Origin of the sequence: Dryocola mayonis (genome assembly GCF_051307045.1) — a bacterium.
Lineage (GTDB): Bacteria > Pseudomonadota > Gammaproteobacteria > Enterobacterales > Enterobacteriaceae > Dryocola.
In genome coordinates this window covers 3,162,578-4,085,323 of sequence record NZ_CP150452.1, presented here as the reverse complement: position 1 = coordinate 4,085,323, position 922,746 = coordinate 3,162,578, and the positions used below count along the sequence as shown (strand labels likewise).

The 922,746-nt window shown below is 56.1% G+C and carries 720 protein-coding genes, 29 tRNA genes, 9 rRNA genes, 5 other RNA genes, 139 pseudogenes, 2 riboswitches and 1 other annotated feature (2 of these 905 only partly in view); of the genes and pseudogenes, 566 read left to right on the top strand and 336 right to left on the bottom strand.

The annotated features are described in order from the left end of the window. Together ilvD and ilvA are read left to right on the top strand one after the other, a co-directional pair. Positions 1 to 1,818, top strand: partial view of a dihydroxy-acid dehydratase gene (gene ilvD / locus WLO32_RS19735; protein WP_435946645.1) — the 3' portion only. 33 nt of this gene lie to the left of the window's left edge; the window shows 1,818 of its 1,851 coding nt (coding positions 34–1,851); its start codon lies off the left edge, out of view; the stop codon is at positions 1,816 to 1,818. 2 nt (positions 1,819 to 1,820) lie between these two features. Beyond that, a complete protein-coding gene (gene ilvA, locus WLO32_RS19730; protein WP_435946644.1) occupies positions 1,821 to 3,365 on the top strand; it encodes a threonine ammonia-lyase, biosynthetic in 1,545 nt (514 codons plus the stop codon). Here ilvA and ilvY read toward each other — a convergent pair. Then, positions 3,362 to 4,256, bottom strand: a pseudogene (gene ilvY / locus WLO32_RS19725) (HTH-type transcriptional activator IlvY). The gene ilvA and the pseudogene ilvY overlap by 4 nt on opposite strands. 164 nt (positions 4,257 to 4,420) lie before the next feature. On the opposite strand from ilvY, the gene ilvC reads away from it, so the two are divergent. Next, complete coding sequence (gene ilvC / locus WLO32_RS19720; RefSeq protein WP_435946643.1) at positions 4,421 to 5,896, top strand: ketol-acid reductoisomerase; 1,476 nt, start codon at positions 4,421 to 4,423, stop codon at positions 5,894 to 5,896. Between the two features lie 47 nt (positions 5,897 to 5,943). Here the strand turns inward: ilvC and ppiC are convergent, their stop codons facing one another. After that, positions 5,944 to 6,225 (bottom strand): peptidylprolyl isomerase PpiC, encoded by a 282-nt coding sequence (ppiC, locus tag WLO32_RS19715; RefSeq protein WP_034461726.1) that lies wholly within the window; start codon positions 6,223 to 6,225, stop codon positions 5,944 to 5,946. Between the two features lie 83 nt (positions 6,226 to 6,308). On the opposite strand from ppiC, the gene rep reads away from it, so the two are divergent. Beyond that, positions 6,309 to 8,330: a DNA helicase Rep gene (gene rep, locus WLO32_RS19710; RefSeq protein WP_435946642.1), complete on the top strand. Its 2,022-nt coding sequence runs from the start codon at positions 6,309 to 6,311 to the stop codon at positions 8,328 to 8,330. A gap of 1 nt (position 8,331) precedes the next feature. Here the strand turns inward: rep and gppA are convergent, their stop codons facing one another. Further along, positions 8,332 to 9,816, bottom strand: coding sequence for a guanosine-5'-triphosphate,3'-diphosphate diphosphatase (gppA, locus tag WLO32_RS19705; protein WP_435946641.1), 1,485 nt, complete (start codon positions 9,814 to 9,816; stop codon positions 8,332 to 8,334). Between the two features lie 6 nt (positions 9,817 to 9,822). Continuing rightward, a complete protein-coding gene (rhlB, locus tag WLO32_RS19700) occupies positions 9,823 to 11,094 on the bottom strand; it encodes an ATP-dependent RNA helicase RhlB (RefSeq protein WP_121266804.1) in 1,272 nt (423 codons plus the stop codon). Between the two features lie 118 nt (positions 11,095 to 11,212). Between rhlB and trxA the strand changes: the two genes are divergently transcribed. From trxA to WLO32_RS19605, 19 genes and pseudogenes are all read left to right on the top strand, one after another. Continuing rightward, the gene (trxA, locus tag WLO32_RS19695; protein WP_006179218.1) at positions 11,213 to 11,542 is read left to right on the top strand and encodes a thioredoxin TrxA; all 330 of its coding nucleotides are present in this window, start codon (positions 11,213 to 11,215) and stop codon (positions 11,540 to 11,542) included. Between the two features lie 358 nt (positions 11,543 to 11,900). After that, positions 11,901 to 13,160 (top strand): transcription termination factor Rho, encoded by a 1,260-nt coding sequence (gene rho, locus WLO32_RS19690; RefSeq protein WP_121266803.1) that lies wholly within the window; start codon positions 11,901 to 11,903, stop codon positions 13,158 to 13,160. A 218-nt stretch (positions 13,161 to 13,378) separates the two neighbouring features. Next, a complete protein-coding gene (gene wecA / locus WLO32_RS19685) occupies positions 13,379 to 14,494 on the top strand; it encodes a UDP-N-acetylglucosamine--undecaprenyl-phosphate N-acetylglucosaminephosphotransferase (RefSeq protein ID WP_435946640.1) in 1,116 nt (371 codons plus the stop codon). A gap of 14 nt (positions 14,495 to 14,508) precedes the next feature. Beyond that, positions 14,509 to 15,558: an ECA polysaccharide chain length modulation protein gene (wzzE, locus tag WLO32_RS19680; protein ID WP_435946639.1), complete on the top strand. Its 1,050-nt coding sequence runs from the start codon at positions 14,509 to 14,511 to the stop codon at positions 15,556 to 15,558. 60 nt (positions 15,559 to 15,618) lie between these two features. Next, the gene (gene wecB, locus WLO32_RS19675) at positions 15,619 to 16,749 is read left to right on the top strand and encodes a non-hydrolyzing UDP-N-acetylglucosamine 2-epimerase (RefSeq protein ID WP_435946638.1); all 1,131 of its coding nucleotides are present in this window, start codon (positions 15,619 to 15,621) and stop codon (positions 16,747 to 16,749) included. Then, positions 16,746 to 18,008 carry a UDP-N-acetyl-D-mannosamine dehydrogenase gene (gene wecC / locus WLO32_RS19670; RefSeq protein WP_435946636.1) on the top strand — a complete coding sequence of 421 codons (1,263 nt, stop codon included), beginning with the start codon at positions 16,746 to 16,748 and terminating at the stop codon, positions 18,006 to 18,008. Before wecB ends, wecC begins: the two co-directional genes overlap by 4 nt. A 21-nt stretch (positions 18,009 to 18,029) precedes the next feature. Then, positions 18,030 to 18,710 carry a dTDP-4-amino-4,6-dideoxy-D-galactose acyltransferase gene (gene rffC / locus WLO32_RS19665; RefSeq protein ID WP_435946634.1) on the top strand — a complete coding sequence of 227 codons (681 nt, stop codon included), beginning with the start codon at positions 18,030 to 18,032 and terminating at the stop codon, positions 18,708 to 18,710. 4 nt (positions 18,711 to 18,714) lie between these two features. Then, complete coding sequence (gene rffA, locus WLO32_RS19660; protein WP_435946633.1) at positions 18,715 to 19,845, top strand: dTDP-4-amino-4,6-dideoxygalactose transaminase; 1,131 nt, start codon at positions 18,715 to 18,717, stop codon at positions 19,843 to 19,845. 1 nt (position 19,846) lies between these two features. Next, the gene (gene wzxE / locus WLO32_RS19655) at positions 19,847 to 21,097 is read left to right on the top strand and encodes a lipid III flippase WzxE (RefSeq protein WP_435946632.1); all 1,251 of its coding nucleotides are present in this window, start codon (positions 19,847 to 19,849) and stop codon (positions 21,095 to 21,097) included. Beyond that, positions 21,094 to 22,173, top strand: coding sequence for a TDP-N-acetylfucosamine:lipid II N-acetylfucosaminyltransferase (locus WLO32_RS19650; RefSeq protein ID WP_435946631.1), 1,080 nt, complete (start codon positions 21,094 to 21,096; stop codon positions 22,171 to 22,173). The genes wzxE and WLO32_RS19650 overlap by 4 nt, the downstream gene beginning before the upstream one ends. Further along, positions 22,170 to 23,525, top strand: a complete 1,356-nt coding sequence (wzyE, locus tag WLO32_RS19645; RefSeq protein WP_435946629.1) for an ECA oligosaccharide polymerase — start codon at positions 22,170 to 22,172, stop codon at positions 23,523 to 23,525. Before WLO32_RS19650 ends, wzyE begins: the two co-directional genes overlap by 4 nt. A gap of 5 nt (positions 23,526 to 23,530) precedes the next feature. Continuing rightward, entirely contained in the window at positions 23,531 to 24,286 is a 756-nt protein-coding gene (wecG, locus tag WLO32_RS19640) for a lipopolysaccharide N-acetylmannosaminouronosyltransferase (RefSeq protein WP_435946628.1), read from the top strand. A gap of 214 nt (positions 24,287 to 24,500) precedes the next feature. After that, a pseudogene (gene thrP, locus WLO32_RS19635) lies at positions 24,501 to 25,869 on the top strand (bifunctional threonine/serine APC transporter ThrP). Positions 25,870 to 25,989: 120 nt separating this feature from the next. Beyond that, a tRNA-Arg gene (locus tag WLO32_RS19630) sits at positions 25,990 to 26,066 on the top strand. Between the two features lie 61 nt (positions 26,067 to 26,127). After that, positions 26,128 to 26,203, top strand: a tRNA-His gene (locus WLO32_RS19625). A 19-nt stretch (positions 26,204 to 26,222) separates the two neighbouring features. Beyond that, positions 26,223 to 26,309 (top strand) — tRNA-Leu (locus WLO32_RS19620). A 42-nt stretch (positions 26,310 to 26,351) separates the two neighbouring features. Beyond that, positions 26,352 to 26,428, top strand: a tRNA-Pro gene (locus tag WLO32_RS19615). Positions 26,429 to 26,460: 32 nt separating this feature from the next. Further along, positions 26,461 to 26,574: non-coding RNA, RtT sRNA (locus WLO32_RS19610), on the top strand. 32 nt (positions 26,575 to 26,606) lie between these two features. Further along, positions 26,607 to 26,721, top strand: a non-coding RNA gene (locus WLO32_RS19605) — RtT sRNA. 692 nt (positions 26,722 to 27,413) lie between these two features. On the opposite strand, the gene hemY is transcribed toward WLO32_RS19605, so the two are convergent. The 4 genes from hemY to hemC are packed head-to-tail and all read right to left on the bottom strand — an operon-like array spanning position 27,414 to position 31,493. Beyond that, positions 27,414 to 28,610 (bottom strand): protoheme IX biogenesis protein HemY, encoded by a 1,197-nt coding sequence (gene hemY / locus WLO32_RS19600; RefSeq protein WP_435946627.1) that lies wholly within the window; start codon positions 28,608 to 28,610, stop codon positions 27,414 to 27,416. A gap of 2 nt (positions 28,611 to 28,612) precedes the next feature. Beyond that, positions 28,613 to 29,791 (bottom strand): uroporphyrinogen-III C-methyltransferase, encoded by a 1,179-nt coding sequence (gene hemX, locus WLO32_RS19595; protein ID WP_435946626.1) that lies wholly within the window; start codon positions 29,789 to 29,791, stop codon positions 28,613 to 28,615. A gap of 23 nt (positions 29,792 to 29,814) precedes the next feature. After that, positions 29,815 to 30,555, bottom strand: coding sequence for a uroporphyrinogen-III synthase (gene hemD, locus WLO32_RS19590; protein ID WP_435946625.1), 741 nt, complete (start codon positions 30,553 to 30,555; stop codon positions 29,815 to 29,817). Then, positions 30,552 to 31,493, bottom strand: coding sequence for a hydroxymethylbilane synthase (gene hemC / locus WLO32_RS19585; protein ID WP_435946624.1), 942 nt, complete (start codon positions 31,491 to 31,493; stop codon positions 30,552 to 30,554). Before hemC ends, hemD begins: the two co-directional genes overlap by 4 nt. Before the next feature lie 285 nt (positions 31,494 to 31,778). Here hemC and cyaA point away from each other — a divergent pair, with 285 nt between their 5' ends. Beyond that, positions 31,779 to 34,325: a class I adenylate cyclase gene (gene cyaA, locus WLO32_RS19580; RefSeq protein ID WP_435946623.1), complete on the top strand. Its 2,547-nt coding sequence runs from the start codon at positions 31,779 to 31,781 to the stop codon at positions 34,323 to 34,325. Here the strand turns inward: cyaA and cyaY are convergent, their stop codons facing one another. Next, a complete protein-coding gene (cyaY, locus tag WLO32_RS19575; protein ID WP_435946622.1) occupies positions 34,326 to 34,646 on the bottom strand; it encodes an iron donor protein CyaY in 321 nt (106 codons plus the stop codon). 128 nt (positions 34,647 to 34,774) lie between these two features. On the opposite strand from cyaY, the gene lptM reads away from it, so the two are divergent. The 8 genes and pseudogenes from lptM (at position 34,775) to corA (ending at position 41,843) form a co-directional block, all read left to right on the top strand. Continuing rightward, a complete protein-coding gene (lptM, locus tag WLO32_RS19570; protein WP_435946621.1) occupies positions 34,775 to 34,984 on the top strand; it encodes an LPS translocon maturation chaperone LptM in 210 nt (69 codons plus the stop codon). A 38-nt stretch (positions 34,985 to 35,022) separates the two neighbouring features. After that, positions 35,023 to 35,848, top strand: a pseudogene (gene dapF / locus WLO32_RS19565) (diaminopimelate epimerase). Next, positions 35,845 to 36,549, top strand: coding sequence for a DUF484 domain-containing protein (locus tag WLO32_RS19560; protein ID WP_435946620.1), 705 nt, complete (start codon positions 35,845 to 35,847; stop codon positions 36,547 to 36,549). Before dapF ends, WLO32_RS19560 begins: the two are co-directional and overlap by 4 nt. Continuing rightward, positions 36,546 to 37,452: pseudogene (xerC, locus tag WLO32_RS19555) on the top strand (tyrosine recombinase XerC). Before WLO32_RS19560 ends, xerC begins: the two are co-directional and overlap by 4 nt. Continuing rightward, a pseudogene (yigB, locus tag WLO32_RS19550) lies at positions 37,452 to 38,169 on the top strand (5-amino-6-(5-phospho-D-ribitylamino)uracil phosphatase YigB). The pseudogenes xerC and yigB overlap by 1 nt, the downstream one beginning before the upstream one ends. 190 nt (positions 38,170 to 38,359) lie before the next feature. Beyond that, positions 38,360 to 40,522 carry a DNA helicase II gene (gene uvrD, locus WLO32_RS19545; protein ID WP_435946619.1) on the top strand — a complete coding sequence of 721 codons (2,163 nt, stop codon included), beginning with the start codon at positions 38,360 to 38,362 and terminating at the stop codon, positions 40,520 to 40,522. Positions 40,523 to 40,672: 150 nt separating this feature from the next. Beyond that, on the top strand, positions 40,673 to 40,729 hold the full coding sequence (gene ysgD, locus WLO32_RS19540; protein ID WP_409049256.1) for a YsgD/CorL family protein: 57 nt from the start codon (positions 40,673 to 40,675) through the stop codon (positions 40,727 to 40,729). 163 nt (positions 40,730 to 40,892) lie between these two features. Next, entirely contained in the window at positions 40,893 to 41,843 is a 951-nt protein-coding gene (gene corA / locus WLO32_RS19535) for a magnesium/cobalt transporter CorA (protein WP_121266780.1), read from the top strand. Between the two features lie 80 nt (positions 41,844 to 41,923). Here corA and rarD read toward each other — a convergent pair whose 3' ends face one another. After that, on the bottom strand, positions 41,924 to 42,820 hold the full coding sequence (gene rarD / locus WLO32_RS19530) for an EamA family transporter RarD (protein WP_435946618.1): 897 nt from the start codon (positions 42,818 to 42,820) through the stop codon (positions 41,924 to 41,926). Between the two features lie 50 nt (positions 42,821 to 42,870). After that, entirely contained in the window at positions 42,871 to 43,341 is a 471-nt protein-coding gene (yigI, locus tag WLO32_RS19525) for an acyl-CoA thioesterase YigI (protein WP_435946616.1), read from the bottom strand. A gap of 175 nt (positions 43,342 to 43,516) precedes the next feature. On the opposite strand from yigI, the gene pldA reads away from it, so the two are divergent. The 3 genes and pseudogenes from pldA to rhtC all read left to right on the top strand — a co-directional run bounded on the left by pldA (position 43,517) and on the right by rhtC (position 46,965). Continuing rightward, positions 43,517 to 44,386: a phospholipase A gene (gene pldA, locus WLO32_RS19520; RefSeq protein ID WP_435946615.1), complete on the top strand. Its 870-nt coding sequence runs from the start codon at positions 43,517 to 43,519 to the stop codon at positions 44,384 to 44,386. Between the two features lie 63 nt (positions 44,387 to 44,449). Beyond that, positions 44,450 to 46,276, top strand: a complete 1,827-nt coding sequence (gene recQ / locus WLO32_RS19515) for an ATP-dependent DNA helicase RecQ (RefSeq protein ID WP_435946613.1) — start codon at positions 44,450 to 44,452, stop codon at positions 46,274 to 46,276. A 67-nt stretch (positions 46,277 to 46,343) separates the two neighbouring features. Next, a pseudogene (gene rhtC / locus WLO32_RS19510) lies at positions 46,344 to 46,965 on the top strand (threonine export protein RhtC). Here the strand turns inward: rhtC and rhtB are convergent. Then, entirely contained in the window at positions 46,966 to 47,586 is a 621-nt protein-coding gene (gene rhtB / locus WLO32_RS19505) for a homoserine/homoserine lactone efflux protein (RefSeq protein ID WP_435946612.1), read from the bottom strand. A 100-nt stretch (positions 47,587 to 47,686) separates the two neighbouring features. On the opposite strand from rhtB, the gene pldB reads away from it, so the two are divergent. The 3 genes from pldB to WLO32_RS19490 all read left to right on the top strand — a co-directional run bounded on the left by pldB (position 47,687) and on the right by WLO32_RS19490 (position 50,525). Continuing rightward, a complete protein-coding gene (gene pldB, locus WLO32_RS19500; RefSeq protein ID WP_435946611.1) occupies positions 47,687 to 48,679 on the top strand; it encodes a lysophospholipase L2 in 993 nt (330 codons plus the stop codon). A gap of 28 nt (positions 48,680 to 48,707) precedes the next feature. Further along, on the top strand, positions 48,708 to 49,514 hold the full coding sequence (gene yigL, locus WLO32_RS19495) for a sugar/pyridoxal phosphate phosphatase YigL (RefSeq protein ID WP_435946610.1): 807 nt from the start codon (positions 48,708 to 48,710) through the stop codon (positions 49,512 to 49,514). Positions 49,515 to 49,625: 111 nt separating this feature from the next. Continuing rightward, the gene (locus tag WLO32_RS19490; protein WP_435946609.1) at positions 49,626 to 50,525 is read left to right on the top strand and encodes a carboxylate/amino acid/amine transporter; all 900 of its coding nucleotides are present in this window, start codon (positions 49,626 to 49,628) and stop codon (positions 50,523 to 50,525) included. Here the strand turns inward: WLO32_RS19490 and metR are convergent. Then, positions 50,413 to 51,366, bottom strand: a complete 954-nt coding sequence (metR, locus tag WLO32_RS19485; RefSeq protein ID WP_121266772.1) for an HTH-type transcriptional regulator MetR — start codon at positions 51,364 to 51,366, stop codon at positions 50,413 to 50,415. The genes WLO32_RS19490 and metR overlap by 113 nt on opposite strands. A 124-nt stretch (positions 51,367 to 51,490) precedes the next feature. On the opposite strand from metR, the pseudogene metE reads away from it, so the two are divergent. Then, positions 51,491 to 53,753 (top strand): annotated as a pseudogene (metE, locus tag WLO32_RS19480) (5-methyltetrahydropteroyltriglutamate--homocysteine S-methyltransferase). Between the two features lie 272 nt (positions 53,754 to 54,025). Here the strand turns inward: metE and WLO32_RS19475 are convergent. Beyond that, positions 54,026 to 54,856: a dienelactone hydrolase family protein gene (locus tag WLO32_RS19475; RefSeq protein WP_435946607.1), complete on the bottom strand. Its 831-nt coding sequence runs from the start codon at positions 54,854 to 54,856 to the stop codon at positions 54,026 to 54,028. 257 nt (positions 54,857 to 55,113) lie between these two features. Here WLO32_RS19475 and udp point away from each other — a divergent pair. The 10 genes and pseudogenes from udp (at position 55,114) to hemB (ending at position 64,070) form a co-directional block, all read left to right on the top strand. Continuing rightward, a pseudogene (udp, locus tag WLO32_RS19470) lies at positions 55,114 to 55,876 on the top strand (uridine phosphorylase). Positions 55,877 to 56,010: 134 nt separating this feature from the next. Continuing rightward, positions 56,011 to 57,450 carry a DNA recombination protein RmuC gene (gene rmuC / locus WLO32_RS19465; protein WP_435946606.1) on the top strand — a complete coding sequence of 480 codons (1,440 nt, stop codon included), beginning with the start codon at positions 56,011 to 56,013 and terminating at the stop codon, positions 57,448 to 57,450. Between the two features lie 85 nt (positions 57,451 to 57,535). Beyond that, complete coding sequence (gene ubiE, locus WLO32_RS19460; RefSeq protein WP_435946605.1) at positions 57,536 to 58,291, top strand: bifunctional demethylmenaquinone methyltransferase/2-methoxy-6-polyprenyl-1,4-benzoquinol methylase UbiE; 756 nt, start codon at positions 57,536 to 57,538, stop codon at positions 58,289 to 58,291. Positions 58,292 to 58,304: 13 nt separating this feature from the next. After that, entirely contained in the window at positions 58,305 to 58,910 is a 606-nt protein-coding gene (gene ubiJ / locus WLO32_RS19455) for a ubiquinone biosynthesis protein UbiJ (RefSeq protein WP_435946604.1), read from the top strand. Continuing rightward, positions 58,907 to 60,548: pseudogene (ubiB, locus tag WLO32_RS19450) on the top strand (ubiquinone biosynthesis regulatory protein kinase UbiB). Before ubiJ ends, ubiB begins: the two are co-directional and overlap by 4 nt. A 78-nt stretch (positions 60,549 to 60,626) precedes the next feature. Beyond that, positions 60,627 to 60,887, top strand: coding sequence for a Sec-independent protein translocase subunit TatA (gene tatA, locus WLO32_RS19445; RefSeq protein WP_435946603.1), 261 nt, complete (start codon positions 60,627 to 60,629; stop codon positions 60,885 to 60,887). Positions 60,888 to 60,890: 3 nt separating this feature from the next. Continuing rightward, positions 60,891 to 61,431 (top strand): annotated as a pseudogene (tatB, locus tag WLO32_RS19440) (Sec-independent protein translocase protein TatB). A gap of 2 nt (positions 61,432 to 61,433) precedes the next feature. After that, positions 61,434 to 62,210: a Sec-independent protein translocase subunit TatC gene (gene tatC, locus WLO32_RS19435; RefSeq protein ID WP_435946602.1), complete on the top strand. Its 777-nt coding sequence runs from the start codon at positions 61,434 to 61,436 to the stop codon at positions 62,208 to 62,210. A 42-nt stretch (positions 62,211 to 62,252) separates the two neighbouring features. Beyond that, complete coding sequence (tatD, locus tag WLO32_RS19430; RefSeq protein WP_435946601.1) at positions 62,253 to 63,032, top strand: 3'-5' ssDNA/RNA exonuclease TatD; 780 nt, start codon at positions 62,253 to 62,255, stop codon at positions 63,030 to 63,032. Between the two features lie 15 nt (positions 63,033 to 63,047). After that, positions 63,048 to 64,070 carry a porphobilinogen synthase gene (gene hemB / locus WLO32_RS19425; protein ID WP_121266762.1) on the top strand — a complete coding sequence of 341 codons (1,023 nt, stop codon included), beginning with the start codon at positions 63,048 to 63,050 and terminating at the stop codon, positions 64,068 to 64,070. Between the two features lie 34 nt (positions 64,071 to 64,104). Here the strand turns inward: hemB and rfaH are convergent, their stop codons facing one another. Then, positions 64,105 to 64,599 carry a transcription/translation regulatory transformer protein RfaH gene (rfaH, locus tag WLO32_RS19420; protein WP_435946599.1) on the bottom strand — a complete coding sequence of 165 codons (495 nt, stop codon included), beginning with the start codon at positions 64,597 to 64,599 and terminating at the stop codon, positions 64,105 to 64,107. A 178-nt stretch (positions 64,600 to 64,777) separates the two neighbouring features. Here rfaH and ubiD point away from each other — a divergent pair. Beyond that, positions 64,778 to 66,272, top strand: a pseudogene (gene ubiD / locus WLO32_RS19415) (4-hydroxy-3-polyprenylbenzoate decarboxylase). A gap of 47 nt (positions 66,273 to 66,319) precedes the next feature. Then, positions 66,320 to 67,022, top strand: a pseudogene (gene fre / locus WLO32_RS19410) (NAD(P)H-flavin reductase). Positions 67,023 to 67,190: 168 nt separating this feature from the next. Here fre and fadA read toward each other — a convergent pair. After that, the gene (fadA, locus tag WLO32_RS19405; protein ID WP_435946597.1) at positions 67,191 to 68,354 is read right to left on the bottom strand and encodes an acetyl-CoA C-acyltransferase FadA; all 1,164 of its coding nucleotides are present in this window, start codon (positions 68,352 to 68,354) and stop codon (positions 67,191 to 67,193) included. A 9-nt stretch (positions 68,355 to 68,363) separates the two neighbouring features. After that, positions 68,364 to 70,553: a fatty acid oxidation complex subunit alpha FadB gene (gene fadB, locus WLO32_RS19400; RefSeq protein WP_435946596.1), complete on the bottom strand. Its 2,190-nt coding sequence runs from the start codon at positions 70,551 to 70,553 to the stop codon at positions 68,364 to 68,366. Positions 70,554 to 70,744: 191 nt separating this feature from the next. Between fadB and pepQ the strand changes: the two are divergent. The 11 genes and pseudogenes from pepQ (at position 70,745) to birA (ending at position 82,451) form a co-directional block, all read left to right on the top strand. Further along, positions 70,745 to 72,077, top strand: a pseudogene (pepQ, locus tag WLO32_RS19395) (Xaa-Pro dipeptidase). Continuing rightward, on the top strand, positions 72,077 to 72,691 hold the full coding sequence (locus WLO32_RS19390) for an IMPACT family protein (protein ID WP_435946595.1): 615 nt from the start codon (positions 72,077 to 72,079) through the stop codon (positions 72,689 to 72,691). Before pepQ ends, WLO32_RS19390 begins: the two are co-directional and overlap by 1 nt. 42 nt (positions 72,692 to 72,733) lie before the next feature. Continuing rightward, a pseudogene (gene trkH, locus WLO32_RS19385) lies at positions 72,734 to 74,186 on the top strand (Trk system potassium transporter TrkH). 12 nt (positions 74,187 to 74,198) lie between these two features. Next, on the top strand, positions 74,199 to 74,732 hold the full coding sequence (hemG, locus tag WLO32_RS19380; protein ID WP_435946594.1) for a menaquinone-dependent protoporphyrinogen IX dehydrogenase: 534 nt from the start codon (positions 74,199 to 74,201) through the stop codon (positions 74,730 to 74,732). Positions 74,733 to 75,127: 395 nt separating this feature from the next. Then, a 16S ribosomal RNA gene (locus tag WLO32_RS19375) occupies positions 75,128 to 76,669 on the top strand. Between the two features lie 68 nt (positions 76,670 to 76,737). Further along, a tRNA-Ile gene (locus WLO32_RS19370) sits at positions 76,738 to 76,815 on the top strand. A gap of 113 nt (positions 76,816 to 76,928) precedes the next feature. Next, positions 76,929 to 77,004, top strand: a tRNA-Ala gene (locus WLO32_RS19365). A gap of 195 nt (positions 77,005 to 77,199) precedes the next feature. Continuing rightward, positions 77,200 to 80,105, top strand: a 23S ribosomal RNA gene (locus WLO32_RS19360). A 106-nt stretch (positions 80,106 to 80,211) separates the two neighbouring features. Continuing rightward, a 5S ribosomal RNA gene (gene rrf, locus WLO32_RS19355) occupies positions 80,212 to 80,327 on the top strand. Together the 16S, 23S and 5S rRNA genes with 2 tRNA genes alongside form the textbook arrangement of a ribosomal RNA operon. Before the next feature lie 134 nt (positions 80,328 to 80,461). Beyond that, a pseudogene (gene murB / locus WLO32_RS19350) lies at positions 80,462 to 81,491 on the top strand (UDP-N-acetylmuramate dehydrogenase). Then, positions 81,488 to 82,451, top strand: a pseudogene (birA, locus tag WLO32_RS19345) (bifunctional biotin--[acetyl-CoA-carboxylase] ligase/biotin operon repressor BirA). The pseudogenes murB and birA overlap by 4 nt, the downstream one beginning before the upstream one ends. Before the next feature lie 31 nt (positions 82,452 to 82,482). Here the strand turns inward: birA and coaA are convergent. Next, entirely contained in the window at positions 82,483 to 83,433 is a 951-nt protein-coding gene (gene coaA / locus WLO32_RS19340; protein WP_435946593.1) for a type I pantothenate kinase, read from the bottom strand. A 203-nt stretch (positions 83,434 to 83,636) separates the two neighbouring features. Then, complete coding sequence (locus WLO32_RS19335) at positions 83,637 to 84,185, bottom strand: N-acetyltransferase family protein (RefSeq protein WP_435948345.1); 549 nt, start codon at positions 84,183 to 84,185, stop codon at positions 83,637 to 83,639. Between the two features lie 336 nt (positions 84,186 to 84,521). Between WLO32_RS19335 and WLO32_RS19330 the strand changes: the two genes are divergently transcribed. The 13 genes and pseudogenes from WLO32_RS19330 (at position 84,522) to rpoC (ending at position 98,597) form a co-directional block, all read left to right on the top strand. Beyond that, a tRNA-Thr gene (locus tag WLO32_RS19330) sits at positions 84,522 to 84,597 on the top strand. Between the two features lie 10 nt (positions 84,598 to 84,607). Then, positions 84,608 to 84,692, top strand: a tRNA-Tyr gene (locus WLO32_RS19325). 118 nt (positions 84,693 to 84,810) lie between these two features. Continuing rightward, positions 84,811 to 84,885: transfer RNA gene (locus WLO32_RS19320), tRNA-Gly, on the top strand. A gap of 5 nt (positions 84,886 to 84,890) precedes the next feature. Then, positions 84,891 to 84,966: transfer RNA gene (locus WLO32_RS19315), tRNA-Thr, on the top strand. 111 nt (positions 84,967 to 85,077) lie between these two features. After that, positions 85,078 to 86,263 (top strand): annotated as a pseudogene (gene tuf, locus WLO32_RS19310) (elongation factor Tu). A gap of 235 nt (positions 86,264 to 86,498) precedes the next feature. After that, positions 86,499 to 86,882, top strand: coding sequence for a preprotein translocase subunit SecE (gene secE / locus WLO32_RS19305; protein WP_435946592.1), 384 nt, complete (start codon positions 86,499 to 86,501; stop codon positions 86,880 to 86,882). Position 86,883: 1 nt separating this feature from the next. Further along, entirely contained in the window at positions 86,884 to 87,429 is a 546-nt protein-coding gene (gene nusG / locus WLO32_RS19300) for a transcription termination/antitermination protein NusG (RefSeq protein ID WP_002438628.1), read from the top strand. 154 nt (positions 87,430 to 87,583) lie between these two features. Further along, positions 87,584 to 88,012 (top strand): 50S ribosomal protein L11, encoded by a 429-nt coding sequence (gene rplK, locus WLO32_RS19295; RefSeq protein ID WP_121268269.1) that lies wholly within the window; start codon positions 87,584 to 87,586, stop codon positions 88,010 to 88,012. A gap of 3 nt (positions 88,013 to 88,015) precedes the next feature. Continuing rightward, positions 88,016 to 88,720 carry a 50S ribosomal protein L1 gene (gene rplA / locus WLO32_RS19290; RefSeq protein ID WP_121268268.1) on the top strand — a complete coding sequence of 235 codons (705 nt, stop codon included), beginning with the start codon at positions 88,016 to 88,018 and terminating at the stop codon, positions 88,718 to 88,720. Between the two features lie 294 nt (positions 88,721 to 89,014). Beyond that, positions 89,015 to 89,512 (top strand): 50S ribosomal protein L10, encoded by a 498-nt coding sequence (gene rplJ / locus WLO32_RS19285; protein ID WP_012882962.1) that lies wholly within the window; start codon positions 89,015 to 89,017, stop codon positions 89,510 to 89,512. A 66-nt stretch (positions 89,513 to 89,578) separates the two neighbouring features. Next, positions 89,579 to 89,945: pseudogene (gene rplL / locus WLO32_RS19280) on the top strand (50S ribosomal protein L7/L12). A gap of 324 nt (positions 89,946 to 90,269) precedes the next feature. Next, positions 90,270 to 94,298: a DNA-directed RNA polymerase subunit beta gene (gene rpoB, locus WLO32_RS19275; protein ID WP_435946590.1), complete on the top strand. Its 4,029-nt coding sequence runs from the start codon at positions 90,270 to 90,272 to the stop codon at positions 94,296 to 94,298. 75 nt (positions 94,299 to 94,373) lie between these two features. Beyond that, positions 94,374 to 98,597 carry a DNA-directed RNA polymerase subunit beta' gene (gene rpoC / locus WLO32_RS19270; RefSeq protein ID WP_435946589.1) on the top strand — a complete coding sequence of 1,408 codons (4,224 nt, stop codon included), beginning with the start codon at positions 94,374 to 94,376 and terminating at the stop codon, positions 98,595 to 98,597. A 76-nt stretch (positions 98,598 to 98,673) separates the two neighbouring features. Here the strand turns inward: rpoC and WLO32_RS19265 are convergent, their stop codons facing one another. From WLO32_RS19265 to rsd, 10 genes and pseudogenes are all read right to left on the bottom strand, one after another. After that, positions 98,674 to 99,099: a GFA family protein gene (locus WLO32_RS19265; RefSeq protein WP_435946588.1), complete on the bottom strand. Its 426-nt coding sequence runs from the start codon at positions 99,097 to 99,099 to the stop codon at positions 98,674 to 98,676. A gap of 169 nt (positions 99,100 to 99,268) precedes the next feature. After that, a pseudogene (locus tag WLO32_RS19260) lies at positions 99,269 to 99,587 on the bottom strand (PTS lactose/cellobiose transporter subunit IIA). 7 nt (positions 99,588 to 99,594) lie between these two features. Further along, a complete protein-coding gene (locus tag WLO32_RS19255) occupies positions 99,595 to 99,900 on the bottom strand; it encodes a PTS sugar transporter subunit IIB (RefSeq protein ID WP_121268262.1) in 306 nt (101 codons plus the stop codon). A gap of 245 nt (positions 99,901 to 100,145) precedes the next feature. Continuing rightward, positions 100,146 to 101,276, bottom strand: coding sequence for a 2-iminoacetate synthase ThiH (thiH, locus tag WLO32_RS19250; RefSeq protein ID WP_435946587.1), 1,131 nt, complete (start codon positions 101,274 to 101,276; stop codon positions 100,146 to 100,148). Continuing rightward, a complete protein-coding gene (gene thiG, locus WLO32_RS19245; protein WP_435946586.1) occupies positions 101,276 to 102,055 on the bottom strand; it encodes a thiazole synthase in 780 nt (259 codons plus the stop codon). Before thiG ends, thiH begins: the two co-directional genes overlap by 1 nt. Before the next feature lies 1 nt (position 102,056). Then, on the bottom strand, positions 102,057 to 102,257 hold the full coding sequence (thiS, locus tag WLO32_RS19240; RefSeq protein WP_435946584.1) for a sulfur carrier protein ThiS: 201 nt from the start codon (positions 102,255 to 102,257) through the stop codon (positions 102,057 to 102,059). Beyond that, the gene (thiF, locus tag WLO32_RS19235) at positions 102,241 to 102,996 is read right to left on the bottom strand and encodes a thiazole biosynthesis adenylyltransferase ThiF (RefSeq protein WP_435946583.1); all 756 of its coding nucleotides are present in this window, start codon (positions 102,994 to 102,996) and stop codon (positions 102,241 to 102,243) included. Before thiF ends, thiS begins: the two co-directional genes overlap by 17 nt. Continuing rightward, positions 102,989 to 103,627, bottom strand: coding sequence for a thiamine phosphate synthase (gene thiE / locus WLO32_RS19230; protein ID WP_435946582.1), 639 nt, complete (start codon positions 103,625 to 103,627; stop codon positions 102,989 to 102,991). The genes thiF and thiE overlap by 8 nt, the downstream gene beginning before the upstream one ends. Beyond that, a complete protein-coding gene (gene thiC, locus WLO32_RS19225; protein ID WP_435946581.1) occupies positions 103,624 to 105,525 on the bottom strand; it encodes a phosphomethylpyrimidine synthase ThiC in 1,902 nt (633 codons plus the stop codon). The genes thiE and thiC overlap by 4 nt, the downstream gene beginning before the upstream one ends. Positions 105,526 to 105,612: 87 nt before the next feature. Continuing rightward, a riboswitch (TPP riboswitch) is annotated at positions 105,613 to 105,722 on the bottom strand. Between the two features lie 10 nt (positions 105,723 to 105,732). Further along, complete coding sequence (gene rsd, locus WLO32_RS19220; RefSeq protein ID WP_435946580.1) at positions 105,733 to 106,278, bottom strand: sigma D regulator; 546 nt, start codon at positions 106,276 to 106,278, stop codon at positions 105,733 to 105,735. Positions 106,279 to 106,375: 97 nt separating this feature from the next. On the opposite strand from rsd, the gene nudC reads away from it, so the two are divergent. From nudC to WLO32_RS19190, 6 genes are all read left to right on the top strand, one after another. Next, complete coding sequence (nudC, locus tag WLO32_RS19215; protein WP_435946579.1) at positions 106,376 to 107,149, top strand: NAD(+) diphosphatase; 774 nt, start codon at positions 106,376 to 106,378, stop codon at positions 107,147 to 107,149. A gap of 41 nt (positions 107,150 to 107,190) precedes the next feature. Then, on the top strand, positions 107,191 to 108,255 hold the full coding sequence (gene hemE, locus WLO32_RS19210) for a uroporphyrinogen decarboxylase (RefSeq protein WP_435946577.1): 1,065 nt from the start codon (positions 107,191 to 107,193) through the stop codon (positions 108,253 to 108,255). A gap of 13 nt (positions 108,256 to 108,268) precedes the next feature. Beyond that, positions 108,269 to 108,940, top strand: a complete 672-nt coding sequence (nfi, locus tag WLO32_RS19205; protein ID WP_435946575.1) for a deoxyribonuclease V — start codon at positions 108,269 to 108,271, stop codon at positions 108,938 to 108,940. A 43-nt stretch (positions 108,941 to 108,983) separates the two neighbouring features. Further along, positions 108,984 to 109,574: a YjaG family protein gene (locus WLO32_RS19200; RefSeq protein ID WP_121268252.1), complete on the top strand. Its 591-nt coding sequence runs from the start codon at positions 108,984 to 108,986 to the stop codon at positions 109,572 to 109,574. Between the two features lie 186 nt (positions 109,575 to 109,760). Next, entirely contained in the window at positions 109,761 to 110,033 is a 273-nt protein-coding gene (gene hupA / locus WLO32_RS19195) for a nucleoid-associated protein HU-alpha (protein WP_002445246.1), read from the top strand. A gap of 13 nt (positions 110,034 to 110,046) precedes the next feature. Next, positions 110,047 to 110,739: a DUF1481 domain-containing protein gene (locus WLO32_RS19190; RefSeq protein WP_435948344.1), complete on the top strand. Its 693-nt coding sequence runs from the start codon at positions 110,047 to 110,049 to the stop codon at positions 110,737 to 110,739. A gap of 46 nt (positions 110,740 to 110,785) precedes the next feature. Here WLO32_RS19190 and purD read toward each other — a convergent pair. Together purD and purH are read right to left on the bottom strand one after the other, a co-directional pair. Further along, positions 110,786 to 112,079 (bottom strand): annotated as a pseudogene (gene purD / locus WLO32_RS19185) (phosphoribosylamine--glycine ligase). Positions 112,080 to 112,095: 16 nt separating this feature from the next. Then, complete coding sequence (gene purH, locus WLO32_RS19180; RefSeq protein ID WP_435946573.1) at positions 112,096 to 113,685, bottom strand: bifunctional phosphoribosylaminoimidazolecarboxamide formyltransferase/IMP cyclohydrolase; 1,590 nt, start codon at positions 113,683 to 113,685, stop codon at positions 112,096 to 112,098. A 602-nt stretch (positions 113,686 to 114,287) separates the two neighbouring features. Between purH and WLO32_RS19175 the strand changes: the two genes are divergently transcribed. From WLO32_RS19175 to aceK, 8 genes and pseudogenes are all read left to right on the top strand, one after another. Beyond that, a 16S ribosomal RNA gene (locus tag WLO32_RS19175) occupies positions 114,288 to 115,829 on the top strand. A gap of 87 nt (positions 115,830 to 115,916) precedes the next feature. Beyond that, positions 115,917 to 115,991 (top strand) — tRNA-Glu (locus WLO32_RS19170). A gap of 211 nt (positions 115,992 to 116,202) precedes the next feature. Further along, positions 116,203 to 119,109, top strand: a 23S ribosomal RNA gene (locus tag WLO32_RS19165). A gap of 106 nt (positions 119,110 to 119,215) precedes the next feature. Beyond that, positions 119,216 to 119,331: ribosomal RNA gene (gene rrf, locus WLO32_RS19160) — 5S ribosomal RNA — on the top strand. A 277-nt stretch (positions 119,332 to 119,608) separates the two neighbouring features. Next, positions 119,609 to 120,538: a homoserine O-succinyltransferase MetA gene (gene metA / locus WLO32_RS19155; RefSeq protein WP_435946571.1), complete on the top strand. Its 930-nt coding sequence runs from the start codon at positions 119,609 to 119,611 to the stop codon at positions 120,536 to 120,538. A gap of 258 nt (positions 120,539 to 120,796) precedes the next feature. Further along, positions 120,797 to 122,396 (top strand): annotated as a pseudogene (gene aceB, locus WLO32_RS19150) (malate synthase A). A gap of 32 nt (positions 122,397 to 122,428) precedes the next feature. Beyond that, positions 122,429 to 123,739, top strand: a complete 1,311-nt coding sequence (gene aceA, locus WLO32_RS19145) for an isocitrate lyase (protein ID WP_435946569.1) — start codon at positions 122,429 to 122,431, stop codon at positions 123,737 to 123,739. Positions 123,740 to 123,804: 65 nt separating this feature from the next. Further along, a pseudogene (gene aceK, locus WLO32_RS19140) lies at positions 123,805 to 125,548 on the top strand (bifunctional isocitrate dehydrogenase kinase/phosphatase). On the opposite strand, the gene iclR reads toward aceK, so the two are convergent. Next, positions 125,545 to 126,378, bottom strand: coding sequence for a glyoxylate bypass operon transcriptional repressor IclR (gene iclR / locus WLO32_RS19135; RefSeq protein ID WP_435946568.1), 834 nt, complete (start codon positions 126,376 to 126,378; stop codon positions 125,545 to 125,547). The pseudogene aceK and the gene iclR overlap by 4 nt on opposite strands. A 194-nt stretch (positions 126,379 to 126,572) precedes the next feature. Here iclR and metH point away from each other — a divergent pair, with 194 nt between their 5' ends. The 4 genes from metH to rluF all read left to right on the top strand — a co-directional run bounded on the left by metH (position 126,573) and on the right by rluF (position 133,606). Then, positions 126,573 to 130,256 (top strand): methionine synthase, encoded by a 3,684-nt coding sequence (gene metH / locus WLO32_RS19130; protein ID WP_435946566.1) that lies wholly within the window; start codon positions 126,573 to 126,575, stop codon positions 130,254 to 130,256. Between the two features lie 121 nt (positions 130,257 to 130,377). After that, complete coding sequence (locus tag WLO32_RS19125; protein ID WP_435946565.1) at positions 130,378 to 132,009, top strand: Na/Pi cotransporter family protein; 1,632 nt, start codon at positions 130,378 to 130,380, stop codon at positions 132,007 to 132,009. Positions 132,010 to 132,072: 63 nt separating this feature from the next. Further along, on the top strand, positions 132,073 to 132,477 hold the full coding sequence (locus WLO32_RS19120; protein WP_435946563.1) for a hypothetical protein: 405 nt from the start codon (positions 132,073 to 132,075) through the stop codon (positions 132,475 to 132,477). 253 nt (positions 132,478 to 132,730) lie between these two features. Further along, a complete protein-coding gene (gene rluF, locus WLO32_RS19115; protein ID WP_435946562.1) occupies positions 132,731 to 133,606 on the top strand; it encodes a 23S rRNA pseudouridine(2604) synthase RluF in 876 nt (291 codons plus the stop codon). Here rluF and WLO32_RS19110 read toward each other — a convergent pair whose 3' ends face one another. The 3 genes and pseudogenes from WLO32_RS19110 to lysC form a co-directional block, all read right to left on the bottom strand. Continuing rightward, complete coding sequence (locus WLO32_RS19110; protein WP_435946561.1) at positions 133,607 to 133,879, bottom strand: DUF3811 domain-containing protein; 273 nt, start codon at positions 133,877 to 133,879, stop codon at positions 133,607 to 133,609. Between the two features lie 119 nt (positions 133,880 to 133,998). After that, positions 133,999 to 134,947, bottom strand: a pseudogene (gene panS, locus WLO32_RS19105) (ketopantoate/pantoate/pantothenate transporter PanS). 95 nt (positions 134,948 to 135,042) lie between these two features. After that, the gene (gene lysC / locus WLO32_RS19100; protein ID WP_435946559.1) at positions 135,043 to 136,392 is read right to left on the bottom strand and encodes a lysine-sensitive aspartokinase 3; all 1,350 of its coding nucleotides are present in this window, start codon (positions 136,390 to 136,392) and stop codon (positions 135,043 to 135,045) included. Between the two features lie 305 nt (positions 136,393 to 136,697). Between lysC and pgi the strand changes: the two are divergent. The 6 genes and pseudogenes from pgi (at position 136,698) to psiE (ending at position 143,058) form a co-directional block, all read left to right on the top strand. After that, a pseudogene (gene pgi, locus WLO32_RS19095) lies at positions 136,698 to 138,348 on the top strand (glucose-6-phosphate isomerase). A gap of 370 nt (positions 138,349 to 138,718) precedes the next feature. Continuing rightward, the gene (gene yjbE / locus WLO32_RS19090) at positions 138,719 to 138,964 is read left to right on the top strand and encodes an exopolysaccharide production protein YjbE (protein WP_121266729.1); all 246 of its coding nucleotides are present in this window, start codon (positions 138,719 to 138,721) and stop codon (positions 138,962 to 138,964) included. 63 nt (positions 138,965 to 139,027) lie between these two features. Beyond that, positions 139,028 to 139,667 (top strand): annotated as a pseudogene (locus tag WLO32_RS19085) (YjbF family lipoprotein). Beyond that, entirely contained in the window at positions 139,664 to 140,398 is a 735-nt protein-coding gene (locus WLO32_RS19080) for a capsule biosynthesis GfcC D2 domain-containing protein (RefSeq protein WP_435946557.1), read from the top strand. The pseudogene WLO32_RS19085 and the gene WLO32_RS19080 overlap by 4 nt, the downstream one beginning before the upstream one ends. Continuing rightward, positions 140,398 to 142,495: pseudogene (locus WLO32_RS19075) on the top strand (YjbH domain-containing protein). The gene WLO32_RS19080 and the pseudogene WLO32_RS19075 overlap by 1 nt, the downstream one beginning before the upstream one ends. A gap of 155 nt (positions 142,496 to 142,650) precedes the next feature. Next, complete coding sequence (gene psiE, locus WLO32_RS19070; protein WP_167614355.1) at positions 142,651 to 143,058, top strand: phosphate-starvation-inducible protein PsiE; 408 nt, start codon at positions 142,651 to 142,653, stop codon at positions 143,056 to 143,058. Between the two features lie 109 nt (positions 143,059 to 143,167). Here psiE and malG read toward each other — a convergent pair whose 3' ends face one another. The 3 genes and pseudogenes from malG to malE all read right to left on the bottom strand — a co-directional run bounded on the left by malG (position 143,168) and on the right by malE (position 146,911). Continuing rightward, the gene (gene malG, locus WLO32_RS19065; protein WP_435946556.1) at positions 143,168 to 144,058 is read right to left on the bottom strand and encodes a maltose ABC transporter permease MalG; all 891 of its coding nucleotides are present in this window, start codon (positions 144,056 to 144,058) and stop codon (positions 143,168 to 143,170) included. An 11-nt stretch (positions 144,059 to 144,069) separates the two neighbouring features. Continuing rightward, positions 144,070 to 145,615, bottom strand: a pseudogene (gene malF, locus WLO32_RS19060) (maltose ABC transporter permease MalF). 105 nt (positions 145,616 to 145,720) lie between these two features. Beyond that, on the bottom strand, positions 145,721 to 146,911 hold the full coding sequence (gene malE / locus WLO32_RS19055) for a maltose/maltodextrin ABC transporter substrate-binding protein MalE (protein WP_435946554.1): 1,191 nt from the start codon (positions 146,909 to 146,911) through the stop codon (positions 145,721 to 145,723). Positions 146,912 to 147,309: 398 nt separating this feature from the next. On the opposite strand from malE, the gene malK reads away from it, so the two are divergent. The 5 genes from malK (at position 147,310) to ubiA (ending at position 152,418) form a co-directional block, all read left to right on the top strand. Then, the gene (gene malK / locus WLO32_RS19050) at positions 147,310 to 148,419 is read left to right on the top strand and encodes a maltose/maltodextrin ABC transporter ATP-binding protein MalK (protein ID WP_435946552.1); all 1,110 of its coding nucleotides are present in this window, start codon (positions 147,310 to 147,312) and stop codon (positions 148,417 to 148,419) included. Positions 148,420 to 148,461: 42 nt separating this feature from the next. Further along, on the top strand, positions 148,462 to 149,781 hold the full coding sequence (locus WLO32_RS19045; RefSeq protein WP_435948343.1) for a maltoporin: 1,320 nt from the start codon (positions 148,462 to 148,464) through the stop codon (positions 149,779 to 149,781). A gap of 142 nt (positions 149,782 to 149,923) precedes the next feature. Next, positions 149,924 to 150,874 carry a maltose operon protein MalM gene (gene malM, locus WLO32_RS19040; RefSeq protein WP_435946551.1) on the top strand — a complete coding sequence of 317 codons (951 nt, stop codon included), beginning with the start codon at positions 149,924 to 149,926 and terminating at the stop codon, positions 150,872 to 150,874. 162 nt (positions 150,875 to 151,036) lie between these two features. Continuing rightward, complete coding sequence (gene ubiC, locus WLO32_RS19035; protein ID WP_435946549.1) at positions 151,037 to 151,546, top strand: chorismate lyase; 510 nt, start codon at positions 151,037 to 151,039, stop codon at positions 151,544 to 151,546. After that, a complete protein-coding gene (ubiA, locus tag WLO32_RS19030; RefSeq protein WP_435946548.1) occupies positions 151,546 to 152,418 on the top strand; it encodes a 4-hydroxybenzoate octaprenyltransferase in 873 nt (290 codons plus the stop codon). Before ubiC ends, ubiA begins: the two co-directional genes overlap by 1 nt. A gap of 41 nt (positions 152,419 to 152,459) precedes the next feature. On the opposite strand, the gene plsB is transcribed toward ubiA, so the two are convergent. After that, positions 152,460 to 154,898, bottom strand: a complete 2,439-nt coding sequence (plsB, locus tag WLO32_RS19025; RefSeq protein ID WP_435946547.1) for a glycerol-3-phosphate 1-O-acyltransferase PlsB — start codon at positions 154,896 to 154,898, stop codon at positions 152,460 to 152,462. A 184-nt stretch (positions 154,899 to 155,082) separates the two neighbouring features. On the opposite strand from plsB, the gene WLO32_RS19020 reads away from it, so the two are divergent. From WLO32_RS19020 to WLO32_RS19005, 4 genes are all read left to right on the top strand, one after another. Next, positions 155,083 to 155,451 (top strand): diacylglycerol kinase, encoded by a 369-nt coding sequence (locus WLO32_RS19020; RefSeq protein WP_435946545.1) that lies wholly within the window; start codon positions 155,083 to 155,085, stop codon positions 155,449 to 155,451. Positions 155,452 to 155,570: 119 nt separating this feature from the next. Further along, on the top strand, positions 155,571 to 156,179 hold the full coding sequence (gene lexA / locus WLO32_RS19015) for a transcriptional repressor LexA (protein ID WP_435946544.1): 609 nt from the start codon (positions 155,571 to 155,573) through the stop codon (positions 156,177 to 156,179). Between the two features lie 94 nt (positions 156,180 to 156,273). Next, positions 156,274 to 157,608 carry an MATE family efflux transporter DinF gene (dinF, locus tag WLO32_RS19010; RefSeq protein ID WP_435946543.1) on the top strand — a complete coding sequence of 445 codons (1,335 nt, stop codon included), beginning with the start codon at positions 156,274 to 156,276 and terminating at the stop codon, positions 157,606 to 157,608. 238 nt (positions 157,609 to 157,846) lie between these two features. After that, entirely contained in the window at positions 157,847 to 158,056 is a 210-nt protein-coding gene (locus WLO32_RS19005; protein WP_271123670.1) for a CsbD family protein, read from the top strand. 70 nt (positions 158,057 to 158,126) lie between these two features. Here the strand turns inward: WLO32_RS19005 and zur are convergent. After that, positions 158,127 to 158,646, bottom strand: a pseudogene (zur, locus tag WLO32_RS19000) (zinc uptake transcriptional repressor Zur). A 111-nt stretch (positions 158,647 to 158,757) separates the two neighbouring features. On the opposite strand from zur, the gene WLO32_RS18995 reads away from it, so the two are divergent. The 5 genes from WLO32_RS18995 (at position 158,758) to dusA (ending at position 163,001) form a co-directional block, all read left to right on the top strand. Continuing rightward, positions 158,758 to 159,261 (top strand): cupin domain-containing protein, encoded by a 504-nt coding sequence (locus tag WLO32_RS18995; RefSeq protein ID WP_435946541.1) that lies wholly within the window; start codon positions 158,758 to 158,760, stop codon positions 159,259 to 159,261. A gap of 172 nt (positions 159,262 to 159,433) precedes the next feature. Further along, on the top strand, positions 159,434 to 160,741 hold the full coding sequence (gene traF / locus WLO32_RS18990) for a conjugal transfer protein TraF (protein ID WP_435946540.1): 1,308 nt from the start codon (positions 159,434 to 159,436) through the stop codon (positions 160,739 to 160,741). A gap of 168 nt (positions 160,742 to 160,909) precedes the next feature. Beyond that, positions 160,910 to 161,428: a type IV secretion protein Rhs gene (locus tag WLO32_RS18985; protein ID WP_435946538.1), complete on the top strand. Its 519-nt coding sequence runs from the start codon at positions 160,910 to 160,912 to the stop codon at positions 161,426 to 161,428. Beyond that, positions 161,425 to 161,778, top strand: coding sequence for a putative T6SS immunity periplasmic lipoprotein (locus tag WLO32_RS18980; RefSeq protein ID WP_435946536.1), 354 nt, complete (start codon positions 161,425 to 161,427; stop codon positions 161,776 to 161,778). Before WLO32_RS18985 ends, WLO32_RS18980 begins: the two co-directional genes overlap by 4 nt. A 224-nt stretch (positions 161,779 to 162,002) precedes the next feature. Then, entirely contained in the window at positions 162,003 to 163,001 is a 999-nt protein-coding gene (gene dusA / locus WLO32_RS18975; protein ID WP_435946534.1) for a tRNA dihydrouridine(20/20a) synthase DusA, read from the top strand. Positions 163,002 to 163,216: 215 nt separating this feature from the next. On the opposite strand, the gene WLO32_RS18970 is transcribed toward dusA, so the two are convergent. Then, on the bottom strand, positions 163,217 to 164,200 hold the full coding sequence (locus WLO32_RS18970; protein WP_435946532.1) for a quinone oxidoreductase: 984 nt from the start codon (positions 164,198 to 164,200) through the stop codon (positions 163,217 to 163,219). 83 nt (positions 164,201 to 164,283) lie between these two features. Between WLO32_RS18970 and dnaB the strand changes: the two genes are divergently transcribed. The 6 genes and pseudogenes from dnaB (at position 164,284) to WLO32_RS18940 (ending at position 169,927) form a co-directional block, all read left to right on the top strand. Then, positions 164,284 to 165,690 (top strand): replicative DNA helicase, encoded by a 1,407-nt coding sequence (gene dnaB, locus WLO32_RS18965; protein ID WP_167614391.1) that lies wholly within the window; start codon positions 164,284 to 164,286, stop codon positions 165,688 to 165,690. 113 nt (positions 165,691 to 165,803) lie between these two features. Then, positions 165,804 to 166,883 carry an alanine racemase gene (alr, locus tag WLO32_RS18960; protein ID WP_435946530.1) on the top strand — a complete coding sequence of 360 codons (1,080 nt, stop codon included), beginning with the start codon at positions 165,804 to 165,806 and terminating at the stop codon, positions 166,881 to 166,883. Between the two features lie 59 nt (positions 166,884 to 166,942). Continuing rightward, positions 166,943 to 168,136, top strand: a complete 1,194-nt coding sequence (tyrB, locus tag WLO32_RS18955) for an aromatic amino acid transaminase (protein WP_435946528.1) — start codon at positions 166,943 to 166,945, stop codon at positions 168,134 to 168,136. A gap of 169 nt (positions 168,137 to 168,305) precedes the next feature. Continuing rightward, positions 168,306 to 169,020 (top strand): annotated as a pseudogene (gene aphA, locus WLO32_RS18950) (acid phosphatase AphA). A gap of 134 nt (positions 169,021 to 169,154) precedes the next feature. Then, positions 169,155 to 169,571, top strand: a complete 417-nt coding sequence (locus WLO32_RS18945) for a secondary thiamine-phosphate synthase enzyme YjbQ (protein ID WP_435946526.1) — start codon at positions 169,155 to 169,157, stop codon at positions 169,569 to 169,571. A 2-nt stretch (positions 169,572 to 169,573) separates the two neighbouring features. Next, positions 169,574 to 169,927, top strand: a complete 354-nt coding sequence (locus tag WLO32_RS18940; protein ID WP_435946525.1) for an MmcQ/YjbR family DNA-binding protein — start codon at positions 169,574 to 169,576, stop codon at positions 169,925 to 169,927. Here the strand turns inward: WLO32_RS18940 and uvrA are convergent. Then, a pseudogene (gene uvrA, locus WLO32_RS18935) lies at positions 169,928 to 172,754 on the bottom strand (excinuclease ABC subunit UvrA). It lies immediately after the preceding gene. 225 nt (positions 172,755 to 172,979) lie between these two features. Here uvrA and ssb1 point away from each other — a divergent pair. From ssb1 to WLO32_RS18920, 3 genes are all read left to right on the top strand, one after another. Then, a complete protein-coding gene (gene ssb1, locus WLO32_RS18930; protein WP_121266678.1) occupies positions 172,980 to 173,522 on the top strand; it encodes a single-stranded DNA-binding protein SSB1 in 543 nt (180 codons plus the stop codon). A 168-nt stretch (positions 173,523 to 173,690) separates the two neighbouring features. Further along, a complete protein-coding gene (locus WLO32_RS18925; protein WP_435948342.1) occupies positions 173,691 to 174,737 on the top strand; it encodes an ABC transporter substrate-binding protein in 1,047 nt (348 codons plus the stop codon). A 123-nt stretch (positions 174,738 to 174,860) separates the two neighbouring features. After that, positions 174,861 to 175,451 carry a substrate-binding domain-containing protein gene (locus WLO32_RS18920; protein ID WP_435946523.1) on the top strand — a complete coding sequence of 197 codons (591 nt, stop codon included), beginning with the start codon at positions 174,861 to 174,863 and terminating at the stop codon, positions 175,449 to 175,451. Between the two features lie 4 nt (positions 175,452 to 175,455). Here WLO32_RS18920 and WLO32_RS18915 read toward each other — a convergent pair whose 3' ends face one another. Further along, positions 175,456 to 175,737, bottom strand: coding sequence for a YjcB family protein (locus tag WLO32_RS18915; protein ID WP_435946521.1), 282 nt, complete (start codon positions 175,735 to 175,737; stop codon positions 175,456 to 175,458). A 552-nt stretch (positions 175,738 to 176,289) separates the two neighbouring features. On the opposite strand from WLO32_RS18915, the gene WLO32_RS18910 reads away from it, so the two are divergent. Next, positions 176,290 to 177,879 (top strand): EAL domain-containing protein, encoded by a 1,590-nt coding sequence (locus WLO32_RS18910; RefSeq protein ID WP_435946520.1) that lies wholly within the window; start codon positions 176,290 to 176,292, stop codon positions 177,877 to 177,879. Between the two features lies 1 nt (position 177,880). On the opposite strand, the gene soxS is transcribed toward WLO32_RS18910, so the two are convergent. Beyond that, on the bottom strand, positions 177,881 to 178,204 hold the full coding sequence (gene soxS / locus WLO32_RS18905) for a superoxide response transcriptional regulator SoxS (RefSeq protein WP_435946519.1): 324 nt from the start codon (positions 178,202 to 178,204) through the stop codon (positions 177,881 to 177,883). Positions 178,205 to 178,290: 86 nt separating this feature from the next. Between soxS and soxR the strand changes: the two genes are divergently transcribed. The 4 genes and pseudogenes from soxR (at position 178,291) to WLO32_RS18885 (ending at position 183,184) form a co-directional block, all read left to right on the top strand. Continuing rightward, positions 178,291 to 178,746, top strand: a complete 456-nt coding sequence (gene soxR, locus WLO32_RS18900; RefSeq protein ID WP_435946518.1) for a redox-sensitive transcriptional activator SoxR — start codon at positions 178,291 to 178,293, stop codon at positions 178,744 to 178,746. A gap of 269 nt (positions 178,747 to 179,015) precedes the next feature. Further along, positions 179,016 to 179,705, top strand: coding sequence for a glutathione S-transferase family protein (locus WLO32_RS18895; protein ID WP_435946517.1), 690 nt, complete (start codon positions 179,016 to 179,018; stop codon positions 179,703 to 179,705). A 330-nt stretch (positions 179,706 to 180,035) separates the two neighbouring features. Beyond that, a pseudogene (locus WLO32_RS18890) lies at positions 180,036 to 181,386 on the top strand (NCS2 family permease). Positions 181,387 to 181,537: 151 nt separating this feature from the next. Beyond that, a complete protein-coding gene (locus WLO32_RS18885; RefSeq protein ID WP_435946516.1) occupies positions 181,538 to 183,184 on the top strand; it encodes a Na+/H+ antiporter in 1,647 nt (548 codons plus the stop codon). 12 nt (positions 183,185 to 183,196) lie between these two features. On the opposite strand, the gene WLO32_RS18880 is transcribed toward WLO32_RS18885, so the two are convergent. Continuing rightward, positions 183,197 to 184,090, bottom strand: coding sequence for a LysR family transcriptional regulator (locus tag WLO32_RS18880; protein ID WP_435946515.1), 894 nt, complete (start codon positions 184,088 to 184,090; stop codon positions 183,197 to 183,199). A 102-nt stretch (positions 184,091 to 184,192) separates the two neighbouring features. Here WLO32_RS18880 and WLO32_RS18875 point away from each other — a divergent pair, with 102 nt between their 5' ends. Continuing rightward, the gene (locus WLO32_RS18875; RefSeq protein WP_435946514.1) at positions 184,193 to 184,618 is read left to right on the top strand and encodes a CidA/LrgA family protein; all 426 of its coding nucleotides are present in this window, start codon (positions 184,193 to 184,195) and stop codon (positions 184,616 to 184,618) included. Then, positions 184,611 to 185,300: an LrgB family protein gene (locus WLO32_RS18870; protein WP_435946513.1), complete on the top strand. Its 690-nt coding sequence runs from the start codon at positions 184,611 to 184,613 to the stop codon at positions 185,298 to 185,300. The genes WLO32_RS18875 and WLO32_RS18870 overlap by 8 nt, the downstream gene beginning before the upstream one ends. Positions 185,301 to 185,340: 40 nt before the next feature. Here the strand turns inward: WLO32_RS18870 and actP are convergent, their stop codons facing one another. From actP to acs, 3 genes are all read right to left on the bottom strand, one after another. Beyond that, entirely contained in the window at positions 185,341 to 187,005 is a 1,665-nt protein-coding gene (actP, locus tag WLO32_RS18865) for a cation/acetate symporter ActP (protein ID WP_435948341.1), read from the bottom strand. Next, positions 187,002 to 187,313 carry a DUF485 domain-containing protein gene (locus tag WLO32_RS18860; protein WP_435946512.1) on the bottom strand — a complete coding sequence of 104 codons (312 nt, stop codon included), beginning with the start codon at positions 187,311 to 187,313 and terminating at the stop codon, positions 187,002 to 187,004. The genes actP and WLO32_RS18860 overlap by 4 nt, the downstream gene beginning before the upstream one ends. 98 nt (positions 187,314 to 187,411) lie before the next feature. Continuing rightward, on the bottom strand, positions 187,412 to 189,370 hold the full coding sequence (gene acs, locus WLO32_RS18855; protein WP_435946511.1) for an acetate--CoA ligase: 1,959 nt from the start codon (positions 189,368 to 189,370) through the stop codon (positions 187,412 to 187,414). A gap of 426 nt (positions 189,371 to 189,796) precedes the next feature. Between acs and gltP the strand changes: the two genes are divergently transcribed. Continuing rightward, on the top strand, positions 189,797 to 191,110 hold the full coding sequence (gene gltP, locus WLO32_RS18850; RefSeq protein WP_435946510.1) for a glutamate/aspartate:proton symporter GltP: 1,314 nt from the start codon (positions 189,797 to 189,799) through the stop codon (positions 191,108 to 191,110). Between the two features lie 230 nt (positions 191,111 to 191,340). Next, complete coding sequence (locus WLO32_RS18845; protein WP_435946509.1) at positions 191,341 to 192,075, top strand: response regulator; 735 nt, start codon at positions 191,341 to 191,343, stop codon at positions 192,073 to 192,075. Positions 192,076 to 192,102: 27 nt separating this feature from the next. On the opposite strand, the gene WLO32_RS18840 is transcribed toward WLO32_RS18845, so the two are convergent. The 6 genes and pseudogenes from WLO32_RS18840 to WLO32_RS18815 all read right to left on the bottom strand — a co-directional run bounded on the left by WLO32_RS18840 (position 192,103) and on the right by WLO32_RS18815 (position 198,300). Beyond that, a complete protein-coding gene (locus WLO32_RS18840) occupies positions 192,103 to 193,110 on the bottom strand; it encodes a carbohydrate kinase family protein (RefSeq protein ID WP_435946508.1) in 1,008 nt (335 codons plus the stop codon). Positions 193,111 to 193,119: 9 nt separating this feature from the next. Continuing rightward, complete coding sequence (locus WLO32_RS18835) at positions 193,120 to 193,980, bottom strand: ketose 1,6-bisphosphate aldolase (protein WP_435946506.1); 861 nt, start codon at positions 193,978 to 193,980, stop codon at positions 193,120 to 193,122. A 39-nt stretch (positions 193,981 to 194,019) separates the two neighbouring features. Next, entirely contained in the window at positions 194,020 to 194,703 is a 684-nt protein-coding gene (locus WLO32_RS18830; protein ID WP_435946505.1) for a D-lyxose/D-mannose isomerase, read from the bottom strand. An 80-nt stretch (positions 194,704 to 194,783) separates the two neighbouring features. Beyond that, positions 194,784 to 195,728 (bottom strand): ABC transporter substrate-binding protein, encoded by a 945-nt coding sequence (locus WLO32_RS18825; protein ID WP_435946504.1) that lies wholly within the window; start codon positions 195,726 to 195,728, stop codon positions 194,784 to 194,786. Between the two features lie 29 nt (positions 195,729 to 195,757). After that, positions 195,758 to 196,682 (bottom strand): annotated as a pseudogene (locus tag WLO32_RS18820) (ABC transporter permease subunit). Between the two features lie 94 nt (positions 196,683 to 196,776). After that, complete coding sequence (locus tag WLO32_RS18815) at positions 196,777 to 198,300, bottom strand: sugar ABC transporter ATP-binding protein (protein ID WP_435946503.1); 1,524 nt, start codon at positions 198,298 to 198,300, stop codon at positions 196,777 to 196,779. Positions 198,301 to 198,561: 261 nt separating this feature from the next. Here WLO32_RS18815 and WLO32_RS18810 point away from each other — a divergent pair, with 261 nt between their 5' ends. The 3 genes from WLO32_RS18810 to WLO32_RS18800 all read left to right on the top strand — a co-directional run bounded on the left by WLO32_RS18810 (position 198,562) and on the right by WLO32_RS18800 (position 202,468). Further along, positions 198,562 to 201,138, top strand: coding sequence for an ATP-binding protein (locus WLO32_RS18810; protein ID WP_435946502.1), 2,577 nt, complete (start codon positions 198,562 to 198,564; stop codon positions 201,136 to 201,138). Between the two features lie 314 nt (positions 201,139 to 201,452). Continuing rightward, complete coding sequence (yjdP, locus tag WLO32_RS18805; protein ID WP_435946501.1) at positions 201,453 to 201,794, top strand: DDRRRQL repeat protein YjdP; 342 nt, start codon at positions 201,453 to 201,455, stop codon at positions 201,792 to 201,794. Between the two features lie 176 nt (positions 201,795 to 201,970). After that, on the top strand, positions 201,971 to 202,468 hold the full coding sequence (locus WLO32_RS18800) for an REP-associated tyrosine transposase (RefSeq protein WP_435946499.1): 498 nt from the start codon (positions 201,971 to 201,973) through the stop codon (positions 202,466 to 202,468). A gap of 86 nt (positions 202,469 to 202,554) precedes the next feature. Here the strand turns inward: WLO32_RS18800 and phnP are convergent. The 14 genes and pseudogenes from phnP to phnC form a co-directional block, all read right to left on the bottom strand. Then, a pseudogene (gene phnP, locus WLO32_RS18795) lies at positions 202,555 to 203,314 on the bottom strand (phosphonate metabolism protein PhnP). Continuing rightward, complete coding sequence (gene phnO, locus WLO32_RS18790) at positions 203,292 to 203,759, bottom strand: aminoalkylphosphonate N-acetyltransferase (RefSeq protein ID WP_435946498.1); 468 nt, start codon at positions 203,757 to 203,759, stop codon at positions 203,292 to 203,294. Before phnO ends, phnP begins: the two are co-directional and overlap by 23 nt. Continuing rightward, complete coding sequence (phnN, locus tag WLO32_RS18785; RefSeq protein ID WP_435946497.1) at positions 203,752 to 204,339, bottom strand: ribose 1,5-bisphosphokinase; 588 nt, start codon at positions 204,337 to 204,339, stop codon at positions 203,752 to 203,754. Before phnN ends, phnO begins: the two co-directional genes overlap by 8 nt. Beyond that, on the bottom strand, positions 204,339 to 205,475 hold the full coding sequence (gene phnM / locus WLO32_RS18780; protein ID WP_435946495.1) for an alpha-D-ribose 1-methylphosphonate 5-triphosphate diphosphatase: 1,137 nt from the start codon (positions 205,473 to 205,475) through the stop codon (positions 204,339 to 204,341). The genes phnN and phnM overlap by 1 nt, the downstream gene beginning before the upstream one ends. After that, entirely contained in the window at positions 205,462 to 206,166 is a 705-nt protein-coding gene (gene phnL, locus WLO32_RS18775) for a phosphonate C-P lyase system protein PhnL (RefSeq protein ID WP_435946494.1), read from the bottom strand. The genes phnM and phnL overlap by 14 nt, the downstream gene beginning before the upstream one ends. Positions 206,167 to 206,174: 8 nt before the next feature. Further along, positions 206,175 to 206,933, bottom strand: coding sequence for a phosphonate C-P lyase system protein PhnK (gene phnK, locus WLO32_RS18770; RefSeq protein WP_435946492.1), 759 nt, complete (start codon positions 206,931 to 206,933; stop codon positions 206,175 to 206,177). Further along, positions 206,930 to 207,775: an alpha-D-ribose 1-methylphosphonate 5-phosphate C-P-lyase PhnJ gene (gene phnJ / locus WLO32_RS18765; protein WP_435946491.1), complete on the bottom strand. Its 846-nt coding sequence runs from the start codon at positions 207,773 to 207,775 to the stop codon at positions 206,930 to 206,932. The genes phnK and phnJ overlap by 4 nt, the downstream gene beginning before the upstream one ends. Continuing rightward, positions 207,768 to 208,832, bottom strand: a complete 1,065-nt coding sequence (locus WLO32_RS18760; RefSeq protein ID WP_435946489.1) for a carbon-phosphorus lyase complex subunit PhnI — start codon at positions 208,830 to 208,832, stop codon at positions 207,768 to 207,770. Before WLO32_RS18760 ends, phnJ begins: the two co-directional genes overlap by 8 nt. Beyond that, positions 208,832 to 209,416 (bottom strand): phosphonate C-P lyase system protein PhnH, encoded by a 585-nt coding sequence (phnH, locus tag WLO32_RS18755; RefSeq protein ID WP_435946488.1) that lies wholly within the window; start codon positions 209,414 to 209,416, stop codon positions 208,832 to 208,834. The genes WLO32_RS18760 and phnH overlap by 1 nt, the downstream gene beginning before the upstream one ends. Then, a complete protein-coding gene (gene phnG / locus WLO32_RS18750; RefSeq protein WP_435946487.1) occupies positions 209,413 to 209,874 on the bottom strand; it encodes a phosphonate C-P lyase system protein PhnG in 462 nt (153 codons plus the stop codon). The genes phnH and phnG overlap by 4 nt, the downstream gene beginning before the upstream one ends. Continuing rightward, a complete protein-coding gene (gene phnF, locus WLO32_RS18745) occupies positions 209,875 to 210,600 on the bottom strand; it encodes a phosphonate metabolism transcriptional regulator PhnF (RefSeq protein ID WP_435946485.1) in 726 nt (241 codons plus the stop codon). 16 nt (positions 210,601 to 210,616) lie between these two features. Then, complete coding sequence (phnE, locus tag WLO32_RS18740; protein WP_435946484.1) at positions 210,617 to 211,399, bottom strand: phosphonate ABC transporter, permease protein PhnE; 783 nt, start codon at positions 211,397 to 211,399, stop codon at positions 210,617 to 210,619. Positions 211,400 to 211,505: 106 nt separating this feature from the next. Beyond that, a pseudogene (phnD, locus tag WLO32_RS18735) lies at positions 211,506 to 212,523 on the bottom strand (phosphonate ABC transporter substrate-binding protein). Positions 212,524 to 212,549: 26 nt separating this feature from the next. Further along, positions 212,550 to 213,332, bottom strand: coding sequence for a phosphonate ABC transporter ATP-binding protein (gene phnC, locus WLO32_RS18730; protein WP_435946483.1), 783 nt, complete (start codon positions 213,330 to 213,332; stop codon positions 212,550 to 212,552). 199 nt (positions 213,333 to 213,531) lie between these two features. On the opposite strand from phnC, the gene WLO32_RS18725 reads away from it, so the two are divergent. Next, positions 213,532 to 214,743, top strand: coding sequence for a phospholipase effector Tle1 domain-containing protein (locus tag WLO32_RS18725; protein ID WP_435946482.1), 1,212 nt, complete (start codon positions 213,532 to 213,534; stop codon positions 214,741 to 214,743). Between the two features lie 3 nt (positions 214,744 to 214,746). On the opposite strand, the gene WLO32_RS18720 is transcribed toward WLO32_RS18725, so the two are convergent. The 4 genes and pseudogenes from WLO32_RS18720 to WLO32_RS18705 all read right to left on the bottom strand — a co-directional run bounded on the left by WLO32_RS18720 (position 214,747) and on the right by WLO32_RS18705 (position 216,759). After that, a complete protein-coding gene (locus tag WLO32_RS18720) occupies positions 214,747 to 215,136 on the bottom strand; it encodes a hypothetical protein (protein ID WP_435946481.1) in 390 nt (129 codons plus the stop codon). 4 nt (positions 215,137 to 215,140) lie between these two features. Next, positions 215,141 to 215,578 (bottom strand): annotated as a pseudogene (locus WLO32_RS18715) (PAS domain-containing protein); the annotation flags it as partial. Between the two features lie 270 nt (positions 215,579 to 215,848). Beyond that, a complete protein-coding gene (gene yjdN, locus WLO32_RS18710) occupies positions 215,849 to 216,289 on the bottom strand; it encodes a VOC family metalloprotein YjdN (protein ID WP_435946480.1) in 441 nt (146 codons plus the stop codon). A gap of 134 nt (positions 216,290 to 216,423) precedes the next feature. After that, positions 216,424 to 216,759: a zinc ribbon domain-containing protein YjdM gene (locus tag WLO32_RS18705; RefSeq protein WP_435946478.1), complete on the bottom strand. Its 336-nt coding sequence runs from the start codon at positions 216,757 to 216,759 to the stop codon at positions 216,424 to 216,426. Between the two features lie 383 nt (positions 216,760 to 217,142). On the opposite strand from WLO32_RS18705, the gene WLO32_RS18700 reads away from it, so the two are divergent. The 11 genes and pseudogenes from WLO32_RS18700 to WLO32_RS18650 all read left to right on the top strand — a co-directional run bounded on the left by WLO32_RS18700 (position 217,143) and on the right by WLO32_RS18650 (position 236,941). Beyond that, on the top strand, positions 217,143 to 217,778 hold the full coding sequence (locus tag WLO32_RS18700) for a WYL domain-containing protein (protein ID WP_435946477.1): 636 nt from the start codon (positions 217,143 to 217,145) through the stop codon (positions 217,776 to 217,778). Positions 217,779 to 217,791: 13 nt separating this feature from the next. Continuing rightward, positions 217,792 to 218,061, top strand: coding sequence for a WYL domain-containing protein (locus tag WLO32_RS18695; RefSeq protein WP_435946476.1), 270 nt, complete (start codon positions 217,792 to 217,794; stop codon positions 218,059 to 218,061). A 101-nt stretch (positions 218,062 to 218,162) separates the two neighbouring features. After that, positions 218,163 to 220,530, top strand: a pseudogene (crfC, locus tag WLO32_RS18690) (clamp-binding protein CrfC). Further along, complete coding sequence (locus WLO32_RS18685) at positions 220,527 to 221,402, top strand: diguanylate cyclase regulator RdcB family protein (protein WP_435946475.1); 876 nt, start codon at positions 220,527 to 220,529, stop codon at positions 221,400 to 221,402. Before crfC ends, WLO32_RS18685 begins: the two are co-directional and overlap by 4 nt. 169 nt (positions 221,403 to 221,571) lie before the next feature. Beyond that, positions 221,572 to 223,249, top strand: a pseudogene (locus WLO32_RS18680) (ShlB/FhaC/HecB family hemolysin secretion/activation protein). 13 nt (positions 223,250 to 223,262) lie between these two features. Further along, positions 223,263 to 234,096: pseudogene (locus WLO32_RS18675) on the top strand (hemagglutinin repeat-containing protein); the annotation flags it as partial. A gap of 129 nt (positions 234,097 to 234,225) precedes the next feature. Continuing rightward, positions 234,226 to 234,507, top strand: a complete 282-nt coding sequence (locus WLO32_RS18670) for an HNH/endonuclease VII fold putative polymorphic toxin (RefSeq protein ID WP_435948340.1) — start codon at positions 234,226 to 234,228, stop codon at positions 234,505 to 234,507. Next, a complete protein-coding gene (locus tag WLO32_RS18665) occupies positions 234,497 to 235,111 on the top strand; it encodes a hypothetical protein (protein WP_435946473.1) in 615 nt (204 codons plus the stop codon). Before WLO32_RS18670 ends, WLO32_RS18665 begins: the two co-directional genes overlap by 11 nt. Before the next feature lie 78 nt (positions 235,112 to 235,189). Beyond that, positions 235,190 to 235,396, top strand: coding sequence for a hypothetical protein (locus WLO32_RS18660; protein WP_435946472.1), 207 nt, complete (start codon positions 235,190 to 235,192; stop codon positions 235,394 to 235,396). After that, on the top strand, positions 235,393 to 236,331 hold the full coding sequence (locus WLO32_RS18655; protein WP_435946470.1) for a hypothetical protein: 939 nt from the start codon (positions 235,393 to 235,395) through the stop codon (positions 236,329 to 236,331). Before WLO32_RS18660 ends, WLO32_RS18655 begins: the two co-directional genes overlap by 4 nt. Then, positions 236,276 to 236,941 (top strand): hypothetical protein, encoded by a 666-nt coding sequence (locus WLO32_RS18650; protein ID WP_435948356.1) that lies wholly within the window; start codon positions 236,276 to 236,278, stop codon positions 236,939 to 236,941. Before WLO32_RS18655 ends, WLO32_RS18650 begins: the two co-directional genes overlap by 56 nt. Positions 236,942 to 237,152: 211 nt before the next feature. On the opposite strand, the gene WLO32_RS18645 is transcribed toward WLO32_RS18650, so the two are convergent. Further along, on the bottom strand, positions 237,153 to 237,599 hold the full coding sequence (locus WLO32_RS18645) for a SymE family type I addiction module toxin (RefSeq protein WP_435946468.1): 447 nt from the start codon (positions 237,597 to 237,599) through the stop codon (positions 237,153 to 237,155). A 275-nt stretch (positions 237,600 to 237,874) separates the two neighbouring features. Here WLO32_RS18645 and WLO32_RS18640 point away from each other — a divergent pair. The 3 genes and pseudogenes from WLO32_RS18640 to WLO32_RS18630 form a co-directional block, all read left to right on the top strand. Then, a pseudogene (locus tag WLO32_RS18640) lies at positions 237,875 to 240,436 on the top strand (hemagglutinin repeat-containing protein); the annotation flags it as partial. Beyond that, positions 240,416 to 241,207: a cytidine deaminase-like fold-containing protein gene (locus WLO32_RS18635; RefSeq protein WP_435948339.1), complete on the top strand. Its 792-nt coding sequence runs from the start codon at positions 240,416 to 240,418 to the stop codon at positions 241,205 to 241,207. The pseudogene WLO32_RS18640 and the gene WLO32_RS18635, both read left to right, overlap by 21 nt. Beyond that, positions 241,207 to 241,611, top strand: a complete 405-nt coding sequence (locus tag WLO32_RS18630; RefSeq protein WP_435946466.1) for a DUF6911 family protein — start codon at positions 241,207 to 241,209, stop codon at positions 241,609 to 241,611. Before WLO32_RS18635 ends, WLO32_RS18630 begins: the two co-directional genes overlap by 1 nt. Before the next feature lie 60 nt (positions 241,612 to 241,671). Here the strand turns inward: WLO32_RS18630 and WLO32_RS18625 are convergent, their stop codons facing one another. Next, positions 241,672 to 241,833 carry a hypothetical protein gene (locus WLO32_RS18625; protein WP_435948355.1) on the bottom strand — a complete coding sequence of 54 codons (162 nt, stop codon included), beginning with the start codon at positions 241,831 to 241,833 and terminating at the stop codon, positions 241,672 to 241,674. A 30-nt stretch (positions 241,834 to 241,863) separates the two neighbouring features. Further along, positions 241,864 to 242,076: pseudogene (locus tag WLO32_RS18620) on the bottom strand (hypothetical protein); the annotation flags it as partial. Positions 242,077 to 242,668: 592 nt separating this feature from the next. On the opposite strand from WLO32_RS18620, the gene WLO32_RS18615 reads away from it, so the two are divergent. Continuing rightward, the gene (locus WLO32_RS18615) at positions 242,669 to 243,295 is read left to right on the top strand and encodes a hypothetical protein (RefSeq protein ID WP_435946465.1); all 627 of its coding nucleotides are present in this window, start codon (positions 242,669 to 242,671) and stop codon (positions 243,293 to 243,295) included. Positions 243,296 to 243,382: 87 nt separating this feature from the next. Here the strand turns inward: WLO32_RS18615 and WLO32_RS18610 are convergent, their stop codons facing one another. After that, on the bottom strand, positions 243,383 to 243,730 hold the full coding sequence (locus tag WLO32_RS18610; protein WP_435946464.1) for a winged helix-turn-helix transcriptional regulator: 348 nt from the start codon (positions 243,728 to 243,730) through the stop codon (positions 243,383 to 243,385). 123 nt (positions 243,731 to 243,853) lie between these two features. On the opposite strand from WLO32_RS18610, the gene WLO32_RS18605 reads away from it, so the two are divergent. From WLO32_RS18605 to WLO32_RS18590, 4 genes and pseudogenes are all read left to right on the top strand, one after another. Next, positions 243,854 to 244,597 carry an SDR family oxidoreductase gene (locus tag WLO32_RS18605; RefSeq protein WP_435946463.1) on the top strand — a complete coding sequence of 248 codons (744 nt, stop codon included), beginning with the start codon at positions 243,854 to 243,856 and terminating at the stop codon, positions 244,595 to 244,597. Between the two features lie 227 nt (positions 244,598 to 244,824). Further along, positions 244,825 to 245,139, top strand: coding sequence for a PTS sugar transporter subunit IIB (locus WLO32_RS18600; protein WP_435946462.1), 315 nt, complete (start codon positions 244,825 to 244,827; stop codon positions 245,137 to 245,139). Between the two features lie 9 nt (positions 245,140 to 245,148). Beyond that, a pseudogene (locus WLO32_RS18595) lies at positions 245,149 to 246,538 on the top strand (glycoside hydrolase family 1 protein). A 1-nt stretch (position 246,539) separates the two neighbouring features. Then, positions 246,540 to 247,862: a PTS sugar transporter subunit IIC gene (locus tag WLO32_RS18590; protein ID WP_435946461.1), complete on the top strand. Its 1,323-nt coding sequence runs from the start codon at positions 246,540 to 246,542 to the stop codon at positions 247,860 to 247,862. A gap of 501 nt (positions 247,863 to 248,363) precedes the next feature. On the opposite strand, the gene WLO32_RS18585 is transcribed toward WLO32_RS18590, so the two are convergent. Continuing rightward, positions 248,364 to 249,584, bottom strand: a complete 1,221-nt coding sequence (locus WLO32_RS18585) for an amino acid deaminase (RefSeq protein WP_435946460.1) — start codon at positions 249,582 to 249,584, stop codon at positions 248,364 to 248,366. Between the two features lie 202 nt (positions 249,585 to 249,786). Between WLO32_RS18585 and WLO32_RS18580 the strand changes: the two genes are divergently transcribed. From WLO32_RS18580 to WLO32_RS18560, 5 genes and pseudogenes are all read left to right on the top strand, one after another. Next, positions 249,787 to 251,217 (top strand): N-acyl-D-amino-acid deacylase family protein, encoded by a 1,431-nt coding sequence (locus WLO32_RS18580; protein ID WP_435946458.1) that lies wholly within the window; start codon positions 249,787 to 249,789, stop codon positions 251,215 to 251,217. Between the two features lie 71 nt (positions 251,218 to 251,288). Further along, positions 251,289 to 251,684, top strand: a complete 396-nt coding sequence (locus WLO32_RS18575) for a RidA family protein (RefSeq protein WP_435946457.1) — start codon at positions 251,289 to 251,291, stop codon at positions 251,682 to 251,684. 156 nt (positions 251,685 to 251,840) lie between these two features. Further along, a pseudogene (locus WLO32_RS18570) lies at positions 251,841 to 253,332 on the top strand (sodium:solute symporter family protein). After that, complete coding sequence (locus tag WLO32_RS18565; RefSeq protein ID WP_435946455.1) at positions 253,329 to 254,183, top strand: 2-dehydro-3-deoxygalactonokinase; 855 nt, start codon at positions 253,329 to 253,331, stop codon at positions 254,181 to 254,183. Before WLO32_RS18570 ends, WLO32_RS18565 begins: the two are co-directional and overlap by 4 nt. Continuing rightward, on the top strand, positions 254,170 to 254,772 hold the full coding sequence (locus WLO32_RS18560; RefSeq protein WP_435946454.1) for a 2-dehydro-3-deoxy-6-phosphogalactonate aldolase: 603 nt from the start codon (positions 254,170 to 254,172) through the stop codon (positions 254,770 to 254,772). Before WLO32_RS18565 ends, WLO32_RS18560 begins: the two co-directional genes overlap by 14 nt. Positions 254,773 to 254,799: 27 nt before the next feature. On the opposite strand, the gene WLO32_RS18555 is transcribed toward WLO32_RS18560, so the two are convergent. Then, positions 254,800 to 255,663 (bottom strand): MurR/RpiR family transcriptional regulator, encoded by an 864-nt coding sequence (locus tag WLO32_RS18555; RefSeq protein WP_121266890.1) that lies wholly within the window; start codon positions 255,661 to 255,663, stop codon positions 254,800 to 254,802. 172 nt (positions 255,664 to 255,835) lie between these two features. On the opposite strand from WLO32_RS18555, the gene yghX reads away from it, so the two are divergent. Beyond that, positions 255,836 to 256,723 (top strand): YghX family hydrolase, encoded by an 888-nt coding sequence (yghX, locus tag WLO32_RS18550; RefSeq protein ID WP_435946453.1) that lies wholly within the window; start codon positions 255,836 to 255,838, stop codon positions 256,721 to 256,723. 14 nt (positions 256,724 to 256,737) lie between these two features. Here yghX and WLO32_RS18545 read toward each other — a convergent pair. The 7 genes and pseudogenes from WLO32_RS18545 to WLO32_RS18515 all read right to left on the bottom strand — a co-directional run bounded on the left by WLO32_RS18545 (position 256,738) and on the right by WLO32_RS18515 (position 262,659). Next, a pseudogene (locus tag WLO32_RS18545) lies at positions 256,738 to 257,707 on the bottom strand (diguanylate cyclase domain-containing protein). A 74-nt stretch (positions 257,708 to 257,781) separates the two neighbouring features. Next, positions 257,782 to 258,633 (bottom strand): metal ABC transporter permease, encoded by an 852-nt coding sequence (locus WLO32_RS18540; protein ID WP_435946452.1) that lies wholly within the window; start codon positions 258,631 to 258,633, stop codon positions 257,782 to 257,784. Next, complete coding sequence (locus WLO32_RS18535; protein WP_435946451.1) at positions 258,630 to 259,487, bottom strand: metal ABC transporter permease; 858 nt, start codon at positions 259,485 to 259,487, stop codon at positions 258,630 to 258,632. Before WLO32_RS18535 ends, WLO32_RS18540 begins: the two co-directional genes overlap by 4 nt. Positions 259,488 to 259,490: 3 nt before the next feature. Further along, positions 259,491 to 260,303 (bottom strand): manganese/iron ABC transporter ATP-binding protein, encoded by an 813-nt coding sequence (locus WLO32_RS18530; protein WP_435946450.1) that lies wholly within the window; start codon positions 260,301 to 260,303, stop codon positions 259,491 to 259,493. Next, on the bottom strand, positions 260,300 to 261,181 hold the full coding sequence (locus tag WLO32_RS18525) for a metal ABC transporter substrate-binding protein (protein WP_435948338.1): 882 nt from the start codon (positions 261,179 to 261,181) through the stop codon (positions 260,300 to 260,302). Before WLO32_RS18525 ends, WLO32_RS18530 begins: the two co-directional genes overlap by 4 nt. Before the next feature lie 194 nt (positions 261,182 to 261,375). Continuing rightward, positions 261,376 to 262,221 carry a glutathione-dependent disulfide-bond oxidoreductase gene (yghU, locus tag WLO32_RS18520; protein WP_435946449.1) on the bottom strand — a complete coding sequence of 282 codons (846 nt, stop codon included), beginning with the start codon at positions 262,219 to 262,221 and terminating at the stop codon, positions 261,376 to 261,378. Between the two features lie 362 nt (positions 262,222 to 262,583). Next, positions 262,584 to 262,659, bottom strand: a tRNA-Phe gene (locus WLO32_RS18515). 182 nt (positions 262,660 to 262,841) lie between these two features. Between WLO32_RS18515 and WLO32_RS18510 the strand changes: the two genes are divergently transcribed. Together WLO32_RS18510 and WLO32_RS18505 are read left to right on the top strand one after the other, a co-directional pair. Continuing rightward, positions 262,842 to 263,681, top strand: coding sequence for an AraC family ligand binding domain-containing protein (locus tag WLO32_RS18510; protein WP_435946447.1), 840 nt, complete (start codon positions 262,842 to 262,844; stop codon positions 263,679 to 263,681). Between the two features lie 48 nt (positions 263,682 to 263,729). Then, a pseudogene (locus WLO32_RS18505) lies at positions 263,730 to 264,334 on the top strand (LysE family translocator). A 2-nt stretch (positions 264,335 to 264,336) separates the two neighbouring features. On the opposite strand, the gene WLO32_RS18500 reads toward WLO32_RS18505, so the two are convergent. The 5 genes from WLO32_RS18500 to aspA form a co-directional block, all read right to left on the bottom strand. Further along, a complete protein-coding gene (locus WLO32_RS18500; protein WP_121266881.1) occupies positions 264,337 to 264,912 on the bottom strand; it encodes a transcriptional regulator in 576 nt (191 codons plus the stop codon). Positions 264,913 to 264,958: 46 nt separating this feature from the next. Further along, positions 264,959 to 266,662, bottom strand: coding sequence for a protein-disulfide reductase DsbD (locus tag WLO32_RS18495; RefSeq protein WP_435946445.1), 1,704 nt, complete (start codon positions 266,660 to 266,662; stop codon positions 264,959 to 264,961). Then, positions 266,638 to 266,961 (bottom strand): divalent cation tolerance protein CutA, encoded by a 324-nt coding sequence (gene cutA, locus WLO32_RS18490; protein WP_435946444.1) that lies wholly within the window; start codon positions 266,959 to 266,961, stop codon positions 266,638 to 266,640. The genes WLO32_RS18495 and cutA overlap by 25 nt, the downstream gene beginning before the upstream one ends. A 97-nt stretch (positions 266,962 to 267,058) precedes the next feature. Beyond that, a complete protein-coding gene (locus tag WLO32_RS18485; protein ID WP_435946443.1) occupies positions 267,059 to 268,360 on the bottom strand; it encodes an anaerobic C4-dicarboxylate transporter in 1,302 nt (433 codons plus the stop codon). A gap of 119 nt (positions 268,361 to 268,479) precedes the next feature. Further along, positions 268,480 to 269,916, bottom strand: coding sequence for an aspartate ammonia-lyase (gene aspA, locus WLO32_RS18480; protein WP_435946441.1), 1,437 nt, complete (start codon positions 269,914 to 269,916; stop codon positions 268,480 to 268,482). A gap of 343 nt (positions 269,917 to 270,259) precedes the next feature. Here aspA and WLO32_RS18475 point away from each other — a divergent pair, with 343 nt between their 5' ends. The 4 genes and pseudogenes from WLO32_RS18475 to WLO32_RS18460 all read left to right on the top strand — a co-directional run bounded on the left by WLO32_RS18475 (position 270,260) and on the right by WLO32_RS18460 (position 273,356). Further along, positions 270,260 to 270,745, top strand: a complete 486-nt coding sequence (locus WLO32_RS18475) for an FxsA family protein (RefSeq protein WP_435946440.1) — start codon at positions 270,260 to 270,262, stop codon at positions 270,743 to 270,745. A 136-nt stretch (positions 270,746 to 270,881) separates the two neighbouring features. Then, positions 270,882 to 271,175, top strand: coding sequence for a co-chaperone GroES (locus tag WLO32_RS18470; protein ID WP_043081801.1), 294 nt, complete (start codon positions 270,882 to 270,884; stop codon positions 271,173 to 271,175). 38 nt (positions 271,176 to 271,213) lie between these two features. Beyond that, positions 271,214 to 272,861: pseudogene (groL, locus tag WLO32_RS18465) on the top strand (chaperonin GroEL). Between the two features lie 140 nt (positions 272,862 to 273,001). Further along, positions 273,002 to 273,356: pseudogene (locus WLO32_RS18460) on the top strand (DUF4156 domain-containing protein). Positions 273,357 to 273,446: 90 nt separating this feature from the next. Here the strand turns inward: WLO32_RS18460 and epmB are convergent. Continuing rightward, on the bottom strand, positions 273,447 to 274,475 hold the full coding sequence (gene epmB / locus WLO32_RS18455; RefSeq protein WP_435946439.1) for an EF-P beta-lysylation protein EpmB: 1,029 nt from the start codon (positions 274,473 to 274,475) through the stop codon (positions 273,447 to 273,449). Between the two features lie 41 nt (positions 274,476 to 274,516). Between epmB and efp the strand changes: the two are divergent. The 3 genes and pseudogenes from efp to ecnB all read left to right on the top strand — a co-directional run bounded on the left by efp (position 274,517) and on the right by ecnB (position 275,534). Continuing rightward, a pseudogene (gene efp / locus WLO32_RS18450) lies at positions 274,517 to 275,084 on the top strand (elongation factor P). Between the two features lie 65 nt (positions 275,085 to 275,149). Beyond that, complete coding sequence (locus WLO32_RS18445) at positions 275,150 to 275,284, top strand: entericidin A/B family lipoprotein (protein ID WP_435946437.1); 135 nt, start codon at positions 275,150 to 275,152, stop codon at positions 275,282 to 275,284. Positions 275,285 to 275,387: 103 nt separating this feature from the next. Beyond that, positions 275,388 to 275,534: a lipoprotein toxin entericidin B gene (ecnB, locus tag WLO32_RS18440; protein WP_435946435.1), complete on the top strand. Its 147-nt coding sequence runs from the start codon at positions 275,388 to 275,390 to the stop codon at positions 275,532 to 275,534. A gap of 37 nt (positions 275,535 to 275,571) precedes the next feature. On the opposite strand, the gene WLO32_RS18435 is transcribed toward ecnB, so the two are convergent. After that, positions 275,572 to 276,168 carry a LuxR C-terminal-related transcriptional regulator gene (locus tag WLO32_RS18435; protein ID WP_435946434.1) on the bottom strand — a complete coding sequence of 199 codons (597 nt, stop codon included), beginning with the start codon at positions 276,166 to 276,168 and terminating at the stop codon, positions 275,572 to 275,574. Positions 276,169 to 276,460: 292 nt separating this feature from the next. Here WLO32_RS18435 and sugE point away from each other — a divergent pair, with 292 nt between their 5' ends. Continuing rightward, on the top strand, positions 276,461 to 276,778 hold the full coding sequence (gene sugE / locus WLO32_RS18430; protein ID WP_435946432.1) for a quaternary ammonium compound efflux SMR transporter SugE: 318 nt from the start codon (positions 276,461 to 276,463) through the stop codon (positions 276,776 to 276,778). Here sugE and WLO32_RS18425 read toward each other — a convergent pair. From WLO32_RS18425 to frdA, 6 genes and pseudogenes are all read right to left on the bottom strand, one after another. Next, positions 276,765 to 277,304, bottom strand: coding sequence for a lipocalin family protein (locus WLO32_RS18425; protein ID WP_435946431.1), 540 nt, complete (start codon positions 277,302 to 277,304; stop codon positions 276,765 to 276,767). The two genes, sugE and WLO32_RS18425, sit on opposite strands and share 14 nt — an antisense overlap. A 101-nt stretch (positions 277,305 to 277,405) precedes the next feature. Beyond that, positions 277,406 to 278,557 carry a CMY2/MIR/ACT/EC family class C beta-lactamase gene (ampC, locus tag WLO32_RS18420; RefSeq protein WP_435946429.1) on the bottom strand — a complete coding sequence of 384 codons (1,152 nt, stop codon included), beginning with the start codon at positions 278,555 to 278,557 and terminating at the stop codon, positions 277,406 to 277,408. Between the two features lie 129 nt (positions 278,558 to 278,686). Further along, on the bottom strand, positions 278,687 to 279,046 hold the full coding sequence (gene frdD, locus WLO32_RS18415; protein WP_435946428.1) for a fumarate reductase subunit FrdD: 360 nt from the start codon (positions 279,044 to 279,046) through the stop codon (positions 278,687 to 278,689). A gap of 10 nt (positions 279,047 to 279,056) precedes the next feature. Continuing rightward, complete coding sequence (gene frdC / locus WLO32_RS18410) at positions 279,057 to 279,452, bottom strand: fumarate reductase subunit FrdC (protein WP_435946427.1); 396 nt, start codon at positions 279,450 to 279,452, stop codon at positions 279,057 to 279,059. Between the two features lie 10 nt (positions 279,453 to 279,462). Continuing rightward, positions 279,463 to 280,200, bottom strand: coding sequence for a succinate dehydrogenase/fumarate reductase iron-sulfur subunit (locus WLO32_RS18405; RefSeq protein ID WP_435946426.1), 738 nt, complete (start codon positions 280,198 to 280,200; stop codon positions 279,463 to 279,465). After that, positions 280,193 to 281,984: pseudogene (gene frdA / locus WLO32_RS18400) on the bottom strand (fumarate reductase (quinol) flavoprotein subunit). The gene WLO32_RS18405 and the pseudogene frdA overlap by 8 nt, the downstream one beginning before the upstream one ends. 327 nt (positions 281,985 to 282,311) lie before the next feature. On the opposite strand from frdA, the gene epmA reads away from it, so the two are divergent. Then, positions 282,312 to 283,289 carry an elongation factor P--(R)-beta-lysine ligase gene (gene epmA / locus WLO32_RS18395; RefSeq protein WP_435946425.1) on the top strand — a complete coding sequence of 326 codons (978 nt, stop codon included), beginning with the start codon at positions 282,312 to 282,314 and terminating at the stop codon, positions 283,287 to 283,289. 84 nt (positions 283,290 to 283,373) lie between these two features. Here epmA and mscM read toward each other — a convergent pair whose 3' ends face one another. The 3 genes and pseudogenes from mscM to rsgA all read right to left on the bottom strand — a co-directional run bounded on the left by mscM (position 283,374) and on the right by rsgA (position 288,872). Then, a complete protein-coding gene (gene mscM, locus WLO32_RS18390; RefSeq protein WP_435948337.1) occupies positions 283,374 to 286,709 on the bottom strand; it encodes a miniconductance mechanosensitive channel MscM in 3,336 nt (1,111 codons plus the stop codon). 59 nt (positions 286,710 to 286,768) lie between these two features. Beyond that, positions 286,769 to 287,735 (bottom strand): annotated as a pseudogene (gene asd, locus WLO32_RS18385) (archaetidylserine decarboxylase). Positions 287,736 to 287,816: 81 nt separating this feature from the next. Then, complete coding sequence (gene rsgA / locus WLO32_RS18380; protein WP_435946424.1) at positions 287,817 to 288,872, bottom strand: small ribosomal subunit biogenesis GTPase RsgA; 1,056 nt, start codon at positions 288,870 to 288,872, stop codon at positions 287,817 to 287,819. 112 nt (positions 288,873 to 288,984) lie between these two features. On the opposite strand from rsgA, the gene orn reads away from it, so the two are divergent. From orn to WLO32_RS18360, 4 genes are all read left to right on the top strand, one after another. Next, entirely contained in the window at positions 288,985 to 289,530 is a 546-nt protein-coding gene (orn, locus tag WLO32_RS18375; protein WP_435946423.1) for an oligoribonuclease, read from the top strand. Positions 289,531 to 289,703: 173 nt separating this feature from the next. Next, positions 289,704 to 289,779, top strand: a tRNA-Gly gene (locus WLO32_RS18370). A 36-nt stretch (positions 289,780 to 289,815) separates the two neighbouring features. Further along, positions 289,816 to 289,891, top strand: a tRNA-Gly gene (locus WLO32_RS18365). 35 nt (positions 289,892 to 289,926) lie between these two features. Then, positions 289,927 to 290,002, top strand: a tRNA-Gly gene (locus tag WLO32_RS18360). A 271-nt stretch (positions 290,003 to 290,273) separates the two neighbouring features. Here WLO32_RS18360 and queG read toward each other — a convergent pair. Continuing rightward, a complete protein-coding gene (gene queG / locus WLO32_RS18355; RefSeq protein ID WP_435946422.1) occupies positions 290,274 to 291,413 on the bottom strand; it encodes a tRNA epoxyqueuosine(34) reductase QueG in 1,140 nt (379 codons plus the stop codon). On the opposite strand from queG, the gene nnr reads away from it, so the two are divergent. From nnr to WLO32_RS18280, 15 genes and pseudogenes are all read left to right on the top strand, one after another. After that, positions 291,412 to 292,959: a bifunctional ADP-dependent NAD(P)H-hydrate dehydratase/NAD(P)H-hydrate epimerase gene (gene nnr, locus WLO32_RS18350; protein WP_435946421.1), complete on the top strand. Its 1,548-nt coding sequence runs from the start codon at positions 291,412 to 291,414 to the stop codon at positions 292,957 to 292,959. The genes queG and nnr overlap by 2 nt on opposite strands. Continuing rightward, the gene (gene tsaE / locus WLO32_RS18345; RefSeq protein WP_435946419.1) at positions 292,931 to 293,392 is read left to right on the top strand and encodes a tRNA (adenosine(37)-N6)-threonylcarbamoyltransferase complex ATPase subunit type 1 TsaE; all 462 of its coding nucleotides are present in this window, start codon (positions 292,931 to 292,933) and stop codon (positions 293,390 to 293,392) included. The genes nnr and tsaE overlap by 29 nt, the downstream gene beginning before the upstream one ends. A gap of 13 nt (positions 293,393 to 293,405) precedes the next feature. Next, positions 293,406 to 294,731 carry an N-acetylmuramoyl-L-alanine amidase AmiB gene (amiB, locus tag WLO32_RS18340; RefSeq protein WP_435946417.1) on the top strand — a complete coding sequence of 442 codons (1,326 nt, stop codon included), beginning with the start codon at positions 293,406 to 293,408 and terminating at the stop codon, positions 294,729 to 294,731. A gap of 8 nt (positions 294,732 to 294,739) precedes the next feature. Beyond that, positions 294,740 to 296,600: pseudogene (gene mutL / locus WLO32_RS18335) on the top strand (DNA mismatch repair endonuclease MutL). After that, positions 296,593 to 297,541, top strand: a pseudogene (miaA, locus tag WLO32_RS18330) (tRNA (adenosine(37)-N6)-dimethylallyltransferase MiaA). The pseudogenes mutL and miaA overlap by 8 nt, the downstream one beginning before the upstream one ends. A 102-nt stretch (positions 297,542 to 297,643) precedes the next feature. After that, a complete protein-coding gene (hfq, locus tag WLO32_RS18325; RefSeq protein WP_121266855.1) occupies positions 297,644 to 297,952 on the top strand; it encodes an RNA chaperone Hfq in 309 nt (102 codons plus the stop codon). A 74-nt stretch (positions 297,953 to 298,026) separates the two neighbouring features. After that, a pseudogene (gene hflX, locus WLO32_RS18320) lies at positions 298,027 to 299,308 on the top strand (ribosome rescue GTPase HflX). A 73-nt stretch (positions 299,309 to 299,381) separates the two neighbouring features. Further along, positions 299,382 to 300,639 (top strand): annotated as a pseudogene (gene hflK / locus WLO32_RS18315) (FtsH protease activity modulator HflK). Positions 300,640 to 300,641: 2 nt separating this feature from the next. Continuing rightward, entirely contained in the window at positions 300,642 to 301,646 is a 1,005-nt protein-coding gene (gene hflC / locus WLO32_RS18310; protein WP_121266852.1) for a protease modulator HflC, read from the top strand. A gap of 67 nt (positions 301,647 to 301,713) precedes the next feature. Next, complete coding sequence (locus WLO32_RS18305; RefSeq protein WP_121266851.1) at positions 301,714 to 301,911, top strand: DUF2065 domain-containing protein; 198 nt, start codon at positions 301,714 to 301,716, stop codon at positions 301,909 to 301,911. Between the two features lie 102 nt (positions 301,912 to 302,013). Next, positions 302,014 to 303,312 carry an adenylosuccinate synthase gene (locus tag WLO32_RS18300; protein WP_121266850.1) on the top strand — a complete coding sequence of 433 codons (1,299 nt, stop codon included), beginning with the start codon at positions 302,014 to 302,016 and terminating at the stop codon, positions 303,310 to 303,312. Positions 303,313 to 303,475: 163 nt separating this feature from the next. Next, positions 303,476 to 303,902, top strand: a pseudogene (gene nsrR, locus WLO32_RS18295) (nitric oxide-sensing transcriptional repressor NsrR). A gap of 38 nt (positions 303,903 to 303,940) precedes the next feature. After that, entirely contained in the window at positions 303,941 to 306,385 is a 2,445-nt protein-coding gene (rnr, locus tag WLO32_RS18290) for a ribonuclease R (protein ID WP_435946415.1), read from the top strand. A 79-nt stretch (positions 306,386 to 306,464) separates the two neighbouring features. After that, positions 306,465 to 307,196, top strand: a complete 732-nt coding sequence (rlmB, locus tag WLO32_RS18285) for a 23S rRNA (guanosine(2251)-2'-O)-methyltransferase RlmB (RefSeq protein WP_435946414.1) — start codon at positions 306,465 to 306,467, stop codon at positions 307,194 to 307,196. Positions 307,197 to 307,305: 109 nt separating this feature from the next. Beyond that, a complete protein-coding gene (locus tag WLO32_RS18280; RefSeq protein ID WP_435946413.1) occupies positions 307,306 to 308,940 on the top strand; it encodes an isovaleryl-CoA dehydrogenase in 1,635 nt (544 codons plus the stop codon). Between the two features lie 7 nt (positions 308,941 to 308,947). Here the strand turns inward: WLO32_RS18280 and WLO32_RS18275 are convergent, their stop codons facing one another. From WLO32_RS18275 to bsmA, 3 genes are all read right to left on the bottom strand, one after another. Then, positions 308,948 to 310,879 (bottom strand): methyl-accepting chemotaxis protein, encoded by a 1,932-nt coding sequence (locus WLO32_RS18275; RefSeq protein ID WP_435946412.1) that lies wholly within the window; start codon positions 310,877 to 310,879, stop codon positions 308,948 to 308,950. A gap of 180 nt (positions 310,880 to 311,059) precedes the next feature. Further along, positions 311,060 to 311,335 carry a DUF1471 domain-containing protein gene (locus tag WLO32_RS18270; protein WP_121266844.1) on the bottom strand — a complete coding sequence of 92 codons (276 nt, stop codon included), beginning with the start codon at positions 311,333 to 311,335 and terminating at the stop codon, positions 311,060 to 311,062. Between the two features lie 155 nt (positions 311,336 to 311,490). Further along, positions 311,491 to 311,793, bottom strand: coding sequence for a biofilm peroxide resistance protein BsmA (gene bsmA / locus WLO32_RS18265; protein WP_435946410.1), 303 nt, complete (start codon positions 311,791 to 311,793; stop codon positions 311,491 to 311,493). A gap of 221 nt (positions 311,794 to 312,014) precedes the next feature. On the opposite strand from bsmA, the gene yjfP reads away from it, so the two are divergent. Then, positions 312,015 to 312,743, top strand: a complete 729-nt coding sequence (gene yjfP / locus WLO32_RS18260) for an esterase (RefSeq protein ID WP_435946409.1) — start codon at positions 312,015 to 312,017, stop codon at positions 312,741 to 312,743. 94 nt (positions 312,744 to 312,837) lie between these two features. Here the strand turns inward: yjfP and yjfY are convergent, their stop codons facing one another. Next, entirely contained in the window at positions 312,838 to 313,113 is a 276-nt protein-coding gene (yjfY, locus tag WLO32_RS18255; RefSeq protein WP_435946408.1) for a DUF1471 family protein YjfY, read from the bottom strand. A 353-nt stretch (positions 313,114 to 313,466) separates the two neighbouring features. On the opposite strand from yjfY, the gene rpsF reads away from it, so the two are divergent. From rpsF to rplI, 4 genes are read left to right on the top strand one after another with little or no spacing between them, the layout of a single operon-like run. Beyond that, positions 313,467 to 313,862, top strand: coding sequence for a 30S ribosomal protein S6 (gene rpsF / locus WLO32_RS18250; RefSeq protein ID WP_121266840.1), 396 nt, complete (start codon positions 313,467 to 313,469; stop codon positions 313,860 to 313,862). A gap of 6 nt (positions 313,863 to 313,868) precedes the next feature. Next, on the top strand, positions 313,869 to 314,186 hold the full coding sequence (gene priB, locus WLO32_RS18245; RefSeq protein ID WP_167609871.1) for a primosomal replication protein N: 318 nt from the start codon (positions 313,869 to 313,871) through the stop codon (positions 314,184 to 314,186). A gap of 4 nt (positions 314,187 to 314,190) precedes the next feature. Beyond that, a complete protein-coding gene (rpsR, locus tag WLO32_RS18240; protein ID WP_000135199.1) occupies positions 314,191 to 314,418 on the top strand; it encodes a 30S ribosomal protein S18 in 228 nt (75 codons plus the stop codon). A 41-nt stretch (positions 314,419 to 314,459) separates the two neighbouring features. Beyond that, on the top strand, positions 314,460 to 314,912 hold the full coding sequence (rplI, locus tag WLO32_RS18235; RefSeq protein WP_435946406.1) for a 50S ribosomal protein L9: 453 nt from the start codon (positions 314,460 to 314,462) through the stop codon (positions 314,910 to 314,912). Positions 314,913 to 314,980: 68 nt separating this feature from the next. Here rplI and WLO32_RS18230 read toward each other — a convergent pair whose 3' ends face one another. Next, positions 314,981 to 315,580, bottom strand: a complete 600-nt coding sequence (locus WLO32_RS18230; RefSeq protein WP_435946405.1) for an OapA family protein — start codon at positions 315,578 to 315,580, stop codon at positions 314,981 to 314,983. Between the two features lie 235 nt (positions 315,581 to 315,815). Here WLO32_RS18230 and fklB point away from each other — a divergent pair, with 235 nt between their 5' ends. Next, positions 315,816 to 316,436: an FKBP-type peptidyl-prolyl cis-trans isomerase gene (gene fklB, locus WLO32_RS18225; protein ID WP_435946404.1), complete on the top strand. Its 621-nt coding sequence runs from the start codon at positions 315,816 to 315,818 to the stop codon at positions 316,434 to 316,436. A 292-nt stretch (positions 316,437 to 316,728) separates the two neighbouring features. Then, a complete protein-coding gene (cycA, locus tag WLO32_RS18220) occupies positions 316,729 to 318,141 on the top strand; it encodes a D-serine/D-alanine/glycine transporter (RefSeq protein ID WP_435946403.1) in 1,413 nt (470 codons plus the stop codon). A gap of 76 nt (positions 318,142 to 318,217) precedes the next feature. Here cycA and ytfE read toward each other — a convergent pair whose 3' ends face one another. The 4 genes and pseudogenes from ytfE to WLO32_RS18200 form a co-directional block, all read right to left on the bottom strand. Further along, complete coding sequence (gene ytfE / locus WLO32_RS18215; protein WP_435946402.1) at positions 318,218 to 318,880, bottom strand: iron-sulfur cluster repair protein YtfE; 663 nt, start codon at positions 318,878 to 318,880, stop codon at positions 318,218 to 318,220. 84 nt (positions 318,881 to 318,964) lie between these two features. Further along, entirely contained in the window at positions 318,965 to 319,939 is a 975-nt protein-coding gene (locus tag WLO32_RS18210; RefSeq protein WP_435946401.1) for a DMT family transporter, read from the bottom strand. A 183-nt stretch (positions 319,940 to 320,122) separates the two neighbouring features. Then, positions 320,123 to 320,287 (bottom strand): annotated as a pseudogene (locus tag WLO32_RS18205) (hypothetical protein); the annotation flags it as partial. Between the two features lie 20 nt (positions 320,288 to 320,307). Beyond that, positions 320,308 to 322,240 (bottom strand): annotated as a pseudogene (locus WLO32_RS18200) (bifunctional 2',3'-cyclic-nucleotide 2'-phosphodiesterase/3'-nucleotidase). Positions 322,241 to 322,443: 203 nt separating this feature from the next. Here WLO32_RS18200 and cysQ point away from each other — a divergent pair. Next, positions 322,444 to 323,190, top strand: a complete 747-nt coding sequence (gene cysQ, locus WLO32_RS18195) for a 3'(2'),5'-bisphosphate nucleotidase CysQ (protein ID WP_435946400.1) — start codon at positions 322,444 to 322,446, stop codon at positions 323,188 to 323,190. Here the strand turns inward: cysQ and WLO32_RS18190 are convergent. Beyond that, complete coding sequence (locus WLO32_RS18190; RefSeq protein ID WP_435946399.1) at positions 323,180 to 323,737, bottom strand: YtfJ family protein; 558 nt, start codon at positions 323,735 to 323,737, stop codon at positions 323,180 to 323,182. The genes cysQ and WLO32_RS18190 overlap by 11 nt on opposite strands. A gap of 337 nt (positions 323,738 to 324,074) precedes the next feature. On the opposite strand from WLO32_RS18190, the gene WLO32_RS18185 reads away from it, so the two are divergent. Continuing rightward, a complete protein-coding gene (locus WLO32_RS18185; RefSeq protein ID WP_121266826.1) occupies positions 324,075 to 324,281 on the top strand; it encodes a DUF1107 domain-containing protein in 207 nt (68 codons plus the stop codon). A 71-nt stretch (positions 324,282 to 324,352) separates the two neighbouring features. Here the strand turns inward: WLO32_RS18185 and WLO32_RS18180 are convergent, their stop codons facing one another. Beyond that, on the bottom strand, positions 324,353 to 325,690 hold the full coding sequence (locus WLO32_RS18180) for a hemolysin family protein (RefSeq protein ID WP_435946397.1): 1,338 nt from the start codon (positions 325,688 to 325,690) through the stop codon (positions 324,353 to 324,355). 269 nt (positions 325,691 to 325,959) lie between these two features. Continuing rightward, the gene (gene msrA / locus WLO32_RS18175) at positions 325,960 to 326,598 is read right to left on the bottom strand and encodes a peptide-methionine (S)-S-oxide reductase MsrA (RefSeq protein WP_435946396.1); all 639 of its coding nucleotides are present in this window, start codon (positions 326,596 to 326,598) and stop codon (positions 325,960 to 325,962) included. Between the two features lie 225 nt (positions 326,599 to 326,823). Here msrA and tamA point away from each other — a divergent pair. From tamA to WLO32_RS18160, 3 genes and pseudogenes are all read left to right on the top strand, one after another. Beyond that, positions 326,824 to 328,558, top strand: a pseudogene (gene tamA / locus WLO32_RS18170) (autotransporter assembly complex protein TamA). Beyond that, positions 328,555 to 332,331, top strand: coding sequence for an autotransporter assembly complex protein TamB (gene tamB, locus WLO32_RS18165; RefSeq protein ID WP_435946394.1), 3,777 nt, complete (start codon positions 328,555 to 328,557; stop codon positions 332,329 to 332,331). The pseudogene tamA and the gene tamB overlap by 4 nt, the downstream one beginning before the upstream one ends. Positions 332,332 to 332,333: 2 nt before the next feature. Beyond that, a complete protein-coding gene (locus WLO32_RS18160) occupies positions 332,334 to 332,678 on the top strand; it encodes a gamma-glutamylcyclotransferase family protein (RefSeq protein WP_435946393.1) in 345 nt (114 codons plus the stop codon). 188 nt (positions 332,679 to 332,866) lie between these two features. Here WLO32_RS18160 and ppa read toward each other — a convergent pair whose 3' ends face one another. Further along, positions 332,867 to 333,397, bottom strand: a complete 531-nt coding sequence (gene ppa, locus WLO32_RS18155; protein WP_435946391.1) for an inorganic diphosphatase — start codon at positions 333,395 to 333,397, stop codon at positions 332,867 to 332,869. A gap of 401 nt (positions 333,398 to 333,798) precedes the next feature. Here ppa and ytfQ point away from each other — a divergent pair, with 401 nt between their 5' ends. From ytfQ to WLO32_RS18130, 5 genes and pseudogenes are all read left to right on the top strand, one after another. Beyond that, a complete protein-coding gene (gene ytfQ, locus WLO32_RS18150; RefSeq protein ID WP_121267753.1) occupies positions 333,799 to 334,755 on the top strand; it encodes a galactofuranose ABC transporter, galactofuranose-binding protein YtfQ in 957 nt (318 codons plus the stop codon). 145 nt (positions 334,756 to 334,900) lie between these two features. Then, complete coding sequence (ytfR, locus tag WLO32_RS18145; RefSeq protein WP_435946389.1) at positions 334,901 to 336,400, top strand: galactofuranose ABC transporter, ATP-binding protein YtfR; 1,500 nt, start codon at positions 334,901 to 334,903, stop codon at positions 336,398 to 336,400. A gap of 10 nt (positions 336,401 to 336,410) precedes the next feature. After that, entirely contained in the window at positions 336,411 to 337,442 is a 1,032-nt protein-coding gene (ytfT, locus tag WLO32_RS18140; protein ID WP_435946388.1) for a galactofuranose ABC transporter, ATP-binding protein YtfT, read from the top strand. Further along, positions 337,429 to 338,431, top strand: a pseudogene (yjfF, locus tag WLO32_RS18135) (galactofuranose ABC transporter, permease protein YjfF). The gene ytfT and the pseudogene yjfF overlap by 14 nt, the downstream one beginning before the upstream one ends. A gap of 96 nt (positions 338,432 to 338,527) precedes the next feature. Further along, entirely contained in the window at positions 338,528 to 340,081 is a 1,554-nt protein-coding gene (locus WLO32_RS18130; RefSeq protein WP_435946387.1) for a methyl-accepting chemotaxis protein, read from the top strand. Positions 340,082 to 340,166: 85 nt separating this feature from the next. Here WLO32_RS18130 and fbp read toward each other — a convergent pair whose 3' ends face one another. Further along, complete coding sequence (gene fbp / locus WLO32_RS18125) at positions 340,167 to 341,165, bottom strand: class 1 fructose-bisphosphatase (RefSeq protein WP_121267750.1); 999 nt, start codon at positions 341,163 to 341,165, stop codon at positions 340,167 to 340,169. A gap of 174 nt (positions 341,166 to 341,339) precedes the next feature. On the opposite strand from fbp, the gene mpl reads away from it, so the two are divergent. Both mpl and WLO32_RS18115 read left to right on the top strand, forming a co-directional pair. Continuing rightward, complete coding sequence (gene mpl, locus WLO32_RS18120; protein WP_435946386.1) at positions 341,340 to 342,707, top strand: UDP-N-acetylmuramate:L-alanyl-gamma-D-glutamyl-meso-diaminopimelate ligase; 1,368 nt, start codon at positions 341,340 to 341,342, stop codon at positions 342,705 to 342,707. 346 nt (positions 342,708 to 343,053) lie between these two features. Next, a complete protein-coding gene (locus WLO32_RS18115) occupies positions 343,054 to 343,428 on the top strand; it encodes a hypothetical protein (RefSeq protein WP_435946385.1) in 375 nt (124 codons plus the stop codon). Positions 343,429 to 343,484: 56 nt separating this feature from the next. Here the strand turns inward: WLO32_RS18115 and yjgA are convergent, their stop codons facing one another. Further along, complete coding sequence (gene yjgA, locus WLO32_RS18110) at positions 343,485 to 344,036, bottom strand: ribosome biogenesis factor YjgA (protein WP_121267748.1); 552 nt, start codon at positions 344,034 to 344,036, stop codon at positions 343,485 to 343,487. 97 nt (positions 344,037 to 344,133) lie between these two features. Between yjgA and pmbA the strand changes: the two genes are divergently transcribed. The 10 genes and pseudogenes from pmbA to mdcH all read left to right on the top strand — a co-directional run bounded on the left by pmbA (position 344,134) and on the right by mdcH (position 353,478). Next, on the top strand, positions 344,134 to 345,486 hold the full coding sequence (gene pmbA / locus WLO32_RS18105) for a metalloprotease PmbA (protein WP_435946383.1): 1,353 nt from the start codon (positions 344,134 to 344,136) through the stop codon (positions 345,484 to 345,486). A 59-nt stretch (positions 345,487 to 345,545) separates the two neighbouring features. After that, complete coding sequence (gene cybC / locus WLO32_RS18100; RefSeq protein WP_435946382.1) at positions 345,546 to 345,932, top strand: cytochrome b562; 387 nt, start codon at positions 345,546 to 345,548, stop codon at positions 345,930 to 345,932. Between the two features lie 383 nt (positions 345,933 to 346,315). Beyond that, entirely contained in the window at positions 346,316 to 347,971 is a 1,656-nt protein-coding gene (mdcA, locus tag WLO32_RS18095; protein ID WP_435946381.1) for a malonate decarboxylase subunit alpha, read from the top strand. Next, on the top strand, positions 347,971 to 348,855 hold the full coding sequence (locus WLO32_RS18090; protein WP_435946379.1) for a triphosphoribosyl-dephospho-CoA synthase: 885 nt from the start codon (positions 347,971 to 347,973) through the stop codon (positions 348,853 to 348,855). Before mdcA ends, WLO32_RS18090 begins: the two co-directional genes overlap by 1 nt. 9 nt (positions 348,856 to 348,864) lie before the next feature. Continuing rightward, positions 348,865 to 349,164 (top strand): malonate decarboxylase acyl carrier protein, encoded by a 300-nt coding sequence (mdcC, locus tag WLO32_RS18085; RefSeq protein ID WP_435946378.1) that lies wholly within the window; start codon positions 348,865 to 348,867, stop codon positions 349,162 to 349,164. Beyond that, entirely contained in the window at positions 349,157 to 349,990 is an 834-nt protein-coding gene (locus WLO32_RS18080) for a biotin-independent malonate decarboxylase subunit beta (protein WP_435946377.1), read from the top strand. Before mdcC ends, WLO32_RS18080 begins: the two co-directional genes overlap by 8 nt. After that, positions 349,987 to 350,787 carry a biotin-independent malonate decarboxylase subunit gamma gene (mdcE, locus tag WLO32_RS18075; protein WP_435946375.1) on the top strand — a complete coding sequence of 267 codons (801 nt, stop codon included), beginning with the start codon at positions 349,987 to 349,989 and terminating at the stop codon, positions 350,785 to 350,787. Before WLO32_RS18080 ends, mdcE begins: the two co-directional genes overlap by 4 nt. A 197-nt stretch (positions 350,788 to 350,984) precedes the next feature. Then, positions 350,985 to 351,944, top strand: a complete 960-nt coding sequence (locus WLO32_RS18070; RefSeq protein WP_435946373.1) for an AEC family transporter — start codon at positions 350,985 to 350,987, stop codon at positions 351,942 to 351,944. A 3-nt stretch (positions 351,945 to 351,947) separates the two neighbouring features. Then, positions 351,948 to 352,560, top strand: a pseudogene (locus WLO32_RS18065) (malonate decarboxylase holo-ACP synthase). A gap of 9 nt (positions 352,561 to 352,569) precedes the next feature. After that, positions 352,570 to 353,478: a malonate decarboxylase subunit epsilon gene (gene mdcH, locus WLO32_RS18060; RefSeq protein ID WP_435946372.1), complete on the top strand. Its 909-nt coding sequence runs from the start codon at positions 352,570 to 352,572 to the stop codon at positions 353,476 to 353,478. On the opposite strand, the gene WLO32_RS18055 is transcribed toward mdcH, so the two are convergent. Continuing rightward, a complete protein-coding gene (locus WLO32_RS18055; RefSeq protein WP_435946371.1) occupies positions 353,462 to 354,400 on the bottom strand; it encodes a LysR family transcriptional regulator in 939 nt (312 codons plus the stop codon). The two genes, mdcH and WLO32_RS18055, sit on opposite strands and share 17 nt — an antisense overlap. Positions 354,401 to 354,892: 492 nt before the next feature. Between WLO32_RS18055 and WLO32_RS18050 the strand changes: the two genes are divergently transcribed. From WLO32_RS18050 to WLO32_RS18005, 10 genes and pseudogenes are all read left to right on the top strand, one after another. Beyond that, positions 354,893 to 355,180: a glycine dehydrogenase gene (locus WLO32_RS18050; RefSeq protein ID WP_435948336.1), complete on the top strand. Its 288-nt coding sequence runs from the start codon at positions 354,893 to 354,895 to the stop codon at positions 355,178 to 355,180. Positions 355,181 to 355,197: 17 nt separating this feature from the next. Then, entirely contained in the window at positions 355,198 to 355,560 is a 363-nt protein-coding gene (locus WLO32_RS18045) for an SFCGS family glycine-rich protein (protein WP_121267746.1), read from the top strand. 2 nt (positions 355,561 to 355,562) lie between these two features. After that, positions 355,563 to 355,859, top strand: coding sequence for a DUF4312 family protein (locus tag WLO32_RS18040; protein WP_121267745.1), 297 nt, complete (start codon positions 355,563 to 355,565; stop codon positions 355,857 to 355,859). 23 nt (positions 355,860 to 355,882) lie between these two features. Further along, positions 355,883 to 356,659 (top strand): DUF4311 domain-containing protein, encoded by a 777-nt coding sequence (locus tag WLO32_RS18035; RefSeq protein ID WP_121267744.1) that lies wholly within the window; start codon positions 355,883 to 355,885, stop codon positions 356,657 to 356,659. Positions 356,660 to 356,670: 11 nt separating this feature from the next. After that, a complete protein-coding gene (locus WLO32_RS18030) occupies positions 356,671 to 357,312 on the top strand; it encodes a DUF4310 family protein (RefSeq protein WP_271123838.1) in 642 nt (213 codons plus the stop codon). 97 nt (positions 357,313 to 357,409) lie between these two features. Further along, positions 357,410 to 358,543 carry an amidohydrolase/deacetylase family metallohydrolase gene (locus WLO32_RS18025; RefSeq protein ID WP_435946369.1) on the top strand — a complete coding sequence of 378 codons (1,134 nt, stop codon included), beginning with the start codon at positions 357,410 to 357,412 and terminating at the stop codon, positions 358,541 to 358,543. Then, positions 358,527 to 359,645, top strand: coding sequence for a DgaE family pyridoxal phosphate-dependent ammonia lyase (locus WLO32_RS18020; protein ID WP_435946368.1), 1,119 nt, complete (start codon positions 358,527 to 358,529; stop codon positions 359,643 to 359,645). The genes WLO32_RS18025 and WLO32_RS18020 overlap by 17 nt, the downstream gene beginning before the upstream one ends. Further along, positions 359,642 to 360,382 (top strand): 2-dehydro-3-deoxy-phosphogluconate aldolase, encoded by a 741-nt coding sequence (gene dagF, locus WLO32_RS18015; RefSeq protein ID WP_435946367.1) that lies wholly within the window; start codon positions 359,642 to 359,644, stop codon positions 360,380 to 360,382. Before WLO32_RS18020 ends, dagF begins: the two co-directional genes overlap by 4 nt. A gap of 75 nt (positions 360,383 to 360,457) precedes the next feature. Further along, complete coding sequence (locus tag WLO32_RS18010; protein WP_435946366.1) at positions 360,458 to 361,609, top strand: lactonase family protein; 1,152 nt, start codon at positions 360,458 to 360,460, stop codon at positions 361,607 to 361,609. A 43-nt stretch (positions 361,610 to 361,652) separates the two neighbouring features. Then, positions 361,653 to 363,564: pseudogene (locus WLO32_RS18005) on the top strand (BglG family transcription antiterminator). 47 nt (positions 363,565 to 363,611) lie between these two features. Here WLO32_RS18005 and dolP read toward each other — a convergent pair. From dolP to WLO32_RS17985, 4 genes and pseudogenes are all read right to left on the bottom strand, one after another. After that, positions 363,612 to 364,188, bottom strand: a pseudogene (gene dolP, locus WLO32_RS18000) (division/outer membrane stress-associated lipid-binding lipoprotein). A 9-nt stretch (positions 364,189 to 364,197) separates the two neighbouring features. Beyond that, a complete protein-coding gene (gene diaA / locus WLO32_RS17995) occupies positions 364,198 to 364,788 on the bottom strand; it encodes a DnaA initiator-associating protein DiaA (protein WP_034492968.1) in 591 nt (196 codons plus the stop codon). Positions 364,789 to 364,807: 19 nt separating this feature from the next. After that, positions 364,808 to 365,203, bottom strand: coding sequence for a YraN family protein (locus tag WLO32_RS17990; RefSeq protein WP_435946365.1), 396 nt, complete (start codon positions 365,201 to 365,203; stop codon positions 364,808 to 364,810). Then, complete coding sequence (locus WLO32_RS17985; protein WP_435946364.1) at positions 365,161 to 367,200, bottom strand: penicillin-binding protein activator; 2,040 nt, start codon at positions 367,198 to 367,200, stop codon at positions 365,161 to 365,163. Before WLO32_RS17985 ends, WLO32_RS17990 begins: the two co-directional genes overlap by 43 nt. 63 nt (positions 367,201 to 367,263) lie before the next feature. Between WLO32_RS17985 and rsmI the strand changes: the two genes are divergently transcribed. Beyond that, entirely contained in the window at positions 367,264 to 368,130 is an 867-nt protein-coding gene (gene rsmI / locus WLO32_RS17980; protein WP_435946363.1) for a 16S rRNA (cytidine(1402)-2'-O)-methyltransferase, read from the top strand. Positions 368,131 to 368,216: 86 nt separating this feature from the next. Here the strand turns inward: rsmI and iraM are convergent, their stop codons facing one another. After that, the gene (iraM, locus tag WLO32_RS17975; RefSeq protein ID WP_435946362.1) at positions 368,217 to 368,567 is read right to left on the bottom strand and encodes an anti-adapter protein IraM; all 351 of its coding nucleotides are present in this window, start codon (positions 368,565 to 368,567) and stop codon (positions 368,217 to 368,219) included. Positions 368,568 to 369,261: 694 nt separating this feature from the next. Between iraM and WLO32_RS17970 the strand changes: the two genes are divergently transcribed. Beyond that, the gene (locus WLO32_RS17970) at positions 369,262 to 369,489 is read left to right on the top strand and encodes a biofilm development regulator YmgB/AriR family protein (protein ID WP_435946361.1); all 228 of its coding nucleotides are present in this window, start codon (positions 369,262 to 369,264) and stop codon (positions 369,487 to 369,489) included. 46 nt (positions 369,490 to 369,535) lie between these two features. Here WLO32_RS17970 and garD read toward each other — a convergent pair whose 3' ends face one another. Next, positions 369,536 to 371,107 (bottom strand): galactarate dehydratase, encoded by a 1,572-nt coding sequence (garD, locus tag WLO32_RS17965; RefSeq protein WP_435946360.1) that lies wholly within the window; start codon positions 371,105 to 371,107, stop codon positions 369,536 to 369,538. Positions 371,108 to 371,638: 531 nt separating this feature from the next. Here garD and garL point away from each other — a divergent pair. From garL to rnpB, 4 genes and pseudogenes are all read left to right on the top strand, one after another. Beyond that, positions 371,639 to 372,409, top strand: a complete 771-nt coding sequence (garL, locus tag WLO32_RS17960; protein WP_435946359.1) for a 2-dehydro-3-deoxyglucarate aldolase — start codon at positions 371,639 to 371,641, stop codon at positions 372,407 to 372,409. A 32-nt stretch (positions 372,410 to 372,441) separates the two neighbouring features. Beyond that, the gene (gene garR / locus WLO32_RS17955) at positions 372,442 to 373,335 is read left to right on the top strand and encodes a 2-hydroxy-3-oxopropionate reductase (RefSeq protein WP_435946358.1); all 894 of its coding nucleotides are present in this window, start codon (positions 372,442 to 372,444) and stop codon (positions 373,333 to 373,335) included. A 42-nt stretch (positions 373,336 to 373,377) separates the two neighbouring features. Further along, positions 373,378 to 374,524: pseudogene (garK, locus tag WLO32_RS17950) on the top strand (glycerate 2-kinase). Between the two features lie 42 nt (positions 374,525 to 374,566). Beyond that, positions 374,567 to 374,945, top strand: an RNA gene (gene rnpB, locus WLO32_RS17945) — RNase P RNA component class A. 175 nt (positions 374,946 to 375,120) lie between these two features. On the opposite strand, the gene sfsB is transcribed toward rnpB, so the two are convergent. Together sfsB and ispB are read right to left on the bottom strand one after the other, a co-directional pair. After that, entirely contained in the window at positions 375,121 to 375,384 is a 264-nt protein-coding gene (gene sfsB, locus WLO32_RS17940; protein WP_435946357.1) for a DNA-binding transcriptional regulator SfsB, read from the bottom strand. A gap of 230 nt (positions 375,385 to 375,614) precedes the next feature. Then, positions 375,615 to 376,587, bottom strand: a pseudogene (ispB, locus tag WLO32_RS17935) (octaprenyl diphosphate synthase). Positions 376,588 to 376,848: 261 nt separating this feature from the next. Between ispB and rplU the strand changes: the two are divergent. The 4 genes and pseudogenes from rplU to cgtA all read left to right on the top strand — a co-directional run bounded on the left by rplU (position 376,849) and on the right by cgtA (position 379,689). Beyond that, positions 376,849 to 377,160 (top strand): 50S ribosomal protein L21, encoded by a 312-nt coding sequence (gene rplU / locus WLO32_RS17930; RefSeq protein ID WP_121267729.1) that lies wholly within the window; start codon positions 376,849 to 376,851, stop codon positions 377,158 to 377,160. A gap of 18 nt (positions 377,161 to 377,178) precedes the next feature. Continuing rightward, complete coding sequence (gene rpmA / locus WLO32_RS17925) at positions 377,179 to 377,436, top strand: 50S ribosomal protein L27 (protein ID WP_121267728.1); 258 nt, start codon at positions 377,179 to 377,181, stop codon at positions 377,434 to 377,436. 100 nt (positions 377,437 to 377,536) lie between these two features. Continuing rightward, positions 377,537 to 378,499 carry a DMT family transporter gene (locus tag WLO32_RS17920; protein ID WP_435946356.1) on the top strand — a complete coding sequence of 321 codons (963 nt, stop codon included), beginning with the start codon at positions 377,537 to 377,539 and terminating at the stop codon, positions 378,497 to 378,499. 16 nt (positions 378,500 to 378,515) lie between these two features. After that, a pseudogene (gene cgtA, locus WLO32_RS17915) lies at positions 378,516 to 379,689 on the top strand (Obg family GTPase CgtA). Between the two features lie 46 nt (positions 379,690 to 379,735). Here the strand turns inward: cgtA and pmrB are convergent. From pmrB to dacB, 3 genes are read right to left on the bottom strand one after another with little or no spacing between them, the layout of a single operon-like run. Further along, positions 379,736 to 380,794: a two-component system sensor histidine kinase PmrB gene (gene pmrB, locus WLO32_RS17910; protein WP_435946355.1), complete on the bottom strand. Its 1,059-nt coding sequence runs from the start codon at positions 380,792 to 380,794 to the stop codon at positions 379,736 to 379,738. Then, positions 380,791 to 381,453: a two-component system response regulator PmrA gene (gene pmrA / locus WLO32_RS17905; RefSeq protein ID WP_435946354.1), complete on the bottom strand. Its 663-nt coding sequence runs from the start codon at positions 381,451 to 381,453 to the stop codon at positions 380,791 to 380,793. Before pmrA ends, pmrB begins: the two co-directional genes overlap by 4 nt. Positions 381,454 to 381,456: 3 nt before the next feature. Continuing rightward, positions 381,457 to 382,890, bottom strand: coding sequence for a serine-type D-Ala-D-Ala carboxypeptidase (gene dacB, locus WLO32_RS17900; RefSeq protein ID WP_435946353.1), 1,434 nt, complete (start codon positions 382,888 to 382,890; stop codon positions 381,457 to 381,459). Positions 382,891 to 383,134: 244 nt separating this feature from the next. On the opposite strand from dacB, the gene greA reads away from it, so the two are divergent. Further along, positions 383,135 to 383,611 (top strand): transcription elongation factor GreA, encoded by a 477-nt coding sequence (gene greA / locus WLO32_RS17895; RefSeq protein WP_121267722.1) that lies wholly within the window; start codon positions 383,135 to 383,137, stop codon positions 383,609 to 383,611. Between the two features lie 106 nt (positions 383,612 to 383,717). Here greA and yhbY read toward each other — a convergent pair whose 3' ends face one another. Continuing rightward, positions 383,718 to 384,011 carry a ribosome assembly RNA-binding protein YhbY gene (gene yhbY / locus WLO32_RS17890; protein WP_121267721.1) on the bottom strand — a complete coding sequence of 98 codons (294 nt, stop codon included), beginning with the start codon at positions 384,009 to 384,011 and terminating at the stop codon, positions 383,718 to 383,720. A 126-nt stretch (positions 384,012 to 384,137) separates the two neighbouring features. Here yhbY and rlmE point away from each other — a divergent pair. The 18 genes and pseudogenes from rlmE to mtr all read left to right on the top strand — a co-directional run bounded on the left by rlmE (position 384,138) and on the right by mtr (position 403,494). Next, positions 384,138 to 384,768, top strand: a pseudogene (gene rlmE, locus WLO32_RS17885) (23S rRNA (uridine(2552)-2'-O)-methyltransferase RlmE). Positions 384,769 to 384,824: 56 nt separating this feature from the next. Next, complete coding sequence (gene ftsH / locus WLO32_RS17880) at positions 384,825 to 386,762, top strand: ATP-dependent zinc metalloprotease FtsH (protein WP_435946351.1); 1,938 nt, start codon at positions 384,825 to 384,827, stop codon at positions 386,760 to 386,762. Between the two features lie 100 nt (positions 386,763 to 386,862). After that, positions 386,863 to 387,711 (top strand): dihydropteroate synthase, encoded by an 849-nt coding sequence (gene folP / locus WLO32_RS17875; protein ID WP_435946350.1) that lies wholly within the window; start codon positions 386,863 to 386,865, stop codon positions 387,709 to 387,711. Next, the gene (gene glmM, locus WLO32_RS17870) at positions 387,704 to 389,041 is read left to right on the top strand and encodes a phosphoglucosamine mutase (protein WP_435946349.1); all 1,338 of its coding nucleotides are present in this window, start codon (positions 387,704 to 387,706) and stop codon (positions 389,039 to 389,041) included. The genes folP and glmM overlap by 8 nt, the downstream gene beginning before the upstream one ends. A gap of 232 nt (positions 389,042 to 389,273) precedes the next feature. Beyond that, positions 389,274 to 389,606 carry a preprotein translocase subunit SecG gene (secG, locus tag WLO32_RS17865; RefSeq protein ID WP_121267716.1) on the top strand — a complete coding sequence of 111 codons (333 nt, stop codon included), beginning with the start codon at positions 389,274 to 389,276 and terminating at the stop codon, positions 389,604 to 389,606. Between the two features lie 45 nt (positions 389,607 to 389,651). Beyond that, a tRNA-Leu gene (locus WLO32_RS17860) sits at positions 389,652 to 389,738 on the top strand. A 59-nt stretch (positions 389,739 to 389,797) separates the two neighbouring features. Beyond that, positions 389,798 to 389,874 (top strand) — tRNA-Met (locus WLO32_RS17855). A gap of 207 nt (positions 389,875 to 390,081) precedes the next feature. Continuing rightward, complete coding sequence (rimP, locus tag WLO32_RS17850) at positions 390,082 to 390,534, top strand: ribosome maturation factor RimP (protein ID WP_435946348.1); 453 nt, start codon at positions 390,082 to 390,084, stop codon at positions 390,532 to 390,534. Positions 390,535 to 390,561: 27 nt separating this feature from the next. After that, positions 390,562 to 392,049, top strand: a complete 1,488-nt coding sequence (gene nusA / locus WLO32_RS17845; protein ID WP_435946347.1) for a transcription termination factor NusA — start codon at positions 390,562 to 390,564, stop codon at positions 392,047 to 392,049. Positions 392,050 to 392,073: 24 nt separating this feature from the next. Further along, positions 392,074 to 394,761: a translation initiation factor IF-2 gene (gene infB, locus WLO32_RS17840; RefSeq protein ID WP_435946346.1), complete on the top strand. Its 2,688-nt coding sequence runs from the start codon at positions 392,074 to 392,076 to the stop codon at positions 394,759 to 394,761. 69 nt (positions 394,762 to 394,830) lie between these two features. Then, positions 394,831 to 395,235, top strand: coding sequence for a 30S ribosome-binding factor RbfA (gene rbfA, locus WLO32_RS17835; RefSeq protein WP_435946344.1), 405 nt, complete (start codon positions 394,831 to 394,833; stop codon positions 395,233 to 395,235). Continuing rightward, entirely contained in the window at positions 395,235 to 396,179 is a 945-nt protein-coding gene (gene truB / locus WLO32_RS17830; RefSeq protein ID WP_435946342.1) for a tRNA pseudouridine(55) synthase TruB, read from the top strand. The genes rbfA and truB overlap by 1 nt, the downstream gene beginning before the upstream one ends. A 153-nt stretch (positions 396,180 to 396,332) precedes the next feature. Continuing rightward, positions 396,333 to 396,602 carry a 30S ribosomal protein S15 gene (rpsO, locus tag WLO32_RS17825; protein WP_002434239.1) on the top strand — a complete coding sequence of 90 codons (270 nt, stop codon included), beginning with the start codon at positions 396,333 to 396,335 and terminating at the stop codon, positions 396,600 to 396,602. A 247-nt stretch (positions 396,603 to 396,849) separates the two neighbouring features. Beyond that, positions 396,850 to 398,983: pseudogene (pnp, locus tag WLO32_RS17820) on the top strand (polyribonucleotide nucleotidyltransferase). Between the two features lie 119 nt (positions 398,984 to 399,102). Beyond that, entirely contained in the window at positions 399,103 to 399,987 is an 885-nt protein-coding gene (gene nlpI, locus WLO32_RS17815) for a lipoprotein NlpI (protein WP_435946340.1), read from the top strand. Positions 399,988 to 400,098: 111 nt separating this feature from the next. Then, entirely contained in the window at positions 400,099 to 400,176 is a 78-nt protein-coding gene (yrbN, locus tag WLO32_RS17810) for a protein YrbN (RefSeq protein ID WP_099458804.1), read from the top strand. Further along, a pseudogene (locus tag WLO32_RS17805) lies at positions 400,169 to 402,089 on the top strand (DEAD/DEAH family ATP-dependent RNA helicase). The gene yrbN and the pseudogene WLO32_RS17805 overlap by 8 nt, the downstream one beginning before the upstream one ends. Positions 402,090 to 402,249: 160 nt before the next feature. Beyond that, positions 402,250 to 403,494 (top strand): tryptophan permease, encoded by a 1,245-nt coding sequence (gene mtr / locus WLO32_RS17800; protein WP_435946339.1) that lies wholly within the window; start codon positions 402,250 to 402,252, stop codon positions 403,492 to 403,494. Positions 403,495 to 403,580: 86 nt separating this feature from the next. On the opposite strand, the pseudogene WLO32_RS17795 reads toward mtr, so the two are convergent. From WLO32_RS17795 to ubiU, 3 genes and pseudogenes are all read right to left on the bottom strand, one after another. Next, a pseudogene (locus tag WLO32_RS17795) lies at positions 403,581 to 404,586 on the bottom strand (luciferase-like monooxygenase). A 103-nt stretch (positions 404,587 to 404,689) separates the two neighbouring features. After that, positions 404,690 to 405,574 (bottom strand): U32 family peptidase, encoded by an 885-nt coding sequence (locus WLO32_RS17790; protein WP_435946338.1) that lies wholly within the window; start codon positions 405,572 to 405,574, stop codon positions 404,690 to 404,692. A gap of 8 nt (positions 405,575 to 405,582) precedes the next feature. Then, positions 405,583 to 406,578: a ubiquinone anaerobic biosynthesis protein UbiU gene (gene ubiU, locus WLO32_RS17785; protein WP_435946337.1), complete on the bottom strand. Its 996-nt coding sequence runs from the start codon at positions 406,576 to 406,578 to the stop codon at positions 405,583 to 405,585. Positions 406,579 to 406,823: 245 nt separating this feature from the next. Here ubiU and ubiT point away from each other — a divergent pair, with 245 nt between their 5' ends. After that, positions 406,824 to 407,348, top strand: a complete 525-nt coding sequence (ubiT, locus tag WLO32_RS17780) for a ubiquinone anaerobic biosynthesis accessory factor UbiT (protein ID WP_435946335.1) — start codon at positions 406,824 to 406,826, stop codon at positions 407,346 to 407,348. Further along, positions 407,342 to 407,848: a GNAT family N-acetyltransferase gene (locus WLO32_RS17775; protein WP_435946334.1), complete on the top strand. Its 507-nt coding sequence runs from the start codon at positions 407,342 to 407,344 to the stop codon at positions 407,846 to 407,848. Before ubiT ends, WLO32_RS17775 begins: the two co-directional genes overlap by 7 nt. On the opposite strand, the gene WLO32_RS17770 is transcribed toward WLO32_RS17775, so the two are convergent. Beyond that, entirely contained in the window at positions 407,845 to 408,138 is a 294-nt protein-coding gene (locus WLO32_RS17770; protein ID WP_435946333.1) for a GIY-YIG nuclease family protein, read from the bottom strand. The two genes, WLO32_RS17775 and WLO32_RS17770, sit on opposite strands and share 4 nt — an antisense overlap. Positions 408,139 to 408,191: 53 nt before the next feature. Between WLO32_RS17770 and WLO32_RS17765 the strand changes: the two genes are divergently transcribed. Continuing rightward, entirely contained in the window at positions 408,192 to 408,623 is a 432-nt protein-coding gene (locus WLO32_RS17765) for a YhbP family protein (protein WP_435946332.1), read from the top strand. Here WLO32_RS17765 and WLO32_RS17760 read toward each other — a convergent pair. Then, positions 408,620 to 409,138 carry a type 1 glutamine amidotransferase domain-containing protein gene (locus WLO32_RS17760; protein ID WP_121267702.1) on the bottom strand — a complete coding sequence of 173 codons (519 nt, stop codon included), beginning with the start codon at positions 409,136 to 409,138 and terminating at the stop codon, positions 408,620 to 408,622. The two genes, WLO32_RS17765 and WLO32_RS17760, sit on opposite strands and share 4 nt — an antisense overlap. Before the next feature lie 102 nt (positions 409,139 to 409,240). On the opposite strand from WLO32_RS17760, the gene WLO32_RS17755 reads away from it, so the two are divergent. Together WLO32_RS17755 and WLO32_RS17750 are read left to right on the top strand one after the other, a co-directional pair. Further along, entirely contained in the window at positions 409,241 to 409,891 is a 651-nt protein-coding gene (locus WLO32_RS17755) for an NAD(P)H-binding protein (protein WP_435946331.1), read from the top strand. Positions 409,892 to 409,974: 83 nt separating this feature from the next. Further along, on the top strand, positions 409,975 to 411,018 hold the full coding sequence (locus WLO32_RS17750) for a permease (RefSeq protein ID WP_435946330.1): 1,044 nt from the start codon (positions 409,975 to 409,977) through the stop codon (positions 411,016 to 411,018). A 20-nt stretch (positions 411,019 to 411,038) separates the two neighbouring features. Here the strand turns inward: WLO32_RS17750 and nrdG are convergent. The 5 genes and pseudogenes from nrdG to treR all read right to left on the bottom strand — a co-directional run bounded on the left by nrdG (position 411,039) and on the right by treR (position 418,208). After that, positions 411,039 to 411,504 (bottom strand): annotated as a pseudogene (gene nrdG, locus WLO32_RS17745) (anaerobic ribonucleoside-triphosphate reductase-activating protein). Next, positions 411,505 to 413,641: pseudogene (nrdD, locus tag WLO32_RS17740) on the bottom strand (anaerobic ribonucleoside-triphosphate reductase). It abuts the pseudogene before it with no gap. Between the two features lie 374 nt (positions 413,642 to 414,015). Next, positions 414,016 to 415,674, bottom strand: coding sequence for an alpha,alpha-phosphotrehalase (treC, locus tag WLO32_RS17735; RefSeq protein ID WP_435946329.1), 1,659 nt, complete (start codon positions 415,672 to 415,674; stop codon positions 414,016 to 414,018). A gap of 46 nt (positions 415,675 to 415,720) precedes the next feature. After that, on the bottom strand, positions 415,721 to 417,139 hold the full coding sequence (treB, locus tag WLO32_RS17730) for a PTS trehalose transporter subunit IIBC (RefSeq protein WP_435946328.1): 1,419 nt from the start codon (positions 417,137 to 417,139) through the stop codon (positions 415,721 to 415,723). Between the two features lie 120 nt (positions 417,140 to 417,259). Further along, positions 417,260 to 418,208: pseudogene (gene treR / locus WLO32_RS17725) on the bottom strand (trehalose operon repressor TreR). Positions 418,209 to 418,599: 391 nt separating this feature from the next. Between treR and mgtA the strand changes: the two are divergent. Next, positions 418,600 to 421,318 (top strand): annotated as a pseudogene (mgtA, locus tag WLO32_RS17720) (magnesium-translocating P-type ATPase). A gap of 114 nt (positions 421,319 to 421,432) precedes the next feature. Continuing rightward, a pseudogene (locus WLO32_RS17715) lies at positions 421,433 to 423,824 on the top strand (beta-N-acetylhexosaminidase). 50 nt (positions 423,825 to 423,874) lie between these two features. Here the strand turns inward: WLO32_RS17715 and ridA are convergent. The 9 genes and pseudogenes from ridA to arcA form a co-directional block, all read right to left on the bottom strand. After that, positions 423,875 to 424,261: a 2-iminobutanoate/2-iminopropanoate deaminase gene (gene ridA, locus WLO32_RS17710; RefSeq protein WP_121267691.1), complete on the bottom strand. Its 387-nt coding sequence runs from the start codon at positions 424,259 to 424,261 to the stop codon at positions 423,875 to 423,877. A gap of 77 nt (positions 424,262 to 424,338) precedes the next feature. Continuing rightward, positions 424,339 to 424,801: pseudogene (gene pyrI / locus WLO32_RS17705) on the bottom strand (aspartate carbamoyltransferase regulatory subunit). A gap of 15 nt (positions 424,802 to 424,816) precedes the next feature. After that, positions 424,817 to 425,749, bottom strand: a complete 933-nt coding sequence (gene pyrB, locus WLO32_RS17700) for an aspartate carbamoyltransferase (RefSeq protein ID WP_435946327.1) — start codon at positions 425,747 to 425,749, stop codon at positions 424,817 to 424,819. Positions 425,750 to 425,790: 41 nt separating this feature from the next. Continuing rightward, a complete protein-coding gene (locus WLO32_RS17695) occupies positions 425,791 to 425,895 on the bottom strand; it encodes a pyrBI operon leader peptide (protein WP_435946325.1) in 105 nt (34 codons plus the stop codon). A gap of 102 nt (positions 425,896 to 425,997) precedes the next feature. Then, on the bottom strand, positions 425,998 to 426,477 hold the full coding sequence (locus WLO32_RS17690) for an arginine repressor (protein WP_435948335.1): 480 nt from the start codon (positions 426,475 to 426,477) through the stop codon (positions 425,998 to 426,000). A 156-nt stretch (positions 426,478 to 426,633) separates the two neighbouring features. Next, on the bottom strand, positions 426,634 to 428,103 hold the full coding sequence (arcD, locus tag WLO32_RS17685) for an arginine-ornithine antiporter (RefSeq protein ID WP_435946324.1): 1,470 nt from the start codon (positions 428,101 to 428,103) through the stop codon (positions 426,634 to 426,636). 75 nt (positions 428,104 to 428,178) lie between these two features. Then, positions 428,179 to 429,184 (bottom strand): annotated as a pseudogene (gene argF, locus WLO32_RS17680) (ornithine carbamoyltransferase). Positions 429,185 to 429,292: 108 nt separating this feature from the next. Continuing rightward, a complete protein-coding gene (locus WLO32_RS17675; RefSeq protein ID WP_435946323.1) occupies positions 429,293 to 430,204 on the bottom strand; it encodes a carbamate kinase in 912 nt (303 codons plus the stop codon). A gap of 16 nt (positions 430,205 to 430,220) precedes the next feature. Next, a complete protein-coding gene (gene arcA / locus WLO32_RS17670; protein WP_435946322.1) occupies positions 430,221 to 431,441 on the bottom strand; it encodes an arginine deiminase in 1,221 nt (406 codons plus the stop codon). Between the two features lie 677 nt (positions 431,442 to 432,118). Here arcA and WLO32_RS17665 point away from each other — a divergent pair. After that, positions 432,119 to 432,571 carry a YhcH/YjgK/YiaL family protein gene (locus tag WLO32_RS17665; protein ID WP_435948334.1) on the top strand — a complete coding sequence of 151 codons (453 nt, stop codon included), beginning with the start codon at positions 432,119 to 432,121 and terminating at the stop codon, positions 432,569 to 432,571. Between the two features lie 53 nt (positions 432,572 to 432,624). Here the strand turns inward: WLO32_RS17665 and argF (WLO32_RS17660) are convergent, their stop codons facing one another. After that, entirely contained in the window at positions 432,625 to 433,629 is a 1,005-nt protein-coding gene (gene argF, locus WLO32_RS17660) for an ornithine carbamoyltransferase (protein ID WP_435946321.1), read from the bottom strand. Then, a complete protein-coding gene (argL, locus tag WLO32_RS17655) occupies positions 433,626 to 433,694 on the bottom strand; it encodes a putative translational regulatory protein ArgL (protein ID WP_435948333.1) in 69 nt (22 codons plus the stop codon). Before argL ends, argF (WLO32_RS17660) begins: the two co-directional genes overlap by 4 nt. Before the next feature lie 99 nt (positions 433,695 to 433,793). Between argL and rraB the strand changes: the two genes are divergently transcribed. From rraB to WLO32_RS17640, 3 genes are read left to right on the top strand one after another with little or no spacing between them, the layout of a single operon-like run. Then, positions 433,794 to 434,219, top strand: a complete 426-nt coding sequence (rraB, locus tag WLO32_RS17650; RefSeq protein WP_271123899.1) for a ribonuclease E inhibitor RraB — start codon at positions 433,794 to 433,796, stop codon at positions 434,217 to 434,219. A 56-nt stretch (positions 434,220 to 434,275) separates the two neighbouring features. Then, complete coding sequence (gene miaE / locus WLO32_RS17645) at positions 434,276 to 435,040, top strand: tRNA isopentenyl-2-thiomethyl-A-37 hydroxylase MiaE (protein WP_435946319.1); 765 nt, start codon at positions 434,276 to 434,278, stop codon at positions 435,038 to 435,040. Positions 435,041 to 435,052: 12 nt separating this feature from the next. After that, complete coding sequence (locus tag WLO32_RS17640; RefSeq protein WP_435946317.1) at positions 435,053 to 435,718, top strand: topoisomerase II; 666 nt, start codon at positions 435,053 to 435,055, stop codon at positions 435,716 to 435,718. 198 nt (positions 435,719 to 435,916) lie between these two features. Here WLO32_RS17640 and WLO32_RS17635 read toward each other — a convergent pair whose 3' ends face one another. The 4 genes and pseudogenes from WLO32_RS17635 to pepA all read right to left on the bottom strand — a co-directional run bounded on the left by WLO32_RS17635 (position 435,917) and on the right by pepA (position 441,497). After that, the gene (locus WLO32_RS17635; RefSeq protein WP_435946316.1) at positions 435,917 to 436,423 is read right to left on the bottom strand and encodes a GNAT family N-acetyltransferase; all 507 of its coding nucleotides are present in this window, start codon (positions 436,421 to 436,423) and stop codon (positions 435,917 to 435,919) included. A 131-nt stretch (positions 436,424 to 436,554) separates the two neighbouring features. Further along, positions 436,555 to 439,412: pseudogene (locus tag WLO32_RS17630) on the bottom strand (valine--tRNA ligase). Positions 439,413 to 439,418: 6 nt separating this feature from the next. Continuing rightward, positions 439,419 to 439,877: a DNA polymerase III subunit chi gene (locus WLO32_RS17625; protein ID WP_435946314.1), complete on the bottom strand. Its 459-nt coding sequence runs from the start codon at positions 439,875 to 439,877 to the stop codon at positions 439,419 to 439,421. 108 nt (positions 439,878 to 439,985) lie between these two features. After that, a complete protein-coding gene (pepA, locus tag WLO32_RS17620) occupies positions 439,986 to 441,497 on the bottom strand; it encodes a leucyl aminopeptidase (protein ID WP_435946312.1) in 1,512 nt (503 codons plus the stop codon). Positions 441,498 to 441,773: 276 nt separating this feature from the next. Here pepA and lptF point away from each other — a divergent pair, with 276 nt between their 5' ends. Together lptF and lptG are read left to right on the top strand one after the other, a co-directional pair. Next, on the top strand, positions 441,774 to 442,874 hold the full coding sequence (lptF, locus tag WLO32_RS17615) for an LPS export ABC transporter permease LptF (protein WP_435946311.1): 1,101 nt from the start codon (positions 441,774 to 441,776) through the stop codon (positions 442,872 to 442,874). Beyond that, a complete protein-coding gene (lptG, locus tag WLO32_RS17610) occupies positions 442,875 to 443,954 on the top strand; it encodes an LPS export ABC transporter permease LptG (protein ID WP_435946309.1) in 1,080 nt (359 codons plus the stop codon). Between the two features lie 93 nt (positions 443,955 to 444,047). Here lptG and lsrK read toward each other — a convergent pair whose 3' ends face one another. Together lsrK and lsrR are read right to left on the bottom strand one after the other, a co-directional pair. Next, positions 444,048 to 445,619, bottom strand: coding sequence for an autoinducer-2 kinase (gene lsrK / locus WLO32_RS17605; RefSeq protein ID WP_435946308.1), 1,572 nt, complete (start codon positions 445,617 to 445,619; stop codon positions 444,048 to 444,050). Positions 445,620 to 445,652: 33 nt separating this feature from the next. After that, positions 445,653 to 446,621 (bottom strand): transcriptional regulator LsrR, encoded by a 969-nt coding sequence (lsrR, locus tag WLO32_RS17600; RefSeq protein WP_435946306.1) that lies wholly within the window; start codon positions 446,619 to 446,621, stop codon positions 445,653 to 445,655. Positions 446,622 to 446,834: 213 nt separating this feature from the next. On the opposite strand from lsrR, the gene lsrA reads away from it, so the two are divergent. The 6 genes from lsrA to lsrG are packed head-to-tail and all read left to right on the top strand — an operon-like array spanning position 446,835 to position 452,581. After that, positions 446,835 to 448,334, top strand: coding sequence for an autoinducer 2 ABC transporter ATP-binding protein LsrA (gene lsrA, locus WLO32_RS17595; RefSeq protein ID WP_435946304.1), 1,500 nt, complete (start codon positions 446,835 to 446,837; stop codon positions 448,332 to 448,334). Beyond that, positions 448,331 to 449,362, top strand: coding sequence for an autoinducer 2 ABC transporter permease LsrC (lsrC, locus tag WLO32_RS17590; RefSeq protein WP_435946303.1), 1,032 nt, complete (start codon positions 448,331 to 448,333; stop codon positions 449,360 to 449,362). The genes lsrA and lsrC overlap by 4 nt, the downstream gene beginning before the upstream one ends. A 3-nt stretch (positions 449,363 to 449,365) precedes the next feature. Continuing rightward, complete coding sequence (gene lsrD / locus WLO32_RS17585) at positions 449,366 to 450,373, top strand: autoinducer 2 ABC transporter permease LsrD (RefSeq protein WP_435948332.1); 1,008 nt, start codon at positions 449,366 to 449,368, stop codon at positions 450,371 to 450,373. Next, positions 450,370 to 451,389, top strand: coding sequence for an autoinducer 2 ABC transporter substrate-binding protein LsrB (lsrB, locus tag WLO32_RS17580; RefSeq protein WP_435946302.1), 1,020 nt, complete (start codon positions 450,370 to 450,372; stop codon positions 451,387 to 451,389). The genes lsrD and lsrB overlap by 4 nt, the downstream gene beginning before the upstream one ends. A gap of 11 nt (positions 451,390 to 451,400) precedes the next feature. Beyond that, positions 451,401 to 452,291: a 3-hydroxy-5-phosphonooxypentane-2,4-dione thiolase gene (gene lsrF / locus WLO32_RS17575; protein ID WP_435946300.1), complete on the top strand. Its 891-nt coding sequence runs from the start codon at positions 451,401 to 451,403 to the stop codon at positions 452,289 to 452,291. Further along, entirely contained in the window at positions 452,288 to 452,581 is a 294-nt protein-coding gene (gene lsrG / locus WLO32_RS17570) for a (4S)-4-hydroxy-5-phosphonooxypentane-2,3-dione isomerase (protein WP_435946299.1), read from the top strand. Before lsrF ends, lsrG begins: the two co-directional genes overlap by 4 nt. A 38-nt stretch (positions 452,582 to 452,619) precedes the next feature. Here lsrG and ygjG read toward each other — a convergent pair whose 3' ends face one another. The 7 genes and pseudogenes from ygjG to proP form a co-directional block, all read right to left on the bottom strand. Beyond that, positions 452,620 to 454,017, bottom strand: coding sequence for a putrescine aminotransferase (ygjG, locus tag WLO32_RS17565; RefSeq protein WP_435946297.1), 1,398 nt, complete (start codon positions 454,015 to 454,017; stop codon positions 452,620 to 452,622). Positions 454,018 to 454,246: 229 nt separating this feature from the next. After that, positions 454,247 to 454,969: an ABC transporter ATP-binding protein gene (locus WLO32_RS17560; protein ID WP_435946296.1), complete on the bottom strand. Its 723-nt coding sequence runs from the start codon at positions 454,967 to 454,969 to the stop codon at positions 454,247 to 454,249. Beyond that, the gene (locus WLO32_RS17555; protein ID WP_435946294.1) at positions 454,956 to 455,792 is read right to left on the bottom strand and encodes an ABC transporter ATP-binding protein; all 837 of its coding nucleotides are present in this window, start codon (positions 455,790 to 455,792) and stop codon (positions 454,956 to 454,958) included. The genes WLO32_RS17560 and WLO32_RS17555 overlap by 14 nt, the downstream gene beginning before the upstream one ends. Further along, complete coding sequence (locus WLO32_RS17550; RefSeq protein WP_435946292.1) at positions 455,785 to 456,618, bottom strand: ABC transporter permease; 834 nt, start codon at positions 456,616 to 456,618, stop codon at positions 455,785 to 455,787. The genes WLO32_RS17555 and WLO32_RS17550 overlap by 8 nt, the downstream gene beginning before the upstream one ends. Beyond that, a pseudogene (locus tag WLO32_RS17545) lies at positions 456,618 to 457,662 on the bottom strand (ABC transporter permease). Before WLO32_RS17545 ends, WLO32_RS17550 begins: the two are co-directional and overlap by 1 nt. A gap of 111 nt (positions 457,663 to 457,773) precedes the next feature. Further along, a pseudogene (locus tag WLO32_RS17540) lies at positions 457,774 to 459,343 on the bottom strand (ABC transporter substrate-binding protein). Between the two features lie 193 nt (positions 459,344 to 459,536). Continuing rightward, positions 459,537 to 461,043, bottom strand: a pseudogene (proP, locus tag WLO32_RS17535) (glycine betaine/L-proline transporter ProP). A 297-nt stretch (positions 461,044 to 461,340) separates the two neighbouring features. On the opposite strand from proP, the gene WLO32_RS17530 reads away from it, so the two are divergent. Next, positions 461,341 to 462,861, top strand: a complete 1,521-nt coding sequence (locus tag WLO32_RS17530) for a methyl-accepting chemotaxis protein (protein WP_435946290.1) — start codon at positions 461,341 to 461,343, stop codon at positions 462,859 to 462,861. Between the two features lie 122 nt (positions 462,862 to 462,983). Next, positions 462,984 to 464,015, top strand: coding sequence for an NADP-dependent oxidoreductase (locus WLO32_RS17525; RefSeq protein ID WP_435946289.1), 1,032 nt, complete (start codon positions 462,984 to 462,986; stop codon positions 464,013 to 464,015). A gap of 23 nt (positions 464,016 to 464,038) precedes the next feature. Here the strand turns inward: WLO32_RS17525 and WLO32_RS17520 are convergent, their stop codons facing one another. Next, positions 464,039 to 465,052, bottom strand: coding sequence for a LacI family DNA-binding transcriptional regulator (locus tag WLO32_RS17520; RefSeq protein WP_435946287.1), 1,014 nt, complete (start codon positions 465,050 to 465,052; stop codon positions 464,039 to 464,041). Between the two features lie 193 nt (positions 465,053 to 465,245). Here WLO32_RS17520 and ascF point away from each other — a divergent pair, with 193 nt between their 5' ends. Continuing rightward, a complete protein-coding gene (gene ascF / locus WLO32_RS17515; protein WP_435946285.1) occupies positions 465,246 to 466,694 on the top strand; it encodes a PTS cellobiose/arbutin/salicin transporter subunit IIBC in 1,449 nt (482 codons plus the stop codon). Between the two features lie 20 nt (positions 466,695 to 466,714). After that, entirely contained in the window at positions 466,715 to 468,145 is a 1,431-nt protein-coding gene (locus WLO32_RS17510) for a 6-phospho-beta-glucosidase (protein ID WP_435946284.1), read from the top strand. Positions 468,146 to 468,203: 58 nt separating this feature from the next. Here WLO32_RS17510 and WLO32_RS17505 read toward each other — a convergent pair whose 3' ends face one another. Then, a complete protein-coding gene (locus tag WLO32_RS17505; protein WP_435946283.1) occupies positions 468,204 to 468,959 on the bottom strand; it encodes an SDR family NAD(P)-dependent oxidoreductase in 756 nt (251 codons plus the stop codon). 144 nt (positions 468,960 to 469,103) lie between these two features. On the opposite strand from WLO32_RS17505, the gene WLO32_RS17500 reads away from it, so the two are divergent. Continuing rightward, complete coding sequence (locus WLO32_RS17500; protein WP_435946282.1) at positions 469,104 to 469,799, top strand: TetR/AcrR family transcriptional regulator; 696 nt, start codon at positions 469,104 to 469,106, stop codon at positions 469,797 to 469,799. On the opposite strand, the gene WLO32_RS17495 is transcribed toward WLO32_RS17500, so the two are convergent. After that, positions 469,750 to 470,616 carry an aldo/keto reductase family oxidoreductase gene (locus WLO32_RS17495; protein ID WP_435946281.1) on the bottom strand — a complete coding sequence of 289 codons (867 nt, stop codon included), beginning with the start codon at positions 470,614 to 470,616 and terminating at the stop codon, positions 469,750 to 469,752. The genes WLO32_RS17500 and WLO32_RS17495 overlap by 50 nt on opposite strands. Before the next feature lie 88 nt (positions 470,617 to 470,704). On the opposite strand from WLO32_RS17495, the gene WLO32_RS17490 reads away from it, so the two are divergent. Continuing rightward, the gene (locus tag WLO32_RS17490) at positions 470,705 to 471,325 is read left to right on the top strand and encodes a TetR/AcrR family transcriptional regulator (protein ID WP_435946280.1); all 621 of its coding nucleotides are present in this window, start codon (positions 470,705 to 470,707) and stop codon (positions 471,323 to 471,325) included. Positions 471,326 to 471,435: 110 nt separating this feature from the next. On the opposite strand, the gene WLO32_RS17485 is transcribed toward WLO32_RS17490, so the two are convergent. The 4 genes from WLO32_RS17485 to WLO32_RS17470 all read right to left on the bottom strand — a co-directional run bounded on the left by WLO32_RS17485 (position 471,436) and on the right by WLO32_RS17470 (position 475,772). Beyond that, entirely contained in the window at positions 471,436 to 472,494 is a 1,059-nt protein-coding gene (locus WLO32_RS17485) for an adenosylhomocysteinase (RefSeq protein WP_435948331.1), read from the bottom strand. A 129-nt stretch (positions 472,495 to 472,623) separates the two neighbouring features. After that, the gene (locus WLO32_RS17480; protein WP_435946279.1) at positions 472,624 to 473,172 is read right to left on the bottom strand and encodes a fimbrial protein; all 549 of its coding nucleotides are present in this window, start codon (positions 473,170 to 473,172) and stop codon (positions 472,624 to 472,626) included. An 854-nt stretch (positions 473,173 to 474,026) separates the two neighbouring features. After that, entirely contained in the window at positions 474,027 to 474,809 is a 783-nt protein-coding gene (locus tag WLO32_RS17475; protein WP_435946278.1) for a CatB-related O-acetyltransferase, read from the bottom strand. A gap of 887 nt (positions 474,810 to 475,696) precedes the next feature. Further along, positions 475,697 to 475,772 (bottom strand) — tRNA-Ile (locus tag WLO32_RS17470). 126 nt (positions 475,773 to 475,898) lie between these two features. Here WLO32_RS17470 and mug point away from each other — a divergent pair. Then, the gene (mug, locus tag WLO32_RS17465) at positions 475,899 to 476,405 is read left to right on the top strand and encodes a G/U mismatch-specific DNA glycosylase (RefSeq protein WP_435946276.1); all 507 of its coding nucleotides are present in this window, start codon (positions 475,899 to 475,901) and stop codon (positions 476,403 to 476,405) included. A 60-nt stretch (positions 476,406 to 476,465) separates the two neighbouring features. On the opposite strand, the pseudogene rpoD reads toward mug, so the two are convergent. The 3 genes and pseudogenes from rpoD to rpsU form a co-directional block, all read right to left on the bottom strand. Next, positions 476,466 to 478,305 (bottom strand): annotated as a pseudogene (rpoD, locus tag WLO32_RS17460) (RNA polymerase sigma factor RpoD). Between the two features lie 154 nt (positions 478,306 to 478,459). Next, positions 478,460 to 480,205, bottom strand: a complete 1,746-nt coding sequence (gene dnaG, locus WLO32_RS17455) for a DNA primase (protein ID WP_435946275.1) — start codon at positions 480,203 to 480,205, stop codon at positions 478,460 to 478,462. A gap of 162 nt (positions 480,206 to 480,367) precedes the next feature. Further along, entirely contained in the window at positions 480,368 to 480,583 is a 216-nt protein-coding gene (gene rpsU, locus WLO32_RS17450) for a 30S ribosomal protein S21 (RefSeq protein ID WP_001144069.1), read from the bottom strand. Between the two features lie 247 nt (positions 480,584 to 480,830). Between rpsU and tsaD the strand changes: the two genes are divergently transcribed. Next, on the top strand, positions 480,831 to 481,844 hold the full coding sequence (gene tsaD, locus WLO32_RS17445; RefSeq protein WP_435946274.1) for a tRNA (adenosine(37)-N6)-threonylcarbamoyltransferase complex transferase subunit TsaD: 1,014 nt from the start codon (positions 480,831 to 480,833) through the stop codon (positions 481,842 to 481,844). Between the two features lie 34 nt (positions 481,845 to 481,878). On the opposite strand, the gene plsY is transcribed toward tsaD, so the two are convergent. Beyond that, entirely contained in the window at positions 481,879 to 482,496 is a 618-nt protein-coding gene (plsY, locus tag WLO32_RS17440; RefSeq protein WP_435946273.1) for a glycerol-3-phosphate 1-O-acyltransferase PlsY, read from the bottom strand. Positions 482,497 to 482,603: 107 nt separating this feature from the next. On the opposite strand from plsY, the gene folB reads away from it, so the two are divergent. Both folB and bacA read left to right on the top strand, forming a co-directional pair. After that, positions 482,604 to 482,972 (top strand): bifunctional dihydroneopterin aldolase/7,8-dihydroneopterin epimerase, encoded by a 369-nt coding sequence (gene folB, locus WLO32_RS17435; protein WP_435946272.1) that lies wholly within the window; start codon positions 482,604 to 482,606, stop codon positions 482,970 to 482,972. A 115-nt stretch (positions 482,973 to 483,087) separates the two neighbouring features. Next, positions 483,088 to 483,906 (top strand): undecaprenyl-diphosphate phosphatase, encoded by an 819-nt coding sequence (bacA, locus tag WLO32_RS17430; RefSeq protein WP_435946270.1) that lies wholly within the window; start codon positions 483,088 to 483,090, stop codon positions 483,904 to 483,906. A gap of 11 nt (positions 483,907 to 483,917) precedes the next feature. On the opposite strand, the gene WLO32_RS17425 is transcribed toward bacA, so the two are convergent. Together WLO32_RS17425 and WLO32_RS17420 are read right to left on the bottom strand one after the other, a co-directional pair. After that, complete coding sequence (locus tag WLO32_RS17425) at positions 483,918 to 485,159, bottom strand: multifunctional CCA addition/repair protein (protein ID WP_435946269.1); 1,242 nt, start codon at positions 485,157 to 485,159, stop codon at positions 483,918 to 483,920. Between the two features lie 66 nt (positions 485,160 to 485,225). Further along, a complete protein-coding gene (locus tag WLO32_RS17420; protein ID WP_121267642.1) occupies positions 485,226 to 485,846 on the bottom strand; it encodes a TIGR04211 family SH3 domain-containing protein in 621 nt (206 codons plus the stop codon). 264 nt (positions 485,847 to 486,110) lie between these two features. On the opposite strand from WLO32_RS17420, the gene WLO32_RS17415 reads away from it, so the two are divergent. Genes WLO32_RS17415 through hldE form a run of 3 tightly spaced genes read left to right on the top strand, consistent with a single transcriptional unit; the run spans position 486,111 to position 491,766 of the window. After that, a complete protein-coding gene (locus WLO32_RS17415) occupies positions 486,111 to 487,409 on the top strand; it encodes an inorganic triphosphatase (protein WP_435946268.1) in 1,299 nt (432 codons plus the stop codon). 21 nt (positions 487,410 to 487,430) lie between these two features. After that, a complete protein-coding gene (gene glnE / locus WLO32_RS17410; protein WP_435946267.1) occupies positions 487,431 to 490,286 on the top strand; it encodes a bifunctional [glutamate--ammonia ligase]-adenylyl-L-tyrosine phosphorylase/[glutamate--ammonia-ligase] adenylyltransferase in 2,856 nt (951 codons plus the stop codon). A gap of 49 nt (positions 490,287 to 490,335) precedes the next feature. Then, a complete protein-coding gene (gene hldE / locus WLO32_RS17405) occupies positions 490,336 to 491,766 on the top strand; it encodes a bifunctional D-glycero-beta-D-manno-heptose-7-phosphate kinase/D-glycero-beta-D-manno-heptose 1-phosphate adenylyltransferase HldE (RefSeq protein WP_435946265.1) in 1,431 nt (476 codons plus the stop codon). 37 nt (positions 491,767 to 491,803) lie between these two features. Here the strand turns inward: hldE and ubiK are convergent, their stop codons facing one another. Then, positions 491,804 to 492,094 carry a ubiquinone biosynthesis accessory factor UbiK gene (gene ubiK / locus WLO32_RS17400; RefSeq protein ID WP_435946264.1) on the bottom strand — a complete coding sequence of 97 codons (291 nt, stop codon included), beginning with the start codon at positions 492,092 to 492,094 and terminating at the stop codon, positions 491,804 to 491,806. A gap of 109 nt (positions 492,095 to 492,203) precedes the next feature. After that, positions 492,204 to 492,351: riboswitch (FMN riboswitch) on the top strand. Positions 492,352 to 492,445: 94 nt separating this feature from the next. On the opposite strand from ubiK, the gene ribB reads away from it, so the two are divergent. Then, complete coding sequence (gene ribB / locus WLO32_RS17395; protein ID WP_435946263.1) at positions 492,446 to 493,099, top strand: 3,4-dihydroxy-2-butanone-4-phosphate synthase; 654 nt, start codon at positions 492,446 to 492,448, stop codon at positions 493,097 to 493,099. A gap of 39 nt (positions 493,100 to 493,138) precedes the next feature. On the opposite strand, the gene zupT is transcribed toward ribB, so the two are convergent. Then, the gene (zupT, locus tag WLO32_RS17390; RefSeq protein ID WP_435946262.1) at positions 493,139 to 493,906 is read right to left on the bottom strand and encodes a zinc transporter ZupT; all 768 of its coding nucleotides are present in this window, start codon (positions 493,904 to 493,906) and stop codon (positions 493,139 to 493,141) included. 123 nt (positions 493,907 to 494,029) lie between these two features. Between zupT and ygiD the strand changes: the two genes are divergently transcribed. Beyond that, positions 494,030 to 494,818 carry a 4,5-DOPA dioxygenase extradiol gene (ygiD, locus tag WLO32_RS17385; RefSeq protein WP_435946261.1) on the top strand — a complete coding sequence of 263 codons (789 nt, stop codon included), beginning with the start codon at positions 494,030 to 494,032 and terminating at the stop codon, positions 494,816 to 494,818. Positions 494,819 to 494,860: 42 nt separating this feature from the next. Here ygiD and WLO32_RS17380 read toward each other — a convergent pair whose 3' ends face one another. From WLO32_RS17380 to tolC, 3 genes are all read right to left on the bottom strand, one after another. After that, a complete protein-coding gene (locus WLO32_RS17380) occupies positions 494,861 to 496,021 on the bottom strand; it encodes a glutathionylspermidine synthase family protein (RefSeq protein WP_435946260.1) in 1,161 nt (386 codons plus the stop codon). Positions 496,022 to 496,026: 5 nt separating this feature from the next. Next, on the bottom strand, positions 496,027 to 496,695 hold the full coding sequence (locus tag WLO32_RS17375) for a DUF1190 family protein (RefSeq protein ID WP_435946259.1): 669 nt from the start codon (positions 496,693 to 496,695) through the stop codon (positions 496,027 to 496,029). Positions 496,696 to 496,906: 211 nt separating this feature from the next. Then, positions 496,907 to 498,409, bottom strand: a complete 1,503-nt coding sequence (tolC, locus tag WLO32_RS17370) for an outer membrane channel protein TolC (protein WP_435946258.1) — start codon at positions 498,407 to 498,409, stop codon at positions 496,907 to 496,909. A 211-nt stretch (positions 498,410 to 498,620) separates the two neighbouring features. Between tolC and nudF the strand changes: the two genes are divergently transcribed. Genes nudF through parE form a run of 5 tightly spaced genes read left to right on the top strand, consistent with a single transcriptional unit; the run spans position 498,621 to position 503,048 of the window. Continuing rightward, the gene (gene nudF / locus WLO32_RS17365) at positions 498,621 to 499,253 is read left to right on the top strand and encodes an ADP-ribose diphosphatase (RefSeq protein WP_435946256.1); all 633 of its coding nucleotides are present in this window, start codon (positions 498,621 to 498,623) and stop codon (positions 499,251 to 499,253) included. Between the two features lie 2 nt (positions 499,254 to 499,255). Further along, positions 499,256 to 499,678, top strand: a complete 423-nt coding sequence (locus tag WLO32_RS17360) for a DUF1249 family protein (RefSeq protein ID WP_121267635.1) — start codon at positions 499,256 to 499,258, stop codon at positions 499,676 to 499,678. 25 nt (positions 499,679 to 499,703) lie between these two features. Next, complete coding sequence (gene cpdA / locus WLO32_RS17355; RefSeq protein ID WP_435946255.1) at positions 499,704 to 500,531, top strand: 3',5'-cyclic-AMP phosphodiesterase; 828 nt, start codon at positions 499,704 to 499,706, stop codon at positions 500,529 to 500,531. Beyond that, positions 500,531 to 501,106 (top strand): esterase YqiA, encoded by a 576-nt coding sequence (yqiA, locus tag WLO32_RS17350; RefSeq protein ID WP_435946254.1) that lies wholly within the window; start codon positions 500,531 to 500,533, stop codon positions 501,104 to 501,106. The genes cpdA and yqiA overlap by 1 nt, the downstream gene beginning before the upstream one ends. 46 nt (positions 501,107 to 501,152) lie before the next feature. Then, the gene (gene parE / locus WLO32_RS17345) at positions 501,153 to 503,048 is read left to right on the top strand and encodes a DNA topoisomerase IV subunit B (RefSeq protein ID WP_435946253.1); all 1,896 of its coding nucleotides are present in this window, start codon (positions 501,153 to 501,155) and stop codon (positions 503,046 to 503,048) included. 74 nt (positions 503,049 to 503,122) lie between these two features. Here the strand turns inward: parE and WLO32_RS17340 are convergent, their stop codons facing one another. From WLO32_RS17340 to qseB, 4 genes are all read right to left on the bottom strand, one after another. Further along, the gene (locus WLO32_RS17340) at positions 503,123 to 503,440 is read right to left on the bottom strand and encodes a putative quinol monooxygenase (RefSeq protein WP_435946252.1); all 318 of its coding nucleotides are present in this window, start codon (positions 503,438 to 503,440) and stop codon (positions 503,123 to 503,125) included. Positions 503,441 to 503,471: 31 nt separating this feature from the next. Further along, the gene (locus tag WLO32_RS17335) at positions 503,472 to 504,053 is read right to left on the bottom strand and encodes an NAD(P)H-dependent oxidoreductase (RefSeq protein ID WP_435946251.1); all 582 of its coding nucleotides are present in this window, start codon (positions 504,051 to 504,053) and stop codon (positions 503,472 to 503,474) included. Positions 504,054 to 504,162: 109 nt separating this feature from the next. Further along, complete coding sequence (gene qseC / locus WLO32_RS17330) at positions 504,163 to 505,518, bottom strand: quorum sensing histidine kinase QseC (RefSeq protein WP_435946250.1); 1,356 nt, start codon at positions 505,516 to 505,518, stop codon at positions 504,163 to 504,165. Continuing rightward, positions 505,515 to 506,174 (bottom strand): quorum sensing response regulator transcription factor QseB, encoded by a 660-nt coding sequence (gene qseB / locus WLO32_RS17325; protein ID WP_435946249.1) that lies wholly within the window; start codon positions 506,172 to 506,174, stop codon positions 505,515 to 505,517. The genes qseC and qseB overlap by 4 nt, the downstream gene beginning before the upstream one ends. A gap of 194 nt (positions 506,175 to 506,368) precedes the next feature. Here qseB and WLO32_RS17320 point away from each other — a divergent pair, with 194 nt between their 5' ends. The 5 genes and pseudogenes from WLO32_RS17320 to WLO32_RS17300 all read left to right on the top strand — a co-directional run bounded on the left by WLO32_RS17320 (position 506,369) and on the right by WLO32_RS17300 (position 513,895). Next, positions 506,369 to 506,773, top strand: coding sequence for a YgiW/YdeI family stress tolerance OB fold protein (locus WLO32_RS17320; protein WP_435946248.1), 405 nt, complete (start codon positions 506,369 to 506,371; stop codon positions 506,771 to 506,773). 168 nt (positions 506,774 to 506,941) lie between these two features. Further along, entirely contained in the window at positions 506,942 to 509,224 is a 2,283-nt protein-coding gene (gene parC / locus WLO32_RS17315; protein WP_435946247.1) for a DNA topoisomerase IV subunit A, read from the top strand. Positions 509,225 to 509,314: 90 nt separating this feature from the next. Further along, positions 509,315 to 510,070, top strand: a complete 756-nt coding sequence (locus WLO32_RS17310) for a 1-acylglycerol-3-phosphate O-acyltransferase (RefSeq protein ID WP_435946246.1) — start codon at positions 509,315 to 509,317, stop codon at positions 510,068 to 510,070. Between the two features lie 79 nt (positions 510,071 to 510,149). Then, positions 510,150 to 511,562, top strand: a complete 1,413-nt coding sequence (gene ftsP / locus WLO32_RS17305; protein ID WP_435946244.1) for a cell division protein FtsP — start codon at positions 510,150 to 510,152, stop codon at positions 511,560 to 511,562. 130 nt (positions 511,563 to 511,692) lie between these two features. After that, positions 511,693 to 513,895, top strand: a pseudogene (locus tag WLO32_RS17300) (YgiQ family radical SAM protein). Positions 513,896 to 513,939: 44 nt separating this feature from the next. On the opposite strand, the gene dkgA reads toward WLO32_RS17300, so the two are convergent. Both dkgA and yqhD read right to left on the bottom strand, forming a co-directional pair. Beyond that, positions 513,940 to 514,767 (bottom strand): 2,5-didehydrogluconate reductase DkgA, encoded by an 828-nt coding sequence (gene dkgA / locus WLO32_RS17295; protein ID WP_435946243.1) that lies wholly within the window; start codon positions 514,765 to 514,767, stop codon positions 513,940 to 513,942. Between the two features lie 105 nt (positions 514,768 to 514,872). Further along, the gene (gene yqhD / locus WLO32_RS17290) at positions 514,873 to 516,036 is read right to left on the bottom strand and encodes an alcohol dehydrogenase (RefSeq protein WP_435946242.1); all 1,164 of its coding nucleotides are present in this window, start codon (positions 516,034 to 516,036) and stop codon (positions 514,873 to 514,875) included. Between the two features lie 194 nt (positions 516,037 to 516,230). Here yqhD and WLO32_RS17285 point away from each other — a divergent pair. Then, a pseudogene (locus WLO32_RS17285) lies at positions 516,231 to 517,122 on the top strand (AraC family transcriptional regulator). Positions 517,123 to 517,152: 30 nt separating this feature from the next. Here WLO32_RS17285 and yghB read toward each other — a convergent pair. Both yghB and metC read right to left on the bottom strand, forming a co-directional pair. Further along, positions 517,153 to 517,812 (bottom strand): DedA family general envelope maintenance protein YghB, encoded by a 660-nt coding sequence (gene yghB, locus WLO32_RS17280; RefSeq protein ID WP_435946241.1) that lies wholly within the window; start codon positions 517,810 to 517,812, stop codon positions 517,153 to 517,155. 162 nt (positions 517,813 to 517,974) lie between these two features. After that, complete coding sequence (metC, locus tag WLO32_RS17275; protein ID WP_435946240.1) at positions 517,975 to 519,162, bottom strand: cystathionine beta-lyase; 1,188 nt, start codon at positions 519,160 to 519,162, stop codon at positions 517,975 to 517,977. Between the two features lie 256 nt (positions 519,163 to 519,418). Here metC and exbB point away from each other — a divergent pair, with 256 nt between their 5' ends. Both exbB and exbD read left to right on the top strand, forming a co-directional pair. Next, on the top strand, positions 519,419 to 520,153 hold the full coding sequence (gene exbB, locus WLO32_RS17270) for a tol-pal system-associated acyl-CoA thioesterase (protein ID WP_435946239.1): 735 nt from the start codon (positions 519,419 to 519,421) through the stop codon (positions 520,151 to 520,153). A gap of 6 nt (positions 520,154 to 520,159) precedes the next feature. Further along, positions 520,160 to 520,585 carry a TonB system transport protein ExbD gene (exbD, locus tag WLO32_RS17265; RefSeq protein ID WP_435946238.1) on the top strand — a complete coding sequence of 142 codons (426 nt, stop codon included), beginning with the start codon at positions 520,160 to 520,162 and terminating at the stop codon, positions 520,583 to 520,585. Between the two features lie 50 nt (positions 520,586 to 520,635). Here the strand turns inward: exbD and WLO32_RS17260 are convergent, their stop codons facing one another. After that, positions 520,636 to 521,532, bottom strand: coding sequence for an SDR family oxidoreductase (locus WLO32_RS17260; RefSeq protein ID WP_435946237.1), 897 nt, complete (start codon positions 521,530 to 521,532; stop codon positions 520,636 to 520,638). A 266-nt stretch (positions 521,533 to 521,798) separates the two neighbouring features. Here WLO32_RS17260 and WLO32_RS17255 point away from each other — a divergent pair, with 266 nt between their 5' ends. From WLO32_RS17255 to fucR, 3 genes and pseudogenes are all read left to right on the top strand, one after another. Continuing rightward, complete coding sequence (locus tag WLO32_RS17255; protein WP_435946236.1) at positions 521,799 to 522,764, top strand: hypothetical protein; 966 nt, start codon at positions 521,799 to 521,801, stop codon at positions 522,762 to 522,764. Continuing rightward, positions 522,676 to 523,251 carry a methyl-accepting chemotaxis protein gene (locus WLO32_RS17250; protein WP_435946235.1) on the top strand — a complete coding sequence of 192 codons (576 nt, stop codon included), beginning with the start codon at positions 522,676 to 522,678 and terminating at the stop codon, positions 523,249 to 523,251. Before WLO32_RS17255 ends, WLO32_RS17250 begins: the two co-directional genes overlap by 89 nt. Positions 523,252 to 523,331: 80 nt before the next feature. Continuing rightward, positions 523,332 to 524,049 (top strand): annotated as a pseudogene (gene fucR / locus WLO32_RS17245) (L-fucose operon activator). Positions 524,050 to 524,071: 22 nt separating this feature from the next. On the opposite strand, the gene WLO32_RS17240 reads toward fucR, so the two are convergent. Then, positions 524,072 to 524,455, bottom strand: a complete 384-nt coding sequence (locus WLO32_RS17240) for a cytoplasmic protein (protein WP_435946234.1) — start codon at positions 524,453 to 524,455, stop codon at positions 524,072 to 524,074. 5 nt (positions 524,456 to 524,460) lie between these two features. Further along, positions 524,461 to 524,862: a hypothetical protein gene (locus WLO32_RS17235; protein ID WP_435946233.1), complete on the bottom strand. Its 402-nt coding sequence runs from the start codon at positions 524,860 to 524,862 to the stop codon at positions 524,461 to 524,463. Positions 524,863 to 524,956: 94 nt separating this feature from the next. On the opposite strand from WLO32_RS17235, the gene WLO32_RS17230 reads away from it, so the two are divergent. Beyond that, a complete protein-coding gene (locus WLO32_RS17230; protein WP_435946232.1) occupies positions 524,957 to 525,460 on the top strand; it encodes an ESA_00282 family adhesion-associated protein in 504 nt (167 codons plus the stop codon). Between the two features lie 34 nt (positions 525,461 to 525,494). Here WLO32_RS17230 and WLO32_RS17225 read toward each other — a convergent pair. Further along, positions 525,495 to 526,536: pseudogene (locus tag WLO32_RS17225) on the bottom strand (aldo/keto reductase). A 331-nt stretch (positions 526,537 to 526,867) separates the two neighbouring features. Between WLO32_RS17225 and WLO32_RS17220 the strand changes: the two are divergent. Both WLO32_RS17220 and WLO32_RS17215 read left to right on the top strand, forming a co-directional pair. Then, positions 526,868 to 527,225, top strand: a pseudogene (locus WLO32_RS17220) (DUF1971 domain-containing protein). A 420-nt stretch (positions 527,226 to 527,645) separates the two neighbouring features. Beyond that, on the top strand, positions 527,646 to 528,044 hold the full coding sequence (locus WLO32_RS17215) for a hypothetical protein (protein WP_435946231.1): 399 nt from the start codon (positions 527,646 to 527,648) through the stop codon (positions 528,042 to 528,044). Between the two features lie 183 nt (positions 528,045 to 528,227). Here WLO32_RS17215 and WLO32_RS17210 read toward each other — a convergent pair whose 3' ends face one another. The 4 genes from WLO32_RS17210 to WLO32_RS17195 form a co-directional block, all read right to left on the bottom strand. Continuing rightward, entirely contained in the window at positions 528,228 to 529,487 is a 1,260-nt protein-coding gene (locus tag WLO32_RS17210) for an autotransporter outer membrane beta-barrel domain-containing protein (protein WP_435946230.1), read from the bottom strand. 4 nt (positions 529,488 to 529,491) lie between these two features. Next, positions 529,492 to 531,129 carry an autotransporter outer membrane beta-barrel domain-containing protein gene (locus WLO32_RS17205; RefSeq protein ID WP_435946229.1) on the bottom strand — a complete coding sequence of 546 codons (1,638 nt, stop codon included), beginning with the start codon at positions 531,127 to 531,129 and terminating at the stop codon, positions 529,492 to 529,494. Positions 531,130 to 531,719: 590 nt separating this feature from the next. Further along, positions 531,720 to 532,232, bottom strand: a complete 513-nt coding sequence (locus WLO32_RS17200) for a methyl-accepting chemotaxis protein (protein ID WP_435946228.1) — start codon at positions 532,230 to 532,232, stop codon at positions 531,720 to 531,722. Then, on the bottom strand, positions 532,207 to 533,301 hold the full coding sequence (locus WLO32_RS17195; RefSeq protein WP_435946227.1) for a methyl-accepting chemotaxis protein: 1,095 nt from the start codon (positions 533,299 to 533,301) through the stop codon (positions 532,207 to 532,209). The genes WLO32_RS17200 and WLO32_RS17195 overlap by 26 nt, the downstream gene beginning before the upstream one ends. Positions 533,302 to 533,685: 384 nt before the next feature. On the opposite strand from WLO32_RS17195, the gene WLO32_RS17190 reads away from it, so the two are divergent. Continuing rightward, on the top strand, positions 533,686 to 534,774 hold the full coding sequence (locus tag WLO32_RS17190) for a HAMP domain-containing protein (RefSeq protein ID WP_435946226.1): 1,089 nt from the start codon (positions 533,686 to 533,688) through the stop codon (positions 534,772 to 534,774). Then, on the top strand, positions 534,683 to 535,360 hold the full coding sequence (locus WLO32_RS17185) for a methyl-accepting chemotaxis protein (protein ID WP_435946225.1): 678 nt from the start codon (positions 534,683 to 534,685) through the stop codon (positions 535,358 to 535,360). The genes WLO32_RS17190 and WLO32_RS17185 overlap by 92 nt, the downstream gene beginning before the upstream one ends. Before the next feature lie 169 nt (positions 535,361 to 535,529). Here the strand turns inward: WLO32_RS17185 and WLO32_RS17180 are convergent. Beyond that, positions 535,530 to 535,605 (bottom strand) — tRNA-Phe (locus WLO32_RS17180). 449 nt (positions 535,606 to 536,054) lie between these two features. Here WLO32_RS17180 and WLO32_RS17175 point away from each other — a divergent pair. Beyond that, positions 536,055 to 538,191 (top strand): annotated as a pseudogene (locus tag WLO32_RS17175) (ornithine decarboxylase). 35 nt (positions 538,192 to 538,226) lie between these two features. Here WLO32_RS17175 and mltC read toward each other — a convergent pair. Genes mltC through mutY form a run of 3 tightly spaced genes read right to left on the bottom strand, consistent with a single transcriptional unit; the run spans position 538,227 to position 540,725 of the window. After that, complete coding sequence (gene mltC, locus WLO32_RS17170; RefSeq protein WP_435948330.1) at positions 538,227 to 539,303, bottom strand: membrane-bound lytic murein transglycosylase MltC; 1,077 nt, start codon at positions 539,301 to 539,303, stop codon at positions 538,227 to 538,229. Between the two features lie 58 nt (positions 539,304 to 539,361). Beyond that, entirely contained in the window at positions 539,362 to 539,634 is a 273-nt protein-coding gene (locus WLO32_RS17165) for an oxidative damage protection protein (protein ID WP_202303249.1), read from the bottom strand. Between the two features lie 2 nt (positions 539,635 to 539,636). After that, entirely contained in the window at positions 539,637 to 540,725 is a 1,089-nt protein-coding gene (gene mutY / locus WLO32_RS17160) for an A/G-specific adenine glycosylase (protein WP_435946224.1), read from the bottom strand. 154 nt (positions 540,726 to 540,879) lie between these two features. Between mutY and trmB the strand changes: the two genes are divergently transcribed. The 3 genes from trmB to WLO32_RS17145 are packed head-to-tail and all read left to right on the top strand — an operon-like array spanning position 540,880 to position 542,693. Then, on the top strand, positions 540,880 to 541,599 hold the full coding sequence (gene trmB, locus WLO32_RS17155) for a tRNA (guanosine(46)-N7)-methyltransferase TrmB (RefSeq protein ID WP_435946222.1): 720 nt from the start codon (positions 540,880 to 540,882) through the stop codon (positions 541,597 to 541,599). After that, on the top strand, positions 541,599 to 541,925 hold the full coding sequence (locus WLO32_RS17150; protein ID WP_435946221.1) for a YggL family protein: 327 nt from the start codon (positions 541,599 to 541,601) through the stop codon (positions 541,923 to 541,925). Before trmB ends, WLO32_RS17150 begins: the two co-directional genes overlap by 1 nt. Positions 541,926 to 541,976: 51 nt before the next feature. Further along, the gene (locus tag WLO32_RS17145; protein ID WP_435946219.1) at positions 541,977 to 542,693 is read left to right on the top strand and encodes a DUF2884 domain-containing protein; all 717 of its coding nucleotides are present in this window, start codon (positions 541,977 to 541,979) and stop codon (positions 542,691 to 542,693) included. Between the two features lie 306 nt (positions 542,694 to 542,999). On the opposite strand, the gene hemW is transcribed toward WLO32_RS17145, so the two are convergent. From hemW to WLO32_RS17120, 5 genes and pseudogenes are all read right to left on the bottom strand, one after another. Beyond that, complete coding sequence (gene hemW, locus WLO32_RS17140) at positions 543,000 to 544,136, bottom strand: radical SAM family heme chaperone HemW (RefSeq protein WP_435946218.1); 1,137 nt, start codon at positions 544,134 to 544,136, stop codon at positions 543,000 to 543,002. Further along, a pseudogene (locus tag WLO32_RS17135) lies at positions 544,129 to 544,723 on the bottom strand (XTP/dITP diphosphatase). The gene hemW and the pseudogene WLO32_RS17135 overlap by 8 nt, the downstream one beginning before the upstream one ends. Before the next feature lie 25 nt (positions 544,724 to 544,748). Then, positions 544,749 to 545,039, bottom strand: a complete 291-nt coding sequence (gene yggU, locus WLO32_RS17130; RefSeq protein ID WP_435946217.1) for a DUF167 family protein YggU — start codon at positions 545,037 to 545,039, stop codon at positions 544,749 to 544,751. Next, positions 545,036 to 545,602: a YggT family protein gene (locus tag WLO32_RS17125; RefSeq protein WP_435946216.1), complete on the bottom strand. Its 567-nt coding sequence runs from the start codon at positions 545,600 to 545,602 to the stop codon at positions 545,036 to 545,038. The genes yggU and WLO32_RS17125 overlap by 4 nt, the downstream gene beginning before the upstream one ends. Positions 545,603 to 545,624: 22 nt before the next feature. After that, complete coding sequence (locus WLO32_RS17120; protein ID WP_435948329.1) at positions 545,625 to 546,329, bottom strand: YggS family pyridoxal phosphate-dependent enzyme; 705 nt, start codon at positions 546,327 to 546,329, stop codon at positions 545,625 to 545,627. 15 nt (positions 546,330 to 546,344) lie between these two features. Here WLO32_RS17120 and WLO32_RS17115 point away from each other — a divergent pair, with 15 nt between their 5' ends. Continuing rightward, on the top strand, positions 546,345 to 547,343 hold the full coding sequence (locus WLO32_RS17115; protein ID WP_435946215.1) for a type IV pilus twitching motility protein PilT: 999 nt from the start codon (positions 546,345 to 546,347) through the stop codon (positions 547,341 to 547,343). Positions 547,344 to 547,455: 112 nt separating this feature from the next. Here the strand turns inward: WLO32_RS17115 and ruvX are convergent, their stop codons facing one another. The 8 genes and pseudogenes from ruvX to metK all read right to left on the bottom strand — a co-directional run bounded on the left by ruvX (position 547,456) and on the right by metK (position 554,726). Continuing rightward, positions 547,456 to 547,875 (bottom strand): Holliday junction resolvase RuvX, encoded by a 420-nt coding sequence (gene ruvX, locus WLO32_RS17110; RefSeq protein ID WP_435946213.1) that lies wholly within the window; start codon positions 547,873 to 547,875, stop codon positions 547,456 to 547,458. Next, a complete protein-coding gene (locus WLO32_RS17105) occupies positions 547,875 to 548,438 on the bottom strand; it encodes a YqgE/AlgH family protein (RefSeq protein ID WP_435946212.1) in 564 nt (187 codons plus the stop codon). The genes ruvX and WLO32_RS17105 overlap by 1 nt, the downstream gene beginning before the upstream one ends. Positions 548,439 to 548,539: 101 nt before the next feature. Next, positions 548,540 to 549,487: a glutathione synthase gene (gene gshB / locus WLO32_RS17100; RefSeq protein ID WP_435946211.1), complete on the bottom strand. Its 948-nt coding sequence runs from the start codon at positions 549,485 to 549,487 to the stop codon at positions 548,540 to 548,542. A gap of 10 nt (positions 549,488 to 549,497) precedes the next feature. Continuing rightward, the gene (gene rsmE / locus WLO32_RS17095) at positions 549,498 to 550,229 is read right to left on the bottom strand and encodes a 16S rRNA (uracil(1498)-N(3))-methyltransferase (RefSeq protein WP_435946210.1); all 732 of its coding nucleotides are present in this window, start codon (positions 550,227 to 550,229) and stop codon (positions 549,498 to 549,500) included. A gap of 152 nt (positions 550,230 to 550,381) precedes the next feature. Further along, positions 550,382 to 551,090 (bottom strand): annotated as a pseudogene (gene endA / locus WLO32_RS17090) (deoxyribonuclease I). An 88-nt stretch (positions 551,091 to 551,178) separates the two neighbouring features. After that, positions 551,179 to 551,697: a SprT family zinc-dependent metalloprotease gene (locus WLO32_RS17085; RefSeq protein ID WP_435946208.1), complete on the bottom strand. Its 519-nt coding sequence runs from the start codon at positions 551,695 to 551,697 to the stop codon at positions 551,179 to 551,181. A 72-nt stretch (positions 551,698 to 551,769) separates the two neighbouring features. Beyond that, the gene (locus WLO32_RS17080; protein WP_435946207.1) at positions 551,770 to 553,167 is read right to left on the bottom strand and encodes a sugar porter family MFS transporter; all 1,398 of its coding nucleotides are present in this window, start codon (positions 553,165 to 553,167) and stop codon (positions 551,770 to 551,772) included. A 404-nt stretch (positions 553,168 to 553,571) separates the two neighbouring features. Then, a complete protein-coding gene (gene metK / locus WLO32_RS17075) occupies positions 553,572 to 554,726 on the bottom strand; it encodes a methionine adenosyltransferase (RefSeq protein WP_121263849.1) in 1,155 nt (384 codons plus the stop codon). A 425-nt stretch (positions 554,727 to 555,151) separates the two neighbouring features. On the opposite strand from metK, the gene WLO32_RS17070 reads away from it, so the two are divergent. The 4 genes from WLO32_RS17070 (at position 555,152) to speB (ending at position 558,518) form a co-directional block, all read left to right on the top strand. Next, the gene (locus tag WLO32_RS17070; protein ID WP_435946206.1) at positions 555,152 to 555,286 is read left to right on the top strand and encodes a hypothetical protein; all 135 of its coding nucleotides are present in this window, start codon (positions 555,152 to 555,154) and stop codon (positions 555,284 to 555,286) included. A 105-nt stretch (positions 555,287 to 555,391) separates the two neighbouring features. After that, complete coding sequence (gene yqgB / locus WLO32_RS17065) at positions 555,392 to 555,538, top strand: acid stress response protein YqgB (protein ID WP_147402920.1); 147 nt, start codon at positions 555,392 to 555,394, stop codon at positions 555,536 to 555,538. Beyond that, on the top strand, positions 555,531 to 557,507 hold the full coding sequence (speA, locus tag WLO32_RS17060; RefSeq protein WP_435946205.1) for a biosynthetic arginine decarboxylase: 1,977 nt from the start codon (positions 555,531 to 555,533) through the stop codon (positions 557,505 to 557,507). The genes yqgB and speA overlap by 8 nt, the downstream gene beginning before the upstream one ends. A 90-nt stretch (positions 557,508 to 557,597) precedes the next feature. Next, positions 557,598 to 558,518 (top strand): agmatinase, encoded by a 921-nt coding sequence (gene speB / locus WLO32_RS17055; RefSeq protein ID WP_435946204.1) that lies wholly within the window; start codon positions 557,598 to 557,600, stop codon positions 558,516 to 558,518. A gap of 86 nt (positions 558,519 to 558,604) precedes the next feature. On the opposite strand, the pseudogene WLO32_RS17050 reads toward speB, so the two are convergent. Beyond that, positions 558,605 to 559,364 (bottom strand): annotated as a pseudogene (locus WLO32_RS17050) (M48 family metallopeptidase). Positions 559,365 to 559,646: 282 nt separating this feature from the next. Here WLO32_RS17050 and tkt point away from each other — a divergent pair. The 7 genes and pseudogenes from tkt to WLO32_RS17015 all read left to right on the top strand — a co-directional run bounded on the left by tkt (position 559,647) and on the right by WLO32_RS17015 (position 568,012). Further along, positions 559,647 to 561,639 (top strand): annotated as a pseudogene (tkt, locus tag WLO32_RS17045) (transketolase). A 302-nt stretch (positions 561,640 to 561,941) separates the two neighbouring features. Beyond that, positions 561,942 to 562,961, top strand: a complete 1,020-nt coding sequence (gene epd, locus WLO32_RS17040; protein ID WP_435946203.1) for an erythrose-4-phosphate dehydrogenase — start codon at positions 561,942 to 561,944, stop codon at positions 562,959 to 562,961. Positions 562,962 to 563,009: 48 nt separating this feature from the next. Then, positions 563,010 to 564,173, top strand: coding sequence for a phosphoglycerate kinase (pgk, locus tag WLO32_RS17035; RefSeq protein WP_435946201.1), 1,164 nt, complete (start codon positions 563,010 to 563,012; stop codon positions 564,171 to 564,173). Between the two features lie 91 nt (positions 564,174 to 564,264). Beyond that, complete coding sequence (fbaA, locus tag WLO32_RS17030) at positions 564,265 to 565,344, top strand: class II fructose-bisphosphate aldolase (protein WP_088221344.1); 1,080 nt, start codon at positions 564,265 to 564,267, stop codon at positions 565,342 to 565,344. A 178-nt stretch (positions 565,345 to 565,522) separates the two neighbouring features. After that, positions 565,523 to 566,401 (top strand): small-conductance mechanosensitive channel MscS, encoded by an 879-nt coding sequence (mscS, locus tag WLO32_RS17025; protein ID WP_435946199.1) that lies wholly within the window; start codon positions 565,523 to 565,525, stop codon positions 566,399 to 566,401. A 134-nt stretch (positions 566,402 to 566,535) separates the two neighbouring features. Further along, the gene (argO, locus tag WLO32_RS17020) at positions 566,536 to 567,171 is read left to right on the top strand and encodes an arginine exporter ArgO (RefSeq protein ID WP_435946197.1); all 636 of its coding nucleotides are present in this window, start codon (positions 566,536 to 566,538) and stop codon (positions 567,169 to 567,171) included. 109 nt (positions 567,172 to 567,280) lie between these two features. Next, complete coding sequence (locus tag WLO32_RS17015) at positions 567,281 to 568,012, top strand: oxidative stress defense protein (protein WP_435946196.1); 732 nt, start codon at positions 567,281 to 567,283, stop codon at positions 568,010 to 568,012. An 80-nt stretch (positions 568,013 to 568,092) separates the two neighbouring features. Here the strand turns inward: WLO32_RS17015 and argP are convergent, their stop codons facing one another. Further along, a complete protein-coding gene (argP, locus tag WLO32_RS17010) occupies positions 568,093 to 568,992 on the bottom strand; it encodes a DNA-binding transcriptional regulator ArgP (protein ID WP_271126048.1) in 900 nt (299 codons plus the stop codon). Positions 568,993 to 569,157: 165 nt separating this feature from the next. Between argP and rpiA the strand changes: the two genes are divergently transcribed. Continuing rightward, entirely contained in the window at positions 569,158 to 569,817 is a 660-nt protein-coding gene (gene rpiA, locus WLO32_RS17005; protein WP_435946194.1) for a ribose-5-phosphate isomerase RpiA, read from the top strand. 282 nt (positions 569,818 to 570,099) lie between these two features. Further along, complete coding sequence (serA, locus tag WLO32_RS17000) at positions 570,100 to 571,338, top strand: phosphoglycerate dehydrogenase (RefSeq protein ID WP_435946193.1); 1,239 nt, start codon at positions 570,100 to 570,102, stop codon at positions 571,336 to 571,338. Between the two features lie 46 nt (positions 571,339 to 571,384). Here the strand turns inward: serA and WLO32_RS16995 are convergent, their stop codons facing one another. The 3 genes from WLO32_RS16995 to zapA all read right to left on the bottom strand — a co-directional run bounded on the left by WLO32_RS16995 (position 571,385) and on the right by zapA (position 572,577). Then, positions 571,385 to 571,999 carry a 5-formyltetrahydrofolate cyclo-ligase gene (locus WLO32_RS16995; RefSeq protein WP_435946191.1) on the bottom strand — a complete coding sequence of 205 codons (615 nt, stop codon included), beginning with the start codon at positions 571,997 to 571,999 and terminating at the stop codon, positions 571,385 to 571,387. Positions 572,000 to 572,022: 23 nt separating this feature from the next. Next, positions 572,023 to 572,206, bottom strand: a non-coding RNA gene (ssrS, locus tag WLO32_RS16990) — 6S RNA. A 41-nt stretch (positions 572,207 to 572,247) separates the two neighbouring features. Further along, complete coding sequence (zapA, locus tag WLO32_RS16985) at positions 572,248 to 572,577, bottom strand: cell division protein ZapA (protein WP_121263887.1); 330 nt, start codon at positions 572,575 to 572,577, stop codon at positions 572,248 to 572,250. Between the two features lie 168 nt (positions 572,578 to 572,745). Here zapA and WLO32_RS16980 point away from each other — a divergent pair. From WLO32_RS16980 to WLO32_RS16935, 10 genes and pseudogenes are all read left to right on the top strand, one after another. Continuing rightward, a pseudogene (locus WLO32_RS16980) lies at positions 572,746 to 573,325 on the top strand (YecA family protein). Between the two features lie 23 nt (positions 573,326 to 573,348). Continuing rightward, positions 573,349 to 574,665, top strand: a complete 1,317-nt coding sequence (gene pepP / locus WLO32_RS16975; RefSeq protein ID WP_435946190.1) for a Xaa-Pro aminopeptidase — start codon at positions 573,349 to 573,351, stop codon at positions 574,663 to 574,665. After that, a complete protein-coding gene (gene ubiH, locus WLO32_RS16970; RefSeq protein ID WP_435946189.1) occupies positions 574,662 to 575,840 on the top strand; it encodes a 2-octaprenyl-6-methoxyphenyl hydroxylase in 1,179 nt (392 codons plus the stop codon). The genes pepP and ubiH overlap by 4 nt, the downstream gene beginning before the upstream one ends. A gap of 12 nt (positions 575,841 to 575,852) precedes the next feature. Next, positions 575,853 to 577,056 (top strand): annotated as a pseudogene (ubiI, locus tag WLO32_RS16965) (FAD-dependent 2-octaprenylphenol hydroxylase). Between the two features lie 434 nt (positions 577,057 to 577,490). Further along, positions 577,491 to 578,589, top strand: a pseudogene (gene gcvT, locus WLO32_RS16960) (glycine cleavage system aminomethyltransferase GcvT). Positions 578,590 to 578,611: 22 nt separating this feature from the next. Further along, positions 578,612 to 579,001, top strand: a complete 390-nt coding sequence (gene gcvH, locus WLO32_RS16955) for a glycine cleavage system protein GcvH (protein ID WP_121263898.1) — start codon at positions 578,612 to 578,614, stop codon at positions 578,999 to 579,001. A gap of 128 nt (positions 579,002 to 579,129) precedes the next feature. After that, a complete protein-coding gene (gcvP, locus tag WLO32_RS16950; RefSeq protein WP_435946187.1) occupies positions 579,130 to 582,003 on the top strand; it encodes an aminomethyl-transferring glycine dehydrogenase in 2,874 nt (957 codons plus the stop codon). Between the two features lie 70 nt (positions 582,004 to 582,073). Then, positions 582,074 to 582,817, top strand: coding sequence for an SDR family oxidoreductase (locus WLO32_RS16945; protein ID WP_435946186.1), 744 nt, complete (start codon positions 582,074 to 582,076; stop codon positions 582,815 to 582,817). An 83-nt stretch (positions 582,818 to 582,900) separates the two neighbouring features. After that, positions 582,901 to 583,614 carry a response regulator transcription factor gene (locus WLO32_RS16940; protein WP_435946184.1) on the top strand — a complete coding sequence of 238 codons (714 nt, stop codon included), beginning with the start codon at positions 582,901 to 582,903 and terminating at the stop codon, positions 583,612 to 583,614. A gap of 3 nt (positions 583,615 to 583,617) precedes the next feature. After that, positions 583,618 to 585,084, top strand: a complete 1,467-nt coding sequence (locus WLO32_RS16935) for an ATP-binding protein (RefSeq protein ID WP_435946183.1) — start codon at positions 583,618 to 583,620, stop codon at positions 585,082 to 585,084. A gap of 40 nt (positions 585,085 to 585,124) precedes the next feature. Here WLO32_RS16935 and WLO32_RS16930 read toward each other — a convergent pair. From WLO32_RS16930 to WLO32_RS16920, 3 genes and pseudogenes are all read right to left on the bottom strand, one after another. Then, positions 585,125 to 586,560 (bottom strand): annotated as a pseudogene (locus tag WLO32_RS16930) (6-phospho-beta-glucosidase). A gap of 165 nt (positions 586,561 to 586,725) precedes the next feature. Beyond that, positions 586,726 to 587,454 (bottom strand): MurR/RpiR family transcriptional regulator, encoded by a 729-nt coding sequence (locus tag WLO32_RS16925; protein ID WP_435946182.1) that lies wholly within the window; start codon positions 587,452 to 587,454, stop codon positions 586,726 to 586,728. 43 nt (positions 587,455 to 587,497) lie between these two features. Further along, positions 587,498 to 588,094: an HD domain-containing protein gene (locus WLO32_RS16920; protein ID WP_435946181.1), complete on the bottom strand. Its 597-nt coding sequence runs from the start codon at positions 588,092 to 588,094 to the stop codon at positions 587,498 to 587,500. A gap of 158 nt (positions 588,095 to 588,252) precedes the next feature. Between WLO32_RS16920 and trhA the strand changes: the two genes are divergently transcribed. After that, positions 588,253 to 588,906: a PAQR family membrane homeostasis protein TrhA gene (trhA, locus tag WLO32_RS16915; RefSeq protein ID WP_435946180.1), complete on the top strand. Its 654-nt coding sequence runs from the start codon at positions 588,253 to 588,255 to the stop codon at positions 588,904 to 588,906. A gap of 40 nt (positions 588,907 to 588,946) precedes the next feature. On the opposite strand, the gene ygfZ is transcribed toward trhA, so the two are convergent. Beyond that, entirely contained in the window at positions 588,947 to 589,933 is a 987-nt protein-coding gene (ygfZ, locus tag WLO32_RS16910; protein WP_435946179.1) for a tRNA-modifying protein YgfZ, read from the bottom strand. A gap of 247 nt (positions 589,934 to 590,180) precedes the next feature. Here ygfZ and sdhE point away from each other — a divergent pair, with 247 nt between their 5' ends. Both sdhE and WLO32_RS16900 read left to right on the top strand, forming a co-directional pair. Next, positions 590,181 to 590,447, top strand: coding sequence for an FAD assembly factor SdhE (gene sdhE / locus WLO32_RS16905; protein ID WP_121263928.1), 267 nt, complete (start codon positions 590,181 to 590,183; stop codon positions 590,445 to 590,447). Continuing rightward, positions 590,428 to 590,850 carry a protein YgfX gene (locus WLO32_RS16900; RefSeq protein WP_435946178.1) on the top strand — a complete coding sequence of 141 codons (423 nt, stop codon included), beginning with the start codon at positions 590,428 to 590,430 and terminating at the stop codon, positions 590,848 to 590,850. Before sdhE ends, WLO32_RS16900 begins: the two co-directional genes overlap by 20 nt. 7 nt (positions 590,851 to 590,857) lie before the next feature. Here WLO32_RS16900 and fldB read toward each other — a convergent pair whose 3' ends face one another. Next, positions 590,858 to 591,379, bottom strand: a complete 522-nt coding sequence (fldB, locus tag WLO32_RS16895) for a flavodoxin FldB (RefSeq protein ID WP_435946177.1) — start codon at positions 591,377 to 591,379, stop codon at positions 590,858 to 590,860. A 100-nt stretch (positions 591,380 to 591,479) separates the two neighbouring features. Between fldB and xerD the strand changes: the two genes are divergently transcribed. From xerD to WLO32_RS16850, 9 genes and pseudogenes are all read left to right on the top strand, one after another. Further along, positions 591,480 to 592,376, top strand: coding sequence for a site-specific tyrosine recombinase XerD (xerD, locus tag WLO32_RS16890; protein WP_435946176.1), 897 nt, complete (start codon positions 591,480 to 591,482; stop codon positions 592,374 to 592,376). 22 nt (positions 592,377 to 592,398) lie between these two features. Beyond that, positions 592,399 to 593,115, top strand: a complete 717-nt coding sequence (gene dsbC, locus WLO32_RS16885; RefSeq protein WP_435946174.1) for a bifunctional protein-disulfide isomerase/oxidoreductase DsbC — start codon at positions 592,399 to 592,401, stop codon at positions 593,113 to 593,115. Between the two features lie 6 nt (positions 593,116 to 593,121). Beyond that, on the top strand, positions 593,122 to 594,855 hold the full coding sequence (gene recJ / locus WLO32_RS16880; RefSeq protein ID WP_435946173.1) for a single-stranded-DNA-specific exonuclease RecJ: 1,734 nt from the start codon (positions 593,122 to 593,124) through the stop codon (positions 594,853 to 594,855). A gap of 94 nt (positions 594,856 to 594,949) precedes the next feature. Then, positions 594,950 to 596,048 (top strand): peptide chain release factor 2 gene (gene prfB / locus WLO32_RS16875; RefSeq protein WP_121263943.1). Its coding sequence is split into 2 segments (ribosomal slippage): positions 594,950 to 595,024 and positions 595,026 to 596,048, totalling 1,098 coding nucleotides; the frame shifts between segments, so codons are not numbered across the junction. Positions 596,049 to 596,057: 9 nt separating this feature from the next. Then, the gene (gene lysS, locus WLO32_RS16870; RefSeq protein ID WP_435946172.1) at positions 596,058 to 597,575 is read left to right on the top strand and encodes a lysine--tRNA ligase; all 1,518 of its coding nucleotides are present in this window, start codon (positions 596,058 to 596,060) and stop codon (positions 597,573 to 597,575) included. Between the two features lie 64 nt (positions 597,576 to 597,639). Further along, positions 597,640 to 598,404: an amidase activator ActS gene (gene actS, locus WLO32_RS16865; RefSeq protein WP_435946171.1), complete on the top strand. Its 765-nt coding sequence runs from the start codon at positions 597,640 to 597,642 to the stop codon at positions 598,402 to 598,404. Between the two features lie 95 nt (positions 598,405 to 598,499). Further along, a tRNA-Gly gene (locus tag WLO32_RS16860) sits at positions 598,500 to 598,573 on the top strand. Between the two features lie 555 nt (positions 598,574 to 599,128). Then, a pseudogene (locus WLO32_RS16855) lies at positions 599,129 to 599,664 on the top strand (type IV secretion protein Rhs). An 11-nt stretch (positions 599,665 to 599,675) separates the two neighbouring features. Then, positions 599,676 to 600,056: a putative T6SS immunity periplasmic lipoprotein gene (locus WLO32_RS16850; protein WP_435948328.1), complete on the top strand. Its 381-nt coding sequence runs from the start codon at positions 599,676 to 599,678 to the stop codon at positions 600,054 to 600,056. Positions 600,057 to 600,417: 361 nt separating this feature from the next. On the opposite strand, the gene WLO32_RS16845 is transcribed toward WLO32_RS16850, so the two are convergent. Next, positions 600,418 to 601,565 (bottom strand): IS3 family transposase gene (locus tag WLO32_RS16845; protein WP_435946170.1). Its coding sequence is split into 2 segments (ribosomal slippage): positions 600,418 to 601,328 and positions 601,328 to 601,565, totalling 1,149 coding nucleotides; the frame shifts between segments, so codons are not numbered across the junction. Between the two features lie 22 nt (positions 601,566 to 601,587). Beyond that, positions 601,588 to 602,217, bottom strand: coding sequence for a DUF6538 domain-containing protein (locus WLO32_RS16840; protein WP_435946169.1), 630 nt, complete (start codon positions 602,215 to 602,217; stop codon positions 601,588 to 601,590). Positions 602,218 to 602,664: 447 nt separating this feature from the next. Here WLO32_RS16840 and WLO32_RS16835 point away from each other — a divergent pair, with 447 nt between their 5' ends. Then, positions 602,665 to 602,811, top strand: a complete 147-nt coding sequence (locus WLO32_RS16835) for a hypothetical protein (protein WP_435946168.1) — start codon at positions 602,665 to 602,667, stop codon at positions 602,809 to 602,811. Between the two features lie 118 nt (positions 602,812 to 602,929). Here WLO32_RS16835 and WLO32_RS16830 read toward each other — a convergent pair whose 3' ends face one another. Further along, positions 602,930 to 603,178: a hypothetical protein gene (locus WLO32_RS16830; protein WP_435946167.1), complete on the bottom strand. Its 249-nt coding sequence runs from the start codon at positions 603,176 to 603,178 to the stop codon at positions 602,930 to 602,932. Next, positions 603,114 to 604,040 carry a nickel/cobalt efflux transporter gene (locus WLO32_RS16825; protein ID WP_435946166.1) on the bottom strand — a complete coding sequence of 309 codons (927 nt, stop codon included), beginning with the start codon at positions 604,038 to 604,040 and terminating at the stop codon, positions 603,114 to 603,116. The genes WLO32_RS16830 and WLO32_RS16825 overlap by 65 nt, the downstream gene beginning before the upstream one ends. 122 nt (positions 604,041 to 604,162) lie before the next feature. Between WLO32_RS16825 and rcnR the strand changes: the two genes are divergently transcribed. Both rcnR and WLO32_RS16815 read left to right on the top strand, forming a co-directional pair. After that, positions 604,163 to 604,435 carry a Ni(II)/Co(II)-binding transcriptional repressor RcnR gene (gene rcnR / locus WLO32_RS16820; protein WP_435946164.1) on the top strand — a complete coding sequence of 91 codons (273 nt, stop codon included), beginning with the start codon at positions 604,163 to 604,165 and terminating at the stop codon, positions 604,433 to 604,435. A gap of 102 nt (positions 604,436 to 604,537) precedes the next feature. Further along, the gene (locus tag WLO32_RS16815) at positions 604,538 to 604,741 is read left to right on the top strand and encodes a hypothetical protein (RefSeq protein WP_435946163.1); all 204 of its coding nucleotides are present in this window, start codon (positions 604,538 to 604,540) and stop codon (positions 604,739 to 604,741) included. Positions 604,742 to 604,869: 128 nt separating this feature from the next. On the opposite strand, the pseudogene WLO32_RS16810 reads toward WLO32_RS16815, so the two are convergent. From WLO32_RS16810 to WLO32_RS16800, 3 genes and pseudogenes are all read right to left on the bottom strand, one after another. Beyond that, positions 604,870 to 605,869, bottom strand: a pseudogene (locus WLO32_RS16810) (methyl-accepting chemotaxis protein); the annotation flags it as partial. Between the two features lie 108 nt (positions 605,870 to 605,977). After that, positions 605,978 to 606,424: pseudogene (locus WLO32_RS16805) on the bottom strand (Tar ligand binding domain-containing protein); the annotation flags it as partial. A 258-nt stretch (positions 606,425 to 606,682) separates the two neighbouring features. Further along, positions 606,683 to 608,617, bottom strand: coding sequence for a methyl-accepting chemotaxis protein (locus WLO32_RS16800; RefSeq protein WP_435946161.1), 1,935 nt, complete (start codon positions 608,615 to 608,617; stop codon positions 606,683 to 606,685). A gap of 508 nt (positions 608,618 to 609,125) precedes the next feature. On the opposite strand from WLO32_RS16800, the gene WLO32_RS16795 reads away from it, so the two are divergent. After that, positions 609,126 to 610,790 (top strand): methyl-accepting chemotaxis protein, encoded by a 1,665-nt coding sequence (locus WLO32_RS16795; RefSeq protein WP_435946159.1) that lies wholly within the window; start codon positions 609,126 to 609,128, stop codon positions 610,788 to 610,790. A 39-nt stretch (positions 610,791 to 610,829) separates the two neighbouring features. On the opposite strand, the gene WLO32_RS16790 is transcribed toward WLO32_RS16795, so the two are convergent. The 8 genes and pseudogenes from WLO32_RS16790 to flgA all read right to left on the bottom strand — a co-directional run bounded on the left by WLO32_RS16790 (position 610,830) and on the right by flgA (position 619,082). Next, entirely contained in the window at positions 610,830 to 612,971 is a 2,142-nt protein-coding gene (locus WLO32_RS16790) for a virulence factor SrfC family protein (RefSeq protein ID WP_435946158.1), read from the bottom strand. Then, positions 612,968 to 615,935: pseudogene (locus WLO32_RS16785) on the bottom strand (virulence factor SrfB). The gene WLO32_RS16790 and the pseudogene WLO32_RS16785 overlap by 4 nt, the downstream one beginning before the upstream one ends. A 2-nt stretch (positions 615,936 to 615,937) precedes the next feature. Continuing rightward, entirely contained in the window at positions 615,938 to 617,011 is a 1,074-nt protein-coding gene (locus tag WLO32_RS16780; protein ID WP_435948327.1) for an SrfA family protein, read from the bottom strand. 22 nt (positions 617,012 to 617,033) lie between these two features. Continuing rightward, on the bottom strand, positions 617,034 to 617,261 hold the full coding sequence (locus WLO32_RS16775; protein WP_435946157.1) for a hypothetical protein: 228 nt from the start codon (positions 617,259 to 617,261) through the stop codon (positions 617,034 to 617,036). A 292-nt stretch (positions 617,262 to 617,553) separates the two neighbouring features. Further along, positions 617,554 to 617,955, bottom strand: coding sequence for a flagella synthesis protein FlgN (locus tag WLO32_RS16770; protein ID WP_435946156.1), 402 nt, complete (start codon positions 617,953 to 617,955; stop codon positions 617,554 to 617,556). A gap of 63 nt (positions 617,956 to 618,018) precedes the next feature. Further along, complete coding sequence (flgM, locus tag WLO32_RS16765; RefSeq protein WP_435946155.1) at positions 618,019 to 618,306, bottom strand: flagellar biosynthesis anti-sigma factor FlgM; 288 nt, start codon at positions 618,304 to 618,306, stop codon at positions 618,019 to 618,021. Positions 618,307 to 618,382: 76 nt separating this feature from the next. Next, a complete protein-coding gene (locus WLO32_RS16760) occupies positions 618,383 to 618,547 on the bottom strand; it encodes a flagella basal body P-ring formation protein FlgA (RefSeq protein WP_435946154.1) in 165 nt (54 codons plus the stop codon). Then, complete coding sequence (flgA, locus tag WLO32_RS16755; protein ID WP_435946153.1) at positions 618,471 to 619,082, bottom strand: flagellar basal body P-ring formation chaperone FlgA; 612 nt, start codon at positions 619,080 to 619,082, stop codon at positions 618,471 to 618,473. Before flgA ends, WLO32_RS16760 begins: the two co-directional genes overlap by 77 nt. Before the next feature lie 265 nt (positions 619,083 to 619,347). On the opposite strand from flgA, the gene flgB reads away from it, so the two are divergent. The 18 genes and pseudogenes from flgB (at position 619,348) to cheW (ending at position 635,991) form a co-directional block, all read left to right on the top strand. Further along, positions 619,348 to 619,761, top strand: coding sequence for a flagellar basal body rod protein FlgB (gene flgB / locus WLO32_RS16750; RefSeq protein WP_435948326.1), 414 nt, complete (start codon positions 619,348 to 619,350; stop codon positions 619,759 to 619,761). An 8-nt stretch (positions 619,762 to 619,769) separates the two neighbouring features. Further along, positions 619,770 to 620,175: pseudogene (gene flgC / locus WLO32_RS16745) on the top strand (flagellar basal body rod protein FlgC). Positions 620,176 to 620,195: 20 nt separating this feature from the next. Further along, entirely contained in the window at positions 620,196 to 620,879 is a 684-nt protein-coding gene (locus WLO32_RS16740; RefSeq protein ID WP_435946152.1) for a flagellar hook assembly protein FlgD, read from the top strand. Between the two features lie 36 nt (positions 620,880 to 620,915). After that, positions 620,916 to 622,142 carry a flagellar hook protein FlgE gene (flgE, locus tag WLO32_RS16735; protein WP_435946151.1) on the top strand — a complete coding sequence of 409 codons (1,227 nt, stop codon included), beginning with the start codon at positions 620,916 to 620,918 and terminating at the stop codon, positions 622,140 to 622,142. 11 nt (positions 622,143 to 622,153) lie between these two features. Next, complete coding sequence (locus WLO32_RS16730; protein ID WP_435946150.1) at positions 622,154 to 622,897, top strand: flagellar basal body rod protein FlgF; 744 nt, start codon at positions 622,154 to 622,156, stop codon at positions 622,895 to 622,897. Between the two features lie 22 nt (positions 622,898 to 622,919). After that, positions 622,920 to 623,702, top strand: coding sequence for a flagellar basal-body rod protein FlgG (gene flgG, locus WLO32_RS16725; RefSeq protein WP_435946149.1), 783 nt, complete (start codon positions 622,920 to 622,922; stop codon positions 623,700 to 623,702). Between the two features lie 128 nt (positions 623,703 to 623,830). Then, positions 623,831 to 624,517 carry a flagellar basal body L-ring protein FlgH gene (locus WLO32_RS16720; protein ID WP_435948325.1) on the top strand — a complete coding sequence of 229 codons (687 nt, stop codon included), beginning with the start codon at positions 623,831 to 623,833 and terminating at the stop codon, positions 624,515 to 624,517. Positions 624,518 to 624,526: 9 nt separating this feature from the next. Next, positions 624,527 to 625,648: a flagellar basal body P-ring protein FlgI gene (locus tag WLO32_RS16715; protein WP_435946148.1), complete on the top strand. Its 1,122-nt coding sequence runs from the start codon at positions 624,527 to 624,529 to the stop codon at positions 625,646 to 625,648. Continuing rightward, the gene (gene flgJ / locus WLO32_RS16710; RefSeq protein ID WP_435946147.1) at positions 625,648 to 626,598 is read left to right on the top strand and encodes a flagellar assembly peptidoglycan hydrolase FlgJ; all 951 of its coding nucleotides are present in this window, start codon (positions 625,648 to 625,650) and stop codon (positions 626,596 to 626,598) included. Before WLO32_RS16715 ends, flgJ begins: the two co-directional genes overlap by 1 nt. A gap of 108 nt (positions 626,599 to 626,706) precedes the next feature. After that, a pseudogene (flgK, locus tag WLO32_RS16705) lies at positions 626,707 to 628,351 on the top strand (flagellar hook-associated protein FlgK). Between the two features lie 49 nt (positions 628,352 to 628,400). Then, positions 628,401 to 629,324: a flagellar hook-associated protein FlgL gene (gene flgL, locus WLO32_RS16700; protein WP_435946146.1), complete on the top strand. Its 924-nt coding sequence runs from the start codon at positions 628,401 to 628,403 to the stop codon at positions 629,322 to 629,324. A gap of 363 nt (positions 629,325 to 629,687) precedes the next feature. Then, on the top strand, positions 629,688 to 630,410 hold the full coding sequence (locus WLO32_RS16695; RefSeq protein WP_435946145.1) for an RNA polymerase sigma factor FliA: 723 nt from the start codon (positions 629,688 to 629,690) through the stop codon (positions 630,408 to 630,410). A 142-nt stretch (positions 630,411 to 630,552) separates the two neighbouring features. Beyond that, positions 630,553 to 630,891, top strand: a complete 339-nt coding sequence (gene flhD, locus WLO32_RS16690; RefSeq protein ID WP_435946144.1) for a flagellar transcriptional regulator FlhD — start codon at positions 630,553 to 630,555, stop codon at positions 630,889 to 630,891. Positions 630,892 to 630,902: 11 nt separating this feature from the next. Further along, the gene (gene flhC, locus WLO32_RS16685) at positions 630,903 to 631,448 is read left to right on the top strand and encodes a flagellar transcriptional regulator FlhC (RefSeq protein ID WP_435946143.1); all 546 of its coding nucleotides are present in this window, start codon (positions 630,903 to 630,905) and stop codon (positions 631,446 to 631,448) included. 141 nt (positions 631,449 to 631,589) lie between these two features. Beyond that, positions 631,590 to 632,484, top strand: a pseudogene (motA, locus tag WLO32_RS16680) (flagellar motor stator protein MotA). Further along, a complete protein-coding gene (gene motB / locus WLO32_RS16675) occupies positions 632,481 to 633,458 on the top strand; it encodes a flagellar motor protein MotB (protein WP_435946142.1) in 978 nt (325 codons plus the stop codon). Before motA ends, motB begins: the two are co-directional and overlap by 4 nt. Further along, a pseudogene (gene cheA, locus WLO32_RS16670) lies at positions 633,445 to 635,488 on the top strand (chemotaxis protein CheA). The gene motB and the pseudogene cheA overlap by 14 nt, the downstream one beginning before the upstream one ends. Continuing rightward, a complete protein-coding gene (gene cheW / locus WLO32_RS16665) occupies positions 635,485 to 635,991 on the top strand; it encodes a chemotaxis protein CheW (RefSeq protein ID WP_435946141.1) in 507 nt (168 codons plus the stop codon). The pseudogene cheA and the gene cheW overlap by 4 nt, the downstream one beginning before the upstream one ends. A gap of 88 nt (positions 635,992 to 636,079) precedes the next feature. Here the strand turns inward: cheW and WLO32_RS16660 are convergent, their stop codons facing one another. Together WLO32_RS16660 and WLO32_RS16655 are read right to left on the bottom strand one after the other, a co-directional pair. Further along, positions 636,080 to 636,904: an EAL domain-containing protein gene (locus WLO32_RS16660; RefSeq protein WP_435946139.1), complete on the bottom strand. Its 825-nt coding sequence runs from the start codon at positions 636,902 to 636,904 to the stop codon at positions 636,080 to 636,082. Between the two features lie 253 nt (positions 636,905 to 637,157). Beyond that, complete coding sequence (locus WLO32_RS16655) at positions 637,158 to 638,297, bottom strand: FliC/FljB family flagellin (RefSeq protein ID WP_435946138.1); 1,140 nt, start codon at positions 638,295 to 638,297, stop codon at positions 637,158 to 637,160. Positions 638,298 to 638,937: 640 nt separating this feature from the next. On the opposite strand from WLO32_RS16655, the gene fliD reads away from it, so the two are divergent. The 3 genes from fliD to WLO32_RS16640 all read left to right on the top strand — a co-directional run bounded on the left by fliD (position 638,938) and on the right by WLO32_RS16640 (position 641,165). Then, positions 638,938 to 640,353: a flagellar filament capping protein FliD gene (fliD, locus tag WLO32_RS16650; protein WP_435946137.1), complete on the top strand. Its 1,416-nt coding sequence runs from the start codon at positions 638,938 to 638,940 to the stop codon at positions 640,351 to 640,353. 73 nt (positions 640,354 to 640,426) lie between these two features. Then, entirely contained in the window at positions 640,427 to 640,834 is a 408-nt protein-coding gene (gene fliS / locus WLO32_RS16645) for a flagellar export chaperone FliS (protein WP_435946136.1), read from the top strand. Continuing rightward, the gene (locus tag WLO32_RS16640) at positions 640,827 to 641,165 is read left to right on the top strand and encodes a flagellar protein FliT (RefSeq protein WP_435946134.1); all 339 of its coding nucleotides are present in this window, start codon (positions 640,827 to 640,829) and stop codon (positions 641,163 to 641,165) included. Before fliS ends, WLO32_RS16640 begins: the two co-directional genes overlap by 8 nt. 89 nt (positions 641,166 to 641,254) lie before the next feature. Here the strand turns inward: WLO32_RS16640 and WLO32_RS16635 are convergent, their stop codons facing one another. From WLO32_RS16635 to fliE, 8 genes and pseudogenes are all read right to left on the bottom strand, one after another. Next, positions 641,255 to 641,644 carry a flagellar protein FlhE gene (locus WLO32_RS16635; RefSeq protein WP_435946132.1) on the bottom strand — a complete coding sequence of 130 codons (390 nt, stop codon included), beginning with the start codon at positions 641,642 to 641,644 and terminating at the stop codon, positions 641,255 to 641,257. A 14-nt stretch (positions 641,645 to 641,658) separates the two neighbouring features. Beyond that, positions 641,659 to 643,764, bottom strand: a complete 2,106-nt coding sequence (gene flhA, locus WLO32_RS16630) for a flagellar biosynthesis protein FlhA (protein WP_435946130.1) — start codon at positions 643,762 to 643,764, stop codon at positions 641,659 to 641,661. Then, positions 643,764 to 644,909, bottom strand: coding sequence for a flagellar biosynthesis protein FlhB (flhB, locus tag WLO32_RS16625; protein WP_435946129.1), 1,146 nt, complete (start codon positions 644,907 to 644,909; stop codon positions 643,764 to 643,766). The genes flhA and flhB overlap by 1 nt, the downstream gene beginning before the upstream one ends. 119 nt (positions 644,910 to 645,028) lie before the next feature. Then, positions 645,029 to 645,658: a protein phosphatase CheZ gene (cheZ, locus tag WLO32_RS16620; protein ID WP_435946128.1), complete on the bottom strand. Its 630-nt coding sequence runs from the start codon at positions 645,656 to 645,658 to the stop codon at positions 645,029 to 645,031. Between the two features lie 3 nt (positions 645,659 to 645,661). Continuing rightward, positions 645,662 to 646,051, bottom strand: a complete 390-nt coding sequence (gene cheY, locus WLO32_RS16615; RefSeq protein WP_435946127.1) for a chemotaxis response regulator CheY — start codon at positions 646,049 to 646,051, stop codon at positions 645,662 to 645,664. Positions 646,052 to 646,110: 59 nt separating this feature from the next. Beyond that, positions 646,111 to 647,154 (bottom strand): protein-glutamate methylesterase/protein-glutamine glutaminase, encoded by a 1,044-nt coding sequence (locus WLO32_RS16610; RefSeq protein WP_435946125.1) that lies wholly within the window; start codon positions 647,152 to 647,154, stop codon positions 646,111 to 646,113. Beyond that, positions 647,154 to 648,015 (bottom strand): annotated as a pseudogene (locus WLO32_RS16605) (CheR family methyltransferase). Before WLO32_RS16605 ends, WLO32_RS16610 begins: the two are co-directional and overlap by 1 nt. A 169-nt stretch (positions 648,016 to 648,184) precedes the next feature. Beyond that, on the bottom strand, positions 648,185 to 648,520 hold the full coding sequence (gene fliE, locus WLO32_RS16600) for a flagellar hook-basal body complex protein FliE (protein WP_435946124.1): 336 nt from the start codon (positions 648,518 to 648,520) through the stop codon (positions 648,185 to 648,187). 283 nt (positions 648,521 to 648,803) lie between these two features. On the opposite strand from fliE, the gene fliF reads away from it, so the two are divergent. From fliF to wzz(fepE), 18 genes are all read left to right on the top strand, one after another. Next, a complete protein-coding gene (gene fliF, locus WLO32_RS16595) occupies positions 648,804 to 650,522 on the top strand; it encodes a flagellar basal-body MS-ring/collar protein FliF (RefSeq protein ID WP_435946123.1) in 1,719 nt (572 codons plus the stop codon). Then, positions 650,519 to 651,505 carry a flagellar motor switch protein FliG gene (fliG, locus tag WLO32_RS16590; RefSeq protein WP_435946122.1) on the top strand — a complete coding sequence of 329 codons (987 nt, stop codon included), beginning with the start codon at positions 650,519 to 650,521 and terminating at the stop codon, positions 651,503 to 651,505. Before fliF ends, fliG begins: the two co-directional genes overlap by 4 nt. Next, on the top strand, positions 651,498 to 652,208 hold the full coding sequence (locus WLO32_RS16585) for a flagellar assembly protein FliH (protein ID WP_435946121.1): 711 nt from the start codon (positions 651,498 to 651,500) through the stop codon (positions 652,206 to 652,208). Before fliG ends, WLO32_RS16585 begins: the two co-directional genes overlap by 8 nt. Continuing rightward, the gene (gene fliI / locus WLO32_RS16580) at positions 652,205 to 653,581 is read left to right on the top strand and encodes a flagellar protein export ATPase FliI (protein ID WP_435946120.1); all 1,377 of its coding nucleotides are present in this window, start codon (positions 652,205 to 652,207) and stop codon (positions 653,579 to 653,581) included. The genes WLO32_RS16585 and fliI overlap by 4 nt, the downstream gene beginning before the upstream one ends. A 15-nt stretch (positions 653,582 to 653,596) precedes the next feature. Further along, complete coding sequence (gene fliJ / locus WLO32_RS16575; RefSeq protein ID WP_435946119.1) at positions 653,597 to 654,046, top strand: flagellar export protein FliJ; 450 nt, start codon at positions 653,597 to 653,599, stop codon at positions 654,044 to 654,046. Then, positions 654,043 to 655,167, top strand: coding sequence for a flagellar hook-length control protein FliK (locus WLO32_RS16570; RefSeq protein WP_435946118.1), 1,125 nt, complete (start codon positions 654,043 to 654,045; stop codon positions 655,165 to 655,167). Before fliJ ends, WLO32_RS16570 begins: the two co-directional genes overlap by 4 nt. A 262-nt stretch (positions 655,168 to 655,429) precedes the next feature. Next, positions 655,430 to 655,930 carry a flagellar basal body-associated protein FliL gene (gene fliL, locus WLO32_RS16565; RefSeq protein WP_435946117.1) on the top strand — a complete coding sequence of 167 codons (501 nt, stop codon included), beginning with the start codon at positions 655,430 to 655,432 and terminating at the stop codon, positions 655,928 to 655,930. A gap of 5 nt (positions 655,931 to 655,935) precedes the next feature. Then, the gene (fliM, locus tag WLO32_RS16560; RefSeq protein WP_435946116.1) at positions 655,936 to 656,934 is read left to right on the top strand and encodes a flagellar motor switch protein FliM; all 999 of its coding nucleotides are present in this window, start codon (positions 655,936 to 655,938) and stop codon (positions 656,932 to 656,934) included. A 6-nt stretch (positions 656,935 to 656,940) separates the two neighbouring features. Continuing rightward, complete coding sequence (gene fliN, locus WLO32_RS16555) at positions 656,941 to 657,345, top strand: flagellar motor switch protein FliN (protein WP_435946115.1); 405 nt, start codon at positions 656,941 to 656,943, stop codon at positions 657,343 to 657,345. Then, on the top strand, positions 657,345 to 657,755 hold the full coding sequence (gene fliO, locus WLO32_RS16550; protein WP_435946114.1) for a flagellar biosynthetic protein FliO: 411 nt from the start codon (positions 657,345 to 657,347) through the stop codon (positions 657,753 to 657,755). The genes fliN and fliO overlap by 1 nt, the downstream gene beginning before the upstream one ends. Next, positions 657,752 to 658,513, top strand: coding sequence for a flagellar type III secretion system pore protein FliP (gene fliP, locus WLO32_RS16545; RefSeq protein WP_435946113.1), 762 nt, complete (start codon positions 657,752 to 657,754; stop codon positions 658,511 to 658,513). The genes fliO and fliP overlap by 4 nt, the downstream gene beginning before the upstream one ends. A gap of 12 nt (positions 658,514 to 658,525) precedes the next feature. After that, positions 658,526 to 658,795 carry a flagellar biosynthesis protein FliQ gene (gene fliQ / locus WLO32_RS16540; protein ID WP_435946112.1) on the top strand — a complete coding sequence of 90 codons (270 nt, stop codon included), beginning with the start codon at positions 658,526 to 658,528 and terminating at the stop codon, positions 658,793 to 658,795. 2 nt (positions 658,796 to 658,797) lie between these two features. Next, positions 658,798 to 659,583, top strand: a complete 786-nt coding sequence (gene fliR / locus WLO32_RS16535) for a flagellar biosynthetic protein FliR (RefSeq protein WP_435946111.1) — start codon at positions 658,798 to 658,800, stop codon at positions 659,581 to 659,583. A 202-nt stretch (positions 659,584 to 659,785) separates the two neighbouring features. Then, entirely contained in the window at positions 659,786 to 660,070 is a 285-nt protein-coding gene (locus WLO32_RS16530) for a Tar ligand binding domain-containing protein (protein ID WP_435946110.1), read from the top strand. A gap of 91 nt (positions 660,071 to 660,161) precedes the next feature. Beyond that, positions 660,162 to 661,436 carry a methyl-accepting chemotaxis protein gene (locus WLO32_RS16525; protein WP_435946109.1) on the top strand — a complete coding sequence of 425 codons (1,275 nt, stop codon included), beginning with the start codon at positions 660,162 to 660,164 and terminating at the stop codon, positions 661,434 to 661,436. A gap of 364 nt (positions 661,437 to 661,800) precedes the next feature. Then, positions 661,801 to 662,982 (top strand): acetyl-CoA C-acetyltransferase, encoded by a 1,182-nt coding sequence (locus WLO32_RS16520; protein ID WP_435946108.1) that lies wholly within the window; start codon positions 661,801 to 661,803, stop codon positions 662,980 to 662,982. Positions 662,983 to 663,345: 363 nt separating this feature from the next. After that, the gene (kduD, locus tag WLO32_RS16515; protein ID WP_435946107.1) at positions 663,346 to 664,107 is read left to right on the top strand and encodes a 2-dehydro-3-deoxy-D-gluconate 5-dehydrogenase KduD; all 762 of its coding nucleotides are present in this window, start codon (positions 663,346 to 663,348) and stop codon (positions 664,105 to 664,107) included. A gap of 533 nt (positions 664,108 to 664,640) precedes the next feature. Further along, on the top strand, positions 664,641 to 665,777 hold the full coding sequence (wzz(fepE), locus tag WLO32_RS16510) for an LPS O-antigen length regulator Wzz(fepE) (protein ID WP_435946106.1): 1,137 nt from the start codon (positions 664,641 to 664,643) through the stop codon (positions 665,775 to 665,777). Positions 665,778 to 665,827: 50 nt separating this feature from the next. Here wzz(fepE) and WLO32_RS16505 read toward each other — a convergent pair whose 3' ends face one another. Further along, the gene (locus tag WLO32_RS16505; protein WP_435946105.1) at positions 665,828 to 666,151 is read right to left on the bottom strand and encodes a cupin domain-containing protein; all 324 of its coding nucleotides are present in this window, start codon (positions 666,149 to 666,151) and stop codon (positions 665,828 to 665,830) included. Between the two features lie 162 nt (positions 666,152 to 666,313). On the opposite strand from WLO32_RS16505, the pseudogene WLO32_RS16500 reads away from it, so the two are divergent. Both WLO32_RS16500 and WLO32_RS16495 read left to right on the top strand, forming a co-directional pair. Then, positions 666,314 to 667,013, top strand: a pseudogene (locus tag WLO32_RS16500) (aspartate/glutamate racemase). A 203-nt stretch (positions 667,014 to 667,216) separates the two neighbouring features. Continuing rightward, positions 667,217 to 668,383 carry an MFS transporter gene (locus tag WLO32_RS16495; RefSeq protein WP_435946103.1) on the top strand — a complete coding sequence of 389 codons (1,167 nt, stop codon included), beginning with the start codon at positions 667,217 to 667,219 and terminating at the stop codon, positions 668,381 to 668,383. A 1-nt stretch (position 668,384) separates the two neighbouring features. On the opposite strand, the gene WLO32_RS16490 is transcribed toward WLO32_RS16495, so the two are convergent. Beyond that, a complete protein-coding gene (locus WLO32_RS16490) occupies positions 668,385 to 669,308 on the bottom strand; it encodes a LysR family transcriptional regulator (RefSeq protein ID WP_435946102.1) in 924 nt (307 codons plus the stop codon). A gap of 146 nt (positions 669,309 to 669,454) precedes the next feature. Here WLO32_RS16490 and lysA point away from each other — a divergent pair, with 146 nt between their 5' ends. Beyond that, complete coding sequence (lysA, locus tag WLO32_RS16485) at positions 669,455 to 670,717, top strand: diaminopimelate decarboxylase (protein ID WP_435946101.1); 1,263 nt, start codon at positions 669,455 to 669,457, stop codon at positions 670,715 to 670,717. Here lysA and WLO32_RS16480 read toward each other — a convergent pair. Together WLO32_RS16480 and galR are read right to left on the bottom strand one after the other, a co-directional pair. Continuing rightward, the gene (locus tag WLO32_RS16480) at positions 670,709 to 671,740 is read right to left on the bottom strand and encodes a LacI family DNA-binding transcriptional regulator (protein WP_435946100.1); all 1,032 of its coding nucleotides are present in this window, start codon (positions 671,738 to 671,740) and stop codon (positions 670,709 to 670,711) included. The two genes, lysA and WLO32_RS16480, sit on opposite strands and share 9 nt — an antisense overlap. A 211-nt stretch (positions 671,741 to 671,951) precedes the next feature. After that, on the bottom strand, positions 671,952 to 672,959 hold the full coding sequence (gene galR, locus WLO32_RS16475; RefSeq protein WP_435946099.1) for an HTH-type transcriptional regulator GalR: 1,008 nt from the start codon (positions 672,957 to 672,959) through the stop codon (positions 671,952 to 671,954). A 682-nt stretch (positions 672,960 to 673,641) separates the two neighbouring features. Between galR and aas the strand changes: the two genes are divergently transcribed. Next, the gene (gene aas / locus WLO32_RS16470; RefSeq protein WP_435946098.1) at positions 673,642 to 675,792 is read left to right on the top strand and encodes a bifunctional acyl-ACP--phospholipid O-acyltransferase/long-chain-fatty-acid--ACP ligase; all 2,151 of its coding nucleotides are present in this window, start codon (positions 673,642 to 673,644) and stop codon (positions 675,790 to 675,792) included. Continuing rightward, positions 675,785 to 676,981 (top strand): lysophospholipid transporter LplT, encoded by a 1,197-nt coding sequence (gene lplT / locus WLO32_RS16465; protein ID WP_435946097.1) that lies wholly within the window; start codon positions 675,785 to 675,787, stop codon positions 676,979 to 676,981. The genes aas and lplT overlap by 8 nt, the downstream gene beginning before the upstream one ends. A gap of 35 nt (positions 676,982 to 677,016) precedes the next feature. On the opposite strand, the gene WLO32_RS16460 is transcribed toward lplT, so the two are convergent. From WLO32_RS16460 to mutH, 4 genes are all read right to left on the bottom strand, one after another. Further along, on the bottom strand, positions 677,017 to 678,057 hold the full coding sequence (locus WLO32_RS16460; RefSeq protein ID WP_435946095.1) for an NADP(H)-dependent aldo-keto reductase: 1,041 nt from the start codon (positions 678,055 to 678,057) through the stop codon (positions 677,017 to 677,019). A gap of 143 nt (positions 678,058 to 678,200) precedes the next feature. Beyond that, the gene (locus tag WLO32_RS16455) at positions 678,201 to 678,419 is read right to left on the bottom strand and encodes a YgdI/YgdR family lipoprotein (RefSeq protein WP_121263997.1); all 219 of its coding nucleotides are present in this window, start codon (positions 678,417 to 678,419) and stop codon (positions 678,201 to 678,203) included. A 128-nt stretch (positions 678,420 to 678,547) separates the two neighbouring features. Then, positions 678,548 to 679,261: a TerC family protein gene (locus tag WLO32_RS16450; protein ID WP_435946094.1), complete on the bottom strand. Its 714-nt coding sequence runs from the start codon at positions 679,259 to 679,261 to the stop codon at positions 678,548 to 678,550. A 72-nt stretch (positions 679,262 to 679,333) separates the two neighbouring features. After that, positions 679,334 to 680,020, bottom strand: coding sequence for a DNA mismatch repair endonuclease MutH (gene mutH, locus WLO32_RS16445; RefSeq protein ID WP_435946092.1), 687 nt, complete (start codon positions 680,018 to 680,020; stop codon positions 679,334 to 679,336). A gap of 686 nt (positions 680,021 to 680,706) precedes the next feature. On the opposite strand from mutH, the gene rppH reads away from it, so the two are divergent. The 12 genes and pseudogenes from rppH to recD all read left to right on the top strand — a co-directional run bounded on the left by rppH (position 680,707) and on the right by recD (position 699,114). Next, entirely contained in the window at positions 680,707 to 681,237 is a 531-nt protein-coding gene (gene rppH / locus WLO32_RS16440; protein WP_034498067.1) for an RNA pyrophosphohydrolase, read from the top strand. A 12-nt stretch (positions 681,238 to 681,249) separates the two neighbouring features. Further along, a pseudogene (gene ptsP / locus WLO32_RS16435) lies at positions 681,250 to 683,497 on the top strand (phosphoenolpyruvate--protein phosphotransferase). A 170-nt stretch (positions 683,498 to 683,667) separates the two neighbouring features. Then, positions 683,668 to 684,544: pseudogene (gene lgt / locus WLO32_RS16430) on the top strand (prolipoprotein diacylglyceryl transferase). A 6-nt stretch (positions 684,545 to 684,550) separates the two neighbouring features. Beyond that, complete coding sequence (gene thyA, locus WLO32_RS16425; protein ID WP_435946091.1) at positions 684,551 to 685,345, top strand: thymidylate synthase; 795 nt, start codon at positions 684,551 to 684,553, stop codon at positions 685,343 to 685,345. A gap of 183 nt (positions 685,346 to 685,528) precedes the next feature. Continuing rightward, positions 685,529 to 686,002 (top strand): prepilin peptidase-dependent protein, encoded by a 474-nt coding sequence (locus tag WLO32_RS16420; protein ID WP_435946090.1) that lies wholly within the window; start codon positions 685,529 to 685,531, stop codon positions 686,000 to 686,002. Beyond that, positions 685,993 to 686,553, top strand: a complete 561-nt coding sequence (locus tag WLO32_RS16415; RefSeq protein WP_435946089.1) for a prepilin peptidase-dependent protein — start codon at positions 685,993 to 685,995, stop codon at positions 686,551 to 686,553. Before WLO32_RS16420 ends, WLO32_RS16415 begins: the two co-directional genes overlap by 10 nt. Continuing rightward, positions 686,550 to 686,981, top strand: coding sequence for a DUF2509 family protein (locus WLO32_RS16410; RefSeq protein ID WP_435946087.1), 432 nt, complete (start codon positions 686,550 to 686,552; stop codon positions 686,979 to 686,981). The genes WLO32_RS16415 and WLO32_RS16410 overlap by 4 nt, the downstream gene beginning before the upstream one ends. Further along, positions 686,978 to 687,304, top strand: coding sequence for a prepilin-type N-terminal cleavage/methylation domain-containing protein (locus WLO32_RS16405; protein WP_435946085.1), 327 nt, complete (start codon positions 686,978 to 686,980; stop codon positions 687,302 to 687,304). Before WLO32_RS16410 ends, WLO32_RS16405 begins: the two co-directional genes overlap by 4 nt. 7 nt (positions 687,305 to 687,311) lie before the next feature. Further along, positions 687,312 to 690,686: an exodeoxyribonuclease V subunit gamma gene (gene recC / locus WLO32_RS16400; protein WP_435946083.1), complete on the top strand. Its 3,375-nt coding sequence runs from the start codon at positions 687,312 to 687,314 to the stop codon at positions 690,684 to 690,686. A 155-nt stretch (positions 690,687 to 690,841) separates the two neighbouring features. Continuing rightward, positions 690,842 to 693,728, top strand: a pseudogene (ptrA, locus tag WLO32_RS16395) (pitrilysin). A gap of 11 nt (positions 693,729 to 693,739) precedes the next feature. Beyond that, positions 693,740 to 697,282 (top strand): exodeoxyribonuclease V subunit beta, encoded by a 3,543-nt coding sequence (recB, locus tag WLO32_RS16390; protein ID WP_435946082.1) that lies wholly within the window; start codon positions 693,740 to 693,742, stop codon positions 697,280 to 697,282. After that, on the top strand, positions 697,279 to 699,114 hold the full coding sequence (gene recD / locus WLO32_RS16385; RefSeq protein WP_435946080.1) for an exodeoxyribonuclease V subunit alpha: 1,836 nt from the start codon (positions 697,279 to 697,281) through the stop codon (positions 699,112 to 699,114). The genes recB and recD overlap by 4 nt, the downstream gene beginning before the upstream one ends. Before the next feature lie 38 nt (positions 699,115 to 699,152). Here the strand turns inward: recD and argA are convergent. Further along, a pseudogene (gene argA / locus WLO32_RS16380) lies at positions 699,153 to 700,485 on the bottom strand (amino-acid N-acetyltransferase). Between the two features lie 235 nt (positions 700,486 to 700,720). Here argA and amiC point away from each other — a divergent pair. Continuing rightward, positions 700,721 to 701,971: an N-acetylmuramoyl-L-alanine amidase AmiC gene (amiC, locus tag WLO32_RS16375; RefSeq protein WP_435946079.1), complete on the top strand. Its 1,251-nt coding sequence runs from the start codon at positions 700,721 to 700,723 to the stop codon at positions 701,969 to 701,971. 69 nt (positions 701,972 to 702,040) lie between these two features. Here amiC and WLO32_RS16370 read toward each other — a convergent pair. The 3 genes from WLO32_RS16370 to WLO32_RS16360 all read right to left on the bottom strand — a co-directional run bounded on the left by WLO32_RS16370 (position 702,041) and on the right by WLO32_RS16360 (position 702,389). Then, a tRNA-Met gene (locus tag WLO32_RS16370) sits at positions 702,041 to 702,117 on the bottom strand. 59 nt (positions 702,118 to 702,176) lie between these two features. Beyond that, positions 702,177 to 702,253, bottom strand: a tRNA-Met gene (locus tag WLO32_RS16365). A 59-nt stretch (positions 702,254 to 702,312) separates the two neighbouring features. Then, positions 702,313 to 702,389: transfer RNA gene (locus WLO32_RS16360), tRNA-Met, on the bottom strand. A gap of 208 nt (positions 702,390 to 702,597) precedes the next feature. Here WLO32_RS16360 and mltA point away from each other — a divergent pair. Both mltA and tcdA read left to right on the top strand, forming a co-directional pair. Next, positions 702,598 to 703,705 (top strand): annotated as a pseudogene (gene mltA, locus WLO32_RS16355) (murein transglycosylase A). Positions 703,706 to 703,777: 72 nt separating this feature from the next. Beyond that, positions 703,778 to 704,584, top strand: coding sequence for a tRNA cyclic N6-threonylcarbamoyladenosine(37) synthase TcdA (gene tcdA, locus WLO32_RS16350; RefSeq protein WP_435946077.1), 807 nt, complete (start codon positions 703,778 to 703,780; stop codon positions 704,582 to 704,584). Here the strand turns inward: tcdA and csdE are convergent, their stop codons facing one another. Both csdE and csdA read right to left on the bottom strand, forming a co-directional pair. Further along, positions 704,585 to 705,031, bottom strand: coding sequence for a cysteine desulfurase sulfur acceptor subunit CsdE (csdE, locus tag WLO32_RS16345; protein ID WP_435946075.1), 447 nt, complete (start codon positions 705,029 to 705,031; stop codon positions 704,585 to 704,587). Continuing rightward, complete coding sequence (gene csdA / locus WLO32_RS16340; RefSeq protein WP_435946073.1) at positions 705,032 to 706,237, bottom strand: cysteine desulfurase CsdA; 1,206 nt, start codon at positions 706,235 to 706,237, stop codon at positions 705,032 to 705,034. Between the two features lie 194 nt (positions 706,238 to 706,431). Here csdA and WLO32_RS16335 point away from each other — a divergent pair, with 194 nt between their 5' ends. The 4 genes and pseudogenes from WLO32_RS16335 to rlmM all read left to right on the top strand — a co-directional run bounded on the left by WLO32_RS16335 (position 706,432) and on the right by rlmM (position 709,461). Beyond that, positions 706,432 to 706,659 (top strand): YgdI/YgdR family lipoprotein, encoded by a 228-nt coding sequence (locus WLO32_RS16335; protein ID WP_435946071.1) that lies wholly within the window; start codon positions 706,432 to 706,434, stop codon positions 706,657 to 706,659. A gap of 342 nt (positions 706,660 to 707,001) precedes the next feature. Continuing rightward, positions 707,002 to 707,920 (top strand): annotated as a pseudogene (gene gcvA / locus WLO32_RS16330) (glycine cleavage system transcriptional regulator GcvA). Between the two features lie 46 nt (positions 707,921 to 707,966). Continuing rightward, positions 707,967 to 708,362, top strand: a complete 396-nt coding sequence (locus WLO32_RS16325) for a DUF423 domain-containing protein (RefSeq protein ID WP_121264050.1) — start codon at positions 707,967 to 707,969, stop codon at positions 708,360 to 708,362. Then, a complete protein-coding gene (gene rlmM / locus WLO32_RS16320; protein WP_435946069.1) occupies positions 708,355 to 709,461 on the top strand; it encodes a 23S rRNA (cytidine(2498)-2'-O)-methyltransferase RlmM in 1,107 nt (368 codons plus the stop codon). Before WLO32_RS16325 ends, rlmM begins: the two co-directional genes overlap by 8 nt. Before the next feature lie 108 nt (positions 709,462 to 709,569). Here rlmM and xni read toward each other — a convergent pair whose 3' ends face one another. Beyond that, positions 709,570 to 710,334: a flap endonuclease Xni gene (gene xni, locus WLO32_RS16315; RefSeq protein ID WP_435946067.1), complete on the bottom strand. Its 765-nt coding sequence runs from the start codon at positions 710,332 to 710,334 to the stop codon at positions 709,570 to 709,572. A gap of 183 nt (positions 710,335 to 710,517) precedes the next feature. On the opposite strand from xni, the gene WLO32_RS16310 reads away from it, so the two are divergent. Beyond that, the gene (locus tag WLO32_RS16310) at positions 710,518 to 711,702 is read left to right on the top strand and encodes a PLP-dependent aminotransferase family protein (protein WP_435946065.1); all 1,185 of its coding nucleotides are present in this window, start codon (positions 710,518 to 710,520) and stop codon (positions 711,700 to 711,702) included. A gap of 41 nt (positions 711,703 to 711,743) precedes the next feature. Here WLO32_RS16310 and kdgT read toward each other — a convergent pair whose 3' ends face one another. Beyond that, the gene (gene kdgT, locus WLO32_RS16305) at positions 711,744 to 712,739 is read right to left on the bottom strand and encodes a 2-keto-3-deoxygluconate transporter (protein ID WP_435946063.1); all 996 of its coding nucleotides are present in this window, start codon (positions 712,737 to 712,739) and stop codon (positions 711,744 to 711,746) included. Positions 712,740 to 713,147: 408 nt separating this feature from the next. Between kdgT and kduI the strand changes: the two genes are divergently transcribed. Further along, positions 713,148 to 713,984 (top strand): 5-dehydro-4-deoxy-D-glucuronate isomerase, encoded by an 837-nt coding sequence (kduI, locus tag WLO32_RS16300; RefSeq protein WP_435946061.1) that lies wholly within the window; start codon positions 713,148 to 713,150, stop codon positions 713,982 to 713,984. A 78-nt stretch (positions 713,985 to 714,062) separates the two neighbouring features. Here kduI and WLO32_RS16295 read toward each other — a convergent pair whose 3' ends face one another. The 4 genes from WLO32_RS16295 to queF all read right to left on the bottom strand — a co-directional run bounded on the left by WLO32_RS16295 (position 714,063) and on the right by queF (position 719,580). Next, positions 714,063 to 715,427 (bottom strand): L-serine ammonia-lyase, encoded by a 1,365-nt coding sequence (locus WLO32_RS16295; protein WP_435946059.1) that lies wholly within the window; start codon positions 715,425 to 715,427, stop codon positions 714,063 to 714,065. 80 nt (positions 715,428 to 715,507) lie between these two features. Further along, positions 715,508 to 716,797, bottom strand: a complete 1,290-nt coding sequence (locus WLO32_RS16290) for an HAAAP family serine/threonine permease (RefSeq protein WP_435946057.1) — start codon at positions 716,795 to 716,797, stop codon at positions 715,508 to 715,510. Between the two features lie 461 nt (positions 716,798 to 717,258). Continuing rightward, the gene (gene ppnN, locus WLO32_RS16285) at positions 717,259 to 718,623 is read right to left on the bottom strand and encodes a nucleotide 5'-monophosphate nucleosidase PpnN (RefSeq protein ID WP_435946055.1); all 1,365 of its coding nucleotides are present in this window, start codon (positions 718,621 to 718,623) and stop codon (positions 717,259 to 717,261) included. Positions 718,624 to 718,737: 114 nt separating this feature from the next. Then, positions 718,738 to 719,580 (bottom strand): NADPH-dependent 7-cyano-7-deazaguanine reductase QueF, encoded by an 843-nt coding sequence (queF, locus tag WLO32_RS16280; RefSeq protein WP_435946053.1) that lies wholly within the window; start codon positions 719,578 to 719,580, stop codon positions 718,738 to 718,740. A 68-nt stretch (positions 719,581 to 719,648) separates the two neighbouring features. Here queF and syd point away from each other — a divergent pair, with 68 nt between their 5' ends. The 8 genes and pseudogenes from syd to WLO32_RS16240 all read left to right on the top strand — a co-directional run bounded on the left by syd (position 719,649) and on the right by WLO32_RS16240 (position 728,065). Continuing rightward, complete coding sequence (syd, locus tag WLO32_RS16275) at positions 719,649 to 720,197, top strand: SecY-interacting protein (RefSeq protein WP_435948324.1); 549 nt, start codon at positions 719,649 to 719,651, stop codon at positions 720,195 to 720,197. A 655-nt stretch (positions 720,198 to 720,852) separates the two neighbouring features. After that, positions 720,853 to 721,182: a YqcC family protein gene (locus WLO32_RS16270; protein ID WP_435946051.1), complete on the top strand. Its 330-nt coding sequence runs from the start codon at positions 720,853 to 720,855 to the stop codon at positions 721,180 to 721,182. Continuing rightward, positions 721,182 to 721,964, top strand: coding sequence for a tRNA pseudouridine(65) synthase TruC (gene truC / locus WLO32_RS16265; protein WP_435946049.1), 783 nt, complete (start codon positions 721,182 to 721,184; stop codon positions 721,962 to 721,964). Before WLO32_RS16270 ends, truC begins: the two co-directional genes overlap by 1 nt. Before the next feature lie 16 nt (positions 721,965 to 721,980). Then, on the top strand, positions 721,981 to 722,430 hold the full coding sequence (locus WLO32_RS16260) for a flavodoxin (RefSeq protein ID WP_435946047.1): 450 nt from the start codon (positions 721,981 to 721,983) through the stop codon (positions 722,428 to 722,430). Positions 722,431 to 722,790: 360 nt separating this feature from the next. Next, a complete protein-coding gene (locus tag WLO32_RS16255; protein ID WP_435946045.1) occupies positions 722,791 to 724,146 on the top strand; it encodes an MFS transporter in 1,356 nt (451 codons plus the stop codon). A 2-nt stretch (positions 724,147 to 724,148) separates the two neighbouring features. After that, positions 724,149 to 725,489, top strand: a complete 1,341-nt coding sequence (locus tag WLO32_RS16250; protein ID WP_435946043.1) for an enolase C-terminal domain-like protein — start codon at positions 724,149 to 724,151, stop codon at positions 725,487 to 725,489. A 24-nt stretch (positions 725,490 to 725,513) separates the two neighbouring features. After that, positions 725,514 to 726,854, top strand: coding sequence for a glucarate dehydratase (gudD, locus tag WLO32_RS16245; protein WP_435946041.1), 1,341 nt, complete (start codon positions 725,514 to 725,516; stop codon positions 726,852 to 726,854). A gap of 61 nt (positions 726,855 to 726,915) precedes the next feature. Then, positions 726,916 to 728,065: pseudogene (locus WLO32_RS16240) on the top strand (glycerate kinase). Positions 728,066 to 728,114: 49 nt separating this feature from the next. Here the strand turns inward: WLO32_RS16240 and WLO32_RS16235 are convergent. Then, positions 728,115 to 728,456 (bottom strand): helix-turn-helix domain-containing protein, encoded by a 342-nt coding sequence (locus WLO32_RS16235; RefSeq protein ID WP_435946039.1) that lies wholly within the window; start codon positions 728,454 to 728,456, stop codon positions 728,115 to 728,117. A 32-nt stretch (positions 728,457 to 728,488) separates the two neighbouring features. After that, complete coding sequence (locus WLO32_RS16230; RefSeq protein ID WP_435946037.1) at positions 728,489 to 729,571, bottom strand: MBL fold metallo-hydrolase; 1,083 nt, start codon at positions 729,569 to 729,571, stop codon at positions 728,489 to 728,491. A 241-nt stretch (positions 729,572 to 729,812) separates the two neighbouring features. Between WLO32_RS16230 and WLO32_RS16225 the strand changes: the two genes are divergently transcribed. After that, a complete protein-coding gene (locus WLO32_RS16225; protein WP_435946035.1) occupies positions 729,813 to 730,385 on the top strand; it encodes a TetR/AcrR family transcriptional regulator in 573 nt (190 codons plus the stop codon). A 40-nt stretch (positions 730,386 to 730,425) separates the two neighbouring features. Here WLO32_RS16225 and barA read toward each other — a convergent pair. Continuing rightward, a pseudogene (barA, locus tag WLO32_RS16220) lies at positions 730,426 to 733,183 on the bottom strand (two-component sensor histidine kinase BarA). A 59-nt stretch (positions 733,184 to 733,242) separates the two neighbouring features. Between barA and rlmD the strand changes: the two are divergent. The 5 genes and pseudogenes from rlmD to eno all read left to right on the top strand — a co-directional run bounded on the left by rlmD (position 733,243) and on the right by eno (position 740,983). Next, positions 733,243 to 734,556 carry a 23S rRNA (uracil(1939)-C(5))-methyltransferase RlmD gene (gene rlmD / locus WLO32_RS16215; protein ID WP_435946033.1) on the top strand — a complete coding sequence of 438 codons (1,314 nt, stop codon included), beginning with the start codon at positions 733,243 to 733,245 and terminating at the stop codon, positions 734,554 to 734,556. A gap of 50 nt (positions 734,557 to 734,606) precedes the next feature. Further along, complete coding sequence (gene relA, locus WLO32_RS16210; protein WP_435946032.1) at positions 734,607 to 736,835, top strand: GTP diphosphokinase; 2,229 nt, start codon at positions 734,607 to 734,609, stop codon at positions 736,833 to 736,835. Positions 736,836 to 736,950: 115 nt separating this feature from the next. Next, a complete protein-coding gene (mazG, locus tag WLO32_RS16205) occupies positions 736,951 to 737,742 on the top strand; it encodes a nucleoside triphosphate pyrophosphohydrolase (RefSeq protein WP_435946030.1) in 792 nt (263 codons plus the stop codon). A 225-nt stretch (positions 737,743 to 737,967) separates the two neighbouring features. Further along, positions 737,968 to 739,605 (top strand): glutamine hydrolyzing CTP synthase, encoded by a 1,638-nt coding sequence (pyrG, locus tag WLO32_RS16200; RefSeq protein ID WP_435946029.1) that lies wholly within the window; start codon positions 737,968 to 737,970, stop codon positions 739,603 to 739,605. Between the two features lie 81 nt (positions 739,606 to 739,686). Next, positions 739,687 to 740,983, top strand: a pseudogene (gene eno / locus WLO32_RS16195) (phosphopyruvate hydratase). 93 nt (positions 740,984 to 741,076) lie between these two features. On the opposite strand, the gene WLO32_RS16190 reads toward eno, so the two are convergent. Then, complete coding sequence (locus WLO32_RS16190) at positions 741,077 to 741,904, bottom strand: MurR/RpiR family transcriptional regulator (RefSeq protein ID WP_435948323.1); 828 nt, start codon at positions 741,902 to 741,904, stop codon at positions 741,077 to 741,079. Between the two features lie 175 nt (positions 741,905 to 742,079). On the opposite strand from WLO32_RS16190, the gene WLO32_RS16185 reads away from it, so the two are divergent. The 3 genes from WLO32_RS16185 to queE all read left to right on the top strand — a co-directional run bounded on the left by WLO32_RS16185 (position 742,080) and on the right by queE (position 745,116). Further along, entirely contained in the window at positions 742,080 to 743,636 is a 1,557-nt protein-coding gene (locus tag WLO32_RS16185; RefSeq protein WP_435946027.1) for a PTS transporter subunit EIIC, read from the top strand. Further along, positions 743,633 to 744,331, top strand: coding sequence for an N-acetylmannosamine-6-phosphate 2-epimerase (locus WLO32_RS16180; protein WP_435946025.1), 699 nt, complete (start codon positions 743,633 to 743,635; stop codon positions 744,329 to 744,331). The genes WLO32_RS16185 and WLO32_RS16180 overlap by 4 nt, the downstream gene beginning before the upstream one ends. A 113-nt stretch (positions 744,332 to 744,444) precedes the next feature. Beyond that, positions 744,445 to 745,116 carry a 7-carboxy-7-deazaguanine synthase QueE gene (gene queE / locus WLO32_RS16175; RefSeq protein ID WP_435946023.1) on the top strand — a complete coding sequence of 224 codons (672 nt, stop codon included), beginning with the start codon at positions 744,445 to 744,447 and terminating at the stop codon, positions 745,114 to 745,116. A gap of 79 nt (positions 745,117 to 745,195) precedes the next feature. Here the strand turns inward: queE and queD are convergent. Beyond that, positions 745,196 to 745,556: pseudogene (gene queD / locus WLO32_RS16170) on the bottom strand (6-carboxytetrahydropterin synthase QueD). 315 nt (positions 745,557 to 745,871) lie between these two features. Here queD and cysJ point away from each other — a divergent pair. The 3 genes from cysJ to cysH all read left to right on the top strand — a co-directional run bounded on the left by cysJ (position 745,872) and on the right by cysH (position 750,217). Next, positions 745,872 to 747,674, top strand: a complete 1,803-nt coding sequence (gene cysJ, locus WLO32_RS16165) for an NADPH-dependent assimilatory sulfite reductase flavoprotein subunit (RefSeq protein ID WP_435946021.1) — start codon at positions 745,872 to 745,874, stop codon at positions 747,672 to 747,674. Further along, a complete protein-coding gene (gene cysI / locus WLO32_RS16160; protein ID WP_435946019.1) occupies positions 747,674 to 749,386 on the top strand; it encodes an assimilatory sulfite reductase (NADPH) hemoprotein subunit in 1,713 nt (570 codons plus the stop codon). Before cysJ ends, cysI begins: the two co-directional genes overlap by 1 nt. 99 nt (positions 749,387 to 749,485) lie before the next feature. Further along, on the top strand, positions 749,486 to 750,217 hold the full coding sequence (cysH, locus tag WLO32_RS16155; protein WP_435946017.1) for a phosphoadenosine phosphosulfate reductase: 732 nt from the start codon (positions 749,486 to 749,488) through the stop codon (positions 750,215 to 750,217). 31 nt (positions 750,218 to 750,248) lie between these two features. On the opposite strand, the gene WLO32_RS16150 is transcribed toward cysH, so the two are convergent. Further along, positions 750,249 to 751,289 (bottom strand): aminopeptidase, encoded by a 1,041-nt coding sequence (locus WLO32_RS16150; protein ID WP_435946016.1) that lies wholly within the window; start codon positions 751,287 to 751,289, stop codon positions 750,249 to 750,251. Positions 751,290 to 751,562: 273 nt separating this feature from the next. Here WLO32_RS16150 and cysD point away from each other — a divergent pair, with 273 nt between their 5' ends. The 12 genes and pseudogenes from cysD (at position 751,563) to rpoS (ending at position 761,311) form a co-directional block, all read left to right on the top strand. Then, positions 751,563 to 752,471, top strand: coding sequence for a sulfate adenylyltransferase subunit CysD (cysD, locus tag WLO32_RS16145; RefSeq protein ID WP_121264132.1), 909 nt, complete (start codon positions 751,563 to 751,565; stop codon positions 752,469 to 752,471). Between the two features lie 10 nt (positions 752,472 to 752,481). Continuing rightward, the gene (gene cysN / locus WLO32_RS16140; RefSeq protein WP_435946013.1) at positions 752,482 to 753,909 is read left to right on the top strand and encodes a sulfate adenylyltransferase subunit CysN; all 1,428 of its coding nucleotides are present in this window, start codon (positions 752,482 to 752,484) and stop codon (positions 753,907 to 753,909) included. Beyond that, the gene (cysC, locus tag WLO32_RS16135; protein ID WP_435946011.1) at positions 753,909 to 754,514 is read left to right on the top strand and encodes an adenylyl-sulfate kinase; all 606 of its coding nucleotides are present in this window, start codon (positions 753,909 to 753,911) and stop codon (positions 754,512 to 754,514) included. Before cysN ends, cysC begins: the two co-directional genes overlap by 1 nt. A 53-nt stretch (positions 754,515 to 754,567) precedes the next feature. Beyond that, a complete protein-coding gene (locus WLO32_RS16130) occupies positions 754,568 to 754,891 on the top strand; it encodes a DUF3561 family protein (RefSeq protein ID WP_121264141.1) in 324 nt (107 codons plus the stop codon). 182 nt (positions 754,892 to 755,073) lie between these two features. Next, a complete protein-coding gene (gene ftsB / locus WLO32_RS16125) occupies positions 755,074 to 755,388 on the top strand; it encodes a cell division protein FtsB (protein WP_121264144.1) in 315 nt (104 codons plus the stop codon). Between the two features lie 20 nt (positions 755,389 to 755,408). After that, the gene (ispD, locus tag WLO32_RS16120) at positions 755,409 to 756,119 is read left to right on the top strand and encodes a 2-C-methyl-D-erythritol 4-phosphate cytidylyltransferase (protein ID WP_435946009.1); all 711 of its coding nucleotides are present in this window, start codon (positions 755,409 to 755,411) and stop codon (positions 756,117 to 756,119) included. Beyond that, positions 756,119 to 756,598, top strand: a complete 480-nt coding sequence (ispF, locus tag WLO32_RS16115) for a 2-C-methyl-D-erythritol 2,4-cyclodiphosphate synthase (RefSeq protein WP_435946008.1) — start codon at positions 756,119 to 756,121, stop codon at positions 756,596 to 756,598. Before ispD ends, ispF begins: the two co-directional genes overlap by 1 nt. Continuing rightward, complete coding sequence (gene truD / locus WLO32_RS16110; protein ID WP_435946006.1) at positions 756,598 to 757,644, top strand: tRNA pseudouridine(13) synthase TruD; 1,047 nt, start codon at positions 756,598 to 756,600, stop codon at positions 757,642 to 757,644. The genes ispF and truD overlap by 1 nt, the downstream gene beginning before the upstream one ends. Further along, the gene (gene surE / locus WLO32_RS16105) at positions 757,625 to 758,386 is read left to right on the top strand and encodes a 5'/3'-nucleotidase SurE (protein ID WP_121264156.1); all 762 of its coding nucleotides are present in this window, start codon (positions 757,625 to 757,627) and stop codon (positions 758,384 to 758,386) included. The genes truD and surE overlap by 20 nt, the downstream gene beginning before the upstream one ends. Then, positions 758,380 to 759,009, top strand: a complete 630-nt coding sequence (locus tag WLO32_RS16100; RefSeq protein ID WP_435946004.1) for a protein-L-isoaspartate(D-aspartate) O-methyltransferase — start codon at positions 758,380 to 758,382, stop codon at positions 759,007 to 759,009. Before surE ends, WLO32_RS16100 begins: the two co-directional genes overlap by 7 nt. Before the next feature lie 105 nt (positions 759,010 to 759,114). Further along, positions 759,115 to 760,258, top strand: a pseudogene (gene nlpD, locus WLO32_RS16095) (murein hydrolase activator NlpD). Between the two features lie 59 nt (positions 760,259 to 760,317). Continuing rightward, positions 760,318 to 761,311 (top strand): annotated as a pseudogene (rpoS, locus tag WLO32_RS16090) (RNA polymerase sigma factor RpoS). A 60-nt stretch (positions 761,312 to 761,371) separates the two neighbouring features. Here the strand turns inward: rpoS and mutS are convergent. Then, positions 761,372 to 763,933, bottom strand: a complete 2,562-nt coding sequence (gene mutS / locus WLO32_RS16085) for a DNA mismatch repair protein MutS (protein WP_435948322.1) — start codon at positions 763,931 to 763,933, stop codon at positions 761,372 to 761,374. Between the two features lie 249 nt (positions 763,934 to 764,182). Here mutS and mltB point away from each other — a divergent pair, with 249 nt between their 5' ends. The 19 genes and pseudogenes from mltB to WLO32_RS15990 all read left to right on the top strand — a co-directional run bounded on the left by mltB (position 764,183) and on the right by WLO32_RS15990 (position 779,232). Further along, positions 764,183 to 765,256, top strand: coding sequence for a lytic murein transglycosylase B (gene mltB, locus WLO32_RS16080; RefSeq protein WP_435946002.1), 1,074 nt, complete (start codon positions 764,183 to 764,185; stop codon positions 765,254 to 765,256). Positions 765,257 to 765,472: 216 nt separating this feature from the next. Continuing rightward, positions 765,473 to 766,201 carry a metal ABC transporter ATP-binding protein gene (locus WLO32_RS16075; protein WP_435946001.1) on the top strand — a complete coding sequence of 243 codons (729 nt, stop codon included), beginning with the start codon at positions 765,473 to 765,475 and terminating at the stop codon, positions 766,199 to 766,201. Beyond that, entirely contained in the window at positions 766,198 to 767,082 is an 885-nt protein-coding gene (locus WLO32_RS16070) for a metal ABC transporter permease (RefSeq protein ID WP_435946000.1), read from the top strand. The genes WLO32_RS16075 and WLO32_RS16070 overlap by 4 nt, the downstream gene beginning before the upstream one ends. Next, positions 767,079 to 767,957 (top strand): metal ABC transporter substrate-binding protein, encoded by an 879-nt coding sequence (locus tag WLO32_RS16065; RefSeq protein ID WP_435945999.1) that lies wholly within the window; start codon positions 767,079 to 767,081, stop codon positions 767,955 to 767,957. The genes WLO32_RS16070 and WLO32_RS16065 overlap by 4 nt, the downstream gene beginning before the upstream one ends. 129 nt (positions 767,958 to 768,086) lie before the next feature. Further along, entirely contained in the window at positions 768,087 to 768,596 is a 510-nt protein-coding gene (gene pncC, locus WLO32_RS16060; protein WP_435945998.1) for a nicotinamide-nucleotide amidase, read from the top strand. Positions 768,597 to 768,680: 84 nt separating this feature from the next. Continuing rightward, positions 768,681 to 769,746, top strand: a pseudogene (recA, locus tag WLO32_RS16055) (recombinase RecA). A gap of 91 nt (positions 769,747 to 769,837) precedes the next feature. After that, positions 769,838 to 770,351, top strand: a pseudogene (gene recX / locus WLO32_RS16050) (recombination regulator RecX). Between the two features lie 139 nt (positions 770,352 to 770,490). Further along, positions 770,491 to 773,118 carry an alanine--tRNA ligase gene (gene alaS / locus WLO32_RS16045; protein ID WP_435945996.1) on the top strand — a complete coding sequence of 876 codons (2,628 nt, stop codon included), beginning with the start codon at positions 770,491 to 770,493 and terminating at the stop codon, positions 773,116 to 773,118. Between the two features lie 247 nt (positions 773,119 to 773,365). Then, the gene (gene csrA / locus WLO32_RS16040) at positions 773,366 to 773,551 is read left to right on the top strand and encodes a carbon storage regulator CsrA (RefSeq protein WP_013574027.1); all 186 of its coding nucleotides are present in this window, start codon (positions 773,366 to 773,368) and stop codon (positions 773,549 to 773,551) included. A 321-nt stretch (positions 773,552 to 773,872) separates the two neighbouring features. Further along, positions 773,873 to 773,965 (top strand) — tRNA-Ser (locus WLO32_RS16035). Positions 773,966 to 773,969: 4 nt separating this feature from the next. Continuing rightward, positions 773,970 to 774,046: transfer RNA gene (locus tag WLO32_RS16030), tRNA-Arg, on the top strand. 196 nt (positions 774,047 to 774,242) lie between these two features. Then, positions 774,243 to 774,319, top strand: a tRNA-Arg gene (locus WLO32_RS16025). Between the two features lie 68 nt (positions 774,320 to 774,387). Beyond that, positions 774,388 to 774,464 (top strand) — tRNA-Arg (locus WLO32_RS16020). 201 nt (positions 774,465 to 774,665) lie between these two features. Then, a tRNA-Arg gene (locus tag WLO32_RS16015) sits at positions 774,666 to 774,742 on the top strand. A gap of 341 nt (positions 774,743 to 775,083) precedes the next feature. Next, positions 775,084 to 775,651: pseudogene (gene yqaB / locus WLO32_RS16010) on the top strand (fructose-1-phosphate/6-phosphogluconate phosphatase). Then, entirely contained in the window at positions 775,648 to 776,076 is a 429-nt protein-coding gene (locus WLO32_RS16005; protein WP_121264214.1) for a YqaA family protein, read from the top strand. Before yqaB ends, WLO32_RS16005 begins: the two are co-directional and overlap by 4 nt. Before the next feature lie 76 nt (positions 776,077 to 776,152). Then, positions 776,153 to 777,712, top strand: a complete 1,560-nt coding sequence (gshA, locus tag WLO32_RS16000) for a glutamate--cysteine ligase (RefSeq protein WP_435948321.1) — start codon at positions 776,153 to 776,155, stop codon at positions 777,710 to 777,712. A gap of 152 nt (positions 777,713 to 777,864) precedes the next feature. After that, the gene (gene luxS, locus WLO32_RS15995; RefSeq protein ID WP_435945994.1) at positions 777,865 to 778,380 is read left to right on the top strand and encodes an S-ribosylhomocysteine lyase; all 516 of its coding nucleotides are present in this window, start codon (positions 777,865 to 777,867) and stop codon (positions 778,378 to 778,380) included. A gap of 87 nt (positions 778,381 to 778,467) precedes the next feature. Continuing rightward, entirely contained in the window at positions 778,468 to 779,232 is a 765-nt protein-coding gene (locus WLO32_RS15990; protein WP_435945993.1) for an AraC family transcriptional regulator, read from the top strand. A 2-nt stretch (positions 779,233 to 779,234) separates the two neighbouring features. Here the strand turns inward: WLO32_RS15990 and leuA are convergent, their stop codons facing one another. The 15 genes and pseudogenes from leuA to WLO32_RS15915 all read right to left on the bottom strand — a co-directional run bounded on the left by leuA (position 779,235) and on the right by WLO32_RS15915 (position 795,101). After that, positions 779,235 to 780,890 carry a 2-isopropylmalate synthase gene (leuA, locus tag WLO32_RS15985; protein ID WP_435945991.1) on the bottom strand — a complete coding sequence of 552 codons (1,656 nt, stop codon included), beginning with the start codon at positions 780,888 to 780,890 and terminating at the stop codon, positions 779,235 to 779,237. A 142-nt stretch (positions 780,891 to 781,032) separates the two neighbouring features. Then, positions 781,033 to 782,571 (bottom strand): multidrug efflux MFS transporter permease subunit EmrB, encoded by a 1,539-nt coding sequence (emrB, locus tag WLO32_RS15980; protein ID WP_435945990.1) that lies wholly within the window; start codon positions 782,569 to 782,571, stop codon positions 781,033 to 781,035. A gap of 12 nt (positions 782,572 to 782,583) precedes the next feature. After that, complete coding sequence (gene emrA / locus WLO32_RS15975; protein ID WP_435945988.1) at positions 782,584 to 783,759, bottom strand: multidrug efflux MFS transporter periplasmic adaptor subunit EmrA; 1,176 nt, start codon at positions 783,757 to 783,759, stop codon at positions 782,584 to 782,586. A 137-nt stretch (positions 783,760 to 783,896) separates the two neighbouring features. Continuing rightward, positions 783,897 to 784,427 carry a transcriptional repressor MprA gene (mprA, locus tag WLO32_RS15970; RefSeq protein ID WP_435945986.1) on the bottom strand — a complete coding sequence of 177 codons (531 nt, stop codon included), beginning with the start codon at positions 784,425 to 784,427 and terminating at the stop codon, positions 783,897 to 783,899. 90 nt (positions 784,428 to 784,517) lie between these two features. Further along, the gene (gene ygaH, locus WLO32_RS15965; RefSeq protein ID WP_435945984.1) at positions 784,518 to 784,853 is read right to left on the bottom strand and encodes an L-valine transporter subunit YgaH; all 336 of its coding nucleotides are present in this window, start codon (positions 784,851 to 784,853) and stop codon (positions 784,518 to 784,520) included. Further along, positions 784,850 to 785,591, bottom strand: a pseudogene (locus WLO32_RS15960) (AzlC family ABC transporter permease). Before WLO32_RS15960 ends, ygaH begins: the two are co-directional and overlap by 4 nt. 121 nt (positions 785,592 to 785,712) lie before the next feature. Beyond that, complete coding sequence (locus WLO32_RS15955) at positions 785,713 to 786,891, bottom strand: MFS transporter (RefSeq protein WP_435945983.1); 1,179 nt, start codon at positions 786,889 to 786,891, stop codon at positions 785,713 to 785,715. A 164-nt stretch (positions 786,892 to 787,055) separates the two neighbouring features. Next, on the bottom strand, positions 787,056 to 788,048 hold the full coding sequence (gene proX / locus WLO32_RS15950) for a glycine betaine/L-proline ABC transporter substrate-binding protein ProX (RefSeq protein ID WP_435945981.1): 993 nt from the start codon (positions 788,046 to 788,048) through the stop codon (positions 787,056 to 787,058). Positions 788,049 to 788,124: 76 nt separating this feature from the next. Further along, complete coding sequence (gene proW / locus WLO32_RS15945; RefSeq protein WP_121264246.1) at positions 788,125 to 789,219, bottom strand: glycine betaine/L-proline ABC transporter permease ProW; 1,095 nt, start codon at positions 789,217 to 789,219, stop codon at positions 788,125 to 788,127. Continuing rightward, positions 789,212 to 790,415: pseudogene (gene proV, locus WLO32_RS15940) on the bottom strand (glycine betaine/L-proline ABC transporter ATP-binding protein ProV). Before proV ends, proW begins: the two are co-directional and overlap by 8 nt. 334 nt (positions 790,416 to 790,749) lie before the next feature. Then, the gene (nrdF, locus tag WLO32_RS15935; protein ID WP_435945979.1) at positions 790,750 to 791,712 is read right to left on the bottom strand and encodes a class 1b ribonucleoside-diphosphate reductase subunit beta; all 963 of its coding nucleotides are present in this window, start codon (positions 791,710 to 791,712) and stop codon (positions 790,750 to 790,752) included. A gap of 10 nt (positions 791,713 to 791,722) precedes the next feature. Continuing rightward, on the bottom strand, positions 791,723 to 793,804 hold the full coding sequence (nrdE, locus tag WLO32_RS15930; RefSeq protein WP_435948320.1) for a class 1b ribonucleoside-diphosphate reductase subunit alpha: 2,082 nt from the start codon (positions 793,802 to 793,804) through the stop codon (positions 791,723 to 791,725). A 38-nt stretch (positions 793,805 to 793,842) separates the two neighbouring features. Beyond that, positions 793,843 to 794,250: a class Ib ribonucleoside-diphosphate reductase assembly flavoprotein NrdI gene (gene nrdI / locus WLO32_RS15925; protein WP_435945977.1), complete on the bottom strand. Its 408-nt coding sequence runs from the start codon at positions 794,248 to 794,250 to the stop codon at positions 793,843 to 793,845. Next, on the bottom strand, positions 794,247 to 794,483 hold the full coding sequence (gene nrdH, locus WLO32_RS15920; protein ID WP_435945976.1) for a glutaredoxin-like protein NrdH: 237 nt from the start codon (positions 794,481 to 794,483) through the stop codon (positions 794,247 to 794,249). Before nrdH ends, nrdI begins: the two co-directional genes overlap by 4 nt. A gap of 186 nt (positions 794,484 to 794,669) precedes the next feature. Then, on the bottom strand, positions 794,670 to 795,101 hold the full coding sequence (locus WLO32_RS15915; RefSeq protein WP_435945974.1) for a carboxymuconolactone decarboxylase family protein: 432 nt from the start codon (positions 795,099 to 795,101) through the stop codon (positions 794,670 to 794,672). Between the two features lie 132 nt (positions 795,102 to 795,233). Here WLO32_RS15915 and WLO32_RS15910 point away from each other — a divergent pair, with 132 nt between their 5' ends. Further along, positions 795,234 to 796,565, top strand: a complete 1,332-nt coding sequence (locus WLO32_RS15910; protein ID WP_435948319.1) for a PLP-dependent aminotransferase family protein — start codon at positions 795,234 to 795,236, stop codon at positions 796,563 to 796,565. 80 nt (positions 796,566 to 796,645) lie between these two features. On the opposite strand, the gene WLO32_RS15905 is transcribed toward WLO32_RS15910, so the two are convergent. After that, positions 796,646 to 796,972, bottom strand: coding sequence for a DUF883 family protein (locus WLO32_RS15905; protein WP_435945972.1), 327 nt, complete (start codon positions 796,970 to 796,972; stop codon positions 796,646 to 796,648). A gap of 159 nt (positions 796,973 to 797,131) precedes the next feature. On the opposite strand from WLO32_RS15905, the gene WLO32_RS15900 reads away from it, so the two are divergent. After that, positions 797,132 to 797,473, top strand: a complete 342-nt coding sequence (locus tag WLO32_RS15900) for a DUF2002 family protein (RefSeq protein WP_435945970.1) — start codon at positions 797,132 to 797,134, stop codon at positions 797,471 to 797,473. A 31-nt stretch (positions 797,474 to 797,504) separates the two neighbouring features. Here the strand turns inward: WLO32_RS15900 and alaE are convergent, their stop codons facing one another. Beyond that, complete coding sequence (gene alaE / locus WLO32_RS15895) at positions 797,505 to 797,960, bottom strand: L-alanine exporter AlaE (RefSeq protein ID WP_435945969.1); 456 nt, start codon at positions 797,958 to 797,960, stop codon at positions 797,505 to 797,507. A gap of 324 nt (positions 797,961 to 798,284) precedes the next feature. On the opposite strand from alaE, the gene WLO32_RS15890 reads away from it, so the two are divergent. Further along, entirely contained in the window at positions 798,285 to 798,572 is a 288-nt protein-coding gene (locus WLO32_RS15890) for a DUF2623 family protein (RefSeq protein ID WP_121264275.1), read from the top strand. 111 nt (positions 798,573 to 798,683) lie between these two features. On the opposite strand, the gene WLO32_RS15885 is transcribed toward WLO32_RS15890, so the two are convergent. After that, positions 798,684 to 798,863, bottom strand: a complete 180-nt coding sequence (locus tag WLO32_RS15885) for a hypothetical protein (protein ID WP_435945967.1) — start codon at positions 798,861 to 798,863, stop codon at positions 798,684 to 798,686. 131 nt (positions 798,864 to 798,994) lie between these two features. Here WLO32_RS15885 and WLO32_RS15880 point away from each other — a divergent pair, with 131 nt between their 5' ends. Next, positions 798,995 to 799,675 (top strand): hypothetical protein, encoded by a 681-nt coding sequence (locus WLO32_RS15880; protein ID WP_435945966.1) that lies wholly within the window; start codon positions 798,995 to 798,997, stop codon positions 799,673 to 799,675. On the opposite strand, the gene WLO32_RS15875 is transcribed toward WLO32_RS15880, so the two are convergent. Beyond that, entirely contained in the window at positions 799,672 to 800,196 is a 525-nt protein-coding gene (locus WLO32_RS15875; RefSeq protein ID WP_435945964.1) for a rhodanese family protein, read from the bottom strand. The genes WLO32_RS15880 and WLO32_RS15875 overlap by 4 nt on opposite strands. Before the next feature lie 46 nt (positions 800,197 to 800,242). After that, positions 800,243 to 801,097 (bottom strand): SIS domain-containing protein, encoded by an 855-nt coding sequence (locus tag WLO32_RS15870; protein ID WP_435945963.1) that lies wholly within the window; start codon positions 801,095 to 801,097, stop codon positions 800,243 to 800,245. Positions 801,098 to 801,329: 232 nt separating this feature from the next. Between WLO32_RS15870 and WLO32_RS15865 the strand changes: the two genes are divergently transcribed. The 4 genes from WLO32_RS15865 to murP are packed head-to-tail and all read left to right on the top strand — an operon-like array spanning position 801,330 to position 805,428. Then, positions 801,330 to 802,409 (top strand): porin, encoded by a 1,080-nt coding sequence (locus tag WLO32_RS15865; RefSeq protein ID WP_435945962.1) that lies wholly within the window; start codon positions 801,330 to 801,332, stop codon positions 802,407 to 802,409. Positions 802,410 to 802,462: 53 nt separating this feature from the next. Next, on the top strand, positions 802,463 to 803,038 hold the full coding sequence (locus WLO32_RS15860) for a DUF2057 family protein (RefSeq protein WP_435945960.1): 576 nt from the start codon (positions 802,463 to 802,465) through the stop codon (positions 803,036 to 803,038). Between the two features lie 36 nt (positions 803,039 to 803,074). Further along, positions 803,075 to 803,983, top strand: coding sequence for an N-acetylmuramic acid 6-phosphate etherase (murQ, locus tag WLO32_RS15855; RefSeq protein ID WP_435948318.1), 909 nt, complete (start codon positions 803,075 to 803,077; stop codon positions 803,981 to 803,983). Positions 803,984 to 803,985: 2 nt separating this feature from the next. Continuing rightward, positions 803,986 to 805,428: a PTS N-acetylmuramic acid transporter subunit IIBC gene (murP, locus tag WLO32_RS15850; RefSeq protein ID WP_435945959.1), complete on the top strand. Its 1,443-nt coding sequence runs from the start codon at positions 803,986 to 803,988 to the stop codon at positions 805,426 to 805,428. 55 nt (positions 805,429 to 805,483) lie between these two features. Here the strand turns inward: murP and WLO32_RS15845 are convergent, their stop codons facing one another. The 4 genes from WLO32_RS15845 to WLO32_RS15830 all read right to left on the bottom strand — a co-directional run bounded on the left by WLO32_RS15845 (position 805,484) and on the right by WLO32_RS15830 (position 807,720). Further along, positions 805,484 to 805,978, bottom strand: a complete 495-nt coding sequence (locus WLO32_RS15845) for a hypothetical protein (RefSeq protein ID WP_435945958.1) — start codon at positions 805,976 to 805,978, stop codon at positions 805,484 to 805,486. After that, positions 805,975 to 806,337, bottom strand: a complete 363-nt coding sequence (locus WLO32_RS15840) for a tlde1 domain-containing protein (RefSeq protein WP_435945956.1) — start codon at positions 806,335 to 806,337, stop codon at positions 805,975 to 805,977. The genes WLO32_RS15845 and WLO32_RS15840 overlap by 4 nt, the downstream gene beginning before the upstream one ends. Before the next feature lie 413 nt (positions 806,338 to 806,750). Then, positions 806,751 to 807,521: a hypothetical protein gene (locus tag WLO32_RS15835; RefSeq protein ID WP_435945954.1), complete on the bottom strand. Its 771-nt coding sequence runs from the start codon at positions 807,519 to 807,521 to the stop codon at positions 806,751 to 806,753. A 1-nt stretch (position 807,522) separates the two neighbouring features. Next, the gene (locus WLO32_RS15830; protein ID WP_435945952.1) at positions 807,523 to 807,720 is read right to left on the bottom strand and encodes a hypothetical protein; all 198 of its coding nucleotides are present in this window, start codon (positions 807,718 to 807,720) and stop codon (positions 807,523 to 807,525) included. Between the two features lie 358 nt (positions 807,721 to 808,078). Between WLO32_RS15830 and WLO32_RS15825 the strand changes: the two genes are divergently transcribed. The 4 genes from WLO32_RS15825 (at position 808,079) to WLO32_RS15810 (ending at position 810,082) form a co-directional block, all read left to right on the top strand. Further along, complete coding sequence (locus tag WLO32_RS15825) at positions 808,079 to 808,222, top strand: hypothetical protein (protein WP_435945950.1); 144 nt, start codon at positions 808,079 to 808,081, stop codon at positions 808,220 to 808,222. A gap of 156 nt (positions 808,223 to 808,378) precedes the next feature. Continuing rightward, on the top strand, positions 808,379 to 808,783 hold the full coding sequence (locus WLO32_RS15820) for a tail fiber assembly protein (RefSeq protein WP_435945948.1): 405 nt from the start codon (positions 808,379 to 808,381) through the stop codon (positions 808,781 to 808,783). Further along, the gene (locus WLO32_RS15815) at positions 808,677 to 808,934 is read left to right on the top strand and encodes a tail fiber assembly protein (protein WP_435945946.1); all 258 of its coding nucleotides are present in this window, start codon (positions 808,677 to 808,679) and stop codon (positions 808,932 to 808,934) included. Before WLO32_RS15820 ends, WLO32_RS15815 begins: the two co-directional genes overlap by 107 nt. 77 nt (positions 808,935 to 809,011) lie before the next feature. After that, positions 809,012 to 810,082 carry a glycosyltransferase family 9 protein gene (locus WLO32_RS15810; protein ID WP_435945945.1) on the top strand — a complete coding sequence of 357 codons (1,071 nt, stop codon included), beginning with the start codon at positions 809,012 to 809,014 and terminating at the stop codon, positions 810,080 to 810,082. A 38-nt stretch (positions 810,083 to 810,120) separates the two neighbouring features. Here WLO32_RS15810 and WLO32_RS15805 read toward each other — a convergent pair whose 3' ends face one another. The 5 genes and pseudogenes from WLO32_RS15805 to smpB form a co-directional block, all read right to left on the bottom strand. Next, positions 810,121 to 810,222: a hypothetical protein gene (locus WLO32_RS15805; protein ID WP_435948317.1), complete on the bottom strand. Its 102-nt coding sequence runs from the start codon at positions 810,220 to 810,222 to the stop codon at positions 810,121 to 810,123. Between the two features lie 57 nt (positions 810,223 to 810,279). Then, positions 810,280 to 811,201, bottom strand: a pseudogene (locus WLO32_RS15800) (IS3 family transposase); the annotation flags it as partial. 56 nt (positions 811,202 to 811,257) lie between these two features. Further along, positions 811,258 to 811,675, bottom strand: a pseudogene (locus WLO32_RS15795) (integrase arm-type DNA-binding domain-containing protein); the annotation flags it as partial. 183 nt (positions 811,676 to 811,858) lie between these two features. Next, positions 811,859 to 812,222: a transfer-messenger RNA gene (gene ssrA, locus WLO32_RS15790) on the bottom strand. Positions 812,223 to 812,300: 78 nt separating this feature from the next. Next, on the bottom strand, positions 812,301 to 812,783 hold the full coding sequence (smpB, locus tag WLO32_RS15785) for an SsrA-binding protein SmpB (protein ID WP_435945943.1): 483 nt from the start codon (positions 812,781 to 812,783) through the stop codon (positions 812,301 to 812,303). Positions 812,784 to 812,936: 153 nt separating this feature from the next. On the opposite strand from smpB, the gene WLO32_RS15780 reads away from it, so the two are divergent. Then, positions 812,937 to 813,374 carry a type II toxin-antitoxin system RatA family toxin gene (locus tag WLO32_RS15780; RefSeq protein WP_435945942.1) on the top strand — a complete coding sequence of 146 codons (438 nt, stop codon included), beginning with the start codon at positions 812,937 to 812,939 and terminating at the stop codon, positions 813,372 to 813,374. Beyond that, positions 813,364 to 813,651, top strand: a complete 288-nt coding sequence (locus tag WLO32_RS15775; RefSeq protein ID WP_435945941.1) for an RnfH family protein — start codon at positions 813,364 to 813,366, stop codon at positions 813,649 to 813,651. Before WLO32_RS15780 ends, WLO32_RS15775 begins: the two co-directional genes overlap by 11 nt. A gap of 42 nt (positions 813,652 to 813,693) precedes the next feature. Here WLO32_RS15775 and bamE read toward each other — a convergent pair whose 3' ends face one another. The 3 genes and pseudogenes from bamE to nadK all read right to left on the bottom strand — a co-directional run bounded on the left by bamE (position 813,694) and on the right by nadK (position 816,901). Continuing rightward, entirely contained in the window at positions 813,694 to 814,038 is a 345-nt protein-coding gene (gene bamE, locus WLO32_RS15770; RefSeq protein ID WP_121264304.1) for an outer membrane protein assembly factor BamE, read from the bottom strand. A 220-nt stretch (positions 814,039 to 814,258) separates the two neighbouring features. Beyond that, a pseudogene (gene recN, locus WLO32_RS15765) lies at positions 814,259 to 815,921 on the bottom strand (DNA repair protein RecN). Between the two features lie 86 nt (positions 815,922 to 816,007). After that, the gene (gene nadK / locus WLO32_RS15760) at positions 816,008 to 816,901 is read right to left on the bottom strand and encodes an NAD(+) kinase (RefSeq protein WP_435945939.1); all 894 of its coding nucleotides are present in this window, start codon (positions 816,899 to 816,901) and stop codon (positions 816,008 to 816,010) included. A gap of 118 nt (positions 816,902 to 817,019) precedes the next feature. On the opposite strand from nadK, the gene grpE reads away from it, so the two are divergent. Beyond that, positions 817,020 to 817,598 carry a nucleotide exchange factor GrpE gene (gene grpE, locus WLO32_RS15755; RefSeq protein ID WP_147402919.1) on the top strand — a complete coding sequence of 193 codons (579 nt, stop codon included), beginning with the start codon at positions 817,020 to 817,022 and terminating at the stop codon, positions 817,596 to 817,598. Between the two features lie 52 nt (positions 817,599 to 817,650). On the opposite strand, the gene WLO32_RS15750 is transcribed toward grpE, so the two are convergent. Both WLO32_RS15750 and WLO32_RS15745 read right to left on the bottom strand, forming a co-directional pair. Continuing rightward, positions 817,651 to 818,937 (bottom strand): HlyC/CorC family transporter, encoded by a 1,287-nt coding sequence (locus tag WLO32_RS15750; RefSeq protein ID WP_435945937.1) that lies wholly within the window; start codon positions 818,935 to 818,937, stop codon positions 817,651 to 817,653. Positions 818,938 to 818,963: 26 nt separating this feature from the next. Further along, complete coding sequence (locus WLO32_RS15745; protein ID WP_435945935.1) at positions 818,964 to 819,752, bottom strand: cytochrome C assembly family protein; 789 nt, start codon at positions 819,750 to 819,752, stop codon at positions 818,964 to 818,966. A 165-nt stretch (positions 819,753 to 819,917) separates the two neighbouring features. Between WLO32_RS15745 and ffh the strand changes: the two genes are divergently transcribed. From ffh to rplS, 5 genes are all read left to right on the top strand, one after another. Continuing rightward, positions 819,918 to 821,279 (top strand): signal recognition particle protein, encoded by a 1,362-nt coding sequence (gene ffh / locus WLO32_RS15740; RefSeq protein ID WP_435945933.1) that lies wholly within the window; start codon positions 819,918 to 819,920, stop codon positions 821,277 to 821,279. A gap of 113 nt (positions 821,280 to 821,392) precedes the next feature. Further along, positions 821,393 to 821,641: a 30S ribosomal protein S16 gene (gene rpsP, locus WLO32_RS15735; protein ID WP_121264325.1), complete on the top strand. Its 249-nt coding sequence runs from the start codon at positions 821,393 to 821,395 to the stop codon at positions 821,639 to 821,641. 18 nt (positions 821,642 to 821,659) lie between these two features. Further along, on the top strand, positions 821,660 to 822,208 hold the full coding sequence (gene rimM, locus WLO32_RS15730; protein WP_121264327.1) for a ribosome maturation factor RimM: 549 nt from the start codon (positions 821,660 to 821,662) through the stop codon (positions 822,206 to 822,208). Positions 822,209 to 822,253: 45 nt separating this feature from the next. Continuing rightward, a complete protein-coding gene (trmD, locus tag WLO32_RS15725) occupies positions 822,254 to 823,021 on the top strand; it encodes a tRNA (guanosine(37)-N1)-methyltransferase TrmD (protein WP_435945931.1) in 768 nt (255 codons plus the stop codon). A gap of 43 nt (positions 823,022 to 823,064) precedes the next feature. Further along, positions 823,065 to 823,412, top strand: coding sequence for a 50S ribosomal protein L19 (gene rplS, locus WLO32_RS15720; protein WP_008458168.1), 348 nt, complete (start codon positions 823,065 to 823,067; stop codon positions 823,410 to 823,412). Between the two features lie 142 nt (positions 823,413 to 823,554). On the opposite strand, the gene WLO32_RS15715 is transcribed toward rplS, so the two are convergent. Then, positions 823,555 to 824,553 (bottom strand): YsnF/AvaK domain-containing protein, encoded by a 999-nt coding sequence (locus WLO32_RS15715; RefSeq protein WP_435945929.1) that lies wholly within the window; start codon positions 824,551 to 824,553, stop codon positions 823,555 to 823,557. 34 nt (positions 824,554 to 824,587) lie between these two features. Next, positions 824,588 to 824,995, bottom strand: coding sequence for a DUF2382 domain-containing protein (locus tag WLO32_RS15710; RefSeq protein ID WP_435945927.1), 408 nt, complete (start codon positions 824,993 to 824,995; stop codon positions 824,588 to 824,590). 566 nt (positions 824,996 to 825,561) lie between these two features. On the opposite strand from WLO32_RS15710, the gene aroF reads away from it, so the two are divergent. From aroF to WLO32_RS15695, 3 genes and pseudogenes are all read left to right on the top strand, one after another. Continuing rightward, entirely contained in the window at positions 825,562 to 826,632 is a 1,071-nt protein-coding gene (aroF, locus tag WLO32_RS15705; protein WP_435945926.1) for a 3-deoxy-7-phosphoheptulonate synthase AroF, read from the top strand. A gap of 11 nt (positions 826,633 to 826,643) precedes the next feature. Beyond that, a pseudogene (gene tyrA, locus WLO32_RS15700) lies at positions 826,644 to 827,766 on the top strand (bifunctional chorismate mutase/prephenate dehydrogenase). A 72-nt stretch (positions 827,767 to 827,838) separates the two neighbouring features. Next, positions 827,839 to 828,714: an SMP-30/gluconolactonase/LRE family protein gene (locus tag WLO32_RS15695; protein WP_435945925.1), complete on the top strand. Its 876-nt coding sequence runs from the start codon at positions 827,839 to 827,841 to the stop codon at positions 828,712 to 828,714. Between the two features lie 32 nt (positions 828,715 to 828,746). Here WLO32_RS15695 and pheA read toward each other — a convergent pair whose 3' ends face one another. From pheA to bamD, 4 genes and pseudogenes are all read right to left on the bottom strand, one after another. Beyond that, a complete protein-coding gene (gene pheA / locus WLO32_RS15690; RefSeq protein WP_435945923.1) occupies positions 828,747 to 829,907 on the bottom strand; it encodes a bifunctional chorismate mutase/prephenate dehydratase in 1,161 nt (386 codons plus the stop codon). 21 nt (positions 829,908 to 829,928) lie between these two features. After that, positions 829,929 to 830,054, bottom strand: a sequence feature (Phe leader region). Then, complete coding sequence (gene pheL, locus WLO32_RS15685; RefSeq protein ID WP_201279432.1) at positions 830,006 to 830,053, bottom strand: pheA operon leader peptide PheL; 48 nt, start codon at positions 830,051 to 830,053, stop codon at positions 830,006 to 830,008. Its footprint overlaps the feature before it by 48 nt. A 107-nt stretch (positions 830,055 to 830,161) precedes the next feature. Beyond that, positions 830,162 to 830,503 carry a ribosome-associated translation inhibitor RaiA gene (gene raiA, locus WLO32_RS15680; RefSeq protein WP_121264348.1) on the bottom strand — a complete coding sequence of 114 codons (342 nt, stop codon included), beginning with the start codon at positions 830,501 to 830,503 and terminating at the stop codon, positions 830,162 to 830,164. 270 nt (positions 830,504 to 830,773) lie between these two features. Beyond that, positions 830,774 to 831,512 (bottom strand): annotated as a pseudogene (bamD, locus tag WLO32_RS15675) (outer membrane protein assembly factor BamD). A 130-nt stretch (positions 831,513 to 831,642) separates the two neighbouring features. On the opposite strand from bamD, the gene rluD reads away from it, so the two are divergent. The 9 genes from rluD (at position 831,643) to WLO32_RS15630 (ending at position 843,659) form a co-directional block, all read left to right on the top strand. After that, positions 831,643 to 832,623 (top strand): 23S rRNA pseudouridine(1911/1915/1917) synthase RluD, encoded by a 981-nt coding sequence (gene rluD / locus WLO32_RS15670; protein ID WP_121264354.1) that lies wholly within the window; start codon positions 831,643 to 831,645, stop codon positions 832,621 to 832,623. Continuing rightward, a complete protein-coding gene (gene yfiH, locus WLO32_RS15665; RefSeq protein ID WP_435945921.1) occupies positions 832,620 to 833,366 on the top strand; it encodes a purine nucleoside phosphorylase YfiH in 747 nt (248 codons plus the stop codon). The genes rluD and yfiH overlap by 4 nt, the downstream gene beginning before the upstream one ends. A 130-nt stretch (positions 833,367 to 833,496) precedes the next feature. Then, positions 833,497 to 836,070 carry an ATP-dependent chaperone ClpB gene (gene clpB, locus WLO32_RS15660; protein ID WP_435945919.1) on the top strand — a complete coding sequence of 858 codons (2,574 nt, stop codon included), beginning with the start codon at positions 833,497 to 833,499 and terminating at the stop codon, positions 836,068 to 836,070. A gap of 465 nt (positions 836,071 to 836,535) precedes the next feature. Beyond that, positions 836,536 to 838,077 (top strand): 16S ribosomal RNA (locus WLO32_RS15655). Between the two features lie 85 nt (positions 838,078 to 838,162). Beyond that, positions 838,163 to 838,238, top strand: a tRNA-Glu gene (locus WLO32_RS15650). 212 nt (positions 838,239 to 838,450) lie between these two features. Continuing rightward, positions 838,451 to 841,356: ribosomal RNA gene (locus WLO32_RS15645) — 23S ribosomal RNA — on the top strand. A 106-nt stretch (positions 841,357 to 841,462) separates the two neighbouring features. Further along, positions 841,463 to 841,578: ribosomal RNA gene (gene rrf / locus WLO32_RS15640) — 5S ribosomal RNA — on the top strand. 152 nt (positions 841,579 to 841,730) lie between these two features. Beyond that, positions 841,731 to 842,186, top strand: a complete 456-nt coding sequence (locus tag WLO32_RS15635; RefSeq protein WP_435945918.1) for a DUF4385 domain-containing protein — start codon at positions 841,731 to 841,733, stop codon at positions 842,184 to 842,186. Positions 842,187 to 842,357: 171 nt separating this feature from the next. After that, on the top strand, positions 842,358 to 843,659 hold the full coding sequence (locus tag WLO32_RS15630) for an MFS transporter (RefSeq protein ID WP_435945916.1): 1,302 nt from the start codon (positions 842,358 to 842,360) through the stop codon (positions 843,657 to 843,659). Here WLO32_RS15630 and WLO32_RS15625 read toward each other — a convergent pair. The 5 genes and pseudogenes from WLO32_RS15625 to trxC all read right to left on the bottom strand — a co-directional run bounded on the left by WLO32_RS15625 (position 843,656) and on the right by trxC (position 849,397). Then, positions 843,656 to 843,980 (bottom strand): annotated as a pseudogene (locus WLO32_RS15625) (YfiM family lipoprotein). The gene WLO32_RS15630 and the pseudogene WLO32_RS15625 sit on opposite strands and share 4 nt — an antisense overlap. A 55-nt stretch (positions 843,981 to 844,035) precedes the next feature. Continuing rightward, positions 844,036 to 845,391: a CDP-diacylglycerol--serine O-phosphatidyltransferase gene (gene pssA / locus WLO32_RS15620; RefSeq protein ID WP_435945915.1), complete on the bottom strand. Its 1,356-nt coding sequence runs from the start codon at positions 845,389 to 845,391 to the stop codon at positions 844,036 to 844,038. Between the two features lie 114 nt (positions 845,392 to 845,505). Then, the gene (locus WLO32_RS15615; protein ID WP_435945914.1) at positions 845,506 to 848,166 is read right to left on the bottom strand and encodes a bifunctional acetate--CoA ligase family protein/GNAT family N-acetyltransferase; all 2,661 of its coding nucleotides are present in this window, start codon (positions 848,164 to 848,166) and stop codon (positions 845,506 to 845,508) included. A gap of 32 nt (positions 848,167 to 848,198) precedes the next feature. Then, positions 848,199 to 848,900, bottom strand: a complete 702-nt coding sequence (locus WLO32_RS15610) for a tRNA-uridine aminocarboxypropyltransferase (RefSeq protein WP_435945912.1) — start codon at positions 848,898 to 848,900, stop codon at positions 848,199 to 848,201. 77 nt (positions 848,901 to 848,977) lie between these two features. Beyond that, positions 848,978 to 849,397 carry a thioredoxin TrxC gene (gene trxC / locus WLO32_RS15605; protein WP_121265835.1) on the bottom strand — a complete coding sequence of 140 codons (420 nt, stop codon included), beginning with the start codon at positions 849,395 to 849,397 and terminating at the stop codon, positions 848,978 to 848,980. A 211-nt stretch (positions 849,398 to 849,608) separates the two neighbouring features. Here trxC and WLO32_RS15600 point away from each other — a divergent pair, with 211 nt between their 5' ends. Then, a complete protein-coding gene (locus tag WLO32_RS15600) occupies positions 849,609 to 850,670 on the top strand; it encodes a tRNA/rRNA methyltransferase (protein WP_435945910.1) in 1,062 nt (353 codons plus the stop codon). A 53-nt stretch (positions 850,671 to 850,723) separates the two neighbouring features. On the opposite strand, the pseudogene ung reads toward WLO32_RS15600, so the two are convergent. Beyond that, positions 850,724 to 851,408: pseudogene (ung, locus tag WLO32_RS15595) on the bottom strand (uracil-DNA glycosylase). A 321-nt stretch (positions 851,409 to 851,729) separates the two neighbouring features. Here ung and grcA point away from each other — a divergent pair. After that, entirely contained in the window at positions 851,730 to 852,113 is a 384-nt protein-coding gene (gene grcA, locus WLO32_RS15590) for an autonomous glycyl radical cofactor GrcA (protein ID WP_435945909.1), read from the top strand. A gap of 146 nt (positions 852,114 to 852,259) precedes the next feature. On the opposite strand, the pseudogene srmB reads toward grcA, so the two are convergent. Further along, positions 852,260 to 853,583, bottom strand: a pseudogene (gene srmB / locus WLO32_RS15585) (ATP-dependent RNA helicase SrmB). Between the two features lie 133 nt (positions 853,584 to 853,716). Here srmB and trmN point away from each other — a divergent pair. Next, positions 853,717 to 854,454, top strand: coding sequence for a tRNA(1)(Val) (adenine(37)-N(6))-methyltransferase TrmN (gene trmN, locus WLO32_RS15580; protein WP_435945908.1), 738 nt, complete (start codon positions 853,717 to 853,719; stop codon positions 854,452 to 854,454). On the opposite strand, the pseudogene nadB reads toward trmN, so the two are convergent. After that, a pseudogene (gene nadB, locus WLO32_RS15575) lies at positions 854,439 to 856,056 on the bottom strand (L-aspartate oxidase). The gene trmN and the pseudogene nadB overlap by 16 nt on opposite strands. Before the next feature lie 374 nt (positions 856,057 to 856,430). Here nadB and rseD point away from each other — a divergent pair. The 12 genes and pseudogenes from rseD to acpS all read left to right on the top strand — a co-directional run. Next, positions 856,431 to 856,484: pseudogene (rseD, locus tag WLO32_RS15570) on the top strand (rpoE leader peptide RseD); the annotation flags it as partial. Beyond that, positions 856,481 to 857,057 (top strand): annotated as a pseudogene (rpoE, locus tag WLO32_RS15565) (RNA polymerase sigma factor RpoE). The pseudogenes rseD and rpoE, both read left to right, overlap by 4 nt. A 31-nt stretch (positions 857,058 to 857,088) precedes the next feature. Further along, positions 857,089 to 857,739 carry an anti-sigma-E factor RseA gene (gene rseA / locus WLO32_RS15560; protein ID WP_435945907.1) on the top strand — a complete coding sequence of 217 codons (651 nt, stop codon included), beginning with the start codon at positions 857,089 to 857,091 and terminating at the stop codon, positions 857,737 to 857,739. Continuing rightward, the gene (gene rseB, locus WLO32_RS15555) at positions 857,739 to 858,695 is read left to right on the top strand and encodes a sigma-E factor regulatory protein RseB (protein WP_435945906.1); all 957 of its coding nucleotides are present in this window, start codon (positions 857,739 to 857,741) and stop codon (positions 858,693 to 858,695) included. Before rseA ends, rseB begins: the two co-directional genes overlap by 1 nt. After that, complete coding sequence (rseC, locus tag WLO32_RS15550) at positions 858,692 to 859,171, top strand: SoxR-reducing system protein RseC (protein WP_435945905.1); 480 nt, start codon at positions 858,692 to 858,694, stop codon at positions 859,169 to 859,171. The genes rseB and rseC overlap by 4 nt, the downstream gene beginning before the upstream one ends. A gap of 206 nt (positions 859,172 to 859,377) precedes the next feature. After that, on the top strand, positions 859,378 to 861,177 hold the full coding sequence (gene lepA, locus WLO32_RS15545; RefSeq protein WP_121265857.1) for a translation elongation factor 4: 1,800 nt from the start codon (positions 859,378 to 859,380) through the stop codon (positions 861,175 to 861,177). Between the two features lie 14 nt (positions 861,178 to 861,191). Continuing rightward, positions 861,192 to 862,166: a signal peptidase I gene (lepB, locus tag WLO32_RS15540; RefSeq protein ID WP_435945903.1), complete on the top strand. Its 975-nt coding sequence runs from the start codon at positions 861,192 to 861,194 to the stop codon at positions 862,164 to 862,166. 172 nt (positions 862,167 to 862,338) lie between these two features. Continuing rightward, entirely contained in the window at positions 862,339 to 863,019 is a 681-nt protein-coding gene (gene rnc, locus WLO32_RS15535; RefSeq protein WP_271122223.1) for a ribonuclease III, read from the top strand. Beyond that, on the top strand, positions 863,016 to 863,918 hold the full coding sequence (era, locus tag WLO32_RS15530) for a GTPase Era (protein ID WP_121265862.1): 903 nt from the start codon (positions 863,016 to 863,018) through the stop codon (positions 863,916 to 863,918). The genes rnc and era overlap by 4 nt, the downstream gene beginning before the upstream one ends. Before the next feature lie 3 nt (positions 863,919 to 863,921). Continuing rightward, positions 863,922 to 864,659 carry a DNA repair protein RecO gene (gene recO / locus WLO32_RS15525; protein WP_435945901.1) on the top strand — a complete coding sequence of 246 codons (738 nt, stop codon included), beginning with the start codon at positions 863,922 to 863,924 and terminating at the stop codon, positions 864,657 to 864,659. A gap of 73 nt (positions 864,660 to 864,732) precedes the next feature. After that, positions 864,733 to 865,464 carry a pyridoxine 5'-phosphate synthase gene (pdxJ, locus tag WLO32_RS15520; RefSeq protein ID WP_435945899.1) on the top strand — a complete coding sequence of 244 codons (732 nt, stop codon included), beginning with the start codon at positions 864,733 to 864,735 and terminating at the stop codon, positions 865,462 to 865,464. Further along, the gene (acpS, locus tag WLO32_RS15515) at positions 865,464 to 865,844 is read left to right on the top strand and encodes a holo-ACP synthase (RefSeq protein ID WP_435945898.1); all 381 of its coding nucleotides are present in this window, start codon (positions 865,464 to 865,466) and stop codon (positions 865,842 to 865,844) included. Before pdxJ ends, acpS begins: the two co-directional genes overlap by 1 nt. On the opposite strand, the gene WLO32_RS15510 is transcribed toward acpS, so the two are convergent. Continuing rightward, positions 865,841 to 866,101, bottom strand: a complete 261-nt coding sequence (locus tag WLO32_RS15510) for a YfhL family 4Fe-4S dicluster ferredoxin (protein ID WP_435945896.1) — start codon at positions 866,099 to 866,101, stop codon at positions 865,841 to 865,843. The two genes, acpS and WLO32_RS15510, sit on opposite strands and share 4 nt — an antisense overlap. A 258-nt stretch (positions 866,102 to 866,359) precedes the next feature. Here WLO32_RS15510 and WLO32_RS15505 point away from each other — a divergent pair, with 258 nt between their 5' ends. The 22 genes and pseudogenes from WLO32_RS15505 (at position 866,360) to WLO32_RS15400 (ending at position 880,473) form a co-directional block, all read left to right on the top strand. Continuing rightward, complete coding sequence (locus tag WLO32_RS15505) at positions 866,360 to 867,109, top strand: LexA family transcriptional regulator (RefSeq protein ID WP_435945894.1); 750 nt, start codon at positions 866,360 to 866,362, stop codon at positions 867,107 to 867,109. Positions 867,110 to 867,378: 269 nt separating this feature from the next. Beyond that, a complete protein-coding gene (locus WLO32_RS15500; RefSeq protein WP_435945892.1) occupies positions 867,379 to 867,714 on the top strand; it encodes an antitermination protein N in 336 nt (111 codons plus the stop codon). Between the two features lie 62 nt (positions 867,715 to 867,776). After that, the gene (locus WLO32_RS15495) at positions 867,777 to 868,076 is read left to right on the top strand and encodes a hypothetical protein (RefSeq protein WP_435945891.1); all 300 of its coding nucleotides are present in this window, start codon (positions 867,777 to 867,779) and stop codon (positions 868,074 to 868,076) included. Positions 868,077 to 868,081: 5 nt separating this feature from the next. After that, entirely contained in the window at positions 868,082 to 868,567 is a 486-nt protein-coding gene (locus tag WLO32_RS15490) for a lysozyme (protein WP_435948316.1), read from the top strand. Then, positions 868,564 to 869,037 carry a lysis protein gene (locus tag WLO32_RS15485; protein WP_435945890.1) on the top strand — a complete coding sequence of 158 codons (474 nt, stop codon included), beginning with the start codon at positions 868,564 to 868,566 and terminating at the stop codon, positions 869,035 to 869,037. The genes WLO32_RS15490 and WLO32_RS15485 overlap by 4 nt, the downstream gene beginning before the upstream one ends. Then, complete coding sequence (locus tag WLO32_RS15480) at positions 869,034 to 869,573, top strand: phage neck terminator protein (protein ID WP_435945888.1); 540 nt, start codon at positions 869,034 to 869,036, stop codon at positions 869,571 to 869,573. The genes WLO32_RS15485 and WLO32_RS15480 overlap by 4 nt, the downstream gene beginning before the upstream one ends. A 3-nt stretch (positions 869,574 to 869,576) precedes the next feature. Then, a complete protein-coding gene (locus WLO32_RS15475) occupies positions 869,577 to 871,058 on the top strand; it encodes a DUF3383 domain-containing protein (RefSeq protein WP_435945887.1) in 1,482 nt (493 codons plus the stop codon). A gap of 10 nt (positions 871,059 to 871,068) precedes the next feature. Next, a pseudogene (locus tag WLO32_RS15470) lies at positions 871,069 to 871,510 on the top strand (phage structural protein). A 3-nt stretch (positions 871,511 to 871,513) separates the two neighbouring features. Then, a complete protein-coding gene (locus WLO32_RS15465; protein WP_435945885.1) occupies positions 871,514 to 871,921 on the top strand; it encodes a phage tail assembly chaperone in 408 nt (135 codons plus the stop codon). Positions 871,922 to 872,034: 113 nt separating this feature from the next. Then, the gene (locus WLO32_RS15460; RefSeq protein WP_435948315.1) at positions 872,035 to 872,109 is read left to right on the top strand and encodes a DUF6889 family protein; all 75 of its coding nucleotides are present in this window, start codon (positions 872,035 to 872,037) and stop codon (positions 872,107 to 872,109) included. Next, on the top strand, positions 872,099 to 873,640 hold the full coding sequence (locus WLO32_RS15455) for a hypothetical protein (RefSeq protein ID WP_435945884.1): 1,542 nt from the start codon (positions 872,099 to 872,101) through the stop codon (positions 873,638 to 873,640). Before WLO32_RS15460 ends, WLO32_RS15455 begins: the two co-directional genes overlap by 11 nt. After that, positions 873,640 to 874,194, top strand: a complete 555-nt coding sequence (locus tag WLO32_RS15450) for a phage baseplate protein (protein WP_435945883.1) — start codon at positions 873,640 to 873,642, stop codon at positions 874,192 to 874,194. The genes WLO32_RS15455 and WLO32_RS15450 overlap by 1 nt, the downstream gene beginning before the upstream one ends. Positions 874,195 to 874,209: 15 nt before the next feature. Next, entirely contained in the window at positions 874,210 to 874,518 is a 309-nt protein-coding gene (locus WLO32_RS15445) for a phage baseplate plug family protein (protein ID WP_435945882.1), read from the top strand. Between the two features lie 30 nt (positions 874,519 to 874,548). After that, positions 874,549 to 875,118 carry a hypothetical protein gene (locus WLO32_RS15440; RefSeq protein WP_435945881.1) on the top strand — a complete coding sequence of 190 codons (570 nt, stop codon included), beginning with the start codon at positions 874,549 to 874,551 and terminating at the stop codon, positions 875,116 to 875,118. Then, positions 875,063 to 875,581 carry a hypothetical protein gene (locus WLO32_RS15435; RefSeq protein ID WP_435945880.1) on the top strand — a complete coding sequence of 173 codons (519 nt, stop codon included), beginning with the start codon at positions 875,063 to 875,065 and terminating at the stop codon, positions 875,579 to 875,581. Before WLO32_RS15440 ends, WLO32_RS15435 begins: the two co-directional genes overlap by 56 nt. 62 nt (positions 875,582 to 875,643) lie before the next feature. Further along, positions 875,644 to 876,393: pseudogene (locus tag WLO32_RS15430) on the top strand (Gp138 family membrane-puncturing spike protein); the annotation flags it as partial. Between the two features lie 3 nt (positions 876,394 to 876,396). After that, complete coding sequence (locus WLO32_RS15425; RefSeq protein ID WP_435948314.1) at positions 876,397 to 876,741, top strand: hypothetical protein; 345 nt, start codon at positions 876,397 to 876,399, stop codon at positions 876,739 to 876,741. Then, positions 876,734 to 877,927, top strand: coding sequence for a baseplate J/gp47 family protein (locus tag WLO32_RS15420; protein WP_435945878.1), 1,194 nt, complete (start codon positions 876,734 to 876,736; stop codon positions 877,925 to 877,927). Before WLO32_RS15425 ends, WLO32_RS15420 begins: the two co-directional genes overlap by 8 nt. Then, the gene (locus WLO32_RS15415) at positions 877,924 to 878,499 is read left to right on the top strand and encodes a DUF2612 domain-containing protein (protein WP_435945877.1); all 576 of its coding nucleotides are present in this window, start codon (positions 877,924 to 877,926) and stop codon (positions 878,497 to 878,499) included. Before WLO32_RS15420 ends, WLO32_RS15415 begins: the two co-directional genes overlap by 4 nt. Before the next feature lie 2 nt (positions 878,500 to 878,501). Then, positions 878,502 to 878,702 (top strand): hypothetical protein, encoded by a 201-nt coding sequence (locus WLO32_RS15410; RefSeq protein ID WP_435945875.1) that lies wholly within the window; start codon positions 878,502 to 878,504, stop codon positions 878,700 to 878,702. Next, the gene (locus tag WLO32_RS15405; protein ID WP_435945874.1) at positions 878,683 to 879,954 is read left to right on the top strand and encodes a pyocin knob domain-containing protein; all 1,272 of its coding nucleotides are present in this window, start codon (positions 878,683 to 878,685) and stop codon (positions 879,952 to 879,954) included. Before WLO32_RS15410 ends, WLO32_RS15405 begins: the two co-directional genes overlap by 20 nt. Positions 879,955 to 879,966: 12 nt before the next feature. Next, positions 879,967 to 880,473: a tail fiber assembly protein gene (locus WLO32_RS15400; RefSeq protein ID WP_435945872.1), complete on the top strand. Its 507-nt coding sequence runs from the start codon at positions 879,967 to 879,969 to the stop codon at positions 880,471 to 880,473. A 322-nt stretch (positions 880,474 to 880,795) separates the two neighbouring features. On the opposite strand, the gene WLO32_RS15395 is transcribed toward WLO32_RS15400, so the two are convergent. Then, on the bottom strand, positions 880,796 to 881,644 hold the full coding sequence (locus tag WLO32_RS15395) for a MurR/RpiR family transcriptional regulator (protein ID WP_435945871.1): 849 nt from the start codon (positions 881,642 to 881,644) through the stop codon (positions 880,796 to 880,798). Between the two features lie 236 nt (positions 881,645 to 881,880). On the opposite strand from WLO32_RS15395, the gene yfhb reads away from it, so the two are divergent. Together yfhb and tadA are read left to right on the top strand one after the other, a co-directional pair. Continuing rightward, a complete protein-coding gene (gene yfhb / locus WLO32_RS15390; protein WP_435945870.1) occupies positions 881,881 to 882,519 on the top strand; it encodes a phosphatidylglycerophosphatase C in 639 nt (212 codons plus the stop codon). Positions 882,520 to 882,583: 64 nt separating this feature from the next. After that, positions 882,584 to 883,087, top strand: a complete 504-nt coding sequence (gene tadA, locus WLO32_RS15385; protein WP_435945869.1) for a tRNA adenosine(34) deaminase TadA — start codon at positions 882,584 to 882,586, stop codon at positions 883,085 to 883,087. Here tadA and mltF read toward each other — a convergent pair. Then, positions 882,978 to 884,528, bottom strand: coding sequence for a membrane-bound lytic murein transglycosylase MltF (gene mltF / locus WLO32_RS15380; RefSeq protein WP_435945867.1), 1,551 nt, complete (start codon positions 884,526 to 884,528; stop codon positions 882,978 to 882,980). The two genes, tadA and mltF, sit on opposite strands and share 110 nt — an antisense overlap. Before the next feature lie 267 nt (positions 884,529 to 884,795). Between mltF and purL the strand changes: the two genes are divergently transcribed. The 5 genes and pseudogenes from purL (at position 884,796) to glnB (ending at position 893,155) form a co-directional block, all read left to right on the top strand. Beyond that, positions 884,796 to 888,683 (top strand): phosphoribosylformylglycinamidine synthase, encoded by a 3,888-nt coding sequence (gene purL, locus WLO32_RS15375; protein ID WP_435945866.1) that lies wholly within the window; start codon positions 884,796 to 884,798, stop codon positions 888,681 to 888,683. Positions 888,684 to 889,208: 525 nt separating this feature from the next. Next, positions 889,209 to 890,645, top strand: coding sequence for a two component system sensor histidine kinase QseE/GlrK (gene qseE / locus WLO32_RS15370; protein ID WP_435945864.1), 1,437 nt, complete (start codon positions 889,209 to 889,211; stop codon positions 890,643 to 890,645). A 3-nt stretch (positions 890,646 to 890,648) separates the two neighbouring features. Next, complete coding sequence (gene qseG, locus WLO32_RS15365; RefSeq protein ID WP_435945863.1) at positions 890,649 to 891,410, top strand: two-component system QseEF-associated lipoprotein QseG; 762 nt, start codon at positions 890,649 to 890,651, stop codon at positions 891,408 to 891,410. Further along, positions 891,407 to 892,745 (top strand): annotated as a pseudogene (glrR, locus tag WLO32_RS15360) (two-component system response regulator GlrR). Before qseG ends, glrR begins: the two are co-directional and overlap by 4 nt. A gap of 71 nt (positions 892,746 to 892,816) precedes the next feature. Next, entirely contained in the window at positions 892,817 to 893,155 is a 339-nt protein-coding gene (gene glnB / locus WLO32_RS15355) for a nitrogen regulatory protein P-II (protein ID WP_002438074.1), read from the top strand. Between the two features lie 36 nt (positions 893,156 to 893,191). Here glnB and hmpA read toward each other — a convergent pair whose 3' ends face one another. Beyond that, positions 893,192 to 894,382, bottom strand: coding sequence for an NO-inducible flavohemoprotein (gene hmpA, locus WLO32_RS15350; protein WP_435945861.1), 1,191 nt, complete (start codon positions 894,380 to 894,382; stop codon positions 893,192 to 893,194). A gap of 332 nt (positions 894,383 to 894,714) precedes the next feature. Here hmpA and glyA point away from each other — a divergent pair, with 332 nt between their 5' ends. After that, positions 894,715 to 895,968 (top strand): serine hydroxymethyltransferase, encoded by a 1,254-nt coding sequence (gene glyA, locus WLO32_RS15345; RefSeq protein ID WP_435945860.1) that lies wholly within the window; start codon positions 894,715 to 894,717, stop codon positions 895,966 to 895,968. 50 nt (positions 895,969 to 896,018) lie between these two features. Here the strand turns inward: glyA and WLO32_RS15340 are convergent, their stop codons facing one another. Next, on the bottom strand, positions 896,019 to 896,441 hold the full coding sequence (locus tag WLO32_RS15340; RefSeq protein WP_435945858.1) for a DoxX family protein: 423 nt from the start codon (positions 896,439 to 896,441) through the stop codon (positions 896,019 to 896,021). Between the two features lie 188 nt (positions 896,442 to 896,629). Between WLO32_RS15340 and WLO32_RS15335 the strand changes: the two are divergent. Then, positions 896,630 to 897,773 (top strand): annotated as a pseudogene (locus WLO32_RS15335) (3-phenylpropionate MFS transporter). Here the strand turns inward: WLO32_RS15335 and csiE are convergent. Further along, entirely contained in the window at positions 897,770 to 899,050 is a 1,281-nt protein-coding gene (csiE, locus tag WLO32_RS15330; RefSeq protein ID WP_435945857.1) for a stationary phase inducible protein CsiE, read from the bottom strand. The pseudogene WLO32_RS15335 and the gene csiE overlap by 4 nt on opposite strands. Positions 899,051 to 899,175: 125 nt before the next feature. Here csiE and WLO32_RS15325 point away from each other — a divergent pair, with 125 nt between their 5' ends. Both WLO32_RS15325 and WLO32_RS15320 read left to right on the top strand, forming a co-directional pair. Next, on the top strand, positions 899,176 to 899,823 hold the full coding sequence (locus WLO32_RS15325) for a DUF1007 family protein (protein ID WP_435945856.1): 648 nt from the start codon (positions 899,176 to 899,178) through the stop codon (positions 899,821 to 899,823). After that, positions 899,814 to 900,797 carry a nickel/cobalt transporter gene (locus WLO32_RS15320; protein ID WP_435945854.1) on the top strand — a complete coding sequence of 328 codons (984 nt, stop codon included), beginning with the start codon at positions 899,814 to 899,816 and terminating at the stop codon, positions 900,795 to 900,797. Before WLO32_RS15325 ends, WLO32_RS15320 begins: the two co-directional genes overlap by 10 nt. Before the next feature lie 89 nt (positions 900,798 to 900,886). Here WLO32_RS15320 and suhB read toward each other — a convergent pair. After that, positions 900,887 to 901,691 (bottom strand): annotated as a pseudogene (gene suhB / locus WLO32_RS15315) (inositol-1-monophosphatase). A gap of 120 nt (positions 901,692 to 901,811) precedes the next feature. Here suhB and trmJ point away from each other — a divergent pair. The 11 genes and pseudogenes from trmJ (at position 901,812) to sseB (ending at position 910,468) form a co-directional block, all read left to right on the top strand. Continuing rightward, a pseudogene (gene trmJ / locus WLO32_RS15310) lies at positions 901,812 to 902,547 on the top strand (tRNA (cytosine(32)/uridine(32)-2'-O)-methyltransferase TrmJ). A 130-nt stretch (positions 902,548 to 902,677) separates the two neighbouring features. Then, entirely contained in the window at positions 902,678 to 903,166 is a 489-nt protein-coding gene (iscR, locus tag WLO32_RS15305) for a Fe-S cluster assembly transcriptional regulator IscR (RefSeq protein ID WP_121265953.1), read from the top strand. Positions 903,167 to 903,290: 124 nt separating this feature from the next. Then, positions 903,291 to 904,505, top strand: a complete 1,215-nt coding sequence (iscS, locus tag WLO32_RS15300) for a cysteine desulfurase (protein WP_435945853.1) — start codon at positions 903,291 to 903,293, stop codon at positions 904,503 to 904,505. Positions 904,506 to 904,548: 43 nt separating this feature from the next. Then, positions 904,549 to 904,935, top strand: coding sequence for a Fe-S cluster assembly scaffold IscU (gene iscU / locus WLO32_RS15295; protein ID WP_312998900.1), 387 nt, complete (start codon positions 904,549 to 904,551; stop codon positions 904,933 to 904,935). Positions 904,936 to 904,955: 20 nt separating this feature from the next. Continuing rightward, on the top strand, positions 904,956 to 905,279 hold the full coding sequence (gene iscA / locus WLO32_RS15290; RefSeq protein WP_121265959.1) for an iron-sulfur cluster assembly protein IscA: 324 nt from the start codon (positions 904,956 to 904,958) through the stop codon (positions 905,277 to 905,279). A 62-nt stretch (positions 905,280 to 905,341) separates the two neighbouring features. Next, the gene (hscB, locus tag WLO32_RS15285) at positions 905,342 to 905,857 is read left to right on the top strand and encodes a co-chaperone HscB (RefSeq protein ID WP_435945852.1); all 516 of its coding nucleotides are present in this window, start codon (positions 905,342 to 905,344) and stop codon (positions 905,855 to 905,857) included. A gap of 13 nt (positions 905,858 to 905,870) precedes the next feature. Continuing rightward, complete coding sequence (hscA, locus tag WLO32_RS15280) at positions 905,871 to 907,721, top strand: Fe-S protein assembly chaperone HscA (RefSeq protein WP_435945851.1); 1,851 nt, start codon at positions 905,871 to 905,873, stop codon at positions 907,719 to 907,721. 1 nt (position 907,722) lies between these two features. Further along, on the top strand, positions 907,723 to 908,058 hold the full coding sequence (gene fdx, locus WLO32_RS15275) for an ISC system 2Fe-2S type ferredoxin (RefSeq protein ID WP_034459208.1): 336 nt from the start codon (positions 907,723 to 907,725) through the stop codon (positions 908,056 to 908,058). Positions 908,059 to 908,070: 12 nt separating this feature from the next. Further along, entirely contained in the window at positions 908,071 to 908,271 is a 201-nt protein-coding gene (gene iscX / locus WLO32_RS15270; protein ID WP_367594209.1) for a Fe-S cluster assembly protein IscX, read from the top strand. Positions 908,272 to 908,344: 73 nt separating this feature from the next. Beyond that, positions 908,345 to 909,631 carry an aminopeptidase PepB gene (gene pepB, locus WLO32_RS15265; protein ID WP_435945849.1) on the top strand — a complete coding sequence of 429 codons (1,287 nt, stop codon included), beginning with the start codon at positions 908,345 to 908,347 and terminating at the stop codon, positions 909,629 to 909,631. 59 nt (positions 909,632 to 909,690) lie between these two features. Then, positions 909,691 to 910,468 (top strand): annotated as a pseudogene (gene sseB / locus WLO32_RS15260) (enhanced serine sensitivity protein SseB). Between the two features lie 43 nt (positions 910,469 to 910,511). Here the strand turns inward: sseB and WLO32_RS15255 are convergent. The 4 genes from WLO32_RS15255 to WLO32_RS15240 all read right to left on the bottom strand — a co-directional run bounded on the left by WLO32_RS15255 (position 910,512) and on the right by WLO32_RS15240 (position 915,161). After that, complete coding sequence (locus tag WLO32_RS15255; protein ID WP_435945848.1) at positions 910,512 to 911,285, bottom strand: MurR/RpiR family transcriptional regulator; 774 nt, start codon at positions 911,283 to 911,285, stop codon at positions 910,512 to 910,514. Further along, positions 911,285 to 912,133, bottom strand: coding sequence for a 3-mercaptopyruvate sulfurtransferase (gene sseA, locus WLO32_RS15250; protein ID WP_435945847.1), 849 nt, complete (start codon positions 912,131 to 912,133; stop codon positions 911,285 to 911,287). Before sseA ends, WLO32_RS15255 begins: the two co-directional genes overlap by 1 nt. A gap of 107 nt (positions 912,134 to 912,240) precedes the next feature. Beyond that, positions 912,241 to 913,605: a 6-phospho-alpha-glucosidase gene (locus tag WLO32_RS15245; RefSeq protein WP_435945845.1), complete on the bottom strand. Its 1,365-nt coding sequence runs from the start codon at positions 913,603 to 913,605 to the stop codon at positions 912,241 to 912,243. Between the two features lie 11 nt (positions 913,606 to 913,616). Continuing rightward, positions 913,617 to 915,161, bottom strand: coding sequence for a PTS transporter subunit EIIC (locus tag WLO32_RS15240; RefSeq protein ID WP_435945844.1), 1,545 nt, complete (start codon positions 915,159 to 915,161; stop codon positions 913,617 to 913,619). A 320-nt stretch (positions 915,162 to 915,481) separates the two neighbouring features. Between WLO32_RS15240 and WLO32_RS15235 the strand changes: the two genes are divergently transcribed. Then, on the top strand, positions 915,482 to 920,446 hold the full coding sequence (locus tag WLO32_RS15235; protein ID WP_435945843.1) for an alpha-2-macroglobulin family protein: 4,965 nt from the start codon (positions 915,482 to 915,484) through the stop codon (positions 920,444 to 920,446). 12 nt (positions 920,447 to 920,458) lie between these two features. Then, positions 920,459 to 922,746: the 5' portion of a peptidoglycan glycosyltransferase PbpC gene (gene pbpC, locus WLO32_RS15230; protein ID WP_435945842.1), read on the top strand. 34 nt of this gene lie beyond the right edge of the window; only the first 2,288 of its 2,322 coding nucleotides appear in the window; it begins with the start codon at positions 920,459 to 920,461; its stop codon lies off the right edge, out of view.

The following is a 922,746-nucleotide window of genomic DNA, read 5'->3' as shown; positions in this document are numbered from 1 at the left end:
GGCCGTAATATGGCTGGTGCCCGCGCTTTGTGGCGCGCAACCGGCATGACCGATGATGATTTCGGCAAGCCGATCATTGCCGTCGTGAACTCCTTTACCCAATTTGTGCCGGGCCACGTTCACCTGCGCGATCTGGGCAAGCTGGTCGCCGAACAAATCGAAGCTTCTGGCGGCGTGGCTAAAGAATTCAATACTATTGCCGTGGATGACGGCATCGCCATGGGCCACGGCGGCATGCTTTATTCTCTGCCGTCCCGCGAACTGATTGCCGACTCCGTGGAATACATGGTTAACGCCCACTGCGCCGACGCCATGGTCTGCATCTCCAACTGCGATAAGATCACCCCGGGAATGCTGATGGCGTCGCTGCGCCTGAACATTCCGGTTATTTTCGTTTCCGGCGGCCCGATGGAGGCCGGGAAAACCAAACTGTCTAACCAGATAATCAAGCTCGACCTGGTGGACGCGATGATTCAGGGCGCCAACCCTAACGTCAGCGATGCGGACAGCGAACAAATCGAACGTTCCGCCTGTCCTACCTGCGGCTCCTGCTCCGGCATGTTCACCGCTAACTCAATGAACTGCCTGACCGAAGCGCTGGGCCTGTCGCAGCCGGGGAACGGCTCGCTGCTGGCGACTCACGCCGACCGTAAAGACCTGTTCCTGAATGCCGGTAAGCGCATCGTTGAGCTGACCAAACGTTATTACGAACAGGACGACGCCAGCGCCTTGCCGCGCAGCATCGCCAGCAAAGCGGCATTCGAAAACGCCATGACGCTTGATATTGCGATGGGCGGCTCGACCAACACCGTTCTGCACCTGCTTGCCGCGGCCCAGGAAGGCGAAATCGAATTCGATATGACGGATATCGACCGCCTGTCGCGCAAGGTGCCGCACCTGTGCAAGGTCGCGCCAAGCACGCAGAAATATCATATGGAAGACGTTCACCGCGCCGGCGGCGTGCTGGCTATTCTGGGCGAGCTGGATCGCGCCGGCCTGCTGCATCGCGACGTAAAAAATATCCTGGGCCTGACGTTATCCCAGACGCTGGACAAGTACGACATCATGCTGACTCAGGACGAGGCGGTGAAAAAAATGTTCCGCGCAGGCCCGGCGGGCATCCGAACCACCCAGGCCTTCTCCCAGGACTGCCGTTGGGACACGCTGGATGACGATCGTGCAGAAGGCTGTATTCGCTCGCTGGAAAACGCGTTCAGTAAAGACGGCGGTCTGGCCGTGCTGTACGGCAATATCGCGCAGGCGGGCAGCATCGTAAAAACCGCAGGCGTGGATAAATCCAACCTGACCTTCCGCGGGCCGGCGAAAGTGTACGAAAGCCAGGACAGCGCGGTTGAAGCCATCCTCGGTGGAAAAGTGGTGGCCGGCGACGTGGTGGTTATTCGCTACGAAGGCCCGAAAGGCGGCCCGGGCATGCAGGAAATGCTGTATCCGACCACCTATCTGAAATCAATGGGGCTGGGTAAAGAGTGCGCGCTGATCACCGACGGCCGTTTCTCCGGCGGCACTTCCGGTTTGTCTATTGGGCATGTTTCTCCGGAAGCGGCGAGCGGCGGCCTGATAGCGCTGGTTGAAGATGGCGACATGATTGATATCGATATTCCAAACCGCAGCATGGTGCTGGACGTTCCTGCCGCCGAGCTGGCCGCGCGTCACGAGGCCGAGCTGGCCCGCGGTGAAAAAGCCTGGACGCCGAAAAATCGTGAACGCGTGGTTTCCTACGCGCTGCGCGCTTACGCAAGCCTCGCCACCAGCGCCGATAAAGGCGCAGTGCGCGATAAAAGCAAGCTGGGAGGCTAATCATGGCCGAGTCACAGCCGCTACCCGACGCCCCTTGCGGGGCGGAATATCTGCGTGCCGTGCTGCGCTCCCCGGTTTACGAGGTGGCGCAGGTCACGCCGTTACAGAAAATGGAAAAACTTTCTTCGCGCCTGGACAATATCATTCTGGTGAAGCGTGAAGACAGGCAGCCGGTACACAGTTTCAAGCTGCGTGGCGCATACGCCATGATTACCGGGCTGAACAGCGAACAGAAAGCCAGCGGTGTGATTACAGCTTCGGCGGGCAACCACGCGCAGGGCGTGGCGCTGTCCTCAACGCGGTTGGGCATTAAATCGCTGATCGTCATGCCGGTAGCCACCGCGGATATCAAAGTGGATGCGGTAAGAGCCTTTGGCGGCGAAGTGCTGCTCCACGGGGCAAACTTTGACGAAGCCAAGGCGCGCGCCATCGAACTTTCGCAGCAGCAGGGTTTCACCTATGTGCCGCCGTTTGACCATCCGGCGGTGATTGCCGGCCAGGGCACGCTGGCGCTGGAGCTGCTGCAGCAGGATGCGCATATCGACCGGGTGTTTGTGCCGGTTGGCGGCGGCGGGCTGGCCGCGGGCGTGGCGGTGCTGATCAAACAGCTGATGCCGCAGATTAAAGTGATCGCGGTCGAGGCCGAAGACTCTGCCTGCCTGAAGGCGGCTCTGGACGCGGGAAAACCTGTCGATCTGGCGCGCGTCGGGCTGTTTGCCGAAGGCGTGGCGGTGAAACGCATCGGCGATGAAACCTTCCGCGTTTGCCAGGAGTACCTTGATGACATCGTTACCGTAGACAGTGATGCCATCTGCGCGGCGATGAAGGATCTGTTCGAGGATGTGCGCGCCGTGGCGGAACCTTCCGGCGCGCTGGCGCTGGCGGGGATGAAGAAATATATCCAGCAGCACCAGATCCGTGGCGAAAGGCTTGCCCATGTGCTGTCCGGCGCGAACGTGAATTTCCACGGCCTGCGTTACGTTTCGGAACGTTGCGAGCTGGGCGAACAGCGCGAAGCGCTGCTGGCCGTGACCATACCGGAGCAAAAAGGCAGCTTCCTGAAATTCTGCCAGCTGCTCGGCGGCCGCGCGGTGACGGAGTTTAACTATCGCTACTCAAGCTCGGCGGACGCCTGCATCTTCGTGGGGGTGCGTCTGACCCGCGGCGTGGAAGAGCGCCACGAAATAATCGCGCTGTTGAATGAAGGCGGCTACGGCGTCGTCGATCTTTCCGATGACGAAATGGCAAAGCTGCACGTGCGTTATATGGTGGGCGGACGTCCTTCAAAACCGCTGCGCGAGCGGCTTTACAGCTTCGAATTCCCCGAGTCGCCGGGCGCGCTGCTGAAGTTCCTGCAAACGCTGGGCACGCACTGGAATATTTCTCTGTTCCACTATCGCAGCCACGGTACGGATTATGGCCGCGTGCTGGCGGCGTTTGAGCTGGGCGACAACGAGCCGGATTTCGAAACCCGCCTCAACGAGCTTGGCTACGATTGCCACGACGAGACGAACAATCCGGCGTTCCGCTTCTTCCTGGCAGGCTAGTGGCCGCCGGGCAGTAGCTTCCAGAAAGCATTCACAAGCGGCTCGTTGAGCCGCTTTTTTTGTGCGCAGACGCCAAGCTCAAACGGCGCGTCTTCATCGCTACGCTCCAGAATCTGCACCCGGTTACGCACGGGCTCAGGGCTGTTTTCCAGCACGATTTCCGGGATGATCGCCACGCCGCAGCCCAGCGCGACCATGGAGACCATCGCCTCATGCCCGGCCACCGTTGCGTAAATAAACGGGTTGCTGATTTTCTGACGGCGAAACCATAGCTCGATACGGCGGCGCACGGGGCCCTGCTCGGCCATGATAAAGGGCACTTTATTCCAGTCCGGCTGCGGGTGACTGACGAGGGCCCCGCACCGGGCACGGCAGAGCCGGGGCAATCAGCACCACGGCTAAGTTTTCCAGCATTGAGAAAGCAATACCCGGCGGCAGGGATTCCGGCTTGCCGGCAATCGCCAGGTCTGCTTCATCGGAATCCACTTTTTCCACCGCATCCGCCGCATCGCCCGTTGTCAGTTTGATTTCGACGTTGGGATGCTCCGCGCGGAATCGATCCAGAATCGGCGGCAAATGGCTGTAGGCCGCGGTGACCGAGCAGAACAGATGCAGCTCGCCGGATAAAGAAGGGCCTTCCTGACCGATGGTATGGCGCATCTGCTGGTACTGCAAAAGCGTGTGCTGGGCGAACTGGCGCAGCTGCTCCCCGGCCTCGGTCAGCGTGACGGTACGGTTATCGCGTAAAAACAACGGCTGTCCCAGATCGTCTTCTAAGCGCTGGATCTGGCGCGAAAGCGTTGAGGGACTGACGTGCATCGCCCGCGCGCTACGGCCGAAATGGCGGCTTTCCGCAAGGTGGAGAAACGTTTTTAAATCGCGTAAATCCATGGTCATCAACCCTTATTTTCATGTTGCGATTATTGCAACGTCACGTTGTTAATATATCAATTTAAGCAACGCATTTCCTGTCATATAGTGGGTTCATTCTCGCAGGCATGACCGGGCCTGCGACCCATACAAGAAACACAACACGACAATCACGGAGTCCTACGATGGCTAATTATTTCAACACCTTGAATCTGCGTCAGCAGCTGGCGCAACTGGGTAAATGTCGCTTCATGGCGCGTAGTGAGTTCGCCGACGAAGCAAGCTACCTCAAAGGCAAAAAAGTCGTCATCGTGGGCTGCGGCGCTCAGGGCCTTAACCAGGGCCTGAACATGCGTGATTCCGGCCTCGATGTGGCCTACGCGCTGCGTGCGGAAGCGATCGCCGAGAAGCGCGCTTCATGGCGCAAAGCGACCGAAAACGGTTTTAAAGTGGGCACCTATGAAGAGCTGATCCCACAGGCCGATCTGGTGGTTAACCTGACTCCGGACAAGCAGCACTCCGCGGTGGTTAAAGCCGTACAGCCAATGATGAAAGACGGCGCGGCGCTGGGCTATTCCCACGGTTTCAACGTGGTGGAAGTCGGCGAGCAAATTCGTAAAGACATTACCGTCGTGATGGTGGCGCCGAAATGTCCGGGCACTGAAGTGCGTGAAGAGTACAAGCGCGGCTTCGGCGTACCAACCCTGATTGCGGTTCACCCGGAAAACGATCCGAAAGGCGAAGGCATGGCGATTGCTAAAGCCTGGGCTGCGGCCACCGGCGGCCACCGTGCGGGCGTGCTGGAATCCTCTTTCGTTGCGGAAGTTAAATCCGACCTGATGGGCGAGCAAACCATTCTGTGCGGCATGCTGCAGGCGGGTTCTCTGCTGTGCTTTGACAAGCTGGTAGAAGAGGGCACCGATCCGGCCTATGCGGAAAAACTGATTCAGTTCGGCTGGGAAACCATCACCGAAGCGCTGAAGCAGGGCGGCATCACGCTGATGATGGACAGGCTCTCCAATCCGGCAAAAATCCGCGCTTACGCGCTGTCTGAACAGCTGAAAACCATTATGGCGCCGCTGTTCCAGAAACATATGGACGACATCATCTCCGGCGAGTTCTCTTCCGGCATGATGGCCGACTGGGCGAACGACGATAAGAAACTGCTGACCTGGCGTGAAGAGACCGGTAAAACCGCGTTCGAAACCGCTCCGCAGTTCGAAGGCAAAATTTCCGAGCAGGAGTACTTCGATAAAGGCGTTCTGATGATCGCCATGGTGAAAGCAGGCGTTGAGCTGGCGTTTGAAACCATGGTCGATGCGGGCATCATCGAAGAGTCTGCTTACTACGAATCGCTGCATGAACTGCCGCTGATTGCGAACACCATCGCACGTAAACGCCTGTACGAAATGAACGTGGTTATCTCCGATACCGCCGAGTACGGCAACTATCTGTTCTCTTACGCTGCGGTGCCGCTGCTAAAAGAGTTTATGACTACGCTGCAGGCGGGCGATTTGGGTAAAGAGATCCCGGCCGCGTCCGTTGACAACGCGCAGCTGCGTGACGTGAACGAGGCTATTCGCAACCACGAAATCGAGAAGGTGGGCCAGAAACTGCGCGGCTACATGACCGATATGAAGCGCATCGCTGTTGCGGGCTAGTTGAATCGCCTGATGTAAAAAGGCCGGGAAATTCCCGGCCTTTTTTATTAGTTGCGGTACAGAACCTTAATCACATGGTAGCCAAACTGCGTGTGCAGCGGGCCAACAGGCTCCAGCAGCGGGCAGGAGAACACCACTTTATCGAAAGCCGGTACCATCTGGCCCTGGCGGAATTCACCTAAGTGGCCGCCTTTTTTGCCTGACGGGCAGGTGGAGTGCTTTTTCGCCAGTTTTTCGAAGTCGCCGCCGTTTTTCAGCTGTTCGAGAATTTCCTGGGCCAGTTTTTCTTCCTTAACAAGGATATGCAATGCTGCCGCGGTTTTTGCCATGATAGTGCCTTGAGTCGTATGGATTACGCTGGCTATACTACCACGCTGTTTTTCTCCCCTCCTGACTTTCATTGAGTGACCTTATGCGTTTAAACCCAGGCCAACAACAAGCCGTCGAATTTGTTACCGGACCCTGCCTGGTCCTGGCGGGCGCAGGCTCGGGTAAAACGCGTGTTATCACCAATAAAATGGCGTATCTGATCCGCGAATGCGGCTATCAGGCACGTCATATCGCCGCGGTGACCTTTACTAACAAGGCCGCGCGCGAGATGAAAGAGCGCGTGGCGCAAACCTTAGGACGTAAAGAGGCGCGCGGCTTACTGATCTCCACCTTCCATACGCTGGGCCTTGAGATTATCAAGCGCGAGTATGTCGCGCTGGGGATGAAATCTAACTTTTCGCTGTTTGACGATACCGATCAGACTGCATTGCTTAAAGAGCTGACCGAAGGGCTGCTCGAAGACGACAAAACCTTACTGCAGCAGCTGATCTCGACGATCTCGAACTGGAAAAACGATCTGCTGACGCCTTCTCAGGCGGCGGCCCGGGCCAAAGGCGAGCGGGACAGGATCTTCGCGCACTGCTACGGCCTGTACGATGCCCATCTGAAATCCTGCAACGTGCTGGATTTTGACGATCTCATTTTGCTGCCTACGCTGCTTTTGCAGCGCAACGAGGAAGTACGCGAGCGCTGGCAAAACCGCATCCGCTATTTGCTGGTGGATGAATATCAGGATACCAACACCAGCCAGTATGAGCTGGTGAAGCTGCTGGTGGGCGCGCGCGCTCGTTTTACCGTGGTAGGCGACGACGACCAGTCGATTTATTCCTGGCGCGGCGCGCGTCCGCAAAACCTGGTGCTGCTAAGCCAGGACTTTCCGGCCCTGCAGGTTATCAAGCTTGAACAAAACTACCGCTCTTCCGGACGTATTCTGAAGGCGGCAAATATCCTGATCGCCAATAACCCGCACGTTTTTGAAAAGCGCCTTTTTTCCGAGCTGGGCTATGGCGCCGAGCTTAAAGTCGTGACCGCTAACAGCGAAGATCATGAGGCGGAGCGTGTCACCGGCGAGCTAATTGCCCATCACTTTATCAACAAGACCAGTTACAAAGATTACGCGATCCTCTACCGTGGCAATTTCCAGTCGCGGGTGTTCGAGAAGATGCTGATGCAAAACCGTATTCCGTATCGCATCTCCGGCGGCACGTCGTTTTTCTCGCGTCCCGAGATCAAAGATCTGCTGGCATATCTGCGCGTGCTGACCAACCAGGACGATGACAGCGCCTTCCTGCGGATTGTGAATACGCCAAAACGCGAGATAGGGCCGGCAACGCTGCAAAAGCTGGGCGAATGGGCGATGCAGCGTAACAAAAGCCTTTTCACCGCCAGCTTCGATTTTGGCCTCGGCCAGACGTTAAGCGGCCGCGGTCTGGAATCCCTGCAGCGCTTTACCCACTGGCTGCGCGACGTCGCAACGCTTGCCGAGCGCGAGCCGGTGGCGGCCGTGCGTGATTTGATTCACGGCATAGACTATGAGTCATGGCTGTATGAAACGTCGCCAAGCCAGAAGGCGGCCGAAATGCGCATGAAGAACGTTAACCAGCTGTTCAGCTGGATGACGGAAATGCTTGAAGGCTCGGATATTGACGAGCCGATGACGTTAACGCAGGTGGTAACCCGCTTTACGCTGCGCGATATGATGGAACGCGGCGAAAACGATGAGGAGGCCGATCAGGTTCAGCTGATGACCCTTCACGCCTCTAAAGGGCTGGAGTTTCCCTATGTCTTTTTAGTCGGCATGGAAGAGGGGCTTTTGCCGCACCAGAGCAGCATTGATGAGGATAATATCGACGAAGAGCGGCGTCTGGCTTACGTAGGGATTACCCGCGCGCAAAAAGAGCTGACTTTCACCTTGTGCAAGGAGCGTCGTCAGTATGGCGAACTGGTGCGCCCGGAACCCAGCCGGTTCCTGCTTGAGCTACCGCAGGATGATTTGCAGTGGGAGCAGGAGCGTAAGGTCATTTCCGCCGAAGAGCGAATGCATAAAGGACAGAGTAACGTCGCCAACATCCGTGAAATGCTGGCAAAAGCGCGGAAAAGCTAGCTTACTTAACGTTCAGAGGCCAGTTAACGTAGCTTTGCCACAGGCTTTCCTGAGCGAGTAATTCAGCGCCAAGCGGATGGCAGATAAGCCAGTTTGCCGGAAGCCGCAGGGTCAGCGCCTCTCCTTCGGCCTCCAGCTCAATCGCGGGCAGAATGTCGTCCCGGCGGCGGCTGGCGAAAATAATGGCTAAACGCAGCAGGCGACAAAGGCGCTCCGCGATGCGCGGCGGCACGGCGTTTTGCTGATGAAGCGACGCGAGATCGACCGGATTGGTCTGATTGAGCAGAAGAGTAGCCAGCAGCTTTTTCTGCGCCGGCGTATAGCCCGGTAAATCCAGATTGCGCACCAGATAGGCCGCATGCAGCGGAGCCTGCTTGAAATCGACGCTTAGCCCGATTTCATGAAGCAGCGCTGCGCTTTGCAGCATCTCTTCGCTTAACGTATCAAGCTCCCACTCCTGCGCGACATGGCTGGCGAAGGCCTGCGCCAGCTGCCGGACACGCTCGGCCTGGGCGATATCGACCATAAAACGCCGCTGCACGTTGCGAAGGGTGCGGGTACGAATTTCCTGGCTGACGCTCAGATGCAGCATGCCGTAAACCAGGCCTTCGCGCAGGGCGCCGCCGGCCAGGGTCATACAGTCAATGCCGAGCTGTTCGAAAATGGCGATTAAAATGGCAAGGCCGCTGGGGAAAACCAGCGCTCGTTCGAGCGTCAGGCCTTCGATTTCCAGCTCTTCAAGACGCCCGCACTGAATGGCGCGTTGTTTTAGCTGCTGCAGCTTCGCGAGGGTGATGCGTTCATCCATGCCCTGCGCCATCATGATTTCCTGCAGGGCCTGTACGGTGCCCGAGGCGCCGACGCAGACCTTCCAGCCATGATGCCTTAATTCATCAATAACCGGCTTTAACACTTCGCCTGCCGCAGCTTCCGCCGCGGCAAAATTCTCTTTTGCCAGATTGCGGTCGCTGAAGAAGCGTTCAAGCCAGGTGACGCAGCCCATTGAAAGGCTGAATAGCGCGGTGGTCTGCGCGCCTGTGCCGGTGACTAATTCCGTGCTGGCCCCGCCGATATCCACCACCAGACGCTGATCCGCGCCGCCGGTGGTGTGCGCAACACCTTGATAGATAAGGCGAGCTTCTTCCTCTCCGCGAATGACCTGTACCGGACATCCCAGAATTTTTTCAGCCTGCTGGATGAATGCTTGCGCGTTGGTGGCAAGACGCAGCGTTGCCGTAGCGACAACGCGAATCTGCGCCTGGGGAATATCCTGTAAGCGTTCCGCGAATAAGCGCAGGCATTGCCACCCGCGCTCCATTGCTTCCGGAGAAAGAGCATTTTCGCTGTTCAGGCCGGCCGCGAGACGGACTTTACGCTTGATGCGGGCCAGGGTTTGTATCGTCCCAGCCACCTCACGTACCACTAACATATGAAAACTGTTAGAACCTAAATCAATAGCTGCATACAGTGAGGTGGAGCTGAGCATAGATAGTTAACCTGTGCGACGACGATTACCACGGGGTGCGCTGCCGCCACGGCGAGGACCGTTACCGGTACGCGGACGGGTGAGTCGTTTCGGTGGCGGAAGCTCGCTTAACAGCGCTTCGGGTTTATATTTGCTGACCGGAATCGAGTGGCCAATGTAGGTTTCGATCGCCGACAGGTTTAACGCGTAGTCTTCACATGCGAGGCTGATAGAATGCCCGCTTGCCCCGGCACGGCCGGTACGGCCAATACGGTGAACATAGTCTTCGCAGTCATCCGGCAGATCGTAGTTAAATACGTGCGTCACGGCCGGAATATGCAGGCCGCGGGCGGCAACGTCTGTCGCTACCAGGATGTCGAGATCGCCGCGGGTAAACTCATCGAGAATACGCAGACGTTTTTTCTGCGCGACATCGCCGGTTAACAGGCCAACGCGGTGTCCATCCGCGGCCAGGTGGCCCCAGATATCCTCACAGCGGTGCTTGGTATTGGCAAAAATAATCGCGCGATCCGGCCATTCTTCTTCAATAAGCGTCTGCAGCAGGCGCATTTTTTCATCGTTTGACGGATAGAACAGCTCTTCTTTAATGCGGTGGCCAGTTTTTTGTTCTGGTTCCACTTCTACATATTCAGCGTTGTTCATCTGCTCGAAAGCCAGTTCACGGACGCGGTAAGAAAGGGTAGCGGAGAACAGCATGTTCAGGCGCTGGGTGACCGGCGGCATACGACGGAACAGCCAACGAATGTCTTTGATAAAGCCCAGATCGTACATGCGATCGGCTTCGTCCAGCACCACGACCTGAATAGCGCCTAAATTAATATGATTTTGCTTGGCGTAGTCGATTAAACGACCGGTTGTGCCAATCAGAATGTCGACGCCGCTTTCCAGCACTTTAAGCTGTTTGTCGTAGCCGTCGCCGCCGTAAGCCAGGCCGAGTTTCAGGCCCGTAGCCTGCGCCAGCGGTTCTGCATCGGAGTGAATCTGGACCGCCAGTTCACGAGTCGGCGCCATAATTAAGGCGCGCGGCTGGTTCACCTGACGGTTCTCCGGAACAGGGTGAGAGAGTAAATAATGGAACGTTGACGTTAAGAACGCCATCGTTTTGCCGGTACCGGTTTGCGCCTGACCTGCAACATCACGATTCGCCAGCGTCAGCGGAAGTGCGAGTGCCTGAATTGGGGTGCAGTTATGGAACCCTTTTGTTTCAAGGGCTTCAATCACCTTAGGGTGCAGGGCGAAGTCGGAAAACTTCTGTTCGGTCAAATGTGTTTTGCTCATAGTGTGGTAGAATATCAGCTAACTATTGCTTTACGAAAGCGTATCCGGTGAAATAAAGTCAACCTTAAGTTGGTTAATGCTACACCAACAAGGTAGACATAATCCTGTGGAGTAGAACATGAGCGATAAAATTATTCACCTGACTGACGACAGTTTCGACACGGATGTACTTAAAGCTGACGGGTTGATCCTCGTTGATTTCTGGGCAGAGTGGTGTGGTCCGTGCAAAATGATCGCCCCGATTCTTGATGAAATCGCTGATGAATATCAGGGCAAATTAACCGTTGCTAAACTGAACATCGACCAGAACCCGGGCACCGCGCCGAAATACGGCATTCGCGGCATCCCAACGCTGCTGCTGTTTAAGAACGGTGAAGTGGCCGCCACCAAAGTCGGTGCGCTGTCCAAAGGCCAGTTAAAAGAGTTCCTGGACGCTAACCTGGCGTAATGGAATCTCAGCCGGCGCGTCTCGGTTCGCAATTTTTTGTGAGCCGCTGGACGCCCGGCGTCAGTCATGCTAAGTTACTTTTACTGCACCTTGAACTTGCCTTAAAGTTTGAATCTTTGTAATACCCAATGCTTCTCATTCGCTATCGCTAAGACGCTAATTTCACAGTGAGCACATGGTTGCATAATCGATTTCGGGCGTATCACCCATTCCGTCGTGTCGTTTCAGTTCTGCGTTTTTCCTATGACCAGGCAGCGATAAGACATGTGGTGCTGGCCATTAAACAGGCATGGATGACCCTGCCATACCATTCACGAAACATGTTCGAGATTTACCCCGAGTTTAAGAACCCACCATTATGAATCTTACCGAATTAAAGAATACGCCGGTTTCTGAGCTGATTACTCTCGGCGAAAATATGGGGCTGGAAAACCAGGCCCGCATGCGCAAGCAGGACATTATTTTCTCCATCCTGAAGCAACATGCTAAGAGTGGCGAAGATATCTTTGGCGACGGTGTGCTGGAGATACTGCAGGACGGATTTGGTTTCCTCCGCTCCGCAGACAGCTCCTACCTCGCCGGTCCCGATGACATCTACGTTTCTCCCAGCCAAATCCGCCGTTTCAACCTCCGCACAGGGGATACCATCTCCGGTAAGATTCGTCCGCCGAAAGAAGGCGAACGTTACTTTGCCCTGCTGAAAGTAAACGAAGTTAACTATGACAAACCGGAAAACGCGCGTAGCAAAATCCTGTTTGAAAACCTGACCCCGCTGCATGCCAACTCTCGTTTGCGCATGGAACGTGGCAACGGTTCTACCGAAGACTTAACCGCACGCGTACTGGATCTGGCTTCGCCAATCGGTCGCGGCCAGCGCGGCCTGATTGTGGCCCCGCCGAAAGCCGGTAAAACCATGCTGCTGCAGAACATTGCGCAGAGCATTGCTTACAACCACCCGGATTGCGTGCTGATGGTACTGCTCATCGATGAGCGTCCGGAAGAAGTGACCGAGATGCAGCGTCTGGTTAAAGGTGAAGTGGTTGCTTCTACCTTTGATGAGCCGGCATCCCGCCACGTTCAGGTGGCTGAAATGGTTATCGAGAAAGCGAAACGTCTGGTTGAGCATAAAAAAGACGTTATCATCCTGCTCGACTCCATTACCCGTCTGGCTCGCGCCTACAACACCGTTGTACCGGCTTCCGGTAAAGTGTTGACCGGTGGTGTGGACGCTAACGCCCTGCATCGTCCTAAACGTTTCTTCGGCGCCGCGCGTAACGTGGAAGAGGGCGGCAGCCTGACCATTATCGCAACCGCGCTGGTCGATACCGGTTCTAAGATGGATGAAGTTATCTACGAAGAATTTAAAGGTACCGGCAACATGGAACTGCATCTGGCGCGTAAAATCGCCGAGAAGCGCGTGTTCCCTGCTATCGACTACAACCGCTCTGGTACGCGTAAGGAAGAGCTCCTTACCACCCAGGAAGAGCTGCAGAAAATGTGGATCCTGCGCAAGATTATTCACCCGATGGGCGAAATCGACGCGATGGAATTCCTCATTAACAAGTTGGCGATGACCAAAACCAACGACGAGTTCTTCGATATGATGAAGCGCTCGTAAGCAGTAAAAAACTCGGGGAACGCCACGCTTAGACGTGGCGTTTTTCTTTGGTGGTATATACGCTGTGTCTGACTAATCAAAAATTGCCGTTTGTGTTATCTTACGCTTGTTAATTTCACTATAAAGACAGTGATTATTACTCCTAAAAATGATAAAGAATAACCAATTGGCATGTTTATTGCTTTGATAACTGCAGGATTTAGCAGAGAGCGTTTATTGTGAACTTACTCAGTCAGAGTACAGACCTCATCATCGTTTTTATTTTCACTCTCGTCTTTTTATTTTTTGCGCGTAAGGTAGCAAAAAAAATAGGCCTGGTGGATAGACCAAATTATCGCAAACGACATCAGGGGCTGATCCCGCTCGTCGGCGGTATTTCTGTTTACGCAGGGATATGCTTCGCCTTTCTTTTTTCCTGGCTTTCCTCCAGATATTATGTCCCTCACGCCCGACTCTATCTTGCCTGTGCCGGGGTTCTGGTCATTGTCGGCGCCCTCGACGATAGGTTTGATATCAGCGTAAAATTCCGCGCTATCGTACAGGCTTGCGTTGCTATAGTGATGATGGCGTACGGAGGTCTCTACCTCGCAAACCTGGGTTATATTTTGGGCTCGTGGGAATTTCTGCTCGGACCTTTCGGTTATATCGTCACCTTGTTTGCCGTATGGGCGGCGATAAATGCTTTTAACATGGTAGATGGTATAGATGGTCTTCTGGGAGGATTAGCCAGCGTTTCATTTGCGGCGCTTGGTCTCCTTCTCTTATTAGAGGGACAAACAAGCCTTGCGATGTGGTGCTTCGCTATGATCGCAGCGATCCTTCCTTATATCCTGCTTAACCTCGGCGTGCTTGGTCGACGCTATAAAGTATTTATGGGAGATGCCGGAAGTACTTTTATAGGATTTACATTGATTTGGATGCTGTTACAGGCTACCCAGGGTCCTGCAAATCCTATTAGCCCGGTGTCTGCTCTATGGATAATCGCCATCCCTTTGATGGATATGATTGCTATCATGTATCGTCGCCTGCGCAAAGGACAAAGCCCATTCTCTGCAGATCGCCAGCATATTCATCATCTTATTATGCGAGCGGGTTTTACTTCCCGGCAGGCTTTTGCTTTGATTACTCTGGCTGCAGCGCTGCTGGCAGCGGTAGGGGTTATTTCAGAATATTCTGAGATTGTCCCGGAGTGGGCCATGTTGGCGCTTTTCTTGCTAGCTTTTATGCTCTATGGATACTGCCTTAAACGCGCTTGGAAAGTCGCGCGTTTTATTAAACGCGTCAAACGTCGTTTGCGTCGAAGCCATAATAAGAAACCAACCCTTACTAAATAGATATTGGGGAAGTGATGAGACAAAACGTGCCAGGAAGTAACCCGGGAATGGTGGACAACGAGTTGGACATTCGTGGTTTGTTCCGGACACTGTGGAGAGGGAAGTACTGGATTGTGGGCATGGCGGCCGCTTTCGCCGTTATCGCATTGGTTTACACTTTCTTTGCCAGACAGGAGTGGAGCGCCAACGCCATCACCGACCGCCCGACGGTCAATATGCTGGGAGGCTACTATTCTCAGCAGCAGTTCCTGCGTAATCTTGATGTCAAAGCCAATATGGCTCCTGTCGATCAGCCTTCCGTTATGGACGAAGCCTATAAAGAGTTCATCATGCAGCTCTCGGCCTACGACACCCGCCGCGATTTCTGGCTGCAGACCGACTACTACAAACAGCGTCAGGTGAAAAACAGCAAAGCCGACGCCGCGCTGCTTGACGAAATGGTGGAAAATATCCAGTTCACCGCCGGCGATATCACCCGCAACCTCAACGACAGCGTCAAGCTGATTGCCGAGACCGCCGCGGATGCGAATAACCTGTTGCGCCAGTACGTCGCTTTTGCCAGCCAGCGTGCGGCAAGCCATCTGAACGAAGAGCTGACGGGCGCATGGGCGGCACGCACCATCCAGATGAAAGCGCAGGTTAAGCGCCAGGAAGCCGTTGCCAAAGCTATTTACGATCGAAAAGTGAAAAGCATTGAACAGGCGCTGAAAATCGCCGAACAGCAAAATATCGCCCGTAGCGAAACGGAAGTGCCGGCGGATGAAGTGCCTGATTCTGAAATGTTCATGCTGGGACGCCCGATGCTTCAGGCGAGGCTTGAAAGCCTGCAGGCGGTAGGGCCGGACTTTGACATCGACTATGACCAAAATCGCGCCATGCTCTCAACGTTAAACGTTGGTCCAACGCTCGATCCACGTTTCCAGACCTATCGTTATTTACGCACCCCCGAAGAGCCCGTTAAGCGCGACAGCCCGCGCCGTGCGTTCTTGTTAATCATGTGGGGTGCGGTTGGGGCCCTGATAGGCGCAGGCGTGGCGTTAGCCCGCCGTCCTGAAGCGTTATAACGCCCTTGCCCGGCGAAGGTCGCTGGACGACCTTCGCCTTTTTAATAAAAGAGAATCGCTGTGAAAGTGTTAACAGTTTTTGGCACGCGACCGGAAGCTATAAAAATGGCGCCGCTGGTCCATGCGTTGGCAAAAGACGCGTTTTTTGACGCGAAGGTGTGCGTAACGGCTCAGCATCGCGAGATGCTCGATCAGGTATTGAATTTATTTTCAATCGAACCGGATTACGATCTCAATATTATGAGTCCGGGGCAGGGACTTACGGAAATCACCTGTCGGATCCTTGAAGGCCTGAAGCCCATTCTTGAGACCTTTAAACCTGATGTGGTACTGGTTCACGGCGATACCACGACGACAGTTGCGACAAGCCTTGCCGCATTTTATCAGCGCATTCCCGTAGGCCACGTTGAGGCGGGCCTGCGTACGGGCGATCTCTATTCGCCATGGCCGGAGGAGGCTAACCGTACGCTGACCGGACACCTTGCGATGTACCATTTTGCCCCGACCGAGAACTCCCGGCAGAACCTGCTACGCGAAAACATCAGCGACAGTAAAATCTTCGTGACGGGCAATACCGTTATTGATGCGCTTATTTCCGTGCGGGACCGCGTACTGGCTGACGACGAGCTGCGTAACAGCCTTGCGCGATACCACCCGTTTTTAGACAGCGCTAAAAAGCTCATCCTGGTAACCGGCCACCGTCGGGAAAGCTTCGGCGATGGATTTGAGCGTATTTGCCATGCGCTGGCCGAAATCGCCCGCGAGAACAGCGACGTGCAGATCGTCTATCCGGTGCATCTCAACCCGAACGTTAGCGAGCCGGTAAAACGTATTCTGGGCGACGTCGAGAACGTGGTGCTTGCCGAGCCCCAGGAATATCTGCCGTTTGTTTATCTGATGAACCACGCTTACCTGATTCTGACCGATTCCGGTGGCATACAGGAAGAAGCGCCGTCGCTTGGTAAGCCGGTGCTTGTTATGCGCGACACCACGGAACGTCCTGAGGCAGTAACGGCGGGAACGGTTCGCCTGGTGGGCACCGATACGCAAACCATTGTTCGTGAAGTTACGCGTTTGCTGCATGATGAAAATGAATATCAAATCATGAGCCGTGCGCACAACCCTTACGGGGACGGCACCGCTTGTGAACGTATTTTGACCGCACTAAAGAACAATCAGGTGAAACTATGAGTTTTTCAACCATCTCCGTTATTGGTCTTGGCTACATTGGTTTACCCACCGCGGCGGCATTTGCTTCCCGGCAGAAAAACGTAGTAGGCATCGATATTAACCAGCATGCGGTGGAAACCATTAACCGCGGTGCCATCCATATCGTTGAGCCGGAGCTGGATAAGGTCGTTAAAACGGCCGTTGAAGCGGGATTTTTGCGTGCCAGCACGCAGCCTGTCGAGGCCGATGCCTACCTGATTGCAGTACCCACGCCTTTCCAGGGCGACCACGAGCCTGATATGGCTTTTGTAAAAGCCGCCGCGGTTTCTATCGCGCCGGTGCTGAAAAAGGGTGCTTTAGTGATTCTGGAGTCTACCTCGCCGGTGGGTTCAACCGAACAGATGGCCGAATGGCTGGCGGCGTTGCGTCCGGATCTTACCTTCCCGCAGCAGGCGGGCGAAGCGGCCGATATCAATGTCGCCTACTGTCCGGAACGCGTGTTGCCAGGCCAGGTCATGGTCGAGCTGATTAAAAACGATCGGGTCATCGGCGGGATGACGCCGGTTTGCTCCGCGCGCGCCAGCGAGCTGTACAAAATATTCCTTGAAGGTGAGTGCGTTGTCACCAACGCCCGCACGGCGGAAATGTGCAAGCTGACTGAAAACAGCTTCCGCGACGTTAACATCGCCTTTGCGAACGAGCTTTCGCTAATCTGCGCCGATCAGGGCATCAACGTATGGGAACTTATACGCCTGGCGAATCGCCACCCGCGCGTAAACATTCTCCAGCCAGGGCCGGGCGTCGGCGGGCACTGTATTGCGGTCGATCCCTGGTTTATCGTTGCGCAGAATCCTCAGCAGGCGCGGTTGATTCGTACCGCTCGCGAAGTGAACGATAGCAAACCGCACTGGGTTATTAATCAGGTGAAAGCGGCCGTTGCGGATTGTCTGGCCGCAAGCGGGAAGCGCGCCAGCGAACTGAAAATCGCCTGTTTTGGCCTGGCGTTTAAGCCGAATATCGACGATCTGCGCGAAAGCCCGGCGATGGAAATCGCCGGCATGATTGCAAACTGGCACCGCGGTGAAACGCTGGTGGTGGAGCCTAATATTCATCAGCTTCCCGCTAAACTCGCAGGACACTGCCAGCTGGCGAGCCTTGCTGCCGCCCTGCAGCAGGCCGATGTGCTGGTCATGCTGGTTGACCATAACGAATTTAAAGCCATCGCAGGTGAGAAAATCCAGCAGCGCTGGGTTGTCGATACCAAAGGCGTGTGGCGTTAACACGCCGGTCCGGAGCCACACATGCACAGTCCGCTTCGCGCTAATCTCGAAAAGCTTGCATGGGAAAATCAGTTCTTTGGCGTTAACAGCGCCATTGTTCGTTTTGCGCAGGATGCTCCCGCCCTCACCGCAGAGCGGCTTGAGGCTTTCGGGCGCGTGCAGGCAAAAGTTCCGGCCCAGCGCACTGATTTGCTCGACGCTTTACAGCGGCTTGGCTTTCAGCTGGTCGAAGGCGAAATCGATCTGCTGCTGACCGTTGGCACGGAAAATGCTGCGGTTTCTGCTATCGCCGCACAAGACGCTGATATTACCGCGCTGCGTGAGATGGCCGCCCGTATTTTTACGCAAAGCCGTTTTCGCACTCCGTGGTATCAGCCCGGCGACAGCGGCCGTTTCTATGCTCAATGGGTAGAGAACGCCGTGCTGGGCACCTTTGACCACGAGTGCCTGCTGTTAAAAAACGAAGAAGAGATACAGGGCTTTGTTAGCCTGCGCCGGCTAAACGAACGTGAAGCGCGTATCGGCCTGCTGGCGGGGCGCGGAGTCGGTGAGCGGTTAATGGACGCCGCGCGTTACTGGTGTCAGCAGCACGGGCTGACAAGGCTGCGTGTAGCTACGCAGATAAGTAATACCGCGGCTTTGCGACGTTATATTCAAAGCGGTGCCACCGTCGATAGCACCGCTTTCTGGTTATACAGGTGAAAAAATGATCCCGTTTAATGCTCCGCCGGTTGTAGGTACGGAAATCGAATACATGCAGGCTGCGATGGGAAGCGGCAAGCTCTGTGGCGACGGTGGTTTTACGCGCCGTTGCCAGCAATGGATGGAACAGCGCTTCGGCAGTAAAAAAGTGCTGCTGACCCCGTCCTGCACGGCCTCGCTGGAAATGGCTGCGCTGCTGCTGGATATCAAGCCTGGCGATGAAGTCATCATGCCGAGCTATACCTTCGTTTCCACCGCCAACGCCTTCGTGCTGCGCGGCGCAAAAATAGTGTTCGTGGACGTGCGCCCGGACACGATGAATATCGACGAAACCCTGATTGAAGCGGCGATCACCGAAAATACTCGCGTTATCGTACCGGTTCACTACGCGGGCGTCGCCTGTGAAATGGATACCATCATGGCGCTGGCGAAGAAACACAGCCTGTTTGTGGTCGAAGACGCCGCCCAGGGCGTGATGTCGACCTACAAAGGCCGCGCGCTGGGCTCTATCGGCCACATCGGCTGTTTCAGCTTCCATGAAACGAAAAACTACACCGCCGGCGGCGAAGGCGGCGCGACGCTTATCAACGATCCTTCGTTAATCGATCGCGCTGAAATCATTCGCGAGAAGGGCACCAACCGCAGCCAGTTCTTCCGCGGACAGGTGGATAAATATACCTGGCGCGACATTGGCTCCAGCTATCTGATGGCCGATCTGCAGGCCGCCTATCTCTGGGCGCAGCTTGAAGCCGCGGACAAAATTAATCGGCAGCGTCTCGGCCTGTGGCAGGCTTATCATGACGCTCTGGCCCCGCTGGCCCGTGCCGGCCGCATTGAACTGCCTTCGGTGCCGCAAGACTGCGTGCAAAACGCGCACATGTTTTACATCAAGCTGCGCGATGTGGAAGACCGTACCGCGCTGATTTCGTATCTTAAAGAAGCCGAAATCATGGCCGTGTTCCACTATATTCCGCTGCACGCCTGCCCGGCCGGTGAGAAATTTGGTTATTTCCACGGCGAAGACCGTTTCACCACTAAAGAGAGCGAACGCCTGGTGCGTTTACCGCTGTTCTATAACCTTTCTGCGGTTAACCAACGTACTGTTATCAATACGTTGTTAAGCTACCTTTCCTGATATGTCGCTGGCTAAAGCTTCAGCGTGGACCGCCGGGTCCACGCTGGTAAAAATCGCGGCCGGTCTGCTGGTGGTAAAACTGCTGGCGGTGGCGTTTGGCCCGAGCGGCGTGGGGCTTGCGGGCAACTTTCGCCAGATGGTCACCGTGCTGGGCGTGCTGGCGGGCGCCGGTATATTCAACGGCGTCACTAAATACGTCGCCCAGTATCATGACGATCCGCACGAGCTTCGCAAAATCCTTGGCACCTCTTCGGCCATGGTGCTGGGGTTCTCGACGCTGCTGGCGATTATTTTTATCGTCGCGGCAAAACCTATAAGCACCGGCCTGTTCGGACACGATCGCTATCAGGATTTGGTGCGCCTGGTGGCGCTGGTTCAGATGGGCATCGCCTGGGCCAACCTGTCGCTGGCTATTATCAAAGGCTTCCGGGATGCGGCCGGTAACGCGCTGGCGCTTATCGGCGGCAGCGTTATCGGCGTGGCCGCTTACTACCTTTGTTACCGCCTGGGCGGTTACCAGGGCGCTCTGCTTGGGCTGGCGCTGGTGCCCGCGCTGGTGCTTATCCCCGCGGGCTTTATGCTGGCACGACGCGAACATGTCCCGCTGGGCTATCTGAAGCCGCAGTGGGATAAGCTGTACGCCAGCAGCCTGGGTAAATTCACCATCATGGCGGTGATTACCTCGATTACGCTGCCTGTCGCTTACGTAATGATGCGTAACCTGCTTGCCGAGCACTACAGCTGGGACGACGTAGGGATTTGGCAGGGCGTCAGCAGCATTTCAGATGCCTATCTCCAGTTTATTACCGCGTCGTTCAGCGTTTACCTGCTGCCGACCTTATCAAGGCTTACGGCAAAGCAGGATATCTCTCGCGAGATAGTCCGCTCGCTGAAGTTCGTGCTGCCGGCGGTAGCCCTTGCCAGCTTTACCGTGTGGCTGCTGCGCGACCTCGCCATCTGGCTGCTGTTCTCGCATAAATTTATCGCCATGCGCGATCTGTTTGCCTGGCAACTGGTGGGCGACGTGCTGAAGGTGGGGGCCTATGTTTTCGGCTATTTGGTTATCGCGAAAGCCTCATTGCGCTTTTATATTTTGACTGAAATCAGCCAGTTTGCTTTATTAACCGGCTTTTCACGCTGGCTGATCCCGGCCCATGGCGCACTGGGCGCCGCTCAGGCCTATATGGCGACGTATATTGTTTACTTCGCGCTCTGCTGTGGCGTGTTTCTTATTTATCGTAGACGAGCATGACGACACTGATTCACGTACTGGGATCGGATATCCCACACCATAACCAGACGGTGCTGCGTTTTTTTAACGACGCTTTAGCCGCCTCGCATCCACACGCCCGCAGGTTTCTGGTGGTCTCAACGGACAGCTCTCTGCCGTCTGGCTTTCCCGAGCTTGCCATCACGCTTTTCCCGAGTAAAAAAGCGCTGGCTCAGGCGGTGGTGGAAAAGGCGCGCGCAGACCGCCAGCAGCATTTTTTCTTCCACGGCCAGTTTAACAGCCCGCTGTGGATTGCCCTGCTGACCGGCGGCCTGAAGCCCGCGCAGGCGAGCTGGCATATCTGGGGCGCAGATTTGTATGAAGCCTCACGCAGCCTCAAGTTCCGCCTCTTTTACCTGTTGCGGCGTATCGCGCAGGGGCGCGTTGGCCGGGTATTCGCTACGCGCGGCGATCTTAACTACTTCCATCAGCGCCATCCGCGAGTAGCCGGCGAGCTTTTGTACTTCCCGACGCGTATGGACCCTGCGCTTAATGCCATGAGCAACGAAGGGAAGTCGGGGACGAAACTCACCGTATTAGTAGGCAATTCCGGCGATCGCAGCAATCAGCATATTGCCGCGCTGCAGGCGATTCACGCGCAGTTTGGCGATAACGTCCGCGTCGTGGTGCCTATGGGCTATCCGGCGAATAACAGCGCTTATATCAATGAAGTGCAGCAGGCGGGCAGCGCCTTGTTCAGCGCGGAAAACCTGCGGGTTCTGACTGAAAAAATCGAATTTAATGATTACCTTGCGCTGCTGCGCCAGTGCGATTTAGGCTATTTCATCTTCGACAGGCAGCAGGGCATCGGCACCCTTTGTTTGCTGATTCAGGCGGGCATTCCCTGCGTGCTGAGCCGCAAAAATCCGTTCTGGCAGGATATGGTTGAACAGCATGTTCCCGTGCTGTTCACCGGCGATCCGCTGGATGAAACCGTAGTGCGTGAAGCCCAGCGGCAGCTACGCTTATTAGATAAACAGCAGATCGCCTTTTTTAATCCCAACTACCTTGAAGGTTGGCGCCGGGCGTTAGCTATCGCATCAGGAGAAACCGCATGAGTTTGCTGCAATTTGGCGGTCTGTTTGTGGTGTGGTTTGTTTCGGTAATGTTTATCGGCCTGCTGACCTGGCAGGAGTTCCGCAAGGTACGCTTTAACTTTAACGTTTTCTTCTCGCTGCTTTATCTGCTGACCTTTTTCTTCGGCTTTCCGTTTACCTGCACGCTGGTTTTCCGGTTTGGGGTGAGCGTCGTTCCGGCGGACGTGTTGCTGCAGGCGCAGCTGGCGGCGACCTGCTTCTATGGCATCTATTACGTCGCCTATAAAACGCGCCTGCGGGCTAAGCGAGCTACGGCCGCCGCGCGCCGTTCGTTATTCACCATGAATCGTATCGAAACGCATCTTACGTGGGTGATGCTGGCGGTCGTTGCGCTGGTGAGCGTGGGCATCTTCTTCATGCATAACGGCTTTTTGCTGTTTAAGCTGCACTCCTATAGCCAGATATTTTCCAGCGAGGTTTCAGGCGTCGCGCTCAAGCGTTTCTTTTACTTCTTTATTCCGGCGATGCTGGTGGTTTACTTCCTCAGGCAGGATGGCCGCGCGTGGATGTTCTTCCTGGTCAGCACCGTAGCTTTTGGTCTGCTGACCTACATGATAGTCGGCGGAACGCGCGCCAATATTATTATCGCCTTCGCCATCTTCTTGTTTATCGGCATTATTCGTGGCTGGATATCGCTGTGGATGCTGGCCGCCGCCGGGGTGTTTGGCATTGTCGGCATGTTCTGGCTGGCGCTGAAACGCTATGGGCTGAACGTCAGCGGCGACGAGGCCTTTTATACCTTCCTGTACCTGACGCGCGATACGTTTTCGCCGTGGGAAAACCTGGCTTTGCTGCTGCAAAACTACGATAAAATCGAGTTCCAGGGGCTGGCTCCCATCGTGCGTGATTTCTACGTGTTCATTCCGACATGGCTATGGCCGGATCGCCCAGGTATCGTGCTGAACAGCGCCAACTACTTCACCTGGGAAATACTTGATAACCACTCGGGGCTGGCGATTTCGCCTACGCTTATCGGCTCGCTGGTGGTGATGGGCGGCGTGTGGTTTATCCCGCTGGGCGCGGTGGCGGTTGGCCTGATTATCAAATGGTTCGACTGGCTTTATGAGCTCGGCAACCGGGAAACCAACCGTTATAAAGCCGCTATCCTGCATAGTTTCTGCTTCGGCGCGATTTTTAACATGATAGTACTGGCCCGCGAAGGCGTGGACTCTTTTGTGTCCCGCGTCGTTTTCTTCCTTATGGTGTTCGGCATCTGCCTTCTGCTCGCTAAGCTTCTGTACTGGCTGTTCGACAGCGCAGGCCTGATACATCAGCGTTTGCGGCGCATGCCGCGCGTGGAAGCCGGAGCCTGAAACCTATGATAAGGAATAACGTGAACGACTCGATTTCCGCCCCTGTATACACCATTCGTGGTTTGGATCTGCTGGGCTGGCGCGATATGCAGCACGCGCTGGACTATCTCTATGCCGGCGGCTCGCTAAGGGCGGGAACGCTGGTGGCCATCAACGCTGAAAAAGTGCTGACGGCGGAGCGCGATAGTGAAGTTCGCGAGCTTATTGAAGCGGCGGAGTACAAATATGCTGACGGTATAAGCGTCGTGCGTTCAATCCGCAAAAAGTATCCTGCCGCACAGGTGTCGCGCGTGCCGGGGGCGGATCTGTGGGAAGCGCTGATGGAGAAAGCCGGACGCGAAGGCACGCCGGTCTTTCTGATCGGCGGGAAACCAGAAATTCTGGCCCAGACCGAAGCTAAGCTGCGCCAGCTGTGGCAGGTAAATATCGTCGGCAGCCAGGACGGATACTTTAAGCCGGAGCAGCGTCAGGCCATGTTTGAACGTATCCGCGACAGCGGAGCGGCCATCATAACCGTGGCGATGGGTTCGCCGCGCCAGGAAATCCTGATGCGCGACTGCCGCAAAGTTTATCCCCAGGCGTTGTATATGGGCGTGGGCGGCACCTACGATGTTTTCACCGGCCACGTGAAACGCGCGCCGAAGATTTGGCAGAAGCTGGGGCTGGAATGGCTCTACCGTCTGCTGTCGCAGCCAAGCCGCCTTGGCCGCCAGCTTAAGCTGCTTCGCTACCTGGCATGGCATTACACCGGCCGCCTGTAACCTTAAAAAACGCGTCCGGCCGGGCGCGTTTTTGCTTTCCTCTCTGGCTATTCTCGCCATCTTTGTTCACGGTTGATTTGTAATTTTGCAAAAAATACGAAACCATTGCGCCCGCCTGTAGTTATGCGAGCGGGTTCACTCGCATAGAAAAGGCTGATTTCACGATAAGAACCGATATAAATCGGACATTTTGCAAAGGCAACTCAGAGGTTATATGGCGGAAAAACAAGCGGAGCTTCAGCGCGGGCTGGAAGCCCGACACATCGAACTTATCGCCCTCGGCGGCACCATCGGCGTCGGTTTATTTATGGGCGCGGCCAGCACGCTTAAATGGGCCGGTCCTTCGGTGCTGCTGGCTTACATTATTGCCGGCCTGTTCGTGTTCTTTATTATGCGTTCCATGGGCGAAATGCTGTTCCTGGAGCCGGTGGCCGGCTCCTTTGCTGTTTACGCGCACCGCTACATGAGCCCCTTTTTCGGCTATCTCACCGCCTGGTCTTACTGGTTTATGTGGATGGCGGTGGGGATATCGGAAATTACCGCCATCGGGCTGTACGTTCAGTACTGGTTCCCGGACTTGCCACAGTGGCTGCCGGCGCTCATCGCCGTCGGGCTTGTGGCGCTGGCGAATCTGGCCGCGGTGCGGCTGTACGGTGAAATCGAATTTTGGTTTGCGATGATCAAGGTCACCACCATTATCGTGATGATTGTGGTTGGGCTGGGGGTGATCTTCTTCGGCTTTGGCAATCAGGGTCAGCCGATTGGCTTTGGCAACCTTACCGCCCACGGTGGCTTTTTTGCCGGCGGCTGGAAAGGTTTCCTGACCGCGCTGTGTATTGTGGTCGCCTCCTATCAGGGTGTGGAGCTGATTGGTATTACCGCAGGTGAAGCTAAAAATCCTCAGGTCACGCTGCGTAGCGCGGTTGGCAAGGTGCTGTGGCGCATTCTGATTTTCTACGTTGGCGCTATTTTCGTGATCGTGACTATCTTCCCCTGGAACCAGATTGGCAGTACGGGCAGCCCGTTTGTGCTGACCTTCGCAAAAATCGGTATTACGGCGGCGGCGGGAATTATCAACTTTGTGGTGCTGACAGCCGCGCTTTCCGGCTGTAACAGCGGCATGTATAGCTGCGGCCGCATGCTGTACGCCCTGGCGAAAAACCGTCAGCTGCCGGCTAAGATGACAAAAGTTTCCCGCAGCGGCGTGCCGGTGGCGGGCGTGGCCGTTTCGATAGTCATTTTGCTGCTGGGTTCGTGCCTGAACTACATCATCCCCAATCCTCAGCGCGTGTTTGTCTACGTTTATAGCGCAAGCGTGTTGCCGGGCATGGTGCCGTGGTTTGTGATCCTGATTAGCCAGCTGCGCTTCCGTAAGGCCCATCGCCAGGCGCTGGCCAGCCATCCGTTTAAGTCGATTATGTTCCCATGGGCCCAACTACCTGACGATGGCATTTCTGGTCTGCGTATTAGTCGGCATGGGTCTTAATGAAGAAACGCGTATGTCGCTGACGGTGGGAGCGGGATTTTTGCTGCTAGTAACGCTGGTTTATAAGGTTTTTGGCCTGCATAAGCCCCTGTCTTAGCAAAATATGAATGGATAAGCAGCAGACTGCACAAAGCGTAACCAAACGCGCATTTTATTGAAATAAGCACTAGACAGCTGAGCATGAAGCCCGTAATATCCGACCCCGCAACGGCGCTACGCGCCCGTAGCTCAGCTGGATAGAGCGCTGCCCTCCGGAGGCAGAGGTCTCAGGTTCGAATCCTGTCGGGCGCACCATTAAAAAAATGGCGCTGGAGCTGCGGTGGTAATAACATACCGCGTGAAAGATTTTACAGTGGTGGCTATAGCTCAGTTGGTAGAGCCCTGGATTGTGATTCCAGTTGTCGTGGGTTCGAGTCCCATTAGCCACCCCATTAATTTAGTGGTTATGATGCGAAGGTGGCGGAATTGGTAGACGCGCTAGCTTCAGGTGTTAGTGTTCTTACGGACGTGAGGGTTCAAGTCCCTCTCTTCGCACCAATCATCTAAGTTAAGTAAGATTGAGAAGTAAAAGCAGTATTTCGGCGAGTAGCGCAGCTTGGTAGCGCAACTGGTTTGGGACCAGTGGGTCGGAGGTTCGAATCCTCTCTCGCCGACCACATTCAAGAAAACCTGCTTCGGCAGGTTTTTTTACGTCTGTAGCTTACAGAGGATGAGAGCCTCCGAAGGAGGTTTGAGCCGAGCGCAGCGAGACAACGTTGCTTCAGCAACGGCCCGCAGGGGAATCATCCTCTCTCGCCGACCACATTCAAGAAAACCTGCTTCGGCAGGTTTTTTTACGTCTGTAGCTTACAGAGGATGAGAGCCTCCGAAGGAGGTTTGAGCCGAGCGCAGCGAGACAACGTTGCTTCAGCAACGGGCCCGCAGGGGAATCATCCTCTCTCGCCGACCATATTCAAGAAAACCTGCTTCGGCAGGTTTTTTTACGTCTGTAGCTTACAGAGGATGAGAACCTCCGAAGGAGGTTTGAGCCGAGCGCAGCGAGACAACGTTGCTCTGCCTGCTGTTCCAGTCCGTTCGTTCCCCGGTCGTTTTTAAAAAAGCCCCGCTTCGACTGGCTTTTTACGCCATAAGCTAAAGCAATAGATGTTGTTAACTGGCAACAATGCCATAAGCGTTGTCTCTTTTTGGAGACATTTAATTAATTGAAAATAAAAGAATATTAATTTTGCGTCTTTAAGTGTCTCCTGCTGGCGACAAGCGAGGCGGCAAGGCAATGGAAAAGCGTCTAAGATTAAAGTCTTATAATAATGCAATAACTACCTGAAATTGTAGGTATTGACCTACCAGCCAAATTCCTGATTCAAACCTGGCACGCTTCGTGCAATAATCTACCTGTAGATGCTCATTCCACTTCTTATGTTTGCTTCGGCTTCATAAACCCAGGAATGACGCAGAGCCGTTTACGGTGCTTATCGTCCACCGACAGATGTCGCCTCAGGCCCTCATCCGACACCATGGACATAACGTTGAGTGAAGCACCACTTAGTTGTCAAAAAGACCTGTTTTAACACCTGCCGATTGGCAGGTGTTTTTTTTTGCGTGGCGCGAAGGGAAAGGGCGAAAGAACTTCGCCCTGAGGGCTTACGGATTAGGATTGTTTTGCAGGGTCAGCAGTAGGCCATCGCGGCGCATCAGCGCAGCTTCTTCCGGCTGGTGCAGTCTGTCCAGCGAGTCGGCAAGCCAGGCATAATCAAAGGCATCAGGACGCTGCTTAATCGCCTCACGGAAAGCTTCGCTCGCCTGCTGCCATTCGCCGCGCTTCATCAATAGCTGGCCGAGCGTGCTGTACAGTAAGGGACGATCGCCCTGGGTTTTGATTTGCTGCCGCAGCGCCTTTTCCAGCTGTTCCGGATTGCCTGACTTCAGGCGCGGCATCAGCAGAATGAGGCGCTCGTCATACTGGCGTTTCAGACCGTCCAGCACGATTTCCTGCGCGGCTTCGTGATCCCCACATTCGATAAGATGCTCCGCCATCGCAACCTGCAGCGTCGTTTCATGACGCGTTTTGCGGCTCTGGTTGCGCCACCAGGTTTTCAGGCCATCGTTGCCCTGATCCGCCATGGCCTGATCCATCATCCCAATCCATGCCTGCTCCTGCACAGCCAGACGATGGGCTTCATCGCCGACCTGTACTTTATCCATAGCGGGCAGGATATCCAGCAAGGAACTCCATGCGCCTGTGCGCACGTATGCCTGTTCTGCAAGACGCAGCACCTCCGGATGACGAGGAGCGATTTCCAGCAGTTTATCCACGCCGTGACGGGCCGCGTGGTTTTCGTTGCGCGCAAGCTGCAGACGAACGCGGGTGATTTCTACCGGCAGCTGGTCGTTATCCGCCAGCTCCGCCGCCCGTTCCAGATGCTGGTTGGCGCGGATTTCATCACCGCGCTGCTGCGCCGCTTCGGCCGCCAGCAGGTAATTCACCACCGGCTGTTCGGCGTGATCGGCATTTTTCGCCATCAGCTTCTCAACCTGCTGATAATCACCTTCCGCCAGCTTCAGCAGCGCGGCTTTAGTTTGTTTACGCGCGCGGCTGCTTTTACGCCCCACGAACCAGCCGCGGGTACGTGCGCCGGTGCGGAAGATACGGCGCAGGATCCATTCGATCGCAAACAATACGATCATCGTCAGGATCAGCACGATCGCAAGGCCCGTGACGCTGGTTTCCACGTTATAGTTATCGGTCTGAATCAGCACGTAGCCCTGATGGCCCGCGAGCATCGGCCCAAGTACGATGCCGGCTATCAGCAACAGGAAAAGCAATAAGACTTTAATCATGCCTATTCTCCCTGACTTGCCGCAGGGGCCTGCGCAGGCGCGGCTTCAGCAGGCGCGGCGCTGGCGGCAGCGGACGGCTGAGCAAGCAAATTGCGCACGCGGGTCTGCATCAGTTTTTCCAGCAGCGGCTGGCTTTGCAGCGTTTGCGGGACGTCCATATTAATGCTTTGCTGGCCCAGCGCTTCTGACTCATCCAGAAACGCTTTGGTGGTGGCATCGTCGGTATCGTAATAAGCGCGAACCCAGGTAGAAACGTTTTCAAGAGACTGCTTGTAGGTTTCATCCTGATGGCGCGGCACGGCCTGAGCGGCGACCAGCAGGCGCGAGCGAATGTTCTCACGCAGATAGATATCCTGATTCGGCGCCAGCAGCGGCACCGCCGACTCATCGCGGCGGCGGATGGTAATGAAACTGTCCATAAAGTTATGCCAGCTTTTCACCAGATTCTGCCGCCACTCATGCACGGTGCTGGAAAGCTCGCTGCCGTCGGAATCCATCGGCGTATCGTCGCTGTCGTTGTCCGCAAGACGAAGGTTATCCACCTGATTGGAAAGCTGGTTTAGCTTCAGAATAATGCCGTCGTAATCCACCTGCGAGACTGCGGAAAGCGAGCTGATATCTTCAGTTAAGGCGCGACGGGCGGCAATCAGGCTTGGATCGTTCATATCCGCAAGGCTTGCGTCAGCGCTTTTTAACAACGCGGCGGCGGTGGTGACGTCCCCATCGCTCCAGAGCTTGCGTCCGGCTAATTTCACCAGGAAATCGGCCTGGGCCAGCAGCCAGGTTTTTGCATCGCTGCCCGAAATAGTGGCCACTTTTTGCTGCACTTCATCAAGCTGACGAGCCAGGTTTGCCTGTTGATGATTAGCCTCTTCAAGGGCGGCGGCCTGCTGCTTTATGGTATTTTCAAGCGCGGCCTTCTGCTGATCCTGCTGTTTTTGCAGCGCAGCGAGTTGGGTAGACAGCGCGTCATTGGTGGCGGTTTGCCTGGAAGCCTGATGTTTGCCGTAGCCGTACAGCCCGGCGCCCAACGCCAGGGCAATCGCGATGGCGATGGCGCCCAGAGCGATCCCTGCCACGCCGCTACGATTCTTCTGTGGGGGCTGTTCTGGTAGCGGTGTGCTTTCCACCGCGGGTTTGGTCTCTTCAACCATGGCGGAGGAAGTATTTTGTTCCGTCATTGTGGCGTCCCATATTGTTAGGTTTATCGTAACGCGCGGAGCAGCGCGTCATTGTCGGCGTTATCGGCGATCCGAATATCCTGCCAGCCCAAATCCCGGGCAAGGATCGCCAAACGCTCACTGACAACAACCAGTTGGCAGTGGAGTAACCAGTTATTGCGATACCACTGCGGAACCAGCGTATAAAGCTGCTGCAGCATTTCTCCGCTGGTTACCACGAGGGTGGTTATTCCCCGTTGGTGCCAGCGAAAAGCTTCTTCCGTTCCGTCATAAATTCTGGCATTGCGTTGATAACATTCGCAAAATTCTACTTTAGCGCCGCGGGCCGTAAGGATTTCGCCTAACAGCTCGCGCCCGCCGTTGCCACGTAGAATCAGCGCACGCTTACCGGTAATATTCTGTAATTCAGGTAATTGTAGCAAGACTTCGCTGGTTTCCCGATCTAACGGATAGCGAACGGGCAAATGGCTGACCGTATGAAATGCCAGCGCCGTCGTGCGTCCGATGGCGAACCAGCTCAGGCGCTTCGGCCAGCCGGCGCCGCTTTTATGAAGCAGCGGATTCGCGTACTGCACGACATGCTGAGATAAAATGAAAACCAGATCGTCGGCGCGGAGATCGGCAAGCAGGCCGGGCAGCTGTGCTAACTGCCTGCCGGGGGAGAATTCGATAAGAGGGAAACTGTACGCCACCTGTCCGAGCGCGCGCAAACGGCTCACTAACTCTTCCCCTGCGGGGGAGGGACGGGTGACAAGGATCGTCATGCGGGAGCGTCCCCATCATAAACGGCGGCCAGGATCTCACGCGCGCCATTATTCAGCAGCTCTTCGGCCAGTGAAACGCCCATCGTTTCCGCTTCCTGTGGTTTTCCACGACGTTCGCCGCGCACCATAAAGGAACCGTCCGGCGCGCCGACCAGCGCTCGTAGCCATAGCTCGCCGTTTTTCAGCTCTGCGTAGCTGCCGATTGGCACCTGACAACCGCCTTCAAGGCGCATATTCATGGCGCGCTCCGCGGCCACGCGAATTGCCGTTTCATCATGATTGAGCGGCGCGAGCAGCGCGCGGGTACGTTGGTCATCTGTGCGGCACTCGATCCCCACCGCGCCCTGGCCTACGGCCGGGAGTGAAATTTCGGCAGGAAGCGCGCAGCGAATGCGGGACTGCAGCCCAAGGCGATTTAACCCCGCTACGGCAAGAATGATGGCATCGTATTCGCCGTTATCAAGCTTGCCAAGGCGCGTGCCGACGTTGCCGCGCAGCGAGCGAATAATCAGATCCGGACGACGTTCGGCTATCTGACACTGGCGACGCAGGCTGGAGGTGCCGACGATGCTGCCCTCGGGCAAATCATCAAGGCTCGCATACTGATTAGAGACGAAGGCATCGCGCGGATCGTCGCGCTCGCAAATGGTCACCAGGCCCAAACCTTGCGGGAATTCGACCGGCACGTCTTTCATCGAATGCACGGCGATATCCGCCCGGCCCTCAAGCAAAGCCAGCTCTAACTCTTTGACAAACAGACCCTTTCCGCCGACCTTAGCCAGCGGCGTATCAAGGATCACATCGCCGCGCGTCACCATCGGCACCAGCTCAACGACGAGCTGCGGATGGTTCGCTTCCAGGCGCTGTTTAACATATTGTGCTTGCCAGAGAGCTAATGGACTTTGGCGAGTGGCAATTCTTAATACTTTGTCTAACATGCTTGTTACCGTAATTGTCGTCTGCGACCCATCCTACCACTCTTCACGGAAGGCTGTCAGTTTCAACGGTTTTTACGCAAAAGAGGGATGTGACTCGTATTATGGAATATAAAGCGGGTTACCGGTGACGAACTTTGTGCGTAGTGCAACTTTCTTTACGGTCAACCAGCAAGGTGTTAAATTGATCACGTTTCCAGCAATTGTTTGCCCGTTCGTTTATAATCATAAAGGCAACAATCAGGAAACGGGTTTTTTCGAAATACTGAAACCATCAGGCGATATGTCTTGTACCTCTATATTGAGACTCTTAAACAGAGACTGGATGCCATCAACCAACTGCGCGTAGATCGCGCGCTTGCTGCCATGGGGCCTGCTTTCCAACAGGTCTACAGTCTTCTGCCAACATTGTTACATTATCATCACCCGCTGATGCCAGGTTACCTTGAAGGTAACGTTCCCCACGGCATCTGCATCTACACGCCTGATGAAACCCAACGCCACTATCTCAACGAACTGGAACTGATGCGCGGCATGCCGCCGCAGGAAACCGCCGCAGGCGAGTTGCCGATCACCGGTTTGTATTCCATGGGCAGCACCTCTTCCGTCGGCCAAAGCTGTTCTTCAGACCTGGATATCTGGGTTTGCCACCAGGCGTGGCTTGATAGCGGCGAACGCCAGCTGTTGCAGCGTAAATGCAGCCTGCTGGAAAGCTGGGCGGCCTCGCTGGGTGTAGAGGTCAGCTTCTTCCTGATCGACGAAAACCGTTTCCGTCATAACGAAAGCGGCAGCCTCGGCGGCGAAGACTGCGGCTCCACTCAGCACATCCTGCTGCTGGACGAATTTTACCGCACCGCCGTGCGCCTGGCGGGTAAACGTATTCTGTGGAATATGGTGCCGGGCGATGAAGAAGAGCACTATGACGACTACGTTATGTCGCTCTATGCGCAGGGCGTGCTGACGCCAAACGAATGGCTGGATCTCGGCGGATTGAGCTCGCTCTCCGCTGAAGAATACTTCGGCGCCAGCCTGTGGCAGCTCTATAAAAGCATCGATTCCCCGTACAAAGCGGTGCTAAAAACCCTGCTGCTGGAAGCCTATTCCTGGGAATATCCGAACGCCCGCCTGCTGGCGAAAGACATCAAACAGCGCCTGCACGACGGCGAGATCGTCTCCTTTGGTCTCGATCCTTACTGCATGATGCTGGAGCGCGTAACCCACTATCTGACGCAAATCGAAGATACCGCACGCCTGGATCTGGTGCGCCGCTGCTTTTACCTGAAAGTGTGCGAAAAACTCTCACGCGAGCGGGCCTGCGTCGGCTGGCGTCGCGAAGTCCTGAGCCAGCTGGTGAAGGACTGGGGCTGGGACGAAGCGCGGCTGGCGATGCTTGATAACCGCGCTAACTGGAAGATCGACCAGGTGCGCGATGCGCACAACGAACTGCTGGATGCGATGATGCAAAGCTATCGCAACCTGATTCGCTTCGCGCGCCGCAATAACCTCAGCGTCAGCGCCAGCCCGCAGGATATCGGGGTGTTGACCCGTAAACTGTATGCGGCCTTCGAAGCGCTGCCGGGTAAAGTCACCCTGGTGAACCCGCAGATTTCGCCGGACCTTTCCGAGTCGAACCTAACCTTTATTCATGTGCCGCCGGGCCGCGCCAACCGTTCTGGCTGGTATCTCTATAACCGCGCGCCGAACATGGATTCCATCGTCAGCCATCAACCGCTGGAATATAACCGTTATCTTAATAAGCTGGTGGCGTGGGCCTACTTTAACGGCCTGCTGACTTCACGCACCCGCCTGTTTATTAAGGGCAACGGTATCTGCGATCTGCCTAAGCTGCAGGAAATGGTGGCGGACGTTTCCCATCACTTCCCGCTGCGCCTGCCTGCGCCGACGCCGAAAGCGCTCTACAGCCCGTGCGAAATTCGCCATCTGGCGATTATCGTCAACCTGGAGTATGACCCGACGGCGGCGTTCCGCAACCAGGTGGTCCATTTCGACTTCCGCAAGCTGGACGTATTCAGCTTCGGGCAGCAGCAGCAGTGCCTGGTCGGCAGCGTCGACCTGCTTTACCGCAACTCGTGGAACGAAGTGCGTACCCTGCATTTCAACGGCGAACAGGCGATGATTGAAGCGCTGAAAACCATCCTTGGCAAAATGCACCAGGACGCGGCGCCGCCGGATAGCGTAGAAGTCTTCTGCTACAGCCAGCATTTACGCGGCCTGATTCGTACCCGCGTGCAGCAGCTGGTTTCCGAATGTATTGAATTCCGCTTATCCAGCACCCGTCAGGAACCCGGACGCTTCAAAGCGCTGCGCGTGTCCGGACAGACGTGGGGACTGTTCTTTGAGCGCCTGAGCGTCTCGGTACAGAAGCTGGAAAATGCGGTGGAGTTTTATGGGGCGATATCCCATAACAAACTGCACGGCCTGTCTGTGCAGGTGGAAACCAATCAGGTGCAGCTGCCGCCGGTGGTGGACGGGTTTGCCAGCGAAGGGATTATTCAATTCTTCTTTGAAGAAACCCACGAAGAGCAGGGCTTCAATATCTATATCCTTGACGAGAGCAACCGGGCAGAGGTGTATCACCACTGCGAAGGCAGCAAAGAGGATCTGGTGCGCGACGTCAGCCGCTTCTACTCGTCATCCCACGACCGTTTCACCTACGGCTCAAGCTTCATCAACTTCAACCTGCCGCAGTTCTATCAGATTGTGAAGGTGGAAGGGCGCATGCAGGTTATACCGTTCCGCAACCAAAGCCTGCTGCCCGCGGCGCCGGCGAATCATGACGATAGCGCGACGCCGCTGCTGCAGCAGTATCAGTAGCTAGCTAAAGCTCACCGGCTCGCCCGCCTGCTGGGTGCAGGCCTCTTCCAGCAGCTGCCAGAACTCAGCGCCGCTGCGATCGCAAATCCACGCATCCCCTTTCAGGTCAAAGTGATATCCGCCGCTTTTGGTCGCCAGCCACACCTGATGCAGCGGCTCCTGACGATTGATAATGATTTTGCTGCCGTTTTCAAAACTCAGCGTCAGCACGCCGCCGTTGATCTCGCAGTCGATATCCGTGTCGCCGTCCCAGCGGTCCAGGCGTTCTTCGATTGTCATCCACAGGCCGTCGGCCAGCTGATGAAATTCACTGTCGTTCATCTCTTCTTCCCGGTTGGTCTTCTTCACGGCAGTATAAAAGCAACCTTCCTCAATAGAAAAGAGTATTGCTTTTCAGGGTTCACCTGCGATGATAGACGACAGAATATTGAATCACAGGCATCGCAATAATGAAGAAAATTTTCTGCCCGCTGGCGGTAACGCTTGCGCTGTTTAGCCTGACAGGCTGCGGCCTGAAAGGGCCACTCTATTTTCCACCCGCTGACGGTAAAACCAAACCGGCAACGCAAAGCACCGCGCCTCAACCGCAGACGCAGTCAACCACGCCGGACCGCAACGATCGCGGCACGGACGATGCGCCGACTCAGGTGATCTACTAGACAATAAGAGATAAGTAACCGCGGAAATGGAGCAGAAGATGCAGTTCTCTAAAATGCATGGCCTCGGTAATGACTTTATGGTCGTCGACGCGGTGACACAGAACGTCTATTTCTCCCCTGAGCTGATCCGCCGTTTATCGGATCGTCATCTCGGCGTGGGTTTCGATCAGCTGCTGGTGGTTGAGCCGCCCTACGATCCCGATCTCGATTTCCACTACCGCATCTTCAATGCCGACGGCAGCGAAGTTTCGCAGTGCGGTAACGGCGCGCGCTGTTTTGCCCGCTTTGTGCGCCTGAAAGGGCTGACCAACAAGCGTGATATCCGCGTAAGCACGGCGAACGGCCGCATGGTGCTCAGCGTAACCGACGATGAGCTGGTGCGTGTGAACATGGGCGAGCCGAATTTCGAACCTTCGGAGGTGCCGTTCCGCGCCAACAAAGCGGAAAAAACCTATATTATGCGCGCGGCCCGAGCAGACGATTATGTGCGGCGTCGTGTCGATGGGAAACCCGCACTGCGTGATTCAGGTGGACGACGTGACCACCGCCGCCGTTGAAACCTTAGGCCCGGTAATGGAAAGCCATGAGCGCTTCCCGGAGCGGGCGAACATCGGCTTTATGCAGGTCGTCAACCGTGAGCACATCCGCCTGCGCGTATTTGAGCGCGGCGCGGGGGAAACACAAGCTTGCGGCAGCGGCGCCTGTGGCGCCGTCGCCGTTGGGATTCAACAGGGTTTACTGGCCGAGCAGGTGCGCGTAGAGCTGCCCGGCGGCCGCCTTGATATCGCCTGGAAAGGGCCGGGAAATCCGCTGTTTATGACCGGTCCGGCGGCCCATGTTTATGATGGATTCATACATCTATGAAGAACGCCGAGGAACAGCAAGAAGCCGTACTGGAGCTGGATGATAACGCCGTGGCGGAGTATCTGCTGCGTCATCCCGACTTCTTTATCCGTAACGCCCAGCACGTAGAGCAGATGCAGGTGCCGCATCCGGTACGCGGCACCGTGTCGCTGGTTGAGTGGCATATGGCCCGCAGCCGCAACCACATCAACCTTCTTGAAGAGAACATGACCCTGCTGATGGAGCAGGCGAGCGCCAACGAGGGGCTGTTCTACCGGCTGCTGAAATTACAAGGCCGCCTTGCTTCTGCCACCAGCCTGCAGGAGATGCTCAATCGCCTGCATCGCTGGGCGCGGGAAATGGGGCTGGCGGGTGCGAACGTACGTCTTTTTGCCGACCGCTGGCGTATCGGCGCCCCTTCTGATTTCACCCACCTTGGGCTTAACCGCCAGGCGTTCGAGCCGCTGCGTATTCAGCGGCTGGGCGATAGCCAGCATTATCTGGGGCCGCTTAACGGACCGGAGCTGCTGGTGGTGCTTCCCCAGGCGAAAGCGATTGGCTCGGTGGCGATGTCGCTGATGGGCAACGATGCCGATCTCGGCGTGCTGCTCTTTAGCAGCCGTGACGCGCAGCATTACCATGAAGGGCAGGGAACGCAGCTGCTGCACGAGCTGGCGCTGATGCTGCCGGATTTGCTGGAGCGCTGGATTGAACGCGTATGACCGCCTCGCCCCTGCGGGCCGTCGGTCGACGGCTTTCTGAGATACCTGAAGGTTGAGCGCCAGCTCAGCCCTTTAACCCTGCTGAACTACGGCCGCCAGCTTGAAACCATCATCCATCTGCTTGATGAGATGGGGTTGAAGGCCTGGCAGCAGTGCGATGCGGCAGGCGTACGTTCTCTGGCGGTTCGTAGCCGCAAAGCAGGGCTTGGGCCTTCAAGCCTCGCGCTGCGCCTTTCCGCGTTACGCAGTTTCTTCGACTGGCAGGTCAGCCAGGGCGAGCTGAAAGCCAATCCCGCAAAAGGAATCTCCGCTCCGAAAGCGGGCCGCCATCTGCCGAAAAATATCGATGTGGACGATGTTAATCGCCTGCTGGATATCGATCTTAACGATCCCCTCGCCGTACGCGATCGCGCTATGCTTGAAGTGATGTATGGCGCAGGCCTGCGTCTTTCGGAGCTGGTGAATCTGGACTGCGGCCATGTGGATCTTTCCACCGGTGAAGTATGGGTGATGGGTAAAGGCAGCAAAGAACGTCGCGTACCTGTGGGTAAATCCGCCGTGGTTTGGGTTGAGCACTGGCTCGACCTGCGCGAGCTTTTTGGGCCGGACGACGACGCGCTGTTTTTGTCGAAGCAGGGCAAGCGTATCTCCGCCCGCAACGTACAAAAGCGCTTTAGCGAGTGGGGCATCAAGCAGGGACTCAACAGCCACGTCCATCCGCATAAACTCCGCCACTCTTTTGCCACGCATATGCTGGAATCGAGCGGCGATCTGCGCGGCGTGCAGGAGCTGCTTGGCCATGCGAACCTGTCCACCACGCAAATCTACACCCACTTAGACTTTCAACATTTAGCCTCGGTGTACGATGCCGCACATCCGCGCGCTAAACGGGGGAAATCGTAATGCATTTTTATCGCCCGCTTGGGCCAGTCGCCGCGCTCACTTTCGATCTCGACGACACGCTGTATGACAACCGCCCGGTAATCGAACGTACCGAGCTGGAATCGCTGAGCTTCGTGCAGAATTACCATCCGAGCCTTAGCGCCATAACAAAACCAGACTTTATGCGCCTGCGCCAGGCGATTCGTCTGGCAGAGCCGGACATTTACCACGACGTCACGGAGTGGCGTCGCCGTGCCGTTGAGCAGGCCATGTTAGAGGCGGGGTTAACCGCAGAAGAGGCTGCGGCGGGCGCCACTGCTTCGATGGCGAATTTCGCCAAATGGCGTAGCCGTATCGACGTGCCGCAGGAAACCCACGATACGCTGGCAAAGCTTGCGCAAAAATGGCCGCTGGTGGCGATCACCAACGGTAACGCGCAGCCGCATCTGTTCGGGCTGGATAAGTATTTTAAATTTGTTCTGCGCGCAGGGCCCCCACGGGCGCTCTAAGCCGTTTAACGACATGTATCACCTGGCGGCAGAAAAGCTCGGCGTACCGCTTGAACACATCCTGCACGTGGGCGACGATCTCACTACCGACGTGGCGGGCGCGGTACGCTGTGGGATGCAGGCATGCTGGATTAACCTGCGCGACGGTGACCTGATGCAGATCGACGATAGCCGCTTATTGCCGCATCTCGAAATTTCGCGGTTGGCATCCCTCACCGCGCTGATATAATCATCAATAACTCTGTATAAAATTCCAGGGGTTTCCCCTGCGGTTGCTGGCAATGTTGGCGTAGGGTGGGTAAACGAAGTGCCACCCACCGCCTGTCGCTCGTGGCGGATGGCGCTGTGCTTATCCGCCCTACGTCTTGTCCTCTAACCCTTGTGTGATACCTCAACCCAATACTTACCCGGCGGTGCCAATGGACGTTTCTTACCTGCTCGATAGCCTCAATGATAAACAGCGCGAAGCCGTCGCGGCCTCGCGCAGCAACATGCTGGTGCTGGCCGGGGCGGGCAGCGGTAAGACGCGCGTGCTGGTGCACCGCATCGCATGGCTGATGAGCGTGGAAAACTGTTCGCCATACTCCATCATGGCGGTGACGTTTACCAACAAAGCGGCGGCCGAAATGCGCCACCGTATTGGCCAGCTGATGGGCACCAGCCAGGGCGGCATGTGGGTCGGCACCTTCCACGGCCTGGCGCACCGCCTGCTGCGCGCGCACCATATGGATGCCCGGCTGCCGCAGGACTTCCAGATCCTGGACAGCGAAGACCAGCTGCGTTTGTTAAAGCGTCTGATTAAGGCGCTGAACCTCGACGAAAAGCAGTGGCCGCCGCGTCAGGCAATGTGGTACATCAACGGCAAAAAAGACGAAGGGCTGCGCCCGCATCATATTGAAAGCTATGGCAATCCCGTAGAGCAAACCTGGCAGAAGGTCTATCAGGCCTATCAGGAAGCCTGCGATCGCGCCGGGCTGGTGGATTTCGCCGAGCTGCTGCTGCGCGCTCACGAACTCTGGCTTAACAAGCCGCATATCCTCAACCACTACCGCGAACGCTTCACCAATATCCTGGTGGACGAATTCCAGGATACCAACAGCATTCAGTATGCCTGGATACGCCTGCTGGCAGGCGACAGCAGCAAGGTGATGATCGTAGGCGATGACGACCAGTCCATCTACGGCTGGCGCGGCGCTCAGGTAGAAAACATTCAGCGTTTCCTCAGCGATTTCCCCGGCGCGCAAACCATTCGTCTGGAGCAAAACTACCGTTCGACGAACAATATCCTGAACGCGGCCAACGCCCTGATCGCTAATAACGCCGGTCGCCTGGGCAAAGAGCTGTGGACAGACGGCAGCGACGGCGAGCCTATCTCTCTCTACTGCGCTTTCAACGAGCTGGATGAGGCGCGCTTTGTCGTCAACCGCATCAAAACCTGGCAGGAGAAGGGCGGTCAGCTTGAGCACTGCGCCATTCTCTACCGCAGCAACGCCCAGTCGCGCGTGCTGGAAGAGGCGCTGCTGCAGGTCGGCATGCCGTACCGTATCTACGGCGGCATGCGCTTCTTCGAACGTCAGGAAATCAAAGACGCGCTCTCCTATCTGCGCCTGATTGCCAACCGTAACGATGACGCCGCCTTTGAACGCGTGGTGAACACGCCGACGCGCGGAATCGGCGATCGCACGCTGGACGTGGTGCGCCAGACCGCCCGCGACAAACAGCTTACGCTCTGGCAGTCCTGCCGCCTCCTGCTGCAGGAGAAAGCGCTGGCCGGACGTGCCGCTTCCGCGCTGCAGCGCTTTATGGAGCTGATTGACGCCATGGCGCACGAAACCATCGATATGCCGCTGCACGTGCAGACCGATCGCGTCATCAAAGACTCCGGCCTGATGATGATGTACGAGCAGGAGAAAGGCGAAAAAGGCCAGACGCGTATCGAAAACCTGGAGGAGCTGGTGACGGCGACGCGCCAGTTCAGCTACCAGGATGAAGACGAAGATCTGATGCCGCTGCAGGCGTTCTTGTCCCATGCCGCGCTGGAGGCGGGCGAAGGGCAGGCGGATACCTGGCAGGATGCGGTTCAGCTGATGACCCTGCACTCCGCGAAAGGGCTGGAGTTCCCGCAGGTATTTATCGTCGGCATGGAAGAGGGCATGTTCCCAAGCCAGATGTCGCTGGATGAGGGCGGCCGTCTGGAAGAGGAGCGCCGCCTGGCCTACGTGGGCGTGACTCGCGCAATGCAAAAGCTGACGCTGACCTATGCGGAAACGCGTCGGTTGTACGGCAAAGAGGTTTATCATCGCCCGTCGCGCTTCGTTGGCGAGCTGCCGGAAAACTGTGTGGAAGAGGTGCGTTTGCGCGCAAGCGTCAGCCGGCCCGTCAGCCATCAGCGGATGGGAACGCCGCTTTCTGAGAATGATTCGGGCTTCAGCCTCGGGCAGCGCGTCCGCCACGCAAAATTCGGTGAAGGCACCATCGTCAACCTGGAAGGCAGCGGCGAACATAGCCGCGTGCAGGTGGCGTTTCCGGGGCAGGGAATTAAGTGGCTGGTGGCCGCTTATGCGCGCCTGGAAACGGTGTAAGTTATAGAAATATCGCGCAATTTTCCCGTGCGCTGCTACCCTTTAAACATCACTGGCAATTATTAGTCTGCGGTGTCCCGTTGCGTGTTGACGCCATATTTCTGGTGGCGTAACATGCGCGCACGATAACGGTTTAAGAGGACACTCGCCTTGGACACACCCAGTAGATACTGGCTCAATTACCTGTCAACCAGGTACAACTTCTAAGGCTATCCTCTTATGCTGATGGCCTTAGTGGTTGTCGGCGACCTCATATCCGTATATCCCGTCGCAATGAGTCAGACTGTTTAATGGTCTGAAACCTGTAATGTTTCTGTCTGTGTGCCAACCGAGCTGTCCCTGATATTTTTTTGCATTGGGAGTCCCGGTCATGCTGAGCGCATTTCAACTGGAAAACAATCGACTGTCCCGCCTCGAGCTGGATGAGGCCGACAACCTGACAAACTCCGTCTGGGTTGATTTGGTCGAACCCGAAGAGAGCGAGCGGCAGCGTGTGCAAACGGAACTTGGCCAGAGCCTGGCAACCCGACCAGAACTGGAAGACATCGAAGCATCCGCGCGTTTTTTTGAAGACGAAGACGGCCTGCACATTCACTCCTTTTTCTTCTTCGAAGATGCGGACGATCACGCCGGCAACAGCACCGTCGCGTTTACCATCCGCGAAGGCCGCCTGTACACGCTGCGCGAACGCGAACTGCCTGCGTTTCGCCTCTACCGCATGCGTGCCCGTAGCCAGAATATGGTGGACGGCAACGCCTATGAGCTGCTGCTTGACCTGTTTGAAACCAAAATCGAACAGCTGGCGGATGAAATCGAAAACATCTACAGCGATCTGGAAAAGCTAAGCCGGGTAATAATGGAAGGGCAGCAGGGCGATGAGTATGACGCCGCGCTCTCGACGCTGGCGGAGCTGGAAGATATCGGCTGGAAGGTTCGCCTGTGCCTGATGGATACCCAGCGCGCGTTAAACTTCCTGGTGCGTAAGGCGCGTCTGCCGGGCGGACAGCTGGAGCAGGCGCGTGAAATCCTGCGGGATATCGAATCCCTGCTGCCGCACAACGAGTCCCTGTTCCAGAAGGTGAACTTCCTGATGCAGGCGGCGATGGGCTTTATCAACATCGAGCAGAACCGCATCATCAAGATCTTCTCGGTGGTATCTGTGGTGTTCCTGCCGCCAACGCTTGTGGCGTCAAGCTACGGGATGAACTTTGAATTTATGCCCGAGCTGAAGCTGAGCTTCGGCTATCCCGCCGCGATTATCCTGATGATCCTCGCCGGGCTTGCGCCGTACCTGTACTTTAAGCGTAAGAACTGGCTGTAAAATGCCAGGCGGCGCTACGCTTATCCGCCCTACGATTTGATGAGTTGCGTAGGGCGGTCAGGCAGCCGCGCCATCTACCGCTAGCCGATTTTGCGCAGCTTATTTTGCGTATAAACCGCGTCCAGAATAAACACCGCCAGCGCCGCCCAGATAAAGCCAAACGTCAGCATCTTATCTTTCCCCACCACCTCGCCATAAAAGGTAACCGCCAGCAGGAACATCAGCGTTGGGCCAAGGTACTGGAAGAAGCCCAGCGTGGAGAGGCGTAAGCGCGTTGCGGCAGCGGTAAAGCACAGCAGCGGAATAGTGGTCACAATGCCCGCGGCGATTAACAGCAGGTTAAGCGACCAGGGATTCTGCCCCATATGGCTGGTGGCGCTGTCGGCAAAGCCAAACAGGTAAATCGCCGCTATCGGCAGCAGCCACAGGGTTTCAACCAGCATGCCGGTTTGCGCATCCACGGCGATTTTCTTACGCACCAGCCCGTAAAAGGCGAAGCTGAACGCCAGACCCAGGGCGATTATCGGCAGCGAACCGAACGTCCACAGCTGTACCAGTACGCCGCAGGCCGCAAGCGCCACCGCGACCCACTGCAGGGTGCGGAAGCGTTCGCCGAGGAAAATCATGCCTAAGACAACGTTAACCAGCGGGTTAATGAAGTAGCCGAGGCTTGCTTCCAGCATGTGATTATTATTCACCGCCCAGATGAAAAGCAGCCAGTTGCCGCCGATCAGCACCGCCGAGAGCGCCATCGCAAAAACCTTGCGGCGATTCTGACAGGCCTTTTTCACCTGCGGCCACTGACGGCTGAGGCTAATCAACGCCACCATAAAAAAGAACGACCAGATCACGCGGTGGGTAAGAATTTCATCCGCCGGGACGTAGTGGATCAGCTTGAAATAGGCAGGCGCAATGCCCCAGATTAAATACGCTGCGAGGGCAAGCAGTACGCCCTGGCGGGTCTGTTTCGCATCCATGAAAAAACTCTTAAAAGAATAGTGCGCAAATAGTAACAGGATTTATCTTCTCACCCCACCATATAGGTCGCCGTGGCGCTGGCGATATGGACCTGCTCTTCGTTATGTAATTCAACCCGCGCGACGGCGACTTTGTTGCCGGCCCGCAGCAGGCTGCTGCTGGCGGTAAAGCGCACCCCACGACCCGGACGCAGATAATCCACGCGCAGATCGATTGTGCCCATCTTTGACAGACGCTGGCGCAGCTCCTCCTCGCTGATGCTTTCATGGCGCGTCAGGGTGCTGCCTACGCAAACCAGACCCGCTGCGACATCCAGCGCGGAGGCAATCACCCCGCCGTGCAGAATGCTCTGCGCCCAGTTGCCGACCATCATCGGTTGATTATTAAAGCCGAGCTGGGCAAAATTTTTTTCATAGCGCTCCAGCTCAAGGCCCAGCGCGCGGTTAAACGGCATGTGATAGACAAAAATTTCGCCAACCAGCTGAAGTGCGGATTCGGGAGTCAGTATGGAGCCGGACATGGATCGTTCCTCGATCGAAAAAACCTGAATAAGTTAACTGAATGTGTATTTTATGCTTCGCTTTTGTTGCTTTCCACTTTAAGAAAGGTTGACCGCGCGGGATGCGAAGGAACTATGTAGAATGTCCGCCAGCTAATAATTCGCTACTAAATTTAAGTTCGGGAGAACATTGTCGATGCGCAAGTTTCTGGGATGCTTGATGGCGGCGTGTTTGCTGCCTGTTACGGCCTACGCACAGGAAGCCACGATTAAAGAGGTTCATGATAAACCCGCCGTGCGCGGCAGCGTCATCGCTAACCTGCTTCAGGAACATGACAATCCGTTCACGCTCTATCCGTATGATACTAACTATTTGATTTATACGGTAACGGACGATCTGAACAAAGAAGCTATTCGCTCTTATAACTGGTCGGATAACGCCCGTAAAGATGAAGTGAAGTTCCAGCTGAGCCTCGCTTTCCCGCTATGGCGCGGTATTCTCGGCTCGAACTCGGTGCTGGGCGCTTCCTATACGCAGAAATCCTGGTGGCAGCTCTCTAACAGCGGCGACTCTTCCCCGTTCCGCGAAACAAACTATGAGCCGCAGCTTTTCCTGGGCTTCGCGACCGACGAGACCTTCGCTGGCTGGACGTTACGCGACGTGGAGTTTGGTTATAACCACGACTCCAACGGGCGCTCCGATCCAACCTCCCGCAGCTGGAACCGCCTGTACGCCCGCCTGATGGCAGAAAACGGCAACTGGCTGGTTGAGGCGAAACCCTGGTACGTGCTTGGCAGCACCGATGACAACCCGGACATCACCAAATATATGGGCTATTACCAGCTGAAGATTGGCTACTCGCTGGGTGATGCGGTGCTGAGCGTGAAAGGGCAGTACAACTGGAACACCGGCTACGGCGGCGCCGAAATGGGCTTTAGCTACCCGGTGACTAAACATGTACGCCTCTATACCCAGCTCTACAGCGGTTACGGCGAGTCGTTAATTGATTACAACTTTAACCAGACGCGCTTCGGCGTTGGCGTTATGCTTAACGATCTGTTCTAAAAAGTTGCAGTTTTTACCTCAGGCGCTGAAAATGGCGCCTGAATTTTGGGTGGTGGAGAAAGCGTGACACAGGCGGAAGTAATTAATCAGGCAGCGCTGGCAAGGCAGGTTTTGCAGGAAACCTTTGGCTACCAGCAGTTCCGTCCGGGCCAGGAAACCATCATCGAAACGGTGCTTGAGGGGCGCGACTGTCTGGTCGTGATGCCTACCGGCGGCGGCAAATCCCTGTGCTATCAGATCCCCGCGCTGGTCTTCGGCGGACTGACGGTGGTGGTTTCGCCGCTGATTTCCCTGATGAAAGACCAGGTCGATCAGCTGCTGGCGAACGGCGTTGCCGCGGCCTGCCTGAACTCCACCCAAAGCCGTGAGCAGCAGCTGGAAGTGTTGGCTGGCTGCCGCAGCGGGCAGGTGCGTTTGCTGTATATCGCCCCTGAACGGCTGATGATGGACAACTTCATCGACCAAACCAGCCACTGGCATCTTTCCATGGTGGCGGTGGATGAGGCGCACTGTATATCCCAGTGGGGGCACGATTTCCGCCCGGAATACGCTGCGCTCGGACAGCTGCGCCAGCGCTTGCCCACCGTACCTTTTATCGCCCTTACCGCCACCGCCGACGATACCACCCGGCTGGATATCGTGCGCCTGCTCGGCCTGCAGGATCCGCTGATTCAAATCAGCAGCTTCGACCGGCCGAATATTCGCTACATGCTGATGGAGAAGTTTAAACCGCTCGATCAGCTGATGCGCTACGTTCAGGAGCAGCGCGGTAAGTCCGGTATTATTTACTGCAACAGCCGCGCAAAAGTGGAAGACACCGCAGCGCGCCTGCAAAGCAAGGGTATCAGCGCCGGGGCCTATCACGCGGGCCTGGAGCATAGCGTGCGTGCCGAGGTGCAGGAGAAGTTCCAGCGCGACGACCTGCAAATCGTGGTGGCTACCGTGGCGTTTGGCATGGGCATCAACAAGCCGAACGTACGCTTTGTGGCGCACTTTGATATCCCGCGCAATATAGAATCCTACTACCAGGAAACGGGGCGCGCCGGACGCGACGGGCTGCCTGCGGAAGCGATGCTTTTCTACGACCCGGCGGATATGGCCTGGCTGCGTAAATGCCTGGAAGAGAAGCCTGCCGGCCAGCTGCAGGATATCGAACGGCATAAACTCAACGCGATGGGCGCTTTTGCCGAAGCGCAGACCTGTCGTCGTCTGGTGCTGCTGAACTACTTCGGCGAAGGCCGGCAGCAGGCCTGCGGCAACTGCGATGTGTGCCTCGATCCGCCGCGTCGTTACGACGGCCTGGTGGATGCGCAAAAAGCGCTTTCCTGTATTTATCGCGTAGGCCAGCGTTTCGGCATGGGCTACGTCGTTGAGGTGCTGCGCGGCGCGAACAACCAGCGTATTCGCGACCTCGGGCACGACAAGCTTAAAATCTATGGTGAAGGCCGCGATCACACCACCGAGCACTGGGTGAGCGTCATTCGCCAGCTCATCCATCTCGGCGTCGTAACGCAAAATATCGCCCAGCACTCTGCTTTGCAGCTTACCGAAGCGGCGCGTCCTTATTTGCGCGCTGAAGTACCGCTAATGCTGGCGGTGCCGCGCGTGGTCGCCATCAAACCGCGGGCAAATCAGAAAGTGTTCGGCGGCAATTACGACCGTAAACTGTTCGCCAAGCTGCGCAAGCTGCGCAAAGCCATCGCCGATGAAGAGAACATCCCGCCGTACGTGGTGTTTAACGACGCCACGCTTATCGAAATGGCCGAGCAGATGCCGATTTCCGCAGGCGAAATGCTCGGCGTCAACGGCGTGGGCACCCGCAAGCTGGAACGTTTTGGCCGCGAGTTTATGTCGCTGATTCGCAGCCACGTCGACGGCGAAGATGAGTAGTAGCCAGTCCTGCCCGAACGTGGCAGGATAATCACTCACTGAATAATTTTCCCGCGAGTTATTTCTTATGCTGATGCTTTTTCTGACCGTAGCGGTGCTGCATATCGTTGCGCTGGTCACGCCCGGCCCCGACTTTTTCTTCGTTTCCCAGACCGCCGTTAGCCGTTCGCGCAAAGAGGCGATGATGGGCGTGCTGGGCATTACCGGCGGCGTTATGGTCTGGTCCGGCGTGGCGCTGCTTGGCCTGAACCTGATCCTTGAAAAAATGGCGTGGCTGCACAGCATTATCATGGTCGGCGGCGGAGTATATTTGTGCTGGATGGGCTACCAGATGCTGCGCGGCGCGCTGAAAAAAGAGACGGTTGCGCAGGAGTCGCCGGCGGTAGAACTGGCGCATGGCGGGCGCAGTTTTCTTAAAGGGCCTGCTCACCAACCTGTCGAATCCGAAAGCCATTATCTACTTCGGCAGCGTGTTTTCGCTGTTCGTGGGCGACAGCGTAGGCAGCGCAGAGCGCTGGGGATTGTTCGTGATGATCGCGCTGGAAACCTTTGCCTGGTTCACCGTGGTTGCCAGCCTGTTTGCCCTACCGAAAATGCGTCGCGGCTATCAGCGCCTCGCCAAATGGATTGACGGCATGGCGGGCGCGTTATTCACCGGTTTCGGCATTCACCTGATTATCTCTCGCTAGTCATCCAGGCCGCGCTCCGGCCAGGAGCGCGCCTACCAGCATAAACAGCGAGCCAAACACCCGGTTTAGCGCCTTCACCTGCTTCGGTCCCTTAATCCAGCCCGCAATCCTTGTCGCCAGCGTCGCATAGCCAATCATCACTACGATATCCACCACTACGGTCGTCACCCCAAGCGTTACGTACTGAATCGCCTGCGGCTGGTGGGGCGCGATAAACTGCGGGAAAAGCGCGGCGAGAAACACGATGCTTTTAGGGTTGGTCAGATTCACAAAGATGGCGCGTTTAAACAGGCGGCTGCGCGGCTGGCTGGCCGCCAGCGTATTGAGATCTATTGCCCCGGCGGCACGCCATTGCTGTATGCCAAGCCAGATCAGGTAGGCGGCGCCCGCCCATTTCAGCACCTCAAACGCCAGCAGCGAGCGTGAAAATAATGCGCCAAGGCCAACGCCGACCAGAACGATATGGATCGCCAGCCCGGTTTGCAAACCGGCAATGGAGGCCGCCGCGCCCCGATAGCCGTGGCTGATGGCGGTGGTCATGGTGTTAATGGCGCCGGATCCGGGCGAGAGGCTCAAAATAAGCGTCGTTAGAAGATAAGTACACCACCATTCGAAAGTCATCTGAATTCCCAGGAAGAACACTTTTGTGCCACAATACGCTATTGTTTATGGGCGTGCTACGGATCACATATATTCAGTCCAGACGGTGCAAAAACAGCTTATGACGCAGCATAAAAATGGATGGTTCGCGCGTGAGGGCGCATTTGCTGCTTTCACCATGGGCCCGTTAACGGACTTCTGGCGCGAGCGTGAAGAACGGGAATTTTTGGGCGTCGACGACGTGCCGGTGCGCTACGTCAGGTTTTGCCGCGAAGGCCATGACCGCGTAATAGTCGTCTGCCCGGGGCGCATCGAAAGCTATGTGAAGTATGCCGAACTTGCCTGGGATTTGTTCCACTGCGGCTTTGACGTCCTGATTATCGATCATCGCGGCCAGGGCCGTTCGGGTCGTCTGCTGTCGGACACCCACCGCGGCCACGTCGTGAAATTCAGCGATTACGTTGATGATTTCGACCGTTTCTACCAGCAGGAAGTCGCGCCGGGTCCGTGGCGAAAACGCTACGTGCTGGCGCACTCCATGGGAGGCGCAATCACCTCTTTATGGCTGGAAAAAAACTCACAGGCGTTTGATGCCGTCGCCCTTTGTGCGCCGATGTTCGGCATCACGCTGCGCTGGCCGGAATGGATGGTGCGCCATCTGCTGGACTGGGCCGAAGGCCATCAGCGTATTCGTGAGGGTTATGCAATAGGAACAGGCCGCTGGCGCGCTTTGCCGTTTAGCGTTAATGTCCTGACCCACAGCCGCGAGCGTTACCGCCGCAACCTGCGTTTTTATGCCGACGAGCCGGCATTACGGGTGGGCGGACCAACCTGGCACTGGGTACGCGAAGGGATACTCGCAGGAGAACAGGTATTAGCGGGAGCCACCGCCATTACCACGCCGATGTTAATACTCCAGGCAGAAGAGGAGCGGGTGGTGGATAACCGCGCGCACCAGCGATTCTGCGAGCTTCGTGCCGCGGCGGGCCATCCCTGTGAGGGGGAAACACCTTACGTCATAAAAGGCGCGTATCATGAGATCCTGTTTGAAAAGGACGATATGCGAGCCGAAGCGTTGCATGCCATCCTCGAGTTTTTCGACCGGCATCGTTAATTTTCTTCACCAGAGGTTTACTAATCCTATGTACCATGTCGTTGCGTCTGATTTAGATGGCACGTTGCTGTCCCCCGATCACCTGCTCTCGCCCTATGCCAAAGAAACGCTAAAACTGCTCACCGCTCAGGGCGTGCATTTCGTCTTCGCCACCGGCCGCCACCACATCGACGTTGCGCAGATCCGCGATAACCTCGAAATCAAAGCCTATATGATCACCTCAAACGGCGCGCGCGTGCACGACACCGACGGCAACCTGGTCTTCACTCACGATCTGGACCGCGATATCGCAGCCGATCTGTTCGGCGTGATGCATACCAGCACGGATATCGTTACCAACGTCTACCGCGGCGACGAATGGTTTATGAACCGCCATCGCCCGGAAGAGATGAAATACTTTAAAGAAGCGGTGTTTAACTATTCGCTGTACGAGCCAGGCCTGCTGGAAACGGACGGCGTGAGCAAGGTGTTCTTCACCTGCGATGAGCATGAAAAACTGCTGCCGCTGGAGCAGGCCATCAACGCCCGCTGGGGCGACCGCGTAAACGTCAGCTTTTCCACGCTCACCTGCCTGGAAGTGATGGCGGGCGGCGTTTCCAAAGGCCACGCGCTGGAGGCCGTATCCAAAGCTATGGGCTATAGCCTGAAAGACTGCATCTCCTTTGGCGACGGCATGAACGACGCTGAAATGCTCTCCATGGCGGGCAAAGGTTGCATCATGGGCAACGCCCACCAGCGCCTGAAGGACCTGTTGCCGGAGCTGGAAGTCATCGGCACCAACGCCGACAACGCCGTGCCGCACTACCTGCGTAAAATGTTCCTCGGCGCGCAGTAAATCCGCCAAACGAGTGGTGTATTTTTCACCACTCGTCAACCAAATACTTCCCCCTCTGCCCACAAGCTTCGCTACAATGGCGAATAAATTGCCTGTTGCAGAGTTCTCATCGTGCCGTTACTTATCATCACCACCATCCTGTGGGCCTTCTCTTTTAGCCTGATTGGCGAACACCTTGCCGGCCATGTCGACAGCTATTTCTCCGTGCTGATGCGCGTGGGGCTGGCGGCGCTGGTATTCCTGCCGTTCCTGCGGTTTAAAGGCTATAGCCTGAAAACGCTGCTGCTGTATATGCTGGTGGGCGCGCTACAGCTGGGCGTTATGTACCTGTTTAGCTTCCAGGCCTATCTTTACCTTACGGTGTCTGAATTCCTGCTGTTTACGGTGCTCACGCCGCTTTACATCACCTTTATCTATGATGTGCTCAGCCGCAGACCGCTGCGCTGGGGCTATGCGCTAAGCGCAGGGCTTGCGGTGGTGGGCGCGGCGATTATTCGCTACGACAAAGTAAGCGATCATTTCTGGACCGGCCTGCTGCTGGTGCAGGCGGCGAATATCTGCTTTGCGATCGGCATGGTGGGCTATAAACGCCTGATGGAAACGCGCCCGATGCCGCAGCACTGCGCCTTTTCCTGGTTTTATCTCGGGGCTTTTGCGGTGGCGACCATCGCCTGGTTTGCGCTGGGTAATCCGCAGAAGCTGCCGACCACCGGCCTGCAGTGGGGCATTCTGGTCTGGCTGGGCGTGGTGGCTTCCGGGCTTGGTTACTTTATGTGGAACTACGGCGCAACCCAGGTGGATGCCGGAACGCTTGGCATCATGAACAACGTGCATGTGCCCGCAGGGCTGCTGGTCAACCTCGCCATCTGGCAGGAACAGCCCCACTGGCCGAGCTTTATCATAGGTGGGACGGTGATAATGGCCTCGCTATGGGTGCATCGCCATTGGGTCGCTCCGCGTTCCGCACAAACGGAAGATGCTCGCAGGCGTGCAGGCGCGTCGAGCGAATAAACGCCTCTGTTACCGGCTGACGCTGCTCGCCGTCGCGCACGGCGGCGTACAGCCGGCTCCACAAACCTTCGCCCAGCGTTTTGGTGACCACCAGGCCCTGGCGTTCAAAACTCTCCACTACCCAATGCGGCAGCGCGGCAATTCCCATGCGCGCCGACACCATCTGAATCAGCAATAAGGTGTTATCGACGCTTTTCAGCGAAGGGCTGACGCCCGCCGGCTGCAGGAAATGCCGCCAGATATCCAGTCGGCTACGCTGCACCGGATAAATCAGCAGGGTTTCGCTGCTCAAATCTTCCGGCTCGATGCGCGCTTTACCGGCCAGCGGATGGTCGGTTGCCAGCACCAGACGCACCTCATAATCAAACATCGGCGAATAGTGCAGGCCGCTGCGCGGCAGAATATCGGAGGTTAAAACGATATCCAGCTCGCTTTGCTGCAGCGCGGGCTGCGGGTCGAAGGTGACGCCGGATTTGAAATCCATCTCCACCTGCGGCCACTGCTTATTGAAGCTTTCCAGCGCCGGCGTCAGCCACTGAATGCAGCTGTGGCATTCAATGGCGATGCGGAGCGTGGTCTGGTGCGGTTCGTTACACGCCTGAAGCGCCCGGCTTATCTGCGGCAGAACCTGCTCGGCAAGCTGCAGCAACACTTCACCCTGCGGCGTGAAGCGCAATGGCTGACTTTTACGAATAAACAGGCGGAACCCAAGCCGCTGCTCCAGATCGCTGAACTGATGGGAGAGGGCCGACTGGGTCTGATGTAACGCGGCGGCGGCGGCGGCCAGAGAGCCGCAGTTTCGTAACGCCTGGAGCGTCCGCAGGTGTTTTATCTCGATCATGAAAGTCCTTCACTTCGCCATGAACAAATTGCGCTTGAGGAATATACAGTACCTGCGGATTATGGATGTGTAAACATCTGGACGTCTAAATGCGTCAAATTTGAATAATGATGAGGAAAGAAAAATGACGATCAAAAATCACACCCTCGGTTTTCCTCGTGTCGGCCTGCGTCGCGAGCTGAAAAAAGCGCAGGAAAGCTACTGGGCGGGCAATATCGCTCAGGAAGAGCTGCTGGCCGTGGGCCGCGAACTGCGCGCTCGCCACTGGGAGCAGCAAAAACAGGCCGGCGTGGAGCTGCTGCCGGTCGGCGATTTCGCATGGTACGACCACGTTCTGACCACCAGCCTGCTGCTTGGCAACGTTCCGGCTCGTCATCAGAACGCGGACGGCGGCGTCGATATCGATACCTTATTCCGCATCGGTCGCGGCCGCGCGCCAACGGGCGAACCTGCCGCCGCCGCGGAAATGACCAAGTGGTTTAACACCAACTATCACTACATGGTGCCGGAATTCACCAAAGGCCAGCAGTTCAGGCTGACCTGGACCCAGCTGCTTGATGAAGTTGACGAAGCGCTGGCGCTGGGCCACAAAGTGAAGCCCGTGCTGCTTGGCCCGCTAACCTACTTATGGCTGGGCAAAGTGAAAGGCGAGCAGTTTGACCGCCTGAGCCTGCTCCAGGACATTCTGCCGGTGTATCAGCAGGTGCTGGCTGAACTGGCAAAACGCGACATTGAGTGGGTGCAGATTGACGAGCCGGCCCTGGTGCTGGAACTGCCGCAGGCGTGGCTGGACGCGTATAAGCCTGCCTATGACGCGCTGGCCGGCAATGTGAAGCTGCTGCTCACCACCTATTTCGAAGGCGTAACGCCAAACCTGAACACGATCACCGCGCTGCCGGTGCAGGGTCTGCACGTCGATTTCGTTCACGGCAAAGACGACGTCAACGCCATCCACCAGCAGCTGCCGGCCGGCTGGCTGCTCTCTGCCGGCGTGATCAACGGCCGTAACGTCTGGCGTGCCGACCTGACCGAAAAATACGCCCGGCTTAAAGAGCTGGTCGGTAAACGCGATCTGTGGGTGGCTTCCTCCTGCTCGCTGCTGCACAGCCCAATCGATCTGAGCGTGGAAACGCGTCTGGATGCGGAAGTGAAGAGCTGGTTTGCCTTCGCCCTGCAAAAATGTGCCGAGCTGGCGCTGCTGACCGAAGCGCTCAACAGCGGCAAAACGGACAAGCTGGCAGAATGGAGCGCCCCGATCCAGGCGCGCCGCCACTCAAGCCGCGTGCATAACGCCGCGGTGGAAAAACGTCTGGCCGCCATTACCGCGCAGGACAGCCAGCGTCGCAGCGACTATGCCGCGCGTGCACAGGCGCAGCGTCAGCGCTTTAATCTGCCCGCCTGGCCGACCACCACCATCGGCTCGTTCCCGCAAACGACTGAAATTCGCGGTCTGCGTCTGGATTTCAAAAAGGGAAATCTGGATGCCGGTAATTACCGCACCGGTATTGCCGAACACATCAAACAGGCGATCGTTGAGCAGGAGCGTTTAGGTCTGGACGTGCTGGTTCACGGCGAAGCCGAACGTAACGACATGGTGGAATACTTCGGGGAGAACCTGGACGGCTTCGTATTTACTCAAAACGGCTGGGTGCAAAGCTACGGTTCCCGCTGCGTGAAGCCGCCGGTAGTGATTGGCGATATCAGCCGTCCGAAGCCTATCACCGTGGAGTGGGCGAAATATGCGCAATCCCTGACCGACAAACCGGTAAAAGGCATGCTGACCGGGCCGGTGACAATTCTTTGCTGGTCGTTCCCGCGTGAAGACGTGAGCCGCGAAACCATCGCGAAGCAAATCGCCCTTGCGCTGCGTGACGAAGTGGCGGATCTGGAAGCGGCGGGCATCGGCATTATCCAGATTGACGAGCCGGCCCCTGCGCGAAGGCCTGCCGCTGCGCCAGTCCGACTGGCAGGCTTATCTGGAGTGGGGCGTCGAGGCCTTCCGCCTGAACGCAGCCGTAGTGCGCGACGACACGCAGATCCACACCCATATGTGTTACTGCGAGTTCAACGACATCATGGATTCCATTGCGGCGCTGGACGCGGATGTGATTACCATCGAAACCTCCCGTTCCGATATGGATCTGCTGGAGGCGTTCAAAGAGTTCGAATACCCGAATGAAATCGGACCGGGCGTGTACGACATTCACTCCCCGAACGTGCCGAGCGTGGAATGGATTGAGGCGTTACTGAAGAAAGCGGCGGAGTCCGTTCCGGCAGAGCGCCTGTGGGTGAACCCGGACTGCGGTCTGAAAACCCGCGGCTGGCCGGAAACCCGCGCCGCGCTGGCGAATATGGTTAAGGCTGCGCAGAATTTGCGTAGCGCCTAGTCGTCAAAACGGAGGCGAAAGCCTCCGTTTCTTTATCTTGCCGCGCTCGCCTGCACCTGTTATGCAGCAGGAAACAGAAAAACAGGTTAACGTCGTTTGTGATAAGGCAAAAGCGCAGCAAAATGCTTTAAGAACCCGGTATCAGCATGAGAAAAATATTCTTGCGGTAGTTAATGGATACGATTTTTAATGCAAAGCCGCCTGATGCGACGGGCAAAGACAAATTGCCCGTCGCATCAGGCGGCGTGCGAGATTAGCTCAGCTTGCTGTTATCAGGCCTTTTTCGCACCGTACTTTTCAAACCACTTCAGCATGCGCTGCCAGCCATCCTTCGCAGACTCTTCATGGTAGCTTGGGCGATAGTCCGCATTAAACGCGTGGCCCGCTTCCGGGTAGACGATAATTTCCGCGTTGGCGTTCGCAGCGCGCAGCGCCTGGCGCATCGTCTCTACGCTCTCTTGTGAAATCCCCGTGTCCTGTGCGCCGTACAGGCCTAAAACGGGCGCGTTCAGCTCGGTGGCGATATCCACCGGGTTGCGAGGAGAGTTCAGCGTTTTTTCGCCCACCAGTTTGCCATACCAGGCGACGGCCGCTTTAAGCTGCGGATTGTGCGCGGCATACAGCCAGGCGATGCGTCCGCCCCAGCAAAAACCGGTAATCATCAAGCGATGCGCGTCACCGCCGTGGCGCGTCGCCCAGTTTGCTACGTGATCGAGATCGGCCAGCACCTGGGCGTCCGGCACTTTGGAGACCAGCCCGCTAAACAGCGTCTGAATATCGGCATAATCGTTAGGATCGCCCTGTCGGAAATAGAGCTCCGGCGCCACGGCCAGATAGCCTTCCAGCGCCAGACGGCGGCAAATATCGCGAATATGTTCATGAACGCCGAAGATTTCCTGTACCACGATCACCACTGGCAGAGGGCCGGTCGCATCTTTCGGTCGCGCGTGCCAGGCGGGCATATTGTCGCCCTGGGAAGGAATGGTCGTTTCGCCAGCCTGAATGAAATCTTCCGGGGTTTGAATAACGGTTGAAGCAAGCGGCGAGGCGGCCGGCGCAAAATTGCCGCCCGGCTTATTGTGTGTTGGTTGCTCTTCTTTCATTGGCATTCTCCGTACCAGCATTAGCGCAGTGTGATAACTATAGCCAGGATTAGTAGCATCTCTGGTTTGCAAAAAGCGCTCTTTGCGCCTGATAAATGAACAAGCTCGGCTTGTTGTGTGATGGTTATCACTATTGAGATTGAAAATGATGTAATTTGTTTCATTCAAAGTGAAATGCATCACGAAATTATCCGCGGGGGTTCTGTAAAGTACCGCTTTGCGGCACAAGCCAACCCTACTCAACAGAGGAGTCTGTTATGTCCAAGTCTGATGTTTTTCACCTCGGCCTCACTAAAAACGACCTGCAAGGGGCAACGCTTGCTATCGTCCCGGGCGACCCGGAGCGAGTTGAAAAAATCGCCGCGTTGATGGATAAGCCGGTCAAACTGGCCGCCCACCGTGAATTCACTACCTGGCGCGCGGAGCTGGACGGCAAGGCCGTTATCGTCTGTTCGACGGGGATTGGCGGGCCTTCCACCTCTATTGCCGTGGAAGAGCTGGCGCAGCTGGGCATCCGCACCTTCCTGCGTATCGGTACTACCGGCGCTATCCAGCCGCATATCAATGTCGGTGACGTGCTGGTGACCACGGCTTCGGTACGTCTTGACGGCGCCAGCCTGCACTTTGCGCCGATGGAATTCCCGGCCGTTGCGGACTTCGCCTGTACTACCGCGCTGGTGGAAGCGGCGAAATCCGTGGGGGCGACCACGCACGTCGGCGTGACGGCTTCTTCCGATACCTTCTACCCGGGCCAGGAGCGCTACGACACCTTCTCAGGCCGCGTAGTGAGCCGCTTTAAAGGCTCTATGGAAGAGTGGCAGCAGATGGGCGTGATGAACTATGAAATGGAATCCGCTACGCTTCTGACCATGTGCGCCAGCCAGGGGCCTGCGCGCCGGTATGGTGGCGGGCGTTATCGTGAACCGCACCCAGCAGGAAATTCCGAACGCCGAAACCATGAAGCAGACTGAAAGCCATGCGGTGAAAATCGTGGTGGAAGCGGCTCGCCGCCTTGTTTAACCTCTTCAAAGCCGGCCCGGGCCGGCTTTATTTTACGCTTTGCGCAATGCCTCGCAGGAAATCCCTTTTAATCTGGACATTTATACAGCAGACTTTTACCTTGCTGGTGTTTGGCGTGGGCTGCAGGAGGCGTGGTGGATATCTCAATATTATTCGGGCTGGGGATTGCTCTGGTTGGCGTGCTGACCGGCTGGCTGCTGGCGAGCGTGCGGGCGGCGCAGCGGCAGGCCTTGCTTCATGAAGAGTACACAGAAGCCTACGGCGAGCTTAGCGCGGCCAGACAGGAGCTGCTGCAACAGCAGCACTGGAAGGAAGAGTGCGAGCAGCTCAACCGTGAATTACGCACCCAGCTTGAAATTAACAGCGCCCGGGAAGCCGATCTGCGTGAGTTAACCACGCTGCTTGAGCAAACCCGCCTGCATGCCGAAGACAAGCATCGGCAGATGATGAACAGCGAGCAGCGCCTGAGCGAGCAGTTTGAAAACCTCGCCAACCGTATTTTCGAGCAAAGCGGCCGCAAAGTTGAAGAGCAGAATCGCCAGAGCCTCAATGGCCTGCTTACGCCGCTGCGTGAACAGCTCGATGGCTTCCGTCGCCAGGTACAGGAAAGTTTTGGTCAGGAAGCTCGCGAACGCCACACCCTCACCCATGAAATCCGTAATCTGCAGCAGCTTAATGCGCAAATGGCGCAGGAAGCCCTTAACCTCACCAAAGCGCTAAAAGGCGATAACAAAACCCAGGGCAACTGGGGCGAAGTGGTGCTGACCCGCGTGCTTGAGGCGTCGGGTTTGAGGGAAGGGCATGAGTACCAGACGCAGGTAAACATCCAGCTCGAAAATAACAGCCGTATGCAGCCCGATGTCATTGTCCGCCTGCCGCAGGGCAAAGACGTGGTCATCGACGCCAAAATGACGCTGGTGGCCTACGAGCGTCACTACAACGGTGATGACGAACTCACCCGCGAAAGCGCGCTCAACGAGCATATCGCCGCTATCCGCAACCATATCCGTATGCTAAGCCGTAAGGACTATCAGCAGCTTCCCGGCCTGCGCTCCCTTGATTATGTGCTGATGTTCATTCCCATCGAACCGGCCTTTCTGCTGGCTATTGACCGCCAGCCGGAGCTAATCAGCGAAGCGCTGAGAAACAACATTATGCTGGTCAGCCCCACCACCCTGCTGGTGGCGCTAAGAACCATCGCCAACTTATGGCGTTATGAACATCAAAGCCGTAATGCCCAACAGATTGCCGAACGAGCAGGCCGCCTGTACGACAAAATGCGGCTGTTCGTTGATGACATGTCAGCTATCGGACAGAGCCTGGATAAAGCCCAGGATAACTACCGGCAGGCGATGAAAAAACTGGCCTCCGGTCGCGGTAATCTCCTCGTGCAGGCCGATGCGTTTCGCGGGCTGGGGGTGGAAGTGAAACGTGAGATTAATCCAGATTTGGTCGAGCAGGCGCGGCAGGAAGATAAGGATAACGCGGCGCGTATAGGGCATGAATTTGATGAAGAAACATACCAGAACAGCCCCTCAGACGATCGGCAAGTAGTGGGCGAGCGGCAGGCTTAGGTTTAGCCAGCAGGCTTGAATCATAGGGCTTTAGCGCCCATTCTGTTACACTTCACGTACCTTTTTTTGATAAGCAGGCATTGAGATGGTTGACGAATCCCAGGAAACAACACACTTTGGCTTCCGCACCGTAGCGAAAGAGCAGAAAGCCGATATGGTGGCTCATGTGTTCCACTCCGTGGCCGCAAAATACGACGTTATGAATGACCTGATGTCGTTTGGCATTCACCGTATCTGGAAGCGTTTTACTATCGACTGCAGCGGCGTGCGTCGCGGGCAGCGAGTGCTGGACCTTGCCGGGGGCACTGGCGATTTGACGGCTAAATTCTCGCGCCTGGTGGGTGAAACGGGCGAAGTTGTGCTGGCGGATATCAACGACTCAATGCTGAAAATGGGGCGTGAGAAACTGCGCAACATCGGCGTTGTCGGCAACGTGAATTACGTTCAGGCCAATGCGGAAGCGCTGCCTTTCCCGGATAACACCTTCGACTGCATCACCATCTCCTTCGGCCTGCGCAACGTTACCGATAAAGAAAAGGCGCTGCGCTCCATGTATCGCGTGCTGAAACCGGGCGGCCGTCTGCTGGTGCTGGAATTCTCCAAGCCCGTCATCGAACCGCTTAGCAAAGCTTACGACGCCTATTCTTTCCATATTCTGCCGCGCATCGGCGAAATGGTGGCGCAGGATGCGGAAAGCTATCGCTACCTGGCAGAATCTATCCGCATGCATCCCGATCAGGACACCCTGAAAGCGATGATGGAAGATGCCGGTTTCGAAAACACTACCTACTACAATCTGACCGCCGGGATTGTTGCCCTGCACCGCGGCTACAAATTCTGACGGGGAGCAGCCGATGCCATTTACACCGCTAGTGACTGCCGGAATCGAAAGCGTACTCAACGCCTTTTTATGGCGTGACCGCGGGCTGAAAGCCGCCCGCCAGCGCCTGCTGGGCAAGGTATTGCGCGTTGAGCTTAAAGAGTTCGCCGCACCTTTAGTGCTGGTCTTTAGCGAACAGCAGCTCGATGTGCTGGGCGAGTGGGAAGGCGAGGCGGACTGCCGCGTGATCACGCGCCTGGCCGTGTTACCAAAATTACGCGACAGGCAGCAGCTCACGGCGCTCATCCGCAGCGGCGATCTTGAAGTGCAGGGCGACTTGCAGGTGGTGCAAAACTGGGTTGCCTTAATGGATCTCGCCGAGTTCGACCCGGCAGAACTTCTCGCGCCTTATATCGGCGACGTGGCGGCGGAAGGCATCAGCAAAGTATTTCGCGGCGGCGGCAGGCTGTTGAAGAAAGGTTTTAATCGCAACCAGCAATATCTTGCCGAGGCTATCACCGAAGAGTGGCGCATGGCGCCAGGCCCACTGGAAGTGGCATGGTTCGCCGAAGAAACGGCGGCCGTTGAACGCGCAGCCGACGCATTGAGCGCGCGGCTGGACAAGCTGGAGGGCAAATGACGCCAGGGGAAATTCGTCGTCTTTATTTCATCATTCGTACTTTTCTCAGCTATGGCCTGGACGAGCTGATCCCCAGAATCCGCATCACGCTGCCGTTACGCCTCTGGCGGCGCATGCTGTTCTGGATGCCAAACCGCCATAAAGACAAGCTGCTGGGCGAACGTTTACGCCTTGCGCTGCAGGAGTTAGGGCCGGTGTGGATCAAATTCGGCCAGATGATGTCCACGCGTCGCGATCTTTTCCCGCCGCTTATCGCCGATCAGCTGGCCATGCTGCAGGATCGCGTCGCGCCCTTTGACGGCGTGCTGGCTAAGAAACAGATCGAGCAGGCGATGGGCGGTATTCCGGTAGAGACCTGGTTTGATGATTTCGACATCCAGCCTCTTGCGTCGGCGTCCATCGCCCAGGTTCACACCGCCCGCCTGAAAGAAAACGGCCGCGAGGTGGTGATCAAGATTATTCGCCCGGACATTCTGCCCGTCATCAGGGCGGACATGAAGCTCATCTATCGCCTGGCGCGCTGGGTGCCTCGACTGCTGCCGGACGGACGGCGTTTGCGCCCGATGGAAGTGGTGCGCGACTACGAGAAGACGCTCATCGACGAGCTGAATCTGCTGCGTGAATCGGCGAACGCTATCCAGCTCCGGCGCAATTTTGAAAATAGCCCGATGCTTTACGTGCCGGAGGTATTCTCGGATTACTGTAGCCAGGAAATGATGGTTATGGAGCGGATTTACGGTATCCCTGTTTCAGATATCGCGACGCTTGAAAGCCACGGCACCAATATGAAGCTGCTGGCCCGAACGCGGAGTGCAGGTCTTCTTCACCCAGGTGTTCCGCGACAGTTTCTTCCACGCCGACATGCACCCGGGCAATATATTTGTCAGCTATGAGCATCCCGAAGACCCGCAGTATATCGGCATCGACTGCGGCATCGTTGGTTCGCTTAACAAAGAAGATAAGCGCTATCTGGCGGAAAACTTCATCGCCTTCTTTAACCGTGACTACCGCAAGGTCGCCGAGCTGCACGTGGATTCAGGCTGGGTTCCGCCGGACACCAACGTTGAAGAGTTTGAGTTTGCTATCCGCACCGTTTGCGAGCCGATTTTTGAGAAGCCGCTGGCGGAGATCTCCTTCGGTCACGTGTTATTAAACCTCTTTAACACGGCGCGTCGTTTCAATATGGAAGTGCAGCCGCAGCTGGTTTTGCTGCAAAAGACGCTTTTATACGTCGAAGGCGTGGGAAGACAGCTTTATCCCCAGCTTGATTTGTGGAAAACCGCCAAGCCATTCCTGGAAGAGTGGATTAAAGAACAGGTTGGTATTCCTGCGCTGATTCGCTCTTTTAAGGAAAAAGCGCCGTTCTGGGTTGAAAAAATGCCCGAGCTGCCGGAACTGGTTTATAACAGTTTGCGCCAGGGCAAGCATTTACAGCAAAGCATTGATAAAATTCAGCACGAACTGCATCAGCATCATGTGCGGCAGGGGCAGTCGCGCTATCTGTTCGGCATCGGGGCTACGCTTATCCTTAGCGGAACCTTGTTGCTGATAAATAAGCCGGAATGGGAGTTTATGCCCGCCTGGCTGATGGCGGGCGGCATCGTGGTCTGGCTAATTGGCTGGCGGCGATCTGCCTGAAATTTCATCGTTATTAGCGGGCAGGTGCCGTATAATAACGGGCGTTATACAAACATCTTCGTGATTTGAGGCAACAATATGGGTGGTATCAGTATCTGGCAGTTAGTGATTATTGCCGTTATCGTCGTTCTTCTGTTCGGCACTAAGAAGCTGGGTTCTATTGGTTCCGATCTGGGCGCTTCTATCAAAGGCTTTAAGAAAGCCATGAGCGATGATGAGCCTAAAGAGAAAGACCGGTCCGCTGAAGACGCTGACTTCACCGCGAAGAACCTGGCGGATAAACAGCCCGGCGACGTGAAAAAAGACGAAGCAAAGAGCAACGATAAAGAGCAGGTATAAACCGTGTTCGATATTGGTTTTAGCGAACTGCTGCTGGTCTTCGTGATTGGCCTTGTTGTGCTGGGGCCCACAGCGTCTGCCGGTGGCCGTCAAAACGGTTGTCGGGTGGATTCGCGCGCTGCGCTCCCTTGCCGCGACGGTGCAAAACGAGCTGGCCCAGGAGCTGAAAATCCAGGAGCTGCAGGACAGCCTGAAAAAGGTTGAGAAAGCGAGCATGGACCACCTGACGCCCGAGCTGAAAGCCTCCATGGATGAGCTGCGCCAGGCGGCGGAGTCCATGAAGCGTTCCTATACGCAGGATCCTGAAAAAGCCAGCGACGATGCGCATACCATTCATAATCCCCTGGTGAAAGACGCTCAGGACAGCCATGAAGGCGTTACGCCGGCGACGGCGGCTCATCAGGCAAGCGCGCCTGACCAGGCTCCCGCAGTGGAAACAACGCAGGCTGCCGAACCTGAGCAAGACCTCGCCCAGCCTCAGGTTAAATCCGCACAATCCGTTACCAACCCGGTTCCTCCTCAACCTTCGAGTGATAAACAGTAAACATGGCCGTTGAAGATACCCAACCGCTCATCACCCATCTGATTGAGCTGCGCAAGCGACTGTTAAACAGCATTCTCGCTGTGCTGGTGATTTTTCTGGCGCTGGTTTATTTCGCTAATGACATCTATCAGATCGTGTCTGCGCCGCTGATAAAACAGATGCCGATAGGGTCGACGATGATTGCCACCGACGTGGCGTCGCCTTTCTTCACGCCCATTAAGCTGACGATTTACGTTTCGGTCTTTCTGTCGGCACCGGTCATTCTTTATCAGATATGGGCGTTTATCGCGCCCGCGCTGTATAAACATGAACGCAGGCTGGTCACGCCGCTGCTGATCTCCAGCTCTTTACTGTTCTATATGGGCATCGCCTTTGCTTATTTTGTCGTTTTCCCGCTGGCATTTGGCTTTCTGACAAAAACCGCGCCGGTAGGCGTGGTAATGTCTACCGACATCAGCAAGTACCTCGATTTTGTCATGACGTTATTTATGGCGTTTGGGGTCGCGTTTGAAGTACCGGTCGCCATTATCCTGCTGTGCTGGATGGGGGTAACCACCCCGGAAGCGCTGAAACAGAAGCGTCCGTATATCTTTGTCGGCGCCTTCGTGGTGGGGATGCTGCTGACGCCGCCCGATGTCTTCTCGCAAACGCTGCTGGCTATACCGATGTACTGTTTGTTTGAGGTCGGCGTGTTCTTCTCCCGTTACTATGTCGGCAAAGGCCGCCGTGATATGGAAGACGCCGAAGAAGATGATGACCACTCTGAAAAAGAGTCATGATTTCAGGCCGCCCGTCAGGGCGGTCGTCGTTTGGAAGGTTATATGTTTGATATCGGCGTCAATCTGACCAGCTCGCAATTTGCCAAAGACCATGCAGAAGTGGTGCTGCGCGCGCATCAAGCAGGGGTCAGCGGCATGCTGCTGACCGGCACCAGTCTTCATGAAAGCCAGCAGGCGCTCGCTATGGCGCAAAAGTATGCCGGCTGCTGGTCTACCGCTGGCGTTCACCCGCACGACGCAAGCCAGTGGCAGGAGGCAACCGCTGAAGCCATTGCTCAGCTTGCCGGCGCTTCTGAAGTGGTAGCTATCGGCGAGTGCGGCCTGGATTTTAACCGCAACTTTTCAACGCCAGCCGAACAGGAGCGCGCTTTCACCGCCCAGCTGGCGCTGGCCGCCGAGTTGATGATGCCGGTATTCCTCCACTGCCGCGAAGCCCATGAGCGTTTTATCGCCCTGCTTGATCCCTGGCTGGATAAGTTGCCCGGCGTTGTGCTGCACTGTTTTACCGGCACGCGTACCGAAGCCCGTGAGTGTCTCGCCCGCGGCCTGTTCCTCGGCGTTACCGGCTGGGTGTGCGATGAACGGCGCGGCCTTGAACTGCGTGAATTATTGCCCGTCATTCCAGCCCGGCAGCTGCTGCTGGAAACCGACGCCCCCTATTTGTTACCGCGGGATCTTAAACCAAAGCCTGCAATCCGGCGGAACGAACCCTGTTACTTGCCCCATATCCTCAATCAGGTTGCCCTGTGGCGCGGAGAAGATCCCGCCTGGCTTGCGCAAGTAACGGATGACAATGCCCGCCGTCTTTTCCGGCTGGCTTAAATCAGGAGAAAGTAAATGAGCTATGCATTTCCCGGTACGTTTCCCGGCCGCCGTATGCGCCGTGTCCGTCGCCACGATTTTAGTCGCCGCCTGGTGGCCGAAAACCAGTTAACGGTTAACGATCTGATTTATCCGGTATTCGTGATGGAAGGTCAGAATCGCCAGGAAGAGGTTGCGTCGATGCCGGGTGTTTATCGCATGACTATCGACCTGCTGCTCAAAGAAGCCGAAGCCGTTGCGAAACTGGGCGTTCCCGTCCTGTCTTTATTCCCGGTGATTGAAAGCGCAGGCAAATCTCTGCATGCCGAAGAAGCTTATAATCCTGATGGCCTGGTGCAGCGCGCCGTGCGCGCGCTGAAAGATGCGGTGCCGGAGTTAGGTTTACTGACTGACGTTGCGCTCGACCCTTATACCACCCATGGTCAGGATGGCGTGATTGACGAAGACGGCTACGTTATCAACGATATCACCCGCGAAATTCTGGTGCGTCAGGCGCTCTCCCATGCGGAAGCCGGGGCAGAAATCATCGCCCCCAGCGATATGATGGATGGCCGCATTGGCGCCATTCGCGACCGTCTGGAAAGCGACGGCTTCGTCAATACGCAGATCATGTCCTATGCCGCCAAATACGCCTCCTGCTATTACGGCCCGTTCCGTGACGCGATTGGCTCCTCCGGCAACCTGAAAGGCGGCAACAAGAAGACCTATCAGATGGACCCTGCCAACGGCGATGAGGCTTTACAGGAAGTCGCTCAGGATCTGCAAGAAGGCGCGGACATGGTGATGGTGAAGCCTGGCATGCCTTATCTGGACGTGGTGCGCCGCGTGAAGGATACCTTTGGCGTGCCGACGTTCGCCTACCAGGTTTCTGGAGAATATGCGATGCATATGGCCGCCATTCAGAACGGCTGGCTGGCAGAAAAACCGGCGATTATGGAGTCGCTGCTGTGCTTCAAGCGCGCGGGCGCGGATGGCGTGTTGACCTATTTCTCTAAGCGTGTCGCGCAGTGGCTGCACGATGAGCAAATGCAGCGCTAGACGCTACTAAAAAGGCCAGCATTGCTGGCCTTGCTTATTTCTGCAGCTTCCTGAAGTCCGTATTCTTCACGCTTTGCCTTACCTGCTTATTTAGCAGGTTAAGCAGCAGCATCGAGCGCGCCTCACCGTCCGGCTCGCTGAATATCGCCTCCAGTCCTTCGAAGGCCCCTTCGGTGATCACTACGCTATCGCCTGGATAAGGCGTTTCCGGATCGGTGACGTTTTCAGGGTGGTAGTTGATTAACCCATCGATAACGTCATCCGGCACGTTGGCAGGCTGGGAGCCAAAGCGGACAAAGTGGCTCACGCCGCGGGTGGAGTTGACCGTGGTGGTGTGGATGTTTTCCGGATCGAACTTGACGAACATATAGTTCGGGAACAAGGGTTCACTGACTGCAGTTCGCTTTCCACGCACCATCTTTTCCAGCGTGATCATCGGAGTAAGGCAGTTGACCGCCTGGCGCTCAAGATGCTCTTGCGCCCGCAGCAGCTGTCCTCTTTTGCAGTACAGAAGATACCAGGATTCCATAATTTCTCATCTCACCTCATTGAGCGCGCAAGAATAACAAAAGGTCGAACTCAGAGATAGCCAGCACAAGTATAACCCGCCGCCATCCGCTTAATGGCCAGGCAGTTACCTGTTTTTAACAAAAATACAGCATGGCGCAGTTGAAGTCCGTATAATGACGGCCATTCTCCGGGCCTGGATTAACTGCATGAAATACCACGACCTACGCGACTTTATTACGCTGCTTGAGCAACGCGGTGAGCTAAAACGTATCGCAATGCCCGTCGATCCGCATCTGGAAATGACCGAAATTGCCGATCGTACCCTGCGGGCAAACGGCCCGGCGCTGCTGTTCGAAAATCCGAAAGGTTACAGCATGCCGGTCTTGTGCAATTTGTTCGGCACGCCGAAGCGAGTGGCGATGGGAATGGGACAGGAAGACGTGTCCGCCCTGCGTGAGGTGGGTAAGCTGCTGGCCTTCCTGAAAGAGCCGGAGCCGCCGAAAGGCTTTCGCGACCTGTTTGATAAACTGCCGCAGTTCAAACAGGTGCTGAATATGCCGACCAAAAGGCTGCGCGGCGCGCCCTGTCAGGAAAAAGTCTGGGAAGGGGAGCAGGTCGATTTAAACCGTATTCCCATTATGCAGTGCTGGCCCGAAGATGCCGCGCCGCTGATCACCTGGGGACTGACCGTTACCCGCGGGCCCGCATAAAGAACGGCAAAATCTCGGCATTTATCGCCAGCAGCTGATCGGCAAGAATAAACTTATCATGCGCTGGCTGTCGCATCGCGGCGGCGCGCTTGATTTCCAGGAGTGGTGCGCAGCGCATCCCGGCGAACGTTTCCCGGTTTCCGTAGCGCTGGGCGCCGACCCGGCGACCATTCTCGGCGCGGTAACCCCCGTCCCTGATACCCTTTCCGAATATGCTTTTGCCGGGCTGCTGCGCGGCACCAAAACCGAAGTCGTAAAATGTCTTTCTAACGATCTCGAAGTGCCTGCCAGCGCGGAAATCGTGCTGGAAGGCTATATCGAGCCGGGGGAAACGGCGCCGGAAGGGCCGTATGGCGACCACACGGGATACTACAATGAAGTAGATAGCTTCCCGGTATTTACCGTCACCCATATTACCCAGCGCGAAGACGCTATTTATCATTCCACCTATACCGGGCGGCCGCCGGATGAACCGGCCGTGCTGGGCGTGGCGCTAAACGAAGTCTTCGTGCCGATATTACAAAAGCAGTTCCCGGAAATTGTTGATTTCTATCTGCCGCCGGAAGGGTGTTCGTATCGCCTTGCGGTCGTGACCATTAAAAAGCAGTACGCCGGCCACGCCAAACGCGTGATGATGGGCGTCTGGTCCTTCCTGCGGCAGTTTATGTACACCAAGTTTGTCATCGTATGCGATGACGATGTTAACGCGCGTGACTGGAACGACGTTATTTGGGCCATCACTACGCGTATGGATCCGGCGCGTGATACCGTACTGGTAGAGAACACGCCGATCGATTACCTGGATTTTGCCTCGCCGGTTTCCGGCCTTGGTTCAAAAATGGGACTGGATGCCACCAATAAATGGCCAGGAGAAACCCAGCGTGAGTGGGGGCGTCCTATCAAAAAAGATGCGGAAGTCTGCGCGCGTATTGACGCAATCTGGGATGAACTGGCTATTTTCGATAACGGTAAAAACGCCTGAGGGGCGATTTTTACAGTTTTGCATTATTGACCCGACAGAGGGAACGCATGACAACCTTAAGCTGTAAAGTGACCTCGGTAGAAGCGATAACGGATACGGTATATCGCGTTCGATTGCTGCCGGAAGCGGATTTCTCCTTTCAGGCCGGACAGTATTTGATGGTGGTGATGGATGAACGCGACAAGCGTCCGTTCTCCATGGCGTCCACGCCGAGCGATCGCGAGTTTATCGAGCTGCACATCGGCGCCTCAGAACTCAACCTGTACGCGATGGCCGTAATGGACCGCATTCTGAAGGAAAAGGAAATCGTTGTGGATATTCCGCACGGCGACGCCTGGCTGCGCGACGATGAAGATCGCCCGTTAATTCTGATTGCCGGCGGCACTGGCTTTTCCTACGTGCGCTCGATTCTGTTGACGGCGCTGGCGCGTAACCCGCAGCGTGAAATCGCTATTTACTGGGGCGGCCCGCGAAGAAAAGCATCTCTACGACCTGGCCGAGCTGGAAGCGCTGTCGGTGCAGCATGAGAATCTGCGGGTGGAAGCGGTGGTCGAACAGCCGGAAGAAGGCTGGCGCGGGCGCAGCGGCACCGTGTTGACGGCGGTGATGCAGGATTACGGCACGCTTGCCGGGCACGATATTTATATCGCCGGACGCTTTGAAATGGCGAAGATCGCACGCGACCTGTTCTGCAACGAGCGCGGCGCAAACGTCGAGCGCATGTTCGGTGATGCCTTCGCTTTTATTTAAGCGCCAATAAAAAACCCGCCCCTGACAGGCGGGAAAAACGGCAACTAAACTCTGCGAAATACCTTGTCTGCTGTCGGTTCCGCAGGGCGGGTAAGCATTAGCGTTATCCGCCGCCTGCGGCTAACAGGGTGGAAGGCGTTTGCGCTTATCCACCCTGTAATCCAACGTTTAATTTCTTTCTATGACCGTTGCTATCCCCTGGCCCAGCCCGATACACATGGTGGCGAGGCCAAACTGCGCGTCGCGACGTTCCATCAGGTTAAGCAGCGTGGTGCTGATACGGGCGCCGGAGCAGCCTAGCGGGTGGCCCAGCGCGATGGCGCCGCCGTTAAGGTTAATCTTCTCGTCGATCTTATCCATCAGTCCCAGATCCTTAATGCACGGCAGGATCTGCGCGGCGAAGGCTTCGTTCATCTCAAACAGGTCGATATCAGCGGCGCTCAGGCCCGCCTTTTTCAACGCCATCTTCGAGGCCGGAACCGGGCCGTAACCCATAATCGACGGATCGCAGCCCACCACCGCCATGGAACGAATGCGGGCGCGGATCTTCAGACCCAGCTCTTTAGCGCGCGATTCGCTCATCAGCAGCATGGCGGCGGCGCCGTCGGACAGCGCCGAAGAGGTGCCTGCGGTGACGGTTCCGTTGACCGGATCGAAGGCCGGTTTCAGCGAGGCGAGGCCTTCGACGGTGGTTTCCGGACGGATAACCTCGTCGTAATCAAAGCGCTTAAGCACGCCGTCAGCATCATGGCCGCTGGTGGCGACGATTTCATTTTTGAAATGGCCGGCCTCGGTTGCGGCCCATGCGCGCTGGTGGGAACGAGCGGCGAACTGGTCCTGCATTTCACGGCTGATGCCGTGCATGCGCGCCAGCATCTCGGCGGTCAGGCCCATCATGCCGGCAGCTTTCGCCACGTTGCGGCTCAGCCCCGGATGGAAATCAACGCCGTGGCTCATTGGCACATGGCCCATATGCTCCACGCCGCCAATCAGGCAGGCATGCGCATCGCCGGTCTGAATCATGCGCGCCGCATCGTGCAGGGCCTGCATCGACGAACCACACAAACGGTTCACGGTGACTGCCGGAACCGAATGCGGGATTTCCGCTAGCAAAGCGGCGTTACGCCCGATGTTGAAACCCTGCTCCAGCGTTTGCTGAACGCAGCCCCAGTAAATATCGTCGAGCGCCGCGGCTTCCAGCGCTGGGTTACGCGACAGAATGCTGCGCATCAGATGGGCGGAAAGATCTTCCGCACGCACGTTGCGATAAGCGCCACCTTTAGAGCGGCCCATCGGGGTGCGGATGGCATCGACAATTACAACCTTTTCCATAATCACTCCTCAGGCGCTTTTCAGGTCACTGGCCGGGCGCGCAGGCGCAACCGGGGGATAGTACGGCTCGTTACGGGAAGCTTTCGCACGCAGGCCATCGGGCGCCTGATAGAGCGGGCCGAGATGCTCGTACCGCTGAGCCATATCGAGGTATTTTGCGCAGCCGAGGGTGTCTAACCAGCGGAAAGCGCCGCCGTGGAACGCAGGGAAGCCCAGGCCGTAAACCAGCGCCATATCGGCTTCCGCCGGGCTGGCGATAATGCCTTCTTCCAGGCAGCGCACCACTTCGTTGACCATCGGGATCATCATGCGGGCGATAATCTCTTCGTCGCTGAAGCTATGGCCTGCCGTGCTGACATCGGCAAGCACAGCGTCGGTGGTTTCGTCCTGCTCTTTGCGCGGCTTGCCTTTGCTGTCTTCTTTATAGCGATAGAAGCCCTGCTGGGTTTTCTGGCCGTAGCGGCCCGCGTCAAACATTGCGTCAATCGCATCGCGATAATCTTTCTGCATGCGCTGCGGGAAACCGGCGGCCATGACGGCCTGCGCGTGGTGTGCGGTATCAATCCCGACGACGTCGAGCAGATAAGCCGGGCCCATCGGCCAGCCAAACTGCTTTTCCATCACTTTGTCTATCTGACGGAAATCCGCGCCGTCGCGCATTAGCTGGCTGAAGCCGGCAAAATAGGGGAACAGCACGCGGTTAACGAAGAAGCCCGGGCAGTCGTTCACCACGACGGGCGTTTTGCCCATCTTGCTGGCCCATGCGACAACTTTTGCGATGGTTTGCTCGGAGGTTTTCTCGCCGCGAATCACCTCCACCAGCGGCATGCGATGCACCGGGTTGAAGAAGTGCATGCCGCAGAAGTTTTCCGGACGCTTAAGGCTGTTTGCCAGCTCGCTAATCGGAATGGTCGAGGTGTTAGAGGCCAGCACCGTATCCGGGCTGACTTTATCCTCCACTTCCGCCAGCACGGCTTTTTTCACCTGCGGATTTTCGACCACCGCTTCAACGACTGCTTCGACACGTTCAAAACCGGCGTAATCCAGCGTTGGATGAATGGTGGCAATCACGCCGGCCAGCTTCATGCCGTCGATTTTGCCGCGCTCGAGCTGTTTGTTAAGTAGCTTGCTGGCCTCGGAAATCCCCAACGCCAGCGACTTCTCGTTAATATCCTTCATTAATACCGGTACGCCTTTCCAGGCCGACTGGTAAGCAATGCCGCCGCCCATGATCCCGGCGCCCAGTACGGCAGCCTGTTTCGGGGCTTCGCTATTTTTGGTCAGCTTTTTCGCCTGACCTTTAACATATTGGTCGTTCAGGAAAATCCCGACCAGCGCACGGGCCTCGTTGGAACGTGCCAGGGGCACGAAGCTTTGGGTCTCAAGTTTTAATGCTTCGTCGCGGCCAAGGCCGGCCGCGGCTTCTATTGTTTTTACCGCCGTCATCGGGGCAGGGTAGTGTTTGCCCGCAATCTGCATCACCATGCCTTTAGCGATGGTAAAGCTCATGGTCGCTTCGATTTTGCTTAAGCGCAGCGGCTCAAGTTTTGGCCGACGTTTTGCCTGCCAGTCCAGATCGCCGTTTATCGCCTGGTGCAGCACCGCCAGCGCGCCTTCACGCAGCTTTTCGGCCTTAACCACGCCGTCGACCAGGCCGATTTTTTGCGCTTCTGCCGCGCTAACGTCTTTGCCGGCGGTGATGATTTCCAGCGCGCTGTCCGCCCCGAGCATGCGCGGCAGGCGAACGGAGCCGCCGAAGCCCGGCATAATGCCCAGCTTGGTTTCCGGCAGGCCAATGCGCGCGTCCGGCGTCGCCAGACGATAATCGGTAGCCAGCACGCATTCGCATCCGCCGCCCAGCGCATAGCCGTTGACCGCAGCGATAGTCGGAACGGGTAAATCTTCCAGCCGGTTAAAGACGCTATTGGCAAATTGTAGCCAGCTGGTCAGCTGCTCCGCGGGCACGAGGAACAGCGAAAGAAATTCGGTAATGTCAGCCCCGACGATAAACGCCGCTTTATTTGAGCTAAGCAGCAGGCCTTTAAGATCGGGCTGCTTTTCCAGCACCTCCAGCGCGTGGCCTAAGCTTGCCACCGTTGCGGTGTCGAGTTTGTTGACCGAGCCTGGCGCATCGAACACCAGTTCGGCAATGCCATCTTCCAGCCAGTCGAGATGTAGGGTTTCGCCTTGGTAGAGCATGTCAGTCTCCTGAATCCAGCAATGGGATCTGGTCGTACCAGATGGAAGGGAGTGTGGAATTGATGTTAATGAAATGCAAACAACTCATTAAATATTTGCAAAGATGATCACAGCCCCCGGAAATAAGTCGGCTATGTTCGCCGTGTGCTAAGATGCGTGGCGTTCAGGTCATATAAATAGAAGGGTAACTTATGGATTCACTGGCCTCGCTTTATAAAGATCATGTGGCTACCTTGCAGGAGCGCACCCGCAATGTACTGGCGCGTTTCAATCTTGATGCACTGCTGATTCACTCCGGAGAGCTGTTTAACGTCTTCCTGGATGACCATCCTTATCCGTTCAAAGTTAATCCCCAGTTCAAAGCCTGGGTGCCGGTAACACAGGTTCCGAACTGCTGGCTGCTGGTGGATGGCGTTAACAAACCGAAGCTGTGGTTCTATCTGCCGGTCGATTACTGGCATAACGTTGAACCGCTGCCGCATTCGTTCTGGACCGAAGAGATCGACGTTATCGCCCTGCCGAAAGCCGAGGGTATCGGCAGCCAGCTCCCGGCCGCGCGTGGCAACATCGGTTATATCGGGCCCGGTGCCGGAACGCGCCCTGCAGCTTGAAATTCAGGCGGCGAACATCAACCCGAAAGGGGTAGTTGATTATCTGCACTACCATCGTGCTTATAAAACCGATTATGAGCTGGCATGCATGCGTCAGGCGCAGAAGACGGCCGTTGTTGGCCATCAGGCTGCGCACGAAGCGTTCCTGTCCGGCATGAGCGAATTCGACATCAACCAGGCCTATCTGACGGCCACCGGCCATCGCGATACCGACGTGCCGTACGGCAATATCGTGGCGTTGAACGAACACGCCGCCGTATTGCACTACACCAAACTGGATCACCAGGCGCCGGCTGAAATGCGCAGTTTCCTGCTGGACGCCGGCGCTGAATACAACGGTTATGCTGCCGATCTGACCCGCACATGGGCCACCAGCAGCGATAACGCCTATGCGCAGCTGATTAAAGACGTTAACGCCGAGCAGCTGGCGTTAATCGGCACCATGAAAGCGGGCGTGCGTTATACCGACTACCACGTTCAGTTCCATCAGCGTATTGCTAAACTGCTGTGCCGCCATCAGCTGGTGAACGATATCAGCGAAGAAGCCATGGTTGAAACGGGCATTACCGGGCCGTTTATGCCGCACGGTATTGGCCACCCGCTTGGTTTGCAGGTGCACGACGTTGCAGGGTTTATGCAGGATGATACCGGCACGCATCTTGCCGCCCCGTCGCAATATCCGTACCTGCGCTGCACGCGTGTGCTTGAGCCGCGTATGGTTCTGACCATCGAACCGGGGATCTACTTTATTGAATCCCTGCTGGCGCCATGGCGTGAAGGGCAGTACAGCAAACATTTCGACTGGCAGCGTATTGACGCGCTTAAACCTTTCGGCGGGATTCGTATCGAGGACAACGTGGTTGTTCATGAAAATACCATCGAAAACATGACGCGCGATCTGAAGCTGGCGTAATGGAGAGCTGGCCGATCCCTGCTGAATCTCTTTGCGTCAGCGAGGAAATCAAGAAAAGCCGCTTTATTACACTGCTTGCCCATACTGATGGGGTAGCGGCGGCTAAAGCTTTCGTGGAGCAGGTTCGTGCGCAGCATCCCGACGCCCGGCACCATTGCTGGGCATGGGTGGCGGGCGCGCCGAACGATTCGCAGCAGCTTGGGTTTTCTGACGACGGAGAGCCTGCCGGGACGGCCGGCAAGCCGATGCTCGCGCAGCTTATGGGGCGCGGCATCGGCGAAATTACCGCTGTGGTGGTGCGCTACTACGGCGGAGTCAAACTGGGTACGGGCGGTCTGGTTAAAGCCTACGGCGGCGGCGTTCAGCTGGCGCTAAATCAACTGCCTACGGTGCTCAAAGTGCCATTAACCGAATATACTTTGCAGTGTGATTATGCTCAGCTTGCGGGCATCGAAGCGCTACTGAAACAAAATGATGGGCTAATCGTGCAAAGTGAATTTCAGGCATCGGTGCTGCTTAAGGTGGCGTTACCACAGACGCAGCTGGCTGAGTTTTCGCTCAGGCTGGCGGATTTTAGCCGTGGTTCATTGCATTTATTGCCGATTGAAGAATAATTCCCTCCTCTTAATTTTTTGATATTTAAGGAAGCGGCTGAAATGCATTTTCGTGCCATAACCCGAATCGTTGGTCTGCTGGTTATCCTGTTCTCCGGGACCATGATACTCCCCGGGCTGGTTGCCTTACTTTACCGCGATGGTGCTGGCCGCGCCTTTACTCAGACTTTCTTCGTCGCGCTGGTGATTGGGTCGTTGCTCTGGTGGCCGAACCGTCGTGAAAAAAGCGAACTGAAACCGCGCGAAGGCTTCCTGATCGTGGTGCTGTTCTGGACGGTGCTGGGGAGCGTGGGTGCGTTACCCTTTATCTTTTCCGAGCGGCCTAACCTGACGATCACCGACGCCTTTTTTGAATCCTTCTCCGGTTTAACCACCACCGGGGGCCACCACGCTTGTGGGGCTGGACACCCTGCCGCACGCCATTTTGTTCTATCGGCAAATGCTGCAATGGTTTGGCGGGATGGGGATCATCGTCCTGGCCGTGGCTATCCTGCCTATCCTGGGCGTAGGCGGCATGCAGCTGTATCGGGCCGAAATGCCAGGGCCGCTAAAAGATAATAAAATGCGCCCGCGTATTGCGGACACCGCGAAAACCCTGTGGCTTATCTATGTGCTGCTAACCGTCGCCTGCGCGGTGGCGCTGTGGTTTGCCGGGATGCCGGCCTTCGACGCGATTGGGCACAGCTTCGCGACCATCTCTATCGGCGGGTTCTCAACCCATGACGCCAGCGTCGGGTACTTCAGCAACCCTACGATTAACACCATCATGGCCGTTTTCCTGCTGATTTCCGGCTGTAACTACGGCCTGCACTTCTCTTTGCTCAGCGGCCGTAATCTGAAGGTTTACTGGCGCGATCCGGAATTCCGCATGTTTATCGGCGTGCAGCTAACGCTGGTCATCATTTGTACGCTGGTGCTGTGGCTGCACAATACTTATGGCTCGGCGCTGCAAACGCTCAACCAGGCGTTCTTCCAGGTGGTATCGATGGCGACGACGGCGGGGTTCACCACCGACAGTATCGCCCGTTGGCCGCTTTTCCTGCCGGTGCTGCTGCTTTGTTCGGCCTTTATCGGCGGCTGCGCCGGCTCTACCGGCGGCGGCCTGAAAGTTATTCGTATCCTGCTGCTGTTCAAGCAGGGGAACCGGGAGCTTAAACGCCTGGTGCACCCAAATGCGGTATACAGCATTAAGCTGGGTAATCGCGCGCTGCCGGAACGTATTCTGGAAGCGGTATGGGGATTCTTCTCGGCGTATGCGCTGGTGTTTATTGTCAGCATGCTTGCGATCATCGCGACGGGAGTGGATGACTTCTCTGCCTTCGCATCAGTGGCGGCCACGCTTAATAACCTGGGGCCGGGCCTGGGCGTGGTGGCGGACAACTTTGCCAGCATGAATCCGGTAGCGAAGTGGATTCTTATCAGCAACATGTTATTTGGCCGTCTCGAAGTATTTACTTTACTAGTATTGTTTACGCCAACCTTCTGGCGAGAGTAACCGGAGCCCGCAGTGAAGACTTTGATTCTGTTTTCGACCCGCGATGGTCAGACTCGTGAAATAGCTTCTTATATAGCTTCCGAGCTAAAAGAGCTGGGCGTAGAAAGCGATGTGGTTAACCTGCATCGTAACGCTGACATCGGATGGGATAACTACGACCGCGTTATTATCGGCGCTTCCATACGCTATGGTCATTTCCATTCATCCGTTGACGCCTTTGTGAAAAAGCATCAGAGGGCGCTGAACTCCATGCCGAGCGCCTTCTTTTCTGTAAACCTCGTTGCGCGTAAAGCAGAAAAACGTACGCCGCAAACCAATTCCTATACGCGCAAGTTCCTGTTGGCTTCGCCCTGGAAGCCCGATCACTGCGCCGTGTTCGCTGGCGCGCTGCGTTATCCGCGTTATGGCTGGCTGGATCGCGTAATGATTCGTTTCATTATGAAAATGACCGGCGGTGAAACCGACGTACGTAAAGAAGTCGTCTATACCGACTGGCAGCAGGTAGCGCGTTTCGCCCATGAAATTGTGCAGTTAGCCGCCAAATAGTCGTGAAAATAGACGGTTTGTCGAAAAAAAATGCGGTCAGTAATTTTTTTGCAATAAACCCTTGTCAGCCTCCGAAAAATCCCTATACTGCGCCTCCACTGACACGGCACAACGGCTTACAAACCGGCCCGTCAGGCGCAGTGAAGCAGGAAATAAATGCTTGACTACGTAGCGGGAAAGCGTAATATGCACAGCCCGCGCCACCGAAGATTGTGGCACTGCTCTTTAACAATTTATCAGACAATCTGTGTGGGCACTCGCAGGATTGATATCTCAGCACCTTAGGGTGCAAAAAAATATCAAGTCTTGAAGAGTGACCAGACAGTAATTCATTAGTGAATTATGTGAATGTAATCTTTGAGCACCGCTTCACTGGTTGAAGCACATCAAGCTTTTAATTGAAGAGTTTGATCATGGCTCAGATTGAACGCTGGCGGCAGGCCTAACACATGCAAGTCGAACGGTAGCGGGAAGAAGCTTGCTTCTTTGCCGACGAGTGGCGGACGGGTGAGTAATGTCTGGGAAACTGCCTGATGGCGGGGGATAACTACTGGAAACGGTAGCTAATACCGCATAACGTCGCAAGACCAAAGAGGGGGACCTTCGGGCCTCTTGCCATCAGATGTGCCCAGATGGGATTAGCTTGTTGGTGGGGTAACGGCTCACCAAGGCGACGATCCCTAGCTGGTCTGAGAGGATGACCAGCCACACTGGAACTGAGACACGGTCCAGACTCCTACGGGAGGCAGCAGTGGGGAATATTGCACAATGGGCGCAAGCCTGATGCAGCCATGCCGCGTGTATGAAGAAGGCCTTCGGGTTGTAAAGTACTTTCAGCGAGGAGGAAGGTGTTGAGGTTAATAACCTCAGCAATTGACGTTACTCGCAGAAGAAGCACCGGCTAACTCCGTGCCAGCAGCCGCGGTAATACGGAGGGTGCAAGCGTTAATCGGAATTACTGGGCGTAAAGCGCACGCAGGCGGTCTGTCAAGTCGGATGTGAAATCCCCGGGCTCAACCTGGGAACTGCATTCGAAACTGGCAGGCTAGAGTCTTGTAGAGGGGGGTAGAATTCCAGGTGTAGCGGTGAAATGCGTAGAGATCTGGAGGAATACCGGTGGCGAAGGCGGCCCCCTGGACAAAGACTGACGCTCAGGTGCGAAAGCGTGGGGAGCAAACAGGATTAGATACCCTGGTAGTCCACGCCGTAAACGATGTCGACTTGGAGGTTGTTCCCTTGAGGAGTGGCTTCCGGAGCTAACGCGTTAAGTCGACCGCCTGGGGAGTACGGCCGCAAGGTTAAAACTCAAATGAATTGACGGGGGCCCGCACAAGCGGTGGAGCATGTGGTTTAATTCGATGCAACGCGAAGAACCTTACCTACTCTTGACATCCAGAGAACTTTCCAGAGATGGATTGGTGCCTTCGGGAACTCTGAGACAGGTGCTGCATGGCTGTCGTCAGCTCGTGTTGTGAAATGTTGGGTTAAGTCCCGCAACGAGCGCAACCCTTATCCTTTGTTGCCAGCGGTTAGGCCGGGAACTCAAAGGAGACTGCCAGTGATAAACTGGAGGAAGGTGGGGATGACGTCAAGTCATCATGGCCCTTACGAGTAGGGCTACACACGTGCTACAATGGCGCATACAAAGAGAAGCGACCTCGCGAGAGCAAGCGGACCTCATAAAGTGCGTCGTAGTCCGGATCGGAGTCTGCAACTCGACTCCGTGAAGTCGGAATCGCTAGTAATCGTGGATCAGAATGCCACGGTGAATACGTTCCCGGGCCTTGTACACACCGCCCGTCACACCATGGGAGTGGGTTGCAAAAGAAGTAGGTAGCTTAACCTTCGGGAGGGCGCTTACCACTTTGTGATTCATGACTGGGGTGAAGTCGTAACAAGGTAACCGTAGGGGAACCTGCGGTTGGATCACCTCCTTACCTTAAAGATACAACCCGCGCAGTGCTCACACAGATTGTCTGATAGAAAACGAGCAGTAAAACCTTATAGGCTTGTAGCTCAGGTGGTTAGAGCGCACCCCTGATAAGGGTGAGGTCGGTGGTTCAAGTCCACTCAGGCCCTACCAGATTCTCCGCTATCCTGCGTTACAGCATCACTCGCATATCAAAATATGCTTCGTGACGCTGCGCCTTGACTAGCGAACAATTTTCGGTAAATCAAAGGTTTTACGAAATCGATGGGGCTATAGCTCAGCTGGGAGAGCGCCTGCCTTGCACGCAGGAGGTCAGCGGTTCGATCCCGCTTAGCTCCACCATCATTTCATGCTCAATGGTATCTCAAAACTGATTCTCAGGAATCACGTTTGAGATATTTGCTCTTTAAAAATCCGGAACAAGCTGAAAATTGAAACGACATGTCGTCTCATTCTTCCGTAATAAAGAATGGGTTTACGATATGTTCGAGTCTCTCAAATTTTCATAATCTGAAGCGAAACATCTTCGGGTTGTGAGGTTAAGCGACTAAGCGTACACGGTGGATGCCCTGGCAGTCAGAGGCGATGAAGGACGTGCTAATCTGCGATAAGCGCCGGTAAGGTGATATGAACCGTTATAACCGGCGATTTCCGAATGGGGAAACCCAGTGCAATCCGTTGCACTATCGTTAAGCCAATACATAACTTAACGAGGCGAACCGGGGGAACTGAAACATCTAAGTACCCCGAGGAAAAGAAATCAACCGAGATTCCCCCAGTAGCGGCGAGCGAACGGGGAGCAGCCCAGAACCAGCATCAGTTTGTGTGTCAGTGGAAGCGTCTGGAAAGTCGCAGGGTACAGGGTGATACTCCCGTACACAAAGGCACACCTTCTGTGAGTTCGACGAGTAGGGCGGGACACGTGGTATCCTGTCTGAATATGGGGGGACCATCCTCCAAGGCTAAATACTCCTGACTGACCGATAGTGAACCAGTACCGTGAGGGAAAGGCGAAAAGAACCCCGGCGAGGGGAGTGAAACAGAACCTGAAACCGTGTACGTACAAGCAGTGGGAGCCTCTTTATGGGGTGACTGCGTACCTTTTGTATAATGGGTCAGCGACTTATATTCTGTAGCAAGGTTAACCGTATAGGGGAGCCGCAGGGAAACCGAGTCTTAACTGGGCGTTAAGTTGCAGGGTATAGACCCGAAACCCGGTGATCTAGCCATGGGCAGGTTGAAGGTTGGGTAACACTAACTGGAGGACCGAACCGACTAATGTTGAAAAATTAGCGGATGACCTGTGGCTGGGGGTGAAAGGCCAATCAAACCGGGAGATAGCTGGTTCTCCCCGAAAGCTATTTAGGTAGCGCCTCGTGAATTCATCTCCGGGGGTAGAGCACTGTTTCGGCTAGGGGGCCATCCCGGCTTACCAACCCGATGCAAACTGCGAATACCGGAGAATGTTATCACGGGAGACACACGGCGGGTGCTAACGTCCGTCGTGAAGAGGGAAACAACCCAGACCGCCAGCTAAGGTCCCAAAGTCATGGTTAAGTGGGAAACGATGTGGGAAGGCACAGACAGCCAGGATGTTGGCTTAGAAGCAGCCATCATTTAAAGAAAGCGTAATAGCTCACTGGTCGAGTCGGCCTGCGCGGAAGATGTAACGGGGCTAAACCATGCACCGAAGCTGCGGCAGCGACACTATGTGTTGTTGGGTAGGGGAGCGTTCTGTAAGCCGTTGAAGGTGGACTGTGAGGTCTGCTGGAGGTATCAGAAGTGCGAATGCTGACATAAGTAACGATAAAGCGGGTGAAAAGCCCGCTCGCCGGAAGACCAAGGGTTCCTGTCCAACGTTAATCGGGGCAGGGTGAGTCGACCCCTAAGGCGAGGCCGAAAGGCGTAGTCGATGGGAAACAGGTTAATATTCCTGTACTCGGTGTTACTGCGAAGGGGGGACGGAGAAGGCTATGTTGGCCGGGCGACGGTTGTCCCGGTTTAAGCGTGCAGGCTTGTGTTCCAGGCAAATCCGGAACACTTTAAGGCTGAGGCGTGATGACGAGGCACTACGGTGCTGAAGTGACAAATGCCCTGCTTCCAGGAAAAGCCTCTAAGCATCAGGTAACACAGAATCGTACCCCAAACCGACACAGGTGGTCAGGTAGAGAATACCAAGGCGCTTGAGAGAACTCGGGTGAAGGAACTAGGCAAAATGGTGCCGTAACTTCGGGAGAAGGCACGCTGGCGCGTAGGTGAAGTCCCTTGCGGATGGAGCTGAAGCCAGTCGAAGATACCAGCTGGCTGCAACTGTTTATTAAAAACACAGCACTGTGCAAACACGAAAGTGGACGTATACGGTGTGACGCCTGCCCGGTGCCGGAAGGTTAATTGATGGGGTCAGCCGCAAGGCGAAGCTCTTGATCGAAGCCCCGGTAAACGGCGGCCGTAACTATAACGGTCCTAAGGTAGCGAAATTCCTTGTCGGGTAAGTTCCGACCTGCACGAATGGCGTAATGATGGCCAGGCTGTCTCCACCCGAGACTCAGTGAAATTGAACTCGCTGTGAAGATGCAGTGTACCCGCGGCAAGACGGAAAGACCCCGTGAACCTTTACTATAGCTTGACACTGAACACTGGTCCTTGATGTGTAGGATAGGTGGGAGGCTTTGAAGCGTGGACGCCAGTCTGCGTGGAGCCAACCTTGAAATACCACCCTTTAATGGCTGGTGTTCTAACGTAGACCCGTAATCCGGGTTGCGGACAGTGTCTGGTGGGTAGTTTGACTGGGGCGGTCTCCTCCTAAAGCGTAACGGAGGAGCACGAAGGTTAGCTAATCACGGTCGGACATCGTGAGGTTAGTGCAAAGGCATAAGCTAGCTTGACTGCGAGAGTGACGGCTCGAGCAGGTGCGAAAGCAGGTCTTAGTGATCCGGTGGTTCTGAATGGAAGGGCCATCGCTCAACGGATAAAAGGTACTCCGGGGATAACAGGCTGATACCGCCCAAGAGTTCATATCGACGGCGGTGTTTGGCACCTCGATGTCGGCTCATCACATCCTGGGGCTGAAGTAGGTCCCAAGGGTATGGCTGTTCGCCATTTAAAGTGGTACGCGAGCTGGGTTTAGAACGTCGTGAGACAGTTCGGTCCCTATCTGCCGTGGGCGCTGGAGAATTGAGGGGGGCTGCTCCTAGTACGAGAGGACCGGAGTGGACGCATCACTGGTGTTCGGGTTGTCATGCCAATGGCACTGCCCGGTAGCTAAATGCGGAAGAGATAAGCGCTGAAAGCATCTAAGCGCGAAACTTGCCCCGAGATGAATTCTCCCTGAGACTTCAAGTCTCCTGAAGGAACGTTGAAGACGACGACGTTGATAGGCTGGGTGTGTAAGTGCAGCGATGCATTGAGCTAACCAGTACTAATGATCCGTGAGGCTTAACCTTACAACACCGAAGGTGTTTTGTGAGAGACAGAATAATTTGATTTTCAGCCTGAACCGAGATTTTAAGCCGGTGGTCATGAGCAGTGACGGCCGGAGAACAGAATATGCCTGGCGGCAACAGCGCGGTGGTCCCACCTGACCCCATGCCGAACTCAGAAGTGAAACGCCGTAGCGCCGATGGTAGTGTGGGGTCTCCCCATGCGAGAGTAGGGAACTGCCAGGCTCCAAACAGACAAAAAGGCCATCCGCAAGGATGGCCTTTTTGTCGTCTGCGTTTTACAACGATTTCCACCGTACAAGCCAAGCTCAGCGAGATAAGGTACACTAACCGGGTTTAAACTCAGGAAAGATATCGACATGAGCTCCTCTCTTAAGCCCTTCAATACTTTCGGTATTCAGGCCAACGCCCTGCGTATTGTTATTGCGCAAACGGTGCAACAACTCAGCGAAGCCTGGAACGAAGCCGTATCACTGCAAAATCCGGTTTTGATCCTGGGCGAGGGAAGTAACGTTCTCTTTCTTGATGATTTTGCCGGAACGGTAATAGTTAACCGCATTGCCGGTATTGAAGTCACGGAAGGGGATGACGCCTGGTATCTGCACGTTGGCGCCGGCGAAAACTGGCATCGCCTTGTTGAATATACCTTACAACAGTCTATGCCAGGACTTGAGAATCTGGCGCTGATCCCGGGCTGTGTCGGATCTTCCCCTATTCAAAATATCGGCGCCTATGGTGTTGAATTAAAAATGGTTTGTTCCTACGTGGACTGCGTTGATTTACGCAGCGGCGAATCGTGTCGTCTTGATAATGCCCAATGCCAGTTTGGCTATCGCGACAGTATTTTCAAGCACGATTACCAGCACAGCTATGCTATTACCGCCGTCGGCCTGCGCCTGCCTAAAATATGGCAGCCGGTACTGACCTACGGCGACCTGACCCGCTTTGATCCCGCTACCGTTACGCCGCAGGAAGTTTTTGACGCCGTATGTCATATGCGAATGACAAAGCTTCCGGATCCCCGCATCCATGGCAACGCCGGCAGCTTCTTTAAAAACCCTGTTATCGCGGCGGCGCAGGGCCGCCGAACTGCTGGCGGAATTCCCGCGTATGCCTCACTATCCGCAGGCTGATGGAGCGACAAAGCTGGCGGCAGGCTGGCTGATCGATCAGTGCGAACTAAAAGGATATCAGCTTGGCGGTGCTGCCGTTCATCGTCAGCAGGCGTTAGTGTTAATCAATGAGGCGCAGGCCTCAGGCCAGGATATCGTCGGCCTGGCGCACTATATCCGCCAGCGCGTGGGGGAAAAATTTAACGTGTGGCTGGAGCCGGAGGTTCGCTTTATCGGCCCGAAAGGTGAAGTCAGTGCCGTGGAGACCATTGCGTGAAAGATAACACAATCCCCCTAACCCTGGTCAGCATCCTTGCCGATGGAGAATTTCATTCTGGCGAGCAGCTGGGCGAAAAGCTTGGGATGAGCCGTGCGGCTATCAATAAACATATTCAAACGCTACGCGACTGGGGTGTCGATGTATTTACCGTCCCGGGAAAGGGATACAGCTTACCCGATCCTATGCAGCTGCTTGATGAATCGCTGATTAAATCGAAGATAGAAAAAGGCACGGTTGCTGTATTGCCCGTTATCGACTCCACTAACCAATATCTGCTTGAGCGTCTTGAGAGCCTGCAGCCCGGAGACGCCTGTATTGCGGAATATCAGCAGGCAGGACGCGGCCGGCGCGGACGGCAGTGGTTTTCTCCATTCGGCGCGAACCTTTATCTCTCAATGTACTGGCGACTGGATCAGGGGGCCTGCCGCGGCGGTGGGACTGAGCCTGGTCATCGGCATCGTCATGGCTGAAGTGCTTCGCGAGCTGGGTGCGAAAGACGTCAGGGTTAAATGGCCTAACGATCTCTATCTCAACGATCGCAAGCTGGCCGGCATACTTGTCGAGCTGACGGGCAAGACCGGTGATGCCGCGCAGATTGTCATTGGCGCTGGTATTAACCTTGCCATGCGTAACGTTGCGTCGGATGTGATTAATCAGGGCTGGATTAATCTTCAGGAAGCCGGAATTAATATCGATCGCAATGCGCTGGCGGTAACTTTAATACACGAGCTACGCGCGGCATTAACCTTATTTGAGCAAGAAAGCCTTACGCCATTCCTTTCTCGTTGGGAAGCGCTGGATAATTACGCTAATCGTCAGGTTAAACTTATTATCGGCGATCGTGAGATATACGGTATCTCGCGGGGAATAAACGAGCAGGGCGCACTGCTGTTAGAGCAGGATGGAGTAATTAAACCTTGGGTCGGCGGTGAAATATCGCTACGCGGGGTAAGCTAAAAAGGAAAGGGGGATCGTATCCCCCTTTTTATTATTTGCGTAGGCGGACACTTTCCACCGCGTGATTTGCGCTTTTAGTCATAATTAAGCTGGCACGTTCGCGGGTTGGAAGTATATTTTCTTTTAAGTTCAGCCAGTTAATCTCTTTCCAGAGCTGCAGGGCAATACTCACCGCCTCGTCCTCCGACAGCCTGGCGTAGCTGTGGAAATAAGAGTCCGGATCGGTAAACGCGCCTTCGCGGAATTTCAGGAAGCGGGTGATATACCAGTCCTGCAGTAACTCCTCTGGCGCATCAACATAAATAGAAAAATCGACGAAGTCCGAGACGAATACATGATGCGGATCGTGTGGGTAATCCATGCCGCTTTGTAAGACATTTAATCCTTCAAGAATTAAAATATCGGGTTGAGTAACGGTTTTATCGCCCTCAGGGATCACATCATAAATAAGATGAGAATAGACGGGCGCGGTGACGTTAGTTGCGCCGGACTTGAGGTCGGAAACAAATTTCACCAGGCGATGCATATCATAGGATTGTGGAAACCCCTTTTTCTTCATCAAATTACGTTCTTTAAGGACTTTATTCGGATGAAGAAAACCATCGGTTGTAATCAGCTCTACCCGACGATGTTCAGGCCAGCGGCTCAGCAACGCCTGCAGTACGCGTGCGGTTGTGCTTTTACCCACCGCGACGCTTCCCGCGATGCTAATAATGTAGGGAATACGCTGGCCGTTAGTGCCGAGAAATTGTTCAAGCACGGCCTGGCGGCGTAAATTTGAACTGATATAGAAGTTCAGCAGGCGCGAAAGGGGCAGATAAATTTCTGCCACCTCTTCAAGTGAAAGATCTTCGTTGATGCCTTTCAACCGAGCGACTTCCCCTTCGGTCAGGGTCATCGGCACTGAATTACGCAAGGCTGCCCATTGGCTTCGGTTGAACTGCATATAAGGAGTCGTCAACATTTGCTCTTTATTACTCATAAGCATGCTTCTGCCTGTAATTCAGGACAAAATGAACGTTAAACGCGGACCGGGGAAGGCAACCAACCCCGGATAATCAACGGCGCGCAACGTATTTTACTTTTTAACAATGGGCAGGAGGGTAACACCAGATGGGGGAGAATAATAAGAAAAAAACGATAACGTGATGCTTACCCGAAGAAGCATCACGTTTTTAGCGCGGCTTAACTCGCGATGGCGCGCATGAATTGATTCACGGCAAATAAGCGCTTGTAGTAGATAACGGCGGGATGATAATAGCCGTCATGGGAACAGACATAATCAGGCAGTTCCCCAAGGCAGCGGTATCCCTGTGAGCGATAAAATGCTTCCGCGGGCGTACCTGCCTGAATATCAAGAAACAGCAGCCCCCGATGATAGTCTGCCGCCGCCTTTTCTAAGGCGGAGATTAACTGCTTACCGATACCTTGCCGGCGGCACCTGCGATGCACTAACAGCGATTTGATCGTCGCGCGGTTCAAACCATCCGGTTCATTACAAAGCTCGAGACGTACCACGCCCGTCAGCCCGTACTCATCACGGGCAATCCACATCTTTATCTCGCCGTTATCGAGCGCGCCGCGTAATCGATAAAAGGTACTTTCCGCTTCTTCACGCGACAGAGTTTGCTGGTAACCCACGGATGCACCGCTTGCAATAGAATCGAGAAGCAGCGCGGCGAGTTCACGGCAGTAAACCGGCAGCGTGGCAGCATTCAAAGGAACAATATTCATCATCTGCTCTCCTCTATGGGTGTGATCCTGTAAAGCAATAAGCGATCCAACTTCTGCCGCGCCATGTTTTCGGGGGTTGTCTAACAAAAATGGGCTTCAGATGCCCAATCCGGGGGCAGTAAAAGCGCAGGATGCACTTTCGCAGTGCGGCAGGGGGGCCCGCTGTGATGTTGATGGAGCAGTGAATGCCTGTCTTTACGCATAAAAACTGACCGCTGGCGGCGGTTTAATCAGCAAATAGTCGACGTGTCGCGCAAAATGTGAGCGGTAGTGCATTTTATGCGATTTTTTTGTTGCATAGCGGCGCCTGTGTTCCTAGAATGCGCGCTACTTGATGCCGACTTAGCTCAGTAGGTAGAGCAACTGACTTGTAATCAGTAGGTCACCAGTTCGATTCCGGTAGTCGGCACCATCAAGTGCCTGGTGGGGTTCCCGAGCGGCCAAAGGGAGCAGACTGTAAATCTGCCGTCATCGACTTCGAAGGTTCGAATCCTTCCCCCACCACCATTTTAAGGCGACGCTTCGCGAAGCCCGAGACGATAAGCTCCAGGCGAGTCGGCTCGAATACTGAGAGGTCTCCTCTCATATTCAAAACAGAATTAAGCAGGTAGCCGAGTTCTAAGATGCGGGCATCGTATAATGGCTATTACCTCAGCCTTCCAAGCTGATGATGTGGGTTCGATTCCCACTGCCCGCTCCAGATGTGCTGATATAGCTCAGTTGGTAGAGCGCACCCTTGGTAAGGGTGAGGTCGGCAGTTCGAATCTGCCTATCAGCACCACTTCTATTCTCCTCCCTGTTTTTCTTCTGTTAATGAATTCAGCAAATTCAGGCATAAGCCTGGTTGATGTGGTGATACCACCGATTTATCCGTGTCTTAGAGGGACAATCGATGTCTAAAGAAAAGTTTGAACGTACAAAACCGCACGTTAACGTCGGTACTATCGGCCACGTTGACCATGGTAAAACAACGCTGACCGCTGCCATCACTACCGTTCTGGCTAAAACCTACGGCGGTGCTGCTCGCGCATTCGATCAGATCGATAACGCGCCGGAAGAAAAAGCTCGTGGTATCACCATCAACACTTCCCACGTTGAGTATGACACCCCGACTCGCCACTACGCGCACGTTGACTGCCCAGGGCACGCCGACTACGTGAAAAACATGATCACCGGTGCGGCTCAGATGGACGGCGCAATCCTGGTTGTTGCTGCGACTGACGGCCCGATGCCGCAGACCCGTGAGCACATCCTGCTGGGTCGTCAGGTAGGCGTTCCTTACATCATCGTGTTCCTGAACAAATGCGACATGGTTGATGACGAAGAGCTGCTGGAACTGGTGGAAATGGAAGTTCGTGAACTTCTGTCCCAGTACGACTTCCCGGGCGACGATACCCCAATCGTTCGCGGTTCCGCTCTGAAAGCGCTGGAAGGCGAAGCTGAGTGGGAAGCGAAAATCATCGAACTGGCAGGCTTCCTGGATTCCTACATCCCTGAGCCAGAGCGTGCTATCGACAAGCCGTTCCTGCTGCCAATCGAAGACGTCTTCTCCATCTCCGGTCGTGGTACCGTTGTTACCGGTCGTGTAGAGCGCGGCATCATCAAGGTTGGTGAAGAAGTTGAAATCGTTGGTATCAAAGATACCGCGAAATCTACCTGTACCGGCGTTGAAATGTTCCGCAAACTGCTGGACGAAGGCCGTGCGGGCGAGAACGTTGGCGTTCTGCTGCGTGGTATCAAACGTGAAGAAATCGAACGTGGTCAGGTTCTGGCTAAGCCAGGCTCCATCAAGCCGCACACTAAGTTCGAATCTGAAGTGTACATTCTGTCCAAAGACGAAGGCGGGCCGTCACACTCCGTTCTTCAAAGGCTACCGTCCACAGTTCTACTTCCGTACAACTGACGTGACCGGTACCATCGAACTGCCGGAAGGCGTTGAGATGGTCATGCCGGGCGACAACATCAAAATGGTTGTTACCCTGATCCACCCAATCGCGATGGACGACGGTCTGCGTTTCGCAATCCGTGAAGGTGGCCGTACCGTTGGTGCCGGCGTTGTTGCTAAAGTTCTCAGCTAATCGCTGATAACATTTGACGCAATGCGCAAGAAAAGGGCATCATTTGATGCCCTTTTTGTACGCTCTCGAACCAGAACCTGGCTCATCAGTGATTTTTTACTCATAATCATTGCTGAGACAGGCTCTGAAGATGGCGTTGATACCGAATAGCGTCTGAAAAGAGCGATTCGGTTTGGTTTTGCCTCGCGCCTGCGGGGCAAAAATGTTTGTCTGATTTATTGTGACAGGTTGGTTTATGAGTGCGAATACCGAAGCTCACGGAAGCGGGCGCGGCCTGGAAACGATGAAATGGCTTGCCGTTGCCGTTCTGCTGATTCTGGCGATCGTGGGTAACTACATTTATCGTGATGTGTCCTTGCCTCTGCGTGCCCTGGCAGTGGTTATTATGATTGCTGCAGCGGGTGGTGTCGCGCTGTTGACGACGAAAGGCAAAGCGACCGTTGCTTTCGCCCGCGAAGCGAGAACCGAAGTACGTAAAGTGATTTGGCCGACTCGCCAGGAAACATTGCACACCACCTTAATCGTGGCCGCCGTTACTGCTGTAATGTCACTGATTTTGTGGGGGCTGGATGGCATTTTAGTCCGTCTGGTTTCTTTTATTACTGGCCTGAGGTTCTGAGATGTCTGAAGCCCCTAAAAAGCGCTGGTACGTCGTTCAGGCGTTTTCCGGTTTTGAAGGCCGCGTAGCGACTTCGCTGCGCGAGCATATCAAATTGCACAACATGGAAGAGTTGTTTGGCGAAGTCATGGTGCCGACCGAAGAAGTGGTCGAAATCCGTGGTGGCCAACGTCGCAAAAGCGAACGTAAATTCTTCCCGGGCTACGTGCTGGTCCAGATGGTAATGAACGATGCGAGCTGGCACCTGGTGCGTAGCGTTCCGCGCGTTATGGGTTTCATTGGCGGCACGTCTGACCGTCCGGCGCCGATTAGCGATAAAGAAGTTGATGCGATCATGAACCGCCTGCAGCAGGTTGGTGATAAGCCGCGTCCTAAAACGCTGTTTGAACCGGGTGAGATGGTCCGTGTTAGCGATGGTCCGTTTGCCGACTTTAACGGTGTAGTGGAAGAAGTGGATTACGAAAAGAGCCGCCTGAAGGTTTCTGTATCTATCTTTGGCCGTGCTACACCCGTCGAACTGGATTTTGCCCAGGTCGAAAAGGCTTAATCGTCAGGTTGTAAAAGCAACGATTATTCGTTGCACAGGGCGCGAGATTGGCATACAATTTCGCGCCTTTTGTTTTTATGTGTCCTGGACACCTAAAACGATTTATTCACGGGGAGCCTCCTTGAGGCGCTATAACCCACTAGAGGAAATTTAGATGGCTAAGAAAGTACAAGCCTACGTCAAGCTGCAGGTTGCAGCTGGTATGGCGAACCCAAGTCCACCGGTTGGTCCAGCTCTGGGTCAGCAGGGTGTTAACATCATGGAATTCTGTAAAGCGTTCAACGCCAAAACTGATTCCATCGAGAAAGGTCTGCCAATTCCGGTTGTTATTACCGTTTACGCTGACCGTTCTTTCACTTTCGTTACTAAAACCCCACCGGCTGCAGTTCTGCTGAAGAAAGCTGCTGGCATCAAATCTGGTTCCGGCAAGCCGAACAAAGATAAAGTGGGTAAAGTGACCCGTGCTCAGGTGCGTGAAATCGCAGAAACCAAAGCTGCGGACATGACTGGTTCTGACGTTGAAGCGATGACTCGCTCCATCGAAGGTACTGCTCGTTCCATGGGCCTGGTAGTGGAGGATTAAGAAATGGCTAAACTGACCAAGCGCATGCGCGTGATCCGTGACAAAGTTGATGCGACCAAACAGTATGACATCAACGAAGCCGTTGCTCTGCTCAAAGAGCTGGCCACTGCTAAATTCGTAGAAAGCGTTGACGTTGCTGTTAACCTCGGCATCGACGCTCGTAAATCTGACCAGAACGTACGTGGTGCAACCGTACTGCCGCACGGTACTGGCCGTTCAGTTCGCGTAGCCGTATTTGCCCAGGGCCCTAACGCTGAAGCAGCTAAAGCTGCTGGCGCTGAGCTGGTAGGTATGGAAGATCTGGCAGACCAGATCAAAAAAGGCGAAATGAACTTTGACGTTGTTATCGCATCTCCAGATGCAATGCGCGTTGTTGGCCAGCTGGGCCAGGTTCTGGGTCCACGTGGCCTGATGCCTAACCCGAAAGTTGGTACTGTAACGCCTAACGTTGCTGACGCGGTTAAGAACGCTAAAGCTGGTCAGGTTCGTTACCGTAACGACAAAAACGGCATCATTCACACCACCATCGGTAAAGTGGATTTTGACGCTGACAAACTGAAAGAAAACCTGGAATCCCTGCTGGTTGCGCTGAAAAAAGCAAAACCTTCTCAGGCGAAAGGCGTTTTCATTAAGAAAGTTAGCCTGTCCACCACCATGGGCGCAGGTGTTGCGATCGACCAGTCTGGTCTGAACGCGGTGGCGAACTAATAATCGCTGCTTTACGCGGGCGTTCGATTAGTCTACAATCTTACGCCCGTTGCCTTGCTTGCAGGGCACACAGAATTTTCGGTTGGAGCCTGGCCTTATCCAGGCCTCCGTCCAAGACCGCAGGCGTCTCGCAAGAGGCTTAATTTCCTGCGTAGACGGTGACAGAACCTGAAGAATATTTTTGATAGTCTTTGGCTTGTTTCTGCTCACCGTATGTCGACGTTCATTATCGTTTTGGTAATGAGTGAAGTGAGTTCCGGGGGTAACCCCGGCTAATATCCAGGAGCAAAGCTAATGGCTTTAAATCTTCAAGACAAACAAGCGATTGTTGCTGAAGTCAGCGAAGTAGCCAAAGGCGCGCTGTCTGCGGTTGTTGCGGATTCCCGTGGCGTTACCGTAGATAAAATGACTGAACTGCGTAAAGCAGGTCGTGAAGCTGGCGTTTACATGCGTGTTGTTCGTAACACCCTGCTGCGCCGCGTCGTTGAAGGTACTCAGTTCGAGTGCCTGAAAGACACGTTTGTTGGTCCAACCTTGATTGCATACTCTATGGAACACCCGGGCGCTGCTGCTCGTCTGTTCAAAGAGTTCGCGAAAGCGAATGCAAAATTCGAGGTTAAAGCTGCAGCCTTTGAAGGTGAGCTGATCCCGGCGGCCCAGATCGATCGCCTGGCAACTCTGCCAACTTACGAAGAAGCAATCGCACGCCTGATGGCAACCATGAAAGAAGCCTCTGCAGGCAAACTGGTTCGCACTCTGGCTGCTGTACGCGATCAGAAAGAAGCTGCTTAATAGCGCTTTCTTTTCTAACGCATTTGCTTACGTATAAACTAATTCTGATTTTCAGGAACAATTGTTATGTCTATCACTAAAGATCAAATCATTGAAGCAGTATCCGCTATGTCCGTAATGGACGTTGTAGAACTGATTTCTGCAATGGAAGAAAAATTCGGTGTTTCCGCTGCTGCCGCTGTAGCTGTTGCTGCAGGCCCCAGCTGAAGCTGCTGAAGAGAAAACCGAGTTCGACGTTATTCTGAAAGCTGCTGGCGCTAACAAAGTTGCCGTTATCAAAGCAGTTCGTGGCGCAACTGGCCTGGGTCTGAAAGAAGCTAAAGACCTGGTTGAGTCTGCACCAGCTGCGCTGAAAGAAGGCGTGAGCAAAGATGACGCTGAAGCTCTGAAAAAATCTCTGGAAGAAGCTGGCGCTGAAGTTGAAGTTAAATAAGCCGACCCTTCCGGTTGCAGCCTGAGAAATCAGGCTGATGGCTGGTGACTTTTTAGTCACCAGCCTTTTTGCGCTGTAGGGTACCAGTAGCGTTTCACACTGTTTGACTACTGGTCTCCATTCAATGCATGTCTCTATCGACGACTTAATATACTGCGACTTTCTACGCCGGGAGTTCCGGGGTAAAGCGTAGCGAAATGGTTTAAGAGTGATAGAAACAGGTATTGCGGGAAGTGTTCCACTTTCCGGTCCACAAAATAGTGTTGCACAAACTGTCCCTCCGTCGGACAGATGGGTCGACTTGTCAGCGAGCTGAGGAACCCTATGGTTTACTCCTATACCGAGAAAAAACGTATTCGTAAGGATTTTGGAAAACGTCCGCAAGTGCTGGACATTCCTTATCTCCTTTCTATCCAGCTTGACTCGTTCCAGAAGTTTATCGAGCAAGATCCTGAAGGGCAGTACGGTCTGGAAGCAGCTTTCCGTTCCGTGTTCCCAATCCAGAGCTACAGCGGCAATTCGGAACTGCAGTACGTCAGCTATCGTCTTGGCGAACCAGTTTTCGATGTCAAAGAGTGTCAGATCCGTGGCGTGACGTATTCTGCTCCGCTGCGCGTAAAACTGCGTCTGGTGATCTACGAGCGTGAAGCGCCAGAAGGCACCGTAAAAGACATTAAAGAACAAGAAGTCTACATGGGTGAAATTCCACTCATGACCGACAACGGTACGTTTGTTATCAACGGGACTGAGCGCGTTATCGTATCTCAGTTGCACCGTAGCCCAGGCGTGTTCTTTGACAGTGATAAGGGTAAAACCCACTCTTCAGGGAAGGTGCTGTATAACGCACGTATCATCCCTTACCGTGGTTCCTGGCTGGATTTCGAATTCGACCCGAAAGACAACCTGTTCGTACGTATCGACCGTCGCCGCAAACTGCCAGCGACCATTATTCTGCGTGCGTTGAACTACACCACCGAGCAGATCCTCGATCTGTTCTTTGAGAAAGTTAATTTCGAAATCCGTGACAACAAGCTGCAGATGGAGCTGGTGCCGGAACGCCTGCGTGGCGAGACCGCATCCTTCGACATCGAAGCTGACGGCAAAGTGTATGTCGAAAAAGGCCGCCGCATCACCGCGCGCCACATTCGCCAGCTGGAAAAAGACGATATCAAGCTTATCGAAGTTCCGGTTGAATACATTGCTGGCAAAGTCGCGGCTAAAGACTACGTTGATGCTTCTACCGGCGAGCTGATTTGCCCGGCGAACATGGAACTGTCTTTGGATCTGCTGGCTAAGCTGAGCCAGTCCGGCCACAAGCGTATTGAAACGCTGTTTACCAACGATCTGGATCATGGCCCGTACATCTCCGAGACCATCCGCGTCGACCCAACCAACGATCGCCTGAGCGCGCTGGTTGAGATCTACCGCATGATGCGTCCTGGCGAGCCGCCAACGCGTGAAGCAGCCGAAAGCCTGTTCGAGAACCTGTTCTTCTCCGAAGACCGCTACGATCTGTCCGCGGTGGGTCGTATGAAGTTCAACCGTTCTCTGCTGCGTGATGAAATCGAAGGTTCAGGCATTCTGAGCAAAGACGACATCATCGAAGTTATGCGCAAGCTTATCGGCATTCGTAACGGCCAGGGCGAAGTGGATGATATCGACCACCTCGGCAACCGTCGTATCCGTTCCGTAGGCGAAATGGCGGAAAACCAGTTCCGCGTAGGCCTGGTACGTGTTGAGCGTGCGGTGAAAGAGCGTCTGTCTTTAGGCGATCTGGATACCCTGATGCCTCAGGATATGATCAACGCCAAGCCTATCTCTGCTGCGGTAAAAGAGTTCTTCGGTTCCAGCCAGCTGTCTCAGTTTATGGACCAGAACAACCCGCTGTCTGAGATTACGCACAAGCGTCGTATCTCCGCACTCGGCCCGGGCGGTTTGACCCGTGAGCGCGCAGGCTTCGAAGTCCGTGACGTACACCCAACCCACTACGGTCGTGTATGTCCTATCGAAACGCCTGAAGGCCCGAACATCGGTCTGATCAACTCCCTGTCTGTTTATGCACAGACCAACGAATACGGCTTCCTGGAAACCCCGTATCGTCGCGTAGTTGATGGCGTGGTAACAGACGAAATTCATTATCTGTCTGCTATCGAAGAAGGTAACTATGTTATCGCCCAGGCGAACACCAACCTGGACGAAGAAGGCCGTTTCGTCGACGACCTGGTTACCTGCCGTAGCAAAGGCGAATCAAGCTTGTTCAGCAACGACCAGGTTGACTACATGGACGTTTCCACCCAGCAGGTGGTTTCCGTCGGGGCAAGCCTGATTCCGTTCCTGGAACACGATGACGCCAACCGTGCATTGATGGGTGCGAACATGCAACGTCAGGCCGTACCAACTCTGCGCGCTGACAAGCCGCTGGTAGGTACCGGTATGGAACGTGCCGTTGCCGTTGACTCCGGCGTAACCGCCGTAGCTAAACGTGGCGGTACCGTTCAGTACGTGGATGCTTCCCGTATCGTTATCAAAGTTAACGAAGACGAGATGCATGCCGGCGAAGCGGGTATCGACATCTATAACCTGACTAAGTACACCCGTTCTAACCAGAACACCTGCATCAACCAGATGCCATGCGTGTCCCTGGGCGAACCTATTGAACGTGGCGACGTGTTGGCAGACGGTCCGTCTACCGACCTCGGCGAGCTGGCGCTTGGCCAGAACATGCGCGTAGCGTTCATGCCGTGGAACGGCTACAACTTCGAAGACTCCATCCTCGTTTCCGAGCGTGTGGTTCAGGAAGATCGTTTCACTACTATTCACATCCAGGAACTGGCGTGCGTGTCTCGCGACACCAAGCTGGGGCCAGAAGAGATCACCGCCGACATCCCTAACGTGGGTGAAGCTGCGCTCTCCAAACTGGATGAATCCGGTATCGTTTATATCGGTGCTGAAGTGACCGGCGGCGACATTCTGGTTGGTAAGGTAACGCCGAAAGGTGAAACCCAGCTGACTCCGGAAGAGAAGCTGCTGCGTGCAATCTTCGGTGAGAAAGCGTCTGACGTTAAAGACTCTTCTCTGCGCGTACCAAACGGCGTTTCCGGTACCGTTATCGATGTGCAGGTCTTCACCCGCGATGGCGTGGAAAAAGACAAGCGCGCGCTGGAAATCGAAGAGATGCAGCTTAAGCAGGCGAAGAAAGACCTGACTGAAGAACTGCAGATCTTTGAAGCTGGTCTGTTTGCCCGTATCCATGCGGTACTGGTTGCCGGCGGCGTTGAAGCTGAGAAGCTCGACAAACTGCCTCGCGACCGCTGGCTGGAACTGGGTCTGACCGACGAAGAGAAGCAAAACCAGCTCGAACAGCTGGCGGAGCAGTACGACGAGCTGAAGCACGAGTTTGAGAAGAAACTAGAAGCCAAGCGCCGCAAAATCACTCAGGGCGATGACCTGGCACCTGGCGTGCTGAAAATCGTGAAAGTGTATCTGGCCGTTAAGCGTCAGATCCAGCCTGGTGACAAGATGGCAGGTCGTCACGGGAACAAAGGTGTTATCTCCAAGATCAACCCGATCGAAGATATGCCTTACGATGAAAACGGCACGCCGGTAGACATCGTACTGAACCCGCTGGGCGTACCGTCTCGTATGAACATCGGTCAGATTCTGGAAACCCACCTGGGTATGGCTGCAAAAGGCATCGGTGAGAAGATCAACGCCATGCTTAAACAGCAGCAGGAAGTCGCCAAACTGCGCGAATTCATCCAGAAAGCGTATGACCTGGGTACAGACGTTCGTCAGAAGGTCGATCTGAATTCCTTCACCGACGAAGAAGTTCTGCGCCTGGCTGAAAACCTGAAAAAAGGTATGCCGATTGCTACTCCGGTATTCGACGGTGCGAAAGAGTCGGAAATCAAAGAACTGCTGCAGCTGGGTGGCCTGCCGACTTCCGGTCAGATTACCCTGTTCGACGGCCGTACCGGTGAGCAGTTTGAGCGTCCTGTAACCGTAGGTTACATGTACATGCTGAAACTGAACCACCTGGTTGATGACAAAATGCACGCGCGTTCTACCGGTTCTTACAGCCTGGTTACCCAGCAGCCGCTGGGTGGTAAGGCTCAGTTCGGTGGTCAGCGCTTCGGTGAGATGGAAGTGTGGGCGCTGGAAGCATACGGCGCTGCCTATACTCTGCAGGAAATGCTGACCGTGAAGTCTGATGACGTGAACGGCCGTACGAAGATGTATAAAAACATCGTGGACGGCAATCATCAGATGGAACCAGGCATGCCGGAATCCTTCAACGTACTGTTGAAAGAGATCCGTTCGCTGGGTATCAACATCGAGCTGGAAGACGAGTAATCGTTGCTCAAAAGGTCCAGGGTGCCCGGCTAACGCCGGGCATCAGAGAGTGCTAACTCCGACGGGAGCAAATCCGTGAAAGACTTATTAAAGTTTCTGAAAGCGCAAACTAAAACCGAAGAGTTTGATGCGATCAAAATTGCTCTGGCCTCGCCAGACATGATCCGTTCATGGTCTTTCGGTGAAGTTAAAAAGCCGGAAACCATTAACTACCGTACGTTCAAACCAGAACGTGACGGCCTGTTCTGCGCTCGTATTTTCGGGCCGGTAAAAGACTATGAGTGCCTGTGCGGTAAGTACAAGCGCTTAAAACACCGTGGCGTTATTTGTGAGAAGTGCGGCGTTGAAGTGACCCAGACCAAAGTGCGTCGTGAGCGCATGGGCCACATCGAACTGGCTTCCCCAACCGCGCACATTTGGTTCCTGAAATCTCTGCCATCCCGTATCGGCCTGCTGTTAGACATGCCGCTACGTGATATCGAGCGCGTACTGTACTTCGAATCTTATGTTGTTATCGAAGGCGGAATGACCAACCTCGAGCGTCGTCAGATCCTGACCGAAGAGCAGTATCTGGACGCGCTGGAAGAGTTCGGCGACGAATTCGACGCGAAGATGGGTGCGGAAGCTATTCAGGCCCTGCTGAAAAGCATGGATCTGGAGCAGGAGTGTGAAACTCTGCGCGAAGAGCTGAACGAAACCAACTCCGAAACCAAGCGTAAAAAGCTGACCAAGCGTATCAAGCTGCTGGAAGCGTTCGTGCAGTCCGGCAACAAGCCGGAGTGGATGATCCTGACCGTTCTGCCGGTTCTGCCGCCGGATCTGCGTCCGCTGGTGCCGCTGGACGGCGGTCGTTTTGCGACTTCTGACCTAAACGATCTGTATCGTCGCGTCATTAACCGTAACAACCGTCTGAAACGTCTGCTGGACCTGGCTGCGCCGGACATCATCGTACGCAACGAAAAACGTATGCTGCAAGAAGCGGTAGACGCCCTGCTGGATAACGGCCGTCGCGGTCGTGCGATCACCGGTTCTAACAAGCGTCCTCTGAAATCTTTGGCCGATATGATCAAAGGTAAGCAGGGTCGTTTCCGTCAGAACCTGCTGGGTAAACGCGTTGACTACTCCGGTCGTTCTGTTATCACCGTAGGTCCATACCTGCGTCTGCATCAGTGCGGCCTGCCGAAGAAAATGGCGCTGGAGCTGTTCAAACCGTTCATCTACGGCAAGCTGGAACTGCGTGGTCTTGCTACCACCATTAAAGCCGCCAAGAAAATGGTTGAGCGCGAAGAAGCCGTCGTCTGGGATATCCTGGACGAAGTTATCCGCGAACACCCGGTACTGCTGAACCGTGCACCAACCCTGCACCGTTTGGGTATCCAGGCATTTGAACCGGTCCTTATCGAAGGTAAAGCTATCCAGCTGCACCCGCTGGTTTGTGCGGCATATAACGCCGACTTCGATGGTGACCAGATGGCCGTACACGTTCCGCTGACGCTTGAAGCCCAGCTGGAAGCGCGTGCGCTGATGATGTCGACCAACAACATCCTGTCACCTGCGAACGGCGAGCCAATCATCGTTCCTTCTCAGGACGTTGTACTGGGTCTGTACTACATGACCCGTGACTGTGTTAACGCCAAAGGCGAAGGCATGGTGCTGACCGGCCCTAAAGAAGCTGAGCGTATCTATCGCGCCGGCCTGGCCTCTTTGCATGCGCGTGTAAAAGTGCGTATCACCGAGTATGAAAAAGATGCAAGCGGCGAGTTCGTTGCGAAAACCAGCCTGATCGACACCACCGTAGGTCGTGCGATTTTGTGGATGATCGTACCGAAAGGTCTGCCTTTCTCCATCGTCAACCAGGCGCTGGGCAAGAAAGCGATCTCCAAAATGCTGAACACCTGTTATCGCATTCTGGGTCTGAAGCCGACCGTAATCTTCGCTGACCAGACGATGTACACCGGCTTTGCTTATGCAGCGCGTTCAGGTGCATCCGTTGGTATCGATGACATGGTCATCCCGGAGAAGAAAACTGAAATCATTTCTGAAGCCGAAGCAGAAGTTGCTGAGATTCAGGAGCAGTTCCAGTCCGGTCTGGTTACGGCGGGCGAGCGTTACAACAAAGTTATCGATATCTGGGCCGCGGCGAACGATCGTGTATCCAAAGCGATGATGGACAACCTGCAAACTGAAACCGTTATTAACCGTAACGGCGAAGAAGAGCAGCAGGTTTCTTTCAACAGCATCTACATGATGGCCGACTCCGGTGCGCGTGGTTCCGCAGCACAGATTCGTCAGCTGGCAGGTATGCGTGGTCTGATGGCGAAACCAGATGGTTCCATCATCGAAACGCCAATCACCGCGAACTTCCGTGAAGGTCTGAACGTACTCCAGTACTTCATCTCCACCCACGGTGCTCGTAAAGGTCTGGCGGATACCGCACTGAAAACGGCGAACTCCGGTTATCTGACTCGTCGTCTGGTTGACGTCGCTCAGGACCTGGTGGTGACCGAAGACGACTGTGGTACTCACGAAGGCATCCTGATGACTCCGGTTATCGAAGGTGGCGACGTTAAAGAACCGCTGCGCGATCGCGTTCTGGGCCGTGTTACGGCTGAAGACGTGCTCAAGCCGGGCACCGCAGATATCCTGGTAACGCGTAACACCCTGCTCAACGAGCAATGGTGTGACCTGTTAGAAGCTAACTCTGTTGACAGCGTAAAAGTACGTTCCGTTGTAGGTTGCGAAACCGACTTCGGCGTGTGTGCGCACTGCTATGGTCGCGACCTGGCACGTGGTCACATCATCAACAAAGGCGAAGCTATCGGGGTTATCGCGGCGCAGTCCATCGGTGAACCTGGTACACAGCTGACGATGCGTACGTTCCACATCGGTGGTGCGGCATCCCGTTCTGCTGCTGAATCCAGCATTCAGGTTAAGAACAAAGGTAGCATCAAGCTCAGCAACGCGAAGTCGGTTGTGAACTCTACCGGCAAGCTGGTGGTGACTTCCCGTAACACCGAGCTGAAGCTTATCGACGAATTCGGTCGTACCAAAGAGAGCTATAAAGTGCCTTACGGTGCGGTTATGGCGAAGGGTGACGGCGAGCAGGTTGCAGCGGGCGAAACCGTCGCGAACTGGGATCCGCACACCATGCCGGTCATCACCGAGGTAAGTGGTTTCATCCGCTTCACCGACATGATCGACGGCCAGACCATTACGCGTCAGACCGACGAGCTGACCGGCCTGTCATCCCTGGTGGTTCTGGATTCTGCAGAACGTACCGCGGGTGGTAAAGACCTGCGTCCGGCGCTGAAAATCGTTGATGCCCAGGGCAACGACGTTCTGATCCCAGGCTCCGATATGCCTGCTCAGTACTTCCTGCCGGGTAAAGCTATCGTTCAGCTGGAAGACGGCATTCAGATCAGTGCGGGTGATACCCTGGCGCGTATTCCACAGGAATCCGGCGGTACCAAGGATATTACCGGTGGTCTGCCACGCGTTGCCGACCTGTTCGAAGCGCGTCGTCCGAAAGAGCCTGCGATCCTTGCTGAAATCAGCGGTATCATCTCGTTTGGTAAAGAAACCAAAGGCAAACGCCGTCTGGTTATCTCCCCAATCGACGGCAGCGATGCTTACGAAGAGATGATTCCGAAATGGCGTCAGCTGAACGTGTTCGAAGGCGAGCGCGTGGAACGCGGCGACGTTGTTTCCGATGGTCCAGAGTCTCCGCACGACATTCTGCGTCTGCGTGGCGTGTATGCTGTTACTCGTTACATCACCAACGAAGTGCAGGACGTTTACCGTCTGCAGGGCGTTAAGATTAACGATAAACACATCGAAGTCATCGTGCGTCAGATGCTGCGTAAAGCAACCATCGTTAACGCCGGCAGCTCCGACTTCCTGGAAGGCGAGCAGGCTGAATACTCCCGCATCAAGATCGCTAACCGCGAACTGGAAGCGAACGGCAAGATCAACGTGTCCTTCGCACGTGACCTGCTGGGTATCACCAAAGCCTCTCTGGCAACCGAGTCCTTCATCTCCGCGGCATCGTTCCAGGAGACCACTCGTGTGCTTACCGAAGCAGCCGTTGCGGGTAAACGTGACGAACTGCGCGGCCTGAAAGAGAACGTTATCGTGGGTCGTCTGATCCCGGCCGGTACCGGTTATGCGTACCACCAGGATCGTATGCGCCGTCGCGCAGCGGGTGAAATCCCTGCCGCGCCTCAGGTTACCGCTGAAGACGCTTCTGCAAGCCTTGCAGAGCTGCTGAACGCCGGCAACCTCGGCGGCAACGACGAGTAATCGTTCGTAAGCCAACGCTAAATAAAAACCCGCTTCGGCGGGTTTTTTTACAGGCTTTTTTCGACAGCAAACAAATTTATTCTTCCGCGATGAAACGCAAAGTACCGGCCCGGCGCTCCGGCTTACCGGTATCGCGGGTATGATTCACTCCATCCATCACCGGCACTTCGGTAAAATCAAACGGGCTCACGCCCTCAAGGCAGGCCACGTTCACCCCATACTGCTGCGGGTTAGAACGCCGCTGGTGATGCGTATAAATTCCGCAACGCGAGCAGAAGAAGTGTTGCGCCGTTCCGGTATTAAACCTGTAGCTGGTCAGCATCTCTTCTCCCTGCACAATAACCACCCCACCCATTTCCGCGGAGGCGACCACCGCGCCACGCATACGGCAATATGAGCAGTTACAGCGGCGTACGGCGTTCAGCCCGTCGCTTAGCGTGGCCTGAAAACGCACGGCTCCGCAGTGGCATTTTCCGGTCATGACAGTCTTATCTTTAACCATCTCTCGTACTCCTGGCGCTTAGTGCGGCCTCATAAAATTAATACTGAAGCATAGAACAATTACGGGTAAGTTTTACGGCGATTGCGGCGGGCGTTTTGTAGTCGAATTTAAGGCAGGAAATAAAAATGCCCGACAAGGCGGGCATTTTTATGTCTGAACAGGAAGGCAATCAGTTGATGAGCGGCAGACGGCGGTACAGTTCAATCATGTCGCCCGCCAGATCCTGAATGACCATCGCGTTCATCAGGTGATCCTGCGAATGAACGGTAATCAGGTTAACAGGCAGCTTGCCGGTGCCTTCGTCCAGCCCGATAAGCTGGGTCTGAATTTTATGCGCGTGCTTTACGAACTCGCGCGACTCTTCCATCGCCTGCTCGGGCCGCTGCAAAATCCCCTTTGCGCGCGAGCTGCAGCGCCGTCAGCGCCTGGCTACGTGCGCTACCGGCGTTGACCAGCAGTTCCATGATAATCGATTCTAAATCTTCCACGTCTTCCTCACTCCATTAGTTTCAAAGCTTTCTCGAGCACCACGTCGCCTTTCATCATGCCGTAATCCATCATATCGATAACGGCGACGGTTTTGCCCATAGGCTCCGCGATAGCCTGCAGCTTGGCGTGCTCGTATTTAACCTGTGGACCGAGAAGCACAACGTCAGCGGTATCAATATTGTCTTTGAATTCTGCGACAGGGACAGCCTTGATAGAAACTTCGATACCCTTCTTCGACGCTGCATCTTTCATTCGTTGAACCAGAATGCTGGTAGACATACCTGCAGCACAACACAAAACGATATTTTTCATAATCTGCTCTCAATGCCCGTTGGATAGACAGATAATTATCCGCGAGGCGGCAGTGCAACAACCGCTTTAGCTTGATTGTGTGTGAGGTATCACAAAAGAAATGGCGAAATCCTGAAACCGGTTACAGTTCTTGTTTCGCCATGGAAAAAAGCGCGTTTATTTTAGGCATAACGGCCAGGCAATGCGGAATCGCAGAACGCCCGTCGGCGCTCTGCGGCTCTTTTACTTATCTGTAGTCTCCAGCGCTACGGCGAGTTTCTTCCCAGGTAGCTGTCCCAGTCTTTCCACACGGGCTGCAGGCCCGAACGCGTCAGGGCCGCGGCGACTTCCGACGGCGTCCGTCCGTCGTGCGGGGCGAACTGTTCAAGCTCAGGATGGTTATCGGCATAGCCGCCCGGCTGGGTTCTGGAAAAGGCGCTCACGTTATTAATGGCCAGCGGAATAACGCGATCGCGAAACCAGGGGGATTCGCGCGTGGACAAAGAAAGCTCTACGTCGGGCGCCAGCAGGCGAAAAGCGCAGATCGCCTGCACCAGCTGGCTTTCGCTCATCACCGAAGCGGGCTCCACACCGCCGGTGCAGGGCCGCAGGCGAGGGAAGGAAACAGAATAACGGCTTTGCCAGTAGCGTTGCTGCAGCCACAGCAGATGCTCCGCCACCATAAAACAGTCGGTGCGCCAGCTGTTGGAAAGGCCAATCAGCGCGCCAAGGCCGATTTTATCTATGCCTGCGCGCCCCAGCCGATCCGGGGTTTCCAGCCGCCAGAAAAAATCCTGCTTGTTGCCGCGCAGATGATGCTGCGCGTATACCGCCTGATGATAGGTTTCCTGGTAAACCATCACGCCGTCCAGGCCGAGCGTTTTTAGCTCCGCATATTCATGCTCATCCAGCGGCTGCACTTCCATCTGCAGCGAGCTGAATTTGCTGCGGATGGCGGGCAGATGCTGACGAAAATAATCCATGCCCACCCTGGTCTGATGCTCGCCGGTGACCAGCAGCAGCTGGTCAAAGCCCAGCTTGCGAATCGCCTCGCACTCCCTTGCGATCTCAGATTCATCCAGCGTTTTGCGTTTGAGCCTGTTGCTCATGGAGAAGCCGCAGTAGGTGCAGTCGTTGGCGCAGAGATTTGAAAGGTACAACGGCACATAAAAGCTGACGGTATTGCCAAAACGCTGGCGGGTTAAGCGCTGAGCCCGCTGGGCGAGCGGTTCGAGAAACCGGCCGGCGGCAGGAGAGAGCAGGGCCATAAGATCGTCGCGGGTGACTTTGCGGGCGCTTAGCGCCCGTTCAACGTCTGCCGCCGTTTTAGCGTTGATCTTAAGAGTGATGTCGTCCCAGTCCAGCTCGCGCCAGCGTTCGGTGAAGGTTGCCGCCATCACGCGTCCTCCTGGCTGAACTGCAGAAACTGCGTCAACGGGCTGGAGGCCTGCGCCTGCTGGTGGCGCATCCCTAAGCCGGATTTCGCCGCCGTGGCGCCGGCTTCTACCGCCAGGCGGAAAGCCCGCGCCATCTGCACCGGGTCCTGAGCTACGGCAATGGCGGTATTGACCAGAACGGCGCTGGCACCCATTTCCAGCGCTTCGGCGGCGTGGCTCGGCGCGCCAATACCCGCATCCACAACCACCGGCACCCGTGCCTGCTCGATAATAATTTCCAGCAGGGCGCGGGTCTGCAGGCCCTGATTTGAGCCAATCGGCGCGCCGAGCGGCATTACCGCCGCGCAGCCTGCTTCTTCCAGCCGTCGGCATAAAACCGGATCCGCGCCGCAGTATGGCAGTACGATAAAGCCCTGCTTGACGAGTATTTCAGCCGCCTTCAGCGTTTCGATGGCGTCGGGCAGCAGGTAGCGGGCGTCCGGATGGATCTCAAGCTTAACCCAGCGCGAGCCAAGCGCTTCGCGGGCCAGCCGCGCCGCAAATACGGCTTCCTCCGCCGTTTTGGCGCCGGAAGTGTTGGGCAACAGCTGTACGCCTGCCGCCAGCAAAGGAGCCAGAATAGCGTCGTTATGATTGCGCAAATCGACGCGTTTCATCGCCATGGTCACCAGCTGCGAGCCGGATGCGCGGATGGCCTCCACCATCACCTCGGGTGAGGCGAATTTTCCGCTGCCGGTAAACAGGCGGGAAGAAAAAGTTTTATCAGCGATCTGCAGCATATCAACCTCCGGCTATGGCCTGAAAAAGCAGGATCTGGTCGCCATCGTGCAGCATCTGGGTTTCCCAGCGCGCCCGTGGCACTATGGTCTGGTTTACGGCCAGCGCAACGCCCGGCTTCAGTAAACGCAGCTGTTCCAGCAGTTTTGCAAGCGTCAGGTTATCGGCGCACTGCATCGGCTCATCGTTAAAGTGGATGCGCATCTTGCCCTCCGCAAACCGGGCAGCCCGCGGCTTTCTGCATGCTGAGCGTGCGCCAGCCGTGCTGACGGGCGTCGAACAGCCTTAAAGAGCCGGTCGCCGGGGCCATGCCGGTCAGCAGTTTGATCGCTTCCAGCGCCTGCAGCGTGCCCATTACGCCGACAACCGGGCCGATGACGCCCGCGGTGCGGCAGTTCCTTTCAGGTTCGTTTTCGTCCGGCCATAAGCAGCGATAGCATCCGTTGTCCCAGGGCGGCGTTAACACCATTAGCTGGCCGCCAAACCCCACGGCGCTGGCGGAAATCAAAGGCTTGCCCTGAGCGACACAGGCCGAGTTGATAGCATGGCGGGTTGCCATGTTATCGCTGCAGTCCAGCACCAGATCGACATTGCTGACGGCCTGGCTAAGAGCCTCTCCGTGCAGGCGTTCGCTTATCGCCCGCAGCTGGATGCCGGGGTTAAGCTGCTGAAGGTGACGCCGGGCCGCCTGTGACTTCGGCTGGTCGATATCCTGCGAGGTGAACAGAATCTGGCGCTGCAGGTTGCTGATATGCACCTTGTCGTCATCCGCCAGAATCAACGTGCCGACGCCCGCGGCGGCAAGGTAAAGCGCGGCCGGAGAGCCCAGTCCGCCCAGCCCGACGATCAGAACGCGGCTGGCGAGCAGCTTTTGCTGCCCTTCCAGCGCCACGTCCTCAAGCAGAAGCTGGCGGCTGTAGCGCATGAAATCTGTATCATTCATCGCCGGCTCCCGCGAGTTCAAGAAGCCGCGCCGTCGCCGCCCGCCAGTCCGGCGCCTGGGTTATCGCGCTGACCACCGCCACGCTTCCCACGCCCGTCGCGAGAACCGCAGGCACGCGGTCAATGCTGATGCCGCCGATCGCCACCGTCGGGTAATCGCCGAGGGTTTTGACATGCGCGGCAAGCTGTGCCAGCCCCTGCGGGGAAGAGGGCATCTGTTTGGTTTGGGTCGGAAAGACATGCCCGAGCGCGATATAAGAAGGGCGCGCCGCAAGGGCGCGATCCATTTCCATATTGTCGTGCGTGGAAAGCCCAAGCCGCAGGCCCGCATCGCGTATCGCATCCAGGTTGGCGACGTCCATATCCTGCTGGCCTAAGTGCACGCCGTAGGCGCGATGTTTGATGGCTAAACGCCAGTAATCGTTAATAAACAGCCGCGCCTCAAAGCGCTGGCCGAGCCTGACGGCGGCGATAATGTCGGCTTCGACCTCTTCGTCGCGCTTGTCTTTGATGCGTAGCTGAAGGGTGCGAACGCCCGCCTCAAGCAGCCGGGCAATCCACTCCACGCTGTCCACGACCGGGTAAAGCCCCAGCCGCTGCGGCACGGCAGGGAAATCGGGTTTAGCCGTCATACTTCCTCCTGACGCAGATAAATTTCCCCGCCTTTCGCCCGGAAGGATTGCGACATATCCTCCATGCCGACTTCAATGGCCTGCTTCGCGGCGAAATCGCGTACCTCCTGGGAAATCTTCATCGAGCAGAATTTCGGCCCGCACATCGAGCAGAAGTGCGCGACCTTGCCGGACTCCTGCGGCAGGGTTTCGTCGTGATAGGCGCGGGCGGTGAAGGGGTCGAGCGCCAGGTTAAACTGGTCTTCCCAGCGGAATTCGAAACGCGCCTTCGACATGGCGTTATCGCGAATTTGGGCGCCGGGATGGCCTTTGGCCAGATCCGCGGCGTGCGCCGCAATTTTGTAGGTAATCAGCCCCTGCTTAACGTCCTCTTTGTTCGGCAGCCCGAGGTGCTCTTTGGGCGTGACGTAGCAAAGCATCGCGCAGCCAAACCAGCCGATCATCGCCGCGCCAATGCCGGAGGTGAAGTGGTCATAGCCCGGGGCGATATCGGTCGTTAACGGCCCCAGGGTGTAGAACGGCGCCTCATGGCAATGCTCCAGCTCTTCGGTCATGTTGCGGCGGATCATCTGCATCGGCACATGCCCCGGCCCTTCAATCATTACCTGCACGTCATACTGCCAGGCGATTTTGGTCAGTTCGCCCAGCGTGTGCAGCTCGGCAAACTGCGCTTCGTCGTTGGCGTCCTGAATGGAGCCGGGGCGCAGGCCGTCGCCCAGCGAAAGCGAGACGTCATAGGCGGCGCAGATTTCACAGATTTCGCGGAAGTGCTCATACAGGAAGTTCTCCTGATGATGGGACAGGCACCACTTCGCCATAATCGAACCGCCGCGCGAGACGATGCCGGTAAGACGCCTGGCGGTCATCGGCACGTAGCGCAACAGCACGCCCGCGTGAATGGTGAAGTAATCCACGCCTTGCTCGGCCTGCTCCAGCAGCGTGTCGCGGAACATCTCCCAGGTGAGGTCTTCGGCGATGCCGTTAACCTTTTCCAGCGCCTGATAGATCGGCACGGTTCCGATCGGCACCGGGCTGTTGCGTAAAATCCACTCGCGGGTTTCGTGAATATAGCGCCCGGTAGAGAGGTCCATAACCGTGTCCGCGCCCCAGCGGGTCGACCAGACCAGCTTTTCCACTTCTTCTTCAATGGAGGACGTCACCGCCGAGTTGCCGATATTGGCATTGACCTTCACCAGGAAGTTGCGCCCGATAATCATCGGCTCGGATTCGGGATGGTTGATATTAGCCGGGATAATCGCCCGGCCGGCGGCAACCTCATCACGCACAAATTCCGCTGTGATATTTTCCGGCAGGCGGGCGCCAAAGCCTTCGCCCGGATGCTGGTGGCGTAAGACAGCGTCGCGAATGCGCTCGCGGCCCATGTTTTCACGTACCGCGATAAACTCCATTTCTGGCGTGACGATGCCTTTGCGGGCGTAGTGCAACTGGGTCACGCATTTCCCGCTTTTAGCGCGGCGCGGCGTGAGGCGCGTTTCAAAACGCAGATCGTCCAGGCCGTCGTCAGCAAGGCGCTCTCTGGTATAAGCGGAACTGCGGCCGGCCAGCGCTTCGCTGTCGCCGCGCTCTTCAATCCAGCCGCTGCGCAACGGCAAAAGCCCGCGCAGCACGTCGATGGCGATCGCCGGATCGCCGTAAGGACCGGAGGTGTCATAAACCGGCACCGCGTCGTTGGGCTCGTACTGCGGGTTGTCCTTGCTGCCGCTCGTCATCGTTGGGCTGAGCTGGATTTCGCGCATGGGAACACGAATGTCCCCCCGCGAACCCGTCAGGTAAATGCGCCTCGAGTTCGGGAAAGCGGTGCCTTCAAGCGTATTGATGAAGTGTTGGGCTGCGGCGCGTTGTTCGCGGCGGGTTGGTTTTTTTTCAGATGCAGACATAGCTCATTCCAGTGTTTTCAGGAGTGGCTTGTCAGAACGACGGATGGAGTAATGAATATGGGTGACCCGCGCAGGGGCGTGCCCAAAAGCAGAATTACTCTTGTTCCCTTCGCAGGTTTTAACCTGATCAGGTTCCGCGGATCCCGAATTAACGGTCTCAGCCGGTGCTTTCGCACTCGGCACTCCGACAAGAAGAAGCCCGTATTGCTACGGACCGTTTTGTAAATTACTCGTTAACAGCGCAGAACTCAAGCCGGGCGTGCAAGGGCCGCTGGCGTCGTTTGCACTGCTATGCAGATTGTTGGCGTAAGCCAGCTCAATGAGCTTATCTTCCAGCGAGAAGCGCGCTTCCAGCGCCTCGCCGATACCAGACAATGCCTGCTGGAACTCAATGCAGTTATCATCGTCGATGGCGTTTTCCAGATTGGTGTCGTAGAACTCCATGATCTGTTGGGTGTTGGCCTGCAGCTGCGGATAAATTTGCGTGGCGGCTAAAAGCGGGCTGGTGCCTTCCATTTCATCAATAATGCGCTCATAAATATTGAAATGTCCGGCGGAAAGGTAATCGACAAGATTATGGCAGAAAGTATCCAGCGCCTTTTCATTAAGCGCAGAATGAGATTCCTTGTTAGGCTTGATCCCGACCATATTGTAATACGCCACCAGCAATTGTTTGCGGGCATATAGCCATTGGTCGACTAACTCATTACTACCACCAACGCGCTCAGTCAGACTCTCTAACCGGTTAAGCATGATTGACTCCGTGAGTTATAAGATTTAACGCAAACGTACCCAAAAAAATCTAACGACTATTGTTTATACCAGTGTCCAGGGGGATGTGCACCAGGTTATGGAACGTGTAATTCAAAAATCAGACCACGGCTGGTTTATCGTCAGCCATGAGCAAAAATTATGGTTGCCGCAAGGCGAGCTGCCTTTCGGCGCGGCCGCGGATTTTCAGCTCGACGGCGCCGACGGCAGGCAGATTGGCGAGTGGGAAGGCGAACCGGTCTGGCTGATTCGGCAGAACCGCCGCCAGGATATGGGCTCGGTGCGGCAGGTTATCGATCGGGACGTGGGCCTTTTCCAGCTGGCAGGACGCGGCGTGCAGCTTGCCGAATTCTATCGTTCCCATAAGTTTTGCGGCTACTGCGGACACGAGATGCACGCAAGCAAAACCGAATGGGCCATGCTGTGCAGCCATTGCCGCGAACGCTATTACCCGCAAATCGCGCCCTGCATTATCGTGGCGATACGTCGGGACGATCATATCCTGCTCGCCCAGCATACCCGCCACCGCAACGGCGTTTATACCGTGCTGGCCGGCTTTGTGGAAGTTGGCGAAACTCTTGAACAGGCCGTTGCGCGTGAGGTGATGGAGGAGAGCAATATACGGGTGAAAAACCTGCGTTATGTAACCTCGCAGCCCTGGCCGTTCCCGCAGTCGCTGATGACGGCGTTTACGGCGGAATACCACAGCGGCGACATTAAAATCGATCCTAAAGAGTTGATAGACGCGCAGTGGTATCGCTACGACCAGTTACCCCTGATCCCGGCGGCGGGCACCGTGGCGCGGCGATTGATTGAGGACACCGTCGCCGCCTGTCGGGCAGAGTACGAATGACGTGGTAAACTGGCCGCATACAGCCAAAGGAAATGCAAAAAATGACTGAACTGAAGAACGATCGTTACCTCCGCGCCCTGCAGCGCCAGCCCGTGGATATCACGCCGGTATGGATGATGAGACAGGCGGGACGCTATCTGCCGGAGTACAAGGCCACCCGCGCGCAGGCCGGCGATTTTATGTCGCTGTGTAAAAACGCCGAGCTGGCCTGCGAAGTCACCCTGCAGCCGCTGCGTCGTTACGCCCTGGATGCGGCGATCCTCTTCTCTGATATCCTCACCGTGCCGGACGCGATGGGGCTTGGCCTCTATTTCGAAGCGGGCGAGGGGCCGCGTTTTACCTCGCCGATCGCCAGCCGTGCCGACGTGGAAAAACTGCCGATTCCCGATCCGGAAGACGAGCTGGGCTACGTGATGAACGCGGTGCGCACCATCCGTAAAAATCTGGCGGGGCAGGTGCCGCTGATAGGCTTCTCCGGTAGCCCATGGACGCTTGCGACCTACATGGTTGAAGGCGGCAGCAGCAAGGCTTTTACCGTTATCAAAAAGATGATGTACGCCGATCCGCAGGCGCTGCATCTGCTGCTTGATAAGCTGGCGCAAAGCGTCACGCTGTACCTGAACGCGCAGATCAAAGCGGGCGCGCAGTCGGTGATGATTTTCGATACCTGGGGCGGCGTGCTGACCGGGCGCGACTATCAGCAGTTCTCTTTGTATTACATGCATAAAATTGTCGACGGCCTGCTGCGTGAAAACGAAGGCCGCCGCGTGCCGGTAACGCTGTTCACCAAAGGCGGCGGACAGTGGCTGGAGGCCATGGCGCAGACCGGCTGCGACGCGCTGGGCCTCGACTGGACAACGGATATCGCCGACGCCCGCCGTCGCGTAGGACACAAAGTCGCGCTGCAGGGAAATATGGACCCGTCTATGCTTTATGCTCCACCTGCCAGAATCGAAGAAGAGGTTGCTGGCATTCTGCAAGGGTTCGGCAAGGGCGAGGGGCACGTCTTTAACCTCGGCCACGGCATTCATCAGGACGTGCCGCCGGAACACGCGGGTGCGTTTGTTGAGGCGGTTCACCGCCTGTCAGCGCCCTATCATCAGTAAAAAAGGAGAGGGAATGGATCTCGCAGCGCTACGTCAGCAACAGATCGAACTGGCTTCAAGTGTGATCCGCGAGGATCGTTTTGACGTCGATCCTCCGGCGTTTATTGCCGGAGCCGATGTCGGGTTTGAACAGGGCGGCGAGGTAACGCGCGCCGCTATCGTGCTGCTGAAATATCCTTCCCTTGAGCTGGTGGAGTACAAGGTGGCGCGTATCGCCACCACTATGCCTTATATCCCCGGCTTCCTGTCATTCCGTGAATACCCGGCGCTGCTGGCTGCCTGGGAGATGCTGTCCCGCAAACCCGATTTACTCTTTGTCGACGGTCACGGCATCTCGCACCCGCGCCGCCTCGGCGTCGCCAGCCATTTTGGGCTGCTGGTGGATGTGCCGACCATCGGCGTCGCCAAAAAGCGGCTGTGCGGGCGCTTTGAGCCGCTGGGCGATGAGGTCGGGGAGAAGCGGCCGCTTATCGATAAGGGCGAGCAGCTGGCCTGGGTCTGGCGCAGCAAAAAACGCTGCAACCCCCTCTTCGTGGCTACCGGACACCGGGTAAGCGTCGACACGGCGCTGCTGTGGGTGCAGCGATGCATGGCGGGTTACCGTTTACCGGAGCCTACACGCTGGGCGGATGCCGTTGCATCGGGCCGTCCTGCTTTCGCGCGCTGGCAAGCAATTCAGGGGTGATTAGGGTAAACTGCCGCTAATTTCCCGTCTTTGAGACATCGTTATGCTACAAAACCCCATTCATTTGCGTCTGGAGAGGCTTGAAAGCTGGCAGCACGTCACCTTCATGGCCTCTTTATGCGAGCGCATGTACCCAAACTACGCCATGTTCTGCCAGCAAACGGGCTTTGGCGATGCCCAGCTTTACCGTCGTATCGTCGATCTCATCTGGGAGACGCTTATCGTAAAAGACGCGAAGGTGAACTTTGACAGCCAGCTTGAAAAGCTCGAAGAGGCGATTCCTTCCGCGGACGACTATGATATTTACGGCGTCTACCCGGCTATCGATGCGTGCGTGGCGCTCAGTGAATTACTTCACTCGCGTCTTTCAGGAGAAACCCTGGAGCACGCCATCGAGGTGAGTAAAACCTCCATCACCACCGTCGCGATGCTCGAAATGACTCAGGCCGGTCGTGAAATGACCGACGAAGAGCTGCGGGCCAACCCGGTTGTGGAAGAGGAATGGGACATTCAGTGGGAAATTTTCCGCCTGCTGGCCGACTGCGAAGAACGCGATATTGAACTGATCAAAGGATTACGCGCGGACCTTCGCGAGGCCGGAAGCAGCAATATCGGTATAAATTTGCAGCAGTAAGACAATAAAACGTGACGTACAGTCTGATTTGTAGGGCCTGAAGGCTTCCAATTAGCCCCCCGTCTGGTCTACATTTGTGGGGCGAAAAAAAGTGGCTATCGGTGCGTGTATGCAGGAGAGTGCTTTTCAGGCATTTCCGTCGCACTCGATGCTTAGCAAGCGATAAACACATTGTAAGGATAACTTATGAACAAGACTCAACTGATTGATGTAATTGCTGACAAGGCTGACCTGTCTAAAGTACAGGCTAAAGCTGCTCTGGAATCCACTCTGGCTGCAATTACTGAGTCTCTGAAAGAAGGTGATGCTGTACAACTGGTTGGTTTCGGTACCTTCAAAGTGAACCACCGTGCTGAGCGCACTGGCCGCAACCCGCAGACCGGTAAAGAAATCAAAATCGCCGCAGCTAACGTGCCGGCATTTGTTTCTGGTAAAGCACTGAAAGACGCGGTTAAGTAAGCTACGCGTGTCGGTGAACAGTTTTAGCAGAGGGGCGTTTTCGCCCCTTTTGTCTGTCTGGCGTCCGCTGGTGGCGTTGACCGGCGCGCTGCTGCTCACCGCCTGTAGCAGTAATAAACTCCCTCCTTTCACCGCCAGCGGCTACGTAGCAGACCAGGGCGTGGTGCGCATCTGGCGTAAAGACAACAGCGATAGCTCGGTACATATGCTGACGGCGTTTAGCCCGTATGGAAACGGGGCGACCACCACGAACGAATACCGCTGGCAGGGCGACAGCCTGGTCTTTATCGAACAGAACATCCAGGGCGAACCGCCCGAACATAGCAAAGTGCGTTTTGACGATAGCGGCGAGCTGAGCTTTATGCAGCGCGAAGTTAACGGCCAGAAACAGCAGCTTTCTAAAGAGCAGATAGCCTTGTATCAGTATCAGGCCGCCCGCACGAGGGAGACCAGCGAAGCGTTGCGTATCGGGAAAGTGGTGCTGCGGCAGGGAAGATGGCACCGTGATGGCACGGTAACGACCTGCGAAGGAGAAACCTTCAGGCCGAAGCTGGATAACCCTTCCCTGAGCCATATAGCGCGTCGCCAGAGCCATTCGTCGCTGGAGGTGAGCATTGCCTGGCTGGAAGCGCCGGAAGGCTCACAGCTCCTGCTGGTGGCGAATCAGGATTTCTGTTCCTGGCAGCCTAGGCCCGCCGAGTTCTGACCATAAAAAAACCGCCACGCGGGCGGTTTGTCGTCAGCGTTCGGCGTTACTTCGCGTTTTCACGCGCAATGGCGCGATAGCCAATGTCCGAACGGCTAAAACTGCCCTCCCAGTGAATATCCTTCATCAGCTCGTAGGCGCGCTGCTGGGCCTGGGCTACGGTATCGCCAAGCGCCGTTACGCACAGCACGCGGCCGCCGCTGGTGGTCACCATATCGTCTTCACGCAGTGTGGTGCCGGCGTGGAAGACTTTGCCATCGGCCACTTCTTCGAGCGGCAGACCGTGGATCACATCACCGGTACGGTAATCCGCCGGATAGCCGCCCGCGGCCATAACCACGCCCAGCGAAGGACGCTCGTCCCACTTTGACGTGACCTTATTGAGCCTGCTATCGCAGGCGGCGAGACATAGCTCAACCAGATCGGAGCGCAGACGCAGCATGATAGGCTGCGTTTCCGGATCGCCGAAGCGGCAGTTAAATTCGATAACTTTAGGATTGCCCTGCTTATCGATCATCAGCCCCGCATACAGAAAGCCGGTATAGGTATTGCCTTCCGCCGCCATGCCGCGCACGGTCGGCCAGATAACCAAATCCATCGCCCGCTGGTGAACTTCATCGGTGACGACCGGCGCCGGGGAGTAAGCGCCCATGCCGCCGGTGTTCGGGCCGGTATCGCCGTCGCCTACGCGTTTGTGATCCTGGCTGGTCGCCATCGGCAGCACATTCTCACCGTCGACCATTACGATAAAGCTGGCTTCCTCGCCGTCGAGAAACTCTTCCACCACGATGCGGTGACCGGCGTCGCCAAACGCGTTGCCGGCCAGCATATCGTTAACGGCGGCTTCGGCCCTCTTCCAGCGTCATCGCCACGATAACGCCTTTGCCCGCGGCCAGGCCGTCCGCCTTGATGACGATCGGCGCGCCTTTTTCACGCACGTAGGCCAGCGCCGGCTCCACTTCGGTAAAGTTCTGGTATTCGGCAGTAGGGATTTTATGGCGGGCTAAGAAATCCTTGGTGAAGGCTTTAGAACCTTCCAGCTGCGCGGCGCCTTTGGTGGGGCCGAAGATCTGCAGGCCGGCGGCACGGAAAGCATCAACCACGCCGATAACCAGCGGCGCTTCCGGACCGACGATCGTCAGGTCGATTTTTTCGTTTTGCGCAAAGCTGAGCAGGGCGGGGATATCCGTCGCGCCGATAGCGACGTTTTGCAAAGCCGGCTCAAGCGCCGTGCCTGCGTTGCCCGGTGCGACAAACACGGTGCTGACCAGCGGCGACTGCGACGCTTTCCAGGCCAGCGCGTGTTCGCGCCCGCCGTTACCAATCACTAAAACTTTCATTCGTTAAGGCTCCGGATTAATGGCGGAAGTGGCGCATGTCGGTGAAGATCATGGCGATCCCATGTTCGTCGGCCGCGGCGATCACTTCGTCATCGCGGATCGAACCGCCAGGCTGGATCACGCAGCTCACGCCGACGGCGGCCGCGGCGTCAATACCATCGCGGAACGGGAAGAAAGCGTCGGACGCCATCGCTGAGCCTTTCACTTCCAGGCCTTCGTCGCCCGCTTTGATACCGGCAATTTTAGCGGAATAAACGCGGCTCATCTGGCCGGCGCCTATGCCAATAGTCATATTCTCACGGGCATAAACGATAGCGTTGGACTTAACAAACTTAGCAACCTTCCAGCAGAACAGCGCGTCGCGCAGCTCCTGCTCGGTTGGCTGGCGCTTGCTGACTACGCGCAGGTCCGCTGCCGCAACCATGCCCAGGTCGCGATCCTGCACCAGCAGGCCGCCGTTTACGCGTTTGAAGTCCAGGCCCGGAACACGCTGCTGCCACCGGCCGCAGGTCAGAACGCGGACGTTTTGTTTCGCCGCGGTAATCTTCAGCGCTTCTTCACTCGCGGAAGGGGCGATAATCACTTCTACGAACTGGCGGGAGATAATAGCCTGGGCGGTTTGCGCGTCCAGCTCGCGGTTAAAGGCGATAATGCCGCCAAACGCCGAGGTAGGATCGGTTTTGTACGCGCGGTCATAGGCATCAAGCAGAGAATCGCTAACCGCCACGCCGCAAGGGTTGGCGTGCTTCACGATGACACAGGCAGGCTCGCTGAACTCTTTCACGCATTCCAGCGCGGCGTCGGTATCGGCGATGTTGTTATAGGAAAGCGCTTTGCCCTGAACCTGGGTGGCGGTGGCGACAGAGGCTTCTTTAATTTCTTCTTCTATATAGAAGGCGGCCTGCTGGTGGCTGTTTTCGCCATAGCGCATATCCTGCTTCTTAATGAAGTTCAGATTCAGCGTGCGCGGGAAGCGGCCAGAGGGCTCTTTGCTTTCGCCGTGATAGGCGGGAACCAGGCTGCCAAAGTAGTTGGCGATCGTGCTGTCGTAAGCGGCGGTGTGCTCGAAGGCTTTAATGGCGAGGTCGAAGCGGGTTTCTAAAGTCAGCGAGCCTTCGTTGGCGTCCAGCTCGGCGATAATCGCCTGATAGTCGCCGCTCTTCACCACGATGGCGACGTCTTTATGGTTCTTCGCCGCGGAGCGCACCATTGTCGGGCCGCCGATATCGATATTCTCAACCGCGTCTTCAAGAGAGCAGCCTTCGCGGGCAACGGTCTGTGCAAACGGGTAGAGGTTAACGACAACCATATCGATTGCGGAGATGGCGTGTTCGGCCATGATGGCATCGTCCTGGCCGCGACGGCCCAGAATGCCGCCGTGTACTTTTGGATGCAAGGTTTTGACGCGTCCGTCCATCATTTCCGGGAAACCGGTGTAGTCAGAGACTTCGGTCACCGGTAGGCCAGCGTCAGCCAGCAGGCGAGCGGTGCCGCCCGTTGAGAGCAGCTCCACGCCGCGTTGGGAGAGTGCCTGGGCGAATTCGACGATACCGGCTTTGTCAGAAACACTGAGCAGAGCGCGGCGTACAGGACGGCGTTGTTGCATGGTTTGATCCCTTAGCTTTGGTTCGCATATAGAAGAGCGTTAGCTGAATTCTCTTTTTTATCGTAAAACTCAGCTAACGCCCCAAAACGGGGCGTCCTTTTATCGCGGCGTATTGTAGCGAAAACGTTTGCGTCACGCTCGCGAAATTTCAGTGCAAAGCACAATTGTGGATAAGTTTGTGCACAACCGGGTATAAGGCGGGGTTTTGCTGTGGAATGCAGCAGTCAGTCAAAATACTGCAAATTTAGTGTTGCAGCCTGAAGAGAACTCCCTATAATGCGCCTCCATCGACACGGAACATGTGAACAACATCACAGAGTAACGGCGGCGATGAGAGTTAAAAATCCTGAATTTCAGGGTTGACTCTGAAAGAGGAAAGCGTAATATACGCCACCTCGCAACAGCAGGCTTCGCCGCTGATTGCACTGCTCTTTAACAATTTATCAGACAATCTGTGTGGGCACTCGCAGGATTGATATCTCAGCACCTCCGGGTGCAAAAAAATATCAAGTCTTGAAGAGTGACCAGACAGTAATTCATTAGTGAATTATGTGAATGTAATCTTTGAGCACCGCTTCACTGGTTGAAGCACATCAAGCTTTTAATTGAAGAGTTTGATCATGGCTCAGATTGAACGCTGGCGGCAGGCCTAACACATGCAAGTCGAACGGTAGCGGGAAGAAGCTTGCTTCTTTGCCGACGAGTGGCGGACGGGTGAGTAATGTCTGGGAAACTGCCTGATGGCGGGGGATAACTACTGGAAACGGTAGCTAATACCGCATAACGTCGCAAGACCAAAGAGGGGGACCTTCGGGCCTCTTGCCATCAGATGTGCCCAGATGGGATTAGCTTGTTGGTGGGGTAACGGCTCACCAAGGCGACGATCCCTAGCTGGTCTGAGAGGATGACCAGCCACACTGGAACTGAGACACGGTCCAGACTCCTACGGGAGGCAGCAGTGGGGAATATTGCACAATGGGCGCAAGCCTGATGCAGCCATGCCGCGTGTATGAAGAAGGCCTTCGGGTTGTAAAGTACTTTCAGCGAGGAGGAAGGTGCTGAGGTTAATAACCTCAGCAATTGACGTTACTCGCAGAAGAAGCACCGGCTAACTCCGTGCCAGCAGCCGCGGTAATACGGAGGGTGCAAGCGTTAATCGGAATTACTGGGCGTAAAGCGCACGCAGGCGGTCTGTCAAGTCGGATGTGAAATCCCCGGGCTCAACCTGGGAACTGCATTCGAAACTGGCAGGCTAGAGTCTTGTAGAGGGGGGTAGAATTCCAGGTGTAGCGGTGAAATGCGTAGAGATCTGGAGGAATACCGGTGGCGAAGGCGGCCCCCTGGACAAAGACTGACGCTCAGGTGCGAAAGCGTGGGGAGCAAACAGGATTAGATACCCTGGTAGTCCACGCCGTAAACGATGTCGACTTGGAGGTTGTTCCCTTGAGGAGTGGCTTCCGGAGCTAACGCGTTAAGTCGACCGCCTGGGGAGTACGGCCGCAAGGTTAAAACTCAAATGAATTGACGGGGGCCCGCACAAGCGGTGGAGCATGTGGTTTAATTCGATGCAACGCGAAGAACCTTACCTACTCTTGACATCCAGAGAACTTTCCAGAGATGGACTGGTGCCTTCGGGAACTCTGAGACAGGTGCTGCATGGCTGTCGTCAGCTCGTGTTGTGAAATGTTGGGTTAAGTCCCGCAACGAGCGCAACCCTTATCCTTTGTTGCCAGCGGTTAGGCCGGGAACTCAAAGGAGACTGCCAGTGATAAACTGGAGGAAGGTGGGGATGACGTCAAGTCATCATGGCCCTTACGAGTAGGGCTACACACGTGCTACAATGGCGCATACAAAGAGAAGCGACCTCGCGAGAGCAAGCGGACCTCATAAAGTGCGTCGTAGTCCGGATCGGAGTCTGCAACTCGACTCCGTGAAGTCGGAATCGCTAGTAATCGTGGATCAGAATGCCACGGTGAATACGTTCCCGGGCCTTGTACACACCGCCCGTCACACCATGGGAGTGGGTTGCAAAAGAAGTAGGTAGCTTAACCTTCGGGAGGGCGCTTACCACTTTGTGATTCATGACTGGGGTGAAGTCGTAACAAGGTAACCGTAGGGGAACCTGCGGTTGGATCACCTCCTTACCTTAAAGATACAACCCGCGCAGTGCCCACACAGATTGTCTGATAGAAGTAAAGAAGCAAGGCGCCTGCGAAGTCGCGACACTCAGTGTCCCCTTCGTCTAGCGGTTAGGACTCCGCCCTTTCACGGCGGCAACAGGGGTTCGAATCCCCTAGGGGACGCCACTTGCTTGGTGACAGGTGAAAGGTGTCGCTAAAAAATATCTTAAAACTGACTGTAACAGTCGGCTTTAAGATATTGCTCTTTAAAAATCCGGAACAAGCTGAAAATTGAAACGACATGTCGTCTCATTCTTCCGTAATAAAGAATGGGTTTACGATATGTTCGAGTCTCTCAAATTTTCATAATCTGAAGTGAAACATCTTCGGGTTGTGAGGTTAAGCGACTAAGCGTACACGGTGGATGCCCTGGCAGTCAGAGGCGATGAAGGACGTGCTAATCTGCGATAAGCGCCGGTAAGGTGATATGAACCGTTATAACCGGCGATTTCCGAATGGGGAAACCCAGTGCAATCCGTTGCACTATCGTTAAGCCAATACATAACTTAACGAAGCGAACCGGGGGAACTGAAACATCTAAGTACCCCGAGGAAAAGAAATCAACCGAGATTCCCCCAGTAGCGGCGAGCGAACGGGGAGCAGCCCAGAACCAGCATCAGTTTGTGTGTCAGTGGAAGCGTCTGGAAAGTCGCAGGGTACAGGGTGATACTCCCGTACACAAAGGCACACCTTCTGTGAGTTCGACGAGTAGGGCGGGACACGTGGTATCCTGTCTGAATATGGGGGGACCATCCTCCAAGGCTAAATACTCCTGACTGACCGATAGTGAACCAGTACCGTGAGGGAAAGGCGAAAAGAACCCCGGCGAGGGGAGTGAAACAGAACCTGAAACCGTGTACGTACAAGCAGTGGGAGCCTCATTTATGGGGTGACTGCGTACCTTTTGTATAATGGGTCAGCGACTTATATTCTGTAGCAAGGTTAACCGTATAGGGGAGCCGCAGGGAAACCGAGTCTTAACTGGGCGTTAAGTTGCAGGGTATAGACCCGAAACCCGGTGATCTAGCCATGGGCAGGTTGAAGGTTGGGTAACACTAACTGGAGGACCGAACCGACTAATGTTGAAAAATTAGCGGATGACCTGTGGCTGGGGGTGAAAGGCCAATCAAACCGGGAGATAGCTGGTTCTCCCCGAAAGCTATTTAGGTAGCGCCTCGTGAATTCATCTCCGGGGGTAGAGCACTGTTTCGGCTAGGGGGCCATCCCGGCTTACCAACCCGATGCAAACTGCGAATACCGGAGAATGTTATCACGGGAGACACACGGCGGGTGCTAACGTCCGTCGTGAAGAGGGAAACAACCCAGACCGCCAGCTAAGGTCCCAAAGTCATGGTTAAGTGGGAAACGATGTGGGAAGGCACAGACAGCCAGGATGTTGGCTTAGAAGCAGCCATCATTTAAAGAAAGCGTAATAGCTCACTGGTCGAGTCGGCCTGCGCGGAAGATGTAACGGGGCTAAACCATGCACCGAAGCTGCGGCAGCGACACTATGTGTTGTTGGGTAGGGGAGCGTTCTGTAAGCCGTTGAAGGTGGACTGTGAGGTCTGCTGGAGGTATCAGAAGTGCGAATGCTGACATAAGTAACGATAAAGCGGGTGAAAAGCCCGCTCGCCGGAAGACCAAGGGTTCCTGTCCAACGTTAATCGGGGCAGGGTGAGTCGACCCCTAAGGCGAGGCCGAAAGGCGTAGTCGATGGGAAACAGGTTAATATTCCTGTACTCGGTGTTACTGCGAAGGGGGGACGGAGAAGGCTATGTTGGCCGGGCGACGGTTGTCCCGGTTTAAGCGTGCAGGCTTGTGTTCCAGGCAAATCCGGAACACTTTAAGGCTGAGGCGTGATGACGAGGCACTACGGTGCTGAAGTGACAAATGCCCTGCTTCCAGGAAAAGCCTCTAAGCATCAGGTAACACAGAATCGTACCCCAAACCGACACAGGTGGTCAGGTAGAGAATACCAAGGCGCTTGAGAGAACTCGGGTGAAGGAACTAGGCAAAATGGTGCCGTAACTTCGGGAGAAGGCACGCTGGCGCGTAGGTGAAGTCCCTTGCGGATGGAGCTGAAGCCAGTCGAAGATACCAGCTGGCTGCAACTGTTTATTAAAAACACAGCACTGTGCAAACACGAAAGTGGACGTATACGGTGTGACGCCTGCCCGGTGCCGGAAGGTTAATTGATGGGGTCAGCCGCAAGGCGAAGCTCTTGATCGAAGCCCCGGTAAACGGCGGCCGTAACTATAACGGTCCTAAGGTAGCGAAATTCCTTGTCGGGTAAGTTCCGACCTGCACGAATGGCGTAATGATGGCCAGGCTGTCTCCACCCGAGACTCAGTGAAATTGAACTCGCTGTGAAGATGCAGTGTACCCGCGGCAAGACGGAAAGACCCCGTGAACCTTTACTATAGCTTGACACTGAACACTGGTCCTTGATGTGTAGGATAGGTGGGAGGCTTTGAAGCGTGGACGCCAGTCTGCGTGGAGCCAACCTTGAAATACCACCCTTTAATGGCTGGTGTTCTAACGTAGACCCGTAATCCGGGTTGCGGACAGTGTCTGGTGGGTAGTTTGACTGGGGCGGTCTCCTCCTAAAGCGTAACGGAGGAGCACGAAGGTTAGCTAATCACGGTCGGACATCGTGAGGTTAGTGCAAAGGCATAAGCTAGCTTGACTGCGAGAGTGACGGCTCGAGCAGGTGCGAAAGCAGGTCTTAGTGATCCGGTGGTTCTGAATGGAAGGGCCATCGCTCAACGGATAAAAGGTACTCCGGGGATAACAGGCTGATACCGCCCAAGAGTTCATATCGACGGCGGTGTTTGGCACCTCGATGTCGGCTCATCACATCCTGGGGCTGAAGTAGGTCCCAAGGGTATGGCTGTTCGCCATTTAAAGTGGTACGCGAGCTGGGTTTAGAACGTCGTGAGACAGTTCGGTCCCTATCTGCCGTGGGCGCTGGAGAATTGAGGGGGGCTGCTCCTAGTACGAGAGGACCGGAGTGGACGCATCACTGGTGTTCGGGTTGTCATGCCAATGGCACTGCCCGGTAGCTAAATGCGGAAGAGATAAGCGCTGAAAGCATCTAAGCGCGAAACTTGCCCCGAGATGAATTCTCCCTGAGACTTCAAGTCTCCTGAAGGAACGTTGAAGACGACGACGTTGATAGGCTGGGTGTGTAAGTGCAGCGATGCATTGAGCTAACCAGTACTAATGATCCGTGAGGCTTAACCTTACAACACCGAAGGTGTTTTGTGAGAGACAGAATAATTTGATTTTCAGCCTGAACCGAGATTTTAAGCCGGTGGTCATGAACAGTGACGGCCGGAGAACAGAATATGCCTGGCGGCAACAGCGCGGTGGTCCCACCTGACCCCATGCCGAACTCAGAAGTGAAACGCCGTAGCGCCGATGGTAGTGTGGGGTCTCCCCATGCGAGAGTAGGGAACTGCCAGGCTCCAAACAGACAGAAAGGCCATCCTCACGGATGGCCTTTTTGCGTTCGTATCTTTCGTATAAGCGCTGCGCCAACCGACAGTTGCTTGCCGAGCAGGCACCCGACAAAAACCTATCTGTCCCGCCCAAAAGCAGTATTTTCCTCTGAACCCAGACCATTGCCTTAAGTGAAACATTTTCAACTATCCTCGCAACGCTCGACATTTGCCAGGCGCCGCGTTATCTTCAGCTGTCTGGATGTCTAAACGTTTAAACGTATGCTGTGAGGATATAAGGTTATGCCGATTCGGGTACAGGATGAGTTACCAGCCGTCAATTTCCTGCGTGAAGAAAATGTCTTTGTTATGACATCCTCACGCGCAAGCAATCAGGAGATCCGTCCGCTAAAGGTGCTCATACTTAATCTGATGCCGAAAAAGATCGAGACGGAGAACCAGTTTTTACGCCTGCTTTCCAACTCCCCTCTACAGGTAGACGTACAGCTATTGCGTATCGATAGCCGCGAATCCCGTAATACGCCGGCTGAGCATCTCAACAACTTCTACTGCAATTTTGAAGATATTCAGCAGGAAAATTTTGATGGCCTTATTGTCACCGGCGCGCCGCTGGGCCTGGTTGAATTCAACGACGTCGCCTACTGGCCGCAGATTGAGCAGGTGCTGCATTGGGCAAAAGATCACGTGACCTCGACGCTGTTTGTCTGCTGGGCCGTGCAGGCGGCGCTGAATATCCTCTACGGCATTCCTAAACAGACGCGGCAGGAGAAGCTGTCCGGCGTTTATGAGCATCACCTCACCTATCCGCATGCTTTGTTGACCCGCGGCTTTGATGATACTTTCCTTGCGCCGCACTCCCGCTATGCCGATTTCCCTGCCTCGCTGATTCGTGACTACACCGATCTGGAAATTCTTGCCGAGTCGGAAGAGGGAGACGCTTATCTCTTTGGCAGCAAAGATAAGCGCATAGCTTTTGTCACCGGCCATCCGGAGTACGATGCCCATACGCTGGCGGGCGAATATTTCCGTGACGTTGAAGCCGGCCTGAATCCGGATGTGCCCTACAACTATTTCCCGGATAACGATCCGCAGAAGAACCCGCGCGCCACGTGGCGCAGCCACGGAAACCTGCTCTTCACCAACTGGCTAAACTACTACGTCTACCAGATCACCCCGTTCGATCTACGCCATATGAACCCAACGCTCGACTAAGCGTTTCAGCATCCCGTTTTCTCTGCACATCAGGCACCTTCGGGTGCCTTTTTTATTTCCTAAAAATAGCTTCCCCTGTTGAGTTATTTTTATTCATTTAATTATCAATCGGTTACTACGTTTTTGTTATTAAAATGGAAATAGTTTTTGATTTTAAAAAATGATGAAGTAGTCTTAATTCTGTTGCACGAAATCTGCACAGCCGTATGGGATCCACTTTTGCGGTATCGACGGGATAAGACGAGGGGGAATAATCTAATGACACAACAGACAGTTAGCGCAGATCTGGCCTTCAGCCAGCCTTTTGGGGAGCAGGAGCAGCAGATCCTTACGCCGGATGCGGTGGAGTTTCTTAGCGAACTCGTCAGCCATTTTACGCCGCAGCGCAACAAGCTGTTGGCGGCCCGCACCCTACAGCAGGCGGCAATCGATGCGGGAGAGCTTCCGGATTTTATTTCGGAAACCGCTTCCATTCGTGAAGGCGACTGGACGATTCGCGGTATCCCGGATGATTTACTCGATCGTCGCGTGGAAATTACCGGACCCGTCGAACGCAAAATGGTGATCAATGCGCTGAATGCGAACGTGAAGGTATTTATGGCGGATTTCGAAGATTCGCTGGCGCCGAGCTGGAGCAAGGTGATCGACGGCCAGATTAACCTGCGCGACGCCGTCAGAGGCACCATCAGCTGGACAAATGAAGCCGGGAAAATCTACCAGCTGAAGCCGGACCCGGCGGTATTAGTCTGCCGCGTCCGCGGTCTGCACCTGCCGGAAAAACACGTCACCTGGCGTGATGAACCCATTCCCGGCAGCCTGTTTGATTTCGGCCTCTACTTCTTCCACAACGCGGATGCTCTGCTGGCAAAAGGCAGCGGCCCCTATTTTTATCTGCCGAAAACCCAGTCATGGCAGGAAGCGGCCTGGTGGAGCGAAGTGTTCAGCTTTACCGAGGATCGTTTCTCCCTGCCGCGCGGCACCATCAAAGCCACGCTGCTGATTGAAACCCTGCCGGCCGTTTTCCAGATGGACGAGATCCTGCACGCGCTAAAAGATCACATCGTCGGCCTGAACTGCGGCCGCTGGGATTACATTTTCAGCTACATCAAAACGCTGAAAAATCATCCGGATCGCGTGCTGCCGGACAGGCAGTCCGTCACCATGGACAAGCCCTTCCTCAACGCCTACTCGCGCTTGCTGATCAAAACATGTCATCGCCGCGGCGCGTTTGCCATGGGCGGGATGGCGGCGTTTATTCCGAGCAAAGACAGCGAACGCAACGAATGGGTGCTTAATAAAGTCAGGGCGGACAAACAGATGGAGGCGAGCAACGGCCACGACGGCACCTGGATTGCTCACCCCGGCCTTGCCGACGCCGTGATGGACGTTTTTGATAGGGCCCCTGGGCGAGCGGCACAATCAGCTTTCCGTTCTGCGTGAAGAAGACGCCCCTGTTAGCGCCGCGCAGCTGCTTGAGCCTTGCCCGGGCGAACGTACCGAAGACGGGATGCGCGCCAATATTCGCGTCGCCGTGCAGTACATCGAGGCGTGGATTTCAGGCAACGGCTGCGTACCTATTTACGGTCTGATGGAAGATGCCGCAACGGCGGAAATCTCCCGTACCTCCATCTGGCAGTGGATCCACCATGAAAAATCGCTGAGCAACGGCCAGACGGTCACTAAAGCGCTGTTCCGCCAGATGCTCGCCGAAGAAATGCTCGTCATTCAGGAGGAGCTTGGCGATCGACGCTTCAGCCAGGGACGCTTTGACGAAGCCGCCCGCCTGATGGAGCAGATCACCACCTCCGACACCCTTATCGACTTCCTGACGCTGCCGGGCTACCGCCTGCTTGCCTGAACCCAACCTCTATAAAAAAAGGAGCATCTGCCATGACCAAAACCTCTCGCACCCAACAGATCCAACAATTACAACAAGAATGGACGCAGCCGCGCTGGGAAGGCATCAGGCGTCCGTACAGCGCTGAAGAAGTGGTGAAGCTGCGCGGTTCGGTGAACCCGGAATGCACGCTGGCGCAAAACGGTGCGGCGAAAATGTGGCGTTTGCTGCACGGCGAATCGAAAAAGGGCTATATCAACAGCCTCGGCGCGCTGACCGGCGGCCAGGCGTTGCAGCAGGCTAAAGCGGGCATTGAGGCCATCTATCTGTCAGGCTGGCAGGTGGCGGCGGATGCCAACCTGGCCTCCAGCATGTATCCGGACCAATCCCTCTATCCGGCGAACTCCGTGCCCGCGGTGGTCGATCGGATCAACAATACTTTCCGCCGTGCGGATCAGATCCAGTGGGCGTCGGATATCGAGCCGGGCGATCCTCGCTATGTTGACTACTACCTGCCGATCGTCGCCGATGCAGAAGCGGGTTTTGGCGGCGTGCTGAACGCGTTCGAGCTGATGAAATCCATGATTCAGGCGGGAGCGGCGGCCGTGCATTTTGAAGACCAGCTCGCATCGGTGAAGAAATGCGGCCATATGGGCGGCAAAGTGCTGGTGCCTACTCAGGAAGCTATTCAGAAGCTGGTGGCCGCGCGCCTGGCGGCGGACGTGATGGGCGTGCCGACTTTGCTGATCGCACGTACCGACGCCGATGCCGCGGATCTGATTACTTCTGACTGCGACGAATATGACCGTGAGTTTATTACCGGTGAGCGCACCCAGGAAGGGTTCTACCGCACCCGCGCGGGCGTTGAGCAGGCGATAAGCCGCGGACTTGCCTATGCGCCCTATGCCGACCTGGTGTGGTGTGAAACTTCAAAGCCGGACCTCGATCAGGCGCGCCGCTTTGCCGAGGCGATTCACGCCCGCTTCCCCGGCAAGCTGCTGGCCTATAACTGTTCGCCTTCCTTTAACTGGAAGAAAAACCTCGACGATAAAACCATCGCCTCCTTCCAGGAAGAGCTGTCGGCGATGGGCTACAAATACCAGTTCATTACCCTCGCCGGCATTCACAGCATGTGGTTCAACATGTTCGACCTTGCCCACTCCTACGCCCAGGGTGAAGGCATGAAGCACTACGTGGAAAAAGTGCAGCAGCCTGAGTTTGCGGCGGCGCCGGAAGGCTACACCTTCGTCTCCCACCAGCAGGAAGTGGGCACCGGGTATTTTGACCGGGTAACGACCATCATCCAGGGCGGGGCTTCTTCAGTAACCGCGCTGACCGGGTCGACGGAAGAAGAGCAGTTCTAGCTTCACGGGTTCCCTCTCCCTTAGGGGAGGGGGCAGGCTGAGGGGAAGTAACGACGGAGGCGCCCATGACGTCCAGGCTGGAACTGTTAGTCGCGCGCACCATCCTGCAGGGATTCGATGCGCAGTACGGGCGTTTTCTGGAGATCACCGCAGGCGCCCAGCAGCGCTTTGAGCAGGCCGACTGGCACGCCGTGCAGCAGGCGATGAAAAGCCGCATCCATCTCTACGATCACCATGTTGGCCTGGTGGTGGAGCAGCTGCGCTGTATTACCGGCGGAGAGAATGCCGACGCCGATTTTTTGCTGCGCGTGAAAGAGCAGTACACCAATTTATTGCCGGATTACCCTCGTTTTGAAATCGCAGAGAGTTTTTTCAACTCCGTTTACTGCCGGTTATTTGACCACCGCTCGCTGTCTCCCGAGCGGCTTTTTATCTTCAGCTCGCAGGCGGAAGGGCGGTTCCGTACCATCCCTCGTCCTTTATCGAAATTATTTTCCCCGACCCATGGCTTGCAGCCGCTGCTGGTTTCCATGCTGGGCGACCTGCCGCTGCGCCTGCCGTGGCAGGATTTAGCGCGCGACGCGGGCTATATCGTCGCCCATCTCAATGAGACCTTTGGCAGCGAAGCGCTGCGGGACGCGCAGCTGGAGGTCGCCAACGAGCTTTTTTATCGCAACAAGGCCGCCTGGCTGGTCGGCAAACTTGTTCTGCCGGGCGGGAAAGCGCCGTTTCTGCTGCCGATTCATCGTAGCGACGAGGGCTATCTTATCGTCGATACCTGCCTTACCAGCACCGCTGAGGCGAGCATCGTCTTTGGCTTCGCCCGCTCGTATTTTATGGTTTACGCGCCGCTCCCGGCCCGCCCTTGTGGAATGGCTTCGCGAGATACTGCCGGGCAAGTCTACCGCCGAGCTTTACATGGCGATTGGCTGCCAGAAGCACGGCAAAACGGAAAGTTACCGCGAATATCTGCATTACATCACCTCTACTGATGAACAGTTTATTGAGGCACCGGGCATTCGGGGAATGGTAATGCTGGTGTTTACGCTGCCCGGCTTCGACCGGGTTTTTAAGGTCATCAAGGATAAATTCGCCCCGCAAAAAGAAGTTAGCGCCGAAAGAGTTCGCGCCTGCTATCAGCTGGTCAAAGAGCATGACCGCGTCGGCCGTATGGCGGACACGCAGGAGTTTGAAAACTTCGTGCTGGATAAAAAACAGATAAGCCCCACGCTGCTGGCGCTGCTGCATGAAGAGGTGCCGGAGAAGCTGACCGATCTTGGCGAGCGCATCGCCATCAGCCATCTCTACATTGAGCGCAGAATGGTGCCGCTTAACCTGTGGCTGGAAAGAGTGGAAGGGCAGCAGCTGCGCGACGCCGTGGAAGAATATGGCAACGCCATTCGCCAGCTTGCGGCGGCGAATATTTTTCCCGGCGACATGCTGTTTAAAAACTTTGGCGTGACGCGCCACGGGCGGGTGGTGTTCTACGATTACGACGAAATCTGCTATATGACCGAAGTTAACTTCCGCGATATTCCTCCGCCGCGCTTTGCGGAAGACGAGCTGTCTGCCGAACCCTGGTACAGCGTGTCGCCGGGCGATGTTTTTCCGGAGGAGTTTCGCCACTACCTGTGCGCCGATCCGCGTATTCGTCCTTTGTTCGACGAAATGCACGGCGACCTGTTTCGGGCTGATTTCTGGCGCGCATTACAAGAAAGGATCCGCAACGGCCACGTGGAGGACGTCTACGCCTACCGCAGACGCCAGCGCTTCAGCCAGCGTTATGCGGATTTAAAGCAGGCGGGTTAACGCCCGCCGCCGTACGCCTGGGTAATTTCTTTCGCCGCTTTAATCACCAGCGCGCCAAGCTCGGTCACGCGGTCATCGGTAATGCGTGAAATCGGCCCGGAAATAGAGATGGCCGCAAACGCCTCATGATGTTCGTCATAGATACAGGCCGCGACGCAGCGCAGGCCCAGCGCGTGCTCCTCATCATCGAAGGAGTAGCCGCGTTTGCGGGTATGGGCTAAATCCTCTTTCAGATGCAGCGGGGAGGTGAGCGTCGCGGGCGTGTAGCTGTGCAGCCCTTTACGGTGCAGCAGGGTCGCTACCTGATCGTCGCTCAGGTTGGCCAGAAAGACCTTGCCCGCGCCGGAGGCGTGCATGGGCAGCTTGCCGCCAATCGGAGCGGACATGCGCATCAGCTGGGTGCACTGCACCTGGTCGATAATAATCGCCTGGTGATCGCTATGGTCCAGCACCGCCAGGTTCACCGTCTCGCCGGAATCTTCCATCAGCTTGCGCAGCATCGGGTGAACGATGGCCAGCAGGTTGCGGCTTTGCAGGAAGCTGCTGCCGACAACAAAGGCGTGCGCGCCGATCGTCCAGTGGCCGAGATCGCCAATCTGGCGTACAAAACCGAGCTGCTGCATGGTGGTCAGCAGGCGGTGGGTGGTGGAATTAGGCAAGCCAGCCTGCTGGGCAAGCTCGGTAAGCGCCACGCTGCCGTGAGATTCGGCAATCCATTCAAGCAGTTTTAAGCCGCGCGTAAGGGACTGTACCTGTCCGGTAGGCTGGGGAGCCGCCGCTGCGGCAGCGCGAGGTTTTTTGCCACGTTTGGCGGGAACGACTGCGACCATACCTGACTCCTTTTTTCATATCGTGGAAATCATTTTCGTTTTATTTGGCGATAATGCAACCTGCATCCGACTCATCGGAGCAGTCAGGTGAACATGTCTCATGTTCGATGTCTTTTACCCTTTGGTAACTTATGCCAGTATGGTCTGCTGGCCTTTTCGCCACTTCGACACGTTTTTGTATCCGGGAGCCTGAGTTGAGCAACAAAGTAGAAAAACTGCATCAGCAGTTGCAAGAACGCATTCTGGTGCTGGATGGTGGTATGGGAACCATGATCCAGAGCTACCGTCTTGAAGAGAGCGATTTTCGAGGGGTTCGCTTTGCAGACTGGCCGTGCGACCTGAAAGGGAACAACGACCTGCTGGTGCTAAGCAAACCGGAAATTATTGCCGCGATTCACTATGCCTACTTTGAAGCGGGCGCCGACATCGTCGAAACCAACACCTTCAACTCCACCACCATCGCCATGGCGGATTACCAGATGGAATCCCTGTCGGCGGAAATTAACTTCGAGGCCGCAAAGCTTGCGCGCGCCTGCGCCGATGAATGGACGGCGAGGACGCCGGAAAAACCGCGCTACGTCGCCGGAGTGCTGGGGCCGACCAACCGCACCGCCTCCATTTCCCCGGACGTTAACGATCCCGCTTTTCGTAACGTCACCTTCGATCAGCTCGTCGAAGCCTACCGCGAGTCCACCCGCGCGCTGGTGGAAGGCGGCGTCGACCTGATAATGATTGAAACGGTGTTCGATACGTTAAACGCCAAAGCGGCCGTTTTCGCGGTAAAAGCAGAATTCGAGGCGCTGGGCGTCGAGCTGCCGATCATGATTTCCGGCACCATTACCGATGCTTCGGGCCGTACTCTTTCCGGACAAACGACGGAAGCCTTCTATAACTCCTTACGCCACGCGGATGCGCTGACCTTTGGCCTGAACTGCGCCCTGGGGCCGGACGAGCTGCGCCAGTACGTCGCCGAGCTTTCACGCATTGCGGAATGCTACGTCACCGCGCACCCGAACGCCGGGCTGCCGAACGCCTTCGGCGAGTATGACCTGGATGCCGATACCATGGCCCGGCAGATTGGCGAATGGGCGCAAGCGGGCTTCCTGAATATCGTCGGCGGCTGCTGCGGCACTACGCCGGAGCATATCGCGGCGATGAGCAAAGCGGTGGCAGGCGTTGCGCCCCGCCGTCTGCCTGAATTACCCGTCGCCTGCCGTCTGGCCGGGCTTGAGCCGCTGAACATCGGCGCGGAAAGTTTGTTTGTGAACGTGGGCGAACGTACCAACGTTACCGGCTCCGCCAAATTTAAGCGCCTGATTAAAGAAGAAAAATATAACGAAGCGCTGGAAGTCGCGCTGCAGCAGGTTGAAAGCGGCGCGCAAATCATCGACATCAACATGGATGAAGGGATGCTGGACGCCGAGGCGGCGATGGTGCGTTTCCTGAACCTGATTGCCGGCGAGCCGGATATCGCCCGCGTGCCGATCATGATCGACTCCTCGAAATGGGAGGTCATCGAAAAAGGGCTGAAGTGCATTCAGGGCAAAGGCATCGTTAACTCCATCTCCATGAAAGAGGGCGTTGAGGCGTTTGTCCACCATGCCAAACTGGTGCGCCGCTACGGCGCCGCGATGGTGGTGATGGCCTTTGACGAAGTGGGCCAGGCCGACACGCGCGAGCGCAAAATCGAAATCTGCCGCCGCGCCTATAAAATTCTTACGGAAGAAGTCGGCTTCCCGCCGGAAGATATCATCTTTGACCCGAACATCTTTGCGGTTGCTACCGGCATTGAAGAACACAACAACTACGCCCAGGACTTTATCGGCGCTTGCGAAGACATCAAACGCGAGCTGCCGCACGCGCTGATTTCCGGCGGCGTCTCAAACGTTTCCTTCTCCTTCCGTGGCAACGACCCGGTGCGCGAAGCGATTCACGCCGTGTTTCTTTACTACGCTATCCGCAACGGTATGGATATGGGCATCGTTAACGCCGGGCAGCTGGCGATTTATGACGATCTCTCAGACGAGCTGCGCGATGCGGTAGAAGACGTGATCCTGAACCGCCGCGAAGACGGCACCGAGCGTCTGCTGGATCTCGCCGAGAAGTATCGCGGCAGCAAAAGCGACGACGCGGCGGCGGCCCAGCAGGCGGAATGGCGCAGCTGGGACGTGGCCAAACGCCTTGAGTACTCGCTGGTGAAGGGCATCACCGAGTTTATTGAGCTGGATACCGAAGAAGCACGCCAGCAGGCCGCGCGCCCGATTGAAGTTATCGAAGGGCCGCTGATGGCGGGAATGAACGTGGTCGGCGATCTGTTCGGCGAAGGGAAAATGTTCCTGCCGCAGGTGGTTAAGTCCGCCCGCGTCATGAAACAGGCGGTTGCCTACCTGGAGCCCTACATCGAGGCCAGCAAAGAAAAAGGCTCGACCAACGGTAAAATCGTGCTTGCTACGGTAAAAGGCGACGTTCACGACATCGGCAAAAACATCGTTGGCGTAGTGCTGCAGTGCAACAACTACGAAATTATCGACCTTGGCGTGATGGTCCCGGGCGAGAAGATTTTAAAAACGGCCCGTGAAGTGGGCGCCGATATTATCGGCCTGTCCGGGCTTATCACCCCGTCGCTGGATGAAATGGTAAACGTCGCCAAAGAGATGGAGCGCCAGGGCTTTACGCTGCCGCTGCTGATTGGCGGCGCGACGACGTCCAAGGCGCATACGGCGGTAAAAATCGAGCAGAACTACAGCGGCCCAACGGTTTATGTGCAGAACGCCTCGCGTACGGTCGGCGTCGTCTCCGCGCTGCTCTCCGCAACGCAGCACGATGAATTTGTAGCGCGCACCCGTAAAGAGTACGAAACCGTGCGTACCCAGCACGGGCGTAAGAAACCGCGCACCCCGCCGGTAACGCTTCAGGCCGCGCGTGAAAACGACCTGGCGTTCGACTGGGCGAGCTATACGCCTCCGGTTGCCCATCGTCTGGGCGTGCAGGAGGTTACCGCCAGCATTGAAACGCTGCGTAACTACATCGACTGGACGCCGTTCTTTATGACCTGGTCGCTGGCCGGGAAGTATCCGCGCATCCTTGAGGACGAGGTGGTGGGCGAGGAAGCGCAGCGCCTGTTTAAAGACGCCAACGACATGCTCGACAGGCTGCACGCGGAAAAATCTCTCAACCCACGCGGCGTGGTCGGCCTGTTCCCGGCAAACCGCGTGGACGACGATATCGAAATCTATCGCGACGAGTCGCGTACGCATGTGAGAACGGTGGCCCATCATCTGCGCCAGCAAACGGAAAAAGTCGGCTTCGCAAACTACTGCCTGGCCGATTTTGTGGCGCCGAAGCACAGCGGCAAAGCGGATTACATCGGCGCCTTCGCCGTGACCGGCGGCATGGAAGAAGACGCGCTGGCGGACGCCTTTGAAGCCCGGCATGATGACTACAATAAAATCATGGTGAAAGCCATCGCCGACCGTCTGGCAGAAGCCTTTGCCGAATATCTGCATGAACGCGTGCGCAAAGTGTACTGGGGCTACGCGCCAACGGAAAACCTGAGCAACGAGGAGCTGATCCGCGAGAACTACCAGGGGATTCGTCCGGCGCCGGGCTATCCGGCCTGTCCGGAACACACCGAGAAGGCGACCATCTGGGAGCTGCTGGACGTTGAGAACGTCATCGGCATGAAGCTTACCGAGTCCTACGCTATGTGGCCGGGCGCGTCGGTTTCCGGCTGGTACTTCAGCCATCCGGACAGCAAATACTACGCCGTGGCGCAAATCCAGCGCGATCAGGTTGAGGATTATGCCCGTCGTAAAGGAATGTCCGTTACCGAAGTCGAGCGCTGGCTGGCGCCGAATCTGGGCTATGACGCGGACTAGCCGTCAATATTAAAGTTTCGTTACACCAGACAGGGCGCTAAACAGGGCGCCCTGGCTATTTACGGCGATTAAAGACGTATACTTGACCTTACAGGGAACCAATAATTTATAAGGAGAAAGTGTGCTTACTTTACTGCATCTGCTTTCTGCGGTAGCGCTGCTGGTATGGGGCACGCACATTGTGCGTACCGGCATCATGCGCGTTTACGGCGCCAATCTCCGTAGCGTGCTCAGCCGCAGCGTTGAAAAGAAACCGCTCGCCTTCTGCGCGGGCATTGGCGTAACCGCGCTCGTTCAGAGCAGCAACGCCACCACCATGCTGGTCACCTCTTTTGTCGCGCAGGACCTGGTGGCGCTCACGCCTGCGCTGGTGATCGTGCTGGGGGCCGACGTCGGTACGGCGCTGATGGCGCGTATCCTGACGTTCGATCTTTCCTGGCTTTCGCCGCTGCTGATTTTTATCGGGGTGATCTTTTTCCTTAGCCGCAAGCAAACGCGCGCCGGGCAGCTTGGCCGCGTCGGCATCGGCCTGGGGCTGATTCTGCAAGCGCTGGAGCTGATCGTCGCCGCCGTCACGCCGATAACCCAGGCCTCGGGCGTACAGGTTATTTTCGCCTCGCTGACCGGCGATATCATGCTCGATGCGCTCATTGGCGCGATGTTCGCCATCATCAGTTATTCCAGCCTTGCCGCCGTGCTGCTGACCGCCACGCTCACCTCGGCCGGCGTTATTTCGTTTGATGTGGCGCTGTGCCTGGTGATTGGCGCAAACCTTGGCTCCGGTCTGCTGGCGATGATTAACAACAGCGCCGCCAACGCCGCCGCGCGGCGGGTGGCCCTCGGCAGCCTGCTGTTTAAGCTGGTGGGCAGCCTTATCGTGCTGCCGTTCGTGCATATTCTCGCCGGCCTGATGCACCGGCTGCCGCTGCCTGAATCCGAGCTGGTTATCTATTTCCACGTTTTCTACAACCTGATCCGCTGCCTGGCGATGGTGCCTTTTGCCGAAACGATGGCGCGATTCTGCCGCCGCGTGATCAGCGAAGCGCCGGAAGTGGACGCGCGCATGAAGCCCAAACACCTCGACCCAACGGCCATAGATACGCCGGCGTTGGGCCTATCTAACGCCGCGCGGGAAACGCTGCGCATGGGGGATTTGCTCGAACAGATGCTGGAAACCTGGAGCAAGGTGATGCACGGCGAGCCGCGGCAGGAGAAGGAGCTACGCAAGCTGGCCGATGACGTGGACGTGCTCTATACCGCCATCAAACTCTATATGGCGCAGATGCAGAAAGAAGAGCTGGCTGAAATTGAATCCCGCCGCTGGGCTGAAATTATCGAGATGTCGCTCAACCTTGAGCAGGCGGCGGATATTCTTGAGCGCATGGGCAGCGAAGTGGCGGATAAGTCCCTCGCCGCGCGCCGGGCGTTCTCGCCGGACGGCCTGACGGAGCTGGATAACCTCCTGCAGCAGCTCAAAAGCAACCTCAAGCTCAGCCTGTCGGTGTTCTTCTCGGCGGATGTGAACAGCGCGCGCCGCCTGCGGCGTAATAAACATCGTTTCCGCATTATGAACCGCCGCTTCTCTCACGCTCACGTTGACCGTCTGCATCAGCAAAACGTGCAGAGCATCGAAACCAGCTCGCTGCACCTTGGCCTGCTGGGGGATATGAAACGCCTGAACTCTTTGTTCTGCGCGGTGGCCTACAGCGTGCTGGAGCAGCAGGATGACGATGACGAAAGGGATGAATATTAATTTTCCCGGCCCGGCCGCCTGATGATAATCTGTTCCGTTAACTCAATAAAACAAATGGAATTTATGATGAAGCTTAAACAGATTTTAGCAGGGATGATTTGTATCGCGGCGCTGGCGGGCTGTTCGGCACTGGAAAGGACGGAGCCGGTCAGGACGCCAAGAACCCTCATCACCCAGCATGTCACGTCAGGGCAGGTTAAGGAGGCGATTATCAACGCCGGGCAAGGAAGAGACTGGATTATGGCTGAGGCGGGGCCCGGAGTAATTAACGCGACGCAGAACGTCCGTAAACACAGCGTGACTATTCGCATTAACTACTCAGAAAAAGAGTACAGCATTAACTACGTCAACAGCGTTAACCTGCTGGCATCGGACGGCGAGATTCATCGCGCGTATAACCATTGGGTGAATAACCTTGATAAGGATATCCAGAAGCGATTAAGCACGCTTGCTGCCTCATCCAGGTAATAGTTGTTAAAGGGCGACGATAATTTTTGTCGCCCGCGTTCCCTTAAATCCAATCTTATTATGGCGTCTTAGCCGCCAGCTCAATCCCCAACGTTATTGGCGCCTGAACAGGAGCGGCAATTTAAATCTGCAAAGCAGGACGCAAGGCCGTTGCCGTTTGTGCGAGACGCCTCGAGAGATACGGACAAAGTAAGTATCCCCTGTTCGCAACGCCCGAAGGGTAAGGTATAGTCCGTTTTTTTACGGAGGAACCATGCTGACCAACTCATCTGTACGTCTGAACAAATACATCAGCGAGAGCGGTATTTGCTCCCGTCGCGACGCCGATCGTTATATCGAACAGGGAAACGTTTTTATTAACGGCAAGCGAGCCGCGATTGGCGATCGGGTATTTGCCGGCGACGTGGTGAAGGTCAACGGTCAGCTAATTGAGCCCCGCAGCGAAGACGACCTCGTGCTTATCGCATTGAACAAGCCCGTGGGCATCGTGAGCACTACCGAAGACGGCGAGAAAGACAACATCGTCGATTTTGTGAATCACAGCAAGCGCGTCTTCCCGATTGGCCGCCTGGACAAAGATTCCCAGGGGCTTATCTTTCTGACCAACCATGGCGATCTGGTGAACAAAATCCTGCGCGCCGGCAACGACCACGAAAAGGAATACGTGGTGACGGTAAATAAACCTGTTACCGACGAGTTTATCCGCGGCATGGGCGCGGGCGTGCCGATGCTGGGCACCGTGACCAAAAAATGCAAGGTGAAGAAAGAAGCGCCCTTTGTGTTTCGTATTACGCTGGTGCAGGGGCTTAACCGCCAGATCCGCCGCATGTGCGAACACTTCGGTTATGAAGTCACAAAGCTTGAGCGTACCCGCATTATGAACGTCAGCATGAAAGGGCTGCCGCCGGGAGAATGGCGAGATTTAACCGACGACGAGCTGGTCGAGCTGTTTAAGCTGATTGAGAATTCTTCTTCCGAGGCGAAGCCTGCCAAAAAGCCGAAGGCGAAGCCCGTCGCGGCGAAAAACCCTTTGGTTGCTAAGGGGCCTAAAAGCGCGGCAAAAACCCCGGCAGAGCTGGCCTCACGCAAACGCTTTGCCCAGCCAGGACGCAAGAAGAAGGGGCGCTAGCTAGCGTTTTCCGCGCGTGTGGGTATTAGCCGACCACGAAAAGGTCGCGGATGGGTCAGGTTTAAAAGCCTTTTGTTTTTTCAGCGCGCGGGCTTTTTTGGCGGCAAGCTCGCGCTCGGCCATCAGCTTGTCGATATATTCTTTTTTGACGTGGTTGGTTTCTGAGTTGGTCAGCGGGCGGCCGTGCGCGATACGCGCGCGGTCGAGCAGCGTTTTCAGTTCGCGTTGCTCACTTTCCGTCATGTCTTGCTGTGTCAGTCTTGCTGTGGACATCGTTGCGACCTCGTAAGGAAAGAGCCCACAGTGTAAAGCAAAGCCCTCCCAAGCTCAGTAAAAATCACCCGCTTCGGGCGGTCTTATAAAAAAGCCCGGTTTCCCGGGCTTTTTCTTCTTCAGGCGCGACGTTTTTTCAAAGGCTTATCTTTTTTCTCATCAACAGGCTTACCGGACCAGTAGCCCGCCAGCAGCGAGCCGGAAAGGTTATGCCAGACCGAGAACAGCGCGCCAGGCAGGGCGGGCCAGCGGTGAGAAATAGATTTTCCCAAGCGTCGCGGCAAGGCCCGAGTTCTGCATGCCCACCTCAATAGCCAGCGTGCGGCAGGTTGACTCGTCGAAGCCAAACAGGCGTCCGCCCCAGTAGCCGCTCAGCAAGCCGATGCCGTTATGCAAAATCACCGCGACGATGACCATCAGGCCCACGGAGGCGATATTGCCTGCGCTGCCCGCCACCACGGCGCTGATAATCGCCAGAATGCAAACCATCGAAAGCGCGGGCAGGTAAGGCTCCACTCGTTTTACCAGGCGCGGGAAAAGGTGATGAACAATCAAACCAAGCCCGATAGGAATCACCACGATTTGCAGGATGCTGACCAGCATGCCCATTACGTCCACTTTAATGTCCGCGTCAACATAAAGCCTTGTCAGCAGCGGCGTGGCAAACACGCCGACCAGCGTGGAAACGGAAGAGATGGTTACCGAAAGCGCGACGTCGCCTTTGGCCAGGTAGATCATCACGTTGGAAGCCGTTCCGCTCGCCACGCTGCCCACCAGCACCATCCCGGCGGAAAGATCGGGCGGCATATGGAACAGCTTCGCCAGCACCCAGGCCGCCAGCGGCATGATCAGATAATGAAGGAACGTGCCTGCCGCTACGGGAGCCGGGCGCGAAAGCACGCGTTTAAAGTCGTCGATACGCAGGTGTACGCCCATGCCGAACATAATCAGCATCAAAAGCGTGCTGACCCAGGGGCCGATGGGGGTGAAGGTATCGGGCGTGTAATAAGCGAGTACGGAGAGCAGCACCGCCCACAGCGGGAAGAGCCGGGTTAATGTCGCGAGCATAACGAGATCCTTGCAGATGTATGTTGTGTTTTTTCTGGTTATAAAAATGCCGGGATCGAGCCCGGCATCTGGTATTCATCGCATGTACTGCGGTTTTATTCAAACAGATTATGATGCAGCTTGCGCACCACCTGCTCCGCGTCGTTGCCGGGCACCAGGAAGCACAGGTTGTAGCTGGATGCGCCGTAGCAAATCATGCGGATATTAAAGGGATCCAGTACGCCAAACACTTCTTTGCCCACGCCGCAGGCCTGGGAGAGCTTGTTGCCGATTATCGCCACCAGCGCGAGGTTTTCTTCCACCTCCACGCGGCACAGGGACGAAAGCTCGGTGAGTAAGGAGGTGGTCAGCAGGCTGTCGCCGGTAGAGGTTGAGCCGGTAGTGTCCAGCGTCAGCGCCACGCTCACTTCTGAGGTGGTTATCAGATCGACTGAAATATTATGCCGCGCCAGGATGCTGAACACCTCGGCCAGGAAGCCGCGTGAGTGCAGCATATTGAGGCTGTGCAGCGTCAGCAGGGTTTGTTTGCGGCGCAGGGCGATGGCGCGGAACAGCGGCGGGCTGTCCGTTTCGTTACACACCAGCGTGCCGCCCGCTTTCGGATCTTTACTGGATCCGACAAACACCGGAATTTCATGGCGTACCGCCGGCAGCAAGGTCGCGGGATGGAGCACCTTCGCGCCGAAGGTCGCCATTTCCGCCGCTTCTTCAAAAGCGATTTTGTCGATGCGTTTGGCGGTCGGCACTACGCGCGGGTCGGTGGTGTAGATGCCCGGCACGTCCGTCCAGATATCCACGCGGCCTGCGTGCAGCGCTTCACCCAGCAGGGCGGCGGTATAGTCGCTGCCGCCGCGGCCAAGGGTAGTCGTACGCCCTTTTTCTTCGCTGCCGATAAAGCCCTGGGTAATCACGATTGACTGCGCCAGACGCGGCTGCAGCTGTTGTTCGGTCAGCTCCGCCAGAGCGGCGATGTCCGGTTCGGCGCGGCCAAAGCGGTCGTTGGTGCGCATGATTTTACGAATATCGAACCACTGCGCATCCACGCTGCGCTCACGCATGATTTCGACAAACAGCAGGGTGGACATCAGTTCGCCGTGGCTAACCAGTTCGTCGGTCAGCGCGTTAGAAGTAGCAAGCGAGGCGGCTTCTGCCAGCGTGGTGATGTTTTCGAGCAGGCGTTCAATTTCCTCGCGAATGATCTGCGGGTTAGCCAGGCGCTCGACGATGTCGTACTGAATCTTACGGATGGCGTCGAGCTTCACGAAACGCTCCGTTGCCTCCAGCCCTTCGGCCAGCGCGACCAGCAGGTTGGTGACGCCCGCGGAAGCGGAAAGAACAACCAGGCGGACGTTCTCATCGGCGAGCACAACGTCGGCGCTGCGGTTCATGGCGTCGAAATCAGCAACGCTGGTACCGCCAAATTTGGCTACTACTGTCTGGGACATAACTTTCTCGGGTCAGGGAATAAAAAATAGCGACCATGGCACAAAGGCAGGATGAACAACCGGACCAGGCGCAACTACCGCCCCCATAAATAAGAGCTGCGCGGGGTGCTGTCAACGCCGGGATTATGCGGATTTTTCATACGCCGCGGGTAAACAGTAACAGGACTTATAATCGCGTCTATTTTTGCCGTTTTTCCAGCAGATTTAGCTCTGTGCGCGACGCCGACACAAAAATCATCACAAATACCGTTTTGTGGATATACAATTGTCCGCAGTCACAGTTCTCAAATCAAAAGGGTAACGCTATGAAAAATATCAACCCAACGCAGACCGCTGCATGGCAGGCCTTACAGGCGCATTTTGACGAAATGAAAGACGTCACCATCGGCGAACTTTTCGCGCAGGATGCCGATCGCTTTAGCAAATTCTCCGCCACGTTCGACGACCTGATGCTGGTGGACTACTCCAAAAACCGCATTACCGCAGACACCCTCGCTAAGCTGCAGGCGCTGGCGAAAGAGACCGATCTGCAGGGCGCCATCAAGTCGATGTTCAACGGTGAGAAAATCAACCGTACCGAAGACCGCGCCGTGCTGCACGTTGCGCTGCGTAACCGTAGCAATACCCCAATCGTGGTTGACGGCAAAGATGTCATGCCGGAAGTGAACGCCGTGCTTGAGAAGATGAAAACCTTCTCTGAAAGCATTATCAGCGGCAGCTGGAAAGGCTACACCGGCAAAGCCATTACCGACGTGGTGAACATCGGTATCGGCGGCTCTGACCTTGGCCCGTTCATGGTGACCGAAGCGCTGCGTCCTTATAAAAACCATCTCAATATGCACTTTGTTTCTAACGTCGACGGCACCCACATCGCCGAAGTGCTGAAAAATGTCGATCCGGAAACCACGCTGTTCCTGGTTGCGTCCAAAACCTTCACCACCCAGGAAACCATGACCAACGCCCACAGCGCGCGCGACTGGTTCCTGGCAACCGCCGGCGACAACAAGCACGTGGCGAAACACTTCGCCGCGCTGTCCACCAACGCGAAGGCGGTCGGCGAGTTCGGCATCGACACCGCAAACATGTTCGAATTCTGGGACTGGGTGGGCGGCCGTTACTCCCTGTGGTCGGCGATTGGGCCTGTCCATCATTCTGTCCGTGGGCTATGACAACTTCGTCGAGCTGCTAAGCGGCGCGCACGCGATGGACAAACACTTCGCTTCTACCCCGGCGGAACAGAACCTGCCGGTGCTGCTGGCGCTTATCGGCATCTGGTATAACAATTTCTTCGGCGCCGAGACCGAAGCGATTCTGCCATACGACCAGTATATGCACCGTTTTGCCGCCTACTTCCAGCAGGGCAACATGGAGTCCAACGGCAAATACGTTGACCGTAACGGCAACGCGGTGGACTACCAGACCGGCCCAATCATCTGGGGCGAGCCGGGCACCAACGGCCAGCACGCGTTCTACCAGCTGATCCACCAGGGCACCAAAATGGTTCCTTGCGACTTCATCGCGCCGGCGACCACGCACAACCCGCTTTCCGACCACCATCCTAAGCTGCTGTCTAACTTCTTCGCGCAGACTGAAGCGCTGGCGTTCGGCAAGTCCCGCGATGTGGTTGAGCAGGAATATGCGGATCAGGGCAAAGATCCAAAAACGCTGGAGCACGTCGTGCCGTTCAAAGTGTTTGAAGGCAACCGCCCGACCAACTCCATTCTGCTGCGTGAAATCACCCCGTTCAGCCTGGGGGCGCTGATTGCGCTGTATGAGCACAAAATCTTCACGCAGGGCGCTATCCTCAATATCTTCACCTTTGACCAGTGGGGCGTTGAGCTGGGCAAACAGCTGGCAAACCGCATTCTGCCGGAGCTGGGCGACGATAAACAAATCAGCAGCCACGACAGCTCGACTAACGGCTTAATTAACCGTTATAAATCCTGGCGTGCGTAATAAGCTAAGCGCCTAAAGAAATAAGCCGGCCAGCGCGCCGGCTTATTTATGAGATTAATCCCCTTGCTGCCCTATATTCGTAATTTACGCCTGCTGAGGTTATTCCTAAAAACGCCCTTACCCCGATAGTTAATCAGGGTTATTTTCAGATTTATTAGATCATAGTTTTTATTTATATTGATCTTAACTTGCTGTTTTTAAATGCTTTGAATTTCATTAAATAATGGCTTGATGGTTATTTTTACCACTTATCTTAAAACTCCCTCTCTATTTCCCCATTGTCCTGATTGTCATCTCTCGTTGTGTATACTCGATCCCGCCTGAAACCCTTTCGGGCAAATCTCCATTCATTCAATGAAGGGAAATTGTTATGAAGAAAGTTATTTATGGCGCTTTAGCCATATTCACGCTGGCAGCGGCCGGCGCGGCGAGTGCCGACCCTGTTGCAGTGGGTGAGGCGGCCGGCGCGCAGGCAACGAGCGTGTCCGCAGGAAGTTCTACTGCGACCAGCGCCAGCACTGTCGGGTCAGCGGTGGGGGTAGCGTTAGCTGCAACCGGTGGTGGCGACGGTTCTAATACCGGGACTACCACGACCACGACGACCAGCACCCAGTAATTTCACCGGTGCTTTAATCCTAACCACACTTCGGTGTGGTTATTTAGCCTTCGGGGACACGTCGTGCAGCGACTCTCAATCCTTCTTGTTTGCCTGTTACTTCAGGCTTGTTCCGCCACCACCAAAAGCCTCGGCTCTTCGCTGTGGCACAGCATCGCGGGCGATGACGGCGTGCAGCTCACCGACGATGACATCCAGAATATGCGCTACGCCAGCCAGTACATGAGCATCAACAACGGCCCGCAGCTGTTTGTGGTGCTGGCCCTATGACGAAAACGGCCAGCAGAAGTGGGTTACCCAGGATCGGGCGACGATCGCCACCCGGAACGGACGCGTGGTGAAGACCGTCGGCCTTGGCGACAACCTCCAGCAGGTCACTAATCTTGCCGATGACCCGCTGGCGAAGGTGAACCAGATTCCCGACGGCGCAGGCTGGACGCGACAGATGGCCTGGACCGAACATCAGCAGGTGCGCATGGCCACCGCGCGGTCCACCTTCAGCTGGGACGGCAGCGACACGCTGAAAGTAGGCAGTAGCGTGACGCCGGTTCGCGTGCTCAACGAAGAGGTCACCGCAGCGGGGAAAAGCTGGAGCAACCGTTATTGGGTGGATAATGAAGGCCATATCCGTCAGTCAAAACAATATCTTGGCCCGGACTACTGGCCGATTACTACGGTTCTGTTGAAGGCGGCAAAAGAATGAAAATAAAAGCCCTCGCGCTGTTATTAACGCTTAGCAGCTCTTTTTTATACGCAGCAGGAAACGTGACCGTTTATTCCGGCAGCCGGCAGCCGCCGGAGAATTTCACCGGCGTCGAGCGCCTGGCGGATTTAGTCTCGCAGCCCTCGCTCAGCCAGGCATGGTGGCCGGGAGCCGTCATCAGCGAGCGGCAGGCTTCTGCGGCGGCTGAGCTGCAGCAGCAGAAATTATTATCAGGCCTGAGCGGCCTTGCCGCCCGGGAAGACGGCGACGATGCGGCGGCTATCAACAGCCTACGCCAGCAGCTGCAGGCCGTTAAAGTGACGGGGCGGCAGTTTGTCGATCTCGATCCTGACTGGGTGCGCGTGCGCCCGCGCGCCAACGTGCCTTTGCAGGGGGAGTACAGCCTGTGGGCCGGCCCACAGCCGACGACCATTACCCTGATGGGGCTGGTGAGTTCGCCGGGGGTAAAACCCTTCGTTGCCGGACGCAGCGTGGATGAATACCTGGAAGGGGTAAATACGCTCAGCGGCGCCGACCGCAGCTTCGCCTGGGTAGTTTATCCCGATGGCAAAACTGAAAAAGCGCCGGTTGCCTGGTGGAATAAGCGCCATGTGGAATTACTGCCGGGCAGCATTATCTTTGTCGGTTTTTCCGACCGCCTTTTCGATTCTGAATTCAATAAACTGAACCAGCAAATCCTTACTTCCCTGAGCCATCGGATACCGGATTGATGAAAAAAAAATATCTCTACAGCCTGCTGGCGCTGGCCGTTGCCTCCGCCTGCCATGCCGAAACTTTTCCGGCGCCCGTTGGCCCGTCGCAGTCTGACTTTGGTGGCGTAGGCCCTGCTGCAAACGCCGACCGCACGCATGGCGCCGACCGGGGAGTTCAGCGCGAACTATCGCGATAACGATCAGTACCGCTTTTACTCCGCCTCGATCCAGCTCTTTCCATGGCTTGAAACAACCCTGCGCTATACCGACGTGCGTACCAAAAAATACAGCCCGGTAGAGGCCTTTTCCGGCGACCAGACCTATAAAGATAAGGCTTTTGACCTGAAGGTGCGCCTGTGGGAAGAGGGCTATTATTTGCCGCAGGTGGCGGTTGGCACGCGGGACCTGGGCGGGACCGGCCTGTTTGACGGCGAGTACGTGGTGGCGAACAAAGCCTGGGGGCCGTTTGATTTCTCCCTCGGCATGGGCTGGGGCTATATGGGCACCAGCGGTAACGTGAAAAACCCGCTTTGCGAAGCCAGCAACAGCTTCTGCTATCGCGACAACAGCTACAGCCAGGCGGGCTCGTTCGACTTTGGCGGCATGTTCCACGGCCCGGCCTCGCTGTTTGGCGGCATCGAATATCAGACGCCATGGCAGCCGCTGCGCCTGAAGCTTGAGTATGAAGGCAATAATTACACCCAGGACTTTGCCGGCAGGCTCGAACAGCGCAGCAACTTTAACGTCGGCGCTATCTATCGCCTGACCGATTGGGCCGACGTTAACGTCAGCTATGAGCGCGGCAACACCTTTATGTTTGGCGTGACGCTACGCACCAACTTTAACGACCTGCGTCCGGGCTACAACGACAATCGTCGCCCGCAATACCAGCCGCATCCGCAGGACGAAATCCTGCAGCACAACGTTGTCGCCAACCAGCTTACGCTGTTGAAATACAACGCCGGCTTTGCGAATCCGAATATTCAGGTGAAAGGCGACACGATGTATGTGACCGGCGAACAGGTGAAATACCGTGATTCCCGTGAAGGCATCGAGCGCGCGAACCGCATCGTGATGAACGACCTGCCGGAGAATATCCGCACCATCCGCATCACCGAAACGCGGCTGAACATGCCGCAGGTCACCACGGAAACAGACGTCTCAAGCCTTCGTCGTCATCTGGAAGGCGAACCGCTGGGACACGAAACGCAGCTGGTGCAAAAGCGCGTTGAGCCGGTGGTGCCCCAGAAAACCGAGCAGGGCTATTACATCGATAAGTCCAGCGTGAACTTCTCCCTTAACCCGGTGCTGAACCAGTCCGTCGGCGGGCCGGAAAGCTTCTACATGTATCAGGTTGGGGTGATGGGGACCGCCGACTGGTGGGTTACCGATCACCTGCTGACCACCGGCAGCGTGTTCGCCAACCTCGCGAACAACTACGACAAGTTCAACTACACCAATCCGCCAAACGACTCGACCCTGCCGCGCGTGCGTACCCACGTTCGTGATTATGTTGAAAACGACGTTTACGTGAACAACCTGCAGGCCAACTACTTCCAGTATCTGGGCAACAGCTGGTACGGGCAGGTTTACGGCGGCTACCTGGAAACCATGTACGGCGGGGCGGGGGCGGAAGTGCTTTACCGTCCGGTGGACAGCAACTGGGCCATCGGGGCCAACGCGAACTACGTCAAACAGCGTGACTGGCGCAGCGCGCAGGACATGATGAAATTTACCGATTACAGCGCGCCAACGGGCCATCTGACGGGCTACTGGACGCCGCCGTTCGCCGATGACGTGCTGGTGAAGCTAAGCGTCGGCCAGTATCTGGCAAAAGATAAGGGCGGCACGCTGGAGATTTCCAAACGCTTCGACAGCGGCATCGTGGTGGGGACCTACGCCACCATTACCAACGTTTCCAAGCAGGAGTACGGGGAAGGGGACTTCACCAAAGGGTTCTACGTGAACGTGCCGCTGGACATTTTCACCTCTTCACCAACCCGCAGCCGCGCGCAGATCGGCTGGACGCCGCTTACGCGTGACGGCGGACAGATGCTGGGCCGCAAGTTCGATCTTTACAGCATGACCAGCGACCGAAGCCTGAATTTCCGCTAGTTCTGTCGGATGGCTCCGACCGGGTAAAGAAACCCGGTTGGAGCCTTCACGCTTAACCCTGCCGCGTGAGCGGCTTATATAAGTAAATAATCTGGATCCAGATCACATTTTCAACGTATAACAGCCTTTCGGGACCCCAACCTGAAGGTGCTGTTATGACGACTATCGCCCGCGTTGAGCTGATCTCCACCGTCTTACAGACGGTGCTGAATCTGGGCCTGCTGACCCTTGGCCTGATCCTCATCATCTTCCTTGGCAAAGAAACCCTGCACCTTGCCAACGTGCTGTTCACCCCCAGCGAGCAGGCCAGCAAATACCTGTTTATCGAGGGGCTGGTGGTTTACTTCCTCTACTTCGAATTTATCGCCCTGATCGTCAAATATTTCCAGTCCGGCTACCACTTCCCGCTGCGTTATTTTATTTACATCGGCATTACCGCCATCGTCCGGCTGATCATCATTGACCACAAGCAGCCGCTGGATGTGCTTATCTATTCCGGCGCGATTTTGCTGCTGGTGATCACCCTGTGGCTGTGCAACAGCAGCCGGCTGAAGCGGGAATAATCTGGGCGAAAAAAATGGCGGCCCGAAGGCCGCCGGAAATGATACGAGGTCAAGTTGAGGGTTGCAGTGGCATTACAGCAATGTGAAGCAAATTTTCAGGGATAAAACGTTAACCTTTTACGCCGCCGGCCGTCAGGCCGCTTACCAGCCAGCGCTGCGCCAGCAGGAAGACCACGGTAATCGGGATGGCGGACAGCACCGCCGCTGCGGCAAAGTCGCCCCACAGGTAGTTTTGCGGGTTGAGGTACTGCTGCATTCCTACGGCCAGGGTATAGCTGTTTACATCGCGCAATAACAGCGAGGCCACCGGCACTTCGGTAATCGCGGCGATAAACGACAGAATAAACACCACCGCCAGAATAGGTACGGAAAGCGGCAGCAGCACCAGACGGAAGGCCTGCCACGGCGTCGCGCCGTCCAGCGCCGCCGCTTCTTCAAGCGAGCCGTCGATGGTTTCGAAATAGCCTTTAATGGTCCACACGTGCAGAGCGATGCCGCCAAGATAGGCGAAGATTACCCCGCCGTGCGTGTTTAAACCGATAAAAGGAACGTACTGGCCGAGACGGTCAAACAACGCGTACAGCGCGACCAGCGACAGCACCGCCGGGAACATCTGGAAAATCAGCATGCCTTTGAGCAGCGTGGCTTTACCCGGGAAGCGCATGCGGGCGAAGGCGTAGGCGCAGGTCGTGGACAGCGCGACGATGCCGATTGCCGTAATCACCGCGATTTTAATTGAGTTCCACAGCCACAGCATGACCGGGAACGGCGGCGGCGTAACGCGCCCGTCGGCGTGTTCGACGCTAAAACCTAACGCCAGCTTCCAGTGCTCCCAGGAAACCTGGTCGGGAATGATGCTGCCGGTAGCGAAGTTGCCCGGACGCAGGGAAATGGCGATAACCATCAGCAGCGGGAACATGATCGCTGCGATAAACAGCAGCAACAGCAGATGCGTAGTAAACAGACGCAGCTTTTGAGATTTGGGTTGAACCATGGCCATGATATCGCTCCTTAATCAAACTTCATGCGGGTGGCTTTCAGGTTAACAATCGCAAGCGCACCGACCAGCAGGAAGATAAGCGTCGCGATAGCCGCGGCTAAGCCAAAGTCCTGGCCGCCGCCGCCTTCAAAGGCGATGCGGTAGGTGTAGCTCACCAGTAAATCCGTATAGCCGGCCGGCGTCGTGGTGCCCAGACGGTCAGGGCCGCCGTTGGTTAACAGCTGGATTAGCACGAAGTTGTTAAAGTTAAAGGCAAAACTTGCAATCATCAGCGGCGTCAGCGGCTTAATCAGCAGCGGCAGCGTGATTTTAAAGAAGTTCTGGAACGGGCCGGCGCCATCCATCGCCGAGGCTTCGTAAAGGTCGTCCGGAATCGCTTTGAGCAGGCCCATGCACAGAATCATCATGTACGGATAGCCCAGCCAGGTGTTGACGATGATAATCATCGAGCGCGCGGTGGTCGGGTCGCTAAACCAGGCCGGTTTAATGCCGAACAGCGCGCTGAGCATCATGTTGATTTCACCAAAGCTCTGGTTGAACAGGCCCTTGAAAATCAGGATGGAGATAAACGACGGCACCGCGTAAGGCAGAATCAGCAGCACGCGATAAATCGCTTTGCCCTTCAGGGATTCCCACTGCACCAGGCAGGGCCAGCACCATGCCTACCGCTACGGTCAGCACCACCGTTAACAGCGAGAAGATCACCGTCCAGACGAAAATAGCGAGGAACGGCTTCTGAATGCCTTCGTCATGGAAAACGCGCAGGAAGTTTTTCCAGCCGATGGTGACGGTATAGCCGGGGCTTAGCTGCTCGTTACCCCAGTTGCCGTCGGCGTTAACCGACTGATAAAAGCCAATGTCGTTGTTCGGACGGTATTTCACGCCGCTCTGATTGTTGGTCAACTCGCCGTTATCGCCCTTTGTATAGAGTGGACGGGTGCCGGAGAACTGGCGCAGCGAGCTCATAATTAAGGTGCTGGCGTCCGGCATTTCGGCGGTAATTTGCGTCAGCGCCAGGCGGTTTTGCGTAATCACGCGCAGATTGGCTTTTTCATCCGCAGGCAGCGCGTCGACCTCTTTAAGCTTCAGATGCTGCTCGCCGCCGAACCTGAATTTATCAGAGATAAAATTCTTGCCGCTTTCGCCGTCGGTAAGCGCCAGCAGCCATTCATCCCCCGCCGGATAAAGGCCGAAGTTAAAGGTTTTGCCCGCCTGATACTGGCGGTCCATCAGCACCTGCTGCGCGCGCTCCTGAGTGAGCTGGTTGGTGCTGCTGTAGTTGGTAAAAGCAATGGCGATGGTGCAGACAAGCGGGAACAGAACGAACAGCCCCATCCCGGCAAGGCCCGGATAAACATAACGCCAGGCGTAAGCCTTGCGGTTCGCATAAATATATAAGCCAATTGAGCTTAAAATCAGCGTCATAATGGCAAACAGGTACTCCCCCTGGGCGTACATTAAAACGACAAGATAGCCGACCAGCAGGGCTAATAGCCCGACCACCGCCCTTTTAAGCCACGCGTTTTGCCACCAGCGGCTCTTTTTAACTGCATCCATGGGGTCTTCCTCTACCTCTACAACGTCTTAAGCGGTGGATGGCGGGCCGGTTATCCGCCCTACGGGTTACGCAGGGCGGATAAGCTTGCGCCACCCGCCATTTTTTTACTTGGTAATACGTCCCTGAGCGTCTTTCATTGCGGCATCGACGGTCTGACGGCCGCTTACTGCGTTGATTACCGCAGTGCGCACCGCATACCAGAAGGAAGCCATTTGCGGAACGTTAGGCATAATTTCGCCTTTCTGGGCGTTTTGCATGGTGGCGGCAATACGCGGATCTTTTGCTAACTGATCCTGGAAGGATTTCAGCGCAACCGCACCCAGCGGCTTGTCTTTATTCACTTCGGACAGGCCCTGATCGGTCATCAGGTAGTTTTCCAGGAACTCTTTCGCCAGCTCCTTGTTCGGGCTGGCGGCGTTAATGCCCGCGCTTAGCACGCCAACGAACGGTTTGGACGGCTTGCCTTTAAAGGTTGGCAGCAGGGCTACGCCGTAGTTGATTTTGCTCTTATCGATGTTGGACCACGCCCACGGACCGTTGATGGTCATCGCGGTTTCGCCTTTGTTAAAGGCGGCTTCGGCGATGGAATAATCGGTATCGGCGTTCATGTGTTTGTTTTTGATAAGGTCAACCAGGAAGCTCAGGCCTTCTTTCGCGCCCTTGCTGTCCACGCCGACGTCTTTTACGTCATATTTGCCGTTTTCGAGCTTGAAGGCGTAGCCGCCGTCAGCGGCGATAAGCGGCCAGGTGAAGTACGGCTCTTGCAGGTTGAACATTAAAGCGCTCTTGCCTTTCGCTTTCAGCTCTTTATCCAGCGCCGGGATCTCTTCCCAGGTCTTCGGCGGATTTGGCACCAGATCTTTGTTGTAAATCAGCGAGAGCGCTTCAACCGCTACCGGATAAGCAATCAGCTTGCCGTTATAGCGAACCGCGTCCCAGGTAAACGGATAGAGTTTGTCCTGGAAAGATTTGTCCGGGGTGATTTCGGCCAGCAGGCCAGATTGCGCATAGCCACCAAAACGGTCATGGGCCCAGAAAATAATGTCCGGACCGTCGCCCGTCGCCGCGACCTGCGGGAATTTTTCTTCCAGCTTATCCGGATGCTCGATGGTCACTTTGATGCCGGTATCTTTTTCAAATTTCTTACCGACTTCAGCCAGGCCGTTATAGCCCTTGTCGCCGTTAATCCAGATGACCAGTTTACCTTCTTCAATTTTTGCCAGTGCAGAGGCGGAAAACATCATCGTCGTCAAAGCTGACAGGGCGAGAATGCGGGCGCCGGTTTTAATTTTCATGTGTCCCATCCTTTTGAGTGGTGGTTTGCGCGTAGATACAACAAGGTAGTGGCGTTACGGATGCCAGTCTGCGGAGATGACAAGCGCTTCTCATCCTCCCTCGCTCTACGCCCCACCCCTGTTATCTGTGATCTGCTTTGCATAACTGTCAGTTATGTGTCCTGGAGCACATAAAAGGTCACGGAATTTTGAAACCAGGATCACGAAAATCTCTTGCGGCGCCTGCAACCGGTTGCAGAATGCCTTCCCTCATCCTCCCGCCTCCTCCCCCATAAAAAAGCGTGGGGGCGGAGGATTTACGAAATGTATGAATCGTTCATAGTCCGACACATCTTGATTTACCTCTTTGTTGGCAGCACCACTCGGTTGGCAACATGTAGTCATAAAGGGAGAAGTGCATGGCAAGCGTACAGCTGCGGAACGTCACAAAAGCCTGGGGTGATGTGGTGGTATCGAAAGATATCAACCTGGATATCCAGGAAGGTGAGTTCGTGGTCTTTGTCGGGCCGTCAGGCTGCGGCAAATCCACCTTACTGCGTATGATTGCCGGCCTGGAAACCGTGACCAGTGGTGATTTGTTTATCGGCGGAAAGCGAATGAATGACGTGCCGCCTGCTGAACGCGGCATCGGGATGGTGTTCCAGTCTTACGCGCTCTACCCGCACCTGTCCGTGGCGGAAAACATGTCCTTCGGCCTGAAGCTGGCCGGCGCCAAAAAAGACGAAATTAGCCAGCGGGTCAATCAGGTTTCTGAAACCCTGCAGCTTGCGCACCTGCTTGACCGCCGTCCTAAAGCGCTTTCCGGCGGCCAGCGTCAGCGTGTCGCGATTGGCCGCACGCTGGTTGCTGAACCGCGAGTGTTTTTACTCGATGAACCACTTTCCAACCTCGATGCGGCGCTGCGCGTGCAGATGCGTATCGAGATCTCCCGTCTGCACAAGCGCCTTGGGCGCACCATGATTTACGTCACCCACGATCAGGTAGAAGCCATGACGCTCGCCGACAAGATTGTGGTGCTGGACGCAGGCCGTGTGGCGCAGGTAGGAAAACCGCTCGAACTTTATCACTACCCGGCAGATCGTTTCGTCGCGGGCTTTATCGGCTCGCCAAAGATGAACTTCCTGCCGGTAAAAGTGACTGCCACAGCAATCGATCAGGTCCAGGTTGAATTACCGAATCGCCAGCAGGTCTGGCTGCCGGTGGAAAGTAGTCAGGTCCAGGTGGGCGCCAATATGTCTCTTGGCATCCGTCCGGAGCATCTGCTGCCGAGCGATATCGCCGACGTCACGCTTGAAGGTGAAGTGCAGGTGGTAGAGCAGCTCGGTCACGAAACTCAGATTCACATCCAAATCCCCGCCATTCGTCAGAACCTGGTCTACCGCCAGAATGACGTGGTGTTGGTAAAAGAGGGTGCCACATTCGCTATTGGCCTGCCGCCAGAGCGTTGCCATCTGTTCCGTGAGGATGGCACCGCGTGTCGTCGGCTGCATCAAGAGCCAGGCGTTTAAGCACTCCCATAAAAAAGAAAAGCAATGATCTCAGGAGATAGAATAATGATTACTCTGCGCAAACTCCCACTGGCGGTTGCCGTAGCAGCAGGCGTTATGTCTGTTCAGGCACTGGCTGTGGATTTCCACGGTTATGCCCGTTCTGGTATCGGCTGGACCGGTAGCGGCGGCCCGCAGGAATGTTTCCAGGCAACCGGTGCTCAGTCTAAATATCGTCTGGGTAACGAGTGCGAAACCTATGCGGAAATTAAATTAGGTCAGGAAGTCTGGAAAGAAGGCGATAAGAGCTTCTACTTCGACTCCAACATTGCCTATAACTCTCCTCAGTTAAACGACTGGGAAGATACCAACACCCCGGCAATTCGTGAATTTAACGTCGTCGGTAAAAACCTGATTGACTCGCTGCCGGGCGCCAACATCTGGGCCGGTAAGCGCTTCTATCAGCGTCATGACGTTCACATGATCGACTTCTACTACTGGGATATCTCAGGTCCTGGTGCCGGTCTTGAAAACATTGACGTTGGCGCGGGTAAACTTTCCTTTGCCGCCACCCGTTCTGACGAATCCGGTGGTTCTTCAGCCTTTGGCGATCGCGATCCGGTAACCGGCGAGCGCACCTATAACAACGACGTACCAAACGACGTCTTCGACGTGCGTTGGGCCGGTCTGGAAACTAACCCGGGCGGCACGCTGGAACTGGGCGTTGACTACGGCCACACCAACATTCCTGACGACTACTACCTGCAGCCTGGCGCGTCTAAAGACGGCTGGATGGGTACTATCGAACATACCCAGAGCATGCTGAAAGGCTACAACAAGTTTGTTGTTCAGTACGCAACCGACTCCATGACCTCGCAGGGCAAAGGCCAGGCGCAAGGCGGCAGCGTAAACAACGACGGCCACATGATTCGCGTTATCGATCATGGCGCCGTTACCCTGGCCGACCGCTGGGATCTGATGTACGTCGGTATGTACCAGAACCTGGATATGGATGATAACCAGGGGACCGAATGGTACACCGTGGGCGTGCGTCCAATGTTCAAATGGACGCCAATCATGAGCACCCTGCTGGAAGTCGGTTACGACAACGTTAAGTCCCAGGAAACTGGCGATCGCAACGGCCAGTACAAAATTACCCTGGCACAACAATGGCAGGCAGGCGACAGCATCTGGTCCCGTCCGGCGCTGCGCGTCTTCGCAACCTACGCCAAGTGGGATGAGAAATGGGGCTATGCGAAAGACGGTAACGGCAACGCAACCCGCTTCGCAATCGCCGACTCTTCCGGTAACGGTAACTTCTCTACCAGCCGCGGCGACGACGATGAGTTCACCTTCGGCGCCCAGATGGAAATCTGGTGGTAATCACGCTCTGATCTGATGTGTTGAACATGAGGGGTTCGCTACCGAACCCCTCGTTATTACCCTTGTATGCCTAAATCCGTTTCAGGTGGAACGCGCTATTGCCTGGCTACCGTCCACCGTCTCCAGTTCGAGGTTTATAACAATGAAAATGAAAAAAAGTCTCCTCGCGCTCTGCTTATCCGCAGGGTTGCTCGCAGCAGTGCCCGGCATCAGCCTGGCTGACGTGAATATCGTGCCGCAGGACCTCAGCGCTGCGCCGGCCATTCCGGCCTCGACGCTCCAACAGCTGCAGTGGACGCCGGTCAGCCAGAATAAAGTTCATACCACAAACCTTGCGACCGGCGGACAGTCGGTGAACGCAGGTGAAATTACCGGCCCGGTGGCGGCTTATAGCGTTCCGGCTAATATTGGCGAACTGACGATTACCCTCACAAGCCAGGTCGAGCAAAATACGGTCTTCGCGCCGAACGTTTTAGTTCTCGATCAGAACCTCAAGCCGGCGGCGTACTTCCCCAGCAGCTTCTTCACCTACCAGGAGCCCGGCGTCATGTCGGATAACCGTCTGGAAGGAACATTTAAGCTAACGCCTGCGCTGGGACAGCAAAAACTCTATTTACTGGTCTTCACCACCAGTAAAGACACGCAACAGACCACCACGATGGTCGATCCAGCCAAGGCGTACGCCAAAGGAAACGGTAATGCGATCCCTGACATTCCCGATCCGATTGCCACCCATGGCACAACGGGCACGCTGAAACTGCGCGCTTCGACCTCGTCCGGCTCCAGCATTTTAGTCGGCCCGCTCTTTGGCTCTTCAGGTCCGGACCCGGTTACCGTGGGCAACACCGCCGCTCCGGCAACGGCCTATGCCGCTCCGGCACCGGCTGCTACCTACGCGGCGCCGGCCGCCGCGCCGGCCGAGAAAAGCGAACCTATTCTGAACGACACGGAAAGCTACTATAACCAGGCCATCAAGCAAGCCGTGGATAAAGGGGATGTCGATAAGGCCCTGAAACTGCTGAATGAAGCCGAGCGTCTGGGTTCTACCTCCGCCCGTAAAACTTTTATCAGCAGTGTAAAAGGCAAGGGGTGACAGTTTCCCCACAGTGCTGATGCTTGTAAGATTGGTGCGCCCTCGTGGTGCACCCTTTTTTTATTCACGCCCCGCTATGTTGCGCCATTGTTGCGCTTTGCCTGCCACGTTGTACCCATTCTGCGTTACAATGACCCTAAGTTATGTATCGGAGAATTCCCCATGCCTGAGGCGCTATCGCAACTGCGCGCCCTGAGTTTCTTCGCTGAAATCCCTGATGGGTTAAGCGCCGCTTTTCTCGACTGGCTTTTGCTTGAAGACTCAATGACGAAGCGCTTTGAACAGCACTGCTCGCGGGTCACGGTCGACATCCTACGCGAAGGCTTTGTGGCCGCTAACGAGCAGCTGCCCGAAGCTGAGCTGCTTCCCCCGGCGCAGCGCTACTGGTTACGTGAAATAGTGTTATGCGGCGACGGCGTGCCCTGGCTTGTCGGCCGCACCGTCGTGCCTGAAACCACGCTCGACGGCCCCGAGTTGGCTTTACAGAAGCTGGGAACCACGCCGCTTGGGCGCTACCTTTTTAGTTCGTCTACCCTGACACGCGATTTTATTCAGATTGGCCGCAGCGCGGAGCTGTGGGGGCGTCGTTCCCGCCTGAGACTGTCCGATAAGCCTTTGTTGCTCACGGAACTGTTTCTGCCCGCATCTCCGTTTTACGAAGAGGAAAAATAATGGAGTCGAGTCTGCCACAAGGAAAGTTCCAGGCGTATATGCGCCTGATGCGGCTGGATAAGCCTATCGGATCGCTTTTACTGCTCTGGCCGACGCTGTGGGCCCTGTGGCTGGCGACGCCCGGCGTGCCGCCGCTGAAGATTCTGGCGATATTTATCGCTGGCGTCTGGATGATGCGCGCCGCCGGCTGCGTGGTAAACGACTATGCCGATCGTAAATTCGACGGCCACGTAAAACGCACGGCCCACCGCCCTTTGCCAAGCGGAGCGGTAAACGAGAAAGAGGCCCGCGTTCTTTTTGTCCTGCTGGTGCTGCTCTCGTTCTTGCTGGTGCTGATGCTAAACACCATGACCATCCTGCTGTCGGTAGCGGCGCTTGCGCTGGCCTGGACGTATCCGTTTATGAAACGCTACACGCATCTGCCGCAGGTGGTGCTGGGCGCCGCGTTTGGCTGGTCCATTCCGATGGCGTTCGCGGCCGTAAGCGAAAGCGTGCCGCTAAGCTGCTGGCTGATGTTCCTTGCCAATATCTGCTGGGCGGTAGCCTATGACACCCAGTACGCCATGGTCGACAGGGATGACGACCTTAAGATCGGCATTAAATCCACCGCCATCCTCTTTGGCCGCTATGACAAGCTGATCATCGGTATTTTGCAGGTGGTGGTCATGGCGCTAATGGCGCTGATTGGCTGGTTGAACGGGCTGGGCGGGGCGTTTTATTGCGCCATCGGTCTTGCGGGCGCGCTGTTTATTTATCAACAAAGGCTGATCGCCGGCCGCGATCGCGACGCCTGCTTTAAAGCCTTCCTCAATAATAACTACGTTGGGCTGGTGCTGTTTATCGGCCTGGCATCAAGCTTAATGCGCTTTTGACGGCCATAAAAAAACAGGCGGGTTTCCCCGCCTGTTTTCTTTTACTCCACTGATTCCACCGCTATCTGCGTCGTCGCGCTTTCAATGGTCAGGCGCACGTCTGAGGTAATCAGATCCGCCAGCATCTGGTAGACCCTCATCGTCTCGGTTGGCTCTGCGTCACCGGTATCGCTGATATAGCCTTCATCGCGCAGCGTCAGCACCAGCGAGGTGAAGACCGCCTTGTCGAAGAACTCCGGCGCGTTGATGCCGTGCAGCATAGACAAACGCTGGGCCACGGTACGGCTCTCGCGTTCAAGCGTGCCGCGATTGATGGAGGGATTGGCGCTCAGCAGCCAGAAGGTGATGGCGTAACGCTGCAGCGTCTCGCGCACGCCCGCGGCCAAAAGCTGCAGGGTGCGGGAACGCGCTGGGTTAATCTGCACCTCTTCGCCGCTTACCGTCATCAGGCCCTGGCGCGCCATCTCGTTAATCAGCGCGTCGATTTCTGCGGCAAGCTCTTCTTTACCCCAGCGCAGGAACAGCTCCGCCTTCAGCATCGGATAAAGCACTTCCACCTGGCGCAGCAGTTCGGCGCGGTTGATATGGCGATGCTGGGTAATGATCGCCGCCAGCAGCGAAGGCAGCACCAGCATATGCATGATGTTGTTGCGGTAGTAGGTCATCAGCACGGCCTGCTCGCGCGGCAGGATGATGATGTCGCCGATGGTGTCTTTTTCCACTTCGAACTTATTCATCTGCAGCGCGTGCTCAATGAGCGCGTCTGCGTTCTGCTCCGGCGCGGTGGCATCCGGCGAATACGGCACATTGCGCAACAGGTTGAGATAACAGTCGAGCTGTTCCGTCAGCTGTTCGCGGGTCAGAGAACGCTGGCGCGAAGCCAGCAGCGCGGTGCAGCACAGGTTCATGGCGTTTGCCGCCCCTGCGTTGTTGATACGCACCATCAGCTCGGCGGCGATTTCATTCACCGTTGGCGTAAGCCACGCCGGACGCACGGCTTCGATGGGGTCGATAGCCTCGCGCCATTCCGGTACGCGCTGGTTAAGGAAGGTCATCAGCGGCATAGGTTCGCCGAAGTTAACATAGCCCTGTCCAAGGTTACGCAGCTTGCTTAAGCCCCGCAGCATCGACATAAAGCCTTCTTTCTCTTTAGTCGCCCCGCGCAGCTCTTTGGCGTAGGTGCCCACTTCCATTACGTGCTCGTAGCCGATGTAAATCGGCACCAGCGTAATCGGACGCGTGCCGCCGCGCAGCATCGCCTGGATAGTCATCGACAGCGTGCCGGTTTTTGGATCCAGCAAACGGCCGGTTCGCGAGCGTCCGCCTTCGACAAAATACTCCACGGAATAGCCGCGGCTGAACAGCTCGCCGAGGTACTCGCGGAATACGGTAGAGTAGAGCTTGCTGCCCTTAAAGGTGCGGCGAATAAAGAACGCGCCCAGGCGGCGGAAAATCGGGCCTGCCGGCCAGAAGTTCAGGTTAATGCCCGCGGCGATATGCGGCGGCACCAGCCCCTGGTGATACAGCACGTAGGACAGCAGCATGTAGTCCATATGGCTGCGGTGGCAGGGCACATAAACGATTTCATGGCCGTCGTGAGCCAGCTGGCGCACGCGTTCGGCGTTGTGCACGTTGATGCCCTGATACAGGCGGTTCCACGTCAGCCCCAGCACGCGATCCGTCAGACGAATAGCTTCGTAAGAGAAGTTCGCCGCAATCTCTTCCATTAGCGCAACGGCGTTCTGCTGGGCTTTTTCATGGGAGATTTTCTTGCTGCGCGCTTCGTCTTCCACGGCGCGGGCAATAGCCTTGGAGGCCAGAAGCTTGTTAAACAGATCCTGACGTACCGGCAGACGCGGGCCAATCGTGGCTAAACGCTGACGGGCAAAGTGCATACGCGCCACGCGGGCCAGTTTCTGCGCGATGCGCTTGTCGGTGCCGTGTTCGGTGGCCATTCTGCGCAAGGAGACGGGCGCGGAAAAACGCACGAAGCTGTCGCGGCCAAGCCAGGAAACCGCGAAGAATTTCTGTATGCCGTTCAGCATACGCAGCGGCGGGTTGATGTCGCCTTTTTCGCGTCCCGGAGAGCGGCCAAACATCACCGAAACCGGCACCATCTGCACATCCAGGTTTGGATTGCTGCGGTGCAGGTCGAGGTAGTCGTGGAAGAGTTTGATCGACTCTTCTTTCGGCGTGTAATAAGTGAAGACCCGCGGGCCGCTGTGGATAAAGACATAGCGCGGCAAAATCGCCCCGTCTATCTCCAGCGGTTCGAGCGGGTCGGGCAGATCGTGTGCAAGGCATTGCGCGCGCAGCGTCAACAGGTCCGCCTTAGAGTTATAAGGCAGAACGTACATAATAGGGCGTGTGGTATCCAGGCCCAGCTCGGCCTGCGGATCTGCCGGTATGGACTTGCTCTTTACCAGAACGCCTAATGGTAAATTAAGTAATTTGTAGTAAATTCTTGGCCAGCCTGACATAAACGATGTAAAGCCTCAGGTTAATAATGCAAATTCGCCGCAAGAATATCAGAAACTGCATAAGATTTCTGTGGCGTTGCGATTTTACCCATCATCCTTCAGATTGCCCGATCGCTGGCAGAAACGCGAAGGCTGCTGGGTGCTGATAAGCATTGACGCTTTTATTTTAAAAAGGTTTCCCGAAATGGCGAATAACACCGCTGGATTTACACGTATTATCAAAGCCGCCGGTTACTCCTGGAAAGGGCTGCGCGCCGCCTGGATTAACGAAGCCGCCTTCCGCCAGGAAGGCGTTGCCGCGGTTATCGCCATCGCCGTCGCCTGCGGGCTGGACGTTGACGCCATCACCCGCATTCTGCTTATCGGCTCCGTGGTGCTGGTCATGATTGTCGAAATTCTTAACAGCGCCATCGAAGCTTTGGTTGACCGCGTCGGTACGGATTACCACGAGCTTTCAGGCCGCGCGAAGGATATGGGCTCGGCCGCCGTGCTGATCGCCATTATCCTTGCCGTAGCCACCTGGGGCACGCTGCTGTGGCCACATTTGCGCTAATTTGCGAGAGCCATTCCGGATTATGATAAGTCCCTGGTTTTTTGCTCAATTTGTGGTTTCAAATTCACCTTTGACTGTATATACTCACAGCATAACTGTATAAACACCCAGGGGGCGGAATGAAAGCTTTAACTACCAGACAGCAAGAGGTGTTTGATCTTATTCGGGATCACATCAGCCAGACCGGCATGCCGCCGACGCGTGCCGAGATTGCTCAACGTCTGGGGTTCCGTTCTCCCAACGCTGCGGAAGAGCATCTCAAGGCGCTGGCCCGTAAAGGCGTTATCGAGATTGTTTCCGGCGCGTCCCGCGGCATTCGTCTTCTGGTTGAAGAAGAAACCGGTATTCCGCTGGTGGGCCGCGTAGCCGCCGGCGAGCCGCTGCTGGCGCAGCAGCATATCGAAGGCCATTATCAGGTTGACCCGTCGCTGTTTAAACCGAACGCGGACTTCCTGCTGCGCGTCAGCGGCATGTCCATGAAAGATATCGGTATTCTGGATGGCGATCTGCTGGCGGTGCATAAAACCCAGGACGTGCGTAACGGCCAGGTCGTGGTGGCGCGCATTGATGACGAGGTCACCGTAAAACGTCTGAAGCAGCAGGGCAACACCGTGCAGCTGCTGCCGGAAAACAGCGAGTTCGACCCTATCGTCGTCGATCTGCGCGAACAGAATTTCAGTATTGAAGGACTGGCCGTCGGCGTTATCCGCAACGGCGACTGGCTTTAATACCGCTTTAGCTTAGCGTCCCCGCATTTTGTGATGCGCGTTTGCCGCGCATCACCGTATTATCCCTCTTTCTTTTCTCGTCCCGGATTTCCCTATGCGTTTCTTCTCGACGACGGATAAAGCGCTCTGGCGCCTCGCGTTACCCATGATCTTCTCCAATATTACGGTTCCCCTGCTCGGGCTGGTGGATACCGCGGTTATTGGGCATCTGGACAGCCCCGTGTATCTCGGCGGCGTGGCGATTGGCGCAACGGCCACCAGCTTTCTCTTTATGCTGCTTCTGTTTTTACGCATGAGCACGACGGGCTTAACGGCTCAGGCTTTTGGGGCGAATAACCCCGCGGCGCTGGCCCGTGCTCTGGTACAGCCGTTACTGATGGCGCTGGCTGCCGGTATCGCCATTATCGTGCTGCGTTACCCGCTGATTACGCTTGCGCTAAATATCGTTGGCGGAAACGAGCAGGTGCTTGCGCAGGCGAGGCGTTTTCTTGAGATTCGCTGGCTGAGCGCGCCCGCCTCGCTGGCCAACCTCGCGCTGCTCGGCTGGCTGCTTGGCGTGCAGTATGCGCGCGCCCCCGTCATCCTGCTGATCGTCGGCAACGTGCTGAATATTTTGCTCGATCTGTGGCTGGTTATGGGCCTGCATATGAACGTGCAGGGCGCCGCGCTGGCAACGGCGATTGCGGAGTACGCTACCTTTATCATCGGCTTAATGATGGTGAAGAAAGTTCTGGTCATGCGGGGAATCGACTTCGCCATGCTGAAAAACGCCTGGCGCGGGAATATCCGCCGCCTGCTGGCGTTAAACAGAGACATTATGCTGCGTTCGCTGCTGCTGCAGCTCTGCTTTGCCTCGGTGACGATTTTCGGCGCTCGTTTGGGCAGCGAAGTGGTGGCGGTTAACGCCGTCTTAATGACGCTGCTGACCTTCACCGCCTATGCGCTGGATGGCTTTGCCTATGCCGTTGAGGCGCATTCGGGCCAGGCTTACGGCGCCCGTAACGGCAGCCAGCTGCTGGACGTCTGGCGGGCGGCCTGCCGCCAGGCCGGGCTGGTCGCGCTGGGCTTTGCGGTGGCGTATGCGCTGTTTGGCGAAAACATCGTCGCCATGCTGACCTCGCTGCCGGAGCTGCGGCAGCAGGCGGACCGCTATTTAGGCTGGCAGATTGTCCTGCCGGTGGTGGGCGTGTGGTGCTATTTGCTTGACGGCATGTTTATCGGCGCCACTCGCGGCGCCCAGATGCGTAACAGCATGGTCGTTGCCGCAGCGGGCTTCGGCCTGACGCTGCTGAGCGTGCCGTCTCTTGGCAATCACGGCCTGTGGCTTGCGGTAGCGGTGTTTCTTGCCCTGCGCGGGCTGGCCCTCGGCTGGATCTGGCGCCGCCACTGGCGACACGACACATGGTTCCAGGCGGAAAGTCATAGTTAGTTACAACTGTTGACGCGCCTTTAATCCCCGCTCAGCATGCTGATTTGCCGCTAGATTCTGCTGCAAATCAGCGTGTCCGGCGCGGTCTTAATGGTTCAATGTTCTTAATTGCCGCTCCGACGCCGGATTCTTGACTACAATTATTATCACGTCCAGCAGATAGTGAGTGACAGCCGCTGGCTTCACCCGGACGATATTAACTTTTAACGATTCTTCACCGAACGATAAGGAAAATATCATGAATAAAGACGAAATCGGCGGTAACTGGAAACAGTTCAAAGGTAATGTAAAAGAAAAATGGGGCAAGCTGACGGACGATGACATGACGGTCATTGAAGGTAAACGCGATCAGCTGGTTGGTAAGATCCAGGAACGTTATGGATCGAGTAAAGACGATGCGGAAAAGGAAGTTGTTGACTGGGAAACCCGTAACAATTACCGCTGGTAGCCCGCATAACCCTCAGTTGTGCTGACTTACAGGCTGCCCTGCCCATGGTACAAGGATGTACCGTCCTGCCTTAACGAACCTTCTTTTTAATCTGCACGGAATGATCGTGGTTGCTGCAACCTTCCTTATGGCGGCAGGCCTCCACTTCGGAACAGGCCCGCACACAAACCATGCGCTTCAATCACGTTATGACGTAACGCAAAGCCCATTTTTGCGGCCAGCTTATGCATAATGTCTTCCACGCCCTGCGCGACTTCTTCTTTCACCACGCCACAGCGCTCGCAGATAAACATCGCCGAAGAGTGCGTCGGCTGATCGATCAAATTGCACAGCACGTAGCTGTTAGCGGATTCCACGCGATGAACGAATCCCTGTTCCAGCAGGAAATCCAGCGCGCGATAGACGGTGGGCGGTTTAGCCTGCGGTTCGCTGACGCGCAGCAAATCTAACAGATCGTAAGCGCTGATGGCGCCGGTCTGTAATGTCATCAGACGCAGCACTTCCAGACGCTGGGGCGTCAGGCGCACATTGCGCTGCGCGCAAAGCTTTTCGGCCTGCGCTAACACGTGTTGTGAAGTCGTCGTATCCATTAGCATTCCTCGATCGATTAGCCTCTCACTTTATCATAAAAGCAGCAAAAACGCCGAATGCTGGTCCATACTGGCAGTGTTTTACCTTAAAAATTCCCCTTTGGAGCCGTCATGCAAAAACCAGACTGTATCCGCCACTGGCGCGAGCTAGAAGGCGCGGATGATTCCACCTATCCCGACAGTAACGAGCTGTTTGCTATCGGCGCGCCGCTTGCCCGCGGCCTTGGTTTGAATCGGCTCGGTATACACCATGAGCGCCTGCCGCCCGGGCGTCGCACCTCCTATCCGCATGCTGAAAGCAGCGAAGAAGAGTTTGTTTACGTGCTGGAAGGACACCCGCAGGTGTGGATCAACGGCCATCTCTATCCGCTGGAACCGGGCGAGAGCGTGGGGTTCCCGGCAGGGACGGGTATTTGCCATACCTTTATTAACAACACCGAACACGAGGTGCGCCTGCTTGTGGTTGGTGAGGCCAACAAGGATGAAAATCGTATCTATTATCCGATGAACTCCAGCTACGCCGCCACGCGTAAGGACCGCTGGATAGACCATCCGCCGCAATTTTTTGGCCCTCATGACGGACAGCCTTCACGAAAATCGCGGGGTAAACTATAAATAACTCTGCAAGGAAAGAATGAAACCACAACCCGTATGGATAGAAACGGGATTCCTATGGGTGAAACAACCCGTTTTTAAGCTCGTTATTCACAGCAATAGTCCGCCCCTGTTAAGTCTTAACTGGCAGGGGCTAGTTATTACATCTGATTAACAGACGGACGAGCGGTAAATGAAAAAAATTAAATCTCTGGTGGCGCTTAGCGCCGCTTCTTTGTTTGTGGCAAATCACGCCGGCGCGGCTGGTACATGGGCGGAAGCACGTAGCGATGCGATGGGCGGAACCGGGGTGGCTTCCGCCAGTTACGGAAGCGGGGCGTTAATTAACCCCGCTTTGCTGGCAAAGGCGCAGGAAGAAGACAGGGTGACGGTCATTCTGCCATCCGTGGGCGCGCAGATTACCGATAAGGACAATCTGCAGGATCAAATCGACGATATCAGCGATAAGGTTGATCGCTACGAAGATGTGATTGATGACCTGACCCTGCAGGATATTATTACCAACCCCGTCGGTACTTTAAACCAGTTCCAGGGCGCGGCGGGTGATTTAGCGGGCGAGCTGGAAAGCCTACGCGGGAAAACGGCGAAGGCTAAAGCGGCGGCAGGGATTGCGGTAAGCATTCCAAACGACGTGCTGTCCGTGGCTTTTGTCACCAAAGCCTACGCGCGAGCGCGCGTCAGCTCGTCTATCGATCAGCGGGATATTGATTATCTGCGCGGTATCGAAGGTTCCGACGCGATTGCCGGCGCCGTCGCCATAGACGCCGCGGTAAATGGCTCGGATGTCATTACGCGCAACCTTAACTCCACTGCGTCCGGCCGCGCGGCTATCGTGTCCGATTATGGTATCGCGATGGCAAAGCAGTTTGATTTCGGCGGCGTGCCGGTTTCCGTTGGCGTGACGCCAAAGCTGCAAAAAACCTGGCTGTATAACTACACCACCTCCATTTATTCCTACGACAGCGGCGACTGGAACAGCAGCCGTTATCGCAATGATGACACCGGCTTCAACGTCGATGCTGGCCTGGCGGCAGACTTAGGCGAACACTGGACGCTGGGATTAACCGGCCAGAACCTGGTGTCGCGCGATATTGATACTAAAGATATCCGCATCACGAACGGGCGGACCGGCGAGACGCGCAGCTATAAGGACACCTTCCAGATTCGCCCATTGGTTACCGCGGGCGCGGCCTGGCATAACGATCTTGTGACCCTGAGCGCCGACGGCGATCTTACTGAAACCAAAGGTTTTAAAAGCGAAGAAAACTCGCAGTACGTTGGCGTAGGGGCAGAAGTACGTCCGCTTTCCTGGCTTGCCGTGCGTGCCGGCTATCGCGCCGATGTTAAGGGCAACGACAGCAACGTCTTCACGGGCGGCGTTGGCTTTGCGCCGTTTAACCGCGTTCACGTCGATTTAATGGGGCTGTACGGAGAAGACGAAACCTGGGGGGCTGGCGCGCAGCTTAGCGTCACCTTCTGATTAATATTGCGCCGGGACGAGCAGGCGTCCCGGCGCGGCTTTTGATTAGATTGTCAGGCGGGCACTTTTCTGAAAGTTCATTTATCAGGCCACCACTTTTGGACGTAAAGTAACCAGAAGTGATAGAAGGTTGATGGGAACAATGAAACTTTATGGGAAGGAGTCCGGATGCTTAAAAGAGGCGGTTTGCGATTATTGACCTTCGGTGAAACCAGTCTGGCGCAAGAGCTTTATGGCCACACCATTCAGTATAATAAGGTGTGGATACATCATGGCAGCTACTTACCCTTCGGTATGCAGGAAAACAATACCGCAATGACGCCGAATGGAGAAATATGGTTTGAAACGAATGTTTATCAGCAAGATTATTCGCTAAGCACGATTGAATATAAGCATTTATTTTTGCATGAAATGATGCATGTCTGGCAGCATCAACGAGGCATGAATGTAAAAATGCGAGGTTTGTTTTCCTGGGCGAGGAACTATCACTATGATCTGGGCAGGAGGCAGCTTTCTCATTACCCCATGGAGCAGCAGGCTTGTATCGTGGCCGACTACTGGTTACTTATAAAATATGGCTTCAGATATAACGAAGGTTTAATATTTTATAAAAAATATCGTCCGCAAGATTCTGTGCAAGATCTTATAAGGAAATATAAAAAGATTCTCGAAGGATTCCCTCAATGATTAGATGCTTCTGTTTATTACTTTTATTTATTCAGCTATCCGGATGTGAAGGCGATCGTCTGACATTTCGTAACGGAGGTGATGCGGATGTGGGTAATAATTTAATTTGTATCAAATCCACAGCTGGCGATACTCTGAGTTATTATAATTTAAGCTCATCGTTTAATGATTACAGAGAACCACTGGTAGCAGAATCAAATATAGTGAAGAAATTCCCCGACACCTGTATGAAAGTGCGTTTAAGATCTGGCGAAAATTACACTTTACTCTACGAGCTGAATGAAAAGAAATATCGTTTCGAGTTCAGGATTGATGAAGGCGGCAACGTAATAAATACCACCAGGGTATAACGATCGTGATTTCTGCTCTCGACGCCTCTTTTTGAAGAGGCGTTTCTTTTTTTACCGCGTACACGTTGATTTAATGAAGCTTTACGGAGAAGACGAAACCTGGCGCGCAGCTTAGCGTCACCTTCTGATTAATATTGCGCCGGGACGAGCAGGCGTCCCGGCGCGGCTTTATGCTATAGTGGCGACCCTTTTTTAACCGTAACCTGCGTAAACGTTCAGTGACTATGTCTTCACAAAGCAATCAGACTCCTTTCCAGCCGTACCGTTTCTCCATCGCGCCGATGCTCGACTGGACCGACAGGCACTGCCGCTATTTTCTGCGTCAGCTCTCGCGTAACATGCTGCTGTACACCGAAATGGTGACCACCGGGGCGATTATTCACGGTAAAGGAGACTATCTGGCTTACAGCGAGGAGGAGCATCCTGTCGCGCTGCAGCTGGGCGGCAGCGATCCGCAGGCGCTGGCGCAGTGCGCAAAACTGGCCGAAGCCCGCGGCTATGACGAAATCAACCTGAACGTAGGCTGCCCCTCCGACCGCGTGCAAAACGGCATGTTCGGCGCATGCCTGATGGCCGAGGCGCAGCGCGTCGCGGACTGCATCAAGGCGTTGCGCGACGTGGTGTCCATCCCGGTGACGGTCAAAACCCGTATCGGCATTGATGAGCAGGACAGCTACGAATTCCTGTGTGATTTTATCGGCACCGTGGCCGGCAAGGGCGAGTGCGAGATGTTTATCATCCACGCGCGCAAAGCCTGGCTTTCCGGCCTCAGCCCAAAAGAGAACCGCGAAATTCCGCCTCTGGACTATCCGCGCGTCTACCAGCTCAAGCGTGATTTCCCGCACCTCACCATGGCCATTAACGGCGGCGTGAAGACGCTTGCGGAGGCCAAAACGCATCTCGAGCATCTGGACGGCGTTATGGTTGGGCGCGAGGCGTATCAGAATCCCGGGCTGTTAGCCGCGGTCGATCGCGAGATTTTTGGTTGCGACGTTGAGGACGCCGATGCCGTTGCCGTGGTGCGCAGCATGTACCCATACATCGAGCGGGAGCTGGCAAACGGCGCTTATCTCGGCCACATCACGCGTCATATGCTCGGCCTGTTCCAGGGCATTCCCGGGGCGCGCCAGTGGCGTCGTTATCTGAGTGAAAACGCGCATAAAGCCGGGGCGGGAATTGCGGTTGTGGAGCACGCTTTATCGCTGGTCGCGGACAGGCGCTAATTTTGCAGCGCAATAACCGTAAGGATTGCTAAGGTATTGCGGAGTTGATCACAACCTCGCATCTTTATGGCTCACTTTCCCGTCGCCGCCGTATCTATTGTTTTGTAAATCTGACAATATTACCGCGCTGTAGTAAAAGAATTCATCGCAGCTGTACCCTACAAAACAGCGCGAACTAAAAAAGAATGGGCTTCCCTCGGGAAGCCCAAATTCTTTTATGGAATCAGCAGGCTGGAGCCCTGCGTTGAACGGCTTTCCAGCACCTGATGCGCATGCGCCGCATCTTTTAAGGCAAACTTCTGGCCCTGCGCCACCTCCACTTTTATTACGCCGCTGGCAATTAACGAGAACAGTTCGTTGCAGGCTTCCTCCAGCTCTTCGCGCGTGGTCACGTAACCGTTTAGTGACGGACGCGTAACATACAGCGAGCCTTTCTGGTTAAGAATGCCGAGGTTTACGCCGGTCACCGGCCCGGACGCGTTGCCAAAACTCACCATCAGGCCCTGGCGCTGCAGGCAGTCAAGGGACGCCTCCCAGGTGTCTTTCCCTACCGAGTCATAAACCACCGCGACTTTTTTGCCGCCGGTAATCTCTTTCACGCGATCGACGATATCCTCTTCGCGATAGTTAATCACCTGCCAGGCCCCGGCCTGTTTTGCGCGCTCCGCTTTTTCAGCCGAACCCACGGTGCCGATAAGCTTTGCGCCCAGCGCTTTCGCCCACTGGCAGGCAATCAGCCCCACGCCGCCCGCTGCGGCATGGAATAAAAAGACGTCGTTTGGTTTTATTTCGTAGGTTTTACGCAGCAGGTAATAGACCGTCAGGCCTTTCAGAAAGGAAGCCGCGGCCTGCTCGAAGGAGATGGCGTCGGGAAGCTTAGCGGCTTTATCAGCCGGCACGTTGTGCACGCTGCTGTACGCGCCGAGTCCTGACTGCGCATACACCACCCGGTCGCCCACTTTTAAGTGCGTTACGTCACCGCCGACCTTGCTCACCACGCCTGCCGCCTCGGTGCCAAGCCCGCTTGGCAGCATTGGCGGCGGGTACAATCCGCTGCGGATATAGGTATCGATGTAGTTGATGCCTATCGCTTTATTCTCAACCTGGACTTCGCCGGCAGCCGGATCGTGCGGAGTAAATTCAACTGCTTTGAGCACTTCTGGGCCACCGTGTTGGCTAAACTCTATACGCGTTGCCATGGAAACTCCTTGTGTCGAAGAGTAGCAAGACCAGGGTATACTTCCCGATCTCTGAAGAACATGAATCTGGTAACTCCCTCACTATGGCAGGAAATAAACCCTTCAACAAACCGAACGAAACCCGTGACCGTCAGATGGAAGGGCTGAAAATGCCGCCACATTCTCTGGAAGCGGAGCAGTCGGTATTGGGCGGTTTAATGCTGGACAACGAACGCTGGGACAACGTCTCCGAGCGCGTCGTCGCCAACGATTTTTTCAGCCGCCCGCACCGCATGATTTTCACCGAAATGCAGCGTTTGCTGGAGATGAGCAAGCCTATCGATCTAATCACGCTTTCAGAATCCCTGGAGCTGCAGGGCAATCTGGAAAGCGTAGGCGGGTTCGCCTACCTGGCCGAGTTATCTAAAAATACGCCAAGCGCGGCGAACATCAGCGCCTATGCGGATATCGTGCGTGAACGCGCGGTAGTTCGCGAAATGATCGCCGTGGCGAACGAAATTGCCGATGCCGGCTACGACCCACAGGGTCGCACCAGCGAAGATTTACTCGATCTCGCCGAGTCGCGCGTTTTCCAGATTGCCGAAAACCGCGCTAATAAAGACGAAGGCCCGAAAAGCATCGACCAGATTCTCGAAGCGACGGTGTCGCGTATCGAGTCGCTGTATCAGACCCCGCACGATGGCGTGACGGGCGTGGATACCGGCTATCAGGATCTGAACAAAAAAACCGCCGGCCTGCAGAAATCGGATCTGATTATCGTGGCCGCGCGTCCGTCGATGGGGAAAACCACCTTCGCGATGAACCTGTGCGAAAACGCCGCCATGCTGCAGGAAAAACCGGTGCTTATCTTCAGCCTGGAGATGCCCGGCGAGCAGATCATGATGCGTATGCTGGCGTCGCTGTCGCGCGTGGATCAAACCAAAATCCGTACCGGCCAGCTGGACGACGAGGACTGGGCGCGTATTTCCAGCACCATGGGCATCCTGCTTGAGAAGCGCAATATGTACATCGACGACTCCTCGGGCCTGACGCCAACCGAAGTGCGCTCCCGCGCGCGCCGCATCTATCGCGAAGCGGGCGGTCTGAGCATGATCATGATCGACTACCTCCAGCTGATGCGGGTGCCGTCGCTTTCCGACAACCGTACGCTGGAAATCGCCGAGATCTCACGCTCGCTCAAGGCGCTGGCAAAAGAGCTGCAGGTGCCGGTGGTGGCGCTCTCGCAGCTTAACCGCTCTTTGGAACAACGCGCCGATAAACGTCCGGTAAACTCGGATTTGCGTGAATCTGGCTCCATCGAGCAGGATGCCGACCTCATCATGTTTATCTACCGCGATGAGGTTTATAACGACAACAGCGACGAGAAAGGCATCGCGCAAATCATTATCGGCAAGCAGCGTAACGGCCCAATCGGCACGGTGCGTTTAACCTTTAACGGCCAGTGGTCGCGCTTCGATAACTACGCCGGCCCGCAGTACGACGAAGACTAAAATCCCGCAATCCCGGCGGGCGGCGCGTGGGATTACCCGCCCTACGTTTTGCGTAGGGTGGATAAGCGAAAGCGCCATCCACCGCTCTGGTAAATATTGAGCAAGGAAGAAACATGCAAGCGGCAACCGTCAAAATTAACCGCCGCGCTCTGCGACACAACCTGCAACGCCTGCGTGAACTGGCGCCCGCCAGCCGCATGGTGGCGGTTGTGAAAGCAAACGCCTATGGTCACGGTCTTCTCGAGACCGCGCAAACCCTCCCCGAGGCCGATGCGTTCGGCGTCGCCCGTCTTGAAGAAGCCGTGCGGCTGCGCGCTGGCGGCATCACCCAGCCGATCCTGCTGCTTGAAGGCTTCTTTAACGCCGCCGACCTGCCGACCATCGCCGGCCAGAACCTGCAAACCGCGGTCCACAGCATCGAGCAGCTTGAAGCGCTGGAACAGGCCGATTTAAGCCATCCGGTTACCGTGTGGATGAAGCTCGATACCGGCATGCACCGCCTGGGCGTGCTGCCCCATGAGGCGGAAGCGTTTTACCAGCGCCTGACGCGCTGCAAAAACGTCAGCCAGCCGGTCAATATCGTCAGCCATTTCGCGCGGGCCGATGAGCCGCAATCCGACGCCACGCCACGCCAGCTGGATATCTTTAATACCTTTATCGCAGGCAAGCCCGGCCAGAAATCTATCGCCGCCTCCGGCGGGATTCTGCTGTGGCCGCAGTCGCATTTCGACTGGGTGCGTCCGGGGATTATTCTCTACGGCGTATCCCCGCTTGAGCACAAACCCTGGGGCGCGGACTTTGGCTTCCGGCCGGTGATGTCGCTTACTTCCAGCCTGATTGCGGTGCGCGGTCACAAAGCAGGCGAGCCTGTGGGCTACGGCGGCACATGGGTTGCCGAACGCGATACCCGTCTGGGCGTTGTCGCCATGGGCTATGGCGATGGCTATCCGCGCAGCGCCCCTTCGGGCACGCCTGTGCTGGTCAACGGCCGTGAGGTGCCTATCGTCGGGCGCGTGGCGATGGACATGATTTGTGTCGATCTCGGCACGGATGCGGCAGAAAAAGTGGGCGACAGTGTGGTGATGTGGGGCGAGGGTTTGCCCGTCGAGCGCATCGCCGAAATAACAAAGGTGAGCGCTTACGAACTTATCACGCGCCTGACTTCAAGGGTGGCGATGGAGTATCTGGACTAGCTGTCCTTCCCTGGTTTACATTGTTCGTCCGCCACACTGTAAACCAGGAGAACCCCACCGTGTTTCAAAAAGTTGACGCCTATGCTGGCGACCCGATCCTGTCCTTGATGGAGCGTTTCAAAGTTGACCCGCGCGTCGACAAGGTTAACCTCAGCATTGGTCTTTATTACAACGAAGATGGGGTCATCCCGCAGTTACAGGCCGTGGCGCAAGCCGAAGCCCGCCTGAATGCGCAGCCGCACGGCGCTTCTCTTTATTTGCCGATGGAAGGGCTGAATACCTACCGCAGCGCCATCGCGCCTTTGCTGTTCGGCGTCGGGCATCCGGCGCTGGCGGAAGGGCGTATCGCCTCTATCCAGACGCTCGGCGGCTCCGGCGCGTTGAAAGTGGGTGCGGATTTCCTGAAAACCTGGTTCCCGGATTCGCAGGTTTGGGTCAGCGATCCAACCTGGGAAAACCACGTCGCCATCTTTGCTGGCGCGGGCTTCACCGTGCATACCTATCCCTGGTTCGACGATGAAACCAAAGGTGTGCGTTTCGAAGCCCTGCTTGAGAAGCTTAAAACCCTGCCTGCGCAAAGCGTTGTGCTGCTGCACCCGTGCTGCCATAACCCAACCGGCTCGGATCTGACGGACGCCCAGTGGGATGCCGTTATCGAAATTCTCAAGGCGCGCGATCTGGTTCCGTTCCTTGATATCGCCTATCAGGGCTTTGGCGCGGGCATGGAGGAAGACGCCTATGCAATCCGCGCTATCGCCAGCGCGGGCCTGCCGGCGCTGGTCAGCAACTCGTTCTCGAAGATTTTTTCCCTGTACGGCGAACGTGTCGGCGGGCTGTCCGTAGTCTGTGAAGACGCGGAGGCCGCAGGCCGCGTGCTTGGGCAGCTGAAAGCCACCGTGCGCCGTAACTATTCCAGCCCGCCTAATTTTGGCGCGCAGGTGGTAGCCACCGTTTTGCACGATGAACGGCTGAAAGCCAGCTGGCTGGCGGAAGTCGAAACGATGCGTCGCCGCATCCTCGATATGCGTCAGGCTCTGGTTTCCGTGCTGAAGACCGAGATGCCGGGACGCGACTTTGACTACCTGCTACAGCAGCGCGGCATGTTCAGCTATACCGGCCTGAGCGCGGAGCAGGTCGATCGCCTGCGCGATGAATTCGGCGTTTACCTGATTTCCAGCGGCCGTATGTGCGTGGCCGGGTTGAACAGCCATAACGTCAGGCGCGTTGCGCAGGCGTTTGCTGCCGTTATGTAAGCGCTCGCTTACTTCTGATTCAAGGCGATGCGTAAACATCGCCTTTTTCTATGGTCATTTCTGCGAAAAACCTTTAATCGTCAGCCGCCTGCAGGTATGGTCAGAGAGTTTTTTGACCAGTTGCTCTGATTGATAAAAATAAAAGCTGATAAGAACGAAAGGGAAAACGATGCGTAAAATGACCCTGGCGCTGAGCGCCGTCTGTTTATTGCTGGGATTAAACCAGTCCGTCGTAGCGAAAGAATCCGCCCCGGCGCCGCTTAACCCCGGCGTCACGGTCGCGCAGCTGGCGCAGCAGACGCCGGTACACTGGGTTTCCGTCGCGCAAATCGAAAACAGCCTGACCGGCCGCGCGCCGATTGCCGTTGGTTTTGATATTGACGACACCGTGCTTTTCTCAAGCCCCGGTTTTTATCGCGGGCAAAAAGAGTTCTCTCCCGATAAGCAGGACTACCTGAAAAATCCGGCCTTCTGGGAAAAAATGAACAACGGCTGGGACGAATTCAGCATGCCGAAAGAGGTGGCCAGGTCGCTTATCGCCATGCATCTGAAGCGCGGCGACAGCATTTATTTCATCACCGGACGCAGCCCGACCAAAACCGAAACCGTCACTAAAACGCTGCAAAAAGATTTCCTGATCCCGCAGGGCCCGCGTGAACGAGGTGATTTTTGCCGGCGATAAAGAAGGGCAAAACACCAAAACGCAGTGGCTGCAAGAGAAGCAAATCAGGATTTTCTACGGCGACTCGGATAATGACATTACCGCGGCTCAGGAAGCCGGCGCTCGCGGTATTCGCATCCTGCGCGCTGCAAACTCCAGCTATCAGCCGCTGCCAAAAGCGGGCGCATACGGCGAAGAAGTGATTGTTAACTCTGATTATTAACGGCGAAAGCCTGTGACAGACGGCGATGCGCGCGGGCGCATCGCCTTTTTTTCAGCAAAATTTACCCGCCGGGTTTTACCTTTTGGCGAGTTGCTCGCACACTTAGTTGAGCGTAAATCTATCAGGAGTAGTGTATGTGGCGGCAACAAACCCTCGCCTTAAAAGCCAAATCCCGCGGTTTTCATCTCGTTACCGATGAAATCCTCGGACAGCTGTCCGGGCTTTCTGAGGTACGGACCGGACTGCTGCACCTTCTGCTCCAGCATACTTCCGCCTCCCTGACCCTCAATGAAAATTGCGACCCGACCGTGCGCCAGGATATGGAAAGACACTTTCTGAAAACCGTGCCGGACAATGCCGCTTACGAACATGATTATGAAGGCCCGGACGACATGCCTTCGCATATCAAATCATCTTTATTGGGCGTGTCGTTACTGCTGCCCGTACACCGCGGGCAGGTTCAGCTTGGCACCTGGCAGGGCATCTGGCTGGGAGAGCATCGTATTCACGGCGGTTCCCGCAAAATTATTGCGACGCTACAAGGGGAATAAAAATGACCAATTCGGAGCTATTACAGTACTGCATGAATAAACCGGGCGCCGAGCAGAGCGTTCACAGCGACTGGAAGGCCACGCAGATTAAGGTGGCGGACGTGCTGTATGCGATGGTGCATGAGGTGGAAAATCGCCCGGCGGTGTCGCTCAAAGCAAGCCCGGAGCTGACGGATTTGCTGCGTGAGAGCCACAAAGACGTTTTTCCCAGCGCGCATCTGAACAAGGCGCACTGGAGCACGGTTTATCTGGACGGCACGCTGCCGGATTCGCAGATTTATTACCTGGTGGACGCGTCGTATCAGCAGGCGCTATCGCTGCTGCCCGAACAGACCAGGCAGCAGCTTGCGCAGTGATTACTTCAGCAATGGCTTAAGGAAGCGCGCGGTATGAGAGGCAACGCATGTGGCGACCGTTTCCGGCGTACCGGAGACGAGGATTTCGCCGCCGCCGCTGCCGCCTTCCGGGCCGAGATCGACAATCCAGTCCGCGGTTTTAATCACGTCGAGGTTATGTTCGATAACCACAATGGTGTTGCCCTGGTCTCTGAGCTGGTGCAGCACTTCCAGCAGCTGCTGAATATCCGCAAAGTGCAGGCCGGTGGTCGGCTCATCGAGAATATACAGCGTCTGGCCCGTGCCGCGTTTGGACAGCTCGCGCGCCAGTTTTACACGCTGCGCTTCGCCGCCGGACAGGGTCGTAGCCGACTGCCCGAGGCGAATGTAAGACAGGCCCACGTCGATTAACGTTTGCAGCTTACGCGCCAGCGCCGGAACGGCATCGAAGAAGGCCCGCGCGTCTTCAATAGTCATATCCAGCACCTCGTGGATGCTCTTGCCTTTGTACTTAATCTCCAGCGTTTCGCGGTTGTAGCGCTTGCCCCGGCACTGATCGCACGGCACGTAAATATCCGGCAGGAAGTGCATCTCCACCTTGATCACGCCGTCGCCCTGACAGGCCTCGCAGCGTCCGCCGCGCACGTTAAAGCTGAAGCGGCCCGGGGTGTAACCGCGCGCGCGGGATTCCGGCACGCCGGCGAACAGCTCACGTACCGGCGTGAACACGCCGGTATAGGTCGCAGGGTTGGAACGCGGCGTACGGCCAATCGGGCTCTGGTCGATATCGATAACTTTGTCGAAGTGCTCAAGCCCGTGTACGTCGCGATAGGCTGCCGGCTCCGCAATGGTGGCGCCGTTAAGCTGGCGCTGGGCAATCGGGAACAGCGTATCGTTAATCAGCGTCGATTTACCCGAGCCGGAAACCCCGGTGATACAGGTAAACAGGCCAACCGGCAGCGTCAGCGTGACGTCTTTCAGGTTGTTGCCCCGGGCACCCACCAGCTTCAGCACTTTTTCCGGATTGGCAGGCACGCGGTTTGCAGGCACGGCGATTTCGCGCTTGCCGCTCAGGAACTGCCCGGTGAGCGACTCCGGCACGTCCATAATGTCCTGCATGGTGCCTTCAGCCACCACCTGGCCGCCGTGCACGCCGGCGCCGGGGCCGATATCGATGATATGGTCGGCGGCGCGAATCGCGTCTTCATCGTGCTCTACTACGATGACGGTGTTGCCGAGATTGCGCAGGTGGATCAGCGTTTCCAGCAGGCGTTCGTTATCGCGCTGGTGCAGGCCGATGGAAGGCTCATCCAGCACGTACATCACGCCGACCAGGCCGGCGCCGATCTGGCTTGCCAGACGGATACGCTGGGCTTCGCCGCCGGAGAGCGTTTCTGCGGAGCGGGAAAGCGAAAGGTAGTTCAGCCCGACGTTGACGAGGAATTTCAGGCGATCGCCAATCTCTTTAAGCACTTTTTCCGCGATTTGCGCGCGCTGGGCCGCTCAGCTTCATGTTCTGGAAGAACTCCATCGCGTGGCCGATGCTCATATCGGAGATGGACGGCAGCGGGGTGTTTTCCACATACACATGGCGCGCTTCGCGGCGCAGGCGGGTGCCTTCACAGCTGGCGCACGGACGGTTGCTGATGAATTTCGCCAGCTCTTCGCGCACCGCGGAAGACTCCGTCTCTTTGTAGCGGCGTTCCATGTTGTGCAGCACGCCTTCGAACGGATGACGGCGCACGGAGGTGTCGCCGCGATCGTTCATGTATTTGAATTCGATGGTCTCTTTGCCGGAACCGTTTAGCACGACGTTTTTCACCGACGCGCTCAGCGCATTCCACGGCGTTTCCACGTCGAATTTATAGTGCTCCGCAAGGGAGCGCAGCATGGTGAAGTAGTAGAAGTTACGGCGATCCCAGCCGCGGATGGCGCCGCCGGCCAGCGACAGCTCGTCATTTTGCACCACGCGATCCGGATCGAAATACTGCTGCACGCCCAGGCCGTCGCAGGTTGGACATGCCCCGGCCGGGTTGTTGAACGAGAACAGGCGCGGTTCTAATTCGCGCATGCTGTAGCCGCAAATCGGGCAGGCGAAGTTCGCCGAGAACAGCAGCTCTTCGGCCTTTTCGTCGTCCATATCGGCAACCACCGCGGAGCCGCCGGACAGCTCAAGGGCGGTTTCAAAAGATTCCGCCAGGCGCTGGCCGATATCTTCGCGCACTTTAAAGCGGTCTACGACCACCTCGATGGTGTGTTTTTTCTGCAGCTCAAGCTTTGGCGGATCGGAAAGATCGCACACCTCTCCGTCGATACGGGCGCGGATATACCCCTGGCTTGCGAGGTTTTCCAGCGTTTTGGCGTGTTCGCCCTTGCGGTCTTTGATAATGGGCGCCAGCAGCATCAGGCGGCGGCCCTCCGGCTGGGCCAGCACGTTATCCACCATCTGGCTGACGGTCTGCGCCGCGAGCGGAACATTGTGGTCCGGGCAGCGCGGTTCGCCCACGCGCGCATACAGCAGGCGCAGGTAGTCGTGGATTTCCGTAATGGTGCCGACGGTCGAACGCGGGTTGTGCGACGTGGATTTCTGTTCGATAGAAATCGCAGGCGACAGCCCTTCGATATGGTCAACGTCCGGCTTTTCCATCAACGACAGGAACTGACGCGCATAGGCGGAGAGGGACTCAACGTAACGACGTTGACCCTCAGCGTATAAGGTGTCGAAAGCCAGTGAGGATTTGCCTGAACCCGAAAGCCCGGTCACGACAATGAGTTTGTCGCGGGGGATTACGAGATTGATATTCTTGAGATTGTGGGTGCGGGCGCCCCGAACTTCGATCTTATCCATTCACCTTTCCCGGATTAAACGCTTTTGCCCGGCCGCATGATGCCACCGGCGATCATAAACGGCTAATTATGACACAATAAAACCTGAATGGATATCCAGTGTTTTAATGCGATAATGTATAAAGCGCCGACATTCTGGAATCCATCCCGCAGCTATAAACATTAGGGGTGGCGTGGTAGAATCGAGGGTTTACACTATTCATAAAACGTTTCAGGAGACACGATCATGGCCAGCAGAGGCGTAAACAAGGTGATTCTCGTCGGGAATCTGGGTCAGGACCCGGAAGTACGCTACATGCCAAATGGTGGCGCTGTCGCCAACATTACCCTGGCCACGTCAGAGTCCTGGCGCGATAAGCAAACCGGCGAAACCAAAGAGAAAACCGAATGGCACCGCGTTGTGCTGTTCGGCAAACTGGCGGAAGTGGCGGGTGAATACCTGCGTAAAGGTTCCCAGGTTTATATCGAAGGCGCATTGCAGACGCGCAAATGGACCGACCAGGCTGGCGTTGAAAAATACACCACCGAAGTCGTGGTGAACGTGGGCGGCACCATGCAGATGCTGGGCGGCCGCGCGGGCGGCGGCGCAGGCGCACCGGCGGGCGGCGGCAACGGCGGCCAGCAGCAGGGCGGCTGGGGCCAGCCTCAGCAGCCGCAGGGCGGCAACCAGTTCAGCGGCGGCGCGCAGTCTCGTCCGCAGCAGCCGAGCGCTCCGGCGCCCTCTAACAACGAACCGCCGATGGATTTTGACGACGATATCCCGTTCTGATTGCGTTTAGTATAAAGCGTTCGTCGCTTAAATCCGCAAAACCCCCGTCGCGCAAGCGGCGGGGGTTTTTGTTTATCTACCCCTTCACTACTCCTTAAAAATCCTGGGCTGTTAACCTTCATCGCTGTATATTTGTTTATACAACGTAAGAAGGAAACTATTTTGAACATGCTTTCTCGTCGCCTGCTTATTGGCGCATTACTCCTTATTTCCCCGCTCGCCGCTCTCGCCAACCGCGTTGTTACCGACCAGTTAGGACGCCAGGTCACCATTCCCGACCAGGTTGACCGCGTTGTCGTGCTGCAGCACCAAACCCTTAACCTCCTGGTGCAGATGAACGCCTCGGATAAAATCGTCGGCATTCTTGCCAACTGGAAACAGCAGCTTGGCGACGGATACGTCCGCCTTGCGCCGGAGTTAGAGCATAAAGCCATGCTCGGCGATTTGACCCACGTGAATACGGAAAGCCTGGTGGCCCTGCATCCGCAGGTGGTGTTTGTGACCAACTACGCGCCGCAGGAGATGATCGACAGCATCAGCAAGCTTGGGCTGCCGGTAATAGCGATTTCTCTGCGTCATGACGACGCGGGCCAGAAGGCTAAGCTAAACCCTGCGATGGCCGATGAAGAGCAGGCTTATAACCTCGGGCTAAAAGAGGGCATCACGCTTATCGGCGAGGTGGTCAACAAGCAGAAAGAAGCCAAAGCGCTGCTGGACGCCACCTTTGCCAACCGCCAGCTGGTCGCCGAGCGTCTGCAGGGGATTCCGGAAAGTAAGCGAGTACGCGCTTACATGGCGAACCCTGAAATGACGACCTATGGATCCGGAAAGTACACGGGACTGATGATGTCCCATGCCGGCGCGCTCAACGTCGCCGCCTCGACAATCCAGGGTTTTAAAGAGGTGGCCATGGAGCAGGTCATTGCCTGGAATCCGCAGGTGATTTTCGTGCAGGATCGCTACCCAAAAGTGGTGGCTGAGATTAACAACGGTCCTCAATGGCAGGTGATTGACGCGGTGAAAAATCATCGGATCTACCTGATGCCGGAATACGCTAAGGCCTGGGGCTATCCGATGCCGGAAGCCATGGGTATCGGCGAGCTGTGGATGGCGAAAAAGCTCTATCCTGAAAAATTCCGCGATATCGATATGCAGAAAATGGCGGACGACTGGTATCACCGTTTTTACCGCACCGATTACCAGGGCGTGAACTAGCGATGTTAAAGGTGATGGCGGCAGGAAGCCTGCGTCTTGTCTGGACGCCGCTGATGACGCGCTTTACGGCGGAATCAGGCATCAGGACGCAAACGCAGTTCGGCCCGGCGGGGCCTGCTGCGTTTGCGAATCGAAGAGGGCGAAGCGTGCGATTTGTTCGCTTCCGCAAATATGGCGCATCCGCTTACGCTGCAGCGGGCCGGAATCGCACAGGAAGTGCATCCTTTCGCGGGCAATCGCCTTTGCCTGACGGTGAGGCAATCGCAGTTTGACGAGCGGGCAAGCTGGCTGGAGATGCTCTGCCGCGACGACCTGAGGCTGGCTACGTCCACGCCGGGCAGCGACCCGTCCGGCGATTACACCTGGCAGCTTTTCGATCGTATTGAACAGCTTCATCCCGGGGCGGGCATAAAGCTGCGAAGGCGCGCTAAGCCGTTGGTCGGCGGCCCGTTAAGCCAGAAGGTGCCTGAAGGCGAGCTGGCGAGCGCGTGGTTAATTCGCAGCGGGCTGGCGGATATATTTATCGGCTATCGAAGCTATGCGTCTGCGCTGCGCGAGCGGTCCGATGTCGCGGTGGTGGATATTCCGCTCGATTACAATATCCGGTCGGTCTATGCCCTTGCGCAGTGCCGCTGCGAGGCAAAACCGCTGGCTGATTTCCTGCTCAGGACGGACACGCAGCGGTTTTTAGTGGATGCGGGGTTTGAAGCTTAACAACTCAGGTCATCACCATCGGCCATTCTGGCGGCGTATGGCTCATGATTTCCACCATCACGTCTTTAAACGAGGCCCACATGACGGGAAAATCCGCCAGCGTGAGGCCTAACAGGCCGGTAGCAAACCACAGCGCGGCGGCGATCCCCAGCCCGCTGCTCACCACGGCCAAAAACGCGTAGTCAGATTTACGAAACTGAATATTTAGCGTGCTGGCAAGGAACATCAGAACCGCACTGGCTAACGGCCAGCGCATCAGCAACACGCCGGTAGTGATTGTCGTCATGAAAACCGATCCTCTTAAGGTAAACTTATCAGGCGTAACGGTTAAGCACAAAGGCAGGCGCAGAAAAGGACGTGCGGAAACCGTCAGGGCGATAAGTTTTTGCAAAAATGTAAAAGATAACGCTGTTGCATAAAGTGTGTGAAGTCTATCACATTTGTTCTTTTAATCGCCAGATGCGCGGCGCGTTTTTTGCGCACTTTCCCATCAAAAGAGGTTCGTTCATCAGGGCACAGGCCATGCTTGCTGCCGCAAAATCCTTGTATTTTTCAGGCTTAACTATCCCGCCTGTTTATAAGTATAGTGATTTCACTTAACGAATTATTCTCTGCTATTTAAATTAAGATAATAAACATAACCCGGTTTGCGCGACTCAATATTGCATCAGGAATACCTGTTTTATATATCGCCATTTCTTATTTTCACCTGCGTTTTATCTCTAAGTAAAAAAAGACTATTGCTAATGCATGATTATTCATGCAACGTAATCGACGGCTTGCAGGTTTGTTCCAGTTAAACGACAACGGGCGGTAATAGCAGGGACATGTGACGACCATGACAAAACGGATTTATTTACGTGCTTTACGCGCCCTGGGCTTTATGCTGACGGTGTGTTTGCCCGTCATGCTGGCGGTATACTTTGCCCACGACCGGGCCGCCAGCGAAACGCAGCATCATCTGCGTTCCTTTGCGCAATTAGTGATAGCGAAAACGGAAATCGTCATCCAGCACGTTGAGGCGGCCCAGGATGAAGCGCAGCGCTATAGCGGACCGATCTGTAGTACGCAACATATGCAGAAATTACAGGATATCGCGCGCAGCAAACTGTATGTCGAAGATCTGATTTACGCGCATGGAAATGCATTTATATGCTCTACCGTTTATAAACCTTCCGTGCCCTTTATTGCCCCGCCGGCTAATTACACGCGCAGGCCGGCCATCTCAATATTCTATTATCTGGATACGCCTTTTTATAGCGGTCATAAAATGACGTATATGCAGCGCGGCGATTTTATCGTGGTGGTCAATCCACGCACCTACGCCGACGTGATGTCAAGCGACCCGAGCCTGATCTATGGCGTATATGATACTGTCACCAAACAATTTTTCTCTTTAAGCGAACGGGTCGATATTAAACGGCTGCACCATTTTATTTTAAACGACGATAACTATTTCACCGACGCGGGGCGGGTTTATACGGTAGAAAAATCATCGCACAGGCCAATTGCGGTGATCGTTTCCACTTCCGGGGAGCGTTTTAATAAAGAGTGGTACCACCAGCTGACGCTCACCGTGCCTTTAGGGATGATCTGCAGCGCCATAATACTGCTGATGTGGTCGCGAAGCCGCCGGCAGTTTAATTCGCCACGGCGCATGCTGCTGCGCGCAATTGAGGACAACCAGCTAAAACTGCATTACCAGCCGATTATCGATATGCAAAACGGAAGGTGCGTAGGGGCCGAAGCGCTCTTGCGCTGGGTCAATTATAACGGGCAGTCGATTAGCCCCGGCACGTTTATTCCTCTGGCCGAAGCCGAAGGCCTGATGCAAAAAATCTCCGACTATGTGATTAACGCCGTGTTTAATGATTTTGGCGAATTTCTTGCGGATCATCCCGAACTTTATATTTCCATTAATTTTTCCGCAGCGGATTTCCACTGTCCCCGACTGGTGACGATGCTTTCGGAACAAATAAAAAAATACGGCGTCAGCGCCGGGCAAATAAAGCTTGAGGTAACGGAAAGAGGTTTTATTGACGTCCCGAAAACCCGTCCTGTTATTCAGGCGTTCCGCCAGGCCGGTTTTGAAATCGCCATTGATGACTTCGGCACCGGCTATGCGAATTTGCACAATCTGCAATTTCTCAACGTCGATATCCTGAAAATAGATAAATCCTTTATCGACAACCTCACCAGCGACCGGGCCAGTTATCTTATCGCCGAACATATTATTGATATGGCGCACAGTCTGAATCTTAAAACCATCGCCGAAGGCGTGGAGACGCGCGAGCAGGTCGCCTGGCTTCAGGCGCGCGGCGTACAGTACTGTCAGGGCTGGTACTTCGCCAGGGCGTTACCGCCGCAGGAGTTTATCGCCTGGCTGTATCGGCCAGGCAGCGGCAACGACGTCGCCTTTGCCGGTTAGCTCAGGCGTGATGACGGTAGTCGGTGGGCGTGCGGTCAAACTCGCGACGGAACACGCGGGAAAACGTCTGTTGCGACACGTAGCCGTAATCCATCGCGATATCAAAGATCGGACGCTGGGTTGAACGCAGCTCTCTAGCCGCCAGCAGCAGGCGGCGCTGGCGAATGTACTCGCCCAGCGTCTGGCGCATGACAGTACGGAACATTCGCTGCAGATACCATTTTGAATAACCAGACTTTTTCGCCACCACGTCGATGTTAAGCGGCTGGTCGATGTGCTCATCAATCCATTCAGTCAGCGTATAAATGATGTCCTGGTGTGCCATGGGCCGTCCTCAATCAAAGTATTCGATTAGCAGGTTTTGTTGCCCGGGAGTATAATTCCTCAAGTTAACTTGAGGTAAAGAGCATTTTGGAAAAGAAATCACCCCGCTTTAAATCCTTACTGTCGCCGGGCGAGGTGGCGAAACGCAGCGGCGTGGCGGTTTCCGCGCTGCATTTTTATGAGAGTAAGGGCTTAATAAAAAGTACGCGCAACAGCGGCAATCAGCGGCGCTATACGCGTGACGTGTTGCGAACGGTGGCCATCATCAAGATCGCCCAGCGTATCGGCATTCCGCTGGCGACCATCGGCGATGCGTTTGGCGTGCTGCCGAACGGGCACTCCATCAATAAAAACGACTGGCAGAAGCTTTCGTCGCTCTGGCGCGAGGAGCTCGACCGGCGCATCCATACGCTGACGGCGTTAAGAGATGAGCTGGACGGCTGTATCGGCTGCGGCTGTCTGTCCAGGGCGGACTGTCCTTTGCGCAACCCTGGCGATAAGCTGGGCGAAGAGGGTACCGGCGCCCGCCTGCTGGAAGACTAAAAAACTAAAGCGCCCGACTTCGGCGCTTTAGTTTGTTCCCGGTCTTTGTCTTTCGCTCTATCCCGCTTTTCGCAAGGAGGGTTTCCCCCGACATCAGCGTCCCTCAATCACTCGTTCTCAGGAGGTTCCGGATTGCGCTGACACTTTAAGTGTAGATCCCCTTGTTGAGCTTTCAAGATAAAAGTGCGTATTTTTTGAGCGATTTTTTATCCGCAAATCACGCCGGGTTACCTATAGTTAACCCATCTGCGAAAACAAAAGGTTAGCCGATGATTACCGTCCATCACCTGAACAACTCCCGCTCCCAGCGCGTGCTGTGGATGCTTGAAGAACTTGAGCTGCCGTATCAAATCGTTCGCTACCAGCGCGAGCCCACCATGCTGGCGCCCGAGGCGCTGAAAAAAGTGCATCCGTTAGGTAAATCGCCGGTGCTGGAAGACAACGGGAACGTTATCGCCGAGTCCGGCGCCATCCTTGAATACCTGCAGGAAACCTACGATAGCGAAAGCCGCTTAAAACCCGCGGATGCGCAGGACAGGCTTCAGTACCGCTTCTGGCTGCACTATGCCGAAGGGTCGCTGATGCCGCTGCTGGTGATGAAACTGGTGTTCAGCCGGCTGGGCAAAGCGCCGGTGCCCCGGCTGCTGCGCCCGGTAGGCGGCATGCTCGGGCAGGGCATGCAGAAAGCCTGGCTGAATAAACAAATCGCCACGCATGCGCGCTTTATTGAGGACCATCTGGGCAAGTCCCCCTGGTTTGCCGGACAGTCGTTCAGCGTCGCGGACGTGCAGATGATCTTCCCGCTGATTGCCTTACTCGCCCGCGGCGGCGATAACGACCTGCCAAACCTGCGGGCGTGGATGAAAAAAGCGCAAATGCGTCCGGCGTGGCAAAGAGCCGTGCAGCAGGGCGGCCCCCTTAGAGGTTCCCGGCGGCTGAGCCATCCAAAAATCCTATGAGCCGGTAAAACACATTACCGGTATCTTGCAGCATTGTTGCGAAATTGCGCATTCACGATAACGTTTGCGCACGCTCTGGCGATTATTTCGCCAGCCAGCGTTATTTTCCGCAAAAAGCGATAAAGTTCGGTTGAAAATCCCCTCGGGAAGGCCGGATAATCGTTTGCCTTCATTTCGACGCTCGGTTTTTACACGCGAAGTTAAACGTTTGCTTTTTTTGCGACGCCCCTTTTGTCGCAATCGCAGCACAGGGATAAGACGTTTAATCGGCAGCGGGAAGTCCTGCGCATGTAACGACCTAATTATAAAAATCTCAGGGGATTTTTCACTATGTCTACTCCTTCACCGCGTGCAACCGGCGGTCTTGACGCCTGGTTCAAAATATCCGCACGTGGCAGCACCGTCCGCCAGGAAGTCGTGGCGGGCCTTACGACTTTCCTTGCGATGGTCTATTCCGTCATCGTTGTGCCCGGCATGCTGGGCAAAGCAGGCTTCCCACCTGCGGCGGTCTTCGTGGCGACCTGCCTTGTGGCGGGCGTGGGCTCTCTGGTCATGGGCCTGTGGGCGAATCTGCCGCTGGCTATCGGCTGCGCCATCTCGCTGACCGCGTTCACCGCCTTTAGCCTGGTGCTCGGCCAGCACATCAGCGTTCCCGTCGCGTTGGGCGCGGTGTTCCTGATGGGCGTGCTGTTTACCATTATTTCCGCAACCGGCATCCGCAGCTGGATTTTACGCAACCTGCCGATGGGCGTTGCGCACGGCACCGGCATCGGCATCGGCCTGTTCCTGCTGCTGATTGCGGCAAACGGCGTCGGCCTGGTGATCAAAAACCCGCTCGACGGCCTGCCGGTCACGCTGGGGCATTTCGCGAGCTTCCCGGTGATCATGTCGCTGATTGGCCTGGCGGTGATTATCGGTCTGGAAAAACTCAAGGTGCCGGGCGGCATTCTGCTGACCATCATCGGTATTTCCATTATCGGGCTTATCTTCGATCCGTCCGTGCATTTTTCCGGCATTTTCGCGATGCCTTCCCTGAAAGACGAGGCGGGTAATTCGCTGATCGGCAGCCTGGATATTATGGGCGCGCTCAACCCAATCGTTCTGCCAAGCGTCCTCGCGCTGGTGATGACCGCGGTGTTCGACGCCACCGGCACTATCCGCGCCGTTGCCGGTCAGGCAAACCTGCTGGATAAAAACGGACAAATCATCGACGGCGGCAAAGCGCTGACCACCGACTCCCTGAGCAGCGTGTTCTCAGGCCTGGTGGGCGCGGCTCCGGCGGCGGTTTATATTGAATCCGCGGCCGGTACCGCGGCAGGCGGCAAAACTGGCCTGACGGCGATTACCGTCGGCGTGCTGTTCCTGCTGATTCTGTTCCTGTCCCCGCTGTCCTACCTGGTGCCCGCTTACGCCACCGCTCCGGCGCTGATGTACGTTGGCTTGCTGATGCTGAGCAACGTGGCAAAAATCGACTTCGCCGATTTTGTTGATGCCATGGCGGGGCCTTATCACCGCGGTGTTTATCGTGCTGACCTGCAACATCGTTACCGGCATCATGATCGGCTTCGCTTCGCTGGTGATTGGCCGCATCTTCTCCGGCGAGTGGCGCAGGCTGAATATCGGCACCGTTGTGATTGCTATCGCTCTGGTCGCGTTTTACGCCGGCGGCTGGGCAATTTAATCTGCAAATCCTGCGGGCCACGTCGCTGGCCCGCAACTTATTTCCTTTCGGGCTATTTCCTGTTTCCTTTCGGTGTAGAAAGTTGTTTTATTATTAGAACAACATCCTGCAAAAAGGGTTTCACAACACACCGCGACTGACTAAGGAAAGCATGGAAATCTTCTTTACCATTCTCATTATGACCCTTGTGGTCTCTTTATCTGGGGTAGCGACGCGCATGCTGCCGTTCCAGATCCCGCTGCCGTTAATGCAAATTGCCATCGGCGCGCTGCTCGCATGGCCGCACTTCGGCCTGCACGTTGAGTTCGATCCTGAATTATTCCTCGTGCTGTTTATCCCGCCGCTGCTGTTTGCGGACGGCTGGAAGACGCCAACCAATGAATTTTTGAACCACGGCAGGGAAATCATCGGGCTTGCGCTGGTGCTGGTGCTGGTCACCATCGTAGGCATCGGCTTTTTGATTTACTACCTGGTGCCGGGCATTCCGCTGGTTCCGGCGTTTGCGCTGGCGGCCGTGCTGTCGCCGACCGATGCCGTGGCGCTGTCCGGCATCGTCGGGGAAGGGCGCATACCGAAGAAAATCATGGGGATTTTGCAAGGCGAAGCCCTGATGAACGACGCGTCCGGCCTGGTATCGCTGAAAATGGCGGTCGCCGTGGCGGTCGGAACTATGGTCTTTACCGTCGGCGGGGCGACGGTGGAGTTTCTGAAAGTGGCCATCGGCGGCCTGCTTGCGGGTATCGCGGTAAGCTGGCTGTACGGGAAATCGCTGCGCCTGATGAGCCGCTGGAGCGGTGACGAGCCCGCAACGCAAATCCTGCTGCTGCTGCTGCTGCCTTTTGCCTCTTATTTGATTGCCGAACATATCGGCGTTTCGGGTATCCTGGCGGCCGTTGCGGCGGGGATGACCATTACGCGTTCCGGCGTGCTGCGCAGCGCGCCGCTGGCCATGCGCCTGCGCGCTAACAGCGTCTGGGCGATGCTGGAATTTGTCTTCAACGGCATGGTCTTCCTGCTGCTGGGCCTGCAGCTGCCGGGGATTCTGGAAACCTCCATCACGGCCGCCAACGCCGATCCGAACGTCGAGCTGTGGATGCTGTTCTTCGATATCGTGATGATTTATATCGCGTTGATTGGCGTACGTTTCCTGTGGCTGTGGTCCATGAAGCGCCTCAGCCTGCGCTTTATGAAGAAACGCCCGCTGGAGTTTGGCTCCTTCACCACCCGCGAGCTGGCGGTCGCCTCCTTTGCCGGCGTGCGGGGGGCGATTACCCTTGCCGGCGTGCTCTCCATTCCGCTGTTTCTGGGCGACGGCACGCCGTTCCCCGCCCGTTATGAACTGATATTCCTCTCCGCGGGCGTCATCCTGTTCTCGCTGTTCGCAGGGGTGATAATGCTGCCCGTGCTGCTGAAGAATGTCGAACTGGCGGACAAATCCGTGGCCCGTCAGGAGGAGCGCCTGGCCCGCTCCGCAACGGCAGAAGTGGCCATCGTCGCGATTCAGAAAATGGAAGAACGCCTGGCGGCGGACACCAAAGAGAATATCGACGATCAGCTGCTTACGGAGGTAAGCTCGCGCGTTATCGGCAACCTGCGCCGCCGCGCCGATGGGCGAAACGACGTGGAAAGCAGCGCGCTGGAGGAGAATCTGGAACGCCGCTTCCGGCTGGCAGCGCTACGTTCCGAGCGCGCCGAGCTCTACCATCTGCGCGCTACGCAAAAAATCAGCAACGAGACGCTGCAAAAGCTGCTGCACGATCTCGACCTGCTGGAAGCGCTGCTGATTGAACAGCACTAGCGTCAGCGGGCTTTACTGGCCGGGCAGCCCCGGCCAGAACTCTTTACAGCAGGCAATCCACGCCTGCGCGCTTTGTGAAATATAAATTCCTTCCCGCCAGATCATCCCCAGCTGCCAGGTCAAATCGCTCTCCAGCGGCAGCCACATTAAGGTGGTCTTATCCAGCTTCTGACAGATGGGCTCTGGTAAAATCGCAATGCCGATCCCGGCCTGGACCATCGCCGCGAGGAAGTCCCACTGCCCGCTTCTTACGGCGATGCGCGGCGTAAAGCCGTGCTCGTGGAACAGCTGCATCAGCTGGCGGCTAAGGGCAAAGTCTTCGTTATAGATAAGCAGCGGGTGAGCGGCGAGCTCGTCGGGCTTAATGCTTGTACGAGCCATCCACGGGCCCGAGCGGGGCACCAGAACGCACAGCGGATGACGAAACAGGGGCAGCGTTGAAAAGGCGTCCTCGTCTTCTACCGGAAGCGCCGTCATGGCTAAATCCAGCTCGCCGTTTATCACCGCCTGCTGCACCGTCAGGCCGCCGAACTCGGAAATCTTCAGCTCCACGCCGGGGTAGCGCTGGCGATACAGGCCGATGGGGCCGGTCATCAGCATCCCCACCATCGGCGGAATGCCCAGCCGCAGCACGCCTTTGCTGAGGTGGTTAATATCGCCTAACTCCGCCTCCAGCTGGCGAAACTCGCCTAAAATCGTTAAGCCGCGCTGATAAACCACCTCGCCGGTATCGGTAAGCAGCAGCCTGCGGCCGTTGCGAATCAGCAAAGTGCAGCCCAGCTCGTCTTCGAGGTTGCGCAACATCTTGCTGATGGTCGGCTGAGTGACAAACATCTTCTCCGCTGCGCGGGTAAAACTTTGCTGGCGGACGACTTCAACAAAATAACGCAGCGTTCTGATATCCATAAGTATTCCCGTTAACTATACCTTCGATGATTTTAATTCATTTCTTGCCGGGCGAGGTGCTAACTATAATCACCTCCTGCATTTTTCTGGAGAATAACCCCCATGGCCCTGGCGACAGGTCGCTTTACGCCGTCCGTTGTAAACCGCATACAGATACCGCTTCAGGTCGGGCTGTATGCAGGCCTTTTTATCGCGGCGCAATGGGCCGTTGGGCGCTGGCATTTGCCTTTACCCGCCAATCTCGTCGGCATGCTGACCCTGCTGATGCTGATTATTTGCCGGGTGGTGCCGCTCAGGTGGGTGCGGGAAGGATCGCGCTGGCTGCTGGCCGAAATGCTGCTGTTTTTTGTGCCGGCGGTGGTGGCGGTGGTGAATTACCTGCAGCTGCTGATGGCGGACGGCTGGCGCATAATGCTGGTTATCGCGGTGAGTACCCTGCTGGTGCTGGGGGCGACGGCGCTGGTGGTGGACAAGGTGTATCGTTACGAACTGGCCCGTGAAGCCCGCAGGCAGGCCCGCGGTGAGTAGCTTTCAAATCAGCGTACTGTGCCTTGCGATGACGGTTATCCTCTATTGCGCCAATAAAAAGCTCTACCGCCGCTTTCACAAGCTGCCGCTTATGCCGCTGGTGTTAACGCCCGTACTGCTGGTGCTGATGCTGATAGCCGGCCATATCTCCTATCAGAATTACATGGGGGAAGCGCACTGGCTGCTATGGCTGCTGGGACCGGCGACTATCGCCTTCGCGGTGCCGGTGTATGACAACCTGAAGGTGATAAAGCGCCACTGGATGTCGCTTTCTGCGGGCGTGGCGACGGCGACGGTGGTGGCGGTGACCAGCTCGGTCTGGCTGGCGCGCCTGCTTATGCTGTCCGACGAAATCCAGCGCAGCCTTGCCGTACGCTCTATCACCACGCCTTTTGCCCTGGCGGCGGCAAAGCCTATTGGCGGGCAGCCGGAACTGGTCGCTTTGTTTGTGGTGATCACGGGGGTCTTCGGCATGGCGGTCGGCGACGTGCTGTTCCTGCGGCTGTCAATTCGCGCAGGCATGGCAAAAGGGGCGGGATTCGGCGCGGCATCGCACGGCGCGGGCACGGCCCGCTCTTATGAGCTGGGTCCGCAGGAGGGCGTAGTCGCAAGCCTGGTCATGATGCTCTCGGGCGTGGTGATGGTGACAGGAGCGCCGCTGATTAGCTGGCTGATGTTTTGATTAAGAGAAAATCCCCGGCCGGATGACCGGGGATAAGCGCTTAGTGCGCGCGGCCTTGCTCAATACCGATCCCGGTCTGGGAACGGATGAACTGAGCGCGGAATTTCGCGCGTTCGAGGTTGCCTTCCGGGCTGTTATCGGTAATCGAGAATACCCAGATGCCGATAAACGCCACCAGAATAGAGAACAGCGCCGGGTACTCGTACGGGAAGATAGCCGTGGCGTGGCCCAGCACCTGCACCCAGACCGTCGGGCCGAGGATCATCAGGATCACCGCCGTCAGCAGGCCAAGCCAGCCGCCGATCATCGCGCCGCGGGTGGTCAGCTTTGACCAGTACATGGAGAGCAGGATAATCGGGAAGTTGCAGCTTGCCGCGATGGAGAACGCCAGGCCCACCATAAAGGCGATATTCTGATTTTCAAACAAAATACCCAGCCCGATGGCAACCACCCCCAGAATCAGCACGGTAATTTTCGACACGCGGATTTCATCGCGTTCGGAAGCGCCTTTGCGGAACACGTTGGCATACAAATCGTGCGAAACCGCAGAGGCCCCGGCCAGCGTTAAGCCCGCCACCACCGCCAGAATCGTGGCGAAGGCAACCGCGGAAATAAAGCCCAGGAACAGGTTGCCGCCCACGGCGTTAGCAAGGTGCACCGCCGCCATGTTGTTGCCGCCGATTAGCGCGCCCGCCGCGTCTTTAAACGCCGGGTTAGCGCCCACCAGCATGATGGCGCCAAAGCCGATGATAAAGGTCAGGATGTAGAAATAACCCATAAAACCGGTGGCGTAGAGCACGCTCTTACGCGCTTCGCGGGCATCGCTGACCGTGAAGAAACGCATCAGAATGTGCGGCAGGCCGGCGGTGCCAAACATCAGCCCCAGGCCAAGCGACAGGGCCGAGATAGGGTCTTTCACCAGGCCGCCGGGGCTCATAATAGCCGCGCCTTTCGGGTGTACCGCCATGGCTTCGCTGAACAGATTGCTAAAGCTAAAGCCCACGTGCTTCATCACCATAAAGGCCATAAAGCTTGCGCCGAACAGCAGCAGCACGGCCTTGATGATTTGTACCCAGGTGGTGGCGAGCATGCCGCCAAACAGCACGTACATCACCATCAGCACCCCGACCAGCACCACCGCAACGTGGTAGTTCAGGCCGAACAGCAGCTCGATAAGCTTGCCCGCGCCGACCATCTGCGCGATGAGATACAGCGCCACCACCACTAATGAGCCGCAGGCAGACAGGATACGAATCGGCCCCTGTTTCAAACGGTAAGAGGCGACGTCCGCAAAGGTATAGCGCCCAAGGTTGCGCAGGCGTTCGGCGATCAGGAACAGAATAATCGGCCAGCCGACCAGGAAGCCGAGCGAGTAAATCAGGCCGTCGTACCCGGAGGTGTAGACCAGCGCGGAGATCCCCAGGAAGGAGGCCGCCGACATAAAGTCGCCGGAAATCGCCAGCCCGTTCTGGAAGCCGGTGATATTGCCGCCGGCGGTGTAGTAATCGCTGCGCGAGCGGGTACGCTTCGAGGCCCACCAGGTGATGTACAGCGTCAGGGCGACGAAGATGACGAACATCATGATCGCCTGCCAGTTGGTCGGCTGGCGCTGCACGTCGCCGGTAATGGCGTCGGCCGCCAGCGCCGTGGCGGATAAGGCAAGCAGGGGCGCTGTGATAACCGCGGTCAGAAGACGTTTCATTATGCGTTTACCTCGCGCAGCATCGCCCGGGTCAGCCGGTCGAATTCACCGTTGGCCCGCCAGACGTAAACGGCGGTAAGCACAAAGGAGATAATTATAACGCCAATGCCGATAGGTATGCCGCGCGTGACGCTGGTGCCCGCGTGCAAAGGCGTGCCCAGCCAGCCGGGCGCGAAGGCGATAAGCAGGATAAAGCCGACGTAAACCACCAGCATGATAATCGACAGGATAATGGCAAAACGCTGCCGTTTTTCGACTAGCTCCCTGAAATGCGCGCTGTCTTCTATCCGTTGATAAATGAGGTCATTCATCACAGAGTCTCCAGAGGTAAGGTTGTGTTGTGATTATATTGAGTGAAGCAGGGCCCGTTTCCCTCTCCCCGGCGGGGAGAGGGGGTAAAAAATCAACGCTATGAAGGCATGGTAATAGCTTGTTTTTCTTCCAGTAGTTTTTCGACGACGCCAGGATCGGCAAGCGTCGAGGTATCGCCAAAGTTGCTGGTATCCCCGGCGGCGATTTTGCGCAGGATGCGGCGCATAATCTTGCCGGAGCGGGTTTTCGGCAGCGAGTCTGTCCAGTGGAGAATATCCGGCGTGGCGAGCGGGCCAATCTCTTTACGCACCCAGTTGCGCACTTCGGCATACAGCTCAGGCGTCGGCTCTTCGCCGTGATTTAGCGTAACGTACGCATAGATCGCCTGGCCCTTAATGTTATGCGGGATGCCCACCACCGCGGCCTCGGCGACCAAAGGATGCGAGACAAGCGCTGATTCAATCTCCGCGGTGCCTAAACGGTGGCCGGAAACGTTCAGCACGTCGTCCACGCGGCCCGTTATCCAGAAATAACCGTCTTCGTCGCGACGCGCGCCGTCACCGCTGAAATACATATTTTTGAAGGTGGAGAAATAGGTTTGCTCGAAACGTTCGTGGTCGCCGAACAGGGTGCGCGCCTGGCCTGGCCAGGAGTCGGTAATCACCAGGTTGCCGTCGGTGGCGCCCTGCTGCGGGTTGCCTTCGTTATCGACCAGCGCCGGCTGCACGCCAAAGAACGGGCGTGAAGCGGAGCCCGCTTTCAGCTCGGTTGCCCCCGGCAGCGGGGTAATCATAAAGCCGCCGGTTTCGGTCTGCCACCAGGTATCGATGACCGGGCATTTCTCGTTACCGATTTTCTTCCAGTACCACTCCCAGGCTTCCGGGTTGATCGGCTCGCCCACGGAGCCAAGGATCCGCAGCGACGAACGATCCGTCCCCGCAATGGCTTTATCGCCTTCGGCCATCAAGGCGCGAATCGCCGTCGGCGCGGTGTAGAGAATATTAACCTTATGTTTATCCACCACCTGCGCCATGCGGTTCGGCGCCGGCCAGTTCGGCACGCCTTCAAACATCAGGGTGATGGCGCCGCAGGCCAGCGGGCCATACAGCAAATAGCTGTGTCCGGTGACCCAGCCCACGTCCGCCGTGCACCAGTAGACGTCGCCCGGATGGTAATCAAAAGCGTATCTGAAGGTGGTTGCGGCGTAGACCAGATAGCCGCCCGTGGTGTGCACCACGCCCTTCGGTTTGCCGGTCGAACCGGAGGTATAAAGGATAAAAAGCGGGTCTTCGGCGTTCATTTCCACCGGCTGGTGGTGAGCGCTGGCTTTCTCGACCAGCTCGTTCCACCACAGGTCGCGGCCCTCGTGCCACTCGATGTCGCCGCCGGTGCGCTTCAGGACAATAACGTGCTCAACGCTCTTCACGTTGGGGTTTTTCAGCGCGTCATCGACGTTTTTCTTCAGCGGAATAGAGCGCCCGGCACGAATGCCTTCGTCCGCCGTGATGACCAGCCGGGAGCTGGAATCAATAATGCGTCCGGCTACCGCTTCCGGGGAAAAGCCGCCGAAAATAACGGAGTGCACCGCGCCAATGCGCGCGCAGGCCAGCATCGCCACGGCGGCTTCCGGCACCATCGGCATATAGATAGCCACCACGTCGCCTTTTTTGATGCCCAGCTCGACCAGGGTATTGGCAACGCGGCAGACGTCGCGATGCAGCTCGCGATAGGTAATGTTTTTGCTCTGGGTCGCATCGTCGCCTTCCCAGATTATCGCCGTCTGCTCGCCGCGCTCTTTCAGATGGCGATCCAGGCAGTTGGCCGCCAGGTTCAGGGTGCCGTCTTCATACCAGCGGATAGAGATGTTTCCCGGCGCGAAGGAGGTGTTTTTCACCTTCTGGTAGGGTTTGATCCAGTCGAGGATTTTCCCCTGTTCGCCCCAGAACGCGTCCGGATCGTGGACGGACTGCTGGTACAGGGACTGGTATTGCTCCGGATTTATCAGGCAGTGTTCCGCAATATTTGCGGGAATAGCGTGTTTGTGTAGTTGTGTCATGGCTTTTTTTCTCCTTGAGGATGTTAATAATATGTCACGCAAACGTTAATTGTAGGGGTATTGCCAGCTTTGTTTACTTTTTGGGCGACAGATCACGTCGTTATTTGAATTGGCTGAAAATTAATCAAACGAATCGTGAAGGAGAAATAATTCACCGCGAGGGTTATTTGAAAAAGGCATGAGTAAATATATTTTATAACAATAAGTTATAGCAGGAGATATAACTAAAGTTCCGTTTAACGGCGTATTTTGAGTGAATATCCCTGAACAGGCAGGGTTGCGCAGCATAGCGTACAAATGGTACTCATACAGCCGCTTGAAAAAGCCCCTCGTAATCCCCGACGTTTGTCATACCCCTTTTACGTTTGTGACGTTCTCATTGGGCAACATCCTGGGAATGGCGTTTTATTGAGGAATAAAATCGTTATGAAACAACCAAAGGTCAGCCTTGCCTGGCAGATACTGCTGGCGCTGGTGCTGGGTATCGCGCTGGGAAGCGTTCTGCATTATCAGAGTGATGAGCGCGAATGGCTTATCACCAACCTGCTCTCTCCGGCAGGCGATATCTTTATTCATCTGATCAAAATGATTGTCGTGCCGATTGTGATTTCTACGCTGGTGGTAGGGATTGCGGGCGTGGGCGATGCGAAACAGCTCGGAAGAATCGGCGCGAAAACCATTCTCTATTTCGAAGTGATCACGACGGTTGCCATTATCCTTGGGATTACCCTGGCGAACGTGTTCCAGCCGGGACACGGCATTGATATGTCGCAGCTTGCCAGCGTGGATATTTCGAAATATCAGCACACCGCCGAGGACGTTCAGAGCCACGCGCACGGCCTGATGGGCACCATTCTTTCCCTCGTGCCGACTAACATCGTGGCTTCGATGGCCAAAGGCGACATGCTGCCGATTATCTTCTTCTCGGTGCTGTTTGGTCTTGGCCTCTCTTCGCTGCCTGCAGCGCATCGTGAACCGCTGGTCACGGTATTCCGCTCTGTCTCCGAAACCATGTTCAAGGTAACCCACATGGTGATGCGCTATGCGCCGGTCGGGGTCTTTGCGCTGATCGCGGTAACGGTAGCCAACTTCGGGTTTGCGTCGCTGTGGCCGCTGCTCAAGCTGGTGCTGCTGGTTTATTTCGCCATCCTGTTCTTTGCGCTGATCGTGCTGGGGGCGGTGGCCCGGCTGTGCGGTTTGCGCGTCTGGACGCTGATTCGCATCCTCAAGGACGAACTGATTCTGGCTTTCTCCACGGCGAGCTCCGAAAGCGTTCTGCCGCGCATTATCGAGAAGATGGAGGCGTACGGCGCGCCGGCATCCATTACCAGCTTCGTGGTGCCGACCGGCTACTCCTTCAACCTTGACGGCTCCACGCTCTACCAGAGCATCGCGGCCATCTTTATCGCGCAGCTTTACGGTATCGAACTGTCGCTCGGTCAGGAAATCATCCTGGTGCTGACGCTGATGGTGACCTCAAAAGGCATCGCCGGCGTGCCGGGCGTCTCCTTCGTCGTGCTGCTGGCAACCCTTGGCAGCGTAGGCATTCCGCTGGAAGGACTGGCGTTTATCGCCGGCGTCGACCGTATTCTGGACATGGCGCGTACCGCCTTGAACGTGGTGGGAAATGCGCTGGCGGTGCTGGTTATCGCCAAGTGGGAACACAAGTTTGACCACAAGAAGGCGGCGGCTTACGAGCGTGAAATGCTGGGCGGCTTTACGGATAAAGCGAACGGCTAAGCCGTTTTGAGAAGCAAAACTAAACGGTCCCGCGGGGCCGTTTTTTTTATCCGCCAGCCAGGGTAAGAAAGGGAGGTTCGCCGGCCTTGTGCATAAATGCCCTCGCGCGCGGCTGGCCGTTTGTGACGCTGCTTGAAATTTCAGCACGGGCATTTGTCTTTTATGCGGCACTCCATTAACTATCGTTCACACTTACTTATCGACCTGAACATCCTCCCCGGAGAATAACAATGAAGCCTGCAATATTGGTGGTGGATGACGATCTGGCTATCTGCGACGTGCTGCGCGATACCCTTAACGAGCACGTCTTTGACGTGCAGGTTTGTCATACCGGCAACGATGCCTTAACGATGATTGCCCAGCGGCCGGCGATCGCGCTGGTGCTGCTCGATATGATGCTGCCGGATATCAACGGCCTGCAGGTGCTGCAGCAGATTCAGCGGCAGCGTCCTGAGCTGCCGGTAGTGATGCTGACCGGCCTTGGCAGCGAGTCCGACGTCGTGGTGGGTCTGGAGATGGGCGCTGATGATTACATCGGCAAGCCGTTTAATCCTCGCGTGGTGGTGGCGCGGGTTAAAGCGGTGCTGCGCCGCACGGGGGCGCTGGCCGTGGAGACGGCGACGACAAAAACCAGCGGGCTACATTTTAACGGCTGGCGGTTAGATACCGATCGCTGCCAGCTGTTTAACGCGCAGCACGAGCAGGTCGACCTTACGCAGGGGGAATACGGTCTGCTACTGGCGCTGATGCAAAACGCCCGCAAGGTATTGTCCCGTGAACGGCTGCTGGAGCTCACCCACAGCGAAAGCCTGGAAATCTTCGACAGAACGATCGACGTGCTCATCATGCGCCTGCGCAGAAAAATAGAGGTTAACCCTCATCAGCCGTCGTTAATCCGCACTATCCGTGGCGTAGGCTACGTCTTCGCCGCGGATATCATCCAGGCGGAGCATCATGCCGCCTGAGCTATTGTTAACAGCCGCCGGTAGCCGCTAGCTGTTCTCATTAATAAACATCTGGAGTTCCGTAAGCGGTTTTGCGCCGTCTATCGCATTGGCGCACAGCAAATTAGCGCGCGCGCAGGCGTGCGCCAGCTTCAGGCTATCGACCAGCGACCATTTTTCATGGCAGCCGTACAGCATCCCGGCGCAAAACGCGTCGCCCGCGCCTACGCTGCCGATGATTTCTTCAGGGGCTAAACGAAACGACGGCACCCATACCCCTTCGCCGCTCTTTTCCACGCCCCATGCGCCTTCCGGGCAGTGAATGACCACGCGCTGACGCACGCCGGACTCAAGCAGCAGGCCGGCGGCCTGAGCGATATTCTCTACGTGCGGCGAGCCGTCTGACCGGCGAATATCCAGCCCGCTAAACTCGCCGGCCTCCAGCTCGTTAATCACCAGGTAATCCAGCCAGCCCAGGGCCGGGAGCACCATCGGGCGATAGCGCGGGTCGCCCTGCCTTGAAACTAAATCAAGAGAGGTTTCGTAGCCCTGCTGGGACATCTGCGCCAGCAGCCTTGCGCTGCGCGTGCCGTATTCCGCATCCTCCATATCCAGGCTATCGAGCAGCAGCAGGTAGCCGAGGTGAAAGATTTTAAATGACGACTCAAGCCGGTCAAAGGCGGGCAAATCAAGCAGGCGGTTAGCGCCGGGCGAGTGGAAGAAAGTGCGCTGCCCGCTGGGATCGGTCATCACCTGCGACATGGAGGTGGGCGCAAAGGTCGTACGGTGAACGTGCTGGCGATTCACATGATACTGATCGAGCATCGCCATAATGTAATCGCCGTCATGATCCTCGCCCACCAGCCCCACCGCCTGCAGCGGCAGGCCGACGTGCATTTTCGCCAGCGTCAGCAGCACGTTCAGCGGCGCGCCGCCCGTCGAGCGTTCGCTGTGGACAATCTCAGCCAGCCACCCGCGCTGCGGCCACTGGACGATTTGGTGCACGTGATCCACCAGCATATTCCCGGCGGCGATAATCCCGCTGCGCTCTGTCATAGCAACTCCTTAGGCCTTACCCGAACTACCAAAAATCCGCATCTGCCCGGCGACAACGTCGGTAATAGCCTCTTCGATGCCGAGCAACAGTTCGGCGAACTCGTCATAAATAGCGTGCCGCTGGTTCATGCGTTGCTCAATGGCGCCAAGGGCCGCCTGCGACATACCCGTATAGAAATTTATTTTATGGATGCCGAGCGTTATCGCCTTGCGGAAATCCTCATCGCTGATGCCGGAGCCGCCGTGCAGCACCAGGGGGATACCGGTTTGCTGACGGATGGCGGCCAGGCGGTCAAAATCGAGCTTCGGTTCGCCCTTGTATTTTCCGTGCGCGTTGCCGATGGCGACGGCCAGCGTATCGATGCCCGTTCTGTCGACGAAATCACGCGCGACGGCGGGATCGGTGAACTTATTGCTGTCGGCTTCGCCATACAGCGCGCCGCCTTCGTCGCCGCCGACCGCCCCCAGCTCCGCCTCAACGGAAACGCCCACCGCGTGGCACATCTTCACCACCTCGCGGGTCTGACGAATATTCTCTTCATAGTCAAGTGTAGAACCATCGAACATCACCGAGCTAAAACCGAGGCGTAATGCGCGAACAACCGCTTCAAAATGCAGGCCGTGATCGAGATTGAGCACGACCGGAATAGCCTGCCTGGCCGCTTCGAATTTAACGGCCTCTACCAGCGAATCCAGCGACACGTATTTAAAATGCACTTCGGCGATGTTAATGATAAAAGGCGATTTTTCCTGCTTCGCTGCGGCAAAAAGCGCGCGCAGAAAATGGCTGTCGAGTACGTTAAAAGCGCCCAGCGCATAGCCGTTGGCGCGTGCGTGAGCCAGTCCGTCTGCAAGCGATATCAAAGCCATAGTGGTTCCCCCGGTGTTGGGAAAAAAGTGATGGGCCGATTAAAAATGCTGGCGATACTCATTGCACAGCAGCAGTCGCGCCGGCTCGTCTTCAATAATGCTGTTAAAACGCTCAAGGGGCTTCAGGAAGCGGTTGTCGCGGTCGTCGTCGTTAACCATCGACACTTCGCCGACCAGCACGTCGCCGTATCCGGGCTCGCCCCAGAAACTGTGGTAGACGCCGGGCACCAGGCAGATGCTTTCGCCGGGCGACAGGCGCAGCTGGCTGCCCGCCGCGTGAGTCTGGCGGCAGCCGTCAATGGTGACCGTTACGTTGCTCTCTTCAGGCTGCTCGAACTGGTCCGAATTCCACAGTTCGACAATCAAGTTGCCGCCGCCGCGATTGATGATGTCTTCTTGTTTTCGCCAGTGAAAATGCATCGGCGTGAGCTGGCCTTCGCGGACATGCATGATTTTTTCGGCGTAGTTTTTAGGGTAGGGCGCGCCTTCCGGGGAGCCGTTGCGCAAAGTGAACAGCGTCAGCCCCTGGGCCTGGAAATCGTCGCCGCCAAACGCCGTCACGTCCCAGCCCAGCTTCAGATCGAAGACCTCCTGCCAGATGGCTTTATCCAGCTGCTGCCATTTCGCGAGGTCGTAGAAGGCGAACGGCGGCAGGTGGACATCATGCTGGGTAAAGAAATGGCGGGTCCGGGTGAGGATCTGGTTCACTTCGGAGCGTTTCATGTTGTCTCCTTGTCCACACTCTTTTTCGTAGGGCGGACGGCGCGTGGCTTATCCGCCCTACAATTCGCACAGCGCTGGCGTTATTTCACCGTCCAGCCTTTATAAGTACCGATATTGTCTTTATCGATCATGGTTACCGGGATCAGCACGGGCTCTTTCGGCGCCGGTTTACCCTGCAGAATGTCGTAACCAATCTCCACCGCCTTCGCCGCCATCACCTGCGGGTCCTGCGCAGGCGTTGCCACAAAGAGCGAGTTTCCACCGCGTTTCAGGGCCTCTTCTCCGTCCGGGCTGCCGTCCACGCCAACGATAAAGAATTCGCTACGCTGCGCCTGCTTCGCCGCCAGATCGGCGCCGATCGCCGTCGGATCGTTGATGGCGAAAACGCCGTCGATCTTAGGATTGGCCGCCAGCAGCGAGGTCATCACTTCCAGGCCGCCTTCACGGCTGCCTTTGGCGTTCTGGTTAGAAGACAGGATCTTAATGTCAGGATGCTTTTTGAACTCGGTCACGCAGCCTTCAACCCGGTTCTGCACGGCGGAGACCGGCGGCCCGTTGATGATCACCACGTTGCCTTTCTCTTTCAGGCGATCTGAGATGTACTTACAGGCCATTTCACCCGCCTGGGTGTTGTCTGAGGTAATGGTCGCATCCGCGCCTTCCGCCGCAACGTCCACCGCCACCACCACGATCCCGGCATCTTTAGCGCGCTTCACCGCCGGGCCGATCCCTTTGGAATCCGCGGCGTTAAGAATGATCATGTCCACTTTCGCGGCGATAAAGTTATCGATCTGCGAAACCTGCTGGCCCAGATCGTAACCGCTGGAGACCAGCGTCACCTTCACGTTGTCCCCCGCAAGCTTGCGGGCTTCAAGCTCGGCGCCTTTGGTAATCTGCACGAAGAACGGGTTGGCGAGATCGCCCACCGTCACCCCGATGGATTTCAGTTCTTTAGCCTGGGCAAACGGCGCCCCGGCAATCATGGCTCCCGCGAGTAACGCGGTCACAATCGGCTTCAAACGCATGGCATATCTCCTGTGTAGGGTGTTTTTTGTTATGCACTTTGATGGTGACGGGTACGGTATTTATCTATCAGCACCGCAATGATGATCACCGCCCCTTTGATCACCAGTTGCCAGAAATACGAGACGCCCATCAGCGTCATGCCGTTGTTAAGCGTGGCGATAATCAGCGCCCCGACCAGGGTGCCGGTGATGGTGCCGATGCCGCCCACAAAGCTGGTGCCGCCGAGGATCACCGCCGCGATGGCGTCCAGCTCGTAGCCCATCCCGAGGTTGCCGTTGGCGCTGTATAGCCGCGAGGCGCTCATCACGCCGCCGAGCCCGGAGAGCAGGCCCGCTCATGCCGTAAACGAACAGCAGCACCATCCACACCTTGATGCCCGTAAGGCGCGCCGCCTGCATGTTGCCGCCCACCGCGTAGATATGCACCCCGAGGGTGGTGCGCCTGAGGATGAACCAGCACACCACAATTACCGCCAGCGCAATCACCACCAGCCACGGGATCGGGCCCAGATACGAGTTGCCGATCCACTCAAAGTTGATATTGGAGTTGATCACCGTGGTGCCGTCGGCCAGCAGATAGGCCGCGCCGCGCAGGGCGGTATAGGTGCCAAGCGTGACGATAAACGGCGGCAGTCCCGCCCAGGCCACCAGCATGCCGTTAAACAGCCCAAGCCCGGTGCCCATCATCAGCGCGGCGGGAATGGACAGCGACTCCCAGCCCGGCATCAGTGAAACGACCATCGCCGTTACCGCCGTGGTGCCCAGTATCGAGCCAACCGAAAGGTCGATGCCGCCGGTCAAAATAATGAAAGTCATGCCCGCCGCCAGCACGATATTGATGGACGACTGGCGGGCAATGTTCAGCAGGTTGGATTCGGTAAAGAAGTTCGGCGTGATAAAGCCGAAAACGGCGACGATAAGCACCAGAATCGGCAAAATCCCGATGGTTTGCATCAAATCGCCGAACAAAGCTTTTTTCAGCGAGGCGTTTTTTGCCACCTGTTGCGGCGTGTCCGCAACCGGCGCGCCTTTGCGTGGATCGATCTTATTAGCCATGGTTAACCACCTTGTTGTGGGCATCTTCCACGCCGGTTGCCAGCGTCATGATGCTTTCTTGTGTGATGTCCTTGCCGTGCAGCTCGCCTGCGATGCTGCCTTCGCGCATCACATATACCCGGTCGCTCATCCCGACCACTTCCGGCAGCTCGCTTGAGATCATCAGGATCGCCACGCCCTGTTTCGCCATCTGGCTCATGATCCGGTAGATCTCGCTTTTGGCGCCTACGTCCACGCCGCGGGTGGGTTCATCGAGGATCAAAATGCGCGGGCCAATCGCCACCCAGCGCGAGATCAGCAGCTTTTGCTGGTTCCCGCCGGATAATCCCCCGGCCCGTACCTGCGCGTGAGGCACGCGAATATTCAGCAGGCTGATGGCGTCGTCGGAAATGGTTTGCGCCTTTTTGCGATCCAGCCAGCCGTAATGCGCGTCGCGTTCCAGCGTCGCCATGGTGATGTTGTCCTGCGCCGCCAGCTCCAGGAACAAACCCTGCTCTTTGCGGTTTTCGGTAAGAAAGCCGATGCCGTGGCGAATGGCTTCGCGGGGTGAATGGATGCTGACCGGTTTGCCGTCGATTTCAAGGGTGCCAGCGGTCGCTTTCCGCACGCCGAAAATAAGCTGCGCGAGTTCGGAACGCCCGGCGCCGACCAGCCCCGCAAGGCCGACGATTTCTCCGGAACGCACCTGTAAGCTCACCGGCTGCACTTTGCCGCCGTCCGTCAGGTGGTGGACGTTCAGCCGCGTATCGCCCAGCGGGATATCGCGCTCTTTATTGAACAGATCGCTCAACGGGCGGCCCACCATCATGCGCACCAGCTCGTTGGCGTTAAGATTTTCGCGGGTCAGGCTGCCGACGTACTGTCCGTCGCGCAGCACGCTGACCCGGTCTGAGAGTTCATACACTTCCGCCATGCGATGGCTGATATAAATGATCGCCATGCCTTCGTCGCGCAGGCGCATAATCAGCTCGAACAGGCGGTGCGTTTCGCGGGAGGAAAGCGCCGCGGTGGGCTCATCCATAACTAAAATGCGGCTGTTGCGGTGTAGCGCGCGGGCAATCTCCACCTGCTGCTGTTCGGCGATGGTCAGGTTCATTACCAGATCGCTGGCCTTGAACTGCGCGCCGAGACGATTGATTACCGTCTGCGCCTGCATGACCATTTCTTTGCGCTGCACCAGCCCCGCGCGCGACAGCTCGCTGCCGAGGAAAATATTTTCCGCCACCGTCAGGTTCGGGGCGAGCTGCATCTCCTGGTAAATCAGCGTGATGCCGGCGCTCAGGGCGTCTTTCGGCCCCTTAATGCTGTAGGGCTGGCCCTCAATCAGAATCTCTCCGCTGGTGGCGGTATAGGCGCCGGCAAGGATCTTCATCAGGGTGCTTTTTCCGGCGCCGTTTTCGCCCATCAGCGCGTGAATTTCGCCGGGAAACACCGTCAGGTCGACGCCTTTAAGCGCATAGAACTTGCCGAAAGATTTGGCAATGTTGCGCATCTCCAGAATGGGCACTTTACTCATGGCGCGGCTCCTGCGGGTGAAAAATCGAGTGATGCCAGTCAAACACCCGCAGGTAAATGCAAAATGTCAGAAGCCGTTCATATTTGTCATATTCGTGAATAGTTAACCGTTGTCACATTCCCGTGATGTATCGATTTCCCTGCCGCCGCGATGCAACTAGAAATGTAGGGTGGATAAGCAACGCGCCGTCCACCGCCCAATCGCCGGAAGACGGATGACGCCCGCGCTTATCCGCCATGCATGCTGGAACTGGAGCCCTCTATGCCGCAACCCCGCACGCCCTTTTTAGCCAGCGCCCGTGGCCGTCTGCTGTTCTTCAACCTGCTGGTGGTGGCGGTGACGCTGATGGTTTGCGGCGTGGCGGTGCTGGGGTTTGAACACGCCAGCCGCCTGCAGGAGCAGGTGCAGGGGCAAACGCTCAGCGATATGTCCGGCAGCATGGAGCTGGCGCGGGACACGGCGAACGTCGCAACCGCCGCCGTGCGGTTGACCCAGGTCGTCGGCGCGCTTGAGTACCAAAGCGAGGCGGCGCGCCTGAAGCAAACGCAGCTGGAGCTGCAAAATTCGCTCAATCATCTGGCGACGGCTCCGCTCGCAAGCCACGAGCCCCAGCTGGTTAAGCGCATTACCGAACGCAGCAACGAGCTGGAAAGCAGCGTCACGCGCATGCTGGAGCTGGGCCATCGCCGCCATCTGGAGCGCAACGAGCTGCTCAGCGCGCTGTACCAGAACCAGAGCTATCTGCATCATATTCAGGATATCAATGCCCGTGACGGGCTGAATATTCCCGACGCCGCGCTGCTTGCGCAGATGGACAGGCTTATCCTGATAGCCATTCAGACGCCTTCGCCAAAGGCGACCGTGGTGCAGCTTACCGACGTGATGTCAAAGCTGCCCACCCAGGCTGATTCGCCGCTGGTCGATGAAATCTTGCAGGAGTTCAACGCGCATTTACGGCAGCTGCTGCCGCTGTCCCAGCGGCTTGATAACAGCGATTTGGCCATCGCCTGGTTTATGTACCACATCAAAGCGCTGGTGGCCTTTCTCAATCGGGATATCAATCTTTACGTGCAGAAAGTGGCGCAGGAGTCGCTAAACCGCACCGAGCAAAGCCACAGGGATCTGCAGTCGATGATCTTCTTTATCGGCCTGTTTGCTCTGCTGGCGATAGTGATAACCGGCTTCGCGGGCTGGTATATCTACAAAAACCTGGGCTCGAATCTGACGGCTATTTCTCACGCCATGACGCGGCTGGCAAGAGGCGAGCGGGACGTCAGCGTGCCCGCGCTGCAGCGCCGGGACGAGCTGGGGGAGCTGGCGCGGGCGTTCAACGTTTTCGCACGCAATACCTCCTCGCTGGAGCACACCTCGAAGCTGCTGAAAGAAAAAAGCACGCAGCTGGAAACCACCTTTCACGCCATGCGCGACGGCTTTGCGCTGTTTGATAACGAGGGCTTTCTGGTGGTGTGGAACCCGCAGTATCCGCTGCTGCTGGGGCTGGCGCCGGAAAAGCTGCAGCGCGGGCAGCACTATCTCGACCTGCTCAAGCAGGCTACGCTGCTGCAGGAGCACATTCTGGAAAACCTTTCGCGCCCGCAGCCCAAGCCGCAGGAGCTGCGGCTGGCGGATAACCGCACCATCGAGCTGCGTTTCAGCCCTGTACCCGGGCGCGGCATGGTGAACGTGGTGCTTGAGCGCAGCGAACGCAAGGCGCTGGAAGAGGCGCTGGTGCACAGCCAGAAGATGAAGGCGGTAGGGCAGCTAACCGGCGGGCTTGCGCACGACTTCAACAACCTGCTGGCGGTCATTATCGGCAGCCTTGAGCTGGTTGCGGCGGATTCGCCCGACGCCACGCGCATCAACCGTTCCCTGAAGGCCGCCGAGCGCGGCGCGCAGCTCACCCAGCGCCTGCTGGCGTTTTCGCGCAAACAGTCGCTCCATCCTCACGCCGTGGCGATGAAGAGCCTGCTGGAAAACCTCGACCCGCTAATCCGCCATTCTCTGCCCGCCACCCTCACGCTTGAAATCGAAGCGCAGCAGCCCGCCTGGCCCGCGTGGATTGACGTCAACCAGCTGGAAAACGCCATTATCAACCTGGTGATGAACGCCCGCGACGCGATGGACGGACAAACCGGCAGCATAAAAATTCGCACCTGGAACCAGCGGGTGGTGCGCGCCAGCGGGGGCAAACAGGACATGGTCGCGCTGGAGGTTATCGACACCGGGCACGGCATGTCGCCGGAGATCAAAGCGCAGGTGTTTGAGCCGTTCTTCACCACCAAACAGACCGGAAGCGGGAGCGGGCTGGGTTTATCGATGGTTTACGGGTTTGTGCGCCAGTCCGGCGGGCGCGTGCAGATTGAAAGCGCGCCGGGGCAGGGAACCCTGGTGCGCCTGCAGCTTCCTCGCGCGCCCGGGCAGGCGTTGAGCGAGCCCCAGCCGGAGGCGCCTGCCGCCAACGAAAACGAAGACCGGCTGGTGCTGGTGCTGGAAGATGAGCAGGACGTGCGCCAGACGCTCTGCGAACAGCTGCACCAGCTAGGCTATCTGACGCTTGAGACCAACGACAGCCGGCAGGCGCTGCAAATGCTGGCCGACGTGCCGGACATCCGCGTGGTGATCAGCGATCTGATGCTGCCGGGCAGCATGAGCGGCGCGGAGGTTTTACAGCATGCCCGCAGGCACCATCCTCACCTCACCCTGCTGCTGATAAGCGGCCAGGATTTGCGGCGCAGCGGACAGCAGCTGCCGGAGGTGGAGCTGCTGCGTAAACCTTTTAACCAGGTGCAGCTGGCCCACGCCTTGCGCCGCGCCTGGCAGTCCCGACCGGTAAGGTAGCGCCATCTGTAAGCCGGCTGGCAAAAGCGAAAAAAGGTCAGCCGTAAACAATTGACTCGGCACGCAGAAGCAGACATTAATAGAAAGCCCCTTCCAGTAAACCAGGAGGAAGCGGGTGGGATGTGGAACTTAACTTCAGCCGCCTTATTCATTGATATGCACCTCACTAATTATCCTGTAGCAAGGACTTAGCCCCTCTGCAAAGAGGGGCTGACTTGCGCCTTTGCCTGCGCGCAGCATTATGGGAATCCTCCGCTGTCGTACGCTTATCTCCTCTCATAGGCTACAGCCGGTCACCCCCTTGAGACTGGCTTATGAACCGATACTCCACCGCGCTGCTGTTAAGCACGCTGTCCCTTACCACGCTTGCCCATGCCGACGCGCTCGACGGCCTGTTTGATAACTCCATCGTCAGCTCTGTTTCGCAGGCGATAAACGATGCCTATAGCCAGAACGACGACCGCAGCAACGAAGACGATCGCCGCTGGGATGATGAAGACCGGCAAAACGGTTCAGACGAGCGACGACGCTATGAGGATCGGCATCGGCAGTTAGAGGAGCGGCGCCGTCAGCTTGACGAGCAGCAGCGCCAGCTGGACGAACAGCGCCGACAGCTCGAAGACGACGAACGCCGTCTGGATGACGATTACCGGTGAGTTTTATTTTTGCGAGGCGGCTTCGGAAGCTTTAACGGCCGCCGGGCGGCGTTTATTCATCATGATATGTTCGGGGCAGACCGGTGGATGGCGCTTGCGCTTATCCACCCTACATTAGCGTTTTGCAGGTCGGCTAAGCGTCAGCGCCAGCCGACATTTTCACAAGGAAGCGCAGCATGCCGAACTATCGCCGTTCTTACGTGCCGGGCGGAACCTGGTTTTTTACCGTTAACCTTTTCCATCGCCATAGCGATTTACTTACTCGTCATCTCGCCGAACTGAGGCAGGCTATCCAAAAGGTGAAGCTACGCTCTCCCTTCAGGATAAACGCATGGGTGGTTTTACCCGACCATATGCACTGCATCTGGACGCTTCCGGCAGGGGACAGCGATTATTCCGCACGCTGGCGGGAAATAAAAAAATCCTTCACTAAATCGCTACATTACGCGGCGCGCCCCGTCTGGCAAAAACGCTTTTGGGAGCACTGTATCAGGGATGAACAGGATTACGCGGCGCATATGAATTACCTCTACATCAACCCCCTGAAGCATGGATTGGTGGATAAGGTCAGCGACTGGCCTTTCTCGTCTTTTCATCGGGACGTTAAGCGAGGGATTTATCCGGCGGACTGGGCGGGGGTGTCAGAAGAGTTGAATACCGGCGAGCGTAGATGAGGCGGTGGATGGCGCTTGCGCTTATCCACCCTACATTAGCGTTTTGCAGGTCGGCTAAGCGTCAGCGCCAGCCGACATAGCCCGGTCTAAGCCACACAAATTTCCTGCCCGTCAAACCCGGCTTCGAAACCCTCCGGCAGAGCGTTTTCCATCAGCCAGCAGTCGAACTGGTGGCTGATATGCGTGAGGATCACGCGCGGGCAGCCGATTTGCTCGTTTAGCGCTATCACCGTGTTTAAATCACAATGGTTTTTCGGCGTTTCAGGGCGCGGCTCGTGGCTGCAGTCGATAACGATAATCTGCGGCCTGTTGTTGGCGAGAAACTTCAGGGTTTTTTCCGGCAGGGCCTGCGGTATCGCTGAGCCAGGCTACGCGGCTATGGGGCGTTTCGAACAGATAACCGAAGGTCAGTTTCGAATGATTAAGCGGCAGCGGGGTAACGCGCAGAGCCTGGAGGGTAAACCAGACAAAAGGCTCAAGCGTGTGGCTGAAATCCAGCATGCCTGGGTGCTTAAAGAGATCGTCGCAGCCCTGTTCATCGGGCGGGCCGTAGACGCGGATCTTCTTGCCGACGCCCCAGCGCAGGGGAAACAGACCCTGCACGTGATCCATATGGTAGTGGGTCAGTAAAAACTGCTGAAAGTCTTCCGGCCGCCAGCGATCCATCAGATCCGGCATGCCCGCGTCCAGCAGCGTCACCGCATCGTTAAACTTCACCACCGCGCTGCAGGGTTTGCGACGATATTGGGGATCGTTGCGGGCGCGCTCGCAGGCGGCGCAGCGGCAGCCAAAGGCGGGCACAAGCTGCGCGCCGCCGGTGCCGCTAAGGGTTAGCTTGAGGCTCATTCAGTGTCTCCACGGGTTTGGTAAACCGGAAATGGGTCTGCTGATATCCTTCGCGCGCGTAGAAACGATGAGCGTCCAGCCTTCCTTTGCCGGTGGAAAGCTCCGTCAGCTCCGCGCCGGCGATACGCGCCTGCTCTTCCGCCCAGGCCAGCAGCTTGCTGCCCACGCCGTGGCCGCGCGCCTGCGGCATCACCACCAGCTCCTGAATCTCGCCGATCCAGTTCGCATGATGCAAATGGAACTGCATATGCAAACCAATCATGCCGACAACCGCGCCGTTCACCAGGGCCAGCTGATAGCACAGGTTGTGATCTTCAAGGTTTGCCGCAAACCCAACGTTAAACGCCTGCCGGTCAAACTCCGCCTGTTTTAGCTCGCAAATCAGGGCATAGACGGTATCGCTATCGGCAATGGTGGCGCGGCGAAATTCAACGGTATCAGACATGACGAGGCTCCTTTGGCCGAAAGTGGACGACGTTGGCGTTGCGCTGGCCGTTAACCAGACGCATAAACGACTCGACAGACTGTAGCAGACTGCCGTCGTTATTGAGTACCAGACAGGAGTCCAAATCCGGGGCTGAGATCGTCGCCCGCCGCAGGCGCTGCTCGATTTGCTGCGGCGTTTCCCGCCCGCGCTGTTCCAGCCGCTGCCGCAGCACCTCCGTTGAGACGTGCAGGCAAATGGGCACCAGCGCGTGACCGTAGCGTTCGCGCGCCTGCTTAAGATGCTGGCGCGAGCCGTTCACCACCACGTCGAACCCGGCCTCCAGCCAGATATCCAGCTCGACGCCAACGCCGTAGCTTTGCTGATGCGCCCGCCAGCTCAGGGCGAACAGCCCCTGCTGCTGGCGCTGGGTAAATTCCCTTTCACTCAGGGAAATATGGTTCTCGCAGCCCGCGTCCGCGGCGCGGGTAATGTAGCGGTGCGCTATCAGCAGCCGATTATGCTGCTGCTGGCGCAGCGCCGTCAGCAGGCTGTCCTTCCCGGAGCCGGACGCTCCCATCAACCAGACCACTTTGCTCATCAGAACACCCGAATTCCCTGGCGCCAGACGTGTCCGACGCGTACGTGATCGCCATGCTGATGCGCCAGCACCATGTCCGCGCGCCTGCCTTCCGCCAGCACGCCCCGGTCTTCCAGATGCAGCGCTTTGGCCGGGTTGCGCGTAACCAGCGCCACGGCCTGCGGCAGCGTAAAGCTGTTGGAATCGTCGTGCGCCACGCGGAAGGCGGCGTCCAACAGGCTCGCCGGGTAATAGTCGGAGGAGAGAATATCCAGCAGCCCAGCCTGCGCGAGCTGATGGGCTGCCACGTTCCCGGAGTGCGAGCCGCCGCGGACAATATTCGGCGCGCCCATCAGCACGCTTAGCCCGTGCCGGCGAGAAGCCTGCGCCGCTTCAAGCGTGGTCGGAAACTCAGCGATTACGCTGCCCAGCTCGCGCGATTCCGCAACGTGCGCGGCGGTGGCGTCGTCGTGGCTGGCAAGGGCGATATTACGCGCCCGGCATTCCGCGGCGATCGCCTGGCGGTTTGGCTGCGACCAGCGTTCCGCAAGCGCCAGCTGATCGGCTTCGTAGCTGTCCATCTCCGCGTCGTTGAGCTGGTATTTGCCCTGATAGTATTCGCGGTACTTGATGAGGTTGGAGAACTGGCGCTGGCCCGGCGAGTGGTCCATCAGCGACACCAGCGAGACGCCGCCCCGGTCAATCAGCTGCCGGAACAGCGGCAGGGTGGTGTGATGCGGCAGCTCGCAGCGCAGATGAAGGCGGTGTTCGGCGCGGTTCACGCCGCGCTGCTGGCTGTGCATCACCGCGTTAATCATCTTCTCCAGGTTTTCCAGCCTGTCGCCGCCGTCGCGCACGTCGCCCAGCGCCACCGCGTCAAGCACCGTGGTGATGCCGCTGGCCACCATCAGCGCGTCGTGGCTGCTCATGGCGGAGTGGGCGGGCCAGTCCACCTTCGGGCGCGGGGTAAAGAATTTATCCAGATTATCGGTATGCAGTTCGATAAGCCCCGGCAGCAGCCAGCCGCCTTCGCCGTCCTGCGCCTGCGCAAGCTGGCTTGGGCTGTCGGCAAAGTTGCGGATAACCCCATCGGCCACTTCCAGCGAACCGTTGACCACTTCGTTTTCCAGCACCAGCCTGACGTTATTGAGAATCATGTTGTACCTCCACCGCAGCCATAGAATGCAGGCGATCCGCCACCTGGTTACGCACCGCCTCGTCGTGGAAAATGCCCACCACCGCCGCCCCGCGCGCCTTAGCCTCAAGAATCAGCGACACCACGGCGGCGCTGTTTTTCGCATCCAGCGAGGCCGTGGGCTCATCAAGCAGCAGAATCGGATAATCGACGATAAAGCCGCGAGCGATATTCACGCGCTGCTGTTCGCCGCCGGAAAAGGTGGATGGCGCAAGGCTCCACAGGCGCTCCGGGACGTTCAGGCGAGTTAACAGCGCCGCCGCTTTGGTGGCGCACTCTTCACGCGGCACGCCCAGATCCAGCAGCGGCTGCATCACCACTTCCAGCGCAGAAATCCGCGGGATAACGCGCAAGAACTGGCTCACCCAGCCGATGGTCTGGCGCCGCACCGCCAGCACCTCGCGCGCCGGAGCCTGGACGATATCCAGCCATTCGTCGCCATGCCTGACCCAGATATGGCCTTCATCCGGCAGGTAGTTGGCGTACAGCGAACGCAGCAGGGTGGATTTTCCGCTGCCGGAATGGCCGTGCAGCACCACGCACTCTGCGGATTTTACCTCCAGCGTCGCTTTCGCCAGCACCGGCAGGCGAATGCCGTGCTGATGGTGTAACACAAAGGTTTTGCTCAGGTTTTCTACCCGTAATCTGGTCATGCGCCCACCTAATTCTGAAGAACCGAAGAAACAAGCAGCTGGGTGTAGGGATGGTGCGGGTCGTCCAGCACGCGGTCCGTAAGCCCGCTTTCCACCACCTGACCCTGCTTCATCACCAGCAGACGGTCGGCCAGCAGGCGCGCTACGCCCAAATCATGGGTAACGATCACCACCGCCAGGTTCAGCTCGCGTACCAGGCCGCGCAGCAGGTCAAGCAGGCGCGCCTGCACGGACACGTCCAGCCCGCCGGTGGGCTCGTCCATAAACACCAGCTTTGGATGGGTGACCAGGTTGCGGGCGATTTGCAGGCGCTGCTGCATGCCGCCGGAAAACGTCGTCGGCAGATCGTCGATGCGCGAGGCGGGGATTTCCACTTCCTCAAGCCAGCGCCGGGCGGTGGCGCGGATCTCGCCGTAGTGCCGGGCGCCGGTTGCCATCAGCCTTTCGCCGATATTGCCGCCGGCGGAAACGTGGCGGCGCAGGCCGTCCATCGCGTGCTGATGCACCACGCCCCACTCGGTGCGCAGCAGGCGGCGGCGTTCGCCTTCGCTCATGCCGTACAGCGAGGCGTCGAGATACATCACTTCGCCTTTCTGCGGCGTAAGGCGGGCGGAGATAGACTTCAGCAGCGTCGTTTTCCCGGAGCCGGATTCGCCGACGATACCCAACACTTCGCCGGGATAGAGTTCAAAGGAGACGTCGCTAAAGCCCTTGCCGGGGGCGTAGAGGTGCGTCAGGTTGTTGACCGAAAGCAGGGGTTGAGTCATTGGGAGGCGGCCTCGCTGTTCTGGCGGCAGAAATCGGTATCGGAGCAGACGAACATGCGGCTGCCCGCGTCGTCGAGCACCACTTCATCCAGGTAGCTGTGGCGCGAGCCGCAAATGGCGCAGGGCCGATCCCACTCCTGAACGGTAAACGGATGATCGTCAAAGTCGAGGCTTTCCACGCGGGTAAACGGCGGCACCGCGTAAATGCGCTTTTCGCGCCCGGCGCCGAACAGCTGCAACGCGGGCATCATGTCCATTTTCGGGTTATCGAATTTCGGGATCGGCGACGGGTCCATGACGTAGCGCTCGTTCACCTTCACCGGGTAGGCGTAGGTGGTGGCGATGTGGCCGAAACGGGCGATATCTTCGTACAGCTTCACCTGCATCACGCCGTATTCTTCGAGCGCGTGCATGGTGCGGGTTTCCGTTTCGCGCGGTTCGATAAAGCGCAGCGGTTCGGGGATTGGCACCTGGAAAATCAATATCTGATCTTCCGTCAGCGGCGTTTCCGGGATGCGGTGGCGCGTCTGGATTAGCGTGGCGTCCTCCGTGCGCTCGGTGGTGTTTACGCCGGTTACGCGCTTAAAGAAATTACGGATCGACACGGCGTTGGTGGTGTCATCCGCGCCCTGATCGATGACCTTCAGCACGTCGGCCTCGCCGATTACGCTTGCGGTAATCTGGATGCCGCCGGTGCCCCAGCCGTACGGCATGGGCATCTCACGACCGCCAAACGGCACCTGGTAGCCCGGAATCGCCACGGCTTTCAAAATGGCGCGGCGCAGCGTGCGTTTGGTTTGTTCGTCCAGATAAGCGAAGTTATAGCCGCTCAGATTAGCCATTTTCGCGCTCCTTTATCAGGCGGTTAAGCAGTTCCAGTTCGGCCTGGAAATCGACGTAGTGCGGCAGCTTGAGGTGCGAGACGAAACCGGCGGCCTCGACGTTGTCCGCATGCGCCAGCACGAACTCTTCATCCTGCGCCGGGCCGGCTATGTTTTCGTCGTAGTCCGGGGCCTGCAGGGCGCGGTCGACCAGCGCCATCGCCATCGCTTTGCGTTCGCTCATGCCGAATACCAGCCCGTAGCCCCGCGTGAAGTGCGGCGCTTCGTCAGCGGGGGCGACAAAACCGTTGACCATTTCGCATTCGGTCAGCAGCAGTTCGCCGACGTTCACCGAAAAACCCAGCTCTTCCGGCGTGATGTCGATAGCAACGTAGCCGCTGCGAATTTCGCCGGCGAAGGGGTGGTTGCGCCCGTATCCGCGCTGGGTGGAGTAGGCCAGCGCCAGCAGAAAACCTTCGTCGCCGCGCACCAGCTGCTGCAGGCGCGACGAACGGGAGCACGGATAAACCGGCGGCTGGCGGGTAATATCGTCCGGCCGTGCGCCGTTATCCTCTTCGGCTTTCGCCAGACCCTGTTTTGCCAGCAGGCTAAAGACGTGCGGCGCGGGTTCGGCATTGTCAGCGCCGGTTTTCAGCACCGGAGCCTCGCCGTTCGCCAGCAGCGTGAAATCCAGCAGGCGGTGGGTGTAGTCGTAGGTCGGGCCGAGCAGCTGCCCGCCGGGCACGTCTTTGTACGTTGCCGAAATGCGGCGTTCGAGGCGCATTTTCGCGGTATCTAAAGGCTCGCTTACCGCCAGGCGAGGCAGCGTCGTGCGGTAGGCGCGCAGCAGGAAGATGGCTTCTACCGTGTCGCCGCTGGCCTGTTTAAGGGCAAGCGCCGCCAGCTCGCGGTCGGCGATGCCGCCTTCGGTCATCACCCGATCCACCGCCAGGCCAAGCTGCTGCTCAAGCTGCGCGACGCTGATTTCCGCATGGCTTTGGCTGCCGCGGCGGTTCTGTTCCTGCAGGATATGGGCGGCGGCAATCGCCTTCTCGCCCCCTTTCACGGCGACGTACATCAGCACACCTCCACGTGAGTGGTGCGGGGAATGGCCAGCAGGCGTTCACCGCAGGTAAGGATCAGGTCGATGCCCAGCGGGAACGGGTGCGGGCGTTCGGTTAACTCATGAAGCACGCATTCCGGCAGCTGCGGGGCGATCATGCGCTCCTCGCGAATGCCCGCGCCCGTCAGGCGCAGCATGCGGCCGCCGCTCAGGCTGCTGACCTGCACAATCAGCGTGGCGCTGGTGTCCGGCGCGACGTCGCTCCCCTGCGCCAGCGCGTTAAGCTCGTCGGCTGAAATCGTCTCGCCGGCAACGGCGAACTGCGCCTGGTCCGGCCTCAGGCAAAGGGGCGCATTCGTATGGAAACGGACGTTTTGCGCGGCGGCTTCGTTTTCCAGCGCCGCGCTTATCCATACCGGCGTGTCGTTATCGGCAAGGGTGAGCAGCACGCTGGTGGAGGCCACGTTTAGCGGCGCCCAGCCCTGGCTTAGCGAATGCAGGGCGACGATAACGCCCGGCTCGCTCATCGCTTTAAGCAGGCGGCGAAAGCTCTGTTGGGCGTCCTGCACGGGCAGGGTAAAGGCGGTCATCAGGGTCATGCGTTATCTCCGCGAACCAGGGTAAAGAAGTCGACTCGGCTGCTGTTTACCTCGGCGCGCCTTTTGGCCAGGCGCTGTTCGCGATTGGTGGCCAGCGGCGCAATTAAGGTTTCCTGCAGGGTGTGAAAACAGGCTTTGTCCTGCATCAGCGCGTCGATAACCGCGCAGCGCTCGGCGTGGGCTTTGTCGCGCCCTGTTAAATAGCTGTAGCCGTAGATGCCGTTATCGAGCTGCACCACGGCGCGGGTGAGCGTGGCGTCGCCTGCAAAAAAGCGTTGCCCGGTTGCGCCCATACGCGCCTGAATCTGCACCAGGCCCGTTTCCGGCTTTCGGATAACCTGATAGGCAGGGTTAAGCTTCAGAGCTTCCCAGCGGCTGGCCAGCTCTTGCGGTTCGCTGTGGGCGAGCACGGCCATCCAGTGCTGGCGCTGTGCGATGTCAAATTGCGGTGCGTCCATTTAGTGCTCCATGGTGAATTCAATCATGTCGGCGCGGGTCAGGCTGACGGAGTATTCCGCCGGGCTTGCCTCGCCTTCGCGATGGTTAAGGGTGCGAACGCACAGCAGCGGCGCCATGTTCGGAATTTCCAGCAGGCGGCTTTCTTTCGCCTGGGCGCGGCGGGCGCTGATGCGGGTTTGCGTACGTTGCAGGCTGATGCCGAGCCGCGTGTGAATAACCTCGTGCAGCGAACCGCTGTGGAACTGCTGCAGCGCAGGCCACCAGGAAAGGTCGGCAAAGTAATGGTCGATAAGGCATACCGCGATGCCGTTCACGCGTCTGAGGGTGCGCAGGTGAATAATGTCTTTGCCCTCGGCCACGCCAAGCGCGGCGGCGACCTGGCTGGAAGCCGGGCGCAGCACCGCAAGCATGCGCTCGCTGGTGGGGTGGCTGCCCTGGTCGAGCAGGTTCTGGCTAAAACGCGCCTGGGCATTTAACGGGTAGTCGAACGGGCGCATCAGCACCAGTACGCCCACGCCCTGGCGGCGCTGCACCCAGCCTTTTTCCACGAGCTGGTCGATGGCGCGGCGCAGCGTGTGGCGGTTTACCTCATAACGCGCCGCAAGCTGGCTTTCGGCGGGCAGATAGTCGCCGCAGCGGTAGTTTTTGCGCAGCTCCTGTTCAAGCAGGGCGGCGATCTGCTGGTAGCGCGTGGGGTAACTGGTCGGATGTCTGGATAAGTTCATCGTCAACAAAGCCTCGCTAAATAAAGTGTTTGCGCAGACGCTGCGACAGGAAATCCAGCAGGCTGACGGTGATGATAATCACAATCATCAGCGCGCAGGTTTGCTGGAACTGGAACCCGCGAATGGCTTCCCAGAGCGTGACGCCGATTCCGCCTGCGCCCACCATGCCCACCACCGTTGCCGAACGGACGTTGGACTCAAAGCGGTAGAGGGAGTAGGAGATAAGCAGCGGCATCACCTGCGGGAGTACGCCATAGAGGATTTCTTCAAGCTTGTTGGCCCCGGTGGCGCGAATGCCCTCAACGGGACCGGGTTCGATGGCCTCAACCGCTTCGGAAAGCAGCTTGGAGAGAACGCCGGTGGTGTGGATGAACAGCGCCAGTACGCCCGCGAAAGGCCCAAGGCCGACCGCGACCACGAACAGCATCGCAAACACCATTTCGTTGATGGCGCGGCAGGCGTCCATCGCTCTTCGCATCGGCTGGTAAACCCACCAGGGCACCAGGTTGTCGGCGCACATCAGGCCGCAGGGAATGGAGAGGATGATGGACAGCGCGGTGCCCCAGACGGCGATTTGCAGCGTGATGCCCATTTCGCTCAGGTAAACCTGCCACTGGCTGAAGTCCGGCGGGAAGAAGTCGGCGGCGAAGGTCGCCATATTGCCGGCGTCTTTAAACAACGTGAGCGGCGCCATCTCCGCGCCCTGCCAGGAGACCAGCAGCACGGCCAGTACAATCGCCCAGCTTAGCAGCGAGAACCAGCTACGTTTTGGTGCGGCGACCTGTATCGTTTGTTGCATGGATTGCTCCGTTTAACCTGAATCCGCAAGTTCGCAGGGCGGATAAGCAACGCGCCATCCGCCACATTGCCGGGCGGCGGCGCTTATCCGGCCTGCAGAAAACGTGTTACTGCACCGCTTTATTCACGCTGCTCATGGCGCCGAGCGCGGCGGTCAGACGATCCAGGTCGTTGAGCTGGTTTTGCAGCTCGCTGACTTTGCTGGTTCGCTCTTTCTCATCCAGGCCCTGGTTGTCCTTCACGCCCTGCATCTGCTTAAACAAAGCCAGCTGGCGAATCGGCACCAGCTGCAGGTCGCTTGAGGCGCGGAACGGCGCCCAGCCCAGGCGGGCCAGCACCTCTTTTTCTTCCGCGGTTTTGCCGTAGCTCATAAAGAAGTCGTAGATTTTGTCTTTGGTGGCCTCGGAGAGGTTTTTACGCCACACGATCGGGTCGCCCGGAATCAGCGGAGATTTCCAGATAACCTTCAGCTCTTTAAGCTTGTCCGGCGCGGAGGTCTTCAGCTTGTCGAGGTTTTCGGTGTTGTTAGTGGCGACATCCACCTGCTTGTTGGCGACGGCCCAGCGCGTTGGTTTCGTGGCTGGCATTCACCGAACGCTTAAAGTCGTTCACGGTGATGTTGTTTTTGGCGAAGACGTAGTAGCCGGGGACGAGGTAGCCGGAGGTGGAGTTGGGATCGCCGTTGCCGAAGGTCAGATCCTTACGCTTAGCCAGCAGATCCTGAAGGTTGTTGATCGGACTGTCTTTGTTAACGATCAGCACGCTCCAGTAGCCCGGGGATCCGTCTGCCGCCACGGTCTGGGCGAATACCTGGCCGTTGGCGCGATCCACAGCTTCCATGGCGGAAAGGTTGCCGTACCAGGCGATATCCACTTTGTTAAAACGCATGCCCTGGATAATGCCCGCGTAGTCCGGTGCGAAGAAAGCGTTCACCTTCACGCCCAGCTTCTTCTCCATGTCCTTCAGGAACGGATCCCACTGCGGCTTAAGGTTTTGCTGGGATTCGGTAGAGATGATGCCGAAGTTCAGGGATTTCTCTTGCTCATCCGCGTGGGCTGCGTTGAACAGGGCACTGACGCTTAACAGGCTGGTAAAGGCGAGGGCTTTAACGGCTTTGTAGCTCATGACAGTTCCTTGAAATAGATAAAGTTTTAAGCAGCGACCGCGTCAACGCGGGCTATGCTGCGGTAAAGATTTCCCAGCCGTTCGTTGTCGAACGCTGAGCTGCTTCCGTCGTAAAAAATATGGCCCTGGCGCAGCGCGACGATGCGTTCGCAGTAGCGCAGGGCGTAGTCCACCTGATGCAGCGTCACCACCACGGTGATGCCGTCCAGCCGGTTAATGTCGTGCAGGGTTTCCATAACGATGCGCGCGGACTCCGGGTCGAGGGAGGCGATTGGCTCATCCGCCAGAATGACCTTCGCCTGCTGCATCAGCGCGCGGGCAATCGCCACGCGCTGCTGCTGCCCGCCGGATAAGGTGGAGACGCGCTGATAAGCAAGCTGCGCCATGCCGACGCGGGTCAGCGCCTGCAGCGCGCGCTGCTTTTGTTCGCGGGTGAACCAGTTAACGCAGGTACGCCAGAACGGCGTGGAGCCCAGCGCGCCGATTAATACGTTTTCCAGCACCGTCAGGCGATTCACCAGATTAAACTGCTGAAAGATGTAGCCGGTGTGGGCGCGGCTTTTGCGAATATCCCGCGCCAGACGGCCTGCCTTTTGTACCGTACGGCCAAGCAGCTCCACGCGGCTTTCCGCTGTCTTATCAGAGGTAATCAAACCGCTCAGATGGCGTAAGAGGGTGGATTTTCCTGAGCCGGACGGCCCCAGCAGAGCCACCATCTCACCTGCGTTTACCGCCAGATCCACCGCGCTGAGCGCCTGGTGGCCGTTGAAAGTTTTGCTCAGTTTGTTGACGCGGATAATCGTTTGCATACGCGGCCTCCTTGAAAAGTTGCCCCATGGTGCCGACGAAATGTGTCATTTTTGTTAAGTCAGGGTTTCGAAAAGATGAAGAGTGCGCCGCAGCGAGCCGGCGACCGCAAAGTTACGATGGTAATCAGCTATTTGTCGTATTGTGACGCGCTTCGTTTTTGCCTTTGCTATAGGGATTACTCTGGGGAAGGCATAAACAATGGGCAAAAATATAATTTTTTGTGCGGACGGGGCGTGGCCGCATCCTGGTTTTGACGCGCGGGCCAACGAAACGGCGGTGGTCAGCAACGTCTACCAGCTGTTTGTCGACATGAAGGGCCTGGTGGATAAACGCAGCCTGCTGCTGGCGAATGAGCAGGAAAAAACCTGGGCTGACGGCAGCGGAGAGGCAGCCCAGGTCGCAAAGTACATTCATGGCGGGGGCGATCCGCATAACGGATTTGTGAAGCTGCTGGGCGGCGTCTTCGGCGCCGGTATTATTGCGCCCCTGGTGCGCGGCTACACCTTTATCAGCCGCCACTGGCAGCCCGGCGACCGCATCTATCTGGTGGGGTTTAGCCACGGCGCCTGGACGGCGCGCGCGCTGGCTAACCTGATAATTGATAAAGGTTTATTAAACCGTGACCGGGTGCGTCCTGACGAGCGGCACAAAGAAGAGGCCTGGCGGCTGGCGGCGTCCGTCTGGGCGCAGCACCGCGCGCGGGCGGGGATAAGCGGCAGCCCGTGTGACGCACTGCCAGTAGATTTTCCGGCATTCTTTTACGACAGCGTAGATCCCGCCTGCATGATAACCGGCGTGCCGGTGGAGGCCGTGGCGGTATGGGAAACGGTAGGACGCATGGGGATTCCTGAATACCTGGGCGACAGGCGGATGGATATTTTCCGTTTCGGTAATAACGAGCTGCATCCCAGGGTGAAGTACGGCCTGCAGGCTATCGCCATCGACGAACAGCGCGTCGATTTCGCCCCCGCCTTGTGGGATAACCGGGAGCGCATCGTTCAGGTGATGTTTCCCGGCGCCCATCATGACGTGGGCGGCGGCTACGGCTGTTTTGAAGAGGAGTGCGGGTTATCGAACGGGGCCTATTTATGGATGCGCGACGCGCTTGACGACCTGGGAATGAATCTTTTGCGCAGCGAGGCGACGGCCAATCCGCTTGGTCGCCTGCACTGTGAATGGTTCCCGCCCGCGCCCTGGTCGGGCATAGCTCCCCGCAGGCTGCCCGCGCCGCTTACATCTTCCATGATGATTCACCATTCGGCCGTTGAGCGTTTGCAGGGCGGGGCGGCGCTGCCGTATCAGTCTGCGGACAGCGGGGAATGGCTGACGGGCAGCTATACCCCGCAATCCTTACGCGGCTATTTCCGCACGCCCTGGGAAGTGCCGAGAGAATGGGCGGTAGCGATATAGCTTTTAACGAAAGACGGCCACCGCATCCACCAGGCGCGTGGCCTGATGCTTCACGTTGGCCGAAGCCTGGGCCCCTTCGTGCACCAGCGTCGCGTTCTGCCGGGTAATATCATCAAGCTCGTCTACCGCGCGGGTCAGTGCCGTTAGCCCCTGCGCCTGCTGGCCGAGCTTCTCCATCGGGCGGGAAATTTGCGTTTCAAGGCACAGGGCGACGATGAAAAAAAGCGCGGCGTTAACGCCTGTCAGGGCCGCCGTTTGCAGCGCCGTGAGGCCCGTTAGCCAGAACGCCAGCGCGGAAAAGGGAAGCAGCAGAAGCAGCGTGCTGCGAATGCGCCAGCGTAGCGATAAAGTTTTAAAAAGGGAGAAAACCCGGCCTGCGCCGCGGCGTACCATGAGGCCCGCGATAGAACCTGTGACCCCGCATGTTGCCCGCGTTCATTCGCGTATACAGCTCCTGGGCCTGGTTTATTTCTTGCCGCGAGGCTTTGGTGCGGATCGACATAAAGCCAACGGTTTGATTCTGCCGCACAATGGGCACCGCGTTGGCCCGCACCCAATAATAATCGCCGTTCTTACGCCGGTTTTTTATCAGCCCCGTCCAGGGTTCGCCTTTTTTTAACGTCGCCCACATATCGGCAAATACCTGGACAGGCATATCCGGATGGCGCACCACGTTATGGGGCTGGCCGATTAATTCATCGCTGGTAAATCCGCTGACCTCGACAAAGCTGTCATTGGTATAGGTAATATAACTATAAAGATCGGTGGTGGACATTAAAGTGGCGTTATCCTGCAGAATATATTCTATATCCGTCACTGAGGGGCGCAGATGCATAGCTCTTTCCTTTATAAAGAGGGCAATTAAAATCCACGGGGTACATCCATAGAATTTTCGGCGCGGTATGCCTGAGCTTTAGACAGAAATAGTGATAGCGATCGACCTTTCTTCAATAATGCTTATCGCGGACGTGATAATTACCCGTGCGGCATAATTTCAGAAATAATAAAAAGGGCAGGGTTTATTGATTGAATCAACAAGGGTTTTTAGCGGACGATAATTTAAGGCCTGCCAGCGCAAGCCTTAATAGTCAGCGAGTTAAGAAAACTACATGGGCTTTTCGACGTTTATCATCCAGTGGATGCCGTATTTGTCCGTTACCATGCCAAACCCCTGAGCCCAAAAAGTTTCGCCCCACGGCATTGTGACATCGCCGCCTGCCGCGAGATTATTAAACCAGCGCTCGCCTTCGGCTAAATCTTTAGTTCCGAGGTTTAACGCATAACCGGTATGTTTAACTTTATCCGCACACATATTTCCGTCGCTCATCATGACTTCACCGCCAGCGATGCGCACGTTGGCGTGCAGAATTTTATCGTCCGACCAGTTAAAGCCGCTGTCGCATTCTTCCGCTTGCGGCGCCTCTTCTTCATTTGGCATTTCGCCAAAGGTCATTTTAAAAAGCAGCTCGGCGCCCAACGCCTGTTGATAAAAAGCGATCGCCTCCTCGCAGGTACCGTCAAAAAATATATAGGGTCCAACAGACATAATTAATTCCTCTTTTCTGTATGCGCAGTACAGAAGAAGTGTAGTTGCGGGGGCGGGAGCAAGCCAGGCGAGGACAGGATGGGGCAAGAGCGCGGCCGGCCCTCTCGTCAGAGAAGGCCGCGGAAGGAAAAGAGTTAGTTTTTCTTCACAAATTCGGATTTCAGCTTCATCGGGCCAAAACCATCAATTTTGCAATCGATGTTGTGGTCGCCTTCCACCAGGCGAATGCCTTTTACCCTGGTGCCGATTTTCAGCATGGAAGAGCTGCCTTTTACCTTCAGGTCTTTCACTACCGTCACGCTATCGCCGTCCGCCAGCAGGTTGCCGTTGGCGTCTTTAACAATCAGCTGGTCCGCGTCAGACGCAGGTTCGGCGTCGTTCCATTCGTGCGCGCACTCCGGGCAGATGAACATCCCATTGTCTTCATAGGTGTACTCGGAATTGCACTGCGGGCAATGAGGGAGTTGCATGTTGGTAACCTCAAAAAAGAATAAAAAATTGGAAATGACTGTAAAACAGGAATTTCAGCGAAAATGGCGGTGAACCGCCAAAAAGTACGAGGATTATACACAAAATCCTTACTTTTGTAGGGATTATCAGGCATTCAGTGCTGACGGGGTTTAGCGCGAAACGTGAAGCCAAACGAAGAACGCTTCTTTCATCTCACGGAAAGTGAAATTTAGCTTAAAGACCTGACAAACTTTGCCGTTAATGACAGTAATAATTTAACTTAGTTTAACGTCATTCAGGAGAGCCGGGCCAAAACGCCAGGCGCGCGATAGCTGGTTGAAAAAACAAAAAAAGCTTATTGCGCTGACACCTCCTGTCACTTGCCAGGGGTATGGTTGGGCCGATGGATGCATTGCTACAGAGGCAAGAACCGATGAGAACGAAAGGCGCAAAAGTAAAAGTTGCGGACCGACTGGCCGAAATCATCTTAAGTCTTTATCAGGGAGAAATCCTCTCCGCTGATATTATTCGCCAGCGTTTTGATGTAGATATGCGAACGGCGTATCGTGATTTAAACCGCCTCGGTGCTATTCTGGAGGATATCGGCGAGGGAAAAAAACGCCTTTCATCGCATTTAAAAGGGCCGTTGAATGTAAATGATCTGCTGCGCTTAACAAAACGCGCAGGACTTGCTGCAGTTTATCCGTGGAACGATATAAAGACCTATAGTCAGCTTATTCATTTAAGATCTATTCCCGATTTATTGCTCTTAGGATATGAATATGAAAACAGTCCCCGGTTAAATAGCCATTTTTATGAATTAAGTAATCTGATAAATTCCCGACGTTATTGCCGGTTTATTTACAAAAATGCGCTACGCTGTGTGGCGCCTTACCGTCTGGCGACTCGCCTGGGCATTTGGTATCTGCTTGGCACGGAGAATAACCAGGCCGATGCCTGGATGTTAAGCCAAATCAATTCATTAGAATCACTGACCGAGACGTTTATACCCGACCCGGCGCTGTTGGGCCCGTTTTAACCATGAGCAGGGCATGGACGATGCGCTGGTTAAAACCGAAGTGCTGCTGCAGGTTTCCGCGCAGGCGGCGGTGCACTTTAAACGACGGAAGTTACTGCCTTTTCAGAAAATGATGCAGGAGCTTGATAATGGGTGTCTTATTCTTTCCAGCCATATTGCCTCGCCGGAACAATTATTCCCGCTGGTACAATACTGGATACCCCATGTAACGATTATTTCGCCGCAGGTCTGGCAGCATGATTTAAAAGCCAGAATTGCGGCCTGGTGCGATATTGAACAATAAAATATTTTCCTCACGTAATTATAAAAGCCGGCATTTTCATTAGCACAAAAAAAGAATGCTCTCATAAAAGCCGGATAATTTGAGTTAAGGAAACATTTTTTATGCACACGCAAGCAGTTTTTGAATTAAGCCAGGAGGCCGAGCGGCTATTACAGCTCGCCCTGCAGAACCTGGACGCTTTAAAAAAAATCCCGTTAGCGACCCAAAACGACCAAAACCTAAAGAGTCCACACACGGCGGCGCCCGTTGTGCCTTTGCAATTTAGCGCCCGCGGCATTAACGCTCAGCAGGCGATGCTGCAAAACGAGCTGCGTAAAATTAACCAGCATGAAATGGTGCTGGCGATCGTCGGCACCATGAAAGCAGGTAAATCCACCACCATCAACGCCATCGTCGGCACCGAGGTGCTGCCAAACCGCAACCGGCCGATGACCGCGCTGCCTACCCTTATTCGCCATACGCCGGGCCAGCGTGAGCCGGTGCTGCATTTTCCGCACGTTATGCCCATTGAAACGCTGATGGGCGAGCTGCAGCAGAAACTAAAAACGATCGATCGCGAAGCCCTGACGCAGCGGCTGGAAATCGACCGGGATATGGACGATCTGCTGACGCGCATCGCCTGTGGCGGCACCTTCGAGAAGCATTACCTGGGCGCGCAGCCCATTTTCCATTGTCTGAAAAGCCTCAACGATCTGGTGCGCCTGTCCACCGTGCTTGAGGTTCCTTTCCCGTTTAAGGCCCTACGCCGCGATTGAGCACGTGCCGGTCATCGAGGTGGAGTTTATCCACCTGGCGGGGATGGAAAAAGGATACGGGCAGCTCACGCTGCTGGATACGCCGGGGCCGAACGAGGCAGGGCAGCCCCATCTGCAAAAAATGCTGCAGGAGCAGCTAGCGCAGGCTTCGGCAGTGCTGGCGGTGATGGATTACACCCAGCTGAAATCGATATCCGACGAGGAGGTGCGCCGGGCGATCTTAGGCGTCGGAAAATCGGTGCCGCTGTACGCGCTGGTGAACAAGTTCGATCAAAAAGATCGCAACAGCGATGACGAAGCGCAGGTCAAGGCGCTGATCTCCGGGACCTTAATGAAGGGCACTATCGAAACGGATCGCGTGTTTCCGGTTTCGTCCATGTGGGGCTACCTTGCCAACCGGGCGCGTTTTGAAATTGCAGAGCACGGCGGGCTGCCCGATCCGCAGCAGCAGCTCTGGGTGCAGGATTTTGCCGAGGCCGCTCTCGGCCGCCGCTGGCGCAGCTCGGATCTCGCCGATATCGATCATATCCGTCACGCGGCCGATCTGCTGTGGGATGATTCGATGTTCGCCTTGCCCGTGCAAACCATCCTGCACGCCGCCTATGCCAACGCCTCCATGTACGCGCTTCGCGCGGCGGCGCAGAAGCTGCTTAATTACGCGCACGGAGCCGAAGAGTACCTTAGTTTCCGCTGCCAGGGGCTGCAGGTAGCCAACGAAAAGCTGCAGAGCAATATTCGTCTGCTGGAAGATGACCTGGCTTTGCTGCAGACCAGCCAGCAGGATATCAGCCGCATTATTCGTACCGACGTTGAAAAAGCGGTTAGCGCCATCGCGGAATTTATAACCCGCTATGAAAAACGCATCGGGGCGGATATCAACGACTACTTTCAGCAGGGCAAGGTGCATGAGGATATAGTGCGGCACTCGTTCAGGCTCTCCAGCGTGCGCAACCGCGATTTCGAGGCGGGATGCGAATCCATAACCGTTGCGGATGAGCAGGCCGCTCGGCTGCTGCTCAATAAAATACGCGCCTCAAGCGAAACCATTTTACTGGTCGCCCAGCAGAAGATGACCGAAGAGCTGTCGCTGCTGCTTAATAAACTTGAAATCTCGCTGATGGATACCTTACGCGAGACGCTCAAGCCCATTGAAAAACGCGTAGCGGAGGGGCTGGCGCTTTCAGGATTCAGGGCGCATATCAGCCTGCCTGCCTTTCAGGCCAGCCAGCTTAACTTCAATGCGCAGCACGCTTTTAACGACGTTATCGACCATCAGGAGGTGACGGTAGCGCAGCTTCGCCGCCCGAGCGGAATGCGCGGCACGGTGGCGCGCTGGCTGAACAGCGATGACTGGGGCTGGGAGGACTACACGGCGACCCAAAGCCGGTACGTCATCTCCCTGGCGGATTTACAGCAGCGGCTGCACACGCATGTGGCCTCTTTTCTCGCGCAGCTGAATAAAGCGATTGTCGCGCAGGTCGATATCTCCGTGATGGCGGGCATGGCGACCTTTTTTGCTGACTTTACCCAGGCGCTGGAAGCGATAAAAACCAATCTCCAGCAAAGCCTGATTGCGCGCCTGCAAAACGAAGAGGCGCTGCAAACGCTGCAGAACCAGCTTCAGCAGTGCGTAAGAACGACGCGGTATATTCATGAAGATACCCGTTTATTAAGGGATGATATCCAGACGCTTTTTGCGGCGGAGCACCAATGAGCAGTTTATTACTGGCGGGTCCGGTCAGGACCCTTGAATGCATTACAGAGAAGTTTGTCGTCGATTTTGCCAACGGTATTGATGTGGCGCGCGATCCCTGGCGCAGCCAGCAGGGCAAAGCGTTTTACCAGCGGCTTAAGGAAGAGTTCGCCGGGCAGAACCGCAAGCGCTACTGGGGGCTGGACGGCGCAGCGCCCGAGAATATGGAAGCTTCCCTTGCCTGGCTTGGGCAGCTCACCGGCACGGTGGCCAAAAGCTACCTGGCCGCCAGGCTGATACATGAGCGTCTCAGCCAGATGGAAACGGCTTCGGCGCGCGTGGCCTATTACTCCGCTGAAGGGCGCGACCAGCTGAGCCAGATAAAGAAAGTGCTGGAGCTGCGGGTGAACAAGCTTGAACAGCAGCTGCGCAATATCGATCTGTATCGACAGGGAACGGTGCACTGCGAGCAGATTTTTGCCCGCTGGCGTGCCGGACACTATTTTTCGTTTTCGCCGGCCGGGCGCTGCTATGTTGCGCTTCAGGAACTTCGCTGGGGGGCGTTTGGCGACGCGTTACGCCTTTGCAGCGAGGAGCAGGCCGAACTGCTGCTTGAGCTTGCGCAGGGGCTGGCGATAAACCGCCTGGCTGAGGACGTAAACGCTTCACCGCGCACGCGTCATTATTATCATGAATGGCTGACCGCGCCTTCGGCGCCGGAGTTAATGGAGCATAAAGACGCGCTGATTTGGCTGGGTAACGGCAGCGACAGCGAGCGGCATCCGGTAAGCTATTCCGTGACGCAAAGCTGGCAGGGCATCACGCTGGGCATGCCGAGGATTTGCTCGGCGATGCGTCTTGGCAGCGCCATGGTGGAAGAGGTCTTTCGTTAATCAGGCGTTGTCAGAAATATATGAGCGGCGCTATCTGAAACTCTAAGCTGAATGCTTGCGCAGATTTAATTTATATGTTTTATTCCGGATAATGTTTCTTTTTGTTACAAGTGCGTCGGCGCTAATATAAATCAGCGCCGACGCCTGTTTATTCCATGGAAGGCATCCTGTGTCGGGTTATCAATTCAGATTCTCCCTTGTTATTGCCCTTATTTGCGGCGCCTTTAGCCCTCTGGCGGCGTCTGCCCCTTTAAGCCCGGCGGAGCGCGCCCTGATAAATCAGGATCAGCAAAATTTATTGCTTAATAATCAAGAGCAACGTGACGAACTGCAGCGCAGCCTGACGCCTGAGAAACCCTACGATCGCGCCATGCCTTCCCCGGCGGGGCCCTGTTTTAATATTCATAGAATATATATTAATAACGCCACGCTACTTTCTGATAAAACACGGCTGAAACTCCTTAATCCGTATGTTGAACGGTGTCTGGGCATGGATAAGATCAATAATCTCATTCATAAATTGTCGGACTGGTATATTCAGCAGGGTTATATAACCAGCCGGGCCTTTATTACCGAACAGGATTTATCAGGCGGCGAATTACAGATCACCGTGCTGGAAGGCCGGCTGGAAAAAATTCGCCTCGCAGGCGCGCCGTCCCGACAGCTCAGCATGGCTTTCCCCGGCCTTGAAGGTCAGATCCTCAACCTGCGCGATATTGAGCAGGGCATGGAGCAGATTAACCGCGTGCGCAGCACGCCGGTACAGATTGAAATTCTTCCGGCCGACAGACCCGGCTACTCCATCGTTAACCTGACGGCCACGCCGGAATTTCCCCTTTCCGCCTCCGCAGGCTTTGACAACAGCGGCCAGAAGAGCACCGGCACCGGCCAGATAAGCGGCTCGCTGACGGGGAATAACCTGCTGGGGCTTGCGGATAAATGGTTGGTCAGCGGCGGGCGCAGCAGCGATTTTTCATCGTCGCACGACGCGCAAAATTTCCAGGCGGGGCTGAGCGTTCCTTACGGCTACAGCCTGCTGGATTACAGCTACAGCTGGAGCAATTACCTCAACACCATCAATAACAACGGTTTTAACTGGGCGTCAACCGGCGACAGCGTGTCGCACCGCGCCACCTTGTCCCGCGTTCTCTTTCGCAACGGGGATATCAAAACGGGCGCTTCTGTGGGCGTCACCCATCAAATCAGCCGTAACTGGCTGAACGACGCGAAGCTCGACAGCAGCAGCCGCAAACTCTCCAGCCTGGTGTTTGGCATCAGCCATACGCAAAAAATCTTCGGCGGCGTGGCGACCTTCAATCCGGGCTTCAGCCACGGCATGCCGTGGTTTGGCGCAGAAAATGACCACGGGAAAAAAGGCGACCTGCCGAAGGCGGAGTTTAAAAAGTGGAGCGTTAACGGCAGCTTCCAGCGTCCGGTCACGAATGACCTGTGGTGGCTGACCAGTTTTTACGGCCAGTGGTCGCCGGACAGGCTGTACGGCAGCGAACGCCTGACCATCGGCGGCGAAAGCTCGGTGCGCGGTTTTAAAGAACAGTACCTGTCCGGTGATAACGGCGGCTACTGGCGCAACGAAATGAACTACGTGCTGTTTACCCTGCCGGTTATCGGCCAGGTGAGCGCGCTTGCGGGCCGTTGACGGCGGATGGCTGCAAAAAGATGTCAAAGATCCCTGGGCCTCCGGCACCCTCTGGGGCAGCGCGCTCGGACTTTCTACCGCCAGCCGTTATTACTCAAGCCAGTTTACCGTAGGCCTGCCGGTGAAGTACCCGGCCTGGCTGGCGCCCGACCGCTTCAGCCTTTACTACCGCATCGCGTTCGTGATTTAGGGGACAAAAGATTATGGATAATCAGCAGCATCCGGTTCGCTTTTATCAACGCCTGCTTAGCTGGGTTATCAGCGCCATGCTGGCAACCCAGCCCTTACTGCCTGCCGTAGCCGCAACCCTTACGCCGTCCGCGCCGGGCACGCAAATCGACAAGGCGGGAAACGGCGTGCCGGTGGTAAATATCGCCACGCCGAACGGGGCGGGGATTTCCCATAATCAGTTCAAAGATTACAACGTCGGCAAAGAGGGCATTATCCTCAATAACGCCACCGGGCAGCTTAACCAGACGCAGCTCGGCGGCTTAATCCAGAACAACCCGAACCTGAAAGCGAGCCGGGAAGCGCGGGGCATCATTAACGAAGTTAACGGCGGCAACCGCTCGCAGCTGCAGGGGTTCACCGAAGTGGCGGGCAAAGCGGCGAACGTGATGGTCGCCAACCCGTACGGCATCACCTGCAACGGCTGCGGCTTTATCAATACGCCGAACGTCACCCTGACCACCGGCAAACCGGTCTTTGATGCGGCCGGTAACCTGCTGGCGGTGGACGTGAAAAAGGGTGCCATCACCATTGAAGGCCAGGGCCTGAACGCCAGCCAGACGGACGCGCTGTCGATTATCGCCCGCGCCACGGAAGTGAATGCGGAGATCCACGCCAGAGACTTAAAGGTGATCGCCGGGGCGAACCGGGTTGATGCCAGTGGTAACGCCACGGCAATAGCCGGGGAAGGCGCAGCACCGGTCGTTGCGGTCGATACCGGCGCGCTCGGCGGCATGTACGCCAACCGTATTCGCCTGGTATCCAGCGACAAAGGCGTAGGCGTTAACCTGGGCAACCTGAATGCGCGGCAGGGCGACATCACCCTTGATGCCAGCGGCAGGCTTGCGGTGAAAAACAGCCTTGCCAGCGGCAGCCTGAGCGCAAAAGGAGAGTCGGTTACGCTGACCGGCGAGCATAAAGCCGGCGGGCCATTAACCGTTACCGCCCGGCAGGATGTGACGGTGAACGGCGGCCAGCTTGCCAGCGACGGGAATATTTCCCTTGGCGGCAACGGAAAAATTCAGATCTCCGGCAGCCAGCTCACCGCCGGGAACGACATCGCTCTCTCGGCGCAGGACCTGACGCTGGACGGCGCCAGCCGGGGCGATGCCGCCCGCGATATCGGTCTGGTGGCAAACGGAACGGGGGCTACGCAGGGCAGGCTGACGGCAGGGCGCGACCTCAGCCTCGGCGGCGGCAAACTATCAAACAGCGGTACGCTTATCTCCGAAGGCAATATGCGGATTCAGGGGAGCGAGATTGCCAGCAGCGGCCTGCTGCAAAGCGGTGGCAAGGCAACGCTTACGGCTGGCCAGACAGCGATAGCCGGAGCGGTCAGCGGCGCGAAAGGCCTGAGCGTTCAGGCGGATACCCTGAACACCACGTCAGGGGCGCAGCTCCAGACCGACGGGGCGATGAGCCTTGCCGCACGGCAGGCCACGCTGAACGGCACGCAGGCCGCGAAAGGCGCCCTGACGGTCACGGCAGATAACCTCCAGCATAACGGTAAAAGCAGCGCGGCTGCGGCGACGCTGAACGGAAAAGCCATCATCAACAGCGGAACGGTGATCGCGCCAGCGCTGGCCATTAACGGCGATAGCCTCACCAACAGCGGGCTGCTACAGGGAAGCCGCACGCTGAATCTGGTTACCGCCCTGCTCAATAACCAGCGCGGCGGCACGGTATCAACGGAGGGCAGCCTGGCGCTGGCGGTTCCTGATTTGTCCAACGCCGGGCTGATAACGACAGGCGGTAATCTTAACCTCAGCGGTAATACTCTGACCAACAGCGGCGAGATTAATGCCGCCAACCTGACGGCGAAGAGTGGCCGCCTTTCCAACCAGCGCGGTGGTCTGCTGCTGGCGCAGGGTAGTCTGACGCTCGGCGGGCAAACGCTTGATAACGCAGGCCAGCTTGCGGCGGACAGGCAGAGCCTGAGTTTCGACAGCATCAATAACCAGGGCACTATCCAGGGGAACAGCGCGCTGTCGCTGGCGGCCAGAGAGGCCGGCAACCAGGGCGCCGTGTTAACCGACGGCGAAATGACGATTGCCGCAGATACCCTGACCAACGGCGGCGCGCTCCAGGCAACTTCACTTGTGCTTACGCTGGCAAAACAGTTCACCAATGCGCAAAACGGCAGCGTTAGCGCGGCAAATTCTCTCACTCTTACGGCGCCTTCGGTCAACAACGCTGGCCTGCTGAGCGCTGCAGATTCGGCTGTAAAAGCCTCGTCCCTGACAAACAATGGAACAATCCAGGGCGCAAACCAGCTGACGTTTGATGCGGCAACGTTGAACCATGCGGGCGGCGTGCTGTTTAGCGGTGGCAGCCTCAAGATTCAGGCCACGAAGCTGGCCAGCGCCGGACTGATGCAGGGTAAAACGCTGAATCTGGCTACGGGCGAGTGGATAAACACCGGTAATGCCTTAAGCGAGCAAACAGCTTCCCTGCGCGTGAGCAATACGCTCAGTAACCAGGGGAAAATTCTCGGGCAGCACGGCATAGATTTGTCCGCCGCCTCGCTGGATAACAGCGGCTGGCTGATTGCCAAAGCGGTGGACTTCCACGGTGATTTAGTCAACGGCGGCCTGATTCAGGGCGGCGATAGCCTGGCGCTGACCGGCGGCACGCTGGCAAACCGCACCGGCGGGCAGCTGCTGAGCGGCGGCCAGCAGACTCTGGGCTTCCGCAAGCTGGATAATCAGGGGACCATGCAGGGCAAAACTCTGGTCGTATCGGCAGATGAGTGGACGAACGGCGGCTATCTGCAGGCTCAGGACTCTCTCGCGGCTAACGTAAAGGGCACGCTGTACAACGGCGGGACGCTGCTTAGCCAGAACATTTTCGAGCTTTATGCCGGCAGCATCATCAACCAGGGCAGCCTGGCTGCGGACAGGCTTAGTTTGACCGCGCCTTCGCTGGTAAACAGCGGTCTGCTGCAGGGCAATACCTCGCTGCAGCTGGCGATTCCGCAGATCCGTAACCTCCGGAACGGGCAGCTTATCAGCGGCGGGGCGCTAAATCTTGCGCTCAACAGCCTGGAAAACGAAGGGCTGTTGCAGGTAAACGACGCGCTGTCGCTGACCGGAGAAGGGTTTACCAACCGGGGCAGCATTCTGGCAAATACCCTGACGGTGGATTTACGCGGCGCGCTGGAAAACCTGGATAACGGGCAGCTTGTCGCCCGCGGCAACGCCGCCCTGGCTGTGGGCTCACTGAATAACAGCGGCGTGCTGGCGGCGGATAAGCTTGACCTGCGGAGCGGCGATACCCGCAACAGCGGCACCGTTCAGGGAGCAGGCAGCCTTGATATTACCGCTCAGCGGCTTGATAACCAGAACAGCGGGAAACTCCTGAGCGGCGGTGCGCTCAGGGTTAACAGCGGCGCTACGACCAATGCGGGCGCATGGCAGGGCAAAACGATCGACGCCGATCTGGCGGCGCTGGCTAACACCGGCTCCATTAACGGCATTGACCGGCTAACCGGGCGGATCGCCGGCGATCTCAGCAACGGCGGGCAGCTCTGGAGCCAGGGCAATCTTTCTCTTGAAGCGGCTGGCCTGAGCAACACCGGTAAAATCATCGCCAAGGGCCTGACTTTGTCGGGCGAGACGCTGATTAACAATGGCCTGTGGCAGGGCGCGGAAGGCTTGTCCATTGCGGGCGATACGCTGAATACCGGCGCCAACAGCCGCACGCTGGCGGGAGGCCTGCTAAGCCTGAACGCCGGGCAGCTCGCCACGGGCGGGACGCTTCAGGGCCAGAACGCTGCTGTTACCGCGGGAGGCTGGCGCCACGAAGGTTCGCTTCTGGGTCTGGACGGGCTTAACGCGAACGTGGGCGGAGCGCTGAATAACTCAGGGGATCTGCTGAGCCACGGCGGACTGGAAATTAACGCCCTGACGCTGACCAGCACCGGCTCTTTGCTGAGCGAAGGAGACATGTTCCTTACGGGTCACTCGCTGGATAACCGCGGGGCGCTGCAGGGTAAAAACCTGACGCTGAACCAGATCAGCGTCGCCAACGCCGGTACGGCAATCGGCCTTGAATCTCTGACTCTTGAGGCCAGCCAAACCCTGGCGGCGCGTATGCTTATGGCCGCGCCGCTGATGAAGCTGGTGAATGGCGGGCAGATGCTGACCGGCGGCACGCTGAGCGTAAACGGCGGGGACATCACCAACGCGGGTGCCTGGCAGGGCCAGCGTATACTGCTGGCCGCACAAAGCCTGCAAAATAGCGGCGCTATCCAGAGCGCGGACGCGTTACAGATGACGCTGGCGGGAAACCTGGCCGCAACGGCGGGCAGCAAAATTACCGCCAGCGGCAACGCGGTGCTTGACGCTCTGATCCTGTCCAACCAGGGGCAGTGGCTGGCAAAAAATCTTACGCTCAAAGGCGGCAGCCTCTCCAACGGCGGCGAGATTAGCGGCGTGAACGGTCTTACCGTCGCCCTTGGCGGAGCATTCACCCAGCAGCAGGATAAAACCCTGCTGACGGCAGGAAAACTGACTCTGGAAGCCGCCTCGGTGGATAACCGCGGCCGCATACAGGGCGCGGAGCTGGACGTTAAGAGCGCCACTCTGGCTAATAACGGGCGTTTACAGGGGGATAATGCCCTGACGCTGAACCTGACCGGAGAGCTCAACAACGGCGTAGCGGGCACCATCCTCAGCCAGAAAACCCTCACCGTTACCACGCCTTCGCTTATTAACTACGGCGTCCTTCAGGGCGGCACCGTCAGCCGCATCAGCGGCATGAACAGCGCCCAAAACGACGGGAAGATACTTTCCGGCGGGGAGCTGACCTTCTCCAGCGGCTCCCTGACGAATAACGGCTGGCTGCAGGCGGGGCCAGCTGGCGCTGAATGCCACCACGGCGATAAATAACGGGACGCTGCTTGCGGAGCAGCAGGGCATCCTCGCCGGAAACAGCCTGACGAATACGGGCATGGCACAGGGCGGCAACCTGACGGTGAACTACCAGCAGTTAACCAACGGCGGCACCGTGCTGGGCAGCACCGGGCTGAACGTGACGGCAGATCGGGTTAATCATCAGGCCGCAGGGAAGCTGTTCAGCGGCGGAAATCTGCTGCTGACCGGCACGGGGTTGGATCAGGCTGGTCAGATTGTGGCGTTGGGCAACCTGACGCTGAAGCTGACGAATGCGTTCACCGCTAAAAACGTGCTTGCCGCCGGGAATACGCTGTCGGTAAGCAGCAGCGGCGCTATCACTAATAACGCAGTGATGCAGGGCCAGGCCGTAAACCTGGCCGCAGGCGGCGCGTTGACCAATAACAGCCAGATAACCACCGGCAGCGGAGCCAGCACGCTGTCCGGAAGCCAGATCGTCTTAGCCGACACCGGAACATTGCAGGCCGGCGGTGATATTACGGTAAACAGCAGCGGCAATATCACGGTGAACGGTTTTACCGGCACCAGCGCCAGCCTGACGCTTAACGCGGTCGGCAACCTGTTAAACACCGCCCTGCTGTATGCCGGCAACAATATGTATCTGCTGGCGAACAGCATCAAAAACCAGCGCGGCGATATTCTGGCGGGCAACAGCCTGTGGATGCAGCGCGATATGGCGGGCAATGCCAGTGCCGAGGTGGTGAATACCTCCGGCAGCATCGAAACCCAGCGCGGGGATATTACGGTTAAAACCGGGCACCTGCTGAATACAAGGGATGGTTTATCAGTAAAAGAAGTGACTACGGCTGGTGCATCTCTGCCGGGTTTAGGTGATGCGACCCTGAAGTTGCATTATTCTCTTCTGCCATCGGGAAGTTATGGGTATTACACAACAAATCATCAAGAAGAAGCCACTCATTGTGGAGGCGCTGATGGTGGTTGTACTATCTGGGATGTAACAACTTATTACTACGCGCCATTTGAGGAATACGCTAGACAAAAATTTGCTCTAAGCCAGACCAGCGTAGAGGTTTACAGTACCGGAGGAGCGGGCCGTATAGCATCCGGTCAGCATCTGAATATTACTGCTGGCACATTGGAAAACCAGGCCAGCAATATCTTAGCTGCAAAAAATATTATGTTGCAGGGAGCGCAGCTGAGTAATCAAAGCTGGCAGAGCGGAACAGCAACAGATTCCCTTGTTTATCAATATGGCACTGCTCCAAATCAGCCTCTGGGATATGCAACAAATGAGCTTCCGGAAAATGGATTATCCAATAAGAACAATAACTACAATAAATATAATCAAATACTCTCTTTCTATCTGGTGGGTCGTGAAACTACCCAGGCGCCCGGAGAGATCTACCGTTCCGTCATTCAGGCGGGCGGCAACGTCGTTGCCAACTTCACCAGCGATATCAGCAACACCACCACGACGGCCAATACAGGCGGTGTAAGCAGCACTATTACTGCGCCATCCCTGAACACTCTGAGCAACCAGAGTATCGGCGACGGCGCACAGAAACAGAACCTGGCGAACGCCGATAAAGCTGTCGTTGGCTCTCCGCAGTGGAGCGACCAGCTGCAAAATGCGCTGCAGCAGATAAACGGCGGCAGCGGGCTGGATAGCGCGGGCGGCAACCTCGCCGGGCTGGATAACTATGCCGTCAACGGCAAGGGCGACGCCAGCCTGGGGAACGCCGCAACTCTGGAAAACGGTGCCGTGCAGGGAACCGGCCTGAAGGATCCGGGCAATAACACGCTTAAGCAGCATCAGGGCAGCGGCGTGGATACAAGCATCTATCCGCTTCCTTCCGGTAACAACGGCTATTTCGTTACTTCCACCGATCCGAGCAGCCCTTACCTGATCGTCACCAACCCGAAACTCGATGGCCTTGGCCAGCTCGATCAAAGCCTGTTTGGCGATCTGTATAAGCTGACGGGCATGAAGCCCGGCAGTGCTCCGCAGGAAACCAACAGCGCTTACACAGATCAAAATAAATTCCTCGGCTCGTCTTATTTCCTGGACAGGCTCAACCTGCATCCGGAATACGATTACCGCTTCCTCGGCGACGCGGCGTTTGACACCCGCTATGTGAATAATGCCATCCTCAACCAGACCGGCAGCCGCTATATCAACGGCATCGGTTCCGATCTTGAGCAGATGCAGTACCTGATGGACAACGCGGCCGGCGCGCAGCAGGCGCTGGGCCTGCAGTTTGGCGTGTCGCTCACCGCCGGACAGATTGCGGCGCTTGACCACAGCATCCTGTGGTGGGAAGCCGCAACCATCAACGGCCAGACGGTGATGATCCCGAAAGTTTACCTCTCGCCGAAAGACGTGACGGTGAACAACGGCAGCGTGATTGCCGGTAATAACGTCAGCCTCAGCGGCGGCAATATTACCAACAGCGGCAGCACCCTGAGTGCGAACAACAGCCTGAGCCTCGACAGCCGGAACAGTATCAGCAACCTGAACGCCGGGCTGATGCAGGCGGGCGGCGGGCTGCAGCTAAGCGCGCTGGGTGATATCAATAATATCGGCTCGACGATATCCGGGAAAACCGTCGCGCTTGAGAGCCTGGACGGCAGCATTAACAACATCACGCTGGCGGAGACGTGGAGCCTCGACGGCGGAGGCAAATACGGCCACGCCGGCCTGTCCGGCACCACGCTGGGCAATACCGCATCCATTACCGCGCTTGACTCGCTGAGCCTGAGCGCGGGCCGGGATATCGCCATCACCGGTGCTAACGTGGCGGCGGGTGGCAACCTGCTGATGGACGCCTGGGGCGATATTGCGGTCACGGCAAACCAGGTGACCGGCAGCTACAGCCAGTCGGGCTTCCGGGGACTGGAGGCAACCAGCAAAGGATCTGTGACCCAAAGCGGCAGCACCATTACCGCAGGCGGCAGCCTGGGCATGCAGGCAGGCAACGACCTGACGCTTTCAGCCAGCGCGGTGAATGCGGGCGGCAACGCGACCCTGGTGGCGGGCAACGACCTGAACCTTAACGCCGCGCAGACCGGCGAAAACGCCAGCCGGGGCAAAAGCGAAACCCACGGCACGGATATTGCCCGCACCACCGTCAGCAGCGGAGGTGACCTGACATTAGCCGCAGGCCGGGACATCACCAGCCAGGCGGCGGGCCTGGCCGCAGAAAATGATGTGGCAATGCAGGCCGGGCGCGACGTGAATCTGATGGCAGAGGAAACCACGGCAGGGAGCAGCTACACCGCGAAGAAAAAAGTCGAAATTAACGAGTCGGTACGCCAGCAGGGCACTGAAATCGCAAGCTCCGGCAACACCACGATTATCGCCGGACGCGACGTGAACAGCGAAGCCGCACAGGTGACCGCCAGCGGCGATATCGGCGTGGCGGCAGGCCGCGATGTGAACCTGACCACGGCGACGGAAAGTGACTACCACTACAGGGAAGAGACGAAGACCAAAAAAGGGTTCCTCAGCAAGAAAACGACCCACACCATCGAGGAAGACAGCGCGACCCGTGAAGCAGGCACCCTGCTTTCCGGCGATAACGTCACCGTTCAGGCGGGCAACAACCTGCTGGTGAAAGGCTCCTCCGTGGTGGGCGATAACACCGTGGCGCTGGGTGCAGGTAACAACGTCGATATTGTAGCGGCGACCAACACCGACTCCTCCTGGCGCTTTAAGGAAGAGAAGAAGAGCGGCCTGATGGGCACCGGCGGTATCGGCATCACCGTCGGCAGCAGCAAATCCACCCATGACCTGCGCGAGGCGGGCACCACGCAAAGCCAGAGCTTCAGCACCGTCGGCTCTACGGGCGGCAACGTGGTTATCGCTGCCGGCAACCAGGCGCATATTGGTGGCGCAGACCTGATTGCCGGGAAGGACATGAGCCTCAGCGGCAGCAGCGTTATCATCGATCCGGGCCACGACAGGCGCACCCGCGATGAAACCTTCGAACAGAAGAAAAGCGGGCTGACGCTGGCGCTTTCGGGCGCGGTGGGTGGAGCCATAAACAACGCTGTAAACTCAGCGCAGGATGCGAAAAATGAAAGTGATGGCCGTTTAGCTGCACTTCAGGCGACAAAATCAGTTCTTTCCGGCATGCAGGCCGGGCAGGCCGTTGCTCTGGATGCTGCTGACAGTGGGAATACTGAAAACCCGAGCACTAACGCTATCGGCGTCAGCGCTTCTCTCACCACGCAAAAGTCAAAATCTGAGCAACATGTGCGGAGTGATGAAGTCACGGGCAGTACGCTGAACGTGGGCAACAATCTCTCCATCACGGCAACCGGGAAAAACAAAGGCCCGAACAGCGGGGATATCGTGATTGCCGGAAGCCAGTTAAAGGCAGGCGGTGACACCGTGCTGGATGCGAAAAACGACATCCTGCTGGCGGGTGCAGCCAATACACAGCAGACCACGGGTAAGAACAGCAGCAGTGGTGGTGGTGTGGGTATTGGCATCGGTGTCGGCAGCGGTGGCTGGGGGATCAGCGTCTTCGCTAATGGCAACTCTGCTCACGGTAAGGACAAGGGCAACGGTACCGACTGGACCGAAACCACCATCGACAGCGGTAAAACCGTCACTATCAAAAGTGGGAATGACACCGTACTCGATGGCGCGCTGGTCAACGGCAACAAAATTGTCGCCGACGTGGGTCACGACCTGCTGATGCGCAGCCAGCAGGACAATAACGACTACGACAGCAAGCAGACCAGCGTTGCCGGAGGCGGAAGCTTCACCTTCGGCTCCATGTCCGGTTCGGCTTATATGAGCGTCAGCCAGGACAAGATGAAGAGTCGCTTCGACTCGGTGGCGGAACAAACCGGGATGTTTGCCGGGGATGGCGGTTTCGATATCACAGTCGGCAATCACACCCAGCTGGATGGCGCGGTTATCGCTTCCACGGCCAGGGCGGATAAGAACAACCTTGATACCGGAACGTTGGGCTTCAGCGATATCCATAATGAAGCGGATTTCAAAACTCAGCACACGGGCGGCTCTTTCAATACCGGTGGCAGCATCGCCGGGCAGTTTGCGAGCAATGCGGCGAATGCCCTGCTGGCAGGCGGCGGTAATAAAGGTCATGCCGAAGGCACAACTCAGGCTGCTGTCGCTGATGGCACCATCACCATCCGCGACAAGAATAACCAGAAACAGGATGTCGCTGACCTGAGTCGCGATACAGAGCACGCCAACGACAGCATCAGCCCGATCTTCGACAAAGAGAAAGAGCAGAAACGGCTGCAGGAAATTCAGCTGATTGGTGAAGTGGGCTCTCAGGCCGCCGATGTGGCAAGAACGCAGGGCGATCTGGCCGGACGTAAAGCGGCGAAAGATCCGGCTTCGCTGGAAGAAGCGCGTCAGCAACTGGCGAAGGAAGGGAAACCTGCTGACGATGCGGCTGTGGCGGAACGTGCGTACAACAACGCCTCGTCATTCTATGGCACGGGCGGCGTGGTTCAGCGCGGGCTTCAGGCAGTGACCGGAGCGCTGACCGCTCTGGCTGGTGGTGGCAACCTGGCTGGCGCTCTGGCTGGAGCATCGGCCCCGGAACTGGCGAATATTATCGGACACCGCTCCGGTCTCAGCGATGATGAAGCGCTGATAGCCCATGCCGTTCTGGGTGGCGTTGTCGCTTCACTACAGGGGAACAGCGCCGCAGCTGGTGCGGCAGGAGCGTTGAGCGGTGAACTGGCTGCCCGAGCCATTAAAGATCAAATGTTCCCAGGCAAGAGCAACAGTGAGCTGAGTGAAAGTGACAAGCAGCTGATCAGCAACCTGGCAACTCTGGCATCAGGGCTGGCGGGGAATCTGGCTAGCGGTAACTCTGCTGGCACAACAGCGGGTGCTCAGGCCGGAAAGAATGCGGCTGAGAATAACTCGCTGAGCAAGGAAGATGAGAAGCGTCTTGGCCTGCGTTCCATCGATATCATTGATATCAACCCGTTGTTTAATGGTACTGCCAAAGTTCTGGATGAAGATGGTGAGCCTAAGAAAGGCGGTGGCGGTAAGGTAAGCCGTCCTGCTAACATGTCTCCAGAAGGTGCTGGTAGAAATGGTGCTTTCAGGGAAGCGAAACGCCAGGCTGGAATACCTGTTACTCAAAATCCAAGCAATGTTTATCCAAATCGTGATAAGCGTGATAACTTGCAACCAGGTTTGATTTATGAGTTTACGGTTCCTAAAGAAGGTGGCGGAACTAAAAAGGTTTATATCAGAGACGACGCTGCCGGTCATAGCTTTGGTGTAAATGATCCACAAAATAGAGGGCCGCATTTCAACGATCCTAAAGGGAATCATTATGACTACTGATATTGTAGTTCGGTATGCTAAAGATATCCAAAGGCCAAATGAAATCGCAAATTTCAATCGGCGATATGGAATATCATCAGAAAGTATCTCGGCTATTAGTTGGGAGAAACCATTTGTTTCGAGAAGCAATTATAGCTTGCAATTGCTTAAAGCTATGATTGCTACACTAGTAAGTAGTACTCATATGAAACTATTTGTGATGATAGAAATGTCTGCAAGACAACCAAAATCTGCAATAGTAAAATATAAAAAAATATGGGGTTTGCTAGAAAATGAAGGACTTCATTTAGATGCTATCATTAACAAACAAGAATATTTACTAGATGTTGGGGATGGGCTTGTTCTTGGTGGTGTGGCAATTGTCGATTTTAATGACGATGAAACCTTGAGGATTTTTCTGGAACGTGACGATTATGTTTACTTTTCGTTGCTGAGAGATGATCTTCCTATCCCTATGTTTGAGGATGAATTCGTAAGATCTTCTTGGCCGGAATTTGTCTGGAATAATAATGGAGTTATATTATTCCCTATGGGATATATTGATGAGAGCTCCTGTGAGATAGTTGCTATGGGGCATGAGCGAGATATAGCGCGACTTCTTTGATTCTCGTTCAACAATTTTGATTGAAAATAAATTGAGTGTTTATGATCATTAATTTAATAATTATGCTAGGAACTATAGATGAAAAAAGAGCACGTGCTTATCCAATTCGCGACCAAAAGACCATTTTCCAGTAAACCGGAAATGCCGGAGAGTTCAGTTTACAGTCAAGAAAAAGGCTATTGGATGAAAGATGAAAAACCTTTAGTCTCATATGACTCGGAGTATGGCACAAGAGTTTCGAAAAAATGTGATATAGAAACCGGAGAGGATCAGAAAGGAGAATGAAAAACTATATTTTGATTCTTTCAAGCATATATGATTTTTCCACTGACTTAGTTGTCCAGAGGTTAGAACATGGCGGAGATGATTTCATTCGGCTGAACAAAGAACAGTTAAGCGATTATGAGATTTATTTAGATCCTGTGAATAAATCCTTGAGAGTTAAAAGCGAGTTTGCAGATATAGAGACATCTAATATAAAATCCGTATGGTTTCGTCAACCTGTTTTCTTACGCAATACCCCGGGCCGCATCATCGATATTAGCGAGCAACTTTCATTGTCACAATGGAACGCATTCCTTAGAGGACTAATGGTTTTCGATAATGCTTATTGGATGAATTGGCCTCAAGCAACATATGCTGCTGAATCTAAGCCATATCAGTTAATGATAGCAAAAAAAATTGGGTTTTCTGTACCACAAACTATTATTAGCAACTCTCTTGGTTTTGATAGACTCACTTCAAGTAATTTTATTATAAAATCTATGGACACCGTGTTACTTAAAGAAAATGACGACTGTTATTTTACGTATACGTCTAAAGCAAGTCCCAAAGATTTTTCTTTAGACTGTACCAAGAAAGCACCAATAACATTTCAAGAATATGTCGAAGATAAACTAGATATTAGAGTTACTGTTATTGGTGAAAAAGTATATTCCGTTGCAATAAAGTCTAATGGCAATGCCATCTCTGATGATTGGAGAATGCTGAAAAAAGATGAGCTTGAATATATAGATATTGAGCTCCCACTTGAGATCCAAACGCTTTGCATAAATTATGTAAAAGCACTAGGGTTAAACTTTGGTGCTATTGACTTCATTAAATCTAATGATAAATATGTCTTCATTGAGATCAATCCGACAGGAGAATGGGGGTGGCTATCCAATGTCAATAGAGAAATTGATTTCGATATTGCAAAGAGTTTATCAGAGGCTAATTAATATGGCTTGTAGGATAGCTGAAGAGTTTGTTCCATTCTTTTATTTTTATTATATATCCAATAAAAAAGAAAAAGAACTTTATGATATAACAATTAAAAATTTGGGGTTTTATTCAGGGCTTTCAGATGAACAAATAGTCGAAAGACTTGCGAGCGAACACAATAGAGCTAAAGAAATTGATGATAAAACATTTAAGTTCACATTAGCCTTAAGTATATCGTTAAGTATTATAAGTGCAGGTGCTAGTGGGATTGTAAAGTTCTTGCCTGAAAATTCACTTAATCCATATATATCATTTGTGCTTTTTCTATCTTCTTTTTATATGCTTTGTGGTGGTCTTATTTCATTAGGTTCGCTAAAAACGCTACCGAAATTTGGTTATGGAACGTATTTTGAAATGCACAGAACTAGAGGGTCTTTAATTAAGGCTGTCATTGGTCAGGAAAAAGTAAATATGATAAGGCACATAAGAAATGAGCTTTCGTATATAAGCTTGAGGAATGGTTTTTTGTTGATTCTTTTGGCTCTTATACTGTGTCTATGCGTTTTCGCCTCTACCATATTTATGGGATATTTTAAGCCTGAACCATTTACATTTTATTGTCTATGAATAATATAAGTAATCAAATTATTAGATTAAATATTTTATCGAAGTCAACTTGATTAATAATTGTAATGTATCGTTATTTTCTAAGGTGTGTATATTAATTTCTAAGTGAATGTAGTTGTGCTTAGTTTATGTTGATTCCTTATTAAGGATAGTAGAGAGGGAAAATCTTCCCCCTCTGTTCACAAGCAAATGGGGTAGATACCTATAAAAATCAAATTTTCTGTAGTTCCACCCTTGCTATAACCCCTTCTAAAAAATCCATAACCTGTAACTGTTCATGTTCAGGCAACTCTTTGGTTTTATTGAGTACTTGTATTAATGGCGTGACGGTTGGACGAGCAGTGATCACCAGACAACCCTGCATCACGCGAACATCAATTTTGGTGCCTGTGGTAAATCCGGCTTCTTCCATCCAGATGCCGTTCAGGCGCAGGCTGGCGCGGCAGGTATAGTGCGTGGTCCGCAGGGTGTCGGGGTCAATGTGGCGGGTTCTGACGTAGCTGATCGTCATATTCCTAAATACTTTTGGTTCTGCTTTCTTAAGCAAGCTGCGATCGTTATTTTTGCGCGCTGGCTCGTGTTTATCTGTATTGCTTGCCAAAAATTTCGATTGTGTTTTGGCAATAGTGGTTCCTGGCTTAAGATTGGTGTCAGCCATATTCAACTCTCCGTTAGTTGTCTGTGGTCAGCGGCATGGAAGTGCTTCAACACTTTCATGTCGCGCTCTTTAATAATCAGAATTTTCTATTTTATCGATTTTCCTGTTGCGGTCTTTCGGTTGCTTTGCTGCGTCTATTATACCCTGCTGAATAAAAACACAGCACTGGATGCATGAACAAAGTTAATATCTGCGAGGCCGCTTCAGGAAATATTAATGATTAATGTAACGTTGCATTTTAAATTGCTCATTTAAATGCTGATCGCCACAGCTGCAAGAAAACGACCCACACCATCGAGGAAGACAGCGCGACGCGTGAGGCGGGCACCCTGCTGAGCGGCGATAACGTCACCGTCCAGGCGGGCAACAACCTGCTGGTGAAGGGCTCCTCCGTGGTGGGCGATAACACCGTAGCGCTGGGCGCGGGCAACAACGTCGATATCGTGGCGGCGACCAACACCGACTCCTCCTGGCGCTTTAAGGAAGAGAAGAAAAGCGGCCTGATGGGTACCGGCGGTATCGGCATCACCGTCGGCAGCAGCAAATCCACCCATGACCTGCGTGAGGCGGGCACCACGCAAAGCCAGAGCTTCAGCACCGTCGGCTCAACGGGCGGTAACGTGGTTATCGCCGCTGGCAACCAGGCGCACATTGGTGGCGCAGACCTGATTGCCGGGAAGGATATGAGCCTCAGCGGCAGCAGCGTGATCATCGATCCGGGCCACGACAAACGTACCCGCGATGAAACCTTCGAACAGAAGAAAAGCGGGCTGACGCTGGCGCTTTCGGGCGCGGTGGGTGGAGCCATAAACAACGCCGTTAACTCAGCGCAGGATGCAAAAAATGAAAGTGATGGCCGTTTAGCTGCACTTCAGGCGACTAAATCAGTTCTTTCCGGCATGCAGGCCGGGCAGGCCGTTGCTCTGGATGCTGCTGACAGTGGGAATACTGAAAACCCGAGCACTAACGCTATCGGCGTCAGCGCTTCTCTCACCACGCAAAAGTCAAAATCTGAGCAACATGTGCGGAGTGATGAAGTCACGGGCAGTACGCTGAACGTGGGCAACAATCTCTCCATCACGGCAACCGGGAAAAACAAAGGCCCGAACAGCGGGGATATTGTGATTGCCGGAAGCCAGTTAAAGGCGGGCGGTGACACCGTGCTGGATGCGAAAAACGACATCCTGCTGGCGGGTGCAGCCAATACACAGCAGACCACGGGTAAGAACAGCAGCAGTGGTGGTGGTGTGGGTATTGGCATCGGTGTCGGCAGCGGTGGCTGGGGGATCAGCGTCTTCGCTAATGGCAACTCTGCTCACGGTAAGGACAAGGGCAACGGTACCGACTGGACCGAAACCACCATCGACAGCGGTAAAACCGTCACTATCAAAAGCGGGAATGACACCGTACTCGATGGCGCGCTGGTCAACGGCAACAAAATTGTCGCCGACGTGGGTCACGACCTGCTGATGCGCAGCCAGCAGGACAATAACGACTACGACAGCAAGCAGACCAGCGTTGCCGGAGGCGGAAGCTTCACCTTCGGCTCCATGTCCGGTTCGGCTTATATGAGCGTCAGCCAGGACAAGATGAAGAGTCGCTTCGACTCGGTGGCAGAGCAAACCGGGCTTTATGCCGGGGATGGCGGTTTCGATATCACAGTCGGCAATCACACCCAGCTGGATGGCGCGGTTATCGCTTCCACGGCCACGGCGGATAAGAACAACCTTGATACCGGGACGTTGGGCTTCAGCGATATCCATAATGAAGCGGATTTCAAAACTCAGCACACGGGCGGCTCTTTCAATACCGGCGGCAGCATCGCCGGGCAGTTTGCGAGTAATGCGGCGAATGCCCTGCTGGCAGGCGGCGGTAATAAAGGCCATGCCGAAGGCACAACTCAGGCTGCTGTCGCTGATGGCACCATCACCATCCGTGACAAGGACAATCAGAAACAGGATGTCGCTGACCTCAGCCGCGATACAGAACACGCCAACGACAACATCAGCCCAATCTTTGACAAGGAGAAAGAGCAGAAACGGCTGCAGGAAATTCAGCTGATCGGTGAAGTGGGTTCTCAGGCTGCCGATGTGGCAAGAACACAGGGCGATCTGGCCGGACGTAAAGCGGCAAAAGATCCGGATTCGCTGGAAGAAGCGCGTCAGCAGCTGGCGAAGGAAGGGAAGCCAGTCACAGATGCCGCCGTGGCGGAACGTGCGTACAACAACGCCTCGTCATTCTATGGCACGGGCGGCGTGGTTCAGCGCGGGCTTCAGGCAGTGACCGGAGCGCTGACCGCTCTGGCTGGTGGTGGCAACCTGGCTGGCGCTCTGGCTGGAGCATCGGCCCCGGAACTGGCGAATATTATCGGACACCGTTCCGGTCTCAGCGATGATGAAGCGCTGATAGCCCATGCCGTTCTGGGTGGCGTTGTCGCTTCACTACAGGGGAACAGCGCCGCAGCTGGTGCGGCAGGAGCGTTGAGCGGTGAACTGGCTGCCCGAGCCATTAAAGATCAAATGTTCCCGGGTAAGAGCAACAGTGAGCTGAGTGAAAGTGACAAGCAGCTGATCAGCAACCTGGCAACTCTGGCATCAGGGCTGGCGGGGAATCTGACAGGTGGAAACTCTGCTGGCACAACAGCGGGCGCTCAGGCCGGGAAGAATGCGGTTGAGAATAACTATCTGAGCAGCACGGAGAAGAGCCTCCAGACGGAGCTGAACCACAAACAGAGCCTGACACCGAAGGAACAACAGGAGCGTGATGCGCTGAACCGTAAGGATGCGGAAACCAGTAAAACCCTGGTGGATGCCTGTATGAACGGCAGTGCTTCAGCCTGTACGGCAGCACGCCAGGATGCGCTGGAAAAACAGGATAGCTATCAGAACCTAGGCTATCAGAATACAAAAGAAAGCCAGGCAGGCTATCAGCAGATACAGCAGTTGCTGAATGGCACCGGCCCGGAAGCGAAGCAGACGCAGGAACTGTTTAACGGTATGGTTGCTGCGTATATGCGTACCGGGATGAGTGAAGAGGCTGCCAAATCAGCGGTAGGCTATCAGCTTGGTGCGATGTATATCGTGGGTGGTGTTGCCGGTATTGGTTCAGGAAAGGCTGTCGAAGGTTCGTTAGCTGGTAAAAATTCCACAGTGAAAGAGAATGCAGGAATAAGACCTACAGTAACAGCAGAACTGGAAGTAAATGGTCAAAAATTTAAAGATACAAACCAAACTGCTAGACCAGCAGAGCAGGCAAATAAAGATCAACCTACATTAATATCAGACAGAGTAACATCTAAAGAGCAAAGCTTGGTGGAGAAGGGAAAAACAAATAATTTACCTTTACCAAACAGTAATATGGCTAATGCTCATGCTGAAATAGGTGCTATACAACAGGCTTATAATGCAGGTAAGACTCAAGATGCTAACCTGACGATTAATGTAGCAGGCAAAGACGTTTGTAGTTATTGCAGAGGTGATATAGCTGCTGCTGCTCAAGCTTCCGGTGCGAAATCAGTCACGATAAATGCTATTGATGATAAAACAGGATTACCTAAAACGTACATCTGGGAGCCAGGCATGAAATCTATAAGGGAAATCAATAAATAATGATAAATTTTGAGCTGGGCGGGCATTATTTAGACAATGGTAAGCGTGTGCAGCTACCTTTAATAGCGCAACCATCAATAGTTCAAATAATGAGTTATTTAGATATATTGAAGAGCCATGACGGGATATTGGTTCTTGATAATGATCAAGAAGATAACCATATGCCTTACAATATGACACTATATTCTGATAGTGGAAATTTCATGATATTACTTGCAACGAGCATGGATGATGGTGATATAGATGTCAGAACATTTTGTAATAAATCTGGTTCCAGAGATTTTATACTAATACTTGGTGAACCATATTCAGAAGCATCAACAGTTAAAGAATTTTCTTCGGTTATAGAAGCATTTAAAGAATTTTATAAAACTGGTGATGTTAGTAGGGAATTATTAGATTGATCTCTTAAATCCCAACCCTAGTGGTTGGGATTTTACTTTATACACCAGTCAGTTAGCGCCTCACCGCTGCGGCCTGCCGATCGCCTCGATAAGCTCCGTGACCTGCTTCTGCCTGCGGGCGGAGAACTTACAGACCCTGCGCAGGATCTGCATGATCTCCGGCTCGGGCGGCGGAGCCGGGAGCGGCTCGTGAGCGGTGAGCACCAGACAGTCGTGTATCACCCGCACCTTCAGTGGTATGCCGGCCCTGAATCCCGCATCATCCAGCCATGCACCCTTCAGCGTGATGGACGTGGCTTTGTTGGGGGTCTTCCAGTCGCGAATGTAACCCACGGTATAACGGCGCTTTTTTAGCGACGGGGCTTCAGTTGTAACAACTTCTGACTTAGAATTTTTCTCAGCTGAGAATAATATGCTGGGCTGTTCGCCGACGACTTGTACTAATAATCCTGGTGATGATCCCATGCGCGGCGGTGGTCTGGATGGCAGCATCGCAGGCGGGCAATGACCTGCTGGTGAAAGGGTAACGACAAACGCACCCGTGACGAGACCTTATAAGCAAGTCATAGGAATCATTGAAAACGAAAAAATATTTTACTGTAAATAAGAAATATTCCTGATGGGAGCAATACTCAGATAATGATAGATAACTAATGTAAATAAGATATTTTTATCTGCCGCTCAGCATCAATACCTTAAAGAATCGCTGCTCATTGTCATAAGAGGCGATTTAATATAGTTAAATATCATTTATATATTTTTGTGGTTATTTTAATATCGATACGTTTAATAAATAAATCTTTTGATATACATTCATGAAAAGAATGTATTTTGTCAGGAATTATATGTGTGACGAAGATCTAAAATTCATATTCCGCAACTGATAAGTATGGCATTTGCGCTTTCATTATTATATTCTCAAAAACCATTTTCACTTATGAAATGTCATAGACAAAATTAACTAATCGAATGTCGCTAATAAATGGAAAGTTTTGACAAGGAGAAAAAATGAAAAAATATTCCGGAGTAATAATCCTGATATGTACTTTGATGCTCAGTGGCTGTGCTGGCCCTAAACCTACTACCGTTAAGGGCCATTGACGGTAGTTCAGTTGCAATATCTGGCACATTTGCCCCACCTGATTTAAATAACAATAATTATGCCGATACCAAACTAAGAATTGTGTCGCCTGCTCATTTGGCATCCGGCATGGGCCTTAAGGTACTAACGGCCGTATTAGGCGGAAGCGTCAGTTCACAAGGTTTTGATAAAGAAGGTTATAAAGGTAGAAGTATTGATAGCATGCCGGAACCGACCAAAACCTATTTTCTCCCCAAAGCTGAAGCGCGGGTAACTAAATGGCTGAGCGAAAACGGTAAGGGACATCAGTATGATCAACCTTTATATATTGCCGCAGCTCGCTGGGCGCTTATCTACAAAGACTTAAGTGCCCAAAACAGTGATTACGAATTGCAATATCGGGTTATCTTCTATAAACGCCCTGAGGGCGGAAACGCATTTTCTGCTTTCATCATTGCTGATTGCTCACCTGTCAAAGAGGCCGCGCCATTCAGCGAATGGGAAGCCAGTAATTATGCTAAAGTGACTCAGGTTACACAGCAATATATGGATGCTTGCCTGCTGGAACTGGATAATCAGTTACCCCGTTTACTTAAAAAGTAATAATGGCGCATTAATATAGTGCAGTTAGCTGGCGTCCCTGATTTTTCTAAAACAGGCGTCAGCTACTAAAGCCACAATGATACTTGCTCAATTCCCCAGCATTTCCCCATTATCCCGCATCCACTCGGCCAGCGAATCCAGCGTTGGGCGCAGCGATTTGCCTAGCTCCGTTATCTGGTACTCCACCCGCGGCGGCACCTCGGCGAACACCTGCCTTGTCACCAGGCCGCGTGATTCAAACTGGCGTAGCTGCTTTGTAAGCTCTTTTTGCGTGATGGGGTGCACCGCGCGCTGTAAATCGCTAAACCTCACCGGTTCATCTATCACAATCATTCTATAGAGAATGGGGATCGCCCATTTGCCGGATATCAGATTCACAAAACTCACCATCGGGCAGGCAATGCCTGCTGGTATTGCCGAAAAATTTTTTATCATCACTTTACCCTGCGGTTAGCTAATGCATCCCATTCGGTTCTTTAGTATGCAAATGGTGCCTACTATCCAAAAGATACTATAGCGGAAATAATGCCCTGACCAGCTAAACATGAGGTAGTGACGATGGGCAGACTTGAAGGTAAATATGCATTAATCACCGGCGGCACCAGCGGTATCGGCTTTGAAACGGCGAGGCAGTTTCTGGCCGAAGGCGCGACGGTCGCGATTACCGGGCGCAATGAAGCAGGCCTGCTGGCAGCTAAAGAAGCGCTTGGTCATGTACATATCATTCATAGCGAGGCGGGCGACATCGGCCAGCAACGGGCGCTCGGCGAGCAGCTTGCGCAGCTGTGGCCGCGCCTGGACGTGCTGTATATCAACGCCGGGGACGTGACGCATCGCCCGCTGCAGGAGTGGGACGAAAGCGCTTACGACAGGCTGATGAACACCAATCTGAAAGGCCCGTTCTTTTTGATTCAGGCTTTGCTGCCGCTGCTGGCGAATCCCTCTTCGGTTATCCTTTGTGGTTCGGTAAGCGCGCATATTGGGCTGCCCCAGAGCAGCGTTTATGCCGCCAGCAAAGCCGCGATCCTCTCCCTTGCCAGAACGCTTTCCGGCGAGCTGCATCCAAAGGGCATCCGGGTTAACGGCTTAAGCCCTGGCCCCACCGAAACTCCGGCGCTGGGTAAACTGGGCAAGAGCGTTTCTGAAGAGACCTTGCGCAAAGATATCCACGCTCTGGTGCCCGTTGGCCGCCTCGGCACGACGCTTGAGCTGGCAAAGGCCGCGGTATATCTCGCCTCCGATGAATCCGCCTTTATGGTCGGGAGTGAATTACTTATTGATGGCGGCGTAGGTAATTTATAAGAGTGGCTATTAAAGGGTGACGGAATGCCCTTTATTTTGCCGGCGGTAACAGCACTATCCTGCTGTTTATTCTCATTAAATACGCGTTGTATCAATAAGCCGCCGAAAAGTACCAGTCATTAAAACCAATTCTGTGTTGCCCCTCACTTGCCGCTTTTTCCCACACTCCGCAATATATATTTTGCCGCATGTTGCGGATAACCACGCTAAGAATGCCAGGGGAAACGATGAAAAAAATCTTTTTATGCTGCGCTGCGGGTATGTCGACCAGCATGTTAGTGGAAAAAATGAAACAGTCTGCCGCCAGTCGCGATATTGCCGTGGAAATTACGGCGGTGCCGGTATCTGATTTCGACCAGATAATTACCGAAGCCGACGTTATTTTGCTTGGCCCGCAGGTCAAATTTCAGCTTCAGAGTTTATCCAGCGCGGCTGCCCCGCACGGCGTGCCGGTAGCGGCTATCGATATGATGCAGTACGGCTCCATGCAGGGCGATAAGGTACTGGATCACGCTCTGTCTTTATTACCAGACGCACAGTAAGGACGAGCCATGAATTACCGTTTTCCTGATAATTTCTGGTGGGGGACCGCCACCAGCGCAACGCAGTCCGAGGGGCGCCAGCCGGGCGATGGCAAAGGTGAGAATATCTGGGACTACGCCTCGCGTCAGTTTAATGAGCGTTTCTTTGACGGCGTAACGTCGGATGATACCTCCACGTTTTACCGAAATTATCGGCAGGACATCCAGCGCGCCAAAGATATTGGTCTGAATTCTTTTCGCACCTCTGTTTCCTGGTCGCGGTTAATTCCCGATGGCGACGGAGAAATAAACCCGCAGGCGGTAGATTTTTATAACTCGGTTATAAATGAATTAAACGCTCAGGGCATCGAGCCTTTTATTAACCTTTATCACTTCGATATGCCGATGGCGCTGCAGGAAAAGGGCGGTTTTGAAAATCGTGAAGTGGTGGAGGCTTTTGCCCGGTATGCGCGTATTTGCTACGAGCTTTTTGGCGATCGCGTGCGCTACTGGTTCACCTTTAACGAGCCGCTTATTCCCGCCGAAGCGGGCTACCTGCATCCTCGTCATTATCCTTACGTCACGGATTTTCGCCGTGCCGCACAGGTTCTCCACCATATTGTTCTTGCACACTGCAAAGCGTTGGCGGCCTGGCGCGAGATGAATATTGAAGGGCAGATTGGCATCATTATGGACGTTATTCCGGTCTATCCGCGTAGCGATACGCCGGAAGATCTCCGGGCGGCGGCAATGGCCGACCTTTTTTACACCCGCAGCATCAACGAACCTGTTTTGCTTGGTCATTATCCCGACGAGCTGATCGCCATTCTCAAAGAGCATGGCCCAGCTGCCGGAAAGTTTACCCGGCGACCGCGAGCTTATCGCCCGGACGCGTATCGATTTGCTGGGAATAAACTATTACCGCCCCAGACGCGTTAAGGCGCGTGAAACGCCGCTGGAAGAGACGCATGGCTTTGTTCCCGAAAGGTTCTTTGAGGAGTACATCATGCCGGGGCGCAGGATGAATACTTCCCGCGGTATCGAGATTTATCCGGCGGCGCTTTATGACATCGCGATGGTGGTAAAAGAGTGCTACGGCAATTTGCCCTGGTTTGTTTCGGAGAACGGCATCGGTATTGCCGACGAAGAGCAGTTTATGGTTAACGGCCAGGTGCAGGACGACTACCGGATTGAATTTCTGAAAGAGCATCTGGGCTATCTGCATCAGGCAATGGCCGACGGCAGCCGTTGCCTGGGCTACCACATGTGGACCTTTATCGACTGCTGGTCCTGGCAGAACGCCTATAAAAATCGCTACGGTTTTTACCGCCTGGATTTAGCCACCCAGCAGCGTTCGCTGAAAAAATCGGGGCAGTGGTTCCGCTCGGTGATTGAAAACAACGGCTTCGAGGGGGCGTAGCATGTCTTATTTTGAAAGGCTGGCCGAAAAAATGCTGCCGGTGGCGAACGCCATCGGTAACCAGCGGCACATGCAGGCGATCCGTAACGGGCTGATCTCTATTTTACCCCTGACCATTGTCGGATCGTTTTTCGTTATTTTGCTTAATATTCCGATCAAAGGTTATATGGATTTTATCGCGCCCTGGCGCGATATGCTGGACGTTCCCTTTCGCTTTACCGTCGGGCTGATGTCGCTTTATGCCGCCTTCACCATTGGCTCCTTCCTGGGGAAAAGCTATAAGCTCAACGATATCACCAGCGGGCTGCTGGCCATGTTAGCGACGCTGCTGATGATTGTGCCGGTCAATATTAAAGAAGGCGTTACCGTCGCCGGAGAGGCGGTGGCCGGGCGCTATATTCCCATTACCTCGCTCAGCTCTCAGGGATTATTTGGGGCCATTATTTCGTCGCTGATCGCCATTGAGATCTACCGCTTTATAAAGGTCCGCAATATCGAAATTAAGATGCCCGAGGGCGTGCCGCCGGTGGTGGCGAGCTCTTTCTCAGCGCTTTTTCCCACTCTCGCGGTGGTGCTGATCTTCTGGATCCCGCGGCACTTTCTGAATATCGACATTAACGCCATCATCAGCTTTATTATCATGCCGCTTAAAGGGTTTATGACCGGCACCAATCTGTTTGGCGGGATCGTTACGCAGTTCTTTATCGATCTGTTCTGGGTGTTCGGGATCCACGGACACGCGGTGATGGGGCCGTTGATCCGCCCGCTTTGGGACCAGGCGATCGTGCAGAATATGGAGCTGTTCCAGGCCGGCACCAGCGCTTACGAGCTGCCGAATATCTTTACCGAGCAGTTCTTCCAGTGGTATGCCCAGATGGGCGGTACCGGTTCGACGCTCGCTCTGGTGGTGCTGTTTATCCGTTCGAAAGCGACCTACCTGAAGTCCCTTGGGAAGCTGTCGTTTATTCCGGGGTTATTTAACATCAACGAGCCGATGATTTTCGGCGCGCCGATAGTGATGAACCCGATTCTGGCCGTGCCCTTTATTCTCGCGCCGATGGTGAATACCGTGGTGGTGTACCTGTTTACCCTTAGCGGGCTTATTCCGCGCATGATGGTGAAACCGCCGTTTACCATTCCGGCTCCGCTGGGGGCGCTTATCACCACCAACTGGAACCTGATAGCCTGCGGGCTGGTGTTTATCTGCTTCTTTATTTCGCTGGCGATCTACTATCCGTTCTTTAAGGTTTACGAGAAGAAGATGCTGGAAACCGAACAGCAGCAGCGCGAAGAGGAGAACGCGAAGCAGTTAGCGGATGCGTGAAGCTATGTCGGGTAGCGCTTTGCTTACCCGACCTACGAAATCGGGATTGTGGGTTGAACAATGTCGGGTGGCGCTTACGCTTACCCGACCTACAACATCGGGAAGGTGGGTTGAACCATGCCGGGTGGCGCTTACGCTTACCCGACCTACAACATCGGAAAGGTGGGTTGAACAATGTCGGGTGGCGCTTACGCTTACCCGACCTACAACATCGGGATGGTGGGTTGAACAATGTCGGGTGGCGCTTACGCTTACCCGACCTACAACATCGGAACGGTGGGTTGAACCATGCCGGGTGGCGCTTACGCTTACCCGACCTACAACATCGGGAAGGTGGGTTGAACAATGTTGGGTGGCGCTTACGCTTACCCGACTTACAACATCGGGATGGTGGGTTGAACAATGTCGGGTGGCGCTTTGCTTACCCGGCCTACAAAACCAGTGATTGTAGGGTGGATAAGCGTAAGCGCCATCCACCTGTATGCATCCACCATTCTTACATCAGAATGCCGTTTCTAACGTTTCCAAAACGTTATATTCATCATCCACCAGCAGCAGCGCCTTCCACTTGTCGAACGTCAGGCAAGGGTGGGAGGTGCTGAAGACCAGAATATCCCCAACCTGCACGTCGGCGCCGGGTCTGAGCTTGAGCATCGCGTGTTGATCCATGATGCCGGTGGTTTCGATAACCTCCCCCGGATGCGACAGCGATTTTCCCTGGCGGTAATGCGCGATGGGCTGCGGCAAACCTGCGTCGAAGGCGCTGTCGCGCTTGCCGAAGTTTACAATGGCGCGATCGCTTTCCGGCACCGACTGCACCATGGCGACCAGTTCCAGCGCGGACGCTAAATCCCCGCCCAGGCCGCAGGCGACTTTGTCGCGGGCCATCAGCTCGTCCTGCGCTTGCTGATAAATCCCTTTATCGTGCGTGATGTAGCAGCCCGGGCGGATAACCACGCGGCAGTTGGCCGGTTTATCCGCCTGCAGCCAGACGTTGCACACTACGTCATACCAGACTGAACCCGCGCCGGTGAGAATAAATTCCCCCTCCACATAACGCTCAAGCTGGCAGGCAAGCGCGGCCGCATCGCGCAGCAGCGCCTCTACTTTTGGCTGCGGATTGTCGCCGTGCAGCACGCCTTCGTACAGCTCCAGACCGCGTAAGCGCAGCCCCGGCAAGCCCGAAATCTCTTCTGCCAGCGCCAGAGCCTGCTCCGCTGTACGGCAGCCGCAGCGCCCGCCCGGCACGCCCAGCTCAATCAGAATATCAAGCCGCTGGTTTTGCGCGCTAAAGAAAGCGGAGAGGGTTCGGGCGTTGGCGACGCTGTCTACGCAGCAAAGATAATCGACATCCTGATATTCATTTTTTAGCTTTGCGACCAGCTGCATATTCGCTTTGCCGACCAGCTGGTTAACCATTAGCACCCTTTTTACGCCGCTTACCATCGCGATGCTCGCCTGCCAGGCGCTGCCCACGCCGACGGCCCATGCTCCGGCCTGCTGTTGCTGCTGGAAAATCCACGGCGTCATGGTCGTTTTTCCGTGTGGCGCAAGGCTTACGCCGCGCTTATCGGCGTAGCGCTGCATCCACTGGATATTGTTTTCCAGCGCGGCTTTTTTTATTACCGCAGCGGGCAGACAGACGTCTTCATTCAGGAGGTTAGCCGCGTCGTTCATCGGGGCGGATTTGTGCGGAACGAGGTTACTTTCTTGGTATTTCATAACATTATTCCTTTGCGGTTATCTTTTCTTTCAGAATGGGTATCTTTGTTAATTTATTGAAATTAAATAAAATATATTAACTAATTACTTGTTGATGAATAAAAGTATCAGAAAATCCTATGCGTTTTGCGTAGTCTTCCACTGTTTTTCTCGCTTGTAAATGGTTAACTTTAGCCCAGAACACAACGGGGGTTAGGAACACATGAAGTTCGACTATCTGTTCAGAAATGTTACGGTCATTGACGGCAGCGGCGGTGCGGAATACCGCGCCGACGTCGCCATTGAAGGCGATCGCATCGCTGAGATTGCGCCCGCTATCAGCGCCCGGGCGCGATATGAAATCGACGGCGCGGGACGCGTGCTGGCCCCGGGTTTTATCGATGTCCACACCCACGACGATATCAACGTTATCCGCATGCCGGAGTACCTGCCGAAAATAAGCCAGGGCATTACGACGGTGATCGTGGGCAACTGCGGCATCAGCGCGGCCACCGCGACCATGAAAGGAAGCGTGCCGGACCCGATGAATTTACTCGGCGACGTTGAGCACTTTATCTACCCGACGGTTGCGGCCTATGCCGAAGCGGTTGCGGAGGCGCGTCCGGCGATTAACGTCGGCACGCTTATCGGCCATACCGCGCTGCGTAACAACCATATGGACGATTTGTTCCGCACCGCGACGGCAGAAGAAATTAGCGGCATGCGCGCGCAGCTTAAGCTCGCTTTGCAACAGGGCGCGCTGGGGCTGAGTACCGGCCTCGCCTATGCCACGGCGTTTCACTCCTCTACCGAAGAGGTGATGGCGCTGGCGGAAGAGCTGGCGGCGGAAAAGGGGATCTACACTACCCACCTGCGTTCGGAGTTCGAACCGATTCTGGAAGCGCTCGACGAAGCGTTTCGTATCGGCCGCCACGGCAAGGTGCCGGTGGTGGTATCGCACCATAAATGCGCCGGGGCGAAGAACTGGGGCCGCACCGTTGAGACGCTGAAGCTGTTCGACAAGGTTCGCCAGCAGCAGGACGTGTCCTGCGACTGCTATCCCTATTCAGCAAGCTCCTCGACGCTGGATATGAAACAGATTACCGACGAGTTCGACATCATCATTACCTGGTCTGAGCCGCACCCGGAAGTCGCCGGGCAGTCGTTAAAGCAGATTGCGGAAGGCTGGTCGATGTCGCTTCACGAAGCCGGCAAATTGCTGATGCCCGCCGGGGCGATTTATTACAACATGGACGAGCGCGACGTGCGGCGCGTATTGAGCTACCCGGTGACGATGGTGGGTTCAGACGGGCTGCCGAACGATCCTATGCCGCATCCGCGTCTGTGGGGCGCCTTCCCCCGCGTACTGGGACATTACAGCCGCGACGAGAAGCTGTTCCCGCTCACGGTTGCCGTACATAAGATGACGGGCATGTCGGCGGCGCGTTTCCAGCTTGCGGAGCGAGGGCTGGTGAAGCGCGGCTACTATGCGGATTTGGTGATGTTCGACCCGGAAACGGTGCGCGACGTGGCAAGTTTTAGCGATCCCCAGCAGCCCGCTGCGGGCATTGAGGCGGTAATGGTCAATGGCGTGATGAGCTATGGCCGTGATAAACAGGTTATCGGACGGGCCGGACGGTTTTTGCGCCGGTAGCATTTTGTCGGATAAGAACGTCAGGGCGGAGAAGCGTTAAGCGCCATCCGCCACAAAAGAAAGGAGCAACGATGAGCATTAAACGTTACGGAGTGGGCGGCAGTACGGGCACCGGCGGGCAGCATCTGCCGTTTGCTAAAGCGGTGGAGGCGGGCGGCTGGCTGTACGTCTCCGGGCAAACGCCAATGAAAGACGGCGAGGTGGTGGAGGGCGGCATTATCGAACAGTCCCGCCTGGCGATTCAGAACTGCGTAGACATTATGGAAAGTGCGGGCTACGGCCTGGCGGACGTGGTGCACGTGAAGGTTTTCCTGACCGATGCGCGCTACTTCCAGTCGTTTAACAAAGTGTTCAGCGAGTTTTTCTCCGACCATCCGCCGGCCCGCGTGTGCTGCGTGGCCGACCTGGTTGTTGACTGCAAAGTGGAAGTGGATTTGACCTGTTATAACGCTGAACGCGCAAAATAAATAAACGCCGGCGGGCTAAGCGTATGCGCCTCCCGCCGCAATAAGTGTCTTATTAATAAATAAATCAGGTGCGTCTTACCGAACGTGCTTAAGGGTTTCCTGTATGTTTTTTTCAGGCGGCTAATTTCATCTTTATTATTGATCTGGAAGTGAGCCATGAATAATTACTCTTTTTTAATTTGGTTTGCGATTTATGCCTGCGCGATGATTACCCTCGGCTGGTATGTCTCCCGCCACCAGAAAAATGGCGATGACTTTTTATTAGGCGGGCGCTCGTTACCGATGATTTTAACCCTCGGTTCGACCGTCGGCACCATGGTGGGCACCGGTTCAAGCGTGGGCGCGGTGGGCTTTGGCTATACCAACGGCTGGGCAGGAATGCTTTACGGCCTCGGCGGCGCCGTAGGTATTTTGCTGGTGGCCTGGCTTTTTGCGCCGGTGCGTAAAATGCGCTTTATGACCATGAGCGAAGAGATATCTTATTACACCGGCGGCAGCAAAATTATTAAAAACGTGGTGGCGATATTAATATTTATCGCCTCCATCGGCTGGCTGGGCGCGCATATTCTTGGCGGCGGGTTATATCTGGCCTGGGCCAGCGGTATCGATATTAATACGGCGAAAATTATTATCGCCGCGGCCTTTGTGGTTTACGTCGGTATCGGCGGCTATTCCGCAGTGGTGTGGATTGATACCGTCCAGTCGTTGATTTTATTTATCGGTTTTATTCTGATGGCGGCACTTGCGGTGCATCACGTGGGCGGCTGGAGCCATATTCAGCAGGCCGTTGATCCGGCGGCGCAAAGCCTGTTTGCGGTGGATAAGCTCGGCATTCTGCCGGCCCTTCTCTCTGGCGATGGTTATCGGCGTCGGCGTGCTGGCCACTCCTTCTTACCGCCAGCGCATTTACTCCGCCAAAACGGTCGGCACGGTGCGCAAATCCTTCGTGATTACCGGCCTGCTGTATCTGGGCTTCTCCTTCCTGCCCGCGATTATCGGCATGGCGGCGTACACCATGAACCCCGCCCTTGAAAACAGCGGCTTCGCCTTCCTGTTCGCCACGCAGGTTCTGCCGCCGGTACTGGCGATGGCGGTGCTGATTGCCGGCATGTCAGCCAACATGTCTTCCGGCAGCTCCGACGCCATCGCCGCGGTTTCAATTATGCTGCGCGATCTCTACACCCTGATTACGGGCCACATGCCCGCGCCTGAAAAAGCGATTCGCCTGTCGCGTATTTTCCTCGTGCTGGTGATTGGCCTGGCGCTGCTGTTCGCCCTGACCTCCAACGACATCATCAGCTACATCACCAAAATGATTTCGATGATTATGTCCGGCATGTTTATCTGCTCGCTGCTCGGCCGCTTCTGGACGCGCTTTAACTGGCAGGGCGCGCTGGCGGCGCTAATCGGTGGGGCAGGCGCTTCTTTGGTGGTGCTGGCAAACGACAGCTGGCTGAGCTTCTGGGGCAACCCGGTGGTGCCTTCCGTACTGGCGAGCCTGAGCTGTGCGGTAGTGGTGACGCTGCTGACTCCGGCCAGCAAAATGAGCCGCGAAGAGGCGCTGGAGACGATCACCCGCGAACGTGAAAGCCAGCCGCAAGCCGTACCCGTGCCGCTGGGTAAAAGCGCTGCGGGGAACGCACGATGAGCGGAAGCTATATCGCCATCGACTGGGGCTCAACGCACCTGCGCGCCTGGCTGTATCGCGACGGGCAGTGCGTAGACAGCCTGCAGCTGCCTTACGGCGTAAGCCGTCTGGTGGGGCAAACCGCCCGGGAGACGTTCGACAAATACATCGAACCCTGGCGCGTGCGGGAAGCTATGCCGGTGGTCATGGCCGGCATGATCGGCAGCGATGCGGGCTGGCGGCCCGTGCCCTATCTGGCTTGTCCGGCGTCGCTGCACGAGCTGAGCGCCCGGCTTTATGAGGTTGCGCCGCAGGTATGGATCGTGCCGGGCCTGAAGACCGCGCGAAACGTAATGCGGGGCGAAGAGACGCAGCTGCTGGGCGCGATGCGGCTTGCTCCTGCTGCCTGTTACGTCCTGCCCGGCACGCACAGCAAATGTGTGCGGGTAACAGACGGCGCGGTGAGCGCCTTTTCCACCGCGATGACGGGCGAACTGCACCACGTGTTGCTGAATCATTCGCTTATCGGCAAAGGGCTGCCGGAGCAGCGCGACGACAGCGTGGCGTTTCAGGCGGGCCTGCAAAGAGGGCTGGATTCACCGGCGTTCGTGAACAAGCTCTTTGAGGCGCGAGCGTCACGAGTGCTGGGCGAGCTGGCGCCAGAATCCGTCAGCGACTGGCTTTCCGGCCTGCTGATCGGCGCAGAAGTCGCGGCGATAGAATCCGTGAAAAGCGTAACCCTGGTAGGAGGCGAAGCGCTCTGCCGCCGCTATCGACAGGCTTTTGAAAAGGCAGGCATTTCAGCCGAAGAAATAGCGGGCGACGCCGCTTTCCAGCAGGGCATAAGGAGCATTCTCAATGCAAGACGCTAACCCTTTAGTCGCCATTTTGCGCGGCATTCACCCCCATGAAGCCGACGACCACGTCGGCACGCTGATAGAAGAGGGATTTCGCTACGTAGAGATCCCGCTGAACTCGCCGGACTGGCAGCAGAGCATTCCGCAGACCATCGGCCGCTACGGCGATAAAGCTTTTATCGGCGCGGGTACGGTGCTGAAAGCGGAGCAGGTGGATTTCCTCGCCGGGGCCGGGGCGAAGCTGATAGTGACGCCGAACACCAGCCCGGCGGTAATTCGCCGCGCGGTTGATGCCGGAATGCTGGTTTGTGCCGGCTGCGCCACCGCCAGCGAGGCTTTTACCGCGCTGGAGGCCGGGGCGCAGTGGCTGAAAATTTTCCCGTCTTCAGCTTTTGGCCCGGCTTATATCGCGGCGTTAAAAGCGGTGCTGCCGCCTTCCATTCCCGTGCTGGCGGTTGGCGGCGTTACGCCGGAAAACCTGGGCGAATATTTACGGGCCGGCTGCGCGGGCGCGGGGCTTGGCGGCGATTTGTATCGCGCGGGGCAGAGCGTGGAGACGACCCGTGAAAAGGCCCGGCGGTTTATGGCAGCCTTCAGGCTTTGAAAGCGGGATGAGCGCCAGCCGCGAGTTCTAATCCCCTAACGGCTGTCGATCCGCCCCGCCGCGGTGGCTGTCCAGCGCCAGCTTGATACGCCGCAGCCGGTCCTTCGCCTGATTTTTATTCGCCATCGCCAGCTCCGTCGCCAGCACGTCGACCATCGCCAGCATCGCGTAGCGCGAGGTGCTCGGCTTAAAGATGTAGTCATTTTCCCGCACGATAAGCGGCAGGACGATATCGGCGTTGGCCGCCAGCGGCGACTCCTGCGGCGTAATAGCGATAACCTTTGCGCCGTACTGCCTCGCCATCGCCGCGCTTTCAATGATTTCCGGCGTATAGCCGCCCAGCGAGAGGGCGAGCACCACGTCGTTCGGCGTCACGGCAGAACACATCATTCTGACCAGCAGGCCGTCGCTCTGGCTGACCACCGGCAGGCCAAGGCGGAACAGGCGAAACTGCACTTCCTGCGCGCAAATCGTCGAGCCGCCGCCCATGCCGATAGCCAGAATCTGCCGCGCGTCGCTCAGCCATTCGACGGCCTTTTTGAGCGATTCCGGGTCGAGCGCCCGGCGATTAATGTCCAGCACGTTAATGATAGTTTCGTAGATCCCCTGCACCCCTTCGAGATCCGGCACGTCGAGAATAAAGCGCTGCCCGACGGCCAGCGACTGCGCGAGCTTCACCTTCAGTTCCCGCACGTCCTTGCAGCCGATGGCGCGCGCAAAACGGGTGATCGACGCCTGGCTGGTGCCGGTAAGCCGCGCCATTTCTGCAATAGGTAAAGTAGCGGCAGACTGCACGTCATCAAGAATAAACTGCGCAATGCGCTTTTCCGTGGCGGTAAGCTCCACAAAGCGGTCGGTGATGCAGGAAATAATGTCGATGGAAAAAGCCATGGCGCCGCGTCCTGAAAATGAAGAAAAATAGCCGGTACTTTGTACCATAAATAAGCGAAGCATGTTGGGCAACAGACGGGCAAAAATGAAAGACGGCGGCGACGAAAAGTTTACAAAATCGCCGTTTTCAGGCCATTATTCATCCAACTTTCCTCAGTAAAAGGGCCTGCAGATGACCAGAATGACAGCGAAAGATTTCCCGCCCGAGCTCCTTGAGTACTTCGATTTTTACGTGCACGGTAAAATCAGCAAGCGTGAGTTCCTCGATCTGGCTTCAAAATTCGTCGTCGGCGGACTGTCTGCCGTGGCTCTTGGCACGCTGCTGACGCCCAACTACGCCTACGCGCAGCAGGTGGAGTTTACCGATCCCGATATTCTGCCGGAATATATCCATTATCCTTCGCCGCAGGGGCACGGCAGCGTGAAAGGCTATCTGGTGAAGCCCGCGAAGGCGATGGGAAAAGTGCCTGCCGTGGTGGTGGTTCATGAGAACCGCGGCCTGAATCCCTATATCGAAGATGTGGCGCGGCGCGTGGCGAAGGCGGGATTTATCGCGCTGGCGCCGGACGGATTAAGCTCGGTCGGCGGCTATCCCGGCAACGATGAAAAAGGCCGCGAGCTGCAGCAGCAGGTCGATCCTGGCAAACTCATGAACGATTTCTTTGCCGCAATAGAGTTTCTGCTCAATAACGAAGCGACGACCGGCAAGGTCGGCATCACCGGCTTCTGCTACGGCGGCGGGGTGGCGAACGCGGCGGCGGTGGCTTACCCGGAACTGGCGGCGGCGGTGCCTTTCTACGGCAGGCAGCCGAAAGCGGAAGATGTGCCGCGCATTAAGGCGCCGCTGCTGCTGCACTACGGCGAGCTGGACAAGCCTGTCAACGAAGGCTGGCCTGCCTATGAGGCCGCGCTGAAGGCCAATAATAAAATCTACGAAGCCTATGTCTATCCGGGCGTGAACCACGGTTTCCATAACGATTCAACGCCGCGGTACGACAAGGCTGCGGCAGAGCTTGCGTGGAAGCGCACCATTGACTGGTTTAATAAGTACCTGGCGTAAAGCGCCATCCGCTGTCAAAAGGCCTGGGCTAGCACCACGTTACCCAAAGCGATGCCGTTTTTGCCGGTGCGTTTTATCAGATACATCGACTCGTCGGCGTGGATCACCGCGTCGGCGAAATTATCGCTCTCCCGGCACTCGTGGACGCCTATCGATGCGCCAAGGGTAGCGGCGCCGTTGCCCAGCTCAAAGGGGGTAACGGCGGCGTCCAGACAGCGCCTGGTAATACCGCTAATTTCCTGGTTATCCATCGCCCACGGCATCAGCAGGATAAATTCGTCGCCGCCGATGCGGCCGATGGTGACTTCCGGCGGACAGGCGTCCTGCAAACGCTGGCTAAGCTGCAGCAGCACTTCGTCCCCGCTGCGGTGGCCAAAGGTATCGTTCACGTTTTTAAAGTCGTCCAGATCGATAAAGGCAAGGGAGAGCGGCCCCGCGCTCTTTCATCGCGTCAAAACGCGCGCGCAGCGCGTGGCGGTTGGTTAAGCCGGTCAGCGGGTCGTGGTTGGCGAGTTTGGCAAGCTGCTCTTCGTACTGCTTCTCTTTGGTCATATCGATGTGGGTGCCGGTCACCTTGAGCGGCTTTCCGTCATCGTCCCACTCGGTTACCCTGCCGCGGTCCAGAACCCAGGTGACGGCGCCGTTTTTAGCCTGCATGCGGTGCAGGGCTTCGTAAAACGGCGCTTTGCCTTCCAGGTGGTTGTAAAATGCCGCCAGCACCATCTCTTTATCTTCCGGATGCAGGTGCTCACGCCACACCTCGAAGTGAGCGCTAAGTTCTTTGGGCTGATAGCCCAGCATCGAACCCCAGCGGCGATTGAAGATAACCAGCTTGCCGCTGGGCACGTCGAGCTGCCACAGGCACAGGCCGGTGCCGTCCAGAGCCGCACTGAGCTTGTTTCGCGCGTCGTGTGCAATTCTTTTTAGCCGGGCGTTGTGCTTTTTGAGGTTCTGAATTTGCTGCCTGAGCGCGTCTTCGGACATTCATCATGTCTATGTTCAAATAATATCCATTCTTAACAGTTATAAATGAGTTGTAAATATGGCCCGTGAAAAAGTTATCGCGCAACCCCTTGCCCGCTCTCCATTTTTGCCTGCTGGCGGGTTGAGAAGATAAAGGCCAGCATAAACACGATGGCCGAAAGCACCACGATGGTTGGCGCAGGCGCGCTGTCGATAAAGAAGGAAAGGTAAACGCCGATAAACGAGACGCTAATCGCCACGGTAAGGGCTACCAGCATCATGGATAAGAATGTGCGGGTCAGCAGGGAGGCGATAGCGCCGGGGGCGATCAGCAAAGAGATCGCGAGGATAATCCCCACCGCTTTCAGGGCGGCGACGATGGTTAACGACACCATGCACAGCAGGCCGTAGTGCAGCAGCCTGACGTTAAGGCCGGACGCCTGCGCCTGCGCGGGATCGAAAGCGTGCAGCAGGAAATCCCGCCACTTCACGGCGATAACGCCGGCGGTGAACAGCGCTATCGTGCCCGTCAGAATGATATCCTTCTGCCCGACGCCGAGCATGTCGCCGAACAGGATATGGTCGAGGTGGATATCGGGTTTAAGATAAACATACAGCACCAGGCCCGCGCCAAACATGCCGGAGAAGACTATGCCCATCACGGTATCGCGTTTGATGCGGCTGTTGTCCTGCAAAAAGCCCGTCGCCAGCGCGCAGAACAGGCCCGCCGCAAACGCGCCAACGCCCAGCGGTAGTCCAACCATCCAGGCAACCACTACGCCCGGGAAAACCGCATGGCTCATGGCGTCGCCCATCAGCGCCCAGCCTTTGAGCACCAGGAAGCAGGAGAGCAGGGCGCAGGGAACGGCGACCAGCGCGGTCATGACCAGCGCATTGATCATAAAGCCGAACTGGAAAGGGGAAAGCAGCGTATCGACGAGGTTCATGGAGCGACTCCCTGCGCCCGGCGCGCGCGTTTACGGTTTGCCAGCAGGCCGTGCTTCGGCGCGAAAACGAAGGCCAGCAGGAACAAAATGGTTTGCAGCACGACGATAATTCCGCCCGTCGCGCCGTCGAGAAAATAGCTGATATAGGTGCCGATAGCGCAGGTGAAGCTGCCCAGCGCCACGGAAATCATCAGCAGCTTCGGGAAGCGGTCGCTCAGCAGATAAGCGGTTGCGCCAGGCGTAACCACCATGCAAATCACCAGAAATGCGCCGACGGTTTGCAGCGCGGCGACGGTGGTCGCCGACAGCAAAGTGAAAAACAGCCCCTTCATCAGTAGGGGATTCAGGCCGACAGAACGGGCGTGGTTTTCATCGAAAAAGGTCACCATCAGGTCTTTCCATTTCACCAGCAAAATCGCCAGCGAAACAAAGCCAATCACCGCCAGCTGGACGATGTCCGCGGGGGCGATGGCCAGAATATTACCCAGCACGATGGTCTGAATATTCACCGAGCTTGGGTTAAGCGACACCATAAACAGCCCGAGGCCGAAGAAAGAGGAGAAGATAAGCCCGATGATGGTGTCTTCCCGCAGCCGCGTGCGCTGGTTTAAAAACAGCATGGTCACCGCCGCCAGCCCGCCGGAGAAAAACGCGCCGATGGAAAACGGCAGGCCAAGCATCCAGGCGCCCGCGACGCCCGGCACGATAGCGTGCGAGAGCGCATCGCCAATCAGCGACCAGCCTTTAAGCATCAGATAGCAGGAGAGAAAAGCGCATACGCCGCCGACCAGCGCCGATACCCAGATGGCGTTGAACATATAGCTATAGGCGAACGGCTCGAGCAGAATGCCCATCGATTATTCCCCTTTCATCCGATTGGCTGCGCGGATAAACGGACGTTCGTCGTCGGTGACCACGCTGGTTTCCAGGCCGGTTAACCTGACGTGTCGCAGCACGCCGCTGAAGGCGAGCTCAAGGTTTTGCTGGGTGAAGGTTTCGCTTGTTGGGCCGCAGGCGAGGACGGTGCCCTTAACCAGTACGGTGTGGTCGCAGTAGTCGGTGACCGCGCCAAGATTATGGGTGGCGACCAGCATGGTGCGGCCTTCGTCGCGTAGCTCGCGCAGCAGGGTGATGATTTGCTCTTCGGTTTTAACGTCCACGCCGGTAAAGGGCTCGTCCAGCAGGATTACCTGGCCGTCCTGGGCGATGGCGCGGGCTAAAAAGACGCGCTTTTTCTGCCCGCCGGAAAGCTCGCCAATCTGACGGCGGCGGAAATCGCTCATGCCCACGCGCGCGAGCGCATGGTCTACGGCCGCCTTGTCCGCCTTGCCCGGAATGCGCAGCATGCCCATGTGCCCGTAGCGGCCCATCATCACGACGTCTTCCACCAGCACCGGGAACGACCAGTCCACGTCTTCAGCCTGGGGCACGTAGGCAACCAGATTCTGGCGCAGCGCCTTTTTGGTCGGCATGCCGAGAATGGCGATATCGCCTTTCGCCAGGCGAACGAAACCCATAATGGCTTTGAACAGCGTCGACTTGCCGGAACCGTTAACCCCGACCAGCGCCGCGATGGTGCCGGTCGGGATCTGAAAAGTGGCGTCGCGCAGGGCGGTATGCCCGTTGCGGTAGGTGACGCTTGCGTCCTGCACGGAGATTCCTGCGATCATTTCGCCGCTCCTTCGTTGATGCCCCTGACGAGGGTAGAGGTTGTCACGCGCAGCAGATCGAGATAGGTCGGAACCGGGCCGTCCGCCGCGCTCAGCGAATCCACGTACAGCACGCCGCCGTAGTGGGCGCCTGACTCGCGGGCCACCTGGCGGGCGGGCTTATCCGAAATGGTGCTTTCGCTGAATATTGCCGGGATGCCGTGCCGGCGAATGGTGTCGATAACTTTACGTACCTGCTGCGGCGTGCCCTGCTGGTCGGCGTTAATCGGCCACAGATAGAGCTCTTTTAATCCGTAATCGTTGGCGAGGTAGGAGAAGGCGCCCTCGCTTGTGACCAGCCAGCGCTTGTCCGCGGGAATTTTGTTGATCTCGTTACGCAGCGGCTCAAGGGTTTGCTGAATCTTCCGCTTATAGGCTTCGGCATTTTGGGCGTAAACGGCGGTATTTTCCGGATCGTGAAGGCTTAAGGCATCGCGGATGTTATCGACGTAGATGAGCGCATTTTTCGGCGACATCCAGGCGTGTGGGTTCGGTTTGCCGTTATACGGCCCTTCGGTAATGCCCGTCGGCGTAATGCCTGCCGATACCACCACTTCCGGCACGCCTTTTATGTGCTGATAAAACTTCTGGAACCACAGCTCGAGGTTAAGGCCGTTGGCTAAAATAAGCCGCGCGCCCTGAGCGCGGCGAATATCCCCGGGCGTTGGCTGGTATTCGTGGATTTCAGCGCCGGGTTTGGTGATGGACTCAACCTCTGCCGCGTCGCCCGCCACGTTTCTGGCCATATCGGCGATGATGGTGAAGGTCGTAATCACCTTAAACTTATCCTTCGCCCACGCGGGGTTAAACATCAGCGCCACCATCACGCCTGTTGCCATCAGCAAACTTGTCGCCGTCGCTTTTCCGAACATATCATCCCCTGTGGTTCGCCTGTTAAATAAACAGATATAGCAATTGCTATAAAACATAGCCGTAGCTATGTTTAAATGCAAATAATTATCATTTAATTAGAGTGCGTATGGTTTTCGGGCAGGGATAACCCGGCGGCAGCCGGGTTGGTCAGGCAGGGAAATTACAGATTGAACGCATCAAAATCCGCGGCGTCGTGTCGTTCTGGCAGCTGTTCATCGCCCCAGGTGCGGTTCACGATGCGCCCGCGCTTCACCGCAGGACGGCTGGCTACTTCGTCCGCCCAGCGGTTAAAGTTTTTGTACGAAGCAACGTCCAGGAATTCGGCGGACTCGTACAGGCCGCCTTTTGCCAGCGCGCCGTACCACGGCCAGATGGCCATATCGGCAATAGAGTATTCATCGCCTGCGATAAACCGGTGGTCGGCAAGCTGACGGTCAAGGACGTCGAGCTGGCGCTTGGTTTCCATCGCAAAGCGGTTGATGGCGTATTCGATTTTTACCGGCGCGTAGTGATAGAAGTGGCCGAAACCGCCGCCAAGGTAGGGCGCGGAGCCCTGCAGCCAGAACAGCCAGTTTAGCGTTTCGGTACGCGCAGCGATATCCTGCGGCAGGAAATAGCCGAACTTATCGGCCAGGTAAACCAGAATGGAGCCGGATTCAAAAACGCGAATTGGCGGCGTGGCGGAGTTATCGAGCAGCGCCGGAATTTTGGAGTTCGGGTTCACCTCAACAAAGCCGCTGGAGAACTGATCGCCCTCGCCGATGCGGATTAAATGCGCATCGTATTCCGCGCCGCTTACGCCCAGCGCCAGGAGTTCTTCCAGAAGAATCGTCACCTTCTGGCCGTTAGGCGTGCCCAGCGAATAAAGCTGTAGCGGATGCCTGCCTGCCGGCAGCGTTTTCTCGTGGGTCGGCCCGGCAACGGGGCGGTTGATATTGGAAAACTGGCCTGCCTCTGATTTGTTCCAGGTCCAGACTTTTGGCGGTTGGTAGTTGTTTTCGGACATGATTGGCCTGCCTTCTGCCAGGAAAATTACACAGGGCGGACAGGGTTACGTCATCCGCCATCGTCGGTATGAAACTGCTTATCCGCCCTACGGCTGAGCGGAATAATGACCCTGAAGTGTAGCAGGCGGGAAGAGGGGAAAAGCTTATACAGCCCAAAAAGCAAAAACCCAACCATAGGCTGGGTTCTTTAAATAGTGATGCCCGGACTCGGACAAAAACGTCGGGAACGTTTTTGAACAGCGCTTGCGCTGGCCCCGAAGGGGGAGCCTCATGGATGAGGCGTATAATCGAACTTGTTCGATGAAGAGTCTGTATCCCGGAAAGCAAAAAACCAGCCCTTAGGCTGGTTTTTCTGAATAAGTGGTGCCCGGACTCGGAATCGAACCAAGGACACGGGGATTTTCAATCCCCTGCTCTACCGACTGAGCTATCCGGGCAACGGGGCGCATTAAACCGTAATGGTCCTGCTTCGTCAATCATATTTCAGGAAAAACTGTTCAATCGCTTAACTTTGCGTCAATCTGACGCGTTCTTAGCCCTGCAGGGGTAAAGATGCACAAATCTTCCAGACATTTGCCGGGCGGTTGCGAATGCTGGCAGGACGAATACAGGAGGCGATATGGCGCAAGACTGGCTGGAGTTACATCAGCACGGCGAGACGGGCATCGAGACGATTCGGGCCCACTTTGAAGGGCATGCGTACGATCCCCACTGGCACGACAGTTATCTGGTCGGCATCACGCTTGCGGGCACGCAGCAGTTTCACTGCCGCCGGGAACGTCATCACAGCACGCCAGGCGACGTTTTTCTGCTTGAACCCGGTGAGATCCACGACGGCGACGCCCCGGTTGCCGGGGGCTTTACCTATCTGACCTTCTATCTGGAAGAGCAGTGGCTCACCCGTACGCTTCAGGGCCTGTTTGAAACCGTGCCCGCGAGCTATTCGCTGCATTTTGCCCGCACCATCGCCCGCGAACCGCAGCTTGTGCAGGCTATCGCCGGGACTTTTCACGCCCTGCACAGCGAAGAAATGCGCATTGTGCAGCAAAACACGATGGACAATCTTTTAGGCCAGCTAACGGCGCACTGCCAGTGGCGAAAGCGCCAGACATCGCGGGTGCAAAGCGCGGCGATTGCCCATCGGGCCAGGGATTATCTTCATGCGCATATCGGGGAAAATATCGGCTTGTCGGATCTTGCGCGTGAAACGCAGACGGACAGATTTACCCTTTCCCGCTGTTTTAAACGAGAGTTTCATATGGCGCCCCACGCCTGGCTTATCCAGCTACGTCTGGCGCGCGCAAGGGCGCTGCTGGCTAAAGGAGAGCAGCCGGTAAACGTCGCGGCGGCGTTGGGATTTGCCGATCAGAGCCATTTAGGACGCTGGTTCCAGCGAGCGTACCGGCTCACTCCGGCCCATTACCGCAGGCTGTGCACAAACCTTCCAGACTTGCCTTAGAAAAAAGTCAAAAGTCAGGGTTCAGATCACCAGGGGAGCTTCTGAACCATGAGCCAGCTTTTTGCCTCCGCGCCTTTTTTACTTTTCGCTTTCGTTGCCTCCATCACGCCGGGGCCGACCAATATCCTGATTCTGGCCAGCAGCCAGCGCTTCGGCGTGAGAGCCACCCTTCCGGCGGTGATAGGGGCCTGCTTTGCCGCCAGCCTTATCGTGTTTGTTTCGGGGGCGGGAGCGGGAGAGATGCTGCGCCGGTATCCTTTGGTGCGGGAAATAATGAGCTGGGCGGGCGCGCTGTGGTTAAGCTTGCTGAGCTGGCAGCTCTTTTCGGCGCCCGCGGCGAATCTGGCGGACGAGGCGCCCGGCGGCCATTCAGCTGCCGTTCGGCGGCGGTACTGCAGCTTATCAATCCTAAAACCTGGATGATGGCGCTGGCGGTGGTTAGCCTTTTCGCGCCGCAGGGCGCGCATCCTCAGCGCGAGATAGCGCTGTTATCGCTTTGGTTTTTGTTGATTTCGCTGTTCTGTTTAAGCGGCTGGGCTTTATTGGGGAAAGCCGTTACCCGGCTATTTCGCACAACGACATCACTCGTTTGCTTTCAACGCGTGATGGCATTGTGCCTGCTGGCCTCGGCCTGGGCCGGGTTTATCAGCTAGCCTCAGGTTAATGCGCCGCCCAGGCGACACTGGGCAAAGCGCAAAATATCTTCCGCCAGACGGCGCGCGGTATCGATATCGGCCTGGCTGCGTTTGACCAGCAGCTTGCTCAGGCAGCCTTCTAATACCAGCTCCATCTGATGCGCGACCATGGTGGGATCGTCCACCTCCAGCTGGGTGAGCAGCTCGTGGGTATATTCCCAGGCGGCCTTTTTCTGCTGGTCCGCCAGTTGATGAATGGGGTGCGAGGCGTCCGGGTAGAAGGTGCAGGCGGCGATAAACAGGCAGCCGGGATAGCGCTGGTTGCTGACGCACTCCGTCAGCGCCTGGTAGCGTTTCAGCAGCTTCTGTTCAAGCGTCAGCTCGTCGTTGAGCATCAGCTGGCGGCGCCAGGCGTCCACCTGCTGGCTCAGATGACGCAGGGCGTCATAGAGCAGGGCTTCGCGGTCGGGCCAGAATTTCTTTACTTCCTGCACCGGGTAGTCTGCCTCGTGCGCTACCATCTCAAGAGTAGTGCTGGCAATACCCACACGTTCAAGGACGTGCAGGGCGTGCTCAAGTACGTCTTCGCGTTGCACGGTTTTCTCCTCCGTCGTTCAACGGTTTATCCCACATTAGTGTTGTTTACTGCGCGTAATTGCGCAAATGCGTGCCAAAAGCGCTGGCGTCCATAAAGCCGGTGACGCGCGCCTGCGGCTGTTCACGCCCTTCGGCATCAAAGAACAAAATCGTCGGCAGGCCGAGCACCTTTAAGCGCTTTAACAACGCCGCATCTTCCGCGCTGTTGGCCGTGACATCCGCCTGCAGCAATACCGTTCCTGCAAGCTGCCTTTGTATCAGCGGATCGCTAAAGGTGTATTTCTCAAATTCTTTACAGGCCACGCACCAGTCGGCGTAGAGATCCAGCATGACCGGTTTTCCTCTGGCGCCCGCCAGCGCCTGGTTGAATTGTTCGATACTGGCGACGCGCGTAAAGTTCAGGTGCGGCTGGCCGGCGGTGACGCCGTTGCCGAAAGCCCAGTCCTGCAGCGGCCTTGCGCAGACCAAAGCCGCGCCCAGCAGAATAACCTGTACCATACGCCAGGCTTTGCTGGCCCGCAGGCTGGTAATAAACGCCCAGCCGAAGAAAGCGACGCCCAGCAATCCCCACAGGCGAACGCCCCAGCCATCATTCAGCACGCGTTCAAGCAGGAATACCGGCAGGGCCAGGATCACAAAGCCAAACGCGGTTTTCACCGTCTCCATCCACGGGCCGCTTTTTGGCAGCAGGCGGTTGCCGAAGACGGTGATAAGGATCAGCGGCAGGCCCATACCCAGCGCGTAAAGATAGAGCGTGCCGCCGCCGAGCCACAAGTTTCCGCTTTGCGCGATGTAAAGCAGGATGGCGCTAAGAGGGGCGGTAGTACACGGCGAGCAAATCAGGCCGGCCAGCGCCCCCATCGCGAAGACGCCGCCTGCCGAGCCGCCCTGCTGGCGATTGCTCATCAGGGTGAGGCGGGTTTGCAGCGACGAGGGCAGCTGCAGCGTGAACAGCCCGAACATGGAAGCGGCGAGCAGCACAAACAGCGCCGACAGGGCGATAAGCACGTAAGGGTGCTGCAGCGCGGCCTGGAACTGCAATCCGGCGGCGGCAACCACCAGGCCCAGGGCGGTGTAGGTAAGCGCCATTCCCTGCACGTAGATAAAGGCCAGCAGCAGCGCGCGGGCGGTGGATAAGCGCCGTTTGCCGCCCAGCACGATGCCGGAAATCAGCGGGTACATCGGCAGCACGCAGGGCGTGAAGGCGATGCCGATGCCGATAAGAAATGCCCACAGCGCGGAGAAGGGAAGCCGGCCGGCATTAGCGTCGCCCGCGTCTTTCGCTTCGGAAGAGGAGAGTGGAGCGGAAGGCGCTGCTTTGCCGGAAACCGCGCTCAGCGGCACAACGCGCGTTTCCGGCGGATAACAGAAGCCCGCCTCGGCGCAGCCCTGGTAAGTTACGCTGACCGTCGCGCCTTTTTGCGCGAAGTTGACCGTCACCGGCAAAGTCAGGCTGTCCTTGTAAATCTCGGTTTTGCCGTAAAATTCGTCTTCATGCCAGAGCGCTTTCGGCATCTGCGGCGGCGCCAGCTCCGCCTGCGCCGGGCTAAGTTTGATTTGCTGGCGATAAAGATAGTAGCCGGGCTTAATCTGCCAGTTCAGGCTGAGCTGGCCGTGGGCCTGCTGAAAATCAAAGGCGAAAGCCTGGTCGACGGGAACAAACTGCGTTTTTCCCTGGCCGTCGAACAGGCCGGCAAAAGTTTGAGCGCTAAAAAGCAGGAGGATCAGCGTAAGGATGCGTAGAGCCATGACAGGTATTCATTATCTCCGTGGGTAACCGGCAGCACCAGTAGTTCAGGGGTTTGGTACGGGTGGCGCGCTTTCAGACAGGCCAGCAGGGCCTCCTGATGGGCGACGTCGCTTTTGAGCAGCATCTGCACCTCATACTCCTGTTCCATTTTTCCTTCCCAGTAGTAGAGCGAGGTCGCGCCGGGCAGCAGGGTGACGCAGGCGGCGAGCTTTTCCGTCAGGGCAAGGGTGGCAAGCTCCTGGGCGGTGGCTTCGTCCGGGGCGGTACAAAGAATGACAACGGCCTGGGTAGTCGACATAGCTTTCTCGTCTGCGGGGGAAACAGCCGAAGACTATAGCATGCAGGGAGAGGAGAAGATGTTAAACGGGCCGCCGGGCGACCCGTTTTTACAAGATTTACAGAACCAGGCCGCCGACGATAAAGCCGAGGATCACGCACAGGGTGATGGCGATAACCCCCGGCAGCAGGAAGGCGTGGTTAAAAACGTACTTGCCGATGCGGGTTGAGCCCGTATCGTCCATTTCAACCGCGGCCAGAAGCGTTGGATAGGTCGGCAGCACGAACAGCGCGGAGACGGCGGCAAAGGAGGCGATAGCGGTGAGCGGGCTGACGCCCAGCATCAGCGCCGCGGGCATCAGCGCCTTGGTCGTTGCCGCCTGGGAGTACAGTAAGGTGGCGGCAAAGAACAGCACAACCGCCAGCAGCCACGGATAGCCCTGCAGCAGATCGCCTGCGAAGCCCTGGATATCCTGAATATGGTTTTTGACGAAGGTATCCCCCAGCCACGCCACGCCCAGCACGCAGATACAGGCGCTCATACCGGATTTAAAGGTGCTGGCGTTGAGGATTTCGCCGGTGTCGATTTTACAGGTGATGGAAATCAGCGTGGCGATGGTCAGCATAAAGACCACGATAGCTTCGTTACGCGGCAGCACCGGGTTTTGGATCAGGCCAACGGTATCGCTGATGGCGGTAGCGTAGAACATGACCGCGACGATGCCGACCAGGAACAGCAGCACCGAACGTTTGGCGTGCGGCTTTAGCTTAAAGACCTGGCTGCCCCGCAGCTGCACTTCGCCTTTGGCGAGACGCTCCTGATAAATAGGATCGTCTTTCAGCTCGCAGCCGAGGAAGTTACAGACGATTGCGGTCAGCATAACGGCAACCAGCGTCACCGGAATGCAGATAGCCAGCAGCGTCAGGTAGCTGACGCCCAGCGGTTCGAGGATCCCGGCAAAGAAAACCACGGCGGCGGAAATCGGCGAGGCGGTAATGGCAATCTGGGATGCCACCACGGCGATGGAAAGCGGACGCGAAGGGCGGATGCCCTGCTCTTTAGCCACTTCGGTAATCACCGGCAGCGTGGAGAAAGCCGTATGCCCGGTGCCCGCCAGAATGGTCATAAACCAGGTGACGAGCGGGGCGAGGAAGGTGATGTATTTCGGGTGGCGGCGCAGCAGACGCTCCGCGAGGCTTACCAGGTAATCCATACCGCCTGCTACCTGCATGGCGGCAATCGCGGCGATAACCGCCATGATGATTTCGATGACGTCGAAGGGAATGGCCCCCGGCTTAATCTGGAAGAGCAGGGTAAGGACTAATACGCCCAGGCCGCCGGCAAAGCCTATGCCTATGCCGCCCAGCCTTGCCCCAAGATAAATCGCCAGCAGGACGATAACGAGTTCAGCTCCAAACATAATTTGCTTCCTTGAAGTTTAATGAGTTGAAAATAAGTTGTTGTATTAATGTATGCCTGAAACGAAAAAGGCACGTCGCGATGGACGTGCCTTTTGGCTAAGTTAACTTCCCGTCATTATCATTGTTCACTTTCATCCGTGTAGCGTTTTGCTTTGTAGACCGGGTGCATCAGGTTATGGATAGAGAATATATCGTCCAGCTCGGCTTCTGTCAGCAGGCCGCGCTCCAGAACCACTTCCCGCACGCTCTTACCGGTTTCCGCACAAATCTTGCCGACGATGTCGCCGTTGTGGTGGCCGATAAACGGGTTCAGATAGGTGACGATGCCGATCGAGTTGTATACGTAGCTTTCGCACACTTCTTTATTCGCGGTGATGCCGTTAATGCATTTTTCCAGCAGGTTGTAGCAGGCGTTGGTCAGGATGTGGATGGACTCGAACATCGCCTGACCGATAACCGGCTCCATAACGTTCAGCTGCAGCTGGCCCGCTTCGGAGGCCATGGTCACCGTAGCGTCGTTGCCGATGACCTTAAAGCAGACCTGGTTTACGACTTCAGGCACCACCGGGTTCACCTTGGCCGGCATAATGGACGAACCGGCCTGCAGCTCCGGCAGGTTGATTTCGTTCAGGCCGGCGCGCGGGCCGGAGGAGAGCAGGCGAAGGTCGTTACAGATCTTCGACATCTTCACCGCCAGGCGTTTGAGCGAGCTGTGGACCATCACGTAGGCGCCGCAGTCAGAGGTCGCTTCAATCAGGTCTTCGGCCGGTACGCACGGCAGGTTGCTGACCTCAGCCAGCTTCTGCACCGCCAGCTGCTGATAGCCTTCCGGGGTGTTAAGGCGTGTGCCGATGGCGGTTGCGCCGAGGTTCACTTCTAATAAAAGCTCTGCGGTCCGCAGCAGGTTTTTGGTTTCTTCGGTCAGCAGGACGTTAAAGGCGTGGAACTCCTGGCCCAGCGACATAGGCACCGCGTCCTGCAGCTGGGTACGGCCCATTTTGAGGATGTTTTCAAATTCGACGGCCTTACGCTGGAAGCCTTCGCCCAGCTGGTTAATGGCGTCAATCAGCTTGATGATGGAGGCGTAAACCGCGATACGGAACCCGGTTGGGTAGGCATCGTTGGTGGACTGGCATTTGTTGACGTGGTCGTTGGGGTTCAGATACTGATATTCGCCTTTCTGGTGGCCCATCAGCTCCAGCCCGATATTGGTAAGCACTTCGTTGGTATTCATGTTGACGGAGGTGCCGGCGCCGCCCTGGTAGACGTCCACCGGGAACTGATCCATGCACTTGCCGTTGTTCAGCACTTCGTCACAGGCCTGGATAATGGTATTGGCGATGCTTCTCGGGATGGTTTGCAACTCCTTGTTGGCCATCGCCGCGGCTTTTTTCACCATCACCATGCCACGCACAAACTCAGGAATGTCGCTGATTTTGCTGTTACTGATATAGAAGTTTTCAATCGCTCTCAGAGTGTGAATACCATAGTAGGCATCCGCTGGCACTTCCCTGGTACCCAACAAATCTTCTTCGATACGAATGTTATTTAACATGTGAACCTTCTTTTTCAAGCTGCCAATAAATGCACCGTTTTCACGCACAGGATGTGTGGTCGTGAGCTGAATAGACCGACGATTATGTCCGTATTCGGTCTCCATGCCGTGATGATATGCTGATCATAGCGAAAAGCAGTTATCTGGATCACTTATTAAAAGCCACATCACATAACTATTATTAATATGTGATATCGATCAATGGTTAGAAATTTCCAGAAAAATAACCTGGAGCTTAGATTGATCTTTGGCTAATGCGCCGCCATCTGTTAGCAATGCCCTATCGCTAACCCATTTTTACGAGCGCCGGAAGGGAGCTTGTTATCAACCACAGGAGAATACGGTGCGCTGGATACCGTTAATTGCCATTTTTCTCTATGTTTACATCGAGATTTCATTATTCATTCAGGTGGCCCACGTGCTGGGCGTCTTCCTGACGCTGATGCTGGTGATCTTCACCTCGGTCATTGGGATGTCGCTGGTGCGCAACCAGGGCTTTAAGACCTTTATGCAGATGCAGCAGAAGATGGCGGCAGGCGAGAGCCCGGCCGCGGAGATGATCAAAAGCGTTTCGCTCGTCTTGTCCGGCTTCCTGCTGCTGCTGCCCGGCTTCTTCACCGATTTCCTCGGCCTGCTGCTGCTGTTGCCGCCGGTACAAAAGCATCTGACGCTTAAGCTGATGCCGCATCTGCGCTTTTCGCGCATGCCTGGCGGCGGCTTTAGCGCGGGTGGCGACGGCGGTCAAACCTTCGACGGCGAGTACCAGCGCAGGGACGAGGCCCCGAAACGGCTCGAAGACCGTGATAATGACAATCGCCACGATCGTTAAAATTTCGAAAATTTTTTTGTTTTCCCCCTTGAAGGGGGGAAAGCCCATCCCCATCTCTCAGGTCACCAGCCGATAACCCATTTGGGTCGGCGTTACCCAAACAACTGATACTGACTTTCTCAAAGGAGAGCTATCAATGAGTATTCGTCCATTACATGATCGTGTCATCGTCAAGCGTAAAGAAGTTGAGTCCAAATCTGCAGGCGGCATCGTGCTGACCGGGAGTGCAGCAGGTAAATCAACTCGTGGCGAGATCATCGCTGTCGGTAAGGGCCGCATCCTGGAAAACGGTAACGTACAGCCGCTGGACGTGAAGGTCGGCGACATCGTGATTTTCAACGATGGTTACGGTGTGAAGTCCGAGAAGATCGACAATGAAGAAGTGTTGATCATGTCCGAAAGCGACATCCTGGCAATTGTTGAAGCGTAATCCGCAAGCAAATTAAACGAATTTAAGGGAAAAGAACAATGGCAGCTAAAGACGTAAAATTCGGTAACGACGCTCGTGTGAAAATGCTGCGTGGCGTTAACGTACTGGCAGATGCAGTGAAAGTTACCCTCGGTCCTAAAGGCCGTAATGTGGTTCTGGATAAATCTTTCGGTGCACCGACCATCACTAAAGATGGTGTTTCCGTCGCTCGTGAAATCGAACTGGAAGACAAATTCGAAAACATGGGTGCGCAGATGGTGAAAGAAGTTGCCTCTAAAGCGAACGACGCTGCGGGCGACGGCACCACCACCGCAACCGTGCTGGCGCAGGGCCATCATCACCGAAGGTCTGAAAGCCGTTGCCGCGGGCATGAACCCGATGGATCTGAAACGCGGTATCGATAAGGCCGTTATCGCCGCTGTTGAAGAACTAAAAGCGCTGTCCGTACCTTGCTCCGACTCTAAGGCTATCGCTCAGGTTGGTACCATCTCTGCTAACTCCGACGAAACCGTGGGTACGCTGATCGCAGAAGCGATGGAAAAAGTAGGCAAAGAAGGCGTTATCACCGTTGAAGAAGGCACCGGCCTGCAGGACGAGCTGGACGTCGTGGAAGGTATGCAGTTCGACCGTGGCTACCTGTCTCCGTACTTCATCAACAAACCGGAAACTGGCTCAATCGAGCTGGACAGCCCGTTCATCCTGCTGGCTGACAAGAAAATCTCCAACATCCGTGAAATGCTGCCGGTACTGGAAGCCGTTGCGAAAGCCGGCAAGCCGCTGCTGATCATCGCCGAAGACGTTGAAGGTGAAGCGCTGGCGACGCTGGTCGTGAACACCATGCGCGGCATTGTTAAAGTCGCCGCTGTTAAAGCGCCAGGCTTCGGCGACCGTCGTAAAGCGATGCTGCAGGATATCGCTATCCTGACCGGCGGTACCGTTATCTCTGAAGAGATCGGTATGGAGCTGGAAAAAGCGACCCTGGAAAACCTGGGTACCGCTAAGCGCATCGTTATCAACAAAGACACCACTACCATCATCGACGGTACCGGTGAAGAGGCGGCGATTGCCGGCCGCGTAAGCCAGATTCGTCAGCAGATCGAAGAAGCCACTTCTGACTACGATCGTGAAAAACTGCAGGAGCGCGTAGCGAAACTGGCAGGCGGCGTTGCGGTAATCAAAGTTGGCGCGGCGACCGAAGTTGAAATGAAAGAGAAGAAAGCTCGCGTTGAAGATGCCCTGCACGCTACCCGTGCTGCGGTAGAAGAAGGCGTGGTTGCCGGCGGTGGCGTTGCGCTGATTCGCGTAGCTTCTAAGCTGGGCGAACTGCGCGGCGTGAACGAAGATCAGAACGTCGGTATCAAAGTTGCGCTGCGCGCGATGGAAGCGCCGCTGCGTCAGATCGTTCTGAACTGCGGCGAAGAGCCATCCGTAGTCGCTAACACCGTGAAAGCGGGCGACGGCAACTACGGCTACAACGCGGCAACCGAAGAATACGGCAACATGATTGACATGGGTATCCTGGATCCAACCAAAGTGACCCGTTCTGCGCTGCAGTACGCGGCATCCGTGGCTGGCCTGATGATCACCACCGAGTGCATGGTTACCGACCTGCCAAAAAGCGACGCTCCTGATTTAGGCGCTGCTGGCGGCATGGGTGGCATGGGCGGTATGGGCGGCATGATGTAATTGCCGTAGCGTCCGCTATTAAAGAAACCCTCAGGCAGAAATGCCTGAGGGTTTTTTCTTTTCGGGCGCAGTCTGGTATAAGGTCTTACCGGGTAACTGAGCCCGCTATATTTCACACAGCATTGATTACGGGGAACAACATGCGCATAAAAGTTTCAGCAGGAATGGCTGTAGCAGCGTTGCTGCTGGCGGGATGTAGTACCAGCAATGAACTGTCCGCAGGCGGCCAGAACGTTCGTTTTGTTGAAGAGAAGCCGGCCAGCAACTGCCAGCTGTTAGGTAGCGCAACCGGCGAGCAGAGCAACTGGCTGTCCGGGCAGCACGGGGACGAAGGCGGTTCAATGCGCGGCGCGGCAAATGCCCTGCGTAACAATGCGGGCCGCTATGGGCGGCAACGTGATTTATGGCGTGAGCAGCCCGAGCCAGAACCTGCTGTCGAGCTTTGCGCCGACCGCCAGCAAAATGACCGGCCAGGTTTATAAGTGCCCGAACTGATTTAGACGTTTGCCTGCGGCGGGTGGCGCTTCGCTTACCCGCCCTACGTTTGCACCCGCGGATAAGCGAAGCGTTATCCGCCAGCCTTCCTTACGACTGCCGCAGCTGCAAATCCAGCGGCGTCTTGCTCGGCTCTCCGCCAATCTCACGGGCAAGCCTCGGCACCATATAGCCGGACACCAGCGTCAGCAGCTCGCGCACAATCCCTCGCGCTTCATCGTCGCTTACCATGAAATGCGCCGCGCCCTGCACTTTATCGAGCACGTGCAGGTAATAAGGCATCACTCCCGCGTCAAAGAGCGCGTTGCTTAAATCCGCCAGCGTCCGGGCGCTATCGTTAACGCCGCGCAGCAGCACGCTCTGGTTGAGCAGCGTAACGCCTGCCTGGCGCAGGCTCGCCATTGCGGTCCTGAACTCTTCGCCAATCTCCTGCGCGTGGTTAATATGATTAACCAGCAGCACCTGCAGGCGCGAGCGTGAGAGGCGCGCAACGAGCGTGTCGGTGATGCGCGCCGGTATCACAATCGGCAGGCGGCTGTGAATGCGCAGGCGCCTGATATGCGCGATGGCCTCCAGTTCGCCCAGCAGCCAGTCCAGCTCGTGGTCTTTGGCCATTAAAGGATCGCCGCCGGAGAAAATAATTTCGTCCAGCTCGGGATGCTCGCTGATGTAAGCGAGGGCGGCCTGCCAGTTGCGCTTGTTGCCCTGGTTGTCGGCATAGGGAAAATGGCGGCGGAAGCAGTAGCGGCAGTTCACGGCGCAGCCGCCTTTGACCAGCAGCAGGGCGCGGTTGCGGTACTTGTGCAACAGTCCCGGCACGACGCTGTGCTGCTCTTCCAACGGGTCGGTGCTAAAACCCGGCGCGGCGATGAACTCTTGTTTTGCGGTAAGAACCTGGCGTAAAAGCGGGTCGTTCGGGTCGCCTTTTTGCATGCGGGCGACGAATGCGCGGGGCACCCGCAGCGCAAAAAGTCGCCGCGCATCGCGTCCTGCCAACAACTCTTCGTCAGCGTCTACATTTAAAATGTGCAACAGTTCGTCAGGATCGGTTATAACATCGGCAAGTTGCGTTAACCAATCTTCTCTGCGGGGGGGATTTAGGGTTACAATGTGTGCCATTTTTTTGGCTAAGCTACCAATTAACAATTTCAGAGGGCCTTATGGCGACTTATTCTAGCAACGATTTTCGTTCCGGTCTTAAAATCATGTTCGAAGGCGAGCCTTACGCAGTCGAATCCAGCGAGTTCGTGAAACCAGGTAAAGGCCAGGCCTTTGCCCGCGTTAAAATGCGCCGCCTGCTGACCGGCACCCGCGTGGAAAAAACCTTTAAATCTACCGACTCCGCCGAAGGCGCAGACGTTATCGATATGAACCTGACTTACCTGTACAACGACGGTGAGTTCTACCACTTCATGAATAACGAAACCTTCGAGCAGCTGGGCCGCCGACGAAAAAGCAATCGGCGATAACGCTAAGTGGCTGCTGGATCAGGCCGAGTGCATCGTGACCCTGTGGAACGGCCGTCCAATCGCCATACAGCCGCCAAACTTCGTGGAGCTGGAAATCGTTGAAACCGATCCAGGCCTGAAAGGCGATACCGCAGGCACCGGCGGCAAACCCGCTACGCTGTCTACCGGCGCGGTGGTTAAAGTTCCATTGTTCGTACAGATTGGCGAAGTGATCAAAGTTGATACCCGCTCTGGCGAATACGTTTCTCGCGTGAAGTAAGACGTGAAGGCGTGCGGCGTGGTCTTGTTTTCATACCACGCCGCAGCTTGTTGAAGGCAGGGAAGATGAATCGACTGGCAAAGCTGCTGCTCACTGTCGCCTTTCTGGCGACCTTGCTGAGCGGGTGCAATACGACGCGTGGTTTTGGCGAAGATCTGCAGCATCTCGGCGGCGCAATCGAGCGCGCGACCAACAAATAACTTCCATAACTCCTAAAAAATCCATCATATGCGTCAGCTTTCCATTTTTTGGCTATGCTTAAGTGGCTATACACAATCACACAGGCAAAAAAGGAAAAATGTCATGATTAAGAAAACTCTTGCAGCGTTCTTTTCACTCGTGGTGCTCTCATCATTGCTGACCGCATGTAATACCACGCGCGGCGTTGGTGAAGATATTTCAGATGGCGGCAGCGCTATCTCTGGTGCGGCTACAAAAGCACAGAACTAATCTAAACCGCAACGGTACGGTAAATGTTGCCGTACCGTTATTCAGCCATGGCTAACGGCTGCGCTAAAAATAAAGAAAAGCGATTGTCGGCGCCTAATTTCATGCGGATATTACGCTTGTAGGTATAAACCGTTTTAGGACTGATTCCCATTACCTTCGCAATCATCTCGTGACTTGCCGCTTCCGTCCACAGCTTTAAGACGCGCTCTTCGCGTAAGGTAAGCAGCGACGTCGTATTTGGCTGCCGGTATCTGAAAGGCGGGCGGGTATTTAGCGTTTGCTCGATCAGGGAATGAAGCTCGTCCAAAGGCAAAGTCTTGCTGTATACCTCCTGCGTCCCCTGCTTGCGGCAATACTCGTCAATATGCGGATGACCGCCGCTTTGCATTACCATCAGGCGCGTTGATTTACCGCAGGCGGAATAAATTGCCGACAGCTGCTGAATATTATGCAGGGCGCCGGAAAATCCGGAAAAATCGACAATCACCATATTAGGCTGCCACTGGATAATTTTTTCACGGGCAATAAGCAAATTATCCGTATCAACAATACAGAAGGCGTTATTTTTATTGATTAATTGTCTAAGACCCACCAGGCTATAGTAACATCGGTCAATCAGTAATATTTTATACATTTTTAACGTTCACGACTTTCATTATTACAGCCTTTCCAGCGACACGGGGAAACGTTTTAATCATATGAATGTTTCAGGCAAACTGAATTGACGATCTACGTAACAATCTTAAGCTATTTCCTGGCTTAGCTTTTTAGCTGAAAGCTGGCGTGACGCCCGCTGAGCCGCAAAAATCCTTTTTCTCCGCGCGGCGATGTTGCCGATGCTAAACTATCTTCCTTCCGACAAGCCTTGCGGGACGACCCGTAAGCGTTTCTTTTTTAACGGGGACGGCCCCTTTTCTGGAGCTATTATGTCCTGGATTATCCTGGTTATTGCGGGTCTTCTGGAAGTCGTTTGGGCCATCGGCCTGAAATATTCCCAGGGTTTTAGCCGCCTGTGGCCGGGCGTGATAACTATCGTGGCGATGGTGGCCAGCGTGGCGCTGCTTTCCTGGGCGATGAAAACGCTGCCCGTCGGTACGGCTTACGCCGTCTGGACGGGGATTGGCGCGGTGGGAGCGGCGACGGCCGGTATCCTGCTGTTAGGGGAATCAGCAAGCCCGGCCCGTCTGGCGAGCCTGGCCCTGATTGTGGTCGGCATTATCGGCCTGAAGCTCAGCGCCCATTAACATTCTGTTTGATCCACAGGAGCTTCTCAACCGGGAAGCCCTGGCGGCTGGCGCTTTGCAGCATCTGTTGCTTCACCTCGTCGCTGATGGTCGGCGTGCGGGAGAGGATCCACAGGTAATCGCGGTTCGGCCCGCATATCAGCGCATGGCGATAGTCTTTGTCGAGGGCAATGATGTTATAGCCGCCATAGAAGGGGCCGAAGAAAGAGACCTTCAGCGCCGCGCGGTCCGGCGAGCCGGTGAAGTAGGCTTTGCCGATGCTCTGCTGCCACATCTGCCTGTCCGGGTTGAATCCCCGGTTGACCACCCGCAAACCGCCGTCATCCCTCAGGCTGTAGGTCGCCGTCACCTGCTCCAGGCCACGCTCGAAACTGTGGTCGAAGCGGGCAATTTCGTACCACTGCCCAAGATAGCGTTTAACATCGAAATTGTTCACCACCGTCACGTTTGGAGGCGGGGCAGGAGAACTGCAGGCAACAACCAAAAACGCCGCCGTTACGGCGGAAACAATCGGCCAGATGCGCATAGCTTATTCCTTGTCAGCTTTTTGCTAAGTGTAGATTGCGGCGTAAAAAAAGCAGGAGATGGGTGAAATTAAAAAGGCCTGCCGCCGGCAGGCCCGTCGGTTTACCGCAAAGCCGCAAGGATCCTATAGCCTGCTTTGACCCGCGCCGGGTTAGGGTAGTTTTTGTTGGCCAGCAGCACGATGCCGAGCTGCTGTTCAGGAATGAAGGCGACGTAGCTGCCAAAGCCGCCGGTTGAACCCGTTTTATGCACCCAGGAAGCTTTTACCGCAGGCATGGGGGGGTCGATAGCGTAGGCGGCCTGCGGGGCAAGCGCCACCTTTCCGTCGCTGTCGTTGATGAGGGTGGCTGCATTGAGCGGCCAGTTGAGCATCTCCCAGCCCAGCCCCTGATACAGGTTTCCTGCCCGCCAGTATCTTGACTGCGCAAGCGCAATGCCCTGCCTGAGCGCGGCATCTTGCACCCGCTCAGGATCCATATTGGCCTGAACCCAGGCCGCCATGTCCTCAACGGAAGATTTTATGCCATAGGCTTCGGCATCCAGCATTCCTGGCGAAACGCGCACCGCTTTGCCTTCCCGATAGCCCCATGCGTAACGAGATTGTGCGGATGCGGGGACTTTTATCCAGGTGGCAGAAAGGCTCAGGGGCCGGAGTACGCGCTCTGTCATGGCCTTCTCAAAGCGCATTCCCGACGGCTTAACAGCGAGCGCGCCGAACAGGCCAATGCTGGCGTTGGCGTACAGGCGCATGGCTCCCGGCGCCCACTGTGGCCGCCAGTTTTGAAAGAAGCGCAGCAGGGCCGCCTTGTCGCTGACTTCGTCAGGCACCTGCAGCGGCAGGCCGCCGGCGGTGTAGGTCGCCAGATGCAGCAGGGTAATATCCCGCCACTGGCTGCCCGTCAGCGCAGGCCAGTATTTCGCTGCCGGATCGCCCAGCTTAATTTCGCCGCGGGCCACGCTATCGCCGCCCAGCACGCCGGTAAACGTCTTGCTGACCGAGCCTAATTCGAACAGCGTCTCTTTTGTTACGGCGACGTTCCGGGCTACGTCCGCCTTGCCGTAGGTGAAGTAGTAAGCCTTGCCGCGATAAATGACTGCCGCCGCCATGCCGGGAATATTCTGCTCCTTCAGCAGCGGCGCAAGCGTGTCGTCAACGACCTGGGCTATCTGTTTTTCAGTCAGCGTTTTCGCAGCGGCAAAGGATGAGCATGAGGCGGTGAGCAGCAACGCGCAGCAGAGTGATTTTTTTAGCATGATTCTTCCATAAAGTGGCGCGACGGAATGTCCGGACCCGGCAGATGCTTTCAGTCTGTTGGATTTGAGCAAATAAGCCAATAAAAAAGGCCCGCCCGGAGGCAGACCTTTTAGCTGAACAGGCCGTAATCAGATCGTAATCACACCGATCAGCGTGACCACCGTCAGGATCGCCGCAAGCCCGTAGAACACCCATTTGCCTGAGGGCACATGAATCTTCAGATCGTGCATGGCGTGGTGAATACGGTGCAGGCCGCACCACAGCGGCAGCACTATCGCCAGGAAGATGAACAGGCGGCCGATGAGGCTGTGGGCGAAGGCATACACCCGGTCATAGCCCAGCGCGTCGCCGGGGAACAGGCCGAGCGGCAGCATAATGCCCACCAGCAGCACGATAACCGGGGTAATAATCGCGCTCCACATGCCGCCGGCCCCAAACAGGCCCCAGAATACCGGCTCGTCGGAGCGTTTCGGATTGGGATTGATCATAACGTCCTCCTTACCAGAACAGTGCAACAAACAAAATGACGACCGTGGCGATCGCGGTCACCGCCCACAGCCCTTTAATCACCGGCCCGGGCCCCATTTTTTCGTCTTTAACGATGATGTTGGCGGCCTTCGGCGCCAGCTCAAACCAGGTTTTGGTGTGCAGCAACGCGGCGGCCAGAGAGATAATATTCAGGATCGCCACAATCGGGTTACGCAGAAAACCGACAAAGTGCTGCCAGCTTTCCGGTCCGCTTTTTAAGGCGAACAGGCCGCAGATCAGCAGGATGCTGAACCATACCGCCGGCACCGAGGTGCCTTCGCGCAGCATATAAAAGCGATAGAAGCCCAGTTTTTGCCACCAGGTGGGGGCCATAGTGCGAACGTACGGCTTACGTTTCGTGGTCATTGTGCACTCCTTAGCGTGGTTTCAGGGTGGCTATCAAAAAGTCTTTCGAGCTTTCGACCTTGCCCTGCTGGATGGCGGCCGCCGGATCGACATGCTTCGGACAAACTTCCGAGCAGTAGCCCACGAAGGTGCAGGTCCAGACGCCGTTCTGGCCGTTTAGCTGCGCCATACGCTGCTTTTTGCCGTGGTCGCGGTTATCCAGGTTATAACGATGCGCGAGGGTGATCGCCGCCGGGCCGATAAACTCCGGGTTAAGCCCAAACTGCGGACAGGCTGCGTAACACAGGCCGCAGTTGATGCAGCCGGAGAACTGATGGTATTTAGCCATCTGCGCAGGCGTCTGCGTGTTGGGCCCCTGGTCCGGCGTGCGCGGGTTACCGATGATGTACGGCTTAATCGCCTCCAGGCTTTCGATAAAGTGGGTCATATCGACCACCAAATCGCGCTCGATAGGGAAGTTTGCCAGCGCCTCTACCTTCATGCCCCGGGTGTATTCGCGCAGGAAGGTCTTACAGGCAAGCTTCGGCACGCGGTTAACCATCATCCCGCAGGAGCCGCAAATCGCCATGCGGCATGACCAGCGGTAGCTCAGGTCCGGCGCAAGATTGTCTTTGATGTAGCCCAGCGCATCCAGCAGCGAGGTTTGCTCATCGTAAGGAACCTCGTAGATGACGCCGTGCGGCTCGCTGTCCGTTTCCGGGTTATAGCGCACCACTTCGATTTTCAGGGTCTTCATCACATCAGCCATTCGTCGCCTCCTTCTTGTCGGCTGCTTCTGCTTCCGCACCGTAGACGCGTTTTGCCGGTGGCAGGGTAGTGATTTTCACGTCGCTGTAGTCCAGACGGGTAGCGCCGTGCGCATCGCGGAACGCGAGGGTATGTTTCAGGAAGTTGACGTCGTCACGCTCGGTGCAGCCTTCGTCAAGACGCTGGTGCGCGCCGCGGGACTCCTTGCGCGCCATCGCCGAATGCGCCATACACTCCGCGACGTTCAGCCCGTGGCCCAGCTCGATGGTGTAGAGCAGGTCGGTGTTAAACACGCTGGAGCTGTCGGTAATGCGCACGCGCTTAAAGCGCTCCTGCAGCTCCGCCAGCTTGTCGATGGTCTTCTGCATCAGCTCCGTCGTGCGGTAAATGCCGCAGCCTTCCTCCATGGACAGGCCCATTTCGTCGCGGATTTTCGCCCAGTTTTCGTTGCCTTCCTGGTTGACCAGCTGCTTCAGGCGGCTCTCGACATCCGCCGCCTGCGCGTTCAGCGCCGCGTCGTTTGCAGGCTGCGCGCCGTTGGCGCGATGCATCGCCTGTTCGCCCGCCAGACGGCCGAACACGACGAGTTCCGCAAGGGAGTTGGAGCCCAGGCGATTCGCCCCGTGCAGGCCGACGGAGGAACATTCGCCGACGGCGAACAGCCCCCTGATACGGGTTTCACATTGGGTATCGGTTTCGATGCCGCCCATGGTGTAGTGCGCGGTAGGACGCACGGGAATCGGATCTTTCACCGGATCGACGCCCACGTAGGCCTTCGCCAGCTCGCAGATGAACGGCAGGCGTTCAAGAAGCTTTTTCTCGCCCAGATGGCGTAAATCGAGATAAACCACGTCGCCCCGCGGAGTGGGAACGGTGCGGCCCGCGCGCCATTCGTGCCAGAAAGCCTGGGATACCTTATCGCGCGGGCCCAGCTCCATGTATTTGTTCTTCGGCTGGCCAAGCGGGGTTTCCGGCCCCATGCCGTAATCCTGCAGATAGCGGTAGCCGTCTTTATTGACCAGGATGCCGCCCTCGCCGCGGCAGCCTTCCGTCATCAGGATGCCGGAGCCGGGCAGGCCGGTTGGGTGATACTGAACAAACTCCATATCACGCAGCGGTACGCCGTGGCTTAGCGCCATGCCCATACCGTCGCCGGTAACGATGCCGCCGTTGGTGTTGTAGCGATACACGCGGCCCCGCTCCGCCGGTGGCCATTACCACGGCGTTGGCGCGGATTTGAACCAGCGTGCCTTCCATCATGTTCATGGCCACCAGGCCGCGGGCCTGGCCGTCGTCCACCAGAATGTCGAGGACGAAATGCTCATCGAAGCGCTGGATCTGCGGGAACTGTAACGAGGTCTGGAACAGGGTGTGCAGCATATGGAAGCCGGTTTTATCTGCGGCAAACCAGGTGCGCTCGATTTTCATGCCGCCGAAGCGGCGCACGTTAACCGACCCGTCCGCACGACGGCTCCATGGGCATCCCCATTGTTCAAGCTGCGTCATCTCGGTGGGGCAATGGTGAACGAAGTAATCCACCACATCCTGCTCGCACAGCCAGTCGCCGCCGGAAACCGTGTCGTGGAAATGGTACTCAAAACTGTCGTGATCCTGCGCGACGGCGGCGGAACCGCCTTCGGCCGCAACGGTGTGGCTGCGCATCGGATAGACTTTGGAAATCAGAGCGATTTTAGCCTGTGGATTGGCCTGCGCTGCCGCAATGGCCGCTCTCAGGCCCGCTCCGCCAGCGCCAATGATGGCGAGATCGGCTTGAAATATTTGCACGACATTCCTCCAGTTTTTAGTTATTTCGCAACGCTTATCCCCAAAGGTAGCCCGTCTGAACGGCAGAAGCGGTTGCGAAAGGGTTTTTCCCTGCTCCTTTGTAGGTAGGGGATTATAACCGGAGGGATTTTAAGGAAATTTGACGCGTTCGATTTTTTTGCTGTTCTTTGCAGCAATTAATTACCTGCAGTAATGAGTTCCATCACGGAATGACCGCCGTTGATGCGAAGGTTGTTAACATTATCGGCCCTTTTGCTGCGCAAAATTTGTCTCCCTTGGGCGATGCGAGTAGACTTCCTCGCCTTGTTTGACTACGGAGATTACCTCATGAGCGAAACGGCCACCTGGCAGCCGAGCGCATCCATCCCCAACCTGTTGAAACGCGCCGCTATTATGGCGGAAATTCGGCGTTTTTTTGCCGACCGCGGCGTACTGGAGGTGGAAACACCCTGCATGAGCCAGGCGACGGTAACCGATATTCATCTGGTCCCGTTTGAAACCCGTTTTGTTGGTCCCGGCCATTCTCAGGGCGTCAATCTGTACCTGATGACCAGCCCGGAGTACCACATGAAGCGCCTGCTGGCCGCAGGCGTAGGCCCGGTTTTCCAGCTGTGCCGCAGTTTCCGTAACGAAGAAATGGGCCGCCATCACAACCCGGAATTTACCATGCTGGAGTGGTATCGCCCGCACTACGACATGTATCGCCTGATGAATGAAGTGGACGATCTGCTGCAGCAGGTTCTGGAATGCGAGGCTGCGGAGTCGCTTTCCTACCAGCAGGCTTTCCAGCGCCACCTGGAAATCGATCCGCTGTCGGCCGATAAAACCCAGCTGCGCGAAGCGGCGGCAAAACTTGATTTGAGCAATATTGCCGACGAGGAAGAGGATCGCGACACGCTGCTGCAGCTGCTGTTCACCATGGGCGTTGAACCGCGCATCGGCAAAGATAAGCCGGCCTTTATTTATCACTTCCCGGCAAGCCAGGCGGCGCTTGCGCAAATCAGCACCGAAGATCACCGCGTGGCGGAACGTTTTGAGGTCTACTTCAAAGGCATTGAGCTGGCGAACGGCTTCCATGAGCTGACCGACGCCCGCGAGCAGCAGCAGCGTTTCGAACAGGATAACCGCAAGCGCGCCGCGCGTGGCTTGGCGCAGCAGCCTATTGATATGAATCTGCTCGAAGCGTTGAAAGCGGGGCTGCCGGATTGCTCTGGCGTGGCGCTGGGCGTCGACCGTCTGATTATGCTGGCCTTAGGCGCTGACAGCCTGGCGGACGTGCTGGCATTCCCGGTGGATCGAGCTTAACGGACGGTGGAGGGCGCTGGCGCTTATCCACCTCTTGTCGCGTTGTAAGGCGGGTAAGCGTTTAAGCGCCACCCGCCTTATTTTCTACAAACCCCCCGCGGTTCTCCCTGATGTTCCCGCCGATCGGATAGTTCTGCTGCGCGACCCGCCCATACTTTCTAAACGCATCTGGAACGGCGGGAACGGCAGGTCGATATTGTGCTCGCGGAAGCCCTGCAGAATCAGCTGGTGAATCTCGTGGCGCAGCGGCATACGGTGCCCCATCTCCGCGGCATAAATGCGCAGCTCAAAGATCTGAATGCCTGCCTGTAAATCCACCAGAAACGCTTCCGGCTGCGGGTTGTCGATAACCAGCGAGCAGCGTCTGGCGGCCTGCAGCAGCACCTTCGTCACCTCTTCGCTGTCTGCTTCCGACGGGGCGGGAACGGTGAGCACCACGCGCGTAACGGAATCCGACAGCGACCAGTTGATAAACTGCTCGGTGATAAACGCCTTGTTCGGCACGATAATCTCTTTGCGGTCCCAGTCGCTGATGGTGGTCGCGCGGGTATTGATCCTGGTGACGCTGCCGGTGAGATCGCGAATCGTCACGGTATCGCCGATACGAATCGGTTTTTCGAACAGAATCATCAGGCCAGAGATAAAGTTGGCGAAGATCTCCTGCAGGCCGAAACCGAGCCCGACGCCGAGAGCCGCGACCAGCCACTGCAGCTTCGCCCACTCGATACCAATCATCGAGAAGCCGACCAGCCCGCCAATCAGCAGCAGCAGGTATTTGGTAATGGTGGTGATGGCATAGCCCGTGCCCGGCGTTAAATCCAGATGCTGTAACAGCGCGAGCTCCAGCAGCGCGGGCAGGTTGCGCACCAGCTGCATGGTGATAATAAACACCAGAATGGCGATCAGCACGGCGCCCAGGGTTATCGGCTCCAGGCTTTCCACGCCCCGTACGGTCGAGGTCACATCCCACAGGGTGATGTTCTCAAGAAAAGCGAATGCGGAATGAATCTCCGACCACAGCACGATGACCGACAGCAGCGCGATCAGCATCAGAATCGAGCGTACCAGGCGCAGGGACTGGGCGCTGATGGTATCGAGATCGATTTCCGCCTCTTCCACCGCTTCCGCCGAACCTTCCGTGCTGTGCCCGTGTGCCGTTTCTTCTTCCCCACGCGCGCGCTGGGCAAGGATCTCGGCACGGCGTTGCTTGGCGCGGTCAAAGGCCAGACGGCGACGTTGAATAAACATCCAGCGGCGGATGACGTGGTAAATAACCAGCAGCAGGAACCAGATGGCCACCGAGGTTTCCAGACGGGCCAGCAGCGCCTGCGCCGTCGCCAGATAGCCTACCGCGGCGGCCAGAATGGCCGACAGCGGCGCGCAGAGCATCAGGTTCCACAGAATGGTGTTGACGATGTTATCGCCGCTGCCCTGTTTATCCAGATACAGCGGAAGGCCCGCCCGCTTGAGGCTAAGGGTAACCAGCGCCAGCGCGCCGCAGATCAGAATAAAGCACAGCCGCCCCAGCGAGCCGGAAAACTCCCGGTCGTTGAGGTTATCAAACATGATCAGCGCCATAATCAGCGGCACGATCAGGCCGATGCTCAACAGGTAATAGCGCATCGCGCGGGCAACGCGTTCGCGCGGCCAGCCGAAGTGAACGACGAACAGGCCGGTTGGACGAGCGAAGGTGGCGCAAATCATCACCGCCCACAGCAGCGGTACGGTGGCCGTAACGCCATCCCCGACGGCGACGGCAATAGGGTACAGCCAGGCCTCCTGCAGGCCGTATCCCAGCGTCGCCCACAGCACGGGCAGCGGGGAGGCGACCAGAATCGACCAGAACAGCGTGCGCAGCGTTAAGGAGAAATGATCCTGGGTCACTTTGCCCACTTTGGCGCTGGAGCGTTCAAGGAAGGCGGTAAAGTGGCGGCGCGAGCTGATGCTAAAGCCGACGAGAATCAGCGCGCCAAACAGCGGCAGCAGCGTGGCCCGGCTGGTCAGCATCATGACGGTGGCGCCGCCCAGCTGGCTTACGGTATTAAGCGAAATCAGGCGGCGCAGGTCCTGCACGATTTCAACCGGCCAGGAAATGCCCATGGCGCTGACGTCTGAGGTCCAGAACAGGTAGCGGTGCGTGGCCTCGTTGACCTCTTTGAGCGCGTCCTCAAGCTGGCTGTTTGCCACCTTCAGCTTGGTAAGCTCAAGGATTAACGTATCGCCGCCCTGCAAAAGCGAATTAAGCAGCTCGCGCTGGGTGCGCAGCTGTGCTTCCAGAATGCGATTTTGCTCGGCGGTCAGCTCCTTGCCGTCCGCCTGCCGCAGCTGGCGCAGCTGCTGCTGTTTATTGAGCAGGTCTTCGTAATGCAGGCGCTGGACGCGCAGCTGGGCAAGTTCGGTGTCCAGCTGCTGCGGTTTTGGCATCTCCGGCAGGCGGGCGACCTGGGCGCGCAGCGCTTCGCCCAGCACGTTGGAAACGCCCAGCCACTGAGACTGCTCGCGCAGCGTATTAAGGGCCTGGCGCACCTGAAGCATTTGGCTGGTCGCCTGGCGCTGCTGCGAGGCGACCAAATCCATACGTTGCGCCTGCTGATTCAGAGCCTGCGAAAGTTCGCGGTTGTTTTTAAACTGCTCAACTAAGGTCGGCGGCAGGTTGGCGCTGTTCTCGGCCAGCAGTTCTGTGCTTTCCAGTGCGCGTTCGGCTTCCCGCTGGCGCTGGCTGTTAAGCTGGTTACGCAAGGCCTGCAGATAAGCGTCTAACTGAGCGCTCTGTTTCTGCGCCAGTTCGGCGCGCAGGCGGGAGAGCTCCTGACGGTTGCTGGCGGAGAGCTGCGCCAGCTCCAGCTCGTCCACCTGCGCCTTCAGGCGCGCGGACTCCGCCTGCAACGAGAGATTTTGCGCCTGGATAAGCGGCGTGCCGGACGTCGGCTGCGTGCCGGCGCGGCGCTCCATTTCGTTGAGCTGGCGACGGGCGTCGGTTTGCTGTTGCGGAAGCTGGCTGAGCGAGTCGGCGATTTCCCGGGTGCGCTCCTGTTCCTGCTGCGCCTGGCGGCTTTTATCCAGCAGCTGGCTGCTGACCTGGAGAATTTCCTGGTTTAACGCATCGGTGGACATGTCTTCCGGCACGGACTGCGGTTCGTCACGCAGGCCGGCGAGCTGCTGACGCAGGTTTTGCGACAGCTTAGGGAAGTTATCAATAACCTGCTGATATTGTTTTGCGCGTTCCAGAGAGGCTTTGTGTTCCTCAAGCGCGTTGAGGGCGGTGGTGAGCGTTTCCACGGTTTCAGCCTGATTGGGCTGATCCTTCGCGGCTTTGGCTTGCTCAAGTTCCTGGGTTATCTGTTTTGCGTCAGGCAGCGTTGCGGCATACGCGCCCAGGCTGAGGCACCAGGCCATCAGAAAAGTGATTATCAGGCGCACGTCGGTACCTTTCATTTGCACCAGGCCGCACGGCGAGGCGGCGGCCCGGGAATAGCTCATTAACTTTCGGGTTTGTTATCCACCAGCGGGCTGGCTTCCAGCTCGGCTGCAATTTCCGCGGGCGGAATTTCGCTTACCGGCACTTCCGGCTCGACCAGGGTTTCGGTGGAAACCGCCAGCGGCTCGCCAATTTTGGTTACCGACAGGCTTTGCAGCTGCCCGGCGAGGTTAACTTTTCCAGGCGCGAACAGGTTGATAACGGTTGAGCCCAGCTTAAAGCGGCCCATCTCCTGGCCTTTAAGCAGCGCGATGGAGCCTTCGCTTTCGCCCGCAGGCCACGTCCAGCGTCTGATGACGCCTTCACGCGGAGGCGTGATGGTGCCGGCCCCAGACGGTCTCAATGCTGCCGACGATGGTGGCGCCCACCAGAATTTGCGCCATGGGGCCGAACTCGGTATCAAACAGGCAAATTACGCGCTCGTTACGGGCGAACAGGTTAGGCACGTTTTGCGCGGTCAGGTGGTTTACAGAGAACAGATCGCCCGGCACGTAAATCATCTCGCGCAGGATACCGTTGCACGGCATGTGTACGCGGTGGTAGTCGCGCGGCGACAGGTAAGTGGTGACAAAGCTGCCGTTACGGAACAGGTCCGCCATCAGGTAGTTACCCGCCAGCAGCGCTTCGAGGCTGTAGTTATGCCCTTTGGCCTGCAAAATCTTATCTTCTTCAATACGGCCAAGCTGGCTGATGACGCCGTCGGCAGGCATCACCAGAATATTCGGGTCGGTGTTAACAGGGCGAACCTCGTCGCGCAGCGGGCGCACGAAGAAATCGTTGAAGGTGCGATAGCTGGCGGTGTCCGGCTTCTGCGCCTCCGCCATATTGACCTTGTAATATTTTACGAACAGGTCGATGACCAGTTTGGTCAACCAGCCAGCACGTTTACTTGCGCCCCAGCCCGCAAGACGGGTCAGCCAGAGTTTCGGCAGAATGTATTGCAGCGAAAGTTTAATATTGTCTAACAAGATAGCCTCCTGGCTAAGAGCTCGGTATACCGGGCATCGTACAGAAAAAAGGGGCGATTCTAGCGACGCCCAGCTTAATTGTCAGTTATCGGTATCAGAAAAGTTTTTACGCGTTTTTACCTGCGCCATGCTTTCCAGAATGCGGTGGTAGTTTTCGAAGCGCGTTTCGGCAATTTCCCCGCGTTCTACCGCTTCGCGCAGCGCGCAGCCGGGATCGTTGTCGTGGCGGCAGTCGCGATATTTGCAACGGCCTAAATAATCATGGAATTCGACAAAGCCGTAGGTGATTTGTTCCGGCTCTAAATGCCACAGGCCGAATTCACGCACGCCCGGGGAGTCGATGACGTCGCCGCCGCCCGGGAAGTGGTACAGGCGCGAGGCGGTGGTGGTGTGCTGGCCCAGACCCGAGTTGTCCGAGACATCGTTCACCAGGATCTGCTCGTCTTTAAAACCAAGCAGGTTGTTTAGCAGGCTGGATTTGCCCACGCCCGACTGCCCGGCAAAGATGCTGACGCGGCCGACAAGCGCTGCTTCCAGCTCTTTTAAACCTTCGGCTTTATGGCTGGAAACCAGCAGGACGCGATAGCCGATTTTGCGATAGATATCCATTTGCTCATTAACAAACGCCAGACCCTCTTCGTCCAGCAGGTCGGTTTTGTTGAGCACCAGCAGCGGCTCGACGTCCAGCGTTTCGCAGGCCACCAGATAACGGTCGATAATGTTTAACGAGAGTTCCGGCAGGATCGCCGAAACGATAATGATTTGGTCAATATTGGCGGCGATAGGTTTTACGCCGTCGTAGAAATCCGGGCGCGTCAGGACGGAGGTGCGTTCATGTACCGCATCGACAATGCCTTTAATAGTCACGCCTGCTGCGGCTTCTTTTGCCGGGCGCCAGACTACGCGGTCGCCGGTGACCAGCGAGCGTATGGTGCGGCGGATATTGCAGCGGTGCACTTCGCCTTCGGGCGATTCAACGTCCGCATGCTGGCCGAAACGGCTGATAACGCGGCCATCGCGGGGTTCGCCAAACTGAGAGTCGTCGGGATCGGCTTTCTCCACGGTCTGTTTAAGGCGACGCTGGTGGTTTGCTGTTACCCGGCGCTGCTGTCCTTTGGAGAGTTTATTTTTGCTCAATCGTACTGGCTCCTGGTCGCCCCTGATGGGCAAAACCTCTATGATACACACTATTTTATACGAATTAACTCATCTGTCGGATGGGCGACGAGCGAGAAGGGTGGAAAATAGCATGAGTGGGAACGAAAACAATCTGATTTGGATTGATTTAGAAATGACCGGCCTGGATCCCGAGCGGGATCGCATAATTGAAATCGCCACCCTGGTGACGGACGCCAACCTGAATATTCTCGCCGAGGGGCCGACGATTGCGGTACACCAGTCAGACGAACAGCTTGCGCTGATGGATGACTGGAACGTGCGTACTCATACCGGCAGCGGCCTGGTTGAACGCGTGAAGGCAAGCAAGCTGGACGACCGCGCGGCGGAGCTTGCAACCCTCGAGTTTTTACAGCAGTGGGTGCCGGCGGGCGCCTCGCCGATCTGCGGCAACAGCATCGGCCAGGATCGTCGCTTCTTGTTTAAGTACATGCCGGAGCTGGAAGCCTACTTCCATTACCGCTACCTCGACGTCAGCACGCTCAAAGAGCTGGCGCGCCGCTGGAAACCTGAAATTCTGGTTAATTTTAAAAAGCAGGGCACGCACCAGGCGATGGACGATATCCGCGAGTCGGTGGCGGAGCTGGCTTTTTATCGCGAGAATTTTATTAAGCTTTAACAGGCGGCTGAGAGGAGTTACACTCCTCTCTCGCCCGGATTTTAAACGATTTGTTGATTAAATCGGCATTCAAACAAAATTCGCGAAAAAAAACGTTTCAGGGGTTGCGGCAAAAACGATTTCTCGTATAATGCGCCTCCCGTACCGGTGCAGAATTTGCAGCGTTACGCTTAGCGGGAATAGCTCAGTTGGTAGAGCACGACCTTGCCAAGGTCGGGGTCGCGAGTTCGAGTCTCGTTTCCCGCTCCAAAATTTGATTTGGCTTTACAGCCACGCACCACCCAAGCGGGAATAGCTCAGTTGGTAGAGCACGACCTTGCCAAGGTCGGGGTCGCGAGTTCGAGTCTCGTTTCCCGCTCCAAAATTTGATTGGCTTTACAGCCACGCACCACCCAAGCGGGAATAGCTCAGTTGGTAGAGCACGACCTTGCCAAGGTCGGGGTCGCGAGTTCGAGTCTCGTTTCCCGCTCCAGTTTCTTATCTCCAGTACAAATTATCCACAGCGCCAAAGGGCAGCAGCGGTGGTTTTTTACGTCTGCGACAAACTCTTGTAAACAGAGTTATCCACAGGTAGTTCCGCGTCCCTCTCTGTGCTAAAAAATTAATAATTATTACAGCTTTCTTTTAATTCCTTGATTAACAGGGAAATAATTTTATTCCAAAATATTAATTTGATCCCCTGAAGCCTTTCTTACAATTGAATGACAAGGGGTTTTTATTTTTATTCACATCCTGTGGACATGTCAGGCGTCCCGTTTTAACCCCTTTTCAATCACGCGAACCAGCCTTTGTTTTTGCGGCAGCTGCACCTCCACTTCGTTCGCGCTTCGCCGGGCTAATTGTTGCGCAATCGCCCAGTCAATATGCTCATCAAGCAGCGGGTGCTCGCCTTTACGCTGCTGTAACGCCGTCAGGTGGGCTTCATCCCAGGGAGCATTCCCCAGCGCCACGGCGATATTACGCAGCCAGCGTAAATGGCCGATGCGACGAATGGCCGATCCTTCCGTCACCTTCAGGAAATGGGCTTCGCTCCAGGCGAAGAGCTCAACGAGCGGCGGGGCGTGCAATGCCTGCCGCGGGCTGAAATCGTCTTCGTTGGTGAGCTGTGAGAAACGGTTCCAGGGGCAAATCAGCTGGCAGTCGTCGCAGCCGTAAATACGGTTGCCAATCAGCGGCCTGAACTCTTCCGGGATCGCTCCTTCAAGTTCTATCGTCAGATAAGAGATGCAGCGGCGCGCATCGACGGTGTACGGCTCCACGATAGCCCCGGTAGGGCAGATGGTCATGCAGGCTACGCAGCGCCCGCAGTTTTCCTCCACCGGCTGGTCCACCGGCAGCGGGATATCTATCAGCAGTTCGCCAAGGAAAAAGAACGAGCCCGCATCGCGGCTGAGAATAAGCGAGTGCTTGCCTGTCCAGCCAAGCCCGGCCTTTTCGGCAAGCGGGCGCTCAAGAATGGGCGCGGAGTCGACAAAAGGTCTAAAATTCAGCGTGGAGCAGTGGGACTGAATCATCTCGCCCAGTTTTTTCAGGCGGTTACGTAGCAGCTTATGGTAGTCGCGCCCGAGAGCGTAACGGCTGACGTAGCCTAACGCAGGATTTTTAAGGGTCGAGGCAAAAGCGGCGTTAGCCGGCAGATAGTTCATCCGCACGCTGATAACGCGCAGCGTGCCGGGCAGCAGTTCGTGAGGACGCGCACGCATCATGCCGTGGCGCGCCATCCACTCCATCTCGCCGTGATACTGTTTATCCAGCCACGCCTGCAGTTTCGGCTCGCTGGCGGTGAGATCGGTATCGGCAATACCTACCTGCTGGAAGCCGAGCTCGTTGCCCCACCGTTTGATATTTTGCGCTAACTGATTGAGATCGAGGGGCTGTGACATGACGGACCATAACGAGAAATTAACCGCCAAAAGTATACCACACTCCGTGTGGCCGGCGGACTGGCTGCGTAAGGCCGAAAAGCAGGCCGCTGACAGCCTGGGAATTACGCTGTACGAACTGATGCTCAGGGCCGGTGAGGCGGCGTTTAATCTTGCACGCGATCGCTACCCTGATACTCAACGCTGGCTGGTAATGTGCGGCCACGGCAATAACGGCGGCGATGGCTACGTCGTCGCTCGTCTGGCGCAGGCTGCCGGCATCGCGGTGACCCTGGTGGCGCAGGAAAGCGATAAACCGCTTCCAGAGGAGGCGGAGCAGGCGCGCGAGGCCTGGCTAAACGCCGGGGGCGCTATCCACGCGCCGGAAATTGCCTGGCCGGATGGGGTCGATCTTATTATCGACGGCTTGCTTGGCACCGGGCTTACCAGCGCTCCGCGGGAAGAGGCTGCCCGGCTAATTGAAAAAGTTAACCAGCACGGCGCGCCCGTTATTGCGCTGGATATTCCTTCGGGATTACTGGCCGGGACGGGAGCCGCCCCGGGCGCGGTAGTGAATGCTAACCATACGCTGACGTTTATCGCGCTTAAACCCGGGCTGCTGACGGGGAAAGCGAAAGACTACGTGGGGGAGCTGCACTGTCACGCGCTTGGGCTGGAACCCTGGCTGCAGGGCGAAACCGCGCCGATTGCGCGGCTGGATAGCGCAGACCTGCCGCGCTGGTTAAAGCCGCGTAAGCCTACCTCGCACAAAGGAAGCAATGGCCGGCTGGTGATTATTGGCGGCGATCATGGCACGGCGGGGGCGATTCGTATGACGGGCGAGGCCGCGCTGCGCGCCGGGGCCGGCCTGGTTCGCGTCCTGACCCGCAGTGCAAATATCGCCCCGTTGATAACGGCTCGGCCGGAATTAATGCTTCATGAACTCACGCCAGAAGCGCTGGAAGACAGCCTTGAGTGGGCGGACGTCATTGTTATTGGGCCCGGATTAGGCCAGCAGGAGTGGGGCAAAAAGGCCCTGCAAAAAGTCGAGAACAGCCGCAAACCGATGTTATGGGACGCAGATGCGCTCAACCTTCTGGCAATCAATCCCGATAAACGTCAGAATCGCATTATTACTCCCCACCCCGGCGAAGCCGCACGCCTGTTAAATTGCGCTGTGTCACAAATTGAGAGTGACCGCTTACTTGCCGCCGATCGCCTGGTAAAACGTTATGGCGGTTGTGTGGTCTTAAAAGGTGCGGGTACGGTTGTGGCCAGCCACGAGGGCGAATGCGGGCTTATTGACGTCGGCAACGCGGGCATGGGCAGCGGTGGCATGGGGGATGTGCTCTCAGGCATAATTGGGGCGTTGCTGGCCCAGAAGCTTAACCCGTATGATGCAGCCTGTGCCGGCTGCGTTGCGCACGGCGCCGCAGCCGACGTCCTTGCCGATAAATTTGGCACGCGCGGCATGCTTGCAACCGATCTTTTTTCGACGTTGTACCTTTTTGTTAACCCGGATTTGAATACCAGAAACCATGATGAATCGTGTTATCGCATTACCTGATGAAGCCGCAACTCTGGAGCTGGGCGCGCGCGTGGCGGCGGCCTGCGAAGGGGCAACCGTCATTTTCCTGTATGGCGATCTTGGCGCGGGGAAAACGACGTTCAGCCGGGGATTTATGCAGGCTTTAGGCCATAAAGGGAACGTGAAAAGCCCGACCTATACGTTAGTTGAGCCATACGCTCTCGATAATTTAATGGTATACCATTTCGATCTGTATCGTCTGGCGGACCCGGAGGAGCTCGAGTTTATGGGCATCCGCGATTATTTCGCCAACGATGCGATTTGCCTTGTAGAGTGGCCGCAGCAGGGGAAAGGCGTTCTGCCGGAACCGGATATCGAGCTGCACTTAAGCTACGAGGCGCAAGGGCGTGAGGCGCGCATAACAGCAGTTTCCTCATCTGGTGATTCGTTACTGGCGCGGTTAGCCAAATAACAAGGATGACGGGATGATCTATCGCGTTAAGGGTTGGATAATGGCCGTATGTGCGCTGGCGCTTTGCGCCCAGGCCGGGGCGGCGAGTCTTGCGGATATTCAGGTATCTAACGGTGATAATCAGGCGCGTATCACCTTTAGCTTTATGGGCGATCCGGAATATTCATTTTCGCAGGATGATAAAAAAAGCGTCGCGCTGGATATCAGGCAAACCGGCGTGATTCAGGGCTTACCGCTGCAGTTTAGCGGCAATAACCTCGTTAAAAGCATCCGTTCCGGGCAGCCGAAAGATGCCGGCTCCTTACGCCTTGTGGTGGATCTTACCCAGCCGGGTAAAACGCGCGCGGTAAAACAACAAAACGGCGCGAATTATACCGTCGTCTTTACTATCAACGCAGACGCGCCTCCGCCTCCGCCGCCGGTTGTGGCTAAGCGCGTCGAGCCCGCGCCCGTTTCACGCCCATCCGAGCCGGCTAAAAACCCGTTCAAATCGCAGCAGGTAACCGGCGTTATCGGCTCCAATACTGTGACCAGGCCTGCCCGTACGCAAAGGGGTAACCAGAATTCAGATACCGTAGTGGTGGCTATCGACGCCGGCCACGGCGGCCAGGATCCCGGCGCAATAGGCCCGGGAGGCACGAAAGAGAAAAACGTCACTATCTCTATCGCCCGCAAGCTGCGCGCGCTGCTGAACGACGACCCGATGTTTAAAGGCGTGCTGACCCGCGACGGCGACTATTTCATCTCGGTGATGGGACGTTCGGACGTCGCCCGCAAGCAGAACGCCAATATCCTGGTTTCGATTCACGCGGATGCCGCCCCGAACCGCGACGCGACGGGCGCTTCCGTGTGGGTGCTGTCTAACCGCCGCGCGAACAGCGAAATGGCGGGCTGGCTTGAGCAGCACGAGAAGCAGTCTGAGCTGTTAGGCGGCGCGGGCGACGTGCTGGCGAACAGCCAGGCGGATCCCTATCTCAGCCAGGCCGTGCTGGATTTGCAGTTCGGTCATTCCCAGCGCGTCGGGTATGATGTGGCGACGAAAATGCTGGCGCAGCTTGGGCAGGTAGGATCGCTGCATAAGCGCCGTCCGGAACATGCGAGCCTTGGCGTGCTGCGTTCCCCGGATATTCCTTCCGTGCTGGTCGAAACCGGGTTTATCAGTAATAACGGCGAAGAGCGCCTGCTGGGCAGCGATGACTACCAGCAGCAGATCGCAAAAGCTATTTACGAAGGGCTGCGCAGCTACTTCCTCGCGCATCCGCTACAGTCGGCGCCCGCGGCGGGACAAACCGCAAGCGCGCAAAGCGCCGACTTAGACAAAGTCGCCATTACTCAATAAGGATTGCTATGCCGATTCAGGTTCTGCCTCCCCAGCTTGCGAACCAGATTGCCGCAGGCGAAGTGGTTGAACGCCCTGCGTCGGTGGTAAAAGAGCTGATAGAAAACAGCCTTGATGCCGGCGCTACGCGTATCGACATCGATATTGAACGCGGCGGCGCGAAGATGATCCGCATCCGCGACAACGGCTGCGGCATCAATAAGGACGAGCTGGCGCTGGCGCTGGCTCGCCACGCGACCAGTAAAATTGCCTGCCTTGACGATCTTGAGGCCATTATCAGCCTCGGTTTTCGCGGCGAAGCGCTGGCGAGCATCAGCTCGGTGGCCCGCCTCACGCTGACTTCCCGCACCGCGGAGCAGAGCGAGGCCTGGCAGGGCCTATGCCGAAGGCCGCGACCAGAATGTGACGGTAAAACCCGCAGCCCATCCGGTTGGCACCACGCTTGAAGTGTTGGATCTGTTCTACAACACGCCGGCCCGGCGTAAATTTATGCGCACCGAGAAAACCGAGTTTAACCATATCGACGAGATAGTGCGCCGCATCGCGCTGGCGCGCTTTGACGTGTCGATAAACCTTAATCACAACGGCAAGATGGTGCGCCAGTATCGCGCCGTGCAGGAAGGTGCGCCACGCGAACGTCGTCTTGGAGCGATTTGCGGCGCGCCATTTCTTGAGCAGGCGCTGAAAATCGAATGGCAGCATGGCGATCTGGCGCTGCGCGGCTGGGTTGCCGAACCTTCTGCCACCACCCCGGCGCTGGCGGAAATTCAGTATTGCTATGTAAATGGCCGCATGATGCGCGATCGCCTGATCGCCCACGCCATTCGCCAGGCCTGCGAAGATAAAGCCGGCGCCGAGCGGCAGCCCGCTTTCGTGCTCTATCTGGAAATCGATCCCCATCAGGTCGACGTCAACGTGCATCCCGCCAAGCACGAGGTCCGTTTCCACCAGTCCCGTCTGGTGCATGATTTTATTTATCAGGGCGTGCTGAGCGTCCTGCAGCAGCGCGATGAAAATCTTCTGCTACAGGAAGACACGCCCACCGAAGTCGTCCAGCAGCGCTGGCAGCCGGAAAACCGCGTGGCCTCAGGGCGTAACCAGTTTGCAACGCCAGCTCAGGCGCCTTCCGCGCCTCGGGAAACGGCGCCTCATCCTTCTGCGGGCAGCGCTGGCGGACAACGCCAGCCGACGTGGCCAAACGCGGCGCCTGGCTATCAGAAGCAGCAAGGCGCGCTTTATCGTCAACTGCTGGATACCCCAACGGTTCCACCAGCGGCTAACCAGACTGAAGAGCCGGACGCGCTGGAAGGCCATTCGCAGAGTTTCGGCAGAGTGCTGACGATTATCCCACCGCAATACGCGCTTCTGGAGCGGGATGGCAGCGTCATGCTGCTATCGCTTGCCGTGGCGGACCGCTGGCTGAAGCAGGCGCAGCTGATTCCGGGCAGCGAAGGCGTTCGCGCTCAGCCATTGCTGATCCCGGTGCGGATGAAAGTCTCTAAGGATGAGCTGGACGTGCTGCTGCGTTATCAGCCGCTTTTGCTCAGCATGGGCATCGAATTTGCCGCCGATGCCAGGCAGATAACCATTCGCTCCGTACCTTTACCTTTACGTAAACAAAATTTACAAATCTTGATTTATGAACTGCCAGGATACCTGGCGCAACAGGCAGAGGTTAGCGCTACGCAAATTGCCCACTGGTTCGCCCGTCATCTGACAGCGGAGCATGAACAGTGGAATCAGGCACAAGCTATTGCTTTACTTGCCGATATTGAGCGCCTTTGCCCGCAGCTGGTGAAAAATCCACCCGGCGGTTTGTTACAACCTGTTGATCTAACGCTGGCGATGAACGCCCTGAAACATGACTGAAGTAAGCAAAAACCTGCCGCAGGCAATTTTTTTAATGGGGCCTACGGCCTCGGGTAAGACGGCATTAGCCATTAATTTGCGTAAAACGCTGCCGGTAGAGTTGATAAGCGTCGATTCGGCCCTTATCTATCAAGGAATGGATATCGGAACGGCGAAGCCGACGGCGGAAGAACTCGCCCAGGCGCCGCACCGGTTACTCGATATCCTCGATCCGGCGCAGGCGTACTCGGCGGCGGATTTCCGTCGCGACGCGCTGGCAGAAATGGCTGATATTACCGCCAGCGGGCGTATTCCCCTGTTAGTCGGGGGGACGATGCTTTACTTCAAGGCGTTATTAGAAGGCCTTTCGCCGTTACCGCCGGCGGATGCAGACGTTCGCGCAAGGATTGAACAACAGGCGGCAGAGCAGGGATGGGATGCGCTGCATCGGCAGCTGGTCGAAGTCGATCCGGTTGCGGGGGCACGGATTCATCCAAACGATCCGCAAAGGCTTTCCCGGGCACTGGAAGTTTTTTTCATTTCGGGTAAAACTTTAACGGAACTGACGCAAACGTCAGGAGAAGCTCTGCCTTACCAGGTGCATCAGTTCGCCATCGCCCCGGCGAGCCGTGAACTGCTCCATCAGCGCATTGAGCAGCGTTTTCATCAGATGTTAGCTTCAGGTTTTGAAGCAGAAGTGCGGGCTCTTTTTGCCCGCGGAGATTTGCATACGGAGATGCCTTCCATTCGTTGTGTGGGCTACCGGCAGATGTGGTCTTATCTGGCGGGGGAAATCTCGCATGAGGAAATGGTTTATCGAGGTATTTGCGCGACGAGACAATTGGCTAAACGCCAGATGACCTGGTTGCGAGGCTGGGAAGATGTTCGCTGGTTAGACAGCGAAAACCCTGAGCTGGGCCCGCAATGAAGTATTACAGGTTGTTAGTGCGAAGCACCAATGAATGTGTACAATTGAATCGACATCGTGCGCAAATTTTTACGCAGTTTTTCAGAGCCTCAGGGTTCTTGAGTTACAAACAACAAGCATATAAGGAAAAGATAGAATGGCTAAGGGGCAATCATTACAAGATCCGTTCCTGAACGCATTGCGTCGGGAACGTGTTCCAGTTTCTATTTATTTGGTGAATGGCATTAAGCTGCAAGGTCAGATTGAGTCTTTCGATCAGTTCGTGATCCTGTTGAAAAACACGGTCAGTCAGATGGTCTATAAGCACGCGATTTCAACTGTTGTTCCGTCTCGTCCGGTATCTCATCACAGTAATAACACGGGTACTAGCGGTTCTGGCAGCTACCACCATGGTGGAAGTGCGCAGGGTTCTGCGCCACAACAAGACAGCGAAGACGCCGAATAAGGCATTTGTTGTTTTCCAGCTCGGGGAACCAGGACTGCTGTGTTCCCCGCTGGTCTTTTTGAGAGGTTATACGCTTGTTTGACCGTTATGACGCTGGTGAGCAAGCGGTGCTGGTACACATCTATTTTTCGCAAGACAAAGACATGGAAGACCTCGCGGAGTTTGAATCCCTGGTCTCTTCAGCCGGTGTCGAAGCGCTGCAGGTGGTGACCGGTAGCCGCAAAGCGCCGCATCCAAAGTATTTTGTTGGCGAAGGCAAAGCCGTAGAAATTGCCGATGCAGTTAAAGCCACTGGGGCCTCGGTCGTGCTGTTCGATCATGCGTTGTCCCCGGCGCAAGAACGTAACCTTGAAGCCCTGTGCGAATGTCGGGTCATCGACAGAACGGGACTGATTTTAGATATTTTTGCCCAGCGTGCGCGCACCCATGAAGGTAAGCTGCAGGTTGAGCTGGCGCAGCTGCGCCATCTGGCGACGCGGCTGGTCCGCGGCTGGACCCACCTTGAGCGTCAAAAAGGCGGGATAGGGCCTACGCGGCCCTGGCGAAACGCAGCTTGAAACGGACCGCCGGCTGTTGCGTAACCGCATCATGCAGATCCTCTCACGCCTGGAACGAGTAGAAAAACAACGTGAGCAGGGACGAAGAGCGCGAGCTAAAGCCGACGTGCCGACTGTCTCACTGGTGGGCTACACCAACGCCGGTAAATCCACCCTTTTTAACCAAATTACCGCGGCTGAAGTGTATGCCGCAGACCAGCTGTTCGCCACGCTCGATCCCACGCTGCGTCGTATTGACATTGCAGACGTGGGCGAAACCGTGCTGGCAGATACGGTAGGCTTTATTCGGCACCTGCCCCACGATCTTGTGGCAGCGTTTAAAGCCACCCTGCAGGAGACCCGCCAGGCCACGCTGCTGCTGCACGTGATTGACGCGTCGGATCTCAGGATTCAGGAAAACATCGCCGCGGTCGATACCGTTTTAGAAGAGATCGAGGCCGATGATATTCCCGTCCTGCTGGTTATGAATAAAATCGATATGCTGGATGAGTTTGCGCCGCGTATCGACAGGAACGACGAAAATGTACCGATACGCGTCTGGCTTTCTGCCCAGACAGGTGCCGGTGTGCCACTGCTTTTCCAGGCTTTGACGGAACGTTTATCTGGTGAAATTGCGCAGCATACGTTGTGCTTACCCCCCCAGGCAGGGCGACTTCGAAGCCGGTTTTATCAGCTTCAGGCAATAGAAAAAGAGTGGATGGAGGAGGACGGCAGCGTTGGCTTACAGGTTCGTATGCCCATCGTTGACTGGCGTCGCCTCTGTAAACAAGAACCGGCACTAATGGACTACATTGTTTGACCGGCGCGCGTTTGTCCTGAAGACTTTTTCCCCTACGGGGGATATCACCGCACAACAAATATGGAGCATAAACATGGCGTGGAATCAGCCCGGTAATAACGGACAGGACCGCGACCCGTGGGGAAGCAGCAAACCTGGCGGCGACTCTGGGGGTAACAAAGGAGGGCGCGATCAGGGGCCACCTGATCTGGATGATATCTTCCGTAAATTAAGTAAAAAACTTGGCGGCTTAGGCGGCGGTAAAAGCGGCGGCACCGGCGGCGGTTCCTCCCAGACCCCGCGTCCGCATATTGGTGGCCGCGTGGTGGGCATTGTTGCCGTCGCGGCGGTAATCATTTGGGCTGCCACCGGGTTCTACACCATCAAAGAAGCCGAGCGCGGCGTTGTGACGCGTTTTGGTAAATTCAGCCATCTGGTTGAGCCGGGCCCTGAACTGGAAACCGACCTTCATTGATAGCGTGCAGGCGGTCAACGTTGAGTCCGTGCGCGAACTCGCCGCTTCCGGCGTGATGCTCACGTCCGATGAAAACGTCGTGCGCGTTGAGATGAACGTGCAGTACCGCGTAACGGATCCGCAAAAATATCTGTTCAGCGTGACCAGCGCGGACGACAGCCTGCGTCAGGCGACTGACAGCGCGCTGCGTGGCGTAATCGGCAAATACTCCATGGATAAGATCCTCACCGAAGGTCGTACCATTATTCGTAACGATACCCAGCGCGAACTGGAAGAAACCATTCGCCCGTACAACATGGGTATTACCCTGCTTGACGTTAACTTCCAGGCTGCGCGTCCGCCGGAAGAAGTTAAAGCGGCGTTTGATGATGCGATTTCCGCGCGTGAAAACGAACAGCAGTACATTCGTGAAGCTGAGGCCTACGCCAACGAAGTTCAGCCGCGTGCCAACGGCCAGGCGCAGCGTATCCTCGAAGAAGCGCGCGCCTACAAAACACAGACAGTGTTAGAAGCCCAGGGTGAAGTAGCCCGCTTTGCGAAGCTGCTGCCAGAGTATAAAGCCGCCCCGGAAATCACCCGCGAGCGTCTGTATATCGAAACCATGGAAAACGTGCTTAGCCACACCCGTAAAGTGCTGGTCAACGATAAAGGCGGCAACCTGATGGTTCTGCCGCTTGACCAGATGCTCAAAGGTGGCGCGCAGCCTGCGGCAAAGAGCGATAACAGCGGCGCAAACAACCTGCTGCGTCTGCCGCCGGCTTCCGGCTCAGGCAGCGGTAGCGCCAGCACCTCGTCCTCTGCCAGCAGAGGCGACATCATGGATCAGCGCCGTGCGGACGCACAGCGCACTGATAACCAGCGCGTAGGGAGTGAATAACGATGCGTAAGTCAGTCATTGCTTTAATTATCATCGTGCTGGTGGTGCTGTTCACCTCGATCTTCGTGGTACACGAAGGCGAGCGCGGAATCACATTACGCTTTGGTAAAGTTCTGCGTGATGATGAGAACAAGCCGGTGGTTTACGAGCCGGGCCTGCACTTTAAGGTGCCGTTTATCGAGTCGGTTAAAACTCTCGATGCCCGTATCCAGACCATGGACAACCAGGCCGATCGCTTTGTGACCAAAGAGAAGAAAGACCTGATTGTCGATTCTTACATCAAATGGCGTATCAGCGACTTCAGCCGTTACTACCTGGCAACGGGCGGTGGCGACGTGTCGCAGGCCGAAGTGCTGTTGAAACGTAAGTTCAGCGACCGTCTGCGTTCTGAAATCGGCCGTCTGGATGTGAAAGACATCGTGACCGACTCCCGCGGCCGTCTGACTCTGGACGTGCGTGACGCGCTGAACTCCGGTTCCGCCGGCACCGACGATGAGGTGACAACGCCTGCGGCTGACGACGCCATCGCTTCCGCAGCGGCGCGTATCACCGAAGAGACCAACGGTAAAGTCGCCGTGGTCAACCCGAACAGTATGGCGGCGTTGGGTATCGAAGTTGTGGACGTGCGCATCAAGCAGATCAACCTGCCTGCTGAGGTTTCGGAAGCTATTTACAACCGTATGCGCGCTGAACGTGAAGCGGTAGCCCGCCGTCACCGTTCACAGGGCCAGGAAGAAGCCGAGAAGCTGCGCGCGACCGCCGACTACGGCGTTACCCGCACTCTGGCGGAAGCCGAGCGTCAGGGGCGTATCAGCCGCGGCGAAGGCGATGCCGAAGCGGCCAAGCTGTTTGCGGACGCCTTCAGCCAGGATCCGGACTTCTATGCCTTTATCCGTAGCCTGCGGGCCTACGAGGCAAGCTTTAAGTCCGGTCAGGACGTGATGGTGATGAGCCCGGACAGCGATTTCTTCCGCTATATGAAAACGCCTGCGAACAGTTCACGTTAATTTTCACAGGTGACACAATCAAGAGCCGGTCTGACCGGCTCTTTTTTTATCCGCTTCAGGAAAGATTATGAACTCTACAATCTGGATAGCGCTGGCGCTTGTTCTGGTACTCGAAGGCCTGGGGCCGATGCTTTACCCGCGCATGTGGCGGCGCATGATCGCCGCGATGACGCAGCTGCCCGACAACACGCTGCGTCGCTTTGGCGGCGGACTAGTGGTTGCGGGCGTCGTTATCTACTATATGTTGAGTCGTGCGGCCGGCTGAATAAGATTCAGCCAGCCGATTACTATTTTGTCGACTAAAAGGGCTGATCATCGGGGAAACCGATGGTAGAATCCTTTTTTAAGCAAACGGTGATTTTGAAAAATGGGTAACAACGTCGTCGTACTGGGCACCCAATGGGGTGACGAAGGTAAAGGAAAGATCGTCGATCTTCTGACTGAACGGGCTAAATATGTTGTGCGCTACCAGGGCGGTCACAACGCAGGCCATACTCTCGTAATCAACGGTGAAAAAACCGTCCTCCATCTTATTCCATCAGGCATTCTTCGCGATAACGTCACCAGCATCATTGGTAACGGCGTTGTGCTGTCTCCTGCGGCGCTGATGAAAGAGATGAAAGGCCTGGAAGACCGCGGTATTCCAGTACGTGAGCGCCTGCTGCTGTCTGAAGCATGCCCGCTGATCCTCGACTACCACGTAGCTTTAGACGTTGCTCGCGAAAAAGCGCGCGGCGCCAAAGCTATCGGCACCACAGGTCGTGGCATCGGTCCTGCGTATGAAGACAAAGTGGCCCGTCGCGGCCTGCGCGTTGGCGACCTGTTCGACAAAGCCACCTTTGCAACCAAGCTGAAAGAAGTCATGGAATACCATAACTTCCAGCTGGTTAACTTCTACAAAGTTGAAGCGGTTGACTACCAGAAAGTGCTGGACGATGTCATGGCTATCGCCGACATCCTGACCAGCATGGTAGTGGACGTCTCCGATCTGCTGGATCAGGCGCGCAAACGCGGTGACTTCGTGATGTTCGAAGGGGCGCAGGGCACCCTGCTGGACATCGACCACGGCACCTATCCGTACGTAACCTCCTCTAACACCACCGCAGGTGGCGTTGCGACCGGCTCCGGCCTCGGCCCGCGCTATGTGGATTACGTTCTGGGCATCATCAAGGCTTATTCCACCCGCGTTGGCGCAGGTCCATTCCCGACCGAACTGTTTGACGACGTCGGTGAGTTCCTGTGCAAGCAGGGTAACGAGTTTGGCGCGACCACCGGTCGTCGCCGTCGCACCGGCTGGCTGGACGTGGTTGCCGTGCGTCGCGCGGTGCAGATCAACTCCCTCTCGGGCTTCTGCCTGACCAAGCTGGACGTGCTCGACGGCCTGAAAGAGGTGAAAATCTGCGTAGGTTACCGCATGCCGGACGGCCGTGAAGTCACCACCACCCCAATGGCGGCGGATGACTGGGAAGGCATCGAGCCAATCTACGAAACCATGCCGGGCTGGTCTGAAACGACCTTCGGCGTGAAAGAGCGTAGCGGCTTGCCGCAGGCAGCGCTGGACTATATCAAACGTATTGAAGAACTTACCGAAGTGCCGGTGGATATTATTTCTACCGGACCGGATCGTTCTGAAACGATGATTCTGCGCGATCCGTTCGACGCATAATCCTGTTACGGGGTGCGATCGTCGCACCCCGTTTTGCTTTGCTTCCCTCCGCTTTTTTGCCTTCCCCGAACAAATAAATTAGCCGCCAAAGATATGGCTGGTTTATCATCAATATATCGCCACAATGGCAATGAGCGTTTCCCCTCCCACCCAAGAGGTTGATGTGCAGTTAACGAGTTTTACTGATTACGGTTTACGTGCTTTGATTTATATGGCGTCTTTGCCGGAAGGTAAAATGACGAGTATTTCTGAGGTGACGCAGGTATATGGCGTATCCCGTAATCATATGGTGAAAATCATCAATCAGCTCAGCCGTGCTGGCTTCGTGACGGCAGTGCGCGGTAAAAACGGCGGTATTCGCCTCGGCAGGCCCTGCGCACACTATTCGTGTGGGGGACGTCGTACGCGAGCTGGAACCGCTTTCCCTGGTGAACTGTAACAGCGCGTTTTGTCATATTACCCCCGCATGTCGCCTGAAACAGGCGCTGGCGCTGGCGGTGCAAAGCTTCCTGACCGAGCTTGACAGGCATACGCTGGCCGACCTGGTCGATCAAAACCAACCGCTCTACAAATTACTGCTGGTGGAGTAATCCTTATTCCATCTGTGGATGACTTCGGAGGAACCGCAATGTCAAAAGATCCTTTTCAGGAACGAGAAGCCGAAAAATACGAAAACCCGATCCCAAGCCGGGAATTTATTCTTGCCCACCTTTCCAGACGTGAAAAACCCGCTAACCGTGACGAACTGGCGGATGAACTGAATATTAACGGCGAAGAGCAGCTTGAAGCGCTGCGCCGCCGCCTGCGCGCCATGGAGCGCGACGGCCAGCTGGTCTTTACCCGTCGCCAGTGCTACGCCTTGCCGGAACGCCTTGACCTGCTCAAAGGCAAAGTTATTGGCCACCGCGATGGCTTTGGTTTTCTGCGCGTCGAAGGCCGTAAAGACGACCTCTATCTTTCATCCGAACAGATGAAAATGTGCATGCACGGCGATATCGTGCTGGCGCAGCCGCTGGGCGCGGACCGTAAAGGCCGGCGCGAAGCGCGTATCGTGCGCGTGCTTGAACCAAGAACCGGACAGATCGTGGGCCGCTACTTTACCGATGCGGGCATTGGTTTCGTGGTGCCGGACGACAGCCGCCTGAGCTTTGATATCCTGATCCCGCCAGAAGAGCTGATGGGCGCGCGCATGGGCTTTGTGGTGGTGGTTGAACTCACCCAGCGCCCGACCCGCCGCACTAAAGCGGTGGGTAAAATCGTCGAGGTCCTCGGCGATAATATGGGTACCGGCATGGCCGTCGATATGGCGCTGCGCACCCATGAAATCCCCTATATCTGGCCGAAAGAAGTTGAAGCCCAGGTGGCTTCGCTGAAAGAAGAAGTGCCGGAAGAGGCCAAAGTGGGCCGCGTGGATTTACGCGACCTGCCGCTCGTTACCATCGACGGCGAAGACGCCCGCGACTTTGACGACGCCGTATTCTGCGAGAAAAAACGCGGCGGCGGCTGGCGCCTGTGGGTGGCCATCGCCGACGTAAGCTACTACGTCCGTCCGCCAACCGCGCTGGATAAAGAAGCCCGCAACCGCGGCACCTCCGTTTACTTCCCGTCGCAGGTCATCCCGATGCTGCCGGAAGTGCTCTCCAACGGCCTGTGTTCGCTGAACCCGCAGGTGGACCGCCTGTGTATGGTCTGTGAGATGACCATCTCCGCCTCAGGCCGCCTGACCGGTTCGAGATTCTACGAAGCGGTAATGAGCTCCCACGCGCGTCTGACCTACACCAAAGTGTGGCACATGCTGCAGGGCGACCAGGAGCTGCGCGAACAATATGCGCCGCTGGTGAAGCATATTGAAGAGCTGCACAACCTCTACAAGGTGCTGGAAGTGTCCCGCTCGCAGCGCGGCGGCATCTCTTTTGAAAGCGAAGAGGCGAAGTTTATCTTTAACGCCGAGCGCCGTATCGAACGCGTTGAACAAACCGTCCGCAACGATGCGCACAAGCTTATTGAAGAGTGCATGATTCTGGCGAACATCTCGGCCGCGCGCTTTGTTGAAAAGCACAACGAGCCGTCGCTGTTCCGCGATCACGACAGGCCGACCAACGACGCCATTACCTCATTCCGTACGGTGCTGGCCGAGCTTGGCCTGGAGCTGCCCGGCGGGCAGAAACCAGAGCCGCGCGACTATGCGGAGCTGCTGACGTCCATCGCCGATCGTCCGGACCATGAAATGCTGCAAACCATGCTGCTGCGCTCCATGAAGCAGGCGGTCTACGATCCGGAAAACCGCGGCCACTTCGGCCTTGCGCTGCAGTCATACGCGCACTTCACCTCGCCGATTCGTCGTTATCCGGATCTGCTGCTGCACCGCGCGATTAAATACCTGCTGGCGAAAGAGCAGGGGCATAAGGGCAACAGCACCGAATCCGGCGGCTGGCACTACGACATGGAAGAGATGCTGCAGCTTGGCCAGCACTGTTCGATGGCGGAACGCCGCGCAGACGAAGCGACGCGCGACGTGGCGGACTGGCTGAAGTGCGACTTCATGCAGGATCAGGTCGGCCAGGTGTTCAACGGCATTATCGCAAGCGTTACCGGCTTCGGCTTCTTTGTGCGCCTTGTGGATCTGTTTATCGACGGCCTGGTGCATGTCTCCTCGCTCGATAACGACTATTACCGTTTTGACCAGGTCGGGCAGCGCCTGATTGGTGAATCCGGCGGCCAGACCTATCGCCTGGGCGACCGCGTTGAGGTTCGCGTCGAGGCTGTGCATATGGACGAGCGCAAAATTGATTTCTCCTTGATTTCAAGCTCTCGTGCGCCGCGCGGCGAAGGTAAAACCGCGAAAGACAAAGCCAAAAAAGGCGGTAACGGTACGGGGCCAAAACGCCGTCAGGGGGGCAAACGCGTAAACTTCGAGCCGGACAGCGCTTTCCGTAAAGAGAAAGGGCCAGGCAAGCCGAAGAAAGCGCAAAGCGAGAAGAAGGAGAAGAAAGCAAAAACGCCTTCGGACAAAACCCGTAAAATAGCCGCCGCGACTAAAGCCAAGCGGGCTGCTAAAAAGCAGCCGGACTAATATAACCCTCATTCCGCAAGGGTGAGGGGAAAACTGATACATAAAACAGGCGCTTAAGCGCCTGAAACGAGTGACAGCAATGAGTGAAATGATTTACGGCATCCACGCCGTCCAGGCGCTGCTTGAGAACGCTCCCCAGCGTTTTCAGGAAGTTTTTATTCTTAAAGGCCGGGAAGACAAACGTCTGATGCCTTTGATTCATGCGCTGGAAGCTCAGGGCGTGCCTGTGCAAATGGCAAACCGTCAGTGGCTGGATGAAAAATCCGAAGGCGCCGTGCATCAGGGCATTATCGCGCGCGTGAAGCCGGGCCGTCAGTATCAGGAAAACGATCTGCCGGAGCTTATTGCCGGCCTCGATCAACCCTTCCTGCTAATTCTCGACGGCGTAACCGATCCGCACAATCTCGGCGCCTGCCTGCGCAGCGCCGATGCGGCCGGCGTGCATGCGGTTATCGTGCCTAAAGATCGCTCGGCGATGCTGAACGCCACGGCGAAAAAAGTAGCCTGCGGCGCGGCGGAGCACGTGCCTCTTATCCGCGTCACCAACCTGGCGCGCACCATGCGCATGCTGCAGGAAGAGAACATCTGGATTGTCGGCACGGCCGGCGAAGCGGACCACACCCTGTTCCAGAGCAAAATGACCGGCCCGATGGCGCTGGTGATGGGCGCGGAAGGCGAAGGCATGCGTCGCCTGACGCGCGAACATTGCGACGAGCTGATTAGCATCCCGATGGCGGGCACCGTCTCGTCATTAAACGTCTCCGTCGCGACCGGCATCTGCCTGTTCGAAGCGGTGCGTCAACGCAGTTAATAAATACAACGCGGGGGGTGATTTACTCCCCCGCTTTGTGATCCTTCTCCAGGCATAAGCGTCGTCACCGTCCATACTTAATGGCGTTGCCATTACTGGAGGGAACGCGATGCGCTGGCAGACCCATACCGTTTTTAATCAACCCATACCCCTCAACAACAGTAACCTTTTTCTTTCCGATATCTCGCTGTGCGAGGCCGTTAATCGCGAAGGCGCGGGCTGGGATACAGAGCTTTTGGCCAGCATCGGCCAGCAGCTTGGCTCCGCGGAATCGCTGGAGCTGGGACGGCTGGCGAACGCTAACCCTCCTGAACTGCTGCGTTACGACCCAAGCGGCGAACGCCTTGACGACGTGCGCTTTCACCCCGCCTGGCACCTTTTGATGCAGGGGCTGTGCGCGAATCGCGTTCACAATCTGCCGTGGCAGGAAGATGCCCGCCAGGGCTCTTTCGTAGCGCGAGCGGCGCGTTTTGTTCAGCATGCGCAGGTCGAGGCCGGAACCCTGTGTCCGGTGACCATGACCTTCGGCGCGATTCCCCTGCTGCAAAAATACCTGCCGAAGGAATTTCAGCCGTGGTTAAAGCCGCTGCTTAGCGATCGTTACGACGCCCATCTTCTGCCCGGCGGCCAGAAGCGCGGTTTGCTTATCGGCATGGGGATGACCGAAAAGCAGGGCGGCTCAGACGTGCTCAGCAACACTACGCGCGCGGAAGCGGTAGACAGGCGCGGGCCGGGTGAGATGTACCGGCTGGTGGGGCACAAATGGTTTTTCTCCGTGCCGCAAAGCGATGCTCATCTGGTGCTTGCGCAGGCCCACGGCGGGCTTTCCTGTTTCTTCCTGCCGCGTTTTTTGCCCGACGGGCAGCGCAACCAGGTAAGGCTTGAACGCCTTAAGGACAAGCTGGGCAATCGCTCCAACGCCAGCAGCGAGGTGGAGTTTTGCGACGCCACCGCCTGGCTGATAGGCGAAGAGGGCGAGGGCGTGCGGTCCATTCTTAAAATGGGCGGCTTCACCCGCTTTGACTGCGCGCTCGGCAGCCATGGCCTGATGCGCCGGGCTTTATCCGTCGCTCTTTATCATGCCCACCAGCGGCAGGCATTTGGCAAAAATCTTATCGATCAGCCCATTATGCGCCAGCTGCTTGGACGCATGGCTTTGCAGCTTGAGGGACAAACCGCCTTTCTGTTCCGGCTGGCCCGCGCCTGGGAATCACCGGCGGATCCCCTTGAGCTGGCCTACTGCCGCCTGTTTACCCCGGCGGCGAAGTTCAGCATCTGCAAGGCGGGAATGCCCTTTGTGGCGGAGGCGATGGAGGTGCTCGGCGGCATCGGCTACTGCGAAGACAGCGAGCTGCCGCGGCTCTATCGCGAAATGCCGGTCAACAGCATCTGGGAAGGTTCGGGCAATATCATGAGCCTTGACGTGCTGCGGGTGCTTGCCCGTACGCCTGGCGTGCTGGAGATGCTGCATGCCGAATTTGACGAGGTGAAAGGACAGAACCGTCATTTCGATCGCCGCTGGCGACAGCTGCAGCAGCGCATACGCAAGCCGCAGGAGGCGTGGGGAAGAAATATTACCCACCAGCTGGCGACCCTGGCGACCGGGGCGCAGCTGTTGCCGCATCTTTCTCCCCCGCTGGCGGAAGCCTGGTGTCGGATGATGCTCGACGATCGAGGAGAGTCGGTGCTGCCTGAACAGGCGGTGGTCGATGTACTGCTGCGCGCCACCGGGCGCACAGCGTAACCATCGCTCAGGCGTTAAGCCGGAAAATGCTCACCAGCTCGTTCAGGTGGTGGCCTTTGCTACGCAGATCGTAAGCCGTCTGCTCGGTACGCGAAACGCGGTCGGCGTTGATATGCGTGGCTTCGCCAATCTGCGCCATCGCGATATTGACCTGCCCGATGCCCGCCGACTGCTCGTGCGAGGCGCTGTTAATCTCGGTGACCAGCAGGTTAATGCGGTCGATGTGGGTGATGATAGATTCCATCGCCAGGCGGGTTTTTTCAGACAGCTCATGGCCTTCGGTGACTTTTGCAAGCGTATCGACAATCAGCCCGTCAATCTCTTTTACGGCGTTGGCGCTGCGGGCGGCCAGCGCGCGCACTTCCTGTGCGACAACCGCAAAGCCTTTGCCGTGTTCCCCGGCGCGGGCAGCTTCAACGGCCGCGTTCAGGGCGAGAATATTGGTCTGAAAAGCGATGGACTCGATGACCTGGGTAATATCCGCAATGCGCTGCGACGCCGATTTAATATCGTTCATCGTCGCCACGGCGTGGGTGACGGTGCTGCCGCCACTGTGTACGGCTTGCGCGGTGCTGCTTACCAGCTGTTTTGCCTGTGAGATATTCCCGGCGTTTTGCAGCACGGTCGCGGCGATTTGCTCCATGCTGGCGGAGGTTTCCTCCACGCTGCTGGCCTGCTTGTTGATTTGCGCGCTGATTTCCTCGCTGTCTGCCGCCAGCGCATCGGTTCCCTGGCCGATATCGCCGGCAGCCAGGCGCACCTGTATGACTATCTTCTCAATGCCTTTGCCAATACCGTTGATCGCCTGCATCAGCTGGCCGACTTCGTCCTGACGACTGGTCTGGAGCGTAACCTGTAAATTGCCGGCCGCGTAATGTTCCGCAACGTTTATCACCTCACGTAACGGTCGGCTCAGCCAGCGGCGAATGATGACCACGAAAAAGAGGGCAAAGGCGAGCGCGAGCGCCATACCCAGCGCTAAGAACTGATTGCGCATGCTGGTCACGGCGCTTAACAGCGTCGGCTTATCCACCTCGCCTACGATGGTCCAGTTCCAGCCCGGCAGGCGGCTAAACGCCATAATAGAGACGCTGCCGTCAGGAGTCGTGCGTTCAAGGGTGCCTTTGTCAGCGCTCAGCAGCCGTTTCTGCGTGGCGTCATCCCAGGCCGGGCGTCTGCCTTCTTCGCTGCTGTGGAAGAGATAGTTACCGTAGTTTTTGCCGGCCGCGCCATCCAGCACGTAGAAGCGTCCGCTGCTGCCCAGGTGACGGCTCAGTATTTTCTCGCGCATCACCTGCCAGGAGGCGGTGATATCGACCCCGACGAACAGGATGGCAATGGTATTGCCGGCGCCGTCTTTCACGGGCTGATACTCGGTGATGTAGCGTTTACCAAACAGCAGGGCGAGGCCGCGATAGGTTTCGCCGCGGCTGACTTTCTGCCAGGCCGGGCTGGCCCGATCCAGCACCGTGCCGATGGCGCGGCTGCCGTCTTCCTTGCGCAGCGAAGTCGCTATGCGAACGAAATCTTCGCCGCTGCGTACGAACAGCGTGGAAATTGCCGAGGTGCGGGCGAGGAAGTCATCAGGGATGTCGTTATTTTCATGCAATATCCGATCGCCTGCCGTTAACAGCGGCACGTTCAGGCCGTTGATAGACCGCGGCTGGCCCTCGTCGCGGGAAAGGGGCTGCGGCAGAAAGCTGTTGAACAGACGGGTGTAGCTTTCAACCTCCGCGCTGAGGCTGCTGTCGAGCATTTGCGCCATATCGCTAACGCCGCTGACCTGATTGTTTAAATCTTCAAGCGCCAGGGCTTCAAGCTGCTGGCTGGCGCGCTGGCTGAGCGCAAAGGTAAAAAGAAGAAAAAGGAGCGCAACGCTAAAACCGGTCAGCAGCGAAAGTTTCGCGCCAAGTCCCGGATGTCGGAGTGTTTTTATCATGAATACGGCCTGGTGAAGGAATCTGGGATGCACCTTCAACGGCAGACGAACGCTAACGTTTAACCCTCAAATGTAACCAGATATGAATAAATTGTTTGATCTGGATCATGCAATGGTCGTTTTGTGATCGAAAAAGCCGCGCGGGGCGCGGCTTCAGAGCAGGATGGCCGCAAGTCAGCTTCACGCGTAAAGAATTGCCTGCGCGCGCCAGCTATCCGCCTGGTGATTTTCCTGCATCTGAATGATGCGGTAATAGGAAGCACCTTGTTCATCCGCTTTCAGGGCAATCATTTTTTCCACGTCCTGTGCGCTACCGGCAATGCCATTGACGGAAATCAAGCCGATTTCATTCAACCCGGTAACGCGGTCCGCGGCGACGTCTTCCGCCGATTGAGCAGCGGTGGTAATCAGCCCCACAGACAACAGTAATGAGGTTAAGGCAAGAGATCGTTTCATTGTCAGCTCCTTATAAACGGTCCTGGTCAACAACAGGGCATTCCTTCGCTAAACTGAACCCCATTCCTGTTTCCGGGGAGAGGCCCATTGTGCATAAGAAACAATAAAACGCCGAAAAGCTGTGTAAATATCAATAAATAAGCCGCATCAGGATCTCATTTTCGGTACAAAATCGCCTGCGCGTACCATTGCCCCGCCACAATGGTTTCGTCATTCAGGACGATGAGATAGTAATCGGCCTTCGCTGCCGCAGCTTTTGCTTTAATCACGGTTTCGGTATCCATCGGAGAGCCGCGTTCCATCGCCGTTACCGTACCGATCTTTATCAGCCCCTGCGTTTGTGAGCGCTGGATCTCCTGCGGCTTATCCGCAGCCGGCGGCGCAGGCTGGGGCGTGCCTTGCAGTACGCTACAGCCGCAGAGCATCGCCGCCAGTAACAAAGCTGATAACAATCGCATGGTGTTTTCTCATTTCTTAATAGCCATATTGTAGTTCCGGGTTAATGTCCTGATGAGGGATTGTTCCCGATCTGTTACCTTCGCCGCGCTTTTTTAGCGCTTTCGAATGAAAATCGTAGGCTGGATCTCATCATTACCATCATCCTTTCGCGTGATTTTCTTGCTCCGGGCCATACCTTGCCTTACAACAGGTAATTCACAGCGAATCGGGGGAAGGGGGAATGACGGAAATTTATACGGAACGGCTTGCAGGCATCGAGGTTTTACACGCCTTTCCCGGCGGGCGGAAACACGATGCTCTCCCCTGCGTGGTGTTTTATCACGGCTTTACCTCTTCGAAGCTGGTTTATAGCTATTTTGCGGTGGCTCTGGCGCAGGCAGGTATGCGCGTCATAATGCCTGATGCGCAAGGTCACGGAGCGCGTTTCGACGGCGATGCGGATATGCGCCTGCAGCAGTTCTGGCCCACCCTCAAAACGAATATTGACGAGTTCGCCCGGCTGCGGCAGGCGCTGGACGAGCAAAACCTTATAAAAGAAGGAAGGCTTGCCGTAGGCGGCGCTTCAATGGGAGGCATGACGGCGCTGGGCATTATGGCCCGCCATCCGGAGGTGCGCTGCGTAGCCTGCCTGATGGGCTCCGGCTATTTTGTGACGCTCGCCAAAAAGCTTTTCCCGCCGCCGGCGGACCGGCTCGATGAGTGCCTCGCGATGCTTGCTGAGTATGACGTCAGCCATCAGCTTGAACGCATCGGCGATCGCCCGCTCATGCTGTGGCACGGCGAAGACGACGACGTAGTGCCCGCGGTGGAAACCTGGCGTCTGCAGCAGGCGCTTATCCAGCAAGGCCTGGAGAGGCAGCTTACCAGCCTGTGGGAAGCGGGAGTGAAGCATCGCGTTACGCCTGAGGCGCTCGACGCTACCGTGCAGTTTTTTGCCCGGCATTTATAAGGCCGGCAAAAAAAGCCCCCTTTCGGGGGCAAGTCAAACATTGGCTTTCTATGTCGTTGTGGCATTCCTGGTGTTAACGCTGGGAATAGGGCTGTTACCTGTAAATATCCGCGCTGACGTGCATGTTGCCGTTACTACCGGGTTCTCTCATTAACAGGGTGCGGTAGTACTTCGCGCCATGTCGGTCGGCATCCTCATTGATAGCCAGCTCGGCTTCCTGTTCGGTGGCGAAATTATGGTTGATGTAAATTACCCCGAGGCTTTGCACATCATCCATATTTCTGGCGATTTTGCTGTCTATCTTGATCGCCGCCGTCGCATTCGCACAAAGCAAAAACGCAGCGACAAGGGCATAAGCGATAGTCTTCATAATGCGCTCCACTACAGCGGTATTTTTGGCGGTCGTCGCTCCTGTTAACGTTTAGTGGCGGCCTGTTAAATAAGTGTAACCCGATGTCGTTGAATAAAAAGTGACCATTTCTGTTGGTCTTCTTCAAAAATTTTTAGTAACCCAGGGTAACTTTATAGATTTCACGGTGTTAGCAGGAAGCTTATTTATTAGCCGTCATGCAAAAGAATTAAATCGCTTTCAGCCTTGAGTTTATCGGGTCCCGCTTGTATTATGGCGCGTCAAATTTTCAGCCGCACACAAACACGTTCCTTGCCTCCATGGGCCGCGGTTGACCCTATCAGGAGGCTGAATAATCCGTAAGGAGCAATTCGATGCGTCATTACGAAATCGTTTTTATGGTCCATCCTGACCAGAGCGAACAGGTTCCGGGTATGATCGAACGTTACACTGGTGCAATCACTGCAGCAGAAGGTACGATCCACCGTCTGGAAGACTGGGGCCGCCGTCAGCTGGCTTACCCAATCAACAAACTGCACAAAGCTCACTACGTTCTGCTGAACGTTGAAGCTCCGCAGGAAGTGATTGATGAGCTGGAAACAAACTTCCGCTTCAACGACGCCGTTATCCGTAGCATGGTTATGCGCGTTAAGCACGCGGTTACCGAAGCATCTCCAATGGTTAAAGCGAAAGACGAACGTCGCGAACGTCGCGATGACTTCGCTAGCGAAACCGCTGACGATGCAGATGCTGGGGATTCTGAAGAGTAATTTCTGATGACGGCAAACCGCCTGGTGCTGTCTGGCACAGTGTGCAAGACGCCCCTTCGCAAGGTCAGCCCGTCAGGAATTCCTCACTGCCAGTTCGTGCTTGAGCATCGTTCTGTGCAGGAGGAGGCCGGTTTTAACCGGCAGGCGTGGTGCAGAATGCCGGTTATTATTAGCGGGCATGCACACCAGGCCATTACTCACAGTATAACGGTCGGCACGGTACTTACGGTTCAGGGCTTCATTACCTGCCATCAGGCAAAAAATGGGCTGAACAAAGTGGTATTGCATGCCGAGCAGATTGAATTGATAGATTCTGGAGACTAGCCAAATGGCACGTTATTTCCGTCGTCGCAAGTTCTGCCGTTTCACCGCGGAAGGCGTTCAAGAGATTGACTATAAAGACATCGCTACGCTGAAAAACTACATCACCGAAAGCGGTAAGATTGTCCCAAGCCGTATCACCGGTACCCGTGCAAAATACCAGCGTCAGCTGGCTCGCGCTATCAAACGCGCTCGCTACCTGTCCCTGCTGCCGTACACTGATCGTCATCAGTAATCGGGCACGGTCCATTAATACGACTTTGAGAGGATAAGGTAATGCAAGTTATTCTGCTTGATAAAGTAGCAAACCTGGGTAGCCTGGGTGATCAGGTTAACGTTAAAGCGGGCTACGCTCGTAACTTCCTGGTACCACAGGGTAAAGCTGTTCCTGCTACCAAGAAAAACGTTGAATACTTCGAAGCACGCCGTGCAGAACTGGAAGCTAAACTGTCCGACGTTCTGGCAGCTGCTGAAGCTCGCGCTGCGAAGATCAACGCACTGGAAACCGTTACTATCGCGTCTAAAGCAGGCGACGAAGGTAAACTGTTCGGTTCCATCGGTACTCGCGACATCGCTGACGCTGTAACTGCAGCTGGCGTTGACGTGGCTAAGAGCGAAGTTCGTTTACCGAACGGCGTTCTGCGTACCATCGGCGAGCACGAAGTGGACTTCCAGGTTCACAGCGAAGTCTTCGCTAAACTGACTGTAAACGTAGTTGCTGAAGCGTAATTTACGCTGACGTATACGTTAAAACGCCGGCCTCGCGCCGGCGTTTTGCCTTTCTAAGGACGCTGAATTCAGCGCGCGCGCAGGAAACTGCCGTCCGGCTGACGGGTGAACAGAACCTGGCGATCGTTGCCGATATCAATGGTCAAGCCGGTCACCACGCCGTTGGCGTTCTGACGAATCTGCACCATCTGCCCGGTTTGTAAATTGCTCAGCGGCTTGTCGTCGCCCTCGGCCTGCGCCATGGAATAGACGTCGGCCGGCGGCAGCTTATGATCGCGGAAAAGCTGCGCCATAGTCTGGCCGGATTCCACGCGGTAGGCACGCCACTGCCCTTCAATATCATTATTCGTATTTGGCACAGGCGCCTGCGTCTGCGGCTGCTCTTCGGCCTGCACCGGTTCTTGCGTCGCCGCAGGCGCGGTATCAGCCGGCGGATTTACCAGCTCGGCATGCATCGGCGACTGGGACTCAATGGACAGCTGCGCATCCCTTGTGACGGGGCGGGGCGGCTCTTCTGCGGCAGGCCACAAAAAGCCGATAATCATTACCAGCGCTGCGATAATAATTCCCCGGCGGTGCGGGGCAGGAAGCGGATCCATCAGGCGGAAATGCTCAGGTGCGTGCCAGATACGCGCAAGCCTTGGTTTAATAGCGAATCGCATCGGCAACCCTCCTCATATTCACACAGCGTGCAATGTACATTCCCAACTCCATTATAGAATGCTAACTAATTGATGCCCTGAGCAATACAGCTTTACGTGACCTTCGCCCGCAATTTAACGCGCCCGGCCCCATTGTTCCCGTTTCATTCCCATTTGTCACCTTTAAGGCTTTTGCATTTTACCCGCCTGGTTGACGCTGCTATGCTGCAGGCCTGCTTTTAAACACCTTAAAGGAAAATTCATGACAACCCCTTCTTTTGACAGCGTCGAAGCGCAAGCAAGTTACGGTATTGGTTTACAGGTTGGTCAGCAACTGCGTGAATCTGGTCTGCAGGGTCTGCTGCCGGAAGCGCTGGTTGCAGGCCTGCGTGATGCGCTGGAAGGGAATGCCCCGTCAGTTCCGGTTGATGTTGTTCACCGCGCGCTGCGCGAAGTTCACGAGCGCGCCGATGCCGTGCGTCAGGAACGCCAGAAAGAAATGGCCGTTGAAGGCGTAAAATTCCTTGAAGAAAATATCAAGAAAGAAGGCGTGAGCAGCACCGAGTCCGGCCTGCAATTCCGCGTGCTGACTCAGGGCAGCGGTCCAATTCCCTCCCGTAAAGATCACGTACGTGTTCACTACACCGGCAAACTGATTGACGGCACCGTCTTCGACAGCTCCGTACAGCGCGGCGAACCGGCAGAATTCCCGGTAAGCGGCGTTATCGCCGGCTGGATTGAAGCGCTGACCTTAATGCCGGTGGGCTCTAAATGGGAGCTGACTATTCCGCAAAACCTGGCCTACGGCGAGCGCGGCGCAGGCGCATCCATCCCGCCGTTTAGCACCCTGGTCTTCGAAGTGGAACTGCTGGAAATTCTGTAAGCGATTTAATCACCCCGCTTCGGCGGGGTTTTCGTTTGGTTGTTAACGGAAAAGCGTGATTTTATCTTGCATACGCCCCCGTTCCGGGTGTTTTTGTGAGGTGTGTCGCGTTAACTGAGTGATATCGCACTCAAATTAAACAAAAAATTAACATGTTGCTTGTCATAAATATTCAACCCGCCGATTCTTACCTCGTATCGAGGTGCTTTATGAAAGCCTCATCACATCAAATATACCGTTTCAAAGGCCGGCAGAGCCTGAACACAACAGACAGGTACAGGAAAAATAAAACATGGTAGATCAGATAAAAGTCGCAGAGGTTGCTGAGGCTCCGGCTGAGCAGTCGCTGCGGCGCAATTTAACAAATCGTCATATCCAGCTTATCGCCATCGGCGGCGCTATCGGCACCGGCCTGTTTATGGGCTCCGGCAAAACCATCAGCCTCGCCGGGCCTTCGATCATCTTCGTCTATATGATCATCGGCTTTATGCTGTTCTTCGTGATGCGCGCTATGGGCGAGCTGCTGCTTTCCAACCTCGAATACAAGTCGTTCAGCGATTTCGCCGCCGACCTGCTGGGCCCGTGGGCCGGCTATTTCACCGGCTGGACGTACTGGTTCTGCTGGGTGGTCACCGGCATGGCGGACGTGGTGGCCATCACCGCTTACGCGCAGTTCTGGTTCCCCGGCCTGTCGGACTGGGTCGCCTCTCTTGCCGTGGTGCTGGTGCTGCTGGGCCTAAACCTTGCGACCGTAAAAATGTTCGGGGAGATGGAGTTCTGGTTTGCGATGATCAAAATCGTCGCCATCGTCGCCCTGATTGTTATCGGCCTGGTGATGGTGCTGACTCACTTCCATTCGCCGTCCGGCGTTGAAGCCTCTTTCAATAACCTGTGGAACGACGGCGGCTGGTTCCCGAAAGGCCTGAGCGGCTTCTTTGCCGGCTTCCAGATAGCGGTATTTGCCTTCGTGGGTATTGAGCTTGTGGGCACAACCGCGGCGGAAACCAAAGACCCGGAAAAATCGCTGCCGCGCGCGATTAACTCGATCCCTGTTCGTATCATTATGTTCTACGTGTTTGCGCTGATCGTGATTATGTCGGTCACGCCATGGCGCTCCGTGGTGCCGGATAAGAGCCCGTTCGTTGAGCTGTTTATGCTGGTGGGCCTGCCTGCCGCCGCGAGCATCATCAACTTTGTGGTGCTGACCTCGGCGGCCTCCTCGGCTAACAGCGGCGTCTTCTCGACCAGCCGCATGTTGTTCGGCCTGGCGCAGGACGGCGTGGCGCCAAAAGCCTTCGCTAAGCTGTCTAAACGCGCCGTGCCGGCGAAGGGCCTGACCTTCTCGTGCATCTGTCTGCTGGGCGGCGTGGTCATGCTTTACGTCAACCCGGATGTGATCGCCGCCTTCACGATGATCACCACCGTGTCGGCGATTCTGTTCATGTTTGTCTGGACGATTATCCTTTGCTCGTATTTGGTGTACCGCAAACAGCGTCCGCAGCTGCATCAGAAATCTCGCTACAAGATGCCGCTTGGCAAACTGATGTGCTGGGTCTGCATGGCGTTCTTCGTCTTTGTCATCGTGCTGCTGACGCTTGAGGACGATACTCGCCAGGCGCTGATCGTCACGCCGCTGTGGTTTGTAGTGTTGGGGCTGGGCTGGATGTTTATCGGTAAGAAACGGCTTGCGGCATTGCGCAAGTAACGGCGACCGGTTTGACCGTAACCCTCTCCCCCGGGAGAGGGTTGGGGAGAGGGGCGCTACAGTGGCAGGCTTATTTTTATTCGCCGGCTAAAGCCCGCGGGAACAGCACGTTGTTCTCAAGGCTAATGTGATTCATCAAATCATCGATCAGCTCATTAATACCGTTATACATCGCTTTCCAGGTGGTGCAGGCTTCCGGCGGCGGGGTAACGTTATTGGTGGTGTGCTTGATAACTTCCAGCAGTTCGCCCGCGTCATCATGCTCGCTTTCCATTACGCTAATCGGGCCGTTTGCCTGTGAGCCCATGCCGTTTTTAATCATCGGGAACAGGATCTGCTCTTCTTTCATCATGTGGCTGCTCAGCTCCTGATGCAGCATGGTGAGATACTTCGCCAGGCCCTTAGGCACGTTTGGCTTATCCGCATGCACGCGTTCAACTTTTGTCGCCTGCAGGATCAGTTCCGGCAGCTGTTCGCGGTGCCTGTCGTGGTAACGAACGATAATGTGATCGATGATTTCGGCCAGCGGGGCGGTGCGCCACTCTTTCTCAATCGGCTCTTCAGCCAGGGCCGCAAGCTGCGCTTCGATAGCTTCGAGATCCAGCTCTTTGCGGGTCGCTGCGCGCTCAAGCGTTTGTTTACCGCCGCAGCAGAAATCCAGATCCAGTTTGCGGAACAGCGCGGAAGCGCGCGGAATGGTTAAAGCCAGTTCACCTAAGGGTTGGTCGCGGAAGGCCATGGATGCATACCTCGTCATAGAAATTATAAGATGCATATTAAATACATCTTTAAAGGAAGGCTATGACCCTTTTGAGGTAGCCTGTTATTTGTCCAGCGTGACGGCAACCTCGCTAACTTCCGTTTTTTGCGGCCTGGCCAGCACCGCCAGCACCACGCCGCTAATCAGGCACAGGACGCCCAGCAGGGTCAGAGCCGGCGGCCAGCTGTGGCGCAGCATAAAGGTATAGGCAAGCCCCGCCAGGGTTTCGAAGACGATAAGCGGGCCCACGATCGCCGTTGGCAGGCGCTGACAGGCGATGTTCCAGCATAAATTGCCAAGCCACGAACAGAACAGGGCGATGGCGAGCATCAGCGTAACAAAAACCTCCGGGCGGGGCCCGAACGGCAGGGCGAAATCAGCGCCGCTGCGGCCCATATAAAGACACACGGCGATGTAGCCGAGCAGGGAGAGCGGCAGCGTGGCAAGCCCCTGCGCCGTGGCCCACATCATCGGGTTTTTATCGGGGTTCTCGCGCAGCCAGCGGGCGTTGCGCAGGGCGTACCAGGCCCAGCAGGCGACCGACACCAAGGCCAGAGAGATGCCGCTCGCATACCGCCGCCAGCTGAAATCAATCTGCCCGCCGCGCAGTTCTGCGCTGTTCACCATCGCCAGCCCGACGCCGATAATAACGAGCGCTGGGACAAGGCGCCGCCACGGCAGTTTACCGTCGCGCTTGCTATAAAGCAGGTTGGCGAGGACGGGGATCACCACCGGCAGCGTGCCGATAATCATCGTTGAGACGGGCGCGCCGGTGCGCTGTATGGCGCTTGCGAGGCAAACGTAATAAATGAGGTTGCCGACGGTTGAAAGCTTTAGCGCAGTCAGCCAGTCCCTGCCGCTAAGCTTGCGCAGACGCTGTCGCCCAAGCCATGCCAGCGGGATCGCAATCAGCCCCAGCGCCAGATAGCGCCCGGTGGACTGCAGCGCCGCGGGGTAGTCGGGGACGATAATCGGGCCCACGAAAATCAGCCCCCACATCAGCCCCGCGAGCAGGGCATACATCACGCCAGATAGCATCTTTATCTTCCTGATTAGGTCTTTGTGGGGAGGGTAGGGGCAGGCGTGACGGGCGTATTGTGAAATGTGGGCGTGATAAAGCTCAACGCCGGGCAGCTGCGGCAGGCGCCGAAACTGGGCGTTATCTTTTCATCGTTGAAGTCAGGGACGCCTTGCAAGTTATCTTCTCCGTCAGGACATCCCTTAAGTATAGGGATGTCCATCTTTAACGGACAGATAACAATTACAGCGCGGCGCGGACGCGCTCTTCAAGGTGGTAGGGCGGCCAATCAGCTTGCTGAGCGGCTTGCCGTCGTCAAACAGGCCGCTTTTGGACGCGCCGATATCGGAATTCGCCAGCATGGCGGCGGATGAGGTTTGCGCTGAAATTATTTACTCAGATCGAGCTGATAAAGGGCGAAGCCAATATCGTCATTGCCGACGTTGTGCATCGGATACCGGGCTTTCTCTTTGATAAAGGCCGCGGCTTTCTCTCCGGGTGAGGTTTCAAAGCGGACGTCCAGTTTCTGCTTGCTCTCGATGGGCGCAAGGCGCCAGTTGTTATCCGCCGCCGGATGGATCTCTTGCTGCGAGCTTATCCAGTTAGCCACCACCGAGCGGTTTTCATCCGGTGAAGCAAACGCGATATGGCCATCGCCGGTGCCGGCGAACTTACCGCCGTATGCACGATAGTTATTGGTTGCGACCAGGAAAGTCGCGCCCGGATCTATTGGTTTGCCTTTAAACGTCAGCTGCCTGATACGCTCGGCACCGGGATTTACCAGCTGGCATTCGCCGTCGTAGCGCGCCGGCTGCGATACATCAATCTGATAATCCACGCCGTCGATGACGTCGAAGTTATAGGTACGGAAACCGTCCCAGTTGATAAGCGACTGCGGCCTGCCGCTGTTGACATCAATCTGGTTAAACTGCCCGGCTGAGCACTCCAGCCACTCTTTTACCTCTTTACCGCTCGCTTTCACCACCACCAGCGTGTTGGGGTAAAGATACAGGTCGGCGGCGTTGCGGAAGGTAAGCCGGCCTTTTTCGACCTCCACAAAGCTGGCCGGATCGTTTTTACGTCCGCCCACCTTAAAGGGCGCAGCGGCGGAGAGCACCGGTAGATTCGCCAGATCCGGATCGCCCTGAATGAACTTTTCGACGTAGGCGCGCTGGGCGTTGTTCACCACCTGCACGGTCGGGTCATCCTGCACCAGCGCAAGGTAGCTGTACATATTGTCGGCTGACTTACCGATAGGCTTGCTGACAAAGTCACGCGTGGCGTCATGATCGTGCGCCAGCACTTTCACCAGCTTTGCATCTTCCGCCGCCAGCGACTTCTTCGCCACGCTGTCATAAATGGGACGCGCTTGCGCCTTGCTGCTGGTGACCTTCCACTCGCCGCTGTCGTTATTGAGCACCAGATCCACCACGCCGAGATGGTCGCCCCACATGCCCGGCATCACCGCGGGAATGCCGTTCAGCGTTCCTTTCTCAATGTCCGCGCCTTTGATACCGGCGAAATCTTTGCCGGGGAAGACGGCGTGCGCGTGCCCGAAAAGAAACACATCCACGCCCGGAACCTCGCTGAGGTAATAGACGGAGTTTTCAGCCATCGCGTGATAAGGATCGCTGGAAAGTCCCGAATGGGCGACGACGACCACTAAATCCGCGCCCTGTTTTCGCATCTCAGGCACGTAGCGCTTCGCAGTTTCGGTGATGTCCTGCACCGTCACCTTACCGTCCAGATTCGCTTTATCCCACGTCATGATCTGCGGCGGCACGAAGCCGATATAGCCAATACGCAGGGTTTGCGTCCTGCCGTCTTTATCTTTGACCGCCGTTTCTTTGATTAAATAGGGCGTGAACAGCGGCTTACTGGTTTTTGCGTCGATGATATTGGCGTTAACGTAAGGGAATTTTGCTCCCGCCAGCGCCTTGTGCAGGTAGTCCAGGCCGTAGTTAAACTCGTGGTTACCCAGGTTTCCTACCGCATAATCCAGCGTGTTAAGCGCTTTATAGACCGGATGGACTTCGCCTGCTTTCAGCCCCTTCGCCGCCATGTAATCGCCAAGCGGGCTGCCCTGAATCAGGTCGCCGTTATCGACCAGCAGGCTGTTGACGGCTTCACCGCGCGCGGCATTGATTAAACTTGCCGTGCGTACCAGACCGAACTTCTCGGTCGGCGTATCCTTGTAGTAGTCGAAGTCCATCATATTGCTGTGTAGATCGGTAGTTTCGAGAATCCGCAGATCGACCGTGGGCCGCGTTTACGCTGGCCGCGATCAGCGTGGCAAGCAGGCTTGCGCTAAACTTGATCATGATTAAGGTCCTTTTTTCGAGGTACGCCACAAAAGGCAGTGAATTTACAGATTGTTGCTTACAAAGTTGTGAAGTCTGCCAGAAATCAGGGCGATGAAACCGGAATCGCTTCACAGATAGCGCATCAGCACGCAATGAGATATAAGTAAAACAACAGGTTATTCGCGCGATGCAGCGTGCGGCGACACAATACGAGGTGAAGAATGTTAGAACAAATTTGCCAACTGGCACGGGAGGCGGGAGCCGCCATCATGCAGGTTTATGAAGGGGAAAAGCCGCTGGACGCGACCCGGAAGCTGGATGATTCACCGGTAACCGCAGCGGATATCGCGGCCCATACTATTATCATCAACGGCCTGCAGGCTTTAACGCCGGAGATTCCGGTGCTGTCGGAAGAGGATCCGCAAGGCTGGGAAATTCGTCAGGGATGGAGCCGCTACTGGCTAGTGGATCCGCTGGACGGCACGAAGGAGTTCCTCAAACGCAACGGCGAGTTCACCGTTAACATCGCGCTGATTGAGGAAGGCAAAGCCGTGCTGGGCGTGGTTTACGCACCGGTGCTGAAGATTATGTACAGCGCCGCGGAAGGCAAAGCCTGGAAAGAAGAGAGCGGCGTGCGAAATCAGATTCACGTGCGCGATGCGCGTCCGCCGCTGGTGGTTATTAGCCGCTCTCACGCCCGCAGCGACGAAGAGCTGAAAGAGTATCTGCAGCAGATAGGCGAACACCAGACCACCGCTATCGGCTCATCGCTGAAGTTCTGCCTGGTGGCGGACGGACAGGCGCAGCTTTATCCGCGCTTTGGGCCGACCAATATCTGGGACACCGCCGCAGGCCACGCCGTTGCGGTCGCGGCCGGCGCGCATGTCCATGACTGGCAGGGCAAGCCGCTTGACTATACCCCGCGCGAGTCTTTCTTAAACCCAGGCTTCCGGGTTTCTATTTACTGAGCAGTTCCTGCAGCAGGTTCATCACCTGCTGCACCTCCGCCTGCGTCAGAGAACCGTCTTTGGCGTACTGAATACGTCCGTTTTTATCCAGTACCACAATCGCCGACCCGCCGTCTTCCAGCTGCCAGGCCTTTTTCGCCACGCCGTTGCTGTCCACCACAAACTGCGACCATGGATACTGTTTTTTATTGCTCTCGATGCTGCTGCGCACAAACATGCCGGTGCCGACGATGGCGTCATCGGTATTGACGATTGTCGTGGTCTGGTAGCGATCGTGCGGGAACTTCGCGGCTTTGATGGCTTCAATCAGCCCGGCGTTTTTCTCCTTCGCGCTGGAGCGTCCGGCAATATGCTGCAGCACCCTAACTTTTCCGGCCAGCTGCGCGCTATTCCAGTTTTTATAGCTAAACTTATCGTTATCCAGAACGAGTTCGCCTTTGTCGGCAATGCCTACCGGCGCGACGCGCTGGCTCTTTTCAAAGTTATGCGCTGAGGCCATCAACGGCAGCAGCAGGGCGGTAAGCGCAAGCGTAGCTCGCAGGGTCATGGTTGACTCCTTGTTCTTAAAGAAGGTTTGCAGGTGATCGGACCACTTGGCCCTGACGTTTTAAGCATAAGTGCTCAATGGCCATCTGTCCCGCAACTTGAATGCCAGTTTGCGGGCGAACGCACATATCTCCGCTTTTTGAATGCTTAAACTAAATTTTATTAACATTTGAAAAGAATACTCTGAGAAATTGTCATTAAACGGTAAATAAGGTTATGCAAACTAGGTGTCGGTTTGTATATGGACTATAGTTTTCGGGCACCAAATTTTTTCGCCTCGTTTTGTCGGACCAATTGTGGAACCGCAGGGGCGTTAACACTGCAGGAGAGAAAGAAGAATGAAAATTTTCCAACGTTACAACCCCCTTCAGGTGGCGAAGTACGTGAAAATCCTGTTCCGTGGACGGTTGTACATCAAGGACGTTGGCGCTTTTGAATTTGATAAGGGCAAAATCCTTATCCCAAAAGTGAAAGATAAGCAGCATTTATCCGTTATGTCCGAAGTAAACCGCCAGGTTCTGCGTATGCAGGCGGAAATGGCTTAAAGCCTAAAGCGTTACAAAGTAAAACGGCCCCGATGGGGCCGTTGATGTTTCTGCAGTTTGTACACTACGCGTTAAACCGCGCTTGGCTCTTCGGCATCCGGCAGCTTCGACGCCAGCGGGTTTGGCTTATTGTCGATGCGCGTCACCAGCAGCTGATCGATACGGTAGTTATCGATATCCACCACCTCGAACTTATAGCCCGAGAACTTCACCGAGTCGGTGCGCTTCGGGATTTTGCGCAGCATAAACATCATAAAGCCGCCGATGGTTTCGTAGTTGCCGGACTGCGGGAACTCGTCGATATCCAGCACGCGCATCACGTCGTCAATCGGCGTGCCGCCTTCAACCAGCCAGGAGTTCTCGTCGCGGGCGACGATTTGCTCTTCCATGCCCTGGCCTACCAGGTCGCCCATCAGCGTGGTCATGACGTCGTTTAGCGTGATGATGCCCACCACCAGCGCGTATTCGTTCATGATGACCGCAAAATCTTCCCCCGCCGTTTTGAAGCTTTCCAGCGCTTCGGAGAGCGTCAGCGTATCCGGCACAATCAGCGTGTTGCGCAGGTGAACGCCGCTGTTTAGCGCCATGCTCTGGTTGCCCAGCACGCGGTTTAGCAGCTCCTTGGAGTCCACGTAGCCGACGATATGGTCGATATCGCCGTTACACACCAGGAACTTGGAGTGCGGATGCTCGGCGATTTTGTTCTTCAGGCTTTGCTCTTCTTCGTGCAGATCGAACCAGATGATGTTCTCACGCGACGTCATCGAAGACGGCACGGTACGGGATTCCAGCTCAAAGACGTTTTCAATCAGCTCATGCTCTTGCTTACGCAACACGCCAGCCAGCGCGCCGGCTTCAAACACCGCGTACACATCATCGGAGGTGATGTCGTCATTACGCACCATCGGCAGCTTGAAGATGCGGAAAATGACGTTTGCCAGGCCGTTGAAGAACCACACCAGCGGACGGAAGATAAACAGACAGAAGCGCATCGGGTTGATGATTCGCAAAGCAACAGATTCAGGCGAAATCATACCGATGCGTTTCGGAGTAAGGTCTGCAAACAGGATGAACAGGCTGGTAACGAGGGTAAAGGAGATCATAAAGCTCAGCTGGTCGGCCATCTCCGGTGAGAAGAAGCGCTCCAGGACGCTTTTAAACGCCGGTGAGAACGCCGCGTCGCCGACGATACCGCCGAGAATCGCCACCGCGTTAAGGCCTATCTGCACCACGGTAAAGAACATGCCGGGACTTTCCTGCATTTTCAGCACGCGTTGCGCGTTAAGGTTGCCCTCATCAGCCAGCAGCTTGAGTTTGATTTTGCGGGAAGCGGCCAGCGAGATCTCGGAAATAGAGAAAAATGCACTGACGGAAATAAGAAGAAGTATCACTAAAATACTGTTTAACATAGTTTATCCGGCTATGAGACCAGATCCTCGGAAGGGAAAGTTGAAAATACAAGGGGTCGTACATAAGAAATGCGGGCCGCCGGATGAGCGAGCCTGCAATTTCAACGGCTAGTATAGCGTAAGGGCGGGAGGGGCTGCTACTGGGTAAAGTTTGGGCTGTTGTTGAGCGACTTACTGATTCAGCAACGGTATTTGTTGCGTCTGAGGAAAAATTTACTTTTCCAGCGGGCAGGGCGGACAGGCCTGCGCCGTCCGCCGCAAAACCGCATTTAGCCCTGGGGCGGCAGGCAAACTCCAATCCCGCCGATACCGCAGTAGCCGTAAGGATTTTTATGCAGGTACTGCTGATGCTCATCTTCGGCGTAGTAGAACGGGCCGGCGTTGGCTATTTCGGTGGTCACCTGACGCTTATCGCCCGCCAGCGCCATGGCGTCCTGGAAGCGCGCAAGGCTTGCCCGCGCCGCCGCGTCCTGCTCCGGCGTTAAAGGATAGATGCCGGAACGATACTGCGTGCCCACGTCGCCGCCCTGGCGCATACCCTGAGCCGGGTCGTGGTTTTCCCAGAAGACCTGCAGGAGCTGTTCGTAGCTCACTACTTGCGGATCGTAAACCACGCGTACCGCCTCCGTATGCCCGGTCTGGCCGGTGCAGACTTCGCGATAGGTAGGATTCGGCGTATATCCCGCGGTATAACCGGCCGCGGTGCTATAGACGCCCGGGATCTGCCAGAACAAACGTTCAACGCCCCAGAAACACCCCATCGCAAAATAAGCTATTTCCATTCCATCTGGTACATTAGTCATGGAATGTTCGTTTACGGCATGCAAAGTCGCAACCGGCATCGGGGTGTTACGGCCGGGTAACGCTTCGGACTGCGCAACGGGATGGTTCTTTTCGAATAATTTCATCAGTTTTGGTCTCCCGATATCGGCAAAAGAGGTTACAACCGTCACGCGGTTGTAACGAGGCGCGTTATTTCAGACAATAACCACGCCTTATGAGACTACAGTACATACAAGAATTATTTGGGTCTTTAAGCAATTTTCAACTCCGACCGTTGGAGTTTTGTTAAACCGCGGAGCGGTGCTGACGTTTCCTTCCAGGGGTGGAAACAAGGTTATTCAGGAGCAAACGTGCCACGAATCCGTATTTTATGTCTGGCGAGTTTATGTCTGGCAAGCACGTGGGGCCAACGCCGCCAACGTGCGATTACAGGTCGAAGGATTAACGGGTGAGCTGCGCAAAAACGTTCGTGCGCATCTTTCGACGATTCAAAGCGATGAAGTAACGCCGGACCGACGCTTTCAGGCCCGCGTGGATGACGCCATCCGCGGCGGGCTGAAGGCGCTTGGCTATTATGAGCCCACCATCGATTTCCAGCTGCTTGCGCCGCCGCCGAAAGGCCGCCAGGTGCTGAAGGTGGAAGTTAAGCCCGGTCCGCCAGTGTTGATCGGCGGCACCAACGTCATTCTGCGCGGCGGCGCGCGCCAGGATGAGGATTTTTTAAGCCTGCTTAACGGGCGCCCGAAAAACGGTACGGTGCTTAATCACGGCGTTTACGAAGCCTTTAAAAAGGGGCTGACCAGCGTCTCGCTGCGTAAAGGCTACTTTGACAGCGAGTTCAAAAAGAGCCAGCTTGGCGTTTCCATCGAGCGCCGTCAGGCATTCTGGGATATCGATTACGACAGCGGGCAGCGCTATCGTTTCGGCGATGTCACCTTTGAAGGCTCGCAAATCCGTGAAGAATATCTGCAAAATCTGGTGCCCTTTAAAAAAGGCGACTACTACCAGTCCCGCGATCTGGCCGAGCTGAACCGCCGTTTATCCGCAACGGGCTGGTTTAACTCGGTGGTTGTGGCGCCCGAATTCGATAAATCCCGCAAAACTAAAATATTGCCGCTGCACGGCGTCGTCGCGCCGCGTACCGAAAACACCATCGAAACCGGCGTGGGTTATTCTACCGACGTCGGCCCGCGCGTGAAGGCAACCTGGAAAAAGCCCTGGGTCAACTCTTACGGCCATAGCTTTAGCACCAGCACCAGCCTTTCGGCGCCGGAGCAGGTTCTTGATTTCAGCTACAAGGTCCCGCTGCTGAAAAACCCCCTGGAGCAGTATTATTTAATGCAGGGCGGCTTTAAACGCACCGACCTTAACGATACCAAGTCAGACTCCAGCACCCTTGCCGTCTCGCGCTACTGGGACTTATCAAGCGGCTGGCAGCATGCCATTAACCTGCGCTGGAGCCTCGACCACTTTACCCAGGCGGACGTCACCAACACCACGATGCTGCTGTATCCGGGCGTGAGCCTTAACCGCACCCGTTCACGCGGCGGCCTGATGCCGACCTGGGGCGATTCGCAGCGTTACTCGATTGACGTCTCCAACACGACCTGGGGCTCGGACGTAGACTTCGGCGTGTTCCAGGCGCAGCAGGTGTGGATCCGCACGCTGCAGGATAAACACCGCTTTGTGGCGCGCGGCAACCTGGGCTGGATTGAAACCAACAACTTCGAGAAAGTCCCGCCGGATCTGCGTTTCTTCGCCGGCGGCGACCGCAGCATCCGCGGCTATAAATACAAATCCATCTCTCCTGAAAACAGCGACGGCAAGCTGACCGGCGCGTCCAAACTGGCCACCGGCTCGCTGGAATATCAGTACAACGTCAGCGGCAAGTGGTGGGGCGCGGCCTTCGTGGATTCGGGCGAAGCGGTGAACGATATCAAACAGAGCAACTTTAAAACCGGCGCAGGCGTAGGCGTGCGCTGGCAGTCCCCGGTGGGGCCGATCAAACTCGATCTGGCCGTGCCGGTGGCTGATAAAGAAGAGCACGGTTTGCAGTTTTACATCGGTCTGGGGCCTGAATTATGAGTCGTTGGAAGAAAATAAGCCTCGCGGTGCTGGTGGTTGTTATTTTGCTGATCGGCGCGGTGGGCTTCCTCGTGGGCACCACCGGCGGTTTACACGTGCTGTTTAACGCGGCCAACCGCTGGGTGCCGGGGCTGGATATCGGCAGCGTAACCGGCGGCTGGCGCAATCTGACCATTAAAGGGCTGCGCTATGAGCAGCCGGGCGTCAACGTCAACGCCGGTGAAATCAACCTCGCCATAAAGCTCGGCTGCCTGCGCGACAGCAGCCTGTGCGTGAATAACATCTCGCTTAAAGATATCGACGTGGTGGTGGATACGAAAAAAATGCCGCCTTCCGCGCCTGAGCAAGAAGAAGACAGCGGCCCGCTGGATCTCAGCACGCCTTATCCCATCACGCTCAGCCGCGTGGCGCTTAACAACGTTAATATCAAAATCGATAACACCACCGTGTCGGTGATGGAGTTCACCTCCGGCCTGAGCTGGCAGGAGCGTAACCTGACGCTGGCGCCGACCCGTCTCGAAGGGCTGCTGATTGCCCTGCCGAAGGTCGCGAAGGTCGCCCAGGAAGAGGTGGTTGAACCGAAGATAAATAATCCGCAGCCGGAAGAGCTGCCGCTGGGAGAAACGCTCAGGCAGCTGTTTGAAAAACCGGTGCTGCCGGAAATGACGGACGTTCATCTGCCGTTAAACCTCAATATCCAGGAGTTTCGCGGCTCTAATCTACGCCTGACGGGCGACACGGATCTGCTGGTCAGCAGCCTGCTTCTTAAAGTCAGCAGCACCGACGGCAACGTGAAGCTCGACGCGCTGGACGTGGATTCTTCGCAGGGCCTGGTTAACGCGACGGGCAGCGCGGTGCTGCGCGACAAATGGCCGGTCGATCTTACCCTTAACACCAGGCTGAATATCGATCCCGTAAAGGGCGAAACGGTGAAGATGAAGATTGGCGGCGAGCTGCGGGACGTGCTGAAGGTGGGCATGAATCTTTCAGGGCCGGTGGATATGGAGATCACCGCGCAAACCCAGCTTGCGCAGGCGGGTTTACCGCTCAATCTAGACATCGTCAGCAAGCAGCTTTACTGGCCGTTTACCGGCGAGAAAGAGTATCAGGCAGACGATGTGAAGCTGAAGTTCAGCGGCAAAATGACGGATTACACGCTCTCGTTCCGCACGGCGGTAAAAGGCGCGCAGATCCCGCCCGCCACCATTACGCTTGATGGCAAAGGCAACGAGCAGCAGCTGAACCTCGATAAGCTAAGAATCGCAGCGCTGCAGGGCAATACCGACCTGAAAGCCGTGCTCGACTGGAGCAAGGCTATCAGCTGGCGCGGCGAGCTGACCCTTGAGGGCATTAATACGGCCAGGCAGTATCCGGACTGGCCGGCGAAGCTCGACGGCCTGGTGAAAACCAGCGGCAGCCTTTATGGCGGCACCTGGCAGGTGGACGTGCCGGAGCTGAAGCTCGCCGGCAACGTGAAGCAAAATAAAGTAAGCGTGACCGGAAAGCTCAAAGGCAACAGCTACATGCAGTGGAATATTCCGGGGCTGCACCTGGAGCTTGGCCGCAACAGCGCCGATGTGAAAGGCGAACTGGGGCCAAAAGAGCTGGCGCTGGATGCGAATATCAACGCGCCGAACCTGGACAACGCGCTGCCCGGCCTTGGCGGCACCGCAAAGGGAACGGTTAAGGTTCGCGGCGACGTGAAGGCGCCGCAGCTGCTTGCCGATCTCACCGCGAACGGCCTGCGCTGGCAGGAGCTGTCCATCGCACGCGTGCTGTTAAAAGGCGATGTGAAATCCACCGACCAGATTGGCGGTAACCTCAATCTGCGCGTGGAGCGTATCACGCAGCCTGGGGTAAACATCAGCCTTGCCACCCTGGAAGCGAAGGGCAGCGAGAAGCAGCATCAGCTGCAGCTGCGTATTCAGGGCGAGCCGGTTTCCGGACAGCTTAACCTCAGCGGCGGCTTCGATCGGGCTGAAGAACGCTGGCGCGGCACCCTTTCGAATACGCGTTTTGATACGCCGGTAGGGCCCTGGAGCCTGAACCGTACCCTTGCGCTGGATTACCGCAACAAAGAACAGAAAATCAGCATCGGGCCGCACTGCTGGAATAACCCGAATGCTGAACTGTGCGTCCCGCAAACTATCGATGCCGGCGCGAAGGGCCGTGCGGTGGTGAATCTCAACCGTTTCGACCTCGCCATGCTGAAGCCTTTTATGCCGGACACCACCCGGGCGAGCGGAACGTTCAGCGGCCGTGCCGACGTAAGCTGGGACAGCGAAGCCGAAGGTTTGCCTCAGGGCCAGATAACGCTAAACGGGCGCGGCGTGAAGGTGACGCAGGATATCGACCATAACCCGCTGCCGGTCTCGTTCGATACCTTAAACCTTACCGCGGAGCTGAAAAACAATCGTGCGCAGCTTGGCTGGCTGGTTCGCGTGGCGAACAACGGGCAGTTCGACGGGCAGGTGCAAATTACCGATCCGCAAGGCCGCCGTAACCTTGCCGGCAACGTCAATCTGCGCAGTTTCGATCTCGCTATCGCCAACGCTATTTTCTCGCGCGGTGAAAAGGCCGCCGGCAAGCTCAACGCGAACCTGCGTCTGGGCGGCAATCTGGAACGGCCGCAGATATTCGGGCAGCTGCAGCTAAACGGCGTGGATATCGACGCCAACTTTATGCCGTTTGACATGCAGCCAAGCCAGCTGGCCATGAACTTCAACGGCATGAATTCGACCTTAGTCGGCACGGTGCGCACCAGGCAGGGCGATATCGCCTTAAACGGTGATGCGGACTGGACGCAGCTCGACAACTGGCGCGCGCGCGTGGCGGCGAAGGGCAATAAGGTGCGCATCACGGTGCCGCCGATGGTGCGTCTGGATGTTTCACCGGACGTGGTATTCGTCGCCACGCCAAGCCTGTTTACGCTTGACGGCCGCGTGGATATCCCCTGGGCGCGCATCATCGTGCATGAAGTGCCGGAAAGCTCGGTGGGCGTGTCCAGCGATGAAGTTATGCTGGATAAAAACCTCAGGCCGCAGGAGCCGCAAACCGCCAGCATACCGATTAACAGCAACCTGATTATCCATGTCGGCGACAACGTGCGCATGGACGCCTTTGGGCTCAAGGCGCGTTTGAGTGGCGATCTGAAAATGGTCCAGGATCGTCAGGGGCTGGGGCTTAACGGCCAGATTAATATCCCGGAAGGGCGTTATCATGCTTACGGCCAGGATCTGATAGTGCGTAAAGGCGAGCTGTTATTCTCCGGGCCGCCGGATCAGCCGCTGCTGAATATCGAAGCCATTCGTAACCCGGACGCCACCGAAGATAACGTGACAGCCGGCGTTCGCGTCACGGGATCGGCCGATGAGCCAAAAGCTGAGATATTTTCCGATCCTGCCATGTCGCAGCAGGAAGCCTTGTCCTACCTGCTTCGCGGGCAAGGTTTGGGCAGTTCCGGCGACGATGCCAACGCCTTAACTTCCGCCCTTGTCGGTCTGGGGGTTGCGCAGAGTGGGCAGGTTGTGGGTAAAATCGGCGAGACGTTTGGCGTAAGCAATCTGGCGCTGGATACCGCCGGGGTAGGAGACTCCTCTCAGGTGGTGGTCAGCGGCTATGTACTGCCGGGTCTGCAGGTGAAGTATGGCGTGGGTATCTTTGATTCGTTGGCGACACTGACACTGCGTTATCGCCTGATGCCTAAGCTATATCTGGAAGCGGTGTCTGGCATAGATCAGGCGCTTGATGTGCTCTATCAGTTTGAGTTTTAGCAATGCGAATATTTGTTTACGGCAGTTTACGACGCAAGCAGGGCAACAGCCACTGGATGACTAACGCCCAGTGGCTGGGAGATCACACGCAGGTAAACTACGTGCTCTACAGCCTTGGCCACTATCCGGGAGCGGTATCGGGCGACGGCGCCGTGCTGGGTGAGGTCTACAGGATTGACGCCTCCACGCTCGCCGAACTGGATGCCCTGCGCACCAAGGGCGGCGAGTATAAACGCCAGCTTATTCAGACGCCTTACGGCAGTGCATGGATGTACGTGTACCAGCGGCCGGTGGATGGATTAACCCGCATCGACAGCGGTAACTGGTTGGATAAAGACCGCTACTGATCTCTTCCCAACGGCCACTCTTCGCGAGTGGCCGTCTCTGTGAATGCACCTGTGATGAGCAAAAGAGGTCTGGGGCAAGAACAAGCCGTGGGCAAAGAGACAGGGTGAAGCGCCCTTTTTCAGCCTGACGCAGAAACAAAAACACCGCCCTTTGGCGGTGTTTTCACAAGCTTAAACGGCGCAAAGAATTACTTTTTAGCCGCGCGCTCGAAGGAAGCAACGATTTCAGCTTTAGCCGCTTCAGCGTTGTCCCAGCCTTCCACTTTCACCCATTTGCCTTTTTCCAGCGCTTTATACTGCTCGAAGAAGTGGGAGATCTGCGCTTTCAGCAGTTCCGGCAGGTCGTTCACGTCTTTGATGTGATCGTATTCTTTGCTCAGTTTGGTATGCGGAACCGCAACCAGCTTGGCATCTTCACCGGCTTCGTCGGTCATTTTCAGCACGCCAACCGGACGGCAGCGAATAACGGAGCCTGGCTGCAGCGGATATGGCGTCGGGACCAGCACGTCAACCGGGTCACCGTCTAAAGACAGGGTGTGGTTGATGTAGCCGTAGTTGCACGGATAGAACATTGCGGTAGACATGAAACGGTCAACGAACAGCGCGCCGGTGTCTTTATCAATTTCATATTTGATAGGGTCAGCGTTCGCCGGGATTTCGATAACAACGTAGATGTCTTCTGGCAGATCTTTGCCCGCAGGGACGTTGAGTAAGCTCATGTCTGTTTCCTTTAAACTGGTGTCATTCAAGTGCCCGGTATTATAGCCAACTGGCTTTAAATGTCCTGGACTCTTTTTTTGCCGATTAGGCTTGCGGCTTATTTTCAGAGCACTCCGGCGATGAATTTATCCATAAACATAGCCGCTTTCTTTATAAATAAGTGTAAGCGGTTACAAGCTAAGGAAAAGCCTGCCTTCAGGCATAAAAAAAGCGCCACCGCCCGCCGCCTTTGTAAACGCCGCAGCAATAGCCTTTAGACGATCTCAGTCCTGACAGGACGCTTAACATTTTCGTTACTTTTTCGAATTGTGATGTAACTCATTCTGTTACATCGCACGTCGGCTATAGTTTCCGGCGAAGGCCAGATTTTAACCAACAATAACCCTACGAGGATGCACCTATGTGGAAGCGCTTACTTTTGGTCTCTGCAGTCTCCGCAGCAATGTCGTCTATGGCCATTGCTGCTCCATTAACCGTTGGCTTTTCGCAGGTGGGTTCTGAATCCGGCTGGCGTGCGGCAGAAACTTCCGTTGCAAAGAGCGAGGCCCAGAAACGCGGTATCACGCTGAAAATCGCCGATGGACAGCAAAAACAGGAAAACCAGATTAAAGCCGTACGTTCGTTTATCGCCCAGGGCGTAGACGCGATCTTTATTGCGCCTATCGTCGCCACGGGTTGGGAGCCGGTGCTGCAGGAAGCAAAAGAAGCCAAAATCCCGGTGTTCCTGCTCGATCGTAATATCGATGTAAAAGACAAATCCTTGTACATGACCGTGGTCACCGCCAACAACGTGCTGGAAGGCCAGCTGATTGGCGAATGGCTGCTAAAAGAGCTTAACGGCAGGCAGTGTAACGTGGTTGAGCTGCAGGGCACCGTGGGCGCGAGCGTGGCCATCGACCGTAAGAAAGGCTTTGCCGACGCGATTTCTAAAGCGTCCAACGTGAAAATTATCCGCTCCCAGTCCGGCGACTTTACCCGCAGCAAAGGTAAAGAGGTGATGGAGAGCTTTATCAAGGCCGAGAACAACGGCAAAAACATCTGCATGGTTTACGCCCATAACGACGACATGGTGATCGGCGCCATTCAGGCCATTAAAGAAGCGGGCCTGAAGCCGGGCAAAGATATCCTGACCGGTTCAATTGACGGCGTGCCGGATATCTATAAGGCGATGATCGACGGCGAAGCCAACGCAAGCGTAGAGCTGACGCCAAACATGGCGGGCCCTGCCTTCGACGCGCTTGAGAAATTCAAAAAAGACGGCACCATGCCTGAAAAAGTGACCATTACGAAATCCACTCTTTACCTGCCGGATACGGCGAAAGAAGAGTTAGAGAAGAAAAAATCGATGGGCTATTGATTCGTCCAGGGCCGGGGAGAGTTGTATGTAGGGCGGATAAGCGTAGCGTCATCCGCCATTCAGAGCGTAGTCCACTGTGAATGGCAAAAGTGGAGGGCGCTGTTGCTTATCCACCCTACAGTTTTACTTTGGCGGGAGTTCGAAGATGAACACAAACAATCAGGAAATTCTGCGTACGGAAGGCCTTAGCAAATATTTTCCCGGGGTCAGGGCGCTCGACAAAGTGGACTTCAGCCTGCGGCGCGGAGAAATCATGGCGCTGCTCGGTGAAAACGGCGCCGGAAAATCAACGTTAATCAAAGCGCTGACCGGCGTCTACCAGCGCGACGGCGGCAATATTTACCTGGAAGGCGAGCTGATTTCGCCGAAAAATACCGCCCACGCCCAGCAGCTTGGCATAGGTACGGTTTATCAGGAGGTGAACCTGCTGCCCAATATGTCCGTGGCGGATAACCTGTTTATCGGCCGCGAGCCGCGGCGCTTCGGCCTGCTGCGCCGCAAAGAGATGGAAAAGCGCGCAACCGCGCTGATGGAGTCATACGGCTTCTCGCTGGACGTCGCCGAGCCGCTCAACCGCTATTCCGTGGCGATGCAGCAAATCGTCGCCATCTGCCGCGCCATCGATCTGTCGGCTAAGGTGCTGATCCTTGATGAGCCTACCGCCAGCCTCGACACCAAAGAAGTGGAAATGCTTTTTACCCTGATGCGCCAGCTCAGCTCCCAGGGCGTCAGCCTGATCTTCGTCACCCACTTTCTGGATCAGGTTTATGAAGTCACCGACAGGATCACCGTTTTGCGTAACGGCGCCTTTGTCGGCACCAGGGAAACAAAGGATCTGCCGCAGATCGAACTGGTGAAAATGATGCTGGGTCGCGAGCTGGAAACCAACGCGCTCCAGCGCGCCGGGCGCACGTTGCTGAGTGAAAAACCCGTCGCCGCCTTTAAAAATTTCGGCAGGAAAGGCACCATCAATCCGTTCGATCTCGAAGTGCGCCCCGGCGAAATCGTCGGCCTTGCCGGGCTGCTGGGATCCGGCAGAACGGAAACCGCCGAGGTTATCTTCGGTATTAAACCCGCCGACAGCGGCAGCGCCATGATTAAAGGCAGGCCGCAAACGCTGCGCTCGCCGCATAAAGCCTCAAGCCTGGGCATTGGTTTTTGTCCGGAGGATCGCAAAACCGACGGCATTATCGCCGCTGCTTCGGTGCGCGAAAATATCATTCTGGCGCTGCAGGCCCAGCGCGGCTGGCTGCGGCCGATCCCCAGACGCGAGCAGTACCAGATAGCCGAACGTTTTATCCGCCAGCTTGGCATCCGCACGCCGGGCCCCGACCAGCCGATTGAGTTTCTCTCCGGCGGCAACCAGCAAAAGGTGCTGCTTTCGCGCTGGCTGCTGACCAAACCGCAGTTCCTGATCCTCGATGAGCCAACGCGCGGCATCGACGTAGGGGCGCACGCGGAAATTATCCGCCTGATAGAAACGCTCTGCGCCGACGGGCTGGCGCTGCTGGTCATCTCCTCCGAGCTTGAAGAGCTGGTGGGCTACGCGGATCGCGTGGTGATCATGCGCGACAGGCAGCAGGTGGCGGAGATCCCGCTCGAAGCGCTGTCCGTTTCGGCCATTATGAATGCCATTGCGGCATAAGGAGTAACACGTGATGTCCCGTTCATTGCCGCAAACCGAGGCGCCGAAGCCAAAACGCAGCTTCCGCTGGCCTCCCGGTATCCCGCAGCTTATCGCGCTGGTGCTGGTGCTGGTGGTCGACAGCATGGTCGCCAACCATTTCTTTAATATCGTCGTGCAGGACGGGCGCCTGTTCGGCAGCCCAATCGACATCCTGAACCGCGCGGCCCCGGTCGCGCTGCTGGCCATCGGCATGACGCTGGTCATCGCCACCGGCGGCATCGATCTGTCCGTGGGCGCGGTGATGGCGATTGCCGGAGCGACCGCCGCCACGCTTACGGTTGAGGGCCACAGCCTGGCGGTGGTGCTGCTGGCCTCCCTCGGGGTGGGCATACTGGCCGGATTATGGAACGGTATTCTGGTCGCCATTCTGAAAATTCAGCCCTTCGTCGCGACCCTGATACTGATGGTCGCCGGGCGCGGCGTGGCGCAGCTTATTACCGCCGGGCAAATCGTTACCTTTAACTCGCCGAGCCTGTCGTTTCTTGGCAGCGGCTCGCTGTTTTTCTTCCCAACGCCGGTGATTATCGCCATCGCCACGCTGATTGTGTTCTGGCTGTTTACCCGTAAAACGGCGCTGGGCCTGTTTATCGAGTCCGTGGGGATTAACATTCGCGCCGCCAAAAACGCCGGCGTGAATACGCGGCTCGTTGTGATGCTTACCTATGTGCTAAGCGGCGTGTGCGCGGCCATCGCCGGGATTATCGTCACCGCGGATATTCGCGGGGCCGATGCCAACAATGCCGGCCTGTGGCTGGAGCTGGACGCCATCCTGGCGGTGGTGATCGGCGGCGGCTCGCTGATGGGCGGACGCTTTAACATTGCGCTGTCCGTAGTGGGGGCGCTGATTATTCAGGGGATGAACACCGGCATTCTGCTCTCCGGCTTCCCGCCGGAGCTTAACCAGGTCGTAAAAGCCGTTGTGGTGCTGTGCGTGCTGATTGTGCAGTCGCCGCGTTTTATTGCTTTGCTTAAAGGACTCCGCCGTCATGATCAAACGTAACCTGCCGTTGATGATAACCCTGGCGGTATTCGTGCTGGGCTATCTCTATTGCCTGACGCAGTTTCCCGGCTTCGCCTCCACGCGGGTGATTTGCAATATCCTGACCGATAACGCTTTCCTCGGCATCATCGCCGTCGGCATGACCTTTGTGATCCTCTCCGGCGGGATCGATCTGTCGGTCGGTTCGGTGATCGCCTTTACCGGCGTATTCCTCGCCAAAGCGATCGGCTTTTGGGGGATATCGCCGCTGCTGGCCCTTCCCGCTGGTGCTGCTGATGGGCTGCGCCTTCGGCGCCTTTATGGGGCTGCTTATCGACGCGCTGAAAATCCCGGCGTTTATCATTACGCTTGCCGGAATGTTTTTCCTGCGCGGCGTCAGCTATCTGGTTTCCGAGGAGTCGATTCCTGTTGACCATCCGGTTTATGAGGCGCTCTCAAGCCTTGCCTGGCGCATTCCCGGCGGCGGTAGGCTGAGCGCGATGGGGCTGCTGATGCTGGCGGTGGTGGTGGTGGGCATTTTCCTCGCCCATCGCACGCGTTTCGGCAACCAGGTTTACGCCATCGGCGGCAGCGCAACCTCTGCCAACCTGATGGGGATTTCAACGCGCAGCACGACCGTGCGCATCTATATGCTTTCTACCGGCCTTGCGACGCTTGCGGGCATCGTTTTTTCGATTTACACCTCCGCCGGCTACGCGCTGGCGGGCATGGGCGTTGAGCTGGACGCCATAGCCTCGGTCGTGATCGGCGGCACGCTGCTAAGCGGCGGCGTAGGCACCGTGCTGGGCACCCTGTTCGGCGTGGCGATTCAGGGGCTAATCCAGACCTATATCAACTTCGACGGCACGCTCAGCTCGTGGTGGACGAAAATTGCCATCGGCATTTTATTGTTTATTTTTATTGCGTTACAACGCGGGCTGACGGTGCTGTGGGAAAATCGTCAGAGCTCGCCTGTTAAACGTATTAGCGTTACGGCAACCCGCTCGTAACATATTGAATTAACAAAAATCGTCTAAACTTTCCCCGGTGGCTGCCGATAACATCTTTATCAGTTATCTACGACTTAAGTCACCGGGAAGAGAAGCATGCTAAGAAATCTGTCGATTCGCACGGGTCTGCTAACGTTACTGGCAGTGATGACGTTTCTGCTGCTGGTCGTCAGCGGCATTGGTATTTTTGCCTTACAGCAAAGCTCCAGCTCGCTTGAAAAAATAAACCGTCTGCAGGGCGAGCAGATGGTGCGTCTGACCGACGGCTACCTGTCCCTGCTGCGCGCCCGCAACGAGGCCGGGCAGGCGGTGCGCCAGATGGAGATCGGCATGCTGGAAGACGCCGCTAAGTCGACCAATACCGTTACCGGCGAAGCCGCGCATGCCCGGCAGGAAATTAAAGCCTTTATCGACGGCGGCGTGGACGATGAAGAGGGCAATCAGCTGCTCAAAAACCTGTCGCAAACCTACGCCGACTACCTCGCCAAAGGCATTACGCCGATGCTGGCCGCCCTGAATAAGCAAAGCCCGGACGACTATTACGCTCTGCTGGAAAATGGCCTGGCCCCGCTGGCGCAGAAGTTTGATAACGACGTGCAGATTTTCCGCCTGTGGGGCGAGCAGCGCGGCAACGATGAAGTGGCCGCCATCCACAAGCAAAAGAAAATCGTCCTTACGCTTATCATTATCGCAGCGCTGCTGACGGCGGGCATTATCGTGCTGGTATGGCTTGCGCTGCGCCATCTGCTGCTTAAACCGCTCAATGAATCCATCGAGCAGCTTGAATACGTAGCGCAAGGGGACCTGACGCGCGAGCTGCAGGCCGCGGGAAACAACGAGTTTGGCCGCCTGGCGAGCGCCATCGCCGCGATGCGCGACTCCCTGACGCAGTCGGTAAGCCGCGTCCGGGACGCCAGCTCGCAGATTGATACCGGCAGCCGCGAACTGGCGGCGGGCAACCTTAATCTCTCCCAGCGCACCGAATCCACCGCCACCTCGCTTGAGCAAACCGCCGCCAGCATGGAGCAGATCACCGCGACGGTGAAGCAGAACGCCGACAACGCCGAACAGGCGCACAAGCTTGCGAAGGACGTATCCGATACCGCCGATCGCGGCAGCGAAATGGTGTGCTACGTTATCGAGAAAATGCGTGATATTGCCACCAGCTCCGATCGGATCGCCGATATTCTTGGCGTTATCGACGGCATTGCCTTCCAGACCAATATTCTGGCGCTGAACGCCTCGGTAGAGGCCGCGCGCGCCGGCGAACAAGGGCGCGGATTCGCCGTGGTGGCCGGGGAAGTGCGCACCCTGGCAAGCCGCAGCGCAGACGCGGCGAAAGAAATCCGCACCCTAATCTCCGATTCGCAAAATCACGTGGGCGAAGGGCGCGACCTGGCCCAGCAGGCGGGCGAAACCATGGATGAAATTGCCGAGGAGGTCACGCGCATGACCAAGCTGATGCGCCAGATCGCCAACGCTTCGAATGAGCAAAGCCACGGTATTGAACAGGTGAATATTGCGGTAAGCCAGATGGATGAAGCCGCGCAGCAGAATGCGGCGCTGGTGCAGGAATCTTCAGCGGCGACCCGTTCGCTGGAAGAGCAGTCGCAGCATCTTGTCGCCGCGATGGCGTCGTTCAGGTGCTAAACGGCGGATGGCGGCGCTTATCCGCCCTACAGAATCAACGATCTGTAGGGTGGAAGGGCTGCGCGCCCTCCACCATAGAAAACAGTTAGGCGTCCGGGAACTCGCGAATAAAGCGCTCCACGTCTTCCACCATATGCTCGTTACCGACGAAGAACGGACGGCGCTGGTGCAGGGATTCCGGGATGATATCCAGAATACGCTCTTTGCCATCGCTGGCTTTGCCGCCCGCCTGCTCGGCCAGGAACGCCATCGGGTTGCCTTCGTACAGCAGGCGAAGCTTCCCTTGCGGATGGCTTGCGGTGCTTGGGTAGAGGTAAATCCCGCCTTTTAGCAGGTTGCGGTGGAAGTCGGCCACCAGCGAACCAATGTAGCGCGAGGTGTACGGGCGCTGCGTTGAGCTGTCTTCTTCCTGGCAGAACTTAATGTATTTTTTCACGCCGTTCGGGAAGCGAATGTAATTCCCTTCGTTGATGGAGTAGGTGTTGCCCTTTTCCGGGAAGCGCATGCGCTCCTGGCACAGGCAGAACACGCCCAGCGACGGATCGTAAGTAAAGGCGTGCACCCCGCAGCCGGTGGTGTAAACCAGCATGGTGGAGGAGCCGTAAACCACATAGCCTGCGGCAACCTGCTTGTTGCCCGGCTGGAGGAAATCGGCCTCGGTCACCGGGGAGCCGACCGGCGTGATGCGGCGGTAGATAGAGAAAATGGTGCCAACGGAGACGTTGACATCAATGTTAGATGAGCCATCGAGCGGGTCCATCAGTACCACGTATTTGGCGTGCTCCGCCCCTTCGAAAACGACGATTTCGTCCTCTTCTTCAGAAGCGATGCCCGCCACAATTCCCCGGGCTTTCAGTGCTGCTTTGAGTTTTTCATTCGCGAACAGATCGAGCTTTTGCTGCACCTCGCCCTGTACGTTTTCAGCGCCGCTGGCACCCAGAATATCAACCAGGCCGGCCTTGTTGATATCGCGGTGGATGATCTTGGCACCCAGCTTTATCGCCGACAGTAAAGCAGTGAGCTCGCCGGTTGCGTGGGGGAACTCGTGCTGTTTTTCGACAATAAATTCACCTAACGTTTTCATAACCTTTCCCTGCATCTTTATGTTGGATAAAGCGGTTGCAACAATCTTAACAAACTTTCAAATCTTAGCGCACAGGTGAATCGCGCCAGCAAAATACGGAATTTCCTGAATTGCATTTCTCAGCACAGGACATGCGGGTAGAATGTGCGCCAAACAGAGAAAGGATAGTTTTGTATGCGCATTCATATTTTAGGGATTTGTGGCACTTTTATGGGCGGTCTGGCTATGCTTGCTCGCTCGCTTGGCCACGAGGTAACCGGCTCGGACGCCAACGTTTATCCGCCGATGAGCACCCTGCTTGAAGAGCAGGGCATCTCGCTGATTCAGGGCTACGACCCGCAACAGCTCGATCCGCAGCCGGATTTAGTGATCGTCGGCAACGCCATGACGCGCGGCAATCCGTGCGTGGAGGCGGTGCTTGAGAAAAGCATTCCTTATATGTCCGGCCCGCAGTGGCTGCATGATTTCGTACTGCGCGATCGCTGGGTGATCGCCGTCGCCGGCACCCACGGCAAAACCACCACCGCCGGCATGGCAACGTGGATCCTTGAGGCCTGCGGCTACAAGCCTGGTTTTGTGATTGGGGGCGTTCCGGGGAACTTCGACGTTTCCGCGCGCCTGGGCAACAGCCCGTTCTTCGTGATCGAAGCCGACGAGTACGACTGCGCGTTCTTCGATAAGCGCTCCAAATTCGTGCATTACTGCCCGCGTACGCTGATCCTCAATAACCTTGAGTTCGATCACGCGGACATCTTCGACGACCTGAAGGCTATTCAGAAACAGTTCCATCACCTGGTGCGCATCGTACCGGGGCAGGGCAAAATCATCTGGCCGGAAAACGACGCCAACATTAAACAGACCATGGCGATGGGCTGCTGGAGCGAGCAGGAGTTGGTGGGCGAACAGGGCCACTGGCAGGCGAAAAAGCTCACGCCGGATGCCTCCCGCTGGGAAGTGTATCTGGACGGCGAACGTGCGGGCGAAGTGAACTGGCAGCTGGTTGGCGAGCACAATATGCATAACGGCCTGATGGCCATCGCCGCAGCGCGTCACGTGGGCGTCGCCCCGGCAGATGCCGCCCGGGCGCTGGACGGCTTCGTCAACGCGCGCCGCCGCCTGGAGCTGCGTGGTGAAGCCAACGGCGTGACGGTTTATGACGATTTCGCCCATCATCCGACGGCGATTCTGGCGACCCTTGCGGCGCTGCGCGGCAAGGTGGGCGGCACCGCACGCATTCTCGCCGTGCTTGAGCCGCGCTCCAACACCATGAAAATGGGTCTGAGCAAAGACGATCTCGCCCCTTCTTTAGGCCGGGCGGATGAAGTCTTCCTGCTGCAACCGCCGCATATTCCATGGCAGGTTGTGGAAGTAGCCGAAGCCTGCATACAGCCCGCCCACTGGAGCGCGGACGTGGACACGCTGGTGGACATGATTGTCAAAACCGCGCAGCCGGGAGACCATATTCTGGTGATGAGCAACGGCGGTTTTGGCGGCATTCATCAGAAGCTGCTTGATGAGCTGGCGAAAAAAGCCGCTCGTTAATTTATTCGTAGAAATATGCATGCCAGCCTGTTTACCGGGCTGGCATTTTTTTTACCTGCGCTATATGAACGCTGAATTATGGGAAAGGGTAATAAGGCTCGCGGGCGCCTTATTGATTACAGAAAATAGCCCGGTCACTTTTCTGATTTTATAAAAATCAGCAAATAACGGAGCGACCTTTTACGCATAATACCGCAGGAAGATATACATTAAGGCTGCAACCCGATATTACTAACAGAATGTGCGGCAGAGCGGAGATAAAAAGGTCATTGTTAAATGAGAATAGCCATTTTTTTTATCAGCTCGCTTCTGACAGCCGGTTCAGCGCTGGCGAACCCGCTAAACTATGATGCTTGCAAGGCCCCCGGGCAGATCGATTGATATTGCGTTACAGGATGCCATAAGCGCTTCAGCAGGCGTTGATCCAACCTCAATTGATAAAAGCAGAACGCAAGCGGTCATTATTGCTAACTATCCGGTAACGGAGGCGCTGGCTAATCAGTTCTCACAGGATGAATCCACCCGCAGAAAGAGCGGTTGGGTATCCAGTGACGCTTATAAGAAAATATTTAGTGAAGACAACGCCAGAAATTTGACGGTTAAATTCACCTGTTTTAATAAAGACGGGAAGCAAAACGTTTTTATTGCCTCGGCTTTGGTGAATGATAATGAATGTTCGGTGCGCTTCAATGGCTATCTTACGGTGGCGCGGGCATATTAATTTCCGATGGCGTACTCTCTGCAAACTGAGCAGAGGAATACGCCATATTTACCGGCTTAGTCCTGGCTTTCGGCCAGCTCGCGCAGATAAGAGAAAATCTGGCGGTAAGATTTCGGCGGCTTATTGGCCGCTTTTTCTTTCTGGGCGTTGCGAATCAGCACGCGCAGCTGCTGACGGTCCGCCTCCGGGTAAAGCCTCAGCACTTCGCTTAGCGCGTCGTCGCCTTCTTCTACCAGACGGTCGCGCAGCGCTTCAAGCTTGTGGAACAGCGCAACCTGCTGGTTGTGGCGGTTTTTCAGCTTGTCCAGCGCCTGGCGGATAGGATCCATGTCGCGCGAGCGCATCATTTTACCAATCAGCTGCACCTGACGGCGGCGGCCTTCCTTTTTGATTCTCTGCGCAAGCTCAATGGCGGCGCGCAAATCGTCATCCAGCGGGATTTTGTCGAGCGCGTTTTTGCCCAACTCCATCAGCTCCATACCGAGGCGTTTTAGCTCTTCGGCATCGCGTTTAATTTCGCTTTTACTGACCCAGATAATCTCATCATCTTCGTCTTCATTTTCGTTATCGGGGACGTCATCGAGCCAGTCATCGGGCTGCTTAGTCATATAGGCTCCTTAAAAAAAGTGGCTAATTCTACCAGTAAAGCCTGTTCACTGCGAAATTGTTCTGATCCTGTTAGACTTAATTCACTCACCTTACATTATGGCAGTCGCGATGAAAGTAAACACGCAGGTAGCACAACAACGTAAGATCCTTGAACAGGCGGTTTCGCAGGCGCTGGAACTGGCTTCCTCGCAGTCCGACGGCGCAGAAGTGGCCGTCAGCAAAACCACGGGTATCGGCGTCAGCACCCGCTACGGTGAGGTGGAAAACGTTGAATTTAATAGCGATGGCGCGTTGGGCATCACCGTTTATCATCAAAATCGTAAAGGCAGCGCTTCGACCACGGATTTAAGCCCGGACGCCGTAGCGCGCACCGTGCAGGCGGCGCTGGATATCGCCCGTTACACCTCTCCCGATCCGTTTGCGGGCGTAGCGGAAAAAGAGCTGCTGGCCTTTGACGCGCCGGATTTGGACCTTTTCCATCCGGTAGAAATGGATGCGGACCGCGCTATTGAGCTTGCCGCGCGTGCGGAAAACGCCTCGCTGAACGTGGATAAACGCATCACCAATACCGAAGGCGGCAGCTTCAACAGCCATTACGGCATCAAGGTTTTCGGCAACAGCCACGGCATGCTGCAAAGCTACTGTTCGACTCGTCACTCTCTTTCCAGCTGCGTTATCGCCGAAGTTAACGGCGAAATGGAGCGTGATTACGCCTATACCATCGGCCGTGCAATTGAAGATCTGGAAAGCCCGGAATGGGTCGGTGCCGAATGCGCGCGCCGCACTTTATCCCGCCTTTCTCCGCGTAAATTATCCACCATGAAGGCGCCGGTTATTTTCGCCGCTGAAGTGGCGACGGGCCTGTTCGGGCACCTGGTGGGCGCAATAGCCGGCGGCGCGGTATACCGTAAGTCCACCTTCCTGCTCGATTACCTCGGCAAGCAGATTCTGCCGGAATGGCTGACGATTGAAGAGCATCCGCATCTGCTAAAAGGACTGGCTTCCACGCCGTTTGACAGCGAAGGGGTGCGTACGGAACGTCGCGATATTATTAAAGACGGCGTCCTGCAGCAGTGGCTGCTGACCAACTACTCCGCGCGCAAACTGGGCCTGAAAAGCACCGGCCACGCGGGCGGCATCCACAACTGGCGTATCGAAGGGCACGGCCTGGACTTTGCCGGCATGCTTAAAGAAATGGGCACCGGCCTGGTCGTTACCGAACTGATGGGGCAGGGCGTGAGCGGCATTACCGGAGACTACTCACGCGGCGCCTCCGGCTTCTGGGTGGAGAACGGCGAGATTCAGTATCCGGTAAGCGAAATCACCATCGCCGGAAATTTAAAAGACATGTGGCGGGATATTGTCACAGTCGGTAGCGATATTGAAAAACGCAGTAACATTCAGTGTGGTTCAGTACTGTTGCCGGAGATGAAGATCGCCGGTCAATAGAGCGGTTACGGGCGCGGCACGCCGCGCCTTTCTTCAATAATAAAAAAGGTGATGACTTAATGCTTAAGCAACTGATTGCAATGTTGGCCGTATCGTCCGTGTTGTTTACCAATGCCGCTATGGCGAAAGACGTAGGCGATGATATGGATACCATCGCTGAGAACTACCAGACCGTGTTGAAAACCAACGACGCGGCGGAGCTGAAAACCTCGCTGAACAATATGCGCACCGCGGCACTTGATGCGCAGAAAGGTACGCCGCCAAAGCTTGAAGACAAAGCGGCGGACAGCGCGGAAATGAAGGACTATCGCCACGGCCTGGATACGCTGATTGGCCAAATCGACGGCGCAATAAAGCTTGCCAACGAAGGCAAGGTGAAAGAAGCGCAGGCGGCGGCCGAAGAGTTTAAGGCTACGCGCAATACCTACCACAAAAAGTATCGCTAAGTAGCCACGCGCGGCGGATAACCCCGGCTATCCGCCCTTATTTGTAAAATTTACAGTTCAAACGCCACGCCCTCTCTTTCCCGAAGATTGATATTCCCCGCCCGAAGCCACGGTATCGCGCTTGCACCTTAATAACTTTGAATCCTTCTCAGGATTTCCTGTTTGCGCAAGCACATAAAACGATAGCCCAACGGATGGGATCACAAGCGTCTGGTCCACAACCCTGCGTTGCGCCTGCGGACCCGATCACATAACTGAATAACCATTATTACTCTAAGGCTAATGATTCGCCCACCGGCTTAATTGATACCCTAAAGAGGTAAGCGCACAATTTAACCAGACTAAAGCAAATCAAAATGATGAGCTGAATCAGGAGGTTAATTATGAAGTCTTGCCAAAAGCCAGCGCGTGTCTGGAACAGGCGTCGTACCGAGAAGCAGCGACGCATGGCTTCCACGAACGTGCAGGGCAAGGTGCTTCCAACCGAAGGCCTTGTCGATATGCTGGAAAGGTTGATCGCGCCGGGCGATCGCGTGGTCCTTGAGGGGAACAACCAGAAGCAGGCGGATTTTCTCTCCCGCATGCTTGCGCAAGTCAGCCCGGCTAAGGTTCACGACCTGCATATGATCATGCCGAGCGTAGGACGTAGCGAACACCTTGATATTTTTGAAAAAGGTATCGCCCACAGGCTCGATTTCTCCTTCTCTGGCACCCAAAGCCTGCGCATTTCGCAGCTGCTTGAAGACGGTCAGTTAGAGATTGGCGCTATCCATACCTATATTGAACTCTACTCCCGCTTGTACGTCGATCTTGCGCCGAACGTCGCGCTGGTTGCCGGTTTTAAGGCCGACCGTAAAGGCAACCTTTATACCGGCGCCAGCACTGAAGATACGCCTGCGCTGGTGGAAGCGGCCGCTTTCCACGACGGCATCGTTATCGCCCAGGTTAATGAACTGGTAGACGATGAATGCGACCTGCCGCGCGTGGATATTCCCGGTTCCTGGATTGACTATGTCGTGGTTGCCGACAAGCCGTTCTTTATCGAACCGCTGTTCACCCGCGACCCGCGCCTGATCAAACAGGAACACATCCTGATGGCGATGATGGCGATCAAAGGCATCTACGCGGAACATCAGGTGCAGTCGCTCAACCACGGTATTGGCTTTAACACCGCCGCCATTGAGCTGCTGCTGCCAACCTACGGCGAACGGCTCGGCCTGAAGGGCAAAATCTGTAAACACTGGACGCTTAACCCGCACCCGACGCTTATTCCGGCAATCGAAAGTGGCTGGGTAGAAAGCGTGCACTGCTTCGGCGGTGAGCTGGGAATGGAAGAGTATATTCGCGCCCGCCCGGACGTCTTCTTTACCGGCGCCGACGGTTCCATGCGTTCTAACCGCGCGTTCTGCCAGCTGGCAGGCCAGTACGCGGTGGATATGTTTATCGGTTCCACCTTACAGGTTGACGGCTTTGCCAACTCCTCAACCGTGACCCGCGGCCGCCTTTCCGGCTTCGGCGGCGCGCCGAACATGGGGCACGATCCGCACGGTCGCCGTCATGCCACGCCGGCCTGGCTTGCCATGCAGGGTGAGCCAGATCTGATGCAGCGCGGCCGCAAGCTGGTGGTGCAGATGGTCGAAACCTTCCAGGCCGGCGTGAAGCCTACCTTTGTCGAAAAACTCGACGCGCTGGAAGTGGCGAAAACGTCGGGCATGCCGCTGGCTCCGGTGATGATTTACGGCGATGACGTGACCCACGTCTTGACTGAAGAAGGCATCGCGTATCTGTATCGCGCTGAAAGCCTTGAAGAACGTCGCGCGATGGTGGCCGCCGTTGCGGGCATCACCGACATCGGACTGGGCGTGGACGCTAAGCGCGTGGCGCAGCTGCGTCAAAGCGGCAAAGTTGTCTTCCCGGAAGATATGGGCATTCGCCGCAGCGACGCGACCCGCTCTTTGTTGGCTGCCAGCAGCGTATCCGACCTCGTCGAATGGTCCGACGGCCTTTATAACCCACCTGCGAAATTCCGGAGCTGGTAATGAAACTACAGCCACAGACAGGCGTCGAGGGCGGAGCGCTTTGGCTTGCAAGGGTTGCCACCCGTAGCCTGATTGAAGAAGCACGCTTAAGCCCGAAACCCGGTCTGGTGGACAGCCGGGGAAACGGCGCGCATCACGACCTGACGCTTGCGTTGATGGAACGTTCTGCGCACAGCCTCTCCCCGACGTTTCATGCTCTGGCATTGCAAAGCTGGAAGCGTCCGGCGGACATCGCTTTGCGCCAGCTTGTCGGCCGTTTAGGTCGCGAAGGCGAAGCGCAGATGATGGACGCTACGGATGGAGTGAACACTCACCGGGGCGCCATCTGGGCATCAGGGCTGCTGGTGTCTGCCGCCGCCATGTGCGGCTTAGAAGGCAGCAGCGAAGAGATCGCGGCAAGCGCCGCTCTTCTTGCCCGTTTGCCGGACAGTTCGGCGCCAAAAGTTTTCAGTAAAGGGTTGCGCGCCACGAGGCGCTATCGCGTCCCCGGCGCTCGTGAAGAAGCGCAGCAGGGTTTTCCGCACATCATGCGCCTGGCGCTGCCGCAGCTCAGGCTCAGCCGGCAGCAAGGCGCAACCGAACAGCAGGCCCGCCTTGACGCGCTGATGGCGATCATGACCTCCCTTAGCGATACCTGCGTGCTTTCTCGCGCCGGGCTCGAAGGGCTGGAGGCTATGCAAAAAGGCGCGCGTAGCGTGCTGGCCGCCGGCGGAACCGCGCTGGAAGAAGGCCGCGCGGCTCTGGCGAGGCTGGATAAGCAGATGCTTGCGCTTAACGCCTCACCCGGCGGCGCGGCAGATCTGCTTGCCGCCACGCTGCTGCTTGACCGTGTAGCCCGCGATGACGCGCGGCCCGACCCACTACAGCAACATTCACACTTTTAAGAGGGTGTTATGGAACACATTACATTGACCTTCCCGGCAACCCGTACCGTCAGCGGCAAAGCGCTGGCCGGCGTGGTTGGCTCCGGCGATATGGAAGTGCTGTTTACCGCCGGGCAGGGCGCAACCCTGACCGTCGAAATCACCACCTCGGTGGACAACAGTGAACAACGCTGGCAGGCGCTTTTTAGCCGCCTCGGCGCGCTGAGCAGCCTGCCCGCCGGGCAGATGCATATCCACGATTTTGGCGCGACGCCCGGCGTGGCACGTATCCGTATCGAACAAGTATTTGAAGAGGTGAGCTATGCGTGACGATCGCAGTTTTATCGAACTCAGGGCGCGTGAACGCGCACGCTGGCTGCTGGACGACGGCAGCTACCGCGAACTGCTCGACCCCTTTGCAGGCATCGTCTCCCCCTGGCTGGAAGCACAGGGCATCGTGGTGCAGTCTGACGACGGCATGGTGGTCGCCAAAGGCACGATTAACGGCCAGCCCGCGGTAGTGATTGCTATCGAAGGTTCGTTCCAGGGCGGCAGCATGGGTGAAGTGTCCGGCGCGAAAATGGCCGCGGCCCTTGAGCTGGCGGCCGAAGACAACCGCAACGGCATTCCAACCCGGGCGGTGCTTTGTCTTGAAACCGGCGGCGTGCGCCTGCAGGAAGCCAACCTGGGGCTTGCGGCCATCGCTGATATCCATGCTGCGATTGTCGATCTCCGTCGCTATACCCCGGTTGTTGGGGTGATTGCCGGTACGGTGGGCTGCTTCGGCGGGATGTCGATTGCCGCAGCGCTTTGCAGCTATCTGATTGTGACCCGCGAAGCGCGTCTTGGCCTGAACGGCCCGCAGGTTATCGAACAGGAAGCCGGGATTGATGAATACGACTCCCGCGACCGTCCGTTTATCTGGAGCATGACCGGCGGCGAAGTTCGCTACCACAGCGGCCTGGTTGACGCGCTGGTGGGCGACGGCATGAACGCGGTGAAAGACGCCGTCAACGAAGCCATCGCCAAAGGCGTTCCGGCGAAACACCGTACCGATAACTACGACTGGTATCTGGATCGCCTGACTCATTTCGACACCAGCAGGCAGGCCGATGCCGAACAGATTAAACAGCTTTTTGGGGAGAATCGTTCATGAGCCAGAAACTGAATCGCGCCGCCGTATGGCTGGCTAAACTGACCGACAGCGCGCCGCTTATGGCCGGACTGTGCGCATCCGTTCAGGTTGCAGACGGCTATGTTGACGGCAAAGCCGCGCGTTTTATTGCCGTCGTTCCGGATGAAAACAATCACTATCCGCGCGCCGCGGAAGGTGAGGTCGGGTTACTGGAAGGCTGGACGCTGGCGAAAGTGGTCGGCGAAACCATCGCGGAAGATGCGGATAAGGCCGAAAAACGCGCCATTGTGGCGGTAATCGACGTACCCAGCCAGGCCTATGGCCGTCGTGAAGAGGCCTTTGGCATCCATCAGGCGCTGGCGGGCGCGGCAGCCGCCTACGCCAACGCGCGTCTGGCCGGGCATCCCGTGGTGGGGCTGATTGTCGGCAAGGCGATGTCGGGGGCGTTTCTGGCCCACGGCTATCAGGCAAACCGCCTGATCGCGTTTAACGATTCCGGGGTGATGATCCACGCGATGGGTAAAGAGTCCGCGGCCCGCATCACGCTGCGCACCGTCGAAGCGCTGGAAAAACTGGCGGCAACCATACCGCCGATGGCTTACGACATCAGCAACTATGAAACCCTGGGGCTGCTCTCCGCGCTGCTTGATATCGCTAATCCCGCAGCGCCGCAGGACGACGACCTGGACAAAGTGAACGCCGCTCTCGTTACCGCCGTGCGCGAAGCACGCAGCGATAACACGCTGAAAAACCGGCTGAATGCTAAGAATCGCCATAGCTCAGCCCTTGTTCGTGAACGTATGCGCGCCAGCTGGTAATAAAAAGACAGACCTGCCGGACGATTTTACCCGTTATTCTTCACGCCGCGGGGGGCTGAGCGTCCCTGCCGCCTGCCTGCAGCGTGAATTATTCAGGGTAAACAAGAGGTGTGCAAAAGCTTACCCACATAAAAATCGTCTGAAAAATTATAACCATCGCACCAGTGCTGGAACTCTTTTCAACTACAGGTGAAGTTATGACTTACGTGATTGTTCATGCTCTTGCTCCGATTTTTGTCATCATGCTGCTGGGCTTTTTCGCCGGCAAAGCGAAAATGGTCGACAATAAAAATGTCTCGCTGCTCAATATCTTTGTAATGGATTTTGCTCTGCCTGCCGCGCTGTTTAGCGCCACCGTTCAGACCCCGTGGGCAGGTATCGTCAAACAGTCGCCGCTGATTGTGGTGCTGGTGCTGGCGATGTGGATCACCTATGCCGCCATCTATTTGCTGGCGACCAAAGTTTTCAAAAAATCGCCGCAGGACGCGGCCGTGCTGACCCTGACCGTCGCGCTGCCTAACTATGCGGCGCTTGGCCTGCCGATCCTTGGCAGCGTGCTGGGCGAAGGCTCTGCGACTTCGCTTTCCGTAGCGGTATCCATCGCCTGTGGTTCAGTGCTGATGACGCCGTTCTGCCTGCTGATTCTGGAACGGGAAAAGGCGCGGCTGGCCGGCGAAGCGACAGGTTCAACGCTTGCGATGCTGCCGGTGCTGATGTGGCGTTCGGTGAAAAAACCTATCGTCTGGGGCCCGCTGCTGGGCGTGGTGCTGTCGGCGATTGGCATCCGTATGCCGGATCTGCTGCTGGCTGCCATTAAGCCTTTGGGCCTGTCGGCAACGGCCGCAGCGCTGTTCCTGACCGGGGTTATCCTTTCGGCTCGCAAACTGCAAATCAACACCATGGTGTGCACCGCGACTATCGCTAAGCTGTTGATTCAGCCGTTTATTGCCTGGGGCATTGTTCTGGCGCTTGGCCTGAGCGGCCCGGTAGCCATCACCGCTATTTTGATGATTGCCCTGGCGGCGGGCTTCTTTGGCGTGGTGTTCGGCAACCGTTTTGGCGTGCAGTCTCCGGATGCGGAAGCCGTATTGCTGCTAAGCTCCGTGCTCTCTATCCTGTCGTTACCGCTGTTTATCTCTTTGACCTCAGGACTCTAAACCATGAACGCGCCGCGCCCACACGACCTGCTCTGGCTACAGGATCGCAACGTGCTTGAAGACGTAAGCGAGGAGTGGGTGATAAACCAGTGGCGCCCGACGCTGCCTGTCGTGGTGCGGCGTGATGTGAGCCCTGACGGGCGCATTCCGGTAGGCGTTCGCGGAATGCGTCGCGAGCAGCGGGCCGCCGGGTGGGCGCATGCCGCAGGCGTTAAGCGCGTAGTCTCGCCGGAGGCGCTGGCCCTCGCATGCCGTGCTGGTGAATTCTCCTTTTGTTTCTATGCCGCCGGTGCAGGGGGCAATCCAGCTTTCGTTACGCAGGTGGCCATGGGTTTGGGGCGTTACCGGCAGCGTGGGCTACGCGCTGGCGACGGAGGTACCGGTGCTGCATGCGAACAGCGATCTCGATCTGCTGATCCGCTGCCCGCAGCCCGTTGCGCCCGCTGCGCTGGAGGCGTGGCAGCAGGTTATCAGCCAGCTGCTATGCCGCGCCGATACGCAAATCGAAACGCCCGTCGGGGCCTTCGCGCTGGCCGAATGGCTGCGGGACGGACGCGTGCTGCTTAAAACCGGCAGCGGTCCGCGGTTGGTCAGCGATCCCTGGGCGCTTGTTTAAGGATAAGGCATGAAAATACTTTTCACTTTCCCCGGTCAGGGAACGCAACGCGCGGGCATGCTGCAAAAGCTGCCGCATAACAGCGATATACCGGCACGCGTCCGCGCCGTGCTGGGCGACGAAGCAGGCGCGCTCGATTCCGCAGACGCCTTAAAACACACCCGCGCCGTCCAGCTTTGTTTGCTGATAGCCGGAGTCGCCTGGGCCGAAGAGCTGCAACAAAACGGCGTCCAGTCGGATATGGTTTGCGGCTTGTCTATCGGAGCATTTCCGGCGGCGGTTGTCGCCGGCGCGCTCAGTTTTGAAGATGCGCTGCGCCTGGTCGCCCTGCGTGGCGATTTGATGGAGCAGGCCTATCCGCACGGCTATGGGTTAACCGCCATCATGGGTTTGCAGCTTGCTCAGGTTGAGGCGCTGGTTGAAGGGACGGGCGCTTACATCGCCAACATTAACGCCGAGCAGCAAATCGTGATTGCCGGAAGCGATGAGGATATGGCCGACGTGGCGCAAAAAGCCCTGGCGAAAGGGGCGCAAAAAGCCAAACGGCTGGAGATAAGCGTGCCCTCGCACTGCGACTTACTGCGTAAGCCCGCTCTTAAACTCCAGCAGGCTTTTGCCGGGGTTAATCTGCACCGGCCGCGCTGCGCTTATCTCAGCGGCAGCACCGCCCGCGTCCTGTGGCAGCCGGAGCAAATCGCCGAAGATCTGGCGCTGAATATGTCGCGCACCGTGCGCTGGCGCGACGCAATGGTGGCCGCCAACGAGCGGGACGTGCGGCTGGCCGTCGAAATGCCGCCCGGCAGCGTGCTGTCAGGCCTGACGCGGCAGGCTTTTCGCGAAGGCATTACGGTATGTCGTGAACAAAACAATGTCGCGGTAATTGCGCGCCTTGCGCAGCGCGCTAAAGCGGCGCGTTAGGCGTATCGGTAAACGAACGGGCGTACATGCGCCCTTCGGCCGCCAGCGCCAGCAGGTTGGGGTCGAACTCGCGGTTGCGGGCAAAGACGATGGCGATCTGCTGTTTCATCTGGTAAGGCTCGGCAAGCTTTAGCAGCTGTATCGAATTCTCATAGACTTTCTTCATGCGCCCCGGCATTAACGCCAGCCCCACGCCCGCCTGCACCAGGCTGAGCATTGAAAAGATATCGTTCACCCTGGTGACAATTTCCGGCTCAAAGCCCGCAATATGAAAGGCTTCCTGAAAGCCGTTGTAGGTGGCAAACCCTTCGGCGAGCGAGACGAATTTTTCATGATGAAAATCGCGCAGATCGGCAAGCCTGCTGCTATCAAGCGGAAAAGCGGTGGGCGCCGCAAGGAAAATATCATCCTGGAACAGCGGCAGCACTTCGAGGCTGCTGCGGTCAAGCTCGCCTTCCGACACTGAAATCAAAATGGCGTCCAGCACGCCGTCTTCGAGCATATTGAGCAGCGTCTGGTTAGACCCCATCGTAAGATCCATTTCCAGTTCGGCACGGCGCAGCTTCATGCCCATAATCAGGCGCGGCACGGTTTCCAGCGTTAGGGAATAGAGCGTGCCAATGCGCAACCGTCCCTGACCAATCCCTGCCGCCTGGCGTGTCTCTTCAATACCGCGCTCCATAAGCGCAACGGCTTCTTTACCGTGCTCAAGCAGGGTAAAGGCGGACGGAAGGGGAACAAGGTTGCGCCCTTTATGAATAAACAGCGGGCAGCGCACGCCTTCTTCAAGCGTATGCAGCGCACGATGCACGCTCACGCCGCTGATGCCGAGCGCCTCGGCCGTGCGGGCAATGTTTCCCTTCTCCATAAACGCCATAAAGATTTCAAGTTTACGGAAGGTTATTTCTGCGTCGATTTTCATGCCTGACCGTGAGCTCATTAACGTTAAGGAGAGATTAAGAAGTCTGCTATCTGCTACCCGACTTCCTGTCGCTGGCGGTAGTGATAGTAAACTTCTTCAGGCGTGGTGTCATTTCAGGTCGTGAGGCCTGGTTTGCCTGGCGACGGGCCGCCCGACGCGTTAGGGCCGTTCGCAAAACCGCCATAAGCTTTTCCAATATCTGTCCTGAAACCGTCCCCGCTTCACAGTTTCGGCTAAAAACTCTTTCTGCCCGCGACGCTGTCAGCCGGGCAATCACGTGACCTTAATCACATTAAACCAGCGAATTATCACGATCCGGTCGTATTTTGTGGAACAGATCACTGCCGCCGCTGCTATTTCCACTTCGAAGTGGAAAACAACTCGCTACAAACTGATAACCCCGGTCGCTACCTTAGAGTCATATCAGTAAATGAGGTACGCAGTGTGAATAACGGAGCGGTAAAGGTTAATGAAGCCGGAAGTACCGAAGCCATGCAGCTGACGGAAAAGGTGCAGGGGTTTATCAATGAACTGCTGAAGTCCCGCAACATCACGCCGAACGCGGTACAGGAGCAGATGCTGACTTCCCACGTTCGCGCCATGGCGCATCGGTCATTGACCGGCGAGCCGCTGCCAGAAGTCGAGGAGAGCCTGTTTGAGGAGATCTCTGCCGACTCGCTGGAAATGGCGAAGGCGGTGGTGGAGCAGTTCGGCAACCTGCCGATTGAAGAAGCCTGGCTGCTGTCGGTGCATTTTGAAGTAGCGAAAGACAATCTTTGAACCAACAGGAGATTTACATGGAACAAATCACCGTAGTAATTGGCGACCGCCTGGGCAAAGGCCAGAAGGTTGCGGCAGGGATCGAAAAAGCGGGCGGCCGCGCAGTGGTCATTCCCGGCGTAGCCGCCGACATGAAGCTGGGCGACGTGATGAAGGCTGAAAACGCCGCCTTTGGCATCTCCTTTTGCGGCAGCGGCGGGGCAGGCGCCATCACCGCGCAGACCAAACACGGCTACAAAGCGAAATATGGCATGCGCTCCGTGGACGAAGGCGTCACCGCCATCAACGAAGGCAACAACGTTTTAGGCTTTGGTTTTATGGATAAAGAAGAGCTGGGCGAGCGCCTGGTGCAGGCCTGGAACAAGAAGTACGGCAGTTGAGTATGAAAGAACACTTCTCCGACACGGTGAGAGTGAGCGGGCGCGGCGATACCAAAGCCAAAGCCTTTGCCGACGCCCTGAACCACGTTCAGGGTACGGTGCTCAAGTCCTCGCCTCACATATTGCTGCGTATTGAGCCACAGGATGTGCAGGTTGTTCAGGCGCGGGTAGAGGTAAAGAAAGAGGCGTTTTTGTTCTTCTTTTTGCGCCGGGAACGACGGCTGTTCAGCGTGGAGCTGGATGTCACCGTCAACGTGACGGCAATCAATCTCGATAAAGTGGATTTCGTCGCGCATTAAAATCACACAGAAAGGACAGACTGATGTTCTTAATAATATTAATAAAATCACTCATCATCGGGGGGCTTGTCGGCGTAGGTGTTGGCGCCGGAGCTGCACGCATGTTTCACGCGCCGACCACTCAGGGAATGGGCGCTTTTCGCACACTCGGCGAACTGAACTCCTGTGAAGGGGACCCGGCTTCGCATTTCTCCTTTGGGTTAGGGTTCTTCTTCAACGCCTGGGCGTCTTCCGTTGCGGCGGGCGCTTTTACTCAGGACGTTGACCACCGCATTATCCCTAACTGGGGCGCCGCCGCGTTGATGGTAAAAAACCGCAACGTCGCTGAAACCCTGCATGACCCGAAAAAGATGGCCATCGCCTGCGGTCTTATCGGCATGGTGGTGGTGGCGTTCCTCAACAGCACCGCCTCCGCCGTACCGGCAGCGCTGCAGGTGACCGCCGTTAAGGTGCTGGTTCCTGCCGCAAACCTGCTGGTGAACACCGTGATGCCGGTTATTTTCTGGCTGGCGGCGATTGACGCCGGCAAGAAATCGGGCTTCTGGGCCACCATTTTCGGCGGCTGCGCGCAGCTGATTATGGGTAACGCCGTGCCGGGCCTGGTGCTGGGCATCCTGATTGGCAAAGGCGTGGAAGAAAGCGGCTGGCACCGCGTCACCAAAGTGATGATGACCGCCATCGTCGCGCTGTTTGTGCTAAGCGCCTTCTTCCGCGGTTTCGACATGAAGATGATCGAATCCTTCCATATGACCGTGCCGAACTGGCTGGATCTGATTCATAACTCCCTGAGCGGAAAATAACGGAGCCTGCAATGGAAGAGAATAAAGGGTTTTGGTATGCCGACTGGTCGTTCCCGATTTTCGTTGGCCTGCTTTCTTCCGGCGTGTTCGCCGGAACGCATATGTACTACCTGTACGGCATCGGGGCGTTTAACGAAGTGGCGTTTGTCTCCATGCTGCGCGCCGGGATTGATACGGGTGTTTACGGCGCGGTAGCGGCGTTTGGCGCAAGCTTCCTCTTCGCGCGCATTATCGAAGGTTCGCTGGTGGGGATTCTGGACATCGGCGGGGCGATCCAAACCGGCGTGGGGCTGGGCGTGCCGGCGCTGCTGCTGGGCGCGGGCTTCGTCTTCCCGGTCGCCAACTTTGCCGCCTCTCTGGTGACGGGGCTGATTATCGGGCTGGCGATAGGCTACCTGATTATCCTTGCGCGTAAGTTCACCATCAACCAGAGCGATTCCACCTACGGTGCGGACGTGATGATGGGCGCGGGTAACGCTTCGGGCCGCTTTCTTGGGCCGTTGATTATCCTGAGCGCCATGACCGCCTCGATTCCGATCGGCATCGGCTCTTTGATTGGTTCTTTGCTGTTCTACCTCTGGGGCAAGCCGATTACCGGCGGCGCGATTCTGGGGGCGATGATTTTAGGGGCTATTTTCCCGGTCGCGCTGTAAGGCTATGCGGCGGCGGATGGCGCCTTGCCTGTCCGCCCTGCGAATCGATACGTAGGGTGGGTAAGCGAAGCGCCACCCACCAACCAAGGAGAAAATTATGTTCGACCTAATCCTGCGTCAGGCCCGCCTCGTGGACGATACGATTATCGATATCGCGCTTAAAGACGGCAAAATTGCCGCGCTGGGTGAGGTAAGCGGCGAGGCGCATGAGGTACGATCGCTAAACGGCGATTACTACGTCAGCGCAGGCTGGATTGATTCTCACGTTCACTGTTACCCAAAATCCCCCATCTATCACGACGAGCCGGACAGTATCGGTATCCATACCGGCGCGACAACCGTCGTGGATGCGGGAAGCACCGGCGCGGACGATATCGACGAGTTTTACGAGATAACCCGCAAAGCGGCGACGGATGTCTACGCGCTGCTGAACATTTCCCGCGTAGGGCTTATTGCCCAGAACGAACTGTCGGATATGGCGAATATCGACAAGGCCGCGGTGCGCGACGCGGTGCAACGCCACCCCGCTTTTATCGTCGGCATCAAAGCGCGCATGAGCAGCAGCGTGGTGGGCGCCAACGGTATTAAGCCTCTTGAGCGCGCTAAAGAAATCCAGCGCGAAAACGGCGATCTGCCGCTGATGGTGCACATTGGCAATAACCCGCCCAATCTCGATGAAATCGCAGATTTGCTCACCAGCGGCGATATCATCACCCACTGCTATAACGGCAAGCCGAACCGCATTCTTACGCCTGCGGGCGAGCTGCGCGCCTCTATCGCCAGCGCTATTCAGCGCGGCGTACGGCTGGACGTGGGCCACGGCACCGCCAGCTTCAGCTTTGAAGTGGCGAAAATCGCCATCAGGCAGGGCATTTTCCCGCACACCATCAGCTCCGATATTTACTGCCGCAACCGTATTAACGGGCCCGTTCACAGCCTCGGCGCGGTGATGTCCAAATTCCTCTCTATCGGCCTTTCGCTGGCGCAGGTGATTGACTGCGTTACCGCTCACGCGGCGGACGGCCTGCGCCTGAAAAACAAAGGGCGTTTGTCCGTAGGGCTCGACGGCGACCTGACCATTTTTGAACTGCGCCGCCAGCCAACGGTGTTCACGGATTCCGAACAGCAAACGCTCACCGGCGAACTGTTGCTGTCACCGCTTGCCGCCGTGCGTGCCGGCAGGTGGTTTACTACCGAACAAGGAAAAGCAGAACATGTCTTCGATTTATGAAAAGTACGATTTAAAACAGGTGATTAACGCGTCTGGCCGCATGACCGCGCTGGGCGTCTCCACGCCGCGTCCGCAAGTCGTCGAAGCGGTCACCACCGGCATGAATCACTATTTCGAAATGAAGGACCTGGTTAACAAGACCGGCGAGTACATCGCCCGGCTGCTGGAGGTGGAAGCGGCGACCGTGGTGTCCTGCGCTTCATCCGGCATCGCCCAGTCCGTGGCGGCGGTGCTGGTGAAAGACAATCAGTGGCTGATTGAGAACCTGCACGCCGCGCCGCTTGAAAACAACGAAATCGTGTTGCCGAAAGGCCACAACGTAAACTTCGGCGCGCCGGTCGGCACTATGGTGAACCTGGGCGGCGGCAAAATCGTGGAGGCGGGCTATGCGAACGAATGTTCCGCGGACCAGCTTGCGGCGGCCATTTCCCCACGCACCGCCGCGATTTTGTACATCAAATCCCACCACTCGGTGCAAAAAAGCATGCTCAGCGTTGAGCAGGCCGTGGTCGTCGCGCGCAAGCACAACCTGCCGCTGATCGTTGACGCGGCGGCCGAAGAGGATTTGCAGTGCTACTACCGCGCCGGCGCGGACCTGGTTATCTACAGCGGCGCGAAGGCCATTGAAGGGCCAACCAGCGGGCTGGTTATCGGCAAGAAGCAGTATGTCGAGTGGGTGAAGCTGCAGACCGGCGGCATCGGCCGCGCGATGAAGGTGGGCAAAGAGGGCATTCTTGGCCTGACCTGCGCCATTGAACATTACCTCACCGCCGAAAAAGAAACCGGCGAGCAGATGGTGCAGAAAATGACGCCGTTTATCGACAGCCTGAACACGCTTGATGGCGTCAGCGCCCGCGTCGTGTGGGACGCCGCCGGCCGTGATATCGCCCGCAGCGAAATTAAGTTTGATGAAGCCGCCATCGGCATCAGCACCGGCGAGCTGGTAAGCGCGCTTAAACAGGGTGAATACGCGATTTATTTCCGCGGCTACAAGGCCAACGAAGGGATTATCGAGGCGGACGTGCGCAGCGTAAGCCCGCAGCAGCTGGACATTATTTATCGCTGCATCAAAGCGAACATCAGCAAGGAGAACCAGGCATGAAACTGACCCCAAACTTTTACCGCGAGCGCGTGTGCCTGAACGTACTGGCCGGTTCGAAAGAAAACGCCAGAGAGATTTACGAGGCGGCGCAGGGCCACGTGCTGGTCGGCGTGCTTTCTAAAAATTATCCGGACGTGGCAAGCGCGGTGGCGGATATGCGCGATTATGCGGCGCTTATCGAAAATGCGCTTTCCGTGGGCCTCGGCGCGGGCGATCCGAACCAGTCGGCGATGGTGAGCGAAATTTCCCGCCAGCTGCAGCCGCAGCACGTCAATCAGGTATTTACCGGCGTGGGCGCCTCCCGCGCGCTGCTTGGGCAAAGTGAAACCGTGGTTAACGGCCTGGTTTCGCCGACCGGCACCGTTGGGAGGGTGAAAATCTCCACCGGGCCGCTAAGCTCAAACGCGCCGGAGGGTATCGTACCCGTTGAAACCGCCATTAAGTTGCTGAAAGATATGGGCGGCAGCTCGATAAAATACTTCCCGATGGGCGGCCTGAAATGCCGCGATGAGTTTAAAGCCGTAGCCGAAGCCTGCGCGCAGCATGATTTCTGGCTGGAGCCGACCGGCGGCATCGATCTGGAGAATTACGAAGAGATTCTGAAGATCGCGCTGGACGCGGGCGTGAGTAAAATCATCCCGCACATTTACAGCTCGATCATTGATAAAGCGAGCGGCAATACGCGCCCGGAAGATGTGCGTACGCTGCTGGAAATGACGAAGAAGCTGGTTGGTTAAAACAGCCCTCACCCTGACCTTCCTGTGAGGGAAAGGGTGGGGGCGGATAATTCCCAATACCATAAGGAATCCCCAATGCCTGCAACACGTAATCTGCTCATCGCGTCTCTTGCCATGGTTGCCGGAACGGCGGCGGCCCAGACGCAGTTTGCCTGGGTTGGCACCTACAATCCGAACGGCGAAGGCGTGTACCGCTTTCAGGTTGATGCCGGCACCGGCGCGTTGAGCAACAAAACGCTGGTTAACGAGTTGCCGAACGCCGCGCAGCTAACCGCCGCCAAAGATGGCAAAACTTTGTACGTGGCGAGCGAGGAGCAGAAGGGCGTTATTGCGGCGCTGCGCGTTGGGGAAGAGGGCAACCTTACGGAGCTAAACCAGGTCTCTTCGGGCGGCGCCGGTCCGGTTTATCTGTCGCTTACGCCTGACGGCCGTCATCTGCTGGTGGCCAACTACATCAGCGGCACCATCGCCGTGCTGCCGGTCAAAGAAGACGGCAGCCTGGGCGAAGCAAGCGATACTAAACAGGATGAAGGCCAGCCGGGAGCCGCCAGACCGGCCGCCGCCGCGGAGGGCAGCTTTGCGATAAGCGATCATAACGGCCCGCACGCGCATATGATCGGCGCGGATCCCAGCGGGAAATTCGTCTTCTCCACCGATCTTGGCCTGGATCGCATCTATCAGTACCGTTTTGATAAAGCTGCCGGCAAGCTCACGCCAAACGATCCGCCGTTTATCGCCGCCTCTTCCGAAGGCGCCGGTCCGCGCCACTTCGTGTTCACTCCGGCGGGCGACGGCCTTTGGTTGATTAACGAAGAGTCCTCTACGCTTACTTATTATCAGCTCGATACGGCCAAAGGCACCTTAACCGAGGGCAAAACCGTCTCCGTCCTGCCGAAAGGCTACAAGGGAACCAGCTTTGCGGCGGGCCTGGTGTTGAGCCGCGACGGCAGGCAGCTGTACGTCGCCAACCGGTTGCATAACAGCATCGCGCACTTCACCGTAGCGGCAAACGGCACGCTGACGCACCGGGACGATATCTGGACGCGGGGCGATTATCCGCGCACCCTGACGCTCGACGGCGGCGGCAAATACCTGTATGCCATGAACCAGCGCAGCGACAACATCACCCGCTTCAGCGTTGCGCCGGACGACGGCAGGCTGACCTTCGTTGAGGATTACGTGGCGGTAGGAAGCCCCTCGCAATTAGTTTTAACGCCCGCGAAATAGCTATGGCGGGCAACGCGCGCCCGCTTAATGAAAGGATACTGCTGTGAGATTCCCAAACCTTCGTCTGGCCCAGCTTTTTGAAATGCTCCAGAAAGAGACGCTGCCCCAGGATGAGCTGGCGCGGCGTCTATCGGTTTCTACGCGCACCGTGCGTGCGGATATCACCGCGTTGAACGCCTTAATTGCCGGGTACGGCGCGCAGTTTATTTTGAATCGGGGCGTGGGCTACCAGCTTAAAATTGAGGACGAGGAGCGCTATCAGGATCTGGTGCTCCAGCCGTCTCGCCAGCTGCGCATTCCGCGCACCTCGCCCGAGCGCGTGCATTATCTGGTGGTGCGTTTTCTGACCTCCGCTTTTTCGCTCAAGCTTGAGGACCTGGCCGAGGAGTGGTTCGTCAGCCGCGCTACCTTGCAAAGCGATATGGCGGAGGTGCGCGAGTGGTTTAACCGTTACAGCCTGACGATAGAAACCCGTCCGCGCCACGGCATGAAGCTGTTTGGCAGCGAAACGGCCGTACGGGCCCTGTCTGACTGATTTACTCTGGCAGCTGATGCAAGAAGACAGCGAAAACCCGCTGCTGACCGAAGAGGCGCTCAATGCGGGCGTGCCGGAACAGCTGGAAAAGGAGCTGCACGAGTGCTTTACCCGCTGCCGTATTCGCCTGACGGACGAAGGCGAGCAGTTTCTCCTGCTGTATTGCGCAGTAGCGGTGCGGCGCATTAGCGAAGGCTATCCCCTGGCTGAGTTCAACGCCGCCAACGTGGATGACGACGTATGCGAAGCCGCGCGTCAGATTACAGGGCTGCTGCAAAGGCTTGCGGGCAAGCCGCTTTCCGAGGCGGAGGAGCAATGGCTACAGGTGCATATCGCCGCCCGCCAGGTGCAGGAGGTGGCGCCGAGCGCTATCAGCGCCGATGATGACGAAGCGCTGGTGAACTACATTCTGCGCTACATCAACACGCACTATAACTACAATCTGCTGACGGATGCCCAGCTGCATGCCGACCTGCTCACGCATATCAAAACGATGATTACCCGCGTGCGCTACCAGATAAATATTCCCAACCCGCTGCTTTCCAACATTAAACAGCACTACCCGATGGCCTACGATATGACGCTGGCTGCGGTGTCGAGCTGGGGCAAATACACGCCGTACGCCATCAGCGAAAACGAAATTGGCTTCCTGGTGCTGCATATCGGCGTGGGGCTGGAGAGGCATTACAACATTGGCTACCGGCGCAATCCGCGGGCTTTGCTGGTATGCGATACCGGTAACTCCACGGTGCGTATGATTCAGGCGATGCTGCTGCGCAAGTATCCGCAAATCGAGGTGAAGCGCATTATTTCGCTGCGTGACTACGAACGGCTTGAAAGCATCGATGAGGACTTCGTGATTTCCACCGCGCGGGTAAACGAGAAAGAGAAGCCAGTGGTGACGATGGCGCCCTTCCCGACGGAATATCAGCTCGAACAGCTGGGAAAACTGGTGCTGGTGGACCGAACCCGGCCCTATATGCTGGCGAAATACTTCGATGAGCGCCACTTCCTGGTGATTGATGAACCCGTGACGCAGCAGCAATTGTTCAGCACCCTGTGCGAACAGCTTGAGCGGGAAGGCTATGTCGGCGAGGATTTTTATCCGTCGGTGGTGGAAAGAGAGGCGATTGTCAGCACCATGCTGGGCGAAGGCATAGCGCTGCCGCACTCGCTGGGACTTATGGCCAATAAAACCGTGGTCTACACCGTGCTGGCGCCAAAGGGAATAAGCTGGGGCGAAGAGACGGCGTACGTGATTTTTCTGCTGGCGATCAGTAAAAGCGAGTATGAGGAGGCGATGGCGATTTACGACGTCTTCGTCACCTTCCTGCGTGAAAGGGCAATGCCAAGGCTCAGAGACAGCAACAATTTCGCAGATTTTAAAACGGTGGCGATGGAGTGTTTGAGCCGTTTTTGACGCCACGCGGGAAATAATACGGCCCTCCAGCGGAGGGCCGTAAGGGTTTATTTCAAAACGGTAAAGGCGGTGGTCACATGCTTCACGCCGCTCACACGGCTGGCGATATCCGCGGGCCGCCTTGCCTTCTCTTTCGGTCAGCAGGCCCAGCAGGAATACTTCCCCGTTTTCGGTGGTGACCTTCACGTTAGAAGATTTCACCTGGTCGCTTGCCAGCAGCTGCGAGCGAACTTTAGTGGTGATCCAGGTATCCGTTGACGCCGTTCCCAGACCAACCGGGGCGATATTGCGGATTTCGTTATACACCTCGGTCGCACCGTCTACGCCCAGCGCGATCTGTTTCGCGCGCGAGGCCAGCTCGGTATTCTGCGTCTGCCCGGTCAGCAGGACTTTTCCCTGATAGGCGGTCACGTTGATACGCGCGTCTTTCTTCAGCTGTTCGTCTTTGCCCAGCGCGCTGTTCACGCGCAGCTCCAGCGTGCCGTCATCAACCTGGGTGCCTACGGTGCGCGGGTCGGTCGCCGTTTTGGTGGCAACGGCCGCACTGCCAACCACCGCGGCGGCAACACAGCCCTGTAGCGCAATCGCGGTTATAAGGACTGCAAGTGGCTTAAATGCCTTCATCTGTACTCCTTAATCGTCCTGGTGAGGGAATAACGTGTTATCAATCAAATCACATAAGCAGTTAACCGTCAGCATATGCATTTCCTGAATGCGCGCGCTGCGGTGCGAAGGGATGCGGATTTCCACGTCCTGCGGCCCCAGCAGCCCGGCAAGCTCGCCGCCGTCGTAGCCCGTTAAGGCTACGATGGTCATATCGCGCGTGACCGCCGCTTCCACCGCTTTTACGATATCCCGGCTGTTGCCCCGGGTTGAGATGGCCAGCAGCACGTCGCCGGCATGGCCTAACGCACGTACTTGTTTGGCGTACACTTCTTCATGCAAACGGTCGTTTGCGATAGCGGTTAAGACCACATTATCGGCATTAAGTGCAATAGCAGGTAAGCTTGGGCGCTCGGTTTCAAAGCGGTTAATCATACTGGCAGCAAAATGCTGTGCATTAGCAGCTGAGGTACCGTTGCCACAGCACAGGATTTTATTGCCGTTAAGCAGCGACTGAACCAGCGTCATAGCTGCACGGGAGATAGCGTCTGGCAGAGCTTCCGCTGCGGCAATCTGGGTTTGAATACTTTCCGTGAAGCAGACTTTGATTCTTTCGAGCACGTTGTTCTACCTGGTTACTTTAAACATCTGCGGTAAACGCGTTGGTTAACCACTCTATTTCGTTGCCGGTGAAGGCTAACACATCGAAACGGCAATCCACAGTATCAAAACTTCCTGAAGTGCGGGCAAGCCAATTCCGTGCGGCATGCAGCAACTTTTGCTGTTTGCCGCGGGTGACGCTTGCCGCCGCGCCTCCAAAGCGCGGGCTGCGACGGTAACGCACTTCGACAAAGACGATGACGTGATGATGTTTCATGATGAGATCGATTTCACCGCCGCGCACGCGGACGTTGGCGGCGATAAAGCGCAGTCCTTCGCGCTCAAGAAAGCGGCGCGCCTGCAGCTCATAGTGCGCGCCTGCCCGTTGACGACTCAGCCGGCCGGGATGATTTGACCCTGAGAGAATTTCAGCCAATTTAACTTCCTGTTAATGACGCAGTCCTGGCTGGCAGAGAGCGTGCCGGTGTTGCCGCTCACCTGGTAGCCCGGCACCTGACGGAGCTGGGAGAAATGGTTTGCCAGCAGCCAGGCGTCAGCGCCCATGGCGTACAGGCGCGCAAGCGAATAGTCGTTGCGCACCGCGCTTAGCGCCTGCTGCTGCAGGGACGCATTGCCGCCGGAGAGCATCGGAATTTCGCTGAACTGCAGGCCTTCCATCTCCAGACGGAAGTCCGGGCCGTTCACGCCCTGCGAGCTGCGCGAGCTGGCGTACAGCTGGGCGCTGCTGCGGCTGCCGGTGCGCATGGCGATCATCGGCTTGATCAGCGCCACTTCGTCAGGCGTGGCCACGATATAGGCGGCGTCGACGCCACCGGCCGAGCCTGCGGTAATTTGCGCGTCCGTTGGCGGCGCAGGAATGGTCAGGCCGCCGATGGTCACCGCCTCTTGCTGCGGCGTGGAAGAAGCCACGGGCGTACCGGTCAGGGCGATGCCGGAACCGCTGTTGATGCCCTGTTTGAGCTCGCCCACGGAGCCAAACTGCTGTTGCAGAACGATGCCGCCGCCCAGCTTCTGCCATTCGGCGCTAAAGGCTTTGGTTACGCGATCGCCCAGCGCGCTACGCGGCACCAGCAGCAGCGGCGCGCGATGGCCTTCCTGCCAGATATGATCCGCCGCATCCCGCGCTTCGTCTTCCGGCGAAAGGGCGAAGTAGCAGATATTCGGGCGGTTCTGCACGTTTTCCGGCTGGTTTAGCGCGAGGATATTCAAAGGGGTGCTGCTGCCGGCGAGCCGGTCGACGTCGTTTTTGAGCAGCGGACCTACGACAAGCGTAGCGCCATCCTGCTGCGCCTGCGCGAGCGCCTGATCCAACGGCTGCGAGCTGGTATCGTAGATTTTCACTTCGGCTGCGGGATTAGCCGGAGCGGCCATCGCGTTCTGCGCCGCTGGCTGGGCCGGTTGTGCTGGCGCCGGATCCGCTGCCTGTTCGTCAGTCAGATCGCTGACCGAGGCGTCTGACGGACTGGCTACCGCGTTAGCGTCGACAGCTGCAGGCTGCGCGCCGGCATCTGGCGTTTGTGCAGGCGCGCTAACCGCCGTCACGGGCGCGGAACCTTCATTCTTCGCCGCTTCAAAACCCTGCTGGATGGCGCGGCCAAACACCGCGGCCTGGCCGTTCAACGGCAGCAGCAGCGCAATCTTACCTACGGAGGCCGGCTGATAGTTTTCCATATTGCTCAACTGGGTCGGCAGCGTTTTTGCGCCCGGGTTGTGCGGATAGCGGGTTTGCCAGTCTTTAATGCCGGCCTTCAGCATGTTGGGATCGCTGCGGTTGTCGTTCCAGACGCGCTGCAGATCCAGCCACCCCTGCAGAACGTTTTCATCCGCGTTGATAACCATGGCGTTCATTTGTTCAGGCGTAAGCTCAGACAGCGTCTGCCAGGTGCCGTCGATATTTTTTTGATGCGCGCTGCCCTTGAGCATCGGCTCCTGAGCAATATAGGCGCGCAGCAGCTCCAGCGACGGGCGGTTCTGGCCGGCATCGATTACCGCCTGATAATATCGGCCCTGCTGCTTTTTGTTGAGCGTGGAGGGATCGAGCTTCGCCAGCAGCATATTGGCGCCGGCATAATCTTTCTGCGCGATTTTGATTTCCGGCATCAGCAGCGCCCTTTCACGGCGCTGGACTTCATCCATCTGTTGCGGCAGTTGGTTGAAAAGCTCTACCGCCTGCCGGGTCTTGCCTTCGCCAAGCAGCGCATGAATGGCGAGTAATTGCCAGGTGGTCTTGCTATCATCTGCGCTTTGCTGCATCTGTTGCAGGTAGTACGCGGAATCCGCAGCGGCTTCGCCCTGTATGTGAGCGGCGGACTGGTCTGGCGCTTTCGCGGTACAGCCGGCGAAGATCAGGGCTGCAAGCACGACAGGCAGACAGCGCCCGGCTTTAGAATGAATAAATTTAGACGGTAGCATGCTGTATCCAGTGAATTTTTCTTCTTAAGTGTTCAATATTAAATCGGCAATACGGATGAAACAATGAAACAACTCGAAACGGCGGCGATTTCTGCCAGCACGCTCTACATCGTTCCGACCCCTATCGGTAACCTCGGCGATATCACACAGCGGGCGTTATCCGTGTTGCAAAGCGTTGACCTGATTGCTGCCGAAGATACTCGTCATACCGGTTTATTGCTGCAGCATTTTGGCATTAATGCGCGCCTGTTCGCATTGCACGATCATAATGAGCAACAAAAATCAGAATCGTTACTGGCGAAGCTGCAGGAAGGGCAAAGTATTGCTCTGGTTTCTGATGCCGGTACGCCGCTGATTAACGATCCCGGTTATCACCTGGTGCGTACCTGCCGCGAGGCCGGGATCCGCGTGGTGCCTCTGCCCGGCCCGTGCGCTGCCATTGCGGCGTTAAGCGCGGCCGGACTGCCCTCGGACCGCTTCTGTTATGAAGGTTTTCTGCCGGCGAAATCCAAAGGTCGGCGCGATGCGCTAAAAGCCCTTGAGCAAGAGCCGCGCACGCTGATTTTCTATGAGTCCACCCACCGTTTACTCGACAGTTTAGACGATATTTGTGCGGTGCTCGGTGAATCCCGCTACGTGGTGCTGGCGCGGGAGCTGACCAAAACGTGGGAATCAATTCACGGCGCGCCAATCGCAGAGCTGGCGGCATGGGTTAAAGAGGACGAGAACCGTCGAAAAGGCGAGATGGTGCTGATCGTTGAAGGTTTTAAAGCGCAAAGCGACGATGCGCTGCCCGCCGATGCGTTGCGCACCCTCGCGCTGCTGCAGGCAGAACTGCCGCTGAAAAAAGCCGCTGCGCTTGCTGCCGAAATTCACGGCGTGAAAAAGAATGCGCTGTATAAATATGCTCTTGAAAAAGCTGCGAAATAAGGTTTCCGCGTAGCTTTGCAGCCTGGCCTGAGCGCCGGGCGCTCTTTTTATCCCTGCCGCTGTGTTTTTAGCGAAGCGTTGCGTATTTAAACCGGCTCCGAAGCTTTGTTCAGACCGAAGGGGCAGGTTTTTATTTTACAAGGCGCGGGGTTGGTACAGGTTTGCGGATGGTCGATCCCATTGCCGGGGCATTCTGATTTCTCGCGCATGGTTTTCCACAGTTGTGCATTAAATGCGCTCACATTGCAGAGCGCGATTTCATTTTTCCTGCCATTAATAAAAAAGCCCAGGTCGCTGGTGGTTAATTCGTCTCCGGCTTTTAAAAACAGCGTGGCCTCATACCACAGCACCAGCTTTAAATTACGCGCTGAAATGACGCATGAAAATACTGTCCCTGTAGAAGGGCTAACCAATGAGTCAATGACTTTCCATTTCATTGCTGGTCTCCTGAAGCTCCTGTTAATGTTAAATCCTGCCTGTGCATCTCTCCAGGCCGTCGCCTGGCCTCCCGCCAGCTTGTGACAGATATTAGCCGTTCTGATCTATTGTGATGAGCTGTGATATAAGCTTGTTCAGGGATTCTTTTTCCCAATGTTTTGTTAACAATCATTCAATATATGAATATTAGCCTGGCATCTTAATTTAAGCCATTGAAAAGGATCACTTTTTTGATTTAGTTTAATAAAATTCTTATTTTTCATCAGGATGTTTTCTATTAACAAATTTGATTTGTTTGCTTTTTGATCGATTTTTTTTCGCCAGGAAGTTTCTCAATCTGAATTAAATTTTCAGTATTATTCATAAAAGATGTTAATGATTTCTTATGGGGATTTTAGATTAATACTATAAACAGGTTGGAAAGCCCGCGGGGAAATTACCGAACTTTACATAGCAGGTAGTAAGGGCCGGATACTAAATTGTGAGTAAAAAAGAGGATAATTATCCTTTTTTTTATAAATTTTATTTATGTGTTAGCCAGCGTCGATAATAAAAAAGCGGGCGGTTGCTTGAAAGTTAAGGCGGGTGAACTATTTTTTTGTCATCGCCTTCTGAGCTGGTGGGCCATGACGCCAGCAACGTCCAGAAGTTAACCAGAAAAACCCTTATTGCTGACAAATGGAGACTTGAAAAATGCCTGAGGAATTTATGAAGGTGACGGGGCTGTGGACAACGGATGCGCCTCAGCGGTTAGGTAGCGTTGCGCTTGAGATTCTGATGTCGGGCAAGCCTCTGTCGAATAAAGACGTCATTGCCACGCTTATTCATCGTCTTGAGCAGGAGCAGGATGTTCTGACCACCGATACCTACCGCCAGCTGCTGGAGTATGTCATCTATCGCACCCAGGGTGAGATCGGGTAACGGGGCGCCAGGCTCGCCTTTTTTAAGCGGGCCCGGCGAAGAAAAATCAGGTGACCGGAGCCGGGTTGAAAACCGCCAGGGCGTTGTGCAATCCCCATCGATCCGAAAAGGTTTTCCGGCGGCCGCTCGCCACCTCCAGGATAAGTTTAAACAGCTCCCAGCCTACGTCTTCAATGGTCGCGTCGCCGGTAGCGATGGTGCCTGCGTTAATGTCCATCAGGTCATGCCAGCGGTTTGCCAGCGCGGTGCGGGTGGCCATTTTAATCACCGGGACGGCCAGCAGGCCGTATGGCGTGCCGCGCCCGGTGGTGAAGACCTGCAGGGTAATGCCGGACGCTACCTGCTGCGTACCGCAGACGAAATCGCTCGCCGGGGTGGCCGCGTAGATAAGCCCGCGTTTGGTGGGGCGCAGGCCCGGTGAAAGCACTTCCACTATTGCGCTCTGGCCGGATTTAGCAATGGAGCCGAGGGCTTTTTCCACCACGTTTGCCAGCCCGCCTTTTTTATTTCCCGGCGATGGATTGGCGCTGCGGTCGGTTTTCCCCATGTCGAGATAGTTGTCGTACCAGGCCATTTCTTCGAGCAGGCGCCTGCCTACCTCTTCGTTGACAGCGCGCGGGGTTAACAGGTGGATGGCGTCGCGTACTTCCGTTACCTCAGAAAACATCACCGTTGCGCCGCAGCGCACCAGCAGGTCGGAGGCATAGCCGACCGCCGGGTTTGCCGTCACGCCAGAAAATGCGTCGCTTCCGCCGCACTGCATGCCGACCACCAGCTCAGAGGCCGGACAGGTTTCGCGCTGGCGCTGATTAAGCTTCGCCAGATGACGCTCGGCGACGGCGAGAATATCGTCCACCATGGATTTGAAGCCGACATGATGTTCATCCTGTAAACGAACGATGCTCGCCTCACTCACCTGGATTGCCTGCACATCTTCGCCGCCTGCAAGCAGGCGTTCCGGCTGGAGCTTTTCGCAGCCCAGGCCAATAATCATCACTTCGCCGCCAAAGTTCGGGTTCAGGGCGATATTATGGATGGTGCGGATGGGAATGACCGCCGCCGGGGCGTTGATGGCAACGCCGCAGCCGTACAGATGGTTCAGGCCGACGACGCCATCCACGTTCGGGTAGCGGGGCAGCAGGTCGCGCTCGATAATCTTAATCACATAGTCCACCACGCCCGCCACGCAGTGAACGCTGGTGGTGATGCCGAGCAGGTTTTTGGTGCCCACGCTGCCGTCCGCGTTGCGGTAGCCTTCAAAGGTATAGCCTTCCAGCGGCGGCAGGGGTTGCGGAACCCGGGTGGCCAGCGGCAGAGTATGCAAAGGCGGCGCTTCCGGCAGCTCGACCAGAGACTCGTCAATCCAGCTGCCCTGCGGGATGTCACGGACCGCATAGCCAATCACTTCTCCGTAGCGAATGATTTCACCCCGGACGGGAATATCAACCAGCGCGACCTTATGGCCCTGCGGAATATGCTCAATCAACGTCAGCCCATCGGCAAACCGGGCGCCGGCTTTCAAACCATTGTCGTTGACGATAATAGCGACGTTGTCATTTTTATGCACTTTGATATAAAAGGCCGCCGGCGCCGGCTGGCTATTTTCACTATCTGACATTATTCACTCTTCTCCGGATATACCGCTACTTATTTATCAGTGGCGAACATAAAGTAATTGAGCTCGCAGGAATGGCTTGCTGCATAAATAATGGCAGGCCGATATATATAAGGATGTGATTCAGATCACTTAATGTCGTCACGCCTTTCCGCTCGGCAGAGCAATATAAAAATATGTGCAACACGCCCCATGATCATGTACCAATGCTCAGAATAATCGTCTGCTGAAGCCCTGCTATTGTGCAATTGCCTGATGCCGCCGCAGCCTGCGCTGGCTATACTACGCTGCGTGCCTTCAACAACAGATTAATTATCTGGAAGCGATATTAAGACAGAATATACCGAGCGTACGCCGGTTTAAAAAGGCCATCGCAGCTCAAATTGAATATTATCAATTGGCTTAATGACGATGATGATTAACCCTGCTGGACGCGCCGCATTTTTATTACCAGCATTGATGACGCTGATAAATTATTAATTATCGGCGGATGATAGCGGATGCAGGCTACAGAAAAAATTAAGGTAAAACATTATGAATAACGATGTCTTTCCAAATAAATTCAAAGCCGCCCTGGCGGCCCACCAGATACAGATTGGCTGCTGGTCGGCGCTGGCTAACCCTGTCAGCACCGAAGTGCTGGGCCTTGCCGGCTTTGACTGGATCGTGCTGGACGGCGAACACGCGCCAAACGATATCACTACGTTTATTCCGCAGCTGATGGCGCTGTCCAACAGCCATAGCGCCCCGGTCGTTCGCGCGCCGGCTAACGATCCGGTAACGATCAAACGCCTGCTGGATATCGGCTTCTATAACTTCCTTATCCCGTTCGTGGAAACTCAGGAAGAGGCTGCTTTAGCGGTCGCTTCCACCCGTTACCCGCCTGAGGGCATTCGCGGCGTGTCGGTTTCGCACCGTAGCAACGGCTACGGCACCGTGGTTGACTACTTTAAGCAGGTAAATCAGCACATCGCCGTGCTGGTGCAGATTGAAAGCCAGCAAGGCGTTGATAACCTGGACGCCATTGCGGCAACCGATGGCGTAGACGGTATCTTTGTCGGCCCAGGAGATCTGTCCGCCGCGCTGGGACACCTCGGCAATCCTTCTCATCCGGAAGTACAAAGCGCTATCCAGTACATTTTTGCGCGGGCGAAGGCGTTCGGCAAGCCGGCGGGAATCCTGGCGCCGGTCGAGGCCGACGCGCGCCGCTATCTGGAATGGGGGGCAACGTTTGTCGCCGTCGGCAGCGATTTAGGCATTTTCCGCTCCGCGACCCAGAAGCTATGCGACCAGTTTAAAAAATAAAGTCCGTTCATACATAACGAGAGAGTAAAGCTATGACGCTGAAAGTTGGATTTATTGGCCTTGGCATTATGGGGCGGCCAATGAGCAAAAACCTTATCAAAGCCGGTTACCCGCTGGTGGTTGCCGACCATAACGCGCAGGCGGTTGCTGATTTGATGGCCGCCGGCGCGGAAACCGCCGCCACGCCAAAAGATATTGCCGGGCAGTGCGGAGTGATAATCACCATGCTGCCTGACTCTCCGCACGTGAAAGAAGTTGCGCTGGGCGAAAACGGCATTATTGAGGGCGCGAAGCCGGGCACCGTATTTATCGACATGAGCTCCATTGCGCCGCTGGCGAGCCGTGAAATCAGCGAAGCGTTGAAAGCCAAAGGTATCGCGATGCTCGACGCGCCGGTAAGCGGCGGCGAGCCCAAAGCCATTGACGGTACGCTGTCAGTCATGGTCGGCGGCGATCGGGCGCTGTTCGATAAATATTACGCTTTGCTTAAAGCGATGGCGGGTTCTGTCGTCCATACCGGTGATATCGGCGCGGGCAACGTAACCAAGCTGGCGAATCAGGTGATTGTCGCGCTGAATATCGCCGCCATGTCCGAAGCGTTGGTGCTGGCAACCAAAGCCGGCGTCAATCCCGAGCTGGTATTCCAGGCGATTCGCGGCGGCCTTGCGGGCAGCACCGTTCTGGAGACGAAAGCGCCGATGGTGATGGATCGTAACTTCAGGCCCGGCTTCCGTATCGATCTGCATATTAAAGACCTCGCGAATGCGCTGGATACTTCTCACGGCGTAGGCGCCCAGCTGCCGCTGACCGCAGCCGTTATGGAGATGATGCAGGCGCTGCGCGCGGACGGCCAGGGTAACGACGACCACAGCGCCATCGCATGCTACTACGAAAAACTGGCGAAGGTTGAGGTCGCGAAGCGTTAAGAGGCGCCCTGTTTTCTCAGGCTGAATCAGGCATGGATTACTATGAAAATCGTTATCGCACCCGACTCTTATAAAGAAAGCCTCTCAGCCGTTGAAGTGGCGCAGGCTATCGAAAAGGGATTTCGTGAAATATTTCCTGACGCCCACTATATAGCGGTCCCGGTTGCGGACGGCGGCGAAGGCACCGTCGATGCCATGGTTAGCGCAACGCGGGGAGCTAAATTCGTCACGACCGTCACCGGCCCGCTGGGCGAGCCCGTATCGGCATGCTGGGGCATGTCCGGCGACGGTAAAACAGCTTTTATCGAGATGGCGCAAGCCAGCGGACTCGTACTCGTACCCGCGGAGAAACGCAACCCGCTTATTACCACTTCGCGCGGCACCGGGGAGCTGATTTTACGCGCTCTGGATAAAGGCGCGCGCAGTATCATTATCGGCATCGGCGGCAGCGCGACTAACGACGGCGGAGCGGGAATGATGCAGGCGCTGGGCGCAAAACTAACCGATGCGAACGGCACAGAGGTCGGCCCGGGCGGCGGTGGGCCTGCTCACCCTGAACAGCATTGATATTTCCGGGCTGGATAAGCGTCTGGCAAGCTGCGTAATTAACGTGGCATGCGACGTAACCAATCCCCTGACGGGCGATAATGGCGCATCCCGAATTTTTGGGCCGCAAAAAGGCGCCGACGAAAGCATGATTGTCGAGCTGGATCGTAATCTGGTGCATTTTGCGCAGATGATAAAAAAATATCTGCGTGTAGAGGTGAAAAATGCGCCGGGCGCGGGCGCCGCAGGCGGCATGGGCGCAGCCTTAATGGCGTTTCTCGGGGCTGATTTACGCAGCGGCGTTGAGATAGTCACCGAGGCCCTGAACCTGGAGGAGCATATCCACGACTGCTGGCTGGTGGTCACCGGCGAAGGGCGCATAGACAGCCAAAGCATTCGTGGCAAAGTCCCCACCGGCGTTGCGACAGTCGCGAAGAAATACCGCAAGCCGGTCATTGGCATCGCCGGCTCGCTGTCCCGCGATGCCGCGGTTGTGCATCAGCACGGCATTGACGCGGTATTCAGCGTGCTGAACAGCATCGGGACGCTGGAGGAGGCCCTGAAAGACGCTTTTGAGAATATCTACCGCGCCTCGCGTGATATCGCCGCGACGGTCGCTATCGGCATGCGAACCAGAGGTTAAGTCAGCGTGACATGGGGGCGCAAACCCTCTATACTTCGCGCCGAAGCTGACCAGGCAGTCGCCGCTTCGTCGTCGTCCTCTTCGGGGGAGACGGGCGGAGGGGAGGAAAGTCCGGGCTCCATAGGGCAGGGTGCCAGGTAACGCCTGGGAGGCGCAAGCCTACGACCAGTGCAACAGAGAGCAAACCGCCGATGGCCCGCGCAAGCGGGATCAGGTAAGGGTGAAAGGGTGCGGTAAGAGCGCACCGCGCGTCTGGTAACAGTTCGCGGCACGGTAAACTCCACCCGGAGCAAGGCCAAATAGGGGTTCATAAGGTACGGCCCGTACTGAACCCGGGTAGGCTGCTTGAGCCAGTGAGCGATTGCTGGCCTAGATGAATGACTGTCCACGACAGAACCCGGCTTAACGGTCAGCTTCAACTTCTTACAAAACCCCGCTTCGGCGGGGTTTTTGCTTATCAGGGCCCGGGCAGGATGAATGACTGTCCACGACGCTCTTCATGAAAGAAAGCGGCTTAACGGTCAGCTTCAACTTCTTATAAAACCCCGCTTCGGCGGGGTTTTTGCTTTTTGCACCAGCGTGAAAAACGGTTCAGGTTACTTTTTACGTATCAGCAAAGAACGGTCGATAAATTCATTCGTCACCGGATCAAAATAGCGCGAAGGCCAGATTATCCAGGGCTGGGTTTCCAGCGCCCGGGCAATGATCTGCTCACCTTTCGGCCAGGGGCGGGTTAACGCATTGGCCAGGGTGGCCGAATTTAGTCCTGCCTTGCGCGACTCAGCCGCAAGGGACGTTCCCCGTTTGCGCAGGCCTGCAATGATATCGGCAGGATGCCAGTCCGCCTGTTTGTTATTCATTTTTCCTCCCTGTGATTAACTCATTTCCTGGTGCGTTTTCTTGTATCTGGAATTTATAGCATAAAATAGTTTAATAATTTCCAATAAAAAATAACAACGCTCAATTCTGTGTTTTAAAACACAAAACCGTATGAAAATGGGCGGGCAAGCGTTGCAGAACGGGAGGGAGAGAAAGGCGTTGTAGAGATTTACTGGAAACTTTGCGCGCCAGCAGCCGGCGCGCAGGATAGTTAGCGATCGCGCTGAACGGCCATATGCGCCAGGGCGATTAAAGCTTCTTTGTGCTCGCTTTCCGGCAACGCGCCCAGGGCGGCGATAGCCTTATCCGCTTCTTGCTCGGCGCGCAGGCGGGTCCACTCCAGCGAACCGCAGGCGGGCCATGGCATCCAGCACGGGCTGTAACAGATGGCGGCCATTTCCCTGCTCGATGGCTTCGCGAATCATCCGGGTCTGCTCCGGCGTGCCGTTGCGCATCGCATGCAGTAAAGGAAGCGTCGGTTTGCCTTCGTTAAGGTCGTCCCCCACATTTTTACCCAGCGTTTGGCCGTCGGCGCTGTAGTCCAGTAAATCATCGATCAGCTGGAAAGCGGTGCCCAGATAGCGGCCATAATCCTGTAAAGCCTGCTCCTGCTCCGCGGTGGCATCGGCTAAAATGCCCGAGCACTGGGACGCGGCTTCGAACAGGCGCGCGGTTTTGCTGTATATAACGCGCATATAGCTTTCTTCGGTGATGTCCGGGTCGTTACAGTTCATCAGCTGCAGAACTTCCCCTTCCGCGATGACATTCACCGCTTCTGACATCACTTCGAGCACCTTCAACGACCCCAGCTGCGTCATCATCTGGAAGGCGCGGGTGTAGATGAAATCGCCTACCAGCACGCTCGCCGCGTTGCCAAAGGCCGCGTTAGCCGTGGCTTTGCCGCGACGCATATCCGATTCATCGACCACATCGTCGTGCAGCAGCGTGGCGGTGTGAATAAACTCGATCAGCGCAGCAATGCTGATGTGAGCCTTGCCCTGGTAACCGAGGGCACGTGCGGCAAGCACTGCGATCATCGGGCGTATGCGTTTGCCGCCGCCGCTCACGATGTAATAGCCTAACTGGTTGATCAGTTGGACATCCGAATTTAACTGTTCAAGGATGACCGCGTTGACACCCGCCATATCTTGCGCGGTTAACTCGTTAATTTTTTCTAAATTCATCGCAAAAGTCTGGCTTACAGTCCTGTTTACCACGTGTTGTTATGGAATAACGTGAAGGTAGAGGAGTGATAATGTAGTACAGATTGTACTGAAAAAACGAGGCAGATAAACGTTGTCTGTGAGGTTGCGTTTTTTTTCTACGCGTATGCACAATCGGGCTTGTCAAATGCTCCGTGTTTGCGTAATATTCGCGCCCTATTGTGAATATTTATAGCGCCACCTGAAACCAATGTAAGGTGTGTGCGGAAAGCGGAGTTTTATATGTACGCGGTTTTCCAAAGTGGTGGTAAACAACACCGAGTAAGCGAAGGTCAGACCGTTCGCCTGGAAAAGCTGGACATCGCAACTGGCGAGTCTGTTGAGTTCGCAGAAGTTCTGATGATCGCTAATGGCGAAGAAATCAAAATCGGCGTTCCTTTCGTTGATGGCGGCGTAATCAAGGCTGAAGTTGTTGCTCATGGTCGTGGCGAGAAAATTAAGATTGTTAAGTTTCGTCGTCGTAAACACTACCGTAAGCAGCAAGGTCATCGTCAGTGGTTCACTGATGTGAAAATCACTGGCATCAGCGCTTAAGACAGAGGAGCAGATTAAATGGCACATAAAAAGGCTGGCGGCTCAACTCGTAACGGTCGCGATTCGGAAGCTAAACGTCTGGGCGTAAAACGTTTCGGCGGTGAAGCAGTTCTGGCAGGCAGCATTATCGTTCGTCAACGTGGTACTAAATTCCACGCTGGCAGCAACGTAGGTTGCGGCAAAGATCACACTCTGTTCGCTTTGACTGACGGTAAAGTTAAGTTCGAAGTTAAAGGCCCGAAAAACCGTAAGTTCATCAGCATCGTTGCTGAATAAGTTTTTCGCGTCCCGGTAACGGATTGAAGCCCCGCAACACGTTGCGGGGCTTTTTACATTCTGAGCCCGGTAAATCAATGAAGTACCAGGGAACTTCAGCATGAAACAGCAGGCGGGCATCGGCATTCTTCTGGCATTAACCACGGCGGTCTGCTGGGGCGCTTTGCCAATCGCTATGAAGCAGGTGCTGACGGTCATGGAACCGCCTACCGTGGTTTTTTACCGCTTCCTGATGGCCAGTATCGGCCTGGGTTCAATCCTCGCGCTGCGGGGCAAGCTGCCGGCGATGCGTATTTTCCGCAAGCCGCGCTGGCTGGTGCTGCTGGCGATCGCGACCGGAGGATTGTTCGGGAACTTCCTGCTGTTTAGCTCTTCCCTGCAATACCTGAGCCCAACGGCATCCCAGGTGATTGGCCAGCTCTCCCCGGTGGGGATGATGGTGGCAAGCGTGGTCGTGCTGAAAGAGAAAATGCGCGGCACGCAGGTCGTGGGGGCCATTATGCTGCTTTGCGGTCTGGTGATGTTTTTTAACACCAGCCTGATAGAAATTTTTACCCGCCTGACAGATTACACCCTCGGGGTGATTTTCGGCGTGCTGGCGGCGACGGTTTGGGTCACCTATGGCGTGGCGCAGAAGGTGTTATTACGCCGGCTGGCCTCGCAACAGATCCTCTTTTTGCTGTACACTTTGTGTACCGTTGCCTTATTGCCCCTGGCGCAGCCGAAGATGATTTTTCAGCTTAGCGGATGGCAACTGGCATGTTTAATTTTCTGCGGCCTGAATACGCTTATTGGGTATGGGGCGCTGGCAGAAGCAATGGCCCGGTGGCAGGCGGCGCAGGTCAGCGCGATTATCACCCTGACACCGCTGTTTACCCTGCTGTTTTCAGATTTATTAGCGTTAGCCTGGCCCGATTTCTTCGCCATGCCGTTGCTTAACCTCGTGGGTTATGCCGGCGCGTTTGTCGTGGTTGCGGGCGCGATGTATTCCGCCATTGGTCACCGTCTTTGGGGACGCTGGCACAAAACCGAAGCTGTCCCAGTACAACATTCGGGCGAATGATTTACGGAGAAGTGAAATGAAGTTTGTTGATGAAGCAACGATCCTGGTCGTAGCAGGTGATGGCGGTAACGGCTGCGTTAGCTTCCGTCGTGAAAAATATATCCCAAGGGGCGGCCCGGACGGCGGCGACGGCGGCGACGGCGGCGACGTGTGGCTGGAAGCCGATGAAAACCTCAACACGCTGATCGATTACCGTTTTGAAAAATCTTTCCGCGCCGAACGCGGTCAGAATGGCCAGAGCCGCGACTGTACCGGTAAGCGCGGTAAAGACGTAACGGTTAAGGTGCCTGTAGGTACTCGCGTTATCGATCAGGGCACTGGCGAAACCATGGGCGACATGACCCAGCACGGCCAGAAGCTGATGGTAGCTAAAGGCGGCTGGCACGGTCTGGGCAACACCCGCTTTAAATCATCCGTTAACCGTACCCCGCGTCAAAAAACGATGGGTACGCCGGGTGAAAAGCGCGACCTGCAGCTTGAATTAATGCTGCTGGCTGACGTTGGCATGCTGGGGCCTGCCGAACGCGGGTAAATCTACCTTTATCCGCTCCGTCTCCGCCGCAAAACCAAAAGTTGCCGATTATCCGTTCACCACCCTGGTGCCAAGCCTCGGCGTGGTGCGTATGGACAACGAGAAGAGCTTTGTCGTCGCCGATATCCCGGGGCTGATCGAAGGCGCTGCGGAAGGCGCCGGCCTTGGCATTCGCTTCCTGAAGCACCTTGAGCGCTGCCGCGTGCTGCTTCATCTTATCGACATCGCGCCAATCGACGAATCCGATCCGGTGGAAAACGCCCGTATTATTATTGGCGAGCTGGAGAAATACAGCGCGAAGCTGGCGGAGAAACCGCGTTGGCTGGTGTTTAACAAAGTTGATTTGATGAGCCAGGAAGAAGCCGAAGCGCGCGCCAAAGAAATTGCTACGGCGATGGGCTGGGAAGATAAATATTACCTTATCTCTGCGGTCAACCGTGAAGGCGTCAACGCGCTGTGCTGGGACGTAATGGACTTTATCATCGCTAACCCGAAAGTCAGCGAAGTGGTGCCGGTGGCGCCTGAGAAAGTTGAGTTTATGTGGGATGACTACCATCAGCAGCAGCTCGACGCCGCGGAAGCGGAAGAAGACGACGACTGGGATGATGACTGGGATGAAGATGACGACGAAGGCGTCGAAATCATTTACCAGAAATAATTATCGCAGCGCAGAAGGGCCGGTTAAACCGGCCCTTTTTTATGGGTTACTGAATGGTCTTCGGCAGCCAGCAGCCGGCTTTAAGACCGCTGCCCTCGCTGCGGTTATCCAGAGTTAATTTGCCGTGGTGCAGCTGTACGATGCGCAGGACGATGTTTAAACCAAGGCCGCTGCCGCCGTAGCGCTGGTCCATGCGTCGGAAGGGTTCGGTCAGCGTCTGCCGGTGCTGTTCGTCAATGCCTGGCCCCTGATCCGATACGCACAGCAGCGTACCCGTATCCCGTGGGGTCAGGGATACGCTAATCACGCTTCCCTCCGGGCTGTAACGGGAAGCGTTCTCCAGCAGGTTGCGCAGCATCAGGCGCAGCAGCACCGCGTCGCCCTGCACCGACTCGTTACTTTCCTGCGGCCATTCGATGGTCTGTTCCCGCATCGCCATCATCTCATTCATTTCCATTTTCAGCGGCGCGATGATCTCCCTGGTCCACGTCAGCGTATTGTAGTGCCCGCTTGCCAGCGCCTGTCCGGCCCGGGAAAGCATCAACAGCTGCTCGATGGTGTGCATCAGCCGATCGATGCGCTCCAGCAGCATCGGCGCCTGCGGATTGCCCGAGTTCGCCATTAATTCCAGATGCAGCCTGAGCCCGGCAAGCGGGGTACGCAGCTCGTGCGCGGCGTCGGCGGTAAACAGGCGCTCTTGTTGAATGGTATGGTCCAGGCGTGCAAGCAGCTGGTTTAACGAGGTGGTGACAGACACCATCTCTTCCATATCGGAATACATGGGAAGAGGAGAGAGGTTATCCGCAGAACGGTTGGCGAGGCTCGTACGCAGGCGGTTTAAAGGACGCGTAATCCAGCTGATTGCCCAAAAAGAGAAGAACAGCGTAAAGCCGATCATTACCAGCGACGGCACCAGCAGCGAGGCGATGGCCTCGCGAATTTCTTTCTCAACGTGCATGTTACGCGATTTGGCTGAAAGCGTTTCGTTTACCAGAAAGCCGATTTGCTCCCGGCTTTCATGCCACAACCAGATCACGCTAATAAGCTGAAAAAACAATAAAATTATTGCAAGCAGCAGCATTAAACGCCGGCGCATGCTGTTCATATCTGGCTTTCCAGCCGGTAGCCGACGCCGCGCACGGTTTTGATGCGATCCTTGCCTAGCTTGCGGCGCAGATTGTGAATGTGCACCTCAAGCGTATTTGAGCCGGGATCGTCCTGCCAGCTGTAGATATCCTGCTGTAACGTTTCGCGATGCACCGTCTGGCCGATGCGCATCATCAGGCGCGTGAGAAGGGCGAATTCTTTCGGGGTGATTTCCAGCGGGCGGGCCTGCAGCATAACCTGCTGGGTTTGCAAGTTAAGCGCCAAATCCCCCTGCTGCAAAAGGTTATCGCTGTGTCCCTGATAACGACGGATCAGCGCCCGCACCCGAGCCTGCAGCTCTGCCAGCGCGAAGGGCTTAACCAGATAATCGTCGGCGCCGGAATCCAGGCCTTTGACCCGGTCTTCCAGCGCATCGCGTGCCGTGAGGATCAGTACCGGGTTGCTTACGCCGCGGCGGCGCCACTGGCTTAGCAGCGTGGCGCCGTCTTTATCCGGCAGGCCGAGATCCAGAATAACCAGGCTGTATTCGCCGCTTTGTATCAACGCATCGGCCCCGGCGGCGGTAGCGGTGCAGTCCAGCGCGTAGCCTTCGTTGCCCAACGCCTGCGCCAGCCCTTCCTGTAACAGTAAATCGTCTTCAACAATCAGCAGCTTCATGGCTTAGTTATTCTGGTAGATATCCTTATAGAGTCGACTTTCGAAGCGCACTAGCGGGATACGGCGGTTACGTTGATCGGCAGGCTCTACGGCATAGCCGGATAAATATTGCACAAAGGCCATTCGCTGGCCGCTGGCGGTGGTAATAAAACCGGCCAGGTTATACACGCCCTGCAGGGAACCGGTCTTGGCAGAAACTTTGCCGTCGACGCCCGCCTGGTGCAGACCCGCGCGGTACTGCAGCGAGCCGTCATAGCCGGCCAGCGGCAGCATCGAGATAAAGTTTAGCTGACTGTCGTTCTGCGCGATGTATTGCAGCACCTGCATCATAGTCGCGGGTGAAATCAGGTTATGGCGGGAGAGGCCCGAACCGTCCACCACAATAGTATTGCCTAAATTAACGCCCGCCTTTTGGCTCAGAATCTGGCGTACTGCGTCCGCGCCCGCGCGCCATGTGCCCGGCACGCCGAACCTGTTATGGCCGATAGTGCGGAACACGGTATCGGCAATCATATTGTCCGATTTTTTGAGCATGATTTTCAGCAGGTCGTGTAAAGGGGCGGATTCCTTGCTGGCGATAACCGTCCCCGGCGTAGTCACCTTAGTCTGGCGCAGCAGCGTGCCGCTATAGGTGATGCCCGCTTCTTTTAGCTCGGCTTTCAGGATAGCGCCCGCATAGCTGGCTCCGTCCTGAATGGCAAAGGCCAAAGGCAACGGATCCGCGCGCTGGGTCATGCAGCCCGTGAGAGTAAAGCGGTTGAGATCGCCGGGCACGACATCCAGTTCGCAATACTGCGCATCCGGCGAACCTTTGGCGAGCGTTCTCACCTGGCTGTTCATCAGCACCGGGTAATAAGAGGCGATACGAACAAATGCCAGATCGTCGGGCTTCGGCGCGCTGTAGAGAGAAACAGAGAAGCAGTTGCGGTCAACGATGGCCGCGGCAGGCGGCGCGCTGAAGCACTGCGTCATGTCGTTCCACGGCCAGCCGGGCGCCTTATCGTGGCTGGCGAATACGGAAGTGTCGATCAGCACATTGCCCTGAATCTGCTGCACGCCGGCCTTTTTCAGCACCGCGACCATATTGCGAATATCCTGGCGTTTTAGCGTTGGATCGCCGCCAAATCGCGCCACAAGGTCGCCGTTTAGCACGCCATTGCTTATTTGCGCCTGGCTTTCAAGCGTCGTCGTAAAGCGGAAATCGGGCCCGAGCTGCAGCAGGGCCGCCAGCGCCGTAATCACTTTTTGCGTACTGGCGGGCAGGGCCATTTGCTGACTGTGATAGTCAATTGACGGCGCCTGAGCGCCCACCTTTTGCACCATCAGCGCCAGGTTTGCTCCCGCGGGCAGCTGGGAGGTGTATTCTTCAACGTTGGCGGCCTGAACGTTCAATACCACTGCACTGGTCAATCCAATGACAAATCTAAAAAATCGCATAATCTCGCGGTAACAGCCTGGAAACGTGCAGCCATACTACGGTGCATCGCGGTGCAAAGTAAACGATGACCCTTGTGGAACTCCAGGGTAAAATACGTATCAAATTGAAAACCGTTCCTGACCTGGGGCTTTGCTCCGGGTCAGTTTTCTTTTATTTGTTGTCAGGCAAATGCTCTGGCTATGCTCTTAAGTCAGCACCGCCCAGGGCCTTGCTGAACAGGACAGTTTTTAAGAGGTATAACAAATGCAACCTATTCCGATGACCCTACGTGGCGCAGAAAGATTACGTGAAGAGCTCGATTTCCTGAAGTCGGTTCGTCGCCCGGAAATCATTGCCGCTATCGCCGACGCCCGCGAGCATGGCGATCTGAAAGAAAACGCTGAGTACCACGCGGCGCGCGAGCAGCAGGGTTTCTGCGAAGGCCGTATTCAGGATATCGAAGCCAAGCTGTCTAACGCTCAGGTTATCGACGTCACCAAAATGCCTAACAACGGCCGCGTGATTTTTGGCGCCACGGTGACCGTTCTGAACCTTGAGAACGACGAAGAGCAGACTTATCGCATCGTTGGCGATGATGAGGCTGATTTTAAACAGAATCTGATTTCGGTTAATTCGCCTATCGCGCGTGGGCTGGTAGGGAAAGAGCAGGATGACGTGGTGGTGATCCGCACGCCCGGCGGCGATGTCGAATTTGAGATCGTGAAGGTGGAGTATTTATAATTTCTGCTACGCTGATTGCCGGCGTGGCGTATTGTAAAGAAAGGAAAAAGGCCGCACAGCGGCCTTTTATCAACGAACAGAGCGTGGCATTTTGCACACTCTGCGCTTATTTCGGCAGAGAAATCTTACGCTCTTTAGATGGGCGATAAAGCACCAGCGTTTTACCGATGACCTGTACATTACAGGCGCCGGTTTCCCGCACGATGGCATCCACTATCAAGGCTTTAGTCTCGCGATCTTCGGTTGCGACTTTGACCTTGATTAACTCATGGTGCTCAAGTGCTTGTTCAATCTCGGCCAGTACCCCTTCGGTCAAACCATTATTGCCCAGCATGACTACTGGCTTGAGTGGATGAGCAAGACCTTTCAGGTGCTGTTTTTGTTTAGTACTCAGATTCATCGTATTATTTGCTTACGTTGGGATTGAAAACGGTTCATTCTACCGCCATCTCCAGTGTATCGCCAAATCGGCTGTGCTGATTTTTTAACAGCCTGCCACTCACGATGAACAAAGTTGGAAATTGAGATGACAGGTAAAAAGCGTTCTGCCAGCTCCAGTCGCTGGCTGCAGGAACACTTTAGCGATAAATATGTACTTCAGGCGCAGAAAAAGGGGTTGCGTTCCCGTGCCTGGTTTAAACTTGATGAAATACAGCAAAGTGACAAACTTTTTAAGCCAGGAATGACGGTTGTCGATCTTGGCGCTGCTCCCGGAGGCTGGTCGCAGTACGTTGTGACGGAGATCGGGAATCAAGGGCGAATCATTGCTTGCGATCTTTTACCAATGGATCCTATCGTTGGTGTGGACTTCCTTCAGGGCGATTTTCGTGATGAATTAGTCGTCAAGGCCCCTGCTGGAACGTGTTGGTGACAATAAAGTTCAGGTTGTCATGTCAGATATGGCACCAAATATGAGCGGGACACCGGCAGTAGATATTCCTCGCGCTATGTATCTGGTAGAACTGGCACTGGAAATGTGTCGTGATGTTCTGGCGCCGGGCGGAAGTTTTGTGGTGAAAGTGTTTCAAGGCGAAGGTTTCGATGAATACCTGCGAGAAATTCGCTCCCTGTTTACGAAGGTGAAAGTTCGTAAGCCGGACTCTTCTCGTGCCCGCTCACGTGAAGTGTACATTGTAGCGACCGGGCGCAAAGTATAGTACCCTGACGCTGTTTGTTAACACAGTTGTAATATGAGGTTAATCCCTTGAGTGACATGGCGAAAAACCTAATACTCTGGCTGGTCATCGCGGTTGTGCTGATGTCTGTGTTCCAGAGCTTTGGGCCCAGCGAGTCAAACGGCCGTAGGGTGGATTATTCCACTTTCCTGTCTGAAGTGAATCAGGACCAGGTTCGCGAAGCGCGTATCAATGGACGTGAAATCAACGTTACCAAGAAAGATAGTAACCGATACACGACTTATATCCCCGTTAACGATCCCAAGCTGCTTGATAATCTGCTGACCAAGAACGTTAAAGTGGTAGGCGAGCCGCCTGAAGAGCCTAGCTTGCTGGCTTCTATCTTTATTTCCTGGTTCCCGATGCTGTTGCTAATTGGGGTCTGGATCTTCTTTATGCGCCAGATGCAGGGCGGCGGTGGCAAAGGTGCCATGTCGTTCGGCAAGAGCAAGGCGCGTATGCTCACCGAAGACCAAATCAAAACCACTTTTGCCGACGTTGCTGGCTGTGACGAAGCAAAAGAAGAGGTTGCTGAGCTGGTTGAATACCTGCGTGAGCCGAGCCGTTTCCAGAAGCTGGGCGGCAAAATCCCGAAAGGCGTGCTGATGGTCGGCCCTCCGGGTACCGGTAAAACCCTGCTGGCGAAAGCCATCGCGGGCGAAGCGAAAGTGCCGTTCTTTACCATATCCGGCTCTGACTTCGTGGAAATGTTCGTTGGCGTGGGCGCATCCCGCGTGCGCGACATGTTCGAGCAGGCCAAGAAAGCCGCGCCGTGCATCATCTTTATCGATGAAATCGACGCCGTAGGCCGCCAGCGTGGCGCAGGCCTGGGCGGCGGTCACGATGAACGCGAGCAGACGCTGAACCAGATGCTGGTTGAGATGGATGGTTTCGAAGGTAATGAAGGCATCATTGTTATCGCCGCAACCAACCGTCCGGACGTGCTTGACCCGGCGCTGCTGCGTCCTGGCCGTTTCGACCGTCAGGTCGTTGTTGGTCTGCCGGACGTCCGTGGCCGTGAGCAAATCCTGAAGGTGCATATGCGCCGCGTGCCTCTGGCGCCCGATATCGACGCGGCGATCATCGCCCGCGGTACGCCAGGCTTCTCCGGTGCGGATTTGGCAAACCTTGTGAACGAAGCTGCGCTGTTCGCCGCTCGCGGTAACAAACGTGTCGTTTCGATGGTTGAGTTCGAAAAAGCGAAGGACAAAATCATGATGGGCGCGGAACGCCGCTCCATGGTGATGACGGAAGCGCAGAAAGAATCCACCGCCTATCACGAAGCGGGGCACGCGATTATTGGCCGTCTGGTGCCTGAGCACGATCCGGTACACAAGGTCACCATTATTCCGCGTGGCCGCGCGCTTGGCGTTACCTTCTTCCTGCCTGAAGGCGATGCTATCAGCGCCAGCCGTCAGAAACTGGAAAGCCAGATTTCTACGCTGTACGGCGGTCGTCTGGCCGAAGAGATAATCTACGGCGCGGAACATGTTTCTACCGGTGCGTCTAACGACATTAAAGTCGCGACCTCCATCGCGCGTAACATGGTTACCCAGTGGGGCTTCTCTGAGAAACTCGGTCCGCTGCTGTATGCGGAAGAAGAGGGCGAGGTGTTCCTGGGCCGCTCCGTGGCAAAAGCAAAACACATGTCCGATGAAACCGCTCGTATCATCGATCAGGAAGTGAAGCTGCTGATCGAGCGCAACTACGCTCGCGCTCGCCAGCTGCTGAATGAAAACATGGATATTCTTCACACCATGAAAGACGCGCTGATGAAGTATGAAACCATCGATGCGCCGCAGATTGACGATCTGATGGCTCGCCGCGATGTGCGTCCGCCAGCGGGCTGGGAAGATTCAAACAACGGCAGCAACAATTCTGATAACAACGGTACGCCACGTGCACCGCGTCCGGTCGACGAACCGCGCACGCCGAATCCTGGCAACACCATGTCAGAACAGTTGGGCGATAAGTAAGCCGAGCTCGTCCCATGTTTTGCCATAAGTAATCCAAACCCCGGGCTGGTCCCGGGGTTTTTGTTTTTGCGTTAACCGAAATCTATTCAGGGGAATTTTGATGAAACTTACCGCCCAGGGCACCACGCTCGATCTCTGCCATCCTCACGTTATGGGGATCTTAAACGTGACGCCGGATTCGTTTTCCGATGGCGGAAAACATAATTCCCTGGTCGAAGCGGTAAAGCACGCCAATATGATGATCAACGCCGGGGCGACAATCATTGATATCGGCGGTGAATCTACGCGTCCGGGCGCCAGCGAGGTGAGCGTTGAGGATGAGTTAGCGCGGGTTATTCCGGTGGTTGAGGCGATTGCCCGGCGTTTTGAAGTATGGATTTCTGTCGACACTTCCAAACCGGAAGTGATCCGCGAATCGGCACGCGTCGGCGCCCATATCATCAATGACATTCGTTCGCTGACCGAGCCGGGCGCACTTGAGGCAGCGGCTGCGACAGGTTTGCCGGTTTGCCTGATGCATATGCAGGGCAACCCAAAAAACATGCAGCAGGCTCCGCACTACGCTGATGTATTCGAAGAGGTGAATCGCTTCTTTGTTGAGCAGATAGCCCGCTGTGAAGCGGCCGGCATTGCAAAAGAAAAATTGTTGCTCGACCCGGGCTTCGGTTTCGGTAAAAATCTCAGCCATAATTACCAACTTCTTGCCCGACTTTCAGAATTCCATCATTTTGGCTTACCGCTTTTAGTTGGAATGTCGCGTAAATCTATGGTTGGCCAGCTGCTAAACGTTGGGCCGGATCAGCGCCTGAGCGGCAGCCTTGCCTGCGCCGTCGTTGCGGCTATGCAGGGGGCACATATCATCAGGGTTCACGACGTGAAAGAAACCGTAGAGGCTATGCGCGTGGTGGAAGCCACACTTTCAGCGAAGGAAAACAAACGCTATGAGTAACCGTAAATATTTTGGTACCGATGGAATTCGTGGGCGCGTCGGCGACAGCCCGATTACGCCTGATTTCGTTCTGAAGCTGGGCTGGGCGGCGGGCAAAGTGCTGGCTCGTCACGGCTCGCGTAAAATCATCATTGGTAAAGACACGCGTATTTCCGGCTATATGCTGGAGTCTGCCCTTGAGGCGGGCCTGGCGGCGGCGGGGCTGTCGGCCTCTTTTACCGGCCCGATGCCAACGCCTGCGGTAGCTTACCTGACGCGCGCGTTCCGCGCTGAGGCCGGCATCGTTATCTCCGCTTCCCATAATCCTTTCTACGATAACGGCATTAAATTCTTCTCCATCGACGGCACCAAGCTGCCTGACGAAGTGGAAGAAGCCATTGAAGCCGAAATGGAAAAAGAAATTACCTGCGTAGATTCCGCCGAACTGGGTAAAGCCAGCCGCATCGTTGATGCCGCAGGGCGCTATATCGAATTCTGCAAAGGGACTTTCCCGAACGAGCTGAGCCTTAGCGGCTTAAAAATCGTGGTGGACTGCGCCAACGGCGCAACCTACCACATCGCGCCAAACGTGCTGCGCGAGCTGGGCGCGAAGGTTATCCCCGTGGGCTGCGAGCCTGACGGCGTCAACATCAACGAGAAATGCGGCGCGACGGATGTACGCATGCTGCAGGAACGCGTGCTGGCGGAAAAAGCCGATCTCGGCATCGCCTTTGACGGCGATGGCGATCGCGTCATCATGGTTGATAACCAGGGCCTGAAGGTCGACGGCGACCAGATCCTTTACATTATCGCTCGTGAAGGGCTGCGCCAGGGCCAGCTGCGCGGCGGTGCGGTTGGCACGCTGATGAGCAATATGGGGCTGGAGCTGGCGCTCAAACAGCTCGGCATTCCCTTCGCCCGCGCCAAAGTGGGCGACCGCTACGTGCTGGAAAAACTGCAGGAAAAAGGCTGGCGAATCGGCGCTGAAAACTCCGGCCATATTATCCTGCTGGATAAGACCACGACCGGCGACGGCATCGTGGCAGGTTTGCAAGTGCTTACAGCAATGGTCCGTAACCACATGAGCCTGCACGATCTTTGCAGCGGCATGAAATTATTCCCGCAGATTCTGGTTAACGTCCGCTTTAAGGCGGGCAGCGGCGACCCGTTAGAACACGACAGCGTGAAAAAAGTGACCGCCGAAGTGGAAGAGGCGCTGGGCAGCCGCGGACGTGTTCTGCTGCGTAAATCCGGTACTGAGCCGTTAATCCGCGTGATGGTCGAAGGCGAAGATAACGCGCTGGTGACGGAATACGCCAATCGCATTGCGGATGCGGTAAAAGCAGTTTAATAACAAGCGGTAAAGCTGTGTAAAAAGGCGGCGTTTGCCGCCTGTTATTTAAGCAAAAATGGCTTTGCTGCTGTTTTTTTCTGCAATCAGCGCAATGTTAATAAATTGCCCTTGCGCACCACTGATGCTTTGGTTAGTATTCTCACCCGCTTCAGTGGGTAAACACAAACTTGCCCGCTTCACTGGTTTGAAGCAATTGGTATGCGGTAATCCCGCAAGGAACAGGTTGATTATGTACGAAGCTCTTTTGGTAGTTTTCCTTATTGTAGCGCTGGGCCTTGTCGGTCTTATCATGCTGCAGCAAGGTAAAGGCGCTGATATGGGAGCCTCCTTCGGTGCAGGCGCCTCCGGGACGTTATTCGGTTCAAGTGGTTCTGGTAACTTCATGACCCGTATGACCGCTGTGCTGGCAACGCTGTTCTTCATCATCAGCCTGGTGCTGGGTAATATCAACAGCAACAAAACCAGTAAAGGAAGCGAGTGGGAAAATCTGAGTCAGCCAGCGAAATCTGAGCAGACAACGCCAGCGGCACCTACCAGGCCGAGCAGCGATATCCCGCAGTAATAAGCAGTAAGCTTCAGTACGGTAAACGATAGCCGTACGCAAAGTGCCGAGGTGGTGGAATTGGTAGACACGCTACCTTGAGGTGGTAGTGCCCGATTGGGCTTACGGGTTCAAGTCCCGTCCTCGGTACCAAATCCCAGCGATTCTTGCATTTATTGCAATTCTGGCGTAGTATTTTCCACGTTTTCGGACGCGGGGTGGAGCAGCCTGGTAGCTCGTCGGGCTCATAACCCGAAGGTCGTCGGTTCAAATCCGGCCCCCGCAACCACTTTCCCTGAGAGTTCTTTTTCAAATATACTGTGAGCCATTCGGTGCCTCGCGAAGAATTTAGAAAAAAATTCTCTGGACGGTGTCCGGGCCGCAATTGCGGCATACAGGGTTCAGTTATATAAAGCCCCGATTTATCGGGGTTTTTTGTTATCTGACTTCAGAATAACTGGGCTATATGCCCTTTTTTTATGTCTTGGGGGTGGGCTTGTCCACATTAGAGCAAAAATTAACAGAGATGATTACAGCACCCGTCGAAGCACTGGGTTACGAACTGGTGGGTATCGAATTCATTCGAGGTCGCCAGTCTACGCTGCGCATCTATATTGATAGTGAAGATGGCATCAATGTTGATGATTGCGCTGATGTCAGTCACCAGGTCAGTGCCGTGTTGGACGTCGAAGATCCTATCACCGTGGCCTATAACCTTGAAGTTTCCTCACCTGGTCTCGATCGCCCAATGTTTATTGCAGAACATTACGTTCGCTATACTGGCGAAGAAGTGAGCATTGTGTTGCGTATGGCCGTGCAAAACCGTCGCAAATGGCAGGGTATTATCAAAGCCGTTGAGGGTGAGACGATCACGGTCACGGTCGAAGGCAAAGATGAAGTGTTCGCACTGAGCAACATCCAGAAAGCGAACCTGGTACCCCACTTTTAATAGTTTGGATTGAGGTGAAAACCCAGGATGAACAAAGAAATTTTGGCTGTTGTAGAAGCAGTTTCCAACGAAAAATCCCTCCCGCGCGAGAAGATTTTTGAAGCACTGGAAAGTGCGCTGGCGACAGCGACGAAGAAAAAATATGAGCAAGAGATTGATGTTCGCGTGAGCATCGATCGTAAAAGTGGCGACTTTGACACTTTCCGCCGCTGGGTCATCGTAGAAGAAGTGACGCAGCCGACACGCGAAATTACGCTTGATGCCGCTCAGTTCGAAGACCCTGAGCTGAACGTAGGCGATTATGTTGAAGACCAGATTGAATCTGTCACCTTCGATCGCATCACAACGCAAACGGCTAAGCAGGTTATCGTACAAAAAGTACGTGAAGCCGAACGTGCGATGGTTGTTGACCAGTTCCGCGAGCACGAAGGTGAGATCATCACCGGCGTGGTGAAAAAAGTTAACCGCGACAACATCTCTCTGGATCTGGGTAACAACGCTGAAGCCGTCATCATTCGTGAAGATATGCTGCCGCGCGAAAACTTCCGTCCGGGCGACCGTATTCGCGGCGTGCTGTATGCCGTACGTCCTGAAGCTCGCGGCGCGCAGCTGTTCGTCAGCCGTTCCAAACCGGAAATGCTGATTGAACTGTTCCGCATCGAAGTGCCGGAAATCGGCGAAGAAGTCATTGAAATCAAGGCCGCCGCCCGCGATCCGGGTTCCCGCGCGAAAATCGCCGTGAAGACCAATGACAAACGTATCGATCCGGTTGGTGCTTGCGTCGGTATGCGCGGTGCGCGCGTACAGGCAGTTTCCACTGAACTGGGCGGTGAACGTATTGATATCGTGCTGTGGGACGACAACCCGGCGCAGTTCGTTATCAACGCGATGGCCCCGGCTGATGTGGCTTCCATTGTGGTTGATGAAGACAAACACACGATGGATATCGCGGTAGAGGCAGGCAATCTGGCGCAGGCGATTGGCCGTAACGGTCAAAACGTGCGTCTGGCAGCACAGCTGAGCGGCTGGGAACTCAACGTGATGACCGTTGACGACCTGCAGGCCAAGCATCAGGCTGAAGCACATGCGGCCATTGATACCTTTACCAAATACCTCGACATTGACGAGGATTTCGCCACCGTGTTGGTTGAAGAAGGCTTCTCAACGCTTGAAGAGCTGGCCTACGTGCCAATGAAAGAGCTGTTAGAAGTTGACGGCCTTGATGAAGACACAGTGGAAGCATTACGCGATCGCGCTAAAAACGCCCTCACCACTCTGGCACTTGCCCAGGAAGAAAGCCTCGGCGATAGCAAACCTCAGGAAGATTTACTGAATCTTGAAGGTATGGATCGCACGCTGGCCTTCAAGCTGGCCGCGCGTGGTGTGAGCTCGCTGGAAGACCTGGCGGAGCAAGGCGTCGACGACCTGTCAGATATTGAAGGTTTAACCAACGAGAAAGCCGGTGAATTGATCATGGCAGCTCGCAATATTTGTTGGTTTGGCGGCGAAGCGTAATAAACTGTAGCAGGAAGGAACAGCATGACAGATGTAACCGTAAAAGCGCTGGCCGCAGAGATTCAGACCTCCGTGGACCGCCTGGTACAGCAATTTGCTGATGCAGGGATCCCGAAGTCTGCTGATGATTCTGTTTCCGCGCAAGAGAAGCAAACCCTGCTGGCGCACCTGAACCGTGAACATGGTTCAGCACCAGATAAGTTGACATTACAGCGCAAAACGCGCAGTACTTTAAACATTCCAGGTACCGGTGGGAAAAGTAAATCGGTACAAATCGAAGTCCGCAAGAAGCGCACCTTTGTGAAACGTGATCCGCAAGAGGCTGAACGCCTCGCGGCGGAAGAACAAGCGCAGCGTGAAGCGGAAGAGCAAGCCCAACGTGAGGCGCAGGAAGCTGCCAATCGTCAGGCGCAAGAAAAAGCTAAACGTGAAGCTGAAGAAAAAGCTAAGCGTGAAGCCGCTGATAAAGCGAAACGTGAAGCTGCGGAAAAAGACAAAGTGAGCAATCAACAATCTGACGATATGACGAAAAGCGCCCAGGCCGACAAAGCCCGCCGCGAGGCAGAAGCTGCTGAGCTTAAGCGCAAAGCGGAAGAAGAAGCCCGTCGCAAACTAGAAGAAGATGCCCGTCGCGTAGCGGAAGAAGCCCGTAAAATGGCTGAAGCTAACGCAGGCGTCTGGACAGAAGAAGAGAAAGTGGAAGACGACAAAACCGATTATCACGTAACCACCTCTCAGCATGCCCGCCAGGCCGAAGACGAAAACGACCGTGAAGTAGAAGGCGGCCGCACTCGCGCCCGTACTACCGCGACTAAAGCGCCGCGCCAGAAAAAAGGCGGCAAACACGGCGAATCTAAAGCTGACCGTGAAGAAGCGCGCGCAGCGGTTCGCGGCGGTAAAGGCAAGCGTAAGCCTAGCTCCCTGCAACAGGGCTTCAACAAGCCTGCGCAGGCGGTTAACCGCGACGTGGTAATCGGCGAAACCGTTACCGTTGCCGAACTGGCTAACAAAATGGCCGTCAAAGGTTCTCAGGTCATCAAAGCGATGATGAAACTGGGCGCTATGGCGACCATCAACCAGGTCATCGACCAGGAAACCGCGCAGCTGGTTGCCGAAGAGATGGGCCACAAAGTTATCCTGCGTCGTGAAAATGAGCTGGAAGAAGCGCTGATGAGCGACCGTGATACCGACGCTGTGGCTGAGTCACGCGCGCCGGTTGTGACCATCATGGGTCACGTTGACCACGGTAAAACCTCTCTGCTTGACTACATTCGTTCTACTAAAGTGGCCTCCGGCGAAGCGGGTGGCATCACCCAGCACATCGGTGCTTACCATGTAGAAACCGATAACGGCATGATCACCTTCCTGGATACCCCGGGCCACGCAGCCTTTACCTCAATGCGTGCTCGCGGCGCACAGGCGACGGATATCGTGGTTCTGGTTGTTGCGGCGGACGACGGCGTGATGCCGCAAACTATCGAAGCTATCCAGCACGCGAAAGCGGCGCAGGTGCCGGTAGTGGTTGCGGTAAACAAAATCGATAAGCCAGAAGCGGATCCGGATCGCGTTAAGCAGGAACTGTCCCAGTACGGCATCATGCCGGAAGAGTGGGGCGGCGAAAGCCAGTTCATCCACGTATCTGCGAAAGCCGGTACCGGTATCGACGAGCTGCTTGATGCTATCCTGCTGCAGGCCGAAGTGCTGGAGCTAAAAGCGATGCGTACCGGCATGGCAAGCGGCGTGGTAATCGAATCCTTCCTCGATAAAGGTCGTGGTCCGGTCGCTACCGTTCTGGTTCGTGAAGGCTCACTGAACAAGGGCGATATCGTTCTGTGCGGCTTCGAATACGGCCGCGTTCGCGCAATGCGTGACGAAATGGGTCGTGAAGTGACCGAAGCCGGTCCTTCTATCCCTGTAGAGATCCTCGGCCTGTCCGGCGTGCCTGCGGCGGGTGACGAAGTTACCGTTGTTCGTGACGAGAAAAAAGCGCGTGAAGTTGCTCTGTACCGTCAGGGTAAATTCCGCGAAGTGAAACTGGCTCGCCAGCAGAAATCCAAACTGGAAAACATGTTCGCCAACATGACCGAAGGCGAAGTGTCAGAAGTGAACATCGTGCTCAAAGCCGACGTTCAGGGTTCTGTGGAAGCGATCAGCGATTCCCTGCTGAAGCTGTCTACCGATGAAGTGAAGGTTAAAATCATCGGTTCCGGCGTGGGCGGTATCACTGAAACTGACGCCACGCTTGCTGCGGCTTCTAACGCTATTCTGGTTGGCTTCAACGTGCGTGCCGATGCTTCTGCTCGTCGCGTTATCGAAGCGGAAAGCCTGGATCTGCGTTACTACTCCGTCATTTACCATCTGATTGACGAAGTGAAAGCGGCGATGAGCGGCATGCTCTCTCCAGAACTCAAACAACAGATCCTCGGCCTGGCCGAAGTTCGCGATGTCTTCAAATCACCGAAGTTTGGCGCTATCGCAGGTTGTATGGTTACCGAGGGCGTGGTCAAACGTCACAATCCAATCCGCGTGCTGCGCGACAACGTGGTTATCTATGAAGGCGAGCTGGAATCCCTGCGCCGCTTCAAAGATGATGCCAACGAAGTGCGTAACGGCATGGAATGCGGCATCGGCGTGAAGAACTACAACGACGTGCGCGTTGGCGATGTTATCGAAGTCTTCGAAATCATCGAAATCCAGCGTACGATCGCCTGATAGAAGCCGGGTAGTCGGTAATATCTTAAGGGGGGCCGAGCGCCCCCCGATTTGTATGGAGAATTTAATATGGCGAAAGAATTCGGTCGTCCACAGCGCGTCTCTCAGGAATTGCAGAAAGAAATCGCAATCATCCTGCAGCGCGAAATCAAGGACCCGCGTCTGGGCATGATGACCACCGTTTCCGGTGTGGAAGTGTCGCGCGACCTGGCCTATGCCAAAGTTTTCGTTACTTTCCTTAACGACAAAGACGAAAACGCCGTGAAAGAAGGCATCAAAGTACTGCAGGATGCCTCCGGGTACATTCGCAGCCTGCTGGGCAAAGCGATGCGTCTGCGTATCGTGCCTGAGCTGACCTTCTTCTACGACAACTCGCTGGTTGAAGGGATGCGCATGTCCAACCTGGTTTCTAACGTCATCCGCAACGATGACGAGCGCCGCGTAAACGATTCGGATGACAGCAAGGAGGATTGATGAGTCGTCCTCGTCGTCGTGGTCGTGATATCCATGGTGTTTTACTGCTAGACAAGCCGCAGGGCCTGTCTTCCAATGATGCGCTGCAGAAAGTTAAGCGAATCTATAACGCCAACCGTGCCGGCCATACCGGGGCGCTGGATCCGCTTGCGACCGGCATGCTGCCGATCTGCCTGGGTGAAGCGACAAAGTTTTCGCGATATTTGCTGGATTCAGACAAGCGTTACCGCGTGATCGCCCGTCTTGGGCAGCGCACCGACACCTCCGATGCCGACGGCACGGTCGTGCAGGAGCGTCCGGTCACCTTTAGCGAGCAGGAGCTTGCGGCCGCGCTGGAAAGCTTCCGCGGCGAAACCATGCAGGTGCCGTCAATGTATTCGGCGCTTAAGCATCAGGGCAAGCCGCTATACGAATATGCCCGTCAGGGTATTGAGGTGGAGCGTGAGGCTCGCCCAATCACCGTATACGAGCTGCTGTTTATCCGTCACGAAGGCAATGAGCTGGAACTTGAGATCCACTGTTCAAAAGGGACCTACATCCGGACCATTACTGACGATCTGGGTGAAAAGCTAGGCTGTGGCGCACACGTGACTTTCCTGCGTCGTCTGGCGGTAAGCAAATATCCCGTTGAGCGTATGGTCACCCTTGAGCAGCTGAATGCGCTGCTGGAGCAAGCGCATCAGCAGGAGATCGACCCGGCCGTGTTGTTGGATCCGCTGTTGATGCCGATGGACAGCCCGGCTTCGGACTTCCCGGTGGTGAACCTATTGCCCGTCGTGGCCGGCTATTTCAGGAACGGCCAGCCGGTACAGGCCGCGGGCGCGCCTGCCGAAGGGCTGGTTCGCGTCACCGAAGGTGATGAAGCGAAATTCATCGGCATGGGTGAAATTGATGATGACGGTCGCGTAGCGCCTCGTCGTCTGGTTGTGGAGTATCCCGTCTGACCTACCGTAGTTACCTTGCGATAACAGGTGGCTGCAGGTAAAATAGCGCGGCTTAGCATCCGGCTACTTGTTTAACATTTACTCGGGTGTGCACTGGGGTCGCTGAATTAGAGATCGGCACCCTGTCTTTTATCTAAAATTTTGGAGTTGAAAATGTCTCTAAGCGTTGAAGCTAAAGCTAAAATCGTTTCTGAGTTTGGTCGTGGTACTAACGACAGCGGTTCTACCGAAGTTCAGGTTGCGCTGCTGACCGCACAGATTAACCACCTGCAGGGTCACTTTGCAGAGCACAAAAAAGATCACCACAGCCGTCGTGGTCTGCTGCGTATGGTTTCTCAGCGTCGTAAACTGCTCGACTACCTGAAGCGTAAAGATGTAGCACGTTACACCAGCCTGATCGAGCGTCTGGGTCTGCGTCGCTAAGTCTTGCGAGTTTCAGAAAAAGGGGCCTGTTAAGGCCCCTTTTTTCAACCTGACGGCAGCAATTCTATGGAAACTAATGTATTGTTGCTGTGTGTGATCTTTGTTGCAGAGGTTCGCGCGGCTAATGAGAGGCTTTATCCGCAGGGGCGGGTCAGGGTTGTCATTAGTCGCGAGGATGCGATAGAGATCGGGTCATAACGGCACCGCGTGAAGTCACCGGCAGCCTAAGAATCTAAAGGATATTATCTTGCTAAATCCGATCGTTCGTAAATTTCAGTACGGTCAGCATACGGTCACGTTAGAGACCGGTATGATGGCGCGCCAGGCTACCGCAGCAGTAATGGTAAGCATGGATGACACCGCAGTATTCGTGACCGTTGTCGGTCAGAAAAAAGCTAAAGCGGGTCAGGACTTCTTCCCGCTGACCGTTAACTACCAGGAGCGTACCTACGCTGCTGGCCGTATCCCGGGCAGCTTCTTCCGTCGTGAAGGCCGTCCAAGCGAAGGCGAAACCCTGATTGCGCGTCTGATTGACCGCCCGGTGCGTCCGCTGTTCCCGGAAGGTTTCGTTAACGAAGTTCAGGTTATCGCCACCGTGGTTTCCGTAAACCCACAGGTACACCCTGATATCGTGGCTATGATCGGCGCTTCCGCCGCGCTGAGCCTGTCCGGTATTCCGTTCAACGGCCCGATTGGTGCGGCCCGCGTTGGCTACATCAACGACCAGTACGTGCTGAACCCAACCGCAGACGAGCTCAAAGAGAGCAAGCTGGACCTGGTGGTTGCCGGTACCGCAGGCGCGGTACTGATGGTTGAGTCCGAAGCAGAACTGCTGAGCGAAGACCAGATGCTGGGTGCCGTAGTGTTCGGTCACGACCAGCAGCAGGTTGTTATCGAAAACATCAATTCCCTGGTTGCCGAAGCGGGCAAACCGCGTTGGGACTGGCAGCCAGAAGCGGTTAACGCTGAGCTGAACGCTCGCGTTGCGGCCCTTGCTGAATCCCGTCTGAGCGATGCTTACCGCATCACCGACAAGCAAGAGCGTTACGCGCAAATCGACGCGATCAAATCTGACGTTATCGCGGCGCTGCTGGCTGAAGACGCTAATCTGGATGACGCCGAGCTGAGCGATATCCTGCATGCCATCGAGAAAAACGTTGTTCGTAGCCGTATTCTGGCAGGCGAGCTGCGTATCGACGGTCGCGAAAAAGACATGATCCGTGGTCTGGACGTGCGTACCGGCGTGCTGCCGCGTACCCACGGCTCCGCGCTGTTCACCCGTGGCGAAACTCAGGCGCTGGTAACCGCGACCCTGGGCACCGCTCGCGACGCGCAGAACCTGGATGAGTTGATGGGCGAACGCACCGACAACTTCCTGTTCCACTACAACTTCCCTCCGTACTCCGTAGGCGAAACCGGCATGGTCGGTTCACCGAAGCGTCGTGAGATTGGTCACGGTCGTCTGGCCAAGCGTGGCGTACTGGCCGTAATGCCGGATGCCGATCGCTTCCCGTACACCGTACGCGTAGTGTCTGAAATCACTGAATCCAACGGTTCTTCTTCCATGGCTTCCGTTTGCGGCGCTTCTCTGGCGCTGATGGACGCAGGCGTGCCAATCAAAGCCGCGGTAGCGGGTATTGCGATGGGCCTCGTGAAAGAAGGCGACAACTTTGTCGTGCTGTCTGACATTCTGGGCGATGAAGATCACCTGGGCGACATGGACTTTAAAGTTGCCGGCAGCCGCGAAGGTATCTCCGCGCTGCAGATGGATATCAAAATCGAAGGCATCACCCGCGAAATCATGCAGGTGGCTCTGAACCAGGCTAAGGGCGCGCGTCTGCATATCCTTGGCGTGATGGAACAGGCTATCAACGCTCCGCGCGGCGACATCTCCGAGTTTGCTCCACGTATTCACACCATCAAAATCAACCCGGACAAGATCAAAGACGTGATCGGCAAGGGTGGTTCGGTGATTCGTGCGCTGACTGAAGAAACCGGCACCACCATCGAAATCGAAGATGACGGTACCGTTAAAATCGCCGCGACCGATGGTGATAAAGCGAAACACGCAATCCGCCGTATCGAAGAGATCACCGCTGAAATCGAAGTGGGCCGTATCTACAACGGTAAAGTCACCCGTATCGTTGACTTCGGTGCGTTTGTGGCTATCGGCGGCGGCAAAGAAGGCCTGGTGCATATTTCTCAAATCGCTGACAAACGCGTAGAGAAAGTCACTGACTATCTGCAGATGGGCCAGGAAGTGCCGGTTAAAGTTCTGGAAGTTGACCGCCAGGGCCCGCGTTCGTTTAAGCATCAAAGAAGCAACCGAGCAGTCCCCGGCGGAAGGCGCAGCAGCACCCGCTGCTCCAGAAGCTGAGTAAGGTTTGCCAATTTAGCTCTCCATGGTGACATGGAGAGCTGTTTATTACGGAGCTGGATGCTCCGTTTTAGCAGCCGGCGGACAGGATGTTCATTCAATTGTTGTCTTCGGGAGTGGGAAATGAAGCCTTTTTTGCGCTGGTGTTTCGTTGCGACAGCTCTCACGCTGGCAGGATGCAGCAACTCTGCCTGGCGTAAAAGCGAAGTCCTGGCGGTGCCATTGCAACCGACTTTGCAGCAGGAAGTGATTCTGGCACGCATGGAACAGATACTTGCCAGTCGGGCTTTGACCGATGATGAACGCGCACAGCTTTTATATGAGCGCGGAGTGTTGTATGATAGCCTCGGCTTGCGGGCTCTGGCGCGAAATGATTTTTCACAAGCGTTGGCAATCCGCCCCGATATGCCTGAAGTATTCAATTACTTAGGTATATATTTAACGCAGGCAGGCAATTTTGATGCTGCCTATGAAGCGTTTGATTCTGTACTTGAGCTTGATCCAACTTACAACTACGCGCATTTAAATCGCGGTATCGCCCTCTATTACGGTGGTCGTTATCGTTTAGCGCAAGATGATCTGCTAGCGTTTTATCAAGACGATCCCAATGATCCGTTCCGCAGTCTGTGGCTCTATATTGTCGAAAACAATATTGACGCTAAACAGGCCAAAGTGGCGTTACAACAGCGCCTCGATAAATCGGATAAAGAACAATGGGGATGGAACATTGTCGAGTTCTACCTGGGGAACATTAACGAAAAAACGTTAATGGAACGCCTCGAGGCGGACGCAACGGATAACACCTCGCTCGCTGAGCATCTCAGTGAAACCAACTTCTATTTAGGTAAGTACTACCTAAGTCTGGGGGAAAAGGACAGCGCCACGGCACTGTTCAAGTTAGCGGTCGCTAACAACGTACACAACTACGTTGAGCATCGTTATGCATTGTTGGAATTAGCGCTCTTGGGCCAGGAGCAAGATGACCTGGCAGAATCGGACCAGCAATAGCTGACGAACAACGATCAGCCCATAAACTTTAATCATTAAAGTCATCGCCTTAACGGGTGAGGGCGTTTTTGTTCGTTAATCAACCAAATTTGAGCCGGTTCACACTTTTCAATGAAAATTGCAGATCAATTTCACGATGAGTTACGTAGACTGGCCGCCATCAACGAGGCACATGTACTACATGACTGATATCATCGAAACCACTTTTTCTGATCTGGGGCTGAACGCCTCCATCCTTCAGGCCCTGAACGATCTGGGTTATGAAAAGCCATCTCCAATCCAGGCAGAGTGTATTCCACATCTGCTGGGTGGGCCGCGACGTACTGGGTATGGCCCAGACCGGTAGCGGCAAAACGGCAGCCTTCTCTTTACCGCTGCTGCACAATCTCGATCCCGAGCTGAAAGCACCGCAAATTCTGGTGCTGGCGCCGACCCGCGAACTGGCGGTTCAGGTTGCAGAAGCCATGACGGATTTCTCTAAACATATGCATGGCGTAAACGTTGTGGCCCTTTACGGCGGCCAGCGTTATGACGTGCAGCTGCGCGCCCTGCGTCAGGGACCACAAATCGTTGTCGGTACCCCAGGTCGCCTGCTCGATCACTTAAAACGCGGTACGCTGAACCTGTCCAACCTGAAAGGTCTGGTGCTGGACGAAGCGGATGAAATGCTGCGTATGGGCTTCATCGAAGACGTTGAAACCATCATGGCGCAGATCCCGGAAGGTCATCAGACCGCTCTGTTCTCTGCCACCATGCCGGAAGCTATCCGTCGTATTACCCGTCGCTTTATGAAAGAGCCGCAGGAAGTACGCATTCAGTCAAGCGTCACCACCCGCCCGGACATCAGCCAGAGCTACTGGACCGTGCACGGTATGCGTAAAAACGAAGCGCTGGTGCGTTTCCTGGAAGCGGAAGATTTTGACGCGGCGATTATCTTCGTGCGTACCAAAAACGCGACCCTGGAAGTGGCCGAAGCGCTGGAGCGCAGCGGTTACAACAGCGCCGCGCTGAACGGTGACATGAACCAGGCGCTGCGCGAGCAGACTCTGGAGCGTCTGAAAGATGGTCGTCTGGACATCCTGATTGCAACCGACGTTGCGGCCCGCGGCCTGGACGTTGAGCGCATCAGCCTGGTGGTTAACTACGACATCCCGATGGACTCAGAATCCTACGTTCACCGTATCGGCCGTACCGGTCGTGCGGGTCGCGCCGGCCGCGCGCTGCTGTTCGTTGAGAACCGCGAGCGTCGTCTGCTGCGCAACATCGAACGCACCATGAAGCTGACCATTCCTGAAGTAGAGCTGCCAAACCGCGATCTGCTGAGCGAGCGTCGTCTGGCTAAGTTCGCGGCTAAAGTTCAGCAGCAGCTGGAAAGCAGCGATCTGGATCTGTACCGTGGCCTGCTGGCTAAAATTCAGCCTTCCGCAGAAGAAGAGCTGGATATCGAAACGCTGGCGGCAGCGCTGCTGAAAATGGCGCAGGGCGAACGTCCTCTGATCCTGCCGCCGGATGCGCCAATGCGTCCGCGCCGCGAGTTCAAAGAGCGTGACGAGCGTTTCGAACGCCGTGGCGACCGCAACGAACGTGGTCCACGTTCAGACCGTCCGCAGCGTGACGGCGATGCGCCTGCTCGTCGTGAACGTCGCGACGTTGGCGATATGGAACTGTACCGCATTGAAGTTGGCCGTGATGACGGCGTTGAAGTACGTCATATCGTTGGCGCTATTGCTAACGAAGGCGACATCAGCAGCCGTTACATCGGTAACATCAAGCTGTTCGGTACTCACTCCACCATCGAGCTGCCGAAAGGCATGCCGGGCGAAATCCTGCAGCACTTCACCCGTACCCGTATTCTGAACAAGCCGATGAATATGCAGCTGATGGGCGATGCGCAGCCGCGTACTGACCGCGGTGGCGAACGTCGTGGCGGCGGTGCGGGTCGTGGTTTCGGCGGCGAGCGTCGTGAAGGCGGTCGCGGTCCACGTCGTGACGGCGCGGCTCCGGCCGGCCGTAGCTTCAGCGGCGAACGACGTGAAGGCGCTCGTAGCCCACGTCGTGATGATGGCGCAGCTCCTGCTCGTCGTCGTTCAACCGAAGCTTAATTGACCGCAGTTTATGCCTGCGATTAACGCGCAGGCAGTGATAAAAGTCCCGGTTATCCATACCGGGATTTTTTTTATCCAAAGTGTACTCATGTACTGGTACAATACTCCGCAGCAAACCTGTCACTCCGACAGCCGTTGATCGTTTTCAGGAATTCGTATGACAACCTTATCGACCACCAAAGCCACGCCCTCTATTTTCGGCGGCGTGATGATAATTGGTGGCACTATTATTGGCGCGGGCATGTTTTCACTTCCGGTCGTGATGGCGGGCAGCTGGTTCTTCTGGTCGCTTGCGGCGCTGGTCTTCACCTGGTTTTGCATGCTGCATTCCGGGCTGATGATCCTCGAGGCTAACCTTAACTATCGCGTCGGCGCAAGTTTTGACACCGTCACAAAAGATCTGCTGGGCAAGGGCTGGAACCTGATTAACGGGCTGTCCATCGCTTTCGTACTGTATATCCTGACCTACGCCTACATTTCGGCAAGCGGTTCGGTTATTCACCACACCTTAAGCGAGATGGCCATCGACTTTCCCGCCAGGTTTGCCGGGCTGATTTTCGCCCTGCTGGTGGCCTTTATCGTCTGGCTGAGCACCCATGCCGTAAGCCGCATGACGAGCATCGTGCTGGGGGCAAAAATCCTCACCTTCTTTATGACCTTCGGCGGCCTGATGTGGCATGTCGAACCGAAAATACTGCTCGATAGCCAGGCGGTTAACCCAAGCTACCTGCCTTATCTGCTGATGACGCTGCCGTTCTGCCTGGCGTCATTTGGCTACCACGGCAACGTGCCGAGCCTGATGAAATACTATGGCAAAAACCCGCAGGCCATTAAGCGCTGCCTGCTTTGGGGCACGGTGATGGCGCTGGTGCTGTATGTCATCTGGCTGGTGGGCAGCATGGGCAATATTCCACGCGGTGAGTTTATCGCCATTGCCCATAAAGGCGGGAATATCGACGTGCTGGTGCAGGCGCTAAGCGGCGTGTTAAACAGCCGCGCGTTGGATCTGCTGCTGATTGTCTTCTCCAACTTTGCCGTAGCCAGCTCATTTCTGGGCGTGACGCTGGGGCTGTTTGACTATCTGGCCGATCTGTTCAGGTTCGACGATAGCGCGTTGGGGCGCCTGAAAACGGCTCTGGTCACCTTTATCCCGCCGGTTCTGGGCGGGGTGATTTGGCCCGACGGCTTTATCTACGCTATTGGTTTTGCCGGGCTTGCGGCAACCATCTGGGCTGCGATCGTGCCCGCGCTGCTGGCTAAAGCTTCACGCCGTAAGTTCGGCAGCCCGGCTTACCGGGTATGGGGCGGGAATAAAATGATCGTCCTGATTCTTATCTTCGGGGCCGGCAATGCTGTGATTCATATTCTTTCGAGCTTTAATTTATTGCCTGTCTATCAATAAGTTGGAGGGTGGATAAGCGCAGGCGCCCTCCACCGATTTGTTTTGTCGGGTGAGGCCTGCGCCCACCCGACTATGAGAAAGCAAGCTTATAAACTCTCGCGCACGTCCATCGCCAGGTCGAACGAATGCAGCCGCGCCTGGCTATCAAAAATCTGCCCGTTGACCATGATTTCATCGGCCTGGGTTTCCCGCAGCAGTGAAATCAGCCCGTGACGCACCTTCGCTTTATCGCCTACCAGCGACATGCTCAGCGCCTGCTGCACGCCGTACTGTTCCGCCGGGTTCCAGAAGCTGTCCATGTTTTCGATAGGGGCGGGAAGCTGCCCGGTTTCGCCGCGGCGCAGTTTTACGAACGCCTGCTGCATCGAGGTAAACAGGAATTCCGCATCGCGGTTGCTGTCCGCCGCGATGATATTAATGCAGACCATCGCATAGGGTTTTTCCAGCCGTTCGGACGGTTTGAACTGGGCGCGATAAAGCTGCAGCGCCTGGAAAAGCATGTCCGGGGCGAAGTGCGAGGCGAAGGCAAAAGGCAGCCCAAGCTGCGCGGCCAGCTGGGCGCTGTAAAGGCTTGAGCCCAGCAGCCAGACGGGAATTTTAGCGTTATAGCCGGGGACCGGCCGCACGGGCGGATTCGGATCCTTCGCGTCAAACCACGAAATCAGCTCGCTGACGTCGCGCGGGAAATTGTCGATATCGCCGCTCATATGGCGGCGCAGCGCCATCATCGTGCGCTGATCGCTGCCCGGCGCGCGGCCAAGGCCGAGATCGATGCGTCCCGGATAGAGCGTTTCCAGCGTACCGAACTGCTCGGCAATCACCAGCGGCGAGTGGTTGGGCAGCATTACGCCGCCGGAACCCAGGCGCAGCGTTTGGGTGTTCGCCGCGAGATAGCCAATAAGCACCGACGTGGCCCGCGCTGGCGATGCCGGTCATATTGTGGTGCTCGGCCAGCCAGTAGCGGTGATAGCCGCGCTTCTCGGCCAGGCGCGCGAGATCGAGGGAGCGATGGAAAGCGTCGGCTGCATGCGAGCCCTGGGGAATAGGGGACAGGTCCAGCAGCGAAAAGGGGGCTTGGGTAATGTCAGACATAACGGCTCACTTTGTTAGACGAAGTGGGTAACTTCGTTTGCTGATAATTAGCCTCAGTATTGCGCATAATCCTCAACAGTTAAGTAACAAAGCGAGCTTTTTCTCAGGCGCGATCCACCAGCTCCAGACCGGCGACGCGTCGCCAGTAGCCGTTGCAGTCGCTTTGCGAAGTGAGCTTCAGCGGGGCCGAGCCATTTTCATTGGCGCGGAAGGTTTCCAGCACGCGCAGGGTCTCCATTCCCATTGGCGACAGGCGAACCATATCCACCAGGCCTTTCATCGACGCCAGTTCGTTGCCGAGGTTATAGACGTAGCCGCTCATGGTCTGAATGCCGTTAAGCACGAAAACCTGCTGATTCTCCTGCGAAAGCATATCGCGTCCGTTGGGATACTTAATGCAGCAGGTTTCACATTCGTCCTTCGGACGGTCCTCAGAGCGCGCGGTAAAGCAGCGGGCGGAGTAAGCCAGCGGCAGGTGGCCGTAGCTTAGCACTTCCACTTCGAACCGATGCCGAATGCCCAGCTCATCGCACTGGTTTAGCAGGTTTGCCAGCCAGTCGCGCGACAGCTCGACCGGCATGCACCAGCGCGTCATGCCTTGTTTAAGCAGCAGGCGCAGGGTGACGGCGTTGTAGCAGTTAAGCGCATGACCTGCGATAAACGGCAGTTTGCGCTCCGCGGCGACGTTTACGGCGCCAATGTCGTTAGCCTCAATCAGAAAGTCGCCGTTGTCGACGTAGCGTTTGAGCTCGCCCAGCTCGGACGGTGCCTGCACCAGCGCAAGGGTGGAAAGCACAACCTGCTTGCCCTCGCCGGCCAGCATTTTCGCCATATCCAGCCAGTCGCCCGCTTTGGTGGCGCGGCGTTTGCTGCAGACGGTTTCACCGAGATAAACCACATCGGCGCTGCTCTTCGCGGCGGCCTGGTAAAAGCTTTCCAGCGTTTCTTTCGGCCAGTAGTACAGCACCGGCCCTAGTGAATATTTCATCTGATTTCCTACTGCCATTTGCGGTGATATGCGCCGAGAGTGGTTTGCGTACCTTCCGCCATCGCGCCGAGCGCGTCCATCCAGGCGGGCTGCGCGCGATAGTTCTCCGGATCGGCCATGCAGCGGTCGATGGCCTGCCGCCACACTTTGGCAACCTGGCTTACATAGGCCGGGCTCCGCTGGCGGCCTTCGATTTTCACCGACGCGATATTGGCCGCGTAGAGCTCGGGCAGCAGCTCAAGCGTGTTCAGGCTGGTAGGCTCTTCCAGGGCGTGATACTTCTGCCCGTCTACCAGATAACGACCTTTGCACAACGTCGGATAGCCGGCGTTCTCCTCCTCCTGATACCTGTCGATCAGTACGTCGTTAAGACGCGACTCCAGCCCCTGCGGCGTTTGCTGCCAGCGCACAAAGCGCGCCGGGGAGCAGGCGCCGACGGTATTGGGCGACTCGCCGGTCAGATAGGATGACAGGTAGCAGCGCCCTTCGGCCATGATGCACAGGCTGCCGAAGGCGAAGACCTCCAGCGGAACGGGGGTAACGCGGGCCAGCTGCCTGACTTGATGAATGGACAACACGCGCGGCAGCACCACGCGGGCCACGTCAAAATTACGCTGATAGAAGCGAATGGCTTCTTCGTTAGTCGCCGAAGCCTGAACCGAGACGTGGCGCTCAATATGCGGATAGCGGGCCGCGGCATACTCAAGCATCGCAAGATCCGCCAGAATCAGGGCGTCTGCGCCCAGCTGCGCGGCCATATCCACCGCCCGCTGCCAGCGCGCGTAGCCGTCCGGGTGAGCGAAGGTATTGATGGCGATATGCAGCTTGCGCCCGCGAAGATGTACGTAGCTGACCGCTTCGTGTAATTTCTTTTCCGTGAAGTTCAGTCCGGCGAAATGGCGGGCGTTAGTGTCGTCTTTCAGACCGATATAAACCGCGTCGGCGCCATTATCGATGGCCGCTTTCAGCGCCGGTAAATTTCCGGCAGGGCAAAGCAACTCCATAATTTATCCCGCATCATTGGGTATCCTGTCAGATAGCCCGCGCGGCCGGCTAAGGGCCGCAAAATTGTTAACGAACTGGGATTTTAGTTAACCTGTCCGCGACAAATTTTGATTTAAGGCAGCTAATGGCGTATTGATGGCAACCAATGGTGAGAGTTAAAACCTGAGCAATTGTTGATTTGCGCCGCTATGACGATCGGCGGGTATGGCAAAATAGCGAAAATTTTTCACAAGGAGTAAAGCTCGTGTTGGATAAACTGCGTTCTCGCCTGGTACAGGTTGGCCCATCTTTATTGCGCACCCCGGTCAAACTGACGCCCTTTGCTCTGAAGCGACAGCTTCTCGAGCAGGTGCTGGGCTGGCAGTTCCGTCAGGCGCTGGAAGAGGGCGAGCTGGAATTTTTAGAGGGCCGCTGGCTGAGCATTGAGGTGCGCGATCTCGGCCTGAAGTGGTTTACCTCGCTTCAGGATAATAAGCTGCTGGTTCGTGAAGACGCGCCGGCCGACGTCAGCTTCAGCGCCAGCGCCAACGATTTGCTGATGATTGCCGCGCGCAAACAGGACCCGGACACGTTATTCTTCCAGCGTCGCCTGGTCATTGAAGGCGACACCGAACTCGGCCTGTATGTCAAAAACCTGATGGATGCCATTGAGCTGGATGCGATGCCGAAACCTTTACGGTTCGGGCTGCTGCAGCTGGCTGATTTCGTCGAAGCGGGTTTGCAACACAACCCTGCTCCAGAAAGCAACTCGGTAGGTGAGCCATGTTAATTCGTGTGGAAATACCCATTGACGCCCCCGGTATCGACGCCCTGCTGCGCCGCACCTTTAAGGGCGACGGTGAAGCGGATCTGGTAAGAAATTTACGGGAAGACGGCCTGCTGACGCTTGGCCTGGTCGCCACGGACGAAGAAGGACAGGTGGTGGGCTATGTCGCCTTCAGCCCGGTTGCCGTGGAAGGCGAGGAGCTGCAGTGGGTGGGGCTTGCGCCTTTAGCGGTGGATGAGGCCTGGCGCGGCCAGGGTCTGGCGAAACGGCTGGTTTACGAAGGGCTGGATTCACTCAACGAATTCGGCTACGCCGCGGTGGTCGCGCTGGGCGAGCCTGAGATGTATCGCCGCTTTGGCTTTGTGCCTGCGGTTCAGTACGGCCTGCGTTGCGCCTGGCCTGATACCGAGGCCAGCTTCCAGATTCATCCTCTGGCGAACGATGCGCTAAACGGCGTGAGCGGACTGGTGGAATATCACCAGCACTTTAACCGCGAGCCTTAAGTGCAGGCCTTTTGGAGATCTGCCAGCAGGTCTTCAAAAGGCAGGCTGCCGTTCACCAGGCGTTCTTTTTGCGCTTTAGTCAGCTGCTTGATGCGATATTCCAGCCGCAGGGCCGCCGAACGATCGCCCACCGGGCGGCTGAACGCCAGCTTTAACTCGCCCTTGCCCCGCAGAGCCTTCGCGCCTTTTCCGGCCTGATGCTGCCCGAAGCGGCGCTCCACATCCGTGGTGATGCCGGTGTATAAGCGGTTATCCGGGGTGCGGACTAAGTAGAGATACCAGGGTGACATAGGGCAGGCGCATGGTTGAAATTATCTGCAGAGTAACACCGTTCAGGTTGCCCATGGAAACACTTGATGCCATCAGCCGCTGGCTGAACAAACAGCACGTTCTCACCTACTGCGTTGGCGGTAGCGAAGATTTATGGTGCGCTAACGCCTTTTATTACTACGATGCGCAACGCGTGGCCTTTTATCTGCTCACCGACGCCCATTCCCGCCACGGCGAATTAATCGGCCAGCGCGCAGCGCGCGTTGCGGGCACGATAAACGGGCAGCAGAAAACCGTAGCGCTGATTCGCGGCGTACAGTTTTGCGGCCGGATCCGCATGCTGGAAGAAAGCGAGGCGGAAAGCGTTCGCCATCTTTACTGCAAACGCTTTCCGGTAGCGAGAGTGATGTCGGCACCCGCCTGGGAAATTCAGCTCGACGAGCTGAAAATGACCGATAACACCCTCGGCTTCGGCAAAAAATTGCACTGGCTGCGGGAAAGCTAGCTCCCCAACAGGCGCAGCGCCTCGCGGTTAAAGGCCGGCAGATCGTCCGGGGTACGGCTGGTCACCAGTTGATCCTTATCGACGACGACTTCTTTATCGTAGAAGTCGGCTCCGGCATTTTTCACGTCAATCACGATAGGTTTGACGGCGGTAAGTTTGCGCCCGCGGACAACGTCGGCGCTGATTAAAAGCTGTGGGCCGTGGCAGATAGCAAAAACGGGCTTGCCGCTGTTGACAAAATCACGCGTAAAGGTCACGAAGCGTTCATCGCCGCGCAGGCTGTCCGGGGAGTGCCCGCCGGGCAGCAGGAGCGCGTCGAAATCAGCCGGCCTTACTTCGTCAATGGCCTTATCGATGACGACTTTTGCCTCGCCCTGTTTCCCGGTTACCGTTTTACCCGCCTGTTTTTCGATCGTAATCACCTCATGTCCGGCTTTACGATACGCCTCCGCGGGTGAGGTAAACTCAGAATCCTCAAACTCGTCGGTGATCAAGACTGCAATCTTCTTGCTCATAGTTCCTCCGTTTTTTATGGTTCCAGTGCTTAAGCCTGGCCTACAGGGCAGACTTTGCAAGCGAACGCACTAGACTTAGATTCATCTGATGAAGGAGTTTCTATGAGCCGGGTATTAATGACAGGTGCCACAGGTCTGGTCGGCGGGCATTTATTGCGTCTGCTCAACGACGAACCGCGGGTGACGAATATTGTGGCCGCGACGCGCCGTCCGCTGCCGCCGATGCGTAAATTGTTTAATCCCCACGACCCGCAGCTGAGCGATGCGCTGGCGCAGGCCACCGAGCCGGTGGACATCGTATTTTGCTGTCTTGGCACGACGATGCGCGAGGCGGGCAGCAAAGAGGCCTTCGTGCTTGCGGATTACACGCTGGTGGTGGACACCGCCCTGACGGGCCAGCGGCTGGGCGCAAGCCACATGCTGGTGGTCAGCTCGATGGGGGCTAACAGCGCGTCGCCGTTTTTCTACAACCGGGTAAAAGGCAAGATGGAAGAGGCGCTGACGGCGCAAAACTGGCCGCGACTTACCATCGTCCGGCCGTCCATGCTGTTGGGACATCGTGAATCGCAACGCTTTAACGAATCGTTCTTTGCGCCGCTGTTTAAGATCCTGCCCGGTAAGTGGAAATCCATTGAGGCGAGGGATGTTGCCCGGGCGATGCTGCACGAGGCGCTTTCACCTTCCCATGAAGGCACGGCCATCCTCGACTCCCAAAGGCTGCGGGAGATCGCGGCGCATACGGCGGCCTGTTAACCGCGGCTTCCCAATACCCTTACAGGAAGCGTAGTATTAGCGCCAACAGATACTCAGGCCTAATACCCGCAGGATAACTTTTCATGCAAACTCAAACTTCGCCCCGGCCGAACGGCACTCCGTTTAGCTGGTGGAAACCGGCGCTGTTTTTCGCGGTGGTGATTGTCGGGCTGTGGATAGTGAAATGGCAGCCCTATTACGGTAAAGCGTTTACCGCCGCCGAAACGCACAGCATAGGTAAATCGATTATTGCGCAGCAGGAAGTGAATCCGTTCAAAGCCGCCTGGGATTACGCGATGGTGTATTTCCTCGCCGTCTGGAAAGCCGCGGTGCTGGGCGTGATATTGGGCTCGCTGATTCAGGTTTTGATTCCCCGGGACTGGCTCATGCGCACTCTCGGCCAGCCTCGCTTTAGCGGCACCCTGTTCGGCACGCTTTTTTCGCTGCCGGGCATGATGTGCACCTGCTGCGCCGCCCCGGTTGCCGCAGGCATGCGGCGCCAGTCGGTGTCGATGGGCGGAGCGCTGGCGTTCTGGTTAGGCAATCCCGTTCTGAACCCGGCGACGCTGGTCTTTATGGGCTTCGTCCTGGGCTGGCATTTCGCCCTGATTCGCCTGGTCGCCGGGATTATCACCGTGCTGGGCGTGGCGACCTTTGTGCAACACTGGGTAAAAGACAAGCCTCAGAGCACGGATATTCCTCAGCTCGCCCAGCCGCTGCAGCCAGAAGGCAATTTCCTGCAGCGCTGGATGAAAGCGCTGTGGAATCTGTTCTGGAGCACCATCCCGGTTTACCTTATTGCGGTGCTGGTCCTCGGCGCGGCTCGCGTCTGGCTGTTTCCACACGCCGACGGCGCAGTAGACAACACCCTGTTCTGGGTTATTGCAATGGCGATTGCCGGCTGCCTGTTTGTTATCCCCACCGCGGCGGAAATTCCGATTATTCAGACCATGATGCTGGCCGGTATGGGCACCGCGCCCGCGCTGGCGCTGCTGATCACCCTGCCTGCCGTCAGCCTTCCGTCGCTTATCATGCTGCATAAGGCGTTTCCCGCGAAAGCCCTGTGGCTTACCGGCGTGCTGGTTATGCTAAGCGGGGTGATTGTGGGCACCCTGGCGCTGATATAAAAAAAGCCCCTTGCGGGGCCTTAACGTAAATGATGAATGACCTGGTTGCTGCTGCCGCGCCAGATAAGCGCCGGGTCCTTCAAATCCTGAACGAACCTGCCGTCGACCAGCACGTTGATTAAATCAACTATCTCAAGCTGGGCGGCGGTCAGCTCCTCAAGCTTGTAGCCCGTCCACATCCAGATATCCTTGCCGGGACATTCGGCCCGCACACGCCGCACCAGCTTCAGAATATCCGGTACGTTTTGCGGATGAAGAGGATCGCCGCCGGAAAGGGACAGCCCCTGGCGGCGAATTCGCTTATCGTTGAGGTCGTTAATCAGCCGGTCTTCCATTTCCCGCGTGAAGGCCCACGCCTGAATTCACCCGCCATGTGCTTTTGTTATAGCAGCCCGGGCATTCATGCACGCAGCCGGAAACGAACAGCGTGCAGCGGGTGCCCGGCCCGTTAACCACGTCCACCGGGTAGTACTGATGCACGTTCACTTAGCCGATCTGCCCGTTATCGAGGTGCTTCACGCGGCGCTTCACCTCTTCTTGCTTGCCGGCGTTAAACGGACGCGCGTCCGGGCTGCCTAAATAGCCGCAAACGCGGCGGGTAACGGAAACGCGCGCTGCGTCGTGGTTGCCGCATTTCGGGCAGGTGAAGCCTTTGCTGGTGCACTCGAACTCACCGGTAAAGCCGCATTCGTAGCATTCGTCGATGGGCGTGTTGGTGCCGTAATACGGAACGTGCTGATAGCTGTAATCCCACACGTCTTCAAGCGCACGAAGGTTGTGCTGAATATTCGGGTATTCGCCGTAACAGATGAATCCGCCGTTCGCAAGCGGCGGATAAGGCGCTTCAAAGTCAATTTTGTCGTACGGATTGACCTTTTTCTCTACGTCCAGGTGGAAGCTGTTGGTGTAGTAGCCTTTGTCAGTTACCCCCGGCACGACGCCAAATTCAGCGGTATCAAGGCGGCAGAAGCGGTCGCAGAGGTTCTCGCTTGGCGTGCTGTACAGGCTGAAGCCGTAGCCCGTTTCATTTTTCCAGGTCTCGGTTGCCTCGCGCAGGCGCGCAACAATGGCGATCGCTTTTTCGCGCAGCGCAGCGCTGTCGTAGACGTGCTGATTGCCAAACAGAGCGTTTACGGTTTCGTGAATGCCGATGTAGCCCAGAGAAATTGAGGCGCGGCCGTTTTTGAAGATTTCAGAAACCTCGTCGTCCGCCTTCAGGCGCACGCCGCAGGCGCCTTCCATATACAGGATTGGCGCCACGCGGGCTTTCACGCCTTCCAGACGGGCGATACGCGTCATCAACGCCTTGTACGCCAGCTGCAGGCGGCCGTCTAATAACTGCCAGAAACGCGCCTCATCGCCGCCGGGCCTCCAGCGCGATGCGCGGCAGGTTCAGGCTGATCACGCCGATATTGTTACGACCGTCATGGATCTGCTCGCCGTTTTCTTCATACACCCCGAGGAAGCTGCGGCAGCCCATCGGCGTTTTGAAAGAGCCGGTGACTTTCACCACCTGATCGTAATTCAGAATGTCCGGATACATACGCTTGCTGGCGCATTCAAGGGCCAGCTGCTTGATATCATAGTTGGCGTCGCCGACCTTATGGTTCAGGCCGTCTTTAATCGCAAAGACCAGCTTCGGGAAGACCGCGGTTTTACGGTTTTTGCCCAGCCCGGCAATGCGGTTGCGCAAAATAGAGGTCTGAATCAGACGCGATTCCCAGCTGGTGCCCAGCCCGAAGCCAAAGGTGACAAACGGCGTCTGGCCGTTGGCGGTGTGCAGCGTGTTCACCTCGTATTCCAGCGACTGGAACGCGTCGTAGCACTCTTTTTCGGTACGTGAGCGGGCGTAGCCTTCGGCGTCCGGAATCTGCCACTCCTGAGCCGTTTTGCTGTGCTTGTCGAAGCTTGCCGTCACAAAGGGGGCCAGCACTTCGTCAATGCGGTTGATGGTGGTCCCGCCGTATATGTGGCTGGCGACCTGGGCGATGATCTGCGCGGTGACCGCCGTCGCGGTAGAGATAGATTTCGGCGGCTCAATCTCCGCGTTGCCCATTTTAAAGCCGTGGGTCAGCATGCCTTTCAGATCGATAAGCATGCAGTTAAACATCGGGAAGAACGGAGAATAATCCAGATCGTGGTAGTGAATATCGCCGCGTTCATGCGCCAGCACCACGTCGCGCGGCAGCAGATGCTGCTTGGCGTAGTGTTTCGCCACGATGCCGGCCAGCAGGTCACGCTGGGTCGGGATGACCTTGCTGTCTTTGTTGGCGTTTTCGTTTAGCAGCGCAGAGTTGGTTTGCTCAACAAGGCCGCGGATTTCCTGGTTCAGGCGGCCGCGTTTTTCACGTTCGATATCGCGGTCGTGGCGATATTCGATATAGGCGCGCGCCAGCTGCTTGTAGTTTCCGGCCATCAGCTGGTTTTCTACCGCGGTCTGGATTTCGCCGATATCAACCTGGCTGCGGCCTGCCATCTGAGCGCTGACAATTTCTGCGACGGTGGCGCAATAATCTGCGTCATCGACTCCCGCTGCTTTAGCTGCACGAAGAATAGCTTCTTTGATGCGCTCTGAAGTGAAAGGCACTTTGCACCCGTCTCTTTTCATCACATGCGGTGTCATGATTTCTCCATTTTAAAAAGGTTATCCACACGAGGATGGATGAGTCCGGCAGCGTAAATACGCTCGTTTGACCAAGGGCTTCCGGATTCAGCTCCAGTTTATCCACAGATAATCCCCAGCGTTATGCCTGGGTTTCTGTTGCTATAATAGTCGATAAATACAAGATGTAGTGGCGGGGTGCATTTTAAGTTCTATATATAGTGCTTGCACCAAAGATGTTTGCGCTTTTATTGATTTAGAACAAAGTAAATCGGGGGGTACAGGAAAGATGGGGCATGAGAAAGAAAACAAATTTACGCGTTGAATTTTGGCAGGCCTCGCCCGGGGTTTCTCCCTCGCAAGGAGGGAGAAAAATCACTCAACTGAGGAGAAGGCTAACTCTGCAACCAGTACACCGCCTCGTATGGCCGCAGGCTGATCTCGCCGGGCCTGTCCGCCGCCTCGGCGTAGTTGCTCATTAACACTTCCCAGCCGCCCTCGAAGGCTTCCGGCATCCACCATTGGTTATTGCGGCTGAGGTTGGCGGCGACCACCAGCGTCTGGCCCTGCCATTCGCGGCGGTAGCACCACAGGTAGGGATGCTCCGGCAGCAGATCCTGATAGCTGCCCCAGGTAAACACCGGCTGGGCTTTGCGCAGCTTGATAAGTCGCTGGTAGGCGTAAAACACGGAGTCCGGATCGTCCACCGCCGCCCGGGCGTTAATGGTCTGATAGTTATCGCACAGGTTGATCCACGGCGTGCCTTTGGTGAAGCCTGCATTTTCACCGGCGTCCCACTGCATGGGCGTACGGCCGTTATCGCGGGATTTACTCGCGAGGATCGCCAGCAGGTTATCGCTGTCGCGGCCCTGCGCGCGCAGCTCGGCGTACATGTTGTGGCTTTCCACATCGCGATAATCAATGATGCGCGTGAAGTGCGGGTTGGTCATGCCCAGCTCTTCGCCCTGATAGATATAGGGCGTGCCCTGCATGCCGTGCAGCACCATCGCCAGCATTTTCGCCGCCGGCACCCGCAGTTCGCCCTCATCGCCGAAACGGGACACGATGCGCGGCTGATCGTGGTTACACCAGAACAGCGCGTTCCAGGCCACGTTGTGCATCCCCTGCTGCCAGTGGCTGAAGATCGCTTTCAGCGCCACAAAGTCCGGCTCCGCCAGCGTCCATTTCTGCCCGCCGGGATAATCCACCTTCAGGTGATGGAAGTTAAAGGTCATCGACAGTTCGTTGCCGTCCAGCGCGGCGTATTGCTGGCAGTTATCGAGCGTGGTGGAGGACATTTCGCCCACCGTCATCAGGCCGCGCGGGGTGAACACATCGCGGCTGAACTCCTGCAGATACTCGTGGATGCGCGGCCCGTCGGTGTAAAAACGGCGGCCATCGGCGCCTTCGATATCGTTGGGAAAATCCTGATCTTTGGAGATCAGGTTGATCACGTCCAGGCGCAACCCGTCCACGCCGCGATCGGCCCAGAACTCGCACACCTTTTTCAGCTCGGCGCGTACCTGCGGATTTTCCCAGTTGAGATCCGCCTGCTCAGGCGCAAACAGGTGCAGATAGTACTGGCCGCTTTCAGCGTGCCAGCGCCAGGCGTTGCCGCCAAATTTGGAGCGCCAGTTGTTGGGTAAAACATCAGGCGTGCCGTCGCGCCAGATATAGAATTCACGGAACGAGCTTTCAGGGTTCAGCGACTCATGAAACCAGGCGTGCTGCGTGGAGGTGTGGTTAAACACCATATCAAGGATGATGCGGATCCCGCGCTCGTGCGCTTCGGCGACCAGCAAATCGAAATCATCCAGCGTGCCGTAGTTATGGTCGATGGCGCAGTAGTTAGCCACGTCATAGCCGTTATCCACCTGAGGCGAGACGTAGAACGGCGTCAGCCAGATAGCGTCCACGCCCAGCAGCTTCAGGTAGTCGAGGCGCTTAATCACGCCGATTAAATCACCGGTGCCGTTGCCGGTGGTATCCTGAAAACTCTTCGGGTAGATCTGATAGATGACACCATGTTGCCACCATGGAGGCGTTGTATTCATAGCGCTTTCCTAAAGCTAAGGGGCCAATAAGCGGCCCCGGTAAAAACTAAACCACCAGCAGCTTGCCCTGACGGAACCTGCGTTTATACATCGCCGTCGTCAGCATCATCGGGATAACCACCGCAATCAGCATGGCCATGGAGTAAACCTCCCAGTAGCGCGGCTGAATCGACAGAATGCCGGGCAGGCCGCCAACGCCGATGCCGTTCGCCAGCACGCCGCTCAGGCCGCACAGCAGGCCCGCAATCCCGGAACCTGTCATCGCGCACAGCATCGGGAAGCGGTACTTCAGGTTAATCCCGTACATCGCCGGTTCGGTGACGCCCAAAAAGGCCGAGATCGCCGCCGGTACTGAAATTTCCCGTTCGTTGTTTTTACGGCTGCAGATAATGATGCCCACAACCGCCGAAGCCTGAGCGATGTTAGACAGCGCAATCAGCGGCCACACCGGCGTGCCGCCCATGTTCTGAATCATCTGCATATCAATGGCGAGCGTCGTCTGATGCACGCCGGTTATCACCAGCGGCGCATACAGGAAGCCAAAGAGCGCCGCGCCAACGGGCGCGAAGCTGCCGGTCATCAGGTGGCGAACCGCGAAGGCTACGCCGTCGCCAATCCAGCGTCCGAAAGGCCCGATAAACGCGTGGGCGAGGAACACGGCCAGAATCAGCGAACACACCGGCACTATTACAAGATAGAGGTAATCCGGCACAATGCGTTTCAGACGCGTCTCAATCAGGCCAAGAGCCAGCCCCGCCAGCAGCGCCGGAATGACCTGCGCCTGGTAGCCGACCTTCGCAATGGTAAACAGGCCGAAGTTCCACACGTCCGGAATTTTAGTGCCCAAATCGTAGGCGTTCATCAGCTGCGGTGAAACAAGCGTTACGCCGAGCACGATACCAAGGATAGGCGTCCCGCCCATTTTGCGCACGGCGGACCAGCAAATACCCACCGGCAAATAGAAGAAAATCGCCTCGCCAATCAGCCACAGGAAGTCATAAATGCTTTGCAGCGACGGGTACATCTGCGCCAGCGTCTGGCCGTTGCTCATCGGCAGGTCGCCAATCACGTTGCGGAAGCCGAGAATCAGGCCTCCGCTTATCAGCGCAGGCAGCAGCGGGAAGAAAATCTCCGCGAAATGCGAGATTAAGCGCTCGTGCCATTTCATGTTCTGGCGGGCGGCGAGCTTTGCCTGTTCTTTATCCGCGGTGCGGTGGCCGCTGGTGGCGATCAGCGCCTGGTAGTAGTCGCCGACGTTGGTGCCGATAACCACCTGAAACTGCCCGGCGTTGGTAAAGCAGCCCTTTACCATCGCCAAATTTTCGATCTCTTTCGGTCTGGCAATCGCCGTATTGTTCAGCACAAAACGCAGCCGGGTAATGCAGTGGCTGACGGTGGCGATATTTTCGCGTCCGCCCACCAGCTCAATCAGCCTGTCGATATCCTGTTGTTTCACTTTGCTCATTTTTTTAGCCCCGAGGAAGGAGTAGTGACCTGCCTGCAAGGGTATCCGTTAATCCTTTCGGCGAAAATGGGAACGTTCCCGGAACCGGGCGACGATCACAATAAACCGACGATCGGCTGCCTACTGAAGCACGCCCGGGATAACGAGCTGGCGAATAGCGAGGGTTTGATTTATCTGGCCGATAAGCTGCAGGGGCCGCCTGTCGACCGGCTTCCGCATAGCCGGGGTCGACGGTGATTATCTCCGGGTGAAGGAATTTCATCAGCGGCGTGTTGCCCACGCTTGCGAGCTGCAGGCCGGTGCGCTGGCGCTCCTGGAGATATTTACTGGCGCCGAGCGCGAGCGTATCTGTTGCGCACAGCAGGGCGGTGGTTTCAGGCAGCAGCACTTCCGCCACGTGTTCGTAGCCCTGCTTCATCGCCAGGCCCGGCAGCGCCACCTTTGGGGTAAGTTTGTGTTTTTTACAAAAGGCGAGGTAAGCCTCGTGGCGGCGTAACCCGGTGGTCACATCGCTATGGGGAACGCCGAGGAAGCTGATATGGCGATGCCCCTGCTGATAAAGCGCCGACATCAGAATCTCAATGGCGCCTTCGTCGTCGTAGCAGACCGAGGAGAATCCTTTCGCATCGCGCGCTATCAGCACCAGCGTGGACTGCCAGGGATGCAGCATTTTTTCGCTAATGCCGGTAAAGCCAAACAGGATAACCCCGTCAATGTTGCGCCGCTGCAGCATGCCCAGATGCTCTTCCACCAGATCCGGATCAAACTGGCTTTCCATCATTATCGGGTCATAGCCCTGCTCATACAGGCCCGGCAGCATGGTTTGCACCGCCAGGTTTTCCGAGAGGGAATCCAGGCGCGTGACTATTATCGCCACCACTTTATCGCTTTGTCCGCGCATCGCGCGCGCCGAACGCGAAGGGGAGAAACCCTCCTGCCGCATCACCGCTTCGACCCGTTCACGCGTGCGCGCGCTGACACCGCTTTCATTGTTCAGAACACGAGAGACGGTGGATTTACCCACGCCGCTCAGTCGCGCGATATCTTTGATGGTGAGGCGGTTTTGCATTGTTCTGGTTTTTCCCGACGTTCAATTACTTGTGAGTTCATCATTTAAGTAATGCTACCCAACAATCCGCAATGGGCAAAATCTGGTTTACAAAGGGTTTAGTTTTACAGGCGTACCATATTCGCACTTTGATCTGCGCCAGCAGGCGCAGGAAAGCATTCCCCTTAATCTGCAACCGGAGGCGACATGGAACCCGATCCCAGTCCTGACCCTGTGATAACAGGAACCCCCCGGTAAGCCGTCCTTCTTCGAAGCGTCTGCCTTACCGGAACCCGTAAGGCAGCGATTTACATTGTCGATCCCTGCTGAATAAAAATATGACCTGCAAGGTGGGCTTTGCCGCGCCCGCAGGACAGCCAGGCGCCGTATTATACGGCGCTAAGGGACTTTTATGCTGTTTAAAAACCTGACCCGGCAGTTGTTTTCACAACTTAGCCGCCATCTGCCGCGCCGCCTGATCCAGCGTGACCCTATGCCGGATGGCAAAACCGTCGCGCAAGCCACGGATATTCCCGCGACGCTTAGCGAAGCCTGCCTGAAGTATGCTTACGCGAGCGAAGAGCAGCTCTATCGCGAGTTTTCCAGCCATCCCGAAGGCCTCAACGAGCGCGAGGTGGAAGACGCGCTGGAGGCGCACGGCCCGAACCAGATCCCCACCCAGGCGCCGGCGCCCTGGTGGAAGCATCTGTGGGGCTGCTACCGCAATCCGTTCAACCTGCTGCTGACGCTGCTGGGCATTTTTTCCTACGCCACGGAAGACGATCTGTTCGGCGCAGGGGTCATCGCGCTGATGGTTATTATCTCAACGCTGCTTAACTTTATTCAGGAAGCCCGCTCTACCAAAGCGGCGGACGCCCTTAAGGCGATGGTCAGCAACACCGCCACGGCGATGCGCGTCCTTAACGAAAAAGGTGAGAGCGGATACGTTGAAATTCCTCTCGATCGGCTGGTGCCGGGCGATATCGTAAAACTCTCGGCGGGCGACATGATCCCGGCGGATTTACGGATAATTCGCGCTCGCGATCTGTTCGTGGCCCAGGCTTCGCTGACCGGCGAATCGCTGCCGGTTGAGAAAGCGGCGGTAAGCCGCGCGGCGCGCCACGGCAACCCGCTTGAGTGCGATACGCTGTGCTTTATGGGCACCAACGTGGTGAGCGGTACGGCGCTGGCGATGGTGATCGCCACCGGCGGCAATACCTGGTTTGGCCAGCTGGCCGGTCGGGTAACCCAGCAGGAGAATGAACCCAACGCGTTTCAGCAGGGCATCAGCCGGGTAAGCTGGCTGCTGATTCGCTTTATGCTGGTGATGGTGCCGGTGGTCTTGCTGATCAACGGCTTCACCAAAGGCGACTGGTGGGAGGCGGCGCTGTTCTCGCTCTCCGTGGCGGTTGGCCTGACGCCTGAGATGTTGCCGATGATCGTCACCTCAACCCTTGCCCGCGGCGCGGTGAAGCTTTCAAAGCAAAAGGTTATCGTCAAACACCTGGACGCGATTCAGAACTTCGGCGCCATGGATATTTTGTGCACCGATAAAACCGGCACCCTGACCCAGGACCGCATCATTCTGGAGACGCATACCGATATAATGGGAAGCCTGAGCGACAGCGTCCTGCACGCGGCCTGGCTGAACAGCCATTACCAGACCGGGCTGAAAAACCTGCTGGACGTGGCGGTGCTGGAACGCGTGGATACCGACCACGTTCGCCAGGCCGTTGCCCGCTGGCGCAAAGTGGACGAAATCCCCTTCGACTTCGAACGCCGCCGCATGTCGGTGGTGGTTGCCGAAGAGCCGCAGGTTCATCAGCTGATCTGCAAAGGGGCGCTGCAGGAAGTCCTCAGCGTTTGTACGCACGCTCGCCACGGCTGCGATGTCGTGCCGCTAAACGACGCGATGCTAAAACGCATTCGCCGCGTGACGGACGATCTGAACCGCCAGGGGCTACGCGTGGTGGCCGTTGCCACTAAATTCCTGCCGGCGCGCGAGGGAGACTATAGCCGCGTTGATGAATCCGATCTGATCCTCGAAGGCTATATCGCTTTTCTCGATCCGCCGAAAGAGACGACCGCGCCGGCGCTGAAGGCGCTGAAAAAAAGCGGCATCAGCGTCAAAATCCTCACCGGCGACAGCGAGCTGGTGGCGGCGAAGGTGTGTCGCGAGGTCGGTCTGGAAGTGGGCGAGCTGGTCGTCGGCTGCGACATCGAAAAGCTCAGCGATGAGGAGCTTGCGCGTCTTGCGCTACGCACCACGCTGTTCGCGCGCCTGACGCCGATGCATAAAGAACGCATCGTGCGCCTGCTGCGCGGCGAAGGCCACGTTGTCGGCTTTATGGGCGATGGCATTAACGACGCCCCTGCGCTGCGCGCGGCGGATATTGGCATCTCCGTTGACGGCGCGGTGGATATCGCCCGCGAGGCGGCGGACATTATCCTGCTTGAAAAGAGCCTGATGGTGCTGGAAGAGGGCGTGATTGAAGGGCGCCGTACGTTTTCCAACATGTTGAAATACATCAAGATGACCGCAAGCTCAAACTTCGGGAACGTCTTTAGCGTGCTGGTGGCGAGCGCCTTCCTGCCGTTTTTGCCGATGCTGCCGATTCACTTACTGATTCAGAACCTGCTGTATGATGTCTCGCAGGTGGCGATTCCTTTCGATAACGTAGACGACGAGCAAATTGCCAAACCGCAGCGCTGGAATCCGGCGGATTTAGGGCGCTTTATGGTGTTCTTCGGCCCCATCAGCTCCATCTTCGACATCATGACGTTCTGCGTCATGTGGTGGGTGTTCCAGGCCAACGTGCCGGAGGCGCAAACCCTGTTCCAGTCCGGCTGGTTCGTGGTGGGGCCTGCTGTCGCAAACGCTGATTGTGCATATGATTCGCACCCGCCGCATCCCGTTTATCCAAAGCCGTGCCGCGTGGCCGCTGATGGTGATGACGCTGGTGGTGATGGCGGTGGGTATCGCGCTGCCGTTCTCGCCGCTGGCAGGCTACCTGCACCTCCAGGCGCTGCCGCTTAGCTACTTCCCGTGGCTGGTGCTGATCCTCGGCGGCTATATGACGTTGACCCAGGCAGTAAAAGGCTTCTACGCCCGTCGTTACGGCTGGCAGTAATCTTAAATCGGGCGGGATGTGATCTGCATCTCGCCAGAGCCTTGATGAATATTTTTCCACGTGTTACCAGAGTGTTTTTGCTTTTTCTGGCCCGTCACCTCTGAAGGAATATTCATGTTTAAATCAATACGTTCAGGTCTGCTAGCCGGCTGTATTTCCCTGGCCTGTCAGGCAAACGCCGCGCCGGCCGGGGATCTGCCGCTGATGCCCTGGCCGCAGCAGGTTAATCGCCCGGCGGCGGAAGGCAGCCTGGTGCTGGATAACGCGGTGTCGATAAAAATCACCGGCGACAGGCTCGAGGGCGCAACCGAGCGCTGGCGTCAGCGCATTGCGCAGCAAACCGGCTGGCAGCTTCAGCCCGCGCAGGCTAACCCTTCCAGCCCAACTATCGCTATTCACATCAACAAAGCGGTCGATCCTTTGCCGGCGCTCGGCAGCGATGAGAGCTACGACCTGAGCGTAACGGCTGACGGCATCAAGCTTACCGCCAACACCCGTTTTGGGGCGATGCGCGGTATGGAAACGCTGCTGCAGCTCATCCAGAACGGGCCGCAAAATACCTTCGTTCCCTTCGTAGCGATTAAAGACGTGCCGCGTTTCCCCTGGCGCGGCATGCTGCTGGACTCCGCCCGCCACTTTGTGCCGATCGAGGATATTTTGCGCCAGCTGGACGGCATGGCGAGCGCCAAGCTCAACGTCTTCCACTGGCATCTGACCGACGATCAGGGCTGGCGCTTCGCCTCGACGGCCTACCCTAAGCTGCAGCAGCTCGCCAGCGACGGGCAGTTTTACACCCAGGCGCAGATGAAAGAGGTGGTGCGCTATGCCACAAGGCTGGGGATTCGGGTAGTGCCGGAAGTGGATTTACCGGGCCATGCCTCGGCGATCGCGGTGGCCTACCCGGAATTGATGAGCGCGCCGGGGCCTTACCAGATGGAGCGCCACTGGGGCGTGCTCAAACCCCTGCTTAACCCGGCCAACGAGGCCACCTACAAATTTATCGACGCCCTGACAGGCGAGCTTACGGCGATCTTCCCGGACGCCTATGTGCATATCGGCGGCGACGAGGTGGACGACAGCCACTGGAAGGAGTCCGCCTCTGTCCAGTCGTTTATGAAGCAGCATAATATTGCCGATACCCACGCGCTGCAGACCTACTTTAATCAGCGGCTGGAAAAAATCCTCGAAAAGCATCATCGCCAGATGATGGGCTGGGATGAGATCTACCATCCGCATCTGCCGAAAAGCATTTTGATCCAGTCCTGGCAAGGCCAGGACGCTTTGGGCACCGTCGCCGCTAATGGCTATAAAGGGATCCTCTCCACGGGCTTTTACCTCGATCAGCCCCAGTCGACGGCTTACCACTATCGCAATGAGATCCTGCCGCAGGGCTTAAACGGCATCGATCAAATAACGCCTGCTGATAGCGCGCAAAGCTGGTTCTTCACTATGCCGCGCCTGAAGGGCAAGCCCGTGGAAGGCAGCTTTACGCTGGTGAACAATAGCAGCGGCTGGCGCGGGTTTATCGACTTCGCAGGGAAATCCCGTCGCGCCGTACGCGATATCGAATGGCTAAACGCGCATCAGGTGACCTTCACGGTTGATAGCTGGATGGGCGAGACGCGCCCGGTGGTGACGGTGGATCAGGATAAGCTGAGCGGCTATTTCCTGGTGGGCAACGTGCGCTATCCGGCATCCGGGCAAAAGCTCGACAGCGTGCCGGATGGCGTGCAGCCGACGGTGCCAACGCCCGAGCAGATGGACAATATTCTCGGCGGCGAAGCCGCGCTGTGGGCGGAAAACGTCTCCTCTGCGCTGCTTGATATCAAGCTCTGGCCGCGCGCCTTCGCCGTAGCGGAACGCCTGTGGTCCACGGAAGAGGTGAAAGATATCGACAATATGTATCAGCGCCTGCAGGCGATTGATGCCTGGTCGACCGTCTCCGTTGGCCCTGCGACAGCATACCGCCGCCGTGCAGCAGATGACGCGCCTGGCAGGCACGCCGGACATTATGCCGCTGCAAATTCTTGCCCAGGCCGTAGAGCCCGCGCAGTATTACACGCGCCAGCATCTGAAATTCCAGGCGGGTAACTACCATCACTTCGAACCGCTTAATCGTTTTGCGGATGCGCTGGCGGCGGAAAGCAGCCAGCTGCGGGCGATAGATGCCTGGGCTGACAAGCTGGTGGCCGATCCGGAAGACGGCAACAGCGCGGAATCCCTGCGCCACGTCTTTGCGCGCTGGCAAAGCAACACGCCTGACGCGCTGGCGCTGATTGACGGAAACTATCAGCTTAAGGCGTTAAAGCCGGTGGCGGAAAACGTGGACAAGCTCGCGGGTATCGGCCTGCGCTTAACTGACCTTGTGGCGAAGCAGGGGACGCTCAGCGACGGCGAGCGCGGCGATATTCAAAAACAGCTTGATGAGGCGGCGCAAACCCAGGATGAAGTGGTTATCGCCGCCGTTTATCCTTTGCAAAAGTTATTACGCGCCAGCGTGAAATAAGCGCGTAAAAAAGGCCGCGTAAGCGGCCTTTATTTTTCGCCTGAAGGAAATTAGCGGCGAATAGCGATCGCTTCAATTTCAATTTTTACGTCTTTCGGCAGGCGGGCTACCTCCACGCAGGAACGCGCCGGGAAAGTCGCTTTGTGCTCGGTGAAGAAGGCTTCGTAGGTAGCGTTTACGGTGGCGAAGTCGTTAAGGTCCTTAACGAATACCGTGGTTTTTACGATATCGCCAACCTTCAGGCCGGCCGCTTCAACGATAGCCTGCACGTTTTCCAGAGACTGGCGCGCCTGGGCGGCCACGTCTTCCGGCACGCTGCCGGTTTTCGGATCGACCGGGATCTGCCCGGAAGTGATGATCATGCTGCCCAGATCGACGCCCTGAACATAGGGGCCGATGGCGGCCGGTGCGTTTTCGGTGCTGATAGTACGAGACATTTTTCTTCCTCAAAAATGGGTTACAAAGCTCCCGCCCATTATAGGGAAGGGAGCCTGGTTGTCATTAGCGGCAGCGATTAATCCGCCAGCACCACATGATGAGCGAACTCTTTCTCGCAGTATTTACACTTCAGGCTGATGTCTTCGCCGCGCTTTTTCACCGCGAAGGAGGAGGAAACCGGCTCGCTGCGGCTGATGCAGTTGCTGTTCGGGCAGATCAGCACTTTTTCGATGCGTTCCGGCAGCGCAGGGCGGCTTTTGCCGACCACCTCATACTCGTCGATGCGGTTAACCGTGGCGTGCGGCGCGTACAGCGCCAGCTGGTTTACCTGCTCGTCGGTCAGGAAGGTGTTCTCAATCTTAATCAGATCCTTGCGGCCCCTGCTCGCGGGAAGGCAGGTTCAGGCCGATGGTAATGCGCTGTTCGGTTTCGGTCAGTTGGAACAGCGTCAGCAGCTTAAAGCCTACCTGCGCCGGGATATGGTCGATAACCGTGCCGCGTTTGATAGCTTCAACCTGTAATTTATTATCCTGGGTCATCTCTTTTCCTCTCACTTAAGCCAGTTCGCGATTCAAAACCAGTGCCAGCAGCGCCTGGCGAGCAAAAATGCCGTTGCCTGCCTGCTGGAAATACCAGGCGTGAGGCGTTTTATCCACGTCGGTGGTGATCTCATCCACGCGCGGCAGCGGGTGCAGGACTTTCATATTTTCACGGGCGCCCGCAAGGTCGGCGGCGCGCAGCACGAACTGCGCCTTCACGTTGGCGTATTCAGACGGGTCGAGACGCTCTTTTTGCACGCGGGTCATGTACAGAATATCCAGCTCGCTCACCACGTCGTCGATGGCCTCGTGGCAGCTCCACTCGATGCCTTTCTCATCGAGCATATCGAGGATGTACTTAGGCATCGCCAGCGCGTGTGGAGCGATAAAGTAGAAGCGGTTGCCGGTAAACTTCGCCAGCGCCTGCGCTAAAGAGTGCACGGTGCGGCCGTATTTCAGATCGCCGACCATCGCGATGTTCAGGTTTTCCAGCCGGCCCTGGGTTTCCTGGATAGTGAACAGGTCGAGCAGCGTCTGGGTCGGGTGCTGGTTCGCGCCGTCGCCGGCATTCAGGATAGGGATATTGCCGGAAAACTCGGTGGCCAGACGCGCCGCGCCTTCCTGCGGGTGGCGCATCACAATGGCGTCGACGTAGGTGCTAATCACCGAAATGGTGTCCGCCAGGGTTTCGCCTTTTTTACCCAGCGAGGTGTTGCTGCTGTCGGAGAAGCCGACAACGGACGCGCCCAGACGGTGAATGGAGGTTTCGAACGAGAGGCGGGTGCGCGTGGAGGCCTCGAAGAAACAGCTGGCGATAACCTTGTGCTTTAACAGTTCCGGCTGCGGGTTCGCCTTCAGTTGCGCGGCGGTGGCCAGTACCAGTTCAAGCTCTTCACGGCTGAGATCGTTTATGGAAATGATATGTTTTTGATACAGCGGGTTAGCCATGCTTATCTCCTGTTCTCGTGCGGCGGGCAAAAAAAAGCCCCTCAATGAGGGGCCTTTGAAATTGGTTGATGCAGCGGAAAGAAAAACGGCGTCGCGCCGTCCTGCAGACGACGAGGTGTGACAATTTTTTGAACACACTTGACCATGCTTCCTCCCGGCAAATTGTGGCGCATTATACGCGCGTGGATTTACATCGCAAGGGGCAATCTCACACTTTTATATCCACAGGCAAACGGTTGCGATGAAGACTAATGCAGCCCCAGCGTTTGCATAATGCGGCGATAGACCTGAGGGGTTTTTTGCACCTCGCGCGGCGCGATCCACACCACGCTGCTGCCCGCCACTACGCCTAAAATTTCCGGCAGGGCGCGGTAATCAAGAATTTTTGCCACGGCGCGACCGTAGCCCGCGACGGCGTGAATCATAATAAACTCCGTATTATGCTCGACGCTAATCACCATCTCCGCCACCGAGCGCGCGGCGTCCGGCTCCGGCTGTTCCTGCGGGTTTAGCGCGTAGATTTTTTGCCCTTTCGCGTTGCGCATTTTAATCACCCCAAGCAGCTTCAGCAGCCGCGAAATCGTCGACTGGCTGATGGCCTCAAAGCCGTGGCGCTGCATGTCGCGACGCAGCTCTTCCTGGGAGTGATAGCTTTTATGGACGATAAGCCGTTGGCACAGCGTAAGCTGGCTTTGCTCTTTTTCTGATGACGTGCGGGAGATCCTCATCATATTCACCATTCCATGATTTTTATAGGTGATTAATTTACGCCACTTATAGATTTAAACTGTTTGATAGATCTGACTTTGCCAGCATTAGTAATTAAAAATATTATGAATCACGTATCTTTCAGCATTTAACGCCCCGAAAGGGGCGTTAATCTCTTAAGCAATCTGTATTGCGCCGGCAAAGACCAGTTTTAACGTCCAGGCCGCCAGCAGCAGTAAAGCCGCCACGAGCGTCCATTCATAGCTTTTCAGTAATGTTTCCCCCTGCTGTTTTTTCTGCCACAGGAAGACCGCAAGCCCTGGGGTAAACAGCAGAGAGCTGAGCAGCATGGAATCTCCGGCGGCGTAGCAAAGCCAGAATCCGTACACCGTAGCGATAACGCCAAGCACGATGCCGCCCGTGCGCGATTCGCCTTCGGCATAACGTTCGCCCGTCCAGGCAAGCTTCAGGCCGTAAGCGGCGCTGAACAGGTACGGCGGCAGGATGGCGGCGGTAGCGATGGAGAACAGCGCCTGATAGCCTGCCTCATAGAACAGCGTCAGGATCAGAAACAGCTGGATTAAGCCGTTGGTTATCCACAGTGAAAATGACGGGGAATGGCGGGCGTTTTCTTTGGCGAACACCTTCGGAAAGATGCCGTCTAGCGCGGCAACGCGCGGTAATTCTGCGGCGAACAACGTCCAGGCAAGCAGGGCGCCGGCCACGGACAGAATGACGCCGCCGGCGACGAATTTCGCGCCCCACGGACCCACCACGTTTTCCAGCACGCCGGCCATCGAAGGATTTTTAAGGCCGGCAAGTGAGGCCTGATCCAAAATACCCATCGACAGCACGCTCACCAGCACATAAATCGCCAGCGCGCCCAGCAGACCGATGACGGTTGCTTTACCGATATCGCTGCGGTTTGCCGCGCGGGCAGAAACCACCGTCGCCCCTTCGATGCCGATAAACACCCAGGTGGTGACCAGCATGGTGTTTTTCACCTGATCGAACAGCGCCGGCTCCTGGCCGCCGACGATCATCATGCGCCCCCAGAAATCGGCGGTGAACACGCCGAGACGAAACGCGATCAGCACGGCGACGATAAACACCAGCAGGATAACGACCTTCACCACGGTGAGGATGGTGTTGATATAAGCCGCTTCCCGTACGCCGCGCAGCACCAGGGCGTGAACCAGCCACAGCACTACGGAAGCGCCGATTATCGAGGGCAGGTTGTTGCCGTCGCCGAATACCGGGATGAAAAAGCTCATCGCGCTGAACAGCAGCACGGCGTAAGAGACGTTGCCAAGCCAGGCGGAGAACCAGTAGCCCCAGGCCGACTGAAAACCGATAAAATCGCCAAAGCCTGCGCGGGCGTAGCTGTAGACGCCGCCTTCAAGTTCAGGACAGCGGGAGCTGAGATTTTGGTAAATAAAAGCCAGACAAAGCATGCCGACGCCGGTGATCACCCAGCCGATCAGTAACGCGCCGGGTGAGGCAACGGAGCCAAAGTTTTGCGGCAGGCTGAACACGCCGCCGCCAATCATGGAGCCAATAACCAGCGCGACCAGCGCGCTGAGCCCTAATTTTTTTTCTGCTGTTGCGGATGTCGCGCTGACATCCCCGTGGGTAACATCGGCCATTTTCCTTTCCTCCCGCGGCGCTTTGCCGCACGAATGCATATCCGGCGGCGAGGCTATCCCCGCCGCCGGAGGAAGTTACTCTCCGAGCGTGGCAACCATCACGGCTTTGATGGTATGCATGCGGTTTTCGGCTTCGTCGAAGACGATGGAATGCGGGGATTCGAAGACCTCCTCCGTCACCTCCAGCCCTTTCAGGCCGTATTCCTCTTCGATCTCTTTACCGACTTTGGTGTGCTCGTTATGGAATGCGGGCAGGCAGTGCATAAATTTCACGGCCGGATTGCCGGTGGCGTTGAGCACCTTCTGGTTAACCTGATACGGGGTCATGATGCTCACGCGCTCCGCCCAGGCCCTCTTTGGGTTCGCCCATCGACACCCAAACGTCGGTGTAGAGGAAATCAACGCCCGCCACGCCTTCTTCCACGCTGTCGGTCAGCATGATGCGGCCGCCGGTTTCTTGCGCAATCTCGCGGCATTGCTCCACCAGCGCAGGCTCAGGCCAGAACGCTTTCGGGGCGACAAGACGGATATCCATCCCCATTTTCGCCGCGCCCACCATCAGGGAGTTGCCCATGTTGTTGCGGGCGTCGCCCAGATAGGCGAAGGCGATCTCCGGCAGCGTTTTGTCCGGCGCGTGCTCCAGCATGGTCATCAGGTCGGCGAGGATTTGCGTTGGGTGGAACTCGTTGGTCAGCCCGTTCCACACGGGCACGCCTGCGAATTCGCCCAGCTCTTCCACGATTGCCTGGCCGTAGCCGCGGTATTCGATGCCGTCATACATGCGGCCCAGCACGCGGGCGGTATCCTTCATGGATTCCTTGTGGCCAATCTGCGAGCCGCTTGGGCCGAGGTAGGTGACCTGCGCGCCCTGATCGAAAGCGCCCACTTCGAAGGCGCAGCGCGTGCGGGTGGAGGTTTTTTCGAAAATCAGCGCGATGTTTTTACCGACCAGGGTTTTCTTTTCCCTGCCGGCTTTTTTCGCCGCTTTCAGCTCACGGGCGAGGTCAATCAGGTACTGAATTTCCGCGGGCTTGAAGTCCAGCAGTTTCAGGAAGTTGCGGTTTTTTAAGCTGATGGTCATTTTCGTTATCCTTTTAAATTTCCTGGAGGGTGGCGCTTTTGCTTATCCACCCTGCGATGCGATTTCTGCAGGTCGGGCAGCGCTGCGCTACCCGGCTTTTTTCAACGCTTATTCCCGAATCAGCGTGCCTTTCTCGCCTGCCAGAATGGCCGGGCCGTCCGCCAGCGCGCCAATGCCTGCAATGCCGTGGCACTGGGCGACAAACCTGCTGCAGGCGGAAACCTTCGGCCCCATAGAGCCTGCGTCAAACGCCATGCCGTCCAGCTCTTGCGGCGTGATGTGGGTAATCGGGCGCTGCGTTGCCGTGCCCCAGTCGAGATACACCGCGTCGGCATCGGTCAGAATTAACAGCGCGTCCGCTTCAATCTGGCGCGCCAGCAGCGCGGCGGAGAGATCCTTGTCGATGACCGCCTCAATGCCGTGATAGCCGTCGGCTCTCTCCACGACCGGCACGCCGCCGCCGCCGTTGCAAATCACCAGATGATCGCGCTGGATAAGCGCCGTAATCGCATCGCTTTCCACAATCCGTTTCGGCTGCGGAGAGGGCACCACGCGGCGGAAATACGGGCCGTCCGCTTTTATCGACCAGCCTTTTTCAGCGGCCAGGGTATCGGCCTGCGCCTGGTCGTACACCGGGCCGATGTACTTGGTAGGGTTGCGAAACGCCGGATCTCCGGCATCCACTTCCACCTGGGTCAGCAGCACGCTGACTTCCCTGGCCGGCAGGTGGTTTTTCAGCGATTGCTGCAGCATGTAGCCGATCATTCCCTGGCTTTCCGCGCCGAGAATATCGAGCGGATAGGGGGCGACCTTCTGATAGGCGCTGTTTTGTAACGCCAGCAGCCCTACCTGCGGCCCGTTGCCGTGAACCAGCACTACACGCCAGCTGGCGGTCAGCTGAGCGATGGTCTTAGCCGCCAGATCGATATTTTTACGCTGGATTTCGGCTTCCAGCGGCTCGCCCCTTTTCAGCAGCGCGTTGCCGCCAAGCGCTACGACCAGGGTTGGTTTGTGTTCCATTTTTTCTCTCCTTGCCTTAAATGCCGTCACGTTCCAGCGGGCAGCTCATGCAGCGGGCGCCGCCGCGGCCGCGGCCTAATTCATCGCCCGGAATCGGTAATACGGTGATGCCCGCCTTGTCGTATTTTTCGTTGGTCCAGATGTTGCGTTCATAGCCGATAACCACGCCCGGGCGGACGGTCAGCACGTTGTTGGCGTCGTTCCACTGTTCGCGTTCCGCTTCGAAGGCGTCGCCGCCGGTGGTGATTAAGCGCACCTGATCGATGCCCAGCGCCAGCTCAATGGCGTGCAGCAGATGCGGTTCCTGATGGCGTTTGATGCCGCCGCGCCCGTCCGGGGTAAGCGTCCAGCACTGGGCGTCTTTGCGTACCACTTCCGGGTAGACGGAGAAGGTGTCGATATCGATATGCGTCATGACCGTATCGAGGTGCATGCAGGAGCGATGTTTCGGCAGCTCCACGGCGATAACGCGGGTCGCCTGCTGATGTTTGAATAAGGATTCCGCAAGGAATTCCACGCCCTGCGGCGTGGTGCGTTCCGACATGCCGATTAAAACCGCCCCGCGTCCGATAACTAAAACGTCGCCGCCTTCTAAGGTGGCATGGTCATAATTAATATTGTCGTCGCCGTAATATTTAATAAAGCCGCCGTCGGTAAACGCCGGATGCCAGCGATAAATAGCGCGCAGGTTATTTGTTTCACGCTGGCGGGCGGCTTTCGCCATCGGGTTAATGGATACGCCGTTATAAATCCAGCACGAAGTGTCGCGGGTGAATAAATGGTTTGGCAGCGGCTTCATAATAAAATCGGTCGCCTGATGGGTATCGACGACCATATTGTGAATATAGGCCGGTATTTCCCCGTAGGTCAGGCCGCCGCTGAGGCGACGGGCAAGCTCGCGGTGCGGCATATCGGCCAGCCAGCCGCGGATATCAGAGGCGAAAGCCGGCCCCAGGCGGTAGTCGGAAATCTGCGTATCCAGCAGCCAGGCTTTGGCATCGCTGATATCTAAGGTTTGGGTGAGTAAGTCAGTTAACAATAAAACTTCCACCCCTTCGCCACGCAAGGTATTAGCGAAAATATCGTGTTCTTCTCCCGCGCGCTCTACCGATAAAACGTCATCAAATAAAAGCTCCTGGCAATTAGAAGGGGTCAGTCTTTTCAGGCTGAGATTGGGGCGATGCAGCATAACGCTGCGCAATTGTCCAATTTCGGAACCGACATAATGTTTGTCCATGACTCTTCCTTTATATTAATCAGGAGATGAGGAAGCCTGTGGCGCAAAATATTTTTGCTCCGCGGCTGAAATAAATTTATCTGATGTCTTCGGGGCGTATCTTAATTTCCCTGAGGCTATTTAATGTGAGGTTTATCACGTATTCAAGCGGCTTTAAGCTTCTCTGTTAATTAATTGATGACGGTCAGGGAAGAGTAAATAAGCCTGAGGGAAAGGATGAATAATTAAGCGCGATATAATTTTTTCTATCTTATGCTTGTTATGCGTTTGTTATTTTATGCAAAAAGGTGATTTTTATAATTTATTGAAAAATAACGTTATTTTTAAAATAAATGCATAGATATGCAAGTCCGGGGGACTTTCATTGCCCGCAGAAAAATATACGGCAAATAATTATGATTTAATTTGCGTTAAATTAGCGAACGCAAAATGTGAGGGAGGATTGGTTTTCTATAAAAAATATTTTAAAACAGTCATTTAGATAAGTTGTTGGGCCGGTAAAAATCTGTTTTATGCTCTTTTGCTGCATAAAAACTTCTCGCCCGCAGCAGATCTGTAACATCTTCTGCAATAAACATGCGTTAGCACAGGTTTTGGTGAAAAAGCCGTAGCGATAAAAAGCGAAGTCTCGTATAAATTAATTTATAAAACATCGTTTCAAAATGGGACTGAGCATCATGATCATCGGCAACATCCACTCTTTGCAAAACTGGCTTCCTGAACCGCTGCGCCAGGCGATTGAACACGTCAAGCAGCACGTCACTGCGCAAACGCCCCTGGGCAAACATGACATAGACGGCAACCGCCTGTTTATGCTGGTTTCTGAAGATTCCACCCAGCCGCTGGCCGAGCGTCAGGCCGAGTTCCACCAGCGCTATCTGGATATTCAGATCGTCATGCGCGGCCAGGAAGGTATGACCTTCAGCTGCCTGCCCGCGGGTAAACCGGACACCGACAGGCTGGCGGACAAAGACATTGCGTTCCTGGCGGAAGGCGAGCAGGAAAAAACCGTTGTGTTAAGCGAAGGAGATTTTGTGGTGTTCTACCCGGGGGAGGTGCATAAGCCGTTATGCGCGGTGGGCAAGCCGGAAACCGTGCGTAAGGTGGTGGTGAAGTTGCTGCTTGAGTAACCGGCATTCCCTGACCCTCTCCCTGAAAAGGAGAGGGTCAGAGTAAAGGAGAATTATTGTACCAGCGTGGCGACCATTACCGCTTTGATGGTGTGCATGCGGTTTTCCGCCTGGTCAAAGACGATACTGGCCGCGGACTCAAACACCTCATCGGTAACCTCCATCCCGCCGCGCAGACCATGCTGTTCGGCCATTTGCTTACCCAGCGTCGTCTGGTCGTCGTGGAACGCCGGCAGACAATGCAGGAATTTGACCTGCGGGTTGCCTGTCAGAGCGAGCATGGCGCCGTTTACCTGATAGGGGCGCAGCAGGCTGATACGCTCAGCCCATTTCTCTTTGGCTTCGCCCATGGATAGCCACACGTCGGTATAGATGAAGTCTGCGCCTTTCACGCCGCTTGCGACATCTTCGGTGAGGGTGATTTTGCCGCCGGTTTGTTCGGCCAGCGACCGGCATTCGGCGACCAGCTTTTCATCCGGCCAGCAGGCTTTTGGCGCGACAAGGCGCAGATCGAGGCCGGTCAACGCGGCGGCTTCCAGCATGGTGTTGCCCATGTTGTTACGCGCATCGCCGGTGTAGACCAGCGTCATCTCGCGGAAGGATTTGCCGGGCAGATGTTCCTGCATGGTCAGCAGATCGGCCAGCAGCTGCGTGGGGTGGAACTCGTTCGTCAGGCCATTCCATACCGGCACGCCGGCAAATTGCGCGAGGGTTTCGACGATTTCCTGGCCGTAACCGCGATACTGAATGCCGTCGTACATTCTGCCCAGCACGCGTGCGGTATCTTTAATTGATTCTTTATGCCCGATTTGGCTGCCGCTTGGGCCGAGCCAGGTGACGCGAGCGCCCTGGTCATAAGCGGCAACTTCGAAAGAGCATCGGGTGCGGGTTGAGTCTTTTTCGAAGATGAGCGCAATATTTTTCCCGGTAAGCTGCTGAGTTTCACAACCTTTTTTCTTATCGGCTTTCAGCTTTGCGGAAAGGGCTAATAATTCATTGAGTTGTGCAGGGGTAAAATCCAGTAATTTAAGAAAGTGCTTTTGATAAAAGTGACTCATCTTTTCCTCACATGGCTCAGGCCACTTATTGAATTAAAATTCAATTTATATGTATGAATATTCATTTGCAACCCCCAGGCCGCAAATCTTTAGCGGGAAAGGTGGAGGCAAACCGATGCGTGTGTGAAAATAGAAGTATCTGCCGACACATTGAGGAAAGGGCCATGGCAAATCCAGAACTGCTGGAAGAGCAACGCGAAGAAACGCGTTTGATTATTGAAGAATTACTGGAAGATGGCAGCGATCCGGACGCGCTGTACACCATCGAACATCACCTTTCTGCAGACGACTTTGAAACCCTGGAAAAAGCAGCGGTGGAAGCGTTCAAAATGGGTTATGAAGTGACCGACCCGGAAGAGCTTGAAGTGGAAGAGGGCGATACCGTCATCTGCTGCGACGTGCTGAGCGAATGCGCCCTGAAGGCTGAACTGCTGGACGAGCAGGTTGAACAGCTGCTGAACCTCGCCGAGAAGTTTGGCGTGGAGTACGACGGCTGGGGCACCTACTACGAAGACCCGAACGGCGAAGAGGGCGAAGAGGGCGACGAAGAAGATTTTGTGGACGAAGACGACGACGGCGTGCGTCACTAAGTCCTTACGTGCAGCGGCTCCCCGCCGCTGCATTTCACCTGGCTACGAATATAAACATGAATTACCCCGAGCTGCTTTCCCCGGTTCTTAATTTCCTGCACTGCCCGACGCCCGAGGCGTGGATTGCCAAAGCCCGCAGGCCTGAGCATCTGCCTTTGCTGCTTACCGATCATATGGTTTGCGAACTTAAAGCCGCGCAGACGGCCATGCTGCTGATCCGCAAATACGTCGCCGATAGGTCCAGCGCCCAGGCGCTGCTCGACTGGCTAAAACCCTACGAGGATTTTACCTTCCGTGAAGGCGAAGAGCCGGATTTCATCAGCCTGCATAAAGGGCTTAGCAAAAGCGTAATGCCCAAAACGCGCACGGCATGGGGCCAGGCGCTTATCGACAGCATGGTTTTGCTTATCAAAGAAGAGCTGCACCACTTCTGGCAGGTGCGCGAGCTAATGATCGCCCGTGATATTCCCTACGTGAAAATCACCGCCAGCCGCTATGCTAAAGGTTTGCTGAGCGAGGTACGCACGCACGAACCCGTGATGCTGGTGGATAAGCTTATCTGCGGCGCCTATATCGAAGCGCGTTCATGCGAGCGTTTTGCGGCCCTGGCGCCGCATCTGGACTGCGAGTTGCAGAAGTTTTATTTGTCCCTGCTGCGTTCAGAAGCCCGGCATTATCAGGACTATCTGGCTCTGGCAGAGCGCATTGCCGGTGGCGATATCAGCGACCGGGTGCGCTTTTTTGGTGAAGCAGAGGCGGCGCTAATCTCCAGACCGGATAGCGAACTTCGCTTCCATAGCGGCGTACCTGACCCTGATTAACAAGGACATTTAATGAACTGGACTCACGTCATTCTTGCAGGCTATGTCGGCGCGGTGATTGCGGCGGTAGTGGGCGTTGCCCGTAAAAAAGGCAGGCTTGGTAAAGTCGGCGCGTTGGCTATTGCCGTCGTGGCTATCCTGGCCTGGAACATTATTGATGTGAAATACCTCATTCCCCGCGAGGGGAAAAGCGCGGCGCTGTCGCCGGAAAGCCAGTTCGACGAAGCGTTCAACAAGATGCCGGTTTATCAGGTGATGAAAGAACGCCAGCCCGAGCTCTTCGCCTCCGTTCGCCAGCAGGCGCTGACGATGCACAAAGAAGGCAAATCGGAGCAGCAGATAATCGACGCCGTTCAGCCGCGGATCCTTGCCTTCCAGATGCAGCAGTTGCAGAACGCAGCCGACGCCAACGTAGTGGCCTATATGCAAATCAATATGCAGCAGACCGCGATGGTGCAAAAAGCCAGCGATGACGAATGTTTTCGTTTCCTGTTCCCGGCGGTGAAAGGCGGCGTTAATGTGGTGCGTATCATTCCGCGAGAAATCAATTTACGCCGTATGGAAGTCGATGCGCAAATGCTGCGCTCCGCTTTTGGTGCGGATAAACATACCGTGACTTCCGCAGAGCGCGAGCAGGGCCCGGCGGGATATCCAGCCGATCGTTCAGCGGCTGGTTAAACAATACGGACAGGATATTCAGCTAATCGCCGACCCGCACAAAGCCGTGGGCAAAGAAGCCGTGGTCTGCAATCTGGTGCAGGATTTATGGCGAAACGTCATGCTGTTGCCGCCGCAGAAGGCCGCCGCGATTATTCGTCTGTCGTTTGAGGAGCAATAGCCAGCGGGCGGATAGCGTTGCGCTGGTCCGCCTGGCTATTAAAGCGCTTTGAGCATCCTGACTTCGCAGTCCACGTGCCCGGTACAGCCGAGGGGTTGAGAAATATGCTCGAAGCCCAGGCGCTCGTACAGCGCGATAGCTTCGGTCAGAAAGGCGGTGGTTTCCAGATAGCAGCGCTTAAAGCCCTGCTCGCGGGCAAAATCCATCGCCTGCAGCGCCAGCCGCTTCGCCAGGCCTTTGCCGCGAACCACCGGCAGGAAGTACATTTTCTGCAGCTCGCAGATATCCGGCTCGCTGCAGGACAACGGCGCGACGCCGCCGCCGCCAACGACTTTCCCTTCCAGCTCCACGACCCAATAAGCATGGCCGGGCTTGCTGTAGAGCTGATAAAGCTCGTCCAGGTTAGGATCCGCGACCGTGTAGCCTTTGTCGGCCGTTAAGCCGTATTCAGCGGACACCTCACGGATCACGCGGGCGATGGCGGGATTGTCATGGGCGCAAATCCTGCGCAGGGCAAGATCGACCGGAGCAGCAATGTTCATCATTTGGCTCGTCATTCCTGGGACACATAGGGCGAGTTAATAGCACTACCTTGAAAAGGGTGCAAGAGAGGATCTTTCAACCTTCCATAAAAAAAGCCGGGAATGCTCCCGGCTTTTTACGCTTAACGACTCAGCTACAGCGCGGCGATAACGCCCTGCTGTTCAATCAGCTTCGCTTTCGCATCGGCGAAACCCGCCAGGCGTTCACGCTCTTTCGCAACCACCTCTGCCGGCGCGCGTGCCACAAAGCCTTCGTTGGACAGCTTGCCTTCGATTTTGCCGATCTCGACTTCGATCTTCGCAACTTCTTTAGCAAGACGCTCAATTTCAGCGGCTTTGTCGACCAGGCCCGCCATCGGGATCAGCAGCTCTGCGCCGTCGATAATTTTGGTCACGGAAACCGGACCCTTATCATCAACCGGCAGGATGGTAATGCTTTCCAGACGCGCCAGGTTCTGCAGGAAGGAGCGGTTGTCGGTAACGCGACGGACCGCTTCTTCGTTACAGCCGCGCAGCAGCACTTCCAGACGCTTGCCCGGCGCGATGTTCATTTCGGCACGGATATTACGGACCGCGGTGATCACATCTTTCAGCCACTCGGTGTCCGCAAACGCGGCCCTCATCGTCCTGAGCGCTGTTATACGCCGGGAATGGCTGGAGCATGATGGTATCTTCGCTGATGCCTTTGAGCACTTTCACCCGCTGCCAGATGGTTTCGGTGATGAATGGAATGATCGGGTGCGCAAGACGCAGCAAGCCTTCCAGCACGTTCACCAGCGTATTGCGGGTGCCGCGCAGTTCGGCTTCAGAACCGTCGTTCATTACCGGCTTGGTCAGCTCCAGATACCAGTCGCAGAACTGGTTCCAGGTAAACTCATAGAGAATGTTGGCAGCGATATCAAAGCGATAGCTGTCCAGCGCCTCACGGTACGCCTTCACGGTGCGGTTGAACTCGGCCAGAATCCAGCGATCCGCCAGCGACAGAACCAGCTCGCCGCTTGCAAAGCCGCAGTCCTGCTCTTCGGTATTCATCAGCACGAAACGGCTGGCGTTCCACAGCTTGTTGCAGAAGTTGCGGTAGCCTTCCAGGCGCTTCATATCCCAGTTGATGTCGCGGCCGGTAGAGGCCAGCGCCGCCAGCGTAAAGCGCAGCGCGTCGGTGCCGTGCGGCTCGATGCCGTTCGGGAACTGCTTCTCGGTGCGTTTGCGGATTTTCTCGGCCAGCTGCGGCTGCATCATGTTGCCGGTGCGCTTAGCCAGCAGCTCTTCCAGCGAGATGCCGTCAACCATATCCAGCGGGTCGATAACGTTGCCCTTGGACTTGGACATTTTCTGCCCTTCATCGTCGCGGATAAGGCCGGTCATATAGACGGTTTTAAACGGCACCTGCGGCTTGCCGTCTTCATCCTTGATGAAGTGCATGGTCAGCATGATCATGCGGGCAATCCAGAAGAAGATGATGTCGAAGCCGCTGACCATTACGCTGGTCGGGTGGAAGGTGCGCAGCGCTTCGGTGTTCTCAGGCCAGCCGAGGGTGGAGAACGTCCACAGGCCGGAGGAGAACCAGGTGTCCAGCACGTCTTCGTCCTGGTTTAGCGCAACCTCGGCGCCGAGGTTGTTTTCAGCGCGCACTTCCGCTTCGTTACGGCCAACGTAGACGTTGCCTGCGGCGTCGTACCAGGCCGGGATACGGTGGCCCCACCACAGCTGACGGGAGATACACCAGTCCTGAATATCGCGCATCCAGGAGAAGTACATGTTCTCGTACTGCTTAGGCACGAACTGAATTTCGCCCTGTTCAACGGCTTCGACCGCCACTTTCGCCAGCGGAGCCGTACGCACGTACCACTGGTCGGTCAGCATTGGTTCGATAACCACGCCGCCGCGGTCGCCGTAAGGCACGGTCAGATCGTGCGGTTTGATTTCGTCGAGCAGGGCCCAGCTCGTCGAACTTAGCGACAACGGCTTTACGCGCGGCAAAACGCTCCAGCTTCTGGAATTCAGCCGGAATAGCGCTGCTGTAAACGGTAGATTCTTCGCCGTTGGTGTCAAACACTTCGGCCGCTTCGCGGATATCGCCGTCGAAGGTCAGAATGTTGATCATCGGCAGGGCGTGGCGGCGGCCAACTTCATAGTCGTTGAAGTCGTGGGCTGGCGTGATCTTCACGCAGCCGGTGCCTTTTTCCATATCGGCGTGTTCGTCGCCCACGATCGGAATACGGCGGTTGACCAGCGGCAGCACCACGAACTTGCCGATAAGATCTTTGTAGCGCGGATCTTCCGGGTTGACGGCCACGCCGGTATCGCCCAGCACGGTTTCCGGACGGGTGGTGGCGACAATCAGGTAATCTTTGCCGTCGGCGGTTTGCGCGCCGTCAGCCAGCGGATAGCGCAGGTGCCACATGGAGCCTTTGGACTCGCGGTTTTCCACTTCCAGATCGGAAATAGCGGTGCGCAGCTTCGGGTCCCAGTTTACCAGGCGTTTGCCGCGATAAATCAGATCTTCTTTGTACAGGCGCACGAACACTTCTTTCACCGCGTTGGACAGGCCTTCGTCCATGGTGAAGCGCTCGCGCTCCCAGTCTACGGAGTTGCCAAGACGACGCATCTGACGGGTGATGGTGCCACCAGACTCCGCCTTCCACTGCCAGATTTTATCGATAAAGGCATCACGGCCGTAGTCGTGGCGCGTTTTACCTTCTTCGGCGGCAATTTTGCGCTCGACGACCATCTGGGTCGCGATGCCGGCGTGGTCAGTCCCCGCCTGCCACAGGGTATTTTTCCCCTGCATGCGCTGGTAGCGAATCATGGTGTCCATGATCGTCTGCTGGAAGGCGTGACCCATATGCAAACTGCCGGTGACGTTCGGCGGCGGGATCATGATGCAGAAGCTTTCCTGGCTGGTATCGCCATTTGGCTTAAAGTAGCCCTGCTGTTCCCAGTGCTCGTAAAGCGGCTGTTCGATATCTTGCGGGTTATATGTCTTTTCCATTGTCTGCTATGTCGTTCCCGGCGGGGTATGAGTCGCCGTAGTCAAGTGGAAACCAGCAACGCGGTACGCCTTGTAGCGCTCGCGGGCCAGTTGTTTTTGAGTGTCTTCGTAAGGTACGAAGTCTATCACTTCATGGAAAGCGGTGGCAAAATCTGCGAAATGCGGCAGCAGGTTGATCAACACATCGCGCGACGAGCTGCCGCGACGCGCCGGCCACGCCAGCTCCACCGGCGCGCCATAACGCGGCCCTTCGCCGGCGAGGTTATGGGGCACAAATGCGTCGGCATCGCGCTGCCAGAGCGCCTCGTCCAGACGGATGGCCTGTTGTTCATCAACGCAGGCGATGAGCAGGCGCTTGCCCGCCCGAAAAGTTTCTGCCGCAAGTGTACAGACCAACGCTTCAACGGCGCTCAGCTCGCCTGAGACGGCGTCGTTGTCGAGAAGGTAGAACGTCGCGTTTTTCATTTGCTTCGCTTTTGATGGCTAATGAGGTTTCCCCTCATCCCGGCTTTCCCCCGGCGAAGGGGGATGCCGACAATCCCCTCTCCGAAAAGGAGAGGGTGAGGGGCAGGGTTACTCTTCCCCGTTAAACCCGGAACGGTTCAACAGGAACTGCGACAGCAGCGCCACCGGACGGCCGGTCGCGCCTTTCGCTTTGCCTGAACGCCAGGCGGTGCCTGCGATATCCAGGTGGGCCCAGTTGTACTTACGGGTAAAGCGCGACAGGAAGCAGGCTGCGGTAATAGCGCCGCCCGGACGGCCGCCGATGTTCGCCATATCGGCGAAGTTGGACTCCAGCTGCTCCTGATACTCATCGCCGATCGGCAGACGCCATGCGCGATCGCCCGCCTGTTCAGAGGCGCTAATCAGCTCATGCGCCAGCGGATTGTGGTTGGACAGCAGGCCGGTGATGTGATGGCCCAGGGCTATCACGCAGGCGCCGGTCAGCGTTGCCACATCGATAACCACCTCCGGCTCAAAGCGCTCGACGTAGGTCAGCACGTCGCACAGCACCAGACGGCCTTCCGCGTCGGTATTCAATACCTCAACGGTTTGCCCGGACATGGTGGTCAGCACGTCGCCTGGGCGATAGGCCCGGCCGCCCGGCATGTTTTCACAGCCGGCCAGCACGCCGATAACGTTAATCGGCAGGTTCAGTTCCGCGACCATGCGCATAACGCCATACACGGACGCGGCGCCGCACATGTCGTATTTCATCTCGTCCATGCCTTCGGCAGGCTTGATGGAGATACCGCCGGAGTCAAACGTCAGGCCTTTGCCCACCAGCACGATCGGACGGGCGTCCGGCGCGTCGTTGCCTTTGTACTCAATAACGGACATCAGCGATTCGTTCTGCGAGCCGTCGCCCACCGCGAGGTAGGAGTGCATGCCCAGCTCTTTCATCTGCTGCTCGCCGATGACGCGGGTCACGACGTTTTTGCTGTAGGAATCGGCCAGTTGACGGGCCTGGGAGGCCAGGTACGCCGCGTTGCAAATATTCGGCGGCATGTTGCCGAGATCTTTTGCCGCTTTGATACCGGCAGAAATGGCCAGACCGTGCTGAATCGCACGTTCGCCGCTGGTCAGTTCACGACGAGTCGGTACATTAAAGACCATTTTACGCAGCGGGCGGCGCGGCTCGCTTTTGTTGGTTTTTAGCTGGTCGAAGCAGTAAAGCGACTCTTTTGCGGTTTCTACCGCCTGGCGGACTTTCCAGTAGGTATTGCGGCCTTTAACGTGCAGCTCGGTCAGAAAACAAACCGCTTCCATGGAGCCGGTGTCATTGAGGGTATTAATCGTTTTTTGAATAACCTGCTTGTACTGACGCTCATCCAGCTCGCGCTCTTTACCACATCCAATCAGCAGAATACGCTCAGAAAGCACATTCGGAACGTGGTGTAGCAATAAAGTCTGACCTGGTTTCCCCTCAAGCTCACCGCGGCGCAGAAGAGCGCTGATGTAGCCATCGCTGATTTTATCGAGTTGTTCGGCGACCGGGGACAGGCGACGCGGTTCAAAGACTCCCACAACGATGCAGGCACTACGCTGTTTCTCGGGGCTACCGCTTTTTACACTGAACTCCATGCACTACGCTCCTGAATCTTAAAGACAACGGCGGTGGCTACAGCTAGAATTGCAAGCTCTCGTAACTCATGTCCGCTGTTGCGATGACTTCGTGTTAATCTTAACGAATGTATTTTTACGGTTTCGGCAACGTCAGTTAAACACCCTGTGGCATCACTTCGCCGGGTAAGTTTAATCTTAGCGATGTTTTCGACGACCCAAGAGAATAAATGACGTATAAGCGATGAAACAAGCGATTTTCCTGCAAAAAGACTCGTTTTCACAGGCGTACTTAATGTGATTATCATAAGATATCTGGTTCGGGAGACGCTCAAAAGCCAGCTTGCCATCCTCTTCATCCTGCTGCTGATCTTCTTTTGTCAGAAGCTGGTCAGGATCCTTGGCGCGGCGGTTGACGGCGATATCCCAACAAATCTCGTTCTTTCTCTGCTGGGATTAGGCGTGCCGGAAATGGCGCAGCTTATCCTGCCTTTAAGCCTGTTTTTAGGGCTCCTGATGACGCTTGGGCGGTTATATACCGAAAGCGAAATCACGGTAATGCATGCTTGTGGTCTGAGTAAAGCAGTGTTGATCAAAGCCGCGATGATCCTCGCACTCTTCACCGGCGTGGTGGCGATGGTCAACGTTATGTGGCTGGGCCCGTGGTCTTCGCGCCATCAGGATGAAGTGCTGGCGGAAGCCAAAGCGAACCCCGGCATGGCGGCGCTTGCGCAAGGGCAATTCCAGCAGGCGACCGACGGCAACTCGGTGCTGTTTATCGAAAGCGTTGAAGGCTCAAGCTTCAAGGATGTCTTCCTTGCGCAGCTACGCCCGAAAGGCAACGCGCGTCCGTCCGTGGTGGTGGCTGACTCCGGGCATCTCTCCCTGCGGGCTGACGGCTCGCAGGTGGTTACGCTCAACACCGGCACCCGTTTTGAAGGCACGGCGCTGCTGCGCGACTTCCGCATCACGGATTTCCAGGACTATCAGGCCATCGTCGGGCATCAAACGATAGCGCTGGATCCGAACGACGCCAGCCAGATGGACATGCGAACGCTATGGCACAACGACCAGCCTAACGCTCGCGCCGAGCTGCACTGGCGTATAACGCTTGTGCTCACCGTCTTTATTATGGCGCTGATGGTTGTTCCTCTTAGCGTGGTGAACCCCCGCCAGGGCCGCGTTCTGTCCATGCTTCCGGCGATGCTGCTGTATCTGGTCTTCTTCCTGCTGCAGACTTCGCTTAAGTCGAATGCCGCAAAAGGCAAAATCGACCCGATGATTTGGATGTGGCTGGTGAACCTTGTGTACTTTGCTATCGCGCTGGTATTAAACGTGTGGGATACGGTACCGATGCGCCATTTACGCGAGCGCTTGCTTAAAAAAGGAGCGGCATAAATGTTTGGCGTACTCGACCGTTATATCGGTAAAACCATCTTCACCACCATCATGATGACGCTGTTCATGCTGGTGTCGCTGTCGGGAATCATTAAGTTTGTCGATCAGCTAAAAAAAGCCGGGCAGGGCGATTACTCAGCGATGGGCGCAGGCTTGTACACCGTTCTGAGCGTGCCGAAAGACATTCAGATTTTCTTCCCGATGGCGGCTTTGCTGGGCGCGCTGCTGGGGTTAGGCATGCTGGCGCAGCGCAGCGAGCTGGTGGTTATGCAGGCGTCAGGCTTTACCCGCATGCAAATCGCGCTTTCCGTGATGAAAACCGCCATTCCTCTGGTGCTGTTGACCATGGCGATTGGCGAATGGGTGGCTCCGCAGGGCGAACAGATGGCGCGTAACTACCGCGCGCAGCAGATGTACGGCGGCTCGCTGCTGACTACGCAGCAGGGTTTATGGGCGAAAGACGGCCATAACTTCGTCTATATCGAACGCGTGAAGGGCGACAACCAGCTGGCCGGCATCAGCATCTATGGCTTCACTAAAGATCGCCGCCTGCAGTCCGTGCGTTATGCCGCCTCGGCCCAGTACGACGCGGAGCACAAGGTGTGGCGACTGTCGCAGGTGGACGAGTCCAACCTGACCGATGCGAAACAAATCACCGGTTCCCAGACGGTCAGCGGCGAGTGGAAAACCAACCTTACGCCGGACAAGCTCGGCGTGGTGGCGCTGGATCCTGATGCGCTGTCGATAAGCGGTTTGCACAACTACGTGAAATACCTCAAGTCGAGCGGCCAGGACGCGGGGCGTTACCAGCTCAACATGTGGAGCAAAATATTTGCCCCGCTGTCGGTTGCGGTCATGATGTTAATGGCGCTGTCGTTTATCTTCGGGCCGCTGCGCAGCGTGCCGATGGGCGTGCGCGTGGTTACCGGCATCAGCTTTGGCTTCGTGTTCTACGTGCTCGACCAAATCTTCGGGCCGCTAAGCCTTGTGTATAACATTCCGCCGATCCTGGGCGCGCTGTTGCCAAGCGCCAGCTTCTTCCTGATCAGCCTCTGGCTGATGATGAAGCGCTCTGGTTAAGCCGGGTAAAGATCTCGGGCGGTGCATCGCCGCCCGACCGGCATGCTGCTGTAACGTGTCGGGTGGATAAGCGAAAGCGCCATCCACCGGCCGTTATCCTTTTACCAGCCCCGGCGCCTGCCACATCGAGGTGGTAAGCCCGCTGTCCACCAGCGTGAGCTGATCCGCATACACCTTCATCCATTTACTTTTCATCTCGTCATACAGCTCCCGATGCGCCCGGTTGGGCGTGAACTCGCGCTGCCACTGTACCAGCCTTTCACCGGTATCGGCCATATCGTTAAACAGCCCGGCGCCAACGCCTGCGGCAATGGCGCAGCCGAGCGCCGTGGCCTCTTTTACCATCGGCACGCGCACCGGTAAGCCGGTCACATCGCTTAAAATCTGGCTCCACAGCGCGCCTTTCGAGCCGCCGCCCGCAAAGACCAGCGATTCAAACTGCACGCCTGAAAAACCGGAAATCTGCTCAAGGTTGCACGCCGAGACAATAGCCGCGTTCTCTTCCAGCGCGCGGAACAGCGTCGCTTTATTGCACTTCTCGGGATCGATGGAGAGGTTAATAAACGACGGCGCCGCGTGATACCACTGCTTGAAATGCATCGCGTCGGAGAAAATCGGCATCACGCCGTGGGAGCCTGCCGGCACACCTGCCGCCATATCTTCGAGCAGCGCGTAGGTATCCTTGCCCAGCCTTTCGGCCAGCGCTTTTTCCTCGGCGCAGAAGGCGTCCCGGAACCAGCGCATGGTCAGGCCGGTAAAGAAGCTGATGGATTCCGCCTGCACCATGTTGCCGATAACGTGCGGGTTAATGCGGATATTCATCTCCGGGTCGGTCCTGATGGCCGGCAGGTTAACCACCTGCTGCCAGAAGGTTCCGCCCAGCACTGCCGTTTGCCCGGCGCGTACCACGCCGAGCCCCAGGCAGCCCAGCTGTACGTCGCCGCCGCCCATCACGACCGGCGTACCGGCGAGCAGCCCGCTTTGCTGCGCGGCTTGCTGGGTGACGCCGCCGAGCACCGTGCCGGTTTCCTTAACCGGCGAGAGGATGTCTGCCCGCAGGCCTGCCATATCCAGCAACGCGGGCCGCCAGTCGCGGGTAGCCAAATCAAGCATTCCCGTGGTGCCGGCGTTGGAAGGGTCAACCGCCAGCTCGCCGGAAAGCTTCGCCGCCAGCCAGTCGCTGATCATGGTGATGGTCGCCGCCTGACGATAAATATCGGGACGATGGTGCGCAAGCCACAGCAGGCGCGGCATGGCGCTTAACGCCAGCGTCTGCCCGGAAACGTGGTACACCTCGGACTCAAACTGAAAATCGTGAATTTCTTTTAGCTCGCTCACCTCGCGGCTGGCACGGGCGTCTACGTTAGCGCACGCCCAGATCGGGTCGCCGTTGCGGTCGTAGAGCACAATGCCTTCGCGCATGGAGCAGCAGGAGACAGCGCTAATCGCGCCGGGCGGCAGATGCGCTTTTTGCAGCGCTTCCCGGATGCACTGACAGGCAAGCTGCCAGTTGGTGCCGAGGTCAAACTCCATCGAGCCGGGCACGTCGGCCACGCTGAGGTGTTTCCATTCGGCCTGGCCGACGGCAATCTGGTGGCCGGAAGTGTCGAAGATAACGGCGCGGATACTGCCTGTCCCTGCATCTAAAGCTAAAAGATAACTCATTGGCTAACCCCTGCTTTACTCGAAGCGCAGGGGTTAATCAGCCAGAGCCAATACCGCCCGCGCGGTCTCTTCTTCCGTCACCAGGCCGTTAATACGGCGGCCTTTCAGTGCGGCATAAATAGCGTCCGCCTTATCGTGCCCGCCCGCCACGCCGACAATCGTCGGCAGATGGGAGAGGTCGTTTAGCGTCACGCCCAGCAACTCGCGGTGGATTTCCAGTTCTTCCACCAGTTCGCCATCCGCTTGCAGGAAATAGCCGAGAATATCGCCCACCGCCCCTTTTCGGGCGTACATCAGCTGTTCTCCCTCGCTGATATAACCGGAGCGCAAAATCGTGGCGTCGCGCTTCTGGTTTATCGCGCCAATGCCGACGACCGCTACGTCCGCGGCCATCGCCGCGAGGATCACATCCCGCACGCTCGACTCCATGCGTAAAATTTCCGCCACCTGCGGCGAGGAAACGCGCAGCGGGGCGGGAATCATGCTGACGCTACAGGCCGCGTCAAGCTGCCCGATGCCCGTCATATACGGCCCCACGCCGCCGGAAAGCGTCACCAGGCGAATCTGCTGTGAGCCGATAAAGCCGCTCAGATGCTGCAGGCAGCTCATGGTGGTTTCGCCGAAGCCCACCGCCAGCAGCTGCCCCGGCTCCAGCACGCCCATCAGCGACTGCGCGGCGCCGATGCCCAGGCGCGTGCTCATCAAGGGCGTGCTCTGCGCGGGCAGCACGCGGGCGATTTTAAGGTTGAACCGCTGCTGCAGCGCCGTTTCCAGCGCCAGGCAACCCTCGTAACGCGAGTTAATCTGTACGCGTATCACCCCCGACTGACGGCCCTTTTCCAGCAGGCGCGAAATCTTCAGGCGCGGCAGGCCGAGGCGTTCACCAATATCATTCTGCGTTAATCCGTCGTGGTAGTAAGACCAGGCTACCCGCGCCAGTAATTCTTCCTCTGCCATCGGCAGGGTGCCCAGCCGCCCTTCTTCAGCTCGTTTATCGCTCATAGGTGAACTCTTATTCAAATTTAGATCATATGTTCGGAATTGCCGGACGAGAAAATGTGAGGCGTACGGCAAAAAGATCATTTTGTGATGCACAGGGTTTAGCCGATCTAATTAAAAATTTTGTGATCCCCGCCCGGTTGTAAATATATATCGGCGTCTACGCTTTTGAACATTATTAATGTGATTTTTCTTTTGTTCAATTGCGGAGTGAAGATGCACAACAACACCGCCGTGCTGGAAGCCTGCCGTATCAGCAAGCAGTTCTCGGGCGTGAGCGTCCTCAAAGACATTGATTTTGCTCTGTATGCAGGGCAGGTCCACGCTCTGCTCGGCGGCAACGGGGCAGGGAAGTCGACGTTAATGAAGATCATCGCCGGGGTGGACATTCCCGATCGCGGCGAGCTGCGGGTGCACGGTAAAACCTTCGGGCGGCTCACCCCGGCGCAGGCCCATGAGCTGGGCATTTATCTCGTGCCGCAGGAACCGATGCTTTTTCCCAACCTTAGCGTGCGGGAAAACATTCTTTTTCGCCTGCCCGCAGGCCGCGAAGCTGAAGACCGCCTGCAGGAGAAAATGCGCCAGCTTGAGTGCCAGATCCCGCTGACCGCCGTCGCCAGCACGCTGGAAGTGGCGGATCAGCAAATGGTTGAGATCCTGCGCGGGCTGATGCGCGAGGCGAAAATCCTCATCCTCGATGAGCCAACCGCCTCGCTGACGCCGGGTGAAACCGAGCGGCTGTTCCGCCAGATCCGCGCCTTACAGGAGCTTGGCGTCGGCATTGTTTTTATCTCCCACAAGCTTCCGGAAATCCGCAAAATCTCCAGCCATATTTCAGTGATGCGCGACGGAGCGGTGGTGCTGCACGGCGAAACGGCGCAGCTGCTGGACGAGCAGCTGATCAACGCGATGACGCCGGTTAATCGCCAGCACGCGCTGAGCGACGCGCAAAAGCTGTGGCTGGCGCTGCCGGGCAACCGCCGCACCGAGCCGCAGGATTTTCCGGTGCTGCGCGTGGAAGAGCTGACCGGCGAAGGCTTTATCGATCTGAGTTTCGAACTGTACGCGGGCGAGATCGTCGGCCTTGCCGGATTAGTGGGATCCGGACGTACCGAGCTTGCGGAAACGCTTTACGGCCTGCGGCCCGTTCGCGGCGGACATATCTACCTCGAAAATCGGGAAATCAGCGGCGATACCACGAAGTCACGCCTCGATCGCGGCCTTATTTACCTTCCTGAAGATCGCCAGGTTTCAGGGCTGTTTCTTGATGCGCCGATCCGCTGGAATACCGTGGCGCTCAATGAGCCGGGCCTGTGGCAGCAAAGCAGGCGGGAAGCGGCGATCGTCGAACGCTATCACCGCGCGTTGGGGATCAAGCTTAATAATGCAGAGCAGACGGTGCGCACGCTCTCCGGCGGCAATCAGCAAAAAGTCCTGCTGGCGCGCTGCCTGGAGGCCAATCCGCTGCTGCTTATCGTTGATGAGCCGACGCGCGGCGTTGACGTTGCGGCGCGCGCGGATATCTATCAGCTGATTAAAAGCGTGGCGGCGCAAAACGTTGCGGTGCTGATGATATCAAGCGATCTCGATGAGTTCGTGGGCCTGGCGGATCGCGTGCTGGTGATGCATCAGGGAGCGATGAACGGCGAGTTGCGTAAGCCGGCCATCAATGTCGATCGCATGATGAGCATGGCGTTTGGCGGAGGTCAGGCATGAGAAAACTGTTGAAGAACCGCGAGCTGAGCGCGCTGCTTGCCATCCTCGCCCTGTTTGCGGTGCTGGTGGCGCTTAATCAGAGCTACTTCAGCCTGCAAACGCTGGGCATGATCTTTACCAGCGCGCAGATCCTGATCCTGCTGGCCGTGGGCGCCACTATGGTGATGCTGACGCGCAACATTGACGTGTCCGTTGGCTCGACGGTCGGCCTGTGCGCCATCGCCGTCGGCGTAGCGTTAAACAACGGCTATAGCCTGCCGGTGGCGATGCTGTTCGCGCTGGTTATCGGCGCGCTGGCCGGTTTTTTCAACGGCGTGCTGGTCGTCTGGCTGCGTATCCCGGCGATTGTTGCCACGCTCGGCACGCTCGGGCTTTATCGCGGCGGCATGCTGCTGTGGACCGGCGGCAAATGGATTGAAGGGCTGCCGGCCAGCCTTAAGGCTCTATCGGAGCCAGCCGCGCTGGGCGTTTCTCCCCTTGGCATGATGGTGCTCGGCCTGGTGATTATCGCCGCCTGGACGCTGGCCAGAACGGCGTTCGGACGCGATTTCTATGCGGTGGGCGATAACCTCGCCGCCGCCCGTCAGCTCGGCGTTGCGGTGAACCGCACCCGCCTTCTGGCCTTCACTTTCAACGGCATGCTGGCAGCGCTGGCCGGCATTATCTTCGCCTCGCAAATCGGCTTTGTGCCAAACCAGACCGGCAGCGGGCTGGAGATGAAAGCCATTGCCGCCTGCGTGCTCGGCGGCATCTCCCTGCTGGGCGGCACGGGCACGGTGATTGGCGCGTTCCTCGGCGCGTTTTTCCTCACGCAAATCGACACGGTGCTGGTGCTGTTCAAACTTCCGGCCTGGTGGAATGACTTTATTGCCGGGCTGGTGCTGCTCGGCGTGCTGGTGCTGGACGGACGTTTGCGCCAGGCGCTGGCCCGGCACCAGCGGGCGCAGAAATACAGCCGCTTTGTGCCGCCGCTGCCGGGCGCGAAAAACGTCCGGCCTTTTCCCCGCAAGAAGAAGGATGTGGCGTAAATGATCAGGCTGAAACTTAACTGGGAAATCGCCCTGCTGCTGATTCTGGTGGCGGAGATCCTGCTGTTTGGCGCGGTGAATCCGCGCATGCTCGATATCAACATGCTGCTGTTCAGCACCAGCGATTTCATCTGCATTGGCATCGTGGCGCTGCCGTTAACGCTGGTGATCATCAGCGGCGGCATCGATATTTCGCTCGGCTCCACTATCGGCCTGTGCGCCATCGCGCTTGGCGTGATGCTGCAGGCGGGACTGCCCATTTCGCTGGCCGTTATTCTTACGCTCGCCGTCGGCCTGCTGTGCGGGTTGTTTAACGCCGCGCTCATTCACTACACCGGCATCAGCCCGCTGGTCATCACGCTCGGCACGCTTTATCTCTTCGGCGGCGGCGCGCTTTTGCTGTCCGGCATGGCGGGGGCGACGGGCTACGAAGGCATTGGCGGCTTCCCGGACGCCTTTACCGGTTTCGCTAACCTCACGCTGTTCGGCCTGCCGGTTCCGCTGGTGATGTTCGCGGTGATCACCCTGCTGTTCTGGCTGCTGACCCATCGCGGCCGTTTTGGCCGCCATATCTTTTTAATTGGGCAAAACCCGCGGGCGGCGCGTTATGCCGCGCTGCCGGTGAACGGCTCGCTGTACGGCGTATACGGCATGGTGGGGCTGGCTTCGGCCATCGCCGCCGTCGTGCTGGTTTCTTATTTCGGCTCGGCGCGTTCGGATTTGGGGCGCGATTTGCTGATGCCGGCCCTGACCGCCGCCGTGCTTGGCGGCGCGAATATCTACGGCGGTTCCGGGTCGATACTGGGCACCGCGCTGGCGGCGCTGCTGGTGGGGTATCTGCAACAGGGTTTACAGATGGTTGGCGTGCCTAATCAGGTATCAAGCGCGTTATCAGGCGCGCTGTTGATTTTGGTGGTCATTGGTCGTTCGGTGAGTTTGCACCGCGATTATCTTCAGGCGGCATGGCGTCGCCTGCGCGGGCATAAGAAAACTAACGGGAGTTTGATATGAAGCAGACAGCAAAACGCGCCCTGCGGCTCGGCGCATGGGCTTTAGCCTTTGGGGTTGTCGCCGCTCAGGCCGCCGATCGTATCGCCTTTATCCCCAAACTGGTGGGCGTGGGCTTCTTTACCAGCGGCGGCAACGGTGCCATGCAGGCGGGCAAAGATCTCGGCGTGCCGGTCACCTACGACGGGCCGACCGAGCCGAGCGTCTCCGGGCAGGTGCAGCTTATCAATAACTTCGTCAATCAGGGCTATAACGCGATTATCGTGTCCGCGGTTTCGCCAGACGGCCTGTGTCCGGCGCTTAAACGCGCCATGCAGCGCGGCGTCAAAGTGCTGACGTGGGACTCCGACACCAGGCCGGAATGCCGCAGTATTTACATCAACCAGGGCACGCCGCAGCAGCTTGGCGGCATGCTGGTCGAGATGGCGGCAAAACAGGTGACGAAACCCGCGGCTAAAGTCGCTTTCTTCTACTCCAGCCCGACCGTCACCGACCAGAACCAGTGGGTGAAAGAGGCAAAAGCGAAGATCGCCAAAGATCATCCGCAGTGGCAGATCGTTACCACGCAGTTTGGCTATAACGACGCTACGAAATCCCTGCAGACGGCGGAAGGGATCCTGAAGGCGTATCCGGATCTTGACGCTATTATCGCGCCGGACGCCAACGCGTTGCCCGCTGCGGCGCAGGCGGCTGAAAACCTCAAACGGACCGACGTCGCCATTGTCGGCTTCAGCACGCCAAACGTCATGCGTCCCTATGTTGAGCGCGGCACGGTGAAAGCCTTTGGCCTGTGGGATGTGGTGCAGCAGGGGCAAATTGCGGTCAACGTCGCCAATACCATGCTGACAAAAGGCGATCTCAACGTGGGCGACAGCGTCGAGGTGGCGAAGATTGGCACGCTGAAGGTCGAACCCAACAGCGTGCAGGGCTATCAGTATGAGGCTAAGGGCAACGGCATAGTGCTGCTGCCGGAGCGCGTGGTATTCACTAAAGAAAACATCGGCAAATACGACTTCTGAGGGAGGAAATAATGGCAGATCTTGACGATATCAAAGAAGGCAAGGACTTTGGGTTGGGCCGCCCGCAGGAGAACAAAGCTTTTTATCTGAAGGGCAGCGGCGCGCTGGACTGGGGCATGCAGTCCCGGCTGGCGCGAATCTTTAATCCAGATACCGGCCGCACCGTGATGCTGGCGTTCGACCACGGGTATTTCCAGGGCCCGACCACCGGCCTTGAACGGATCGATTTATCCATCGCGCCGCTGTATGAAGAAACCGATGTGCTGATGTGCACGCGCGGCATTCTGCGCAGCGTTGTGCCACCGGCGACCAATAAGCCCGTCGTACTGCGGGCGTCGGGTGGGAATTCGATTCTCAGCGAGCTGTCGCGGGAAAGCGTGGCGGTGACGATGGAGGATGCGCTGCGCCTCAATGCCTGCGCGGTGGCGGCACAGATTTATATCGGCAGCGAGTACGAGCATCAGTCGATCAACAATATCATCAGGCTGGTGGACGAAGGCACGCGCTATGGCATCCCAACCCTTGCCGTCACCGGCGTCGGCAAAGAGATGGCGCGTGACGCGCGCTATTTCTCGCTGGCCAGCCGCATCGCCGCAGAAATCGGCGCGCAGTTTGTGAAAACCTATTTTGTAGAGGAAGGCTTTGAGAAAGTGGCCGCAAGCTGCCCGGTGCCGATCGTCATCGCCGGCGGCAAAAAACTGCCGGAGCAGGAGGCGCTGGAGATGTGCTTCCGGGCTATCGATCAGGGCGCGTCCGGCGTGGATATGGGGCGCAATATCTTCCAGTCCGAGGCGCCGCTCGCCATGCTCAAAGCGGTGAAAAAAGTGGTGCATGAAAAGCTGTCCGCCCGCGAAGCCTATCAGTTCTGGCTGGATGAAAAACAGCGGGGAGGCCGGGCATGAACGTCACGCTGGTAGAAATTAATATTAAACCCGAACGGGTTGACGAGTTTCTGGACGTATTTCGCGCAAACCATGAAGGCTCAATCAGGGAACCGGGAAACCTGCGCTTTGACGTGCTGCAGGATCCGGAGGTCGCAACGCGGTTTTTTATCTATGAGGCTTATGAGAACGACGAAGCGGTGCTGGCGCACAAGAAAACGCCGCACTATCTGGCGTGCGTGGAAAAGCTCGACGAGATGATGTCGCAGCCGCGTAAGAAACGGAATTTTATCGGGTTATTGCCTGCCTAAAAAAGCTCCGGGCACGTTAGCTAACGTGCCCGGAGAGTTTATTGCACGGTATTTTCAACGCTTTCACCTGCGGTTACCTGTAAGCTTTCCAGCGCCTTCCTTGCGCAGCCCAGCACGTGTTCACACTGTTCAACGGTGAGGGTCAGCGGCGGCTCGATGCGAATGGTTTTCGCATTGTTGAGCGTGCCGGCGACCAGCACCTGCTGGCGGAACATTTCGCTGGCGAAGTTATAGCCGATTTCGTTATCGCTAAACTCAATGGCTATCAGCAGGCCCTGTCCACGCGCTTCCACAACCATTTCCGGGAACTCGCGAGCGAGGGCCTGGAAACCATCTACCAGAATCTGTCCTTTTTGCGCGGCCTGAGCCGGAAGATTCTCCTCAAGCAGGACGTGAATGGTCGCCAGCGCCGCGGCGCAGGCCAGCGGATTGCCGCCGAAGGTGGTGGTGTGCAGGAAAGGATTATCAAAAAGCACCGAGAAAACTTCTTCCGTGGCGACCGTCGCCCCAATCGGCATTACGCCGCCGCCGAGCGCCTTGGCGAGGCATAAAATATCCGGCTGCACGTTTTCATGCTCGCAGGCGAACATCTTGCCGGTGCGGCCCATGCCGGTTTGTACTTCGTCAAAAATAAGCAGCGCGCCGAACTCATCGCAAAGCTTACGAACCGCTGGCAGGTAGCCCGCCGGTGGCAAAATAACGCCGCCTTCGCCCTGGATGGGTTCCAGAATTAAGGCTGCGACATCATCGCCGGTTTTGCGGCATTCGTTGAACGCTGCGCGTAACGCGTCGATATTGCCGAACGGAACGTGACGGAAGCCCGGAAGCAGCGGCATAAACGGCTTGCGAAACGCGGCTTTTGCCGTAGCGGACAGCGCCCCGAGGGATTTACCGTGAAACGCGCCGCTGGCGGCAATAAAGGTAAATTTCCCACGTGGCGACTGATAGGCCTTCGCGAGCTTAAGCGCCGCTTCGACCGATTCCGTACCGCTGTTGCTAAAGAAGCTGTATTTAAGTTTACCAGGCGTAAGCGTCGCGAGCGTTTTGGCTAGCATTGCCCGTAGCGGGTCGAGAAGCTCCTGACTGTGCAGGGGTTGTTTTTCGAGCTGATGCTGTACGGCGGAAACCACTGTTGGATTACGGTGCCCCACGTTAAAAATGCCGAACCCGCCCAGGCAATCGAGGTACTCCTTACCCTGGGTGTCGACAAGCGTATTCAGGCTGCTCGCTTGCCACTCTACGGCTCCGTAATCCCCGCCGGCGGTCACAGACTTGCGATACTCAAGAAAACCTGGATTAACATGCTGCTGGAAACTATCGATAACCTCTCGGTTTAATGCCTTCATCTCCTCATGGCTAAGTGACTTCTTTTCGATGATGTTCAGTGCATGCGCCGTGCAGGCAAGAGCCGAGGCGCTGGTAGGTAACCTGTTCAAAATATGCTCCTGGGAGTGGCGTATCACGCGATACACAAAATAAGTATTGCAGGGAATGCGCCATTTCGCCGTCCGCAGGAGAAATCAGGATAAACGCCGGGCGAAACGCGGGTTGCTCAATAATTAATCGCACCGGAGAGGGTTTGGCGCAGTTAAATGCTGGCAGAAAAGGGCGGCGGGAAGAGTTGTTAACAGGCGGCTGCACCATAATAATGCAGCCGCCCCCTCGTTATGCGGCGTCCATCCGGTGCTCGCCCCGCGCCAGGGCCGCGCGATTGTACTCGTGCCGGATGCTGCCTCCTGCCATATAAGCCGCGCGGTCAGACATATGCGCTATCACGTCCGCGTCGTGGCTGACCAGCAGATAGGTCATGCCAAACTGCTGTTTCAGGCGGTTTAGCAGGTTAAGAATTTCGGCCTGGACTGACATATCCAGCGCCGATGTGGGTTCATCCAGCAGCAGGATTTTTGGCCGCAGCAGCAACGCGCGGGCAATGGCAACGCGCTGGCGCTGGCCGCCGGAGAGCTGATGCGGATAGCGCCTTGCCGCGTCGGCCGGTAATCCAACCTGCCTGAGCGCCTCTTCAACGCGTGCGGGAATTTGCGTTTCCTTATGGATAGCCAGCGGTTCGGCGAGGGTGCGATAAAGCGTATGGTTAGGATGCAAAGAGGCGTAAGGATCCTGAAACACCATCTGCACGTTGCGCCGCAGCGCGCCCTGAAACCGCACGCCCGGCTGGATGGCTGCGCCCATAAGTTTAACTTCACCCTGCCATTCACGCTGTAATCCCGCCAGCACCCGCAGGATGGTCGATTTTCCGCAACCCGATGCGCCAATCAAACTGAAGGTCTCGCCCTCGTTAATGGCAAAGCTTGCGCTGCTGACCGCGGTCTTAACCTGGCTTTTCGCGGCAAACTGTACGCGCAGATTTTTTACCTCAACGATCGTCATGGGTGTCTCCGTGCAGATTCTGAGTGCGGTCAAGCGTAGGCAGCATCATGCCGTAGGTGGCGGCATCGGGACGGCAGGTCCACAGCGTGCGGGTATAGGGATGGGCGGCGGTGGAGAGGGCGCCCGCTGCCATCTCATCGACTTTTTGTCCCTGATACATCACCAGCACGCGCTGGCAGTGCCGGGCCACCAGCGGTAAATCGTGGCTAATCAGCAGCATGGCCATCTGACGCTGCTCGCACTGCTCCACCAGCAGTTCAAGGATCTGATTGCGCAGGCGCGCATCCAGCGCTGAGGTTGGCTCATCGGCAATCAGCACTTTTGGATTGTTGATCAGCGCGATGGCTATCATTACGCGCTGCCCCATCCCGCCTGAAAGCTCCGCCGGGTAGCGGGCCAGCACGTTGTCCTGCAAGCCTACGGCGTTAATAGCCTCGCGGATTCTTTCCCTGCGCTGCCCGGCAGACAGGCTCTGGTGCAGGCGCAAAGCCTCATCAATCTGCTGGGCGACGTTTTTCACCGGGTTTAGCGCGTAGCGCGGGTCCTGTAAAACCATGGCGATATCGTTGCCGCGCAGACGCCGCCAGTCCCGGTTTTTCATACTCAGCAGGTTATTGTCCAGAACGTTAAGCCGCCCGGCGCTGACCTTGCCCGGCCTGCGCACCAGCCCCATCAACGCTCTTGCGGTCATGGATTTACCCGAGCCGGATTCACCTACCAGCGCCAGCCGTTCATTGCCAAGCTGAAACGAAAGGTTATTCACGACGCGCGCGCCGGGATAGTCGATATTTAAATTGTGGACCTCAATGCGTTTCTCAGTCATGTCCCGGCTCCATTACGTCGCGTAATCCGTCGCCCAGCAGGTTAAACGCAAGGCTTGCTATCAGAATGGCGGTGCCGGGGATTGCCGCAAGCCACCATTGATCGAAAATGACCTGCATGCCGTCGGCGATCATCGCGCCCCATTCCGCCATTGGCGGGCGGGCGCCAAGGCCGAGAAATCCTAAGCCGGCGGCCGCCAGAATAATTCCCGCGAGGTCAAGGGCAAGGCGCACTATTGCCGAAGGCAGGCACAGGGGAAGGATATGCCCGACAAGCAAACGCAGGCCGCGGATGCCCATCATTTCTGCCGCGGCGAGATAATCGCTGTGGCGCAGGCGTTGAATTTCGCTGCGGGCCTGGCGCGCATAGGCCGGCCAGGTCGTCAGCGCCAGCGCCAGCGCGCCGTTTACCAGCCCCGGCCCGAGCATGGCCACAAAAGCGAACGCCAGGATCAGACGCGGCATCGACATCACCACGTCGGTAAAGCGCATCAGCACGCGCTCCAGCCATCCGCCGTAATAACCGGAAAGAATGCCGATCAGCAGCCCGGCCGGCAAAGTTATCGCCGTCACCAGCAAAACCAGACTGAGCGCGGGGCGTGCACCATACAGCAGCCGCGACAGCAGATCGCGGCCGTAGCTGTCGGTACCGAGCCAGTGCTGCGCGTTGGGCGCTTGCAGACGAGCGGCGGCATCCTGCCAGTTGGGATCGAACGGCGCGAGCAGCGGGGCGAACAGGGCCACCAGCACCAGCAGCGTGATAATGGTCAGGCCGAAAAGCGCGGCGGGCGAGCGCAGCATACGGCGTAAAAAGAGATAAGCCGGCATCAGCGCACCCTCGGGTCAGTGACACGCACCAGCACGTCAGTCAGGTTGTTGATAATAACGAAGGACACGCCAATCAGCAGCGTGCCGCCCATAATGGCGGTGGTGTCGCCGGCAAACAGCGCGGTCGTTAAATAGCGGCCGATACCCGGCCAGGAAAAGACGGTTTCCGTGAGCACCGCGCCTTCCAGCATGGAGGTGTAGGCCAGCGCGATGACCGTCAACAGCGTGCCGCGGATATTGGGCAGCACGTGCCGTATCAGGATGGTCATTTCACCCGCGCCTTTGGCGCGCGCAAGGGTAATGTACTCTTTGTTCATCTCGCTCAGGCAGGCCGTACGCGTCAGCCGCGTAATGCTGGCCAGCGAATAGCAGGCGAGAAGAAGCACCGGCAGAACGAGGTGGTTAACGGCGTTGAAAAAGGCGTCGCGATCGCCGGAAAGCCAGGTATCAATCAGTACGAATCCGGTTTTCGCCTCCACGCTGTACTGGTAAATATCGTCGAGCCGCCCGGGCCCGGCGCTCCATTGCCAACGCGCGTAAAACAGCGCCAGCATCAGCAGGCCAAGCCAGAAGATCGGTACAGAGTTACCGAGCAGGGTAAATGTGCGCACCGCCAGATCCCACGGCGAGCCAACGAAGCGCGCGCAGAGAACGCCGAAAACCACCCCCAGCACGCTGCCGATAATCAGCGCAAGGGTAGCGAGTTCAAGCGTGGCGGGAAACGCAGCAAGTAAATCCTGCAGTACGGGCTGTCCGGTAGCGCTGGCGATGCCTAAATCGCCGTGGGGCCAGCTGCGTCAGGTAGTGCCAGAATTGTACGGGCAGCGGCCGGTCTAAACCGAGCTGATGACGCACCTGATCGTAGGTGGCCTGGCTTGCGTGATCGCCTACGATTTGCAGCACGCGATCGACCGGCGAAAGCGCCGAAAGAGCAAAGGTGATAAGCAGCAGGCCGACGAGCGTCAGCGCCAGGGTAAACAAGCCCTGCAATAAAGTCAGCAGCGGACGGCTAAGACGTGCGGATGTGGGTGAGACGAGGGACATTTGTAGCTCTTAACTTTATGGAGCGGGTAGGGTGGATAAGCCAGGCGCCATCCACCAGCCGTTAAGCAGCGGGCAGCTTTTTCGCTTACCCGCCCTCAGCGATGCGTGGGATTACTTACTCACGCGATCGTAATACACCATATCCGCATTCAGCCCCTGCTGGTAGCCCTTCACATTTTCGCGGACCACGATCTGAGTTTTGCCCTGATCGATAAACACATACGGAGAACTGCGCTGCAGCTCCTGCTGGATATTCTTATACAGATCCAGGCGCTTAGCCGGATCGGCTTGCGCTACGGCGGCCAGCGTTTGCTTGTTTAACTCCGGAATTTGCCAGCCGTTCAGGCCAGCTACGGTGCTCGCTTTGCCGTCGTTAAAGGCAAAGGCGCTGGCGTTGGAGTGGGCGTCGAAATAGTCCGGGATCCACAGGCGAATCGCGGCCTGGTGCTGCCTGGCACGAACGCGTGCGTATACCTGGCTGCCCGCCGCCGGCAGCAGATCGACCCTCACGCCGCCCTGGGCAAAGCTTGCCTGCATGGACTGGGCGAGGGTGATAAACGGCGGTTTATTTTCCACATCCAGCGTGAAATGGGCGTCTTTAATGCCCGCTTTGGCGAGGATTTCTTTCGCTTTGGCCGGATCGAATTTAAACGGGTTGTTATCCAGCGCCCCGGCAAAACCGACCGGCAGGAAGCTTTGATGCACAAAATACTGCCCCTTCAGCAGGTCTTTGGTGATGCCTTCGTAATCCACCAGATAGCGCGCCGCTTCCCACAGCGCCGGGTTTTTCAACAGCGGGTTAGCGCCGTTGCCGACGTTGAACACCATGTAGTTCTGCTCGGCGGAAGGAATGCTCAGCACCTTCACGCCGGCTTTGCCTTCCAGAGCGCTGGTTTGATCCGCGCCCAGATCGCGGGCGATATCCGCGTCGCCCTGCTGAATAAGCAGGCGGCGGGCCGCCGGGTCCGGCACGTTTTTAATAATGATGTTTTTAACTTTTGGCGCGTCGCCCGGAGACGTTGGGTTGGCGTCCAGCACTATCGCCTGGTGCGGCTGGTAAACGCGCATTTTGAACGGGCCCGCTGCCGGCGGAGTGCATTTTCAGCCACTCGTTGCCGAAGTCGCCGCCTTTGGCATTCGGCGCGACGGCTTTTTCATCGACGATGGAAGCAATCGGCGTGGAGAGAATATTCAGGGCGACCGCCGGGCTGACGTCTGCGGTCCAGTGCAGCTCAAGGGTGCGATCGTCCACTTTTTTCAACTGGGCCGCGATGTTATCCGGCTGCCAGCCCAGCACGTTAAGAATAAAGGCCGGGGATTTGTTCAGCGTCACCGCGCGGGTGTAGGAGAAGATTACATCTTCCGGGCGCAGCGGGTTGCCGGAGGAAAATTTGGCGTCCGGGCGCAGTTTGACGGTCAGCTTTTTATTAGCGGCGTCGCCCTGCCAGCTTTCTGCCAGCACCGGGATGACTTTTGCCGGGTCTTCACGGTCGGCCTGCACCAGACGCTGATACAGGCTCGGCACGGTCTGAATACTGGAAAGCTCGTTAGCTTCGGCCGGGTCGAGGCTGACGATATCGTCCAGCCCCTGGGCCACGACTAAGGTATTCGGCGGTGTGGCGGCAAAACTGCCCGCGGATAACGCGGCCAGCAGCAGTAACGGCAGAACTTTTTTTTGCATGATGCACCCTGCGTAAAAGGAAGGATTATTATCGATTGTTATTTTCTGACCTGGCTACGTTAGGCGACCGGGGAGTATTCACAAAGTACAAAAATGACTTTGCTTATAAATATAAGGCATATCCAATAACCTGCGGGAATGTCGGAAACAAAAACGCCGGGCGATTGCCCGGCGCTGCTGGCGCTTAACGAGATTATTCGTTGATGTGCGGATGCTGCTGTACGAGGTTGCTACGTTTTGCCTGCAGGGCTTCAATCTCACGATCCAGGTCTTCGATTTTCTGCTCGATGTTATCGTGATGCTCCTGCACGATTTCACGCGCCTCGGCGATATCGGAAGCGGCAGGCGTCGCCCCTTTCAGCGGCTTGTTGGCGGTCTCTTTCATCGTCAGGCCGGTCACCAGGCCGATAATGGCGATAACCATCAGATAGTAGGCCGGCATCATCAGGTTTTCGGTCGATTCCACCAGCCAGGCCGCGAGCGTAGGCGTCAGGCCGGCAACCAGCACGGAAATATTAAACGCGCTCGCCAGCGCGCTGTAGCGGATATGCGTCGGGAACATGGCCGGCAGGGTTGAGGCCATAACGCCGGTAAAGGCGTTGAGGATCACCGCCAGAATCAGCAGGCCGGCAAATATCAATCCCAGCACGTTGCTGTTAATCAGTATGAAGGCGGGAAGAGAAAATATCAGCAGCGCCACGCTACCGAAGAGGATAAACGGACGACGGCCGTAACGGTCGCTCAGCATGCCAATTACCGGCTGCACAAACAGCATGCCGATCATAATGGCGATGATTATCAGCACGCCATGCTCTTCGGAATAATGCAGGTTGTGGGAAAGGTAGCTTGGCATATAGGTAAGCAGCATGTAATAGGTCACGTTGGTGGAGATAACGATCCCGATACAGGTCAGCAGGCTACGCCAGTGCTTGGTGGCAATCTCTTTAAAAGAGACTTTAGGCCCTTCGGCGAGGCCTTCTTTATCGCCCTGTTCCAGCTTGTCGATGTGCTGCTGGAACGCCGGCGTCTCTTCAAGCGCGTGGCGCAGGTACAGGCCGATAATCCCCAGCGGCAGCGCCAGGAAGAACGGCAGACGCCAGCCCCATGCCAGGAAGTTAGCTTCCCCGACGATGGCGGTAATCAGCACGACAACGCCCGCGCCGCAGACGAAACCGGCAATGGAGCCGAAGTCGAGCCAGCTGCCCATAAACCCGCGTTTACGGTCCGGAGAGTATTCGGCCACGAAGATAGAAGCGCCCGTGTATTCGCCGCCCACCGAGAAACCCTGCGCCATTTTTGCAAGCAGCAACAGGATTGGCGCCCAGATACCTATCGTCGCGTACGACGGGATCAGGCCAATACAGAAGGTGCTCAATGACATGATGATGATGGTTATCGACAGGATTTTCTGGCGGGCCGTATTTGTCGCCCAGCATGCCGAAGAACAAACCGCCGAGAGGACGGATCAGGAAGGGAACGGAGAAGGTCCCGAGCGCGGCGATCATCTGCACGCTTGGGCTGGCATCCGGGAAGAAGACCTTACCCAGAGCGTAAGCAACGAAGCCATACACGCCGAAATCAAACCATTCCATCGCATTGCCCAGCGAGGCTGCGGTAATGGCTTTTTTCAGGCGGCTGTCGTCAATGATGGTAACGTCACTGACCTTAATAGGCCTGACTTTCTTTTTCCTTTTTAACATTCTTATCCTCTTTGTTTTCCTTGCGGGAGCAACTTTGCCTCCCTCACTAAGTGTAGTGGGCCCGCGACGATGCGATAGCCGGAACTGTAGCACTTAGCCGCACTACGAAATTTCTGATAATAACCCAATGAAATTATTAGCAAATATCGTTCCACGAAGAAGCCATTATAAATACTACGGCTAATTTGAGAAGTGTGATCTTTGTCAAGTTTAACCGTTAAAGTTAATTCATGCAGCGCCGAAATAACATGAAGAAAGAAAAATTAACATTTGGATCACCTGCATAACGGAGTTGCTATGTCTGCCCCCGCTTCTGTCACCCGGCATGAATTTTTGCTCGATGACGATACCACCCTGATGTCCACCACCGATCTGCAAAGCTACATGACCCACGCCAACGACACTTTTGTGCACGTCAGCGGCTATCAGCTGCACGAGCTTATCGGCGCCCCGCATAATCTTGTGCGTCATCCGGATATGCCAAAAGCGGCTTTTGCCGACATGTGGTTTACCCTCCAGCAGGGCGAGCCCTGGACCGGCATCGTGAAAAACCGTCGTAAAAATGGCGATCACTACTGGGTCCGCGCCAACGCTATCCCGGTGGTGCGCCAGGGTAAAACCACCGGCTATATGTCGATTCGCACCAGGGCGACGGCAGAAGAGGTGGCCGCGGCAGAACCTTTATATAAAGCCTTAAACGAAGGACGAGCGAACCGACGTTTATTTAAAGGGCTGGTGCTGCGTAAAGGCTGGTTTGGCAAGCTGCCGACCATGTCCCTGCGCTGGCGCATCCGGGCAATGATGACGGGGCTATTTGCCGTATTGATGATCGCAGCCGGGGCTTCAGGGCAAAGCATACCTCTGGCGGTGATTAGCGCGCTGGCGACTGTGCTGGCCTGCGGTTTGCTGGAGTGGCAAATCGCTCGTCCACTGGAAAACGTCGCGCGGCAGGCGCTGGAGGTGGCAACGGGGAACCGCCAGAAAATAGAGCATCTTGCGCGCACCGATGAGTTAGGCATGACGCTTCGCGCCATCGGCCAGCTTGGTTTGATGTGCCGCTGGCTGATAAATGATGTCAGCCATCAGGTCGAGAGCGTGCGCAGCGGCAGCGAAACGATGGCCAAAGGCAATGACGAGCTCAACGAGCGCACGCGACAGTCGGTGAGCAACGTGCAGCAGACGGTCACCACCATGAATCAGATGGCCGCCTCGGTGCAGAACAACTCCGAAACCGCCGCGGCGGCAGACAAACTTTCAAGCTCGGCGAGCGATGCCGCGGCACACGGCGGGCGGGCCATGGAAACCGTCGTCACCACCATGGATGATATAGCCGACAGCACCCAGCGCATCGGCTCTATTACCAGCCTGATTAACGATATCGCGTTCCAGACGAATATCCTGGCGCTCAACGCCGCGGTGGAAGCGGCCCGTGCCGGCGAGCAGGGCAAAGGCTTCGCCGTGGTGGCCGGAGAGGTGCGAAGCCTGGCAAGCCGCAGCGCGGCGGCGGCCAACGATATTCGCAAGCTGATCGACGCCAGCGCCAGCAAGGTGCAGTCCGGCACCGTTCAGGTCCACGAGGCGGGACGCACCATGCAGAATATCGTCTCCCAGGTGCAGAACGTCACGCAGCTGCTGGGGCAAATCAGCCAGGCGACGTCGGAACAGGCGGGGGGACTGTCAGAGTTAACCCAGGCGGTGTCGGAGCTGGACGCGATAACCCGCAAAAATGCCGATCTGGTGGAGGAGGGCGCGCACGTCTCGGCAATGGTGAAACACCGGGCTGCACGGCTTGAGGATGCGGTATCGGTGCTGCATTAATGGCATCGCTTAATCGGCGGATGGCGCTTACGCTTATCCACCCTACAATCTCTTTAGCAAAGCAGGTCGGGCAGGCGTAGCGCCACCCGACACTTATCTTTACGCATGTTATGGAGATCGTTATGACGCAGTCGTCCGCTATTAATCGCCGCTTTGTGCTGGCGAAACGCCCGCAGGGCATGCCAACTCATGAAGATATCGTCCTCAAGGAAGAGGATGTTCCGCAGCCCGGCAAAGGCCAGATGCTGTTACGCACGCTGTATCTTTCACTGGACCCGTATATGCGCGGGCGCATGGATGACGCCGAGTCGTACTCCGCCCCGCTGGCAATCGGCGACGTTATCGTCGGCGGAACCGTCTGCCGGGTTGAGAAATCCGAACATCCCGATTATCAGCAGGGCGATCTGGTGCTGGCCTATACCGGCTGGCAGGATTATGCGCTCAGTGACGGCGAAGGGCTGCAAAAGCTGGACGCTGATATGAGCCACCCGTCTTACGCGCTTGGCCTGCTGGGCATGCCCGGCTTTACCGGCTATATGGGGCTGACCGATATCGGTAATCCGCAAAAAGGTGAAACCGTGGTTGTGGCGGCGGCCAGCGGCGCGGTTGGCTCCGTCGTCGGCCAGGTGGCGAAAATACGCGGCGCCAGAATAGTAGGCATTGCTGGCGGCGAGGATAAATGCCGCTACGTTACCGAAACGCTTAAGTTCGACGCCTGCGTCGATCACAAGGCTGCGGACTTTGCGCAACAGCTTAAAAAGGCCTGTCCGCAGGGCATCGACGTTTATTTCGAAAACGTCGGCGGGGCGGTATTCGATGCGGTTTTGCCGCTGCTTAACAGCAAAGCGCGCGTGCCGGTCTGCGGCGTGATAAGCCAGTACAACGGGCAGAACAGCGCTTTTAGCGAGGATCGTTTGCCGCTGCTGATGGGCAAAATCCTCAAAAAACGCCTGCGCGTGCAGGGCTTTATCATCTTCCAGGACTACGGCGACCGTTATCCGGAGTTCTTTAAGCAGATGAGCCAGTGGCTTGGCGAAGGTAAAATTCAGTTCCGCGAGGATATAGTCGACGGCCTGGAAAACGCCGTTGAGGCGTTCCGCGGGCTGCTGAGCGGCAAAAACTTCGGTAAGCTGATTGTGAAAGTCGCCGGGTAAAAAGGCGCCAAGCGCCGGGCCTTTTATTTAAAAGGCCCGTTGCCTACGGAATCCCGCACCAGCAGATCTGATGTGAAAATATTATCTCGCGGCAGATAGCCGCCATCGAGCATGAAAATTAAACGGTTAATGACTTCGCCCATCATTTCGCTGACCGGATCTTTTACGCTCGAAAGGGAAGGCGTTAAATAAGGCGCGGTAGGAATATTGTCAAAACCAATAACGGATACTTGTTCCGGCACCTTAATACCGGCTTCATTTAATTTTTTTATCGCTCCTACGGCCATATCGTCGTTGCTTGCCAGCACGGCGCTGAACGCTGCTTCATTTTTTAACAGGGATTCCAGCGCCTTAAAACCGCAGGCCGGCGTCCATTTTCCCGGTACGATAAGGCCGTCCCGCACGGCTATGCCAGAGGTTTTCAGCGCTTCTTTGTAGCCCGAAAGCCGCTCGATTGCCGTGGGCGAGTCCAACGATCCCGTGATAAAAGCTATTTCCCGGTGGCCGTTTTCAATAAGATATTTCGTGGCCCTGAAGCTGGCGCCTTTATGATCGCAACAGATACAGTGGCTGTGGTGTTTTCTCAGCTTTCGGTTTACCACCATAATAGGCTGCCGGTGCTGCTCAATAATGTCGTCCATTTCATCGATGGTTAAAAAACGCGGATAGATAATTATCGCATCGCACTGCAGATCCAGCAGAAACTGTATCGCCTCCCGTTCTTCCCGGGCGCTGTGTTTGCCGTCCATAAGAATAAGCTGGCGGCCGTTGTCTTCTAATTTTTTCGCCGCCTGGGTGAGAATTTCACTGAAGTAGCTGCCGTTATACAGCGTATTGGTCACCACCAGGCCAATGCACTGGGAAGTATTGCTCGCCAGGTTTCTTGCCAGCAGGTTAGGGCGATAGCCGGTTTCTGCAATAGCCTGATAAACCTGCTTTTTTGTCTCCTCGCTCACGTATCCTTTACCGGACAGCACCCGGGAAACGGTGGCTTTTGAGACGCCCGCTTTTTTTGCCACTTCCAGCATTGTCGACATAAGAGGTTCCTGACTTCCTGAGATGGGCTTCATTCTACACGCAGGGTTTAAGCCGGCAAAATCAGCGTCATTCCGCCTTTTATGCCGATCGTTATCACAAAAAAAGAACAAGAAAAAAATTTTAGTTGATCTGAATATCCAGTGTTAACACTCTTATGTGGAACCGGTTACCTACCTCTGAGAACTGTTACCCATGTCTAAAAATTATGCGGCAGTAGCAAGATCGATAGTCGACGCCCTCGGCGGAGCCAGCAACATCGCGGCCGTCACCCACTGCATGACCCGCTTACGCTTTGTGCTTAACGATGATTCCGTCGTCGACGCCGGAAAACTGAAAGCCATTAGCGGCGTGCTTGGCGTGGTCAGAAACGAAAACCAGTGCCAGGTGATTATCGGCAACACGGTTTCACAGGCTTACGCTGAAGTGCTCAAGCTGCTGCCCGCAGGTGCGATTGCCGAAAAAACCGCGCCTGAGAAAGGCAGGATCACCTTAAAACGAATCGGGGCGGGCATTCTTGACGCGCTGATCGGCACCATGTCGCCGCTGATCCCGGCGATCATCGGCGGGTCGATGGTGAAACTGCTCGCCATGATCCTCGATATGACCGGCGTATTTGGAAAAGAATCATCCACGCTGATTATCCTTAACGTGATTGGCGACGGCGCCTTCTTCTTCCTGCCGGTGATGGTCGCGGCGTCCGCTGCGGTCAAATTTAAAACCAATATGTCGCTGGCTATCGCCATCGCCGGCGTGCTGGTGCACCCGAACTTTATTGACCTGATGGCTAAAGCGGCGCAGGGTCAGCCCGTTGAATTTATGGGGCTTTCCGTCACGGCGGTGAAATACACCTATACGGTTATCCCGGCGCTGGTGATGACCTGGCTGCTTTCGTACATTGAGCGCTGGGTCGATAAAATCACGCCTGCGGTGACGAAAAACTTCCTGAAGCCGATGCTGATCGTGCTGATTTCCGCCCCCATCGCCATCATGCTCATCGGCCCGCTGGGGATCTGGATCGGCAGCGGCATCTCCGCGCTGGTTTATACCGTGCACAGCTATCTGGGCTGGCTGTCCGTGGCGATCATGGGCGGACTGTGGCCGCTGCTGGTCATGACCGGCATGCACCGCGTCTTCACCCCAACCATCATTCAGACCATCGCCGAAACCGGCAAAGAGGGCATGGTTATGCCGTCAGAAATTGGCGCTAACCTCTCCCTCGGCGGTTCATCGCTTGCGGTGGCCTGGAAAACTAAAAACCCGGAGCTGCGCCAGACGGCCCTTGCCGCAGCGGCCTCGGCCATCGTGGCCGGAATTTCAGAGCCCGCGCTTTACGGCGTCGCCGTGCGTCTGAAGCGCCCGCTTATCGCGGCGCTGATCAGCGGCTTTGTCTGCGGCGGCGTCGCGGGCGTGGCGGGGCTGGCAAGCCATTCCATGGCCTCGCCGGGGCTGTTCACCAGCGTGCAGTTCTTCGATCCCTCAAACCCGATGACCATCGCCTGGGTGTTTGGCGTGATGGTGCTCGCCGTCGTGCTCTCCTTCATCCTCACCCTGGCGCTGGGATTTGAAGACATTCCGGTCGAGCAAGCCGAAAACGAAGAGACGCCTGTTGCTGCCGCGCAGCAAGCTGTAAAAGTTAACTAATGAAGAACAAGAGGTATTTCATGGCTGAGTCAATTTTCCCGGCGGATTTTTTATGGGGCGGGGCGCTTGCGGCAAACCAGGCCGAGGGAGCATATCTTGAAGGCGGTAAGGGCCTCACGACCGTAGATATGATCCCGCACGGCAAAGATCGCCTGGCGGTAAAGCTGGGTCAGGAAAAACGTTTTGCCCTGCGCGACGATGAGTTTTATCCAAGCCATCAGGCTATCGATTTTTACCACCGCTATAAGGAGGATATCGCCCTGATGGCGGAAATGGGCTTTACCGTCCTGCGCACATCTATTGCCTGGAGCCGCATCTTCCCGAACGGCGATGAGCAGCAGCCAAACGCGCAAGGTATCGCTTTCTACCGCGACGTGTTCAACGAGTGCAAAAAGCACGGCATTGAGCCGCTGGTCACGCTTTGCCACTTCGACGTGCCGATGCATCTGGTTCGTGAATACGGTTCCTGGCGCAACCGCAAAATGGTTGAGTTCTTCGCTCATTACGCCCGCACCTGCTTTGAAGCCTTTGACGGGCTGGTGAAATACTGGCTGACGTTTAATGAAATCAATATCCTGCTGCACAGCCCGTTCTCCGGCGCCGGGCTGGTCTTTGAGAAGGACGACAACCAGGAGCAGGTGAAATACCAGGCCGCGCACCACGAGCTGATCGCCAGCGCGTGGGCGACGAAAATCGCCCACGAGGTGAATCCTGCAAACCAGGTCGGCTGCATGCTGGCGGGCGGAAACTTCTATCCATGGTCGTGCAAGCCACAGGACGTGTGGGCCGCGCTGGAAAAAGATCGCGAGAACCTGTTCTTTATCGACGTGCAGGCGCGCGGCGCCTATCCGTCCTACACCAGGCGCTTATTTAAAGAAAAAGGCATAGCTATTGCGATGGAGCCGGGCGACGCGGAGATCCTGAAAAACACCGTCGATTTTGTCTCCTTTAGCTATTACGCCTCCCGCTGCGCGTCGGCCGAAATGAACGAGCAGAACACCAACGCGGCGAACATCGTCAAATCATTGAAGAACCCGCATATTCAGGCCAGCGAATGGGGCTGGGGCATCGATCCGCTGGGCCTGCGTATTACCATGAACATGATGTACGACCGCTATCAGAAGCCGCTGTTCCTCGTGGAAAACGGCCTTGGCGCGAAGGACGAAATCAACGCGCAGGGCGAAATTAACGACGACTACCGCATCAGCTATCTGCGCGAGCACATTTCGGCGATGGCCGAGGCGATTGAAGACGGCATTCCGGTGATGGGCTACACCTCCTGGGGCTGCATCGATCTGGTTTCCGCTTCGACGGGGGAGATGAGCAAACGCTACGGCTTTGTGTATGTCGATCGTGACGATCGCGGCAACGGCACGCTGGCGCGCACCCGCAAGAAATCGTTCTGGTGGTATAAGAAGGTTATTGCCAGCAACGGGGCGGATCTGGAATAGGCCGCAGAGCATAGCCGGCAATAAAAGCGGCGTTTGTGCTACAAACGCCGCGTAATAATCAGGCCTGATAGCCGCCGCTTATATCGAGAACGGCGCCCGTGATATACCCGGCCTCCGGGCCGACGAGGAAGGCGATGGAGGCGGCCACTTCTTCCAGCGTGGCGATACGCGCGATGGACAGGGTGTCTGTCAGGCCTGGAGGGAGCACTTCACCGGCCGCGGCGGCCATATCGGTAGGCATAATGCCGGGCTGCACCACGTTAACCGTGATATTGCGCGGCCCCAGATCGCGTGAAGCGCCTTTCGCATAGCCGACCAGCGCAGCCTTGGTGGCGGAGTATTCCGTGACCGTAGGAAAGGCCACGCGTCCGCCAAGGCCCGATCCGACAAACACAATGCGCCCGCCGTCGGTAATTTTTTGCGCCGCGGCGCGCGTCAGCGCCACAACGCCCAGCACGTTAACCCGCCACTGGCGGTCAAGCTCGGCAAAATCCGCCTCGGGATCGTCAATGCGATGGCCCTGCACGGCAATGGCGGCGTTGTTGACCAGGATATCCAGCTTGCCGAAATGGCTGATAACGGTATCGACCAGAGATTGCGCGGCAAAGGGATCGCCCTGATCGTTTTGTATCGCCAGCGCCCGCACGCCTTTTTGCTGCAGCGTTTGCGCCACCGCGGCGGCCTTTTCCCCTGATGCGACATAGCTGAATGCCACATCCGCGCCCAGCTCCGCCAGCCTGACGGCGATGGCTGCGCCCAGTCCGCGCGATCCGCCCGTCACCAGGGCGACTTTACCTGCCAGAGTTTTGTTCATAAAACCTTCTCCTGCTCGTGAGGAATAGTTGGTTATTTGCGTAAGGTGCGACATAAGATAACGATCATTACAGTAATGATCGTTATTGAAATTGACAAGCGCTTTTTTTCCCCATTTAATAACGGACGTTATCGAAAGGGGGAAATGATGGGACGCCATCGCGAATTTAATATCGACGACGCGCTGGATGCGGCGGTGAAAGTGTTCTGGGAAAAGGGCTATGAAGGCACCTCCTATGACGATCTTACCCGCGCTACGGGCGTGAAACGTCCGGGGCTGTATGCGACCTTTGGCAATAAAGAGGCGCTGTTTCAAAAGGTGATTGAGCGTTACACCCAGCGCTATCTGCGCCATATGACCGATGCGCTTTCTGAACCCACCTCCCGAAAAATGGCCGAGCATGTACTTTACGGCACGGTGAGGATGGTGACCTGCGACCCTTTGCATCGCGGCTGCCTGGGAATTAACGGCGCGCTCGCCTGTTCGACGGACGCCGAGCCGATAAGAGAGATGCTTATTCGTTGCCGGGCGCAGGGAGAAGCGAGGCTGCGTCAGAGGCTTGAGCAATACCAAAAAGACGGAGATTTGCCCGAGTCCGCGGACTGTGCGGCGCTGGCCCGCTTACCTGGTTACGGTGAACTACGGGATTTCAGTGCAGGCAAAAGCAGGCGTTTGCCAACCGCAGCTGCTGGCGGTGGTGGAACAGGCTCTGGCAGGATGGCCGGCTGCGCCCGGCGAGAAATAGCATACGGCAGCTATGTTTCTGCCGTATGGGGCGCAGGCAAAAACGTTATTCCACGATCTTATTTAGCGCTTCCAGTGCCTCCTGCGGCAGCATAAGTTCGGCCGCCGCCAGGTTCTGGCGCAGGTGCGTAACCGAAGAGGTGCCGGGGATCGGCAGAATATTCGGCGATCGGCGCAGCAGCCATGCCAGCGCCACCTGCATAGACGTGGCTCCCAGCTGGTCTGCTACCGCCTGCAGCGCCGATGACTGGAGCGGCGAAAAGCCGCCGAGCGGGAAAAACGGCACGTATGCTATCTGCTGGCGGGCAAGCTCATCGATCAGCGCGTCATCTTTGCGGTGCACGATATTGTACATATTCTGCACGCAGACCACGCGGACGGTTTTTTGCGCTTCGGCAAGCTGGGCGGGCGTGACGTTGCTCAGGCCGATATGCCGTATCAGCCCCTGATGCTGTAATTCTGCAAGCGTTGCCACCTGCTCTTCTATTGACCCTTCCACCGGCTCGCCCATGCCGAACATAATGCGTAAATTGACGACGTCCAGCACCTCCAGCCGCAGGTTACGCAGGTTATCGTGCACCGCCTGCGTCAGCTCCCGCGCGGAAAAGGCGGGCAGCCAGGAGCCGTCATCACCACGTTTCGCACCGACTTTGGTGACGATAGTCAGATCGTCCCGGTAAGGATGCAGGGCTTCACAAATAAGCTGGTTGGTAACGTGCGGGCCGTAAAAATCGCTGGTATCAATATGGTTAACGCCCGCGGCTACCGCTTCGCGCAGCACCGCCAGCGCGGCATTTCTGTCTTGCGGAGGGCCAAATACGCCAGGGCCTGCAAGCTGCATGGCGCCATAGCCCAGGCGTTTTACCCTACGCGAACCCAATGTGAAGGTGCCACTTTGATCGATAGCTGCCATTCGTGCCTCACTTATTGATTAATCGATTGCTAAGAAGTACAAGTATATGAAGCATCCTTCAGGTTTAGAATTCGCATTCGGGCGCGCCATGACAGACTTACTGAAGCCACGAAAAACGCCGGTTCAGGCACGATCTGCCGCGACCGTTGCGGCTTTACACACCGCAACCATTCAGGTTTTGACCCGGGAAGGGCTGAGCCGCTGCACCACTACGCGAGTTGCCGGCCGGGCCGGAATATCGGTGGGCAGCCTGTACCAGTATTATCCCAACCGGGACGTTTTGCTGGCGGCGGTGCTGGAGCAGCACCTGGGCGAGGTGGTTTCTGCGGTTGAGGCCGCCTGCCAGCAAGGCAGGAATCTACCCGTGACGGATATGGCTTCCTTGCTGGTAACGGCCTTTCTGGCCGCTAAGCTGCGCGATCCGCAGGAGTCAAAAGCGCTGTACGCGGTAGCGGGGGAAAGGGACGGCGCAAGGCTGGTCGCCATGATGCACGGCAGGCTGGTTACCGCGGTGGCAGGGATGTTGTCAACCGCCACGGATGCCGCTTTTGCTGATCCTGGCGTTACCGCCACTATTGCGCTGGGAGCGCTTGTCGGGCCGGTGAGGACATTACTGGAGGGGCTGGCTGAACCCGGTTTTGAAGCCTGCCTTGCGCAACAGCTGACGCTGTTGTTACAGGGGTATCTGCAGGCGTCATCGGTTCTCTGAGCCTGCGTGAGTCAACTCTGGCACAGGGTACCCGACGATAGCAAAAGCCGCTTCCTGAGAAGCGGCTTAATTATATCTTCGTCCCGCCATGCTGTTGTTAATCCATGTGATTACAACGCTTTTTCCCAGACGGCCTGCGGCAGTAAATAGACCGCCTTTTCTGCCTGCTGGCCTGCGGTGACAATATGGTTGATGCCGCTTGCCATCACGGCGAGGGTGACGTCAAAGGCGTTCAGGCTGTCGCCAAAGCCGGCGGTCAGGTTCAGCATGGAGCCGTTCGCCATCAGGTAGAGCGTTTTGCCGTTCAGCCGGTAGGCGTTAATAAACGGCATCACTTCTTCATTCGGGAACGGCTTTAAGTATTCGCAGTCGATCTCTTCGGCGACGTGGCCGACGTTGAGCACGAACACGCCGTCTTTCGCTTTATCCAGCACGGCCGCGCTAACGACTTTTCTCGCGCCGGTTGCGGTGGCGACCACGTCGGTTGCGGCAATCACGTCGTCGATATTCACCACGTGCCAGCCGTCGTAGGCTGCCTGTAAACGACGGGCGGGGTCGAGTTCGGCAACCATCACCTGTCCGCCATAGGCTTTTGCCGCAGCGGCAACGCCCTGGCCTACTAGGCCGTAGCCAATCACCAGCACTTTCTTTTCATGCAGCGTCAGATGGGTGGTCTGGAAGAAGGTTTGCCAGGCGGTCAGCCCCACCATATGGCGGTTGTGCAGCCCTTCTTTTACCGGCAAATCGTCCCAGTTAAAAATAGGGTAGCCGGGCTGTAGGTCCGCAAGCCGGTTTACGCCAGAACCGGTTGCTTCCAGACAGGCGACAACGTCGCCGAACTCGCCGCGCTGATGCAGCAGGGTGGTGATATCCGCCCCCATTTCGCACAGGTGGGTGGGGCGCCAGGCAATCGCTTTTTCCCATGAGTCATGCCAGGCGGCATCGCTCATATTGCGCCATGCGCAGGCTTCGGCGCCCGCTGCGACCAGGTAAGCGACGACCTCATCCTGCACGGTCGTCGGGTTGCAGGTGGTCAGAAAGACTTTGGCCTTCTTCTCCAGCAGGCCTTCTACCAAAGGGATCATCTTCAGGTCGAGATGCATGTTGCAGGCCAGCCGTACGTGGCCTAAGTCCGGCAGCGCCTGCACCTGCCTGAGGGTACGAACCATATGGCGGCGGGACCATGCGATTTCTCTTTTAAAAATTTCGCTTTGGGCGTTCACAGAAATTCCTTATTTATTGTTTTTAATTGTTTTTTTAAAGCAAGCAGCGGCTTTTTCATGATTTTTAAATTAAACCTATTTAAATGTCACCGTCAACGTTGCCGTAGCGCTGTATTCGCCTGTCTGCGGCGAGTCGCTCGTCCAGATAAATCCGGCGTAATAATTATGGGTCAACTGCTCGCCGCCGCTACCGATAGTGCCGAACGTCTGTGGCGCATTCAGCGGGATAAGCGGTTGCAAGGCGCTATTTTCAGAAATAACAAACCCAAATCCGCTGTTGGCGGCGGGCATAATGATGTTGCCATCCTTGACCGGATTATTAGAGCTTAAGGTCAACAACAGCGTCTCGCCGTCGCAGCTTTTGCCGCCGGCTTCCCGGGTCAGATCAACCAGCACGCTAAAGGGTTTAATCTGCTCTACGCGTCCGGGAAGGGCCCTGCCGATATTGTTGATGCCGAAGTCAAGGGTATCCGGCACCAGCGTGACGCGGGGCGTGCAGCCAAGAAAAGTGATTTTATCGAGGCCGGTGATATAAAGGTTGAAGTTACCGTCATTGCCGCCGCTGCCCCCGCGCAGGCCGCCCACGCCATCTACCTGGAACAGCGACAGGTTAATATTGCCCATGACCTTTCCATCAGAAGACGCAGGGAATTTTCAATCAAGCATAAAAGTTTGTATTTAAAAATGTTTATGCAAAATATTCAGGCTGATTATATACGGTTTTGCATAAACACTTCGTTAAGCTTAGCTGTGAACACATATATCGTCTGCGGTTTCTTTATTAACATTATTTGCGGCAAACACCATTTCATGCAAGTAAGAATATAAGCGTTTAGCTGATAATTATCCTAAGAAAAAACGCACGAAAAATCATTTTCAAAAAATAAACTTTAAAAATCAGCCGAGTAAAGTGAGGGGTAATTCACCGGTAAAACCTGCTCAGGAAACGAACTGTACCTGTTGTTGATCTGGCGCAATTTATAAAAGCCATAATTTATTTAAATATGCGGTATTTTATTTTTGTTGCGAAAGTTCGCTAATTGAGACTTTTATGAGGTGTTGTAATCGAAAGAAATCAAGTTAACTATCCGATGTTAAGTTTTTCTGCGGATGATAGAACTGCGTGGGCTTATACAGAACGGCTCGCTATCTCTGCGTTAACATTTAATCTTTTCATTCATCAGGGCCGGGAAACTATCACGGCTGGTTAACTGCTTCATCAGGCTGAATAGGGGGATATATTTCCAAACGAAGCTATAGCTTTAGCAGGTATAGGGCCGGGTTTATCGGCGATATTCGTATAATTGCTTTTATGAGATATTAAGGATAAAGAAGGAAAAGGCGTCCTTAAGCGTAGCCGCAGAAGTTCTTTGGATTTTATAAGAAGGAGATAGCCTGTGAGGAGCCGTTACAGGACAGGTTGAGGTTCTATAACATAAGCCAATTCATATGAATTGACTCATTATCACATTGCCGCTTTATAGTGAGGAAAGCCCCAGGGAGAGGTTTATTTTATTAAAGTTGAATTTCTCAATTTCTTTGTTACTGATTTTCTTCTTCATCATCAAAATGAATTCATCTATATTGTCAGCACTTGTAAACGAGGGGAGATCGACAGCGTTATAATCCCACCATTTTATCATCAATAGCTCATCAATTTGCTCTTTGCTAAAGCGATATTTTATTATTCTGGCCGGTATGCCACCGACAATCGCATATGGCGGCACGTTATGAGTTACCACCGAGTTAGAGGCGATTATTGCTCCGTCACCAATCACAACACCCCCTTTTATCACCGCATTACCGCCGATCCAGACATCGTTGCCAATTGCTGGTGGAGGAAGGGTATTCTCATATTCCAAAAGATACAACCGCTTATCAGAGCCAGAGGTGGCTATTTCTTGGAAAACTTTATTATAAGTTATAGGACTTGTTGTGAATCTGTTTACGGGGTGCTGGGAGCCCATTAAAGTTACGCCAATAGCGATACTACAGTAGCGGCCGAGCGTTACGTTATTTTCTAATTTGCTACAGGAATAAGAAAAGGCGCCTGAACTACAAAAACTTGCGTGCGGCATACATGAGTGTTGCTCGGCAAAAATATCATTTCTGAAGGTGATTTTAGTCCCTTTTTTTAGCAGCAATAAATTCCTTTTTTTATAGAATGGTTTTTTCCTGCCGGGAAGCTCCAGATAAATTTTATTGTCTCTTAAATATTCTTCATGCGCTTTCTTCCATCTAAAGCTTACCGGATATTCCATGAATGTTTCCCTGCCGCTGAGCATTAAAGATAGTGCCGAAATTTCAGGCACTATTATAGCGCAGGAAATCAGATAAACAATAATGTAAGGGCTGGTGGGTCCTGTTTACAAACGCCCTCAAAAAATGACCACCGGCCTATTTAAGCCTGAAGAGCAAAAAGCCGCTCTTGTAAAAAATCTTAATCATATGATTTTAAAGGTGGATTTGCGGCTTCGTTGCAAACAGGCTGCTTTTTACACTTTCGTGCAGCTACTGGATGCAATCGGCGCAAAGCTGAAGCGGTTTCCGATAAGCCGCTTAATGGTGAGTCGGAGAGTGGGCAAGCATATAATCCGGGAGCAAATATCGCCTTTCCGAACGGTAAGTATCTGGCGGCAGTGAAATTTAGCTTTTCATCACCGCATATGACATAAAATGGAATTTATGGACGGAAAACTGATAGCCAAAGGATCGGGATTTACCAATGAAGTCTGTAAAATCCTCTCTCGCTAATTTTTGCAAATGCATCGGATTTCACTCTGCAAACCTGGTTGAAGCCCCCTCTACCGGTATCTGCTCTTTTGCTGCTTTGGGGAGCTTATTCCTTTTGCACGGCTGGATGTTGAAGCTGGCCGGATTGGCGGGCTTTCTCGTTCTTGCGTATCTGATTACGTGGATAATGGACATAATGAAAGGCGAAGCGTAACAAAAATGATTCCGGCGTCACTGGCTATAATCATTTGTTTTATATGATATATCAGCGGGACGTACAGGTGCCGTATCGCCATTGGCTACCGCGTTTTCTTCGGCAAATTTTTTTATTGTTTCCTGCTGCCATCAGGAAATCAGCCAACAAAAAAGCCACCCTTGCGAGGTGGCTTAATCATATGATTTTAAAGCTAAAATTTGGTGGCCCCTGCTGGACTTGAACCAGCGACCAAGCGATTATGAGTCGCCTGCTCTAACCACTGAGCTAAGGGGCCGTGGCGCTGGATTATAATGGAACTCGGGGCGGCAATCCAGTGGTTGCGTGACATATGCTTGTTTTATAAACAATGCTTAATCAATCCCTTATACTTATCCCTACCTCTATAACGACGGGAAATGTCATGATCGGCGATATTCTTCAGCCCGGGCTGCGGGTGGTGTTCTGCGGTATTAATCCCGGTAAGTCTTCGGCGCATACCGGCTTTCATTTTGCCCATCCTGGAAATCGTTTCTGGAAGGTTATTCATCTTGCAGGCTTTACCGAGCGGCAGCTGAAGCCCGAGGAGGAGCGGCACCTGCTGGATACGCGCTGCGGCATTACCATGCTGGTAGAGCGGCCCACGGTGCAGGCAAGCGAGGTGGGGCTGCACGAGCTGCGTGCGGGCGGCCGGGAACTTATCGCAAAGATGCAGGACTATCAGCCGATGGCGCTGGCCGTGCTGGGCAAGCAGGCTTTTGAACAGGCGTTCAGCCAGCGCGGAGCGAAATGGGGCCGGCAGAGTATGACTATCGGTGATACGGAAGTGTGGATTTTGCCAAATCCCAGCGGGCTTAACCGCGCAGGCCTGGATAAGCTTGTGGAGTCTTACCGCGAGCTTGAGGAGTCTTTGACCATGCGGGGAAGGTAGCGGAGCAAACGGCAGGCAATAAAAAGCCCTCGCGAGGAGGGCTTTAAAAGAGCGATAAAATTAATCGTCGAGGAAGCTGCGCAGCACTTCAGAACGGCTTGGGTGACGCAGCTTGCGCAGGGCCTTAGCTTCGATCTGACGGATACGTTCGCGGGTAACGTCAAACTGTTTGCCCACTTCTTCAAGCGTATGGTCGGTATTCATATCGATACCGAAACGCATGCGCAGGACTTTAGCTTCGCGCGCGGTCAGGCCGGCCAGCACGTCGTGCGTTGCGGAACGCAGGCTTTCTGAGGTTGCGGAATCCAGCGGCAGCTCGAGGGTGGTATCCTCGATGAAATCGCCCAGATGCGAATCTTCATCGTCGCCGATTGGCGTTTCCATGGAGATAGGCTCTTTGGCGATTTTCAGCACCTTACGGATTTTGTCTTCCGGCATCAGCATGCGTTCAGCCAGCTCTTCCGGCGTCGGCTCGCGGCCCATCTCCTGGAGCATCTGGCGCGAAATACGGTTGAGCTTGTTGATAGTCTCAATCATATGCACCGGAATACGGATGGTACGCGCCTGGTCGGCGATGGAGCGGGTGATAGCCTGACGGATCCACCAGGTGGCATAAGTAGAGAACTTATAGCCGCGGCGATATTCAAACTTATCTACGGCTTTCATCAGGCCGATGTTGCCTTCCTGAATCAAATCAAGGAACTGCAGACCGCGGTTGGTGTATTTCTTGGCGATGGAAATAACCAGACGCAGGTTTGCTTCAACCATTTCTTTCTTCGCGCGGCGGGCTTTCGCTTCACCGATAGACATGCGGCGGTTGATGTCCTTAACCTGCTCGATAGTCAGGCCGGTCTCTTCTTCGATCTGCTGCAGCTTTTGCAGGCTGCGGTGCACGTCTTCAGACACATCGCGCAGTTTTTCAGACCATGGCTTGTTCATGGCGATAGCCGCGTTGAACCAGGTTTCGCTGGTTTCGTTGCCGGTGAACAGCGTGATGAAGTTTTTCTTCGGCATTTTGCACTGTTCGACGCACAGTTTCATGATGATACGTTCCTGCGTACGAACGCGGTCCATCATGACGCGCATGCTGTTTACCAGGTAGTCGAACTGCTTCGGCACCAGGCGGAACTGTTTGAAGACCTCGGAGAGCTGCAGGATCTCAGCGGCGGAGTCGGCGTGAGCGCGGGCCTTTCGCTTTAATGGTGTCGCGGGTGATTTCGTATTGGGTACGTAGTTCACCAAACTTCTCGCGCGCCAGCTCCGGATCGATGCTGTTGTCATCGTCCGCGTCGTCGTCTTCATCTTCCTCATCGTCATCATCGCTGTTTTCTTCGCTGGTAAGCTCAGAACCGATGTGGGTGGCGGTAGGGGCAAGTTCTTCTTCTGCGTTTGGATCGACAAAACCGGTTATCAGATCCGTCAGGCGCACTTCTTCTGCTTCAACGCGATCGTACTGCTCAAGCAGGTAAGTAATGGCTTCCGGGTATTCGGCAACGGAGCACTGAACCTGGTTGATACCGTCTTCGATACGCTTAGCGATATCGATTTCACCCTCACGGGTTAACAGTTCAACGGTTCCCATTTCGCGCATGTACATGCGCACCGGGTCGGTGGTACGCCCGATTTCAGATTCTACGCTGGACAGCACCTGAGCGGCGGCTTCTTCCGCATCTTCGTCCGTGTTGTTTGAGTTTTCAGCAAGCAACAGGTCATCGGCGTCAGGCGCTTCTTCCATCACCTGGATGCCCATGTCATTGATCATTTGGATGATGTCTTCGATCTGATCGGAGTCGACGATATCTTCCGGCAGATGGTCATTGACCTCAGCATAGGTCAGATAGCCTTGCTCCTTACCACGTTGGACAAGAAGTTTAAGCTGTGACTGCGGGTTTTGCTCCATAAGACGGTATCCACACTTCAGTATTAGGGTTGGTGTCGGTCGGCGAAACCGCCAACAATAACGTAACGAGGGCTGATTTATTTTAATGCCGCTGCCCGTCCGTGCGGCGTTCGGGTTTAACCCGATCAATGTTCGGCAGTTAAGCCGCGAGTATTCACTTTTTCACGCGCGATTGCGTTATCACGCGAACTTCCTCACGCTCCGCCGGGGTTAGCCCCTCGGTTCGCGAGCGTGCCATCAATTCTTCAAACCTCAGCTCCAGCACTGAATCAAACATATGTTCGAGCGCGTCGTTGAACGTTTTTTCTGCAATGTCCTTATCTGCTATATCGTCCCATGCCGACAGTTTTTCAAGGGTAGCGGCCTCATTTGTGCCGCGATATAGCTCTAAAAGCTGCCCCGTGGTAAGCCCGGGTTGGGCAAGACAGGTATTGACTAAATCGATAAATAACTTCAGTCCCGGCAGCTTAGCCTCTTCCAGACCGCTTAAGGGCGGAACGGAGGGCGCAAGCTCCGGGTTTTGTACCAGCAGTCCTATCAGTATACGCATGGTTGTGCGTTTTAGCTGCGGCGCCGGGCGCGGCGTATCGCTTTGCGCCAGTTTCGGCATCAGCTTTTCAAGCTGGCTGTCGTCCAGAATGCCGAGTTTGTTGCCCAGCTCCTGACGCAGATAGATGCGTAACGTTTCACCAGGTACCTGACTAATCAGGGGTAATGCCAAAGTGCTCAACCGCGCGCGGCCGTCCGGTGAACTCAGGTCGACCTGCGGCATCAGGCTGTTAAAAAGAAATGTAGAAAGCGGCTGAGCGTGCTCCATGCGCGCTTCAAATGCTTCCTTACCTTCTTTACGTACTAACGTGTCCGGGTCTTCGCCGTCCGGCAGGAACATAAAGCGCAGCTGGCGGCCATCCGTCATATAAGGTAGCGCAGTTTCCAGCGCGCGCCATGCGGCGTCACGTCCGGCGCGATCGCCGTCATAACAACAGACGACGTTATCGGTTACCCGGAACAGCAGCTGTATATGGTCGGCGGTGGTTGAGGTGCCAAGAGAAGCGACGGCGTAAGAAATGCCGTACTGCGCCAGCGCCACCACGTCCATATAGCCTTCGACCACCAGCAGGCGCGCCGGTTCAGGCTGGCTCTGCTGAGCTTCATACAGGCCATACAGCTGGCGGCCCTTATGGAAAATATCGGTTTCCGGGGAGTTCAGGTACTTCGGCAGGGCATCGCCCAGCACGCGGCCGCCAAAACCAATGACCCGGCCTCGCTTATCGCGAATGGGGAACATCACCCTTTCACGGAAGCGATCGTAACTGCGTCCCTGATCGTTGGTCACCAGCATGCCCGCGTCCGTCAGAGCCTGACGATTATCGGCGTTGCCGCCAAAACGCTTTAACGCGTTATCCCAGCCGGGAGGCGCGTAACCTATAGCAAAATGCTTGATGACTTCTGCGCTCAGTCCGCGGCTTGCCAGATACTGTCGGGCAGGTTCCGCGTTGTGCTGCGCCAGGGATTGCTGATAAAAGGCGTTCAGGCCATCCATCAGCTGATAAAGATTCTGCCGCTGGTGGCGCTCGATCTGGCTTGGCCCGTTACCCGCTTCGTACGGCACTTCAAGGTTGTGCATGGCCGCTAATTCTTCAACGCTTTCGACAAACTCAAGCTTGTCGTAGTTCATTAAAAAATCCAGCGCGTTGCCGTGCGCTCCGCAGCCGAAGCAGTGGTAAAACTGTTTATCACCGTTTACGGTGAAAGAAGGGGTTTTTTCGTTATGGAACGGACAGCACGCATGGTAGTTCTTGCCCTGCTTTTTAAGCTTCACGCGCGCATCGATCAGATCGATGATGTCGGTGCGAGCCAGCAAGTCATTGATGAAAACACGTGGAATTCGTCCAGCCATAGGCCCCGTTTGACCCCGTAAGTTATTCCGTTGAGCTTAAAAGCGCGCCAGGCACCGTAGGGCAGGTCAGTTCATAAACGAAAATAAGCCGCGCATTCCTTTCGGAAGCACGGCCTTTACAACTACTACTTGTCTGTTCCGGAGGGGTAAACCCCCAGGCAATTAGTACAGACGAGTGCGGCGTGCGTTTTCGCGAGCCAGTTTCTTCGCGTGACGTTTCACAGCGGAAGCTTTAGCGCGTTTACGTTCGGTAGTCGGTTTTTCATAGAACTCACGACGACGAACTTCCGCCAGAACACCTGCTTTCTCACAAGAACGCTTGAAGCGACGCAGTGCTACGTCGAATGGCTCGTTTTCACGTACTTTAATTACCGGCATTAACTCTCACCTTTGATAAATTCGGTTTGCCGCTGACTGATGCGCCAGCTATTTCAAAATGGTGCGGAATTTTACTGCAACTCTTGCTGCTTTGTAAAGCACCGGACAACCAGAAACCTGGCTTTTAAGGCCGGAATCTTCCAGGGGCGAGGATTATACACCACCTCGGCACAATAGGTGAGCAAAGTTTTACAATGGCGGTCCGTAAGCATAAACTTCGCCGCAAGACTTTGAGGTAGAGAAAGCCATGCGTGTACTGGGTATAGAGACATCCTGTGATGAAACCGGCATCGCCATTTATGACGATGAGAAGGGGCTGTTAGCCAACCAATTGTATAGTCAGGTGAAACTGCACGCCGACTACGGCGGCGTGGTGCCGGAACTGGCCTCCCGCGACCACGTGCGTAAAACCGTGCCCCTGATTCAGGCTGCGCTGAAAGAGGCGGGTTTAAGCGCTCAGGATATCGACGGCGTGGCCTATACCGCGGGTCCCGGCCTGGTCGGAGCCCTTTTAGTGGGCGCAACCGTTGGCCGCTCGCTGGCGTTTGCCTGGGATGTGCCTGCCGTGCCGGTGCACCATATGGAAGGCCACCTTTTAGCGCCGATGCTTGAGGATAACCCGCCGGCGTTTCCGTTCGTCGCGCTGCTGGTGTCCGGCGGCCATACGCAATTGATTAGCGTAACCGGTATCGGCCAGTATGAGCTGCTGGGCGAATCCATTGACGACGCCGCGGGCGAAGCTTTCGATAAAACGGCTAAGCTGCTGGGGCTTGACTACCCGGGCGGCCCGATGCTGTCAAAAATGGCGTCGCAGGGCACGGAAGGGCGCTTTGTTTTCCCTCGTCCTATGACGGACCGTCCGGGGCTTGATTTCAGCTTCTCCGGCCTGAAAACGTTTGCCGCAAACACCATTCGCGGCAACGAAGCAGACGACCAGACCCGCGCCGATATCGCTCGCGCCTTTGAAGATGCGGTTGTTGATACGCTGGCCATTAAATGTAAACGCGCCCTGGAGCAGACCGGTTTCAAAAGGCTGGTGATGGCGGGCGGCGTCAGCGCCAACCGCACTTTGCGAGCGCGTATGGAAGAGCTGATGGCCAAACGCCGCGGCGAAGTCTTTTACGCGCGTCCGGAATTTTGCACCGACAACGGCGCAATGATTGCCTATGCGGGGATGATTCGCCTGAAGGCGGGAACGGCAGGGGAGCTGAGCGTAACGGTGCGGCCGCGCTGGCCGCTGGCGGAGCTACCCGCGGCGTAAAAGGATTGCGGCATCCGCAGGAAGGAGTGAGAAATCACTCCTTTTTTTTGTCTTTATTCTTGCGCAGCTTCTTCCAGATTTTGGTTTCCTGGCCGCGCCACAGGCGCTGAATATTATCGTGATGGCGCATCAGAATCAGGCAGGAGAGCATGGCGACCGGGAAAGTGAACTGCGGTTTGAACCACCAGACGTAAAACGGGGCGATAAGCGCGCTGATGATCGCGCCCAGGGAAGAGTAGCCGCTAAGCAGTACGCTAAGAAGCCAGGTTCCCGCCATCACGCCGGTTAAATCGAAGCCGATAGGCGCAATGGCGCCGAAAGCCGTCGCCACACCTTTTCCACCGCGGAATTTAAAGAATACCGGCCAGATATGGCCAAGGCATGCGGCGATGGCGATCAGCCCGAGCCAGAAGGGGGTAACGCCCATCGCATAGGCCGCCCAGACCGGCAGCATACCTTTTAAAATATCAAAAATGAGTACCGCTACGGCTGCGCCTTTGCCACCAATACGTAAGACGTTTGTCGCTCCTGGATTACCTGAACCGCTCTCTCTCGGGTCCGGGAGGCCCGCGAGGCGGCAAACCAGAATGGCGCTAGAAATTGAGCCGCAAAGATACGCGAGGAGAATCATGCCAGGCGCGATTGCACTCATAACGCTGTTCCATTTTGAAAGTGTCGTTGTATTCTTCGCATTTGTGGATAATACGCATATTTCGTCGGAAGTGGTATCTGGCGTAACCAAAAACCAGGCAGGGCGTGATGGATATTGTATTTATAGAGCAACTAACGGTAATCACCACCATCGGGGTGTATGACTGGGAACAGACCATCAGCCAGAAGCTGATATTCGATATCGAAATGGCATGGGACAACCGGGCGGCCGCGGCAAGCGACGACGTGAACGACTGCCTGAGCTATGCGGACGTCAGCGAGGCGGTTATCAGCCACGTTGCGGGCGGCCGTTTCGCGCTGGTTGAACGCGTGGCGGAAGAGGTGGCCCAGCTGCTGCTGGCGCGCTTTAATTCACCCTGGGTAAGGCTGAAAGTCAGCAAGCCTGGCGCGGTCGCTCAGGCGGCCAACGTCGGCGTCGTCATCGAGCGTGGCAGTAATCCGAAAGCAAACAAATAAGTTCATAATTTTTAAACCAAACGTATCTAAGCTGGTCATAGCCAGTAACCTTTTGCGGCGGCCGCATCTCGCACGCCGCTTTTTTGTGTTTTTTTAGGGGTATGAGGATTTATAAATGAGCGATTTTCACTCGCTGGCGATTGCCGCGATTCTCGGTGTGGTTGAGGGGTTAACGGAATTTTTACCTGTCTCGTCCACCGGGCATATGATTATTGTCGGACACCTGCTGGGATTTGAAGGTGACACCGCCAAAACATTTGAAGTGGTGATTCAGCTCGGTTCAATCCTCGCTGTGGTAGTGATGTTCTGGCGTCGTCTGTTTGGCCTGATCGGTATCCATTTTGGTCGCCCGCCGCATGAAGGCATGGGTAAAGGCCGCCTTTCGTTGATTCATATTCTGCTGGGTATGGTTCCTGCCGTGGTGCTGGGACTTATCTTCCACGACACCATCAAGTCCCTGTTTAATCCTGTTAACGTTATGTACGCCCTGGTTGTCGGCGGCGTGCTGCTGATTGCCGCCGAGCTGTTAAAACCAAAAGAGCCGCGCGCCGTTGGCGTGGACGATATGACCTATCGTCAGGCGTTTGTCATCGGCTGCTTCCAGTGTCTGGCACTCTGGCCCGGCTTCTCCCGTTCCGGCGCCACTATTTCCGGCGGCATGCTGATGGGCGTAAGCCGCTACGCCGCGTCTGAGTTTTCCTTCCTGCTGGCCGTGCCGATGATGCTGGGCGCGACGGCGCTGGACGTTTATAAGAGCATCGGCTTCCTGACGATGGCGGATGTGCCGATGTTTGCCGTGGGCTTCGTCACCGCGTTTGTGGTGGCCCTGATTGCGATTAAAACCTTCCTGCAGATAATCAAACGCATGTCGTTTATTCCGTTTGCTATCTATCGCTTCTTCGTAGCCGCCGCGGTTTATTTCGTCTTCATATAGGTCAGACGCCCTCAGTCCTGCGGCTGGGGGTAGTTTTCTGCTTTCCACTTCGCAACGGCTTCAATACGGCGCCTGGTCAGCTCCTCGCGAATCGCCGGGCCGCTAAAGCCGGCATCAATCACTTCTTTATTTGTCACCTTCTGCGCCGCTTCCCAGGCCGCGCGCAGCTGTCGTCCCTGCGGATAGTCGCTGCCTTCAAAACCGGTGCGTCCACGCGCGTCAGCCTCGCTGGTAAGGGCTATCTGCTCGACGCGGTGCGGTTTGCGCCAGGCGTCGATAGCATCGAACAGCTTTACGACCGTTTTCGGCTGCAGGATTGGGAAGGTGTGGATCAGATCGTGATATTCCGCCACCAGTTTGGCCAGATCGCGGATCTCGTTCGGCACGCGCATTCTCTGACAGATATTCTCCACCAGTTTTACGCCGGCCGGGCCGTGGCCGTGATGACGGGGCCAGAACTCTTTGGGCGTTAACCCCTTGCCAAGATCGTGGCAAAGCGTGGCAAAGCGAACGTCGACCTCCGGGCTGAGCTGGGCTGCGATAGCGAGCGTCATCAATACGTGAATGCCGGTGTCGATTTCAGGGTGCCATTTGGCCGGAGCAGGTACGCCAAACAGCGCGTCGATTTCAGGGAACAGCACGGCCAGCGCGCCGCATTTGCGCAGCACGTCAAAGTAAACCTGCGGATTTCGGCTGGTCAGCGCATTTTCCGTTTCTTTCCAGACTCGCTCCGGCGTCAGATGTTCGAGTTCGCCGCTTGCGGCCATGCTTTGCATCAGCGTCATGGTTTCCGGAGCGATTTGGAAATTAAGATGGGCGTAGCGTGCGGCGAACCGCGCCACGCGCAGAACGCGCAGCGGATCTTCGTTGAAAGCAGGGGAGACGTGACGCAGCAGGCGCTTTTCTATGTCGGCGAGGCCGTTACAGGGATCGACAAGCTCGCCGTGTTCATCCTGGGCTATAGCGTTGATCGTCAGATCGCGGCGCAGTAAATCCTGCTCAAGCGTGACGTCCGGCGCGGCATAACAGGTGAATCCTGTATAACCCTGCCCGGCTTTACGCTCGGTGCGCGCCAGCGCGTACTCTTCGCGGGATTGCGGATGCAGGAACACGGGGAAATCTTTTCCAACCTGCTGGAAACCCGCGTTCAGCATCTCCTGCGGGGTAGCGCCGACCACCACCCAATCTTTATCTTTGACCGGTAGTTTTAACAACCCATCGCGAACGGCGCCACCGACCAGATAAATCTTCACTCTTTACACCCCTGCATCAGCTTAAAATTACGAATAATACGTAATTGTAGGATACAGGGTTGCGGATCAGTTCATCCAGCGGTCTTTCTTCTTACGGCTTGGGATCATGTGCGGCAGCAGCAGGCCAAACAGCAGGCCTACGCCTAATACGCCGCCGCCGTACATAAACCACTGCATAATGATGGCGCGCTGCTTGTCGTCAAGCTGCACGTTCGCGGCGTTCACTTTTTTCTGCGCGACGATCAGCTGGTTTTTAAGCTGCTGATTTTCCTGTTTCAGACCGTTGATAACGCTGTCGCTCTGCGCGACTTTCTGCTGCATCTCCGCGGTGCGCTGGTTCCAGGTGGTGTCGATATTGGTGAGCTTGTCGGTCAGGTCTTTAACCTGCTGTTCCAGAACGGGCACGCGGGTGCGCAGGCTTGGATTGGTGCTTAGCTGCGCCAGCGGGATCCAGGAGGTGCGGCCGTTGCTGTCGCGCACCTGGCCGTATTTGGTTTCTTCGTTACTTTGCAGAAGGGTCACTTCTTCGCCCGCGTTTACCGTACCCAGCAGGCGATAGTTATCACCCGGGCCGCTACGAACCCAGGTGTTTAATTCGTCAGAGACATAACGTTTTTCATCGGCATGAGCCACAACGGTAACGCTAAGAGAGAGCAAAGTAAGGCAAATCAGGCGTAATTTCTGCATTAGTTCGTCATTATTGTCATAAAGTGTGGAACGATAGTAGTGGCATCAGTCTGACGGTGCAATCCGTAAACCTGAATGGGAATCATCCTGGTGTGAATTTCGCCACTTGTGCATGGTGTTAACCTTTTTCAGATGAATATCCGCTCGTCAAATTGCGCGTCATGCGTGGCAATTTACGGCAAAATATTATCTACTGACCAGCAACTCGCTATTTAGTTCGCCGGGATGTCATCCCGTGTGACCGCAACCAAAAGTAAAAAGACGATGCCTCAAGAAATCGAACTCAAATTTATCGTTAATCCAGCGGCGCTGGACGATCTGCGCAGCACCTTAAACTCCCTTGAAAGCGAACATGCTGAGCCTCGCCAGCTGCTTAATATTTATTATGAAACAGCGGATAACACCCTGCGTAGCCACGATATGGGGCTGCGCATCCGCGGGGTGGACGGCCGCTATGAAATGACGATGAAAATTGCCGGCCGCGTAACCGGCGGACTGCATCAGCGCCCTGAATACAATGTCGACCTCAGCAAGCCGGAGCTCGATCTGACGCTGTTTCCCGCCGAGGTCTGGCCGCAAGGCGTCATACCCGCGGCCCTGCAGCAGGCGCTGAAGCCGCTGTTCACCACTGATTTTGCTCGCGAAAAGTGGGTGGTCACTCACCGTGGCAGCAAGATTGAGCTGGCTCTGGACCTGGGGGAAGTGAAAGCCGGCGAGCTAAACGAGCCGCTGTGCGAGCTGGAGCTTGAACTGCTTGCAGGCGAAACGGCGGCGGTGCTTGAGCTGGCGCAGCAGCTGGTTGCCCGACCGGGTCTGCGTCAGGGAAACCTGAGCAAGGCCGCACGCGGCTATCACCTGGCGTCCGGCAATGCGCCGCGCGAAATTAAACCGCTGGGCGTACTGCACCTGCCGCCAAAAGCCACGGTTGAGCAGGGGCTGGAAGGCGCTCTGGAGATGGCGCTTGAGCACTGGCAATATCATGAAGAGCTGTGGATACGCGGCAGCAAAGCGGCGAAAAATGCGGTGCTGAACGGCGTGGGCCTGGTCCGCCATGCGCTGGCGCTGTTCGGCGGCATTGTACCGCGTAAAGCGAGCACTCACTTACGTGAGCTGCTGATGGCTTATGAAGCGCAGCTGGCTCAAAATCTGAAGGCGGAAGAGCTGGTTTACAGCCCGCAAAGCGGCCAGGCGAAGCTTGCGCTGACCGAATGGCTGGTGAATCGCGAGTGGCAAAAGTTTGTCGATGAAAAAGGCGGCGCTAAGCTTGCCGGCTCCTTTAAACGCTTTGCGGATACCCATCTTTCCCGCCACGCGGCGGAGCTTCGCGCCACCTTCCAGCGCCCGCTCGGCGACAGCTATGGCGATCAGCTGCCGCGTCTGGCGCGTGAAACCGACTCCATTCGCCTGTTAGCCGGCGTCTATGATGATGCGATAACCCAGCCGTGGCTGGATAACTGGCAGGGGCTGCGCCACGCCATCACCACGCGCCAGCAGATTGAAATCGAACATTACCGTAATGAAGCCATCTCGCAGGCGCCGTTCTGGCTGCACAGCGGGAAATAACCATCTTGTCGGGATAATATGATGCCGCACTCGCTCCTTTTACAGCAGCACCTGCAGGCGGTATTGCCGCGTCTGCCACAAGAGATCGATAGTCAACGCCTGAGCGCCCAGGCGCAGGCCGTGCTGACGTTCAGCGATTTTGTTTGCGACAGCGTGGTGGCGCACCCCGCCTGGCTGCTGGAACTGGAGCACAGCCCGCCCGAGGAGCAAGAGTGGCAGCGCTATGCCGCCTGGCTGCAAAGCGAGCTGCAGGAAGTGCGCGACGAAGCGGCCTTAATGAAAGCGCTGCGCCTGTTTCGTCGTCGCATTATGGTGCGTATCGCCTGGGCGCAAACGCTGCAGCTGGTGGCGACGGAAAGCTCGCTGCAGCAGCTGAGCGTGCTGGCGGAAACCCTGATTATCGCCGCTCGCGACTGGCTTTATGCCGCCTGTTGTCGCGAGTGGGGAACGCCGTGCAATCGCGATGGCGTCCCGCAGCCGCTGATGATCCTCGGCATGGGGAAACTCGGCGGCGGCGAGCTGAACTTTTCCTCCGATATCGATCTCATTTTCGCCTGGCCTGAAAACGGCTCGACCCAGGGCGGAAGGCGCGAGCTGGATAACGCGCAGTTCTTTACGCGGCTGGGGCAGAAGCTTATCAAGGTGCTCGACCAGCCTACGCAGGACGGTTTTGTCTACCGCGTGGATATGCGCCTGCGTCCCTTTGGCGACAGCGGCCCGCTGGTGCTGAGCTTTGCCGCGCTGGAAGATTATTATCAGGAGCAGGGGCGCGACTGGGAGCGCTACGCGATGGTTAAGGCGCGCATCATGGGCGATACGGACGATGCGTGGAGCCAGGAGCTGCGCAATATGCTGCGTCCCTTCGTCTTCCGTCGCTACATTGATTTCAGCGTCATTCAGTCTTTGCGCAATATGAAAGGCATGATTGCCCGAGAAGTGCGCCGCCGCGGCTTAACGGATAACATCAAGCTCGGCGCCGGCGGCATTCGCGAAACCGAATTTATCGTGCAGGTTTTCCAGCTTATTCGCGGCGGGCGCGAGCCGTCGCTTCAGTCCCGTTCTCTGCTTCCCGCCCTTGCGGCCATTCAACAGCTGCATCTGCTGCCCGAAGGCGACCATCATCGGCTGCGCGAAGCCTATCTCTACCTGCGTCGCCTTGAAAACCTGCTGCAAAGCATCAACGACGAACAGACCCAGACGCTGCCCGGCGACGAGCTTAATCGCGCCCGCCTTGCCTGGGGCATGAATGAAGATAGCTGGGATGCCCTGCAGCTTACCCTGCAAACGCACATGAACGCCGTGCGTCGGGTATTCAACGAGTTGATCGGCGACGATGAGCCGGAGGCGGGCGAGGACAAAATCGCCGAAGCCTGGCGCGAGCTGTGGCTGGACGCGCTCGACGCCGACGACACCACCGCCGTGCTCAGCCACCTGACGCCCGAAGCGCGCGGCGAGGTGCTGCGGCAGGTCAGCGAATTCCTTCAGGATACGGATAAACGCACCATTGGCCCGCGCGGCCGCCAGGTGCTGGACCAGCTTATGCCGCGGCTGCTGTGCGAGGCGTGCTCGCGCAACGATGCTCCGCTGCCGCTATCCCGCCTGCTGCCGCTGCTGCTGGGCATTGTCACCCGCACCACCTATCTCGAATTGCTGACGGAGTATCAGGGCGCGCTCAAGCACCTTATTACGCTGTGCGCCGCGTCGCCAATGATTGCCGGGCAGCTTGCGCGTTACCCGCTGCTGCTGGATGAGCTGCTCGATCCGAACACCCTCTACCAGCCGACGGCCACGGACGCTTATAAAGACGAGCTGCGCCAGTATCTGCTGCGCGTGCCGGACGACGACGAAGAGCAGCAGCTTGAAGCGCTGCGCCAGTTTAAACAGGCGCAGCTGCTGCGCGTCGCGGCGGCGGATATCGCCGGAACGCTGCCCGTCATGAAGGTCAGCGATCATCTTACCTGGCTTGCCGAGGCGATTATCGATGCGGTTGTCCAGCAGGCGTGGACGCAAATGGTGGCGCGCTTCGGCCAGCCAAAACACCTGCGTGAAAGAGAAGGGCGCGGGTTTGCGGTAATAGGCTACGGCAAGCTCGGCGGCTGGGAGCTTGGCTACAGCTCCGATCTTGATTTGGTTTTCCTGCACGACTGCCCGGCGGATGTGATGACCGACGGCGAGCGCGAAATCGACGGCCGTCAGTTTTACCTGCGCCTGGCCCAGCGCGTCATTCATTTATTCAGCACCCGTACCTCGTCCGGCATTTTGTATGAGGTGGACGCCCGCCTTCGTCCGTCCGGCGCGGCGGGGATGCTGGTCACCACGGCGGAGGCGTTTGCTGATTATCAGCAAAATGAAGCATGGACCTGGGAGCATCAGGCCCTGGTGCGCGCCCGCATCGTCTACGGCGACCCGCTGCTGAACCGCGAGTTTGACGCCATTCGCCGCCAGATTTTATGCGCCCCGCGCGAGGGCGAGAAATTACAAACCGAAGTGCGTGAAATGCGCGAAAAAATGCGCGCTCACCTGGCAGGTAAACATCGCGATCGCTTTGATATTAAGGCGGATAAAGGCGGAATTACCGACATTGAGTTTATTACACAGTACCTGGTGTTGCGTTATGCGGCGCAGGCTCCAAAATTAACGCGCTGGTCGGATAACGTGCGCATTCTGGAATTAATGGCGCAAAACGACATCATGAGTGATGACGAAGCGAAAGCGCTGACGCATGCTTACGTCGCGCTGCGCGATGAGCTGCACCATCTGGCCCTGCAGGAGCTGCCGGGCAACGTGGCGCCGGACGCCTTTGCCGCCGAGCGCGAACAGGTCGAACGCAGCTGGCAAAGCTGGCTGGGCGAGGCGCAAACGCGCGCGCAGGCGTAATTGTGATATTATCTCGCGCAAAATTTTTTCCCTCTCTGGAGAGTCAGGAATGAAAGTAACGCTGCCCGAATACAGCCGTGCAGGCGTCATGGTGGTTGGTGATGTGATGCTGGATCGCTACTGGTACGGCCCAACCAGCCGTATCTCCCCGGAAGCCCCGGTGCCGGTGGTGAAGGTGGATACCATTGAGGAACGTCCCGGCGGCGCCGCCAACGTGGCGATGAATATTGCTTCGCTCGGCGCCGGTTCCCGCCTGGTTGGTCTGACGGGTATTGATGACGCCGCGCGCGCCCTTAGCCAGACGCTGGCAGGCGTAAACGTTAAATGCGACTTTGTTTCGGTTCCGACTCACCCGACGATCACCAAGCTGCGCGTGCTTTCCCGCAACCAGCAGCTGATTCGTCTGGATTTCGAAGAAGGTTTTGAAGGCGTTGATCCACAGCCGCTGCACGAACGCATCAGCCAGGCGCTGCCGCATATTGGCGCACTGGTACTGTCCGACTATGCGAAGGGCGCGCTGACCAGCGTACGTCAGATGATTAGCCTTGCCCGCGCAGCCAAAGTGCCGGTGCTTATCGATCCTAAAGGCACGGACTTCGAACGCTATCGCGGCGCGACGCTGCTGACGCCAAACCTCTCTGAATTTGAAGCCGTGGTAGGCAAATGCAAAAGCGAAGCTGAGCTGGTGGAGCGCGGTATGCAGCTTATCGCCGATTACGAACTGTCTGCGCTGCTGGTGACGCGTTCAGAGCAGGGCATGACGCTGCTGCAGCCTGGCCTTGAGCCGGTTCATCTGCCGACGCAGGCGCAGGAAGTCTATGACGTAACCGGCGCTGGCGATACGGTGATTGGCGTGCTGGCCGCGACGCTTGCCGCAGGCAACACGCTGGAAGAAGCCTGTTACTTCGCCAACGCCGCGGCGGGCGTGGTTGTCGGCAAACTCGGTACCTCCACCGTCTCTCCGGTTGAGCTTGAAAACGCGGTACGCGGCCGGGCGGACACGGGCTTCGGCGTAATGACCGAGGCGGAACTTAAAGCGGCGGTTGCGAGCGCCCGTAAACGCGGCGAGAAGGTCGTGATGACCAACGGCGTGTTCGATATTCTGCACGCGGGCCACGTTTCCTACCTTGCGAACGCGCGCAAACTTGGCGACCGATTGATTGTGGCCGTAAACAGCGATGCGTCCACCAGGCGCCTGAAAGGCGAAACGCGCCCGGTTAACCCGCAGGATCAGCGCATGATCGTGCTTTCCGCGCTGGAAGCCGTGGACTGGGTGGTGCTGTTTGAAGAAGACACTCCGCAGCGCCTGATTGGCGAGATCCTGCCGGATCTGCTGGTGAAAGGCGGCGACTACAAGCCGGACGATATCGCCGGAAGCAAAGAGGTGTGGGCGAACGGCGGCGAAGTGATGGTGCTGAACTTTGAAGACGGGTGTTCAACCACCAGCATCATCAGGCGCATTCAGAACCAGGAAGCCTGACAGAAACAGGCTCCCCCGGCATGCGGGGGAGCCTGGATTACATCTGCGGGTCGGTCGGTGGGATTACCGCCGGCGCCGGCGTATGGGCTTCACGGTTTTCCAGCTCGCTCAGACGCTGTTCAAGCAGGGCCAGTTTTTCGCGGGTGCGCAGCAGCACCTGCGTCTGCACGTCAAATTCTTCACGGCTTACCAGATCCAGACGCGTTAGCTGCGCCTGTAAAACCTGGCGAATTTTCTTTTCGACATCATCCCCGAACTCACGAATCCCTTTCGGCATCGACTCATGGACCTGACGGGCGATCTGCTCAATTTTTTTCGGGTCAATCATAGTGGTTTCCATTTAACCTGCGTGAATAGCTTAATTGTAATGCCTGATTGCCGGGTGATAAACCTGAATTGCCGTTGCCAGCGAAAATCATCGGCGTTATAGTAAGTCTGCTTATTCTCAGGGCGGGGCGAAACTCCCCACCGGCGGTAAATCAGCGTACGCTGAAAGCCCGCGAGCGCTCCGAAGCACTTCGGAGGTCAGCAGATCCGGTGTAATTCCGGGGCCGACGGTTAAAGTCCGGATGGGAGAGAGTAACGACAAAGTCAGGCCCCGGCCTGCCCACGTTATTTTTCACAGCTCCTAAGACTGCCCTGATTCTGGTAACCATAATTTTAATGAGGTTTTTTTACCATGAATCAGACGCTACTTTCTGCATTTGGCACCCCGACCCAGCGCGTGGAACATGCGCTTGATGCATTGCGCGAAGGCCGCGGCGTAATGGTTCTCGACGATGAAAATCGCGAGAACGAAGGCGACATGATTTTCCCGGCCGAAACCATGACCGTTGAGCAAATGGCGCTGACCATTCGCCACGGCAGCGGCATTGTTTGCCTGTGCCTGACCGATGAACGTCGCAAACAGCTCGACCTGCCGATGATGGTTGATAACAACACCAGCGCTTTCGGCACCGGTTTTACCGTGACGATTGAAGCGGCCCACGGCGTGACCACCGGCGTTTCGGCGGCGGATCGTTTAACGACCGTACGTGCAGCGATTGCCGACAACGCAAAACCAAGTGATTTGAACCGTCCGGGCCATGTGTTCCCGTTGCGTGCTCAGCCAGGCGGCGTGTTAACGCGCGGCGGCCACACTGAAGCGACCATCGACCTGGTTTCTCTGGCCGGTTTTAAGCCAGCCGGCGTGCTGTGTGAGCTGACCAACGACGACGGCACCATGGCGCGAGCGCCTGAGTGCATCGCCTTTGCCCGCCAGCATAATATGGCCGTGGTGACCATCGAAGATCTGGTTGAATATCGCCAGACTCATGAGCGCAAGGCCAGCTAAGACGGATAAAAAAGCCCGGTTTCTCAACCGGGCTTTTTGTTAGCCGATTCCGCTGGTTTGCAGCAGCGTCAGGCTTAATCCCATCACCGCCATCCCACAAAGAACGCCATAGCTGGGATTGTTATGCGGATCGATTTCTTTCGCCAGCGGCATCAGTTCGTCGACCGAAAGCGCCACCATTATTCCCGCTACCGCCGCCATGACCGACGCCATCACGACGGGCGAAATCATCGTGCCCAGAATCAGCCACGCCAGCAGGCCGCCGAAAATTTCCGCCAGCCCTGAAATACCGGCCCAGAAGATCGCTTTACGTTTTGAACCCGTCGCCGCATAAACGGGACCGGCGACCGCCAGTCCTTCAGGAATATTGTGTAACGCGACGGCGAGCGCAATTCCCATCCCGAGTTCAAGATTGGCGCTGGCCGTGACGAAAGTTGCAATGCCTTCCGGAAAGTTATGCAGGCTGATGCCAAGCGTTAACAGCAGGGCGGTGCGGCGCAGGTCAGGGGTTTTTAACGTGCCGTCCGCCAGATCCTGCGGGTGCGCGTGGGGCAGGCTGCGGTCGAGGGCGAAATAGCCCACCAGCCCCAGCACGAACATGCCGTAACCAAGCACCGGGGACATGCCAGGCGTATGCAGCGCGGCGGGCAGCATTTCCATCAATGAAATAAGCAGCATAATACCGGCGGCAAATCCGAGCGAAAATGCCAGCACCCGGTTCGATGGCTTCTGGCCAACTACGCCTGAAATAGCCCCGATAAAGGTGGCGCCTCCGGCTAACAGCGTCAGGATTAGCGGTACCGACATTGACAGCTCCTCATCTCATACATTCAAATTTCCTGATGATCTTCATCATGCTTATCTGAGTTCTTCCCGCCATGATTGGGCGTAATGTTGTCGGTAGATATTTATCCGCTTAAGGACACGACTATGACAGCCCAACGTATGCCCGCGCTATTCCTTGGCCACGGTAGCCCGATGAACGTGCTGGAAGATAACTACTATACCCGGGCCTGGCGTCATTTGGGAGAGACTCTGCCACGGCCGAAGGCGATTGTGGTGGTCTCCGCGCACTGGTTCACGCGCGGTACTGGCGTAACCGCGATGGAGACGCCAAAAACCATCCATGATTTCGGCGGCTTCCCGCAGGCGCTGTACGATACGCACTATCCGGCGCCGGGCTCTCCGGAGCTGGCGCAGCAGCTTGTCGATCTGCTGGCGCCGGATAACGTCACGCTGGATAAAGAAGCCTGGGGATTCGACCACGGCTCCTGGGGCGTGCTGATCAAAATGTACCCGGACGCGGACATTCCCATGGTACAGCTCAGTATCGACAGTACCAGGCCGAACGCCTGGCACTATGAGATCGGCCGTAAGCTGGCCGCGCTGCGCGATCGGGGCGTTATGCTGATTGCCAGCGGCAACGTGGTGCATAATTTGCGTACCGCCCGCTGGCATGGGGAAAATACGCCCTATCCGTGGGCCGAGTCATTTAACCAGTATGTGAAGGATAATCTCGCCTGGCGCGGCCCTGCGCAAGAACATCCGCTGGTAAATTATCTGCAGCATGAAGGCGGAGCGCTGTCGAACCCGACGCCGGATCACTATCTGCCTTTGCTTTATGTGCTCGGCGCCTGGGACGGCGAGGAGCCGATTACCATTCCAGTAGAAGGCATGGAGATGGGCTCGCTGAGCATGCTTTCGGTACAGATTGGGTAATAAAAAAGGCGCGAATTTCGCGCCTTGTCTTATGCCGGGCTTTTATTCAACGAACACGTGCGGATAGAAACGTGAAAGATCCTGAGTGATTAACTCGCGATCTTCACGGATACCGATCCCGGCTGGCCGATCGTTGATAAGCCAGCTGCCAATCAGCGTGTAGCTCTCGCCGAATTTCGGCAGCTGATAGAACTCCTGCACGATCATGCCTTCTTCGCCGTAAGGGCCGTCGACGCGGGCCACTTCCTGGCCGTTTTCGATGATCTTCACGTTCGCCCCCTCGCGGGAGAAAATCGGCTTAACGACGTATTTATCCATCGCCGGATAGTTGTCTTCCGCAAAGTAAGCGGGCAGCAGGTTTGGGTGATGCGGGAACATTTCCCACAGCATCGGCAGCAGCGCTTTGTTGGAGATAATGCTTTTCCAGGCCGGTTCCAGCCAGCGCACGCCAGCGTCTTCAAGCTTGGTGGAGAACATCTCGCGCAGCATGTATTCCCACGGATAGAGCTTAAACAGGTTGCTGATGACCTGATCCTGAAGATCGGTGAACTGGCCTTTTTCACCCAGGCCGATCTCTTCCATGTACAGGAACTCGCTCGCCACTTCGGCTTCAGCGGCGCAGTCCTGCAGGTACTGTACCGTACCGCGATCTTCCACCGTGTCCTGACAGCAGGCGAAATGCACCAGGCTGAAACCGTACTGCTGTTTTAGCTCGGCGAAACGTTCAACGATCTTCTCCTGCAGGCTATTGAACTGATCGCTGCCCGCCGGCAGATTTCCCGCCTGCAGCTGGTCTTCAAGCCAGATCCACTGGAAGAACGCGGCTTCGTAAAGGGAGGTCGGCGTGTCGGCGTTGTTTTCCAGCAGTTTGGGTTCGCCTGCGCCGTCCCAGGCCAGATCGAGGCGGGAGTAAAGCGAAGGCTGTTGGGTACGCCAGGACTGGCGTACAAATTCCCAGGTGTGTTTCGGAATGCGGAATTTAGCCAGCAGCTCATCGCTGCCCACCACTTTCTCCACAACCTGCAAACACATCTGGTGCAACTCGGCGGTGACCTCTTCCAGACGATCAACCTGCGACAGCGTCAGTTTATAATACGCGTCTTCACACCAGTACGGCTCGCCATACATGGTGTGAAAGTTAAAACCATATTCCGTAGCTTTTTCGCGCCAGTCCGGACGCTCGCTAATGGCGACTCTTTCCATAGCCCTTAGCCACCCATTGAACGTGAAGAACCGGTGGCGCTACTGCGCTGCATTGAAGTCTGCTTCGCTACAGACTCGCCAAAGCCGCCGCGTGTGACGGTGCTGGTGGTGGCCGGTTTAGGCGCCAGAGCGGTTTTCGGCACTGAGGCGGTACGCCCCGGCGTTGCCGCGCCGTAGCTTTTGCCGCTGGCGTCGGCATATTTACCGTAGGCCGGGCTTGCCGGGTTTTTAGAGGTAAACAGCGGTTGCTGAGCAAAGCCCGCGCCGCCGCCCATCAGGCGACCCATCATATAGCCCGCCATCAGCGGCATCCAGAAGCTTCCGCTTTGCTGGGCCTGCGCCTGGTTTTCACCCGCCATGCTGGCCTGAGCCGGCGCCTGCTGGCACTGGCCTTCGCCAAATTCGGCGATGCACTCTTCACGGGAAGCGTATTTAGGCGCGGTGCGCTCCGCTTCTTTTAAGGCGTTGTTGTAGGAGGTGGTGCATTCCGCGCTTTTGCCAGGGTTCGCCTGGGCGCAGTCATCCGCGTTCTGGTACATGGAGACGGTTTCGTCGCTCTGTTCACAGCCCGCAAGCATAAAGACCGCGGAAACAGCCAGCGCAACCGGCGTTAAATGTCTGGCGTTCCAGCTTTTGCGGAACGACGCGTGGTTTATAGTTTTTGTCCGTTTCATTTATCTGTCCTGAGCCCAGTAGGTTTGTTGCTTAGGATAGGGGATGAATGGTCGAAATTAAAGCGATGACGAGGGTTTGCAGGGGGATCTTTACGTTGCCTTACGTTCAATGGCGCAGGTTGTGACAGGGGGACGGCAGGCTAAATAATTAAGCCCCGAAAACGGTCTTTTCGGGGCTTACAGCTAAAGCGAAAATAAAGGCAGAAAGCGATCAGTTCCCGAATGGATTACGGGAACGGCTGCCGGTCGCCGTAGCTCTTGCTGGCTGTGCAACAGGCGCGGCCTGAGCGGAAGCGTTGGTGGTGGTCGCAGCGGTATCCGCTGTGTAACCATCGGCGCGTGCGTTCTGCTCCGCGTTTTCTGGCGCAACGCTTTCCGGCGTTGTCGGAACTGGTTTACCCAGGTTCGTATTGAGCGAAACCAAATCCTGCTCGTTAAGCGTGCCCAGAGCCTGCTTGATGTTCAGCTGGTTGATCAGGTAGTTATACCGAGCGTTGGAGAGCTGCTGCTTGGCGTTATACAGATCGGTTGTCGCGTTCAGCACGTCAACGATAGTACGCGTACCTACGGAATAGCCGGCTTCGTTAGCATCCAGCGAGCTTTGCGCAGACACGACGGCCTGTTTGTAAGCATTAATGGTGCTGATGGAGGCATTCACGTTATTGAAGGAGGAGCGAACGTTCTGCACGACGCTGCGGTGCGCGCTTTCGAGCTGTTCACTGGCGCCGACAAAGCTGTACTGCGCTTGTTTGACCTGAGAATTAACCTGGCCGCCCTGATATAACGGCAGGGAGAAGTTCAGACCGATTTTGTTCTGGCCGACGTTGCTGTCGTCATACTGCTGGGTGTTGGTTTTAGAACCGCTGTAGCTGGTATCAGAAACGCCGGTAGAGGCGGTTAAACCTACCGTTGGCATGTGGCCGGTTTGCGCATAGCGAATTTGTTCGCGGGCCAGATCCTGGCTTAAACGAGCCTGCAGCAGGGACAGGTTACGGTTCTCAGCTTCTTTAAGCAGGTTATTGACCGCATCCGGTTTATTCGTTTTGAAAGTGTCTACATTCAAAGATGCCAGCGACGGATAGTAGTTGCCGGTAACCTGGCGGAGTTGTTCCACCGCGTTGTCCAGGTTATTACGCGCCGTGACTTCATTAGCCAGAATAGTGTCGTACTGCGCACGGGCGTTCTGAACGTCGGTAATAGCAACCAGGCCTACGTTAAAACGCTGCGTAGTTTGATCTAACTGACGATAGGTCGCCTGTTTCTGCGCTTCGGTATAAGAAAGCGAGTCAATGGCGTTTAGCACGTTAAAATAGGCCGTCGCGGTGTTCAGGATCAGCGTTTGCTGATCGGTCTGATAGGTCACGTCCTGGATGCCGGCAGATTTTTCCTGCAGCGTCAGCGCGCGCCATTTCGACATATCAAAAATGGTTTGCGTTAAGGATAATGAAGCGCTGGTTCCGCTGGTATTAACACCGTTCTGATCGCGAAAGCCGTTAGTGTAGCTGTAATCTGCACCAAGGCCGAGCTGTGGTAATAACGGGCTGCGTGCTTCGTTGATTTTCTCGAATGCGGCGTCACGGTCTGCGGCGGATTTACGTAAATCCGGGTTGCTAAGACGTGCCTGCTGATAAACCTGCATCAGGTTTTCTGCCTGGCTCATGGCGCTGAAACCCGTTAGGCTCAGACCGATAAGGATTGGGAGCAGTTTCTTCATTTGCATTCCTTGTTGTGAAGCAAAATTGTTTTTGTTAGCGCTGTTTGAGACGAAATATTTGCCGATTCTAACAGAGACGGCCAGCGGGGCGGGTTGGCGTAATGTGCCATCCATCCGGAATTTTCATCAATCTACCACATAGCAAATGAAACGGCAGTCAAACAGGGTTGAAAACGCTCATTTCATTACCATTACCCATCAGGACATCATCATGAGTCAGCCTAAGAATAAGCTTGTCACGTTAGCCAAAAACGATGTTGAAATTATTGCACGGGAAACGCTTTATCGCGGGTTTTTTTCGCTCGATCTTTATCGTTTTCGCCACCGTTTATTCAATGGCGAAATGAGCGGTGAAGTGCGGCGTGAAATTTTTGAACGCGGACATGCGGCGGTGCTGCTACCCTATGACCCTGCGCGTGATGAAGTTGTGCTGATTGAGCAGATTCGAATCGCCGCTTACGACACGAGCGACACGCCGTGGCTGCTTGAGCTGATTGCCGGAATGATTGAAGAAGGCGAAAGCGTCGAGGACGTCGCGCGTCGGGAAGCGGTGGAAGAAGCAGGACTGGTGGTTGGGCGCACAAAACCGGTGCTCAGCTATCTGGCAAGCCCGGGAGGAACCACCGAGCGGTCATCCGTGCTCGTGGGCGAAGTGGATGCCACCGCCGCTGAAGGAATTCACGGCCTGGTGGATGAAAACGAAGATATTCGTGTTCATGTGGTGAGCCGGGAAAAGGCTTACCAGCTGGTAGAAGAGGGGATTATCGACAACGCTGCCTCAGTCATCGCTTTGCAATGGCTGCAGCTGCATTATGAAAAACTGAGAATTGAGTGGAACGATTAACTATGAAGCGCTATACGCCTGACTTTCCTGAAATGATGCGCCTGTGCGAAACCAATTTCGCCCAGCTGCGCCGCCTGCTGCCGCGCAACGATGCGCCAGGCGAAACCGTAACCTATCAGGTTAATAGCGCCCGCTATCGGCTGACCGTCCTTGAATCCACTCGCTACACTACGCTTGTTGAGATAGAGCAAACCGCGCCGAGCGTAAGCTACTGGAGCCTGCCGTCTATGTCCGTCAGGCTTTACCATGACGCGATGGTCGCGGAAGTGTGTTCAAGCCAGCAGATCTTCCGCTTTAAAGCACGTTATGATTATCCTAATAAAAAGTTGCATCAACGCGACGAAAAGCATCAAATTAACCAGTTTCTTGCTGATTGGCTGCGCTACTGTTTGGCGCATGGAGCGATGGCGGTTCCGGTTTGTTAGAGAGTGTGAAACCTAAGGACACCATTTGGAAAGCCTGTTAAATCTTCCTGTGGCCGGTGGGGGCCGTATCAGGATACTGCAAATTACCGATACCCACCTATTCTCTGGAAAGAATGAAACGCTGCTTGGCATCAACACCTGGGAAAGCTACCAGGCGGTGCTGGCGGCCATCCTCGCCGAGAACCGTCACTGCGATCTGATCGTCGCCACCGGGGATCTGGCCCAGGACCACAGCGCGCAGGCCTATCAGCACTTTGCTGAGGGGATCGCGCGAATTGCTGCGCCCTGCGTCTGGCTGCCGGGCAACCACGACTTTCAGCCGGCGATGTACAGCGCGTTGCACGAAGCGGGAATCTCGGCCTCAAAGCTGGTCTATATCGGCAACGGCTGGCAGGTGCTGCTGCTGGACAGCCAGGTCTTTGGCGTGCCGCATGGCGAACTGAGCGAATATCAGCTCGAATGGCTGGAACGTAAATTAGCCGCCGCTCCCGAGCGTCACACTCTCTTGCTGCTCCACCATCATCCTTTGCCCGCGGGCTGCAGCTGGCTCGATCAGCACAGCCTGCGTAACGCGCAGGAGCTCGATAACGTGCTGGTCAATTATCCTCAGGTGAAGGCCCTGCTGTGCGGGCATATTCACCAGGAGTTGGATCTCGACTGGAACGGCCGCCGTATGCTGGCGACGCCTTCCACCTGCGTGCAGTTTAAGCCGCATTGCGCCAACTTCACGTTAGATACTATCGAGCCCGGCTGGCGCTGGCTGGAGCTGCATCCGGACGGCGCCGTCACCACCGAGGTATGCCGTCTGAAGGGCGCAGTATTTAATCCTGATACCGCTTCAGAAGGATACTGATGTCAACGCTACTCTACCTGCACGGCTTTAACAGCTCCCCGCGTTCAGCCAAGGCGACAAGCCTGCAGGCGTGGCTTGCCGGGCACCATCCGCATATAGAAATGGTGGTGCCTCAGCTGCCGCCATATCCTGGCGAAGCCGCAGAGCTGCTGGAGTCGCTGGTGCTTGAGCACGGCGGCGAGCCGCTTGGCGTGGTGGGCTCTTCATTAGGCGGCTACTACGCCACCTGGCTGTCGCAATGCTTTATGCTGCCGGCGGTAGTCGTCAATCCCGCGGTGCGGCCTTTTGAATTGCTGGCGGATTATCTTGGCGCCAACGAGAACCCCTACACCGGCCAGCAATATGTGCTAGAGTCTCGCCATATTTACGATCTTAAAGTCATGCAGGTTGACCCGCTTGAAGCGCCGGATCTCATCTGGCTGCTGCAACAAACGGGTGATGAAGTGCTCGATTACCGCCAGGCGGTGGCTTATTACACCTCCTGTCGCCAGACGGTGGAATCCGGCGGCAATCATGCCTTTGTGGGCTTCGAAGATTATTTCACACAGCTTGTCGACTTCCTCGGTCTGCATTGAGGCCGGGTCGGCCGATTCTCTGTTTCGCTATCTGAACGAATAAACCATGACGCAATCCAGTTATAACGCCGATGCCATTGAGGTACTCACCGGGCTTGAGCCGGTTCGCCGCCGTCCGGGGATGTACACCGACACCACCCGCCCAAACCACCTGGGCCAGGAAGTCATTGATAACAGCGTGGATGAAGCGCTGGCAGGCCATGCTAAGCGTGTTGATGTTATTCTCCATGCCGACCAGTCATTAGAAGTTATCGATGACGGGCGCGGCATGCCGGTAGATATCCACCCGGAAGAAGGGGTGCCCGCGGTCGAGCTGATCCTCTGCCGCCTGCACGCGGGCGGTAAATTCTCCAATAAAAACTATCAGTTCTCCGGCGGTCTGCACGGGGTGGGCATTTCCGTTGTCAACGCCCTGTCCAGACGAGTGGAGGTTACCGTTCGCCGCGATGCGCAGGTCTACAGCATCGCCTTCGAAAACGGCGATAAGGTGCAGGACCTGCAGGTGGTCGGCACCTGCGGCAAACGCAACACCGGCACCAGCGTTCACTTCTGGCCGGACGAAACCTTCTTCGACAGCCCGCGCTTCTCCGTCTCACGCTTAAGCCACCTGCTGAAGGCCAAAGCGGTGCTTTGTCCGGGCGTTGAAATCACCTTTACCGATAAAGTGAATAATACGGAACAGCGCTGGTGCTACCAGGACGGCCTGAAAGACTATCTTAGCGAAGCGGTAAACGGGCTTGTCACGCTGCCGGAAGCGCCATTTATCGGCAACTTCGCCGGCGATACCGAAGAGGTTGACTGGGCGCTGCTCTGGCTGCCGGAAGGCGGCGAGCTGTTGACGGAAAGCTACGTCAACCTGATCCCGACCATGCAGGGCGGTACGCACGTCAACGGCCTGCGTCAGGGCCTGCTTGATGCAATGCGTGAATTCTGCGAATACCGCAACATTCTGCCGCGCGGGGTAAAACTCTCGGCGGACGATATCTGGGAGCGCTGCGCCTACGTGCTTTCAGTCAAAATGCAGGATCCGCAGTTTGCCGGCCAGACCAAAGAACGCCTCTCATCCCGCCAGTGCGCGGCTTTTGTCTCAGGCGTGGTGAAAGATGCCTTCAGCCTGTGGCTGAACCAGAATATTCAGGCGGCGGAACAGCTGGCGGAGCTGGCCATCTCCAGCGCCCAGCGCCGCATGCGCGCGGCCAAAAAAGTGGTGCGTAAGAAGCTCACCAGCGGCCCGGCGCTGCCTGGCAAACTGGCGGACTGCACCGCGCAGGATCTCAGCCGCACCGAGCTGTTCCTGGTGGAAGGGGATTCCGCAGGCGGTTCCGCAAAACAGGCGCGCGATCGCGAATATCAGGCGATCATGCCGCTTAAAGGTAAGATCCTCAACACCTGGGAAGTCTCTTCCGATGAAGTGCTGGCCTCGCAGGAAGTGCACGATATCTCCGTGGCCATCGGCATCGATCCGGACAGCGAAGATTTAAGCCAGCTGCGCTACGGCAAGATCTGTATCCTCGCGGATGCAGACTCCGATGGTTTGCATATCGCAACGCTGCTGTGCGCGCTATTCGTGCGCCATTTCCGCTCGCTGGTCAAAGGCGGACACGTGTATGTGGCGATGCCGCCTTTGTACCGCATCGATTTGGGAAAAGAGGTGTACTACGCGCTGGATGAAGAAGAGAAGGCCGGCGTGCTGGAGCAGCTCAAGCGTAAGAAGGGCAAGCCGAACGTACAGCGCTTTAAAGGCCTGGGCGAGATGAACCCGCTGCAGCTGCGCGAAACCACGCTTGACCCGAACACCCGCCGCCTGGTGCAGCTTACCATCAGCGATGAAGACAGCGATAAAACGCTGGCCATGATGGACATGCTGCTTGCCAAAAAACGTTCCGAAGACCGCCGTAACTGGCTGCAGGAAAAAGGCGATATGGCCGATCTCGACGTGTAACGAGACGCAGGATAAAAAAAGGAGCCGGTATTCATAGCGGCTCCCTTTTTTATTACTGAAAAGACGTCAGCGGATTACTTGATGCCGTCTTCCAGAATGTGGATATGAATGTCCAGCACGTCATCCTTCACCGCGGCGCTGTGGTTTTTCATATGCGGCGTAGCGAGGTGGGCTTCCAGGTGGGCAACGGTTTCCCATTTCTCCACCATAAAGATAGAGTCCGGTGCGGTAGTCTGGAACGCGACCTGTGCATTGTGATCCACCAGCGGCGTGTAGCCGTAGCAGCCATCTTCTTCGAGCACGGTCGGAATAATTTTCGCAAACGCATCCAGAACGGCCTGGCGGTGGTGCTGGCCGGGGCGGGTGCGAATTTCAGCTATCACTGTCAGCATGGCTAACTCCTTTTTGTAAGCAGACCAACAGTTAAGCAAAAATTTCGCCGAGATGCTTGCGATATTCTGCAACAAAGCGTGGAACGTCCGGCACCTTCATCACGTCGTTTGCGATAAAGGTCGGCAGGCCTTTCATGCCGAGAAACTCGTTGGCTTTATGGAACGGCAGATAAACACCGTCGACGCCGACGCCGTGGAAGAACTGTTCTTTATCTTCAAAGGCCTGCAGCGGTGCGTTCCAGGTCAGGGAAAGCATATAGGTTTTGCCCTGAATCAGGCCGCCGGAGCCGTATTTCTTCCCGGCGTCTGAACGGGTACGGCCGTCGCTGGCGTACAGCGAGCCGTGGCCTTCGGTGAACACGTCATCAATGTATTTTTTCATGGTCCACGGCGCGCCCATCCACCAGCCCGGCATCTGGTAAATGACGGTGTCGGCCCAGAGGTATTTTTCGACTTCAGCTTTTACGTCGTACTCGCTGTCGGTACGGGTAATCTGAACATCATGTCCGAGGTCGCGCAAAAAGCTTTCCGCGACTTCGGTCAGGGTGTCGTTTAGCTGGCCGTTGGAGTGGGCGAATTTTTTCGCGCCGTTGATAATCAGTATTTTGCTCATCGTTAGTCCTCGAATCATTGCGTTTGACGCGCAGTCTAACGTGATCGCCGTCACGGTAAAATGGTCAAAATGTGCAAAGACTTTTGCCAGATAAGCAATAATCTTTTCGTCACCAGCTTATACGCACCTGAAAGCCGCCGCTTTCAGAGTTAGAAAACCGCGCCTGCATGCCGTGTAAAGCAGCGATGCGCTGGACGATGGAAAGCCCAAGGCCGCTTCCTGTTTTTTCCTGGCCCGGCGGGCGGAAGAACCTTTTGCCTAAGGCGGGTAAAAATTCAGGGCTGATGCCCGGCCCGTTATCGGTAATGCAAATTTCCCGCGGCTGTAAAATAACGGCGACCGCGCTGCCCCGCGGGCTGTAGCGTACCGCATTATCCAGCACGTTACGCACCATCAAGCTCAGCAGCAGGGCCTGTCCCCGCACAGAAACCTGTTCGGCCTGTAGCTCAAGACGAATATCGACGCCTTCGCGCTGCGCCTGGTGCCAGGCGTCCATAACGGCGCTTTGCAGCAGGGCCGGCAGCGAAACGTCTTCAATATCGTCCAGGCCAGCCAGCGAGTCCAGGCGTGACAGGGTGAGCAGCTGATCCACCAGGCGGGTGGCCCGTTCGATGCCCGTCGTCAGATTATTCAAGGCGTGATCGCGCACGGGGGCGTCGTTACCCGCCAGCTGCGCCACTTCAGCCTGTACCTTTAGCGCCGCAAGGGGGCTGCGCAACTCATGGGCCGCATCCGAGGTAAAACGCCGCTCGCGCAGCATGAATTCGCCGGTGCGGGTAAAAAGCGTATTGAGAGAATCAACCAGCGGTTTGATTTCCAGCGGCAGCCGCCTTGTTTCCAGCCTGCCGGCGTCATCCGGCGAGCGCCGGCGCAGCTGGGCTGCCAGCTGATGCACGGGAGCCAGCGCGCGGCTGACCAGCCAGGCTAACAGCAGCAGCATCAGCGGCAGGGCAATCAGCCACGGTGCCAGCTGCGAGGCGACGATATCCAGCGCCATATCTTCCCGATACTCTTTTTCCTGGCCGACGACGATACGGTAGCGCCCGTCGGGAGTAGTAAGCCACAGCAGCCGCCAGGGATCGCCGTCGCCGTTGAGGTATCCATCCGTAAAGCCGTCGCGCCGGTAATCAAACCTCAGGTCCTTGCCGTTATCGCCGTCGTTCAGGCGCATCTGGCCGTCAACGGAGAAAATCGCGAAGGCAAGGGCGTCGTCATCCTGGTTTCCGCGATGATGCGGCACCAGTTTTTTTGTGCGCGGCAGCTTTGGATCGTCGCGGATGATACGTAAATCCAGGGCGCTAAGCCGCTTGGCGAACAGCATCTGCTGGGTATCAAACAGCTTATCGAGCGTTTTGGATGTCTGATACCAGGCGGCGGCGCTTGCGCCAACCCAGGCGATAACCGTCAGCAGAATAAAGCTGGCGATAAGCTTTGCCCGCAGGCTGCGCGTCAGCTTTTTAATCATTCTTCACCCAGCGTATAGCCGATACCGTGAATGGTGCGAATAAACCCGCAGCCCAGCTTACGGCGAAGGTGATGGATATGCACTTCCAGCGCGTTTCTGGAAACCTCATCGTCCCAGCTATAAATTTTCTCTTCGATAAGAGAACGCGGCAGCACCCGCCCGGCGTTACGCATCAGCAATTCCAGCAGCGCGAATTCTTTCGGCTTAAGCTGTAAGGGCTCGCCGTTTTTTGTGAGGGTTAATTTGATCGGGTCGAGCTCAACCCCCGCGTGCGAAAGGGTCGGCTGCGGCTGTCCGTGGGTTCGGCGAATTAAGACCTGCAGGCGCGCTGCGACTTCAATTAGCGCAAAAGGTTTGCACAGGTAGTCATCGGCACCCAGCTGTAACCCTTCGATACGCTGTTCCAGCGCGTCGCGTGCGGTGAGGACTAACACAGGTTGATTCTGGCCGTTGCGCCGCCAGCTTTTTAATATCTCAAGGCCGTCAATGCCCGGCAGGCTTAAATCAAGCACCACCGCATCGTAGGGCGCCTGTCCCAGCGCCGACTGGCCGAGTTTGCCGTCGCTAAACCAGTCAACGGTGAATCCCATTTTCATCAGCCCGGCCTTCAGGCCGTCGCCGATCAGTTTGTCATCTTCAATCACTAATACCCGCATGACGTCGTCCTTATCGTTCAAACAGGTGAAGTTAATAACGTTTGATTCGGCGTGTACAGGGGAAAAAAGCCATGATTCGGCAAAGGCCGCAATTCGGTCAAAAATACGTTATTGCCCGGCGAAATTAAGATCGGCTTAAGATCCTTGCGCTCTAATAGCCAGCGTAAACGCCATACCGATAAGGAAAATAAACAATGAAAAAAGTAGCCGCTATTCTGACCGTACTCGCTATTTCCGCCGCGCCCGCCGTTGCTGCGAACCAGGGCGGCTTTGTTGATCCTGCCGCGCCTGCCGCCACGCAGCAAGCGCCTGCTTCGGGCGGCTTTGTGGGCCCAACAGGCACGCTAACCACGGCAGAAAAAGCCAAAACCTTCTCTGACGATACCTGGGTTACGCTGCGCGGCAAGATTGAACAGCGCATCGGCGGCGATCACTACGTGTTCCGCGACGCCTCTGGCACGGTAAATGTGGACATCGACCACAAGCGCTGGAACGGGCAGACCGTCACCCCGCAGGACACCGTAGAGATTCAGGGCGAAGTGGATAAAGACTGGAATTCCGTTGAAATCGACGTTAAGCAAATCAACAAAGTGAAGTAAGCCTGCAACGAGCCGCCCGGGGCGGCTCGCTTTCGCTCGCCCGCCCGCGTTAAACCTCCGCGCAAAGCTATTCCTCCCTGTGACTCGGCAAGCCAGATAAGGTACTATCGGCGGCAATTACGCCGTTTGTGGCCACACTCGGCTCGTCAGTTTGAGGATGAATGATTAATGAGTGATCTAACTCATGACGGTGCAGAGCGTCTTTCGCTGCACGAATTCACGGAAAATGCTTATCTCAACTATTCCATGTACGTCATCATGGACCGCGCGCTGCCGTTTATCGGCGACGGCCTCAAGCCCGTACAGCGCCGCATCGTCTATGCCATGTCGGAGCTGGGGCTGAGCGCCAGCGCGAAATTCAAAAAATCCGCGCGTACCGTAGGCGACGTGCTGGGTAAATACCATCCGCACGGCGACAGCGCCTGCTATGAGGCGATGGTGCTGATGGCGCAGCCGTTCTCCTATCGCTATCCGCTGGTGGACGGGCAGGGGAACTGGGGCGCGCCGGACGATCCTAAATCCTTCGCCGCGATGCGTTATACCGAGTCTCGCCTGTCTAAGTACGCAGAATTGCTGCTCGGCGAGCTGGGCCAGGGCACCGTTGATTACACCCCGAACTTTGACGGCACGCTCACGGAGCCGAAAACGCTGCCCGCGCGCCTGCCGAACATTCTGCTGAACGGCACCACCGGTATTGCCGTCGGCATGGCGACGGATATTCCGCCGCACAACCTGCGGGAAGTGGCGGACGCCGCCATCAGGCTTATAGACCAGCCGAAAACGTCCCTCGACGAGCTGCTGGATATCGTGCAGGGCCCGGATTATCCGACCGAAGCCGAAATTATCACGCCGCGTAGTGAAATCCGTAAAATTTACCAGAACGGCCGCGGCTCGGTGCGCATGCGCGCCGTGTGGAAAAAAGAAGATGGCGACGTGGTCATCACCGCGCTGCCGCATCAGGTTTCCGGCGCGCGCGTGCTTGAGCAGATCGCCAGCCAGATGCGCGCCAAAAAGCTGCCGATGGTAGAAGACCTGCGCGACGAATCCGATCACGAAAACCCGACCCGCCTGGTCATTGTGCCGCGTTCAAACCGCGTGGACATGGAGCAGGTAATGAACCACCTGTTCGCCACCACCGATCTTGAGAAAAGCTACCGCGTTAACCTCAACATGATTGGCCTGGACAACCGTCCTTCGGTGAAAAACCTGCTGGAAATCCTTACCGAGTGGCTGGTTTATCGTCGCGAAACGGTGCGCCGTCGCCTGTCTTACCGTCTCGAAAAAGTGCTCAAACGCCTGCATATCCTTGAAGGTTTGCTGGTGGCGTTCCTCAATATTGATGAGGTGATTCATATCATCCGTAGTGAGGACGAGCCTAAGCCGGTGCTGATGGAGCGCTTCGCCCTGAGCGAAACGCAGGCTGAATCCATCCTTGAGCTGAAATTACGCCACCTCGCTAAACTCGAAGAGATGAAAATTCGCGCCGAGCAGAGCGAGCTGGAAAAAGAGCGCGATCGCCTGCAGGGCATTCTTGCCTCCGAGCGTAAAATGAACACGCTGCTGAAGAAAGAGCTGCAGGCCGATGCTGAAGCCTATGGCGACGATCGTCGCTCCCCGCTGCACGAACGCGGCGAGGCTAAGGCGATGAGCGAGCACGATATGACGCCATCCGAGCCGGTCACCATCGTGCTGTCGCAGATGGGCTGGGTGCGCAGCGCCAAAGGCCACGACATCGATGCGCAGGGGCTGAACTACAAAGCGGGGGACAGCTATCTGGCTTCCGCGAAGGGCAAAAGCAACCAGCCGGTGGCGTTTATCGATTCCACGGGCCGAAGCTATGCGCTCGATCCGATAACGCTGCCTTCGGCGCGCGGGCAGGGCGAGCCGCTGACGGGCAAACTTACGCCGCCGCCGGGCGCGACCGTAGAACATGTGTTGATGGCGCCGGAAGAGCAGAAGCTGCTGATGGCTTCCGATGCGGGCTATGGCTTCGTGTGCACCTTCAACGATCTGATCGCGCGCAACCGTGCCGGTAAGGCGCTGATTTCCCTGCCGGAGAACGCGCGCGTGCTGCCGCCGATGGAAATCACCAGCGAAGAAGATATGCTGATGGCCATCACCGCCGCCGGGCGTATGCTGATGTTCCCGGTAAGCGATCTGCCGCAGCTATCGAAAGGCAAAGGTAATAAAATCATCTCTATCCCATCCGCAGAGGCGGCGAAAGGGGAAGATAAGCTGGCGCACCTCTTTATTCTGCCTCCGCTTAGCACCGTGACGCTGCACGTGGGCAAACGCAAGATTAAACTGCGTCCGGAAGAGCTGCAGAAAATCACCGGCGAACGCGGACGTCGCGGGACGCTGATGCGCGGCCTGCAGCGAATCGATCGCGTAGAGGTGGATTCTCCGGCCCGTGCGGGCGCAGGTGCGGGCGCAGGCGACAGCGAAGAATAAACAATGTCGGGCGGCCTCGCGTCGCCCGAACGGTGTGTTTTGCGCTAAAGCAGGTCATACTTATTAGCGATTTAGGCTTTAGAGGTTGTTATGCTATCCATCGTTCGTTTTATTATTGTTGTGATTTACTGTCTTCTGGTCTGTATTTTAGGCTGCATATACTGCTTATTTAGCCCGCGTAATCCGCGTCACGTGGCAACCTTTGGCCATCTTTTCGGACGCCTTGCGCCCGTATTCGGCCTGAAGGTAGAAACCCGCCTGCCGGCGGGCGCTGAAAATCATCCGACGGCTATTTATATCGGCAACCACCAGAATAATTTCGATATGGTCACCGCGGCGAATATCGTGCAGCCGCCGACCGTTACCGTGGGCAAGAAAAGCTTGCTATGGATCCCTTTTTTCGGGCAGCTATACTGGCTAACCGGCAACATGTTGATTGACCGGGATAACCGCGCCAAAGCGCACAGCACCATCTCGCAGGTTGTGTCGCAAATGCAAAAACGCAATGTGTCCGTCTGGATGTTCCCGGAGGGCACTCGTAGCCGCGGGCGCGGATTGCTGCCGTTTAAAACCGGCGCCTTCCATGCGGCTATTGCCGCCGGCGTGCCGATTATTCCGGTGTGCGTTTCTAATACCAGCAATAAAATTAAGCTCAACCGCTGGAATAATGGCCTGGTGATTGTCGAAATGCTGCCGCCGATTGATACCAGCCAGTACGGTAAAGATCAGGTGCGCAAGCTGGCAACGCACTGCCGCGAAATTATGATGGCGAAAATCGACGAGCTAAATAAAGAAGTGGCGGAACGCGAAGCGTCCGGCACGGTAGAGAAAAAACAGGCGAGCTGATCGCCTCATGCCGGGGTTCTTCCCCTCTGGCGGTACGGCTTGTACCGCCCTCACGTTTTAAGTTTTACATGGAGCAAATATGTCACTCAGTCGGCGTCAGTTTATTCAGGCATCGGGAATTGCACTCTGTGCAGGTGCGGTGCCACTGAGGGCTAATGCGGCAGGGCAGCAGCTACCGTTACCCGTTCCCCCTTTGCTTGAATCCCGCCGCGGCCAGCCTCTTTTCCTGACGCTGCAGCGGGCGCACTGGTCGTTCACCGGCGGCGCCAAGGCGCAGGTCTGGGGGTTAAACGGGCGCTACCTCGGGCCGACCATCCGCGTCTGGAACGGCGACGATGTAAAGATGATTTACAGCAATCGCCTGCAGGAGAATATCGGCATGACTATCGCCGGTCTGCAGGTGCCGGGGCCGCTGATGGGCGGCGCGCCGCGTATGATGTCGCCAAACGTTGACTGGGCGCCCGTGCTGCCCATTCGCCAGCAGGCCGCCACGCTCTGGTATCGCGCCAACACGCCGAACCGTTGTGCCCAGCAGGTGTATAACGGCCTCGCGGGCATGTGGCTGATTGAGGATGAGGTCAGCAAATCGCTGCCTGTTCCTAACCACTACGGCGTCGATGATTTCCCGATAATTATTCAGGACAAGCGCCTTGATAACTTCGGGACGCCGGAATACGTTGAGCCGGGCAGCGGCGGTTTCGTTGGCGACACGCTGCTGGTTAACGGCGTGCAGGGGCCCTATGTCGAGGTTTCCCGCGGCTGGGTAAGGCTTCGCTTGCTTAACGCCTCCAACGCGCGTCGCTACCTGCTGCAGATGAGTGACAGCCGGCCGATGCACGTTATTTCCAGCGATCAGGGCTTTTTACCTGCACCGGTCTCGGTCAAGCAGCTCTCTTTAGCTCCCGGCGAGCGCCGCGAAATTCTGGTCGATATGACCGAAGGGAAAGAGGTTTCCATTACCTGCGGCGAAGCGGCGGGAATCATGGATCGCATTCGCGGCTTCTTTGAGCCGTCTAGCATTCTTATTTCTACCCTGGTGCTAACGCTGCGCCCAACCGGCCTGCTGCCGCTGGTGACGGATAGCCTGCCGATGCGCCTGCTGCCGGATGAAATCATTAACGGCACTCCGGCGCGCAGCCGCGAGATTACGCTTGGCGACGAGCCGGGTATTAACGGCCAGCTGTGGGATATTAAGCGTATCGACATCCAGACGCAGCAGGGCACCTGGGAGCGCTGGACCGTGCGTTCGGATATGCCGCAGTCCTTCCATATTGAAGGCGTGAGCTTCCTGATTAAGAACGTGAACGGCGCGGTGCCCTTTGGCGAAGACCGCGGCTGGAAGGACACCGTCTGGGTCGACGGCCAGGTCGAGCTGCTGGTTTATTTCGGCCAGCCTTCCTGGGAGCACTTCCCGTTCCTCTACTCCAGCCAGACGCTGGAAATGGCCGACAGGGGCTCGATTGGCCAGCTGCTGGTCAACCCCGCGCCTTAAAGATCCGCCGCTTGCCCTTACCTCATCGTGAGGGCAAATATAACGCTGCATTAACCCTTCATTTATCACTGATAACCAGCGTATAATCGCCGGCTTTGATTACTTTTACATCATTTTTTCGGAAAGCTATATGAGCTCTGTAAGCTTGATCCAGCCCGATCGCGAACTCTTTTCGTGGCCTCAATACTGGGCGGCCCTGTTACGGCCCGGCGCCGTTTTTACCCATGTCACGCAAGGAAATGGACGATTTAGGCTGGGACAGCTGCGACATTATTCTGGTCACCGGCGATGCGTATGTCGACCACCCAAGCTTTGGCATGGCGATTTGCGGACGCATGCTGGAAGCTCAGGGCTTCCGCGTGGGGATCGTCTCCCAGCCGGACTGGAACAGCAAAGAAGACTTTATGCGTCTGGGTAAGCCAAACCTGTTCTTCGGCGTGACCGCGGGCAACATGGACTCGATGATCAACCGCTACACCGCCGACCGCAAGCTGCGTCACGACGACGCTTACACCCCGGATAACGTGGCGGGCAAACGTCCTGACCGCGCGTCCCTCGTCTATACCCAGCGCTGTAAAGAAGCCTGGCGCGATGTGCCGGTGATCCTTGGCGGCATCGAAGCGAGCCTCAGGCGCACCGCGCACTACGATTACTGGTCCGATACCGTACGCCGTTCCATTCTGGTGGATGCCAAAGCCGACATGCTGATCTTCGGCAACGGCGAGCGTCCGCTGGTGGAGGTGGCCCATCGCCTGGCAATGGGCGAGAAGATCGATGAGATCGTCGACGTTCGTAACACGGCGATGATGCGTAAAGAAGCTATGCCGGGCTGGTCGGGCGTGGACTCCACGCGTCTGGATACGCCAAGGCGCATCGATCCTATTCCCCATCCCTATGGCGAAGATTTGCCGTGCGCCGATGCCGGCAAGCCTGCGGCGGAAGTAAAAGAAGAGTCGAAAGCCGTTGTGGTTCAGCCGCCGCGCCCTAAGCCGTGGGAAAAAACCTACGTACTGCTGCCGTCGTTTGAAAAAGTAAAAAATGACAAGGTGCTCTACGCGCACGCTTCGCGTATTTTGCACCATGAAACCAACCCCGGCTGCGCGCGCGCGCTGATGCAAAAGCATGGCGACCGCTATATCTGGATCAACCCGCCGGCCATCCCGCTTTCTACCGAAGAGATGGACAGCGTGTTTGCGCTTCCCTATAAGCGCGTGCCGCACCCGTCTTACGGCAAAGCGCGCATTCCCGCCTATGAGATGATCCGCTTCTCGGTCAATATCATGCGCGGCTGCTTCGGCGGCTGTTCGTTCTGTTCGATAACCGAGCACGAAGGGCGCATCATTCAGAGCCGTTCGGAAGACTCGATCATCAGTGAAATTGAGGCGATCCGCGACACCGTACCGGGCTTTACCGGCGTGGTTTCCGATCTCGGCGGCCCGACGGCGAACATGTATATGCTGCGCTGTAAGTCGCCGCGCGCTGAACAAACCTGCCGCCGTCTGTCCTGCGTTTATCCGGACATTTGCCCGCATATGGACACCAACCACCAGCCGACCATTAACCTCTACCGTCGCGCCCGCGATCTGAAAGGCATTAAGAAGATCCTCGTGGCATCCGGCGTGCGTTATGACCTGGCGGTAGAAGATCCGCGCTATATCAAAGAGCTGGCGACGCATCACGTTGGCGGCTATCTCAAGATTGCGCCGGAACACACTGAAGAAGGCCCGCTGTCCAAAATGATGAAGCCGGGGATGGGCAGCTATCACCGCTTTAAAGAGCTGTTCGATACCTATTCGAAGCAGGCCGGGAAAGAGCAGTATCTGATTCCCTACTTTATTTCCGCCCACCCCGGCACGCGCGATGAAGACATGGTGAACCTGGCGCTGTGGCTGAAGAAGAACCGGTTCCGCCTGGATCAGGTGCAGAACTTCTATCCGTCGCCGCTCGCGAACTCTACCACCATGTATTACACCGGTAAGAACCCGCTGGGCAAGATAAGCTACAAGAGTGAAGATATCGTGGTACCGAAGGGCGATCGCCAGCGTCGACTGCATAAAGCGCTGCTGCGCTACCATGACCCGGCGAACTGGCCGATGATTCGCGAAGCGCTGGAAGCTATGGGGAAAAAGCACCTGATCGGCGGCCGACGCGAGTGCCTGGTTCCGGCTCCGACCCTTGAAGAAATGCGCGAGGCGCGCCGCCATAACCGTGGCAGCAAAGTGGCGCTGACGCGCCATACGCCGATGACCCATCAGCGCCGTCCTGCGGCCGCAGGGATGAAAGCGGCTCCTAAGGCCGGTGTAAAACCAGCGGCGAAGAAGAGGCCTGCGTAAGCGTTGCTCTTACCCTCTCCCGCACGGGAGAGGGTAGCTGTTTTTTAATCGCCGAACACATCCGGGTCCGGCCCCAGACGCCTGTTGCTATCCAGCTTCGCAATCTCGCCCAGCTCGTCTTTATCCAGACGGAAATCAAAGACGTTAAAGTTTTCGACGATGCGCGACGGCGTGACCGATTTCGGAATCACCACCAGGCCGCTGTCCAGATGCCAGCGGATAACGATCTGCGCCGGCGTTTTGCCGTATTTATCCGCCAGATCACGGATGATTTTCTGGTCGAAAACGCCTTCGCCGCCCTGCGCTAACGGGCTCCATGATTCGGTCTGAATCTTATGCGTGGCGTTCCATGAGTGAAGCTGACGCTGCTGCAGCAGCGGATGCAGCTCAATCTGGTTGATAACCGGCGTCACGCCCGTTTCATCAATCAGCCTTTGTAAATGGTTGACCTGGAAATTACAGACGCCGATGCTTTTCGCAAGGCCCTGCTTTTGCAGCTCAATCATCCCTTTCCAGGCTTCAACATAGTGGTCTTTGCCCGGCACGGGCCAGTGCATCAGATAGAGATCGACATGATCGAGCTGCAGTTTTTTCAGGCTTTCTTCCAGCGCCTGATGCGGCCGCTGCTGATCTTCATTCCAGAGTTTAGTGGTGATAAATAATTCTTCGCGCGGCAGGCCTGCATTTTTCAGGGCGTTGCCCACGCCGTCCTCGTTTTTGTACGCCGCGGCAGTATCAATGGAGCGATAGCCAACTTCCAGAGCCTTATCGATGGCGAGCAGTACCTGATCGTTACTGGCTTGCCACACGCCGAGGCCCAGCTGAGGCATCACGTTTCCGTCCTGGAGCTTGATTACTGTTGGATTTGCCATGCGTTCCTCCTTAATGAGCGATTCACCGGGGCCGGGCCCCGGTGTAAGAATTGCATTTAAGTCTGGACCAAATACCCGAAAACGGAAGCCAGGTGGCTAAATTACTTAGCGCGCCGCTTCGTAAATACGGCGGCTTACGTCAAGGGTAATATCCTGATGTTCGCCGAGCCGGGTCATGCCTTTCTCTTCAAGTTTGACCAGCAGCGCGGGAATAGTGCTGCCGTCCAGGCCGTAAGCTGACAGGCGGGTCGGGGCGCCCATTTGTTCGAAGAAATTACGCGTTGCCTCAATGGCGGCGTCAATACGTTCTTCTTCGCTACCGCTGGTGATATCCCACACGCGCTGCGCGTACTGCAGCAGCTTGGCGCGTTTCTCATTGCGCTTTTCATTGAGCAGGGAAGGCAGGACCACCGCCAGAGTCTGGGCGTGGTCCAGGCCGTGCATGGCGGTCAGCTCGTGGCCCAGCATGTGCGTTGCCCAGTCCTGAGGTACGCCTGCGCCAATCAGGCCATTCAACGCCATGGTCGCGGCCCACATTACGTTTGCGCGCACGTCGTAATTTTCCGGCTCTTTCAACGCCTTCGGGCCTTCTTCAACCAGCGTCAGCAGGATGCCTTCCGCAAAACGATCCTGTACTTTGGCGTTGACAGGCCAGGTGATGTACTGCTCAACGGTATGAACGAAAGCGTCCACCACGCCGTTTGCAACCTGACGCGCAGGCAGGGTGTAGGTATAAACCGGATCGAGCACGGCGAAGACCGGCTGAACGTGCTCGGACATAAACGCCTGTTTGTCGCCGGTTGCGCGCCGGGAAACCACCGCGCCTTTGTTTGATTCGGAGCCTGTTGCCGGCAGCGTCAGTACGGAACCCATAGGGATGGCGCTTTTAACGTCTTCGCCGCGGGTCAGCAGGATATTCCACGGATCGCTTTCCAGCGGATAGTTCGCCGCGGCGGCGATAAACTTGGTGCCGTCCAGAACGGAGCCGCCGCCGACCGCCAGCAGGAAACTTACGTTCTCTTTGCGCACGATATCGACCGCTTTCATCAGCGTTTCGTAGGTTGGGTTTGGCTCGATACCGCCGAACTCCAGCACGTCCAGGCCTTCCAGCGCGGCATAAACCTGATTCAGCACGCCGTTTTTCTTCACGCTGCCGCCGCCGTAGGTGACGAGCACGCGGGCGCCGGCAGGGATCTGGTCGCGCAGTTCAGCAATTGCGCCTTTACCAAACAGGATGCGGGTTGGGGTATGGAGATTAAAATTGTTCATTATCAGATTCCCGGTAGGTGGGTGAAAAAAGACATCGCCTGTCGCTTTTTGATGTGGCCCATTGTCGGCTCACGCACGCTATCCCTCAATGCATATTCCTGCCTTTGTCTTGCCCATTTCTCCACGCGGCTGGAGAAAAAATCCTGTTCGTCGCACACTGTCATAGCTAAAAAAGCCTTGTGGAGCGGATAAAAATGAACCGGAAAACGATCTGTCAGCAGCTGACGCAGAAAATTAATCATCTGATAGAAAATGAAAGCAGCGCGCTTCAGGCGCTGCCCGACGTGCGCCTGCTGTACGGCACTAAGCCTAATGCCAGAACGCCGGTGATGTACGAGCCGGGGATTGTGATTCTCTTTTCCGGCCACAAAACGGGCTATATCAACGATCGCGTGTTTCGCTACGACGCAAACGAATATCTGCTGCTTACGGTACCTTTACCCTTCGAATGTGAAACTTTTGCGACTCCTGAGGTGCCGCTGGCGGGAATGCGCATTAAAGTCGATATTCTGCAGCTGCAGGACCTGCTGATGGATATCGGTGAGGACGATCTTTTCCATCCGCAGGCCTGCTCTACGGGGATTAACTCAGCCGAGCTTTCCGATGAAATTCTGTGCGCGGTGGAACGCCTGTTAGATGTGCTGGAGCACCCGCTGGACGCGCGTATCCTCGGCAAGCAGATCGTGCGCGAAATTCTCTACCATATTCTCACCGGGCCGCGAGGCGGCGCGCTGCTGGCGCTGGTCAGCCGTCAGACCCATTTCAGCCTGATAAGCCGCGTGCTCAGGCGCATCGAGACGCAGTACACCGAGAACCTCTCCGTTGACCAGCTCGCCGCGGAGGGCCAACATGAGCGTCTCGGCGTTTCACCATAACTTCAAGTCCGTCACCAGCACCTCGCCGCTGCAATACCTGAAAAGCTACCGGCTGCATAAGGCGAGGATGCTGATTTTACACGATGGATTAAAAGCCAGTACCGCCGCGGTGCGGGTGGGATATGAGAGCGCTTCGCAGTTTAGCCGCGAGTTTAAGCGTTATTTCGGCGTGACGCCGGGTGAGGATGTGGCGCGCATGCGCACCATGTAAAAACCCCGGCGCGGCTGGCCGGGGATTTAGCTACGCGAGCCTAACTTTTTTTTTGAGCACCACGAACACCGTGCCGACCAGACCGGCAACCAGCAGGGCGATGGGCAGGATCATCAGGAAAGTCATCACCTGATCCTCATGACGCTTCACAAAAGGAATCATGCTCAGCGCATAGCCAAAGCTTGTCACCACGCCAACCCACAGCAGGGCGCTCAGCCAGTTAAAGAACTGGAAACGGCGGTTGCTGAGGCCGGAAATGCCCGCCATGGTCGGCAGCAGGGTACGAACAAACGCCAGAAAACGTCCGGCGAGCAGGGCCAGCAGCCCGTGCCTGTCGAACATATGCGTGGCTCGCTGGTGATACTGGGCGGGCAGCTGGCTCAGCCAGCCTTTTACCGTTTTGGTGTTGCCCAGCCAGCGGCCCTGTAAATAGCTCAGCCAGCAGCCGAGGCTTGCGGCGGTAGTTAAAATCACCATTGTCGGAACGAAATCCATTACCCCTTTCGCCACCAGCGCGCCCGCCAGCAGCAGCAGGCTGTCGCCCGGCAGAAACGAGGCCGGCAGCAGCCCATTTTCTAAAAACAGCGTTGCAAACATGACGCAATAGACAACACCAATAACATGCGGGTTTGCCAGGGCGGCAAAGTCATGTTGCCAAAGCGCCTGGACGATATTTTGTATGACAGCCATGGAAAATCCTGTGGAACCGCTTAGGTGGTACGCCTGAAACAGGGCGAACCTTATTTTAGATACAGTGTAACGCTAAAAAGCCCACGGCACCTTGATCGCGGGCTCAACAAATCACAGCGGCAAACAAATTTCTGTCTCTTGAGGTGTCCATATCTGGCAACTTCAGGCTATGCGCTGGAAACCCGCAGCGAGATCGGCCTGCAGATCCTCGACGTTTTCCAGCCCGATATGGACGCGAACTAAGGTTCCTGAAAAGTCCACGCCGCCCGCCGGGCGAATCTCAGCCAGCTCCTCCGGCTGATTGGCAAGGATAAGCGATTCGTAGCCTCCCCAGGAATAGGCCATGCTGAAATAACGGAAAGGGTTGAGGTAATGCTGCAGCTGCTCATCGTTTAAGCGTTTTTTCAGGATGAAAGAGAACAGTCCGCTGCTGCCTGTAAAGTCACGTTTCCAGAATTCATGGCCTTTGCTGCCCGGAAGCGCCGGGTGGTTAACACGTTCAACTAGCGGGTGCCCGGCCAGCCATTCGGCAAGTTTTAAACTGCTTTCATGATGCTGACGTAAACGCACGCCCAGCGTGCGCAGCCCCCGGCTGGTCATATAAGCGGTGTCGGCGTCGAGCATCTGGCCCATCAGATAGGAGTTCTCGCGCAGCCGATCCCAGCAGCGGGCATTGGCAACGGCGGTGCCCACCATTGCGTCGGAATGGCCAATCAGATATTTGGTGCCCGCCTGAATGGAGATATCGACGCCAAACTCCAGGGCCTTAAATAATATGCCCGCCGCCCAGGTGTTATCTATCATGATGATAGCCTCGGGCGCGACGCTGCGAACCGCTTTCACGATCGCCGGCACGTCGTGAACCTCCATGGTTACGGAGCCTGGGGATTCAAGGAACACGACTTTGGTGTTGGGCTGCACCAGGTCCGCGATTGCCGCGCCGATGAGGGGATCGAACCAGGTAGTGGTCACCCCAAGCCTTGCGAGGACCTTGGTACAGAAGTCCTGGCTGGGCTCGTAGGCGGTGCCGGTCATCAGCACGTTATCGCCTTGTTCAACAAAGGCCAGAATGGCGTTTGCCACGGCGGCGGCGCCGCAAGGGTAGAGCGCGCAGCCCGCGCCGCCTTCCAGCTCGCACATCGCTTCCTGCAAAGAAAAATGGGTAAGGGTGCCGCGACGCCCATAGAACAACTCGCCCTTCGCCCGGTTCGCTGTAGCCTGCCTTTTGGCTTCCACGGTTTCAAAGACCAAAGATGAAGCGCGCTGAATAACGCTGTTGACCGATCCCTGGGTGAATTTTTTATCGCGACCGGCGTTTACCAGCGCCGTTTCAATGTGCTTCGCTGCCATTTCCTCTTACCCCGTTTAAACGTCTGGATGTCTAAACATAACTTATCACGGTTTACATAAGCTGCCTCATGCCGTTTCTTCAGGTTGACAAAAAAAGCTGAAAATTCGGCGGCCGCGCGGTTTTGCTGCGTAAACGCAAGGAATGCATAGACAATTTCAGGCACTCTGCAAATACTAATGAGAACTACTATCAATTCGATGTCGTTTTGATATTATTACGCCCAGTTTTTGTATTATTTCGCGGTGGAGAGTTAGAGTGACGAATAATTTGATGCAGACGGATCTCTCCGTCTGGGGCATGTATCAGCATGCCGACATCGTGGTAAAGATTGTGATGATCGGCCTGATTCTGGCCTCCGTCGTCACCTGGGCCATCTTCTTTAGCAAAAGCTTTGAGCTGCTCACCCAGAAGCGCCGCCTGAAGCGTGAACAGCAGCAGTTGAGCAACGCCCGCTCTTTGGACGAGGCCAGCGAAATGGCCGCCGCCTTCGGCGCGCGCAGCCTTAGCACCGTATTGATTAACGAAGCCCAAAACGAGCTGGAGCTGTCTGCCGGAAGCGAAGATAACGAAGGCATTAAAGAGCGTACCGGTTTCCGCTTGGAGCGTCGCGTAGCCGCCGTCGGCCGTCATATGGGCCGCGGCAACGGCTATCTGGCCACCATCGGCGCCATCTCGCCGTTTATCGGCCTGTTCGGGACGGTATGGGGCATCATGAACAGCTTTATCGGCATCGCCCAGACGCAAACCACCAACCTTGCGGTTGTCGCGCCCGGCATTGCCGAAGCCCTGCTGGCAACGGCAATAGGCCTGGTTGCGGCTATCCCGGCGGTTGTTATCTACAACATTTTCGCCCGCGTGATCGGCGGCTATAAAGCGTCGCTGGGCGACGTGGCGGCACAGGTGCTGCTGCTGCAAAGCCGCGATCTGGATTTAGAGGCCAGCTCCCAGTCTCGTCCGGTGCGTTCCACTCAGAAACTGCGTGTGAGCTGATAACCCATGGCGATGCATCTTAACGAAAATCTCGACGATAACGGTGAAATGCATGAAATCAACGTTACGCCGTTTATCGACGTAATGCTGGTCTTGCTGATCATCTTTATGGTGGCAGCGCCGCTGGCGACCGTGGACGTGAAGGTGAATCTTCCCGCGTCTTCCAGCCAGCCGCAGCCGCGTCCGGAAAAACCGGTTTATCTTTCCGTTAAGGCCGACAACACCATGTTCGTCGGCAATGACCCGGTGACGAAAGAAAGCATGATCAACGTGCTGACCGCCGCTACCGAAGGCAAGAAGGACACCACCATCTTCTTCCGCGCCGATAAAACGGTAGACTACGAAACGATGATGAACGTAATGGATACGCTGCATCAGGCTGGATATTTAAAAATTGGGCTGGTAGGACAGGAAGTGACTAAAGCTCAGTAATAATATGCAGTAATAAGAGATGGCGTGGTTAAAAACCACGCCATTTTTTTTTAGCCTAAATGTTCCCCGCCGCACACGCCGTGCACTTCCGCGGTAACGTAGCTTGATTCCTGACTTGCCAGATACACATACACCGGCGCAAGCTCCGCCGGCTGGCCCGCGCGTTTCATCGGCGTCTGCTGGCCGAACTGCGGAATTTTTTCCTGCGTCTGGCCGCCGGAAATCTGCAGCGCGGTCCAGATTGGCCCCGGCGCCACAACGTTTACACGAATACCTTTTTCCGCGACCTGCTTAGCCAGCCCGCGGCTGTAGTTCAGGATGGCGGCCTTGGTTGAGGCGTAGTCCAGCAAATGCGGGCTTGGCTGATAGGCCTGGATTGACGAGGTGGTGATAATGCTCGCGCCGGGTTTCAGATGCGGCAGGGCCTCCTGGGTTATCCAGAAGAGAGCAAAAACGTTTACCGCATAAGTTTTCTGGAACTGCTCGCTGGTCAAATCGGCAATCTCTTCCACCGCCGTTTGTTTACCGGCCACCAGCGCCAGGATATCCAGCCCGCCAAGCTCTTTAACGGCCTGCTGCACCAGGGAGCGGGCAAATTTTTCATCGCTCAAATCGCCCGGAATCAGCACCGCTTTACGGCCGGCCTCTTCGATTAAAACTTTCACCTGCTCGGCGTCTTCCTGCTCGGCGGGAAGATAGTTAATCACCACATCGGCACCTTCGCGCGCGTAAGCGATGGCGGCGGCGCGACCAATACCCGAATCGCCACCGGTCACCAGCGCTTTACGATCCTTGAGCCTTCCGCTTCCGACATAGGTGCTTTCGCCGCAGTCGGGAACCGGATCCATCTTCGCCTGAATCCCCGGAGCCGGTTGCTTCTGCTTAGGATACTCGCCGGTATGATACTGGGTGCGCGGATCCTGTATTTTAGACTGGTGATTTGCCATTAGTCGTTCTCCGTTTTGTTTACACATCCTTAAAGCCTGGTTGTTTTTGCTGAAATGTCTAACCCTTCCAGTTTATTCCTGGCGTCGGGCGCCTGCAGGCCCAGGCATACACTTAGCTGACTTAATTCAAATTAAACAAACAGGAAGCAGAGTTTATTTATAAGCCGGTAAAAACTTAACTCCGCGCCAATAAAGCATCTACGCTTTTTCCTGAGACGATAATAAAGTCGCGAAAACACCTCATAACAATAATTGTGGATGACGCAATGGCAACGATGACTCTTTTTCACACAGCGCAAAAGCAAACTGATATAGCCTCTTTCAAACGTATTTATCAGCATGCGGATCTTTTAATGTTCTGGCTGGTATGGGGATTATTTGCCGTGGCAGTGGGCGTGGGATGGCTTTACGAATCCCTGGCGCTGGCGCTGATTGTTGGCGGCATACTTTCTGTAACCTCCAGTTTTATCAGAGTTTTATTTCCGGGGGGGCTTATCACCCGGCTTTTTTACGCCTTTACGCTATTAGGTTTTGCCGCCCTGCTGATTCAATTAGGAGAAGGGGAAACGGAATTTCACTTTTCAGTATTCGTATTATTATCGGCTCTGCTGGCCTATCGCGATTATCGCCCGATATTAATGGGGGCGGCCACCGCGGCGGTACATCATATATTATTTAACTATCTGCAGGAGCAGGATCTGTTGGGCATCATTTGTTTTATGCATACCGGTTTTCATATGGTGGTGTTTCACGCCATCTTCGTTGTCGCCCAGAGCGCGATCCTTATTTATATGGCGGTTCATATGGCTAACGACGCTCGTTCGGCGAGCGAAGTGGCGCGGCTGGCCGCACAGATTAATCGTGAATCCGGCTGCCTGACGCTTGCGGGAAGCGAAAGGGCAAGCCATTCGCCTTTCGGGCAAACCTTCAGCACCACGCTTATGACGATGCGCGACACGCTCGGCAAGGTCAGCGCAGGCGTAGCGCACGTTCTTCGCGCATCGCAAAGCATTATCGAACGCAACGCCGCCCTTTCTAAACGCACGGACGAGCAGGCAACGGCGCTGGCCCGTCGCGGCGAGCGCTATGGAACAGCTCACCGGTGCCGCCTCGCTTACCAGCGAAAAATCTCAGGAAGCGAAGATGCTTGCCGCTCGTGCGAGCGACGTTGCCGCGCGGGGCGGAGAGAGTATCGACGAGGCGACGCATACCATGGAGCAAATCCGGGATGAGTCGCAGCGCATCAGCGATATCCTTGAGCTTATCGACGGCATCGCTTTTCAGACGAATATCCTCTCCCTTAACGCTTCCGTGGAGGCGGCTCGGGCGGGCGTGCACGGCAAAGGTTTTGCGGTCGTCGCCTCTGAGGTCCGCACGCTGGCGATGCGCTGTGAAAATGCGGCGAAGGATATTCGCCAGCTGATTGCGGTCTCCGTGGAGTGCACGCGCAACGGCTCGCTGCAGGTTGAACATGCCGGCAAGACGATGAAGCAGGTCATCGCCTCCATCAGCGCGCTGTCAAACCTGGTGGAGGAGCTGTCCGAAATGAGCGGCCAGCAAAGCGCCAATATCAGGCAGCTAAACGAGAGCGTCGCCCGCATCGATGATAGCGTGCATGAGAATGTGGAGCACGTGGCCCAGACGGTGCGGGCTGCACAGGAGCAGCAGCGGCAGGCTGACGAGCTGCAGCAGGCGATCTCGGTCTTCCGTCTGGCCTGATAGCTGGGTAAAACGTTTACTGCGCTGGCAAAATTCCCTTATGTTAAACGCGGCAACGTTGGCTGGCAGAGGGAAGATAAATGAAAACCGCACGGCATGAGGAGTTGGTTCAGCTCCTCGAACAGTACGAAAATCTGACCACCCAGCAGCTGGCGCGCCTGCTGGAGGTCAGCCTTGAAACGGTACGACGCGATCTGGACTGTCTGCAAAAGCAGGGGAAGATTATCCGTCAGCACGGCAGGGCCAGGCATATCAGCCGCGGCACCGGCGACAGCGGCGACCCGTTTATCGAACGTCAGAAAAGCCATTTGCACAGTAAGGCTACAATCGCCCGTCGCGCGCTGGAATGGGTGAGCGAAGGCATGGTGATTGCCCTGGACGCCAGCTCAACCTGCTGGTATCTGGCCCGCCTGCTGCCGGATATTCCCCTTACCGTCTTTACCAATAGCGAGCGTATTTGCCAGCTTCTGGCGAAGCGCGAACAGATTCAGCTCATCAGCACCGGCGGCATGCTGCAGCGCAAATACGCCTGTTACGTTAATGCTCCGCTGGCCCGCGCTGCTCAAAAATATCGAGATTGATTTGTTCGCCTTTTCCTGCGAAGGGGTAGATGTCAACGGCACGCTATGGGATACGCGAAGCTGGAATGCGGAATATAAAACGACGCTGCTGCGTCGCGCCGCCCAGTCTTTGCTGCTGATAGACAAAAGCAAACTGGAACGGGCAGGCGAGGTCAGAATCGGCGGCGTGGATGAGGTGACGGAAATTATCAGCGATTGGGTCTTGCAGGGCGGATGAATGGCTCATCCGCTCTTGCTGGCTATAAATTCGGCGTCCTGTAAGTGCCTTCAATCAGCCCGCGCGTGATGGATAAAGTCTGCGCTTCGCGAGTTTTAATCTGCTGATAATGGGCCTCCAGCCGCGATATTATTACCTGCTTTAACTGCGGTTGGCTGTTGATAATTTCACTTAATACCGCGCCGTAAACCTCTTCTTTAAATCTCAGCGGAAAGATCTCACGGCGGTTTTTCCACTTAAGATCGACCAGCGCGGAGGTGATATCGGTAACGTCCTGGGTATACTGGGCGATATTTTCATTTTTCAACATTATCAGCGCATTGATATTTTGATTTAAGGTAAATTCAAAGTCATCTGCGCTGGCGGCGTTCTTTTCTAATAACGGGGATTGGTTTGTTTGTGACATAGCCATTACTCCTCAAAAGCATAAAATAACGGCCAGTTTTTTTGTTGGGTAAGCTGGTTTAGCCAAATCTGTTCTTCTTTTAGCCGTATTTCTGACGTTTTGTCTTCCACCAGCATCTGTAAATCCGCGGGGTTGAGCTTCTCTTGTTCGCACAGCTCGTTGATTACCGCGACCAGGGTTTCAATTTTTGTCGCGCAAAGCAGGCGCTCTTTAATATGCCTGTCCGTTTCTTCCAGTAGCGTGTTTTTGGCAACTCCGGCATAATAGTTGCCGCTAAGAATGGTTTTTTCCAGCGTTGAAAACGCCTGCTGAACAGGGGCGTTCATTTCGCTATTTCTTGCGCTATCGCCGTCGTCTTCCACGGTAAAATTCTGAAAGCGCCACGGCATGAAACTGTTGGGCAACATTGAGCTATGTCCTTTGATATCAATAGGCTGCTGGCGGGCGGTAGGTCAATATTATGATGCCTCAATTTCAAAATAAAAAAAACAGGAGTTTCGGATGCACAGCGTTTTTTATTTCATTGCCACCCTGGCGATGCTCGCAGGCGTCGTGGCGTTGTTAATGAAAGAAATGGCCGGTGAGCAGGAAAACGCGGCGTCGAAGAAATTAAAAGAGGCTCCCGCCAGCAGCGCTGAAGAGCGTGAGGACTATTTCTCCATGCTGATGATCAAAATTACTCCGGATTACTTCTGGCGGGTAAGCAGCGAATATATTGATTTTACCCACGCCACCATAAAAAGAATGCGCATTGACGAGCTGACCACCTGCCCTGAATTATTTAATGCGCAGCGTCGCTGCAGCGACCTGAATTCGGCGGTCTATAAGTATTACGACAATATCAAAAAACGCTGTGCTGAAGGAGAGCAGGTTTCGCTCGCGGATATAGAAGTACTCAATTTACGCCAGTGTTTTAATGAGCTAAGCCACGAGGCCTATCCCCGGCTGGTGGCGCTGGTCTGGCCGCAATACCAGCGCCCTGCTGTTGATTTGGCCGACGTATAGGCAACAGGCGGGCAAGCCGTTGCCCGCCGTCAGGCTATTTATCCGAAGAGGGCCTGCCACAGGTTTAGCTCGCCGTCAGCCACGTATTTGTCGATATTGCTGAGCTCTTCGGCGCTAAACCGCAGGTTTTCCAGCGCCTTCACGTTTTCTTCCAGCTGTTCCGGACGGCTTGCGCCTATCAGTACCGAGGTTACCCTTTCATCTTTCAGCAGCCAGCTTAAGGCCATCTGCGCCATGGTCTGTCCGCGCCGTTGCGCCATTTCATTGAGTAACCGCAGGCTGTTAAGGTTTGCTTCGGAAAGCATATTCTCCGTCAGCCCGCGCGCTTTTTTCCCTTCGACCTGCATGCGCGACCCTTCGGGAATGCCGTTAAGGTATTTCCCGGTCAACAGGCCCTGGGCCAGCGGCGTAAAGGCAATGCAGCCGATGCCGTTTTGCTCAAGGGTATTCAGCAGGCCGCTTTTATCAACCCAGCGGTTTAACAGGTTATAAGAGGGCTGATGAATAAGCAGGGGGATTTTCCACTCGCGCAGCATGCTGGCCATTTGCTCGGTGCGTTGCGGCGAATAGGAAGAAATACCGACATATAAGGCCTTACCGCTTTGTACGGCCTGGGCCAGCGCCGAAGCGGTTTCTTCCATCGGCGTATTTTCGTCAACCCTGTGCGAATAGAAAATATCGACATAGTCGAGGCCCATGCGCTGCAGGCTTTGATCAAGGCTTGCCAGCAGGTATTTACGCGAGCCGCCGGAGCCGTACGGGCCCGGCCACATATCATAGCCAGCTTTGGTAGAGATAATGAGCTCATCGCGATAAGGGGCGAAATCCTGGCGCAGCAGGCGGCCAAAATTTTCTTCGGCCGAACCGGGAGGAGGCCCGTAGTTATTGGCTAAATCAAAATGAGTGATGCCTGCATCAAAAGCTTTTTGCAGCAGCGCGCGCTGTGATTCCAGATTGTTAATATGACCAAAACTGTGCCACAGACCGAGAGAAAGGGCGGGCAGCTTCAGCCCGCTTTGGCCGCAGCGACGATACTGCATGGATTCATAACGGGAGGGGGAAGCCTGGTAAGGCATGATATCTCCTTAGCGGATGGGGTAATTTGAAACATTGTTCCACTTTACTCCGTTCGTCCGGGCAACCCCAGGCTAAGAGTCTGAATGGTGGAGATGGATCACACAGTATGGAAAAAGCGCCCCTGCATAAACTTGTTCGTCCCGGCCTGCGCCAGCCGCTATTTTTATAGTCAAAATGACAAAATACGGTCTATTTGACAGCCAGCATCAATGTCAGAATGACCAGAGATAAAGCTGGCTTCAGGCTAATTTCTATTAAATACAGCGGCATAGATTTATGGCACACGCATTGCAGTACTTTCTCCATCTACCTTTACTACTGGAGAACACCATGGCACATCGCATCCCGGCGGATTACAAACATACTCGCTCCACGCCTTTCTGGAATAAAGACTCGGTACCAAAAGCTCTGCTTACCCATCACAATACGAAGAAGGATGTCTACGGGCGGCTGTCGGTCATGGCGGGGGCCGTAAAATATATCGGTTTTCGCAACGAACACGACACCACCCCGGAAATTGAAGTGATCATTGAAGAAGGGCCGCTTTGGCGTTAGCCCGCCGCAGTACTGGCACCGTATCGAGTTACTCACCGACGACACTTACTTTAATATCGATTTCTTTGCCGCGCCCGATGCGGAATTAGAGGGAAAAGGGTTCGGCCAGGTAGTCAATACCTCGAAAAAATAGCGTGAAATGAAGTGCGATAAACGTCGGAAAGAATCAATGCTGATCCTCTGGTGATTTAGCCAGGTCCGCTGCGGCGGGCGGAAACAGCGAGTTTATGGCATCGCTATATAACGGCAGGCAATCATGATGATTGCCTGCCGTTATGATGGGCGGGCGCCGGGCCGGAATCTAATTGTGCATAATTACCGCCAGAAATAGCGTCTTTTTTGATTGCAAATGCGCCGATTTAAAACAATAGATTATTCTGTTTTATCGAAAAGTTGCGCTAAAACATTGATCGTATTTTGGGTTAATGTGATATTTTTTCCGCAATAACGCCCATCCGCAATACGTATCGGCGATAAGAAACATAAACTGGATAGCGTGTATTGCGCCGCGGGGAATTAATACCGCGCGTATACACCGCGTAAAAGGAAAATTATGCAAAAATTAGCAATCGTTACGGCGCTAGGCCTCTTGCTGACGGGAGGATGCGCGCAAGAGACCCCGAAAAAAACGGTAATACGCGAACCGGCAGTCGTTTCTCAGCCCGCAGCCCCTGCGGCCCAGAGCCAGACGACAGGCGGCAGCCGGGCAACGCGGATGCAGGAGTGCCGTAAAGAGCTGGAAGCCATGCAGGTCTACAGTAAGGCTTCCTATAACAAGTACATGCAGGAAGTGCAGAAATTAACCGCCGCTATCAATAAATATCGCCAGGTCGAGCCGTCAATTAGCCCCGAGATTAATAATATCGTACTGCCGCAGACGGAATTTCAGATGCGCGAGCTTTGCTTCCGGATTAAAAGCCACCTGATGGAATTAATGGTTAAGTCATCCTAGGCCCATAGCGCATTGACCATTCCTGGCGATACTGCATCTTCCGGGCTTTTGTCGATGAGATATTTCTTTATTGTTTTCGGGGATTTTTGAGTGGTTAAACCCCGATTCTCCGTAACGGACATTCAGCTTTTACACAAAGCGCTAAAAAATGCCGGCGTTTGCGCGCCGGCATTTTTATGCCGATTACCAGCGGTAGTTCCACAGAACGTGAGCTGAGTAAGCGTTATAGCTTTTTTCACCCCATTCGCCGTTCAGGCGCAATGAAACGGTGGAGGCTGGATTCATTCGACCGCTGATGCCGACTTCGAGCTGGCCGCGGTTATCCGGAATGTTATTGCTGACCTTTTCGTCATTAAACAGCAAATCGTTTGAACCGCTTCCGGTCAGCCAGTTTGCCGCCACCCACGGCTGCCAGGCTTCTGGCGCATTGATTTCGATATTGCTGGCTTTAAGGCCAAGGCGTCCCAGCACGCTGCCGTTATCAACCGTGTTAATGCGCGAACCGTTGGCTTCGGTATGGCTATCCTGATTCAGATAGCTATAAATAACCTGCGCCTGAGGCTCCAGCTTCCAGCCGCGCCCGGAACGGGAATCCAACAGCCACGCATGGCCAGCCTCCACAGACGCAGCGTAACCGCGGCTGTTATATTTCTCCTGCGGCATTAGGCTGCTGTTCACCGTATTTTTAAAGGTGTTCCAGGCAAGCCAGCTATCAACATAGGCGCCGGTGCGGTTAGTCGTATCTTCCTGCCAGGTTGCATATACCCCGACGTTGAATCCCTGGACTTCGCCGCTTGCGGTACGGCGGTTATTGTGAACGGAAATTCTGCTGTCCGTATTGCCGGCGCCCAGCATGAAACCGCCATTCATTATGCCTTTGCCCAACGGCCTGGCGAAAATATCGTGGCCCAGCTGCACAACCGTCATGTTTGATTTATTGCTGATGGCTCCGTCGGCCGCTTTGTTTTCGCCGTAGCGCGCGTTCACATACATCCAGGTATTGAGGTTATCCTCGTTACGTATAACCAGCTGGTCGCGATCTTCGCGTTTATGCTGGAACATATTTTGCGCCGCGGCATAGTTGGCAAGCCAGGCGCCAACGCCGGGATGGTAAAGATTTGGACGCGGAGAGGCGCCGCCGTTAGAGGTATCGTCGTTGCCGGCGGAATCATCGTTATCGCCGGCCGGGGCATCGTTATCGTCGACAGGGGCGCTGTCGCCGCCGGCAGGAGTATCGTTACCGCCGGCAGAAGCGTCGTTATCGTCGGCAGGGGGAGCTTTATCCTCAGGCGCAGGATCGACCGCTGGCGGCACAGAAAGGGATTCCAGATACCAGTGACCATCGGCATGCTGAAGCAGATTATATTCCCAGGCGCCGGCGACGGCCGGTGACGCGAGGGCGAATTTAGCGTCTGAAGTTCCGGCGACAGAGATAACTTTCATCCCGTTAACCGTCTGCGCGCCAAGGGCCGCCGATGTTGTTGACCTTAACTGCCGATTCTCCAAGCGAGCTTCCCTTAATCACCAGCCGGTCCGTAGGGGAGGCGTCGTCCGCCAGCACGCTGTTCATGATAATCTGGCTGCCGCCGTGGCCGGTATAATCGCCGTTAACGGTAAAAATATTGCCCGCCTCCTGCTGCAGGCTGGAAATCTGCAGGCTGCCGCTGTTAACCAGGTTGCCATTGATAGTGTTAGCCGCAGCGGCAGAGGTGGCGGTCGTCCCTTCCACCGCATTCCAGGAGGCGAGGGTGCCGCCTTTGGCAACATTGACGTTGCCTGAAACTTCGCCCGCGCTGGCAAAAATAGCGCCCGAATTCACCGCGATAGCTGCGCTCGCAAGGGCTGCGCCTTCAGCGAGCAGTGTGGTGCCCCGATTCAGGGTGGTATTACCGCTATAGGTATTCATTCCGCCAAGTAACAGCCGGCGATCGTCATTTTTAACGACCTCGCCGCCGCCGCTGATGACGTTATCAAACCGCGAGTCGTCAGCCTGGTCAAAAATAAATATGCCGTTATTGATTAGGCTACCTGTGAGCGTACCGGTTTTATCGCCGTTGCCGAGCTGAAATGCGGCGCCTTGCTTGATAAGCGTATTACCTTTGTTCGCCACATCGCCCGCCAGCGTTAATTTACCGCTGTTAGCTATGATGCTGTCGCCGCTGCCAATAACGTCGATATTGCCAGTCAGCTCCCAGTCGCTGCCGTCCATTGTCAATGAGGCAAAGCCCTCGCCGGCGTTGCGGCCAATAAAATTACTGTCCTCGCTGCCCGCTTCCTTTAATAAAAGGGCGTTACTGGTAGAGTTTGAAGAAATAACGTCGCCTTTAATATCCGAGTTTGTTGTCAGGGTGACGGTATTTCTTTTAGCGCTGGCTAACTCAATTGCAGTTGAGCCTCCGCCATCAATTATTCCACCGTTGGTCAGGTCGACTTTCGCGTTGCCGTCAACGAGAATTGCGCTCTTTGCCTGGCCTGACAATAATCCTGTGTTGTTGATGGTTGAGTTGCCGTCATGCATCGCGATGGCCGAGCCGTTAACGCCGGCGATTTTTCCGCTGTTGTTAAGCTGAACGGACACTTTGGTATCAATAGCCGTATCCGCTGTGATAGTCGCGTCGGCGGCATTGAAGATCTTAAGCGGGGAAACATTTTCCCCGATTTTAATGGCGAAATTTTTACCCGCGACGGCGCCGGCGTTATTAATGGATCCCGCCATTGACTCTACGGAAATTGCGGTGCTATTGAGCGAGGAGATAGTGCCCGTTTGTTGGTTATTGATAACCACATCGGGAGAGAGCGTATTAATCAAAAGACCGCTGCCGGTGTTGCCCGCAATGGTTCCAACGTTCGCGACTGACTCGATTATACTGTTATTAATTGTTACCGCCGGGCTGCTGCTGGCGGATTTGATAACTACGCCGGCTTCTATTGTATATTCCCGATCGGTATTGAATATCTGTGGCGTATCCGTCGACTGGCTAATTACCGCCGCGCTGGCTAATAACGGTACGAGAGCGGTAGCGACCAGAGAACATTTAAGCAGTAGCTTAGTGCTATTATTATAGGTAAACGAGATGCTGTCCAAAGCTGTTTCTTCCAGATGTATTAGAGGTGGTGATATTAAATCGGTATTTTTTTTAATGTAAACTATTTTTTCAGTGAATGCGTGGCGGTTAAATATATTTCTTATTGATTTTATGGGCGATATTTCAGCTATATTGCTATTTTCTTGTAGGTACAATCTGAAAATACGCTCTTTTTCTATAAATTTTCTCGGGCGTCGCGGGGTTATTTAAGAGATATGTCTCGGTTAAATAAGCGTATCAGGTTGTCATCGTCATAATTAGCAGGGTTACAGATATAAATAAGTGATGGCTTTTTATTTTGATATTTGTTCTGTTTATGGCTTGGGCGTTAGCAGCTAATAAAGCTGAGCGCGCATTTAAAATTAAAAGGCCAGGCGGTAGTCGGCAAGATTATATCGGCAAAATATTTTACATAAGAATTTTCGAGTATCCATGACGTTACGGGCAGGACGCAGAAAGCGACCGGTTATTTTGCATCCCGACCCGGAAAGCCCGCTCCGCTATGCAAGCGAAACCGGAAGCTCCAGGTCGGGTAGCTGAAGGAAAAGCCGCTATCGCGGGCTTACAGCGAAACCGCTACTGCAAACATCTATTGCTGGACAGGCAAGGAAAAGCCGGCTTTCGTGGCTTTTAGCTTGAAGAACTGCACCATCTCCTGCAGCAGCTGTGCCTGCTCCTGCATTGACGCGGCGGCAAACGTGGAATTTTCTACCAGGGTTGCGTTTCGCTGGGTGGCCATATCTATCTGCCCCATAGCTTCATTGAGCTGCATAATGCCGTCGCTTTGTTCACGCGTGGCCACCGCGATCCCGTCCATCAGCTGCAGCATGCTTTCTACTTTGTTAATGATATCGCCCATGCCGGAGTGAACGCGGGTCACCAGAGCCCGGCCGCTGGAGATCTGATCGACTGAGTTAACGATCAATTCCTTGATTTCCTTCGCCGCGGAGGCAGAGCGCTGCGCAAGCCCCCTGACTTCGGTTGCCACTACCGCGAATCCTCTTCCCTGTTCGCCGGCGCGGGCCGCTTCGACGGCGGCGTTTAAGGCCAGGATATTCGTCTGGGAAGCGATGCCTTCAATCACGCCAATAATGTTCGCCATTTTTTCCGAAGAGGCATAAATCGAATCCATGCGGGAAGTGGGCCTCCGACATCAGATCGCCATTTCGGCGAACAATGCCGCCGGACTCGGACATAAAGGTGTGCATCCTGGCCGTATGTTCAGCCGTTCCTTCAATGGTCGACGACAGCTCTTCCAGGGTCGCTGCGGTCTGCCTGACGCTTGCCGCCTGCACGTCGGTTTTATCCGCCAGGTCCTGGTTGCCGTTGAGGATTTCAGAAGACGCCTGCGCAATAGATTGCGCGCCGTTACCCATTTTTTCGGTCACCGTATGCAGGCTTGCGGTCATATCGCGCAGCGCCTCTTTAAGCTGTCCCAGCTGGTCTTTGGAATCGATAGCGATATCAACCGTCAGGTTGCCCGACGCCACTTCCTGGGCGATGCTTACCGCCGAGCTTAAAGGTACGGTAATGCTGCGGGCAATCAGGCTTGCTATCAGGTATCCGGCAAGCACGGCGCTGACGCTGCAAATGAGCAGCATCAATTTCCCGGAGTTTTCTGCCGCCACGATACGGACATACGAGTCATCGATCAGCTTTTGCTGATAGAGCGAAAGCTCCGTAACGGCCTGGCTGTATTTTTGCGTCAGGGGCACCCACTCTTCGTCAATAAAACGATCCATTTCCTTTTCGGAAACCGTTGTGCTCATCTTGAATCCTTTTTCACGTAGCATATGGTATTCAGCCTGAACGGTAGCGACATTCCGCAAAAGCTTTTCGCCGTGCTCGGTGTGGATATTATTGCGAAGGTACTGCTGGATATCTTCTGCCCGTTTAACATCCTTGCTGAAGGATTCGATGATGGTGGAGCGGGTTTCCGGCGAGGTGGTTAACATCCCGGCCATCGTTCTGGCGCTGTTGCCGCTGACGATAGCCGCGTATTCTTCCGCCAGCCTTTCCTTAACTAAAAGCTGCTTAACCATAATATCAGCCTGGATGCTGACGTCGTTTAGCCGCAGAAAGCCCATTGCCGCCATAAAAATAACCATTAATAAAACAAATGAAAAACCCAAAGTAAGGCGCACGCGCACGCTTAAATCTTTAAACCGCATTTTTTTCTTTCCTACTGTTATGGACGAACGCTTTAGTTAAAAAGCCATGATGTATTTATCGAAGATTAGCTTAATAACTAAAATTGCATTTTTAATTGTCAATAAAGCGGAAAGTATGCTAGCCGTGGGGCGCAGGAACGGGCAGGCCAGGCTTTTTGTTAAAGAGGGTGCTATTTTTGCACAAAAGGCAACCACCGGTAGAAACAAAAAATCAACAGATGGTTAAGGCGGTTAATAAAGCCTGCCGTTTGTAAACCTGGCAAATTTATATATCCATAAGTAACTTTTATGGTATCTAAATAAGCGCTCAAAAAGTAACTGTATATTTTATATTTTTTGAGCAATCACGTAGGGCGACGAAAATGTAAAACTGGCTTGACGGAAATGAAAGCGCCCGGCCATTTTAAGCGGGCCTGTTGGCCTGGAAGCCCCGTCCTGCAAGGGTTGGTAAGAAGACGTGGCCGCGAAAAGCATAAATTTGTTCCCCGCTTAAGTTTTTTTTCTTTTTACCGATTCATTAACTGTCCCGCTTTTTTGCAGCCTATAAAGGTAGCCAGATTAGATATGCCTAAGCTCTCAATACGTAACATTTTGATCGCTATTAATGTTGTTTTTTTGTTTCTGTTTGTTGTCTTTTCAGTTTTCTCATTCCTGTCGATAAGCAAAGTGTCTGAGAATTATGACGGATTAATCAAAGGTTTTTATCAATATAAAACGCTTTCGGATACCGCTTCAGTTTTAAAAGAAATTAAAATTTCTCCCAGCGCCGATGTTAATGCGTTGAGCCTCGAGGCGGAAAGCCATTTCAATGAGTTCCTGAAACATGCGCCGGTTAAAACAGAGTCCGGCGTAAAAATGACGCAAGATTTAAAAAATGCCCTTGCAAAGGAAATTAACAGCTTAAAACAGGGCGGCGCTCAGGTCGCCGACGCCAGTGAATTCGATGATTTGGCTAATGATTTCAACGGATTAATTATGAAGTATGACGTCAATGGCGGCGCCGACTTTATCGTTGAATTCAGCCGAAAAAATAATTTTTACATGATCCTGTTATCTTTTTTATTCGTCGGGCTGATCTTCGCCTCTCATATTATCGTCAGGAAGCTGGTCACCAACAGAATCAGCGAGGTTAATCATCTGTCGCGCATGATCGCCGACGGCGATTTAACCGGCGATATCGCGGTAGGCAGAAAAGATGAGATTGGCGGTCTGTTCCTTAACATCAGAGAAATGCAGCAATTTCTCAAGGATATTATTTCCTCGGTAAAAAACGACGTGCGGCTTATCGATGACAGCTCGTCCGCGATTGCGGAAGGCAATCTGGATCTCTCTTCAAGAACGCAGCAGCAGGGCCAGCTCCCTTCAGGAAACCGCCGCCAGCATGGAGGAGATCAAAACCACGGTGGCGAACAACTCCCAGAACGCGCATTCGGCAAACCAGCTGGCCCAGCACGCCAAAACTACGGTAGCTAAAGGCACCGAAGTGATGAACGGCGCCGTCTCCACGATGGGCGATATTGAAAAATACGCCCACCAGATATCAGAAATCAGCGCCGTCATTAACAGCATTGCCAACCAGACGAATATCCTGGCGCTGAACGCGGCCGTTGAGGCAGCACGCGCGGGCGAGCAGGGGCGCGGTTTCGCGGTTGTTGCCTCTGAGGTGCGCAACCTTGCCATCCGCAGCGGCAACGCCGCGCAGGAAATCAACGACCTGATCAACAACGCGGTTAAAAGCGTAGCCCAGGGCACGGAACAGGTTTCCCACGCCGGCGAGGCAATGGAGGACATTTTCTCTTCCGTTTCCCGCGTCAGCGAAATCATGGAGGAAATCACCGTCGCTTCGGATGAGCAGAACCTCGGCATTAACCAGATTGCCGCTGCGGTCAACCAGATGGATGCCGTTACCCTGCAAAATGCTTCACTGGTGGACGCCTCTGCGCAGAGCACCAGAAACCTGAACGCTCTGGCGAAGAACCTTTCCGGTACGATGTCCAGATTTCGCCTGGCAATGAACACAATGGCGGGCGCCGCTGGCGATAAAAAAGCCGGCGCCTGATTGTTGAGCCACGCCTTCGTTGCAGCTTTGCAAAGCGCTTACGCTTGCCGCGCAGGAGAAGCCTCATGGATGAGGCAAGTAACCGCTTTTTTCTGAAAAAAGGTTTGAGGAAGAGTCCGTGTCCCGGAAAGCAAAAAACCAGCCCGTAGGCTGGTTTTTCTGGAATAAGTGGTGCCCGGACTCGGAATCGAACCAAGGACACGGGGATTTTCAATCCCCTGCTCTACCGACTGAGCTATCCGGGCAACGGGGCGCATTAAACCGTAAAGCCTTTTCTTCGTCAACGATTTTGTAGGACAGCGTCGTGCGTTTGCATGAATAATGTGCGCTAAGTTGGATCTCCGTAACGCCGCGCTTCTTGAACCCTGCGAAAGAAGGTGCCATGATTGCGCGAAATTTTACGCATTCAACGGGGCGCTAATTGATGTTCACAGTCAATGTTCACCGACATCGCTCGATGGCGCTCGCCCACCTGTCCACGCTCTCCCGAACACCTTCGCCCGCTATGCGGTGAGGGCTGCGCACGCTCGCTGCAGGACAACAGTAAAATCAGGTAACGCAGCCTGGTTTTACTGATGTCTGGCGGTCGGAGTGGTTACCTTCTTCAGACCCGCAGGACGCATTCGCCGGGGAACCTTTCCCTTTGCCGTGCCTTCTGGCACCCACTCATCCTTAAGCTTTGGGATTTGTGCATATGAAATCATTGAAAATTGCCGCCAGCCACGACGTGGCCGCCGCGCTTTCCACCCATCGTGAAGTGGTCGCGCTCGACGAGACCGATTTTACCGATGTTGCGGCGGTCGTGCTGTCCGTTGCGGACAGCCGCAGCGGCATTCTGGCGCTGCTTAAACGCACGGGCTTCAACCTGCCGGTCTTTTTAGTTTCTGCAACCCAGCCGGAAGAGCAGGCGGCTTTTACGGGGGTTATCACCGATAAAGCGCAGGATTACCTGGAGCTGGAAACCGCCGCCGCCGGGTATGAAGACAGCCTGCTGCCGCCGTTTTTCGATACGCTGACCAAATACGTGGCGATGGAAAACAGCACCTTTGCGTGTCCCGGCCACCAGCACGGCCAGTTTTTCAGAAAGCATCCTGCCGGACGCCAGTTCTATGATTTCTTCGGCGAGAACGTATTCCGCGCGGATATGTGCAACGCGGACGTGAAGCTTGGCGATCTGCTTATCCACGAAGGATCGGCAAAGCACGCGCAGAAATTCGCGGCCAAAGTGTTCCACGCCGACAAAACCTATTTCGTGCTAAACGGCACCTCGGCGGCTAATAAAGTCGTCACCAACGCGCTGCTGACCCGCGGCGATCTGGTGCTCTTTGACCGTAATAACCACAAATCCAACCACCACGGCGCGTTAATTCAGGCGGGCGCGACGCCGGTCTATCTTGAAGCGGGCCCGCAACCCGTTCGGCTTTATAGGCGGCATCGATGCGCACTGTTTTGACGATGCTTATCTGCGAGAGCTGATCGGCGAGGTGGCGCCGGAGCGTGCGCAGGACGAACGTCCTTTCCGCCTGGCGATTATCCAGCTCGGCACCTATGACGGCACCGTCTATAACGCGCGGCAGGTGGTGGATAAAATTGGCCACCTTTGCGATTACATCCTCTTTGATTCCGCCTGGGTCGGCTACGAACAGTTTATCCCGATGATGGCGGACTGCTCGCCGCTGCTGCTGGAGCTTAATGAAAACGATCCGGGGATTTTTGTTACCCAGTCGGTACATAAACAGCAGGCCGGGTTCTCCCAGACTTCGCAGATCCACAAAAAAGACGATCATATTCGCGGCCAGGCGCGTTTCTGTCCGCATAAGCGTCTGAACAACGCTTTTATGCTGCACGCTTCAACCAGCCCGTTCTATCCGCTATTTGCGGCGCTGGACGTCAACGCCAAAATCCACGAGGGGGAAAGCGGGCGCCGCCTGTGGGCGGACTGCGTGGCGCTTGGCATCGAAGCGCGCAAGGCTATCGTCGCCAACTGCAAAATGATCAAACCCTTTATCCCGCCGGTGGTCGCGGGCAGGCCGTGGCAGGATCATCCGACCGAGATCATCGCCCGGCAGCGGCGCTTCTTCAGCTTTGAGCCGGGCGAGAAATGGCACGGTTTCGAAGGCTACGAGAAAGATGAATATTTTGTCGATCCCTGCAAGCTGCTGCTGACCACGCCGGGTATCGATCCGCAAACCGGGCAGTACACGGAATTCGGCATTCCCGCGGCGATCCTCGCAAACTACCTGCGTGAAAACGGCGTGGTGCCGGAAAAATCGGATCTCAACTCGATTCTTTTCCTGCTCACGCCTGCGGAAAGCGCGGAAAAGATGGCGCAGCTGGTGGCGATGCTTGCGCAGTTCGAACAGCATATTGAAGACGATACGCCGCTTGCCGACGTGCTGCCGACCATCTACCAGAAATACCCGGTGCGTTATAAAGGCTACACGCTGCGGCAACTTTGCCAGGAGATGCACGATCTCTACGTCAGTTTTGCGGTAAAAGATCTGCAAAAATCGATGTTCCGCAAAGCCAGCCTGCCGCCGGTGGCCATGAACCCGCAGGATGCGCACAGCGAGTTTATTCGCGGCAATGTAGAGTTGGTACGTTTAAGCCAGTCGGAAGGGCGCATCGCCGCCGAGGGCGCGCTGCCGTATCCACCGGGCGTGCTGTGCGTCGTGCCGGGAGAAGTCTGGGGCAGCGCCGCGCTGCGTTATTTCCTGGCGCTGGAAGAGGGCGTAAACATGCTGCCGGGCTTTTCGCCGGAGCTGCAGGGTGTTTACAGCGAAACGGATGCCGACGGCATTAAGCGTCTGTACGGGTACATGGTGAAATGAGGCAAAACCGCCCCTCGAAGGAGGGGCGGTTCACGTTACCGGCGACGATAGCTTTTCTGCGCCGTATTCACTTTATATAAGTAATGGCGGGATTCAGCAGAAGGATGACGCGTGGTCAGCGTCTGATACACATCGTCCGCGCCCATGCTGTTAATGATGCTGAACGCACGCTGTTTATCGCTGTGGAATACCCGCAGCACGCTGCCCGCGCCGCCGTTATAAGCGGTGATCACGGCATAGCGGCGCGACGTTGGGTTATCAATGCCGGCCAGATAGCTGTCCTGCAAAATCGCCAGGTACGCGGTGCCGGTATCGATATTGCTTTCCGGGTCGAACAGGTAGCTGCGGCTTGGTTTGCCCCACTTCCCCTGGGCTTTAAACACGTCCACGCCGGCGCTGTGCTGCACGACCTGCATCAGGCCCAGCGCGTCAGAATGGCTTACCGCATACGGGTTAAAGCTCGATTCGGTTTGCATAATCGCAAGGATCAGCGACTCGTCCACGCCGTACTTCTTCGAGGCCTTGCGCACCATGCCGATATACTTATGGGCACGTTTATCAAGGTGGTTCGGCACCAGGTTAATCGTCACGCTATAAACGATTTTCAGGCCGGTTGAGCGTTTTTGCAGGCGCGTTTGCAGCAGGTAGTCCGCGAACTTCGAGGCGCGGCCTTCCCAGCGGATCGGCTGGCCGGTGTTATCGACCACCTGGCCGTACAGGAACGGCATTTTGGAGATCAGAACGTCGTTAGCATCGGAATAGAGATCGATTGAACCGGGATTGTCGCCCATCAGCAAGGTGCTGACGATCGCCTGACGCAGGTGCGCTGTCGGATCGGTGCCGGCGATGGTTTCAACGGTAATGGTGCCGTCGTCAAAGTTGATATGGCTACGGGTCAGATACCCATCGGTATATTTAACGTAGTCCTTGGGACCGGCGATCAGCACCTCTTTTATGCCCCAGATATTTTCAATGTCGTGGGCAAACTGCCCCATCAAAATATCAAATCCGTTGGTGTCCTTAATAAACTCTTCGTTATAGGTATCTTCTTTTTTGCCCGAACACGAGATGAGCAGTGGGGCGACTAAAGCTAGCGCGAGAAATTTTTTCATCATTCCGTGTATGTTTTGCCCGTTGTGGTTAGCAAAAAAGGGCCGCTGGCCCTTTTTATTACTTTTCTGGCGGCGTGAAGCCTTCGATGTGGACTTCTTTGCCTTCGAACAGGAAGTTCACCATTTCCGCTTCCAGCTCTTTGCGGTGTTCCGGGTTCATCATGCTCATTTTACGCTCGTTAATCAGCATGGTTTGTTTGGTCTGCCACAGCGCCCAGGCCTCTTTGGAAATTTCGTTATAGATGCGCTTGCCCAGTTCGCCCGGATAGAGCTGAAAATCCTGGCCTTCGGCCTCGCGTTGCAGGTAGGTACAAAAAATAGTTCTGCTCATCATCATTCCTCTTCGGCAGTCCGGGCGGCGTTAAGGGCCACCGGCTCTGCATGTAATTGCTGTAACAGGCGCTCCACGGGGGCTGCTAGCCCTACGGAAGGCGGTTGCGCTAAGTTATACCAGAGAGCGCCTTCTTCATCCATGCAGCCGGTGAATGAATGCACGGGAAGCCACATAGGCACAATATCCAGATGGAAATGGCTGAAAGTATGGCGGAAGGCGATTAACTGAGTGAGATTATCGGCCGGTATGTGACGTTGCGCCAGCCACTCGCGCAGTTCTGCGGCGGTGGCGAACTGCGGGAAACAGTACAGGCCTCCCCACAGGCCAACGGCCGGACGCCGGGCGAGAAACACCTCATTATCCTGCTGCATCATCAGCATGTAGCCGGTGCGCTCCGGAAGCGTGACCTTCGGTTTTTTCCCCGGATAGCTCGCCCAGCTGTGGTTGGCGTAAGCCACGCAGCCGTTGTTTAACGGGCAAAGTTCGCATTTGGGCTTTGAGCGGGTGCAGACCATGGCGCCCAGATCCATCATCGCCTGGTTAAACTGGCTAACGTCCTTTTCAGGCGTTACCTGCTCGCTAATTTCCCACAGCCGTTTTTCCACGTCCTTTTTGCCCGGCCAGCCGGAAACGGCGTAACAGCGCGCAAGCACGCGCTTTACGTTGCCGTCCAGAATCGGGAAGTGTTTACCGAGCGAGAGCGACAAAATCGCGCCGGCCGTGGAACGCCCGACGCCCGGCAGCGCAGCAACCTCCTCAAAGGTTTCCGGGAAAACGCCGCCGTGCTGGTCTGCGACCCTCTGCGCAGCTTTATGAAGGTTGCGCGCGCGCGCGTAGTAGCCAAGGCCGGTCCACAGATGCAGAACTTCATCAATCGGCGCATCGGCGAGATCCGTCACGGTCGGGAAGCGCGCCATAAAGCGTTCAAAGTAAGGAATCACGGTAGCGACCTGCGTTTGTTGCAACATCACTTCTGAGAGCCATACTTTATAAGGCGTTTTTTCCTGCTGCCATGGCAGCGTTTTGCGCCCATACAAATGGTACCAGTCAAGAACCTGGCGGGCGAATTGAGGCGCTTGTATCGTCAACGCGGAGCATCCGGCAAAGGGTTAAATCAGGGTGCCGATTCCAGCACAGACCACGGATGGCTGTAAACCGGAACTTTCCGGTGCTTGTTCTTGCAACTCACCCTTAACTTTGGATAATGCCCGTTTCCCGAACACTAATACGTAGCCAAAACCCATGAAGAATGACGTCATTTCACCGGAATTTAATGAAGAAGGCCGCGCGCTGCGCCGGATTCGTAGCTTTGTCCGCCGCCAGGGGCGCCTGACCAAAGGCCAGGAGCACGCGCTGGAAAACTACTGGCCGGTGATGGGCGTCGAATATGGAGCCGCGCCCGCCGATTTTGCCGCGCTGTTTGGCCGTGAAGCGCCGGTTACGCTGGAAATTGGTTTTGGCATGGGATCGTCGCTGGTGGCCATGGCGCAGGCTTTGCCCGAGCAGAATTTCCTCGGTATCGAAGTTCATTCGCCGGGCGTAGGCGCCTGCCTGAGCACCGCGCACGAAGCGGGCGTCGAAAACCTGCGCGTCATGTGCCACGACGCGGTGGAAGTGCTGGAAAATATGATTCCTGACAATTCTTTAAACATGGTTCAGCTCTTTTTCCCTGACCCCTGGCACAAAGCGCGTCATAATAAACGCCGTATCGTTCAGGTGCCTTTTGCGGAGCTGGTGAAGCGCAAACTGAAACTGGGCGGCGTGTTCCATATGGCGACCGACTGGGAACCTTATGCTGAACACATGCTCGAAGTGATGTCCTCTATCGACGGTTATCAAAACCAGTCGCAGAGTAACGACTACGTACCGCGCCCGGAATCACGTCCGGTGACCAAATTTGAACAGCGTGGCCATCGTCTTGGCCACGGCGTATGGGACTTAATGTTCGAGAGGGTAAAATAATGGCAAAAAATCGTAGCCGTCGTTTGCGTAAAAAGATGCATATCGACGAATTCCAGGAGCTGGGATTCTCAGTTGCATGGCGTTTCCCGGAAGGCACCTCGGAAGAACAGATTGATAAAACCGTTGATGCGTTTATTAATGACGTCATCGATAAAAACGGCCTGGCCTTTGACGGCGGCGGTTACCTCGCGTGGGACGGTCTGATCTGCAAGCAGGAAATCGGCAAATGCACCGAAGAGCATCAGGCTCTGGTGCGTAAGTGGCTCGAAGAGCACAAGGTTGAAGATATCCGCATGAGCGATCTTTTCGACGTCTGGTGGGACTGATTTATTACAGAAACGGGCCGGTTTGAACCGGCCTTTTTTTCAGGAGTAGCTATGATTCGTAAGGCTTTAATGGGCGTTCTGCTCCTCACCGCGCTGCAGGCGCAGGCCGACTATAAATGCAGCGTAAACCCGCGCGATGACGTGGTCATTAGCCCGCAGTCCGTTCAGGTGGTTGGTGAGAATGGCAATCTGGTTATCGCCCCGGACGGCAGCCTGCAGTTCAACGGCAAGCCCCACACCTTAAACGCAACCCAGCGCCAGCTGGCGATTAACTATCAGCAGGCGCTGCGTACCGATCTTCCCTGGATTGACACCGGCGCGCGTAACCGCGTTGAAAAGGGACGCGTGGCGCTGGATAAAATCATTGCCCAGGAAGTGGGTGAGAGCAGCAATATGCGTAGCCGTCTGACCAAACTGGACGCTCAGCTCAAGGAGCAGATGAACCGCATTATCGAACATCGTCAGGACGGGCTGACCTTCCACTATAAAGCTATCGACCAGGTACGCGCCGACGGCCAGACCCTGGTAAACCAGGCGATGGGCGGCATTTTGCAGGACAGCATCAACGAGATGGGCGCAAAAGCGGTGCTTAAAGGCGGCAGCAACCCGCTACAGGGCGTGCTGGGTAGCCTGGGCGGGCTGCAAACCTCGATTCAGAACGAGTGGAAGAATCAGGAGCAGGACTTCGAACAGTTCGGCCGCGATGTGTGCAGCAAAGTGGTGACGCTTGAAGGCCAGCGTAAAGGGCTGGTTGAAACGCTGAAGTAATTTTATGCGGCGGATGGCGCTACGCTTGTCCGCCCTACAATGGTTAATCGTTTGGCGCTACGCTTGTCCGTCCTGCAATGGTTAATCATTTGGCGCTACGCTTATCCGTCCTGCAATGGTTAATCGTTTGGCGCTACGCTTGTCCGTCCTGCAATGGTTAATCGTTTGGCGCTACGCTTGTCCGTCCTGCAATGGTTAATCGTTTGGCGCTACGCTTATCCGTCCTGCAATGGTTAATCATTTGGCGCGTTGCTTATCCGTCCTCGTTCCGTAGGGCGGATAAGCAACGCGCCATCCGCCACTTAGTCACTCCGCCAAAAACAGCTCCAGCAGCGAATTCAGGAACAGTTTGCCGTGCTCGGTTATCTGCCAGTGTTGCGCCGTTTCCACCAGATAATTCTGCGCAACCGCCGCATCGATCTGCGGGCGAATGACTGACTCATCAAGCCCGGTATACAGCGTGAACTCGCTGCGCGGCGCCGCTTCCAGCAGGCGGAAGCGGTTCATAAAGAACTCGAACGGCTTGTCGGCCTGCTCCACCTCATGCTTGCGGTCGAGATATTTCCCTTCCATATAGCCGCGCGGATGACGCGTTTTGGCCGTGCGCAGAATGCGCCCGTCCCCGAAGGTGATTTTGCCGTGCGCGCCGCAGCCGATGCCCAGATAGTCGCCGAAGCGCCAGTAGTTCAGGTTGTGCTGGCACTGAAAGCCTGGTTTGGCATAGGCCGAGGTTTCATACTGCCGGTAGCCTGCGGCGCTCAGCAGTTTGTCGCCCTGCTCGAAGATATCCCACAGCGCGTCGTCGTCCGGCAGCTTCGGCGGCCGGGAGCCGAACAGCGTGTTTGGCTCAATGGTCAGCTGGTACCAGGACAGATGCGGAGGATTAAGCGCTATCGCCTGGCGCAAATCGTCCAGCGCCTCTTCAAGGGACTGGTCCGGCAAGCCGTGCATCAGGTCGAGGTTAAAGCTGCGAAGCCCCAGACCGCCTGCCAGGTTCGCCGCGCGTTTTGCTTCGTCGGCATCGTGGATACGCCCCAGGCGTTTAAGCTTCGGCTCGCTGAAGCTCTGCACGCCGATGGAGATGCGGTTTACGCCGGCACGCTGATAGCCCACGAAACGATCGGCTTCGACGGTACCGGGGTTTGCTTCCATGGTGATTTCCGCATCCGCCGCCAGCGGCAGACGCGCGCGCACGCCGTCGAGCAGGTTTTGCATCGCCTCGCTTGAAAGCAAGCTTGGCGTACCGCCGCCGATAAAGATGGTCTTTATTTCACGTCCTTGTGCCATCGGCGCGTCGCTATCCAGATCGCGCAGCAGATGGCTGACGTACTCGTCGTGCGGCACGTCGCCTTTTAGCGCATGAGAGTTGAAGTCACAGTAGGGACACTTCTGCACGCACCAGGGAATGTGAATATAGAGACTCAGCGGTGGCAAATTAGCCATGTTTCATTGCTTCCAGTAACAGTTTCAGCGCTTGTCCGCGGTGGGAGATGGCGCGTTTCTCATCGCGGGTTAATTCCGCGGCGGTTTTGCCAGGGCCCCGGGACATAAAAAATCGGATCGTAGCCGAAGCCGCCCGCGCCCGCCGCCTCGCGAGTAATCTTACCTTCCCAGCGGCCGTGGAACACCAGCGGCGTTGGATCCTGCGCGTGGCGCATATAAACCAGCACGCAGTGGAACTGCGCCCGGCGCTGTTCGTCCGGCACATCTTTGAGCGTAGCAAGCAGCTTTTCAAGATTCTGCTGATCGGTGGCGTCCTCACCGGCGTAGCGAGCGGAATAAATGCCGGGCGCGCCGCCAAGCGCGTCGACAGCCAGACCTGAGTCGTCGGCAATAGCCGGCAGGCCGGTGACCTGCGCCGCATGGCGGGCTTTCAGAATGGCGTTCTCAATAAAAGTCAGGCCGGTTTCTTCAGCGGACTCTACGCCCAGTTCGGTTTGCGCCACCACGTCCAGACCAAAGTCGCGCAGTAAATCGGCGAGCTCACGCACTTTACCGGCGTTACCGGTAGCGAGGATAACTTTTTGCATAGCGAGATCCTGTGAATTTCGGTAATTATTCGAGCAATGCCGTGACTTCCGTCGGGATTTGTTGCGGGTCGATAATCTTAACTTGCTTATGGCGGCCCAGCTCACCTTTCTCGACCAGCACCTGGCCTTTGGCGACGCGGAACTGCCGGGCCAGATACTTTACCAGATGGGCGTTGGCTTTGCCGTCTACCGGCGGGGCGGTGATGGCGACTTTCAGCTCGTCGCCATGCGGCCCGATAATGCAGTCCCGGCTGGCTTTAGGCTGAATATACAGCCGCAAAACCAGCCCGTCGGTGGTTTGACTCACCGCGCTCAAAGCGCCATCCACAGGCTCGGCAGCAGCATGTTGCCGGAAAGCGCCAGCAGTTCGGCAACGCCGATATTCAGCGCGTAAAGCGCCAGAATGACGATCATGCCGGAGAAGTCGATGCCGCCCATCGCCGGCAAAATACGGCGAATCGGCGCCATAAAGGGTTCGGTCAACTGCATCAGCACGAATTCCACCGGGCTGCGGCCCTGGCTTACCCAGCTCATCAGCGCCCGAATAATCATCACCCAGAAGAACAGCAGGCCCGCGGTTTTCAGCAGCACCAGCAGGGCGGCAATCCAGATGATCGGCGCGAAGCTGACGGCCTGGAAAAGCACCATCGCTTTCACCAGGCACAGCACGTAGGCGATAAGCAGCGAAGAGGTATCAAGCGGCCCCATCGACGGGATAACACGGCGCAGCGGGCTGATGACCGGCTGGGTCGCTTTCACCACGAACTGCGAGAACGGATTGTAAAAGTCAGTACGCGCCCACTGCATCCAGATGCGCAGCAGCAGCACCATGACGTACAGCTCAATGACGGTGGAAATCAGGAAGGTCAACATCTGCATGGCGTTCCTCAACGTTTAGTGTTTAGCGAGCGGAATAGTCCCGCGCGCCGAAAATAGCGGTTCCAATGCGCACCATGGTGCTGCCTGCGGCAATCGCGGCGTCCATGTCATCGGTCATGCCCAGAGATAATGTATCGACCGTCGAATAACGGCTTTTGAGCGTTTCGAACGCCGCGGCCATCTGGCTGCAAACGGCGAACTGACGCTCGTAATCGGGTTCAGGAGCGGGAATCGCCATTAAACCCCGTAACACCAAACCCGGCAGCGCGGCGACTGCGGACGCCAGCTGGTCAAGCTCGCTAAGCGCGATCCCGGATTTACTGTGTTCATCGCTAATATTTATTTGAATCAGTACGTTAAGCGGCGCTAATTGTGCCGGACGCTGCTCGCTCAGGCGAGTGGCGATGCGCAGGCGATCTACCGTATGGCACCAGTCGAAATGTTCGGCCACCAGGCGGCTTTTGTTCGACTGCAAAGGGCCGATAAAGTGCCATACAAGCCGCGCTGCGCCCTTGTCGGCAAAGTAACGAATTTTATCCACGCCTTCCTGCACGTAGTTTTCGCCAAAAGCCCGCTGCCCGGCGGCAACCGCTTCTTCGATGGCGCTCGCAGGTTTTGTTTTACTGACCGCAAGTAAAGTAACTTCTTCGGAAGCCCGGCCGCAGCGTGACGCTGCCGCTGAGATTTTGTGGCGAACCTGTGCCAGATTGTGCGCTATCTCGTTCATACGTTGGGAAGTGATATGGATATCGAAGAAATTGTGGCCCTTAGTGTAAAGCATAACGCTTCCGATCTACACCTGTGCGCGGGGCAATCTGCACGCTGGCGCAGGCAGGGGCGGCTTGAACCCTTTGCGCACAGCGCGCCTGACCCCGAAACCCTGCTGGCGGGCTGGCTTACGCAAGCACAAAGCGAAGAGCTGCAGGAGGCAGGGCAGTTAGATTTTGCCGTGACGCTCGCCGGCGGCATTCGCCTGCGCGCCAACGCTTTTCGCCAGCTTCAGGGCTATTCCCTCGCGTTACGCTTGCTGCCGTCGTCCGGCCTGACGTTAGAAGCATCAGGCGCGCCGCCGATAATTCCATCCTTACTGCGAATGCCCGACGGCCTGATCCTGGTGACGGGGGCTACCGGCAGCGGCAAATCCACCACGCTTGCAGCTATGGTGGACTATCTCAATCATCATCTGGACGGGCATATCCTCACGCTGGAAGACCCGGTGGAATTTGAGCATCGCTCCGGACGATGCCTGATCCAGCAAAGGGAGCCGGGTACGCACTGCCGCTCGTTCGCCGCCGGATTAAAAGCCGCGTTACGCGAAGATCCGGATGTGATCCTGCTGGGGGAGCTGAGGGACAGCGAAACCATCCGTCTTGCTTTAACCGCGGCGGAAACGGGCCATCTGGTTCTGGCTACGCTGCATACACGCGGCGCGGCGCAGGCGGTGGAAAGGCTGGTTGACGTCTTTGCGGCCGAAGAAAAAGGCCATATCCGCAGCCAGCTTGCGGGCAGCCTTAAGGCCGTGCTGGCGCAAAAGCTGTTGCCGGCGAAGAAGGGCGGAAGGGTAGCGCTGTATGAACTGCTGGTGAACACCCCGGCGGCGGCGAGTCTGATTCGCGAAGGCAAAACCCATCAGCTGCCCGGCCTGTTACAGACGGGGCAGCAGCACGGCATGCAGAGTTTTACCCAGTGCGAGGCTCAGCTGGTGCGAGAAGGAAAAATCGATAAGGAAGGACGCTGCTAATGCGTCACGGCAGCACGCGTTATGAATTCCTCTGACCTGCTAAAGGAGCCGAAGGCCGCAGCCGTGAGCTGCAGAACGCGGCTACCGGTACGCCACCGCGCAGCAAAACCAGTCAGGGGTGATATTCAAACCAGCTTTCAAGGATCACCACCGCGGACGCGGAATCGATGCTGCCTTTGTTAAGCGCCCGGAAGCCGCCGTGCTCAAACAGGCCCGCACGAGCCTCAACGGTGCTCAGGCGTTCATCCTGCAGGGAAACCTTCACCCCGAAGCGGCCATGCAGGCGGTTTGCAAATTTGCGGGCGCGGGCGGTCAGCGGCTGTTCTGTGCCGTCCATGTTCAGCGGCAGGCCAACAACCACCTCTTCTGGCTGCCACTCTTTAAGGATTTTTTCCACGGCGTTCCAGTCCGGCGTGCCGTCCTGAGCCTTCAGCGCCGCGAGCGGGCGTGCGGTGCCGGTAATGCGTTGGCCAATCGCCACGCCGATGCTTTTGGTGCCGAAATCAAAAGCTAACAGTGTTCCGCTGCTCATTACGCGTGCCCCGCCTCGCCTGGCATAGTATGGATATCGACGCCAATCAGCTTCGCCGCTTCGCGCCAGCGTTCGGCAATCGGGGTATGAAACAGAATCTCCGCGTCCGCCGGGGCGGTAAGCCAGGCGTTTTCGAGGATCTCTTGCTCAAGCTGCCCTTTCTCCCAGGAGGAGTAGCCCAGCGCCACCATTACGTCTTTCGGCTGGTTTGGCGTGCCTATAGTTTCCAGCACGTCCCGGGAAGTGGTGATGACGGTATCTTCAGAGATACGAATACTCGAAGCGAACAGGTCCGGCGGGCTGTGGAGAATAAAGCCACGGTCTTCCGCCAGAGGGCCGCCGATAAATACCGGCTTATCAAGACGGATAGCCGGGTCGCGAGGGTCGGGTTCGATCTTCAGCTTTTGCAGTACGCCTTCAACCTGCAGGTTTTCGAGGGGTTTATTGATGATAATGCCCATCGCGCCATCTTCGTTGTATTCGCAGATATAAACTACGGCGCGCTTAAAAAGCGGGTCCTGGAGAGCCGGCATGGCAATAAGAAAGTGATGCTGTAAATTCATTGTCAGAGGTTCTGATCCCGGTTGAAAAAGCGACAGCGCCCAGTATGCGGGGAAAGGGGCTAGCTGTCACTACTGGCGGTTTCCCTACCGCCGCTTAAAAATTACTTCGCCAGACGCTTTTCTACGGCGTCAAACAGCATACCCGTAATGGACACCGGGAAAGCGGCTTCGATTTCGCGGATGCAGGTAGGGCTGGTGACGTTAATCTCGGTCAGGCGATCGCCAATAATATCGAGGCCGACGAAGATAAGCCCCTTGGCTTTCAGGGTCGGGCCTACGCGGCGCGCAATATCCCAGTCGCTTTCGGTCAGCGGACGAGGCTCGCCACGGCCGCCAGCCGCCAGGTTACCGCGCGTTTCGCCGCCCTGCGGAATACGCGCCAGGCAGTACGGCACCGGTTCGCCGTCGACGACCAGCACGCGTTTGTCACCGTCGACGATTGCGGGCAGATAGTTTTGCGCCATGCAGTAGCGGTTGCCGAGCTCGGTCAGGGTTTCTGCAATCACCCCAAGGTTAGGATCGCCTTCCTTCACGCGAAAGATTGAAGTGCCGCCCATGCCGTCCAGCGGCTTCATAATAATATCGCCGTGCTTTTGCCAGAACGCTTTGAGCTGCGCTTTGTTGCGCGTCACCAGCGTTTCCGGGGTTAAATCCGCAAACCAGGCGGTGAAGAGCTTCTCGTTACAGTCGCGCAGGCTCTGCGGCTTGTTGACGATCAGGGTGCCTTTTTCCTCGGCGCGCTCAAGAATATAGGTGGCGTAGATAAACTCGGTATCAAACGGCGGGTCTTTACGCATCAGTATGACGTTCAGGTCAGCCAGCGCGATATCCTGCTCGCTGCCGAAGTCGTACCATTTATCGTAGTTCTGCTCGACGCTGACCAGGCGGGTGCGGGCCCGCGCCTGGCCGTTAATCAGATACAGGTCCGCCATTTCCATATAGTGGATTTCGTAGCCGCGGCTTTGCGCTTCGAGCAGCATGGCGAAGCTTGAATCTTTTTTGATATTGATGTTTGCGATGGGGTCCATCACGATGCCGAGCTTGATCATTTTTTCTCCTTTAGCCCAGATCGCCAAAACGCACCTGCAGCGCGGTGATGGCGGTGAGCGCGGTAGTCTCAGTGCGCAGAACGCGTGGTCCTAACAAGATATCAGTAAACTGGTGGCGTGCGGTCATGGCAATTTCGTCCGCCGTTAAACCGCCTTCCGGCCCGATCAACAAACGCACGCGTTCGACCGGCTGCGGCAGGGTATTAATGCTGGTGCTGGCGCGAGGGTGAAGGTTGAGCTTCAGGCTGTCGTCCTGCTCGGCGCTCCACTCCTCAAGATCCATCGCCGGGCGTATCTCCGGCACCACGTTGCGGCCGCACTGTTCGCAGGCGGCAACGGCGATTTTACGCCACTGCGTGAGCTTTTTATGCAGGCGCTCGGCGTCGAGCCTGACGCCGCAGCGCTCGGAAAACAAAGGCGTAATCACGTTCACGCCCAGCTCAACGGCTTTTTGAATGGTGAACTCCATCTTTTCGCCGCGCGACATCACCTGGCCGAGATGCAGATGCAGCGGGGATTCCCGGTTATCGGCGCTGGCAGCCAGCACTTTGACCCGCACGGTTTTTTTATCAGCCTGCACGATTTCAGCGTCAAAAATCTGGTTGCTGCCGTCAAAGAGCTGCAGCGCCTGTCCTGCCCCCATGCGTAAAACGCGGCCCACATGGTTGGCGGCATCTTCGCTCAGGGCCAGCTCCTCGCCGACGGCGAGTAATTCAGGGTGATGAATGCGGGGTATGCGCATGCGTAAAATATCCGATAGTTTGCTGGATGTCCGGACGCAGGTGGGTAAAAGAAGCGCCATGCACCACGCGGCGGCGGATGGCGCAAGCTTATCCGCCTGCGAAAGTCCCGTTCGTTAATCACAGCTAAATGAGCAATGGAGGCTAGTTTAGGTTAGCTGTTTTGTGCCTGGCAAGCCCGCAGCACATAAGGGTTATGATTGCCCTGAACTTTAGCGATGCGCTCGTCGCGTTCGCATTCCCAGCCGCTGACCGGATACAGCTTATTCCAGGCTTCGAAAAGCTGTGTTTGCTGGCGGGAAAGCCGCAGTTGATACTGGTCGCGCATATAGAAGTAGGTGCGGGCAATGGCTCCGCGCGCACGCGCCGGCGGCTCGGCCAGCTTATCCTTAAAATCGACTTTCATTTCGTACTGGCCGTACTGGCCTTCGCCGCCGTTCCACTGGCTGTACATAAAGTTATTTCTGTCCGCGTTCACTTCTCCGACCGCCGGCTGCAGGTTGTGCATATCGCTTTCCATTTTGCGGTAGAGCGGATCTTTAGCGCAGTTCTTTCTGCCGCCGTCCTGCCAGCACTGGCGCTGGTGGCCGAACTGCCAGGCCGGAACGACGTGTTCCCATTCTATACGCGAGGCGCGGTTTTCGTTTTTACGCACTTTATAACCGCATGATTTGAGGTCGGGGACGCCTTTTTTACCCTGCCAGCTGATTTTGCAGCCGCAGTAAAAATCCCCCGGCGCGTCGGCGTTCACTTTAACGCCGGCGGTTTTGGGCCTGCGAGAAGCTGTTGATACCGGCGCTGAAAGCAGAAAAAGAGCAGAGGGCTGCAACAGCTGCAACAGCCCAAAAATATTTGCGAGACATTTCCAGAATCCTTGCTAAAACCTGCCCGCACCCTACCTGAGGATTTATCCAGTTTCAATGAGCGCGATCTGGAAACTTTGCGGCTAATTTATTCTTTACAAGAAGCGGTAAGTTCCGGTTTTAGCAGGTCGCCGCAGCGCACGCAGCGGTATTCGGATTCACCGCGCAGCACCCTGTTGTGACGGCGAACGGTAAGCTGATGCAGCTGGCAGCGGCAGCGATAGGGGAAGGTGTTTTTGCGCACCGACTGCACTTCAAACTGGTGGGTTCGGCGAGCGGGAACGCCGAGCACGGCCTCCATCATCCATTTCCACTCTTTGCCGTGCGGCGCCACGCGGCCGAAATGTTTCCAGACCAGAAGATGCGCCAGCTCGTGCGGCACCACCTCATCGATAAAGGCCTGCTGGTTTTCCATCAAAAGCACGGGGTTGAGGCGGATTTCGTAGCTTTCCATCCAGGCGGTGCCCGCGGCGGTGCCGCGCTGCTGATACACCAGTTTCGGCTCAGGGTAGCTACGGCCTAAATGCAGATTTGCCTGCCGTAGTTTTTCCCGCAGGCTACGCATAACGGCCTGTTGGATAGCGATGGGAAGTCGTGGGGATTTCATAACGGCAGAGAATAGAATGGGGCGGAGCAGGGCGCAAGCCCCTCTCCTTGCGAAGAAGGGCTCTTTTTACGCTTAGTCGTGAGCGCCAATCTCACGTAACGGACGGCCTTTCATCAGGTTACGTTCAATATGCTCCAGCGACACGTGCTTGGTTTCCGGCACCAGCCACAGCGTCAGGACGATAAAGAAGATGTTCAGACCGGCGTAGACCCAGAAGGTGTTCGCGTTGCCCAGCGTATTGAGCATGGTCAGGAAGGTTGCGCCGACAATCATGTTGGCGATCCAGTTAGTGGTGGTGGAGCAGGTGATACCGAAATCGCGGCCTTTCAGCGGCTGGATTTCAGAGCACAGCACCCAAATCAGCGGACCGGCGCTCATCGCAAAGCCGATGATAAACATCAGCAGCATGGCGACGGCGAAGTACTGCGCGCCCTGCGAGTGGATGCCAACGTGCAGCATGGTGCCCAGCACGCCCATACCCGTTGCCATCACCAGGAAGCCCAGCACCAGCGTCGGTTTACGGCCCCAGCGATCCACCAGACCGATAGCGATAAAGGTCGCCAGTACGTTAATCAGGCCGACGATAACCGTCCCCCACATCTGCTGCGTGGTGTTGGTGAAACCGGCGATTTCAAAGATTTTCGGCGCGTAGTACATGATGACGTTCATACCGGTGAACTGCTGCATCACCTGAAGCAGTACGCCAAGGAACACCGCGCGGCGGAAGTTGCTGTTGTCTTTAAACAGCGACCAGCCGCTTTGTTTCACCTGCAGGCTTTCACGAATTTCTTCAAGTTCACGCTTCGCCTCGGCGCTGGTGTCGCGCAGGCGTAAAAGCACGCGTTCGGCGTCGTGGAAGCGGCGTTTGGCGGCGAACCAGCGCGGGCTGTCCGGCAGGAAGAATACGCCGATCAGCAGCAGCAGGGCCGGGAGGGTGATAATGCCGAGCATCCAGCGCCATGAGCCCGAGTAGCTAAAGGCGGTATCGGACAGATAGGCGCCGAGAATACCGATGGTGATCATCAGCTGATACATAGAGATCATGCTGCCGCGGATTTTTTCCGGCGCGATCTCAGACAGGTAAAGCGGAGCGGTATAAGACGCCACGCCGACGGCCAGGCCAAGCAGCACGCGGGAAATAATCAGAACTTCAACGTTCGGCGCAAAGGCGGAGCACAGCGAACCGGCCACGAAAAGGATCGCGCCGATCATCAGGCTGTATTTACGCCCGAGGCGGAAGGAGAGCCAGCCGCTGCCGACGGCGCCCACAGCGGCACCGAACATCATCGAGCTAACCACCCATTCCTGCGTGTGTGAGCTTATCTGGAAATCGTTGGCGATAAACGGCAGGGCGCCGGCGATAACGCCGATATCCAGACCAAAAAGTAAACCTGCCAGCGCCGCAAGGAAGCAGACGAAAAACGTCATGCTCTTATTTGAACGCCCGTGTTTTTTATTAGTGTCAGGCATATAGCCCTCCGGTTGAATTATCAATTTTATCGTTGTTAAGGGTAGGTTAGTGCCGCGTAAATTAGTGTGATGCCAATCACGTTAGTGTAATCGGTTACACAAGTGTCAAGAACTGTATGCATTATTTATGCATATAAAACATAGCATTAAGGGGGCTTTCGGCAAGGAATTTGCTGGCTTTTCAGACTAAACCGAAACGAGTTGTAACAAATGCGGCGGAAGAGAGAATTAGGGGGATTAATCTGATTAAAAAGCTTAGCGATCGCTATGTAATCGCTTTCATGAGGCCGGATTTGTCTGCCGGAAAGAAAGTATAGACGAGGCGAGTAAAAACGGGAGTTTCAGCGGACGGAAAGACAAAAGGCCAGCAGAGCTGGCCTTTGAGGGTCTTAAAGCGTGGCGGATTATTTCAGGCCGGCAGCTTCACGCAGCAGGGCGGCTTTGTCGGTTTTTTCCCATGGGAAATGCTCGCGACCAAAGTGACCGTACGCAGCGGTTTCTTTGTAGATTGGGTGCAGCAGGTCCAGCATCTGAATCAGGCCGTATGGGCGCAGGTCGAAGAACTCACGCACCAGCAGGGTCAGCTGCTCGGTTGAGATTTTCTCGGTGCCGAAGGTTTCAACCATGATGGAGGTAGGTTCGGCCACGCCAATGGCGTAGGAAACCTGGATTTCACAGCGGTCGGCAAGGCCTGCGGCGACGATGTTTTTCGCCACATAACGTGCGGCGTACGCGGCAGAACGGTCCACTTTAGAAGGATCTTTACCGGAGAACGCGCCGCCGCCGTGACGGGCCATGCCGCCGTAGGTATCAACGATAATTTTACGCCCGGTCAGGCCGCAGTCGCCCATCGGGCCGCCGATAACGAAACGGCCGGTTGGGTTGATGTGGTACTTGGTGGAGGCATTCAGCCATTCCGCAGGCAGCACCGGCTTGATGATCTCTTCCATCACCGCTTCCTGCAGCGTTTTCAGCTCAATGTCTTCGGCATGCTGGGTAGAAAGCACTACCGCATCGATACCGACGATTTTGCCGTCGTCGTACTGGAAAGTGATCTGGCTTTTCGCGTCCGGACGCAGCCACGGCAGCGCGCCGTTTTTACGAACTTCAGCCTGGCGCTGAACCAGGCGGTGCGCGTAGGTGATCGGCGCCGGCATCAGCACGTCGGTTTCGTTGGTTGCGTAGCCAAACATCAGGCCCTGGTCGCCCGCGCCCTGCTCCAGCGGATCGGTACGGTCAACGCCCTGGTTGATGTCCGGGGACTGCTTGCCGATGGCGCTCAGCACGGCGCAGGAGTTGGCATCAAAGCCCATATCAGAATGCACGTAGCCGATTTCACGGACCGTGTTACGGGTTATCTCTTCGATATCAACCCATGCACTGGTGGTGATTTCGCCGCCGACCAGCACCATGCCGGTCTTAACGTAGGTCTCGCAAGCTACGCGAGCTTTAGGATCCTGCTCCAGGATCGCATCAAGCACCGCGTCGGAGATTTGGTCAGCGATTTTATCGGGATGCCCTTCTGATACAGACTCGGAGGTAAAAAGGTGTTTAGCCATGTTTTCTTCACCCTAAAAATAATTCATATAGTACAGACTGCTGTTGAATGGCGCCCGAATCAGTGCGATATGCTGATGTAATGGGTGTTTGCCGCAGGTTGAACGACAGGCAGTCTAACAGTTAATCAGTATAGATGGATTAACATCTGGACGGCCATTTTAGGTTAACCCTTAAACATATTGCCAGCGATTTTTCTTATTCAGCACATTTATGGATAAACCGGCGTGGCAATTTTTCCTGACGCCGCCGGCAAAGCGCGCATTTATCTTTTGCTTTTTTTCCCCGTTGTGGGTATAAAGCGGCGCGCGCGGCTCATTCAACAAGCACACAGATTTTTGTGTTGCCCACTTCCAGCCGGGTTGAGCAATTTTCTGGCTTTGGCTTGTCGCATACCCAAACCGTATGCGTGGAGGTGATACGATTGATGAACCGCTGTAATTCGCAGAATCTGGCGCACGCTTCCCGTGTGCAACTGCCCCTCGCAACCTGCATCTCTTTGCTTCATTCCAGCCGATGTTATACCCATCTCGGCGCTTCTCAGGACTCCCGGGCCGGTTAGTCACGTCCGTCGTCTCAGAACTTGGGCGCTCTTATCCGCGATAAGGGTTTTCTCGTGGTTTCGCCGATCCGTCCTACGGAGTTCGGTTACGTGTTTTACAATGATATGAAAAAGAAACCGGTCGCACAGCTTTTCTGGCAGCGACTTATGCTGCCGTTACGCGCTGTTAATGGGTTGTTATTGCAGGATACCCCTGCGATAGTAGTTAACTGTTTTGCACATTCGTTTAAATTTGAGGTTCGCCATGTCTGACAAAATCTCTTCCGTTTCGGGTTCGTCAGTGGGCGAGCAGGATGTACACCGCTCCATGCAGGAGGTTGCCATGAGCTCCCAGGAAGCCAGCAAGATGCTGCGTACTTACAATATTGCCTGGTGGGGCAATAACTACTATGACGTCAACGAACTGGGCCACATCACCGTGTGCCCGGATCCCGACGTTCCTGAAGCCAAAGTCGATCTGGCCGAGCTGGTCAAAGCTCGTGAAGCACAGGGCCAGCGCCTGCCTGCGCTGTTTTGTTTCCCGCAGATTTTGCAGCACCGCCTGCGTTCAATTAACGCCGCGTTCAAGCGCGCGCGCGAATCCTATGGTTACAACGGCGACTATTTCCTCGTTTACCCGATCAAGGTAAACCAGCACCGCCGCGTCATTGAATCGCTGATTCATTCCGGCGAGCCGCTGGGCCTGGAAGCCGGTTCGAAGGCCGAGCTGATGGCGGTACTGGCCCACGCGGGCATGACCCGTTCGGTGATCGTTTGTAACGGCTATAAGGACCGTGAATACATCCGCCTCGCGCTGATCGGCGAAAAGATGGGCCACAAGGTTTATCTGGTCATCGAGAAGATGTCTGAAATCGCGATTGTGCTGGAAGAGGCAGAGCGTCTTAACGTGGTGCCGCGCCTTGGCGTTCGTGCGCGTCTGGCCTCGCAGGGTTCCGGCAAATGGCAGTCTTCGGGCGGCGAGAAATCCAAATTTGGCCTGGCGGCCGGCCAGGTTCTGCAGCTGGTTGAAATGCTGCGCGAGCGCGGCCGTCTGGACAGCATCCAGCTGCTGCACTTCCACCTCGGTTCGCAGATGGCGAACATTCGCGACATCGCAACCGGCGTGCGTGAATCCGCGCGCTTCTACGTTGAGCTGCATAAGCTGGGCGTGAACATCCAGTGCTTCGACGTGGGCGGCGGCCTGGGCGTGGACTATGAAGGGACCCGCTCCCAGTCCGACTGTTCGGTCAACTATGGCCTGAACGAGTACGCCAACAACATTATCTGGGCGATTGGCGACGCGTGCGAAGAGCACGGCCTGCCGCACCCGACGGTAATCACCGAATCCGGCCGCGCGGTGACCGCGCACCACACCGTACTGGTGTCGAACATTATCGGCGTTGAGCGCAGCGAAAATACCGAAGCGACCCCGCCGCAGAACGATGCTCCGCGCGCTTTACAAAGCATGTGGGAAACCTGGCAGGAGATGCACGAGCCGGGCACGCGCCGTTCGCTGCGTGAATGGCTGCACGACAGCCAGATGGACCTGCACGATATTCACGTCGGCTACTCTTCCGGGACCTTTAGCCTGCAGGAGCGCGCGTGGGCCGAGCAGCTCTATCTGAACATGTGCCATGACGTGCAAAAGCAGCTCGATCCGAGCAACCGCGCGCACCGTCCGATTATCGACGAGCTGCAGGAGCGCATGGCGGACAAGATTTACGTTAACTTCTCCCTGTTCCAGTCGATGCCGGACGCCTGGGGTATTGACCAGCTGTTCCCGGTTCTGCCGCTGGAAGGGCTGAACCATGCGCCGGAGCGCAGGGCCGTGCTGCTGGATATTACCTGTGACTCCGACGGCGCAATCGATCATTACGTGGACGGCGACGGGATCGCAACCACCATGCCGATGCCGGAATACGACCCGGAGAACCCGCCGATGCTGGGCTTCTTTATGGTCGGCGCGTATCAGGAAATCCTCGGCAATATGCACAACCTGTTCGGCGATACCGAAGCGGTTGACGTGTTCGTCTTCCCCGACGGCAGCGTGGAGGTTGAGCTGTCCGACGAAGGCGATACCGTGGCGGATATGCTGGAGTACGTTCAGCTGGATCCGAAAAAACTGCTGACGCAGTTCCGCGATCAGGTGAAACAGACCGATCTGGATGCCGCTTTGCAGCAGCAGTTCCTCGAAGAGTTCGAGGCCGGGCTATACGGTTATACGTATTTAGAAGACGAGTAACGCTTAACGTTTCCCTCTTCATGAAAGAAGAGGGGAGTAACCGCATCCGTTTTTGCCTTTAACATAAATTTATTACCGAGAGGTCAGATAATGAGCACCTTAGGCCATCAGTACGATAATTCCCTGGTATCCAACGCCTTTGGTTTTTTGCGTTTACCGCTGAACTTCCAGCCGTACGACAGCGACGCCGACTGGGTGATCACCGGCGTTCCTTTTGATGCGGCCACTTCCGGTCGCGCCGGCGGCCGTCATGGTCCCGCAGCTATCCGCCAGGTTTCCACTAACCTTGCCTGGGAAGGCAACCGCTTCCCGTGGGACTTCGACATGCGTCAACGTTTGAACGTCGTGGACTGCGGCGACCTGGTTTACGCTTTCGGCGACGCGCGCGACATGAGCGAGCGTCTGCAGGCGCACGCTGAAAAACTGCTGGCCGCGGGCAAGCGTATGCTCTCCTTCGGCGGCGATCACTTCGTGACCCTGCCGCTGCTGCGCGCGCACGCCAGGCACTTTGGCAAAATGGCGCTGGTGCATTTCGATGCGCACACCGACACCTACGCCAACGGCTGCGAGTTCGACCATGGCACCATGTTCTACACCGCGCCGCTTGAAGGCCTCATCGATCCGAACCATTCCGTACAGATCGGTATCCGCACCGAGTTCGACAAAGACAATGGTTTCACCGTGCTGGACGCAGGCCAGGTTAACGATCGCAGCGTTGACGACATTCTGGCGCAGGTTAAGCAGATCGTCGGCGATATGCCGGTTTATCTGACTTTTGATATCGACTGCCTGGATCCTGCTTTCGCGCCGGGTACCGGCACGCCGGTTATCGGCGGCCTGACCTCGGATCGCGCCATCAAGCTGGTTCGCGGCCTGAAGGATCTGAACATCGTCGGCATGGATCTGGTTGAGGTGGCTCCGGCCTATGACCAGTCTGAAATCACCGCCCTGGCGGGCGCTACGCTGGCGCTGGAAATGCTCTACATCCAGGCGGCGAAAAAAGGCGAGTAATCTTTTGGGCGGGCGGCGAGTCGCGCCTGGGTTATAAAGCGCTAAAAAATAAGGTGGAAGGGCGAAATCGCCCTCCACCTTTTTGCTTATTTCAGGCCGTCTGCCGCCATGCGATCGCGGATATGCTGGGCACGTTCGGCGGAAGCAGGGTGGTCGTCAAGCATTGAGCTCTGGCGGCCTTCTTCCTGTTTCGCCAGCTTCTCGAAGCTGGTGGCAAGCCCGATCGGATTGATGCCGCGCTTTCTTAACAGGTCATAAGAGTAGTCATCGGCTTCAGATTCCTGGCGCTGGGAGAACTGCGCGTTCACCAGTTTTTCGCCTAAATCACCCAGCTGCGATTGCGACAGGCTGCCAATCACCCCGCCTGCCGACGCGGCGGCAACGCGCGCGGCGTTAGCGCCCAGCGCAACCTGCATCCCTTTCTTAACGTGGCCCGAGCGCGACGTGGCCCATTTCGTGGCCGATAACCGCTTCCACTTCGTTATCGTTCATCATGTCCATCAGGCCGCTGTAGACGCGGATACAGCCGTTCGCCATTGCGAAGGCGTTAATGTCTTTTGTGACATACACCTTGTAGTTCACCGGCAGGCCGTTGATGTTGTTGCCCAGCGCGCCGGCGATCTTCGTCAGCCGCTGTGCGTATTCGCTGTTAGCCGGGGCGATAGTGGCCTTGCTGTCCAGCTCGGCGCAGGATTTATCGCTCAGATCTTTCACCTGCGCGTCGCTTAGGGTATAGGCCTGGAAAGCTTCGGCGCCGGAGGTCAATAAACCGTTGGAGTCCATGTTTTGGCAGCCGCTCAGCGCGGTGGCGAGCGTCAGGCTCAGTAAAATAGGGCGCATCTTCATGGCCAGTCTTCCTTTATTAGTTTCAACAGCCCAGGGGCAAACTCCACGCCAGAAATGGCGGTGGGTAAAGCTCAGTATAAATAAGTTAGCGAAGCGCGCGCAGCAACTTGCGCAACATGCGAACGCTTCCCGGATATTTCTTACAGGGACAAAAGGATGCTCCATGTACATGACCCACGGCTTGCGGTACATTGTTGGCACTTTTTCGGGCGTAGCCCATAACGCTTAGTAGTCAAGTCGTAAAACAAGGCGTGACCTTCAACCATCCGATCTGGAGTGAAAATGTCCTCTCGTAAAGAGCTTGCCAATGCTATTCGTGCGCTCAGCATGGACGCAGTACAGAAAGCCAAATCCGGTCACCCGGGCGCCCCTATGGGCATGGCCGATATTGCCGAAGTCCTGTGGCGTGATTTCCTGAACCATAACCCGCAGAACCCGGCCTGGGCCGATCGCGACCGTTTCGTGCTGTCTAACGGCCACGGCTCCATGCTGATCTACAGCCTGCTGCACCTCTCCGGTTATGACCTGCCGATTGAAGAATTGAAGAACTTCCGTCAGCTGCATTCCAAAACCCCGGGCCACCCGGAAGTGGGCTACACCGCCGGCGTGGAAACCACCACCGGCCCGCTGGGCCAGGGCGTTGCGAATGCGGTAGGTATGGCGATTGCTGAGCGTACTATGGCGGCGCAGTTCAACCGTCCTGGACACGACATCGTTGACCACTTCACCTACGTATTTATGGGTGACGGCTGCATGATGGAAGGCATCTCCCACGAAGTCTGCTCGCTGGCCGGCACTTTGGGCCTGGGCAAACTGGTTGCGTTCTACGATGATAACGGCATCTCCATCGACGGCCACGTTGAAGGCTGGTTCACCGACGATACCGCGAAACGCTTTGAAGCCTACGGCTGGCACGTGGTGCGCGGCGTGGACGGTCACGATGCGGACGCAATCAAACGCGCCGTTGAAGAGGCTAAAGCGGTTACCGACAAACCTTCCCTGCTGATGTGCAAAACCATCATCGGTTTCGGTTCGCCAAACAAAGCGGGCACGCATGATTCCCACGGCGCGCCTCTGGGCGACGCAGAAATCGCACTGACCCGCGAGCAGCTGGGCTGGAAACACGCGCCATTCGAAATCCCGTCTGAGATCTACGCTCAGTGGGATGCAAAAGAAGCAGGCCAGGCGAAAGAAGCGGCCTGGAACGAGAAGTTCGCGGCCTACGCGAAAGCCTTCCCGCAAGAAGCTGCTGAATTTACCCGCCGTATGAAAGGCGACATGCCTGCTGATTTCGCAGCTAAAGCGCAAGAGTTCATCAAGAACCTGCAGGCCAATCCGGCGAAAATCGCCAGCCGTAAAGCTTCCCAGAACGCTATCGAAGCCTTCGGTCACCTGCTGCCGGAATTCCTCGGCGGCTCCGCTGACCTCGCGCCAAGCAACCTGACTATCTGGTCCGGTTCTAAAGCTATCAACGAAGACCAGGCCGGCAACTACATCCATTACGGCGTGCGTGAATTCGGTATGACGGCGATTGCCAACGGTATCGCGCTGCACGGCGGCTTCCTGCCGTACACCTCCACCTTCCTGATGTTCGTGGAATATGCCCGCAACGCGGTGCGTATGGCGGCCCTCATGAAGCAGCGCCAGGTGATGGTCTACACCCACGACTCTATCGGTCTGGGCGAAGACGGCCCGACCCACCAGCCGGTTGAGCAGCTTGCCGCCCTGCGCGTAACGCCGAACATGAGCACATGGCGCCCTTGCGACCAGGTTGAATCTGCGGTTGCCTGGAAATACGCGGTAGAACGTCACGACGGCCCCGACCGCGCTGATCTTCTCCCGTCAGAACCTGGCGCAGCAGGATCGTACCGAACAGCAGCTGGCGGATATCGCCCGCGGCGCGTACATCCTGAAAGACTGCGCAGGCCAGCCTGAGCTGATCCTGATCGCCACCGGTTCCGAAGTTGAGCTGGCAGTAGCGGCATGGGATCGGTTGTCTGCTGAAGGCGTCAAAGCGCGCGTGGTTTCCATGCCGTCTACCGACGCCTTCGACAAGCAGGACGCAGCCTACCGCGAAGCGGTTCTGCCGAAAGCGGTTGCCGCGCGTGTTGCTATCGAAGCCAGCATCGCTGACTACTGGTATAAATACGTCGGCCTGAACGGCGCGGTTGTGGGCATGACCACCTTCGGTGAGTCCGCTCCGGCAGAGCTGCTGTTCGAAGAGTTTGGCTTCACCGTTGAGAACGTGGTGAAACAGGCGAAAGCCGTACTGTAAGTCGTTTCCAGACAACGGGTCGCTCCGGCGGCCCGTTTTTTTGCCCATTATTCATCCCCGCGCCCATTTCAGCCCTATTTATTCCAATAAAAATGTGACCTGCGTCAGAAGAATGACCGCCTGTCCCGGGCCAATGTTCCTTTTATTCCGCGTTTCGCTTACCATAGCTGAAGCGTTTCAGTCGATTAAATGTTCGACAAATAAGCAATCAATTGCAGTTTCGTGAGCGCGAGGATTCCCCTCAGACTGTTGCTGGATTACTCTGTCAGCCACTTAGTTTCAGGGATTCTGGCAGGAGAGATATGACCGTACGCATCGCAATTAATGGCTTCGGTCGCATTGGGCGCAACGTGGTACGTGCTTTGTACGAATCCGGGCGCCGTGCGGAAATTACCGTAGTAGCAATCAATGAACTGGCTGATGCTGCGGGAATGGCGCACCTGTTGAAATACGACACCAGTCACGGGCGCTTTGCCTGGGACGTCCGCCAGGAACGCGATCTGCTGTGGGTCGGCGACGATACTATCCGCCTGCTGCACGAGCCGACCATCGCCGCGCTGCCCTGGCGCGAGCTGGGCGTAGACGTCGTGCTGGACTGCACCGGCGTATTTGGCTCGCGCGCAGACGGCGAAGCCCACCTGGCGGCGGGCGCCAGAAAGGTTCTCTTCTCCCATCCCGGCGGCAACGATCTTGACGCCACCGTGGTTTTCGGCGTCAATCACCACGAAGTCATGGCCGAACACCGCATCGTCTCCAATGCTTCCTGCACCACAAACTGCATTATTCCGATTATCAAACTGCTCGACGACGCATTTGGCATTGAGTGGGGCACCGTGACCACCATTCACTCTGCGATGCACGATCAGCAGGTTATCGACGCTTATCATCCCGACCTCCGGCGCACCCGCGCCGCCAGTCAATCGATCATTCCGGTCGATACGCGCCTGGCTGCGGGTATTACGCGCGTTTTCCCGAAATTTAATGACCGTTTTGAGGCTATTGCGGTCCGCGTGCCCACGATAAACGTCACCGCCATCGATTTGAGCGTAACGGTGAGGGATGCAGTAAAAGCTAGTGAAGTCAACCTGTTGCTGCAAAAAGCGGCACAGGATTCATTTCATGGTATAGTTGACTATACGGAATTACCGTTGGTCTCGACTGATTTTAACCACGATCCGCACAGTGCCATCGTCGACGGCACGCAAACCCGGGTCAGTGGGCAACATCTGATTAAAACTCTAGTCTGGTGTGATAACGAATGGGGCTTTGCTAACCGAATGCTCGACACGACGTTAGTGATGGCCGCAAGTGGTTTCAGGTAGGGCGCATAAGCGTTCGCAAAACTTTAAGAATCAACGAGAGGATTCACCATGTCTGTAATTAAGATGACCGATCTGGATCTGGCTGGTAAGCGCGTTCTGATCCGTGCGGATTTGAACGTACCGGTTAAAGAAGGGAAAGTGACATCTGACGCACGTATCCGTGCATCTCTGCCGACCATCGAGCTGGCTCTGAAACAGGGCGCGAAAGTGATGGTTACTTCTCACCTGGGTCGTCCGACCGAAGGCGAGTACAACGAAGAATTCTCTCTGCTGCCGGTTGTTAACTACCTGAAAGACAAACTGTCTGCTCCGGTTCGTCTGGCGAAAGATTACCTGGACGGCGTTGAAGTGGCCGCCGGTGAACTGGTTGTTCTGGAAAACGTTCGCTTTAACAAAGGCGAGAAGAAAGACGACGAAACCCTGTCTAAGAAATACGCCGCGCTGTGCGACGTATTCGTTATGGATGCTTTCGGTACCGCTCACCGCGCGCAGGCTTCTACTCACGGCGTAGGCAAATTCGCCGATATCGCCTGTGCAGGCCCGCTGCTGGCCGAAGAGCTCGACGCGCTGGGTAAAGCGCTGAAAGAACCAGCTCGTCCGATGGTGGCTATCGTTGGCGGTTCTAAAGTTTCCACCAAGCTGACCGTGCTGGACTCCCTGTCCAAAATCGCTGACCAGCTGATCGTAGGTGGCGGTATCGCTAACACCTTCGTTGCCGCCCAGGGCCACAACGTTGGTAAATCCCTGTACGAAGCGGATCTGGTTGATGAAGCAAAACGCCTGCTGACGACCTGCGATATCCCTGTGCCGACCGACGTGCGCGTAGCGACCGAGTTCTCTGAAACCGCAACCGCTACTCTGAAGTCTGTTAACGACATTAAAGATGAAGAGCAGATCCTGGATTTGGGCGACGTTTCCGCACAGAAACTGGCTGAAATCCTGAAAAATGCGAAAACCATTCTGTGGAACGGTCCGGTCGGCGTGTTCGAATTCCCGAACTTCCGCAAGGGTACTGAAATCGTGGCTAACGCCATCGCTGACAGCGAAGCCTTCTCCATCGCCGGCGGTGGCGATACCCTGGCCGCTATCGACCTGTTCGGCATTTCCGACAAAATCTCCTACATCTCTACTGGCGGCGGCGCGTTCCTCGAATTCGTGGAAGGCAAAGTTCTGCCAGCGGTAGCAATGCTCGAAGAGCGCGCTAAGAAGTAATGATTACGGGCAGGGGATCCTGCCCGTTGATTTCTTGTCGCCCGTAGACCTTAGGCGGCACAAACGTTTCGACGATACAGGACAAACAACCATGTCTAAGATTTTTGATTTCGTAAAACCAGGCGTAATCACTGGTGATGACGTACAGAAAGTTTTCCAGGTAGCAAAAGAGAACAACTTCGCTCTGCCAGCGGTTAACTGCGTCGGCACCGACTCTATCAACGCCGTACTGGAAACCGCTGCCAAAGTTAAAGCGCCGGTTATCGTCCAGTTCTCTAACGGCGGTGCTGCTTTCATCGCCGGTAAAGGCGTGAAAACCGACGTTCCTCAGGGTGCTGCAATCCTCGGCGCAATCTCTGGCGCGCACCACGTACACCAGATGGCTGAACACTACGGCGTGCCGGTTATCCTGCATACCGACCACTGCGCCAAAAAACTGCTGCCGTGGATCGACGGCCTGTTAGACGCGGGTGAAAAACACTTCGCTGCTACCGGCAAGCCGCTGTTCTCTTCCCATATGATTGACCTGTCCGAAGAGTCCCTGGAAGAGAACATCGAAATTTGTTCTAAATACCTGGAGCGCATGTCTAAAATCGGCATGACTCTGGAAATCGAACTGGGCTGCACCGGTGGCGAAGAAGATGGCGTAGACAACAGCCATATGGACGCATCCGCTCTGTACACTCAGCCAGAAGACGTTGATTACGCCTACACCAAACTGAATGCAATCAGCCCGCGCTTCACCATCGCTGCTTCCTTCGGTAACGTACACGGCGTGTACAAACCAGGTAACGTTAAGCTGACCCCAACTATCCTGCGCGACTCTCAGGAATACGTCACCAAAAAACACAACCTGCCGCACAACGCGCTGAACTTCGTCTTCCACGGCGGTTCCGGTTCTACCGCTCAGGAAATCAAAGATTCCGTGAGCTACGGCGTTATCAAAATGAACATCGATACCGACACCCAGTGGGCAACCTGGGAAGGTATCCTGAACTACTACAAAGAAAACGAAGCTTACCTGCAGGGCCAGTTGGGCAACCCTAAAGGCGAAGATCAGCCGAACAAAAAATACTACGATCCACGCGTATGGCTGCGTGCTGCACAGACCTCTATGATCACCCGTCTGGAGCAGGCTTTCAAAGAGCTGAACGCTGTCGACGTTCTGTAATTTAAAGCGCTTTATGCCTGAATCAAGCCCGCTTCGCGCGGGCTTTTTTTTGGCGTTTTTTTTGCCTCCCGCCGCCATTTTTGTGACCAACCTGGCACATTCGCCGCTTTTTACTTACCCTTTATAGTCTTAGCGCGTCTGTCAGGCGCAATTTTTTGGTAAGAACAAGGAGCCGTGAATGGAAGATCTTAATGTAGTAGACAGTATTAATAATGCCGGAGGCTGGCTGGTGCACAACCAGGCATTACTGCTGAGCTATGCGGTCAACATCGTGGCGGCCATCGCTATTATCGCCGTCGGGATGATCGTCGCCCGGGCGGTATCCGGGGCGCTTAATCGCGTGATGCGCGCTCGTCATATTGACGCCACCGTGGCTGACTTCCTTTCCGCGCTGGTGCGTTACGGGATTATCGCCTTTACGCTGATTGCCGCCCTTGGCCGCGTTGGCGTCCAGACCGCCTCGGTTATCGCCGTCCTCGGCGCCGCCGGTCTGGCCATAGGTCTGGCCCTGCAGGGTTCTCTTTCCAACCTTGCCGCGGGCGTCCTGCTGGTAACCTTCCGTCCGTTCCGCGCCGGTGAGTACGTCGATCTCGGCGGCACCGCGGGCACCGTAGTCAGCGTGCAGATCTTCTCCACCACGCTGCGTTCCGCCGACGGTAAAATTGTCGTGGTGCCGAATAAGAAAATCATCGACGGCAACATCACGAACTTTTCGCGCGAGCCCGTGCGCCGTAACGAATTTATTATCGGCGTGGCCTACGACGCGGATATCGACCAGGTGCGTCAAATCCTGACCGATATCATCAACAGCGATGAGCGCATCCTGAAAGACCGTGAAATGACCGTGCGCCTCAACGAGCTCGGACCGTCTTCGGTAAACTTTGTGATTCGCGTGTGGAGCAACAGCGGCGATCTGCAGAACGTTTACTGGGACGTGCTGGAGCGCATCAAAAAAGCCCTGGATGCCAACGGCATCGGCATTCCGTATCCGCAGATGGACGTGAACTTCAAACGCGTAAAAGAAGCAAAAGAGGTAAAAGAGCCTGCGCAGGAGTAACGACTGACGGCCAGCCGCGGCTGGCCTTTTAAATATTAGCTAATCTGATTAACCATTAAAATTATCCATTTCCGCTAATAATATTTCCCGGCTACACTCCACTTCAGTTGCTCAACACTGAAGAGAAAATCACCGTGTTATCTTACTATTTTCAAGGGCTTGCTTTGGGCGCGGCGATGATCCTTCCCCTCGGCCCGCAAAACGCTTTTGTGATGAACCAGGGCATTCGCCGCCAGTATCACCTGATGATTGCCTCGCTTTGCGCGCTGAGCGATCTGGTGCTGATTTGCGCCGGGATCTTCGGCGGCAGCGCCATCCTGATGAAGTCCCCGTGGCTGCTGGCTATTGTTACCTGGGGCGGCGTGGCGTTTCTGCTGTGGTACGGCTGGGGCGCGCTGCGAACGGCGATGAGCAGCAGCGTGGAGCTGGCCACCGCGGAGGTAATGAAGCAGGGGCGCTGGCGAATCATTGCTACCATGCTGGCCGTGACCTGGCTTAACCCGCACGTTTATCTCGACACCTTCGTTGTGCTGGGCAGCCTGGGCGGACAGCTTGCCGGGGAGCCGAAGCGCTGGTTCGCGCTGGGCACCATCAGCGCCTCGATTCTGTGGTTCTACGGCCTGGCGATGCTTGCCGCATGGCTTGCGCCGCGTCTGCGAACCGCGAAAGCCCAGCGCCTCATTAACGGAGTGGTGGGGCTGGTGATGTGGTTTATCGCCTGTCAGCTGGCATGGAGCGGCGTGCGGCATATCGCGGCGCTGGCCGGGTAATTCGCCTTTATCCGATAGACAAGTTACCATTCCAGGCTAAGCTTGCTGCCTGATGTCCGTATTCTTATCCGGACGTGATGACAGTGGAACGTAGCATGGAGGAATTACAGTGCAGTTGAAAACCCTGGCATTAGCTGCTTTAGTGGGATTAGGTTCGGTTCCGGCGCTGGCAGATGAGTTACCAAATGGCCCGCACGTCGTAACTTCCGGCACTGCCAGCGTGGACGCCGTCCCTGACATCGCCACGCTGGCCATTGAAGTAAATGTCTCTGCGAAAGATGCGGCATCGGCCAAAAAACAGGCTGACGATCGCGTTGCGCAATACCTGAGTTTCCTGCAGCAAAGCGGCGTCGAGAAGAAAGACATTAACGCCGCGAATCTGCGCACCCAGCCTGAATATGAATACCTGAAAGACGGTAAAACCCAGCTGAAAGGCTACCGCGCCGTGCGCCAGGTCGAGGTGACCTTGCGCAAGCTCGACAAAATGAACGAGCTGCTGGACGGAGCTTTGAAGGCCGGCCTTAATGAAATTCGCTCTGTTTCGCTGGGCGTTGCCCATCCGGAAGAGTACAAAGACAAGGCGCGTAAAGAGGCCATCGACGACGCCACTCGTCAGGCTAAGCTGTTAGCCGAAGGCTTCAACAGCAAGCTGGGGCCGGTGTACAGCGTCCGCTATCACGTCTCAAACTATCAGCCCGCGCCGATGGTGCGGATGATGAAAGCCGACGCCGCGGCGCCGGTTTCCGCGCAGGATACCTACGATCAGCAAACCATTCAGTTTGACGATCAGGTAGACGTGGTGTTTGAGCTGGAAAGGGCCCAGAGCCAGGCTGCGCAGTAGCAATACGGTAAATCCCGGCTCGGATAAGCGTAAGCGCCATCCGGGACAAAAAAGCCCGCTTCACTTAAGCGGGCTTTTTGCTATTCGGCGTCCTGGCGTAACACCCGGTGGCCGTATTCCAGCAGGGCGTCCGTCACGTTGCGCATCATTCTGCTTTCCGGCGCAAACCTGTGCCAGTACAGCATGCGTCTTTGCATCAGGCCGGGGGTCAAATCGATGAGCTCGCCGCTGTTAAGCTCTCTTTCAATCTGCAGGTGCGGGATCATGCAGCACGTGGTGCCCTGACGCGCCAGCTGCACGAAGGCTTCGGAGGAATTAACGATATGGCAAGGCACGCTGCCGGGCGAGAGATCGAAGTTCTGCTGCAAAAAGGCCTGGTGCATATCGTCCAGGTGATCGAAGGCCACCGCAGGGGCTTTCAGCAGCGCCGAGCGCGTTACGCCGTTCGGGAAGTAGCGAGCGGCAAACTCCTTTGAGCCGACAAACAGGTAGTCCAGCGCGCCTAAACGATCCACCAGGCAGCTTGGCAGCGGCTGCGGTTGAATCGAGACGGCGCCAACGACTTCGCCGCGGCGCAGGCGTTCCTGCGTTCGGGTTTCGTCTTCCACCTGCAGGTTAAGGCGAATAGGGGAGTCGGCCAGCACCGGGGCAAGCGCCGGCAGCAGCCAGGTTGCCAGACTGTCGGCGTTGACCGCCAGCGAAAGCAGCAGCGGCGTTGAGCCGGTTTGCTCATCCCCGAGCCACTCTTCTTCCAGCAGCTCGACCTGGCGCAGCAGCGCCAGCAGTTTCTGCCCCTGCTCGGTCGGACGCGGGGGAACCGTGCGCACTAACAATGGCTGGCCGAACATGTTTTCCAGCTGCTTGATTCGCTGTGAAACCGCTGACTGAGTAATACACAGCTTCTGCGCCGCGCGCTCAAATCCTCGTTCACGAATAACCGCATCCAGCGCCTGTAGCGTTCTGTAGTCCGGGCGTTTCATTGTTGTTGCTGACTCCTGTTTTCGTTGTGCCAGCACTATGACATAAATTTGTGACCGATCCAGACCAAATCCACAAAGATCGGATGAGTTCGGCCTTTCCCGGGGACTTTCCCATCGGGCTTGCTCTATAATGCGCGTCAGTTTTCACAGCACAGGCAAATAACCATGACGCAGGATGAACTGAAAAAAGCAGTCGGATGGGCGGCGCTGCAGTACGTGCAGCCGGGCACCATCGTTGGCGTGGGCACCGGCTCCACCGCCGCGCACTTTATTGACGCTCTGGGCACCATCAGGCATCAGATTGATGGCGCGGTCTCCAGCTCCGACGCTTCCACCGCCAGGCTGAAAAGCCTCGGCATTCCCGTATTCGACCTGAACGAAGTGGATTCCCTCGGCGTCTACGTCGACGGCGCGGACGAAATCAACGGGCAAATGCAGATGATTAAAGGCGGCGGCGCGGCGCTTACCCGCGAGAAAATCATTGCGTCGGTGGCCGAGAAGTTTATCTGCATCGCGGATGAGTCCAAGCAGGTGGATATCCTGGGGAATTTCCCGCTGCCGGTAGAGGTGATTCCGATGGCGCGCAGCTGCGTGGCCCGCGAACTGGTTAAGCTGGGAGGACGTCCGGAATACCGTCAGGGCGTGGTAACGGATAACGGCAACGTCATTCTGGACGTTTACGGCCTGAGCATTATCGACCCGATTGCCCTTGAGAACGCCATTAACGGCCTGCCGGGCGTGGTAACCGTCGGGCTGTTTGCCAACCGCGGCGCGGACGTCGCGCTGATTGGTACGGCCGCAGGCGTAAAAACCATCGTAAAATGATCTGACCGGGGCGCGCTTTGCGCCCCAACAATTCGTATAAAACATGACAAATTATTTTAACGGCAAATTTGGTGACATATGTCACATTTCTGTCGGCCGCCTGTGATTCATTCCTCGAACTTCTGCGCCACCAGCATTTTGTGCTAGCTCCTCGTCTTTTATTCCTTTTCGTCACGGCGCTGGCGCAATCGTTTATATTGCCGAAGGCGTAGATTTTGATATTTTGACAGAAGGGTAACTTATAGGCAGTACCACAACAGCACAGAAAAATAGGGTCGGGAAATGGCAAAAGTATCATTGGAGAAAGACAAAATTAAATTCCTGCTGGTGGAAGGCGTGCACCAGAAAGCGGTCGAGAATCTTCGTGCGGCAGGTTATACCAACATCGAGTATCACAAGGGCGCGCTGGATAGCGATGCGCTGAAAGCCGCCATCCGTGATGCCCATTTCATCGGTTTACGTTCCCGCACCAACCTGACTGAAGACGTTCTGGCCGCGGCGGAGAAGCTGGTCGCGATCGGCTGCTTCTGCATCGGCACCAACCAGGTCGATCTGGACGCGGCGGCAAAACGCGGCGTGCCGGTGTTTAACGCGCCTTTCTCCAACACCCGTTCCGTCGCTGAACTGGTTATCGGCCAGCTGCTGCTGCTGCTGCGCGGCATTCCGGAAGCGAACGCGAAAGCGCACCGCGGCGTATGGAACAAGCTGGCAGTCGGCTCCTTTGAAGCCCGTGGTAAAAAACTCGGTATTATCGGCTACGGCCATATCGGCACCCAGCTGGGTATTCTGGCCGAAGCGCTGGGCATGAACGTCTTTTTCTACGACATTGAAAACAAACTGCCGCTGGGCAACGCCACCCAGGTGCAGCATCTTTCAGATCTGCTCAATATGAGCGACGTGGTCAGCCTGCACGTGCCGGAGAACGCTTCAACGAAGAATATGATCGGCGCCAACGAGCTGGCATTAATGAAGCCGGGCGCGCTGTTAATTAACGATGCGCGCGGCACCGTGGTGGATATCCCCGCCCTGTGCGATGCGCTGGCACGCAAACATCTGGCCGGCGCGGCAATCGACGTCTTCCCGACAGAGCCCGCGACCAACAACGATCCCTTCACTTCCCCGCTGTGCGAATTTGATAACGTCATTCTGACGCCGCATATCGGCGGGTCAACGCAGGAAGCGCAGGAAAATATCGGGCTTGAGGTCGCCGGCAAGCTGGCCAAATATTCCGATAACGGCTCAACGCTCTCCGCGGTGAACTTCCCTGAGGTTTCGCTGCCGCTGCACGGCGGCACCACAAGCCGCCTGCTGCATATCCATGAAAACCGTCCCGGCATTTTGACCGCGCTGAACCAGATTTTTGCCGAGCAGGGCATCAACATCGCCGCGCAGTATCTGCAAACAACGCCGCATATGGGCTATGTGGTAATTGATATTGACGCTGAGGAAGACGTTGCCGAGGCGGCGTTGAAATCAATGAAGGCGATTCCAGGCACTATCCGCGCGCGCCTGCTTTACTAACCTGCTAATGGCGGGTGGCGCTACGCTTACCCGCCTTAAGAATGCGTTACCACGCCCAAACCTTTGATGGCGTCACCACCGCCGGCAGGGGAATATCCCACTCTTCGGCGGGCAGAGACGGCACCAGCTGACAATCATGGGCCAGCCCGACGGGCCACAAACCATGCTGCCGCCAGTTTTGCAGCGTGCGGTCGTAAAAGCCTCCGCCCATCCCCAGACGTTGTCCGCGCTCATCGAAGGCGACCAGCGGCGTTATCAACACGTCCAGCTTATCCAGCGGCAAAACGTTGCGCACATCAAGCCTGGGCTCAAGAATTTTAAGGCGATTGATGACCAGATGGCTGTCTTTGTCATAGCGTAAAAAGAGCAGGCTGCCCTTGCTGAAGGGATGAAGCACCGGCAAATAAACGGCTTTTCCCGCCTGCCACAGGGCGCGAATCAGCGGGCGCGTATCCAGCTCGCCGTCAAAAGACAAAAACACCGCGACGCTTGCAGCATCGATTACCGGCGGGTAAGCCAGCATGCGCAAGGCGGCCTGTTGGGCAAAGGTTTGCTGTTCGGAATCGGTAAGGGCGCGGCGTCGTTGCCGAATGGTCTGGCGTATTTCCGTGCGAAGCGTTGAAACAAGATGGGGAGGTGTAACTTGCGATATATGCGTCATACGCAATGACCGGGTAGAAAGAGGGAATCTCCGAGATGCCGCCGCAGGCTGTAACCCTTGAACCCTTGGTTCAAGGTGAATGTAGCGTCACTGTCTTAAGGCTTCTCGGACGAACCGAGCATGCTCACCGACGGTGGAGCACCACATTCTTGTGGTATGAAATATCGGCTCAGGGGACTGGCCCGCTTGCAAACATCTCAGAGAAATTTTTACTTCACAGTTACTCTACCATAGTCAACTGCGAAGCGTTATTCAAAATTTGGACCCTGTCTGTCCGTTATGCGACCTTGCTCAAGTAACGCCTGTTCAATGGTCTGCTGTAACATTTTTATCCGCTGCTCCATGTTAGCAGCGTAGTCACGGGTTTTCGATTTTTCCTGAGCTAATTCATAGCAAATGTTCAGCGCCGCGATGAAAACTAACTGCTCAGTATTTGTGACTCTAGTGCGAACTTTTAAATCTTGCAACCGCTGATCCAGCTCAACCGCAGCCTGATTCAGCGCATCCTGTTGTTCAGGCGGACAATTCACGCGCAATGAACGACCGAAAATTTGGATATCGACTGGTTGTGCAGACATGCCACCTTCCTGCTGTTAACTCGCCTGCCTGTCGTAACCCGTTAGCAGGTCACGAAAGGGGCGTCACTATAGCTACCCCGTTATCAAGATACAAGCCCTTTTCTGGTGCCCCGGGGTCCCTGGTGGTAGCATAACATGAACTATCCCTGCCAACGATGACGAATGCGCATGTCTATACAGAACGCTATGCCAGGCTATGAGGCCGTAGGCCAACTTTTGAACCAACAGGGCGTAGGGCTAACCCCTGCGGAAATGCACGGCTTAATCAGCGGCATGCTGTGCGGTGGCAATAAGGACAGCAGCTGGCAGCCGCTGCTGCATGACCTGACAAACGAAGGTCTGGCCTTCAGCCAGAACCTCGCCGACACCCTGCGCGATATGCACAGCGCGACCGGCGACGCGCTGGAAGACGACGGTTTCCTGTTTCAGCTCTATCTGCCGGACGGCGACGAAACCACGGTGTTTGACCGCGCGGACGCCCTGGCCGGCTGGGTAAACCACTTCCTCTTAGGCCTGGGCGTGACCCAGCCTAAGCTTGATAAAGTCACCGGCGAAACCGGCGAGGCCCATCGACGATCTGCGCAACATCGCCCAGCTTGGCTATGACGAAGACGAAGATCAGGAAGAGCTGGAAATGTCGCTTGAAGAGATCATCGAGTACGTGCGCGTCGCCGCGCTGCTCTGCCACGATACCTTTACCCGTCCGATGCCGACCGCACCAGAAGTACGTAAACCAACGCTACACTAAGAAGAATAAACTCAGGAGGCGTGATGACTCAGCAGGAACTTCTTCGCCGCCGCCAGGCGCTACTGGCGAAAATGGCCCCGGCCAGCGCCGCGCTCATTTTCGCGGCTCCCGAGGCGACGCGCAGCGCAGACAGCGAATACCCGTACCGCCAGAACAGCGACTTCTGGTACTTCACCGGTTTTAACGAGCCTGAAGCGGTGCTGGTGCTTATCAAAAGCGATGAAACCCACAACCACAGCGTGCTGTTCAACCGGCTGCGCGATAAAACCGCCGAAATCTGGTTTGGCCGTCGTCTGGGGCAGGAGGCGGCGCCGGAAAAACTGGCCGTCGACCGCGCGCTTGCGTTTTCGGAAATTGACGAGCAGCTGCATCAGCTGCTTAACGGTCTGGACGTCGTGTATCACGCCCAGGGCGAATACGCTTATGCGGACAGCATCGTTTTTGCCGCGTTAGATAAATTGCGCCGCGGTTCGCGTCAGAATCTTTCCGCTCCCGCAACCCTTACGGACTGGCGTCCGTGGGTGCACGAACAGCGCCTGTTTAAATCCGAAGAAGAGATCGCCGTCATGCGCCGCGCCGGGGAAATCACCGCGCTGGCCCACACCCGGGCGATGGAAAAATGCCTGCCGGGCATGTTCGAATACCAGCTTGAGGGCGAGATTCTGCATGAATTTAGCCGCCACGGCGCGCGCTTCCCGTCTTACAACACCATCGTCGGCAGCGGTGAAAACGGCTGCATCCTGCACTACACCGAAAACGAAAGTGAAATGCGCGACGGCGATCTGGTGCTGATCGACGCAGGCTGCGAATACAAAGGCTATGCCGGCGATATCACCCGTACTTTCCCGGTGAACGGCAAATTTACCGCGCCGCAGCGGGCGATTTACGCCATCGTCCTCGAATCCCTGGAAACGGCGCTGAAGCTTTATCGTCCCGGCACCTCGATGCAGGAGGTGACCGGGGAAGTCATCCGCATCATGGTTCGCGGGCTGGTGAACCTTGGCATTCTGCAGGGCGAAGTCGAACAGCTGATCGCTGACAACGCGCATCGCCAGTTCTTTATGCACGGCCTGAGCCACTGGCTGGGGCTGGACGTTCACGACGTCGGCGCCTACGGACAGGACCGTTCACGGGTGCTGGAGCCGGGAATGGTTATCACCGTTGAGCCCGGGCTGTATATCGCGCCGGATGCGGATGTGCCTGCGGAATTCCGCGGCATCGGCATTCGTATCGAAGACGATATCCTCATCACCGCCGACGGCAACGAAAACCTGACGGCGAGCGTGGTGAAATCCGCCGATGATATCGAAGCCTTAATGGCCGCGGCGCGTCAGCTATGAGCGTGATAATCGTCGGCGGCGGCATGGCTGGCGCAACGCTTGCGCTGGCCCTGTCTCAAATGACGGGCGGCAGGCTGCCGGTACATCTGGTGGAAGCGAGCGCGCCCGACTCGGCGGCGCATCCCGGCTTTGACGCCCGGGCGATTGCGCTGGCTCAGGGCACCTGCCAGCAGTTGACCGCCATCGGCGTCTGGCCCGCCATTGCTTCCTGCGCGACAGCAATCACCTCGGTCCACGTAAGCGATCGCGGCCACGCCGGTTTTGTCACGCTCGAAGCAAAAGACTACCAGATTAGCGCGCTGGGGCAGGTTGTTGAGCTGCACGACGTCGGCCGGCGGCTGTTCGCCCTGTTGCGTAAAGCGCCCGGCGTCACATTGCATTGTCCGCAGCGCGTGGCGTCCTTCACGCGTGAGGAAAATAGCGTGAGCGTTGCGCTTGATAACGGCACGGTGCTGGAAGGCAAACTGCTGGTCGCGGCGGACGGTTCGCGCTCGCAGCTTGCGGCCCGTTGCGGCATTGCCTGGCGGCAGGAAGATTACCGGCAGGTAGCCGCCATTGCGAACGTCACCACCGCGCTGCCTCATCACGGGCGCGCGTTCGAACGTTTCACGCAGCATGGCCCGCTGGCGATGCTGCCGATGTCAGACGGGCGCTGCTCGCTGGTCTGGTGCCATCCGCAGGACGCGCTCGAAGAGGTGCAGGGCTGGGACGACGAGCGTTTCTGCAACGAGCTGCAGCGCGCTTTTGGCTGGCGTCTTGGCCGTATCACCCACGCGGGCAAGCGCAATATCTACCCGCTGCTGCTGGCTACCGCTTCCCAGGCCGTTTCGCACCGCCTGGCGCTGGTGGGCAACGCGGCGCAAACCCTGCACCCGATCGCCGGGCAGGGCTTTAACCTTGGTTTACGCGACGTGATGTCGCTCGCGGAATCGCTGGCGGCGGCGCACCAGGCGCAGCAGGATCCGGGCGGCTATCCGGTGCTGGCCGACTATCAACAGCGTCGGGCGGCGGATAAAGCCGCCACCATCGGCGTTACGGACGGTCTGGTGCAGCTGTTCGCCAACCGCTGGGCGCCGCTGGTGGTAGGGCGCAATCTTGGCCTGATGGCGATGGAACATTTCACTCCGGCACGCGACGTGCTGGCACAGCGTACCCTTGGCTGGGTTGCGCGTTAAAGGAGAGTCAATTTGCAAAGCGTTGATGTGGCGATTGTTGGTGGCGGCATGGTGGGTCTGGCTGTCGCCTGCGGCCTGCAGGGCAGCGGACTTCGCGTGGCGGTGCTGGAGAGCCATCTCCCGCAGCCGCAGGCTCCGGATGCGCCCCCGGCGCTGCGGGTTTCGGCCATAAACGCCGCCAGCGAAAAGCTGCTGGCTCATCTTGGCGTCTGGCCAAACATCATCGCCCGGCGCGCAAGCGCTTATCACGGCATGGAGGTCTGGGATCGGGACAGCTTCGGGCACATAGCCTTTGATGACAAAACCTATGGCTTCAGCCACCTCGGCCACATTATTGAAAATGCGGTAATTCATCATGCGCTCTGGCAGCGGGCCGAACAGTGTTCAGACGTCACCCTGATGGCGCCGGCCGAGCTGCAGCAGGTAGCCTGGGGTGAAAACGAGGCGTTTATCACCCTGAAAGACGGCGCCATGCTCACGGCGCGGCTGGTGGTGGGCGCTGACGGCGCGAATTCCTGGCTGCGTAAACAGGCGGATATCCCGCTGACCTTCTGGGATTACCGGCACCACGCTCTGGTTGCCACTATTCGCACCGCGCAGCCGCACCAGGCCGTGGCGCGTCAGGTTTTCCACGGCGAAGGCATCCTGGCTTTCCTGCCGCTTGCCGATCCGCATCTGTGCTCGATAGTCTGGTCGCTGCCGCCGCTGGAAGCGGAGCGGATGCAAAATGCCTCGCCCGAAGAGTTTAACCAGGCGCTTTGCGTGGCCTTTGATATGCGGCTGGGGCTTTGCAGCGTCGAAAGCGAGCGCGAGGTCTTTCCGCTGACGGGCCGCTACGCGCGCAGCTTCGCGGCCCATCGTCTCGCGCTGGTAGGCGATGCGGCGCATACCATTCACCCGCTGGCCGGGCAGGGCGTTAACCTCGGTTTTATGGATGCCGCGGAGCTGATTGATGAGGTGCGTCGTGCGCATCGCCAGGGCAAAGACATCGGGCAGTACCTGTATCTGCGCCGCTACGAGCGCAGCCGCAAGCACAGCGCGGCGGTTATGCTGGCGAGCATGCAGGGTTTCCGCGACCTGTTTGCCGGCAGCAACCCTGCGAAAAAACTGCTGCGCGATATCGGCCTGAAGCTTGCGGATACGCTGCCGGGCGTAAAACCGAAATTGATCCGTCAGGCGATGGGCCCTGCAGGACCTGCCTTCCTGGCTACGCTAGGCCATAACGTTAACTCCGTCACATTTCCCTTTCCCGCGGCCGGGAAAGGGAGCCCGCGCCTCATTTGAAATATTCTAATCCCACCTTAAATTTCGGATTACTTTTTTTAATGCCGCCTGTCAGGCGCTGTAGTGAATTTGTTTCTGAAATGGTCGTAAATGTTAGCTAACTCTAAATTCTGCCTTCAACACTTCTGATTTATGCGCACCGCCTCGCATTTTTGTAGTTGAATACTCTGCATGCTGCATCCCCTGATTTGGTCATAAGCTAATGCAATGGCTGGTTTCTCCTTATGGTTTACGCGTCCTTTCAGTGGTAAGTTCAAAACAAAGGTAACGTTTGCGTCGCTATCGACAACGGTGGCGATGCCGGGTTTCGTCTGACGGATAGCAAAGCTTAAAAAGCTTTATAACCTGATGGTTAAAGAGGAAAAGATGGCTCAACAGACCCCTTTGTTTGAACAGCACAATCTCTGCGGCGCGCGCATGGTGGATTTCCATGGCTGGATGATGCCGCTGCACTACGGTTCGCAGATTGACGAACACCACGCGGTACGTACCGATGCCGGGATGTTCGACGTTTCCCACATGACCATTGTCGATTTACACGGCGGCCCGCACCCGCGAATTCCTGCGCTACCTGGTAGCCAACGACGTTGCCAAACTAACCCAGCCGGGCAAAGCCCTTTATACCGGGATGCTCAACGCGTCCGGCGGCGTTATCGACGATCTGATTATCTATTTCTTCACCGAAGACTACTTCCGCCTGGTGGTTAACTCCGCCACTCGCGAAAAAGACCTCGCGTGGATCAACCAGCACGCCGAACCGTTCGCGGTTGAAGTGACCGTGCGCGACGATCTTTCCCTGATTGCCGTCCAGGGGCCGCATGCCCAGGCCAAAGCCGCAACCTTATTCACCGACGAGCAGCGCAAAGCGGTGGAAGGGATGAAGCCTTTCTTTGGCGTGCAGGCGGGCGATCTGTTTATCGCCACTACCGGTTACACCGGCGAAGCGGGCTATGAAATCGCCATGCCGAACGAGAAGGCCGCGGGCTTCTGGGCGCAGCTTGTTGAAGCCGGCGTTAAGCCCTGCGGTCTCGGCGCGCGCGATACGCTGCGTCTGGAAGCCGGCATGAACCTCTACGGCCAGGAAATGGACGAGGGCGTGTCTCCGCTGGCGGCAAATATGGGCTGGACCATCGCATGGGAGCCCGCCGAGCGAGATTTTATCGGCCGTGAAGCCCTGGAAGCGCAGCGCGCAAAAGGCAGCGAAAAGCTGGTCGGCCTGATCATGACCGAGAAAGGCGTGTTACGTAACGAGCTGCCGGTTCGTTTCACCGACGCGGCCGGCAACGCCCGTGAAGGGATTATTACCAGCGGCACCTTCTCGCCAACGCTTGGCTACAGTATCGCTCTGGCGCGCGTACCGGCTGGCATTGGCGACACCGCCATCGTGCAGATCCGCAACCGCGAAATGCCGGTAAAAGTCACTAAACCTGTTTTTGTTCGCGCCGGCAAACCCGTCGCACAGTAAATTTTGCAAGAGGGAAAAAATAATGAGCAATGTGCCTGTTGAACTGAAATACAGCAAAGAACACGAATGGCTGCGTAAAGAAGCCGACGGCTCTTACACCGTTGGCATCACCGAACACGCGCAGGAGCTGCTGGGCGATATGGTGTTTGTGGATCTGCCGGAAGTGGGGTCGACCGTCAGCGTCGGCGACGACTGCGCCGTTGCAGAGTCCGTTAAGGCCGCATCCGATATTTATGCCCCAATCAGCGGCGAAATCATTGCCGTCAACAGCGAGCTGGAAGGCGCGCCTGAGCTGGTGAACAGCGAGCCGTACGCCGGCGGCTGGATCTTCAAGATCAAAGCCGGCGACGAGTCCGAACTCGACGGCCTGCTGGACGCCGCCGCTTATGAAGCCCTGTTAGAAAACGAGTAGTATCCTATCCGGCGGGTAAGGCTGTGCTTACCCGCCCTACGATGTTCACCGAATCTTGTTTTGTAGGGTGGATAAGCGTCGCGCCTTCCACCGCAAGCGTTCTGCATGTATTTCAGGAATCACCGCTCATGACCCAGTCCTTACGTAGCCTTGAGAATCACGAAGCGTTTATCGACCGCCACATCGGCCCCTCCGCCCAGCAACAGCACGAGATGCTGGAGGCCGTGGGCGCAAACTCTTTAAACGAACTTATTTCCACGATTGTTCCGGCTGATATTCAGCTCGCGCAGCCGCCGCAGGTGGGCGAAGCGGCGACAGAATTTGCGGCGCTGGCTGAATTAAAAGCCATTGCCGGCCGTAATAAACGCTTCAAAACCTACATCGGGATGGGCTACGCCGCGGTGCAAACTCCGCCGGTGATTCTGCGTAACATGCTGGAAAACCCGGGCTGGTACACCGCCTACACGCCCTATCAGCCGGAAGTGTCCCAGGGCCGTCTGGAAGCGCTGCTGAACTTCCAGCAGGTTACGCTGGATCTGACCGGCCTGGACATCGCCTCCGCCTCTTTGCTTGATGAAGCGACCGCTGCGGCAGAAGCCATGGCGATGGCGAAACGCGTGAGCAAACTGAAGAATGCCAACCGTTTCTTCGTGGCGGCGGACATTCATCCACAAACGCTGGACGTGGTGCGTACCCGCGCGGAAACCTTTGGATTTGACGTGATTGTCGATGACGCTGCCAGAGTGCTGGATCACCAGGACGTGTTCGGCGTGCTGCTGCAACAGGTTGGCACTACGGGCGAAGTGCACGATTACAGCGCGCTGATTGCCGAGCTGAAGCAGCGTAAAGTGGTGGTCAGCGTTGCCGCTGACTTTATGTCGCTGGTGCTGCTGACCGCTCCGGGCAAACAGGGCGCGGACATCGTCTTCGGCTCCGCCCAGCGCTTTGGCGTGCCGATGGGCTACGGCGGCCCGCACGCGGCCTTCTTCGCCGCCCGCGACGAGTTCAAACGCTCGATGCCGGGCCGTATTATCGGCGTTTCCCGCGATGCCGCCGGCCGCACCGCGCTGCGCATGGCGATGCAGACCCGCGAGCAGCATATCCGCCGCGAGAAAGCCAACTCCAACATCTGTACTTCTCAGGTGCTGCTGGCGAACATTGCCAGCCTGTATGCGGTATTCCACGGCCCGGCCGGCCTGAAACGTATTGCCGGACGCATCCATCGCCTGACCGATATTCTTGCCGCCGGCCTGCAGAAAAAAGGGCTGGCGCTGCGCCACAAGCATTGGTTCGACACGCTGTGTGTGGAAGTGGCTGACAAAGCCGCCGTTCTGGCACGCGCGGAAGCAAACGAAATCAATCTGCGCAGCGATATCCTGAACGCGGTAGGCATTACGCTTGACGAAGCCACCACCCGTGAAGACGTGCAGGCGCTGTTCGCCGTGCTGCTGGGCGATAACCACGGCCTGGATATCGACGCGCTGGATAAGGACGTGGCGGGCGACAGCCTGTCCATCCCGGCGGCGATGCTGCGCGAAGACGAAATTCTCACTCATCCGGTGTTCAACCGCTACCACAGCGAAACCGAGATGATGCGCTATATGCACTCTCTGGAGCGTAAAGATCTGGCGCTCAACCAGGCGATGATCCCGCTCGGCTCCTGCACCATGAAGCTGAACGCCGCGGCGGAAATGATCCCTATCACCTGGCCGGAGTTTGCCGAGCTGCATCCGTTCTGCCCGGCAAACCAGGCGGAAGGCTACCATCAGATGATCTCCCAGCTTTCCGACTGGCTGGTGAAGCTGACCGGCTACGACGCGCTTTGCATGCAGCCGAACTCCGGCGCGCAGGGCGAATATGCGGGCCTGCTGGCGATTCGTCGCTACCACGAAAGCCGCAACGAAGCGGGCCGCAACATCTGTCTGATCCCAAGCTCAGCGCACGGCACTAACCCGGCCTCCGCGCAAATGGCGGGCATGGAAGTGATCGTCGTCGCGTGCGACAAGCAGGGCAATATCGACCTTCAGGATCTGCGTGCGAAGGCCGAGCAGGCGGGCGCCGAGCTCTCCTGCATCATGGTGACCTATCCGTCGACGCACGGCGTTTACGAAGAGACCATCCGCGAAGTTTGCCAGATTGTGCACCAGTACGGCGGCCAGGTTTATCTGGACGGCGCGAACATGAACGCCCAGGTCGGCATCACTTCGCCGGGCCATATCGGCGCGGACGTGTCGCACCTCAACCTGCACAAAACCTTCTGCATTCCGCACGGCGGCGGCGGTCCGGGCATGGGCCCAATCGGCGTGAAAGCGCACCTGGCTCCGTTTGTGCCGGGCCACAGCGTGGTGCAGATTGAAGAGATGTTGACCCAGCAGGGCGCGGTGTCTGCGGCACCGTTCGGCAGCGCCTCGATTCTGCCAATCAGCTGGATGTATATCCGCATGATGGGCGCGGAGGGGCTGAAGAAGGCAAGCCAGGTGGCGATTCTGAATGCGAACTATATCGCCAGCCGCCTGCAGTCCGCCTTCCCGGTGCTCTACACCGGCGCGAACGGCCGCGTGGCGCACGAATGCATTCTCGACATCCGTCCGCTAAAAGAAGAAACCGGCATCAGCGAGCTGGATATCGCCAAGCGCCTGATTGACTTTGGTTTCCACGCGCCGACCATGTCCTTCCCGGTTGCGGGCACGCTGATGGTCGAGCCGACGGAATCCGAAAGCAAGCTGGAGCTGGATCGCTTTATCGACGCGATGCTGACCATCCGCACCGAAATCGACCGCGTGGCGCGCGGCGAGTGGCCGCTGGAAGATAACCCGCTGGTGAACGCCCCGCACACTCAGGACGAAATCGTCGCGGATTGGGCGCACCCCTACACCCGCGAGCTGGCCGTCTTCCCGACCGGCCACAGCAACAAATACTGGCCGACGGTTAAGCGCCTGGACGACGTATACGGCGACCGTAACCTGTTCTGCTCCTGCGTGCCGATGAGCGAATATCAGTAATACTCTCTACTAACTATCAATAAAGGGCGCTTCGGTGCCCTTTGCTTTATCCGGGAAACAGGAGGCAAAAATGGCAATAGCGCTGGTCACCGGCGGCAGCCGCGGCATTGGGAAAGCAACGGCCGTCCTGCTTGCGCAGCAGGGATATAAAGTCGTGATTAACTATCTGCGCAACAAACAGGCCACCGACGAGGTGGTTGCCGGCATTCGCAGCGCCGGCGGCGAAGCGCTGGCTATCAAGGCGGATATCGCCGATGAGCTGCAGGTGCTGGCGATGTTTGCCGAAATCGACAACGCTTTTGGCCCGGTTACCGCGCTGGTGAATAACGCGGGCATTCTCTTCACGCAATCCACCCTCGAAAACCTTACCGCCGACCGCATCAACCGCGTGCTGGCGACTAACGTTACCGGCTACTTCCTCTGCTGCCGTGAAGCGGTCAAACGCATGGCTTATCGTCACGGTGGAGAGGGCGGTGCGATTGTTAACGTTTCTTCCGCCGCGGCACGCCTGGGGTCGCCGGGTGAATACGTTGATTACGCCGCCTCAAAAGGGGCGGTGGACACGCTGACTACCGGCCTGTCGCTGGAGGTGGCGGCGCAGGGCATCCGCGTTAACGGCGTGCGTCCGGGATTTATCTATACCGACATGCATGCAGCGGGCGGCGAAGCCGGACGGGTCGATCGCGTAAAGTTCTCCCTGCCGATGCAGCGCGGCGGCCAGCCGGAAGAGGTTGCCGAAGCCATCGTCTGGCTGCTCAGCCCAAAAGCCTCGTATGTCACCGGCAGCTTTATCGATTTGGCCGGCGGCCGGTAGCGCCAGAGTTCAACAAAATGTGACAACTTCCCGCGCGCATGTTGTGTAGACTTTCAACACGAGGTGCGTGTGGGAGCAGGCGAGTGAATCAGGCAAAAAAGCTGTTAATAGTTGAAGACGATGAAAATATCGCCGAGCTGCTGCAGTTGCATCTGCGCAAAGAGGGCTTTGACATCACCCATGCCGCAGACGGCAATGCGGGCATGGAAAAGCTGCGGCAGGGCGGCTGGGATGCGCTGATTCTCGACCTGATGCTGCCGGGCGTCGACGGTCTGGAAATCTGCCGCTTCGCCAGGACCATGACGCGCTACACCCCGATCGTTATCATCAGCGCCCGCTCGGGCGAAACGCAAAGGGTGCTTGGCCTGGAGCTGGGCGCGGATGACTATCTGCCCAAACCCTTTTCCATGCTGGAGCTGGTGGCGCGCGTCAAGGCGCTGTTCCGCAGGCAGGAGGCCATGAGCCGCAACCTGCGCCTTGATGCGGGCGTGCTTACCTTCGATAACCTCTCTATCGACCCGCTGGCCCGGATTGTGCAGCTCAACCAGCAGGCCGTCGATCTCACGCCCCGGGAATTCGATCTGCTCTATTTCTTTGCCAGAAATCCGGAAACGGTCTTCTCCCGCCTGAACCTGCTTAACGAAGTCTGGGGATACGAGCATGAAGGCTACGAACATACCGTCAACACCCACATTAACCGCCTGCGCATCAAGATCGAAGACAACCCGGCGGAGCCGAACTTTATTCGTACCGTCTGGGGAAAAGGTTATAAATTCACCGCAAGAGCGCGCGAGTAAACCATGCGAACTTTCACCCTCACACAGCGCCTGACGCTGGTTTTTGCGCTTTTGCTGCTGACCTCGTGCGCCCTGCTGGGCTGGCTGCAGGTGCGCACCAGCACCCAGTACAGCCAGGCGGTTATTCAGCGCCTTTCCGGCGATCTGGCGCAGCATATCAACCAGAGCTATCCGCTGCTTGGGCAGGAAGGGCTCAATAAGGACTCGGTGCGCACGCTGTTCGATCATCTGATGGCGGTGAACCCAAGCGTTGAGGTTTATCTGCTGGATAAACAGGGCAATATCGTCGGCGACGGCGCGCCCGCCGGGCATCTGAAGCGCGAGCGCGTTGATTTGCGGCCGATACAGACGGCGTTAAGCACCCGTCAATATCCCGTTTATGGCGACGATCCGCGCAGCGCCGACGGCAGGAAAGTGTTCAGCGTTGCGCCAATGCGCCAGGACGGGCAGATCAAAGGGTATCTGTACGTGATCCTGCTGGGAGAAAAATACACCGCGTTAAACAGCGACGCACAGTTTAACGCCCTGTTGAAAATCGTTCTTTTATCGATAAGCCTGGTCGCCCTGCTGGGGCTTATCGTCGGCTGGCTGGCATTCCGCTGGATAACCCGCCCGCTGCGCGATCTTTCTCGTCAGGTACAGGCGCTTGAAACCGGCGGCATGGAGGAGATGCAGGCGATGGCCGCGCAGGCGCTGCATACCGAAAAAGGTGACGACGAGATTAGCCTGCTGCGCCAGGGCGTTATCTCTATGGCCAGGCGTATTGCCGGGCAGTGGCACCGTTTGTCGCAGCAGGACCAGCTCCGCCGCGAATTTATCGCCAATATTTCCCATGATTTGCGCACGCCGCTGACTTCCCTGCACGGCTATCTGGAAAGCCTGGCGGTAATGTCGGCGACCTTGTCCGAGGCCGATAAGAAACGTTATCTGGAAATTGCCCTTGGGCAGAGTCAGAAAGTCGGGGCGCTGGCGCAGTCCCTGTTTGAGCTGGCGCGCCTGGAATACGGCGTGGTGAAACCGCAAAAAGAGCATTTTTCTCTCGCTGAGCTTTTGCAGGACGTCTTCCAGAAGTTCGAGCTTTCCGCGCAGACTCGCCGGCAAAAAATGCTGGCGGATATTCAGCCCGGCTTGCCGCTGATAGACGCTGATTTGGCGATGATCGAGCGCGTCTTAACCAATCTGCTGGATAATGCGCTTCGCCACGCGCCGGAGCAGGGGACTATAGCCGTACGCGTCTGGCAAGAAGGCGAGAAGGTGCTGGTGCAGGTAAGCGACAACGGACCCGGCGTTCCCCAGGAGCTTAAAGACGGCCTGTTCGTTCGCCCATCGATTGCCAGCCAGTCACGGCTGCGGGTAGGCGGACTCGGGTTAATGATCGTGCGGCAGATGCTGCAGCTTCACGGCAGCGACATTACGCTGGTAGAAAAACCGGACAGCGGAGCCTGTTTCCGCTTTGCCCTTCCGGTTTGAAAATAAAACACCGGCGCGATGGCCGGTGTTGTCACGCTAATTACAGCTTTTCGCCGTTGCTGGCGATAACCTCTTTATACCAGTTAAAGCTTTTCTTACGCGAGCGGGACATATCGCCGCTGCCGTCGTCGTGCTTGTTTACGTAGATAAAGCCGTAGCGTTTGCTGTACTGGGCCGGTGGTGAAGGAGACGCAGTCAATACAGCCCCACGGGGTGTAGCCCATCAGGTTAACGCCGTCGTAAGTGACCGCTTTCATCATCTCTTCAACGTGCGCTTTCAGGTAATCGATGCGGTAATCGTCATTGATTGAGCCGTCCGCTTCCACCTTATCGTAAGCGCCGAAGCCGTTTTCCACGATAAACAGCGGCTTCTGGTAGCGCTCGTACAGCTCGCACAGCGCATAGCGCAGGCCGACCGGGTCAATCTGCCAGCCCCAGTCTGAGGCCTTCACGTGTGGGTTTGGCTCGCTGCCCTGGAAGCCGGAAAGCGCGTCGCCCGAACCGCCTTCTGCCTTCACGGCGTTGGTCATGTAGTAGCTAAAACCAAGATAATCGCACACGCCTTCACGCAGAATCTGCTCGTCGCCCGCTTCCATCCTGATGTTGAACTCGCGACGCTCCCACTCGTTTAGCACATAGGACGGGTAGTAGCCGCGCAGCTGCACATCGGTAAACACGTAGCGTTCGCGCATGGATTCCTGAGCGTACATAACGTCTTCAGGCTTGCAGGAGAACGGATAGAGCGGCACCATCGCCAGCATGCAGCCGATTTTCATCTGCGGGTTAATGCGATGGCCGATTTTCACCGCCATAGCGCTTGCCACGAACTGGTGATGCAGCACCTGATACATCACCTCTTCCGGGTTGTCGTGCTCGGTGTAAACCACGCCGGAGCAGCAGTAGCCGAACAGCGGCGCGCGCCAGTTACGCTGGTTGTTGATCTCGTTAAAGGTCATCCAGTATTTCACTTTGCTCTTGTAGCGTTCGAACACGACTTCTGCAAAGCGAACGAAGAAATCAACGACTTTACGGTTGGTCCAGCCGCCGTATTCGGTGACCAGGTAGTGCGGCATTTCGAAGTGGGAGAGGGTGATGACCGGTTCGATATTGTATTTCAACAGCTCATCGAACATGTCGTCGTAGAATTTCAGCCCTTCTTCGTTTGGCTGCTGCTCGTCGCCTTTCGGGAAGATACGCGTCCAGGCAATGGAGGTGCGGAAGCATTTGAAGCCCATTTCGGCAAACAGCCTGATGTCTTCTTTGTAGCGGGCCGTGGAAGTCGATGGCCTCATGGTTCGGATAATATTTGCCCGGAATAACCTGCTGGGTTATCTCGCGCGGCACGCCGTGGGCGCCGCCTGTCAGCACGTCGCAGATGCTCGGGCCTTTGCCTTCTTTGTTCCAGCCGCCTTCAACCTGATGCGCAGCCACCGCTCCGCCCCATAAAAAATCTTTTGGTAAGGTCAGTTTTTTCATATTTTTTAATCTCACTGTCGACGCACAAAATAATGTGCGGTACATCACACAATGGTGTCGCGTTAATTAACTCTGCCGTCGAGTCTAACAAATGAGATTTAATTGTCACGATATAACAAATCGTCGGGCCTGGGATTTGTTACATATAAAAAACAGGCTGTTTTTTTACGCCATTTTTTTCGCCAGCCGGCGGCCGATGGTTTCTAAAATATAAATAACGGGGATCTGCGTGGTGATGTCGTAAACGCCGGCGACCCGCGTCAGCGGAATATGCCAGGAGATATTAAAGTCGGCAAGCTTCGCCAGCGCTGAGTTTTCGTGGCTGGTAATCGACATCACTTTACAGTTATGCAGGCTAAACTGGCTGGCGAAGCGCAGGATCTCTTCGGTTTCGCCGGAAACCGAAAGCACGATGGCCAGCGCGTTTTTTGCCATATCGTTGGTGACCGGGAAATAAGGGTCGTCGATATGATTACTGAATTTCCCGACGTTGGAAAAGAAACGCGCGCCATATTTCGCCAGCGCGCCCGAGGTGCCCGCGCCGACAAATATAATTCTTTCGGATGAGCAAATAATATCAACCGCGCGATCGATTAAATTATCGAATTCTTCGTTGTTGGTGCTTTTAAAAAAGCTAATTATCTCGCTGGGGCCAAAATTAACCAGCTGCTCATCGTTTTGCTCAAGATATAATTTAAAGCGCACGCGAAACTCGGAATAACCCTCACAGTTGAGCTTGCGGCAAAAGCGCAGCACGGTGGTGGTGGAGACGCCCGCGCCGTCGGCCAGTTCGCGGATGGTCATGTACATCACTTTGTCACGGTTTTTAATGACATAGTTGTAGACCAGCATTTCCAGGCCGTTGAGATTAGCAATCGCCGCGTGAGTAAACATCGTACGTCTTCCTGAAGTTTCAGCCGTGAGCCGGTAAGGGAGTTTAGCGCAGCCAGCCTTTTTCCTGCGCAGCATATAAATGGCTGACGACATGTTGCCATAATTCGGGCCAGCTTTCGCCCACCTGCGCATTACGGGTTAACACCTGCTCAAGAGAGATATTATTTTCGCGCCAGCTTTGCCCTTCATTATGCAGGTTTTGCAAAACAGGCAAAATACGGTCCAGCGCGCCGGCAAAGCGGGCGTCGGCGCTTATCCCCGCTTCGTATTCCAGCCACAGGCCGAGAAATTCGCCGCTTTGCGGTTCGGGTAATAAACCAAACAGGCGCGTCGCCGCCAGCGCCTCCTTTGCTGCTATCGCTTCGCGGGCCGCGAGGTCGTAAACCAGCACATCGCCCACGTCGATTTCAACGATGTCATGCAGCAGCGCCATTCGCACCACTCGCGAAATATCGACTTCCGCCGGCGCGAAAGGGGCAAGGCTCATCGCCGCTACGGCAAAGTGCCAGCTATGCTCGGCTGAGTTTTCCTGGCGTCCATGGCCGATAATTTTTGTTCGTCTCTCGACAAGCTTGAGCTTGTCGATCTCCATCAGAAAAGCGATGGTATCGCTCAGCTCACCAAAAGCGCGCGGGGGCATGGCTATTCTCCATAGGTTTTAGGCAGATACGGTGATTGTACAGGCGCGCCGTTCGCCGCCGACAGATTTATTTTAGCGCACATGTGTTCGCTGGAATCATTCTCAGTTATGCTAGCCGTGCTGCATTTTGCATCTTAAGTCTCACCTGGAGTAGCCTTATGGCTGACAAACCAATCAAAGCACCGGGATATTCACTGGCTGAGGAAATAGCCAACAGTATTAGCCATGGTATCGGGCTGGTGTTCGGGATTGTCGGACTGGTGCTGTTGCTGGTTCAGGCCGTCGCCACCCACGCCAGCGCCGTGGCCATCACCAGCTATAGCCTGTACGGCGGCAGCATGATTTTGCTGTTCCTCGCCTCTACTCTTTATCACGCCGTTCCCCACCAGCGCGCGAAGCGTTTGCTAAAAAAATGCGACCATTGCGCCATCTATCTGCTAATTGCCGGCACCTATACGCCATTTTTGCTCGTCGGGCTGGACTCACCTTTCGCCCACGGCATGATGGTGGTTATCTGGGGGCTTGCGCTGTTGGGCATTATATTTAAGCTGACCATCGCGCACCGCTTCAAGGTATTGTCGCTGGTAACCTATTTGCTGATGGGCTGGCTGTCGCTGGCGGTGGTCTATCAGCTGGCGATGAAGCTGGATGCGGGCAGCATAACGCTGCTGGCCGCGGGCGGGGTGATTTACTCGCTGGGAGTTATTTTCTACGTCTGCAAACGTATCCCGTACAACCATGCAATCTGGCATGGCTTCGTGCTGGGCGGCAGCCTGTGTCACTTCCTCGCCATCTACTTATATATCCGTTGATGCCTGACGCCCCCGTCTCAGGGGGGCGTTCAGCTTGTCGTTAACTCTCTTCCAGTGAATAAGGCAGCGGCTCAATGGTCAGTTCGCTGCCGTTATCTTCCCGCACGCGGAAGATGCTGCCCGCTTCAAGATCGTTATTCATTACCGCCTGAATCAGTACGCGACCATCGTCGAGCAGGCTTGCGGCAAGCACCGTGCCGGTACGGCGCCAGTTATCGCCCATTTTCATCTCGAGGTCTTCCCCCGCCTCCGGCAGGCGGGAAGCGCTGCCTGCCAGATACCAAAGCGCGCGTTTGTTAGCGCCACGGAACTTCGCTCGCGCGACCATTTCCTGGCCGGTATAGCAGCCCTTTTTAAAGCTGATGCCGCCCAGCGCCTGCAGGTTTGTCGCCTGCGGAATAAACTGCGCGCTGTTGACGCTGTCAATCACCGGCAGCCCGCCTTCGATATCCAGCGCCAGCCATTGCTGGCTGTCATTAAGCTGCGCTTCGCCGTGGAGCTTTTCGCTAAGGCGTTGCGCCGTCGCAACGTCGGTGACCAGCAGGAAACGCTCGGCCGGCAGGTTAAACCACAGCAGTGAAGTGGCGCCGTCCTGCACAACGGGATTCGCCTCGTCCGGCAGGGTCGCAAAAAGATTGGCCAGCGCCGCACGGGCCTGGAAGCCCGCCACGCCCAGCAGCACGCTTTCGCTGTCCGGCGTCATCGTTACCTTCGAAAACACCGCGTACTTTTTCAGCTCCGTCAGCTGTGCTTCATAAAGGTTGCGGCGCTCAATAAACGCAAAGCCTTCGCCGCGGTGGAACAGGCGCAGGTTGCTCCACATTTTGCCTTTGGCGTCGCAGTGGGCGCACAGCAGATGTTGGTTGGCGCCCAGCAGCGCTACGTCGGCGGTGACCTGCCCCTGCAGGTACTTTTCAGCGTCTGCGCCGGTCACGTTCACCAGCGCCCAGTCGTCAAGGGTCATCAGCGTCAGCGGCAGGCGAGCCGCGGCCGTAGGCTGACGGGGAGGAAACGGGTTGAAAGCCATAATTTGTCCTGGGTTAACCAACGGATGTTTGAGAGTAATGGTAAAAGAGCCCTGCGCCAATGCAAGCAGTTTGATGAGGCGAATTGTGCCGTTTCGGCCTGTCTCGCAGCGCGAATGTAATGATGCCGCGCCGCCCTTATTTCTCCAGAGCGGGCGCGCAGATAGCAACATTCAGGTAATACACGAGGCGAAAACACGTTACACTACCTTTTGTATCTTACACCCAGGTTTAAGCAGGAAAGAGCACATGGATATCAATAACAAAGCCCGTATTCACTGGGCGTGCCGTCGCGGAATGCGCGAGCTCGATATTTCGATTATGCCGTTCTTTGAATATGAATATGACACGTTAAGCGACGAGGATAAGCAGCTGTTTATCCGTCTTCTGGAATGTGACGATCCGGATCTCTTCAACTGGTTGATGAACCATGGCGAACCGGCCGACTCAGCGTTGCAGCGTATGGTGAAGCTTATCCAAACACGGAATAGAGAACGTGGTCCTGTGGCAATCTGATCTTCGCGTCTCCTGGCGGGCGCAGTGGCTATCCCTGTTAGTCCACGGCCTGCTGGCGCTGGTTGTGCTGCTTTTGCCGTGGCCGATGAGCTATACGCTTATCTGGATGCTTTTGCTTTCGCTGGTGGTGTTTGACTGCGTGCGCAGCCAGCGCCGAATTCATGCGACCCAGGGCGAAATCAAACTGCTGACGGATTACCACCTGAAATGGCAGGATAAAGAGTGGGAAATCGTGGGCGCGCCCTGGATGCTGCGCAGCGGCATGATGCTAAGAATTCGCCAGACGCGCAAAACCCGCAGCCAGCATTTGTGGCTGGCAGCAGACAGCATGGATGTGGGCGAATGGCGGGACTTGCGCCGCCTGATGCTACAACAGCAGGCGAGCGGCAACGGCCAGGCTTAAACAGCTCTCAGGCGAACTTCTCAGCCATTTCACCGAGGATTTGCTCGCACCAGTTTTGCATGCGTTCATCGCTCAGATCGTACTGGTTGGTTTCATCCAGCGCGAGGCCAACGAACAGCTGTCCGTCGGCGATAACAGGTTTAGCGCTGGTGAATTCGTAGCCTTCCGTTGGCCAGTAGCCGATAAACTGCGCGCCGCGCGGGGCCAGCTTGTCGTGCAGCATGCCCAGCGCGTCGAGGAACCATTCGCCATAGCCCAGCTGGTCGCCCATGCCGTAAAGGGCCACGAGCTTGCCTTCCAGCTTCAGGCTATCTAACTGCGGCCAGACGGCTTCCCAGTCTTCCTGCAGTTCGCCAAAATCCCAGGTCGGGATGCCAAGGATCAGCACATCGTACTGTTCCATCAGGGCGGGGGCGTCATCTTTCAGGTTATGCAACGTCACCAGCTCCGGGCCGATGATGTCACGAATCTTTTCGGCCGCCATTTCGGTGTAGCAGGTGCTGGAACCATAAAAAAGGCCAATGTTCATAGCAATAACAACTCATTTAATAACGTGCAGGCTGGCAAGTGTACCAGATCCCATTACGCATCATGCATAATGGACACAATTCAGCAAAAGTGAGGCTTCAGTGGAACAGGATCTGGCCCGTATTGAACAATTTCTTGATGCGCTTTGGCTCGAAAAAAATCTGGCTGAGAATACGCTGAACTCCTACCGTCGCGATTTGAAAATGGTGGTGGAATGGGCGGATCGTCATGGCTTAACGCTATTGACGATACAGGCGGGCGATCTCCAGTCGCTGTTTGCCGAGCGTCTGGAAGGGGGCTATAAGGCCACGAGCTCCGCACGCATGTTAAGCGCTATTCGTCGTTTATTTCAGTATCTCTACCGTGAAAAAGCGCGCGATGACGATCCGAGCGCCTTGCTCTCGTCGCCTAAACTACCGCAGCGCCTGCCAAAAGATCTCAGCGAAGCGCAGGTCGAGCGGCTTCTTAAGGCGCCCTGTCTCGACCAGCCCATCGAGCTGCGCGATAAAGCGATGCTGGAATTGTTGTATGCTACCGGCCTGCGCGTGTCCGAGCTGGTGGGGCTATCCATGAGCGACATCAGCCTGCGTCAGGGCGTGGTGCGGGTAATCGGCAAAGGGAATAAAGAACGTCTGGTGCCGCTGGGTGAAGAAGCGGTCTACTGGCTGGAAAATTATCTTGAGCACGGGCGTCCCTGGCTGTTAAACGGGCAGTCTGTCGACGTACTCTTTCCCAGCCAGCGGGCGCAGCAGATGACCAGGCAAACGTTCTGGCATCGCATCAAGCATTATGCGGTCGCTGCGGGAATCGATAGCGCGAAGCTGTCTCCTCACGTTCTACGCCACGCTTTTGCCACGCACCTTCTGAACCACGGCGCGGATTTGCGTGTCGTACAGATGCTTCTTGGGCACAGCGATTTGTCCACGACACAAATTTATACTCATGTAGCGACCGAACGTTTACGTCAGCTGCATCAACAGCACCACCCCCGGGCGTGAGTGCCAGAATAAAGGAATCATGATGAAAAAAGGTATCCTGCTGCTGTCGTTGTTGGCGTCCTCCGTCTCCGGTTTTGCTCATGCCGACGATGCGGCAATCAAGCAGTCCCTGGCAAAACTGGGCGTGCAGAATGCGGATATTCAGTCCGCTCCCGTTGCCGGCATGAAAACCGTATTGACCGACAGCGGCGTGCTGTACGTGACGGAAGACGGCAAGCACATTATTCAGGGCCCGCTGTATGACGTCAGCGGCGCGCAGCCGGTAAACGTGACCAACCAGCTGCTGACGGGCAAACTGAACGCGCTCGAAAAAGAGATGATCGTTTATAAAGCGCCGCAGGAAAAACACGTGATTACCGTATTTACCGATATTACCTGCGGCTACTGCCACAAGCTGCATGAAGAGATGAAAGACTATAACGCGCTGGGCATTACCGTGCGCTACCTCGCTTTCCCGCGCCAGGGGCTGCAAAGCCAGGCCGAAAGCGATATGAAATCCATCTGGTGCGCAAAAGACCGCAACAAAGCTTTTGATGCGGCAATGAAAGGCGACGCCGTAGCTTCTGCAAGCTGCGCTACCAACATTGCCAATCACTACAACCTCGGCGTGCAGTTCGGGGTGCAGGGCACGCCTGCTATCGTGCTGAGCAACGGTACGGTTATCCCCGGCTATCAGGGGCCAAAAGAGATGAAACAAATGCTGGATGCGCACCAGCAGCTGAGCAAGGTAAGTGGTTAACAACAGGTGAAAAAACAAACGCAACTTCGCCGCCGGGCCGTGGATGAAACCGTAGTCTTACCGGCGGGTTTGCCTGCGCTGTTAAGGCGACTGTATGCCAGTCGCGGAGTGCGTGGCGAACAGGATCTGGAACGCAGCGTAAAAGGCATGCTGCCCTGGCAGCAGCTTAACGGCATGGAAAAAGCCGTTGAAATCCTGCACGACGCTTTTCGTGAAGGCCTGCGTATTATCGTCGTCGGCGATTTTGATGCCGATGGCGCCACCAGCACGGCGCTAAGCGTGCTGGCCTTACGCAGCCTCGGCGGCGCAAACGTCGGCTATCTGGTGCCGAACCGCTTTGAAGACGGCTACGGCCTAAGCCCGGAAGTGGTGGATCAGGCCCACGCCCGCGGCGCGCAGCTGATTCTGACGGTTGATAACGGTATTTCATCCCATAGCGGCGTTGAGCGCGCGCACGAACTGGGGATCCCGGTGATCGTGACCGATCATCACCTGCCGGGCGCGGAGCTGCCGGCGGCGGAAGCCATCATCAACCCGAACCTGGCCGACTGCGAATTCCCGTCAAAATCACTGGCGGGGGTGGGCGTGGCCTTTTATCTGATGCTGGCGTTGCGCGCGCATCTGCGCGACTGCGGCTGGTTTGAGCAGCGCGGTCTGGCGATTCCTAATCTGGCGGAGCTGCTGGACCTGGTAGCTTTAGGCACGGTGGCGGACGTCGTACCGCTGGATACCAATAACCGCATTCTGACCTGGCAAGGCCTGAGCAGGATCCGCGCAAGAAAATGCCGGCCTGGCGTTCTGGCGCTGCTTGAGGTCGCCAATCGTGAACCGCACAAGCTGGCGGCCAGCGACCTGGGCTTTGCGCTGGGGCCGCGTCTGAACGCGGCGGGGCGCCTGGACGATATGTCGGTGGGCGTGGCGCTGCTGCTTAGCGACAACATCGGCGAAGCGCGCATGCTGGCCAACGAGCTTGACGCGCTGAATCAGACGCGCAAAGAGATCGAACAGGGCATGCAGGTTGAAGCCCTGGCGCTGTGTGAAAAGCTTGAGCGCAGCAACGAAGCCTTGCCCTATGGCCTTGCGATGTACCACCCGGAATGGCACCAGGGCGTGGTCGGCATACTTGCCTCACGCATCAAAGAGCGCTTTAACCGCCCGGTTATTGCCTTCGCGCCGGCAGGCGACGGCACGCTCAAAGGCTCAGGGCGCTCCATTCAGGGCCTGCATATGCGCGACGCGCTGGAGCGGCTCGATACGCTTAACCCGGGCCTGATGCTAAAATTCGGCGGCCACGCGATGGCCGCGGGATTGTCCCTTGAAGAAGCGCGTTTTGAAGAGTTCCGCCAGCGTTTCGGCGATCTGGTAGGCGAATGGCTGGATCCGGCGCTGTTGCAGGGCGAGATCTGGTCCGATGGTCCCCTTGCCGGCCAGGAGATGACGCTGGAAGTCGCCGAAATGCTGCGCGACGCCGGCCCGTGGGGGCAAATGTTCCCGGAGCCGTTGTTCGACGGCAAGTTCCGCCTGCTGCAACAGCGGCTGGTCGGCGAGCGGCACCTGAAGGTGATGGTCGAGCCGCTGGGCGGCGGCCCGCTGCTTGACGGCATCGCTTTTAATGTCGATACCGCCCGCTGGCCGGACAACGGCGTTCGCGAAGTGGAGCTGGCATTTAAGCTTGATGTAAACGAGTTTCGCGGTAACCGAACGGTGCAGCTTCTAATCGACCATATCTGGCCGTTATAAAGCCAACCAAAGCTATAAAATGCGGCGTAATTCCGGTAAACTTTCCGGTTTACGACCGCATTTTCGTCTTAGTCCCCAACATAAGATATGACACATGTTTGAAATTAACCCGGTAAAAAACCGCATCCAGGACCTCACGGAGCGCAGCGACGTTCTTAGGGGGTATCTTTGACTACGATGCCAAGAAAGAGCGCCTGGAAGAAGTAAACGCAGAGCTGGAACAGCCTGATGTCTGGAACGAACCCGAACGCGCGCAGGCGCTGGGCAAAGAGCGTTCCGCGCTGGAAGCGATTGTCGAAACCTTAGATCAAATGACCCAGGGGCTGGAAGACGTTTCCGGTTTGCTGGAGCTGGCCATTGAGGCCGACGACGAAGAAACCTTCAACGAAGCCGTCGTTGAGTTGGATCAGCTGGAGGCCAAACTGGCGCAGCTTGAGTTCCGTCGTATGTTCTCCGGCGATTATGACAGCGCCGACTGCTACATTGATATCCAGGCGGGCTCCGGCGGCACCGAAGCGCAGGACTGGGCAAGCATGCTGATGCGTATGTACCTGCGCTGGGCCGAAGCGCGCGGGTTCAAAACGGAAATTATCGAAGAGTCCGAAGGCGAAGTCGCGGGTATCAAGTCCGTGACGATCAAAATTCAGGGCGAATACGCGTTTGGCTGGCTGCGTACCGAAACCGGCGTGCATCGCCTGGTGCGTAAGAGCCCGTTCGACTCCGGCGGCCGTCGCCACACCTCCTTTAGCTCCGCCTTTGTTTACCCGGAAGTGGATGACGATATTGATATCGAAATCAACCCGGCGGATCTGCGCATCGACGTATATCGCGCGTCAGGCGCGGGCGGCCAGCACGTTAACCGTACAGAATCCGCGGTGCGTATTACCCACATTCCGACCAACACCGTTACCCAGTGCCAGAACGACCGTTCGCAGCATAAGAACAAAGATCAGGCCATGAAGCAGATGAAAGCGAAGCTATACGAGCTGGAAATGCAGAAGAAAAATGCTGAGAAGCAGGCGCTGGAAGACAACAAATCGGATATCGGCTGGGGTAGCCAGATTCGTTCTTACGTCCTTGATGACTCCCGTATCAAAGATCTGCGTACCGGGGTTGAAACCCGCAACACGCAGGCGGTACTGGACGGCGATCTGGACAAATTTATCGAAGCAAGTTTGAAAGCAGGGTTATGAGGAACCAACATGTCTGAACAACAAGCACAGGGCACCGAAGCGGCAGTCGATCTTAATAATGAACTCAAAGCTCGCCGTGAGAAGCTGGCTGGCCTGCGCGAGCAGGGCATCGCCTTCCCGAACGACTTCCGTCGCGACCATACCTCTGACCAGCTGCATGCGGACTTTGACGCTAAAGAGAACGAAGAGCTTGAAGCCCTCAACATCGAAGTGACCGTTGCCGGCCGCATGATGACCCGCCGTATCATGGGTAAAGCCTCTTTTGTCACCTTACAGGACGTGGGCGGCCGTATTCAGCTGTACGTTGCCCGCGACGACCTGCCGGAAGGCGTCTATAACGAGCAGTTCAAAAAATGGGACCTCGGCGATATCCTCGGCGCGCGCGGCAAGCTGTTTAAAACCAAAACCGGCGAGCTGTCCATTCACTGCACCGAACTGCGCCTGCTGACCAAAGCCCTGCGCCCTCTGCCGGATAAGTTCCACGGCCTGCAGGATCAGGAAGCGCGCTACCGCCAGCGTTACCTGGATCTGATTTCCAACGACGAATCCCGCAACACCTTCAAAGTGCGTTCGCAAATCATGTCCGGCATCCGTAACTTCATGGTTGGCCGCGGCTTTATGGAAGTCGAAACGCCAATGATGCAGGTGATCCCAGGCGGCGCGTCCGCGCGTCCGTTCATCACCCACCACAACGCGTTGGACATCGATATGTACCTGCGTATCGCCCCGGAGCTGTACCTGAAGCGTCTGGTCGTGGGCGGCTTTGAGCGCGTGTTTGAAATCAACCGTAACTTCCGCAACGAAGGTATTTCTCCGCGCCATAACCCAGAGTTCACCATGATGGAACTCTACATGGCCTATGCGGATTACAAAGATCTGATCGAACTGACCGAATCTCTGTTCCGCACCCTGGCGCACGAAGTGCTGGGCACCGCGCAGGTTCCTTACGGCGAGCAGACCTTTGACTTCGACCAGCCGTTCGCAAAACTGACCATGCGTGAAGCCATCAAAAAATACCGTCCGGAAACCGACATTGCGGATCTGGACGATATGGGCAAAGCGCTGGAAATTGCCGCCTCTATCGGCATCAAGGTTGAGAAGAGCTGGGGCCTGGGCCGCGTCGTGACCGAGATCTTCGAAGAAGTGGCGGAAAGCCATCTGATTCAGCCGACCTTCATCACCGAATACCCGGCAGAAGTTTCTCCGCTGGCGCGTCGTAACGACGAGAACCCGGAAATCACCGACCGCTTCGAATTCTTCATCGGCGGCCGTGAAATCGGCAACGGCTTCTCCGAGCTTAACGATGCGGAAGACCAGGCGCAGCGTTTTGCCGACCAGGTTGCGGCGAAAGACGCGGGCGATGACGAAGCGATGTTCTTTGACGAAGACTACGTGACCGCGCTTGAGCACGGCCTGCCGCCAACGGCTGGCCTGGGCATCGGCATCGACCGCATGGTGATGCTGTTTACCAACAGCCACACCATTCGCGATGTGATCCTGTTCCCGGCCCTGCGTCCGGTTAAGTAAGCTGCTATAAGCTCCTTCCTGCCGGGAGGAGCTTCTTCATTAAGTTATTGTTTCAGAGGTCCGTTTGCGCAAGGAAAGCACAGCCAGAAAATGGGCACCGAATGCCATCGTCCTGCTCCTGAGCCTGTTACTCGTTGCGTGCTCATCAAATAAGGCAGGCACTTCTCAAGCCTCCGCCGGCAGCTACAGCGGTGCGGTTTATACCGTTAAACGCGGCGACACCCTCTATCGTATCTCGCGCATGACCGGTTCAAGCGTCGGCGAACTGGCGCGTCTTAACGGCATCTCCGCTCCTTATACCCTTGAGATCGGGCAGAAACTCCGCGTGAAGCGCGCCAGCTCCGCCACGAAAAAAACAGCGGTGGCTAAAACCGCAAAACCTCGCTCTTCCGCTTCCGGTTCCACAAGCCTTGCGAAGGTCGCCGCCCCGCCGATCGGCGCTAAATGCTGGCGCTGGCCCACCAGCGGCAAAATTATCGAGCCTTTCTCCAGCAGCGACGGCGGAAACAAGGGGATTGATATTGCAGGCTCTCGCGGCCAGCCCATCTACGCCTCTGCGGCCGGCACCGTGGTTTACGTGGGCAATCAGCTGCGGGGCTACGGCAACCTGGTGATGATCAAACATAGCGATGACTACATCACCGCTTACGCCCACAACGACACGACGCTGGTAAATAACGGGCAGAAAGTGAGCGCAGGGCAGAAAATCGCCACCATGGGCAGCAGCGGCTCCGACTCGGTCAATCTGCATTTCCAGATCCGCTATCGTGCGACGGCGTTAGATCCCGTGCGATATTTACCGCCGCAGGGCAGCACGCCATCGTGCTAAACCCGGCGTAAGCAACCGTATAAAATACCAACACTTAGTCTGGTTGCCTCTTGTCACCCGGTCCCGGAGGGTTATAATGCCGGGGCTTCCCAGAAGCGGGTGTAGTTCAATGGTAGAACGGCAGCTTCCCAAGCTGCATACGAGGGTTCGATTCCCTTCACCCGCTCCAGATCTCTCCCCTTGTGGAGAAGCCTTGAAAGTCTTCTCTGCCAGCAACTTAAATAGTTACCTATTTTAGCTGCCTATGGGTTCTACCATTGTGATCCGCCCTTGGTAACTGTCACGCTAAGTTACATGGTGAGATGACAGTATAACTCAGCGTTGGCGGCAGTTGCATCCTCACACCGCGATAGCAAAACGTGAAGAAAAAGCCCATCCAGGCATCGTTATGTCATCGACAGATTGATCACACGCATTAAAGCCCGATGTGCGGGCCTTATGAGCCACGTAAACAGGTGAATAGTGGTAATGCCCCGGTAGCTACAGATCCGGCTCTGCCAGCGCTTCGCTCACGCTCCTAACGGTACACGAGCACCCTGATAAGGTGTGATCTCTCTGACAATCTGATGTTGTCGCCTAACGGCTCCGCTTGTCTCCTTACCACTAACGGGGCTTTATGGCTTCTATTGCCTTAAATCAGACTTTTCCCGGCAAAAATCTTTCCTCTCTAAGATTGTGCAGGAGTACGATTGTTAATCACTTTGGGATTGTAAGGGTTAACGGAATGAGCAATCAGGTTAAGGAAGGGACGTTACGCTTAATGACATTAGGTGAAATTGCAATGGCTAAAAGGGTTTATGGTCATAGCATTGCCTATAACAGGGTTTGGATTCATTGTGATAGCTACCTACCCTTTGGCTTGCAATTCAAAGATTACGCTATGACTCCTAACGGGGAGTTATGGTTTAGGAAAAAAATGTACAGGGATGATTTTTCATCAACTCAGGCTGTCATTGAAGATAAATACATTTTTATTCATGAGTTGGGGCATGTGTGGCAACAACAGCACGGGCAATGGGTGAGGTTCCGTGGGGCTTTTAGCTGGGCTGCTGATTATACTTATAAGTTGGACAAAGGTAAGCTAACGGATTATTCACTTGAACAGCAAGCTTCTATTTTAGCCGATTATTGGCTATTGCTGGTTTATGGTGTAAGTACTTGGATTTATTATCAAAGGCCTGATCGAATGGGAAGTACAGAGGAAAAGATAGTTTTCAGGATGTACCTTCTTTGTATCGTAAAATAGTTACTGGGAGGTAATTGTGAAGACAATAAAAAAATGTATTTTGCTGATTGCTGTTTTACTCTTGTCTGGGTGTCCTGGGCCTGGGGATCGTATGGTAGAACGTGAGTCCACAACAGCTATCATTAAAAATAATAATGTTTGTGTTGTATCACCGTTGAATCAAAATGAGAAAATCACCGCAGTTCAGATAAATAGTGATAAGAGTAGTCTCCTACATAAGATCTTTGACGATAGCCCAATCTATGTAGCTAAAGGCGAATGTTTACCCTTATTTGGTGTAACCTTTGAGCCAGGGCAACGGTATACAATGGCCTATAATGTTGATTCTGGAAACACTGCTTCACATTTAGTAATGTCAGAATTTTCTATAACAGTGGATAGCTCAGGTAAAATAAAACTACCCTGAATAAATTACCACGCCATAAAAAGGGGCATTGCGCCCCCTCAGATCATGCTTTCAATGCCCGTATGTAATCAAGCAGGGCTTTCAGTTGGCTGCCCTTCATAGCTGGCACACGAAGCGGCTTTCTCTCTTCGCTATTTGTTCCGGCGTTGCACAGCGCGAGCGCTAACCCATAATGTGATGGTTCTGCATTTCCTGATCTCCGTTGGGATTGTTGAATACGGCGGGGGCTGCTGTCTTGGCGGATTTCAGCCCTTGCCACTTCCTGATTTACAGCTTGTCTTAGCGCTGATGGCAGTAAATGCCGTTGTATCGTCGTTCCTGCAAATTTCACCGTTTGCCTGTATGAATCGCTACGGATAATCTAGACACTTCCGAGCCGTTGATAATATTGTTTTTCATATTCCGTCGGTGGCATCTGATCACTCGAACCATGCCGACGCTTACTGTTATAAAACATTTCGATGTAATCAAAAATATCGCTGCGTGCTTCTTCCCGTGTTCCGTAGATCTTTTTCTTTATCCGTTCACGCTTCAGTAGCTGGAAAAAGCTTTCTGCAACTGCGTTGTCGTGACAGTTACCACGACGGCTCATACTGCCCTCCAGACCGTATGATTTCAGGAACGACTGCCACTCATGGCTTGTGTACTGACTACCTTGGTCAGAATGAACCAGCACCTGTTTTAGGGGATTACGTCGCCATATGGCCATCAGAAGCGCATTCAGGACAATATCTTTTGTCATCCGGGGTTGCATTGACCAACCAATAACTTTGCGCGAGAACAGGTCAACAACTACGGCCAGATACAGCCAGCCTTCGTGGGTTCGGATGTAAGTTATGCCCGTTACCCAACATTCATCCGGTGCTTCCGGATTGAACTGACGCTGGAGTCTGTTGGGTGCCACAATACTGGCTTCACCTTTATGCGCTCGTGGGCTTCGATACCCGACCAGAGCCTTTATCCCGGCACGCTTCATCAGCCGCCAGACCCGGTTAATCCCACATTGTTGCCCGCTATCTTTCAGGTCGAGATGGATCTTGCGATAACCATAAACGCAACCGGACTTCAGCCAGAACTGTTTGATTTGTCCTGTCAGCCTGAGATCCGCCTGATGCCGTGGTGAATGCGGCTGCTGAAGCCAGGCGTAAAACCCACTCGGATGAACATGCAGCACCCGGCAGAGCAGACGAACAGGCCAACAACTGGAGTTGTCACGGATAAAGGCGTACCTCAGTCGGACAGCTTTGCGAAGTACGCCGCGGCTTTTTTTAATATGTCCCGTTCGTCAGTAACCCGCTTCAGCTCCTTCTGGAGTCGGCGGATCTCGGCCTGAGTATCTGACTGCTCTTTGTTGGTGGAAGAGTCCGGTCCGTATTTCTTTATCCAGGCATAAAGACTGTGGGTAGTGATATCGAGACGTGTTGCGACACTGGAAACAGAATGGCCACGATCAACAACCTGCTTGACGGCTTCAATTTTAAACTCTTCAGGATAACGCTTACTGCTCATATGCACCTCTCTTTAAGCCATTTTAAATGACTCTGAGGTGTCTGTTAAACCTGTGGCTATTCAGGTTGCGGTCTGGTATGCCATCGTAGCGGCGCTTTGCAAATTCGTAGAGAGAGCCTAAGCACGTCAGCCAGTTTTGACGAGATTGATCGGCGGCTCCCTTCTCCTTCTGTGCTTCGAGGAACTCAGTCACCAGGCGACGACCTATCCTTTCTAAGGCAATGTCCGGTTGTTTGGCACTTTCAAGGAATAGCTCAACGGCTCGCGCTGATTTGCTTAACGTTGAATAAGAGCGGCGGTCTTTGTAGCTTTCGGCGTATTCGTCACGTAATAGGCACAGAGTGGGAATCGAACAGGAGCGCGCTACGGGTTGAGGGCGGCTTTTGTTCTTTTTTCCTTCGGTATGCAAGGCGGCTATTGACTGCTGCAACCACTGCTCCGGGTTGCTCGGATTGTACTTCCGTTTTAGCTCTTCCCATTCTAACAACAGGTGATTTCTGAACCGTCGAGCCTCGTTGAGATCGCGGGTTGAGGTGGTTTTACGCCACATCCGGCATGGATATAAAAATCTTAGGTACTTCGGGACGAAGATCTGAAACATCCAGATCCCGTCTTTTCGCTTATATAAGTACGCCTGGCCCTTGATTGACACGATAATGATCCTCTATTATCACGTAATCAGTTACCTATGCTGATAGCAATATCGTTATCTGTCAGTAGGTTACAGGAGTGGAATGGATTTTTGTTCGATTCCCTTCACCCGCTCCAGTCTTCTGATAAATCGATGCGTTAATATTTATCAATCAGTTAAATAACCATCTGCTTTACAGTATTACTTAACGTTGGCGGCGCTTATCGCCCTCACACCGCGATAGCACAACGTGAAGAAAAAAGCCCATCCCGATTTATATCATTGACCGGCTGATCGCATGCGTTCAAGCCTGATGCGCGCCTTATGGCTGCGTAGGTTCTATCAGCATCTCATTACGCTCCGCTTGTCTTCCTGCTGCTAAAGGCTCCTGCCGTTCAGAATCTGATAGTTGCACGCTCCCTATTCACTCGTTAACCTGAGATTAATCCTAATAACTCAAGGGACAGGATGACGGAAAAGAAAACGTTGGGCGAGAAGGACGCTCTCGAAGAAGAGTTAGATCGGCTGCTGGATGAGCTTAAGCTGACGCAGGAGCAACGGCAGTTCATAGAGTCTATGCGTCAAAAGAAAGATGATAATCATCATGATGAGTAGCGTTGCAGGTTGCACGGGCATTAGCTTTGGCCCGCCTTGCGGCCTGCGCCTGCTGTTTCACCGCGACCGGCATTAAGCTGCGGAAAAAGCCCCGTTACCGGGGCTATCTGAAGGGGAATTAATTCGCGATCCCGATGTAACCATGTATGCCCATGTACAAGCCGACCATTGCTATCAGGACGCTTGAGAAATAGGGCGCTCTCCTTGCTATGGCGCTAAACCCGCCCCAGCGTTTGGTTGCCTGCTGAACGCTTACCGCCGCCGCCACGCCCACGGTTACCAGCGTTAATGCCAGCCCAATACTAAAACACACCACCATCGCCGCGCCCAGGGTAAATGCTTTTAACTGGATACAGATAAGCAGCACGGTAATAGCCGCCGGGCAGGGTATCAGGGCCGCCGGTGAGTCCGAAGAGCAGGATCTGCCAGTTTGACACCTCCTGACCGTTGAAACGGCGTTTGATGTCGTTAGCGTGGGCCAGTTCGTGCGCGTCCTGATACTCTTTTGCGCCGATATCCAGACCTTCGGGCGCAAAGCTATCCTGATGAGGGTGGTCATGGAAGTTCACATCGTAATCATGCACATGCCCTTGATGGCCTAAGGTAAGACGTACAGCAAAGCGGTGAGGTTCGGGAACGGCTAACACAGACTCCAGGTAATCTCCCTTATCGACGAAACCAAAAACCTGTGAAAATGTTCCCGTACCGCGGTTAGTCACCAGCGAAACTTCTTTCGCTTGCCATCTGTTGCCGGACAGCGTGCGTAAACGCCAGCGTGGCGGCCGAGCCTCTTCAAAGATAGCGAGCTCTATCTTGCCATGACCCGTATCTATGACTCTGCTTGCAGCATGGGAGTGGGGCTCCACCTGCTGCTCTGCCTGCCACAGCCGCTCACCTTTCCAGGTGCGCCAGAACATCCAGATTGCGGTGCCGAGGATAATAAAGGCGGAGATGAGCTGCAGCCAGGGCTCAACGGACCCAGCGGTAAACTGCTTGCTAAGATACATGCCGCCAAACGCAATCAGCCATACGATAGCCGTGTGCGAAATCGTTGCCGCTACGCCCAGCATCACGGCCTGTCTGATACTGCCTTTAATCGCAATGATGAACGCTGCCATCATTGTTTTTGAATGCCCCGGTTCAAGGCCATGCAAAGCGCCTAATAAAATAGCGCTGGGAATGAAAAACCAGGCGTTGCCTTGCTGAAGGAGAGTTGAAAAGTCGTTCATTTGCATTTTCTTAGGTATTGTATGAGCCAGCAGATTCTACTCCCCCCCAGTACACAATACTACCCCCCAGTAGAATGGCGATGGTACACTCTGCTGTCGTTTTCACTTATTAAGGCTGCTGTATGTCGCATACCATCCGGGATAAACAAAAGCTTAAAGCACGTACCAATAAGATTCACGGCCAGGTGGCCGCGCTGAAAAAAATGCTTGATGAGCCGCACGAATGCGCCGCCGTATTGCAACAGATCGCGGCTATCCGCGGCGCTGTAAATGGTTTGATGCGCGAAGTCATTAAAGGGCACCTTGTTGAGCATATCGTTCATGAGGCTGACGAGACGAGGCGCGAAGAAGATCTTGCAGTCGTGTTAAAGGTGCTTGATTCCTACATTAAGTAGTTACTCCTCCCTTGAGTCCTCCTATACCTGCACGCCTGCGCCGGCTTTAACGTCATTGCAATATCTGGCCTAAAATTATCTGTTCCCACACAGGAGAATCAGATGAGCGTCACGTATAAAATCACTTATGAGCATAAAGACGGACAGGTAAACAGAGCGGAAGAGGTTCTGGTGCAGTCCGATAGCGAACCTACGCAGGACGAAGTGCAGGACGCAGTAAGAAGAGATGCAGCAAGGTTTGCTTCGCCAAAGCCTGCAGCCCCGGCTGCGGAATTCACGGTTATTTCGGTTGTGCCCGTTCCATAAGCTGGACGGTATGAGCGGTGCGGTATATATCCTCCCCGGTAGCGGAGAGGATATATACGCATTTATTAAAACAGAGGGTTATCCTTTGTTCACCTTCAGGATCACGCGCTAACGATATTACCGTCCGCCTGATGGCTGGTGCGGAATACGGCGACGACGTGCGTCAGGCTCCTCGCCTGGGCCTCGAGCGCCGCGGCTGCGGCGGCGGACTCTTCCACCAGCGAAGCGTTCTGTTGCGTAACATGGTCCATTTCGTTCACGGCGATGCCAACCTGAGCGATACCGCGGCTCTGCTCGTCGGAGGCGGAGGCGATTTCAGTCATGATGTCGGTCACGCGGTTCACCGCGCTCATAATTTCAGACATGGTTTCACCCGCGCTTTCAACCAGCGCAGCCCCGGTTCCAACCTTGCTGACGGAGTCGTCAATCAGCGTTTTAATCTCACGGGCGGGCCTGTGCGCTGCGCTGGGCAAGGTTGCGTACCTCGCTGGCCACCACGGCAAAGCCGCGACCCTGCTCGCCGGCCCTTGCCGCTTCCACCGCGGCGTTCAGCGCCAGAATGTTGGTCTGGAAGGCGATGCCGTCAATGGCGCTGGTGATATCGGCGATCTTCTGCGAGCTGCTGGCGATGTCATTCATCGTGTGCACGACGTTATCCACCACTTTACCGCCGCGCTGGGCGGTTTTTGACGCGTCCAGCGCAAGCTGGCTGGCCTGCGAGGCGTTCTCCGCATTCTGCTTAACGGTGGCGGTCAGCTGTTCCATGCTCGCGGCGGTTTCCTCAAGCGATGCGGCCTGCTGCTCGGTGCGTGAGGAAAGATCGTTATTCCCGGCGGAAATTTCACTGGCGCCGGTAAATATCGAGTCGGCGCCCGCGCGGATATCTTCGACGGTATTGGTCAAGGCTATCTGCATATCGCGCAGCGACGCGGCCAGCTGGCCCATCTCGTTGGTGCCCTGTATATCAATGTGGTGCACCAAATTACCGCTGGCGATATTACGGATGCTTTCAATAAGCTTGCGTAATGGTTCAATGAGAATAACGCGTAGCCCGAACCAGACCACCACCACGATCAGCGTGAGGGTGATTAACAGGCAGGCCGTTACCCATATAGCCGTTTTATAAGAGCGCTCGGCTTCTTTGACTTTATCTTCGTTATATTCGGTGAGTTTGTCGGCAATTTTCTGGAAGGTAATATTAAATTTGTCCTGATAAGACTGCAGGTTAATACCGTAGGCGGCCTTGCCGTCTTTGACCTCAAGATGCCTGGCTACCTCCAGCAGCCCGTTATAGTAATCCGAGTAGTTTTGCTTAACTATTTCTTCAAGCTCAAGATCAAGCGGGGTCCATTTTAAATAGTCGACCCACGCCTGCTGCGCCTTATCAAGGGAGGCCTTAATTTGCCCTTTTTGCTCATCAATAATACGGCGTCCTTCCGCCGTATCGGCATCTTCATATTGATCCGCAAGGTTCGCTTTAAGAAGGTGAACGCGGGCTTCCTGCAGGTAAGACTTGGCCAGCATCAAATCATTACGCTGCCCGGTAATTTCGTGCTGCAGGGTAAATTTTTCCACATCGCTGCTGATAATAGGGAAAAGAAAGCCGAGCGATGAAATTTGCAGAACGAAAAATAATACTAATACGGCGATCAGTCCATTAACGATTTTTATACGATTTATCATCTAAAACTCTCCATTTAGTTATATTAGTAATAAATCGGTCAATGAATGAAAAACATAATAGGTAGCGCAAATTATTATTGTTTAATTGATCGTTTTTATCGATCGATGTGGTATGTAACTTACTTTTGCGGGTTCAGAAGCATATTTTGATGGAAATAATGATGCGCTTTTGTACCTATTTATACTGCTTTTACGCCAGAAGGTAGCATGAGCCGCTGTTTCCAGCGGCTTTTTCATTAATATATACAAAAGGGGGGATCAGGCGTCGCTGGTCTGAAACAGGCTTACCAGCTCGTTGAGATGATGTCCTTTGCCGCGCAGATCGTGGGACGTTCGTTCGCTGCGCGCGACGCGTTCGGCATTGACTGAGGTAGCTTCACCAATTTGCACCATCGCAATATTTACCTGGCCGATGCCCGCCGACTGCTCGTGGGAAGCGCCGTTAATCTCAGAGACTAACGCATTAATATTGTCGATATGGCTGGTGATCGACTCCATCGCGAGGCGGGTCCGTTCGGAAAGCTGATGCCCTTCGCTCACCTTATTTAAGGTATCGGCAATGAGCTGGTCGATCTCTTTTACCGCGTTGGCGCTGCGCGCGGCCAGGGCGCGAACTTCCTGGGCCACCACCGCGAATCCTTTGCCGTGTTCGCCTGCGCGCGCGGCTTCCACCGCGGCGTTCAGCGCCAGAATATTGGTCTGGAAGGCGATGGATTCAATCACATGGGTGATATCGGCGATACGCTGGGAGGCGGTCTTAATATCGTTCATGGTCGCTACCGCATGGCTGACCGTGCTTCCGCTTTGATGTACCGCATCGGTGGTGCTTTGCACCAGGCTTTGCGCCTGAGAGATGTTGCTGGCGGTTTGCTGCACCGTCGCCGCCAGCTGCTCCATGCTGGCGGAAGTCTGCTCCACGCTGCTGGCTTGCCTGCCGATCTGGGCGCTGATCTCCGCGCTATCGGCGGCAAGGGCGTCCGTACCTTGACCGATCTCACCGGCGGCAAGACGTACCTGTTTAACAATTTTATTCAGGCCGTTACCCACGCCGTTAATGGACTCTATTAACTGGCCTACTTCATCCTGGCGTCGGGTACTGAGCGTGACCTGCAGGTTGCCGGCGGCGTACTGTTTGGCCATATCAATAACTTCCCGCAGCGGACGGCTAAGCCAGCGGCGGATGATCACCACAAACAGGGCGGCAAACGCCAGCGCCAGTATAAGACCGGCAATCAGGAACTGATTACGCATTTGCGTAATGCCGCTTAGCAGGGCGGATTCATCAACTTCGCCAACGATTATCCAGTTCCAGCCGGGCTGGCGCACAAAGGTCATAATAGCGGTGCTGCCGTCTTCTGTTGCGCGCTCAAGCGTTCCTGAATTCTGCGTCAGTAACTGCTGCTGAACGGCATCGCTCCAGGCCGGTACTTTGCCTTCCTCGCCGTCGTGAAACAGATAATGGCCGTAGTTTTCACCGGGGCTGCCGTCCAGAATGAAGAAATGTTCGCTGCTGCCCGGCGTGCGGCGGAGAATTTTTTCGCGCATGGTGAGCCAGGGAGCGGAGATATCTACACCGACGAACAGAATGGCGATGGTGCGGCCGTTGCGGTCTTTTACCGGTTGATACTGCGTGATATAGCGTTTACCAAACAGCCGCGCCGGGCCGCGGTATATCTCTCCCTTGCTCACTGACTGCCAGGCCGGGCTCTTGCGGTCGAGTACCGTGCCCAGGGCGCGGGCGCCATTTTCATCGCGTAACGAGGTGGCGATACGAACGAAATCCTCCCCGCTGCGAACAAAAAGCGTGGCGATAGCCGAGGTGCGCGCGAGGAAATCGTCGGCAATCGCATTGTTTTCATTCAATAATTGTCCGCCGCCGGTGAGCTGCGGAACAGACAGGTTATTCAGGGGCAGCAGCTGGCTTTCGTCCCGTGCGATAGGGTGCGGAATGAAGCTGTTGAAGAGCTGCGTATAGCTGCTGACCTCTTCACTCAGGCTGCTGTCGAACAGCTGCGCCATATCGTTAATGCCGTTGACCCGGCTATGTAAATTTTCCAGGGCCGTCGCCTGCAGCTGCTCGCTGGCGCGGTTGCTGAGGACTAAAGTAAACAAAATGAAAAGCAGCGCAACGCCGATGCCGATCAGCAAAGAGAGTTTCGTCCCTAATCCCAGCGTTCGTAAATTTTTTATCATATTAAAAATCCATCTTTGCAATATAAAAATTCAACCTGACAGGCGGTTGCTAACATTTCAACAACTTTTGCAACATAATATATTTTTGCCGCTTATTCAGCGGATTAAATTATTTTTTGGAAGTTAAACGCCCCTGCACAACAGATATCTGGTTAAGTAGTGCACAGGGTTCAGGTCGGCCGGTTATTGAACTGACAATTATTCAGCCGCTGGCTTAGGGCACTAATTCGCCGTGCAAAAGTATTGTCTGAATAGCGCGCATAAGCGGCCTTATTCATTATAATTAGCTCTTTAATTAGGCGCCTATTTATTAGTTTGCAGACCAGTTTAAAAAATAAATTTAATATTATCAGCCAATTGGTTGCGAGGGTTTGCGCATTGTTAACAGAGCGGGTGATACTTTGCATTTATAATGCGAAAAAGTTAAATAAATAAGTCGGCCTTTCCCAAAAGTTTTTTTATTTCTAACCGATAGTTATTAGTAAGACTCAATAGGGAATGTAACTTCATGTTAAAGAATATTAAAATTGTTAGCAGTCTGACTATCGTTTTGGTTTTGCTCGGCGTATTACAACTGGCTTCAACAGGCCTGTCTTATAATTCTTTAAAAGAAGATAAAGATAATCTTGAAATGCTGGAGATTCTGCGCAATCGTCGATCTTCGGTTAACGATGCATTTATCTCTTTATTAAGGGCGCGTAACGATATAGCCGTTGCCGGAGCCCTTTTCAGCGCGCGAGGAGCCGATCCTGCGAAAATGCAGGAGGATACCTTGCGAAGCCTTGAGGCCGGCGCTGAAGCCCTGAAAGACGCTTCGGTATCCTGGGCCGAATTTGAGCGTTTACCGCAGCAGCTATCGGATTTTTCAACCGAGGATCTGCGACGCGATTACAACGCTTTCCACGGGGCGCTGTCGGATTTAATTACCTATTTAAAAAATGGCGATCTTGATTCCGCGATCAAGCAACCGACGCAAAGTTACCAGGATAACTTTGAAGAGCAGTTTACAAAATATCGCAGTAATATCGGTGAGGCCTATGCGGTAGCGGTAAATGCGACCAACCAGAACTTTAGTTTCTCGCTTGGGGTAATGGGCGCTATCCTGCTTATCGTTTTATGCGTTAATTTAGTTATCTGGCGCGGTATGAAAGTCGCCCTTATCTCTCCGCTGAATAAAATTATTGCCGGTATCCGCCATATCGCAAACGGCGATTTATCGCACAAAATTGATTTCCAGAGCGCCAATGAAATGGGCCAGCTTGCTGAATCCCTGCGCTATATGCAAAGTGAATTGACGGGCACCGTAGGTAACGTGCGTGCCAGCGCTGATGCGATTTTCAACGGCGCCAGCGAAATTTCCGCCGGCAGCAACAATCTCTCCTCACGTACCGAGCAGCAGGCCGCATCGCTTGAGGAAACCGCCGCGAGCATGGAACAGCTGACCGCCACCGTTAAGCAGAATGCGGAAAACGCCTCGCAGGCCAGCCAGCTTGCGCTGGACGCCTCCGAAACCGCGCAGAAGGGCGGTAAAGTGGTGAACAACGTCGTGCACACCATGAGCGATATCGCCAGCAGCTCGCAGAAGATCGCCGATATCACCAGCGTCATCGACGGCATCGCCTTCCAGACCAATATTCTGGCGCTGAACGCCGCGGTGGAAGCGGCAAGGGCCGGCGAGCAGGGTCGCGGATTTGCCGTGGTGGCCAGCGAGGTACGCAACCTTGCCCAGCGCAGCGCGCAGGCCGCCCGTGAGATTAAAACGCTGATCGACGATTCCGTCAGCAAGGTTGGCGTGGGCTCGGCGCTGGTTGAAAGCGCGGGGGAAACCATGGGGGAAATTGTCAACGCCATCACCCGCGTGACGGACATCATGAGCGAAATTGCCTCCGCCTCCGACGAGCAGAGCCGCGGTATCGACCAAATCGGCGTAGCGGTGTCTGAAATGGATCGCGTGACCCAGCAGAACGCCACCCTGGTGGAAGAGTCCGCCGCTGCCGCAGCCGCGCTTGAAGAGCAGGCCAGCCGTTTGACCCAGGCCGTCGCCGTGTTTCGCCTGCAGCAGGGCGAGACGGCCCAGCCTGCGGCTAAGCCCGTAGCCAAACCGGCGGTTAAAGCCGTGGCGGTACGCCAGCCTGTAAAAGCCGATGATAACGAAAGCTGGGAAACCTTCTGATTCAGAAAGATAATAAAAAAGGGCGCAAGCCCTTTTTTTTCATCCGCGATCTGCCTGTTCAGCCAGTTTTTGTAGCAGGGCCGCCCTTTGCTCCTCGCTGATATACGCCTGCGGCTGCTGCGTTCCTTCGATAGCGCGGCTATAAAGCGCAACCAGCCAGTCATACAGATAGGTTGCGTTACCCTGCGCCTGTCGCTCCCCCAGTTTCAGCAGACGGCCAGTCGTCGAGGCCTGCGGCGGCGGGGCAAAAATCTTCTGTCCCTGATTTACCCTGCTCGGCGGACGATGCTCCATCGCCACCTGCTGATACCCAAGCCAGCTGATAAAATCGCTCAGCGTGTTGCCCGCGCAGGTGATAGCCAGCGTCGGATGGTTTTCTGTAAGCAGCAGGGCATCTTCCAGAACGCTTTCAAGCGACAGTCGATAGCTGGTGCTAATCAGCAGATCGCACAGCGCTCGCAGCTGGGGCGGCGTCAGCCCCAGCCTTTCGGCGACCTCCCTGCGGTAGCCGAGCTGGCGAAGGTGATTCACCCAGCGCTGGTAGAGCCGCCGGGCAAAGCTCTGCCCGGTGAGATTTTCATCCTGCCGCGGCGCCTCTTCGGCAAAAAGATCGAAATTAAATCCTGCCTGCATAAGGGGTTGCGCATGCTGCTGATGCCGCCGCCAGCACTGACGGATTGCCTCTCTGGAGAGCGTAAACCTGTCGAGTAATTCTCCCTGGCGTGCGGCCTGGGATTGCAGCGCGCGAATCAGCGCCTCCGTGGCGCTTTGTTCCTGAGAAGCCGTGCTCGTCAGGTGGGTCATTCCGGCGTGAATCTCCCGGTTGAGGTTTTGCTGCAGGGCCTGCCGGCGCCGGCTGCGGCCCGCGGCGTTTAACGCGCCGGCAAGCCACTCCCGCAGGCGCTGCATATTGTGGCCTTCCAGCGCCTGAAGCGTTCCCCAGCGATGGCCCATCTGCGTCAGCAGGCGCTGCACGCCGTCATCCAGGCTGGCATGCCGGGTAAAGCGCGGGTCAAAGGGGGTAAGCGTCCAGACCAGACGCGGCAGGCTCTCTTCGCCGTCGGCCTGGCTTTGTTCAAGCCAGCGGGCCAGGTTCGTAGCCACCAGCCCCGCGTCCTCAGCGTCGCTGACGGCGTTACACAGTAGCAGAATATCGGGCTGAAGGCGGTCGGCGCACAAACCGTATTGCCGATGCGGAAGATCGAGAACATCGGCTTGCGCAAGTTCCGTCGGGTGGCTGAGCGTAAACACCACTTCTGCGCAAACTTCGGCCAGATCCTGCTGGGCGACGTTGAGATAATTCAGCGCGGCGCCGTTGCGCAGCGTGCAGACGATGGTATCCACGTCCGCAGCCGGCGTCTCCTGAGAGACGGGCACCAGGAAGCCTTCCGCCGGCTGCAGAAAACGATCGACCACCAGGCTTGCCGGGGCCAGGACCTGCCGCGCGTGGCCAAGCAGCTGCAGGGTGCCTGCCTGCCGCAGCCAGCTTTGGGTCAGCGCTAAATCCTCTCCCCAGAACAGCGCCAGCAGCGAGGCGCGATCGTTCAGGCTAAGCTGCGGAGCCAGTTCGGCCATCTGATAAAGCAGGCCGTCATCCGGGTAATACTCGTCCCGCGCCTGCTGCCTGTAGCTGTCGGCAACGGCGGAAAAGTCTTCGCGGCTCATGCCCGGCACCGGCAGCGCCTGGCGGCTGCTTTGCAGCGCGGCAAGCCTTGCATCGATGTCGCTTTCAGAAAGAAAGCGGGGTTCGCTGCGCGCGTGATACTGCTGCACAAGTTTTATCGCCAGCTCGTATTCCGCGTGCAGATTAAGCAGTAACGGGTAGTTTTCAACCTCCGGCGCCGGCGTTTGGGTAAAGCGCACCGCCAGCGAAGGCGTGCCGTTTTCAGGGACGATATGCCTGAAATAGTTAAAAATCTTATCGCCCAGCTGGATGCCCGCATACTCCTGGCCCTGCGCAAGCAGCGTTTTAAGCAGGTGGAACTTCCCGCTTACCGAATGCCCATACAGGCCAAGCGTCAGCGGCTGAAGGGCAAGCTGGTCAATTTTTTGCTGGCGGTGGCGAAGATGCAAAACCCGGCCCAGCAGGCTATCGGCCTCATTATGCAGCGGGCGGGAGTGGATGCTGGACTCTTTGATCCAGCTTTCCAGCGCGCGGAGTGTTTTAGCAGACTGGTTCATTTGGGGTATACGCTTCCGCTGTCTATCCAGTAATGGGTGGCGCCACGATAGCTGTTGGCAAGGGTATTGAGCTTCAGGCTCAGCTTATCGAGCGGAACGGGAGTGCCGTCCTGCATGCGCGCTTCGGCCAGCGCAAAACCGCGGTTCTGCGCGTCGTATTGCAGCCGAACGTTGAGTACGCCGTCGCCGGCGATGGCTTTTGCCAGCCCGGCGGAGTTGATTTTTAGCAGATACAGAGGCGAGGCAGGCCAGTGGACGTCTGCCAGCTGGCGGAAGCCGAGACAGGCGTTGCCGCGCAGCGGAAAGCTTACGTCAAGGTCCAGCGCGCGCGTGGGATCGTCAAGATCGATATCGTGATACCAGATATTTTCATCCCTTAGCGTATTGCTGCCGTCCAGCACGCCGAGGTAGCGGATAGTGGACCAGCCCTGAATGTCCGCCGCGCTGAAGTTAAAGCCCGGCAGGCGCAGATCCAGCGCCAGGCTGCACAGCATGGCGCCCAGCGCCGCGGTGGATTTCGGGTTACTGACGCCTCCATCCTTGCCCAAAGGAAAACGCTCGTGCAGCGGATAGTTATTCAGCCAGACAATACGGTTGGCCGGTACGGCCTGCAGATTGCGCAGCAGCGCCTGCACGCCAGGCAGGCAGGTGGGGCGTCCGGTCATCAGCAGCACGTCGCAGCAGTAATAATTGATAGCTTCGCTCAGCGCCTTCAGCGCGGCGGTAATGCTAAAGCGCCCGTTCAGCATCGCCTCTTCAAGATTTGCCATATTAACCTGCAGCGGCACGCTGAGGATGTCGAAAAGCTCGGTCCGGGGCCTGCAGCAGCGGCTGGATTACCTGTTCGATGTGCTGCAATACCCTCGGCGTGGGGCGCTGAGGGAGCAGATCGCCAATTTGTGCCTCAAAGACGCGATGCTTATCCAGCGGCAAGCTTTTTTCCCACCAGCCTAAAATGGCCTGCGCGGCCGGACTTAGCAGCTGCAGCGTCGCCTGCTGGCGCAGCACGCTTTCACTTTCGCTCTGGCCGCTTTCGCCAAATAAACGCGTCATCACGCTTTTAGCGTCCGCCACGCCGCAGGCGTGCAGGGCCTTTTCTATCGCCGGCAGCACCCAAAGCTGGATGACATCGAGCAGAATGTCATCGCCCGCCACCTTGAAGCCTTCGCGAAACAGCAGGCGCGGTTTGATCTTAACGTTGCTGCCGACGCCTTCATCAAGCTGATACTGGGCGATGGCCAAATCGGTGGTGCCGCCGCCGATGTCGACAGAGGCCACGCGCAGCGTGCTGCCGGGCGCTTCGCCGGGGCCGGGCAGGCGGTCAGGACGGGCCAGGTTGCGGAAGAACACGCCGCTTTGTCCGGCATAGTTCACCAGCGCCTCGTTATACAGCCAGACCAGCTGGCCGCAGGTGGCCTCGTCCCATTCCATCTGCACTTTCGGCACCGGCACGGCAGTATATTCTCCGCCGCGGGCAGGGTTGAACGCCTCGTCCTGCGGGTGCCAGCCCATGGCTTTCCACACCAGCCCGATGGCCTCTTCCATGCGCAGGCGGAAGATCTCACGTTCCTGTTCAGGCATCGCGGAGGGCAGGGTGAGGATAAGATTACGCAGGCGGCGAGGGGCGTTGTTATATCCCATGGTCTGGCGGTGAGTGACGCCGTTGATTTGCGACAGCGCCTGAGCCAGCAGTTCGCACAGCATCATGGTCATCAGGCTGCTTCGGCTGTAGCGCGGCGTAAAGACCGGCAAACGTTCATCCAGCGGCAGGCTGTACAGCGGCTGCCCTTCGTCATTCATAAGATTCATCAGCGGAAACGCGGTGGCGTTAGGTTCGCGCTGGCTTTTGCTCTGCGGCTGGCTAAAGCGCCACGGCTGATGCGCAGGCGCGTCATCCCACAGATAACGACGCGGGCTTGAAATACCGCTGTCGCCTTCCGTGCCCTGCCGCTGCAGGGCGAGGCTATGCGCCTCTTCACCGACGCGTACGATAGAAGGCCAGACAAAGGCGTCGTCGCGGCCGCTTTCCATGGAAAAGTGCGGCTTGCCGAACTGCGCCTGGCTAAATTCCAGCCGGCTTGAGAACAGCGCCTCGCTAAACCGCTGCGGATGGCTCAGCGAGCGAACGTGAAGCTCTGTCGTCTGCTGCAGCCCTTCATTGCGGCTGCCGTGATCCTCAATCAGCACGCCGCAGGTATGCGTATTGCCCACGTCGAGCACCAGATCCACGGCCACGGAGGGCGACTGAAGCGTTTCGGTGACGATTTGTATTTCCGGCATCCGCGCGTCAACGCTGAGCATTTCCAGCAGGTTGAGATAGTGCGCCTGATACTCAAAGGCTTTCAGGGCGAGGGCAATATCTTTTTCGCCCCGTTCCTCCCTGCGGGTGGCGTAGTCGATAAAGACGTCGCGTAGCCAGCCGTCGACCCACGTCTGGTCAAGAAACTCGGCTATCTCCTCGTTGCGCCAGGCCAGGGCGAAGCGCGTGCCGTTACGCACGTCGGAAAGGGTTGGCGCAAGCGCGGCCGCAGAACCCTCGTCGGCAAAGGTTTTGGTATCAAAAGCCAGCGTCAGGCGCACGGTGTTGCCGGCGGCGTCCGGCGTATCCAGACGGCTTATCTGCGCGCGCGCCCAGTTGGCCGGGCCGCCGGTGAAGGTGCGGATAGCGTTAACCCGCAGCACCGGCAGCGGCAGCCAGATGTTATTCAATACGTCGAGCGAATGGGCCTGCGTCAGCGTGATTTCCGGGCGAACGATTTCCGGCGAGCGCCCGTTTTCTGCCGGCAGGGTGAACTTCGCCAGGCTTTCGTCATAGTCCAGGCGCAGCAGCGGGCCGTTGGCGCTTTGGCGTACGAAGCTGGCGTTGCGGCCTGTGCGCGGCGCCAGGCCGAAATCCAGAAACTGCACGCCGCTGTTTTTAATCAGGGTTACGCCGGATGGGTAACCGATAAGTTTTGCCTGCATGGTTATTTGCCCACTCTGGTAAAGGTTACGGGAACCAGGGTTTCATTCTCATCACGCTCGTAGCGGGCGTTGCACTGGGCCGCGCCGGTCAGCCCCTGCGAGCAGATAATTTCCGGCACCGCGTGGCGGTGGGTTCCGTGAAAACACTCCGCCCTCGAACGGGGCTTAATCACCAGGTTGCCGGACTGCATAAGCCCGAAATGCATCTCGGCCCGGCAAATAAAACCGTCTTCGTGCACGATGCGCGCCTGGCCGACATTTTTGCCGACCTGCAAACGCATCCCCGTAGGGATATCCATGGCGGCGTCGCTGGCCTTGAAGGCGACGCGCCAGTTGCCATCAAGGAACTTTGTGGTGCCGGCTTTTACCGCTTCGGCGGGCAGCACTAACGCATTTTTAGGCGGCGGCTCGGCGGGCTTTGCTTCTTCAACCGGCTGGCGGAGAACCTGTGCTTTTTGCAAGGGCAGCGCGTTCAACAAAACGGGCGGGGCGATGGGTTCAGGCGCCTTCACCGGCTCAACCATGGCGACCGAAACGGTTTCAGCTTCGTCGTCCGCCGGGTGAATCAGCGGGTAAAGCCAGGGCCACGCCAGAAGCAGCGCGATGAAAAGGCTGAGGTTGAAGACGGGCCACAGAATTTTGCGCCAAGCGCTTCGCCGCGCAACCGGTAAAGGCTCCTGAGGCGCCGGAAGGACAGGCGCAGGCGCTTCGGGCTGGCTCAGGGTGACAATCACCGGTTCAGGATCGTCATGGGCATCTTCTTCGGGGGGGACTTCAGCAGATGGCGCAGGCTGCTGTACAAGCATTGCTGGCGGCTCCTGCTCCTCTTGCGGCTCTGGCTTCATGCTTTCATGCAGGCACGCCAGCGCGTGCTGGTCAGCGGGCGTATTGAGGTCGATAAAGCCCCAGAATGTCAGTACCGGTTTTTCATCCACCAGATAAACATGCTGGCAGCCGGGAAAACGAAGGGCGTGCTGCAGGAGGCTGCCAAAAAGCCGCTCGGCGGTTTTGGGCGACGCCAGGCTGCGTTCGCTGAGCTGCGAGGCGGTCAGCAGGCAGTTATCCAGATAACGCAGGGCCTGTATGCGCTGCTTTTCGCTAGCGCAGGCCCAGGGAATAACGGTGCCGGGCCTGCGGGGCGTACCAGTCTACCTTATCGCCGCTATCATCAGGCTGGGGAATCGCCAGGCAATCCGCCAGCAGGGACTGTTTTCGTAACCTTAAGGTTTCGCGTATTTGCCGCGCAGAATCAAAAATAGACTGCCCGTTTTCACCCAGCGCGAGAAAGTTATCGCAATAACCGCTGCGCAATAATATTTTTGACAATTCTTTAACCTTTATCCATCAGACTTATTTAGCTATTTGCTGGTCGTTGTCTATTTTAACGGCTTTATGGATAAAAAAGGGCTTAACGCATAAGACAAAAAGCGGACAAAAGCGCCGGCTATTAGCGCTTTTGCTCAGGGAAGGGTAATACGAAATAATAAGGATGTTAAATTTGTTTTATTATTTGATGAGCTATCGCTATAAATAGAGTGATGTTAAAATAGTCAAAAAAAAGCTCCCTTATAAAAGGAAGCTTGAGTGCCTTTAGCAATAAAAGGCAACAGGCATCTGGTCAAATACTAAGATTGTAAATTTTCCCCGCGCTGACCTGACGAGAGATGCCGTCCGCGCTGTAGGTGGCGTTTTTGTTATCGACCTGATTGACCATATTTTTTAAATCTTTTGCTTTTTGCATATGCATTTCAAGCAAAGTGGCTATCTGCTTATTCAGTTCGTTAGATGTTCTTACCCGCTGGGTAACGTTTTTCCACAGCGTGCCAAAAGCCTCATGATCCCGGTAGGGAGCCGCCAGGTTAAGACGATGCTCTTCCTGGTTGCGCATTTCATCATAATAGCCAATGGTTGAGAGCAGCCGGCTTTTGGTGTCGGATATTATCTGCAACGATACCGGGTTAATCTGCGGGCGCCTTAACTGGTTCATTTCTTCCGTAAGAATCGCTTCCAGTTCCACCATGGAATCATGCATTTTTATCAAGATTAGTCGTAAGTTTTCCATTGTTTATGCTCGAAGCATCGTTTAAGAGAAGTTAAGCATATCCTGCACTAAGGCATGCGCGATTTTATCGGTATCAATATGTAATTCGCCGGATTCCATGGCGGCCTTGATATTAGCCAAACGTTCCATGTTGATGTCGTGAGTGGTGTCTGTCTGAACGGCTTGCGTCAGCTTGCTTAGGCTAACCTGGGTACCTGCCGTTTCGCTGCTGGCAACGGGGGCTTTGCTTACGCTCTGCGCTTTGGGGCGTATCGCTAAGTCATGCAGAGCATTGCCGGAAGTAACAGGTTGTGCTCGGTCGATGCTCATAATAGTCCTCTTTACTGGTTGTTCTGGGGTTTCACGCTACAAAAATATAAATCGGCGAATTCAAAAAAAACTAAAACTATTCTTTAATGAAAATGCTCACTTTACCTTCTGCGGTGGCTTTTCCACTGATGACCTGCCCGGAACGGGTCTTTATGCGCAGCGTTTCATCCAGCGCCGCGTTGTCCAGCGCCTTGCCGCTGGTACGGATTTGAAAACCCTCCCCTGCGGCCCAGCACCTCAACCTCCTGTCCGGCGAGCACCTTCCAGCGCTTGCGCAGGTGGCTTTCGAGCACCGGCTGGCCGGCGTTGATGGCGCGGGTCGTCACCTGGCCGATAATGTCCTCCTTGTGGGATATCAGTCCGGGCGGCAAGCGGTCCATGGCGCCGCTTTGAAGAGCGATGTCCGCAGCCCGTATCAGGCTGCCGGCCTTCAGCGCGCGGCTTGCGGTCCACCAGCTTCCCTCAGCCTGAATCTTCACCTGGATGAACTTTTTTTGGTTACCGCACTGGGCGATCACGCTGCGGTTGCCGGCAATGCGCGAATTGTTGCCGCTAACGGAAAGCCGCGGCGTGGCGCAGAGTTCAGCAAGCTGTCCGGGCGGCGTAAGAACCGTGACGCTGCGAATAATCGCATCGTCTTCGTTATTAAGCAGGGCCGCGATCTGGCTCTCTAAAGGCGTTTTTTCCGTTTGCGCCTGCGCCGGGATAGCGAAAAATATCACGCCAAAGAACAGCACGGCCGGACGGATAAATAAAAGACGGGACAACGCGGACATCAAACTCTGGCCTTATAATATCGGGCGGGAAAGAAAAACCTGAACCGCAAAGGTTACGGTAAAAAGTATAGGCCAGAATGCGGAAAATTTAATGCATGAAATGCGCGCGCTTCCGTAGCTATATAAAGCTATAGACGTGAATTTAATAGCCATGGTTTTTTAGATGACTAATTGCGTTTATTTCTGTCATGTTTTTGCGTTATAGAATTACATTGTTCCATTTTAGTATATGCGCATGATTCATTTGGCAGAGGCCAGCAAAACCATGCTTGACAAGCTCGATAATTCGCTGCGTTTTCAGCAGCAGGCATTAAGTTTGCTTAATCAACGGCAGGATATTTTAGCATCGAATATCGCAAATGCCGATACGCCAGGTTATTTAGCCAGAGATATTGATTTTAGCCAGCAGCTGAAAAAAGCGATGGGTAATGGCATGCAGCCAACGGCGCCTTTGGCTTTAACGCTGACGACGCAAAAACATATTCCGGCCAGCGCACCCGCGATGCATCAGGGCCAATTATTATATCGTGTGCCGGACCAGCCGAGCGCTGATGGCAATACGGTGGATATGGACCGTGAGCGCGTCAACTTCGTTGATAACAGTATCAAATATCAGTCCAGCCTGACGATGCTCGGCGGGCAAATTAAAAGCATGATGAGTGTCATCAGCCAGGGTTAATTATTGCTATGTCTTTATTTAGTATTTTGGATATTTCCGGTTCGGCGATGGCCGCCCAGTCAAAAAGGCTTAACGTCAGCGCCAGCAATATGGCCAACGCCGACAGCGCCGTGGGGCCTGACGGTAATCCTTACCGCGCCCGCCAGGTTGTGTTTCAGGTTGATGCCGCCGCGGGGCCAACAGATAGGCGGCGTTAAAGTCAGCGACGTTGTGGAAAGCAGCGCGCCGGATCGCATGGTTTACGAGCCCGGCAATCCGCTGGCGGACGCGAAAGGCTACGTGCGTATGCCTAACGTCGATGTGGTCAGCGAGATGGTGAACACCATCTCGGCCTCGCGCAGCTACCAGGCGAATGTGGAAGTCATGAACAGCGCAAAATCACTGCTGTTAAAAACATTGACCCTGGGTCAATAGAATCAATAAGGAAGATTGATATGGCCGTTTCAGCGGTGATGAATCAAACCAGCGCTCCCGGCGCGACAAAAAGCAGCAATGGCCTGGGGGATAACGTTGAGGATCTCATGAATAACTTCATGACCCTCCTCGTGGCGCAAATGCAAAACCAGGATCCGACCAACCCGATGGACAACAACCAGCTCACCTCGCAGCTGACGCAGTTCCAGACGGCGGCCGGCGTTCAGCAGCTCAACAGCAGCCTGAACGCCATGGGCACCCTGGTGTCGGGCATGCAGCAGATGGACTCCAGCCAGTGGATTGGACGTAAGGTGTTAACCGAAGGCGAGTCGACGATTTCCAACGCCGAGGGCGGAAATCAGGAAGGCGCCTTCACCATCAGCAGCGACGCCGATACCGTCAGCGTGATCCTCACCGATGCCCAGGGCAACGTGTACACCGCCGACATGAAGGATGTGAAAGCGGGCGTTCACCAGTTCAGGATGGAAGATTTAACCAATTTCCAGCCTGCCGATCCGGGCACCATTGAGGACGGCAGCTTTAAAGTTTCCTACTCCGTCACCAACGCAGATGGCAGCACGCCAGAGATTGTTTCCCTGAAAAAATCAACGGTGGAAAGCGTGGCGTTTACGCCTACGGGCGCACTGTTGCAGCTGGGCATGGGGGAAACGGCGATGCTGGGCGATGTGTATCTCGTTGAATAAATTCTTTTTTAATTTTTAGCTTTCAGGAATAACAACATGGGCTTTTCACAAGGGCTTAGCGGATTAAGCTCCGCCTCGCAGGCGCTGGACGTGGTCGGCAACAACATTGCCAACTCCCAGACGGTAGGTTTTAAATCGGGCTCCATTGCCTTTGCCGACGTCTTCGCCGGCTCCCAGATCGGGATGGGCGTGCAGGTTTCCGGCGTCAATCAGAATTTCAGCGATGGCGTGCTTGGCCAGGGCAACAGCAACCTTGATATGGGCATTTCCGGCAACGGTTTCTTCCGCATGGTGAACGAAGCCGGCAGCGTGTTCTATAGCCGTAACGGTCAGTTCCAGAGCGACGAAAATGGCTTTATCATCAATAACCAGGGGATGTATTTAACCGGTTACCAGGCCACCGGCACGCCGCCGACTATTCAGCCCGGCGCCGCCATCGGACCTATCCAGATCCCTTCAGGCCAGATGCAGGCGCGCGCATCTGACGCCGGCACGATGAAAGGCAACCTGGATTCCGGCACCGAGACTATCGATCCCGCAACTAATCCGTTCGATCCTTCTGATGCAAAAAGCTACAGCTCGGTTACCCAGGTCGACGCCTACGATAGCCTTGGCAACAAGCACACCATTAACGTCTATTTCGTAAAAACGGGCGACAACAAATGGTCGACCTATTCCAGCGACACCACTTCACCGAAGCATGACGGCAGCGGCAATCCTGTTTATCAAAAGATGGACATCGAGTTCGATCCGGCCGGTCAGTTAACCACCAATCCGGCAAAGCTTAACGTGCAGAGCGACGGCTATAAAGGCGGCGACGCGCTGAACTTCGATCTTGATATGGCGGGCATGACCCAGCAGGCGACCGACACCGCTATGGAAAGCCCAAGCACTACGGGCTATGCGCCCGGCCTGATGAACGGCTATGTGGTAGGCGACAGCGGTGAAATCATCGCCTCTTACAGCAACGGTCAGAAGCAGACTATCGGCCAGGTGGTGCTTAGCAACTTCACAAACCCGGGCGGTCTGGCTTCAGAAGGCAATAACTGCTGGTCTGAAACCCCGGCCTCCGGCCAGCCGGTATCGGGTATTTCCGGCACGGGCAACCTCGGCACGCTGTACGGCAACCGACTTGAAGCCTCCAACGTTGATCTGAGCAAGGAGATGGTCAACATGATCGTCTACCAGCGTAACTATCAGTCCAACTCGCAAACCATCAAAACGCAGTCTGAGCTTCTTCAGATTCTGTCGAACATGTCGTAAAGCGGGCTGATATGGATCGCGCAATTTACACCGCTTTGGGGGCAGCGAACGCTGCCCTTAATCGCCAGGCGGTCACTTCGAATAATCTGGCAAACGCCTCCACGCCGGGGTTTCGCGCCCAGATGATGGCCTGGCGGGCGGTGCCGGTTGAGGGGCCCTCCGTTCAGACGCGAACGCTGGTGACCGAATCCACGCCTTACCACGACAACACCATGGGCAGCGTAAACCAGACGGGGCGCAGCCTTGACGTCGCCCTGCCGCAGGATGGCTGGCTTGCGGTGCAGCTTGCCGACGGCTCCGAGGGCTATACGCGAGACGGCAACATCGAGGTGGACAGCGAAGGCCAGCTGCGGGTGCGCGGGTTTGCGCTGCTCGGCGACGGCGGCCCGCTAACCGTGCCGCCGCAGTCGCAGGTCACCCTGGCTCCGGACGGCACCATCACCGCGCTTGGCGCGGGCGACGAGCCTGCGGCGCTGGCGCAGGTTGGACGACTCAAACTGGTTAACGCTCCGATTCAGCAGCTGCGGCACGGCGACGACGGCCTGTTTCATTCCGCAGCCAACCCAGGCCAGCCCCTTCCGGCGGACCTGGACATGAAGCTGGTGCCGGGCGCCATTGAAAGCAGCAACGTCAGCCCCGTAAAAGCGATGGTCGACATGATCGCCACGGCGCGCAGTTTCGATATGCAAATGAAGGTTATCAGCTCCGTTGATGACAACGCGAAGAGCGCCAATCAGCTACTGAACATAGGCTAACGCCGGCAAGGAGACATTCTTTATGATCCGTTCGTTATGGATTGCCAAAACAGGTCTTGAAGCACAGCAAACCAATATGGATGTGATTTCAAACAACCTGGCAAACGTCAGCACCAACGGCTTTAAACGCCAGCGTGCGGTGTTTGAAGATCTGCTCTACCAGACGCTGCGCCAGCCGGGCGCCCAGTCCTCCGAGCAGACCACCATCCCCTCCGGCCTGCAGCTGGGTACGGGCGTGCGTCCGGTAGCCACCGAGCGTATTCACAGCCAGGGCAGCCTGACGCAGACCAATAACAGCAAAGATGTGGCTATTAACGGCGGCGGTTTTTTCCAGGTGCAGATGCCCGACGGCTCCATGGCCTATACGCGCGACGGCTCGTTCCAGTTTGACCAGAACGGCCAGCTGGTGACGGCAAGCGGCTATCCCATCCAGCCGGCGATTACCGTGCCGCAGGATGCCAATACCCTGACGGTCGGCAAGGATGGGACCGTCAGCGTGACCATCGTCGGCCAGACCGCGCCGCAGCAGATTGGCCAGCTTACCCTCGCCACCTTTATCAACGACTCCGGGCTGGAGAGCATTGGCGAAAACCTTTACCGCGAAACCCAGTCGTCCGGCGCGCCAAACGAATCCACGCCGGGGCTCAACGGAGCCGGTTCCTTAACGCAGGGCTACGTTGAAACCTCCAACGTCAACGTCGCTGAAGAGCTGGTCAATATGATCCAGACCCAGCGGGCTTATGAAATCAACAGTAAAGCTGTTTCGACATCCGATCAGATGTTGCAACGCCTGATGCAACTTTAATGGCACCGCAGGCCGCCGCCCGTCCTTTACCCACGGGTCGTAGCCTGCGCGTCCTGACCGCAGTGAATGAAATGAAAAATCATCCCTTTTCCCATCCCGCCCGAGCGCAGGCAAGCCCCACGCGCGGCATGTTCAAACGTACCCTGGTCCCGCTGATGCTCGCTCTGCCGCTGGCCGGCTGCGCGTATATTCCGCATAAGCCTTTGGTGGAAGGGCAGACCACGGCCAACCCGGCTCCGGTGGCGCCGGCGGTGATTAATGGCTCGGTGTTTCAAAGCGGGCAGGCGATGAATTACGGCTACCAGCCGATGTTTGAAGACCGGCGGCCAAGAAACATCGGCGATACGCTGACTATAGTGCTGCAGGAAAACGTTAGCGCCAGCAAAAGCTCGTCGGCCAATGCCTCCCGCGACGGATCGACAGGGCTGATGTTTGACGCCATGCCAAGGGCCCTCACCGGTTTGTTCGGCGGCGACAGGGCTAACACCGCGATTAGCGGCAACAATGATTTCACCGGCAAAGGCGGCGCGGCGGCGAAAAATACCTTTAACGGCACGATAACCGTCACGGTGAGGGAGGTGCTGCAAAACGGCAACCTGAGCGTGGTGGGCGAAAAACAAATCGCCATTAACCAGGGAACCGAATTTATCCGCTTCTCCGGGATAGTTAACCCGCGCACCATCAGCGGCAACAACACGGTGATATCTACTCAGGTAGCCGATGCGCGCATTGAATATGTCGGCAATGGCTACATCAACGAAGCGCAGCAGATGGGCTGGTTACAGCGTCTGTTCCTCAATCTTTCACCTTTTTAGTTAGCCGATATGAAAACTTTCCTGCTCACTTTTTGCCTTGGCCTGCTCTGCGCCGGCCTGTTTATTCTGCCCTCATCATCGGCGTATGCCGAACGCGTCCGGGACCTGACCTCTGTTCTCGGCGTGCGCAGCAACTCGCTGATGGGCTACGGCCTGGTGGTGGGGCTGGACGGTACGGGGGATCAGACCATGCAGACCCCGTTTACCACCCAGAGTCTGAACAACATGCTCTCGCAGTTGGGCATCACGGTGCCCTCGGGCACCAATATGCAGCTTAAAAACGTGGCGGCCGTGATGGTCACGGCGGAGCTGCCTCCCTTTGTCCGCGCCGGCGAGAAAATTGACGTCGTTGTCTCCTCAATGGGCAACGCGAAAAGCCTGCGCGGCGGAACGCTGCTGATGACGCCGTTAAAAGGCGTGGATAACCAGATTTACGCCCTGGCGCAGGGCAACCTGCTGGTGTCGGGCGCCGGCGCGCAGGGCGGCGGCTCCAGCGTGCAGGTTAACCAGCTAAACGGCGCGCGCATCAGCGGCGGCGCCACCGTTGAACGCGAGGTGCCGATGAGCTTTGCCGGGCAGAACACGCTCTACCTGCAGCTTAACGACGGCGATTTCGGCCTTGCCCAGCAGATAAGCGACGAGATAAACCGCCGCATCGGCGCCGGTACGGCGGTTGCTGAAGATTCACGAGTGATCAAACTTTTTGCCCCGGCGAGCAGCGCGGCGAAAGTGCGTTTCCTGGCCGATGTACAGAATCTGTCGATTCGTCCAGGCCCAATGGAGGCCCGCGTTATCGTCAACTCCCGCACGGGCTCGGTGGTGATGAACCGCCACGTAACCCTGGACGCCTGTGCCGTCGCGCAGGGCGATTTAACCGTTGAGGTTGCGCGGAACACCCAGGTCAGCCAGCCGGATACGCCTCTGGCGGGCGGGCAAACCGTTGCGACAAACGACACGCAAATTTCGCTGCGCGAGCAAAACGGCGCCCTGCAGCGCGTGAATACCAGCGCCGATTTGAACCGCGTGGTGCGTGCGCTTAACAGCCTTGGCGCAACGCCAAACGACCTGATGTCCATTTTGCAATCGATGAAAAGCGCCGGCTGCCTGCGCGCGAAACTGGAGACCAACTGATGAACAGTTCAGCTCTGATTCAGGGCGCGGCCTTTGATATTCGCAACCTCGACGCTTTAAAACGCACCGCGAAAGAAGACCCGCAGCAGGGCCTGAAGGCCGCAGCTAAGCAGATGGAAGGGCTGTTCGTACAGATGATGCTTAAAAGCATGCGGGATGCTTCTTTGAAAGGCGGGCTTTTTAATACCCAGCAGTCGGAGATGTTTACCTCTATGTACGACCAGCAGATCTCCCAGAGCATTGCCGAACGCGGCAGCCTGGGGCTTGCTGACGTGCTGGTTAAACAGATGGGCGGCGAGGCGGACCCTGATAAGCGCGTGACGCCCACCGCGTTTAAGCCGCTTTCGCTCGATAGCGCTTCGTTTAAACGTATTCCGCAGCGGCTAAGCCCCGAAGATATCGTCAGGCAGGAAAAAGCCAGAACGGCGGGCGAAGCGGGCATCAGCGGTAAAAGCGGCGATTTTATCGCTCGCCTGCTGGCGCCGGCGATGGATGCCTCAAAGAAAAGCGGTATTCCCCACCAGCTTATTATTGCCCAGGCGGCTTTGGAATCCGGGTGGGGTAATCAGGAAATTCTTACCAAAGAGGGTAAGACCAGCTACAACTTATTTGGTATTAAGGCGACCGGCGGGTGGAAAGGCGATACGACGGAAATAACCACCACCGAATATATAAACGGCGTGCCGCAAAAGGTGAAGGAAGCATTTCGCGTCTATGGTTCGTATTCTGAAGCGTTATCGGACTATGCGGCGCTGCTGGCGAATAATCCACGTTATCAAAATGTTACGCGCGCGCCATCCCCTGAACATGCGGCAAGGGCCCTGCAGAGCGGCGGCTATGCGACAGATCCACAATATGCCAAAAAATTAATCTCAATTATCCAACAGGTGAAGGGTAATGTTAATAAGGCGTTAAATGCCTATAAAAATGATCTTTCTTCACTATTTTAGAATTATCGTTTTAGTTTATTTTGATCTGACCGATATATAAATTATCAGTAGGAATTTTCTTAAGTGCGCTTAAGGATATTCTGCGCAGGAATTTAACGGTGGATATTTATGAATCTTTTAAACCTTGCTCAAACAGGTCTGAGTTCCGCCCAGTCGGCATTAAACGTTGTGGGTAATAACCTCAGCAACGCCATGACCAGCGGCTACAGCCGCCAGAGCATTATTTTAGGTGAGGCGGGCGGCAGAACCGCCGGCAACGGCTTCTTCGGCTACGGCGTGCAGGTTAACGGCGTCCAGCGAGCCTACGACAGCTTCATCAATAATCAGGTGCGCGGCGCCGCCACGGAGTATCAGGCGATGGCCAGCCGGTATCAGCAGCTCAGCCAGATCGACAACATGCTGGGCGATGATACCTCCAACGTCTCTGTTACCCTGGGCAACGCCTTCGGCGCGATGGAGAAGATGAGCAGCGATCCGGTAAGCCTGGCCGCCCGTCAGGAAACCCTCTCGCAGTTCAAAGCGCTTTCCTATCAGTTCCAGAACAACAGCAAGACCCTTAATGGCCTGGAGAAATCCACCAACACCCAGATTTCGCAGACCGTTAATGACATCAACGCCAGTACTGAACAGCTTGCCAGGCTGAACCGGGAAATCGAAAAGATTCAGGGTCAGACGGGAACCCTGCCCCCCGACCTGCTCGATCAGCGTGATTCTCTGCTAAGCAAGCTTAACGATCAGATTGGCATTCGCGTTACGGAAAACCCGACCACCGGCCCGGGTGGACGTGACGATGGCAAACGGGCTGCCGCTGGTTAACGGTGAGCGTGCTTATACCCTGGAAGCGGCGGCTTCACCGGCAAACCCGTCAAAAACCGTGGTTGCGTACGTTGATGCTTCGGGCAACTCTCTGCCGCTGGACGAATCAAAAATCACCACCGGCAAGCTTGCCGGCCTGTTCAAGTTCCGTAACGAAGATCTCACGGACGCGCGCAACCAGCTCAACCAGCTTGCCTTACAGATGGCAAACCGCTTTAACGAAGTGAACCAGCAAGGCTACGACCTGAACGGCGAAGAGGGGACGGCCATCTTTAATATCGCCGACCCGGTAGCGCTGGCTAATCGCAATAACAACGGCAGCGCCTCGCTGGGCGTGTCCTACAGCAGCATCACCGACGTTAAGCCGCAGGATTACACCATCACCTTTAAAGGACCCGGCGCCAACGACTGGGAAGTCACCACCGGCAGCGGCAACGTCGTCAATACGACGGTGGGGCCGAACGGCGAAATTGAGTTTGACGGCCTTTCCATCACGCCGCAGGGCAACCCGCAGGCCAACGACAGCTTCGTGCTTAACTCGGTAACCGGCGTGGCGGACAATCTGAGCGTTGCCATTGAAGACGGCAATAAAATCGCCGCTTCAAGCTCGCCGGACAGCAGCGACGAGAGCAACAACGAAAACATCAAAAACCTGATCGCCATTAAAGATGAAGCGCTCATCGGCAAATCCACCCTCACCGAGGCGTATGCAAACCTCGTCAGCAGCGTGGGGTCGTCTATGACGTCGCTGAAAGCCAATGCGGCCACCGGCGCTAAAACCGTTGACGCGCTGCTCTATCAGCAGCAGGCGGTTTCCGGGGTGGATCTCAACGAGGAGTACATAAATTTAACCATGTATTCCCAGTACTATCAGGCGAACGCGCAGGTTTTACAAACCGCGACAACCCTGTTCGACACCATTTTAAGCATCCGCTAAGCGCCGTTCACCCCAAGGGGGAATGTGAGAAAGGAAGAAGGGAAAAACGATGCGTCTAAGCACTCAGTATATGTATCAAAGCAACATCGATAGCTTATCTAAGGCGATGAACAGCGGTAACGACGTGTATATGCGTCTGTCGTCAGGGCAGATTTTACTGAAGCCTTCCGACGATCCGGCCGGGGCGTCCCAGGCGGTGATTTACCAGAATGCGCTGGCGAACATTACCCAGTTTGATACCGCACGCTTATATGCCCGCGATGCTCTCGGTCAGGAAGACACGACGCTTAATTCTATTGCTAATCTGATGACGAAAAACCTGTCGGAGAAGATTGTGGCCGGCGGTAACGGCGCCTATTCGGACGCCGACCGTCAGGCTCTGGCAACGGAGCTGCAGGGTATCCGCGATAATATGCTGGATCTGGCGAACAGCAAAAACCAGAACGGACGCTATATATTCTCCGGCTACAAGACGGGCGAAGCCCCGTTCCAGGCTGACGGCACCTATGTCGGCGGCGACGTGGCGATGACGCAAAAGGTAGCGGACAGCACTGAAATCTCGGTCGGGCATACGGGCAAAGATGTTTTTATGAGCGGCACGCCGGACGACGTTTTCGCCGCGCTGGACAAAGCGATTGCGGCCCTCAAGCAGCCGGTGGTGGATGATGCCGATCGCGAGGCGCTGCAAAGCACCCTTGATAGCGTCAACGTCTCTATTAGCCGCGGCATTGATAACCTCGGCAAAATCCAGGCGGAGGTCGGTACTAACCTGCAGCAGATTGAGTCCCTTGGTTTTAGCTCGGAGACGCAAAAGATAACTTTGCAGTCGCGCCTGCAGCAAACGGTCGGTTCCGATCCGGACTCAATGATTAGCCTCGTTTCACAATCAAAGATGACCGAATTCGCGCTCAACTCGTCAATGATGGTTTTCCAGTCCATGCAGCAAATGTCGATATTTAATATGTTACGTTAATATTATATTTTATGTAAAAAATACTGCGCCATATTGTTATTTATTAATGGCCGGTTTGATTATCTGAAATAGGATAATTGACTCATAACTTCCCGGCGGAAGTATAACTTCCGCATGGGGAAATTATATGGTCATCTAATTAAAATAAAAATTGCACATTTTATGTGAATGATGTTGTTATACTTTTTTCCTGTTTAAGTGCGCCTGGCTTATTTTTACTGATTATTGGTCGTTGACTGTTCTTTACCTACCGAAAAGAAAAATCCTATAATTAACGCATATTATAGTGAACGTTCAGCTTGTCAGCTTTTTAAGGGCGTTTGACGAGCGTGCCTGGTTATTAGTTGGTGGGATAATGGAAATATGAATGGTATCTATAACCCGAATGGCGTAGTAGATAAAAATGAACTGTGGGTAAAGTATGGTTCATTAGTACGTCATGAAGCGCTTCGTCTTCAGGTTCGTTTGCCGGCAAGCGTCGACCTTGACGATCTTATTCAGGCGGGCTCTATTGGGTTACTGGTGGCAATTGATGATTTCGACCCCAGTAAGGGCGTGACGCTGGGAAATTATATTACCCAACGCGTACGCTGGGCATTACTCGATGAGCTTCGTGAAAGAGACTGGGTGCCAAGGCGGGTACGCCATAACGCCCGGGAGATTGCCGCCGTTATTCAAAGAATCGAGCAAAGGACCGGTATGACGGCCTCTGAAGCCGAGGTGGCTAAGGAAATGGGCGTCACCATACGCGAATACCAGCAGATGCTGGCCGATACAAACAGCAGTCAGCTTTATTCGCTGGAGGAGCTACAGGAGGAGTCTGCGGATGGCTTTGAGCAGCCTGAATCACAGCATGAAAATTTAAATCCTTTAAATAGCTTGATGATTAAAAAGCTTATTAGCCAGATATCAAATGAAATAAGCGCACTACCAGAACGCGAGCAGCTATTGTTAAATCTCTATTACCAGCAAGATCTCAACATGAAAGAGGTAGGGGTGTTGTTGGGCATTACGGAGACCCGCGTTAGCCAGTTGCATAGCCAGGCGATAAAAAGATTACGGGCGCGATTAGATTCAATTAGGTAATATTTTAAGTTACTTATTACGATCACTTTATTAACATCAGGGAAATCTTTGATCATTATTCTATTACATTATTCGATGTAATGGTTGTTTCAATATGCGCCGTGTTTACGTATCGGTGGATATAACATAGGTAACATAAACAATGCATCTCGATGAACAACTGCAAAGTATTCATGATATCAACCTGTCCTATCTGCTGCTGGCACAACAGTTAATTAGAGAGGATAAATTCGCCGCGGGTTTTCGTCTCGGTCTGACCGAAGCGACGATTGATACCTTAAAGGAATTATCTCTGCCTCAGCTGATTAAACTGGCGTCGACGAATCAGTTAATTTGCCGCCTGCGTGTTGATAATGAAATCGTAATCGATCACTTAACGAAAGACTCGCGCATTGAAGCCTTACAGCAAATGCATACCGGCATCATCTTATCAACCAATCTGCTGAATTCACTTGTGGAAGAAAGCGTTCCTGCTGCCTAGGAGTCTGGATCATGTCCGAAAAAAGCATTTTAGATGAAATTAAAGAAATCCATATCGCGATGGCTTTAATTTCCTTTGGCGCGCGTATGCAGGTGCTGGAAAGCGAAACAAGCTTAAGCCGTAGAAGATTGCTAAGGCTTTATAAAGAACTCAGAGGCTGCCCGCCGCCGAAGGGAATGCTGCCTTTTTCCGAAGACTGGTTTATGTCATGGGAGCAGAATATTCACTCCTCGATGTTCTATAACATCTTCCTGTATCTGCAAAAAACGGAAGAGTGCCGTCCTATCGAAGCCATGGTGAAAGCCTACCGTCTCTATCTGGAACAGTGTCCGACGACCGCGGATGAGAAGCCGGTGCTCGGCCTTACCAGGGCCTGGACCCTGCTGCGCTTTGTTGATTGCGGAATGATCGAACACACCGAGTGTTGCGTCTGCCACGGCTGGTTTGTGGCCTCCCGGGAACATGCGAAGAACCCCTTTACCTGCAGCCTGTGCAGCCCGCCATCGCGCGCCATGAAGAAAAGTAAGGTGTATGACTTAGCCGTGCAAAACGCATAAAGCGTCTGATAACCGTAGGTCGCTCATAAGGATATTACTACCCTGACGTCGTCATCAACGATGAGAAGGTTACCGTACGGAAAAAGGCTGGTAACCGCTGCATAAGGGTACGATCGAGATTTTTTTTCAGTAGGAGTTCATGTGTTAGTCATTGTTGGTTATGTGGTAATCATCCTTACCGTCTTTGGTGGATATGGTTTATCCGGCGGGCATTTCGGCGCGCTATATCAACCGCTCGAAGTGCTGATTATTGGCGGGGCGGGGATCGGCGCCTTTATCGTCGGCAATAATGGCAAGTCCATTAAGGCCACGATGAAGTCGCTGCCGCACCTGATGAAAGGATCGTCTTACACCAAAGCCCTGTATATGGATCTTATCGGCGCTTTGTATCTGGTGCTGAACAAAAGCCGCCAGAACGGCATGATAGCGCTGGAAAATGACATCGAGGACCCGCAGAACAGCCCTATTTTTTCCGCCTATCCCCGGCTGCTGGCAGACTCGGTGCTGATGAACTTTGTGCTTGATTATCTGCGCCTGATGGTCAGCGGCAACATGAACGCTTTCGAGATGGAAGCGCTGATGGATGAGGAAATCGAAACCTGCGAGCACGAGCATGAAGTCCCGGCCAGCAGCCTTAATAACGTAGGCGACGCCCTGCCGGCTTTCGGTATCGTTGCTGCGGTGATGGGCGTGGTCAACGCGCTGGCCTCAGCGGACAGGCCCGCTTCGGAGCTGGGTGAGCTGATTGCCCATGCGATGGTGGGCACCTTCCTGGGGATACTGTTGGCCTATGGATTCGTCCTGCCGCTGGCCCACCCTCCTGCGTCAGAAAAGCAGCGAGCAGATTAAGATGCTGCAGTGCATCAAGATGACGCTTCTTTCCAGCCTCAACGGCTACGCGCCGCAAATCGCCGTTGAGTTCGGCCGCAAAATTTTATTCACCAGCGAGCGCCCTACCTTTATTGAACTGGAAGAGCATGTGCGCCAGGTGAAATCCTCTTCATCGGCTAGCGGATCTGCGGAAAGTTCCTCATGAGTAAAAATGATAAGTCGTTGATTGTCGTCCGCAAACGTAAAGGCCATAAGCACGGCCATCACGGCGGCTCGTGGAAAATCGCCTATGCGGATTTCATGACGGCGATGATGGCTTTCTTTCTGGTGATGTGGCTGCTGGCCTCTTCCACGCCGCAGCAGCGCCATCAGATTGCGGAATATTTCAATATGCCGCTGAAGGTCGCGCTAAGCCAGGGCAATAAAGAGAGCCTGAGCGACAGCGTTATCCCCGGCGGAGGCGACGACGTCATCAAGCAGGACGGCGAAGTCTTTAAGCGCACCCTGGAAAAGCTCGACCGCGAAAAGAGTACGCAGAACCTGAAGCGCGCGCTGGATAAGCTGGAAAGCCTGATCAAAAACGATCCGCGGCTGAGCAATTTCGCCTCCAACCTGCGGCTGTCGCTCACCGAGGATGGGCTTTTGATTCAAATTCTCGACAGCCAGGACAGGCCCATGTTCCGGGTCGGCGGCGTGCAGCTGGAACCCTACATGCGCGGCATCCTCGAGAGTCTGGCGCCGGTGCTCAACGATTTGCCCAATCACCTTAGCCTTACCGGGCACACCGATTCCCTGCCGTATCCCGGCGGCGGCGTGGGGTACAGCAACTGGGAGCTTTCCGCGGACCGCGCTAACGCCTCCCGCCGCACGCTGGTCGCCGCAGGGCTTGCGTCAGACAAGTTCATGCGCGTGACGGGAACGGCGGACATTATGGTGCTGGAAAACACCCGGCCCACGGATCCGTCTAATCGACGCATCAGCATTCTGGTACTAAGCCAGGAAAAAGAGAAAAGCATCAGGCATGAATACCTCTCGCGGGGTACGACTTCGCCTGCGCAGCATAAAGAGCAGATAGAAGCACAGCTTAAGGCGATGGCCTCCCCGGCGGGGGGAAAAATTGTGCAAACGGAACCCGCAACACTAAACCAGGAGAAGGTTGAGCAAGATGGACGTAAGTGATTTTTATCAAACTTTCTTTGCCGAAGCAGATGAATTACTGGCTGATATGGAGCGGCATCTTCTAGAGCTGGACTGTACCTGCCCCGACAAGGAAATGATGAATGCGATTTTTCGTGCGGCGCATTCCATAAAAGGCGGGGCCGGAACGTTCGGTTTTAGCGTGTTACAGGAAACCACACACTTAATGGAGAATTTACTGGATGATGCCCGTTGTGGGGAGCTTCCTTTAAACAGCGATATCATCAACCTGTTTCTGGAGAGTAAGGACATTATGCAAGAGCAGCTGGATGCGTATAAATCATCTCAGGAACCCGACCAGGAAAGCTTTCGCTACATCTGTGATGCTCTGCGCCAGATAGCGCTTGAGGCCAAAGCCCACAAGGAGGGCGGAACGGCGCTGGCTCCGGCCGCGGCCGTGCCGGCCCAGGCTGAGCCGGCCGCGGACGCAGAAAAAGCGCAGCCGCTACTGAAAATTACGCTTAGCGGTCTTAAAGAGTCGGAAGGCAAGGTTTTGCTCGAAGAGCTGGAAAACCTCGGCGAGCTGGAAGGCCATGAGCTTAGCGGGGATAAAGTGGTAGCGCAGTTACGCACCACGACTTCCCGGGACGATATTTTCGCCGTTCTGTGTTTTGTGCTGGAGCCTGAGCAAATTGAGATCGCGGAAGCCGTCGCCCCGGCCGCCCCGGCCGTTGTCGAAAGCGGTGAAACAGCTTTACCGACCGTGATGGAAAAGGCGACCGAAGTCAGCGTCCAGCCGACGAAAACCGCGGTGTCCAGACCCAAGCCCGCGGCCAGAACGCCGAGCACGGAGGCCAGCAGCAGTATTCGCGTGGCGGTGGAGAAGGTCGATCAGATAATCAACCAGGTCGGCGAGCTGATCATCACCCAGGCGATGCTGTCGCAGCTTTCAGGCACCCTCGACCCGGCCGTTCACGACACCCTAATCAGCACCATCGGCCAGATGAGCCGCAACGCGCGCGACCTGCAGGAATCGGTCATGTCGATTCGTATGATGCCGATGGAATACGTCTTTAGCCGCTTCCCGCGCCTGGTGCATGACCTTGCCGGTAAGCTTAATAAAGAAGTGGAGCTGACCTTAAAAGGCGGCTCGGCGGAGCTGGATAAGAGCCTTATCGAAAGGATTATCGATCCGCTCACGCACCTGGTGCGCAACAGCCTCGACCACGGCATTGAGCCGGCGGACATTCGCCGGGCGAAGGGCAAGCCTGAAAAAGGCAATCTGATTCTTTCCGCGGAGCATCACGGCGGCAACATCGTCATTGAAGTGATTGACGATGGCGCAGGGCTTAACCGTGAGCGAATTCTCGCGCGCGCCAAATCACAGGGCATGGCGCTGAGCGATAACATGAGCGACGAAGAAGTCTGGATGCTGATCTTTGCCGCCGGCTTCTCGACGGCCGAGAAGGTCACCGACGTTTCCGGACGCGGCGTCGGCATGGACGTGGTACGAAGAAATATCCAGGAAATGGGCGGCCACGTGGAGATTAAATCCGAACAGGATAAGGGCTCCACCATCCGTATTATCCTGCCTTTGACCCTCGCCATTCTTGACGGCATGTCGGTGAAGGTGGGCGACGAAATTTATGTGCTGCCGCTTAGCACCGTGATGGAGTCGCTGAAGCCTTCTAAAAACGAGCTTTACCGCATGGGCCGGCAACGAGCTGATGCTGCAGGTGCGCGGCGAATACATGCCGCTTATCGAGCTGTATCAAATTTTCGACATCAATAGCGATGCCCTTGAGGCCAGCGAAGGAGTCGCAGTCATCCTGCAAAGTGCGGGCAACCGCTATGCGCTGCTGGTCGATCAGCTGATTGGCCAGCATCAGGTGGTGGTTAAAAACCTCGAACTGAACTACCGCAAAGTTCCGGGTATCTCAGCGGCAACTATCCTTGGCGACGGCAGCGTAGCGCTGATTCTGGATGTTGCGGCACTGGTCTCGCTGTGCAAAAACAAGCGATTGATTAATAACGACAACGTAGTGTTGAGTCAGTTGAAGGTGATCGAATGAATATCTCAGCATCAGAAAAACAGTTTGACGAAAAGAATATCGGACAGGAATACCTCGTCTTTACCCTCGGCGAAGAAGAATACGGTATTGAAATCCTCAAGGTTCAGGAAATCCGCGGCTACGATCGCGTAACGCGCATCGCTAATACGCCGGACTTTATTCTTGGGGTAACAAATTTACGCGGCGTTATCGTGCCGATTGTCGATTTACGCGTGAAGTTTGATTTGCAGGTCACCGAATTTAACGCCAACACCGTCATTATTATCCTGAGCTTCGCCGACCGCGTGGTGGGGGTTATCGTTGACGGCGTCTCCGACGTTATTTCACTAAATAGCGCGCAGATCAGGCCGGCACCGGATTTCTCGGTCACGCTTTCAACCGAATATCTGCTGGGGCTGGGCACCATCGATGAGCGTATGTTGATCTTAGTGGATATCGAAAAGCTGTTAAACAGCGAAGAGATGGAGCTGGTTGAGAAAATAGTAGAAGGCGTGCACGACTAAAAATCAGCAGCCGTATCCAGAGCCTGTCGTGGATGATTAACGACAGGCTTTTTTTATTTCTATGGTTAATCAGCAAGCCTCGCGGTAATCATAGCGGCAACAGCTTCTCTTGCGCCTGAAGAATATAGTGCAGGATAAAATTCTTCATCGGCAGCGGCCGGGAATAATGGCCTCCCTGCAATAAATTAATGCCCCGTTCGGTCAGGCAGCGCGCCTGATTCTCACTTTCTACGCCTTCGGCCCCCAGCCTGATGCCCAGCATAATGGCAAGACCCGACAGCGCCGACAGCGTCTTCTTATAGACAGGCTCGCCCTGATGAGTAAGGGTAAGGTCGCGGTTGAGCTTCAGCATGCAAAAGCCCATATTCTCCAGGTACTTCAGGCCCGAGCAGCCGGCGCCGAAATCATCGATGGCAAACTGAATGCCCGCGTCCCTCATCTCCTGCAGGCCGCGCAACATCGGCTCTTCCACCTCGTTAATGGATCGCTCGTTGACTTCAAACATCATATTAAAGCTGTCGGCGAAAACGCAGGCCGAGGCTTGCAGTTCGCGGTGGGTAATCTGGCTGGCGCTGATATTGAAGGTGAAAAAGAAACCCGGCGGCAGCTTACTGCGCAGCGGATAAAAACAGCGCTGGATGTCATCGATCAATTTAACGGTAAAACTCTCAAAGGCCTCATTATTGATTATTGCATCGGCGGCAGAAAAATTCCCCGCTTTATCTTTGAAATAGAGTAATACCTCCGCCCCTATTAAACGGCGGGTGACCGAACAGATAATCGGCTGAATATAGGGGCAGGCTTCCATTGTCAGCCATATTTTTAATTTATCCGTGTGGGCGTCCGCCGGGCGGTGAACTTTTTTTAGCGCAGCGTTAAATTTGTTAGCGGCCCAAAGATAGGGTGGCAGCATATTGATGTCCCCGCGCCAGCATTAATGGCGTTATGCAGAGAATGAAGCCGCCGGTAAAATAACGGAGATGTTACCTGATGTATACGCGGCCGGCTGGTTAACGCTTTGTATTATATGGTTTGGAATGCTTTTTGTACAACGCGTTAATAAGAGGATAAGCGGCTATAAACGGGGTTATTTAAATGATTACCGGCAGGATAATAGAAAAAACCCGGCTCGAAAACGAGCCGGGTTCGCCTGGCGGGTTAAAAAATTAACGCAGCAGGGACAGAACGTTCTGTGGAACCTGGTTTGCCTGGGCCAGTACGCTGATACCGGCAGACTGCAGGATGTTCGCACGGCTCATTTCAGAAACTTCAGAAGCGAAGTCGGCGTCCAGGATACGGGAACGGGATTCGCTCAGGTTGTTTACGGTGCTGTTCAGGTTGCTGATTACAGAGGCGAAACGGTTCTGGGTTGCACCCAGGCCGGAACGCATTTCGTCAACCTTAGCCATTGCCGCATCGATGGTAGCCAGCGGATCGGCAGTTTTACCGGACAGCGTATCAACGTCAACATCAGCACCTTTGGTGAAGGCTACACTCACATCTCCTGGATTAGTAGTAGGATCGCCGTCACCGTCACCGTCGGCATCAGTAGTGGTGGCCGTCATATAGGTTGACACTTCTGTGCCATCTGACTGTTTACCTACCGCGATAAGGGAAGTATTACCGTCTTCGTCCGTATACTTGAAGATGTCACCTTCGCCACCGACGCCAAATGCTTCCTCTTTCATCGCTGCGATGTCGTCTGCGGTCAGGGTCCAGCTGGCTGTGTCGCCTTCAGCGGTAACAGTATTACCTGCTGAAGCACTTTCCATGCCGCCGCTGATTTTAAAGCCGTCCATACCCAGAGTCGCAGCGCTTGTTTCGCTTAACGCGATATCGATAGTCTGGCCATCGTTAGAACCTACCTGGATGCTCAGGGTCTGGTCTTTGCTCAGTACCTTCACGCCGTTGAACTCGGTCTGTTCGGAGATGCGGTTGATCTCAGCCAGACGCGCGTCGATTTCATCCTGGATGGACTTGCGGTCAGACTCGGAGTTGGTGCCGTTCTGTGCCTGTACGGTCAGACGACGAATATTCTGCAGGTTGTCGTTGACTTCGTTCAGCGCGCCTTCGGTGGTCTGCGCAATGGAGATACCGTCGTTGGCGTTACGGGAAGCCTGAGTCAGACCGGTGATGTTAGCGGTGAAGCGGTTGCTGATCGCCTGGCCTGCGGCATCGTCTTTTGCGCTGTTGATACGCATGCCGGAGGACAGACGTTGAATAGAAGTTCCCAGAGCGGACTGAGATTTGTTCAGGTTATTCTGTGCAACCAGGCTCAGGGAGTTAGTATTAATTACTTGGGCCATCTTCAATTCCTCTTACTTTATTGATTTAGCACCACTTCAATGTAGTGCCCAATATTTCCATGCGTTGTTTCGTTCGCATAATAAAAATATCGGCGCGGGAAAAAATATCTAAAAATTTTTTTGCTATTTTTTTATCATTTGCCTGGAATTTATGCGAACAGGGAGGTATGCGCCGGAATTTATTGAGAATTGGCGCCTATCCCCTGAATTAATCAATATATTGGCGCCATGAATGGTTATTGCCGGCCGGTTTCAGGATGAGGGCTTAACCATGCCCTGAATTGCCGGTATAAACGTCTTCGCTTCGGGTTTGTATGCTTTTTTTTTGCGCGGCGGGGAAGCCTCTTTAAGAGCCTGAGCGTCTTTGCTGTAGTTAAAGAGCATGGCGGCTAAATAACTGAGGAAAACGCAAATAGCCGAATTAATCTCATAATTGTCGTTATTTTTAAGGTTTGCTTTTTATCGCCTGAAAAATAACCCGCCATGGCCGGCGTTCTATTCGTCAAACAGATGAAAGGAGTGTTTTAAAGCGGCCTTACGCGTTGCCCTTGCGAGGTTAAAAAATTAAACTTTAGGGCGCAAATAACGATACCAATAATGAAGCATAAAAAATTAAATTCACGCCATACAGGAGAACGACATGGCTTCTATATCATCATTAGGCGTTGGGTCAGGACTGGATACGGAAACTATGCTGGCGCAGATTAAAGCCGGCGAACAGACCCGACTGTCACCTTACACGGCGCTGCAAAGCAGCTATAAGGCAAAAGTCTCCGCCTGGGGCCAGATCTCAAGCGGCCTTTCTTCCCTGCAGGGCACGGTGAAAAAACTCTCCGGCGAGGCCTTTAACACCCTGTCGGTAAGCAGCAATACGGCTTTCACCGCGACGGCAACCTCCTCAGCTCGCGCCGATACCCATTCGGTTACCGTTCTTAGCCTTGCCACCTCGCACAAGTTAAAAACCGACAGCGTCGACGACCAGAACCAGCAGCTGGGCTCCGGCGGCGGAGGCGAGCGCACCGTTACCATCACCCAGAAAGATGGCAGCGAAATGAAGGTGACGCTCAAGGACGATGAAACCTCGCTAAGCCAGATCGCCAAGGCGATTAACAAAGAGAAGGGCGATGTTTCCGCGACCGTACAGCGCACCGATGAAGGCTATCAGCTGGTACTGAGCTCAAAAACCACCGGAACGGACGGGGAAATAACCGTCAGCGTAGAAGGTGACGACACGCTGGGCGCGGTGCTAAATAGCGATAACCTGCAGGAAGTTTCTAAGGCCGAAGATGCGAGGCTTATCGTCGACGGCAGTAATTACACCCGCTCAAGCAACAACATCACCGATATTCTTGACGGCATTACGCTGACGCTAAAAGCGCCTTCTGAGGACGAGAAGTCAGAGCAGCTGACTTTGACCCAGGACACCAGCGCAATTAAGAGCACGCTTAAAGATTTTGTAAAGCAATACAACGCGTTACTGACGACCACCACCAACCAGAGCAAGTATGTCCCTTATGATTCGTCCAAGTTAAAAGATGACGATATAGCCACGCAAAACGCGTCTAACGGGGCGCTGATGGGCGACTCCACGCTGCGCGGAATGGTCAGCGAGATTCGTTCAACGGTAAACGGTGTTTATGGCAATCCTGATGCAGACTTCGGCTCTTTAGCGGATCTGGGCATAAAAATCGATGCCGGCACCGGGCAGATGACCCTTGACGAGAGCAAGCTTGATGAGGCGATTGCCGATAACCCGGATCAAATCGCCAATATGTTTACCGGCATCGGCGAACATGCGGGGCTTGCCACTACGCTTAGCGACGTTATTACCCAGTATGTGGGCGACTCTGATAAGAAAACCGACGGCATCATTAAAACCTCGACCGACGGTTTAAACGATCAGGCCACTAAGATGCAGGATCAGATTGATAAAACGCAGCGTTTAATCGATGCCAACGTCGAGCGCTACCGCATACAGTTCCAGAATCTGGATACCACTATGTCCAAGCTAAACAGCATGAGCTCGCAGCTCAACGCCATACTGGCGACGTTATAAGCCTGATTATTATTTAAATTCTTTTTACCGGCAGGGGCATCTAATCTCCTGCCTCTTTATTATGGAGCCTATTATGTACGCGAGCCGAGGTATACAGGCGTATGCTCAGGTTGACTTGCAAAGTCAGCTGGCCGGAGCAACACCTCATCAGCTTATTACGATGCTGTATGACGGTGCGCACAATGCAATTCTGCGAGCCAAAATTTATTTTGAAAACGGCAACGTCGCCCGTCGTGGAGAGATGATTTCCAAAGCCATCAATATTATCGATAACGGCCTTCGCGCCGCGCTCGATCATGAAAAGGGAAAAGGGATCGCCGAACAGCTGGAGATGCTTTATGACTATATGTCGCGCACCCTGCTGGAGTGCAACCTGCAAAATAACGCGCAGCAGCTTGCCCATGTGGACGAACTGCTGATGAATCTCGCCGCCACATGGAAGGAAATCGACCCCCAGCTACAGCAGGTAAAAAATGACTAAGGCGCTGACCACCGACTATGAAGTCGTTTATCAATTAAATTTAAGCCTGCTTGAGAAGGCGCGCCAGGGCGAATGGCCGGCGTTTATTGAGCTGGCGGAGAATTATATTATTAAACTGCAGGAGGTCATTAATAACCATTCTGAGAGGCTTACGCAAAGCGAGCAGGAAGGGATCGGCAATATTGTCAAAAAACTCCTGGAGAATGAGGCTGAAATATCCAGAAACCTGGAAAATCGCCTCGATGTATTAAAAGCGGATATCTCATCGCTCAATCGTGGGAAAAAGTGTAATCAGGCCTACTCCGCAAGTTTTACCTCCACTCTCCAATAGTGCGATAAGGCTATTTTGCTCGTCAGAGAAAATGGCCTTATCCGCTTTGCGTCGCTCCTTCTGCGCGTTGCCGCCCAGGCGCCTGCTGCTTACCGATAGTTTACCGTTAGCTCATTGCTTACCACATGCAGCGCGGGAATAAGCTGCCCCTTGCTCGCTACGGAATAAACAAAGCGAAAGGGACCGCGCGCGGCAAGCGGGCCGGCAAGCTTTTTTTGTCCGCTCAGGCGGTCAAGCCTGATGCAGGCGGCGGCGTTACACAGTTTTATCTCAAGCCCCGCAGGGGCAGGGGTGAGCAGCGTGACTCGCCATACTAACAGGCTGACCTTCGCCGAGGCGGGGACTTCCGCCGGCGCGCTCAGCGCCGCGCCCGCCATCGTCTGTTTGCCCACGCTTATCACAACGCCGGCCGTTTTTTGGCTCCAGGCACCGCCGGCCGCGGAAACGGCAGGCGGCAAAAGAAGCGCCGCCAGCGCCATTAGCCTTAAGAGCCTCACTCCTGGCCGCCCACGATAGACGTCATACGCACGGTGCGGTTATTGCTGATTTCCAGATTCGACAGTACGGCAAGCTGCGGATAAACGCGGCGCAGGAAGCGCGAAAGCATCATGCGCAGCGGCTGATTGACCAGCATTACCGGCGGCGCGCCGAGGGTTTCCTGCTGGGCCAGCGCTTTTTCAGTCTGGCGCATCAGGTTTTCGGCGATGCCCGGTTCGATGGCGCTGCCGTTCTGGCTTGCCTGGATCAAGAGCCTTTCCAGATTAAGATCCATACCGATAACGCGAATTTCGTCGTTGCCCGGGAACCACTGCTGGGTAATGGCGCGGCCTAAGCGAATGCGCGTATGGGCCGTCAGCTCATCCGGATCGGTTTGCACCGCGCCGTATTCGGCAAGCGTATCGATAATGGTGCGCATATCGCGAATCGAGATCCTTTCCGCCAGCAGGTTCTGCAGCACCTTATGGAAGGTGGTCAGCGAGATAACGCCCGGAATCAGATCTTCTACCAGCTTCGGCATCTCTTTGGTCAGGCGGTCAAGTAGCTGCTGGGTTTCATGGCGGCCGAACAGTTCGTCGGTGTGCGTGGCAATCAGGTGGTTAAGATGGGTGGCAATCACCGAGCTGGGATCCACCACCGTATAGCCCAGGATCTGGGCCTGTTCGCGCATGACTTCGTCAATCCATACGGCGGGCAGGCCAAAGGCCGGCTCCTGGCAAGGCGTGCCGGGCAGCTCGCCTTCCGCGCAGCCGGGGTCGATTGCCATCCAGCGCTCGGGCATGGTTTCGCCGCTGCCGATTTCAACGCCTTTAAGCAAAATGCGGTAGTGGGTCGGCGGCAGATCGAGGTTGTCGCGAATATGCACCGACGGCGGCAGGAAGCCCATCTCCTGAGCAAATTTTTTCCGGATGCCGCGGATACGGGTTAACAGCTCGCCGCTTTGAGCGCTGTCCACCATCGGGATCAAGCGGTAGCCGACCTCAAGGCCCAGCACGTCTTCGATCTGCACGTCGGACCAGGAGGCTTCGGTGGCCTGCACGGCGTCGGCCTGGGCTTTAGCCGCGGCTTTGCTCTCTTTGGACTGGGCGCCGCCCTGCGCGCTTTTTTGCAGCTCTTTACCGCGCATCCACCAGGCGATGCCCAGCAGCGAGGCGGTAAACAGCAGGAAAACAAAGTTAGGCATGCCGGGGATCATGCCCAGCAGGCCGATGATCGCCGCCGCCAGTATCATCACGCGCGGATTATTAAACAGCTGGCTGACCATCTGTTCGCCCACGTCCTGCTCCGTGGCGACGCGAGTCACGATAACGCCGGCCGCAGTCGAGATAATCAGGGCCGGGATCTGGGCGACCAGACCGTCGCCGATGGTCAGCGTCGTGTAGGTTTCGGCGGCGACGCCAAAGGACAGATCGTGCTGCAATATGCCGATCATCAGGCCGCCGATAACGTTCACCGCCATGATAAGCAGGCCGGCAATGGCGTCTCCGCGCACAAACTTGCTGGCGCCGTCCATGGAACCATAGAAGTCGGACTCCTGCGTGACTTCGCTACGGCGGCGCTTGGCCTCCTCTTCGCCGATAATGCCCGCGTTCAGGTCGGCATCGATCGCCATCTGTTTGCCCGGCATCCCGTCCAGCACAAAGCGCGCGCCTACCTCCGCGATACGGCCCGCGCCCTTGGTGATAACCATAAAGTTGATGATGATGAGGATGGCGAACACCACGATGCCGATAGCAAAGTTGCCCCCCACCAGGAAGTGCCCGAACGCTTCGACAACGCGGCCGGCCGCGGCGCCCCCGGTATGTCCTTCCATCAGAATGATACGCGTTGAGGCGATATTCAGCGCAAGGCGTAACAGCGTCGAGAACAGCAGCACCGTCGGGAAAGCGGAGAAATCGAGCGTCTTTTGGGTGAACATCGCCACCATTAATATCATCAGCGAAAGGACGATATTAAAGGTGAACAGCAAATCGAGAAGAAACGCCGGCAGGGGCAATATCATCATGGCCAGAATCAGCATGATTAATATCGGGCCCGCCAGTATTTTCCACTGCGTCTCTTTTAACGGGGGTAAACGTAATTTGGTGGCGTAGTTTGCCATCACTCATGACTCTCTTGTGCAAAATCCAGCGCCGCAGGCACCGGAAGGTTCTCAGGTTTTTTCGGGGCGATACCGCCGCCCAGCCGCCAGCGTCTCAGGCCATACACCCAGGCAAGGACTTCGGCAACCGCGCTGTACAGCTCGGTGGGGATCGGCTGGCCAATGTCGCAGTGGCGATAGAGCGCGCGTGCAAGCGGCGGGGCTTCAAGCATAGGAACGGCGTGTTTTTGCGCCTCTGTCCTGATACGTAACGCTATTTCTCCCGCGCCTTTAGCCACCACTATCGGGGCGGCGGCGCCGCCTTCTTTGTAACGCAGGGCGATGGAGTAGTGCGTCGGGTTGTTTACCACCACATCGGCGGTGGGGATGTCGGCCATCATGCGCTGGCGCGCGGCGGCGCGCTGCAGCTGCTTGATACGGTTCTTAATGTGCGGGTCGCCTTCGCTTTGCTTAAATTCATCGCGGATTTCCTGGCGGCTCATGCGCAGTTTCTTCAGGTTGCTAAAAATCTGGTAAAACACGTCGTAACCCACCATCGGGATCAGCGCGAGGATGACCATCAGCAGACAGTGGGAAATCAGATCGCGCGTGGCTCCCAGGCCGTCGGCCAGCGAGCCGTGGCCGAGCGTGATAAAGCGCAGCTTGTTGTGGTAGATGTAAAATGCGCAGGCGCAGCCGACCAGTATGACCTTCAGGATGCCCTTGATTAATTCAGAAACCATCTGGCCGGAAACCATTCGCTTAAGGCCGGGCAGAGGGTTTATCTTTTTCATATCGAATTTAAAAGACTTGCCGCCAAACTTGACGCCGCCCAGCAGCGCAGAGGCGCAGATGCCCGTTAAAAACAGCCCCAGCAGCATGGGCAACACCGAGGTTGCCGCCATCAGCAGCAGCTGGCGAAGCTGGCGGATCATCGAGTTGGGATCGAGGATCATCATCCGGTCGAAGCGCAGCCCGCTTTGCAGCAGCATCGCCAGCCTGCTGGCCAGCGCATCGCCGCCGGACAGAATCAATCCCCAGCCGACTAACAGCATCAGCAGCGACGTAAGCTCTTTGGAACGTGGGATCTGTCCCTCTTCACGGGCTTTCTCCCGTCGCTGGGGCGTGGGTTCCTCTGTTTTTTCTACATCACTTTCTTCAGACATCGGCTTTAATCATGTTGCGGGTATTACAAAGCAGGGCGAAGGGCTGAGCGGCGGCATGCGTAATACCGCAAGCAAACCACGCCTCAGCACAGCCCGCCCGCAAAAGCGAATCACGGAAATCAGAAGCCGAGGCTTTCAAGTAAATCATCAACCTGGCCTTGCGTAGCAACCACGCCGGCCCCATTCGGATCGATTTGCGGGCCGTTTTTCAGCGCTTCTTCGGCAATCTCTTTCGTCGCCGTTTCTTCCGGCTTGTGATCGAGCAGGACATGAATCAGCTCTTTTTCGATATTCTCGATAAGCAGCATCAGGCGCTGGATAACCTGGCCGGTCAGATCCTGGAAATCCTGCGCCATCATGATCTGCATAAGCTGCTCGTTAGTTTTGGCGGTGATGTCCGGCGTATCGCGCAGAAACTGGCGGGTATCCGCCACCAGCTCTTTGGCCATCTGCAGCTCAACGGGGCTAGCAAACCATTCGTCCCAGCGCTTGCTCAGCGACGTGGACTGGCCGTGCAAAGCGTCCTGCAGCGGGCGGGCGACTTCCACGCAGGTTAAGGCGCAGTCCGCCGCCTGTGAGGTTTTCGCCACGACGTAAGACAGCCTGTCGCGGGCATCGGGAATGGCTTCGGCCGCATCGATAATGATCCGGTCGAGGCCGAGGTTGTTCATGCTGTTGTGCAGCAGGCGCGTCAGTTGACCAATTCGCGAGAAGATATCCGTCTGCGACTGGGGGGGTTGCTTATCCATGATTTACCACCCGAGCTTTTCAAAGATTTTGCCTAACTTCTCTTCCAGCGTCGCCGCGGTGAAAGGTTTGACAACGTAGCCGCTGGCGCCGGCCTGAGCGGCGGCGATAATATTTTCTTTTTTCGCCTCTGCCGTCACCATCAGTACCGGCAGCTTGCTCAGGTTGGCGTCTTTGCGAATTTCAGACAGCAGTTCGAGGCCGTCCATATTCGGCATGTTCCAGTCGGTTATCACAAAATCGAAGGCGGATTCACGCAGACGGGTAAGCGCATCCTGGCCGTCTTCGGCTTCTTCAACGTTGTTAAATTCCAGATCTTTTAAAAGATTACGCACGATACGGCGCATGGTAGCGAAGTCGTCAACGACTAAAAAACGCAAGTTTTTATCTGCCATATTAAGTCCTGATAGTTAAACACCCCCGACGGGGAAAGTTGTGTAAGTTACTGTTTGCGTTAAATTCGGCGCGCCTGTCCGGTCACGTTGCTCAACATGTGCTGGGCCATCTCGCCGAGATCGACCACCTCCACGGCGGCACCCAGGGCAATCGCCTCTCTTGGCATCCCGAACACCACGCAGGATTTTTCGCTTTGCGCCAGGGTATGGGCGCCCGCCTTGCGCATTTCCAGCAGTCCGTGCGCGCCATCGTTGCCCATGCCGGTCAGGATCGCCCCGACGGCGTTTTTACCCGCGCAGGCGGCCACCGATTTAAACAGCACGTCCACCGACGGGCGGTGGCGATTAACCGGCGGGCTGTCGCTGAGGCGCACGTTGTAGTTAGCCCCGCTGCGTACCAGCTCCATATGCATTGCGCCCGGCGCGATATAGGCGTGACCGGGCAGCACGCGATCGCCGTCCTCGGCTTCTTTCACCGCGATTTCGCAAATTTTATCGAGGCGCTCGGCAAAGGAGCGGGTAAAGCCCGGCGGCATATGCTGGGCGATGACCACGCCCGGGCAGGTGCGGGGCAGCAGCGTCAGCACCTGGCGCAGCGCCTCGGTACCGCCGGTTGAAGAGCCGATAGCGAAGATTTTTTCGCTGCCCACCAGCGGGCTGGAGATGATTTTTGGCAGGCTCTGGCGATCGCGACGGTAGACCTGCGCCTTTGAGGCGATGCGGATCTTCTCGGCAATCAGCTCGCTGTACTGCGTCATGCCCTCTTTCAGGCCCATTTGCGGCTTGGTCACGAAATCCACCGCGCCCATTTCCAGCGCGCTAAGGGTGATTTCAGACCCTTTGCTGGTCAGGGAGGAAATCATAATCACCGCCATCGGACGCAGGCGCATCAGGCGTTCAAGGAAATCCAGCCCGTCCATGCGCGGCATTTCGACGTCCAGCGTCAGCACGTCCGGGTTAAAGCGTTTAACCAAATCACGAGCGATAATCGGATCCGGGGCGGTGGCGACCATTTCCATATCAGGCTGCTGATTGACAATGTCGCTCATAATGTTGCGGATGAGCGCCGAATCATCAACGCAGAGGACTTTAATCTTGCGCATTAACTATCCTCTTTCAGGGTATACACTGACTGGCCGCGAAGGCGGAAAGGGCCGTCGCTCGTGCCAAAGTGCTCAGAATGTCCGACGAATAAAAGGCCGCCGGGTTTCAGGAGCTTTGCAAAACGCTTTAGCAAATGTTCCTGGGTTTTTTGGTCAAAATAGATCATGACGTTGCGGCAGAAGATGGCGTCGAACGGGGCCGGTACGTCCCATTTTGCATCCAGCAGGTTGAGGTACTGGTAATGAATCGTCTCGAGCAGCTCTTTCCTGACTTTGACGAGGTTTTGCTGCTCGCCGGTGCCGCGCAGAAAGTAATTCTTTTTTTGCTCGGTGGTCAGGTTGTCGAGATCGGATAGCCGATAGACGCCGGCCGAGGCTTTGGCGAGCACTTCGGTATCGATATCCGTAGCCCAGATACGCGGGTTAAGCATGCTGCGCCCGAGCGCTTCATCCAGGGTAATGGCGATGGAATAAGGTTCTTCGCCGGTAGAGGACGCGGTGCACCAGACTTTATAATTTCCATTTCCCTTCCGTGCGCGCGCGTGCTCGGCAAGCACAGGGAAGTGATAGGGCCTCTCTGAAAAAAGAGGTCAGATTGGTGGTCAGCGCATTAACAAACGCCTGCCATTCGCTGCTGTTTGGGTTTGATTCCAGACGAGATAAATATTCGCTGAAATGCGTTAATTTCAATTCACGCAAGCGCCGGGACAGGCGGTTATAAACCATATCGCGTTTCTGGCTGCTCAGCACAATGCCCGCGCGTTGATAAATTAGCTGACTAACTTTTTCCAGCTCTTTATCTGCGATCCGCGCTTCGATGCGCATCGCTGCGTTGTTAATTTGATTAACGTCGCATTCCATACTCATATATAACATCCTTGCGACGTATATGTGTGGTTGCCGTGGCGTATTTTAAAAATACACAACATTCTATTATCAATTGGGTAAGGATTTATTATTTTGAAGCCTGCAGGTTAATAAACTCAGGGCTGCATTTAAGATGATGACGGCGGATAACGCTAACGCCGGTTTACACCGCCATATTCATGATTTCCTGATAGGCGCTGACCATTTTATTGCGCACCTGAATACCCATATTTAACGCTACTGAAGACTTTTGCAAAGAGACCATCACGTCGTTCAGGCCAATGTCCGAGGTTCCCATCATATAGCTCTGCGCCTGAGCCCGGGCGCTGTTCGACGCCTGGCTAATACCGTTTATGCTGTTAAATAACAGTGAAGAAAATGAAACGGGATCGGCGTTACTTTGTTTATCTGACAGCGCATTGCTGTTTGTCGCTCCGGAAACTTGCCTGGCCTGAAACTGAATTTGTTCCAGGACACCGCTCATTGATTGAATTGACATTAAATGTTCCTGCTATTTCGGTAATAAACCATGTTTATCCAGGCGCTATTGCCTTTATTAAGGACAGCCTAGCATGGGGAGCCGGTAATGATATAACGCAATAAGCCGACAGAAATTTCAGTTCATCGGGGATTAAGAAAAATCCTGGATGACCCATAATACGCGACTGAAATTCAGCAGGAATGAAGGAGCGATCGCTGTTTTCTCCCAGGATCTTTAACCGGAGTGCTGGTTCGCAATATTGCGTACACATTGCGTCATTTATTTTTTACAGGACTACGGCATGAATGCCACCACAAACGGTATTAAAAGCAACAATACAACATCTCTGATAGCAGCCTTTGAGCGTATTCGTGCCAATCCCAAAATTGCTCTGATTGTCTCTGCTGCGGCGGCTATTTCGCTTATCGTCGCACTTGTTCTTTGGGCGCAGTCCCCGAACTACCGCGTGCTGTACAACAATATCAGCGATCAGGACGGCGGGGCGATTGTCGCCCAGCTGGCCCAGATGAACGTGCCCTATCGTTTTGACGAGCGCGGCGGGGCGATTATGGTCCCGGCAGACCAGGTCTACGAAGCGCGCCTTAAGCTGGCGCAGCTTGGGCTGCCCAAAGGGGGCGCCGTAGGCTTTGAGCTGCTGGATCAGGAAAAATTTGGCATCAGCCAGTTCAGCGAGCAGGTTAACTTCCAGCGCGCGCTGGAAGGTGAGCTGTCGCGCACTATCGAAACCTTAGGTTCGGTGCGCAGCGCTCGCGTGCATCTGGCCATGCCAAAGCCCTCTTTATTTGTGCGTGAGGCAAAGCAGCCTACGGCTTCCGTGACGGTTCATCTGGATAATGGCCGCACCATGGATGCCGGTCAGGTAAACGCGATTTCTTATCTGATTTCCAGCGCCGTTCCCGGCCTGAACGCGGACCAGGTGACCATTGTGGATCAGGCTGGTCGCCTGCTTTCACAAAAGGGCGACCAGGCGCAGCAGACCTCGCGCCTGAAATACACCAATGAGGTAGAAGCGGATTTCCAGCGCCGCATTCAGTCCATTCTTGCGCCTATTGTCGGTAGCCAGAACGTGCGTGCGCAGGTGACGGCGCAGATTGATTTTACCGTTCATGAGCAAACCGCCGAGCAGTTCCAGCCCAACTCCTCGCCGGAAAAAATGTCTATCCGCAGCCGTCAGACCAGCGATTCTGAGCAGGGCGGCAAAAATATTAACGGCGGCGTGCCCGGAGCGTTAAGCAACCAGCCGCCGACGCCTGCGACGGCGCCGTTAACCCAGCCTGCAGGCACGGCTAATCAGACGCAGAACGCCGCTAATCAGGCGCAGGGCGCGGCAGCCGGTAATAAAAATACCGCCGCCGAGGCTAACGCTGCCGCAGCGATGGTTCCGTTTAACTCCAGCAAGGACTCCACCACTAACTACGAGCTGGATCGCACGCTGACGCACATCAAGCGCAGCACGGGCAGCGTCGAGCGCTTATCCGTCGCCGTGGTGGTAAACCACCTGCCGGGTAAAGACGGCACCCCGCAGCCCTTATCTAAAGAGCAGATGGCGCAGATAAACGCCCTGGTGAAAGAGGCGGTGGGCTATTCCGAAGCGCGTGGCGACACCCTGAATATCGTCAACTCGGCCTTTAGCAACGCGGACGATGACCAGGCGCTGCCGCTGTGGAAGCAGCCGGAAGTGATCAGCCTGCTGATGTCGGCCGCCCGTTATCTGATGGTCGCCATCGTGGCGTGGATACTGTGGCGCAAAGCCGTACAGCCGGCCTGGATGCGCCATCAGGAGCTGGCTTTACAGCGCCTGGCGCTGGAGAAAGAGGCCCGTCAGGCCGAGCTGGACGAGCTGGCCCGTAAAAACGAAAGCACCGCAAAAGCGAAGGCTCAGGCCCGTGTTGACCTTGAACTCAATACTCAGCATCTGCGTGAGATGGCGGAGAACGGTCCGCAGGTTATCGCACTTGTACTGCGCCAATGGATGAATAAGGAGCTTAGCGAAAAATGAATGCCGCAGAGAAATGTGCAATTGTCATGCTGACGCTTGGCGACGAGCGGGCCGCTGAGGTGTTTAAGCACATGTCCACCCAGGAGGTGACCCGAATCAGCTCGGCGATGGTCAGCATGAGCGCCTTTAGCCACGATCAGCTCTCCCGCGTGCTCAAAGAGTTTCAAAGGGATTCCAGCGAAGTGGCGACGCTCAACCTCGATACCAATGAATACCTGCGCAGCGTGCTGGTAAAAGCGCTGGGCGAAGACCGCGCGTCCAGCCTGCTTGAAGATCTGCTCGATACCCAGGACGGCAACAACGGTATCGAAACGCTCAACTTCATGGAGCCGGTAACGGTTTACGACCTGATTCGCGACGAGCATCCGCAGATTATCGCCACCATTCTTGTGCACCTGAAACGTAACCAGGCGGCGGACGTGCTGGCGAAATTCGACGATCGCGAGCGTAACGACATCATGCTGCGTATCGCTACCTTCGGCGGCGTGCAGCCGGCGGCGCTTCACGAGCTGACCGAGGTTCTGAATAACCTGCTGCACGGTCAAAATCTCAAGCGCAGCAAAATGGGCGGCGTGCGTCCTGCGGCCGAAATTCTCAACCTGATGAAATCGCATCAGGAAGAAGCGGCTATCGAAGCGGTACGCGAATTCGACCAGGAGCTGGCGCAGAAAATTATTGATGAGATGTTCCTGTTTGAAAATCTCATCGAGCTTGAAGATCGCAGCATTCAGCGTGTTCTGCAGGATATCGACAATGAGTCGCTGATCATTGCGCTTAAAGGATCGCAGCAGCCGCTGCGCGATAAGTTCTTCCGCAATATGTCCAAGCGTCAGGCGGATATCATGGTGGAAGATCTCAACTCGCGTGGTCCGGTACGTATGTCCCAGGTGGAAGCCGAGCAGAAAAATATCCTGCTGGTGGTGCGCCGCTTAGCCGAGACCGGAGAAGTGGTGCTTGGCGGCGGGGAGGATGTCTATGTCTGATAAAGAGAGGGGATGGCAGCGCTGGCAGCCCGAAGATCTGCTGGCCGACTTTAGCCGCGCCGAGCACGAGCTCCCTGAACCCGACGCGACGCCCGGCAACTATCAGTCTGAAGAGCTGCTTCAGGCGGAGCTTTCACGCATTCGCCAGCAGGCCGAGCAAAAAGGTTTTGCCCAGGGCCTGGCGCGAGGCCTGGAGGAAGGCAAGCAGCAGGGCTATCAGGAAGGGCTGGCGCTCGGTAAACAAGAGGGCGTTGAGCAAGGGCTGGCGCAGGCGCAGGCCCGGCAGGACGAAGCGGCCGCGCAGATTATCCGCCTGTTCGAAGCTTTTAAACTCGCTTTGGATAACCTCGACAGCGTGATCCCCTCGCGTCTGGTTCAGCTTTCCCTGACCGCCGCGCGTTCGCTTATCGGGAAAAACATCGTTTATGACAACGACGTCCTGATCGACAAGATTAGAAGCCTGCTCAGGGAGGACGCCTTGCTGGCCGGCAATATTCAGCTTTGGGTGAGCGAAGACGACAGGGCCATGGTCGGCGAAAAGCTCGGTCCGACGCTGGCCTCGCTGGGTTGGGAACTGCTCGGCGATGCGGATATTTTGCCGGGCGGCTGTCGTATTACCTCCACCGAAGGTGAAATTGACGCCACCATGAGCACCCGTTGGGAAGAACTTTGCCACCTTAGCCGGGAAGACTACAGCTCATGACCACGCGACTGAAAAACTGGCTGGGAACCCTTGAAAGCCAGGAGCGGAAAATTGCGGCGCTGCAGCCTTTTCGGCGTTACGGAAAGCTGACGCGCGCCACCGGGCTGGTGATGGAGGCCGTTGGCCTTAAGCTGCCGATTGGTACGCTGTGCATCGTGGAGCGCGACACCGGCAGCGGCATCGCAAAAGTTGAAAGCGAGGTCGTCGGCTTTAACGGCCAGATTCTGTATCTGATGCCGCTTGAAAACGTTGACGGCATTTTGCCCGGCGCGCGCGTTTACGCCTTTGACAGCGGCCCCGGACTTACGCAGGGCAAACAGCTGCCGCTGGGGCCTGAGCTGTTAGGACGCGTGCTGGATGCCAGCGCCCGCCCGCTGGACGGGTTGCCCGCACCCTGCCGCCGGCAGCAGGATACCCTGTTTACCTCCCCTTTGAATCCGCTGCTGCGCGATCCTATTAAGAACGTTCTCGACGTTGGCGTCCGTGCTATTAACGGCCTGCTGACCGTGGGACGCGGCCAGCGCATGGGGCTGTTTGCCGGCTCCGGCGTGGGCAAAAGCGTGCTGCTGGGCATGATGGCCCGCTACACCAAAGCCGATGTGATCGTGGTGGGGCTTATCGGGGAGCGCGGACGCGAAGTAAAAGACTTTATCGAAAATATTCTCGGCAAGGACGGCCTTAGCCGCTCCGTCGTCGTCGCCGCGCCGGCGGATGTTTCGCCCATACTGCGCATGCAGGGGGCGGTTTACGCCACCCGCATCGCCGAAGACTTTCGCGAACGCGGCCTGAACGTGCTGTTGATTATGGACTCGCTTACCCGTTACGCCATGGCGCAGCGTGAAATCGCGCTGGCCATCGGCGAGCCTCCTGCCACCAAAGGCTATCCGCCTTCGGTGTTTGCGAAGCTGCCGGCGCTGGTGGAGCGCGCCGGCAACGGGGAGAAAGGCGGCGGTTCGATAACGGCGTTTTACACCGTCCTGACGGAAGGGGACGATCAGCAGGATCCGATTGCCGACTCGGCGCGAGCGATTCTCGACGGCCACGTGGTGTTATCGCGTCGGCTGGCGGAGTCCGGACACTATCCGGCGATTGATATTGAAGCGTCGATAAGCCGCGCCATGACCGAGCTTATTGATAAAGAACACTACAGAAAGGTGCAGACGTTTAAACAATTGCTGTCGGCTTTTCAGCGCAATCGCGACCTTATCAGCGTGGGCGCCTATGCGGCGGGAAGCGATCCTTTACTGGATAAAGCGATCGCCCTTTACCCGCGTCTTGAAGCTTTCCTCCAGCAGTCCATTGACGAGAACTGCGGCTATGAAGCGTCGCAAACGCTGCTGGAAAATATTTTTTCTGAGTCTTCCAAATCTTGACAGAGAGCATAACTAATGGCGACGAACAGCCCAATGGACGTGCTGCGCGATCTTGCACAGCAGCAGCTTGAGGCCACCACCACTCACCTGGGGAAGGTACAGCAGGACTACGCGCGCGCCGTTACCCAGCTTGAACAGCTCAAAGAGTATGAGCGGGAGTATCAGCAGAATTTGCAGCTGAACATGGCCGGTCAGGGAATGTCGGTGGTGGATTGGGTAAACCACCAGTCGTTTATTAATTCACTTGGCAAAGTGGTGCACCAGCATGCCGGGCACGTCACCACCTGCAAAAAGTCGGTCGATCTGGTGCTCACCTCCTGGCGCAGCGACAAGCAGCGCCTGAACGCTTTCGACACCTTAAAAAGCCGCGCGGAGACGGTACGCGCGCTAAAAGAGAGCCGCTACGAGCAAAAATTAATGGATGAATTTGCGCAGCGCGCCTGCCACGGGAAAAAAGTTTTATGATGGTAAATATCATGCCTGCGTTGAACGTAACGCCGGCCGCGCAAACCGGCGCGGACGTTGCGCAGGACGGCGATTTCGCCGCCGCGCTTGAGCAAAAAACGCAGCAGCTGGATCCTTTGATTCCGGAAGGTGCGGAGCAGCCCGGCCCGGTGCCGGCGGTAGACGATCCGGTTAACGTTAGCCACGAGCTGCCGGGGGACATGTTCGATCCTCTTGTCAGCCTGCCGGACAACTCGTTAATCAGTAAGGAAAAAGAGGTGGCCGACGACCAGCTCCCGGTTCTGGCGGGCATGTCCGTTGAGCCGCAGCTTGCGCATCTGCAAACGCTGGTGACGCAAATGGACGCGGCGGCAGGCGCGGCAGCGGCAGGCGCAGAAGCCGCGCAGCGGGCGACTACGGCTGCCGCTGTACCTGTTGATGCGCAGGGGGCAGAGGCGACCCTTGAAAATATCGCTCAGGCCGTGCTGACCACCCGCCGGGGCGCCGCTGAGGGCAGCAACGCGGCTCCAACCGCGGCCGCGCTGGTTAAGCAAGGCCATACGCCAGCGGCTTTTGCGGCTGAAGCGGGTAAAGAAGCAGGACGTGAGATTCAGGCAGCGCCTGGCCTGCCGGCGCCGCAGCTGGTTGAGAAGGCACAGCAGGCGGCGAGCCTGTTTAAGCCCGTTCCCGAAGGGATTGCGGCGAACGCGGCTGAAAGCCCGCAGCCATCCTTTGTGCACGTGGTTCATGCCCATACGTCGTCTGCATCTTTACTGCTAAACACGCCTTCCGTAGCGGCTCCGGTGCCGGCGGCGCCAACGCCGGTTTTAACCCAGGAAATGGGCTCGATAGCCTGGCAGCAGTCGCTGGGACAGCAGGTGGCGATGTTTACCCGCAACGGCATTCATAACGCGGAAATACGCTTAAATCCGGCGGAACTTGGCGTATTAAAAATTAACCTGCGCATGAACAGCGACCAGGCCAGTTTACATTTCGTCAGCGAAAATCATCAGGTACGCGCCGCCCTTGAAGCCGCGATGCCGCAGCTGCGCACCTCGCTTGCGGAGTCGGGCATCAACCTCGAAGCAAGCCGCGTGGACAGCGGTCTGGCCCCAGTCCTGGAACGGCTCTTCGCACTCTGAATGGTCGGCTTCCGGACAGGCTGCTCAGGAGGATAACGGACGCGACGCGCAGCCCGAGGAAGAGGAGCGGGTTATTATTGCTCCGCAGCTGCGTCGCAATAGCGGAATAAATACCTTTGTTTGACGGTTACAATTAATTGTCAAGCTGGCGTCATTAATTTCACTTATTTACTGAATTGTCTCAAAGGCCGTATGTAATAGAATGCTCTGCTTATCAGGGCATGATTTACAGGTCCGTATTCATTTACAAGGTTTTCACATAATGGCAAAAAAGAATAAAAATGACTCCGGGTCTGGTAAAAAAAGCACCCTGATCATTTTGCTGCTCGCATTTCTGGTTGTCGGTGCCTGCGGCGTTGCTGGCTTTACTTTTTATGAAATGAATAAAATGAAAAACGACATCGCCCGGGAAGATGTGGCGCAAGAGCCTGTCGTCGCGGCGGCTCCTGTATATGTCGCGCTGGATACCTTTACCGTCAGCCTGAAGCCGGATGAGAAGAATGATAGCGATCGTGTTTTATATATCGGCTTAACGTTACAGGTCAAAGACGATAATTCAAAAGAGCTCATTAATAAGTTTTTACCCGAAATTCGTAGCCGCTTGCTGATTCTTTTTTCACAGCAAACTTCTGAATATTTATCTACCGATGAAGGCAAGCGTAACCTGATTGATAAAATTAAAACCGTAACCAACCAGCCCGTTGCCGGTAAACACAGTGCGAACGTTACTGATGTGTTATTTAACGCGTTTATATTACGGTAAATTCTATGTCTGATAGCATATTGTCTCAGGCTGAGATCGATCGCCTGTTAAACGGCGGCGGGGGCGACGATAGCGATAACGTCGCCGCCAACCCGGAGCAGAACGAAGGGATTCAACCTTATAATCCCAACACTCAACGGCGCGTGGTTCGCGAGCGCCTGCAGTCGCTTGAAATTATTAACGAGCGCTTTGCGCGTCAGTTCCGCATCGGCTTGTTTAACCTGCTGCGACGCAGCCCGGATATCACCGTAGGCGCTATTAAAATTCAGCCTTACCATGAGTTTGCGCGTAATTTATCCGTGCCGACCAACCTGAACCTGGTGCATATGAACCCGCTGCGCGGCACGGCGCTGTTTGTCTTTTCGCCGAACCTGGTATTTATGACGGTCGACAGCCTGTTTGGCGGCGACGGCCGTTTCCCTACCAAGGTGGACGGGCGGGAATTCACGCCGACCGAACAGCGCATCATCGAAAAAATGCTGTCGATGGCGCTGGAGTCCTACGACTATGCGTGGAGTACGGTATTTAAGCTGAAAACGGAGTACGTCCGCTCGGAGGTGCAGGTTAAATTTACCAATATCACCTCATCGCCGAACGATATCGTGGTCACGACGCCTTTCTCGGTGGAAATAGGCGCTCATACGGGCCATTTCGATATCTGTATTCCGTTCAGCATTATTGAGCCGTTACGCGAGCTGCTCACCAATCCGCCGGTGGAAAACTCCAGGCAGGAAGACGAGCAGTGGCGTAATACGCTGGTGACGCAGGTGCAGGATACGGAACTTGAGCTGGTGGCAAGATTTGCCGAAATCAATACCCGCCTGTTACGGGTTATGCAGCTTAAAGAAGGCGACATCATCCCCATCGATAAGCCAGAAAACCTTGAAGCCTTTATTGATGGCGTCCCGGTGCTGTCCGGTAAATATGGCTGCGTTAATAACCAGTATGCTCTGAAAGTCGAGCATATCAAGAATCCCTCTTTAGCCTCTTTTAAAAAGGAGTAGTTTCCTATGAGCGATAACTCATCCTCATCTGATGCTGACAAGCAGTCCATAGACGATCTGTGGGGCGATGCCCTGAGCGAGCAGCAGTCCGCGGAAAGTCACAGTTCCGCCCAGCCTGTCGCCTCTGAACAAATCGCTGCGCATTTATCTCAGGATCTGGATTTGATCCTCGATATCCCCGTCAAAATGACGGTGGAATTAGGGCGCACCAAAATGACCATCAAAGAGCTGCTGCGCTTAAGCCAGGGTTCAGTGGTGGCGCTGGAAGGCCTGGCGGGCGAACCGCTGGATATTTTAATTAACGGCTATTTAATTGCGCAGGGGGAGGTGGTGGTGATTTCCGATAAATTCGGTATTCGTATTACCGATATTATTACCCCTTCAGAGCGTATGCACCGCCTGAGCAGATAATGAATTCCCAGACCAAAACTATCGTCCATCCTTCGCACCCAACCCTTGACTCCGCAACGCCCGGCTCAGCGTTATTTAATGTCGGGGGCGCGCTGGTGCTGGTATTGCTGCTGATTGCCGTTATCGCCTGGGTTGCCCGCCGCGCGGGCTTCAGGCCGCAGGGGCAGAAAGCCTCCGCGCTGTTGACCATCAAATCCAGCCACTCAATGGGCCCGCGGGAGCGCGTGGTTATCGTTGAGGTAGGGGAGAAATGGTTGCTGCTGGGAGTGACGCCGACAAATATTACCTGCCTTGCTGACCTTGAGAAGCAAAGCGGCGCCGAAGACGTTGCGCAATCGCCGATGGCCGCTGACTTTCAGTCCGTCATGCTCAATATGTTGAAAAAACGCAAGCCGGGGTCAGGGTTATGAGCAATTCACGACGCCGCCGGCTGCCTTTATTTCTCCTTGCGCTGCTTGGCATGGGTATTTTTATTCCCGCACAGCACGCGTGGGCCGCTAACAGCGATTTACTGCTCGCCCATTCCGGCAACGGTGAGAACTGGTCGTTGCCCGTTCAGACGCTGGTGCTGCTCACCTCGCTGACGTTTTTACCCGCCGTTTTGCTGATGATGACCGGTTTCACCCGCATTATCATCGTGCTTGGCCTGCTGCGTAATGCGCTCGGCACGCCTTCGTCGCCGCCTAACCAGGTGCTGCTGGGGCTGGCTCTTTTTCTTACGTTCTACGTCATGTCGCCGGTCTTTAACCAAATTCATCAGGTCGCCTGGCAGCCGCTAACGGAAGACAAAATCAGTATGGAGACCGCGCTGGAAAGGGCCGCCGGGCCGATGCGCACCTTTATGCTGCAACAAACCCGGGAAACGGATCTGGCGCTGTACACGCGTCTGGCGAAGGTCGACAACTTCGCAAGCCCCGATGACGTGCCGATGAGCATCCTGCTGCCCGCCTTCGTGACCAGCGAGATAAAAACCGGCTTCCAGATTGGCTTTACGGTATTTATTCCGTTTCTGATTATCGACCTCGTGGTGGCAAGCGTATTAATGGCGCTGGGGATGATGATGCTGCCGCCGGCCACCATTTCGCTACCCTTCAAGCTGATGCTTTTCGTACTGGTTGACGGCTGGCAATTATTAATGGGCTCGCTTGCCCAAAGCTTCTTAAGCTGAGCAGAACAGAAAATGACACCAGAAAGCGTTATGGCGTTGGGATTTCAGGCGATCAAGGTTGGCCTGATGGTTGCCGCTCCCATGCTGATGGCCGCGCTCTTTACCGGCCTTATTATCAGTATTCTCCAGGCATCCACGCAGATAAACGAAATGACGCTGTCATTTATTCCAAAAATACTGGTCATCGTTCTGGTGATGGTTGTTCTTGGCCCGTGGATGCTGAGTATTTTTCTCGACTATATGCGCACGCTGTTTAGCAACCTGCCTTATATCATCGGATAGCTATGTATACCCTGTCCGTTGAAAGCCTTTATTTCCAAATCAACCATCTGTTTTGGCCGGCGCTGCGGGTGCTGGCTTTATTCAGCACGGCGCCCATTTTTAGCGGCAAAGAGTTTAACAAAAAGGCCAAGGTAGGCCTGGCTGTCGCCATCTCTTTTTTAATCGGCCAGAATTTGCCGGACAGCCATATCATCGTTTTCTCCTGGCAGGGCGTGGGCGTGGCGGCGCAGCAGTTAATCATTGGCGCCGCCATGGGGTTGACGATACAGCTTATTTTTGTGGCGGTGCGCACCGCCGGGGAAATCATAGGCCTGCAGATGGGCCTCTCCTTTGCCACCTTCTTCGACCCTTCCGGCGGGCAGAACATGCCGATCGTCTCAAGGATATTAAACCTGCTGGCGACGCTGCTTTTTCTCACCTTTGACGGCCATTTATGGATGCTGACCATCCTTAACCAAAGCTTTGAAGTGCTGCCCGTCGACGCCGCTTCGCTGCATACGGAAGGATTTTATTATCTGGTGCAGGCTGGAGGATTGATATTTCGCTATGGGCTGCTGCTTGGTTTACCCATCATCACCCTGCTGCTGGCCATCAACTTTACCCTTGGTTTGCTCAATCGCTTAACGCCGCAGCTTTCTATTTTCGTTATCGGTTTCCCGCTTACCCTGACGGTAGGCATGGGCGCGCTGGCGCTGTCGATGCGCGCGCTGGCGCCTTTCTTTGAGAACGTGATGACCGAGATATTTAACCACCTGTCGGAAATGATTATTTTATTTTCCGCGGGCTGAGTTTAAGACCTTTTTTACTTCTGTAATCATTATTTTTGGCTATTTGGCCAATTGCATTTTAAGCCCTCAGCGTATAATTCCCGGCGTTGATTTTTAGCGCTAATAATTAAAGTGTTTTAATTCCTGCCGACAATATCAGGCGCAGTCTGTCCTGGTATATAAGCTTGCCGATCTGCGGGGAAGGGTTATTTTAGAGGGAAACATGAAGACATTGAAAATATCAACCCTGATTAAAGGTATATTAACGATCCTGTGCCTGGGCATTGTTATCATTAGCTCGTATTCGTTTAAATCAATGTACGATACGGGTGAATCTGTTAAAAAAATGCAAAATACTATGGATAAAATAAGAGACCTGCGCGATATGGCCGCGCATCTCACCCAGGCGCGGGGCGATATTAACTATGTTTATAACGATGAAACCGCAAGCCAGGAAACGTTAGCCAACAAGGGCCCGCGCCATTCAAAACGAGCTTGCGCAGGCTAAAAGCGCCGCGGCCAGTTTTTTAGATACCACCGATCCCGATCCGGAACGCGCGAAGCTTAGTGATAACATCATTCAAAAAGCGAATGCATTAATGGAAAGCTATGCGGCAAACGCTAAAAAGCTTGAGGCCTATGACAACCATGGTTTTGACAACGGGCCCAAAGAGGTCGCCCTTGATGCAGCGATTAGCGAATACAACGCCTACAGTAAAAAAATGGGCAGCCAGATACTGGCTGACTTTGAAAGCAGCCGCGAAAAAACGCTGATGGTTATTGGCGTCATGCTGCTGGTGGCGACGCTGATCTCATTCTTCTCATGGCTGATTATTAAAAAAAGCGTCTTTGAGCGCCTTGCTGCCGCCTCCTCGATCCTTGAGAAAATCGGCGCCGGCGAGCTTTACCATAAATTTGAAACGGGCGCGCGCAACGAAATCGGCATCATGCTGGAATCGCTGCAGAACATGAGCGCCTCGCTGCGAAACATGATTACTTCGGTACGCAGCACCTCAGAGCTTATCGGCACCAACGCCTCGGAAATCGATCGCGGCAACGAAAACCTGGCGTCCCGCACCGAGCAACAGGCCAGCGCGCTGCAGCAGACCGCCGCAAGCATGGAGGAGATTAAAACTACCGTCGCCAGCAATGCAGAAAACGCCCGCCAGGCGAATGAGCTGGCCCATCAGGCGCGCATTACCGCAAATAATGGTTCCGCCGTGATGAACGACGTTGTCGACACCATGGAGAAAATTTCCCTTAGCGCGATGAAAATCGCCGAGATCAACAGCGTGATCGACGGGATCGCGAACCAGACCAATATCCTGGCGTTGAATGCGGCGGTGGAAGCCGCACGCGCCGGAGAGCAGGGGCGAGGTTTTTCCGTGGTGGCAACCGAAGTGCGTAACCTTGCTAAACGCAGCGCGGACGCGGCGAAAGAAATCAACCAGCTCATTAATCAGTCGGTTAAAAACGTCGAAGACGGCTCTAAACTTATCGGAAACGCCGGGAAAACGATGGAGGATATCGTGACCTCTGTTACCTGCGTCAGCGATATCATGCAGGAGATTACCCAGGCATCCGAAGAGCAAAGCACCGGCGTCGGGCAAATTGCTACCGCCGTTAACGAAATGGATCTGGCGACCCAGCAAAACGCCACTCTGGTACAAGAGTCGTCGCAGATCTCCCATGCGGTGAACGAACACAGCCGCGAGCTGGTAAAAACCGTATCCCTGTTCCAGCTAAGCCCCGCCGAAATGCAAAAAAGCGTTGAGGAAATCGCCCCGCGAAAGAAGGTCATAGCGCCCCGTCAGGAAAAACAAGAGCCTGTAAAACGTCCCGTTAAAAGTGACGATAACTGGACTGAATTCTGACGTAAGTCGGTTTTCACAGGCTTATCCATCAGCAGCCATTCCTAACGGAATGGCTGTTTGCCGTCTGCTAAACATTCGCATCTGCACTTCTTTTTTATTTTCTCCTTTTGCCGCAGGGCCCCCGCGCCATTTCACCGCGTTGATATGAGTTGTTATTAAATCGTGACGAAGTTCACTGGTTGCGAAGAAATATTCGTAAGCGCAACGACGTTGGTAACTATTTATCTCAATGAATTGCTTATTTATTTATTAAATTACCGGCTGTTTGAATATAAGAATCTGCGAAAATCGAAATTAACAATTAATTAATCTTAACTCATGATATGCGCACTTAAGGTCAGGCGAACGCGTTGCGGAGTATTCGATGAAAGATGTGGTGATTGTTGGGGCGGCCCGAACCCCGATTGGCTGCTTCCAGGGGGCGCTTTCCCCGCGCAGCGCGGCGGAGCTGGGCAGCGCGGTAGTCAAAGCCCTGCTTGAGCGCAGCGGCGTGAGCGAGCAGGAGATCGATGAAGTGATCCTGGGGCAGGTGCTCACCGCCGGAGCCGGGCAAAATCCCGCGCGCCAGACGGCGCTCAACAGCGGCCTGCCCTGGTCCGTTTCGGCTATTACCATCAACGACGTCTGCGGCTCGGGGCTGAAAGCGCTGCATCTTGCCACCCAGGCCATTCAGTGCGGCGAAGCGGACGTGGTGATCGCCGGCGGCCAGGAGAATATGAGCCGCGCTCCGCATGTTCTGGCAAACAGCCGAACCGGCGCGGGGCTTGGCAACAGCCAGCTTATCGACAGCCTGGTGCACGACGGCCTGTGGGACGCGTTTAACGACTACCATATGGGCGTGACGGCAGAAAACCTTGCCAGGGAGTACGGCATCAGCCGCGAAAGCCAGGATGCCTTCGCGCTCGCTTCGCAGCAAAAAGCGCGAGCGGCCATTGATGCGGGCCGTTTCAAAGACGAGATTGTTCCGGTTGCCGTGGAGATGCGTTCAGGCGGCACCCTGTTTGTCGACACCGATGAGCAGCCGCGTACCGACGCCAGCGCCGAAGCCCTGGCGCGCCTTATCCCGGCCTTTGACGCTGACGGCAGCGTCACCGCCGGCAACGCTTCCTCGATTAACGATGGCGCCGCAGCGGTGCTGATGATGAGCGCGGCGAAGGCCGAAGAGCTGAACCTTCCGGTGCTGGCGCGCATTCGCGCTTTCGCCAGCGTCGGCGTCGATCCCGCCCTGATGGGCATCGCGCCGGTCACCGCAACGCGGCGCTGCCTTGAGCGGGCTGGCTGGTCGCTGGAAGAGCTGGATCTGATTGAGGCGAACGAAGCCTTCGCGGCGCAGGCGCTTTCGGTGGGCAAAATGCTGGAATGGGACGAGCGCAAGGTGAACGTCAACGGCGGAGCGATAGCCCTTGGTCATCCCATTGGCGCCTCCGGCTGCCGCATTTTGGTTTCGCTGGTGCATGAAATGGTAAAGCGCGATGCCAAAAAGGGGCTGGCGACGCTGTGCATAGGCGGCGGGCAGGGCGTGGCGCTGGCCATTGAGCGCGACTGAGTCATCACCTCTTCTTTTTTGAAGCGCTTTCTGTTTTAGAAGGTGCTTTTTTATTTGCCTTCCCCAAAGAAAAGCAAATTCCTTACGGCCTGCTTTGACGCCCGTATCCCTTCCCTGAGCCGTTCTCTTCCGCCCGTTAACCAAGGTTAAGCGTGATCCCATTATCAAAACCAGTGAATATTTTTATAAAAATGAAACATCGTTTTATTTATATTTGAAATGCAGTTTCAACAGGATTAGTATGGCTTCATCAAGGTTTACGCAACGCTGTTAGGTAAGGTTTTAGTGAGGCCATATCCCCGTTGCGTGAACGCTTTCGCCAGCAATGCCTGCCAGACGCGGGCTCGAATAAAGGAAACCTACATGATTCTGGATTCATTCTCCCTGCAGGGTAAAGTCGCGGTGGTGACGGGATGTGATACTGGCCTGGGTCAGGGCATGGCGCTGGGGCTTGCGCAGGCGGGCTGTGACATTGTGGGCATCAACATCGTTGAACCAGCCGAAACCATCGAGCGCGTAACCGCGCTGGGCCGCCGTTTTCTGAGCCTGACCGCCGATCTGCGTAAAATTGACGCTATTCCCGCCCTGCTGGATCGCGCGGTCGCCGAGTTTGGCCATATCGATATTCTGGTGAACAACGCCGGGCTGATTCGTCGCGAAGACGCAATCGACTTCAGCGAGCAAAACTGGGACGACGTTATGAACCTGAACATTAAGAGCGTGTTCTTTATGTCCCAGGCGGCGGCAAAACACTTTATCGCCCAGGGCAACGGCGGCAAGATCGTTAACATCGCCTCCATGCTTTCCTTCCAGGGCGGCATTCGCGTGCCTTCCTATACCGCATCGAAAAGCGCCGTTATGGGCGTGACCCGTCTGCTGGCGAACGAGTGGGCAAAGCACGGCATCAACGTGAACGCTATCGCGCCGGGCTATATGGCGACCAACAATACCCAGCAGCTGCGCGCCGACGAACGGCGTAGCAGCGAAATTCTGGATCGTATTCCGGCCGGGCGCTGGGGTTTACCGAGCGACCTGATGGGGCCGGTGGTATTTCTGGCCTCCGGCGCGTCCGACTATATCAACGGCTATACCGTCGCCGTCGACGGCGGCTGGCTGGCCCGCTGATTCCCGCCGATCGCTAAAAGCCTCCTGCCTGCAGGGGGCTTTTTTATGGCAATTCTTCCGGCGCACACAATGCATAAGGTAAGGTTTTAACCAATATTATTGCTATTTGTAACCGCATCATTCTTTGAACGGCGTAACCCGCACGCCATGGCGGCGTCGTTGTCATTATTTAAGTCAGAATAAGAGGTTGCTTTCGAAACGCGTGGCAGGCGAAACATAAGACAAACCGATACCTGCAAGAGATGGTAGTTGTTTTTGAGATTTGTCTTAGGAATAATAGTCCTTCACCTCAGGCACTTTTTAACCAATCGTAAGCATACGTAAACGCGCTGGCGGTAGTGGTTTTGTTGTAAAAGGTGCTGTTATGACAATGCCTTATCATCAATAGTGATATTCACAGGGAAAAGATGTGCTGCATATCCTCGCTTTAAAAAACAACCACTCATTGCTTGTTCTGCGAATGCCGCGCGGGTGTCTTGCGCGTCAGGCCTTTAATGCAGGTTATTTTTCCACCAACTTTTAAGCGGTCCGTTATGTCTTCTATCGAAGTAAAACCTGGTCAGTTAGAAAATGCTTCTCCCTATCAGCTGTTGCCCGCTCCGCGTGAGGAAATAGATTTACTGAGCGTATTCACGACGTTGTTCGCCGCCAGAAAGCAAATCATTGCCATTACCTTTATTTTCGTGCTGGCGGGTATCGCCGCGAGTTTCCTGCTGCCGCAAAAGTGGACCAGCCAGGCGATTATCACCCCGCCTGAAAACGAGCAGATGATTGAGCTGCGCCGGGCGATGATCAATATGACGGTGCTGGGCGTGAGCGCAAAGGTTGATGCGAGCACTATCTATAATATGTTTTTGAAAAAGTTTGATTCTCAGGCCCTGCGTGAGCAGTTCCTTGCTAAATCGCCCTATGTCCAGGCGCTGTTGAACAATCAGGACGTGGACAGCAGCGAGCTGCATCGGGCCATTATTACCGTTTCGGAGAAGTTCAAAGCGCAAAATAACGTCGATCCGAAAAAGTCAGATAACGCGCCTTATTCTTCCTGGACCCTGAGTTTCGCCGCTCCGGATGCAGGCGATGCTCAGCAGGTGCTGGAAAATTATATCCAGTTTATTAACGCTGAGGTGAACAAGGACGTGCTGCAGGATTTGAAAAATGCGGTGGAACTGAAAGTGGCCTTTGAGAAAGACAAGCTGCAGCTCGACCGCACCATGCTGGAAAATGAGCATAATATTAACGTGCAGCGCCTGGGCTATTCGCTGCAGGTGGCCAACGCCGCCGGCATCAAAAAACCCGTCTACAGCAACGGCCAGGCGGTAAAGGACGATCCTGACTATTCCGTCGCCCTGGGCGCCGACGGGCTAACGGAAAAGCTCAAGATTGAGCAGTCGATTAAAGATGTCGCACAGCTGAATGCATCCATGCAAAACCGCGAGCATTTGCTGGCCCAGCTGGAAGCCATCAACGTCGGCGACGTTGATTTCACGCCGTACAAATACCAGATGCAGCCTTCTTTGCCGGTGAAAAAAGACGGCCCGCGCAAATCCTTAATTATCGTGCTTGCGGCCCTGGTAGGCTTGATTGTCGCTTCGGGAACGGTCCTGGTGCGTCATGCCATGGGCAGCCGTATGGCGATGGATAACCGCCTCGAGATGGAAAAGATCATCTAAGGCTGCTTTAAGCCTGATGCGTTAACGGCTCCTTTTGGGCGCCGTTTTTGTTACTGCAGAAAATCCTCACGGATGGGCGTGAAGGTGTCCAGCAGCGTGCCTGCAGCCAGACATACGCAGCCGTGCATAACGTGCGGCTTTTTGTACAGCGTATCGCCCGCCTTCACCCTGTGAACCTCTTCGCCGATGGTGAATTCAAACTCGCCTGACAGCACGTAGGTTAGCTGCTCATGCGGGTGATTATGCATCGGGCCAACGGCGCCGGTTGCGAAATTAACCTGCACCGCCATCATCTGGCCGCCGTGCGCCAGAATACGGCGGCTCACGCCAGCGCCGAGATCGTCCAGGGTGGTATCTTTAAAAAAGGTGAACATTCGCAGCCCCTTCCTGTTGAAACATTGTTTCATTTTGATAATCCTATCGCGAAAAAAAAGCCTGCGACAGGCCGCGCGTGATAATTGCTGCGCGGATCACGCTTTCATTGCCGGACAAACCTCTGCTATAACCGAGGGATCGAGGCAAAAAGGTGACGGATAATGAAAACGATAGGCCTGATTGGCGGCATGAGCTGGGAATCCACCCTACCTTATTACCGCCTGATTAATGAAGGGGTGAAGGCGCGCCTGGGCGGGCTGCACTCGGCTAAGATCCTTCTGCACAGCGTAGACTTTCATGAAATTGAAGCCTGCCAGTCCAGCGGGGAGTGGGATAAAGCGGGCGGAATGCTGGCGGATGCCGCGCTGGGGCTGCAAAAGGCGGGCGCGGAAGGCATCGTGCTGTGTACCAACACCATGCACAAAGTGGCGAACCATATTGAGTCACGCTGCGACCTGCCGTTTTTGCATATCGCGGACGCGACCGGCAGGGCGATTGCTGCGCAGGGCGCGGACAGGGTTGCGCTGTTGGGCACCCGCTATACCATGGAGCAGGATTTTTATCGTGGCCGCCTGAGCGCGGAATTCGGCATTGAGTCGTTAATTCCGAACGAGCCGCAGCGCCAGCGCATCAACCAGATTATTTTCGCAGAGCTTTGCCTTGGCAACATCACCGCTGAGTCCAGACGATATTACCAGCAGGTCATTGATGAGCTGCAGCAGCAGGGCGCGCAGGGCGTAATTTTTGGCTGTACGGAAATAGGGCCTGCTGCTGCAACAGCAGGATTGCCCGCTGCCGGTCTTTGATACGGCCGCGATTCATGCTGCGGATGCGGTCAACTTTATGCTTGGTGAGCGTTAAGTTTTTTCCTTTTCGTTTCAGCTGATTAAGCGGCGAAAACCTTATCCCCATCGCGCCGCGGGTCATTCCCGGCGGAATCTGTGTTATAAATTTGTTAAGTAGCGCACATTATTTTTATAAGCTGCTCCTCTGAACCCCACAAATCTGGCGGCTGAGCTCAGGCTCTTCCGCCTTTTGTCAAATCTGTATCCGGGAGTTATTCCATGCCTGTTTCCTTACTGGCGCTGGCGATGAGCGCGTTTGCCATCGGCACGACGGAGTTCGTCATTATGGGCCTGCTGCCCGATGTGGCCGGAGATCTGCATATTTCTATTCCGACCGCCGGCTGGCTAATCAGCGGCTATGCGCTGGGCGTAGCCATTGGCGCGCCGATTATGGCTCTGCTGACGGCAAGGCTGCCGCGCAAGCTTTCGCTGGTGCTGCTGATGGTGATCTTTATCTGCGGAAACCTGCTGTGCGCCCTGGCCGTCTCTTATGACTTCCTGATGCTGGCGCGCATTATCACCGCGCTTTGCCACGGGGCCTTCTTTGGCATCGGCGCGGTGGTCGCGGCAAGTCTGGTGGCGCCAAATCGGAAAGCCTCGGCCGTTGCGCTGATGTTTACCGGGCTAACCCTTGCCAACGTGCTCGGCGTGCCGATTGGCACCTGGTTCGGACAGCTGTACGGCTGGCGCGCTACCTTCTGGGGCGTGGCGGTCATCGGCGTGGTGGCGTTTATCGCGCTGATTGTCAGCCTGCCTTCGCAAAAAGACGAAGCGCCAACGGATCTGCGGCGCGAGGTCAGCGCGCTGGGCAACGGCAAGCTCTGGCTTTCGCTCTCCATGACCATCTTCTTTGCCGCAGCGATGTTTGCGCTGTTTAGCTACGTGGCGCCGATGCTGCTGCAGGTAACGGGCATTACGCACCAGGGCGTGAGCTGGACGCTGTTCCTGATGGGCGCGGGGCTTACGGTTGGGAATATTCTGGGCGGGCGCCTTGCGGACTGGAAGGTTTCCGTCAGCCTGATGCTGAGCTTTACCTTTATCGCCATTTTCTCGCTGCTGTTTCGCTGGACCAGCCACGGCATGTGGCTTGCTGAAATTACGCTGTTCCTGTGGTCGATGGCGGCCTTCGCCACCGTTCCCGCGCTGCAGATCAACGTGGTGCTGCACGGCAAAGACGCGCCGAACCTGGTCTCGACGCTGAATATCGCCGCCTTTAACGTCGGCAATGCGTTGGGCGCCTGGGTGGGCGGCACGGTTATCGATCGCGGCTACGGTTTAACCGCCGTGCCGGTTGCCGCCGCGGGGCTGGCGGCGATCGGGCTGATTATTTGTCTGATTAACTTCAGCAACGGCACCGGCCATCACCATCCGGTGACGGAAAGGTAAGTCAGGCATCGAGCAGCGCGTTTAGCGGGTCGACGTAAATATGCATAAAGTTAAGCATATGTTCGCTAAAGGCGCTGACCAGCGCCGAGGCGGGGCGGTGCAGGGGGCGAATCAGGCTGACGGTAAAAGGCACCGCCACGCTGAAACGCCGGGCGACTACGCCGCTTGAGGCGTAGTCCAGCGCCGTAAGCGGGTTGACCACCGAAATGCCCGCTCCCGCGCGCACCATGGCGCAAACCGAGGCCGCGCTGTGCGTTTCCACCACCATCCTGCGTTTAACCTCGTGCTCCTGAAAGAGCGTATCCAGCAGCTGCCGGTAGCTGTCGGTGCGCGACAGGCTAATGTAGTTTTCCCCGGCGAAATCCTGCGGCGTCAGCTCTGCTTTACGGGCCAGGCGATGCCCCGCGGGCAGCACGCACACCTCGTTTAGCGTCAGCAACGTCTGGCGCTCCGTTCCCGCGGGCGTCGAGATATTTTCCGTCAGCCCTAAATCGTGGCGCTGTGCGGAGAGCCACTCCTCAAGCAGCGGCGATTCCTGCGGCACGATATTCAGGCTCAGCTCCGGGTAGCGCGCCAGAAAAGGCTGCACCAGCAGCGGCAGAAAAGACTGGGAAAAGACCGGCAGGCAGGCGATGGAGAGCTCGCCCTGGCGAAATTCCCGCAGGCTTTCCGCGGCGTTGACGATCCTGTCCAGCCCGTACCAGGAACGCTGCACCTCTTCGAAAAGCCGCAGCCCCTGAACCGTAGGGTGCAGCCGTCCGCGGCTGCGTTCAAAAAGCTGCAGGCCGATAAGCTTCTCAAAGCGGGCCAGCTCGCGGCTGACGGTAGGCTGCGAAGTATGCAGTAAAACCGCCGCCTCGGTGAGGTTGCCGGCGGTCATCACCGCATGAAAAATTTCGATATGGCGCAGCGTTATGGATGGCATGGTCAGGTTCTCTGTTCTCTTGCTAATCCCGGCGATAGGGGAGGGCATTCCATATCATATATGAATAGACCTGCGAGAAATCGATATTTTTTCTTCAGCTTTCGCTGTGGCGTAATGCAGAAAATAATCTATTGCCGGAGCAAAACATGCCACGCCCACTTGATAACAACGACACCGCGCTGAACGCGCAAAATCTGCTGGCGCTGCCCGCTGAATTCGGCTGCCCGGTGTGGGTGTATGACGCGGAAATCATCCGCCGGCAGATTGCCCAGCTGCGCCAGTTCGACGTGATTCGCTTTGCGCAGAAGGCCTGTTCGAATATTCATATTCTGCGCCTGATGCGCGAGCAGGGCGTAAAGGTGGACTCGGTGTCGCAGGGCGAAATTGAACGCGCGCTCGCGGCGGGCTTCAACCCGCAGGAAAACCCGGACGATATCGTGTTTACCGCCGATATGATCGATGAAGCCACGCTACGGCTGGTGGCGGAGCAAAAAATACCGGTCAACGCAGGCTCGGTCGATATGCTGCAACAGCTCGGCGAGGTTTCTCCCGGCCATCGCGTCTGGCTGCGCGTCAACCCGGGCTTTGGGCACGGCCACAGCCAGAAAACCAACACCGGCGGCGAAAACAGCAAGCACGGCATCTGGCATGCGGATATGCCCCAGGCGCTGGAGATTATCCAACGCTACAGGCTGCACCTGGTCGGCATTCATATGCATATCGGCTCGGGCGTGGACTACGGCCATCTGGAACGGGTATGCGGGGCGATGGTGCAGCAGGTTATCGACTTCGGTCAGGATCTGGAGGCGATTTCCGCAGGCGGCGGTTTATCTGTCCCTTATCGTGAAGGGGAAGAGGCTATCGATACCGACCACTATTTCGGCCTGTGGAGCGCTGCGCGCGATAAAATCGCCCGCAGCCTTGGCCATGGGGTCAAACTTGAGATTGAGCCGGGGCGTTTCCTTGTGGCACAAGCCGGCGTGCTGGTAGCCCAGGTGCGTTGCGTAAAAGAGATGGGCTCGCGCCACTTCGTGCTGATTGACGCAGGCTTTAACGATCTGATGCGTCCTTCCATGTACGGCAGCTATCATCATATTTCAGCCATGGCCTGCGACGGGCGCGACCTGTCCACGCAGCCGCTGCTGGAGACCGTGGTTGCCGGACCGCTGTGCGAATCAGGCGACGTCTTTACCCAGCAGGAAGGCGGCAAGGTGGAAACCCGCGCGCTGCCGCCAGTTAAGGTTGGGGATTACCTGGTGCTGCACGATACGGGCGCCTACGGCGCGTCCATGTCGTCTAATTACAATAGCCGCCCGCTGCTACCGGAAGTGCTGTTTGATAACGGAGCCGCACGCCTGATTCGCCGTCGTCAGACTATGCAGGAGCTGCTGGCGCTGGAATTATTTTGAGGATTTGCGCCCGCGCTGAAACCAGGGGCCGGGCGCGACGGATTCACGCAGCACCAGCGTGCCGACAAACGGCGGGATCGGCTGTAAGGCTTCGCCGTTAGCCAGTTTGATCGCCTGGTCGATGGCGGTGGTTATCATATTATCGATCGGCAGATAGACGGTGGAGAGCGCAGGCTGCAGCCACTGCGCGCTGGGCGCATCGTCAAAGCCGAACAGCGAGATATCCTGCGGAATACGCATACCCGCCTGGTGCAGCGCTTTCGAGGCGCCGAGCGCCATATCGTCGTTGCAGGCGAACAGCGCCGTAAAGGGGACCTGGCTTTCCAGCAGCTCCTGGCACAGCTGGTGCCCCACGGTCATGGTGGAGTCGCCGTTTTTCACCCGCTCTTCGGTAAAGCGAATGCCGTGTTTTTGCAAAGCCTTGCGATAGCCCATTAAGCGGGCCTGGCCGGTCGGGGTAGAGATAGGCACGGTGATGCAGGCGATTTCGCGATGGCCCTGCTGAATCAAATATTCCGTCGCCTGAAAAGCCGCGTCCTGCTGTTCGAAGAACACGCAGCGTTCCCGCGCCTGGGTCACATCGCGGTTAATCACCACCAGCGGCACGCGGATTGAGCTCATCAGTGAGATTAGCGCCCGCTCGGACATAAAGCGGGTGTAGAGGACAATGGCGTCGCAGTGCCTGTCGACCAGCATCTGCACCGCATCGAGCTCTTTTTGCGGCGTATCGTGCCCGTCGGTGACTATCAGCTGTTTGCCATGAACTTCGGTCTGGCGGGAGGCCTGTTGCAGCAGGCGGCCGAAGTAAAACCCGTCAAAGGTTGATACCACCAGTCCCACGCTGTTGCTGCTGCGGTTGGCCAGTGAGCGCGCCAGAAAATTAGGGCGATACCCTAACTCTTTCATAGCCTTAAAAACCTGTTTGCGGGTGCTTTCTTTCACCTGCCCGGTGCCGTTCAACACGCGAGATACCGTTGCTTTCGAAACACCTGCGCGTAGCGAGACGTCCAGCATTGTTACCATCGATTCATTCCTGATTAAGACTTCCGTCGCGATGCCGCAGTTTTCACCGCAGTCTATCACAGGTGCCGGAAGGGTAAGATCGGGCATACCGCTTCGCCATGCAAATTGTCATACGAGGATCACGCTTTTAGACAATGCCGCCGATCGGCATGCACGACGAAGAGGCAAATGATGGGATACATCCGCCTTTTTGCAGTAATACAAAGGGTGTTTACTCGCCGCTTCGCGCAATCACCGAATGGCGGCGAACAAGCGTAGGGCTAAAAAGGTGCGTCGTTTCCGGCAGCGGGCGGTTTTCCGCCAGCGCCATCGCCAGCTCGGCGGCCTGCGTCGCCATGGTGACAATCGGGTAGCGAACGGTGGTCAGGCGCGGGCGCACATAGCGCGAAATCAGCACGTCATCAAAGCCGATCAGCGAGATCTCTTTCGGCACGTCGATGCCGTTGTCGTTTAGCACGCCCATCGCCCCGGCGGCCATTGAGTCGTTGTAACAGGCGACGGCGGAAAAATGCTTGCCGCGGCCGAGCAGTTCGGTCATCGCCTGCTCACCGCCGCTTTCATCCGGCTCGCCGAAGGTCACCAGACGATCGTTAATCGCAATGCCGTGCTCTTTTAGCGCGTCGTAATAGCCCTGCAGGCGATCTTCGGCATCGGAAATGGCGTGGTTTGAACACAGATAGCCGATTCTGGTATGGCCCTGCTGAATCAAATGGCGGGTGGCAAGCCAGGCGCCGTAGCGGTCGTCCAGCGCCACGCAGCGCGGTTCAAAACCCGGCAGGATACGGTTGATAAGCACCATGCCCGGCATCTGTTTCATTAACGAGATCAGCTCGGCGTCGGGGATCTTTTTGGCATGCACCACCAGCGCGGCGCAGCGGTGGCGGATCAATTGCTCAATGGCCTGACGCTCTTTTTGTTCATTGTGATAGCCGTTGCCAATCAGCAGAAAGTTGCCGGTGCGATAGGCCACCTGCTCTACGGCCTTCACCATCGCGCCAAAGAAAGGGTCCGAGACATCGCCGACTATCAGGCCGAGAGTTTCCGTGGTTTGCTGGGCCAGCGCGCGGGCATTGGCGTTGGGATGGTAGTTAAGTTCTTCCATCGCGCAGGTCACGGCCTGACGCGATGCGTCGCTTGCCTTCGGCGAATCGTTAATCACGCGGGAAACCGTGGCGACAGAAACCCCCGCAAGCCGTGCTACATCCTTAATTGTCGCCATCAGTTAACTTCCCGTTGGGTAATCGTTTACACAAGCCTAAGTGTTACGGAAAAACCGCGCCACTTCAAGGGCGCAACTATCGCAGCGCTCGCAAAGCTGAGGAAAATACGCCGCCGCTTTGTGTAATCGTTACACGAGCTGCCGCAGGGAAAATCAGGCGCAGCGGCAGACGCCGGCATGTTGCGGATTTTTAATAATTTCCGGAAAAATCTTTGCTTACAGTTTGCAGTGCGCTGTTGCGATTTCGCCGTGGCGCAAGCCGTTGAGCCGCTGCTACATTTGAAGTCCCAGAGGTATTGATAGGTGACGTCGGCGCCTGATGCTGACCACAAAAATTACACCAGCCTGCGCGGATGCGCAGGTTTTTTTTGCCTGATAAGCGCGACCTGTAACAAGAAGCGAGATTTTAAACACCTGGTTGCACTTCGGCTCATTCCTTTGCTTTTTCCCGCTGGTTAGCCTTCATCTCCTGCGCCACAATTCAGATCCCAGAGGTATTGATTGGTGAGAATTCTTCGTACGCTGTGTGTACAATTCTTCTTGCACCGACCTGCGCAGATGCGCAGGTTTTTTTTTGCTTTTTTTCAGCCCCGCTCCCACTCTCGCGCCATCAGGGCGACTCGTGTAATCTGCTGCAACTACAATTAAGTCTTTGTACCGATTAACGACAAAGGGAGTTGATATGCTGTTAGGTTTCTTTCGCGCGCTATTTCGCATTCTTTTTCGGGTGCGTTTGTCCGGCGATATCAGCGCGCTCACCCTGCCGCGCGTGCTGATTGTTCCAAACCATGTCTCCTTTATTGACGGCATCCTGCTGGCGTTGTTTTTGCCGATACGTCCGGTTTTTGCCGTCTACTCCTCTATTAGCCAGCAGTGGTACATGCGCTGGCTGAAGCCAATCATTGATTTTGTGCCGGTTGACCCGACAAAGCCGATGTCGATTAAGCATCTGGTGCGTCTGGTGGAGCAGGGGCGTCCGGTGGTTATCTTCCCGGAAGGGCGTATTTCGATTACCGGCTCGCTGATGAAAATCTACGAAGGCGCGGGCTTTGTGGCCGCTAAAGCGAAAGCCACGGTGATCCCTGTGCGCATTAACGGCGCGGAGCTAACCTTTTTTAGCCGCCTGCAGGGCCTGGTGAAACAGCGCCTGTTTCCACGCATCAGCCTGCACATTCTGCCGCCGACTTCCGTTCCTATGCCGGATGCGCCGCGCGCCCGCGACCGTCGTAAAATGGCGGGGGAAATGCTGCATCAGATTATGATGGAAGCCGCTATGGCGGTGCGCCCGCGCGAAACCCTGTATCAGGCTTTGCTTTCCGCGCAGTACCGCTACGGCTCGCGCAAAAACTGCATTGAAGATATAAACTTCAAGCCGGACACCTACCGCTCCTTGCTGACCAAAACGCTGTTTGTCGGCAGAATTCTCAACAAGTACAGCGAGGCGGGGGAAACCATCGGCCTGATGCTGCCGAACGCGGCAATCAGCGCGGCGGTGATCTTCGGCGCATCCTCCCGGGGCCGCGTTCCGGCGATGATGAACTACACGGCGGGCGTAAAAGGGCTGACCAGCGCTATTACCGCCGCGCAAATCAAAACGGTCTTCACCTCGCGCCAGTTCCTCGATAAAGGCAAGCTGTGGCACCTGCCGGAGCAACTGACCCAGGTGCGTTGGGTCTTCCTGGAAGATCTTAAGGGCGAAGTCACCTCCGCTGACAAGCTGTGGATCTTCGCCCATCTGTTTGTGCCGCATCTGGCGCAGGTCAAACAGGTGCCGGAAGATGCCGCGATGGTGCTGTTTACCTCCGGCTCCGAGGGCAATCCGAAAGGCGTGGTGCATAGCCATAAAAGCCTGCTGGCGAACGTCGAGCAGATCCGCACTATTGCGGACTTCACCGCCAACGACCGCTTTATGTCGGCGCTGCCGCTTTTCCACTCCTTCGGCCTGACCGTCGGCCTGTTTACGCCGCTGCTGACCGGGGCGGAGGTGTTCCTTTACCCAAGCCCGCTGCATTACCGCGTGGTGCCTGAGCTGGTTTACGACCGCAACTGTACGGTGCTGTTCGGCACCTCGACCTTCCTTGGCAACTACGCGCGTTTCGCCAACCCTTACGACTTCTTCCGCCTGCGTTATGTTGTCGCAGGCGCCGAAAAACTTCAGGAGAGCACAAAGCAGCTCTGGCAGGATAAGTTCGGCCTGCGCATCCTTGAAGGCTATGGCGTAACCGAGTGCGCGCCGGTTGTCTCAATAAACGTTCCGATGGCCGCAAAACCGGGCACCGTCGGGCGCATTCTGCCGGCAATGGACGCCCGCCTGTTAGCGGTTCCCGGCATTGAAGAGGGCGGACGCCTGCAGCTTAAGGGGCCGAACATTATGAACGGCTACCTGCGCGTGGAAAATCCGGGCGTGCTGGAAGAGCCGACGGCGGAAAATGCGCTGGGCGAAATGGAAAAAGGCTGGTACGACACCGGCGATATCGTGAAATTCGATGAGCAGGGATTCTGCATAATCCAGGGGCGCGCCAAACGCTTTGCCAAGATTGCGGGCGAGATGGTGTCGCTGGAGATGGTCGAGCAGCTGGCGCTGGGCGTTTCGCCGGACAAACTGCATGCGACCGTTATTAAGAACGATGCGGCAAAAGGCGAGGCGCTGGTGATGTTCACCACCGACAGCGAGCTGGACCGCGAAAAATTACTGCGCTACGCCCGTGAACACGGCGTGCCGGAGCTGGCCGTACCGCGCGATATTCGCTTCCTTAAACAGCTGCCGGTATTGGGCAGCGGCAAGCCGGACTTTGTCACCCTGAAGGCGCAGATGGAGGCTGAGGATGCGTGATAACGCGCTAAGCGATATCTCACTGTGGTCAAAAGGCATGAAGGCGGTCACGGCGGCGCAGTTCCTGTCCGCCTTTGGCGATAACGCTTTACTCTTTGCCACGCTTGCGGTCCTCAAGCAGCAGTTTTATCCCGACTGGAGCCAGCCGGTGCTGCAAATGGTTTTCGTCGGGGCCTATATTCTCTTCGCCCCGTTCGTTGGACAAATTGCGGACAGCTTCGCCAAAGGGCGAGTGATGATGTTGGCGAATGGCCTGAAGCTGGTGGGCGCCGGGGTCATCTGTCTGGGGCTGAATCCTTTTGTCGGCTATACGCTGGTGGGAGTAGGGGCGGCGGCCTATTCGCCGGCGAAATACGGCATCCTGGGGGAATTAACCACCGGCGATCGCCTGGTGAAAGCCAACGGCATTATGGAGTCCTCAACCATTGCCGCGATTTTACTGGGCTCCATGGCCGGCGGCGTGCTGGCCGACTGGCATATTCTGGCGGCGCTGGGCGTTTGCGTGCTGGTTTATGCGGGGGCCGTGGCCGCCAACTTTTTCATCCCGAAGCTTCCCCCGGCCCGTCCGGGGCAGCCATGGCGTTTTACGCCGATGACGCGCAGCTTCTTTAACGCCTGCCGCACGCTGTGGCGCAACGGCGAGACGCGTTTTTCCCTCGTCGGCACCAGCCTGTTCTGGGGCGCGGGCGTGACGCTGCGTTTTTTGCTGGTGCTGTGGGTGCCCGTTGCGCTGGGGATAACCGATAACGCCACGCCGACCTATCTCAATGCGATGGTGGCGGTAGGCATTGTTGTAGGGGCGGGCGCCGCGGCGAAGCTGGTGACGCTCGAAACCGTGTCGCGCTGTATGCCCGCGGGGATTTTGATTGGCGCAGGCGTATTGTTCTTCGCCATGCAGCAGGCGCTGCTGCCATCCTATGCCCTGCTGCTGCTGATTGGCGTGCTGGGCGGTTTCTTCGTCGTGCCGCTCAACGCGCTGCTGCAGGAACGTGGAAAGCGCACCGTGGGAGCAGGCAACGCGATTGCGGTGCAGAACCTCGGCGAGAATGCCGCGATGCTGCTGATGCTCGGGCTGTATTCGCTGGCGGTGAAAGCCGGCGCGCCGATTGTCGGCATCGGCATCGGCTTTGGCGTGGTGTTTGCGCTGGCCATCAGCGCGCTGTGGGTCTGGCAGATACGGCAGAAATGAAATATGCGCCCTCTCAGTGAGAGGGCGTTTTTATCTTAAGGCGCAGGATAGGTATAAACGCGGTGCACCGCTTCGAGCTCTTCAATCACCTCTTCGCCTAATTCCAGATGCAGGCTCTCAAGGTTCGTTTTCAGCTGCTCCAGCGTCGTTGCCCCCAGCAGCGTGCTGGCGACGAACGGCTGGCGGCGCACGAAGGCCAGCGCCATCTGCGCCGGATCCAGACCGTGGCGTTTCGCCACTTCCACATAGGCGGCGACCGCCCGCTGTGTTTGCTCTCCGCTATAGCGGGTAAAGCGGCTAAACAGCGTATTACGCGCGCCGGCAGGCTTCGCGCCGTTCAGGTATTTCCCCGTTAGCGTGCCGAAGGCGAGACAGGAATAGGCGAGCAGCTCAACGCCTTCGCGCTGGGTAATTTCCGCAAGGCCCACCTCAAAACTGCGGTTCACCAGGCTGTAGGGATTCTGAATGGTGACAATGCGCGGCAGATCGTGCTTTTCCGCCAGCTGCAGATAGCGCATCACGCCCCACGGCGTTTCATTGGATACGCCGATATAGCGAATTTTCCCGGCGCGCTGGAACTCCGCCAGCGCCTCGAGCGTTTCCAGCAGCGTGACCGGGACCGCATTATCCGTCCAGGCGTAGCCCAGTTTGCCAAAGCAGTTGGTGGCGCGCTGCGGCCAGTGCACCTGATACAGATCGAGATAGTCGGTTTGCAGGCGCTTCAGGCTCGCATCCAGCGCGTCACGGATGTTTTTGCGATCGAGGATCTGATTCGGGCGGATCCCCGCATCGTTATTGCGGCTTGGTCCGCTGACTTTAGAAGCGATCACCAGCTTATCGCGGTTGCCGCGCAGCTTAAGCCAGTTGCCTACGTAGGTTTCGGTTAATCCCTGCGTTTCCGGGCGCGGCGGCACCGGATACATCTCCGCGACGTCAATCAGGTTCACACCCTGGCTTACGGCGTAATCGAGTTGGGAATGGGCGTCGGCTTCGCTGTTTTGCTCACCAAACGTCATGGTTCCTAAGCCCAGCGTGCTTATTTCAAGAGAGCTGTGGGGGATACGGTGATAATGCATAACCGGCTTCCTTATTCTTCTACCAGACCACATCAGGCAGGCGCCCGACAAAAAAGGACTATTAACATGGCAGAGGGGAAGCAAAAGCGAAAGAGGGGAGATAAGAAAAGTATTCAGGCCAGCGAGGCGCTGACCTTCAGAATTTAGCGTTCAATAATTTGCGACACATCGTCACGATTGATCTGCATTTCGTTGCCCTGCTGATCGCGGTAGCTCACCAGCCCGGTTTCATCATCAATCTGCGGTTTGCCGTCGGTGAGGATCATGCGGCCATCTTTGGTGGCCATCACGTAGTCGCTGCTGCAGCCAGAAACCGCGCATGCCATACCGATAGCGGAAATTACAACTGCCCATTTTTTCATCGTTATTCGCCTCGTCAGGAATGAAATGACCTACATAGTTTAGTAATAACTTTATAAAGGCGAGGGGATAAGCAGGAAATTCTTAAAATAAATCAGGGGAAAGGGTCAAAGCCTTTCCCCTTTGCGGGCTAGAGCGGATTTTTTTTATTGCGGATGAGGTTAAGGCTTTCAACGGCGATAGAGAAGAACATCGCAAAGTAGATGTAGCCCTTCGGCACGTGAATATCGAAGCTTTCGAGAATCAGCGTGAAGCCGACCAGCAGCAGGAACGCCAGGGCGAGCATTTTCACCGACGGGTGACGGTCGACGAAGTCGCCAATCGCGCGGGCGGCGAACATCATAACCCCCACCGCAATCACCACCGCGGCCATCATAATAAACAGATGATCGGACAGGCCGACGGCGGTGATCACCGAATCCAGGCTGAAGATAATATCCAGCAGCATGATTTGCACGATAGCGCCGAAGAAGGAGTGAACGTTGGTTTTAATCCCTTCTTCTTCACCTTCGATGGATTCGTGGATCTCCTTGCTGGCTTTCCAGATAAGGAACAGGCCCCCAAGCAGCAGAATCAAATCCCGCGCTGAAATTTCGTTGCCCAGCACGGTAAACAGCGGCGTGGTTAAGCGAATAACCCACGCGATGGAGGCCAACAGCGCCAGACGCATAAGCATGGCGGCGCCTAAACCAAGACGTCGCGCTCTTTGCTGCTGCTCTTTAGGGAGTTTCGCCACCACCAGCGAGAGGAAAATAATATTGTCGATACCCAGTACGATTTCCAGAATCGTCAGCGTGCCTAAAGCCATCCACGCGTTGGGGTCTGAGATCCATGCAAACATCAAAAAAGTCCTGCCAAAAAATGAAAACGCTAATTATAAGCGCGTGCCGGAAAGGGAGTAAAAATTAAATTGGCGCTACAGGCAGAAATGGCGCGCCAGAAGCCGTCCGGTGAAGTTCTTTTTCAGATAAAAACCCCGCGGCAGCGTGAGGATGCGCGAGCCGTCGGTGCCTACGGCTTCGGTAAGCGCTTTGCTGTTGGCCGCTTTCGGGCGCAGCTGCAGCACTTCGCCGTGGCGCGCGGTAATGCGCTCTACCTGGCCGAGCACTATGAGGTCCATCAGCTCTTCCCAGTCGAGCCTTAGCTGACGATCCTCTTCTTCTGAGGGTTCCCATAACAGCGGCGCGCCGACGCGGCGCTCGGCAAGCGGGATCTGCCGTTCGCCCTCTACCGGGATCCACAATACCCGCTTTAGCTTATGGCGCACGTGGCTGGTTTCCCACACCACGCCGGTATTGCCGGTAAGCGGCGCTACGCAAACGAAGGTGGTTTCCAGCGGACGGCCCCGCTGGTCTATCGGAATGGTTTTTAGCTCAATGCCCAACGCGGCAAAGTCCTGCTCGGGCTTGCTTCCCGCGCTTGCGCCAAGCCACAGCTCCAGCAAAATGCCGATCCAGCCTTTATCGCGTTTCAGATCCGGCGGAATGGCGAGGCCCGCAAGCGCGGCCAGTTCTCCGAGCGTATAGCCGGCAAGCTGCTGGGCCTGGGCCAGCAAAATCTGTTCGTTTTCCGGTGGGTGAAGCAAGGGTCGTAGTGAGTGCATAACGCCTGACTGCCATGTGGTTAAAAAATAACCGTGGTTTACCCACGGTGCGGAAATAGTTTAGCCTGCCGCGGCAGGGAATATCAATTTCATGATTTGTAATGACTTTTTTTCTTAAAATGCGCATATTGAACGCTGTGAAAAAATCTTTTCCATTTCTGGTCACCGACAATGAACAGGATCTTACACCGGGTTATCCACAGAAAAATGGGATAACTGGGTAAAACCGACACTACTGGTTCCATTTACAGCCTTGACGGCGGGGTGAAACACATTTTTTCAGCGAATTGTGCCTAACTTGTTGGCACAATCTGTGGATAAAAACGACATTGCTCGATCTTTCATCAGCAAAGGATCCTCAGGTGTGAGGCGCATCACATTATGAAAAACCGGAGCAACGGATTTTTATTTATCCATTTGAATTTAAATGTATTAATAGTCTTTCAGGATTGTTCTTAATTTCCGTTATCGGAAGTTGTCCCGAGACTATCGGCTAGTTTTTCACAGTTATATCCACAGAAAAAGTGAATAAAATCGCGGTGCATTCTCCGAATCTGTTTATAACTCTGGTTAAATTTGTGAGTTATTCAAATGTTATTCGTCAATGTTCACCGTTAAGAGTGGTTTACCGCCTGAGGCTTGTATGAAACAATCGCTGCAATCCAGGTTTTCTTTGAGGTAGTCCGGTGATCGATGATGATGGCTACCGCCCGAATGTTGGTATTGTAATCTGTAATCGGCAAGGGCAGGTGATGTGGGCCAGGCGTTTTGGCCAGCATTCCTGGCAGTTTCCGCAGGGTGGCATTAATCCTGGCGAATCTCCTGAGCAGGCGATGTACCGTGAGCTTTTTGAGGAAGTTGGTTTACAGCGCAAAGATGTCCGCATCCTCGCCTCGACCCGCAACTGGTTACGTTACAAATTACCGAAACGTTTGGTGCGTTGGGACACAAAGCCGGTTTGTATCGGCCAGAAACAAAAATGGTTTCTTTTGCAGTTGATAAGCTCAGATAACGACATCAATATGCAAACCAGCAGCACTCCGGAGTTCGATGGCTGGCGCTGGGTGAGCTACTGGTATCCAGTACGCCAGGTAGTCTCCTTTAAACGCGATGTTTATCGTCGGGTGATGAAAGAGTTTGCCAGCGTCGTTATGCCGCTGCAGGAAGTTACGCCACCACGCAATAACGCGCCGGCATGGCGACGTAAAAGAGGTTAAGTCACGCAAAAAATGCTCACCCGTTTGCGAGAAATAGTTGAAAAGGTAGCCAGCGCCCCGCGCCTCAATGAGGCGCTGGATATCCTGGTCACCGATATCTGCCTTGCGATGGACACCGAGGTCTGCTCGGTCTATCTCGCAGACAGCGACCGCCGCTGCTACTACCTGATGGCGACCCGAGGGCTGAAAAAGCCGCGCGGCCGTACCATCACCCTCGCATTTGATGAAGGCATTGTCGGCCTGGTCGGGCGGCTTGCCGAACCCATCAACCTTGCGGATGCCCAAAAACACCCCAGCTTCAAATACGTTCCGGCGGTAAAAGAAGAGCGCTTCCGCGCCTTTCTCGGGGTGCCGATCATCCAGCGGCGTCAGCTGCTGGGCGTGCTGGTGGTGCAACAACGTGAGCACCGTCAGTACGACGAAAGCGAAGAGTCCTTCCTGGTCACCCTTGCCACGCAGATGGCGGGCATTCTTTCCCAGTCACAGCTTGCGGCTTTATTTGGCCAGTATCGCCAGACGCGAATTCGTGCGCTGCCCGCCTCGCCCGGGGTGGCCATTGCTGAAGGATGGATGGACTCCACGCTCCCGCTAATGGAGCAGGTCTCTGAAGCCTCAACGCTTGACACCACCCGCGAGCGTGAACGCCTTACGGCCGCCCTGGAAGAGGCCTCGAACGAATTTCGCCGCTACAGCAAACGCTTTGCCGCGGGCGCGCAGAAAGAAACCGCCGCTATTTTCGATCTTTACTCTCACCTGTTAACCGACGCCCGTCTGCGCCGCGAACTGTATGGTGAAGTGGATAAAGGTTCGGTTGCGGAGTGGGCGGTTAAAAAGGTCGTCGAGAAATTTGCCGAACAGTTCGCCAGCCTGTCGGACAGCTACCTGAAAGAACGCGCCGGCGACCTGAGAACGCTTGGGCAACGCCTGCTGTTCCATCTTGACGACACCATCCAGGGGCCGAATACCTGGCCGGAACGCTTTGTGCTGGTGGCTGACGAACTCTCAGCGACCACCCTTGCGGAACTGCCGCAAAACCGTCTTGCCGGGGTAGTGGTGCGCGACGGCGCCGCAAACTCCCATGCCGCCATTATGGTGCGGGCGCTGGGCATCCCGACGGTGATGGGGGCGGATATCCAGCCCTCGGTGCTGCATCGCCGGACGCTGGTGGTGGACGGCTATCGCGGCGAGCTGCTGGTCGATCCCGAGCCGGTTCTGCTGCAGGAATATCAGCGCCTTATCAGCGAGGAAAACGAGCTAAGCCGCCTTGCGGAAGATGACGTAGACATGCCCGCGGCGCTCAAAAGCGGCGAGCGCGTTCAGGTCATGCTCAACGCAGGGCCTTAGCCCGGAGCATGAAGAAAATCTCGGTAGCCGCATCGACGGCATCGGCCTGTATCGCACCGAAATACCTTTCATGCTGCAAAGCGGTTTTCCCTCCGAAGAAGAGCAGGTCGCGCAGTATCAGGGCATGCTGCAGATGTTCAACGAAAAGCCGGTAACGCTGCGTACGCTGGACGTCGGCGCTGACAAACAGCTGCCGTATATGCCCATTAGCGAAGAGAACCCTTGCCTCGGCTGGCGCGGCATTCGCATCACGCTCGACCAGCCGGAGATCTTCCTGGTGCAGGTTCGCGCCATGCTGCGAGCCAACGCGGCGACGGGCAACTTAAGCATCCTGCTGCCGATGATTACGAGCCTGGATGAGGTGGACGAAGCGCGCCGCCTTATCGACAGGGCCGGGCGCGAGGTGGAAGAGGTGCTGGGCTACGCGCTGCCCAAACCCCGCCTGGGCGTTATGGTGGAAGTGCCGTCGATGGTCTTTATGATGGCACACCTCGCCAGCCGGGTAGATTTTATTTCCGTCGGCACTAACGACCTGACGCAGTATTTGCTGGCGGTGGATCGCAACAATACCCGCGTCGCCAGTTTGTACGACAGCCTGCATCCGGCCATGCTGCGGGTGCTGCAGCATATCGCCCGCGAAGCCGAACGCCACGGCATAGACCTGTGCCTGTGCGGCGAAATGGCAGGCGATCCGATGTGCGTGGCGCTGCTGGTAGGGATGGGCTATCGCCATCTTTCCATGAATGGCCGCTCGGTTGCGCGCGTGAAATACCTGCTGCGCCACATAAATCTTGAAGAAGCCCGCAGCCTGGCGGAGCGCAGCCTTGAGGCCCAGCTGGCGACGGAAGTTCGCCATCAGGTCGCCTCGTTTATGGAACGGCGCGGCATGGGCGGGCTGATCCGCGGCGGGCGCTAAAGCGCCTGGTGCCGGGTCCGGGAGCCGGGATGACATATCTTTTACAACTTCGCAGACTTAATCGCCGCGCCCTTTGTGCTATGATTCGGCGCTTTCGGAGCGCATCGGCACGGTGCGTATTTGCAACCTGCCGCCTTAAACCGGTGGGATAACAATGGCTTGTGATGACTATGAATAGTGGCTATCTGCGGTTCCCTGAATTTGACCCGGTGATTTTTTCCGTCGGGCCGGTCTCCCTGCACTGGTACGGCATGATGTACCTGGTCGGGTTTGTTTTTGCCATGTGGCTGGCCGGACGGCGCGCCAACAAACCAGGAAGCGGCTGGACCAAAAATGAAGTAGAAAACCTGCTGTACGCGGGCTTCCTTGGGGTTTTCCTCGGCGGTCGTCTCGGCTATGTCTTCTTCTACAATCTGCCCACCTTCCTTGCCGATCCGCTTTATCTGTTTAAAGTCTGGGACGGCGGCATGTCCTTCCACGGCGGCCTGATCGGCGTTATCTGCGTAATGATTTGGTTCGCGCGCCGCACCCGGCGTAATTTCTTCCAGGTGGCTGATTTTATTGCGCCGCTGATTCCTTTTGGCCTGGCTGCCGGCCGCCTTGGCAACTTTATCAACGGCGAGCTGTGGGGGCCGGGTCGATCCTGATTTCAGATGGGCCATGCTCTTCCCGGGCTCGCGCAGCGAAGATATCGGCCTGCTGGCGACGCATCCGGAATGGCAGTCGCTGTTCAATACCTACGGGGTATTGCCGCGCCATCCTTCCCAGCTGTACGAAATGGTGCTTGAAGGCATCGTGCTGTTTATCATCCTTAACCTGTTTATCCGTAAACCACGCCCCATGGGCTCGGTTTCTGGCCTGTTCCTTATCGGTTACGGCGCATTCCGCATCATCGTCGAATTCTTCCGCCAGCCGGACGCCCAGTTTACCGGCGCGTGGGTACAGTACATCAGCATGGGGCAGATCCTCTCGATTCCGATGATTGTCGCCGGCGTCATTATGATGGTTTGGGCTTACCGCCGCCGTCCGCAGCAGCAGCTTTCGTGAGGCAATATGCAACAGTATCTTGATTTGATGAAAAAAGTGCTGGCAGAAGGCACCCCTAAAAACGATCGCACCGGCACCGGCACGCTGTCGATTTTCGGTCATCAGATGCGTTTTAACCTGCAGGACGGTTTCCCGCTGGTTACCACCAAACGTTGCCATTTACGCTCCATTATTCACGAGCTGCTGTGGTTTTTGAAGGGCGATACCAACATCGCCTATCTGCGTGAAAACAAGGTCACCATCTGGGATGAATGGGCTGATGAAAACGGCGATCTCGGACCTGTGTATGGCAAACAGTGGCGCTCGTGGGCGACGCCTGACGGCCGCCACATTGACCAGCTCGCCACCGTGATAAGCCAGCTGAAAAACGATCCGGACTCGCGTCGAATCATTGTTTCCGCGTGGAACGTGGGCGAACTGGACAAAATGGCGCTGGCGCCCTGCCACGCCTTCTTCCAGTTCTACGTGGCCGACGGTAAGCTTTCCTGCCAGCTCTATCAGCGCTCCTGCGATATCTTCCTCGGCCTGCCGTTTAATATCGCAAGCTATGCGCTGCTGGTGCATATGATGGCGCAGCAATGCGATCTCGAACCGGGCGATTTTGTCTGGACCGGTGGCGACACCCACCTGTACAGCAACCACCTTGAGCAGACGAAACTGCAGCTGACCCGTGAACCGCGCGCGTTGCCAAAGCTGGTTATCAAGCGTAAGCCCGCATCGCTGTTCGACTATCGTTTCGAAGACTTCGAGATTGAAGGCTACGATCCGCATCCGGCTATCAAAGCCCCTGTCGCTATCTAATGCCGACAGGCTGACACAACCGGCGCCTGCGTGCGCCGGTTTTTTTTGCCCTTCTTTTGGCTTTTCGAGCCTCCTGCCGGCACTGATGTAACCCGCTGCAAAAGAGCATATTTTTTTCGGCCAGGTTCGATGAAATTTACTTGCCCGCTGGCGGCCTGTTACAGCGCCGGGCACACTCTCGTCATGAAAAGAAAGCTGCGTGGTTTTAGTCTTGTGGAGGTCATGCTGGTGATGGCTATTATCGTGACGCTGGGCGCGGGCGGCATACATGGCTGGCAGAAATGGCGGCAGCAGCAGCGGCTATGGATAACGGTGCAGCAGGTGCGAAATCTTCTGCAGCAGCTGCGCAGCGACGCTAACTGGAGAAACGTCGAGCACCTGCTTAATCTGTCCCGTTCCGGTACCCGGTGGTGCCTGTCGAGCCGTCTGGCGGCAGATAAGCCGTGTGAAAGCGCCTCTCGCTGGGGGCTGGCGCAGGCATTTTCGGAGGTGGAAGTCATAGAAATGACCGCGGGGCTGGGTTTTTACGGTACACGAAATACGGCGTGGCCCGGCCATCTGATATTACGCAGCCCTGCCGGAGAATGGCGCGTCATTCTTTCCGCATGGGGGCGCATCCGCATCTGTAAAAAGGACGAAGCGAAAAAATGCGTGTGAATGAGAAGGGATTCAGCCTGCTCGAAACGCTGATCGCCATGGCGTTGAGCAGCGCTGTATTACTTGGCGCCGGGCGGCTTTTCCCCACGCTTCAGCGGGGCGTGCTGCTGCAATATCAGCAACAAAATCTGCAGGAATCCCTCTGGCAGCTGGTTTTTGGCATAGGAAAACATCTGCAGCGCGCGGGTTACTGTCACGGAATATGTAAAGGAAAGGGCTTAACGCTTATCAAAGGAGGAGAATGCGTGCTGGCGCAGTGGGATATCAACAGCAACGGGCAGTGGGAGCCGTCCGGGCATGCTGAAGCCGAAACGACGGGATTCAGGCTGCGAAACGGCAGCATGGAGACGCTAAAAGGGGCGACCAGCTGTGAGGGCGCCGGCTGGGAGAAAATAACGGATCCGGAAATGATGGCGATAACCCATTTCTCGGTAACCCAGCTGGCGCGTGAAGCCCTGCAGCCGCTGCTGGAAATTAAGCTAAGCGCCTCGTTGCGGGCAGGAGCGCAGCCCGTCTCGCTAAGGCATAGCGTTGTGGGATATAACCTGTGAAAACAGATTTCCAGCGCGGCGGCAGCTCTCTGGCCTTCGTCCTGCTGCTTTTGTCCCTGGGCATGGTAATGCTAAACGGTCTGCAACAGCAGCTAAACCAGCAGCAGAAGACGGTTGCCAGCGAAATCAGCTTCCTTAAAGAGTATGCCGCTGCCGTGTCTGCCCTTGCCTGGGGAAGCCAGCAGCGCTGGCCGACAACAACGCGGTGGCATTGCCAGCAGCAGGGAAACCAATGGCGCGCCTGCATTTTATCAACGGAGAAAGGGGAGACGCTGATGGCGGCGCAAAAGCTGGCCGCGCAGGCTGCAACGCCTGTTACGCTATGGCGCTGGGGAAGTCTTGAGGATGCGCGCTGGCGCGCAGCCCCGCACGGCTGGCTCGATTTCTGTCCTTTCAGGGAGGCCGCGCGGTGTCAGCTCCCACTGTGAGGTTAAAGCAACGTGGCTTCAGCCTGGCTGAGGTCCTCTGTTCGCTGGCGCTTTTCGCCATGGTGATGGCGGTATTGCTCGGCTATCACCGGGTGTTACAGCAAGGGTTTCAGGCGCAATGGCAGTTTCGCCAACTGTGGCGTCTGGCTGCTGAAATGAGCGAGCCCGGGGCGCCGGAGCCTTTACCCGCATGGAAAATTACCCGGCAGCAGACAACTGCAGCAGGATGTGTCAGCATCGCCGTTAATATTACCAGCCCCGCGGGGCGTTCAGGACAGCTGTCGCGGCTGCATTGCCCGCAGAAAGAGAAAAGTCAGGAGTAGCGATTCTATGTTGCGTGTTTATCATTCCAACCGCCTTGATGTCCTGGAAGCCATCATGGAATTTATTGTGGAAGGGCAGCCTCTTCCCGATCCGTTCCAGCCGGAGGTGGTGCTGGTGCAAAGCACGGGAATGGCGCAATGGCTGCAAATGACGCTGGCGCAAAAGTTTGGTATCGCCGCCAATATAGCCTTTCCGCTGCCGGCGAGCTTTATCTGGGAAATGTTTGTTCGCGTCCTGCCGGACGTGCCCGATGAAAGCGCCTTTAACAAACAAAGTATGAGCTGGAAACTTATGAAGCTGATTCCCGGCATGCTGGAAAGGCCTGAGTTTGCGCTGTTGCAGCACTATCTGACGGAAGATGACCACGGGCGTAAGCTCTTCCAGCTGGCTTCACGCATTGCGGATCTCTATGACCAGTATCTTGTCTATCGTCCCGGCTGGCTAAGCAAATGGGAAGCGGGCGAGCTGGTGGACGGCGCGGGCGATGCGCAGCTCTGGCAGGCGCCGCTGTGGGCCGCGCTGGTAGAGCATACCCGTGAGATGGGCCAGCCGGAATGGCACCGTGCGAATCTCTATCAGCGGTTTATCAGCGCCCTGGAAAAGAGCGATGAGTGCCCGCCGGGTCTGCCGCCTCGGGTATTTATCTGCGGTATTTCCGCTTTGCCGCCGGTTTATCTGCAGGCCCTGCAGGCGCTGGGTAAGCATATCGACGTCCATCTCCTGTTCACCAATCCTTGCCGCTATTACTGGGGCGATATTAAAGACCCGGCGTATCTGGCGCGGTTATTAAGCCGTCGGCGTCGCAGCCATTATCAGGCAAACAGCTCGCTGCCATTATTTAAGGATAACCAGACGGCTTCCTCGCTCTTTAATGACGACGGAGAGCAGGACGTAGGCAACCCCATGCTCGCTTCCTGGGGGAAAACCGGCCGTGATTACACTTTTCTGCTGGCGGAGCTGGAACAGTTTGAAGAGATCGATGTGTTTGTGGATATCGAGCCGGATAACCTGTTGCATAGCCTGCAGTTCGATCTGCTGGAGCTACAAAACAATGCGGTAGCAGGGCTGACGGAGGAAGATTATAAGCATAGTCATAACAAGCGAACGCTCGATCCTAACGATCGCTCCGTCACCTTCCACGAGTGCCACAGCCCGCAGCGGGAAGTGGAGGTGCTCTACGATCGGCTGCTGGCCATGCTGGATGCGGACCCCGCGCTAACGCCCCGCGACATCATCGTGATGGTCGCGGACATCGACAGCTACAGCCCGTTTATTCAGGCCACCTTTGGCAACGCGGCGCCAGACCGCTGGCTGCCCTTCGCTATTTCCGACCGGCGGGCAAGCCAGGCGCATCCCGCGCTGCAGGCGTTTACCACTTTGCTTTCTTTGCCGAACAGCCGTTTTATGGCGGAAGACGTGCTGGCTTTGCTTGAGGTGCCTGCGCTGGCCGCACGCTTTGCCATCAACGAAGAAGGGCTGCGCTATCTGCGCCTGTGGGTGAACGAATCCGGCGTGCGCTGGGGCATTGATGACGACAACGTGCTGGAATTCGATCTTCCGGCTACCGGGCAACACACCTGGCGTTTCGGCCTGACCCGTATGCTTCTGGGTTACGCCATGGACAGTAACGCAGGCGAATGGCAGTCCGTGCTGCCTTATGACGAATCCAGCGGCTTAATTGCCGAACTGGTAGGGCAGCTGGCCGAACTGCTGATGCAGCTTAACCGCTGGCGACAGGCGCTTTGTGCCGAAAGGCCGCTTGCTGAATGGGTGCCGGTTTGCCGGGAAATGCTGGAGTGCTTCTTCCTGCCGGACCAGGACACCGAGGCGGCGCTGGCGCTTATTGAAAAGCAGTGGCAGGAGATGATTAAGCACGGCCTGGATGCCTGCTATCAACAGCCGGTGCCGCTTACGCTGCTGCATGATGAACTGGCGCTGCGGCTCGATCAGGAACGCATCAGCCCGCGTTTTCTCGCCGGTCCGGTAAACTTCTGCACCCTGATGCCGATGCGTTCTATCCCCTTCAAGGTTGTTTGCCTGCTGGGCATGAACGATGGCGTTTATCCGCGTACGCAGCCTCCGCTGGGCTTCGACCTGATGAGCCAGTCGCCGCAGCGCGGAGACCGCAGCCGCCGGGATGACGACCGCTACCTGTTCCTTGAAGCCCTGAACTCGGCCCAGCAGCGCTTTTATATCAGCTATATCGGGCGTTCTATCCAGGATAACAGCAAGCGCTATCCGTCCGTGCTGGTGGAAGAGCTGCTGAACTATATCGCCCAGAGCCACTGCCTGCCGCAGGACGCCGCGCTTAACTGCGATGAAAGCGGGGAGAGGGTAAAAGCCCATCTCATTTACCAGCACAGCCGCACGCCGTTTGACGCAGGCAATTTTATACCCGTCTCCCGCGGGCAAAGCTATGCCAGCGAATGGCTGCCGGCGGCCTGCGAACAGGGCGAAGTCCACGCGCCGTTTATTCAGGTATTGCAGGATAAGGCGCCGGAGGAAATCACTTTAGAACAGCTACAGCGGTTCTGGCGTCATCCGGTACGCGCCTTTTTCCAGATGCGGCTGGGGGTTAACTTCTGGCTGGATAAGACCGAGCTGCCGGACGCGGAACCCTTTACGCTCGACGGCCTCGAACGATTCCAGATGAATCAGCAGCTGCTCAACACGCTGATTGTGGGCGGCGATCCTCAGCAGCTTTTCCGCCGCTACCGTGCCGCAGGCGCCCTGCCGTATGGGGCGTTTGGTGAAATAGTCTGGGAAAAACAGTTAACGGAAATGGAAGAGCTGTCGACAAAAGTGATAGCTGAACGGCAAAACGGCACCAGCAAAGAGGTTGATTTAACCCTTGCGGGAACAAGACTGGTAGGGTGGTTGTCGGATGTTCAGGAAGACGGCCTGCTGCGCTGGCGTCCATCGGTGCTAAACGTCGCCCATGGCATGCAGCTGTGGGTTGAGCACGTCGTCTGGTGCGCTATGGGCGGCAAGGGCAGCAGCAGAATGTACGGACGAAAATCTTCGCAATGGCATTTTTCGGCGCTTGAGCCTGAGCAGGCAAAAAGCTACCTGCTGCAACTGATTGAAGGCTATCGGGAAGGGCTAAGCCAGCCGCTTTTGCTGCTACCAAATAGCGGCGGGGCGTGGATAAAAGCCTGTTACGACCCGGCAAATGATGCCATTTTATGGGATGAGCAAACGCAGCAGAAGGCCAAAAGCAAACTGCTGGCGGCCTGGGAAGGTAACCAGATGGTAGAAGGCGAAGGGGCGGATATCTGGCTGCAGCGTTTATACCGCACCCTGGATAATGACTATTACGAAGCCATTATTCGGCAAGCGCAACGTTATCTGCTGCCCCTGTTTCGTTACAACGAGTCTTAAAATAATTGTATAAAAATTGCACAGCACGGCAAGTTCATCTATGATGCGCAACTTGCTCAGGGCTGGCGAAAAAAGTAACAGCTAAGATAGCGAAATAAGTCAAAAGTTGTTAATTATGAGTGAGTTAAGTAGGTCCGTGATGATGAGGTTCGTGAATGCCTAACTGCAGCACCTGGTTCAAACCGCTTTTCTTGTTAGCTGCTCTTTGGGCACCATTAAGTCAGGCAGATACGGGCTGGCAGCCCCTCCAGGAAACCATTCGTAAAAGCGAAAAGGATAATCGCCAGTATCAGGCGGTGCGTCTGGATAATGGGATGACGGTCCTGCTGGTCAGTGACCCGCAGGCGGTGAAATCCTTGTCTGCGCTGGTTGTGCCCGTCGGGTCGCTTGAGGATCCTGACGCTCATCTGGGCCTTGCGCACTATCTTGAACACATGACGCTTATGGGCTCAAAGAAATATCCTGAGCCGGACAGCCTGTCTGAATTCCTTAAAAAGCACGGCGGCAGCCATAACGCCAGCACCGCGACCTACCGCACCGCGTTTTATATGGAAGTTGAAAACGATGCGCTGGCGGGCGCAGTCGACCGCCTGGCCGATGCCATTGCCGAGCCTAATCTGGCCCCGGAATATGCCGAGCGTGAGCGTAATGCGGTTAATGCGGAGCTGACCCTGGCGCGCGCCCGTGACGGTATGCGTATGGCGCAGGTTAGCGCCGAAACGCTCAACCCGGCGCACCCCGGCTCGCGTTTTTCAGGCGGCAATCTCGAAACCCTGCGCGATAAGCCGGGCAGCAAGCTGCTTGATGCGCTGGTGGCGTTTCGCAATCAGTACTATTCCGCCAACCTGATGAAAGCCGTGATTTACAGCAATAAGCCTTTGCCTGAGCTGGCAAAAATCGCTGTGGAAACTTACGGGCGCGTGCCGAACAAAAATATTGAGAAGCCGGTTATTACGGTTCCTGTGGTGACGGATGCGCAGAAGGGCATCATCATTCACTATGTGCCGGCACTGCCGCGCAAGGTGCTGCGCGTCGAATTTCGCATAGATAACAACAGCGACAAATTCCGCAGCAAAACCGATGAGCTGATCGGCTACCTGATTGGCAACCGCAGCGAAAATACCTTGTCCGACTGGCTGCAAAAGCAGGGCCTCGCCGACAGCATCCGCGCCGATTCCGATCCGTTAATTAACGGCAATAGCGGCGTTTTCGCTATTTCCGTCTCTTTAACTGACAAAGGGCTCGCGCAGCGCGATGAGGTGGTGGCCCGCCATCTTCAGCTACCTGAATAAGCTGCGTCAGAACGGCATCGATAAAAGCTATTTCGACGAGCTGGCGCACGTGCTGGATCTGGATTTCCGCTATCCCTCCATCAACCGCGATATGGACTACGTGGAGTGGTTGGCGGACACCATGCTGCGCGTGCCGGTTGAGCACACCCTTGATTCAATCAACATCGCCGATCGTTTCGACCCCGCGGCCATCAAAGCCCGGCTTGAGATGATGACGCCGCAAAATGCCCGCGTCTGGTATATCAGCCCGAAAGAGCCGCATAACAAAACCGCCTACTTTGTGGATGCCCCCTACCAGGTCGATAAAATCAGCGAGCAGACCTTTAGCGACTGGCAGCAGAAAGCCGCAGCCATAAGCCTGACGCTGCCGCAGCTCAACCCCTATATTCCGGATGATTTTACGTTAATCAAGCCGCAGAAAACCTATCTTCACCCGGAACTGCTGGTGAAAGAGCCGGGCCTGCGCGTGCTCTATATGCCGAGTAAATATTTTGGCCAGGAGCCAAAGGCCGATGTGACGCTGGTGCTGCGTAACCCGCGGGCGATGGACAGCGCCAAAAATCAGGTGCTGTTCGCGCTTAACGATTACCTGGCCGGCATCGCGCTGGACGAATTAAGCAACCAGGCGGCCATCGGCGGCATCAGCTTCTCCACCAATGCGAACAGCGGGCTGATGGTGAACGCTAACGGCTATACGCAACGCCTGCCGCAGCTATTTGAAGCGCTGCTGGCGGGGTATTTCTCTTATACCCCAACGCAGGAGCAGCTCGATCAGGCGAAGTCCTGGTATGCGCAAATGATGGACTCGGCGGATAAAGGCAAGGCCTACGACCAGGCTATTATGCCGGTGCAGATGGTCTCGCAGGTTCCTTACTTCCAGCGTGAGGAGCGTCGCGCCCTGCTGACGGACATCACCTTAAAAGACGTTCTGGCCTATCGCGATATCTTAAAAGATAATGCTAAACCCGAGTTCCTGGTGCTGGGCAATATGGCGCCGGAACAGGCTAAAACCCTGGCGCATCAGGTACAAAGCCAGCTGGCCACCAAAGGCAACGAGTGGTGCCGCAACAAAGACGTGCTGGTCGATAAACAGACGCTGGCGAAGTTTGAGAAGGCGGGAAGCAGCACGGACTCGGCCCTGGCTGCCGTTTATGTTCCCGAAGGCTACGACGAGACGGTAAGCACCGCCTACAGCTCTATGCTGGGACAGATCGTTCAGCCGTGGTTCTACAACCAGCTGCGTACCCGCGAACAGCTTGGCTACGCGGTATTCGCTTTCCCGATGTCCGTTGGCCGCCAGTGGGGGATAGGCTTCCTGCTGCAAAGCAGCGATAAGCAGCCGGCTTACCTCTATGAACGCTTTAAGGCGTTTTATCCGACGGTCGAACAAAGGTTACGCACCATGAGCGCCGAAGATTTCGCCCAGATCCAGCAGGGCATTATCAACGAGATGCTGCAGGCTCCGCAGACTTTGTCCCAGGAGGCCTCTCAGCTGAGCAAAGATTTCGACCGGGGAAACCTGGCCTTCGATTCGCGTGATAAAGTAATCGCCGAAATTAAAAAGCTGACTCCCGTTAAGCTTGCGGATTACTTCCATCAGGCGGTGATTGAACCCCAGGGCGCGGCCATGCTGTCGCAGGTTTCCGGCAGCCATAACGGCAAGGCGGAATACGCCACGCCGCAGGGCTGGAAAACCTGGGAGGGGGTCAGCAGCCTGCAACAATCGTTGCCGCTGACAGACGCTAAATAAAGTGAGAAATAATGACCGGAACCGCTCAGCCCCTTGATCCACTAAGCTTGCCGCTCATCGGCGAGCGACTGATTGAAGCTTCTGCCGGCACCGGGAAAACCTTTACTATAGCGGCGCTGTATTTACGATTGCTGCTGGGCCTGGGGGGAAGCGCCGCTTTCCCTCGCCCGCTCGGCGTTGAAGAGTTGCTGGTGGTGACCTTTACCGAAGCGGCCACGGAAGAACTACGTGGCCGTATTCGCGCCAATATTCATGAGCTGTGCATCGCCTGCGTGCGCAACCGTACCGAAAATCCGCTGCTTTCGAATCTGCTGGAGCAAATTCCCGACCGCCAGCAGGCGGCGCAAATCTTACGTCTGGCAGAACAGCAGATGGACGAGGCCGCTATTTTCACCATTCACGGCTTTTGCCAGCGGATGCTCAGCCTGAACGCTTTTGAATCAGGCATGCTGTTCGAACACCAGCTTATTGAAGATGAGTCGCAGCTGCGCCGCCACGCCTGCGCCGATTTCTGGCGTCGCCACTGTTACCCGCTGCCTAAGCCGGTGGCGCAGGCGATGAGCGAACAATGGTCCGGGCCCGAAGAGCTGCTGCGCGACATCAACAGCTGGCTGCAGGGCGAACAGCCTGCGTTAAAACAGCCGCCGGCCGATAATGAAACCCTGATCGCGCGCCATGAAAAGATTGTTGCCGCCATTGATGGCGTGAAGGCGCACTGGCGGGCTGCTGCGCAGGATATTGCGGCCGTTATTGACCAGTCCGGCGTCGACAGGCGCAGCTACAGCAGCAAGAACCTGCCCAACTGGCTTAGTATCGTTGGCGAGTGGGCGCAAAGCGAAACATCCAGCTATCAGCTGCCGGAGGCCTTAAGCCGTTTTTCGCAGGCGACGCTTGATGAAAAAACGAAAAAGGGCGAGCCGCCGCGCCATCCCGTTTTCAGCGAAATTACGGCGCTGCTGGCGGAGCCTCTCACGCTTCGCGACCTGGTCATCGCCCGCGCGATGGCGGAAATTCGCTATATCGTGCAGCGGGAAAAGCGCCGCCGCGGCGAGCTGGGCTTTGACGATATGCTTAGCCGACTTGATGAAGCCTTGCGCCAGCCGGGCGGTGATGCCCTCGCCGCGGCCATTCGCGCCCGCTTCCCGGCGGCGATGATTGACGAATTCCAGGATACCGACCCGCAGCAGTATCGTATTTTCCGTCGGCTGTATATGCGGCAGCCGGAAACCGCGCTGCTGCTGATCGGCGATCCCAAGCAGGCGATTTATGCGTTCCGCGGCGCGGACATTTTCACCTACATTAAAGCGCGGCATGAGGTAAGCGATCGCTATACGCTGGACACAAACTGGCGCTCGTCTCCTTCGATGATAGCCAGCGTAAACACCCTGTTCAGCCAGCTTGAAAACCCCTTTTTGTTCCAGCAGATACCTTTCTTGCCGGTAAAGGCCGCGCCTAAAAATAGCGGCCTGCGGTTTACCGTTCGCGGCGAGACGCTGCCTGCGATGTCGCTCTGGTTGCAGCCGGGCGACGGCTGTAGCGTAAGTGATTACCAACAAACCATGGCGATACAGTGCGCGCAACAGATCCGCGACTGGTTAGCCGCCGGCCTGCGCGGCGACGCGCTGCTGTGGCAGGGGGATAAATCCCGCCCGGTGCAGGCATCTGACATCACCATTCTGGTGCGCAGCAGGAATGAGGCGGCGATAGTTCGCGAGGCGCTTGGCGGCCTGAATATCCCTTCGGTTTATCTTTCAAATCGCGACTCCGTCTTCGCCACGCCGGAAGCTCGCGAACTGCTGTGGATTTTGCAGGCGGTGCTGGCGCCGGAAATAGAATCTACGCTGCGCAGCGCGATGGCGACCAGCGCCTTAGGGCTGGATGCGCGGCGTATCGAAGCGCTAAACGAAGACGAAGAGGCCTGGGACCGGCTGGTGGAAGAGTTTACCGGCTATCGGCAAATCTGGCTGCGTCGCGGCGTGATGCCGATGCTGCGCAGCTTGATGGCGGCGCGTCAGGTTGCGGAAAACCTGCTGGCAACGCCCGGCGGCGAAAGGCGTCTGACGGATATTCTGCATATCAGCGAACTGCTGCAGGAGGCCGCAGCGCAGGCGGATAGCGAACACGCGTTAGTTCGCTGGCTGGCGCAGCAAATCGCGGAGCCTGACAGCAACGCTTCCAGCCAGCAGCTGCGGCTGGAAAGCGATAAGCACCTGGTTCAGGTGGTCACCATTCACAAGTCTAAAGGGCTTGAATATTCGTTGGTCTGGCTGCCGTTTATCGCCAATTTCCGCCTGCAGAGCAGCGGCCTGTACCACGATCGCACCACCTTTACCTCGCTGCTGGACCTGAGCGACAACGAGGAAAGCCTGAGCCTTGCGGAAGAAGAACGCCTCGCGGAAGACCTGCGGCTGCTGTACGTGGCGCTGACCCGCTCCATCTGGCATTGCAGCCTGGGCGTGGCCCCGCTTTTTCGCGGCACGCGCGCCAAAAAAGGCGCCAGCGACCTGCACCTTGGCGCGCTGGGCTACCTGCTGCAAAAAGGTGAAGCGCAGGACGCCGCCGGCCTGCAGGCATGCCTTGAAGCCGTCGCCTGCGAGGCGATTAGCGTCGAGCCGTTAAAGCCGCAGGATCCGCAGCCCTGGCAGCCCGCTGCGGCTAAGCGGCCTGAGCTGAGCGCCCGCGTGCTGCAAAGGCGTATTGCCGATAACTGGCGGGTGACCAGCTATTCCGGGCTGCAGCAGCACGGTCAAAGCCTGGCGCTGGATTTACTGCCGCGTCTTGACGTGGACGGCGCGGGCGCCGGGCAGGAGGCTGCCGAGCCTGCGCTTAATCCGCATACTTTCCCTCGCGGCGCGGCGCCCGGCACTTTCCTGCACGGCCTGTTCGAAGGCATCGATTTTACCCAACCGCTGGATGAAGCCTGGTTAAGCGAAGCGTTAAGCCTGCAGGGGTTTGGCGAGCACTGGCAGCCCGTGCTCAGCAGCTGGCTGGGCGAGATTCTGCAGGCTCCGCTAAATGATACGGGCGTGTCGCTTAACCAGCTGACGGCGAAAGAAAAACAGGTGGAACTGGAGTTTTATCTGCCTGTCGAAACGGATCTGCGCGCCGAAGATCTGGACAGCCTTATACGCGAATACGATCCGCTTTCGGCGGGCTGTCCGCCGCTGAATTTCCGTCAGGTGCGGGGCATGCTCAAGGGCTTTATCGATTTGGTCTTCCGCTGGCAGGGTCGTTATTACCTGCTGGATTACAAATCAAACTGGTTAGGCGAAGACAGCAGCGCCTATACCCGGCAGGCGATGGCGGGCACCATGCAGTCCCATCGTTACGATTTGCAGTATCAGCTCTACACGCTGGCGCTGCACCGCTACCTGCGTCATCGCCTTTGCGATTATGATTATGAAACCCACTTCGGCGGGGTGATTTATCTCTTCCTGCGCGGAGTGGAAGGCAAGGGGTCGTCGCAGGGCATTTTTTCCACTCGCCCTGCAGCCGAGCTTATTACAAAGATGGATGCCTTATTTGCCGGCGCTCAAGAAGAGGTGATGCCATGAAGATGTCCCAATGGCTGCAGCAGGCGGTCGATCAAAAGCTGCTCCGCGCGCTGGACGTTCAGTTCGCCATGATGGTGGCCAGCGATGAGCAGCCGGCCATTATGCTGGCCGCCGCTTTGTTGAGCCACGATGCGGGCGAGGGGCACGTTTGCCTGCCGCTTTCCCGGCTGACGCCTGAATACTGGTTTGCAGGGCGGCAGCTGGCGCTGGCGGAGCAGCTTTTCGCCGCCGCGGGCGAGGTGAGCGACTGGAAAAGTATCTTGCTCGCCTCGCATGCGGTCAGCGAAAACGACGACGCCACGCCGCTAAAGCTGATTGGCGAGCGGCTTTACCTGAACCGGATGTGGCAAAACGAGCGCGCCGTGGCTCGATTCTTTGGCGCCGAAAACCGCCCGATGCCGCTGGATGAGCAGCAGCTGGCGATGGTGCTGAACCATCTTTTTGAGCCGATGAACGATATTGACTGGCAGAAGGTTGCGGCGGCGGTGGCGCTGACCAGAAGGATCTCGGTGATTTCCGGCGGGCCCGGCACGGGGAAAACCACCACGGTCGCCAAACTTCTTGCGGCGCTGGTGCATCTTTCTGGCGACAGCCCGTTACGTATTCAGCTGGCAGCGCCTACCGGCAAAGCGGCCGCTCGCTTAACGGAATCGCTCGGTTCGGCGCTGCGCCGCCTGCCGCTGAGCGATAAACAAAAGGAAGCGCTGCCGGAGGATGCCTGCACGCTGCACCGCCTGCTGGGCATACAGCCGAATAGCCAGCGCCTGCGCTACCATGCCGGCAACCCGCTGCATCTGGACGTGCTGGTGGTGGATGAAGCCTCGATGGTGGATTTGCCGATGATGGCGAAGGTGATAGACGCGCTGCCGGCCCACGCGCGGGTGATCTTCCTTGGCGACCGCGACCAGCTGGCGTCCGTGGAAGCCGGCGCCGTGCTGGGGGATATCTGCCATTACGTGACCTTCGGCTATTCCGCCGCGCGCGCGCAGGAGCTAAGCCGCATTACGGATTATTTAATTCCTGCCGGGCAGGGCGAGCGGGCGTGCGCCCTGCGCGATGGTTTATGCCTGCTGCAAAAAAGCTACCGCTTCGACAGCCAGTCCGGCATCGGGCAGCTGGCCCTGGCGGTAAACGCCAGCGATGCGCGTCAGGCGCAGGCAACCTTTAGCCTGGGCTTTGCCGATATAAGCAAAAGGCCGCTGCGTGAGAGCGATGATTACGCGGCGATGATTGCGGATGCGCTGGAAAGCTATGGTGCCTGGCTTGAATTAATGCGCCAGCATGCGGCGCCCGAGCAAATTCTGGAAGCCTTTGGGCGCTACCAGCTGCTGTGCGCGCTGCGGGAAGGGCCTTTCGGCGTTAGCGGACTGAATGAAAGAATAGAGCAGGCGTTGATTAATAAGCGCCTGATTAACAGGCCGACGCTTTCTTCATCGCGCTGGTACAGCGGCCGCCCGATTATGATTTCCCGTAACGACAGCGCGCTGGGGCTGTTTAACGGCGATATCGGCATTGCGCTGGAAAGAGGCGAGGGGCTGCGCGTCTGGTTTTCACTGCCGGACGGCTCGGTGAAGTCAGTGCAGCCAAGCCGCCTGCCGGATCATGACACCGCCTTTGCGATGACGGTGCATAAGTCCCAGGGGTCTGAATTCGATCATGCGGCGCTGGTGCTGCCCAACCAGTTCACGCCGGTCGTGACGCGTGAGCTGGTGTATACCGCCGTTACGCGCGCGCGCAGGCGGCTGTCTTTGTATGCCGAAGACCGCGTGCTTGAGAAAGCGATTATGACGCGTACGGAAAGACGCAGCGGCCTGATTGAGGTGTTTGAGTAGTTTTGCCGGGCGGGTGGGCTTTCGCCGCCCGCCCTGGCTCAGGCTAAATCCGCCATCAGAATTTTTGAGCGGCGCTGGTAGTTATACATCTCTTTTTTACTTTCCGGCAGCAGGTCCACATCCACCGGCGTAAAGCCGCGCTCCTGGAACCAGTGAATACTCCGCGTCGTCAGCACGAACAGCTTGCTTAGCCCCATTTGACGGGCCTGCGCCGCGATACGCTGCAACAACACTTCGCCTCGCGATGAGCTTCGGTAATCCGGATGTACCGCCACGCACGCCATTTCACCGATTCCTTCTTCCAGGAAAGGATACAGCGCCGCGCAGGCGATGGTCAGGTTATCGCGCTGGATGATGGTGAACTTATCAATTTCCATTTCCAGCTGCTCGCGTGAACGACGCACCAGAATGCCCTGCTGTTCCAGCGGGCGAATCAGCTCAAGAATGCCGCCGATATCGTTAATGGTCGCGCGGCGGATTTGTTCGGCGCTTTCCATCACTATCTGCGTACCTATGCCGTCGCGCGAGAACAGCTCCTGCAGCAGGGCGCCGTCTTCCTGATAGCTAATCAGATGGCTGCGGCGCACGCCGCTGCGGCAGGCCCTTCACCGCTCCGCGCAGGAAACGTACCGTGCCGGAGTGATAGTCGCCGGCGCTTTCCAGCTCTTCAATGCGGCTTTGCGCGTCGTTTGGAAACAGCTCGGAGATAATATTGCCGTCGTCATCGGTTACGCCCTGGGATGAGCAAAAACCGATCATCTTCTCGGCCTTGAGTTTCACCGCCAGCTGGGTGGCGACTTCTTCAGAGGTGAGATTAAAGCTTTCGCCGGTTACCGAAACCGCCACCGGCCCCAGCAGTACGATGGCGCCGTTATCAAGCTGGCGATGAATCGCCTCTTCGTCGATACGGCGAATGCGCCCGCTGTGACAGTAGTCGATGCCGTCGTCCACGCCGAGCGGCTGAGCGATAATAAAGTTGCCGCTGACCACGTTAATATGCGCGCCCTGCAAAGGGGTGTTGCCAAGGCTCATGGAAAGCCGCGCCGTAATATCCAGCTGCAGCAAACCCGCCGCCTGTTTTACCAGCTCCAGCGTTTTGGCGTCGGTGACGCGGGTGTACTTGTGGTACACCGGCTCGTGCTGGTGAGCGGCCAGGTTGGCGTCAATCTGCGGGCGGGCGCCGTAAACCACCACCAGGCGGATGCCCAGGCTGTGCAGCAGGCCAATATCGTTGACGATACTCGAGAAGTTCTCATGCTCAATGGCTTCGCCGCCAAGCATAATGACAAACGTTTTCCCCCGATGGGCATTTATATAGGGAACAGAATGGCGGAATCCCTGTACCAGTTCGGTTCTGCGTTCCTTCACCACGGCAAACCCTCATTGCATGATTATTCGTAATTTGTGTATTTTTATTCTTTTCTTGCGCCGGGCGCAAGCAGCAATTTCACATCGAAGAAGACGTCGCCGACGCGCGCCTTAAGCAGCTTTGAGAATGTTTACCCTTTTATGGATGACAGTAACAGCGTGATTCGTTAAAGTTTTCGGCTAAAAAAATTAGAATTTCCGTCTTTACTCTTTGCAAAAGATGGCGCTCAGGAGAGCTATGTCAGATTCCAGTTCATTAATTAGCCGTCGCCGCCTGCTGCAGGGCGCAGGCGCCATGTGGCTATTAAGCGTAAGTCAGGTCGGTCTGGCCGCCGCAAGCCAGGTCATTGCCGTACGCGTCTGGCCAGCCTCCTCCTATACCCGCGTGACGCTGGAGTCCAACCGGCTGCTTAAGTATAAGCAGTTTGCTTTAAGCAATCCGGAACGTGTGGTGGTGGATATCGAAGGGGTCAACCTGAACTCGGTGCTCAAGGGCCTCGGCAACCAGATCCGTTCGGACGATCCTTTTATTAAGTCTGCGCGCGTAGGGCAGTTCGATCCCAAAACCGTGCGCATGGTTTTTGAGCTGAAACAAAACGTTAGCCCGCAGCTGTTCGCGCTGGCGCCGGTTGCCGAATTTAAAGAACGCCTGGTGATGGATCTTTATCCGGCGAATATGAATAGCCAGCAGGATCCGCTGCTTGCGCTGCTGGAAGATTACAACAACGGCGAGCTGGATAAAAAAATGCCGGCCGAGCAGGGGCCGAAGCCGGGTAAAGCCGGGCGCGACAGGCCGATCGTCATCATGCTCGATCCGGGGCACGGCGGCGAGGATCCGGGGGCCATCGGAGCGAATAAAACCCGCGAAAAAGATATCGTGTTAAAGATCGCGCGGCGCCTGAAGGCGCTGATCGACAAAGAAGCGAACATGAAGGCGTATATGACGCGCAACGAAGACGTATTTATCCCGCTGAAGGTGCGCGTGGCCAAAGCGCAGAAGCAGCGCGCGGATCTCTTCGTGTCGATCCACGCAGATGCGTTTACCAGCGGCGCGGCGCGCGGCTCGTCGGTATTTGCGCTTTCCACCAAGGGCGCGACCAGTACGGCGGCGAAATACCTGGCGCAAACGCAGAACGCCTCGGATTTGATTGGGGGAATAAGCAGGAGCGGCGATCGCTACGTCGATCACACCATGTTCGATATGGTGCAGTCGCTTACTATCAACGACAGCCTGAAGTTTGGTAAAGAGGTGCTCACGAGGCTGGGACGCGTGAATAAGCTGCATAAAAACAGCGTCGATCAGGCAGGCTTTGCGGTGCTAAAAGCCCCGGATATTCCCTCTATCCTCGTGGAAACGGCGTTTTTAAGCAACGTTGATGAAGAACGCAAGCTGCGTACCGCCGCCTTCCAGCAGGAAGTGGCCGAGTCTATTCTGGCCGGTATCAAAGCGTATTTTGCCGATGGGGCAACGCTTGCACGGCGCGGATAAGGCGCCGTTTTTCTTGCTGAGGGGCGGATTTCAGAGACAAAAAAACACCCGTTAAGGTGCTTTTAAAGTTGGTTGCGGGGGCCGGATTTGAACCGACGACCTTCGGGTTATGAGCCCGACGAGCTACCAGGCTGCTCCACCCCGCGTCCGGATACTGCTTTTATTCCCACATGATTCGCATCATGGCGCTAAACAGCGGCTTAGTTGGTTGCGGGGGCCAGATTTGAACTGACGACCTTCGGGTTATGAGCCCGACGAGCTACCAGGCTGCTCCACCCCGCGTCCGGTTACTGCTTTTATTCCCACATGATTCGCATCACGGCGCTAAACAGCGGCTTAATTGGTTGCGGGGGCCAGATTTGAACTGACGACCTTCGGGTTATGAGCCCGACGAGCTACCAGGCTGCTCCACCCCGCGTCCGTGGATGCGCACTATACTCTGCTCGCTTTTTGATGCAACCCTTTTTTTTAAAAATGCTTAATTTGTCACAGGTTGTTGAAAATACCGGCTTTTTGATTAATTTATGTACACCGTCGTTGCCGGACAGGCGCAACGCATTTAATTCTCGCGGCGTGTTTGCTATCTTCGCGTGGCGTGTAGCGGCATAACCCAGGGCGAGGCAGTGATGAAAGGACGTTGGATTAAGTACATTGTAACAGGCGTAATGGTGGCGGCGCTGGCGGCCTGTTCTTCAAAACCGACCGACAAGGGCCAGCAATATAAAGACGGCAAGTTCACCCAACCCTTTTCGCTGGTTAACCAGCCTGATGCGGTAGGCGCGCCCGTTAACAGCGGGGACTTCGCCGAGCAGGTTAATCAGATTCGTTCGGCCTCCCCAAGACTCTATGGCAGCAAAAGCGGCGTCTACGGCGCCGTGCAGCAATGGCTGCGGGCGGGCGGCGATACGCGTCAGCTAAGCCAGTACGGCCTGGACGCCTGGCAGATGGAAGGGGCGGATAACTACGGCAACGTACAGTTTACCGGCTACTACACGCCGGTGGTGCAGGCGCGCTATACCCGCCAGGGCGAATTCCAGTACCCCATCTACCGCATGCCGCCTAAACGCGGACGCCTGCCTTCGCGCGCGGAGATTTACAGCGGCGCGCTGAGCGACAGCTACGTGCTCGCTTACAGCAATTCCCTGATGGATAACTTCATTATGGACGTGCAGGGCAGCGGCTATATCGACTTTGGCGACGGCCGGGCCGTTGACCTTCTTCGGCTACGGCGGGAAAAACGGCCACGCCTATCGCAGCATCGGCAAGGTGCTTATCGATCGCGGCGAAGTGAAAAAAGAAGATATGTCGATGCAGGCGATTCGCCACTGGGGTGAAACGCACAGCGAGGCTGAAGTTCAGGAGCTGCTGGAGCAAAACCCGTCCTTCGTCTTCTTCAAGCCTGCCAGCTACGCGCCGGTGAAAGGCGCCAGCGCGGTGCCGCTGATTGGCCGCGCGTCGGTAGCTTCCGACCGTTCCATTATCCCTGCGGGCACCACGCTGCTGGCGGAAGTGCCGCTGCTGGACAACAACGGCAAGTTCAACGGGCAGTATGAGCTGCGGGTCATGGTGGCGCTGGACGTGGGCGGAGCCATTAAAGGACAACACTTCGATATCTACCAGGGGATCGGGCCGGAGGCCGGCCATCGCGCCGGCTGGTATAACCACTATGGCCGCGTCTGGGTGCTGAAAAACGCGCCGGGTACGGGCGCTGGCGGTAACGTCTTTAGCGGTTAATGCCCCTAACTTTCCACCTTTAATATACGGGCTGTATAATCAGCCCGTTTGTTTTTTCCTGAGGATACCCTGATGTCTGTCGTTCTCTCCGATGCCTGGCTGCAACGCTTTGGCGGCACCGCTCGTCTTTACGGGCGCGATGCTCTGCAGCTGTTTGCCCGGTCGCATGTTTGTGTCATCGGTATCGGTGGCGTTGGCTCATGGGCGGCAGAAGCGCTCGCGCGGACCGGTATCGGGGCGATTACGCTTATCGATATGGACGACGTCTGCGTGACGAACACTAACCGTCAGATTCATGCGCTGCGCGATAACGTCGGCCTCGCCAAAACGGAAGTGATGGCGGCGCGAATCCGCGAAATTAATCCGGAATGCCGCGTGACGGTGGTGGATGATTTTATTACGGCCGATAACGCCGGGCAGCTGTTAAGCCAGGGCTTTAGCTATGTGATTGACGCCATCGACAGCGTGCGGCCTAAGGCGGCGCTGATAGCCTGGTGCCGTCGCAATAAGATCCCCTTAGTGACAACCGGCGGCGCAGGCGGACAGATCGATCCGACGCAGATCCAGGTCGCCGATCTGGCGAAGACCATTCAGGATCCGCTGGCGGCCAAACTGCGCGAAAGGCTGAAAAGCGATTTTGGCGTGGTGAAGAACAGCAAGGGCAAGCTGGGCGTGGACTGCGTGTTTTCCACCGAGGCGCTGGTTTATCCGCAGGCTGACGGCTCAGTATGCGCGGCCAAAAGCACCGCCGACGGCCCAAAACGTATGGACTGCGCGTCCGGTTTTGGCGCGGCGACCATGGTCACCGCCAGCTTTGGCTTTGTAGCGGTTTCCCACGTGCTTAAAAAGATGATGGCGAAGGCGGCGAGAAGCGCCTGATTACGCCTCGTCCCGGGCGGCCTGGCGCACGGCCTCGGCCAGTGCCGTCAGCCCGCTGCTGCGGGAGGCGCTGAGCTGGTTGCGCAGGCCTAGTTCGTCAAACAGCGCCAGCGGATCCGCGCTTCGCAGCTCCTGCGCCGTTTTGCCTTCGATCGCCGTCAGCAGCACCGCCAGCAACCCCCTTACGATGCGCCCTTCGCTGTCGCCATAGAAGTGCAGCGTTCCGTTTGCTTCACGCTCGTGGCCGAGCCAGACGCGGTTTTCACAGCCGGCTATTTCTATCTCATCGCGCTTTAAATCTGCCGGTAGGGCGGGAAGCTGTTTACCCAGCATGATTAACTGACGGTATTTATCTTCCCACTGTTGTAAGGGGACGAAGGTGGCGCGCAGCACGTCAGGGGTAACCGTTTTGCCGAACGGATGCCCGGCTAAGAATCCACTTGTCATTTAATCCACCAGAATATCCAGCGCATGGTCGATGGCTTTCACCAGCGCGTCCACGTCGCTTTGCGTGTTGTAAGGAGCGAAAGAAGCGCGGAGCGTGCCGCTTACGCCCAGCGCCGCCAGCAGCGGCTGAGCGCAGTGCTGCCCGGCGCGAAGCGCGATGCCTGATTCCGCCAGCAGCGTCACCATGTCGCTGTGGTGCACGCCGGCGAAATCAAAGGCCAGCAGGCTCGAGTCCTGGCAGCGGAAGCTGCGAAAGCCCGGGCGCTTTGCCAGCTGCGCCTCGGCAAGCGTCGCAAGGCCCCGGCTGTAGGCTTCCGCTTCAGCCACGTCTGTTGCTGCAAGCCATTCAAGCGCGGCGCTCAGACCAATCACTCCGGCAACGTTTGGCGTGCCGGCTTCAAAGCGATAAGGCACCGCCTGGGTTTTAAAGCCGTCAAACGAGACATGGGTGATCATTTTACCGCCGCCAAGCCACGGCGACATCTCCGCCAGCAGCGCGCTTTTGCCGTACAGCGCGCCGATGCCCGTCGGCCCGTAGAGCTTGTGGCCGGAGAACGCGTAAAAGTCGATATCCAGCGCCTGAACGTCCGGCGGGCAGTGCACCACGCCCTGCGCGCCATCCACCATGACCACCGCGCCGACGCCGTGCGCAAGGCTAACGGCCCGCGCCAGGTCCGGGCAGCCGCCGGTTACGTTCGACATCTGCCCCAGCGCCAGAATCCTGGTGCGTTCGCTGAGCAAAGCCGGGAGCAGGGCGAGATCGGCCAGGTAATCTTTGCCGATCGGCAGCTTGACGATACGCGCGCCGGTTTGCTCCGCGACCATCAGCCAGGGCACGAAATTAGCGTGGTGCTCGGCCTCGCTGATAATGATTTCGTCGCCTGCCCGCAGGCGCGGACGCGCATAGCACTGGGCGACCAGATTAATGGACTCGGTGGTGCCGCGCGTCCAGATAATGTCCTTGCCGGAAGGGGCGTTCAGCAAGCTCGCCACGGCTTCGCGCGCGGCTTCGTAACGGGCCGTGAGGCGCTGTGCGGTTGGGAACTGGCTGCGATGAACGTTGCCCGCGCTGAGGCTGTAGAACTGCTGGCTGGCGTCAATCACCGCCTGGGGCTTTAATGCCGTCGCCGCGCTGTCCAGATAGACGCCGGCATCCGCCAGCGCCGGAAACTGGCTGCGGAAATGGGCGGGGTTAAATGCTTTCATGGTTATCCTCGTTGCAATCCATAGATCGTGGCGCATTTCTTAAGGCTGCACAAGGTATGCGTAACTATCGGAATTATCTGCTTAACCTGGCAAAGTCGCAAAAGAGAGTTATGCTAATAATTGTTAGGCTAAGGTTTCAGCCCGTAAGCAGAAGAGATTTAAGTAGCATTAAACTCTATACAAGGAGAAGAATTATGAATAAGGCAGCCGCTATTGTATCTGCATGTATGATGACTTTCGCACTCGCAGCATGTTCCAGCCCGAACTACGTAATGCACACCAACGACGGACGCACTATCGTCTCTGACGGTAAGCCGAAGACCGATGACGAAACCGGCATGATTAAGTATAAAGATGCCAACGGCAACCAGCAGCAGATTAACCGTAGTGACGTAAAAGAGATGGTTGAGCTTAAGCACTAATAAGCGAATAAAAAAAAGCACCGCTTTAAGCGGTGCTACATTAATCACTATGGACAGACAGGGTAAATGTACAGGAAGTGAAAAAGGGGTAGCTTAGCTACCGGGGTCTGGAATGCCAGACCAATTGCAAACACAACAACACAACATCACAACCGTAAGCCAAAAGCCCTCCAGAACACGCATTCCAGATAACTTTTCGTTCCGGCTCAGGAAGTGCCGCCACTATAGGTATTTGCTGGTGCATCCTCAACGGACAATTTATAATGGCTCAGATAAAAAAAACTAATAGGTTAATTAAATAACCTGTTTGTTAACAGCCATTAACATTTAAGCCTGTCAACTATGTCCAAGCGCTTGCCACCTCTGAATGCTTTACGTGTTTTTGATGCCGCCGCCCGCCACCTGAGCTTTACGAAAGCGGCCGAAGAGCTCTTTGTTACCCAGGCGGCAGTTAGCCACCAGATTAAGTCTCTTGAGGACTTTTTAGGGCTAAAACTGTTCCGTCGCCGTAACCGTTCGCTGCTGCTTACCGAAGAGGGGCAGAGCTACTACCTCGATATTAAAGAGATTTTTTCCCAGCTCACCGAAGCGACCCGCAAGCTGCAGGCAAGGAGCGCAAAAGGCGCGCTGACGGTAAGCTTATTGCCAAGTTTTGCCATCCACTGGCTGGTGCCCCGCCTTTCCAGCTTTAACTCAGCTTATCCGGGAATCGATGTGCGAATCCAGGCGGTGGACCGCCAGGAGGACAAGCTTTCCGACGACGTCGACGTGGCTATTTTTTACGGACGCGGAAACTGGCCCGGCCTGCGGGTCGAGAAGCTCTACGCCGAATACCTGCTGCCGGTTTGTTCGCCGATGCTGCTTACCGGCGACAGGCCGATCAAAACGCCGGAAGACCTGGCCCGGCACACGCTGCTGCACGACGCTTCGCGGCGGGACTGGCAAACCTACACGCGCCAGCTGGGCGTAAGCCATATCAACGTGCAGCAAGGCCCCATCTTTAGCCACAGCGCAATGGTGCTGCAGGCCCGCCATTCACGGCCAGGGCATTGCGCTGGCAAACAACGTGATGGCGCAGTCTGAAATCGAAGCAGGCCGCCTGGTTTGTCCTTTTAACGACGTTCTGGTGAGTAAAAACGCGTTTTATCTTGTTTGTCATGACAGTCAGGCAGAACTCGGTAAAATAGCCGCATTCCGACAGTGGATCCTGGCGAAAGCCGCCAGCGAACAAGAAAAATTTCGCTTTCGCTACGATCAATAAGTAAATCATCGCGCGGCATGCCGCGCCTTACATTTAGGGTTACACCATGACCAGCCGTTTCATGCTGATTTTTACCGCTATCAGCGGCTTTATTTTTGTTGCTCTGGGCGCCTTCGGGGCGCACGTGTTAAGCAAATCTCTCGGCGTTGTCGAGATGGGCTGGATCCAGACGGGGCTTGAATACCAGGCGTTTCACACGCTGGCTATCTTTGGCCTCGCGGTGGCGATGCAGCGCCGTATCAGCATTTGGTTTTACTGGAGCAGCGTGTTTATGGCGCTTGGCACCGTGTTATTCAGCGGCAGCCTTTATTGCCTGGCGCTGTCGCATTTACGCCTGTGGGCGTTTGTTACACCGGTCGGCGGGGTAAGCTTCCTCGCCGGCTGGGTTTTGATGTTGATTGGTGCAATGCGCCTGAAACGTAAGGGCGCAAGCCATGAATAGTAAAGTTATTTTGTACTGCCGCCAGGGCTTCGAAAAAGAGTGCGCGGCGGAAATTACCGATAAAGCAGGCCAGCGGGGCGTATACGGTTTTGCGCGCGTAAAAGAAAGCAGCGGCTACGTCGTTTTTGAATGCTACCAGCAGGATGACGCCGACAGGCTGGCGCGCCAGCTGCCGTTCAGCGATCTGATCTTTGCCCGCCAGATGATCGTCGCCGGTGAGCTGTTAAAAGATCTGCCGCCGGAGGATCGCATCACGCCGATTACCGGCATGCTGCAGGGCGTGGTTGAGAAGGGCGGCGAACTGCGCGTGGAAGTTGCCGATACCAACGAAAGCAAAGAGCTGATGAAGTTCTGCCGCAAGCTTACCGTACCGCTGCGCGCCAGCCTGCGCGAAGCGGGCGTGCTGACTAATTACGAAACGCCGAAACGCCCGGTGGTGCACGTGTTCTTTATTGCCCCGGGCTGCTGCTATACCGGCTATTCCTACGCCGACAACAACTCGCCTTTCTATATGGGCATTCCGCGTCTTAAATTCCCGTCGGATGCGCCAAGCCGCTCCACGCTTAAGCTTGAAGAGGCCTTCCACGTCTTTATTCCCACCGACGAGTGGGACGAGCGCCTGGCAAACGGCATGTACGCGGTAGACCTGGGCGCCTGCCCCGGCGGCTGGACCTATCAGCTGGTGAAACGCAACATGTGGGTTTCGTCCGTAGATAACGGCCCGATGGCGCAAAGCCTGATGGATACCGGACAGGTCACCTGGCTGCGTGAAGACGGCTTTAAATATAAGCCGACGCGCACCAATATCTCCTGGATGGTATGCGACATGGTGGAGAAGCCGGCGAAAGTCGCGAGCCTGATGGCCACCTGGCTGGTAAACGGCTGGTGCCGGGAAACCATCTTTAACCTCAAGCTGCCGATGAAAAAACGCTATGAAGAGGTTTCGCAAAACATTGCCCTGATCCGCGAAAAGCTCGATGAAAACGGCATCAGCGCGCAGATCCAGGCGCGGCAGCTTTATCACGATCGTGAAGAGGTCACCGTGCACGTTCGCCGCATGTGGGCAGCCGTAGGCGGCCGTCGCGACGAGCGTAGTTAGGTTTCTGGATTTTGCGGTAAATATTGTCGGACGGTGAGTCGCTTACCCGGCCTGCCAATCGAATTGCAGGCCGGGTAAGCAAAGCGCCGCCTGGCGTAAATATCGGGATTATGAGCGGCCGGCGGGCAGCCGCAGCTGCTGCAAATTCCCGTCCAGCTTTAAATCCGTCTGCAGGCGCGCGACCTGACGACAGATAAAGGCGCTCTCTTTGTGCGCCTCCAGCTTTTTCCGCCATTTTTCCGGCACCTCGTCCAGCCGCTGATAGAGTTCCTCAAGCGTTGAAAACTGATTTATCAGCTGCGTTGCGCTTTTTTGCCCGATGCCGGCAACGCCTGGAATTTTGCTGCTGCTGATGCCTGCCAGCCCCCAAAAATCCGGCAGCTGCTCGGGCTGCACGCCGTACTCCTGCGCAATGAAGGGCGCGTCCAGCCAGCGTTTTTGAAAGTAATCGCGGATCTCAACCGTGGGGGCAAGCAGCTGGCAAAACCCTTTGTCCGTGGAAACGATGGTGGCCCGGTGTCCGCCCGTCGCGAGCTTTGCGGCCAGGGTCGCGGCCAGATCGTCCGCCTCGTTTCCCGGCGAATGCCAGCAGGCGACGCCGCGGCGGGTGAAGGCTTCCCGGATGGACGGCATTTCATGCTGCAAGGTTTCCGGCATGGGCGCACGCCCGGCTTTATAGTCCGGCAATACCTGATGCCGCCAGCCTTCGCGTCGGTCTTCATCGTCAAACACCGCGACGGCGTGGGTCGGCTGGCTGTGGGCGACCAGCTGCTCCAGGGCATGCAGGCAGGTATCGGCGCACGGCGAGCCCTGTACCGCATGAATGCGGCGGATCAGGTTCAGCGCGTCGACGATAAGTAGATGAATGCTCATTGTTTTTCACTTTCCATAATGACTTCGTCCACTTTAGCATTTCCCCGCGCGGGGGGCGAACCCGGGAAATCGATTCGGGAAAGCGTCTCGCAAAAAAGCCGCGCTTTTACCGCTGAAAAGACATTGCTAATTAATTTGATTGCTATGTATATTTTAAGCGAATAAAAAATCAGAGATAACAATATGAGCAAGAGCACGCACCTCGCACAACGTATCCAGAACCTGCAGCCTTCAGCCATCCGCGAACTTTTAAAACACAGCAAAATGCCGGGCGTGATTTCGCTTGCGGGAGGCATTCCCTCCCCGGAACTGTTCGATAAAGAAGGCCTGGCTCAGGCCACGCAAAGGGTGGTGAATGAAAGCTTTAACGATGCCTTCCAGTACGGTTTAACCGAAGGGAACCCCGAGCTTCGCCGGCAGCTTGTCAGCCTGTGTCAGGAGCGCGGCATCACCACTCACCCCGACCAGCTGCTTATTACCTCCGGCTCCCAGCAGGCGCTGGATCTGCTGATTCGCGCGCTGGCAGATCCCGGGGACGTCTTTGTCGTTGAGCGTCCGACCTATCTTGCCACGCTGCAAATTCTTAGCCTCACCGAAGCGACGGTAAAATCCGTAGGCGGCGACGAGCACGGCATGATAGTCGACGAGCTTGAGGAGCTGCTTAAAACGACCCGCATCAAGTGCGTTTATCTGGTTCCTACCTTTGGTAACCCGAGCGGCACAACCCTTAGCGCCGCGCGCCGTGAAAAGCTGGTGAAGCTTGCCATCGAGCACGATTTCATCATTATTGAAGACGATCCCTACGGCGCCATCAGCTTTACCGAAGAGCGTGAGAAAACGCTTTTCCAGGTCGCGGCGGAGAGGGGCAATCACGAAAACGTGGTTTACACCTCGACCTTCTCTAAAATTCTGGCGCCGGGCCTGCGTGTGGGCTGGCTTATCCTGCCGGAATGGATGAAGCAGAAAGTGGCGATCGTCAAACAGGCCACCGATCTGCACGCAAACTCTTTCTCACAGTCGTTAGTGGCCGCTTATCTGACGCTTAACCGGCTGAATCCGCAGATCGCGCTGATTCGCGAGGCCTACAGGCAAAAATGCCTGAGCCTTTCGCATTACCTGCAGGCAGAGCTTGGGGAGCACCTCACCTTTAACCAGCCGCAGGGAGGCATGTTCCTGTGGGCGAAATTCCGCTACGAGTTCGACACCACGAAATGGCTGCAGCAGACGCTGGAGAAAGGCGTGGTTTACGTGCCCGGCGAGTTTTTCTTTAGCGATAACGCGGATAAAAAGACGCTGCGTTTCTCTTATGCGACAGCGACGCAAGAGCAGCTTCATGAGGCGGTGCGGCGGCTGAGGTCGGCGCTGTAAAGCCAAAAAGGAGCCGCAAGGCTCCTTTTTCTTTTAGCGGTTTAGCGGTGCTGGTGCTGCACATCCTGCACCAGCGGCTTCTCCTGCGCCTGTGCGCCCATGCGCCGCGAGTAGAGGGCGGTAATGATGGGCACCAGAATCGCCGTTACGATAACGCTTGCCGCTACCAGCGCCGTGGCGGAAGCCGCAACCGGCTCAAACGCCGGGTTAATTTGCGCGATAATGACCGGGTTAGCCACCGCTGCGCCTGCCGCGGACGACGCCGCAATGCCTGCGGTACCGTTACCGCCGGCAATGAATCTATCGGCCAGAATCAGCGGGATGCCGGTAATGATAATCACCGCCACGCCCAGCACGATGCCCAGCAGGCCGGTGTCCATAATCACGTTCAGGTTGATAGTGTTGCCCAGCGCGAAACCGAAGAACGGAATAAGCGTCGGCGTCGCCTTGCTGAAGAAGTCGCGCAGGTCGTGATCGAGATTGCCCAGCGTAAAGCCAACCAAAAACGGCAGCACGGCGCCGATAAAGTGGTGCGGCTCAAAGGAGGCAAGGCCGGCCGAACCCAGAATAACCATGGTCATCAGCGGGCCGGACTCCAGCGACATCAGCACGAATGCGCCGGCTTCTTCCCGGGTGCCGTACTGGTTCATCAGGCTGGCGTACAGGCCGCCGTTGGTCATGTCCATGGCGGAAACCAGAGCCAGCACCGACAGTCCGGCAAACATTCCGGTCTGGATACCTTCGTCAGGAATAAACGAGGCGGCAATCATCGCCACGGCCCAGGCGACGGCGATTTTGGTGAGAACCAGCGTGCCGGACTTGCGCAGCACGGTCCCGGTCGCGCGTAAATCGATGGAGGCGCCAATACAGAAGAACCACACGGCAAGAATAGGAACGGTGCCGCCGATCATCCCTTTGGTAAAGGAGCCGAAGTAAGCGCCGGTGTCCGGAGCGAAGGTATTTAATATTGCGCCAAGCAGCAGCGGGATCAGCATCATTCCACCGGGAATGCGCTCAATGGTGGCTTTAATCTTCATAAAAATTCCTCATCATTTTTATTGACCGCTGACGGCTCGGCTTAAAAAGTACGCAAGGGCTCGCAACAAAAAGGCTTGCTTTTTATTGGCTTAAAAAAATTCTGTGCAGAGTAAGGCTGTTTACTCTTTTAGGTGGCGCCGTGACCTTGCTACGAAAGCGCGGCCTTCATGGTTGGACTCCGCAGGGGACTTTATGAGAGGAAATATCCGCTTATTGGAATTGTGATTCAATCAATTTGAAACAATATTTCAATTTAGATCACATTATTTCGCAAGGTGCGCTGCTAAGATATTTTAAGAAGATGAAATGTAAATAAGGTGTAATTAAAAAGGATTGAATTACATTTTTTATTAATAGCGACGGAGACGAGTAACGCATCCGTCCGGATATGCCCGTGAGGAGAAGTGATGGACGTTCGTCAAAGCATTCATAGCGATCATGCGAAAACGCTCGATACAGCCGGCCTGCGCAAAGAGTTTTTGGTGGAAACCATTTTTACCCCCGACCAGTACACCATGACCTACAGCCATATCGACCGCATTATTGTCGGCGGCGTAATGCCCGTGACGCGCCCGGTGAGCGTAGGGGCAGAAGTGGGTAAGCAGCTGGGCGTGAGCTATTTTCTTGAGCGCCGCGAGCTGGGCGTAATTAATATTGGCGGCCCCGGCACCGTTAGGGTGGACGGCACCTGCTATGAGATTGGCCACCGCGACGCCCTGTACGTCGGCAAGGGCGCCAAAGAGGTGGTGTTTGAAAGCGTTGATGCGGCTAAACCCGCTCGTTTCTACTATAACTGCGCGCCGGCCCATACCACCTATCCAACCAAACGCGTTACGCCTGCGGACGTTGCGCCGGTCACCCTGGGCGAAGATGTCACCAGCAACCGCCGCACTATTAATAAATACTTTGTCCCCGACGTGCTGGAAACCTGCCAGCTGAGCATGGGGCTGACTGAGCTTGCGCCCGGCAACCTGTGGAATACCATGCCGTGCCACACGCACGAACGCCGCATGGAAGTCTATTTTTACTTTGGTCTGGAAGAGAACAGCTGTGTGTTCCACATGATGGGCCAGCCGCAGGAAACGCGTCATATCGTGGTGCACAATGAGCAGGCGGTCATTTCACCGAGCTGGTCAATTCACTCGGGCGTGGGCACGCGCGCGTATACCTTTATCTGGGGTATGGTGGGTGAAAATCAGGTATTTGACGATATGGACCACGTGAAGGTAGGGGATCTGCGCTAGGTCGGGCTCAGCGAGTTTATCGGGTTGCGTGACGCTTAACCTGCATAATAAGAAAGGCCCTCGTTTGAGGGCCTTTTTTTAATCGCAGGAAACCTTCATCGCCAGCCCGCCGCGTGACGTTTCGCGGTATTTGGCGTTCATGTCCTTGCCGGTTTCGTACATGGTTTCAATAACCTTATCGAGACAAACGCGTGGTTCGCTGGTACGACGCAGCGCCATACGAGCCGCATTCACCGCTTTTACCGCAGCAATGGCGTTACGCTCGATGCACGGCACCTGCACCTGGCCCGCCACCGGGTCGCAGGTCAGGCCCAGGTTATGCTCCATGCCGATTTCCGCAGCGATGCAAACCTGCGCCGGGCTGCCGCCCAGCAGTTCCGCAAGGCCCGCCGCCGCCATAGAGCAGGCCACGCCAACTTCGCCCTGGCAGCCGACTTCCGCGCCGGAAATGGAAGCGTTCATTTTGTACAGCGACCCGATCGCTCCCGCGGCCAGCAGATAGCGGGCGCAGGAGTTAGCGTTCACCTCGCGGATAAACTTGTCGTAGTAGGCCAGCACCGCAGGGACAATCCCGCAGGCGCCGTTGGTCGGGGCCGTTACCACGCGCCCGCCCGCAGCGTTCTCTTCGTTAACCGCCAGAGCGAACATGTTTATCCAGTCGACGACGGCCATCGGGTCGGAGTTGTTCTTGTCGCTGCTTACCAGCATTCTGCGTAACGCCGCGGCGCGGCGCGGCACGCGCATTTTGCCCGGCAGCACACCTTCGGTGGTGATGCCTCGTTCAATGCCGCTGCGCATGACCTGCCAGACGCTGGCGAAATGCGCATCGATTTCCGCCTGGGTGTGCAACGCGCGTTCGTTTTGCATCATCAGCCCGGAGAGCGACAGGCCGGTTTCGTCGCAGTGCTTGCGTAAATCGGCGGCGCTCCTGTAAGGATAAGGCACCGCAACCTGCTGGGTATCTTCCTGCCCAAAGTGCGCTTCATCGACGATAAACCCGCCGCCGATGGAATAATAGGTCTGGCTGTAGAGCACCCGATCGCCCGCAAGGGCGGTAATACGCATGCCGTTTTCATGCAGCGACAGGTTATCCGCATGGAAATTCATGCAGCGATCTACCGGGAACTCCACTTCATGCGCGCCGTTGGCCAGCGTCAGGCGGCCATGGGTATTCACATCCTGAATGACATGCGCAATGGAGTCGATATCCACGCTGTCCGGCAGGTTTCCCGCGAGGCCCATGATAATCGCGATGTCGGTGTGGTGGCCCTTGCCGGTCAGGGACAGCGAGCCGTAAACATCGACGATTACGCGGGTAACATCGTGCAGTATCCCTTGCGCGATTAAGTCGTCAGCGAACTGTTTGCCAGCCTTCATCGGGCCGACGGTATGAGAGCTTGAAGGTCCGATACCGATTTTAAATATGTCGAATACGCTAATCATGATGCGTCCATTGCGTGAGTGACTTGTCGGGGGAGAGAACCGCCCGAGAAAACGGGCGGTTGAAAGCTATTTTTACTGCATTAGCCGAACAGCGAGTAAGAGATGGCGGAGATAGCGATCAGGCCCATCACCACCACAAACACGTTGCTGATATGGCCGCTGTATTTGCGCATAGCAGGTACTTTCTGGATTGCGTACATCGGCATCAGGAACAGGATCATCGCGATAATCGGGCCGCCCAGGGTTTCAATCATGCCGAGGATGCTTGGGTTCAGGGTAGCCACAATCCAGGTGGTGACCAGCATGAAGATTGCGGTGATGCGGTTGAGTTTATTGATTTCAATGCTCTTGCCTTTACCGCGCAGAGACTTGATAACCATACCGTTGAAGCCTTCACGGGCGCCCAGATAGTGGCCGAGGAAGGACTTGGTGATCGCCACGATGGCAATGATTGGCGCCATCCAGGCGATAACCGGTGCGTTAAAGTGGTTAGCCAGGTAAGACAAAATAGAGATGTTCTGCGCTTTTGCTTCCGCCAGGTTGGCAGGCGAGAGGCTCAGTACGCAGCTGAACACGAAGAACATAACGGTAATCACCATCATGATGTGCGCATAAGAGAGAATGCGGGAGCATTTCTTCTCGGCGCCTTCGCCGTACTCGTTACGTTTTGCTACCGCAAACGCGGAGATAATCGGGGAGTGGTTAAAGGAGAACACCATTACCGGAATCGCCAGCCACAGCGTCATCCACAGGCCGCTGCCGGTTGCCGGCGTTGCGCTGAAAGACAGGGTTTCGAATGCCGCGCTGCTCCAGTTAGGAATCAGGTATAAGGCCAGCATCATCAGCGCCGCGACAAACGGGAACACCAGGATGCTCATCGCCTTAACGATCATTTGCTCGCCGAAACGCACGATGGTCATCAGACCTACGATCAGGATCAGGGACAGAATGGCGCGCGGTGGGGAAACCATACCCAGCTGGTGGGTAATGAAGCTGTCCACGGTGTTGGTAATCGCCACGCTGTAAACCAGCAGGATCGGGTAAATAGCGAAGAAGTAGAGCAGGGTGATGATTTTACCCGCGCCAACGCCGAAGTGTTCTTCCACGACTTCGGTGATGTCTTCGCCGGGATTTTTACCGGACAGCACGAAGCGGGTTAAGCCGCGGTGGGCAAAGAAAGTCATCGGGAAGGCAAGAATCGCCATAATAAACAGTGGAATAAGACCGCCAACGCCTGCGTTAATCGGCAGGAACAGCACGCCGGCACCGATGGCGGTGCCGTACAGGCCAAGCATCCACATAGTATCAGACTTACGCCAGGAACTTTTTGTCTCGACAGAGGCAATACTGCCGGTTTGAGTGGTATCCATTAACTTCTCCAGAAGGAACTGTATGTGCAAAATTTCAGTCAATAACGAGGCTTTTCGCTTGACCGCTGAAACTAAATTCTGTGTCAGGGCTTTTTTATAGTAATTTTGACCCGTAACTATCGGCGGGCGGAAAGATACATTTATGTAATCAATGTATCAGTGATCGCGATCCCAAATGCAAGAATCCACCATTCACAGGGTTATCGGCGGCATTTCAAACTGCTTGATATATGGCCCGCCATATTTTAAGCGCGCAAAGGCTAGCATTTGCGAAAGATGCGATAAATTCACCTCGCTAAAATAATTCGTTTTTATCTACAGAAAGCGGCTTAAACAGCATTTTCAGCATGAAATTGTTCAAAGGACGTGATGTTTTGCGGCGGGAGACGATGCGCAATCGGTTGGCTTGACGGGCGAAGTGACGATTAAGAAGGGCGACATGGCCGCCGCCCTTGGGGAGATCAGGTGCAGATTTCGTAACAGGGGATATAGGCGCTGCCGGGCAGCTTCATACGGTGCTGGGCGACAAATCCTTGCAGCAGATCGTCCATGCGTTTCATCATCTGCGCGTCGCCGTGAATCTTATACGGCCCGTATTGCTCGATGGCGCGAATGCCGCTTTCTTTGACGTTCCCGGCGACAATGCCCGAGAAAGCCCGGCGCAGGGCCGCCGCCAGCTTTTCCGCCGGCTGGTTTGGATGCAGGTTGAGGTTCGCCATATTTTCATGGGTTGGCTCAAACGGCATCTGCAGATCCTGCGCGATACGCATCGACCAGTTGAAGCTGTAGGCGTCGCCGGTTTCGCGGCGGTTCTCTTTCACCTGCGGCATCGCTTTCTTCATCAGGCGCGCCACTTCCGGGGCGTCATCAATGATGATTTTATAGTGGCGTCGGGCCTGTTCGCCGACGGTACTGACGATAAACTCGTCCAGCACGCGGAAATAGTCCTCGCTCTCTTTCGGGCCGGTGAGGATCAGCGGCAGCACCTGGTCGTGGTTGTGCGGATTCATCAGGATGCCCAGCAGATAAAGCAGCTCTTCCGCCGTCCCTACGCCGCCCGGAAAGATGATAATGCCGTGGGCGATACGCACGAAGGCTTCAAGCCGCTTCTCGATATCCGGCATGATGATCAGCTCGTTAACCAGCGGGTTAGGCGGCTCAGCGGCGATAATCGACGGTTCCGTCAGGCCAATAAAGCGGCCATCGCGATAGCGCTGCTGCGCCTGGCCTACCGCCGCGCCTTTCATTGGCGCTTCCATCGCCCCCGGCCCGCAGCCGGTGCAGATGTTCAGCTCGCGCAGGCCAAGCTGGGTGCCTACGCGACGGGCGTACAGGTATTCATTTTCGTTTATCGAGTGCCCGCCCCAGCATACGACGAGGTTCGGCGCCTCGCCGACGTGCAGCGCGCGGGCGTTACGCAGAATCGAAAACACCATGTTGGTGATATGCGAAGAGTCTTCTAAATCCAGGTTCTGGAAGCGGCCCGCGTTAGCAAGCTGGCCGTTAACGAACAAAATGTCGCGTAAGACCGCGAACAGGTTAGCCTGCAGGGCGCGAATGATGCGGCCGTCGACAAAGGCCTCGTCCGGCGGGTTGATGAGTTCCAGCTTGACGCCGCGCTCGCGGCGCAGCACGTTGATATCAAAATTCTCATAGCGCGAGAGAAGTTCTTTGCTGCTGTCGGTCTGGCTGCCTGAGTTAAGGACGGCGAGGGAACAGTTGCGGAAAAGCTGGTAAATGTCGCTGCTGGCCGTGCGTTTAAGCATATCGACTTCCAGCTGCGACAGCATATCCATTGAGCCAAGAGGGCTAATATGTGTAATCAAGTTAACTCCTTACGGAACGAATCTGCCGTTCCTGTTGATTACAATAGCCCTGCCGCGGCGAATTTAACAACCCGAAAACATTAATCCCTTACGGCCCTGCGAGGCATTTCGCATTTATTGGCGAACCAGACGGCCAAACGCCGGATGGAAATCAGCGTTGGTGCGCCATGGGTTGATATCCAGACCGCCGCGGCGGGTGTAACGCGCGTAAACGCTAAGCGACTGCGGCGCGCAAAAACGCTGAATGTCGTTGAAAATACGCTCAACGCACTGCTCGTGAAATTCGTTATGGTGGCGGAAAGAGACGAGGTAACGCAGCAGTTTTTCACGGTTAATGCGCGGGCCGCGATAGCGGATCTGTACTGAACCCCAGTCCGGCTGATGGGTAATCAGGCAGTTGGATTTCAGCAGATGGCTGACCAGCATTTCTTCCGTGATGTCGCCCTCCGCGGCGCCCGCGAGGTAATCGGCGTTGAATTCGTAGCTATCGATAACGATGTTCTGCTCGTCGATGCACTCGCCGTTGAAAGCGGCGATCTCCTGGCCTTCAAGCTCGTGCAAGCGGAACAGCACCACGCTTACTTCGCCCTGCGCACAGGCGCTTAAATCGCGTTTTAATGTTTCCTGTACGGTTTCCCAATCGCGAAAGCGCGTCTGGTTAAAGCTGTTCAGGTAAAGCTTAAAGCTTTTGGACTCCACCAGGTTGACGCTGTTGGCATCCAGCTGCACGTGCCCAACGGCCACCTGCGGCAGGCCGTTATCGTTCAGCCAGGACAGCTCGTATAGCGTCCAGATATCGCCGCCGCTAAACGGCAGGTTATCCGCCTGCAGGCCTAACGGATCGCGGTTCAGGCTGCGCGGCACGGCCTGAAGCAGGGCGGGTTCGTAGGTGTCCTGGTAGGCGGTTGGCTTACCGAGCGTCAGGCCGCTTAGCGCCTGGTGTTTTTCATAAGACATGTGTCACCAATAGAATACGGGTACAATTAGCCTTTATTGTACCGCAGCCTTATGTGAGTGAGAAATTGATGGATAACGATGTGCGCCAGGCGCTGGAAGCATTCACTGAACGTTTCTGCACGCTGTGGCGTGAACAAACCGGCGGATGGCCCGCAAGCGAAGAGCTTTACGGCGTGCCTTCACCCTGCATTGTCACCACCACCGGCGGCGACGTGCGCTGGCAGCCGCAGCCTTTTTCCCCGGCGGCGGATTTAAGCGCGGTAGAACGCGCAATGGATATTTCGCTACAGCCGGCGGCCCATCAGTTTTACACCACGCAGTTCGCAGGCGACATGCCCGCGCTATGCGGCAGCCTGGCTTTAACGCTTCTGCAGACGTGGAGCGAGGATGATTTTCAGCGCGTCCAGGAAAATTTAATCGGCCATCTGGTAACGCAAAAGCGCCTGAAGCTTTCCCCAACCCTCTTCCTTGCCACCACGCAGGACGAAATGGAAGTGGTGTCGCTATGCAACCTGAGCGGCGAAGTGGTGCTGGAAAAAATAGGCACCAGGCAGCGTAAAACGCTGGCGCCGTCGCTCCCGGCGCTGCTGGAAATGCTGCAGCCGCAGGTGATTTAGCGTTTCCTGCCCGTGATGGTGTGAGAGATCTCTTACAAATGCTGTAAGAGATCGCTAACTTTTTCTCGGGTATCGGCTGGCTCTTTTGACCTGCTTTCTTTATTAATCAAATATATAACTCCGAAAGTATGGCCTTTCGAACGAAAGTTTATGGCTCTGTTCACCGCGCGTCCCTTGTAAGACGTGAACAAATAAGAGATCCTGTGTTCGTCGACAGGAGGTCGGGTAGTGAAGGAGATGTCAGGATGACGTCGCTTCATGAAAAAGCGGAACACACCGGGAAGGTGTTACACGGAAGGCTTCTGGAAGAAGCAAGGAACCACTCAGGATGAGTCAGGGACACCTCCAGGACGGAGAATGAGAGCCGAGTCAGGATGAACGGCGGGTCTGGAAGACTAAAGGATTACGCATCAGGACGATGCAGGACGCCAGCAGGACGTTGGTTGCAGGATGCGTTTACGATGGATTGTAGGTCAGGAGACCGCAGGACAAAGTTGTCAAGGACGAGCAGGGAGCACTAAAAGTAGCCGGATTAGCTGCGAAACGAACCGGGAGCACTGTTTCATACAGTGCTCCCTTTTTTTATGCATTTTTTTCGTCACGCTGAAGAAGTGGTATGCTTGCCCGCTTCTTTTTACTGACGTATGAGGTTTTCATGGAACGCCATGCGCTGGTACGCCAGCATTTACACGCAATCGAACAGCTTTTACGCAGCCATCAGCTGTGGCAGGGCGTGGCCCCGCAGCCCGCCGCCTTTGAAAGCACCCAGCCGTTTTGTATGGACACTCTGGAACCGCACGAGTGGCTGCAGTGGGTGCTGATCCCGCGCATGCACGCGCTTATCGACAGCAATCAGCCGCTGCCGACGTCTTTTGCCGTCGCCCCCTATTACGAAATGGCGCTGGACGCCGCCCATATCGGACGCGAACCTTTGCTGGCCGCGCTGCAGGAGCTTGATGCCCTGTTTGCAGGCGCGGCCGACTGATGCTTGAGATAGTCTATCAGGATGAGTGGCTGGTGGCGGTGAACAAACCGTCGGGCTGGCTGGTGCACCGCAGCTGGCTGGACAGGCACGAAAAAGTCTTCGTGATGCAAACCGTACGCGATCAGCTAGGCCAGCACGTGTTTACCGTTCACCGCCTGGACAGGCCGACCTCGGGCGTGCTGCTGATGGCGCTTTCCAGCGAAGTGGCGCGCCTGCTGTCGCAGCAGTTTGAAAACCATCAGATTCATAAGCGCTATCACGCGGTAACGCGCGGCTGGCTGGAAGGCGAGGCGGTGCTTGATTATCCGCTAACCGAAGAGCTGGATAAAATCGCCGACAAGCATGCCGGCCAGGATAAAGGGCCGCAGCCTGCGGTAACGCATTATCGCGGCGTGGCGACGGTTGAAATGCCGGTGCCGGCCGGGCGCTACCCGACGGCCCGCTACAGCCTGGTGGAGCTGGAGCCGCAAACCGGCCGCAAGCATCAGCTGCGCCGTCATCTTTCGCACCTGCGTCATCCTATTATCGGCGATTCCAGACACGGCGATTTACGTCAGAATCGCGCCGCCGCGGAACATTTTGGCTGTCGGCGTTTAATGCTGCACGCCAGTCGCCTGCAGCTTAATCACCCGGTTACCGGCGAGCCGCTCACCCTGCGCGCCGGCCTCGACGACACCTGGATGCAGATGATGTCACAGTTTGGCTGGCGCGGCCTGCCTGGCGATATTGAAAAGGTTGAGTTTGACGCGGGCAACCGTCAGGATGAAAGCCAAGAATCTTAATCCAGGGAGCAAAGCTATGGCCGAAGTGGGTATTTTTGTTGGCACCATGTATGGAAACTCGCTGCTGGTGGCAGAAGAAGCCGAAGCGATTTTGAAAAAGCAGGGGCATCTCGCAACGGTGTTTGAAGACCCCGAGCTCTCGGACTGGCAGCACTACCGTAACCACTACGTGCTGGTCGTTACCTCCACGACCGGCCAGGGCGATCTGCCCGACAGCATTGCTCCGCTGTATCAGGCCCTGAAAGACGAAGTGGGCTATCAGCCGGAGCTGCGCTACGGGCTTATCGCCCTGGGCGACAGCAATTACGATCGTTTCTGCGGAGGCGGCAAGCAGTTTGACGCCCTGCTGCAGGAGCAGGGCGCGACCCGCATCGGCAACGTGCTGGCTATCGACGCCAACGACCATCCTGAACCTGAAGCGGTAGCCAATCCCTGGGTTGAGCAGTGGGGCGCATTGCTAAGCTAGTTTTCGATACCCTCCGCCCGGAGGGTATTCCCGTTATCTTCCCGGTCGCGTCAAGCGAAGCCCCTCACAAAGCCCGCAATTTATCGCCTCAGCCTTAGCCATTTTTCCCGCAGCTTTCAAAATCGTGAACCATCCCCCAGCCTTATGGACAGAAGCCATAAACTGCCCGGTTGTCGCGCAGCAAACTTGTGTTTTTGCACGATGAGGCCGGCAGGCTCCCTTCATATACTTTCTCCCGGTTAAACGATAAAAACGCGCAGAACGGCGTCACGGCTCGTTTTGCTAATAAAAATACCCTGTAAAAAAACCAACGCACCATTTCCGTTACCCTACAAAAGCTGTCCAGTGCAGGAGTGCAACATGAACACAATTAGCCAAACGGCGAGCGCGGTCGAAAAAAGGACCAACGCACGCTACTGGATAGTGGTGATGCTGTTTATCGTCACTTCATTTAACTACGGCGACCGCGCCACCCTGTCGATTGCCGGTTCCGAGATGGCAAAAGACATTGGGCTTGACCCGATTGGCATGGGATACGTTTTCTCGGCGTTTTCCTGGGCCTACGTTATCGGCCAGATCCCCGGCGGCTGGCTGCTTGACCGTTTCGGTTCGAAGCGCGTCTACTTCTGGTCAATCTTTATCTGGTCGATGTTTACCCTGCTGCAGGGCTTCGTCGATATCTTTAGCGGTTTTGGCATCATCATCGCGCTGTTTACGCTGCGTTTTCTGGTGGGCCTGGCTGAAGCGCCCTCCTTCCCCGGCAACAGCCGCATCGTGGCGGCCTGGTTCCCGGCGCAGGAACGCGGCACGGCGGTCGCCATTTTTAACTCCGCGCAGTACTTCGCGACCGTTATCTTCGCCCCGATCATGGGCTGGCTGACGCACGAGGTGGGCTGGTCGCACGTGTTCTTCTTCATGGGCGGGCTGGGCGTCGTCATCAGCTTTATCTGGCTGAAGGTTATCCACGAGCCGAATAACCATCCCGGCGTGAACAAGAAGGAGCTTGAATACATCGAAGAGGGCGGCGCGCTGATCAATATGGATCAGAAGCAGGCCAAAGAGCGCGTGCCGTTCGCGCAGAAGTGGGATCAGATCAAGCAGCTGATCGGCTCGCGCATGATGATCGGCATCTATATCGGCCAGTACTGTATCAATGCCTTAACCTATTTCTTTATCACCTGGTTTCCGGTTTATCTGGTGCAGGAAAAGGGCATGTCGATTCTGAAGGCGGGCGTGGTGGCCTCGGTGCCGGCGGTTTGCGGATTTATGGGCGGCGTGCTGGGCGGGGTTATCTCTGACTGGCTGATGCGCCGCACCGGCTCGCTAAACATCGCCCGGAAAGCGCCCATCGTGCTGGGAATGCTGCTCTCGGTCAGCATGGTGTTTTGTAACTACGTGCAGGCCGAATGGATGGTGGTGGGCTTTATGGCGATGGCCTTCTTCGGCAAAGGCATCGGCGCGCTGGGCTGGGCCGTAATGGCCGATACCGCGCCAAAAGAGATAAGCGGCCTGAGCGGCGGGCTGTTTAACATGTTCGGCAATATCTCCGGCATCGTGACGCCCATCGCTATCGGCTACATTGTCGGGGTTTCCGGGTCGTTTAACGGCGCGCTGATTTACGTAGGCATTCACGCCGTCGTCGCGGTGCTTAGCTACCTGGTCATCGTCGGCGATATCAAACGCGTAGAGCTAAAACCCGTCACCACAGGACGATAACGATGAAGACTCAGGCAGGTCCGATAGTAACCGATATGAAAGTGATTCCGGTAGCAGGCCATGACAGCATGCTGCTCAATATCGGCGGCGCGCACGGCGCGTATTTTACCCGCAACATTGTGGTCCTTACCGATAACGCCGGAAACACCGGCGTTGGCGAGGCGCCGGGCGGCGAGGTGATTTACCAGACGCTGGTGGAGGCCACCGCGCAGGTTGTGGGGCAGGAAGTCGCGCGTATGAATCGCGTGGTGCAGAACGTCCATAAGGGCAACCAGTCGGCCGATTTTGATACCTTCGGCAAGGGCGCCTGGACGTTCGAGCTGCGCGTCAACGCGGTGGCGGCGCTGGAGGCCGCGCTGCTGGATTTACTGGGCAAAGCGCTGAACGTGCCGGTTTGCGAGCTGTTAGGGCCGGGTAAGCAGCGCGACGAAGTTACGGTGCTGGGCTATCTCTTTTATATCGGCGATCGCAACAAAACCGATTTGCCCTACCTTGACGGTAAAAACGCCGGCCACGCCTGGTATGAGCTGCGCCATCAGGAAGCCTTAAGCAGCCGGTCGATTGTGCGCCTGGCGGAGGCCGCGCAGGACCGCTACGGGTTTAAAGATTTTAAACTCAAAGGCGGCGTGCTGCCGGGCGAGCAGGAAATGGACGCCGCGCGCGAGCTGAAAAAACGCTTCCCGGAGGCGCGCATCACCGTGGACCCAAACGGCGCCTGGCTGCTGGATGAAGCCATCGGCCTGTGTAAAGGCATGGGCGATATTCTGACGTACGCCGAAGATCCGTGCGGCGCGGAGCAGGGCTATTCCGGTCGTGAAGTAATGGCGGAGTTCCGGCGGGCGACCGGCCTGCCCGTCGCTACCAATATGATCGCCACCAACTGGCGTGAATTGAACCACGCGGTAATGCTTAATGCAGTAGATATTCCGCTGGCCGATCCGCATTTCTGGACGCTAAGCGGTGCCGTACGCGTAGCGCAGCTATGCGATGACTGGGGGCTGACCTGGGGCTGCCATTCGAATAACCATTTCGATATCTCGCTTGCGATGTTTACCCATGTGGGCGCGGCGGCGCCGGGCAGGCCGACCGCCATCGACACCCACTGGATCTGGCAGGAGGGGGAGCAGCGCCTGACAAAATCTCCGCTGCAAATCGTCAACGGCAGGATTGCCGTGCCGGACGCGCCGGGGCTGGGCGTGGAGCTGGACTGGGAGCAGGTGCGAAAGGCGCACGAGGTCTATAAGTCGCTGCCCGGCGGGGCGCGTAACGACGCCGCCGCCATGCAGTATCTGGCGCCCGGCTGGCAGTTCGATCGTAAACGTCCGGCCTTTGGCCGCGGATAAGATATTTTGCACAAGGAATGAATCATGAGCACCTCAACTTCGACCCCGGCGGTCACCGCCATGCAGGTTATCCCCGTCGCCGGTCACGACAGCATGCTGATGAACCTGAGCGGCGCGCACGCGCCGTTTTTCACCCGCAATATCGTCATCATTAAAGATAACTCCGGGCATACCGGCGTGGGCGAAATTCCGGGCGGCGAGAAAATCCGTCAGACGCTGGAAGAGGCCGCGGCGCTGGTGGTGGGAAAAACCCTCGGCGAGTACAAAAATATTCTCAACGACGTGCGGCAGAAATTTGCCGACCGCGACGCCGGCGGCCGCGGCCTGCAGACGTTTGATTTGCGCACCACCATTCACGTGGTCACCGGTATTGAGGCGGCGATGCTCGACCTGCTCGGCCAGCACCTTGGCGTCAACGTCGCAAGCCTGCTGGGCGACGGGCAGCAGCGCAGCGAAGTGGAAATGCTGGGCTATCTGTTCTTCGTCGGCAACCGCAGGCTTACTCCGCTGCCTTACCAAAGCCAGCCGACGGAGAAATGCGACTGGTATCGTATACGGCATGAGGAAGCCATGACGCCGGACGCCGTGGTGTGCCTTGCCGAAGCCGCCTATGAAAAATACGGCTTTAACGATTTCAAGCTTAAAGGCGGCGTGCTGGCCGGGAGCGAGGAGGCCGAAGCGGTAACCGCGCTGGCAAAACGTTTCCCGCAGGCGCGCGTGACGCTGGATCCGAACGGCGCATGGTCGCTCAACGAAGCCATCAGCCTGGGCAAACAGCTACGCGGCGTGCTGGCTTATGCTGAAGATCCGTGCGGCGCGGAGCAGGGCTATTCCGGCCGTGAAGTGATGGCGGAGTTCCGGCGGGCAACCGGCCTGCCAACGGCCACCAATATGATCGCCACCGACTGGCGGCAGATGGGCCATACGCTGTCTTTGCAATCTGTCGATATCCCGCTTGCGGACCCGCATTTCTGGACCCTGCAAGGCTCGGTACGCGTAGCCCAGATGTGCCATGATTTCGGTCTGACCTGGGGCTCCCACTCCAACAACCACTTCGATATTTCTCTGGCGATGTTCACCCACGTGGCGGCCGCCGCGCCGGGCAACGTTACCGCCATCGATACCCACTGGATCTGGCAGGAGGGCAATCAGCGCCTGACCCGGCGGCCGTTTGAAATTAAAGGCGGCATGGTGCAGGTGCCGTCCACGCCGGGGCTGGGCGTTGAGCTGGATATGGACGAAGTGATGAAGGCCCACGAGCTGTATCAAAAACACGGGCTTGGCGCACGGGATGACGCTATGGCAATGCAGTATCTTATCCCGCAATGGACTTTTGATAATAAACGCCCCTGCATGGTGCGTTAAGCTAGCCGCCGGCGCCCGCGGGCGCCGGATCATGACAACTCCCAATCGCGACGGACGGCATATGAAAATTGTAATCGCACCAGACTCCTGGAAAGAGAGCCTCAGCGCTCTGGAGGTGGCGACACAGATAGAAGCGGGCTTCCGGGAAATTTTTCCCGCCGCCCGGTACGTGAAGCTGCCGGTCGCAGATGGGGGGGAAGGCACCGTAGAGGCCATGGTCGCGGCAACGGAAGGCAGCCTTGTGGAGGTTAACGTGACGGGGCCGCTGGGCAGGCCGGTTGCGGCATTTTATGGGCTTTCCGGCGACGGCGAGTGCGCTTTTATCGAAATGGCGGCGGCCAGCGGGCTGGAGCAGGTTCCGCTAGCGGAGCGTAATCCGTTGCTCACCACTTCGTGGGGCACGGGCGAGCTTATTCGCCACGCGCTGGACGGCGGCGTAAAGCACATCATTATCGGCATCGGCGGCAGCGCAACGAACGACGGCGGCATCGGCATGGTGCAGGCGCTGGGCGCGAGGCTGCTCAACGAGCGCGGCGAGCAGCTGGGATACGGCGGCGGCGAGCTTGAACATCTGGCTTGCGTTGATATCAGCGGGCTGGATAAGCGCCTGCGGGATTGCCGCATCGAGGTGGGCCTGCGACGTCACCAATCCTTTAACCGGCGACGAGGGCGCTTCCGCCGTTTTCGGGCCGCAGAAGGGCGCTACCCCGGCCATGGTGAAACAGCTGGATGACGCGCTTGGGCACTACGCAGAAATTATCGCCCGCGATCTGGATATTGACGTGCTGAAGATGGCGGGCGGCGGCGCGGCGGGCGGCATGGGCGCCGCCCTGTACGCCTTTTGCGGCGCCGAGCTACGGCAGGGCATCGAGATTGTGACCGAAGCGCTTGAGCTCGATAAGGTCGTGCGCGACGCGGATCTGGTTATCACCGGCGAAGGCCGCATTGACAGCCAGAGCATTCACGGCAAGGTGCCGGTTGGCGTGGCAAAGGTGGCAAAACGCTACAACAAGCCGGTGATTGGCATTGCGGGCAGCCTTACCAGGGATGTCGGCGTGGTTCACGAGCACGGGCTGGATGCGGTATTCAGCGTGCTGTACACCATCTGCACCCTTGAAGAGGCGCTGGAAAACGCCGGGGATAACCTGCGCATGGCGGCACGCAACATCGCCGCAGCGCTGGCGATAGGCCGTTCGTTTCCCGATACGTAAAGAAAGCGGCTCCCGAACGATGGCGTTATCAGACGGGAGTTCGGCTTCATCAGGCTACCTTTCTGAGGTGCATTTTGCGGTAGGCCGAAGGCGAAATAGTGTATTTTTTGCCAAAGATACGCGTAAAGGACTGCTGGGAATCAAAGCCATAACGCTCTGAAATATCAACGATTCTGTCGTTCGTATTGACCAGGTCCTCGGCGGCCAGCAGCAGCTTTCTGTCCCTGATCCAGGTCCCCATGCTTTTCCCGGTGGTGCTGGTAAACAGCCGCTGCAGGTACCACTTTGAATAGCCGGAATGTTTCGCCACGTCTTCAATTCTGAGCGGCTTATCCATGTTGTCTTCAATCCATTCAATCAGGGATTCCATGAAGCGTTCGGGCATGGACATACATCCTCCTTTTCTTATGCATATGTCGATGGTTAATCGGTTTTTGCTTCCCACCAGGAATAGAACTTTTGTTGCGGATCGTGCATTTTCACCACGCTGCCCATTTCCGGCGTCAGCAGGGTGTAAAGCCGGTCTTTGCTAGCCGCAGCGATCCTTTTCCAGGGATCGTACCAGGTGTGGTTTGACATTGAAAAACGCCCGGCGTGTCCTGGCAGCATCACCTTAGCGTTCAGGTCAGCGGCGGCGGCGGCGGTTTCTTCAGGCAGCATATGAATGTTTTGCCAGGCCGGGTCGTACTGGCCGTTTTCCAGAATGGCGAGGTCTGGCGGGCCGAACTGTTCGCCAATTTTTTTGAAATGTGGACCGTAGCCGCTGTCACCGCTGTAGAAAATCTTCTGGCGCGGGGTGACAAACATGAAGCTTGCCCAGAGCGTTTTGTTACTGGTTAAGCCGCGTCCGGAGAAGTGGCGCGCCGGCAGGGCGTGGATAGTTAAATCTTGCGTCACCGCCGCCTTTTCGTGCCAGTCCAGCTCGTGGATGATTTCCGGCGCAAAGCCCCAGGCTTCCAGATGCGAACCTACGCCCAGCGCCGTGACGATCTTTTTCACCTTGGGCTTAAGCGCCGTCAGCGTCGGATAATCCAGATGATCCCAGTGATCGTGAGAGATAATCAGGTAATCGATCGTCGGCATATCCGCCGCCTGCCAGGGAGAAGCGCCGTTAAACGCCTTGTTGAGGAAAGAAAAGGGCGCGGCGTAGCCGCTGAACACCGGGTCGATAAGGATTTTATGGCCGCCGATTTGCATAAACCACGAGGAGTGGCCAAGCCAGACCACCAGATCCTCATCGCTTTTCAGCGACCGCAAATCCGTCTTTATCACCGGCAAAGCGTATTCGGGCCTGGTGTCTTTATGCTTTACGAACAGGAACTCGGCTAGCACCGATAAAAAACTTTTGCCGTTGGTGTACATCGGCGTCGCCGTTTCGTTATGAAACCTGCCGTCACGCCAGTTTGGCGAGGCCTGAATTCGCGCAAGCCGCTGTCCATCCGGCAGCTTTCCAAACTCGATCATCGAGAAGAGCCTGGTAAAACCAGCGATACTGCCTGCTAACATAATGACCACCAGAATGATTGTTTTGACAGTTTTACGACGGGGCCTGGGCGGCGTCATACGAAATACGATTGTCATTGAGTGAGTGAACACTCATTATAGAAACGCGCGGCCGACCGTCAATCACATTTTTGTCAGCGGGCCATCCGGCGCAGGTGAAATCCCGCAGGCCGCCAGTATGGTTGCTCAGGCGCCGGCTAACATGGTTTAATTTTGGGGAAAATCGTGAGAACTGTGAGGAAATGTGGCTCGTCCAAAAAGTGAAGATAAACGTATAGCCCTTCTTGAAGCGGCAAAAGTGGCGGTGGCCGAGCTGGGGCTGGGCGCGGCAACCTCGCTCATTGCCAAAAAAGCCGGGGTCGCCGAGGGGACGCTATTTCGCTATTTCGCCACTAAAGATGAGCTGCTAAACGCGCTCTACCTGCACCTCAAGTCAAGCCTTGGCAAAACGATGATGGAAAACTATCGTCCCGGATCTTCGGTAAAAGAGCGCGCTCGCGCGGTGTGGAGCGGCTTTATCGACTGGGGACTGATTTCGCCGGCGGCAAGCAAGGCGATGCGCCAGCTTGCGGTATCCGACAAAATCACCGAAGAAACCATGGAGCGGGCGGCCCAGCTTTACCCGGAGCTGCACGAGCTGGCGGAAGCCTGCATCACCAGCGAGTTTTTCTCCTGCGGGCAGTCCGCTTTTGCCGATGCGATCTTTTTCTCGCTGGCGGAAACCACCATGGAATTCGCCTCCCGTGAACCCCAGGAGGCGGACAACTATAAAACGGCCGGTTTCGAGGTGATGTGGCGGGCGATGACCAAGGGCTAGCGCGCCTTCCTGGCGGTGGATACGCCTGCGCTTATCCGCCTTACGCCAGCATTCTCTGCGCCTCTTTGGCGACGTTATCCATTTCATCCAGCAGTTCAAGCAGCTCCGGCTCCAGCTCCTGCGGCGGGGCGCCGTTGCGCATTTCATGCTCAAGCGTCATACACAGCTTTTTCAGCCGCGGCACCCCGCTGTAGCTGCAGCTGCCGTGGAGTTTGTGGATGATTTCTAACAGCCCGGACGGATTTTCGCCCACCAGCTGTTCCTCAACGGTATTACGTACTTCCGGCAGGAAGGCCAGCAGCATCTGCAGCATATCCCGCGCCAGGTCGGGCTTGTTTGCCGCCTGCTGCAGGGCGAGCGCCCAGTCCAGCGTCTGGTTTTTACTTTCCGCCGGCGGCACGGCATCGAACGACGGCGCGCTGCCGGCTACGATGCTGCCCGGCTGATAGCGCGCCAGCAGGTTGTGCAGCTTTTGCTCTTCGATAGGCTTGGCGAGATAGTCGTTCATCCCGGCGCTGAGCAGCTTCTCTTTTTGCCCCGCCATCGCATGCGCCGTCACGGCGATGACCGGCGTTTGCTGATGGTGCGGCAGCTGGCGTATCAGCTCGCAGGCGCGGATGCCGTCCATTTCCGGCATCTGAATATCCATCAAAATAATATCCGGCTGCATCTGCTTGGCGCGGTCGATGGCCTGCAGGCCGCTTTCACATAGCACCACGTTCTGGACATGGTCCTCCAGCAGGGCGCCAATCAGCTTCAGGTTGGCGGGGTTGTCGTCGACGGCCATTACCGTCATCGGGAATTTGCCGTCGCTTAGGGCCTGCGGCAAGCTGCGGCGTTTTGCACAGCGCGCGGTCTGCCAGCATGGGCAGCAGGCGCGTTGAGGTTATCGGCTTGAGCAGGCAGGCGAAAACCCCCTGCTTTTTAAGCGACTCCGCGCTGACCTGCGCATGGCACGGCAGCGCCAGAATCAGGCAGTCGGTCATCGCGGTGGCCCGCACCAGCTTCGGATTTTCCATGCTCAGCGCGTCGGTAAAGGTCACCGGTACGCCGATGAGCAGAATGTCATAGTGCTCGTCGGGCAGCGTCGCAAACGACGGGCTGTAGACCACGGTTAAAGGCGTGTCGGCCAGCAGGTTAAGGGTGCTTTGCGCAGCGGTGGCGTTCTGTTCGACGTAGGCGATGCGCTTGCCGGCCAGGTTTTCGGTGGAATAGCCGTCCAGCACCGCATTCGGGTTTAAATCGAGATTAATATGGAACCAGAAGGTCGAGCCGCGGTTAGGCTGGCTGTGGAAGGAGATATCGCCTCCCATTTCGTTAACCAGCTTTTGCGTGATGACGAGGCCAAGGCCGGTGCCGCCGTGGCGGCGTGAAATGCTGGCGTCCGCCTGGCGAAACGCCTGGAACAGCCGCGACTGCTCGCGCTCCGGGATGCCGATGCCGGTGTCGTGGATCTGCATTTCGATCTGGACTTTATTATTGCCCTGCGAGCGCTTCTCGACGAGCAGGTCGATATTGCCGCTTTCGGTAAATTTAATGGCGTTGCCGACCAGATTGGTTATCACCTGCTGCAGGCGCAGCGGGTCGCCGATCACGTTGTCCGGCACGTCGTTTTTGATATTCAGCGTCAGCTCCAGACCTTTGTCGTGAGCCGAATGCGCCAGCAGGGTAACCACTTCATCAAGCGTGCTGCGCAGCGGGAAGGGGATGCTTTCAAGTATCAGCTTGCCCGCTTCGAGCTTCGAGAAGTCCAGCACGTCGTTGATGATGGTAAGCAGATTGTTTGCCGAACGTTCGATGGTGTGCAGATGGTCGCGCTGGGTCTGGTTAAGGTCGGTTTTTAAGGTCAGGCGCGTGAAGCCGATGACGCCGTTGAGCGGAGTACGCAGCTCGTGGGACATATTGGCGAGGAATTCTGACTTGATGCGGGCGGCCTCCTGGGCGCGTTTCTTCGCTAAATCCAGCTCAACGTTCTGGATTTCCATCTGTTCGAGGGTTTCGCGCAGATCGAAGGTCGCCTGGTCGATATTATGCTGCATCTCTTCGTGATAGGCGGTGAGCGACATGGCCATCGAGTTAATGCCGTTCTTCAGCATATCCAGCTCGCCGAGCATAAAGCCTTCGACGCGGCTATCAAGCTGTCCGCGGCGGATGCGGTCAACGGTGTTCACCATATTGCGAATCGGGCTTGTGACGTCGCGCATCAGCCGATAGGCAAACAGCATGGCGATGCCCACGCAGAACAGCATCATCATTGTGGAGATAAAAATTTCCCGATACTGCTGCAGGCGCACGGATTTAAGATCCAACTCCATCGCCACGTAGCCGAGCGTATTGCCTGCGGGCTTGGCATCGATGATTGCCGACTCGTCCGGCGAATAGCTTTCGGAAATGATTGGCGTGCGCAGAATAATAACGTCGCCTTTGCGCGTCACGCTCAGGCTTTGCGGCGGCTTCTGTCCGTCCGGCAGCTGCAGCTCCGAGGGGCTGAGGTGATAATTGGAGGTGACAAAAAGCTTATTATTTTCGTCAAAGACGGAAATGGCCCGCACGATATCCGAATGGCGGCGGTGCAGCACGCTGACCAGCTGACGGATGGATTCGCGGCTGTGGAAGTTCATGCCGTATTCGCTTGAGACCGCAAGCGGCTCAATGATACTGGCGCCGGCATCCTCCAGCTGGCGCTGTAGGTCATTGTAACGATGGACCACGAAAAAGGTGCTGAGCAGCAAACCGATCATCAGCGTCGGAGCCAGAATCAGGATCATCATGCGTGCCCGCAGGCTGTAGTTGGTCATGGGGTTCCGATATGGGACAATTAAGACAACGGTTAATATTTGAGAGCACATCTCCACTTATGGCGCAATTCTACTCTGCAAAGCGACGGGTTACGACTCGTCAAATCATAACCGTGACGGTTAATGACCTGGATCCGTTCGGACAGGGCGTGGCGCGTCACAATGGAAAAGCGCTGTTTATCGCCGGCGCCCTGCCGGGCGAGCAGGCGGAAATCGCTATCACCGAGGATAAACGCAGCTTTGCGCAGGCCGTAGTGAAAAAACGTCTGAACGACAGTCCGGAACGCGTCGCCCCGCGCTGCCGGCATTTTGGCGTCTGCGGTGGCTGCCAGCAGCAGCATGCGAGCGTTGCGCTGCAGCAGCAGGCGAAGTCCCGCGCCCTGGCGCGCATGATGGGAACGCGGGAGTCGCCGCGTCAGGTTGATGAAATTATTGCCGGCAAGCCCTGGGGCTATCGCCGTCGCGCGCGCCTGAGCCTGAATTTTCACCTCAAAACGCAAACCTTGCAGATGGGCTTTCGCAAAGCGAGCGACAAAGAGCTGGTTAATATTCATCAGTGCCCCGTTTTAGCGCCCCAACTTGAAGCGTTGCTGGAACCTTTGCGTCTGTGCTTGTCAGAGTTAAAAGCCGTGCGTCGTTTAGGCCATGTGGAGCTGGTGCTTGCGGACGGCGGCCCGCTGATGGTGCTGCGCCATCTCAGCCCGCTTGAAATGGGCGACCGGGAAAAACTGGAACGTTTTTCGCAAACGGCAGGAGTCACGCTATTTCTGGCGCCGGACAGCGAAACTCTGGAAGCGCCGGGCGATGCGGCTCCCTGGTATCATTCAGACGGGCTACGCTTAAGCTTTAGCCCGCGCGATTTCATCCAGGTGAACGACGCGGTAAACCAGCAAATGGTCGCCCGCGCTATCGACTGGCTTGATATTCAGCCCGAGGACCGGGTGCTGGATCTGTTTTGCGGGATGGGAAACTTTACTTTGCCGCTGGCAAAACGCGCGGCAAGCGTGGTCGGCGTTGAAGGCGTTGCTGCGCTGGTGGCGAAAGGTGAATATAATGCGCGTTATAATTCACTGAAAAACGTCACCTTCTTTCATGAGAATCTGGAAGAGGATGTGACCCGCCACCCCTGGGCGGCGCTGGGCTTTGATAAAATACTGCTCGACCCGGCGCGCGCGGGCGCGCCGGGCGTAATGCAGCACGTTATCAAACTTGCGCCGCGGCGGGTGGTTTACGTTTCCTGTAACCCCACGACGCTTGCGCGCGACAGCGAGGCGTTATTAAGCGCGGGTTACCAGATTCGGCGGCTGGCAATGCTCGACATGTTTCCCCACACTGGGCACCTGGAGTCAATGGCGCTCTTTGAGCGTATTTAAGCGGTTAATCAGGCAAGCGGCCTGATGCGAGTACCAGACAGGAGAGGATAATGGTTGCGGTAAGAAGTGCACATCTCAATAAAGCCGGCGAATTTGCGCCCGATAAATGGATTGAAAGCCTCGGGATCGCCAGCCAGCAGTCGTGTGAACGCTTAGCCGAAACCTGGCGTTACTGCGAACAGCAGACCAAAGGCCATCCGGATGCGGATCTCCTGCTGTGGCGCGGCGTCGAAATGGTCGAGATCCTCTCCATGCTGAGCATGGACAACGATACGCTCCGGGCGGCGCTGCTGTTCCCGCTTGCCGATGCGGACGTGGTCAGCGAAGAGGTGATGCGCGAGAGCATCGACAGCCAGGTCGTCACGCTGATTCACGGCGTGCGCGACATGGCCGCCATTCGTCAGCTAAAAGCCGCCCATACCGACTCCGTCTCCGCCGAGCAGGTGGATAACGTACGCCGCATGCTGCTGGCGATGGTGGATGATTTCCGCTGCGTGGTCATCAAGCTTGCCGAACGCATCGCCCACCTGCGCGAGGTGAAGGACGCGCCGGAAGATGAGCGCGTGCTTGCCGCAAAAGAGTGTACCAATATCTACGCCCCCCTCGCCAACCGCCTGGGCATCGGGCAGCTGAAGTGGGAAATGGAAGATTACTGCTTCCGCTATCTGCATCCCGCGGAATATAAGCGCATCGCCAAACTGCTGCATGAGCGCCGAATCGATCGCGAACACTATATCGACGAGTTCGTGGCATCGCTGCGCAAGTCGATGAAGGAAGAGGGCGTAAAAGCCGAGGTGTACGGCCGTCCGAAACACATCTACAGCATCTGGCGCAAAATGCAGAAGAAATCTCTCGCCTTCGACGAGCTGTTCGATGTGCGCGCGGTGCGCATCGTTGCGGAACGCCTGCAGGATTGCTACGCCGCGCTGGGCATCGTGCATACCCATTTCCGCCACCTGCCGGACGAGTTCGACGATTACGTCGCCAACCCGAAACCCAACGGCTACCAGTCGATCCACACGGTGGTACTGGGGCCGCACGGCAAAACTATCGAAATCCAGATCCGTACGAAGCAGATGCACGAAGAGTCGGAGCTGGGGGTCGCCGCCCACTGGAAGTACAAAGAGGGCAACGCGCGCAGCGGCAATACGGGCCACGAAGACCGCATCGCGTGGCTGCGTAAACTGATCGCCTGGCAGGAAGAAATGGCGGACTCCGGCGAGATGCTCGACGAAGTGCGCAGCCAGGTCTTCGACGACAGGGTGTACGTGTTTACGCCAAAAGGCGACGTGGTGGATTTGCCCGCGGGCTCCACGCCGCTCGACTTCGCCTACCATATTCACAGCGACGTCGGCCATCGCTGCATCGGCGCGAAGATTGGCGGGCGCATCGTGCCCTTTACCTATCAGCTGCAGATGGGCGATCAGATTGAAATCATCACCCAGAAACAGCCGAACCCGAGCCGCGACTGGCTGAACCCGAACCTCGGCTATGTCACCACCAGCCGCGGACGCGCCAAAATCCACAACTGGTTCCGCAAACAGGATCGCGATAAGAATATCCTCGCGGGGCGCCAGATTCTGGATGACGAAATCGAACGTCTGGGCATCAGCCTGAAAGAGGCGGAGAAGCATCTGCTGCCGCGCTATAACTTTAATGAAATCGATGAGTTACTGGCGGCGATTGGCGGCGGCGATATTCGTCTCAACCAGATGAGCAACTTCCTGCAGGCGCAGTTTAATAAACCGACCGCCGCCGAGCAGGACGAGCAGGCGCTGCGCCAGCTCAAGCAGAAAACCTACGCCCCGCAGTCGCGCAGCAAGGATAACGGCCGCGTGGTGGTTGAAGGCGTGGGCAACCTGATGCACCACATTGCGCGCTGCTGCCAGCCGATTCCGGGGGATGAAATCGTCGGCTTTATTACCCAGGGCCGCGGGATCTCCATTCACCGTGCGGACTGCGATCAGCTCGCCGAGCTGCAGTTCCAGGCACCGGAACGCATCGTTGACGCCGTATGGGGCGAAAGCTACTCCAGCGGCTACTCGCTGGTGGTACGCGTAACGGCTAACGATCGTAGCGGGCTGCTGCGCGACATCACCACTATTCTTGCGAACGAGAAGGTGAACGTGCTGGGCGTGGCGAGCCGCAGCGACACTAAGCAGCAGCTGGCCACCATCGATATGAACATTGAAATCTACAACCTGCAGGTGCTGGGCCGCGTGCTCGGTAAGCTCAATCAGGTGCCGGATATTATCGATGCTAAGCGTCTGCACGGCTGATATTACGCCGGTAACTTTGTAGGGTGGATAAGCGAAGCGCCGTCCACCGATTCCTTCGATACCCCTGGCGGATGACGCATCGCTTATCCGCCCTACGTTTTGTAAAGGACAGACCTTGACTCAAATCTCCCGCCTTCTGGGCATCATGAAGCGCCTGCGCGACCCGGAAAACGGCTGCCCGTGGGATCGCGAACAAACCTTTGCCACCATCGCGCCGTACACGCTTGAAGAAACTTACGAAGTGCTCGACGCCATCAACCGCGAAGATTTCGAAGACCTGCGCGGCGAGCTGGGCGATCTGCTGTTCCAGGTCGTGTTTTACGCGCAGATGGCCCAGGAAGAAGGGCGTTTTAATTTCGACGATATTTGCGCCGCCATCAGCGATAAGCTCGAACGCCGCCACCCGCATATTTTTGCCGACGGCGAGGCGGGCACAAGCCATGAAGTGCTGACTAAGTGGGAGCAGATAAAAACCGCCGAGCGCGCTGAAAAAGAGCAGCATTCCGCGCTGGACGATATCCCTGAGGCGTTGCCCGCTTTAATGCGCGCGCAAAAAATACAAAAGCGCTGCTCGTCCGTTGGCTTCGACTGGCATTCTCTCGGCCCGGTGCTGGACAAAGTGCATGAGGAAATTGACGAGGTGATGCACGAGGCGCAGCAGGCGGTGGTTGATGAAGCGAAGCTCGAAGAAGAAGTCGGCGATTTACTGTTCGCTACGGTGAATCTGGCGCGCCATTTAGGCACCAAAGCCGAGGTCGCCTTACAAAAAGCCAACCGTAAATTTGAGCGCCGTTTCCGCGAAGTCGAAAGCATTATTGCCGCGCAGGGCCTGGAAATGCCGGGCGCAACCCTCGAACAGATGGAAAACGCCTGGCAGCAGGTTAAACGCCAGGAAACTGATATCTAACGCGTTTTTGCTGTCGGGCGCATTTAATGTCAAATTCAATTTAACAAGCGCTTGATTTGCGTCAAAAACATTTATGGCAGATCCGCTATTTTCCGCAGCCTGACAAAGCGCGAGGTCAGGTTGGCGGGTAAAGAATGAATGTTTGTGGCGCCCATACTGTTCGGGTATACTACTTTCCCGTCCTGGTTATTCCATCGTCTTTAAACCTAACTTCTCAGGTTCAGCATGACAACGAACTATATTTTTGTGACCGGCGGGGTCGTTTCCTCTCTGGGTAAAGGCATTGCCGCAGCCTCCCTCGCAGCTATTCTCGAAGCCCGTGGCCTCAACGTCTCCATCATGAAGCTCGATCCGTACATCAACGTCGATCCGGGCACCATGAGCCCTATTCAACATGGGGAAGTGTTCGTTACCGAAGACGGCGCTGAAACCGATCTGGATTTGGGTCACTACGAGCGTTTCATTCGCAACAAAATGACGCGTCGTAACAACTTCACTACGGGCCGTATCTACTCAGAAGTGCTGCGTAAAGAACGCCGCGGCGACTATCTGGGCGCCACCGTTCAGGTTATTCCGCACATCACCAACGCTATCAAAGAACGCATCCTTGAAGGCGGCGAAGGCTACGATGTGGTGCTGGTTGAAATCGGCGGCACCGTAGGCGATATCGAATCCCTGCCGTTCCTCGAAGCGATTCGCCAGATGGCGGTTGAAGTGGGCCGTGAGCACACGCTCTATATGCACCTGACGCTGGTGCCGTACATGGCCGCAGCCGGCGAAGTGAAAACCAAGCCGACGCAGCACTCCGTTAAAGAACTGCTTTCCATCGGTATTCAGCCGGACGTGCTGATTTGCCGCTCTGACCGCGTGGTTCCGGCCAACGAGCGCGCGAAAATTGCATTGTTCTGTAACGTCCCGGAGAAAGCGGTTATTTCTCTGAAAGACGTCGATTCTATCTATAAAATTCCAGGCCTGTTGAAATCACAGGGGCTGGACGATTATATTTGTAAACGATTCAGCTTAAACGTTCCCGAAGCTAACCTGAGCGAATGGGAACAGGTTATCTACGAAGAAGCGAATCCAACGGGCGAAGTCACCATCGGTATGGTCGGCAAGTACATTGAGCTGCCGGACGCCTACAAATCCGTGATTGAAGCGCTAAAACACGGCGGCCTGAAAAACCGTCTGACCGTCAACATCAAGCTGATTGATTCGCAGGATGTTGAGACGCGCGGCGATGAGCTGCTCAAGGGCCTGGACGCTATCCTGATCCCTGGCGGTTTCGGCTACCGCGGCGTGGAAGGCAAAATCGCCACCGCGCGCTACGCCCGTGAAAACAACATCCCGTACTTAGGTATTTGCCTGGGTATGCAGGTGGCGCTGATTGAATTTGCACGAAATGTGGCAGGAATGGCGAACGCCAACTCCACCGAATTTGTGCCAGACTGTAAGTACCCGGTGGTCGCCTTAATCACCGAGTGGCGTGACGAAGAAGGCAACGTTGAAGTTCGTACCGAGAAGAGCGATCTGGGTGGCACCATGCGTCTTGGTGGCCAACAGTGTCAGCTGACCGACGATACCCTGGTACGCCAGATGTACGGCGAGCCGACCATCGTTGAACGTCATCGCCACCGCTATGAAGTCAACAACATGTTGCTAAAGCAGATTGAAGCAGCGGGTCTGAAAGTTGCAGGCCGCTCCGGTGACGATCAGCTGGTAGAAATCATCGAGGTGCCAAATCACCCGTGGTTTGTCGCCTGCCAGTTCCACCCGGAATTTACTTCCACCCCGCGTGATGGGCATCCGCTGTTTGCAGGCTTTGTAAAAGCCGCGGGCGAATACCAGAAGCGTCAGGCGAAGTAAGCAGAGTTAGAACGGCAACGCGCGACATTTCGCGCGTTGTTTGTCTGGAGTTTTAGTTTAACTTGTACTGAGGAAAACCTAATGTCCAAAATCGTTAAAGTCATCGGTCGTGAAATCATCGACTCCCGTGGTAACCCGACTGTTGAAGCCGAAGTTCATCTGGAAGGCGGTTTCGTAGGTATGGCTGCGGCACCATCAGGTGCTTCTACTGGTTCCCGCGAAGCGCTGGAACTGCGCGATGGCGACAAATCTCGTTTCATGGGTAAAGGCGTCACTAAAGCCGTTGCCGCTGTAAACGGCCCAATCGCTCAGGCGGTTATGGGTAAAGATGCGAAAGACCAGGCTAACATCGACAAGATCATGATTGATCTTGATGGTACCGAAAACAAATCCAACTTCGGTGCGAACGCCATCCTGGCCGTTTCTCTTGCCGCTGCTAAAGCTGCCGCTGCCTCTAAAGGGCCTGCCGCTGTACGCGCACATCGCTGAACTGAACGGTACTCCGGGCAAATACTCTATGCCACTGCCTATGATGAACATCATCAACGGCGGCGAGCATGCCGACAACAACGTCGACATCCAGGAGTTCATGATCCAGCCTGTTGGCGCTAAAACGCTGAAAGAAGCGATTCGTATCGGTTCTGAAGTGTTCCACAACCTGGCTAAAGTGCTGAAAGCTAAAGGCATGAGCACCGCTGTTGGCGACGAAGGCGGCTACGCGCCTAACCTGGGTTCCAACGCAGAAGCGCTGGCTGTTATCGCTGAAGCGGTTAAAGCTGCAGGCTACGAGCTGGGTAAAGACGTTACTCTGGCTATGGACTGCGCGGCTTCCGAATTCTACAAAGACGGTAAATACGTTCTGGCTGGCGAAGGCAACAAAGCTTTCACCTCTGAAGAATTCACCCACTTCCTGGAAGATCTGACCAAACAGTACCCAATCGTTTCTATCGAAGACGGTCTGGACGAGTCCGACTGGAATGGCTTCGCATACCAGACTAAAGTTCTGGGCGACAAAATCCAGCTGGTTGGTGATGACCTGTTCGTAACCAACACCAAGATCCTGAAAGAAGGCATCGAAAAAGGCATCGCTAACTCCATCCTGATCAAATTCAACCAGATCGGTTCTCTGACCGAAACTCTGGCTGCGATCAAAATGGCGAAAGACGCAGGCTACACCGCGGTTATCTCTCACCGTTCCGGCGAAACCGAAGACGCTACCATCGCCGACCTGGCCGTAGGTACCGCTGCAGGCCAGATCAAAACTGGTTCTATGAGCCGTTCTGACCGCGTTGCTAAATACAACCAGCTGATTCGTATCGAAGAAGCGCTGGGCGATGCAGCACCGTTCAACGGTCTGAAAGAAGTTAAAGGCCAGTAATTTCTTACTGTCGCTTTATATTCTGCTAAAACCCGCGCGAGCGGGTTTTTTTATGCCTGAAATCCGGGCTGGCCGGGGATTTTCCGCCCGCTTTTAGATCAGCAGCGGTAACGTCGCGCTTGCGGTTTGCTGGCTTGCGGCGGTATAGCTGCCGTCATGGGAAACCAGCTCCCCGATCAGCACCTCCACCAGCAGCATGGCGCCGACTTTGGCGTTCAGCGAGCCTGCGCTAAGCGGGCCTTCCGGTTTGGCCGCCACCAGCAGCAGATCGGCCAGATCGGCCAGCGGGCTGCGAAGCGTATTGCTCAGCAGCAGCACGCGCGCCCTGCGCTTTTTGGCAAGCTTCACTACGTGCAGCAGATCTTTCGTCGAGCCGGAGCTGGAGATCGCCACCACCAGATCGCGTTCGCCGAGCGTGGCGGCATTCATCGCCGCACGGTGCATATCGCTGAAAAGCTGGGCCGATTTGCCCAGCCGCAGCAGCTTATAGTGCAGGTAGTCGCCCATTATGGCGCTGGCGGCCACGCCGTAAATCTGTACGGATGTCGATTCGTGGAGCGCGAGGCCCGCCTGCATAAGCACATCGCGATTGATAAGCTTCCCGGTGTCCCGCAGCGCCTGCACGGACTCTTCCACCAGCTCGTCAATGCTGTCTTCGCTGGCCGCAGCGGCGGGCTGGTTTTGCTGAATATCCAGCGCCAGCGCCATTTTGAACTCGGTGTAGCCTTTGCAGCTTAAATGACGGCACAGGCGAGTGACGCTTGCCTCGCTGGTTTCGCTTTCCCGCGCCAGCTCGGTAATCGTCAGATACAGCACCTTCTGCGGCTGGGTAAGGATGAAATCCCCCAGTTTTTGCAGCGTCGGGCTATAGCCCGGCAGCCCCTGACGCAGGTGCAGCAATATATTTTCATTTTCCGTCATCGAACCCATCCCGCTTCCTCATTAAAACTGCGCCTAGTGTGGCGGAAAGCCCCGGCGCTGTGCCAGCAGATTCGATTAAATGTGATCTCGATCGTAATGATGATGGAAATTTTCAGTCCAGTTTGTTTATTGTGGTAAAAATTTTCACCACAACAAAAGGGCGGGGAGAAAATTTATGTCAGTATTTAGCGGAGCATCATCAGGGGTCTGGTTCGAGAAAGCCCAGCGCTTTGGAAAATCCTTTATGCTGCCGGTGGCGGTGTTGCCCGCGGCGGGTTTGCTGCTGGGCATCGGCGGCGCGTTGTCCAACCCCAACACCATCACGGCCTATCCGTTCCTTGACGTCGCCTGGCTGCAGGGCATTTTCACCATCATGGCGAGCGCCGGATCTATTGTGTTTGCCAACCTGGCGGTGCTGTTTGCGGTGGGCGTCGCGGTAGGGCTGGCGAAGGGCGATAAGGGCACCGCCGGACTGGCCTCGCTGCTGGCCTATCTGGTGATGAACGCAACCATCAACGCCTTGCTGACGTTAAGCGGCGCGCTGGCGGCAACGAACCCGGGCGCGGTGGGGCAGGGCATGGCCCTTGGCACCCAGACGCTGGAGACCGGCGTGTTCGGCGGCGTGGTCATCGGCCTGGTCACCTCCCTGCTGCATAACAGGTACAACAAAATCGCCCTGCCGCAGTTTCTCGGCTTCTTTGGCGGGTCGCGTTTTATTCCTATCGTCAGCTCGCTTGCGGCCATCGTGGTCGGCGCGGTGATGACCGTCGTCTGGCCGCATTTCCAGAAGCTGATTTTCGGCATGGGCGGGCTGGTGGACGCCACCGGTTACTTCGGCACCTTTATCTACGGCTTTGTGCTGCGCATGCTCGGCCCGTTCGGCCTGCACCATATTTTCTATCTGCCGTTCTGGACCACCGCGCTTGGCGGCACTGAGATGATCAACGGCCAGCTGGTCGAAGGCACGCAGCGCATCTTCTTCGCCCAGCTTGCCGATCCCAACACCCGGCAGTTCTACGTCGGCACCTCAAGATTTATGTCCGGGCGCTTTATCACCATGATGTTTGGCCTGCTTGGCGCCTGTCTTGCGATGTATCACACCGCCAGGCCGGAAAACCGCAGACGCGTAGCCGGGCTGCTAATTTCCGCGGCGCTGACCTCGTTTTTAACCGGTATCACCGAGCCGATTGAGTTCTCGTTCCTGTTTATCGCGCCGGTGCTGTATGTGATTCACGCGGTATTCGACGGGCTGGCCTTTATGCTGGCGCATATGCTGCACATCACCATCGGGCAGACCTTCTCCGGCGGTTTTATCGACTTCATCCTGTTCGGCGTGCTGCAGGGCGAGGCGAAAACCAACTGGATGTTTGTGCCGCTGGTCGGTATCCCGTGGTTCTTCCTTTATTACTTCACCTTCCGTTTCGTTATCACGCGCTTCAACTTTAAAACGCCCGGCCGCGAAGAGGTTACGGCGCAGAGCGCGCAGATGGCCGTGGGCGAACGTCCCCAGCAGGTCGTCGTCGCCCTGGGCGGCAAAGAGAACATTGTCGAGCTGGACTGCTGCGCCACACGGCTGCGCGTCACGCTGCACGACGGTACGCTTCTCGACGAAGCTTTGCTCAAAGAAACCGGCGCAAGAGCGGTTATCCGCCGCGGGAACGGCGTTCAGGTTATTTACGGTCCGCACGTCACCATTATCAAAAATGAAGTAGAGGAGATTCTCGCCCCATGAAACCTTCCATGTTGTCGCAAATTGAGGGAAAACTCATCGTCTCCTGCCAGGCGCTGGATAACGAACCGCTGCACAGCCCGTTTATTATGTCGCGCATGGCGCTGGCCGCGGCTCAGGGCGGGGCGTCGGCTATCCGCGCCAACAGCCTGATCGACGTAAAAACCATTGGCGAAATCGTGGATTTACCCATTATCGCCATTATTAAACGCGACTATCCGGGCAGCGATGTTTACATCACGCCGACCCTCAAAGAGGTGGATGAATTAATGGCGGCGGAACCGGCGATGATCGCTATGGACGCCACGAGCCACCGGCGTCCGGGCGATCTTGAGCTGCGCGCGCTGGTCGAAGCGGTTCGCAAGCGTTATCCAGAACTGCTGCTGATGGCGGATATCGCCACGGTCGAGGAGGCGCGCTACGCCGCAGAGATCGGTTTTGACTGCGTTGGCACCACGCTGCACGGCTACACCACGGAAACCAAAGGGCAAATACTGGCGGATAACGACTGTCAGTTTCTGCGCGACGTCGTGGCCGCGGTTAAGGCGCCGGTGATTGCGGAAGGCAATGTGGAAACGCCTGAAATGGCGGCGCGCTGTCTGGCGCTGGGCGCTCATGCGGTGGTGGTCGGCGGGGCGATAACCCGCCCGCAGCAGATTACCCGCCGCTTCGTAAACGCCATGGTTACGCCTGCGTAATCATGGCGGTGAGCGGCTTGATCGCCCCCCGATTGAGCCGCTCACCCCTTTAAACATGATCTCGGCACCGAGTTCTGCGATAATTAATCTTTACGCCTATTACAGAGATGATTATGCAGTACCCGATTAACGAGATGTTCCAGACCCTGCAAGGGGAGGGCTATTTTACTGGTGTGCCCGCCATCTTTATTCGCCTGCAGGGGTGCCCGGTGGGCTGCGCCTGGTGCGATACCAAACACACCTGGGATAAACTCGCGGATCGTGAAGTCTCTCTGTTCAGCATTCTGGCCAAAACCAAAGAGAGCGATAAATGGGGCGCGGCAAGTCCGGAAGATTTGCTGGCGGTGATGCAGCGCCAGGGCTATACCGCCCGCCACGTAGTCATCACCGGCGGCGAGCCCTGTATTCACGATCTGCATCCTTTAACGACGCTGCTGGAGCACCACGGCTTTAGCTGCCAGATTGAAACCAGCGGCACGCACGAGGTGCGCTGCACGGCAACGACCTGGGTAACGGTTTCGCCGAAGGTGAATATGCGCGGCGGCTACGATGTGCTTTCTCAGGCGCTGGAGCGCGCGGATGAAATCAAACATCCTGTCGGGCGTATGCGGGACATTGAAGCCTTAGATGAGCTGCTGGCGACGCTCAGCGATGATAAAAGCCGTATTATCGCGCTGCAGCCGATCAGCCAGAAAGAAGACGCGACCCGCCTGTGCATTGAAACCTGCATCGCCCGCAACTGGCGGCTTTCGATGCAGACGCATAAGTATCTGAATATCGCTTAAAACAAAAAAGGCACCCCGGGGTGCCTTTCTTTTCAGCATGCGGACGGCAAGCGTAGCGCCACCCGACATCGCCGTGAAATTAACCTTTGTACACGCATCCGGCGGTACAGGTTTCTTTTACCATCACCGCGGAAAGCAGGGGCACAACCGGTTTCATCTGCTCCCAAATCCATTTCGCCAGCACCTCGCTGGTTGGATTCTCAAGGCCTGGAATATCGTTCAGATAGTAGTGATCCAGCCTGTCGTAGGTCGGCTTAAACGCGGCTTTAAGCTCGGAGAAATCCATAATCCAGCCCGTATACGGATCGACCTCGCCGGTGATTTCCAGGCGCACCATAAACGAGTGGCCGTGCAGGCGGGCCGCACTTATGACCTTCCGGCACGTGCGGCAGGCGGTGAGCGGCTTCGAAGGTAAAATCTTTAAACAGGGTGGTTGCCATTATTGCAGTCTCAGTAGGGCGAAAAACCGCCGCATAGTACCGGAATCCACTATTTTACGCATTAACTAAAACTATCATCTTTGCTTAATCGCCGCCGAACAAGGCTTTTACAGGATAAATGCATTTAATATCAAATGGTTATTTAATCGTTTTTAATGTTATGCATTACCCGAAAAAGCGGTTAGTCATTTTGGTTATTTGTTATTTCCATCCCTTCTTTAATTGTTATTATCCCGCTGGTTAACCTTACGCTATCAATGCTTTTTACCGTTGAATGATGAAAACGGACCTTTTGCTACTGGAACCCAATCAAGCATGACAACTCAGGCCCCACCGACCGCTTTGCTGCCGCTTACCCCGGAGCAACTGGCACGCCTCCAGGCGGCGACAACCGACTTCTCGCAGACCCAACTGGCCTGGCTATCCGGCTATTTCTGGGGAATGATTAATCAACAGCCGGGCGCGGTTGTGACGCAGACGCCCGCGGCTGAAGCGCCGGTTATCACGTTGATTTCCGCCTCCCAGACCGGCAACGCGCGCCGCGTTAGCGAACAGCTGCGTGACGATCTGCTGGCGGCAAAGCTGAACGTCAACCTGGTCAACGCGGGCGACTATAAATTCAAACAAATCGCGCAGGAAAAGCTGCTGGTCGTTGTGACTTCGACCCAGGGTGAAGGCGAGCCGCCGGAAGAAGCGGTGGCGCTGCACAAGTTCCTGTTCTCGAAAAAAGCGCCAAAGCTTACCGACACCGCCTTTGCCGTGTTCAGCCTTGGCGATACCTCCTACGAGTTTTTCTGCCAGTCCGGCAAGGACTTCGATTCTAAACTCGCGGAGCTGGGCGGCGTTCGCCTGCTGGATCGCGTGGATGCGGACGTGGAGTTCCAGCCTGCCGCTCAGGAGTGGCGCGGCAAAATCGTTGAGGTGCTGAAAACCCGCATACCTGCGGAAACGCCGGCCCAGGCGGCGCTAACCGCAACCGGCGTGGTGAACGAGGTCTTCACCAGCCCCTATAGCAAAGAAGCGCCGCTGACGGCGACGCTTGCGGTTAACCAGAAAATTACCGGCCGCGATTCTGAAAAAGACGTGCGCCATATCGAAATCGACCTCGGCGATTCCGGCCTGCGCTACCAGCCAGGCGATGCGCTGGGCGTCTGGTATCAAAACGATCCCGCTTTGGTAAAAGAGCTGGTGGAGCTGCTGTGGCTGAAAGGCGACGAAAGCGTAACGGTCGACGGCAAAACGCAGCCGCTGAGCGAAGCGCTGCGGTGGCATTTCGAGCTGACGGTCAACACGACCACTATCGTCGAGAAATATGCCCAGCTCACCCGCAGCTCGGCGCTGCTGGATCTGGCGGGCGATAAAGCCAAACTGCAGCATTTCGCCCAGAACACGCCGATTGTCGATATGGTGCGCTACGCCCCGGCTGAGCTGACGGCTGAACAGCTCATTGAGCTGCTGCGTCCGCTGACGCCGCGCCTGTACTCCATCGCCTCCTCGCAGGCCGAGGCCGAAAGCGAAGTGCATATCACCGTCGGCGTGGTGCGTTACGAAATCGAAGGCCGCGCCCGCACCGGCGGCGCTTCCGGCTTCCTGGCCGACAGGCTGGAAGAAGACGGCGAAGTGCGCGTGTTCATTGAGCATAACGACAACTTCCGCCTGCCAGCCAACCCGGAAACGCCGGTCATTATGATTGGCCCCGGCACCGGCATCGCGCCGTTCCGCGCCTTTATGCAGCAGCGTGAAAACGATGGCGCCACCGGTAAAAACTGGCTGTTCTTCGGCAACCCGCACTTTACCGAAGACTTCCTGTATCAGGTGGAGTGGCAGCGCTACGTCAAAGACGGCCTGCTGACGAATATCGACCTCGCCTGGTCCCGCGACCAGCAACATAAAATATACGTACAAGATAAACTGCGCGAAAAAGGCGCGGAGCTGTGGAGCTGGATTAACGAAGGCGCCCACATTTATGTCTGCGGCGACGCCAATCGTATGGCGAAAGACGTTGAGCAGGCGTTACTGGAAGTGGTAGCCGAATTCGGTGGCATGGATACCGAGTCGGCCGATGAATTTTTAAGTGAGCTGCGCATTGAGCGCCGTTATCAGCGAGATGTCTACTAATGAGCGAAAAACACCCTGGGCCTTTAGTGGTCGAAGGAAAACTGGCTGACGCCGAGCGCCTGAAGCTTGAAAGCAATTACCTGCGCGGCACCATTAAGGAAGATTTGCAGGACGGGCTGACCGGCGGCTTTCGGGGCGACAACTTCCTGCTGATCCGTTTCCACGGTATGTATCAGCAAGACGATCGCGATATTCGCGCCGAACGCGTCGCGCAGAAGCTTGAGCCGCGCCACGCCATGATGCTGCGCTGCCGCCTGCCGGGCGGCATTATCACCACCCAGCAGTGGCGCGCCATTGATAAATTTGCCGCGGATAAAACCATTTACGGCAGCATCCGCCTGACGAACCGCCAGACCTTCCAGTTCCACGGCATTCTGAAAAAGAACGTGAAGCCGGCGCATGAGATGCTGCACGAGGTTGGGCTGGACGCGCTGGCGACCGCCAACGACGTGAACCGTAACGTGCTGTGTACTTCAAACCCGGTCGAGTCCGAACTGCACCAGGAGGCCTACGAGTGGGCGAAGAAGCTCTCCGAGCATCTGCTGCCGCGCACCCGCGCCTACGCCGAGATCTGGTGGGATCAGGAGAAAGTCGCGACCACCGACGAAGAGCCGATCCTGGGGCCGACCTATCTGCCGCGCAAGTTTAAAACCACGGTGGTGGTGCCGCCGCAAAACGACGTCGATCTGCACGCCAACGACATGAACTTTATCGCCATAGCCAAAGACGGCAAGCTGGTGGGCTTCAACCTGCTGGTGGGCGGCGGCCTGTCTATCGAACACGGCAACAAAGCGACCTACGCCCGTACCGCGAGCGAGTTTGGCTATATCCCTGTTGAGCACACGCTGGCGGTGGCGGAAGCCGTCGTCACCACGCAGCGCGACTGGGGCAACCGTACCGATCGTAAAAACGCGAAGACCAAATACACCCTTGAGCGCGTTGGCGTCGACGTGTTCAAAGCGGAAGTTGAGCGTCGCGCGGGCATTAAATTCGAGCCGATCCGTCCTTACGAATTCACCGGCCGCGGCGATCGTATCGGCTGGGTAAAAGGCATCGACGACAAATGGCACCTGACGCTGTTTATCGAAAACGGCCGTATTCTGGATTATCCGGGCCGTCCGTTGAAAACCGGCCTGCTGGAGATCGCGAAGATCCACAAAGGCGATTTCCGTCTGACCGCCAATCAGAACCTGATCGTGGCGGGCGTGCCGTCAGGCGAAAAGGCAAAAATCGAGAAGCTCGCCAAAGACCACGGGCTGATGAACGCGGTGAAGCCCCAGCGTGAAAACTCCATGGCCTGCGTGGCGTTCCCGACCTGTCCGCTGGCGATGGCCGAAGCAGAACGCTTCCTGCCGCAGTTTGTGACTAAGGTTGAAGACGTGCTGGAGAAGCACAACGTGCCGGATGAGCATATCGTGACGCGCGTGACCGGCTGCCCGAACGGCTGCGGCCGCGCGATGCTGGCGGAAATCGGCCTGGTGGGCAAGGCGCCCGGGCGCTACAACCTGCATATCGGCGGTAACCGCATCGGCACGCGGATTCCGCGCATGTACCGCGAAAATATTACCGAGCCGGAGATTCTGGCTTCGATAGATGAACTGGTGGGCCGCTGGGCGAAAGAGCGCGAAGAGAATGAAGGCTTCGGCGATTTCACCATCCGCGCCGGGATTATCCGTCCGGTGCTCGATCCGGCCCGGGATCTTTGGGATTAACAACATAACGGCGGACGGCGCTTTGCCTGCCCGCCCTGCGACGAGGGTGGATAAGCGTCGGCGCCATCCACCACTTGTTCATCAACAAGCGAGGCATCTATGTCCGTACTCGATCTAAAAGCGCTGAATGAGTTACCGAAGGTCGAACGCGTGATGGCGCTGGCCGAGGCCAACGCTCGGCTTGAAAAGCTCAGCGCCCAGGAGCGCGTGGGCTGGGCGCTGGAAAACCTGCCCGGCGAGTTTGTGCTGTCCTCAAGTTTCGGCATCCAGGCAGCGGTGAGTCTGCATCTGGTCACCCGGCAGCGCCCGGATATTCCGGTGATCCTTACCGATACCGGCTACCTGTTCCCGGAAACCTATCAGTTTATCGACGAGCTGACGGAGAAGCTGAAGCTGAACCTGAAGGTCTTCAGCGCCAGGGAAAGCGCGGCGTGGCAGGAGGCGCGCTACGGCAAGCTGTGGGAGCAGGGCGTTGAGGGCATCGAGAAGTACAACGAGATCAACAAAGTTGAGCCGATGAACCGCGCGCTGCAGGAGCTGGGCGGACAGAGCTGGTTTGCGGGCCTGCGCCGCGAGCAGTCCGGCAGCCGGGCGAACCTGCCGGTGCTGGCGATTCAGCGCGGCGTATTTAAAATTTTGCCGATCATCGACTGGGATAACCGCAAGGTTTACCAGTATCTCACCGAGCACGGTCTGAAATACCATCCGCTGTGGGATCAGGGCTATCTGTCGGTAGGCGATACCCACACCACGCGGAAGTGGGAGCCGGGCATGGCGGAAGAAGAAACGCGCTTCTTTGGCCTGAAGCGCGAATGCGGCCTGCACGAGTAAGCTTCTTTATTCCCCGCCTGCGCGGGGAATATTATTTCCCTGCACGCGCCAGCTCTTTTATCAGCGGCAGCATTACGCGCACCACGTCGTGGCTGCGTTTCTCAATGCGTCCCGGCAGCCGTTTATCCAGATACTGCTGGTTGTCGAGCAGCGCATAATGCCAGCTCGAACCCTGCGGGAAGGCTTTGCTTTTCGCACGCTGCTGGTAGCCGTCTTTATTGCCCAGCGACCAGTTGGTCGCCTCCACGGACAGCACGGGAATGCCCGCTTTATCAAAAGGCTCGGCGTCGTTACAGCAGCCGGTGCCTTTCGGGTATTTTGCATTTAGTCCCGGATTCATCGCGGCCTGGATGCCCAGCTGACGAGCAAGCTTCAGCGCCCGGTCGCGGGTGAGCTTGCGCACCGCCGCAGGCGTGTTTTTACCGCTGTTAAAATAGAGCTTATCTCCGGTGATCAGGTTATCGAGGTTAATCACCAGCAGGGTGTTTTTCTTTTCGCTCTCGCTCATGCGCTTGAGGATATTTTCCGCGCCGAGTGAGCCAATCTCTTCGCCGCTGGTGGCGATAAAACGGATACCGTAGCGCGTCGGCACCGTTTTCAGGCGCTGCGCCAGCTCCAGCATAACGCCAAGGCCCGAGGCGTTATCATCCACGCCCTGAAGCGTCAGCCCGCCGAGATTATCGTTTACGTCGTTATCCGTTAACGGCGTATAGGTATCCAGATGCGCCATGATAACGATCTGCTGCGGAACGCTTCCCTCCCGGGCGGCGATCACCTGGCTTGCGCTGACGTTGTGCCAGTTCTGGTGGCCGTCCTTGGTGGTGTACAGATAGCGCGTGTTAAAGCGGCGAATGTCGCTGTGATAGCCATAAAGAGCGAACTGCTGCTGGAGATAATCCGCGGCTAACATCTCGGCCGGGCTGCCGGTCATGCGCCCGGGAAAAACGGTGGCGATGTGACGAGTCTGCAAATTAGCGGTTTCACCCAAATGCGCGGGAGCGGCATAAGCGGTAAAGGTGAAACCTACGCCAAGCGCCAGGCAAAGGGCACAGCGGCGCAATGCGGAAAACATAATGAGTCCTTTTTATTTTCAGTAATTTTTTGCCTGCGTAGTATGAAACTGTGATCGGGGTTACACAATTCCAAATCGTCCTAAACGCCCGATAAATAGTCCGTTAAGCACATTTTGTGATTTGCAAATCCATGCCGTTATTCCTTTACGGAACTAGTCATTCCAATTCGTAATTTCATAAGAAATATACCCGCGTCTTATAGTCCCCCTTTAATTTCATTTAAACGGCAGGGCCACGACCCGCCGTGCCAATCGCAGCTTTAAGGGAAGGTTATGGACCAAAAACGACTCACTCACCTGCGGCAACTGGAGGCTGAAAGCATCCATATTATCCGCGAGGTCGCAGCCGAATTTGCAAATCCGGTGATGATGTATTCGATCGGCAAAGACTCCTCGGTGATGTTGCATTTGGCCCGTAAGGCCTTCTATCCGGGGACGCTGCCGTTCCCGCTGCTGCATGTGGATACCGGCTGGAAATTCCGCGAGATGTACGAATTCCGTGACCGTACCGCGAAGAATTACGGTTTTGAGCTGCTGGTGCATAAAAACCCGGAAGGCGTGGCGATGGGCATCAACCCCTTTGTCCACGGCAGCGCCAAACACACCGACATCATGAAAACCGAAGGCCTGAAGCAGGCGCTGAGCAAGTACGGCTTTGATGCGGCTTTCGGCGGCGCGCGGCGCGACGAAGAAAAATCCCGCGCCAAGGAGCGTATCTATTCGTTCCGCGACCGTTTCCACCGCTGGGACCCGAAAAACCAGCGTCCCGAGCTGTGGCATAACTACAACGGCCAGATTAACAAAGGCGAAAGCATCCGCGTGTTCCCCCTCTCCAACTGGACCGAGCTGGATATCTGGCAGTATATCTACCTGGAAAATATCGAGATAGTGCCTCTGTACCTTGCCGCGCCGCGTCCGGTGCTGGAGCGTGACGGCATGCTGCTGATGGTTGACGACGACCGCATTGACCTGCAGCCGGGCGAAGTTATCGAGCAGAAAATGGTGCGTTTCCGCACGCTGGGCTGCTGGCCGCTGACCGGCGCCGTCGAATCCGAAGCGCAAACGCTGCCGGAAATCATCGAAGAGATGCTGGTTTCCACCACCAGCGAGCGTCAGGGACGAGCGATCGACCGCGATCAGGCCGGCTCGATGGAACTGAAAAAGCGTCAAGGGTACTTCTGAGGACCGCATAATGAATAACGTAATTGCACAACAAATCGCGGAGCAGGGCGGCGTTGAAGCTTACCTGCACGCCCAGCAACACAAAAGCCTGCTGCGCTTTCTGACCTGCGGCAGCGTGGACGACGGTAAAAGCACCCTGATTGGCCGCCTGCTGCACGACACGCGCCAGATTTACGAAGATCAGCTTTCTTCGCTGCATACCGACAGCAAGCGCCACGGCACCCAGGGCGAGAAGCTGGACCTGGCCCTGCTGGTGGACGGCCTGCAGGCCGAGCGCGAACAGGGCATTACCATCGACGTGGCGTACCGCTATTTCTCCACCGAAAAGCGTAAATTTATTATCGCCGACACGCCGGGACACGAGCAGTACACCCGTAATATGGCCACCGGCGCGTCTACCTGCGAACTGGCGATCCTGCTGATCGACGCCCGTAAGAGCATGCTCGATCAGACGCGTCGCCACAGCTTTATCTCCACGCTGCTGGGGATCAAGCATCTGGTGGTCGCGGTCAACAAAATGGATCTCGTCGGCTTTAGCGAAGAGACCTTCGAGCAGATCAAACAGGACTACCTGACGTTTGCCGAACAGCTGCCGTCGGATCTGGATATTCGTTTTGTGCCGCTTTCCGCTCTGGAAGGCGATAACGTGGCGTCGCAGAGCGCCAATATGCCGTGGTACACCGGACCTACGCTTCTGGAACTGCTGGAAACGGTGGAAGTGAAACGCATCGTGGATCGGCAGCCGATGCGTTTCCCGGTGCAGTACGTAAACCGCCCGAATCTGGATTTCCGCGGCTACGCGGGCACGCTTGCCTCAGGTTCAATCAAAGTAGGGCAGCGGGTAAAAGTTTTACCCTCAGGCGTCGAGTCCGCCGTCGCGCGAATCGTAACCTTTGATGGAGATTTGCAACAAGCTGCTGCGGGCGAAGCCATCACTTTGGTGCTCAAAGATGAAATCGACATCAGCCGGGGCGACCTGTTAGTGGACGCAGAAGATACGCATCCTGCCGTGCAGTCCGCGAAAGTCGACGTGGTATGGATGGCGGAGCAGCCGCTGGTGCCGGGTCAAAGCTACGATATCAAAGTCGCCGGCAAGAAAACCCGCGCCCGCGTTGATAATATTCATCACCAGGTGGAAATTAACACCCTGACGCAGCGCGTGGTGGAAAGCCTGCCGCTAAACGGCATCGGGCTGGTTGATTTAACCTTTGACGAGCCGCTGGTGCTGGATAAATACCAGGAAAACCCGGTCACCGGCGGGCTGATCTTCATCGATCGCCTGAGCAACGTAACCGTTGGCGCCGGCATGGTGCGCGAGCCGCAGGAAGAGGTCTGGCAGGAACCTTCCGCTTACAGCGCGTTCGAGCTGGAGCTCAACGCTCTGGTACGCCGCCACTTCCCGCACTGGGGCGCCCGTGATTTGCTGGGAGGCAAATAATGGCCGAGCACGACGAAAACGTCGTCTGGCATCCCCATCCCGTTACGCAAGCGCAGCGTGAACGGCTCCATCAGCACCGTGGCGTGGTGCTGTGGTTCACCGGCCTGTCCGGCTCCGGTAAATCCACCGTGGCCGGGGCGCTTGAAGAAGCGCTGCATAAGCTTGGCGTAAGCACTTACCTGCTGGACGGCGACAACGTGCGCCACGGGCTGTGCAGCGATTTGGGGTTCAGCGACGAAGACCGTAAAGAGAACATTCGTCGCGTGGGCGAAGTCGCCAGCCTGATGGTGGACGCAGGCCTGGTGGTGCTGACGGCTTTCATCTCCCCGCATCGCGCGGAACGCCAGATGGTGCGCGAACTTGTGGGCGAAGGACGCTTTATCGAAGTGTTTGTCGATACCCCGCTTGCGGTTTGCGAAGCGCGCGATCCGAAAGGATTGTACAAAAAAGCCCGCGCCGGCGAGCTGCGCAATTTTACGGGTATTGATGCAGTTTATGAGTCGCCGGCAGCCCCGGAAATCCACCTGGACGGCGAACAATTGGTAACAAATTTGATTGCGCAATTATTAGACCTGCTGCGCCGTGACGATATTATCAAATCCTAAAGACAGGACCTGGCGCATAACCGCGCCCGGTCATTCAGGTCACTGGATTCGTTATGCGCAACAGCTCGAACATCGTTATCACACAGGCTGAACCCAGCCCGTCAGCCGAAGACACCACCTGGTCCTTACCAGGGGCGTTCATCGGCTTTTTGTCGTGGCTGCTGGCGCTGGGTATTCCTTTCCTGGTATACGGTCCTAACACGCTGTTTTTCTTCCTCTATACCTGGCCTTTCTTCCTTGCGCTGATGCCGGTCGCGGTGATCGTGGGCATTGCGCTTCACTCGCTGGCGCGCGGACGCCTGCACTACAGCTGCGTTGCCACCCTGCTGACCGTCGCCCTGATGTTCGGCGTTTTATTTATGTGGCTTATGGGGTAATCCCCGCAGCGGATGAAACTCAGCAGGCTTATCATGTCCCGATTGCAGCTAAACCACCCGCAAACGCGCATGTCGTCGCGATTTGTGATAAATTCTGCCGCAAATTTGCCGACTCTTCAGGGCAACCTGATAGAGTCCGACATAAAGTTGTGGGATGATTGTGCCGTTTTTCAGGGGGCAGGATGGGTAAACTAACGCTGCTATTGCTGGCCTTGTTGGTCTGGCTGCAGTATTCGCTGTGGTTCGGAAAAAACGGCGTACATGACTACACGCGCGTCAATGAAGACGTGGCCGCGCAGCAGGCGACTAACGCTAAGCTTAAGGCTCGCAACGATCAGCTGTTCGCTGAAATCGACGATCTCAACGGCGGCCAGGAGGCCATCGAAGAGCGCGCGCGCAACGAGTTAAGCATGACCAGACCCGGCGAAACCTTCTACCGTCTGGTGCCCGATACCTCCAGGCGCGCAGGCAACAATGCCCCGCAGAATAATCGATAACCAGGCGTAAGTGATAATACATGGCAGACTCCTCTCCGGACGTAATTGCCGTGGTGCCGGCGGCCGGTATCGGCAGCCGCATGCAAACGGAATGTCCAAAGCAATACCTGCAAATCGGCGGTAAAACCATCCTTGAGCACGCGGTCGCAAGCCTGCTGGCTCATCCACGGGTCAGCCACGTCATCATCGCCATCAGCCCAACGGATTCCTGGTTCGCCTCCCTGCCGCTGGCCTCAAGCCCCAGGGTCACCGTGGTGACCGGGGGAGGGCTGCGCGCTGATTCCGTGCTTGCCGGCCTGCAGGCCGCGGACGGGGCGCAATGGGTGCTGGTGCACGACGCCGCTCGCCCCTGCCTGCATCAGGATGATTTAGCCAAGCTGCTGGCCATCACGCACAGCAGCAAAACAGGCGGCATTCTGGCGGCGCCGGTGCGCGACACCATGAAGCGCGGCGAGCCGGGCAAACCTCTTATTGCACATACCGTCGAGCGCGAAGACCTCTGGCACGCGCTGACCCCTCAGCTGTTCCCGCTCGAACTGCTGCGCAGCTGCCTGCTGCGCGCGCTAAACGAGGGAGCCACGATTACCGATGAAGCCTCCGCGCTCGAATATTGTGGCTTCCATCCGGAATTAATCAGCGCCCGTGCCGATAATATAAAAGTTACTCGTCCTGAAGATCTGGCACTCGCGGCGTTTTACCTCACGCGGTTAACCCACACGGAGAATTTATAATGCGTATCGGACATGGTTTTGATGTACACGCTTTCGGGGGCGCAGGCCCGATTATCATTGGCGGCGTACGTATCCCGTTCGACAAAGGGTTGCTGGCCCATTCTGATGGCGACGTTGCCCTGCACGCATTAACCGACGCCCTGCTCGGCGCCGCGGCGCTTGGCGACATCGGCAAGCTTTTCCCGGACACCGACGCGGCCTGGAAAGGCGCGGACAGCCGCGGGCTGCTGCGCGAAGCCTGGCGCCGTATCCAGGCTAAAGGCTATACGCTCGGCAACGTCGACGTCACCATCATCGCCCAGGCGCCCAAAATGGCGCCGCATATCCCGCAGATGCGCGTTTTCATCGCCGAAGACCTCGGCTGCCATATGGATGACGTAAACGTCAAAGCGACCACCACGGAAAAGCTCGGTTTTACCGGACGTGGCGAAGGTATCGCCTGCGAGGCGGTCGCGTTACTGCATAAGGCCCGCGCGTAATGGATATGCAAAACCTCACCTGGCTGCACGGTAAACCGGAAGGAACCGGATTAATAAAGGCCAGCCCGGAAGATTTTGTGGTGATCGAAGACCTCGGCTTCGGGCCGGACGGCGAGGGAGAGCACCTGCTGCTGCGTATCCTGAAAAAAGGCTGCAACACGCGTTTTGTGGCGGATGCGCTGGCCAAATTTCTTAAGGTGCACGCCCGCGAGGTAAGCTTTGCCGGGCAGAAGGATAAACACGCGGTCACCGAACAGTGGTTTTGCGTGCGCCTGCCGGGCAAAGAGATGCCGGACATGAGCGCCTTTAACCTGGAAGGGTGCGAGGTACTGGAGTACGCTCGCCACCGCCGCAAGCTGCGCCTCGGGGCGCTGAAGGGCAATAATTTCACCCTCGTGCTGCGCGAGGTGAGCCATCGCGAAGAGCTGGAACGGCGACTGAAAGCCATCTTAAACGACGGCGTGCCGAACTATTTCGGCAGCCAGCGTTTTGGCATCGGCGGTAACAATTTGCATCAGGCGCGTCGCTGGGCGCAGAGTCATTCACCGCTGCGCGATCGCAATAAGCGTAGTTTTTATTTGTCGGCGGCCCGCAGCGCGTTGTTTAATCAAATCGTTAGCCTTAGACTGAAAAAACCAGACTTTAATCAAGTTGTTGATGGCGATGCGCTACAATTGGCAGGACGCGGCAGCTGGTTTGTGGCGACGCAGGAAGAACTCCCTGTTTTACAACAACGTGTGGATAACGGCGAGCTGCTGATTACGGCGCCGTTGCCGGGCGATGGCGCCTGGGGCACGCTCGGCGCCGCGCTGGCATTTGAGCAAGGCTGCGTTGCAGAAGAGACTGATTTGCAATCATTACTGGTGCGCGAGCGCGTTGAGGCTGCTCGCCGCGCTATGCTGGTGAAACCAGAAGAATTACGTTGGAACTGGTGGGATGATGTGACGGTGGAGGTGAGCTTTGGGCTGCCGGCCGGGAGCTTTGCCACCAGTGTTGTAAGGGAACTTATGAATACGCCGGGTGACTATGCGAATATTGCTGAGTAACGATGACGGGATCCATGCGCCGGGCATTCAGGCGCTGGCTAAAGCATTGCGGGAATTTGCTGAGGTGCAGGTCGTGGCCCCGGACCGTAATCGCAGCGGCGCATCAAACTCGCTGACGCTCGAATCTTCCCTGCGCACTTTTACTCTGGCAAACGGCGATATCTCCGTGCAGATGGGCACGCCGACGGACTGTGTTTATCTGGGCGTTAACGCTCTGATGCGTCCGCGCCCGGACGTAGTGGTCGCTGGCATCAACGCCGGGCCTAATCTGGGTGACGATGTAATCTATTCCGGCACCGTCGCCGCCGCTATGGAAGGGCGGCATTTGGGTTTCCCTGCGCTGGCCGTTTCGTTAAACGGCTATAAGCATTACGACACCGCCGCCGCCGTTACCTGCTCGATTTTGCGCGCTTTATCGCGCGAGCCGCTGCGTACGGGGCGTATTCTCAATATCAACGTGCCTGATTTGCCGCTTGAAGAAATCAAGGGCATTCGCGTGACGCGCTGCGGCAGCCGCCATCCGGCGGATAAAGTTATTCCGCAGGAAGATCCGCGTGGCAACACGCTGTACTGGATTGGGCCGCCGGGCGACAAGTTTGACGCCGGCCCGGATACCGATTTTGCGGCCGTTGATGAAGGTTACGTTTCGGTGACGCCGCTGCACGTCGACTTAACCGCGCACGGCGCGCATGAAGTGGTGAACTCGTGGTTAACCAAAGCGGGAGTCGCCGGGCAATGGTAGTGAGCAAACGCGTAGAAGCTCTTCTCACACAGCTTCGTGCCCAGGGCATTAAAGACGAACAGGTCCTTGATGCGATTGCGCAGGTGCCGCGGGAAAAATTTGTCGACGAAGCGTTTGAACACAAGGCCTGGGAAAATACGGCGTTGCCGATTGGCTCGGGCCAGACTATTTCGCAGCCCTATATGGTTGCGCGCATGACCGAATTGCTCGAGCTGACGCCCGAGTCCCGGGTGCTGGAAATCGGTACCGGTTCGGGATACCAGACGGCAATTCTTGCCCATCTGGTCCATCATGTTTGTTCGGTCGAGCGTATTAAAGGGCTGCAATGGCACGCCAGACGCCGTTTGAAACAGCTCGATCTGCATAATATTTCTACCCGCCACGGTGATGGCTGGCAGGGCTGGCATGCCCGTGCGCCGTTTGACGCTATCATTGTTACGGCGGCTCCGCCTGAGATCCCGACGGCGCTTCTGGCTCAGTTGGACGAAGGCGGGATTCTGGTGCTGCCGGTGGGCGACGATCGGCAGTTTTTGAAACGCGTTCGTCGTCACGGTAGCGAATTCATTATTGATACGGTAGAAGCCGTTCGTTTTGTCCCCTTAGTGAAGGGCGAACTGGCATAACCTGGACATTTCCTGTTTTTTTAACGGGATATTGGCGTAACTTAGCCAACGCAAAGTCTGCCGTACTTCATAAGCATGCAGTTGTTTTTCATTTTTGGGGGATACATGAGCGCGGGAAGCCCAACTTTTACCTTACGCCGGATGGCGACGTTATCGCTGGTGAGCCTGTGGCTGGCCGGCTGTAGCAATAATGACACGCAGGCACCCATCAGCTCGGTCGGTGGCAACAGCAACGCGAGCAGCGCTTCTGGCGGCATGTTAGTCACCCAGCCGCCGCAGATGTCCGCGCCGGTCCAGTCCCCGCAAATTCAGCCTGTACAGCAGCCGGCCATTCAGCCGATGCAAAGCCAGCCGGTACAAACGCAGCCGGTCATCCAGTCGGAACCTGTACAAACCCAAAATGGTCGTATCGTTTATAACCGTAAGTATGGGAACATTCCGAAAGGCAGCTATGCCGGCGGCAGCACTTATACCGTAAAACGCGGCGACACTTTGTTCTATATCGCATGGATAACCGGGAATGATTTCCGTGACCTCGCCCAGCGTAACAACGTGCCGGCGCCGTATGGCCTGGAGGTCGGTCAGACGCTGCAGGTGGGCAACGCATCCGGTACGCCAATTACCGGCGGCAATGCGGTAACCGCCGCTGATGCTAATGCTCAAGGCGTAATCAATCCTGCTGCGCAAAACTCAAGCGCCGTGGTTGCTTCTAAACCAACAATTACGTATTCTGAAGATTCAGGTGAACAGAGTGATACCAAAATGTTGCCGAATAATAAGGGGACTGCGACAACCGTCACAGCGCCCGTTACGGCACCTGTGGTTAGCTCTACAACTACTGTACCGACAGCCAGCAGTACGTCCGATAGCGCGCCGATTTCCACCTGGCGTTGGCCGACTGAGGGCAACATTATCGAGAACTTCTCTGCTACTGAGGGTGGCAATAAGGGGATCGATATTGCAGGCAGTAAAGGACAGGCTATCGTCGCGACCGCTTCAGGCCCGCGTGGTATATGCCGGTAACGCACTGCGCGGTTACGGTAATCTAATCATCATCAAACACAACGATGATTACCTGAGTGCCTACGCCCATAACGATACAATGCTGGTCCGGGAACAAGAAGAAATCAAGGCGGGGCAGAAGATAGCTACCATGGGTAGCACCGGAACCAGTTCAACAAGATTGCATTTTGAAATTCGTTACAAGGGGAAATCCGTAAACCCGCTGCGTTATTTGCCGCAGCGATAAAACGGGCAAACACTTCATCAGAAGTGGTTTGTCCAGGGATCACGGGTAGGAGCCACCTTATGAGTCAGAATACGCTGAAAGTTAATGAGTTAACCGAAGACGCGGAATTTGATGAGAACGGAGTTGAGGCTTTTGATGAAAAAGCCCTTGTAGAAGAGGAGCCCAGTGATAACGACATTGCCGAAGAGGAGCTGTTGTCACAAGGCGCCACACAGCGTGTGTTGGACGCGACTCAGCTTTATCTTGGGGAGATCGGCTATTCCCCATTATTAACAGCCGAAGAAGAAGTCTATTTTGCTCGTCGCGCCCTGCGTGGGGATGTTGCCTCCCGCCGTCGCATGATCGAAAGTAACCTGCGTCTGGTGGTGAAGATTGCCCGTCGTTACAGCAATCGCGGTCTGGCGTTACTGGACCTGATTGAAGAGGGTAATCTGGGGCTGATTCGCGCGGTTGAGAAGTTTGACCCGGAACGCGGGTTCCGTTTTTCAACCTATGCCACATGGTGGATTCGTCAGACCATCGAACGGGCGATAATGAACCAAACCCGTACGATTCGCCTGCCGATTCATATTGTGAAAGAGCTGAACGTTTATCTGCGTACCGCTCGAGAACTCTCCCACAAGCTGGATCATGAGCCAAGTGCGGAAGAGATCGCAGAGCAGCTGGATAAACCTGTTGATGACGTCAGCCGCATGCTGCGTCTTAACGAACGCATTACCTCAGTAGACACCCCGCTGGGTGGCGATTCTGAGAAAGCGCTGTTAGACATCCTTGCGGATGAGAAAGACAACGGCCCGGAAGACACCACGCAAGACGATGATATGAAGCAAAGCATCGTGAAGTGGCTGTTTGAACTGAACGCTAAGCAGCGTGAAGTGCTGGCTCGTCGTTTCGGTCTGCTGGGTTATGAAGCTGCGACACTCGAAGACGTGGGCCGTGAAATCGGTCTGACTCGTGAACGTGTTCGTCAGATTCAGGTTGAAGGCCCTGCGTCGTCTGCGTGAAATTCTGCAGACTCAGGGGCTGAATATCGAAGCGCTGTTCCGCGAATAATCGACTCTTCAAATAAAAAGCGGTGATTGAAATCACCGCTTTTTTTATGCCCGAAATTCCTTATACCAGGCTCTTCAGACGGTAAATCCACTCCAGCGCCTGACGCGGTGACAAAGAGTCCGGATCCAGCGCTTCCAGCGCCTCTACCGCAGGCGAGGTTTCCTCGGCGACCGACAGCAACGACATCTGCGTACCGTCCACCTGGGTGGCTGCCGTGTTGCTGGAAACCGTCTCAAGCTCCCGCAGCTTCTGGCGCGCGCGTTTGATCACGTCTTTTGGCACGCCCGCCAGCGCGGCAACGGCCAGGCCGTAGCTTTTACTCGCCGCGCCATCCTGAACGGTGTGCATAAAGGCGATGGTATCGCCGTGTTCAAGCGCGTCCAGGTGGACGTTTGCCACGCCCTCCATTTTTTCCGGCAGGGTGGTGAGTTCGAAATAGTGCGTGGCAAACAGCGTCAGCGCCTTAATGCGGTTCGCCAGGCTTTCGGCGCAGGCCCAGGCCAGCGACAGGCCGTCGTACGTAGACGTGCCGCGCCCGATCTCATCCATCAGCACCAGGCTGTGCTCCGTGGCGTTGTGCAGGATATTGGCGGTTTCGGTCATCTCCACCATAAAGGTCGAGCGGCCGGAGGCCAGATCGTCCGCCGCGCCTACGCGGGTGAAAATACGATCTATCGGCCCGATTTCCGCCTGCTGCGCCGGAACAAAGCTGCCGATATAGGCGAGCAGTACGATCAGCGCAGACTGGCGCATGTAGGTGCTTTTACCGCCCATATTCGGGCCGGTAATAATCAGCATCCGGCGCTGCGGCGCAAGGGTCAAGGGGTTGGCGATAAACGGCTCGCTCAGCACTTTCTCCACGACCGGATGGCGGCCGCCGACCACCTTGATTCCGGGCTTATCGGTCAGCTGTGGGCAGGTGTAATTCAGGGAGTACGCGCGTTCGGCAAGGTTCACCAGCACGTCTAATTCCGCCAGCGCGGTAGCGCTGGTTTGCAGCGCTTCAAGATGCGGCAGCAGCAGGTCAAAGAGCTGGTCGTAGAGCTGTTTTTCAAGCGCCAGCGCTTTGCCTTTGGAGGTCAGGACTTTGTCTTCGTACTCTTTCAGTTCTGGAATAATGTAGCGCTCGGCGTTTTTCAGGGTCTGGCGGCGCACATAGTGGATGGGCGCATGCTGGCTCTGGCCGCGGCTGATCTGAATGTAGTAGCCGTGCACGGCGTTATAGCCGACCCTCAGCGTATCCAGCCCCAGCTTTTCACGTTCGCGAATTTCCAGCTTATCGAGGTAATCCGTCGCGCCATCCGCCAGCGCGCGCCACTCGTCCAGCTCTTCGTTGTAGCCCGGCGCAATCACACCGCCGTCGCGAACCAGGACCGGCGGAGATTCGATAACCGCACGTTCAAGCAGCTCGCGCAGCTCGGCGAATTCGCCCATCTTTTCACGCAGCGTTTGCACATAATCCGTCGGCACATCGGCCAGCATTGCGCGTAGCTCAGGCAGCTGCTGGAAGGCGTAACGCATGCGGGCCAAATCGCGCGGACGCGCGGTGCGTAGCGCAAGACGCGCAAGTATACGTTCCAGATCGCCTACCTGGCGCAGCACCGGCTGGATTTCCGCCGTTCTGTCCTGCAGCGCAGCGATGGTCTGCTGACGCTTTTGCAGCGTATCGACATTGCGAATCGGCATATGCAGCCAGCGTTTCAGCATGCGGCTGCCCATGGGCGTCACCGTGCAGTCCAGCACCGAGGCCAGCGTATTTTCGAAACCGCCCGCCAGGTTCTGGGTGATCTCCAGGTTGCGGCGCGTGGCGGCATCCATAATGATGCTGTCCTGCTGCCTGTCCATGGTGACCGAGCGGATATGGGGCAGGGAAGTGCGCTGGGTGTCTTTTACGTACTGCAGCAAACAGCCGGCGGCGCACAGGGCGTGATGGGCGTTTTCGACGCCAAAACCGGTTAAATCACGGGTGCCAAACTGCATATTCAGCTGCTGACGCGCCGTTTCGATTTCGAACTCCCAAAGCGGGCGGCGGCGCAGGCCACGGCGGCCTTCAATCAGGCGCGTCTGGGCAAAATCTTCGGCATACAGCAGTTCGGCAGGATTGGTACGCTGCAGCTCGGCTGCCATGGTTTCTTCATCTTCCGGCTCGCTAAGGCGAAAACGGCCAGAGCTGATGTCCAGCGTCGCGTAGCCGAAACCTTTGCCGTCCTGCCAGATGGCGGCCAGCAGGTTATCCTGGCGTTCCTGCAGCAGCGCTTCATCGCTGATGGTGCCGGGCGTAACGATGCGCACAACTTTGCGCTCTACCGGGCCTTTACTGGTGGCGGGATCGCCAATCTGTTCGCAAATAGCCGCGGATTCACCCAGATTAACCAGCTTCGCCAGATAGTTTTCCACCGCGTGATGCGGCACGCCCGCCATCGGGATAGGCTCACCGGCGGAAGCGCCGCGTTTGGTCAGCGAAATATCGAGCAGCTGCGAGGCGCGTTTCGCATCGTCATAAAACAGCTCGTAAAAGTCGCCCATACGGTAAAAAAGCAGGATCTCAGGATGCTGCGCCTTCAGGCGCAGATACTGCTGCATCATCGGGGTGTGGGAATCTAAATTATCCGTATTACTCATCATGTCTGTCTTTTTAATCCGTTGAATTAAAGGTCATTGTGATCGATTTATTGTTATTAGAGCTTATTGTTTCTCACAAGGATTATTGCCCGGTAAAAGTCCTGCTATTACAACACAGAACGCCGTAGCGGCACACCGTTCGTACGCAGCAAAACTTCGTGATACTTCGCAGAGTCTGTTACCAGCGCTGGGTTTTTGATTTACCATAAGAGATAACTTTTCTGGTCAGACATACGGACGTTCCAGCACATGCGTTACACAGCCGCGTTACTCCCGCTTCTTGTTTTGTTATCCGCCTGTAGCAGCAAACCGAAAACCGAAACGCCAGCTCAGACCGTGGGCGCTTCCTCCGGCGGTTTCCTGCTGCAGCCGCAGCATGACGTTTTCATGCAGACCGGGGATTTTGCCTACAACCCGGAAGCCGAAAAATTCATCGATAAGATGGTGAATAAGCACGGCTTTGACCGCCAGCAGCTGCATGAAGTGCTGTCTCAGGCGAAGAAACTGGATTACGTGCTGCGTTTAATGGACAACCAGGCGCCGACGACGGCGCCGCCTGCCGGACCGAACGGCGCATGGTTACGCTATCGTGGGAAGTTTATCACCCCGGATAACGTGCAAAACGGCGTCGTGTTCTGGAACCAGCATGCTGACGCGCTGAAACGCGCTTTTCAGGTTTACGGCGTGCCGCCGGAAATCATCGTCGGCATTATCGGCGTGGAGACCCGCTGGGGCCGCGTGATGGGTAAAACCAGAATCATTGACGCTCTGGCGACGCTTTCCTTTGCCTATCCGCGCCGTGCGCAGTATTTCTCCGGCGAGCTGGAAACCTTCCTGCTGATGGCGCGTAACGAAGGCGACGATCCGCTGGCGCTGAAGGGGTCGTTCGCGGGCGCGATGGGCTACGGTCAGTTTATGCCGTCCTCCTTTAAAGAGTACGCGGTTGATTTTAACGGCGACGGCCACGTGAACCTGTGGGATCCGGAAGACGCCATCGGCAGCGTGGCGAACTATTTTAAAGAGCATGGCTGGGTAAAAGAGGATCTGGTGGCGGTGCCGGCAAACGGCCAGGTGCCGGGGCTGGCAAACGGCTTTAATACAAAATACTCCGTCTCCGCGCTGCAGCAGTCCGGTTTAAGCCCGCAGGGCTCGCTGGGTAACCATCAGGAAGCCAGCCTGCTGCGTCTGGATATGGGCGACCGCTATCAGTACTGGTACGGCTTGCCAAACTTCTATGCCATCACCCGCTACAACCACAGCACCCACTATGCGATGGCGGTTTGGCAGCTGGGCCAGGCCGTCGCGCTGGCTCGCGTGCAGTAAAAGAACGGCGGGTTAACGGCCCGCTGTTTTCTTAGTATCCGCGCTTCGCCTGAAGCGAAGTGTAAATCAGAAATTTACAAACCGCTCAAGTTGTTTTATGTTATGTTATAACAAATCAACCTGAGTGCTTCGTATGTCAGTCTCCCCCGCTCGCACATTATTCACCGCATCAGCTCTGCTACGCTGCTGTGGCGTTCTGCTTCTGCTGTCGCTCTTATGGGCGATGATTCTCTGGGCGATCGCATTGCCATGATGACCCTTGAAAATCTGACGGCTGGCTACCAGGGCAGGGCGGTAACGCAACCTTTAAACGGCATATTTTCCGCCGGCAGCATGACGGCGGTTATCGGAGCCAACGGCACCGGCAAGTCCACGCTTCTGAAGACGCTGCTGCGCTTGCAGCCTCCCGTGTCCGGTCGACTCACTTTCGCAGGCGGCGTCGTCCCTCGCGCGGCCTGGCTGCCACAGCTTGCTGAGATGGATCGCCAGTTTCCTGCGACCGTCTACGATGTGGTTTGCATGGGCAGCTGGCCCGCTCGCGGTCTGTTTGCCGGGCTCGGCCGCAAACATCGCCTGCGCGTTTGTGAAGCCATTGACCGCGTCGGGCTGAATGAACTGCGCGGCCAGCCCATCGAAACGCTTTCCGGCGGGCAGTTTCAGCGCATGCTTTTTGCGCGTTTGCTTGTCCAGGATGCGCCGCTGGTGCTGATGGATGAACCCTTCACCGGCGTTGACGCCCAGACAAGCCGCTTTCTGATGAACTTGGTTTGTCAGATGCATGAGGCCGGAAAAACGGTGATCGCGGTGCTGCATGACAACGCGCTGGTGGCATGCCATTTCCCGCAGGTTTTACTGCTCGGCCCTGAGTCCTGCCACTGGGGAAAAGCCGCGGATGTTTTGCCCCGCTATCAGCCTGGAAACTTAAAACTGGCGCTATCCGCATGATTTATCACTTCTTAATTGAACCCTTTATTCATTACGGCTTTATGCGTCGCGCGCTGGTGGCGTGCCTGGCGCTTTCATTGAGCACCGCCCCGCTGGGTATTTTTCTTCTGCTGCGGCGGATGAGCCTGGTCGGCGACGCTTTGTCGCACGCCATTTTACCGGGCGTGGCCGTGGGATATTTACTGGCGGGCATGTCGCTGCTGGCGATGGGCATTGGTGGATTTATTGCGGGCGTGGTGGTGGCACTGGTTTCGGGCGTTGTGAGCGCCCGTACCAACCTGAAGGAAGACGCGAGTTTTGCCGGCTTTTACCTCGGCTCCCTGGCGCTGGGCGTGACGCTGATCTCGCTGCGCGGATCCAGTGTCGATCTGCTGCATTTACTCTTTGGATCGATCCTCGCCGTCGACGGCCAGGCCACGATCTTCGTCGGCATCATTGCCAGCGTGACGCTGTTGCTGTTGGCCGTGCTGTACCGCGGCTTCGTCATGGAAACCTTCGATCGCGCTTTCCTGCGCGTGAACAGCCGCCTGGCGCCGCATCTTCTGCACGGCGTGTTCCTCGCTTTGCTGGTGCTTAACCTGGTCGCTGGTTTTCAAATTCTCGGCACATTGATGTCCGTGGGCTTGATGATGCTGCCCGCCGTTTCTGCCCGCTGCTGGGCGAAAACGTTGCCGGGCGCAATGGTAATCGCGGTGCTTTGCGGCCTGTTTTGCGCGTGGCTTGGGCTCGCCTGGTCATTTTATGCCGCTCTTCCCGCCGGGCCTGCCATTGTTCTGACGGCGAGCGGCGCATTTTTCATATCGATTCTGTTTGGTTCACGTAGTGGTTTAGCCCGGCATATTTACCGGGGTGGGCTATCAATCAGCAAGGGGGTTAAATGAAACGTTTTGGGATGGCACTGTCTTTGGTGCTGGCAGTCTCCAGCCAGGCCGCGCTGGCGAAAAATTTGAAGGTGGTGACAAGCTTCACCGTGCTGGCGGATATGGCAAAACAGGTGGGAGGCGAGCACGTGACCGTCACAAGCCTGGTCGGCCCGGATGGCGACCCGCACAGCTTTGAGCCTTCGCCGAAGGACAGCGTGGCGCTGAGCCATGCCGACGTGGTGATAGTCAGCGGGCTGGGCATGGAAGGGTGGATGGACAGGCTGGTGAGCGCCTCCGGCTATAAAGGGAAGGTGGTGGTGGCCTCACAGGGTATCGATACCCGCAGCATGGTTGAAGAGGGCAAAACGGTTACCGATCCCCACGCCTGGAACAGCGCTGAAAATGGGGCGATATATGCCGCTAATATCATGCAGGCGCTGGCTGCTGCCGACCAGGAAGACGCGCCCGCGATCCGCGAGTCGGGAACGGAATATATTACGCGCCTGAAGCTTCTCGATAGCTGGGCAAAAACGCGCTTTGAGGCTATTCCAAAAGCGCAGCGCCACGTACTGACCAGCCATGATGCCTTCGGCTATTTCGGCAAGGCGTACGGCGTGACGTTTCTGGCGCCCGTAGGTTTTTCTACCGAGGCGGAAGCCAGCGCCAGCGATGTTGCAGCCTTAATCAAGCAGCTCAAAGAGCAGCATATTAAAACCTACTTTATTGAGAATCAGACGGATCCCCGTCTTGTGCAGCAGATTGCTAAAGCCTGCGGGGCGCAGCCGGGCGGGGAGCTTTATCCTGAAGCCCTGTCATCGGCAGACGGCCCGGCCAGCACCTATGAAATGGCGTTTAAACATAATGTGGAAACCCTTGCCGACAGCATGAAGTAATAGTTCCGGCCAGCGTTCGCTGGCCTTTTTCATTTCCCGAACCCGCCTCGACGTTCATGATGTAATCCCCTGAAAACCCGGTAAAGTGCTATCGTGATATTCTGTAATACGACTACAATCGGAGCCACTGTGACAGAGACAACTTTACGTCAATTGAGCAAGCAGGTGGGGGAAGCGCTCGGCCGGCTCGGCGCCACTGTTACCACGGCAGAATCCTGCACCGGCGGATGGATAGCCAAGGTCATCACCGATATTTCAGGCAGTTCCGCCTGGTTTGAACGCGGCTTTGTTACCTACAGTAATGAAGCCAAGCATCAAATGATCGGTGTGAACAGCGCCACGCTTGAAACCTGTGGCGCGGTGAGCGAAGCCGTGGTGCGCGAAATGGCGCAGGGGGCGCTTTACGCGGCGGCGGCCGACTATGCGATTTCGGTCAGCGGCATAGCCGGACCGAACGGCGGCAGCGAAGAAAAACCCGTTGGCACCGTGTGGTTCGGCTTTGCTTCAAGGCACGACGGCATGATTGCCCGCCATCGGCTTTTTGAAGGCGATCGCGACGAAATCCGGCGCCGGTCGACGGAATACGCCCTGCAAACCCTGTGGGAAGAATTTCTAAAAAATAAGCTTGATACTGTATGAGCATACAGTATAATTGGCTCAACAAATCGTATTGAGAACGCAGCGTGGTGCTTAAGTGACTCACCCTGCATGACAGGAGTAAAAATGGCTATCGACGAAAACAAACAGAAGGCGTTAGCGGCAGCACTGGGCCAGATTGAAAAACAATTCGGCAAAGGCTCCATCATGCGCCTGGGTGAAGACCGTTCCATGGACGTTGAAACGATCTCTACCGGTTCACTTTCACTGGATATCGCTCTGGGGGGCCGGCGGCCTGCCAATGGGCCGTATCGTTGAAATTTACGGACCGGAATCTTCAGGCAAAACCACCCTGACCCTGCAGGTTATCGGCGCTGCGCAACGTGAAGGTAAAACCTGTGCGTTTATCGATGCCGAGCACGCGCTGGATCCGGTCTATGCGAAGAAACTGGGCGTCGATATCGACAACCTGCTGTGTTCACAGCCGGATACCGGTGAACAGGCGCTGGAAATCTGTGATGCGCTGGCGCGCTCCGGCGCGGTTGACGTGATTATCGTCGACTCCGTTGCGGCGCTGACGCCGAAAGCAGAAATCGAAGGCGAAATCGGCGACTCTCACATGGGCCTTGCGGCACGTATGATGAGCCAGGCGATGCGTAAGCTGGCCGGTAACCTGAAGCAGTCCAATACCCTGCTTATCTTCATCAACCAGATTCGTATGAAGATTGGCGTGATGTTCGGTAACCCGGAAACCACCACCGGTGGTAACGCGCTGAAGTTCTACGCGTCCGTACGTCTTGATATCCGCCGTATCGGCGCGGTAAAAGATGGCGACAACGTTATCGGCAGCGAAACCCGCGTGAAGGTCGTGAAAAACAAAATCGCGGCGCCGTTTAAGCAGGCTGAGTTCCAGATCCTCTACGGTGAAGGCATCAACTTCTATGGCGAGCTGGTTGACCTGGGCGTGAAGCACAAGCTGATTGAAAAAGCCGGCGCATGGTATAGCTACAACGGCGAGAAGATTGGCCAGGGTAAAACCAACGCCAGTAACTTCCTGAAAGAGAACAAGCCAATGTCCGTAGAGATCGAGAAAAAGCTACGTGAAATGCTGCTCAACAACCAGGACGCTACGCCGGACTTTACCGTTGACGACCACGATAAAGACACCGCGGAAACCAACGAAGAGTTCTGATTAATCCCAGGGGTTGCTACGGCAGCCCCTGTTCATTTCTGCCATAACGCCATACCCTCATACTATTCTCTTCTTCACAGGTTATCTTTTTATGCCTGAATCAAGCCCAACGCCCCGCCGCAGCGCTTACGCCCGCCTGCTGGATAAAGCCACCCGGATCCTCGCTATGCGCGATCACAGCGAACATGAACTGCGCCGCAAGCTTGCCTCGGCGCCAACTTTCCCCGGCAGCCATAAAGCTGAACAGCCGGATTTTACCCCCGAAGATATCGAAAAGGTCATTGCCTGGTGCTACGAGCATCGCTGGCTGGACGACGCCCAGTTTGCCGCGCGTTTTATCGCCAGCCGCAGCCGTAAAGGCTATGGGCCGCAGCGTATCCGCCAGGAGCTGCAGCAAAAAGGCATTGACCGGGCAACGGGGGAGGCGGCCCATGATGGCGTGCGAAGTGGACTGGCAGGCGATGGCGCGGGAAATGGCGGAAAGAAAGTTTGGCGAGCCGCTGCCGACGGAGTGGAAAGAGCGTGCCAAAGTGCAGCGTTTTCTTCTGTATCGTGGTTTCTTCATGGAAGATATCCAGGGCATCTACCGAAATTTTAACGATTAGGCTCATACGGGATTTTACTTCCCCGGTAAGAAAACTTATCTTATTCCCACTTTTTTCCAGGTAAACTGGTCGTCTCTTCAGCATCGCTGCGGGTGATGTCTGGTTTACAACTCTTCGTTAGCTTGATTTCAGGATAATTATGAGCAAGAGCACCGCTGAGATCCGTCAGGCGTTTCTCGATTTTTTCCATAGTAAAGGTCACCAGGTTGTAGCGAGCAGCTCCCTGGTGCCGAATAACGATCCGACTTTGCTGTTTACCAACGCCGGGATGAACCAGTTCAAGGATGTATTCCTGGGTCTCGATAAGCGTAACTATTCCCGTGCCACAACGTCACAACGCTGCGTGCGCGCCGGGGGTAAACACAATGACCTGGAAAACGTCGGTTACACCGCGCGCCACCATACTTTCTTCGAAATGCTGGGTAACTTCAGCTTCGGCGACTACTTCAAACACGACGCCATCAACTTCGCCTGGGAGCTGCTGACCGGCGAACAATGGTTCAACCTGCCAAAAGATCGTCTGTGGGTGACCGTATACGAAACCGACGACGAAGCCTTTGACATCTGGGAAAAAGAAGTTGGCGTTCCGCGCGAGCGCATTATCCGCATCGGCGACAACAAAGGCGCCGCCTACGCGTCGGACAACTTCTGGCAGATGGGCGACACCGGCCCTTGCGGTCCGTGTACCGAGATTTTCTTCGATCACGGCGACCATATCTGGGGCGGCCCTCCGGGCAGCCCTGAAGAAGACGGCGACCGCTATATCGAAATCTGGAACATCGTTTTCATGCAGTTCAACCGTCAGCAGGACGGCACCATGCTGCCGCTGCCGAAGCCGTCGGTTGATACCGGTATGGGTCTGGAGCGTATCGCCGCCGTTCTGCAGCACGTTAACTCCAACTATGAAATCGATCTGTTCAGCAAGCTGATTCAGTCCGTCGCCCGGGTGACCGGCGCGACGGATCTGGCCAGCAAGTCTTTACGCGTGATCGCCGACCATATTCGTTCCTGCGCCTTCCTCGTCGCCGACGGCGTGACGCCATCTAACGAAGGCCGTGGCTACGTTCTGCGTCGCATCATTCGTCGCGCAATTCGTCATGGCAACATGCTTGGCGCGAAAGACACCTTCTTCTACAAGCTGGTAGGTCCGCTGGTCGACGTCATGGGCTCCGCCGGCGACGAGCTGAAAAGCCAGCAGGCGTTGGTTGAGCAGGTTCTGAAAACGGAAGAAGAGCAGTTTGCCCGTACCCTGGAGCGCGGTCTCGCGCTGCTGGATGAAGAGCTGGCAAACCTGCAGGGCGATACGCTGGACGGCGAAACCGCCTTCCGTCTGTATGACACCTACGGCTTCCCGGTTGATCTGACGGCGGATGTCTGCCGCGAACGCAACCTGAAAGTAGACGAAGCCGGTTTTGAAGCCGCAATGGAAGAGCAGCGCCGCCGCGCGCGCGAGTCCAGCGGTTTCGGCGCCGACTACAACAGCATGATCCGCGTGGATTCTGCCTCCGCCTTTAAAGGCTACGATCATCTCGATCTGAACGCTAAGGTAACCGCGCTGTTTGTTGACGGTAAGTCTGTTAATCAGATTGAAGCCGGTCAGGAAGCGGTGGTGGTGCTGGATGAGACGCCGTTCTACGGCGAATCCGGCGGCCAGGTTGGCGATAAAGGCGCTATCAAAGGCAACGGCATCGACTTCGCCGTGAGCGACACGCAGAAATACGGTCAGGCGATCGGCCACCTCGGCAAGCTGGTTAGCGGCGTGCTGAAGGTAAACGACAGCGTGAAAGCCGAAGTGGATGAAGAACGCCGGGCGCGCATTCGTCTGAACCACTCCGCTACCCATTTGCTGCACGCCGCTCTGCGCCAGGTACTGGGCACCCATGTTGCTCAGAAAGGCTCCCTGGTTAACGATAAAGGCCTGCGCTTCGACTTCTCGCATTTTGAAGCGATGAAGCCTGCCGAAGTACGGGCTGTGGAAGATATCGTCAACGCGCAAATCCGTCGTAACCTGCCAATCGAAACCAACGTAATGGATCTCGAAGCGGCGAAAGCGAAGGGCGCTATGGCGCTATTCGGCGAGAAGTATGACGACCACGTGCGCGTGCTGAGCATGGGTGATTTCTCCACCGAGCTGTGCGGCGGTACGCACGCCAGCCGTACCGGCGATATCGGCCTGTTCCGCATCGTTGCTGAATCAGGAACCGCAGCCGGCGTACGCCGTATTGAGGCGGTCACGGGCGAAGGCGCGCTGGCTAATCTGCATGCCCAGAGCGACCAGCTGCACGACATCGCGCAGCTGCTGAAAGGCGACAGTCAGAACCTGAATGACAAAGTGCGTTCCGTGCTGGAGCGTACCCGTCAGCTTGAGAAAGAGCTGCAGCAGCTGAAAGAACAGCAGGCCTCAAAGGAGAGCGCAAACCTTTCCAGCAGGGCAGTAGAAGTGAAAGGCGTGAAGCTGTTGGTGAGCGAGCTGAGCAACGTTGAACCTAAGCTGTTACGCACGATGGTCGATGACCTGAAAAACCAGCTTGGCTCAGCGGTAATCGTTCTGGCTACCGTGTCAGAAGGTAAGGTTTCTCTGATTGCCGGCGTTTCCAAAGACGTGACTGACCGCGTGAAGGCGGGAGAACTGGTGGGAATGGTTGCGCAGCAGGTTGGAGGCAAGGGCGGCGGTCGTCCGGACATGGCGCAGGCGGGCGGTACAGACGCGGCTGCCTTGCCTGGCGCGCTGGCCGGCGTGGAAGCCTGGGTTGCGGCTAAACTCTAAGTAAAAATAAAGTGTAAGCGGGCGCAGGTTCATTTTGTGAGCTGGCGCCCGAACATTTGCACATTATCGCTAATGATAAAGTCAGGTTGAAGTTGAGTATATCGGCTAAACTTAGTCATAACAGAATGTAATGCCGTGACTGCTTACACTTTATGTGTTTGTCATCGCTTACTTTTTGGCGTTATATGATGGATAATGCCGGGATACGCCACAGACCCGACTCTTTTAATCTTTCAAGGAGCAAAGAATGCTTATTCTGACTCGTCGAGTTGGTGAGACCCTCATGATTGGGGATGAGGTGACCGTGACTGTACTTGGGGTGAAAGGCAACCAGGTTCGTATTGGTGTGAACGCCCCGAAAGAAGTCTCTGTACACCGTGAAGAGATCTACCAACGTATCCAGGCTGAAAAATCGCAACAAACGAGTTACTAAAGTTACTGCGTCTCGCCGTTCGCTGGCGAGGCGCTCCTTTTATCTTTCCTCTCTTCTCTTCTTTTGTTCCCGCCCTCTTTGATTCATGCCGACTATCGCTTCGCTGCGAAAAACTTTACGCGTTTTTTTTGTGAAAAAGCGATCTTGCCTGTTGATAAAACACTCTTTTTGTCTCCAAATTATGCGAATCGGATGTGATTTGTGCAATCGATAGCGAGTCGGGAAAAATTGTTTGACTTATAAGTCCCAGAAAGTAATATGTGCGCCACGCAGCGACGAGAAGCTCTCAGGAGTAACTTGAAGCACTCGCAAGAGGCGTGTGGTGAGGTGGCCGAGAGGCTGAAGGCGCTCCCCTGCTAAGGGAGTATGCGGTCAAAAGCTGCATCCGGGGTTCGAATCCCCGCCTCACCGCCATTTTGCATCCGTAGCTCAGCTGGATAGAGTACTCGGCTACGAACCGAGCGGTCGGAGGTTCGAATCCTCCCGGATGCACCATTTTCCCTGCTACCTGTAGCAACCGTAGCGTTCCAGAAAGCGTAAAGCTTTCCGCGAGCACCAGGGAAGATAACGTTGCTTCAGCAACGGCCCGTAGGGCGAGCATCGGTGAGTAATCCTCCCGGATGCACCATCTTCATCAGTGTTGCGGCATGATGAGTGACATTGAATCAGCAGTAAAAGCGGTACCCCCTGTGCATCCGTAGCTCAGCTGGATAGAGTACTCGGCTACGAACCGAGCGGTCGGAGGTTCGAATCCTCCCGGATGCACCATTCTTTATCGATAGCGCTAAGCTTGTCTGGCGGTGTCGAATCAGCAGTAAAAGCAGCACCCCCCTGATGCATCCGTAGCTCAGCTGGATAGAGTACTCGGCTACGAACCGAGCGGTCGGAGGTTCGAATCCTCCCGGATGCACCATCTTCCTTGCTACCTGTAGCAAGGGTCGCGTTCCAGAAAGCGTAAAGCGTTCCGCGAACACCAGGGAGGATAACGTTGCTTCAGCAACGGCCCGTAGGGCGAGCATCGGTGAGTAATCCTCCCGGGTGCACCATTCTTTATCGATAGCGCTAAGCTTGTCTGGCGGTGTCGAATCAGCAGTAAAAGCAGTACCCCCCTGATGCATCCGTAGCTCAGCTGGATAGAGTACTCGGCTACGAACCGAGCGGTCGGAGGTTCGAATCCTCCCGGATGCACCATCTTCCCTTCTACCTGTAGCAACCGTAGCGTTCCAGAAAGCGTAAAGCGTTCCGCGAGCACCAGGGAGGATAACGTTGCTTCAGCAACGGCCCGTAGGGCGAGCATCGGTGAGTAATCCTCCCGGATGCACCATCTTCCCTGCTACCTGTAACAACGGTAGCGTTCCAGAAAGCGTAAAACCATCTTTCCTTCCATTCTTTATTTCCTGTTTAGCCCCAGGCAGCTCTTAGCGTGCGTTTACAAATCAATCACCCTTTGTACTAACTCCGTCACAATAAGCGACAATTTTACCTGTTTACGCTAAAGTAACGCCTCTACGTATGGTGATGTGAGGGATGAGATGTACGAAGGCTACGACGGGCTAATTTTCGATATGGACGGAACCATTCTCGATACCGAACCAACCCACCGCAAGGCGTGGCGTGAGACATTATCGCGTTACGGCATGCAGTTCGATGAGCAGGCGATGGTAGCCCTGAACGGCTCGCCGACCTGGCGAATCGCGCAGGCCATTATCGAAAGCCATCAGGCGGATCTCGATCCACATCATCTGGCGCTGGAAAAAACGCAGGCGGTGAGGGCTATGCTGCTTGATACCGTGCGCCCGCTCCCTTTGATTGACGTGGTGAAGTCATGGCACGGTCGTCGTCCTATGGCGGTCGGCACGGGCAGCGAGAGCGATATCGCCGAAGCGTTGCTCAATCATCTTGGCCTGCGTCACTACTTTACGGCCGTAGTCGCGGCCGATCATGTCAAAAACCATAAACCTTCTCCCGATACTTTCCTGCTGTGCGCAAAGCTAATGGCCGTCGCGCCCGAGAAGTGCGTAGTCTTTGAAGACGCTGACTTTGGGCTGGAAGCGGCTCGTGCGGCGGGCATGGGCCGGCGTGGATGTTCGCTTGCTGTGAGTGACATACTGTCACTGGCTTCTTTGTTCACCAGCAGTTTTCTTAGCGCCACCTTGCTTCCCGGCAGTTCGGAAGCTGTGCTGGTCGCGCTGCTGGTGGCAGGCGTTGGCCCGGCCTGGCTGCTTGTCTTAATAGCAACAATGGGTAATAGCCTGGGCGGGCTGACTAACGTTATTCTGGGACGTTTTTTCCCATCGCGTAAGCAGTCTCGCTGGCAGGGAAAAGCAACCGCCTGGCTGACCCGATTTGGTCCGGCGGCTTTATTACTGAGCTGGATGCCTTTGATTGGCGATCTTCTGTGCCTGCTTGCCGGATGGCTGCGTCTGGCGTGGGGACCAGTAATTTTCTTTTTGTGCCTTGGCAAAGCGATTCGCTATATCGTTGTGGCGGCTGCAACGGTACAAGGCATGGCGTGGTGGCAATAATTGAGGGCGCGGGCATTCATCGCGAGCTTTTACAATTATGCTTAATAAAAATGAATTCGACAGGCGGGAGGTCAATTTGATCCCGGACGTATCACAGGCGCTGGCCTGGCTGGAAAAGCATCCTCAGGCAGTAAAAGGCATTCGTCGCGGTCTTGAACGCGAAACGCTGCGGGTTACCCCGACAGGTGAACTGGCAACCACAGGGCACCCGGAAAGCCTCGGCTCAGCGCTGACACATAAATGGATCACAACGGACTTCGCCGAAGCCCTGCTGGAATTTATTACCCCGGTGGAAGGCGATATCAACCATATGCTGACTTTTATGCGCGATATCCATCGCCATGTCGCCCGCGAGCTGGGCGAAGAGCGCATGTGGCCGCTGAGCATGCCGTGCTATATCGCCGACGGTCAGAACATTGAGCTGGCGCAGTACGGCTCCTCTAACACCGGGCGTATGAAAACCCTGTATCGCGAAGGTCTGAAGAACCGCTACGGCGCATTAATGCAGACGATTTCCGGCGTGCACTACAATTTCTCGCTGCCGCTGGAGTTCTGGCAGGCGCGCCTGGGCGTGCAGGATGCGCAAAGCGGTAAAGAAGAGATTTCAGCCGGCTATTTCCGTCTGATTCGCAACTACTATCGCTTTGGCTGGGTGATCCCGTATCTGTTCGGCGCATCGCCGGCGATTTGCTCATCGTTCCTGCAGGGTAAAGAAAGCTCGCTGCCGTTTGAAAAAACAGCGTGCGGCATGAATTATCTGCCCTATGCCACCTCCTTGCGCCTGAGCGATCTTGGCTATACCAGTAAATCTCAAAGCAATCTCGGCATCACCTTTAACGATCTGGAAACTTACGTTACGGGGCTGAAGAGGGCGATTAAAACCCCTTCGGAAGAGTTTGCGAAGATTGGGCTGGAGAAAGACGGCAAACGCCTGCAGATTAACACCAACGTGCTGCAAATTGAGAATGAGCTCTATGCACCGATTCGTCCCAAGCGCGTGACGAAAAGCGGCGAATCGCCCTCGGACGCGCTGCGTCGCGGCGGCATTGAGTACATAGAGGTCCGCTCGCTGGATATCAATCCGTTCTCCCCTATCGGCATGGACGAGCAGCAGATTCGCTTCCTCGACCTGTTTATGGTCTGGTGCGTGCTGGCCGACGCGCCGGAAATGAGCAGCGACGAGCTGCTGTGTACGCGCACCAACTGGAATCGCGTCATCCTTGAAGGCCGCAAGCCGGGCCTGACGCTCGGCATGGGCTGCGAAACCGCGCAGCATCCGCTGTCCAAAGTGGGTAAAGATTTATTCGCAGATTTACGTCGCGTAGCGGAAACGCTCGATGGCATTGCCGGCAATAAAGAATATCAACAGGTATGCGATCGGCTTGTTGCCTGCTTCGACGATCCGGAGTTAACGTATTCAGCGCGCATTCTGCGTTCTATGATTGATAATGGTATCGGTGGCACCGGGCTTGCGCTGGCGGAGCAGTATCGTCAGATGCTGATTCAGGAGCCGCTGGAGATATTGACGGCGGACGTTTTGCAGGAGGAGCACGATGCTTCCTGGCAGCGTCAGCGGGAGATTGAAGAAGGGGATACCGAGCCGTTTGAGACGTGGATTGACAAACAGTCGCGCTAGAAAAGAAAAAGGCCACAATCAATGTGGCCAAAATATTCATCTCTGAAGACAGGGATGATGATAACAAATGCGCGTCTTTCATATACTCAGACGTGCGTTAAACAGAATGGTTCATTTTATTTTAAAAAAAATCACTTATCGGAGGTGACCAGATGCCGTTGTTGGATAGCTTCACAGTCGACCATACTCGCATGGGTGCGCCAGCAGTGCGTGTAGCCAAAACAATGCACACGCCACACGGCGATACCATCACCGTGTTTGATCTGCGCTTTTGTATTCCGAACAAGGAAGTGATGCCGGAAAAAGGGATCCACACCCTGGAGCATTTATTTGCAGGCTTCATGCGTGACCATCTCAACGGCAACGGTGTCGAGATCATCGATATTTCGCCAATGGGCTGCCGCACCGGTTTCTACATGAGCCTGATCGGCGTGCCGGACGAAACCCGCGTCGCCGATGCCTGGAAGGCGGCAATGGAAGACGTGCTGAAGGTGAAAGAGCAAAACCAGATCCCTGAGCTGAACGTGTATCAGTGCGGCACCTACCACATGCACTCTTTGCAGGAAGCGCAGGACATCGCGCGTCATATTCTTGAGCACGGCGTTACCGTCAACAGCAATGACGAGCTGGCGCTGCCGAAAGAGAAGCTAAAAGAGCTGCATATCTAGTCTGCTACGCCATAAAAAGGAGCCAGCCGGCTCCTTTTTTTACTGCTCGCCTGTGCTATCTTCATCTTTTTATTCAGAAACAGACCTATGTCCACCACCCTGCAATTCAGCTTCGCCACGCGGCCGCTGGTTCCTTTCGCGCATGACTATCCTCATGGCGCCACGGAGCCCTGGCACAGCCACGACTGCGCGCAGCTGCTGCACACGCTCAGCGGCGTGGTGCGGGTGGAAACCGGGCAGGGTTTTTGGATAGTGCCGCCCAGCCGCGGCGTATGGCTGCCTGCCGGGACGAGGCATCGTCTTCAGGCCACGGGGCACGTTGCGGCAAGAACGCTGTTTGTCGACCCTTTTGCCCGCGCGGATTTACCTTCGGTCTGCCAGGTCGTACAGATTTCCGCTCTGCTGCGCGAGCTGATTATCAACGCGCTTGCGCTGCCGGAGCGCTACGAGGCCGGCAGCCGGGAGGAGCGCATCTACGAGCTGATCCTCGATGAGATCCGCGTGATGACAATGCTGCCGTTTAATCTTCCGGAGCCGAAAGCGCCTGCGCTGCTGGCTTTATGCCGGCAGATTCAGGCCGAGCCGGGTAAAGCCTGGACTACCGCCATGGCCGCGGCGCTGCTCAACGTAAGCGAACGAACCCTGCTGCGGCATTTCCGCCAGCAAACCGGGCTGGCGTTCAGCGAGTGGGTGCGGCGCGCAAGGCTGATGGAGGCGCTGGATCGTCTTGCGCAGGGGCAGTCGGTTCTGCGCGTTGCGCTGGACCTCGGCTACGAAAGCCACAGCGCGTTCAGCGCCATGTTTCGCCGTATCCTTGGCGTTTCCCCGAGCGATTACTTCCACGCCGGCTAGCCTTACGGCAGGGCGTTAAGCAAAGCCTGAAGCGAAGCCCGCGCGACGTCGTTGTCGATGCCCACCCCCCAGCGGCTTTCGCCTCTGGCGAAGGTGCAGCGGATATAGGCCGCCGAGCGGCTTTCGCTGTGCCTGCCAAGGGTATGCTCGTGGTAATCCTCAATGGCAAAAACAACGTTGAACCTGGCTTTCAGGGCGTCAGCGGCGGCGGAGAGCAGGCCGTTGCCTTTGCCCTGCAAAGTCATAATGCCTTCCGCCGTCTGGATACGCGCGTACAGCGAAAGCGCGCCGTCCGCCTGGCTTTCACTGCGATAATCCAGCAGCTGCCGCCCGGCGAGCCGATGAGGCCCGTACAGCTCGCGGAACAGCTGCCAGATGGCGCTGAGCGTCATCTCGTTGCCCTCCCGGTCGGTCTGCGTCTGCACATGGCGGCTAAAGTCCTGCTGCAGGGCGCGCGGCAGCACCAGGCCGTGGTTTTGCTCCAGTATCCAGGCCGCGCCGCTTTTGCCGGACTGGCTGTTAACGCGGATCACCGCTTCATAGCTACAGCCGATGTCGTTCGGGTCGACGGGCAGGTAGGGCATCTCCCACAGCGGCGAAGAGGCGTGCTGGCGAGCCGTGAAGCCTTTTTTAATAGCGTCCTGATGCGAGCCTGAAAAGGCGGTAAAGGCCAGCTTTCCGGCATAGGGATGGCGCGGGTGTACCGGCAGCTGATTGCATTGCTCGACCCGTTCGACAACCTCCTTCATGTTGCTGAAGTCCAGCCGCGGCGAAATGCCCTGGCTGTAGAGGTTCATGGCCATGGTCACCAGGCAGACGTTTCCGGTGCGCTCTCCGTTACCGAACAGACAGCCCTCGACGCGGTCGGCTCCCGCAAGTAACGCCAGTTCGGCGCTGGCGACGCCGCTTCCCCGGTCGTTGTGCGGATGCACGCTGATGCACACCGCGCCGCGCCGCGAAAAGCGGCGGCAGAAATGCTCTATTCGATCGGCATAGACGTTCGGGGTATTGACCTCCACGGTCGCGGGCAGGTTGAGGATCATCGGCCTTTCGGCGCAGGGTTCCCAGACGTTGGCCACCGCCTCGCAGATTTGCAGGGCGAAATCAGGCTCGGTAAAGCAAAACGTCTCCGGGGAGTATTCGTAGCTCCAGAACGTCTGCGGGTTTGCTTCACACAACGCTCGAATCTGGCGTGTGGCGCTGACGGCAAGCTGGACGATCTCCTCTTTGCTCTGGCGGAATACCAGGCGGCGAAAGAGCGGGGCGGTGGCGTTATAAAGATGCACCGTGGCGCGGTTTGCGCCCTCAAGCGCGGCAAAGGTTCTTTCGATGAGGTCGGCGCGCGCCTGGGTCAGCACCTGAATGGTGACGTCCTCGGGTATGCGCCGCTCTTCAATCAGCTGGCGAACAAACTGGAAGTCCGTTTGCGACGCTGCCGGAAAAGCCACCTCGATTTCTTTGAAACCGCATCCGAGCAGCAGTTCCCAGAAGCGCAGCTTGCGCTCGCCGTCCATCGGCTCGGCCAGCGCCTGGTTGCCGTCACGCAGGTCGGTGGAAAGCCAGCGCGGCGCCTGGGTTAACTGCCTGTTGGGCCACTGCCGGTCCGGCAGTGAAATCGGCGGGTGCGGAAGGTATTTTTGCGACGGGTCTTGCAGCATGGCGGTTCTCCTGGGCCGTGGGTCAGCCTTTATCCTGACCCTTACCGCAGAAGGTTACTGACGCAAAACTGACAACCTGTGCTGTGAATCCGCCAGGCAACGCAGAAAAAAAGGGGCCGGCGGGCCCCTTTCACTTTTTGCGCTAGTGCGCGCCGCCGCCTCCGCCGCCCGCGCCAAACGGCGGTTTGGCGAACCAAATCAGGCCTAACAGCAGAAGGAATATGCCTGCTGAGATCCAGAATATCTCGTTGGCGGAGATAATCAGCCCCTGGTTGGTTATCTGCTGCGCGATATAGCCGGAAGCCTGCTGCTGCGTCATCCCCAACCCCTGCAGCTGGTTATAGGTTTCCATGGCATTCGGATTAAACGGCGTGACCGACTCGCTTAGCTGCGCGTGGTGCAGCGCCTCGCGGTTGGTCCACAGCGTGGTGGTTATCGATGTGCCAATCGAACCGGCAAGCGTACGGGTAAAGTTCGACAGGCTCGATGCCGCGGCCATGCGCTCCGGCGGCAGCCCGGACAGGGTAATGGTGGTCAGCGGCATAAAGAAGCACGCCACGGCGAAGCCCTGGATAAACTGCGGCCAGGCCGACGCGCCAAAGTCCATTCCCGGTTCGAAGGTATACGCGCGCCAGTAGAAGCAGACCGCGTACATAATAAAGCTGAACGTTACCAGGCGGCGCATGTCGAGCCTGTGGGCGAAGCGGCCGATTATCGGCGAGAGCAGCACCGGAATCAGCCCAACCGGCGCCGAGGCCAGGCCCGCCCAGGTCGCCGTGTAGCCGTATACCTCCTGCAGCAGCTGCGGCAGCAGCACTATCGCGCCGAAGTAGAGCATGTAGGCAAGGCTGATACACAGGCAGCCGATGGTGAAGTTTCGCGACTTAAACAGCGACAGGTCGACTATCGGATTTTCATCCGTCAGCTCCCAGACTATCAGGAAGCTTATCGTCACCACCGCTATCACGGTTAACGCCACGACTTCCGTGGAGTTGAACCAGTCCAGCTCTTTGCCGCGGTCGAGCATAATCTGCAAGCTGCCGATACCGACCACCAGCAGCGCAAGGCCGACGGCGTCAATGCGGCGATGCTCCGTTTTCGTTTCGCGTCCGCGCAGCGTTTGCAGGGTCATCAATACCACCGCCGCGCCGATCGGCACGTTGATAAAGAAGATCCAGCCCCAGTGGTAGTTATCGCTGATATAGCCGCCGAGAATCGGCCCGCAGATAGGCGCCACGATCACCGTCATCGACCACAGCGCCAGCGCGATGCTTCGCTTTGCCGGAGGATAGTTATTGAGCAGCAGGCTTTGCGAAAGGGGAATTAACGGCCCGGCGACAATCCCCTGAATCACGCGGAAGAAGATCAGCATTTCCAGACTGTGGGAAACGCCGCACGCCCAGGAGGCGATAACGAAGAGTATCGTCGACCACATGAACAGTTTGACTTCGCCGATGCGTTTGGCAAGCCAGCCGGTAAGCGGGATCGAGATGGCGTTTGCCACCCCGAACGAGGTAATGACCCACGTCCCCTGGCTCATGGATGAGCCAAGGTTGCCGGCAATCGTCGGGATTGCCACGTTGGCGATGGTGGAGTCCAGCACCTGCATAAAGGTCGCCATCGACAATGCGATGGTCATGATGACCAGCTGGGCGCCTTCTAGCGGTTTTTGCTGTGCCATACAACCTCCGCTTTATTGACCCGCATTTGCCTGAATAATCTGGTTTATCAGCTCGTTAACCGGCGCCAGATTCAGCTCACGCGCGTTGCTTTCATACGCGGGTGAGCTACGGGCCTGGCTTGCCAGCACGCTGCCGTCGCGGTTTGAGGTATCGACGGTGACCAGGGTAGACAGGCCAATGCGCAGCGGATGCTGTTCAAGCTGTTTCGCATCCAGCTCGATGCGGACCGGCAGGCGCTGAACCACCTTGATCCAGTTACCGGTGGCGTTCTGCGCAGGCAGCAACGAGAAGGCGCTGCCGGTGCCCATATCCAGACCAACCACTTTGCCGGTGTATTCCACGTTGTCGCCGTAAATATCGCTGACGACCGTGGCCGGCTGGCCGATACGCATATGCGCAAGCTGCGTCTCTTTGAAGTTCGCATCCACCCACAGCCCGCTGGCCGGTACGATAGCCATCAGAGGCGTTGTCGGGCTGATTTGCGCGCCAACCTGCACAGCGCGGCGGGAAACATAGCCGGTCATCGGGCTGACGATTTTGGTGCGCTGCAGCTCCATCCACGCGTTGCGTAAATCGGCGGCGGCCTGCTTCACGTTCGGCTGGTCTTCGAGCCTGGTGCCCAGAATCATCGCCTGATTGGCGTTGTACTGCTGAACGGCAACGTCAAGATCGGCCTGCGCGGATGCGACGGCGTCGCGCGCGTGCTGCAGCTCTTCACGGCCAATCAGGTTCGCGCTGCCTAAAGGCACGCGGCGGTTCAGGTCGCTTTGCGCCTGCGCCAGAGCGGTCTTTTTCAGCTCGATATTGGCCTGATACTGCTTGCTGTTGATCATCTGCTGGCGCGTTTGACGCACGCTGGAGGCCAGCACGGTCTGCGCCTTATCGAACGCCTGTTCGGCGTCGGCCTGGTCGAGGGTGACCAGCACGTCGCCCTGTTTGACGAAGTCGGTATTATCGACCCACACCTTGGTTACGCTGCCGGAAACCTGGGACATAATCTGCACCTGATTTCCTGCCACATACGCATCGTCCGTATTTTCGTAGTGACGCAATACCAAAAACCAATAGATCCCATATGCCACGGCAATAATTACGAACAACAGGGTCAACAGGAGAAGGGCGCCTTTACGTTTGCCTTTCTTGTTTACCGGTTGCTGCGGGGTTTGAGTCTCCGCATGTGCGCTCATGCTTATCTCCACACTTTTTTATTATTGTGGCCGGCTAAAGGCCGGCCTGTTAGATCCCAGAGGCCAGCAAGGTGAGTTGCTGGCCTCTGAGTTGTCATTTCTTATTGGGACACGCGATTAGGTCTGACGGCGGTTGCTTAGCGCACGGCTTCAAGCACGGTCTGTTCTTCATCCATCTGGTCAAGGCGGTTAAGCAGCTTGCGGGTGATGGCTTCCAGCTGCTCTTTTTCAGCTGCGCTAAGCGAGGACCACAGCTCATGCAGGCAGTTATGCTGCGGCGGCAGAACCTGACGCAGGAAGTCGTGGCCTTTATCGGTCAGCTGCAGGTGCAGACAGCGGCGGTCGTTGTCGCTCTCGCGGCGTTCAATCCAGCCGCGTTTTTCCAGCTCATCGGCGATGCGCGTCGCGTTGGTGCGCGACGAACCCAGCGCGCAGCTCAGCTCGGACGGCTGAATGCTGTGGTTCTCCTGGGACTCAAGGGTGATTAACGCCATAAATAACGTTTCGTTAATCCCCTGAGCTTTCAGCATTTTATTGCGGTTTTCCAGCAGCTTACCCTGCATATGCATGCACAGACGGGTCAGCAGAATCTCCTGGTACGGGAAATCCTGATGGCGCTTGGCGCGAAATTTTAGCATTTGTTCAATGGGCGTAAACGAACTATCCATTTTGGCATAACCTCATTAGTTGCAGCCGATATAGTAACGATGGTGACAAATAAAGTAAACGTATTGTTTAAACGTTTTTAACCCTTTGGCTTAGATCACCATCATGAGTTTCCAGGCTAATCCATAACCCAGAGCGCTAAGCAGCGTAGAAATGATAATGCTGCGGGTTTTGTAAAAACTCATGCCAAGGACGGCAAAGCCGACAAGCGTTGGCAGCGTGCGCCTGCTGTCCTGCATGATTTCCGGCGCGCACGAAACCACCAGCAGCGCGCAGATAGACGCGATGCCAATGCTGTCGAGCAGCACGCCGGCAGCCCCGCGTTTTGCCGGACGCGTGGAGTTCGCCCGCAGGCGTAGCGGTAAATAGCGGAATAAATAGTTAGCTAAACCGACCAGCAGGCCGAGCAGCAGTACCTGCGTGCTCATATGGCCTCCTCATGGCGGAACGCCTGTACCAGCGCCGCCAGGCAGCCGCAGGTAATGCCCGCCAGAATGGCCGCCGGAATCGACACCAGGGTGACGCCCAGCAGCGCGCCCGCAAGGGCCCGCGGTCACGGTCCAGGATTGTTTACGCTGGAAAGATGCGAGCAGGAAGCTTAAGAACAGCGCAGGCAGCATAAAGCTCAGCGCGGCTTCCACCGCCGGGAAGCCGTCAAGCAGGCCGTTGCCGGACCAGGCGCCCAGCGCCGTGCCGAGCACCCAGGAAAACCACGAGCTGAAGGCGATGCCGATCATCCAGTTTTCGCTCCAGCGGCGGTTATCTCTTACCAGCTTCGCGGTGGCGGCGGCGAACACTTCGTCCGTCAGGCCAAAGGCCCAGACGGCGGTTTTCGGTTTGCTGAGCGTACTGGCGATGCGGCTGCGCAGGGAAGGGCCGTAAAGCACGTGGCGCACATCCATTGCCATAACGGTGAGCGCGGCAACCCACAGGGAGCTGCCCGCCGCAAGCAGCGCGGTGATCACAAACTGGCTGGCGCCGGCGTAAATAACGCAGGAGAAAAATAGGCTTTCGAGCGGGGTAAATCCCAGTTTGGTGGCGTTAAGACCGAAGGCGAAAGCGACGGGAAGATAGCTTATGACGATCGGCAGGCTATCTTTTAGCCCTTCAGCCCAGGTCGCTTCGGTTTGATAATCATCGGTAGAAATTGTTGCGGGACTTTCCATATTAATTATTTATAAATAACCGGCGTTAATGTCACTCGAATTAATAATCAGGGACAACCTTAACAGAGTGTCCCTGGCCTTAACACCCCCAAATGCCCACGGAGGATATAAAGGATTAGGGTCACTGCGCCTGACGGTGATAGCCTCGCCACCACACCACCAGATTTAGTAGGGCCATAACCGCGCCTGCGATACATACCCCGTTCCAGCCGGCGTGCTGATAGGCGCTGGCCGAGATCAGCGAGCCGGCCGCGCCGCCGATAAAGTAGCTGGTCATGTAGCCGGCGGTCAGGCGGTTGCGCGCCTGCGGCATTATGCGATAAATCACCGTCTGGTTGGTGATATGCACGCCCTGAACCGTGAGGTCGAGCACAAGAATGCCGACGATCAGCGCGATGACCGAGAACTGCCCCAGCGCGGTGGCGATCCAGGACAGCAGCAGCGCCGCCAGGCCAATGGTGGTGGTGAGGTGCGCTTTGCCTTTATCCGCCAAACTACCGGCGGGACGCGCGCCTAACGCTCCCGCCGCGCCGGCCAGCCCGAACAGGCCGATAATCCCTTCGGAGAAGTTAAACGGCGGCGAAGCCAGTAAAAACGCCATCGGCGTCCACAGGATGCTGAAGTTGGCAAAGGTCAGGCAGCCCAACGCCGCCCGGGTGCGCAGCAGGCTGTTGTTGATAAACAGGCTAAAGACGGAGCCAAGCAGCTGCGGATAGTTGAGGTGGTTTTCCTGTTTTACCGTCGGCAGACCGCGCCACAGCGCCGCCGCCATCAGCACCATCAGCACGCTCGCCACCCAATAAACGGTGCGCCAGCCGCCGATGTCCGCCAGCAAACCTGCGACGGTGCGCGCCAGCAGAATGCCCAGCAGCAGGCCGCTCATAATAGTGCCGACAACTTTCCCGCGTTTTTCCGGCTCGGCAAGATGGGCGGCCAGCGGCACCAGAATCTGCGCTACGACGGAGAACAGGCCGGTCAGCGCCGTGCCGAGGATCATCATCCACAGCGTCTGGCTGGCGGCGGTGATCAGCATGCCGCCTGCGGCCAGCAGGGTCATCAGGACGATAAGCCCGCGGCGCTCAAACATATCGCCCAGCGGCACCAGCAGCAGAAGCCCTGCCGCATAGCCGAGCTGCGCGGCGGTAACGATAAAGCCGGCCTGATTAATGGAAAGGGAAAAGGCGCGAGCGATGGTGTCGAGCAGGGGCTGGGCGTAATAGTTGCTGGCAACCGCCAGCCCGGTCGCAACGGACATCAGGACAATCAGCGCCGGGCTTAGTCCATGTGCGGAATTTTTCATTGTTATTTTCTACTGGTGAGGATGGAGCGGGAATAATAACGAAAATTAATGGATGCAGAAGTCGGATTGTGCGGTAAAGGGAAGGAGGCCTGTGATGGATGGCGCTTCGCTTACCTGCCCTACACTCTGTAGGGCGGGTAAGCAAGGCGCCACCCGCCGGGGCGTTACTTAGTCGCTAACGCCTCGTTCACCCAGCCGTCGAACTGCGCCTGGTGAGCTTTGATCCAGCCGTCGACGTGGCCCTGAATGGCCGCTTCAGAAGCGTGTCCGTTATGCATCATCGCGTTCTGCGCGTTGATATCCGCCAGCGGCAGCTTCATCAGGCTGAACAGTTTTGCCGCCTGCGGGTTTTTCTGGGCCCAGGCTTTGTTGGCAACGATGTGCATGGTGTTCACCGGGAAGCCGTAGTTAGCGCCGTTTGGCAGCTTGGTGTCGATGTTTTTCTGCTCGCCCGGCATGGAGGAGAACGGCACCTGCAGCCATACCACGTCTTTGCCCGGCACCATCACGTCGCTCACCCAGTACGGCGTCCAGGTGTAGTACAGAATCGGCTTGCCTTCTTTATGGCGGGTAATGGTGTCGGCGATCATCGCGGAATAGTTGCCCTGGTTATGCACCACGGTTTTGCTCAGGCCATAAGCCTCAATCTGGTGATTGATGACCGCTTCGCAGCCCCAGCCTGGGGTACAGCCGGTCATATCCGCTTTGCCGTCGCCGTTGGTATCGAACAGTTTGGCGATCTTCGGATCTTTTAACTGCTCGATATTGGTGATTTTGTACTGCTCGGCGGTTTTCTTATCGATGAGGTAGCCCTGAGCTGCGCCCTCGACGTAGTTACCCTCGCGGTAAAACTTTTTGTCGCCGCCTGCGGCCGCATACATATCGTCGTGCAGAGGCTTCCAGTTAGTGGCGATAAAAGTGGCGTCGCCTGAGGCAATGGAAGTGTAAGCCACGTTGTAGTCAACTTCGCTTGGCTTGCTTACGGTGTAGCCCATTTTTTCCAGCGCGCGGCCAACCAGCAGCGTCTGGAAGGTTTCTTCGGAGATGGTGCTTTGCACAGGCTGAACGGTAATGCCTTTGCCCGGCAGGTCGGCGGCAAAGGCGCCGGTGGTAACGAGTGTGGCAAGGGCCGTGGCTAAAATAGCAGTGTGTCGCATCGTTAATCCTTTTTTTGTCGTAGGGCGGGTTAAGCGTAGCGCCGCCCGCCGGAGAGTGGTGAGAGGGTGGATAGCGCTAGCGCTTATTCACCTTGCTGAAGGGACGGGTCAATAGACCCAATGGGCCGGTTGTATACCAGCGGCGGTTGCCACGGCTGCGCGAATCGCGGCCAATGGACTGGGTCAGGCGGTCGAGAATAATGGCGAGGATAACAATCCCCACGCCGCCAACGGTGGCAAGCCCCATGTCGAGGCGGCCGATACCGCGCAGTACCATCTGGCCAAGCCCGCCAACGGCGATCATCGAGGCGATCACTACCATGGAGAGGGCGAGCATCAGCGTCTGGTTTACACCTGCCATAATGGTTGGCATGGCCAGCGGTAACTGTACTTTGAATAACATCTGGCGCGGGCTGGCGCCGAACGAACGGGCGGCCTCGATGAGATCTTCGGGCACCTGTTTAATGCCGAGGATCGTCAGACGCACGATGGGCGGCAGGGCGAAGATAATCGTCACCACCACGCCCGGCACGTTGCCGATACCGAACAGCATGACAATCGGCACCAGATAAACGAACGCCGGCGTGGTCTGCATCGCATCCAGCAGCGGACGGATAAACTTCGCGGCGCGTTCGCTTCTGGCAAGCCAGATGCCAAGCGGCAGCCCGATAACCATACAGAACAGCAGCGCCGTCAGTACCAGGGCCAGGGTCACCATCGCCTGCGACCAGGCGCCTATCGCGCCTATCGCCACCAGTGAAACCAGCGTCGCGACGCCCATGCCGAGGCTGGACATCTGCCAGGCGATCAGCGCGAACACGATGATCGCCACCGGCGCGGGCATCCCCAGCAGCAGCTGCTGGAAGCCGCTCAGGATATAATCCACCGGCACGCGAATGCCCTGGAACACCGGACGGAAGTTGGTCACAATCCAGTCAATGCCGTGCGTTACCCAGCTGTCGAGCGGGATTAGCGTTTTATGAAACGGATCGAGAATATTGAAATGTTCAGCCTGCGGCGCAGGCGCTGAATTCAGCCAGTCGGCGCCGCTGCCTGCGTCCGGCGTGGCGGCGGGCTGGCTGCCCCATGCGTCGGCTGCGGGCGCGGCCTGGTTTGTTGTCGTATCGGCAGCCACGCTACCGGTATCCCACGGATTAGTTGAATCACTCATTGGTTGTCCCCTCACGATCTAATGCCTGCAGCAGCACCCCTTTCGAGATGACGCCCACGTACTGATTTTCCTCGCCCACGACGGGCACCGCGCACGGCGCCTGGCCTACATGGGTGAGCATATCGCTCAGTGACGTGTCGGCGGAGACCGCCGCCGGGGATTCCAGAAACGCATTGTCTAAACCAAGCCCCGCGGCCAGCGCGGCTTTTAGTGAATCGGTCGAGACGATGCCGAGGAATTTCTGTCCGCGTTCAATGACGTAGCCATATTCGCGGTCGTCATCCTGCAGCAGTTTCAGCGCGGAGCGCGGGCCAAAGCCGGTGGTTTTGCGCAGCAGGGCCTGCCGGACTGCGGCGGGCGATATCTTTTGCGCTAAATACCTGGCTGATATCCACGCCGCGGAAGAAGGTTCGCACATAGTCGTTGGCCGGATTATTAAGAATTTCATCCGGCGTGCCGACCTGCACCACTTCGCCGCCCTGCATAATGGCGATTCTGTCGCCGATACGCATGGCCTCATCTAAGTCGTGAGAAATAAATACGATGGTGCGCTGGTGTTTCGCCTGCAGTTTCACTAATTCGTCCTGCATTTCAGTACGAATTAAAGGATCGAGGGCCGAGAAGGCTTCATCCATTAATAATATGTCTGGATTAATAGCTAGCGCGCGGGCTAAACCCACACGCTGCCGCATACCGCCGGAAAGTTCGTCCGGATAAGCGTGGGCATAAGTATCAAGCCCTACCTGACGCAGGGCATCAAGCGCTTTTTCGTGACGTTCCGCCAGCGGCATACCCGCTAATTCCATCCCGAACGCCGTGTTATCTAACACGTTCATATGAGGCATCAAAGCAAAGGACTGGAAGACCATGGAGATCTTATTTTTGCGCACCTCACGAAGCTCGGTGTCTGATATTTTGGCGATGTCCACGCCGTCTATCAGCACCTGTCCGCGGGTTGGTTCAATCAGGCGATTGAGAAGGCGAACCATGGTCGATTTACCCGAGCCGGATAACCCCATGATGACGAATATCTCGCCTTCTTCAATGGCCAGACTGGCGTCTTTCACGCCAAGCGACAGCCCTGTTTTTTCTAATATTTCAGCTTTGGATAAACCTTTTTCTATATATTTGAATGCGCGTTGCGGATGCTCACCAAATACTTTATATAAGTTCTTTACTTCTAATTTAATTGCCATGCAATAAAGTTAATCCCATATTTAATTTATATATACACAATTCCTGATGGAAATATTCACCTGGATATACCCTAACATACTCAGAATCTGAGACAACCCTCAATTTCCTGCCATGCAAATATCCGCATGGCGAGCGCGGACGAAATTTCCCGTGATACCGGGGGCTGCGGGCAAATCAGAGGAAAGCCATATTTTTTGTCAATAGAGGATAATTCTGCCTGCATAGTGCGATATTCAGACAGAATTAATATTTATATATTACGATGACCCGCAATGAATAAATTAGCGGGTAAGCGGACGCCAGGCGACGCCCGCTGCGGGTTAAATCTCCGTGTTAAAAATCCCAGTCTTCGTCCTGGGTTTCCACCGCTTTACCCATCACGTAGGACGAGCCCGAGCCGGAGAAAAAGTCATGGTTTTCATCGGCGTTTGGCGAAAGCGCGGCCAGAATCGCCGGGTTGACCTGCGCCATTTCCGCCGGGAAAAGCGCGCCGTAGCCGAGGTTCATCAGCGCCTTGTTGGCGTTGTAGCACAGGAACGCTTTTACCTCCTCTACCCAGCCCACGCCGCCGTACAGCGCTTCGCTGTAGGCCACTTCGTTATCAAAGAGATCCATCATTAAATCCAGCGCGAAGTTTTGCAGCTCGGCCTGCCGCTGCGCGCTCTGCGTTGCCAGCGCCTTCTGGAACTTATAGCCGATGTAATAGCCGTGCACCGCTTCGTCACGAATAATCAGCCGGATCAGATCGGCGGTGTTGGTTAATTTACCGCGGCTTGACCAGTACATCGGCAAATAAAAGCCTGAATAAAAGAGAAAAGATTCCAGAAATACGCTGGCGATTTTTTTCTTTAGCGGGTCGTTTGCGTGATAGTGGCCGAGGATAAGCTGCGCCTTACGCTGCAACGGCTCGTTTTCCTCGCTCCAGGCATAGGCCGCGTCCACGTCTTTGGTCTGGCACAAGGTGGAGAAAATCGAGCTGTAGGAGCGGGCGTGCACCGCTTCCATAAAGCTGATATTGGAAAGCACGGCCTCTTCGTGCGGCGTAACGGCATCCGCCATCAGCACCGGCGCGCCTACGTTATTCTGGATGGTGTCCAGCAGCGTCAGGCCGGTAAACACGCGGATGGTGAGCTGCTGCTCGTCATGCTCAAGCGATTGCCAGGCCGGAATATCGTTAGACAGCGGCACCTTCTCCGGCAGCCAGAAGTTGCTGGTCAGCCGGTTCCAGACTTCAAGGTCTTTTTCGTCCTCGATTTTATTCCAGTTGATGGCGCTGATGCGGGTTAACTGCGTCATGTTTCTCTCCTTATAAAGCGCAGGACACGCAGCCCTGCACCTCAGTTCCTTCCAGCGCCATCTGCCGCAGGCGAATGTAATAGAGGGTTTTGATGCCCTTTTTCCAGGCGTAAATCTGCGCCTTGTTGATATCGCGAGTCGTGGCGGTGTCGCGGAAGAACAGCGTCAGCGAAAGCCCCTGATCGACATGGCGCGTGGCTTCAGCGTAGGTGTCGATAATTTTTTCCGGGCCGATGTCGTAGGCGTCCTGATAAAACTCCAGGTTGTCGTTGGTCATAAACGGAGCCGGATAGTAAACGCGGCCGGTTTTACCTTCTTTACGGATCTCAATGCGCGAGACGATAGGGTGAATGCTCGAAGTCGCATGGTTGATATAGGAAATGGAGCCGGTCGGCGGAATCGCCTGCAGGTTCTGGTTATACAGGCCGTACTCCATCACCTCGTCACGCAGCTGCCGCCACTGCTCCTGAGTCGGAATAGCGATGCCCGCTGCGGCAAACAGCTCGCGCACCTTCGCCGTTTTGGGCTGCCAGCTTTCGTGCAGATACTGGCTGAAGTACTCGCCGCTGGCGTAGCGCGACTGTTCGAAGCCTGCGAAACGCTGCCGGCGTTCCCGGGCCAGCAAATTCGAGGCGCGCACCGCATGCCAGGTGATGGTGTAGAAATAAATATTGGTGAAATCCAGCCCCTCCGGCGAGCCGTAGGCAATGCCTTCGCGCGCCAGATAGCCGTGCAGGTTCATCTGTCCCAGGCCAATGGCGTGGGAGGCCGCATTGCCTGCCTCAACGGAAGGCACCGAGCGGATATGGCTCATATCCGACACCGCCGTCAGCCCGCGAATCGCCGTTTCCACCGTGCGGCCGAAGTCCGGCGAATCCATGGTGTGGGCGATGTTCAGCGAGCCGAGATTGCAGGAGATATCTTTGCCGACCTGCGCATAATCAAGATTCTCGTCATAGGTCGAGGCGCTGTTGACCTGCAGAATCTCCGAGCACAGGTTGCTCATATTAATGCGCCCGGCAATGGGACTGGCGCGGTTTACCGTATCTTCAAACATGATGTACGGATAGCCGGACTCAAACTGAATCTCCGCCAGGCGCTGGAAGAAGTCGCGGGCGTCGATAAAGGTTTTGCGAATGCGCTCGTCCGCCGCCATCTCTTCATAAAGTTCGCTGACGGCGATATCGCCGAACGGCTTGCCGTAAATGCGTTCCACGTCGTAAGGGGAGAAGAGCGCCATCGGCTGGTTATCTTTCGCCAGCTGGAAGGTGACATCCGGGATCACCACGCCCAGGGAGAGCGTTTTGATGCGGATCTTTTCATCGGCGTTCTCACGCTTGGTATCAAGGAAGCGGAGAATATCCGGGTGATGAGCGTGCAGATAGACGGCGCCGGCGCCCTGACGCGCCCCAAGCTGGTTGGCATAGGAAAACGCATCTTCGAGCATTTTCATCACCGGGATAACGCCGGACGACTGGTTTTCGATGCGCTTAATGGGCGCGCCCGCCTCGCGCAGGTTCGAGAGCAGGAAAGCCACGCCGCCGCCGCGTTTGGAAAGCTGAAGCGCGGAGTTCACCGCGCGGCCGATCGACTCCATGTTGTCTTCGATGCGCAGCAGGAAACAGGAAACCAGTTCGCCGCGCTGCTGTTTGCCGCAGTTTAAAAATGTCGGCGTGGCGGGCTGGAAACGGCCGCTGAGCATCTCTTCCACCAGGCTGCACGCCAGCTCTTCGTCGCCCTGCGCAAGCGTCAGCGCCACCATGGCCACGCGGTCTTCGAAATGCTCAAGGTACTCTTTGCCGTCGTAAGATTTCAGCGTGTAGCTGGTGTAGAACTTCCATGCGCCGAGGAAGGTTTTAAAGCGAAAACCGCTGTTGTGCGCCTTTCCGAACAGGGAAACGACAAAGCCGCGATCGTAACGCGCGAGCACGCGCTCATCATAGTAGCCCTCAGCGACAAGCCAGCTAAGGCGCGCGTGCTGGCTGGCAAAACTGCGCGTGCGGGGTAGCACATGCTGCTCGTGAAACTTCTCTACCGCCAGCCTGTCTTTTTCAAACTGGATGCGGCCTTCGGAATCATAAAGATTCAGCATGGCGTTGAGCGCGTGATAGTCCGCGCCGTCTGCTGTGGTTACGCGGATTGCTTCTGTCGTTGCCAAAATTCGCTTACTCCCTTACGCACGTTCTCAATGTCCTGGTCGGTACCTAACAGCTCAAAGCGGTAGAGGTACGGCACCTGGCATTTCTGAGCGATGATGTCGCCCGCCCGACAAAAGCCTTCACCGAAATTGCGGTTGCCGCTGGCGATGACGCCGCGCAGCAGGGCCCGGTTGGCGGGGTTGTTTAAAAATCGAATCACCTGGGCGGGCACCGCGCCCGCAATCCCGCCTCCGCCGTAGCTCGGCACGATTAAGATGTATGGCTCCGTCACTTCCAGCCGCTGTTTGTCCAGCGGGATCCGCACGGCGGGTAGCCCAAGGCGCTCAACGAAACGCAGGGTGTTCTCCGACGAGCTTGAGAAGTAGACGAGGTTGCTCATGCGGTGGCCTGGACGCGCAGACGATTAATCATATCCGGGCGGAAGCCGCTCCAGCTTTCCTGGTCGGTGACCACGACCGGCAGCTGACGGTAGCCCTGCGCGCGTAAATCGTCCGCGGCTTCAGGATGTAAATCGAGATTAATCAGATCAAAAGTGAGCCCACGGTTTTCGATTGCGCGCTTTGTAGCGTGGCACTGAACACAGTCGTTGCGAGTGTATATGGTAATGCGCATGATTCTTATTCTCTCTGTGGTTGAGAATATGAATACTAGATGTGGTGAGGGAAATTATCAACCATACAAGATATAGTATTTTCAGATAAGCAATGCCTGAATGAGCAGCGCGGCGGGTAGCGCTGCGTTTAGCCGCCACGGGTGAAAACAGGCTGGATAAGCGCGAGCGCCCGCCGCCGCAACGGACTACTTCCGCATGCTAATCGCCAGACGGTTAAAAGCGTTCATCAGGCTGGCGGCAAAGGTCAGATCGCTTATCTCCTGGGCGGTGAAAAATTGCCGCAGCGGTTCGTACACGGCGTCTTCCGCGCCGCCTTCGGTAATTAACGTTATTGCTTCCGCCCAGGCCAGCGCCGCGCGCTCTTTATCACTGAAGTGATGGCTCACTTTCCAGCCTGCCAGCGCGTCCAGCTTCGCCTGGTCCACGCCGTCGGTGCGCAGGGCGCCGGCATGCATTTCCAGGCAATAGGCGCAGCCGTTGATTTGCGAGACGCGCAGAAAAACCAGTTCGATCAGCGTCGAGCCAAGGGGGCTGGCTTCCAGCCCTTTTAGCGCCTGCCGCATAGGTTTAAATACCGTCGGGGAAAGGTCGAAGTATGGCTGTCGTAAGGCGATCATGGTGGGGCTCCTCATGTTGGTGTGGGAGCAATTTAGCACTATGATGGACTGCTAAAGAGAGCCATAAATTAACTAAAAAAGCAGGCCATAATGGCAAAGTCCATCTCACTGGTAGTGAACGCTCACCATGTTATTCCCCGCTATCAGCAGATTGCCCGGCAGCTTAAACAGGCGATCGGCGACGGCGAGCTGCCGCCCGGCAGCCGGCTGCCTTCGGGGCGCACTATGGCCCTTGAGCTGGGCGTGGCGCGGGCAACGGTGGAAAACGCCTACGGCGAACTGGTGGCGCAGGGCTGGCTTGAAAGACGCGGCCAGGCGGGGACCTTCGTCAGCCCCTCGGTAACCGCTCCGGCCAGCAATCAGAAGGTGCCCGCCAGCCGGCCGCAGGGCGCGCCGCTGCCGTTTCAGATGGGGCTGCCGGCGCTGGATGCTTTTCCGCGGGCATTGTGGGTGCGACTGATGGGGCGACGCCTGCGCCTGCAAACGCCCTACGATTTAGTGATGCCGGAAAACCGCGGTGAATCCACGCTCAGGCAGGCTATCGCCGACTACCTGCGTTTTTCGCGCAGTATTGAATGCCAGCCGGAGCAGATATTTATCACCGCCGGATTTCAGGCCGCGATGCGGCTGGTGGCGCGAACGCTGGCCCAGCCCGGCGACGGCATCTGGCTGGAAGATCCCGGCTATCGCTATGTGCGCCCGGTCTTCGCCGACGCCGGCATGAGGCTTCAGCCGGTGCCGGTGGACGATGAAGGGATGCAGGTTGACTACGCCCTGCAGCATTATCCGCAGGCGCGTTTCGCCTTGCTCACTCCCGCCCATCAAAGCCCGCTGGGCGTGGCGCTCTCGCTTACCCGGCGCCACCGGTTGCTGGACTGGGCGGCCTCGCGGCAGGGCTGGATAATCGAAGACGATTACGACAGCGAGTTCCGCTACCACGGCAAACCGCTGCCGCCGATCAAAAGCCTGGACGGCCCGGAGCGCGTGATCTACGCCGGGACGTTCAGCAAATCGATGTTCCCCGCGCTGCGCGTCGCCTGGCTGGTCGTGCCGCGGCAGCAGGCCGAGGCGTTCAGCCGGCAGGCCCGCTTCCTGCCTTGTACGGTATCGATACTTATTCAGCAGACCGTTGCCGACTTTCTGCGCGAAGGTCATTTCTGGCGTCACCTGAAAAAAATGCGCCAGTGCTACGGCGAACGTCGCGTATGGCTGGAAACGGCGCTGCAAAACGAGGGGTTTGACGTGGTGCCGCAGGCGGGCGGCATTCAGCTTGTGATGCGCGTAAAGGGCGACGATCGTGCTTTGGTTGCCCGCGCTCGCGCAGCGGGTCTTGCCGTTCAGGCGCTGAGCGACTGGCGGACGATCTCAAAAGGCGAGGGGGGAATTCTCATGAGCTTTACTAATGTGGTTTCGCCGGAGATGGCGCGGCGCTACGCCCGACAGCTAAGACAGGCCATAACGTAAAAACCCCGGCAGCAGGGCTACCGGGGTCGACGCGTATTTAGTATCAACTATCGCTATCTGGCTTTGGTATCGCCGCGCGCTTAGCGACGTGAGGCCAAAATGGCACCGAGGAAGAGGCCGACGGCTGCGCCAATCCCCACGCTCTGCCATGGTTTTTCGCGCACGTAGGTGTCCGCGCAGCTTACCGCATCACAGGCGGCTTGTTTTACGCGGCCACGACCCTGAATGCGGGCCCGGGTTTCTTTCAGGAGGGATTCAGCCTTTTTACGCGCCGCTTCGCCTTCTTCTTTAACATCGCTACCAAAAGACTTAAGAACCTCTTCGAGCGTATCCGCCAGCTGGTTCACGTCGTGGTTAATATCATCAACGCCTTCATTAACTTCGTTACGATTTGGTCGGTTAATCATTTGCTTCTCCCTATTTGCGATGTGACTTTCAGTGTAGACCATAATTTTTAGTAATGAGGCAGGTCACGGTCTTTCACCGTCTTTATGGACTAATCCGAAAGCCCTGCTAATGCTGGTTATTGTATGGTTGCGAAGCTAAAAAGATGACGAGGAAAAATTATGTACTTAAGACCTGACGAGGTGGCCCGCGTACTTGAGAAAGCCGGTTTTACCATGGATGAAGTGACCCCCAAAGCCTATGGCTATCGCCGCGGCGAAGACTACGTGTATGTTAATCGCGAAGCGCGTATGGGACGTACGGCGTTGATCATTCATCCCACGCTGAAAGAACGCAGCCAGTCGCTGGCCGATCCCGCCTCGGAAATTAAAACCTGCGATCACTATCAGCAGTTTCCGCTTTATCTGGCCGGAGACGCGCACCAGCATTACGGCATTCCGCACGGCTTTAGCTCACGCATCGCACTGGAACGTTATCTCTCAGGACTGTTCGGCGAGCATTAATCTGTGGGCTGGCGCTGCGCCAGTCACAGCTCTATGCCCCGGCTTTGGCGTTCCGGTAGCCGCTAAGACGAAACAGGCGGCGGCAGTAGTCAAGGAAATAGCCGTAAGCCGCACCCATCATCATCGACACCACGATATTCGAACTTACGGCGGCGACAATCTGGTTCCAGTCGGCCCCGACGGTTAACAAAATTGCCACGTAGACCGGCGACTGAAAGGTGACATACGCCAGCACGTCCGCGAGGTTTCTTACCCAGCTTGCATCGCTGCGGCGTCTGGCGAAGCGCATGAAGGCATCGCGGTACATGCCGTATGGCCAGGCGATGAGAATATTCACCGGGATGGCCACAAGGCGTGATGAAAGGGACTGGTCAAAGCTCATTCCCGACAGAAAGATCTCAATCATCATGTTTACTACCGAGCAATAAACCACCATCGCAAAGGTATCCGCTACGGCGTGGCGAAGACGTGACTCAGGCGAAAACATTATTCTGACTCCAGGGAATGAACAGCCATAAAAACCAGTATTTACCGCTATGGCTAGTGATAAGGTTTGTTTTTGTGCGAGATGAATAGATTATCTGGCTGCATTGAAATGAACAATTAGAGAAAAATTTTTATTTACAGGCGTTTTGTCAATTAAATCCGCTAAAAGGTCGTTATCCGCATCCGTTTCCTGATTTTGTCGTCCACTTGTTATGTTATTTTTAAAAATCAAATGGTTAAAAACAAAACGTTTTTATGCTGTCCAGCGGCCGCAAGATCGTTATATAATAATTTATATAACGACTAACCACATGAGGGCAGACAGGTGGAGAACCATTTTGGCAAGGGGTTGATGGCGGGGCTTAAAGCCCGCGAAGCTGACAGTGTCACCAAAGTGGCACGCTTCTGTTCGGACTATAAGCGCGGCTTTGTACTGGGGTTTACCCACCGCATTTCTGAGCAAACCGGCGATCGCCAGCGCGCGGCCTGGGAGGCGGGCGTTCTGACCCGGCGCTACAACCTCGATAAAGAATTAGTGGCGGACTTTTTTAAAGAAGTTAAAGCCGATGTGGCGGTGAAATGTTTTTTGGCGGGTTATGAAAAGGGCTATTGATTAAGGCCGATTCTATACCCCCGTGCCCGGTTGTTGAAAACTGGCGATGACAAGGACAGGGCATATTTTATTGGATTCTGGCGGGCAGCGCTGCCCGCCTGCACAGGCCGGTCAGCAAACGCCGAAATCACCTTCCTCTTTATACAGCGTTATCTCAGATGCTTTCAGCCTGACCTGTTCGCCGCTGAGCGGGTTGGCCGGTGCGCAAACCACCTCATCTCCCTGCACGTCAAGCACTTCCATCTTTGGCCCGCCCTTTTTTGGTTGAATCAGATCGCCTGGTTTAAACATATATAGCCTCGCAAAATAAGGTATTAAACTGCCGGTTATACCTATAAACATAGATCAGACCAGCCGGCCGATAAAGAATAGTCGCATAACGTTTTGTGCGCGGCTGGTATAGGGTAGGGAAAGGAGGCGCGATGTTTAATCCCAATGAGTTACAACAGTTTTACACCCATACCAGCGAGAAAACCCTCGCCCGCTGGGCCGCTCATCCCAACCGTGGAAAGGTGCTGGAACAGGGTTTTTACGATCGGCAAAAGCTCGCCATTACCAGCGGCATTAAGCCCTCGCTAACCGAACCGCTATATAAGCTGTTATCGGAAATCGCCGGGCTGGCGCAGGACGATCCGCTGGCGGATGCCATGCCCTTAACGGGGCTGCATTTCACCTTCTTCGCGGTCACTATGCCGATATATCAGCGTTGCGATATCGCCGATATCGATGCAAATTTATCGGCTATCTTCGCAAAAAATGCCAAAAATCATGTGGTGAACATTAGCGGTCTGCGGCTCGTGGCCTTGCCCAATCAGCTGCTTATAGCCGGGGTGCCGGACGAGCAGAGCTACACGGCCAAAGAGGCGTTTGCCCGGCAGCTGCTTGCTTCACCCTGGCGCGATAAGGTGCTCACGCGTCATGGCGATATTCCCTTGCCGCCGCCGTTCTGGCACAGCACGATTTTGCGCTACCAGGCAGAATTTCTTCCTGCCCGGTTCAGGGAGTATTTCAGGGCGCATCAGGCGGAAAGCTATGGGGATGTTGCATCTGTCGTGCGGCTTGCCTTTACCAACTACAACTGGACGGAAGTTCACGACTGCTAGCGTCGGTTCCACGGCATGACGGCCAGCAGCCGCGCCATGCCGCAAAACCCGCTGACGCCGGCAAACAGCAGGCCCGCGCCGACGAAGCCGGAAAGCAAAAAGAAGCCGGGATGAAGGACATACCCCAGCAGGACGCCGGCCAGCACCAGCGCGCCCGCCGCTATCTGAACCTGGCGCATCAGCGGCAAAGGCTGAGATTTATCGGCCAGTATTTCCTGCCCCTCTTTCTTCCATGCGTTCAGGCCGCCTGCCAGCAGGAGGGCCTTAGCCGGCGCGACGGCCTGCGCCAGCTTCTGCGCATTTTGCGACGAGCGCGCCCCCGACTGACAGTAAAAAATCACCGTATCGTAAGGCTCAAACGGGCCAAGCCGGTCGCCGTTTTCGATTGCGGAAAGCGAAAGGAGATGCGCCTCAGCGATATTTTCGCGGGCATATTCATCCCGCTCGCGGATATCGATCAGCGCAGCGCCTTGTGCAAGCAGCGCTTTGGCCTCGGCGGGGGAAATACTCTGCATTGTCATGGCGTTCCTCAGGAGCGTTAATGAATCGGGCAGGATACGAGCGGCATCAGGTTAATTTTTCAACCAGGTCGCGGCTTTGTTCTATCATTCTCATCCCTGCGCTTTCGTTAAGCTGCAGCAGCCTCATAAACAGCAGGTCGCTCACGCACAGCTGCGCCGTGCGCGAGGAAATGGATGAGCTTCGCCAGCGCAGCTCATCGGCAATGGTGTCGAGAGTATAATCGGCCAGCTTTCTGAGCTCGCTGTCCTGCAGGGAGGTAATGGCGACTACCGTTGCGCCTTTTGCTTTTGCTATCTCTGCGGCCAGCACAACCTCTTTACGCCGCCCGGAAGAGGAGATGGCCAGCATCACATCGCGGTTGCTCAGCGTTTGGGCGATGGTCAGCTGCACGTGGCTGTCGTATTCCATCAGCACAGGAAACCCTATTTTTATCAGCTTCCAGGCAAGATCCCTTCCCGCCAGAGAGGAGCCGCCGATGGCGGCAATATGAATGCGCCGGGCGGCCTGAAGCGCGGCGACCACCTTTTCAAACTGAGCCATATCAAGGCTGTCAGTCGTTTTTTTGATGGCGCTAAGTTTTTCATTCAGAAGCTTATTCGCCACATCAGCGAGGGGATCCTGACTGCTGATATCGTTATGCAGAGGCGAGGAGCGTTTACGCTCAGAAACCTGCTTTCCCCACTCCTCAACCAGCGCCATTTTGAACTTTGTGAAACCCTTCAGCCCCAGCTTTTGGGCGAATTTCACTATCGCCGACTGGCTGACGCCAAGCGTTTGCGCCAGCTGCTGCGAGGAGAGCTCTTTTAACGCCTCGGGGCTGTTGATAATAAAGTCCGCAATCTTACGCTCGCCCGGCGTAAAGCGCGCCAGATTCTCAATCAGTTTTTGACGGTACAGCACCAGAATTTCTCCGCAAAAAAGTCCAGTACGATCATCACCTTCTCCTGCCTGAAAGGCAACAAAGCCTGCCGGAAAAGCGCTTTTTTACGGGTTCATTTATCACACAAATTGTATGAAGACGGTCACATTTATTTGCAAAAGAATAAAATATTCCTTCACAATCGCTTTGTGATCATTAATTATTCCATTCGGCGCCAGACCAACTTATAATTTATTCGCTAACGGAATGACGATGATGAAAGCTAAAATTTGTACTCTTTCTGCGCTGGTTTTGATGGCCAGCTTTTCTACGCAAGCAGCTGAAATTTATAAAGGTAAAGACGGATCGACCGTAGATTTGTATGGCCGTTTAGGTTTTAACATTTCCGATAAAAAAACCGGCGATGCGCAGGGCGACTTTGACGGACGCTTCGGATTAAGCGGACGCCAGGTGGTGAATGACACCGTGTCGGTGATAGGTCTTGCCCAGTATCAGGTCAACTCCGCCGAGTACGCCAACAACGTTGAAGGCGAAAACGACAGCCTGACCGCGCGCTATGTCTGGGCCGGTCTGGACATGTCCGAATACGGGAAACTTACCGGCGGCCGCGTCTCCTCCGGCCTGATTATGTTTACCGACATCGGCGACGTGTTCGCCAGCTCAGACGTTTCTACCGCACGCCAGGCGCGACACATCGACCCGACCGCCGTGCAGGTTTTCCGTCAGGATGGCACCGTCCAGTATCAGAATACTTTTGGCGACTTTGATTTTTCTACCGCCTGGATCATAGGCAACAACACCTCCGATCTGGATTACGGCTATAACGCCGCGATGCGCTACACGCTGGATATGGGGGAGGCCGGGAAGCTGGCGCCCGTTGTCGCTTTCCAGAAAACCCGTGCGAAGCAGAGCGATAACAGCCGCACCAACGGCGCAGACACCTTTACCTATGGCGGCGCCGGCACGCGTTACTACCTCGGTTCGCTGATGCTCGGTTTGCTCTACTCGCAGGATACCGTGACCTATACCAACGGCCTTGCGGACAGCAAAGATAAAAACTGGGAGTTCACCGCCGTTTACGACATCAACAGCGACTGGGCGGTACGCGCCGGCTACCGTTATCTCAATAATGAAGGCGGCGATGAGCTGGAGCTGCGTGATACCACCTTCGAGGCGCAGTACAGGCTGACCCCGCGTAGCTCAATCTACACGGCCTATATTTTGCGTAACGGGCAGGACGGCAAAAACGTTATCACCGGCCGCAGCGTGTCGTTTGGCGGAAGCTCTGCTTCAGAGAGTTTTTATCACGCCGGGCTGCGCTACGAATTCTGATTTGCTAACCGGCCGGAGCGGGATAACCGTTCCGGCCACGAAAGGAGAAACAAATGTTCAGAACGCTGTTAACTCTGCTATTGCTTACGCTATCCGGCCTTAGCGTGGCCTCCACGTTGAAAATGGGGGAAAATGTAAACGTTCTGGCTGCGCGCGATGCGCAAATCGATCCGCTGGCGAAGTCGATAACGCTTGGCGCCGGCGAGCAGGCGATGATTGTGCGTTTCGATGCCCCCACCAATCCCGGCTCCGCAAACGAAAGCCAGGGCCGCATCACATCCGATCCCTGGCTGCTGACGTTTAATGCGCCGCTCACCGGAGAGATGACGCTGACCACCGCGACGCCGCGTACGGAAAATGAAGCGCGTAAGGCCGCAAAGGATCCACATTTTGTACTCAGCAGTGCCGCGGGTTCGTCTATTGTACTGAACAGCCAGCCGGTAGCTGTGCCGCAAAGTACTTTGATGACGGATTACAGCCAGTATTTACCTCAGGCTGCCGGCACGCCGCGGACCGCAGCCGGAGCATCTGCCGGACATGAGATGTCCCTAAGCCGGGTGCAAAGTGAATTTTTGAAATTAGACGCGACCCAACGTAAAGCCTTTTTGCGCTGGGCGCTGGAACTTTAACTCTGCCAGTTGGCATAAACGCATAGCGAGACAATGATGAAAATCGATTTATCTGCCCTGACCACCGAAGGCCGTAATACTCAAAGCGAAAATATCGACATGCTTTCTACGGAAGAGATGCTAAGAGTGATTAACAGGGAAGACCAGAAGGTGGCGCTGGCGGTTGAAAAGGTGATCCCGGCTATCACTCAGGCTGTCGATGCCATCGTTGCTGCTTTTCAAAAAGGCGGGCGCTTAATTTACTGCGGCGCCGGCACGTCCGGACGTCTGGGGATTCTCGATGCCAGTGAGTGCCCACCAACTTACGGCACGCCGCGTGAGCAGGTCGTCGCGCTGATTGCAGGCGGCCACCAGGCCATATTACAGGCGGTTGAAAACGCCGAAGACAGCCTGACGATGGGCGTTGAGGATCTGAAAAACATCGGCTTTAACGCAAAGGATGTGCTGGTAGGTATTGCCGCCAGCGGCCGCACGCCTTACGTCGTGGCGGCGCTGAACTACGCCAACGAGCTGGGCGCTGTCACCGTCGCGCTGACCTGTAACGCGGGCAGCGAAATCACCCGCATCGCGAAGATTGCCATCATGCCGGTCGTTGGCGCGGAAGTGGTGACCGGCTCTTCCCGCATGAAGGCCGGGACGGCGCAAAAGCTGGTGCTGAACATGCTGACTACCGGGGCGATGATCCGCAGCGGGAAAGTATACGGCAACCTGATGGTGGACGTAGAGGCCACTAACCAGAAGCTGGTTCAGCGCCAGATCAACATCGTGATGCAGGCGACCGACTGTGACCAGCAAACCGCCTCGCAGGCGCTGACAGCCTGCGGCGGCCACTGCAAAACCGCCATCGTCATGGTGCTGGGCAAGCTGACGGCCGCGCAGGCAAAACAACTTTTAAATGATAACAACGGCTTTATTCGCCAGGCGTTAGCCAATACGGAGATCTAGCAATGGCTAAGATTACGGAACAATTGATTGCCACAATTCTGCAGCTGGTCGGCAATAAAAGTAATATCCAGACCTGCGGGCACTGTATGACCCGCCTGCGTCTTACGCTTAACAACGACCAGCTTATTGAGCATGACAAACTTAAGGCGCTGGCCGGGGTGCTGGGCGTTATCAACAGCGACGATCAGCTGCAAATCATTCTCGGGCCGGGTAAGGCGCAGACCGCCGCCGAAATGATGAATGCGATGCTGGCCAACGGTGCCGGCGCCGTCTCTGAACAACCGAGCGTCGGCTCGGTTGCAAGCGACACTAAACAGAAGATGAAGGCCAGGCAAAACAGCGTGGTGCATCAGTTCCTTGCCAAGTTCGCCACCATCTTTACCCCGCTGATTCCGGGTTTTATCGCCGCAGGGATGCTGCTGGGCTTTGCCACCTTAATTGAACAGGGTCTGCTGACCGACGCCGCCGAAAAAAATGCCGCCATCGTGCATATCGTCGGCTACATGAAAATCTTCGGCAAGGGGCTGTTCACCTTCCTGCCGATCCTGATTGGCTATAACGCGCAGAAGGCCTTTGGCGGCTCGGGCGTAAACGGCGCCATTATTGCTTCGTTGTTCCTGCTGGGCTACAACCCGGAAGCGACGGTAGGGTACTTCTCCGGTATCGATAACTTCTTCGGGATGGGCATCGACCCGCGCGGCAACATTATCGGCGTGCTGATTGCCTCTATTCTGGGCGCGTGGATTGAGCGCCAGATCCGTAAGATCGTCCCGGATAATCTGGATATGATCGTCACGTCGCTGCTGACGCTGCTGATTACCGGCGCGCTGACGTTCACGCTGATTATGCCTTTCGGCGGCGAGCTGTTTAAAGGCATGTCCTGGCTGTTCCTGCACCTGAACGGTAACCCGTTTGGTTGCGCAATCCTCGCGGGCCTGTTCCTGATTGCGGTGGTGTTCGGCGTTCACCAGGGCTTTATCCCGGTTTACTTCGCGCTGATGGACGTGCAGGGCTTCAACTCGCTGTTCCCGATTCTGGCCATGGCCGGCGGCGGGCAGGTGGGGGCCGCGCTTGCGCTTTACTTCCGCTCGGCTAAGCATTCTATGACCCGTAATCAGGTCAAAGGGGCGATCATTCCCGGCCTGCTGGGCGTGGGCGAACCGCTGATTTACGCCGTCACGCTGCCGCGCGTGAAGCCTTTTGTTACCGCCTGTCTCGGCGGCGCCTGCGGCGGCTTCTTCATTGGACTGGTTGCCTGGCTCGGCCTGCCGATTGGCCTGAATACCGTGTTCGGCCCGTCGGGCCTGGTATCGCTGCCGCTGATGACCTCCGCCCAGGGCATCTATGCCGGGATGGGGATTTACGCCGCGGGTGTGCTTATCTCTTATATCAGCGGTTTTATCATCACCTGGTTCTTTGGCTATAAGGATGTCGATCTGACTTAGAACCGGGGCAGGCGGCTTTCCCTCAAACTCACTTTGCCGCCTGCTCTTTTTTGTATCACCTTTCTGATAATCTTTTATTGCCCCATTTTATTTTACCCTCGGCATCCTCGGCCTTAATTTCATCCATAGAAGCTTGCATAATATCGAGGCATGCCTGCGCGGCCATGCCCGTTTTTATCAACGAATTCGTCGCCAGCTGATAATATCGCAAGGTGGACTGGCGGGTATAATCCATGATTAAAGGTAATGCACAGACCGCACCAGTACCAAAACGTTGAACAAGCGTATCCTCAGACTTATCCATTGCATCAGTCGCCTGTAGCGTTACTGATGGATTTTTTATTAAAGCAAACCCCAGCGCTTCGGCTAGCTGCGCCGATTGCGCATCCTTTAAAGAAGGGCTAATTTGCTTTACCGTTTCTGGCAGCTTTTCCAGCGTCTGGATATTTCCTGCTTCGATATCTTTGATTAGCCTGCCATCATTACCGTTTGCGCAGGCGGTTAACATCATCACAGCCAGTAACAGGGCAGGTAGCCGGGAATGAATCATTCTACAACCTCCAGGATTCGGTCACCAGACAACCAGATCCGGTTGCGGGTAACGGGGCCCGGAATAATACATCCTTCTGAGGCATAGCCCGGCTTTGCCGGAGGGCGCTTCTCGCCATGAATGCGAAACAGCGAACGTCCGAAGGACAGGCCGGTTTCTTGCTGTAAAATAATGGTCAAGGGGCCTTTAGAGGATAAATAGCCGGTGATTCGATAGGTGCCGCGAGGTAAGGGGCCTAATCCTTTTACCTGCTGCCAGGATGGATTATTCTTTTTGGTTAATGCGCCCGAATAGCCCGTATCTACGTACTGACCATTATGGTATATCTTTCCCGGGCTCTGCTGATCCGTCCAGGTCATAATATCTCCTTAATATCTGTTCAACTAATCTTTACAGGCCATAAACGTTTTAATTTTGCCATTTTCGTTCAATTGCCGTCATTTAAAGCCATTCAATAATCTAACAGGTTGGGCTTTTATAAAAGTGGGGGCGGCCGGTAATTTGTGCTATACGGTTAGTGAATATATTGTGTTTATTTATATGGTTATTTAAATAATGAATATTTGTACGGGAATTATTGATGAGGAACAGGTCATAAACGACAAGCCATCGTGGCAGGCTGTTTATGTATATCGGGAAAATAGAACCGCCCGTTGAATCAAAGGCTGTTTTCTGAAATCAGATTAATTGTTCCGAATTCAGGAACAGGAAAGGAACGCTGATACCCAGGGTAACAGCGTTCCGTGTTGCTTCGGAACTACAAAAGTGAAGCCTAATCGACTTTTTGCGGCGGCGGTTCCATCGCCAGCGCGCTTGCGCTGGCGGGGTCAAAGAGTGAAAGGCTTTCAATCTGATCCAGCATGATCACCTTGCGGAAAGCCATGGCGCTTTTGGGCTCTGAATCCAGGGTGATATCATGATCGGCATACCACTTGCTGTAATTATGCTCAATGCACAGGTTCATCTTTTCTCCGTCGCGATAGCCGCTCAGCATGGGGATCAGCACCACGTTTGCCGTTTTTTCGTATTCAAGCGTCGCGGTGTGGATCATGCCGATGTAAATCCGTCTCGACTTAAGCGTAACCAGCGCCAGCTCACCTTCCTCCATGCACTGGTAAAGCAGCTGTTCGATACCGCTTGAGCGCGCGAGGCTCTTATAGAGCGTTTTCCTGCCGTTGCCATCCAGCCGCGCGCTGCCGGCCCAGTTGGAACGGTACAGGCAGAAAAATACGGCGAAGGTCAGCATGATGACAACGGGCGCCTGGATACCAAGAAAGCTCCAGTTCATAAAGACCATTTGCCAGTCGGCATAATTGCCGGGCATAAGGTGTAATGCGTTTATGGCGGCAGAGAGCGCGAGCAAAAGCAGCCAGATCAGGCCGGTGGCGATAACGCCCTGCAGCACGAAGATGCAGCCATAAAGGGCCACCAGAAAATAGACGTCCCAGCCGAAGGAGCGCTTAATCTTAAAACGCGTGGACAGGTCCCGGCTCGTGTACCAGTAGCCGCATACCATCAGCACCATAAAGATCGCCGTTCCCATATCAGGCTCTCTTCAACGCGTTGACATGGCGCAGAAAATCCTCGCGCACCTCTTTGCTTTTAAAATTCACCGATGCGTTACCATCCTGGTCGATAATAATACGATCTCCATCCTCAACGGATTCAACAACATCCTGATGGCTCATCACCTGCAAAAGCAGCTCGGGGCTGGAAAAGATCGACAGAAGAAAACGACGCATGCGGATACATCCTTATGAAGAAAACAGACAAGCCTGGTTGAATAATGATGCCTCAGCCATAGGGTTATGCTGAAAAGAGGGGCCTGAGTGCTTCTGAACGGACAGGCGGCGCGGATCGGGTCGCTGCTGCCCGTTGCATGTCAGTGGATATCCGGCTTCGTATGTCCGCCAATCATCCGCAGACCCGTTTCACTGCGAATAAAGCGTGGCGTTTTTAAATCTTCGACCATGACGTTGAGCAACTCGAATAATAATCCGCCGATCTGCTCTTCCTGTTCAGGCGACTGCTGGCAGATGCAGATGAGCTGTATCCAGTTGCGAACTGTACGGCTATTGAAAACCGGAAAATGGTGTCAGCGTGAACCTGCAATACCGTCTTGCGGTATCAGAGACGACAAATATTGAAGTAAAAGTGGCGACAGGCGATGGCCTGTTCTTGCGGATCGATCAAAATCTTTCAGAAATAGCCGCGAAAGCTCAGGATGCGCAAAAAAACGCATGAGAAACGCTCGACGTTGTGGATGCGACAACCCACGGTAGCTGTAGGTCCACACACTCGGTTGTGATGGGATTACATACCCACACCATCACTGTTGCCGGTAACGCAGACAATACCGTAAAAAGACATTGCTTATAACTACATCGTGAGGCTTGCATAATGGCTTTTAAATTTTCAGGTAAAGACCGCACTATCCGAATTTATAACCTTGGCGCAGATACCAGAGAGTTTATTGGCGCGGGTGATGTCTGTATACCGGCTAATACAGGTCTACCGGCAGACGGCAAATATTGCGCAGACGGACGTGTCAGAGGGAAAAGTCACCGTATTTATCGGAACAAAGTGGGAGATTGTCGAGGACTACCAAAATCAAACGCTCTACAGCAAAGAAACGGGCTCGGTGCTTTACCTGCAGACGTAACGACAATCGCCCCTGACGGAAACTACATGGACTGGAATGGTGAAGGGTGGGAGAAAGACACAGAAGCAGAGTGTGCTGCAGCAGTGTCTTTCGCTGAAAGTGAGAAAAAGCGGCTCATGCAAGAGGGCCACGCTGACCATTGAAACGTTACAGGATGCGGTTGATTTATCTTTTGCGACGGATGCAGAAGTTGAGTGTTTGATTGAATGGAAAAAGTACCGAGTACCACTCAGCCGTGTTGATATCAACGAAGCTCAAGATATTCAGTGGTCGTCTCCGCCAGTTTGCAATTGAGTTAGGGGGAGAGATTATTGGATTGCTATGAATGTTAGAGTAGAATCATTAGCAAGATTACTTAATAGGAAGATTTCATGTCATTCAAAATAAAAATGAAGGTGCTAGAATGGATAATTAGTTTTATCAGGAAGAGCGTAAGGGTTTCCCCCGATGAGTTAGATTTTACTAAGATTAAAAAGATAGTTATACTAAACAATAAAAGGCTTGGTGATTTTTTATTTTGTACGCCAGCAATTAAAGCTCTCAAGGACGCTAATCCGCATGTTAAGATAATTGTCGTTACGAGCCATGGCAATAAAGATTTAATTAAGGAGTGTCCATATATCGACGAGGTTGAGTATATGGGTGAAAATATGAAGGAGGTAATTCGAGTTGGTAAGCAAATTCGAAAAGAAAAGCCTGAGTTAGGTATTATATTTCACTCGAAATGTCCCTATGATATTATAGCAATGACATTATCAGGTGTTTCATGTCTCATGAAACATTATTTTGGCAATGAACGGAAGGTTTTAACTAAGGCATGCGATGCTGTAGTTATGGGGGGAGTTTATCCACCTGTTCAAAATGACTTATCTCTTGTCAAGAGGCTAGGTATTAAAACTGAAGGGAAAACGATGTTTTATCCTTCGCCTGTCGGGGAAAAAACAAACAGAGGATTAAATATAGGTATCCAGCTTGGTGCATCTGGATTCGACAGGCATTTCCCTGCGGTCATTGCCGCGCAGGTTGTTGCTAATATATTAAAAGCTTATCCTCATTGTACTTTCCACTTGATTGGTGTTAAAAGTGAAACTAATTTGGCCAAAGAATTTTACAAGTTACTGAAACCTGAACTATCAGAAAAGGTTGTTGATCATGTTGGGAAAACATCTTTGCATGAGTTGGCGAATTTAATTAATAATTTTACTGTTCTTATCACTCCAGATACGGGATCGCTACACATTGCTACTGCTTTGCAAACAAAAACAGTAAGTCTCTTTACTGTCAAACAAGAAAAAGCCAGCGTCCCCCAGCAGGATACTGAACTGCATCAGGTTCTATATGCCTCAGATTATATTTGTAATGAAAACAGTAATAATAAAAGCAAGCTTTCTTCAATACCATCAGAGGAAATAGTTGCTGCGACTATAAAAGTTATAAGTTAATAATAAGGCTGGTTTATTTACCAGCCTTTAAAATATAGCTATCGTTGATTTATAACCTTATCAGCAGCTACGCGCGACAGGAAGCCCGAACGGCTTCCATATTCCGGATGTGCTGCAACAAACTGAACGATATGACGCATCAATAATGAGGGAAGCGTGACATTTATTTTTTCCGCTTTCCCCATCAGGCGCGTTACACGCCGCCTCATACTCTGGGCCAGGTTGTTGGCCCAGCAGAAGCGCTGCCAGTCATCACTGCCGTACTGGCTGCCCTGGTCCGAATGTACGATGACCCCACTTTTAGGTTTCGACCCCATACGGCCATCATTAGCACATCCAGCACCAGTTCACGTGAGAGAGGAGTTTAAGTTACGGGCAAAGAGATCGATAACCACCGCCCGGTACAGCCAGCTATGCCAGGTACGGATATGGGTAATATCATTCACCCAAACCTGATTGGCCCGAATGACGGTAAACTGCCGCTGCATACGATTAGGGGCAATGGCTGAAGGTCTGCCCGCTATCCTGAGTGGCGCTTTATAGCCGCGTACGGCTTTGAGCCGGCTCAGTTGCATAATACGGCTCACCCGGTTTTTACCACAGATTCCACGACTTCATTCAGATCGCCATGAATCCGGCGATAGCCATATACGCCACCGCTCAGGGAATATGAATCGTGGATGAGCGTCAGCAGGCGCTGGTTATCTATATCGCGTGCCGAGACCGGATTGTGCAGCCACGCATAGAATCCGGCCCGGGCGACATACAGTAACCGACACATTGTCATGACACCCCATACACCACGATGTTCATTGATAAAGCGGTAATTCTCAGCCGGGCTCCCTTGCAACGTAACGCGTGGCCTTTTTCACAATGTCCCCCTCTTCTTCGGTACGCTTTAACTGCGCCCTGAGTTTCAGCATCTCACTTTTGGCTGGCTTCCAACAAATCACAGGCGTGCTGCTCGCTGTTATCGGGCCTGATGGCCCGTAACCACTTGTAAAGACTGTGTGCAGAAACTCCCAGTCGCTCGGATACTTCGGCAACGGAATAACCGCGCTCCGTTATTTGACGGACGGCTTCTTCCTTAAATTCAGGTGTAAATCTTGGTGTGACCATATGCTCCTCCTGTGCCCAAACTATTGGGCAGGATCGTCTATCGGGGCGGGGTCAGTCCAAACATCTCTCTCAAGCGAGCGCCAGATATCGTCGGCATAGTCCTCTGTTACGCTGGCTTTCTTCACATTCCACCAACGCTCGGCAACTAACAGGAAAGTGTTGGTTTTGGCCTCTTGAGAATTCCTCACCTGTTCTTTTTGATGTTCCTGAGGATCAATATCTTTTGCCAATAAAACTCGAGATTCGGCTCTGAGTTTACGCGCATCAGAAAGTGAGACGTTAGGGTAGGCACCGAAGCTCTGCTTGGTTCGCTGCTTGGTCAGAGGCCCGATAGTAACGGAACTGCCAGAGCTTACTACCGCTGGACTTGATTAACAGAGTAAGCCCGTCACCATCATACAGCTGGTAATCGGCATCTTTAGGTTTGGCGGCTTTGATTTCCTTAACGGATAGAGGTTTGGTTTGTCTTGCCATTGCCGGGTTTCCATAGTTTTAGGCACCTCAAAAACAATAAAGCTTTATGCGGTGCCTAAAAGGTTCGAGTTGGCTTCAGACTTCGCGGGACAAATCACAGGCACAAAAAAGCCCGCAGGGCTTGCGCCGTGCGGGCTATTTAGACTTTATCGGATGACTCTGGTAATCATCGATTGAAGATTTTGGTGGAGCTGGCGGGAGTTGAACCCGCGTCCGGAATTCCTAGACCGTCGGCACTACATGCTTAGTCATATCTTTACATTCGCCGGGCAACTGCGGACAGACACGCCATTACCAAACTATCCTGATTAAGTTTAATGCTTCAACCCCAGGCAAGGTATCCACACGATCTCTTTTGGGTTTGACCTCTCTTGATCCCCGTCCTAAGAGCGGAGGCTAGGGAGAGAGGGCTCTTAGCAGGTTATTAAGCTGCTAGGGCGTAGTTTTCGTCGTTTGCGACTATTTTTTTGCGGCTTTTTACGAGGCCAACCGCCCCTCGGCATGCACCTTGGGTTTCGCAAATCCCGTCGAATCCAGAATCAGCCCCACAAGTGTTTTGTAAGTATAACAGAGTTTTGTCGTCCGTTACCAGCCCTCTGCCTTGCTAAGGTTCACACGAGGGTAATCAGCGCCCCGCGTGCTTCATAATACGCGCCTTATCCTGCGCCCATTCGCGGTCTTTCAAATCCGTACGTTTGTCGTGCTGCTTTTTACCTTTCGCTACGCCAATTTTTACTTTGCACCAGGCGTTTTTCCAGTACATGGAAAGCGCGACTACGGTGTAGCCGTCACGATTGATGCGGCCATAAAGGTTGTCCAGCTCGCGTTGGTTCAGTAGCAGCTTACGGGTACGCGTCGGATCGCAGACCACGTGGCTTGAGGCGACGTTCAGCGGCGTGAAGTTTGCGCCGAACAAGAAGGCTTCGCCGTCTTTTAAGATGACGTAGCTGTCGCTGATATTGGCCTTCCCGGCGCGCAGTGTTTTTACTTCCCAGCCTTGCAGTACGAGACCCGCTTCAAATTCGTCTTCGATAAAGTATTCGTGACGGGCGCGTTTGTTCTGCGCAATGGTGGCTGAGCCAGGTTTGTGTGCTTTTTTCTTTGTCATAGTGCTGCTCAGTATACGCAATCAAGAGTTCAAAGACACCCCGCTTCACTGCGGGCGGAAAGGAGTTATCTTAGCATGCCCACGGCTTAGAATTTTTCATTGCCCGGAGATAAATGTTATTATTTATAGGTTGTATGACTCACAGGAAAAGCTATGCCTCAGATCAGTCGTACTGCCCTGGTGCCTTACAGCGCGGAGCAGATGTATCAGTTAGTGAACGATGTGGACGCCTACCCGGACTTTTTACCTGGTTGCACCGGCAGCCGGGTTATCGATGTTTCCGCCAGCCAGATGACGGCGGCGGTAGACGTCTCAAAAGCGGGGATCAGCAAAACGTTCACCACGCGCAATACATTAACCAGCAACCAGAGCATTTTGATGCACCTCGTCGACGGGCCGTTTAAATCCCTGCGGGGAGGCTGGACGTTTACGTCGCTGGGCGCCGACGCCTGCCGCATTCAGTTCCAGCTGGATTTTGAGTTCACGAACAAGCTGATAGAACTGGCGTTCGGCCGCATCTTTAAAGAGCTTGCAGGCAGTATGGTTCAGGCTTTTACCACGCGGGCCAAAGAGGTTTACAGTGTCGCCTGATCTCAACGTCGAGGTTGTTTACGCGCTGCCCGAAAAGCAGTATTTGCGTCAGGTAAAGCTGGCGCAGGGCAGTACGGTGGAGCAGGCGATAGAGGCTTCTGGCCTGCTGGAGCTGCGTAGCGACATCGATCTCAGTAAGAATAAAGTCGGTATTTTCAGCCGCCCGGTAAAGCTCAGCGATGAGGTGAATGAGGGTGACAGAGTGGAAATTTATCGCCCGCTGATTGCGGACCCCAAAGAGCTGCGGCGACAACGCGCGGCTAAATCGCAGAAATAAAAAAGGCGCTTAAAAAGCGCCTTTTTTCATCTGCCTCTCGCCTTAGCGATCTTTTTCCAGCTTTGGCTTGTTATCGATGTTGGTTAATACACCGCTGCTGTTAAAGGTCAGCGTCAGCGTTTGCTGAGTCACGCCTTCATGGCCTGGTTGCTGACGGAATACGTAGAACCAGGTGTTGGTGCCGAACGGATCGGTCATCATCGGCGTACCCAGGGCATAAGCAACCTGCTGTTGAGTCATACCGGTACGGATCTTCGACACGTCATTCTGTGTCAGGTAGTTCCCCTGGTTGATATCGGGGCGGTAAACCACTCGCTCCAGAGTGGAACAGCCTGCGGTCAACATCAGAAGAACCGCTGCGGCAGCAGTCAGCGTTTTACAGCGCATAATGATTTGATTCCTTTTCGGGCCCGAGCAGCACGTGGCTCATTCGTAATATGCCGATGATAATAAACCTTTTCGCAGTTTAAAACCTTAAGGCGCTCAACTCAGACCCTGGCAGGACAAAAAAGTTGGCTCAAAACCTGCTCAATGGCCAATCCATTGACTGAATGCTGCTTTTTTGAGCGGTAAACGGCAGATTGTTCCGCCGCAGCCTGTCAATCCGCTAGGCCGCCAGCAGTTCTTTCGCGTTAGCCAGGGTGTTGCGGGTGACTTCGCTTCCGCCAAGCAGACGAGCCAGCTCCTGAAGGCGGGAACGTTTATCCAGCGGTTGCATATGGGTTTCCGTCATTTCACCATCGGTTTCTTTGCTGACGAAGAAATGGTGATGCCCGCAGCCTGCGACCTGCGGCAGGTGCGTTACGCACATAACCTGCGTTGATTCGCCCAGCTGACGCAGCAGTTTGCCCACCACGGCCGCCGTTGGCCCGCTGATGCCGACATCCACCTCATCGAAAATCAGCGCCGGCGTTTCCATCTTACGGGCGGTAATCACCTGGATGGCCAGCGCAATACGCGACAGCTCGCCGCCGGAGGCGACTTTAGCCAGCGGCTGCAAAGGCTGCCCCGGGTTGGTGCTGACGCGGAAATCGATACGATCGGCGCCCTCGGCCGTCAGATGGTTTTCATTAAACTCAACGTCAATAGCCAGCTTGCCGTGAGGCATGGAAAGGGAATGCATGCTTTCGGTGATGAGCTGGCAGAGCTCGGCCGCGTAATGAGTACGGCGCAGGTGCAGCTCACGCGCCACGCAGAGCGCCTGTTCATGGTGATGCGCCACCGCCTGCATCAGTTCATCCTGCGAGGTGGGCCTGCTCGTCCAGCTGCTGCTGTTCATCAAGTAATTTCTGGTGGAACAGCGGCAGTTCCTCCGGGGATATGCGGTGCTTACGCGCCAGATTTATCTGCCGTGAAATACGCTGTTCCAGTTCGTACAGGCGATTAGGATCGAGGTCCAGACGGTCACAGTAATGACGCAGCTCGTCGCTGGCTTCGGAAATCTGAATGGCGGCTTCTTCCAGCATATCCAGCACGCCGGAAAGCTTGTTATCCAGGCCGACGAGTTCGCTCATCAGCTGGCGGGCGGTGTGCAATTGATTATGCAGGTTGCCGTCTTCGCCGTCGGCGAGGATGTCCAGCGCCTGCTGGCTGGTTGAGAGCAGCTGCCCGCTGTTGGCCAGGCGCTTGTATTCTTCGTCGATCTGTTCGAACTCGCCGGCCACGGGCGCGAATTCGTTAAGCTCTTTAAGCTGGTAGTGCAGCAGCTCCGCGCGCGCGGCGCGCTCCTGGGAAAGCTGCTGATGCTGAGCCAGATCGCGACAGCTCTGGTGCCAGGCGCGATAACGTTCCGCCATTTGCGCGATAAGCCCGTGCTCGCCCGCGTAGCCGTCCAGCAGGTTTTTTTGATGCTCAGGCTTCAGCAGCAGCTGATGCGCATGCTGGCCGTGGATTTGAATGAGCAGTTGTCCAAGATCGCGAAGCTGGGAAAGGGGAACCGCGGTGCCGTTGATAAAGCCGCGCGAGCGGCCATCGCTGCTGATAACGCGGCGCAGCAGGCATTCGCGGCCTTCTTCCAGCTGGTTTTCTTCCAGCCAGCGCAGGGCGGCGGGCGTATCTTTTAAAGAGAAGCGGGCGCATAAGTCGGCACGACCGGCGCCCTGACGCACCATATCGGCTTCTGCGCGGCCGCCCAGGCACAACCCTAAGGCATCAATCGCAATAGATTTACCGGCGCCGGTTTCGCCGGTGATAGCCGTCATGCCGTGCTGAAAGTCAATTTCCAGCTCACGAACGATTGCGAAATTACTGATGGTAAGTTGTGCCAGCATAGCCACCTTCCTGTATATAACAACATAGCTGTAGTTACATCCAGTATAACCTGGTTATCTATCCAGTAAAGTGGCTTGGGCGGTTTTCAGAATAATTTTTTTGACCAGCCGAGTTTTGAGCTCAATGTGTTGAAATAGCTGTAGTCTTTCGGATGAATGAGGTTCAGGTGATAGTCGCAGCGTCGAATCAGCACGTCTTCGCCTTCCTGAATCGGCAGGGCTATCTGGCTGTCGCAGCTGATTTCCAGGTCGCTGCGCATATGCGAAAAGCGCAGGCGGATGGTGCTGCTGCTGTTGATAACCAGAGGGCGCGCCGAGAGCGTGTGCGGGAACATCGGCACAAGCGTAATGGCGTCCAGAGAAGGCGTTAAAATCGGGCCGCCGGCGGAAAGCGAATAGGCCGTCGAGCCGGTTGGCGTGGAGATAATCAGGCCGTCGGAACGCTGGGAGAAAGCGAAGACTTCGTCTATGTAGACTTCAAATTCAATCATATGCGCGACTTTTCCAGGGTGCAGCACCACTTCATTAATGGCGGTGCTCAGCCGGGTCGGCTTGTCGTGCTGGCACACCTGCGCCTCAAGCAGGAAGCGCTTTTCGGCGATGTAATGGCCTTCCAGCACGTCCGCCAGCTGCTGCTGCGCGTTATCGGGGTCCAGGTCCGTAAGAAAGCCGAGGTTGCCACGGTTGATGCCGATAACCTTTATATCGTAGCGCGCAAGCACCCGGGCTGCGCCAAGCATATTGCCGTCGCCGCCGACCACCACGGCCAGATCGGCAAGCTGGCCGATTTCAGCCAGCGTGCCGGTTTTGACGTTTTTCAGGTTCAGCTCCTGGGCAATCTGCTGTTCCACGATGACGTCGTAGCCTTTTCCGCATAGCCAGCGATAAAGCATTTCATGCGTGGTCAGTGCCGTTGGGTGGCGTGGATGCCCGACAATGCCAATACATTCGAAATGGGTGTTCGCTATTCTGGTAGTCATCGTGGTGGTCCTTATACGCAGACGTTTATGACAATATGTCACGTTCCCTTGAATCCCGGAAACTGATCCCCATAATAAGCGAACCAGCGAGATGAATGCTAAAAACGCGGAGAATTTCATGAGTAGTAAAGAACAGAAAACACCAGACGAGCAAGTCCCGGAAGACATTGCAATGGAAAGCCACGACGAAGTAGAGGCCGTAGAAGGCGTCGAGGTGGATCCGCGCGACGAACAAATTGCCGATCTGACTGCCCAGTTGGAAGAGGTTCAGCAGCGCGAACGCGACAGCCTGCTGCGTACTAAAGCCGAGATGGAAAACCTGCGTCGTCGTACCGAGTTGGACATCGAGAAAGCGCACAAATTTGCGCTGGATAAATTCGTCAACGAGCTGCTGCCGGTGATCGACAGCCTGGATCGCGCCCTTGAAGTGGCGGATAAATCCAACCCGGACCTGGCGGCGATGGTTGAAGGGATTGAGCTCACTCAGAAATCAATGCTGGACGTGGTCCGCAAGTTCGGCGTGGAAGTGGTGGGTGAAACCAACGTGCCGTTTAACCCGGACGTTCACCAGGCCATCGCCATGGTGGAATCCGAAGAGGTTGCGCCTAATCACGTGCTGATGGTGATGCAAAAGGGCTACACCCTTAACGGCCGTACTATTCGCGCCGCGATGGTTTCCGTTGCAAAAGCGAAATAAATAGCCTTTAACAAAAAGCCAGCCTTCTTACGGGCTGGCTTTTTTTTGCCTGTTATTCCTCAACGCTCTGGCGCAGCGGCTTCACCGGCGTGACGCGCACCTGCTTAATCATATTGTCCTGCACGTCGAGGATATCTATATCGTAGTAGGTGATGCGCACCCGGGTATCCCTGGCCGGGATCTCCTGCAGCTCTTCCAGCAGCATGCCGTTTATCGTGCGCGCGTCGTCTTCCGGCAGCGTCCAGTTAAAGGCTTTGTTGATTTCGCGCACGTTGGCGCTGCCTTCAATGATTACCGAGCCGTCATTCTGCGGCATCACCTCTTCGGCAAGCGTCGGCGACATTGAGGTGGTAAAGTCGCCCACAATCTCTTCCAGGATATCTTCTACGGTGATCAGCCCCTGGATATCGCCGTACTCGTTGACCACAAGGCCGACTTTCTTCTTGTTGCGCTGGAATTTCACCAGCTGCACGTTCAGCGGCGTGCCTTCCGGAACAAAATAGACTTCATCAGCGGCCCGCAGCAGGGTTTCTTTGGTGAACTCCTGCTTTTCGGTCATCAGGCGGTAAGCTTCGCGCACGCGCAGCATGCTGATGGTGTCGTCCAGGGTATCGCGATAGAGCACAATGCGCCCGTGCGGGGAGTGGGTCAGCTGGCGGACGATGGATTTCCAGTCGTCGTTGATGTCGATGCCAACGATTTCGTTACGCGGGACCATGATGTCATTCACGCTGATCTTTTCCAGATCCAGCACCGAAAGGAGCATGTCCTGGTTGCGGCGGGAAATCTTCGCGTGGGACTCATGCACGATAGTGCGCAGCTCGTCTTTGCTGAGCGCCGCGCTAATAACGTTATCGGTTTTAATGCCCACCATGCGCATCAGCATGCGGGTGATGACGTTCAGCAGCCAGACCAGAGGCATCATCAGAATCTGCAGCGGGCCGAGCAGGAAGCTGCTTGGATAGGCGACTTTCTCCGGATAGAGCGCGGCGACGGTCTTCGGCAGCACCTCGGCAAAAACGAGCACCACGAAGGTCAGAATACCGGTAGCGATAGCCACGCCCGCATCGCCATAAAGACGCATGCCGACGATGGTGCCGATGGCGGAGGCGAGAATATTCACCAGGTTGTTGCCGATAAGAACAAGGCTAATCAGGCGGTCCGGCTTGCGAAGCAATTTTTCGACGCGTTTAGCGGCACGGTTGCCCTGCTTGGCAAGATGGCGCAGGCGATAACGGTTGAGCGTCATCATGCCGGTTTCTGAGCCGGAGAAGTACGCTGAAACCACCACCATGATAATCAGAGTGACAATCAGCGTGGTGGTTGAGATGTGATCCAAAAGGGTTGTCCTTTAAAGTTGCGAAATTAGCCAACGAACTGTTGCAGGACCCGGCTACCGAAGTAGGCGAGGGTCAAAATCGCGGCCCCTGTGACGTTAAACCATACTACGCGGCGGCCGCGCCAACCTTCATGATAGTGTCCCCACAGCAAAATGACGTACACAAACCATGCGAGAATAGACAGCACCGCTTTGTCGACGTTTTCCATGCTAAAGAGGTTGTGCATATAAAACAGACCGGTGGAGAGCGTCAACGTCAGCAGCACCACGCCAACCTGGGTGATGTGAAACATCTTGCGCTCGATGACCATCAGCGGCGGCATTTCGGCGCTAAAGGCGAGCTTTTTGTTTTTGAGCTGGAAGTCTATCCACGCCAGCTGCAGGGCGTACAGCGCGGCGATAATCAGCGTGGCGTAGGCAAACAGCGCAAGGCCAATGTGAATCATCATCCCCGGGGTGGTCTCCAGATGGGTGATGAATTCGTTAGGCACAAAGGTGGCAAAGGCGAGGTTGATCAACGCAAAGGCGTACACGATCGGCAAAAGTAGCCAGCCGCGGTTGCGCGAAGCGACGATCGTCATTACCGTACAGATCATCAGGCTGATCAGCGAACCGACGTTCAGCAAGCTGAGATTCTGCCCGCCGTTATCCGCAAAAATGCGGGCTTCCAGCGCCAGCGCGTGGCTGATAAGCGCAATGGCGGCCGATAAAATTGCCAGGCGGCGCCATGCGCTGTTCTTCGTGAGCAGGCCGGGAATGATCAGCGCGAGGCTGATGGAGTAGGCTACAAGCGCAAGGAGTGCGAAAACAGGCATATAAGGTGTCGGTCAATTAGCCAGAGATGAAAAAAGGCAGTATAACGTTACCTGTCGCCTGCTCCAACCGTTGCATCACACCAAAGGCGGCTTCATGTTATAATCCGCCAAATTCTGTTTTGTGTCGCGTACCGCGGCCTTAGTTACCACGTTAGGCAAAATACAATGTTTGATAATTTAACTGACCGTCTGTCGCGTACCCTGCGCAATATCAGCGGCCGTGGGCGGCTGACTGAAGAGAACGTTAAAGAAACGCTGCGCGAAGTGCGCATGGCGCTGCTGGAGGCGGACGTTGCGCTGCCGGTGGTGCGCGATTTCATCAGCCGCGTAAAAGAAAAAGCGGTTGGCCACGAAGTTAACAAGAGCCTGACGCCGGGCCAGGAGTTCGTCAAAATTGTCCGCGCCGAGCTGGTTGCGGCAATGGGTGAAGAAAACGCCGTGCTGAACCTTGCCGCGCAGCCGCCAGCGGTGGTGCTGATGGCGGGCCTGCAGGGCGCGGGTAAAACCACAAGCGTGGGCAAGCTGGGCAAGTTCCTGCGCGAAAAGAACAAGAAAAAAGTGCTGGTTGTTTCTGCCGACGTTTATCGCCCGGCGGCGATTAAACAGCTGGAAACCCTGGCCGAGCAGGTTGGCGTTGATTTTTTCCCTTCCGACGTCGGGCAAAAGCCTGTCGATATCGTCAACGCCGCGCTGAAAGAGGCGAAGCTGAAGTTCTACGACGTGCTGCTGGTGGATACCGCCGGTCGTTTACACGTAGACGAAGCGATGATGGACGAAATCAAACAGGTTCACGCCGCGATTAACCCGGTTGAAACCCTGTTTGTGGTCGATGCGATGACCGGCCAGGATGCGGCGAATACCGCTAAGGCGTTTAACGAAGCGCTGCCGCTGACTGGCGTAGTGCTGACTAAAGTAGATGGCGATGCGCGCGGCGGTGCGGCCCTGTCTATTCGTCACATCACCGGCAAGCCGATTAAATTCCTCGGCGTCGGCGAGAAAACCGAAGCGCTGGAGCCGTTCCACCCGGATCGTATTGCCTCCCGTATTCTGGGCATGGGCGACGTGCTGTCGCTTATCGAAGATATCGAAAGCAAGGTCGACCGCGCGCAGGCTGAGAAGCTGGCCAGCAAGCTGAAGAAAGGCGACGGTTTCGACCTCAACGACTTCCTTGAGCAGCTTAAGCAGATGAAGAACATGGGCGGCATGGCGAGCATGATGAGCAAGCTGCCGGGCATGGGACAGCTGCCGGACAACGTCAAATCCCAGATGGACGACAAGGTTCTGGTGCGCATGGAGGCGATTATCAACTCCATGACGCTGAAAGAGCGCGCCTCTCCAGAAATCATTAAAGGTTCCCGCAAGCGCCGTATCGCGCAGGGTTCCGGCATGCAGGTGCAGGACGTCAACCGCCTGCTCAAGCAGTTCGACGACATGCAGCGCATGATGAAGAAAATGAAGAAAGGCGGAATGGCGAAAATGATGCGCGGCATGAAAGGCATGATGCCGCCAGGTTTCCCTGGCCGTTAAGCTCATTTAGATTGCTTTTTGCGCCCAAATGAGTAAAATTTTCGGGCTTTTAATATGACACCGGGCTCCGTCCCTCGATGGGGCCCGGTGTTTTATTCACTAAAGAGGATGTTATGGTAACTATTCGTTTAGCACGTCACGGCGCTAAAAAGCGTCCGTTCTACCAGGTTGTTGTTACTGACAGCCGTAATGCACGTAACGGTCGCTTCATTGAGCGCGTTGGTTTCTTCAACCCTATCGCCGGTGAGAAAGACGAGGCAAGCCGCCTGGATCTGGATCGCATCGAGCATTGGGTTGGCCTTGGCGCTACCGTTTCCGATCGCGTAGCTACGCTGATCAAAGCAGCAAAAAAAGCAGCTTAATCTGTCACGGTGGTCATGATGAGCAATCAACTCTCCGCAAAGGCACCTGTTAACCCAATAGTGTTGGGAAAGATGGGCTCCTGCTACGGTATTCGTGGTTGGCTCAGAGTGTTTTCCTCCACCGAAGACGCCGAAAGCATTTTTGACTATCAGCCCTGGTTTATCCAGAAGGCGGGTCAGTGGCAGCCGGTTCAGCTGGAAAGCTGGAAGCACCACAATCAGGATCTGATCATCAAGCTGAAAGGCGTTGACGATCGGGATGCCGCGAATCTGCTCACCAATTGCGAAATTGTGGTCGATTCAACGCAGCTGCCGCAGCTCGAAGAGGGCGACTACTACTGGAAAGACCTTATGGGCTGCCAGGTAGTGACCACTCAGGGTTATCAGCTCGGGAAAGTCATCGATATGATGGAAACCGGCTCCAATGACGTTCTCGTCATTAAGGCAAACCTGAAAGATGCGTTCGGTATCAAGGAGCGGCTGGTTCCGTTCCTCGATGGGCAGGTTATCAAGAAAGTCGATCTCGCTACTCAAACGATTGAAGTAGATTGGGATCCTGGTTTTTAAACCTCCGGATAAACGGTAACAGCACGGCGTGATGGGGATTGGCTTGTGTTTATTGGTGTAGTTAGCCTGTTTCCAGAAATGTTCCGCGCAATTACCGATTACGGGGTAACTGGCCGGGCAGTTAAAAATGGCCTGCTGAGCATCCAGAGCTGGAGTCCGCGTGACTTCACTTATGACCGGCACCGTACCGTGGACGATCGTCCTTACGGCGGCGGACCGGGTATGCTCATGATGGTAAACCCGCTAAGGGAAGCCATCCACGCAGCGAAAGCGGCGGCAGGGGAAGGCGCAAAGGTAATCTATCTTTCACCTCAGGGACGCAGGCTCGATCAGGCAGGCGTCTGTGAACTGGCAACCAACGAGAAGCTGATTCTGGTTTGTGGCCGTTACGAGGGAATCGACGAGCGCGTGATCCAGACCGAAATTGACGAAGAATGGTCAATCGGCGATTACGTTCTCAGCGGTGGCGAGCTACCGGCAATGACGCTGATTGACTCCGTCTCACGGTTTATTCCGGGTGTACTGGGCCATGAAGCATCGGCAATCGAAGATTCGTTTGCCGACGGATTGCTGGATTGCCCGCACTATACTCGTCCTGAAGTGTTGGAAGGCATGGAAGTACCGGCGGTATTGCTGTCGGGGAACCATGCGGAGATTCGCCGCTGGCGCCTGAAACAGTCGCTGGGCCGCACCTGGCTTAGAAGACCTGAACTTCTGGAAAACCTGGCTCTGACTGAAGAGCAAGCAAGGTTGCTGGCCGAGTTCCAACGGGAACACGCGCAACAGCAGCATAAACATGATGGGCAAGGTTAACACCTCCCAATACATCAGTTTACCCAGGATAAGAGATTAAATTATGAGCAACATTATTAAGCAACTTGAACAAGAACAGATGAAACAGGATGTACCTTCCTTCCGTCCGGGCGACTCCGTGGAAGTGAAAGTATGGGTCGTTGAAGGTTCTAAAAAACGTCTGCAGGCATTTGAGGGCGTGGTTATCGCTATTCGTAACCGCGGTCTGCACTCTGCATTCACTGTTCGTAAAATTTCCAACGGCGAAGGTGTTGAGCGCGTATTCCAGACTCACTCCCCGGTAATCGACAGCATTACTGTTAAACGTCGTGGTGCCGTTCGTAAAGCTAAACTGTACTACCTGCGTGAGCGTACTGGTAAGTCTGCTCGTATCAAAGAGCGTCTTAACTAAGATTTCGCTAACGCGACATCCAAGCGTTAAAGTGAAACAAGGGGTTAGCTATATGCTAACCCCTTTTTTGTTGCCGCGGCTTTATACTGCCTCTTTAAAGGCGCATCGCGAAGCCCGGAAAAGGTTTACACCGCCTGAGCTTTTACTCTTTTGGCGGGAACCTGGTTTTATTCAGATCGCTTTCAAGGTCGTTTTTATCCACCTCAACTTCCTGACGGCGAACGGTATCTTTAACCGTTTCGGTGCGTTCCGTGGTTTCAGTGCGCAGACCAACCTCTTCACGTACATGAGCGGTTTTATTCACCGTAGGCACCTCGTGCGACTCTTCGACTTCAAGAGTCTTTTCTGACCAGTCTACATCGTTGAGATAGGCCGGCTCGTTCAGGGCGGAACGGAATACGTCGGCATGCTGTTCGGTAAGAGAAACATCCTGCGCCACCTCATCTTCAACCGTATAGCGGCGCAGACGGACTTTACCGTCGCTGACCCGACGCTTGCCCACATCAATCTGCTCTTCGGCAAGCTTCAGCGTTTCGCGGTTATCGCCCTGGGCGTAAGTCCGATCGTCCGACACCCGGCCTGCGATATCCGCAGAGGCGGTACGCCCGCTTACATAATCGGCGTCGCCAGGCAGGGTTTTGGCTACGACCTCATCATCCCTTACGTCTTCATCCCGCAGGCTTAAGTCTTCATCTCTTAAAGCAGGATCGGTAAGGTCCTGGCCCAGGGGGCGGGAACCTACATCGTCGGTTTCGCCAAGGAAGTTTTTGCCGTAGACATCATCGCCAACGACGCTGCCGGTAGTACCGTAATCGCCGGTGGTAGTCGCGTAATCGCTGGCGCAGTTATCCAGCAGCGTTTCGATTCGGTCGGCGTCGTCTTTGTCCACGCGTGCAATCAGCAACACCCCGCCGGCGCGAATAGCTTTGTTGTACTCTGCCGCATAGTCGTCGTCGACGTCATCGCCGAACAGCCGCTGCCAGAAGCTTGGATGACGAATCTCCTTATCCTCATTGCGTAACCTTTCGCCCGAAATAATATCGATGTCGTCCCCCGCGATACCTTCCGCAATGAGCTTCTCTTTAGCGACTTGAGCCTGCTGAGGTTGGGTGAAAGCCGTAACGATTTTTTCGTGTGCCATATCTGAAGTTCCTCATGATAAGTCTAAAAGGTTGTCATTCATCTTCCGTTGAAATATTAATTTCCTGCGATCGCAAAGTGATATTTTCCTGATGCGTTTCTTTCCTGCGCTTTTTAATAACGTGAATCTCTTCGGTGAGAAAGTAATGTTTAACTATTTCAATACGCTCTTCGATAACCGGGATTATCGTTACCTCTCCCTCCTGACGCACCTGAGGGATATTTCCGGGTTTTACCGCTTCGTTTTTCGCGACGCGTTTAATTAACGCATCTTCATGCGTTAACTCTGTCTCAATAAGCTTTTCGTCGGCCCTGGTGGAGCGCGTGATGCGAATGCGCCGGTCGACAACTTTTCTGGTGCCCAGCTCAACGCGCTCCTCGGCGAGGGATACGGTTTTTGGGGGCAGGCTCACGTCTTTTTCGTTGTCGCTCTCATTTGACATATTTTACCCGGGCATATTGCTATTAAAATAAATGCCTAATAAATAACAAGAACGGCTGGTATATTCTTAGGTGGTTATTTATTAATGTACTTTTAAGCATAGAACAAAAAATGCAGCGGCCGGAAATTTAACAAAATAAATTGTTAAAAGAAGTAAATTTCCGCCTCGTAAAACTAAAATATTAAGCAGTCCTCAGAATACTCTGTAAAAAATAACGCCTTCCGATAAACGTCTACGCGTCTGGCTTTATCATCTTTTAATAATAGCGGGCGGCACTGCTTTTCCTTCTGCTTAATAATTCCTTTTATTAAAAACAACGGTAAGCGTTTTTGCCCTGCGCGCTCGCGGCACGCTGGGTCAGCCTGTCGCCCACATCAGGTAATGGCTATGGGTGTAAAGTTAATTTTACGATTTTAAGGGGCTTTTGGGCTTGGTACGCCACATTAAGAATCAGTGTAACGTATTATTTACGGAATATGGATTGCAATCTTTACTGTTCGTGGTAAGGTAACGATTCCTCACTGAGGAAACGACTATCGCAAACGAGCTAAAACAGGACCGCCATCATGCAAAAAGACGCGCTGAACAACGTTCATATTTCTGACGAACAGGTATTGATCACTCCGGACCAGCTTAAGGCCGGGTTCCCGCTCACCGCCGCACAGGTTGCGCAGATCGAACAGTCCCGCCAGACGATTTCAAACATTATCGCCGGCCGCGATCCTCGTCTGCTGGTGGTTTGTGGACCCTGCTCGATCCACGATCCGGAAACCGCGATTGAATATGCTCGTCGTTTTAAAGAACTGTCTGAACAAGTCAGCGATAGTCTGTACCTCGTAATGCGCGTCTATTTTGAGAAGCCACGTACTACCGTGGGCTGGAAAGGGCTGATTAACGATCCGCACATGGATGGCTCGTTTGATGTGGAAGCGGGGTTGAAAATTGCGCGTGAACTGCTGGTGAAGCTGGTCAGCATGGGCCTGCCGCTGGCAACTGAAGCGCTCGATCCAAACAGTCCGCAGTACCTGGGCGATCTGTTCAGCTGGTCGGCCATCGGCGCGCGTACCACGGAATCCCAGACCCACCGTGAAATGGCTTCCGGCCTTTCCATGCCGGTCGGTTTTAAAAACGGCACCGACGGCAGCCTGGGCACGGCAATTAACGCAATGCGCGCCGCTGCGATGCCGCACCGTTTCGTTGGGATCAACCAGGCCGGCCAGGTTTGCCTGCTGCAAACCCAGGGCAACCCGGACGGCCACGTTATCCTGCGCGGCGGCAAAGCGCCAAACTACAGCCCGGCGGACGTCGCCCAGTGCGAAAAAGAGATGGAACAGGCGGGACTGCGCCCGGCCTTGATGATAGATTGCAGCCATGGCAATTCAAACAAAGATTACCGCCGCCAGCCGGGCGTGGCTGAATCCGCCGTCGCCCAGATTAAAGACGGTAACCGTTCGATTATCGGCCTGATGATTGAAAGCAATATTCATGAAGGCAATCAATCTTCAGAACAGCCGCGCAGCGAAATGAAATACGGCGTTTCCGTTACCGATGCCTGCATCAACTGGGAAACCACGGAAAGCCTGCTGCGCGAGATCCATAAGGATCTGAACGGTACGCTTGCGGCGCGTAAGGCATAAGAGGTTTTACTATGGTTGCTGAATTGACCGCGTTACGCGATCAAATCGATGAAGTGGATAAGGCGTTGCTGGATCTTCTGGCACGCCGCCTGGAACTGGTAGCGGAGGTTGGCGAAGTCAAAAGCCGCTACGGTTTACCTATTTATGTGCCCGAGCGCGAGGCTTCCATGCTGGCTTCTCGCCGTAAAGAAGCGCAAGCGCTCGGCGTTCCTCCCGATCTTATCGAAGACGTGCTGCGCCGCGTGATGCGTGAGTCCTACTCCAGCGAGAACGATAAAGGATTCAAGACGCTTTACCCGGCTCTGCGTCCGGTGGTGATTGTCGGCGGCGGCGGACAGATGGGGCGCCTGTTCGAGAAGATGCTCACGCTGTCGGGCTATCAGGTCCGCATCTTCGAGAAGGAGGACTGGCCGCGTGCCGGGCAGCTGATGGCGGATGCGGGTATGGTCATCGTCAGCGTGCCTATTCATCTTACCGAACAGGTTATCGCCCAACTGCCGACGTTGCCTGACGACTGCGTGCTTGTCGATCTCGCTTCGGTTAAGAACGGGCCGTTGCAGGCCCATGCTGGCTGCGCACGCCGGACCGGTATTAGGCCTGCATCCGATGTTCGGACCGGATAGCGGCAGCCTGGCAAAACAGGTGGTGGTCTACTGCGACGGGCGCCTGCCGGAAGCTTATCAGTGGTTCCTCGAGCAGATTCAGGTCTGGGGCGCTCGCCTGCATCGCTCCAGCGCCGTTGAGCACGACCAGAACATGGCGTTTATTCAGGCGCTGCGTCACTTCGCCACCTTCGCCTACGGCCTGCACCTGGCGGAAGAGAACGTGAATTTAGAACAGCTGCTGGCGCTTTCTTCGCCAATATACCGGCTGGAGCTGGCGATGGTCGGACGTCTGTTTGCCCAGGACCCCCAGCTTTATGCCGACATCATCATGTCATCGGAAAGCAATCTGGCGTTGATCAAGCGTTACTATAAGCGCTTTGGCGAGGCGATCGGCCTGCTTGAGCATGGCGATAAGCAGACGTTTATCGACAGCTTCCGCAAGGTTGAGCACTGGTTCGGGGATTACGCCCAGCGTTTCCAGAGCGAAAGCCGCACTTTGTTGCGCCAGGCAAACGATAGCCGCCAGTAACGGTAAAAAGGTTTTATAATCAAAGCCAGTGGGAAAGCCCGCTGGCTTTTTTTTGCGATAAGGATACCTGAGATGGCACAGCCGCAACGCCTGTTTGACTACATCGGTCACCTACCAGAATGCCCTACGTGGAACGCAGAGGAAGAAAGCCTTTACTGGACTGATATCCTTGAAAACGAAATACACCGCTACCATACGGCGAGCGGCAGGCACGACGTGATTCAGTTTTCTGAAGAGGTGGGATGTTTCGCCTTTCGTGAAAACGGCGGTTTTATCGTAGCCTTGCGCAGCGGAATTTATCTGACCAACCAAACGGGGCTTATCACCCGGAAAGTCTGTGATAATCCGAATAATCCCGAGCTTGCGCGTTTTAACGATGGCGGCACCGATCGTGACGGCCGCTTTTATGCGGGCACATTCTGGGGGCCGGGTGATTACAACGGCGCGCTGCTGTGCCGCGTCGATCGGGATCTGACGCCGCATATCATCCAGCACGACATCCACGGCGCGAACGGCCTGGCTTTCAGCGAGGACAAAAAGTGGATGTACACTTCGGATACGCCAAACAGGGTGATTTATCGCACGCCGCTCAATGAGCTGGGCGAGCCGGGGACAAGACAGGTATTTAAACGCTTTGCCGCGGGTGAGGGCATTCCTGACGGGGCCGCCATAGATGCGCAAGGCTGCTACTGGACGGCGTTGTTCGACGGATATCGTATCGCGCGGCTGTCCCCTGAGGGCGAGGTGCTGGAAGAACATCTTTTGCCGGTACGCTGCCCGACCATGGTTTGTTTTGGCGGCGCCGACATGAAAACGCTGTTTATCACCACTACGCGAGAAAATATGGATGAGGCGGAGCTTGCTGAACGTCCGCTTTCTGGCGCTATTTTTACGCTGCGGACCGAGGTTGCGGGCCTGGCAAAGCTGAAGTTTAAAGAAAACCGGTAAGCCAGCCTGACGCTGGCTTACCGCAGTCAGCGTCAGGCTGGATCGACAGGCACGACGTTTTCGCCTGGATAGCAGCCGAGCACCTTCATCGAGCGGGTGATCTCTGCCAGCTCACGCAACGCTTTCTGCATTTCCGCATCTTTCAGATTGGCCTGAACGTCCAGGTAGAACATCTCCTCCCACGGATTGCCGTTAATCGGACGGGATTCGAGCTTCGTCATAATCAGATTGTGATTGCGCAGAACCAGCAGGGCTTCCACCAGCGCGCCGGCCTGCTGACCGGTGGCGATAAGCAGGGTAGTTTTAGCCGGAACCTGTTCTGAAACGTCGATCGCTTTACGCGCCAGCACAATGAAGCGGGTAATATTTTGCGTCTGGTTTGCCAGGTTGCGTTCAAGCACCTGCAGGCCATAGAGCGCGCCGCCGGCTTCGCTACCCAGCGCGGCGACGTGAGGAGAATTCGCCTGCGCGACTTTTTCCATCGCCGCGGATGTGCTTTCGCAGTATTCGATTTTCCAGTGCGGATAACGATTGATGAACTGGCTGCACTGCTGGAAAGGCTGCGGATGGCTGTAAACCGTTTCGATCTTATCTAAATCCGTTGTGCCGCTTACCAGCACGCAGTGGTCGATAGGCACCGTCATTTCTCCGACGATGGAAAGGCTGGTGTGCTGAAGCAAATCGTACACGTCGTTAATCGCGCCGGAGCTGGTATTTTCAATAGGCACCACGGCGTAATCGGCCTGGCCGGTTTCAACCTGATTGAAGATATCGTGGAATTTGGCGCAGCCGCTTTCGATAAACTGCTCGAAATGACGTGCGGCGTACTGACGGGCCGCAAGATGCGAATAGGAGCCTTTCGGACCGAGGAAGGCAACGCGGGCAGAGTGCGGGTTGGTTTTATTCAGATGCTGCTGCAGCAAAGCCTGCTGGGTCAGCACCGAATCTTCGATGATAAGCTGGAACAGGCGGGTAATATAGTGCGCGTCCAGGTGATGGGTTTTTCCCAGCGCAATCAGGCGCTCCAGCAAATCCCGCTCGCGGTCGATGTCGCGTACCGGACGGTGAGACTCAATCTTCGCCTTACCAACTTCTATGGCAAGCCCGCGACGTTCTGCCAGCAGGGCCAGCAGCTTCACATCCAGGGCGCTGATTTTATCGCGCAGAGCCAGCAAGGGGTTTGTCTCAGTCATAACGCTACCTTTTCGATGTCCATAAAAAAGGCCTCCCGTTTGGGGAGGCCTGTTTGTTCGTCTTCGCATTCTTTATCACACGACGAATTGCCTCCCGGTCAGGGGAAGGTAAAAAAGAATGCGAAGAAAAACGGCAGAAGTCTCATGGGCTAATTCCTTACAAGTCTGCGGATTAACTTACTCGTTCTGTTTTCGCCCTGTCAATCAAAAAACGCGCCCGGAGGCGCGTCGTTTACGTTAATTGCTTTTTAAAATTATTCTTCTTCAGATTCTTCTGCGAAGGCAACATCTTTCACTGAACCCGTAGTGCGCCGCGCTTCGCCTTTGTGCTGCACCTTGTTTAGCTGCCGCTCCAGTTTGTTTATTAGTTCGTTGATGGCCGCGTACATATCATCATGCTTGGCGCTCGCGACGAGCTGCCCGTTCGGCGTACTTATGGTGGCATCAGCCACAAACCCCTGTGGTTCTTTGGACAAAATAATGTGTGGATTAATGAGGTGAGTTTGCCACTTGTCCAGTTTAGTGAGACGGTCCGCGACATGTTGACGAATAGCCGGGGTGATTTCCATTTGCTTGCTGGTAATGTTCATTGTCATAAAGTTACCTCTTGTCTTTCCCGTCTTGGTAACTCCAGCATACCTCTCTTAATGTCAAAAAGTGTGATGTAAATCACGTTATTTTGTCACTTTTTGTCAAGGACAGCTTTTTGTGAGGCAGGGCAGGATATCTGCCGATATCGCTTGTGGAAGACAGAAATAGCGTTCATATTTGATGGGATGACCTGATGCTAAACCGTTTCAGTTTGGCGTTTCGGGCAATAAAAACGGCAGCCGCGGCTGCCGTTTTGTGTTTCTGGAGTACGCTAATCAGCTGGTGCTGCCGTTGGCTGCGATAATTTTCGCCACCTTGTCCGCCTGACCCGGCATCTGCATTTCACGATACGCTTTTTCCATCAGTTTTAACCCGTCACGGGTTGCCTGGGTATCCGGATAATCGCGCAGCATGCCTTCAACACGGTTAACAACTGCCACCCACGCGCCGCGTTTGGTGTAGTATTGCGCCACGGAAAGTTCATACTTCGCCAGACGATCCTTCAGGAACACCAGACGTTTGGTGGCGTCGGTGACGTACTGGCTGTTCGGGTAGCCACGAACCAGCTTTGAGAAATCGTTAAAGGCATCACGCGCGTGCTGCGGATCGCGATCGGAACGATCGACGCCAAAGAAACCCTGTAATGCGCTATCATCCAACGCCATATCCGTCAGGCCCACGCATGTAAAGCACGTAATCGATGTTCGGATGGGTAGGGTTAAGGCGCATAAAGCGGTCGATGGCCGCCTGAGCCAACGGCAGGTCGGCGTTTTTGTAGTAGGCGTAAATCAGATCCAACTGCACCTGCTGCGAGTAAGGCCCGAACGGATAACGGTTATCCAGAGCTTCCAGTTGCGTTATCGCCGCTTTAAAGTTACCGTCCTGCAACTTTTGCTGGGCGGTCGCATAGATCTCAGAAGGTGGATTATCAGGAACCTCATCCTTGGAACTGGAGCAACCAGCCAAAGCCAGGCTCAACGTGGCAGCTGCCACCAGATATTTCATACGCGTCATGACGTTTTGACTTTCCTCAGAATGTTATCCGGGAGGCTCGCATTTCCAGCTCCCGATAAAGACCAGCTACAATAGCACACTATATTAAACGGCATTGCCGTAAAACCCAACGTTAACGAAGAAGCTGTCTATGGCACAACTAGTACAACTCAACGCAACAGTATCCGATTCACAACTCGGTCAACGCTTAGATCAGGCTTTGGCCGAATTGTTCCCGGATTATTCACGTTCGCGTATAAAAGAATGGATTCTTGACCAGCGCGTGCTGGTCAATGGCAAAGTCAGCGACAAACCAAAAGAAAAAGTGTTGGGTGGAGAAAGCGTCACCATCAATGCCGAAATCGAAGAGGATGTACGCTGGGAAGCGCAGGATATCCCGCTCAATATTGTCTACGAAGATGATGACATTCTTGTCATTAACAAGCCTCGTGACCTTGTGGTGCACCCGGGCGCCGGTAATCCGGACGGCACGGTGCTGAACGCCTTACTGCATTATTATCCGCCGATTGCCGATGTGCCGCGCGCGGGCATCGTTCACCGTCTGGATAAAGACACGACTGGTTTGATGGTGGTCGCCAAGACCGTTCCTGCGCAAACTCGCCTCGTGGAATCGCTGCAGCTGCGTGAAATTACACGCGAGTACGAAGCTGTCGCTATCGGTCATATGACCGCGGGCGGCACGGTGGAAGAGCCGATCAGCCGTCACCCGACCAAACGTACCCATATGTCCGTTCATCCCATGGGTAAACCGGCGGTAACGCATTATCGCATTATGGAACACTTCCGCGTACATACCCGCCTGCGCCTGCGCCTGGAAACGGGCCGTACTCACCAGATTCGTGTTCATATGGCGCATATCACTCATCCTCTGGTGGGCGATCAGCTCTACGGCGGCCGTCCGCGCCCGCCAAAAGGCGCTTCGGAAGAGTTCGTTGCCGTGCTGCGCAAGTTCGACCGTCAGGCTCTGCACGCGACGATGCTGCGTCTTTATCATCCCATCAGCGGCATGCTGATGGAGTGGCATGCGCCGATTCCACAGGATATGGTGGAGCTGATAGAAGCGTTGCGCGTAGATACCGAAGCCCATAAGGATCAGCTGGACTGGCTATGAGTAAAACGACCACCCCGCAGTTAATCTTTCCGCAATGGCCGATGCCGCAAGGTGTCGGCGCCTGTAGCTCAACGCGTATCGGCGGAGTCAGCCTGCCTCCCTACGATTCGCTCAACCTTGGCGCCCACTGCGGGGATGCTGCTGAGCATGTCGAAGAGAACCGACGTCTTTTTTATGCCGCGGCTGATTTGCCTTCAAAGCCCGTCTGGCTTGAGCAGGTGCACGGAACCGCGGTACTAAGACTGACCGGCGAGCCTTACGCGTCAAAGCGTGCGGATGCTTCTTACAGCGATACGCCGGGTACGGTTTGTGCGGTAATGACGGCGGATTGTTTACCGGTGCTATTCTCTAACAAAGCCGGTACGGAAGTCGCGGCCGCACATGCAGGGTGGCGCGGATTATGCGCAGGCGTTCTCGAAGAGACCATCGCCTGCTTTAAAGACAGCCCGGGAAATATCATCGCCTGGCTTGGACCTGCCATCGGCCCGGACGCATTCGAAGTTGGTCCGGAAGTGCGCGAAGCATTTGTCGCTAAAGATGCGAAGGCGGATGCGGCTTTCCGGCCCGTGGACGAAAAGTATTATGCTGATATCTACACGCTGGCGCGCCAGCGTCTTGCCAATGCCGGGGTCGAACAGGTCTACGGCGGCAATCGCTGTACCCACAGTGAAGCAGGCGATTTCTTCTCATATCGCCGCGACAGAATCACCGGCCGTATGGCAAGTTTTATTTGGCTGATATAACCTATAGAATCAAGACGATCCAGTGCGGGTAACTCAACGCTCACATATTTCAGGTCATTAACCTTGAATAATTGAGGGATGACCTCATTTAATCTCCAGTAGCAAATTTGACCTGTTTATGGGAGGAGTTATGCGTCTGGATCGTCTTACCAATAAATTCCAGCTTGCCCTCGCCGATGCCCAGTCGTTGGCTCTCGGGCACGACAATCAATTTATCGAACCTCTTCACTTGATGAGCGCGCTGCTCAATCAGGAAGGAGGATCTGTACGTCCTTTACTGACCTCCGCGGGCGTGAACGCGGGGCAGCTACGCACGGCAATCGAACAGGCGTTGAGCCGTTTACCGCAGGTCGAAGGAACCGGCGGTGACGTGCAGCCTTCGCAGGATTTGATGCGCGTGCTTAATCTGTGCGACAAGCTCGCGCAAAAAAGAAACGATAATTTTATCTCATCGGAACTCTTTGTTCTGGCTGCGCTGGAGTCGCGTGGCACATTGACTGACTTACTGAAATCAGCGGGCGCCACCACGACAAATGTGACAGCTGCGATTGAGCAAATGCGTGGAGGTGAAAACGTGAACGATCAGAATGCCGAAGACCAGCGTCAGGCATTGAAAAAATACACCGTCGATCTGACCGAGCGTGCCGAACAGGGCAAGCTGGATCCGGTCATCGGTCGCGATGAAGAAATTCGTCGCACCATTCAGGTATTGCAGCGCCGTACCAAAAACAACCCGGTGCTTATCGGTGAGCCGGGCGTAGGTAAAACGGCCATTGTCGAAGGGCTGGCGCAGCGCATTATTAATGGCGAAGTTCCTGAAGGGCTGAAAGGCCGCCGGGTGCTGGCGCTGGATATGGGCGCGCTGGTGGCCGGGGCGAAATACCGCGGCGAATTTGAAGAGCGTCTGAAAGGCGTGCTTAACGACCTCTCTAAGCAGGAAGGCAACGTCATTCTGTTTATTGACGAGCTGCACACTATGGTTGGCGCGGGTAAGGCCGACGGCGCAATGGACGCGGGCAATATGCTCAAGCCTGCGCTGGCGCGCGGTGAACTGCACTGCGTGGGCGCCACCACGCTTGATGAATATCGACAGTATATAGAAAAAGACGCCGCCCTTGAGCGCCGTTTCCAGAAAGTCTTTGTGGCCGAGCCTTCCGTCGAAGACACCATCGCGATTTTGCGCGGGCTGAAGGAACGCTACGAATTGCACCATCACGTGCAAATCACGGACCCGGCGATCGTTGCGGCCGCAACCTTGTCGCATCGTTATATCGCCGATCGCCAGCTGCCGGATAAAGCCATCGACCTTATCGATGAAGCCGCTTCCAGCATCCGTATGCAGATTGACTCGAAGCCGGAAGAACTCGACCGGCTCGACCGCCGTATTATTCAGCTCAAGCTGGAACAGCAGGCGCTGAAGAAAGAGTCGGACGAAGCCAGCCAGAAACGCCTCGGCATGCTCAACGAAGAGTTAGAGCTTAAAGAGCGCGAATACTCGGTGCTGGAAGAAGAGTGGAAAGCTGAGAAAGCCTCGCTTTCCGGCACCCAGACAATTAAAGCCGAGCTGGAGCAGGCGAAAATCGCTATTGAGCAGGCCCGCCGCGTTGGCGATCTGGCCCGCATGTCCGAGCTGCAGTACGGGAAAATTCCCGAGCTGGAAAAACAGCTGGCGGCGGCGACCCAGAGCGAAGGTAAAACCATGCGCCTGCTGCGCAATAAGGTAACCGACGTAGAAATCGCCGATGTTCTGGCCCGCTGGACCGGTATCCCCGTCGCTCGCATGCTCGAAGGGGAGCGCGAGAAGCTGCTGCGGATGGAAAAAGATCTTCACCAGCGCGTTATCGGCCAGGATGAAGCCGTGGAAGCCGTTTCGAACGCCATTCGTCGTAGCCGCGCCGGGTTATCCGATCCTAATCGCCCGATTGGTTCGTTCCTGTTCCTTGGGCCGACAGGGGTGGGTAAAACCGAGCTTTGCAAAGCGCTGGCGAACTTCATGTTCGATAGCGACGATGCGATGGTGCGTATCGACATGTCCGAGTTTATGGAAAAACACTCCGTCTCGCGTCTGGTTGGGGCGCCTCCTGGCTATGTAGGTTATGAAGAAGGGGGATACCTGACGGAAGCGGTTCGCCGTCGCCCTTATTCCGTGATTCTGCTCGATGAAGTTGAGAAAGCGCATCCGGATGTCTTCAACATTCTGTTGCAGGTGCTGGATGACGGGCGACTCACCGACGGGCAGGGCAGAACGGTCGACTTCAGGAATACGGTGGTCATCATGACTTCTAACCTGGGGTCAGATTTGATTCAGGAACGTTTCGGCGAACTGGATTATGGACACATGAAGGAGCTGGTGCTTGGCGTGGTCAGCAGCAACTTCCGTCCGGAGTTCATTAACCGTATTGATGAGGTGGTGGTCTTCCATCCGCTGGGCGAACGCCACATTGCTTCTATTGCGCAGATTCAGCTGCAGCGCTTGTATAAACGTCTGGAAGAGCGTGGCTATGAAGTTACCCTCTCCGACGACGCGCTGAAGCTGCTTAGTGAAAACGGTTATGACCCGGTATACGGCGCCCGACCGCTGAAACGCGCTATTCAGCAGCAAATCGAGAACCCGCTGGCTCAGCAAATTCTGTCTGGAGAACTGATTCCGGGGAAATTAGTTAAGCTGGAGGTAAAAGATAATCATATTGTGGCCGTTCAGTAAGCCACAAAACTTATTAAACGAGCCCTGCGGGGCTCGTTTTTGTTTAAAATCCAGGCAAAAGATAACGAAATTCGGCCTTATTGCCTGGAAAGTAGCCAAACGATAAGTTTTTTCTATTTTATACTTGTCAGCCTCAGAAAAATCCCTATACTGCGCCTCCACTGACACGGCACAACGGCTTACAAACCGGCCCGTCAGGCAGACGAAAGCGAAAATAAACGCTTGACTCTGAAAGAGGAAAGCGTAATATACGCCACCTCGCAACAGCAGGCTTCGCCGCTGATTGCACCGCTCTTTAACAATTTATCAGACAATCTGTGTGGGCACTCGCAGGATTGATATCTCAGCATCTTCGGGTGCAAAAAAATATCAAGCCTTGAAGAGTGACCAGACAGTAATTCATTAGTGAATTATGTGAATGTAATCTTTGAGCACCGCTTCACGTGTTGAAGCACATCAAGCTTTTAATTGAAGAGTTTGATCATGGCTCAGATTGAACGCTGGCGGCAGGCCTAACACATGCAAGTCGAACGGTAGCGGGAAGAAGCTTGCTTCTTTGCCGACGAGTGGCGGACGGGTGAGTAATGTCTGGGAAACTGCCTGATGGCGGGGGATAACTACTGGAAACGGTAGCTAATACCGCATAACGTCGCAAGACCAAAGAGGGGGACCTTCGGGCCTCTTGCCATCAGATGTGCCCAGATGGGATTAGCTTGTTGGTGGGGTAACGGCTCACCAAGGCGACGATCCCTAGCTGGTCTGAGAGGATGACCAGCCACACTGGAACTGAGACACGGTCCAGACTCCTACGGGAGGCAGCAGTGGGGAATATTGCACAATGGGCGCAAGCCTGATGCAGCCATGCCGCGTGTATGAAGAAGGCCTTCGGGTTGTAAAGTACTTTCAGCGAGGAGGAAGGTGTTGAGGTTAATAACCTCAGCAATTGACGTTACTCGCAGAAGAAGCACCGGCTAACTCCGTGCCAGCAGCCGCGGTAATACGGAGGGTGCAAGCGTTAATCGGAATTACTGGGCGTAAAGCGCACGCAGGCGGTCTGTCAAGTCGGATGTGAAATCCCCGGGCTCAACCTGGGAACTGCATTCGAAACTGGCAGGCTAGAGTCTTGTAGAGGGGGGTAGAATTCCAGGTGTAGCGGTGAAATGCGTAGAGATCTGGAGGAATACCGGTGGCGAAGGCGGCCCCCTGGACAAAGACTGACGCTCAGGTGCGAAAGCGTGGGGAGCAAACAGGATTAGATACCCTGGTAGTCCACGCCGTAAACGATGTCGACTTGGAGGTTGTTCCCTTGAGGAGTGGCTTCCGGAGCTAACGCGTTAAGTCGACCGCCTGGGGAGTACGGCCGCAAGGTTAAAACTCAAATGAATTGACGGGGGCCCGCACAAGCGGTGGAGCATGTGGTTTAATTCGATGCAACGCGAAGAACCTTACCTACTCTTGACATCCACGGAATTTGCTAGAGATAGCTTAGTGCCTTCGGGAACCGTGAGACAGGTGCTGCATGGCTGTCGTCAGCTCGTGTTGTGAAATGTTGGGTTAAGTCCCGCAACGAGCGCAACCCTTATCCTTTGTTGCCAGCGGTTAGGCCGGGAACTCAAAGGAGACTGCCAGTGATAAACTGGAGGAAGGTGGGGATGACGTCAAGTCATCATGGCCCTTACGAGTAGGGCTACACACGTGCTACAATGGCGCATACAAAGAGAAGCGACCTCGCGAGAGCAAGCGGACCTCATAAAGTGCGTCGTAGTCCGGATCGGAGTCTGCAACTCGACTCCGTGAAGTCGGAATCGCTAGTAATCGTGGATCAGAATGCCACGGTGAATACGTTCCCGGGCCTTGTACACACCGCCCGTCACACCATGGGAGTGGGTTGCAAAAGAAGTAGGTAGCTTAACCTTCGGGAGGGCGCTTACCACTTTGTGATTCATGACTGGGGTGAAGTCGTAACAAGGTAACCGTAGGGGAACCTGCGGTTGGATCACCTCCTTACCTTAAAGATACAACCCGCGCAGTGCTCACACAGATTGTCTGATAGAAGTAAAGAAGCAAGGCGTCTTGCGAGTGAGACTTCAGTGTCCCCTTCGTCTAGAGGCCCAGGACACCGCCCTTTCACGGCGGTAACAGGGGTTCGAATCCCCTAGGGGACGCCACTTGCTGGTATGTAAGTGAAAGATGCGTGCCGAACTATCTCAAAACTGATTCTCAGGAATCACGTTTGAGATATTTGCTCTTTAAAAATCCGGAACAAGCTGAAAATTGAAACGACATGTCGTCTCATTCTTCCGTAATAAAGAATGGGTTTACGATATGTTCGAGTCTCTCAAATTTTCATAATCTGAAGCGAAACATCTTCGGGTTGTGAGGTTAAGCGACTAAGCGTACACGGTGGATGCCCTGGCAGTCAGAGGCGATGAAGGACGTGCTAATCTGCGATAAGCGCCGGTAAGGTGATATGAACCGTTATAACCGGCGATTTCCGAATGGGGAAACCCAGTGCAATCCGTTGCACTATCGTTAAGCCAATACATAACTTAACGAGGCGAACCGGGGGAACTGAAACATCTAAGTACCCCGAGGAAAAGAAATCAACCGAGATTCCCCCAGTAGCGGCGAGCGAACGGGGAACAGCCCAGAACCAGCATCAGTTTGTGTGTCAGTGGAAGCGTCTGGAAAGTCGCAGGGTACAGGGTGATACTCCCGTACACAAAGGCACACCTTCTGTGAGTTCGACGAGTAGGGCGGGACACGTGGTATCCTGTCTGAATATGGGGGGACCATCCTCCAAGGCTAAATACTCCTGACTGACCGATAGTGAACCAGTACCGTGAGGGAAAGGCGAAAAGAACCCCGGCGAGGGGAGTGAAACAGAACCTGAAACCGTGTACGTACAAGCAGTGGGAGCCTCTTTATGGGGTGACTGCGTACCTTTTGTATAATGGGTCAGCGACTTATATTCTGTAGCAAGGTTAACCGTATAGGGGAGCCGCAGGGAAACCGAGTCTTAACTGGGCGTTAAGTTGCAGGGTATAGACCCGAAACCCGGTGATCTAGCCATGGGCAGGTTGAAGGTTGGGTAACACTAACTGGAGGACCGAACCGACTAATGTTGAAAAATTAGCGGATGACCTGTGGCTGGGGGTGAAAGGCCAATCAAACCGGGAGATAGCTGGTTCTCCCCGAAAGCTATTTAGGTAGCGCCTCGTGAATTCATCTCCGGGGGTAGAGCACTGTTTCGGCTAGGGGGCCATCCCGGCTTACCAACCCGATGCAAACTGCGAATACCGGAGAATGTTATCACGGGAGACACACGGCGGGTGCTAACGTCCGTCGTGAAGAGGGAAACAACCCAGACCGCCAGCTAAGGTCCCAAAGTCATGGTTAAGTGGGAAACGATGTGGGAAGGCACAGACAGCCAGGATGTTGGCTTAGAAGCAGCCATCATTTAAAGAAAGCGTAATAGCTCACTGGTCGAGTCGGCCTGCGCGGAAGATGTAACGGGGCTAAACCATGCACCGAAGCTGCGGCAGCGACACTATGTGTTGTTGGGTAGGGGAGCGTTCTGTAAGCCGTTGAAGGTGGACTGTGAGGTCTGCTGGAGGTATCAGAAGTGCGAATGCTGACATAAGTAACGATAAAGCGGGTGAAAAGCCCGCTCGCCGGAAGACCAAGGGTTCCTGTCCAACGTTAATCGGGGCAGGGTGAGTCGACCCCTAAGGCGAGGCCGAAAGGCGTAGTCGATGGGAAACAGGTTAATATTCCTGTACTCGGTGTTACTGCGAAGGGGGGACGGAGAAGGCTATGTTGGCCGGGCGACGGTTGTCCCGGTTTAAGCGTGCAGGCTTGTGTTCCAGGCAAATCCGGAACACTTTAAGGCTGAGGCGTGATGACGAGGCACTACGGTGCTGAAGTAACAAATGCCCTGCTTCCAGGAAAAGCCTCTAAGCATCAGGTAACACAGAATCGTACCCCAAACCGACACAGGTGGTCAGGTAGAGAATACCAAGGCGCTTGAGAGAACTCGGGTGAAGGAACTAGGCAAAATGGTGCCGTAACTTCGGGAGAAGGCACGCTGGCGCGTAGGTGAAGTCCCTTGCGGATGGAGCTGAAGCCAGTCGAAGATACCAGCTGGCTGCAACTGTTTATTAAAAACACAGCACTGTGCAAACACGAAAGTGGACGTATACGGTGTGACGCCTGCCCGGTGCCGGAAGGTTAATTGATGGGGTCAGCCGCAAGGCGAAGCTCTTGATCGAAGCCCCGGTAAACGGCGGCCGTAACTATAACGGTCCTAAGGTAGCGAAATTCCTTGTCGGGTAAGTTCCGACCTGCACGAATGGCGTAATGATGGCCAGGCTGTCTCCACCCGAGACTCAGTGAAATTGAACTCGCTGTGAAGATGCAGTGTACCCGCGGCAAGACGGAAAGACCCCGTGAACCTTTACTATAGCTTGACACTGAACACTGGTCCTTGATGTGTAGGATAGGTGGGAGGCTTTGAAGCGTGGACGCCAGTCTGCGTGGAGCCAACCTTGAAATACCACCCTTTAATGGCTGGTGTTCTAACGTAGACCCGTTACCCGGGTTGCGGACAGTGTCTGGTGGGTAGTTTGACTGGGGCGGTCTCCTCCTAAAGCGTAACGGAGGAGCACGAAGGTTAGCTAATCACGGTCGGACATCGTGAGGTTAGTGCAAAGGCATAAGCTAGCTTGACTGCGAGAGTGACGGCTCGAGCAGGTGCGAAAGCAGGTCTTAGTGATCCGGTGGTTCTGAATGGAAGGGCCATCGCTCAACGGATAAAAGGTACTCCGGGGATAACAGGCTGATACCGCCCAAGAGTTCATATCGACGGCGGTGTTTGGCACCTCGATGTCGGCTCATCACATCCTGGGGCTGAAGTAGGTCCCAAGGGTATGGCTGTTCGCCATTTAAAGTGGTACGCGAGCTGGGTTTAGAACGTCGTGAGACAGTTCGGTCCCTATCTGCCGTGGGCGCTGGAGAATTGAGGGGGGCTGCTCCTAGTACGAGAGGACCGGAGTGGACGCATCACTGGTGTTCGGGTTGTCATGCCAATGGCACTGCCCGGTAGCTAAATGCGGAAGAGATAAGCGCTGAAAGCATCTAAGCGCGAAACTTGCCCCGAGATGAATTCTCCCTGAGACTTCAAGTCTCCTGAAGGAACGTTGAAGACGACGACGTTGATAGGCTGGGTGTGTAAGTGCAGCGATGCATTGAGCTAACCAGTACTAATGATCCGTGAGGCTTAACCTTACAACACCGAAGGTGTTTTGTGAGAGACAGAATAATTTGATTTTCAGCCTGAACCGAGATTTTAAGCCGGTGGTCATGAGCAGTGACGGCCGGAGAACAGAATATGCCTGGCGGCAACAGCGCGGTGGTCCCACCTGACCCCATGCCGAACTCAGAAGTGAAACGCCGTAGCGCCGATGGTAGTGTGGGGTCTCCCCATGCGAGAGTAGGGAACTGCCAGGCTCCAAACAGACAAAAAGGCCATCCTTGCGGATGGCCTTTTTGTCGTCTGCGATTTACAAAACGCCTTACTACCTTCTGTTCAGCCATGACGTATTGGCGTAATACACTTCCTCTGCCAGGCTAAAAAGAAACTTTTATCCCTGGAGCATTCCTTGCCGACGCGTGAATTTTGCTATCAACAAGACTTTTCCAGCATCGACTTCCGCGAACAGCCTGAGCGATATCAGGTTGGTCGCGGTGAGCAGGGCGTGCTGCTTGTCGAGCCCTATAAAAGTGAAATCTTACCGTTCTGGCGTTTTAAGGATCCTGCCGCAGCAAGGCAATCGGCGGAAAAAATTTACCAGCTTTTTGAGGGCTACCGCGAGGCCAATGATTTTGTAGGTATGGACATGGCCCGCAAGTTTATCCAGATGGGATACACAAGAGCGCGGCGTTATGCGAACCATCAGGGTGGCCGCAAATACGATCCTCAGGGTAAAGAATTACCGCGTGGAAACGATCCTGTTAAGGCGCAAGCCGCCAGCATCTTTAAAAGTTTCTGGGACCGCATACGCGCAGATGAAGACTATATTGCTCGTAAAAAGGCGCATCAAAAAAAATGGGGCTAAATTCACTTCCCGAAAAGGTAATGCTTTTCCGGGATTGCAGTAAACATAAAGCTTCGTCACGAGTTTATTAACAAGTTAGCGTCATGCCATTAATAATCATGCATCAAATATGCTACCTGCTTTACTGTAAGACGGGGATTTGCCCGCTATGGAAAACAGGAGAAAATTATAATGACAGAAACCGCGGTAACCGAAGATAAATTAGCGTCAGACGCACAGGACACCCGTCGCCGCATCTGGGCCATTGTCGGAGCTTCGTCAGGTAACCTGGTTGAATGGTTCGATTTTTACGTCTATTCATTCTGTTCGCTCTATTTCGCCCATATCTTTTTCCCGTCAGGTAACACCACGACCCAGCTTCTGCAGACCGCCGGCGTTTTTGCGGCCGGATTTTTGATGCGTCCTATCGGCGGCTGGCTATTTGGCTATATTGCCGACAGGCATGGGCGCAAAAAGTCGATGCTTATTTCCGTGTGCATGATGTGCTTTGGCTCTCTGGTTATCGCCTGTTTGCCCGGCTATGCCGTTATTGGAACATGGGCTCCGGCTTTGCTCCTGCTGGCTCGTTTATTCCAGGGACTGTCAGTTGGCGGCGAATACGGTACGAGCGCCACCTATATGAGTGAAGTCGCCGTTGAGGGACGAAAAGGGTTTTATGCGTCCTTCCAGTATGTAACCCTTATCGGCGGCCAGCTTTTGGCGCTGCTGGTCGTGGTGGTGCTGCAGCAGGTTTTAAGCGATGGGGCGCTGCACAGCTGGGGCTGGCGTATACCTTTCGCTATCGGTGCCGTGCTGGCTATCGTTGCGCTCTATTTACGCCGATCGCTGGATGAGACGGCGGATAAATCCGTCAGGGAACACAAGGATGCGGGTACGCTTGGCGGCCTGTGGAAAAACCGCCGCGCCTTTATTATGGTGCTGGGCTTTACGGCCGGCGGCTCGCTAAGTTTCTATACCTTCACTACCTATATGCAGAAATACCTGGTGAACACCGCCGGGATGCACGCCAATGTTGCCAGCGCGTTGATGACCTTCGCGTTGTTTATTTTTATGCTGGTACAGCCTCTTTTCGGCGCGCTGTCAGACAAAATCGGCCGTCGAAATTCGATGCTCTGTTTTGGCGGGCTGGCGGCGGTTCTGACCGTGCCAATTCTTACTGCGCTACAGAACGTGAGTTCGCCTTACGCAGCCTTTGGTCTGGTGATGCTGGCCATGCTGATCGTAAGCTTTTACACCTCGATCAGCGGGATCCTGAAGGCGGAAATGTTCCCGCCAGAGGTTCGCGCTTTGGGCGTGGGCCTTTCTTATGCGGTGGCTAATGCGTTGTTTGGCGGCTCTGCTGAATATGTCGCTCTGTCGCTTAAATCAGTCGGCAGTGAGACGGCATTTTTCTGGTACGTTTCGGGAATGGGCGCCGTGGCTTTCCTGGTGTCATTGATGCTGCATCGTAAGGGTAAAGGAATAAAACTTTAGTGCTCCGCCAGCTGCCATAGTGTATAGCCGGTGGCCGCACCGGCTATATCCCAGGTGAAGTCTTTCCAGCTCCAGCCGCTACCCGCGGCGCGGCTATCCCATAGCTCTTTCGACGCGCCCAGGCCGGTTGCGAAGAGCAATCCAAAGTTCGCGCTGCGTGAGCTACTCCAGCCCTGCCGCTGGGCCGTATTCGTTGCCCGCTGCGGCAAGCATAGCCGATGCCATAAAGTGTTGCGCTTTGTCCTGACCAGACCAGCTATCCTGCGCCATATGGCTGCAGCCGCTTAACAGAAATATTGCCGGTAAGATTATCCTTTGCATCTTCAGCCTCATCTATAAAAAAGCCCTGCTCAGCAGGGCCTTAATTATAGATGAATCACAGAATACGGCTTATCAGGCGATCGATTCGGATACGGCGTAAGCGTCGAATCAGCTTACGTACTTTTACCGGATATTCGGCAATGCTTTGCAGGTCGCGATAGTGCTGTACTACCGTCGTGTGGGTACGGATCAGTTCCAGTTCGCGAAGACGAAGCGCCGCCAGCTGCTGTTTCGGATCGTGGATCAGGATGGCGTTTTCAAGATCCAGACGCCAGGCTCGTGGGTTGAGGTTATTCCCGGTAAGCAGCATCCACTCGTCGTCGACCCACATTCCTTTCAGGTGATAGCTGTTATCGTCGTCCTTCCACAGGCGAACGATCAGCTGCCCGCTGTTAACGTAATACTGCAGACGGCTAAGGAAGCGACGCAGGTTTATTTCGTACAAATAGGGCAGCGCCCCGATGATCTTAAACGGCTGATCTTCCGGAATATAGAAGTCGTTAGCGGTTTTGTCGCCAACGATAATTTCCACCTGTTTGCCGTCGCGCAGCAGCTGAATAATATTGCGCACCAGCACCGCAGGCAGGTTGAAATAAGGCGTGCAGATAACCAGCTTCTGTTCCGTGCAGGGCATCAGATGGAAGATGGTTTTATTGAGCAGGCTGGATTTCCCAAGCCCGACCAGCGGCGTAACGGAAAGCTGCTCGTTATCGGCGTTTCCCTGGAAATGAAAAGTCGCGTCGCGCAGCTCCTGGCGGAACAGACGAATATCGTTTTTGATTTCCGGGCTTTTAGGGCGCTGCTGGCTGTCAAGACGATGCACCGCCCGGCCGCGAACCAGGTGCTGATTCACCCAGTCATACATCAGGTCCGCAAGCTGTGCGTTACCTATTACCTGATAACGGTCATAGCGGTATTTGTCATGCTGGTGAAGATAAACGTCGTTCAGGCTGGCGCCGCTGTAGATAACGTTGTCATCAATAATAAAGCCTTTGAAGTGCAGAACGCCCAGCGCTTCGCGGGTATTAACAGGCACGCCGTAAACCGGAATATCCACACCGGGATATTGCTCCGACAGGCGGTGATACCAGTCCGCATTGGTGTTGGTTGCGGCTACGCCGATACGGCCTCGCTGCGCGCGGTGCCAGTCGACCAGAACCGTTGCTTCTATTTCCGGGCGCTTTTGCTTTGCTTCATAGAGCGCGGAAAGAATGCCTTTGCCGCCATCGTCCTGCTCCAGATACAGCGCGACAATGCAAACACGGCGCGTTGCGCTGGCAATTTTTTGCAGCAAGGCTTCGCGGAAATCCGCAGGGGAGAAAAGGGTCTCTACATCATCAACTGACTGAGAAAGCTTTGGCAATTGGGCAAGGTGTTGTTGATGTTTGTTACGCTTAAATTTAGACAACATCACAGTGCATATCTTCTCTATTCATTGGATGGCCTTCTGCAAAATCCAGACGTCAGAACCTGCTGATAATACCACTACTGTTTCGCAAAGTGAGTAAGTTTTCCAGTGCCTTACTCACGAACCTGCGCTTTTTACCAGGGGTAAAGTCAGGCTAACGATACCATCTTCAAGCTGTATGTCGACTTCAAAGCCCAGTTTTCTGGCAAGCGTAACCATGCCCCGATTGTTCGGCATAGTGATGCCGTTTAGCCTTTGCAGGCCGTGATCGCCCGTATAGGCAATCAGCTTTTCCAGTAAACGGCGGCCCAGTCCCAGGCCTTTTAAGTCGGATCGCACCAGCACCGCGAACTCGGCATCGATATTATCGGGATCGGAAATGGCTCGCGTGACGCCGAGAATTTCTTCCCCGTCGTTATGCCGACGCACCGCCACAAAGGCCATTTCCCGATCGTAGTCGATCTGGGTCATGTTGGCTAAATCTTCATGGGTAAATTCGTTTATCTCGCTGAAATAGCGATAATAAAGATCCTCTTTGGTGACCTGGGCGATAAACAGCTGCAGCTGGGGTTCGTCTTCGGGAAGGATAGGGCGGAACAGGCAGCTCTCGCCGTTTTTAAGAACCACTTTTTCTTCCAGCTGATAGGGATAAGGGCGCACGGCAAGACGCGCATCGGGATCGCCTTCGAACGGCGCCAGCTGCAGCGTAACGTCCAGCAGCGTGAACTCGTTGCCCGAGGCCAGCAAAGGATGAATATCCAGACGGTGGATCTCCGGACAATCCACGATCAGGTTGGACACCTGAACCAGAATTTGACTGATGCCGGGAATATCAAGCGGGCGCAGCGCACTGCGGCCCCGGATTTTACCGCTTTTTATCGCCTGAATAACCAGATAGCGGGCAAGATTCATATTGAGCGGAGGGAGAGCGACAACGGCCTGCTGGTCCGGCCGCCACTCAATGCCGCCTTCGCCGAGCATAATCAGCGGCCCGAATACCGGATCCTGTTCCACCACCACGCGCATTTCCTGAGCGCCCGCGCGGTTCGCCATGCTTTGCACTAGCAAACCGTGGATGCGCGCCTGCGGCCAGGCCATTTTCACGCGATCGATAATGGCGTCTGCGGCCTGCTGCACCTCGCTGGCCGTACGCAGATACAGCATGACGCCCTGAACCTCCGACTTGTGCGGGATATCCGGCGAGCGCAGTTTAAGCGCCACGGGATAGCCAATCTGTTCGGCGATATGGACGGCTTCCGCGCTGTCGCAGGCGATCCAGGTCGGCAGCGTGTTCAGGCCATACGCCTGCAAAATCGGCCGCACTTCGTGAGTATCAAGGGACGTGGCGCCATCCTGTAAGGCCTGCTGAATAAGCTCATGCACGTCGCTGGTTTTGGCCGCAAGGCTTGCTGGCAGGGCGGGCGTCTCGCGCAGCTGTTTCTGGTTTCTGCGGTACTCAACCATATGCATAAACGCCGTAACCGTGCCCTCCGGAGTGCGGTAGGTTGGTATGCCCGCGTCGCTGAACAGTCGGCGGGCTTCCTGGGAGGAAAACTCGCCGCACCAGTTGGTGAGTAAAGTGACGTATTTTCCCCGTGGATGATGACGCAGTAGTTCTATTAATGCCGCCGCGCTTTCCGTACCCGGCGCCGCAGCGCTGGGAGCGTGAATAATCATCAGCGCATCGAAATCCTGGCTGTTGAGCAGGGCTTCAGCGGCGCGCAGATAGCGTTCGGGCGTTGCATCATCACGCAGATCTAACGGGTTGCCGCTCTCGACGCTTACAGGCAAAGCCTCCCGCAGCTTGCTCAGGGTTTCTTCGCTTAACGAGGCCAGCTTGCCGTTACGTAGCCATAGCTCGTCCAGGGCGAGAGCGGCAGGCGCGGCCCCGTTACTGACAATCATCAGCCTCTCGCCGCGAAGCGGGCGCATATGGCTTAGGGTTTCTACCGCCGAAAACAGCTCATGGGTATCCTGCACGCGCAGCAGGCCGGCGCGTTGAATCGCCGCATCCCAGGCCGAATCCAGGCCCGGATGGGTCTTCAGCAAAGCCTGGGCCCTGGCGCTGCGGCCGCTTTTAATAACGAGAATGGGTTTGTTGCGAGAAGCGCTTCGCGCGGCGGAGACAAAGCGCCGCGCATCGCTGAGGTGTTCAAGATAAAGCAAAATCGCGCTGGTTTTGCTATCCCGAGCCAGATAATCAAGCAGCTCGTCTACGTCGATATCCAGGCTATCGCCAAGGGCGATAAACCAGGAAAAGCCCATTTCACGCTGCTGGGCCCAGTCGAGAATGGTGTTAGAGACGGCGGCGGACTGGGAAATAAACGCCAGTTTGCCTTTCTGAATAGGCACCGGGGAAAAACTGGCGTTCAGCCCCTGCCAGGGCGCAAGCAGGCCGAGGCTATTCGGGCCAAGCAAGCGCATCTGCCAGCGGTTGGCGCAGGCTAACAGCTCAGGTAACTGTTCCGGCGAAGCGGAGAGGATAATGCACGCCTTGCAGCCCTTTTCGCCAAGAGCCTGCAGTAACTCAAAGTTGCGTTTTGCATGGGTGCAGATAACCGCAAGGTCGGGCGGAAAAGGAAGGCTGGCAACATCAGGCCAGGCCAGCACGCCGCAGACGGCCTGATAGCCTGGCGTCACCGGCATCACGGGTCCATTAAACCCCCCGGCCAGCAGATTACGCATCATCAGATAGCCTGCGCGATCGGTTTTCGCTGAGGCTCCAATGACGGCGATCGATTTGGGGCGCAGCAGCGCCTCCAGCCCACGTTGACTCATCGTTCTCTCCCCTGAGAAATGTCTACGTGAGTTTAAACGCTTTCTGGCTCCGCTGCTGTGACGCTGCCCTGATGATGGGGTTTACCCGCCAGATAGCGCTCGCGGAAAAGAGTGAAATGCTGCGTCAGGCCAGCGGAAGCCTGCTCATCGCCTGCCTGTTCCAGCAGGGCCGCTGCGACTTCGGCGGTGCAATATTGACCGTCAACGCTTGCGACCCGCAGGCGGTAGGCCGATGAGATACTCAAATCCACGGATATCACGGGCAGCGCATCAAGCCACGGGCTTTTACGAAACATTTTGCGTGCTTCGGTCCAGGTTCCGTCGAGCATAATAAACAGCGGTGGTTTGCCGGAAAGCGGCGGCGCGGTGAGGACCTTTCTGCCTTCGTCGGCGTAGGAGGCGGGGAAAACGACCATCGGCTGATAGCCGGCATCGGCCACTAAGTCGAGCAGTTCCTGCGGCGGCTCGGTACGCGACCACTGAAACGCTGCCGTATCCGGAAGAATATCGGCGATCAGACGGCCTGTATTGCTTGGCTTCATGGGCTCGGTATCGAACATTACCAGGCAAAAGCGGCTGCGCGCGGGCCGCGGCTGGAGCGTATCGCACAGGCACAGTTTCAGCGGCAGCAGGCAGCGCTGGCAACGGCGAATGCGGTTACCACGGGCAAGAAAGGGACGAGTAGCGCGCGCCAGGCGTTCAGCGCGAAGACGAAGAACAGCGTTTTCGGTCATCAGGGATACGGAAGCAAAAACGCTATTCTAGCGTAGATAGCAAAGCGGGGCACAAGAATCGTGCCCCGCTTTGGCGGTCAGATGTTTTCGTTCAACCAGCCGTCGAACGGCGCTTTCGGCATGGCGCCGTTTAGCATGTCCACCATCTCGCCCTTTTTGAAGATCATAATGGTCGGAATGCTGCGAATGCGGAAACGCGCGCTCAGCGCCGGCTCCGCTTCGGTGTTGACCTTAACAAAGCGAACTTTACCGCTACGTTCTTCGGCAACGTCTTCAAAAATAGGGGCGAAGTTAACGCAGGGGCCGCACCATGGCGCCCAGAAATCCACCACCACCGGCAGATCGTCTTTTAGCAGCTGGTCCAGCGTTTCGCCGGTAGCATTAACGACTTCGCCATCAAAGAGTTCGTGGCCGCAGCGCCCACATTTTGCAACGTCGTCAATGCGGTCGTCAGGAATGCGATTAATAGCCTGGCAGTCGGCACAAACGGTATTCATAACTAACCTCTAAAGGTGTGTTGTCAGGAGATCGGCGTGAATAACCGATAATGTTTCTAATATGTTAAATAGTATCGGTGATTAATTTGGTGTCAACAAAGCGTTTTATTCGATGGATACGATAGTTATTAGCTTTTGACCAAAGTTAATGGCTAAGCGCTGCCACATCGGGTAATCTGCGCGCCACGCGCTCAGCCAGGTGGAGAGAAGAATGAACGACGATTTAAAAGGTAAAAGCGGCAAGGTCAAAGTGATGTATGTCCGCGGTGACGATGACAGCGAAAAACGCAGCCAAAACCCGCGTACTGGTAAAGGTGGTGGGCGTGCGGCAGCTCCGTCACGCGCTGAGGGCGCACGTCGCCCACGTCGCGATGATAAACCTGGCGCCGGGCGCGAGCGGAGTCGTCACGACGATCGTGAAGACCGCGGTGATTCCCCGTGGCGTACGGTTTCCCGTGCTCCACGCGTTGAAGAGTCAACGACGCCGGATCACGGCGGCATCAGCGGCAAGAGCTTTGTCGACCCGGAAGTTATCCGCCGCCAGCGTGCGGAAGAAACCCGCGTCTACGGTGAAAACGCCTGTCAGGCCCTGTTCCAGAGCCGTCCGGACTGTATCGTACGCGCCTGGTTTATCCAGAGCGTTACGCCGCGCTTCAAAGAGGCGCTGCGCTGGATGGCCGCGAACCGTAAAGCCTACCACGTCGTAGACGATGCGGAGCTGGCTAAAGCCTCAGGCACCGAGCACCACGGCGGCGTCTGCTTCCTGATCAAAAAACGCAGCGGCATCAGCGTACAGCGCTGGCTGTCTGCGGCAGGTGAAGACGACTGCGTGCTGGCGCTGGAAGACGTCGGCAACCCGCATAACCTCGGCGGTATTATGCGTAGCTGCGCGCATTTCGGCGTGAAGGGCCTGCTGGTGCAGGACGCTTCGCTGCTGGAGTCCGGTGCCGCGGTGCGTACCGCAGAAGGCGGTGCCGAGCACGTGCAGGCCATCAGCGGTGAGACTTTTACCGAGGGTCTGGAACAGTTCCGGAAAGCGGGTTACGCCATTGTGACGACTTCCAGCCATAAGGGAACGCCGCTGTTCAAAGCAGAATTGCCGAAGAAAATGGTGCTGGTGCTGGGTCAGGAACGTGAAGGCGTAACTGAAGCCACCTTCGATAATGCGGATATGAGCATCGCTATCGACGGCACCGGCAACGTTGAAAGCCTGAACGTTTCCGTGGCAACCGGCGTGCTGCTTGCCGAGTGGTGGCGTCAAAATAAGGCGTAGTTTCACGCCGGAGTTCAGAGCAAAAGCCAGCGTCAAGCTGGCTTTTTTTATGCTTATTGCTGAGGAAGGCGCGGCGTCCAGTCTATCGGCGTCAGGCCGCGCTCAATCAGATATTCATTCGTTTTAGCGAAGTGCCTGCAGCCCAGGAAGCCGCGATGGGCGGACAGCGGCGACGGATGCGGCGCCTGCAGAACATAGTGACGTTTGCGATCGATAATGCTGCCCTTTTTCTGCGAGTGCGATCCCCACAAAAGAAACACCACCCCTTCACAATGCTGGTTAATCAGCTCAATGACCTTATCAGTGAAGGTTTCCCAGCCCAGGCGCGCGTGCGAGTGCGCTTTGCCCGCCTCAACGGTTAGCACCGTATTGAGCAGCATAACGCCCTGGCGCGCCCAGCTTTCCAGATACCCATGGTCAGGACGCACGAAATCCGCGAAGTTACTTTGCAGCTCTTTATAGATATTAACGAGCGACGGAGGAACGGCTACGCCGGGCAGCACCGAGAAAGCCAGACCGTGGGCCTGGCCCGGGCCGTGATAGGGGTCTTGTCCAAGAATCACCACTTTTACATCGGCAAGCTCGGTAAAACGAAAGGCGTTGAACACGTCTTTTTGCGGCGGGTAGACGGTTACGCCTGCCGCGCGCTCGGCGGCGACGGTGCTAAGCGTATCGATAAAGTAAGGCTTCTGCTTTTCTGCGGCCCAGCACGTCGTGCCAGGTAAGTGAGGTCGTCATGTCGCTCTCCTGCGAATCATCATCCTGATAGCTTAACTGCTTCTTTCTGCTTAGCAAAATCCAACCTGACCGGCGCGACGCTTTACCCCAACAAAAGTTGAAAATTTACAAAATTTTTAATTTTAACGGCCCGGCCTAAGTTGATGTAAAACAAATAAATGATATTGTATCCACATTGGCCATATGGTTTTTATTGACTTAAATCAAAGTTTGCCGCGGGTGAGGCTGGTATACAGATCATCAGCGCAACAAAGGTTTTACCAATGAGCCAGAATGTGGCCCAACAGAATCAGCAAAAATTAGCCCATAGGGAGACATAAAATGATTACTGGTATCCAGATTACTCAAGCAGCAAACGACGAGCTTCTGAACTCTTTCTGGCTGCTCGACAGCGAAAAAGGCGAAGCGCGCTGCGTATGCGCAAAAGCAGGTTTTGCAGAAGATGAAGTGGTTGCAGTAAGCAAACTGGGTCAGTTTGAATATCGCGAAATTCCAATGGAAGTAAAACCTGAGGTGCGCGTGGAAGGCGGCCAGCACCTGAACGTGAACGTGCTGCGTCGTGAAACGCTGCAGGACGCCGTTGAGCATCCGGAAAAGTATCCGCAGCTGACTATCCGCGTTTCTGGTTATGCGGTGCGTTTCAACTCCCTGACCCCGGAACAGCAGCGCGACGTTATCGCCCGTACTTTCACCGAAAGCCTGTAACAGGCTGAAGAGTCCACAAGCCGGCCCGGCAACGAGCCGGCTTTTTTACGACTTTGAGAAGTTTTTTGCGCTTAAGCCGCTAAATCTCAGGGTCGAAATATAAAAAAACCGCCTCTCAGGAGGCGGTTTTTTGTTGCGCTGACTAATTATTCCGCAGCGCCAGATTTTGCCGCGCTCGGCTTACGGCGTTTGCCGACATTCTTCTTATCGCGGTGACGCACCTTCACGCGCGGTTTTTCTTTCTCGTCTTTCTTCTTCTCTTCGCGCTTCGCCAGCACCTTCTTCGATGGTTTGCCGGTGAGCTTTTCACTTGGCGCGCGAGTCGTTGGGCGCAGCTCGTCAATCACGCGTGATTTCAACGGCTCTTTCATGTAGCGGGTAATTTTGCCTAACAGCAGGTGATCGTGCGCCTCAACCAGAGAAATCGCCGTGCCTTTCAGGCCCGCGCGTCCGGTACGGCCCGATACGGTGCAGGTAGGTGTCGGCGGTGCGCGGCAGATCAAAGTTGAACACGTGGCTTACGTCCGGAATATCGATTCCGCGCGCCGCGACGTCCGTGGCGATAAGCACGTTCACGCGGCCATCGGTCAGGCGTTTGATAGCCTCGGTGCGTTTCATCTGCACCATTTCGCCTTCGAGATAGCAGGTATTGATGCCCGCTTCGCGCAGCCAGGCAACCAGCTCATGCACACGCTCGCGTTTGCGCACGAAAACGATGGAGCGGGTCGCGTCAGGCTGCTGGAGCAGCTTCACCAGAAGTTTGGTTTTGTGCTCGATGTCATCGGCGCGGTAGTACCACTGGTGGATTTTCTTACGCTCGCGGGTGGAAGGCGTAGCGGAAACCTCTACGGGATCTTCCAGCAGCCGCTCGGCAAAGTTCTTAATCGCCTCGCCTTCAAGGGTGGCGGAGAAAAGCATGGTCTGTTTACGCCAGCGTGTTTCGGCGGCGATGGTTTCAATATCCTGCGCAAAACCCAGATCCAGCATGCGATCGGCTTCATCCAGAATCAGCGTTTCTACCGCGCGGCAGTCAAAGTTCTCTTCTTTGATGTACTGCAGCAGACGACCGGTAGTGGCAACCACAATATCCTGGTTCTCGCTGAAGACCTCAGCGTGGTTCATATACGCCACGCCGCCGGTGATCGTGGCGATATCAAGGTGCGTGTGTTTCGCCAGTTCACGAGCGTGATCCGCCACCTGCATCGCCAGCTCACGGGTTGGCGTAACGATCAAAATGCGCGGCGGGCCGGATTTTTTGCGTGGGAAGTCGATCAAATGCTGTAACACTGGCAGCAGATAGGCCGCCGTTTTACCGGTACCCGTTGGTGCGGAACCAAGGACGTCACGCCCCTCAAGCGCAGGAGGAATGGCGGCAGCCTGTATGGCTGTCGGGCGAGTAAAGCCCTTATCCTGGAGCGCGTCCAAAAGGCTTTCGTCTAGTTCGAGTTCGGAAAAAGTGCTTACAGTCATGGTCTACCTCTATGTGGGGCGCCGATTATAGACGTTATGGCTGCGATCTTCATCTGTTAGTGTACCTAAGTGATGCTTTTCCTGGCAGGGAGTTTCACTTATGCTACTGCGGTTTCTTTACAGGGTTAATAAGATGTCCATGCAGAAAGCGCATTTGCGTCGTGACGGATTCACGTTTAAACAGTTTTTTGTCGCCCACGATCGTTGTGCTATGAAAGTGGGCACCGATGGTACTTTACTCGGCGCATGGGCTCCGGTTGCCAATGTAAAAAGCGTGCTGGATATCGGCACGGGCAGCGGCCTGCTGGCGCTGATGCTGGCGCAGCGCACGCCTGACGACGTCGCTATTGATGCCGTGGAGCTCGATCCCGTTGCGGCTGAGCAGGCTGCGGAAAACGCCAGCGGCTGCCGCTGGTCATCCCGTATCAACGTGCATTGCGCGGATATTCGCGAATGGGCGCAGCAGGCGACGCAGCGCTATTCCCTGATCGTCAGCAATCCGCCTTTCTTCGAGCAGGGAAGCGCCTGCGCTTCTCCCGAGCGCGCCCAGGCTCGCTACACTACTACGCTTGATCACGGCGCTTTGCTGGGCTGCGCCGCGCAGCTGATCACCGAGGATGGTTTTTTCTGCGTGATCATGCCTGAAACGGCGGGGACGGCCTTTACGGATATGGCTAAGGCGCAGGGATGGTTTGTACGCTATCGTGCGGACGTGGCGGATAATGAAACCCGTTTACCCCATCGCGTTATGCTGGCGCTGTCGCCAACGGACGGTGAGTATTTTACCGAAAGGCTGTTTATTCGCGGGCCAGACCAGAGCTGGTCTGAAGGCTACTGCGGTCTGACCCAGGATTTCTATTTGTTTATGTAAAGCGGGGAAAGGATGCTCGGCCCGGCATTTTCCATCAGGTCAGGATAGTCGAGCGTATAGTGCAGCCCCCGGCTTTCCTTACGCATCATCGCGCAGCGCACGATAAGCTCCGCCACCTGCACAAGGTTTCTTAGCTCAAGCAGATTGTTAGACACGCGGAAGTTGGCGTAGTACTCATCTATTTCTTGCTGCAGCATGGTGATGCGACGCAACGCGCGCTCCAGGCGGCGCGTCGTTCGCACAATGCCCACGTAATCCCACATAAACAGCCGCAGCTCATGCCAGTTATGCTGGATGACAACCTGCTCGTCCGGATTATCGACGCGGCTGTCATCCCATTCCGGCAGGGATTTCGTTTCGCGGATAAAGGGTATGCGCTTGATAATATCTTCCGCGGCGGACCAGCCATACACCAGGCATTCAAGCAGGGAGTTCGACGCCATACGGTTCGCGCCGTGCAGGCCGGTATAGGTTACCTCGCCGATGGCGTACAGCCCGTCGACGTCGGTGCGGCCGTTTTCGTCAATCATCACGCCGCCGCAGGTGTAGTGCGCCGCGGGGACGACAGGCACCGGCTCTTTGGTCAAATCGATTCCCAGCCCCAGCAGTTTTTCATAGATGGTTGGGAAATGATGGCGAACGAATTCTTCCGGCTTGTGGCTGATATCAAGATACATGCAGTCCGCGCCGAGACGCTTCATTTCATGGTCGATGGCGCGGGCGACGATATCGCGCGGCGCAAGTTCGCCGCGCTCGTCAAAATCGGGCATAAAGCGCGTCCCGTCAGGACGTTTGAGCCAGGCGCCTTCGCCGCGCAGCGCTTCGGTCAGCAGGAAGTTACGCGCCTGCGGATGGAAGAGGGCCGTCGGGTGGAACTGGTTAAACTCCAGGTTTGCTACCCGGCAGCCCGCGCGCCAGGCCATGGCAATGCCATCGCCGGAGGAAATATCAGGGTTGGTCGTGTACTGATAAACTTTGGAAGCGCCGCCGGTCGCCAGCACAACGGCTTTCGCGCGGCAGGTCTCCACTTTTTCACGGTTACGGTTCCAGACCCACGCGCCCACGACGCGGCGAGTGCCCGGCAGGGCCAATCTTGTCAGAAACAATAAGGTCGACCGCGTTGCTGCGCTCAATCACGCGAATATTGGGATGGCTTAGCGCTTTGCCGACGAGGGTGGTTTCCACTTCTTTGCCGGTGGCATCGGCGGCGTGAAGGATGCGACGGTGGCTGTGGCCGCCTTCGCGGGTCAGGTGATAGCCCTCGGAGCCGTTAGCCTGAATCTCCGTATCGAACAGCACTCCCTGATCAATAAGCCACTGCACGCAATGACGCGCATTGCTGGCGACAAACTCCACCGCTTCGCGGTCGCAAATGCCTGCGCCTGCAATAAGCGTATCTTCCACATGCGAGTCGATGCTGTCCGTTTCATCGAATACCGCCGCAATGCCGCCCTGAGCATAGAAAGTCGAGCCTTCGTTAATCGGGCCTTTACTCAGAACAATCACTTTGCAGCTTTGGGCAAGCCGCAGGGCAAGGGAGAGACCGGCAGCTCCGCTACCGACGATCAGTACATCACAGGCAAGTTCGGAATGTGTGTTCATTGCGTTTAATTTACTAAACAAGGGTGGGGCCAGCATAGCACTCGCTGTGGGCTGCAACACGCTTTTTTTCTATGCGTGTTGTATGAACTAAACAACGGCGGCTTCCGGTATCCCGTTAAGGGCAAGGATGTTAATTTGTGCGGCAATGCGCGTTAGTAACAGATTTACTGATGAAAAATCACCTTTCGTGCGATACTCTGCGTAGTGCTCTGTAGGCTGTTTTTTCATAAAATGGAGCGTAACCGTTTTGCGTAGCCGAACTTATAATCAACAAAAGATAATTCGCGAAACAGAACAGAAAAACAAAGGCGTAACGGAACTTTGCTCAAGTCGGGCACTCCAACCCTGAGCTTGCTCATAATACAGAGTTCGGGTGGTTTTTCGATTACGCGTGGAAATTAGGTTTGGGGAGACATTACCTCGGATGAGCGAGCAGTTAACGGATCAGGTCCTTGTCGAACGGGTCCAAAAAGGAGATCAGAAGTCCTTCAATTTACTGGTAATTCGTTATCAGCATAAGGTGGCGAGTCTGGTTTCCCGTTACGTCCCGTCCGGGGATGTCCCGGATGTGGTACAGGAATCATTTATTAAGGGCCTATCGCGCGCTGGATTCTTTCCGTGGCGATAGCGCGTTTTACACGTGGTTATACCGCATTGCGGTTAACACCGCGAAAAATTATCTGGTTGCTCAGGGCAGGCGTCCACCGTCGAGCGATGTGGACGCAATAGATGCTGAAAACTTCGAAAGTGGCAGCGCGCTGAAAGAAATTTCGAACCCTGAGAACTTAATGTTGTCTGAAGAACTGAGACAAATAGTTTTCCGTACTATTGAGTCGCTCCCCGAAGATTTACGCATGGCGATTACGTTAAGGGAGTTGGATGGTTTGAGCTATGAAGAGATAGCCGTCATCATGGACTGCCCGGTCGGTACAGTGCGATCGCGTATTTTCCGTGCGCGGGAAGCTATTGATAATAAAGTTCAACCGCTTATCAGGCGTTGACGATAGCGGGTTACTGGAAGGGTATTTAGGCATGCAGAAAGAACAGCTTTCCGCTTTAATGGATGGGGAAACTCTGGATAGCGAGCTGCTGAACACGCTGTCGAAAGACAAAAATTTGCAGCAGAGCTGGGAGAGCTACCACCTGATCCGTGACACCATGCGCGGAGATACCAGTGAGATTCTTCATTTTGATATTTCAGCCAGCGTCATGGCTGCGATTGAAAATGAACCTGCGCGTCAGGTCACGCCACTCATACCGGAGCAACAGCCACAGCCGCAACAGTGGCAGAAAATGCCGTTCTGGCAGAAGGTTCGTCCATGGGCCAGCCAGCTTACCCAGATGGGCGTTGCCGCCTGCGTATCGCTTGCGGTTATCGTTGGGGTGCAGCACTATAACGGCCAGTCAGACAACGCTGCGCAGCCGGAAACCCCGGTCTTTAACACGCTGCCAATGATGGGCAAAGCCAGCCCGGTAAGCTTAGGCATACCGTCTGACAATACCGCCAGCACGGGTCAGCAGCAGCAGGTACAGGAACAGCGTCGTCGTATCAACGCTATGCTGCAGGATTATGAATTGCAGCGTCGTTTACACGCCGAGCAACTCCAGTTTGAACAGGCACAAACCCAGCAGGCCGCTGTGCAGGTGCCAGGAAACCAAACTTTAGGAACTCAATCGCAGTAATGAAGCAGCTTTGGTGTGCTCTGTCACTGGTGACAGGCAGCCTGTTGTTCACCTCCAACGCCTCGGCGGACACCGTTTCGTCCGGGGCGTTGTTGCAGCAGATGAACCAGGCGAGTCAGTCACTCAATTATGAGTTGGCGTTTATCAGCATTAACAAGCAGGGGATAGAGTCCTTACGCTATCGTCATGCACGTCTCGATAACCGGCCGCTCGCACAATTACTCCAGATGGATGGCCCGCGTCGGGAAGTTGTCCAGCGCGGTAGCGAAATCAGCTACTTTGAGCCGGGACTGGAACCGTTCACCCTGAACGGGGATTACATCGTCGACTCCCTGCCGTCTATCGTCTATACCGATTTCAAACGCCTGACGCCTTACTATGACTTTATCTCCGTCGGCCGTACGCGTATCGCCGACAGGCTGTGTGAAGTTATCCGCGTCGTTGCCCGCGACGGTACGCGCTACAGCTACATCGTCTGGATGGATACCGAAACCAAGCTGCCGCTTCGCGTCGATCTACTTGACCGCGATGGCGAAACGCTTGAGCAGTTCCGAGTGATTTCGTTTTCGGTGAACGACCAGGTCAGCGGAATGATGCAGAACCTCGCCAAAGCGAGCCTGCCGCCTTTGCTTTCCGTTCCGGGCACGGAAAAATCGAATTTCTCCTGGGCGCCGACCTGGCTGCCGCAAGGCTTCAGCGAAGTATCCAGCAGCCGTCGGCCTTTGCCTACCGTTGATGTGCCTATCGAATCGCGCCTATATTCGGACGGCCTGTTTAGCTTCTCGGTGAATATCAGCCGCGCCGGCAATGTCAGCGGCGATCAAATGCTGCGCACCGGACGCCGCACCGTCAGCTCTGAAATTCGCGATAAAACGGAAATCACTATTGTGGGCGAATTACCGCCGCAGACGGCGAAGCGTATCGCCGACAGTATTAAGTTCAGGACGGCTCCATGATTAAAGAATGGGCGACCGTCGTCTCGTGGGAAAATGGCGAAGCGCTGCTGCGCTGCGACGTGAAGGCATCATGCAGCAGCTGCGCTTCCCGTGCGGGCTGCGGCAGCAGATTGCTCAACAAGCTTGGGCCGCAGAACCACCATTTGCTGACGGTCGCAAGCCAACAGCCGCTGGTAGCGGGGCAAAAAGTCGAGCTGGGCATCGCCGAAGGCAGCCTGCTGGGTTCTGCGCTGCTGGTCTATATGTCTCCGCTGGTGGGCTTGTTCCTTATCGCCGCTCTTTTTCAGGGCCTGTTCGGCTCCGATCTTGCCGCTTTCTGCGGCGCGGTGCTAGGCGGCGTAGGCGGTTTTCTGCTGGCGCGAGGCTTTTCATCTAGGCTGAGCCATCGTGCAGACTGGCAGCCCGTTATCCTTAGCGTTGCGCTGCCGCCGGAAGCCCTGCGCGTCGAGACGGCCGCATCCGTCGATGGCCGGTAAAATTTACCCGGCCACTCTTCAACCCAGCCCTTCCGCCCGGCCACTTTTATCTCCCCGGTTAAGCTTGCAGGATGAGCAGTTTCCTCGCTTTCTGGTTGTAGTGTAGAATGCGGCGTTTCAGGCAGAAAACAGCCATTGACATCATGCTCCGTACAGCGCGAAGCGCCGAGCTCTCAGGCCATTTGTAAGGCATAAAAACTCCAAATATGAAGAACATACGTAACTTTTCTATTATTGCCCACATCGACCACGGTAAATCGACGCTGTCTGACCGTATCATCCAGATTTGCGGCGGCCTGTCCGATCGCGAAATGGAAGCCCAGGTACTGGATTCCATGGATCTGGAACGTGAACGCGGTATCACCATTAAAGCGCAAAGCGTTACGCTGGATTACAAAGCAAGCGATGGTGAAACCTATCATCTGAATTTCATCGACACCCCGGGCCACGTCGACTTCTCGTATGAAGTGTCCCGTTCTCTGGCGGCCTGCGAAGGCGCGCTGCTGGTGGTCGATGCCGGGCAGGGCGTAGAAGCCCAAACCCTGGCGAACTGCTATACCGCCATGGAAATGGATCTCGAAGTTGTTCCCGTGCTGAACAAAATTGACCTGCCGGCGGCCGATCCTGAGCGTGCGGCGCAGGAAATTGAAGATATCGTCGGCATTGATGCGACGGACGCCGTGCGCTGTTCGGCCAAAACCGGCCTTGGCGTGGTGGACGTGCTTGAGCGTCTGGTACGCGATATTCCAGGTCCGGAAGGCGATCCGGATGCGCCGCTGCAGGCGCTGATCATCGACTCCTGGTTCGATAACTATCTTGGCGTCGTCTCCCTGGTGCGTATTAAAAACGGCACCATGAGAAAAGGCGATAAAATCAAAGTGATGAGCACCGGCCAGGTGTATAACGCCGACCGTCTCGGCATCTTTACGCCAAAACGCGTCGATCGCGATATGCTGGGCTGCGGCGAAGTAGGCTGGCTGGTCTGCGCAATCAAGGACATCCTGGGCGCGCCGGTTGGCGATACCCTGACCCTGTCCCGTAATCCGGCGGAAAAAGCGCTGCCGGGCTTTAAAAAAGTGAAGCCTCAGGTGTACGCGGGCCTCTTCCCGGTCAGCTCCGACGATTATGAAAACTTCCGCGATGCGCTGGGCAAACTGAGCCTGAACGACGCCTCCTTGTTCTACGAGCCGGAAAGCTCCACCGCGCTGGGCTTCGGCTTCCGCTGCGGCTTCCTCGGCCTGCTGCACATGGAGATCATCCAGGAGCGTCTGGAGCGTGAGTACGATCTGGATCTGATCACCACCGCGCCAACGGTAGTTTATGAAGTTGAAACCACAAATGGCGAGACAATCTACGTCGATAGCCCGTCCAAGCTGCCGGCGCTGAATAATATCGCCGAGCTGCGCGAGCCGATTGCCGAGTGCCATATGCTGATGCCGCAGGAATATCTGGGCAGCGTAATCACCCTGTGCATTGAGAAGCGCGGCGTGCAGACCAACATGGTTTACCACGGCAACCAGGTGGCGCTGACCTATGAAATTCCAATGGCCGAAGTGGTCCTCGACTTCTTCGACCGCCTGAAGTCCACCTCCCGCGGCTACGCTTCGCTGGACTACAACTTCAAACGCTTCCAGGCATCCGACATGGTGCGCGTGGACGTGCTGATTAACGGCGAACGCGTTGACGCCCTGGCGTTGATTACGCACCGCGGCAACTCGCAGTTCCGTGGTCGTCAGCTGGTGGAAAAAATGCAGGAGCTGATCCCGCGCCAGCAGTTCGATATTGCGATTCAGGCGGCGATCGGCGCGCATATTATCGCCCGCTCAACCGTAAAACAGCTGCGTAAAAACGTACTGGCGAAATGTTACGGCGGTGACGTAAGCCGTAAGAAAAAGCTGCTGCAAAAGCAGAAAGAAGGTAAGAAACGCATGAAGCAGGTCGGTAACGTCGAGCTGCCTCAGGAAGCGTTCCTCGCCATTCTGCACGTCGGCAAAGACGGCAAATAATCTAAGGAGTTGGCATGGCGAATATGTTCGCTTTGATCCTCGTGATAGCCACGCTGGTGACGGGCATCTTGTGGTGTATCGATAAATTTATCTTTGCGCCGAAGCGTCGTGAGAAGCAGGCGGCAGCGCAGGCTGCGGCAGGTGAAAGCATCGATGCGAAAACGCTGAAAAAAGTGGGGCCTAAACCTGGCTGGCTGGAAACGGGCGCCTCCGTGTTCCCGGTGCTGGCGATCGTATTGATCGTGCGTTCGTTTATTTACGAACCTTTCCAGATCCCCTCAGGTTCGATGATGCCAACGCTGTTGATTGGTGATTTTATTCTGGTAGAGAAATTCGCCTACGGCATTAAAGATCCTATTTACCAGAAAACCCTGATTGAAACCGGGCACCCGAAACGCGGCGATATCGTGGTGTTTAAATATCCCGAAGATCCGCGTCTTGATTATATCAAGCGCGCCGTTGGCCTGCCGGGCGATCGGGTAAGCTACGATCCGGTGGCGAAAGAGGTAACGATTCAGCCAAACTGCAGCTCCGGCCAGGCATGCGACAATGCGCTGCCCGTTACTTACGCCAATGTGGAACCAAGTGATTTTGTACAGACCTTCGCGCGTACTAACGGCAGCGAAGCGACGTCTGGATTCTTCCAGGTTCCGCAAAATGAAAGTAAAGAGGGCGGCATTCGTCTGGCGCAACGCAAAGAATCGCTGGGCGAGGTAACCCACCGCATTCTTACCGTGCCGATCGCACAGGACCAGCTGGGTATGTACTATCAGCAGCCGGGCCAGCAGCTGGCGACCTGGATTGTTCCGCCGGGCCATTATTTCATGATGGGCGACAACCGCGACAACAGCGCCGACAGCCGCTACTGGGGCTTCGTTCCCGAGCAAAATCTGGTGGGCAAAGCAACGGCCATCTGGATGAGCTTTGAGAAGCAGGAAGGCCAGTGGCCAACCGGCGTTCGCTTAAGCCGTATTGGCGGAATTCATTGATCAATTAAATCTATTCAGATAACGACATTCCACGTCGTTATCTATAGAATATCCCCCCGTATTAAGGTTGGCTCCTCAGTGAGGAGCCACGGCACACGAAACAGCGTTGGTTTCCCTTTTTCAGGTCTGTTCCGTGTGCTGAATAATTGACGCATTCATTGATTGGTATCGCATGAACCCCATCGTAATCACCAGGCTGCAGCGAAAGCTGGGCTACACTTTTGTACATCAGGATCTGTTGCAACAGGCTTTAACCCACCGCAGCGCCAGCAGCAAGCACAACGAGCGTCTGGAATTTCTGGGTGACTCCATTCTGAGCTATGTTATCGCCAACGCGCTCTACCATCGTTTCCCGCGCGTTGACGAAGGCGATATGAGCCGCATGCGCGCCACGCTGGTTCGCGGCAATACGCTTGCGGAAATTGCTCGTGAATTTGATCTGGGCGAATGCCTGCGTCTGGGGCCGGGCGAGCTGAAAAGCGGCGGTTTCCGTCGGGAATCCATTCTTGCCGATACCGTAGAAGCCTTAATTGGCGGCGTTTTCCTGGACAGCGATATTCAGAACGTTGAGCGTTTGATCCTCGCATGGTATCAAACCCGTCTGGATGAAATCAGTCCGGGCGATAAGCAAAAAGATCCGAAAACGCGTCTGCAGGAGTATCTGCAGGGTCGCCACCTGCCGCTGCCATCCTATCTGGTGGTGCAGGTTCGCGGCGAAGCGCACGATCAGGAATTTACCATTCACTGTCAGGTGAGTGGCCTGCCCGAGCCGGTCGTAGGTACGGGTTCAAGCCGCCGTAAAGCGGAACAGGCTGCCGCCGAGCAGGCGCTTAAAAAGCTGGAGCTGGAATGAGCGAAGAACAAACATTTTGCGGGTTCGTGGCCATCGTTGGCCGTCCGAACGTCGGCAAATCCACGCTGCTAAACCAGTTGCTTGGGCAAAAAATTTCCATTACCTCGCGTAAGGCGCAAACCACGCGTCACCGCATCATGGGTATCCATACCGAAGGGGCCTATCAGGCTATTTATGTCGATACCCCGGGGCTGCATATGGAAGAGAAGCGCGCCATCAACCGCCTGATGAACAAAGCTGCGAGCAGCTCCATCGGCGACGTTGAGCTGGTTATCTTCGTGGTTGAAGGCACCAAGTGGACCGCCGACGACGAAATGGTGCTTAACAAGCTGCGCGACAGCAAAGCGCCGGTCATCCTTGCGGTCAACAAAGTGGATAACGTCCAGGATAAAAGCATCCTGCTGCCGCATTTACAGTTCCTCGGCAGCCAGATGAATTTCCTCGATATCGTGCCGATCTCCGCTGAGACTGGGATGAACGTGGATACCATCGCCGGCATCGTGCGTAAGCGTCTGCCGGAAGCGATTCATCACTTCCCAGAAGATTACATCACCGATCGCTCCCAGCGCTTTATGGCCTCTGAAATCATCCGTGAAAAGCTGATGCGTTTTCTGGGCGCTGAGCTGCCGTACTCCGTTACGGTAGAAATCGAGCAGTTCGTAACCAATGCGCGCGGCGGCTACGATATCAACGGTCTGATTCTGGTTGAGCGCGAAGGCCAGAAGAAGATGGTGATTGGCAACAAAGGCGCCAAGATCAAAACCATCGGCATCGAAGCGCGCAAGGACATGGAAGAGATGTTCGAAGCCAAAATCCACCTGGAGCTTTGGGTGAAGGTGAAATCCGGCTGGGCAGACGACGAGCGCGCGCTGCGTAGCCTCGGCTATACAGACGACTAATTGATGGAAGGCTGGCAACGGGCTTTCGTCCTGCATAGTCGCCCCTGGAGCGAAACCAGCCTGCTGCTTGACCTGTTTTCCGAAGAGTCAGGGCGAGTACGTGTTATTGCCAAAGGCGCACGTTCTCGCCGCTCTAACCTCAAAGGCGCCCTGCAGCCTTTTACCCCCCTGCTGGTACGCTGGGGCGGACGCGGCGAAGTCAAAACGCTGCGCAGCGCCGAAGCCGTTTCCCTTGCTCTTCCTCTTAACGGCATCTCTCTTTACAGCGGCCTGTACGTCAACGAGCTTGTCTCCCGAGTGCTTGAGCAGGAAACCCGTTTCTCCGAACTCTTTTTTGATTACCTCCACTGCATTCAGGCTTTAGCGGGCACCAACGGTTCGCCGGAGCCCGCGCTGCGCCGTTTCGAGCTGGCCCTGCTGGGGCATCTTGGCTATGGCGTGGACTTTCTTCACTGCGCCGGGAGCGGGGACGAGGTTGCGGATACCATGACCTACCGTTATCGGGAAGAAAAAGGGTTTATCGCAAGCCTGGTGATTGATAACAACAGTTTTACCGGCCACGAGCTTAAGGCCCTGGCCTGCCGCGAGTTTCCGGACGCCGCCACCCTACGCGCGGCAAAGCGCTTCACCCGTATGGCGCTTAAGCCTTATCTCGGCGGTAAACCGCTTAAAAGCCGCGAGCTGTTCCGCCAGTTTGTGCCGAAAAAACCACCACTCAAATCTTCTCCTGATACGCAATAGCGCCCGATCGTAGCCACGCTTTCCGTCCCCGGTGTACACTGCCCGATAAACATTCTGATTCCCGAGGATAGTCATGGCTGAATTACTGTTAGGCGTAAACATCGATCACATCGCGACCCTGCGCAACGCTCGCGGCACGGCCTACCCGGATCCGGTACAGGCGGCTTTCATTGCCGAACAGGCTGGCGCCGATGGTATTACCGTCCACCTGCGCGAAGACCGTCGCCATATCACCGATCGCGACGTGCGCGTGCTACGCCAGACCCTCGACACCCGCATGAATCTTGAAATGGCCGTTACCGAAGAGATGATTGCCATCGCCTGTGATACCAAACCACATTTTTGCTGCCTGGTGCCGGAAAAACGTCAGGAAGTGACCACCGAAGGCGGCCTGGACGTTGCCGGCCAGCTCGACAAAATGCGCGATGCCTGCAAACGCCTCGCTGACGCGGGGATCCTGGTGTCGCTGTTTATTGACGCCGACCACGCCCAGATCGACGCGGCCGTAGCCGTCGGCGCGCCCTATATCGAAATTCATACCGGCTGCTATGCCGATGCTGAAGACGAGGCGACGCAGGCAAAAGAGCTGGCGCGCATCGCCGAAGCCGCGGCTTATGCGGCAGGTAAGGGCCTGAAGGTAAATGCCGGACACGGCCTGACCTACCACAACGTGCAGGCCATCGCCCGTCTGCCTGAAATGCACGAGCTGAACATCGGCCATGCCATTATCGGACGGGCGGTGATGAGCGGCCTGAAGGAAGCGGTATCCGAAATGAAACGCCTGATGTGCGAAGCGCGTCGCTAATGGCGATACTTGGCCTCGGCACGGATATCGTGGAGATAGCGCGCATTGAGAGCGTTATCTCCCGTTCGGGAGACAGGCTGGCAAAACGCGTGCTGAGCAACAACGAATGGAAGCAGTATGAAGCGCACCAGCAGCCGGTGCGTTTTCTTGCCAAACGATTTGCGGTCAAGGAGGCGGCGGCCAAAGCTTTTGGCACGGGCATCCGCAACGGCCTTGCGTTTAATCAGTTTGAAGTGTTTAACGATGCCTTAGGCAAACCGCAGCTGCGGTTCTGGGAAGAGGCGGAGCGGCTTGCTGAACGGATGGGCGTACGCTCGGTTCACGTTACGCTTGCTGATGAACGCCATTACGCCTGCGCTACGGTGATTATCGAAAGTTAAATTTTGTCGGCGTGATGCAGCTGAACAAACTTGTCCCACAGCTGCTCTTCGCTTTCGCGATGCGCCGGATCGATAATAATGGTATTCACGATCGGGCAGACTTGCTGGCAGGTCGGGGTTTCGTAATGGCCCACGCACTGGGTGCACCTGTCGCTGTCTATCTCATAAATACTCTCGCCCATAGAGATTGCCTGGTTTGGGCACTCCGGTTCGCACATGTCGCAATTGATGCATTTTTTGGTAATTAATAACGCCATTTCAAAACCTTGCTGTCTCTCAACCTGCCAGTCGCCTTCCCACAAAATACGTCAAAGCCGTTAACGCCGGTTGGCGCATGTGTTTTTATACAGTATATAATGGAAGTCTGAGCACTGGAATTTGCCGGCGCGCACTGTATCACAAAAGGAAAACATCCCCAATAACGATGCGTATTTAACCGCGTTTATTGGTTTGTGTACTTTCAGTACGTGTTATCATTGAACCAAATGTCTTGTTAACGAGCGAAGATCGTACTTATGGTGCAGAGAGAACAATTACGTGAAGCCTTCTCCCGCCGGCTGGCGCAGGCCTGCGCGCAGGCGAATCTGGATGAATTCGGTAGGGGAATGGCCATCGCCCGCGCGTTAGGCGTATCTTCGAAAGCGGTCAGCAAGTGGCTGAATGCCGAGTCCATCCCACGGCAGGATAAGATGTATGAGCTTGCCGCCTTTTTAGGCGCCGATGTTTTATGGCTGCAGCACGGCAACGAAGGCGTCTTCTCCGAAGAGAGCCGGGAAAGCCAGCCTGCCGCCCCTCTTAGTGACGCCGCGGTGTTTTATCTGCCGCAGCCGGAGCCGGGGTTTCGTATTGACGTGCTGGATATTGAAGCGAGCGCAGGGCCCGGCAGCCTGATCTCAAGCGATGTCACCGAAACCATCAACCATATTGTTTATGACAGCCAGGAAGCGCTGGAGCTGTTCGGCCACCGGCCCGCCTCAAGCATTAAGGTGATTACCGTCACCGGCGACAGCATGTCCGGCACCATTGAACTGGGCGACTATATCTTTGTTGATATAGCCAGGGACTACTTCCACGGCGACGGCATCTACGTTTTCCTCTACAAGGGACAGCTTCTGGTTAAGCGCCTGCAAATGACGCACGACAGCCTGCTGGTACGTTCAGATAACCCTAAATATGCTGACTGGAAGATTTGCGAAGACAACGAGCAGCACCTCAAAATCATTGGCCGCGTGATGTATAGCCATTCCATCAAGCGCCACGCCTGAGCCGATTGCCCCGTCTGCGGGGCAATAAGAATTATTTTCCCTTAATTATCAATAAGTAAATATAAGTAGCGTTTTTTATCCTTAAATCGTACTTTTGGTTCTTGACTGATCCGTACTATTGGTTCAATATCAATTCATCAGCAGGACGCAGCACTCACAGGAAAGTGAACGCTCATTAACAGCCCGCCCTGAAAAAGGGTCAATACACCGAAGCAATAAGCTTTGGGATATCTGAAGGATATCGCCAAAGTTGATTGACAGGAGGATGTATGAACGCACAGGCTCGTCGCCGTCAGCGCCGCGAGGCGAAGCAGCAGGCCTGGAAAGCAGCTAATCCGCTTTTAGTCGGCATTAGCGCCAGACCAGTGAATCACCCGCCGCTCGTTTTAAACCGCAAACCGGAAGATCGTATAGCGAAAGCGCTGGAAGTGGTTAACGAGTACGGCCTGCAAATTATTCAAAACGCCGAGCACTATCAAAACATTCGCCGGCAGCAGGACAGCATAGCCCGCAGAATTTACCGGTCGTCTCCGCAAACCTTATCCGGGCAGGCGGACGCCTGCGGAAAAGAGAAACGCCACGGTAAATCCCGCCCCCTTATTTAACGGTTTTCTGAAACCTCCTTCGTTACTGATACGTCGATTCAAACAGCAGCGAGATAACCCCCATGAATGACCAGCCAGGTAATGTGGTCACGCAGGCTTTTGCGTGGCTTGCGACGCTGGCTGCCGGTTTGGGTATCACGACACAGGATATGGTCTACATGATATTCGGCCTGGCAGGCGTCGGTATTTCGGTCGCGTCGTATATCAATGGACGTCTGGACGCGCATCGCAAACAAAAGGAGGACGAAAAAAGAACGCAACTGCTGCAGGACTATCTGGCGGGTTTGCAAAACAAAAACGGTAACGAGCGGCTGGCCACGGCACGGGCAGTCAGCGAGGCCATAAGACGGGCAGGTGATTAATGACTATGTCTCCTGGTTTAAGAAAAACATTGCTGAGCTTATCCGGGGCCAGCGCGCTTACGCTTGCGGGCGTGATGGTTCCTGAACTTGAAGGCGTGCGCTACACGGCCTATTACGATGTGGCCGGGGTTCTGACCGTCTGCTACGGCCATACCGGCAAGGATATTATTCCCGGCAAACGCTACAGCGAGGCCGAATGCGAGAAGTTGCTCAATAAGGATCTGCTTCCCTTTTCCCGCGCGGTTGAGCGTGCCGTCACCGTCCCGACCGATGAGTACCAGAAAGCCGCATTGATAAGCTTCAGCTACAACGTGGGCATCACCGCTTTTCAGAAATCTTCCGTGCTGCGTTATCTCAATACCGGCGAGGAGGGGAAAGCTTGTGAAGCGCTGAAGCAGTGGATCCGGGCCGGCGGCAGGAAATGGCAGGGCCTGATGAACCGGCGGGAGGTGGAATATGAGGTTTGTCGTTGGCACCGGAGGCGGGCATGAAGACGCTTACTGCCGTCCTGTGCTGTTTACTGCTAAGCGGCGCATTAGGCTTTTCTCATTTTTACCAGCGCTACCAGCAGCAGAAACAAAGCTTAGCGCTGGCCGAAAAGCAGCTTGCCCTGCGGCAAACCGTGATTGACGACATGCGCGCGCGCCAGCGTGAGATCGCCGCGCTTGATACCCGCTATACCAGGGAGCTCAGCGATGCCCAACTTACTATCGAAAATCTGCAGCGTGATGTGGCTGACGGGCATAAGCGGCTGCGCCTTGCCGCCGCCTGCGAACCTTTGTCCGCCGCCTCCGCCGCCCGCGTGGATGATGCAGCCCGCCCCCGACTTACAGACGCCGCTGAACGGGATTATTTCCGTCTCAGAAGCCGAACCGCACTCGTCCTGAAACAGCTGGCGGGGCTGCAGGACTATGTCCGGCAGCAGTGCCTGAAACCTATCACTACAGGAGAATATAAATGAATGATTCTACCCGGCCGGGCTATCTCGTGCCGGTTAGCCCGCCGCCGTCCTATGACGAACAGCTTGAGTCTCAGCTAAGCCGCTGGATTGCGGGCGTTTCAGGACTGCCCGCCGAAATGGTGCTGCCCCGCTGGACCGAACAGCCGCCCGCAACGCCCGCCGCCGGCTTAACGTGGTGCGAGTTTGATACCTGCGTACAGCTCGCCGAGTCGCCGGCCTTTATACCGGTAGATAGTCATAAAGACGCGCTGCGGCAAACCGAAGCGATTGCGGTGAACTGCAGTTTTTACGGTCCCGGCGCCCAGGCCGTTGCGGCGTTATTTCGCGACGGTCTGTACGTTGCGCAAAATAACGCCGAGCTTAACCGCATCGGGTCCACTTTTGTAACCTGCGGAGCGCTGGTTCCGGCTCCCGAACTTATCAATAACCAGTGGCAACGCCGCTATAACCTCGCCGTAACGCTGCGCCGCCAGGTGGTGCGTGAATACGGTATCCAGTCCCTCGTTTCTACTTCAGTAAATATCTTCGGAGAATAAACTATGTCACAGGGTTTACCTGTCTCTAACATCGTCAATGTGACGGTGAGCATGGCCGCGCGCGCGGCACAGTCCCGCAACTACGGCGCCTTGCTGATCGTGGGGGCAAGCGACGTTATCGATGCCCAGGAGCGGATGCGCGCTTATTCCGGCATCAGCGGAGTCGCAGCGGATTTTGGCCTTGATACGCCGGAGTACAAAGCGGCAAGCCTGTACTATCAGCAGTCTCCACAGCCGGTAGATTTGTATATCGGCCGCTGGGTAAAAACCGAAGCCGCCGCACGGTTACGCGGAGCCATTCTTACCGCTAATCAGCAGGCGATGAGTAACTTTACGGCGGTGACGGACGGCGCGATGAGCATCGTGCTGGACGGCAAAGAGAGCACGATTACGGAAATCGATCTCAGCGGCGAAACCAATCTTAACGGCGTTGCGGGACGTATTCAGGATGCCCTGGCCGGCAGCACCGTTGAATGGGATGCCACGAGCGGCCGCTTCAGCGTTCGTTCAATTACCACCGGCGCTGGTTCCGCCGTGGGCTATGCAGATGCCGGCCCGGAAGGTACAGATCTCTCTGCCTTGCTGGGCCTGAGCGAGGCCGCAGGCGCCCAGCCGGTAGAAGGCCAGACAAGCGAAAGCATTAGCGAATGCATTTCCGCGCTGTCCGGACATTCAACCGACTGGTATGGACTTGTCATCGCCGACGGGGCGCTGAGTGACGAAGACGTACTGTCCGTGGCGGCGATAGTGGAGTCTGATAGCGTATCGCGAATCTATGGCCATACCACGCAGAGCGCTGGCGCGCTGGATGCCGATGTCACTACCGACATCCTCAGCAGGCTGAAAGCGGCAAAATATTCCCGCACCTTCGGCCAGTATTCCAGCGCCACGCCATTTGCGGCGGCATCCCTGTTCGGCCGGGCCTTTACCGTTAATTTTAACGGTAATAACACCACCATTACCCTGAAGTTTAAGCAGGAACCCGGCATCGCGGCGGAGCGCCTGACGCAAAGCCAGGCCAACGCGCTTGCGGCAAAAAACGGCAACGCGTTCGTTAATTACAACAACGATACCGCCATTATTCAGGAAGGGGTGATGTGCAACGGCGATTTTATTGACGAGCGCCACGGCCTCGACTGGCTGCAAAACTACGTTCAGACCAATCTCTACAACCTGCTGTTCACCAGCACGACCAAAATCCCGCAGACCGACGCTGGCGTCACCCGCCTGTTAAGCAACGTTGAGCAGTCGATGAACCAGGCGGTTACCAACGGTCTGGTTGCGCCTGGCGTATGGAACGGCGGTGAAATAGGTCAGCTGACGGCGGGGGACACCCTGACCAAAGGCTACTACGTTTACGCGCCGGCTGTCGCAAGCCAGGCCCAGTCCGATCGCGAAGCTCGTAAGGCCCCGGTTATTCAGGTGGCATGCAAACTGGCGGGTGCTGTGCATTTTGCCGACGTTGAAATTAATGTGGTTCGTTAAGGAGAGTTAAATGGGTACCTATTCTTTTATGGATGTAACGGCGTCCTTCGCAGGCCCCAACCGGCATTATCGATTTGGGCGCAGGTTCTGCGAACGCTGACGAGGGCATTACGGTTTCTTTATCCAATGCAAAAAACACCATGACTATCGGCATTGACGGTGAAGTGATGCAGAGCATGAGCTCGGATAAAAGCGGCACCATTACCGTCACGCTGATGAAAACCTCACCGGCAAATAAAAAGCTCGCCCAGGCCTATAACGCCCAGACGCTCTCTTCAGCGACCTGGGGGCGTAACGCCATCGTTATTCGCAATACCGCCTCTGGCGACGCCATTACCGCGAACGCGGTGGCGTTCCAGAAGCTGCCGGATAACAAAAACGGTAAAGAAGGCGGCAGCGTAGCCTGGGTATTTGACTGCGGCAAAATCGATCAGGTGCTGGGGGAGTTTTAAGCCATGGAAATCACCTTCAAAGATGCGGATTACCGCATCGGCAAGCTAAACGTATTCGACCAGCTAAAAGTTGCTCGCAAGCTGCTGCCGGTGCTGGCTGGCATCGTGGGTGATTTTCGCAAATTGCAGGAGGGCGGCAACGCCCTCGAAACCGTTTTGCCGAAAATCGCCCGTACGCTGTCAGATCTCAGCGAAGAAGACTGCAATGCCATTCTTTACCCCTGCCTGCAGGTCGTTAGCCGTAGCCATATGAAATCCTGGGTGCCGGTAATGAACCAGCAGGTGCTTGCCTTTGACGACATCGATTTGATGACCTTGCTGCAGCTTGTAGCCCGGGTGGTGGCCGATTCGCTGGGAAATTTTTTGCAAGAACTCCCCGGCTCGCAGCCCCAGGACCAGGCAGCAGCCTGAAGCTTGATACCCTGCCGGGCGGAGAAGATTACATCCTCCGCCCGGCGGAGGTTTTCGGGCTGAACTGGCAGGATCTGAAAAGCGGCGCGGTGGATCTTTATGACATCTCGCTGATGAACGATTACCTGGAGATGCAGGCCGATAACAAGGCCCGCATCGCACGCTGGAGAGAAGAAAATGAGCGATAGCACGCAGCTTGTGGCGGATCCCTGGGATTTTATTTTGCAGCCGCTACGGGCTAATTCAGCCGCAGGCGAGCACTTCGAACAGCTGTTTGAGAAGCTGACAACCAGCGTAGCGAGCAGGCAAGAGATGCTTTCAGACTCCGTGCTGAAGGTTATTGATAGCCTGCCGGGCGTTATGGAGGGGCCTTTGAACATCGCGGCTAAGCTCCTCTCCTTCACCACGACGGTGGCGACGAAGCTGGAAAATGATTACCGCTCTGCGCAAAGCAGTGGCTCAAGCGTGACGGAGTACAGGGCGCAGAAATACGCCGCGCAGCAGGCGGGAGGCGATCAAAGCCGGCAGGCTGAATTTGCTAATGAATACCAGTCTATGAATCTGGCCTTAAATTTCGATGATGATACGGCAGCGCAGCAGTCCAGCCAGTTTATGACCTCGTTTCGCAAAATAACTACCGTGGTAGACCTACTGCGCGACAAAGCTGGCGCCGGGCTCGCCGCGGGTCTTACCTTACCGCTCGAATCCGTGACGAACACTATCCTCACCAATTTTCCAACGATTGAACAAACCTTCGACCAGATTATCGGCGGTATTACCCAGTTTGGCGCCGTATTTGCGAATGTGATCAACGGAACTATCGGTTGGATTACGGCCATTATCGGCTGGTGGCAGCAGCTCGATGATGGAACACAAAACGTTATCGGCATAGTGACCGCGCTGATTGCCGCCTGGTATCTGCTAAATAGCGCCTTTCTCGCCTCTCCTGTAGGCATTATTCTCGGGCTGGTAGCCGCCATCGGCCTGCTTTATGACGACTTTATGAAGTGGAAAGCGGGCGGTGAGAGTTTTATCGACTGGGGAAAATGGGAGCCCGTGCTCACCTTTGCTTCAGACGCGATAGGTAGCCTGGCAGGCACTATTAAAAAACTCGCGCAGGAATTTTTTAAGCTGTTGGGGATCGATTTCAGCACCTGGTCCATTTCTTCTATTTTCACCGGTTTGCTTGAAGGGTTTAACCAGCTTGGTGAAGTGCTGCAAAAAGTGGGCAAGCTGATTGCGGCGCTAAAGGAGGGAAACTGGTCCGAAGTCGTAAACATCGGGAAAGATTTAATCGGTACAGGTTTAAAAAATTCTCCGGCCGGCATGCTGATGCAAAACGGTGCGGATTATGCCGGAGGAAAAATTGACCAGGCATGGTCCGCAGCCAGTGACTGGTTGACGGGCGGTGAAAAGAAACATACCCGCCGCGGTGAGCAGGGGGTGCTAAGCCCGGCTGCGCTGGAAAACCTGTCGCAGCCAGACGCTGCTTTACGGTTAATAGGCACTGACTACAGCGTGGATAATCAGCGCTATGCCTGGAATAGCGAGGTTACGCAGACCGCATCGGCCAGCGTCGCTTCACCCACTTTCAATAATAAAACTGACATTGTGATTAACGGTGCCCGCGATCCCATCGAGGTGGGCAACGAAGTCGAAAGACGTCAGACAAGCGTGTATTCGCGCTATGCGCAAATGGCTATGCCGGGGGTAAGCTAATGGATACGGTTTCAGCGCTTTTCCAGCGCCCAACGCGTGGTTTCGCTTTTCTGGTGCCGGAGGTGACCATCAGTGAAGTACATACCGACTCGCTTAATATCGCCTTACACCCTGTGGAAATAGGAGCGAATATCAGCGATCACGCGTGGAAAATGCCGGGCGAACTGGTTCTTAAATGCGGTTTTGGCGGCGGGGGTTCACTGGTGGATTCTTTCAATACGACCGCCTTCGGCGTTGGGCTCGGTCTAAGTCCCGCCCAGGTGTACCAACACATACTGGCGCTGCAGGGAGACTGTGAACCTTTCGACGTCATTACCGGAAAGCGCACCTACCACAATATGCTACTCAAACAGCTTCAGGTCACTACGGAGAAAAATACCGAAAACGTTTTGGTATGTACCCTGACTTTAATTGAGGTGCTGCTTTCCGCTACGCAGGTCCTGACATCCGCCGACAAAGCCAATATGTCCAGGGGCGTGAGCACTTCCCGCGTTCAGAACGGCGGCACTAAGACCACCACCCCGATCGGAACATGGAGCATGTCTAACCTCTAACTTTCAGGAGTGATTATGCCTGTAGCAGAAATTCCCCTTAGTGCGGATAACCAGATCTTCGCCATTCAGCTTGCTGACCGACAGCTCAGGCTGCGTTTGTTGTATCGCGATGAAGCGGGGTGGGTTCTGGATATTCTGGAAGCCGACGAAACGTCCATTGTCAGCGGCATCCCGCTTGTGACGGGCGTCGATCTTCTGGCGCCGTTTAAACATCTGGGCTTTGGCGCAAGCTTACGGGTGGTATCGGATGATGTCGCTGAAGAATATCCCACAAAAGTAAACCTGGGCTTCCGCAGCCATCTTTATTTCGTCACGCCAGACTAATTCGCCGTTGGGAAAGTTAAGAGAGCCTTTATGAGTCAGAACTGGTTACGCCATTTTGAAGTGCAGCTGCTTGATGCCAAAGGAGAGGGCATCACGCTGTCTGATTTCAAAGCTATTTTTAAGGTGGAGTGGTATCTGGGTAAAGCGCCAAAAATGGCGGAGATAAAAATCTATAACCTGGCGGCGGATACCGCGAACCGCATCATCGGGAGCGAATTTTCTAAAATTCGCCTCATTGCAGGCTACAACGGGATGATGCCCGTTGTCAGCCAGCAGCAGGTTGGCATCGCCCGGGATGTGACGGGGATTGAAACAGGGCAAAGAGACGGTATGAACTATGGCCTGATCTTCAGCGGTGATATTCGCGTCACAATTACAGGAAGGGAGAACACGCCGGATAGCTGGCTGTTGATTCAGGCCATTGATGGCCATGAAGCCATAACCTACGCAACTATCAGCGCAACCCTTGCCAAGGGGTATCGGGTCAAGGATATGTACGATCTGGCGCTGGCCCGCCCTGAAACCCTACAACATTATCGCCGGGATGATGCCGAATTTCCCCGACGCCGTTTTCCCGCGCGGTTACACTTTTCACGGTAAAGTCAGCGACTACCTCAATCAGATAGCCATGCTTTGTAAAGCCGACTGGAAAATTATTGATGATCGTCTGGATATGTATCCCAAAGATCGGGTGACGCATCCGGCTATTAAGCTTAATAGCGCAAGCGGTTTGATCGGCATGCCTCAGCGCACGACTAATGCAGGCGTAAATGCAACCTGCCTGATCAATCCGAATATTCGGTTAAAAGGCCTGATTCATCTGGATCAGGCATCGATCCTGGCTGCGCAAACCGATCTGAATTCGTTAAAAAATTTGCCGGCCTCTTCATCCTCTTCCCCGCAAAAACAGGCTTTAAGCGTTGCCACGGACGGCGTATACGAAGTCTGCGGCATTACCTACGACGGGGATACTCGCGGAACTAACTGGAAAATGGAGTTGATGTGTCAGATGCCCGGAGCAACAGACGCGGGGAATGATGTGTCTGCTGAACAAGTAAAATAGAGCATCGTTCTTTTTAATAATAAAACCCGCCGCCGGCGGGTTTTCCATTTATGGAGGCAAAGATGGCTTTAAACGCTTCGGCCCTTAGCGGCGAACTGGCCGAAACGCTGGCGGCCGCGACGGCGGCGCTTAGTAACGATCTCCGCGTTGCGCTGCCCGGCATAATCCAGTCCTTTGATGCTGAAACCGTAACCTGCACCATTGCCCCGGCGATCAAAGGGGGACAAACAGCCAGCGATGGCAAGGTAAGTTCAGTCAGCTATCCACTGCTGGTGGATGTACCGGTAGTTTTCCCACGCGGCGGAGGCTGCACGCTCACTTTCCCCATTAAGGCCGGTGACGAATGTCTGGTGGTTTTTGCCGACAGAGCCATAGATTTTTGGTGGCAAAACGGCGGCACGCAGGAGCCCGTTAATGCGCGGCAACACTCGCTAGCGGATGCTTTCGTCATACCCGGCCCGCAGTCGCAGGTCAGGAAAATTGACGCTATCAGCACCAGCGCCGCCCAATTGCGTACCGATGATGGCGCGGCTTTTATTGAAGTAGCGGCGGGACATGACATAACGCTTGTCACAACCGGGAAATTAAGCGCCAGCGCTCAGGGCGGAACTGAAATTACATCGCCGACGATTGTCCTGAACGGCGCGGTCACCATCAATGGCCCGCTTGCGCAGGGGAAAGGTTCTGCGGGCGGAGGTGCATCGTTGCGTGGTCCGGTCGTCGTTGACAGTCAGGTAACCGCAGGCGGCATAAGCCTGACAACACATACCCATGGCGGCGTGCAAAGTGGCGGAAGTAATACAGGAGGGCCCGCAATGAAATACCGCAAAGAGATAGACAACGACTATGCCTTCGGGCGAGGTGATGCAGCTTTTCTGGTCGATAACGCACAGGCCGTCGCGCAGGCGGTCAGGACGCGCCTTTGCCTGTGGCGCGGGCAATGGTTTCTGGACGTTAACGAAGGCACGCCCTACGCCCAGGCGGTGTTGGGTAAACAGGCGCCGGATGTTTACACGCTAGCCATTCGCGATCGTATTTCAGGCACGCAGGGGGTAAAAGCTATCACCGCCTTCAATACGCAAAATAAAAACAGCAATCGACGCCTGACTTTCAGCGTTACGCTGGACACCATCTATGGAGAGGTAACCGTCGATGTATGAAGATTTAATTAACACAATGCTACCGACCATCAGCCAGGATGGTATTTCAGCACCCGATTTCCAGACCATCCTTGAACAATGGAAAATCATTTTCAGGGATATTTATGGTGATGATATTTATATCGAACCGGACAGCAAAGACGGCGTGCTGCTGTCTCTTATCTCCTACGCTCTGCATGGTTGTAACAACGCGACGATAGCGGCGTATAACTCTTTTAGTCCGCATAGCGGAATGGGGGAGGGGTTATCGCGAAATGTTAAAATCAACGGAATTACGCGTAAGCTGGCCGGTAACTCAACGGCTGATGTGGTTTTAACCGGCAAAGTCGGTACAGTGATTAAAAATGGTCAGGTTCGCGATGCCGCGGGCAATATCTGGTTATTACCCGCGCAGGTGACGCTCGACTTGCATGGCAAAGCGACAGCAACCGCAATCTGTCAGACGCCAGGAGCAATTAGCGCCTTAAGCGGTGATATTTCCGAGATAGCGACGCCCACGTTGGGCTGGCAAAGCGCCATAAACCAGACGGCGGCAACGGAAGGCCGGGCGACGGAAACCGATGCCGAATTGCGCCAGCGTCAGGCGCGATCTGTTGCCCTGCCTTCTAAAACCGTTCTTGAGGGTTTAGAAGGCGCGCTCGCCAATTTACCGGGAGTGGGACGGTTACGCGTATTCGATAACGATACGGATACCAGCGATGATAACGGTATTCCCGCGCATAATATTGCCGTTGTTATTGAAGGAGGCGATGCGGGGAGCATCGCCAAAGCTATAGCATTGAAGAAGACGCCCGGCGTGCCGACCTACGGCACAACGACGGAAAATGTTATCGACAGCTATGGCAATGCTAAGCCGATTCATTACTTCCGGCCTGCTGATATCCCAATCTATGTCGAGATCAGATTAAAGCCGCTGCTGGGCTATACCACGGATATTGGTAATGGTATTAAAGAATCGATAAGTGAATTTATTAACTCGCTAAACATTGGCGATACCTTATTTTTGTCTCGTCTATTTGTGCCGGCTACCCTGAGCGCTGCCAGCGGCGGAAATACTTATGACATTCTCTCCATTGAAATAGGGAGAACAGAAAATTCACTTTCAACGGCTAATTTACCGGTCGCCTTTAATGAACTGGCAACCAACGTTATCGCGAATATAAACATCATAACGGTGTCGGTATGAGCAATAAATACAGCGAACTGATTCCCTCTTATCAGCTTGAAGCGCCACGCTATGCCGCTACTCTGGATGCGGTTACTTCAGCATTTGTTGCTCAGCAAAACATTACCAGCAGCTTTATTCGTGATTTTGATGTTGATAAGGCTATTGGTGCCCAGTTGGATATCCTTGGGCAATGGATCGGGCAAACCAGAAGAATTAACGCGCCTATAGAAGATTTTTTCTTTTCCTTCGATAACGTCGACCTTGGCTTCGATTATGGCTACTGGAAAAATCGCTACGACGCCGAGTTCGGATTTATCGATCTTGATGACGAAAACTATCGTGCCGTTTTACGAGCGAAAATCGGCGCAAATAACTGGGATGGAACAAATGAAACCCTTCCAGATATTTTACAAAATATTTACCCTAAGAAAGATATCCTTATTTCATTTGCCGATAATCAGAATATGACTATGACGGTTTCGGTGAAAGGTAAATCAATCTCCAGCATCACCAAAGAAATTATCCGTCAGGGATATCTTGCCATTAAGCCGGGCGGGATTACCGTTAATTATGAAATTACCGAGGGTTAACCATGCCTGTAAATGATTTTAAGGCGTTCGCTACAGGCGAGCTTGCCAACGTATTATCACAACCTGAATATGAAGATTTAGAAGCGCTGGGAACCGGCTTTCAGTCCGGCATCGCCCGCAGCGAAGAGCTAAATAAAGTCTGGCGTCAGGGCCTCGACTATCGCTTCCGTGGTGGCCTCGTTTATGGCGACGAAGTCCGGTAACGACGTGCTGGATAACGGTGATTTAAACAGCCTGCAGGCCACGTTGTTAAAAGCGCTGTTGAACAACTCAACGAGCCAGCTGGACGGACGCTATTTGAAAGCGACGGCCAACCTGTCTGAGCTAACCAACGCCGGCACCGCTCGCGGTAACCTGGGGTTGAAAGGCGCAGCAGTACTTGATGTCGGCACCGCTGCCGCAACCGTGGCGGCAGGAAATGACGCGCGTATTGTCAACGCGCTGCAGAAAGGTAATAACCTGGCTGATGTCATGAGTGTGGTGACGGCACGCAGTAACCTGGGACTGAAAGGAGCATCTGTACTTGATACGGGTACAACGGCTAATAGCGTTGCTGCTGGAGATGATTCGCGAATTGTTAACGCGGTACCTAATGCCCGTAAAGTTAACGGACATGCACTTACGGGCGATATCAATGTCACTTCGCAAGATATTTTTAATGGTCAGACTATAGCGATTGGCAGCGGAGCCGATCTGAATACCTATACAATCCCGGGATTGTATTTTCAAAGCATGAATGCACAGGCGGCGGCTGGCAGTAATTATCCAGAGCCAATTGCCGGCTCGCTCGAAGTGATTAAACATGCAGGCATTACACAAGTTTATCGCACCTATAGTTCTTCACGATGCTATATCCGTTCACTTTATGGTGGTAGTTGGTCGGGCTGGGCAAAGGTTTATGATACATCTAATAAACCCACAGCGGCGGAGGTTGGAGCATTACCTGCCAGTGGTGGTCGGCTAACAGGCAATATAGAACTATTTACGCCGGCTCCGATAATTCAGTTAAGTGAAAGCGATACCGGGAAGAAGTATTTTATTGTGGCCGATGGAAGTGGTTTTCGAGTTAATGAGGATTCTACTGGCGGTAATAATATTATTTCTTATGCTGGCGGAAGTAAGGTATTAACTTCTGTAGGTCAAGTGGTTCCCGGTAACTATACTAATTTCGATAATAGATACCAGTTAAAAGGTAACTATACCACTACGGGTACTGCATATACAAAAGCGGAAAGTGATGGGCGATATATACTTAAAACATCCAGTGTAATTGGTATGCGAGTTGGAGCTCGAGGAACTATTGGCACGGATAGCGGCACAAGTGATGTAGATGCGCCTGTGGGTAATTTTATGACCGGCCATTTAGGAAATAATGGAGATGTACGTTACGGGAGATGGTATGTACGTGCCTTACAAATAAATATTAATGGTACATGGCAAACAATTACTGCGTAATAAGGGTTGGAAATGATTATCAATAATTTTAACTTGTCAAAACTTGAACAGATCGAAGGTTATACGGTGGGGCATCTTACTTCAGAAGATGGACAGGATTGGTATGAATCGCAAATTTTATTCGACGAGAGTAAATTAAAAATTGAGTTCGAAAGTGATGGCTTGATTACCAGGTTATCGATGGATGTTTCTGAATTGTGGCCTTTAGGGAAATCTGTTGCTGACATTGAACTAAAAAAAGTCCCCAAAGATATTAATGAAAAAGGAATGTGGATTTTTGATGGTGAAAATATAGTTGCGATACCCATTGATTATACCACCGTTGCTATAGCTCAAAGGGCGCAACTTATTAATGAGGCTAGTCAGGTTATAGCAATGCTGCAGGACGCCGATGAATTAGGTTTGGAACAACCGGCTGATCTTCAGGATCTAATTGCATGGAAAAAATATCGCATTGAAATTAACCGGGTAGATGTTTCTCTGGCACCAGATATTAAATGGCCTGAAAAGCCTTTGTAATACTCGATTGGGATTGTTTCTGTGTGAGGGAGAATACCGAATGCGGTATTGATAATATGATTTTTTTGATTGAGTTAGCTACATGGGGAGTAATAATTAAATTATTATGTGTTAAATGCGTAAATGATATAAAAAGTCCATGATGGTTCAGTTTGTTGACCAAGTGATAATTCCATTTATTAGGAGGGAGGCAAGAAGCCTGGAGAAAAGGCTTCTTATTCTCTGCTGGCGTATGATTTTTTTTGGGTATAAATCGCATTTGCCAGTTCCAGCTTGTTTCATTTACTGCTGGGGTCTGGGTTATATAAACTATCTGTATTTATCAAACCAATTTCTTCACCAACGCCTCGCTGTGGCGGATACGATCCGGGGCGTTTTCCAGGTCCTGTTGTACCAGCGCCATAAACAGCAGGTCCGTTAACATCATCTGCGCGCTGGTTGAGGAAATGGCCGCGCTGCGCGTCGCCAGCTCTTCCGCGATGGTGTACAAGCAAAGCGTGGCGCGCTGCTGCAGCGCATTTGGCGTAAAGCCGGTGACGGCGAGGACTTTTGCGCCCGTGCGCAGGGTTTCATCGGCGGCGAGGTTAATTTCGCGCCGTTCGCCTGAATAAGAAATAGCGAAAAGGATATCGTCAGCGCTAAGCGCCTGCGCGGTTGCCAGCAGGGCGTGCATATCTTGTTCCGCCACGGCGTTAATGCCGATCTTCATTAGCTTCCAGGCGAAGTTTTTCGCAACCAGGCCTGAGGCGCCGATACCGACAATCAGCACGCGCCGCGCGTTGCGCAGCATGGCGACGCTTGCCAGCAGTTTTTCCTCGCTGTTGATATCAAGGCTTGCATGCATAGCGGCGAGATTATCCTTAATCAGCTTTTCGCCAACCAGCCTTAACGGGTCATCGCCAAGAATTTGATTGTGGACCGGCACTGAGTGAGGATCCTGTCCGCTGGCCAGGGCTTCGCTGATGGCAAGTTTCAGGGCGGGAAATCCCTTAAACCCCAGCTTTTGCGAGAATTTTACAACGCTTGACTGGCTTACTCCCGCCTCCTGCGCCAGCAGCTGCGAGCTGAGATGACGCGCGCGGTCGGGATTGGCCAACAAATAATCTGCCAGTTTACGGTCACTTTGCGCCAGGGTGGGATAACGCTGGCGGATACGCAGTAAACAATTCATGTCCTCTCCGTGGGAGCAATGCAAAAGCGGTTTCGGTAAATGATAACGTAAATAGCGGCTCTGAATGAACGCCGTATTCTGTTATTACGTCATTAGCTGGAATTAAATATTCAATATAACAACGTCCGACGATTGTTACCGGAAAGATGAGGTTCTATCTGTTAGGCTTTGTGTAACGGCCGCGGTCGGAGGCGGTTTACACGGCTTATGGAATTTGACGATCAAAGGAGTAGCGTTTGACAAACCAGAGCGAGCGTCGGGTAGTGTTTTTCGATTTGGACGGCACCTTGCATCAGCAGGATATGTTCGGCAGTTTTTTGCGCTATCTGCTGCGCCATCAGCCCCTCAATCTGTTGCTGGTTATTCCGCTGTTGCCGGTAATAGGCGGCGCGCTGCTGATTAAAGGCCGCACCGCTCGCTGGCCGATGAGCCTGCTGCTTTGGGGAGCAACCTTCGGACACAGCGAAGCGCGGCTTAAACAGCTGGAAATGAGCTTCGTTAGCTGGTTCCGCAGCCGCGTCACGGCGTTCCCGGTTGTGCAGCAGCGGCTTACTGACTACCTCACCAGTTCCGATGCGGACGTCTGGCTTATCACCGGTTCGCCGCAGTCGCTGGTGCAGCAGGTCTACTACGACACGCCGTGGCTGCCTGAAGTGAAGCTCATCGCCAGCCAGATGAAGCGTTCGCACGGCGGCTGGGTGCTGACGTTACGCTGCCTCGGCCATGAAAAAGTCGCCCAGCTTGAGCGGCAAATCGGCACGCCGCTTCAGCTCTACAGCGGCTACAGCGACAGCAAGCAGGATAACCCGCTGCTCTATTTCTGCCAGCACCGCTGGCGCGTCACGGCGCAGGGACAGCTGCAGCAGCTTGAGTAACGCATTTCGCATCTGATGGGCGATGTGTATAATGCGCCGCGCCTTAATTCCCCCGGAGCTGCCCGTGTCAAAGAGTGAATTTACCCATGAATACTGGATGCGCCACGCGCTGATGCTTGCCCGGCGCGCCTGGGATGAAGGGGAAGTTCCGGTCGGCGCCGTGCTGGTGTATAAAAACCAGGCGATCGGCGAAGGGTGGAACCGGCCTATCGGCCGTCACGACCCCACGGCGCACGCGGAAATCATGGCGCTGCGTCAGGGCGGACTGGTGCTGCAAAACTACCGCCTGCTGGATACCACCCTTTATGTCACCCTCGAACCCTGCGTGATGTGCGCAGGCGCCATGGTGCATAGCCGTATCGGTACGCTGGTCTTCGGCGCGCGGGATGCGAAGACAGGGGCGATTGGCTCGCTGATGGACGTCCTGGGCCATCCCGGCATGAACCATCAGGTCGGCGTTACTGAAGGGGTACTGGCAGCAGAGTGTTCGGCGATGCTGAGTGATTTTTTCCGCGCCCGTCGTCTGCAGAAAAAGGCCCTAAAGGAAACGGCCCGTAAGGCGGAGTAGCCAGCTCCACGGGCGCCACCGCCGGATAAGCCTCAGCAAATTTCGCCTCCTGCGCCGCCAGCTTTTCCTTCTCCTGAAGATACCCTTCCAGACTCAGCTGGTACTTACGGATATTCTCAACGTACGCGTAGGCCTCATGGCCGCGAGCGTAGCCGTAGGTCGTTTTGCTGTAGTACTGCTTCTGGCTGAGCAACGGCAGCGTCACTTTAACGTCCGCCCAGCTATCGGGATTGCCTTTTAGTTTCGCGGTAAGCTGCCTTGCGTCGAGCATATGGGCGTAGCCCATGTTGTAGGCCGCCAGCGCAAACCAAATCCTCTCGTCTTCCGGCACCGTCTCCGGCACTTTCCCCATCATATCTTTCAAATAACGGCTACCGCCGCTGATGCTCTGCTCCGGGTCGAGCCTGTCCGTCAGCCCCAGGCTTTGCGCGGTGTTTTTAGTCAGCATCATCAGGCCGCGCACGCCGGTAGGGGAGGTGGCCTGGTTATCCCAGTGAGATTCCTGATAAGAGATAGCGGCAAGCAGCCGCCAGTCGATATCCGTTGCGTATTTTTCAAACAGCGGCTGAAGCTCGGGCAAAACACCGTCCACGGCGTTAAGAAAGGTGCGGGTATCGACATAGTCAAATTCCCCGATGTGGCCGAGATACTTTTCTTCCAGGCGGGCCATAATGCCCTCGCCGCTTAGCCTGTTATAAAAATCGAGCAGGGCTGCGGAAAGGCTGTCATCGCCGTCGCGCACGCTAAACCACGTCACCGGCTGCTCATCGGTAACGTCCAGCGCGACCGCCAGCTGGGGATGAACGCGCTGGAAAATGCTGATGGCGATAGAGTCGGAAACGGTAAACGCAATGCCGCCATCCACCACCTGCTGCAAAAGCTGGCTGCTGGTGCGTTTCTCATCGATACGCCACGTCAGGTCCGGATATTTGCTCTCTTTTAGCGCCTGCAGATCGCTCAGCACGGCAAGGCCCGGAGATAACACCAGCTGGTTCTCTTTCAGGCCCGCGAGCGTTTTAGGACGAGGGCCGCCCACGCGGTAAACCATCTGCTGTGATACGGAATAATAGGTTGGCCCCGCCTGGTAATGCTGGCTACGCTCGGTGTTATACACCAGGCCGGCGGCGAGCAAATCGGCGTTGCCGTTATCCAGATCGTCAAACAGCGCATTGATGTTCGGGCGAACCCCTATCTGAAGCTTTACGCCAAGATAATCAGCGAACTGTTGCGCCAGCTCGTAATCAAACCCCGAAGCTTTGTTATTCACCACGCTATAGGTCATCGGCGAGGCAATAGTGCTGACGCGCAGGACTCCCCGCGCTTGAATGGCGGCGATACGGTTTTCGGCTTTTCCGAACCAGGGAATGGAGGGCCAGAGCGCCACTGCCAGCAACAAGGTTACAACACCGATAAGCAGATAATTAATCTTAAGTCTTTTCAAACGGTTAATGGTCTGCAGTGCCTCGGGTCTTAGCTCACAATGGTCATTTTCATAGGGGGTTCAGCGACAGGATGAGGCGCATTTTGCTTAACAAAGCGCCAGCGCGCAACTTATTCGGCTCCGCTGGATGCTTTTTGTACAGTAAAAAGTAATGCTTTTATTTCTACGCAAACGGTTTCGTCACGGCGCGGTATTCTCTATAATGACGCCCGTTTTCCCCTTGCGCCCACGTGAGCGTCGCTCACGCTTGAAGACGAGAGATCTTTGATGATGGAAATTCTGCGTGGTTCCCCCGCTCTATCGGCATTTCGTATTAACAAACTGCTGGCCCGTTTTAAAGATGCCCACCTGCCGGTGAGCGACATTTACGCCGAGTATGTTCACTTTGCCGATTTAGACGCGCCGCTGAGCGCCGATGAGCACGCACGGCTGCAAAGGTTGCTGAAATACGGCCCAACCCTTGCCGACCACGCCCCGACCGGCCACCTGATGCTGGTGACGCCTCGCCCTGGCACCATCTCCCCTTGGTCCTCGAAAGCTACCGATATCGCCCACAACTGCGCCCTTGCCAAAGTTAAGCGTCTGGAGCGCGGCGTAGCCTATTACGTCAGCGGCGAGACCCTGACCGACGAGCAGCGGCAGGAAGTGAGCGCGCTGCTGCACGACCGTATGATGGAGAGCGTGTTCGGCTCCCTGAACGACGGCGAGAAGCTTTTCTCTCATCACGAACCGGCGCCCGTACAAAGCGTCGATTTGCTTGGGCAGGGGCGCGATGCGCTTGTGGAAGCCAACATTCGCCTTGGCCTCGCGCTGGCGGAAGATGAAATCGACTACCTGCAGGAAGCGTTCACCGGGCTTGGCCGCAATCCGAACGATATCGAACTGTATATGTTCGCGCAGGCCAACTCCGAACACTGCCGTCATAAGATTTTCAACGCCGACTGGGTGATTGACGGAAAACAGCAGCCGAAGTCGCTGTTTAAAATGATTAAAAATACCTTTGAGCAAACGCCCGACCACGTACTGTCTGCCTATAAAGACAACGCGGCGGTTATGGAAGGCTCAGCGGTAGGGCGCTTCTTCGCGGACCGTGAAGCAGGCCGCTACGATTTCCATCAGGAGGAGGCGCATATCCTGATGAAGGTCGAAACGCACAACCACCCGACGGCGATTTCTCCGTGGCCGGGAGCGGCAACCGGCTCCGGCGGTGAAATCCGCGACGAAGGCGCGACGGGACGCGGGGCGAAGCCCAAAGCAGGCTTAGTCGGTTTCTCGGTTTCCAACCTGCGTATTCCGGGCTTTGAACAGCCGTGGGAAGAAGATTTTGGCAAGCCGGATCGTATCGTGACCGCGCTGGACATCATGACCGAAGGCCCGCTCGGCGGCGCCGCGTTTAACAACGAATTTGGCCGTCCGGCCTTGACGGGATATTTCCGTACCTATGAGGAGCGCGTCAACAGCCATAACGGCGTTGAGCTGCGCGGCTACCATAAGCCGGTCATGCTGGCGGGCGGCATCGGTAACATCCGCGCCGACCACGTTCAGAAGGGCGAAATTCCACCGGGCGCGAAGCTTATCGTGCTGGGCGGTCCGTCCATGAATATCGGCCTTGGCGGCGGGGCGGCTTCCTCTATGGCCTCAGGCCAGTCCGACGCGGATCTGGACTTTGCGTCCGTACAGCGCGACAACCCGGAAATGGAACGTCGCTGCCAGGAGGTTATCGACCGCTGCTGGCAGATGGGCGAGCACAACCCGATTCTGTTTATTCACGACGTGGGCGCGGGCGGTTTGTCTAACGCTATGCCGGAGCTGGTCAGCGACGGCGGCCGCGGCGGTCGTTTCGAGCTGCGCGACATCCTCAACGACGAACCGGGCATGAGCCCGCTTGAAGTGTGGTGTAACGAATCTCAGGAACGCTATGTGCTGGCGGTTGCGCCAGAGCAGATTGAGCTGTTCGACGAGCTTTGCCGCCGCGAACGCGCGCCGTACGCGGTTATCGGTGAAGCCACCGAAGAGCAACATCTGACGCTCAACGACAGCCATTTCGACAACCGGCCTATCGACATGCCGCTGGACGTGCTGCTGGGCAAAACGCCGAAGATGGAGCGCAACGTTGAAACCCTGAAAGCGAAGGGCGAGGCGCTCGACGTCAGCACGATCGGCATTGCCGACGCGGTCAACCGCGTTCTGCACCTGCCGGCGGTTGCGGAAAAAACCTTCCTGATAACCATTGGCGACCGCAGCGTGACCGGCATGGTTGCGCGCGACCAGATGGTTGGCCCGTGGCAGATTCCGGTCGCCGACTGCGCGGTGACTACCGCAAGCCTCGACAGCTACTACGGCGAAGCGATGTCCATCGGCGAACGCGCGCCTGTTGCGCTGCTCGATTTCGCCGCTTCCGCGCGCCTTGCGGTGGGCGAAGCGCTGACCAACATCGCCGCCGCCCAGATTGGTTCGCTTAAACGCATCAAGCTGTCCGCCAACTGGATGGCCGCTGCGGGCCACCCCGGCGAAGACGCTGGCCTGTACGAAGCGGTTAAGGCCGTGGGCGAAGAGCTTTGCCCGCAGCTTGGCATCACCATTCCGGTGGGCAAAGACTCCATGTCGATGAAAACCCGCTGGCAGGAAGGCTGCGAACAGCGTGAGATGACCTCTCCGCTTTCGCTGGTTATTACCGCGTTTGCTCGTGTCGAAGACGTGCGCCGCACGGTGACGCCGCAGTTGAGCACCGAGGATAACGCGCTGCTGCTTATCGACCTCGGAGCCGGCCACAACGCGCTGGGCGCAACCGCCTTGTCGCAGGTTTATCGCCAGCTGGGCGACAAGCCTGCCGACGTGCGCGACGTTGCGCAGCTCAAAGGCTTCTACGATGCGATGCAGGCGCTGGTCGCCGAACGCAAGCTGCTGGCCTATCACGACCGTTCGGACGGCGGCCTGCTGGTTACGCTCGCGGAAATGGCCTTTACCGGCCATTGCGGCGTGGAGGCGGATATTGCCGCGCTGGGCAAAGATCGTCTTGCCGCCTTATTTAACGAAGAGCTGGGCGCGGTGATCCAGGTTAAAGCGGCGGATCGCGCGGCGGTGGAGCAAATCCTTGCCGATCATGGCCTGGCGAACTGCGTACACCTCCTCGGTAAAGCCGTAACCGGCGACCGTTTCACTATTACGGCGGACGGCCACGCGGTGTTCAGCGAAAGCCGTTCTACGCTGCGCATGTGGTGGGCGGAAACCACCTGGCAGATGCAGCGCCTGCGCGATAATCCGGCCTGTGCGGATCAGGAGCATGAAGCGAAAGCCAATGACAAGGATCCCGGCCTGAACGTGAAGCTGAGCTTCGACATTAACGAAGATGTCGCCGCGCCGTTTATCGCCACCGGCGCCCGGCCCAAAGTCGCCGTTCTGCGCGAGCAGGGCGTTAACTCCCATGTTGAAATGGCCGCGGCCTTCCATCGTGCGGGCTTCGACGCCATCGACGTGCACATGAGCGATCTGCTGGCGGGACGCCGCGGGCTGGAAGATTTCCAGGCGCTGGTAGCCTGCGGCGGTTTCTCCTACGGCGACGTGTTAGGCGCGGGAGAAGGCTGGGCGAAGTCGATTCTGTTCAACGAGCGCGTGCGCGACGAGTTCGAAACCTTCTTCCACCGCCCGCAAACCCTGGCGCTGGGCGTATGTAACGGCTGCCAGATGATGTCTAACCTGCGCGAGCTGATTCCGGGCAGCGATCTGTGGCCACGCTTTGTGCGTAACCAGTCCGACCGCTTTGAAGCCCGATTCAGCCTGGTGGAGGTCAGCTCCAGCCCGTCATTGCTGCTGCAGGGGATGGCAGGTTCGCAGATGCCGATCGCCGTCTCGCACGGTGAAGGCCATGTGGAAGTGCGCGACGCCGCGCATCTGGCTCAGCTTGAAAGCAAAGGGCTGGTGGCGCTGCGATTTGTCGACAACTTCGGCAAAGTCACGCAGGCCTATCCGGCTAACCCGAACGGCTCGCCAAACGGCATTACCGCGGTCACCAACGAAAGCGGGCGCGTCACTATTATGATGCCGCATCCGGAGCGCGTGTTCCGTACGGTCAGCAACTCCTGGCATCCGGCGGAGTGGGGCGAAGACAGCCCGTGGATGCGTATCTTCCGCAATGCCCGCAGGCAGTTAGGTTAATCATCACTCCCCGCTTCGGCGGGGATTTTTTTGTCTGTAAATCCCGACAGGGCTCTTTTTAAGTGACTCCAAAAGGTGACATTTAATTATTTGTTTTTAATGGATTTATTTTAATGGACCTTATCATGTTGCCGTTTGGCGACAGAAAGGTTAAAAAAGACGCCCGTCTGCTTTAGCTGATTTATTAAATAAATACATTTAAAAACAGATGATTATAAATTGTTATTTAAATGTGGCACGCATCGTGCATTTAAGTAAGCAGTGGCTCATTCACTCTCTTATGTCAGCCCTCTTTTTAGAGTCGTGCTACATAAACCATCGAATGATGCACTCAAGGTGCCTGCCGTCCACCTTTTGCCAATAGTCTTCGAGACCTGGCATACTCCGGGCGAAACGTTGAGTAAGGCACCGCCTGTTTCCAGAGCAAAGGCAGGGTTTAACACCCTGCCTTTGCTGTTTCTGAGCATCCAGACTTTAAACTCCCTCCGATCCCGGCTAGCATCATGTCTCACAGGTAAATTTGAGATGAAGCTATTGAACCAGTGGCACTTTTTCCCCCGATCCCTGCGCCAGCTCGTGATGATGGCTTTTTTGCTGGTGCTGGTGCCGCTGCTGGTGCTGGCCTGGCAGGCCTGGCAGAGCCTTAACGCGCTCAGCGCGCAGGCCGCGCAGACCAACCGCACTACGCTAATCGACGCCCGCCGCAGCGAGGCGATGACCAACGCCGCCCTCGAAATGGAACGCAGCTATCGCCAGTACTGCGTGCTGGACGACGCGACGCTTGCAAAGGTCTACCAGGGGCAGCGTAAACGCTACGCGCAAATGCTCGACGCCCACGCGGGCGTGCTTCCCGACGATCATCTCTACCAGGCGCTGCGCCAGTCCTTAAACGATCTTGCCGAGCTACAGTGCAAAAACAGCGGCCCCGACGCGACGGCCGCGGTGCATCTTGAAGCCTTCGCCACCGCCAATACCGAAATGGTGCAGGCCACGCGTACGGTGGTGTTTTCTCGCGGCCAGCAGCTGCAGCAGGAAATAGCCGAGCGCGGCCAGTTCTTTGGCTGGCAGGCGCTGGTGCTGTTTTTACTGAGCCTCGGCCTGGTGATTATCTTCACCCGCATGATTATCGGCCCGGTGAAGGGCATCGAGCGGATGATCAACCTGCTTGGCGAAGGGCATTCTCTCGGGGATTCCGTATTGTTCAAAGGCCCGCGCGAACTGCGCTCGGTCGGGCAGCGCATCGTCTGGCTAAGCGAACGTCTCTCCTGGCTTGAATCGCAGCGCCACGAATTTTTGCGGCACATCTCCCATGAATTAAAAACGCCGCTTGCGAGTATGCGTGAAGGGACGGAGCTGCTGGCGGATCAGGTCGCCGGGCCGCTTACCGCCGATCAAAAAGAGGTGGTGGAGATCCTCGACAGCAGCAGCCGCCATCTGCAGAAACTCATTGAGCAGCTGCTGGATTACAACCGCAAGCTGGCGGACGGCCAAGTCGAACTGGAAAAAGTGGCGCTCAAGCCGCTGGTTGAAGTGGTACTCTCCGCCCACAGTTTGCCGGCACGGGCTAAAATGATGCATACCGAATGCGACCTCAGCCCCGTGGCCTGTCTGGCGGAACCCATGCTGTTAATGAGCGTGCTGGATAATCTCTATTCCAATGCGGTGCACTATGGCAGTGAATCCGGTACCATTTACCTCCGCAGCCAGCAGGTTGGTTCTATGCTACGTATTGAGGTGGCGAATACCGGACAACCTATTCCTGCCACCGAACGGGAGATGATCTTTGAGCCTTTTTACCAGGGCAGTCTACAACGTAAAGGTGCGGTCAAAGGCAGTGGCCTGGGGCTGAGCATCGCCCAGGATTGCATCCGCCGCATGCACGGCGAGCTGCGCCTGGTTGAGGACGATAAAACCGACGTCTGTTTCCGTATTGAATTGCCAGTCTTTCCCGAGAATGAATAAAAAATGAAAGTGACACTATTTCGTCGCCGTATTGGCGTAATTTTACTGCCGTTACTGCTGGCAGGCTGCGTGCAAAATACGGTGACCAGCGCGATTAAACAACCTCATCAGCCGCAGGTGCCCGAGCAGCAGCTGGCGGATTACCTTTCCACCGACTGTATGGATATCTGGCACATCGAGGGGCGTGAGGCGGTCAACAACCCTCTATTCTGGCTGCGCGGAATGGACTGCGCCGAGCGGCTGCCGCCGGCGGAGGCGCGGGCGAAAGCCCGCCAGTGGCCGGCCGATACCTGGCAGGACACCTTTAAGCGCGGCATCCTGCTGGCCAACGCCAAAATCACGCCAACGGAGCGTCGCCGCTATATGTCGCAGCTGGATACTATGGCTGGCGAAGTGCCTGCGCAGGTGCGCCCGCTCTTCCAGGTGTGGCGGGATGGACAGGCTTTATTGCTCGATCTTTCCGACGAGCGCATTCGCTACAGCAGGCTCCAGCAATCGGCGGATGGGGAGCTCGATACGCTGCGCGAGCAGCAACAGCGCCTGCGTAACCAGCTGGATCTGACCACCCGCAAACTTGAAAATCTGACGGATATCGAACGGCAGCTTTCCAGCCGTAAACCGGCCAGCGGCTATCTGCCGGACGGCAGCCGGGGCGCTGAAAAAGCGACTCCGGCTCCTGCGGCGCAGGGCGAAGCGGATGACGATATCACTAAGCCGACGCCCGAAACGGATAGTGAAAAACCGAAGCAGGAGGCAAAACCATGACCCAACGCAAACCGGCCCGGCTGCTGCTTGTTGATGACGATCCCGGGCTGCTCAAACTCCTCGGCATGCGTCTGGTCAGCGAGGGCTACACCGTTTCGACGGCGGAAAGCGGCGCAGAAGGGCTGCGGCTGCTGAGCCGTGAAAAGATCGACCTGGTAATAAGCGACCTGCGCATGGATGAAATGGACGGCATGGCGCTGTTCGCGGAGATCCAGAAGATGCAGCCGGGAATGCCGGTTATCATTCTTACCGCGCACGGTTCGATTCCGGACGCCGTTGCCGCCACCCAGCAGGGGGTGTTTAGCTTCCTGACCAAGCCGGTGGACAAAGACGCTTTATATCAGGCAATCGACGACGCGCTGGTGCACACCATCGCCGCCGGCGACGATATGTGGCGCGAAACGATAGTTACCCGCAGCCCGAACATGCTGCGCCTGCTGGAACAGGCGCGGATGGTCGCGCAGTCCGACGTCAGCGTGCTGATTAACGGCCAGAGCGGTACCGGGAAAGAGATTCTGGCCCAGGCGATTCACAACGCCAGCCCGCGCAGTAAAAACGCATTTATCGCCATCAACTGCGGAGCTTTGCCGGAGCAGCTGCTGGAGTCAGAGCTGTTCGGCCACGCGCGCGGCGCTTTTACCGGCGCGGTGAGCAGCCGGGAAGGGCTGTTCCAGGCTGCGGAAGGCGGCACGTTATTCCTCGACGAAATTGGCGATATGCCGATTCCCCTGCAGGTTAAGCTGCTGCGCGTCCTGCAGGAGCGCAAGGTGCGGCCGTTGGGCAGCAACCGCGACCTGGATATTAACGTGCGTATTATCTCCGCGACCCACCGCGATCTGCCAAAGGCTATGGAACGCGGTGAGTTTCGCGAAGACCTCTTTTATCGCCTGAACGTGGTGAACCTGAAGATCCCGGCGCTGCACGAGCGCGCGGAAGATATTCCGCTGCTGGCAAACCATCTGCTGCGCCAGTCGGGCCGACCGTCACAAGCCGTTTGTGCGCAGCTTCTCAACGGACGCGATGAAGCGCTTAATGGCCGCCAGCTGGCCGGGCAACGTGCGCCAGCTGGTTAACGTTATTGAGCAGTGCGTGGCGCTGACCTCCGCTCCCGTCATCAGCGAAGCGCTGGTGGAGCAGGCGCTGGAAGGCGAAAACACCGTGCTGCCCACCTTTGCCGAAGCGCGTAATCAGTTCGAGCTCAACTACCTGCGCAAGCTGCTGCAAATCACCAAAGGCAACGTCACCCATGCGGCGCGCATGGCGGGGCGTAACCGCACCGAATTCTATAAATTACTCTCGCGTCATGAACTCGATGCCAATGACTTTAAAGAGTAGTCTGTGGTAATTTGGGCAACCGATTACCATGCTTGCAGCACACATAACCTGTGCGGGAATGACAGAAAACTATGAAAAAAATTGATGCGATTATTAAACCGTTCAAACTGGATGATGTGCGCGAAGCGCTGGCGGAAGTCGGCATCACCGGCATGACGGTGACCGAGGTAAAAGGCTTCGGCCGCCAGAAAGGGCATACCGAGCTTTATCGCGGCGCCGAATACATGGTGGATTTTCTGCCGAAGGTAAAAATTGAAATTGTGGTGACCGACGATATCGTCGATACCTGCGTGGACACCATCATTCGCACCGCCCAGACGGGTAAAATCGGCGACGGCAAAATCTTTGTCTTTGACGTGGCGCGCGTGGTGCGTATCCGTACCGGCGAAGAAGACGACGCGGCGATTTGATTTAAGGCCCTCTCCCGGCAGGAGAGGGCTTAGCGGCTACATCACCTTATGCGGGCCAAAGCATTCGTAGTGAATACGATCCTTTTCAACGCCCAGCTTCACCAGCTGTTCGGCGGCGAAACGCATAAAGTTCACCGGGCCGCACAGATAGAACTGCATATCCGGCGCGCTGATTTTCCCTTCGTGCGCCAGCAAATCCATTAACCCTTCGCTGTTGAATTTTGCCTGAGCGCGATCGCTCTCGTTCGGCGCCCGATACCAGACGTGGCTTGCAAAGCGCGCCAGCCGCTTACCTGTATTATTCACCTCGTCGGCAAAGGCGTGCACATCGCCGTGTTCTGCCGCGTGGAACCAGTTAACCTGCGCGGCATGGGCGTTTTTCGCCAGCGTATCAAGCATCGCCAGCATCGGCGTCTGGCCTACGCCCGCGGAAATCAGCGTCACCGGCGTTTGCGGCGCAACGTCCATAAAGAAATCACCTGCCGGCGCCGCCAGATAGACTTCATCGCCCACCTTAGCGTGATTATGCAGCCAGCTGGAAACCTGGCCTGAATCTTCGCGTTTTACCGCAATGCGGTAGCTTTTCCCGTCTGGTTTACGGGTTAAAGAGTACTGACGAATTTCCTGATGCGGGAAACCTTCCGGCTTGAGCCAAACGCCAAGATACTGGCCCGGCTGGTAATCGGCCACCGGCTGGCCGTCTACCGGGGCGAATTCGAAGCTGGTTATCAGCGCGCTTTGCGGCTCTTTTGCCACAATGCGGAATGCGCGAGTTCCTTCCCAGCCGCCGTCTTTCGCCGCGTTCGCCTGATAAATCTCCGCTTCACGATTGATGAAAACCTCCGCCAGCACGCCGTAGGCTTTACCCCAGGCGTTCAGCACTTCCTCGCCCGGGCTGAACATCTCATCAAGAGTGGCTAACAGATGACCGCCAACGATGTTGTACTGCTCGGGTTTAATCTGGAAGCTGGTATGTTTCTGGGCAATTTTCTCAACCGCCGGCAGCAGAACCGCCAGGTTCTCGATATTGGTGGCATAGGCGCAGATGGCGTTGAACAGCGCTTCTCGCTGGTCGCCATTGCGCTGGTTGCTCATGTTAAAGATTTCTTTCAGCTCGGGGTTATGGCTGAACATGCGATCGTAGAAATGGGCGGTGAGTTTCGGGCCGGTGGCGGCAAGCAGGGGAATGGTTGATTTCACAACGGCGATGGTTTGTGCATCTAGCATGGTTAGCTCCTGAAAACAGCTTGTTTTATATAAGTAGCATTTTAAATGCATCTTATAAAAATAGGCCTGGGTTGTAAATGGGCTATCGATGTTAACGACGCCGATCACAGAAAGTGAAAAACACGCATGTTGCTGATGAAGAAATATCCGTCAAAATCCCGGCGAGCTTATGCCGATAAACCCTTGCGCCATGCCGAGCCAATCGTTTGCGTAAAAACCTCTGTCAAGCCCTATCACCCAATACCAATTCGGTTTACACTGTTGCCCGTCGCCCGAAAGGGCCCCCTCAAAGCAGTCCAAATTTTTACTGTTAGCTGAGTCAGGAGATGCGAATGTTAAAGCGTGAAATGAACATTGCCGATTATGATGCCCAACTGTGGCAGGCTATGGAGCAAGAAAAAGTACGTCAGGAAGAGCACATTGAACTGATCGCCTCCGAAAACTACACCAGCCCACGCGTTATGCAGGCGCAGGGTTCTCAGCTGACCAACAAGTACGCTGAAGGCTATCCGGGCAAGCGCTATTACGGCGGCTGCGAATACGTCGACGTGGTTGAGCAGCTGGCTATCGACCGCGCAAAAGAGCTGTTCGGCGCAGACTACGCTAACGTACAGCCGCACTCCGGCTCCCAGGCTAACTTCGCGGTATACACCACTTTACTCGAACCTGGCGATACCGTGCTGGGCATGAACCTGGCGCACGGCGGCCACCTGACTCATGGTTCCCCGGTAAACTTCTCCGGCAAGCTGTACAACATCGTTCCTTACGGTATCGATGAAACAGGGCATATCGACTACGCGGATTTGGAAAAACAGGCCAAAGAGCACAAGCCGAAAATGATCATCGGCGGCTTCTCCGCTTATTCCGGCGTGGTTGACTGGGCAAAAATGCGTGAAATCGCAGACCAGGTCGGCGCTTACCTGTTTGTCGATATGGCTCACGTTGCGGGTCTTATCGCCGCAGGCGTTTACCCGAACCCGGTTCCGCACGCGCACGTTGTGACCACCACGACCCACAAAACGCTGGCAGGCCCGCGCGGCGGCTTAATCCTTGCGAAAGGCGGCAGTGAAGAGCTGTACAAAAAGCTCAACTCCGCCGTGTTCCCGGGCGCGCAGGGTGGCCCATTGATGCACGTTATCGCGGGCAAAGCGGTGGCGCTGAAAGAAGCGATGGAGCCCGAGTTCAAAACCTATCAGCAGCAGGTTGCTAAAAACGCCAAAGCGATGGTTTCAGTCTTCCTGGAGCGCGGCTACAAAGTGGTATCCGGCGGTACCGACAACCACCTGTTCCTGCTGGATCTGGTTGATAAAAACCTGACCGGTAAAGAAGCCGATGCGGCCCTGGGCCGGGCGAATATCACCGTGAACAAAAACAGCGTGCCGAACGATCCGAAGAGCCCGTTTGTAACTTCCGGTATTCGTATCGGTACGCCGGCTGTGACGCGCCGCGGCTTTAACGAAGCAGACGTTCGCGAACTGGCGGGCTGGATGTGCGATGTGTTAGACAACATCAACGACGAAGCCGTTATTGAACGCACCAGGCAAAAAGTGCTGGATATCTGCGCTCGCCTGCCGGTGTACGCGTAGTCTGGTCGAAATGAAAAAGCCGCGAAAGCGGCTTTTTTTATGGATAAAATTCAGCGTTTATCGAGAGAAATACCGCCGGGGCCGACAATCGCCAGCAGCAAAAACGCTCCGGCGATGCTGACGTTTTTATAGAAGTTAATCATATTCGGCACCACCGCGTCCCCGGTCATATTCCAGTAGTGGTGGCCAATCACCGCCGTCCCCAGCGTATAAAAGATAAAAATTATCGCCAGCGGGCGGGTAAAGAAGCCCAGCACGATAAGTATTGCGGCGACAACCTCCATCAGCACGGCGATAACGGCGGAGATCGTCGGCAACGGCGCGCCAACGGATGCCATATATTGCACGGTCCCGCTAAAGCCGGTCATTTTCGGCACGCCAAAAATAATAAACAACAGCACCAGAGCGATTCGCGCGATCAGCAGCATGACAGGACGCGACTGACCAAAGTCGAAATAACGTAATCTGTTCATAGTGGGCTCGATTGTGAAGAGGTTCAAAATAACCCTAATACACAACCGTAAAGCTCGCCTGGAAATAGCATTTCTTGCGGCCGGGAGAGGATTAACCTCTTAAAAAACAGGTGTTATTAAGCTGTTAATGAAAGCTTGCAAGCCGGGCGACGCTCCGCCACACTAACGCCTCCAAAACGGGAGGGATCATGGTTTTGCATTCTACGCGCTGGCTGGCGCTCAGCTATTTTACCTACTTCTTCAGCTACGGAATTTTCCTGCCCTTCTGGAGCGTGTGGCTGACCGGCATCGGCCTGCCGCCCGAGACTATCGGCCTGCTGCTGGGCTCAGGATTAATCGCCCGTTTTCTCGGCAGCCTGCTTCTGGCACCCCGCGTCACCGATCCTTCCCGCCTCGTCTTTGCTCTGCGGCTGCTTGCTCTGCTGACCCTGCTTTTTGCCGTTGCTTTCTGGTTCGGACAAACCGCCGCCTGGCTGCTGATCGTCATGGTCGGGTTTAACCTCTTTTTCTCACCGCTCGTGCCGCTTACCGATGCGCTGGCCGGCACCTGGCAAAAACAAATCACCATGGATTACGGGCGCGTGCGCCTGTGGGGCTCGCTGGCGTTTGTGATCGGCTCGGCGATGACCGGCAAGCTGGTCAGCGTCTTCAGCTACCAGGCGATTCTGGTGCTGCTAAGCGTCGGCGTGGCCTCCATGCTCACCGGCATGATGCTGCGTCCATCGGTAATGCCGCAGGGAGAATCGCGGCAGAAGGAAGCCGCAGGCTGGCAGGCGTGGAAAAAGCTGGTGTTAAGCGCCTGGCGCTTCCTCGCCTGCGTCTCTTTGCTGCAAGGCGCGCACGCGGCCCTACTACGGGTTCAGCGCGATTTACTGGCAGGGCGCGGGCTATTCCGCCTCGGTCGTGGGCTATCTATGGTCGCTGGGCGTGGTGGCGGAAATCGTTGTCTTCGCGCTTAGCAACAGGCTGTTCCGCCGCTGGAGCGCCCGCGACCTGCTGCTGCTTTCCGCAGGAGCGGGCATCCTTCGCTGGAGCCTGATGGCGTGGACCACCGACCTGCCGTGGCTTATCGCGGCGCAAATCCTGCACTGCGGAAGCTTCACCGTTTGCCACCTTGCGGCCATGCGCTACATTTCGGCGCGTCAGGGCAACGAAGTTATTCGGCTGCAGGCGGTCTATTCCGCGGTGGCGATGGGCGGCGGCATCGCCATCATGACGATGTTCTCCGGCTTCCTCTACCAGCATCTGCATGGCGGGGTGTTCTGGATTATGGCGCTGGTAGCCTTGCCCGCGCTCGTGCTGCGTCCACGAGTCGCGGCAAGGGCGGATTAGGACTCGAGGATTTCACGGATATGCTGCTGCAGCTGTTCCCCAAGCGGCAGCGTGGCGTGGATCAGCGGCGGCGAATACAGCGGCAGGCTGGTGGAGTAGGGCGTCACCACCAGCACGACCTCTTTCGGCGCGCCCTCTTTTTGAAAACCATGCACCGTCAGATGCTTAATATTCAGCGGTAGCAAAGTGAGCTCCCGTAGCTGCTGCTCTATCTGCTGCTCCAGCTCGGCATTGTTTCCGGTCAGCAGTAGCACCTGCTTTTCCTGCAGGTCGTTCTCCTGCATCAGCCAGGCGCCAAAAATCACCGCGACCAGCCCCACCTCTTCGTCTGAGAAATGAACGCCGTATTCGGCCTCCAGCACGCCAAACGCCTCGCGCGTGGTGCGCATTAGCTTCGGATAGAGCCGGGTGATTTCTTCCGGCAGGCTGTTATCGATACCGATAGCAAACAGGCTGCGGTCGAGCGCCTGGGCAAGATGAACATACAGCTGGTCGCTCAGCCCCTGTTCGTCGCTAAACGACATGCCCGCCAGCTCGTGAAAACGGGCGATCATCGCGGAGATGGAGGCGCGCAGCCGTAGATCCTGCTGATGGTTATCGTGAATCGGATCCGGCGTGCGCAGTAACTGAAACAGCAGGGCAAGGAAAAGCTGTTCCTCTTCATGGGCCGGCTGCTTTACATGACGCGTCCAGTGGCGGGCGATAACCTGCGCGGCGAGGTACTCCGGGCGCAGACGCGTCCACTCCCGCTGCGTTTCGCTAAACTCCGGCGTATTGCCGAGCTGATGCTGATGCAGGCAGTACTGTAAAAACAGGCTCAGGAACTGAACGTCACGGCTGTCAAACTGGCGCTGCAGGCGGCGCGCGCAGAGGCTGACCAGCGCCTGCAGATTGGTTTCGTCATACAGCGCCTTGGTAATGGCCTGTTTTCTGAGCTGCTCTTTAAGCGCCGGGGAAAACTCGTGCTGCACAAAGTGCGGACACAGCCGCAGCGCCCTTCGCAGCCAGTGCAGCAGGCACAGCCTCCTGTCGAGAGCGCAGCCTTCAATGCGGTAGCTTCCGTCCGGCTCGGTTATCATCGTCAGCCGGTGATAACGCTGGATTTCATCACTGGTGTCGGCTATATCTTGCAGGGCTTTATTACTGTCTACTCCATTAATCCTGCCCAGAATCTCTGGCGTTACCGTCTGTCCCGGCAGATACAGCATCAAAAGCAGGTGGCAGCGTCGCTGCGGACTGGAGAGCACAGATGGTGGAGGGGAAAGCAGTGTCATCATCCGTAGGGTCCAGTTATGTTGATTATTGCTAAGAATAGCTAAAGCTTTTGATGCAGATCGTAGTAGCCAGGGTTTTTAATCGCGTAATTTTGGCTGGCTCACAGAATTTTTAAATTGAGGGGAAAATGCGCGGGAAAACCTGTAGCACAAAAGGGATTATCGTACTCGCCACGGCGCTTTGCGTCCCCGCTGCGTTGGCTCATCCCCACAGCTTTATTACGCTTGTGACCACCGTAATGGCGCAGAATGAGCAGATGACCGGCCTGAAAATGCAGTGGACGATGGATGAAATCACTTCAGCGGATCTACTGTATGACGCAGGCGATGCAAAGCCGGGCTCGCCGATATGGAAGAAGCTTGCCGCCGAGGTGATGGCTAACGTACTGGGCCAGCATTACTTTACCGAAGTCTGGCATAACGGTGAAAAAGTGAAGTTTACTAACCTGCCCCCCGAATACTCCCTTGCGCGAGCCGGGCACCAGGCGGTGCTGACATTCATACTGCCGCTGGCCCATGCGCAGCCTTTAAAAGGGCAGACCTATACCTTTTCTACCTTCGACCCGACCTACTTTGTCGATATGAGCTATGACCAGCCGGCAGACGCGAAGCTGCCGGCGGAGCTTGCGCAAGCTTGTACAATCTCCGTTAAAACGCCGAAGCCAAACGAAGATACGCTGGCTTTTGCTCAGTCGCTGGATAAGGCGGACGCGCCGCCGGAAGATATGGAACTCGGTAAACAGTTTGCCCAGCAGGTAACCTTACAATGTCAGTAGTTTTCTCTACCGGACCGCGTCACCGCCGCTGGCTGCATATGTGGCCGCTGGCGCTTTTTGTGCTGCTGACGACGGCCGCGTTATATGCCATCTGGCAATACTGGCCGCAAATCCTTGTTAATAGCGCTCTGTGGCAAAAATCCATTAACCAGCAGCTGAGCAGCCTGCTGCATCAGGTGGCGGAAAATCCCGCGCGGGCGGGATGGTCGCTGCTGTCGTTCAGCTTTGTCTATGGCGTGCTGCACGCTCTGGGACCCGGGCACGGCAAAGTCGTTATCACGACCTGGCTTGCTACGCATCCCGCGCAGCTGAAAAGCAGCCTGCGGCTGACGTTTGCCGCCTCGCTGCTGCAGGGGCTGGTGGCGATTGCGCTGGTGGTCATCGTGCTGGGCGTGCTGCAGCTGCCGTCGCGCCAGCTGCATATGAGCAGCTTCTGGCTGGAGAGGGGCAGCTATCTTTTAGTGGGCTTATTAGGGGTGATGCTCGCCGCGCGTGCGCTGCGTAAGCTACGTAAATTGTTAAGCAGCCAGAAGAGATTTACCGCTTTTACCCCTCATCATATTCATGATGCTAACTGCGGCTGCGGGCATCAGCATCTGCCAAGCGAAGAGCAGCTGGCCGCCGGTGAAGACTGGCGCGCGCGGGCGACGATCGTTTTATCGATGGGCATGCGCCCGTGCTCCGGCGCTATTATGGTGCTGCTGTTTAGCAAAGTGATTGGCGTATTTAGCTGGGGAATGCTCTGCGCGCTGGCGATGGCGGCCGGGACCTCGATAACCATTTCCGGCCTTGCGCTGCTGGTGCACAGCTTCCGCGCCTTTGCGGTTCGTTTAAGCAGTAAAAAAGCGCCGGGGCTATGGCAGCAGATCGGCTGGGCGACGCTTGCGCTGGCGGGAAGCTCAGTTTTGATCCTTGCGGCGGTAGTGATGTGGCTGAGCGCTCAGCCGGTAGCGCGGGGAATACGGCCTTTCTGAAGCAAAGGTGGAGGGCGTTTGCGCTTCCACCTTATAACAATTCAAACAATTATAAGGCGGGTAGCGTCAGCGCCGCCCGCCATCACCGCTTAGCGCTTCAGCGCTTCGCTCAGCTCGTCACGCATGGTGGCCAGCATCGCTTTCACCACGCGCGGGTTGCCTGCAACGATGTTGCCGGTCAGCAGGTGGTTATGGCCGCCGGTGAAATCGCAAACCAGGCTGCCGGATTCGCGCGCGATCAGTTCGCCTGCGGCGAAATCCCACGGCTTCAGGCCAATCTCGAAGAAACCATCAACGCGGGCCGGCGGCAACGTAGGCCAGATCCAGCGCGGCGGAACCGGTGCGGCGGAAGTCCGCGCACTGCGTGAACAGTTTGCCAAGAATGTTGATATAGGAAGCTGCGTGTTGTTTGGCTTTGAACGGGAAACCGGTCGCCAGAATGGTGCCGTCGAGATCGCGAGCGGTGCTGCCGCGCAGACGGTAGCCGTTCAGCTGCGCGCCCTGGCCGCGAACGGCGGTGAACAGCTCGTTACGCATTGGGTCATACACCACGGCAACTTCGGTGCGGCCTTTGACGCGAACAGCGATAGAGACCGCGAAGTGCGGCAGGCGTTTGATAAAGTTAGAAGTGCCATCCAGTGGATCGATAACCCATTGCACATCCTGGTCCGTTCCCGCTAATTCGCCTGATTCTTCGGCGATAATGGTGTGTTGCGGGTAGGATTTACGAATAACTTCGATAATCAAACGCTCGGCGTCTTTATCAACGTTGGTCACAAAATCGTTGCTGCCTTTTTGGCTCGCTTCAACGGCGTCTGGGGTTTCGTAGTTTTTGGCAATTAAATTACCCGCCTTGCGCGCAGCGCGCACGGCGATGTTGAGCATCGGATGCATCGGTCTCTCTCACTGGATGTTAAAGAACGGAAAACGCGGCGGAGTATAGCAGAGCGTTCGGATTATGTCCCAGGGTTATGATAGGATATTGCGATATTCTTTTAAGGCTATGAATTAAGCATGCTCGATAACGTACGTATTGTGCTGGTTGAGACTTCCCACACCGGCAACATGGGCTCGGTGGCCCGTGCAATGAAAACGATGGGATTAACAAATCTGTGGCTGGTCAACCCGCTGGTCAAGCCTGATTCCCAGGCTATCGCACTCGCCGCAGGCGCAAGCGACGTGATTGGCGATGCGAAAATTGTCGACACGCTGGACGAAGCCCTGGCGGGCTGCAGCCTGGTGGTCGGCACCAGCGCGCGTTCCCGCACGCTGCCGTGGCCGATGCTCGATCCGCGCGAATGCGGTCTGAAAAGCATTGCGGAAGCTAAGCACGCGCCGGTGGCGATCGTGTTTGGCCGCGAACGCGTCGGCCTTACTAATGAAGAGCTGCAGAAGTGTCATTATCACGTCGCTATTCAGGCGAACCCGGAATACAGCTCGCTGAACCTGGCGATGGCGGTGCAGATCCTTGCCTACGAAGTGCGCATCGCCTGGCTTGCCGCCCAGGAGCAGCCGGCCAAGGAAGCGGAGGAAGACACGCCGTATCCACTGGTCGACGATTTGGAGCGTTTTTACGGCCATCTTGAGCAAGTCATGTTAAATACCGGCTTTATTCGCGCAGGGCCATCCCGGCCAGGTGATGAACCGAATTCGTCGTCTGTTCACCCGGGCTCGCCCGGAAAGTCAAGAGCTTAGCATCCTGCGCGGCATGCTTTCCTCTATCGAAAGCGACAGAAAATCGAGCAAATAATACTTGAGTAAATTGGTGGGTTAAATAGTTGACCAATTTACTCAGGAATGTCAGACTTGCGGCCTGCTATGTGGACAATCACATTTTTAGAAACCCCCGGTTCGAGGGGCTATTTGAGGTTAAGTAAGACATGAGACTGACATCAAAAGGACGCTACGCTGTGACCGCAATGCTCGACGTTGCGTTGAACTCCGAATCGGGTCCGGTGCCGTTGGCCGATATTTCCGAACGTCAGGGTATTTCACTCTCCTATCTGGAGCAGCTGTTCTCCCGCCTGCGTAAAAACGGCCTGGTTGCCAGCGTACGCGGTCCCGGCGGCGGCTATCTGTTAGGCAAAGATGCGGGCAGCATCGCGGTGGGCGAGGTCATCAGCGCGGTTGATGAGTCCGTCGACGCGACCCGTTGTCAGGGCAAAGGCGGCTGCCAGGGCGGCGATAAGTGCCTGACCCACGCGTTATGGCGCGATCTGAGCGACCGTCTGACCGGCTTTTTGAACAACATCACCTTAGGTGAACTGGTGAATAACCAGGAAGTACTGGATGTGTCAGGCCGTCAGCAGAACGAAAACCATCGCACTACGCGTTCTCAGGACGCCATCGACGTTAAACTGCGCGCATAAGCAGCATCGGTTAAGTATACAGAAAGAATTTTTAGAATCAGGCTCGGGTGCGCCACACCCGCACCCGGCTAGACTTTTTACGCCTGGTTCTTCGTATTGAAGTGATGTACGGAGCTTAAGAGCAATGAAATTACCGATTTATCTCGACTACTCCGCAACTACGCCGGTCGATCCGCGTGTTGCCGAGAAGATGATGCAGTTTTTGACGATGGACGGAACCTTCGGTAACCCGGCTTCCCGCTCCCACCGTTTTGGGTGGCAGGCTGAAGAGGCGGTTGATATCGCTCGTAACCAAATCGCAGACCTGGTGGGCGCTGACCCGCGTGAGATCGTCTTCACATCAGGCGCAACTGAATCTGATAACCTCGCTATTAAAGGTGCGGCCAACTTCTATCAGAAGAAAGGCAAGCACATCATTACCGTAAAAACCGAACATAAAGCCGTGCTTGATACCTGCCGCCAGCTTGAGCGTGAAGGTTTCGAGGTTACTTATCTGGCGCCTCAGAGCAACGGCATCGTTTCTTTGCAGCAGCTGGAAGCGGCCATGCGCGATGACACCATTCTGGTTTCCATCATGCACGTCAACAACGAAATCGGCGTGGTGCAGGATATCGCGGCAATCGGCGAAATGTGCCGTGCGCGTGGCATCATCTACCATGTGGATGCGACCCAGAGCGTGGGCAAACTGCCTATCGATCTCAGCATGCTGAAAGTCGATTTGATGTCCTTCTCCGGCCATAAAATCTACGGTCCTAAAGGCATCGGCGCGCTGTACGTTCGTCGTAAACCGCGTATTCGTATCGAAGCGCAGGTTCACGGTGGCGGCCACGAGCGCGGTATGCGTTCAGGCACTCTGCCTGTTCACCAGATCGTCGGCATGGGCGAAGCCTACCGTATCGCGAAAGAAGAGATGGAGTCCGAAATGGCCCGTCTGCGCGCGCTGCGTAACCGTCTGTGGAACGGCGTGAAGGATATGGAAGAAGTGTATCTGAACGGTGACCTGGAACACGGCGCGCCGAACATCCTTAACGTGAGCTTTAACTACGTTGAAGGCGAGTCTCTGATCATGGCGCTGAAAGACCTTGCGGTTTCTTCAGGTTCCGCCTGTACCTCCGCAAGCCTTGAGCCGTCTTACGTGCTGCGTGCGCTGGGTATGAGTGATGAGCTTGCTCACAGCTCCATCCGTTTCTCTTTGGGTCGTTTTACCACTGAAGAAGAGATCGACTACACCATCGAGCTGGTACGTAAATCCATCGGCCGCCTGCGCGACCTTTCTCCGCTGTGGGAAATGTTCAAGCAGGGCGTGGATATCAATTCCATCGAATGGGCTCACCACTAATCGTTCATTACGAACGTCGGTTTCGGATTCAGGAGAAGTAAAAATGGCTTACAGCGAAAAAGTAATAGATCACTACGAGAATCCACGCAACGTGGGTTCTTTTGACAACGGCGATGACAGCGTGGGCTCCGGCATGGTGGGCGCACCGGCCTGTGGCGACGTGATGAAGCTGCAGATCAAAGTCAACAATGAAGGTATTATTGAAGACGCGCGTTTTAAAACCTACGGCTGCGGCTCGGCGATTGCTTCAAGCTCGCTGGTCACCGAGTGGGTTAAGGGGAAATCCCTGGACGAAGCGCAGGCGATCAAAAACACCGATATCGCAGACGAACTTGAACTGCCGCCGGTGAAAATTCACTGCTCAATCCTTGCCGAAGACGCTATCAAAGCGGCCATCGCGGATTACAAAAGCAAACGTGAAGCAAAATAATATCTGATTGAGGTTGTTGTATGTCGATTACCCTTAGCGACAGTGCTGCCGCTCGTGTAAATGCCTTTTTAGCCAACCGCGGTAAAGGTTTTGGTTTACGTTTAGGCGTCCGCACCTCTGGCTGCTCTGGCATGGCTTACGTTCTGGAATTTGTTGATGAACCGATGGCAGAAGACACCGTGTTCGAAGACAAAGGCGTGAAAGTGGTCGTCGATGGTAAAAGCCTGCAATTTTTAGACGGCACCGTGCTCGACTTCGTCAAAGAAGGCCTTAACGAAGGGTTTAAGTTTACCAACCCGAACGTTAAAGATGAGTGCGGCTGCGGCGAAAGCTTCCACGTCTGATGTCAGCTCATACCCCATTACGGTGGGGTATGACGCTTTACCCTGTTAACCCCGAGTCTGTTATGGATTACTTTACCCTCTTTGGGTTACCGGTAGGCTTCACCGTCAACACCGAGCTGCTGGCTACCCGTTACCAGGAGCTGCAGCGCCAGTTCCATCCGGATAAATACGCCAGCCGCCCTCAGGCGGAACAGCTGTTGGCGGTGCAACAATCTGCGACCATCAATCAGGCCTGGCAAACGCTGCGTCATCCTTTGCCGCGCGCCGAGTACATTCTCTCCCTCAACGGTTTTGATCTGGCAAATGAACAGCATACCGTGCGCGATACCGCGTTCCTGATGGAGCAGCTCGAACTGCGCGAAGAGCTTGATAACATCGAGCAGGCGAAAGACGCCGGGCGTCTGGAAAGCTTCGCTAAAGGCGTTGATGCGATGGTGAAAACCCGTAGCGCCCAGATGGTAGAGCAGCTCGATAGCCAGGACTGGACGCAGGCGGCGGATACCGTGCGTAAACTGCGTTTTCTCGATAAACTGCGCAGCCAGATAGAACAACTCGAAGAAAAGCTGCTCGATTTTTAACTGGAAGCTCAAAATGGCGTTATTACAAATCAGTGAGCCCGGCCTGAGCGCCGCGCCGCACCAGCGCAAACTGGCCGCGGGCATCGACCTGGGCACCACCAACTCTCTGGTGGCAACCGTGCGCAGCGGGCAGGCCGAAACCCTGGCCGACCACGAAGGGCGCCATCTGTTACCTTCGGTCGTACACTACCAGCAAGACGGTCTGAACGTGGGCTGGGATGCGCGCGCTAAGGCCGCGCTCGATCCGGCAAACACGGTCAGTTCCGTAAAACGTCTGATGGGCCGCTCGCTGGCCGACATTCAGGCGCGCTATCCCCATCTTCCTTACGATCTTAAGGCAAGCGAAAACGGCCTGCCGATGATCGAAACTCCCGCGGGCTTGCTCAACCCGGTGCGTATCTCCGCCGATATCCTTAAGGCCCTTTCTACGCGCGCCACAGAAGCGCTGGAAGGCGAGCTGGACGGCGTGGTGATCACCGTTCCTGCCTATTTCGACGACGCGCAGCGCCAGGGCACCAAGGACGCCGCGCGTCTGGCCGGCCTGCATGTGCTCCGCCTGCTGAATGAACCCACCGCCGCGGCCATTGCCTACGGTCTGGATTCCGGCAAAGAGGGCGTAATCGCCGTTTACGATCTGGGCGGCGGCACTTTCGATATTTCCATTCTGCGCTTAAGCCGCGGCGTGTTTGAAGTGCTGGCGACCGGCGGCGACTCCGCGCTCGGCGGCGATGACTTCGACCATCTGCTGGCCGACTGGCTGCGCGAGCGGGCAGGCGTTGCCGATCGCAGCGACGACCGCGTGCAGCGTCAGCTGCTGGACGCGGCGATTGCCGCCAAAATCGCGCTGAGCGATGCCGAAAGCGCCGCCGTTGAAGTTGCCGGCTGGACGGGCACCGTCACCCGCGAACAGTTCAACGAGCTGATTGCCGCGCTGGTAAAAAGAACCCTGCTGGCCTGCCGCCGCGCGCTGAAAGACGCGGCGGTGGAAGCCGAAGAGGTGCTGGAAGTGGTCATGGTCGGCGGCTCCACCCGCGTGCCGTTAGTGCGTGAACGCGTGGGCGAGTTCTTCGGCCGCACGCCTTTGACCTCCATCGATCCGGATAAAGTCGTCGCCATCGGCGCGGCGATTCAGGCCGATATTCTGGTGGGCAACAAGCCGGACAGCGAAATGCTGCTGCTTGACGTGATCCCGCTGTCGCTGGGTCTGGAAACCATGGGCGGCCTGGTTGAGAAAGTCATTCCGCGCAACACCACTATTCCGGTAGCGCGCGCCCAGGACTTCACCACCTTTAAAGACGGCCAGACCGCGATGTCGATTCAGGTTCTGCAGGGCGAGCGTGAGCTGGTGCAGGATTGCCGTTCGCTTGCGCGCTTTACGCTGCGCGGCATTCCGGCCATGCCTGCGGGCGGCGCGCATATCCGCGTGACGTTCCAGGTAGACGCGGACGGCCTGTTAAGCGTGACCGCCATGGAAAAATCCACCGGCGTGGAGGCCTCCATCCAGGTGAAACCGTCTTATGGCCTGAGCGACGGCGAAATCGCCACCATGATTCAGGACTCTATGAGCTTTGCCGAGCATGACGTGAAAGCGCGCATGCTTGCCGAGCAAAAGGTTGACGCGGCCCGCGTGCTGGAAAGCCTGCAGGGCGCGTTGAGCTCAGACGCCGCGCTGTTAAGCGCCGCGGAACGCGCGGACATCGACGCGGCGATGGTAGCGCTCAGCGCCGCCGCCGCGGGCGATGACACCGACGCAATTGAACAAGCCATTAAAAACGTAGACAAACAAACCCAGGATTTCGCCGCACGTCGTATGGATGAATCAATCCGTAAGGCGCTGAAAGGCCACTCCGTGGACGAGGTTTAACATGCCAAAGATTGTTTTTCTGCCTCATCAGGACCTGTGTCCGGATGGCGCAGTTCTGGAAGCGAATGTCGGTGAAACCATTCTCGACGTTGCCCTGCGCAACGGTATTGAGATTGAACACGCCTGTGAAAAATCCTGCGCCTGCACCACCTGCCACTGCGTCGTGCGTGAAGGCTTCGACTCCCTGGCAGAAAGCACGGAAGACGAAGACGACATGCTCGACAAAGCCTGGGGTCTGGAGCCGGAAAGCCGCCTGAGCTGTCAGGCGCGCGTTACCGACGAAGATCTGGTTGTCGAAATGCCGCGCTACACCATCAACCACGCGCGCGAGCACTAACGGGAGACGCTGATGGGACTCAAATGGACCGACAGCCGCGAAATAGGCGAGGCGCTGTACGACAGCCGTCCGGATCTCGATCCGAAAACGGTGCGCTTTACCGATCTGCACCAGTGGATCTGCGAACTCGAAGAGTTTGATGACGATCCAAACGCATCCAATGAAAAAATTCTGGAAGCGATTCTGTTAGTCTGGTTAGATGAAGCAGAATAGTTGAACCAAGCGGGCTGCCTCAGGCGGCCCGTTTCATATTGAGCATGTGCTGAAAAAATATAAGGAAAACAAAATGTCAGAAGCCATGAAAATTACGCTTTCCACCGCGCCTGCCGATGCGCGCTGGGGCGAAAAAGCCGCCTACAGCATCAACGATGAAGGTATTAGCCTCCACCTGACCGGCAAAGACGACCTGGGCTTAATCCAGCGCGCCGCGCGCAAAATCGACGGCCAGGGCCTGAAGCACGTGCAGCTGGCGGGCGAGGGCTGGGACGTCGAGAAAAGCTGGGCGTTCTGGCAGGGCTATCGTGCGCCAAAAGGCACGCGCAAAGTGGACTGGGCGCAGCTGGATGAGGCGCAGCAAAAAGAGCTCGATAGTCGCCTGAAAATCATCGACTGGGTGCGCAACACCATCAACGCCCCGGCGGAAGAGCTGGGCCCGGAACAGCTGGCTTCCCGCGCGATTGATCTGCTGTGCGACGTAGCCTGCGACCATGTAACCTACCGCATCACCAAAGGTGAAGATCTGCGCGAGCAGAATTATATGGGCATCCATACCGTAGGCCGCGGCTCCGAGCGCGCCCCGGTTCTGCTGGCGCTGGATTACAACCCGACCGGCAATGCGGACGCTCCGGTATACGCCTGCCTGGTAGGTAAAGGCATCACCTTCGATTCCGGCGGCTACAGCCTGAAACAAAGCGCGTTTATGGACTCAATGAAGTCCGATATGGGCGGCGCGGCGACCATTACCGGCGCGCTGGCCTTCGCCATTACCCGCGGGCTGAACAAACGCGTGAAGCTGTACCTGTGCTGTGCGGACAACATGGTCAGCGGCAACGCTTTCAAGCTTGGCGACATCATCAAATACCGTAACGGCAAAACCGTCGAGGTGATGAATACCGATGCGGAAGGCCGCCTGGTGCTGGCTGACGGCCTGATCGACGCCTGCGCGCAAAAACCGGAGCTGATCATCGACTGCGCAACCCTAACGGGCGCGGCGAAAACGGCGCTGGGTAACGACTATCATGCGCTGTTCAGCTTTGACGACGCGCTGGTAAGCCGCCTGCTGGAAAGCGCCGCACAGGAGAACGAGCCTTTCTGGCGCCTGCCGCTGGCGGAGTTCCATCGTAATCAGCTGCCGTCTAATTTTGCGGAGCTTAATAACACCTCGAACCCTTCTTTCCCGGCGGGGGCAAGCACGGCGGCAGGTTTCCTGTCCCACTTCGTGGAAAACTACCATCAGGGCTGGCTGCACATCGACTGCTCTGCAACCTACCGTAAAGGCGCGGTGGAGCAGTGGTCCGCGGGCGCGACGGGCCTGGGCGTGCGTGCAATTGCTAACTTGCTGACCAATAAGTAATTCGTTCTTCCTCCTCTCCCGAAAAGGAGAGGAGGCAAAATCATTATCCTGGAACCACCATGTCAGAACCCAAAAATGAATTAGAAACCTTGCTGGCGCAGGCGGCGACCGAACCCGCTCATCGTCCGGCGTTTTTCCGCGTGCTGCTGGAGTCCACCGTTTGGGTGCCGGGAGAAGCTGCGGTTGGCGAGGCCATTGATGCAGACAGCGCGGTTGAGCTGCAGCACTGGGAAAAAGAAGACGGTACGTCCGTTATCCCTTTCTTCACCTCGCTGCAGGCCTTACAGCAGGCAATCAGCCACGAGCAGGCCTTTGTCGCCATGCCGGTGCGTACCCTGTTTGAAATGACGCTGGGTGAAAGCTTATTCCTGAACGCTAAGCTGCCCACCGGCAAAGAGTTCACCCCGCGTGAAATCAGCCACCTGGTCTGCGCCGAAGGCGATCCGCTCAGCCAGCAGGAAGTGCTGGAAGGCGGCACGTCTTTGCTGCTGTCTGAAGTCGCCGAGCCGCCTGCGCAGATGGTGGATTCGCTAACGACGCTGTTTAAGAGCCTGAAAACCGTTAAGCGCGCCTTTCTGTGCTCAATCAAAGAACGGGCCGATGAACAGCCGAACCTGCTGATCGGCATTGAGGCCGATGGCGATATCGAGGCGATTATTCGTCAGGCGGGCAGCGTGGCCCACCGATACGCTGCCGGGCGATGAACCCGTAGATATTTGCCTGGTAGCCGAAGGGGAGAAGGGCATCAGCCATTTTATGCTGGCGCACATTACCCCCTTTTATGAACGCCGCTGGGGCAGCTTCCTGCGCGATTTTAAAACCAACCGCATTATCTGATGCTTTCCTTCCTCGTCCTGCAAGAGGGGCGGGTGGGAATAAATCAGGCGGTTGCCTGCAACAGCAGCAAATCAATCAGCATCACAAGATTTGACTCAAACGAGGTGATCCCGGCGGCTTCCGCCGCATAGTGGATTGCCTCGTCATACAGCGAAAAATGCACGTCCGCAAGTTCGGCCAGGCTGTTTGGCGACGCGCGGGTAAAGGCGACAATCGCCATTCCCACGTTCTGCGCAATTCGTGCCTTATCCAGCACCTGCCCGGTTTCGCCGCTGCGTGAAATGGCAATGAAAACCTCATATTTGGACGCGTTACTCAGGAATATTCCCCGGCTGTCTCCCGGGCCTGAGATAAACGCCGTTTTCCCCAGCACCTGCAATTTTTTGGTCAGGTATTCCGCGAACAAATAAGAAAAGCCCGCGCCGTACAAAAAGAAGCTCTCTTTTTCGCGCAGCAGCGTGGCGAACTGCGCCATCAGATCCGGCGTAACCCAGCGGAAGGTTTGCTGATAGTTGCCAACAAACCGCTCGAACAGAACCGGCAGCGTGGCCGGCGGAAGAGCAGGCTGGTGCGCAATATGCGGCGTGCCGGAAAGCAGCTGCTTGCAGTGCCAGATAAATTCGCTATAGCCGCTAAAACCCAGCTTCTGGCACAGGCGCATAATGGTGGCGCTGGAGACAAAGGTCGCCTGCGCCAGTTCGCGAACGGTGATATTGCCCACCAGCAGTGGATGAGCGGTAAGGTGGGAGAGCACCCGGTATTCGGCGCGGGTTAGCGACTCCCCGCGCTGCAGCAGGCCGGCCAGCCGGTTATCCATTAGCGCGCCGGTTCGATGGGCAGATCAGCACGCGCCCCCCATTCGCTCCAGGAGCCGTCATACAGCGAGACGTCGTTTACGCCAAGGGTGGTTAATGCCAGCACAACCACGGCGGCGGTCACGCCGGAGCCACAGCTCGCAATCACCGGCTTGTCTAGGCTGACGCCCTGACGAGCAAAGATTTCGCTTAGTTCGTCAGTGGTTTTCAGCTGTCCGTTTTCCACCAGATCGCCCCAGGGCACGTTTAACGCGCCGGGGATATGCCCGCGTTTCAGGCCGGGGCGAGGCTCGTCCATTTCGGCGTTAAAACGCGCCGCCGGGCGCGCATCCACAATCTGAGCGGTGCCTTCATGGCTGACGAGCAGGACGTCCGTCAGGCGTTTAATCACCGCCGGTTCGAAATCAACCTCAAAATCGCCGTCCTCAAGCCTAACGTCACCCTCCTGCAGCGGGAGTTCCTCACGCTGCCAGTCGGCCAGGCCGCCGGCAAGAATGGAGACGTTTTCGACGCCAAAACTGCGCAGCATCCACCACGCGCGCGGCGCGGAAAACAGGTTGCCTTCATCATAAACAATCAGATGCTTATCGCTGCTGATACCCAGCTCCCGCATCGCGACGGCGAACGCTTCCGGGCGCGGCATCATATGCGGCAGGGGGCTGGTATGGTCGGACAGGGCTTCGATATCGAAAAAGACGGCGCCGGGCAGATGGCCCGCCCGGTATTCAGCCAGCATATCCCGCAGATGTTCCTGGCCGGCAGGAGCCATGCGGGCGTCGATAATCTGGATATCCGCGTCAAAAATATGCTCTGCGAGCCAGTCGCCCGCGACGAAGAAAGAGGTGGACATGGTTGCCTCCGAATCGTTATTCACTGCTGGATTGTCGGTGTTTTTTATTAAACCGACAAGTAACCATGTCCCGGGGCGCGAGGCGCCTCGAATTTATTGCAAAAAGACTATTTCACCGCCTCTCCATCCTTCCACGCCTGCTGCAGGCGCGGCCAGTAATCACGGTTGGCCTCGATCATCTCATCGAGAATCGCTTTGGCATGCTGCATGGTCGGCACGGTGCGGTTGAGCGTGAAGGCCTGCAGGGCTTTTTCATAGCTGCCTTCGACGGTGGCTTCTACCAGCAGCTGTTCCGATGCGAGCTGCTGCATCAGCAAAGCCTGGTGGAAAAGAGGAACCGCGCCCATCCGCACGGGCTCCGGCCCCTGCGCGGTGATATAGGCCGGAACCTCGACCATCGCGTCATACGGCAGGTTGGCGATTGCGCCTTTGTTTTCAACGATGACCAGATGGCGCTGGCGTAAATCGAAGGCCAGCGAGCAGGCGACGTCCACAATAAAGGCGCCGTGTACGCCAACGTGGAACGCGTCTGGCAGAATACCGGTTTTTTTATACTCCGCGGCGGCGGCAAACAGCTTTTTCTCACGGCCGTCCATCACTTCGTTAGCGCGGGTATAGTCCGGGTTCTGATGTTGCACGATATCGTCTGGCATCAGGTAATACTGCAGATACGGGTTCGGCAGGTACTCCGGGAAATGATCCATAATCGGTTTGATGTGGCGCCAGGTTTTTACCCATGACGGATCGGAGTGCTGCGGATCGGTTTGCGCGGCGTCTTCCGTCAGCAGCCCGAACTTCGCGATGTGGCGGCGCAGCTCCGGCAGGCGATCTTCTCCGTCCACCAGCACGCGGGTAAACCAGCCAAAGTGGTTCAGGCCGAAGTAATCCACCACCAGCCTGTGGCGGTCAACGCCGAGAATGGCGCCCATATTGCGCATTGCCGCAACCGGCATATCGCAGATATTAAGGACGCGGGCGTCTGGCCGCAGACGCCGCACGCCTTCGGCAACGATGGCCGCCGGGTTGGAATAGTTAACGATCCACGCTTTTTGATGGGCATAACGCTCGACTAAATCGCACAGCTCCACCATAGGTAAAATCGTGCGCAAACCGTACGCCAGCCCGCCCGGACCGCAGGTTTCCTGGCCCACAACGCCGTGACGCAGGGGGATTTTTTCATCCTGCTCGCGCATCTTGTACTGCCCGACGCGCATCTGGGCGAAGACGAAGTGGGCGCCGCTAAAGGCAACCTCCGGATCCGTGGTGACGGTAAATTTAACGCTCTGGCTGTGGTCGCGAATGACTTTTTCAACCACCGGGGCTATCACCGACTGGCGCTCGCCGTCGATATCGTAAAGGCGGATTTCGGCGAGCGGGAAGTCCTCCAGGCGAACCATCAGGCTTTTAACAATGCCCGGCGTGTAAGTGCTGCCGCCGCCGGCAATGGACAGAATAAATGGGGGTTTAAACATCGTTGACTCCTTTAAAGAAACGTCTCTACCGCTTCGCGCATTTTTTTGACGTGCAGCCCGTAGACCACCTGAACGTTATTGCCTTGTTTAATCACCCCTTTCGCGCCGGTGGATTTCAGGCGGGGCTCGTCGATTGCCGCAACATCGCGCACCGTTACCCGCAGGCGGGTGTAACAGTTGTCGACCACTTCAATATTCGCCCGGCCGCCGAGCCCTTCGATAATGGCTTCGCCAAGGCCATCGTTGCTGCCTTTGGCCTGGTACTCTTGCTTGCTGTAGAGTTTGGTTTGCCGATCCTCTTCTTCGCGGCCCGGCGTTTGCATATCGAAGCGACGGATAAGCAGGCGGAAGACCACAAAGTAGACGGCAGACATGATGAGCCCGACCAGGATATACATCGGCCAGTTGGATTTTTCGGCGCCGAGCGGCAGGTTATAGAGAATGAAATCGATAATGCCGTTGGCGCCGATGGCGTGGACGCCCAGCAGATAAAACAGCATCATGCCGATGCCCGTCAGCACCGCGTGCACCACGAAAAGCAGCGGGGCGACGAACAGGAAAGAGAATTCCAGCGGCTCGGTTACGCCAACCAGCATCGAGGTCAGTGCCGCCGGGATAAGAATCGCTTTTGCCGCGGCTTTGCGCTCCGGTTTGGCCGTCATATACATGGCCAGCGCGGCGGCAGGCAGCCCGAACATTTTGCTGATGCCGCGCGCATCCCACACCACGGTGCTGCTGAGCTGATGAACGTCCGGGCAGGCCATTTCCGCGAAGTAAATATTGCGCGCGCCCTGATAAACGCTGCCGCAAACGTCCGCGGTGCCGCCCAGTTCGGTATACAGAAACGGGGTATAGACCAGATGGTGCAGGCCGGTGGGCACCAGGATACGTTCCAGGAAACCGTAGACGGCGACGCCAAACGCGCCGGATCCCTTGATCGCCAGCGCCATGGCGCTGATGCCCTGCTGGGCAAAGGGCCAGATTTCGCTCATCACCACGCCAAGCAGCATGGAAACCGGCAGCATGATTATCGCCACAAAGCAGTGGCCGGAGTAAATGGCCATGGCGCCGGAAAACTGCACGCCCGAATAGCGGTTATAGAGATAGCCCGCAAGCGCCCCGGTGAGAATGCCGGCGAATACGCCCATCTCCAGCACCTGTACCCCTAACACCATGCTCTGCCCGGCGGCGCGCATCTGGTCTGCCGCCGCCAGCTCGCCCTGAAGCTGCAGGGTTACGTTCATCGCATTAATGAAAACGATAAAGGTCACCAGGCCGATAAGCGCGGCGTAGCCTTTATCCTTTGCGGCAAGGCCAACGGGAATACCCACGGCGAACACCAGCGCGAGGTTCGCCAGCACGGAAACGGCCGATTTTGATATCAGCATGCCGATATGTTGAACGGCAGAATGGCCGAGGAAAGGCAGGTATTCCGCGAGGTTGCCATTGCCCAGTACGTTACCAAAGGCGATAAACAAGCCGACGATGGGTAAAATGAGCACCGGGCCGTAGAGGGATTTTCCGAAATTTTGCAGGGCATTTACGGCTCTTTTCATTTAGCTGTCTCTTATTATTACTTCGCTAAACACCGCGTCAGGGGCGGAACAGTAAAAAGGTAGCAAGAATGGCGACGCCTTATCCATCTATCTGTTTGTTTTAAAAACAAATGACTCAAAAGGTTACATGTAACCTTGCAGGCTGTGATCTCGCTTCCAGTTTGCGGCGGACCGTTTTGTGAAACCTTTGCCGACCCAGACTTTCCCTTTGCGAGACGTGCCGCAGAGCTGTGCTTTCCTGCTTTCGCTTTTCTGGCCATTGCGGATAATACTTCCACTACGTTTTCGGTTAGCGGGCCTTATTGGCCAGGGATAAAAAAATGAAATCGGTACGTTTAGTGGGTCTGGCGGCAGCTCTGCTGGCAGCGCTGACGCTGGCAGGCTGCGACGATAATGATAAAACGCAGGCCGCCGCGGCCGCGCCGCAGGCACAGGAGCAAGCCTCCGCGCCTGCGGCGAAGCCCGATGCGGGGCAGCTTGCAAAGCTGGCGCAGCAGTCCGCGGGCAAGCCCCTGAAGCTGCTGGACGCCTCCGAGGTGCAGCTGGAAGGCGCCAGCGCGCTGGTGCTGACATTCTCCGTGCCGCTTAACCCCGAACAGGATTTTTCCCGCGTGGTGCATCTGGTGGATAAAACCAGCGGCAAGGTCGACGGAGCCTGGGAACTGTCGCAGGATCTGAAAGAACTGCGTATGCGCCATCTCGAACCGAAGCGCAATCTGCTGCTGACCGTCGATCGGGAGCTGGCGGCGCTTAATAAAGCCACCTTCGATATCACTTTTGAAAAGCAAATAGAGACGCGAGACGTTCAGCCGAGCGTCGGCTTCGCCAGCCGCGGCTCTTTGCTGCCGACGAAGGTGATTACCGGTCTGCCGGTGCTGGCGCTGAACGTCGATAAGGTAGACGTCAATTTCTACCGGATTAAAAATGAATCTCTTGCTGCCTTCGTCAGCCAGTGGCAATACCGCAATTCAGTCTCTAACTGGGAATCGGATAACCTGCTCAAGCTTGCCGAGCTGGTCTATACCGGGCGCTTCGATCTCACTCCCGAGCGCAACACGCGCGAAAAAATCATGCTGCCGCTGGGGGAAATTAAGCCCCTGCAACAGCCGGGCGTGTACCTTGCCATCATGAATGAGGCGGGGCATTACAGCTACAGCAACGCCGCTACGCTATTTACGCTAAGCGATATCGGGATATCGCTGCATCGCTACCACGATCGCCTGGATGTCTTCGCGCAAAGCCTTGAGAACGGTAGCGCGCGGTCAGCGGTAGATATCGCTTTGCTCAATGAAAAAGGCCAGACCGTGGCGCAGGCAAAAAGCGACGCCGATGGCCATGCGCTGCTTGAAAAAATTAATAAAGGCGTGCTGCTGCTTGCCCGCAGCGGTGAGCAAACCACGCTGTTGGATCTTAATCGTCCGGCGCTGGATTTGGCCGAATTCGATATCGCCGGCGAAGAAGGCTACAGCAAGCAGTTCTTTATGTTTGGCCCGCGCGATCTTTACCGCCCTGGTGAAACGGTAATTTTAAATGCCCTGCTGCGCGACGGAGACGGCAAGCCGTTGCCCGCGCAGCCGGTAAAACTTGAGGTCGTTAAGCCCGACGGGCAGGTCGTAAGCACGCAGGTATGGCAGCCGGAAAACGGTCTTTACCAATTCACTTACCCGCTGGCGGGCGATATTCAGACCGGCAGCTGGCAGGTAAGAGTCAATACCGGCGATAACCAGCCGCGCATCTGGTCATTCAAAGTTGAAGACTTTATGCCGGAGCGTATGGCGCTCAATATCGCTTCAGCGCCGCAGCCGGTAAGCCCTGATGAGGCGGTAAGCTTCCAGGTCAGCGGCCGCTATCTCTACGGCGCGCCGGCGGCGGGCAACGCTCTGCAGGGGCAGCTTTTCCTGCGCCCTTTGCGTGAGGCCGTCGCGGCGCTGCCCGGCTTCCAGTTTGGCGATATTAACGAGGAAAACCTTTCCCGTAGCCTGGATGAAGTGCAGCTCCAGCTGGACGAGCAGGGCAACGCCGTCGTCAGCGCCGACAGCCAGTGGAGCGATGTCCATTCCCCGCTGCGTCTTGTATTACAGGCCAGCCTGCTGGAGTCCGGCGGCCGTCCCGTCACCCGTCGCGCGCAGCAGGCAATCTGGCCTGCGGAAGCCTTGCCGGGTATTCGCCCGCAGTTTGCCAGTAAAGAGGTTTATGACTATCGCACGGACACCACGCGTACCCAGCCGATTGTCGATGAAGACAGCAATGCCGCTTTCGATGTGGTCTACGCCAACGCAAAAGGCGAAAAGCTTGCCGCTTCGGGTCTGGATGTACGCCTGATTCGCGAGCGCCGCGACTACTACTGGAACTGGGAAGAAGGGCAGGGCTGGCAGTCGCAGTACGATCAGAAAGATTTAGTCGAAGCGGAGCAGAAGCTGGATCTGGCGGCGGGAGAAACGGGCAAGGTTGCCTTCCCGGTCGAGTGGGGATCTTACCGCCTTGAGGTGCGCGGGGCGGATAACGAAACCGTCAGCAGCGTGCGTTTCTGGGCGGGATACAGCTGGCAGGACAACAGCGACGGCACCGGGGCGACTCGTCCGGATCGCGTTATGCTGAAAATTGACAAACCGGGCTATAAGCCGGGCGACACCATCAGGCTGCATATCGCTGCGCCAGCGGCAGGTAAAGGTTACGCCATGGTGGAGTCCAGCGACGGCCCGCTGTGGTGGCAAGAGATTGACGTGCCTGCCGCAGGCCTGGATATCGCTATTCCCGTCGACAAAAGCTGGCAGCGCCACGATCTCTACCTGAGCACGCTGGTGGTGCGTCCCGGCGATAAAAACCGTGCCGCTACGCCCAAACGCGCCGTCGGCATTTTGCATCTTCCGCTTGCGGATGAAGAACGGCGTCTCGACATTAAGCTGGATGGCCCGGCGAAAATGAGGCCGAACCAGAACCTGACGCTGAAGGTGAAAGCCAGCGTGAAAAACGGCGAGACGCCGAAGCAAATTAACGTGCTGCTTTCGGCGGTTGATAGCGGCGTGCTGAATATCACCGACTATAAAACGCCCGACCCGTGGCAGGCCTTCTTCGGCCGCAAGCGCTACGGTGCCGATCTCTACGATATCTACGGGCAGGTGATTGAAGGGGAAGGGAAGCTTGCGGCCCTGCGCTTTGGCGGCGATGGCGACGAAGGCGACGAGCTAAGCCGCGGCGGTAAAAAGCCGGTTAACCACGTCACAATTATTGCTCAACAGGCTCAGCCGGTGCGGCTAAACGAGAAGGGCGAAGGGACGGTTACGCTGCCCATCGGCGATTTCAACGGCGAGCTGCGCGTAATGGCCCAGGCGTGGACAGAAGATCGTTTTGGCAACGGCGAAGACAAAGTGATCGTGGCGGCGCCGCTGGTTACGGAGCTTGCGGCCCCACGCTTTATGGCCGGCGGCGATAGCAGCCGCCTGGCGCTTGATTTAACCAACCTGACCGACCAGCCGCAACAGCTGTCCGTCAACCTGCAAACCAGCGGCCCGATCGCCCTTGAGGCCAGGTCGTCGTTGCCGGTGAAACTTGCTCCGGGCGCGCGTTCCACGTTGTTTATCCCCGTGCGGGCGCAGGAAGGATTTGGTGACGGCGAGCTGAGTGCGGAAATCACAGGGCTTAACCTGCCGGGCGAAACCTTTGCTCCGCAGAGTAAAAGCTGGAAACTGGGCGTGCGTCCCGCCTTCCCGGCGCAAACGGTAAACAGCGGCGCGGTGCTGGCGCCTGGCGAAGCCTGGACCATTCCCGCGGAACATCTTTCGGGTCTGGCGCCGAAAACGCTTGAAGGCCAGCTGTTGCTCAGCGGGCGTCCGCCGCTGAACCTTGCGCGCTATATTCGGGAGCTGAAAGCCTATCCTTATGGTTGCCTGGAGCAGACGACCAGCGGCCTGTTCCCGTCTTTGTATACCAACCAGGCCCAGCTCGCCGCTTTAGGCATAGCGGGAATCAGCGACCAGCAGCGCCGTGCGGCCATAGATCTGGGCATTTCACGCCTGCTGGATATGCAGCGCGAGAACGGCGGTTTCGGCCTGTGGGACAAAGAAGGGCCGGAAGAGTACTGGCTTACCGCCTACGTCACCGATTTTCTGGTACGGGCGAGCGAGCAGGGCTATAGCGTTAATCCCCAGGCGCTGAGTAATGCTAACCAGCGCCTGCTGCGCTACCTGCAGGATCCCGGCCTGATCGCCCTGCGCTACAGCGACGATGCGCCCGCCAGTAAGTTTGCCGTTCAGGCCTATGCCGGGCTGGTGCTGGCACGCCAGCAAAAAGCGCCGCTGGGCGCGCTGCGTGAGCTGTGGCAACGCCGTGAAACCGCTAAGGCGGGCTTACCTTTAGCGCAGCTGGGCGTGGCGTTGAAGCTGATGGGCGACGCGCCGCGTAGTCAGGAGGCCCTGAACCTCGGGCTGCAGACAAAGCGCGACGATCGGCGCATCTGGATGGCCGACTACGGCAGCGAGCTGCGCGACAAGGCGTTGATGCTAAGCACGCTTGCCGAAAATAACCTCCTGCCGGAACAGCAAAACCAGCTGCTGCTCGAGCTTTCTGACCTGGCCTACAGTCAGCGCTGGCTTTCCACGCAGGAAAGCAACGCCCTTTTCCTCGCCGGGCGCAGCTGGCAAACGGCCAAAGGCGACTGGCAGGCGCAGACTTCATTGCACGCGGAGCCGTTAAAGGCTGACCAGAGCGTCACCCGTAACCTTTCGGGCGAGCAGCTTTCGGCGTTACGGGTGACGAACACCGGCACGTCAAACCTTTATCTGCGTCTCGACAGCGCAGGCTACCCCCAGCAGGCGCCTGCGCCGTATAGCAACGTGCTGCATATCGAGCGTCATTTCCTGGACGCCAAAGGCAACGGCAAACCCCTCTCCGCGCTGAAAAGCGGTGAGCTGGTGATGGTCTGGCTTGACGTCTGGGCGGATAAAAACGTCCCGGACGCGCTGGTGGTCGACCTGCTGCCCGCGGGGCTGGAGCTGGAAAACCAGAACCTTTCCGACAGCAGCGCCAGCCTTGAGGACAGCGGCAGCGAAGTGCAGGGGCTGCTAAATCAGATGCAGCAGGCGGATATTCAACATCTGGAATTCCGTGACGATCGCTTCGTTGCCGCGCTGCCGCTAAGCGAAGGGCAACATGCGACGCTGGTTTATCTTGCCCGGGCGGTCACTCCCGGCAGCTACACCGTGCCGGTTCCGCAGGTTGAGTCGATGTATATACCCCAGTGGAGAGCGAACGGCGTCGACGCTGGCGTTCTTACGGTTTTGCCGTAAGCCGGTGGTGAAGTGAGCAGACGGATACGCTGGCGGCACCGCTATCTTTTTGCGGCGGTGCCGGTGCTGCTGGCGCTGGGTTTGTGGCTGGCCGACAAGCTTTGGCCGCTTCCCCTGAGCGAGGCCCGTCCCGCGCGAATCGTGGTGGCCGCTGACGGCACGCCGCTGTGGCGTTTTGCCGATGAAAACGGCATCTGGCGCTATCCGGTCACCATTAATGAAGTTTCGCCGCGCTATCTCGAAGCGCTGATCAACTATGAAGATCGTTTCTTCTGGAAGCATCCGGGGATCAATCCCTTCGCCATTCTTCGCGCCGCCTGGCAGGATCTCAGCAGCGGTGAGGTGATCTCGGGGGGCAGCACGCTCACCATGCAGGTCGCCCGCCTGCTCGATCCTCATCCGCGCACTTTTGGCGGTAAGGTGCGCCAGGTCTGGCGGGCCGCGCAGCTTGAGTGGCATCTTTCCAAAAGGCAGATCCTTACGCTCTATCTCAACAGAGCGCCTTTCGGCGGTACGCTGCAGGGGGTGGGCGCGGCAAGCTGGGCCTATTTGGGAAAATCCCCCGCGCGGCTGAGCTATTCCGAGGCGGCGTTGCTGGCCGTACTGCCGCAGGCGCCGAGCCGGCTTCGGCCGGATCGCTGGCCGCAAAGGGCGCAGACCGCGCGTAATAAGGTATTGCAACGCATGGCCGAAGAGGGCGTCTGGACGACTGAGCAGGTAAGCGAGTCGCTGGAGGAGCCGGTGTGGCTGGCTCCCCGCCAGATGCCGCAGCTTGCGCCCTTATTTTCACGCTACGTCGCCAGCCGCACGCGCGCGCACAAGATCCCGACAACCCTTGATGCGTCCATCCAGCGCCAGCTTGAAGACATGGCGATGGGCTGGAAAGGCCAGCTGCCGCCTCGCTCTTCGCTGGCGCTGCTGGTGGTTGACCATACGACAATGGAAGTGCGCGGCTGGGTGGGATCGCCGGATATCAACGACGAAAGCCGTTTTGGACACGTTGATATGGTTACGGCAATACGCTCGCCCGGCTCGGTATTGAAGCCTTTTATCTATGGCATGGCGCTGGATGACGGCCTGATTCACCCTTCGTCGCTCTTACAGGATGTGCCACGGCGCTTTGGCGATTATCGGCCGGGTAATTTCGACACGGGCTTTCATGGTCCGGTGAGCATGAGCGAGGCGCTGGTGCGCTCGCTTAACTTACCGGCGGTACAGGTGCTGGAGGCCTACGGGCCAAAACGCTTTGCTGCGCAGCTGCGCAATGTTGGTCTGGATTTACGTTTTCCGGCCGGCAGTGAACCTAATTTGTCATTAATTCTCGGCGGCGGCGGAGCGCGTCTCGATCGAATAGTGGCAGCCTACAGCGCTTTTGCTCGCCATGGACGCGCGGCGCAGCTGCGTATCCAGCCCGGCGAAGCGCTGACAGAAAGGCCGCTGCTTTCACCGGGCGCGGCATGGATTATTCGTCGTATCCTTGCCGGCGAAGCTTTACCCCAGCCGGACGCCTCTTTGCCGGCCGTGGTGCCGCTGGCCTGGAAAACCGGCACCAGTTACGGCTACCGGGATGCCTGGGCTATCGGCATCAGCTCGCGCTATTTGATCGGCGTATGGACAGGGCGGCCAGACAGTACGCCCGTCGCCGGCCAGTTTGGCCTGGGCAGCGCGGTGCCGTTGCTCAATCAGGTTAATAACCTGCTGCAGGCGAGCTCCGGCGTTCGGCAGGCTCGTTTGCCCACCGATCCGCGCCCGCCATCGGTATCTGCGGGCGAGGTTTGCTGGCCGGGCGGGCAGTATCTGCCGCCGGGCGACAGCAGCTGCAGACGCAGACTGTCCAGCTGGCTGCTCGACAAGAGCGAACCGCCGACGCTGCAGGCGCCGGGGCAGGAGAGCGTGCAGGGCATCAGGCAAATAGTCTGGCGGGATAAAACGGGGGCCCGCGTGGCGCCAGATTGCCCTGAAGCCCGGGAGCAGATTGTGGAACTGTGGCCGCTGCCTCTGGAGCCCTGGCTGCCCGTCACGGAGCGAAGGTCGGCGCGTTTACCGCCGGCATCGGACACATGCCCGCCCATGCAGAAAAATGACGTGACGCCTTTATTGTTATTGGGCGTGCGTGAAGGAGCGATTTTAAAACGCCTGCCCGGACAAACGCAGCTACCTCTACGTTTGACGAGCCAGGGCGGGCAAGGGGAGCGCTGGTGGTTTTTGAACGGCAATCCCATCGCCGGAAACGGTGCGGGAACGGCGCTGACGCTGGATAAGCCCGGCGCTTATCAGGTACTGGTGCTGGACGAGGCGGG

Bases quoted from the DNA above. Each gene is read 5' to 3' on its own strand.
- ilvA (WP_435946644.1), top strand. From the start codon at position 1,821: ATGGCCGAGTCACAGCCGCTACCCGACGCCCCTTGCGGGGCGGAATAT.
- ilvC (WP_435946643.1), top strand. From the start codon at position 4,421: ATGGCTAATTATTTCAACACCTTGAATCTGCGTCAGCAGCTGGCGCAA.
- ppiC (WP_034461726.1), bottom strand. From the start codon at position 6,225: ATGGCAAAAACCGCGGCAGCATTGCATATCCTTGTTAAGGAAGAAAAA.
- rep (WP_435946642.1), top strand. From the start codon at position 6,309: ATGCGTTTAAACCCAGGCCAACAACAAGCCGTCGAATTTGTTACCGGA.
- gppA (WP_435946641.1), bottom strand. From the start codon at position 9,816: ATGCTCAGCTCCACCTCACTGTATGCAGCTATTGATTTAGGTTCTAAC.
- rhlB (WP_121266804.1), bottom strand. From the start codon at position 11,094: ATGAGCAAAACACATTTGACCGAACAGAAGTTTTCCGACTTCGCCCTG.
- trxA (WP_006179218.1), top strand. From the start codon at position 11,213: ATGAGCGATAAAATTATTCACCTGACTGACGACAGTTTCGACACGGAT.
- rho (WP_121266803.1), top strand. From the start codon at position 11,901: ATGAATCTTACCGAATTAAAGAATACGCCGGTTTCTGAGCTGATTACT.
- wzzE (WP_435946639.1), top strand. From the start codon at position 14,509: ATGAGACAAAACGTGCCAGGAAGTAACCCGGGAATGGTGGACAACGAG.
- wecC (WP_435946636.1), top strand. From the start codon at position 16,746: ATGAGTTTTTCAACCATCTCCGTTATTGGTCTTGGCTACATTGGTTTA.
- rffC (WP_435946634.1), top strand. From the start codon at position 18,030: ATGCACAGTCCGCTTCGCGCTAATCTCGAAAAGCTTGCATGGGAAAAT.
- rffA (WP_435946633.1), top strand. From the start codon at position 18,715: ATGATCCCGTTTAATGCTCCGCCGGTTGTAGGTACGGAAATCGAATAC.
- wzxE (WP_435946632.1), top strand. From the start codon at position 19,847: ATGTCGCTGGCTAAAGCTTCAGCGTGGACCGCCGGGTCCACGCTGGTA.
- WLO32_RS19650 (WP_435946631.1), top strand. From the start codon at position 21,094: ATGACGACACTGATTCACGTACTGGGATCGGATATCCCACACCATAAC.
- wzyE (WP_435946629.1), top strand. From the start codon at position 22,170: ATGAGTTTGCTGCAATTTGGCGGTCTGTTTGTGGTGTGGTTTGTTTCG.
- wecG (WP_435946628.1), top strand. From the start codon at position 23,531: ATGATAAGGAATAACGTGAACGACTCGATTTCCGCCCCTGTATACACC.
- hemY (WP_435946627.1), bottom strand. From the start codon at position 28,610: ATGATTAAAGTCTTATTGCTTTTCCTGTTGCTGATAGCCGGCATCGTA.
- hemX (WP_435946626.1), bottom strand. From the start codon at position 29,791: ATGACGGAACAAAATACTTCCTCCGCCATGGTTGAAGAGACCAAACCC.
- hemD (WP_435946625.1), bottom strand. From the start codon at position 30,555: ATGACGATCCTTGTCACCCGTCCCTCCCCCGCAGGGGAAGAGTTAGTG.
- hemC (WP_435946624.1), bottom strand. From the start codon at position 31,493: ATGTTAGACAAAGTATTAAGAATTGCCACTCGCCAAAGTCCATTAGCT.
- cyaY (WP_435946622.1), bottom strand. From the start codon at position 34,646: ATGAACGACAGTGAATTTCATCAGCTGGCCGACGGCCTGTGGATGACA.
- lptM (WP_435946621.1), top strand. From the start codon at position 34,775: ATGAAGAAAATTTTCTGCCCGCTGGCGGTAACGCTTGCGCTGTTTAGC.
- WLO32_RS19560 (WP_435946620.1), top strand. From the start codon at position 35,845: ATGAAGAACGCCGAGGAACAGCAAGAAGCCGTACTGGAGCTGGATGAT.
- uvrD (WP_435946619.1), top strand. From the start codon at position 38,360: ATGGACGTTTCTTACCTGCTCGATAGCCTCAATGATAAACAGCGCGAA.
- corA (WP_121266780.1), top strand. From the start codon at position 40,893: ATGCTGAGCGCATTTCAACTGGAAAACAATCGACTGTCCCGCCTCGAG.
- rarD (WP_435946618.1), bottom strand. From the start codon at position 42,820: ATGGATGCGAAACAGACCCGCCAGGGCGTACTGCTTGCCCTCGCAGCG.
- yigI (WP_435946616.1), bottom strand. From the start codon at position 43,341: ATGTCCGGCTCCATACTGACTCCCGAATCCGCACTTCAGCTGGTTGGC.
- pldA (WP_435946615.1), top strand. From the start codon at position 43,517: ATGCGCAAGTTTCTGGGATGCTTGATGGCGGCGTGTTTGCTGCCTGTT.
- rhtB (WP_435946612.1), bottom strand. From the start codon at position 47,586: ATGACTTTCGAATGGTGGTGTACTTATCTTCTAACGACGCTTATTTTG.
- pldB (WP_435946611.1), top strand. From the start codon at position 47,687: ATGACGCAGCATAAAAATGGATGGTTCGCGCGTGAGGGCGCATTTGCT.
- yigL (WP_435946610.1), top strand. From the start codon at position 48,708: ATGTACCATGTCGTTGCGTCTGATTTAGATGGCACGTTGCTGTCCCCC.
- metR (WP_121266772.1), bottom strand. From the start codon at position 51,366: ATGATCGAGATAAAACACCTGCGGACGCTCCAGGCGTTACGAAACTGC.
- WLO32_RS19475 (WP_435946607.1), bottom strand. From the start codon at position 54,856: ATGAAAGAAGAGCAACCAACACACAATAAGCCGGGCGGCAATTTTGCG.
- ubiE (WP_435946605.1), top strand. From the start codon at position 57,536: ATGGTTGACGAATCCCAGGAAACAACACACTTTGGCTTCCGCACCGTA.
- ubiJ (WP_435946604.1), top strand. From the start codon at position 58,305: ATGCCATTTACACCGCTAGTGACTGCCGGAATCGAAAGCGTACTCAAC.
- tatA (WP_435946603.1), top strand. From the start codon at position 60,627: ATGGGTGGTATCAGTATCTGGCAGTTAGTGATTATTGCCGTTATCGTC.
- tatC (WP_435946602.1), top strand. From the start codon at position 61,434: ATGGCCGTTGAAGATACCCAACCGCTCATCACCCATCTGATTGAGCTG.
- tatD (WP_435946601.1), top strand. From the start codon at position 62,253: ATGTTTGATATCGGCGTCAATCTGACCAGCTCGCAATTTGCCAAAGAC.
- hemB (WP_121266762.1), top strand. From the start codon at position 63,048: ATGAGCTATGCATTTCCCGGTACGTTTCCCGGCCGCCGTATGCGCCGT.
- rfaH (WP_435946599.1), bottom strand. From the start codon at position 64,599: ATGGAATCCTGGTATCTTCTGTACTGCAAAAGAGGACAGCTGCTGCGG.
- fadA (WP_435946597.1), bottom strand. From the start codon at position 68,354: ATGGAAAAGGTTGTAATTGTCGATGCCATCCGCACCCCGATGGGCCGC.
- fadB (WP_435946596.1), bottom strand. From the start codon at position 70,553: ATGCTCTACCAAGGCGAAACCCTACATCTCGACTGGCTGGAAGATGGC.
- WLO32_RS19390 (WP_435946595.1), top strand. From the start codon at position 72,077: ATGGAGAGCTGGCCGATCCCTGCTGAATCTCTTTGCGTCAGCGAGGAA.
- coaA (WP_435946593.1), bottom strand. From the start codon at position 83,433: ATGAGTAATAAAGAGCAAATGTTGACGACTCCTTATATGCAGTTCAAC.
- WLO32_RS19335 (WP_435948345.1), bottom strand. From the start codon at position 84,185: ATGAATATTGTTCCTTTGAATGCTGCCACGCTGCCGGTTTACTGCCGT.
- secE (WP_435946592.1), top strand. From the start codon at position 86,499: ATGAGTGCGAATACCGAAGCTCACGGAAGCGGGCGCGGCCTGGAAACG.
- nusG (WP_002438628.1), top strand. From the start codon at position 86,884: ATGTCTGAAGCCCCTAAAAAGCGCTGGTACGTCGTTCAGGCGTTTTCC.
- rplK (WP_121268269.1), top strand. From the start codon at position 87,584: ATGGCTAAGAAAGTACAAGCCTACGTCAAGCTGCAGGTTGCAGCTGGT.
- rplA (WP_121268268.1), top strand. From the start codon at position 88,016: ATGGCTAAACTGACCAAGCGCATGCGCGTGATCCGTGACAAAGTTGAT.
- rplJ (WP_012882962.1), top strand. From the start codon at position 89,015: ATGGCTTTAAATCTTCAAGACAAACAAGCGATTGTTGCTGAAGTCAGC.
- rpoB (WP_435946590.1), top strand. From the start codon at position 90,270: ATGGTTTACTCCTATACCGAGAAAAAACGTATTCGTAAGGATTTTGGA.
- WLO32_RS19265 (WP_435946588.1), bottom strand. From the start codon at position 99,099: ATGGTTAAAGATAAGACTGTCATGACCGGAAAATGCCACTGCGGAGCC.
- WLO32_RS19255 (WP_121268262.1), bottom strand. From the start codon at position 99,900: ATGAAAAATATCGTTTTGTGTTGTGCTGCAGGTATGTCTACCAGCATT.
- thiH (WP_435946587.1), bottom strand. From the start codon at position 101,276: ATGGCGGCAACCTTCACCGAACGCTGGCGCGAGCTGGACTGGGACGAC.
- thiG (WP_435946586.1), bottom strand. From the start codon at position 102,055: ATGCTGCAGATCGCTGATAAAACTTTTTCTTCCCGCCTGTTTACCGGC.
- thiS (WP_435946584.1), bottom strand. From the start codon at position 102,257: ATGCGCATCCACTTTAACGATGAGCCGATGCAGTGCGCCGATAACCTG.
- thiF (WP_435946583.1), bottom strand. From the start codon at position 102,996: ATGAATGATACAGATTTCATGCGCTACAGCCGCCAGCTTCTGCTTGAG.
- thiE (WP_435946582.1), bottom strand. From the start codon at position 103,627: ATGACGGCTAAACCCGATTTCCCTGCCGTGCCGCAGCGGCTGGGGCTT.
- thiC (WP_435946581.1), bottom strand. From the start codon at position 105,525: ATGTCTGCATCTGAAAAAAAACCAACCCGCCGCGAACAACGCGCCGCA.
- rsd (WP_435946580.1), bottom strand. From the start codon at position 106,278: ATGCTTAACCGGTTAGAGAGTCTGACTGAGCGCGTTGGTGGTAGTAAT.
- nudC (WP_435946579.1), top strand. From the start codon at position 106,376: ATGGAACGTGTAATTCAAAAATCAGACCACGGCTGGTTTATCGTCAGC.
- hemE (WP_435946577.1), top strand. From the start codon at position 107,191: ATGACTGAACTGAAGAACGATCGTTACCTCCGCGCCCTGCAGCGCCAG.
- nfi (WP_435946575.1), top strand. From the start codon at position 108,269: ATGGATCTCGCAGCGCTACGTCAGCAACAGATCGAACTGGCTTCAAGT.
- WLO32_RS19200 (WP_121268252.1), top strand. From the start codon at position 108,984: ATGCTACAAAACCCCATTCATTTGCGTCTGGAGAGGCTTGAAAGCTGG.
- hupA (WP_002445246.1), top strand. From the start codon at position 109,761: ATGAACAAGACTCAACTGATTGATGTAATTGCTGACAAGGCTGACCTG.
- purH (WP_435946573.1), bottom strand. From the start codon at position 113,685: ATGCAACAACGCCGTCCTGTACGCCGCGCTCTGCTCAGTGTTTCTGAC.
- metA (WP_435946571.1), top strand. From the start codon at position 119,609: ATGCCGATTCGGGTACAGGATGAGTTACCAGCCGTCAATTTCCTGCGT.
- aceA (WP_435946569.1), top strand. From the start codon at position 122,429: ATGACCAAAACCTCTCGCACCCAACAGATCCAACAATTACAACAAGAA.
- iclR (WP_435946568.1), bottom strand. From the start codon at position 126,378: ATGGTCGCAGTCGTTCCCGCCAAACGTGGCAAAAAACCTCGCGCTGCC.
- WLO32_RS19120 (WP_435946563.1), top strand. From the start codon at position 132,073: ATGATGAAGCTTAAACAGATTTTAGCAGGGATGATTTGTATCGCGGCG.
- rluF (WP_435946562.1), top strand. From the start codon at position 132,731: ATGCTGACCAACTCATCTGTACGTCTGAACAAATACATCAGCGAGAGC.
- WLO32_RS19110 (WP_435946561.1), bottom strand. From the start codon at position 133,879: ATGTCCACAGCAAGACTGACACAGCAAGACATGACGGAAAGTGAGCAA.
- lysC (WP_435946559.1), bottom strand. From the start codon at position 136,392: ATGTCCCAGACAGTAGTAGCCAAATTTGGCGGTACCAGCGTTGCTGAT.
- yjbE (WP_121266729.1), top strand. From the start codon at position 138,719: ATGAAGAAAGTTATTTATGGCGCTTTAGCCATATTCACGCTGGCAGCG.
- WLO32_RS19080 (WP_435946557.1), top strand. From the start codon at position 139,664: ATGAAAATAAAAGCCCTCGCGCTGTTATTAACGCTTAGCAGCTCTTTT.
- psiE (WP_167614355.1), top strand. From the start codon at position 142,651: ATGACGACTATCGCCCGCGTTGAGCTGATCTCCACCGTCTTACAGACG.
- malG (WP_435946556.1), bottom strand. From the start codon at position 144,058: ATGGCCATGGTTCAACCCAAATCTCAAAAGCTGCGTCTGTTTACTACG.
- malE (WP_435946554.1), bottom strand. From the start codon at position 146,911: ATGAAAATTAAAACCGGCGCCCGCATTCTCGCCCTGTCAGCTTTGACG.
- malK (WP_435946552.1), top strand. From the start codon at position 147,310: ATGGCAAGCGTACAGCTGCGGAACGTCACAAAAGCCTGGGGTGATGTG.
- malM (WP_435946551.1), top strand. From the start codon at position 149,924: ATGAAAATGAAAAAAAGTCTCCTCGCGCTCTGCTTATCCGCAGGGTTG.
- ubiC (WP_435946549.1), top strand. From the start codon at position 151,037: ATGCCTGAGGCGCTATCGCAACTGCGCGCCCTGAGTTTCTTCGCTGAA.
- ubiA (WP_435946548.1), top strand. From the start codon at position 151,546: ATGGAGTCGAGTCTGCCACAAGGAAAGTTCCAGGCGTATATGCGCCTG.
- plsB (WP_435946547.1), bottom strand. From the start codon at position 154,898: ATGTCAGGCTGGCCAAGAATTTACTACAAATTACTTAATTTACCATTA.
- WLO32_RS19020 (WP_435946545.1), top strand. From the start codon at position 155,083: ATGGCGAATAACACCGCTGGATTTACACGTATTATCAAAGCCGCCGGT.
- lexA (WP_435946544.1), top strand. From the start codon at position 155,571: ATGAAAGCTTTAACTACCAGACAGCAAGAGGTGTTTGATCTTATTCGG.
- dinF (WP_435946543.1), top strand. From the start codon at position 156,274: ATGCGTTTCTTCTCGACGACGGATAAAGCGCTCTGGCGCCTCGCGTTA.
- WLO32_RS19005 (WP_271123670.1), top strand. From the start codon at position 157,847: ATGAATAAAGACGAAATCGGCGGTAACTGGAAACAGTTCAAAGGTAAT.
- WLO32_RS18995 (WP_435946541.1), top strand. From the start codon at position 158,758: ATGCAAAAACCAGACTGTATCCGCCACTGGCGCGAGCTAGAAGGCGCG.
- traF (WP_435946540.1), top strand. From the start codon at position 159,434: ATGAAAAAAATTAAATCTCTGGTGGCGCTTAGCGCCGCTTCTTTGTTT.
- WLO32_RS18985 (WP_435946538.1), top strand. From the start codon at position 160,910: ATGCTTAAAAGAGGCGGTTTGCGATTATTGACCTTCGGTGAAACCAGT.
- WLO32_RS18980 (WP_435946536.1), top strand. From the start codon at position 161,425: ATGATTAGATGCTTCTGTTTATTACTTTTATTTATTCAGCTATCCGGA.
- dusA (WP_435946534.1), top strand. From the start codon at position 162,003: ATGTCTTCACAAAGCAATCAGACTCCTTTCCAGCCGTACCGTTTCTCC.
- WLO32_RS18970 (WP_435946532.1), bottom strand. From the start codon at position 164,200: ATGGCAACGCGTATAGAGTTTAGCCAACACGGTGGCCCAGAAGTGCTC.
- dnaB (WP_167614391.1), top strand. From the start codon at position 164,284: ATGGCAGGAAATAAACCCTTCAACAAACCGAACGAAACCCGTGACCGT.
- alr (WP_435946530.1), top strand. From the start codon at position 165,804: ATGCAAGCGGCAACCGTCAAAATTAACCGCCGCGCTCTGCGACACAAC.
- WLO32_RS18945 (WP_435946526.1), top strand. From the start codon at position 169,155: ATGTGGCGGCAACAAACCCTCGCCTTAAAAGCCAAATCCCGCGGTTTT.
- WLO32_RS18940 (WP_435946525.1), top strand. From the start codon at position 169,574: ATGACCAATTCGGAGCTATTACAGTACTGCATGAATAAACCGGGCGCC.
- ssb1 (WP_121266678.1), top strand. From the start codon at position 172,980: ATGGCCAGCAGAGGCGTAAACAAGGTGATTCTCGTCGGGAATCTGGGT.
- WLO32_RS18925 (WP_435948342.1), top strand. From the start codon at position 173,691: ATGCTTTCTCGTCGCCTGCTTATTGGCGCATTACTCCTTATTTCCCCG.
- WLO32_RS18915 (WP_435946521.1), bottom strand. From the start codon at position 175,737: ATGACGACAATCACTACCGGCGTGTTGCTGATGCGCTGGCCGTTAGCC.
- WLO32_RS18910 (WP_435946520.1), top strand. From the start codon at position 176,290: ATGACAAAACGGATTTATTTACGTGCTTTACGCGCCCTGGGCTTTATG.
- soxS (WP_435946519.1), bottom strand. From the start codon at position 178,204: ATGGCACACCAGGACATCATTTATACGCTGACTGAATGGATTGATGAG.
- WLO32_RS18895 (WP_435946517.1), top strand. From the start codon at position 179,016: ATGATTACCGTCCATCACCTGAACAACTCCCGCTCCCAGCGCGTGCTG.
- WLO32_RS18885 (WP_435946516.1), top strand. From the start codon at position 181,538: ATGGAAATCTTCTTTACCATTCTCATTATGACCCTTGTGGTCTCTTTA.
- WLO32_RS18880 (WP_435946515.1), bottom strand. From the start codon at position 184,090: ATGGATATCAGAACGCTGCGTTATTTTGTTGAAGTCGTCCGCCAGCAA.
- WLO32_RS18875 (WP_435946514.1), top strand. From the start codon at position 184,193: ATGGCCCTGGCGACAGGTCGCTTTACGCCGTCCGTTGTAAACCGCATA.
- WLO32_RS18860 (WP_435946512.1), bottom strand. From the start codon at position 187,313: ATGAATGACCTCATTTATCAACGGATAGAAGACAGCGCGCATTTCAGG.
- acs (WP_435946511.1), bottom strand. From the start codon at position 189,370: ATGACACAACTACACAAACACGCTATTCCCGCAAATATTGCGGAACAC.
- gltP (WP_435946510.1), top strand. From the start codon at position 189,797: ATGAAACAACCAAAGGTCAGCCTTGCCTGGCAGATACTGCTGGCGCTG.
- WLO32_RS18845 (WP_435946509.1), top strand. From the start codon at position 191,341: ATGAAGCCTGCAATATTGGTGGTGGATGACGATCTGGCTATCTGCGAC.
- WLO32_RS18840 (WP_435946508.1), bottom strand. From the start codon at position 193,110: ATGACAGAGCGCAGCGGGATTATCGCCGCCGGGAATATGCTGGTGGAT.
- WLO32_RS18835 (WP_435946506.1), bottom strand. From the start codon at position 193,980: ATGGCTTTGATATCGCTTGCAGACGGACTGGCTCACGCACGCGCCAAC.
- WLO32_RS18830 (WP_435946505.1), bottom strand. From the start codon at position 194,703: ATGAAACGCTCCGAAGTGAACCAGATCCTCACCCGGACCCGCCATTTC.
- WLO32_RS18825 (WP_435946504.1), bottom strand. From the start codon at position 195,728: ATGCGTTTGAAGCCGATTGTGACCGCGTTACTCGCGGGAGCCATGATT.
- WLO32_RS18815 (WP_435946503.1), bottom strand. From the start codon at position 198,300: ATGAGTAAAGTGCCCATTCTGGAGATGCGCAACATTGCCAAATCTTTC.
- WLO32_RS18810 (WP_435946502.1), top strand. From the start codon at position 198,562: ATGCCGCAACCCCGCACGCCCTTTTTAGCCAGCGCCCGTGGCCGTCTG.
- yjdP (WP_435946501.1), top strand. From the start codon at position 201,453: ATGAACCGATACTCCACCGCGCTGCTGTTAAGCACGCTGTCCCTTACC.
- WLO32_RS18800 (WP_435946499.1), top strand. From the start codon at position 201,971: ATGCCGAACTATCGCCGTTCTTACGTGCCGGGCGGAACCTGGTTTTTT.
- phnO (WP_435946498.1), bottom strand. From the start codon at position 203,759: ATGTCTGATACCGTTGAATTTCGCCGCGCCACCATTGCCGATAGCGAT.
- phnN (WP_435946497.1), bottom strand. From the start codon at position 204,339: ATGAGCAAAGTGGTCTGGTTGATGGGAGCGTCCGGCTCCGGGAAGGAC.
- phnM (WP_435946495.1), bottom strand. From the start codon at position 205,475: ATGATTCTCAATAACGTCAGGCTGGTGCTGGAAAACGAAGTGGTCAAC.
- phnL (WP_435946494.1), bottom strand. From the start codon at position 206,166: ATGACCAGATTACGGGTAGAAAACCTGAGCAAAACCTTTGTGTTACAC.
- phnK (WP_435946492.1), bottom strand. From the start codon at position 206,933: ATGACTCAACCCCTGCTTTCGGTCAACAACCTGACGCACCTCTACGCC.
- phnJ (WP_435946491.1), bottom strand. From the start codon at position 207,775: ATGGCTAATCTGAGCGGCTATAACTTCGCTTATCTGGACGAACAAACC.
- WLO32_RS18760 (WP_435946489.1), bottom strand. From the start codon at position 208,832: ATGTACGTCGCCGTGAAAGGGGGCGAGAAGGCGATTGCCGCCGCCCAT.
- phnH (WP_435946488.1), bottom strand. From the start codon at position 209,416: ATGACCCTGATGACCGCCTTTACCCTGCCCGTGCAGGACGCCCAACAG.
- phnG (WP_435946487.1), bottom strand. From the start codon at position 209,874: ATGGACGCACCGCAATTTGACATCGCACAGCGCCAGCACTGGATGGCC.
- phnF (WP_435946485.1), bottom strand. From the start codon at position 210,600: ATGAACTTATCCAGACATCCGACCAGTTACCCCACGCGCTACCAGCAG.
- phnE (WP_435946484.1), bottom strand. From the start codon at position 211,399: ATGCAACAAACGATACAGGTCGCCGCACCAAAACGTAGCTGGTTCTCG.
- phnC (WP_435946483.1), bottom strand. From the start codon at position 213,332: ATGCAAACGATTATCCGCGTCAACAAACTGAGCAAAACTTTCAACGGC.
- WLO32_RS18725 (WP_435946482.1), top strand. From the start codon at position 213,532: ATGGGCAAAAATATAATTTTTTGTGCGGACGGGGCGTGGCCGCATCCT.
- WLO32_RS18720 (WP_435946481.1), bottom strand. From the start codon at position 215,136: ATGGTACGCCGCGGCGCAGGCCGGGTTTTCTCCCTTTTTAAAACTTTA.
- yjdN (WP_435946480.1), bottom strand. From the start codon at position 216,289: ATGTCTGTTGGACCCTATATATTTTTTGACGGTACCTGCGAGGAGGCG.
- WLO32_RS18705 (WP_435946478.1), bottom strand. From the start codon at position 216,759: ATGCAACTCCCTCATTGCCCGCAGTGCAATTCCGAGTACACCTATGAA.
- WLO32_RS18700 (WP_435946477.1), top strand. From the start codon at position 217,143: ATGGATGCATTGCTACAGAGGCAAGAACCGATGAGAACGAAAGGCGCA.
- WLO32_RS18695 (WP_435946476.1), top strand. From the start codon at position 217,792: ATGGACGATGCGCTGGTTAAAACCGAAGTGCTGCTGCAGGTTTCCGCG.
- WLO32_RS18685 (WP_435946475.1), top strand. From the start codon at position 220,527: ATGAGCAGTTTATTACTGGCGGGTCCGGTCAGGACCCTTGAATGCATT.
- WLO32_RS18670 (WP_435948340.1), top strand. From the start codon at position 234,226: ATGTCTCCAGAAGGTGCTGGTAGAAATGGTGCTTTCAGGGAAGCGAAA.
- WLO32_RS18665 (WP_435946473.1), top strand. From the start codon at position 234,497: ATGACTACTGATATTGTAGTTCGGTATGCTAAAGATATCCAAAGGCCA.
- WLO32_RS18660 (WP_435946472.1), top strand. From the start codon at position 235,190: ATGAAAAAAGAGCACGTGCTTATCCAATTCGCGACCAAAAGACCATTT.
- WLO32_RS18655 (WP_435946470.1), top strand. From the start codon at position 235,393: ATGAAAAACTATATTTTGATTCTTTCAAGCATATATGATTTTTCCACT.
- WLO32_RS18650 (WP_435948356.1), top strand. From the start codon at position 236,276: ATGTCAATAGAGAAATTGATTTCGATATTGCAAAGAGTTTATCAGAGG.
- WLO32_RS18645 (WP_435946468.1), bottom strand. From the start codon at position 237,599: ATGGCTGACACCAATCTTAAGCCAGGAACCACTATTGCCAAAACACAA.
- WLO32_RS18635 (WP_435948339.1), top strand. From the start codon at position 240,416: ATGAACGGCAGTGCTTCAGCCTGTACGGCAGCACGCCAGGATGCGCTG.
- WLO32_RS18630 (WP_435946466.1), top strand. From the start codon at position 241,207: ATGATAAATTTTGAGCTGGGCGGGCATTATTTAGACAATGGTAAGCGT.
- WLO32_RS18610 (WP_435946464.1), bottom strand. From the start codon at position 243,730: ATGATAAAAAATTTTTCGGCAATACCAGCAGGCATTGCCTGCCCGATG.
- WLO32_RS18605 (WP_435946463.1), top strand. From the start codon at position 243,854: ATGGGCAGACTTGAAGGTAAATATGCATTAATCACCGGCGGCACCAGC.
- WLO32_RS18600 (WP_435946462.1), top strand. From the start codon at position 244,825: ATGAAAAAAATCTTTTTATGCTGCGCTGCGGGTATGTCGACCAGCATG.
- WLO32_RS18590 (WP_435946461.1), top strand. From the start codon at position 246,540: ATGTCTTATTTTGAAAGGCTGGCCGAAAAAATGCTGCCGGTGGCGAAC.
- WLO32_RS18585 (WP_435946460.1), bottom strand. From the start codon at position 249,584: ATGAAATACCAAGAAAGTAACCTCGTTCCGCACAAATCCGCCCCGATG.
- WLO32_RS18580 (WP_435946458.1), top strand. From the start codon at position 249,787: ATGAAGTTCGACTATCTGTTCAGAAATGTTACGGTCATTGACGGCAGC.
- WLO32_RS18575 (WP_435946457.1), top strand. From the start codon at position 251,289: ATGAGCATTAAACGTTACGGAGTGGGCGGCAGTACGGGCACCGGCGGG.
- WLO32_RS18565 (WP_435946455.1), top strand. From the start codon at position 253,329: ATGAGCGGAAGCTATATCGCCATCGACTGGGGCTCAACGCACCTGCGC.
- WLO32_RS18560 (WP_435946454.1), top strand. From the start codon at position 254,170: ATGCAAGACGCTAACCCTTTAGTCGCCATTTTGCGCGGCATTCACCCC.
- WLO32_RS18555 (WP_121266890.1), bottom strand. From the start codon at position 255,663: ATGGCTTTTTCCATCGACATTATTTCCTGCATCACCGACCGCTTTGTG.
- yghX (WP_435946453.1), top strand. From the start codon at position 255,836: ATGACCAGAATGACAGCGAAAGATTTCCCGCCCGAGCTCCTTGAGTAC.
- WLO32_RS18540 (WP_435946452.1), bottom strand. From the start codon at position 258,633: ATGAACCTCGTCGATACGCTGCTTTCCCCTTTCCAGTTCGGCTTTATG.
- WLO32_RS18535 (WP_435946451.1), bottom strand. From the start codon at position 259,487: ATGGGCATTCTGCTCGAGCCGTTCGCCTATAGCTATATGTTCAACGCC.
- WLO32_RS18530 (WP_435946450.1), bottom strand. From the start codon at position 260,303: ATGATCGCAGGAATCTCCGTGCAGGACGCAAGCGTCACCTACCGCAAC.
- WLO32_RS18525 (WP_435948338.1), bottom strand. From the start codon at position 261,181: ATGGCAACAGGCGTGATGGTGGCGCTGATGTTTAACCCCGCGTGGGCG.
- yghU (WP_435946449.1), bottom strand. From the start codon at position 262,221: ATGTCCGAAAACAACTACCAACCGCCAAAAGTCTGGACCTGGAACAAA.
- WLO32_RS18510 (WP_435946447.1), top strand. From the start codon at position 262,842: ATGGCGCAAGACTGGCTGGAGTTACATCAGCACGGCGAGACGGGCATC.
- WLO32_RS18495 (WP_435946445.1), bottom strand. From the start codon at position 266,662: ATGGCTCTACGCATCCTTACGCTGATCCTCCTGCTTTTTAGCGCTCAA.
- cutA (WP_435946444.1), bottom strand. From the start codon at position 266,961: ATGTCGACTACCCAGGCCGTTGTCATTCTTTGTACCGCCCCGGACGAA.
- WLO32_RS18485 (WP_435946443.1), bottom strand. From the start codon at position 268,360: ATGTTTGGAGCTGAACTCGTTATCGTCCTGCTGGCGATTTATCTTGGG.
- aspA (WP_435946441.1), bottom strand. From the start codon at position 269,916: ATGTTAAATAACATTCGTATCGAAGAAGATTTGTTGGGTACCAGGGAA.
- WLO32_RS18470 (WP_043081801.1), top strand. From the start codon at position 270,882: ATGAGTATTCGTCCATTACATGATCGTGTCATCGTCAAGCGTAAAGAA.
- epmB (WP_435946439.1), bottom strand. From the start codon at position 274,475: ATGGCACACATTGTAACCCTAAATCCCCCCCGCAGAGAAGATTGGTTA.
- WLO32_RS18445 (WP_435946437.1), top strand. From the start codon at position 275,150: ATGAATCGACTGGCAAAGCTGCTGCTCACTGTCGCCTTTCTGGCGACC.
- ecnB (WP_435946435.1), top strand. From the start codon at position 275,388: ATGATTAAGAAAACTCTTGCAGCGTTCTTTTCACTCGTGGTGCTCTCA.
- WLO32_RS18435 (WP_435946434.1), bottom strand. From the start codon at position 276,168: ATGTATAAAATATTACTGATTGACCGATGTTACTATAGCCTGGTGGGT.
- sugE (WP_435946432.1), top strand. From the start codon at position 276,461: ATGTCCTGGATTATCCTGGTTATTGCGGGTCTTCTGGAAGTCGTTTGG.
- WLO32_RS18425 (WP_435946431.1), bottom strand. From the start codon at position 277,304: ATGCGCATCTGGCCGATTGTTTCCGCCGTAACGGCGGCGTTTTTGGTT.
- ampC (WP_435946429.1), bottom strand. From the start codon at position 278,557: ATGCTAAAAAAATCACTCTGCTGCGCGTTGCTGCTCACCGCCTCATGC.
- frdD (WP_435946428.1), bottom strand. From the start codon at position 279,046: ATGATCAATCCCAATCCGAAACGCTCCGACGAGCCGGTATTCTGGGGC.
- frdC (WP_435946427.1), bottom strand. From the start codon at position 279,452: ATGACCACGAAACGTAAGCCGTACGTTCGCACTATGGCCCCCACCTGG.
- WLO32_RS18405 (WP_435946426.1), bottom strand. From the start codon at position 280,200: ATGGCTGATGTGATGAAGACCCTGAAAATCGAAGTGGTGCGCTATAAC.
- epmA (WP_435946425.1), top strand. From the start codon at position 282,312: ATGAGCGAAACGGCCACCTGGCAGCCGAGCGCATCCATCCCCAACCTG.
- orn (WP_435946423.1), top strand. From the start codon at position 288,985: ATGAGTGGGAACGAAAACAATCTGATTTGGATTGATTTAGAAATGACC.
- nnr (WP_435946421.1), top strand. From the start codon at position 291,412: ATGACGGACCATAACGAGAAATTAACCGCCAAAAGTATACCACACTCC.
- queG (WP_435946422.1), bottom strand. From the start codon at position 291,413: ATGTCACAGCCCCTCGATCTCAATCAGTTAGCGCAAAATATCAAACGG.
- tsaE (WP_435946419.1), top strand. From the start codon at position 292,931: ATGATGAATCGTGTTATCGCATTACCTGATGAAGCCGCAACTCTGGAG.
- amiB (WP_435946417.1), top strand. From the start codon at position 293,406: ATGATCTATCGCGTTAAGGGTTGGATAATGGCCGTATGTGCGCTGGCG.
- hfq (WP_121266855.1), top strand. From the start codon at position 297,644: ATGGCTAAGGGGCAATCATTACAAGATCCGTTCCTGAACGCATTGCGT.
- hflC (WP_121266852.1), top strand. From the start codon at position 300,642: ATGCGTAAGTCAGTCATTGCTTTAATTATCATCGTGCTGGTGGTGCTG.
- WLO32_RS18305 (WP_121266851.1), top strand. From the start codon at position 301,714: ATGAACTCTACAATCTGGATAGCGCTGGCGCTTGTTCTGGTACTCGAA.
- WLO32_RS18300 (WP_121266850.1), top strand. From the start codon at position 302,014: ATGGGTAACAACGTCGTCGTACTGGGCACCCAATGGGGTGACGAAGGT.
- rnr (WP_435946415.1), top strand. From the start codon at position 303,941: ATGTCAAAAGATCCTTTTCAGGAACGAGAAGCCGAAAAATACGAAAAC.
- rlmB (WP_435946414.1), top strand. From the start codon at position 306,465: ATGAGTGAAATGATTTACGGCATCCACGCCGTCCAGGCGCTGCTTGAG.
- WLO32_RS18280 (WP_435946413.1), top strand. From the start codon at position 307,306: ATGCGCTGGCAGACCCATACCGTTTTTAATCAACCCATACCCCTCAAC.
- WLO32_RS18275 (WP_435946412.1), bottom strand. From the start codon at position 310,879: ATGATAAAAACACTCCGACATCCGGGACTTGGCGCGAAACTTTCGCTG.
- WLO32_RS18270 (WP_121266844.1), bottom strand. From the start codon at position 311,335: ATGAAACGATCTCTTGCCTTAACCTCATTACTGTTGTCTGTGGGGCTG.
- bsmA (WP_435946410.1), bottom strand. From the start codon at position 311,793: ATGCGATTGTTATCAGCTTTGTTACTGGCGGCGATGCTCTGCGGCTGT.
- yjfP (WP_435946409.1), top strand. From the start codon at position 312,015: ATGACGGAAATTTATACGGAACGGCTTGCAGGCATCGAGGTTTTACAC.
- yjfY (WP_435946408.1), bottom strand. From the start codon at position 313,113: ATGAAGACTATCGCTTATGCCCTTGTCGCTGCGTTTTTGCTTTGTGCG.
- rpsF (WP_121266840.1), top strand. From the start codon at position 313,467: ATGCGTCATTACGAAATCGTTTTTATGGTCCATCCTGACCAGAGCGAA.
- priB (WP_167609871.1), top strand. From the start codon at position 313,869: ATGACGGCAAACCGCCTGGTGCTGTCTGGCACAGTGTGCAAGACGCCC.
- rpsR (WP_000135199.1), top strand. From the start codon at position 314,191: ATGGCACGTTATTTCCGTCGTCGCAAGTTCTGCCGTTTCACCGCGGAA.
- rplI (WP_435946406.1), top strand. From the start codon at position 314,460: ATGCAAGTTATTCTGCTTGATAAAGTAGCAAACCTGGGTAGCCTGGGT.
- fklB (WP_435946404.1), top strand. From the start codon at position 315,816: ATGACAACCCCTTCTTTTGACAGCGTCGAAGCGCAAGCAAGTTACGGT.
- cycA (WP_435946403.1), top strand. From the start codon at position 316,729: ATGGTAGATCAGATAAAAGTCGCAGAGGTTGCTGAGGCTCCGGCTGAG.
- ytfE (WP_435946402.1), bottom strand. From the start codon at position 318,880: ATGGCCTTCCGCGACCAACCCTTAGGTGAACTGGCTTTAACCATTCCG.
- WLO32_RS18210 (WP_435946401.1), bottom strand. From the start codon at position 319,939: ATGCTATCTGGCGTGATGTATGCCCTGCTCGCGGGGCTGATGTGGGGG.
- cysQ (WP_435946400.1), top strand. From the start codon at position 322,444: ATGTTAGAACAAATTTGCCAACTGGCACGGGAGGCGGGAGCCGCCATC.
- WLO32_RS18190 (WP_435946399.1), bottom strand. From the start codon at position 323,737: ATGACCCTGCGAGCTACGCTTGCGCTTACCGCCCTGCTGCTGCCGTTG.
- WLO32_RS18185 (WP_121266826.1), top strand. From the start codon at position 324,075: ATGAAAATTTTCCAACGTTACAACCCCCTTCAGGTGGCGAAGTACGTG.
- WLO32_RS18180 (WP_435946397.1), bottom strand. From the start codon at position 325,690: ATGTTAAACAGTATTTTAGTGATACTTCTTCTTATTTCCGTCAGTGCA.
- msrA (WP_435946396.1), bottom strand. From the start codon at position 326,598: ATGAAATTATTCGAAAAGAACCATCCCGTTGCGCAGTCCGAAGCGTTA.
- tamB (WP_435946394.1), top strand. From the start codon at position 328,555: ATGAGTCGTTGGAAGAAAATAAGCCTCGCGGTGCTGGTGGTTGTTATT.
- WLO32_RS18160 (WP_435946393.1), top strand. From the start codon at position 332,334: ATGCGAATATTTGTTTACGGCAGTTTACGACGCAAGCAGGGCAACAGC.
- ppa (WP_435946391.1), bottom strand. From the start codon at position 333,397: ATGAGCTTACTCAACGTCCCTGCGGGCAAAGATCTGCCAGAAGACATC.
- ytfQ (WP_121267753.1), top strand. From the start codon at position 333,799: ATGTGGAAGCGCTTACTTTTGGTCTCTGCAGTCTCCGCAGCAATGTCG.
- ytfR (WP_435946389.1), top strand. From the start codon at position 334,901: ATGAACACAAACAATCAGGAAATTCTGCGTACGGAAGGCCTTAGCAAA.
- WLO32_RS18130 (WP_435946387.1), top strand. From the start codon at position 338,528: ATGCTAAGAAATCTGTCGATTCGCACGGGTCTGCTAACGTTACTGGCA.
- fbp (WP_121267750.1), bottom strand. From the start codon at position 341,165: ATGAAAACGTTAGGTGAATTTATTGTCGAAAAACAGCACGAGTTCCCC.
- mpl (WP_435946386.1), top strand. From the start codon at position 341,340: ATGCGCATTCATATTTTAGGGATTTGTGGCACTTTTATGGGCGGTCTG.
- WLO32_RS18115 (WP_435946385.1), top strand. From the start codon at position 343,054: ATGATGCTTGCAAGGCCCCCGGGCAGATCGATTGATATTGCGTTACAG.
- yjgA (WP_121267748.1), bottom strand. From the start codon at position 344,036: ATGACTAAGCAGCCCGATGACTGGCTCGATGACGTCCCCGATAACGAA.
- pmbA (WP_435946383.1), top strand. From the start codon at position 344,134: ATGGCAGTCGCGATGAAAGTAAACACGCAGGTAGCACAACAACGTAAG.
- cybC (WP_435946382.1), top strand. From the start codon at position 345,546: ATGCTTAAGCAACTGATTGCAATGTTGGCCGTATCGTCCGTGTTGTTT.
- mdcA (WP_435946381.1), top strand. From the start codon at position 346,316: ATGAAGTCTTGCCAAAAGCCAGCGCGTGTCTGGAACAGGCGTCGTACC.
- WLO32_RS18090 (WP_435946379.1), top strand. From the start codon at position 347,971: ATGAAACTACAGCCACAGACAGGCGTCGAGGGCGGAGCGCTTTGGCTT.
- mdcC (WP_435946378.1), top strand. From the start codon at position 348,865: ATGGAACACATTACATTGACCTTCCCGGCAACCCGTACCGTCAGCGGC.
- WLO32_RS18080 (WP_435946377.1), top strand. From the start codon at position 349,157: ATGCGTGACGATCGCAGTTTTATCGAACTCAGGGCGCGTGAACGCGCA.
- mdcE (WP_435946375.1), top strand. From the start codon at position 349,987: ATGAGCCAGAAACTGAATCGCGCCGCCGTATGGCTGGCTAAACTGACC.
- WLO32_RS18070 (WP_435946373.1), top strand. From the start codon at position 350,985: ATGACTTACGTGATTGTTCATGCTCTTGCTCCGATTTTTGTCATCATG.
- mdcH (WP_435946372.1), top strand. From the start codon at position 352,570: ATGAAAATACTTTTCACTTTCCCCGGTCAGGGAACGCAACGCGCGGGC.
- WLO32_RS18055 (WP_435946371.1), bottom strand. From the start codon at position 354,400: ATGAAAATCGACGCAGAAATAACCTTCCGTAAACTTGAAATCTTTATG.
- WLO32_RS18050 (WP_435948336.1), top strand. From the start codon at position 354,893: ATGCAGCTGACGGAAAAGGTGCAGGGGTTTATCAATGAACTGCTGAAG.
- WLO32_RS18045 (WP_121267746.1), top strand. From the start codon at position 355,198: ATGGAACAAATCACCGTAGTAATTGGCGACCGCCTGGGCAAAGGCCAG.
- WLO32_RS18040 (WP_121267745.1), top strand. From the start codon at position 355,563: ATGAAAGAACACTTCTCCGACACGGTGAGAGTGAGCGGGCGCGGCGAT.
- WLO32_RS18035 (WP_121267744.1), top strand. From the start codon at position 355,883: ATGTTCTTAATAATATTAATAAAATCACTCATCATCGGGGGGCTTGTC.
- WLO32_RS18030 (WP_271123838.1), top strand. From the start codon at position 356,671: ATGGAAGAGAATAAAGGGTTTTGGTATGCCGACTGGTCGTTCCCGATT.
- WLO32_RS18025 (WP_435946369.1), top strand. From the start codon at position 357,410: ATGTTCGACCTAATCCTGCGTCAGGCCCGCCTCGTGGACGATACGATT.
- WLO32_RS18020 (WP_435946368.1), top strand. From the start codon at position 358,527: ATGTCTTCGATTTATGAAAAGTACGATTTAAAACAGGTGATTAACGCG.
- dagF (WP_435946367.1), top strand. From the start codon at position 359,642: ATGAAACTGACCCCAAACTTTTACCGCGAGCGCGTGTGCCTGAACGTA.
- WLO32_RS18010 (WP_435946366.1), top strand. From the start codon at position 360,458: ATGCCTGCAACACGTAATCTGCTCATCGCGTCTCTTGCCATGGTTGCC.
- WLO32_RS17985 (WP_435946364.1), bottom strand. From the start codon at position 367,200: ATGCTACCGTCTAAATTTATTCATTCTAAAGCCGGGCGCTGTCTGCCT.
- rsmI (WP_435946363.1), top strand. From the start codon at position 367,264: ATGAAACAACTCGAAACGGCGGCGATTTCTGCCAGCACGCTCTACATC.
- iraM (WP_435946362.1), bottom strand. From the start codon at position 368,567: ATGAAATGGAAAGTCATTGACTCATTGGTTAGCCCTTCTACAGGGACA.
- WLO32_RS17970 (WP_435946361.1), top strand. From the start codon at position 369,262: ATGCCTGAGGAATTTATGAAGGTGACGGGGCTGTGGACAACGGATGCG.
- garD (WP_435946360.1), bottom strand. From the start codon at position 371,107: ATGTCAGATAGTGAAAATAGCCAGCCGGCGCCGGCGGCCTTTTATATC.
- garL (WP_435946359.1), top strand. From the start codon at position 371,639: ATGAATAACGATGTCTTTCCAAATAAATTCAAAGCCGCCCTGGCGGCC.
- garR (WP_435946358.1), top strand. From the start codon at position 372,442: ATGACGCTGAAAGTTGGATTTATTGGCCTTGGCATTATGGGGCGGCCA.
- sfsB (WP_435946357.1), bottom strand. From the start codon at position 375,384: ATGAATAACAAACAGGCGGACTGGCATCCTGCCGATATCATTGCAGGC.
- rplU (WP_121267729.1), top strand. From the start codon at position 376,849: ATGTACGCGGTTTTCCAAAGTGGTGGTAAACAACACCGAGTAAGCGAA.
- rpmA (WP_121267728.1), top strand. From the start codon at position 377,179: ATGGCACATAAAAAGGCTGGCGGCTCAACTCGTAACGGTCGCGATTCG.
- WLO32_RS17920 (WP_435946356.1), top strand. From the start codon at position 377,537: ATGAAACAGCAGGCGGGCATCGGCATTCTTCTGGCATTAACCACGGCG.
- pmrB (WP_435946355.1), bottom strand. From the start codon at position 380,794: ATGAACAGCATGCGCCGGCGTTTAATGCTGCTGCTTGCAATAATTTTA.
- pmrA (WP_435946354.1), bottom strand. From the start codon at position 381,453: ATGAAGCTGCTGATTGTTGAAGACGATTTACTGTTACAGGAAGGGCTG.
- dacB (WP_435946353.1), bottom strand. From the start codon at position 382,890: ATGCGATTTTTTAGATTTGTCATTGGATTGACCAGTGCAGTGGTATTG.
- greA (WP_121267722.1), top strand. From the start codon at position 383,135: ATGCAACCTATTCCGATGACCCTACGTGGCGCAGAAAGATTACGTGAA.
- yhbY (WP_121267721.1), bottom strand. From the start codon at position 384,011: ATGAATCTGAGTACTAAACAAAAACAGCACCTGAAAGGTCTTGCTCAT.
- ftsH (WP_435946351.1), top strand. From the start codon at position 384,825: ATGGCGAAAAACCTAATACTCTGGCTGGTCATCGCGGTTGTGCTGATG.
- folP (WP_435946350.1), top strand. From the start codon at position 386,863: ATGAAACTTACCGCCCAGGGCACCACGCTCGATCTCTGCCATCCTCAC.
- glmM (WP_435946349.1), top strand. From the start codon at position 387,704: ATGAGTAACCGTAAATATTTTGGTACCGATGGAATTCGTGGGCGCGTC.
- secG (WP_121267716.1), top strand. From the start codon at position 389,274: ATGTACGAAGCTCTTTTGGTAGTTTTCCTTATTGTAGCGCTGGGCCTT.
- nusA (WP_435946347.1), top strand. From the start codon at position 390,562: ATGAACAAAGAAATTTTGGCTGTTGTAGAAGCAGTTTCCAACGAAAAA.
- infB (WP_435946346.1), top strand. From the start codon at position 392,074: ATGACAGATGTAACCGTAAAAGCGCTGGCCGCAGAGATTCAGACCTCC.
- rbfA (WP_435946344.1), top strand. From the start codon at position 394,831: ATGGCGAAAGAATTCGGTCGTCCACAGCGCGTCTCTCAGGAATTGCAG.
- truB (WP_435946342.1), top strand. From the start codon at position 395,235: ATGAGTCGTCCTCGTCGTCGTGGTCGTGATATCCATGGTGTTTTACTG.
- rpsO (WP_002434239.1), top strand. From the start codon at position 396,333: ATGTCTCTAAGCGTTGAAGCTAAAGCTAAAATCGTTTCTGAGTTTGGT.
- nlpI (WP_435946340.1), top strand. From the start codon at position 399,103: ATGAAGCCTTTTTTGCGCTGGTGTTTCGTTGCGACAGCTCTCACGCTG.
- yrbN (WP_099458804.1), top strand. From the start codon at position 400,099: ATGAAAATTGCAGATCAATTTCACGATGAGTTACGTAGACTGGCCGCC.
- mtr (WP_435946339.1), top strand. From the start codon at position 402,250: ATGACAACCTTATCGACCACCAAAGCCACGCCCTCTATTTTCGGCGGC.
- WLO32_RS17790 (WP_435946338.1), bottom strand. From the start codon at position 405,574: ATGAAATATTCACTAGGGCCGGTGCTGTACTACTGGCCGAAAGAAACG.
- ubiU (WP_435946337.1), bottom strand. From the start codon at position 406,578: ATGGAGTTGCTTTGCCCTGCCGGAAATTTACCGGCGCTGAAAGCGGCC.
- WLO32_RS17775 (WP_435946334.1), top strand. From the start codon at position 407,342: ATGTTAATTCGTGTGGAAATACCCATTGACGCCCCCGGTATCGACGCC.
- WLO32_RS17770 (WP_435946333.1), bottom strand. From the start codon at position 408,138: ATGTCACCCTGGTATCTCTACTTAGTCCGCACCCCGGATAACCGCTTA.
- WLO32_RS17765 (WP_435946332.1), top strand. From the start codon at position 408,192: ATGGAAACACTTGATGCCATCAGCCGCTGGCTGAACAAACAGCACGTT.
- WLO32_RS17760 (WP_121267702.1), bottom strand. From the start codon at position 409,138: ATGAGCAAGAAGATTGCAGTCTTGATCACCGACGAGTTTGAGGATTCT.
- WLO32_RS17755 (WP_435946331.1), top strand. From the start codon at position 409,241: ATGAGCCGGGTATTAATGACAGGTGCCACAGGTCTGGTCGGCGGGCAT.
- WLO32_RS17750 (WP_435946330.1), top strand. From the start codon at position 409,975: ATGCAAACTCAAACTTCGCCCCGGCCGAACGGCACTCCGTTTAGCTGG.
- treC (WP_435946329.1), bottom strand. From the start codon at position 415,674: ATGAATACAACGCCTCCATGGTGGCAACATGGTGTCATCTATCAGATC.
- treB (WP_435946328.1), bottom strand. From the start codon at position 417,139: ATGAGCAAAGTGAAACAACAGGATATCGACAGGCTGATTGAGCTGGTG.
- ridA (WP_121267691.1), bottom strand. From the start codon at position 424,261: ATGTCTCGTACTATCAGCACCGAAAACGCACCGGCCGCCATCGGCCCC.
- pyrB (WP_435946327.1), bottom strand. From the start codon at position 425,749: ATGGCTAACCCGCTGTATCAAAAACATATCATTTCCATAAACGATCTC.
- WLO32_RS17695 (WP_435946325.1), bottom strand. From the start codon at position 425,895: ATGGTCAAGTGTGTTCAAAAAATTGTCACACCTCGTCGTCTGCAGGAC.
- WLO32_RS17690 (WP_435948335.1), bottom strand. From the start codon at position 426,477: ATGAGGATCTCCCGCACGTCATCAGAAAAAGAGCAAAGCCAGCTTACG.
- arcD (WP_435946324.1), bottom strand. From the start codon at position 428,103: ATGGCCGATGTTACCCACGGGGATGTCAGCGCGACATCCGCAACAGCA.
- WLO32_RS17675 (WP_435946323.1), bottom strand. From the start codon at position 430,204: ATGGAACACAAACCAACCCTGGTCGTAGCGCTTGGCGGCAACGCGCTG.
- arcA (WP_435946322.1), bottom strand. From the start codon at position 431,441: ATGGACAAACATTATGTCGGTTCCGAAATTGGACAATTGCGCAGCGTT.
- WLO32_RS17665 (WP_435948334.1), top strand. From the start codon at position 432,119: ATGATCATCGGCAACATCCACTCTTTGCAAAACTGGCTTCCTGAACCG.
- argF (WP_435946321.1), bottom strand. From the start codon at position 433,629: ATGAGTCACTTTTATCAAAAGCACTTTCTTAAATTACTGGATTTTACC.
- rraB (WP_271123899.1), top strand. From the start codon at position 433,794: ATGGCAAATCCAGAACTGCTGGAAGAGCAACGCGAAGAAACGCGTTTG.
- miaE (WP_435946319.1), top strand. From the start codon at position 434,276: ATGAATTACCCCGAGCTGCTTTCCCCGGTTCTTAATTTCCTGCACTGC.
- WLO32_RS17640 (WP_435946317.1), top strand. From the start codon at position 435,053: ATGAACTGGACTCACGTCATTCTTGCAGGCTATGTCGGCGCGGTGATT.
- WLO32_RS17635 (WP_435946316.1), bottom strand. From the start codon at position 436,423: ATGATGAACATTGCTGCTCCGGTCGATCTTGCCCTGCGCAGGATTTGC.
- WLO32_RS17625 (WP_435946314.1), bottom strand. From the start codon at position 439,877: ATGAAAAACGCGACGTTCTACCTTCTCGACAACGACGCCGTCTCAGGC.
- pepA (WP_435946312.1), bottom strand. From the start codon at position 441,497: ATGGAGTTCAGTGTAAAAAGCGGTAGCCCCGAGAAACAGCGTAGTGCC.
- lptG (WP_435946309.1), top strand. From the start codon at position 442,875: ATGTTTGGCGTACTCGACCGTTATATCGGTAAAACCATCTTCACCACC.
- lsrK (WP_435946308.1), bottom strand. From the start codon at position 445,619: ATGAGTTATCTTTTAGCTTTAGATGCAGGGACAGGCAGTATCCGCGCC.
- lsrR (WP_435946306.1), bottom strand. From the start codon at position 446,621: ATGAGCGATAAACGAGCTGAAGAAGGGCGGCTGGGCACCCTGCCGATG.
- lsrA (WP_435946304.1), top strand. From the start codon at position 446,835: ATGCACAACAACACCGCCGTGCTGGAAGCCTGCCGTATCAGCAAGCAG.
- lsrC (WP_435946303.1), top strand. From the start codon at position 448,331: ATGAGAAAACTGTTGAAGAACCGCGAGCTGAGCGCGCTGCTTGCCATC.
- lsrB (WP_435946302.1), top strand. From the start codon at position 450,370: ATGAAGCAGACAGCAAAACGCGCCCTGCGGCTCGGCGCATGGGCTTTA.
- lsrF (WP_435946300.1), top strand. From the start codon at position 451,401: ATGGCAGATCTTGACGATATCAAAGAAGGCAAGGACTTTGGGTTGGGC.
- lsrG (WP_435946299.1), top strand. From the start codon at position 452,288: ATGAACGTCACGCTGGTAGAAATTAATATTAAACCCGAACGGGTTGAC.
- WLO32_RS17560 (WP_435946296.1), bottom strand. From the start codon at position 454,969: ATGACGATCGTTGAGGTAAAAAATCTGCGCGTACAGTTTGCCGCGAAA.
- WLO32_RS17555 (WP_435946294.1), bottom strand. From the start codon at position 455,792: ATGACTGAGAAACGCATTGAGGTCCACAATTTAAATATCGACTATCCC.
- WLO32_RS17550 (WP_435946292.1), bottom strand. From the start codon at position 456,618: ATGCCGGCTTATCTCTTTTTACGCCGTATGCTGCGCTCGCCCGCCGCG.
- WLO32_RS17530 (WP_435946290.1), top strand. From the start codon at position 461,341: ATGTCTGCCCCCGCTTCTGTCACCCGGCATGAATTTTTGCTCGATGAC.
- WLO32_RS17525 (WP_435946289.1), top strand. From the start codon at position 462,984: ATGACGCAGTCGTCCGCTATTAATCGCCGCTTTGTGCTGGCGAAACGC.
- WLO32_RS17520 (WP_435946287.1), bottom strand. From the start codon at position 465,052: ATGTCGACAATGCTGGAAGTGGCAAAAAAAGCGGGCGTCTCAAAAGCC.
- ascF (WP_435946285.1), top strand. From the start codon at position 465,246: ATGTCTAAAAATTATGCGGCAGTAGCAAGATCGATAGTCGACGCCCTC.
- WLO32_RS17510 (WP_435946284.1), top strand. From the start codon at position 466,715: ATGGCTGAGTCAATTTTCCCGGCGGATTTTTTATGGGGCGGGGCGCTT.
- WLO32_RS17505 (WP_435946283.1), bottom strand. From the start codon at position 468,959: ATGAACAAAACTCTGGCAGGTAAAGTCGCCCTGGTGACGGGCGGATCG.
- WLO32_RS17500 (WP_435946282.1), top strand. From the start codon at position 469,104: ATGATGGGACGCCATCGCGAATTTAATATCGACGACGCGCTGGATGCG.
- WLO32_RS17495 (WP_435946281.1), bottom strand. From the start codon at position 470,616: ATGGCAGCTATCGATCAAAGTGGCACCTTCACATTGGGTTCGCGTAGG.
- WLO32_RS17490 (WP_435946280.1), top strand. From the start codon at position 470,705: ATGACAGACTTACTGAAGCCACGAAAAACGCCGGTTCAGGCACGATCT.
- WLO32_RS17485 (WP_435948331.1), bottom strand. From the start codon at position 472,494: ATGGTTCGTACCCTCAGGCAGGTGCAGGCGCTGCCGGACTTAGGCCAC.
- WLO32_RS17480 (WP_435946279.1), bottom strand. From the start codon at position 473,172: ATGGGCAATATTAACCTGTCGCTGTTCCAGGTAGATGGCGTGGGCGGC.
- WLO32_RS17475 (WP_435946278.1), bottom strand. From the start codon at position 474,809: ATGGAATATCCGGTAAGCTTTAGATGGAAGAAAGCGCATGAAGAATAT.
- mug (WP_435946276.1), top strand. From the start codon at position 475,899: ATGATCGGCGATATTCTTCAGCCCGGGCTGCGGGTGGTGTTCTGCGGT.
- dnaG (WP_435946275.1), bottom strand. From the start codon at position 480,205: ATGGCTGGACGAATTCCACGTGTTTTCATCAATGACTTGCTGGCTCGC.
- rpsU (WP_001144069.1), bottom strand. From the start codon at position 480,583: ATGCCGGTAATTAAAGTACGTGAAAACGAGCCATTCGACGTAGCACTG.
- tsaD (WP_435946274.1), top strand. From the start codon at position 480,831: ATGCGTGTACTGGGTATAGAGACATCCTGTGATGAAACCGGCATCGCC.
- plsY (WP_435946273.1), bottom strand. From the start codon at position 482,496: ATGAGTGCAATCGCGCCTGGCATGATTCTCCTCGCGTATCTTTGCGGC.
- folB (WP_435946272.1), top strand. From the start codon at position 482,604: ATGGATATTGTATTTATAGAGCAACTAACGGTAATCACCACCATCGGG.
- bacA (WP_435946270.1), top strand. From the start codon at position 483,088: ATGAGCGATTTTCACTCGCTGGCGATTGCCGCGATTCTCGGTGTGGTT.
- WLO32_RS17420 (WP_121267642.1), bottom strand. From the start codon at position 485,846: ATGCAGAAATTACGCCTGATTTGCCTTACTTTGCTCTCTCTTAGCGTT.
- WLO32_RS17415 (WP_435946268.1), top strand. From the start codon at position 486,111: ATGCCTCAAGAAATCGAACTCAAATTTATCGTTAATCCAGCGGCGCTG.
- glnE (WP_435946267.1), top strand. From the start codon at position 487,431: ATGCCGCACTCGCTCCTTTTACAGCAGCACCTGCAGGCGGTATTGCCG.
- hldE (WP_435946265.1), top strand. From the start codon at position 490,336: ATGAAAGTAACGCTGCCCGAATACAGCCGTGCAGGCGTCATGGTGGTT.
- ubiK (WP_435946264.1), bottom strand. From the start codon at position 492,094: ATGATTGACCCGAAAAAAATTGAGCAGATCGCCCGTCAGGTCCATGAG.
- ribB (WP_435946263.1), top strand. From the start codon at position 492,446: ATGAATCAGACGCTACTTTCTGCATTTGGCACCCCGACCCAGCGCGTG.
- zupT (WP_435946262.1), bottom strand. From the start codon at position 493,906: ATGTCGGTACCGCTAATCCTGACGCTGTTAGCCGGAGGCGCCACCTTT.
- ygiD (WP_435946261.1), top strand. From the start codon at position 494,030: ATGACAGCCCAACGTATGCCCGCGCTATTCCTTGGCCACGGTAGCCCG.
- WLO32_RS17380 (WP_435946260.1), bottom strand. From the start codon at position 496,021: ATGGAAAGAGTCGCCATTAGCGAGCGTCCGGACTGGCGCGAAAAAGCT.
- WLO32_RS17375 (WP_435946259.1), bottom strand. From the start codon at position 496,695: ATGAAACGGACAAAAACTATAAACCACGCGTCGTTCCGCAAAAGCTGG.
- tolC (WP_435946258.1), bottom strand. From the start codon at position 498,409: ATGAAGAAACTGCTCCCAATCCTTATCGGTCTGAGCCTAACGGGTTTC.
- nudF (WP_435946256.1), top strand. From the start codon at position 498,621: ATGAGTCAGCCTAAGAATAAGCTTGTCACGTTAGCCAAAAACGATGTT.
- WLO32_RS17360 (WP_121267635.1), top strand. From the start codon at position 499,256: ATGAAGCGCTATACGCCTGACTTTCCTGAAATGATGCGCCTGTGCGAA.
- yqiA (WP_435946254.1), top strand. From the start codon at position 500,531: ATGTCAACGCTACTCTACCTGCACGGCTTTAACAGCTCCCCGCGTTCA.
- parE (WP_435946253.1), top strand. From the start codon at position 501,153: ATGACGCAATCCAGTTATAACGCCGATGCCATTGAGGTACTCACCGGG.
- WLO32_RS17340 (WP_435946252.1), bottom strand. From the start codon at position 503,440: ATGCTGACAGTGATAGCTGAAATTCGCACCCGCCCCGGCCAGCACCAC.
- WLO32_RS17335 (WP_435946251.1), bottom strand. From the start codon at position 504,053: ATGAGCAAAATACTGATTATCAACGGCGCGAAAAAATTCGCCCACTCC.
- qseC (WP_435946250.1), bottom strand. From the start codon at position 505,518: ATGATTAAAAAGCTGACGCGCAGCCTGCGGGCAAAGCTTATCGCCAGC.
- qseB (WP_435946249.1), bottom strand. From the start codon at position 506,174: ATGCGGGTATTAGTGATTGAAGATGACAAACTGATCGGCGACGGCCTG.
- WLO32_RS17320 (WP_435946248.1), top strand. From the start codon at position 506,369: ATGAAAAAAGTAGCCGCTATTCTGACCGTACTCGCTATTTCCGCCGCG.
- parC (WP_435946247.1), top strand. From the start codon at position 506,942: ATGAGTGATCTAACTCATGACGGTGCAGAGCGTCTTTCGCTGCACGAA.
- WLO32_RS17310 (WP_435946246.1), top strand. From the start codon at position 509,315: ATGCTATCCATCGTTCGTTTTATTATTGTTGTGATTTACTGTCTTCTG.
- ftsP (WP_435946244.1), top strand. From the start codon at position 510,150: ATGTCACTCAGTCGGCGTCAGTTTATTCAGGCATCGGGAATTGCACTC.
- dkgA (WP_435946243.1), bottom strand. From the start codon at position 514,767: ATGGCAAATCCAACAGTAATCAAGCTCCAGGACGGAAACGTGATGCCT.
- yqhD (WP_435946242.1), bottom strand. From the start codon at position 516,036: ATGAACAATTTTAATCTCCATACCCCAACCCGCATCCTGTTTGGTAAA.
- yghB (WP_435946241.1), bottom strand. From the start codon at position 517,812: ATGGCTGTCATACAAAATATCGTCCAGGCGCTTTGGCAACATGACTTT.
- metC (WP_435946240.1), bottom strand. From the start codon at position 519,162: ATGGCAGCGAAGCACATTGAAACGGCGCTGGTAAACGCCGGTCGCGAT.
- exbD (WP_435946238.1), top strand. From the start codon at position 520,160: ATGGCGATGCATCTTAACGAAAATCTCGACGATAACGGTGAAATGCAT.
- WLO32_RS17260 (WP_435946237.1), bottom strand. From the start codon at position 521,532: ATGGCAAATCACCAGTCTAAAATACAGGATCCGCGCACCCAGTATCAT.
- WLO32_RS17255 (WP_435946236.1), top strand. From the start codon at position 521,799: ATGGCAACGATGACTCTTTTTCACACAGCGCAAAAGCAAACTGATATA.
- WLO32_RS17250 (WP_435946235.1), top strand. From the start codon at position 522,676: ATGCTTGCCGCTCGTGCGAGCGACGTTGCCGCGCGGGGCGGAGAGAGT.
- WLO32_RS17240 (WP_435946234.1), bottom strand. From the start codon at position 524,455: ATGTCACAAACAAACCAATCCCCGTTATTAGAAAAGAACGCCGCCAGC.
- WLO32_RS17235 (WP_435946233.1), bottom strand. From the start codon at position 524,862: ATGTTGCCCAACAGTTTCATGCCGTGGCGCTTTCAGAATTTTACCGTG.
- WLO32_RS17230 (WP_435946232.1), top strand. From the start codon at position 524,957: ATGCACAGCGTTTTTTATTTCATTGCCACCCTGGCGATGCTCGCAGGC.
- WLO32_RS17215 (WP_435946231.1), top strand. From the start codon at position 527,646: ATGCAAAAATTAGCAATCGTTACGGCGCTAGGCCTCTTGCTGACGGGA.
- WLO32_RS17210 (WP_435946230.1), bottom strand. From the start codon at position 529,487: ATGAAAGTTATCTCTGTCGCCGGAACTTCAGACGCTAAATTCGCCCTC.
- WLO32_RS17200 (WP_435946228.1), bottom strand. From the start codon at position 532,232: ATGGCGAACATTATTGGCGTGATTGAAGGCATCGCTTCCCAGACGAAT.
- WLO32_RS17195 (WP_435946227.1), bottom strand. From the start codon at position 533,301: ATGCGGTTTAAAGATTTAAGCGTGCGCGTGCGCCTTACTTTGGGTTTT.
- WLO32_RS17190 (WP_435946226.1), top strand. From the start codon at position 533,686: ATGAAAGCGCCCGGCCATTTTAAGCGGGCCTGTTGGCCTGGAAGCCCC.
- WLO32_RS17185 (WP_435946225.1), top strand. From the start codon at position 534,683: ATGGAGGAGATCAAAACCACGGTGGCGAACAACTCCCAGAACGCGCAT.
- mltC (WP_435948330.1), bottom strand. From the start codon at position 539,303: ATGAAAAAATTTCTCGCGCTAGCTTTAGTCGCCCCACTGCTCATCTCG.
- WLO32_RS17165 (WP_202303249.1), bottom strand. From the start codon at position 539,634: ATGAGCAGAACTATTTTTTGTACCTACCTGCAACGCGAGGCCGAAGGC.
- trmB (WP_435946222.1), top strand. From the start codon at position 540,880: ATGAAGAATGACGTCATTTCACCGGAATTTAATGAAGAAGGCCGCGCG.
- WLO32_RS17150 (WP_435946221.1), top strand. From the start codon at position 541,599: ATGGCAAAAAATCGTAGCCGTCGTTTGCGTAAAAAGATGCATATCGAC.
- WLO32_RS17145 (WP_435946219.1), top strand. From the start codon at position 541,977: ATGATTCGTAAGGCTTTAATGGGCGTTCTGCTCCTCACCGCGCTGCAG.
- hemW (WP_435946218.1), bottom strand. From the start codon at position 544,136: ATGGCTAATTTGCCACCGCTGAGTCTCTATATTCACATTCCCTGGTGC.
- WLO32_RS17125 (WP_435946216.1), bottom strand. From the start codon at position 545,602: ATGCAGATGTTGACCTTCCTGATTTCCACCGTCATTGAGCTGTACGTC.
- WLO32_RS17120 (WP_435948329.1), bottom strand. From the start codon at position 546,329: ATGAACGAGATAGCGCACAATCTGGCACAGGTTCGCCACAAAATCTCA.
- WLO32_RS17115 (WP_435946215.1), top strand. From the start codon at position 546,345: ATGGATATCGAAGAAATTGTGGCCCTTAGTGTAAAGCATAACGCTTCC.
- ruvX (WP_435946213.1), bottom strand. From the start codon at position 547,875: ATGAGCAGCGGAACACTGTTAGCTTTTGATTTCGGCACCAAAAGCATC.
- WLO32_RS17105 (WP_435946212.1), bottom strand. From the start codon at position 548,438: ATGAATTTACAGCATCACTTTCTTATTGCCATGCCGGCTCTCCAGGAC.
- gshB (WP_435946211.1), bottom strand. From the start codon at position 549,487: ATGATCAAGCTCGGCATCGTGATGGACCCCATCGCAAACATCAATATC.
- rsmE (WP_435946210.1), bottom strand. From the start codon at position 550,229: ATGCGCATACCCCGCATTCATCACCCTGAATTACTCGCCGTCGGCGAG.
- WLO32_RS17085 (WP_435946208.1), bottom strand. From the start codon at position 551,697: ATGAAATCCCCACGACTTCCCATCGCTATCCAACAGGCCGTTATGCGT.
- WLO32_RS17080 (WP_435946207.1), bottom strand. From the start codon at position 553,167: ATGCCTGACACTAATAAAAAACACGGGCGTTCAAATAAGAGCATGACG.
- metK (WP_121263849.1), bottom strand. From the start codon at position 554,726: ATGGCTAAACACCTTTTTACCTCCGAGTCTGTATCAGAAGGGCATCCC.
- WLO32_RS17070 (WP_435946206.1), top strand. From the start codon at position 555,152: ATGAACCGCTGTAATTCGCAGAATCTGGCGCACGCTTCCCGTGTGCAA.
- yqgB (WP_147402920.1), top strand. From the start codon at position 555,392: ATGAAAAAGAAACCGGTCGCACAGCTTTTCTGGCAGCGACTTATGCTG.
- speA (WP_435946205.1), top strand. From the start codon at position 555,531: ATGTCTGACAAAATCTCTTCCGTTTCGGGTTCGTCAGTGGGCGAGCAG.
- speB (WP_435946204.1), top strand. From the start codon at position 557,598: ATGAGCACCTTAGGCCATCAGTACGATAATTCCCTGGTATCCAACGCC.
- epd (WP_435946203.1), top strand. From the start codon at position 561,942: ATGACCGTACGCATCGCAATTAATGGCTTCGGTCGCATTGGGCGCAAC.
- pgk (WP_435946201.1), top strand. From the start codon at position 563,010: ATGTCTGTAATTAAGATGACCGATCTGGATCTGGCTGGTAAGCGCGTT.
- fbaA (WP_088221344.1), top strand. From the start codon at position 564,265: ATGTCTAAGATTTTTGATTTCGTAAAACCAGGCGTAATCACTGGTGAT.
- mscS (WP_435946199.1), top strand. From the start codon at position 565,523: ATGGAAGATCTTAATGTAGTAGACAGTATTAATAATGCCGGAGGCTGG.
- argP (WP_271126048.1), bottom strand. From the start codon at position 568,992: ATGAAACGCCCGGACTACAGAACGCTACAGGCGCTGGATGCGGTTATT.
- rpiA (WP_435946194.1), top strand. From the start codon at position 569,158: ATGACGCAGGATGAACTGAAAAAAGCAGTCGGATGGGCGGCGCTGCAG.
- serA (WP_435946193.1), top strand. From the start codon at position 570,100: ATGGCAAAAGTATCATTGGAGAAAGACAAAATTAAATTCCTGCTGGTG.
- WLO32_RS16995 (WP_435946191.1), bottom strand. From the start codon at position 571,999: ATGACGCATATATCGCAAGTTACACCTCCCCATCTTGTTTCAACGCTT.
- zapA (WP_121263887.1), bottom strand. From the start codon at position 572,577: ATGTCTGCACAACCAGTCGATATCCAAATTTTCGGTCGTTCATTGCGC.
- pepP (WP_435946190.1), top strand. From the start codon at position 573,349: ATGACTCAGCAGGAACTTCTTCGCCGCCGCCAGGCGCTACTGGCGAAA.
- ubiH (WP_435946189.1), top strand. From the start codon at position 574,662: ATGAGCGTGATAATCGTCGGCGGCGGCATGGCTGGCGCAACGCTTGCG.
- gcvH (WP_121263898.1), top strand. From the start codon at position 578,612: ATGAGCAATGTGCCTGTTGAACTGAAATACAGCAAAGAACACGAATGG.
- gcvP (WP_435946187.1), top strand. From the start codon at position 579,130: ATGACCCAGTCCTTACGTAGCCTTGAGAATCACGAAGCGTTTATCGAC.
- WLO32_RS16945 (WP_435946186.1), top strand. From the start codon at position 582,074: ATGGCAATAGCGCTGGTCACCGGCGGCAGCCGCGGCATTGGGAAAGCA.
- WLO32_RS16935 (WP_435946183.1), top strand. From the start codon at position 583,618: ATGCGAACTTTCACCCTCACACAGCGCCTGACGCTGGTTTTTGCGCTT.
- WLO32_RS16925 (WP_435946182.1), bottom strand. From the start codon at position 587,454: ATGTTTACTCACGCGGCGATTGCTAATCTCAACGGCCTGGAAATGCTG.
- WLO32_RS16920 (WP_435946181.1), bottom strand. From the start codon at position 588,094: ATGCCCCCGCGCGCTTTTGGTGAGCTGAGCGATACCATCGCTTTTCTG.
- trhA (WP_435946180.1), top strand. From the start codon at position 588,253: ATGGCTGACAAACCAATCAAAGCACCGGGATATTCACTGGCTGAGGAA.
- ygfZ (WP_435946179.1), bottom strand. From the start codon at position 589,933: ATGGCTTTCAACCCGTTTCCTCCCCGTCAGCCTACGGCCGCGGCTCGC.
- sdhE (WP_121263928.1), top strand. From the start codon at position 590,181: ATGGATATCAATAACAAAGCCCGTATTCACTGGGCGTGCCGTCGCGGA.
- fldB (WP_435946177.1), bottom strand. From the start codon at position 591,379: ATGAACATTGGCCTTTTTTATGGTTCCAGCACCTGCTACACCGAAATG.
- dsbC (WP_435946174.1), top strand. From the start codon at position 592,399: ATGAAAAAAGGTATCCTGCTGCTGTCGTTGTTGGCGTCCTCCGTCTCC.
- lysS (WP_435946172.1), top strand. From the start codon at position 596,058: ATGTCTGAACAACAAGCACAGGGCACCGAAGCGGCAGTCGATCTTAAT.
- WLO32_RS16835 (WP_435946168.1), top strand. From the start codon at position 602,665: ATGACGGAAAAGAAAACGTTGGGCGAGAAGGACGCTCTCGAAGAAGAG.
- WLO32_RS16825 (WP_435946166.1), bottom strand. From the start codon at position 604,040: ATGAACGACTTTTCAACTCTCCTTCAGCAAGGCAACGCCTGGTTTTTC.
- rcnR (WP_435946164.1), top strand. From the start codon at position 604,163: ATGTCGCATACCATCCGGGATAAACAAAAGCTTAAAGCACGTACCAAT.
- WLO32_RS16815 (WP_435946163.1), top strand. From the start codon at position 604,538: ATGAGCGTCACGTATAAAATCACTTATGAGCATAAAGACGGACAGGTA.
- WLO32_RS16800 (WP_435946161.1), bottom strand. From the start codon at position 608,617: ATGATAAAAAATTTACGAACGCTGGGATTAGGGACGAAACTCTCTTTG.
- WLO32_RS16795 (WP_435946159.1), top strand. From the start codon at position 609,126: ATGTTAAAGAATATTAAAATTGTTAGCAGTCTGACTATCGTTTTGGTT.
- WLO32_RS16790 (WP_435946158.1), bottom strand. From the start codon at position 612,971: ATGAACCAGTCTGCTAAAACACTCCGCGCGCTGGAAAGCTGGATCAAA.
- WLO32_RS16770 (WP_435946156.1), bottom strand. From the start codon at position 617,955: ATGGTGGAACTGGAAGCGATTCTTACGGAAGAAATGAACCAGTTAAGG.
- flgM (WP_435946155.1), bottom strand. From the start codon at position 618,306: ATGAGCATCGACCGAGCACAACCTGTTACTTCCGGCAATGCTCTGCAT.
- flgA (WP_435946153.1), bottom strand. From the start codon at position 619,082: ATGTCCGCGTTGTCCCGTCTTTTATTTATCCGTCCGGCCGTGCTGTTC.
- flgB (WP_435948326.1), top strand. From the start codon at position 619,348: ATGCTTGACAAGCTCGATAATTCGCTGCGTTTTCAGCAGCAGGCATTA.
- WLO32_RS16740 (WP_435946152.1), top strand. From the start codon at position 620,196: ATGGCCGTTTCAGCGGTGATGAATCAAACCAGCGCTCCCGGCGCGACA.
- flgE (WP_435946151.1), top strand. From the start codon at position 620,916: ATGGGCTTTTCACAAGGGCTTAGCGGATTAAGCTCCGCCTCGCAGGCG.
- WLO32_RS16730 (WP_435946150.1), top strand. From the start codon at position 622,154: ATGGATCGCGCAATTTACACCGCTTTGGGGGCAGCGAACGCTGCCCTT.
- flgG (WP_435946149.1), top strand. From the start codon at position 622,920: ATGATCCGTTCGTTATGGATTGCCAAAACAGGTCTTGAAGCACAGCAA.
- WLO32_RS16720 (WP_435948325.1), top strand. From the start codon at position 623,831: ATGTTCAAACGTACCCTGGTCCCGCTGATGCTCGCTCTGCCGCTGGCC.
- WLO32_RS16715 (WP_435946148.1), top strand. From the start codon at position 624,527: ATGAAAACTTTCCTGCTCACTTTTTGCCTTGGCCTGCTCTGCGCCGGC.
- flgJ (WP_435946147.1), top strand. From the start codon at position 625,648: ATGAACAGTTCAGCTCTGATTCAGGGCGCGGCCTTTGATATTCGCAAC.
- flgL (WP_435946146.1), top strand. From the start codon at position 628,401: ATGCGTCTAAGCACTCAGTATATGTATCAAAGCAACATCGATAGCTTA.
- WLO32_RS16695 (WP_435946145.1), top strand. From the start codon at position 629,688: ATGAATGGTATCTATAACCCGAATGGCGTAGTAGATAAAAATGAACTG.
- flhD (WP_435946144.1), top strand. From the start codon at position 630,553: ATGCATCTCGATGAACAACTGCAAAGTATTCATGATATCAACCTGTCC.
- flhC (WP_435946143.1), top strand. From the start codon at position 630,903: ATGTCCGAAAAAAGCATTTTAGATGAAATTAAAGAAATCCATATCGCG.
- motB (WP_435946142.1), top strand. From the start codon at position 632,481: ATGAGTAAAAATGATAAGTCGTTGATTGTCGTCCGCAAACGTAAAGGC.
- cheW (WP_435946141.1), top strand. From the start codon at position 635,485: ATGAATATCTCAGCATCAGAAAAACAGTTTGACGAAAAGAATATCGGA.
- WLO32_RS16660 (WP_435946139.1), bottom strand. From the start codon at position 636,904: ATGCTGCCACCCTATCTTTGGGCCGCTAACAAATTTAACGCTGCGCTA.
- WLO32_RS16655 (WP_435946138.1), bottom strand. From the start codon at position 638,297: ATGGCCCAAGTAATTAATACTAACTCCCTGAGCCTGGTTGCACAGAAT.
- fliD (WP_435946137.1), top strand. From the start codon at position 638,938: ATGGCTTCTATATCATCATTAGGCGTTGGGTCAGGACTGGATACGGAA.
- fliS (WP_435946136.1), top strand. From the start codon at position 640,427: ATGTACGCGAGCCGAGGTATACAGGCGTATGCTCAGGTTGACTTGCAA.
- WLO32_RS16640 (WP_435946134.1), top strand. From the start codon at position 640,827: ATGACTAAGGCGCTGACCACCGACTATGAAGTCGTTTATCAATTAAAT.
- WLO32_RS16635 (WP_435946132.1), bottom strand. From the start codon at position 641,644: ATGGCGCTGGCGGCGCTTCTTTTGCCGCCTGCCGTTTCCGCGGCCGGC.
- flhA (WP_435946130.1), bottom strand. From the start codon at position 643,764: ATGGCAAACTACGCCACCAAATTACGTTTACCCCCGTTAAAAGAGACG.
- flhB (WP_435946129.1), bottom strand. From the start codon at position 644,909: ATGTCTGAAGAAAGTGATGTAGAAAAAACAGAGGAACCCACGCCCCAG.
- cheZ (WP_435946128.1), bottom strand. From the start codon at position 645,658: ATGGATAAGCAACCCCCCCAGTCGCAGACGGATATCTTCTCGCGAATT.
- cheY (WP_435946127.1), bottom strand. From the start codon at position 646,051: ATGGCAGATAAAAACTTGCGTTTTTTAGTCGTTGACGACTTCGCTACC.
- WLO32_RS16610 (WP_435946125.1), bottom strand. From the start codon at position 647,154: ATGCGCAAGATTAAAGTCCTCTGCGTTGATGATTCGGCGCTCATCCGC.
- fliE (WP_435946124.1), bottom strand. From the start codon at position 648,520: ATGTCAATTCAATCAATGAGCGGTGTCCTGGAACAAATTCAGTTTCAG.
- fliF (WP_435946123.1), top strand. From the start codon at position 648,804: ATGAATGCCACCACAAACGGTATTAAAAGCAACAATACAACATCTCTG.
- fliG (WP_435946122.1), top strand. From the start codon at position 650,519: ATGAATGCCGCAGAGAAATGTGCAATTGTCATGCTGACGCTTGGCGAC.
- WLO32_RS16585 (WP_435946121.1), top strand. From the start codon at position 651,498: ATGTCTGATAAAGAGAGGGGATGGCAGCGCTGGCAGCCCGAAGATCTG.
- fliI (WP_435946120.1), top strand. From the start codon at position 652,205: ATGACCACGCGACTGAAAAACTGGCTGGGAACCCTTGAAAGCCAGGAG.
- fliJ (WP_435946119.1), top strand. From the start codon at position 653,597: ATGGCGACGAACAGCCCAATGGACGTGCTGCGCGATCTTGCACAGCAG.
- WLO32_RS16570 (WP_435946118.1), top strand. From the start codon at position 654,043: ATGATGGTAAATATCATGCCTGCGTTGAACGTAACGCCGGCCGCGCAA.
- fliL (WP_435946117.1), top strand. From the start codon at position 655,430: ATGGCAAAAAAGAATAAAAATGACTCCGGGTCTGGTAAAAAAAGCACC.
- fliM (WP_435946116.1), top strand. From the start codon at position 655,936: ATGTCTGATAGCATATTGTCTCAGGCTGAGATCGATCGCCTGTTAAAC.
- fliN (WP_435946115.1), top strand. From the start codon at position 656,941: ATGAGCGATAACTCATCCTCATCTGATGCTGACAAGCAGTCCATAGAC.
- fliO (WP_435946114.1), top strand. From the start codon at position 657,345: ATGAATTCCCAGACCAAAACTATCGTCCATCCTTCGCACCCAACCCTT.
- fliP (WP_435946113.1), top strand. From the start codon at position 657,752: ATGAGCAATTCACGACGCCGCCGGCTGCCTTTATTTCTCCTTGCGCTG.
- fliQ (WP_435946112.1), top strand. From the start codon at position 658,526: ATGACACCAGAAAGCGTTATGGCGTTGGGATTTCAGGCGATCAAGGTT.
- fliR (WP_435946111.1), top strand. From the start codon at position 658,798: ATGTATACCCTGTCCGTTGAAAGCCTTTATTTCCAAATCAACCATCTG.
- WLO32_RS16530 (WP_435946110.1), top strand. From the start codon at position 659,786: ATGAAGACATTGAAAATATCAACCCTGATTAAAGGTATATTAACGATC.
- WLO32_RS16525 (WP_435946109.1), top strand. From the start codon at position 660,162: ATGGAAAGCTATGCGGCAAACGCTAAAAAGCTTGAGGCCTATGACAAC.
- WLO32_RS16520 (WP_435946108.1), top strand. From the start codon at position 661,801: ATGAAAGATGTGGTGATTGTTGGGGCGGCCCGAACCCCGATTGGCTGC.
- kduD (WP_435946107.1), top strand. From the start codon at position 663,346: ATGATTCTGGATTCATTCTCCCTGCAGGGTAAAGTCGCGGTGGTGACG.
- WLO32_RS16505 (WP_435946105.1), bottom strand. From the start codon at position 666,151: ATGTTCACCTTTTTTAAAGATACCACCCTGGACGATCTCGGCGCTGGC.
- WLO32_RS16495 (WP_435946103.1), top strand. From the start codon at position 667,217: ATGCCTGTTTCCTTACTGGCGCTGGCGATGAGCGCGTTTGCCATCGGC.
- WLO32_RS16490 (WP_435946102.1), bottom strand. From the start codon at position 669,308: ATGCCATCCATAACGCTGCGCCATATCGAAATTTTTCATGCGGTGATG.
- lysA (WP_435946101.1), top strand. From the start codon at position 669,455: ATGCCACGCCCACTTGATAACAACGACACCGCGCTGAACGCGCAAAAT.
- WLO32_RS16480 (WP_435946100.1), bottom strand. From the start codon at position 671,740: ATGGTAACAATGCTGGACGTCTCGCTACGCGCAGGTGTTTCGAAAGCA.
- galR (WP_435946099.1), bottom strand. From the start codon at position 672,959: ATGGCGACAATTAAGGATGTAGCACGGCTTGCGGGGGTTTCTGTCGCC.
- aas (WP_435946098.1), top strand. From the start codon at position 673,642: ATGCTGTTAGGTTTCTTTCGCGCGCTATTTCGCATTCTTTTTCGGGTG.
- lplT (WP_435946097.1), top strand. From the start codon at position 675,785: ATGCGTGATAACGCGCTAAGCGATATCTCACTGTGGTCAAAAGGCATG.
- WLO32_RS16460 (WP_435946095.1), bottom strand. From the start codon at position 678,057: ATGCATTATCACCGTATCCCCCACAGCTCTCTTGAAATAAGCACGCTG.
- WLO32_RS16455 (WP_121263997.1), bottom strand. From the start codon at position 678,419: ATGAAAAAATGGGCAGTTGTAATTTCCGCTATCGGTATGGCATGCGCG.
- mutH (WP_435946092.1), bottom strand. From the start codon at position 680,020: ATGCACTCACTACGACCCTTGCTTCACCCACCGGAAAACGAACAGATT.
- thyA (WP_435946091.1), top strand. From the start codon at position 684,551: ATGCAACAGTATCTTGATTTGATGAAAAAAGTGCTGGCAGAAGGCACC.
- WLO32_RS16420 (WP_435946090.1), top strand. From the start codon at position 685,529: ATGAAAAGAAAGCTGCGTGGTTTTAGTCTTGTGGAGGTCATGCTGGTG.
- WLO32_RS16415 (WP_435946089.1), top strand. From the start codon at position 685,993: ATGCGTGTGAATGAGAAGGGATTCAGCCTGCTCGAAACGCTGATCGCC.
- recC (WP_435946083.1), top strand. From the start codon at position 687,312: ATGTTGCGTGTTTATCATTCCAACCGCCTTGATGTCCTGGAAGCCATC.
- recB (WP_435946082.1), top strand. From the start codon at position 693,740: ATGACCGGAACCGCTCAGCCCCTTGATCCACTAAGCTTGCCGCTCATC.
- recD (WP_435946080.1), top strand. From the start codon at position 697,279: ATGAAGATGTCCCAATGGCTGCAGCAGGCGGTCGATCAAAAGCTGCTC.
- amiC (WP_435946079.1), top strand. From the start codon at position 700,721: ATGTCAGATTCCAGTTCATTAATTAGCCGTCGCCGCCTGCTGCAGGGC.
- tcdA (WP_435946077.1), top strand. From the start codon at position 703,778: ATGTCTGTCGTTCTCTCCGATGCCTGGCTGCAACGCTTTGGCGGCACC.
- csdE (WP_435946075.1), bottom strand. From the start codon at position 705,031: ATGACAAGTGGATTCTTAGCCGGGCATCCGTTCGGCAAAACGGTTACC.
- csdA (WP_435946073.1), bottom strand. From the start codon at position 706,237: ATGAAAGCATTTAACCCCGCCCATTTCCGCAGCCAGTTTCCGGCGCTG.
- WLO32_RS16335 (WP_435946071.1), top strand. From the start codon at position 706,432: ATGAATAAGGCAGCCGCTATTGTATCTGCATGTATGATGACTTTCGCA.
- WLO32_RS16325 (WP_121264050.1), top strand. From the start codon at position 707,967: ATGACCAGCCGTTTCATGCTGATTTTTACCGCTATCAGCGGCTTTATT.
- rlmM (WP_435946069.1), top strand. From the start codon at position 708,355: ATGAATAGTAAAGTTATTTTGTACTGCCGCCAGGGCTTCGAAAAAGAG.
- xni (WP_435946067.1), bottom strand. From the start codon at position 710,334: ATGAGCATTCATCTACTTATCGTCGACGCGCTGAACCTGATCCGCCGC.
- WLO32_RS16310 (WP_435946065.1), top strand. From the start codon at position 710,518: ATGAGCAAGAGCACGCACCTCGCACAACGTATCCAGAACCTGCAGCCT.
- kdgT (WP_435946063.1), bottom strand. From the start codon at position 712,739: ATGAAGATTAAAGCCACCATTGAGCGCATTCCCGGTGGAATGATGCTG.
- kduI (WP_435946061.1), top strand. From the start codon at position 713,148: ATGGACGTTCGTCAAAGCATTCATAGCGATCATGCGAAAACGCTCGAT.
- WLO32_RS16295 (WP_435946059.1), bottom strand. From the start codon at position 715,427: ATGATTAGCGTATTCGACATATTTAAAATCGGTATCGGACCTTCAAGC.
- WLO32_RS16290 (WP_435946057.1), bottom strand. From the start codon at position 716,797: ATGGATACCACTCAAACCGGCAGTATTGCCTCTGTCGAGACAAAAAGT.
- queF (WP_435946053.1), bottom strand. From the start codon at position 719,580: ATGTCTTATGAAAAACACCAGGCGCTAAGCGGCCTGACGCTCGGTAAG.
- syd (WP_435948324.1), top strand. From the start codon at position 719,649: ATGGATAACGATGTGCGCCAGGCGCTGGAAGCATTCACTGAACGTTTC.
- WLO32_RS16270 (WP_435946051.1), top strand. From the start codon at position 720,853: ATGGAACGCCATGCGCTGGTACGCCAGCATTTACACGCAATCGAACAG.
- truC (WP_435946049.1), top strand. From the start codon at position 721,182: ATGCTTGAGATAGTCTATCAGGATGAGTGGCTGGTGGCGGTGAACAAA.
- WLO32_RS16260 (WP_435946047.1), top strand. From the start codon at position 721,981: ATGGCCGAAGTGGGTATTTTTGTTGGCACCATGTATGGAAACTCGCTG.
- WLO32_RS16255 (WP_435946045.1), top strand. From the start codon at position 722,791: ATGAACACAATTAGCCAAACGGCGAGCGCGGTCGAAAAAAGGACCAAC.
- WLO32_RS16250 (WP_435946043.1), top strand. From the start codon at position 724,149: ATGAAGACTCAGGCAGGTCCGATAGTAACCGATATGAAAGTGATTCCG.
- gudD (WP_435946041.1), top strand. From the start codon at position 725,514: ATGAGCACCTCAACTTCGACCCCGGCGGTCACCGCCATGCAGGTTATC.
- WLO32_RS16235 (WP_435946039.1), bottom strand. From the start codon at position 728,456: ATGTCCATGCCCGAACGCTTCATGGAATCCCTGATTGAATGGATTGAA.
- WLO32_RS16230 (WP_435946037.1), bottom strand. From the start codon at position 729,571: ATGTTAGCAGGCAGTATCGCTGGTTTTACCAGGCTCTTCTCGATGATC.
- rlmD (WP_435946033.1), top strand. From the start codon at position 733,243: ATGGCGCAATTCTACTCTGCAAAGCGACGGGTTACGACTCGTCAAATC.
- relA (WP_435946032.1), top strand. From the start codon at position 734,607: ATGGTTGCGGTAAGAAGTGCACATCTCAATAAAGCCGGCGAATTTGCG.
- pyrG (WP_435946029.1), top strand. From the start codon at position 737,968: ATGACAACGAACTATATTTTTGTGACCGGCGGGGTCGTTTCCTCTCTG.
- WLO32_RS16190 (WP_435948323.1), bottom strand. From the start codon at position 741,904: ATGACGGAAAATGAAAATATATTGCTGCACCTGCGTCAGGGGCTGCCG.
- WLO32_RS16185 (WP_435946027.1), top strand. From the start codon at position 742,080: ATGTCAGTATTTAGCGGAGCATCATCAGGGGTCTGGTTCGAGAAAGCC.
- WLO32_RS16180 (WP_435946025.1), top strand. From the start codon at position 743,633: ATGAAACCTTCCATGTTGTCGCAAATTGAGGGAAAACTCATCGTCTCC.
- queE (WP_435946023.1), top strand. From the start codon at position 744,445: ATGCAGTACCCGATTAACGAGATGTTCCAGACCCTGCAAGGGGAGGGC.
- cysJ (WP_435946021.1), top strand. From the start codon at position 745,872: ATGACAACTCAGGCCCCACCGACCGCTTTGCTGCCGCTTACCCCGGAG.
- cysI (WP_435946019.1), top strand. From the start codon at position 747,674: ATGAGCGAAAAACACCCTGGGCCTTTAGTGGTCGAAGGAAAACTGGCT.
- cysH (WP_435946017.1), top strand. From the start codon at position 749,486: ATGTCCGTACTCGATCTAAAAGCGCTGAATGAGTTACCGAAGGTCGAA.
- WLO32_RS16150 (WP_435946016.1), bottom strand. From the start codon at position 751,289: ATGTTTTCCGCATTGCGCCGCTGTGCCCTTTGCCTGGCGCTTGGCGTA.
- cysD (WP_121264132.1), top strand. From the start codon at position 751,563: ATGGACCAAAAACGACTCACTCACCTGCGGCAACTGGAGGCTGAAAGC.
- cysN (WP_435946013.1), top strand. From the start codon at position 752,482: ATGAATAACGTAATTGCACAACAAATCGCGGAGCAGGGCGGCGTTGAA.
- cysC (WP_435946011.1), top strand. From the start codon at position 753,909: ATGGCCGAGCACGACGAAAACGTCGTCTGGCATCCCCATCCCGTTACG.
- WLO32_RS16130 (WP_121264141.1), top strand. From the start codon at position 754,568: ATGCGCAACAGCTCGAACATCGTTATCACACAGGCTGAACCCAGCCCG.
- ftsB (WP_121264144.1), top strand. From the start codon at position 755,074: ATGGGTAAACTAACGCTGCTATTGCTGGCCTTGTTGGTCTGGCTGCAG.
- ispD (WP_435946009.1), top strand. From the start codon at position 755,409: ATGGCAGACTCCTCTCCGGACGTAATTGCCGTGGTGCCGGCGGCCGGT.
- ispF (WP_435946008.1), top strand. From the start codon at position 756,119: ATGCGTATCGGACATGGTTTTGATGTACACGCTTTCGGGGGCGCAGGC.
- truD (WP_435946006.1), top strand. From the start codon at position 756,598: ATGGATATGCAAAACCTCACCTGGCTGCACGGTAAACCGGAAGGAACC.
- surE (WP_121264156.1), top strand. From the start codon at position 757,625: ATGCGAATATTGCTGAGTAACGATGACGGGATCCATGCGCCGGGCATT.
- WLO32_RS16100 (WP_435946004.1), top strand. From the start codon at position 758,380: ATGGTAGTGAGCAAACGCGTAGAAGCTCTTCTCACACAGCTTCGTGCC.
- mutS (WP_435948322.1), bottom strand. From the start codon at position 763,933: ATGAGTAATACGGATAATTTAGATTCCCACACCCCGATGATGCAGCAG.
- mltB (WP_435946002.1), top strand. From the start codon at position 764,183: ATGCGTTACACAGCCGCGTTACTCCCGCTTCTTGTTTTGTTATCCGCC.
- WLO32_RS16075 (WP_435946001.1), top strand. From the start codon at position 765,473: ATGGGCGATGATTCTCTGGGCGATCGCATTGCCATGATGACCCTTGAA.
- WLO32_RS16070 (WP_435946000.1), top strand. From the start codon at position 766,198: ATGATTTATCACTTCTTAATTGAACCCTTTATTCATTACGGCTTTATG.
- WLO32_RS16065 (WP_435945999.1), top strand. From the start codon at position 767,079: ATGAAACGTTTTGGGATGGCACTGTCTTTGGTGCTGGCAGTCTCCAGC.
- alaS (WP_435945996.1), top strand. From the start codon at position 770,491: ATGAGCAAGAGCACCGCTGAGATCCGTCAGGCGTTTCTCGATTTTTTC.
- csrA (WP_013574027.1), top strand. From the start codon at position 773,366: ATGCTTATTCTGACTCGTCGAGTTGGTGAGACCCTCATGATTGGGGAT.
- luxS (WP_435945994.1), top strand. From the start codon at position 777,865: ATGCCGTTGTTGGATAGCTTCACAGTCGACCATACTCGCATGGGTGCG.
- WLO32_RS15990 (WP_435945993.1), top strand. From the start codon at position 778,468: ATGTCCACCACCCTGCAATTCAGCTTCGCCACGCGGCCGCTGGTTCCT.
- leuA (WP_435945991.1), bottom strand. From the start codon at position 780,890: ATGCTGCAAGACCCGTCGCAAAAATACCTTCCGCACCCGCCGATTTCA.
- emrB (WP_435945990.1), bottom strand. From the start codon at position 782,571: ATGGCACAGCAAAAACCGCTAGAAGGCGCCCAGCTGGTCATCATGACC.
- emrA (WP_435945988.1), bottom strand. From the start codon at position 783,759: ATGAGCGCACATGCGGAGACTCAAACCCCGCAGCAACCGGTAAACAAG.
- mprA (WP_435945986.1), bottom strand. From the start codon at position 784,427: ATGGATAGTTCGTTTACGCCCATTGAACAAATGCTAAAATTTCGCGCC.
- ygaH (WP_435945984.1), bottom strand. From the start codon at position 784,853: ATGAGCACGCAGGTACTGCTGCTCGGCCTGCTGGTCGGTTTAGCTAAC.
- WLO32_RS15955 (WP_435945983.1), bottom strand. From the start codon at position 786,891: ATGAAAAATTCCGCACATGGACTAAGCCCGGCGCTGATTGTCCTGATG.
- proX (WP_435945981.1), bottom strand. From the start codon at position 788,048: ATGCGACACACTGCTATTTTAGCCACGGCCCTTGCCACACTCGTTACC.
- proW (WP_121264246.1), bottom strand. From the start codon at position 789,219: ATGAGTGATTCAACTAATCCGTGGGATACCGGTAGCGTGGCTGCCGAT.
- nrdF (WP_435945979.1), bottom strand. From the start codon at position 791,712: ATGACGCAGTTAACCCGCATCAGCGCCATCAACTGGAATAAAATCGAG.
- nrdE (WP_435948320.1), bottom strand. From the start codon at position 793,804: ATGCTGAATCTTTATGATTCCGAAGGCCGCATCCAGTTTGAAAAAGAC.
- nrdI (WP_435945977.1), bottom strand. From the start codon at position 794,250: ATGAGCAACCTCGTCTACTTCTCAAGCTCGTCGGAGAACACCCTGCGT.
- nrdH (WP_435945976.1), bottom strand. From the start codon at position 794,483: ATGCGCATTACCATATACACTCGCAACGACTGTGTTCAGTGCCACGCT.
- WLO32_RS15915 (WP_435945974.1), bottom strand. From the start codon at position 795,101: ATGATCGCCTTACGACAGCCATACTTCGACCTTTCCCCGACGGTATTT.
- WLO32_RS15905 (WP_435945972.1), bottom strand. From the start codon at position 796,972: ATGATTAACCGACCAAATCGTAACGAAGTTAATGAAGGCGTTGATGAT.
- WLO32_RS15900 (WP_435945970.1), top strand. From the start codon at position 797,132: ATGTACTTAAGACCTGACGAGGTGGCCCGCGTACTTGAGAAAGCCGGT.
- alaE (WP_435945969.1), bottom strand. From the start codon at position 797,960: ATGTTTTCGCCTGAGTCACGTCTTCGCCACGCCGTAGCGGATACCTTT.
- WLO32_RS15885 (WP_435945967.1), bottom strand. From the start codon at position 798,863: ATGTTTAAACCAGGCGATCTGATTCAACCAAAAAAGGGCGGGCCAAAG.
- WLO32_RS15880 (WP_435945966.1), top strand. From the start codon at position 798,995: ATGTTTAATCCCAATGAGTTACAACAGTTTTACACCCATACCAGCGAG.
- WLO32_RS15875 (WP_435945964.1), bottom strand. From the start codon at position 800,196: ATGACAATGCAGAGTATTTCCCCCGCCGAGGCCAAAGCGCTGCTTGCA.
- WLO32_RS15865 (WP_435945962.1), top strand. From the start codon at position 801,330: ATGATGAAAGCTAAAATTTGTACTCTTTCTGCGCTGGTTTTGATGGCC.
- WLO32_RS15860 (WP_435945960.1), top strand. From the start codon at position 802,463: ATGTTCAGAACGCTGTTAACTCTGCTATTGCTTACGCTATCCGGCCTT.
- murQ (WP_435948318.1), top strand. From the start codon at position 803,075: ATGAAAATCGATTTATCTGCCCTGACCACCGAAGGCCGTAATACTCAA.
- murP (WP_435945959.1), top strand. From the start codon at position 803,986: ATGGCTAAGATTACGGAACAATTGATTGCCACAATTCTGCAGCTGGTC.
- WLO32_RS15845 (WP_435945958.1), bottom strand. From the start codon at position 805,978: ATGATTCATTCCCGGCTACCTGCCCTGTTACTGGCTGTGATGATGTTA.
- WLO32_RS15840 (WP_435945956.1), bottom strand. From the start codon at position 806,337: ATGACCTGGACGGATCAGCAGAGCCCGGGAAAGATATACCATAATGGT.
- WLO32_RS15835 (WP_435945954.1), bottom strand. From the start codon at position 807,521: ATGGGAACGGCGATCTTTATGGTGCTGATGGTATGCGGCTACTGGTAC.
- WLO32_RS15830 (WP_435945952.1), bottom strand. From the start codon at position 807,720: ATGCGTCGTTTTCTTCTGTCGATCTTTTCCAGCCCCGAGCTGCTTTTG.
- WLO32_RS15820 (WP_435945948.1), top strand. From the start codon at position 808,379: ATGGCTTTTAAATTTTCAGGTAAAGACCGCACTATCCGAATTTATAAC.
- WLO32_RS15815 (WP_435945946.1), top strand. From the start codon at position 808,677: ATGGTGAAGGGTGGGAGAAAGACACAGAAGCAGAGTGTGCTGCAGCAG.
- WLO32_RS15810 (WP_435945945.1), top strand. From the start codon at position 809,012: ATGTCATTCAAAATAAAAATGAAGGTGCTAGAATGGATAATTAGTTTT.
- WLO32_RS15805 (WP_435948317.1), bottom strand. From the start codon at position 810,222: ATGCGTCATATCGTTCAGTTTGTTGCAGCACATCCGGAATATGGAAGC.
- smpB (WP_435945943.1), bottom strand. From the start codon at position 812,783: ATGACAAAGAAAAAAGCACACAAACCTGGCTCAGCCACCATTGCGCAG.
- WLO32_RS15780 (WP_435945942.1), top strand. From the start codon at position 812,937: ATGCCTCAGATCAGTCGTACTGCCCTGGTGCCTTACAGCGCGGAGCAG.
- bamE (WP_121264304.1), bottom strand. From the start codon at position 814,038: ATGCGCTGTAAAACGCTGACTGCTGCCGCAGCGGTTCTTCTGATGTTG.
- nadK (WP_435945939.1), bottom strand. From the start codon at position 816,901: ATGACTACCAGAATAGCGAACACCCATTTCGAATGTATTGGCATTGTC.
- grpE (WP_147402919.1), top strand. From the start codon at position 817,020: ATGAGTAGTAAAGAACAGAAAACACCAGACGAGCAAGTCCCGGAAGAC.
- WLO32_RS15745 (WP_435945935.1), bottom strand. From the start codon at position 819,752: ATGCCTGTTTTCGCACTCCTTGCGCTTGTAGCCTACTCCATCAGCCTC.
- ffh (WP_435945933.1), top strand. From the start codon at position 819,918: ATGTTTGATAATTTAACTGACCGTCTGTCGCGTACCCTGCGCAATATC.
- rpsP (WP_121264325.1), top strand. From the start codon at position 821,393: ATGGTAACTATTCGTTTAGCACGTCACGGCGCTAAAAAGCGTCCGTTC.
- rimM (WP_121264327.1), top strand. From the start codon at position 821,660: ATGAGCAATCAACTCTCCGCAAAGGCACCTGTTAACCCAATAGTGTTG.
- rplS (WP_008458168.1), top strand. From the start codon at position 823,065: ATGAGCAACATTATTAAGCAACTTGAACAAGAACAGATGAAACAGGAT.
- WLO32_RS15715 (WP_435945929.1), bottom strand. From the start codon at position 824,553: ATGGCACACGAAAAAATCGTTACGGCTTTCACCCAACCTCAGCAGGCT.
- WLO32_RS15710 (WP_435945927.1), bottom strand. From the start codon at position 824,995: ATGTCAAATGAGAGCGACAACGAAAAAGACGTGAGCCTGCCCCCAAAA.
- aroF (WP_435945926.1), top strand. From the start codon at position 825,562: ATGCAAAAAGACGCGCTGAACAACGTTCATATTTCTGACGAACAGGTA.
- WLO32_RS15695 (WP_435945925.1), top strand. From the start codon at position 827,839: ATGGCACAGCCGCAACGCCTGTTTGACTACATCGGTCACCTACCAGAA.
- pheA (WP_435945923.1), bottom strand. From the start codon at position 829,907: ATGACTGAGACAAACCCCTTGCTGGCTCTGCGCGATAAAATCAGCGCC.
- raiA (WP_121264348.1), bottom strand. From the start codon at position 830,503: ATGACAATGAACATTACCAGCAAGCAAATGGAAATCACCCCGGCTATT.
- rluD (WP_121264354.1), top strand. From the start codon at position 831,643: ATGGCACAACTAGTACAACTCAACGCAACAGTATCCGATTCACAACTC.
- yfiH (WP_435945921.1), top strand. From the start codon at position 832,620: ATGAGTAAAACGACCACCCCGCAGTTAATCTTTCCGCAATGGCCGATG.
- clpB (WP_435945919.1), top strand. From the start codon at position 833,497: ATGCGTCTGGATCGTCTTACCAATAAATTCCAGCTTGCCCTCGCCGAT.
- WLO32_RS15630 (WP_435945916.1), top strand. From the start codon at position 842,358: ATGACAGAAACCGCGGTAACCGAAGATAAATTAGCGTCAGACGCACAG.
- pssA (WP_435945915.1), bottom strand. From the start codon at position 845,391: ATGTTGTCTAAATTTAAGCGTAACAAACATCAACAACACCTTGCCCAA.
- WLO32_RS15615 (WP_435945914.1), bottom strand. From the start codon at position 848,166: ATGAGTCAACGTGGGCTGGAGGCGCTGCTGCGCCCCAAATCGATCGCC.
- WLO32_RS15610 (WP_435945912.1), bottom strand. From the start codon at position 848,900: ATGACCGAAAACGCTGTTCTTCGTCTTCGCGCTGAACGCCTGGCGCGC.
- trxC (WP_121265835.1), bottom strand. From the start codon at position 849,397: ATGAATACCGTTTGTGCCGACTGCCAGGCTATTAATCGCATTCCTGAC.
- WLO32_RS15600 (WP_435945910.1), top strand. From the start codon at position 849,609: ATGAACGACGATTTAAAAGGTAAAAGCGGCAAGGTCAAAGTGATGTAT.
- grcA (WP_435945909.1), top strand. From the start codon at position 851,730: ATGATTACTGGTATCCAGATTACTCAAGCAGCAAACGACGAGCTTCTG.
- trmN (WP_435945908.1), top strand. From the start codon at position 853,717: ATGTCCATGCAGAAAGCGCATTTGCGTCGTGACGGATTCACGTTTAAA.
- rseA (WP_435945907.1), top strand. From the start codon at position 857,089: ATGCAGAAAGAACAGCTTTCCGCTTTAATGGATGGGGAAACTCTGGAT.
- rseB (WP_435945906.1), top strand. From the start codon at position 857,739: ATGAAGCAGCTTTGGTGTGCTCTGTCACTGGTGACAGGCAGCCTGTTG.
- rseC (WP_435945905.1), top strand. From the start codon at position 858,692: ATGATTAAAGAATGGGCGACCGTCGTCTCGTGGGAAAATGGCGAAGCG.
- lepA (WP_121265857.1), top strand. From the start codon at position 859,378: ATGAAGAACATACGTAACTTTTCTATTATTGCCCACATCGACCACGGT.
- lepB (WP_435945903.1), top strand. From the start codon at position 861,192: ATGGCGAATATGTTCGCTTTGATCCTCGTGATAGCCACGCTGGTGACG.
- rnc (WP_271122223.1), top strand. From the start codon at position 862,339: ATGAACCCCATCGTAATCACCAGGCTGCAGCGAAAGCTGGGCTACACT.
- era (WP_121265862.1), top strand. From the start codon at position 863,016: ATGAGCGAAGAACAAACATTTTGCGGGTTCGTGGCCATCGTTGGCCGT.
- recO (WP_435945901.1), top strand. From the start codon at position 863,922: ATGGAAGGCTGGCAACGGGCTTTCGTCCTGCATAGTCGCCCCTGGAGC.
- pdxJ (WP_435945899.1), top strand. From the start codon at position 864,733: ATGGCTGAATTACTGTTAGGCGTAAACATCGATCACATCGCGACCCTG.
- acpS (WP_435945898.1), top strand. From the start codon at position 865,464: ATGGCGATACTTGGCCTCGGCACGGATATCGTGGAGATAGCGCGCATT.
- WLO32_RS15510 (WP_435945896.1), bottom strand. From the start codon at position 866,101: ATGGCGTTATTAATTACCAAAAAATGCATCAATTGCGACATGTGCGAA.
- WLO32_RS15505 (WP_435945894.1), top strand. From the start codon at position 866,360: ATGGTGCAGAGAGAACAATTACGTGAAGCCTTCTCCCGCCGGCTGGCG.
- WLO32_RS15500 (WP_435945892.1), top strand. From the start codon at position 867,379: ATGAACGCACAGGCTCGTCGCCGTCAGCGCCGCGAGGCGAAGCAGCAG.
- WLO32_RS15495 (WP_435945891.1), top strand. From the start codon at position 867,777: ATGAATGACCAGCCAGGTAATGTGGTCACGCAGGCTTTTGCGTGGCTT.
- WLO32_RS15490 (WP_435948316.1), top strand. From the start codon at position 868,082: ATGTCTCCTGGTTTAAGAAAAACATTGCTGAGCTTATCCGGGGCCAGC.
- WLO32_RS15485 (WP_435945890.1), top strand. From the start codon at position 868,564: ATGAAGACGCTTACTGCCGTCCTGTGCTGTTTACTGCTAAGCGGCGCA.
- WLO32_RS15480 (WP_435945888.1), top strand. From the start codon at position 869,034: ATGAATGATTCTACCCGGCCGGGCTATCTCGTGCCGGTTAGCCCGCCG.
- WLO32_RS15475 (WP_435945887.1), top strand. From the start codon at position 869,577: ATGTCACAGGGTTTACCTGTCTCTAACATCGTCAATGTGACGGTGAGC.
- WLO32_RS15465 (WP_435945885.1), top strand. From the start codon at position 871,514: ATGGAAATCACCTTCAAAGATGCGGATTACCGCATCGGCAAGCTAAAC.
- WLO32_RS15455 (WP_435945884.1), top strand. From the start codon at position 872,099: ATGAGCGATAGCACGCAGCTTGTGGCGGATCCCTGGGATTTTATTTTG.
- WLO32_RS15450 (WP_435945883.1), top strand. From the start codon at position 873,640: ATGGATACGGTTTCAGCGCTTTTCCAGCGCCCAACGCGTGGTTTCGCT.
- WLO32_RS15445 (WP_435945882.1), top strand. From the start codon at position 874,210: ATGCCTGTAGCAGAAATTCCCCTTAGTGCGGATAACCAGATCTTCGCC.
- WLO32_RS15440 (WP_435945881.1), top strand. From the start codon at position 874,549: ATGAGTCAGAACTGGTTACGCCATTTTGAAGTGCAGCTGCTTGATGCC.
- WLO32_RS15435 (WP_435945880.1), top strand. From the start codon at position 875,063: ATGATGCCGAATTTCCCCGACGCCGTTTTCCCGCGCGGTTACACTTTT.
- WLO32_RS15425 (WP_435948314.1), top strand. From the start codon at position 876,397: ATGAAATACCGCAAAGAGATAGACAACGACTATGCCTTCGGGCGAGGT.
- WLO32_RS15420 (WP_435945878.1), top strand. From the start codon at position 876,734: ATGTATGAAGATTTAATTAACACAATGCTACCGACCATCAGCCAGGAT.
- WLO32_RS15415 (WP_435945877.1), top strand. From the start codon at position 877,924: ATGAGCAATAAATACAGCGAACTGATTCCCTCTTATCAGCTTGAAGCG.
- WLO32_RS15410 (WP_435945875.1), top strand. From the start codon at position 878,502: ATGCCTGTAAATGATTTTAAGGCGTTCGCTACAGGCGAGCTTGCCAAC.
- WLO32_RS15405 (WP_435945874.1), top strand. From the start codon at position 878,683: ATGGCGACGAAGTCCGGTAACGACGTGCTGGATAACGGTGATTTAAAC.
- WLO32_RS15400 (WP_435945872.1), top strand. From the start codon at position 879,967: ATGATTATCAATAATTTTAACTTGTCAAAACTTGAACAGATCGAAGGT.
- WLO32_RS15395 (WP_435945871.1), bottom strand. From the start codon at position 881,644: ATGAATTGTTTACTGCGTATCCGCCAGCGTTATCCCACCCTGGCGCAA.
- purL (WP_435945866.1), top strand. From the start codon at position 884,796: ATGATGGAAATTCTGCGTGGTTCCCCCGCTCTATCGGCATTTCGTATT.
- qseE (WP_435945864.1), top strand. From the start codon at position 889,209: ATGAAGCTATTGAACCAGTGGCACTTTTTCCCCCGATCCCTGCGCCAG.
- qseG (WP_435945863.1), top strand. From the start codon at position 890,649: ATGAAAGTGACACTATTTCGTCGCCGTATTGGCGTAATTTTACTGCCG.
- glnB (WP_002438074.1), top strand. From the start codon at position 892,817: ATGAAAAAAATTGATGCGATTATTAAACCGTTCAAACTGGATGATGTG.
- hmpA (WP_435945861.1), bottom strand. From the start codon at position 894,382: ATGCTAGATGCACAAACCATCGCCGTTGTGAAATCAACCATTCCCCTG.
- glyA (WP_435945860.1), top strand. From the start codon at position 894,715: ATGTTAAAGCGTGAAATGAACATTGCCGATTATGATGCCCAACTGTGG.
- WLO32_RS15340 (WP_435945858.1), bottom strand. From the start codon at position 896,441: ATGAACAGATTACGTTATTTCGACTTTGGTCAGTCGCGTCCTGTCATG.
- csiE (WP_435945857.1), bottom strand. From the start codon at position 899,050: ATGATGACACTGCTTTCCCCTCCACCATCTGTGCTCTCCAGTCCGCAG.
- WLO32_RS15325 (WP_435945856.1), top strand. From the start codon at position 899,176: ATGCGCGGGAAAACCTGTAGCACAAAAGGGATTATCGTACTCGCCACG.
- WLO32_RS15320 (WP_435945854.1), top strand. From the start codon at position 899,814: ATGTCAGTAGTTTTCTCTACCGGACCGCGTCACCGCCGCTGGCTGCAT.
- iscR (WP_121265953.1), top strand. From the start codon at position 902,678: ATGAGACTGACATCAAAAGGACGCTACGCTGTGACCGCAATGCTCGAC.
- iscS (WP_435945853.1), top strand. From the start codon at position 903,291: ATGAAATTACCGATTTATCTCGACTACTCCGCAACTACGCCGGTCGAT.
- iscU (WP_312998900.1), top strand. From the start codon at position 904,549: ATGGCTTACAGCGAAAAAGTAATAGATCACTACGAGAATCCACGCAAC.
- iscA (WP_121265959.1), top strand. From the start codon at position 904,956: ATGTCGATTACCCTTAGCGACAGTGCTGCCGCTCGTGTAAATGCCTTT.
- hscB (WP_435945852.1), top strand. From the start codon at position 905,342: ATGGATTACTTTACCCTCTTTGGGTTACCGGTAGGCTTCACCGTCAAC.
- hscA (WP_435945851.1), top strand. From the start codon at position 905,871: ATGGCGTTATTACAAATCAGTGAGCCCGGCCTGAGCGCCGCGCCGCAC.
- fdx (WP_034459208.1), top strand. From the start codon at position 907,723: ATGCCAAAGATTGTTTTTCTGCCTCATCAGGACCTGTGTCCGGATGGC.
- iscX (WP_367594209.1), top strand. From the start codon at position 908,071: ATGGGACTCAAATGGACCGACAGCCGCGAAATAGGCGAGGCGCTGTAC.
- pepB (WP_435945849.1), top strand. From the start codon at position 908,345: ATGTCAGAAGCCATGAAAATTACGCTTTCCACCGCGCCTGCCGATGCG.
- WLO32_RS15255 (WP_435945848.1), bottom strand. From the start codon at position 911,285: ATGGATAACCGGCTGGCCGGCCTGCTGCAGCGCGGGGAGTCGCTAACC.
- sseA (WP_435945847.1), bottom strand. From the start codon at position 912,133: ATGTCCACCTCTTTCTTCGTCGCGGGCGACTGGCTCGCAGAGCATATT.
- WLO32_RS15245 (WP_435945845.1), bottom strand. From the start codon at position 913,605: ATGTTTAAACCCCCATTTATTCTGTCCATTGCCGGCGGCGGCAGCACT.
- WLO32_RS15240 (WP_435945844.1), bottom strand. From the start codon at position 915,161: ATGAAAAGAGCCGTAAATGCCCTGCAAAATTTCGGAAAATCCCTCTAC.
- WLO32_RS15235 (WP_435945843.1), top strand. From the start codon at position 915,482: ATGAAATCGGTACGTTTAGTGGGTCTGGCGGCAGCTCTGCTGGCAGCG.